At 56.0% G+C, this 792,756-nt stretch carries 655 protein-coding genes, 6 tRNA genes, 2 rRNA genes, 5 pseudogenes and 1 riboswitch (2 of these 669 cut by a window edge); of the genes and pseudogenes, 229 read left to right on the forward strand and 439 right to left on the reverse strand.

Translation table 11 applies throughout. The annotated features are described in order from the left end of the window. From ACYX4K_RS06400 to pta, 3 genes are all read left to right on the forward strand, one after another. Nucleotides 1–900 carry the 3' portion of an isocitrate lyase gene (locus ACYX4K_RS06400; RefSeq protein WP_475092953.1) on the forward strand. 699 nt of this gene lie to the left of the window's left edge, so 900 of the gene's 1,599 nt are visible here — the last part of the coding sequence; its start codon lies beyond the left edge, outside the window; the stop codon is at nt 898–900. Nucleotides 901–1,108: 208 nt separating this feature from the next. Next, nucleotides 1,109–2,347 (forward strand): acetate kinase, encoded by a 1,239-nt coding sequence (locus ACYX4K_RS06405; RefSeq protein ID WP_475092952.1) that lies wholly within the window; start codon nt 1,109–1,111, stop codon nt 2,345–2,347. A gap of 2 nt (nt 2,348–2,349) precedes the next feature. Further along, the gene (gene pta / locus ACYX4K_RS06410; protein WP_475092951.1) at nt 2,350–4,491 is read left to right on the forward strand and encodes a phosphate acetyltransferase; all 2,142 of its coding nucleotides are present in this window, start codon (nt 2,350–2,352) and stop codon (nt 4,489–4,491) included. 2 nt (nt 4,492–4,493) lie between these two features. Here the strand turns inward: pta and ACYX4K_RS06415 are convergent, their stop codons facing one another. The 6 genes from ACYX4K_RS06415 to ppsA form a co-directional block, all read right to left on the reverse strand. Further along, nucleotides 4,494–6,743, reverse strand: coding sequence for an acetyl-CoA hydrolase/transferase C-terminal domain-containing protein (locus tag ACYX4K_RS06415; RefSeq protein WP_475092950.1), 2,250 nt, complete (start codon nt 6,741–6,743; stop codon nt 4,494–4,496). Between the two features lie 19 nt (nt 6,744–6,762). After that, complete coding sequence (locus ACYX4K_RS06420; RefSeq protein ID WP_475092949.1) at nt 6,763–8,994, reverse strand: acyl-CoA dehydrogenase; 2,232 nt, start codon at nt 8,992–8,994, stop codon at nt 6,763–6,765. A gap of 189 nt (nt 8,995–9,183) precedes the next feature. Then, entirely contained in the window at nt 9,184–10,026 is an 843-nt protein-coding gene (locus ACYX4K_RS06425) for an EamA family transporter (RefSeq protein WP_475092948.1), read from the reverse strand. Nucleotide 10,027: 1 nt separating this feature from the next. After that, nucleotides 10,028–10,516, reverse strand: coding sequence for a ribonuclease E activity regulator RraA (gene rraA, locus ACYX4K_RS06430; protein WP_475092947.1), 489 nt, complete (start codon nt 10,514–10,516; stop codon nt 10,028–10,030). Nucleotides 10,517–10,774: 258 nt separating this feature from the next. Next, entirely contained in the window at nt 10,775–11,476 is a 702-nt protein-coding gene (locus ACYX4K_RS06435) for a L,D-transpeptidase (RefSeq protein WP_476178792.1), read from the reverse strand. A gap of 476 nt (nt 11,477–11,952) precedes the next feature. Then, nucleotides 11,953–14,328, reverse strand: coding sequence for a phosphoenolpyruvate synthase (ppsA, locus tag ACYX4K_RS06440; protein WP_475092945.1), 2,376 nt, complete (start codon nt 14,326–14,328; stop codon nt 11,953–11,955). A gap of 289 nt (nt 14,329–14,617) precedes the next feature. On the opposite strand from ppsA, the gene ppsR reads away from it, so the two are divergent. The 3 genes from ppsR to ACYX4K_RS06455 all read left to right on the forward strand — a co-directional run bounded on the left by ppsR (nt 14,618) and on the right by ACYX4K_RS06455 (nt 17,446). Next, complete coding sequence (ppsR, locus tag ACYX4K_RS06445; RefSeq protein ID WP_475092944.1) at nt 14,618–15,487, forward strand: posphoenolpyruvate synthetase regulatory kinase/phosphorylase PpsR; 870 nt, start codon at nt 14,618–14,620, stop codon at nt 15,485–15,487. A gap of 172 nt (nt 15,488–15,659) precedes the next feature. Further along, the gene (gene pabB, locus ACYX4K_RS06450) at nt 15,660–16,994 is read left to right on the forward strand and encodes an aminodeoxychorismate synthase component I (RefSeq protein ID WP_475092943.1); all 1,335 of its coding nucleotides are present in this window, start codon (nt 15,660–15,662) and stop codon (nt 16,992–16,994) included. Nucleotides 16,995–17,170: 176 nt separating this feature from the next. Further along, the gene (locus ACYX4K_RS06455; protein ID WP_475092942.1) at nt 17,171–17,446 is read left to right on the forward strand and encodes a hypothetical protein; all 276 of its coding nucleotides are present in this window, start codon (nt 17,171–17,173) and stop codon (nt 17,444–17,446) included. A gap of 154 nt (nt 17,447–17,600) precedes the next feature. Here the strand turns inward: ACYX4K_RS06455 and cysB are convergent, their stop codons facing one another. The 4 genes from cysB to ACYX4K_RS06475 form a co-directional block, all read right to left on the reverse strand. Beyond that, nucleotides 17,601–18,575 (reverse strand): HTH-type transcriptional regulator CysB, encoded by a 975-nt coding sequence (cysB, locus tag ACYX4K_RS06460; protein ID WP_475092941.1) that lies wholly within the window; start codon nt 18,573–18,575, stop codon nt 17,601–17,603. A gap of 249 nt (nt 18,576–18,824) precedes the next feature. Next, on the reverse strand, nt 18,825–19,730 hold the full coding sequence (locus ACYX4K_RS06465) for a 5'-nucleotidase (protein ID WP_475092940.1): 906 nt from the start codon (nt 19,728–19,730) through the stop codon (nt 18,825–18,827). Between the two features lie 10 nt (nt 19,731–19,740). After that, nucleotides 19,741–20,421: a TetR/AcrR family transcriptional regulator gene (locus tag ACYX4K_RS06470; protein ID WP_475092939.1), complete on the reverse strand. Its 681-nt coding sequence runs from the start codon at nt 20,419–20,421 to the stop codon at nt 19,741–19,743. A gap of 152 nt (nt 20,422–20,573) precedes the next feature. After that, the gene (locus ACYX4K_RS06475) at nt 20,574–21,881 is read right to left on the reverse strand and encodes an NAD(P)/FAD-dependent oxidoreductase (RefSeq protein WP_475092938.1); all 1,308 of its coding nucleotides are present in this window, start codon (nt 21,879–21,881) and stop codon (nt 20,574–20,576) included. A 208-nt stretch (nt 21,882–22,089) separates the two neighbouring features. Here ACYX4K_RS06475 and ACYX4K_RS06480 point away from each other — a divergent pair, with 208 nt between their 5' ends. Beyond that, the gene (locus ACYX4K_RS06480; RefSeq protein ID WP_475092937.1) at nt 22,090–23,424 is read left to right on the forward strand and encodes a glutamine synthetase family protein; all 1,335 of its coding nucleotides are present in this window, start codon (nt 22,090–22,092) and stop codon (nt 23,422–23,424) included. 74 nt (nt 23,425–23,498) lie between these two features. Here ACYX4K_RS06480 and ACYX4K_RS06485 read toward each other — a convergent pair whose 3' ends face one another. From ACYX4K_RS06485 to ACYX4K_RS06510, 6 genes are all read right to left on the reverse strand, one after another. Then, complete coding sequence (locus ACYX4K_RS06485) at nt 23,499–25,157, reverse strand: alanine/glycine:cation symporter family protein (protein WP_475092936.1); 1,659 nt, start codon at nt 25,155–25,157, stop codon at nt 23,499–23,501. A gap of 318 nt (nt 25,158–25,475) precedes the next feature. After that, a complete protein-coding gene (locus tag ACYX4K_RS06490; RefSeq protein WP_475093946.1) occupies nt 25,476–26,543 on the reverse strand; it encodes a D-cysteine desulfhydrase family protein in 1,068 nt (355 codons plus the stop codon). A 121-nt stretch (nt 26,544–26,664) separates the two neighbouring features. Then, nucleotides 26,665–26,997 (reverse strand): preprotein translocase subunit YajC, encoded by a 333-nt coding sequence (yajC, locus tag ACYX4K_RS06495; protein WP_475092935.1) that lies wholly within the window; start codon nt 26,995–26,997, stop codon nt 26,665–26,667. A gap of 132 nt (nt 26,998–27,129) precedes the next feature. Further along, on the reverse strand, nt 27,130–27,576 hold the full coding sequence (locus ACYX4K_RS06500) for a helix-turn-helix domain-containing protein (RefSeq protein WP_475092934.1): 447 nt from the start codon (nt 27,574–27,576) through the stop codon (nt 27,130–27,132). Nucleotides 27,577–28,047: 471 nt separating this feature from the next. After that, on the reverse strand, nt 28,048–28,524 hold the full coding sequence (gene bcp, locus ACYX4K_RS06505; protein WP_475092933.1) for a thioredoxin-dependent thiol peroxidase: 477 nt from the start codon (nt 28,522–28,524) through the stop codon (nt 28,048–28,050). A 116-nt stretch (nt 28,525–28,640) separates the two neighbouring features. Beyond that, nucleotides 28,641–29,183 carry a DUF2244 domain-containing protein gene (locus ACYX4K_RS06510; protein ID WP_476178793.1) on the reverse strand — a complete coding sequence of 181 codons (543 nt, stop codon included), beginning with the start codon at nt 29,181–29,183 and terminating at the stop codon, nt 28,641–28,643. A gap of 297 nt (nt 29,184–29,480) precedes the next feature. Here ACYX4K_RS06510 and asnS point away from each other — a divergent pair, with 297 nt between their 5' ends. After that, nucleotides 29,481–30,881: an asparagine--tRNA ligase gene (gene asnS / locus ACYX4K_RS06515; RefSeq protein ID WP_475092931.1), complete on the forward strand. Its 1,401-nt coding sequence runs from the start codon at nt 29,481–29,483 to the stop codon at nt 30,879–30,881. A 109-nt stretch (nt 30,882–30,990) separates the two neighbouring features. Here the strand turns inward: asnS and ACYX4K_RS06520 are convergent, their stop codons facing one another. The 15 genes from ACYX4K_RS06520 to ACYX4K_RS06590 all read right to left on the reverse strand — a co-directional run bounded on the left by ACYX4K_RS06520 (nt 30,991) and on the right by ACYX4K_RS06590 (nt 43,691). Beyond that, on the reverse strand, nt 30,991–31,971 hold the full coding sequence (locus ACYX4K_RS06520) for a malate dehydrogenase (RefSeq protein WP_475092930.1): 981 nt from the start codon (nt 31,969–31,971) through the stop codon (nt 30,991–30,993). Nucleotides 31,972–32,071: 100 nt separating this feature from the next. Continuing rightward, nucleotides 32,072–32,704, reverse strand: a complete 633-nt coding sequence (locus tag ACYX4K_RS06525) for a dUTP diphosphatase (RefSeq protein ID WP_475092929.1) — start codon at nt 32,702–32,704, stop codon at nt 32,072–32,074. A 33-nt stretch (nt 32,705–32,737) separates the two neighbouring features. After that, nucleotides 32,738–33,514, reverse strand: a complete 777-nt coding sequence (locus tag ACYX4K_RS06530; RefSeq protein ID WP_475092928.1) for a TatD family hydrolase — start codon at nt 33,512–33,514, stop codon at nt 32,738–32,740. A 124-nt stretch (nt 33,515–33,638) separates the two neighbouring features. After that, nucleotides 33,639–33,992, reverse strand: a complete 354-nt coding sequence (locus ACYX4K_RS06535) for a PilZ domain-containing protein (protein ID WP_231757434.1) — start codon at nt 33,990–33,992, stop codon at nt 33,639–33,641. Between the two features lie 212 nt (nt 33,993–34,204). After that, nucleotides 34,205–35,242: a DNA polymerase III subunit delta' gene (locus ACYX4K_RS06540; protein WP_475092927.1), complete on the reverse strand. Its 1,038-nt coding sequence runs from the start codon at nt 35,240–35,242 to the stop codon at nt 34,205–34,207. Then, a complete protein-coding gene (gene tmk / locus ACYX4K_RS06545) occupies nt 35,239–35,877 on the reverse strand; it encodes a dTMP kinase (RefSeq protein ID WP_475092926.1) in 639 nt (212 codons plus the stop codon). The genes ACYX4K_RS06540 and tmk overlap by 4 nt, the downstream gene beginning before the upstream one ends. 30 nt (nt 35,878–35,907) lie before the next feature. Continuing rightward, nucleotides 35,908–37,023: an endolytic transglycosylase MltG gene (gene mltG / locus ACYX4K_RS06550; RefSeq protein ID WP_475092925.1), complete on the reverse strand. Its 1,116-nt coding sequence runs from the start codon at nt 37,021–37,023 to the stop codon at nt 35,908–35,910. After that, nucleotides 37,017–37,922, reverse strand: a complete 906-nt coding sequence (locus ACYX4K_RS06555; protein WP_475118880.1) for an aminotransferase class IV — start codon at nt 37,920–37,922, stop codon at nt 37,017–37,019. The genes mltG and ACYX4K_RS06555 overlap by 7 nt, the downstream gene beginning before the upstream one ends. 71 nt (nt 37,923–37,993) lie before the next feature. Further along, nucleotides 37,994–39,235, reverse strand: a complete 1,242-nt coding sequence (gene fabF / locus ACYX4K_RS06560; RefSeq protein WP_475092923.1) for a beta-ketoacyl-ACP synthase II — start codon at nt 39,233–39,235, stop codon at nt 37,994–37,996. A 223-nt stretch (nt 39,236–39,458) separates the two neighbouring features. After that, on the reverse strand, nt 39,459–39,695 hold the full coding sequence (gene acpP / locus ACYX4K_RS06565) for an acyl carrier protein (protein ID WP_010130751.1): 237 nt from the start codon (nt 39,693–39,695) through the stop codon (nt 39,459–39,461). Between the two features lie 224 nt (nt 39,696–39,919). Beyond that, a complete protein-coding gene (gene fabG / locus ACYX4K_RS06570) occupies nt 39,920–40,675 on the reverse strand; it encodes a 3-oxoacyl-ACP reductase FabG (RefSeq protein ID WP_475092922.1) in 756 nt (251 codons plus the stop codon). A gap of 86 nt (nt 40,676–40,761) precedes the next feature. Then, nucleotides 40,762–41,706, reverse strand: coding sequence for an ACP S-malonyltransferase (gene fabD, locus ACYX4K_RS06575; protein ID WP_475092921.1), 945 nt, complete (start codon nt 41,704–41,706; stop codon nt 40,762–40,764). A gap of 86 nt (nt 41,707–41,792) precedes the next feature. Continuing rightward, entirely contained in the window at nt 41,793–42,827 is a 1,035-nt protein-coding gene (gene plsX / locus ACYX4K_RS06580) for a phosphate acyltransferase PlsX (RefSeq protein ID WP_475092920.1), read from the reverse strand. 3 nt (nt 42,828–42,830) lie between these two features. After that, nucleotides 42,831–43,022 (reverse strand): 50S ribosomal protein L32, encoded by a 192-nt coding sequence (gene rpmF, locus ACYX4K_RS06585; RefSeq protein ID WP_043316110.1) that lies wholly within the window; start codon nt 43,020–43,022, stop codon nt 42,831–42,833. A gap of 90 nt (nt 43,023–43,112) precedes the next feature. Beyond that, entirely contained in the window at nt 43,113–43,691 is a 579-nt protein-coding gene (locus tag ACYX4K_RS06590) for a YceD family protein (protein ID WP_475092919.1), read from the reverse strand. A gap of 138 nt (nt 43,692–43,829) precedes the next feature. On the opposite strand from ACYX4K_RS06590, the gene ACYX4K_RS06595 reads away from it, so the two are divergent. Continuing rightward, entirely contained in the window at nt 43,830–44,411 is a 582-nt protein-coding gene (locus tag ACYX4K_RS06595) for a Maf family protein (RefSeq protein ID WP_475092918.1), read from the forward strand. An 11-nt stretch (nt 44,412–44,422) separates the two neighbouring features. Here the strand turns inward: ACYX4K_RS06595 and ACYX4K_RS06600 are convergent, their stop codons facing one another. Together ACYX4K_RS06600 and rluC are read right to left on the reverse strand one after the other, a co-directional pair. Further along, nucleotides 44,423–45,067, reverse strand: coding sequence for an HAD-IA family hydrolase (locus ACYX4K_RS06600; RefSeq protein WP_475092917.1), 645 nt, complete (start codon nt 45,065–45,067; stop codon nt 44,423–44,425). Between the two features lie 42 nt (nt 45,068–45,109). Continuing rightward, on the reverse strand, nt 45,110–46,165 hold the full coding sequence (rluC, locus tag ACYX4K_RS06605; protein WP_475093945.1) for a 23S rRNA pseudouridine(955/2504/2580) synthase RluC: 1,056 nt from the start codon (nt 46,163–46,165) through the stop codon (nt 45,110–45,112). 798 nt (nt 46,166–46,963) lie between these two features. On the opposite strand from rluC, the gene rne reads away from it, so the two are divergent. From rne to ACYX4K_RS06655, 10 genes are all read left to right on the forward strand, one after another. Continuing rightward, nucleotides 46,964–50,050: a ribonuclease E gene (gene rne, locus ACYX4K_RS06610; RefSeq protein WP_475092916.1), complete on the forward strand. Its 3,087-nt coding sequence runs from the start codon at nt 46,964–46,966 to the stop codon at nt 50,048–50,050. A 133-nt stretch (nt 50,051–50,183) separates the two neighbouring features. After that, nucleotides 50,184–50,271: transfer RNA gene (locus ACYX4K_RS06615), tRNA-Ser, on the forward strand. A gap of 489 nt (nt 50,272–50,760) precedes the next feature. Next, a complete protein-coding gene (locus tag ACYX4K_RS06620) occupies nt 50,761–51,567 on the forward strand; it encodes a DNA adenine methylase (protein WP_475092915.1) in 807 nt (268 codons plus the stop codon). An 18-nt stretch (nt 51,568–51,585) separates the two neighbouring features. Then, nucleotides 51,586–53,577: an ATP-binding protein gene (locus ACYX4K_RS06625; RefSeq protein ID WP_475092914.1), complete on the forward strand. Its 1,992-nt coding sequence runs from the start codon at nt 51,586–51,588 to the stop codon at nt 53,575–53,577. 11 nt (nt 53,578–53,588) lie between these two features. Then, nucleotides 53,589–54,932: a hypothetical protein gene (locus tag ACYX4K_RS06630; protein ID WP_475092913.1), complete on the forward strand. Its 1,344-nt coding sequence runs from the start codon at nt 53,589–53,591 to the stop codon at nt 54,930–54,932. A gap of 457 nt (nt 54,933–55,389) precedes the next feature. Continuing rightward, entirely contained in the window at nt 55,390–55,944 is a 555-nt protein-coding gene (locus ACYX4K_RS06635; protein ID WP_475092912.1) for a hypothetical protein, read from the forward strand. Between the two features lie 110 nt (nt 55,945–56,054). Next, nucleotides 56,055–56,270: a helix-turn-helix transcriptional regulator gene (locus ACYX4K_RS06640; RefSeq protein WP_475092911.1), complete on the forward strand. Its 216-nt coding sequence runs from the start codon at nt 56,055–56,057 to the stop codon at nt 56,268–56,270. Beyond that, entirely contained in the window at nt 56,260–56,661 is a 402-nt protein-coding gene (locus ACYX4K_RS06645; RefSeq protein ID WP_475092910.1) for a CHC2 zinc finger domain-containing protein, read from the forward strand. The genes ACYX4K_RS06640 and ACYX4K_RS06645 overlap by 11 nt, the downstream gene beginning before the upstream one ends. Further along, nucleotides 56,658–57,896, forward strand: a complete 1,239-nt coding sequence (locus tag ACYX4K_RS06650; protein WP_475092909.1) for a helicase RepA family protein — start codon at nt 56,658–56,660, stop codon at nt 57,894–57,896. Before ACYX4K_RS06645 ends, ACYX4K_RS06650 begins: the two co-directional genes overlap by 4 nt. A gap of 91 nt (nt 57,897–57,987) precedes the next feature. Beyond that, nucleotides 57,988–58,263: a hypothetical protein gene (locus ACYX4K_RS06655; RefSeq protein ID WP_475092908.1), complete on the forward strand. Its 276-nt coding sequence runs from the start codon at nt 57,988–57,990 to the stop codon at nt 58,261–58,263. Nucleotides 58,264–58,325: 62 nt separating this feature from the next. Here the strand turns inward: ACYX4K_RS06655 and ACYX4K_RS06660 are convergent, their stop codons facing one another. After that, nucleotides 58,326–59,600, reverse strand: coding sequence for a tyrosine-type recombinase/integrase (locus tag ACYX4K_RS06660; RefSeq protein WP_475092907.1), 1,275 nt, complete (start codon nt 59,598–59,600; stop codon nt 58,326–58,328). A gap of 380 nt (nt 59,601–59,980) precedes the next feature. Between ACYX4K_RS06660 and ACYX4K_RS06665 the strand changes: the two genes are divergently transcribed. The 9 genes from ACYX4K_RS06665 to ACYX4K_RS06705 all read left to right on the forward strand — a co-directional run bounded on the left by ACYX4K_RS06665 (nt 59,981) and on the right by ACYX4K_RS06705 (nt 69,182). Next, the gene (locus tag ACYX4K_RS06665) at nt 59,981–60,697 is read left to right on the forward strand and encodes a TVP38/TMEM64 family protein (RefSeq protein WP_475092906.1); all 717 of its coding nucleotides are present in this window, start codon (nt 59,981–59,983) and stop codon (nt 60,695–60,697) included. After that, nucleotides 60,697–62,940 carry a hypothetical protein gene (locus ACYX4K_RS06670; protein ID WP_475092905.1) on the forward strand — a complete coding sequence of 748 codons (2,244 nt, stop codon included), beginning with the start codon at nt 60,697–60,699 and terminating at the stop codon, nt 62,938–62,940. Before ACYX4K_RS06665 ends, ACYX4K_RS06670 begins: the two co-directional genes overlap by 1 nt. A gap of 45 nt (nt 62,941–62,985) precedes the next feature. Then, nucleotides 62,986–64,218, forward strand: a complete 1,233-nt coding sequence (locus ACYX4K_RS06675) for a glycosyltransferase (RefSeq protein ID WP_475092904.1) — start codon at nt 62,986–62,988, stop codon at nt 64,216–64,218. A 26-nt stretch (nt 64,219–64,244) separates the two neighbouring features. Beyond that, entirely contained in the window at nt 64,245–66,776 is a 2,532-nt protein-coding gene (locus tag ACYX4K_RS06680) for an endonuclease/exonuclease/phosphatase family protein (RefSeq protein WP_475092903.1), read from the forward strand. A 227-nt stretch (nt 66,777–67,003) separates the two neighbouring features. Next, entirely contained in the window at nt 67,004–67,681 is a 678-nt protein-coding gene (locus ACYX4K_RS06685; RefSeq protein ID WP_475092902.1) for a Bax inhibitor-1/YccA family protein, read from the forward strand. A 101-nt stretch (nt 67,682–67,782) separates the two neighbouring features. Continuing rightward, the gene (gene tusD / locus ACYX4K_RS06690) at nt 67,783–68,175 is read left to right on the forward strand and encodes a sulfurtransferase complex subunit TusD (RefSeq protein WP_475092901.1); all 393 of its coding nucleotides are present in this window, start codon (nt 67,783–67,785) and stop codon (nt 68,173–68,175) included. A 4-nt stretch (nt 68,176–68,179) separates the two neighbouring features. Further along, the gene (tusC, locus tag ACYX4K_RS06695) at nt 68,180–68,539 is read left to right on the forward strand and encodes a sulfurtransferase complex subunit TusC (RefSeq protein WP_475092900.1); all 360 of its coding nucleotides are present in this window, start codon (nt 68,180–68,182) and stop codon (nt 68,537–68,539) included. Nucleotide 68,540: 1 nt separating this feature from the next. Continuing rightward, nucleotides 68,541–68,822, forward strand: coding sequence for a sulfurtransferase complex subunit TusB (gene tusB / locus ACYX4K_RS06700; protein ID WP_475092899.1), 282 nt, complete (start codon nt 68,541–68,543; stop codon nt 68,820–68,822). A 15-nt stretch (nt 68,823–68,837) separates the two neighbouring features. Then, entirely contained in the window at nt 68,838–69,182 is a 345-nt protein-coding gene (locus tag ACYX4K_RS06705) for a TusE/DsrC/DsvC family sulfur relay protein (protein WP_475092898.1), read from the forward strand. On the opposite strand, the gene ACYX4K_RS06710 is transcribed toward ACYX4K_RS06705, so the two are convergent. Beyond that, nucleotides 69,179–70,615 carry an aminotransferase-like domain-containing protein gene (locus tag ACYX4K_RS06710; RefSeq protein WP_475092897.1) on the reverse strand — a complete coding sequence of 479 codons (1,437 nt, stop codon included), beginning with the start codon at nt 70,613–70,615 and terminating at the stop codon, nt 69,179–69,181. The genes ACYX4K_RS06705 and ACYX4K_RS06710 overlap by 4 nt on opposite strands. 143 nt (nt 70,616–70,758) lie before the next feature. Between ACYX4K_RS06710 and ccoG (ACYX4K_RS06715) the strand changes: the two genes are divergently transcribed. Continuing rightward, a complete protein-coding gene (gene ccoG, locus ACYX4K_RS06715) occupies nt 70,759–72,111 on the forward strand; it encodes a cytochrome c oxidase accessory protein CcoG (RefSeq protein WP_475092896.1) in 1,353 nt (450 codons plus the stop codon). A 19-nt stretch (nt 72,112–72,130) separates the two neighbouring features. Here the strand turns inward: ccoG (ACYX4K_RS06715) and ACYX4K_RS06720 are convergent, their stop codons facing one another. Next, complete coding sequence (locus ACYX4K_RS06720) at nt 72,131–72,538, reverse strand: secondary thiamine-phosphate synthase enzyme YjbQ (RefSeq protein ID WP_475092895.1); 408 nt, start codon at nt 72,536–72,538, stop codon at nt 72,131–72,133. A 147-nt stretch (nt 72,539–72,685) separates the two neighbouring features. On the opposite strand from ACYX4K_RS06720, the gene trmA reads away from it, so the two are divergent. Next, nucleotides 72,686–73,774, forward strand: coding sequence for a tRNA (uridine(54)-C5)-methyltransferase TrmA (trmA, locus tag ACYX4K_RS06725; protein WP_475092894.1), 1,089 nt, complete (start codon nt 72,686–72,688; stop codon nt 73,772–73,774). 58 nt (nt 73,775–73,832) lie between these two features. On the opposite strand, the gene ACYX4K_RS06730 is transcribed toward trmA, so the two are convergent. The 3 genes from ACYX4K_RS06730 to ACYX4K_RS06740 are packed head-to-tail and all read right to left on the reverse strand — an operon-like array spanning nt 73,833 to nt 76,642. Continuing rightward, complete coding sequence (locus ACYX4K_RS06730; RefSeq protein WP_475092893.1) at nt 73,833–74,297, reverse strand: DUF2489 domain-containing protein; 465 nt, start codon at nt 74,295–74,297, stop codon at nt 73,833–73,835. Next, the gene (locus ACYX4K_RS06735) at nt 74,294–75,238 is read right to left on the reverse strand and encodes an AEC family transporter (RefSeq protein WP_475092892.1); all 945 of its coding nucleotides are present in this window, start codon (nt 75,236–75,238) and stop codon (nt 74,294–74,296) included. The genes ACYX4K_RS06730 and ACYX4K_RS06735 overlap by 4 nt, the downstream gene beginning before the upstream one ends. Nucleotides 75,239–75,241: 3 nt before the next feature. Then, the gene (locus ACYX4K_RS06740; RefSeq protein WP_475092891.1) at nt 75,242–76,642 is read right to left on the reverse strand and encodes a DNA recombination protein RmuC; all 1,401 of its coding nucleotides are present in this window, start codon (nt 76,640–76,642) and stop codon (nt 75,242–75,244) included. Between the two features lie 160 nt (nt 76,643–76,802). Here ACYX4K_RS06740 and murI point away from each other — a divergent pair, with 160 nt between their 5' ends. The 5 genes from murI (at nt 76,803) to ACYX4K_RS06765 (ending at nt 86,114) form a co-directional block, all read left to right on the forward strand. After that, on the forward strand, nt 76,803–77,627 hold the full coding sequence (gene murI, locus ACYX4K_RS06745) for a glutamate racemase (RefSeq protein WP_475092890.1): 825 nt from the start codon (nt 76,803–76,805) through the stop codon (nt 77,625–77,627). Nucleotides 77,628–77,734: 107 nt separating this feature from the next. Beyond that, nucleotides 77,735–80,452: a PD-(D/E)XK nuclease family protein gene (locus tag ACYX4K_RS06750; protein ID WP_475092889.1), complete on the forward strand. Its 2,718-nt coding sequence runs from the start codon at nt 77,735–77,737 to the stop codon at nt 80,450–80,452. Then, complete coding sequence (locus ACYX4K_RS06755; protein WP_475092888.1) at nt 80,449–83,940, forward strand: UvrD-helicase domain-containing protein; 3,492 nt, start codon at nt 80,449–80,451, stop codon at nt 83,938–83,940. Before ACYX4K_RS06750 ends, ACYX4K_RS06755 begins: the two co-directional genes overlap by 4 nt. Nucleotides 83,941–84,178: 238 nt before the next feature. Then, a complete protein-coding gene (locus tag ACYX4K_RS06760; RefSeq protein ID WP_475092887.1) occupies nt 84,179–85,252 on the forward strand; it encodes a 3-deoxy-7-phosphoheptulonate synthase in 1,074 nt (357 codons plus the stop codon). A 310-nt stretch (nt 85,253–85,562) separates the two neighbouring features. Next, nucleotides 85,563–86,114, forward strand: coding sequence for a YdeI/OmpD-associated family protein (locus ACYX4K_RS06765; RefSeq protein WP_475092886.1), 552 nt, complete (start codon nt 85,563–85,565; stop codon nt 86,112–86,114). A 26-nt stretch (nt 86,115–86,140) separates the two neighbouring features. Here ACYX4K_RS06765 and ACYX4K_RS06770 read toward each other — a convergent pair whose 3' ends face one another. The 6 genes from ACYX4K_RS06770 to ACYX4K_RS06795 all read right to left on the reverse strand — a co-directional run bounded on the left by ACYX4K_RS06770 (nt 86,141) and on the right by ACYX4K_RS06795 (nt 91,652). Next, complete coding sequence (locus ACYX4K_RS06770) at nt 86,141–86,290, reverse strand: sodium:solute symporter family transporter (protein ID WP_475093944.1); 150 nt, start codon at nt 86,288–86,290, stop codon at nt 86,141–86,143. A gap of 85 nt (nt 86,291–86,375) precedes the next feature. Beyond that, the gene (locus ACYX4K_RS06775; RefSeq protein ID WP_475092885.1) at nt 86,376–88,352 is read right to left on the reverse strand and encodes a membrane dipeptidase; all 1,977 of its coding nucleotides are present in this window, start codon (nt 88,350–88,352) and stop codon (nt 86,376–86,378) included. 138 nt (nt 88,353–88,490) lie between these two features. Further along, complete coding sequence (locus ACYX4K_RS06780; protein WP_475092884.1) at nt 88,491–89,609, reverse strand: helix-turn-helix transcriptional regulator; 1,119 nt, start codon at nt 89,607–89,609, stop codon at nt 88,491–88,493. A gap of 194 nt (nt 89,610–89,803) precedes the next feature. Continuing rightward, nucleotides 89,804–90,439, reverse strand: coding sequence for a thiopurine S-methyltransferase (gene tmpT, locus ACYX4K_RS06785; protein WP_475092883.1), 636 nt, complete (start codon nt 90,437–90,439; stop codon nt 89,804–89,806). Nucleotides 90,440–90,457: 18 nt separating this feature from the next. After that, entirely contained in the window at nt 90,458–91,207 is a 750-nt protein-coding gene (locus ACYX4K_RS06790) for a siderophore-interacting protein (protein WP_475092882.1), read from the reverse strand. 1 nt (nt 91,208) lies between these two features. Next, the gene (locus ACYX4K_RS06795; protein ID WP_475092881.1) at nt 91,209–91,652 is read right to left on the reverse strand and encodes a MarR family winged helix-turn-helix transcriptional regulator; all 444 of its coding nucleotides are present in this window, start codon (nt 91,650–91,652) and stop codon (nt 91,209–91,211) included. Between the two features lie 167 nt (nt 91,653–91,819). Here ACYX4K_RS06795 and hrpB point away from each other — a divergent pair, with 167 nt between their 5' ends. Further along, nucleotides 91,820–94,363, forward strand: a complete 2,544-nt coding sequence (hrpB, locus tag ACYX4K_RS06800; protein WP_475092880.1) for an ATP-dependent helicase HrpB — start codon at nt 91,820–91,822, stop codon at nt 94,361–94,363. Between the two features lie 88 nt (nt 94,364–94,451). Here hrpB and nfuA read toward each other — a convergent pair whose 3' ends face one another. Together nfuA and ACYX4K_RS06810 are read right to left on the reverse strand one after the other, a co-directional pair. Then, on the reverse strand, nt 94,452–95,054 hold the full coding sequence (gene nfuA, locus ACYX4K_RS06805) for a Fe-S biogenesis protein NfuA (protein WP_475092879.1): 603 nt from the start codon (nt 95,052–95,054) through the stop codon (nt 94,452–94,454). Between the two features lie 278 nt (nt 95,055–95,332). Continuing rightward, the gene (locus ACYX4K_RS06810; RefSeq protein WP_475092878.1) at nt 95,333–96,013 is read right to left on the reverse strand and encodes a type 1 glutamine amidotransferase domain-containing protein; all 681 of its coding nucleotides are present in this window, start codon (nt 96,011–96,013) and stop codon (nt 95,333–95,335) included. A 176-nt stretch (nt 96,014–96,189) separates the two neighbouring features. Between ACYX4K_RS06810 and metH the strand changes: the two genes are divergently transcribed. Continuing rightward, nucleotides 96,190–99,885 carry a methionine synthase gene (metH, locus tag ACYX4K_RS06815; protein WP_475092877.1) on the forward strand — a complete coding sequence of 1,232 codons (3,696 nt, stop codon included), beginning with the start codon at nt 96,190–96,192 and terminating at the stop codon, nt 99,883–99,885. Nucleotides 99,886–99,958: 73 nt separating this feature from the next. After that, nucleotides 99,959–100,168 carry a DUF2970 domain-containing protein gene (locus ACYX4K_RS06820; protein ID WP_475092876.1) on the forward strand — a complete coding sequence of 70 codons (210 nt, stop codon included), beginning with the start codon at nt 99,959–99,961 and terminating at the stop codon, nt 100,166–100,168. Nucleotides 100,169–100,380: 212 nt separating this feature from the next. On the opposite strand, the gene ACYX4K_RS06825 is transcribed toward ACYX4K_RS06820, so the two are convergent. After that, complete coding sequence (locus tag ACYX4K_RS06825; RefSeq protein ID WP_475092875.1) at nt 100,381–100,515, reverse strand: hypothetical protein; 135 nt, start codon at nt 100,513–100,515, stop codon at nt 100,381–100,383. A gap of 294 nt (nt 100,516–100,809) precedes the next feature. On the opposite strand from ACYX4K_RS06825, the gene ACYX4K_RS06830 reads away from it, so the two are divergent. Then, nucleotides 100,810–102,474 (forward strand): nitrite/sulfite reductase, encoded by a 1,665-nt coding sequence (locus tag ACYX4K_RS06830; RefSeq protein ID WP_475092874.1) that lies wholly within the window; start codon nt 100,810–100,812, stop codon nt 102,472–102,474. After that, entirely contained in the window at nt 102,458–103,027 is a 570-nt protein-coding gene (locus ACYX4K_RS06835; RefSeq protein WP_475092873.1) for a DUF934 domain-containing protein, read from the forward strand. The genes ACYX4K_RS06830 and ACYX4K_RS06835 overlap by 17 nt, the downstream gene beginning before the upstream one ends. Nucleotides 103,028–103,056: 29 nt before the next feature. On the opposite strand, the gene ACYX4K_RS06840 is transcribed toward ACYX4K_RS06835, so the two are convergent. From ACYX4K_RS06840 to ACYX4K_RS06855, 4 genes are all read right to left on the reverse strand, one after another. Beyond that, complete coding sequence (locus ACYX4K_RS06840) at nt 103,057–104,094, reverse strand: ArsA family ATPase (RefSeq protein WP_475092872.1); 1,038 nt, start codon at nt 104,092–104,094, stop codon at nt 103,057–103,059. A gap of 19 nt (nt 104,095–104,113) precedes the next feature. Further along, on the reverse strand, nt 104,114–104,407 hold the full coding sequence (locus ACYX4K_RS06845) for a cory-CC-star protein (protein WP_475092871.1): 294 nt from the start codon (nt 104,405–104,407) through the stop codon (nt 104,114–104,116). 52 nt (nt 104,408–104,459) lie between these two features. After that, entirely contained in the window at nt 104,460–106,136 is a 1,677-nt protein-coding gene (locus ACYX4K_RS06850) for a carbon starvation CstA family protein (protein WP_475092870.1), read from the reverse strand. Nucleotides 106,137–106,308: 172 nt separating this feature from the next. Beyond that, nucleotides 106,309–107,532 (reverse strand): CaiB/BaiF CoA transferase family protein, encoded by a 1,224-nt coding sequence (locus ACYX4K_RS06855; RefSeq protein ID WP_475092869.1) that lies wholly within the window; start codon nt 107,530–107,532, stop codon nt 106,309–106,311. Nucleotides 107,533–107,798: 266 nt separating this feature from the next. Between ACYX4K_RS06855 and ACYX4K_RS06860 the strand changes: the two genes are divergently transcribed. After that, on the forward strand, nt 107,799–108,143 hold the full coding sequence (locus ACYX4K_RS06860; protein ID WP_475092868.1) for an Mpo1-like protein: 345 nt from the start codon (nt 107,799–107,801) through the stop codon (nt 108,141–108,143). Here ACYX4K_RS06860 and ACYX4K_RS06865 read toward each other — a convergent pair. Then, on the reverse strand, nt 108,140–109,591 hold the full coding sequence (locus ACYX4K_RS06865; RefSeq protein WP_475092867.1) for a TyrR/PhhR family helix-turn-helix DNA-binding protein: 1,452 nt from the start codon (nt 109,589–109,591) through the stop codon (nt 108,140–108,142). The two genes, ACYX4K_RS06860 and ACYX4K_RS06865, sit on opposite strands and share 4 nt — an antisense overlap. A 197-nt stretch (nt 109,592–109,788) precedes the next feature. Between ACYX4K_RS06865 and phhA the strand changes: the two genes are divergently transcribed. From phhA to ACYX4K_RS06885, 4 genes are all read left to right on the forward strand, one after another. Then, complete coding sequence (phhA, locus tag ACYX4K_RS06870; RefSeq protein ID WP_475092866.1) at nt 109,789–110,589, forward strand: phenylalanine 4-monooxygenase; 801 nt, start codon at nt 109,789–109,791, stop codon at nt 110,587–110,589. A gap of 293 nt (nt 110,590–110,882) precedes the next feature. Next, nucleotides 110,883–111,353, forward strand: coding sequence for an Lrp/AsnC family transcriptional regulator (locus ACYX4K_RS06875; protein ID WP_406827804.1), 471 nt, complete (start codon nt 110,883–110,885; stop codon nt 111,351–111,353). A 71-nt stretch (nt 111,354–111,424) separates the two neighbouring features. Beyond that, complete coding sequence (locus ACYX4K_RS06880; protein ID WP_475092865.1) at nt 111,425–113,104, forward strand: aminotransferase class V-fold PLP-dependent enzyme; 1,680 nt, start codon at nt 111,425–111,427, stop codon at nt 113,102–113,104. Nucleotides 113,105–113,267: 163 nt separating this feature from the next. Further along, a complete protein-coding gene (locus ACYX4K_RS06885) occupies nt 113,268–114,437 on the forward strand; it encodes a cation:proton antiporter (RefSeq protein ID WP_475092864.1) in 1,170 nt (389 codons plus the stop codon). A 1,020-nt stretch (nt 114,438–115,457) separates the two neighbouring features. Here ACYX4K_RS06885 and ACYX4K_RS06890 read toward each other — a convergent pair. The 4 genes from ACYX4K_RS06890 to ACYX4K_RS06905 all read right to left on the reverse strand — a co-directional run bounded on the left by ACYX4K_RS06890 (nt 115,458) and on the right by ACYX4K_RS06905 (nt 122,049). Next, nucleotides 115,458–115,772: a hypothetical protein gene (locus ACYX4K_RS06890; RefSeq protein ID WP_475092863.1), complete on the reverse strand. Its 315-nt coding sequence runs from the start codon at nt 115,770–115,772 to the stop codon at nt 115,458–115,460. 319 nt (nt 115,773–116,091) lie between these two features. After that, nucleotides 116,092–119,235 carry an efflux RND transporter permease subunit gene (locus tag ACYX4K_RS06895; protein WP_476178794.1) on the reverse strand — a complete coding sequence of 1,048 codons (3,144 nt, stop codon included), beginning with the start codon at nt 119,233–119,235 and terminating at the stop codon, nt 116,092–116,094. Nucleotides 119,236–119,252: 17 nt separating this feature from the next. Then, the gene (locus ACYX4K_RS06900) at nt 119,253–120,515 is read right to left on the reverse strand and encodes an efflux RND transporter periplasmic adaptor subunit (RefSeq protein ID WP_475092861.1); all 1,263 of its coding nucleotides are present in this window, start codon (nt 120,513–120,515) and stop codon (nt 119,253–119,255) included. A gap of 46 nt (nt 120,516–120,561) precedes the next feature. Next, nucleotides 120,562–122,049 (reverse strand): efflux transporter outer membrane subunit, encoded by a 1,488-nt coding sequence (locus tag ACYX4K_RS06905; protein WP_475092860.1) that lies wholly within the window; start codon nt 122,047–122,049, stop codon nt 120,562–120,564. A gap of 301 nt (nt 122,050–122,350) precedes the next feature. Between ACYX4K_RS06905 and ACYX4K_RS06910 the strand changes: the two genes are divergently transcribed. The 4 genes from ACYX4K_RS06910 (at nt 122,351) to ACYX4K_RS06925 (ending at nt 127,247) form a co-directional block, all read left to right on the forward strand. Further along, the gene (locus ACYX4K_RS06910; protein ID WP_475092859.1) at nt 122,351–123,538 is read left to right on the forward strand and encodes an acyl-CoA dehydrogenase; all 1,188 of its coding nucleotides are present in this window, start codon (nt 122,351–122,353) and stop codon (nt 123,536–123,538) included. Nucleotides 123,539–123,719: 181 nt separating this feature from the next. Continuing rightward, complete coding sequence (locus tag ACYX4K_RS06915) at nt 123,720–124,337, forward strand: trimeric intracellular cation channel family protein (RefSeq protein ID WP_475092858.1); 618 nt, start codon at nt 123,720–123,722, stop codon at nt 124,335–124,337. 40 nt (nt 124,338–124,377) lie between these two features. Continuing rightward, the gene (locus tag ACYX4K_RS06920) at nt 124,378–126,255 is read left to right on the forward strand and encodes an alpha/beta fold hydrolase (RefSeq protein WP_475092857.1); all 1,878 of its coding nucleotides are present in this window, start codon (nt 124,378–124,380) and stop codon (nt 126,253–126,255) included. A gap of 122 nt (nt 126,256–126,377) precedes the next feature. Next, entirely contained in the window at nt 126,378–127,247 is an 870-nt protein-coding gene (locus tag ACYX4K_RS06925) for a sulfurtransferase (RefSeq protein ID WP_475092856.1), read from the forward strand. Nucleotides 127,248–127,277: 30 nt separating this feature from the next. Here the strand turns inward: ACYX4K_RS06925 and msrA are convergent, their stop codons facing one another. Next, on the reverse strand, nt 127,278–127,907 hold the full coding sequence (msrA, locus tag ACYX4K_RS06930; protein WP_476178795.1) for a peptide-methionine (S)-S-oxide reductase MsrA: 630 nt from the start codon (nt 127,905–127,907) through the stop codon (nt 127,278–127,280). A gap of 32 nt (nt 127,908–127,939) precedes the next feature. Beyond that, nucleotides 127,940–128,416, reverse strand: coding sequence for a class I SAM-dependent methyltransferase (locus ACYX4K_RS06935; RefSeq protein WP_476178796.1), 477 nt, complete (start codon nt 128,414–128,416; stop codon nt 127,940–127,942). Nucleotides 128,417–128,797: 381 nt separating this feature from the next. On the opposite strand from ACYX4K_RS06935, the gene ACYX4K_RS06940 reads away from it, so the two are divergent. Both ACYX4K_RS06940 and ACYX4K_RS06945 read left to right on the forward strand, forming a co-directional pair. Beyond that, complete coding sequence (locus tag ACYX4K_RS06940; RefSeq protein WP_475118913.1) at nt 128,798–130,054, forward strand: porin; 1,257 nt, start codon at nt 128,798–128,800, stop codon at nt 130,052–130,054. 55 nt (nt 130,055–130,109) lie between these two features. After that, complete coding sequence (locus ACYX4K_RS06945) at nt 130,110–130,649, forward strand: J domain-containing protein (protein ID WP_475093943.1); 540 nt, start codon at nt 130,110–130,112, stop codon at nt 130,647–130,649. A gap of 9 nt (nt 130,650–130,658) precedes the next feature. Here the strand turns inward: ACYX4K_RS06945 and ACYX4K_RS06950 are convergent, their stop codons facing one another. Together ACYX4K_RS06950 and ACYX4K_RS06955 are read right to left on the reverse strand one after the other, a co-directional pair. Further along, a complete protein-coding gene (locus tag ACYX4K_RS06950) occupies nt 130,659–131,447 on the reverse strand; it encodes a methyltransferase (protein ID WP_475092852.1) in 789 nt (262 codons plus the stop codon). 6 nt (nt 131,448–131,453) lie between these two features. Next, entirely contained in the window at nt 131,454–132,170 is a 717-nt protein-coding gene (locus ACYX4K_RS06955; protein ID WP_475092851.1) for a DUF599 domain-containing protein, read from the reverse strand. Between the two features lie 215 nt (nt 132,171–132,385). Between ACYX4K_RS06955 and ACYX4K_RS06960 the strand changes: the two genes are divergently transcribed. The 4 genes from ACYX4K_RS06960 (at nt 132,386) to ACYX4K_RS06975 (ending at nt 138,946) form a co-directional block, all read left to right on the forward strand. Beyond that, nucleotides 132,386–135,298 (forward strand): insulinase family protein, encoded by a 2,913-nt coding sequence (locus ACYX4K_RS06960; RefSeq protein ID WP_475092850.1) that lies wholly within the window; start codon nt 132,386–132,388, stop codon nt 135,296–135,298. 8 nt (nt 135,299–135,306) lie between these two features. Continuing rightward, entirely contained in the window at nt 135,307–136,059 is a 753-nt protein-coding gene (gene cmoA / locus ACYX4K_RS06965; protein ID WP_475092849.1) for a carboxy-S-adenosyl-L-methionine synthase CmoA, read from the forward strand. Nucleotides 136,060–136,288: 229 nt separating this feature from the next. Beyond that, the gene (cmoB, locus tag ACYX4K_RS06970; protein WP_475092848.1) at nt 136,289–137,266 is read left to right on the forward strand and encodes a tRNA 5-methoxyuridine(34)/uridine 5-oxyacetic acid(34) synthase CmoB; all 978 of its coding nucleotides are present in this window, start codon (nt 136,289–136,291) and stop codon (nt 137,264–137,266) included. A 294-nt stretch (nt 137,267–137,560) separates the two neighbouring features. Beyond that, nucleotides 137,561–138,946, forward strand: a complete 1,386-nt coding sequence (locus tag ACYX4K_RS06975; RefSeq protein WP_475092847.1) for an L-serine ammonia-lyase — start codon at nt 137,561–137,563, stop codon at nt 138,944–138,946. Here the strand turns inward: ACYX4K_RS06975 and ACYX4K_RS06980 are convergent. From ACYX4K_RS06980 to ACYX4K_RS07020, 9 genes are all read right to left on the reverse strand, one after another. Further along, entirely contained in the window at nt 138,943–139,185 is a 243-nt protein-coding gene (locus ACYX4K_RS06980; RefSeq protein ID WP_476178797.1) for a class I SAM-dependent methyltransferase, read from the reverse strand. The genes ACYX4K_RS06975 and ACYX4K_RS06980 overlap by 4 nt on opposite strands. Before the next feature lie 10 nt (nt 139,186–139,195). Beyond that, on the reverse strand, nt 139,196–139,741 hold the full coding sequence (locus ACYX4K_RS06985; protein WP_476178798.1) for a class I SAM-dependent methyltransferase: 546 nt from the start codon (nt 139,739–139,741) through the stop codon (nt 139,196–139,198). A 45-nt stretch (nt 139,742–139,786) separates the two neighbouring features. After that, nucleotides 139,787–140,155 (reverse strand): SpoIIAA family protein, encoded by a 369-nt coding sequence (locus ACYX4K_RS06990; RefSeq protein WP_475092845.1) that lies wholly within the window; start codon nt 140,153–140,155, stop codon nt 139,787–139,789. Between the two features lie 98 nt (nt 140,156–140,253). Beyond that, on the reverse strand, nt 140,254–140,724 hold the full coding sequence (locus tag ACYX4K_RS06995) for a hypothetical protein (RefSeq protein ID WP_475092844.1): 471 nt from the start codon (nt 140,722–140,724) through the stop codon (nt 140,254–140,256). A 343-nt stretch (nt 140,725–141,067) separates the two neighbouring features. Further along, nucleotides 141,068–141,565: a hypothetical protein gene (locus ACYX4K_RS07000; protein ID WP_475092843.1), complete on the reverse strand. Its 498-nt coding sequence runs from the start codon at nt 141,563–141,565 to the stop codon at nt 141,068–141,070. Nucleotides 141,566–141,647: 82 nt separating this feature from the next. Continuing rightward, nucleotides 141,648–142,298, reverse strand: a complete 651-nt coding sequence (locus ACYX4K_RS07005) for a YiaD family glycine zipper/OmpA-like lipoprotein (RefSeq protein WP_475092842.1) — start codon at nt 142,296–142,298, stop codon at nt 141,648–141,650. A 680-nt stretch (nt 142,299–142,978) separates the two neighbouring features. Beyond that, entirely contained in the window at nt 142,979–143,206 is a 228-nt protein-coding gene (locus tag ACYX4K_RS07010; RefSeq protein ID WP_475092841.1) for a SlyX family protein, read from the reverse strand. 75 nt (nt 143,207–143,281) lie between these two features. Continuing rightward, nucleotides 143,282–144,427 carry a serine hydrolase domain-containing protein gene (locus ACYX4K_RS07015; protein WP_475092840.1) on the reverse strand — a complete coding sequence of 382 codons (1,146 nt, stop codon included), beginning with the start codon at nt 144,425–144,427 and terminating at the stop codon, nt 143,282–143,284. 160 nt (nt 144,428–144,587) lie between these two features. After that, nucleotides 144,588–145,427 carry an ion transporter gene (locus ACYX4K_RS07020; protein ID WP_475092839.1) on the reverse strand — a complete coding sequence of 280 codons (840 nt, stop codon included), beginning with the start codon at nt 145,425–145,427 and terminating at the stop codon, nt 144,588–144,590. A gap of 163 nt (nt 145,428–145,590) precedes the next feature. Between ACYX4K_RS07020 and yciH the strand changes: the two genes are divergently transcribed. Further along, on the forward strand, nt 145,591–145,914 hold the full coding sequence (gene yciH / locus ACYX4K_RS07025) for a stress response translation initiation inhibitor YciH (protein ID WP_475092838.1): 324 nt from the start codon (nt 145,591–145,593) through the stop codon (nt 145,912–145,914). Nucleotides 145,915–145,980: 66 nt separating this feature from the next. Here the strand turns inward: yciH and ACYX4K_RS07030 are convergent, their stop codons facing one another. Beyond that, nucleotides 145,981–148,581, reverse strand: coding sequence for a hypothetical protein (locus ACYX4K_RS07030; RefSeq protein WP_475092837.1), 2,601 nt, complete (start codon nt 148,579–148,581; stop codon nt 145,981–145,983). A 305-nt stretch (nt 148,582–148,886) separates the two neighbouring features. Further along, nucleotides 148,887–149,513, reverse strand: coding sequence for a TetR/AcrR family transcriptional regulator (locus ACYX4K_RS07035; RefSeq protein ID WP_475092836.1), 627 nt, complete (start codon nt 149,511–149,513; stop codon nt 148,887–148,889). 232 nt (nt 149,514–149,745) lie between these two features. On the opposite strand from ACYX4K_RS07035, the gene ACYX4K_RS07040 reads away from it, so the two are divergent. The 3 genes from ACYX4K_RS07040 to ACYX4K_RS07050 all read left to right on the forward strand — a co-directional run bounded on the left by ACYX4K_RS07040 (nt 149,746) and on the right by ACYX4K_RS07050 (nt 154,636). Beyond that, nucleotides 149,746–151,353 (forward strand): acyl-CoA carboxylase subunit beta, encoded by a 1,608-nt coding sequence (locus ACYX4K_RS07040; RefSeq protein ID WP_476178799.1) that lies wholly within the window; start codon nt 149,746–149,748, stop codon nt 151,351–151,353. Nucleotides 151,354–151,371: 18 nt separating this feature from the next. Next, the gene (locus ACYX4K_RS07045) at nt 151,372–152,538 is read left to right on the forward strand and encodes an acyl-CoA dehydrogenase family protein (RefSeq protein ID WP_475092834.1); all 1,167 of its coding nucleotides are present in this window, start codon (nt 151,372–151,374) and stop codon (nt 152,536–152,538) included. A gap of 73 nt (nt 152,539–152,611) precedes the next feature. Next, nucleotides 152,612–154,636 (forward strand): acetyl/propionyl/methylcrotonyl-CoA carboxylase subunit alpha, encoded by a 2,025-nt coding sequence (locus tag ACYX4K_RS07050; protein ID WP_475092833.1) that lies wholly within the window; start codon nt 152,612–152,614, stop codon nt 154,634–154,636. 42 nt (nt 154,637–154,678) lie between these two features. Here the strand turns inward: ACYX4K_RS07050 and ACYX4K_RS07055 are convergent, their stop codons facing one another. Then, the gene (locus ACYX4K_RS07055) at nt 154,679–156,175 is read right to left on the reverse strand and encodes an alanine/glycine:cation symporter family protein (protein ID WP_475092832.1); all 1,497 of its coding nucleotides are present in this window, start codon (nt 156,173–156,175) and stop codon (nt 154,679–154,681) included. A 207-nt stretch (nt 156,176–156,382) separates the two neighbouring features. Further along, nucleotides 156,383–157,270: a beta-keto acid cleavage family enzyme gene (locus ACYX4K_RS07060; RefSeq protein ID WP_475092831.1), complete on the reverse strand. Its 888-nt coding sequence runs from the start codon at nt 157,268–157,270 to the stop codon at nt 156,383–156,385. Nucleotides 157,271–157,516: 246 nt separating this feature from the next. Between ACYX4K_RS07060 and ACYX4K_RS07065 the strand changes: the two genes are divergently transcribed. Beyond that, entirely contained in the window at nt 157,517–159,544 is a 2,028-nt protein-coding gene (locus tag ACYX4K_RS07065) for a S9 family peptidase (RefSeq protein ID WP_475092830.1), read from the forward strand. Continuing rightward, on the forward strand, nt 159,544–160,056 hold the full coding sequence (greB, locus tag ACYX4K_RS07070) for a transcription elongation factor GreB (protein ID WP_475092829.1): 513 nt from the start codon (nt 159,544–159,546) through the stop codon (nt 160,054–160,056). The genes ACYX4K_RS07065 and greB overlap by 1 nt, the downstream gene beginning before the upstream one ends. 115 nt (nt 160,057–160,171) lie before the next feature. Here the strand turns inward: greB and ACYX4K_RS07075 are convergent, their stop codons facing one another. The 9 genes from ACYX4K_RS07075 to ACYX4K_RS07115 form a co-directional block, all read right to left on the reverse strand. Further along, nucleotides 160,172–161,008, reverse strand: coding sequence for a helix-turn-helix domain-containing protein (locus ACYX4K_RS07075; RefSeq protein ID WP_475092828.1), 837 nt, complete (start codon nt 161,006–161,008; stop codon nt 160,172–160,174). A 170-nt stretch (nt 161,009–161,178) separates the two neighbouring features. Next, nucleotides 161,179–161,625 carry a YbhB/YbcL family Raf kinase inhibitor-like protein gene (locus tag ACYX4K_RS07080; RefSeq protein WP_475092827.1) on the reverse strand — a complete coding sequence of 149 codons (447 nt, stop codon included), beginning with the start codon at nt 161,623–161,625 and terminating at the stop codon, nt 161,179–161,181. Between the two features lie 572 nt (nt 161,626–162,197). Further along, complete coding sequence (locus ACYX4K_RS07085; RefSeq protein ID WP_475092826.1) at nt 162,198–162,785, reverse strand: nucleotidyltransferase family protein; 588 nt, start codon at nt 162,783–162,785, stop codon at nt 162,198–162,200. Then, on the reverse strand, nt 162,778–163,803 hold the full coding sequence (locus ACYX4K_RS07090; RefSeq protein ID WP_475092825.1) for an XdhC family protein: 1,026 nt from the start codon (nt 163,801–163,803) through the stop codon (nt 162,778–162,780). Before ACYX4K_RS07090 ends, ACYX4K_RS07085 begins: the two co-directional genes overlap by 8 nt. Before the next feature lie 132 nt (nt 163,804–163,935). Continuing rightward, complete coding sequence (locus ACYX4K_RS07095) at nt 163,936–164,283, reverse strand: AzlD domain-containing protein (RefSeq protein ID WP_475092824.1); 348 nt, start codon at nt 164,281–164,283, stop codon at nt 163,936–163,938. Beyond that, nucleotides 164,276–165,022 (reverse strand): AzlC family ABC transporter permease, encoded by a 747-nt coding sequence (locus ACYX4K_RS07100; RefSeq protein ID WP_476178800.1) that lies wholly within the window; start codon nt 165,020–165,022, stop codon nt 164,276–164,278. The genes ACYX4K_RS07095 and ACYX4K_RS07100 overlap by 8 nt, the downstream gene beginning before the upstream one ends. Before the next feature lie 123 nt (nt 165,023–165,145). Then, the gene (locus ACYX4K_RS07105) at nt 165,146–166,303 is read right to left on the reverse strand and encodes an acyl-CoA dehydrogenase family protein (RefSeq protein WP_475092823.1); all 1,158 of its coding nucleotides are present in this window, start codon (nt 166,301–166,303) and stop codon (nt 165,146–165,148) included. Between the two features lie 66 nt (nt 166,304–166,369). Next, the gene (locus ACYX4K_RS07110; protein WP_475092822.1) at nt 166,370–167,308 is read right to left on the reverse strand and encodes a DMT family transporter; all 939 of its coding nucleotides are present in this window, start codon (nt 167,306–167,308) and stop codon (nt 166,370–166,372) included. Nucleotides 167,309–167,332: 24 nt separating this feature from the next. Then, nucleotides 167,333–167,836 (reverse strand): Lrp/AsnC ligand binding domain-containing protein, encoded by a 504-nt coding sequence (locus tag ACYX4K_RS07115; protein ID WP_475092821.1) that lies wholly within the window; start codon nt 167,834–167,836, stop codon nt 167,333–167,335. A gap of 149 nt (nt 167,837–167,985) precedes the next feature. On the opposite strand from ACYX4K_RS07115, the gene putA reads away from it, so the two are divergent. Further along, a complete protein-coding gene (putA, locus tag ACYX4K_RS07120) occupies nt 167,986–171,132 on the forward strand; it encodes a bifunctional proline dehydrogenase/L-glutamate gamma-semialdehyde dehydrogenase PutA (protein ID WP_475092820.1) in 3,147 nt (1,048 codons plus the stop codon). 93 nt (nt 171,133–171,225) lie between these two features. Here the strand turns inward: putA and ACYX4K_RS07125 are convergent, their stop codons facing one another. The 8 genes from ACYX4K_RS07125 to ACYX4K_RS07160 form a co-directional block, all read right to left on the reverse strand. After that, nucleotides 171,226–173,076 carry a purple acid phosphatase family protein gene (locus ACYX4K_RS07125; RefSeq protein WP_475092819.1) on the reverse strand — a complete coding sequence of 617 codons (1,851 nt, stop codon included), beginning with the start codon at nt 173,074–173,076 and terminating at the stop codon, nt 171,226–171,228. A 186-nt stretch (nt 173,077–173,262) separates the two neighbouring features. Further along, complete coding sequence (locus tag ACYX4K_RS07130; protein ID WP_475092818.1) at nt 173,263–173,658, reverse strand: glycine zipper family protein; 396 nt, start codon at nt 173,656–173,658, stop codon at nt 173,263–173,265. 199 nt (nt 173,659–173,857) lie between these two features. Then, nucleotides 173,858–174,622: a hypothetical protein gene (locus tag ACYX4K_RS07135; RefSeq protein WP_475092817.1), complete on the reverse strand. Its 765-nt coding sequence runs from the start codon at nt 174,620–174,622 to the stop codon at nt 173,858–173,860. A gap of 60 nt (nt 174,623–174,682) precedes the next feature. Beyond that, nucleotides 174,683–175,990 (reverse strand): class I SAM-dependent methyltransferase, encoded by a 1,308-nt coding sequence (locus ACYX4K_RS07140; protein ID WP_476178801.1) that lies wholly within the window; start codon nt 175,988–175,990, stop codon nt 174,683–174,685. Between the two features lie 56 nt (nt 175,991–176,046). Continuing rightward, on the reverse strand, nt 176,047–176,784 hold the full coding sequence (locus ACYX4K_RS07145; RefSeq protein WP_475092815.1) for a DUF1365 domain-containing protein: 738 nt from the start codon (nt 176,782–176,784) through the stop codon (nt 176,047–176,049). Next, complete coding sequence (locus tag ACYX4K_RS07150) at nt 176,784–178,064, reverse strand: NAD(P)/FAD-dependent oxidoreductase (protein ID WP_475092814.1); 1,281 nt, start codon at nt 178,062–178,064, stop codon at nt 176,784–176,786. Before ACYX4K_RS07150 ends, ACYX4K_RS07145 begins: the two co-directional genes overlap by 1 nt. Further along, nucleotides 178,064–178,852, reverse strand: a complete 789-nt coding sequence (locus tag ACYX4K_RS07155) for an SDR family NAD(P)-dependent oxidoreductase (RefSeq protein WP_475092813.1) — start codon at nt 178,850–178,852, stop codon at nt 178,064–178,066. Before ACYX4K_RS07155 ends, ACYX4K_RS07150 begins: the two co-directional genes overlap by 1 nt. 14 nt (nt 178,853–178,866) lie before the next feature. Then, the gene (locus ACYX4K_RS07160; RefSeq protein ID WP_475092812.1) at nt 178,867–179,304 is read right to left on the reverse strand and encodes a nuclear transport factor 2 family protein; all 438 of its coding nucleotides are present in this window, start codon (nt 179,302–179,304) and stop codon (nt 178,867–178,869) included. Nucleotides 179,305–179,541: 237 nt separating this feature from the next. On the opposite strand from ACYX4K_RS07160, the gene ACYX4K_RS07165 reads away from it, so the two are divergent. Together ACYX4K_RS07165 and ACYX4K_RS07170 are read left to right on the forward strand one after the other, a co-directional pair. Then, nucleotides 179,542–180,123 (forward strand): sigma-70 family RNA polymerase sigma factor, encoded by a 582-nt coding sequence (locus ACYX4K_RS07165; protein WP_475092811.1) that lies wholly within the window; start codon nt 179,542–179,544, stop codon nt 180,121–180,123. Between the two features lie 19 nt (nt 180,124–180,142). After that, nucleotides 180,143–180,838 carry a ChrR family anti-sigma-E factor gene (locus ACYX4K_RS07170; RefSeq protein ID WP_475092810.1) on the forward strand — a complete coding sequence of 232 codons (696 nt, stop codon included), beginning with the start codon at nt 180,143–180,145 and terminating at the stop codon, nt 180,836–180,838. A 66-nt stretch (nt 180,839–180,904) separates the two neighbouring features. Here the strand turns inward: ACYX4K_RS07170 and ACYX4K_RS07175 are convergent, their stop codons facing one another. Continuing rightward, a complete protein-coding gene (locus tag ACYX4K_RS07175) occupies nt 180,905–184,429 on the reverse strand; it encodes an indolepyruvate ferredoxin oxidoreductase family protein (protein WP_475092809.1) in 3,525 nt (1,174 codons plus the stop codon). Between the two features lie 227 nt (nt 184,430–184,656). Between ACYX4K_RS07175 and ACYX4K_RS07180 the strand changes: the two genes are divergently transcribed. Further along, nucleotides 184,657–185,139, forward strand: a complete 483-nt coding sequence (locus ACYX4K_RS07180; RefSeq protein ID WP_010130896.1) for an Lrp/AsnC family transcriptional regulator — start codon at nt 184,657–184,659, stop codon at nt 185,137–185,139. 136 nt (nt 185,140–185,275) lie between these two features. On the opposite strand, the gene ACYX4K_RS07185 is transcribed toward ACYX4K_RS07180, so the two are convergent. From ACYX4K_RS07185 to ACYX4K_RS07205, 5 genes are all read right to left on the reverse strand, one after another. Beyond that, nucleotides 185,276–187,498 carry a M3 family metallopeptidase gene (locus ACYX4K_RS07185; RefSeq protein WP_475092808.1) on the reverse strand — a complete coding sequence of 741 codons (2,223 nt, stop codon included), beginning with the start codon at nt 187,496–187,498 and terminating at the stop codon, nt 185,276–185,278. A gap of 304 nt (nt 187,499–187,802) precedes the next feature. After that, nucleotides 187,803–188,480: a glutathione S-transferase family protein gene (locus tag ACYX4K_RS07190; protein ID WP_475092807.1), complete on the reverse strand. Its 678-nt coding sequence runs from the start codon at nt 188,478–188,480 to the stop codon at nt 187,803–187,805. Nucleotides 188,481–188,514: 34 nt separating this feature from the next. Continuing rightward, the gene (locus ACYX4K_RS07195; protein WP_475092806.1) at nt 188,515–189,927 is read right to left on the reverse strand and encodes a class II 3-deoxy-7-phosphoheptulonate synthase; all 1,413 of its coding nucleotides are present in this window, start codon (nt 189,925–189,927) and stop codon (nt 188,515–188,517) included. Between the two features lie 39 nt (nt 189,928–189,966). Then, nucleotides 189,967–191,163 (reverse strand): amino acid aminotransferase, encoded by a 1,197-nt coding sequence (locus tag ACYX4K_RS07200; protein WP_475092805.1) that lies wholly within the window; start codon nt 191,161–191,163, stop codon nt 189,967–189,969. Nucleotides 191,164–191,258: 95 nt separating this feature from the next. Continuing rightward, a complete protein-coding gene (locus tag ACYX4K_RS07205) occupies nt 191,259–191,792 on the reverse strand; it encodes a MarR family winged helix-turn-helix transcriptional regulator (RefSeq protein WP_475092804.1) in 534 nt (177 codons plus the stop codon). Nucleotides 191,793–192,125: 333 nt separating this feature from the next. Between ACYX4K_RS07205 and maiA the strand changes: the two genes are divergently transcribed. Then, on the forward strand, nt 192,126–192,776 hold the full coding sequence (gene maiA, locus ACYX4K_RS07210; RefSeq protein WP_475092803.1) for a maleylacetoacetate isomerase: 651 nt from the start codon (nt 192,126–192,128) through the stop codon (nt 192,774–192,776). Here the strand turns inward: maiA and ACYX4K_RS07215 are convergent, their stop codons facing one another. Continuing rightward, a complete protein-coding gene (locus ACYX4K_RS07215) occupies nt 192,777–193,697 on the reverse strand; it encodes a mechanosensitive ion channel family protein (RefSeq protein WP_475092802.1) in 921 nt (306 codons plus the stop codon). A gap of 81 nt (nt 193,698–193,778) precedes the next feature. After that, a complete protein-coding gene (locus tag ACYX4K_RS07220) occupies nt 193,779–194,705 on the reverse strand; it encodes a 2OG-Fe(II) oxygenase (RefSeq protein ID WP_475092801.1) in 927 nt (308 codons plus the stop codon). Nucleotides 194,706–194,785: 80 nt separating this feature from the next. Here ACYX4K_RS07220 and ACYX4K_RS07225 point away from each other — a divergent pair, with 80 nt between their 5' ends. Then, the gene (locus tag ACYX4K_RS07225) at nt 194,786–195,364 is read left to right on the forward strand and encodes an LEA/WHy family protein (protein WP_475092800.1); all 579 of its coding nucleotides are present in this window, start codon (nt 194,786–194,788) and stop codon (nt 195,362–195,364) included. Between the two features lie 49 nt (nt 195,365–195,413). Here the strand turns inward: ACYX4K_RS07225 and ACYX4K_RS07230 are convergent, their stop codons facing one another. Genes ACYX4K_RS07230 through ACYX4K_RS07240 form a run of 3 tightly spaced genes read right to left on the reverse strand, consistent with a single transcriptional unit; the run spans nt 195,414 to nt 197,308 of the window. Next, nucleotides 195,414–195,851: a hypothetical protein gene (locus ACYX4K_RS07230; RefSeq protein ID WP_475092799.1), complete on the reverse strand. Its 438-nt coding sequence runs from the start codon at nt 195,849–195,851 to the stop codon at nt 195,414–195,416. Next, nucleotides 195,844–196,398 (reverse strand): sigma-70 family RNA polymerase sigma factor, encoded by a 555-nt coding sequence (locus tag ACYX4K_RS07235; RefSeq protein ID WP_475092798.1) that lies wholly within the window; start codon nt 196,396–196,398, stop codon nt 195,844–195,846. Before ACYX4K_RS07235 ends, ACYX4K_RS07230 begins: the two co-directional genes overlap by 8 nt. A 13-nt stretch (nt 196,399–196,411) precedes the next feature. Next, a complete protein-coding gene (locus ACYX4K_RS07240; protein WP_475092797.1) occupies nt 196,412–197,308 on the reverse strand; it encodes a DUF6249 domain-containing protein in 897 nt (298 codons plus the stop codon). Between the two features lie 245 nt (nt 197,309–197,553). Here ACYX4K_RS07240 and ACYX4K_RS07245 point away from each other — a divergent pair, with 245 nt between their 5' ends. Together ACYX4K_RS07245 and ACYX4K_RS07250 are read left to right on the forward strand one after the other, a co-directional pair. Then, nucleotides 197,554–198,183, forward strand: coding sequence for a DUF924 family protein (locus ACYX4K_RS07245; RefSeq protein WP_475092796.1), 630 nt, complete (start codon nt 197,554–197,556; stop codon nt 198,181–198,183). A gap of 157 nt (nt 198,184–198,340) precedes the next feature. Further along, nucleotides 198,341–198,637: a YebG family protein gene (locus ACYX4K_RS07250; protein ID WP_475092795.1), complete on the forward strand. Its 297-nt coding sequence runs from the start codon at nt 198,341–198,343 to the stop codon at nt 198,635–198,637. A gap of 98 nt (nt 198,638–198,735) precedes the next feature. Here ACYX4K_RS07250 and ACYX4K_RS07255 read toward each other — a convergent pair whose 3' ends face one another. The 3 genes from ACYX4K_RS07255 to ACYX4K_RS07265 are packed head-to-tail and all read right to left on the reverse strand — an operon-like array spanning nt 198,736 to nt 201,844. After that, nucleotides 198,736–199,128, reverse strand: a complete 393-nt coding sequence (locus tag ACYX4K_RS07255; protein ID WP_475092794.1) for an MAPEG family protein — start codon at nt 199,126–199,128, stop codon at nt 198,736–198,738. Further along, on the reverse strand, nt 199,128–200,423 hold the full coding sequence (locus ACYX4K_RS07260) for an amidohydrolase family protein (protein ID WP_475092793.1): 1,296 nt from the start codon (nt 200,421–200,423) through the stop codon (nt 199,128–199,130). The genes ACYX4K_RS07255 and ACYX4K_RS07260 overlap by 1 nt, the downstream gene beginning before the upstream one ends. Further along, the gene (locus ACYX4K_RS07265; protein ID WP_475092792.1) at nt 200,423–201,844 is read right to left on the reverse strand and encodes an amidohydrolase; all 1,422 of its coding nucleotides are present in this window, start codon (nt 201,842–201,844) and stop codon (nt 200,423–200,425) included. Before ACYX4K_RS07265 ends, ACYX4K_RS07260 begins: the two co-directional genes overlap by 1 nt. Before the next feature lie 223 nt (nt 201,845–202,067). Between ACYX4K_RS07265 and ACYX4K_RS07270 the strand changes: the two genes are divergently transcribed. Both ACYX4K_RS07270 and ACYX4K_RS07275 read left to right on the forward strand, forming a co-directional pair. Next, nucleotides 202,068–203,696 (forward strand): hybrid sensor histidine kinase/response regulator, encoded by a 1,629-nt coding sequence (locus ACYX4K_RS07270; protein ID WP_475092791.1) that lies wholly within the window; start codon nt 202,068–202,070, stop codon nt 203,694–203,696. Nucleotides 203,697–204,227: 531 nt separating this feature from the next. Next, nucleotides 204,228–204,605, forward strand: a complete 378-nt coding sequence (locus ACYX4K_RS07275) for a YchJ family protein (RefSeq protein WP_475092790.1) — start codon at nt 204,228–204,230, stop codon at nt 204,603–204,605. Between the two features lie 37 nt (nt 204,606–204,642). Here ACYX4K_RS07275 and ACYX4K_RS07280 read toward each other — a convergent pair whose 3' ends face one another. The 7 genes from ACYX4K_RS07280 to ACYX4K_RS07310 form a co-directional block, all read right to left on the reverse strand. Next, on the reverse strand, nt 204,643–205,824 hold the full coding sequence (locus tag ACYX4K_RS07280) for a glutathionylspermidine synthase family protein (protein WP_475093941.1): 1,182 nt from the start codon (nt 205,822–205,824) through the stop codon (nt 204,643–204,645). A gap of 12 nt (nt 205,825–205,836) precedes the next feature. After that, entirely contained in the window at nt 205,837–206,439 is a 603-nt protein-coding gene (locus ACYX4K_RS07285; protein ID WP_475092789.1) for a DUF1190 domain-containing protein, read from the reverse strand. A gap of 14 nt (nt 206,440–206,453) precedes the next feature. Continuing rightward, nucleotides 206,454–206,870 (reverse strand): DUF350 domain-containing protein, encoded by a 417-nt coding sequence (locus ACYX4K_RS07290; protein WP_475092788.1) that lies wholly within the window; start codon nt 206,868–206,870, stop codon nt 206,454–206,456. A 15-nt stretch (nt 206,871–206,885) separates the two neighbouring features. Further along, nucleotides 206,886–207,536 (reverse strand): YjfK family protein, encoded by a 651-nt coding sequence (locus ACYX4K_RS07295; protein ID WP_475092787.1) that lies wholly within the window; start codon nt 207,534–207,536, stop codon nt 206,886–206,888. Beyond that, entirely contained in the window at nt 207,521–208,525 is a 1,005-nt protein-coding gene (locus ACYX4K_RS07300) for a potassium channel family protein (protein WP_476178802.1), read from the reverse strand. The genes ACYX4K_RS07295 and ACYX4K_RS07300 overlap by 16 nt, the downstream gene beginning before the upstream one ends. Nucleotides 208,526–208,597: 72 nt before the next feature. Then, nucleotides 208,598–209,293, reverse strand: coding sequence for a PspA/IM30 family protein (locus tag ACYX4K_RS07305; RefSeq protein ID WP_475092785.1), 696 nt, complete (start codon nt 209,291–209,293; stop codon nt 208,598–208,600). After that, a complete protein-coding gene (locus ACYX4K_RS07310; protein WP_475092784.1) occupies nt 209,290–209,694 on the reverse strand; it encodes a DUF2170 family protein in 405 nt (134 codons plus the stop codon). The genes ACYX4K_RS07305 and ACYX4K_RS07310 overlap by 4 nt, the downstream gene beginning before the upstream one ends. A gap of 133 nt (nt 209,695–209,827) precedes the next feature. On the opposite strand from ACYX4K_RS07310, the gene ACYX4K_RS07315 reads away from it, so the two are divergent. Further along, nucleotides 209,828–210,130 carry a DUF6471 domain-containing protein gene (locus tag ACYX4K_RS07315; RefSeq protein WP_475092783.1) on the forward strand — a complete coding sequence of 101 codons (303 nt, stop codon included), beginning with the start codon at nt 209,828–209,830 and terminating at the stop codon, nt 210,128–210,130. A gap of 44 nt (nt 210,131–210,174) precedes the next feature. Here ACYX4K_RS07315 and ACYX4K_RS07320 read toward each other — a convergent pair whose 3' ends face one another. From ACYX4K_RS07320 to ACYX4K_RS07330, 3 genes are all read right to left on the reverse strand, one after another. Beyond that, nucleotides 210,175–213,165, reverse strand: a complete 2,991-nt coding sequence (locus tag ACYX4K_RS07320) for a DEAD/DEAH box helicase (RefSeq protein WP_476178803.1) — start codon at nt 213,163–213,165, stop codon at nt 210,175–210,177. Nucleotides 213,166–213,360: 195 nt separating this feature from the next. After that, on the reverse strand, nt 213,361–214,824 hold the full coding sequence (locus ACYX4K_RS07325; RefSeq protein WP_475092781.1) for a hypothetical protein: 1,464 nt from the start codon (nt 214,822–214,824) through the stop codon (nt 213,361–213,363). Next, nucleotides 214,814–215,158, reverse strand: coding sequence for a hypothetical protein (locus ACYX4K_RS07330; RefSeq protein WP_476178804.1), 345 nt, complete (start codon nt 215,156–215,158; stop codon nt 214,814–214,816). Before ACYX4K_RS07330 ends, ACYX4K_RS07325 begins: the two co-directional genes overlap by 11 nt. A gap of 144 nt (nt 215,159–215,302) precedes the next feature. Between ACYX4K_RS07330 and ACYX4K_RS07335 the strand changes: the two genes are divergently transcribed. Together ACYX4K_RS07335 and ACYX4K_RS07340 are read left to right on the forward strand one after the other, a co-directional pair. After that, on the forward strand, nt 215,303–216,028 hold the full coding sequence (locus tag ACYX4K_RS07335; RefSeq protein WP_475092780.1) for a pseudouridine synthase: 726 nt from the start codon (nt 215,303–215,305) through the stop codon (nt 216,026–216,028). A gap of 50 nt (nt 216,029–216,078) precedes the next feature. Further along, nucleotides 216,079–217,929 carry a M14 family metallopeptidase gene (locus ACYX4K_RS07340; protein ID WP_475092779.1) on the forward strand — a complete coding sequence of 617 codons (1,851 nt, stop codon included), beginning with the start codon at nt 216,079–216,081 and terminating at the stop codon, nt 217,927–217,929. A gap of 52 nt (nt 217,930–217,981) precedes the next feature. On the opposite strand, the gene ACYX4K_RS07345 is transcribed toward ACYX4K_RS07340, so the two are convergent. The 4 genes from ACYX4K_RS07345 to ACYX4K_RS07360 all read right to left on the reverse strand — a co-directional run bounded on the left by ACYX4K_RS07345 (nt 217,982) and on the right by ACYX4K_RS07360 (nt 223,320). Beyond that, nucleotides 217,982–218,752, reverse strand: a complete 771-nt coding sequence (locus ACYX4K_RS07345) for a PP2C family protein-serine/threonine phosphatase (protein ID WP_475092778.1) — start codon at nt 218,750–218,752, stop codon at nt 217,982–217,984. A 3-nt stretch (nt 218,753–218,755) separates the two neighbouring features. Beyond that, nucleotides 218,756–220,267, reverse strand: coding sequence for an Hsp70 family protein (locus tag ACYX4K_RS07350; protein ID WP_475092777.1), 1,512 nt, complete (start codon nt 220,265–220,267; stop codon nt 218,756–218,758). 83 nt (nt 220,268–220,350) lie between these two features. Continuing rightward, the gene (locus ACYX4K_RS07355) at nt 220,351–222,585 is read right to left on the reverse strand and encodes a TonB family protein (protein WP_475092776.1); all 2,235 of its coding nucleotides are present in this window, start codon (nt 222,583–222,585) and stop codon (nt 220,351–220,353) included. A 24-nt stretch (nt 222,586–222,609) separates the two neighbouring features. Continuing rightward, nucleotides 222,610–223,320, reverse strand: coding sequence for a hypothetical protein (locus ACYX4K_RS07360; RefSeq protein WP_475092775.1), 711 nt, complete (start codon nt 223,318–223,320; stop codon nt 222,610–222,612). 269 nt (nt 223,321–223,589) lie between these two features. Between ACYX4K_RS07360 and ACYX4K_RS07365 the strand changes: the two genes are divergently transcribed. The 4 genes from ACYX4K_RS07365 (at nt 223,590) to ACYX4K_RS07380 (ending at nt 227,953) form a co-directional block, all read left to right on the forward strand. Further along, nucleotides 223,590–223,793: a hypothetical protein gene (locus ACYX4K_RS07365; protein ID WP_475092774.1), complete on the forward strand. Its 204-nt coding sequence runs from the start codon at nt 223,590–223,592 to the stop codon at nt 223,791–223,793. Nucleotides 223,794–223,943: 150 nt separating this feature from the next. Then, on the forward strand, nt 223,944–225,677 hold the full coding sequence (locus ACYX4K_RS07370; protein WP_475092773.1) for a coiled-coil domain-containing protein: 1,734 nt from the start codon (nt 223,944–223,946) through the stop codon (nt 225,675–225,677). A 26-nt stretch (nt 225,678–225,703) separates the two neighbouring features. Beyond that, nucleotides 225,704–227,515, forward strand: coding sequence for a hypothetical protein (locus ACYX4K_RS07375; RefSeq protein WP_475092772.1), 1,812 nt, complete (start codon nt 225,704–225,706; stop codon nt 227,513–227,515). A 216-nt stretch (nt 227,516–227,731) separates the two neighbouring features. Then, a complete protein-coding gene (locus ACYX4K_RS07380) occupies nt 227,732–227,953 on the forward strand; it encodes a hypothetical protein (protein WP_476178805.1) in 222 nt (73 codons plus the stop codon). Here ACYX4K_RS07380 and ACYX4K_RS07385 read toward each other — a convergent pair. Further along, entirely contained in the window at nt 227,885–229,780 is a 1,896-nt protein-coding gene (locus tag ACYX4K_RS07385) for a hypothetical protein (RefSeq protein ID WP_475092770.1), read from the reverse strand. The genes ACYX4K_RS07380 and ACYX4K_RS07385 overlap by 69 nt on opposite strands. Nucleotides 229,781–230,126: 346 nt before the next feature. Here ACYX4K_RS07385 and ACYX4K_RS07390 point away from each other — a divergent pair, with 346 nt between their 5' ends. Next, the gene (locus ACYX4K_RS07390; RefSeq protein WP_475092769.1) at nt 230,127–231,200 is read left to right on the forward strand and encodes an alpha/beta fold hydrolase; all 1,074 of its coding nucleotides are present in this window, start codon (nt 230,127–230,129) and stop codon (nt 231,198–231,200) included. A 73-nt stretch (nt 231,201–231,273) separates the two neighbouring features. Here the strand turns inward: ACYX4K_RS07390 and ACYX4K_RS07395 are convergent, their stop codons facing one another. Together ACYX4K_RS07395 and ACYX4K_RS07400 are read right to left on the reverse strand one after the other, a co-directional pair. Further along, nucleotides 231,274–233,016, reverse strand: a complete 1,743-nt coding sequence (locus tag ACYX4K_RS07395; RefSeq protein WP_475092768.1) for a hypothetical protein — start codon at nt 233,014–233,016, stop codon at nt 231,274–231,276. Between the two features lie 96 nt (nt 233,017–233,112). Beyond that, nucleotides 233,113–233,913, reverse strand: a complete 801-nt coding sequence (locus ACYX4K_RS07400) for an ATP-grasp domain-containing protein (RefSeq protein WP_475092766.1) — start codon at nt 233,911–233,913, stop codon at nt 233,113–233,115. A 318-nt stretch (nt 233,914–234,231) separates the two neighbouring features. Here ACYX4K_RS07400 and ACYX4K_RS07405 point away from each other — a divergent pair, with 318 nt between their 5' ends. Further along, nucleotides 234,232–234,711: a hotdog fold domain-containing protein gene (locus tag ACYX4K_RS07405; protein ID WP_475092765.1), complete on the forward strand. Its 480-nt coding sequence runs from the start codon at nt 234,232–234,234 to the stop codon at nt 234,709–234,711. A gap of 32 nt (nt 234,712–234,743) precedes the next feature. On the opposite strand, the gene ACYX4K_RS07410 is transcribed toward ACYX4K_RS07405, so the two are convergent. The 17 genes from ACYX4K_RS07410 to pnuC all read right to left on the reverse strand — a co-directional run bounded on the left by ACYX4K_RS07410 (nt 234,744) and on the right by pnuC (nt 274,461). Beyond that, nucleotides 234,744–235,037 carry a hypothetical protein gene (locus ACYX4K_RS07410; protein ID WP_043315914.1) on the reverse strand — a complete coding sequence of 98 codons (294 nt, stop codon included), beginning with the start codon at nt 235,035–235,037 and terminating at the stop codon, nt 234,744–234,746. Nucleotides 235,038–235,499: 462 nt separating this feature from the next. Next, the gene (locus ACYX4K_RS07415) at nt 235,500–235,841 is read right to left on the reverse strand and encodes a hypothetical protein (protein ID WP_476178806.1); all 342 of its coding nucleotides are present in this window, start codon (nt 235,839–235,841) and stop codon (nt 235,500–235,502) included. Continuing rightward, nucleotides 235,838–236,482 (reverse strand): hypothetical protein, encoded by a 645-nt coding sequence (locus tag ACYX4K_RS07420; protein WP_475092761.1) that lies wholly within the window; start codon nt 236,480–236,482, stop codon nt 235,838–235,840. Before ACYX4K_RS07420 ends, ACYX4K_RS07415 begins: the two co-directional genes overlap by 4 nt. 9 nt (nt 236,483–236,491) lie before the next feature. After that, complete coding sequence (locus ACYX4K_RS07425) at nt 236,492–237,739, reverse strand: IS256 family transposase (protein WP_475092759.1); 1,248 nt, start codon at nt 237,737–237,739, stop codon at nt 236,492–236,494. Nucleotides 237,740–237,839: 100 nt separating this feature from the next. Then, entirely contained in the window at nt 237,840–238,802 is a 963-nt protein-coding gene (locus ACYX4K_RS07430; RefSeq protein WP_475092756.1) for a hypothetical protein, read from the reverse strand. 143 nt (nt 238,803–238,945) lie between these two features. Then, nucleotides 238,946–240,514, reverse strand: a complete 1,569-nt coding sequence (locus tag ACYX4K_RS07435) for an AAA family ATPase (RefSeq protein WP_475092754.1) — start codon at nt 240,512–240,514, stop codon at nt 238,946–238,948. Between the two features lie 1,674 nt (nt 240,515–242,188). Then, entirely contained in the window at nt 242,189–249,826 is a 7,638-nt protein-coding gene (locus tag ACYX4K_RS07440) for a beta strand repeat-containing protein (RefSeq protein ID WP_475092753.1), read from the reverse strand. Between the two features lie 72 nt (nt 249,827–249,898). Continuing rightward, nucleotides 249,899–250,594 carry a transposase gene (locus ACYX4K_RS07445; RefSeq protein ID WP_476178807.1) on the reverse strand — a complete coding sequence of 232 codons (696 nt, stop codon included), beginning with the start codon at nt 250,592–250,594 and terminating at the stop codon, nt 249,899–249,901. A gap of 103 nt (nt 250,595–250,697) precedes the next feature. Further along, nucleotides 250,698–251,192, reverse strand: a complete 495-nt coding sequence (locus ACYX4K_RS07450; protein ID WP_475092749.1) for a hypothetical protein — start codon at nt 251,190–251,192, stop codon at nt 250,698–250,700. 3 nt (nt 251,193–251,195) lie between these two features. Next, complete coding sequence (locus ACYX4K_RS07455; protein ID WP_475092748.1) at nt 251,196–255,746, reverse strand: RHS repeat-associated core domain-containing protein; 4,551 nt, start codon at nt 255,744–255,746, stop codon at nt 251,196–251,198. Between the two features lie 76 nt (nt 255,747–255,822). Then, nucleotides 255,823–262,830: a fibronectin type III domain-containing protein gene (locus ACYX4K_RS07460; RefSeq protein WP_475092747.1), complete on the reverse strand. Its 7,008-nt coding sequence runs from the start codon at nt 262,828–262,830 to the stop codon at nt 255,823–255,825. A gap of 386 nt (nt 262,831–263,216) precedes the next feature. After that, nucleotides 263,217–263,354 carry a hypothetical protein gene (locus ACYX4K_RS07465; RefSeq protein WP_475092746.1) on the reverse strand — a complete coding sequence of 46 codons (138 nt, stop codon included), beginning with the start codon at nt 263,352–263,354 and terminating at the stop codon, nt 263,217–263,219. A 6,687-nt stretch (nt 263,355–270,041) separates the two neighbouring features. Continuing rightward, the gene (locus ACYX4K_RS07470; RefSeq protein WP_475092745.1) at nt 270,042–270,212 is read right to left on the reverse strand and encodes a hypothetical protein; all 171 of its coding nucleotides are present in this window, start codon (nt 270,210–270,212) and stop codon (nt 270,042–270,044) included. Nucleotides 270,213–270,888: 676 nt separating this feature from the next. After that, complete coding sequence (locus ACYX4K_RS07475) at nt 270,889–271,758, reverse strand: transglutaminase-like domain-containing protein (RefSeq protein ID WP_475092744.1); 870 nt, start codon at nt 271,756–271,758, stop codon at nt 270,889–270,891. Continuing rightward, nucleotides 271,748–272,578 carry a hypothetical protein gene (locus ACYX4K_RS07480; protein ID WP_475092743.1) on the reverse strand — a complete coding sequence of 277 codons (831 nt, stop codon included), beginning with the start codon at nt 272,576–272,578 and terminating at the stop codon, nt 271,748–271,750. Before ACYX4K_RS07480 ends, ACYX4K_RS07475 begins: the two co-directional genes overlap by 11 nt. Before the next feature lie 309 nt (nt 272,579–272,887). After that, nucleotides 272,888–273,886, reverse strand: coding sequence for an AAA family ATPase (locus ACYX4K_RS07485; protein ID WP_475092742.1), 999 nt, complete (start codon nt 273,884–273,886; stop codon nt 272,888–272,890). After that, entirely contained in the window at nt 273,883–274,461 is a 579-nt protein-coding gene (gene pnuC, locus ACYX4K_RS07490; protein ID WP_475092740.1) for a nicotinamide riboside transporter PnuC, read from the reverse strand. The genes ACYX4K_RS07485 and pnuC overlap by 4 nt, the downstream gene beginning before the upstream one ends. 194 nt (nt 274,462–274,655) lie before the next feature. Here pnuC and ACYX4K_RS07495 point away from each other — a divergent pair, with 194 nt between their 5' ends. Next, nucleotides 274,656–275,714 (forward strand): bifunctional nicotinamide-nucleotide adenylyltransferase/Nudix hydroxylase, encoded by a 1,059-nt coding sequence (locus ACYX4K_RS07495; protein WP_475092738.1) that lies wholly within the window; start codon nt 274,656–274,658, stop codon nt 275,712–275,714. 398 nt (nt 275,715–276,112) lie between these two features. Beyond that, entirely contained in the window at nt 276,113–277,528 is a 1,416-nt protein-coding gene (locus ACYX4K_RS07500; RefSeq protein WP_475092737.1) for a nicotinate phosphoribosyltransferase, read from the forward strand. Between the two features lie 211 nt (nt 277,529–277,739). On the opposite strand, the gene ACYX4K_RS07505 is transcribed toward ACYX4K_RS07500, so the two are convergent. The 30 genes from ACYX4K_RS07505 to ACYX4K_RS07650 form a co-directional block, all read right to left on the reverse strand. Beyond that, complete coding sequence (locus ACYX4K_RS07505; RefSeq protein WP_475092736.1) at nt 277,740–277,919, reverse strand: hypothetical protein; 180 nt, start codon at nt 277,917–277,919, stop codon at nt 277,740–277,742. A gap of 24 nt (nt 277,920–277,943) precedes the next feature. Beyond that, entirely contained in the window at nt 277,944–278,207 is a 264-nt protein-coding gene (locus ACYX4K_RS07510) for a hypothetical protein (RefSeq protein ID WP_475092735.1), read from the reverse strand. A 27-nt stretch (nt 278,208–278,234) separates the two neighbouring features. Further along, nucleotides 278,235–278,948 (reverse strand): NUDIX hydrolase, encoded by a 714-nt coding sequence (locus tag ACYX4K_RS07515; RefSeq protein WP_475092734.1) that lies wholly within the window; start codon nt 278,946–278,948, stop codon nt 278,235–278,237. Nucleotides 278,949–279,899: 951 nt separating this feature from the next. Further along, on the reverse strand, nt 279,900–280,673 hold the full coding sequence (locus ACYX4K_RS07520; RefSeq protein WP_475092732.1) for a calcium-binding protein: 774 nt from the start codon (nt 280,671–280,673) through the stop codon (nt 279,900–279,902). Between the two features lie 4 nt (nt 280,674–280,677). Continuing rightward, nucleotides 280,678–281,253 (reverse strand): tetratricopeptide repeat protein, encoded by a 576-nt coding sequence (locus ACYX4K_RS07525; protein WP_475092730.1) that lies wholly within the window; start codon nt 281,251–281,253, stop codon nt 280,678–280,680. 11 nt (nt 281,254–281,264) lie between these two features. After that, nucleotides 281,265–281,891, reverse strand: coding sequence for a flagellar type III secretion system pore protein FliP (locus ACYX4K_RS07530; RefSeq protein WP_475092729.1), 627 nt, complete (start codon nt 281,889–281,891; stop codon nt 281,265–281,267). An 18-nt stretch (nt 281,892–281,909) separates the two neighbouring features. Continuing rightward, entirely contained in the window at nt 281,910–282,206 is a 297-nt protein-coding gene (locus ACYX4K_RS07535; RefSeq protein WP_475092728.1) for a FliM/FliN family flagellar motor C-terminal domain-containing protein, read from the reverse strand. A 1-nt stretch (nt 282,207) separates the two neighbouring features. Beyond that, a complete protein-coding gene (locus ACYX4K_RS07540; RefSeq protein ID WP_475092727.1) occupies nt 282,208–282,900 on the reverse strand; it encodes a hypothetical protein in 693 nt (230 codons plus the stop codon). 6 nt (nt 282,901–282,906) lie between these two features. After that, nucleotides 282,907–284,082: a flagellar hook-basal body complex protein gene (locus ACYX4K_RS07545; RefSeq protein WP_475092726.1), complete on the reverse strand. Its 1,176-nt coding sequence runs from the start codon at nt 284,080–284,082 to the stop codon at nt 282,907–282,909. A gap of 8 nt (nt 284,083–284,090) precedes the next feature. Continuing rightward, on the reverse strand, nt 284,091–284,501 hold the full coding sequence (locus tag ACYX4K_RS07550) for a flagellar hook assembly protein FlgD (RefSeq protein WP_475092725.1): 411 nt from the start codon (nt 284,499–284,501) through the stop codon (nt 284,091–284,093). Then, on the reverse strand, nt 284,491–285,237 hold the full coding sequence (locus tag ACYX4K_RS07555) for a hypothetical protein (protein WP_475092724.1): 747 nt from the start codon (nt 285,235–285,237) through the stop codon (nt 284,491–284,493). Before ACYX4K_RS07555 ends, ACYX4K_RS07550 begins: the two co-directional genes overlap by 11 nt. Further along, nucleotides 285,227–285,664 carry a hypothetical protein gene (locus ACYX4K_RS07560; RefSeq protein WP_475092723.1) on the reverse strand — a complete coding sequence of 146 codons (438 nt, stop codon included), beginning with the start codon at nt 285,662–285,664 and terminating at the stop codon, nt 285,227–285,229. The genes ACYX4K_RS07555 and ACYX4K_RS07560 overlap by 11 nt, the downstream gene beginning before the upstream one ends. After that, nucleotides 285,657–286,811 carry a hypothetical protein gene (locus ACYX4K_RS07565; RefSeq protein WP_475092722.1) on the reverse strand — a complete coding sequence of 385 codons (1,155 nt, stop codon included), beginning with the start codon at nt 286,809–286,811 and terminating at the stop codon, nt 285,657–285,659. Before ACYX4K_RS07565 ends, ACYX4K_RS07560 begins: the two co-directional genes overlap by 8 nt. Before the next feature lie 134 nt (nt 286,812–286,945). Further along, on the reverse strand, nt 286,946–287,608 hold the full coding sequence (locus ACYX4K_RS07570) for a hypothetical protein (RefSeq protein ID WP_475092720.1): 663 nt from the start codon (nt 287,606–287,608) through the stop codon (nt 286,946–286,948). An 8-nt stretch (nt 287,609–287,616) separates the two neighbouring features. Then, a complete protein-coding gene (locus tag ACYX4K_RS07575) occupies nt 287,617–287,913 on the reverse strand; it encodes a hypothetical protein (protein WP_475092719.1) in 297 nt (98 codons plus the stop codon). Further along, the gene (locus ACYX4K_RS07580; protein WP_475092718.1) at nt 287,910–289,157 is read right to left on the reverse strand and encodes a flagellar M-ring protein FliF C-terminal domain-containing protein; all 1,248 of its coding nucleotides are present in this window, start codon (nt 289,155–289,157) and stop codon (nt 287,910–287,912) included. Before ACYX4K_RS07580 ends, ACYX4K_RS07575 begins: the two co-directional genes overlap by 4 nt. A 5-nt stretch (nt 289,158–289,162) precedes the next feature. Then, nucleotides 289,163–289,456 (reverse strand): flagellar hook-basal body complex protein FliE, encoded by a 294-nt coding sequence (gene fliE, locus ACYX4K_RS07585; RefSeq protein ID WP_475092717.1) that lies wholly within the window; start codon nt 289,454–289,456, stop codon nt 289,163–289,165. Continuing rightward, nucleotides 289,453–289,845 (reverse strand): flagellar basal body rod C-terminal domain-containing protein, encoded by a 393-nt coding sequence (locus tag ACYX4K_RS07590; protein ID WP_475092716.1) that lies wholly within the window; start codon nt 289,843–289,845, stop codon nt 289,453–289,455. The genes fliE and ACYX4K_RS07590 overlap by 4 nt, the downstream gene beginning before the upstream one ends. Continuing rightward, nucleotides 289,842–290,195, reverse strand: a complete 354-nt coding sequence (locus ACYX4K_RS07595; protein ID WP_475092715.1) for a hypothetical protein — start codon at nt 290,193–290,195, stop codon at nt 289,842–289,844. The genes ACYX4K_RS07590 and ACYX4K_RS07595 overlap by 4 nt, the downstream gene beginning before the upstream one ends. Next, nucleotides 290,195–291,352 (reverse strand): flagellar basal body P-ring protein FlgI, encoded by a 1,158-nt coding sequence (flgI, locus tag ACYX4K_RS07600; RefSeq protein WP_476178808.1) that lies wholly within the window; start codon nt 291,350–291,352, stop codon nt 290,195–290,197. Before flgI ends, ACYX4K_RS07595 begins: the two co-directional genes overlap by 1 nt. Then, nucleotides 291,322–291,894 carry a flagellar basal body L-ring protein FlgH gene (locus tag ACYX4K_RS07605; RefSeq protein ID WP_475092712.1) on the reverse strand — a complete coding sequence of 191 codons (573 nt, stop codon included), beginning with the start codon at nt 291,892–291,894 and terminating at the stop codon, nt 291,322–291,324. Before ACYX4K_RS07605 ends, flgI begins: the two co-directional genes overlap by 31 nt. Next, entirely contained in the window at nt 291,833–292,261 is a 429-nt protein-coding gene (locus ACYX4K_RS07610; RefSeq protein ID WP_475092711.1) for a flagella basal body P-ring formation protein FlgA, read from the reverse strand. Before ACYX4K_RS07610 ends, ACYX4K_RS07605 begins: the two co-directional genes overlap by 62 nt. Before the next feature lie 344 nt (nt 292,262–292,605). Next, nucleotides 292,606–293,343: a flagellar hook-basal body protein gene (locus ACYX4K_RS07615; protein WP_475092710.1), complete on the reverse strand. Its 738-nt coding sequence runs from the start codon at nt 293,341–293,343 to the stop codon at nt 292,606–292,608. A gap of 2 nt (nt 293,344–293,345) precedes the next feature. Next, a complete protein-coding gene (locus ACYX4K_RS07620) occupies nt 293,346–294,038 on the reverse strand; it encodes a hypothetical protein (protein ID WP_475092709.1) in 693 nt (230 codons plus the stop codon). 1 nt (nt 294,039) lies between these two features. Next, nucleotides 294,040–296,118 (reverse strand): flagellar biosynthesis protein FlhA, encoded by a 2,079-nt coding sequence (locus ACYX4K_RS07625; protein ID WP_475092708.1) that lies wholly within the window; start codon nt 296,116–296,118, stop codon nt 294,040–294,042. Beyond that, nucleotides 296,100–297,152 (reverse strand): EscU/YscU/HrcU family type III secretion system export apparatus switch protein, encoded by a 1,053-nt coding sequence (locus tag ACYX4K_RS07630; protein WP_475092707.1) that lies wholly within the window; start codon nt 297,150–297,152, stop codon nt 296,100–296,102. Before ACYX4K_RS07630 ends, ACYX4K_RS07625 begins: the two co-directional genes overlap by 19 nt. After that, entirely contained in the window at nt 297,153–297,920 is a 768-nt protein-coding gene (locus tag ACYX4K_RS07635; RefSeq protein WP_475092706.1) for a flagellar biosynthetic protein FliR, read from the reverse strand. It abuts the gene before it with no gap. 2 nt (nt 297,921–297,922) lie between these two features. Beyond that, a complete protein-coding gene (locus ACYX4K_RS07640; protein WP_476178809.1) occupies nt 297,923–298,183 on the reverse strand; it encodes a flagellar biosynthetic protein FliQ in 261 nt (86 codons plus the stop codon). Beyond that, the gene (locus ACYX4K_RS07645; protein ID WP_476178810.1) at nt 298,183–299,253 is read right to left on the reverse strand and encodes a tetratricopeptide repeat protein; all 1,071 of its coding nucleotides are present in this window, start codon (nt 299,251–299,253) and stop codon (nt 298,183–298,185) included. The genes ACYX4K_RS07640 and ACYX4K_RS07645 overlap by 1 nt, the downstream gene beginning before the upstream one ends. Nucleotides 299,254–299,355: 102 nt before the next feature. Beyond that, nucleotides 299,356–300,168: a sigma-70 family RNA polymerase sigma factor gene (locus ACYX4K_RS07650; protein ID WP_476178811.1), complete on the reverse strand. Its 813-nt coding sequence runs from the start codon at nt 300,166–300,168 to the stop codon at nt 299,356–299,358. 208 nt (nt 300,169–300,376) lie between these two features. On the opposite strand from ACYX4K_RS07650, the gene ACYX4K_RS07655 reads away from it, so the two are divergent. From ACYX4K_RS07655 to ACYX4K_RS07665, 3 genes and pseudogenes are all read left to right on the forward strand, one after another. Then, nucleotides 300,377–301,372 (forward strand): transposase, encoded by a 996-nt coding sequence (locus ACYX4K_RS07655; RefSeq protein ID WP_475092702.1) that lies wholly within the window; start codon nt 300,377–300,379, stop codon nt 301,370–301,372. Between the two features lie 193 nt (nt 301,373–301,565). Further along, a pseudogene (locus ACYX4K_RS07660) lies at nt 301,566–301,658 on the forward strand (helix-turn-helix domain-containing protein); the annotation flags it as partial. A 76-nt stretch (nt 301,659–301,734) separates the two neighbouring features. Then, on the forward strand, nt 301,735–301,971 hold the full coding sequence (locus ACYX4K_RS07665; RefSeq protein ID WP_475092701.1) for a SymE family type I addiction module toxin: 237 nt from the start codon (nt 301,735–301,737) through the stop codon (nt 301,969–301,971). Nucleotides 301,972–302,020: 49 nt separating this feature from the next. Here the strand turns inward: ACYX4K_RS07665 and ACYX4K_RS07670 are convergent, their stop codons facing one another. Both ACYX4K_RS07670 and ACYX4K_RS07675 read right to left on the reverse strand, forming a co-directional pair. Continuing rightward, complete coding sequence (locus tag ACYX4K_RS07670; protein ID WP_475092700.1) at nt 302,021–302,473, reverse strand: hypothetical protein; 453 nt, start codon at nt 302,471–302,473, stop codon at nt 302,021–302,023. A 14-nt stretch (nt 302,474–302,487) separates the two neighbouring features. After that, nucleotides 302,488–320,070 carry a putative Ig domain-containing protein gene (locus tag ACYX4K_RS07675; RefSeq protein WP_475092698.1) on the reverse strand — a complete coding sequence of 5,861 codons (17,583 nt, stop codon included), beginning with the start codon at nt 320,068–320,070 and terminating at the stop codon, nt 302,488–302,490. A 297-nt stretch (nt 320,071–320,367) separates the two neighbouring features. On the opposite strand from ACYX4K_RS07675, the gene ACYX4K_RS07680 reads away from it, so the two are divergent. Then, nucleotides 320,368–320,727, forward strand: a complete 360-nt coding sequence (locus ACYX4K_RS07680) for a hypothetical protein (RefSeq protein ID WP_475092697.1) — start codon at nt 320,368–320,370, stop codon at nt 320,725–320,727. Nucleotides 320,728–320,791: 64 nt separating this feature from the next. Here ACYX4K_RS07680 and ACYX4K_RS07685 read toward each other — a convergent pair whose 3' ends face one another. After that, a complete protein-coding gene (locus ACYX4K_RS07685; protein WP_475092696.1) occupies nt 320,792–321,583 on the reverse strand; it encodes a sigma 54-interacting transcriptional regulator in 792 nt (263 codons plus the stop codon). A 336-nt stretch (nt 321,584–321,919) separates the two neighbouring features. Between ACYX4K_RS07685 and ACYX4K_RS07690 the strand changes: the two genes are divergently transcribed. Beyond that, on the forward strand, nt 321,920–323,203 hold the full coding sequence (locus ACYX4K_RS07690; protein WP_475092695.1) for a tyrosine-type recombinase/integrase: 1,284 nt from the start codon (nt 321,920–321,922) through the stop codon (nt 323,201–323,203). Here ACYX4K_RS07690 and ACYX4K_RS07695 read toward each other — a convergent pair. From ACYX4K_RS07695 to ACYX4K_RS07760, 14 genes are all read right to left on the reverse strand, one after another. Then, on the reverse strand, nt 323,150–323,611 hold the full coding sequence (locus tag ACYX4K_RS07695; protein WP_476178812.1) for an HAD domain-containing protein: 462 nt from the start codon (nt 323,609–323,611) through the stop codon (nt 323,150–323,152). The genes ACYX4K_RS07690 and ACYX4K_RS07695 overlap by 54 nt on opposite strands. A gap of 50 nt (nt 323,612–323,661) precedes the next feature. After that, nucleotides 323,662–323,928 carry a helix-turn-helix transcriptional regulator gene (locus tag ACYX4K_RS07700; RefSeq protein WP_475092693.1) on the reverse strand — a complete coding sequence of 89 codons (267 nt, stop codon included), beginning with the start codon at nt 323,926–323,928 and terminating at the stop codon, nt 323,662–323,664. A gap of 106 nt (nt 323,929–324,034) precedes the next feature. Continuing rightward, nucleotides 324,035–324,562 carry a hypothetical protein gene (locus ACYX4K_RS07705; protein WP_475092692.1) on the reverse strand — a complete coding sequence of 176 codons (528 nt, stop codon included), beginning with the start codon at nt 324,560–324,562 and terminating at the stop codon, nt 324,035–324,037. Between the two features lie 52 nt (nt 324,563–324,614). Continuing rightward, nucleotides 324,615–325,820 (reverse strand): tyrosine-type recombinase/integrase, encoded by a 1,206-nt coding sequence (locus tag ACYX4K_RS07710; RefSeq protein WP_475092691.1) that lies wholly within the window; start codon nt 325,818–325,820, stop codon nt 324,615–324,617. 187 nt (nt 325,821–326,007) lie between these two features. After that, nucleotides 326,008–326,084, reverse strand: a tRNA-Pro gene (locus ACYX4K_RS07715). Nucleotides 326,085–326,221: 137 nt separating this feature from the next. Next, nucleotides 326,222–326,587, reverse strand: a complete 366-nt coding sequence (locus tag ACYX4K_RS07720) for a MerR family transcriptional regulator (protein ID WP_406827862.1) — start codon at nt 326,585–326,587, stop codon at nt 326,222–326,224. Further along, on the reverse strand, nt 326,568–326,873 hold the full coding sequence (gene ihfA, locus ACYX4K_RS07725; RefSeq protein WP_043315900.1) for an integration host factor subunit alpha: 306 nt from the start codon (nt 326,871–326,873) through the stop codon (nt 326,568–326,570). Before ihfA ends, ACYX4K_RS07720 begins: the two co-directional genes overlap by 20 nt. A gap of 132 nt (nt 326,874–327,005) precedes the next feature. Next, nucleotides 327,006–329,390, reverse strand: a complete 2,385-nt coding sequence (gene pheT / locus ACYX4K_RS07730; protein ID WP_475092690.1) for a phenylalanine--tRNA ligase subunit beta — start codon at nt 329,388–329,390, stop codon at nt 327,006–327,008. An 80-nt stretch (nt 329,391–329,470) separates the two neighbouring features. Continuing rightward, the gene (gene pheS, locus ACYX4K_RS07735; RefSeq protein WP_043315896.1) at nt 329,471–330,484 is read right to left on the reverse strand and encodes a phenylalanine--tRNA ligase subunit alpha; all 1,014 of its coding nucleotides are present in this window, start codon (nt 330,482–330,484) and stop codon (nt 329,471–329,473) included. A 226-nt stretch (nt 330,485–330,710) separates the two neighbouring features. Continuing rightward, nucleotides 330,711–331,070 (reverse strand): 50S ribosomal protein L20, encoded by a 360-nt coding sequence (rplT, locus tag ACYX4K_RS07740; RefSeq protein WP_010131381.1) that lies wholly within the window; start codon nt 331,068–331,070, stop codon nt 330,711–330,713. Between the two features lie 36 nt (nt 331,071–331,106). Then, nucleotides 331,107–331,301 (reverse strand): 50S ribosomal protein L35, encoded by a 195-nt coding sequence (rpmI, locus tag ACYX4K_RS07745; protein WP_010131383.1) that lies wholly within the window; start codon nt 331,299–331,301, stop codon nt 331,107–331,109. Nucleotides 331,302–331,442: 141 nt separating this feature from the next. Continuing rightward, nucleotides 331,443–331,970: a translation initiation factor IF-3 gene (infC, locus tag ACYX4K_RS07750; RefSeq protein WP_043315894.1), complete on the reverse strand. Its 528-nt coding sequence runs from the start codon at nt 331,968–331,970 to the stop codon at nt 331,443–331,445. Nucleotides 331,971–332,023: 53 nt separating this feature from the next. Beyond that, complete coding sequence (gene thrS / locus ACYX4K_RS07755) at nt 332,024–333,958, reverse strand: threonine--tRNA ligase (protein ID WP_475092689.1); 1,935 nt, start codon at nt 333,956–333,958, stop codon at nt 332,024–332,026. 121 nt (nt 333,959–334,079) lie between these two features. Continuing rightward, nucleotides 334,080–334,156 (reverse strand) — tRNA-Val (locus tag ACYX4K_RS07760). Between the two features lie 211 nt (nt 334,157–334,367). Here ACYX4K_RS07760 and ACYX4K_RS07765 point away from each other — a divergent pair. Further along, nucleotides 334,368–335,351, forward strand: a complete 984-nt coding sequence (locus ACYX4K_RS07765) for a DMT family transporter (RefSeq protein WP_475092688.1) — start codon at nt 334,368–334,370, stop codon at nt 335,349–335,351. An 11-nt stretch (nt 335,352–335,362) separates the two neighbouring features. Here ACYX4K_RS07765 and uvrB read toward each other — a convergent pair whose 3' ends face one another. Further along, a complete protein-coding gene (gene uvrB, locus ACYX4K_RS07770) occupies nt 335,363–337,372 on the reverse strand; it encodes an excinuclease ABC subunit UvrB (RefSeq protein WP_475092687.1) in 2,010 nt (669 codons plus the stop codon). 232 nt (nt 337,373–337,604) lie between these two features. Between uvrB and ACYX4K_RS07775 the strand changes: the two genes are divergently transcribed. Continuing rightward, nucleotides 337,605–337,680, forward strand: a tRNA-Asn gene (locus tag ACYX4K_RS07775). Nucleotides 337,681–337,785: 105 nt separating this feature from the next. Next, nucleotides 337,786–337,861, forward strand: a tRNA-Asn gene (locus ACYX4K_RS07780). A gap of 145 nt (nt 337,862–338,006) precedes the next feature. Here ACYX4K_RS07780 and ACYX4K_RS07785 read toward each other — a convergent pair. The 14 genes from ACYX4K_RS07785 to gyrA form a co-directional block, all read right to left on the reverse strand. After that, nucleotides 338,007–340,025, reverse strand: coding sequence for a polysaccharide biosynthesis protein (locus ACYX4K_RS07785; protein WP_475092686.1), 2,019 nt, complete (start codon nt 340,023–340,025; stop codon nt 338,007–338,009). Between the two features lie 107 nt (nt 340,026–340,132). Continuing rightward, entirely contained in the window at nt 340,133–341,047 is a 915-nt protein-coding gene (locus ACYX4K_RS07790) for an MraY family glycosyltransferase (RefSeq protein WP_475092685.1), read from the reverse strand. Beyond that, nucleotides 341,047–342,003, reverse strand: a complete 957-nt coding sequence (locus ACYX4K_RS07795; protein WP_475092684.1) for an NAD-dependent epimerase/dehydratase family protein — start codon at nt 342,001–342,003, stop codon at nt 341,047–341,049. The genes ACYX4K_RS07790 and ACYX4K_RS07795 overlap by 1 nt, the downstream gene beginning before the upstream one ends. Before the next feature lie 63 nt (nt 342,004–342,066). Continuing rightward, nucleotides 342,067–342,363 carry a ComEA family DNA-binding protein gene (locus ACYX4K_RS07800; protein WP_475092683.1) on the reverse strand — a complete coding sequence of 99 codons (297 nt, stop codon included), beginning with the start codon at nt 342,361–342,363 and terminating at the stop codon, nt 342,067–342,069. Between the two features lie 158 nt (nt 342,364–342,521). Then, a complete protein-coding gene (pyrF, locus tag ACYX4K_RS07805) occupies nt 342,522–343,232 on the reverse strand; it encodes an orotidine-5'-phosphate decarboxylase (protein WP_475092682.1) in 711 nt (236 codons plus the stop codon). A 53-nt stretch (nt 343,233–343,285) separates the two neighbouring features. Then, nucleotides 343,286–344,476 carry a lipopolysaccharide assembly protein LapB gene (gene lapB, locus ACYX4K_RS07810; RefSeq protein WP_475092680.1) on the reverse strand — a complete coding sequence of 397 codons (1,191 nt, stop codon included), beginning with the start codon at nt 344,474–344,476 and terminating at the stop codon, nt 343,286–343,288. A gap of 1 nt (nt 344,477) precedes the next feature. Further along, the gene (locus ACYX4K_RS07815) at nt 344,478–344,786 is read right to left on the reverse strand and encodes a lipopolysaccharide assembly protein LapA domain-containing protein (protein WP_231491409.1); all 309 of its coding nucleotides are present in this window, start codon (nt 344,784–344,786) and stop codon (nt 344,478–344,480) included. A gap of 97 nt (nt 344,787–344,883) precedes the next feature. Then, entirely contained in the window at nt 344,884–345,192 is a 309-nt protein-coding gene (ihfB, locus tag ACYX4K_RS07820; protein ID WP_475092679.1) for an integration host factor subunit beta, read from the reverse strand. A 140-nt stretch (nt 345,193–345,332) separates the two neighbouring features. Continuing rightward, entirely contained in the window at nt 345,333–347,012 is a 1,680-nt protein-coding gene (rpsA, locus tag ACYX4K_RS07825; protein ID WP_043315884.1) for a 30S ribosomal protein S1, read from the reverse strand. A gap of 206 nt (nt 347,013–347,218) precedes the next feature. Beyond that, nucleotides 347,219–347,905 (reverse strand): (d)CMP kinase, encoded by a 687-nt coding sequence (gene cmk / locus ACYX4K_RS07830; RefSeq protein ID WP_475092678.1) that lies wholly within the window; start codon nt 347,903–347,905, stop codon nt 347,219–347,221. 50 nt (nt 347,906–347,955) lie between these two features. Then, on the reverse strand, nt 347,956–350,220 hold the full coding sequence (locus ACYX4K_RS07835; protein ID WP_475092677.1) for a bifunctional prephenate dehydrogenase/3-phosphoshikimate 1-carboxyvinyltransferase: 2,265 nt from the start codon (nt 350,218–350,220) through the stop codon (nt 347,956–347,958). Next, nucleotides 350,221–351,324: a prephenate dehydratase gene (gene pheA, locus ACYX4K_RS07840; protein ID WP_475092676.1), complete on the reverse strand. Its 1,104-nt coding sequence runs from the start codon at nt 351,322–351,324 to the stop codon at nt 350,221–350,223. Nucleotides 351,325–351,371: 47 nt separating this feature from the next. Then, on the reverse strand, nt 351,372–352,451 hold the full coding sequence (gene serC / locus ACYX4K_RS07845; RefSeq protein WP_475092675.1) for a 3-phosphoserine/phosphohydroxythreonine transaminase: 1,080 nt from the start codon (nt 352,449–352,451) through the stop codon (nt 351,372–351,374). 190 nt (nt 352,452–352,641) lie between these two features. Further along, nucleotides 352,642–355,224, reverse strand: a complete 2,583-nt coding sequence (gene gyrA / locus ACYX4K_RS07850; protein WP_475092674.1) for a DNA gyrase subunit A — start codon at nt 355,222–355,224, stop codon at nt 352,642–352,644. 253 nt (nt 355,225–355,477) lie between these two features. On the opposite strand from gyrA, the gene ACYX4K_RS07855 reads away from it, so the two are divergent. The 5 genes from ACYX4K_RS07855 (at nt 355,478) to murQ (ending at nt 360,371) form a co-directional block, all read left to right on the forward strand. Further along, a complete protein-coding gene (locus ACYX4K_RS07855) occupies nt 355,478–356,839 on the forward strand; it encodes a TRZ/ATZ family hydrolase (protein WP_475092673.1) in 1,362 nt (453 codons plus the stop codon). A gap of 204 nt (nt 356,840–357,043) precedes the next feature. Beyond that, a complete protein-coding gene (ubiG, locus tag ACYX4K_RS07860) occupies nt 357,044–357,748 on the forward strand; it encodes a bifunctional 2-polyprenyl-6-hydroxyphenol methylase/3-demethylubiquinol 3-O-methyltransferase UbiG (RefSeq protein WP_475092671.1) in 705 nt (234 codons plus the stop codon). 18 nt (nt 357,749–357,766) lie between these two features. Continuing rightward, complete coding sequence (locus tag ACYX4K_RS07865) at nt 357,767–358,432, forward strand: HAD family hydrolase (RefSeq protein ID WP_475092670.1); 666 nt, start codon at nt 357,767–357,769, stop codon at nt 358,430–358,432. Nucleotides 358,433–358,485: 53 nt separating this feature from the next. After that, nucleotides 358,486–359,241: a YciK family oxidoreductase gene (locus ACYX4K_RS07870; RefSeq protein WP_475092669.1), complete on the forward strand. Its 756-nt coding sequence runs from the start codon at nt 358,486–358,488 to the stop codon at nt 359,239–359,241. Nucleotides 359,242–359,387: 146 nt separating this feature from the next. Next, nucleotides 359,388–360,371: an N-acetylmuramic acid 6-phosphate etherase gene (murQ, locus tag ACYX4K_RS07875; RefSeq protein WP_475092668.1), complete on the forward strand. Its 984-nt coding sequence runs from the start codon at nt 359,388–359,390 to the stop codon at nt 360,369–360,371. A gap of 118 nt (nt 360,372–360,489) precedes the next feature. Here the strand turns inward: murQ and ACYX4K_RS07880 are convergent, their stop codons facing one another. Then, nucleotides 360,490–360,825 carry a hypothetical protein gene (locus tag ACYX4K_RS07880; RefSeq protein ID WP_475092667.1) on the reverse strand — a complete coding sequence of 112 codons (336 nt, stop codon included), beginning with the start codon at nt 360,823–360,825 and terminating at the stop codon, nt 360,490–360,492. Between the two features lie 174 nt (nt 360,826–360,999). On the opposite strand from ACYX4K_RS07880, the gene ACYX4K_RS07885 reads away from it, so the two are divergent. The 4 genes from ACYX4K_RS07885 (at nt 361,000) to ACYX4K_RS07900 (ending at nt 364,989) form a co-directional block, all read left to right on the forward strand. Then, the gene (locus ACYX4K_RS07885; RefSeq protein ID WP_476178813.1) at nt 361,000–361,470 is read left to right on the forward strand and encodes a hypothetical protein; all 471 of its coding nucleotides are present in this window, start codon (nt 361,000–361,002) and stop codon (nt 361,468–361,470) included. 367 nt (nt 361,471–361,837) lie between these two features. Next, nucleotides 361,838–362,989 carry a sigma-70 family RNA polymerase sigma factor gene (locus ACYX4K_RS07890; protein ID WP_475092665.1) on the forward strand — a complete coding sequence of 384 codons (1,152 nt, stop codon included), beginning with the start codon at nt 361,838–361,840 and terminating at the stop codon, nt 362,987–362,989. A 117-nt stretch (nt 362,990–363,106) separates the two neighbouring features. Continuing rightward, a complete protein-coding gene (locus ACYX4K_RS07895; protein WP_475092664.1) occupies nt 363,107–363,730 on the forward strand; it encodes an acyloxyacyl hydrolase in 624 nt (207 codons plus the stop codon). Nucleotides 363,731–363,939: 209 nt separating this feature from the next. Then, nucleotides 363,940–364,989: a glycosyltransferase family 4 protein gene (locus ACYX4K_RS07900; RefSeq protein WP_475092663.1), complete on the forward strand. Its 1,050-nt coding sequence runs from the start codon at nt 363,940–363,942 to the stop codon at nt 364,987–364,989. A gap of 5 nt (nt 364,990–364,994) precedes the next feature. Here the strand turns inward: ACYX4K_RS07900 and ACYX4K_RS07905 are convergent, their stop codons facing one another. Continuing rightward, entirely contained in the window at nt 364,995–366,146 is a 1,152-nt protein-coding gene (locus tag ACYX4K_RS07905; protein ID WP_475092662.1) for a glycosyltransferase, read from the reverse strand. A gap of 237 nt (nt 366,147–366,383) precedes the next feature. Between ACYX4K_RS07905 and ACYX4K_RS07910 the strand changes: the two genes are divergently transcribed. Beyond that, nucleotides 366,384–367,331 carry a TraB/GumN family protein gene (locus ACYX4K_RS07910; protein ID WP_475092661.1) on the forward strand — a complete coding sequence of 316 codons (948 nt, stop codon included), beginning with the start codon at nt 366,384–366,386 and terminating at the stop codon, nt 367,329–367,331. A 320-nt stretch (nt 367,332–367,651) separates the two neighbouring features. Then, complete coding sequence (locus tag ACYX4K_RS07915; protein ID WP_475092660.1) at nt 367,652–368,905, forward strand: OprO/OprP family phosphate-selective porin; 1,254 nt, start codon at nt 367,652–367,654, stop codon at nt 368,903–368,905. An 87-nt stretch (nt 368,906–368,992) separates the two neighbouring features. Here ACYX4K_RS07915 and ACYX4K_RS07920 read toward each other — a convergent pair whose 3' ends face one another. Continuing rightward, a complete protein-coding gene (locus tag ACYX4K_RS07920; RefSeq protein ID WP_475092659.1) occupies nt 368,993–372,583 on the reverse strand; it encodes an indolepyruvate ferredoxin oxidoreductase family protein in 3,591 nt (1,196 codons plus the stop codon). Between the two features lie 267 nt (nt 372,584–372,850). Here ACYX4K_RS07920 and ACYX4K_RS07925 point away from each other — a divergent pair, with 267 nt between their 5' ends. Then, nucleotides 372,851–373,321 carry an Lrp/AsnC family transcriptional regulator gene (locus tag ACYX4K_RS07925; protein ID WP_010131435.1) on the forward strand — a complete coding sequence of 157 codons (471 nt, stop codon included), beginning with the start codon at nt 372,851–372,853 and terminating at the stop codon, nt 373,319–373,321. 138 nt (nt 373,322–373,459) lie between these two features. Here the strand turns inward: ACYX4K_RS07925 and ACYX4K_RS07930 are convergent, their stop codons facing one another. Then, nucleotides 373,460–373,969 (reverse strand): shikimate kinase, encoded by a 510-nt coding sequence (locus ACYX4K_RS07930; protein ID WP_475092658.1) that lies wholly within the window; start codon nt 373,967–373,969, stop codon nt 373,460–373,462. Nucleotides 373,970–373,992: 23 nt separating this feature from the next. After that, nucleotides 373,993–374,715, reverse strand: coding sequence for an acyltransferase (locus ACYX4K_RS07935; RefSeq protein WP_475092657.1), 723 nt, complete (start codon nt 374,713–374,715; stop codon nt 373,993–373,995). Nucleotides 374,716–374,931: 216 nt separating this feature from the next. Here ACYX4K_RS07935 and ACYX4K_RS07940 point away from each other — a divergent pair, with 216 nt between their 5' ends. Further along, a complete protein-coding gene (locus ACYX4K_RS07940) occupies nt 374,932–375,561 on the forward strand; it encodes a class I SAM-dependent methyltransferase (protein WP_475092656.1) in 630 nt (209 codons plus the stop codon). Here ACYX4K_RS07940 and ACYX4K_RS07945 read toward each other — a convergent pair. From ACYX4K_RS07945 to ACYX4K_RS08020, 16 genes are all read right to left on the reverse strand, one after another. Further along, entirely contained in the window at nt 375,490–376,665 is a 1,176-nt protein-coding gene (locus ACYX4K_RS07945; protein ID WP_476178814.1) for a prenyltransferase/squalene oxidase repeat-containing protein, read from the reverse strand. The two genes, ACYX4K_RS07940 and ACYX4K_RS07945, sit on opposite strands and share 72 nt — an antisense overlap. Beyond that, nucleotides 376,662–377,438, reverse strand: a complete 777-nt coding sequence (locus tag ACYX4K_RS07950; RefSeq protein ID WP_475092654.1) for a class I SAM-dependent methyltransferase — start codon at nt 377,436–377,438, stop codon at nt 376,662–376,664. The genes ACYX4K_RS07945 and ACYX4K_RS07950 overlap by 4 nt, the downstream gene beginning before the upstream one ends. Beyond that, nucleotides 377,438–378,844, reverse strand: a complete 1,407-nt coding sequence (locus ACYX4K_RS07955; RefSeq protein WP_475092653.1) for a glycosyltransferase family 4 protein — start codon at nt 378,842–378,844, stop codon at nt 377,438–377,440. Before ACYX4K_RS07955 ends, ACYX4K_RS07950 begins: the two co-directional genes overlap by 1 nt. A gap of 250 nt (nt 378,845–379,094) precedes the next feature. Beyond that, on the reverse strand, nt 379,095–379,907 hold the full coding sequence (locus tag ACYX4K_RS07960; protein WP_475092652.1) for an OmpW/AlkL family protein: 813 nt from the start codon (nt 379,905–379,907) through the stop codon (nt 379,095–379,097). Nucleotides 379,908–380,317: 410 nt separating this feature from the next. After that, nucleotides 380,318–381,703, reverse strand: coding sequence for a glutamine synthetase family protein (locus ACYX4K_RS07965; RefSeq protein ID WP_475092651.1), 1,386 nt, complete (start codon nt 381,701–381,703; stop codon nt 380,318–380,320). An 81-nt stretch (nt 381,704–381,784) separates the two neighbouring features. Further along, a complete protein-coding gene (locus ACYX4K_RS07970; protein ID WP_475092650.1) occupies nt 381,785–383,134 on the reverse strand; it encodes an aspartate aminotransferase family protein in 1,350 nt (449 codons plus the stop codon). Between the two features lie 550 nt (nt 383,135–383,684). Further along, nucleotides 383,685–384,941, reverse strand: a complete 1,257-nt coding sequence (locus tag ACYX4K_RS07975) for a cyanophycinase (RefSeq protein ID WP_475092649.1) — start codon at nt 384,939–384,941, stop codon at nt 383,685–383,687. An 80-nt stretch (nt 384,942–385,021) separates the two neighbouring features. Next, the gene (locus ACYX4K_RS07980; protein ID WP_475092648.1) at nt 385,022–385,429 is read right to left on the reverse strand and encodes a helix-turn-helix domain-containing protein; all 408 of its coding nucleotides are present in this window, start codon (nt 385,427–385,429) and stop codon (nt 385,022–385,024) included. A gap of 12 nt (nt 385,430–385,441) precedes the next feature. Then, a complete protein-coding gene (gene iadA, locus ACYX4K_RS07985) occupies nt 385,442–386,614 on the reverse strand; it encodes a beta-aspartyl-peptidase (RefSeq protein ID WP_475092647.1) in 1,173 nt (390 codons plus the stop codon). 17 nt (nt 386,615–386,631) lie between these two features. Beyond that, on the reverse strand, nt 386,632–388,158 hold the full coding sequence (gene yfcC / locus ACYX4K_RS07990) for a putative basic amino acid antiporter YfcC (RefSeq protein ID WP_475092646.1): 1,527 nt from the start codon (nt 388,156–388,158) through the stop codon (nt 386,632–386,634). Nucleotides 388,159–388,239: 81 nt separating this feature from the next. Next, on the reverse strand, nt 388,240–390,948 hold the full coding sequence (locus ACYX4K_RS07995) for a TonB-dependent receptor domain-containing protein (protein WP_476178824.1): 2,709 nt from the start codon (nt 390,946–390,948) through the stop codon (nt 388,240–388,242). Nucleotides 390,949–391,834: 886 nt separating this feature from the next. Then, nucleotides 391,835–393,244 (reverse strand): Type 1 glutamine amidotransferase-like domain-containing protein, encoded by a 1,410-nt coding sequence (locus ACYX4K_RS08000; RefSeq protein ID WP_475092645.1) that lies wholly within the window; start codon nt 393,242–393,244, stop codon nt 391,835–391,837. Between the two features lie 140 nt (nt 393,245–393,384). Continuing rightward, nucleotides 393,385–393,693 (reverse strand): DUF6122 family protein, encoded by a 309-nt coding sequence (locus ACYX4K_RS08005; RefSeq protein WP_051686841.1) that lies wholly within the window; start codon nt 393,691–393,693, stop codon nt 393,385–393,387. Continuing rightward, the gene (locus ACYX4K_RS08010; protein WP_475092644.1) at nt 393,693–394,367 is read right to left on the reverse strand and encodes a GntR family transcriptional regulator; all 675 of its coding nucleotides are present in this window, start codon (nt 394,365–394,367) and stop codon (nt 393,693–393,695) included. Before ACYX4K_RS08010 ends, ACYX4K_RS08005 begins: the two co-directional genes overlap by 1 nt. Before the next feature lie 76 nt (nt 394,368–394,443). Next, entirely contained in the window at nt 394,444–395,556 is a 1,113-nt protein-coding gene (locus tag ACYX4K_RS08015) for a hypothetical protein (RefSeq protein ID WP_475092643.1), read from the reverse strand. 56 nt (nt 395,557–395,612) lie between these two features. After that, the gene (locus ACYX4K_RS08020) at nt 395,613–396,053 is read right to left on the reverse strand and encodes a VOC family protein (protein ID WP_475092642.1); all 441 of its coding nucleotides are present in this window, start codon (nt 396,051–396,053) and stop codon (nt 395,613–395,615) included. 144 nt (nt 396,054–396,197) lie between these two features. Between ACYX4K_RS08020 and ACYX4K_RS08025 the strand changes: the two genes are divergently transcribed. Together ACYX4K_RS08025 and ACYX4K_RS08030 are read left to right on the forward strand one after the other, a co-directional pair. Continuing rightward, complete coding sequence (locus tag ACYX4K_RS08025; protein ID WP_475092641.1) at nt 396,198–397,376, forward strand: hypothetical protein; 1,179 nt, start codon at nt 396,198–396,200, stop codon at nt 397,374–397,376. A 68-nt stretch (nt 397,377–397,444) separates the two neighbouring features. Beyond that, nucleotides 397,445–398,170 carry an SIMPL domain-containing protein gene (locus ACYX4K_RS08030; protein WP_475092640.1) on the forward strand — a complete coding sequence of 242 codons (726 nt, stop codon included), beginning with the start codon at nt 397,445–397,447 and terminating at the stop codon, nt 398,168–398,170. A 179-nt stretch (nt 398,171–398,349) separates the two neighbouring features. On the opposite strand, the gene ACYX4K_RS08035 is transcribed toward ACYX4K_RS08030, so the two are convergent. The 3 genes from ACYX4K_RS08035 to ACYX4K_RS08045 all read right to left on the reverse strand — a co-directional run bounded on the left by ACYX4K_RS08035 (nt 398,350) and on the right by ACYX4K_RS08045 (nt 403,974). After that, the gene (locus ACYX4K_RS08035; protein WP_475092638.1) at nt 398,350–399,690 is read right to left on the reverse strand and encodes a metal-dependent hydrolase family protein; all 1,341 of its coding nucleotides are present in this window, start codon (nt 399,688–399,690) and stop codon (nt 398,350–398,352) included. Nucleotides 399,691–399,834: 144 nt separating this feature from the next. After that, entirely contained in the window at nt 399,835–402,678 is a 2,844-nt protein-coding gene (locus ACYX4K_RS08040) for a M16 family metallopeptidase (RefSeq protein ID WP_476178815.1), read from the reverse strand. Nucleotides 402,679–402,885: 207 nt separating this feature from the next. Then, nucleotides 402,886–403,974: a Glu/Leu/Phe/Val dehydrogenase dimerization domain-containing protein gene (locus tag ACYX4K_RS08045; RefSeq protein WP_475092636.1), complete on the reverse strand. Its 1,089-nt coding sequence runs from the start codon at nt 403,972–403,974 to the stop codon at nt 402,886–402,888. Between the two features lie 371 nt (nt 403,975–404,345). On the opposite strand from ACYX4K_RS08045, the gene ACYX4K_RS08050 reads away from it, so the two are divergent. The 7 genes from ACYX4K_RS08050 (at nt 404,346) to ACYX4K_RS08080 (ending at nt 411,426) form a co-directional block, all read left to right on the forward strand. Further along, a complete protein-coding gene (locus ACYX4K_RS08050; protein ID WP_475092635.1) occupies nt 404,346–406,295 on the forward strand; it encodes a VacB/RNase II family 3'-5' exoribonuclease in 1,950 nt (649 codons plus the stop codon). Between the two features lie 125 nt (nt 406,296–406,420). Next, on the forward strand, nt 406,421–407,893 hold the full coding sequence (locus tag ACYX4K_RS08055) for an aminoacyl-histidine dipeptidase (protein WP_475092634.1): 1,473 nt from the start codon (nt 406,421–406,423) through the stop codon (nt 407,891–407,893). Between the two features lie 103 nt (nt 407,894–407,996). Beyond that, nucleotides 407,997–408,464, forward strand: coding sequence for a Cys-tRNA(Pro) deacylase (ybaK, locus tag ACYX4K_RS08060; protein ID WP_475092633.1), 468 nt, complete (start codon nt 407,997–407,999; stop codon nt 408,462–408,464). Between the two features lie 44 nt (nt 408,465–408,508). Further along, nucleotides 408,509–409,147: an HAD family hydrolase gene (locus ACYX4K_RS08065; protein WP_475092632.1), complete on the forward strand. Its 639-nt coding sequence runs from the start codon at nt 408,509–408,511 to the stop codon at nt 409,145–409,147. Between the two features lie 43 nt (nt 409,148–409,190). Next, a complete protein-coding gene (locus tag ACYX4K_RS08070; RefSeq protein ID WP_475092631.1) occupies nt 409,191–409,502 on the forward strand; it encodes a YceK/YidQ family lipoprotein in 312 nt (103 codons plus the stop codon). Nucleotides 409,503–409,633: 131 nt separating this feature from the next. Beyond that, complete coding sequence (gene rdgC / locus ACYX4K_RS08075) at nt 409,634–410,626, forward strand: recombination-associated protein RdgC (protein WP_475092630.1); 993 nt, start codon at nt 409,634–409,636, stop codon at nt 410,624–410,626. A gap of 278 nt (nt 410,627–410,904) precedes the next feature. After that, the gene (locus ACYX4K_RS08080; RefSeq protein ID WP_475092629.1) at nt 410,905–411,426 is read left to right on the forward strand and encodes a DUF4136 domain-containing protein; all 522 of its coding nucleotides are present in this window, start codon (nt 410,905–410,907) and stop codon (nt 411,424–411,426) included. Between the two features lie 80 nt (nt 411,427–411,506). Here ACYX4K_RS08080 and gndA read toward each other — a convergent pair whose 3' ends face one another. Continuing rightward, on the reverse strand, nt 411,507–413,027 hold the full coding sequence (gndA, locus tag ACYX4K_RS08085; RefSeq protein ID WP_475092628.1) for an NADP-dependent phosphogluconate dehydrogenase: 1,521 nt from the start codon (nt 413,025–413,027) through the stop codon (nt 411,507–411,509). Nucleotides 413,028–413,319: 292 nt separating this feature from the next. On the opposite strand from gndA, the gene ACYX4K_RS08090 reads away from it, so the two are divergent. The 5 genes from ACYX4K_RS08090 (at nt 413,320) to ACYX4K_RS08110 (ending at nt 416,866) form a co-directional block, all read left to right on the forward strand. After that, entirely contained in the window at nt 413,320–413,853 is a 534-nt protein-coding gene (locus ACYX4K_RS08090) for a PH domain-containing protein (RefSeq protein ID WP_475092627.1), read from the forward strand. Between the two features lie 127 nt (nt 413,854–413,980). Beyond that, a complete protein-coding gene (locus ACYX4K_RS08095; RefSeq protein WP_475092626.1) occupies nt 413,981–414,436 on the forward strand; it encodes a hypothetical protein in 456 nt (151 codons plus the stop codon). A gap of 65 nt (nt 414,437–414,501) precedes the next feature. Then, on the forward strand, nt 414,502–415,275 hold the full coding sequence (locus ACYX4K_RS08100) for an esterase/lipase family protein (RefSeq protein ID WP_475092625.1): 774 nt from the start codon (nt 414,502–414,504) through the stop codon (nt 415,273–415,275). A 115-nt stretch (nt 415,276–415,390) separates the two neighbouring features. Continuing rightward, the gene (locus ACYX4K_RS08105; RefSeq protein WP_475092624.1) at nt 415,391–415,894 is read left to right on the forward strand and encodes a hypothetical protein; all 504 of its coding nucleotides are present in this window, start codon (nt 415,391–415,393) and stop codon (nt 415,892–415,894) included. 15 nt (nt 415,895–415,909) lie between these two features. Continuing rightward, nucleotides 415,910–416,866, forward strand: a complete 957-nt coding sequence (locus ACYX4K_RS08110; protein WP_475092623.1) for a mechanosensitive ion channel family protein — start codon at nt 415,910–415,912, stop codon at nt 416,864–416,866. 5 nt (nt 416,867–416,871) lie between these two features. Here the strand turns inward: ACYX4K_RS08110 and ACYX4K_RS08115 are convergent, their stop codons facing one another. The 11 genes from ACYX4K_RS08115 to cysM all read right to left on the reverse strand — a co-directional run bounded on the left by ACYX4K_RS08115 (nt 416,872) and on the right by cysM (nt 429,192). Next, nucleotides 416,872–417,879 (reverse strand): tryptophan--tRNA ligase, encoded by a 1,008-nt coding sequence (locus ACYX4K_RS08115; protein ID WP_475092622.1) that lies wholly within the window; start codon nt 417,877–417,879, stop codon nt 416,872–416,874. A gap of 98 nt (nt 417,880–417,977) precedes the next feature. Further along, nucleotides 417,978–419,087 (reverse strand): tRNA-queuosine alpha-mannosyltransferase domain-containing protein, encoded by a 1,110-nt coding sequence (locus ACYX4K_RS08120; RefSeq protein ID WP_475092621.1) that lies wholly within the window; start codon nt 419,085–419,087, stop codon nt 417,978–417,980. Between the two features lie 56 nt (nt 419,088–419,143). Next, on the reverse strand, nt 419,144–420,028 hold the full coding sequence (locus tag ACYX4K_RS08125) for an NAD(P)-dependent oxidoreductase (protein WP_475092620.1): 885 nt from the start codon (nt 420,026–420,028) through the stop codon (nt 419,144–419,146). Between the two features lie 60 nt (nt 420,029–420,088). Continuing rightward, complete coding sequence (locus ACYX4K_RS08130; protein WP_475092619.1) at nt 420,089–420,889, reverse strand: undecaprenyl-diphosphate phosphatase; 801 nt, start codon at nt 420,887–420,889, stop codon at nt 420,089–420,091. 22 nt (nt 420,890–420,911) lie between these two features. Then, a complete protein-coding gene (gene tsaB, locus ACYX4K_RS08135; RefSeq protein WP_475092618.1) occupies nt 420,912–421,640 on the reverse strand; it encodes a tRNA (adenosine(37)-N6)-threonylcarbamoyltransferase complex dimerization subunit type 1 TsaB in 729 nt (242 codons plus the stop codon). Between the two features lie 254 nt (nt 421,641–421,894). Next, the gene (locus ACYX4K_RS08140) at nt 421,895–422,686 is read right to left on the reverse strand and encodes a hypothetical protein (RefSeq protein WP_475092617.1); all 792 of its coding nucleotides are present in this window, start codon (nt 422,684–422,686) and stop codon (nt 421,895–421,897) included. Between the two features lie 303 nt (nt 422,687–422,989). Further along, nucleotides 422,990–423,997, reverse strand: coding sequence for a ferrochelatase (gene hemH / locus ACYX4K_RS08145; RefSeq protein WP_475092616.1), 1,008 nt, complete (start codon nt 423,995–423,997; stop codon nt 422,990–422,992). Nucleotides 423,998–424,221: 224 nt separating this feature from the next. Next, the gene (gene adk, locus ACYX4K_RS08150) at nt 424,222–424,875 is read right to left on the reverse strand and encodes an adenylate kinase (protein WP_475092615.1); all 654 of its coding nucleotides are present in this window, start codon (nt 424,873–424,875) and stop codon (nt 424,222–424,224) included. A 253-nt stretch (nt 424,876–425,128) separates the two neighbouring features. Then, nucleotides 425,129–425,959, reverse strand: coding sequence for a nucleoside triphosphate pyrophosphohydrolase (mazG, locus tag ACYX4K_RS08155; protein ID WP_475092614.1), 831 nt, complete (start codon nt 425,957–425,959; stop codon nt 425,129–425,131). A gap of 25 nt (nt 425,960–425,984) precedes the next feature. Then, nucleotides 425,985–428,237, reverse strand: a complete 2,253-nt coding sequence (gene relA, locus ACYX4K_RS08160) for a GTP diphosphokinase (RefSeq protein WP_475092613.1) — start codon at nt 428,235–428,237, stop codon at nt 425,985–425,987. 52 nt (nt 428,238–428,289) lie between these two features. Next, nucleotides 428,290–429,192 (reverse strand): cysteine synthase CysM, encoded by a 903-nt coding sequence (gene cysM, locus ACYX4K_RS08165; RefSeq protein WP_475092612.1) that lies wholly within the window; start codon nt 429,190–429,192, stop codon nt 428,290–428,292. Between the two features lie 212 nt (nt 429,193–429,404). Here cysM and ACYX4K_RS08170 point away from each other — a divergent pair, with 212 nt between their 5' ends. Next, on the forward strand, nt 429,405–432,302 hold the full coding sequence (locus ACYX4K_RS08170; RefSeq protein WP_475092611.1) for a response regulator: 2,898 nt from the start codon (nt 429,405–429,407) through the stop codon (nt 432,300–432,302). Between the two features lie 21 nt (nt 432,303–432,323). Here the strand turns inward: ACYX4K_RS08170 and recO are convergent, their stop codons facing one another. From recO to ACYX4K_RS08205, 7 genes are all read right to left on the reverse strand, one after another. Next, complete coding sequence (recO, locus tag ACYX4K_RS08175) at nt 432,324–433,094, reverse strand: DNA repair protein RecO (RefSeq protein ID WP_475092610.1); 771 nt, start codon at nt 433,092–433,094, stop codon at nt 432,324–432,326. Between the two features lie 17 nt (nt 433,095–433,111). Beyond that, complete coding sequence (gene era, locus ACYX4K_RS08180; protein WP_475092609.1) at nt 433,112–434,032, reverse strand: GTPase Era; 921 nt, start codon at nt 434,030–434,032, stop codon at nt 433,112–433,114. Between the two features lie 82 nt (nt 434,033–434,114). Next, nucleotides 434,115–434,795, reverse strand: a complete 681-nt coding sequence (gene rnc / locus ACYX4K_RS08185; protein ID WP_475092608.1) for a ribonuclease III — start codon at nt 434,793–434,795, stop codon at nt 434,115–434,117. A gap of 3 nt (nt 434,796–434,798) precedes the next feature. Then, the gene (locus ACYX4K_RS08190; protein ID WP_475092607.1) at nt 434,799–435,251 is read right to left on the reverse strand and encodes a DUF4845 domain-containing protein; all 453 of its coding nucleotides are present in this window, start codon (nt 435,249–435,251) and stop codon (nt 434,799–434,801) included. 24 nt (nt 435,252–435,275) lie between these two features. After that, nucleotides 435,276–436,049, reverse strand: a complete 774-nt coding sequence (gene lepB / locus ACYX4K_RS08195; protein ID WP_475092606.1) for a signal peptidase I — start codon at nt 436,047–436,049, stop codon at nt 435,276–435,278. A gap of 99 nt (nt 436,050–436,148) precedes the next feature. Continuing rightward, nucleotides 436,149–437,954, reverse strand: coding sequence for a translation elongation factor 4 (lepA, locus tag ACYX4K_RS08200; protein WP_475092605.1), 1,806 nt, complete (start codon nt 437,952–437,954; stop codon nt 436,149–436,151). A 201-nt stretch (nt 437,955–438,155) separates the two neighbouring features. Next, nucleotides 438,156–439,556, reverse strand: coding sequence for a DegQ family serine endoprotease (locus ACYX4K_RS08205; protein ID WP_475092604.1), 1,401 nt, complete (start codon nt 439,554–439,556; stop codon nt 438,156–438,158). A 202-nt stretch (nt 439,557–439,758) separates the two neighbouring features. Here ACYX4K_RS08205 and mpaA point away from each other — a divergent pair, with 202 nt between their 5' ends. Beyond that, entirely contained in the window at nt 439,759–440,508 is a 750-nt protein-coding gene (mpaA, locus tag ACYX4K_RS08210) for a murein tripeptide amidase MpaA (protein ID WP_475092603.1), read from the forward strand. Nucleotides 440,509–440,564: 56 nt separating this feature from the next. Here mpaA and ycjG read toward each other — a convergent pair whose 3' ends face one another. The 5 genes from ycjG to rpoE form a co-directional block, all read right to left on the reverse strand. Continuing rightward, nucleotides 440,565–441,545 carry an L-Ala-D/L-Glu epimerase gene (gene ycjG / locus ACYX4K_RS08215; protein ID WP_475092602.1) on the reverse strand — a complete coding sequence of 327 codons (981 nt, stop codon included), beginning with the start codon at nt 441,543–441,545 and terminating at the stop codon, nt 440,565–440,567. Between the two features lie 233 nt (nt 441,546–441,778). Continuing rightward, nucleotides 441,779–442,252: a SoxR reducing system RseC family protein gene (locus ACYX4K_RS08220; protein ID WP_475092601.1), complete on the reverse strand. Its 474-nt coding sequence runs from the start codon at nt 442,250–442,252 to the stop codon at nt 441,779–441,781. A 17-nt stretch (nt 442,253–442,269) separates the two neighbouring features. Beyond that, on the reverse strand, nt 442,270–443,316 hold the full coding sequence (locus ACYX4K_RS08225) for a MucB/RseB C-terminal domain-containing protein (protein WP_475092600.1): 1,047 nt from the start codon (nt 443,314–443,316) through the stop codon (nt 442,270–442,272). A gap of 59 nt (nt 443,317–443,375) precedes the next feature. Then, a complete protein-coding gene (locus ACYX4K_RS08230) occupies nt 443,376–444,074 on the reverse strand; it encodes a sigma-E factor negative regulatory protein (protein ID WP_475092599.1) in 699 nt (232 codons plus the stop codon). Between the two features lie 247 nt (nt 444,075–444,321). Further along, complete coding sequence (gene rpoE / locus ACYX4K_RS08235) at nt 444,322–444,936, reverse strand: RNA polymerase sigma factor RpoE (protein WP_043315769.1); 615 nt, start codon at nt 444,934–444,936, stop codon at nt 444,322–444,324. A 156-nt stretch (nt 444,937–445,092) separates the two neighbouring features. Here rpoE and nadB point away from each other — a divergent pair, with 156 nt between their 5' ends. Then, nucleotides 445,093–446,736 (forward strand): L-aspartate oxidase, encoded by a 1,644-nt coding sequence (gene nadB / locus ACYX4K_RS08240; RefSeq protein ID WP_476178816.1) that lies wholly within the window; start codon nt 445,093–445,095, stop codon nt 446,734–446,736. Between the two features lie 32 nt (nt 446,737–446,768). On the opposite strand, the gene ACYX4K_RS08245 is transcribed toward nadB, so the two are convergent. Next, nucleotides 446,769–447,293, reverse strand: a complete 525-nt coding sequence (locus ACYX4K_RS08245) for a protein YgfX (RefSeq protein ID WP_475092597.1) — start codon at nt 447,291–447,293, stop codon at nt 446,769–446,771. Then, nucleotides 447,253–447,498 carry an FAD assembly factor SdhE gene (locus ACYX4K_RS08250; protein ID WP_475092596.1) on the reverse strand — a complete coding sequence of 82 codons (246 nt, stop codon included), beginning with the start codon at nt 447,496–447,498 and terminating at the stop codon, nt 447,253–447,255. Before ACYX4K_RS08250 ends, ACYX4K_RS08245 begins: the two co-directional genes overlap by 41 nt. Nucleotides 447,499–447,770: 272 nt before the next feature. Here ACYX4K_RS08250 and ygfZ point away from each other — a divergent pair, with 272 nt between their 5' ends. Further along, nucleotides 447,771–448,832 (forward strand): CAF17-like 4Fe-4S cluster assembly/insertion protein YgfZ, encoded by a 1,062-nt coding sequence (gene ygfZ, locus ACYX4K_RS08255; protein ID WP_475092595.1) that lies wholly within the window; start codon nt 447,771–447,773, stop codon nt 448,830–448,832. Here the strand turns inward: ygfZ and ung are convergent, their stop codons facing one another. The 5 genes from ung to ACYX4K_RS08280 all read right to left on the reverse strand — a co-directional run bounded on the left by ung (nt 448,833) and on the right by ACYX4K_RS08280 (nt 452,297). Next, entirely contained in the window at nt 448,833–449,555 is a 723-nt protein-coding gene (gene ung, locus ACYX4K_RS08260) for a uracil-DNA glycosylase (protein WP_475092594.1), read from the reverse strand. A gap of 2 nt (nt 449,556–449,557) precedes the next feature. Continuing rightward, nucleotides 449,558–450,148: a uracil-DNA glycosylase family protein gene (locus tag ACYX4K_RS08265; protein WP_475092593.1), complete on the reverse strand. Its 591-nt coding sequence runs from the start codon at nt 450,146–450,148 to the stop codon at nt 449,558–449,560. Nucleotides 450,149–450,160: 12 nt separating this feature from the next. After that, the gene (locus tag ACYX4K_RS08270) at nt 450,161–451,168 is read right to left on the reverse strand and encodes an esterase-like activity of phytase family protein (RefSeq protein ID WP_475092592.1); all 1,008 of its coding nucleotides are present in this window, start codon (nt 451,166–451,168) and stop codon (nt 450,161–450,163) included. 64 nt (nt 451,169–451,232) lie between these two features. Then, a complete protein-coding gene (locus ACYX4K_RS08275; protein WP_475092591.1) occupies nt 451,233–451,715 on the reverse strand; it encodes a YajQ family cyclic di-GMP-binding protein in 483 nt (160 codons plus the stop codon). A 45-nt stretch (nt 451,716–451,760) separates the two neighbouring features. After that, nucleotides 451,761–452,297: a YaeQ family protein gene (locus ACYX4K_RS08280; protein WP_475092590.1), complete on the reverse strand. Its 537-nt coding sequence runs from the start codon at nt 452,295–452,297 to the stop codon at nt 451,761–451,763. A gap of 96 nt (nt 452,298–452,393) precedes the next feature. Here ACYX4K_RS08280 and ACYX4K_RS08285 point away from each other — a divergent pair, with 96 nt between their 5' ends. The 4 genes from ACYX4K_RS08285 to ACYX4K_RS08300 all read left to right on the forward strand — a co-directional run bounded on the left by ACYX4K_RS08285 (nt 452,394) and on the right by ACYX4K_RS08300 (nt 455,374). Beyond that, nucleotides 452,394–453,035: a LemA family protein gene (locus tag ACYX4K_RS08285; protein ID WP_475092589.1), complete on the forward strand. Its 642-nt coding sequence runs from the start codon at nt 452,394–452,396 to the stop codon at nt 453,033–453,035. A 126-nt stretch (nt 453,036–453,161) separates the two neighbouring features. Then, nucleotides 453,162–453,803, forward strand: coding sequence for a TPM domain-containing protein (locus ACYX4K_RS08290; protein ID WP_475092588.1), 642 nt, complete (start codon nt 453,162–453,164; stop codon nt 453,801–453,803). Between the two features lie 40 nt (nt 453,804–453,843). Then, nucleotides 453,844–454,452 (forward strand): TPM domain-containing protein, encoded by a 609-nt coding sequence (locus ACYX4K_RS08295; RefSeq protein ID WP_475092587.1) that lies wholly within the window; start codon nt 453,844–453,846, stop codon nt 454,450–454,452. A gap of 40 nt (nt 454,453–454,492) precedes the next feature. Continuing rightward, nucleotides 454,493–455,374 (forward strand): PDZ domain-containing protein, encoded by an 882-nt coding sequence (locus ACYX4K_RS08300; protein ID WP_475092586.1) that lies wholly within the window; start codon nt 454,493–454,495, stop codon nt 455,372–455,374. A 94-nt stretch (nt 455,375–455,468) separates the two neighbouring features. On the opposite strand, the gene lysS is transcribed toward ACYX4K_RS08300, so the two are convergent. Both lysS and prfB read right to left on the reverse strand, forming a co-directional pair. Then, nucleotides 455,469–456,962, reverse strand: coding sequence for a lysine--tRNA ligase (gene lysS, locus ACYX4K_RS08305; protein WP_475092585.1), 1,494 nt, complete (start codon nt 456,960–456,962; stop codon nt 455,469–455,471). Between the two features lie 234 nt (nt 456,963–457,196). After that, a protein-coding gene (prfB, locus tag ACYX4K_RS08310) for a peptide chain release factor 2 (RefSeq protein WP_475092584.1) occupies nt 457,197–458,292 on the reverse strand; the annotation gives its coding sequence in 2 pieces (ribosomal slippage) (nt 457,197–458,219 and nt 458,221–458,292; 1,095 coding nt in all). Between the two features lie 217 nt (nt 458,293–458,509). On the opposite strand from prfB, the gene ACYX4K_RS08315 reads away from it, so the two are divergent. Then, nucleotides 458,510–459,670, forward strand: coding sequence for a pectinesterase family protein (locus tag ACYX4K_RS08315; protein ID WP_476178817.1), 1,161 nt, complete (start codon nt 458,510–458,512; stop codon nt 459,668–459,670). 24 nt (nt 459,671–459,694) lie between these two features. On the opposite strand, the gene ACYX4K_RS08320 is transcribed toward ACYX4K_RS08315, so the two are convergent. The 13 genes from ACYX4K_RS08320 to ffh form a co-directional block, all read right to left on the reverse strand. Then, the gene (locus ACYX4K_RS08320; protein ID WP_475092582.1) at nt 459,695–460,084 is read right to left on the reverse strand and encodes a MerR family DNA-binding protein; all 390 of its coding nucleotides are present in this window, start codon (nt 460,082–460,084) and stop codon (nt 459,695–459,697) included. Between the two features lie 100 nt (nt 460,085–460,184). Beyond that, a complete protein-coding gene (locus tag ACYX4K_RS08325) occupies nt 460,185–460,703 on the reverse strand; it encodes a hypothetical protein (protein ID WP_475092581.1) in 519 nt (172 codons plus the stop codon). A gap of 46 nt (nt 460,704–460,749) precedes the next feature. Next, on the reverse strand, nt 460,750–461,382 hold the full coding sequence (locus ACYX4K_RS08330) for a LysE family translocator (protein ID WP_475092580.1): 633 nt from the start codon (nt 461,380–461,382) through the stop codon (nt 460,750–460,752). Nucleotides 461,383–461,393: 11 nt separating this feature from the next. Then, nucleotides 461,394–462,314 (reverse strand): DMT family transporter, encoded by a 921-nt coding sequence (locus ACYX4K_RS08335; RefSeq protein ID WP_475092579.1) that lies wholly within the window; start codon nt 462,312–462,314, stop codon nt 461,394–461,396. A gap of 55 nt (nt 462,315–462,369) precedes the next feature. Then, nucleotides 462,370–464,100, reverse strand: a complete 1,731-nt coding sequence (gene recJ, locus ACYX4K_RS08340) for a single-stranded-DNA-specific exonuclease RecJ (protein WP_475092578.1) — start codon at nt 464,098–464,100, stop codon at nt 462,370–462,372. A gap of 67 nt (nt 464,101–464,167) precedes the next feature. After that, nucleotides 464,168–465,559 carry a threonine synthase gene (thrC, locus tag ACYX4K_RS08345; RefSeq protein ID WP_475092577.1) on the reverse strand — a complete coding sequence of 464 codons (1,392 nt, stop codon included), beginning with the start codon at nt 465,557–465,559 and terminating at the stop codon, nt 464,168–464,170. A gap of 86 nt (nt 465,560–465,645) precedes the next feature. Next, complete coding sequence (locus ACYX4K_RS08350; protein WP_475093939.1) at nt 465,646–466,890, reverse strand: homoserine dehydrogenase; 1,245 nt, start codon at nt 466,888–466,890, stop codon at nt 465,646–465,648. Between the two features lie 369 nt (nt 466,891–467,259). Continuing rightward, on the reverse strand, nt 467,260–468,015 hold the full coding sequence (locus ACYX4K_RS08355; RefSeq protein ID WP_475092576.1) for a DsbC family protein: 756 nt from the start codon (nt 468,013–468,015) through the stop codon (nt 467,260–467,262). A 290-nt stretch (nt 468,016–468,305) separates the two neighbouring features. Then, nucleotides 468,306–468,659 (reverse strand): 50S ribosomal protein L19, encoded by a 354-nt coding sequence (gene rplS, locus ACYX4K_RS08360; protein WP_475092575.1) that lies wholly within the window; start codon nt 468,657–468,659, stop codon nt 468,306–468,308. 78 nt (nt 468,660–468,737) lie between these two features. Then, complete coding sequence (trmD, locus tag ACYX4K_RS08365; protein WP_475092574.1) at nt 468,738–469,505, reverse strand: tRNA (guanosine(37)-N1)-methyltransferase TrmD; 768 nt, start codon at nt 469,503–469,505, stop codon at nt 468,738–468,740. After that, nucleotides 469,505–470,059, reverse strand: a complete 555-nt coding sequence (gene rimM, locus ACYX4K_RS08370) for a ribosome maturation factor RimM (RefSeq protein WP_475092573.1) — start codon at nt 470,057–470,059, stop codon at nt 469,505–469,507. The genes trmD and rimM overlap by 1 nt, the downstream gene beginning before the upstream one ends. A 39-nt stretch (nt 470,060–470,098) precedes the next feature. Continuing rightward, nucleotides 470,099–470,338: a 30S ribosomal protein S16 gene (rpsP, locus tag ACYX4K_RS08375; RefSeq protein ID WP_043315722.1), complete on the reverse strand. Its 240-nt coding sequence runs from the start codon at nt 470,336–470,338 to the stop codon at nt 470,099–470,101. A gap of 232 nt (nt 470,339–470,570) precedes the next feature. Continuing rightward, nucleotides 470,571–471,998 (reverse strand): signal recognition particle protein, encoded by a 1,428-nt coding sequence (gene ffh, locus ACYX4K_RS08380; protein ID WP_475092572.1) that lies wholly within the window; start codon nt 471,996–471,998, stop codon nt 470,571–470,573. A gap of 174 nt (nt 471,999–472,172) precedes the next feature. Here ffh and ACYX4K_RS08385 point away from each other — a divergent pair, with 174 nt between their 5' ends. Beyond that, complete coding sequence (locus ACYX4K_RS08385; protein WP_476178818.1) at nt 472,173–472,976, forward strand: cytochrome C assembly family protein; 804 nt, start codon at nt 472,173–472,175, stop codon at nt 472,974–472,976. Nucleotides 472,977–473,080: 104 nt separating this feature from the next. After that, nucleotides 473,081–474,349: an HlyC/CorC family transporter gene (locus ACYX4K_RS08390; RefSeq protein ID WP_475092570.1), complete on the forward strand. Its 1,269-nt coding sequence runs from the start codon at nt 473,081–473,083 to the stop codon at nt 474,347–474,349. A 16-nt stretch (nt 474,350–474,365) separates the two neighbouring features. Here the strand turns inward: ACYX4K_RS08390 and rnhB are convergent, their stop codons facing one another. From rnhB to rpsB, 15 genes are all read right to left on the reverse strand, one after another. Beyond that, a complete protein-coding gene (gene rnhB, locus ACYX4K_RS08395; RefSeq protein ID WP_475092569.1) occupies nt 474,366–474,977 on the reverse strand; it encodes a ribonuclease HII in 612 nt (203 codons plus the stop codon). Between the two features lie 59 nt (nt 474,978–475,036). Next, nucleotides 475,037–476,209, reverse strand: a complete 1,173-nt coding sequence (gene lpxB / locus ACYX4K_RS08400) for a lipid-A-disaccharide synthase (RefSeq protein WP_475092568.1) — start codon at nt 476,207–476,209, stop codon at nt 475,037–475,039. Beyond that, a complete protein-coding gene (gene lpxA / locus ACYX4K_RS08405) occupies nt 476,206–476,985 on the reverse strand; it encodes an acyl-ACP--UDP-N-acetylglucosamine O-acyltransferase (RefSeq protein WP_475092567.1) in 780 nt (259 codons plus the stop codon). Before lpxA ends, lpxB begins: the two co-directional genes overlap by 4 nt. A gap of 171 nt (nt 476,986–477,156) precedes the next feature. Continuing rightward, the gene (fabZ, locus tag ACYX4K_RS08410; RefSeq protein WP_475092566.1) at nt 477,157–477,594 is read right to left on the reverse strand and encodes a 3-hydroxyacyl-ACP dehydratase FabZ; all 438 of its coding nucleotides are present in this window, start codon (nt 477,592–477,594) and stop codon (nt 477,157–477,159) included. A 103-nt stretch (nt 477,595–477,697) separates the two neighbouring features. Continuing rightward, on the reverse strand, nt 477,698–478,741 hold the full coding sequence (lpxD, locus tag ACYX4K_RS08415; protein ID WP_476178819.1) for a UDP-3-O-(3-hydroxymyristoyl)glucosamine N-acyltransferase: 1,044 nt from the start codon (nt 478,739–478,741) through the stop codon (nt 477,698–477,700). A gap of 19 nt (nt 478,742–478,760) precedes the next feature. Next, nucleotides 478,761–479,276: an OmpH/Skp family outer membrane protein gene (locus tag ACYX4K_RS08420; protein ID WP_043315699.1), complete on the reverse strand. Its 516-nt coding sequence runs from the start codon at nt 479,274–479,276 to the stop codon at nt 478,761–478,763. A gap of 133 nt (nt 479,277–479,409) precedes the next feature. Next, nucleotides 479,410–481,983: an outer membrane protein assembly factor BamA gene (bamA, locus tag ACYX4K_RS08425; protein ID WP_475092564.1), complete on the reverse strand. Its 2,574-nt coding sequence runs from the start codon at nt 481,981–481,983 to the stop codon at nt 479,410–479,412. 187 nt (nt 481,984–482,170) lie between these two features. After that, nucleotides 482,171–483,529: an RIP metalloprotease RseP gene (gene rseP, locus ACYX4K_RS08430; RefSeq protein ID WP_475092563.1), complete on the reverse strand. Its 1,359-nt coding sequence runs from the start codon at nt 483,527–483,529 to the stop codon at nt 482,171–482,173. A 9-nt stretch (nt 483,530–483,538) separates the two neighbouring features. Beyond that, the gene (ispC, locus tag ACYX4K_RS08435; protein ID WP_475092562.1) at nt 483,539–484,789 is read right to left on the reverse strand and encodes a 1-deoxy-D-xylulose-5-phosphate reductoisomerase; all 1,251 of its coding nucleotides are present in this window, start codon (nt 484,787–484,789) and stop codon (nt 483,539–483,541) included. Nucleotides 484,790–484,829: 40 nt separating this feature from the next. Beyond that, on the reverse strand, nt 484,830–485,675 hold the full coding sequence (locus tag ACYX4K_RS08440) for a phosphatidate cytidylyltransferase (protein WP_475092561.1): 846 nt from the start codon (nt 485,673–485,675) through the stop codon (nt 484,830–484,832). Nucleotides 485,676–485,749: 74 nt separating this feature from the next. Further along, nucleotides 485,750–486,511, reverse strand: a complete 762-nt coding sequence (gene uppS, locus ACYX4K_RS08445) for a polyprenyl diphosphate synthase (protein ID WP_475092560.1) — start codon at nt 486,509–486,511, stop codon at nt 485,750–485,752. Further along, nucleotides 486,511–487,068 carry a ribosome recycling factor gene (gene frr, locus ACYX4K_RS08450; protein WP_475092559.1) on the reverse strand — a complete coding sequence of 186 codons (558 nt, stop codon included), beginning with the start codon at nt 487,066–487,068 and terminating at the stop codon, nt 486,511–486,513. The genes uppS and frr overlap by 1 nt, the downstream gene beginning before the upstream one ends. Next, on the reverse strand, nt 487,061–487,801 hold the full coding sequence (pyrH, locus tag ACYX4K_RS08455; protein ID WP_043315683.1) for a UMP kinase: 741 nt from the start codon (nt 487,799–487,801) through the stop codon (nt 487,061–487,063). Before pyrH ends, frr begins: the two co-directional genes overlap by 8 nt. A gap of 291 nt (nt 487,802–488,092) precedes the next feature. Beyond that, nucleotides 488,093–488,956 (reverse strand): translation elongation factor Ts, encoded by an 864-nt coding sequence (tsf, locus tag ACYX4K_RS08460; RefSeq protein WP_475092558.1) that lies wholly within the window; start codon nt 488,954–488,956, stop codon nt 488,093–488,095. Nucleotides 488,957–489,088: 132 nt separating this feature from the next. Continuing rightward, nucleotides 489,089–489,838, reverse strand: a complete 750-nt coding sequence (gene rpsB / locus ACYX4K_RS08465; RefSeq protein ID WP_475092557.1) for a 30S ribosomal protein S2 — start codon at nt 489,836–489,838, stop codon at nt 489,089–489,091. 484 nt (nt 489,839–490,322) lie between these two features. On the opposite strand from rpsB, the gene map reads away from it, so the two are divergent. From map to ACYX4K_RS08505, 8 genes are all read left to right on the forward strand, one after another. After that, on the forward strand, nt 490,323–491,093 hold the full coding sequence (gene map / locus ACYX4K_RS08470) for a type I methionyl aminopeptidase (protein ID WP_475092556.1): 771 nt from the start codon (nt 490,323–490,325) through the stop codon (nt 491,091–491,093). 68 nt (nt 491,094–491,161) lie between these two features. Beyond that, complete coding sequence (locus ACYX4K_RS08475; RefSeq protein ID WP_475092555.1) at nt 491,162–493,897, forward strand: [protein-PII] uridylyltransferase; 2,736 nt, start codon at nt 491,162–491,164, stop codon at nt 493,895–493,897. A 56-nt stretch (nt 493,898–493,953) separates the two neighbouring features. Further along, nucleotides 493,954–495,141, forward strand: a complete 1,188-nt coding sequence (gene dapC / locus ACYX4K_RS08480; protein ID WP_475092554.1) for a succinyldiaminopimelate transaminase — start codon at nt 493,954–493,956, stop codon at nt 495,139–495,141. A 23-nt stretch (nt 495,142–495,164) separates the two neighbouring features. After that, a complete protein-coding gene (gene nth / locus ACYX4K_RS08485) occupies nt 495,165–495,848 on the forward strand; it encodes an endonuclease III (RefSeq protein WP_475092552.1) in 684 nt (227 codons plus the stop codon). 45 nt (nt 495,849–495,893) lie between these two features. Further along, complete coding sequence (locus ACYX4K_RS08490; protein WP_475092551.1) at nt 495,894–496,238, forward strand: ArsC family reductase; 345 nt, start codon at nt 495,894–495,896, stop codon at nt 496,236–496,238. 64 nt (nt 496,239–496,302) lie between these two features. Next, nucleotides 496,303–497,334 (forward strand): 2,3,4,5-tetrahydropyridine-2,6-dicarboxylate N-succinyltransferase, encoded by a 1,032-nt coding sequence (gene dapD / locus ACYX4K_RS08495; protein WP_475092550.1) that lies wholly within the window; start codon nt 496,303–496,305, stop codon nt 497,332–497,334. 399 nt (nt 497,335–497,733) lie between these two features. Continuing rightward, nucleotides 497,734–498,861, forward strand: a complete 1,128-nt coding sequence (gene dapE, locus ACYX4K_RS08500; RefSeq protein ID WP_475092549.1) for a succinyl-diaminopimelate desuccinylase — start codon at nt 497,734–497,736, stop codon at nt 498,859–498,861. A 197-nt stretch (nt 498,862–499,058) separates the two neighbouring features. After that, on the forward strand, nt 499,059–501,020 hold the full coding sequence (locus ACYX4K_RS08505) for an alpha/beta hydrolase family protein (protein WP_475092548.1): 1,962 nt from the start codon (nt 499,059–499,061) through the stop codon (nt 501,018–501,020). Nucleotides 501,021–501,045: 25 nt separating this feature from the next. On the opposite strand, the gene ACYX4K_RS08510 is transcribed toward ACYX4K_RS08505, so the two are convergent. From ACYX4K_RS08510 to ACYX4K_RS08520, 3 genes are all read right to left on the reverse strand, one after another. Continuing rightward, the gene (locus ACYX4K_RS08510; protein ID WP_475092547.1) at nt 501,046–501,435 is read right to left on the reverse strand and encodes a hypothetical protein; all 390 of its coding nucleotides are present in this window, start codon (nt 501,433–501,435) and stop codon (nt 501,046–501,048) included. Between the two features lie 7 nt (nt 501,436–501,442). Next, nucleotides 501,443–501,994 (reverse strand): flavodoxin, encoded by a 552-nt coding sequence (locus ACYX4K_RS08515; RefSeq protein WP_475092546.1) that lies wholly within the window; start codon nt 501,992–501,994, stop codon nt 501,443–501,445. Nucleotides 501,995–502,283: 289 nt separating this feature from the next. Beyond that, nucleotides 502,284–502,802: a Spy/CpxP family protein refolding chaperone gene (locus ACYX4K_RS08520; protein WP_475092545.1), complete on the reverse strand. Its 519-nt coding sequence runs from the start codon at nt 502,800–502,802 to the stop codon at nt 502,284–502,286. A gap of 270 nt (nt 502,803–503,072) precedes the next feature. Here ACYX4K_RS08520 and ACYX4K_RS08525 point away from each other — a divergent pair, with 270 nt between their 5' ends. The 3 genes from ACYX4K_RS08525 to ACYX4K_RS08535 all read left to right on the forward strand — a co-directional run bounded on the left by ACYX4K_RS08525 (nt 503,073) and on the right by ACYX4K_RS08535 (nt 506,050). Further along, nucleotides 503,073–503,777: a response regulator gene (locus tag ACYX4K_RS08525; RefSeq protein WP_475092544.1), complete on the forward strand. Its 705-nt coding sequence runs from the start codon at nt 503,073–503,075 to the stop codon at nt 503,775–503,777. A 4-nt stretch (nt 503,778–503,781) separates the two neighbouring features. After that, the gene (locus ACYX4K_RS08530; RefSeq protein ID WP_475092543.1) at nt 503,782–505,188 is read left to right on the forward strand and encodes an ATP-binding protein; all 1,407 of its coding nucleotides are present in this window, start codon (nt 503,782–503,784) and stop codon (nt 505,186–505,188) included. A gap of 163 nt (nt 505,189–505,351) precedes the next feature. Further along, on the forward strand, nt 505,352–506,050 hold the full coding sequence (locus ACYX4K_RS08535) for an SRPBCC family protein (RefSeq protein ID WP_475092542.1): 699 nt from the start codon (nt 505,352–505,354) through the stop codon (nt 506,048–506,050). Between the two features lie 82 nt (nt 506,051–506,132). On the opposite strand, the gene rluB is transcribed toward ACYX4K_RS08535, so the two are convergent. The 5 genes and pseudogenes from rluB to ACYX4K_RS08560 form a co-directional block, all read right to left on the reverse strand. Beyond that, nucleotides 506,133–507,002, reverse strand: a complete 870-nt coding sequence (gene rluB / locus ACYX4K_RS08540) for a 23S rRNA pseudouridine(2605) synthase RluB (RefSeq protein WP_475092541.1) — start codon at nt 507,000–507,002, stop codon at nt 506,133–506,135. Continuing rightward, nucleotides 506,999–507,979, reverse strand: a complete 981-nt coding sequence (gene scpB, locus ACYX4K_RS08545) for an SMC-Scp complex subunit ScpB (protein ID WP_475092540.1) — start codon at nt 507,977–507,979, stop codon at nt 506,999–507,001. The genes rluB and scpB overlap by 4 nt, the downstream gene beginning before the upstream one ends. 224 nt (nt 507,980–508,203) lie before the next feature. After that, a pseudogene (locus ACYX4K_RS08550) lies at nt 508,204–509,199 on the reverse strand (segregation and condensation protein A); the annotation flags it as partial. A gap of 54 nt (nt 509,200–509,253) precedes the next feature. After that, nucleotides 509,254–509,877 (reverse strand): L-threonylcarbamoyladenylate synthase, encoded by a 624-nt coding sequence (locus ACYX4K_RS08555; RefSeq protein WP_475092539.1) that lies wholly within the window; start codon nt 509,875–509,877, stop codon nt 509,254–509,256. A 139-nt stretch (nt 509,878–510,016) separates the two neighbouring features. Next, nucleotides 510,017–510,913: a PHP domain-containing protein gene (locus ACYX4K_RS08560; RefSeq protein ID WP_475092538.1), complete on the reverse strand. Its 897-nt coding sequence runs from the start codon at nt 510,911–510,913 to the stop codon at nt 510,017–510,019. Between the two features lie 297 nt (nt 510,914–511,210). On the opposite strand from ACYX4K_RS08560, the gene ACYX4K_RS08565 reads away from it, so the two are divergent. The 8 genes from ACYX4K_RS08565 to ACYX4K_RS08600 all read left to right on the forward strand — a co-directional run bounded on the left by ACYX4K_RS08565 (nt 511,211) and on the right by ACYX4K_RS08600 (nt 517,698). Beyond that, complete coding sequence (locus ACYX4K_RS08565; protein WP_475092537.1) at nt 511,211–511,963, forward strand: VC0807 family protein; 753 nt, start codon at nt 511,211–511,213, stop codon at nt 511,961–511,963. Between the two features lie 92 nt (nt 511,964–512,055). Continuing rightward, entirely contained in the window at nt 512,056–512,355 is a 300-nt protein-coding gene (locus tag ACYX4K_RS08570; RefSeq protein WP_475092536.1) for a YciI family protein, read from the forward strand. A 47-nt stretch (nt 512,356–512,402) separates the two neighbouring features. Continuing rightward, nucleotides 512,403–513,086 carry a TIGR04211 family SH3 domain-containing protein gene (locus ACYX4K_RS08575; RefSeq protein WP_475092535.1) on the forward strand — a complete coding sequence of 228 codons (684 nt, stop codon included), beginning with the start codon at nt 512,403–512,405 and terminating at the stop codon, nt 513,084–513,086. A 103-nt stretch (nt 513,087–513,189) separates the two neighbouring features. Beyond that, on the forward strand, nt 513,190–513,825 hold the full coding sequence (locus ACYX4K_RS08580; RefSeq protein WP_475092534.1) for a peptidylprolyl isomerase: 636 nt from the start codon (nt 513,190–513,192) through the stop codon (nt 513,823–513,825). Beyond that, a complete protein-coding gene (locus ACYX4K_RS08585; RefSeq protein WP_475092533.1) occupies nt 513,822–514,577 on the forward strand; it encodes a pyridoxine 5'-phosphate synthase in 756 nt (251 codons plus the stop codon). The genes ACYX4K_RS08580 and ACYX4K_RS08585 overlap by 4 nt, the downstream gene beginning before the upstream one ends. After that, nucleotides 514,578–515,450 (forward strand): Rossmann-like and DUF2520 domain-containing protein, encoded by an 873-nt coding sequence (locus ACYX4K_RS08590; protein WP_475092532.1) that lies wholly within the window; start codon nt 514,578–514,580, stop codon nt 515,448–515,450. Beyond that, the gene (locus ACYX4K_RS08595; RefSeq protein ID WP_475092531.1) at nt 515,447–516,217 is read left to right on the forward strand and encodes a TrmH family RNA methyltransferase; all 771 of its coding nucleotides are present in this window, start codon (nt 515,447–515,449) and stop codon (nt 516,215–516,217) included. Before ACYX4K_RS08590 ends, ACYX4K_RS08595 begins: the two co-directional genes overlap by 4 nt. A 365-nt stretch (nt 516,218–516,582) precedes the next feature. Continuing rightward, nucleotides 516,583–517,698 carry an OmpA family protein gene (locus ACYX4K_RS08600; protein ID WP_475092530.1) on the forward strand — a complete coding sequence of 372 codons (1,116 nt, stop codon included), beginning with the start codon at nt 516,583–516,585 and terminating at the stop codon, nt 517,696–517,698. A gap of 501 nt (nt 517,699–518,199) precedes the next feature. On the opposite strand, the gene ACYX4K_RS08605 is transcribed toward ACYX4K_RS08600, so the two are convergent. From ACYX4K_RS08605 to nhaC, 5 genes are all read right to left on the reverse strand, one after another. Next, nucleotides 518,200–519,207: an ABC transporter ATP-binding protein gene (locus ACYX4K_RS08605; RefSeq protein ID WP_475092529.1), complete on the reverse strand. Its 1,008-nt coding sequence runs from the start codon at nt 519,205–519,207 to the stop codon at nt 518,200–518,202. Nucleotides 519,208–519,215: 8 nt separating this feature from the next. Next, nucleotides 519,216–520,727, reverse strand: coding sequence for an ABC transporter permease (locus ACYX4K_RS08610; RefSeq protein ID WP_475092528.1), 1,512 nt, complete (start codon nt 520,725–520,727; stop codon nt 519,216–519,218). Next, nucleotides 520,724–521,773 (reverse strand): type 2 periplasmic-binding domain-containing protein, encoded by a 1,050-nt coding sequence (locus ACYX4K_RS08615; RefSeq protein ID WP_476178820.1) that lies wholly within the window; start codon nt 521,771–521,773, stop codon nt 520,724–520,726. Before ACYX4K_RS08615 ends, ACYX4K_RS08610 begins: the two co-directional genes overlap by 4 nt. Before the next feature lie 93 nt (nt 521,774–521,866). Beyond that, nucleotides 521,867–522,685, reverse strand: coding sequence for a hypothetical protein (locus ACYX4K_RS08620; protein ID WP_475092526.1), 819 nt, complete (start codon nt 522,683–522,685; stop codon nt 521,867–521,869). A gap of 228 nt (nt 522,686–522,913) precedes the next feature. Continuing rightward, on the reverse strand, nt 522,914–524,365 hold the full coding sequence (gene nhaC, locus ACYX4K_RS08625) for a Na+/H+ antiporter NhaC (RefSeq protein ID WP_475092525.1): 1,452 nt from the start codon (nt 524,363–524,365) through the stop codon (nt 522,914–522,916). Nucleotides 524,366–524,564: 199 nt separating this feature from the next. Here nhaC and ACYX4K_RS08630 point away from each other — a divergent pair, with 199 nt between their 5' ends. The 6 genes from ACYX4K_RS08630 (at nt 524,565) to ACYX4K_RS08655 (ending at nt 532,291) form a co-directional block, all read left to right on the forward strand. Next, the gene (locus ACYX4K_RS08630) at nt 524,565–526,025 is read left to right on the forward strand and encodes a YfcC family protein (protein ID WP_231757734.1); all 1,461 of its coding nucleotides are present in this window, start codon (nt 524,565–524,567) and stop codon (nt 526,023–526,025) included. Nucleotides 526,026–526,134: 109 nt separating this feature from the next. After that, a complete protein-coding gene (gene arcA / locus ACYX4K_RS08635) occupies nt 526,135–527,364 on the forward strand; it encodes an arginine deiminase (protein WP_475092524.1) in 1,230 nt (409 codons plus the stop codon). 68 nt (nt 527,365–527,432) lie between these two features. Beyond that, complete coding sequence (locus tag ACYX4K_RS08640; protein WP_475092523.1) at nt 527,433–528,437, forward strand: ornithine carbamoyltransferase; 1,005 nt, start codon at nt 527,433–527,435, stop codon at nt 528,435–528,437. Nucleotides 528,438–528,441: 4 nt separating this feature from the next. Further along, nucleotides 528,442–529,383 carry a carbamate kinase gene (gene arcC / locus ACYX4K_RS08645; protein ID WP_475092522.1) on the forward strand — a complete coding sequence of 314 codons (942 nt, stop codon included), beginning with the start codon at nt 528,442–528,444 and terminating at the stop codon, nt 529,381–529,383. Nucleotides 529,384–529,689: 306 nt separating this feature from the next. Beyond that, a complete protein-coding gene (locus tag ACYX4K_RS08650) occupies nt 529,690–531,189 on the forward strand; it encodes an adenylate/guanylate cyclase domain-containing protein (RefSeq protein WP_475092521.1) in 1,500 nt (499 codons plus the stop codon). After that, nucleotides 531,182–532,291 carry a tetratricopeptide repeat protein gene (locus tag ACYX4K_RS08655; RefSeq protein ID WP_475092520.1) on the forward strand — a complete coding sequence of 370 codons (1,110 nt, stop codon included), beginning with the start codon at nt 531,182–531,184 and terminating at the stop codon, nt 532,289–532,291. The genes ACYX4K_RS08650 and ACYX4K_RS08655 overlap by 8 nt, the downstream gene beginning before the upstream one ends. Nucleotides 532,292–532,372: 81 nt before the next feature. Here the strand turns inward: ACYX4K_RS08655 and ACYX4K_RS08660 are convergent, their stop codons facing one another. From ACYX4K_RS08660 to ACYX4K_RS08675, 4 genes are all read right to left on the reverse strand, one after another. Further along, entirely contained in the window at nt 532,373–532,882 is a 510-nt protein-coding gene (locus ACYX4K_RS08660) for a flavin reductase family protein (RefSeq protein WP_475092519.1), read from the reverse strand. 102 nt (nt 532,883–532,984) lie between these two features. Further along, nucleotides 532,985–534,013 carry a methionine synthase gene (locus tag ACYX4K_RS08665; RefSeq protein WP_475092518.1) on the reverse strand — a complete coding sequence of 343 codons (1,029 nt, stop codon included), beginning with the start codon at nt 534,011–534,013 and terminating at the stop codon, nt 532,985–532,987. 25 nt (nt 534,014–534,038) lie between these two features. Then, a complete protein-coding gene (locus ACYX4K_RS08670; protein WP_475092517.1) occupies nt 534,039–535,016 on the reverse strand; it encodes a DUF1852 domain-containing protein in 978 nt (325 codons plus the stop codon). A gap of 353 nt (nt 535,017–535,369) precedes the next feature. Further along, nucleotides 535,370–535,801: a potassium channel family protein gene (locus ACYX4K_RS08675; RefSeq protein ID WP_475092516.1), complete on the reverse strand. Its 432-nt coding sequence runs from the start codon at nt 535,799–535,801 to the stop codon at nt 535,370–535,372. A gap of 186 nt (nt 535,802–535,987) precedes the next feature. Between ACYX4K_RS08675 and ACYX4K_RS08680 the strand changes: the two genes are divergently transcribed. The 9 genes from ACYX4K_RS08680 (at nt 535,988) to ACYX4K_RS08720 (ending at nt 547,247) form a co-directional block, all read left to right on the forward strand. Beyond that, the gene (locus tag ACYX4K_RS08680; protein ID WP_475092515.1) at nt 535,988–538,174 is read left to right on the forward strand and encodes an FUSC family protein; all 2,187 of its coding nucleotides are present in this window, start codon (nt 535,988–535,990) and stop codon (nt 538,172–538,174) included. 25 nt (nt 538,175–538,199) lie between these two features. Beyond that, nucleotides 538,200–538,403: a DUF1656 domain-containing protein gene (locus ACYX4K_RS08685; RefSeq protein WP_475092514.1), complete on the forward strand. Its 204-nt coding sequence runs from the start codon at nt 538,200–538,202 to the stop codon at nt 538,401–538,403. A gap of 3 nt (nt 538,404–538,406) precedes the next feature. After that, on the forward strand, nt 538,407–539,528 hold the full coding sequence (locus tag ACYX4K_RS08690; protein WP_475092513.1) for an HlyD family secretion protein: 1,122 nt from the start codon (nt 538,407–538,409) through the stop codon (nt 539,526–539,528). Continuing rightward, the gene (locus tag ACYX4K_RS08695) at nt 539,482–541,023 is read left to right on the forward strand and encodes an efflux transporter outer membrane subunit (protein WP_475092512.1); all 1,542 of its coding nucleotides are present in this window, start codon (nt 539,482–539,484) and stop codon (nt 541,021–541,023) included. The genes ACYX4K_RS08690 and ACYX4K_RS08695 overlap by 47 nt, the downstream gene beginning before the upstream one ends. 417 nt (nt 541,024–541,440) lie before the next feature. Then, the gene (locus ACYX4K_RS08700) at nt 541,441–543,102 is read left to right on the forward strand and encodes a c-type cytochrome (RefSeq protein ID WP_476178821.1); all 1,662 of its coding nucleotides are present in this window, start codon (nt 541,441–541,443) and stop codon (nt 543,100–543,102) included. Then, complete coding sequence (gene coxB / locus ACYX4K_RS08705; RefSeq protein WP_475092510.1) at nt 543,096–544,199, forward strand: cytochrome c oxidase subunit II; 1,104 nt, start codon at nt 543,096–543,098, stop codon at nt 544,197–544,199. Before ACYX4K_RS08700 ends, coxB begins: the two co-directional genes overlap by 7 nt. Next, nucleotides 544,196–545,788 (forward strand): cytochrome c oxidase subunit I, encoded by a 1,593-nt coding sequence (ctaD, locus tag ACYX4K_RS08710; protein ID WP_475092509.1) that lies wholly within the window; start codon nt 544,196–544,198, stop codon nt 545,786–545,788. Before coxB ends, ctaD begins: the two co-directional genes overlap by 4 nt. 2 nt (nt 545,789–545,790) lie before the next feature. Next, complete coding sequence (locus ACYX4K_RS08715) at nt 545,791–546,366, forward strand: cytochrome c oxidase assembly protein (RefSeq protein WP_475092508.1); 576 nt, start codon at nt 545,791–545,793, stop codon at nt 546,364–546,366. Continuing rightward, a complete protein-coding gene (locus ACYX4K_RS08720) occupies nt 546,363–547,247 on the forward strand; it encodes a cytochrome c oxidase subunit 3 (RefSeq protein ID WP_475092507.1) in 885 nt (294 codons plus the stop codon). Before ACYX4K_RS08715 ends, ACYX4K_RS08720 begins: the two co-directional genes overlap by 4 nt. Before the next feature lie 242 nt (nt 547,248–547,489). On the opposite strand, the gene ACYX4K_RS08725 is transcribed toward ACYX4K_RS08720, so the two are convergent. The 8 genes from ACYX4K_RS08725 to ACYX4K_RS08760 all read right to left on the reverse strand — a co-directional run bounded on the left by ACYX4K_RS08725 (nt 547,490) and on the right by ACYX4K_RS08760 (nt 555,679). Beyond that, nucleotides 547,490–549,100, reverse strand: a complete 1,611-nt coding sequence (locus ACYX4K_RS08725; RefSeq protein ID WP_475092506.1) for a GMC family oxidoreductase — start codon at nt 549,098–549,100, stop codon at nt 547,490–547,492. Nucleotides 549,101–549,360: 260 nt separating this feature from the next. Continuing rightward, a complete protein-coding gene (locus tag ACYX4K_RS08730) occupies nt 549,361–550,377 on the reverse strand; it encodes an ATP-binding protein (protein ID WP_475092505.1) in 1,017 nt (338 codons plus the stop codon). 23 nt (nt 550,378–550,400) lie between these two features. Continuing rightward, nucleotides 550,401–551,396, reverse strand: a complete 996-nt coding sequence (locus tag ACYX4K_RS08735; protein WP_475092504.1) for a hypothetical protein — start codon at nt 551,394–551,396, stop codon at nt 550,401–550,403. Between the two features lie 539 nt (nt 551,397–551,935). Next, nucleotides 551,936–552,202, reverse strand: coding sequence for a hypothetical protein (locus tag ACYX4K_RS08740; RefSeq protein ID WP_475092503.1), 267 nt, complete (start codon nt 552,200–552,202; stop codon nt 551,936–551,938). Nucleotides 552,203–552,221: 19 nt separating this feature from the next. Beyond that, nucleotides 552,222–553,895: an arylsulfatase gene (locus tag ACYX4K_RS08745; RefSeq protein WP_475092502.1), complete on the reverse strand. Its 1,674-nt coding sequence runs from the start codon at nt 553,893–553,895 to the stop codon at nt 552,222–552,224. 33 nt (nt 553,896–553,928) lie between these two features. Beyond that, nucleotides 553,929–554,078, reverse strand: a complete 150-nt coding sequence (locus tag ACYX4K_RS08750; RefSeq protein ID WP_475092501.1) for a hypothetical protein — start codon at nt 554,076–554,078, stop codon at nt 553,929–553,931. Between the two features lie 46 nt (nt 554,079–554,124). Further along, complete coding sequence (locus tag ACYX4K_RS08755; RefSeq protein ID WP_476178825.1) at nt 554,125–554,331, reverse strand: DUF4437 domain-containing protein; 207 nt, start codon at nt 554,329–554,331, stop codon at nt 554,125–554,127. A gap of 313 nt (nt 554,332–554,644) precedes the next feature. Further along, a complete protein-coding gene (locus ACYX4K_RS08760) occupies nt 554,645–555,679 on the reverse strand; it encodes a LysR family transcriptional regulator (RefSeq protein WP_476178675.1) in 1,035 nt (344 codons plus the stop codon). Between the two features lie 26 nt (nt 555,680–555,705). Between ACYX4K_RS08760 and ACYX4K_RS08765 the strand changes: the two genes are divergently transcribed. Then, a complete protein-coding gene (locus ACYX4K_RS08765; protein ID WP_475092499.1) occupies nt 555,706–556,869 on the forward strand; it encodes an efflux RND transporter periplasmic adaptor subunit in 1,164 nt (387 codons plus the stop codon). A 7-nt stretch (nt 556,870–556,876) separates the two neighbouring features. Further along, nucleotides 556,877–560,005, forward strand: a complete 3,129-nt coding sequence (locus tag ACYX4K_RS08770) for an efflux RND transporter permease subunit (RefSeq protein WP_475092498.1) — start codon at nt 556,877–556,879, stop codon at nt 560,003–560,005. 248 nt (nt 560,006–560,253) lie between these two features. On the opposite strand, the gene guaA is transcribed toward ACYX4K_RS08770, so the two are convergent. Beyond that, nucleotides 560,254–561,831 carry a glutamine-hydrolyzing GMP synthase gene (gene guaA, locus ACYX4K_RS08775; RefSeq protein WP_475092497.1) on the reverse strand — a complete coding sequence of 526 codons (1,578 nt, stop codon included), beginning with the start codon at nt 561,829–561,831 and terminating at the stop codon, nt 560,254–560,256. Nucleotides 561,832–561,970: 139 nt separating this feature from the next. Beyond that, on the reverse strand, nt 561,971–563,455 hold the full coding sequence (gene guaB, locus ACYX4K_RS08780) for an IMP dehydrogenase (RefSeq protein ID WP_475092496.1): 1,485 nt from the start codon (nt 563,453–563,455) through the stop codon (nt 561,971–561,973). 160 nt (nt 563,456–563,615) lie between these two features. On the opposite strand from guaB, the gene xseA reads away from it, so the two are divergent. Together xseA and ACYX4K_RS08790 are read left to right on the forward strand one after the other, a co-directional pair. Continuing rightward, nucleotides 563,616–564,971 (forward strand): exodeoxyribonuclease VII large subunit, encoded by a 1,356-nt coding sequence (xseA, locus tag ACYX4K_RS08785; protein ID WP_475092495.1) that lies wholly within the window; start codon nt 563,616–563,618, stop codon nt 564,969–564,971. A gap of 398 nt (nt 564,972–565,369) precedes the next feature. Next, a pseudogene (locus tag ACYX4K_RS08790) lies at nt 565,370–567,061 on the forward strand (transporter substrate-binding domain-containing protein); the annotation flags it as partial. A gap of 280 nt (nt 567,062–567,341) precedes the next feature. Here ACYX4K_RS08790 and ACYX4K_RS08795 read toward each other — a convergent pair. The 5 genes from ACYX4K_RS08795 to ACYX4K_RS08815 all read right to left on the reverse strand — a co-directional run bounded on the left by ACYX4K_RS08795 (nt 567,342) and on the right by ACYX4K_RS08815 (nt 574,724). After that, nucleotides 567,342–568,319 (reverse strand): NAD(P)H-quinone oxidoreductase, encoded by a 978-nt coding sequence (locus ACYX4K_RS08795; RefSeq protein WP_475092494.1) that lies wholly within the window; start codon nt 568,317–568,319, stop codon nt 567,342–567,344. 77 nt (nt 568,320–568,396) lie between these two features. After that, nucleotides 568,397–570,697: a TonB-dependent receptor gene (locus ACYX4K_RS08800; RefSeq protein ID WP_475092493.1), complete on the reverse strand. Its 2,301-nt coding sequence runs from the start codon at nt 570,695–570,697 to the stop codon at nt 568,397–568,399. A 253-nt stretch (nt 570,698–570,950) separates the two neighbouring features. Further along, nucleotides 570,951–571,589: a pyridoxamine 5'-phosphate oxidase gene (pdxH, locus tag ACYX4K_RS08805; protein WP_475092492.1), complete on the reverse strand. Its 639-nt coding sequence runs from the start codon at nt 571,587–571,589 to the stop codon at nt 570,951–570,953. Between the two features lie 151 nt (nt 571,590–571,740). Then, on the reverse strand, nt 571,741–573,033 hold the full coding sequence (locus tag ACYX4K_RS08810) for an RDD family protein (protein WP_475092491.1): 1,293 nt from the start codon (nt 573,031–573,033) through the stop codon (nt 571,741–571,743). Next, nucleotides 573,033–574,724, reverse strand: coding sequence for an Hsp70 family protein (locus tag ACYX4K_RS08815; RefSeq protein ID WP_475092490.1), 1,692 nt, complete (start codon nt 574,722–574,724; stop codon nt 573,033–573,035). The genes ACYX4K_RS08810 and ACYX4K_RS08815 overlap by 1 nt, the downstream gene beginning before the upstream one ends. Before the next feature lie 309 nt (nt 574,725–575,033). Between ACYX4K_RS08815 and ACYX4K_RS08820 the strand changes: the two genes are divergently transcribed. From ACYX4K_RS08820 to tdh, 5 genes are all read left to right on the forward strand, one after another. Continuing rightward, nucleotides 575,034–576,671: a 5-guanidino-2-oxopentanoate decarboxylase gene (locus ACYX4K_RS08820; protein WP_475092489.1), complete on the forward strand. Its 1,638-nt coding sequence runs from the start codon at nt 575,034–575,036 to the stop codon at nt 576,669–576,671. Nucleotides 576,672–576,781: 110 nt separating this feature from the next. Beyond that, complete coding sequence (locus tag ACYX4K_RS08825; protein ID WP_475092488.1) at nt 576,782–578,215, forward strand: aldehyde dehydrogenase family protein; 1,434 nt, start codon at nt 576,782–576,784, stop codon at nt 578,213–578,215. Between the two features lie 65 nt (nt 578,216–578,280). Beyond that, nucleotides 578,281–578,396, forward strand: a riboswitch (SAM-I-IV-variant riboswitch). 85 nt (nt 578,397–578,481) lie between these two features. Next, the gene (locus ACYX4K_RS08830; protein WP_043315589.1) at nt 578,482–578,697 is read left to right on the forward strand and encodes a hypothetical protein; all 216 of its coding nucleotides are present in this window, start codon (nt 578,482–578,484) and stop codon (nt 578,695–578,697) included. Between the two features lie 293 nt (nt 578,698–578,990). Further along, nucleotides 578,991–580,190 carry a glycine C-acetyltransferase gene (locus ACYX4K_RS08835; RefSeq protein WP_475093937.1) on the forward strand — a complete coding sequence of 400 codons (1,200 nt, stop codon included), beginning with the start codon at nt 578,991–578,993 and terminating at the stop codon, nt 580,188–580,190. Nucleotides 580,191–580,199: 9 nt separating this feature from the next. Further along, nucleotides 580,200–581,228, forward strand: a complete 1,029-nt coding sequence (gene tdh, locus ACYX4K_RS08840) for an L-threonine 3-dehydrogenase (RefSeq protein WP_475092487.1) — start codon at nt 580,200–580,202, stop codon at nt 581,226–581,228. Nucleotides 581,229–581,281: 53 nt separating this feature from the next. Here tdh and ACYX4K_RS08845 read toward each other — a convergent pair whose 3' ends face one another. After that, nucleotides 581,282–582,523 carry a cation:proton antiporter gene (locus ACYX4K_RS08845; protein WP_475092486.1) on the reverse strand — a complete coding sequence of 414 codons (1,242 nt, stop codon included), beginning with the start codon at nt 582,521–582,523 and terminating at the stop codon, nt 581,282–581,284. Between the two features lie 58 nt (nt 582,524–582,581). Continuing rightward, nucleotides 582,582–584,126, reverse strand: a complete 1,545-nt coding sequence (locus tag ACYX4K_RS08850; RefSeq protein WP_475092485.1) for an FMN-binding glutamate synthase family protein — start codon at nt 584,124–584,126, stop codon at nt 582,582–582,584. A 130-nt stretch (nt 584,127–584,256) separates the two neighbouring features. On the opposite strand from ACYX4K_RS08850, the gene ACYX4K_RS08855 reads away from it, so the two are divergent. From ACYX4K_RS08855 to ACYX4K_RS08865, 3 genes are read left to right on the forward strand one after another with little or no spacing between them, the layout of a single operon-like run. Beyond that, nucleotides 584,257–585,345: a PA0069 family radical SAM protein gene (locus tag ACYX4K_RS08855; protein ID WP_475092484.1), complete on the forward strand. Its 1,089-nt coding sequence runs from the start codon at nt 584,257–584,259 to the stop codon at nt 585,343–585,345. 24 nt (nt 585,346–585,369) lie between these two features. Continuing rightward, entirely contained in the window at nt 585,370–585,669 is a 300-nt protein-coding gene (locus ACYX4K_RS08860; RefSeq protein ID WP_475092483.1) for a GIY-YIG nuclease family protein, read from the forward strand. 24 nt (nt 585,670–585,693) lie between these two features. Next, complete coding sequence (locus tag ACYX4K_RS08865; protein ID WP_475092482.1) at nt 585,694–586,467, forward strand: TSUP family transporter; 774 nt, start codon at nt 585,694–585,696, stop codon at nt 586,465–586,467. A 14-nt stretch (nt 586,468–586,481) separates the two neighbouring features. Here ACYX4K_RS08865 and ACYX4K_RS08870 read toward each other — a convergent pair whose 3' ends face one another. Continuing rightward, entirely contained in the window at nt 586,482–587,177 is a 696-nt protein-coding gene (locus ACYX4K_RS08870) for an SDR family oxidoreductase (protein WP_475092481.1), read from the reverse strand. Between the two features lie 55 nt (nt 587,178–587,232). On the opposite strand from ACYX4K_RS08870, the gene ACYX4K_RS08875 reads away from it, so the two are divergent. The 5 genes from ACYX4K_RS08875 (at nt 587,233) to ACYX4K_RS08895 (ending at nt 590,784) form a co-directional block, all read left to right on the forward strand. Further along, a complete protein-coding gene (locus tag ACYX4K_RS08875) occupies nt 587,233–587,553 on the forward strand; it encodes a DUF3301 domain-containing protein (RefSeq protein ID WP_475092480.1) in 321 nt (106 codons plus the stop codon). A 14-nt stretch (nt 587,554–587,567) separates the two neighbouring features. Then, the gene (locus tag ACYX4K_RS08880; RefSeq protein ID WP_475092479.1) at nt 587,568–587,789 is read left to right on the forward strand and encodes a DUF1653 domain-containing protein; all 222 of its coding nucleotides are present in this window, start codon (nt 587,568–587,570) and stop codon (nt 587,787–587,789) included. A 38-nt stretch (nt 587,790–587,827) separates the two neighbouring features. Beyond that, nucleotides 587,828–588,907, forward strand: a complete 1,080-nt coding sequence (locus ACYX4K_RS08885) for a saccharopine dehydrogenase family protein (protein ID WP_475092478.1) — start codon at nt 587,828–587,830, stop codon at nt 588,905–588,907. 169 nt (nt 588,908–589,076) lie between these two features. Beyond that, complete coding sequence (locus tag ACYX4K_RS08890; protein ID WP_475092477.1) at nt 589,077–589,604, forward strand: phosphatase PAP2 family protein; 528 nt, start codon at nt 589,077–589,079, stop codon at nt 589,602–589,604. A gap of 64 nt (nt 589,605–589,668) precedes the next feature. Further along, the gene (locus ACYX4K_RS08895) at nt 589,669–590,784 is read left to right on the forward strand and encodes an MJ1255/VC2487 family glycosyltransferase (protein ID WP_475092476.1); all 1,116 of its coding nucleotides are present in this window, start codon (nt 589,669–589,671) and stop codon (nt 590,782–590,784) included. 56 nt (nt 590,785–590,840) lie between these two features. Here the strand turns inward: ACYX4K_RS08895 and ACYX4K_RS08900 are convergent, their stop codons facing one another. From ACYX4K_RS08900 to ACYX4K_RS08960, 13 genes are all read right to left on the reverse strand, one after another. Next, the gene (locus ACYX4K_RS08900; RefSeq protein ID WP_475092475.1) at nt 590,841–591,683 is read right to left on the reverse strand and encodes a polysaccharide deacetylase family protein; all 843 of its coding nucleotides are present in this window, start codon (nt 591,681–591,683) and stop codon (nt 590,841–590,843) included. Nucleotides 591,684–591,715: 32 nt separating this feature from the next. After that, on the reverse strand, nt 591,716–593,158 hold the full coding sequence (locus ACYX4K_RS08905) for an ATP-binding protein (protein ID WP_475092474.1): 1,443 nt from the start codon (nt 593,156–593,158) through the stop codon (nt 591,716–591,718). Continuing rightward, nucleotides 593,158–593,832 (reverse strand): response regulator transcription factor, encoded by a 675-nt coding sequence (locus tag ACYX4K_RS08910; protein ID WP_231757771.1) that lies wholly within the window; start codon nt 593,830–593,832, stop codon nt 593,158–593,160. Before ACYX4K_RS08910 ends, ACYX4K_RS08905 begins: the two co-directional genes overlap by 1 nt. Nucleotides 593,833–593,907: 75 nt before the next feature. Beyond that, entirely contained in the window at nt 593,908–594,240 is a 333-nt protein-coding gene (locus ACYX4K_RS08915; protein ID WP_475092473.1) for a PepSY domain-containing protein, read from the reverse strand. 49 nt (nt 594,241–594,289) lie between these two features. After that, a complete protein-coding gene (locus tag ACYX4K_RS08920; protein WP_475092472.1) occupies nt 594,290–594,913 on the reverse strand; it encodes a glycine zipper 2TM domain-containing protein in 624 nt (207 codons plus the stop codon). Between the two features lie 162 nt (nt 594,914–595,075). Further along, nucleotides 595,076–595,621, reverse strand: a complete 546-nt coding sequence (locus tag ACYX4K_RS08925; RefSeq protein ID WP_475092471.1) for a DUF3106 domain-containing protein — start codon at nt 595,619–595,621, stop codon at nt 595,076–595,078. Further along, a complete protein-coding gene (locus ACYX4K_RS08930) occupies nt 595,614–595,907 on the reverse strand; it encodes a hypothetical protein (RefSeq protein ID WP_475092470.1) in 294 nt (97 codons plus the stop codon). The genes ACYX4K_RS08925 and ACYX4K_RS08930 overlap by 8 nt, the downstream gene beginning before the upstream one ends. Next, the gene (locus tag ACYX4K_RS08935) at nt 595,900–596,289 is read right to left on the reverse strand and encodes a hypothetical protein (RefSeq protein WP_475092469.1); all 390 of its coding nucleotides are present in this window, start codon (nt 596,287–596,289) and stop codon (nt 595,900–595,902) included. The genes ACYX4K_RS08930 and ACYX4K_RS08935 overlap by 8 nt, the downstream gene beginning before the upstream one ends. Continuing rightward, nucleotides 596,286–596,813, reverse strand: a complete 528-nt coding sequence (locus ACYX4K_RS08940; protein ID WP_475092468.1) for an RNA polymerase sigma factor — start codon at nt 596,811–596,813, stop codon at nt 596,286–596,288. The genes ACYX4K_RS08935 and ACYX4K_RS08940 overlap by 4 nt, the downstream gene beginning before the upstream one ends. 15 nt (nt 596,814–596,828) lie before the next feature. Next, a complete protein-coding gene (locus ACYX4K_RS08945) occupies nt 596,829–597,245 on the reverse strand; it encodes a hypothetical protein (protein WP_475092467.1) in 417 nt (138 codons plus the stop codon). Nucleotides 597,246–597,366: 121 nt separating this feature from the next. Continuing rightward, the gene (locus ACYX4K_RS08950) at nt 597,367–598,761 is read right to left on the reverse strand and encodes an L-cystine transporter (RefSeq protein ID WP_475092466.1); all 1,395 of its coding nucleotides are present in this window, start codon (nt 598,759–598,761) and stop codon (nt 597,367–597,369) included. Between the two features lie 131 nt (nt 598,762–598,892). Next, nucleotides 598,893–599,384, reverse strand: a complete 492-nt coding sequence (locus ACYX4K_RS08955; protein ID WP_475092465.1) for a TlpA family protein disulfide reductase — start codon at nt 599,382–599,384, stop codon at nt 598,893–598,895. Next, nucleotides 599,341–600,732, reverse strand: coding sequence for a YihY family inner membrane protein (locus ACYX4K_RS08960; protein WP_475092464.1), 1,392 nt, complete (start codon nt 600,730–600,732; stop codon nt 599,341–599,343). The genes ACYX4K_RS08955 and ACYX4K_RS08960 overlap by 44 nt, the downstream gene beginning before the upstream one ends. 183 nt (nt 600,733–600,915) lie before the next feature. Between ACYX4K_RS08960 and arsC the strand changes: the two genes are divergently transcribed. From arsC to ACYX4K_RS08995, 7 genes are all read left to right on the forward strand, one after another. Continuing rightward, nucleotides 600,916–601,260 (forward strand): arsenate reductase (glutaredoxin), encoded by a 345-nt coding sequence (gene arsC, locus ACYX4K_RS08965; protein WP_475092463.1) that lies wholly within the window; start codon nt 600,916–600,918, stop codon nt 601,258–601,260. Beyond that, nucleotides 601,260–601,874 carry an NAD(P)H:quinone oxidoreductase gene (wrbA, locus tag ACYX4K_RS08970; protein WP_475092462.1) on the forward strand — a complete coding sequence of 205 codons (615 nt, stop codon included), beginning with the start codon at nt 601,260–601,262 and terminating at the stop codon, nt 601,872–601,874. The genes arsC and wrbA overlap by 1 nt, the downstream gene beginning before the upstream one ends. Beyond that, nucleotides 601,867–602,277, forward strand: coding sequence for a DUF2069 domain-containing protein (locus ACYX4K_RS08975; protein WP_475092461.1), 411 nt, complete (start codon nt 601,867–601,869; stop codon nt 602,275–602,277). The genes wrbA and ACYX4K_RS08975 overlap by 8 nt, the downstream gene beginning before the upstream one ends. 235 nt (nt 602,278–602,512) lie before the next feature. Beyond that, nucleotides 602,513–604,381: a signal peptide peptidase SppA gene (gene sppA / locus ACYX4K_RS08980; protein WP_475092460.1), complete on the forward strand. Its 1,869-nt coding sequence runs from the start codon at nt 602,513–602,515 to the stop codon at nt 604,379–604,381. A 309-nt stretch (nt 604,382–604,690) separates the two neighbouring features. Continuing rightward, nucleotides 604,691–605,539: an HAD-IIB family hydrolase gene (locus tag ACYX4K_RS08985; protein ID WP_475092459.1), complete on the forward strand. Its 849-nt coding sequence runs from the start codon at nt 604,691–604,693 to the stop codon at nt 605,537–605,539. 33 nt (nt 605,540–605,572) lie between these two features. Beyond that, nucleotides 605,573–606,796, forward strand: coding sequence for a glycosyltransferase family protein (locus tag ACYX4K_RS08990; RefSeq protein WP_475092458.1), 1,224 nt, complete (start codon nt 605,573–605,575; stop codon nt 606,794–606,796). A gap of 46 nt (nt 606,797–606,842) precedes the next feature. Beyond that, on the forward strand, nt 606,843–608,597 hold the full coding sequence (locus ACYX4K_RS08995) for an alpha-amylase family glycosyl hydrolase (protein WP_475092457.1): 1,755 nt from the start codon (nt 606,843–606,845) through the stop codon (nt 608,595–608,597). A 38-nt stretch (nt 608,598–608,635) separates the two neighbouring features. Here the strand turns inward: ACYX4K_RS08995 and ACYX4K_RS09000 are convergent, their stop codons facing one another. The 21 genes from ACYX4K_RS09000 to leuC all read right to left on the reverse strand — a co-directional run bounded on the left by ACYX4K_RS09000 (nt 608,636) and on the right by leuC (nt 635,671). Then, complete coding sequence (locus ACYX4K_RS09000) at nt 608,636–609,622, reverse strand: HPP family protein (protein ID WP_475092456.1); 987 nt, start codon at nt 609,620–609,622, stop codon at nt 608,636–608,638. A 45-nt stretch (nt 609,623–609,667) separates the two neighbouring features. Beyond that, nucleotides 609,668–610,918 (reverse strand): MFS transporter, encoded by a 1,251-nt coding sequence (locus tag ACYX4K_RS09005; RefSeq protein WP_475092455.1) that lies wholly within the window; start codon nt 610,916–610,918, stop codon nt 609,668–609,670. 142 nt (nt 610,919–611,060) lie between these two features. Beyond that, complete coding sequence (locus ACYX4K_RS09010) at nt 611,061–613,115, reverse strand: transglutaminase TgpA family protein (RefSeq protein WP_475092454.1); 2,055 nt, start codon at nt 613,113–613,115, stop codon at nt 611,061–611,063. Then, nucleotides 613,112–614,134, reverse strand: a complete 1,023-nt coding sequence (locus ACYX4K_RS09015; RefSeq protein ID WP_475092453.1) for a DUF58 domain-containing protein — start codon at nt 614,132–614,134, stop codon at nt 613,112–613,114. Before ACYX4K_RS09015 ends, ACYX4K_RS09010 begins: the two co-directional genes overlap by 4 nt. A 40-nt stretch (nt 614,135–614,174) precedes the next feature. After that, on the reverse strand, nt 614,175–615,086 hold the full coding sequence (locus ACYX4K_RS09020) for an AAA family ATPase (RefSeq protein ID WP_475092452.1): 912 nt from the start codon (nt 615,084–615,086) through the stop codon (nt 614,175–614,177). A gap of 98 nt (nt 615,087–615,184) precedes the next feature. Next, nucleotides 615,185–616,369 (reverse strand): O-succinylhomoserine sulfhydrylase, encoded by a 1,185-nt coding sequence (locus tag ACYX4K_RS09025; RefSeq protein ID WP_475092450.1) that lies wholly within the window; start codon nt 616,367–616,369, stop codon nt 615,185–615,187. Nucleotides 616,370–616,922: 553 nt separating this feature from the next. Further along, the gene (gene purF, locus ACYX4K_RS09030; RefSeq protein WP_475092449.1) at nt 616,923–618,407 is read right to left on the reverse strand and encodes an amidophosphoribosyltransferase; all 1,485 of its coding nucleotides are present in this window, start codon (nt 618,405–618,407) and stop codon (nt 616,923–616,925) included. Between the two features lie 68 nt (nt 618,408–618,475). After that, entirely contained in the window at nt 618,476–618,973 is a 498-nt protein-coding gene (locus tag ACYX4K_RS09035; protein ID WP_475092448.1) for a CvpA family protein, read from the reverse strand. A gap of 144 nt (nt 618,974–619,117) precedes the next feature. After that, nucleotides 619,118–619,840 carry an SPOR domain-containing protein gene (locus tag ACYX4K_RS09040; RefSeq protein WP_475092446.1) on the reverse strand — a complete coding sequence of 241 codons (723 nt, stop codon included), beginning with the start codon at nt 619,838–619,840 and terminating at the stop codon, nt 619,118–619,120. Between the two features lie 39 nt (nt 619,841–619,879). Further along, complete coding sequence (gene folC, locus ACYX4K_RS09045; protein ID WP_475092445.1) at nt 619,880–621,142, reverse strand: bifunctional tetrahydrofolate synthase/dihydrofolate synthase; 1,263 nt, start codon at nt 621,140–621,142, stop codon at nt 619,880–619,882. 240 nt (nt 621,143–621,382) lie between these two features. Beyond that, nucleotides 621,383–622,237, reverse strand: coding sequence for an acetyl-CoA carboxylase, carboxyltransferase subunit beta (accD, locus tag ACYX4K_RS09050; protein ID WP_475092444.1), 855 nt, complete (start codon nt 622,235–622,237; stop codon nt 621,383–621,385). A gap of 264 nt (nt 622,238–622,501) precedes the next feature. Next, the gene (gene trpA / locus ACYX4K_RS09055) at nt 622,502–623,314 is read right to left on the reverse strand and encodes a tryptophan synthase subunit alpha (RefSeq protein ID WP_475119733.1); all 813 of its coding nucleotides are present in this window, start codon (nt 623,312–623,314) and stop codon (nt 622,502–622,504) included. Nucleotides 623,315–623,325: 11 nt separating this feature from the next. Then, complete coding sequence (gene trpB / locus ACYX4K_RS09060) at nt 623,326–624,546, reverse strand: tryptophan synthase subunit beta (protein ID WP_475092442.1); 1,221 nt, start codon at nt 624,544–624,546, stop codon at nt 623,326–623,328. Nucleotides 624,547–624,549: 3 nt separating this feature from the next. After that, on the reverse strand, nt 624,550–625,203 hold the full coding sequence (locus tag ACYX4K_RS09065) for a phosphoribosylanthranilate isomerase (protein WP_475092441.1): 654 nt from the start codon (nt 625,201–625,203) through the stop codon (nt 624,550–624,552). Nucleotides 625,204–625,371: 168 nt separating this feature from the next. Continuing rightward, nucleotides 625,372–626,259, reverse strand: a complete 888-nt coding sequence (gene truA, locus ACYX4K_RS09070) for a tRNA pseudouridine(38-40) synthase TruA (protein ID WP_475092440.1) — start codon at nt 626,257–626,259, stop codon at nt 625,372–625,374. Nucleotides 626,260–626,408: 149 nt separating this feature from the next. Beyond that, nucleotides 626,409–629,558: a FimV/HubP family polar landmark protein gene (locus ACYX4K_RS09075; protein ID WP_475092439.1), complete on the reverse strand. Its 3,150-nt coding sequence runs from the start codon at nt 629,556–629,558 to the stop codon at nt 626,409–626,411. A gap of 341 nt (nt 629,559–629,899) precedes the next feature. Beyond that, complete coding sequence (locus tag ACYX4K_RS09080; RefSeq protein WP_475092438.1) at nt 629,900–630,904, reverse strand: Asd/ArgC dimerization domain-containing protein; 1,005 nt, start codon at nt 630,902–630,904, stop codon at nt 629,900–629,902. Between the two features lie 353 nt (nt 630,905–631,257). Next, on the reverse strand, nt 631,258–632,373 hold the full coding sequence (gene asd / locus ACYX4K_RS09085) for an aspartate-semialdehyde dehydrogenase (RefSeq protein WP_475092437.1): 1,116 nt from the start codon (nt 632,371–632,373) through the stop codon (nt 631,258–631,260). A gap of 72 nt (nt 632,374–632,445) precedes the next feature. Next, nucleotides 632,446–633,519 (reverse strand): 3-isopropylmalate dehydrogenase, encoded by a 1,074-nt coding sequence (gene leuB / locus ACYX4K_RS09090; protein WP_475092436.1) that lies wholly within the window; start codon nt 633,517–633,519, stop codon nt 632,446–632,448. A gap of 24 nt (nt 633,520–633,543) precedes the next feature. Beyond that, entirely contained in the window at nt 633,544–634,191 is a 648-nt protein-coding gene (leuD, locus tag ACYX4K_RS09095) for a 3-isopropylmalate dehydratase small subunit (protein WP_475092435.1), read from the reverse strand. 1 nt (nt 634,192) lies between these two features. Further along, on the reverse strand, nt 634,193–635,671 hold the full coding sequence (gene leuC, locus ACYX4K_RS09100) for a 3-isopropylmalate dehydratase large subunit (RefSeq protein WP_475092434.1): 1,479 nt from the start codon (nt 635,669–635,671) through the stop codon (nt 634,193–634,195). A gap of 125 nt (nt 635,672–635,796) precedes the next feature. Here leuC and ACYX4K_RS09105 point away from each other — a divergent pair, with 125 nt between their 5' ends. Next, on the forward strand, nt 635,797–636,675 hold the full coding sequence (locus ACYX4K_RS09105; RefSeq protein ID WP_475092433.1) for a LysR family transcriptional regulator: 879 nt from the start codon (nt 635,797–635,799) through the stop codon (nt 636,673–636,675). Between the two features lie 108 nt (nt 636,676–636,783). After that, nucleotides 636,784–637,455, forward strand: coding sequence for a TIGR04219 family outer membrane beta-barrel protein (locus ACYX4K_RS09110; RefSeq protein WP_475092432.1), 672 nt, complete (start codon nt 636,784–636,786; stop codon nt 637,453–637,455). A gap of 86 nt (nt 637,456–637,541) precedes the next feature. Here ACYX4K_RS09110 and aroC read toward each other — a convergent pair whose 3' ends face one another. Both aroC and prmB read right to left on the reverse strand, forming a co-directional pair. Beyond that, entirely contained in the window at nt 637,542–638,642 is a 1,101-nt protein-coding gene (aroC, locus tag ACYX4K_RS09115) for a chorismate synthase (RefSeq protein WP_475092431.1), read from the reverse strand. A gap of 79 nt (nt 638,643–638,721) precedes the next feature. After that, nucleotides 638,722–639,648 (reverse strand): 50S ribosomal protein L3 N(5)-glutamine methyltransferase, encoded by a 927-nt coding sequence (gene prmB / locus ACYX4K_RS09120; protein ID WP_475092430.1) that lies wholly within the window; start codon nt 639,646–639,648, stop codon nt 638,722–638,724. A gap of 172 nt (nt 639,649–639,820) precedes the next feature. On the opposite strand from prmB, the gene folE reads away from it, so the two are divergent. Continuing rightward, on the forward strand, nt 639,821–640,360 hold the full coding sequence (gene folE, locus ACYX4K_RS09125) for a GTP cyclohydrolase I FolE (protein ID WP_475092429.1): 540 nt from the start codon (nt 639,821–639,823) through the stop codon (nt 640,358–640,360). Nucleotides 640,361–640,399: 39 nt separating this feature from the next. After that, the gene (locus tag ACYX4K_RS09130) at nt 640,400–640,756 is read left to right on the forward strand and encodes a 5-carboxymethyl-2-hydroxymuconate Delta-isomerase (protein ID WP_475092428.1); all 357 of its coding nucleotides are present in this window, start codon (nt 640,400–640,402) and stop codon (nt 640,754–640,756) included. 14 nt (nt 640,757–640,770) lie between these two features. Here ACYX4K_RS09130 and ACYX4K_RS09135 read toward each other — a convergent pair whose 3' ends face one another. The 8 genes from ACYX4K_RS09135 to ACYX4K_RS09170 form a co-directional block, all read right to left on the reverse strand. Next, on the reverse strand, nt 640,771–641,661 hold the full coding sequence (locus tag ACYX4K_RS09135; protein ID WP_475092427.1) for an alpha/beta fold hydrolase: 891 nt from the start codon (nt 641,659–641,661) through the stop codon (nt 640,771–640,773). A 127-nt stretch (nt 641,662–641,788) separates the two neighbouring features. Further along, on the reverse strand, nt 641,789–642,247 hold the full coding sequence (gene sixA / locus ACYX4K_RS09140; RefSeq protein WP_475092426.1) for a phosphohistidine phosphatase SixA: 459 nt from the start codon (nt 642,245–642,247) through the stop codon (nt 641,789–641,791). Nucleotides 642,248–642,290: 43 nt separating this feature from the next. Then, nucleotides 642,291–642,893: a DUF4389 domain-containing protein gene (locus ACYX4K_RS09145; RefSeq protein WP_475092425.1), complete on the reverse strand. Its 603-nt coding sequence runs from the start codon at nt 642,891–642,893 to the stop codon at nt 642,291–642,293. A gap of 165 nt (nt 642,894–643,058) precedes the next feature. Beyond that, a complete protein-coding gene (locus ACYX4K_RS09150) occupies nt 643,059–643,337 on the reverse strand; it encodes a DUF4389 domain-containing protein (RefSeq protein WP_475092424.1) in 279 nt (92 codons plus the stop codon). A gap of 27 nt (nt 643,338–643,364) precedes the next feature. Next, nucleotides 643,365–644,414 carry an NAD(P)H-dependent glycerol-3-phosphate dehydrogenase gene (locus ACYX4K_RS09155; RefSeq protein WP_475092423.1) on the reverse strand — a complete coding sequence of 350 codons (1,050 nt, stop codon included), beginning with the start codon at nt 644,412–644,414 and terminating at the stop codon, nt 643,365–643,367. A 274-nt stretch (nt 644,415–644,688) separates the two neighbouring features. Beyond that, nucleotides 644,689–646,602: a molecular chaperone HtpG gene (gene htpG, locus ACYX4K_RS09160; protein ID WP_475092422.1), complete on the reverse strand. Its 1,914-nt coding sequence runs from the start codon at nt 646,600–646,602 to the stop codon at nt 644,689–644,691. A gap of 155 nt (nt 646,603–646,757) precedes the next feature. Then, on the reverse strand, nt 646,758–648,017 hold the full coding sequence (locus ACYX4K_RS09165; RefSeq protein ID WP_475092421.1) for a serine hydrolase domain-containing protein: 1,260 nt from the start codon (nt 648,015–648,017) through the stop codon (nt 646,758–646,760). Nucleotides 648,018–648,157: 140 nt separating this feature from the next. Continuing rightward, complete coding sequence (locus ACYX4K_RS09170; protein ID WP_475092420.1) at nt 648,158–648,457, reverse strand: hypothetical protein; 300 nt, start codon at nt 648,455–648,457, stop codon at nt 648,158–648,160. Here ACYX4K_RS09170 and ACYX4K_RS09175 point away from each other — a divergent pair. Genes ACYX4K_RS09175 through gmtX form a run of 5 tightly spaced genes read left to right on the forward strand, consistent with a single transcriptional unit; the run spans nt 648,456 to nt 656,544 of the window. Next, complete coding sequence (locus tag ACYX4K_RS09175; RefSeq protein ID WP_475092419.1) at nt 648,456–648,905, forward strand: VPA1267 family protein; 450 nt, start codon at nt 648,456–648,458, stop codon at nt 648,903–648,905. The two genes, ACYX4K_RS09170 and ACYX4K_RS09175, sit on opposite strands and share 2 nt — an antisense overlap. Next, the gene (locus ACYX4K_RS09180) at nt 648,902–651,088 is read left to right on the forward strand and encodes an ATP-dependent DNA helicase (protein WP_475092418.1); all 2,187 of its coding nucleotides are present in this window, start codon (nt 648,902–648,904) and stop codon (nt 651,086–651,088) included. The genes ACYX4K_RS09175 and ACYX4K_RS09180 overlap by 4 nt, the downstream gene beginning before the upstream one ends. After that, on the forward strand, nt 651,088–652,560 hold the full coding sequence (gene gmtY, locus ACYX4K_RS09185; RefSeq protein ID WP_475092417.1) for a gamma-mobile-trio recombinase GmtY: 1,473 nt from the start codon (nt 651,088–651,090) through the stop codon (nt 652,558–652,560). The genes ACYX4K_RS09180 and gmtY overlap by 1 nt, the downstream gene beginning before the upstream one ends. Then, nucleotides 652,560–655,904 carry a gamma-mobile-trio integrase GmtZ gene (gene gmtZ / locus ACYX4K_RS09190; protein ID WP_475092416.1) on the forward strand — a complete coding sequence of 1,115 codons (3,345 nt, stop codon included), beginning with the start codon at nt 652,560–652,562 and terminating at the stop codon, nt 655,902–655,904. The genes gmtY and gmtZ overlap by 1 nt, the downstream gene beginning before the upstream one ends. After that, complete coding sequence (gene gmtX, locus ACYX4K_RS09195; protein ID WP_475092415.1) at nt 655,894–656,544, forward strand: gamma-mobile-trio protein GmtX; 651 nt, start codon at nt 655,894–655,896, stop codon at nt 656,542–656,544. The genes gmtZ and gmtX overlap by 11 nt, the downstream gene beginning before the upstream one ends. A 104-nt stretch (nt 656,545–656,648) precedes the next feature. On the opposite strand, the gene ACYX4K_RS09200 is transcribed toward gmtX, so the two are convergent. The 3 genes from ACYX4K_RS09200 to ACYX4K_RS09210 all read right to left on the reverse strand — a co-directional run bounded on the left by ACYX4K_RS09200 (nt 656,649) and on the right by ACYX4K_RS09210 (nt 660,182). Then, nucleotides 656,649–656,972 carry a hypothetical protein gene (locus tag ACYX4K_RS09200; protein ID WP_475092414.1) on the reverse strand — a complete coding sequence of 108 codons (324 nt, stop codon included), beginning with the start codon at nt 656,970–656,972 and terminating at the stop codon, nt 656,649–656,651. A gap of 346 nt (nt 656,973–657,318) precedes the next feature. Continuing rightward, complete coding sequence (locus ACYX4K_RS09205) at nt 657,319–658,875, reverse strand: hypothetical protein (protein ID WP_476178676.1); 1,557 nt, start codon at nt 658,873–658,875, stop codon at nt 657,319–657,321. A 704-nt stretch (nt 658,876–659,579) separates the two neighbouring features. Beyond that, nucleotides 659,580–660,182 (reverse strand): peroxiredoxin, encoded by a 603-nt coding sequence (locus tag ACYX4K_RS09210; protein WP_475092412.1) that lies wholly within the window; start codon nt 660,180–660,182, stop codon nt 659,580–659,582. Between the two features lie 340 nt (nt 660,183–660,522). Here ACYX4K_RS09210 and ACYX4K_RS09215 point away from each other — a divergent pair, with 340 nt between their 5' ends. From ACYX4K_RS09215 to bfr, 3 genes are all read left to right on the forward strand, one after another. Beyond that, complete coding sequence (locus ACYX4K_RS09215) at nt 660,523–660,735, forward strand: bacterioferritin-associated ferredoxin (RefSeq protein ID WP_475092411.1); 213 nt, start codon at nt 660,523–660,525, stop codon at nt 660,733–660,735. Nucleotides 660,736–660,877: 142 nt separating this feature from the next. After that, entirely contained in the window at nt 660,878–662,194 is a 1,317-nt protein-coding gene (locus ACYX4K_RS09220; protein WP_475092410.1) for a DUF2254 domain-containing protein, read from the forward strand. A gap of 293 nt (nt 662,195–662,487) precedes the next feature. Then, nucleotides 662,488–662,970, forward strand: coding sequence for a bacterioferritin (bfr, locus tag ACYX4K_RS09225; RefSeq protein WP_043315457.1), 483 nt, complete (start codon nt 662,488–662,490; stop codon nt 662,968–662,970). A gap of 113 nt (nt 662,971–663,083) precedes the next feature. On the opposite strand, the gene grxD is transcribed toward bfr, so the two are convergent. Continuing rightward, entirely contained in the window at nt 663,084–663,416 is a 333-nt protein-coding gene (grxD, locus tag ACYX4K_RS09230) for a Grx4 family monothiol glutaredoxin (RefSeq protein WP_475092409.1), read from the reverse strand. A 343-nt stretch (nt 663,417–663,759) separates the two neighbouring features. Here grxD and ACYX4K_RS09235 point away from each other — a divergent pair, with 343 nt between their 5' ends. From ACYX4K_RS09235 to ACYX4K_RS09255, 5 genes are all read left to right on the forward strand, one after another. Continuing rightward, the gene (locus ACYX4K_RS09235; RefSeq protein ID WP_475092408.1) at nt 663,760–664,947 is read left to right on the forward strand and encodes an acetylornithine/succinylornithine family transaminase; all 1,188 of its coding nucleotides are present in this window, start codon (nt 663,760–663,762) and stop codon (nt 664,945–664,947) included. A gap of 28 nt (nt 664,948–664,975) precedes the next feature. Next, entirely contained in the window at nt 664,976–665,890 is a 915-nt protein-coding gene (gene argF / locus ACYX4K_RS09240) for an ornithine carbamoyltransferase (protein ID WP_475092407.1), read from the forward strand. A gap of 921 nt (nt 665,891–666,811) precedes the next feature. After that, nucleotides 666,812–669,766, forward strand: a complete 2,955-nt coding sequence (locus ACYX4K_RS09245) for a ribonucleoside-diphosphate reductase subunit alpha (protein WP_475092406.1) — start codon at nt 666,812–666,814, stop codon at nt 669,764–669,766. 231 nt (nt 669,767–669,997) lie between these two features. Continuing rightward, on the forward strand, nt 669,998–671,287 hold the full coding sequence (locus ACYX4K_RS09250; protein WP_475092405.1) for a ribonucleotide-diphosphate reductase subunit beta: 1,290 nt from the start codon (nt 669,998–670,000) through the stop codon (nt 671,285–671,287). 60 nt (nt 671,288–671,347) lie between these two features. Continuing rightward, the gene (locus tag ACYX4K_RS09255; RefSeq protein WP_475092404.1) at nt 671,348–671,662 is read left to right on the forward strand and encodes an OST-HTH/LOTUS domain-containing protein; all 315 of its coding nucleotides are present in this window, start codon (nt 671,348–671,350) and stop codon (nt 671,660–671,662) included. A gap of 32 nt (nt 671,663–671,694) precedes the next feature. On the opposite strand, the gene ACYX4K_RS09260 is transcribed toward ACYX4K_RS09255, so the two are convergent. From ACYX4K_RS09260 to ACYX4K_RS09290, 7 genes and pseudogenes are all read right to left on the reverse strand, one after another. After that, on the reverse strand, nt 671,695–671,994 hold the full coding sequence (locus ACYX4K_RS09260; protein ID WP_475092403.1) for an EF-hand domain-containing protein: 300 nt from the start codon (nt 671,992–671,994) through the stop codon (nt 671,695–671,697). Nucleotides 671,995–672,067: 73 nt separating this feature from the next. Then, nucleotides 672,068–672,397, reverse strand: a complete 330-nt coding sequence (locus ACYX4K_RS09265; protein ID WP_475092402.1) for a DUF6515 family protein — start codon at nt 672,395–672,397, stop codon at nt 672,068–672,070. Nucleotides 672,398–672,610: 213 nt separating this feature from the next. Next, nucleotides 672,611–675,952: a X2-like carbohydrate binding domain-containing protein gene (locus tag ACYX4K_RS09270; protein ID WP_475092401.1), complete on the reverse strand. Its 3,342-nt coding sequence runs from the start codon at nt 675,950–675,952 to the stop codon at nt 672,611–672,613. 255 nt (nt 675,953–676,207) lie between these two features. Further along, nucleotides 676,208–679,288, reverse strand: a complete 3,081-nt coding sequence (locus tag ACYX4K_RS09275; RefSeq protein ID WP_476178677.1) for a cellulase family glycosylhydrolase — start codon at nt 679,286–679,288, stop codon at nt 676,208–676,210. Nucleotides 679,289–679,688: 400 nt separating this feature from the next. Continuing rightward, a pseudogene (locus tag ACYX4K_RS09280) lies at nt 679,689–680,018 on the reverse strand (carbohydrate-binding protein); the annotation flags it as partial. Nucleotides 680,019–680,139: 121 nt separating this feature from the next. Next, nucleotides 680,140–681,201, reverse strand: coding sequence for a cellulase family glycosylhydrolase (locus ACYX4K_RS09285; RefSeq protein ID WP_476178678.1), 1,062 nt, complete (start codon nt 681,199–681,201; stop codon nt 680,140–680,142). Nucleotides 681,202–681,541: 340 nt separating this feature from the next. Then, nucleotides 681,542–684,442: a TonB-dependent receptor gene (locus ACYX4K_RS09290; RefSeq protein ID WP_475092398.1), complete on the reverse strand. Its 2,901-nt coding sequence runs from the start codon at nt 684,440–684,442 to the stop codon at nt 681,542–681,544. Nucleotides 684,443–684,829: 387 nt separating this feature from the next. Between ACYX4K_RS09290 and pgi (ACYX4K_RS09295) the strand changes: the two genes are divergently transcribed. Both pgi (ACYX4K_RS09295) and ACYX4K_RS09300 read left to right on the forward strand, forming a co-directional pair. After that, on the forward strand, nt 684,830–686,503 hold the full coding sequence (gene pgi, locus ACYX4K_RS09295) for a glucose-6-phosphate isomerase (RefSeq protein WP_476178679.1): 1,674 nt from the start codon (nt 684,830–684,832) through the stop codon (nt 686,501–686,503). Nucleotides 686,504–686,538: 35 nt separating this feature from the next. Beyond that, nucleotides 686,539–687,864, forward strand: a complete 1,326-nt coding sequence (locus tag ACYX4K_RS09300) for a glycoside hydrolase 5 family protein (RefSeq protein WP_475092396.1) — start codon at nt 686,539–686,541, stop codon at nt 687,862–687,864. A 144-nt stretch (nt 687,865–688,008) separates the two neighbouring features. Here ACYX4K_RS09300 and ACYX4K_RS09305 read toward each other — a convergent pair whose 3' ends face one another. From ACYX4K_RS09305 to ACYX4K_RS09325, 5 genes are all read right to left on the reverse strand, one after another. Then, nucleotides 688,009–689,886 (reverse strand): sulfatase-like hydrolase/transferase, encoded by a 1,878-nt coding sequence (locus ACYX4K_RS09305; RefSeq protein ID WP_475092395.1) that lies wholly within the window; start codon nt 689,884–689,886, stop codon nt 688,009–688,011. Between the two features lie 22 nt (nt 689,887–689,908). Next, a complete protein-coding gene (locus ACYX4K_RS09310; protein WP_476178680.1) occupies nt 689,909–691,531 on the reverse strand; it encodes a cellulase family glycosylhydrolase in 1,623 nt (540 codons plus the stop codon). After that, nucleotides 691,515–692,819 (reverse strand): AGE family epimerase/isomerase, encoded by a 1,305-nt coding sequence (locus tag ACYX4K_RS09315; RefSeq protein ID WP_475092393.1) that lies wholly within the window; start codon nt 692,817–692,819, stop codon nt 691,515–691,517. Before ACYX4K_RS09315 ends, ACYX4K_RS09310 begins: the two co-directional genes overlap by 17 nt. A 38-nt stretch (nt 692,820–692,857) precedes the next feature. After that, the gene (locus tag ACYX4K_RS09320; protein ID WP_475092392.1) at nt 692,858–694,033 is read right to left on the reverse strand and encodes a glycoside hydrolase family 130 protein; all 1,176 of its coding nucleotides are present in this window, start codon (nt 694,031–694,033) and stop codon (nt 692,858–692,860) included. A gap of 89 nt (nt 694,034–694,122) precedes the next feature. After that, entirely contained in the window at nt 694,123–696,003 is a 1,881-nt protein-coding gene (locus tag ACYX4K_RS09325; protein WP_475092391.1) for a sodium:solute symporter family protein, read from the reverse strand. A gap of 287 nt (nt 696,004–696,290) precedes the next feature. Between ACYX4K_RS09325 and ACYX4K_RS09330 the strand changes: the two genes are divergently transcribed. The 3 genes from ACYX4K_RS09330 to ACYX4K_RS09340 all read left to right on the forward strand — a co-directional run bounded on the left by ACYX4K_RS09330 (nt 696,291) and on the right by ACYX4K_RS09340 (nt 700,090). Next, nucleotides 696,291–697,286, forward strand: a complete 996-nt coding sequence (locus ACYX4K_RS09330) for a LacI family DNA-binding transcriptional regulator (RefSeq protein ID WP_475092390.1) — start codon at nt 696,291–696,293, stop codon at nt 697,284–697,286. A gap of 238 nt (nt 697,287–697,524) precedes the next feature. Then, complete coding sequence (locus tag ACYX4K_RS09335) at nt 697,525–698,712, forward strand: AGE family epimerase/isomerase (RefSeq protein ID WP_475092389.1); 1,188 nt, start codon at nt 697,525–697,527, stop codon at nt 698,710–698,712. After that, nucleotides 698,693–700,090, forward strand: a complete 1,398-nt coding sequence (locus tag ACYX4K_RS09340) for a phosphohexomutase domain-containing protein (RefSeq protein ID WP_475092388.1) — start codon at nt 698,693–698,695, stop codon at nt 700,088–700,090. Before ACYX4K_RS09335 ends, ACYX4K_RS09340 begins: the two co-directional genes overlap by 20 nt. Nucleotides 700,091–700,311: 221 nt before the next feature. On the opposite strand, the gene ACYX4K_RS09345 is transcribed toward ACYX4K_RS09340, so the two are convergent. From ACYX4K_RS09345 to ACYX4K_RS09380, 8 genes are all read right to left on the reverse strand, one after another. Next, a complete protein-coding gene (locus tag ACYX4K_RS09345) occupies nt 700,312–703,470 on the reverse strand; it encodes a TonB-dependent receptor (protein WP_475092387.1) in 3,159 nt (1,052 codons plus the stop codon). A 249-nt stretch (nt 703,471–703,719) separates the two neighbouring features. Beyond that, nucleotides 703,720–704,304 carry an NUDIX domain-containing protein gene (locus ACYX4K_RS09350; protein ID WP_475092386.1) on the reverse strand — a complete coding sequence of 195 codons (585 nt, stop codon included), beginning with the start codon at nt 704,302–704,304 and terminating at the stop codon, nt 703,720–703,722. A 127-nt stretch (nt 704,305–704,431) separates the two neighbouring features. Then, nucleotides 704,432–707,200 carry a TonB-dependent receptor domain-containing protein gene (locus tag ACYX4K_RS09355; RefSeq protein ID WP_475092385.1) on the reverse strand — a complete coding sequence of 923 codons (2,769 nt, stop codon included), beginning with the start codon at nt 707,198–707,200 and terminating at the stop codon, nt 704,432–704,434. A 171-nt stretch (nt 707,201–707,371) separates the two neighbouring features. Then, nucleotides 707,372–709,495 carry a cadherin repeat domain-containing protein gene (locus ACYX4K_RS09360; protein ID WP_475092384.1) on the reverse strand — a complete coding sequence of 708 codons (2,124 nt, stop codon included), beginning with the start codon at nt 709,493–709,495 and terminating at the stop codon, nt 707,372–707,374. Between the two features lie 79 nt (nt 709,496–709,574). After that, nucleotides 709,575–712,373, reverse strand: a complete 2,799-nt coding sequence (locus tag ACYX4K_RS09365) for a TonB-dependent receptor (RefSeq protein WP_475092383.1) — start codon at nt 712,371–712,373, stop codon at nt 709,575–709,577. A gap of 223 nt (nt 712,374–712,596) precedes the next feature. Next, complete coding sequence (locus ACYX4K_RS09370; RefSeq protein ID WP_475092382.1) at nt 712,597–714,846, reverse strand: glycoside hydrolase family 32 protein; 2,250 nt, start codon at nt 714,844–714,846, stop codon at nt 712,597–712,599. 10 nt (nt 714,847–714,856) lie between these two features. After that, nucleotides 714,857–715,813 carry a carbohydrate kinase family protein gene (locus ACYX4K_RS09375; protein WP_475092381.1) on the reverse strand — a complete coding sequence of 319 codons (957 nt, stop codon included), beginning with the start codon at nt 715,811–715,813 and terminating at the stop codon, nt 714,857–714,859. 14 nt (nt 715,814–715,827) lie between these two features. Continuing rightward, entirely contained in the window at nt 715,828–717,309 is a 1,482-nt protein-coding gene (locus ACYX4K_RS09380; protein WP_475092380.1) for a glycoside hydrolase family 32 protein, read from the reverse strand. Between the two features lie 250 nt (nt 717,310–717,559). Here ACYX4K_RS09380 and ACYX4K_RS09385 point away from each other — a divergent pair, with 250 nt between their 5' ends. Both ACYX4K_RS09385 and ACYX4K_RS09390 read left to right on the forward strand, forming a co-directional pair. Beyond that, complete coding sequence (locus tag ACYX4K_RS09385; RefSeq protein ID WP_475092379.1) at nt 717,560–718,585, forward strand: LacI family DNA-binding transcriptional regulator; 1,026 nt, start codon at nt 717,560–717,562, stop codon at nt 718,583–718,585. 26 nt (nt 718,586–718,611) lie between these two features. After that, nucleotides 718,612–719,850, forward strand: coding sequence for an oligosaccharide MFS transporter (locus ACYX4K_RS09390; protein ID WP_475092378.1), 1,239 nt, complete (start codon nt 718,612–718,614; stop codon nt 719,848–719,850). A 125-nt stretch (nt 719,851–719,975) separates the two neighbouring features. Here ACYX4K_RS09390 and ACYX4K_RS09395 read toward each other — a convergent pair whose 3' ends face one another. Together ACYX4K_RS09395 and pgi (ACYX4K_RS09400) are read right to left on the reverse strand one after the other, a co-directional pair. After that, nucleotides 719,976–724,640: a GH32 C-terminal domain-containing protein gene (locus ACYX4K_RS09395; RefSeq protein ID WP_475092377.1), complete on the reverse strand. Its 4,665-nt coding sequence runs from the start codon at nt 724,638–724,640 to the stop codon at nt 719,976–719,978. A 192-nt stretch (nt 724,641–724,832) separates the two neighbouring features. Next, the gene (pgi, locus tag ACYX4K_RS09400; protein ID WP_475092376.1) at nt 724,833–726,440 is read right to left on the reverse strand and encodes a glucose-6-phosphate isomerase; all 1,608 of its coding nucleotides are present in this window, start codon (nt 726,438–726,440) and stop codon (nt 724,833–724,835) included. Nucleotides 726,441–726,907: 467 nt separating this feature from the next. On the opposite strand from pgi (ACYX4K_RS09400), the gene ACYX4K_RS09405 reads away from it, so the two are divergent. The 7 genes and pseudogenes from ACYX4K_RS09405 (at nt 726,908) to ACYX4K_RS09435 (ending at nt 732,320) form a co-directional block, all read left to right on the forward strand. Continuing rightward, nucleotides 726,908–727,372 (forward strand): antitoxin Xre/MbcA/ParS toxin-binding domain-containing protein, encoded by a 465-nt coding sequence (locus ACYX4K_RS09405; protein ID WP_475092375.1) that lies wholly within the window; start codon nt 726,908–726,910, stop codon nt 727,370–727,372. 71 nt (nt 727,373–727,443) lie between these two features. Further along, complete coding sequence (gene tnpA, locus ACYX4K_RS09410) at nt 727,444–727,722, forward strand: IS66 family insertion sequence element accessory protein TnpA (RefSeq protein WP_475093936.1); 279 nt, start codon at nt 727,444–727,446, stop codon at nt 727,720–727,722. Then, nucleotides 727,716–728,072 carry an IS66 family insertion sequence element accessory protein TnpB gene (gene tnpB, locus ACYX4K_RS09415; protein WP_475092374.1) on the forward strand — a complete coding sequence of 119 codons (357 nt, stop codon included), beginning with the start codon at nt 727,716–727,718 and terminating at the stop codon, nt 728,070–728,072. The genes tnpA and tnpB overlap by 7 nt, the downstream gene beginning before the upstream one ends. Before the next feature lie 26 nt (nt 728,073–728,098). Then, nucleotides 728,099–729,680 (forward strand): annotated as a pseudogene (gene tnpC / locus ACYX4K_RS09420) (IS66 family transposase). 211 nt (nt 729,681–729,891) lie between these two features. Beyond that, nucleotides 729,892–730,368 (forward strand): YcxB family protein, encoded by a 477-nt coding sequence (locus ACYX4K_RS09425; protein WP_475092373.1) that lies wholly within the window; start codon nt 729,892–729,894, stop codon nt 730,366–730,368. Between the two features lie 94 nt (nt 730,369–730,462). Beyond that, nucleotides 730,463–731,143, forward strand: coding sequence for a zinc metallopeptidase (locus ACYX4K_RS09430; RefSeq protein WP_475092372.1), 681 nt, complete (start codon nt 730,463–730,465; stop codon nt 731,141–731,143). A gap of 61 nt (nt 731,144–731,204) precedes the next feature. After that, entirely contained in the window at nt 731,205–732,320 is a 1,116-nt protein-coding gene (locus ACYX4K_RS09435; protein WP_475092371.1) for a linear amide C-N hydrolase, read from the forward strand. A 14-nt stretch (nt 732,321–732,334) separates the two neighbouring features. Here ACYX4K_RS09435 and ACYX4K_RS09440 read toward each other — a convergent pair whose 3' ends face one another. Continuing rightward, the gene (locus tag ACYX4K_RS09440) at nt 732,335–733,090 is read right to left on the reverse strand and encodes an SDR family NAD(P)-dependent oxidoreductase (protein WP_475092370.1); all 756 of its coding nucleotides are present in this window, start codon (nt 733,088–733,090) and stop codon (nt 732,335–732,337) included. A 123-nt stretch (nt 733,091–733,213) separates the two neighbouring features. Here ACYX4K_RS09440 and ACYX4K_RS09445 point away from each other — a divergent pair, with 123 nt between their 5' ends. The 4 genes from ACYX4K_RS09445 to ACYX4K_RS09460 all read left to right on the forward strand — a co-directional run bounded on the left by ACYX4K_RS09445 (nt 733,214) and on the right by ACYX4K_RS09460 (nt 736,277). Then, nucleotides 733,214–734,122: a LysR family transcriptional regulator gene (locus tag ACYX4K_RS09445; protein WP_475092369.1), complete on the forward strand. Its 909-nt coding sequence runs from the start codon at nt 733,214–733,216 to the stop codon at nt 734,120–734,122. Between the two features lie 28 nt (nt 734,123–734,150). Beyond that, nucleotides 734,151–735,539, forward strand: coding sequence for a hypothetical protein (locus tag ACYX4K_RS09450; protein WP_475092368.1), 1,389 nt, complete (start codon nt 734,151–734,153; stop codon nt 735,537–735,539). Nucleotides 735,540–735,735: 196 nt separating this feature from the next. Beyond that, a complete protein-coding gene (locus tag ACYX4K_RS09455) occupies nt 735,736–735,978 on the forward strand; it encodes a type II toxin-antitoxin system ParD family antitoxin (protein WP_475092367.1) in 243 nt (80 codons plus the stop codon). Further along, the gene (locus ACYX4K_RS09460; protein ID WP_475092366.1) at nt 735,975–736,277 is read left to right on the forward strand and encodes a type II toxin-antitoxin system RelE/ParE family toxin; all 303 of its coding nucleotides are present in this window, start codon (nt 735,975–735,977) and stop codon (nt 736,275–736,277) included. Before ACYX4K_RS09455 ends, ACYX4K_RS09460 begins: the two co-directional genes overlap by 4 nt. Before the next feature lie 108 nt (nt 736,278–736,385). Here the strand turns inward: ACYX4K_RS09460 and ACYX4K_RS09465 are convergent, their stop codons facing one another. The 16 genes from ACYX4K_RS09465 to ACYX4K_RS09540 all read right to left on the reverse strand — a co-directional run bounded on the left by ACYX4K_RS09465 (nt 736,386) and on the right by ACYX4K_RS09540 (nt 748,033). After that, entirely contained in the window at nt 736,386–736,862 is a 477-nt protein-coding gene (locus ACYX4K_RS09465) for a hypothetical protein (protein ID WP_475092365.1), read from the reverse strand. 152 nt (nt 736,863–737,014) lie between these two features. After that, nucleotides 737,015–737,272 carry a hypothetical protein gene (locus ACYX4K_RS09470; RefSeq protein ID WP_475092364.1) on the reverse strand — a complete coding sequence of 86 codons (258 nt, stop codon included), beginning with the start codon at nt 737,270–737,272 and terminating at the stop codon, nt 737,015–737,017. A 190-nt stretch (nt 737,273–737,462) separates the two neighbouring features. Next, nucleotides 737,463–737,867 carry an ABZJ_00895 family protein gene (locus ACYX4K_RS09475; RefSeq protein WP_475092363.1) on the reverse strand — a complete coding sequence of 135 codons (405 nt, stop codon included), beginning with the start codon at nt 737,865–737,867 and terminating at the stop codon, nt 737,463–737,465. A 628-nt stretch (nt 737,868–738,495) separates the two neighbouring features. Continuing rightward, a complete protein-coding gene (locus ACYX4K_RS09480) occupies nt 738,496–738,795 on the reverse strand; it encodes a hypothetical protein (protein ID WP_475092362.1) in 300 nt (99 codons plus the stop codon). Between the two features lie 702 nt (nt 738,796–739,497). Further along, nucleotides 739,498–739,839 carry a hypothetical protein gene (locus tag ACYX4K_RS09485; RefSeq protein WP_475092361.1) on the reverse strand — a complete coding sequence of 114 codons (342 nt, stop codon included), beginning with the start codon at nt 739,837–739,839 and terminating at the stop codon, nt 739,498–739,500. A gap of 119 nt (nt 739,840–739,958) precedes the next feature. Then, nucleotides 739,959–740,558, reverse strand: coding sequence for a hypothetical protein (locus ACYX4K_RS09490; protein WP_475092360.1), 600 nt, complete (start codon nt 740,556–740,558; stop codon nt 739,959–739,961). Nucleotides 740,559–740,704: 146 nt separating this feature from the next. Continuing rightward, the gene (locus ACYX4K_RS09495) at nt 740,705–741,061 is read right to left on the reverse strand and encodes a hypothetical protein (RefSeq protein WP_475092359.1); all 357 of its coding nucleotides are present in this window, start codon (nt 741,059–741,061) and stop codon (nt 740,705–740,707) included. Nucleotides 741,062–741,197: 136 nt separating this feature from the next. Further along, the gene (locus tag ACYX4K_RS09500; protein WP_475092358.1) at nt 741,198–741,965 is read right to left on the reverse strand and encodes a hypothetical protein; all 768 of its coding nucleotides are present in this window, start codon (nt 741,963–741,965) and stop codon (nt 741,198–741,200) included. Between the two features lie 133 nt (nt 741,966–742,098). Beyond that, a complete protein-coding gene (locus ACYX4K_RS09505) occupies nt 742,099–742,569 on the reverse strand; it encodes a hypothetical protein (RefSeq protein WP_475092357.1) in 471 nt (156 codons plus the stop codon). 164 nt (nt 742,570–742,733) lie between these two features. After that, nucleotides 742,734–743,216: a hypothetical protein gene (locus ACYX4K_RS09510; RefSeq protein WP_475092356.1), complete on the reverse strand. Its 483-nt coding sequence runs from the start codon at nt 743,214–743,216 to the stop codon at nt 742,734–742,736. Between the two features lie 561 nt (nt 743,217–743,777). Continuing rightward, on the reverse strand, nt 743,778–744,023 hold the full coding sequence (locus ACYX4K_RS09515) for a hypothetical protein (RefSeq protein ID WP_475092355.1): 246 nt from the start codon (nt 744,021–744,023) through the stop codon (nt 743,778–743,780). 1,067 nt (nt 744,024–745,090) lie between these two features. Next, nucleotides 745,091–745,435, reverse strand: coding sequence for a hypothetical protein (locus tag ACYX4K_RS09520; RefSeq protein WP_475092354.1), 345 nt, complete (start codon nt 745,433–745,435; stop codon nt 745,091–745,093). 120 nt (nt 745,436–745,555) lie between these two features. Next, the gene (locus ACYX4K_RS09525) at nt 745,556–745,918 is read right to left on the reverse strand and encodes a hypothetical protein (RefSeq protein ID WP_475092353.1); all 363 of its coding nucleotides are present in this window, start codon (nt 745,916–745,918) and stop codon (nt 745,556–745,558) included. A 569-nt stretch (nt 745,919–746,487) separates the two neighbouring features. After that, nucleotides 746,488–746,952, reverse strand: a complete 465-nt coding sequence (locus ACYX4K_RS09530; protein WP_475092352.1) for a DoxX-like family protein — start codon at nt 746,950–746,952, stop codon at nt 746,488–746,490. 137 nt (nt 746,953–747,089) lie between these two features. Further along, the gene (locus ACYX4K_RS09535) at nt 747,090–747,443 is read right to left on the reverse strand and encodes a DUF7674 family protein (RefSeq protein WP_475092351.1); all 354 of its coding nucleotides are present in this window, start codon (nt 747,441–747,443) and stop codon (nt 747,090–747,092) included. 119 nt (nt 747,444–747,562) lie between these two features. Then, nucleotides 747,563–748,033: a hypothetical protein gene (locus ACYX4K_RS09540; protein ID WP_475092350.1), complete on the reverse strand. Its 471-nt coding sequence runs from the start codon at nt 748,031–748,033 to the stop codon at nt 747,563–747,565. Between the two features lie 150 nt (nt 748,034–748,183). Here ACYX4K_RS09540 and ACYX4K_RS09545 point away from each other — a divergent pair, with 150 nt between their 5' ends. Further along, nucleotides 748,184–749,479, forward strand: coding sequence for an integron integrase (locus ACYX4K_RS09545; RefSeq protein WP_475092349.1), 1,296 nt, complete (start codon nt 748,184–748,186; stop codon nt 749,477–749,479). 95 nt (nt 749,480–749,574) lie between these two features. On the opposite strand, the gene groL is transcribed toward ACYX4K_RS09545, so the two are convergent. The 5 genes from groL to ACYX4K_RS09570 all read right to left on the reverse strand — a co-directional run bounded on the left by groL (nt 749,575) and on the right by ACYX4K_RS09570 (nt 754,240). After that, nucleotides 749,575–751,215, reverse strand: coding sequence for a chaperonin GroEL (gene groL / locus ACYX4K_RS09550; RefSeq protein ID WP_475092348.1), 1,641 nt, complete (start codon nt 751,213–751,215; stop codon nt 749,575–749,577). A gap of 59 nt (nt 751,216–751,274) precedes the next feature. Beyond that, the gene (locus ACYX4K_RS09555) at nt 751,275–751,568 is read right to left on the reverse strand and encodes a co-chaperone GroES (RefSeq protein WP_043321025.1); all 294 of its coding nucleotides are present in this window, start codon (nt 751,566–751,568) and stop codon (nt 751,275–751,277) included. Between the two features lie 309 nt (nt 751,569–751,877). Next, complete coding sequence (locus ACYX4K_RS09560; protein ID WP_475092347.1) at nt 751,878–752,390, reverse strand: FxsA family protein; 513 nt, start codon at nt 752,388–752,390, stop codon at nt 751,878–751,880. 76 nt (nt 752,391–752,466) lie between these two features. After that, complete coding sequence (locus ACYX4K_RS09565; protein WP_475092346.1) at nt 752,467–753,228, reverse strand: SDR family oxidoreductase; 762 nt, start codon at nt 753,226–753,228, stop codon at nt 752,467–752,469. Between the two features lie 58 nt (nt 753,229–753,286). Further along, nucleotides 753,287–754,240 (reverse strand): DUF481 domain-containing protein, encoded by a 954-nt coding sequence (locus tag ACYX4K_RS09570; protein WP_475092345.1) that lies wholly within the window; start codon nt 754,238–754,240, stop codon nt 753,287–753,289. A gap of 218 nt (nt 754,241–754,458) precedes the next feature. On the opposite strand from ACYX4K_RS09570, the gene ACYX4K_RS09575 reads away from it, so the two are divergent. Continuing rightward, nucleotides 754,459–754,794 carry an MGMT family protein gene (locus tag ACYX4K_RS09575; protein WP_475092344.1) on the forward strand — a complete coding sequence of 112 codons (336 nt, stop codon included), beginning with the start codon at nt 754,459–754,461 and terminating at the stop codon, nt 754,792–754,794. A gap of 70 nt (nt 754,795–754,864) precedes the next feature. Here the strand turns inward: ACYX4K_RS09575 and ACYX4K_RS09580 are convergent, their stop codons facing one another. The 7 genes from ACYX4K_RS09580 to ACYX4K_RS09610 form a co-directional block, all read right to left on the reverse strand. Next, the gene (locus ACYX4K_RS09580) at nt 754,865–756,223 is read right to left on the reverse strand and encodes an AmpG family muropeptide MFS transporter (protein ID WP_475092343.1); all 1,359 of its coding nucleotides are present in this window, start codon (nt 756,221–756,223) and stop codon (nt 754,865–754,867) included. 68 nt (nt 756,224–756,291) lie between these two features. Beyond that, nucleotides 756,292–756,816 carry a YbhB/YbcL family Raf kinase inhibitor-like protein gene (locus tag ACYX4K_RS09585; RefSeq protein ID WP_475092342.1) on the reverse strand — a complete coding sequence of 175 codons (525 nt, stop codon included), beginning with the start codon at nt 756,814–756,816 and terminating at the stop codon, nt 756,292–756,294. Between the two features lie 118 nt (nt 756,817–756,934). Then, nucleotides 756,935–757,939 (reverse strand): threonine ammonia-lyase, encoded by a 1,005-nt coding sequence (locus tag ACYX4K_RS09590; RefSeq protein ID WP_475092341.1) that lies wholly within the window; start codon nt 757,937–757,939, stop codon nt 756,935–756,937. A 27-nt stretch (nt 757,940–757,966) separates the two neighbouring features. Beyond that, nucleotides 757,967–758,887, reverse strand: coding sequence for a regulatory signaling modulator protein AmpE (gene ampE / locus ACYX4K_RS09595; RefSeq protein WP_475092340.1), 921 nt, complete (start codon nt 758,885–758,887; stop codon nt 757,967–757,969). Between the two features lie 43 nt (nt 758,888–758,930). Continuing rightward, nucleotides 758,931–759,503 (reverse strand): 1,6-anhydro-N-acetylmuramyl-L-alanine amidase AmpD, encoded by a 573-nt coding sequence (ampD, locus tag ACYX4K_RS09600; RefSeq protein ID WP_475092339.1) that lies wholly within the window; start codon nt 759,501–759,503, stop codon nt 758,931–758,933. A gap of 126 nt (nt 759,504–759,629) precedes the next feature. Continuing rightward, nucleotides 759,630–762,173, reverse strand: coding sequence for a DUF1631 domain-containing protein (locus ACYX4K_RS09605; RefSeq protein WP_476178681.1), 2,544 nt, complete (start codon nt 762,171–762,173; stop codon nt 759,630–759,632). Nucleotides 762,174–762,677: 504 nt separating this feature from the next. Beyond that, complete coding sequence (locus ACYX4K_RS09610; protein WP_476178682.1) at nt 762,678–764,975, reverse strand: DUF1631 domain-containing protein; 2,298 nt, start codon at nt 764,973–764,975, stop codon at nt 762,678–762,680. 419 nt (nt 764,976–765,394) lie between these two features. Between ACYX4K_RS09610 and nadC the strand changes: the two genes are divergently transcribed. Then, a complete protein-coding gene (gene nadC, locus ACYX4K_RS09615) occupies nt 765,395–766,273 on the forward strand; it encodes a carboxylating nicotinate-nucleotide diphosphorylase (RefSeq protein WP_475092336.1) in 879 nt (292 codons plus the stop codon). A gap of 9 nt (nt 766,274–766,282) precedes the next feature. On the opposite strand, the gene ACYX4K_RS09620 is transcribed toward nadC, so the two are convergent. From ACYX4K_RS09620 to ACYX4K_RS09680, 13 genes are all read right to left on the reverse strand, one after another. Next, nucleotides 766,283–766,624 carry a GtrA family protein gene (locus ACYX4K_RS09620; protein WP_475092335.1) on the reverse strand — a complete coding sequence of 114 codons (342 nt, stop codon included), beginning with the start codon at nt 766,622–766,624 and terminating at the stop codon, nt 766,283–766,285. Nucleotides 766,625–766,715: 91 nt separating this feature from the next. Beyond that, a complete protein-coding gene (locus tag ACYX4K_RS09625; RefSeq protein ID WP_475092334.1) occupies nt 766,716–768,164 on the reverse strand; it encodes a hypothetical protein in 1,449 nt (482 codons plus the stop codon). 19 nt (nt 768,165–768,183) lie between these two features. Further along, nucleotides 768,184–769,617, reverse strand: coding sequence for an isoprenylcysteine carboxylmethyltransferase family protein (locus ACYX4K_RS09630; protein WP_475092333.1), 1,434 nt, complete (start codon nt 769,615–769,617; stop codon nt 768,184–768,186). Between the two features lie 159 nt (nt 769,618–769,776). Then, the gene (locus tag ACYX4K_RS09635; protein WP_475092332.1) at nt 769,777–770,625 is read right to left on the reverse strand and encodes a sulfite exporter TauE/SafE family protein; all 849 of its coding nucleotides are present in this window, start codon (nt 770,623–770,625) and stop codon (nt 769,777–769,779) included. Continuing rightward, a complete protein-coding gene (ccoS, locus tag ACYX4K_RS09640; RefSeq protein ID WP_475092331.1) occupies nt 770,625–770,834 on the reverse strand; it encodes a cbb3-type cytochrome oxidase assembly protein CcoS in 210 nt (69 codons plus the stop codon). The genes ACYX4K_RS09635 and ccoS overlap by 1 nt, the downstream gene beginning before the upstream one ends. A gap of 50 nt (nt 770,835–770,884) precedes the next feature. Further along, nucleotides 770,885–773,416 (reverse strand): heavy metal translocating P-type ATPase, encoded by a 2,532-nt coding sequence (locus ACYX4K_RS09645; protein WP_475092330.1) that lies wholly within the window; start codon nt 773,414–773,416, stop codon nt 770,885–770,887. Between the two features lie 4 nt (nt 773,417–773,420). Further along, nucleotides 773,421–773,960 carry a FixH family protein gene (locus ACYX4K_RS09650; protein ID WP_475092329.1) on the reverse strand — a complete coding sequence of 180 codons (540 nt, stop codon included), beginning with the start codon at nt 773,958–773,960 and terminating at the stop codon, nt 773,421–773,423. Nucleotides 773,961–774,049: 89 nt separating this feature from the next. Further along, on the reverse strand, nt 774,050–775,465 hold the full coding sequence (gene ccoG, locus ACYX4K_RS09655; RefSeq protein WP_475092328.1) for a cytochrome c oxidase accessory protein CcoG: 1,416 nt from the start codon (nt 775,463–775,465) through the stop codon (nt 774,050–774,052). A gap of 155 nt (nt 775,466–775,620) precedes the next feature. Then, nucleotides 775,621–776,529 carry a cytochrome-c oxidase, cbb3-type subunit III gene (gene ccoP, locus ACYX4K_RS09660; RefSeq protein WP_475120320.1) on the reverse strand — a complete coding sequence of 303 codons (909 nt, stop codon included), beginning with the start codon at nt 776,527–776,529 and terminating at the stop codon, nt 775,621–775,623. Further along, nucleotides 776,526–776,750, reverse strand: a complete 225-nt coding sequence (locus ACYX4K_RS09665) for a cbb3-type cytochrome oxidase subunit 3 (protein WP_475092326.1) — start codon at nt 776,748–776,750, stop codon at nt 776,526–776,528. Before ACYX4K_RS09665 ends, ccoP begins: the two co-directional genes overlap by 4 nt. A 12-nt stretch (nt 776,751–776,762) precedes the next feature. Next, nucleotides 776,763–777,380, reverse strand: a complete 618-nt coding sequence (gene ccoO, locus ACYX4K_RS09670) for a cytochrome-c oxidase, cbb3-type subunit II (RefSeq protein WP_475092325.1) — start codon at nt 777,378–777,380, stop codon at nt 776,763–776,765. Between the two features lie 12 nt (nt 777,381–777,392). Next, entirely contained in the window at nt 777,393–778,853 is a 1,461-nt protein-coding gene (gene ccoN / locus ACYX4K_RS09675; RefSeq protein WP_475092323.1) for a cytochrome-c oxidase, cbb3-type subunit I, read from the reverse strand. Nucleotides 778,854–779,003: 150 nt separating this feature from the next. Then, entirely contained in the window at nt 779,004–780,224 is a 1,221-nt protein-coding gene (locus ACYX4K_RS09680; protein WP_475092322.1) for an argininosuccinate synthase, read from the reverse strand. A gap of 354 nt (nt 780,225–780,578) precedes the next feature. Here ACYX4K_RS09680 and pyrC point away from each other — a divergent pair, with 354 nt between their 5' ends. The 4 genes from pyrC (at nt 780,579) to ACYX4K_RS09700 (ending at nt 784,802) form a co-directional block, all read left to right on the forward strand. After that, the gene (gene pyrC, locus ACYX4K_RS09685) at nt 780,579–781,616 is read left to right on the forward strand and encodes a dihydroorotase (RefSeq protein WP_475092321.1); all 1,038 of its coding nucleotides are present in this window, start codon (nt 780,579–780,581) and stop codon (nt 781,614–781,616) included. A gap of 50 nt (nt 781,617–781,666) precedes the next feature. After that, the gene (gene rnt / locus ACYX4K_RS09690) at nt 781,667–782,353 is read left to right on the forward strand and encodes a ribonuclease T (RefSeq protein WP_475092320.1); all 687 of its coding nucleotides are present in this window, start codon (nt 781,667–781,669) and stop codon (nt 782,351–782,353) included. Between the two features lie 93 nt (nt 782,354–782,446). Beyond that, a complete protein-coding gene (locus ACYX4K_RS09695) occupies nt 782,447–784,411 on the forward strand; it encodes an extracellular catalytic domain type 1 short-chain-length polyhydroxyalkanoate depolymerase (RefSeq protein ID WP_475092319.1) in 1,965 nt (654 codons plus the stop codon). Between the two features lie 193 nt (nt 784,412–784,604). Beyond that, nucleotides 784,605–784,802: a hypothetical protein gene (locus tag ACYX4K_RS09700; RefSeq protein ID WP_043321079.1), complete on the forward strand. Its 198-nt coding sequence runs from the start codon at nt 784,605–784,607 to the stop codon at nt 784,800–784,802. Nucleotides 784,803–784,993: 191 nt separating this feature from the next. Here the strand turns inward: ACYX4K_RS09700 and secF are convergent, their stop codons facing one another. The 4 genes from secF to queA all read right to left on the reverse strand — a co-directional run bounded on the left by secF (nt 784,994) and on the right by queA (nt 790,297). Continuing rightward, nucleotides 784,994–785,998: a protein translocase subunit SecF gene (gene secF / locus ACYX4K_RS09705; RefSeq protein WP_475092318.1), complete on the reverse strand. Its 1,005-nt coding sequence runs from the start codon at nt 785,996–785,998 to the stop codon at nt 784,994–784,996. 10 nt (nt 785,999–786,008) lie between these two features. Then, on the reverse strand, nt 786,009–787,877 hold the full coding sequence (gene secD, locus ACYX4K_RS09710; protein WP_475092317.1) for a protein translocase subunit SecD: 1,869 nt from the start codon (nt 787,875–787,877) through the stop codon (nt 786,009–786,011). A 174-nt stretch (nt 787,878–788,051) separates the two neighbouring features. Further along, a complete protein-coding gene (gene tgt, locus ACYX4K_RS09715; protein ID WP_475093935.1) occupies nt 788,052–789,167 on the reverse strand; it encodes a tRNA guanosine(34) transglycosylase Tgt in 1,116 nt (371 codons plus the stop codon). Between the two features lie 74 nt (nt 789,168–789,241). Then, nucleotides 789,242–790,297: a tRNA preQ1(34) S-adenosylmethionine ribosyltransferase-isomerase QueA gene (queA, locus tag ACYX4K_RS09720; protein ID WP_475092316.1), complete on the reverse strand. Its 1,056-nt coding sequence runs from the start codon at nt 790,295–790,297 to the stop codon at nt 789,242–789,244. A gap of 185 nt (nt 790,298–790,482) precedes the next feature. Here queA and ACYX4K_RS09725 point away from each other — a divergent pair. Then, nucleotides 790,483–790,569, forward strand: a tRNA-Leu gene (locus tag ACYX4K_RS09725). Between the two features lie 508 nt (nt 790,570–791,077). Here ACYX4K_RS09725 and rrf read toward each other — a convergent pair. Beyond that, nucleotides 791,078–791,193, reverse strand: a 5S ribosomal RNA gene (rrf, locus tag ACYX4K_RS09730). Between the two features lie 225 nt (nt 791,194–791,418). After that, nucleotides 791,419–792,756, reverse strand: a 23S ribosomal RNA gene (locus ACYX4K_RS09735) (it continues 1,544 nt past the right edge of the window).

Consider the following 792,756-nt stretch of genomic DNA (forward strand, 5'->3'; position numbering starts at 1 on the left):
CACGAGGACTTCCTGGCCAAGATTCGCGCCGTGCGTTACGCCTTCCTTGAGCTCGGCGTCGATAACGGTGTGATCGTTGCCCGTACCGACTCCCTGGGTGCCGGCCTCACCAAGCAGATCGCGGTGACCAATGAACCCGGTGACCTGGGCGACCAGTACAACAGCTTCCTGGACTGCGAAGAAGTGGCCGCAAGCGACCTGAAAAACGGCGATGTGATCATCAACCGCGAAGGCAAGCTGCTGCGACCGAAGCGCCTGGCTTCCAACCTGTTCCAGTTCAAGAAGGGCACCGGCGAAGCCCGCTGCATTCTGGATAGCGTGACCTCCCTGCAGAACGGTGCCGACCTGATCTGGATCGAAACCGAGAAGCCCCATGTGCGTCAGATCGGCGCCATGATGGATGAGATTCGCAAACAGGTGCCGAATGCCAAGCTGGTGTACAACAACAGCCCGTCCTTCAACTGGACCCTGAATTTCCGCCAGCAGGTATTCGATGCGTGGAAAGAAGAAGGCAAGGACGTGACCGCATACGATCGCGACAAACTGATGAGCGCCGAGTACGACGACACCGAACTGTCTCAGGCGGCGGACGAGAAAATCCGTACCTTCCAGGCAGACGCTGCCCGTGAAGCCGGCATCTTCCACCACCTCATCACCCTGCCCACCTACCACACTGCGGCCCTGTCTACCGACAACCTGGCCAAAGAATACTTCGGTGAGAAAGGCATGCTGGGCTACGTGGAAGGCGTGCAGCGCAAAGAAATCCGCCAGGGTATCGCCTGCGTTAAGCACCAGAACATGGCCGGCTCCGACATGGGCGACGACCACAAAGAATACTTTGCTGGTGACGCTGCCCTGAAAGCAGCGGGTAAAGACAACACCATGAACCAGTTTGGTTGATTTGTTGAAGTTGATTCGTTTGAGCCGATTCATACCCTGAGAATCGTTTCACTCACTTATTGGGCCGCTTTGCGGCCCTTTTTTGTTTACCGGTCTCACTGTACTTTCGCCTGCTCGACCGTGTGTAGCTGTCGAACGCCACCGGCGAAGTGGCTGTCGTAAATATGAACTAGGCTTTAGGCAATTCCGCAAAGATTTCACATTGCCTATGTCTACCGAATTGCCAGTCAGTGGCCATGTTCTTGTGTTGAACTGTGGAAGTTCGTCGCTGAAGTTTGCTGTTATTGATCCTCGCAGCGGCGAAGTTTCCCTAAGCGGTATAGGCGATCAGCTGGGGCAGCCTGAACCGATAGTCAACTGGAAACAAGATGGCAAACGGTATTCGCAACCTCTGCCCGAAGGGGCCAGAAATACCGAAGTGATCGCGTTTCTTGTGGAGCAGATTCTGCAGCCACAGGAACAACTGCTCAGGCAAATTGTCGCCATCGGCCATCGCGTGGTTCACGGTGGAGAGAAGTTTTCACAATCGGTACTGATCGATGATGCGGTGATCCGGGCCATCCAACAGTGCGTTGCACTGGCCCCACTACACAACCCTGCGCACTTGTTGGGTATAAAGGCGGCGACTGCGGCCTTTCCGGATTTGCCACAGATAGCCGTGTTCGATACCGCCTTTCACCAGTCAATGCCGCGCCACGCATACATCTACGCCCTGCCCTACGCTCTCTACCGCGAACACGGAATTCGTCGCTATGGCATGCATGGCACCAGCCACCGATTTGTCACGGAGCGCGCCTCCGCTCTGCTCGCGATCCCCGCTGACAAGATCAATATCATTTCAGCGCACCTGGGCAACGGTGCATCCATTACCGCCATCGCTGGTGGCAAGAGTGTCGATACCAGCATGGGCCTTACGCCACTGGAAGGTCTGGTGATGGGAACGCGCAGCGGCGATGTTGATCCGGGGCTGCTCATGCACCTTGGGGCGCGAATGGATTACTGTCTGAAAGAGATCAACGACCTGCTGAACAAAAAAAGTGGGCTCCTGGGAATTTCGGAGCTCAGCAATGATTGCCGTGCCCTGGAACAGGCTGCTGCAAATGGGCACGAGGGCGCTCAACTCGCTCTTGATATTTTCTGCTACCGGCTCACGAAGTATATCGCCGCCTATCACGGTGTATTACCCAGCGTCGATGCGGTGGTATTTACCGGGGGCATCGGCGAAAACTCATCACTGATCCGGGAAAAAGTGTTGTTGCAACTGCACGGTCTTGGCTATCGGCTCGACAGCGAAGCAAACAGGAAAACGCGTTTTGGGGCTGAAGGGGCAATTCACGGTCGTATCGACGGGAACCACGAAAAGCCAGTACTCGTGATCCCTACCAACGAGGAGTGGGTGATAGCCCGGGATGCCGCGCGACTGATACCTCGCGGCAGGGGCCACTAATAATGCCACGTACGATTATGCTGGTGCCCATCAGTGCCGGTGTCGGCATCACCTCTGTCAGCCTTGGTGCGTTACGGGCGCTTGAAAGAGATGGCGTGAGTGTTAGTTTTTACAAGCCCATTGCTGAGACGGTAAAAAATACGCGCAATCGGGACCGCAGTAACGAAATCCTGCGCAAGGCGTCCAATCTTAAGGTGGCAGAATCTTTCAGCATGCAGCACGCGGAATCCATGATTGGCCATGACGACTTGGCGGATCTGCTGGAAGAAGTGCTCGCTCGCTTCAACGAGGATGCACGGAAAGCGGACGTTGCCATTGTCGAAGGATTGGTACCCAATGCCGAAAACCAGTTTGCCAACCTGCTCAATCTGCAGATCGCCAAAACACTGGATGCGGAAATCGTTCTGGTGGTGTGTCCGAACCTGGATTCCACGCAACAATTGAAAGATCGCCTGGAAGTCGCCATGACCACGTTTGGCGGCACCAGTTCCGGTCGTGTGGTGGGGTGCATCGTCAATAAGGTCGGCGCGCCCTCTCAGGTTCCAGATGCGCCGGGTGCTGATATTACCGGTGTCTTTGAAGGGCCACGAATGCGCCGTGGCAGTCTGGAAATCCTGTCGCTGTTTGGTAAAAGCCCGCTACCGATCATTGGCTGCATTCCATGGAATGCCGATCTGGTAGCGCCGCGTGCAAAAGATCTTGCGGATCACTTTCAGGCCGAAATCATCAATTACGGTGAACTGGAGAGCCGAAGGCTACACAGCGTTACTTTTTGTTCCCGCTCCCTCGGCAACATGATTTACCGTTTTGAGCCGGGTTCCATGCTGGTAACCTCTGGCGACAGACCGGATGTAATTGTCGCAGCCTGTCTCGCCGCAATGAACGGGATCAAGATTGGCTGCCTGCTATTGACCGGTGGTTATCATATTGAATCGCAGGTGCGAAAACTGTGCGGTCCGGCGATGGAAACCGGTCTCCCGGTGATTCTTGTGGAGAGCAACACCTGGCAAACTGCCCTGCAATTACAGTCATTTAATACCGAAACACCGACCGATGATATCGACCGCATTGAGAAAGTTCAGGATTTCATTGCCGGTCACCTCGACAATCACTGGCTAGAGTCCCTCGGCAAAGACTCCAACCGACCCAAGCGCCTGTCCCCGCCCGCATTCCGCTATCACCTGACAGAGCTTGCGCGCCGAGCCAACAAGCGAATCGTGTTACCGGAAGGCGATGAGCCACGAACCGTCAAAGCCGCCGTGGTATGCGCCGAGCGAGGTATTGCGCGGCCTGTTTTGCTCGGCGATCCAAAGGAGATCCACCGAGTCGCGGAACAACAGGGAATTACGCTCGCCGACAAGGTCGAAATCATCGACCCCAAGAACGCACGCAACAAGTTTGTGGATGCGATGGTGGAACTGCGCAAGAGCAAAGGTCTGACCGAGATTGTCGCCAAGGAACAACTGCAGGACAACGTGGTTCTGGGCACAATGATGCTGGCGGAGGGCGAAGTGGATGGACTGGTCTCAGGTGCTGTCCATACCACCGCGAATACAATCCGCCCTGCCCTGCAGCTGATTAAAACAGCCCCCGGCGCCAGCCTGGTATCTTCAGTGTTTTTTATGCTGCTGCCAGATCAGGTACTGGTATACGGAGACTGCGCAATTAATCCGGATCCCAACGCGGAAGAACTTGCGGATATCGCCATACAGTCGGCAGACTCGGCGGAGGCATTTGGTATTGAACCCCGGGTGGCGATGATCAGCTATTCGACGGGGACTTCCGGCACCGGGAGTGATGTCGACAAGGTTCGAGAGGCAACAAAACTGGCACAGGAAAAGCGACCGGATCTGGTTATTGATGGGCCTCTTCAGTATGACGCGGCGATCATGGAAAATGTCGCGAAGAAGAAAGCCCCGGATAGCCCGGTGGCCGGGCGCGCAACGGTATTTATTTTTCCCGACCTGAATACAGGCAATACCACTTATAAGGCCGTACAGAGGAGCGCCGACCTCATCAGTATTGGCCCCATGCTGCAGGGGATGCGAAAGCCAGTGAACGACCTGTCGCGCGGTGCGCTCGTGGAGGATATTATTTATACGATTGCATTGACCGCAATACAGGCAAGCCAGCTGGAAAACTGAGCTTAGTGGGTACCCGCTGCGCGGATATTATTTGCCCCAGTACTCACCACGGTATCCCCGAGAGGCCGCCGCTCATCCAGGAATCGCACCAGCGCACCGGCGACTACATACGCCTCCAGCCGATGTTCAAAGCTGTCACTGCGATTGAACCCCATACGATCGAGACAGGCGTGGATAGATTCGAATTCCGGCGCGTCGCTTTTACAGGCCACCAATCCTTTGCGCAGCGTTGGCCATAGCTCCCAAATCTTTCTTCCCTCCTCTTTCACTGCCTTTAAGGCGACAGCCAACTGAGCTTCCTCTCTGGTGAGATCGGTACCGAGCGGGTAGTACGGCAGCGATGCCAGCCTGTGCCCCTGTTCAAATGCTGCCTGAATGCGCTCCGGGGTGTTGTTGGCAAACGCCTCTGGAATCTCGCAGTTGGCTTCCACTTTGCCCGCATGACGAGCCTTCTCCAGCAACTCCTGCTGGAAGCGCGAGTCGGCAATGCACAACATGGCGACGATCACATCCCGATCGGTTTTCCCGCGCAGATCCGCGACGCCGTATTCCGTGACCACGATATCGCGCAAATGACGGGGAATTGTACAGTGCGGATACTCCCAGAGGATGTTACTGCGCACTCTACCCTCAGAGTGGCGAGTGCTCGGTAGAGCGATAATGGAGCGGCCTCCGGGAAGCTCGTGGGCCTGCGCGACGAAGTTGTACTGTCCGCCCACACCGCTGACTACCCTGCTGTCTTCGAGACCGTCGGATATGACGGCACCAGTAAGCGTTACCATCATTGCCGAATTGACGAAGCGCGCATACTGCCGCTGCGCAATTTTCAGATCCGGGTCCTTGAGCATATCGTTGATAAAGTCGATAGCGGTCATATTGAAACCGTCCATCTCCTCTTCCGGCATATTGCGCAGTGTTTCATACAGCCGGCTGGAACCTAGATAGAAGCCGCCGTGAAGCCAGGTTCCCTGCTTGATGGCCCTCCCTTTGCAGGTCCCCATGAGTTTTTCACGCCCCTGCTCGGAGTGCAGATCACACTCTTCCATTTCACCGCCCTGATCGAGGAAACGGTGCCCGCGCCAGCTATAGGACGGATCGACAATACCCATTGCCTGTAAAAACTGTGTGTCTTGCTCGGTCAATGGACTTTGAATTCTCCCTGAGTCGCGCAGCGCAAGTAGCAGACTATCGTCCACGGTATCCGTTGCCTGGCCACTATTAAGAATCTGCTGTAACGCGGTATCCGGGTAAACCTTCCGGACCATCACACCGGCATCACGCAAGTGGAAGAACCCCTCGGGTACCATCTCGCTTGCGCCATAGATCCCCCGCTCGAAAACACCAGTTTCCGGTGGCATCCGGCAAATTGTTGACGTGGCTTCTGTCTGCAAGGCGTGCAGAATATCAGTGAAATCACGATTCTCGGCCTGGCGTAAACGCAACACATGACAGATTGCGTCGCCGAGCGCCCCAATACCCACCTGCAATGTACCGCCGTCTTTCACCAGGCCGGCGATATGAAATGCGAGAGCGTATTCGGTAAGTCCGACAGGTGCGTTGGGTGCCGGAAAAATTTCCTGATCGAAACTCTCCCCACTCATTACGAAATCGAACATGGACGCCGGAACACGCGCATCACTGCCGACAAATGGCAGGTGCGAATTGACCTCGCCCACCATGGTGATTTGTCCATATTGACGCTGTTTGGCGAGGGCGAGCAATGGCAGCGTCAAATCCGGGTTGGCGCTGAGGCTCAGGTCACCAGAGTCATCGGGCGCAGGTGCGACCATTTGTGCAACCACGTTTACACCGCGATCAAGGAGATCTCTCGGCACATGAGTGTAGTTTGAGCTGACATAGCTCTGCTGAGCACTCGGGCTGTTCAGAAAGCTACCGGGCTGCATGAAAAACTCACAAACCTCGACGTTCTCCGGTAGCAGCCCTTTGCGGCGAGCCTGGTTGTAGGCGAGATCCTGATACTCGTAATACAGCCGGTCCAGTAATGGTTGAACAAAACGACGCTGTAGCTCGCTTCCACCAGATGGTCGCTCTAGCGTCAGTGCGGTGAATATCGTCAGAGAAATGTCCGGATCCGCTTCAGCCCGCGCATAGAGCGCATTGGCAAAATGATTCGCCTTGCCAATTCCAAGCGGTAGCCCAAGCACAATACGCTTGCCAACTTTTTCCAATACCGCATCGACACAGGCCTCAGCGGTATTGAAACTGATCGGGTCATCAACAGATGAAGCCATGAAAGCCTCTCTCACTCCATCAGCCGGTTGTGGTTTGTCCACCTAAGGACTCAAAGTGATCAACCTGGATGGCCTTGTCGACGGCTTCGGCGGTCAATCGAATCTGTGACGCTTCGTCGTCGCTGATCAGGCCCCTGGAGCGCGCCTCTTCAACTGCATCCGCACTAAGGGCACGAATACCGCCCTTTTTCATCTTTTCGCGTATTGCCGCCGTTTCATGACTCTTCAAAAACGCCTGTTCCACCACGTCGATGCCGTCACCGGGGTTTCCGAGAAACACACCGCTGGTAAGGCGATCACGGGTATCCGAGGGTTCCATAATCAGATTGGCGCAGGCACGCGCCTGACGATCCGACGCCGAGCGAATACTGTGCCCCCAGGGCATAGTAAGAAAATGCATCAGCTGCCCCACAAACCGTATGGGGAAATTGTGAAACACCTCGATCAGACTGACTTCGATGTTGTGGAAACCCGACCGCATGGCGAACTCCAGGAGCGGACGATCGTCCTCGGGACTGCCATCGTCATTAAACCGCTTGAGTGCGCAGCTCATAAGATAAAGTTCACTGAGGACATCACCCAGCCGTGCAGAAATCATTTCCTTGCGTTTCAATTCTCCACCCAGTGACATCAACGAAATTTCAGTGACCAGCGTCAGGACTGCCGAATAGCGGTTCATCTGGCGATAATACTTTGCCGCATCACCCACACCCTTGGGGCTACTGGCAAATAGCCCACCGGTCCAGCCGTGGAAAACGGCGCGACAAAAGGTCTTCAGCTGAAACAGGAAGTGTTTGGGTAACAGAGCATCCAGCTCCTGTACACCGGCTGCGTCATCCGGGTTGGTCGCCGCTTCCATTTCCTGCAACAGGTATGGATGGCAGCGAATGGCGCCCTGGCCGAAAATCATTAGGCTCCGTGTAAGGATGTTTGCACCTTCCACGGTAATGGCAACGGGAACCGCTCGATACACGTTGCCAAGATAATTTGACGGGCCATCGATAATCGCCTTTCCCGCGTGGATATCCATCGCATCGTTGATGGCCTGGCGCAGACCATTGGTCGCGTGCGCCTTCATGATGGCAGACACCACTGCAGGCTTGCGCCCCTGATCCAGTGCGCGAGTGGTGGTCTTGTGGGCAGAATCGAGTACATAGGCAATCCCGGCAATTTCCGCCAGGCGACGCTGTACTCCTTCGAATTTTCCGATGGAAATACCGAACTGCTCGCGGATATGGGCATAGGCTCCGGTGGTCCGCGCTGCGAGTTTGGCACCACCGGTGGACAGGGACGGCAGAGAAATACCCCGGCCAGCGGCCAGTGCGCTCATCAGCATGTGCCAGCCATGCCCGATATTTTCCTGGCCACCGATAATCCACTCCATCGGGATAAAAACGTCTTTCCCCCAATTGGGTCCATTCATAAACGCTTGCATGGCCGGGAGATGTCGCTGGCCGATGGTCACGCCGTCGGTATCAGTGGGCACCAGAGCAACGGTAATGCCCAGTTCTTCCTCTTCGCCGAGAATATGCTCCGGGTCGTACAGCTTGAATGCCAGCCCGAGAACGGTCGCGACGGGGCCGAGCGTAATATAACGCTTGTGCCAGTTCACCCGCATTCCAAGGGTCTTTTCGCCCTTGTACTCGCCGTAACAGACGACGCCGCTATCGACCATCGATGCGGCGTCGGAGCCGGCCTCGGGGCTTGTGAGGCCAAAACAGGGAATATCCCGCCCGTCCGCCAGGCGTGGCAGATAATGCTGTTTCTGCTCATCCGTTCCGTGCGCCATCAACAGTTCACCCGGCCCCAGCGAATTGGGCACCATTACTGTGACCCCCACACTCGTGCTGCGGGTAGAGATTTTGGTGACGATTTGTGCGTGTGCGCTCGGAGAAAAACCAAGGCCGCCAAATTCTTCCGGTATGATGATGCCGAAAAACCGGTTCTTTTTAAGGAACTCCCAGATCTCCGGTGAGATGTCGTGATCCTCGTAGGACACTTTCCAGTCATCTACCATCTTGCAGAGTTCTTCCACCGGGCCGTCGATAAATGCCTGTTCCGTATCGGTAAGTTCTGGCGGCCCCATTTTCAATAGCTGATCCCAATCCGGTTTCCCGGAAAGAAGCTGCGCATCCCACCACACTTCTCCGGCTTCCATGGCCTCACGTTCAGTATCGGAAATGGGCGGGAGAACCTTCTTGATCCACTTCAATAAAGGGGCGGTAATCCACTTCTGGCGCAGGGTGCTCATTACTTATCCTTGTCGAAATTTCGATTGTCGTACCCGGCCTCGCGGCACAGTGAACGGCAAAAATGATATGTGATGGTATGAGTTGCCTACTGCTGTTAATCATGCAACGGTTGCTTGCAACTATAGGCAATCAAACATTGGTATGTCGAAATAGGTACGGAGAAATAGCGATGGAGAAATCGGTGAATATCAGGCCAGAGCCAGAGTGCCAATACCGCAGAAAATAATCAATGCTGCGAAGACACGTTGGGGTGAAAATCGTTCATTCAGAAGAAACACTGAAATCAGCGAGGCAAACAGGATACTGACTTCCCTTGTGGCAGCAACCGCGGCCACCGGCATCATCGACGTTGCCCAAAGGGCGATACCAAAGCCACTCGTAGCGAGTACACCGGACAGCGAACTGCGCAGAAAGTTTGCCCGCGCAAACGCCAGCCCTTTCAAGGGGCGCGTCAACAGAACAGCAAGAATGATACCGCCGCCAGAAAGGACTTCCAGCCAGGCAACGTAGCTCAGAGGGTTGGCGACGCTGCGCACTCCCGCTGCGCCGAGCGTGGTGTAGCCGGTGATGGCGATACCGGTACCCACAGAGTAGAGAATCCCCATGCGGCTCACGCGCAACTCTTTCATGATAAGCGCGAAAATACCGCAGGTGACCAGCAGGATGCCCGTCAACTGCAGGGGCTGCAGGGATTCGTCCAGAAACAGGAGCGCGGCCGTTGCCACCATCAGTGGCGTGACCCCACGAGCAATGGGATAAGCCGTGCCATAGTCGAGCGCCCGGTAAGAACGGGACAACAGGAAAAAATACAGGTATTGGAAGAAGGCCCCGCCGACAAGGAAACCCAGGGCTTTTTGCCCGGGCAGCGGCAAATGTGTAGCCAGTACAGCGCCTACCAGCAGGCCAACGCTGCGGATCATCGCCAGCTGTAGGAAACCTTCTTCACTGTGTTTGACCACCGCATTCCATATGGCGTGAGCAAGCGCAGACAGCAGGACCAGCGCAAAAATAGCAGATTCTGATATTTCCAAATCACATAAGCAGTTGGGGAGAAACTATCACACCGTTATTATCGGCGTACAAATACTCTCCAGGTTTAAAGATGACGCCGCCAAAAGTCACCGCAATATTGCGTTCCCCGATGCCCTTTTTATCGGTTTTCATTGGGTGGCTTCCCAGCGCCTGTACTCCTAACTCTAGTCCAGAAATGGCATCCACATCGCGAATGCAGCCGTACATGAGTATGCCAGCCCAACCATTTTTACAGGCTTTCTCCGCCAGCAGGTCGCCGAGGCACGCCCTGCGCATGGAACCGCCGGCATCCACCACCAGTACTTTTCCGGCGCCGTCTTCCGCCACCAGTTCACGTACCAGTGAGTTATCTTCAAAGCACTTGACTGTCACTATTTGGCCGCCGAATGCCTCCCTACCGCCGTAATTTATAAACATCGGCTCGACGACCCGCACCAGGTCAGGGTAGTCATCACATAGATCGGGAGTGGATATGCGGCTTGTGCTCATGGCGGGCTCCTTGGCTGTACCGAGAAATCGCGCGCTCGGATTGCGCGATCATTTTCAAATGATGTAGGTGGATTTAATTCATTTCCGACTGGTCATCGATGATAGCGCTTCGCCTTTCCACCTGCATCGCACATACAAAAATGCCGGGTATCATCACAATGGATAACACCCGGCAAACCGGGCCCGCTCTATCTCCGAGGATTACCATTCAGTTAACGGGTAATCGCTCGGGGCGGGACTGCCAATTGGATTGCTAAATCAGTAACTAACGGTGACTGGCATACCAACACGGGAATATTGGAAAAACTTGCGAGCCATATGTGGAGGCATACGCACACAACCATGGGACGCCGGGTATCGGGGGACATGGCCTGATGCATGCAAGCCAACACCACCGTTAAATCGAATGTAGTGATTCATTTTTGCACCGCGGTAATAGGTGCCCGCTGGACGGCGATGCTTGCGGGTATCCACGTCTGCTTTCACGACTCGGCCCGTATTTCGGTCAACGTAGCTTCCGTAGATACTGGAACGGTGGTTTGGACGCTTGGCCAGTACTCGGAATTTCCCCGGGCTGGTGCGAAAACCCTGCTTACCAGATGACACCAGTGATACACCAACCAGTTTTCCACCCTTGTAGAAATAGGCTTTCTGTTCACTCAGGTTGATACGAATGGAGGGGGCTCCGGACGAACTCATGGCGGCCTGATCGTCGAACCAGTTTCCGCCGCTTCTCGCAGCCGCAAGATTGGGCCACAGAACACCCAGCAGCGTGCCGACAAACAGCACCAGTGCGGCAGCAAGATGGCGGGGCATTCCGGCCACACTTGTTTCGGCGGCGGCTTGGGCGACACCTGCATGGACGGCCACATTCCCCCCGGAATGGTCTAGCGCGTATTGCCGGGCTTGCGAGCGGGTCAAGGGCTCTTCATTGGGAGAGAACAGGAAACGTCTAAGCATGGTGGCACCTCGGTCAGTACTTCAATCGAAGGTTTTCTGTCTGAATAACAGCAATCGAAACTCCCGCAACGCCACGAAATTGTATCGGGACTTTCTCAGCGGAAGCCTGTTCGATTTTATTGACCGGATGTCACGTGCTTAGATTGATTTCATCGGAGTTTCGGGAGTTTTATGGGAACTGGCAATGTACTTAGATTACCGGCTCCACGACCACAAGGCCGCGTAACGTGATTCGGCGCGGTTCATTTCGCCAGATGTCCACGCCACGATGGAACAATTTCCTAGCTGTAGGTAAAAAAAATGCGACCACTTGGGTCGCATTTTCCGTGTAACCTGGGAATATCTCTACAGTGCGCCCAGTCGGGGTCTTGATTGGCATCTTGCTTAGGGTTTCCCCAGAGCAAAGTGCCAATGGATATCGCTTTGCTGCAAAGGTACGACATTGCCGAGTGCAACGCTCGCACCGTATCCCGTATCTATGCCTCGTCCGCACTGCGCTGATTGGCGAGATACAACCAGGTGTCCACCGCCGTATCCGGATTCAGGGACACGCTGTCGATCCCTTCATCCATCAGCCACTGGGCGAAGTCCTTGTGATCAGACGGACCCTGACCACAAATACCGACGTACTTGCCGGCTTTCTTGCACGCCCGAATCGCCTGGGACAGAAGCATTTTCACCGCCGGGTCCCGCTCATCGAAAAGCTCGGCGACCAGGCCAGAATCTCGGTCGAGTCCAAGCGTTAGCTGCGTCAGGTCGTTGGAGCCAATGGAGAAACCATCAAAATATTGCAGGAAGTCGTCCGCCAGCAGAGCGTTAGAGGGTAATTCGCACATCATAATGACCTTGAGGCCATTCTCGCCGCGCTTCAGCCCGTTCTGTTCAAGCAGTTCGACGACCTGACGTGCTTCATCCGGCGTGCGTACGAAGGGCACCATGATTTCAACATTGGTGAGCCCCATTTCATCGCGAACTTTTTTCAGTGCTTTGCATTCCAGTGCGAAACACTGGCGGAAATCCTTAGAGCGGTAACGCGCCGCGCCGCGGAATCCCAGCATCGGGTTTTCTTCACTGGGCTCGTACATCTGCCCGCCCACCAGGTGGGCGTACTCATTGGACTTGAAGTCCGACAGGCGCACAATGGTGCGATTTGGGGCAAACGCGGCAGCCAGCGTGGAGATGCCTTCCACCAGTTTCTCCACAATAAAATCTTCCGGAGATGCGTAGCCACCGATCCGGTTGCGGATATTCTGTTGAAGGTCCTGCGGCAGACGATCCAGTTCGAGCAAGGCTTTCGGGTGAATCCCGATCATCCGGTTCAGGATGAACTCCAGACGCGCCAGCCCTACCCCCTGATTCGGCAGATTGCTAAAGGCGAATGCGCGGTCCGGGTTGCCGACATTGAGCATGATTTTGAACGGCAGATCCGGCATATCTGCGACTTCGGTCAGTGATCGTTCGAAGTCGAGCTGCCCGGACATGACAAAGCCGGTGTCCCCTTCAGCGCAGGACACGGTGACCGGGGTGCCGGTGGAGAGTTTTTCAGTGGCATCGCCACATCCTACAACCGCCGGAATACCCAGCTCCCGGGCAATGATTGCCGCGTGACAGGTACGACCACCACGGTTGGTCACAATCGCACTGGCCTTTTTCAGCACCGGCTCCCAATCCGGGTCGGTCATGTCAGTGACCAGAACGTCGCCGTCCTGCATCTTGGCCATATCTTCCACGGAGTCCAATACACGGACAGGACCTGCGCCGATACGCTGACCAATTGCGCGTCCCTCGCAGAGAATGTCGCCGCGTTCCTGCAGTTTGTAGCGTTCGATGCTGGTACCCGTATCGCGAGAGCGGACGGTCTCCGGGCGCGCCTGTACGATAAACAGTTTGCCGGAATCGCCGTCTTTGGCCCACTCAATGTCCATTGGACGCTGATAGTGCGCCTCAATCTTGCGCGCCTGGTTGGCGAGCTCGGTAAGCTCCGCATCATTGAGGGCAAAACGCAAGCGATCCGCTTCGGGGACCTGGACGGTCTTGACCGAGCGGCCGCATTCACCGCTGGCATCGTAGATCATTTTGATGGCTTTACTGCCACGATTGCGGCGTAAAATCGCCGGGCGCTTGGCCTCCAGCGCAGGTTTGTACAGATAGAACTCATCGGGGTTCACGGCGCCCTGCACGACCGTCTCACCAAGGCCGTAGGCCGCAGTGACAAAGATAACGTCGCGGAAACCGCTCTCTGTATCCAGAGTAAACATCACACCTGAGGCACCGGTTTCACTACGCACCATGTGTTGGATACCCGCAGACAGGTAAACACCGACGTCCGCGTATCCGGTGTGTACCCGGTAGGCGATGGCACGGTCGTTGTAGAGAGAGGCAAATACTTCACGTACCGCCTGCAGAACGGCATCGATGCCGCGAATATTCAGGAAGGTTTCCTGCTGGCCGGCAAACGAGGCATCCGGCAGGTCTTCCGCTGTGGCAGAGGAGCGCACTGCAACCGCAGTGTCACCACCACCCAGAGACTCATAGCCCTCGCGGATTTCTTTTTCCAGCTGTGCCGGGAACGGGGTATCCAGTAGCCACTGGCGAATCTCTTCGCCGGCTGCAGCCAGGGCAGTGACATCGTCTACATCCAGCCCCTGGAGCCTTTCTGCGATACGCTTGTCCAGCTCGGCTGCAGACAGGAACTCCCGGAAAGCTTCCGCAGTCGTGGCAAAACCACCGGGTACGCTAACCCCTGCACCGGAAAGGGAGGAAATCATCTCCCCTAGGGATGCGTTTTTACCGCCGACCTTGTCGACATCCGACATGCCGAGCTTCGCGAACTCGAGAGTATAGGTGGTCAATGGATTGCCCTCTGCAACTTCTGTACTGGCGGCAGATTATAAGGAAGGGTTTTGTAAATAATACCCCGCAAACGTCGCCGAAAATGCCCGTTTTCTGTTGTAATTTTTCTACAAAAAACGTCGCCCGACTACATCCAGCCTACCTGTCGACCTTTCCCGGACATACAGTGCGCTGACCCTGTCGCAATCATTCCATTCAATCGCAAAGCTTTGCGGAAATTTTGATATCTTTGTTTTATTCAAACAGACTGATCGAAATCGGCCACGACAAATCCATAAGCGACCCCCTATGAACCAACCGATAAATTCTGGTGCCAATACCACTCCCGGCGACAAGACCATGAAACGCACAGCGTTTTTCATATCTGATGGCACCGGCCTTACCGTAGAAGGTATAGGGCATAGCCTTTTGGCTCAGTTTCGCGATCAGCAGGTGGAACAGGTTACGGTGCCCTATGTCGACTCGGAAGCACGGGTGAATCTGGTTTTGCAGCGCATTGAGCGCGCGGCCGAGGAGTCCGGACTGCAGCCCATCATCATTACCAGCATTGTGTCCGATCATATTCGCGGGCAACTACACCAGAGTTCTGCGTTGATGCTGGATGTGTTTGAGAGCTACCTGGCGCCCCTGGCAAACCTGTTTGGTACCAACCCGAACCGCTCGGTTGGCGTGTCCCACGGCATTGCCAACAACAGCCGATACACCGCCCGCATCGATGCCGTGCACTATGCCATGGATAATGACGACGGCCGCCGTACCCGCGAGTTCGAGAGTGCGGACATCATCCTGGTGGGGGTATCCCGTTCCGGCAAAACCCCAACCTGCCTGTACCTCGCCTTGCAGTTTGGCTTGCGCGCGGCAAACTACCCGATCACCGAAGAGGACATGGATTCCACTTCCCTGCCCAAAATACTGCGCCCCTTTCAGCACAAGCTGTTTGGATTGACCATTGATCCTCGGCGCCTGATGAGCATCCGTCAGGAACGTCGCGCAAACAGTCGCTATGCGTCACCGGAACAGTGTGAGTTTGAAGTGCGCCAGGTAGAACAGATGCTGCGTCGCGCGCAGATTCCCTTCCTCGACGCCACAGAGCTGTCGGTAGAGGAACTCGCCACCCGCCTGATGTCCCAGGCGGGTATCGAACGCAGAATCAGCTAGATTTTCTGAATAGCGGTACAGAATACTCCGAGCTATCCGCGCTCGCTCATCCGGTGACCACACCTATTGGGCTAGAGTCACAATTTGGAGTAAAGTAGCGCCGCCTCAAAGGGTGCACTGATAGCAATGTCGGATTTGATGTGATCAATCCGCGCGAAGTTTGGTTGACGTTTTGCAGATTATTTCCCTGCCCTATTCCCGAAATACCAGTGTGGCCTTCGCCGCCCTGGCTGATCTGCCCTGTCCGGTCTGGCTGGACTCCGGGGTGGCGGGCGCCCGCGGCGGTCGCTTCGACATACTCAGTGCGGACCCCCTCTCAACCCTGACATTGGCCTCCAGCGACAAAACGCCTTTTGCCGACCTCGACGACCTGATGTGCGAACTCGCGCCGCAGGAAGTCGACCAGCAGATCCCTTTCTGTGGCGGCGCCATCGGCTATGCCGGCTATGAACTGGGAACTGCAGGAAACTTTTTACCGGCGGATCACCGCCCCACCCCATTACCGGCGGGCTTTTTCGGCCTGTACAGCTGGGCGCTCATTACCGATCATCAGCTCTGTGCCACACACCTGGTATTCCATCCTGCGTGCACAGAAAGCCAGAAGCGCGACCTGCGCCAGCGCTTTGCAAGCGTTCGCTGGGATACCCCCCTGGCGAATCTCGATGCATTTCGCCTGAAAGGACCGTTTCAGCACGAGTTCAGTGCGAGTGAATACACCCGCTGTATAGAGCGAATTCTTGAATATATCCGCGCGGGCGACGTCTATCAGGCGAACTTTACCCAACGCTTTTTCTCGACGTACGACGGAGACCCGCTGACCGCTTACTTGGCGTTACGAGAGGTCGCCGCAGGTCCATTTTCCGCCTTCCTGTCGCTGCCGGGGGGACAGATACTCAGCCTGTCGCCCGAGCGCTTTATTTTGGAGGACGGCCGCTTTTTACAGACCGAGCCAATTAAAGGCACCGCACCCCGGGACAACAACAAGGAACGGGATGCGGCACTTGCCCGGCAGCTGCGTGCAAGCCCCAAGGACCGCGCCGAAAACCTGATGATCGTGGACCTGCTGCGCAACGATTTCGGGAAAGTCTGTCAGCGCGGCACCGTGCGTGTCCCCAACCTGTTTGAATTGCAGAGTTTTGCCAATGTACACCACCTGGTGAGCACGATTACCGGCCAGTTACCGGAGGACCTGGAATATGCGGAAGTGCTGCAGGCCTGCTTCCCCGGCGGTTCGATTACCGGCGCTCCCAAGCGTCGCGCCATGGAAATCATTCGCGAGCTGGAACCAAGCCCCCGGGGAGTGTACTGCGGAAGTATTGGCTATCTGAGCAGCTGCGGCCGCGCAGATACCAACATTGCCATTCGCACATTGACCGCAAGCAATGGTGAAATCAGTTGTGCTGCCGGTGGCGGAATTGTTGCGGACTCCAATCCTTCGGCAGAGCATGCCGAGTGCCTTGAAAAGGTACGTATTCTGCTGGATACGCTGGAAACCCGGCTGTCCTGAGCGCCCGCTCCGCTGGCGAAGTCACCAGTTATATCCCTATCGCCCTTCGGTATTTCCCTGCCACCAACATCCTTGCTAGATTCCGCGCCAATCACTGGTATCACAATAACAGGCCCCCAATATCAACCGCTCTCAATGCAAGCTCGGCGGTGGCCTGAATCATAAGGCTGTATTCAATGCGAATTACTCTGGTAAAGAAAATCCTTGCTGATGGTTCCCCGTGTGGAAAATGTCGGGATGTCGAGGAAAAACTGAAGGAAAACGATCAGGAAAAATATCTGGATGAGACGTTGATTGCCGACGAACGCGATCCGGAGAGCCCGGGTATGCAGCTGGCACAGCGCCTGAACGTCCAGCGCGCGCCGTTTTTTGTCGTAGAGGAAGAAGGCAAAGAACCGGAGGTTTACACCGTGTACTTCAAGTTTGCCAAGGAAGTACTCAAGAACCTGTAGTTCTTGTGTAATCCGGTGGCGGTGGCGCTACCGGGTGCTCCCTTTTGAGACACGCCGTAAACCCATCCCTGGGGGCTCTTCTAAAACATCCCTGTTTTAGAAGGTCTCACAAGGGAGCACCCGGCACCGCCACCTTCGCATCAATTATTGCGAATCAATACACCGGCAGATCTATATGAGAAAAGAGCTCATCCACTTCCGCGCGGGATGATGCCTGAGCAGCCTGATCGATCAACTCGCGGGTAAGATGCGGAGCAAACTGCTGGATAAACTCGTACATAAAGCCGCGCAGGAAAATTCCCTTCCGGAAACCAATTTTGGTTACGCTGGATTCAAATAGCTCACTCGCATCCAATGCCACCAGATCACTGTCTTCATCTTCCACCGCGGCCATATCCGCAACGATTCCAATACCCAAGCCAAGACGCACATAAGTCTTGATCACGTCCGCATCTGCCGCGGTGAATACCACTTTCGGAGACAGCCCTTTTTCAAGGAAAGCCTCGTCCAGTTTTGAACGCCCGGTAAAACCGAACACGTAAGTAACGATCGGGTACTTCGCGACATCTTCCAGAGTGAGTTTGGAGAGCTGTGCAAGCTCGTGGCCCTTTGGCACGAGGATGCAGCGATTCCAGCGGTATACCGGCATCATGACCAGATCACTGAACAGCTCCAGCGCTTCAGTGGCAATAGCGAAATCTGCGGTGCCGTCGGCGGCCATCTCCGAGATCTGCATCGGGGTGCCCTGATGCATATGCAGCGAGACTTCTGGATAGCGGGCAATAAAGCCCTTGATTACCGCCGGCAGAGCATACCGGGCCTGGGTGTGCGTGGTAGCAATAGCGAGGCTTCCGCGCTTGTCGTTGCTGAACTCCTGTGCCACCTGCTTGATGTTCTCCACCTTGCGCATGATTTCGCCGGCGGTTTTGAGGATGGCTTCCCCTGCCGGTGTCACGCGGGTCAGGTGTTTGCCGCTTCGGGCAAAAATTTCTACGCCCAGTTCATCTTCCAGCAGGCGGATCTGCTTGCTGATCCCCGGCTGCGAGGTAAACAGGCTTTGTGCGGTGGCCGACACATTGAGGTCGTGGTGGGCAACTTCCCAGATATATCGCAACTGCTGCAGCTTCATAGCCTCTCCCTGTCGATAGCTGGCTGTTTCTTGAAAAATAACCAGTGTGATTATTTTTGCGCCAGCGATTGGTTATAAAAACTCTGCGACTTTATGCGGGAAAAGCATAGCAGCGAAAGTTACAGCGAGCCAACAGATCGTGATAAGAGCACGGAAAATGCGAGCAAATGGTTACGAAAAGTGACTCATACTGGTGAGATATGTGCCACATTTCGCAAAATGGCGGGAATATCTTCCGTCCGTAGCACCCTACTTGCTCTGGTTAGCGATGCCGTGTGGGACATGACCGGTAGCGACGTGGGCGGCGGCAGAGGCGCAGTGGGTGGGCTGGTCATCGAAAAATACATCGGCGCCGAACGCGCGCAGGAATTCGCCTTTGGGCAATCCACCCAGGAACATCGACTCATCGATACGGATATTCCAGGCCCGTAGAGTACGAATCACCCGCTCGTGGGCGGGTGCAGATCGGGCGGTAACCAGGGCCGTGCGGATTGGGCAGTTTTCCGGGGAGAACTCTCCCTGCAAATGTTGCAGGGCCTCAAGGAACCCTTTGAACGGCCCGCCCTGCAGCGGCTGTTTGGCCGAGGCACGCTCGGCACTGGCAAACGCTGCCAGACCATCCCGCTTGAAGATTTGCTCTGCCTCATCTGAAAACAACACTGCATCTCCATCAAAAGCAAAGCGCAGCACTTCATCCCCGCGCTGGCGTGCGCCACCCGGGATCAGGGTCGCGGCAGCAATACCCTGCTCCAGTGCACGGCGCACGTCCTCACCATCGGTGGACAGAAAAAGATGGCACCCGAAGGGTGCGATATACCGGTACGGGCTTCCGCCATTACAAAACGCCGCGCGGCTGATGCTCAGGCCGTAGTGCTCAATCGAGTTGAATACCCGCAGGCCGGTATCTGCGCTGTTGCGCGAAAGAAGGATCACCTCTACCCGTGGATCGCCGGGCAGGCGCTCGTTGATCTGCAGAAATTTCTCCACCAGGGAAAAGGCTTCGCCCCTGGGCAGGATGTCGTTTTCCCGCTCAATCTGATAGGAGGAAAATGCGTCGACGCCCTGCTCTTCAAAAATCTGGTGGCTCTCTCGCAAGTCAAACAGGGCACGCGAGGAAATGGCGATGATGAGCTTATTGGGTTTCGTGATAGCCATGCAAGCAACCTCAGGGTGCCTCTATGTCGTCCAGTCCAGAGGGGGATTCATCATTTCGGTGGGGCTCCAGGAGCACCATCAACATATTGAGCAGGTCTTCCCGGGTACGCTCGGAACGAACCCCCACCTGATTGACAACCACCAGCAACATCGCGTGGCAGGTCTCAAGCGTGGCACGAGCGAGACGATTGGTCTCATTGGGCGGGCAGGTAAATCCGAGGCGGCGGAACATGTCCATCAAGTGAGTAATGACAAGTTCATCGTGACGCTCATCCAGCTCATGAAGTTCCGGTACACCCCACATCGCCTGAACAAGCGGCAACAAGCCCCGCTGTTCGCGATAGACGGAGACCCATCGGGTGAGCAGATCATCGAGAAATGCCCGCAGGCTGAGCTGCTCCAGCTCACTGGCAGCGAGCTCATCCAGGCGCTCCGTCAGGCTTGCCAGCCACTGTTCGCCCATCGCATAGAGGATGGCGTGCTTGTTCGGGAAATAGTGATACACCGACCCGACAGATACATCGAGCTCTTTGGCGATCAAAATGGTAGTGAGGTCATTCAGCCCCACGCGTTCGAGGAGTTGTCCGGTGGTTTCCAGGATCTGACGGGTACGCTCCCGGGCCCGTGCCTGCACCGGCTCTCGTCGCGGCGACAACTGGTTTCTGCGGCGATTCTGTTCTGCGCTCGACACTTCCGTCTTCCCTACTGATGAAATTCCTTTGTAACACAATTGGCGCAACGGCTCATTAAAAATGGCCGTCAGCGCAGGGAGCCCATGGGCGTGGACAGGTCAGTGCGCTGGCACCAGGAAGTTCAGGCGCAAACTGCAGATTTCCAGGATCCCTATCGGCCCAGCTTGTCCAATACGCTGTAATAGAGCATTCCCGCTACCAGGCCAGGCCAACGTAACAAGGTTCCGCCAGGAAAGCGCGGCGTCGGGATGCGTGACAATATATCGAACCTTTCCTCGGTTCCGGCAATAACTTCCGCAACGACTTTTCCTGCAAATGTAGCCGTCGGAATACCGTGCCCGGAATATCCGTGGCTGTAATACACATTGGGTTCCAGTCTCCCGATACTGGGCATTCGATTCATTGTGATTGCGAGGGTCCCCCCCCAACCATATTCCACCCGCGTATCCGCCAGTTGCGGATACACCTCGAGCATGTACTTGCGGACAAAACCTCGAATATCCCGCGGAAAGCGCGAAGAGTAATTTTCTCCACCACCAAATACGAGGCGGTTATCGCCGGACAGCTTCCAGTAGTTGATCACAAACAGCGTGTCCTGAAGCGCGTAGTCGTTCGCGATCAATTCCCGTGCCAGTTTGTCGTCCAGAGGCTCGGTTGCCAGCACAAAATTATTAATGGGCATAATACGCCCCGCCATTCTCGGCTCCAGGTTGCCAAGATAACCGTTGCAGGCAAGCACGACATTCTTCGCCTTCACTCGCCCACCATCGGTATTTACGACACATGGATTGCCACCGGTATATCCGGTTACCCGGCTGTGCTCGTAAAACTGGACACCTGCAGACCGGGCAGCATCGGCAAGGCCGAGTGCATAATTGAGTGGATGCAGGTGCAACGAACCCGAGTCGATCTGCCCACCGTAAAAGCGATCCGAGCCAACGAGCCCACTCACCTCTTCACGGCTTGCGTAGCGGATGTCCGTATAGCCATACCTCTGATTGAGCAGCTCAACCTCGTCCTTGAGGCCGGCGTTGTGGCTCGGCTTGGCCGCCAGGTGCATGATTCCACGCTTGAGATCACACCGGATAGTGTGTTTTTCGATCAGCTGTTCTACAAGCTGCACGGCTTCGAGCCCCAGATCCCACAACACTTTAGCGGTATCGAGGCCGAGCATTTTCTCAAGATCTTCCTGACCTTTGCGCTGACCAACACCCACATGGCCCCCATTGCGCCCTGAAGCGCCCCAACCTACGCGCTCCGCTTCCAGTACGACGACCTCGAAACTACGCTCAGCCAGATGCAGTGCCGTAGACAAACCGGTATAGCCTGCACCAATAATGCACACATCAGCTTCTATGGTCCCTTCAAGCGGGGAATACTCTGGCGCGGAATTCGCACTGGCGGCATAGTAAGAATCGGTGTGACCGAGCAGTTGTGATTCGTTTGCGCCAACAGACATCAAAAACTCCAAATTCATACCCGCTAAAAGCCGAATCATTATTCGGTATTTATTGAATGATAATTCGGTTTCTTGCCATAATCAAAGCTAGGACGAAATGTATGCGGTTCGCTGAAAATCGCTCTTCGACGCCCGTGAAGTTTTAAACTACTGTTTGGCGACGTTGGCAAGATATTCAAATACAAGCCTTCCAATCACAAGGTGCAACATGGACAAGATAACCCAGTGGCTCGCGGAACATTCGATTTCCGAAGTCGAGTGCCTGGTACCGGACATGTCCGGCAATGCGCGGGGCAAATTCACCCCGACGGACAAATTCCTCACCGAAGACAGCCGCCTGCCAGAAAGCATCCTGGTACAGACGGTAACCGGTGATTATGTCGATGAACACAACGAACTGGTGGACCCGGCAGATACCGACATGTTGCTGGTGCCCGACCCGGATTCCATTCGGCTGAACCCCTGGGCCAACGAGCCTACCGCGCAGATCATTCACGACTGCTACACCCGAGATGGCAAGCCCCACCCCATCAGCACTCGCAATATTCTCAAGTTTGTACTGGACAAGTACGCGGAACAGGGCTGGCAGCCCGTCGTAGCTCCGGAAGTAGAGTTCTATCTGGTAAAACGCAACCTGGACCCGGATGAAAAGCTGTCTGCTCCCGTAGGGCGCTCAGGCCGGACCGAAAAAACACGTCAATCCTACAGCATTGACGCGGCAAACGAATACGAGCCCATCATCGAGGACATGTACGACTTCTGTGAAGCCCAGGGGCTCGACGTGGATACACTGATTCACGAATCAGGCACCGCGCAAATGGAAATCAATTTTTTGCACGGTGATCCACTCAAGCTCGCAGACCAGGTGTTTACGTTCAAGCGCACCGTACGAGAAACCGCACTGCGCCACGGAATCTATGCCACCTTTATGGCAAAGCCCATGGAGGATGAACCTGGAAGTGCCCTGCATTTGCACCAGAGCATCATCGACGCAAAAACCGGTAAAAACATTTTTGTAAATGAAGACGGCTCAGAGAACGAGCGATTTATGCACTTTATCGGCGGTATGCAGAAATACACCCCCGGGTTTATTACCTTCTTCGCTCCGAACGTTAACTCCTATCGTCGCTTCACTCCAGAGATGGCCGCACCCACGAGTCTGCACTGGGGCTATGACAACCGCACCACCGGATTGCGGGTGCCAGACAGCTCGGCACAGGCAAAGCGCCTGGAAAACCGCTTCCCGGGTGCAGATTGCAATCCCTACCTGGCGATAGCGACTTCACTGGCCTGCGGCTATCTGGGCATGATGAACAAGGTTGAGCCGAGCAAGCCATACAAGGGAGATTGTTCGTCGGAGCCTATCGCTCTGCCCCGCACCCAGGAGCATGCCCTCAGCCTACTGGCGGAATGTTCGGAAGCCATTGAAATGTTTGGCGACACTTTTGTGCGCGCCTGGGCCGCGATCAAGCGGGATGAGTACGAGGAGTTCAACCGAGTAATCAGCTCGTGGGAGCGCGAATACCTGCTATTGAACGTGTGATTAAGCTACGCGTTGCCCGCAATAAAAAACCCGGCAGATGCCGGGTTTTTTATTTTGCTGGAGTGTCCCTCACACTATTTGTGGTTCGGATCCTTCCAGTAATCCTTCACGGTATCTTTCATTTCTCGCGCAAGAATGGATATGCCAAATAAATTGGGCAATGTCATCAGCACGATTGCTACCGCGGAGAGGTTCCAGATTACGGTGGTGTCCTCAATAGCGGCCCAGAAAAAAGCCACAACATAAACCAGCCTGTACGGCATCACTGCCTTGGGGCCGAACAGGTAAATCATCGAACGGTCGCCGTAGTACGACCAGGCAATCGCTGTCGAAAAAGCAAACAGCAAAATGCCAAGCGTAACGATGTAGCTGCCGTACTCACCAAAGAAGCCTTTCTGGAAGGCCCGGTTTGTCAGTGCCACCGAATGCAACAGGGAGTTACCCCACACATCAACATTCGGATTTACCAGACGGCCACTGTTGACATTTAAAACACCCGAGAAGTTGTCTCCCGCCACCCGGAATTCCACATCTTCCGCAACAGAGCGGGAATTCAGAACCGTGAATTCGTCTTTATTGAGCGGCAGGCCGTCTGCCACCACAATAGTGCCGGTATAGGGTTTCACTTCGCTGCTCTGGTTACTGAGGAAACCGAACAGCTGTTTCACATCCGCCTCATCCTTGTCGGTGTAGGTTCCTGCCACCACCATCATATCGGCACGCTCAAAGCGGTTCATGTGCTTCTCGGTCCAAACACCAGAAGACAGAATAACCAGACCAGTAAGCGTACAAATAATAAGGGTGTCGATGAATGGTTCCAGCAGTGAAACCATGCCCTCGGACACCGGCTCGTCCGCCCGTGCCGCGGCGTGTGCAATGGGCGCGGAGCCCTGACCCGCTTCGTTTGAGAAGAGACCGCGGTTCACGCCACGGTTAAACGCATATGCGAAACTCGCTCCCAGGAAGCCGCCCATGGCCGCACTACCATTGAAGGCACCGGCGAAGACCGCACTAAACGAAGGAATGATGTTCTGGTAATTGTAGAGAATGACCGCCAGTGCACCCACGATGTAAAGAACGGCCATTACCGGTACGATCGTGGACGTGACTTTCGCGATACGAGTGATACCGCCGATGATCACCAGGCCCAGCAAAATTGCCAGTACCCCACCGGTAAGCATCTTGCTCAGCCCGAAAGTGTCGTACATGGCCTGGGCAATATTATTGACCTGCGGCAGGCTACCCGTGCCGAAAGAGCTGATTACGGTAGCGATCGCAAAAATCACCGCTAGCCATTTCATGTTCAGGCGGCGCTCCATGTAAAACATGGGGCCACCCGCATAAAAACCATCCGCGGCTTTAATACGGTATTTGTGGGAGAGGGTTACCTCGACAAACTTTGTGGTCATACCGAGGAAAGCTGTAACCCACATCCAAAACAGGGCTGCAGGACCACCGAGGAAAATAGCAAGGCCAACACCACCGATATTACCAGTACCTACCGTGCCGGAAAGCGCAGTGGATAGTGCCTGGAAATGAGAGGTATCACCGGGGTCGCCAGGCTTATCGTATTTGCCCCGCACGATCTTGATCGCGTGGCCAAAATAGCGAATCTGCGGAAAGCCCAGATACAGCGTGAAGAAAAAACCGACCCCTAAAAGTACCCAGGGAAACCAGGCTGCTGAGCCCAGCAAACCATCCAGGGTTAACAACAATTGATTGAATGATTCCAACTCAACCCCCACAGCTCTTATTTTGATTGAAAAATCGTCAGGCTTGCGCGCAGCGCGCAAAACGATTTCGGACAGTCTTTCGATGGCGTTCTCGCGGGTGATCCGCCGCTTTTTATCGCCCGACAGCCCCTGACGTTGCCGGCCAGAGTAGCAGCTTCAGCAAATTGAGAACAGTAATCCGCCAATCATCAGCAGCATAGTCCTGTTTTCTGCCAAAAAATCGATTTATCACCAAATATTTCGCTAAATCAGAGAATTCTGTCGCGGAACAGAACATGTAGTGGCACCGCCCAAGACATTGTTCCTTGCGTTATTGGTTCAAAGATCCGGTTCACCTGTTTGTTTTTCAGCCCAACTGCTTTTAAAACCGTCGCGTTGCGGAAAAATACCGAATTGCCCGCCGGTATGAACGAAGACCAGCTCTTTACTTTGGCGATAGCGACCGATCTCAATGTCTTTCAGCAAACCATGGAAAGCCTTGCCGGTATATACCGGATCCAACAGCAACCCTTCCTGTTGCGCGAGCAAGGCAATGGTTTCGAAAACCTCATCGGTGGCAACGCCGTAGCCCGGACCGATGTAATCATCCACGACGTGGACGCTCTCCATATTCAGCTCGAATCCGTTTGCCGCTGCCGGATAGCGACCGGCCCAGTCCGCAATATCCTTCCTCACCTTGTCGATAAAATACGCAGCATCATCACAAACCGCATAGCCCGTCACCTTTGATGGTACACCGAGTAATTGGCACCCCAGTATCAAACCGGACTGCGTGCCCCCACTGCCAGTCGCACATACGATATGATCCGGCGTAAAGCCGTGCTGGCGGCAATCGTCGATCACCTCTTCTGCGCCGGCGATATACCCCCAGATTCCAAGCCCATCACTTCCGCCGGTTGGAATACAAAGCGCTTTTCGTCCCTGATCTGCGTACCAATCCGACCATTCGTCGAACAATTCGGATAACCGTGAAAGGTATTCTTTAAGCGGGTAGCGGGATACTCGCGCACCCGCAAGGTAATCCACCAACAGATTCCCATCTGGAACAGCGCCGGACGTATCCACTTGTCGGCTTTGACGTAACAGTAAATGCGCCTTTAGCCCGCACTTTGCAGCAGCAAGCGCCGTTGCCCGACAGTGGTTGGACTGCTCGCCTCCGCAGGTAATGAGAGTATCGCAGCCGCTGGCCCTGGCCTCGGCAATGATGAACTCCAGTTTGCGCAGCTTATTACCGGACATCGCACTTTCCGTCAGGTCATCTCGCTTCACCCAAATCCTTGGGCCACCAAACGGGGCTGAAAATTTCGCAGTTATCTTGTCGAGAGGCTGTAGCGGTGTGGGCAGGTTCGCCAATGGGAGTTTTGGCGGGTATTGGATACTCACAATCGGGCTCCAGGGTGGTGAAATGGATATTCAGGCCAAAAAAAACCCGGCTTTTGCCGGGTTTTCGAAGCCTGATTGAGCATTCCGCAGTGGTGCACATAGCATCACAGCCGGACAATCAACTTCAGATATTCTTGATGGTGCCCTTTGGCAGAACCGCGTGTACGGCAACTTTCTGAAACTTGAGCTGCATGTTGTCAGCCACTTCCAGAATCAGGTAATCGTCGTCCACCTTTTCAACCCGGCCCAGCATGCCGCTGGTCATTACTACCTCGTCGCCCTTCTTAAGAGCGCCCACCAGTTCCTGGTGCTCTTTCTGGCGCTTGCGCTGAGGGCGGATGATAAACAGCCACATGAACACAAACAGACCACCAAACATTAGCAGGGTGATCAGTGGGTTGCCCTGAGGAGCCGGAGCAGCCTCTTGTGCCATTGCGGCAGGAATAAAGAAATCCATGGTCTAAACCTCGATAGAGTCAGTCAAAATTCTGGGGCCAACTCTAACGGCTTTGACAAAATGAGGCAATCCAGAGCACCGGCGCTAACCGGTACACTGGACTACGTGATGCGAGGGGTCTTGAGCGACTTCTTAAAAACGTTGGCGAACCTGACGGCGATACCCGGTTGGGGACATGCCGGTCCAGCGCTTAAAAGCACTGGTGAAACTGGTTCTGTCAGAGAAGTCGAGAATACGGGAAATGCCATCGACGCTCAGCGCTGTGTCTTTCAGGAAGTGTACAGCGTGGCGGAAACGAACGTGATCGCGCAGAGAGGCAAAACTCAGATTATGCTCCTGCAAACGGCGCTGCAGGGTCCGGGTAGACATACTGAGGTCAGATGCTACCGGGCGAATTGCCAGAGATGCCTTTCCAATCCGTTGTTCCAGCACGTCGATGACTCGAGCGGCAATACCGAAGCTGGTGGCTTCCGGTGGTGCCAGCAACTGGTCAAGAATGTTCGGATCTCCGGACAGTCTGGCCTGTTGCAGAGGTTTGTCTTCTGAGAGCGAAGCCGGGTCTGGCTGAATATGATTCATGGAGCTGCTCCTTGATGGGTTCCTTGAGCCGCGGTTATTGTTCTACGCCCGCTTCCTGCGAGTCCCTAATTACCACCGCCAGTGACATTGCCGACTTGAATTGCGATTACAAATTCAACAATGACTGACTACTACCTGGGTGCGGGGCGCACCTGAAAACAGGCGATCGAAGCCTACCCAGAGTGAACGTTTTTTGTACTACTTCCTCGCACCACACCCAATCGCTCTGGGCCAGACGGTTGAGCGGCGCTCCTTTACACAAGCCAGTATAGACCATATGAGGATAATGCAAGGGACGACAAGTAATTTTTTTTAAGCCCCGCACAAAAAGAGAGGGCCGCCACCGGGATTGTTGAGCCGCAAGTGACCATTTAGGGCTAACCGACGGCTCCCGGGGGCTAGATAGAGGTTAGATATGGTGTGGAGCAAAATATACCGGGCGGTCGAGCTGCGGCCCTCCCCCCTTGCCCATCAAGCCAGATTCTCGTCAATCCAGTTCAAAACGTCATCGTGGTGAGACTTCGTTTTCACCTTGTCCATGATGTGCTGTAAGCGGCCTGACTTGTCGATAATAAATGTCGTACGGATCAGGCCCATATACTCCTTACCCATAAATTTCTTCAGGCCCCAGCAACCGTATTTGTCGGCGACCTTGTGTTCCTCATCCGCAAGAAGGTCGAAGTTCAATTCGTGCTTATCGATAAACTTTTGCAGTTTCGACTCCGGATCTGGACTCAAGCCGAACACCACGGTGTCACGCTTGGCAAATTCCTTGGCACTGTCACGAATCCCACAGGCCTGCGTCGTGCAACCCGGCGTCAGTGCTTTGGGGTAGAAGTAGAGCACCACATTCTTGTGATCCCGAAAATCCTTCAGCGCTATTTTCTCACCACTCTGATTCTTCAGCGTAAATACAGGTGCAAGATTGCCGATCTTTGGATGTGCCACGGTGCCTCCCCTCAATAAAAATCCAATAAATGTTACATCACAGGATGTAAAAAACCCGAGGCGCTAAGCTCGGGCTGACATTATATAGGACAGACATACCGCCGGGTCGAGCCGGGTCAAAAATCCTGCAGGCGGAAACTCTGCTCTTTTCGCGCTCGCAAGCCACAGTCCCCCAGCTTTTCGACCAGTGCGGCTTTTTCCGCGTCTGTCAAAAAGTCGCCAACTTCCAGACAACCTTCTGGCCCGGTAAATGTTACGCAGGAAGGCTCGGCCGGTGTGGCGCCGATACGCACCAATACAGCCAGGCTATTACGATCAAACTCGGTGTGGTACACCGGGCGCTCTAGGCTGCCGCGACTGGTATCAAGCACTACGCGATCATCGCTGATGCGGATTACTTCCCTACGCGTACCTTCCATATATACGTAGCCGAACAATGCCCCAAGCAAGAGGATTTCCAAGCCTGCGAATGGAATCACCATCCATGCGCCAGCGAGGGCAAATGCAATACTAATCCCAAGGGATACCGCAACCAGGGAGATGAACACCCAGAGGTTTCCGGCAAATGACAGAGACTGATTGGGCGCGAGAAGGATGCAGGCCCGGCGCCCGCGCGCGCCACCGACTTCTTTGACCATGGGTACAACTTCCAAGACCATCACTGTGACCTTTTCAGTGTAGGACAGGGGTAAATTGAACCAAGAGTCACGAGGCCGAGTGCGAGCTTCTATAATAGTGCGGAATTGCCGGACAGTGGGACTGCCCAGCCATATCTCCACTCGCGCGGGTCAGGGAGTGGCCGCCGCCCGTCACGGGGGTGGATTTTCCGGCACACAGGGGGCAAGATGCCGCCGGAATGCGCGACCAAAAGACGCGTGGAACAACCGCGTAGACTGTGGCCTGCTACACCCACGGCAATGCCCAATCGGCACGCGAACGACAACAAGAGCACCATCATGCAAGTTGAATCCATTGAACAGCTTTTAAAATCCAGCCAGCGGGAAGGTGAAACCGCTCGCATCCAGGGCTGGATCCGCACCCGCCGGGATTCCAAAGCGGGCCTGTCTTTCCTCGCCGTTCACGACGGCAGCTGCTTCGACCCGATCCAGGTGATCGTAGAAGCGGACATCAACAACTACCAATCTGAGGTACTGCGCCTCACTACCGGTTGCGCGGTCGATATCGAAGGCACCATCAAGGCTTCCGAAGGCAAAGGCCAGGCTATCGAGTTACTGGCCACCAGCGTGACCGTAGTTGGCTGGGTGGAAGACCCCGACACTTACCCTATGTCACCCAAGCGCCACTCCATGGAGCACCTGCGCGAGCACGCCCATTTGCGCCCGCGCACCAACGTCAGTGGTGCCGTGGCACGTGTGCGCAACTGTATCGCTCAGGCGGTGCACCGCTTCTTCCACGAGCGCGGCTTCAACTATGTACATACGCCCATTATCACAGCCTCCGACTGTGAAGGCGCCGGTGAGATGTTCCGGGTCAGCACCCTGGACCAGACCAACCTGCCCCTGACCGACAAAGGCGATATAGATTACAGCGAAGACTTTTTCGGCGAGGAAACCTTCCTTACCGTATCAGGCCAATTGAACGTAGAGAGCTACTGCCTGGCACTGTCCAAGGTATACACCTTCGGGCCGACCTTCCGCGCGGAGAACTCCAACACCACCCGCCACCTGGCGGAGTTCTGGATGGTGGAACCGGAAATTGCCTTTGCGGACCTGGCGGACTGCGCCAATTTAGCGGAAGAAATGTTGAAGTACGTGTTCAAGGCGGTACTGACAGAGCGCGGTGATGACATGGCCTTCTTTGCCCAGCGCATCGACAAGGAAGCCATCTCCCGTCTGGAAAACATCATCGATAACGATTTCGCCCGTATCAATTACTGCGAAGCCATCGAGATCCTGGAGAACTGCAAAGAGAAGTTCGAATTCCCGGTTTCCTGGGGTATCGACCTGGCCTCCGAGCACGAGCGCTATCTGGCCGAAAAACACTTCAAGAAGCCGGTGATCGTGCTGAACTATCCGAAGGACATCAAAGCCTTCTATATGCGCATGAACGACGACGGCAAGACCGTGGCGGCGATGGACGTGCTGGCGCCGGGCATCGGTGAAATCATCGGCGGCTCCCAGCGTGAAGAGCGCCTGGACAAGCTCGACGCGCGCATGGACGAGATGGATATTCCCAAGGAGCACCTGGACTGGTACCGGGACCTGCGTCGCTACGGCACCGTGCCCCACGGCGGCTTTGGACTGGGCTTCGATCGCATCGTCTCCTATGTCACCGGCATGGGCAACATTCGCGATGTGATCCCCTTCCCGCGTACACCTCGCAACGTTAAGTTCTAAGGTGCTCTAAAGGGTGAAGTTCTGAGTTAACCGTCAGAAACTTCAAGCCAAAAAAAACCCGCACAATGTGCGGGTTTTTTTTGCTTTGAACTTCTAAGAAGCAGAAAGCTTACGGCAGCAGGTGCGCAACGGCGTCGCGCTCTTCAGCCAGCTCGGTCTCGGTCGCAGTCATCTTCTCGCGGGAGAAGTCATTGATGTCCACGCCCTGAACGATTTCCCAGTCGCCGTTCTTGCATACAACCGGGAAGGAATAGATCAGACCTTCCTGAATGCCGTAAGAACCGTCGCTGTATACGCCCATGCTGGTCCAGTCGCCTTCGGCGGAACCCAGCGCCCAATCGCGCATGTGGTCGATGGCAGCGTTGGCCGCAGAAGCTGCGGAGGAAGCGCCACGGGCCTTGATGATGGCGGCGCCGCGCTGCTGTACAGTCGGGATGAAGTCGGTCTCGTACCACTCCTGCTCAACTTTGCCCATGGCGTCTTCGCCGTTGACCTTGGCCTGGTGCAGGTCCGGGTACTGGGTGGCAGAGTGGTTGCCCCAGATGGTCATGTGGGTGATGTCGTTCACGGTGGAATCGGTCTTGTTCGCCAGCTGAGTCAGGGCACGGTTGTGGTCCAGACGGGTCATGGCGGTGAAGTTGCGCGGATCCAGGTCCGGCGCATTGCGCTGGGCGATCAGGGCATTGGTGTTGGCCGGGTTGCCAACAACCAGTACTTTTACGTTGCGGGAAGCAACGTCGTTCAGGGCCTTACCCTGAGCGGAGAAGATCGCTGCGTTGGCTTCCAGCAGGTCTTTGCGCTCCATACCAGGGCCGCGCGGACGTGCGCCAACCAGCAGTGCGTAGTCTACGTCTTTGAAGGCAACGGTCGCGTCGTCGGACTGTACGATGCCAGCCAGCAGCGGGAAGGCACAGTCTTCAAGCTCCATGGCCACGCCTTTCAGCGCTTCCAGTGCGGGAGTGATTTCCAGCAGCTGAAGAATAACTGGTTGATCCTTACCCAGCATTTCGCCGGAAGCGATGCGAAACAGCAGCGAGTAGCTGATCTGACCGGCGGCGCCGGTAACTGCAACACGAACAGGTGCTTTCACGATGTATCTCCGTTGTTTTCAGGCGCCCGCATTATAGGGCTTTGCAAATTAAATGCATTATCCTTTGGTCTGATCCAGAAGAAGAATCAGACGAAAACTGTCAGGCCAAATTCTTCTGAGCGCCCGGATACCGGTTTTTTAGCGCCTCATAGAGCAGGTTGCTGAAATTTTCAGCTGCAGCGTCCAATGATTGAACAATCTCTGCCAGATGCTCATTGTCTTCCCGGCCTTCCCAGGTTTTTACATAGCTGCCGTCTTTGTAACCGTGATCCTGGCGGAAACGGTTCAGCACATTTTTGCCGACGTAGCGGCGGTAAAGCTCGTCAAAACCCATGTCACAATCGGCCAATAATTGTGCAAATCCCGGCAGATCGAACTGCTTGGTGGAAAGCGTGTTCAGGGTGAAGGCTTCCAGGTTTATGCGGAAATCCCCTGCTTCCAGCGCCGCCGATTCCAGTTGCTGCTGCATTTTGCTGGCAACTTCCTCCGGGGAACCCTGCTGCAGCTCCAGGCTCAGGCCAAAATGCCAGATATCGACCAGCTCGAGCTTTACCTGCTCCATTTCCGGCTGCTGCTTTTTCCACCACTTCCAACCGTAGTGATCCAGCAGCTCGGCACTCTCCACCCAGATGGCTCGGTACCAGGCGAAGTTCTGTGCACGCCAGTTTTCGTTGACGACGGTGTTGATGGCATCTTGCAGGGCAAGCATGGTCTGCAACTGTTGTTGTGACATGGTGATTCCTAAATGAAATACAGCGCGCTACCTTCAGGCGGCACGAGGGAAAAGACGGTGGAAGTTCGCAGTGGTCGCTTCGGCCAGTTCTTCATAGCTGAGTCCGCGCAGGTCAGCGATAAATTCCGCCACTTCGCGCACATAAGCCGGGATGTTTGGCTTGCCCCGGTAAGGTACCGGCGCCAGGTAAGGTGAATCGGTTTCTACCAGCAGGCGATCCAGGGGCACCTGCTTCGCGACTTCGCGCAGCTCTTCTGCGTTCTTGAAGGTTACGATCCCGGAAAGGGAAATGTAGTAATTGAGATCCAGGGCCTGCCTGGCCATCTCCCAGGATTCGGTGAAACAATGCAGCACGCCGGCATGCTCGCGGCTACCGTGCGCTTTGATCAATTCGATCGTATCCTGACGGGCATCGCGGGTGTGCACGATCACAGGCAACCCGACTTCTCCGGCGGCCTCCAGGTGTGCGACGAAACTCTGCTGCTGCACTTCTTTGGTCTCGGTGCTGTAATAATAATCGAGACCGGTCTCGCCCAGCGCCACCACGTTGGGTTTTGCCGACAGAGACTTCAGCTTTTCTGTATCCGCCAGCCCGGACTCAACATCCAACGGGTGCACCCCTACGGAACAGACCACATCGGGATATCTAGCTGCGATGGATACCACCTGGTCTACGTTTTCCAGGCTGATACCGACGCAAAGAAATTTGCCTACGCCACGGCTGCGGGCGAGTTCCAGAACATCGTCCAGATCACCATCAAATTTGTCGAGTTTTAGCCTGTCGAGGTGACAGTGAGAATCTACCAGCATGAATCCCGGCCTATCGGAGTGTGTGCAAAATTGAGGGGGAATTATACAGATTGGACCCGCATTGCGCGCGTCCGCACTTCAGAACCGGGCGGCAGATGGGGCTCCACCGCCAGGCGGCGGGCCTTTACAGGGTATGGGTGGGGCGACTCGACTCAAGAGAGCCTGCCAGCAGTGTTTCAATTTTGCCCTGCGCGATGTTTTCCTTATCACTAAACTGGATGCCAATACCTGGGGTACGGTTGCCCTGGGCACCACCTGGAGTAATCCAGACTACCTTCCCGGCCACCGGCAACTTTTCTGGTTCATCCATCAGGCTGAGTAGCAGGAAAACTTCATCACCCAGGTTGTAGGATTTGTCGGTATTGATAAACAGGCCGCCGTTTTTCACAAACGGCATATAAGCCGCATACAACACGGACTTGTCCTGAATTTTCAGCGACAGGATGCCGTTGCGGGCACCGCCCCCCATTCCTTTCATAATCAACCCCGTTTCCGTGGTCCGCCAGAATCGGCGAATACGCCGGAATTCAGACCCGGCTTATATCTTGTTTGTTATTTAAACAACGGCCGACGGACAAAAGTGTTTCACCCGGCCGACGTTTCATTGATTGTTGCGCTAACTTACCCCGAGGACCAGGACCTGTCCACCTTGTCGAGCAAGTCATGAGAACAAGTTTCCGCTGGCGAAAATCAGCGAAAAAGTGCCGCCCATCGGATCATCAACTCTTCCACCAGCAGGCGCTTGTTCGGGTTGCTGTTCCCTGACAGTACCCCCCGCGCCTTGAGCAAGTGGTCGTAGAATGCGAATACCGACCGCATGCTTTCTGGCCCGGATCCGGGCAGTCGCTGCAGCAGCGCCATGATATTCGACTCCGCTGCCTCATCTGTACTGCGGGATTTGAGCATCAGCGCCAGCCAGCTCTGCCAGAACTGCAATAGCAGGTTCAGGTCGGCCCCCTCTCCCGGACTCTCCCACTTCCCCGCCAGTGTCACGGGGTTCTCATCCCCGCGTGTGAGCGCAGTCAGGTCTGCGAGAAACTGCTGCCGTGTCTCCTGCGATTCTGGCTCCATCAGCCGGATGGCCAGCAGAGGCGCGCCGCCAGCGAGGTTCAGCGCACTGTCCGCATCTTCATTTTCAATCCCGCTCTCACGCAACCAGCGCAGGGCGGATTGCTGCGGAGGCACCGGAAAGGCAACAGTCTGACAACGGCTGCGGATCGTCGGCAGCAACCCGGCAGGGTGATCGGTAATCAACAGAAAAATAACCGACCCAGAGGGTTCTTCGAGGTTCTTCAGTAGCGCATTGGCCGCATTGATATTCATTGCTTCCGCGGGAGCCAGCAACACCACCCGCGCGCCTTCGCGGCCGCTGGTGCGGCCAACAAAATCTCCGAGCTCGCGAATCTGCTCGACTTTTAATGGCCCCTGCTCCTTTTCCGGCACCACCCTGGCGAAGTCCGGATGCGAGCCGGCCATCCGCAACTGGCAGCCACGGCACTCGCCGCACGCCAGGCCGTGGCGCGGCTGATCACAGAGAAGCAGGGCGGTGAAGGCTTCTGCAAAACGCCGCTTGCCCAGACCAGTCTGACCGCTGATAAGCAATGCGTGGGGGCAGCGCCCTGCTATCCACTGGGCACCAAGTCGCTGCCACTGTGCGGCCTGCCAGGGCAATGGCGACGGGATGAGCGGTTGCTCGACCGCACCCTTCTGTTCAGAGTTCGCGCTCATGGGGAGCCTGCGATCTGGTGTAACGCGACGGCCAGGCTCTGCTGCACAGCTTCCAGTGGCACCGAGGCATCGATGATCCGATACCGGTCGGGGTCGCTTTCCGCACGACTGCGGTAAGCGGCGCGCACCTTTTTGAAAAACTCGATCTGCTCACTTTCAAAACGGTCCGCCTCTCCGGTGCTAGCTGCGCGCTGCAATCCGATCTCAGGATCTACATCCAGCAGCAGTACACATTCCGGCCGCAGGTCCCCCTGCACCGTTTGCTCCAGCTGGGCAATCAAATTCTGGTCGAGCCCACGCCCTCCGCCCTGATAGGCATAGGTCGCATCCGTAAACCGATCACATACCACCCACTTTCCTTCGGCGAGGGCGGGCTTAATCACTTGATTCAGGTGCTGCGCGCGCGCAGCAAACACCATCAGTAATTCCGCAGTGGGGTCTACCGCCTCGTCACGTTTTTCGAGCAGCAAGTGTCGCAGCTGTTCCGCCAGCGGTGTACCGCCGGGCTCGCGGGTTTGGATGTAGGAAATGCCCTGTTCATCCAGCCAGCGGGTGATAAATCGAAGATTGGTGGACTTCCCCACCCCCTCGCCGCCTTCCAGCGTAATGAACTTTCCTTCGGGAAAATCTTGCATGTATGAATCGATCTTCAATTTCGACAAGTTTTAATTTTGTTTTACGTCCGCCGGGCTGGAACGGTAGTCCGAACGGCGCTTCAGCTGATACTCGCGCACCGCGCGGTTGTGCTCAGCGAGCGTCTCCGAGAACTGATGCGAGCCATCGCCCTTCGCGACAAAATACAGTGTTTTTCCCGCTTTCGGGTGCAATGCCGCATGAATGGCTTCACGTCCCGGCAACGCAATCGGTGTTGGCGGCATCCCTTTGATCACATAGGTATTGTACGGCGTGGCCTCACGCAGATCCGCACGGCGTAAATTACCCGCGTAATTATCCCCCATACCGTAAATCACCGTCGGGTCTGTTTGCAGGCGCATGCCTTTGTTCAGGCGCCGCACAAAAACCCCGGCGATTTCGTCTCGCTCCCAGGGCACGCCGGTTTCCTTCTCCACAATGGAAGCCATAATCAGAGCCTGGTAGGCACTATCGTAGGGTAGATCACTAGCGCGCCCCTCCCACTCTTCCGCCAGAATCGTTTTCATACGCTGCTGGGCTCGACGCAATAGATCCAGGTCTGTGGTTCCCGACCGGTAGATATAGGTATCTGGGAAAATCTGACCTTCCGGATTCCCTTCTATTCCCAACGCCTTAGCGGCCGCTTCTACGGTTGCCGCGCTCTCGGTTGGCTTGATTTTATTCGCCCCCCGCACTTGGTCTAATGCCTGTGCGAAGGTCCACCCCTCTACAATTGTGATACGGTAGCGGGTGACATCCCCACGGTTCAAACGTGCCACCAGGTCCATGGCATTGCTGCCCGCGGGGATCATGTATTCACCGGGATGAATGTGCCCGAGCTTTTTAATGCGCGCGTATGCAAGCACCAGGCGCGGATATTGCACAATATCTTCACTTGCCAGCCTGTGAACGACCCGGGACAAATTGCTGCCTGCCTCGACATCCATACGCATGCCGTCCACTGGAACCGCGAGCGGCTCCACCAGGGCATTCTGCGCAAACCAAAATGTGGCACCACTCCCAATCACACCGAGCACGATCAGTACCAGCAGGCCACGCAGAAACTTTGCGACCAAACCGATACCAGATTGCTTGCCCTTAGTAGTTCTTGTGGAAGCTTTCTTACTGCTCTTTTTCTTCGCTACCATAATTCTTCCGAAATTCTTTGCTGCAAGACAGATACGGCCTGCCCTGGCGATACCGGGTCTTTAAAAAGCGGTGAGGTTTGGGAATCCCGTTGCGATTGCCCTACCGGCAGCAATCTTGCCGGCACCACCCCACGGACACTGTTACAGACAGCAATTTCCTCTGCTGACAGCAAGTCCGACGGCGTAAAGTCATCTTCGCCGATTTCAACCTGACCAGCCAGCCAGCGTAGCATTACCCCCCGAACCCCATACCGGTTTAGCTTCGGGGTGAACCAGTGCCCGTCACGCATGATCAGCAAATTGCTGCGGGAACCCTCAATGACGATGCCATTTTCATTACACAGCAACGGCTCCAGCAGCGGCATGGACTCATTATTGTGACTTGAAGCGCGCCATTCCGCCGCGGCCTGCTCGTAGGTATCGCGACGCAGCAACTTACAGCCCAGATATTCCGGTCGGACTGCGCCACCGACGGAATCTGCCACCGATCGCGTAAAAGGCGACCGGGTATCAGCTGCGGCCAGACGAGTGCTGCAAAGCCCGAGCACTACCCCATTATCCCAGCGCGAAGATTCTTCCAGTGGAACAACCGCGATATCCCATTGTGGAGACTGTGTGGAATCTTCGCCAATCACGCCGTAACGCAGGCGCACCCTGGCACCGAAAGACCAACTTCGTGTGCGCAGGGCAGCCGCCGCCGCGATGGCCGCTATCGACTGCTTGGCATCATCATCCAGAGTCACGCTGCGAGCGAGTCGTTCTAGGTGTAACTGCAACAGTGGAATAGACCCGGTATGGGCACGCATAGTTTCCAATAGCCCGTACTGAAACGCGCGATCGGGCACAACGGAGGGCTGCTCACCGAGGGCAGAATAATAGAGAGGAAGAATATCCGTCACGGAGAGAGAATAGAGGTGACAGCCCGGGGAATCGTATCTCCAATTAACCGGGCCATCACCTGCTCTGTCAGTTAGACGCGCTGAAAGATCAGCGAGCCATTGGTGCCACCGAACCCGAACGAGTTCGACAGTACCGCGTCAATTTTCATTTCTTGGGCTTTGTGGGGAACCAGATTTACCCCGACACAATGTTCATCGACGTTATCAATGTTGATGGTCGGCGGAGCAACCTGATCTTGCAGGGACTTCACCGAAAAGATCGCTTCAATGGCCCCGGCAGCCCCAAGGAGGTGCCCCGTCATCGATTTGGTAGAGCTGACCGCAAGCGTGTCCAGGCAATCGCTGAACACCGAACGTACCGCAGCAATCTCCGCTTTATCACCGAGCGGTGTGGAAGTGCCGTGGGCGTTGATGTACTGAATTGCGGAGGCGTTCATCGCCGCATCTTTCAACGCGTTCGCCATGGACAGTGCAGCACCGGCGCCGTCTTCGGGGGGAGAGGTCATGTGGTGCGCGTCACCGCTCATACCAAAACCACTGAGCTCTGCGTAGATTTTCGCACCGCGGGCTTTCGCGTGTTCATACTCTTCGAGCACCAGCACACCAGCGCCCTCACCCAGTACGAAACCATCGCGGTCTTTATCCCAGGGGCGGCTGGCCGCTTGCGGGTCATCATTGCGGGTAGAAAGCGCGCGAGCCGCGCAGAAACCACCCAGACCGACCGGAGTAGTAACCATTTCCGCGCCGCCGCAAACCATCACGTCGGCGTCTCCATACTGGATGGTGCGCAGACCAAGGCCAATCGCATGGGTGCCGGTGGTACAGGCAGTGGTGGTAGAAAGGTTCGGGCCTTTCATGCCGTATTTAATCGACAGGTTGCCGGATACCATATTGATGATGGCACCAGGCACGAAGAACGGAGAAACCCGACGCGGGCCCTTCTCCGCAATCAGCATGGCATTGTTTTCGATGGCCGCAATGCCGCCCATTCCGGAACCGATACAGGCGCCAACACGCGGTGCGATTTCATCAGTGACTTCCAGGCCGCTGTCTTCCATGGCCTGGATACTGGCACTCATACCATACTGCAGAAATACGTCCATCTTGCGCGCTTCTTTTTGCGCAACATGGGGTTCGGGATCAAAATTTTTGACGGTTGCCGCAAAGCGGGTGGTGAATGCAGAAACATCAAAAGTCTCAATCGGCACGACACCGCTGGTGCCAGCCAACAAAGCGGACCAGGTATCCTCAAGTGTGTTGCCGAGCGGGCTGACTACGCCCATACCGGTGATAACGACTCTTCTTTTAGACACTTGTGCCTCCCCGAAATAAATCTACTGCGCCACAACGAGAATGCTGTTGTCGGTCGCTTGTTTATCAATATGCATTTTTTATCATTATGCAAATAAACGGAGAGCCGCGCTATGCAACATAGAACGGCTCTCGCGATGCTTTCAGTACTGGCTAATCACTTTTGGTGCTGACAGTACGAGCAAAAGGCAATGCGTACCCTTTACTTAAGCTATCCAGCAGGAATCAACCCAGGTTCTGGTTGATGTAATCGATGGCCAGCTGAACAGTGGTGATTTTCTCTGCTTCTTCGTCAGGAATTTCGGTTTCGAATTCCTCTTCCAAAGCCATTACCAGCTCAACTGTGTCGAGGGAGTCAGCGCCCAGATCTTCAACAAAGGATGCTTCAGGTTTTACATCTTCTTCCTTCACGCCCAGTTGTTCAGCAACGATCTTTTTTACGCGCTCTTCAATGCTGCTCATGATTCAATTTAACTCCTAGTGGATAAAAATCTGTTTTGGTCACTGTTTGAAATTTGCTCGCCGCTATTGGCGAATCAGTAACCGGCTAACACAGCTTATGGTTAATGCGAGGCGGCATTGTACCCTGATTTTTTCGGGATGTAATGCACCGCCTCCCAGCAACCGTTGAATGATAAATTTTTCTTTACCAATCAATCAGTTATGGCGACTTTCTCGAGAGAAAATCAGCCCATATACATGCCGCCATTCACTTGAATGGTCTCTCCGGTCACATAACCGCCAGCGTCGCTGGCCAAAAATGCGACAACGGATGCAATCTCTTCCGGGGCACCCAGGCGACCCAGCGGAATTTTGCCCAACAGCGCTTCACGCTGCGCTTCCGGCAAAACCTTGGTCATATCGGTATCAATAAAACCGGGGGCGACGGTGTTGACAGTAATTCCGCGGGAGCCAACTTCGGCCGCGAGCGCCCGAGCAAAGCCACCCACGCCTGCCTTGGTTGCAGCGTAGTTGCTCTGCCCGGCATTGCCCATACTACCGACCACGGAACTGATATTAATGATCCGGCCCCAACGCGCTTTGGTCATATCACGCAGGCATGCCTTGCTCACACGATAAACGGCGGTCAGATTGGTATTCAGAACATCCTCCCACTCATCGTCTTTCATACGCATCAGGAGGTTATCTTTGGTGATACCGGCGTTATTGACCAGAATGGTCGGCGCGCCAAACTCACCTTTCACCGATTCCAGCACCTCGGCAATGCTCTCCGGGCTGGTTACGTTCAATTCCTTGCCGGCACCCGTAATACCCTTTTCGGCAAAACGCGCCGAAATTTTCTCCGCACCGGAGGCGCTGGTCGCCGTTCCAATAACGGTAGCGCCCTGCGCACCCAGCAGGTCCGCAATGGCAGCGCCAATACCGCGGCTCGCACCAGTCACCAGAGCGACCTTACCTTCCAGCGAAGTTGAAATTGTCATAGTTTCTCCCGATCACTCACCACGATAGCGGTATGCCACTGCAGTGAGGTCTTTGTTCCGTTTCTTTTTGATTTTGTGGGCAACGTTTACGACGCAGTTGCATTTACCGCTTCGGACAACTGCTCCGGTGTTTCGATATTGTGCGCACCCAAGCCGCGATCAATACGTTTGGCCAGGCCAGCAAGCACCTTGCCGGGGCCGCATTCAACCAACTGCTGGGTACCCGCAGCCGCCATTGCCTGCACGCAGGAGGTCCAGCGAACCGGGCTGAAAATCTGTTCAATCATCAGCGCCTTGATAGCCGCGGGGTCACTTTCGACTTTCGCGTGTACATTGTGAATCACCGGGATTTCCGGCGCGTTAAATGTGGTCGCCTCGATTTGCGGCGCCAATTTTTCCGCAGCAGGACGCATCAGCTCCGTATGAAAAGGCGCGCTGACGGGCAGCGGCAAAGCGCGCTTGGCGCCCGCGGCTTTACAAGCCTCAATGGCGCGCTCAACGGCGGCAGCACCGCCGGCAATGACCACTTGCCCGGGGGAGTTATAGTTCACTGCCGATACCACTGATCCCTGCGCGGATGCTGCGCAGGCGGCTTCCACTGCCTGGTCGTCCAGACCGATCACTGCGGCCATGGCACCCTCGCCAGCCGGTACCGCCTCCTGCATCAAGCGTCCGCGCTCGCGCACCAGGCGCACGCCATCTTCAAATGCGAGCACGCCGGAACAAACCAGTGCAGACCACTCGCCGAGGCTGTGCCCCGCCATGGATGCCGGCACCGCCCCGCCCTGGGACTGCCACGCACGGTAAAGGGCAACGCTGGAGGTAAGCAGCAGCGGCTGGGTTCTCTCGGTCAGATTGATGTCTTCCTGAGCACCGTTCTGACACAGATCCCACAGATCGTAGCCGAGTACGGAGGAAGCTTCAGAAAAGGTCGCGGCGACCTCGGGGAAAGCCTGGGCAGCATCGGCCAGCATGCCAATTTGCTGGGAGCCCTGGCCAGGGAAAACGAACGCCAAAACTGGATTGGTCATGGAACATCCTTTAACCAAATGATTGAATTCCAGGGAGGCTGTGCAGCGGACACCAACGCTTAGGGCGAAAGACCGGCGCGCTTCTGTTAATCGCTGCCGGTCTGACGCTGGGCCTGGTATGCCATAGCCCTTCCAACCAAATGTGCCAGATCCGACTCAGCACACTCTTTTGCGGTCAGCATAGCGCGGTAAAACGCCTCACTGCTGGCACCGCCATGACTCTTGATGACGTTGCCTTCCAGCCCTAAAAAGCTGGCGCCATTATAGCGACCAGGCTCCAACTGTGACCGCCATTTTCGCAACAAATTTATGGCTAATTGGCCAAAAAAACGCTTTATCGGCGCCTTCTTGTCAATTGTGAACGACTTCTGACCTATTAGTCGAATGACGCCTTCTGCTGATTTCATGGCCACATTGCCCATCAGGCCATTGCAGACCACCACATCTACCACACCGGTAAAAATATCGTGGCCTTCGACGAATCCCACATAGTTAATAGCGGGATCTGCCTGCATCAGCTGGCCGGCGCGACGAATCTCTTCGGTACCTTTGTGCTCTTCCGCACCAATATTCAGCAGTGCAACCGTAAGATCGTCTTTCCCGGCAAATACCCGCTGGGCCTCAATCCCCATGCGCGCAAACTGCAACAGGTCTTCGGCGCTGCAATCGATATTGGCACCCAGGTCAAGCAGGAAACAGGAGCCATCAGCTGTAGGCAGGGACTTACCGAGTGCGGGGCGCTTCACACCTTCAACGGTACCCAGAATGCTTCGGCCCAACGCCAGCAATGCCCCGGTATTACCGGACGTCACCATAGCACCGCATTCGCCAGATGAAACCGACTGCAACGCTTTGGCCATAGAGGACTCACGCTTGTGACGCAGGGCCTGCACCGGATTGCAGCCCTGAGTAATCACCTGGACGCAGTCCACCAACTCCAGGCGCTCGCGCACGGATGGCGGTTCTTTAATCAGTAGGGATTGGAGTTCAGAGCGGGGGCCGAACAGCTTGAGCTCTGCCCGGGGATAGCGGATAAGAAATCTTGAGCAGGCCGGAACGACAGAGCGGGGACCTAAGTCCCCGCCCATCGCATCCACGGCCAATCGAAATTGGCTGGACAAAACTTACTCTTCTTCGGAAGAACCGCCAACGTCGATCACTTTGCGACCACGGTAGAAACCGTCTTTGGTCACGTGATGACGGTGGTGTTTTTCACCAGTAGTCGGATCTACGGACAGAGTCGGTCCGCTCAGAGCGTCGTGAGAGCGACGCATACCGCGACGGGAACGGGTTTTTTTGTTCTGCTGAACAGCCATTTGGTGCTCCTAAACATACCTAACAGTTAACACCGGAACCGGGGCGCCTACCGGCGAGCCCAAACCCTTCAAACATCTCTCGAGACCAACTCAAGACTTGTTTGACGAACCCTTCAACTGTTCCAGTACTTTAAAGGGGTTTTCTCGTTGCTCTTCCGCTTCCGGCTCCTCGCCACGACTCTGAAATGTCTCCTGAGCGACACAATCCCAGTCGTGATAAGCAACCATGGGCAGATTGAGCAAAATCTCATCTTCCAATACCTGATACAGATCCAGCTCATCACCGTCCTGTATCACCGGGTCCAGAGACTTGGGCAACGAGTTACCCTGCTCTTCAGACCACACAAACCCCAAGGCGATATCTGCTTCAATGGATTCGCTCACCGGTTGCAAGCAACGCTGGCACAGCAAACCAACCGTCAACGCGAGATGGCCAGTAGCCACCTGGTTGCGCTGCAGATCTCTGGCAAAAGCCAGGGAAACCGCTATATCGCCCTCAACCGACTCCGTGGCCGCTGCCAGTCTCGGCAGTGCTTCCGGAGGTACGGTACCGTCCAGCTGTTGCCCGCGCTGCACCAACTTGCGTGCGTCTATGCGGCGTGGCAGCGCGGATCTCTGGTCCGATTTCTGCGCTGAATTCTGGGCAGTCTTTTGGGGGGGTATCGACATAAGCGCGCAATTCTATGGACTCACCTGAGCCTTGTCAAAACAAATCATCCAACGCATGATCAGCGGCCCCAATGCCCGGCACACCGCTGTTTCGGCGGATCGAAGCAGTCTTGGAACCCACCATTAAAGGAAGCTCTCATGCGCCGCCTAATTCTAGCGTCCAGCTCCACTTACCGCCGCCAACTGCTGGAAAAGCTGCAACTCCCCTTCGAGTGCCACGCACCCCATATAAATGAAGAAGCATTGCCTGGCGAATCTGCCAGCGCACTGGCTAGCCGCCTGGCCACAGAAAAGGCTCTGGCCTTAGCGACCGACTACCCGGACGCTCTTATTATTGGCTCAGATCAGGTTGCGGAATGCAATGGCACCCTACTCGGCAAGCCCGGCAGTGACGACAAGGCGACTGAACAACTGCGCCAAAGCTCCGGCCGCGCAGTCAACTTCCATACCGGTCTCTGCCTGGCAGATTCCAGCGACGGCACGCACCGCACTGTATGCGAATTGTATTCGGTGCACTTCCGCGAGCTGAGTGAAAGCGAGATTCGGCGCTATGTGGAGCTGGAAAAACCACTGGATTGCGCAGGTTCGTTTAAATCAGAAGGCCTCGGGATCTCTCTCTTCGAAAAAATGGAAGGGTCAGACCCAAACTCGCTGGTCGGCCTACCATTAATTCGACTTATCAATCTACTTAAACAGCACAACATCAGCCCGCTGGCCTGAAGAGTCGCACCTCAGGCCACCAGCGGCGGCCACGCCAACAGCTCGGAGAAATGATCAATTACCCGCTGCGGACCGCATTCACGTAATCGCTCCCGACTGTGCACGCCATAGCTAACGCCGATGGACGGCATGTTGATCGCAGAGGCCATTTTTAGGTCGTACTCGGTATCCCCGACCATTACCGCCTGGTCCGGTGAGGTACGGGTTTCCGCAAGGATTTCGCGCAGCATGGTCGGGTCCGGCTTGGAGGCGGTCTCATCGGCACAGCGACTCGCAACAAACAAGTGCCCCACCCCGTGATCCTCAAACTCGCGACTCAGGCCGCGGCGGCTTTTGCCGGTGGCTACTGCCAGGTCGTGCCCGGCGCCCAGCAATTTATCCAGAGTAGCCGCAACGCCATCAAATAACGGCAGCGGCTCACTGCGAGCGGCCAACCACTCGTCGGCGTAGTAATCGCGGAGATCCGTACGCTGCTCCGAGTGAGCCTCGGGAAACAGGGAGGCAATCGCCTCCGGCAACCCGAGACCAATAATATTGCCGATGGCCGCAGGCTCGAGCACCGGCAGCCCCACACGACTCGCCGCCCGCTGCATGCAGCTCACAATACGCGCCTCGGAATTACATACAGTCCCATCCCAGTCGAGAATTACCAACACGGAAACTTACCTCACAACCTGATACCGATCTAAAGCTGCACCTCAGCGCAACCTGGTCAAAACCGCCTTGAGCTCACCTGGAAGTGGCGCCTCAACACTGACCCGGGATCCATCCGGTAGCGTGCACCCCACTCCAGCAGAGTGCAAAAAAAGGCGCTTCAGTCCAAGATCGCGAAAACTTGCGTTCACCTCGTCCGGGGTGTACTTCACATCTCCCGCCAGCGGGCAGCCAACAAACTGGGCATGCACACGAATCTGGTGGGTGCGCCCGGTCACCGGCTCGGCGCGCATCAGGGTCGCGCCATTAAAGCGCTCCTCTACCTGGAAGCGGGTCGTCGAGGGCTTGCCCTCTCCGTCCACTACCACCATGCGCTCACCGCTTTTCAGAGTGTTTTTACGCAGCGGCGCTTCAACAAGCTTTTGCGCCCGCGGCCATTTGCCGGCAGCCAACGCCAGGTATGACTTCGCCATCTTGCCGGCACGCAACTCGCTCTGCACATGCAGCAGTACGGCCCGCTTGCGCGCAACCAGGATTGCGCCACTGGTATCCCGGTCCAATCGATGCACCAACTCCATAAACGGGCTCTCGGGGTACATCTGTCGCAGCGCCTCAATCAACCCAAGCCGCACACCGCTGCCGCCGTGGACCGCGAGGCCCGCCGGCTTATTCACCACCAGCAACCCGCCCTTGTCATACAGTATGGCCGCTTCGAGCGTACGCCGGAGCTGTTCACCCGCGACCGCCGGTGGTGCCTCTTCGGAAACACGAATTGGCGGTACGCGCACCAGGTCACCACCCTTCAGGCGATACTCGGCCTTCACCCTTCCTTTATTTACACGCACCTCGCCCTTGCGGAGAATGCGATAAACGCGAGACCGCGGCACGCCCTTGAGGCGCGCTTGCAGGAAATTATCGATTCGCTGACCAGCCAGTTCTTCGGGCACAGTGATAAATTGGACGCCCACGCCCACGCCGCCGCCCGCACTCGCTTCAGCCCCACTCGAAGAAGCGCTGGAGGTATCTGTGCGGGAATCTTTGGCCCGGGAGGGTTTGTTTGGAGAAGTTTTTGAGGGGGTATTTCGCATGGGGCGCATGATAGCCGCACACCTCCCCCATTTGAAGCGCGACAATCAATACCTCGATTGATGCCCCCTATCGACCGTGGTATATTCGGCCGGCCTGAATTGGGGCTGGTTTTCGGCGGTGCACGGTTTTTCTGCTATAAAAAAACCCAGGTGCCGCTCTTGAGAAAATACCGCCAATCCGGCCGGTGCGCGGAAAACCGCGTTATCAACAAAACTTTGTCGGTGAGACCCTTCGAGAGCGCGTCGCAAGACGGTGCCCAGGGCGCACAGAAGCGCCACTCCTGAAGCTCTCGCCGACCCCAACCCGACAATATACGGGATTTTTGCGAAGGTAAGACGGGCCGATGCCCGCAGCGCTTGGAACAAACTCGACTCGTTACATCTCGCTCTGAGATTGCGCGCCAGCGACCGAACTGGCCCCCGGCCCGCGCCTGTGATGCACAATGCCATCCCTGCGCCGCCGGCAACTACTAGACCAAAACAGGGCCCAGCCACGAGCCGGCCCCAGAGCGAAGAGATGTGACCCATGCTTGCCCTACCCGGCAAGTAGCCAGGACCCGCCCAAAGAATCACGCTGGGCCGGACTGGCAGGACCCGAATACACCCGAACAAGAGGGGTATTCAGAGTTAATTCGATATGTACCCGGCAGATGTGCCCAGTTTGGAGGCACCCCTGCGCGGGCGGCATACGAGGCAGCCGTGTACACCTGGCCGAACACTGGCCCAAGGTCCCTCCACGGCGGTACCACCAACGTCTGCGAGCTTCAGCGGTGTTTTACCTTTGCGCAACCGCAAGGAAAAAACCAACGCATGAAGAGAATGCTGATTAACGCAACCCAGCCGGAAGAGCTGCGTGTCGCACTGGTCGACGGCCAATGGCTGTATGACCTGGATATCGAAAATCGCACCCGCGAACAGAAAAAAGCCAATATCTACAAGGGTAAAATCACCCGCGTAGAACCCTCCCTAGAAGCCGCCTTTGTCGACTACGGTGCCGAGCGCCACGGCTTCCTGCCCCTGAAAGAAATCTCCCGCGAATACTTTAACAAGTCCCCGAAAGACATCGATGGCCGCATCAAGATCAAGGATGTAGTCAAAGAGGGCATGGAAGTCATCGTTCAGGTAGACAAGGAAGAGCGCGGCAACAAGGGCGCCGCCCTCACCACCTTTATCAGCCTGGCCGGCCGTTACCTGGTACTGATGCCGAACAACCCGCGCGCGGGCGGTATCTCCCGCCGCATCGAAGGCGACGAGCGCAGTGACCTGCGCGACGCCCTGTCCAACGTGGAAGTACCTTCCGGCATGGGCATCATCGTGCGTACCGCCGGCGTTGGCCGCAGCGGTGAAGAGCTGCAGTGGGACCTCAACTACCTGCTGCAACTGTGGACCGCCATCAAGAAAGAAGCGGACGAGTCCAAAGCACCCCACTTCCTGTTCCAGGAAAGTAACGTCATCATCCGTGCCATCCGCGACTACATGCGCGATGACATCGGCGAAGTCATCGTCGACGATAACGGTGCCTATCAACTGGCCGCAGAATTCGCCCGCCAGGTGATGCCGAACTACGCCAACAAGGTGAAGTTTTACGACGACAATATCCCGCTGTTCAATCGCTACCAGATTGAAAGCCAGATCGAAACCGCCTTCGAGCGCGAAGTGAAACTGCCCTCCGGCGGTTCTATCGTGATCGACGTGACCGAAGCGCTGATCTCCATCGACATCAACTCCTCCCGCGCCACCAAAGGCGGCGACATCGAGGAAACTGCGCGCAACATCAACCTGGAAGCGGCAGACGAGATCGCCCGCCAGCTGCGCCTGCGCGACATGGGTGGCCTGGTGGTCATCGACTTTATCGACATGCAGAACAAGTCCAACCAGCGCGAAGTGGAAAAGCGCATGGAAAAGGCGCTCGGCATGGACCGCGCCCGCGTTCAGGTTGGTCGTATTTCCCGCTTCGGCCTGCTGGAAATGTCCCGTCAGCGCCTGCGCCCATCTCTGAGTGAAACCACACACCGCGTCTGCCCACGCTGTAGCGGCCAGGGCACCATTCGCGGCACCAAATCCCTGGCGCTGTCCATCCTGCGCCTGGTCGAGGAAGAAGCGAAGAAAGAGCGCAGCGCAGAAATTCGCGCGATCACTCCGGTGAACGTCGCCACTTACCTGCTGAACGAAAAGCGCAAGGCCATTTCCAACATCGAGTCCCGCAATAACACCCGTGTTGTCGTAGTACCCAATGCCGATCTGGAAACCCCGCACTTCGAAGTTCAGCGACTGCGCGATGACGATTCCACCACTCTGGAGACCTCGTACAAAATCGCCGGTACCATCGAAGAATCCGCAGACAAAAGCGACGACGAGCCTCTGCGCCCGGTTGCCCAGCCTGCGGTTCAGCAGATCGCCCACACCGCCCCTGCCCCGACGCCGGTTGCCAAACCCAAGCCGAAGGCCAAGAGCGACAAGAGCGAAGAGAAGCCCGGACTGTTCAGCCGTCTGATCAGCGCGATCTCCGCCCTGTTTGGCGGTGAAGACGAAGACGACCGCAAGAAGCACAAGAAGTCCAAGGGACGCGGCAAGAACTACCAGCAGCGCGATCGCAATCGCAACCAGCGCGGTGGCCGTGGACGTGGACGCGGTGGTCGTGGCAACCGTCGCGACGACCAGCGCAGCGATGACCGCAAGGATGACAACCGCGGCAAGCGCGGTGACAAGCGTCGCGATGACGATTCCGAGCGTCGCAATGAAACTGCCCGCGATGGCGGTCGAGACCAGAATCGCGATCAAAACCGTGACAGCAACCGCGAGCAAAACCGCGAAGGTCGCGAGGGCGGCCAGCGCCGCAGCCGTCGCCGCCGCGGTGGCGATCGTCGCAACGATCAACAGGTCGCTTCTGCCGACGTAGAAAACACCAACCTGGAGAGTGCGGAAGCCGCAGAATCCGGTGATGACCAACAGCGCCCAGCGCGTCGCCCGAGCAACGTGCGCGGCCGTCCGCAACCGCGTCGTCGTGGCCGTCGCGGCGGTGACAACCGCAACGATGAGCAGGCCCAGCAGGACAATCGCGAAAGCAAATCCGACGCAGCGGAATCCAGTGCACGCGAGAGCGAACAGCGCGAAGTAACCGCCAAAGCGGAACGCCCTGCCCGCGAAGAGCGCGCCGAAGCCAAGACTGGCAACACGGAAAGCAAACGCGATCAGGCCCCGCAGGAACGCAAGCCGAAGCAGGAACGCAGCGAGCCAAAAGTTCAGCAGGACCAAGCACAAGAGAAGCCGAAAGCTTCTCCCTGGGCAGAGGGTGCTGAGCGCATTGCCGAGCAGTCGGAGCCAAAAGCCACTGAAGCAGAGCGTGAACCCAAGCCAGAAGTAGCAAGCAAGCCTGCTGCAGAAGAAGTGGTAACCGAAGCTGAGCCCAAAGCCGAAACGCCGAAGACCCATGCAGAAGGTGACTTCCTTGCAGAAACTCCGGTAGAAACCGCGGCTGCACGCAGTGACGAAGCTGAAGCAGAGGCACCAAAAGCAGAAACGGTTGCAAAAGACGCACCGGAAAGCGCCACCGAAGCTGAGCCCAAAGTGGAGACAGCAGAAGTGGTAGCAGAGAAAGCGGAAGAAAAAGCCGAACCCGAGGAAGTGGTAGAAGCGCCAGCAGCGCAGGAAGTGCAGGTAACGGAATCTCCCGAACCCGTACAAGCGGCCAGCACCGGCAAGCCTACGCGCGCCAGTAACGACCCGCGCATCAACCCGAAACCTCTGGTTGATCTGCAGATCGAAACCAAGCGCCCGGAACGTGGCGAGCTGCGTCCGTTGGATACCGCGCAACCAGCCAACATCCAACACAGCCCCCGCGCCCTCTCCCGCCCCGCCAATGACCCTCGGGTTAAGCGCGATGTGGAAGTGAGCTAAGAGCCGGAGGCGATTGCCGTAACGAACAGAGGGTTAGCTGTTCAAAATTGCAGCTAACCCTTTGAAGTTACTAAAAAAATCGGCCGCGTACTTGTACCCGCATAACAGCTCGGTATAATGCGCAGCACAATTTGGTGGGGTGGCTGAGTGGTCGAAAGCGGCGGTCTTGAAAACCGTTGACTGTAACAGGTCCCAGGGTTCAAATCCCTGCCCCACCGCCATATCATGAGTAGTATCAAGGGCTTACAAAGGCTTATCTGATCTACCCAACAAAAAGCCCAACATCCCTTAAGGTTGTTGGGCTTTTTTGTGCCCCCAAGACCACACGGATAGCACAGGAGCCTTGAATCCCTGGCTACAGCCCACTTTTTCGAGCGCTTTTACCTCCCAGGTCAACGCCACGAAAAACCGATCACAATGCACACAGCATCGCCTCACCGGCCAAATGCCACGTCAAACCTCGACCGCTTTAAGCCGTTTCCGATAGAAGATCCGAGAATTTTCTCCCAGTGCTACTGTGAACCGAAGCAGATTATTGACATCCCCTGCCCTAGCTTTAGTATCTCTACTCTATACAAACTCATAAACGTCTGAGCCCAACAGGCCAAAAAAACAACAACGTTTTTAGTTTGACAAGGCTGACCCTGACACCACGTAACGGCCGGTCAATTATTAAGCTCTCCAGCACGCGAAGTTCATGAAGTAAAAGTATGGAAAAGAAAAGTGTTGCTCCATTTTTAAAGTGGGCTGGGGGAAAGCGGTGGTTCATCCATAAGTACAGCCAACTCCTACCCCAAAAGTTCAACCGGTACATTGAGCCTTTCCTCGGCGGAGGCTCGGTCTATTTCCACCTGCAGCCGAAGCGTGCAATTCTTGGTGACATCAACGCTGACCTAATCTACACCTACCAGGCCATTAAGACAGACTGGCAAGCGCTGGAAAGTTTGTTAAACCAACACCAGGCTGCTCACAGTGACGAATATTACTATGACGTCAGGTCTACAGAGCCCTCTTGCAAAGTAGAAAGAGCTGCGCGATTTATTTACCTCAACCGAACCTGTTTTAACGGCATCTACCGTGTTAACCGACAGGGTACTTTCAATGTTCCCCGAGGAACAAAGAACACGGTAATCCAAGACACTGACGATTTCGCAGGCATGTCTAAATTGTTTAAGGGCACAAAGTTTGAGATCGCAGACTTTGAGGTGTTGATCAAAAAAGCCAAGGAAAACGACCTTGTTTTCGCCGACCCGCCCTACACAGTCCGCCACAACATGAATGGGTTTATAAAGTACAACGAGAAATTATTTTCTTGGGACGATCAAGAGCGGTTAGCGCGGGCACTGTCCGGAGCCAGGGAACGCGGGGTCCAAATCATCGCAACTAATGCCAACCACGCATCAGTTCGAGAATTATATTCGGATTATGGATTCCAACTTCAGTCCGTAAGCCGGTACAGCTCGATTTCCGCGAGCGCCAATAGCAGGAATCAGTACGAAGAATTAGTAGTGCAGTAACTTAACTAAGGAAGCAGCATGGCACCGACGCTAGATAATCTAATAACAACCTCAGCGACACAAGGCAACCCAATCTCCGCATTGCGCCTATTCCTCGAACGGGAAGCGAGACACGAGGAGGCCAGAAATACCGCAGCTATGCGCTTTGTCGGCTTCGTATTGGAGCTGGGATACGAAACTGCAAAAATCATCACCAGCGACCCTTACAAAATTGCTGTGGGCGGAATTCCCCGAGGCTCCTTTCTCATTATGGCCCCGGAAAATTCAACGGACCTCCCTCCTCACTTCACACTACTCCGAGTAAATGGGGTATCGCCTACTCCCTTAAGCAATCAAGTACAGCAAACGTATTTTGAACTGCACAAAAAATCGATGCCCGAACTCGATGTCTGGACTCAAGGGGAGCTGCAGTGGGGGGCACTTGACTGTGACGTTCTCGGAATGTTCTATGCTGAGCCCTCCGAGATCTCCAAGCTGGCATTTTCAGGTGATGTCAACAATGTTGTTAGCGCGCATCGATATCGCGTGTACTCACCTGATGACGAACTACTAAATGTAATCGTGAATGGACTGGTAAGGCCGCAACTACAGTTTGAACTGGGAGAGCTTCGCACGACGGAGTGCAAATTGCGTGCTAGCGGTAATAATCCCCAAATTCCTGCGCAAATCTCCCTCTTGGACTTCAAGGGCTGCAGGACTGCCATGTTTGGCAAGACTCGTCTTGGTAAGTCGAATACGGTAAAACGGCTCGCGCAAGGTATGCTCGAAGCAACAGCGCAGAATCCGACTGTAGGCCAGTTAATTTTCGATATTAATGGCGAATATGCGAATGATAACCCCCAAGATGGTGACAAATCGATTCGGTCCGCCTATGAAGACAGGTGTGTCGTATATGCATTGACCAGGAGATCCGGAACACCTTCAAGGCCTTTACGGTTTAATTTTTATGAAACTCCCGATTCCTGTATGCAAGTCATTGCGTCCATGCTTGAGCAAGACAATCAGACTTCCATCTATATCCGGGCATTTGCATCTGTCCAGCTCCCCTCTATAGCTGAAATTTCGTCGCTTCAACCAAACGAAAAAGCTCGCGCAATCCGAAAGGTCCAAATGTATTGGGCTATTTTGAGAAAAGCAGGCTTTCTTGCAGAGGAAAGTCGCCTACGGGATTTAGGACTCACATCAAGGCATACATCGCACTTTAACCCTGGATTTTCCGCAGGTGCTCGAAACTCAGTATATGGCGCGGAACTGCCACCAGCGCCACAAAACCTCGATCAGCTCGTCTCCGAATTAGAGGCCTTCACAAATCATATCCATGAGCACGGTGACAGCGCCCTCCAATCCAGTAGCGGTAACTCACTCTTCGACTCCGACGATTTGGCATTACTGAAGTTTTTAAAACCAAGCACCGGAGCAGGACCGACGATTTTACGGTCTTATCGTGTTTTCCATGACCCCCAAGCCGGATCATTCAGCAATGAAATCCTTGATTTTCTAGATGCAGGCAAGACTGTAATTCTAGATTTAGGAAATGCCACCGATACTGTACGTCGGTACTTTTCCGACATAATGTCGAAAGAGGTGTTTTCACATCAAGAAAAGAAGTTTGTCGGCAACGGTCTTGGAGACCATTTTATCCAGCTATATTTCGAAGAGGCTCACAACCTTTTCCCGCCTGAATCTAAAGATTTAACCGGTGTATACGCTCGATTTGCCAAAGAAGGGGCGAAATTCCACATCGGAATGGTTTACTCAACTCAGTCCCCATCTACGATAAATAAAGACTTACTGGCGCAGACCGAAAACTTTTTCGTCGGGCACCTATCTAGTCAGGATGAGGCGAGATCCCTTTCGAGAGTTCAGGTCGCCTTTGCGGGGCAGGAGCAGGACATTCTTCGGGCTAAAACTCCCGGCTATATGCGAATGCTTACACTGTCCCACAGATTTGTACTGCCAGTCCAAGTACACAAATTTGAAGTAATCGACCAGCAGCAAGATAACGGCTAATTGGGGGGAGCATGCCTTACCAACCATCAACCCGGCTACCTGGTGAAAGCGCGTCAAAGCTTGGACACCTCACAGTAGTAGAAAGCGAGTGGGTAAGAGAACTGCTTACCGACTTTGAAAGTATTTCACCGAAAGACTCAGACGAGAGCGAAACCACCTGGAATGAATTCGACGTCGAAGGCGTGCTTCCGCTCAAAAGCGTTTGGGCGACTGACGGATCATTTGTATCAGTTCCAGCAGGTGGTACTCCTCCGAAAGAAGTCGCTTTCGTAAAAACAGCACTTCTCACGATTGACAAGGCAAAGCTTGAAGTTGTGGATAAGGACTACCCGCACCCGCTTCATCTTCAAGACATAATGAAGGATAGCGCGATCTTTCATGCGACAGTGTTCCCAATGAAAAACGTCCGCACCCGGCTAGGTAGTAATTACGACGCAATCAGGCACATAGTTAATGATTCGTTGAAGATCGACCAGGGGGGGCAGTTTTACGAGACGCTAAAATGGCTCGCATTTAAGAAATGGAGAGGTGAAGCTAGTAGCTCACCGGCATTTAACTGCCCTCATTGTGATCACAGGATTGAAGATGGGATTCCAGCTGATCAAGATGAAATCAATTGCCCCGACAGCGATTGTAACGGCCTGATCTTCCTTTCAGACATGATCGGTTTTCACTTGGACATGGATGAAGATAGCGCTCCAGATTCAGTCGTGTCTTCATACATGCTGGTCATGGAACATCTTATGCTGTTTACCGCGATTCGTTTACTCTGGGGGCACACCGACAAATCGATTCTAAGCGAAACACTTTTCATAAAAGATGGCCCTCTGACACTTCGCAGCCAATACTCCAAGCTTGTTCCCAACATTCGAGAATTTTTGGAGCATGCCAAATCAGTAAATCGCCCTGTGCACGTGATTGGTCAAGAGAAAACTGGGGCATTTGTTGACCACCTTTCTGCCATAGCGCGATTCCCAAAACCGCACTCAGCGGATGAACCTATGTCCTATTCTGCATTGGATCACGATTACGTACGCCGGGAAGTGTATAGGTCTCCAGACTTATCGAACCCCTACGGCAGCAGAACGAATTGGGGTGAAAAACTCTTTGTTAAAGTGGATCCATCAACACATTTCGTGTTGAGCGTCCCTACGGGTAACTACAATCCAGCAGGAAGCTTTCCGGCGGCAGCCGACCTTATTGGACTTGACAGAATCCTCGCGACTTTACCAAGTTTGATAAGTCGAAAACACGAAAGTGCCCTGTTCCCAATCGAATTAGCGAATGGAATTGCGTCTATGTCGAGTTACCCTTCAGCACGAATTTTGTCGCAGTTCGCTGAAAGTCAGAGTTAATTTAAACCTAGCCCGCCCCCTTTGTTACTGGTTTTTACAGAGCAATCGGGGTGGATCTAGGTAGGCTTGGCCGCTTCCAAAAAACCTCCTCGTAACTACTTCCAGTTGAAGAAGGGCAACTCGCTTACAGCGCAATAAGCACAACCTATTACCTCGACACCTGTAATAGGTTAGTCACTAATGCAAACCCGACTCACAATGTGAAATCTGCGCAGCTGCGTACCCACGTAGGGTACGGGTACCAGGAAGTACCTTTTCCCGCTTTGTCCCCCAAAAGTGTCTCATTGCACCTCGACTGGTACTGCCCGGTCTACTTTCTCACTTGCTGCAACCGTATCGACTTCTCAATAATGCCCCCGCAAGTTACCGTCCTAGGCGTGGTAGCTACATAGCTATTTTTTCCTATCAAAGATGGATTGCTTGCATTTTTAGAACTGCTATTTTTCGGATTATTAAGATGACTATCTCGAAGTGCCCACATAATGAAAACTGGGTATCTGGCAATGAGGCCCTGTTAAGTATCGCAAAGTCGTACGAACTAGCCCTCGAACACGTTTCTGCGCTCGAGAACAAGCTGCAAATCGCCTGTGAAAATGGTGATGTGAAGGCGAAGCGTAAAGACGGCATGCCGATCAATTTGAGAGCGCTCCTGCACGAGTTACTGATCGAGTTTGACTCGCTAAGAATGTGGGCAGAGCGACTGGAAGGCATCGAAAACGGATCCAGAGCGTGGGTGAAACGGCGGAACCAGGCTGGGTTACGGAGTCAAAGGGCCGTTAAAGATGGACCTGCGCCTCCAGACGCCGAGCTACCGCAATACAAACGGAAAATAAACAACCTCATAAAGACCGTATTTGTATTGGTCGATATTATTCTAAAAAAATTGACCGGGATGCCGTTCAAAGACGCAGAAGCAATTTTTCAAGAAGTAGACCTACAGGGGAAAAACCTACCTATTGGAAAGCAGACTTTAGGTAACTATCTGAAAGAAGGCTATGCTCTAGCCAATTAGCTAGCCGGACTAGTAACGGCTAATTAAAACGCCGATCATTTTAATTAAAACCAAACCCCTACCCTTTTCGATTCAATGCAAGCCATGTTCAACGTGCCTAAGGAGGTACCATGGCTTGCAGCCACACCTTGCCGGATTCCGGCTTTCTTCGCGATAAGCAAATCGTCAACCACCTGAGTATCGGGCGTTCAACATGGTGGCGCTGGGTAAATGAAGGCGCCGCGCCAGCTCCGATTCGGCTCGGGAAAAACACCACCGTATGGCGGGTAGAGGACATTCGAGCGTTCGTCGATGCTCGCATACAGGAGGCCGCCAGTGATTGTTGAAACACTCCTGTCCCGGCTCTACAAGGTCAAATCCACCGGTCAGGACCGTTGGCAGGCTTGTTGCCCGTCCCATGACGATCGCTCACCGAGCCTTTCTATAAAGCTGGCGGAAGATGGCAAGGTACTTATCCATTGCTTTGCTGGCTGCACTGCCAGAGAAATTGTCGAATCCGTCGGCTTACGTCTTTCTGATCTATTTCCGGAAAACGACTTTGACCGAGAGGCTTTTGCCCGACGGAAGCGAGTCGACGTTGCGATTGAGCGTGCTCACCTCGATACGCTGATTGTGAAAATTGCTAAAGGCGATATTGCCAGGGGTAAGGCCCTAACATGCCCGCAGCAACAGGAAGTCAAAGCGGCTATAGCGCGCCTGCAAGGAGTGAACCCATGAATGACGATTCATTGTCGACGAGTGAGCAATCTACCTCTGAAAGGCAGCAGGGCGAGGCCTTGAGCCAACTTCTGCGGAGTTTTGACGAGGGGACTTTGGCCGACGCGGCTAATCAGGCCATTTATCTAGAAACCGGTTCCGCTCCCAATAAACAGGGCGGCTTGTTTGAGTTTATTCCTTGCTTTCACGGCTATGACCAGCAGTTCGACTACCTGATAAAGGGATATATGCCGGCTCGCGCACTGGGCGTGCTCTACGGCGCATCGGGAAGCTACAAGAGCTTTCATGCCTTGAGCTGGGCAACCCACGTTGCCCTAGGGCGTAATTGGAACAAAGCGAAGGTCAGCCAGGCTCAGGTGCTCTATATCGCTGGTGAAGGCGGTATTGGGGTTCCACGACGAATCAAAGCGCTGGCCGACCACTACAACGACGGAAATCCCATCCCGAATCTGTTTCGGCTGGATCACCCAGTTCATTTCGGGGATACCGCTCAAGTAGTGCAGTTGATTCACTCGGTAAAGCAAAAGGCAAGCCAAATCGGTCGCCCATTTGGACTAATCGTACTGGATACATTAGCGCGTTGTTTCAATGGTGATGAGAACAAGGCCGAAGAAATGGGTAAGTTCATTAGTGCGTGTGATCGCCTAAAGGCCGAGACCGGTGCCACCGTTCTCATCGTCCATCATTCCGGGGTTATGGATCCAAATCGCGCTCGTGGTTCTTCTGCGCTACGGGCTGCTGCAGATTTCGAATACCGCGCCGAGCGTGTCAAAGGGGAGTCGCCAGGTGTGGTTGTAATCGGCACTAAGTCCAAGGACGAAAAAGAAGCGCCATCACAAGTCTTCTGGCTTTTGGAGCAGGCACTTTTCAAGGACTCCGACGGAGATCAGATCGTGAGTCTTGTCTGTACTGACAAAGGTGAATCGCCTCCAGATAGCGACACCGAGAAATCAGGCACCAAGGCTCTAACCACATACGAGCAGAGCTTATACCAAGCGGTACGGTGTCGGATGGAAGCTGGTGCCCCAACAGGAATCGCCCTACTCCGCGACGATATGCGTGGACAGTATGGCGAAAAAGCGCGCAAGAGCTTCAAGCGCTGGCTAGACGGTTGTATCGCCAAAGAGGTATTGCAAATTGATGGCGAAATATTGGCCACCACCAGCCCAGCACAAAAAATTGGGCAAAAAATAGTTGAAGAGTTTGAGGCGACAGCAAAGGTAAAGGGCGAATAAAACTAGTCCGAAACATTGCCGCGCCGTACTTTGAACACTAAGGGTATTCGTTGCGGCGCGGCACCCGCGAATTGAACTAAGAGGAAAATTGATGAAAAAGGCAGTATGCGAGCGAACTGGTAAAGAGATTCCAATCGAACAAGGCTATTTCGTTGGAAACATGCGCAACGGGACATGGGAATTTGTATCTTACGAGGCATATGAGCTTTTGGGGGACTACCCTATTCTCGGGGCCGACCTGGTTTCCAGCCCCGCAGAACTGGTTGATTGGATTGCACACCTTTACGAGAAGGCCTGGTTCAGGCCTTGGAAGTTTTGCAAATTTATGCATAAATTCCGGGCTTCAAACCGGATCTATGGGGGCTAATCCCTAGTCAAGTCGCGCCGCACACCCTCGGGACTAGGTCTGGTTGGGTGGTGCGGCCTTTTTCACAAGTTATCTCGGAGGGAAAATTTCGCCCACTCCTCCATCATTTTTCTCCTTTCCTCAACTAGTTCACCACGTGCATAGGCTGCGCGGGTTTTGTCATCGTTAACGTGGGCCAGTGCTAGCTCCGACCAATGGTCGGGGAACCGGTCAGACTCCAGAGACCAATCCTTAAACGTGCTTCTAAAACCATGCGGAGTGGCTATTCGGTTTTGACGGGGATCCAGGAAGCCGGGACCACCATTTGCGATATCTGAGTCGTGTGCGCGACGGATTACAGCCCCCATTGAAGCGTTACTCATAGTCCCACCACGAGCCCCTGGAAAAATCGTCGCCCCTGACTTGGGTTGTTTGTGAAGCACACTAAAAGCAGCAGTTGATAAGGGTACCCGGTGGTCTAAGCCGGCCTTCATACGTGATCCGGGAATCGACCAAACTAAACTTTCCTCGCTCACTTCAGACCACATTGCTCCCCCTTTCTGGTCGACTTTCGACCCCACAACCTCTGAAGGTCTCGAAGCGGTAAGAATTGCAAATTCGAGGGCACGTGCTGCATTCCCTGTTTGCGCCGCTATCGCAGTCATGAATCGGGGTAGGTCCGCTACTGGTAGAGCGGGATGGTGAGACCGTCCATTTTTCTTTTTCACCTTTTCGGCCTTTGGAAGTAGTGGCTTCAGCAGCTTGACACGGGCGGGATTTTCACTAGTACGTAATTTTGCGGCTATCGCATAATCAAAGACATTTTCAATTCGCTGACGGACTCGACTAGCTGTTTCAGTCTTTGTTATCCAGATTGGCGCCAAAATATCTACTAGTTCATCATGGCCGATATCGGCTACAGGCCTATCGGCAAGCATCGGGAAAGCATGATTTTCCAGTGTACGAAGCCATTGTTTGCCATGTTTGGCGTTTCTAAACTCGTGGACCTTGATCGAATGACAAGCTAGTGCCGCCTTTTTAAACGTGGTCGAAGCCAATTGCTCTGCAACTAACTGTTGCCGCGCCTGTTTGCGCTCCTGAACGGGATCCCTTCCGTCACGTATTGAATCGCGCATTTCACGAGCTTTCGCTCTGGCCGTGGCTAAAGTGACTTGCGGATACGGACCAAGGCCGATGTCCCGACGTTTAGCTCCTACGGTCGCTCGTAGGATCCAGCTTTTTGATCCACCGGGCTGAACCTGAAGGTGTAATCCGGCGACCCCGCCAATTGCATGAAAACCGGACTTATTAAGCCGGCGCACTTCCAATGCGGACAGCTCTCGCGCTCTTTTGGGCATGGGTTTTTCTCAAAAATTGAATCTTTTACTATCATAACCCAACAAACAACCCAACATAAAATCAGAGAATGGCTGATCAAGCACGAGGTTCCTTGAGACTAGATGTTACCCTAACTATTTGATTATTATAGTTTTTGACACTCTGTGAGACGGGACTGGATTGGAAGAAAGCGGTCTGCCCCACCGCCATACAAAAAAGCCCGGCTTATCAGCCGGGCTTTTTTTGTATGTGTCCATCGGTAAACCCATCAGGCCTGCCACCCCCTCCCGTCAAAACATCCCCCACTCCCCTCTCCTCAATTGTCTAACCTAAAGAAAGACGCCTGAACCCATTCAGCGCCCCCGTTCACCTCATTAGCAGCCATAAGCACAGGAGTGGCGTGAAATTTAACCCTCTCTGGTTGATCGTCATTTGCAGTGTCACCGTGGTCACTGTACTTGGGATCCTCCACTACTTTGACCTGGACGACCGCCTCATCGAGCTGATGCAGTGGATGGATACGCTCGGCTGGCAGGCCGGAATCTGGTTCATCTTGGTCATTGCCCTGGCTATCGTGTGTCTGTTTCCCGGGGTGGTGTTCACCATGGGCGCGGGGTTTGTCTTCGGGGTGATCAAGGGAACGATTTACGTAGTGCTGGGAACAGTGCTCGGCGCCGCAATTGCCTTTCTGATATCGCGCTATTTACTGGGCGAGCGCGCGTCCAACTGGCTGCTCTCGAAAGTGAAACCTCCGAATCTCGGGGAGATTCTGCGGGATGAAGGTTGGCGAATGATCATGCTGACGCGGATGGTGCCCCTGTTCCCTTTCAAGCTGTCCAATTACTTCTTTGGTCTGACACCGGTCAGATTCCGGGATTTCTGCATCGGGAACTTCATCGGTGTCATCCCCATCACAGTGAATAACGTCTACGTGGGATCAATCGCGGCAGACCTAGCCAGTATTGGCAGCGAGCGCAGCACCCGAAGCCCCACGGAATGGACGCTGTACGGCCTTGGGTTTCTACTCGCCGTTATTGCGATCATTGGATTGACCCGCATGGCCCGGCGCGCGCTCAATCAAAAAATCGACCAGAAAATCGATAAAGGAGAACTCTAATGCCCTGGATGAAATGGCTTCCCTGGCGGTTCTTCGTACGTAAATTCGCGACCGCGCATGGATTTCTCGATCCACTGGCGGTGATGGCACGCCTGCAGCGATTTGCGGAACCGTCCGAAGTCAGCGAGCCAATCGAGCTGCTGCGCGCGGGAGTAATTTTCCATGCGCGTGCACTGATGAACAGCAAAGTCATTCAACACAATCTGGACTGGGTGTGGCCCTACTGGATTGAGCGTCAGTTTGATCCTGCAGATATTTCGTTTATCCCTCGGGCATTTTCCATCACCCACTGCAACCTCAGCCATCGAAACTGGACCGCGGTCGGTGTTCCAGGCAGCGAGGAAATGCCCATTGTGGACCCACGCGGACTCCTGACACCCCACTATGACGGATGGTCTATCGATACCTGGATCATCGGCGACGACGGCGAGAACCTGTACCCTTCTCAGCGGGATGACGTTTCTCAGCAGCTCGATCTGGAAGGCGGTGTGGCGGTAGTGACGGAATCGGGATCCGACCAATGCAATCTCAGCGCCCGGGTGTGGGCCGAACTGGATGAACGCGCCAACAATTGCCACATGCAGCTAAAAGCCACACACAACACGGGCGGCTGGCTGGTGGTTGCCCTGCGCCCGTGCAATCCGGAAGGCGTTGCATTTATTCATAAAGTCACCCTTGAAAGCAGCAGGGACCGGTGGCTGGTGGACGGCAAGGACCGCATTCTGTTTGATCGCTCGGTAGATCGCCACCATGCGTCCGACTACAAGAAAGGCGACATCGCACTCTATTTGCGCGAAGAAGGAAACGAAAACCATGCAGAGTGCGAAGTCGGTATGGCAACCGCCGCCGCCCTCTTCCGAATTGAGCCGGGGGAAACACTGGATACCCTGGTTACCATTCCGCAGCACTGCAAACTGAACCTCGGTAATGCACCGGCCGGCTGGAAGCACAACCTGGAACAGCACTGCGCGATGACGGTGCCCGATTCACAGATGCAATTTATGTACGACGCCGCGGTGCGCACACTGATTTTGCACTCCCCGCATGATGTCTACCCCGGGCCTTACACGTACAAGCGGTTCTGGTTCCGCGATGCCGCCTTCATGATTCAGTCGCTACTGCATGCCGGTTTACTGGAGCGTGCTGAGCGCGCCCTCGAGCGATTCCCCTCCAGACAGAAGCGCAACGGCTATTTCCACTCTCAGGATGGCGAGTGGGACTCCAACGGCGAAGCACTGTGGATCATTGATCAATATTGCCGCATTACAAACTCAAAGCTCAAGTCCGACTGGCTCGACCCGGTGCTGCGCGGCGCCCACTGGATTCACAACAAGCGCCAGGCAAAAGATGGGAGTCTGGCCGGTGGCCTACTGCCAGCGGGCTTTAGCGCCGAACATCTCGGCCCAAATGACTGTTATTTCTGGGATGATTTCTGGGGTATCGCCGGCCAACACGCGGCAGTTGCCATCTGCGAGCGCGAAGGCCAACCGCAGGACGCGGAAATATTTCAAAACCACGCCGACGACTTCATGTTGACGGTGGATGAGATATTAACTGGGTGTGCCAAGCGTCTCGGGCGCCCGGCAATGCCGGCATCCCCCAAGCGCCGCCTCGACGCAGGCGCCATCGGTTCCATCGCTGCGGGCTACCCGCTCAAGTTGTATGATGCAGACGACCCCCGACTGCTGGACCTCGCCGAATTTCTACTGGAAAACTGCTTTGTGTCAGGCGGGTTTTTCCAGGATATGATCCACTCCGGTATCAATGCCTATCTGACCATCCATGTCGCACAGATTCTTCTGCGCGCGGGAGACCCCCGCTGTATTGATCTGATGCGCAATGTCGCCAAACTCGCGACACCTACCGGGCAGTGGCCCGAAGCCATACACCCGCACTCATTTGGCGGCTGCATGGGAGATGGTCAGCACGCCTGGGCAGCGGCAGAATGGGTTACCATGCAGCGCAACTGTTTTGTGCGCGAGGAAGGTGAAACGCTAATCCTCGCTTCCGGACTGCCAACGCAGTGGTTAAATGACAGCACAGCCCAACGCCCAATTCGGTTTGGACCGGCACCCACGCATTTCGGTACTATTTCACTGGAAATCATCCCTGGGGAAAGACCGCGAATTTCCTGGAAGGGAAAATGGCACCGCCAGGCGCCACCGATCGAAGTCCGTGCATTTGGCTATCAGGCAGAAACCGCCAGCACCGATACCGAAATGATGGAGCTCAAGCCTCTGTGAATATCGTCATGCTCACCAACACCTACCTGCCACATGTAGGCGGTGTTGCGCGATCGGTCAGATGCCTTTTGCCGGGAGTACCGCAAGCAGGGACACAATGTACTGGTGGTAGCACCCGAGTTTTCAGAGAAGATCGAAAACGAAAAAGATGTGGTGCGTATACCTGCCATCCAGAATTTCAACGGCAGTGATTTTTCGGTGGCGCTGCCACTTTCTGGCGAGCTGACCGAACGCCTGGACTTTTTTGAGCCAGATCTGGTGCACTCACACCACCCCTTTTTACTGGGTATGAGCGCACTACGTATTGCCCGCAGCCGCGAGCTGCCCTTGATTTTCACGCACCACACACTGTACGAACGCTACACCCACTATGTGCCTGCAGACTCAGAGGCGCTCAAGCGCTTTGTTATAGAGCTGGCAACCCGCTACAGCAATCTCGCGAGCATGGTGTTTGCACCCAGCGAAAGCGTTGCAGAGCTATTGCGCGAGCGCGGAGTGAAATCGCCAATCCAGGTCGTGCCGACCGGCGTAAAACTGGATGACTACGGTGATGGAGACGGCCGAGCCGCCCGGGCGCGGTACGGCATTCCTGCAGATGCTTTTGTGATCGGGCACCTCGGGCGTCTTGCGGAGGAAAAGAATCTCGAATTTTTATCTCGCGCCGTTCTCGAATTTACCCGGCGCAATGCCCATGTCCACTTTTTGGTGGTCGGCAGTGGACCGCTCCAGGAGCGCATAACGCGAATCTTTGGTGATGAGAGGTTGGCGGACCGACTGCACTTTACGGGTATTTTGCAGGGAGAAGCCCAGCGAGATGCGTACAGTGCGATGAACGTGTTTGGATTCTCCTCCACCAGCGAAACCCAGGGCATGGTTCTGACTGAGGCCATGGCAGCCGGTGTCCCGGTGGTCGCTCTGGATGCCAGTGGCTGCCGCGAAGTCGTTGATGACCGTTTTAACGGGCGCCTGATACTCAATCACTGCCCGCGTGAATTTATCGCTGGATTGCAGTGGGTATTCGATCAGTCACCCGAAGAGTACCGAGCACTTTGTGAGGGCGCACTGCGAACTGCAGAGCGCTATTCCATGGAGAATTGCGCAACCGCCGCCCTGTCACATTACCAAACATTGGTGCACCAACACTGGCCAGTGGACGACTCACTGTATGCCCAGTGGATGCGCCTGCGAAACACCATCGGTGCGCAGTGGGAAATTTTGGAAGGTGTCACCAGTGCCGCCAGTGCCGCGTTGGAAAACGCCGGCAAAAGCAAAACCTGAAAATGATGTGAGCTGAAAGGCCCCGAATGCTAACCCGAATTGCCACCCGCCTCCGAATCTGGCGTCGCCGCGTCAGCCGCAGTGAATGGCTGGCGCGCATGATGAAATTGCAGATCAATGAACGAGACCCTGACGCCCCAGCGCTGGTTCTGATTCAGATCGACGGTCTGGCCAGGCCGCAATTTGATCGCGCATTGGCCGAGGGTAAGCTGCCATTCCTCAAAAAGCTGATTGAACGCGAGCATTACCACATAGACGACTGGTACTCCGGCGTACCCGCAACCACACCAGCGGTGCAGGCAGAAGTTTTTTACGGCGTGAGAGCGGCAGTTCCCGCCTTCGGGTTTATGTCCGCAGACACACACGAAATGCTGCGCATGTATGAGTCCCACGGGGCAAACAAGGTCGAACAGCGTCTGCTAGATGAAGGGCACCAGCCGCTGTTAAGGGGCGGAAGCTGCTACGTCAGCTCATTCCGCGGTGGCGCAGAGAATGACGAAGCGCATTTCTGCCCCGCTTCCAAAGGATGGGGATCGTCCCTTAGAGATGCTGGCCCACTGGCGCTGATCACCATGCTGCTCGCCAACCTGTGGAGCCTGATTCGCACCGTCGGCCTTCTCCTGCTCGAGCTGGTACTGTCCATTGTCGATTTCTTTCGCGGCCTTATAAAAGGCCAGGACTTTATGCGGGAACTGATGTTTATCCCTACCCGCATCGCCATCACGATTCTGATGCGCGAACTCTCCACGGTCGGGGTAAAAATTGATATTGCCCGCGGGTTGCCGATTATTTACGTGAACCTTCTCGGGTACGACGAACAGTCCCATCGACGCGGCCCCAGTTCTAAGTTCGCTCACTGGACCCTCAAGGGGATCGACGATGCGGTCGCGCGAATCTGGCGTGCTGCACACCGCTCATCCCGCCGTCATTACGATGTGTGGATCTACTCGGACCATGGACAAGATGACGCCACGCCGTACGAAGACCTGTACGGGCGGAGTTTTGCCGACGCCGTCAGTGAAGCGCTGTCGGAATTGCAGAAGAGCCCCGGCAGTGCCAAGTCCGATTCCGATCGCGGCGTGCAGTTACAACGGGTCCGCCTTTTCGGTGGTCAGTGGGTGCAGAAACTGTTCCCCGTCAAAACTTCCGGTGAACAGCGGGACCAGGATGCCCCCATGGCGCTTTCGGCCATGGGACCACTGGCACTGCTCTACAACATCCACTGCAAAGACATCCCCCAGCAGACCATCGCCCGCCTTCTTGTGGAAGAAGCAAAAGCACCCATGGTGCTCTATGCAGATCACCAGGAATATGTAACCGGCGAAAACGGCGAGCGGCTGAGCAAGATCAAGGGATGGTGGCGTGAGGGCGCCTTTTCACTGCCGGAAGACGGACACAGGGTGCTCGGAAATGATCACCCGTTTCTAGAGGAAACCACCGAAGACCTGGCACACCTGTGCCGACACCCTGAAGCCGGAGACTTTATCGCGAGCGGCTGGTGCGCAGGTGGTGAAAGCATCACCTTCGCCATCGAGTGTGGCAGTCATGGCGGTGCAAGCCGCAAGGAAACCCATGGCTTTGCGCTGATGCCGGGAGATATCCACTTCCCCGATGACGGACGCGGCCACTGGCGGCCGAGAGACATGCACAAGGCTGCACTCGCATTTCTACGCGCGCAACCGGCGCAGAAGCTCAAATCAGCAGCGCCAAATGCTCCCGCCAAGGCAGCACCCATAATCACCTCAGGCCGGCGCCAGAAGGAATCGGAAAGGCAGGACTACCGGAAGCTCCGCGTGATGACCTACAACGTACATATCTGCAAGGGTATGGACGGGAAACTCTCTCCCGAGCGGATCGCCCGCGTCATCGCGCGTTACTCACCGGATATCGTTGCGTTACAGGAAGTAGATGTACGCAGGCAGCGTACCGGCGGCGTGGACCAGGCCCACCAGATCTCCCGGCTGCTGTCCATGGATTGTCACTTCCAACCCGCCATGCACCTGGAAGATGAGCGCTATGGCGATGCCATCATGACGCGTCTGCCGGTGCGTCTGGTCAAAAAAGACATCCTGCCCGGACCATCGGAACACTCCCGGATGCACAAACTTGCCGAGCCTCGCGGTGCACTCTGGATGGAGATTGATTTTCACGGCACCCTGATTCAGGTATTCAACACCCACCTGGGGCTGTCGAAGGGTGAGCGGCAGCGTCAAGTCGACGCCTTACTTGGGCCCGAGTGGATGGGAAACCCCGAGTGCCCGAAGCCCAGGATACTGGTAGGCGATTTCAACGCACTTCCCAGTGCGTCGGAAATCAAGCAGATCGCTGGGGTTCTGGAAGATGCGCAACTGCAATTACCCGGGCACAAACCCAAAGGGACTTTTTTTAGCCGGCTACCCAAAGCCAGGATCGACTATGTATTCGCGGATCCGGAACTCAGGGTTACCGATGTGCACGTTCCACGCAGCGAACTGACACGCCTGGCGTCTGATCATTTACCGCTGATCGTCGACCTCAAGGTCCCCATCGGTGATCGCGAAACAGACAGTGAACACTAAACGGGCTGGTCATATTGCAATCCGCACACTCAGCCCCCAATTATTACTATCAGAGCTAGACAAGACTATGAGCGCGGTTGCGCGAATACCGTGTTTCCATAATGTCACTGTCGCACGCTATATTTCACCAACTACCGGACATTCACAGAACCCGGCGCCTACTTGAAGGTCTAAAGCGCTGGTTATATGATCGCGAAAGATTTCATATTCACTTGCAGGAGACGCTAATGCGCCAAGAAGTCTATACACAGTCCGGAGCACTGGACCGCTCGGAATCCGCCAAGGTACTGCGTAACACCTACGCACTGCTGGCAATGACTGTATTGTTCAGTGCAGTCACTGCGGGTATTGCCATGGCCACCGGCATGAGCCGCGGCATGGGTATCATTTGCTCCATCGCAGCCATTGTTCTGGTCTGGTTCGTCCTGCCACGCACCGCGAATTCAAGTAAAGGTATTGGTGTCGTCTTCGCGTTCACCGGCCTACTGGGCGCCTCCCTCGGCCCGATGCTGAATTACTACGTCGCTGCCGGCAGCGGCCAGATCATCATGCAAGCCCTGGGCACCACCGCTCTGATCTTCTTCGCGCTGTCTGCCTACGTGCTGACCACCCGCAAGGACTTCAGCTTTATGGGCGGCTTCCTGTTTGTCGGCCTGATCGCAGTACTGGTGTGCGCGCTGGGCCTGATGATCGCCAGCTTCTTCGGCGTGTACATGCCGCTGGCCAGCGTTGCCCTGAGCGGCGTGATTGCCCTGCTGTTCTCCGGTTTCATCCTGTACGACACCAGCCGTATCGTGAATGGTGGAGAAACCAACTACATCATGGCCACCACCTCTCTGTACCTGAACATTCTGAACCTGTTCACCAGCCTGCTGCACATCTTCGGTTTCGCATCCGACGACTGATGAGCCCGCTGACCCGGTTCTAACGGTGCCCCGCTCTGCGGGGCATTTTTTTATCGGTACACTTTACTGACCCAATCCTGCTTTATCAGGTGGATACACCCATGCAATTTACCCTCGTAGTGTACGGTGCTCCTCACAGCGCTCAGGGCGCCGGCACCGCCCTGCGTTTTGCCAAAGCCGTGCTGGCATCCGGACATTCAATTTTCCGGGTGTTCTTCTACGGGGACGGTGTTCACAACGGCAGCGCCCTGGCGACTCCGCCGCAAGACGAACAGGATCTCCTCAGCCAGTGGCAGGCACTGCAGCAATCCCACCAGCTCGATCTCACGGTCTGCATCGCCGCCGCCCAGCGCCGCGGCGTGCTGAGTGAAAGCGAGGCGAGTCGCCTGGAACAGCCCGCTGCAAACCTGGCCGATGGGTTTACCCTGGCGGGGCTCGGACAATTGGCGGAAGCGACCGCACTCAGCGACCGCCTTGTGAGCTTTGGAGGCTGACCCTGTGACGAATTCCATACTCGCTTTGTGTCGCCATGCGCCCTATGGGACGACACTCGCCCGAGAGGGTCTCGAAGCCGTACTCGCGTGCGCCGCCATGGATCAGATCCCGGAAGTCCTGTTTATCAATGACGGGGTATACCAGCTGCTTTCGCAAAACCCGCAAGCCATCGCCGAAAAGAGCCTGTATCGCAACCTTCAGGCGCTGCCGATGTTCGGGGTGGAGCGGATTTATATTTGCCAGAGAAGCGCCACTGAACGGGGCCTTGCACTGTCGCAGCTACAGCTCACCGGCGCCGATGTACAACTGCTGGAAGACCCTGGGTCATTAATCCGTCGCTTCGATCAGGTTTTGAGTTTTTGACATGACTTTACATATCGTCAACCAGTCTCCCCATGCGGGCAGTGCTCTGCGCGACTGCCTCAATGTATTTGCGGAAGGCGATGCATTACTCCTGATAGAGGACGGCGTTTACGCTGCGCAGGAAAAAGCTCCGCTCGAACTCCCCGGGAATGACGTGTTCGTGCTGAGCGCCGACGCCGAAGCCCGCGGCATTGCCATTGCAACTGATCTCACGGCCATCGATGACCTGCGCTGGGTCGCCCTTTGTGTCGAGCACAAGCCGATCGTCAGCTGGTTTAGATAGCCGGGAGCCAGAAAGATGGAACAGACAGCAACACTGATCATCGAAGGCCGCGAAATCCCACTGGATAAAGAGGGATTTCTGCGCAATCTCGATGATTGGAGCCCGGAAGTTGCCAGCGCAATTGCCGCTCAGGAAAAGATTGAACTGACGCACGACCACTGGGAAGTTATTCGCCTGCTACAGGCGTTTTACCGTGAGTTTGAACTGTCGCCCGCAATGCGACCGCTCGTTAAGTATATCGGCCTGCACCTTGGGCCAGAGAAGGGGCGCAGTATATTTTTGATGCAGCTGTTCCCGCCGAGCCCCGCAAAAATCGGCAGTAAGATCGCAGGGCTTCCCAAGCCGACCAACTGCCTTTAACGGTTTCCAACATATCCCCGTTGGGCGTCCGTCAGCCCGAATATCCGCGGCAATAACGCAAGCGCTTCTCGGCGCGCCGGGTGCCACGGGTGTGCAAAACTGATTCTCAGGCAATTGCCAAATTGTCCCGAGGCAGAAAACAGTGGGCCCGGGGTTATCACCACTCCCTGTTCCAGTGCGAGCGGATAAGCGGCAAGCGTGTCAACTTGCTCCGGCAGTTCAACCCACGCCGCGAGACCTCCCTGCGGCACGCTCACACGGACTTCGCCCGGCCATTTTCCCAGTATTGCACGCAACTGATCGCGCCTTTCCCGCAAGTCTCCACGCAAGCGACGCAGGTGCGCAGCGTAGCTTCCATCGGCGAGAAATGCGGCAACCCCCTGTTGCAGGTAACGGCTGCCGGCCAACTGGGTGACCAGTTTTGTCTGCAGGATCTTGCGGTGCCATCGCGCACCGGAAACCCACCCCAGGCGCAGATCCCGGGAGAGGCTTTTGGAGAATGAGCTGCACAGAATGACCCGATCGTTGCGATCCAGTGCCTTGAGAGGATCCGGCACTGAAGTGAACCCGGTATCGCCGTAAATGTCGTCCTCGATCACCGCAAGGTCAAACTCCTCGGCAAGCGCCAGCAAACGCTGCTTGGCCGCCTCCGGGATCAGCGCACCGCCAGGTGTGGCAAACGACGGAGAAACGATACAGGCGCGCACCGGCCAGCGACGTAACACCTCATCCAGTGCATCCAGGTCCATACCGGTATCAACCGCTGCGGGAATTTCGATTACCTGCAGCTCAAGGTATTCGAGCAGCTGCATCACCCCATAGAAGCCCGGCGATTCAACGGCGACTACATCACCGCGCTTACAGCTGGCCATTAGCGCGAGAAACAGTGCGTTTTGGCAACCGGACGTTATACAAAGCTCGTCCGCTCCAACCCGGCAGCCACGCCGCGCCATCAAAATCGAAAGCTGCTCCCGTAAGCCTGCGTCACCGGCTGGCTCGTCGTAGTACTGATAACTGCCCTGTGACGGCCGCCGCAATGCCCGCGCAATCGACCGATTGAGCGCGACAATACCAGACGGAGGCTCAGCCCCGGTGAACGTCGGCAACAGATCAAATGCCGCGTTACGTCCCATGATATCGAGCAACAGCTCGCTTACCGTGACCGGGTGCGGCGCCTCGATACGTGCGCGGCTGACCGGCTGCTGGACGCTCGGCGGGCGAATGGCGACGAAGTGACCGGCCTTTGGGCGCGCTTCAATCAATCCACGGGACTCAAGCCGCTGCAACGCGTGTTGCACCGTCGCTTTAGACAGCCGTCGATCCCGGCACAATGCGCGAATCGAAGGCAGTCGCTCTCCCCCGCGCCAGCGCTGCTCCCGGATACCCTGCTCGAGCCAGGTCTCCAACGCCTCGTATCGAAATTGTTCGCTCACTCCGGCACACCTCCATTCAGCCTTTCAGGACCAGAGCGGATCCCGGCACCAATCTGTACCCATTATAATTATTTTTATTATCCCTGACCCCATCAAGGAACTCCCTATAGGCTCCGCGCTAAAGTTCTAGCGGATAAGTCACCATGGAAAAGATCCCCGTAGTACAGGACTACACCCCGGATCCGGACGGTAAGCTGCACGTCAGACTGACCGAAGGTCGTTTTCAGAACCTGCGCAGACTGACCAGCTGGCCACTGATGGCACTGTTCTTTGTGCTCGTCTGGGGCCAGGTCGACGGTGAGCCAGTGCTCCTATTTTCTTTTGAGCAGCATCGTATCCTGTTTTTCGGCAGCGCCATTTCGTGGCGGGACCTTTCTCTTCTCGCTGGCCTGCTGATTGCCGCCGCCAGCCTTCTGTTTTTTCTCGCGGTCGCCTGGGGGCGTGTCTGGTGTGGCTTTGCCTGCCCGCAAAGCATATGGACCTGGATGTTTATCCGTATTGAAGACCTCACCGAAGGCAAGGCCCACGCCCGCGCTCGCGAAGCGCAACAGCGCATTTCCGGTTCGCTGATCGTCCGGCGCCTGCTAAAGCACCTGCTCTGGGGTGCTCTTGCGCTCGCCACTGCGGTTACATTCGTCGGCTACTTTGTTCCCGTTCGGGAACTCTTCGCCGACGCCACGCAGCTCCAGCTGTCCGCAGACATCTGGACATGGGTCCTTATCATTGCGCTATTAACCTATCTCAATGCCGGGCTGGTAAGAGAAAAGATCTGCCTGCACGCGTGCCCCTATGCCCGCTTCCAGAGCGTAATGTTTGATTCAGATACGCACACAGTCTGTTATGACAAAGACCGCGGAGAGCCCCGGGCAAGCCGCCGAAAAGGAGATGGGACTGAGGGAGATTGCGTGGACTGTGGTATTTGCCAGCAGGTATGCCCAACCGGAATCGACATTCGCAATGGCCTGCAGGCCGCCTGCATCGACTGCGGCGCCTGCATTGATGCCTGCGATCAGGTAATGACGAAGCTGGAGCGCCCGACGGGATTGATTCGCTTCACCTCCGAAGCGCAATTGACTGGTGAACCAAGCCACATATTACGCCCTCGACTCGCCGGCTATGGCCTCGTGATGCTGTGCGCGTTCACCGGAGTAATATATGGTTTTACCGATACCACCAAACTACTGGTGGAGATTCGGCGGGATCGTACGGCCCTGTTTACCCGAATTGATCGGCATACGGTGTGCAACAACTACCAAATCAAAGTTGAGGGTTACGAAAAGCAGCAGGACTCGGTTGCCGTATCACTCGCAGAACCGAGCCGTCTCAAAATTTTCGGCGCACCGAGTATCGACCTCGGGGAAAACAGTTCGACCTGGCTCCCCTACCGCGTCTGTGCAACTGCGCCGAAACACGCAAAAATGACGTTTGCCTTCAAGTTCAGCAGCGGTGATTCGGTAACTACCAAGGAAACAACCTTCCTTACTCGCCGATTTTAGCGGGCATTGGATTGAGCACTCAGACCTGCACAATCACATTCCGCGTACCGCGGTGGTGCCGATGTTCCCAAAGGTAAATACCCTGCCAAGTGCCTAATAGTAGCTGGCCTTCGTCCATCGGGATGCCGAGGCTACACGCAGTAAGGGAGGCCTTGATATGGGCCGGCATATCGTCCGGCCCCTCAAGTGTGTGGGTATAGAGGGGGTCATTTTCCGGCACCAGCCGGTTCAACCAGTTTTCCAGATCCACCCGGGCACTTGGATCCGCATTTTCCTGGATCAGCAGACTCGCGGAGGTATGCTGGATAAAGAGGGTGCACAGTCCGCAGCCGAATAAATTCTGACCGGCCAGCCAGCGATTCACCTCTGCGGTAAACTCGTATAGCCCCTGCCCGCTCACTACAATTTCCAATCTACCCAGCGCCATTTCCTGTCTCCTGTTTCTGTCACCTGTAACAGCTGTCCGCAACCGTTTATCTGGAGGCCGCATCCGCTATAATCCGCGCCCCGACGATCCTTCATCCGGTTTCGGCAATCATTCCCATAACGCATCTCAACGACAACGGCTTCACACATGGCTCTTCACCGCGTAAACACCGACGACTACCAGCAACAACTGGACCAGAAAGTGGCCCGCTTGCGGGAAGCCTATACCTCCTACACCGACCTGCAACCGGAGGTATTTCCCTCACCGCCGAGCCACTACCGCCTGCGCGCCGAGTTCAAGATGTGGCAGGACGGCGGCCGTGTGGATTACGCCATGTACAAACAGGGGGAATACAAAAAGCCGTTTGTGATTGAAGAGTTTACCGTGGGCTCCGAGCGGATCAATGCCCTGATGCCGCCCTTACTGGATGCCATCAACGGCAGCGAAATCCTGCGCAAACGCCTGTTCTGCACCGAGTTCCTTACCACCCTGAGCGGCGATGCATTGATCACGCTGATCTACCACAAACCTCTGGGTGAAGAGTGGGAAGCGGAAGCACGTGCGCTGCAGGAAAGTCTGGGCGTTCCGATTCTCGGCCGTTCGCGCAAACAGAAGCTGGTACTGGAGCGGGATTACGTCATTGAGAAGCTCGACATCAATGGGCGGACGTATCAGTACAAGCAGGTAGAAGGCAGCTTTACCCAGCCAAACGGGGAAATCTGCCGCTCAATGATCGGCTGGGCAAAGAGCTGCTGTGAAGACAAAACGGGCGATCTGCTGGAGCTGTACTGCGGCAATGGCAACTTCACCATTCCCCTCGCGGAGAATTTCCGCCAAGTGCTGGCGACAGAGATTTCCAAGGTATCGGTGAATGCGGCTCAGGAAAATATCGCGGCGAACGGCGTCGACAATCTGGCCATCCTGCGTTTATCCAGCGAGGAATTTACCCAGGCCATTGACAAGGTGCGGCCGTTTCGGCGGCTGAAAGATTTTGATCTGGACAGTTACGATTTTTCTACCGTACTCGTAGACCCTCCCCGCGCCGGACTGGATGCGGACACCTGTGCGATGATCGCGCGCTTTCCGCGTATTCTGTATATCTCCTGTAATCCGGAGACACAGTTGGAGAATCTGGCGGAACTGACCAAAACCCACCGCATTGAGCGTTTTGCGATTTTTGACCAGTTTCCGTATACGGATCATACGGAGTCTGGGGTTTTGCTGGTGAAGAAATGATTTGGGGTCCTTGGGACCCCGGAGCAGCTGGATCCCGGATCAAGTCCGGGATGACGACTTAAAAACTCCGCCCCAAAATCCGCTTGGCCGCATCCAGGGCAAAATCCCGGTACTCGCCTTCAATACGTACCATTTCCTTCTCAAACGCGAACTTCTCCTTGCGAGAAAGCTTCTTCCAATCTTCCAGAATCGGAATATGGCTGGTCTTGTCCGCTACCTGATAAAACGCCACAAACTCCTCTTTCACCGCCGGCTCAACCTGCAGCGAATCCAATAGAACACGGATACGCAGGGATGCTTCGGTCAGCCCCACGCCCTCTTCCAGCAGCGTTTTCGCAATAATCTGAATACTGTTGTTTACCCGGTCCCGCTGCGCGTCGGCCGCCGCTTCCAGCTCTACCAGCTGCTGAGCCTGCCGTTTGCGCGCGGCGCGCAGCTCCAGGCAGTAATAAGTGGCGATGGCAGAGAGCACGAGAATAATCAGCCCGGCAACTACCAGGATCCACACGGGTACTTCGGTCATGGGAGGTTTACCTTCAACAGTGCCAGCCCTAGGCTGGCGGTCACAATAGAAAAGAGTGTACTGATCGCGATGATGTTGGCGGCAAGCTGGCTGTTGCCACCGAGCGCGCGCGCCATGATAAACGACGCAGAAGCAGTCGGGGTCGCGGCGAGCAGGAACAGAATCGCCATGGATTGGGTATCCAGTCGGAACAACAGGCCGATACCCAACAGCACCAGCGGCACAATCAGCAACTTGAATGCACTTGCGGCAAAAGCGCCAAAAGAACTGCGGCGCAGCATACTGAGATCCAGCGTTGCGCCGATACACAACAGAGCCAGTGGCAAGGTAACCGAAGCGAGGTACTCACCCGTTTGCACCACCATGTGCGGCAGCTTGAGCCCAACCGCCTTTGCCAGTAACGCCGCAACAATCGCGACGATCAGTGGGTTTCTGGCAATGTCTTTTAGCAGCTTGCTCCAGCTAAACTTGGCCTTCTGGGAATACACTGCAAACAGCGCAACCGCAGCGATATTGTAAAAGATCGTGATAACCGCCATCAGCAGCGCCGCCTGCGCTAGGCCCGCCGGACCATAGGCGTTGGCCGCCCAGGCAAGGCCGATAATACCCAGATTGCCGCGGAAAGCGCCCTGAATAAACGCACTGCGATCGCCAAAGGCCAATGGTCGCGCCACCATCCAGGCCAGAGGAACCGTCAACATGGTGCCGATCAAGCCCGCCAGTAGCAGAGGCCATTCATCCCCCAGATGGGCGTCGGAACCGAAGATATTGAAGAACAACAATGCCGGCAGCGTTACCAGAAACACCAGCTTGGACGCATCATCGACAAAGGATTCGCTCAGCAGTTTGACCCGCGCGAGTCCGTAGCCCACCAGCAGGGTAAGAAAAATCGGCGCGGTGACCGCGAGCGCGAAGGAGAAGGTTTCGAAGATCGCGTTCAAAACTTATTCCGCTTCGCTCTCTGCTTCGGATTCGATTAGCGCTTCGTTTTTCGGTTCCAATGATGGCAGCTTGTGGCTGTCTTCCGCCTTCTCGCGCAGGTCGGCGGCAATCTGTTTGCGAGTCTTTGCGCCGAGCTTGCGCAGGCTGTCGATGCGCTTCACCGCATTGCCGCGGCCGGTGGCGAGGCGCTTGTAGGTTTCCTGATAGGCCTCATCCGCCTGACGGATACGACTGCCGAGGTTATCCAGTGATTCGAGCACCAGCGCAAACTGGTCGTGCAGCTTGCCGGCCTCGTCGGCGATCTTTTCCGCGTTCTTATTCTGCTTTTCGTAACGCCAGATATTCTCTACCGTGCGCAGGGTCGCCATCAGGGTGGTGGGGCTGACCAGAACAATCTGGCGCTCATAGGCAAAGCGGAACATCTCCGGGTCCGCCTGCATGGCGAGCATGTAGGCGGCCTCGATGGGGACAAAAATAAATACGAAGTCGAGGGTGCGCACCCCTTCCAGCTGCTCGTAGGCTTTTTTGTTAAGACCGGTGATATGGGCCCGCAGGGAGTTCACATGCTGCTTCAATGCCGCGGTGCGCCCCTCGTCAGTCTCCGCGGACGCATAGCGCTCGTAGTCCACCAGCGAGACCTTGGAATCGATAATCAGGTCTTTGTTCTCCGGCAAGCGCACAATCACGTCCGGCTGGCGACGGCGGCCATCGCTGGTAAAGCTCACCTGGGTTTCGTATTCGCGGCCCTTCTGCAGGCCGGATTCCTCCAGCAGGCGCTCCAACACCACCTCGCCCCAGTTACCCTGGATTTTGCGGTCACCTTTGAGCGCAGAGGTCAGGTTGAGCGCTTCGTCGCTGATGCGCTGGGTCTGTTCCCGCAGCGCCTTGATCTGCCCCATCAGGCTGTTGCGCTCGGCATTCTCGCGGTCGTAGACATGCTCTACCCGTTTACGGAAATCGCCTAACTGGCGCTCCAGTGGATCCAGGCTCTTGCGCAGACTGTCTTCACTGCGGCGCTGGAAGGCCTGCTGCTTCTCTTCAAAGATGCGGTTTGCCAGGTTTTCAAACTGCTGGGTCATGCTAGCGCGGGTCTGCTCCAGCTGCTGCTTTTGCTCTGCGAGCGCGGCCTCACCCTTCTCTACCAGTACCTGATAACGGGCCAGCTGTGTGGATTTTGTGTCCAGCTCCGTGCGCAACTGCTGGATATCCAGCTCATGACGGGACGCCTGCTCGCGACTGCTGCTGAGCTGCGCCTGCACCACCTGGTGCTCTCCCTGCAGCGCCTGCAAGCGCCGGCTGACCGCGGAGCGACCGACCCACGCAGCGATGGTCACAAACAGCACAGCCAATACACCCGCCAGCACCGCATGCTCTAGAGTGACCTGGAGAGGAAACGAAATCATAGAAAACTCTTAAACTTATTGAGGTGGCCCGGATTACCCAGGCGACGCGCTGCGGGCAAATGACCTGCCAGTCCCGGCGCTGAATGCGGTATTCTTGGCCCGATTAGCACTCCCTGCCACCGTGAGCGGGTTGCCGAATTGAGGGAAACAGGTTTTCGTTATGCCCAATGGAAGCGGCCATTCTAACAAGGCCCCCAGCGCATTGATATTCGATTCCGGCGTCGGCGCGATCAGCATTGCCCGCGAGATCCGCCGGCAGATACCCGCGCTCACCCTGCATTTCGGGGTCGATAACGGCTTTTACCCCTACGGCACCAAAAGCGAGGAGGAGCTGCGCCCGCGTATCGTCGAGCAGGCCTCCGCCATGATGGCAGCCACCGGGGCCGATATTCTTGTTGTCGGCTGCAATACCGCCAGCACCCTCGCCCTGCCGCAATTGCGTGAAACACTGAGCCAGCCGGTTGTCGGTGTCGTTCCCGCCATCAAACCCGCGGCCCAGGAGACTGAGAGCGGTGTTATCGCACTGATTGCCACCGAGGGCACCGTCAACCGCCGCTATACCCGCGAGCTGATTGAGCAGTTCGCCAATGGATACCGGGTAATCAATGTGCCAGCACCGGAACTGGTTCGGCTGGCTGAAGCAAAATTACGCGGGGACACTATCGCCGCCGCCGATCTGGAGCCGGTATTGCGCCGCATATTCCACACCGCCGGTGGCGATAAAGTGGATATCGCGGTGCTTGCCTGTACCCATTTCCCCCTGCTGCGAGAAGAGTTGGACGCGTTTGCACCACGGCGTATCCGCTGGCTCGATTCAGGCCCTGCCATCGCCCGTCGTGTGCAATGGTGGCTGGAAGAGCTGAAGCTCGTACTACCGGAGACTGCAGGCGCAAGCCAGCTACTGAGTAGTGCCCCGGACACAGAACAACGGATCGCCCTCGCGTTTGCCGAGTTCTCCCCCGCCCAGCATCAGCCAGTGAGCTAATTGGTGATTATTTAGCCCGGCCGCGACCGTTGACAGCTCCCCCGCAAAACGCGACTGTTACCCGCCATACACGCTCATAAAATTTCAAGAATCAGGTTCGCCTTTCCATGCTGCAACCGGCATTCCCTGTCCTGCAAATTCTCGCGCAACTCCCACCCGGAGGCCTGCTGCTGACACCCAACAACCGCCTGCGCAATCGCTGCCAGCAGGTATATGCCAGCGAACAGCCTGCCGGCGCCAGCTGGGCACCGCCCGCGGTGGAGTCTATGCAGGGCTGGCTGGACAAATTGTGGTTTACCCTGCAACAACAGGGTTGGCAACCGGCAATACAGCAGGTACTGAATCGCGAGCAACGCCAACTGCTTTGGCAGCGGGCGTTCGATGAAGCGCTGGAAAGAGAGTTACTGAACAGTGTGCAGTTGTGCCGCGATGCGGACGGAGCGCTGGCGCAGTTACTACAGTGGCAACTGGTGGACGACCTGGACCAGCTCGACAGCGCCATCGAACCACTGCTGGAACAATTCGCCCTGTCGCTCAGCGCCGACGAATTCCCGCTGTTTCGCATGATTCGCGCCTTCGCTCATCAGTTACGTCTACACAATGCCATTACTCCGGACCAACGCGATCTGCGTATTCTACAGGCGTTCAACGAGGGTGCACTGCCAAAACTACCGCAGATCGATACCGCCGGATTCGCGCAGATATCCCCGCTGTACAAATCCATCATCGAAAGCGCAGCCGAGAATGTCATCGACCACCCGGCAAGCAAACGCCAGGCAACAATCACGCGGGCAGCCTGTACCAATCTCGAAGAAGAGTTGTACCAGGCTGCGCGCTGGGCGGCACAGAAGCTCGAAGAAAGCGTCGCAACAAACAGCCGCGTCAGTGTCGGCATCGTGGTCAATAACCTCGGCCAGTGCCGCGCCCAGGTGGAATCCATATTCGCCCGCGTGCTGGAGCCACAGTTTCTCGACCCGGCGCAACCGCGCTATACCTTGCCATTCAACTTCTCTGCCGGTACCCCGCTTGCGCAGACTCCAGTCGGCGCTGCTGCGCTGCAGTTGCTCGAACTTATGGCGGATGAATGGGACTACTCCCAACTGCGAAACATCCTGTTCAGCCCCTTCTGGGGAAATGACGATGAACTCTGGCTGCGCAGCGCCCTGTTCCGCCGCTTGCGCAAACTGGAACTGCGCAAAGTCACCGGTGATACCCTGCGCTACTGGGCGGAACGTATTACCGATGAGCTGAAACTGGATTCTGCCCAGCTACCGCGACAACTGGAGCAGATCGGCGATCGCCAGCGGCGCTGGCAGCGGGCACCGGCAGAAATCTGGGCCGCGCGTTTTTCAGAGATTTTTACTCTTCTCGGCTGGCCCGGCGCGCGCAATCCCGACAGTCAGGAATACCAGCAGCTGATGCATTGGGAGAGCGCGCTCGAGAACTTCGCCACGCTTTCCGCCTTCGCAGGCTCACTGTCCGTCACACAGGCGCAGCAGCAACTCCGCCAGATTGCGAGCCGCACGCCCTTCCAGGCAGAAACCCGCGATGGGCCCCTGCAGATTCTCGGCGTTCTGGAAGCCGGCGGCCTCGCCTTCGATCATCTGCGCCTGGTGGGCTTTGGCCAGCAACAGTGGCCCGCCACCCCGGCACCCAACCCGCTGCTTCCGATCCAGTGGCAAAAACACTGGAAGATGCCCCGCGCCAGCGCCGAGCGCGAGCTGGAACTCGCCCGCGAACTCACCGGCGACCTGCTGAATGCCAGTGGCGATATCGTGGTCAGTTATGCCTGTGAAGAAGATGGCGTCCACCAGGGGCTGAGCAATCTGTTTGGCGAGCGCGTAGAAGCAGAGACCTTCGACAGCGACGGGCTTACGGAATACAACCAGCTACTTGTCGATGCGACTGCACTGGAAAAAATCACCGACACAACATTGCCACCACTCTTACCAGCAGACTGCGAGCGCGTGCGCGGCGGCGCCTCGGTCCTGAAGGCGCAAGCGCTGTGCCCGCTCAACGCACAGTTGCGCTACCGCCTCGGCGCCAGCGATTTCATGGCCCCCAGTATCGGCCTCAGCCCCGCAGAGCGCGGCAATCTGGTGCATCAGGTGTTAGCGGAATTCTGGCAAGCCTGTAGCGACTCAACGCAACTCAAGGCGCTGGGCGAAGATGCGCGCAATCAACAGATCGAAAACGCCATCGAGAATGCCCTGCGCGATATGCGCAAAAAACACGGGCACCTGCCCACCGGCTTCTGGGCCATGGAACAACAGCGGCTGTTACGACTGATGGACCAGTGGCTAGAGCTCGAATCCCAGCGCCCCGCATTTCGCGTGGAGAAAATCGAATGGGATCAACAGGTCTCCATCGGCGGGCTGCAGTTCAATCTGCGCCTCGACCGACTCGATCAACTCGACGGCGGCGAGCAGTTGGTGATCGACTACAAAACCGGTACACCGAGTATCAATGAGTGGCTACAGGAGCGCATTCGCGAACCCCAGCTACCCCTTTACGCCCTCTTTCAACCGCAAGCCCAGGCCATCGCCTTCGGTCAGGTGCGCACCAGTGATTGCAAGTGGAGCGGCTGCGGTGAACTGGAGCAGCCCATTAACGGCATCAAGCCCGTGGCAGACACCCAGAAAGACGCCCCCTACACCACCTGGCAGGATCTCAGTGACTACTGGCGGCACGGCCTGGAACTGCTTGCCGGCGAATACCGCAACGGCGTCGCCACCCTCCAGTTCGACCGCCCTCAGGACAACACCAATCAGAGCGAACTCTGGCCGTTAAATCGGTGGCCGGAACGGGAGCAAGCAGCACAATGACCGAAGTAGTACCCAATCCTGCCGTCTCCCAGCCCATCGACGCCGAGGCCCGCACCCGTGCACTGGATATTACCCGGAGCTTCGCCGTTTCCGCACCTGCGGGTTCCGGTAAAACCGGCCTGCTCACCCAGCGTGTGCTAAAACTACTGGCCAGTTGCCAGCAACCGGAAGAAGTGCTCGCCATCACCTTTACCCGCAAAGCCGCGGGCGAGATGCGCGAGCGTTTGATCGAGGCACTGCAGACCGCGCGGGATACAGAAAGACCCGAGAACCCGCACGATGCCATCACCTGGGACCTGGCCAGCGCACTACTGGGGCGGGATCGGGAACTGAACTGGCAACTGCTGCAGATGCCCCAGCGCCTGCGTATCCAGACCATTGATGGTCTGTGCCGCAGCCTTGCCAGCCAGTTGCCAATCGAAAGTGGCCTGGGTGCTCCGGGAGAACCGCTGGAGCAAACCCAGATCGCCTTTGAAATGGCGGTGGTGAACCTGCTCAAGTCCCTGGATGGCGACGAGGCGGATACCGCCCTGCAGCAACTGCTGCTGCACCTGGATAATGACCTGGGTCAGCTCAACAAACTGTTGCAGATACTGCTGGAAAAACGCGATCAGTGGCTGGGCCCTCTCTTGGGCGTAGGACAAAAAGGCGCGCAGGATTATTTTCACTTTGCCATTGATGAGCTGGTAACCGATCGTCTCACGGAGTTGGCTGAATGCCTGTCTGTTTATCAGGGTGAATTGCTGGAGCTGGCAGACTTCGCAGGAAGCTACCTGCGCGACAATTCCGTGGCCCATCCACTGACAGTATGTGCCGGCATTGTCGAGCTACCCGGTACCGATGCCAGCGCCCTGCCCCAGTGGCTGGCGCTGATCAATATGCTGGTCACGGACAAAAATGGCCCGCGCAAGCGCGTGGACAAGCGCCACGGTTTCCCCACGGAAAAAGAAGTACCCGGGGCCGATGCCTACAAGAGCCGGCTTTACGCACTGTCTGCGGAACTGAGTGAAAACACCTCCGTATCGGAAGCGTTCAACGAAACCCGCAATCTGCCCACCGGATTACAGGAAAGCCAGTGGGAACTGCTGCAGGCGCTGGCGCTGGTGCTGCCGAAGTTGGTCGCGCAACTAAAGCTGGTGTTCCAGCAGCTAGGTGCCACCGATTACACCGAGGTCGCCCAGGCTGCACTAATCGCCCTCGGTAACAGCGACGAGCCCACCGACCTGGCACTAAAGCTCGACCTGCAAACCCAACATATTCTGGTGGACGAGTTCCAGGATACCTCGCAGATGCAGTTGCAACTGCTGGAGAAACTCACCGCCGGCTGGGAGCCCGGTGACGGGCGCACCCTGTTTATCGTTGGCGACGGCATGCAGTCCTGTTACGGATTCCGCAACGCCAACGTGGGCATTTTCCTCGACGCCCGCGCCCGCGGCATTGGCCACGACGACAACCGGGTGCCCCTGGAGCCACTGGACTTGCAGGTGAACTTCCGCTCCGAAGGTGCCGTGGTGGAATGGGTAAACGATACTTTCCAACTCGCATTTCCAGCGCAGGACAATATCAGCCGCGGTGCCGTGCGCTATCTGCAATCTCATGCGTTCAAGAGCACCAAGTGGCAGGCGCCGGCAGTGAATTTCTACGGTTGCGTGAATGACGAAACCCGGGATTTGGAAGCGGAAAAGGCAGTAAAACTTGTACAGCAGTTACGCGAGCAGGACCCGGAAGGTCGCATCGCCATCCTGGTGCGCAAGAAAAAGCACCTCGGCCGCGTACTACCTGCATTGAGCGCAGCCGGTATTGCCTTTCAGGCCCCCGACCTGGCACCACTGGCCAGTAAAATGGTCGTGCTGGACCTGCTCAGCCTTACCCGCGCCCTGCTCGATCCCAGTGACCGCATTGCCTGGCTTTCCGTATTCCGCGCGCCCTGGTGCGGACTGCAATTGCCGGACCTGTACACCCTCGCCAATTGGGGCAATCAAGCCGGTGACGGAACAGAAACCCGCGCACCGACAGATAGCAGTGCTCGCCCATTGATTATGGCTCTGCAGGAAATCGACGAGATTGCCCTGCTGAGTGACGACGCTCGTCAGCGACTGCACCGCTGCGCAGAGTCGATACACCAAACTTGGCAACAGCGGGGCCGCAAACCCCTGCGCACCTGGATCGAAGGCCTGTGGCTCGCCCTCGGTGGCCCAGCCACCGTAGCCCACAAAAGTGAACTGGATAATGTACAGGACTTCTTCCAGCTACTGGAAAAGTTCGACACTGGCAGCGCCATTGCCGACTGGACCCAATTCTACAACGCACTGGAAAAGCTCTTCGCCCGGCCCGGCCAGGACGCCAGTGTGCAGGTGATGACCATTCACAAATCCAAGGGTTTGGAGTTCGAGCACGTTCTGATTCCTGGGCTCGACCAGGGCGGCAAGCCCGGCGGCGACCAGTTGCTGCGCTGGGCCGAGTGGCTCAACAGTGAAGGCGAAAGCCGCTTTATGCTCGCCCCGAAAAGCGCCCGCGGCGACAAAGACCCGCTGTTTGACTACCTGCGTCACGACAACAGTGAACGGGAGCGCTTGGAAGGCACCCGTTTGCTATATGTTGGATGCACCCGCGCCATTCGCTCCCTGCACCTGCTCGCCTGCGTAAAACGGGACGAAAAGAAAGGAACCCTCAAGCCACCTGGCGCCGCCGCACTATTGGCCTGCATCTGGCCATCCATTCCGAGAGAAGAACCGAGCAACTGGTGCAAATGGCCGGAAGCACCCGAGCACGAAGACAGCGAATCGCGTGTGCGCAAGGATTACGACTATCTTTTGCGTCTGCCGCAACCCTGGGACAGTCCGGCGGCACCCACGCGGGATTGGTTGAGCCAGTACCGCACACCGGATTACAAACCGGCGGAGCTGACAGAAGCTAGCGAGCCCAACCTGCCAGACATGGGCCAGGTTGCGCTGCGCTGGTTCCGCCACGCGGGCACCGTGGCCCACGAAACCCTGGCCACCCTCACCGAATCACCCGCGATGCTAAACAAGTCGCCAGCAGAGCTGAGCGAACAGCTACGTCCCCTTTGGGATATACGTCTCGCACAGACTGGGCTCAGCGGCAGCAACCTGGAAAAAGCCCGGGGTAAAGTTGAGCAGGCGGTGGTGAATACGCTGAATTGTGAGACCGGGCGCTGGCTGCTTGATGCCAGCCATAGGGACTCTGCGGCGGAACTGGAACTGCACAGCGGCGGCCGACAGATGAGACGCAATATCATCGACAGAACCTTTATCGATGACACCAATACTCGCTGGATTGTCGACTACAAAACCGCAGAGCCAATCGCCGGTGAAATCGAGGAAGCCTTCCTAGACCAACAGCTGGAGAAGTACCGGGGCCAGCTGGAAAACTACCGCCGCCTGTTTTATCAACGCGGAGAAAGGTCTATCCGCTGCGCGCTCTACTTCCCATTGCTGCAGCGGCTAGTTGAGCTTCCCCCGAAATAACGCGATGGAAAATCATCCTACCCATGGAGTCAGGAATACGACCACCTGCAGTTTCATCCCAATTAGTAGCGGGATTAAATGACAGGTATTGCGCTCCGACTCGAAAGCCGTGACACCTAAAACTGTTTCAAATGAAACCCTAGCCCTGCTCCCTACCACTAGGTAGCATAACTGCCCCGCAGCGCACGCCCTGCGGGCACGGACGCGTAAAAAATTATCGAAAAGTAGTGAATTAACCATGACCACGCAGCAGTTCGACGACCTGAACGTCGTCTCCCAGGACATCCTGATTACCCCGGAAGCGCTGAAATCGGAACTGCCCGTCAGCGAAGCTGCCGAAGCCTCAGTAGCCGCCGGACGCGCCGCAGTGCGCGACATTCTGGACCACAAAGACCACCGCCTGATGGTTGTGATCGGCCCTTGTTCCGTTCACGACGTAGATGCGGCCATCGATTATGCCAAGCGCCTCAAGGCGCTGGCGGACAAGGTCTCTGACACCCTGCTGATCGTAATGCGTGTGTATTTTGAAAAGCCCCGTACCACCGTGGGCTGGAAGGGCCTGATCAACGACCCGCACCTGGACGACTCCTTCAAGATCGAAGACGGCCTGCATATCGGCCGTAAATTGCTGCTGGATATCGCCGAGCTGGGTCTGCCCACCTCCACCGAGGCTCTGGACCCCATCTCCCCGCAGTACCTGCAGGATCTGATTTCCTGGTCCGCCATCGGCGCTCGTACCACTGAATCCCAGACTCACCGGGAAATGGCCAGTGGTCTCTCCTCCGCTGTGGGCTTCAAGAACGGCACCGACGGCAGCCTGGAAGTGGCCATCAACGCTCTCCAGTCCACCGCCAATCCGCACCGCTTCCTGGGTATCAACAAAGAAGGCCAGGTCGCCATCATCCACACCGCCGGCAACAAATACGGCCATGTGGTATTGCGCGGCGGTAATGACAAGCCAAACTACGACTCCGTCAGCGTTGCCATGTGTGAAAAGGAACTGGAAGCCGCCGGTCTGGTGCCAAATATCATGGTCGACTGCAGCCACGCCAACTCCAACAAAAACCACGAGCTGCAACCGCTGGTGGTCGACAATGTGACCCACCAGATTCTGGACGGAAACAAGTCCATTATCGGCATCATGGTGGAAAGCAACCTCAAGGCCGGCAACCAGAAGATCAATAAAGACCGCAGTAAAATGGAGTACGGTGTGTCTGTCACAGACAAGTGCATTGACTGGGAAACTACTGAATCCCTGCTACTGAATATGGCAGAACAGCTGCGCAATCCGTTGAAGGAGCGCATGGGGTAAAATCCAGCATAAATCGCGTTTCCCTTTCAAAAAACGGTCGGCATTGCCGGCCTTTTTTGTTTATAAACATACGGGATCACGCGCATATACAATCTAGACCCAAAAACATCTAGCGCACGCCAATTTATCAGGTAGTCCATCCGCGCGGTTCTTCCAGATTCACAGTGAACACAACCAATAAAATGCGCAGAAGGAACTGAATGCCAATGCCGGGCCCTAGATCCGCTTGCCACCAATACAAAATCATTTGTATTGCCGAAACTGAACGTATAATTTAAGCGGGAATCGAGCCACCGGAAGGAAATTCCAAGTGTCCAAGCAATCAGTATTGACTGAGTTCTCCGAAAAACTACTGCGCCCGAAAAGCTCGGAAGGTGCTGAAAACTGGGCCTTCGTAATTCTTCCGGGTGAAGTCAGCGCGACCCTTCCGAGGCGCGGACGCACCAGTGTCGACGGCTCCATCAACGGCCACGAATTTCGAGCGGTCCTCGAGCCCGACGGGAAAAAGAGCCATTGGCTGAAGATCGATAAAGACTTAATGGAATCCGCTGGCGCAGTTCACGGTGATATTGCAGAATTTGAGATTGAAGCAGTAGAACAGGAACCCGAGCCAGAGGTACCTGCAGATCTGAAACAAGCACTAACCGCCTCACCACAGTCCCAGGCGACCTGGGATGCTACAACGACCATCGCCCGTATCGACTGGATTCACTGGGTCGAATCCGCCAAACAGGCGAAAACCCGTACGAAACGTATTCAGGATGCTTGCAGTATGCTCGCAGAAGGAAAAAAGCGGGTTTGCTGTTTTGACACTTCCGGTTTTTACAGTAAGGCGCTGAGTGCGCCGAAAACTGCGGACTAGTAGGTTGGCAAGCTAGCTCGCAATAATCACCAGTAGAGCCAGTGTAGGTGTACCACATCGGAATAGATAACCCCGCGAATACCACCCATCACGTCGTAGAGCACGGTGAACGGTCCCAGAATAATCACGGACGTAGAAAATCCGACACCGGTAATCAAATCAATCACGAGGGCAATACTATACCCGGTGACTCGCGGGAGCCCATAAGGGCCGCCTTATTGGCGGCCCTCACCCTCGGGCGTGCACAATCCGGCTCGCTGGCTACTGCACCATTTGTCGCGCGGGATCGTAGATTCGCTCCCACATTGCCACCATGGACTCCGACGATGTCGCGAGGTCGGTTACGTCCGCCCCCACCTCATTCAAATCCCAAAGCAGTGCGGGTAACAAACCGATGTGCGCTGTGCCTTTCTCGTTGTATTCCTGTACATAATCCGGCCAGTACGGATCCGCCGCTCCCTGGGCTTCAGCCTGTGCTAACCGGGTGGACTCATCCGGCGCGGTTGCGCAGGCATCGGCACCAAATCTCGGAGGGTTCATTTCGATAAATCCGTTGAAGTCGGAAGCAAACGCGGTTTTCACCCCGCGATCAGCAGCGTATCGATAGAACTGGGCAATTGATCGCGAAGATCCGTCGCAGTTATTCGCCACGCCCGACGCCGGGTAATCCTTCATTCGCTGGAGACCGGTGCGCAAACCAATGACACCGCCGGTCGCCCGGTAAAACTCCAAAGTCTCATCGGTAGTGACGTGTTCATTCAGAATATCTCGATCTTCCTGATACAGCAGTTCGTCGATGCGCGTATGGGAGTTAAACAATGGGTAGTAGTTGTGATTCTGGGATACGACCTGATAAATCTCGCGCTGGGATTTGAGCGGTAGATGCGCCATGTCGATGATCATGTTTAGTCGGATCATTTCGTCCAAGAGCTCGTATCCGCGCGCACTCATGCCGATGTCGTTATGGACTCCATCACTGGCCTCTGCGTACTCCACATCCCCGGTATACCAGGCCTTCAACTGGGTAACGATCTCGAAAATATCCTGGTGGTACGCGGCTCCGGAAAAATCGTTGTTGGTTTGGTGCGCGATCTGCAGCGCCCTCACACCCATATCGTATACATCGTACAGCTGCTCACGCCAGGGGCCGTCGGATTCGGGAAACAGGTTGCTCGCTTCAATGGCAAGCACTACCGCCAGTTTCCCTTCAGCGATCGCACGACGGGCATGCCAAGGATCGAGTACGATTTCAAACCAGTCTTCCGAATCGTCCATTTTTTTCAGCTCGGTGATCTGGTGCCGGACGGACTCCATATCGAAGGGAGCGATACGGTTATCATGGTTTCCGGACGCGATCATACCCGCGGCAAGCGTCTGGTTGGCAACAACGGACGCAACCATCAACGTCAGCCCCCGCTCGTGGGCATCTTTTAACCATTCAGATGTGACCTGCTGGTGCTTGATGTCGTTCCAGCGCGGCCAGTTGATAAAATCAGGATATCCACTGGTTTCGCCGAGATGCGCCTTGCCAAGCTCATGAATTTCGATTCCCAGCGGCTCCAGGGTGCCATGGTTGTCCCCGCTACACATAGTGACCTGCGTCATAAGATCACCGGGCTGGTGGCTCCCCCAATACCACCCCTTGCTGTACGCGAGATCCGCGGTCTGATGCACGTGAACATCGGCAAAACCGGGCACAGGCCCTGCCGGCGCGCTCGTATCAGGTACCCACGGCTGACCTTCTGCCGGATTGCGCAGCAAGTCGAATCGAATACGCGCACTGCCGACCGCACCGATGCCCACCGCGTGAATCGATAGTCGCTTGCCCTTCAGGCCGCTGTAAGACTTGATCACCTCGTCGCCAATGTTGCGGCGCCCGCCGCTGAATTTGACCTCATCCAGCTTCTGTACGTTTCCGTTCTCGTCTGTGGCACACACCACTTCAACGACTCCGCCACCAAGCCAGGTGCCGTGTTCCTTGGTAAATTTAATGGTAATTTGATCGACATCGAGGGCGTGTGGCTGAATAAACCGCTTGTCGGTAAAGGCCACAATTTCAGAAGTCTGATTGGTAACCAGCCTTCGCGGTCCGATGGTTCCGGGGCCATTTTCACTCTGAATTTCTGACATCATGTCATACAGGTTGTAAATGACGTCTGTATCCCCGCAGCTATATGCCACAGCTTTACCGCAGCCCAGTGCCACGGCACATACCACGCCCGCAAATAACATTTTCATTATCGTTCTCCTCATCACCTCGCTATGGGTGAGAAAACGATATGAGACAGGTTTTGGTATTTCCTTCGTGTGGCAAACTTTTGACGGAAGAATATTTTCTTCAATGAAATCAATTGTTTGTAAAACACCAAGAAACGATCAAATACAGGCGAGTACGGTTTCGGGGACTTTCAAATGCCCTCTTTTCCGGAACTGGGCAGGCGTCATACCCGTGTCGGCCTTGAAGTTCGCATAGAACACGGAATTACTGCTGAAGCCGCTGGCCAGCATGATGTCTGTAACAGAGCGGGCGCGCATTTCGGGATCGGCAAGCATCTGCTTGGCGGCCTTTACCCGGTACCCGTTGATGTAGTCGTAAAACCCGATATCGAGGTGGCGGCTGAACATTTTCGTCAGCTTTGCTGGCTGGGTGTTCAGGTCCTTCGCTAAAGTCTCAAGCGACAGATCGGAATCCAGATAACAACGAGTAATCCGCATATATTGATGCAATCTGTCCGCCAGGGCAGCGAGGCTGTCTTTGGCAACGGAATACCGCCACGATTGCCGAACACGCTCGACGTCCGTCTCACCAGAAATGGAACTTGGTTCACGTATAAGAATTGCGACAAAGCTGATCACAAACGCGATCAAACCCAGTAGCAGCACGTGCCGCAATGACACCTCAAACTGCATGAGTGCGAGTGTCCCGATCAACAACCACAGGCAGTAGTAGGAACCAACAAAGTAGTGCAACCAGGGTCGGTGCAAAGGCACCTGCCCGTCGTACTGGCGCACTCTTCGGTGATATTCGACAAGCACAAAAGGTGAATAGACAAGGAGCTGAATGAGAATCACCCAGACCGTACCCTCATCGGACGGCCACTGCCAGTTACTGAATTCCAGGCTGGTTCGGTAGTAACTGAGTTTGTTTACTGCATCACTGAGCCAGAATGGCACCGTTGCGAGAATGGCAATCAGGGAAGGAATGAAATGTGCAGCGACCAGTAATGGGTGCATCGACCGGCCATTCAGGTTGCGCAGATACAGGTAGGCCAAGGGTGCAAAAGCTATATCCAGCGGGTCCATCAGAAAAATCAGCCCGGTGAATCTTTCCGCCATGCCATAGCGAACCAGTGACATCTGCAGAGCCGCCGACCCCAAAATGAACAGGAACAGGCGCAAGGTCCAGGGAAGGTTTTTTGACGGCGACACTATCGCTACCAGAGAAGCCATCAAAAAACAGGAAAATCCAATAGGCAGAATCCAATCATCCAGCATATTTTTATTCTTTTGCCAGAAAAGTGTTTCCCTCACATTAAGGGTTAGGGAACCTCTGATCAAGTCCGTAATGCCGCAGCGTGACCTGAAGGCAGTAGCTGGTAGGCGCAGCTCGCAGTGAATGGCTAGCCCTTTACAAGAGCTGTAACGCAGCAGATGCTGTCTTCAGGTCGCGCCCTGCGGGGCTTTCTCCATCAGAACTCCAGCATCCAGACCACCTCATCTGCTGCAACCTTGCCCTTCAGCCCCCCTTCCACCGGCACAGAGTCAACTTTCTCGACACGGTAACCAGCTTCATACAAGGCACGAATGGCCGAGTCATTCACACAGAACGGTGGTCCCGGCAACTGATTCTGATCGTAATCAAAACTGATCAATAGTTGCGGCGCCGCCCGGGTAATCTTGATCAGGTGATCGGCGTATTCACTGCGCATGGAATCCGGCAGAGCCACGAGCGCCGCCCGATCGTAGATACCGTCGACCGCCCCAAGGGATGATTCCGCAAGTTCGAAAATATCACCAACAAATACTTCGACACCGTCACCGTAGTATTTCTTCAGTTCTCCGAGCTCCTCGATTTGAGGAGTCATTGCCAATTGCTCAAAGAGCTGAATCACTGCAGATTCACTCAGCTCTGCCCCGACTATGCGGTACCCCTCACCGAGCAGCCAGCCTATATCCAGCGTCTTTCCGCAAAGTGGCAGGAAAAGGCGGTCGCCTTTTTCAAGTTTCAGCCGGTGAAGGTGTTTCACCAGCAGTGGATGCGCTTCACTGTTATGAAAAGCAATTTCATTTTTGCGCCACTTCTCCAGCCAGAATGATTTTTCCATGGATCTTCGCGCTCCCCGTTAAAGTACTGCCACTGTCGATTCATCTTCACGTTTTACGATCTTGTGCTGATCTTCACTCAGGCCATATTTCCAGTAGCTGGAAATATACCGAAGCTTCGGATCTGTCGCGCGCCCCTCTCGAAAATACGCACGAAACCGCCGCATGCTGGAGAATTCACAAGCACACCAGACAGACGGCACACCTCCACCCCACGGCAATTCGGCTACCGCATCGAACAACGCCTCGCCCGGCGAGGACGGGTTACAAGACACCACCCAGACGATGTCGACGCCGGGCGGACATGAAAGAGACTGGCGATCCGCCTCACTCGCTATTTCAATCACCGCAATACCTTGTGCCGTATTCGGTAGTAGCGCCAGGTTCACACTGATTGCGGGCAGCGCGGTCATATCGCCGACAAGTAAAAACCAGTCGCCGGTGGGGTTGATCAGCTTCCTAGGCCCGGGACCTCCAACCAGTATGCGGTCGCCCGGTTTTGCGCCCAGCGCCCAGCTGCCTGCCGGCCCCGGGTGATCGTGCACGACGAAGTCCACATCGATTTCATTTTCGCGCTGATTGCGGATGGTGTACGTGCGCATCAGCGGTTTCTGGCCTTCGCCCTGCTCGAACAGCAGTTTGATATACGCGCTCTCCTGGTCCGCCGGAAACCCCAAGATACCTTCACCGCCCAATGTGACTCTCAACATGTTTGGTGTGATAAAACGGGTCTGTATAACCTCCAATAGGCGTGGTGCGGGTCTGGACATACTATCGACCTCCTTCAGATTCTTTCGAGAGATTTGCCACCATTCGCGCGGTGAGATCGGCAAACTGGGAGAGCTCGCGTGTACTCAGGCTGCGCGTCATCGCCTTCGCTGTTTCCTGTTCCGCCGTCATCAGTTCGGCCAGAACCGCCTCGCCCTGCTCGGTTGGGAACAGGAGATGGCTCCGCCCATCATTCGGATTTGGACGCTTCTCAATCAGCTTCTCTGCAATCAGCTCCTTCAACACGCGCGTTATCTGGGCCTTGTCGCGCTGCATGCGCTGGGCAATGGATTGCGCGGTGGATTCCGGGTTGCGGCAGATCCCCTTGAGTGCACGGATATGGGTGATCGGCAACCCGAGATCCCGCCGCGACACCTCTTCGCGCAGGCGACTGCGATAGCCGTGCATCAAGCGATGCAGATTGTCGCTCAGTGTTGATTCACTCATAGATTGCGCTCACGAAAATTCTTCACCAAACCGCTTCGACCTCTGCCCAGAGTCGGGCGGATGAAATTTGATTGACACTATCAACAATAAAAAATAAAGGTGACACTGTCAACCATCTGATTGCGCCTGCCCTCCTCCACCCATCTCCGGACCGGTATAATCGCGCCATGAAAGAATTACCCATCCAGGACGTACTGCCAGCCCTGCTGGAGAGCCTGACCGAACATCCAAATATCGTATTACAGGCCCCTCCCGGGGCCGGTAAAACCACCGCGGTCCCATTGGCACTGCTCAAATCCTCGTGGCTGAAAGACCGCAGGATCATCATGCTGGAACCGCGGCGACTGGCAGCGCGCTCCGCCGCCGCCCGCATGGCCGATATTCTGGGGGAACCCCTCGGCAAAACCATCGGCTACCAGATTCGCGGAGAGCGTAAAGCCAGCGATAACACCCGAATCCTGGTGGTTACCGAAGGTATTCTCACTCGGCTCCTGCAGTCCGACCCGGAACTCGCGGGCACCGCACTGGTAATTTTCGACGAATTTCACGAGCGCAACTTGCAGGCGGACCTGGCACTGGCACTCTGTCTACAGGCTCAGGAAGTGCTCAGGGAGGACCTCAAGTTGCTGGTGATGTCGGCAACACTGGACGCAGATGCCGTGGCCAGCCTGCTCGGCGATGCCCCCGTTATTACCAGCGAGGGGCGCGCCTTTCCCGTGGAAATCGAGTACCTGCCTCATCGCGAAGTGCCGCAGGATGCACGCCAGCTCCCAGCACTGGTCAGCCGCAAGATTCAGGAGCTGATGGCGCAACAAGATGGCAGTCTGTTGGCGTTCTTACCTGGCGTACGGGAGATTCGTGCGGTTGAGGAAGCACTAAACAACGCATTTGCCGGAAACGCGCACATCACGGTTGCGCCGCTTTACGGCGATCTGAACAAGCAACAGCAGGACGCGGCCATCGCCCCCTGCCCCGACGGCAAGCGCAAAATTGTACTGGCCACCAACGTCGCAGAAACATCCATTACGATCGAGGGTATCCGTCTGGTGGTGGATTCTGGCTTGATGCGGGAATCCCGGTTTGACCCAAACACCGGCATGAACCGCCTGGTGACAACCCAGATTTCCCAGGCGTCTGCCACACAGCGCACAGGTCGTGCCGGTCGCCTCAGCCCGGGTCACAGCCTGCGCCTGTGGAGTGAATCGACCCAGCGGAGCATGGCGAAAAAAAGTGCTCCGGAAATACTCCTCAGTGACCTGGCGCCAGTGATGCTGGATCTGGCTCAATGGGGCGTCACGGATACCGCGGAACTGCGCTGGCTTGATCTGCCACCACCAGGTCCTACCGCTCAAGCCAGGGCGCTGCTGCAGGAGCTTGGGGCACTGGATGACAACCTGCGCATCACCGAGCACGGCGAGGCAATGCTCAGACTCGGGGCGCATCCGCGACTGGCCCACATGATGCTTTGCGGCAACACGCTGGGGCTCGGCCGAGAAGCCAGTCTGATCGCGGCACTACTTTCCGAGCGTGATATTTTCCGCGGCGAGCAACGCTGGGACAGGGACATACGCAAGCGCCTGGACGTGGTGACCGGAGATCGGAACAACGCTCGCGCAGACCAGGGTTCCGTGCACCGCATACGGCAACAGGCGAAAGCCTGGCACGCGCAATTTCCGAAAAGCGACACTGGCACGCGCGTAACTCCGGACTATCTGGATACCACCGGGGTACTGCTCGCCCACGCCTACCCGGATCGAATTGCACAAAACCGGCACGATCGCGAACGACGTTTTCTGCTATCCAATGGTCGAGGGGCACACTTTTCCCACGACGACGAACTGGCGCATGCGGATTATCTGGTTGTCGCTGATCTCGATGGCCAGGGGCGTGACGCGCGTATTCAATTGGCCGCGCAAATTTCCGCCGATGCGCTTTTCACCTATTGCCGAGATCAGATCGTCCGGGAAACCGCGGTGCGCTGGGATGAACAGGCCGGACGCGCTATTGCCAGCGAACAAACCCGGCTTGGAAAGCTGGTACTTGAGGACAAGCCGGCCCGAAAGTTTTCACCGGAAATGCTCAGCCGCGCATTACTTGATGCGATCCGGCAGCAAGGATTGCGCACTCTGCCGTGGAACGATGAAAGTGAAAATCTTATTGCGCGAGTGCGATTTCTAAAATCACTACAGTCAGAACATCCCGACCTGATAGATGCAGATGAGCTGCCGGATTGGGATGAAATCGCCCTGCTCCAATCCATGGAACGCTGGTTGCTCCCCCATATGCAAGGACTGAATAAACTCGACCAACTCAAACAACTGGACTTGCAGGCCATTTTGCTTGCACAACTGGAATGGCCCACCCAGCAAAAACTGGATCAGCTGGCCCCCTCCCATTTGACGGTACCAAGTGGCTCCCGCATTGCCATTCAATATGCCGAGTCACCCCCTGTACTGCCAGTTCGCCTGCAGGAAATGTTTGGTCTCGCCCAAACACCGACAATCCTCAACGGCCGCTATCCACTGATGATTCACCTGCTCTCGCCGGCACAGCGCCCGGTGCAAGTCACTCGCGACCTGGCAAGCTTCTGGGCAAACACCTATCACGAAGTAAAAAAGGAATTGCGCATCAAATACCAGAAACACTTCTGGCCCGATGACCCGGCAACGGCACAGGCGACCAATAAAACCAAAAAGCGCATGAATGGATAGATAGCCTTTCAGAATAAAAGGCAGAAGGAAATGCAGAAACAAAAAACGCGGCCAAAGCCGCGTTTTTTATCTGACCTGAAAAGTCTAATCAATAGTAGGCCTGAGATTTGTCGGTGTGGTCGGTAATATCCTTCACACCTGCCAGTTCCGGCACTTTCTCCTTCAGGGTTTTCTCAACGCCCTCTTTCAGCGTCATATCCACCATGCCACAACCCTGGCAGCCGCCGCCGAATTTCAAAACCGCATACATATCTTCGGTCACTTCCACGAGGCTCACCTGGCCGCCGTGCGAAGCCAGGCCCGGGTTTACATCGCTGTACAGCACGTAGTTGATACGGTCTTCGATGGGGCTGTCATCGGTGACTTTGGGCATGCGGGAGTTGGGGGCGCGGATGGTGAGCTGACCGCCCATTTTGTCGGAGGAGTAATCGACTCGCGCTTCATCCAGATACGGGATGCTTCGCCCTTCAAAGTAGGCCTTGAACCCATCCAGCTGCATTTCCAGATCGCCCTCTTTCTCCTCGCCGGGGCGACTGTAGGCGATGCAGGTTTCCGCGTTCGGAGTACCCGGATTGGATACGAACATACGGATGGCGATACCCTCGCAGTCCTGCTTGGCCAGCAGGTCGCGCAGGTATTCCTGGGCAGATTCCGTGATGGTGACGTTCAATTCTGACGACTGTTCTGACATAGACCTTCTCAAATCTCAGGGCTTCCACAAACAGGCCCGAAATAACCGAGCTCTGCGGTCGGGTATTCTACGCGCTAAACCCTGCAAGTAAAGCCAACCACATAGCCGACAATACCGGCTAGTGGTCCATGCGGAAAGTTCGGTAACTAAGGAGCACAGCCAAAGTGTTCAGATCAAGGCGAGAAAGCGCAGGAATAGTGGTTCTATTTCAAGCTTTCTCAACGCAGAGCTGGGCACTTTGGCGAAGCGAACAGTTACACAACTTTCCGCATGGACCACTAGGCAGACAATGCGCCCAATAACGACCGCGCCGTGGCCTCGGATGAGGCCGGGTTCTGGCCGGTAATCAGTAACCCATCGGTCACCACATGACTCTGCCAGTCCTCGCCCTTGGAGTAATGCGCGCCGTGCTGGTTCAGCATATCTTCCAGCAGAAACGGCACCACCTCCGTCAAACCCACCCCCGCCTCTTCGCTGTTGCTAAAGCCGGTAACCTTGCGACCGCGCACCAGCGGCTCACCGTTTTCCGACACAGTGTGCCGAAACACCGCAGGGGCATGACAGACAGCAGCAACCGGCCTCCCCGCGCGCTGGAACCCGTGAATGAGTGCGATAGACCGCTGATCTTCGGCGAGATCCCAGAGAGGGCCGTGACCACCGGGAAAGAACAGCGCATCAAAACCTTCCGCATCGACTTCGTCCAGTGAGCGGGTATCCGCCAACGCAGCCTTGGCAATGGGGTCGCCCCTGAAGCGCTTGGTGGCGAGCGTCTGGGCATCCTCTGCGTCACTCTTGGGGTCCAGCGGCGGCTGCCCGCCCCTTGGCGACGCGAGGGTCACATCGGCCCCCGCATCCACAAAGACATAATAGGGAGCGGCAAACTCTTCCAGCCAGAACCCCGTTTTCTGTCCCGTATCACCGAGCTGGTCATGGGATGTGAGCACCATCAGTATCTTCACGGTGTACTCCTTGCTGAGCGATGAATTTGCAGAACCTGAGTGTAGTGTGAGCAACGCTATAACCTTTGGTTCCGTTGCCATAAATACATGATCTTAAGACGTGACTGAGAAGCCTGAGACTTGGGGCAATTGTGCTAAGATTGCCGCCCTTTTGGTCCCCGGTTTAAGGAAAACCCATGTCTGAGCAGTCCCGCGATCAACGTCTTAAACAGCTGTACGCCGCCCTGGGCGAGCGCATCCTGATCCTGGACGGCGGTATGGGCACCATGATCCAGCAGGAGAAGTTGGAGGAAGCGGATTACCGGGGCAAGCGCTTTGCCGACTACCCCTCCGATATCAAGGGTAACAACGACCTGCTGGTACTGACGCAGCCGGATCTGATCGAGCGCCTGCACCGGGAATACCTGGAAGCCGGTGCCGACATTATCGAAACCAATACCTTCAACGCCACCCGTCTGTCCCAATCCGACTACGACATGGAAGACCTGGTGCCGGAACTGAATCGGGTAGCCGCCCAGGTCGCCCGCCGCGCCGCTGACGCCCTCTCCTCACCGGAGAAGCCGCGCTTTGTTGCCGGTGTCCTGGGCCCGACATCCCGCACCGCCAGTATCTCGCCGGATGTAAACGATCCGGGCGCGCGCAATGTGACCTTCAACGAGCTGGTCGAGAACTATATCGAGTCCACAAACGCGCTGATCGACGGCGGCTCGGACCTGATCCTGATCGAAACCATCTTCGACACCCTGAATGCCAAGGCGGCTATCTACGCGGTACAGGAAGTATTTGACCAGCGCGGTTTCGAGCTGCCGATCATGATCTCCGGCACCATTACCGATGCCTCTGGCCGCACCTTGTCCGGCCAGACCACCGAAGCCTTCTACTACTCGATCGCCCACTCCAAACCGCTCTCCGTCGGTCTGAACTGTGCCCTCGGTGCCACCGAATTGCGCCCCTATGTGGAAGCACTGTCCGGCGTCTGCGCAGGATACGTATCCGCCCACCCCAATGCGGGCCTGCCGAACGAATTCGGCGAGTACGACGAGACTCCGGAAGAAACTGCGGCGATCGTAAAAGAGTTCGCAGAGGCCGGCTTCCTGAATATTCTCGGCGGTTGCTGCGGCACCACGCCCGACCACATCCGTGCGATTGCCAATGCCGTGGCCGATCTGCCACCGCGCAAGTTGCCCGAGATCAAACCGGCCTTGCGCCTCTCCGGCCTTGAGCCCTATGTGGCCGATGAAAACGCCCTGTTCGTGAACGTGGGCGAGCGCTGTAACGTCACCGGCTCTGCGCGCTTCAAGCGCCTGATCATGGAAGAGGATTACGATACCGCCCTGCAGATCGCCGCCACCCAGGTGGAAGACGGGGCTCAGGTCATCGACTTCAACATGGACGAGGCGATGCTGGATTCCGTCGCCGCCATGCGCCGCTTCCTCAATCTGTGCGCCACCGAACCGGAAATCGCCAAGGTGCCGTTTATGGTGGATTCCTCCAAATGGGAGGTCATCGAGGCTGGCCTGCAGTGCATCCAGGGCAAACCCATCGTCAACTCCATCAGCCTGAAGGAAGGTGAAGAGGAGTTTATCGAGAAAGCACGCCTGTGCCTGCGCTACGGCGCCGCCGTGGTGGTGATGGCCTTTGACGAAAACGGCCAGGCGGACACTTTCGAACGCAAGATTGAAATCTGTAAGCGCAGCTACGACGTGCTGGTGGACAAGGTCGGCTTCAACCCGACGGATATTATTTTCGACCCGAACATCTTCGCCGTCGCCACCGGTATCGAAGAGCACAACAACTACGCGGTGGACTTTATCGAAGCCACCCGCTGGATTCGCCAGAACCTGCCAGGTGCCAATGTCTCCGGTGGTGTCTCCAACGTATCCTTCTCCTTCCGCGGCAACAACCCGGTGCGCGAAGCTATCCACTCCGTATTCCTGTATTACGCGGTAAAAGCCGGCATGAATATGGGCATCGTCAATGCGGGTATGCTGGAGGTCTACAGCGACCTGCCGGACGAACTGCGGGACAAGGTGGAGGATGTAATTCTCAATCGCAACGATGAAGCCACCGAAGCCCTGCTGGATATCGCAGAAAAATACCGCGGCGATGGCAGTACTGCCGAGCGCAAGGAAGATCTGGCCTGGCGCCAGTGGCCGGTAAAGAAACGCCTGGAGCACGCGCTGGTAAAAGGCATCAACAATTTCATCGAAGAAGATACCGAAGAAGCCCGCGCTGCCTCCACACGTCCACTGGATGTGATCGAAGGTCCGCTGATGGACGGCATGAACGTGGTTGGCGACCTGTTTGGCGAGGGCAAGATGTTCCTGCCACAGGTGGTGAAGTCCGCCCGTGTTATGAAACAGGCGGTGGCCTACCTGCAGCCGTATATCGAAGCCGAGAAAACTGCAGACAGCAAACCCAACGGCCGCATTCTGATGGCCACGGTAAAAGGCGATGTGCATGATATCGGCAAAAATATTGTGGGCGTGGTGCTGGCCTGTAATAACTTCGAGGTGATCGATCTCGGCGTAATGGTGGCTGCGGAAACCATTCTGCAAACCGCGAAAGAAAAGAACTGCGATATCATCGGCCTGTCCGGCCTGATTACGCCTTCTCTGGATGAGATGGTACACGTGGCCGCGGAAATGGAACGGCAGGGTTTTGATATTCCCCTGCTGATCGGCGGCGCCACCACCTCCAAGGCACACACGGCAGTGAAGATCGAACCGCAATTCAAACGCAACCAGGTGGTCTATGTAGCAGACGCCTCCCGTGCGGTGGGTGTTGCCAGCAACCTGCTGTCCGACGAGCTGCGTCCCGGCTTTATCAAAAGCGTGCAGGAAGAGTACGTAAAAGTGCGCGAGCGTACCGCCAACCGCAAACGCAATGACCCGCGCCTGACTTACCCCGACGCCTTGAAGGCAGGCCCGCAGTTCGACTGGGCAAACTTCAAGCCAGTCGTTCCGAACAAGCCGGGCCTTACCGTACTGGACGATTTCCCGCTGGAAAAACTGGTCGACACCATCGACTGGACGCCCTTCTTCATCTCCTGGGATCTCGCGGGTAAATACCCGGCGATCCTGAACGATAAAGTGGTCGGCGAGGCCGCAACGGATCTGTTCAAAAATGCGCAGACCATGCTCGCCGATATCATCGACAACAAGCGCCTGAAAGCCCGTGCGGTGTTTGGCCTGTGGCCGGCCAATGCGGACGGCGACGACATCGTGGTCTACACCGATGAAAGCCGCACCACCGAGCGCGCCCGCCTGCACCAGATGCGCCAGCAGGTGCAAAAGCGCGGTGGCGATGGCCTGTGTCGCTCGCTGGCCGACTTTATCGCGCCCGTCGGTAGTGGTGTCGAAGATTATGTCGGCGGCTTTGCGGTAACCACCGGCATTGGCGCCGACGAACTGGCCGCGGAGTACGAGGCCAAGCACGACGACTACAGCGCAATCATGGTCAAGGCACTGGCGGATCGACTGGCGGAATCCCTTGCCGAATACCTGCACCGGGAAGTCCGCAAAAACTACTGGGGCTACCAGCCGGAAGAAACCCTTAGCAACGAAGAGCTGATCAAGGAGCGCTATAGCGGTATCCGCCCCGCTCCCGGCTACCCCGCCTGCCCCGACCACACGGAAAAGGCCACCCTGTTCAAACTGTTGAATGCGGAAGAAAACGCAGGGATGGAGCTGACTTCCAGTTTCGCCATGATGCCCGCCGCCGCAGTGAGTGGCTGGTACTTTGCACACCCGGAGTCAAAGTATTTTAATGTGGGCAAGATTTCCCGGGATCAGCTGGAAAGCCTGGCCGAGCGCAAGGAAATGAGCGTTGAGGAACTGGAACGCTGGCTGCGCCCGAATCTCGAGGACTGACTTACGTTCGCTAACCACTTACTCTGCAGGAGTCTGTAAGCAGGCTCCTAAACCAAGATGTGTGGAGAGGATTATGGAAAATAACGACAAGAAACCCTCATTCGGCCAGGTAGTGCTCAGCACCCTCGCCGCGGCGATTGGCGTGCAGTCGAGTAAAAACCGCGAGCGGGATTTCAAAGGCGGAAGCTTCAAGGCCTATATTGCTGCCGGAATTATTTTCACCGCACTGTTTGTACTAACGCTGGTGCTGGTGGTGAAAACCGTGTTGAGCAATATGGGCTGAGCAATAAGCAAAAATTGCCGGGCAAGATCGGATAATAATTCTCAATTGTATTTACAGCTTTAGCGCTAGTCCTGCGACTCAAACCGTAAAACCAATAGAACATCGCCGGCGACCCGAACGCCGCCAGTAAAAAGAATCATTCGCAAATACCTATCCTGCTCTTATAAAAAGAGACACTCAGGTAAAGGGTTATTTTCTGGGGAGCCCGGGCCTTAGCCCTGTGAGGCAACCCAGTAAATACAGGTAGCGACAAAGATGGCCACCAGTGCCACCGCCGCAATGGCGTCTACAACGTTATCGCTATCGTCGGATACAACTACTACATCTCTTACTGCTTGATCGTTCATCGGAATACTCCGTCTCTCAAGAAATCATTATTGTTTTAAAGGTAGCAGCACCGCTAAAAAGCGCGGTTTCTCAAGTAGATCAAATCCCCACGCGGGGTGCAACCGTGCAGTATTTCGCCAGTTATACACGGGCGAGCTACTTATAACCGGCGGTTACTAAGGTAGCGAAAAAAATTGTTATTTTTTGTATAAGGCGGCTGGTATGTTATGCGCCACTCAGGGTCATAGATAGGCTCCAGAAGACCCTCTGGGCGCTGTGAGACCAGCGCAAAAAAGTAATGGAATCAAGCTCTTATGTATCGATACGACGAACAGGACCACAAGCTGATCCGGGAACGGGTGGCCCAGTTTCGCGGCCAGACCGAACGCTATCTCGCCGGTGAACTGAGCGAAGAAGAATTTTTGCCTTTGCGCCTGCAAAATGGCCTCTATGTTCAGCGACTGGCACCCATGCTGCGCATCGCGGTGCCCTACGGGCTAATGAACAGCAGCCAGGTTCGTCGACTGGCGCACATCACCCGCAAGTACGACAAGGGCTATGCGCACTTCACTACCCGCCAGAACGTCCAGCTCAACTGGCCAAACCTGGAAGATGTGCCCGATATTCTCGCGGAGCTCGCGGAAGTAGAAATGCACGCGGTGCAGACCAGTGGTAACTGTATCCGCAACACCACCACGGACCAGTTCGCCGGTATCGCCCGCGATGAATTGATCGACCCTCGCCCCTACTGCGAATTGATTCGCCAGTGGTCCACATTCCACCCGGAATTCGCCTTCCTGCCACGCAAATTCAAAATTGCGGTATGTGGCGCTGAAGAAGACCGTGCGGCCATTCGCGCCCACGATATCGGTGTACAGATCGTCAGGAACGACAAAGGCGAAACCGGCTTCCAGGTATTCGTCGGCGGCGGCCTCGGCCGCACCCCGATCATTGGCGTTGCGATCCGCGACTTCCTGCCGGAGACCCACTTGCTCTCCTACCTTGAAGCGATCGTTCGCGTGTATAACCAGCTGGGCCGCCGCGACAACAAGTTCAAGGCGCGCATCAAGATTCTGGTAAAGGCCATGGGCGCGGAAGAGTTCGGTCGCCGTGTGGAAGCGGAGTGGGAACAGATCAAGGACGGCGTCGAAGAATTGACACCGGAAGTGATCGAGTGGTCCAAGCGGTTTTTCCCGGAGCCCGCGTACAAGTCCTTCAGTGAAGGCCATGGTGAAGCGGTATTGCGCGATCAGTCCGGTGGTGACAAGGCGTTCGCCCGCTGGCTCGAACGCAATACTTTCCCCCATCGCGTAAACGGCTACCAGGCCGTCACACTGAGCACCAAGCCTACCGGTATTCCACCGGGCGACGTTACCGATCGCCAACTGGAAGCCATCGCCGATCTCGCCGACAAATACAGCTTCGGCGAAGTGCGCGTAACCCACGAACAAAATGTGGTTCTGGCAGACGTGGAGCAGGAAAAGCTGTTCGACCTGTGGCAGGAGGCCCGCAAACACGGCTTTGCCACCCCGAACATCGGCACCCTGACCGATATGATCTGCTGCCCGGGTGGCGATTACTGCTCCCTGGCCAATGCCAAATCCATTCCCGTTGCGGAAGCCATCCAGCGCAAGTTTGACGACCTGGATTACCTCTACGACCTGGGTGACCTGGACCTGAATATCTCCGGTTGTATGAACGCCTGCGGCCACCACCATATTGGCCATATCGGCATTCTCGGCGTCGACAAGAAAGGCGAAGAGTTCTACCAAGTTCAGCTGGGCGGCAGCTCCAATGAGAAAGCCAGCCTGGGTAAAGTACTCGGCCCCAGCTTCTCCCGCGATGAAATGCCGGAGACCATCGGCAAGATTCTCGATGTGTTCGTAGAGAACCGTCAGCCGGAAGAGTTCTTTATCGACACCTACAACCGCATCGGGCTGCAGCCATTCAAGGAGCGTGTATATGCCAAAGCCAGCTAACCTCTCCGCGAAAAAGCCGGTAGGCGCGCAACCTGAAAACCCGGCGCAACTGATTGTTGACGGCGCGGTTGTCGAAAACGAATGGAATCTGTTGCCGCTGGGCGGCGATGAAGAGATCAGCGCGAGCAGCCTCGCACCGGGCAAGGTGATTCTGCCCTTGAGCGTGTGGCTGGAACTGCGTGAAGATCTAGCGGGCCGCAAGGACGAAATCGGTGTGTGGCTGGACAGCGACGAAACCGCAGACCTGATTGGCGACTACGCCAGCGAATTGCCGCTGATCGCCGCTCACTTCCCCGCGTTCACCGATGGCCGTGCATTCACCGCCGGCCGCCTGTTGCGCCAGCGCTATGGTTTTACCGGCGAACTGCGTGCGGTGGGTAATTTTATCCGCGACCAGCTGACCTACCTGACCCGCTGTGGCTTCAACAGCTTTGCTTTCCAGGGCGAACAGCCTCTGGCAGGACTGTTGGAGTCCATGCAGGATTTCACGGACAGCTATCAGTCTGCGGTAGATCAGCCCCTGCCGATTCATCGCCGTCGCGCACTCGCATAACTTACCTTGCGTAAGTAAGCGGCGAGCCTCTATAACAGCCCGACAGTTTCACTGCCGGGCTGTTTTTGCATCCGGCCGCCAGATTCTGACGCTTTCACCAGTTGTGAAGCCAACCACTGCAGCCCTTCCCTGCCCTGCAGAACGTTTCCTGTCATCGGTAATGCCAGGCTGGGCAACCCGCCTAACTGTTCCGTTATTTGACCGAGTACTCGCTGCTGGCACTCCCAGGCACCCCGCAAAAACGGAATCTCTGCGGCCTCTTCCGGTAGTAACCGGTTCAGCAAAAGACCGGCAACCGGAATCCCGCTGTTCTTGAGCGCTAACGCCGCTCGCCGGGTTTCGTTCAACGGAAGCATTTCCGCTGTCATGACAAACACAAACGCGCTGAGTTGCGGGTCTTTGAGCGCATTCGCGGACTCCCGAAAACGCGCCTGACGCTCCACGAGCGGCGCCAGTTGCGCGCTCACGGCCTGATTCGGCGTCTCTACAGTGCCGGCAAACTTCCCGAGCACATCCCGAAAACGCCCAGCGCGCTCTTTCTGCGCAACAAGCCCCTCTGTCCATGCCGACATAACCACGGGCAGGGAAAGCAGCCGCAGGGTATGGCCGGTTGGTGCCGTATCGAAGATCATCAAATCAAATTCATCGCGATTCTGAATCAACCGCGTGATTTCATCCAGAAGCGCCGCTTCTTCCGCTCCGGGAGAGTGGCGGGTAAGGTGCAACTGTTTCTCCAGCTGTCCACGCAATGCCACGGCCACATGCGGGAGCATCTGCTGCCGCACAGACTCGAGATACCTTTCCAGCGCGAACTCCGGATTAATCTCCAGCGCATGCAGGTTTCCGGCGCTCCAGGGAATCTCGCATCCGGCAGAGCCGATTTCACACCCAAACAGGTCACCGAGATTGTGCGCGGGATCGGTGGATACCAGTAACGTCTTCAGCCCGCGACCGGCGGCGATCGTCGCCAGAGTGGCCGCCATCGTACTTTTGCCAACCCCACCTTTGCCGCCCACCATGATCAGTTTGCGGCGTAGTAAGTGTTCCAGGTCGATCGATATTGTCATCGGGTCATGGGCTCTTTGGTTAACAGCAACGCATTTCATCCAATGGCGAACGCTCCATCCCCATACGCCGGTGCCACTGATGAAATCGCTCCAGCATTTGCGGCTGCAATTCCAGGGTGTAAAAACTGACGGGATTGGGAATACCCAGGGACTCGGCGTAGATCAGCAGCATAAACAGATCTTCCTCATCCCGCGCCGCCCGCGCCAGCGCACTGCGATAAGGCGCGCTGTAATAGACATCCAGCTGAGCGCTGATACGACGGAACACCAGCTTCAGGTTTCTCGGTAGCCCAGACTTGTTTTCGCCATCCATGGTTACACCCTCCTCAGAGGTTTCCGTTTATCGCCAGATCAGTGCACGTGTATCACAGCTCTTCGCCACCGATTTCTGCGGCCGGCTTTTTAAATGCCGAAACACATTCCAGTGTCACGAGCATTGCAGCGACGAGTACCACAAGGTCCAGGCTCAGCAGGAACCAGTCTTTTTTCTGGTAAAACTCATTTAGCTGAATCAGCAGTGCGGCCAGCGTCATCAGCAACAGAAAGACCAGTGGAACCAGAGTGAGCCAGACCGGACGATTCAAACGCACCAGCATCACCGAAATCACTAGCAGCGTGAGCCCCGCCAACAACTGATTGGTGGTGCCGAACAACGGCCAGATCAGAAGTCCACCGGAGCCGTCCGCGCCCCCTGCACCGAATGCCAGCAACACACAGCAGGCCACCGCCATCATCGTGGCCGGCAAAGGCTTCCCGAGCCAGCGGATGCCGTAAATCTCCCCAAACTCCTGGAAGATATAGCGCTGCAGGCGCAAGCCGGTATCCATGGTGGTGCCGGCAAACAGCGCCGCCATCACCGTCAGCATGGTGCCGGAAACCGCCGCATCAATACCCACCCCCTGATTGAGAATGGCCGCGCCGCCGTCCACAAAGGCCTGCACGCCACCCTGGCCAAAGGCACTGTATACGGCCTGCCAATCACCCAGAGACGCAAACCCCGCACAGGCTGCAATAATCGCTGCCAGCGCCAACGCGCCCTCGCCGATCGCCCCGAAGTACCCCACAAAGCGCGCATCGGTTTCTTTATTCAATTGCTTGGACGTGGTGCCGGAAGCCACCAGTCCGTGAAATCCGGAGATGGCACCGCAGGCAATCGTAACGAACAACAGGGGTATCAAGGGTGGCGCGCCCTCCGGCACCTGGTGATTGATCATCGGTGCCACAAGCTCCGGGCTCGCAATAAGCACCGCGGAATACAACAAGATCAACCCGACGAACAGCTGCAGGCCATTGATGTAATCCCGCGGTTGCAGCAGCACCCATACCGGCAACAGAGAGGCGACCGCGGCGTAGGCAAACAGAATCAGAATCCACGCGGCTTTGCTGGAAAGACCCACCACCGTTTCCGGCAAAGAAACCGGCACCGAAGGGCCGACATAAATCAGCGCATACAGGGCTATCACCCCGAACAGGGACACCAGCGCGAGATTGAATTTGAACCGGTAAATCAGCTGGCCAATGACCAGCGCTACCGCGATTGCCCCCCAGATTGGCACTACCGAGCCCGGGTTGTCGATCAACAGCCCGGCGATCACCACCCCGAACACGGCGTTGACCATCAGCAGCACCAGGAAAATCACGATCATAAAGATGCTGCGAGCACGCTTGCCGACCACGTGCCCGGTCAGGGAACCTACCGACAACGCCCGATTGCGCACGCTGGCCCAGATAGCACCGCTGTCGTGCACCCCGGCAAAGAAGATGGTGCCGAAGACGACCCACAGAAACGCGGGCAGCCAACCCCAGATAACGGCAATTGCCGGACCCACAATCGGCGCGGCACCGGCAACTGAGGTGAAGTGGTGGCCCCAGAGTACAAATTTGTTGGTGGGCACATAGTCCACACCGTCTTCAAATTCGTGCGCCGGGGTAATGAAGTCAGGGTCGAACCGGTAAATGCGCTCGGCAATAAAGCGCGAATAGAAATAATAGCCCGCAGCCATGCCACCCAGGCCGAGTACCATCAGCAATATCGCGCTCATGCACAGTTTCCTTATTTTGTGCTGTTAGCTTTATTGCTGTGATACTAGCGCAGTCGTCTAAACCTACACGGCCTGTGGCGCAACGCTCTTTATATTGGCGCAAATAGGCACACGTCGACCGGCGTACTTCGATAGAAAGGCGCCCCTCGAAGCAGCGATCAAACGAGCCGCGTCAGATAACCCCCTGTGCGCGCAGATCTTCAATCTCACCCGGCGACAGGCCCAGCTCGGCTTCCAGTACAACCTGGGTATGCTCGCCAAGGGTCGGCGGCGCCTGTTGGTATTGCAGCGGTGATGCAGAGAACTCCAGGGGGTTGCGCACCGTGCGCACCTTGCCGGCCTGGGGATGCGGCTGCTCAACCACCATACCCCGCGCCATTACCTGCGGATCCGCAAATACCTGCTGCAGGTTATTGATAGGCCCGCAGGGCACGTGGGCGGCACTCAACTGCTCCAGCCACCAGGCTGCGGGTTTGCTGGCGGTTGCCGATTCGATCAGGGGTACCAGCGTATCGCGGGCTTTCACCCTGTCGCGATTGGTGGCATAAGCCGGGTTTGCGGCGAGCTCATCCAGCCCCGCAATCTGGCAGAACTTCTGGAACTGGCTGTCGTTACCGACCGCCAGCATAAAATAGCCGTCGCTCGCGGGTACCGCCTGGTAGGGAACGATGTTCGGGTGCGCGGTGCCCTGGCGCTCCGGGCTGACGCCGGATGTCAGATAATTTTGTGCCTGATTGGCAAGCCACGCCACCTGTGTATCGAGCAGCGCCAGATCGATGTGCTGTCCCTCGCCGGTCTGATCCCGGTGAATCACCGCGGCCAAAACCCCCGAGACCGCATACATCCCGGTCATCAGATCCGCCACCGCGACCCCCACTTTCTGAGGGCCGGCACCGGGTTGCCCCTCGGGCACGCCAGTCATACTCATCAGACCACCCATACCCTGGATCATGGCATCGTAACCGGCACGCCTGGCGTAGGGACCGGTCTGTCCAAAGCCGGTGATCGAGCAGTAGATAATGCGCGGATTGATCTGGCGGATGGCGTCGTAATCGAGACCGTATTTCGCCAACCCGCCTACCTTGTAATTCTCCAGCAGGATGTCGCACCGCTGCGCCAGTTCCGTGATCAGCTTCTGGCCGGCGGCCTGGGTGATATCCACGGTAATGGACTTTTTGCCGCGGTTTGCGCTGAGATAGTAGGCGGCATCGTCGGTGTCCTGTCCTTTGGAGTCCTTGAGGTAGGGAGGACCCCAGTGCCGGGTATCATCACCCTTGTGCGGGCGTTCAACCTTGATGACCTCAGCACCGAAATCCGCCAATACCTGACTGGCCCAGGGACCGGCGAGAATACGGCTGAGATCGAGAACTTTCAGGTGGGAAAGAGGACCAGGCATGGCGATTCCTTGTAGTCATGGACAGCCCTGAAGCGGCAACCGCCCGAAAACGTGATCACAAATTTGGAGCGAAGATTAGCAGAACCCTCAGGTGCCGTCGAAACTGATCGGTCTGTAGTGCACCAGAAGCTGCAATGTCCCTTTCAGACCAACGTTGAGTACCGGGTTCTGGTTAGAATCCGGAGTATCAACTTTCATCCAAAACAATACTTACTCCAGCAGACAACTTACGCCTACATACAATAAGCAATAAACAGGATAGCGAGATGGCCGAAAATACCATGCAGCAATCGAATGACCGGGAGGAAACTCCGCGCTTCAATTCATTCCGCGAGTTCTACCCGTTTTACCTCAATGAACACAGCAACCTGACCTGTCGCAGACTGCACTTTGTCGGCACTACGCTGGTGATTGGACTGGTGATTACCGCTGTTGCCACGAAAAACTGGCCACTGCTGTACGCAGTGCCACTGGCCGGATACGGATTCGCCTGGGTTGGCCACTTCTTTTTCGAACACAACCGCCCTGCCACGTTTAAAAATCCGTTTTACTCCCTGTGGGGCGACTTTGTGATGTTCAAGGACATGCTGATCGGAAAGATCGAGCGCTAGTCGGCCAGTCCGTATTTGCGCAGCTTGTTGGCGACAGCGGTATGGGAGATGCCCAGCCGCCGAGCCAGCGCGCGGCTGGAGCGCAGCCTTTTGGGCTGGCTTTGCAGTAACTCCTCCAGAATCCCCCGCTCGACTTTTTCCATCTGCTCCGCCAGTGTCAATCCGCGCCCCCAGGCGCTCCAGGACTCCTGCACTGGCGCCGAACCCCGTTCCGCTACCGCCGAAAAGTCGTCAATGGATAAATTCGCCCCACCGCGGGCACGCAAATGTGCAATTGCCGCCCTGAGCTGCTCCTCCAGCCCACTGAAATTTGTCGGCCAGTCCATTAATTTCAACTGATCTGAAATCGTGTCGGGCTCGCCGCCTTGCCACACCGCGCCAAGGGTTTCGGAAGCGCTGCGAGAGATTTGATCGACCATCAGGGAACAAAAGCGCGCGATTGCCGGGCGCATAGCGCGCAGTGGCGGTAACTGAATGCAGCAGCCTGAAAACAATTGCTGCACTGCCGGCGCGAGCCCGCCGAGCTGCGTGGCGGTCAGAATCAGTCGCGGCCTGAAATGGCGCTGCAGAACCATTTCCGCCAGACGCCTCTGAACCTCAACCGGCACGGCATTCAGGTCATCCAACAACACCACGGTTTCAGCAGGGAGGTCGGCAAGGTATTCAATACGTTGCCGGTCCAGTTCTTCACCACAACAGCGATATACCCTGCCGCGCTCCGCCAGCGGGCTCAGGTAATAGGCCGCGTTCAGGAAAGTGGTTTTGCCACTTCCCCGTTCACCCAAAATCAGCAGCGGCGCACTCAGTGGCGCAAGCTGCTGCAATTGCAGACAGCAATGGCGACGCAAATCGAGGTCCCAAAGCACCTGGGGCTCCGGTGGCACCTGCGCGGTGGTTTCCCCGGTGCTGGCAGCCCGAGGCTGTAAGGTCAGCACAGCCCCCGCCAGTGAAGCAACCGCACCCGGGGCATCGTCCAGCGTGATTGGGGACCAGTCCAGGGTATAGGGGCGACCGCGCACGGCAACGGGGAAACCGTAACGGGGCGCAGTAAGACCGCGCAGCAGCTCCTCCAGTTGTAAACGCGGCAGGAAGCGCTGCAACTGCATGCCCGGTGCCTGCTCCAGGCTCACACCGAACGCCCTGGCTGCGGCAAGGTTGGCCGCAATGATGCGCCCTTCCGGATCGACAGATAGCACCGGATCTGCCACATGCCGCAGCAGAGTATCCAGTTCGAAGTGGCGCCGTTCCGAGGGAATCAGATCGATCCGGCGCACCTTCCGAACACCGGGAACCCGCTGCAGTGCCTTCTCGATGGACTGAAACTGGGTGATGAGCAGACCAGGCGCCCACAGGTAGACCTTGTCCCCGCTGTCTCCACCAATTTCACCAGTGCGTACATTTATCCGGAAATCAGCAAATACACCCATGATTTCCTGCAAAATACCCACTCGATCGCTGCAAGTAATTTCAACTCTCATAGCCAGACTGTAAACCTAAATTTACAGAAAGTGTAGACAGCGGCCGCTCGAGCATACTGGTTTTACCCCACCTCCCCTGCCGCACCCCGGCGCAGATGTCTAAGAATAGAGAGACGATAAAAACAGATGTGGCGGCATATCCGTGACCGCCCACCGCGGAGATAGTCATGAGCAGCAGCAAAAAGCCCAGTAAGTACGTGGCCCGTGAACCCAATGCCGAAGGCTTTATTGCCTATACGGATCTGGAGCACCAGACCTGGCAACGCCTGATTGAACGGCAACTGAAGGTGGTACCCGGCCGCGCCTGCGATGAATACCTGCACGGCCTGGAGCTACTCAACCTCCCCCTGGACCGCATTCCACAGCTGGAAGAAGTGAGCCGGGTTCTGCGTCGTGAAACCGGCTGGGAAACTGCCCGGGTACCCGCACTGATTGGCTTCGAGACCTTTTTCCGACTCCTGTCGGAGCGCAAGTTCCCGGTTGCCACCTTTATCCGCTCCCCAGAAGAATTCGACTACCTGCAAGAGCCGGATATCTTTCATGAGATTTTTGGCCACTGCGCCATGCTCACCAATCCGGCCTTTGCCAACTTTACCCAGAAGTACGGCGAGCTTGGCCTCAATGCATCACCGAAAGAGCGCGCCTATCTGGCCCGCCTTTACTGGTTCACCGTCGAGTTCGGGCTACTGAACACCAAAGACGGCCTGCGCATCTACGGTGGCGGGATACTGTCGTCGCCCAAGGAAACCCTGTACGCCCTCAGCGAAGAACCGGTGCGCGCCCCGTTCGAGGTGGTGGATACCCTGCGCACGCCTTACCGCATCGATATAGTGCAGCCGATTTACTACGTATTGAGTGATCTGGAAGAGCTCCAGCAGCTCACAGAAATCGATCTGATGGCGCGAGTGCGCGAGGCCATGGCCGCGGGGCTCTTCGAGCCTATGTTCCCGCCCAAAGAAGCGGCGTAAGGGAAACAGCCCGCACAAAACAAAATTCCTACATCTCCCCTGTAGCTTGGCCGGGCATTGCCCGGCTTTTTTGATGGTCATAAGTGGAGGGAAAAATTCCACTACTGATGTGGAAATACTGAGATTATCGTTACGGGCAAGACACGGGGCACAGCAAACGATTCTTCAAAGGCCCGCCAATGTCGGATCTCGCTGTGCCTTTCAAAATTACCGGGGTATTTTGTTGCAAGGGACTGCACGCAGACAGTGAATAATGGAACCGATCCCCGCGTTTTTGGGAGCGCTGTAGCACTATGTCCTCACTCGACGCGATTGATCGACAACTTCTTGCCATTCTTCAATCTGATGTTAGCCTCTCCATCGAAGAGCTGGCCGAGCGCGTGGGCCTTACCAAGACCCCGTGCTGGCGCCGGATACAGAAACTGGAGAAAAGCGGCATCATACGCCGCAAGGTGGCTCTGCTGGATGCCGAAGTCCTCGGCCTGCCGGTCTCGGTTTTCGCCCAGGTGAAAACCAACCAGCACACCGCAGAGTGGGCAGAATCTTTCGCCCGCGCCATGGCTGAATTGCCAGAGGTGGTCGACTGCTACCGTATGGCGGGCGACTACGACTACGTCCTGCGTATTGTTGTCAGCGATGTAGCCGCCTACGACCGCTTCTACAAAAAGCTGATCGGCCACTCCGGGATTTCCGACGTGTCCTCCACGTTTGCCATGGAGCAAATCAAGAGCACCACGGAGCTGCCCATACCAACCGGTGAATAGCACCAGCTCAATGACTGATTCTGAATAACGCCCGCGGGTGATCCTCGCGGGCGCAGTACATTGAGGTTGCCATGAACAATTCGACCAATAATACCGCCCGCCAGGCGCCCACTGCCCCATCCTGCGCTCCGGAAACCGCCGAACTGCTGCAACGGATCCGCGACAATGTCATCGGCGAGCGCATGCCCATGCAAACGCCCTTCGGCGAGCGACCGCTGGTCTATGCGGATTACACCGCCTCCGGCCGTGCACTGCAGTTTATTGAGGACGCCATCCGCAACCAGGTATTACCCTGGTACGCCAATACCCATACCGAAACCTCCGCCACCGGCCGCCAGACCACTGCGTTTCGCGAGCAGGCCCGAGCGGCCGTACGCAAGTCCGTGAACGCTGGCGAGGACCACGCGATTATCTTCTGCGGCTCCGGCGCCACCGCCGCGGTAAACCGCCTGGTGGACTGTCTCGGGTTGCGCAAGGACAGCTACAAACGCTTCGGCGGCAACGCCGGCAGCATTGCCGATGACAAACGCCCGGTGGTATTTATCGGCCCCTACGAACACCACTCCAACGACCTTCCCTGGCGGGAGTCCATCGCCGAAGTGGTCACCATTCCCCAGGACAATCTGGGCGGCGTCAACCTCGAGGCACTGCAAAAGGCCCTGGATCAATATGCGGACCGGCCACTGAAGATTGGCAGCTTCTCCGCCGCCTCCAACGTCACCGGCATCCGTACCGACGTTGACGCGGTAACCCGCCTGCTGCACCAGAACAACGCCCTGTCGTTCTGGGACTATGCTGCAGCAGCGCCCTATGTCGGAATCGACGCGCAGGGTGACGGTGAGCTGACCAGCAAAGACGCTCTATTTATTTCACCGCACAAGTTTGTCGGCGGTCCGGGCACACCGGGTATTCTGATTCTGCGCCGCGACCTGCTGCCGGAAAGCCAGCCCGCAGTGACCGGCGGCGGCACCGTATCCTGGGTCAGTCCCGCGCGTCACACCTACCTGCCCGCGGGCGAACGGCGCGAAGAAGCCGGTACACCGGCCATTGTGGAATCCGTGCGCGCGGGCATGGCGTTCGCACTCAAAGATCAGGTCGGTGCCGACACCATCGAGGCCCGGGAGGATTACTGGCTCGCCCGTGCATTTGAGCGCTGGTGCCACAACCCCAACATTCAGATTCTCGGTGGCACCGAAGCCCGGCGGGTCAGTATCGTCTCACTGCATCTGCTCCACGCCGGCAAGCCGCTCCACCACGGCTTTGTGGTCGCCCTGCTGAATGATCTGTTCGGCATTCAGGTCCGCGGCGGCTGCTCCTGTGCGGGCCCCTACGGACACCACCTGCTGCACCTGACCGACGAGCAGAGCACCGCCATCGAAAAACTCGTCAGCGAGGGTGAAAGTATTCTGAAACCGGGCTGGGTGCGACTGAACTTCAACTATTTCCTGGATGAGGAAACCGTCGACTACCTGATCGACGCCATCGATCTGATCGCTGAACACGGCCACCGCATGCTGCCCTTCTATCAATACGATGCAAGCCACGGGGTCTGGCGCTACCAGGGCATTGAAGCGGACGCGCCAATCGCTGTCGGTTTTGATATGGCCGGCAGTGCACCGGCAAAAGTGGCAACGCCCTTACCTGAGTTTATTCAACAGGCGAGATCCATTCTGGCAAATCCACCGGGGGAAGTGTGTCAGCAGCCGGTACTGTCTAAAGAAGGGGAAGTACTCCGCTGGTTTCAGCTCTAACTAGAATCGTCATACCGGCGAATGCCGGTATCCAGCCCCACAAAACCTGGATGCCGGATCAAGTCCGGCATGACGCTCGGTCAGGTCCACGCTTGAAACGGCACTCACTCCCCGCCGATAATGGCCGCATAACCAAGAACCCAGTCTGCTTCAAGGATGCGCAGTGCCTGAGACCTCCCTGTTCCAGTCGTTCTTCCTGATCTTCAGTGGCGCTGCCGTTTTGGCCTCCCTTGCGCTCTGGGGGCGTCAGCCGTTGCTGGTAGCCTACATCGCCCTTGGCTGCCTCCTCGGTCCCTCGGTCTTCGGTGTTATCGACAATGTTGCGCTGATGGCAGAGATGTCCAGCATCGGCATTATTTTCCTGCTGTTCCTGCTCGGCCTCGACATGCAGCCGAAAGCGCTGATTTCAGTACTGCGCAAAGCCACCTTTGTTGGCCTGATCAGCTGCGCGCTGTTTCTCGGGCTCGGCTACGCCATTGGACACCTGTTCGGGTTTACCGACACCGAGTCGTGGGTGATCGGTATGGCCATGATGTTTTCCAGTACCATCATTGGTATCAAGCTGCTGCCGACCACTGTGCTGCATCACAAGCACCTGGGTGAAATGATGGTCGGCCTGCTGCTGTTTCAGGACTTTGTCGCCATTACCTGCCTGATGATTCTGCTGAGCGGCAGCACCGGCTCCGTCGACTTCGCTCGTCTGGGTACTTCTTTTGCGGCACTACCGTTACTGATCGCTTTTGCCTGGGGCGCAGTGCGCTATGTGCTGCAACCGCTACTGGCAAAATTCGACCGTTTCCACGAATACGTATTCCTGCTCGCGCTGGGCTGGTGTATGGGAGTTGCGGAGCTGGCAGAAGTGGTGGGACTTTCACGGGAAATCGGCGCGTTCATTGCCGGTATTACCCTCGCGACCAGTCCCATCTCCCAATACATTGCCCTCAGCCTCAAGCCACTGCGGGACTTCTTCCTGATTCTGTTCTTCTTCAGTCTCGGGGCCCAGTTCCATCTGGATATGGTGCCGGAAATCGCCATCCCCGCACTGGTGGCCGCGACAGCGGTACTGATCATCAAACCGGTGGTATTTCGCTACCTGCTCGGACAGCAGAGCGAACGCAAAATACTTGCGTGGGACATCGGCTTCCGCCTCGGCCAGATCAGCGAATTTTCCCTGCTGATTGCCTTCCTCGCCGTCAGCCAACAGCTGATAGGCAGCAAGGCCTCACACCTGATTCAGGCCACAGCGATCCTGACCTTCCTAGTGTCGTCGTATATCGTGGTATTGAATTTCCCCAATCCTATTGCGATTAAGGATGAGTTACGGCGGGATTGATCCGCGACACTTAACACATCGCTATTAGGCGACAGCAACGCACAGTTGACTGGACGTGATCAGGCAAAAAAGAGTCGGGACCACATCTGACTGTTATTTTCCGGGCTCATCGTCTGTTCCACCTGCACGAAAGATGGTTCCAACCGTTATCGTTTTCCCTTCAGCTTTCGCTCTCAAAAACCTCTTCTGGAGTTTTGTGGGCTTATCTGCATCGATGGTCGAAAACGCTGGGATATTCGCAGTAGGCTCCCAAATCATTTTTGGGTCAGCTGTGTCCACAAGTTCCGAGCGCAACCGTTCGATTCGCCAATCAGTCTCCGGCAATGGGCAAAGTTCGCGATACAATTTGGGGGAAACTTCGTAACTTCCGCAATTTTGGCATACAACCGTCATTCGACCACCGCTCCACTCCGGAGGCCGAGTAACGGCATTACCTTTGCAAACTGGGCAGCATTCCATATTTACTGGCCTCTGAGAAATAGCGTCCGCACTTGCAGCTGGTTTGGAGCGCAACCGAAAACCACAGTGCTGGCTAATGCTCAGCCGCTATTTTTAGCTACCGGTGGTGGCTGCCAACCAAATGTACCCGAGATAGAGGGCGATACACAGGTAACACAACGATAATACACTATTGATGACCCACAAGGTTTTCCCAAAAGGGCCGATGAAATAACTACGCTTACGAACTTCTGGCCATAGCAATGCTATTGAAGATGGCACAACTAAAAGAGCGGAAAGTACTACAGCGGGACCAACAAGGAACATTAGCCCAAACCCTGCTCCGCCAGCGGCAGAAATCGAGCTACCTATTTCTATTGGGGATAACAGGAGATATCCAAGAACAACTGCAGTAATCGCAATCAACACCCCAATTACTTGTATTGTTCTCATGCTATACCTCGGAGCAAATAACGCCCAGCGCAGGCGCAGCCAACGCGGAGCACCTTTTGTGTTAATTTACGAGCGACAGCGAGTAACACAAAAGGTGCGTAGCGTTGGCTGTCGCTCTGCCGCTGATTGTTATGTTTTGCGGCCTATTTTCTTTAGTACGTAGCTGATACCCAATGCAGCCAAAAGGAATACGATAAGTAGCTCATGGTTTCCCGTATTATCTGCCCATTTCATTGCTTCTTTCTTACTTCCCAAAATGCTAACGAACAAGAATGGAAATCCGATTATGCTTAAAATCATACCAATTGCCACGGCTACCTGGCTTTCAGCACCCTCTCTATAAAATATGGCGGCGATAATGACCAAGAAAAATGCGCCGATAATAAACAACAGAACTCTTGAGGATAATTCATCAAACTCTTCTCTTTTTCTTCTACTGCTCACGTTTACTCCTGAAACTTAACAGATTAATCGCGGGCATCGCGGTCAATATTTCGCCACCACTATTTAGCGCCCTATTTCCCCCAGCCTGTCAGAAACCCCAAAAAAGTCAACGACTTAGCCTTACACGCATCCGACATCACATTCTGGAAACTAATCCCCCTACCCACTATCCGCCAAAACGGAAATAGCCGTAAGCCATTAATTTAAATAGATCTTCCCGGCCAAACTGCGCGCACACAGAAATAGTGATAAGCATGACCGATATGCAGCCTCACTATGGGTCACGCCTACGTCTCAGCGCCAGCTCGCATATCGGCAATCAGGCTTCCGCGCTTTTGCTAACACGGCGTTTCAGCATCCCAAAGAATTCAGGAAGATCCCTCGAAAACATCAAAAACAAACACGGCACCAGCAGCAGAGAAATCGTGGTCGCGGCAAGAATTCCGTAGCCGAGGGAAATCGCCATCGGAATCATAAATTTCGCCTGTACCGAGGTTTCAAAGATCATCGGCATCAAACCACAAAAGGTGGTTACCGTGGTGAGGATGATGGGGCGGAAACGGCGGGCGGCGGCGGCCTTGATGGCGTCGGTGATTGGCATGCCCTCTGCGCGCAGGCGGTTGCCGTATTCGATCATCACCAGAGTGTCATTGATCACCACGCCGGCGAGGGCCACCATGCCCAACAGGCTGACCATGCTGAGGCCGTACCCCATAACCAGATGCCCGAGAATTGCGCCGATGACACCGAACGGGATGGCAACCATCACCGTAAGCGGCTGGATATAACTCTTTAGCGGAATCGCCAACAAGAAGTACAACACAGCCAGCGTCAGCGAGAAGGTCATGCCCAGGGATGAGAGCCCCTCCCGCTCTTCCGCCTGCCGCCCTTCATAAGAAATGCTCAGGCCGGGAAACTGAGCGCGCAATTGCGGCATGGTCGTCTCGTTCAGCTCGTTTATGACCAGCGCCGCCTGATCCGCCGGTTCCACGTTGGCCGTGACGGTCATTACCCGCCGGCCTTCCCTGCGATTGATACTGGCGTAGGCACGCCCCTGATCAATGACCACCAGATCGGGCAAAGGTAACCACAGACCGTTGCCGGCCTGGATCATGATGTTGTTGACATCGTCCAGGGTTACCCGCTCTTCTTCCGGCAGGCGCACCATGACTTTTACCTGGTCCCTGCCCCGCTGCTGACGCATTGCCTCAGCGCCGTACAGCGATGCGCGCAATTGCCGGCCGATATCCTCTGCCGTAAGCCCAAGACTTTTTGCGGTATCGGTAAGGGTCAGGTCCAGTTGTCGTTTACCCTGGGAAACACCGGCATCGATATCACCCACCGAAGGGAATGCCTGCAGCGCCTGTGACAGCTGGGTAGCGGCCTGCTCCAGCATATCCGTGTCCGCATGGCGCAACTCCACCGTGAGTGCAGGCCCGGCCCCCGGCCCACCCCGGTCACTGGCAAAACTGGAACTAAGTGCTCCCGGCACCGGCCCCACCTCGCGCCGCCAGCGCCGCACAAAATCACCGGTGGTCACTTCCCGCTGATCGCCCGGTGTGAGGTAAACGTCAACCTGTACGGAATCGTTACGAATCAGGCCGCGCATTCCGATAAATATCCCTTCACGACCGGTCTCTTCGAGAATGCGATCGGCGGCCCCCATAATCTGGGTACGCGCGCGCTCAAGCTGCGCTTCGGAGGTGCCCGGCGGAAAGGTAACCTGTACGCGCCCGGAGTCCCGCTCTACTCGCGGCATCAGGGTAAAACCCATACGCCCGCTGGCCGCGTAGCCGGTCATCACAATCAGAATGGCAAGGGAAATGGAAATGATGATGTAACGGTGGCGCACGCAGGCATCGAGTACCGGCTTGAAGCGGTGCTCCACAAACCGGTCCAGTCCCCGCGCGATCAGTTTCTGGCGCGCGGCGAGACGACGTGCCGAGCGACTTTTATAACCCCGCTTGGAATGGGCAAGGTGTGCGGGCAGGATAAACAGTGCTTCCACCCAGGAAATAACAAATACCGCACCCACCACGAACGGAATGACGCCGAAGATTTTACCCATAAATCCGGGCAACTCGGTCAGCGGAATAAACGCAACGATATTGGTGAGGATGGCAAAGGTGAGCGGCACCGCTACCTGGCGGGCACCTGCTATCGCCGCGTCAAAATTACTGTAGCCCCGCTGGCGCCATTCATAGATATTTTCCCCCGCGATGATCGCATCATCCACCACAATCCCAAGGGCAATGATGAACGCAAACATGCTGACCATATTGATGGATATATCCATCGCCGGCAGGAACAACAGCGCACCCAGAAAACTGATGGGAATACCGAGGGTCACCCAGAATGCAAGGCGCAATTCCAGGAATGCACCGAGCACCACAAACACCAGTAACAGACCAATAAACCCGTTTTTCAGCAGTAGCGAAAGGCGCTCCTTGAAAATTTCCGAGTCGTCATCGCGCACCGTCACCTGCATACCCGGTGGCAGGGTTTCCTGCAACTCCTGCAACACTTCGTGGGTAGCATCGCTGACACTCATTGGTGTCTGATCACCGATACGGAACACGTCGATACCGGCCGCCGGCTCACCGTTGAAAACCATATTGCGCGGCTCATCCACCAGCGCATCCCGAATCGTCGCCACGTCTTTCAGGCGCACGGTACCGCCACCCGCACTCTGAGCGATGGCAATATCGCCAAACTGTCGCGCCCAGTCTTTGCGCTCGGTCACCCGGACAAGAATTTCTCCGGCTTCCGATTTCACACCTCCGGCGGGAACGTCGACCGCGGCATTGCGCACCAGCTGCGCGATGGCCGCAAGCGTGAGGTTATAGCGGCGCAGGTCATCCCGCCGCACCTCGATCGCCACTTCGAAATCCTTGACGCCATAGGCTTCCAGCTGGGTGATGTCCGGATGCGCCTCCAGCTTGTCGTACACCTGCATCACAACCGCCCGCAGGGTGCGGTCGTCCACCTGCCCGTGTACTACCAGATCCAGTACGTCCCGCTTGCGCTCCGCCAGGCTCACCTGGGGGCGTTCAATATCCGAAGGAAATGTGGAAACCCGGTCGATGGCCGCCTGCACATCCTGGAACACCTTGTTGGCATTGGCGTCTTCGTCCAGCTCCAGGGTCAGGCTGGCATTGCCCTCGCCGGCACTTCCGCGCAGCTCCTTGATCCCCTCAAGGCCGGTCACCGCCTGCTCTGCGGGCACCAACACTCCGCGCTCGACCTCTTCCGGACTGGCTCCGGGGTAAGCGATATTGACGCTCACCATATCCAGGCTGAATTCCGGGAATACCTCCTTCTTGATGGTGAGGGAAAAAATCAGGCCGCCGATAAGGAACACCAGCATCAACAGGTTGGCGGTGACATGGTTGTGGGTCATCCACGCGATGGCGCCGCGGCTGGTATCGATAGCCGGGCGAGGTCCGCGATGGGCTCTGTCCATTGGGTCGTTCGGGTTGCTCATCCACGTTCACCATCGGTGCCCTGCTGGCGCGCTTTGCGGGAGTTCTCCGGGAGTTCTGGCGGCCCCTCCGCACGGCTTCGCCGCGGATTGCCATCGGTAGATTCATTACCGGTTTCTTTACCTGTACCGGCTGTACGCACAGGCATACCCTCGGTGACACTGGCCAGGCGTGTGGTGACGAGCAGCTCCCCACCGCGCAACCCGCTTTCGAGAATGGCGAACTCATCGTCGTAGTGGGACAACTGCACCGATTGAATATGAATCTTGCCATCGCGCACCACCCATACCCGATTGCCGTCCTGCAGTGCGGTCAGCGGAATGCGTACTTGTTGGCCGGCGGCCTGACCGGTGATTTGCACCCGCGCCAGATCATTGAGTAACAGTTGCGGTGAGCCGGGCTTTTTCAGGCCGAGGGGATCGTCCAGCTCTACCAGCACTCGCGCGAGGCGGCCCTGCTCTTCCAGCACCGGTATGACGCGCACAAACCGGCCGCCCCGGTATGTACCTTCGGGCCACTGGCTACCGCGAATCTGCACGGTGGCTTTGGGGGTATTCAACTGTGGAAGCTGCCGAGCCGGCACCTCAACCTCAATTTGAAAGCGGTCCGCCCCGGCCAGCGAATAGAGCACGGTTCCCGGCGCCACCCGATCCCCCACGTCCACAGTGCGCGAGACCAGCAGTGCGTTGAACGGGGCACGGATTTCGGTGAGGCGGAGATCCCGCTGCGCCAGTTTTACCTGTGCCTGTGCCGCATCCATACGCGCCTGGGCGGCTGCCAGCTGCGGCTCGCGCAACACCAGGGACTGGTCCGCATCCGGCAGCGAGCGCCCCAACAATTCAAATTCTTCCTGGGCAACCAGGCGCTGGCCCTGCTCCTGCTGCAATTCCGCGCGGCGCTCGGCCAGCGTGCTGCGTGCGGCCTGCAGGGCGAGTTCGTAGGGTTCGCGCTCAATGCGCATCAGTGGCTGCCCTTTCGCCAGGGTTGATCCCGGACCCAGGTCGTAATCCAGCCAGTCAACGCGACCATCCACCTGCGGCTGAAGCTCCACCCGTTCGCGGGCGACCACTTTGCCGAGTGCTTTGATGGTTACCGGAAACTGACCGTACTCGGCGGTGGCCACTTCCACGGTCAATGGTGGCGCTTTGCGTTCGCCGCGCTGCATGGTGGGTTTTTCTCGCAGCAGCCAACTGGAGACGACGGACGCCAGCACGATCAGCAGGATCGGAATGGCGATATTCCAGTTGAGTTTATTCAGCATGACAGCTCCTGAAATACAGTTTCTAATTGTCCGTCTGCTCTCGGACTTATTGTGATTCCTGACGGTATACGTCCAGCTCGACCGGTACGGGTTGCGGCAGATCCTGCGCGGGCAGGCCACCGGACAGTGCGCGATACAGGGCCACCCGGTTTTCCAATAGCTCCCGCCGCGCGGTCAATAGCTGGCGTTCGAGAGATTGCTGGTTGTTGGTGGCGGAAAGTACATTCAGGAAATCCAGCGTGCCCTGTCCATAGGCGCGGCGTTGGCGCAGGGTAATCTGATCGGCGAGCTCGGAACGGGTCTGCAGAAACTGCAAACGCTGGCGAATGGCCTGCTCGTTGATCAGTGCCTGCTCCACTTCGCTCAGGGCCTGTAACACGGTATCCCGTAACAGCGCCCACCGCTCCTGCTCCACGGCCTCCTGCTGGCGCTGCTGCGCCCTGAGGTTGCCGCCATCAAATATCACACCGTCCAGAGATGCGCTCAGATTCAGCAGCCAGTCTTCGGTAATGTCCACCAGGGCCAGACCGCCGCCATTCAACAGCATGCTCAGGGAAAGCGTCGGTAGCCGTTCGGCCCACGCTTGATCCGCAAGATAGTGCCCCTGTAAAACCGTACGCTGAGCGCTCTGTACATCGGGGCGTCGCAGCAGCAGGTTTGATGGAATCCCGATATCCGGCAGGGCCGGTAATTGCGGTAGCTGGGAATCGGCAAAGGCCGATGGCGGCAGAGATTCGACGCTGGTTCCGAGCAGAGCGGCCAGCTGGGTGAGCAATATGCGGGTATTCGCGCGGCTCTGCTCGAGCTCCTGCAACGACTGCTGCACCAGCTGGCGCTGCTGCAGGACGTCGGCGGCGGCGGTCACCCCGCTGCCAAAGCGCAGCTCCAGGGCGCGCAGTGACTGCCGGTTGGTGTCCAGCTGCGCCTGAAGAAGACGTGCCTGCCCGCGCTGCTCCTGTAACTGCAGCCAGACACCCGCCACTTCCGCAACCAGCGTCAGTGCGGCGATATTGAAATTCTGCTCCTGAGCCAGGTACCCGGCCTCAGCGGCGCGGGCACCACTGCGCACCCTGCCCCACAAATCTATTTCATAGCTGGCGGCAAGGTTTCCACTCCAGCTGTTGCCCTCGTTTTCGGCGCCGGAAAAATCGAATTCATTGCTGGAGGCGCGGCGTTGCTCGGTGTTCTCCAGAGACCCGGTCAATCGGGGCCAGAACCCACTGCGTGCCTGCGCGGCGGCGGCATCGGCCTGCTGCAGCCGCCAGTAGGTCGCCTGCAGGTCCGGGTTGGCCGCCAGCGCTTCCTGGACCAGAGCATTCAGTGCCGCGTCATCGAAGGCCTGCCACCAACGCGCACTGGTCGCCACCTGTCCGGAGGCACTGAAGCGCTCTGGCAGCTCAAACACCTGTCCGGGCAGCTCCGCCGGCAACGGCTGGGGGCTACTGCACCCGGCGGCAGCCACAGCACCGACAAGACCGCACAACGTGAAGAATTTCCGCGAAAACCCCATAAAACTGATTCGATCTAAAAGCATTTCTTTTCATTATCAAAACTTATGAGCTGCGGGCCAAGGCGTTTTACGTTTGTTTACGGTAACGGCAGGTCATCCGGTTGAAAGATGGCGAACCGCAAAATGTGATCACAAACGTGACTCCAACATGGCTGTTCGCTATGATGCCCATACAGTCAATCCACCGGCTCTGTGCCATTGCACCCTGAGACCGGTTTTTCGTGGATGCGCTTATGAATCGCCAGGCATTTGCCTACTATGACGAGAGCGCAAGAACACTATTTCTAAAAACCCTGTTTCTAGAGACTCTGTACGGATCCATACCATGAGCAAAAATCAGCCGCTGGCCCACTGGGACGACATACTGCTACTGGACCGCCAATTAAGTGATGAAGAGCGCATGATTCGCGACACGGCACGTGAATACTGTCAGTCAAAATTGATGCCGCGGGTGCTGGAAGCCAACCGCCACGAGATCTTCCACCGTGAAATCATGGAGGAGATGGGAGAGCTGGGCCTGCTGGGCTCCACCATTGAAGGCTACGGTTGCGCCGGCCTGAATTACGTTTCTTACGGCCTGGTCGCCCGGGAAGTGGAGCGTGTGGACTCCGGCTACCGCTCGGCCATGAGTGTGCAATCCAGCCTGGTTATGCACCCGATCTACGCCTACGGCAGCGAGGCGCAGAAAGAAAAGTATCTGCCGAAGCTCGCCACCGGTGAATGGGTGGGCTGTTTCGGCCTGACCGAGCCGGATGCCGGCTCCGACCCGGGCGGTATGAAGACCCGCGCGAAGAAGGTTGACGGCGGCTACCGCCTCTCCGGCGCCAAAATGTGGATTACCAACAGCCCCATCGCAGATGTGTTTGTGGTCTGGGCGAAAGACGATGAGGGCGATATCCGCGGCTTTGTGCTGGAAAAAGGCATGGAAGGCCTGAGCGCACCCAAGATTGAAGGCAAATTCTCACTGCGCGCATCCATTACCGGTGAGATTGTGATGGACAATGTTTTCGTGCCGGAAGACAACCGGTTCCCGGATATCAAAGGCCTCAGCGGCCCCTTCGGCTGCCTCAACCGCGCCCGCTACGGCATCTCCTGGGGCGCCATGGGAGCCGCAGAATTTTGCTGGCACGCGGCGCGCCAGTACGGCCTGGACCGCAAACAGTTCAACAAACCGCTGGCGCAAACCCAACTGTTCCAGAAGAAGCTCGCAGACATGCAGACCGAAATCACCCTCGGCCTGCAGGGCTCTCTGCGGGTTGGCCGCTTGATGGACGAGCAGAAGAAGCACTTCGACCCGGCGATGATTTCTCTGGTGAAACGGAATAACTGCGGCAAAGCACTGGAGATTGCGCGTATTGCCCGCGACATGCATGGCGGTAACGGCATTGCCGACGAGTTCCACGTAATTCGCCACGCCATGAACCTGGAAGCGGTCAACACCTATGAAGGTACCCACGATGTCCACGCACTGATTCTCGGGCGTGCACAGACCGGGTTACAGGCGTTTTTCTGACAGCACTGTACCGAATCCTCTTAGCCCTCCATAATCCCACGCCAGAGGGCGCGGGCTCACCTTAGAACCCGGTAGCACTCCCGCTACCGGGCTCCGCCTCCTTCTCCTCCAGATTCACTGCCGGCAACACTCTGCCTGGATCACCGAACTGGAACTCTGGAACTGTTGCGAGCCGGACTCAATGGAACAACTTCTCTACTGGTGCGACCTGATCGGTATCGTGGTCTTCGCGTTTACCGGTGTACTGGCGGCGGGCCACAAGCAGATGGATCTGTTTGGTGCCGTGGTGCTGGCCTGCGTCACTGCGACCGGCGGCGGTACCACTCGGGATATGATTCTGAATGTCCCGGTATTCTGGCTGACCGATAGCTACTATCTATGGATCGCGGTCGTTACCGGCGTAATCAGTTTTTACGTCATCCGCTATCTTCGTGTGCCCATGCGCCTGCTGATGATCGCCGATGCGGCGGGGTTGGCGGTATTCGTGGTGATTGGCACCCAGAAGGTACTGGACCTCGGGTACTCTCCGGCTATCGCGATTGTGATGGGAGTGATGACAGGCACCTTCGGGGGGCTGATCCGCGATCTGTTGTGCGGGGATATTCCCCTGCTTCTGCGTCGTGAAATTTATGCCACCGCCGCCTTGAGTGGCGCTGCGGCTCTGGTAATACTGGACGACATCCCATTGTTACCCGGCGAAGCGGTGGTGGCCATCGCGGTTCTGGTTACCCTGTCGATTCGCCTGGCGGCGCTGCGCTGGAACCTTTCCGCTCCCATCGCTCGCTTCCGGCCGGAATAATCGACCATTGGCTGGCTCTTTTTACATTCAGAACTTCCCTATGCCATTACGCTCTTTGTATTTGTTCCTCCCCCCTTCCCCGCAAAAAATCCGGATGGTCGGCGCGCTGTGTATCGCGCTGCTTTTGGCCGCCTGCGCGCCCGAGGAACAAAGCGCTGCGCCGTCCCCCAGCCGCCTGATTCCCAAGCCCTGCTGGTTTGATGCGGAGGCCAGCTGGCCCACGACCCAGTGCTACATGATGGAAGTTCCGGAGGATCACGGGAAGCCTGCAGGCCGCAAGATACAGTTTCCAGTGGTGCGCTTCTTCGCCGAGATCAGCGACCCCGATAAGGAGCCTCTCCTCCACCTGGGCGCCGGCGGGCCCGGCGCAAGCATGGGGCTGGAACCGGAAAATGCCAGCGACTGGCTGTGGGTGAATTACTCGGCCATGAGTGTGGAAGATGGCCGCGACCTGATTGTGATGGACCCGCGCGGCACCGGAATGGCGACCCCCAAGCTCGCGTGCACGGAATTTATCAAGGATGCGGATCTGGCGTTCACCCGCAATCTGAGTACCGACGAAGAAGGCCGGGTTTTCACCTACAGTATGGAGCGCTGCTACAGCCGCCTCAGCCAAACAGCGGACCTGGCGCAATACAACAGTGCGGTCGTCGCCAGGGATGTCGAGGAACTGCGCAAGGCCCTCGGTGTACCCAAACTCAACCTTTACGGGGTTTCCTATTCAACGCGCTATGCCCTGACCGTTGCCCGTGATTTTCCCGAGTCGGTGCGCGCGATGGTGCTGAACAGCGCGGTATTCCCAAACATCATTTATACCCAGAAACTGCCCGAGGATGTGGTGGCGGCCTACCGCCGGGGTGTGGAGCGCTGCCGCAATGACAGCGAGTGCAACAAACGCTACCCCGACCTCGAACAGCGGCTGGAAGCCCGTGTTCAGGCTCTGGATGAATCGCCCATTACCGTGAGCACCGGGAACATTCACCCCGGAGGGCAATACGACTTTGTCCTGACAGGCCAGCGATTGTTGCGGGTGCTGTTTCAGGCTCTGTACAACGAAAATTTCTACAGGGATTTCCCGGCCATCATTGAAGAACTGGAGTCGGACCAGGCCGAATTACTAAAACCGGCAATCGCAAGTTTTATGGGCCTGGTACTGGATCCGAACTTTGGTGACGCCGCCGGTATTAGCCACTTCTGTTTTGAAGAAGCGCCTTTCGTCGACTTTCAGAAAGCCCGGGACCTGGCCTCCACCAGCGGCATTCTTGGTGGTTCGGTGCGCGCCGACATCGACATGATGCAGATGCAATGTCGCATCTGGGCCATTCCGTCGGCCCCCATGGTCGAGTCCAGGGCGGTGCAGACCCCCATCCCCGCGCTGGTAATGCACGGGGCTCTGGACCCGGTGTTATCGGCGGACGACGCCAACAAGGCGCGCAAAAAGCTCCCGAATCACCAGTGGGTGCTCTTCCCTAACCTCGCCCACGATGTCATTTCCGCGAGTGACTGCGCCGAACAGGCCGCGGCAGAATTTCTCGATAACCCCGAGCAATCGGTTGCAGAAAGTGTCGATCAATGCCGCAAGGCGGAGCTTGCGCGGCAGGCGGAACTGGAGCAAAAAATCGCCGAACTGAAAATTCAGCAGGCACAGGAAGACGCCGCCTCCGCACGCCCCACCTCGGAAGAGAGTTCGGAAGAGAGTCCGGAGGAGCAACAGGGCTCAAGTCTGACGGAAGAAACTGGCCAGACCAGCGCAGAAAAGCCTTCCGAAAGCTCAGGCGAAATTACCGTGCCGCCCTCCTCCACCTCCGCCACTGAACTGAAGTCAGAAGCGTCAACCGGCGGAGAAGACAGCACCCGCGACGAGGCACAGCGGCACCGCCAGACACCCGGCGGCAACCGCTACTCCGAGCTGTATTGAGCTTGGCAAGCGTTATCGCAAGCAGTGCGGTCAGGCCACTTCGAGAAGGGTATCAAGAGGCTGGACAAATTCGTTGTAGAGGCTTAATTTGGTGTCCATAACGACGATAAAAAGCAGTAGCTATGAACTATCAGGGTGTGATTGAAGTCTCCGAGCTGGCAGCACTGCTGGCGCATAAAGAGGGACACCACAACACGGATGGCCAGGTGGTCATTCTTGATTGCCGATACGACCTGGCAAATTCCGAGGCCGGTGCCAACGCCTTCCTCACCGAACATATACCCGGTGCCCAATACGCCAGTTTACACCGGGACCTATCCGCTCCCTGCGATCGCTACGGCGGTCGGCACCCCTTCCCTTCGCAACAACAATTTACCGATTTCGCGCGCGCCAAAGGCATTACCGCCGATACCCAGGTCATTGTGTATGACGCGCAGCGCTTCGCGTTTGCCGCCCGCGCCTGGTGGCTGCTACGGCATTTTGGGCACGATAAGGTCGCCATTCTGAACGGCGGCTTTGATGCCTGGAAACGTGAAGACCTGGACATCGAAAGCGGAGAAGCGCACACGCCGCTCGCCGGTGATTTCACCGCGAAAGCCACTGCGAACGAACTGCTCTTTTACGAAGACATTTACCCCCACCTGGGTAACCCGCCCTGGCGACTGGTAGATGCACGCGAAAACAAGCGCTTCCTGGGAAATGAAGAGCCCATTGATCCTATCGCCGGACATATCCCCGGCGCGATCAACAAACCCTGGCAGGCCATTACCGATGAAGATGGAATGGTGCTTTCAGCGGCGTCACTGCGGGAACACTGGCAGAGCATCCCGGCAGACGACAATATCGTGTGTTACTGCGGCTCCGGCGTTACCGCCTGCGTAAACCTGTTTTCACTGTACCTGATTGGTCGACCCGCACAGCTGTACCCGGGAAGCTGGAGCGACTGGTGTGCGCACATCCTCTATCCGCGCAACACCGCCGCCTCCGCCTGATCGCCAGACTGGTGGGAGCCTGCTGCCTACTCAACGCAGCAGGCAGGCACCGGTTCCGGCTAACCCGCAGTAACCACCGGGGTTTTTCGCCAGGTATTGCTGGTGATCCTCTTCCGCATAATAGAAGGTGGGCGCGGGCAGAATCTCGGTTGTGATTTCTCCGTACCCTTTTTCCTGCAGAGCCTGCTGAAAGGCAGCTTCCGAAGAGCTGGCCTGTTTCGCCTGCTCCGGTCCGTAGGTGTAAATCACCGAGCGGTACTGGGTGCCGAGGTCATTGCCCTGGCGCATACCCTGGGTCGGGTCGTGCTCCTCCCAGAAGCGGCGCAGCAACGCACCGTAACTAACCACCTCCGGATCAAAAACCACCAGCACCACTTCTGTGTGGCCGGTACCACCGCTACAGACTTCCTGGTAATTGGGGTTGGGGGTACTCCCACCGGCATATCCCACGGCGGTCACCCAGACGCCGTTTATCTCCCAGAACAGGCGCTCGGCACCCCAGAAACAGCCCATGCCAAACACGGCTTGCTCCAGGCCTTCAGGAAAAGGCGCGACCATTGAGCGACCCGATATAAAATGCTTGCCACCGATCGGCATCGGTTCGGCGCGCCCGGGTAGTGCTTCGCCTGGCGTCGGGATACGAGACTTGTCAAACTGCATGGAATACCTCGAATTGCCGTAAATGACGGTGTCTATTCATTGCCCGCGAGCATTATGCAGCCCGAGGCCTTCATGGGGCGGAGAGTCTGCCACTCGATATACTGGGCGTCGAGTTTTTCTGCGGCCCGTTCCGCCAACTGCCGAAACGGTGACCGGCCCGGATCCACCAGCATCACCCGCCCTACCCCTGCACGCAGCGCACGCCGGGTCAAATTGTAAAGTGGTGCTTCCAGCTGATCCCAGAAACAGATATCAGTGCCAATAACCGCGTCAAACTCTCGCAGCGCCGCTTCGGTGACCTTTTCGTACCGGCAACGCCAGGTTTCAATCTCCACCCCGTTCAACGCCGCATGGTACTCCGCGAAGGGAAACACACTCGGGTCCGCGTCCAGGGAAGTCACTCGGGCGTCAAACTCTTTGGCACAGAAAATCCCGCCGAGCCCCCAGCCACACCCCAGATCCAGCACTCTCGCGCCCTTCTTCAGCGGATGCTTCCTGAGGTGATCCATGGTGAGGCAGGAACTTCTCCAGAATTTGTTTCCGTGCAGACTGGCGTCGCCCGCTTCCCGCCGTAACTTTCGCATATCCGGATGCGCATTTTTTCGCACCACCAGTCCAAACATCTGACGACTTAGCGATTGGCTTTCACTCAATTTTTCTTCCCCCACCTACTGCGATCGAATAAATCCATTCTGCGATTGAATGACTTGATTGCGGCGAATCCCACAAAAATAAAGTAGACACTGCCATTTCTGCGAAGTCGGATCATTATGCCAAATTGATGTGGCGATCTGGTCTATTTTTGCTTTGGGAAAAATACCGAATTGTGTCGATTGCCCGACTCCATAAATTCGATTGCACAGAACGACACGACAAAAGAGTACATTATCATGCCAAGCATCCGCCGCACATTACTGGCCGCCTCGGCGATTACTGCCGCATCTAACGTGACCGCGGTACCGATTTACCAGTCAAACCAGGTAACCCTCTATATGGAGGGCTACCTCACCGCGCATATGGTGAACAGCTTTGGCGACACCTCCATGCAGAATGGCGCTTCGCGAATTCGCATCGGTCTGAACGTTCCCGCATACGACCGCTGGGATACCGGCTTCAACGTTGAATGGGGCGTGAATGCAATTAATTCCGTGCAGGATGTTGTGATTCAGGGTGACCAACAGGCAGCCCTGGGGGAAACCGATCTCTCTCTGTACCTCAGGCAGGGGCACGGCTTTGCCAAGCATCCCAAGTGGGGTGACTTTTCCGCCGGTAAACAATGGGGGGTTTACTACGAAGTCACTTATATCACCGACTGGTACAACGTGTCCGGTGGTCTCGCCAGCGGCACCTACGCGCTGGGTACCGACGGCGGTGTAACGGGATCGGGCCGCGCTGACAGCGCCCTCGCCTGGCGCAAGTCCTGGGAAACGGAAGCGGGCGAATTCAAGATCGGGGTTCAGTACGCGGCACATGTGGCGGACCTGGAGATCAACGTGGATCTGGGACCGGACATTGAACTGGAGTGCCCCGTCGGAGATTGCGAGTACGGCATCAGCCACGGCATTGCCGCGGTTTACCGCGCAGATATCGGTGACGGATTCTTTATCGGGGCCGCCTACAATCGGGTGAAGCTGGATATCCAGACGGACAACGGCCTCGTGTTCGATACCTCAAGTGGCGAGCGGGTGCTGATCGACAGCAACTACCCGATCAGCTCGAGCAGTAACGACTGGACGACCGCTCTCGGCATGTACTACGGAAAAGAGGCGTTTGCCAAAGGGTTTTACGGCGCCGTGGTATTCCAGCGTTCACAGAACAACGAACTTGCCCCAGCGGGCTCCGTAATGGGCATCACCAACTTCTTTGATGCCAAGGGGTCTGAGTCCTTCCTCAGCTACACTTGGGGGGCGGATAACTGCTATTCCGTTTACGGTGGCCACAACTATCTGGTCTCCGATGACCCGGAATTTGACGCCGCACTGATAGACGCCGATCGCTACAAACTGGCTCAGTACTATCTCGGATTCCAGTACCGCTGGAATGAGCGGGTGCGCCTGTACTGGGAAAATGCCTACGACGACAGCAACGCCGTCGCCCGCCAGCAGTACGACAGCTTTATGGCCGTCGGCTTTCGCATCGACATCTGATACGCTTGCGGCCTAACGTCTCGTTCCTTGCCTGGAGTAGTAAACCTTGGGCCGCATGATCCTGCTTCTTGCCGTCGGCATTTTTGCCTGGCTGGCAATCCAGAAATTCAAATACAGCCCACCCGAGCAGCGACGCAAGCTCATCATTCAATATGTGCTGGTTGCTCTGGCGCTGGCAGCCGTCTTGCTTGCGGTCACCGGTCGCCTGCACTGGGTAGGCGCGGCGGTGGCCGTGGTGCTCCCCATCATCAATCGACTGTGGCGCACCTTTGGCCGCCACCTGCCCTGGGTTGCACCGCTCATTGCCAAGCATGCCCAGGCTCGCGCCCAGAAGCAGCAGGAAAAAGCGCGCAAAGAGCAAACTCAGGAAAATGCAGAAGGTGGCAAGCACACCAAACCGGACCCGGAACCCCAGCTGACCGTAGCGGAAGCCCGGCGCATCCTGAGTGTTTCAGCCAATGCCAGCCGGGACGAGATCATCGGCGCACACCGCAAATTGATTCAAAAATTCCACCCCGATCGCGGCGGCAACGACTATCTCGCGTCCCGCATCAACGCCGCCAAGGCGCTATTGCTAAAACAGTTGGGCGATTAAGAAACCTTACTAGATTTTTCGGCACAGCAGATGGACATAGCGCGCCAACTGGCGGTATGGATCGATACGGGAATAGCGCAATTCCTTCTCCACAATGGCCTCCGCGGGCAATTTGTCGCGCATCTCCGGCGTCATGAAATCGTGAAAGCAGCGAATACCGCTGTGCGCCACCACAGACAGGCCCGCCAGCTCCACCCAGCCCATAACCTCCTCCGGAAGCAATGGATTCTGCGGCGTCAGGCTACCGGGGTGCCCACCCCAGTTATCGCTTTCGATATGCCGATCCAATTGCCGCAGGCTACCCCGCTGTAACAGACGAAACTCCAGGGCCCGGCGGTTATAAAAGGTCAGCGACAGGTAGCCGCCGGCATTGAGGCTGTCCGCAAGATGCACCACGGCCTGCTGTGGCTCAACCAGCCACTCGAGCACCGCATGGCAAAGCAGAAGATCTGCTGACGGGATTTCCTGCGCTGCCCGGAGTGCCTGCAGAGGAATCTCGGCGAGGGTAACCCGGCTCTGGAGACCGCGCGCCGCAACCTGTTCGGTTGCCAAATCCAGCATGGCTCGAGAAATATCGGTGATCCAGACCTGGTGCCCCGCCTGCGCGAGGTCCAACGCAAATTGCCCCTGACCACCGCCCGCATCAAGCACCACCAGTGCCGCATCCTGCTCGACGCTCAAGCTCACATAAGGCGCAAGGTCCCGCTGTAACACCGCAAGACGGATTTCGCCCTTTAGCCCACCGTAAATACGCTTGCGAAAGCGCTCCGCCAGGTCGTCAAAATTTCGATCGTTCACGGCAGCTTACTTGTCCCGCGCCTGATCCAGCGAGCGCCCCTCTGCGGCGAGGATCACCTGCAGGGTGCGCGAGCGGAACTCGCGCATATACAGCACCCACACGACAGCGAGGAACCCCAGCACAAACAGCAGCGGATGCACGAACCAGCCCATCACGGCCATGGAAAAGTAAAAACAGCGCAGGCCGTAGTTGTAGCTGTGCCCGGCCTGATCGATCACCTTGGCCGCGCTGATCGCATAGCGGCGGCGCTCCTCACGGGTCACATCCTGCTCCTCTACCGCTGGCGCGGCACCGAGGAGTACATTGGCGAAGGAATACTGACGCAGAGACCAGGTAAAATTGAAAAACGCGAAAATATAGATAAGGATCAGCACCAACACCTTCAGCTCAAATTGCTCGACGGTGGTGGTCTGGGCGAATGGCAGGCTGCTCAATACCTCAACGGCCGCGCTATTGGCGGACAGCGCGGTTACCAGACCCGCCAGAATCAGAATACTGGTAGACGCAAAAAAGCCGATAACCCGCTCAAGATTACTGAGGATGGCGGCGTCGGGCATGCGCATATCCCGCTCCAGCATGCGCAGCATCCACTCCACTCGATACCACTGCATGGACGACGCCAGGCACCAGGCCGTCTTGGCCTTGCGACGTGCGAACACCGTATAGCCAGCCCAGGTAATACAAAACCCTGCAAGGCTCGCAATATCCATCCAATTCAACACAAGATCTCCCATCGACTACATTTATTGCGTCAATTACATATAAATAACGTGCGGCCCGAAGTGTCGCACCGGTGGCACTGGTGTCAACACTAGATCGTTACACACTCTGGCCTGTCAACCCTGTCATTTCGCCGCCGCTCGGCGCTAAAATGACCGCCGATTTGGCCCTGTTGTAGATCCTGGGGCCACCGCCCATTACCCATTGGAGCTGTCTTTTGAGCAACGTACACCCCGCATTCGAACCAATTACCAGTGCCGAGATCGAGTCTCTTGGCGTTCGCGTGGAAGAGTACCGCCACCGCCGCACCGGCGCCCAGCACCTGCATATTGCCGCGGACAACCCGGAGAACGTTTTCCTGGTGGCCCTGCGCACCGTACCCCACGACTCCACTGGCGTAGCCCATATTCTGGAGCATACCGCTCTGTGTGGCAGCGACAAATATCCGGTGCGCGACCCCTTTTTCATGATGATACGGCGCTCACTGAACACCTTTATGAACGCCTTCACCAGTTCCGACTGGACCGCCTACCCGTTCGCCAGCCAGAACCGCAAGGATTTTGACAATCTGCTGGATGTGTACCTGGATGCGGTCTTTTTCGCCAAGCTGGACCCGCTGGACTTTGCCCAGGAAGGGCACCGCCTGGAGTTCGCCGAAACGGATAATGCAGACAGCGACCTGGTATTCAAGGGCGTGGTGTTCAATGAAATGAAGGGCGCCATGAGCTCTGTCACCTCGCAATTGTGGCAGAAACTCAGCAAGTACCTGTTCCCCACCACCACCTACCACTACAACTCCGGTGGCGAGCCCGCGGATATTCCGGACCTCAGCTACGAGCAACTGGTGGACTTCTACCGCACCCACTACCACCCGAGTAACGCCATCTTCATGACGTTCGGTGACATTGAAGCGGCGGAACACCAGGCAATCTTTGAAGAGAAAGCCCTGCACAAATTCGATCAACTCGACGAAGTCATCAGTGTCGGGCGGGAAAAACTGTATGTGGCGCCAGTGCGCGTGGAGGAGAAATACCCCCTGCCCGCCGACGAAGGCCAGGAAGAGAAAACCCACCACGTCCTCGGCTGGCTGCTGGGCGATGTAACCGACCTGGAACAGGCTCTGACAGCCCACCTGCTGTCCGGTGTGTTACTGGACAACAGCGCCTCCCCCTTGATGAAACTTCTGGAAACGACCGAGCTGGGTCAGTCCCCCTCTCCGCTGTGCGGCCTCGATGACAGCCAGCGCGAGCTGGTGTTTGTGTGTGGCATTGAAGGCAGTGAGCGCGAGCGCGCGGACGAGTTTGAGCAGCAGGTACTGAAGGTACTGGAGCATGTTGCGGAAAATGGGGTGCCCTATGAACAGGTTTCCGCCGCGCTGCACCAGCTTGAACTGCAACAGCGGGAAATCGGCGGCGATGGCTATCCCTATGGCCTGCAGCTGATCCTGACCGCACTTTCCGGTGCCACACACCGGGGCGATGCGGTTGGCCTGCTGAATATCGACGCCACTCTGGAAAAACTGCGCGAGCAGATCAAAGATCCAAAGTTTATCGCCGATGCCGCGCGCGAATTGCTGCTGGAAAACCAGCACCGGGTGCGCCTGGTCCTGGCTCCGGATCCGGATATGGCAGCGCGCGCCGACCAGGCGGAAAAGAACCGCCTGGCCGACATCAAGGCCAAACTCAGCGATGGCGAGAAACAACAGATCATCCAGACTGCCCAGGCCCTGGCGGAGCGCCAGCAACGCAAGGACGATGAATCCATTCTGCCCAAGGTGGGTGTAGAAGACATTCCCGCAGAGTTACCGCGGGTGGACGGCGAAACGGTCGAGGTGAATGGCAACAAGGTCAGCCGCTATAGTGCCGGCACCAACGGGCTGGTTTACCAACAGCTGGTGGCCTCATTACCGGACTTTACCGACCAGGAGCGCCTCCTGCTGCCCTATTACTGCCAGACCCTGAGCGAAGTCGGCCTGGGGGAGAAAGATTATTTGCAGGTCCAGCAATGGCAGGCGGCAGTCGCCGGGTCCCTGCACGGCTTCACCAGCCAACGCACCGGACTCGAAGATCTGCACAGCCAGACAGGCCATTTCATCCTGTCCGGCAAAGCACTTGCCGCCAATCAACAGGGCCTGACCGAATTGATGCAGGCAACCATGGAGCAGGTGCGCTTTGACGAACTGCCGCGCATTAAAGAACTGCTTTTGCAAACCCTGGCCCGCCGCGAACAGTCTGTAGTCGGCAACGGCCACGCCCTTGCCATGGCCGCCGCCAGTGCCGGGTTTAACCGCGCCGCCGCCGATAGCCACGAGTTTGGCGGTCTCCAGGGACTGCGCCAGCTGAAAGCGCTGATCAAAAGTCTCGACAGTAACGCTGGCCTCGAAAACGTCGCCGGGACCTTTAACGCGATTCACCAGAAAATTCTCGGTGCGGAACGTCAGTTCCTGCTGATCGGTGAGGAAGAGAAGCTAGCGGATTTCACTGGCGCGCTCACCCCGCTGGCGAACGGCAACGGTACCCACTACGGCGCCGAGAAAGACGATTTCACACCGCGCCCGGTACAGGAAATGTGGGTGGCCAACAGCCAGGTAAACTTCTGTGCCAAAGCCTACCCTACCGTGCCCATGTCACACCCGGACGCCGCGGCACTTGCCGTGCTCGGGGGCTTCCTGCGCAACGGCTACCTGCACCGCACCATTCGCGAACAGGGCGGCGCATACGGCGGTGGGGCGAGTCACGACGCGACGATTGGCGCATTCCGTTTCTATTCCTATCGCGACCCGCGCATGGCAGAGACGCTGAAAGATTTCGATGCGTCCGTGGAGTGGCTGCTGAACGAAACGCACGACGACCTGCAAGTGGAAGAGTCCATCCTGGGCGTGGTGGGTGGCATGGACAAACCCGGCTCTCCAGCTGGCGAAGCCAAAAAGGCCTTCCACTCGAACCTGTATGGTCGCACCCACGCAGTACGCCAGGCGTTCCGCCGCCGAATTACTGAAGTGACCCTGGACGATCTGCAGCGGGTTGGTCGAACTTACCTGCAGGCAGACAAAGCCAGCACCGCGGTGGTAACCGGCAACCAGGGCCGCGACGCGGGCCTGGCACTGGACCTGCACGAAGAAAAGCTGTGAGTCGCCCAGTGAGCAAGCCTGACAGTAAAAAGGACAATATCTTTGCCAGCCCGCTGGGCCAGGTGGCAGGGTTTACGTTTGACCGGTCGGTGGTGGATGTATTCCCGGATATGATCCAGCGCTCGGTACCGGGCTATACCACCATCGTGGCCATGATCGGTACCCTCGCGGAGCGCTACGCCCAGGCCGGCAGCCGCTGCTACGATCTGGGCAGCTCGCTGTGTGCGGCTACCCTGGCCATGCGTCACCGAATCCCGGCGGCAGACTGTGAGATCGTCGCGGTGGACAACTCCGCCGCAATGGTCGAACGGGCGCGCACGGTACTGGCGGCTGACAGCGGCCAGCTTCCCGTGCAACTGGTGTGCGACGACCTGCAGAACGTAACTATCGAAAATGCCTCCGTGGTGGTTCTCAACTTTACCCTGCAATTTATCGCCACCGATGAACGTGAAACCATCCTGCAAAAGATCTACGACGGACTGCGCCCCGGCGGAGTCCTGATTCTGTCAGAGAAGGTGGCGTTTTCCGATACCGATCACCACGAGTTGATGATCGATCTGCACCACTCTTTCAAGGCGGCCAACGGCTACAGTGCGCTGGAAATTGCCCAGAAGCGCAGTGCACTGGAAAACGTTCTGATCCCCGAAACCCTGTACGACCATCGCACCCGCCTGAAAAATGTAGGTTTCGATAGCGTCGACGTGTGGTTCCAGTGCTTTAATTTCGCTTCCATGATTGCCATCAAACGGCGCGATACCTGATGCGTTCCGGTATTGCCGTGTTTATAACTGCCCTCTCCTAGTGGTCCATGCGGAAAGTTCGGTAACTAAGGAGCACAGCCAAAATGTTCAGATCAAGGCGAGAAAGCGCAGGAATAGTGGTTCTATTTCAAGCTTTCTCAACGCAGAGCTGGACACTTTGGCGAAGCGAACAGTTACACAACTTTCCGCATGGACCACTAGTGATGGCCCGTTCCACTCAAAGCTGACCATGATTGACTACACCCAGTTATACGCCGGCATTCAGCACACGCCGGAATTACGCCCCTGGCTCACCAGCCTGCCCCAACAGATAGCCGACGGACTCAGCCCATCACGCTGGGGCGACCTGCCAGATTGGCAGCAGGTGCTAGAGTCGCTGCCTGATATCTCCGCCTCCTCACAGGAAACCGCCTCCGAAGTCCGGATCGGCTGCGCCGCAGACGCCACCCCGCAACAACTTTCCGAGCTGGAAACACAACTGCGGAAACTGCACCCCTGGCGCAAGGGCCCCTGGACGCTGTTCGATATTTTTATCGACACCGAATGGCGATCGGACTGGAAATGGGATCGGGTTGCACCGCACCTGCACGACCTCACCAACCACCTGGTGCTCGATGTAGGCTGCGGCAGTGGCTACCACTGCTGGCGGCAGTATGGCGCAGGCGCGCGCCGAGTTATCGGGATCGATCCTTCTGCCAAATTTGTCGCTCAATTTTACGCCCTAAAAAAATACCTGGGCCTCGATAAACCGGTGGATGTGCTGCCCCTGGGAATCGAGGCACTACCGCCGGGCCTGCAGGCCTTCGATACCACCCTTTCCATGGGCGTGCTCTATCACCGCCGCTCGCCACTGGATCACCTGCGCGAGCTGAGAGAAACCTTGCGCCCGGGCGGCCAGTTGCTACTGGAGACCCTGACAATCGACGGTAGCCTGGGCGAATGCCTGGTACCCGAGGGTCGCTACGCCAAGATGCGCAATGTGTGGTTCTTCCCGAGCACCGCGACCCTGGAAAGCTGGCTGCGCAAGACCGGGTTTGTGGACGTGAAAACCGTCGACCTGGACCGCACGACCCTGGAAGAACAGCGTCGTACTGACTGGATGCAGTTTGAATCCCTGGAGGATTTCCTGGATCCAGACGATCCCAGCAAGACCGTTGAGGGGCATCCGGCGCCACTGCGCGCCACGCTCACGGCCACAGCCCCCTGAGCAACAAATCTGCGCCTCCTCCGACATGACCGCACATCCCCAAAACGTCTCACTTCTCACAGCATTCTGTACCGCCGGCCGCGACAAACCAGCCATTTGTCGCACTGGCGCCCGCCCGCGCCAAATAAAATATTGATTTCTTCCGCCAGTATTGCGACGCCGTTTCGCTTCAGCGAACGTGTGCGCCTGTAAAGATCAGGGCACCTTTGCGCGGTCGCAAAAGCCCAATAACTACACTAATAATCAACGCTTGCGGAGTTCACCGCGAGATATGGCGAGAGATACACCGAACACATGAGCATCAGTGTTTTCGAACTATTCAAAATCGGCATTGGCCCGTCCAGTTCTCACACCGTCGGCCCCATGGTGGCGGCACGTCAATTTGTATGTGACCTCGACGCTCGCGGCGACCTGGTCAAGACGGAGCGCGTCGAAGTCCACCTGTATGGCTCGCTGGCATTGACCGGTGTCGGACACGGCACCGATATGGCAGTGCTGATGGGCCTCGAGGGCGAAGCGCCGGATACCATCGACGTGGATGCTATCGACGGCCGCCTTGCGGGTATCGACACCCACCAGCAATTGATCCTGAACGGCCAGCGCGCCATTCACTTCGAGCGAAAGCGCGACCTTGTGTTTCACAAGGAGGAGTTCCTGCCACAACACTCCAACGGCATGACCTGCAAGGCGTTTGCCGGCGACGAATGCCTGTTCGAGCGCAGCTACTTTTCCATCGGCGGCGGCTTTGTTCTCTCCGAAGAAGATTTCAGCAACAAGGAACAGATTGCCACCCTGCTCCCGTACGATTTCAGTTCCGCCGAGGAGCTGATGTCCCTGTGCGACCGGCACGGCTGGACCATTGCTGAACTCGCGATGGAGAACGAAAAGGCATTCCGCTCCGAACAGGAGATCAAAGATGCGCTCTGGAATATCTGGGAGGTCATGGATGCCTCCATTCAGCGTGGCTGTCGTCAGAGTGGCACCCTGCCTGGCGGGCTGGGCGTACGCCGCCGCGCGGAAGAGCATTTCCGCGAGCTATCCAAACAATCCAGGGAGGAACGCTGCCAGGGCCTTTCGATTCTCGACTGGGTAAGCCTGTTCGCACTGGCGGTCAACGAGGAAAATGCCGCGCGCGGGCGAATTGTCACGGCGCCGACAAATGGCGCGGCCGGCGTGATTCCCGCCACCATTGCGTATTACGTGGAGTTTGTGCACGACGATGCGCAGCACGGGGACCTGAAAGATCAGGTGGTGGAATTTATGCTCACCGCCGGCGCTATCGGGATGCTGTTTAAAAAGAATGCGTCGATCTCCGCAGCCGAAGTTGGCTGCCAGGGAGAGATCGGGGTGGCCTGCTCAATGGCTTCCGCCGGGCTGGCCGCGGTTCAGGGCGGTTCCAACCATCAGATTGAGAATGCCGCAGAGATCGGGATGGAGCACAACCTTGGGCTGACCTGTGATCCGATCGGCGGCCTGGTCCAGGTACCCTGTATTGAGCGCAACACCATGGGTGCCGTGAAAGCAATCAATGCTGCGCGTCTTGCGCTGCGCGGTACAGGGGCGCATATCGTACCCCTGGATAGCGTGATCGAAACCATGCGCCAGACCGGGATCGATATGCAGAGCAAGTACAAAGAGACATCACTCGGCGGCCTGGCGGTCAACGCGGTTAACTGCTAGCCCGGTACGCCATGCTTGGTATACACGTCAAAGCGTCCCGACTTGCCTTCAAAGCGGAGGTTCGGCTTCCTGTCGTTTAGATCAGGGGCGAGCCGCGGTCGCTTTACCACCGTGCGGTAATAGCAGGTCTCCAGCGCGGGTGACATCAGGGCATCCGCATCTTCGTCGCTACCGACGATCTCGTGGAACGCGACCATCTCTTTTTTGACCTTGGCACTCTTGTCGCGACTGGGGAACATTGGGTCCAGATCAGATGACCGGGATTGTTTCGCTCCCCTGGTCTGCCAGCCAGGCCGCGGCACTGGAGACTCTCGGCTCCAGGATCAGGCGGCTGGCAATGGGAGCGAGTTCCAGATCATGCTGGGCAGCCTCGCGCAGGCGCGAAATACCGTCCTCCAGCAGAGCGTAAACCACCGGATTACGTTCCAGCATACGCACTTCACTGCCAAGGGAAGCGAGGACAAATGCGTCGCGGCCCAGGCCGGCGGTGGCATCGAGAATCTGGGGATAGAAACCGCTGCGGATTCCGACGGCTTTGGCGATCTGCTGCCCCTTACCCCCGCCGTACTTGCGGCGATGTGCCGCGGCGCCCGTGACGAAATCAACGGTGACAGGACCCGGAGCTTTGCGGCCAGTGGCACAGAGCTGCAGTGACTCGCCCCGACGCAGTACGAAGGGAAACTCTTCGATGAATTTTTCCTGCTCGACACCGAGATACGGAAGTTCAAGCGATTCGGCGAGGGTTTGCGCGTACGCTGCGGTGGTTTCATCTGCGGCGGTAACTGCCAGCTGCATGGTTTGGGCACATCCGAATAATTCGAGGGGTATTGCGTGAGCAATTTACCCGGGATGCGCGAGCCATGCCAGTGCGGGTTCCTCCCCGGTGCCAGGGAATGGCCGCACTTCTGCCGCAACGAAATGATTTAAAAGCTGCGGCATAAAGGCCAGCAGCACATTGTCTGAGAGTACCGCGATACGGTGCAGGTGGCGGTGCTGATTGCGGGTGAATACGCAGTGGGACACCAGGGTGGCAAAATTTTGCCAGCCATGGAAATGACGCGCGTCGATCAGCAGGCCCCGCAAGCTGCCGTGCTCGCAGATCACCGGGTCCACCTGTGCGGCCAGCGCACGAAATTCCGCGGGTTTAAGCTCCGCTACCGGCCGGATTTCCAGAATATCGTGGTCGTGATGCCAACAGTGCTCGATCATCGTCTGTCATAACTTCGTAACTACTTTTAAAGCGTAGAAAAGAAAAAGGCCGCGAACCAGTCGCGACCTTTTCTTTAGACTGACAGCGAGAAAGTATTTTACTGCTGAGGCTCGTCTTCGCTCTTGGCCTTGTCTTTCAGATCGTCCCAGGCCTCTTTGGCTTTGTCCTTGGCATCTTCAGCGGCATCTTTGGTCGCCTCGCCAGCGTCTTTCAGCGCGGCCCCGGCATCGTCCGCAGCATCTTTCATGACATCGCCCGCGTCATCGGCCGCATCCTTCACCGCATCACCAGCATCACGCGCCGCGTCTTCGGTGTCATCCATCAGGCTACTGCCGGAAGACTGCGGGTCGGTGGTGGTTGGCGCCACATCATCACTTTCCTGCGGCATGGTGGGATCACTGGAAGAATCGGGCATGGTGGAATCACTACCCGGCGCAGGCTGGGTGTCTTCTATGGCCGGCTTTTCCATTTTGTCGTAGGCGTCGCCCACGGAGTCGTCCGATTTTTTGGACATGAAGTAGCCGATAATCAGCAAAAGAATAATCAGTGGCAATAGTAGTTTTTTCATAGTCCCGTTGACCCCTGGTCGGTTGGAATGAGAGCAAAACGATCGGGCAGATCCTGGGACCTGGCGGCGAGCACAGGTGATGTACCTGCCCCGTCGTTCTCGGTTGGCGTTAATTCGGCACCACTGAGGAAGCCGACGCCAATACAGATAAGAATAATCCCCTATTGCTGCACTTCAAGGAACATTGTTCCAGCATTTAAGTATTTATACTTATAAAGGCCCAATCGGATATTCGGGCAGATTCTATGGGCGTGTCGTGGAACACTCGCCGGCATCTTACTCACCCCCCGGAATCCGTACCCGGCAAGCCCCTCTCCCGGCGGATGCCTGCACCCGCGAGCGCCTACCCCTGGTAGTAGCGGTCAAGCTGCGCCAGAAGGTTTCCGGCGTCGGCGTTGGCAACGGCGGCCTCGCAACTGAGTAGCTCCAGGTACCCGAGGGAACTGGTTTGGGCAAAAATCAGATACTCTTGCCCTACCTGCAATTTTTCCTGACAGTCCGCCAGGTGAATTCGAAAGGCGATGCTGCCAACCGATGCTCCCTTCCACACCCGCTGTGCCGACCCGGAGTAAACGTAGCCCAGCACGGCAATCATCCCCGGCTCGGACAAAGCGTGATCAACCAGCCGGTGGATTCCGGTAATTTCCACCCGCGCAACAAGCTCTGCTTTGTCGAGCTGGCGCTTCAATGGTGCGGTGAGCGAATCGCCAGTTACTTCGGCCCGCGCAACTTCGTCGGCGGCGGCATATGTGCCAATCAATGCGACGATTAGCATTACGGTTTTCCGGGCCACCGCGCGCAAGTGGTCCTTCGCGCTTGCCAGTGAATTGTCCCAGGCCATCATCCTCTCCCTGGATAACACCAATCATTAATTATCATCAGGCACAAAAAAGGGCGCCGAAGCGCCCTTGGTTTGCCCTGCCCTATTGCAACGGCAACAGTTCCAGCTCTACGCGACGGTTGGCCTGGCGACCAGCGTCGGAATCGTTACTGGCGATGGGGTAACGCTCACCGTAGCCTACCGCCTGCACACGACCAGCGGCAACACCGCGAGTGGTAAAGAAGTCGGCCACAGACTGAGCACGGCGCTCACTCAAGGTCTGGTTGGTAACGTCAGAACCGGTGCTATCGGTATGGCCGCTAACCCGGATAGCGGTCTTGTCGAACTCGTTCAGAACCAGAACGACGGAATCCAGGGTGCCGTAGAAGTCATTGCGAATTTCGAAGCGATTGGTAGCAAAGGTAATGTTGCCCGGCATGATCAGGCGAATGTTGTCGCCTTCACGCTGAACACGCACACCAGTGCCTTCCAGACGCTGACGCAGCGCCATCTCCTGGCGGTCCATGTAGTAGCCGATACCGCCACCAATGGCTGCACCACCGAGAGCACCGGTGATCGCGCCTTTTTTACGATCGCTCTTACTGGCTGTCGCTGCGCCGATGATAGCGCCTGCGACGGCACCGGCACCTGCGCCTTTGGCGGCGTTACTGGTTTTACTTTCCTGGGTGTAAGGATCCAGGGTGGTACAACCAACCAGTGAGCCCAGAGCAAGAATCGCGACCCATTTTTTCATTAAGCTTTCTCCTAACGCTTTTACTGATGACGGGTGGAATATGAAGCAGTTTCGCTGTTGCAAGCTGACTGCAGGCTGAACCGTGTTCGCCATTGGCACGAAGACTATGCGGAAAGTCCGCTTCGGTCTACTGCTCACTTCCCAAATTTGGCGGGAATCTTTATTTACCAAGTTGTCGGTGAAACACACTCACCGACGCCACGATCATTTTCACCTGTGCCGACGGTTACACCTCGCGGAATTCCCATGCCTTCTCCCTGTGGGCGCGCGACACGCACTTCCCGTGTAACCGGGTGTAATAGATCCTTCCACAAGATCTGTGGATAACTATGTGCATGAATATCGTAAACCGCGCGATATGCGGCGCAATTCCTAGCCCCCAGCGATTTGCGCACTTTTTATCCCTTTATATTTTTTCCTTTAAAATCAACAATTTATGAATGCAAGGGAGCGCCGCGTACCAATTTCCAGCGAATCCGCGAACAGTTCAAAAGGTCAGATTTTTATGTGGAAAAAATTTGTCAAGGGCTGACAGGGGGGAAGGAGCGGAAAAACGGTAAATTTCCAGAAACTCGCGTAGAAAAAGGCGCAGCGCTGAAAGTGTACTGCCCACGGATGACATTCCGGTGATGGGGTTCACTTGAGACATAGGAAATTCGAGTTGGTGATTGCCGGCCCTCTCAATAATGTGGCGGCCTTTCATCACCGGGCTTGTCGCCCTTGTTCATTTCGAACATCAGATCCTGATACTTGTCGGATACCTCCTTGAGGCGACCGAGCAGTGCGCGCAACTGGGCATCCTGCCGGGCGATGGTGTCATTGAGCTGGGTGAGCGTGTCTTCCTGAAATGCCAGGCGGGTTTCCAGCTCGTCGACGCGGGCTTCCAGCTGTTGAACGGTATCGCTCATGGGTTTACTTCCGTTGGATTGTTCTTTGGTCGCCGTCTGACGGCTGACAATTGGTTGTGCCTGCACGCAACCGGCTCACAGTAACTGGTACAGGCAATCTTTCAGGCCTACGGCACGCTGATCCATAAACAGGCTTTGCCCCATACGAGAGGTGACGTAACCAAAACCGACTTCCGTTTCCGGGTCCGCAAAGCCCACACTCCCCCCGGCTCCCGGGTGGCCGAACCCTTTCTCTCCGCCGAATGCCAGGTCTTCAGCGGTACCCGCTTTCAGGAAACCGCAGCCGAAGGCAACGTCCGTCTGCAGAATCGCGTCGCGGCCACGACTCTGCTCGACAGTTGCTTCACGAAGCACATCGCCTGATAACAAGCGCGGATCCTCACTGGCCAAATCGCCGTACACCGCAGCCAGGTCACGCGCACTGAAATGGCCGTTGGCTGCCGGAATCAGTGCGCCGCGCCACTGCTCGCCATTGGTTCCCATCATCAGGGTGACGGGGTTGGTAAACGCCGTGGCCACCGGGCCCTTCCGGTCCTCCTTGATTGAGCGTCCGATGGCGTTAGGGCGCAACTCGGGAAGCGGCTTTTTCAGCGGACCCACATCGGCAATCTGCGTAGAGCGGTGCCCCACCGCACCGAAACCGCCGTCGAGTTCCAGCGGGGTACCGATGCCTTTACGGTACAGGTCACACAGGTCGATGCCGCTGGCTTTTTCAATCAGCCCGCCTAGTGTCCAACCATAGAGAAACGGCGAGTAACCCTGCAGTGTTCCTGGCTCCCACCAGGGGGCAGTCTTCGCCACTTGTTCGAGTGCCGCATTCCAGTCATAGATGAGGTCATCCGCGACTTTATCGCGAAACGCAATAACGCCACTGCGGTGGCACAACAGCTGCCGCCCGGTAACACTGGACTTGCCAGCCTCGGCAAACTCGGGCCAGTAATGGGCTACGGGAAGGTCGAGATCCAGCTTGCCCGCGGCAACCTGCTGCAATGCGATCAGCGCAAGTATGCCCTTTGACGACGAGAATACATTCGCCAGGGTGTCTTCCTGATAGGCAACCGCTCCCGCCCGGTCAGCGCTGCCTGCCCACAGGGATGCGATAACCTCTCCGTGCTGTACTGCGCAAAACGCAGCGCCTACGTCGCCGTGGTCACGAAAATTTGCCGCAAAAGCATCGTACAGGGCCTCAAACCCCGGGGCGCAATATCCCTGAATATCCATGGAAATACTTACCAATCGAGAGAGCTGATCTGAGAAGGACTCTGGCCGCCACCACATGTGGGGCGCGGCCGTCGAAACGGGGCGCAAGGATATCCGATCGCCGCGGGGCTGTTAAGGCGCACTACCCCGGTGACTCGGACTAAAACCGGGTAGCCAGGATTTAATGCTCCTCGCCCACCGGCTCCTCAAAGTCTTCCAGGCGGTAACCACACTGCTTGCAGTACTCTGCATCTGCATCGTGGCCGGCCTTGCCGCAGTTGTGGCAACGGGCAAGCTGCTTCTCACGCCCGATTTCGTTGGCCAGCTCTGCGGTAACAATGCCCGTGGGCACGGCGATGATCGAATAACCAATCAACATGGTCATTGAGGCAATTGCCTGCCCCAGCGGGGTATGCGGAGTTATGTCGCCGAAGCCCACCGTGGTAATGGTAACAATGGTCCAGTAGATGCTTTTCGGAATACTGGTAAAGCCGTGCTTGGGCCCTTCCACCACAAACATGATGCTGCCGAAGATGATGCACAGCACCAGGACACTGGTATAGAAGACAAAAATCCGTCGCCTTGCCTGCCACAGGGAGCGCATCAGGATATTGGCGTCACTGAGGTAGCGGACCAGCTTTAGCACCCGGAAAATTCGCAATACCCGCAACAGGCGGACAACCATCAGGTAGGTGGCGCCGGTGAAAATCAGGGCGAGGTAACTTGGAAGAATGGCGAGTAGATCTACGACACCATAGAAGCTGGTGACATACTCCCGGCGGTTGCGTGCGCAGTACACCCGCGCCATATACTCGAGGGTAAACAGAGCCGTGAAAAACCACTCGAGCACATAGAAGGTTTCGCCGAAGCGAACCCACAGGCTTTGCACCGATGCAAGAACCACCAGTGTCACGCTCAGGAGAATCGCCCAAATCAGGACGACGTCAAAATACTTCCCCGCTGGCGTATCGGTACCAAAAATCACTTCGTTCAGCCACTTGCGGGTTCCCGTGAGAGGCATGCAATCAGGTCCTTCTCGTTATCCATAATGCAATTGCAGACATTCTAGCTGACACCGAAGGCGCAGAATATGCCGGTTTTTGATTAGGCTCCGGGATCCGCTATGCTTCGCCACCTGAATTTCTCCGACATTCCGCGATCCGCCGACCAGCAGGAAACCCCAAATGCGCGAAAAGAACCGACTCGTCTACTCCACAGACCGCGGCCGTATCAAAGAGCCCGCCAAGGAGGAGAAGCACCACAAGGGCGACGGTATTGTAAGGATTCAACGGGAAACCAAAGGCCGTAAGGGCAAAGGCGTGACCTGCGTGCGCGGTGTAGACGGTACTGACGCGGAGCTCAAGCTACTGCTTGCCGAGCTGAAGAAGCGCTGCGGCTGTGGCGGTGCGCTCAAGGAAGGGATCATCGAGATTCAAGGCGATAAGCGCGAAGAAATCAAAGCGGTGTTGGAAGCGAAGAAATATACCGTCAAGCTCGCCGGGGGTTGAGCCCCCGGCGGTCTAGAGTCCAGTACGTCGCGGGTCGAGCTCCACCCGACATCCCTGCGAAAAGGGTCAGATGTGCGCGAGACGTAGTGGCTTTACCTTGAGGCGCGCCTCTTCTGCGAGGCAGAGAGTCAACAGCTGTGCCAGCTCCTCCTGGTACGCATCCATAACCACGCCGCTAGCCGTCTTGCCGCGTAACTCCAGCGCCTGCAGGGCACTGACCATATCACTGGTACGGACAGCCGTTGGTATCATCAACTCCCCTTCCCCACAGGATTTCAGTTTCTCGAATTGTACCGGGCTTAGCGGCACTTGCTGGGTCTGCGCCCCCTGCTCAATTTGGCGAATTTGCTGGCTAACCAGCTGCGGGTACTTCTGCAGCACCGCAGTGGGCAGTTCCTGGGCGGGAGCACGCTCGATCAACTCACATACGACATCGTTGTAGCGATTGAGTGCGGCCAGTGGCTCCCGCAATACCTCAAATGTACGCAGACGCAAAACGATCTCCTCTGCGCGGCTGCGGTCCGACACGACCATCGTCGCAATCACCCGGGTAATCCGCTGATAGAACATACTGTGCAACTGCTGCCGCTGTTGAAGACACTCTTTTATACGCACCCGGTTATCCTGGCGTGATTCGTCCGTCGCCGCCGGCGTTGTTCCACTCAGGTCGTAGCTACGGGGGTCAATCCGCACATTTGCCCGCACCAGCGCCGCACCAATCTGTATGCGTGCGCCTTTCAGCTGCAGTTGAGCGATCCGCTGCTCAAGCTCCTGCAAGTCAACCAAACGGCCGCGAAGCCAGTCAATCGAGGCCTGCAAATCCAGGTCTGCCAGTTCGCTGTTACCCGGTGGCTGCAGGAACATAAAGTCCCGAGGAATCGCTCGGTTGAAGTATTGGGCAAGAACCTGCTGTGCGGCCTCGCTACTCTTGTCGATTTCCAGTAGCAACCGGTTCTCCACCGGCCGGCAACTGTCGTCGCCCCCGACCCGACTAACCCTGGTGGCAAGCTCAGTGAAATCCACAAATAGCTTCTGTAGCGAAAAGTCCAGCCGCTGCAATTGCGCATGCGCCTGGCGCTCTTCCACTGCGCCAATACGCTGGTGGCCAGCGGGCTCCTCCCGTGTCCAGCAGTCAGTCTCCTCCGCCATGGCTGCATCGATACCCTTGAGGGTTTGCGCATCCATATTTGCATACATCCAGCGTACCGCCAGCGGTACATTGGCCAAACGCTTGCCCAGTAGTTGTGCTTCGCGATTGATCTCACCACACACCAAATCCGCATGTAGCAGGCGATTCCAGCGTTCCGCAAATCCGTGGAACGCTTCTGCCCCGATCATTTCTCCGGCAGCCTTGTCAGCCTGGGCCTCCAGCCTGCGCGCCAAAGGCCCGCTTAAACGCTGGTGTACACCCTGAAGGCGTTCAACCACCGGTGCCAGCGGTCGACCACAAATCGCCAAAACCTTGTGCAGGGGCTTTAGCAGAAGCGGGACTTCACCGTCTGCACCGAAGAGCGTCGTGCCCTCCTCCAAAGCGTCCTGCATCCCCTGCAGCCGATCGAAGGTGCCGAACGCGATCGCCTGCGCGGTCCGGAGCCATCGATTGCTGTAGTTACACAGAGCCCTGGCGATAAGCGCGACCAGGTCCCCTCCGTCAAGCGTGGCCACAGCACCGAGCCCCAGTGACAGTTTTGGCTGAGAGAACCTTTCCCGGACCACCCGAATGTCAGTCCCCGCCGTAACCAGCACCTCGGTTGTCAGTACACCGCTGGCAGAGGTGAGGTTCCTTGGTCCTCTCTGCTTGCTCGCGATGCTCAAGCCGCAGGTATCACGCAATACGTCCAGCAGCAGGAAGAACCCCGGCGCGTCCCGCTTTGCCAGGCGTGCAGCCTCGAGACCACCCATGGAGCCCGCTCCGGAATGTATGTTCGACTGACGAGTAAAAAAGAAAGGATGCAGCACCAGTGCGCCGACAAAGAGTACTAACGTGAGCGCAATTGCACTGCCCACCAGAGTACCCGCCCCGAATTCTCCGGCAAGCACCGCCAGCGGTAACGACAGAAGCGCACTTCCCAACTGGTAAAGACACAGTATGGCGAAGGCGACAAAACCTGCAGGTACTGCAGCACCAAGTAGCATCTGTGGAATCAAGGTCATCCGCGCCGACACCGGGGTAGCCTCGGGGGAAGCACCGGGATAGAACAACGCCTGCAGCTGGGCCCGGGCAGCGCCGTCCTTTTGTTCAGATTTGTTTGTGTCCCGCCCCGCTTTTTCTGGCGCGGGTTTCACCGCACTGGCCTTTACCGGAGGGGCTGTTTTCAGGGTGCGTGTAGGCTCACCCGATTTGGCACCGGTTGCCGGGGTAGATAAAGGGACTGTCGTTGCTTTTTCCGCAATCCCCTCCGGCAGGCTACCGGGCACTTTCTTTAGCGCGGCTACTGCGCCCGGCTGCGTCTTGCGCTCCTGTCGCTGCTTGGCAAATTTCAGTCGCGCCAGAATCGCTCTGTTATCAAATTTGCCCGCGGGGTGAACTTCTATTTTCAACCCCATTTGATGTAATTGCGTGCGATATTGCACAACCTGCCCGGGAGAGAGTTCATCCTTGATGACCCAGCCTTTCAAAAATAGCTTGCGCGCCTGCGGCGCACTGATCGAAAAGGCATTGGACATTTGCGCCAGGACCTCATCGGGGTTTCTGGATCGCAAGACTTTGCCCGCAGATACAATCTGAAACTTTTCCTGTCCCGGCATGATTTGCCCCCGAAGATCCCTTTTTAACCCCTTACCCCCCAGGGCGCGCCATCGCACCCCGGGAATCTACGACAGCCACCGGCTGCCATTCGGCGAGAGAGTAAAAGATTCCGGTGCACCTGATTGCGCACTGGTTCTCAGGGAACTTGCATGTATTCAACGGGGTACAGGTTTACCAACTGCCATCACAGAGCTGCACGGAACGGGGTCTCACCGAAAGTGTGTCAGCCGTTATGCCAGACCATCAACAACGCCTGCTCCGACAGAGCATCGAGCGACAACCCGCGACCGCGAGGCTTGAACCAGGTATGACTGTGAGCCAGGGCCCCCAACAACAGCTTGCGGGCCAGCGAAGCATCAGCGATGCCAGCCCCCTCCGGCCGGTCATTCAGTGCAGAGATCCAGATGGCCTCGTAACTCTGGCGCTCCGCGAGCACTGCTCGCTGATTGTCCGCCGACAAACTGCGCCATTCGCTCACAAGAATCGAGAAGCCCGGCACGGCCAATCCATGGATTGCCTCCAATTCGCAACGGATGCACGCAAGAAGCCTGCCCCGCGCATCTTGCTCCTCCGAAACCGCGGCCGCCATACGCGCCCGGGCTACCCGTGTAACCTCGAGCATCACCTGACAGAGGATCTCATCTTTGTTTCTGAAGTGGTGAAAAATACTTCCAGAGAGGATCCCAACTTCTGCAGCAATATCTCGTACGGTAGTGCGGGCAAAGCCTTTGTCCTGAAAATACTGGGCTGCCGCAGTAAGCAGCCGGCCCCTCGGACTGGCAGGGTCACTCACGTCTCCGGCCGCTACCAGCCTGGAAAGTGCCTTGCTTGTGTCAGTTCGCTTCTTCACGGGCTTTCTTGCCGACCCTCTGGCGGAACCACGTACCGGCTTTCTCCCAGTTTTTCGTCCGGTGTCGCCTAGCGAGTTCCCAGCAGAACCGCTGTCGCCCACTCCATCTCCGTATACCAATTGGGGATCTCCTCTTTCTGCTGGCACACAATCTGTCTGCAACGATATTGGCTATTGATAACCAAGCGCTTGCTTGGTAGCGTTGAGGCATTATTTCCGGACGGTGTCATCTATGCAACCCGTTACACCAAAGATCTCCAGCGCAAGTGAAGAATTCCAGCGCAACTCCGATGCGATGCTCGCTGCGCTCGGGCGATACCACAGCGCAGCGCAACGGGTAATCGACGCAGAGAACGCCAAGGCCGATCGGTACCACGAGCGCGGGCTGCTACTGCCAAGAGAGCGGCTGAGCCACCTACTCGACCCGGGTGCGCCGTTTATTGAACTGTGCGCAATGGCGGGTTACCGCATGTTCGACGACCACGATGGCACCGGAGCCGGCGGCGGGGCTATTTGTGGCATTGGGGTAGTCAGCGGACGGCGCTGTCTGGTGCGGGTCGACAACTACGCGGTAAAGGGCGGGACTATCTCTCCGGCAGGCATGGAGAAGGCGCTACGAGTCCAGCAAATTGCCCGTGAAAACCAACTGCCGCTGATCACTCTCGCGCAAAGCGGCGGCGCTAACCTGATGTACGCGAATGAGACCTTCGCCCCCGGCGGGCGCGGATTCGCCAACCAGGCGCGATTGTCCGCGGCGGGCATACCGCAGATCACCGTGGTACACGGCAATGCCACCGCCGGTGGCGCCTATCAGCCCGGACTGTCCGACTACGTGATCCTGGTCCGCAATCAGTCAGGTATGTTCCTGGCCGGGCCGCCGCTACTGAAGGCCGCCACCGGGGAAATTGCCAGCGAAGAAGAATTAGGCGGTGCAGAAATGCACGCGTCAATCGCCGGAACTGGCGACTATCTGGCGGAAGATGATCGCGACGGAATCCGTATCGCACGGGAAGTGGTCGCCGCCCTGCCCACTCAACAGCAAAGTCTTGCTCCGCAAACCTGGAATGAGCCGCTATACGCCCCCGAAGAGCTACTGGGAATTGTCCCTGCCGACAGTCGCGTTCCCTACCTGGTAGACGAAATCATCGCGCGCATCGCAGATGCTTCTGCCGCACTGCCGTTCAAGCCGGAATACGACCAGCAAACCTATTGTGGACATATCCGTATCCAGGGGCATGTGGTCGGCGTGATTGGCAACAATGGCCCGATAACGCCCAAAGGCGCAAACAAGGCCGCGCAGTTTATCCAGCTGTGCGAACAGAGCGCCATCCCCCTGCTGTTCCTCCACAACACCACAGGTTTTATGGTCGGCACCGATGTCGAACGGGATGGCATCATCAAGCATGGCTCTAAACTGATTCAGGCGGTCGCCAACGCAGGCGTTCCCAAGCTCAGCATTGTTGTCGGCGGCTCCTATGGCGCAGGCAACTATGCCATGTGCGGGCGCGGTTTCGACCCGCGCTTCATCTTCGCCTGGCCCAATGCTCGCACCGCGGTGATGGGGGCAGCGCAGGCAGGTAAAGTCATGCGCATCGTGAGCGAACAAAAAATGCAACGTAACGGGACAGTGGACAAAGCTGCGTTGGACAAACTGGAAAATGATACCGCGGCGTTTATGGATGCGGGGTCAGATGCTCTCTCATGCACAGCACGCCTGTGGGACGATGGCATTATCGATCCCCGCGATACCCGCACACTTCTCGGTCTGCTACTGGATATCTGCCAAGAAGCAGAAAGTAAAACGCCGAGAGACAACAGCTTCGGCGTGGCCAGGTTCTAATACACAGGAAAGCGCACAATGATCATCACCGACCAGCACCGGGAACTGCAGCGGACGGTCCAGCAGTTCGTACATCAGGAACTGAATCCCCACGTTGAAGAATGGGAATTGGCTGGCCACTTTCCAATCCGCGATATTTTTAAGCGTCTCGGCGAGCTCGGCCTGCTGGGTATTAGCAAACCAGACTATTGCGGTGGACTGGGACTCGATTTCAGTTATGAAGCCGTTTTCCTCGAAGCCCTGGGCGCGGCCCACTGTGGCGGAGTGCCACTGTCAATTTCCGTTCAAACATCCATGGCCACCCCGGCGCTGGCGAAATTTGCCAGCAGGGAGTTACAGGACGAATTTCTGACACCGGCAATACGGGGCGAAGCGATCGCCTCTATCGCGGTATCAGAACCTGGTGCCGGGTCAGATGTCTCGGCAATTTCCACAACGGCAACCGCGGATGGGGATGACTACCTGATCAATGGCAGCAAGATGTGGATCACCAATGCACCCCAGGCCGATTTTTTCTGCACGCTGGTCAATTCTGGCGGCGACAAGGCCCACAGTAACAAGTCACTGATCGTCGTTCCGTCGAATTCCCCGGGGGTCACTGTCGGTGAGCGACTACACAAACTGGGTATGCGCGCTTCGGAAACCGCGCCCGTATACTTCGACAATGTACGGGTACCCAAGCGCTTCCGCATTGGCGATGAAGGCAGTGGCTTCTTGCTTCAAATGCTGCAATTTCAGGAGGAGCGGCTCGCCGGCGCCGCCTTGACCCTGATGGGCCTGGAAAACTGCGTCACGTCAACGATCGACTATGTTCGGGAGCGTGAAGCCTTCGGCGCACCGCTGCTAAACAATCAGACCATACACTTCGCATTGGCGGAAATGCAGACTGAAGTCGAATGCCTCAGGGCACTGACTTACCGCGCCATTTCTGCCTATGTAAACGGAGAAGATGTAACCACGCTAGCCTCCATGGCGAAGCTCAAGTCCGGTCGCCTTACTCGCAGTATCCCGGATCAGTGCCTGCAATTTTGGGGCGGCATGGGGTACATGGAAGAAACTTCAATCAATCGCGCCTTCCGCGACTTGCGGCTCACCTCCATCGGCGGAGGTGCCGACGAAGTCATGCTGGGGATTATCTGCAAGTTGATGGGCATTCTGCCGTCACGCAAGAAAAGCAACAACTAAGTCCTGCTGGCCGGACTCTTCTGATAAGCCACGACTGACGCACAACCGGATTTCCGTGAGAGGGAGCCACTTCATGCCCAAATTGCTGATCGCCAATCGCGGGGAAATCGCCTTGCGCATCATGCGCACGGCAAAGCAACACGCCTATTCCACATTGGCCATTTTTAGCGATGCCGACAGGAAAGCGCCTCATGTTAAGGCTGCTGATATCGCGATACCCATTGGCGGTAACACCCCACAAGAATCCTATCTGGATATTGAAAAAATTATCGATGCCGCACTGCGTGGTGGCGCCAACTGTGTTCACCCCGGCTATGGATTCCTGTCAGAAAATGCCGAATTTGCCCGCGCCTGTGAAAAGGCCGGGCTGACGTTTATTGGGCCATCTGCCGAAGTCATCGAACTGATGGGGAATAAGAGTCGTGCGAAAGAATTTGCGATTTCTGCCGGGGTGCCGTGTATTCCGGGTTATCAGGGCAGTGACGATACGGCGGAATTGCGCCGCCAGGCCAACAAAATCGGATACCCTCTGATGCTCAAGGCCGCAGCGGGTGGCGGAGGGCGCGGAATGCGTATCGCCGAGGACTCCCAGGCATTCGATGCACAGCTCAAGTCGGCGAGATCAGAATCCCTTGCCGCATTCGGCAGCGACGAAGTCATTCTGGAAAAAGCCCTGAGCCAGGTCCGACATATCGAGATTCAGATTTTTGCGGACCAACAGGGAAACTGCATCCACCTCGGCGAGCGGGACTGCTCAGTGCAACGTCGCCATCAGAAGATGGTGGAAGAGGCTCCATCACCCGCAGTCAGCCCGGCGCTGCGAGCAAGAATGGGCCAGTCGGCGGTCGCCCTCGCACAAGCGTGCCAGTACACCGGAGCCGGCACCGTCGAGTTTTTACTGGACGCTGATGAAAACTTCTATTTCCTGGAGATGAATACCCGGCTTCAGGTAGAGCACGGCGTGACAGAACTGATCACAGGTACCGATCTGGTCGCGTGGCAGTTGGCCATTGCTCGCGGAGAACCCCTCCCCCTCGCACAATCAGACGTGATGTTGCGCGGCCACGCGATCGAAGTACGCCTTTATGCAGAAGACCCAGAGCACGAATTTCTTCCCCAGAGTGGCATTATTCAGGCATGGGAGCCTTCGGGTGCGTTAGCCGAGGGCAGCATATCCGCTACCGCCGGAGTCCGATTTGATCACGGACTAAAGACAGGCCTGAACATCTCCCCCTACTACGATCCCATGCTGGGGAAGTTGATGGCCTGGGGAGAAAGCCGTTTGCAGGCACGTAACCACCTGGTCGAGGCGCTGGACAACCTCCCGCTCATTGGCCCGCGCAACAATCGCTTTTTTCTAAAACAGATCCTTGAGGACTCCACGTTCGCTAGTGGCGGTGCTCATACAGGCTTTATTACCACACAATTTACTGCAAGGTCCGCATCTGAATCGTCTGGGCAAACCGCCAGGGCACTCGCTGTCACATTACTCCACCACCTCACACTATCACCGGTCGACCTGCACAAAGGTCGCGCCAATTGGCACAGTGGAGGCTACCCCGCTCCCCGGCAATACCTGATTTCCGACGGGGAAGCCGTCACCCCGTTTCGCCTAAGATCAGCAGGGAATGGCGAATATCAACTGGACGGCGAATCCGGTGAAACCATTCACATCGCCGTCCCCCAGCCACTGCACGCCGCCTCCGCGAAAAAACAGCCTGTATTGATCAATGGGCAGCAGGTGTCGGCTCAGTGGTATCGGGCAAACGCGCTGCTTACGCTGATCTTTGCGGGGCAACAATGGGAATTCACCGATGAGACCTACACCCCGGCCCGGGGTACTGAATTGGAGGGTAGCGGCGAAATTCGGGCGCCGATGCAGGGTAGCCTGATCGAGGTTTGCGTAGAGGTGGGCACCCGGGTCCGACGTGGAGACCTCGTGGCAACCATGGAAGCGATGAAAATGGAGCATGCATTGAGATCGGACTGCGACGGGATCGTGCGCTCCATTTCAGGCAATGTCGGTGACCAAATTAAAACCGGCCAGGCGCTGGTCATGATCGAGAGCGACCAGGAGTTGACACCTTTGAATGGGTGACACTGTCGGCGCTAAAAAATAGGCGCGCCAGCTAGTAGTGGGTCAGTCGTGCTCACCGGGAACATGCGGACCGCCACCCCAGACATCACTTTCGATTCCGCGAATATCGTGTTCGCGCGCATCGAATACAGGCTCATCGATACCGCGGTCCCGCTGTGCCTCATAGTCCGCAAACACTTTGATAGCAACGCCGGACAACAGCAGTATCGCAAGCAAGTTAGCGCTGGCCATAAAACCCATGGACATATCGGCCATGTTCCACAGCAACTGAAAGTTGCCCGAGCTCCCGCTCCAGGCCACCCAGGCACCGAATAGAATAAAGCCAATATACAGAAACCGATAACACGCAATAGATACCCGTGAGTGCCACAGATAAAAGATATTGGTTTCCGCGTAGTAGTAGTTGGCGATAATAGAGGTAAAAGCAAAGAAAATTAGTGCGAGCGCAATAAAACTGCTGCCCCACTCACCCACTTCACTGGCTAGTGCCGCCTGAGTGAGGGTTACACCTTCTACCATCCCGCCCAGCTCGACATCACTCAGCAGAATGATGGCCGCGGTGGCACTGCAGATCATCATGGTATCCAGGAACACGGATGCCATCTGCACATAACCTTGAACCACCGGGTGTTTCACATCGGCAACCGCGCCCACATTCGGGGACGACCCCATACCCGCTTCATTGGAAAACAGGCCTCGCTTTATACCATTTGCCACTACAGCCCCAAAGGCACCGGCCCCCGCCTCCTGCATCCCAAATGCATTGCTGAAGATCAGGCCGAACACTTCCGGTACACGGGAAAAATTCATCAGGATGATAACAACGGCAATCGCGATGTAGATCAATGCCATAACCGGCACCACAACCCCGGCAAATTTGCCGATGGACTTGATCCCGCCAAAAACGATCAATGAGGCCAGTACGGCGATCAGCGCACCCACCAGCATAGGATTGACACCCCAGGCTGCGTGTATCGCCTCCGACATGGCGTTGGCCTGTACCGCATTAAAAAAGAAACCAAAGCAGATAATCAGAAAAACGGAAAAAACAACGGAAAGCCACTTCCAACGGTGCCCCAGCCCTTTGTCAATGTAGTAGGCCGGGCCGCCACGAAAAGTCCCTGCCGTCTCCCCCTGTTCTTTGAATACCTGTGCCAGGGTATTTTCGATGAAACTCGTCGCCATACCGACCATGGCAACGACCCACATCCAGAAAATGGCACCGGGTCCGCCAGCGGTAATCGCTACCGCGACGCCAGCGATATTGCCCGTGCCGACACGAGCTGCCGCACTGGTGGCAAATGCCTGAAAGGATGAAACCGAGCCATCGTGCTCTTTGCGAAAGCTGCGCGCCATTACTCGCAGCATATGGCCAAAGGCACGAAACTGAATAAAGCGGGTACGAATGGTGAAATAGAGGCCAGCTGGCAGCAGCGCGGCAATCAGGATGCCCAGCCACCAGATCCCCCAAAGACCGCCCCAGGTCAGACTGTTCCCCCAGTTCACCAGTGCAGCCAAGCTATCCCAAATACCCTGCATACTCCACTCCACCGCTATGAACCGGTTCCGGAATATTCCGAAAGTGTCTTAACCAACTGGCGCCGAATAGCGCAATCAATCTAAGACTAGCAGTTGCAGAGAACGGCGTTGCATATCTTGCAAAGGGCCAGCCATTCACTGTATGTCGCACCGATTAACGACCAACCCCGCGCACCGAGAGGCATTTCCAGCGTATTCAGTTTCGCCCTAGAGAAAAATCTGCCGTGCCCGTTCAGGAGACACAACGGTGCGACCGGCCTGCTCCGCCACCTGAACCAGAGCCTCGATCAAGTCGCCATTTCCACGGGTGCGTTCACCGCAGGGTAAATAGAATGTGTCTTCCATTCCACTGCGCAAGTGCCCTCCGAGCTCTGCGGTTCTACGATGTACGGGCCAGATTTCTTCACGACCAATCAGTGTGCTCTGCCACAGCGCACCGCGCTTCATATAACGAGGCAGAATAGACAGCAGATCACTGTCTGCGGGCATGCCGGAAGCTACCCCCATCACCAGGTTGTAATTCGGTTGCGCGACCATGCCTACGTCGGAAAACATCCCAACAGACCGAACTATACCGACATCGAAGCACTCGAACTCCGGACGTATCCCCACTGTTCGGCACACGTCAAGCAGCTCCTCCACCTTCTCCACGCTGTTTTCAAACAGCATGGGCGGCCACGCCCATTCGCCACTGGCGCGGGCCTTAAGGTAGTTGAGACTCCCCGCATTACACGCAGCAATCTCGGGCTTCCCGGCGCGCAGGCAATCCAGCGCACCCCGCTGATCACGACCAATGGTTCCGGTGGTGAAATTCAAGATAACGCCAGGGCAGGATTCGCGAATAGCCTCGGCAATGGTCCGCGCAACCGAAGGGTCCCAGCTCGGCAAATGCCCCTTGCCCGGCTCCTGTACACGAAAATGGATATGCATGACGGAAGCGCCGGCATCGAAAGCCTCCTTTGCAGAAGCAGCCATTTCCTGTGGCGTCACCGGTACCGGGTACTGAGCGGGATTGGTAAGGACGCCGGTTAAAGCACAGGTAATTACCACCTCATCGGACGAAGCCAATGTGGCGGCGGGCGATGACTCAGACATTGCGGATCTCCCGGCAGACGCAGGTTTGGCCAGCTATGTTGAGCATGCAACATTACAAGAAACACAAGATACAAAGACCCGCGCAACCCGTCATTTGACGCACAAAGCCGACCAAGCACTTGCTTGGTTTTCTAGGGTATGGCCGAGCGTAGCACAATCGCAATTGGCGAAACAGCGCCTCTTGCCGGCCGGTTCGACCGGCGTACAATGACGCAAAGAAATATTCCGGGCGATAGGAGAACCAGCTTGTCCAGAAGTGATCATAAAACCGACAAAGCACCCGATTCGACACAGAAAGAGGCCCCCTATGGAAGTTGGCAGTCGGCAATCAACGCCGACCTCCTCACAGCTGGCAACGTACGTCTGAGTGAAGTACGACTGTTTGATGGAAAAGCCTACTGGCTGGAATCCCGCCCCGCAGAAAAAGGCCGCTCGGTACTGGTGCAATGTGAGATCGACGAACCGGATAACATACGCAAACGGGATTTGATTCCAGCGCCGCTGAGCGTTCGCTCCAAAGCACACGAATATGGCGGCGGCGCCTATACCGTAGGAAACGGCGCGGTATATTTTGTACTCGCCGCCGACCAGCGTATATACAGGATGGCACTGGATAGCCAGACACCAGAAGCGGTGACCCCTGAGGGCCCCTTTCATTACGCTGATCTGCAACTGGACCATCACCACAATCGATTGATCTGTGTCCTGGAAGATGAATCAAACCCGGATCAAGAGCCAGTGGCGCAATTGATCGCCATTGATCTGGATGACGCCGAGCGGCAAGGCGAACAAAATCACGAGAGAGACAGCACACGGCTCCACTACACAGTGCTCGCCGAAGGTGCTGACTTTTACGCCTCACCCAGCCTCAGCCCCGATGGAAAGCAACTGAGCTTTCTGCAGTGGCACCACCCGGATATGCCCTGGGACGCCACGGAGCTAATGCTTGCGGAACTTAATCGGGATGGCGCCGTTAGCAAAATCGAAAAAGTAGCCGGCAGCACAGGCGAGTCCATCTTCCAGCCACAATGGTCGCCAGCCGGTGACCTGTATTACGTCTCCGACAAAAACAACTGGTGGAATATTTACTGGACCGGCAGCGACACCCCTCTTTGGGAAAAGGCCGCAGAGTTCGCCACACCCCAATGGGTTTTCAGCATGTCCACCTACGGCTTTCTGGACCGGGATACCCTGTTCTGCACATTTACTGAAAGCGGACGCTGGCAGCTCGCACGTATTGACCTGAAACGCGGCACACACACCCTAGTGGAGCACCCCGGATGTGACTTCGAAAGCGTCCGCTGCGAGCAAAACCAGGCGCTCTTTATTGGCAGCAGTGCAATCGAGTTCCCCACTGTGTACCTGTATTCCGGAGAGTCTGGCGACATACAAACCGTATTCAGCAGTAGCTCATCCCCCATAGATGCAGCCAATTTTTCGCCAGCACAGTCAGTGACCTTTGAAAAAGACGGACGCGAGGTACATGGTTTTTATTATCCGCCGCACAATCCGAATTTCCGCGGATGCCCGGACGAGAAGCCACCCCTAATCGTATTCGGCCACGGCGGCCCTACCGGATCAACCTCCGCCGGCCTCAACCTGAAGGTCCAATACTGGACAAGCCGCGGTTTCGGCATACTGGATGTCAATTATTCGGGCAGTACCGGCTACGGTCGCGCCTACCGCGATCGACTGAAAAACAACTGGGGCCTGCTCGATGTCGAGGACGTCTGTGCCGGAGCGGAATATCTCGTAGAACAGGGACTCGCCGATCCTGAGCGGCTGCTCATCAAAGGTGGCAGCGCCGGGGGATACACCGTACTGGCCGCCCTCACCTTCCATAACACATTTTCCGCAGGTGCAAGCCACTACGGTATCGGCGATCTGAGTACCCTCGCGCAGGATACACATAAATTTGAGTCTCGCTATCTCGACAATCTGGTCGGCCCCTGGCCAGAGGCCACAGACATTTATCGGCAACGCTCCCCCATCAACCATATTGAACAGCTGCAGTGTCCGGTGATTTTCTTCCAGGGCATGGAAGATAAAGTCGTGCCACCGAACCAAGCGGAAACCATGGTAAACGCATTGCGCGAACGCGGTACTCCAGTGGCCTACATTACATTCCAAGACGAAGGACATGGTTTCCGCTCGGCGAGCAGTATCAAAATGGCACTGGAAGGTGAGCTGGAATTTTACAGCCGCATCTTTGATTTCCCGCTGCCGAAAGCTGGCCCGGGGATCGCAATCGACAATTTAGAGGCAAAGCCCTGATGGGCCGCTGGCGCCCACCGCGGCCACGCGGCTCTCGCTATATAACAGCAGAAGGGGCAGCGCGTATGCGTGCAGAGGTAAAACATCTCTGGGAAGTTGAACGCCCGCGAGTTACCCAGGCCGTGAGCGATGCAGCAAAACTCGGAGACCGCAGTGAAAACGCGGACTATATCTACGGCAAGAAGCGGCTGCGAGAAATCGACAGTCGTGTCCGCTTCCTCACAAAACGACTCGAAGAAATAACCGTGGTCGACCGTATTCCCGAAGACCGGGAAAAAGTATTCTTCGGCGCCTGGGTGACGCTGGAAGACGAAGATGGCAATACCGTGAAGTACCGTATTGTCGGCCCGGATGAGTTCAACGTAAAGGAAGGATTGATATCAATGGATTCCCCCGTTGCGCGCGCAATACTGGGAAAGCGGTTAGATGACGAGGTAGAGATTCAGCAGTTTGAAAATTGGGTGACTTACTATATTTCGGTCATCGAATACCCGGAAAGCAGCGCTGATTAAGCAGCGCTGCTGTTCGCGAGCGTATCTCATTGGCGGGTAGATATGCACGAATCACGCTAAAAGAGTTGGCGCACCCCAAAACCCATAAAACCGGCAAATTTTCACCCTAATCCTTCTATCGCGTTTTTCTCAGCTCGCTCGGCGTCATACCAAACAACATCTTGAACTGATCGGTAAATCGGGATTGTGATTGATAGCCACATCGTTCAGCGATGATTCCGATGGGCTCGATAGTACTTTGCACCAAATGCAAGCCGAAGCCGAGCTTGGTTCGATTCTTAATATCCTGGACACTGGTGTTTTCGGCCTTCAACTTCCGGCGCAATGTCGATTCGCTCATACACAAAATCGTGCATAGTCGATCGACGCCCCAATCTTCCGAGATATCACGGTTGATTATTTCATAAACCTGGTGACTCAAACTCGGAGGCTCGGCTATAGCGCAAACCTCTTCGTGACCAGACAAGTAGATTAAGTTCAATAGCTCTTGCTTGCGAAACTTCAGGGCCTCATGTGGCACCTGAGTCGAAAACTCTATCAGCTGACCGAGAGCCAAACCTAATGATCTATCAATCTCCCCCTGGAAATACTTCTTAGAACTCTTCGGCTTGTGCCCAAACTGACTGAAGTCAGAATAATCAAACTCCAGCAATACAGCAAAATACTCATTATCGCTATTGGGGATATTTCTCATATCCACATCGGGGCTATTGGAGAGGAATACAAAACTTCCTGAGGGGCACTTCTCCTTTTCCTTTCCCAGGAGCTTAGTGCCACCAAGAATAAAGATAAGTAGCGGCTTAATAACGGGAACATTGGCCAAGCGCTGTTCCTTGACCGAAGAATAAACGGAAAATGGCAGGACAGCGCTACCGCCAACAGCGGTTCTTGCCATATCCTTAAGCTTTTCGTGCGAGAGAGACCCCTGCCCCATTAAATTACCTGAAACCACAACGCTTCCTGTCCATCCATTGGAATAACACCACCGAGTGGCCGAGATAAACCATCATCTCAAGCGAAGACGCAGGAAAGGCTTCCTACGAGCAGTGATACGGCAAAATTCTACAGCACCCTGTCACCTAAGCAAGAAATAGTCTTCCAAGCACTGGAGAGTTTGGCTGTTTATTTACGCTCGTACAGGGCTTCTATGTTCGTGGAAGCCAGAGAGTGCGCCTTCACCATATAGCCAGCCAGGGCTCCAGATGCGCCCTCAGGAAGGGTGAGTTTTTTCGACAGAGCGTGCAAAGTGAACTGATATCGATGTACACCATGGCCTTGCGGAGGGCAGGCGCCACCAAATCCCTTTACGCCGTAGTCATTGGCGATACTGACACTTCCGTCTGGCGCCAGTTTCTTACCTGGATCGCCTGCTCCAGCCGGAAGGCTGTTTACCGAAGCAGGAATATTGATCAGCTGCCAGTGCCACCAGCCACTGCCCGTCGGCGCATCCGGGTCGTAGACCATCAACGCGAACGCTTCGGTGCCTTCCGGAGCGCCCTTCCAGGACAGTTGCGGTGAGGCATTATCGCCACTGCAACCAAACCCCTGGAATTCATGCTGCTTATTCATGAATTCGCCGTGAGAGATATCACTACTATTCAGGGTAAACGTCTCCGCATTTGCGGAACACGCCATAAGCGTGAATAGCGGTAAAGCCAGTTTAAGTGCAGAACGTCGCATTGCTAATCATCCAAGTTTGTTTCGAAGATCAAATTTTATTCTTTCTCGGAGAAAGGGTTAGCGTCAAAACCGTTAACTTTTCGCCCTTATCCGTCAATACCACGGTTCCACCCAGGGAGAGTCCCGGTATTGCATAAAGTAGTACTTCGGCACCATTTCCCGGATTACCTTAGGTCGTCGATGCGATAAGCGTGAGGAATTAATCAGGTTTGATAAATTTCCCACAGCGAAATAGTGGGAGGAGATTTGTGCCAGGAGGCCGCAGGTGAGTATGCTCGGAAACGTCCGATTCGATGGCTCCCTAGTGGTCCATGCGGAAAGTTCGGTAACTAAGGAGCACAGCCAAAGTGTTCAGATCAAGGCGAGAAAGCGCAGGAATAGTGGTTCTATTTCAAGCTTTCTCAACGCAGAGCTGGGCACTTTGGCGAAGCGAACAGTTACACAACTTTTCGTATGGACCACTAGTTTTCGTGCCAACGAACAAGGTCCTGGTGCGTGTCTATATCAATGGCAGCGCGCAGCATTTCACACTCGGCAATTGGGAATTCCGCAGTATTCAGTATTGACCGCGCCCCCTGATCACCACAGAGGCGCTCAAGAAGAGCAAAATATTGAGCACCAAATATAGCCGGCACTCCCCGGCTTCCCGCGTAAACTCCACAGGCCATATTATCCCCTTCAAATTGCGAGAGGAGTGCCCGGATATCTTTTCGGGTAACGGCCACCTGATCCGCAAGGGTAATCAGTACCCCGTCATACTCGGCCTCAAGTGCACCTACCCCTGTGGCGATTGCCGTACCCAGCCCCCTTTGCCACTCGGCGTTACGTACGAGTGTCACACCGGCGCGGCGCTCGTGGCACAAGGCCTTGCTGATTTCACGGTGCCACGCTCCGGTAACCACGTAGGTATCCGTGACCAATTCCCGAACACAGTGAATAGCCCGTAGCAGCATGGGCTGGCCATCGACATCAGCCAGATGCTTGCAGCCACCGAATCGCGTCGACGCACCGCCAGCCATAATAAGTGCCGCAATTCGGAGCTCAGACATGGGTAAGCGTACCGCTGATAGATCGCCCGCTTCCCTGATTCAACACAGCCTGGCACTCAGCGAGAATGGATAGCGCGATGGTTTCCGGGAGGTCCGCACCGATTTCAAGGCCCGCTGGACCGGATATCTTTTGCTGTGTTTGGTTCGATTCGAGGCCGGCCTCACGAACGACGCGGTCCCGGCGGTTGTGCGGGCCAAGCAGTGCGAGATACAACAGCGACTCCTCGTGTAGAACCGACAAAGCCGCAGCATCCAGTGCAATATTGTGACTCATTAACACCACTGCGTTGACCTGCTGATTACGGGCGAAGTCTTGTAACTCTTCTACCGGACAGCTTAGAAGTTCATCGGCATGAGGAAAATACTCTCGCCGCCCATTGGCTGGACGAGAATCCCAGACACTGATACGCCAGCCCAATTGGTGTCCCATCGCTGCCAGTGGGCGAGCATCAATTCCACCACCAACAATCAGTAGGTGGGGTGGCGGTGAAACCGCGGTGCACAACCAGAGAGTTGTGCCCTCTTCCACGAGCTGCGCACTGCCCCGAAAAGAACGCCGCTCCACGGGATCGTTGCCCATAAAGCGGGTGCACACCGAACCATCACTACCCGGTATCAATTGATAAAAATAACCGGAGCGGAATGATTGCAGTGCCTGATGCAGCTGGTCCAGATGAAGGTAGAGATTCTCCTGATACACCGGCTGCAAAAGGATATGTACGGTACCACCACACCCGATCCCAAGCTGGAACGACAGGTCGTCTTCATCACTGCCGTCATAGGTCAGGGTAACCGCCCGCCGGCTGTGCATGACCCGGCGGGCCTGCTGGTGAATATCTGATTCGAGGCAACCACCACTCAGCATACCGAGCTGGTGCCCATCGGAACTGAACAGCATCATAGCGCCCGCTTTTCGGTAGCAGGGGCCTTCGGTTTTATAGACGCTGCCCAATACCCAGTCGCAACGATCCCGCAACGGATACCAGGTTTTTAGCAGCGCGATTAGGTGACTCGACATCGAAAATTCAGTCTTCTCACAATCAGGTCTTAATACGCAGAGTGTAGTAGCGCTTGCCGGTTGCTGCGGCCAACGCCACCGTCTATCTGTGCACGAATTACATCCAGGGTGATCTGTACGCCGCAATCCCGATCAAAAGCCAGCGCCGACCATCAGTACGATGCCCCCGTATGCGGCGACACCGGCAAACACCGGCCAGCCTAGCGAGTGGGTATAGCGCCACACAACATAGGTAACCAGCACACCGAAACCTGTTGCCCACCAGCTGACGGGGTTGATTGTCGATGGCACCAGCGACACGCCAAACATCGCGGAAATCATCAGCGGTCCGAGCACCGTAAGCCATGCAGGCATTGCATCCAGCGAATTGGCGACCTGTTTTCGCATGAGGTGTCGACGCATCCACATCAGCGGCAGTGCCCGCATCAAGAAGGTGCCCAGCGCAGTGGCAATTAGCGCAAACCAGAGTTCGCTACCCATTCTCTCCCCCACCAGCGCGGTAAATTTTGTCGCGCACCAAGATATTAAGACCGTAATACACCAGCCCCCCACACAAGGCAGCAATTGGAATTGCGGCGTTTTTCATACCGAACACGGCAAAGGAAAGTGCGATCGTGACCGTTGCAGCAAGAGTAATAGCCCAGTGTCTGGACGCGAATTTCGGAGCCAGTAAAACCAGGAACAACGCGGGCAGAGCAAACGGCATGACTTCGCCGAGAAGCGGCCAGCGCTGTGTTAACTCTTTGCCAGCAACAGCCCCCAGTGCCGTCCCGCCAATCCAGCTGAACCATGCAACTACAGAAACACCGATATACCATCCCATCCGTTCATCGGCTCGGAGCTGGGGCAGGCGCACATGGGACAGCGCGAAAATCTGATCGGTCAATCCGTGCATCAGCCAGGGCCACCATCGGCTTCCTGAAAGCCAGGGCGCAATATTCGGCCCGTAGACCACGTGCCGCGCATTGATCAACAAAGTCATTACCACCACAAACCACAGCGGCGCACCGGCAGCGACCATAGCGACAAACAGGAATTGGGATGCACCGGCGTAAACGAGCGTGGATATCAGTACCGACTCCCACGCAGTAAACCCGGACTGCACCGCGATCAGACCAAAGGAAATCGCCACGGGGATATATCCACCAAGCAACGGGATGGCCTCCCGCGCCCCGATCAGCCACGCGTGTCTTTGGGGTGTGTCAGTCTGAGGATTCAAAATCCGACCCTCCTTAAAATCTTTGAAACGGGAACCGTGGCCTACCCTACAAACCACAAAGCCCCAGCAGCCGGGAGCGGCTACTGGGGCTTTGTTATTGCGAGTGTGGCCGATACTCGCGAGTTAGCGCACGCCTTCCAGTAGATGACGGGCAATAATCAAGCGCTGAATTTCACTGGTACCCTCGTAAATAGTGGTGATACGCACATCGCGCGCCATCCGCTCAAGTGGAAACTCACGAGTGTAACCAACACCACCATGCATTTGCAGGGCAACGTAACAGGCTTCATTGGCCTTTTCAGAAGCATACAGTTTTGCCATGGACGCTGCAGGCCCGAATGGCTTGCCGGCATCCTTTTGCCATGCAGCCTGTAACAGCAACAGACGGGCGGCCTCCATCTCGGTAAATTTATCCGCTAACTGCCACTGCAAACCCTGGAACTGGGCCAACGGTTTGCCGAACTGCTCGCGCTCTTGTAAATAAGCCCGAGCGCAATCCAATGCTTCGAGCCCGATACCGAGCGCCAGAGAGCCAATGCCGATCCGACCACCCGCCAGCTCACCTGCAGCTATGCGAAAACCACGGTTTTCGTCACCCAGCATATTGGCCGCAGGCACACGGCAATCTTCAAAGGCGACTTCATTCGTGACCGAGGCCTTCTGCCCCATCTTTTCTTCTGCCTTGCCGATCACCAGTCCCGGCGTACCGGCCTCCACCAGAAAACAGGAAATGCCCTTTCCTTTCGGCGCTGCGAAATCGGTCACCGCCCAAACCACGAACACCCCGGCAAACTCGGCACTACTGATAAACAGTTTGCTGCCATTCAACACATAGTGATCACCATCTTTCACCGCACGGGTGCGCATGGCCGCAGCATCGGAACCGGAGCTTGGCTCTGTCAGACAGAATGATCCCGCCGGGTATTCACCACTGCAGATCTTGGGCAGAAAATACCCTTTTTGATCTTCGGTTCCCTTTGCCTGAATCACTTCAGCCACCATGTTGGTAACCGAAGTCGTGGTGGCAGTGGAGGCACAGCCCCGCGCAATTTCAGTAATGGCGAGACTGAAGGCGACGGTTCCCGCCCCTGTACCGCCGAATTCCGGGTCGATATTGATTCCCATAAATCCAAGCTCTGCCAGTTCCTTGAGCTTTTGCAAAAACAGCGGGCGGTTGCCGGTTTTATCCAGATCGGCGGCTATCGGCTTCAGTTCGCTGTCAGCGAACTGCCGCGCAGCTTCCTGAATCATCTGTTGTTCATCGGACAGTTCAAAATTCATGACAGTTTCTCGCTCATCTTCGAATGCATCTGGCCGTTACGTATATCCCAGAATGCATCGTTATTGTTATAAGTGTTTAATCGACTTTAGACCCAGCAGCAACCGCCGTACTGCACCCTGCTGGATTGCCACACCCAGAAGTATCAGTGCCAGCCCACCAATGGTGGCCAGGTGAATACTCTCTCCAACCAGCAGGGCAATCAGCAACAGCGACAACGGCGGAGAGAGATAAATAAAGTTACTGATACGCGCAGTATTGTCGCAATTCATCAGCGCAGCCTGCCAGAGCAGGAAGGCGATTCCCATTTCGAACAGGCCAACGTAGGTAGCACCAATCCAACCGGCGAGCGGCGGCCAATGCCATCCCCCCTGCCACCACACTGCAGCCGCCAACCAGGGCAGCCCGCAACAGAATGTCAGAAACAGATTTACCGCCGCATTGCCGCCGATACGGGTGTTCAACAACCAGTAGCAGGACCAGATCAGCGTACTGAGCAGTGCCAGCGCAACGCCCCAAGGCTGTTCAAAGTGAAGCTCGGCCAGATTCCCCCGCGTGGCAATCACCAGTACCCCGCCATAGCACACCAGACCAGCGAGCAGGTCCTGCCGGCGCAACGTCTGCTTCAGCACCGGCACGGATAACAGCGCAAGCACTACTCCCCAGGTGTAATTGAGAGGCTGTGCCTGTTGTGCCGGCAGCAAATCATAGGCATGAAACAGAACGAGGTAATAGAGGAAGGGATTGCAAAATCCCAGAGCAAGAAACCAGCCCCGGGAATGCCGCCAGGCACAGCCTATTTCCCGCACACGCCCTTGCCACACTACTACCGCCCCCATAAACACGGTGGATACAACAGACGCAATGGTCACCAACTGCAGCGGCGACAGATACTGCAGGGATAGCTTGAATGCGCTGGCCACTGTAGACCAGCACAGCACTGCCGCCAGCGCAAACCAGGTCGCGCGGCGGTTATTGCTCACGGTCTGGGGAACGGACGTTTCCATACAGAGACGGGTACCACGGAACACTCAGCGCTTGCCGCTTTTGAGGTCCTGCTCCGGGATAGCCACCGAGGTATCGGTTTTTACTTCCTCAATCACCACATAGGTATGGGTTTCCCGCACACCGGGTACCGAAGCGAGCTTTTCGCCAAGGAATTGGCGGTACCCGAGCATATCCTTGATACGAATTTTTACCAGGTAGTCAAAGCCGCCGGCCACCATGTGGCACTCCTGAACCTCTTCGAGACTGGACAAATGCTTATTGAATGCTTCCAGCGCTTCGGTCGCGGTATCCGTCAGGGATACCTGGATATAGACAACGAGGCCCGCATGGACCTTCAGCGGGTCCAGCAGCGCAACATATTCTTTAATAAAGCCTTCACGCTCCAAACGCTTGACCCGTTCGAGGCACGGCGTAGGACTCAGATTGACGCGTCGCGCCAGTTCCACATTGGGAAGGCGGCCTGCGCGCTGAAGAATCCGCAGAATCTGGCGATCAATACGGTCCAGATCTTCCAATTTCCGAGACATAGCAAAATACCCTACTGGTGATTAACCGGATAACCCCGATATTTAACCACACTTTCTTCCAAAATGGAGATTAATTCTGGGATTAATCCCACATAATCCGGGTTTTTATCCTGCATCCATTTCCCCCAGGGAGTTCTAAGGAAATACCTATGCCTACACACTTCGCCGGAGAACTGAAGAGCGCGCGCCAGAACGCCCGCAAGTATCTGCATGCGGACGAGAACCAGTGCGTCAGTGAGCTGTTGGCGGCCCCGCGCCCGGGCGAAGCATTGCGGGAGAAAATCCTGTCGACCGCGAGCCAGCTGGTGGTCAAATCCCGCGAGCAGCGCAGCAAGCGCGGCACACTGGATGCCTTTCTTCAGCAGTTCGGCCTTTCCAATAAGGAGGGCGTGGCGCTCATGTGCCTGGCGGAGTCCCTGCTGCGGGTACCGGACGCGGACACAGCCGACAAACTGATCGCCGAAAAGGTGCACTCTGGCAACTGGTCCAGCCATCGCGGCCAATCTGACTCCCTGTTCGTAAATGCCTCCACCTGGGGTTTGATGCTCACCGGCAACATTGTGGAGCTGGACCCGGACATCACGGAAAAGCCATCTACCATGATGAAACGCCTGGTCAGCCGCATGGGCGAGCCCATGGTCCGCACCTCCATGATGCAGGCGATGAAAATCATGGGCGGCCAGTATGTGCTCGGTCGCACCATCAAAGAAGCACTCAAACGTGGCCCCGCGGAAAACGTGCCGGGCACCCGCTTTTCCTTCGATATGCTGGGCGAAGGCGCGCGCACCATGTCCGATGCGCAGCGCTACTACGACGCCTACATGATGGCCATTGAAGCCATTGGCGCTGACAACACCAAACGCGATGTGGTGGAGGCCAACGGCATATCCATCAAGCTTTCGGCCCTGCATCCGCGCTATAGCGAACTGCAGCGCGAGCGCGTAATGACCGAACTGCTGCCCAGCGTAAAGTCCCTGTGTGCAGCCGCGGCCAAGTACGATATGGGACTAAACATCGATGCGGAAGAAGCCGAGCGCCTGGATATCTCCCTGGACATCTTTGAGTCTCTCGCCCGCGATCCGGAGCTGGCCAATTGGCAGGGGCTGGGCTTTGTTCTGCAGGCTTACCAAAAGCGCGCCCCCCACGTCGCCGACTGGCTGATCGCCCTCGGCCGCGACACCGGGCGCAAACTGATGGTGCGCCTGGTAAAAGGTGCCTACTGGGACACCGAGATCAAGCACGCGCAACAGATGGGCCTGGCGGATTACCCGGTGTATACCCGCAAGTGCCACACCGACCTCTCCTACCAGGTGTGCGCGAAGAAACTTCTGGATGGTCGCGATGCCATCTATCCGCAATTCGCCACCCACAACGCCTACACCGTAGGCCTGATCCTTGAGCTGGCAGGCGACGGGAATGACTACGAATTCCAGCGCCTGCACGGCATGGGCCACCTGCTTTACGACCAGATCGAAGCGGTACACGGCAAGCGCGTACCGGTACGGGTCTATGCGCCGGTCGGCGCACATAAAGACCTGCTTCCCTACCTGGTTCGCCGCCTGCTGGAAAATGGTGCCAACAGCTCTTTCGTCAACCGCTTTATGGACGAAAAAACACCGGTCGCAGAACTGGTGCAGGATACCCTCAAGCAAAGTGAAGCCTGCAACCCGTACCGCCATCCGGAAATCCCGGTACCAGCGGACATCTATCTGGGCCACGAGGCATTGCCACGCAAAAATTCATCCGGTATCGAGCTTACTGACCCACATGCCGTCGAGCCGTTGCTGCAGGCAGTGGAAGCCACCCAGGATCAATCCTGGACCGGTGGCCCCATCGTTAACGGTGTTGCCGCTGCGGCAGATTTGCCCGTGGTGAACCCAGCGACCGGCGAACTGGTCGGCCATACTGCCAACGCCAGTGCGGCACAAATTCAGCAAGCGTTCGAGCTCGCATCCGAGCACCAGCGTGCCTGGAACCGCCTCGGCGGCAATGCACGTGCGAAGATCCTCGACAAGGTCGCCGACCTGTACGAGCAACACCTGGACGAGCTGGTGGCAATGATCTGTCGCGAAGCCGGCCGAACCCTGAACGACGGTATTTCCGAGGTGCGTGAAGCGGTCGACTTCTGTCGCTACTACGCCAACGGTGCACGCCAGCATTTCAGCACACCGACCGTGCTGCCGGGACCAACCGGTGAAAGCAATGAACTGAGCCTGTGTGGCCGCGGTGTCTTTGTCTGCATCAGCCCGTGGAATTTCCCACTGGCCATTTTCACCGGCCAGGTAGTCGCCGCTCTTGCTGCCGGCAACGGCGTGTTGGCGAAGCCCGCAGAGCAGACCCCACTGATCGCCGCCCGCGCCATCCAGCTGATGCACGAAGCGGGAGTTCCGGCAAAGGTACTGCACCTGATTACCGGTACAGGCGCCGCCGTCGGCAAGCCACTACTGGATGACCCGCGCGTTGCCGGTGTTGCCTTCACCGGCTCAACAGAAACCGCCAAGCACATCAATATGCAGCTGGCTGCCAAAGAAGGTCCGATTGTTCCATTGATTGCGGAAACCGGTGGCCAGAACGTAATGATCGTGGACTCCACTGCCCTGCCCGAACAGGTGGTGGACGATGTCATTCAATCCGCCTTCCTCAGTGCCGGTCAGCGCTGTTCCGCACTGCGCATCCTCTGCGTACAGGACGTGATCGCGGACAACCTGCTGAACATGCTGAAAGGCGCGTGCGAAGAACTGAGCCTGGGCGATCCGTCCAGACTGGAGACCGATATCGGCCCCGTCATTGACGAAAAAGCCCTGGGTCTGCTTGAGAAACATCGCGAGCGTATGGCTCAGGAAGCCAAGCCGCTATTCTCCTTCGACGCGGCAAAACAGCCGAACACCGGTACGTTCTTTGGCCCGCAGGTAGTCGAGATTGAAAACTTTGATCTGCTCAAGCGCGAAGTATTTGGCCCCTTCCTGCATGTGGTGCGCTTTAAGGCCGACGAACTGGAAGACGTAATCCGTCGGATCAACGCTACAGGCTACGGCCTGACCTTCGGGCTGCACTCCCGTATCGAAGGGCGTGCCGGTGCGATTTTCAAACGCATCGACGCAGGCAATTGCTATGTAAACCGCGACATGGTCGGCGCAGTGGTCGGCGTAAACCCGTTTGGTGGTATGGGACTTTCCGGCACCGGCCCCAAAGCCGGTGGTCCGCACTACCTGTTCCGCTTCGCCAACGAAAAAACGAAGACCATCAATACCGTTGCCACAGGTGGCAACACACAGTTGTTCACCCTGGGGCAGTAACTGCGCCAACGGACCCAGACACAAAAAAGCCCGGAATTTCCGGGCTTTTTTGTGTCTGGGTCTATCACTGGATGATATTTTTCAGGACCGCTACTACCTCTTTGCCTGCGCGCTTCCCGCCGGTTTCATCAGTGAAAACTCATCAATCACCGTTCCCTGATCGTCAATTGCACGGTACTTGAGTGAGCCGATCAATGGGTTCACATCAATTACCTGATAGGTTCGGGTATTCACTGCACCAAACGCCGCAAACTCTGGTAACTCCTGCTCATACATTTTGGTGCCGGAGACCGCCACCAGATAGATAGTTCCCTGCTCACCCTTGGCAACCGGCTCGTTGCCACGCATGGGGACGGTGCGCATATAGGCGTGATCGTGCCCCTGGAATGCGATATCGACATTGTGTTTGTCGAAGATTGGGCCCCAGGTATCGCGGATGGATTTGTTATCCCGGCCCTCACGGGAGGCATAGAACGGGTGGTGATAAATCACCACTTTCCAGCGTGCATCGCTCTCGCCCAACACTCGATCCAGCCAGTCCACCTGCAGCTCGGGTTCCACCAGGTGATAGTTGGAGTCCATGACCACCACCAGCAAGTCCTGATAGGTCACATGATACGTGCGCCCGGGATCCAGCTTGCTGCTGCCGTTCTCAGGCAACGCAAATTGCTTCAGGTACAGGGTCGGGTGGCCACCGTGGCTATCGTGGTTGCCCAGTGCCGGCACCACCATGGAGCGATCGAATACGGAACTGCCCTCGTGGAAAAACTGGTCCCAGTTATCCTGTTCCTGGCCGTGATCGATCAGGTCTCCCGCAATCATGTAGAAGCGCGCGTGCGGGAATTCAAAGTCGGCCTGACGGATCAACTGCCCCCAGCGATCCAGCCCATTCTGGGGATCACCGAGATAGACAAACGAGAATGGCTCATTCGGCACGGACGCCGCGGTGCGGAACTCTCGCGGCTCGCCCCAGCTCTTGCCGCCGTCGGCACTCACCGCATAGAGGTAATCGGTCGCGGGCTTGAGTCCCTGCAGGGCAACCCGGTGCAATCGCACCACCGGATCATTGACCACCTGACGGGTGCGCAATTCGATAGATTTGGCGGTCTTGCGCTCTACTCCTTTCATCCCGCGCGCAAAGAAGTCACTTTTGGGTGCCACCCACAGCAGCCCCTGACGCGCACTGTCATCGGTCCGCCACTGCACCGTGGCACTGGTCGCCGGGTCCCCCTGCCAGGTCAGCTGTAAATGGTCTGGGCGCGGAGATGACGGGTAGCGCGTCTCACGGAAATACCCAACAAAGCGGGAAACAAGCTCCCAACTCTCGAAACTACGCAGCACCGGAAGACCCACCAATGCTTTCGGCAGGGTATTGAAGTAATCGTTGTCGTCAATAAACGGCTTGCCGCCGACCTTTGCAATTTCAACATCAGCGCCTGCCGTCAGCGGAGTGATTCTGACCATCTCGCGCCCATTGGCCGGAGCAGCAAAGACCAGATAGGGTTTCAGCTCGCCGGAGAGGCTCGGCACCCCAAGGTGCACCGCACCAGGCGCCACCTCTTTAGACCACACGTGGTATGGGTCTTCCTCATCCACGATAAAATCCAGCTCCGCACGACGAGTGAATTTCTGGTCAACAAGCCAGAACGGCGTCTCTCCGTAGGACGCGTCAAATGCGACAAAAATGACCGCACTGCGATCTACCTGGAAGCGGGAAAAAGCCGTGCCGAGGTAATCGCGCTCCTCCGGCGAGAGAAACGCCACCACTGACTCCGGCGTCAGCGCAATTCGCTCGGCCGGTGAAAGCTCTTCAGACATACGGTCAATGATCGCAGAAACACGCTGTTCGAGTTTCGCGTGCACGTTGTCCTGTGGCTCGGCGACGACCAAGCCGCCAGCGAGAGCCAGGAATACCGTCAGAATCAGATTAGAAAATAAGCGCATGGAACCCCCTGCTATTTTTGCGGAGATTCTAACGACATATTCGAAAGCGTGGGGTCAGGGATATGAATTTTTCATGGCATTTTGATGACAGGCAATCGGAGACGGGCACACCGACCAGCCAACAGATGCAAAAAAGCCGGGCGTACAAGCCCGGCGCAACATCCTGTGGTTTGCCGAATAACTTACCTAGTTCAACACTCGATACCCGCGTCCGCGCAGGCAATTGCGCGCAATGTAATTCTGTTCAGCATGGGCACTACCCACACCACTCACCCCGCCGATCAGCGCACCGGCCGCTGCAGCACCCGCCGCGGCGCTGCTGGTATCACCAATAATTGCGCCCAGCGCACCGCCCAGCAACGCGCCTCCCGCGGCACGGGTGACACCGCGTCGTCCGGCGTCATTGCGCGCCGCCATCGACATGGATTTGCAGTCTGCCAGGTCCAGCTGATATTGCCGCATATTGACCCCCTGCGTATCGATCACGATATCGCCGGCTCCGTACACCTGCTCCTGCTGATAGGCACAGCCAAACAGGGTTACTGCGCTCAGGCCCACAGCGGCCATAAAACTGAACTTCATTGGCGCCCCTCATCACATTTTGTCGCCTGTGTCCTCTTAGGTTTAGACCAATGTGGAAGATCGCGCCATGGTGGTTTGCAATATACAAGGTGTCGCTTAGAGAAAAGCTGGATGGAAGTAACAGTGACACAGGAGTGAAAGTGGAGAGAGACTGAAAGGTAGGCAGCGCTAAGTGACCAGAATGGTGGGCTTGTCCACCCTACCGATAGTGATACTGGATTTCGAGAACCTGGGATTCGCCCGCGCCATCCAGCACATTCACGGTACCGCGGAATTTGCTGAGACGGAGCCCGACGCGATCGGCAGCGCGCAGATCCTGATCTGGCAATCCAGCGCCGCCAGACGCGACCGCGTACTCGAGGTAGATAAGCGAGCCAGATATCCAGCGCAACAGTCCGCTGGCCAAACCGACGTCGACACAAAGGAATGCCTCACTCGAGCGACAGGATGCGGAACGGGCCTGCAAGCGAACAGCGCGACCGTGTGGCGGCGACGCAAAGCCAAACTCTATCGCTTCCCCTGCCGCGAGAACTTGATAATGCTCGCGCACATAAGCATCGAACCCCGCGTCCACCACATCCAGCTGCGAGACGGGCACAGTTCGCTCCTTCATTCTCGCGCCTGCATGCGGACGATAGCGCAGCAACCAGTCTCCACCGGCCCGTACAACCTCCCGGACTTCCCCAAGCCGAAAGTCCTCCTGTGCGACCTCGGGCCGGGGCTCCGTGACCAAAGGCTCGCTAACCAGATCACCATGCAACCGCTTTTCTGCGATTTTCACTCCCGCGGGATCAAAGTACAGAACACGCCACTGGCCCTGATCAGGAAGGAAGTACTCGCAATATTGCGCAGCGCCATCGGCGGGTGATACCGCTAGACCGACTATTTCAGCGCGCTCGTTGACGTCTTCCGGAGCGGCACAACCAAACACCGAAAGTGACATAACCAGTAGCGACGTGATCATTGAGGAACTCGTATAACTCCGTTAACTGCTCAAAGTTCGCATCAGGGTAAGAGAACTGTATCAGTGCAAATCCGGAAGCTTGCGACAACGGGGCTTGGCGAAGGTGAACTGTGCAGTACTGATAGCCCGCTCCAGAAAACCGCCCTCGCAATAGCAGAGGTAAAAGTCCCACATATTGATAAAGCGCTGGTCAAAACCCTGAGCACGGATATCATCGATATGTTCGAAAAATTTATCACGCCAGGACGCGAGCGTTTTTGCATAATCAAAAGTAATATCGTCGAGCCCAACGATCTGCATATCGGTGTGCTCGGCGACATTATTTGCGACGACCTGATTGGATGGCAGGCAACCGCCAGGGAAGATGTAGCGCTGAATGAAATCAACACTGTTCTTGTAGCTATCGAAACGTTGATCCTGGATAGTAATCGCCTGCATCACCATGATTCCATCCTCTTTCAGAAGCGCGCTGCAGCGACTGAAAAACGTGGCATAGTACTGATGACCGACTGCTTCGATCATCTCGATTGATACGATCTTGTCAAACTGCCCTTCCAGCTCTCGATAATCCTTGAGCAAAAGCGTTACCCTGTCACCCAGCCCTTCCCGTTCAACCCAAGACCTTGCATATTCGTACTGTTCGCGGGAAATGGTGGTCGTAGTCACTTTGCACCCAAAGTGCTTCGCCGCGTAAACCGCCATGCCGCCCCAGCCGGTACCAATTTCGAGCAGATGGTCGGAAGGCTTCAACTGCAACTTGCGGCAAATCCTGGCCATTTTGAATTCAGATGCCTCAGTCAGGCTCGCACCATCGGACGGAAACACCGCGCTCGAGTACAACATCGTGGGATCAAGAAAAAGCCCGAAGAAATCGTTTCCAAGATCATAGTGCGCAGCGATATTCTTTCGAGAACCCCGCAGAGAGTTCATATTCAATCGATGCAACACTTTCAGCACTGCCTTGTGCAGGAAACTCCAGCGCGAGTCGAGGTCCTGTAGCAAGTCGACATTGGCGACCATCAGCCGGATCACCTGAACCAAGTCCGGTGAGCGCCACGCCGATTCCATATAGGCCTCTCCAGAACCAATTGTTCCGTTAAGAAGTACCTGGGTGTACGTCGACGGATCGTCGACATGAATGTGCGCCTCGATATCCGAGAAGCCTGCAACCTGTCCAAACTGAGCCACCGACTTTTCGCCGAAATTCTCATGAACGTAAAGAGTCCCCACACTGATCGAGCGCAGTTTTGCCAACACCAACTTTCTGGCGAGTCGATCGAACCACTGGAGCTCAGCGGAATTTAGTTCCTCCTGCCCGGTATCCGAAGAAACAGGGGGTACAGCCGTTTCCGCAATGTCTTTCTGCATAGGGTTCATGACGGACAAATCTCTCCAACACAAAAATTTAGTCGAAAATTCGTAATTCACGTTTTGGGGTGCGTATGAATGGGTACGCGCTTGAGCCATAACCTGAGCGCTTCCCAGTAAATGGCCCCAATGACTTTTACGGTAAACAGTGGGTATCGGATCAATTTGCGGGCCAATACGGCAGGGGTAATCTCCTCCCGCTGCAGCGACATACAGGCATCGAAAACACACTCCCCTCCTTGCTCTGAGCGGATACTCACGGTCAGGCGCTTTCCCGGTGTCGTGCTTCGCCAATGATAGGATTGTTCGAGGGGCATAAACGGCGAAACGTGCAGCGACTTGTTGAAAATGGCTCTCTGAACCCTTCCGCCATTTACGGGTAGCACATAGCCATGGCGCTCATTCCAGGGCGTGTTGTGAACGTCTACCAGCAATGTTTGGATCTGCTCCCCGGAAGCATCAAAACAGTAATAGATACTAATGGGGTTCATGTTGTATCCAAAGTATCGCCAATTGGCCAGGAACGCGATGGGCCCCACAGGGCGCTCTCCGAGCGCGCGCTCCACCCTGTCGCGGACGGCCTGATCCAGTGGGACAGAAGGATCGCCGTAGAAATCTTCACGACAGAAACGGGCGGGGGAAAATGCCGATGCGGACCACAACCACGACTGCTCCAGAATCTTGGGAATCTCATCGAGAAACGTAAAAACCATGAATCCCTGGTAGCGAAACCAGTGCGTTCTCGGCGAAAATCGTCGATGCTGAATCCATCCGGAGTAGATGCCACTACGCATCAGAAATCCACTCCCAATGCCTTGGCCACCCGCACCGCACTCACAACACCGTCCTCATGAAAGCCATTGGCCCAGTAGGCGCCACAAAACCAGGTGCGATTGACACCATTAATCTCCGCCCAGCGCGTTTGTGCCGAGTTCCCCTGCACAGAGAATTGCGGATGCGCGTACTCGAATCGCCCGATCACTTTTTCTGGATCAATCAGCTGATCCGCATTCAGGGTTACGCAGTACGTTTTTTCGGAGTCTAAACGCTGCAGAATATTCATATTGTATGTGAGCGCAGGCAATACGGACTCATCGCCCTGCAGGCGATAGTTCCAACTTGCCCACGCCGACTTCCGTTTTGGCAGCAGGCGCTCGTCGGTGTGCAGTACGACCGAGTTTTTCTCATACGGAATATGGCCGAGAATGTCACTTTCGGCGGAATCGGCATCACCGAGGATCTCCAGTGCCTGATCCGAGTGGCACGCGAAGATCACCTGGTCAAAGTGCTGCGAACACACTTCACCCGATGGCGGCCGATACTCCACCTCTACATGCGACCCCATACGCATTACACGCTGTACAGGAGTGCTGAGATGAATGCGATCGGAAAACGATTGGGCCAGGGGAGCAATATAACTTCTCGAACCTCCCTTTATTACACGCCACTGAGGGCGGTTGAAGAGATTAAACAGTCCGTGGTTATAAAAAAACCGCACAAAGAAATCGACCGAAAAATCCAGCATGCGAGACATGCTCGCAGACCAGATAGCGGACCCCATGGGCACAAGATAGCGCGAGGCAAACTCAGCGGAATATCCATTGCCATCCAGGTAGGCACCAAGTGTTGTGGACTCGTGCAGCGCGCCGCGCTTCCAGTCCTCCACTGCAGCGCGATTGAAGCGAACGATATCCCGCAACATACGCCAATGACCGCCGTCGAGGAGGTTTCGACGCTGGGCGAAAAGCGCATTCAAATTATTTCCGGCATACTCAATTTCCCGTTGCCGTCCGCACTCTGATGCCGGAGCGGATACACTGAACCCCATATCGGTAGCCAGATTTTCAACACCCAACTGATCCATCAATTTGATAAAATTCGGGTAGGTCCAGTCGTTAAACACGATAAACCCGGTATCGACCGCAAAGCTCCGCTCACCTTCCACGACGTCTACCGTGGCGGTATGGCCGCCGAGGCGGTCATCTGCCTCGAACAGTGTTATCTCATGGTCTTTATTCAGCAGATAAGCCGCGGTCAGCCCGGAAATCCCGCTACCAATAATCGCAATCCGCATTACGATCTCCTCAATTTACGTATTCTGGTCAGACGAGGTGCAATCAGGCGAAACCAGACCGCCGGGCACCATCGGAGCATACGCAGCGGCCAGCTCAGGCGCCGGGGAAAATCGATAACGTGCTGATTGCGTTTTAAGCCGGACAGAATACGCTCGGCCGCTTCATCTGGGCTCATCAGAAATGGCATGTTGAAATCATTCGTTCTCGTTAACGGGGTGTCGATAAATCCGGGGCGAACCAGAACGGTACGCAGGGGAACATGCACAGTGTCCGCGCGCAGCGACTGGAGGAAATACTCCACTGCCGCTTTGGAAGCGCCATAGGCCTCCGCACGGGGAAAGCCAACCACCGAAGACAAACTGCCAACAGCAACGAAGACCGGTTCACGACTGTTCGACAGTAGAGGCAGCGACTCCCTGAGCGTATTGACCACACCGAAAAAATTCCCATTGAAGACTCGGCGATAACGGCCGATGTCCATCGTCAGGTCATTCTCATATTCACAGATACCCGCACAGGCAATCACCAGGTCCAGCTGGTCTGTCACGTCGCGCAGTGCTGCCCCGGCTTCAGACATGGACTGGTCGTTTCCTACATCACAGTCCAACACTTTCACGCGTTTGGGTGCCGATTGCTGGATCGCGAGCAACGGTTCGCGAGTTCGCCCACTGACAATCACAAAGTGCTCATCGGCAATAAGACGTCGCGCCAAAGCCTCGCCGATGCCGGAACCGGCGCCGGTGATCCATATGTTTAACTTGTTCGACCATCGCGCTGAATCAGTCACTCTGCCCTCCACTATTACCCAGGATCACCCAGGCGCCGCTTTATCTGCCGGATAACGACACCGAGCAGTGGCACCTGCTCATAGATCATTGCGCCGAGGTCATATACATCCTCATGTAATACCACACGGTCTCCGCGTTCATCCAAACCCACTAGCGAGGCACCACGCAGCGTCAGCAACGCTCCACCCTTGAGTTTTGGATGACGGTAGTGCATCGACCACCAGAGGCTGTGCCAGCGCCCGTCCCGGACTGTCCGTTCAAATTCAAACCGACATTCCAGCAAGTTGACCGACACACCGGCGAAATACGCTTGCATCGCCTCTATACCCGCAATCTGGTGTACCGGATCACGAAAAACCACATTGGCCGCATAAACATCGGCTATGGATTCGGCATCCGCTTTCAGAAAATCGGCGTACAGGGCTTCTAATCGCTCCAGGACATCAGACATTGCGAGTCTCTTTCCTTTGCCAAACAGGGAACATGGAGTCATTTACGCCCAGGCGCCGAATTCGGATTACCCGCCACCGGACCATTGTGGCCGTGTTGAGTATTATTCCGGCTCGCTGAGTGATCCAAGCCGCATCGGATTCCGTACACAAGTCGAGCAAGTGCAGACAGGCAGAAAACGGAGACCGGTTTAGCTATCATGGTCGCAATACATCCCACACAGGGCGGAAAGAGCAGCGTGCAGGCACCTGATCAGACAAGAGACGACGAGTGGAGCAGTCTGCTGGTTCGCGTTGGCCGCGACCGGGACAGGCAGGCTTTCGAGCGCCTGTTTAGCCACTTTGCCCCCTTGATCCGCGGCTTCCAGTTCAGCCGCGGGGGACAAAGCTCAGCTCCCGAGGCAGCCGATGAACTCGTTCAGGAGGTGATGTTCCGAGTATGGACCAAGGCACCCACCTTTCGTCCGGAGAAGGCGGCGGCGAGCACCTGGGTGTTCACTATCATGCGCAACTGCCGCATTGATGCGCTGAGAAGAAGCAGTCGGCAACCAGCCGCCGACGACAGCCTCAATGTCGAAGATATCTGGGATGACAGCCAGGACGAGCAGCCACTGGTGTACCTGCAGCAAACCCGCAATCAGCACGCCATTGCCGCGGGACTGGAAACTCTTCCACCAGAGCAGAGCCACGTTATCGAGAAAGCCTATGTGGAAGGCAAATCCCACAGTGAAATATCCGAGGAGTTAGGACTGCCGCTGGGCACGGTTAAATCCCGCGTGCGTCTGGCCCTCAAGAAACTTCAAAGCACCATTGCCAGGTAAAGAGGTCAGGTAGGGAGCTATGATTCACCACCACCCCGACAACAATTTATTGCTGGAATATGCCAGTGGTAGCCTCAACTGGGCCCACAGCCTGGTAGTTTCGGCCCATATCCAGCTATGCCCCAAGTGCGCTGCGCAGATGAAGCTGCTCAACAGTGTTGGAGGCAACCTGCTTGCCACCGCTACCCCCGCCGGGACTGCAGGAAATGACGATGCCGGCGCTTTCAGCAAGCTGATGCAGCGGATTGATGCGGAACCAGCGGTATCCGCGAGCCACCGGTCAGTTTCAGACAACCAACCCCGACCACCCTGGGACCCGATATTTGCGGCGGTACCGCCAGTGGTCAGGAAGTTACTCGCAGACAACCCGATACTTCACTGGCGCCGCCTGTCGAAGGGATTAAAAGAGGCACGCCTGAAAACGGGCCAGAATGAGCGAGAAGTGTCTTTTCATCGCATTGCACCGGGTAGCAAGGTCGCCGAGCACGATCACCGCGGCAGGGAGATTACCATGGTGCTTTACGGTAGCTTTTCCGATGGCGACGGCGTGTATACAACGGGAGATTTCCTAGTGCGAGAGCCGGGGCAAGTACACCGCCCTACCGCCACCCAGGATCAAGAGTGCCTCTGCCTGTCAGTGGTGGAGGCCCCGGTAGCCTTGACAGGTATCTTCGGAAAAATCGTCAATCCGTTTTTATCCATCAAGCCACAGTAAATTTCCTGCCAAAAAAAACGCAAAAAGCCCGGGCATTCCGGGCTTTTTGCGTTGTGTAGAAGTCTCTTAGCGCCGTTCGGTCAGCATATTACCAAGCCCCGCTCCAGTGTCCCGGTTTCTGAACCGGGCCCGCAGGTTGCGCCAGCGCTCGACAATCTCGTCCATTTTTTGTGCACGGATATGTCCGTAGCCACGCACTTTTTGCGGCAACGAAAGCAACTCCTCCGCCTGCGCGAGGTTTGCAACGGAGAGGCAACCAGCAACCTGCAATACAACTTCCCGTACTTCTCGCGCCCAGCGCCGCTCACCGCGGCGCTCTGCGGTATAGCCAAAAATATCGAGCGGCGTTCCACGCAATACCTTGCCTTTTGCGAGCAGTGGCAGCACTCGACCCATCCAGGAGCCCAGCGCAATCTTGCGGATTTTACCGCTGGCATTGGGGCGGGCAATCAGCGGTGGCGCCATCAGGAATTTGAGTTTGTAATCACCACTGAATGTATCCCGCAGCTGTTTCAGGAAGCTTTCGCTACTGTAAAGGCGTGCCACCTCGTATTCGTCTTTATAGGCCATTGCCTTGAAAAGACTAAGCGCAGCTGCACGCGTTACGGCTTCGCCGGCGCCAACAATACTCGATTCTGCCCGCTGTACCTTTTGCAGTGCGGTCTCGAAGTGGCGCGCATAAGACGCATTCTGGTATTCCCGCAACTCCCCGGCCAAGCGGGCAATCAGTTGCTCGGCCGTTTCCAGAGGCTCTACCATTTTCACAACCTGTGCGGGCGCCAGAATCTGATCGATGGCCCGGGGCGTTTCCGCGAGCAACCGACCCGCGCGGAAAGCACGAAGATTGTTCTCTACCGCGACACCGTTAAGGGTCACCGCGCGCTCCAGCGCTCCACGACTTACCGGCAACAAACCTTTCTGGCAGGCATAACCCAACATCATGAGATTCGCAGCAACGGTATCGCCAAACAGGGATTCCGCGTATCGATTGGCATCAAACGCGAAGTACTCGCCCGCCACAGACTGGATGCTGCCGGCAGTCGCGTCCGCAGGAAACGCCAAGTCGTTATCGCGCACGAAGGCTGCCACGGGTACTTCAGCGGTGTTCACAACTGCCTTCATCTGCCCGCTGGAAAACTTACTGCGCTGCCCCGCCGCGGTGACCATATCGCAACCCAGCAGCAGATCTGCAGCACCGTCACGAATACGTGCAGTGGTAATATCTTCCGGCGAGCGCCCCACTTTTACATGGGCCACTACCGCGCCATTTTTTTGAGAAAGACCGGTGAAGTAGAGGGTAGTACTGCCCTTATCCTCCAGGTGTGCCGCCATTCCCAATAACGCCGCAACGGTCAGCACGCCACTGCCACCAATGCCGGCCACCAGAATATTCAGCGGCTGATCCAGCTTCGGCTCCGGTGCAGGCCGCAGGTCCTGACTGGCAGTATCAATGGCTTCGGCCAGAGTGTTCAGTTCCGGCTTTTTGAGCTCACCACCTTCCACACTGACGAAGCTCGGACAGAATCCGTCAGCGCAGCGCATATCTTTGTTACAGCTGGACTGATTAACCTGGCGCTTGCGTCCAAACGACGTTTCCAGAGGCTCGACGGCGATACAGCTGGACTGCACGCTGCAATCTCCACACCCTTCACATACGCGGTGGTTGATCAACAGGCGGCGGGATGGGTCTTCCATCTGACCTTTTTTACGACGACGGCGTTTCTCCGCCGCACATACCTGCTCGTAAATAATCGCTGTAACACCCGATGTATCGCGCAGCTGCCGCTGTACATCATCCAGGGCATCGCGATGAAATATTTCCAGATCCCCGGGTAATTGTTCCCGGCGACGACGCCAGTGATCGGGATTTTCACTGACCAGGCAAACCCGCCCCACCCCTTCCGCACTCAACTGCCGTGACAGTGTCGGTACTGTAACCTCGGCATCGGTGGGTTGCCCGCCGGTCATGGCGACCGCATCGTTCAACAGGATCTTGTAAGTGATGTTGATCTTGCTCGCCACAGCCTGGCGAATGGCAAGCAAACCGGAATGGTTGTAGGTGCCATCCCCCATATTCTGGAAAATATGTTTGTCGCTGGAAAAGCGGTGCAGCCCCACCCAATGCGCGCCCTCGCCTCCCATGTGGGAATACGTATCCGTGCGCAGCCCTTTTCCCAGCGCCATGATATGGCAGCCAATGCCGGCACTCCCGGTGCTACCCTCGGGGAGCTTCGTCGATGAGTTATGCGGACAACCCGCACAGAAAATCGGCTCCCGTGCCAGCAGCCCACTGGCTTTTGCCGGCACCGCAGAGCCGAGTTTTTCAGCGAGCGGAATCAGTTTTTCTGCCAGTGCCGTATCCGCCAGCCAGCGAGCGATGGCTTTCGCCACATGGTCCGGACCAAAACCCCAGATCGCCGGCAGCAGGTCATTGCCAGATATATCTTTTTTACCGACTACTTTTGGGCGGCGCGCGTCATCCCACCCGTAAAAGAGGTTTTTGATCTGGTCTTCCACCAGTGGACGCTTTTCCTCCACCACCAGAATACGCTCCATTCCCTCCGCGAATTCACTCATACCGCGGGGTTCAAGTGGCCAACTCATCGCGATCTTGCGTACGGAAATACCGGCATCGAGCAAGTCCTGCTCGGAAAGGTTGAGCAGTTTCAACGCTTCCAGAAGATCACCGTGGGCCTTGCCCACGGTCACAATGCCAAACCGCTTGTTCGACGCGCTTACAACGTTCTTGTCGAGGCCATTGGCATAGGCGAAGGCCCGCGCTGCCGGCAGCCGCTCCTCCAGCATGCGCCGCTCGTACTCCATCCGCTCTGCCGGCCAGTTGAGATGCGGGTCGTAGTTGAGCCCGTGGGCAGGAACCGGGAAGCCTTGCGGCAAAACGAACTGCGGTAACCCGGGAACCTGAATGGACGCACCCGCTTCCACGGTTTCGGTAATAGTCTTGAACCCGACCCAGAGACCGGAAAAGCGGGACAGCGCGATACCAGCCAACCCCAGAGTGAGATACTCATCGATGGTGGCGGGAAACAGTAACGGCATCATCACCGACTCAAAGATCTGGTCGGTATTGTGGGAAAACATGGAGGATTCAGCCGTGTGGTCGTCGCCACACAACGCCAGCACACCTCCGTGCCGGGAGGTGCCCTGGATATTGGCCTGGCGGAATACATCCGCACTGCGGTCTACACCGTGGCCCTTGCCGTACCAGATGGAGAAAACGCCATCGCGCGTGGCCTGCTGGCGATAGTGGTCGAGTAGCTGGGTGCCCCAGATATTGGTCGCGCCCAGGTCCTCATTGATCCCGGGTTCGAAGTGGATATCCCGGTCCGCCAGCAGCTGCTTGTGGCGCCACAGGGACTGGTCGTACCCACCGAGCGGCGAGCCCCGGTAGCCCGAGATGAAACCTGCGGTATTCAGACCCGCCTGCTCGTCGAGGCGCTTCTGCATCAGGGGAAGACGCACAAGGGCGTCTATGCCAGTGAGAAATACGCGTCCGCTATCGCGGGTAAAGGCCGCTTTGAGCGAGTATTCGCTATCAAAGCCCAGTTCCTGATCGCTTTCAACCATCGCCATCGTGGGGTACCTTCGCTTGTGCTGTCGGCTACATAGACCGCCGCGCCGGTCACACACCGGGTGGGACCGCGCCGTTTATTGTTTGCCGTAAACTATCACCGGCAATACGGGCAGGTCATACCAAAATCACTACGATTCCACCGACAGACGGCTATAAATCACCACTTCAGATGAAATTTCTGCAATAATTGGGTCCTCGAGACCAACAGAGACTATCAGGTACCACCATGGCCTATTTACTGGATGCCATTGATAAGCACATTCTGGAAATCCTTCAGGAAGATGCCACGATTCCCAACATCGAACTGGCTGAGAAAGTGTGCCTCTCTCCCTCTCCCTGCTCGCGCCGGGTGAAAAACCTCCACGAACAGGGGTTTATCAAACGGGCAGTAACCCTGTTGGAACCGGATAAAGTCGGTCTCCCAGTCAGCGTGTTTATTCAGGTGACCCTGAACCACCAGGTGAAGAAAGAGCTACAGCATTTTGAGTCGACCATCGGGCAGTGGCCGGAAGTGATGGAGTGTTACCTGATGACAGGAGACTTCGATTACCTGCTGCGGGTAGTGGTACCGAACCTCCACGCATACCAGGAGTTTCTGGACAAGAAACTGACGGAGCTTCCGGGAATTGACCACATCAAAAGTAGCTTTTCGCTGAAACAGGTACGCTACCGGACCGAACTACCACTGGATCAGCTACTGGAAAAATAGTGCCGGCTTATTACCCGCCATTCACCGGTCGGCACCTTACGACGGAAGTGAATTGAAATCGGAATGAAAGTGAAATAAAAAAGGCCGCGATGTGGGAACATCGCGGCCTTTTTCGCTTGTGATCAACTCGGCCGGATCACTCGCCGGCAGATGCCGTTGAGTCATCCTCACTACCGGGCAGCGGGAAGCCACGATCACGCATCAGCGGCTCAATCCCCGCATCGCGCCCACGGAACAGACGGTAGGCATCCGCCGGGTCAATCGCATTGCGCGGTGCAAACAAATATTTCACCAGTTTGCCGGCCACTTCTTTATCGTAAAAACCACCCTCCGCCTCCGCGAACGCTTCAGACGCGTCAGAAGTCAGCACATCAGCCCACATGTATCCGTAATAGCCTGCGGAGTATCCCTCGCCAGAGAAGATATGCCCGAAGTGCGGTGTGCGGTGACGCATAACCAGCTCAGACGGCATACCCAGCTCGCTCAGAGTCTCGCGCTCGAACTTGTCCGGATCGATCCCCTTCGGATCAGACGTGTGCAGCTTCATATCCACCAGTGCAGATGCCAGGTACTCGGTAGTCGCGAAGCCCTGATTGAAGTTGGCAGCCTTCTTGATCTTGGCAACCAGCTCCGCCGGGATCGGCTCACCGGTCTTATAGTGCACCAGGTAATTGTCGATGATCGGATCGGTGCTCAGCCAGCGTTCCAGCAGCTGCGACTGAAACTCGGTGTAGTCGCGTACACCACCGTTCAAGGTCGGGTAACTGACGTTGGACGCCAGGAAATGCAGCGCGTGGCCGAACTCGTGGAAGAAGGTTTCCGCATCGTCCCAGCCGACCAGAACCGGCTCCCCTGGAGCGCCCTTAATAAAGTTGGAATTGTTGGAAGCCAGTACGGTTTCCTTGCCATCGAAGGTGGTGTGGTCGCGGTACATACTGGCCCAGGCACCGGAGCGTTTACCGGTACGCGCGAAGGGATCCAGGTACCAGAGGCCGATATGCTCACCGGAGGTCTTGTCAGTAACTTCCCAGACTTTTACGTCTTCATGGAAGACTGGCACGCTACCTTCTTTCACTGGCGAGAATTCAAAGTTGAACAGCTCGCCCGCTACGTAAAACATACCTTCACGCAGTTTATCCAACTGCAGGTACTGTTTCACTTCGTCGGAATTAAGATCGTACTTCTCCGCGCGCACTTTCTCCGCATAGAAACGGTAGTCCCAGGGCGCAATCTTGATATCGGCTTTCTCCGCGTCCGCAACGGCCTGCATATCCGCCACTTCTTCGTGCACACGGGCAACAGCCGCCGGCCATACCGCTTCCATCAGCTCAATGGCATTTTGCGGATTTTTCGCCATACGGTTTTGCAGGCGCCACTCGGCATAGTTATCGAAACCGAGAAGCGCAACACGCTCGTCTCGCAACTGCAGGATTTCAGCGATGATCGCATTGTTATCGTGCTCGCCACCGTTGTCACCGCGGCTATAGTAGTTGGTCCATACCTTTTCACGCAGGGCACGGTCTTCCGAGTATGTCAGGAACGGATCCATGGAGGAACGGGTATTCTTGATCGCGTACTTGCCCTTCTGGCCTTTTTCTTCCGCCATGGAAGCAGCCGCTTTGACAAATGATTCCGGCAGGCCAGCGAGCTGATCTTCGGTCAAGAAAATATCGTAGCCTTCTTCGTCCGCCAATACGTTATTTGCAAATTTGGTATGCAGTTCAGCGAGGCGCGTATTGATTTCCGCGTAACGTTTTTTGTCAGCGCCGGACAGCGTTGCACCATTTGTCGCAAACTCATCGTAAACCAGCTCAACTACTCGCTTCTGCTCCGCGGTCAGATCAGCGGTATTGCGCGCGTCGTAAACCGCCTTCACACGCTGGAACAGTTTATCGTTCTGGATAATCTTCGAGCTGAAAGCAGAAAGCTTTGGAGCCATCTCCGCCTGCACCGCTCGGAATTCCGGAGATGACATATTGCCGCTCCAGATTCCCCAATACGTGAATACGCGGCTCAACTCTTTGCCGCTCCGCTCCATTTCTTCAATGGTGTTGGCAAAAGTCGGCGCTTCCGGGTTGTTGGCGATCTTATCGATTTCATCCAGGTTTTGCGCCATGCCGTATTCCAGCGCTGGCTTCAGGTCTTCTACCTTCATTTTGTCAAAGGCGGGCACACCACCATAAGGACCGCCCCACTCTGCCAGCAGCGCATTATTGCTTGCGACTTCTGACACAATTTCCGCAGAAGCAGAGACCTGCTCAGAAGGTTTCGCAGAAACCGCTTGTTCGGATTCTTTGCTGCAGCCGGCCAACGTGGCCAGCGCAGCGGCGATGGATATGGCGATCAATGTTTGACGCATCGACTCGATCCTCGTGTAAGTTGGATGGTATTCATATCGTTATTAGATTTCAGAATGGTCGAGTGTACCCCGCAGCTATATATCTATCTACGACGGCGGGATAAGCTACCAGTTTGAAGCGGCAAACCGGATACGGGACAGAACATTCCCCCACTACTGATCAACAAGGCAGGAGATTCGTTCAATAGATATCATTTTGACAATTTGATAACGACTTATTAAGTGTATTCTTTTGATCTGGCAATAGAGAAGGCCGGACCGGCCACTCTGAGACCTGGGGCCAGCGGCGTGGCCCCGGGGATGCTTACAGCCTGCGGTCCTCGACAATATCACCGACCGCCAGTAACTCATTGTCGTGGCCGATTTCCCGCCAGGGCTCGCGGATGGCATCACGCACCCAGGCCTGCATTGACGGCAGCTCCCGCATTCGCTCGGCATAAGCCATGGCATCCTCTCCCAGGGAAAGCTGGTAGCCGTACAGGCGGAATACCACTGGAGCGAAGAAAGCATCAACCGCGGTAAATTGCTTACCGGCCAGGAATGGGCCTCCAAAACGCTCCAACCCCTGTCGCCACAGTTCTTCGAGTCGAGCGAGGTCCTTTTTGAGGGCCTCGTCAATCTGATGCATAGACACTGTCACGCCACAATTCATGCTGCACTGATTGCGCAACGCAAAAAATCCCGCATGCATTTCCGATGCCGCGCAACGCGCCCACGCGCGCGCAGCCACATCAGCTGGCCAGACAGAAGGATTCGACTCGAACAGATACTCAGTGATCGCCAGGGAATCCCAAACGGTAATATCGCCATCGACGAGACAAGGTACCAGGCCGGTGGGGGAAAAGGCGCGAAACTTGTCCCAGCTACCGCCCTCATCAAAGGGCACCAGAACTTCTTCAAAAGGAATGTCCAGCTGCGTGGCCAGCAACCAGGGTCGCAGCGACCAGGACGAATAGTTTTTATTGCCGATATAGAGCTGCATCAATCCCTCTCCCCTTTTCGTAAAGATCACCCGCTCAGACGTTTCCGTTTCGACCATCCCGCAACATTTCAGAAATACAGAACGCCAGCTCAAGGACCTGATCCGCATTCAAGCGCGGGTCACACTGGGTCCGGTAGCAGCTGGCAAGATCAGCATCCGAAATTTTCCAGGCGCCCCCGGTACATTCGGTGACATGCTGCCCAGTCATTTCCAAATGGATTCCGCCAGGGTGCGTACCCTCGGCACGGTGTACGGCAAAGAAATCGCGAATTTCCCGCAAGATATTATCGAAATTACGCGTCTTGAATCCGCTGGACGCTTTTTCGGTATTTCCGTGCATGGGATCTGTGCTCCATACAACAGAGCGCCCCTCCTTCTCCACGGCCCGCACCAGAGCGGGCAACTTCTCCCCGAGCGTATCCGCACCCATACGGGTAATCAGGGTCAGCCTGCCGGGCTCATTGTTGGGGTTCAGTCGGTCAATCAGGCGTATCAACTCGTCGGTGGCCATATTCGGCCCCACCTTCACGCCAATCGGGTTCCATACCCCGGCAAGAAACTCGACATGCGCCGCATCCAGCTGGCGAGTGCGTTCTCCAATCCACAACATGTGCGCAGAGCAGTCATACCACTTGCCGGTGAGGCTGTCTGTGCGGGTCAGTGCCTGCTCGTAATTGAGCAGCAACGCCTCGTGCGAGGTATACAGGGTAGTTTCACGGATCGCCGGGGTATTACTGGAATTCACCCCGCACACCGCCATAAACTCCAGGGCATCCTGCAGGCGCTCAGCCAGTTGCAGGTAGCGATCGCGTTGCGGATTGTTTTCCAGATAGCTCAGGTTCCAGGCGTGTACCTGATGCAGGTCCGCCAATCCACCCTGGGCAAAGGCGCGCAACAAATTGAGGGTGGCAGCGGACTGGTTGTAGGCCGTCAGCATCCGCTGTGGGTCCGGTACCCGCGCCTGCTCGGTGAAGTCGATACCATTGATGATATCGCCGCGATAACTGGGCAGCTCGATCCCGCCTACGGTTTCCGTATCCGCAGAGCGGGGCTTCGCATACTGCCCTGCCATTCGTGCGACTTTGACCACCGGAAGGTTACCAGCAAAAGTCAGCACAACCGCCATCTGCAGTAACACTTTAAAGGTATCGCGGATGCGATTGGCATTGAAGTCCGCAAAGGATTCAGCACAGTCGCCGCCCTGCAGCAAAAACGCCTTGCCTTCCGCCACATCCGCCAGCTGCCGGCGAAGCTCCCGAGCTTCTTCCGCAAACACCAACGGCGGATACCCCGCCAGTTGAGCCTCCACCGACTGCACATCACGGTCCGATCGATACGTTGGCTGCTGGTGCGCAGTACGCTTGCGCCAGCTGGCTGGATCCCAGGGCTTTACCAATGATTCAGGTTCGCGCTGCTCGGTCACGGTGGTTTCTACCTCAACTTCCATTTACGGCTAACTCTTCAAACAATGTATTCAGACAATGACTCAGGACTCTAGAACTTCAGCAACAGATTCACAGAAGTACGCCATATTACTCTGGCTCAAGCCCGCGATACTGATGCGACTGGAATCTACCATATAGATGGAATAGTCCTGTTGCAGTTTCTGCACCTGCTCCGGTGTAATCCCCAAAAATGAGAACATGCCCTTCTGCTGCTGGATAAAATGGAAGTCACCCACCGCACCGGCTTTTTCCAGGCTATCGACCAGACCGGAGCGCAGGCTGTTGATGCGCTCACGCATTTCGGTGAGTTCCGCCTCCCAATTCGCCCGCAGACCGGCGTCGGTGAGAATCGCTTCCACTATGGCACCACCGTGATTCGGCGGCATGGAATAATTGCCGCGCACCACATTCAATAACTGGCTCTGTCCGCGGTCTGCCGCATCAGCATCGCGATAGATCGCCATCGCCATACCCACACGCTCTCGATACAGGCCAAAGTTTTTCGAGCAGGAAGCGGCCACCAGCATTTCCGGTACGGATTCGGCCATCAGCCTCAATCCGTACGCATCAGCATCCAGGCTGTCACCGAAGCCCTGATAGGCCATATCGATAAACGGTGTGAAACCCTGTTTCTGGGCCATTTCAGCCAGCACTTTCCACTGTTCTCGGCTCAGATCTGCACCGCAGGGGTTGTGACAGCAAGCGTGCAACAGGACCAGCTCGCCCTCTCCTACCTGCTTCAGAGTTTCCACCATCTCATCGAACTTGAGACTGCTGGTAGCGCGGTCGTAATAGGGGTAGCTCTTGATCTGCAGCCCAGCATTACCCAGTAGTGGAACGTGGTTGGCCCAGGTTGGATCACTCACCCAGATAGTGGCGTGTTCCTTGGCACGATTCGCAAATTCCGCCAGGACACGCAATGCGCCACAGCCGCCGGGAGTTTGCGCGGAGCGTACGCGATTTCCCACCAAAGCCGGATGGCCGGCGCCCAATACCAGCTCCTGCATAGCCGTGTTAAAACCCGCGGTGCCAGCAGGGCCGACATAGGCCTTGGTTTCCTCGCTGCGCAGCAGGCGGGTTTCCGCCTCTTTCACCGCCTGCAGCACGGGGGTATGCCCCGCTTCGTCTTTATAAACACCCACCCCCAAGTCGATCTTGCGGGGGTTGTCATCGGCGCGGTAAGTGGCCAGCAGGCCGAGAATGGGGTCCGCAGGCAGGCTGCTCAGGTGGTCAAACATGGTCACTCCTGAAAATTCTGGGCGGCGTGCGCGCAAAAGCACACCGACAAGTCGATTCGATTAAATGAATGTAAGAATGGCAGAAGAAAAGCAGATCAGTCGATCAGGCCGCGGTTCGCCCAGTCCTGCGCACGCGCCATCAGCTTTTCAATGATACTGTCGAGCTGGTTGCGCTCATCCGCAGAGAGCGAACCCATCAGGTCGTTTTCATACTGCTGTGCCAGAGGTACGATGCGCTCGTATACGTCGCGCCCCAGTTCGGACAGGTTGAGCACCTGGCGACGACGATCCGCGAGATCTTCACTGCGAGTGATGTAGTCATTCTTGATCAGAATGGACACCGCTCGACTGATCGCCACCTTATCCATCGCTGTCTGCTCCACGAGATCGGCAGCAGATAGATTCGGAAAACGACCGAGAATCGCCATCACCCGCCAGGCTGGAATAGTGAGGTCAAAGCGCGCACTGTACGCGTCCGCGATGGCATTGCTCACCCGGTTGGACAGAACCGACAAACGATATGGCAGGAATTTTTCCAACCGTAGATCGTCTGGACGCACGGCGTCGATGGGATCACTAAATGCCCCAGGTTCGCTGTGAGTTTCGCTGTTGGTGGTGTCGTTTGTCATCGCGGTTTTTGTACCTGCTAGGAATCCGGTTGTACCAAATATCAAATGTAACTAAGATTGGTTTCAATTGTAACCACTGCCGCAGGATTTTTTTGGCAGGGTGCTGCCGCTGACGGGAAGAACGGCGCGACAGGCAACTCTCCAGCCAATCGGGCATGTTTGTACAGCATTGAAAGAAATTGGCCGCGTATTATACGGCGTTTCACGCCATTTTTGTCAGCCTTTCACTAAGTTTACGCAAACTGTTTGCGTGGATACCGGTACTCCCCATCCCGCGGCAGTTAACCCATTGCCCCAAACCCACTCCCCGCCATTTGTAGAGGAACCCCTGATATGGAGCTTCACGGATACTTCCGCTCTTCCGCCAGTTACCGGGTACGTATCGCCCTGAACCTGAAAGGCCTCGATTTTCAGTACCATCCGGTTAATCTGCTCAAGGGCGAACAAATAGAAGCGCCACACCGGAAGCTGAATCCCCAGGGCCTGGTACCGGCACTGATGACAGACGACAGCGAGGTACTGACCCAGTCCCTCGCGATTCTGGAGTGGCTGGACGAGCAGCATCCAGAACCTGCCCTGCTACCTACCGGCGCAACCGCGCGCGCCCGCGTCCGTGCCCTCGCCTACAACGTGGCCTGCGACATACAGCCCATTCAGAATCTGCGAGTACTCAAATACCTGCAATCTGAACTAGGTGCATCGGATGAGCAGAAGGTCGAATGGGTTCGTCACTGGATAGGACTGGGGTTTGAAGCGCTTGAGGTTCAGCTCGCCGAGCAGCTGAATGCCTGCGGTACCGACTTTGCCGGCGGTGAGGCCCCGGGGCTATTTGAGTGCTGCCTGGTGCCGCAAATCTATAATGCCGAGCGCTTCGGTGTTCCGGTAAGCGACTACCCGACAATTGCTGGTATCAATAAAGCCTGCGCCGCACTCCCCGCCTTCGAGAGCGCCCGCCCGGAGAATCAGCCGGACAGCACGCTCTGATCAGCTGCCCCCCGGCACCGACGGAGCCTCATCAATGGACAGAGGCTCCTTGAACGTCAGCGTGCGGTAGGGGAACGGAATCTCCATACCCGCCGCATCCAGCGCCTTTTTGACAGCCGCCACCACCTGACCGCGGGATTTGCGCTCCTCTAGGGGTGTGGAGCCCGCCCACCAGGTAACCTCGATATTGATGCTGCTATCACCAAACTCGTGCGGGAACACCTGAACCGGGTCGTCGTCCCGGACCAGATCACAGGCGAGCACAGCCTCTTCAATCACGTCCACCGCAGCATCCACATCCACGCCATACGCCACCCCCACCGTGATGGTAAAACGTCGCTTGCTGCGGTCGGTCAGAATTTCACAGGGGTTTTTGAACAGAAACAGGTTCGGCACAATCACCAGCTCTCCGGTAGTACGACGGATTGTGGTATTGCGCACCTCTACCGCTTCTACACGACCGGATACGTTTTCACATTTGATGACATCGCCCGCCTCGAATGGAAAACGCCACAAGATGAGGATGCCGGCGAAGAAATTCTCAAAAATATCCTTGAACGCCAACCCGACCGCCACTGACAGCAACCCCAACCCACCCAGGGCCTTGGCCGGCGTAAGCCCCGGGAACAGCACCATGGCGGTAAACAGGAGCCCGATCACCCAGATGAAGATTCGTAGCAGACGGACCAACAGATCCTGCAGGGAGGGGCGTCGGGTAGTCTTTTTGGCAAAGCGCCGGGCAAACTTTCCTGCAACTGTGGCAATCAGCCAGGTCAACAGCAACATCAATACGCTGGCGGCGAAAAACGGGATGTGCCCAAGAAACCCGTGCCAGATATTCAGCAAAGATTCGGAAACCGTGTCGATGACATCGGTAAAAGAGGAAGGTGCCACCCTGGCAAGCTCCAGAGATTCAGCCAACTCCTTGGCTTTCTCCGGATCCACCGGCGGACTTTGGACTGACGACGTGCTCGAGAACCGGGGGAACATCACCCTGCCCTGTCAGGAGGCGCCGGGCGTATATTCCCGCATACGCAGCCACTTGGTGGCAATCCACTTTTCGCCGGCGAGGACCGGACTGCCTCCGTGGAGCGTCTGATAATCGAGATCACCCGAATCACTGGTGTAAGAAAAGAATAGTGCCGCGCCCTTTTGTGGCAGTACATCCAGACCCAGCCGGGGAAATACCGTCGAGCCACCGGATGCCACATCATTCAAGTACATGATCAGGGTGCCGACCCGCTGGCCGCCTGAGCAAAGAACCCCATGATTCCCCGGTTTTTCCGGATTGAAGAAGTCGTAATGGGGCCGATATTCCGCACCCACCTGGTAATTCAGTATCTGCAGCGGTTCTCCGCGGTCTTCCGAGACACAGAGAAGTCGCGCAATCCGCGCTTCAATCGCCGTAATCAACGGTGTTTCGCCGCGACTGAAATAGGTGCCCGAGCTGGTTCGGGTATTCCTGAGGTCAAAGGAGCCGCGGTCAGAGTTCACCACTCGGGAGGGTTGCAGGTTGGGCCTGGACATATCGACCAACGCATCGCATTCATCATCGGACAGGAGGTTCGTGAACAGGACTATATTGGGCTTTTTCATGGCAAAGCGAACTTCCACCTGGCGGTCTTCCAGGTCAATCTGGTTACCGTCGGCGGTAAATGCATGGAAGCGTGCATCGCGTTCACTGGTTTGCGCTGCTATCCAGGGCGCGGAAGTGTCCCTGGTATGGGATTTTCCGACCTGGGTGAGCGTTGCGCTGGCATGGCGGAGGCCAACCCCGTGGTCGAGAATACACTGCTCTACCGCCTGGGATATGCCTGGCTGATAGCCGGCTTTCAGCAGGGCGTCCACCATCACAGAAAGGTGCTGCCCACTTTTCACCGCATCGCGAATCCACTGCTGTAGTTCTGGTTGAAGCTCTGCAAACTCCATTGGCTATCCTTGCCCGTCCAAACGACCACAAGAGTATAGCCCTGAGCCTACCAGATGGTTAGGCTAGCGGTAGTGGAATTATGGGATTTCTCAAGGAGTACGCATTGAATACGGTCACCGGCACAAGAAGTTTTCAGGCACTGGCGCGTCCGCTCGGATGGGTCACAAGCAAGCTCGCCAGACGGAAGACAGCCCTGCGGTTGTTGCCACTTCTGTTGCTGCTGGGGTTCGTACAGGGGTGCGCATCCCTTTCACCGAATTTCGAAAAGCCGGATGTTCAGGTCACCGCGGTAGAGCCGCTACCGAACAACCACAGCGGCGACCTGCGCTTTCGCATTCACCTGCGGGTCTTCAACCCGAATGACAGCGCCCTGGCCCTTTCCGGACTGTACTACACGCTTAAGCTCGCGGGACACAAAGTGATAACGGGCACCTCGAATAATCTGCCGGTGATTCCGGCCTACGGCCAGGATGCCATTGTGGTAGACGCCTCAGCCAACCTGATGGGCTCGATCATGGCCATGACAGAGCTGGTTCGGCTGCAGGGGGATACCGTACCCTATGAACTGGAGGCAAAGTTAGGATTGCAGAAGTCGATCCTGCCAGCGATACGGGTCTCCAAGCGCGGAGAATTGCGCCTGGGCCAGTATCAGAACTGAATACGTTCAGAAGTGAAGATGTAGAATTGCTAAATTGATTGCCCGCCAATCAGCGGCGGGCTGCCATGATGCCGCCGGTCATCGCCACCAGCGATCCCAGCATACCCAGTCCAACCAGGCTGTACAGACTGATACTCTGCTCCGCCGCAGCCACCAGCACTTCCCGCAGCGGGAATTGCCAGCAGACAATCGCCGAAGCCATTACGACCGCCGCATACTGGTAACGGGTGGCGCGGCGCTCAGCGCGCTTGGCCGGCACCGGCGGCAAATCCGCCATTACCCGCTCGCAGAAGCCGTCGTCGTCCAGGTGCGGCTCGCTGAACTGCAGCTGCTGAGAAAGCCAGGTGTCGAAATCTGGCTCGCCGTCGCCCATGGGCCCGGCGGCGTGCACAACACCGTTTTTGATGACCATACCTTCCGATCCACCCCACTCTTGCTGGGGATTACCGTTTTGCGAATCTGCGGACTGTTTGTCGAAATCAGCCACTGACTACCTCCTCCCGCCAGGCCTGAAGCAGAGACTGCAACTTGGCCCGCGCGCGGTTAACGTGGGATTTTACCGTGCCCAGCGGCAGTTTCATAATGCTTGCCGCCTCTTCGTGTGAAAAGCCGCGCTGCATGCACAGATGCACCGCCTGCCTTTGGGCATCACTCAATTCCCCCATAGCCGAATTCAAGTCCCTGGCCATACCCAGTTGTTGCGCTTCTTCGACGCTTTCCTGGGACTGGGCATTGTCCACCGCCTCCTGGTCTACCACCGGGGCGTTTTTGCGCTTGTGACTCATGACCAGATTGTAGGCAATACGGTACAGCCAGGTGCTGAAGCGCGCATCCCCACGAAACGCGGGCAGCGCCTTATAGGCCTTGATAAAGGCCTCCTGCGCCATATCGTCCGCAAGACCCTGGTCGCCATCGCACAGCTGACGGAGCGAGAATCGCAGCTGTGACTGATAGCGACGAACCAGCTGGGCATACGCCCGCTGGTCCCCGTCTTCGACGACGCGCCTGATCAGATCCCCATCATCGAGGTTCATTTATTGGTTGCCCTTAACCCGCTTGTTTTTGGTCGTGCTTCCAGTTGACGTAGCGGGCGATCCCGATAAACAGGGGTATCAGGCCAAGGCTACCCACATCCACACCGGTGGAAATGGAAAGCCAGATAAACACAGCAGCACCAATGGCGATCAGGGTGACTCCTCGATCCTTGGAGGTATTGGTACCCTCCCGGTCCATCGCATCCAGCAGCTCAGGTGGGATATCCCGGCCTTCAGACACCATGCGATTGATGTTCTCCATCAACAACTGCTTCTTGCGATAGTTGTTACGAGTCACCATCCAGACAATCAGGATCGGCGTGCCGAATACCGCGAGAATTGCCACAATGCCGATCAACCAGTCCATGTCCGGACCTCCCCGGCGCTGCTCTTTAATCTTTTCTTCGTGAACTGCATAGGCGTGCTCGTGCATACGCTCCGCATGCTCCCGAGCCCGTTCCGCCCGCTCACGGATGCGCTCGGCACGCTCCACGTCAGCTTTGATACCGATGCTGATATTGCGCGGTACAGAATCCAGCGCCTGCTCAACCACCAGGCCTTTCTCGTCCAGAATGCCTTTTTCTTCCAGCTTCTCGTAGATACGCTGGGTCACCTTGCCACCGAAGGCTTCGCCAAGGTCAATCTCAACATCCGCGTTTTCGCCATTCTCGTCGCGGGTATGGATACGCAGGGTGCCATCTTCCTGGCGCAGGATACGCACCTGTTTAGTGGCTTCCTTTTCAACCGGCTTTGGCGCGACTACCGGGGCTGGCGGTACCGGCGGCTTGGGTGCCACGGTATCTTCCTCCTGGGCCAGCAGGCTGCCCGATGCGACCATACCCAGTGCGGCCACCAGGGCCAGCGCCCAGGTATTCAGTGGGCCGCGTTGCTTGATTTCATTCGCTCTCATTGGTGTTATCTCGCTCTTACTGATCTGAGGCAAAGCAGGGAAATGCCCCGGCCAACCCCGCCCGGCGATGGTGATAGATAGACGAACGACCTACCCCAACCATCTATGGCGCCAGATTGTACCTTTTTTAGGCAGTTGATATCAGGCTTTGGGAATCCCGATGCCTGCTTTTACCCTTCCCCTGATGGACGTCGACAGCAAGCACTTTGGATGCAATCCACACAAAATATTTGAAGGAGCAAGCTATGAGCCCCGAAACGGTCACGCCTGCAGAGGTACTCGAATTCTGGTTTGGCACCACAAACCTGAACGCAAACCCGGCGGAGGACCTGCGCGCACGCTGGTTTCAGCGCAGTGACCAGTTTGACGAGGAGATTCGCAGCCGCTTCGCCACCAGTGTCGACCGGGCGATTTCCGGGCATCTGGACACCTGGCGGAACGCACAGGGCGGACAGTTGGGTTTGATCCTGCTGTGCGACCAGTTCAGCCGGAATATCTATCGCGGGTCAGCCAAGGCGTTTGCCGGTGATGCGCTGGCGCTGGACATCGCTCAAAGCATGGTCCGCGACAACACCCACAAGCACCTGGGTCTCCACCAGCGCGCGTTTGCGGGCATGCCACTCGAGCACTCTGAGCTCGCAGAGGTTCAGGACCAGTCGGTGGCCTATTTCGACCAGCTGCAACGGGATTTTGCACCGGATATCGCCGGCGTCACGACCGAGGAAGCCGAGGCGGCGGCGGGCTACCACCGGTTTGCCGTCGCCCACCAGAAGGTCATTCGGGAATTCGGGCGGTATCCACACCGCAACCAGGCACTTGGCAGAGAGTCCACCCCGGCGGAACAGGAGTGGCTCGACAATGGTGGCGGCTTCTAGCCTCCCCCTCCTCAGCTAGCCCTAACCGGCCCTCAGCGCGTACACTGGCGCGGAATGTGGTGTTTTTGCAGTTGACACTGAATATCCATACAGATACTGTACATCCATCCACATCAACAACACATAACCACAATACCAAGACCTCAGGAGGCCCAATATGGCGGTAGTAGCCGTTTGGAAATGCGATAGAGACGGAGCCATGTTCGATAACAAGAAAGATGCCGAAGAACACGACAAGATGCTGGAACTCGCTGCCAACATCACCGCTCTGATCGAGCGCAATATTGAGGGCGTTTCAGAAGAAGCCAGCGAAGAAATTGGCCTGATGCTGGCCAAGCGCCGCGAAGTCCTGGCCAAGGCCTGTAAAGGCAAGCCGGAAGAACTGCTCGCCGCCGAAGAGCAGGACGAGCAGTCCAGCGATGAAAACGTCACACCGCTGGCGGCAAATCAGTAATCCCCCCTGGATACCAATATTCTGGTTTCCATCCCTGTACTATGCCCGGCTTGCCGGGCTTTTTTTTGCCTGCAAGCCGGCCTTAAGCTCAAGCGGGATCAGAAGACTGACGCGATATCGATCACCGCCAGAATGATGATCACCAACCAGGTCAGCGAAGTGCCGATAAAACGCCCCGGGTGATAGCCACCTTTTCCACCAATCAGGCCGATCGCGTGCAGAATCCGCGCAAAAACCAGTGCGCCACCAAGACAGTGCAACCACACAGCGGAAACCCCGTTGATCTCCGCTACCAGCAACAGGATAAGCGCCAGGGGAATGTACTCAATCGCGTTGGCGTGAGCCCGGACTAACACCGCCCCCTCTTTATCGCCACCGGTGCCGATACCGACCTTTTTGCCACGGCGGAACTTCACCACGTTAAACGCCAGCGCAATCACCAGTAATGCACACAGTCCGCCATAGAGCGCGGTAATTTCTACACTAATCATCAGTTTTTATATCCATGTCCGGTACCCGCTTTGGGGTGTAAGTAACGATCCCGCAACCGCGTGGAACGATTGACGAGAGACTGGGGTTTGCCATCGATCAGCACCAGTTCGGCAAAGCTTGTGACTTCCAGGGGATCACCACTCCACAGCACCAGTTCCGCAACACCACCCGGGGCTAACACACCCCCATCGAGGCCAAAAATCGTGGCAACATTGGCAGTTACCGCGCGTACCCCCTCTTCAAACGGCAAGCCGTAGGCAACCGCGTTACCTGCCGCTTGCCGCGACAGGTAGCTGTTGTGAGAACCCGCGTATCCAGGGCCACTAATCGCAACGGTGACGCCAGCCTTGTGCAGAAGCGCGGCATTATCCATCCGCGCGCCCAGCTTCTCAAAGGCATCCGGCGTATTGCCCAACACATCCACCACCACCGGAACGCGGGCCCCGGCCAGCTGACCAGCGACCATCCACCCTTCTGCGCCACCGATAATAATTGGCCGAATCTGGAATTTATTCGCCAGCGCCAGAACCTGCAGTATGTCACTGGCGCGGTCCGCGCTGATCAGCAGGGGCTGCTCGCCACGCAGCACCGGCTGCAGTGCCTCCAGGTCGTCCATTGCGAAGTCGAGCTCGCGCCATTGCCCACGGCGCACCTGATCGCGATTATCTGAATACTCTTTTGCCTGCTCCAGTGCGCTCTCCAGCTGAGCGTAGGCCATTGCCCGGCTGCCGCCGGACAACTGTGCCCCGTACTCGCCAAAGTACACCTTTTGCACCAGGTTCTGATCTGTCACGCTATCGAAATCGCCGGTGAGCTTGATGGCAAAACCCTGTCCGGCAAAGATTCTGTCCTCACTCGATGGCAGCACTACGGCGCGCGTCAGGCCACCGGCGCGGTTGAACGGGATCAATGTGGAATGAGGATTGAACGCGACCAGCGGATTAAAGGCAGCCCCAATGGACTGTTCGGTAGCAGCACCATCGTTGGTCGAAGCGGCCGCGCCGATTTCGGTCAGTCCCAGCTCACTGCTGGGCGCGATCAACCCCGGCGTGACCACCTTTCCCCGGCCATCGATAATCAGGTCAGCGGTGATATCGCCGAGGTCGTCAGCAACCTGCACAATCTTGCCGTCACGAACCAGCAGATCACCATTCTCGAGGGTTCCCTGATCACCGAGGGTCACAATTCGGGCATCCTTGATCAGGATACTTTCACTGTGCACAGCAACCGCAAACCCGAGCAGGGAAAACAGGGTGATTTTTACCCCGGCTTTGAGCGTATTCGAAATTCCCATTAGCGCTCTCCTCCGTCCGGCAGGCGTTCGCCGTCTGCGTTCAGAATACCCAATTCAAAATCGCTGTGCGGTTGCCGCTCGGGGTTACTGCGGTCAAACATCAGCACGCCATCGATAAACACCTGCTCCGCCTTGGCGTAGACACTGAAAGGGTCTGCAGACCACACTACCACATCCGCCATCTTGCCCTTTTCCAGGGTTCCCGTGACCTCCTCAATGCCCAGCGCGCGCGCCGGGTTGCGGGTCATCCAGGTAACGGCGTGGCGAGGTTGAATTTCAAAGCCCGCCCTTTGACCTGCCACCATCGCTTTTGCGGTTTCTTCATTAAGATGCTGAATACCCACCGCAGAATCCGAGTGAATCATGGCACAGGCCTTGGCCTGGTCGACGATGGCGATATTCGCCTCCGTCATGTCAAACGCTTCGTGTTTGAACCCCCACCAGTCTGCCCACATGGCTGCACACACATTGTTTTCGGCCAGAAGGTCGGCCACTTTGTAGGCCTCCACCGCATGGTGGAAAGTGGAGATCTTGAAGTCAAACTCGCGCGCGATGTCCATCATGATGGCCATTTCTTCACCCCGGTAGCAGTGGTTATGCACCAGGATCTCACCGTTTAGCACACCGGCAAGGGTTTCCATTTTCAGATCCCGGTCCGGTGCATCACCACCATTACTGTGGTAGTTCTCCCACTTCTTTTTGTAGGCGCTAGCGTCGATCCATGCCTGCCGATAACCGGCGACATTACCCATTCTCGTGGATGGCAAGCTGCCCTTGCCGCCGTACACACGCTTGGGGTTTTCCCCACAGGCCATTTTCAGGCCGTAGGGAGCGCCGGGAAATTTCATGTCCTGCACACTGCGCCCGGGTACGTTTTTAAGTGTCACACCACGGCCGCCAAACAGATTGGCAGAGCCCGGGAGGATTTGCAGTGTGGTCACCCCGCCCGCCAGGGCCAGCGCGAACTGTGGGTCCTGGGTCCAAACGGAATGTTCTGCCCATACTTGCGCTGTATTGGGTGCGGTCATTTCATTGCCGTCCTGAGAGGACTCAATCGAGGGCGCCGGGTAATCTCCCAGGTGGGAATGCACATCGATGATACCGGGCGTCACCCACTTGCCTGCGCCCTCCACGACCAGGCCCTTCTTCGGGGCCTTCAGCTTTTCGCCAACCGCCGCAATCTTGCCGTCCTTGAGAAGCACATCCGCACTGAGCAACTTTTCGCCGGTGCCGGTCAAAACCGTCGCCCCGCGAATCAGTACGGGCGCCGCCTTATCTGCCGAATAGGTGCTGGGAAAGTCCCCCTGACGGGCGAAATCCGGGCTGTCAGAGCTTTTTTCCTTGTCTCCGCCACAGCCGGTTAGCGCGGCAACCACTACTGCGCCACCGATCGCCACTGTCAGGCGATGCCATCGCTGCACCGATCTTGTTACCGATCCCCATAATAAGCGCATGCCCTTTCCTACCCCCTGATCTGTTGTTAGGAAACTATTATCAAATTTCTCACAGCCCCATCGGATTCAACAACAATGTGATGCTGGCAGCAACCGGAGATTCCACCGCGATCGGAATTGTCCGTTTACTAGACAATTCTGTTGAGCCGTGTTGCAATCGAAAAACGTTCCCAGGTTCCAGGAAGGACAAATGGAAACCACAGTAAAAACAGGAGTCGCGCTGCGCGCACCTGCCGAATCAGAACCTCGAACCGACCACCGGGATTCCCATGAGGTATATGAAGCGCTGCGCAAAAGCGAAGAGCGCTATCGAGAGCTGGTAGAGCACGCGAACTCGATCATTCTCCGCTGGGACCGCAACGGAATCGTCACCTTCTTCAATGAGTACGCGCAGCGCTTTTTCGATTACTCGGAAGAAGAAATCATCGGCAAGCATGTGGTCGGCACCATCGTTCCCGAGAACGAAACCACTGGCCGTGATCTTCGCCCGCTGATGGACCACATCTGCAACCATCCCGAAGAACACCGCTACAACGTCAACGAGAATGTCACCAAAGACGGCACCCGTGTCTGGATTGCATGGACCAACAAAATTCTGACCGATGACAGCGGCGAAGCCATCGGCGTGCTCAGTATCGGAACTGACATTACCAAGCAACGCCTGCTCGAAGAGGAGTTGCGCCAGGCACAGAAGATGCAGGCCATTGGTGAACTCGCGGGAGGTATCGCCCACGACTTCAACAATATGGTGCACGGCATCGCCGGATTCGCCGAGGTCATCAAGCAGACGACCTACGATGCAAAAATATCCGAATATGCGACCCAGATTCTGACCACCGCCCACCATGCAGCCGAACTCACCAAGCAACTCCTCACCTTTGCCCGCAAGGGTTCCTATCAGCTACACGACTGCAACACACACGATATCGTGCGCGATGTTTGTTCCATGCTGGAGCGCACCATCGACCGCCGCATTGTGGTACGGCAGCAGTTGCGCGCGGCACTGCCACATGTAAAAGGCGATTCGGCCCAATTGAAGAGTGCGCTGCTGAACCTGGGTATCAACGCCAAGGATGCAATGCCCGCAGGCGGCCAGCTGGTGTTCAGCACCAGCAATATTACAGTCACCGAGCCCATCGCAATTTCGGATTTCCAGCTGGAACCCGGCCAATACCTGCAAATCACTGTCAGAGATAGTGGTTTGGGGATGACAGAGGAGATCCGCCAGCGCATTTTCGAGCCCTTTTTTACCACCAAGGCATGTGGACGCGGCGCGGGCCTTGGGCTTGCAGCGGTATACGGCACCACGCACCTGCATAAAGGCGCCATTCAATGCCGCTCAGAAGTAGGCAAAGGCAGTTGTTTTGATCTCTATCTACCGATTATCAATGATTGCAGTAAACAGCAAAGTGGCCGTAGCGTCGGGCCCTGTGCGCGCTCTATTCGTATGATGGTGGTCGACGACGAAATCATCGTGCGCAGCTATTCCAAAACTCTTTTCGAGATGCACGGCCACCAGGTAGACACATTCGCCACCGCCGCCGAAGCCATTGGATTTTACCAAAAGCACTACGAGGACATAGAGCTGGTGCTACTGGATATGATCATGCCGCAGATGGACGGACAACAGTTGTTCGCAGAATTGAAACGCATCAACCCGGACATAAAAGCCATACTATCCACCGGTTACAGCGTGGAAAGCAAGGTGCAGGAAATTCTCGCCGACGGCATTCTCGACTGCATCAAGAAGCCGTTTACCTACGATCAACTGGAGCAAAAGATCTCGACACTGCTCGCTGATGCGCCCGGCTCGGCTTAAGCGGTCAGTAATGTAGAATTTTGATAATCGGCTCTCCGTTATCGCATTCACCGACCACTTCGGGCTTGGAAATCAGCGACCCCGCCTGTCGCGGAATTCTGGACGGATAAGGCGCAAGGCACGCGTAGTGGAAATTTACCGACCAGTTGCAGTAAATAATTCCGTCATCCTCGTCATAGAAGCGCTCCTGGCAAAAGCTCAGGTAAGGGCTCTGCCCTCCCCCGGGCTGCCCCACACTTTCGCCCCCCTCTGAATCACTCTGTGCGACAACAGAATTGGGCGATAGACACGCAAGTATCAAACAGCCAAATACCCATGGGTAGCTGCGATTCATAGGGGAACCCTCGGTCAATTCATTCCGGCGGCACCAAACCACGGCCACACCGGGGAGCAGACCCGAACGCGGGCCTCTCCATTCAGCCTAGCAGGTCTGGCGCAGATATCCTCCACCTTAACTTGCCGGCGAAGACCTGCCAGTCTCGGTCCCAGCTGCTATGATGCGCGACCATTTGCGTAGACTGCGAGGCCCTGATGTCCACCACCTGCCCCTGTGGTACCGGCAAACCCATCGATCAGTGCTGCGGGCTGTACCTGTCCGGCCAGACCTACCCCAACAACGCAGAAGCCCTGATGCGCAGCCGCTACAGCGCCTATGTCACCGGCAATATCCCTTACCTGAAAAAGAGCTGGCACCCGGACACCTGCCCGGAGCTCAACAACGGTGACCTGAACACGCAGTGGGCAAGGCTTGAGGTTATCAAATACAAAAAGGGTTTAAAGTCGTCGATCGTGGAATTTCGGGCGTGGTTTCACGACGGGGGGGAAGAGCGGGCGCTCCATGAAATCTCACAGTTCAAGCTGTACAAAAAGCGCTGGGTGTATTTAGGGCCACTGGAACAGTGGCCCTAAGCGAGAAGTCTTAGTAGAAGACGGAAGCGGGCCGTTTCTAAAGAATAACGTGCGGTAAATAGCGGCTGGAATCCAGGGTGATCAGACCGCTGTCTTCCCGCAGGGAAATACCGGCAGCCTCGTCATCAATCAGCCAGCTACCGATCAGGGTGTAGTTGTCGCCGAACTTCGGTAGCGGATACATGGCCTGATAGATATACCCCTCTTCCCCATAGGGCCCGTCCGAAAGCGCCTCTGCCGATGGGTCGCCGCCGCCCTTGAGCGACGCCCCCTCTACCAGGGAAATATTCGCACCTTCGCGGGAGAAGATCGGTTTCTTTACCAGCGAATCGTGCTCGGCCGCCTTTTCCAGCTCGTCTTCAAAAAACGCCGGCAACAGGTTCGGGTGCCCGGGGAACAGTCGCCACAGCATGGGTAACAGCGCCTTGTTGGAGAGGATCGATTTCCACGGCGGTTCCAGCCAGCGGATATTGTTGCCCCCCAGATACTCGCCAAACTCCTCCCGGAACATAAATTCCCAGGGGTAGAGTTTGAACATCCAGGTGATCACCCGATCCTGAAGATCGGTAAACTGCCCCGCCGCATCGCGCCCGATGTCTTCGACAAATACAAAGTGCTCATCGATGCCCGCCTCGCGCGCGCAGTCCTGCAGGTACTGCAAGGTTCCGCGGTCTTCTTCGGTGCCCTTGCAACAGGCAAGGTGCAGCGCGCGGCCAGGGGTCAGAAACTGCAAATCCTTGAAGCGATTGACCAGCTTTTCCTGCAAGCTGTTGAACTGATCCGACTGTCGCGGCAGCGCGCCGCTATCCACGTTGTCCTGCAGCCACAACCACTGCCAGAAACCGGTCTCAAACAGGCTGGTGGGTGTGTCGGCGTTGTTTTCGTAGAGTTTGGCCGGGCCTTTGCCGGTATAGGCGAAATCCAGGCGGGAATACAGGCTGGGATCACCGTTCTCCCAGGAGCTGCGCACGAAGTCCCAGTGGCGCTCCGGAATGCAGAAACGGCGCATCAGCGCGTCGTCGGCCAGCACCCGCGCCACCACTTCCAGGCACATTTGATGAATTTCTTCGGTGGGATCTTCCAGATCCCGCTCTATCTGCTCGAGGGAAAACTGGTAGTAGGCGCTCTCATCCCAGTAGGGTTCCCCATACATGGTGTGAAAGCCAAATCCGAACTCCCGTGCCCGCTCTTTCCAGTGCGGGCGCGGTTTGATGGGCATACGCAGCAAGAATCAGCCTCCCCAGCCCCCGGAACGCCCGCCGCCCCAGCTGGACTTGGCAGACGCAACAGAACCGAAGCCACCGCGGGAAACCGTTTTGGTTACCGTGGGTTTGGGCTTGGTAGCGGAGTTCGGCACGGTGTAATTCACCTTGCCGGATCGGCCAATCACACTGCCATCTGACGTCATCAGTCGGTCGTAATGATTGGAGTACGGGTTGGTATAGCGGTAAACCGGGTTGTAGTAATAGTTGCGGTCGCGGCTATCCAGCATCTGACCGACCATAAAGCCGGTCATCAGCGGCAACCAGAAGCTGCCAGACTGGCGGCAATTGCCGAACTCGGTCTCGCACATATGGCGAGAGTCGTATTTCGGCCCGGTGCGCTCCGCTTCGCGCAGTGCCTGCTGATAGGCCGCCTCGCACTGCTCCTGGTCCAGCTCGGTCTTGTCGACGCAATCCTGCACCGACGCCACCACTTTGACCTCTTCTTTGGAGCTACAGCCCATGAGCGCCGCAACAATACCCAGCGCCAATGGCCGCAGGACAAAGTTGCGCCCCGGGTTTTTACGCAGGTTTTCCAGATTGATTGTCTTGGAACGTTTGATCGATTTCATAACCAGCTCCCCACTCAGTAGGACATGCAGGCGGCGTTCAGAACACCAACGGAAATCGTGGTCGCAGCGAGCATGACGCCCGCACTGATTTCACCGTCTTCAATGCGGGAAACAATGCGCGGCATAAACAGGAAACGGATAATCGCAAAAGCCAGCAGCTGTGCAATCAGCGCAATGAACGCCCAGGTAGCAAAATCCACCAGGGATACGGAGTTACTTGCCGCACCGCCGAGGGCAATGGCAAAACCGAGAATCGCACCGCCAAAGCCGATGGCTGCCGCGGTGTTCTTGTCTTCGCGAATCAGTTTCCATTCATCTTGCGGGGTCACCAGCGCATACAGGAACTTGAAGGCAATCAGCAGTACCAGCGAGATGCCAAAATAGGCAGCAAAGTGCAGGATGCCTGTCAGTAAATCGTAGTTTTGTTCCATCGGTGAGGTTCCTTGTTATCCGTGAATGGTAATTTGCGATGGTGTAAGGGAAATGCCGGTACTCAGTACCAGGCAACGGCTGAGGTAACCCCCGGCCTCCAGTTTTTCTTCTGCGGAAAGAAACAGAGATTCTGTGCGTTCGTCGGTCAGTGGACGCTCGAACAGCATGGTGAATTGATCGGTGCTGGAATGTGCACCATCTTCGTCGTAGGTGGTCTCCGCCATGTGCACCGGGTTGTGGTAGTCGCCGGTGGAGGTCCATACGCGCTGGTAGTCTCGGCCATCCAGTGCATAGGTGCCCGCGCCGATCTCTTTATCCAGCAGGTTTTTCCACGTAGCGTCTGTCGCGATGTCGCGGGTGTCGTAGAAGTGAAACAGTTTCACATCCACCACATGCTCATCGCGCTGGCCGCCTTCCGCGACCACCTGCAGCCAGGCATCGTCGTCGGTATAGAAGCGGTACACCCAGGTTCCATCCAGGTCCACCACGCCGGCGGCCTTGATGATCTGGGTAGGCTCGAAGGATTCGATGGTCAGCTCGTCGAGAATCAGGCGAATCGCCAGTGGATCGATCTCGAAACTGGCACCGAGGCGCAACCCCATGATTTCCGGGGTTTGCGGCTTCACTTCGGGCTTTTTGAATTTATCAATCAGTTTGCCAAACATGCGTCCTGGCCTTCCTTGTCCGCTACTTTCACATCAAAACACCGGTTCGCCGGCAGGCGCTGATCGGCGATGTAGTAGACGGTATCCCCCGCCTCGACATGCGCACTCAATGCCGGGTTGATTTCAATTTTTTGCTCGCCGGCTCGACGTACACCAAGCAACGTCGCAGAGAGCGCGTGCTTGAAATGATCGAACAAAGCGCCGAAGGGAATCGCCTGCTCGCCCTGATACTCCACGCTGTACTGGGTCATTCCATAGGTACTGTCCAGCAGCTGCCGATGCAGGCGCGCGGAACCGGGATCGAGGGAGGACTTTGCCAGCAGTTCAACCGCCACAGAAGGAATACATTCGATATTCGGACAGTGTGCACGCAACAAATCACCCACGTTTTCATCTTGGAAATACGCGGTTTTATGGCTGTGGGGGCTGACTTTGTCGCAGAACAATGCGGTCGTCAGGGTGACGTCATCCAGCGGGTTATCGATGATGATACGGGCCGCCTTGTCCAGGCTCGCGCGCAGCATACTCTCCCGGTGCGAGAACGAATCGACTTTGACAAAGTCGATACGGCCAGGCAGCGGGTTTTCGATTTCCGCCTCAACACACAACACCACTTCCGCAGCATCGCCATTGGTTTTTGACAGCAGTAATTCGATCAGGCGCAGAGTACGGGTACCGTTCCAACCGATAATTACCGTATGGTTTTCATGGTTCATATTGCGCAGCCCCTTTTTGCCCCGCTGGATAAATTCAGTCACACCAAAGCCCACCCGGGTTACGATCATCGCAAACAGGCTGAGTCCGAGGGGAATCACCCACAGGCTTACGGCCACTTTGCCCCACACAGTTGTGGGAGAAAAATCCCCGTAACCCACGGTGGACGCGGTAACCACCAGCCAATAGAAGAAGTTTTCCGGTGCGACAATGTCCGCCTCGCCTGCCAGTGACAACAGCAGATAACTGCCGATCACATAGGTTGCGGTGGTCACGAGAACGGTGGTGATACTGGCCCTAATAAAAAGCGACGCCAAAAGGCGTCGCACTTTATAGATCAACATGGTTTAGGCCTGGGTGCGTTTAGCCAGCAGCTGTGCCAGTTTATCGCTACCGCTAACCTGTCCGCCCGGGGTGATGCCCGCGGACTTCAGCTTGGCGTCCAGGCTGGAGCCACTTTCTTCGGTAGCCAGCTCTTCCGCCGCTTCCAGCTCTGCAGCGCGTTGCTGCTGCTTGGCCTTGATGCGCTCCATGCTGTCCAGCGCAGTTTTCACTTTGCTGTTGGCACCCATATGGCGGCTGGAAACCGCAACCTGGGCCTTCTGCACAGATTCCGTCGCTTTGATCTGATCGATCTGCTGCTCCATGCGACGCACATTGGCCTTCGCCTTGGAGATATTGCTCTTCAGCGTGATTTCGGAACTTTTGAAGCCCTGCAGAATGCTCTGTTCGGTTTCCAGCTGGGTTTCCAGCTCGGCAACACGCTCGGCACACTCAATGGCCAGCGCCTCGTCGCCCTTCTCGCTCGCGGCAATGGCGTGGTTGGTGTAGTTGTCTACATCCGCCTGCAGCGCCTTGGCCTTGTTCTCCGCCAGCTTGCGCTTGGCCATGATCTTGGTCAGGTTTTCGTCACAGGCTTTCAGCTCACTTTTCGCTTCGCGCAGTTCCTGATCGAGGATACGCAGAGACTGGCTGTCAGCAATCGCTTCAGTACCTTCGTTTACAGCGCCGCGCAGTGCGGTCCAGATTTTACTCAGGCTCATGCTACACCCTCCAATTCAAATTGCGCGGAATACAGGTCCAGGAAATCGCCCACATTGCCAAACAGGGTTTCCACCTCTTCGATCACCACTTCGTCTTTGCTGGACACAGAAAGTGCACCAAAGGCTACGTAATAGTCATTGCCACCAATGCTCTTTATCGCCACGGTGGTCAGCGGTACCAGCTGGTGTGTCTGCAGGATCAGCCGGTTCAGGGCCGCTTCGTCTTCTACCTGGCTGACGGGGAACAGGATGCTCTCCACCACAATCTGCCGCTCGCCTACATAAATAAAGGCATCTACACCCTCATCGTTAGAGACGCTCAGACAGTCGCCCTCCGCCTCGACCACCCAGTCGGGGTGATTTTCGGCCAATTGGCGCAGGTTTTCGTTGTTCCAGGTCATTTCAACTCCCTTGCACATGTGGAATATGAGTCACAAATATAACAGTAAATTTTTGATGGTCAACGGGTATCGGGCACTTTTGTTGCAAATAAACCACATACGGCTATCATGCGTAACAAATAGAGAGAGTACCATGGACCAGAAGCAAAGCCTCGAAAACCACCGCGCCCTGAGCCCCTACAAGCAGGCCATCGCCCGCTACGTCCGCGCCGCCATGGCCCTGAAAGGCGTGCGCTACAACGATCTTGCCAGCGCCCTTTCCAACAAAGGCATCGCCGTCACCCCGGAAAACCTGCGCAGCAAAGTCAGCAAGTGCATGTTCTCCGCCGACTTATTGGTGGCCATCCTCGACGTCCTCGACGCCGACGAAAAAGCGTTGCCGGATATTCTCAGGCAAACACGGGAATTGCAAAGCCAAGATGCTGACCAAGGGTGACTGCGCAGACAAGCAGCACCATGGTACAGATCGCAACACTCCGCTCACCGGCGGATAGCGGACTCCGCTTCGAGCGACGGCTGTTCGGTGACACAGGGGTTATTCCTGTTCAGAAAACCGTGTATTAACTCCAGACATCGCTCACGATCCGACTGCCATTGACTATGTGGCAACGGGAAAAGTGGCACTCCAGCCCGATGCAAGGCGTGGTATATGGACAGGTCCAGGTAATCACAGAAAGTACCGGGGTACCCTGTCAGGTCGATACCAAAATATTGACCATCGCGCTCACACAGCACGTCGACGACCTGTCCGGCCACGGTATAACCAACCCAGCATTGAACCCCCTGCTCCTCCAGAACCTCGCGCACTTCCGCGGCGAACCCACAAGCACCCTGACTCGCTCCCGCGTGATCATTCCGATGATCATGGGCAAGATAGTGCGCGAATAAATTACCATCGCTCAGAGCGCCTTTCTCGATAGAGCGAATAATCAGCTGCCGTTTCCGCGCGCGGGTAACAGCCACATTAAACATATCCGGCCGATTCAAATAGGCTCCCGCACGCGCGCTCACCGGGTCTATGGCAATCGACAACAGCATGAAATCTCGCTCCTCCCCCTGAAAGCCGTATGGGGTGGCAACCCGCAGGGACATTCGAGATATTTCCTGCGCACTAAATGCCTTGCGAATTTCCGTATCCAAATACTCTGCCTGGTCCCGAAACGGAGACAACACCCCCACCGATGGCATTGTGGGTAAATGCGCGTATTGATTCAGGTGTGCGCGCAATTCTGTCACAACCTCATCACGCTCCCGAGAGTTTCTACCACTGGCACTGCGCACACCGTCGACCAGACGAAAAGACAGGCCTGCATCATCTAACGCGCCAGGGCGCGACTGCATGATTTTTAGGCGGCCACCATAGAAGCGCGCATTACTGAAGCTGATCAGATCGGGCTTGCTGCGATAATGTTCATCGAGCATAGAAATCGCTGACTGCTTCCCGATCACATCGGAAGCGAGATCCAGCAGTGAGTGCTCCCGATAACTGAATTTGGAAGGTGGACCGCCGCTTTCTTCCATAACATCGTTCCAGATGCCCGCCTGCATTTTTCGCGATAAAAATGAAACATGTCGCAACTGCTTTCCATCACCGACGATCACCGCGCGCTGGCCCCGCTGCAGAGCTGGCAACGCACTGGCAATGTCGCACTGGGTGGCTTCGTCAAAGATCACCAGATCAAACATATCCGGGATGTTCGGCAAGGTATCGCTTACCTCATCCAAACACACCAGCCAGATCGGGTATGCCTCCAGAACCGCGCTGAAATCCAGCGCTGCAAACCGCTCCGCCTGCCGTTTGGAGGTCCGCGAACGGAGCGCCTGGTTGAACAACGACAAAGTAGACCGCTTTGTTTCGAGCAAATGTGCCAGGCATTCATTACGTGCGGTGTTCAAGTATGCTTTGGCAGCAGTTTCAAACTGTCTCCGGCTTTCACCTATTGTTTTCTGAAGATCCCATAGCGGCGCAATTTCAGATTTTGCCCCGGTACACGCACGCGCTATTTTTCCGGAAAATCTTCGCCACAAACCCAGCAAGCCCTTTGGGCGCGGCACCGCAGACATCTGCAGTGAACGCACAAACTGGCGCTCGACCCGGTCCAGCTGTCTGCGACGGTTCGCCAGATTTTGTTGCACCTCTGCCAGAGAACTCTCATCTGCCGGCAACCCCTCTTTCAGCAAGCTATCCAAGTGCGATTTCAACCCACGAGAAAGACCTTCGCTACCCGCACTCACAACACCCGCCTGCAAGCCAAAGGTATCGGCTAACTTCTGTCCGACAACGTCCACAGCATGCCGGGTTTTCGAAACAATCAGTACAGACTCGCCCTGTAGCACCCGGTCGATAGCCATAGCCGCGATGGTGTAGCTCTTTCCCGTTCCTGGCGGCCCGGATACGAGGCTCAACGTACTTTTTGCTGCACTCTCGAGTGCATGCGCTTGTGTTTCAGACAGCAGGACCGGCAATGACATTGGCGTGCTGACCGATCGCGTCTTGGATCGAGATTTCACAGTGGATGGTGTTTGACCCAGAAGCTCAACAACCGGATTGGAGTGTCGGTCAGCCTCAGCCAGAGCGGCAAGCTCGTGCAATACTCCCCGCACACCGCGAGAGCGATCGGCAAGTACCAGACAAGTTGCCGAACTGATCTTCAGCGCACTCCCGGAAAGTCTGCGCTTCAGCACATCCTCTCCCTGTAATTTGGGCCAGCGCCCCAGTTCCTCAAGGTCACCGAGCACGCTATAGCGTTTCAGCCACTGGCCGATTGCCGTGATCAGGCTGCTCGTCATGGGCCACTGCACCTGCGGAAATTGATCTATCGCAGATGCATCCACATCCGGCTTCAACAGATTGCGCAGCAGGGGCAGATTGATCCTCGCATCACTCGCATCCGCTTCAATAAAGAGGTCTTCATCCGTAATGAAAGCAACCGGCACATAGATCAGCGGCGCGCAAATTTTGCGCTGTCGGCTGAGCCCGGTCGCATTCGCCACACTGCCAGAAATCAAAAAGGTCCCGTACACCAGGCGGCGCTCCCGGCGATAGCTGTCCGCCAGTGCAGCGAGCTGCTCCGCCGCCTGCCCGACCACAGGAATACGATGCAGATCGCCACACCCGAGCGCATCCTCACCGTCGAGATACATCCTGCGGTTTGCGGGCAACTTGGTGATATTGGACAGGGCGAGGTCATAGCTGTCCGCCCGATAACAGCGGCGGAAGTATTCGGTGAGAGGGCGGAGGGGATAGGACATCGAGCTAGCCAGCGAATAAACGTACCAATATTGTATTCGTGAATTACCGGCGAGAATAGCGTACGAGCAGTGACTCTGTGTGCCCGAACTTCCATCAACAGCTGCGGGAGCTGTCCCACTCCCGCGCTGCTTTTCTGGTTTGTTGCTTGCTGTCAAAGCGGTCGGCGGACTTGGCCCGGGTATGGGCGCCGCCTTTGCGTAACAGCGGGTTTTGCGCAACCGGATTGCCCGGGCTGCGCGCTTCCGAAGCTAGTGGTCCATGCGGAAAGTTCGGTAACTAAGGAGCACAGCCAAAGTGTTCAGATCAAGGCGAGAAAGCGCAGGAATAGTGGTTCTATTTCAAGCTTTCTTAACGCAGAGCTGGACACTTTGGCGAAGCGAACAGTTACACAACTTTCCGCATGGACCACTAAGCTACAGCGTGCACCCTGAAACAACGCCAGTAACATTATCCTCATCTTCCATGCGCATCATGCGCGCCACCTTTTCCCCAGCATCCAACCCATGGTGAGTCACCACCAGGTCGGAACGTTCCTCATCCCATGAGCGCACCAAATCGCAGTCTGCTGCCCGCTCATCCACAAACACTTTCTCTACAGCCACCTTGGAAAGTTGTGACCAATCTTCAACTTTTGCGCCCCATAGAAGCAGGCGACCATGAATATTGGTAAATTTCGGCAGCCCATCCAAGGTCCCACCGGTAAACTTCAGTTCGGAAACACTCTTTGGTAATGGTGCCTTAGCCATATCCACCATATTGAAATTGTTTATCTCAATATCCGTCAGATTCGTAAGCTGGAATAGCTCCGTTAACGCAAGAGGAGATTCTTCATGGGCTGTGCATGAAATCTTCTCGATCTCCTCCACAAAACGGAAACCCTTGTCCGAGGCAATGCTATCAATACATTTGGCGAGACCCGCATTATCAAAATTTAATGACGTCACCGGTGTGTAACCGACGCGGGTTACATCCACCGCCAACTGGTACTCGCTGTACTTATCGGCCACCGTACCGGTAATACGAAAGGTAAAGGGCTTGGTGAGATCACTGCGATACGGCTCAGGCAATACCACCTCGAGCCCCTCATTAATCGTCACCCCATCACTCAATTGGACGCCCTCCAGATCCGAGATACCTTCAACATCGGTTGGCAAAAGTCGATTGATCCAAATGGGTTTCAATGGAAGTACACTCTTCGATTTTGTGTACTTTTCTACTGTCAGATCGCCCGCAGACCGATGATCAAAATCGCCGCTTTCTGAATCACTACTCTCCGCGGATTTCGAATGCTCGTTGAGCTCGGACTTTGTCATCCCCATCGCCGCTGGCACTTTACAGACCTTGAACATCTCCACCATATTGCTCATGCCGGCCGCAAAGGATTTTGGGGTAGCATTGAGTGCAACAATAATCGCGCCGCCCTCTTCCAAGTCTGCACCCTTCAGCTGGCGCAATGCACTCGCAATCTGGCGCTTTTCGGCGATCGCCGTCTTCAGGTTATCGGCAATTTCCGGGTGGTAGCACGGCGAATCCTGATCCAGCTGCGCAAACAGCGACTCAAGTTCCTGCTGATATTGAGTGGCCAGTGCCAGTGCACTATCCATGTTTCCCGCCAACTTGTCGTACACGCCCGACTCTACTGCGGCTTTGGCACTACCGGTTTCACTCACAGTGCGGGAAAGCTCTTCGACCAGCGCTCCATACTCATCCGTCAGTGCTCGATCCTTCTCCAGCAGTGTCTCTGTGCGCTCGGAGAATGCCTCAATTTCATCCAGTGTATCGCTATCCGGTACACAGGCAGTCACCAGAAAAGTAAAAACAGCAACAAAAAACACCGGAAACCACTTTAGGAGGCTCGATAGCCTATCAATCAACATCATCACTTCCTTGTAAAAATATGGTCAGAAAACCAACAACAATTGCTACTTGGTACGCCGTATTAAAAACGTGTACCGCAAGTCGCCAACATGCTACACAAGTTATGCTGCAGAAATATAGAATCGCCGTCAAAAATGTGTTCAGAAAGATCATTTTGCCAACTGAATCGCCAGCGAATATTGTTGTGTCCAGCTTCTCCCGCCCCCCGGTAAAACAAAGGCCGACGCAACTTCTGTCAGACTTTTGATCACTAATGGCTAGGCTTGCTCCGCAACTGCATTTCATGTCTCCTGTTGATGTATTCATCAACAGTAAAAATTTGGTGGTAACCATATTGGCTTTATTGGCTTTATTGGCTTTAGCCCCGTATCAATACTCTTCCGGAAATTTTCGCAATCCTGCTCAGCTCTCTGCGTGTTTCTCGCTAAGACACACTTTATAATTCCATTCCGTTTTCAGCCGAGCAGCGCCTCGCAAATGACACCAGAGTTACTTTTTGAAGACGACCATCTTATCGCCGCCTACAAACCGGAGGGCTGGCTGGTGCACCGCTCGGATATCGACAAGCATGAAGACCGCATCCTGCTACAGTACCTGCGGGATCTGGTCGGTGTGCACCTGTACCCGGTGCACCGGCTGGACAAACCAACGTCCGGTGTGATCGTGTTTGGCAAAAGCAGAGAGGCAGCCGCCAAACTGCAGGGGCAACTGGACAGTGACTCCTCGATCAAACAGTACCTCGCCATCTGTCGCGGCTATTGCCCGGAAAGCGGTGTCATCGACCACCCACTGCCGCCGGTGGCGGACTTCAAGCACCAGCGCAAACGGCCAAAAAGCGATCTACCCCGCCAGGATGCGATTACCCATTTCCGGCGTCTCGGCACTGTGGAGCTCCCCTACTCCGTCGACCGCTACCCCAGCAGCCGTTATTCCCTGGTGGAAGTGGAACTGAAGACGGGCCGCCGCCACCAGATTCGTCGTCACTTCAAGCACTTGTCGCACCCGCTAATCGGCTGCCCGAAATACGGCAAATCCACCCACAACCGCTTCTTCGCAGAAGAGCTGCAATGTGCAAGACTCTTGCTGCATGCCTATCGGTTGTCCATACAGCACCCTGAGTCCAGTGAGCGCCTCGAGATTGTGGCACCACCCAGAGGCTGTCTTATGACATTGATTGAGCGATTTGGCTGGCAGCTACCCTGAGTGCGGCCCGTTAATAAAGATAGATCCTACCTACACCGTGGAGCCCCCGAATGTCCCTGACGTCCATTCATCGCACGCCCGCCTTCCGCCACCGCGTATGCTCACACCTGTGCCGGTTTATTGTGGGGTTGGCCCTGGCCAGCAGCACTGCTGTGGCGTCCAATGAACTGACCGCCCCACTCCCGGAACTGCTTCCCTGGAAGGGTGCATCGGAAAAGCTCGTCCAGCAGAAAGGCGACTGGGTGACCCCAGCGGAAGCCAGCGACTTCAAAACCACCCCCGATTACAAAGTAACCCGAGCCTTTGCCAATCGACTGGCGGCGGCCAGTGACGATATTCAGGTAAGCGATATCGGTGCCGCCAACAGCGGCCGCAAAATCCAGCTGATTACCGTGACGGAAGGTGGCAGCGACGCGAAAACCAACGGCAAGCCTACCCTGCTGGCCCAGGCGGGTATCCACTCCGGTGAGATTGACGGCAAAGACGCCAGCTTTATGCTGCTGCGAGACTATATCGGCGGTGACAAATCGCTGAAAGCGCTTATCAGCAAGGTCAACCTGCTGATCATCCCGATCTTGAATGTCGACGGACACGAGCGCGCCGGCCCCTACACCCGAATGAACCAGCGCGGGCCACACAACGCGGGCTGGCGCACCAACCGCAACAACCTCAACCTGAACCGCGACTACGCCAAACTGGACACACCAGAACTGCGCGCGGTGATGGACGTGATCAACCAGTACAAGCCAGAACTCTACCTGGACATCCACGTCACAGATGGTGAGGACTACCAGTACGACATCACCTATGGCTACAACGGCTCCTTTGCCAGCGATTCGCCGAAGATTGCCCGCTGGCTCGAACAGACTTTTCAGCACAACGTGGACAGTGCACTCACTAAAGCCGGGCACATTCCCGGCCCGCTGGTTTTCGGCGTAAACAGCGATGAATTCGCCGAGGGCATCAGCCACTGGACCGCCAGCCCCCGCTACTCCAACGGACTCGGCGACCTCCGTCACACACCCACCGTGCTGGTGGAAAACCACTCACTGAAGCCGTATCGTCAGCGTGTGCTGGGCACCTATGAACTGATCAAGGCGAGCCTCGCCTCACTCGCGGAGCACGGCAATGCACTGCGCGCGGCCATCGCGGAAGATCAGCAGCAGCGCCCACAGACCCAGGTTCTTGCCTGGAGTGCCAACAAGACACCAGACCTCAGCGTCTATGCTGAAAAGCCCTTCAAAGGCATGGCCTACGAGAAAAAACAGAATCCCATCAGCGGCAAAGAAAGTGTGGTCTGGCTCGGCAAAGCCAGAGATTATCTGGGATTACCGGTATTCAGAGACGACGTTAAAGCCGTAGAAGTGCGCGTACCGGAAGCCTTTTACATCCCCCGCCATGAAAAGCTCGTCATCGAGCGCCTGAAAGCGCACGGCATCGAAGTTTCCGATGCCAAGGGTGGACCACTCCCGCTTACACAGTTCACTGCTGAAGCTCACGAATTTGGCAAGGCCCCGTTTGAAGGCCACTTCCGTGTCGATGCCAAGTTCTCGCAAGAACGCATTCAACGGCCGGTTGATGATTACCTTGAGGTATCCACCAACCAGCCACTGGGAAAGCTTGCCACTGCGCTCCTGGACCCTCGTGGCCCTGACTCCTTTTTCCAATGGGGATTCTTCAACCAGATTTTCCAGCGTACCGAGTACGCGGAACCCTACGCACTCATTCCCTTAGCAGAAAAAATGCTGGCGCAGGATGCCGATCTGAGAAGCACCTTTGAGAAGCGCTTACAGGACAAAACCTTCGCCGAGAACCCCTCCGCCAGGCTTGCTTTTTTCTATCAGCGCAGCCCTTACTACGACCAGGAATATCTGAAGTACCCGGTTTTACTGAAATACTGAAAGGGTCTGCACCATGAAAAAAGTATCTAAATTAATAATTCGCAGGCTGGAGCTAGCGCCCGAGCCATTGCTGAAGCAGACCTTTCAGGCCTGGTGCGGGGTGTGCCAACAGAACAAAACTGAAATTATCTGTTGCACTGGTGCCTTCGATCGCACGCGTGAGCGCTGCTGCGGTTTCCTGTAGATTGCCACCCGACGTCAATATATCACTCAGCTCACCGGGGCTGAGCATATCGCTGACACCATCCGAACAAAGCATTAGCCCACCCCTGGAGCTCGGTCGATAGTAGGATTCACCCGGATTCAGATGCGGTAGCTCCACCAAGCCCAGGGCCTGATTGATCAGATTTTTTTTCGGGTGACTCTGGGCCTCCTCTTCACTCAGAACCCCACGCTCAATCAGATCCTCCACAAAGGAATGATCCCGGGTCAGTTGTCGCAGTCGCCTCTTCCCGTGCCAGGCATAAACACGGCTATCGCCGCTCCAAATCAGCCGGAATCCACGCCGGCATCGCTGTACCGCAACAAGCGTGGTACCCATACCCGACTGAGCGGGGTTATCGCGAGCGGCGGCTTTAATTACCACGTGGGCACGCTGCACCGCCAGGCGCAGGTCATCCCCCGCCATCATGTCCTGCGCCACCGTATCCACCGCCAATTGGCTCGCCACTTCACCCGCAGCGTGTCCGCCCATACCATCCGCGACGAGCCACAAGCCGAGCTCATCATCGTTGAACACCGCATCTTCATTGTGCTCACGTACGTGCCCCACCCGGGATACGGCAATGCTCTCAATTCGCCCCTGTATCAATCTGGCTTCCACGCTTTAACTATTGACATCCAGCTTTTGCAGCCAACCCTCCTGTTCGAGCAGCGCGCGATCCAACGCTTCGGATTCTTCATCCATGACCTGGCGAATTTCCCGTCCGGTTTCCGGATCCCTCGCGGTGATGGTCACTATCCCTTCCAGGTCATAGCACATTTCAATTTCAACCGGATATTTCTTGCGCGGATTTTCGATAGGGCCGAACGCAAAATACCCCAGACTCTTTTCTTCCGCGGACTCACCCTCACCGCGTTTTTGCACCGCCTCGATGATCATGCGGGTCTGGTCGTCACGGCTGGTATAAAAGGTGGTGACTGCACTGGCGGGAACCGCGGAGTTCTGTTCGATCAATACTTTTACCATCGGCTCGCCATCACGCCCGAGGGTCCGGATTCCCAGATCATAGGAACAGATGGACTGTAGTGCTTTTCCAGTTGAATGGCCGAAGGTCTGCTGGGCCAGAATGGCCGTGCCGTAGGCAACCGCCTGATGGGGTTGCTTGCACACCAGCTGGTCACGTGCCTTGCCACTCGCTCGCGCGACCTTATCCAACACCAGAGGTAGCAGTGATGATCCACCGGTAAGAAGCACGGTATCGATAAAGCCCCAATCCATACCCGAAGCCTGTAATGCCCTGTTACACACCGCCAGAGTGTCATCGACAAAATCGTCGATGAGCTGGTTGAAGCGATCTTTTGTCAGAATAAATTCCAGCGTGCGACCTCCGAGAACCAGTGTTTTGTTGACACGGCCTTTACCCGGTTTAGCCAGGGTGTGTTTTGCCTCATTGGCGAAACGGCGTAGGGTTTGCAGCGACACGGGATCGTCCGGTTTGAACCCGTGCTGACGCTCAAACTCTTCGACAATAAACCGTACGATGCGCTCATCGATGTGCTTACCACCAAGGCGATTACTGCCCTGGGTCGACAGCGCGTAAAGCCCACCCTCGGAAGACTGCAGTACCGTGGCATCAAAAGTGCCACCGCCCAGATCATATACGAACAGGGTCTGCTCTCCGCCGACCTGATGCACTCCATAAAAAGTAGCCGCCGCCACAGGCTCTTCAATCAACTTTACTTGCGAGATGCCTGCCATCTGCGCGGCGAGCTTGGTTGCCCGACGCTGTGCATCGTTGAAATTGGCAGGCACAGCAATCAGTACACCACCGATATCTTCGTGGGCAAACGCATCGACATCCTTGAGGACTTTCTTTAACACAAGCGCCGAGAGTGCCTGTGGATACCACTCCCGTTTATCGCTATCAGTAAAAACTGGCCGATTCGCCTCCATATCCAGTTTGAAAAAACGCGCGTGAGGTAACCCCGGTTCATCTTCCAGAATTTCTTCCACCGGCGTGCCCACCAGACACCCCTCCTCCCCAAGATGCACCACACTGGGTGTGCGGAATTCATTGGCATCGTGGAAATCCGGAAACAGGGTCGGCTGGCCACGGTCGTTGACGAAGGCCGCTACCGTGAATGTGGTTCCGAGGTCTATCCCCAAATGCAACAATGTATTTCTCCAAAAAGTCTTTCCGCTTTGCGGCTATTTCCATACACTCACAGCGCATGTTATTCGTATAAAAATTCACCCAATTACTGCAGAGTGAAGTCCAATTGTGTCATCACTCCGCGCGTGCGCACTGGAACACCATCCTCGATCAGAGGCTTATATTTCCATTTGGATACCGCTTTTTTTGCTTCACGGTCAAACACACGTAAGGGGCGCGAATCCACCACCTGGACGTTTTCAACCGCACCCACCTCATTGATATCAAACGCGACGATCACAAACCCTTCAATGCCATCCCGCGCCGCCTGTATCGGATAGCGAGGCGCGATTCGAACAAGGGGTTGCAGCTTATCCATTTTTGCCTGCTCTTCTTTACGTGCCAGCTCTTCGAGGCGCTTTTGCTCCGCCATTTTTTCTGCCTCGCGGCGCCGCTGTTCTGCCGCGGCAAGCTCTGCCCGGCGCTTTTTCTCCGCCGCTTCCGCATCCCGTTTGCGCTTGGCGGCCGCTACGGCTGCCTTTCTTTCCGCATCAATACGAGCGATCTCGTCGCCCATGGCCCCTGGAGCCTCGCGCCACTGTTTCTCGCCCAATTTCCAGCCCGCCAGGGCGGCGGCAAAGTCGCCCCGTTGCTCGGCCAGTACTGCCTGATTCTTCGCCTCCAGTGCTGCGGATACCTGAGCAGGTGCACTCAAACTGTACTCATCCTGTACACGCTCCCAGTCGTTTCGGGCTTCATCGAAGGCCGCTTGTGCCGTAAGGAGCCCGGCTGCCGCATCGAAATCCTCCAATAAGGCAGAAAAACCGGAACGCACTTTCTCGAAGACCGGTTGCGCCTGATCAAAGGCCTCATCGCGCAACAACGTCTCAGCCATCGACAAATCTCCTTCCAGCTCCGTCAGACGGTGGCCTGAGAAAATGCCCTGCTCTGTAACCTGCTGCCAATTTTCCAATGCTCTCAACTCCGGGCTCTCGTTGCGTTTTGCATCCCGCAGATCACTGTCGAGACCCCGTCTGGAAGAATCCAGACGTTGTTTCAGCACCTTGATTTCCCCCTGAATACGGGCGAGGCCGGCCTTGCGTATGGCAATCTCTTCCTTGCTCATGGGCAGCAGGCTTTTCAGGCTGTCTAACCCGATATATCCACTGGAAGCCAGACCACCGACGCCGAACAGCGCCACCAGTAGGCCGGCAGCGATACCGATTCCTTTCCAGGGCAGGTTCAACCTGGTCCGGCCTTTGTTTTTTTCCAACGCCTGCGCAAACGCGGCCATATCATCAAAGCGCCCTTCGGGCAATGTATCCAGTGCCTTTTCAATATCGTCGGTAAAACGCTTGCTCAAATCTTTACGAAGATCGCGTAGCGGCCGGAATCGGCCCGCAGGGACTTCACCGGCGAGCAGTTCATACAACAACACCCCCAGCGCATATTGATCGGCGCGCCCGTCAATGGCGTTACTGCCCTTCAACTGCTCCGGTGCCATGTAATAGGCAGTCCCCATGGCCGCACCGGTCTGGGTGCGCTGGCTCGCGGATTGAATGCGGGCAATACCGAAGTCCATAATCTTGTAGTCACCGTCTTCGGTGACCCAGATATTCTCAGGCTTGATATCCCGGTGAACAGTAAACTGGTGCGCGTGAACGAGTGCCTGCGCGAGTGTGACCGCCAACCCGCGGGCTTCTTCCTCGGTGAACGGCTGACGAGTGAGACTCCGCACCTCCATCAGCTGTCGCAGGTCCTGCCCCTCCAGCAGCTCCATAGTCAGGAAAAAGAGATCCCCATCCTGCTGGACGTCGAATACATTGACGATATTCGGATGGCTCAGCTTGGACGAGATGCGCGCTTCATCCAGAAAGCGCTCGCGGGCCCGCTCATTGCGAACCAATCCGGGTAATAACACTTTGAGCGCGATCTCATCCTGCCGGGTCGTATCGTACGCACGATACACCGCGCCCATGCCACCCGAGCCTATCTGCTCACGAATTTCGTAGCGGTTGGCAAGAAGCTGACCGGATTGAAGCCGAATTTGCACATTGTTCGCCCCGTCAAACTGCGTGCCCGACTGCGGCAGGTCCGCCATTTTGGTCTGCGAAAGAGCGGCATTCACATGCCCGCTCTCGTTGCCCTGTGCAGTTAATTGCCCACGAGCAAGCTGCAATTGATCCAGTTGCCGCTGATACTTGTTGCGCAAAACATCCGTCGGCGCCTTGGCTTGAGCCTGCTGCAATTGCACGATTTTCTGTGCGATCGCCTCCCGTATCTGATCTGCGCTGGCACTTTCATCAAGCCCCACAAGTCCAGCAACTGCGCTTTGATTCATTGTGTCGTTTTCCAATATTTTAAATTACGTTTCTGCAACCACTGCCCTGCAGGGTGCGCGTCGAGCGGCGGGCAACCTGTGAAGCATCGTCAATTCACCGCCAGCATAGTGGGCGTTACCCCTTCGAACTACAGATCGGTCTTGACAGTCGATCGCGTTGTAGTAAATAGATTCTGAGGGCAACAGATAGCGCTCACCGCCGAATCGCTCATCGTTGGTCTGATATTTGAATCCGTTTTGCACAAAGTGCATCAGGCGCACGTTTCGCAGGTTGGGCGCCTGAGGAAATCGCAGCGCGCCACCATTGAGACCAACGCGAATTAAATCTTCCTGTTGCGGCGATTTCTGCTCGGAAACAGTACCGGGTTGAGTGACAGGATTTTTTTTCGGTGCGGCGGGTATTGGCTGGGGAGCCAGTAATGGCTCTAAAGAGTCAGACCCGAAAGGGCTATTCGCCGGAGCTGGTTCCATCGCTCCCCGCGATGCTTCTAATTGCGGAACACGAGGCCGGCGTTTCGGCTTTGGCGTTTGCTCGCGAACCAGCGCCTTATGCGCCTGGAATTCACGCCAGCTGGTGCGCAAATACTCCGCAAGTTCACGGTCACGGGCGGTAACAAATCCCTCAAAGGCGCCGCGCTGCTTCTGTTTCCAGCGATTGAATTCGCTGTCGCCCCAGACCAAATTGCCCGAAATGCACGAAGTCAGTGCCAAAAGACACGATACGACCTGTTTCATGTGATGGGATGCGTGCTGTTTTCGTTGTTGTTACAGATGGCCAAATCGGTGCATTACACACAATCACCCAGCTCTTTATTGAAAGTGCTCAATAATGCGACAAGGGTACCATTTAATGCGTGAATTGCGCAGCATAAAATGCGACGATCAAACACGAGTCCGGGAAAATCACATCCAGTCGATGCAGATGCTGTCATCCAGTGTGGATTTCCCGACACCAATATCCGCGACTGAACTTGCAGTAAATAAAAAACGACAAAAACAATCTCATGCGCAGTACGAATTCCTGGCCAGCGTTAATCCTCTCTGAAGCATGGATCGGCAAGCTCGACCGCCTCGCCGACTCGTGCCACAGCCAGCCTGGCCTTGCGGAAGAAGCCTGCACCCATATCATCGATCGCCTGAGTGAGAATGACTGGTCGCGCTGCAAAACCTACTCGGGACAGTCCAGGCCAGAAACCTTCGCCCAGTGACTCGCCACAAACCTGCTGGAAGAATTCCGCGTAGCCAAAGCCCAGCAGGAGCTTGAGAAAAAACTTTCTCGCTGAAAGGCGCCACCGTAAAATGTGAAAAAAATCACACAACTACAACAACATTGATCGTATCTGCCAGGAATCTCACATATGCCCAGCAAGGAATTCAGCTCCATTCGCAGCGAACTTGAACAGCAGCTTGCCCAGGCACGCGCCGAAGCGGAAAAAGCCCGTCAGGCTGCGCAGGACGCCGAACTGGAAAAACAGAAGGCGGAAGGCGAAGCCTCCATCGCCAAAGATCAGGCGGCACAGAGCCAGGAAGCGTTGAATGTGGCCCAGCAGCAGGCCCAGGCAGTGACCGACTCCATGAGCCAGGCCGCCAGCGGTGCGCAGCAATCGAGCTCCTCCGCCAGCGATGCACAACAGCAGGCCAACCAGGCCGCGCAGGCCGCCGCCGAAGCGCAGCGCGAAGCCGCCGAGGCCCGCCAGGCATCGGACAGTGCCGACTCGGAAGCACAGGCCGCCCGCTCTGCCAGTTCCGATGCTGCCGCAAATCAAAGTGAAGCGGCACAGATGGCCAGTACCGCCGGCTCCGCAGCGAGCAGCGCAGAACAACAGGCCAACGCCGCCGGGGCTTCCGCCAGCGATGCACAGACCCAGGCGTCCCAGGCAAACGCCGCGGCGACCGACGCCCAGAACCAGGCCTCTCAGGCGGGGCAATCCGCGGCAGACGCGCAAAACCAGGCTGGCGCGGCGAATAGCTCCGCCCAGGACGCACAGGCGCAGGCCACAGACGCCGGCACCGCGGCCGGCGAGGCACACACCCAGGCCGGAGATGCTGGCCAGTCCGCCGACACCGCGAGAACCGGTGCCGATCAGGCCACAACGGCCGCAACCGATGCCCAGACTCAGGCCGACAGCGCCACGGACGCCGCCAACCGCTCTTCTCAGGAAGCCGAGCGCGCGGCGGAAGCATCGGAAACCGCCAGTACCCTGCGCGACCAGGCACAGAGCGCCGCTGACGTGGCCCAGGAGAGCGAAACCCGCGCGGCGGATGCCGCAGTGAGCAGTGAAGAACAGCAGCTGACCGCGCAAAAAGCGGCGGAACTGGCCCAGCAGCAGGCCCAGGCGATTGCCGAAGAGGCGGAGAGTGCAAAAGAAGCCCGCACAACCGCCGATAGCGAAGCGGAAGAAGCCGACGAGGCCCAGCAGACGGCCAGTGCGGCCGCCGAACAGGCGGAGTCTGCGGCACAACAAGCCGACAGCGACGCCAGCCAGGCCGCCGGTGCCGCAAGCCAGGCGCAGTCTTCCGCGTCACAGGCCCAGTCGGAAGCCTCACAGGCATCTGCTGCCGCATCCGAAGCCCAGTCCGAGGCGAGCCAGGCGGAGTCCGCTTCGTCCGCCGCCGCCAGTGCCGCCTATCAGGCGCACAGCAGTGCGGAACAGACCGACGAGGCACTGCGCCGTGCACAGGACTACCTGGCCCGCGCAGAACAACAACTGCAACAGGCAGAGGCGGCGCGACAGGAAGCCGAGTCCCTGCGCGACGACGCCCGCTCGACCTCTGAACAACTGGCAAAGCTGCTGTCGGATATGGAGCAACAGGCCATCGCCGCGGTGGACAAAACCGAAAGTGAAGCACTGGATGCAAAGAATGCGGCCACCGACGCGTGGAAACACAACGAAAAAGCCATGGACGCAATGATCGACGCGCAAAAGCATATGGACACCGCCGAGCGCTATGCCGGCGAGGCGCAAAACGGCGCGCAACAGATCGTAGGGTTCGTGGACACCGCGCGGGACACCCTGAGCACTGCCAACGACGCCGCCGGCGATGCCCGCGAAGCGGCATCCGATGCGCGCTCTGCAGCCAACAGCATTTAATGCGGTCAACGAACTAGGACACTGTCATGGATTCCACAACCAAAGACCGCAGCGAACTGGAAGCCGCACTGGCGCGGGCTCGCGCGGAAGCCGAACAGGCCCGCCAGGCTGCCCAGCAGGCACAGGCCGACAAACAGGCCGCGGAAATCGAAGCAGGTGTTGCCCAGCAGCAGGCCGCGGCCAGCCGCGAAGCCCTGCAACAGGCACGCAGCACGGCCCAGTCGGCTACCGAATCCGCCAACCGATCAGGCCAGCAGGCGCAACAGGCACAGAGCAGCGCCAATACCGCCCAGCAACAGTCACTGCAATCCCAGCAGGCAACCAGCGAAGCACAGCGACACGCGGCCAGAGCCGGAAGCGCCTCGGATTCCGCAGAGCGCGAAGCACAAGATGCCGGCCGTGCCTCCCGCCAGGCAGAAAACGCATCGCACGAGGCAAGCCGCGCTGCCACGACCGCCAATGCCGCCGCCAACCAAGCGCAACAATCCAGTAGTGCCGCGCAAAGCGCGGCCAGCAACGCACAGGCCCAGGCCGGCAACTCCGCCAGTGCCGCCAGCAGCGCTCAGGGCAGCGCCCAGACCGCCGGTGGTGCGGCGAGCAATGCGCAGTCCCAAAGCAGCAGTGCCAATGCCTCCGCGCAGGAAGCGCAGTCCGCCGCATCCGCGGCCGGCAGCGCCAGTGAGCAGGCGCGCGACCACGCCGGCAACGCTGGCCAGGCTGCCGATGCTGCACGCTCGCAGGCCAACGACGCGTCCCAGGCCGCCGGTACCGCCGCGTCCCAGGCCGGCGATGCCGGGACCGCTGCCACCAGCGCACAAACCGGTGCAGATACCGCGACCGATTCCGCCGGGCGCGCACAGCAGCAGGCCGAGAACGCAGGTGATGCCACAAGTGCCGCGGAAGATAACGCAAACACCGCAAATTCCTCGGCGGAATCCGCTGACACGCAAAAGTCTGCCGCGGAGCGTGCTGCCGACGCTGCCCGCAATCAACAGCAAAGTACAGAAGATCTCGCCACCGAGGCCGCTCGTCTGCGTGCAGAAACCGAACAACAGGCAAACCTTGCACAACAGGCCAGGGAACAGGCACAGCAACAGGCGGAAACCGCCGAGAGAAACCGCCAGTCCGCGGAAGACGACAGCGCCAAGGCCAACGCGGCTTCCTCGCAGGCGGGCAGCGCGGCGAACGAATCTGCGTCTGCAACCGCCCAGGCCACCGCTGCGGTGGGGCGCGCCCAGAGCGAAGTCTCTTCCGCACAGACCGCGTCCGCCAATGCGCAAACCTCTATGCAGTCTGCCGAGCGTTTCGACGATGCCGCGCAGCGGGCGCACGCCACAGCAGACGTCAACGCCAGTGAAGTCGACAAATTACTCGCACAGATCCAGCGGCTGTCCCAGGATACCCAACAGACACGGGACGACACCGACGGCCTCAAGTCCGACATCCAGGATCTGCTGAGTTACGCCGAGGACGCCGCGCAGGAAAGTCGCAGCCGCTTCAACGAGCTGCTCAAAGAAGCCATGGATGCAAAGAATCGCGCACTGGATGCAAAACTGGATGCGTTCAACGCCCAGGTCACCGCCGAAGCCAACCGCGACAAAGCTCAGGAGCACGCCGACGCGGCGAAGGTTTTCGCGGAACAGACCGCGCAGCATCACGGCGATGCCAGCAATGGACTGGGCCAGTGCCTGCGGATGACATCCAGCTGCACAGCAGAAAAAAGTGATGCCCAATCCAGCCGCGACGAGGCTGAAGACTGGGCGCGGGTAGCGGAACAGCGCAAGCGCGAGAAACTGGATAAAGCGAACAGCACACCCAATGGTTGGGCGAATATCTGATATGCCAAGAACAGCAACTGCAAAACCATTCCTGGTAAGCCTGACCGTCGCCAACTCACCCTCTACCCGGAGCGTGTCAACGGCCAGCGACTGCCCCTCCAGGTCCCTGCGGCCACCGAATACCGCTGGCAGATAAAAGCCGGGAACCCCGGCTACCTGCACCTGCTGGGCGTGTATCAAAATGGTGAGGTGGATATATTGCGACAGGATCTGACCATGCGCCAGGCAAACGCCATCACCATCCCGGAAAGCGGCGGTGTGTGGGAGGCGGGGCTGATTGCACCGGACACCCCCACAACGGATTCCTACATTGCACTGGTTACCGATGTGCCACTGACCGAGACGGCGCTGGGGCAGCTGTTAAATGGATCAAGCGTCCACCAGCATTTCGAGTTGGGCCCGACAATCACTGACGATCTTGCTTACGCTGCCCTGTAGTTTCTGCGCGGGTAGCTGTTGCCGTTGCCACTGATTGATCAGCGTATCGATATTCGCCAGGCGCTGGCGGGACTGATGGGATTGCTTTTCGCTGGTCTGGCGCTCGCGCTGTTGCCAGTCTTGCAAGGTGCGGTCCAGCACCAGTTGCCATTGTTTTTTGGTGCGCTCGAGAAAATCGCCGATGCGCGACTGCTTCTCACGGGTCAGTTCCCCCAATAGCCGGCGGCTGCTGCCGAGAACTTCCTCGCGCACGCGGCTGACCTCTTTCTCAAGGCGCTCCTCGTCCTCCCGCTTCCAGCCGTAATAGGTGAACACAAAAGCACCAACAAACACAAAGAAAATAATGACGCCGATCAGCGGGTTATCCCGCAGATTGATACCCATCATCGCCAGCAGTGAAACACTCATCAGAATGACGAAGGCCGCGCGGCGCGCTTCCCCCAAACGCTGAAAAAAGCCGCGCTTGGGCATCTCGCCTTGGTAGCGCATCTCCAGATTCACCGAGCTGGCGAGATCATCAATCAGGCCATCGCGATTGAGCGGATCGAACTCCAGTACCGGTTCCACGCCGGTCTTGCTTTTGAATTCATTGGACAGGGAGCGCTTGAGGGAATCCAGTTCGCTATTGAGCATTTCCGCATCGCGTTTAACCCCGTTTTTCAAGGCGTCGCGCAGAAAACGGGTAAGGGATTCCTGATACTTGTTGCTGAGAGATAGCTTGATCGATTTGTACCCCGTCTCCATCGCCAAATCGTCGATGTGCATGGAGTCGATAAACTGCTTCAACTGCTGACCGGCGTTGCCGGTGCCAGTGTCGTTGCGACGGGCCTTTTCCTGCAGGGATTTATTGATGTCACTCACCCCATCCCCGAGGTGGTTGCGCAGCTGACTGGCGAAACCCATGTCATTGCCCAACGCAGCGCTGGTCTGGGTTTTGCGCGCTTCGCGCTTTTTGCGGCTCTCCAGCTGACGCAGCTCCTGAGACAGCCGCTCGTTGACCGCCTCGACCGCAGTCTCCGCCTTGCGACCGAGCAGCAGCAGTTGCAAGGTCTGGCGCAGCGCATTTTCCGGGCTAGTAAGGAACCCGGGCAGTTCGGCCTCAACATGGGTGGTAATCAGCTTGGGTGGCAGGTTGATCTTGGGGCGTGCCACTTGCTGCCACCAGCCGTTCTCCGGAATACTTACCTCTTCCGCAAGCTCATCCACGGGCAGCAACGGCCAGAAGCCTTCCATCTCCGCCATCAGATCATTGATCACACCGCGCTCGATTTCCGACAAAGCGTAGTGCGGATGCCCTGCCACCATCAGAATATTGGTCTCGCGCAGAATACGTGTCAGTAATGCGGGCGACTCCTGCACAAATTTTGTGCTATCCGGCAACAGCAGGTTGAGGTTTTTCAGGTCGTTTACCCGCTCCGTCACCAGTGTGAGTTCCCGGCCACCGCTGTCCGTCATGCCGGACGAATCGCCCACCACCTGTACCAGCTCCTCCCAAGTATCGAACTCCTGACGCGAGCCACTGCTGTTTTCAACCGCGTAGCCCTTGTCCTTCAGCTGCACTTCCAAAAGGCCGATCTGCCCGGAAATCTGCAGTGAGAAAACCGCAAACTGGTGGCCGTACAGCCACTTCAGCACCCGCTCCCGACTGGGCTTGTCCAGGCACAGCAGCGTGACGGAAAACGGTCGGCGATCCAGAGATTGAATCAGGCTACCGAAGTGCTCGGCCAGCGGCATTTCCGCCTGGCCCTGTTCCAGGGTGGCGGCAAGATTGCGGGCATCGGATACGGTCTGGCGGAAGTGGTTTTCGATTTGCTGGGTGCGGGCCATTGCTACGTCTCGAACTCATTGTGGCCGCCGATGAAGCGGCACGATTTATTCACGGCGAATCATCTACGGAGAGGGACCAGCAGCCATTTTAAACAGAACTCGATGAAATTTGTGATTCCTCGCACACAAATAGCCCCTTGGAGCCATGCCCTGTGGTAGACCCGACAGCCACCGGGAATCCATCGCGGTAAATTCGGTCAGTCATCTATCAGTGCTATGATCATCAGCGCTGCTGTCCAGGTCGTTTTATAAACAGAACAAATTAACAGCGGCGCGATCGTGCAGAGAGCAGAACCACGACTCACCCAGCCGAACATTCGCAATACCTCAAGGAGTACGAAGACTTATGCTGAATGCCACCCGCCAACCGTGGATCCGACTGCCCCTGTTGCCCCGATTTCTTATACCCCTGGTCATGGCCACGCTCGGCCTGATCTGGCCGCCGGCTCCCCTGGCCGCAGCAAGCGCCCCTGCGGTAAAACCCCAGGATGCCCGCCTGAGCGATATGGACTACCCCTACCCGGTCGAGACCTTTGCGTTCCGCGACCAGCAGCAGCCACTGGAAATGGTCTATATGGACGTACCGCCGGCAGCGGACGCCAATGGCAAAACCGTTGTGTTACTGCACGGCAAGAACTTCTCCGGCGCCTACTGGCAGAGCACCATCGATGCCCTCAGCAGACAGGGCTATCGGGTTATCGCGCCGGATCAGATTGGTTTTGGCAAATCCAGTAAGCCGGAGGGCTTCCAGTTCACCTTTCAGGCGCTGGCAGACAGCACAATGGCACTGCTGGACAGGCTCGACGTTTCCCGCGCCACCGTTGCCGGCCATTCCATGGGCGGGATGCTCGCCACCCGCTTTGCCCTGATGTATCCGGAAACCGTCGAAAAGCTGGTGCTGATCAACCCCATCGGCCTGGAAGACTGGAAACGCGCAACCCCCTATCAGCCCATCGAGCAGGCCATCGCCCAGGAAAAGCAGCAGACCCCGGAGAAGGTGAAAAGCTATATGACCGCCGCCTACTTCGACGGCAAATGGAAAGCGGCCTACGACCCGCTCCTGGCCATTCAGGCCGGCTGGACCATTGGCCCGGACGCAGACAAGATTGCGGAAATTGACGCACGCACTTCCGATATGGTGTTTACCCAGCCGGTGCTGTACGAATTCGGCGACCTGAAGGCTCCCACCCTGCTGATTATCGGCACCCGCGATCGCACCGCCATTGGCCGCAACCGCGCGCCGGAGTCCATCCGCGCCGATCTCGGCCGCTATGACAGACTGGGCAAAACAACCGCGCAGGCGATTCCGAATGCGCAATTGGTGGAGCTGGACGGCATCGGTCATGTACCGCAGTTTGAAGACTTTGACCGCTATATGGCCGCACTCACCAAATTTCTGAAAGCTCCCGGCAAGCAGTAAGCGCGGATTAAAAGTCCGGGGGGTAAAATCCGGTGTGCCCGGACTTTAAACATTAAAAGGAAGCGATCGAATACTAGGGCGATCGCGTTCCGCAGAATTCCCGCTCGCAGCGGTTTTCGTAACAGTTCACCAGGGCGTCCCGTGTACAGAGAAAACTCTCGGCCGCGGCGCTCTGCTTACACTCCGCATTCGGGCTCCAACGAATCTCCGCCTTATAGCTACTCCCGCAAAACTCGGCCGCCTGATTCCGCAAATTGGTTTCCGCCAGGTCGATGGCCACGGATCGCTGATAATAGCTGCTGGAACTTCCGCTGAACGGGTAATCGCGCCCCGCTCCCACATAGGCATTTCCGCTCTCTTCTTCGGCACCCGTGGGCTCAGCTTCCTTGGCAGCGGCGACCGCTGCAGGGCTCGCCGTGCCGGGCCTATGCTGTACTTTCTTTCCCGCTTCCGAATCCGATTCCGTAGATTTTCGCTCCGTGTTCGGCATATCGGGCACCGGACGGGGCGCGGTTTGTGCACGGTCGACCATGGCACTGATCTGGCGAGACTGCTGTAACACCTGCGCATTGCGGTTGCTGATGGCGCTGAATGTCGACTGCCAGGTAGCCTGACTAAAGGCTTCCGCGCGCTGCTTTGACGCCGCCGCCCGTGCTTCTGCCTTTTCTATATTCGCCAGGTCGCGGTAGGCGCTTTCGATTCCCTCTGCAGCCTCGTCGATCCATTTCACCGCCTGCGGCACCACCTCCTGCGGCGGTATCATCTTGCGGCGAAGGGAACCGCTGGACTGGGCCCACAACGCACTCTCACGCTGCTGCAGCTGCGCAAATTGAGACTGGTAAGTATTCAGGTCGTACCGCGCCAGCGCATCGCTCCGGCATTCCACATATTCCCGGTTCAGGCGGATACGCTGTTCCACATATATCGGTGCCAATCGCTTATAGCGTTGACGGGACGACTGGAAATCTTTCGGACAACCCTGGGACACGGCAAAAGCATCGAACAGGAGCGGTTCGACCTCTTCGCGCCAGAAGCGGCGATAGCGCGCATCTCCCTCACGGGCATCCGCCAGGGCGGCCCTGTTTTTCAGGTAATAATCGGTAAATGCCTGCTGTTGCTCCCGGGCACGCTCCCCTACTTCCACGGTCAACGTCGCCGTACCGGCAGAGCGCGTGCGTGCCGCAGCTGCCGTGTTCAGAAAGTACAAGCCACCCAACGAGCGGTCTTCCATCCGGCGTTTTACATTGGATGTGAGAAAGTTCAAGTCTCGCATTTCCAGTTCTTCGATCTCGCGCTGGGCAAAGCAGGCATAGCAGTATTGCCAGTCGGTAACCAAGGCACCCTTATACGAACCTGCAGGCGTTTGTGCGGGCAGCCCAAGGTCTTTCTGCTCACTGATATAGGCGCCCTGCTGGAGAAGCGTCTCTGCGCTTACATATTTCAGAGGGATTACCACATACCTGTACAACGGAATCGCCTGCGGTCCCTTTTTCATTTCCAGCCATGCCACAATCATCGGTGTTTTTGCGGACACCAGTTCGTCGGTGCTGCGCAAGCGCTTCACACTGGTAAACTCGGTTGTCGCATAGGTGGCCACCAGCACCGACCTGTCCGTGCGGAACTCGGCGTCAGAATCCTTGTGCCAGTCTGCCGCCCATTGATCGATGCGCGGCTTCTCACTGTGGTATGTTTCAGAAACCACCTGACGTGCCGGCGTGCTACACCCGGCCAAAAGGGCAGCCACAATATTGAGAATCAAAACGCCGAGGCAGGCATAGCGGCGAGAAAGGCGAGCAGAAGAGCGGTATGAAGGCATTTATTATGTCTTTGAGTTCGGCGAGGTTCGAAAAGTCAGGGTCAAAGACTACATCAGGGTTAATAGACGACACAATTTCCAGCGCCGAGTCACGCTTCAAATCGATACAGAACGGCCGGCAAACACCGCGGCAGCGGCCCGCTGACCACTCGCTTCCACGCGCGCTGCTCCCACCAGCTCATTCCAGCGCGCCTTCAATACCCGGTAGTAACTGGCCGCATGGATATCACCAAACGCTTTGAGCGACCAGGCGTCTTTTACCTGAACCAGCGCGGTATGCCCTCTCGCCATCACCCCCCAATCCATGGCAAAGGCCCGCGGCGCGGCAGGGTCGGCCTGAAATGCTTTCAGCGCCCTGTGCACCACGCGCATATCGATGGAGGGCCCCGCTGGACCGGCGTACTGGCCGCCACCCACGATCGTCCCGTCCACCACATACAGGCGGAATTCACACAACCACTCCACCACCTCAGAGGCGTACACATCCAGCGCAGGCGGTGCGTAGTGCAGTGCATTGTTGTCGCACTCCGGGGAATAGACATTGCCCGGCACCAGCCCCCAGGCCACCGATTTGGCAAACGCCATTTCCCCACGCTGAACGCGGTTGAGCAGGTTCCCTGCGGTAGTTGGCCATACGGCCCGGCGGAGATAGGGTCTTAGGGAGGCGGGATAGGGATCAAGAGATGGCGGCGCCGCACCAAGGGTTTTCAACGCATCCTTGACCGCACCAACACAGCCTACAACCAGCTGAGCGTACTTAAGGGAGAGCTTGCCACTGCAAATGTCGAACGGCTCGAACACCTGGGTAGGTATCCGGTTGGCAGTGCAGTATTCCATGATGAGCTTGGACTCTACATCGAAACAACCGTCCAGGCCCTTTTCTACGAAAACGGCCATCTGCAATCCTGTGATTCTTTTTATCGAAGAACAAGTGTAGGCAGAGATTTGGTGTTGTGGGGAATGCGAAGGGACGGCAGGTGAATTCCCGCGCCAGCCACCTATCATCCAAAGACAAGGTGCGGTTCTGGTGAGATCCGAGGTGCCCTTCAAACCTATAAAGTAGGTTATAAAACCCACTTTGCAGGTTTGGGTCACACCGGCAGCGCACCTGTAATCGAAATGGGCAAGCTCGCTGGAGAGATTGATACTTAAGTTGCGACAGGTAACAGTGCAACAATGCTACACGTTATAAGTCAGCAAGATCCGAAACAGCCCATGACCTACGTACCCTCCAAAAGCCCGATTCTGAAACTCTGGAGCACCCTGGGCGGCAACAGCATTGGCCGCTGGCTGGTGAGCAAAATTGTCTGCTTCAATGCCCCCTACTTCAGCTCGATCAAACCGCGCTTTGCTCAGATACAGCCGGGCCTGGTTGAGGTCAAACTGAAGAAGCGCCGCGCAGTACAAAACCACATTAAAACCGTGCACGCCATCGCCATGTGTAACGCTGCGGAACTGGCCGGAGGCGTATGCCTGGACGTATCCCTGAATGGTAATTTCCGCTGGATTCCGGTAGGCATGACCGTCCAATATCTGAAGATGGCCAAAACCGATCTGCGCGCCGTGTGTAGGGTCGACGACTTTCATTGGGATTCAGCACAGGATGTGGTGATGCCAGTGAGCGTATTTGATACCAACGGTGAGGAGGTCTTCCATGCGGATATCACAATGCGGATTTCTCCCAAGAAGCAATAAGTTAGGCCAGCACGAAGGATCGTTGCGATAACTTACGCATTATCGATTTCGTCATTCCACTGTTGCTCGTAGCCTGCACGCTCCAGATACCCACCTAGCGTGCTATAAAGTTTCTCCGTCCAGTACTCCGATGTGCCCTCGCAAGGCAAGTTCACTCCCTGAGCAGATTTATTAACCATGGCCCAGAAAAACTTACTCAGATGTGTTGCTTCCTCCGCGGAACTTACGAAACCCCGGTCAATAATAGCTAGCGTTTCTCCATCGTTGAGCAGATTTGCGAAAAACTTGGCGACAACTTTCTCTTCCTGATATTTGTACTCGATCATAGCGCTACTCCGGCATCTTCAATCACAGATATTCGATCTGCAATGCACTGCAAATCGGTCGAAAGATACCACGCTTAAACACGCAACCCATTGACTAGATCTTAGCCAAGTGGCAAATCTGCAGCATCATATAGTGTCTAATGGCTATTACCGACTGTTGGCCTGCCAACAAACCCCTGATATTTCTTAATTATATTTCGAAGGTCATCCATCGTTCTAAATTGATGAATGTATTGTTAATCCATTTATCCACCTATTCCCTTTATATGCACTGGCTCCTCTCGCCGGCAAAATGCTAACGTAGGTTCCAAAACTAAAGTTTGGACCGTATTTACATGCAGATAAAGAAGTTGAAGGGAAACTGCTTTGCGTATAGCGGGTTAACAGAGCGACCTCTACCGGATATATTGCCCGCAGAAATAAATATGGACCCAATTAACCAGTACAGCTCAAGGGGAGAAATTATCGGACCAATAGCCAACCTACAATCAACAGGAAAAACACCATCCACATTCCCAAAAGATGAAAAATCAGCTGCCGACGTGCCGAGGTCTGCAAGTTGGAAAAAATCTCTTGAACCCCCGCTCGTTCAGCTCTTCTTTTACTCAGACAGTAAATTGCCCAATTGGCGAAAAGAATCACGACTGAAAAAAGAAACCCGAAGTTTTCAGGCTTTCCAAAAAGTTTCTCATTGATACTACTGCTGTGCGCAAAATAAAACCACACTGCATTCACCACGAGCAAACAGAACAAAATTAGAACCGCCGCTCCAATACCAATAATATAAAAGGAGCTTACGCTCATTTTGAATAAACCTCATAAATCTCAGAACTCACACCTTCGCCGAATTCAGAGCCAAATTTTGCGCCGCCGTATCCGCCAACACCCCCGGCAACGATTCCACACCATAAAAGGCTGGTACCAAGCGTTTCAACACCAAAAACCAGGTTGCACACGGAATAACCGACAACTCCCCCAGCCCATCCGCCTAGGATTCCACCGGCGACTTTTCCTGGCTCTACAAATCGTGCCTTCATACAACGAGTAGATTCGGGCTCAAAAGCACAGGCTTTCTGAACATTCGCGATGCCGCCAACCACGTCAATACCAATAGCAACATAACCTAAACGGCTGAATAATGAAGCCGTACGCTTCAAATTTTGGTAGTTACTTGCGAACCCTTTAATACCGTCCGCGTAACCCTGCATTTTCCATTGATGAATCGTAGCTTTACTGCTTATACCAAGCTGACTCTTGAGCCGAACACTCGCGTCAGGCACACCGAAAAGCTCACGCTTTAGCATCCCATTCATCGCTTGGTCCAGTTGAAAATACAGGATTTTTCGCTGACTAAAGAAATGATCAGTTCGTAAGTGGCCATGGTCCCGATAGGTGGTCACAAACAAGCTGTCAATCTGCGAGTTATTGTCAATTCTGGTGTTCAACAGGCTTGATCAAGCAGCGTCCTGATCGGCCGTTGGCGCTTCCTCCCCATCTTTGAATTTCACCCCGGTGATCACCTTCGCGAGGTAATCAAAACCCCGGAGTTTTCTCCATTTCCCTTCTGCGCACATCGCGAGTTTGAACAGCATGTGCAGCATACCTTCTCGCGACAGGCAGCCCTTCGAGCGCTTGGTGCGGTGCCGGATCGTCCCGAACGTCGACTCTATCGGGTTCGTTGTCCGGATGCTTTGCCAGTGTTTTGCCGGGAAGTCGTAGAAGCTCATCAGCTCTTCGTGATCCTTCAGCAAGCACTCGGCAATTTTTGGGTATTTCGCTTCGTACGTCTCGATAAACGTATCGAACGCTTTCTCCGCATCGCCCCTTGTCTCTGCCTGCCAGATGTCGTGCAGGAAGCGCTTGGCTTTCGGTTGGCTCGCTTTTGGCAGCTTGTTCAGAACGTTGGCCGTTTTGTGTACCCAGCAGCGCTGCTGGCGTGTCTCGGGGTAGGTTTCCTCCAGTGCCGCCCAGAACCCCATTGCGCCGTCGCCAACCGCCAGCTCCGGGGCGTTCATGCCGCGCTCCTTCAGCTTACCCAACACACCTTTCCAACTCAGCGTCGACTCTCGCTCTCCGTCGTCAATCACCAGAAAGTGCTTTTCTCCGCGCTCGTTTACACCTATGACGACCAGTGCGCAGAGCTTGCTTTCTTCCGACCGCAGGCCGCTGTAGATGCCGTCGGCCCAGATATATACCCAGCGGTCCCTATCCAGAGCCGTGGTTCGCCAGGTCTCGTATTCGTTTTTCCACTGCGCTTTCAGTCGAGCCACGGTGCTGGCTGAAAGTCCCTTGGCCTCCGGGCCGACCAGCACCGACAGGGCCTCTTCCATCTCGCCAGTAGAAACGCCCTTGAGGTATAACCATGGCAGCGCGGCTTCCAGTGATCGGGCTTTGCGTACATACGGCGGTACCAGAGCCGAGCGGAAGGTTACCGGCTCTCCATCCTTGCTCCTGACCTTCGGTACCTTGACCTTCACCGGGCCAATCCCGGTCTGTATATCGCGCTCCGGCAGGTAGCCATTGCGGACCACCGCCGCGCGGCCATCGTCCAAGCAGCGGTCTTGAAAGCCCTCCATGAAGGTGGACAGCTCTGCCTCTACTGCCTTCTGCAGCAGCTCCCGTGCGCCTCGACGCAACAGCACGGTCAGAGGACCAGTGGCCTCCTGTCGACCTGTAAACTCAACAACGGTATTCTTGTCCATAGCGGCGTACTCTCGGTAGGTTTCTTTGTTTGGCGACAACAAATCAACCAGATACGCTGCTTTCTTTCAAATCCTCAAACACCAGATTCGGTTATAACTCTTAGCAACGTGCAGGCCTACCAGCTGGCGCACAACCCCAACTAAATAATAAATGGCCCAACTGTAGCCAGTGGTGCGTCAATCTTTCACAAAGCGTTTCATTTATTTTATGGACTGATTTCGTCTCCGACATATCCACTGTTTGTCTAAGGAAATAGTCGCCAAACCCGTTAATCACTACGCACTGATCACATTCAAAACATGTCATTTGAGATACGCAGTCAAGTGAAGACAAGTCTGAAAATTTCGAAAAAATTTCAACCCAATAAGATCCATACAAGTTATCGAGCCCAATGGCGTCACGAAGGGTCATCCCCTCCTTATGATCGAAGAAATCCCTGAACATTGTACTCGTCTTGTCGAGCCTGTTAGTTACGTCAATGGCATCTATTATAGAAGCATGTGCTATCGACACTTTTTCTTGATACAAAGACATTGGCAACAATGACTCAGCCTCTCTGACATTTATTACTTCAGCCAAAGCCATCCCATCAATCTCAAAATCATCGGGAACGAACGCCTTTACGGTATCTCCTTTAGCACCCGACGGATGCTTCATATCACTATCAACAAGGCAAAGTACAAATTTTTTCTTCTGAGACTCTAAAGCAAAAGTATTTTTTATTTGACTACCACCACCTGGAACGCAGTCCAGACTTACTGGGGTATAGCCTTTGACTACTATTTTAGAGTAATGATCTGCAATTATTTTATAAAGTCGATAGTCGTCGGAATTCTCAACAACTAATGCTGTTGGAGCAACGTGATCAACTCCAATAAACTGTTCATAACCAACTCTAACGGCATAACGATCGCCTTCCTTTTCTACTTGGATTCCAGAAAATTCGAAATCTACAATACAATAGATTTTAGCACTACCCAACACACCACCGTACTCCCTAGCAGACTCAGATATTTCACCGGCAATAACGCGATCTGGAACCCCGAATTCGTGAGAAGACATAATCTCTTCCAATAACTCTCGCTGCCCCAAAACTATATTATTCCTAGCCCCATGAGACCGAATTAACGAGGATAGAACAAAGTGCTTTTGGTAATCACCACAGAAACTACTAGGATTACAATTAACTATTTTAAAAATCACAATTAACGACCCGCAAAAAAGCCTACGGGCCATTTGGTCAAATAACCACTCTCATCAAATTTAGAAAAATTTATCTCTGAGTCACCGCCATCCTCTCCTTTTTGAAAGAGACAAATATTTATATCTTTGGACTGAATAATCCCAGACTCAACGCAGTCTCCCAATGTGTTGACCATTGTTTTGCTATGCGTCTCAAAAAGTATTCTTAAATCAACCCCTTTTTCTTTAGCCGCCTTAACCGTAGCCGCAAACATTCTTGAAAGACGAGACTGGTACTCAGGGTGCAAGTGCAATTCAGGTTGTTCAATAGCAAAAATCAGCGGAACGTCTTCACGCCTCCCCCCATAAACAACCGACTGCTTTCGCACACCAGTTGCCTCCATCCAGATTGCAGCCAAAATTGGAAGGATTTGAGAAAAGCCAAACCCCATATCGCTAATATTGTATTCTTTAGTTTCTTCTTCTAACTTAATTTTCAGCTCATAATGAAGGCCTTTCTCTTCGACTCGAACTGAAAATCCGAAATTTTCACGCGTCCAATCCATAAAACTTCGACTTTGACTGGCACCAAATGATCGCAGAAGAACTGCGAGGTTTGACCCCGTATGATCAATCTCACGAACCTGTAAATCTTGGTGACGATAGTATCGTTCTGCAGTAGCTCTAAGTGGCGCAATGTATCTTACACCTTTAAATGCATGTGCAACCTCCCGGTTAATCCTTCCGATTAATACCTGAGCATTCGCCAGCAAAAGATTTTTATAGACAATATCACAGATTCTTTTTTGACTTTTTTCTAAGTTTTTAAGAAAAAAAGCATTATCCTTAAACACTTTCTTTAAAGAATAATATATTGACGACCTAGATTGCAGCCCCAGCTCGCATGCCCCAGCGAAAATAGCATCTTTTGATTTTTTTCCGTGGAAATACATTCCCAAAAAAGTCGCGATTTTTTTATAGTAATCACGAGGTAAAAATTCTCGATCCCAATCCATAATTCTATTATCCTCATCGAATGAAGGATAAGTAATATCGGGCAAGAATGCTCTTCCCGGTATAGCATATAAGGGCCGCTGGAGTTTTATTGACTCCCCATCCAAAGCGATGTCACATCTGTACCCCTCGCCAAAACTAAAATTCAGGACAGAGTCAAAAATTTTAACTTTTAGATTCTTTGAAATTGTTTTTTTATTATGTTCGCCAACCCCCAGCTCTACCCCCACACGTATAGAATCCTCCTCTAAGTACCTGACACGATAACGACTAAGTTGGAAATCAAAACGTCTAAATTTTAGGTCAAAATTAAAATCGAAGTAGATATTACCGTCTTTAACTTTGTCATTTATCGCCTCTGAGAAGGCTCCGAAATCCACATATGGCCCGAACCAGAGTATTGGACCAGTTGTATTCTCTTCTACCGATTGTCTAAGTAGTGGAAGAGATCTTAAAAATGAGCTTTTACCGCTACTATTCTTTCCCACGAATACGGTTATCGGCTTCAAATCTAAAAATGGTCCATCCGGCCTTCCACTAAAGCCCCTTAGATTTCTGAGCCTCATTGAAACCAGCATAACTATCCCTTACTAATTAAATTTATTATCTGTTAAGCAATATTAAAGGTAAAAACTAGACGACTAACTCACCGATAAAATTATCACCATTAGCCATCCAAATATCGTCAGTGCTCTCGCTGAAACTGATCAAGCTAAAAAGTCTGAAGCACAGATTTATAGCCAACATTTATTTTTCGTATTTTTTCTTCCGCATTTCGAGTGTAATCAAAGCGAAAAATTAAAGAGCAATGATAGATTACGTATGGCCAAAAACCGAATTCTAAGTAGCATGCTCTATTTGAGTCAGCTCAAAGTTTCATTTCTACAGAATGCAGACATCGCAGACTAGGCGACATATTCTTTACCAGCCCCCTCCTCCTAAGCCACTCAATATATGAAGGAAGCAGCTAAAGCCATATTTTGACGTCAAAGCTGTTTCAAGTCACGCTTCATTGATGGATAAAGTCACTGCATATGCATTCGCAAAAAGAATGCTAAATTCCCCCCGCTCTCTTGAGCCAATTTTGCTCTATATCATTCCACCTCTAACAGGCCACTAATTCGATAGGCAATAGACGCTAACCAATATCTATTCGCACTGATATGAACACTTATTTAAGTACAGAAGGGGCTGGAAACTACAGAATGCCCATTCAGTAGTGTGACAGTCTATCGCTCGCAAATTAACCGCCAATATCAGAATTGCCTATTTTGACGCTCATTGGTAGCCATACCTCATCCAATCGAGCATTCAACTAGATCCAAAGCGCTTAAATTACCTTGGTTAGTAGCGACACGGCTCTAGCTCGCTGTTGCAGGAAGAAGTCGTGTACGGACTACAGCAAGAAGAGCTAAGCCACCCTGAAGCCGCTAAGAGAAAAGTTACTTGGAAAAATTAAGATAGGTGGTGACTAACTACTATTTGATGCCCACCACATGCCCAATCTGAGCCGATGAGAATATGTGAAGAGGAAGCGAGTGCAGCCGTAAACATCTTGTTTTTAGCACTGATCAAAAGCCACACAAAAGACCAACGCACGCCGTATAAAGAGTGCACCCGCATCCAATGCAAATGTGAAACGGAAGGGGCGGGACCAAGTTAGACTACATTTTGTACAGCTAATGCGGTCATCAATGGTTTAAATTTGGTTCAAATTGGGCACCACACTACAGCACAGTGTATGCAGCTAACCCTTTGATTTATATAGAAGATAATGGTCGGAGTGGCCACGTGATGCCTGTGCGATAAAACCATTGAAAGTACTCTCTTCAGAGAAATCGATATCGTGAGATGCCGTCATATGTACCGAGATTGTTGCTGGCAAGCTCGCCAAACACAGTCTCACGTGTAAAAAGTAGACCACTATTTAGACGTTTTCACGTGCGAAAATCTGCATCAGCCCGTCTCACGCACAAAAATTAGATAACCCATTATAAATGATCAAAAAGCAAGCGTAGCAAGAGGTTCTTCTAGGTAGCATAAACTAGTATTTACGCCACACAGAAACTGTTCATTATTTATGCAAAAACAGCGCTTATCAAATTGTAGTCAATCCGCTTAAGAGGAAGCTGCTTACTCATTATTCACTTCCAAGTCTAATCAATTCTCAAAGCTGACCCCAGTGTAGCCCTGGTAATACTAGTAAATTTTCGATTCTTTAGTAGTCCAGGGCATCTCTGGCTGAAAGACTGTTACTGCCAAGCCATTTGGATTGCTTCCGCCACATCAGCCTGCTGCTCTGCATCAAGTGAGATAGCACCATCAACAGGCACACCTATTGTAGTCATGGTATTTGCAAGGCCTCCGATCATATCGAAAGCCAAGCTCGCTCCCGACTCTGTGGCGATACTCTCGATACGATTATCGAGAGACTCCCAGCTTACGATCTGAATCTTCTCGGACCCAGCAAGTAGATAGATATCTAAATGTGCTCCATTTTTCACGATCCAAATCTCTTCGGGCGCTATCGCACCTTCAAAATAAAGGGTATCTCCATTGCTGGAGCCTGAATCACGGATGGAGTCCGAACCATCGCCGCGGGCGAAGATATAGATATCGGCACCAGCATTACCATAGAGCGTATCTGTGCCTTCTCCGCCACGGATAGTGTCGTCCGATGCAGAGCCGTGAACGGTATCGTTTCCTTTCGACGCGTCAATCTCAGCAATACTGGAGAGCTCTGTTTGTGAGAAGTCGAGGGTGTTGTTACCGGTGGTGCCCTGAATGACATCCTGGCCACCGTTGCCGTTGATTCGTTCAACGGTGGTAGCGCCGGAGTATGCTGCCAGTCGGATCAGGTCGTTTCCGGTCGTACCTCGAAGCTCATCCGCACCATCACCTCCCGCATAGCGATCGTACCCAGTGTCTCCCGCAGTTAGCAGGAATACATCATCACCGCCCTCTCCGTAAAGGTTATCGCTGCCGAGGCCGCCTTCGATGGTGTCCGCAGCATCCGTACCGTAGACGGTATCGTTACCGGATTGGGTGGCGATCAGCGCGATATTAACCAGAGAAGTATTGCGGAAGTCGAAAGTATTATTCGCAGAACTGCCGGAAATTTGATCGTTTCCGCCTTTTCCGTCAATTGCCTCGACAGTGGCATTTCCACTAAAGGCACTGAGTCGGAACACATCATCTCCGCTGGTCCCGTGCACGCTGTCCATACCGTCGCCACCTTCGTAGCGGTCGAAGCCGGTATCACCTGTGGTCAGTAGGAAAACGTCATCTCCGGCGTTTCCATACAGGTTGTCACTGCCAAGACCTCCGACAATCAAGTCAGCGGATTCTGTACCAATTACCGTGTCATTTCCGTCACCGGCATTGATTTCACTGACATTGACCAACTCGGTATTAGAGAAATCCAATGTGTTATTGGCACTATTGGAGAGGATGCGGTTAACGCCCAGTTTTCCATCAATGCGCTCCAGGGTTGCCGCACCACTGAACACGCTCAGAATAATGTCATCGTCAGCATCAGTACCCAGAAGCTGGTCAAATCCGTTACCACCACTGTAACGATCGCTGCCGGTGTCTCCTGCGGTAAACATAAACGTATCGTCGCCATCTCCGCCATCCAGGTAGTCGCTACCCGGACCGCCAATAATGGTGTCCGCACCAGAGGTGCCGTATACGGTGTCATTCCCGTCACCGGCATCAATGGAAACAATACCGATCAGCTGCGTATTTGAGAAATCAAGCGTGTTGTTCGCAGTGGTGGCTTCAATAGTATCCGCACCACCATTGCCGTCGATAATTTCTACCGAAGCTTCGCCGGCAAAAGCACTGAAGCGGAATATATCATCGCCAGTAGTACCTTGAAGAGTATCCGTACCCGCACCGCCGCGATATTGATCGAAGCCAGTATCGCCCGCAGTCAACTTGAACAGGTCGTCACCGCCTTCACCATACAAGGTGTCGCTACCGATACCGCCTTCAATTACATCAGCGAGATCTGAACCATACACCGTGTCATTTCCGGCACCGGCGTCGATCAATCCGATGTTGATCAGCTCAACCCCACGGAAATCCAGTGTGTTATAGGCAGTATTTGAGCGAATCACGTTTGTACCAGCGCCGCCATCGATTCTCTCTACCCGGGCTTCACCACTAAATACTGACAAGATCAGCTCATCATCTTCAGCACTACCCAACAGGGTATCGAAACCTTCACCGCCGTCGTAGCGGTCTGCACCGGTATCGCTTACGGTTGCAACGAACACATCGTCGCCGCCATTACCATACAGCCTGTCAGAGCCGGGGCCGCCAAGAATTCTGTCCGCGCTATCGGTTCCGTATACAGTATCGTTACCCGCGCCCATATCAATCTCATTGATATTCAGTAATTGAGTCTCACTGAAATCAAAGGTGTTGTTCGCACTGGACGCTACCAGTCGGTTTACACCCGCGCCGCCGTCAATGATTTCAACTCGGCCATTACCACTAAACACAGTGAGACGAATATCGTCATCAAGCTCTGTACCAAGCAAACGGTCGACGCCATCGCCCCCCTGATAATGGTCGAAGCCTGTGTCCCCATGGGTGATTTGGAAAGTATCAGCTCCACCATTGCCGTAGATCAGATCTGAGCCTAGCCCGCCGATAATGACGTCTGCCGCAGTGGAGCCCTTGACCGTATCATTGCCTTTACCCGCATCAATCAGGTCGATGGAGATCAACTGCGTCTCGGAGAAATCCAAGGTATTGTTGGCGGTACTGCCCAGGATCTGGTTTACCCCGCCATCACCATCGATCACTTCTACACGGGCGTTACCACTAAAGGCACTCAAGCGAATGCTATCGTCCGTCGAGGTACCGACGATCCAATCGTCCCCTTCACCGCCTTCATAACGCTCAAAACCAGTATCGCCGACGGTTAATAGGAAGCGGTCATCACCGCCTTCACCGTAAAGCTTATCGCTACCCAAACCACCTATAATGGTGTCTGCGATAGAGGAACCATAGATGGTGTCATTACCCGCAGCACCCTCTATGCGAGCGATATTGATCAGACTGACATCCCGGAAGTCCAAAGTATTGTTCGCGCTGCTGGCGACGATCTGATTCAGTCCGGCACCGCCGTCGATGGCCTCTACCCGGGCATCGCCACTGAATGCAGAGAACCGGAACCAGTCATCGCCGTCACTGCCAACCACCTGGTCAAAGCCGGTACCACCTTCTACCCGGTCATAACCGCTGTCATTGCCTTCGATTACAAAGATGTCATCGCCAGCATTGCCATAGAGCTTGTCACTGCCGCTATTGCCAATAATTTTATCGTTCGCCGAGCTCCCGTAGATGGTGTCGTTACCTGCGAGACCGTCGATAAACTGAATATTGACGAGTTCGGTATTGGAAAAATCTAGGGTATTGTGTGCACTGGTGCCGTAAATCGCATTGAAGCCGCTGGACCCATCAATACGCTCAACGGTTGCAGCGCCAGAGAACACACTCAGGCGGATGGCATCGTCTCCGGCACCACCGATCACCTGGTCGAACCCATCGCCACCTTCTACACGATCTGCATGACCATCATTGCCTTCAATGATGAAGGTATCGTTGCCGCCTTCGCCATAAAGCTTGTCCGCACCGGTTCCACCGATGATCACATCATCGCCATCACCGCCGTAGATAGTGTCGTTACCCGATTTGCCATCAATGGTGTCGGCACCGTCGCTACCCTGCAGGGTATTGTGACCACTGTCCCCTTCTACGTTGGTGAGGGATTCGCCGGGCTGAATGTTCCAGGCAAACTTGGCAAAGTCTACGGGCTGACTTGCCGGGTGGCGAATCACCAGTACTTCGCTACCTGCAACACTTCCGTTACTGGCAATATCAGAGAACAATTGGGATCCATCACTAATCACCGTGGCGGAATAATTCAGGTCTGGCGATGGGAGAAGTGAAAGTTCGGCGGTGGCGCTAACCAATCCCACCCCTTTGTTGCTCAAGGTCACGCGGTAGTGAGAATCCACCTCACTGCCACCGGCCACCGCGACCTCTTGCTCCAGTGCGTATTGGCAGATAAACAATGTCTGCCCCGGGACTTCGCTGTCCGCATTGATCAGCTCGATGCTGTCGAGCAAATAGCCACTGTACGCTGGGTCATCACTCTGCGCGGGTTGAAAAACTAGATTGAACGGGCGATTGCCGTCTACTTCACAGTCATCCACCCCTTGCAGCTGGATCGCTTGCGGGATGTCCCAGCTATCCGCGGTAAACTGCAGATAACTTTCTCCTAACAAACGGGCTTCACTGCTATCGGAAACTGCCAGGTTCAAAGTTAGGCTGGTGCCCGACTGTAAAGGCTGGTCGAGCACTACACTGACACCGGCAATTACGGTTCCGGCTTCGTCAACGAGCAGATCGGTTTGTGGGGTCGCGGTGATGCGCTTGGTCTGCGAAGGCACCTCGATATTGCAACAGCCATCCGCCAACACCGTAGTTTCGCCATCGGTGATTTCAAGTTGCAGACTGTAGTTCCCAGGCAGCAGGCCGGAAACGTCCCACAGATATTGGTCACCCGCGCCGTCAACATCTTCGTCAATACCATCAACAATCAGTGTGCGGCCGCTGCCTTCATAGAGGTAGTAAATAGAGACACTCGCGCTACTGTCGGGATCAGTATCCAACCACTGAATCAAAATTTCAGGTTCTGACACAGTGACCGCGCTATCCGGCAATACCACGGAAATGGTCGGAGCATCATTGAGGCCATTTTCATTTACCGCAAAGGCATTTGCTTGACTCCACTCACTCGTAGCCCCTTTGGCGTCTTCGGCCTGAGCCCGCCAGTAGTAATGACTGTTGTCATTGAAATCGAAACCAGGTGTCCACTGGGTGCTGGGTTGCAACTGACTGGCTACCAACATGGAAAGCGCAGCATCGGAATACACCTCGAAGCGATACTGGACAGTATCGCCATCTACATCCACTACCGGGTTGACCTCGAACAGTGGGCGCAGGGTTTCCACCACTGCGCTATCACCGGGGTTATGCAGTGTCGGAACCGGCGGTGCAGTATTATCGGAATCGACGCTAAAGCTCGCGTTTACCCAATCACTGTCTACTTCACCATCGCTCACTTTCGCCCGCCAGTAGTAGGTCGTATCTTCTTGCAAACCCTCTGCGATCCAGCTGGTTTCTTGATTCGCTTCAGCGATGGCGCCTGAAACAAGTTTGCCAGTGCCATCAAAGCTCGAAACGGTGTCCAGCTCGAAGTAATAAGTCAGCGGTTGCTGTTCGGGGTCAGATCCGTTGCGCACCCGCAAAGCCACACCGCTATTCGGCAACCAGGTCTGCAACGCGCCGCTCGGTGCCAGCACAGTTGGTGCTACTGGCTTGTTGTTCAGTGAGCTCACCAGGAAGGTGCCAATAGCACTTTCCGTACGAGCACCGTGTTCGTCCTTGACCCAGGCATTCCACACGTAGGCGTTGTCTTCCGCCAAGGGGTTGGGCACTTGCCACTGAGTCTGGTGGTTACCACCGGGCAGGAGTCCGACAACTTGCGCTATTGGGTTTTCCAGGTCGGATTCGTGGAACAGGTCAAAGCCGTATGAAAGCGTGTCCCGGTCGATGTCGAGTGCGTGGGCAACAACGAGGGTCGGACGCAAGTCTGAAACGATGGCGTTCGCAGCCGGTGCAACAATCGCCGGTGCACCGGGGGCATCATTTTCGGTATTGATAAAGAAGCGGCTCGACTGCCACTCGGAGGCGATAGGTACCTCGCCGCTCCCCTCTTCTACCTGAGTGATCGCGCGGGCGCGCCAGAAATACAGCGTGTTATCCGCAAACGATTTACCGGGAAGCACATCATCATTGGTCACAGACCAGCTAGTGCTCTCGCTGCCTTCTGCTACTGCGGACTCGGCAACTTTATCGAGCATTGCCTCATCGGCATAGACTTCAAACTGATAGGCAACCAACATTTCCGCCGCATGATCACCGTTGGTGATCACAAGCGTTGGCAACAGGTTGGAAGCACCATTCAGAACCTCGCCGTCATACATGGGGCTGGTCACTTGTGGGGCACCTGGGGCCAGCTCTGGCACGGTTGGGTCACTACCCACCTCTTCTTCCTGTCCATCGGTGCGGCCATCTTCGTCGTAATCGCCGGATCCATCGCGGTCCAAGTTACCGAAGTGTTCCATTTCCCAGGCGTCATCCAGGCCGTCGCCATCGGTATCATCTGCCGGGTGTACCGCGATGTTTACTGCACGCTGGCTGGCGAGCTCACCGTCTGTTGCGGTAAACGTAACCACGTAATCGCCTGCCTGGCCGATCGCCGGTTGCCAGCGGAAGATACCGGTACCATCGCCGCCATCGGTAAATATCGCACCGGCAGGAAGGCTGGCGGCACTTAATACCGGTACTGTGCCATTGGGATCGGAGGACTGCACCAGAAAGCCCACCTGGCTCCCCTCGTGACTGCTACGATCCAGAATTGCCTGAATCACCGGCGCCTGCGGTACTTCGCTGGAGTCAACGAAAGAGAGGGAGTAGCTGCCGGTGCTACCGAAATCAAACACGTTGATGAAGTAATTAAAATCTACGTTGTTCTCGGCACGCTCTTTGGAAATCCAATAGTTCGCGGCATTGAGCTGCTTACCGTCATCCCGCGCTACCCGATGCAGTACCTTGGCGCCCGCATAGGGGTCTGCCACTTTTATATAGCTAAAGCCAGTTTCGGCGGTGCCCGTAAGTGCGCGGGAGCCGGCACTTTCCGCTCCCAAGCTGTAACTCAGCGCTGCAACCTGGGCGCAGCTCTTGCACAGCGCCAGGTCGGCGCCGGTTGCCTGGCTTTCGTAAACGTAATAACTATCGTCGGCACCATAGGCAAGAAAATCCGGTACCGCATCGCGGCCGGCAAGATCCACTTTGACATCTCGAACTAGCAGGTGCGCATTAGTGGCTTCAATCAGGGAAGTGAGTTCGCCGCCGAGTTCATCCGCATGGGTAAAGCTGGCATTGAAGGAGGTGAACTTGCCGGACAGGGTGGATTCCATGATCCAGCGGCCGGCCTTCATTCCTTTGGGATCAATTTCGCCGAAGTCGATCAGCAGGCTCGGCTGGGCAGCCTGATTTTCGACGAAGCTTTTGGTGATCGTGAAATCAATGGCCAGGCCCTGTTCGTTATCGACGATTCTCGGCTGGGCAGATTCGATTTTGACCTTGTTGGCGGAGCCAAAACCGCTGTTGTCGATACGCACACCCAGGGTATAGGGCTCGGGCGGCTCGACTTCTGTTGTGAAGGCATCATCACCAATGACTTCGTGTGTAAGGAAGTAATCCAAGGTCAGCAGCGGCTGGGGTTTGACCACGATGGAGTCCGGCGCGACCTCGACCACCTCTTCTTTGCCGCCGTAGGAATAGGAGAGCGTGGCGCCGACAAAGAACAGCTCACCGTTATCGGTTTCGCCAGCGGCATTGGCCGTCGGCACGATCAGCCAGCGGAACTCGCCCACGTTACCGGCATTGATCACCGCATCGGTCACCGTCCCATTATCCGCAGTCACCAGTGAATTCACATTCTGGGTGTCATCAATGCGGATAAAGAAGTCGGCATCACTGGCGGATGTGTCTGAGGTGGCGGTCACTGAGTTGCCATCGGCATCGGCGAAATTCACCGTGATAGCGATATTCTCGATGGAATAGGTATCCAGGCTATTGGTAATGCGCATAATCGCCTCAAAGCCCTGACGCTCCAGCGTCAGTTCCTGAAGAATTTCGATACGCACCTCCGCGCAGAGCGCCTCTTCCTGAGCTGTGGCGACAGCCGGCACACCCAGTGTGCAGATCCAAAACGCCGCCAGAATCCCCCAACGCTGCAACATGATTCCTATTCCTAATGGTCGTAATGCTTTTGTTTAATTATTTATTCGTCAGGCTGTCGTAGCGGGCCGACGTCAATCTATTTCTATTCGCGGCCTTCCGGGCCGGCGATGCTCAACTCGGAGCCCTACTCTGTGTTCTATCTCATCCACAAACCGGCTGTTGCCAGTCAGTTGGTTGCGAGACCAGGCCTCGTTCAAGAAAGCCAGTTCGTCAGACGACACGCCGGCTTTAACAAATTCTTTATACGCTGCCACCCGCTCGGCACCAGTGCGCCCGAGTCGCTGCAGCTCTACGTGTCTATCCAGAACGCAGCTTTCATCGGCCCCAACCCGCTCGCGATAGCTGGACCACTTGTATTGTCGTGGCCCGCGCACCATCCCGGCGCGCACCGGATTTAGCTCGATATACCGGCAACAAGCCAGAAAATACGACTCCGCCTGAACCACGCTCGCCTTGAAGCGCCCTTCCCACAGGGAACCTCGACGCCCTTCCAGCTTGTTCACATAAGCCGCCTGCCGACCGGCAACCCGCTTCATCAACAATGAAATCGATTCCGCCCGATCCCCTGGCTCCACCAGCAGGTGGACATGGTTGGTCATCAAACACCAGGCATACAACTTGATCCCCAACTTGTCCTTCCACTCGAACAAGTTGTCCCGGTAATACTGATAATCCTCATCCGCAAGAAACACCGCCTCGCGATTGTGCCCACGCTGCACAACATGATGTGGCATATTCGCCACCAATATCCGCGCCTTCCTTGGCATAGCTCTTCTCAATCCTTCCAGGCGTCACTCCCTGCCTTGTTTATTTGGGCGTCTTAAATAGATCTGTCCCCTTTAGCCCTTAAATAGATCTGTCCCCCTTATCTTACCGATTCGGATATGTTTCTAAATTGAATTGATAGTCGGCGAGCAAATGATCGTACTTTTCATTCCATGGATACCCTTCAACATCTTGGGATGACAAGAATGCTTTATGAACTCTGATTGGGGCAACCACCTTTTTTCGTGTCAAAGTGCACAAATCTTGTTTAGTGGCAGGCCTCAAAATATCACCAGCATTATTCTCAACAACATCCACGCCGCCATTGGTACCAATAAAATTCTGATTAGGTATAAGATCAAAATTTATTTTTTCATTGCCAATCACGCTCCATCGACCATGATAAAGCAAGGCGTCAAGTGTATATGCCGCCAGCAACACATCCTCACGCTCAATTTTAGAGTAATCAAAATCACCGCCCCAAACGCCATCAAACACTATAACTTTGAGGATATCGCCAGTCTCAACTATCTGGCCAACGCCAAAAGTCACAGCATCTATAGGTAATTTAATTAAATCGCCTGATTTCAATCTCTTCATTCACTAAAGCCCATATTTAGTTCTACGTTTAGGACCAAAATTATTCCGCTTGTTCCTAGTCCCACCGTTTGGATTTGACTTATTTGTAGGCCCACCATGGGCATCAATTTGTTTTTGCTCTGCAATGTCCAGCTCAATGCCATCATTAGCTCGATCCAAAATTTCAAATTCAAAATCTTCATCGGGATAATCTCTAGCATGCTCTTTTTGACGCTCTGCATAACGCTGGTCACTCTTAGATTTCCCAATATATGGTTTAGGATCAGAGTCACTGGTTCTCTTATACACGACCCCGGGCTTTTTCTTGCCCCACTTTGGAGCAAACCAATTTAGCGGATTCAAGCAACCAAACCCACATCCAGCTGCTGCGGCTCCTAGTGTCCCCCAATCTGGTTCACAACCAGAAATTACGAGTTCCGCAAGTGCTCCCAGCCCGGCTCCAACCAAACACCCAACTACACATCGGGCATAAAGAGCAACAGGGACAAATTCCCCCGTGGGGTCGTAAAACTGGACAGGGTTGTTAAAGGCATATTGATAGACATTTATTCCACCCAATAGGCCTATCGGATCTTCCTGAATATATCGACCAGTTTCTGGATCAAAGTCCCGTTTGTAATTCTGATGCAGCCCACTCTCCCCATCAAAATACTGTCCAGGAAACCTCAACGCATTCCCAACAACCTCAACCAAAACCTCAGCCTGACCAAAAGCCTCATACCGAGCCTCCCAAACCACAGCCCCAGACTTATCCACCATCCTTTGCGGCGTACCCAAATGATCATTCTGGTAATAATAAACCTCCCCAGAAGCCACCCGCTGGAATAACGGCTCGGTCATCCATGGCATACCCGGCTTGAAGTGGTACTCCTTAATCAGATTCCCACCCGCGTCGTATTCCGCAGCCATCCCCTCTTCGTTATAAAGAAAGTAAGTCGCGCTATCGGTCTGCTTGCGAATCCGCTGGCCGTAAGGGTTGTACTGATACTCCCCCACCATCTGCGCATTCTTATCGACAGCAATCAGACGCTCTTCGTGGTTGTAGCGGTAATCCCAGGTAACGCCGCCCTGCGCCTTTTGCGTGGTGTGGCCGTTGTCGTTGTACTGGAAGCTGGCCGGATCATCACCGGTGATTTCCGTCAGCTGGTTGTGGTCGTTGTAGTCCAACACCTCCGATGAGGACGGAATAAATTCCGTCCCCACGGCTTCGCCGCCCGTCCCCGTAGGTTCCCCGCTCGCTTCCGCAACCTCACCCACCGCATAATCGGTGCGGTTACCCATCCCGTCATACCCAAACTGCTCATCGTTCGCCGCATTCTCTAGCGGGTAATCAGCCGTGGTGAGGCGATATAAATCGTCATAGTCAAACGCATAAGCCCCATGCTCGGTATCAATCCCCTTGATATTGCTCTCAAGGTCATACTCGTACACAGCAGTGGCTTTATCGTTACCCGCAGAGTCTTCCAGAATCCGCTCTTTCACCCGCAGGAAGTCATCGTAGGTGAGCGTGATCTTGTTACCACCGGGCAACAACAACGTCTGCGGAGCCAGCCAGTTGAAATCCGTCCACGCTAACTGCCCTTCCCCGGGCACATGCACCGCCGCGAGCTGGTTGTTCTTGTTGTAGTAATAGGTGTAGGTAATCCCTTCCGGGTTGGTATAGGTTTTCTTCAGGCCATTACCGTAATAGGTGTAGCTGTAGCTTTTGGAGAAAGCGATCTCCGCAGCCTGTGCGCCCTCCCCGTAATAATCCACCCGCACGGATTCGAGGCGATTGAGCGCATCGTAGGTGTAGGTTTCCCCGTGATGGACGATATCCGCAGTGGCATTGGCGGTGTCTGCACCAGGCTGCTGGGTATAACCGGTGTACTGGGCCTTGTCGTTGTAGTGGTAATCCACCACCTTGACCGGTTGCGCATTGTCTTTGTGCGCAAATACTTCCAGTTTGCTCAGACGATTGGCGTCGTCATAGGTGTAGCCACGCTTTTCCTGCTGCGGATTGATCACCTCAACCAGATTGCCATTGGCATCGTAGTTGTAGACGCGCTGCTTGTTGGTACCGATAAAGTCGTGCTTGGTCTCGGTTTTGAGGCGGTCGGCCTTGTCGTAGGTGTAGACCGTGAGGCGCCCTTCCGGGTCTTGCACCTGCAGCAGGTTGTCGCGTGCGTCGTAGGTAAACTTGGTCTTCTTGGTTTCGCCATTCTCCGGATCGATGATGGCGACCAGGCGACTGAGGTTGTCGTACTCGTACTTTTCGGTGTTCTCCAACGCATCAGTATCGCTATCGAGATTGCTGCCCAGGTCATAGCCGTACTTGCGCAGGTACTCCAGGTTGTTGGCCTTTTGCTTGCTCTGCTCTATTCGGTCGCGCTTGTCATAGCCAAGTTCTTCCGCGTAGGTGGGGTATTCGATTTTTGACAGCAGGTTTTGCTGATACGTGTACTTGGTACGGTTCTGCTCACCGTCGACGATGGCGCTGAGGCGGTTCTGACTATCGTACTCCAGACCGATGGTGGAACCTTCCGCATCGGTGATGGTGGCAAGGCGGTCGCCCTTGTCGTAGTCCAGCTTGAGCAGGTTGCCCGCATCGTCGGTCACTGTTAGCGGCAGGCCGGAGTCGTTGTTGGTGATATGCAGGCTGCTGCCGCTGGCGTCGGTGACTTTTACCAGATCGCCGGCGGCGTCGTAGTCGTATTTGAAGCCCTCGCCATAGGGATTCAGATCCTCAAGAAGATTGCCTACGGCATCAAAGTCCCGCGTCCAGGTTTTGAGGCGCGCATCTACGACGGTATGGGCATAGCCATTCACGTCGTAGTCTTTGTATTCGGTGACCTCAAGCTCGGGGCTCGTGACTTTGGTGACATTACCGTAATCGTCGTACTCCCAGCGGGTGGAGGCCAGTGCGGTATTGGCTGCAGTGGATTCACCAGTGGTCTGGGTCTCCAGCTGGCCATACTGGTCGTAGGTGTAGCGGGTGATACGCTGGTCGGCGGTACCGGCGGCTTCTGTCAAGACAACAAGGTTGCCCTTCGCATCATATTCGTATTGCGTAATTACACCGCGCTCGTCGCGCTGCTTCGTTGGCAATGTGAAATTTGTATCCCAGTCAGTGGTCGTGTATGTCCCATCTGGATACTCTGTACGTGTGATATTCCGAAAGACATCGTAATACCTGACGGTCTCCAGTCCTCTCGCATCAGTCGTGGTACTAGACAATATTCTTAAAGGTGCATACTCGACAGAGGATGTGATCGCAATACCAGGCTGATACAACCGTGCTATATCTTCAGCCGTTCTATTTCCCGCAAACTCATATTCGGTTTTATATTGCAGTTCGCCCCCAACCTGGCGCTTTATCTCCATACTTAGAGCGTTGTACCAGGTCTCTGTGATTACCCCAGAGCTATTCGCCTGCGTGACCTTGTATATTTTATCGTCATTTACAGAATGGGAATACTTAGTAGCAACACCTTCTTCATTTTCGTAGCCGTTAATAAACCCATCTGCATTCAGAGAATATGCTGTTGACCTGCCACCCGGGTCCACCATGGATCTTAATGAATATTGATTTTTATTGCCTACTTTTTCGTATGTGTAGCTCCACGTTTCTCCACGCACGTCCTTTACAGTTACTAGCTTTCGAAACGTGGTTAATTCTTCAATATCATTCCCGTAAGAATATACAACCTGCCGGCCAGTATAATCCTCCAACATCTTCAGCCTATGAGATGGTGCGTCGTCATATTCACCGATTCTTTCAACAGCCTCCCAGTGATATGTAATTACGACATTACCAAAGTGATCTTTAATCTCCTTTATGCGACCATTCTCATATTCAAAGCTAACTCTTACACCGTTCTTATCTTCGTAATAAGAAATATCACCATCTTTATAGAAAATGACATTTCCCTTTCTATCCCTCCATGTATAGTCGCCGTCATCAGCCTCTAGAGTGCTATTCAATAATGAGTGATACCTGCTGCTAGTTGAGCTAACACAACCTTTTTCACCGGAACTCGAAAATGATTCCGGACGGTAAGCCATTCCATTCCTGTACAAATAGAAAGTGTACAGTTGATTACAGAAAACGCCTGTATTTACTCCTTGCGCTGACGCAAAGCGGCCAAACCTACCCACTCCAGCCGTCGACTTTGGCCTCGCAAAATTTTTACCAAACAATTCAATTGCTGCACGTCTTTCTTCATTTTCGTACAAATCAAAAATTTCATTCTGTGAAAGAGTTGGCCTTGAACCCGGCTCGAATCCATCAATACCTGTACTTTCTTCATAATATGTCTTGATTGAATTCCAGCGGGTATTCCACTTCCACCCTTCTTTCGTCCACCGTCTGGTCATTCGCACGTAGCCACCCAGGACCTTTACGCGCATATCTTCATAATCTTCACGATTTTCTGAAGTTGCAGTTTTCGGTGCTGCACCATCATTTGAAATACCAGGTTTAGCCAATGCCGATACTGCAAAGAAGGGTAATAGCAGCACTACTAAAATATTTAGCGGTTGACGAGACACAAGCCCCCCAAATTCCAATTTCATTGTGATTTTTCTCACTTTCGAGAGGCTAGCTTTCCTATCAGAGCGCCAACCACATATTGAATCTTTTCCCGGTGCTTTATTGAGCGCCACTATTGTCTTTATTGCACCCTTCATCACAGCTGGGATCGGGCTCACATCGCAAGGTTTCTACATCACCTCCGATCGGTGAGTATCCACCACCGTATCCCGAGCCACTGCCAGTACCTCCACCGTAGTAGTAGCCTGCGCCACCGCCGCCGCCGCTGGAGCACGATCCGGTAGAGGCCGTGGCCCAGTGCGTGGAGGTGCCTCCAGGCACCACTTGCCCATTCGCGCACTGGCTCGCGTAACTCACCTGGTACTGGAAGCTGTGGCGGCCACAGCCGGCACCGGTGGCATCACCCTCTTCGCTCGGGTTGAAGTCGCGCAGTGCCGTGATCCGATACGGGATGTACACCACATCGCCCGCTTCCAGGGTGTCCGGTACTTCGGCGAGGAACTCGAAGTCGACAACATCATTGCCCGAGGGCAGTTTGTTGTTGACGTCATCCGCGCGGATCAAGCCGTAGTTGGTGAGGCTCAGTTCGCCGGTGAAGACGTCGCCCTTGCGCATATCCGGGAGGGTGATGCTTAAGGGGTCGAGCATGACGACGGCGACCGGGACGTGGGTTTCGAAGGTGGCTTCGAGTTTGATCTCGTAGCGGTCTTCGAGGTTGATCTCGTTCACCTGCCATTCGACGCTGATGATCTGGTTCATCAGGAACACGTCTTCGGCGACGGTGGTGCCGGGTTTGACCCACAGGCGGCCGGCGACACTTTCGTGGTCGAAGGCGGTGACCCGGTAGCTGTAGCGGCCGGCGGGCAGGTCTTTGAGCAGGGCTTCGCCGTTGGCATCACTGCTGATGGTGCGGGTTTCCGAGAGGACCTGTTCGTTCTGCAGTTCGATCTTGGCACCTTGCAGGCCGGGGATGAGCTGGTTGTTCTCTCCCAGGGTGGCGGTGTAGATGTCACTGATATGGAAGAAGGCGTCGCCCAGTTCGGAGGTGACGACGGCGATGTAGACGGGCACGGTAAAGTTGTGGCCGCCGTCGCCGGTGATCTGCAGCTGGAAGCGATAGTTGCCCTGGGTGACGCTGTTACCTGGGGCGACGTTGAGGCTGAGATCGCGGCTGTCACCGATGCCCATGTCACCGAGGTTGCTGGTGCCGTTGAGGCTGAGCCAGTTCGGTGCGGGGTTGCCTTCTTCATCCACCAGTTCGACGCCGGCGTTGCGCAGGACGTCGAGGCCGGTGTTGTTGAGGGTGAAGGGTTCGCTGGTGCTGCCATCCAGCAGTACGCCGGTGTCGATAAACGACGGCTGGGTGGTGATCACCGGGCGGCTTTCCGAGAGGGTGTACTCGACGGCGATGTGTTCCAGTACCTGTTCGGTACCGTTGACGTCGGCGAGGACCTGGAAGTACAGGAAGCCGCTGTCCGGGGCGAGGTTGTCACCACTCACGGTGAGGTTAATGACGCCTTTGGCCTGGGGAGCCAGGTTGATGACGGCACCGAGATCCAGGTGGATACCACCGGGGATCTGTACCTGCTCGTCACCGGGGGCGGCGACGGAGACCAGGCGCACGTTGGCCAGCTCGCTGCCGTGGCCGGCTTTGACGGTGACGGGGACGACCTGGTTGTAGTTGCGCGGTACGCGGATGTTGACCTGGCTGGGGGTCACCGCGGAGGTGAGCACGCTGAACGCGCCCTGGTTGGGTCGCGCGAGGCTGTCCGGATGGATGACGGAGATGCGCCAGTTACCGCTCTGCCCTTGCGGGTCGAAGGTGTAGCTGAAGTGGCCGTCGCTGTCGGCGATCACCGAGGCCTGACGTTCGAAGCCGCGCAGTTCCATGACCAGGGTCAGCGGGACATTGCCGGTGGCGGTGTCGCTGCTGCGGTCGATGGCCTGGCCGGTGATGGTAACAGTGTCTTCGGCGCTGTAGATCTCCGCGGGGGCGACCGTTTCCAGGGTGCCGTAGTAGGCGGTTTCCTGCAGGGAGGCCTGGGTGCGGGTGCCGTTGCCGTCGATGACCACTTCGGTGGCTTTGCCGGTGTGGTAGCGGAAGTGATCCACTTCCAGGGCGACGGTGATCAGATCCGGAGCGGCGGCCGGTACCGGGACGTCGATCCAGTCGGAGGTGAAGCTTTCTCCCGGTTGCAGGCGGGCGACGGTTTCTCCACTGGCGACGGTGATGACATCGCCGGTGTACTGCTGCACGTCTTGCAGGGTGAGCAGGTTGCCGTCGGCGTCTTCGAGGCGGATGCGGATCTCATCGGAGGCGGCCTTGCCGTTGTTGCGGGCCATCAGTAGTTCGGTCTCCACGGCGGAGGTGTTCTCCAGAGTGAAGCGGAACTTGCCGAGGCCACCGCGGTAGACGGTGTCGGACTCCAGCGACAGGCGCAGGGCGGCGTCGCCGACCATGACCTGATCCTGAGCGTGGATGAAGATGGTCTCACCGGGCAGCGGCGACTGCTCGAGGCGCAGCTGGAGCTCACTGAGGGTATCCAGTTTGGCGTAGCCGCCGATGACGATGGGCACTTCGACGATACCGCCGGCGGCAACACTGAAGCTGGCGGACTGGTGTTCGCGGTCGGCGCCGTTGTCACGGACGCTGGCGAACAGCTTGAGGCCAGTCACATCGGCACTGCCGCGGTTCTGTACGCGGAAGCGCACTTCGTTCATGACGCCGCGCTCCAGGGTCGACTGGCCGTCTTGCGGTTCGATCACCTCGACGGCGAGTGCGGGCAGCAACAGGCTGTGGCCGATGCTGGTCGCGCCCTGATCGTCTTCGGCGATGACGGTGTAACGGCGTTCGGCGGTGACGCCCTGGGCGCCGGCGCTGAAGTTTTCATCCACGAAGGTGGTGGGATTACTGCTGTGGGGGATCAGTGCGGTGGTGATCTCCTGCAGGTTTTCTTCACCCTCACCGGCTTCACCATCCACATACACTCGGTAACCGGCAATGGCGGCGCCGCTGTGGTGCCATTGCAATTGCGGGTTGCCGTCGGCGCTGATCGTGATGCTGAGATCGCTCACCGGTAGCAGGCCGAAGTTGAGGTAGGCGGTGTCGCTGGGGGCAGATTCGTTGCCGGCTTCATCCAGTGCGGTAATCGCATAGGCGTGCTGGCTCTCGCTGGGGTTGGCATCCAGGGCGATGGGCTCGGGGATGCCGGTCTGCAGCGGGATGATGTTCTGCAGCTCTTCCGCGGTGACGTTCACACCCTCGCCCACACCGAGACGGTAGAGGTTGTAGGTCAGTGCGGCCCCCTCTTCCGGTTTGCCTTCGGCGTCTACGGTAGGTGCACTCCAGGTGGCGACGATGCCGGCACCGTTCAGTTCCAGTGCCAGATCGGCCGGCGCGGCCGGGGCGATGCTGTCGGCGCTGACCGCAACTGCTTCGCTCAGGGCACTGACGGCGATCTGGTCGTTGCTGCGACGCTCACTGGCGACGGCGTAGTAGTACTGGCCATCGCTGGGGAGTGTGTCGGTGGTTTGCGTTTCAGAGAGACGCTGGATCTCGGTGAACTCGGTGTCGCTCTCCGCTTTGCGGTACAGGACGTAACGCGCCTCTTCCACCGGATCCCATGTCAGCGCGACACCGGCGTTGGGCTGGGCCACGGCTTTAAGGTTCTGCGGGATATCCAGCGGTGGCAGGTCGCCCTGGTACACCTGGAAGGCATTGCGCACACGCACTCGGCTGCCGAGGTTATCCAGGTCGTCGGCGGCCTGGTAGTCGAAGCTGAGGCTGGCCACGCTGGGGTTGCCCGCTTCGTCCTGGCCGGCACTGGTGGGTAGCGTGAAGCTGCCCACCCACAGGGGTTCACCTTCGATGGACTGGGCATCGCGGGTCAGGCTGATGCCACTGCTGTATTCGGCGAGAGCGACGCTATTGAGCTGCGGAATCAGCGTGGGCTGTGCGCCGGGCTTCACTTCGTCGTTCAGCCTGGCCACCACTTCCACCAGTAGACCTTCCTGCTCGTCGACCTTGAGCGGCGCACCTGGGTTGAGAGTCAGCGCAATCACTTCCGGGCCCTGGGCATCGATCAGCAGGGTACCACCCTGTTCGATCAAGGTGCCGCGATTGCCGACGTCGTCGTGGGCGGACATGACGGCGTAAGCGGTACCCGAACGCATGCCGGGTTCGATGGTGAAGCTGCCGGTATACAGGGTGTCGTCGCTGTAGTCTTTGCTCAGCTCAACGGTCAGCGGTACGCCGCCTTCCGGTACCAGTGCGAAGTAGGGTTTGTTGCGCAGGGGTTCATCGAACTGTACTTCCACTTCGACGGTGCCCGGAGCGTGGCGACCACTGGCGGCGTCCACGACGCCGTTGGACTGGTAGGTGATATCCAGGGCGTGCGGACCTTCGCTGTCAGCAATGGCCTCGACCACGCTGGACAGGGCACTTTCCGTGGCGGCTTCGTTAACGGCGGTGACGGCGTAGAAGTAATGCCCGTCTTCTGCCGGCAGGTCGCTGAACTTGGGTTCGGTCAGCAGCTGGTTGTTGAGCTTCTGTGCCTGCTGTGGGTTACCGAAGGTGGCCATTGCGCGGTACACGTTGTAACCGGCAATGGTGTTGTTGGCATCACTGCTCTCCACCGGATCCCAAGACAGGGAGATCTGCCCCAACTCCCGCTCGATGGCGGTGAGGTTGGTGGGCGCATCCGGGATGGCGGTGTTGAGCTCGAGGGTGCGCGCGGCACTCTGCGGGCCGAAGCCACCACTGCGGTTGGGATACTCGGCGGCGGCGGTGATGCTGTTCGCGCCCTCTTCCAGGGTGACTTCGATCTGGAACTTGCCGTAGCTGTTCACCAGCTGCAGATCGGAAGCCGGGGTACCATCGCGATACAACTGTACCTGGGTGCCCTTCTCCGCATTACCCTGGATCAGGACCAGCGGCTGGTTGCTGATGGTGCCGTCCACCGGGGCGGTGATTTGCGGTGCAGCCGGCGGTGCCAGCAGTACCTCGAAGGTGTACTGGCCGATGGTGCTGTTCTCCCACACATCGAAGACCTTCACCGTGAGGGCGTGATCGCCATCGGTCAGAGACTGCAAGGTGAGGTTGCGGCCGAAGGCGCCATTGCTGGCAGCGTACTCGGTGCCGAGCAAGGTACCATCGACGAAGAACTCGACGCGGGCAATGTCCGAGTCATCGCTGGCGGTGATCTTGAAGCGACCGTCCTGGGACAGTTGTGGTGCTGCGGCCAGATCGAACAGCGCACTGCCCTGACCCTGTTGCTGGTACTCGGCAGACTCGATTACCGGGCCTTCGGTATCCGCTACCGGGGTCACGGCCACCGGGGTCACCTGCGGATCGCTGCCGCCGGAGATGTTGATGGCGGTTACCGCCACGTAATAGGTGGTGCCGTTCTTCAGACCGGCCAGAGACCAGGTGTGTTCGCTGTCGCCACTGCCGCCTTTACTCAAGGTCTTCTTCGGCTGCAGACCGTCGACAGAAGTGAAGCTGCTTTCCTGTACATACACCGCGTAGTTCTTCAGCAGGTTGTACGGGGCAACGCTGGACCAGGTGATGGCGATCTGGCTGCTCTTCGGCTCCGCGGTAACGGTGGCCGGGTTCGGCAGCAAGGTGGTGCCGGCATCGGTCACACCGTTAGAGGCATTACCGGTGGCGTCGTAGGCGTAGACGCGGATCGGATAGGAGTTGGCGGGGTTGAGGCCGGTCACCTGGTACTGCACAACGGCAGCCGGGTCCGGCAGTGATGCCAATGGAAGATCGTCTACACGGCCTTCGGCATCGTCCACAAACGCCACTTTATACCCGGCCAGGTCGCCGTCGCTGTTAGCGGATGGGTTCCAGCGCAGGGACAGACTATCCGCGCCCGGCTCGACAACCAGGTTGGCGATCTCATCCGGAGCCTGCACATCTACCGGTACTGCAGAGACGGAAGTCACCGCGGGGTTAAACAGCTCCTGGGTATCGAAGGCAACCACCGCGAAGTGCGCTTCGGTCCCACGCGGCAAGCCTTCTACACGGAACTGCTTGGTGCCCTGCCCGACCACGGCAAACTCTGTTTTACCGGCGATATCGGTAAACGGTCCCGCGCTCTGATAAATGCGGTACTCGTCGATATCGTTGCCGTTGGTGAACTCGTTATAACTGCTCCAGTCCAGCAACAGATCGGTACCGCGGCCGTTGGGGTCGATCGACAAGGCGACCTGCCCTGGCGGGTTGTTGTCGTAGTGGATCGAGGCAGTAGTGGGTTCACTCAGGTTACCCGCCGCATCGCGCACTATAAATTCGATGGTGTTATCGCCCTGCAGCAGGGCTACCTGGGTACTCCAGGTGGTTGATGCGGACTCGATCACCTCGAGACTGCCGTTCACCAGTACCGCACTGCCCGCCTCTTTAGAACCGCTAAAGGTCTGGGCGTTGACGGTGGTAATGGATGGATACTCGCCCAGCACGGTCGGTGCCGGTGGGGTGTAGTCCAGCACGAAGTTGTAGGTCTTTTGGGTGGACAGGTTGCCGAGCTTATCCGCAATGCGTGCACGGATGGTGTACTCGCCGTCGAGGAACGGGGCATCCGGGGTGAACTGGACTTGGCCTTCGTACTGGGCAATGGAGCCGGACAGGGCTACGCCGTTGCGTTCTACCACCAGGGAGCTGGTATCCAGGTCTACGCCGCTGCCCTCTTCGGTAACGACAACAGTAATAAAGGGCGGCGCTACGTTCTGAGAGCCCGACGGGTTCGCGCCGGTGATCGACGGCGCTTTGCTATCGACATTGAAGATCAGGGTGACCGGGTCAGATTGGTTACCACTGAGGTCTTGCGCAACAACAGAAACGGTCGACTCGCCTTCCGGGAGGTAATAGGTTCCGGACCAGTTGCCGGAGCCGTTGGCTACGATCTCATTGCCATCGACCAGGATTGCGGTGTTGTCTTCGCGGCTGCCGGAGAGGGTTATCCAGCGGTTACTGGAGGCGATTACTGCCGGGGCTACCGGCTGGTCTAAAGATAGGGCCTTAGGTTGCGTGAGGTCGATGACGATCTGTGTCGAGTACTTATCATCGATGGGTTCAAGCTCGATGCCGTCTTGGTCTTGATCCATACCGAGACCATTGGTACCAAAGATGTCGGGACCAACACTTAGCGTATAGGCTCCCTCTATGAGAGTCTCGGAGAAATCAATTTGGTAGCGGATATCGTCAATCGAAACGACTGAATCTATCGCAATTGCCCCACCAGTGTTATCGACAAGCTCAAAATCACTAGTATCAAGAGTCGCGTTATCAATTCCAAAGCTGAACTGAACAATGGTGCTATCGATTGATGCGCTGTGGTATCCGCTGGGGGAAACTTCCCGTACTCGAGGAGGTGCGGTTATTTCAGCAATATGGACTGACCCATGCTCAGCGGAAGCACCTGCATAGCTACCGCCTCCATTAGCCTGGACCCGCCCTAAATTCAGCCCCTCAGTAGATTCATAGTAGATTGCTACACGACCACCGCCACCGGCTCCCGCATACCAACCATAACCACCATTGGCATAAATATATCCCGCACTGCCAGAGACCAGTTCGCCAATTTCGAGCCAAACGGACCCACCTGCGCCGGCACCTTTGTAGCTGCCATGACCAAAACCATTTGCATATATATATCCGTAATGCTCTAAACGATCCGCAACCAGTTTTATCGCGCCACCGCCTCTGTGGCCAATTTGGCTGTCGTCCTGGTAACGACCACCCATCCCGAAATCTGTTGGCTCAACCGCACTACCAAATACAGCATTGGTGGCACCACCGGATATTACACCACCCAAGCCACCAAAACTTCCTCCGGACTTGTAGCCCACGTCAACCGATGGGAGGTACCCCTTTCCGCTTACATCCACATAAGAATTAGAACTTATATAAAAGTCTTTAGTACTTAATGTAATGCCCGAAGTAAATAATTCTGAGGCAGCTGGCGTCGTGATCTTCCCGCTATTCTGGACTGTAATAGATTCAAAAGCGTAGTCCTGTCCCAACTCCAAGGTTACGCCATCGACCACGAGTTCATTATTTGAGACAGTAAAATCGCCCTCAGCTACTAGGTATGCACTATTGTATCCTGCGCCGGAAATCGGAGCATTGAAATGCACACCATCCTCAATCTGTACCCGTGCGTTTGAAAGGTACAGAGGACTATCAATATTTCCTGCCAGTCGATACGGCTCGTATGTGGAGCTAGAGTTGTAGTTTGCGATTTGAAGCAAACCATTATTTGCAGGCAGAGATCGGTCATACAAATAAACCGAGCCCGGCCCTCCATAGGCTGTTACTGCCCCCCAACTAGAACCTGAGCGAGCCAATACTTTAGATACGGGATCGAATCCGGAGAGAGAATCAAAATAGACGGCAACTCGCCCACCGCCTCCAGTAGCTGACGAGTGTCCATCACCCCCCTCAGCTGAAATTAAAGTACTGTTACTGCCGACCAGCTCTCGAGCTTCGATCCAAATAGAGCCGCCGCTGCCACCCCCTTTCAGATACTCCTGAGAGCCATTACTCAAGATATCGCCATAGATTTCGAATCTATTACTTGCGATCAGTTTGATGGCGCCACCGCCTCGGGTTCCCGAAGCGGATTCATCGGCGCCATAACCACCTACCCCGAAGTCAGTTGGGTTTTCTACCGAACCGAAAACTGTGTTTGTACCGTCAGTTAATGGATCTCTACCACCCAAACCACCATAACTCCCGCCAGATTTCCAATACTGCCCATCAACGAAAGAAAGCCCCTTTCCGCTTACATCTACGTAAGAGTTGGAACTTATATAAAAATCTTTAGTACTTAATGTAATGCCCGAAGTAAATAATTCTGAAGCAGCTGGCGTCGTGATCTTCCCGCTATTCTGGACTGTAATAGATTCAAAAGCGTAGTCCTGTCCCAACTCCAAGGTTACGCCATCGACCACGAGTTCATTATTTGAGACAGTAAAATCGCCCTCAGCTACTAGGTATGCACTATTGTATCCTGCGCCGGAAATCGGAGCATTGAAATGCACACCATCCTCAATCTGTACCCGTGCGTTTGAAAGGTACAGAGGACTATCAATATTTCCTACCAGTCGATACGGCTCGTATGTGGAGCTAGAGTTGTAGTTTGCGATTTGAAGCAAACCATTATTTGCAGGCAGAGATCGGTCATACAAATAAACCGAACCCGGACCACCATAGGCTGTTACTGCCCCCCAACTAGAACCTGAACGAGCCAATACTTTAGATACGGGATCGAATCCGGAGAGAGAATCAAAATAGACGGCAACTCGCCCACCGCCTCCAGTAGCTGACGAGTGTCCATCACCCCCCTCAGCTGAAATTAAAGTGCTGTTATTGCCGACCAGCTCTCGAGCTTCGATCCAAATAGAGCCGCCGCTGCCACCCCCTTTCAGATACTCCTGAGAGCCATTACTCAAGATATCGCCATAGATTTCGAATCTATTACTTGCGATCAGTTTGATGGCGCCACCGCCTCGGGTTCCCGAAGCGGATTCATCGGCGCCATAACCACCTACCCCGAAGTCAGTTGGGTTTTCTACCGAGCCGAAAACTGTGTTTGTACCGTCAGTTAATGGATCTCTACCACCCAAACCACCATAACTCCCGCCAGATTTCCAATACTGCCCATCAACGAAAGAAAGCCCCTTTCCGCTTACATCTACGTAAGAGTTGGAACTTATATAAAAATCTTTAGTACTTAATGTAATGCCCGAAGTAAATAATTCTGAGGCAACTGGCGTCGTGATCTTCCCGCTATTCTGGACTGTAATAGATTCAAAAGCGTAGTCCTGTCCCAACTCCAAGGTTACGCCATCGACCACGAGTTCATTATTTGAGACAGTAAAATCGCCCTCAGCTACTAGGTATGCACTATTGTATCCTGCGCCGGAAATCGGAGCATTGAAATGCACACCATCCTCAATCTGTACCCGTGCGTTTGAAAGGTACAGAGGACTATCAATATTTCCTACCAGTCGATACGGCTCGTATGTGGAGCTAGAGTTGTAGTTTGCGATTTGAAGCAAACCATTATTTGCAGGCAGAGATCGGTCATACAAATAAACCGAACCCGGACCACCATAGGCTGTTACTGCCCCCCAACTAGAACCTGAACGAGCCAATACTTTAGATACGGGATCGAATCCGGAGAGAGAATCAAAATAGACGGCAACTCGCCCACCGCCTCCAGTAGCTGACGAGTGTCCATCACCCCCCTCAGCTGAAATTAAAGTGCTGTTACTGCCGACCAGCTCTCGAGCTTCGATCCAAATAGAGCCGCCGCTGCCACCCCCTTTCAGATACTCCTGAGAGCCATTACTCAAGATATCACCATAGATTTCGAATCTATTACTTGCGATCAGTTTGATGGCACCACCGCCTCGGGTTCCCGAAGCGGATTCATCGGCGCCATAACCGCCTACCCCGAAGTCCTCAGGCGACGAAATCGAACCGAATATTGGGCTTGCTGTGCCAGAAGAGGGATCTCGACCGCCAAGACCACCGTAACTACCACCTGACTTCCAGTGCTCCCCGTCCGAGGGGCCACGTCCTTTCGCGCTTACATCAACGTAAGAGTTAGAGCTAATATAAAAATCAGTCGCGCTTAAGGCAATTCCAGAAGCAAAAGTATCAGAAGCGATAGGTGTAGTTATTTTTCCGCTATTTTTTATGGTAATTGATTCAAACTCGTAGTCTTGAGAAAGCTCTAGGGTAAAGCCATCAACCACCAAGTCGTTATTAGCGACCGTAAAATCGCCATCAGCGGTCACATATACTGAGCTATAACTGGTGCCGGAGATTGCGGCTCCCAAATGCACTCCCTCGCCCAGAACAACTTCCGAGTCTTTAAAAGTAATTGGCGCAGTCAAGTTGACATCTTGATCAATAATTACACGCAGATGCTCGAAAAATGTGGGAATGTCTACTTCACCACTCAATGTATATGAAGGGTAAGCTTCACTCGTGCCCCGGTTAATAATCTGCAACAGTGCATTATTTGACGATAAAGAACGATCATATAGATAAACCGTTCCCGGGCCACCATAAGCCGTAGCACTCGAGTAGTTTGTGCCAGTTCGCGCGAATATATCATTCGTTGGACTGACACCAGACATTACATCGTAGTAAATCGCGATGCGACCACCGCCACCCGTTCCTGCTCGATATCCTCGACCACCCGACGCCTCTACTAATGTTCCACTACCCCCAATAACTTCTGGAGCTTCGATCCATATAGAACCACCACTACCGGCACCGACATCAAGCGGACCATCTTGTCCGTTAGCTAAAATGTCACCGTAGACTTCAATTTTATTACTCGCCACCAATTTGATAGCGCCACCACCACGGCTACCCTCGACGGAACCATCAACCCCTTGACCCCCGACACCAAAATCCAGAGGTCTTTCGAGCGAGCCATACAGTGACGATACTGTACCAGACGATGGATCTATCCCACCTAGGCCACCATAGCTACCGCCGGACTTCCAGTGAACCCCGGATTGAGGGAGACGTCCTTTAGCACTTACGTCGATAAGCGAGTTCGAGCTTATATAAACATCAGTACCGCTTAAGGTGATTCCAGAAGTAAAAGTCTCAGAAGCCGGAGGTGTAGTTATTCTCCCGCTATTTTGCACTGTAATAGATTCAAAGTCGTAGTCCTGAGGAAGCTCCAGGGTAAAACCATCCACAACCAGATCATTATTAGCTACTGTGAAATCACCCTCGGCAGTTACATAAACTGAGCCATAACTAGGACCGGATATTGCAGCGCCTAAATGTACGCCATCGCGCAACACAACTTTCGAATCTTTAAAAGTAATTGGCGCAGCCAAGTTAACATCTTGATCAATGATTACACGCAGATGCTCAAAAAATGCAGGGATGTCTACTTCACCACTCAATGTATATGAAGGAAAAGCTTCACTCGTGCCGCGGTTAATAATCTGTAACCGCGCATTATTTGACGGTAAAGAGCGATCATATAGATAAACTGTTCCCGGGCCACCATAAGCCGTAGCACTAGAGTAATTAGTGCCAGTTCGCGCAAATATATCATTCGTCGGACTGACGCCAGACATTAGATCGTAGTAAATCGCGATGCGACCACCGCCGCCCGCTCCCGCTCGATATCCTCGACCACCCGACGCCTCTATTAATGTGCCACTACCCCCAATAACTTCTGGGGCTTCAATCCAGATAGAGCCACCACTACCGGCACCGACATCAAGTGGACCATCCTGTCCGTTAGCTAGAATGTCACCGTAGACTTCAAATTTATTACTCGCGATTAGCTTGATAGCCCCACCGCCACGACTACCCTGAACTGAGCCATCAATACCTTGGCCACCGACACCAAAGTCCGATGGCGTCTCGAGCGAACCATAAAGTGGCGCTACCGTACCCGATGATGGATCTACTCCACCTAAGCCACCATAGCTACCACCGGATTTCCAATGATCTTCTGATACAGGAAAGCGGCCTTTAGCACTTACGTCGATATATGAGTTGGAACTAATATAAAAATCAGTGGCGCTTAAGGTGATTCCAGATGTGAAAATTTCAGATGCTGCTGACGTGGTTATTTTTCCGCCATTCTGAACTGTAATAGTCTCAAAACTAAAGTCTCGAGATAACTCCAATGTAAATCCATCAACGTTTAATGAACCAGTATCGGTAGTGAAGTTACCTTCTGCTGATATATACACTTCACCATAGTGACTTCCGCTAATTGGCGCAGACAGGTAGGCACCATTTTTTATGGTGACACTGACATCGTCAAAGTAGTGCGGAATATCTACATTTCCAGACAGAATATATGGCTCATAAGCACCATTGATTCCCTGATTAATAATTTGCAACCGTCCATTGTCAGCTTCTTGTGAACGATCAAATAAATATATAGTGCCCGGGCCGCCATACGCAGTAGCATTACCACCAGAACCTGCACGCGCAAATATTTCGGTTTTCGGGTTGAAACCAGAAAGCGAATCATAGTAGATCGCTATTCGTCCACCGCCCCCAGTGCCGGCCCCATTACCAGCACCACCACTCGCCTCAATGTGTGCGGAACTGCTACCTAATACTTTATTCGCTTCAATCCAAATGGAGCCACCACTGCCCCCACCAATATTGCTTACATATTCTCCATTTGCTTTAACTTGGCCATAAATTTCCATCTCTTGATGAGCAACGAGCTTAACTGCACCGCCCCCTCGAGTGCCCACAGTATCAGTATCCCCCCCGTAGCCACCGACCCCGAACTCAATCGGCGCCTCAAAGCTTCCAAATATTGCATTTGTTAGGCCGGAATCAGGGTGACGACCACCTAATCCGCCGTGACTACCCCCAGACTTAAAATAATTACCAGAAACCGCAAACAAACCCTTCGCACTAACATCGATTGATGAATTACTTGATATAAAAATATTTTCAGCAGTAATTCCAAGAGGGAATGAATTCTCGTCTGAAACAACACTAGTAACAAAGCCCCGATTAACAATAGAAAAATTACCAGAGAATCCCTGTTGACCTTTGGCAACAAGTTTATAACCATCCACTACGAAGTCGCTTCCTGAAGAAACAATATCACCTAAGAAACGGACCACTGAATTGTTGTTGCCTTGTAATTCAATTCCCCCAAGATCAGTACCATTTAAAACTTCTACAGAAGCGTCTCGCAATTTAACCTTGGCTACACTAGTTTGCTCAAGCTTATAAGGCTCACTAATTGAATTAGAAGAGCGATTATCCAAGACCAACACACCAGAGTAACTCTCGTCCGTTAATGGATCATACCCTTCCAGGTGCACCTTTAATTCAATATTGTCGAAGTATGCATGCGAACCACTGCCATCTTGACGTGAAGATCGCACAACCATATCGAACGAATCAGTCCCCTCCGGCACTACTGCTGAATAATTCCGAGATTCCCACACCCTGTTCGCAGTCGTCGATAGCCCGCCAGCAACCTCAGAAATCACTTCTCCACTATCATTCAAAAATCGGAAAGCAAGCTCACCCTGGTCCTCGGTATAATACGACGACTGCAACCAGCTCGCAGAAATTGAGACTCGGCCTTGAGTCACATCATCCTCAGAAAATTCATTACGTAATAATTTAACGTTTTGCGAAATGACCGAGCGACCTGAACTAGAATAACCATTAAAGTAATTTGAGCCACCGAAATCCACTGGGTATGGAGATGAAGACCTTATAGCTGGAATCCCTTCCTCCAATCGCCAATACTTCAGATTACCGAACTCCGCACCCGCATTTTTCAACGATAGATGCGCAAGTGATCCATCATGAAGAAATACACTTCCTGGGCCGCCATAACCTTTGCCCGTTCCACCCTTGGCAGAAACTCCCCCCAGGAAATCAAAGTCACTCCACGAATCATAATAGATAGCGATTCGTCCGCCAGAACCACCATAGGAGTACGATCCATTACCTGATCCACCGTGGGCAGTTATTTCACCACTGCCCTCTACCTCACCGACCTGAAGAAAAATAGAACCACCTGCACCGGCTCCAGAATAACCTCCCTCAACGTACCCGGTCCTAGATTCGCCGTTGGCCAAGATACTGCCATTCAGGATCAGCTTTATGGCACTAATGCTTATCCGCCCGCCTCCTCGAGTTCCCTCCACATCTTCTAATGCGTGCTTGCCGCCACTTCCTGTAGCCAGAGGACGCCTGTAGTCCCCATATGGCTCTTGGCCGCGACCACCACCGAAGCTTGCATGGGCCCCACCACAACCAGCGCAACTTTCCTGCGGAGCTTTACCACCCAATCCCGACAGGTCAATTTTTGAAGAGCTATCAATTTCAATGTTGCCAGCCACCAATAATTCAAGCTGATCTACTACATCGAGGGAATGATTCACTACAGCACCATTTTGCAGAACCAAACTAGCAAAATGATGCTTTCCGTCGATCGTTACCGAAGCGCCATCGATTACAACATCTTTATGTTCGTACGATGCATCTTCGGCCCCAATAATGATGTCATTTAAAATGATGGCTTGTCTTTCCTGTGCCATCAAATCCAATGAAGCAATTAAAACAAAGAATGAAGCCGTAACGACGGAAAAATATCCCTTCATCAACCCGTTTCCCTAGCCCTAAAGCATTTGCACACTCAATCGCGGGTCATAGCTCAAGAACCTATGGCTATTTTTCATGCGAGAGTGCATATTAAAATTGTAGAAAGCGATATATGACTCATATCCAGAGTCGAAAATATTGTTCTGCGGGTCCGCGATTTGCCAAGCATCATCACGCTCAAACTCGGACCAATTATGATAATTTTCTGCTTGCAGCCTTCCGGACTGCGTCAAAACAAATCCACCAACTGCTCGAGATGGAATCTCGCTCGCACGAGCCAACGCCACAAAAGCTGTCGAAAACTCCGTGCAATCACCTTTCCTATTAGTAATCGCATAAAGGGCTCCGCGATCTTCCGCGACGTAGCCCACATCTACAATATTCTTTCCGAGCCAATCCGAAATGGCCGCGGCACCCTCGCCTTTTGATTTGATGCTCTGAGCGAGCAACTTGACTTCGGGCGAATCCGCTTCAATGTTTTGTTCAGGCAATAGATAGCCTTCAGTGTCGCCAGAGGCTATCGGCTGAGGCGACGCCGCCCCCTTCAGCAGCGCTGTAATACTTATAACCCTACTCGATAGCGGGGCAATATTATCTAACTTAAATATGAGAGACTGATTACCGAAATCATCTGTTTCAAGCTCAAAAGGAAGATTTGCGGATATATCTACTGTCAATTGATATGAGTTTTGCTTAACCGGCGCAAAGACTCGAAATGAGGCGCTATCAATATACTCAGGAGTACTATTCTCGACTAAAAATCCATAGCGAATAGTTTTCTCAATCTCGTAGTTAGCGCTATGCCCCCGGGACGCAACAAGTAAACTTACGGTAGCGATTAGAGCGACTAATAGCGCAGAAACTATGATCAGGTTTTTAGCGGGCACAGCTAGACACCACGCTATCGCGATTTCTATTTATCGTATTTAGCGCACTAACATTGACCGCCTTCTGAACCCCGGCAATACCGCCTGCTACGGAAAACACCTTCACTAAATGCTTTTCACGGGCTATACCTATATAGGCTTCAGCATTCAAAGAAGAGTCGCCAACTAAAAATATCGGAAGATATCCATTTATCGAGTAGCTTTTCGCAGCAGCAAGCTGGGCCCCTAGATCAACACCACCCTCCACTACTAGTGCCGACAACCCCAACGCACCTAATTGGTCTGCAACATTTTTTCCCAAAGCAATCACTACCGCCCCGAAGTTACTCACCTCGACAATAAACTCTTCAGGAGAGACCTCTTCAAGATTTCGGATATATGGAGAACCTGGAACATCCCCTATTAAGATTTTGGGATTGTGGAAGTCGCCTTGAATTAGCTCCCAACAAAGACGAGCTAATGAATAGCGCTTATGTGGTTCATCTATGATAAGTAGAGGCTGTTGCTTCAGAGCATTCCGCAGCTTTAGCTGCCGGTCGCTCATGCGAACACTTGGAGAAGCGGGAGGCAGGGAAATCGAGTGATTGGATAGGTTAACGACAAGGTAACGACCCAAATTTTCAGAAACATCGCTTGCGCGCACAAAGCAACTTTCTGAAATATTTGAAGCTTTTGCACTTACAAGCGATGCGTATTGGGAGTCGGGCACTGCAGCGCAATGCTCGATACCATCATCGCTTGAACTATTACCGAATACACATCCGGAAAATAGGCAAAGAACCCCAGCCACGGACAATGTGGATGTGAAACGTCCTGTCACACCGAACCACTCGAACTTTCTTGTACTTTTTAATGCAACCTAAACTACTGCTGCTCCCCCCGAAAGGGCTAATCCTAATGAAAATTGCGTCACACAGTCAACAATAAATGGAATTAAATACTGATCTGGAAATAAACACGGTACACGCGTACCAACTGCACCATCTGGAGCTCAGTATGCTTGGAAGAAATAGTTGGCAATCGTACGTAAGCTGCACTGGGAATTGTCTGTGTACGGCCAAGCCCGCACGCAATCCTGTCAGACAATTCAGCACAATGACTAAAATAGCTAACCCCCTACACCTGTAATTCACCCAGTCGAAGACCTCAGCAAGTCAACTGAGGGCAGCGCTTTGCTAACTTTGATCACTCTTTGATCGATCCCGCCTCGCACGATAAGGTACGGAACTCGAAATTCCTCCAACCAAGCAATTTGAGCAGATTGAAATTCGGCTCTGTTGGCCTCGCCGGACCTATCCCATGTATCGTCATATGGGATATCGTCTGCACACAGCACGAACAGCCCGTAGCGCTCTACCGCTTGGCGGGCAAGCGCCTCCAATTCTTCATGAGCATCGCCATAGTAATACTTGGAAAAAAGCAACGTAGTAATAGCGCAGGTATCAGTGAATAGGTAGCGGTCGGCACGAAGTAACGCCTGCTCTTCTAGAATCAAGTGTTGCTGTGCTAGTTCAAGCAGCTGCTCTTTCGAGAGCCTCCTGTTTACCTGGTTTTTCTCCCAATAGTCTCTGCCATGCTCATGCATTATGGCTGTACGATATTTTTTTCCCAAAGCAGCCGTCAGCGTGGACTTTCCGGTAGATGGCGCTCCCAATAAACAGATATTGGCAACCAGATCCCGGTAAACCAATGGATGAACGTATTTCTTATACTGCAGTGGGTTCTGTCTAATTTTCGTAGCCGAAATTGGAAACTTTTTTCTGCATGAATCGATCCGGCGATCGACAGCTCCAAGAGCGCGACTCATATGCTCGCCGTAGAATTCACTCGAATAGAAAGCATTGACCGCTTGCCCCTTCAACGCTCGAATGACCACATCTTCGTGTTTGCGAGTAAGTTCCGGACTTGATCCGACCTCACTGGGCGCTCCGACTACTTCAATGACCTCGACCTTAGGATATAGCCGCTCGATCCATGCCGTTCTGGTTCTCAATGGGACTGCAATTACCTCTGGGCTATCGTAAATAAGGACGACAGTTTTCTCATTTTCTGACAGCGAAGTCTCTATCAGATACTGGTGCCCTTTATGTAGGGGTGCAAATTTCCCCAAGACCAGGCCAGTATTCATGCGACCTGCATTTCCCGGGTTGTGGCGCGCTCATTTCGCCAGGCAATGAGTCCAGCGATTGCCATACAAAGAAATAGCGCGTAGAGAGCACTAGTCATGTAGAGCTCTTTGGAGGCGTATACGAAAATCGCAACCACGTCTACGGCAATCCAAAAATACCAATTTTGCAGATATTTTCGAGTGAGTAGCCACTGTGCTGTAAGGCTGGCGACAGTAGTAAATGCATCAGCGAATGGAAGAGATGCGTCAGTATAGCGTGTCATAATAATTCCCAGTGAGGTGCTACCCACTAGGCTTATCGCCACCAATACGATTAGGCCTCTCGTCGATAACTTTTTGACCGGTAGCTGATTCTTCCCTGGCCCACCGTACAGCCAGTGCCACCAACCATATAACTGCAACCCGATATAGATAATATGCAGGCCCACGTCCGAATAGAGTTTGGCGTGGTAGAAGATCCAAATATAAACTGAAACTTGAATAAGCCCTACTGGCCAACACCAGATTGATCGGATAATAATCAAATAAACACAAAGAAGTCCGGCAACTACTGCAACCAATTCCAGCCAGTTCATAACTTGTCGTTCATGTAAGTTCAAAGGCGTGATTTATAGCCGGATTCAGCCGTTATTTAAAGGAATTGGGAGAATTGACCTTCTCTTAAGGAGCTGGCTTGTATTTAGTGTCCTATAGACACATAATGCTTGCGAGATCACCCTAAAAGCCCCGGAAAGACCGAGGCCTTCTCTACAGCAAGGAGCTTGCTGCCATGACTCGAGACTACGACTTCGCAGTGTTTATTGGCCGTTTTCAGCCGTTCCACTCTGGACATTTAAGGGTTGTTGAAGAGGGGCTTGCCCGCGCGGACCGCCTCGTCATTCTGATTGGCTCGGCCTACCAACCACGCAACCCACGCAATCCTTGGACTCACCTGGAACGGGAATCACATATCAGAGCATGCCTCGCTGACGACGAGAATAGTCGCCTAACTTGCCTGCCGCTTATGGACGTCCCATACAACGATGAACTCTGGGTCCGTAACGTCCAAGACTCAGTCTCCGGAATCGTTACTGCTCATCACACAGTCCCTCACCGCCCCCCAAAGGTTGCGCTAATCGGGCATCATAAAGACCAGTCAGGCTTCTACCTGAATCTCTTTCCCCAGTGGGACTCCATCGCGGTAGACAATCACCAAGAACTCAGTGCCACTCCGATTCGCGAGGGCCTATTTACCGACGATGCGGAGGCATTTTTGCAAGCCGCCACTGAAAGGCATGCGCTGCCCGCAGCCGTGGCGAATCAGCTTGGCAAATTCGTCGCGTCAAATTCAGCATATGGCGCTATGCGAGAGGAAATGGCCTTCATCAAGCGTTACAAGTCATCGTGGGAAGCTGCGCCATATCAACCAACCCATGTAACAGTGGACGCAGTCGTAGTTCAGTCTGGGCATATCCTTCTGGTGGAGCGCAGAGCCTTTCCAGGCCGGGGCCTATGGGCTCTACCCGGCGGCTTCGTAGACCCAAGCGAAAAGTTAGTAGACGCCTGTTTACGTGAGTTGCGCGAGGAAACTCGCCTTAAAGTACCAACACCGGTGCTCCGGGGCTCAATAAAACGACAGGACGTGTTTGATGAACCACACCGCTCTGCGCGCGGAAGAACCATCACCCACGCTTATTACCTCGAGCTAGAGCCGAGCAAGCAGCTCCCCAAGGTAAAGGGTGGTGATGATGCAAGGCGCGCACAATGGGTTCCATTGGCCAGCCTAGATCCCCAAGAAATGTTCGAGGATCACTACTACATCATCCAGTCCTTGATTGGAGGCGCCTGAACCCAACTCAAGCCGGAGGCAACCTCAAAAAGGTTGCCTCCGGTACGCAAGCGGCGGCAGTGTCGCTTACAGAACCATGCGCTCTACGCGCCCAAGAACCTGCCCAGCAAGTCTCAGAACTCGCCCCCTATTTCCCGAGCGCCGCGGGAAGCCGATCACATCAAGTCCCCCCTAATAGATCGCAAGTACAGCCCCCTAGCACCGACTTTCTGGTCGATTTTCACCCTGAAGCCCCCTCTCCACAACAGCTCAAAAGAATACCTAAATTTCGACTTGACCTTTAAGTGTCCTTTGGCCACTATATACTTGTTAGTGTCGTAAAGACTCTATCAAAGAAAAGAATCGCCAAACGCGCTGGATAGACCGGCGCCAAATACCACTCACGGAGGATTTCCGCGATGCATAACTACAATCCGATCTTGAACGTTGATAGCTACAAAACTAGCCACTACCTCCAGTACCCTGAAGGGACTCAGTACGTTAGCAGTTATATCGAAAGCCGTGGCGGCCAGTACAAGGAGGCGGTGTTCTTTGGCCTGCAAGCCTTTATCAAGCAGTACCTCACTACTCCGATTACTGCCAATGACATTGACGAGGCTGAGGAGCTCTGCCTCGCACACGGTGTGCCCTTCCATCGCACCGGTTGGGAGCACATCCTGACTCAACACGGGGGGTTCCTCCCTATTGAAATCGAGGCTGTGCCCGAGGGAACCATCGTCCCAGTCAAGAATGTTCTGGCCCAGGTAATCAACACCGATCCAGCCTGCTACTGGCTAACCAGCTATGTGGAGACTGCCCTGTTACGTGCAGTTTGGTACCCCACTACCGTGGCCACCCAAAGCCGTGAAGCAAAGAAGATCATTCACCGTTACCTTGAAGAAACTGCCGACAACCTCGATGGCCTTCCTTTCAAACTACATGACTTCGGCGCACGAGGTGCAAGCAGTGAGGAAACCGCGGCCATTGGCGGATTGGCACATCTAGTGAACTTCCAGGGCACAGATACGATTGCCGCGCTGCTTGCCGGGCGACGTTACTACAACACACCAATGGCTGGGTTTTCTATCCCCGCCGCGGAACACAGCACCATGACCAGCTGGGGTCGAGAGCACGAAACCGAGGCCTATGCCAACATGCTGACTCAATTCAGCGGCGACGGGCGACTGGTGGCCGTAGTCAGCGACAGCTACGATCTGTGGAGCGCTATCGAGAACATATGGGGTGGCGAACTTAAGGAGCAGGTGGAGAACAACGGCGGCACCCTGGTGATACGCCCAGACAGTGGCGACCCTGTCGATGTGGTGACACAAACCATCGAGCGGTTAATGCGTATCTTCGGTGCGCGGATCAATGACAAAGGCTACCGCGTACTACCGGATTTCGTGCGGGTGATTCAGGGGGATGGTGTCTCTCTCCATACGATAGAGGGGATCCTTGCCGCGATGAAGGCGCGCAAGCAGAGTGCCGACAATATTGCGTTCGGGATGGGCGCCGAGTTACTGCAAAAGGTGAATCGCGACACCATGAAGTTTGCGATGAAAGCCAGCGCAGTCCGCGTCAACGGTCTCTGGCGAGATGTATACAAGGATCCGATTACAGATACCGGTAAACGCTCTAAGAAAGGTCGCCTCGCGCTCGTTCACCGTGGTAACGGCACTATCAATACCATCAGGGAGCAGGAGCTCGGTGCTAGGACAAACCTTTTGCGGCCGATATTCCGAAATGGCAAAGTGCTGGTGGAACAGGATCTTGACGAGATTCGCACTCTGGCAGCGGTACCGGCAACGGAGAACACATTGGCCGCTACGGGATAATCACGCCACACCACTGATGAGGAAAGTCGGTAACGCCGACTTTCCTTTTGTTCAGCTTACGTAGCGAACACGTAAACGATGTTCACAAGTAATTCGTCCAGGGGCTAGAGAAAAGTGCCAATCATCGCCAGTCTCTGGGCGAGCTACTACAGCTGAGCAGTAAGCCAACATACACTCTTAGTGGATCTGAGTCCGGACGCCTTAATATCTCTTACGACAATAGCTGCTCGAAGTACTTTTTAACCTCTAACCAGCTTGGGAACTCCGCGCCGTCATATTGGATCAGTGTCCCTTCAAAGCGCTCCTGACCTTTCCCCTCCGTCAGGTTGTCGATCAAGTAATGCCCCCGGTTTAGATCCTTGTGCGGGCTGATGATCAGGCGATCGACCACGTCATACCCCAAGTGCTCCTCGACCTATAGCCGCTTTTCCATGTAACTGTGCGGGTTCTTGAGGGAAGGTGCGGTCAAAACAAACGTGGCTAATTGAGCCTGCTCATGCAGCCAGCGATAGACCTCTACGGCATCAGGCAGCGGGGCCATGCCGGAATAGAATCCGGGGATACTTTGCGGAAATCTGACCTCAGGGTACTCCCGCTGGTACTCTGCGTAGGTGCTGTCGTAATCACACAACGTATGGTCCATGTCGACATAGACGATCAGTTTGTTCTGCCAAACCATTAAACCTCCCCGCGTAGTGCACTAGCCTTACAGTTCCAAGTTGCGCACAAAAGTGAAACTACCCGATTTTGCTCGCATCTTATAGAGGCTTGCCGGACGCCCTCCCTCCGATCGCTTTTCACCCGTATCGACAAGAAGGTCCGCCTGCTCTATTCGCCTGCGAAACGACTTTTTCTGCAACGGCTTACCGATTATTACTTCATGGACCTGCTGCAGTTCAGGCAAAGTAAACTTTTCTGGCAAAGCATAAGCCGGGACGATGCTGTAGAGTGCCTTCTGAACTAACCGTTCATGGGCACGCTGTAGAATCTCCTTGTGATCAAAGGCGAGCGCCATCTTCTCGGCCTTACCAATGGGCACCCAGGCAACATCCGACACGGTTTCGATGTGGCTTTCACAAGTTTGGTGGGCGATAAGCGCGGTATAGCAAATAGTCACGGACCAGCCACGCTTATCTCGGCCCGCACCGCCAAAAGTGTAGAGCTGCTCAATATATGGGGGAACAACTCCGGTCTTTTCTTTGAGCTTTCGCACCACGGTATCTTCCAGTGTCTTGTCTTCCGACTCCGATACAAAGCCACCCGGCAATGCCCATTTTCCCTGCTCAGGGTGATTGGAACGCTCTACAAGTAATACCTTCAGTATGCCCTCGTGATAAGTAAATAGGACCGCATCGACGGTCAGCAACGGGGAGTCGAAGGCGCGCTTGTCGTATTTAGCTAAGTATTCACGTTCGTTCATTCCCGCCCCATTAGTGTCAATTAGCCACTTATAGTAGTGCCGACCCTTTCACGATGCAACTTTCGGAGATATTTCGTCATTTTCTCTTGATTGAATAGTGTCTTTTAGATGCTATCAAGGAGGGCCTAACGCTCGGCATCCGGTATTACAAAGCGGACTCATCTACCTACGTGGTGATGTAGTGGTCAACGGCAGGACAAGGCGTATAGGCAAGGGGCTGAGCTTTTACTACAAGGGGTAACGACTTCGATCGCCGCGATCCCTATCAATGTTCAAGATGCACCCTTCACCTTCAACCTACAGACTGACGGTATCTGGCTCTAGTGCTTAATAAGTACCGTCTGATATATCGCTCTCTTCGAGCGATTAAATGAGACTATTTGCCACAGCATGGGACACATTGTCGCCATGGACGGATGATGAACCAGGTTAATAGATACGCAAGGGGTTGGATCCGGAAATGAAAATAGTCGGGCTGGGCTCGTGAAGCTTACTCAAAAAATTCTATTAATAGTACACACTTCAAACATAAGGGTACATCCATATACCGTAAAAAATACCGGATTACTTTTTTAAAAAAATACCAGCAACACAATTATAGCTGAAAAATTGACCATTATATCCAGAAATTTCCGTGCAATGATGAGACCCACCACGTCCCAATCAGGAAAGATCTAAGACCATTATAAATGATCAAAAAGCAAGCGTAGCAAGCAGTTTAAAAACACGTCTAGGTAGCATAAAGTCATATTTACGCCACATAGAAACTGTTCATTATTTATGCAAAAACAGCGCTTACCAAATTGTAGTCAACCCGCTTACGAGGAAGCTGCTTACTCCTTATTCACTTCCAAGTCTGATCAATTATCAAAGCTGACCCCAGTGTAGCCCCGGTAAAACTAGTAAATTTTCGATTTTAAGTAGTCCAGGGCATCTCTGGCTGAAAGACTGTTACTGCCAGGCCATTTGAATTGCTTCCGCCACCTCAGCCTGCTGCTCTGCATCAAGTGAGATAGCACCATCAACAGGCACACCGATTGTAGTCATGGTATTTGCAAGGCCTCCGATCATATCGAAAGCCAAGCTCGCTCCCGACTCTGTGGCGATACTCTCGATACGGTTATCGAGAGACTCCCAGCTTACGATCTGAACTTTCTCGGACCCGGCAAACAGATAGATATCGAGATGTGCTCCATTTTTCACGATCCAAATGTCTTCGGGCGCTATCGCACCTTCGAAATAGAGGGTATCTCCGTTGCTGGAGCCTGAATCACGGATGGAGTCCGAACCATCGCCGCGGGCGAAGATATAGATATCGGCACCAACATTGCCATAGAGCGTATCTGTGCCTTCTCCACCACGGATAGTGTCATCCGAAGCTGAGCCGTGAACGGTATCGTTTCCTTTCGACGCGTCAATCTCAGCAATACTGGTGAGCTCTGTTTGTGAGAAGTCGAGGGTGTTGTTACCGGTGGTGCCCTGAATGACATCCTGGCCACCGTTGCCGTTGATTCGTTCAACGGTGGTAGCTCCGGAGTATGCTGCCAGTCGGATCAGGTCGTTTCCGGTCGTACCTCGAAGCTCGTCCGCACCGTCACCTCCCGCATAGCGATCGTACCCGGTGTCTCCCGCAGTTAGCAAGAAGACATCATCACCACCCTCACCGTAGAGGTTGTCGCTGCTCAGACCACCTTCGATAATATCCGCGGCATCAGTACCGTACATGCGACTACGACTCTTTTTCTCCATAAGCTGAAAGGAAAAAGGATTTCCCACTCGCGGGACTCGAAGATGCCTGAGCACCCACACCATCTCGTTTGGCAAGATGCTGGTCGATGCCATCAACTATCTTCTTCAGATCGCTATTTAGTACAGCGTTATCTGAGTTACTCTCGATAGCTCTTAGAAGCGCTCTCTTCGCCTCGGCCATTCTCTCTTGATGTAACGCAATCAGTCCATCATGGACAAACCTCTCATATGACTCCTCTTCCAGCCCCGCAAAATATTCCAGAACTTGTGCAGCCTCATCGAGGTTATCTAGAGCAGTCAGTAGCAAAGCAAATTGAATGCGAGCCACTGACATTTCTGGACGCAACTTAAGAACTTCTCGATAATGGGAAAGAGACTTATCAAAAAGCTTTATCTCAGCATAGTCAGCGGCCAGAAGAAAGTGAGCATTGGGATTAGCGGGGTCAACCTCAAGCAGCTCCTTCAACTTAACAATGGCATCGTCGATACGGCCATTTACTGATGCATGAATGGCGAGATGCAGGAGTTCTTCCAAATCAAATTTTTGGTTATTCATTATAGAAAATCCTAGATAATCGTGCTCTGAGCCAGATTTAAAGTAATTAGAGACCAGCCATCAAGCAGCACAAACAGCATTAGCTTGATTGGCATCGAAACTGTAATTGGTGGGAGCATGATCATACCAAGTGACATGAGAACACCTGAAACAACCAGATCAACCAGTAAAAACGGTACCATTACGAAAAAAGCTGCCTTAAAACCATAGGCTAATTCGCTCAGCATATACGCAGGCATCAGTTTAGTGATAGAGACCTCTTCTGCAGTCGCCGGCACTGCCGATTGCGACATAGCATAAACCGCTTCCAAATCATCGCCCGACACACGAGGTATCATCCATCCCTTTGCTGCTTGAACAAGCTCGTCAGCGGCAACTTTGAGCGTGATCTCCTGCTCAGACAATGGAAGAAGAACGCCAGAATATATCTGACTCGGAACATCCCCCATTACGGAAATAGTTGTGAATATCGCTAACGCAATCAAAACAATATTTGGCGGACTTTGCTGAAGCCCGAGCGCATAACGGATTGCTGAGTACACAATAATGAACCGCAGAAATGGCGTTACTGCCACAAGAAAAAATGGCAAAAAGGTCAGCGATGTTAAAATCGTAAACCAATTGAACTGCTCAGCCACTAGTACAACATCCCGGAATCAATCATTCTCAATAATCTTGACAGCCAAATGGGGGCCATCTGCGACTAAAAGACCGCGCCCAACCTCTTGACCGTCGCACTTCAAAACAACGGGGTCACCGATTGCCTGATCAAGAGCAAACACACTACCAACCTCGCCATTTACCAGCTGACCTAACACAACTTTTGCTGAGCCAACGATTACCTCCAACTCCACCTCAACAGAATTTAGAATCTTGTCGAAATTTCCAGAGATTGGCTTTGCTCTCAAACTTTCCTCCAAATTGGAAACGTCTTCTAACACAACTTCACTCATATCAACTCTCAATCACAACTGCACGCTTTTCGCCATCCCTTCCTAGATATGCCGTCAATCCGACATCCTTGGATTCAATGGCTAAGCGCCAACTAAAATCATCTAAATCCCCAAGACGAATTGTCTGTCCAGGCTGCATTGACCGAACCGTAGATAAATCAACCTTGATCTTCTTATTGACGACCAGATCCACATCGTTATTCAAGGCAGAACTTGTAATGGAGCCGCGCTTCAATACGCCGGCTTCAAACGAATCAACAACACACTCAGCAGAAAGCGCAACAAAACCAGGCCGCCCACTGGGTAACTTGAAACATAACTTCAAAACATCAAACGGACCTATCCCATTGGGAAGGAAATCCACGCGATTTGGGGGATCCATATCCAACTGACCGAGCAACATATCAACTGCCGAAGGAAATGCTGAAATTGAATTATATTCTGAGCATAAATGAGACAGCTTCCTCAATTCCCAATCTACAAATTCACTGACGGATTCAGAGATTAGAACTATCTTTCCGCCAGCAGACCAAGCAGACAATCCACTGGAATCTTCAGGGGTAATTAGTCGAAATTCCGCCGCAATCAGCGCTTCAAATCCCAACCAGTCCTGTAGCCAACGAGAAACATGATCGATTCTTGGGAAAATTGTTGAAGCATTGGAGCAATCGCCAGTCAAATTAAAGACTCTCATCAGGCATTACCCCTTGGACTGGTACAAAGTTTCGATCATGGTATTAGCTACATCCATCACGTGCGACGCGGCTTGATACCCTCGCTGTGCGATAATCATTTCAGCGAATTCTCGGACCAAGTCGACATTTGAAGATTCAATACTATTCCCTTGGATCGACCCGAAGATACCAGTATCCGGCTGACCGTAACTGACACCTTGTAAGGTATTTGCCACGTAGAACCCATCTCCCATATGGCGCAAATCCTGAGGATTGTCGAAATAGGCTAAACCGATGGTATAAGGCTCTTCGGTATCACCGTTGGAATACAGTAGATTTAGCGCGCCTTTGTCATTAAAACTGGCCGCTACAAGCCCCTCAGAACCACGACCATCCACGATCTCAGACCCCAGTGTTGACACAGTTCCGCCGGCAAACGAAGTACTGCCCGAAAAATCGCCAGGAGTACCAAATGTCAGAGTCAAATCAAGTGCAACACCAGCCGTACCATTTTCGGCTGACGGAATTGTAATCGATAACGATTCGCTACCTGTACTTACTGAGCCATCAAGTTCAAAATTCAGCTGCCCGGTCCACAGAGGAACCCCGGAATCACTTTCAACAACTACGGACCACTCACCAGGATTCGTGGCAGTGTTATTGACAAAACGAATACCAAATGTTACCTCCTCCCCCAAGGTATTAAAGACAGAAACCGAGGGAATTTCGTGTTCGTCGTCACCTGTAGAAAGGTTTCCAGAGAAACCGAGCTCGGTAGTCGCTTCGGGGGGCAGCGTCTTCATTGTGGAAATATCCATTCGATACAGATTCCCCCCGGGACCGGACCCCATCACATACCCATCCGAAACTGTATCCTTCAAAAATCCATCGTCATCGAACACAAACTGCCCGTTACGCGTGTACTGATAAACACCATCTTTCTCGATAATGAAATAGCCTTCACCAATAATCGCCAAATCCGTCGCCCTTCCGGTGTCGCGGATGGTACCGGCAGATTCATCCATATACTCACCGGACAGTTTCGCACCAATTCCGTGACCATCCTCCCCCAGTGAGCGGTAAAAATTGTTTACGGCCTTGAAACCCGGAGTATTCATATTCGCAACATTGTTACTGATCGTATTGAGACCCTGCGAAAACACGACCATCCCGGACAAACCATTAAAAAATGATTGGAGCATAATGAACCTTATTGCCGTATAACACGTATTTGAGAAAGACGCAGCCCAGACACAACGTTGCCATCTGTGGCATTCACAGTAAACGTAGTGCCTGTACCGTCAAATGAAACCGCTGAGATAGATCCGAATAGGCTCCCGCTCTCGGAAGAAACCTCAACGGAACGGCCAAGTAATTCAGAAGCCTGATAGCTAGAATTAAGCCTAGCGATATTCTCCAATTGCAAGCCATTCTGCCGATTCTGTTCAATACTGGAAAACTGCGCCAACTGCGCCAAGAACTCACTATTGTCCAGCGGCTCCATCGGATCTTGAAATTGAAGTTGTGCTAGGAACAACCGAAGAAACTCTTCCTGAGAAATGGAATTTGATGATTCTGTCTCAGTATTCCCAAGGACGCTCCCGATTGCATCAACGGACATAGTCTAAAGCCTCTCCATTAAAATATACCCTTGCATTTTCTAGTAATTCCGAAGGAACCATCTCAAACAACCAGCCGCTGTTTTCAAGCGACTCACCATAATTTCGCACAAAAATAGAACAATGCTTACCTTCATTCTCCGCCTCATTCTTCACCAAAAAAAGAACAGATCTATTTGGCAGCGAAGTACTAGACCAAGTGACTGGCGTATAGCCCATCTGATACGGAGAAAGAGGAATCCGAGAATCAAAGCGATCAACTTGGTAAGCTGTACGACCAGCAACATCAACAGACATCGATCGACGCTGCCCCCAAAAATGAGTCAGAAAATCACGGACATCCTTCACATCATGGCTGCTCACTATTCCATCGGAAATTGAGACTGAAACGTCTATTGACATAACATCAATCTCCTTTGAGCCGCCAAACCGCAGAGAAACACCATCGACACCTGTAGCATACGATAATAACTGCGGCCAATTCTGAATAGTGGGATAATCACCACTAGCCATTCCACCCGAAAGCGAGAGCACGTACTGCTCTACTTCGAAGTTTGCACCCGCCTCAATCTCAAAAATTGAAGTGTCTTTCTCAGACGGAACATGGTTCTGAGAATCAGATTCGAGCAACTGCTTAAATGGCTGCGTTTCCTGTTTATTGCTAGCCGTTTTATTGTCTCGGGGGGCAACGTCGCCAACGGCTGGAAAAAGAAAATCGGACAGCAAGCTAACGCTCATTTTGATTGATCCCCGCCCTAAACTCATCCTGCGTTACTTCATCCTGGTATTGATCCAGGGCAAACTTTTCAAAAAACGTCCGCTGACGTCCCAGCTCATCCAACATTTCAATTTGTGAAGAAACAGCAGACAACTTGGACTCTACCCGCTTAATCTCTGAGAACAATCGATCTGACTCACACTTCAACCTGACTGCGTTTTCTTCGTATACTGCCACCTTGGTTAAATATTCATCCAGCAAATATAGCGGCATACTTGAACAAACCGCACTATCCAATACACGATTTAGGTTTTCCAGCTCTCCTTGAACCTGCATCTTGCGTGCATCTACCTTCTTTGTACTTCCCCGAAGAGATTGCCCTTCCGCGTCGATTTTTCGAACTGCTTTATATCTTTGATATTTGGCTAATTTGTAGAAACTAGTCACTTGAAATACTCTCCAAGAGGTTGGAAAACGTTTGCTCTCCAAGTAGCCAAGAATCTAGGCATTTTCTGTTCTTAACCGCTTTATCAACCGACTTCTGCTCTCCAGTGCGATAACCCGAAAACCGGATGTAATCTTCCAACTCCTCAAACTCGGCAACCGCACTTCTGACGGTCCGAGCAGCCTTCTTCTCCGCCTCAGAAAACACGACTTCAGTAAGTCTTGACTGGCTAGCCAGTAAGTCAACTGCCGGAAACACGCCTCTATTCGCGAGCTTACTTGATAGAAACACGTGCCCATCAGTAACAGACTTTACGAAATCAGCGATCAGGTCCTCAAAATCTGACTCCAGAAGAACACTGCCAACGATCGTCAAACTCGAACCGTTGACATAGACTGAGGCGCTTTCCAAAAGGGCAGAAACACCATTGAAGGCAGACAAGGGGTTGCCCTGCCGACCAGGAGTCTCTCCAGATGAAATACCAATGTCTCTTAAAGCGCCTGCGTATCTTGTAATCGAGTCAACTACAAGCAGTACATTCTTGCCCTCGGCAACTAATTCTCCAGCCGCCTCTAAGGCCGTTTCTACAACTCTCACCTTCCGAATACTTGGCTCTGAAGCCGCTGCACCAACCACCGTAGTCTTGGTAGATTGATCCAGTTTTACGTCACGAACAAAAGTCAGCAACTCTCTTGAACGCTCTCCTACTAATGCAAATACGACATGATCAAACGCTCTCGAATTTATGAGCGTCTTAAGTAATGAGCTTTTACCAAGTCCCGCTTTCGAAAAAATTGCTGTTTTTTGTCCATACGCCAATGGAAGAAAATCATCGAACACTGATATTCCAGTAGAAATTTTTTCACATGCGGGCAAAGGCGCAGCATAGCGTTGACCCTTGCCCCCATCCTCAGAATCATCCCAAAGCGGCTCTTCACGCTTGTATTCCTCCACAGGTTCGCCCATTGCTGTAAGAAAATATGACTCATTCATTGACTCGCGCACTGATTGAGTCTTTTTCTGTTCGGGCTTGATTACGGCACAGCCTGGCTGTACTTCCGTAGCTTTTCCGAAGGGCATGAGGACAGTAGTATCCGCCGTACTCCTTATGATCTCAGCACCAATATAGGCGCCGACGCGATCGCGCACGTAGCATACTTGGCCGATATACCCAACTATTCCAGTGGTGGTTATCGAACTCCTATCTACGCCTGTCACACGTCCTTCACGATACAGAATTGGCGGAGCACATAATCCATAATCGAAAAGTCTACGCTGCGACATCACAGGAACTTTACATCGCGAACAGGAGACGCCACCAGTGCGTCGCGAATCATCCCAGGGTCCCAGTAGAGCTCGCCATTACCATCTATAAGAACCAACTTGCATGCACCCTGCTCGACTTCTATTTTTGGCAAGTGATGAGCCAACAACTCATCCATTTCAAAAGACTTTTTCAAGGCAGAGTCTGCTATGATCCGGTAGTCGACCAACGTCAATTTATTGAGAAAGCTCTCCAACTTGCGGGCTATTTGCTGCGCAAGGAGATCCTCATCGAACAGAAAGCAACGCACCAACTCCTTCTGAAACTGGCTGGAAACCACTTCGATACCACTATTGATGGCCTGGGCACCCTTGTTGAACTCATCGACAAGGCCGGCGATTGCCCTGGTGGACTCTTCCAGCATTGAGATTTTCTTCTTCAACGCAGTAGTCAGTACTTCAACTTCCTCACGTTCTGCTGCAACCGTACGCATAACTGCATTCTGGCCATCTTCAAGACCTCGTTGGTAAGCCATTTCTTCTGCAGCTTTTACGTCATCGCTAGAAATTAGAACTGACGGAATAGCTACTTGTTCTGACTTCAACTGCGATTGCGACTGTTCGACACTTCGGACTTCAATCGCTGCTTGCATTTGCTTTACTGGTAGCTTGAGAGTAGGCATATCCTTGTCTAGCCTAAATTAAGTTGTTTGAGAAGGTGACGCTTCATTTGCTCACCAAGATTGAGTCCCCGAATAGCACGGCTTCGCGTTTCTTCATCAATTGGCAGTTCAGAGAACCTAGAAATCAACCCTTCCAGGTCACGACTCTTCAAGTACTTGAAATCCCTGAAAGAAAAGTTCTCGTTGAGATTTTTGAGTGCTCGCTTAACCGCAAGCACCTGATCATCGGGAAGCTCCGACATCGCCTTTTCTTGTGCGGCTTTCGGTAAATTGGCCAAGGCAATTGCTGTTAACTTTGCATTCACTGTAGAACTTCCCCAGATAGCCAGGACTCGACCTTCTTGACCACACGCCTCCTTTGACGCCGTCTGTGCAACCGATTCGTAATGAGCATAAGTGCCACACTCGCTGAAACTGCCACTTCCCAGAACAGCAAGGTCCGCGAACCAATGCCTCCTATCCCATTCTCAGGTACAGTGATCTCGGAAGGTAGCGTTGGCGCATCTAAATCAGTCGCGCTTTCTAGGACATTTAGCCTGGTTACAGTTAGGCTATCGCCGCGTTGTTCATCGAGCCCAATGGCACTGGAAATCAGCTCTCTGATTGCAGTAAGGTGAGAGTCACTGATATCCGCATTGATTGCTACACCCATGCCAATTTTGACGATCTGGCCTGCAGGCACCTCAATATTTTCAGACTTGGTTCCATACTCATAGCTAATATCTTCTACCGCCTCTCCATCATCGCCCGATGTCACTTTCTTTGTGCGAACAACGGAAGAAGATGCAACCGGAGCGGTTGATGCGATCGTCTTACGATCCTTGGTCATTGTGACCGACACGCTGACACTGAAATCTGCAGGCTTGAACCACGTTAGCAGCATCTTCGATACTGACTCGACGATATCCGCTTCACGCAACCTCTCCTGCGCCGAAATGGAGTCGCCCACGGTCGTACCTGAACGGCTCCCACTATCCTGGATTACGGAAACACTCTCGGCCGCGATGTCAGGAACTGCGCCTATGACGATACTGCGAACTGCCGGCTCGATACTGCCCAAACTCGCCTCATCGGAAAGTGACACAACAACCGACGCAGCCACTTCCTCGGTTTTTCGAAATATTCTGGTTTTTGTGGGTATTGCCAAATGCACCCTTGCGTCAAGCACTCCGTTTAAGGAAACAATTGTTTTCTCGAGTTCTCCCTGCAATGCACGCTGGTAGGATATTTTTTGTGCAAACTCTGTCGCACCGTAACTATCTTCCTGGAAAATTTCGAAGCCGACTCTTTCGTGGCTGAGTACACCAGTAGCACCTACAGATCGCCGAACTTCCTCAATCTGATCTGGGGATACCATGATCTGACCCGAATCATTTACGCTATATTGTATCCCACGTGTGGCAAGGTAGTTCTTAAGCGCTTCTTGCTTCTGCTCATTTGCCAAGCTATCGACTACAACGTGGTCACCTTTCCACAGCACATACGTCGTCAAAGCGGCAATAATTGTCAGTACAACAATCGCTACGGACATTAAGAATTTTGAATTCATCGGGGTTACACCTGCATTCTCATTACTTCTTGGTAGGCTTCAACCACCTTGTTTCTTAGCTCCGTAACGGCCTGTAATTTGAGTTTCATATTCTGCATTTCGATCATGACTGTATGTAACTCGACATCCCCACCACGAACAAATTCTTCAACCAGTCCTTCGACTCGACTCGCTTCCTGAGAAACATTCTCAAGAAACTGTGTGAAATCTGGCCCATTGGGCAACTCGGTTACTGACGTTTCATTGCCAATGATTTCGCTCATTGCGGTATATACTGGTCGAATGCTATCAATACTCATCGTCCTATCTCCCGCGCAGTGGCTTTCATACTCGAAATTGAGTTATACACTTTGATCGCGGCCTCATAGCGGCGCTTGGTCAGACTCATGTCAACAAATTCTTTTGCGACATCGACATCCACCATGCGGACGTATCCTGCAGAGTCTGCCGAGTCAGAATCAGGTAGGTATACTTTCTTTGTCGGTACCTCAACCGCGCCCATCAGTGTCTCTAGTTGATCACTAAAAGAAAGGCGGTCTGAACCATGTGCATAGCCGACGTAGAGCGATCCTGTACCTGTAGGAAGCATCCGCTCTGCATTCGCCACAAGAAATGTAGAAAGCTCTACCGACGCCAGATCTCGCTGCATTGAGCGAGCAAGTTCTTCAACAGCCGCAGTTGTACTCACTTACCTTTCCCCAGCGCCACTTGATATAACTCAACCATCTGGTTGTAGACAGTACCAATATTCTTGTAACTACCAGACAGCCTCTGACTTGAGAGCACTACATCAGGCAGGGCTACTTCTCGCGCATTTACCGTGACATTTTCGTCGACCAACTGAGATGCCTCAGCCCAAAATGACTGATAGCTTCCTCCGGCTTCAAGGTGTTCATTCAAGATTTCATTGAAATCCGCCGCAACCTTAAAGCCCCTACCCGTTCCCGTCGCACTAAAATTTCTGCTATTGACTTCCTGTGCTGCGGCATAGTAGTCAAGAGCCGACCCCACAAGTGCCGACATAGAATCTACATTCATTATTCCACCACTATCTCTGCTTGAATCGCACCCGCACTCTTCAGCGCTTGTAGGATGCTGATAATGTCTCGCGTTTGAACACCAATACTGGAGAGGTGCTTCAGAAGCTCGTCGACCTTGGTACCTTTACGCATTGTCACGGGTGCGCGATCTTCTTCCGCAACGATAATATCCGTGCTTGGCACAACCTCAGTGCGAATATCCCCTGTCCTCGATCTACGCCCGGCAAACAGACCTACCGCATAGGGCTGACTTACGTCATACACAGTAGTGATGGCCACGTGAATATTTTCGTGCGAAATCGTCGCTTCCCCAATTTCGATATGCCCACCAGCTACGATCGTGCCCGTTTTCTCATTAATGACAATACGATTTCTTTCAACGAGATCGATATTCACCGCTAGCGCACGGGTAATTACATCAAAAGGGGAAGCACCCTTCCCATCGGAAGGTGAAACGAGTACTTTCCCGGGATTAAGCGGTTCCGCAAAGGCACCAGGAACTCGATCGGTAATGGCACTAGCGATATCACTAGCCATCTGGAAGTTCGGCTCGTTCAAAATCAGCACAACGCCACCATCTTCGCCGATAAATTCAGAGCTGAAATTTCGCTCTACAATGGCTCCTTTCGTGACCTTGCCGACCGTTGGGTGGTTCTTCTGTAAGCTAGTATCGAACTTGGAGTAGTTGTAGCCACCAGTAACAACAGGACCCTGCGCCAACGCATGTATTCGGTTATCCGGGCCTTCTAGGGGTGTCATAAAGAGCGTTCCACCGGCAAGCGAGCGAGCATCGCCCAGTGACGAGACCTGAACGTCTATCCGATCTCCACGGGAAGCAAACGGTGGCAAGGTTGCAGTGACGATTACTGCAGCAACGTTCCGGGATGCGGAATTAAACCGCTCCGTATTGACACCAAATTCTCGCAGAGTATTCGAGACACTCTGTATCGTTGCCCGATTTCTTGCAGAATCCCCTGTCCCCGCAAGGCCGACAACCAGACCATAACCCACCAGCTGGTTATCCCGTATACCTTCTATGCGTGTTACCTCTTCAATGGTGATAGCAGAGACCGAGACGGAGATGCATGCGGCAATCACACACAGCAGTCGCAAGAACATATACATCAGTTGAGCCCCAGCCATCTCATTACCCACGTAATCGCACCCGCCCGTTGCGCACCACCTACCACGCCGTCACCCACAAATTCAATATGGGCATCCATTAGACGGGTTGAGTAAATCGTGTTATCTCGAGAAATATCCTCGGGACGAAGGGTGCCGAAAATGAACAAGGATTGCGCCTCTCCATTGATCACGATCACCTGCTCCCCTTTTACAACCAAATGGCCAACCTCGCTATAACCAATCACTCGTGCAGTGAGTTGACCTTGAAGCGCACCGCGGCGGGAGGTGACTGCCTCACCGCGGGATTCGGAATCAAGCCCAAAACCCACTCGATGGTCGGAGGTGGAGTCATAAGCCGACGCATTGAAATCCAACTCTCTCTCGCGATCTGTGAACGCCGAACTCTCGGCCGCTGTGCGCTCGGCTATATATACGGTTACCGTATCCCCAATCTGGTAAGCGCGTTTATCAGCAGCAATACCTTGATACAAGTCAGGGTCTACCAGATCTTCAGCAACGGCAGGAGTCAGCTTGACTGTCGCGCAGAGCAGTACAGCGAATAGCAACCTCATGATTATTCAGTATCCCGCAATTTAATTGGTTGTTATGGAGTGTGACAACTTTCAACGTATCGCCAATGTCAGCGTCAGAGATCGCCACAGATTTCAAGTTGATGATGATGCCACGGGCCTGAGATTGAAGGATCAGCTCATCGCCAGCCGCAACTATTTTTCTCTGAAGTGCATTCACACTGGTTAACATCTCGCCTCGCTTTATACGCTTCTTGGCGAGATAGTTTTTCACTGGGTTACCAAATACGCCTTCAAAGTCAACCCAGCGCTCCTCAATCTTAGCCTTGTAACCCAAAATCGACCTACCTTTACGGTAGCTTTTATCTGCAATTAGCACTTGTGCAAAAAGCTCGACATTCAACCACACGGCCTTTCGCACCCGGATCCCATGCGCGTCCTTACCTAATAGCTCAACCTTGCGGATACCCGGACGACAGGGGTACTCAAACTGCGATACAAGCTCCGGCCCGACGAGTATCCCTTGCGCCTTCTCGTACCCCTTGAAAGCAGTAGCCCGGACGGTGCAACCCTGTGATCGCGCCTGCTGTATAAGTAACTCCCTTGCGAAGGCCGTAATACTGCATCTTTCATTTTCACACGATGGAGTCACATCTACATTTCGGCTGTCACCTGAAACCAGCGCTGAGCGTTCCTGTGCGGTTATCGAAGACGCTGCTAGACACACGAGAAAGCAAATGATCGATTTAGCAGTCATCGCCGCAGGTTATTGACCGTTTCCATGATCTGATCGCCGATCTGCACAATCTTTGCATTAAGCTGGTAGCCGCGCTGTGCCATGATTAGCTGGACCATTTCCTGAGTAAGCTCTACGTTGCTGCCTTCCACATAGCCCTGGCGTACCAGCCCCATACCTGAGTCACCCGGAGTAGCCGCAGTCACTTCAATACCGTCCTCGACGTAGAATAGTCCGCCCTGACCCTGCGACATTTTCGATACATCCGTCACATTGTGGAGCTGTATTTCCCCAAGAAGCACCGTTTCGGCCCCGTCCAACTTTCCAATTACTTCACCTGTTGGAGAAATAGACACACTTTCCACACCGTAGGGTACATTCACATAGTCTGAGAGCTTTTCGCCTGAGGATGTTTTCAGATAGCCGTCTTCGTCCACCGACAATCTTGTACTGCGCACATAAGCGTAATCGCCATTATCCAAAGCAACCTGAAAAAAGCCGTTGCCCTGAATCGCTATATCCCACTGATTGTTGGTGACTTGCATTGATCCCTGACTAAGGTCATTGCGGACACCTTCTACAGCAACACCACTCAATGCCTGGCTGGATTCACCAGCTGCCTGCAGCACCGCTGTGAACTCGACATCCGCTTTCTTATAGCCCCGAGTATTCATATTTGAGATGTTGTTAGAGATAACATCCAATTGTTCAGCCTGGGCATTCAGCCCTGTTTGAGCGATATAAAGTGCGTCCACAACTACTTCCCAATTTGGTTAATGCCAGCGTCGTAAATACTGTCGATTGTCATTAGCGCACGCTGTACGGATTCAACATGCTTGGTTTTTTGCATCATGCTGATCATCTCTGATGCACTATTCAGATTCGGGACTACTACATGCCCTTTCAGAATCGAGGCACCGTCGGTAATTCCGCCAAGATCCCCGGCTTGAATCCGATAAGCACCGTCAATCATTTCACCGGACAAATGTCCCACAATTGAGATAAGTGCAATCGGCCATTCATGGGAACCGTCAAGCGCGCGCACTCCGTCCTGCGTTATTTCAAAGTCCGAATGTATAACGATCTTCGAGCCATTATCATCAAGTACTGGTAAGCCAAAAGAATTCGTCAACACGCCCTCGGGATTCACCGTTAATGTCGCGCTCTTGGCGATCGAGGTACTACCATCGCGTGACTCCAGCCATAAATAGCCGTCACCGATTACCGCGAGGTCTTTTTCTGAACCAGTGGGTTTTATGGACACATCGTGCTTGCGTACACGGATGACCGGCTCAGAGGACGAATCGAGCTGAAACTCAATCGGTGCAATCTCGGCACCAATCGGCATATAGCCAGGCGTACCAATATTGGCCACATTTTGGCTAAGCAGCTCTACCTGTTGGATGTTTCCCTGAATAGCCTTGAGGCTATATTCGTAACCCGCACTCACGCTACACCCTAATCATTTGGTTAGAATTTATTTTTATGTCGCTAATGATTTCCGCAGTGGAGAGCACCTTAAGTGACGGCAGCATACGTCGACAAAAGTCAAACAAAGGCCTACGCAGTCGAACGCTGCACACAAGCACAGGCTCCTGACCGCGTGAAATCACAGTATCACTGGCTTCCACAATACTGGACATCAAGCGATCAAGAATTGATGGATCTGGCACCAACACACCACCACGGTCATCCTTGCGGATAGAAGCCACAAGCGTATTTTCGAGATCCGGAGCAATGGAGATGACTTCAAGCACCTCGCGGCCGGAAGCAATTTTCTCAACTATCTGCGATCCCAAGCGGGCTCGCACTACTTCCACAATGTCGTAACGGTTGTTACTGGTGGTGACCGCCTCGGCAATCGCCTCCAAAATTCTAGGAAAGTTTCGAATAGAGACACCCTCTCTCAGCAACTCTTTGAGAATGGACTGTAATTCTGATATTTGGAGCTTGTTGGGAATCAATTCATCCAGAAGGCCAGACAAGTCGCCACGAACCTGGTCAACCATCATCTCAACAGTCTGGCGCGTAAGGAGCTCTTCCCCTTTTAAGTTGATTGCCTGCTGCAAATGCGTAATCAAAAGCGTGTCGGGATTAACAAGCGTGCACCCTTCCCGCTTTGCCAGATCGTATTGTTTTGCATCAATCCATTTGGCAGGCAACTTGTAGGCGGGTTCACGGGCATCCACGCCATCGAGCGCGTCCAGCCTTCCTCCTGGGGATATGGCCATTTTTTGTCCATCGTACAATGTGCCATTACCCACCATAGAGCCATGGAAAGCGATGCTATAGGTATTGCCGGCCATTTTTTTTGATGGGACATAGCTCACCAAAGGTACGAGCAAACCCAGGTCCTGTGCTATTTGCCTGCGCAGATTCTCATACAGGGCGCCAAGGTGATCGCGCTGTGCTTCCACATACTTCGCGATCTCGGCTCCATACTGGAATTCGATTGGCTTCATCCGAAGTAAATCAGCGAAACTTTCAGGTTCAGCGTCTTCCGTGGAATCATCCTGTGTTTCTGGGGTAGGTTGCTTCTCTTTGGTGGAGAGTGAATACCAGGTGGCGGCACCAAAAATAAAAGCCAGCAGTAGTGGTGGCAGCACTGGGAGGCCAGGCAAAAGCGTCACCAGTAACAGAACAATAGTAATCAACGATAGGATCTTGGGGTTAGCAGTGATTTGCGTCACTACTTCTTCACCAAGGCGCGCGTCCGTTGCCGCGCGCGTGATCAAAATACCAGTGGCGACAGCGATAACCAGAGAGGGAATCTGAGTAACAATGCCGTCCCCTACTGTGAGGAGCGTAAACGTCTGAAGTGCATCTCCCCAGGTCATGCCATGCTGCGCCAAACCAATGGACAGACCACCGACAATATCGATCAAAATGATGATGATTCCCGCAATCGCATCGCCCTTTACAAACTTGGTCGAGCCGTCCATTGCCCCGTAAAAGTTCGCTTCACGCTCAATGTCACTCCGGCGTTGACGCGCAGTCTTTTCGTCGATGAGTCCCATATTCAGGTCTGCATCAATACTCATCTGCTTGCCGGGCATACTATCCAAAGTGAAACGCGCAGCCACTTCCGCTACGCGCTGTGCACCATTAGTTACAACGACGTACTGCACTACCACCAAAATCAGGAAAACCACCAGGCCGATAACATAGTTACCACCCACGACGTACTCGCCAATCGCACCAATAACTTTGCCCGCCTCGGCATCGGCAAGAATCAGGCGCGTTGCTGCAATATTGAGCGCAAGCCGGAACAAAGTTGCCATTAGCAGTAGTGACGGGAACGTCGAGAACTTAATTGGCTTATCACTGTAAAAGGTGATAAGCAGCATCAGTAGCGCAAAGCTGAAGTTCAGGATAATGAGAAAATCCAACAAAAAGCCGGGCACGGGCACAAACAGCGCCATCAAAATACCAATCATTGCAAGGACCAGACCAAGATCCTGATAGCTTGCCTGATAATGTTGTTTCAGCGCCTTTAGCTGATGGGGTAATTTTAGCGTTGGTAAAACCACTGATAAACTTCCGCTACTTCTTGATAGGAATCTGGTGAAATTGACTGCTCTAACCGACTTGACTTATACAACTGGCGTGCCAGCGTTGGCCGAGCAACAATTGGCTTCCCGTAGATTCTGGCTCTACGCTTAATCTCCAGTGCAAGTGCACCGGCACCCAAACTAACAACCTTTGGCGCGATCATTACGTTGCGCTCAAAGCGCAACGCAACCGCATAATGGGTAGGATTTACCACCACGAAATCGGCAGACTTTACGTTGGCCAGCGCTTTGCTTTTTTCCAGCAGTTCTTTCTGTGACTGCCTGCGCTTCTTCTTTTGCTCTGGATTCCCATCCAGCCGTTTGTGCTCGTCCTTTACCTCTTTACGACTCATGCGCATTTGCCGCAGGAAGTCCCTCCTGGTGTAGAGCTTATCCACGATTACAATGGGCAATAGCATCAGGATAAACACCAGTACCACCTGCACCACGACATCCGTGGTCCAGCCACCAACGCTGGATAGCTGTAGCGTTACCCCACCAACCAGCCACTTGACCAGTGGTATACCCATCAGCAGGATAAACGCAATCAAAAAACCGATCTTTAATACTGCCTTGAGCAATTCATACAAGACTCTACGGGAAAACAGCTTCTTGAAGCCCGCCGCAGGGTTCAGGCGCTGAAAGTCCGGCTTTAGCGGAAAGGAGGAGACCACGAACTTTACCTGGGCCAAATTGACCAACACCGCGGCCAATACGATTGTCACCAGCACTGGTCCGAGAACGTTCAACACGCTCCCCAAGAAGTATGACATCCAACTTACCGGCGCACCGGGTACCATTGGCTCCGAAAACCCGCGCGAGATGACGGTGCGCAACATCGCCTCTGCACCACTTGCAAGCCGCTCCTTAAACAACAAAACTGAAAGCAGGCACACTGAAACCACTGCGAAGGCATTTAGCTCGAGGCTTTTCGAGACTTGGCCTTTTTTACGCGCCTCCCGCAATTTAAAGGGCGAGGCCTCTTCGCTTTTATCCTGATCCTGCTCTGCCATCTACCGGCCCACCGCCATCAACATAAATTCGCGGATGTTGGCCAGCATCTGCTCAAGCCCTGCCCCTGTCAGTCGCACACTGACAACCAGTGTCACAAGACCAATAAAGATCTTGAGTGGCAAGCCAACAAAATACACATTCATTTGCGGCATGGATTTGGCCAGGTAACCAATACAGAAATCGAAAATCAACAACACTATAGAAACCGGCAGAAAAATCGTCAGCGCCAGGGTAAATTGCTGAGTCAGATAGGCAGTAAATGCACCAAGATCCAGCTCTACCCCACTCCCAAACATGGGCAGCATCTTGAATGACAGCAGCAGTATCCCAAGAATGTCGTAATGGAAGCCGAGCTCAAAGGTCAATACAAAAAGCACCCACAGATACAATGTGCCAATGATCGATTCCGAGCTATTGGTTGCCGGGTCCAGCACCGCGGCCGCACCAAAGCCCATTTGCATATCCACCATGCGCGCAAGTGTCAGTACTGCTGCAGAGCCGACAAAAAATCCAGCGGCCAGGGCGGTACCGATAAATAGCTCAATGGAGGCCGCACGCAGGAACTCCGCGAAATCCAAGGTTACCGGCACCTGGATCTGCGGCGACAACTGCACGCAACCGATGGCCGCGGTAGCCGTTAACATCAGGCGTACACTTGCGGGCACGCGAGACAAGGGGTTTGATAGCGCAACAAAAAGTAGTGGCGCCAGGCGCACCATGGCCAGTACCACAAGCGCAGATTGCCGGGAAAGCGATTCCAGCAGCATCGTCAACCTGCCACCATGCCAATCGACTTTTCAGCAAACTCCATCCATGTAGCGAGTATCCAGTTACCCATCAGAATCAGTACGACCACCGCACCAATAATTTTGGGAACGAAGGTAAGTGACATTTCCTGAATTTGCGTCACTACCTGAAAAATTGACACCAAAAGCCCGATAAACAGGGCCGCAGCCAGCACCGGCGCACTCATCCATGCGGCAACTTCCAACATCGACGCCATCAGCCGCATAGCCGTATCCGGTTCCACTACTGCTGCTCACTACGGTTGGCGAGATATTTCTGCACCATTTCTGGCAGCTTGCTTTCTACCTTTTGCCCAGTGGGTGTTGCAAACAGTTTTTGGCGCAACTGTTCTGCAGCTCCCGCCTCGCCCCGATGCTCGAAATAGAGAGCCTCCGCATAACGACCAGATAGGTTGCTGCGATCGAGCCCCAGTGCGCGCTTGCTGGCCTGTTGTGCAGCATCCCAATTACCTAGTAGCGCATCGACAACTGCCAAGCCACCATGGCTTTCTGCAAAGTTTCTGTTTAACTCTAAAGCCTGTTCAAATGCGTGCCGCGCCGCATCCAAGTCGTCCCGCAAAACCTCACACCAGCCAAGCAAGTGCCATGTACCAATATGCTCTGGCATGAACTCAACGCCTTTTGTGAAACTTACTCTGGCCTCAGTAAAATCGAACTCAGCGAGTTGCAACTGCCCTTTTATCGCCCAGAAACGCCCAACACATGGGTATTCTCTTAAACCCAGATCGCACCAATGCCCCGCATCCGTGTACGCCTGCAATGCGGTATAAGCATCGGCCATTGCCAGTAGTGCTTCAAATTGGTGAGGCTCCTGCTGGATAACCATTTCCGCGAGCTCTAAAGCCTTTTTACGGTCACCTGCATCGTTGTAAATAAGAGCCAGGAGTCCGCTTATTTGGGAATCGGCGCTCTCTGCAATGGAGGCTTCGAGCGCACCAATCGCTTGGTCGAGTTCTCCCAAGTGGTGATGTGCGCGGGCCTTAAGCACGAGCACTTCCGCTGTCGGCTTGGTTATGCCGAGCAGAAGCGCTACTACCTCTACATACTGGCGCCGTTGAAACAATGCGTAAGCCAAGTTGTATTGAATCGCTAGTTGACCGGGCGCTTTCGCATCCGCCCAGCGGAAGCAAAACTCCGCTTGGTCATAGTCATTTACAGCGAGGCATAACAAGCCCGCGGAATGGGAAACCTGAGGAAACCCCAAAACCTCTTCAGGGAGAGCATCAACAAACGCCCGTCCCTGATCCAGGGCACCGACCTCAAGATATTTCGAGAGCAAATCCTGCGTAAGCATCGGGTTCGCCCTATCCTGCTCCCAAAACCTCCGCAGTCTTTGCAAACCTTCTTGTATCTCTATATTGCTCACTAGCTTTTCTCGTCACCGGCAAAATACCGGTTATATTTCTGTTATTAGTTGGTACTTCAGTTTGTCCAGCGCCATTTTTTTTATTTGACTGACTCGCCCCTCTGACAAACTCAACGCACGAGCTACTTCCCGATTGCTGTGGTCGTGAAAGTACGCGAGCTCAATCACCTTCTGCTCGCGTCCGCTCAATCGGGAAATCACATCGTTTAACACCGTGTGCATTTCACTTTTGCAAGTAAAGTCCGGGTAAATGGGCGCAGCGTCCGGGCCCATACTACTCAGCAATATTTCCATGACCATCACATCGAGCTGATCCACCAGTGCAGTAAATGGACGTCCACCTAGCTCTGGATTCGGAGTATTCAAAGCCTGCCGATTTGCTGCAGTTACCTCGTCTAACAAGGCACCGCGTACACGCTTTCGCGCAAAAGCTTCGAACGGTGCACCCTTATCCGGGCAAAAACGCTCGATGGATTCTAGCAAGGCGACCGCAGTGATCTGGCGAATATCGTCATGGGGAACTAAGTTTGGTGGGAACGCCTTCATCAAAGAAAACGCTACCGATACCCCCCAAGGCAGGTAGTGTAAAACCAGCGCATCTCGAAAAGCACCGCCTTTCCCCTGCTCCCACTGCCTCCAAAGTTTGATTGCGTTTTCTTGTTCTCCCACCGGTAATGGCGCCCAATTTATCTTGGCGGGGAGAATACAATGAATACAAAATGTGACAAATAAGTCAGTATTAATTTGTATGAAAATGTGATCAAAACCGTGATTACCCGGACATTCGAGAAAACAATTTAAGCAAATCGAACGATTTACAACCAACAGCTGTGAATTTGGCAAACTGGTCAAGAGAATGGAAAAGCACAATTGTCACAATGGTCACAAAAAACTTTCATGTAATACCAGCATCTTGAAGTGACGAAAGAAAGGAAAGACAAGGGAAGAAAGAGGGCACCCACCAAAGAAAAAGTAGTTTGCGCCAAACTATTGCTTCTAACTCGGGCTGAGGCAGGATGCTGTTTATATATACAGCTAACTGACCACAACCATGACACAACCGCGTATAAACCTGATCGATCCGAAGGTTACACCGTACTATCACTGTGTTTCCCGCTGCGTACGTCGAGCCTTTCTATGTGGCCGGGACGAGCGTACCGGACAATGTTTTGAGCACCGGCGCCAGTGGGTCGAAATGCGATTACTCGAACTTGCTGAAGTGTTCGCGCTGGATATCTGTGCCTATGCAGTGATGAGTAACCACTACCATGTAGTACTGCATATCAATCTGCAACAAGCTGGTGACTGGGATTTGCTTGAGGTTGTTTCACGGTGGCACCAGTTGTGCAAAGGCTCGGCCCTGTCGCAACGTTTTGTTAGCGGCGATAATTTGGATTCCGCCGAGCTGGCACGGCTTAGGGAGGTTGCCGAGCTTTGGCGATCACGGCTTGCTGACATCAGTTGGTTTATGCGCTATGTGAATGAATCGATTGCCCGAGAGGCCAACCGCGAAGACCATTGCACGGGTCGTTTTTGGGAGGGACGGTTTAAGTCCCAAGCACTGCTCGATGAGAGAGCGCTTGCAGCCTGCATGGCCTATGTGGACCTCAATCCGATCCGGGCAACAATGGCGGAGACACCGGAGGAGTCTGATCACACCTCCATAAAGCAGCGTATTATCACCGCGAGAAGCGCGCAACAGCCTTCCGCCCTGTTTCCTTTTGTTGGCAATCCCAGAGAGCCCATGCCCGTAGGACTGCCATTTCATATGCAGGATTATATTGAGCTGGTGGATTGGAGTGGACGATGCCTTCGCGATGACAAACGCGGGGCAATCAGTAAACAACTACCACCTATTCTTGAGCGCTTGCAGATTGATCCCCGGCATTGGACCTACTTGAACAAAAACTTTGAAAGCCGCTTTAAATCCCTGGTTGGTACGGGCCACACGGTTCGTGCTGCCTGTGAGCAGCTTGGCAAACGTTGGGCACATGGCATTCGCGAGTGTGAGCAATACTTTTCACCTCGAGTCCATCTTAAAATATAAACCCCTCCGGACAAGCAAACCTTCATCGCACTTTCCATGCGAAGTTTACGCTCGCCTCCAAAACCAAAACTGACCGAACACCGGCGAAATTCCTCGCGATAACCTCACCATGTGAAAATACTAAAAAACCAAAGGCCAAAGCAGGCAGCGGAAAACCAATCTTCCATTTTATGGCTGTCCTTTTATTTCCGGCCAGATGTCAGAAGATGATCAACGCGCCATTCAATCGATTATTGATGGCATGATCTTGAAGCATACGGCCAACCAATTAGGTAAAGCCGGATAATATTTTGAAGGCGCTGACCTGACGGGCTGCAACCCAACAGGCCAGCTAATCACAACAACCTGTATGAGAGGTTATTATGACTAGAGACAATCATAAGCCAGCTTCACGCTCGGCTAAAGCAACCCGGCAAATTAAAGTCACCAAGACATACTATGACTACCGGCTCAAGGAGCAATCGCCCAATTCAGGCGCTCGACCTATTCCCTGGCTGCAACTCAAGGGGCACTGGCTAGATCAAGCAGGATTTTCCATTGATACGCCGGTGACGGTCAGAGTCATGGAAGGCTGTTTGGTGCTGACCACCGAACAATAAACCGTATAACGTAAAAGCCCAGCTCGATAGCTGGGCTTTGTTATTTTCATTAAAAAGTCTTTGCTACAGCATCCAGCTGCTCAACTAAATTTCTAGGGGGCGGAGTATCAACATACACTTGCGCCAATAGAAATGGGTCGATTACTTTCTCGGGCTCAGAATAACCAAACTCTCCTATTACATATCTTGAGAAAGAGTCTGACTCAATCATCTCATCGACCATCCAGCACCCATCAAATTTACTGACAAGTAACTCCCCAATAAAATAACCGATCCTTGTCAACAACCAAGTTCGATTATCACCTTCCACATTTTGCTCCTCCATATACTTGCTGATATAGGGCAGAAACTTATCAGGCATAATTAATATTTCATGCGGATTTGGGCACCCTAATATTTCAGCAAATTTATGTAGTACAGGCATGCGTTCCTCTCGGAACGCATCAAACCCAGCTTTTCTTTTTTCTAACTCGGCTTTTTCTTCAGCCGTTAGGTCTCTCATAAGCCTCTCTCATATCATTCGTAAGTAACATGAATAATTCTATTCAATTCAAGTATTCTGGAAAGGTCTTGTGAAGGCGGCGCCTCAAGGAAATTCCACCGTGGGTCATAGCCCGGTACGGTATCCCTCAGATAGAGGTCTTTTTCTATTTGCTGGTAAATCTTGTTATTCAGAGGTACTTCATTAAGCCCACCTGAGCTTACTGTCCGCTGATAAGTTTTAACTTCGTTTGCTAATACTCCACCATTTGGCAAATCAGCTGGCGCATCAACAAAGCGACCACCTGTTCCAGGCACAGGGTAATGTCGCTGGCCAGTAGAACCATACAATTCCTGAACGTAAGTTTCTCCGGCCTCCCATTTTTGACGACCTTCTAAACTACGTAATTCATCAAGAGTAAAAGTACGTTGCCCTGGTGCAGGTAGCGCTAGGATTTCGTCAGATCCACCCGTTACAGTGGTTGTTATCCTTGGAGTGCTACTGTTTGGAACAAGACTCCCCGGCGCCGGCAAATCCCCAAGCTCAATCATTCCCCGAGGTGGCGAAAATTCATAGTTACTGCCAGCAAATGCTCGCTCGTCAAACTTCCTCAGTGCCGCCGCAAACCCGTCACTGGTGGCATTATAGATCTCGTCCCTATTCCGGGCAACGAGAAGGCCCGCACCGGACACCAGAGATGCACCTCCTAGCGCCTCACCCGCCAGCAAATCTACCCCTAGCTCAGTGACCACCGCACCGCGATAGCCAGCATATGCTCTAACACCAACAGCCCCAAGGGTCGATACTTCTTGCCCGATGAACCGGTAAGCCGCGCCCACTCCACGCCCCAGCCCCCCCAATGCTGCACCGCCACCAACAGCCAACAGTGGCGAAGTCACGGCTAGCGCCACTGCAGTTTCCAAGTCCTGTTGCTGCTGCACAGCTACCGACCACTGAGACTCCATCTCGGCCTGCCGCCGCTCTAGGGTGTACTTGTTGGCGACATCGGTAAGAATTTGAACTCCCTGTTGCCTTACGTCCTGACGCCACTGGTCAATATCGTTCTGGATAAACGCGACCTGGTTGGTCAGGCGTATCTGGTAGTCTTCCATTTTGGCGAACTGGATAGCACTTTGTTGTTCGATCCGTTCCTGATTTCCGGTCGCCTGCTCTAACCGCCGCACCATTGCCGCATCGTTCTGCGCAGTCCAGTTCTTATACAGGTTCTGCTCCATGCTGTAATTGGCGGTCACCGTCATGTGCTCCATGCGTGCAGCCATATCGGCTTCCACCCTAGAGCTGGTATGCCCAGAGATGGCTCCAGCCATCTCCTCGTTCATGGCCTCGGTATCGCGCGCCAGCTTGTCCGGGTCAAACCGGACAGCACCGGCAGATGCGGCACGGTTAATTGAGTTGCCAATGCTATTGGCGAATGCATCGACAGCGATGGACTGCAGTTCCACTTTGCCGCCAACGCCCAAGGCGCGAGCCGCTGCAGCCGATGCAACGCCTGAGGCAGTTGCACCGATAAAGTCACCTGCAAACTGACCAAAGCTATCGCCGCCGAGACTTTCTGTAACAATGCCACCAACGTTATCACCTACGTAACCGCCGGCCTCGGCGCCCACGGCCGAAGCCGCCACCGCAGCCCAGCTAAAGCTGGTGTCTTGGCCAGTGACCACCTGAGCGGCCTGAGAAGACATGTAAGCGGCAGCTCCCCTTGCCCAACGTGCTTCTTTCAATAGGTTGCCGGCTTTGGCCCCCTGGGCATAGGCTCCAATACCCGCGGTCGCGGCGCTGGTAATACCACTGGCTACTGCATCTCTCAGGGAGAAGTGCTCAACAACCCCCATGGCTTTCCCGACCAGCTGACTGGCCACTGAGCCGACAAAACCACCAACAGCTGCACCAGCTACAGCCGCAGCACCCAGCCCCGAAGTACCACTCAAGACTGCAAGGCCAGTTGAAAATGCACTGGCACCGGCGGCAGCACCACCTGCTGCCGCAGCACCACCTGCTGCCGCAGCTCCAGCAGCAGCACCGCCCGCGGCAGCGCCACCACCAGCAGCAGCGCTCCCTGCGCCTGCAAAGGCTGTCGATGCGGCCCCCGCCGTATACACCGTCACCACCACCGCGACCACGATCATGATGATCATGCCGATGGCGCCACAGCCCGCATCTGCAGACGGGGGCGGCGGTATATAGGGTACCGCCGGTGTGCGGTCACCGATAATTTCTTCTGCGTTATAGGTTTTGAAGGTGTTGGCGTCATTGACGCTGGTGGTGTGCGCAGGAATCCGCAGCTGCTGACCATCTGTCAGCACGACCGCATCGTCTGCCAGACCGTTGGCGTCAGCGATCAAATACCACAGAGAACTACTGCCGTAGATAGTTTGCGCAATAGTACGCAGGTTATCGCCGGGGCGTACGGTGTACACCATGGACTGGGCGGGACCCGACTGACCGGCAAGTTTGTAACCCGCTTGATCTTCAAAATGGATGCGGCCACTGCCATCAACCGAGCCAATTTGTTGACCCTGGGCGTAGTAGTAGTGGCGTTCTTCGGACCCATCCGATTCTGTAGTAAAGGTGCCGTTTTCCCACTCGCCGGCGATCTTGTTGATGATCTGGCCGTCGCCGTTGTAGCGGAAGTAGCGGCGCTGGTATTCCGTGATTTGGTCGGTTTTATAGGTTTCAGTGGTATACCGCAGACGGCCACTGTCGTCATAGACGCTGACGTTGACACCATCTTTGTGATTGGTATTGCTACCCACACCGGTGACGGTATTGGTCAAGTAGCTATCGCGACTATGATAGTTGTATGTGTATGTCAACGTGTAGTTTGACAAGGTATCAGTATCACCCTCGCCCTTCTTTAACTTCACGTAACTGTAGTTAGCCAGGCGGCCTGCGGCATCGTATGCGCCAGATCCATAAGTTACATTAGACAGCATCTGTAACGCCGGAACATTGGTAAAAGTTTGCCCCGGTGTTTCAACGCCAGTCCAAAGCCCAGCCGTGTGGCCCATGTTTTCGACTTTAGTTACACGCCCATCTTTATCAAAGTATGTAAAAGATTCAGACTCCTTGCCTCCTGCGACAGAAACATCTCGATATTCAAAAGAATCCCCGCCTAGCAGCTCAATTCGAAAGCGGCGAGTCTCATTCTCGCCAAAATAATTTGTTGTTCTTGTATTACGTCCAGCTACGTCATAGCCATAGCTGGTTCCGGTGTGCCAAATCGCGTCGTCTGCGTATTTGCTGTCGCGATTTGACTTAACCGACCAATCAATCGTCCCAGAATAGATACCTTTAACCGTTTGAATGGATTGGAGTTGACCAGTCTGACTGTAATTAAATCGCGAAGCATCGTAACTATTTTCGGATCCAGTCTTCTCTACCCGAAGAACCTGATTCCCGACCGCGTCGTACTCAATGTAGCTACCCTTCCCATTGGATATCGTAATCTCACCACCAACCAAATCGCCTTCAGAGACAAGCATTCGACTTTCGGAATCGTACTTATACCAATACTGCTCATATCTTGTAATGGTTGGATCGGTTATCCACCAATCACTGTCTGGATTGATATAACCATCCTCTAGAACAGGGAAGGACATCTGTACCATAAGCGGAATTTGACCGCCGCCAGACCCTTTGCTCACAGATAACGAGAATGTATCCGAAACACTGCCGCCTCGGCCGTCTGAGGCAGTTACAGTGACGCTATGCGTTCCCCAAACCGCGGAAATTCCGAATATCCTGATGATGCCGGCACTGGTAATGGACATACCCGTTGCAAGGCCCGTAGCAGAGAAAGTTAGTGAGTCACCATCGGGATCGCTGAAATGACTACTTATACTAAACGACTTCTCGCCCCCTTGCGAAATGGTATAGGATTTATTCGGTATTGCGCTGTTCAATACCGGAGCTCTATTCGCTGTAACTGTAATACGGAATATATCAGAGACTGTGCCGCCGTTACCGTCATTTGCGGTTACGCGTACATCCCAGGTTCCTCCTGATGTCGGGGTACCGCTAAACTTCCTTGTACCAGCATTGAACGAAAGCCAGCTAGGAAGATTATTTCCGTTACTTAACTTTGCACTGTAGGTAAGCGTATCTCCATTCGGGTCAGAGAACGTGTTTGTCGGGAATGTATAGCTGAAACTTGAGCCAGCGGTGCCCGAGCGATTCGGAATTGGGTTAGCGACGACAGGAGGTTCGTTGCCTGGCTGCACAGTCAAATTAAAGTGTTCATAGACACTTCGTCCGCTCGGATCCCGTGCTTTTACCGCTAGCTGCCAGGTTTCATTACTCGAAATCCCCGTCCGTGTTCCAGAAAACTTCCGTGTTGAAGTATTGAATGATAACCAGCTGGGCAACGCCTCGTAATCCCAATGCGCGGGAATAGTAAACCACTCACCAATTTCCGGCTCATACCACTGGCTTTCAGGAACCCATACCCGCTTATATGCGGAATACGTAAGAACATCACCATCTGGGTCACTAAAGGTTGATGTAGGTACTGTATAGCTCCATGCACTATGCTCCACGGCAGTTTTATTGGAGATACCGTTCGAGACGATAGGCGCGCGATTCGCACCCTGATCCACGGTAAGGCGGAAGGTATCTACACGTGTCCCCCCACGACCATCGGAGGCCGTCACCTTGATATCGTAGGTACCTTTGTGACCGTAATCGGGATCAAAATATAAAGTTGAAGCGTTACTCCAGGTTATCCAGCTTGGCAATGGATTTCCATTACTCAATGTCGCTGAATAGCTTAGAGTGTCGCCGTTTACGTCCGAAATATCATTATTCAGGTTGTAACTTAAAGTCCGGTTTTCCATCACCGACTTATCCACCAACGTACCCGTTGGTGCGTCGTTCGCGGCCACAACCGTTACGGTAAATTCATCGGTCACTGAAAGTGCTGGGGAGCCGCTATCTGTGACTTTAAGACGAATGGTAAAGTTTTCGTTTTTCGTGATACCCGTACGGGTGCCAGAGAATGTCCGGTTGCCACTTGAAAATGACAACCAACTCGGCAAAGAAACCTCCTGCTCTTCTACGTATCGAGGCTCCCAAACCTGATCGATAGGGTTCCACCAACCCTGCGGATCCCAGTATCCGGGAATCACCTTCTTTGCAACAAAATTTAGCGAATGCCCATCCGGATCAGTGAAGTAGCTAGCAGGAATTTGGTAAGTCCACGCCTGCCCTTCGTTAATAGACTTATTGGGAACTGAAGTATTTTTAACCGGAGCGCGGTTGGGACCTTCCGTAACGGTGAGACGGAAGACATCAGATACCGTCCCGCCATTACCGTCATTGGCGGTCACTTTTATGTCGTATGCGCCTTTGGTCCCATAGCCCGGACTCCAGCTAAACTTCCGAGTACCGGCATTGAAGGTAATCCAGCTGGGTAGAGGGTTCCCATTGTTCAGCTTGGCGGAATACGTCAGGTTATCGCCATTTGAGTCCACAAAGTAGCTACTGCCGAATGTATAGGAACCGGAGTTAGTTTCTTGAACTGATTTGTTTGCCAATGGCGTCGCAACCGTTGGCGCCTCATTTATATCAACAACGGTTATTGAAAAATAATCATACCCGGTACGCCCCTCTGGATCTTTGGCCGCGACTGCCAGTTGATAAACTTCGTTACTACCATTTAAACCATTGCGCGTTCCTGTAAAGGTTCGCGTTGACGTGTTAAATGATATCCACCCGGATTCAGAAAGGTCACGATTTTCCCAATGAGCGGGGATTGTTATTTCCGGATCACCACCTTGAGGCGGAATAACTTGCTCTTCCACCCATACTCTGAGATACCCTTGATAAGTTAAGCTGTCGCCATCTGGGTCGGTAAATGTATTTGAGGGAACCTGGAAGCTCCAAGGAGTTCGCTCGTTAACACTTTTATTTGGAATTGCGTTAATTACCGTTGGTGCCCGATTTGGTCCCTCGGTTACCGTAATGGTGAAATTATCGACTTTAGTGCCACCTCGCCCGTCACTTGCCGTCACCTTAATGGTGTAACTACCTTTGTGACCGTAATCTGGCGTGAACTTGAGCGTGGAGCTATTTGTCCAGCTAACCCAACCTGGAAGCGCTGAGCCATCAGATAGTGTGGCGCTGTAATCCAGCTCATCCTGGTTAACATCAATAATATGGTTATCAAGATTAATCGTTAACGATTTACTTTCTTGTACTGATTGATTCGGAACATCCCCCGTCGGTGCATCGTTGGCGGCAAGAACCGTCAAGTTAAAATCATCCGTTACCGATTTTGCAGGGCTCCCGCCGTCAGTGACGGTAACCCGAATCGTATAGGTCTCATTTGTTACGATACCCGTCCTAGTACCAGTAAAGGTACGCGATGCCATATTGAACGTCAGCCAACCTGGAAGGTCGACCTCTTGCTCCTCAACCCATACAATATCGGGTTCTCCGGGAGTATGCTCAATCTCCTGCCAGTAACCAGGGACCACTTTTTTAGCTACAAAGCTCAGAGAATGGCTGTCTGGATCAGTAAAATATCCCGCTGGAATTTGGTAGCTCCACACATCACCTTCATCAACAGAGGCGTTGGGAATTGCAGTATTTTGAATCGGAGCTCGGTTAGGACCTTCAGAAACTGTCAATCGGAATATGTCAGATGCGGTACCGCCATTACCATCGTTGGCAGTAACCCTAATATCATACGCTCCCTTATTGCCGTACTCCGGAGTCCAGCTGAACGTCCGTGTAGCTTCGTCGAAGCTAATCCAGCTGGGAAGCGAATTCCCATTACTGAGTTTTGCTGAATAACTGAGCGAGTCCCCATTGGCATCAACGAAGTGTGCGGTACCGAATGTGAATGAGCCTGACTTGGTTTCCTGAACAGTTTGATTCTGTAGCGGCGTAATTAATATTGGGGCTTCGTTTTGATCAATAACCGTCAGCTCAAACGTCGCTGTCCCTATTTTTCCGCTGGTATCTTCTGCAACCACAGCAAGACGGTATGTTTCCGATGCGGAAGACATACCCAAGCGTGTACCACTAAACGTTCTGGTATCCACATTAAATGAGATCCAGGGGGGCAGCGTTTGATTTTCCCAGCGCGCAGGTATCGTGAAATACTGCTGAGCCTCGCCATCCCAAACGGTCTGCTCTTCAACCCATACTTGTAGTACACCCGTGTAGGTTAGAGTGTCTCCTTCAGGGTCGGAGAATGTATTTGAGGGTACCGTGAAACTCCATGGTTGTTGCTCATTGACCGTTTGATCTGCTATTGCATTGACAACAACTGGAGCGCGATTAGGACCCTGTGTGACACTAACGTTGAAAACTCGAGTTTCAGTTCCGCCATTTCCATCATCGGCAATTACTTTAAACGTGTAATTGCCTTTGTGCCCATAGTCCGGGTCAACTTTTAGCGTATGCTCGGAATGCCACGTAACCCAGGAAGGCACAGGGCTACCATCACTCAAAGTAACGGTATAACTCAGGTCGTCCTCATTTAAATCCCAGAAATAGCTATCGAAATTGACATATAAGACCTTGCTTTCCTGCACTGACTTGTCTTCGATCGCTACCGAGCCAGGCGCGTCATTCTTTGCAACTATGTTCAACACAAAATCATCAGTCACTGACATCGCAGGTTCGCCACTGTCGGTCGCTTTGACGCGAATTATCAATGACTCATCTACGTTTATCCCAGTTCGAGTTCCCGAGAAAACGCCAGTTTCCGAGTTTAAGGAAAGCCACGAAGGTAAAGCTGTCTCCTGCTCTTCGATGAATTTTGGTATCCAAATTTGCTCTTCTGCATCCCACTCTCCTTGCGGGTCTGTGTGTGCAGGAATTACCAGGGTTGCCGTATAGGTCAAGGGAAACCCATCTGGATCATCAAACGTCTCAACGGGAATCTGATAATTCCACGCCACACCCTCACTCGCCGCTTGGTTCGCAATTGGAACCTCCAGTGTGGGGGCCTGATTCAAGTATGGATTTATGTTTAGATCAAATTGATGGGTAGTTGTGTACCCGCTTCTATCTTTGGCCACCAAGTAAATCGCAAACTCACCTTCACTGTTTCGGGAGCTCGCATAGTCTACGGAATCCGATGCGCCAATAGGGACTTCAGATATATCCAAATAGAATTGGTTGTTTTGGTTGACTTCCAATCCCAACCAACTTGGAGGCGATGAGTAGAAGCTATCGCGTACATAACCCGGCATATGGTAACCGGGGTCACCTCCCTGAGGCGGCACCCATATGCCTTCAGGATCCCAAGTCCATCCAATCACTCTGATTTCGTAAGTAAGCTCATCGCCGGAATCCGGGTCCGTAAACAAGTTCTGACCCAGATAGATCGTCTGACTCTCCAACTCCCTGGCGGTTTTGTTCGTTACCGTCCCATTCACCGTCGGCGCATGGTTCACCGGCGGCGTATAGGTGTAGTCGTATTTCGATGCCACCTTTACTGAACGACGGTTACCTACCTCGTCATATTTATAGGTCGCGTCCAGGGTAACCAGGTCTTGACGCAGATCGACAGTCTTAACGCGACTTAAACGCCCATGTTCGTCGTAGCGGGTGTGTGTCACCTGTTCGTACAGAATGCCGCGCGCGTCGGTACCACGGATATAGTCGTAGCTCCGCTGCCCGTTCTCGTCGTATTCGTATTCGGCGTAGAGACTGCTGTCCTTGTCGTTGATGCTCTTTAGGGCACCGTTGGCGTAGTAGCTATATTCGATACCGTACTTGTTGACGGTCTCGCCGTTCTCAAGCACCGTGTCGTTCTTCTCGGCAGTGCGCACTTTGCGCTTTAGCTGCCCGTTATCGTAGTACTCGTAGGTAAAGGCGGTACCACCCAGGTCGTTGTAGCTTTGGATTCGGCCGAAGTAGTCGTAGTCCCAGCTAAGCTGATGACTATTGCCACTGGTGTGCAGTCCGTTGCGGTCGATGATCTTGTTGCCGCGGGCGTCGAACTGGTATTCCTTGATCACCCCTTCCGCAGATTCCGTCCTGACCACATTGCCGCGCACGTCGTGGTCGGTGTAGCTGGTGGCGAAGGTGGTGCTGGCGCCGCTGCCGGAGTAGGCGACCTGCGTCCGGATCTGGTGATTCAGTTCGTTGTAGCTGTGTTTGATCAGTGCCTGGTTGTAGGCATCCCCATCGGTTTCGAAGCGGATGTCACCGAGGGCGGTGATGCTGTTCAGCCGATCATAGGTAGTGGTGGTGATGTAACCAATGGCGTTTTGTTTGGCGACTTCGCGATTAAAAATGTCGTACGCATAATGGGTTTCGGCACCCAGGGCGTCGATTTTTCTCAGCAAGCGACCAAAGCTGTCGTATTCCTGGTAGCGGCTGTTGCCGCGGGCATCGGTTTCGGCGATGCGGTTGCCACCGAGATCGTAATAGTAGGAGGTCTCGGGGTTCTTACCCTCTTCTACACCCTGTTCATCCACCACCAGCGTTTCGTGTTTCTGTTCCCAGGTGACCTGGTCCAGCTGGTTGTATTTGTAGAGGGTGCGGTAGCCGATGGCATCGGTTTGCTGCAGTACATTGCCCCAGCGGTCGTAGCTCTGATAGTAGTTGGGCGTTAATGTGATGTTGTCGCCGCTAAAGGCCTGGGCAATGGTGCCCAGCTCCGTGCGCCCTACCCGGCCCAGCCCGTCACGGTAGTAGAGCTTGGTGTAGAGGCCACCGTCGGCGGTGGGCGACTGTTCGCGTACCAGCTGGCCGCGCAGGTCGTAGGTGTAGCTGATCTGGGCGCCCTTGGCATCGGTACCGGTGGTCATGCGCCCGGCGTTGTCGTAACTAAAGATCTCTTGGAAGTTGCTGCGGTTGTCACCACGGGCAATGACTTCCCCAAAGGCGTTGTACTGTACTTCGATAAACTGGTTACCCAGCGAGACGTTGTCCAGGTTCCACTGGGCGCTGTTGCCGAGGTCGATCTCCGTGGTGATCTGCTGGCCCAGCTTGTCGTACACGTAATTGGTTTTGGCGGTGTAGGTGGCGGTGCCTTTGGCATTCTGGTAGACCTGACTGGTCTCGGTGACGTGCCCGGCCAGGTCGTACTTGTAGCTGGTGTCATCGCCGTTGGCATTGCGCACCTTGACCTGACGGCCGTGGCTGTCGTACTGGCTGTAGGTAATCTGGTCGGCGCTACTGGCATCGTTGCCGTTGTTGCCGTCGTCGGTGTAGTTGGCGTAGCGGTGTTCTTTCAGGACGTTGCCGAAGAGATCGTAGCTGTAGCTGACGTAGGGGGTGCGACTGACGGTGTTGTTGAGCAGTACCTGATCCTGCTGTTCCAGGGTGCTGGCGGTACCGCTCAGGGCTGCACCGGTGCCGCTGGTGTTGGTATTGAGCAGGATGCCACGGGCATCCTCTTTCACCCAGGCGGTGTGGCCCAGTTTGTTGTAGCCGGTGAGCACCCGGTTGCCGTTGATGTCCATGGCTTCAGTCACCCGGCCCAGGGCATCGTAGTGATTCTCCTGCACCTTGGCGGCATACACCTGGTTCTGGATGACGCTGTAGCCGCTGCTGCTATCTAGCAGGTCGTACTCGTAGTTGAGCAGCCATTCTTCTTTAACCTGGCCCAGTTTGTCGTATACAAACTGGCGTTTGCGGTCACGACCGATATCCGAGTCGTTGCTGTTGGAGGCGGCGGGGGCCGCCGGCTTGCCGCTGTCCAGGTCGACGCCGGCACCCAGTGCGCGCGCGTATTCGGTGACGAACTCGGCCTGGCCGAACTCGTTGTACTGCCACTCAGTGACATAGCGCTCGGCATCGACGGTCATGACCTTCTGGCCGAGGTCGTTGTAGTAGTGGTAGGTCTCCGCCCAGCTGCCGCCGCTCTGACCGCTGACCTTGACGCTGGTTTTTTGCAGCTCGCCGAAGGCGTTGTACTGGTACTGGGTTTCCGGGCGGCTGGTGGCGCTGCTGCCGGTCTCCACATCGAAGTAGCTGACGCTCTCTTCCAGCACCTGGCTCAGGCGGTTGAGTGCATCGTACTCCCGGTTCAGGGTGCGGTTGGCGGCGTTGTTGCCGTAGCCGCTCTCCGCGAGCTTGCTCTGTATCTCGGCACCACTGACCGCGGCCAGCCCTCTGCTCGCGGCGCCGGTCCAGGCCTTGGCATAGCGGGTCAGCCCGGTCTGGTTGCCGTAGGCATCGTATTCGTATGCGGTGATATAGCCTTCGGCATCTATCTCGTACTGCAGCTGGTTTTCCGCATCGTAAACCTTGTAGGCGTAGTTACCCCGCACGTCCTTGTTGGACACCGCATTGCCGAAGGCGTCGTAGAGGGTATCGACCTGCGGGGTCTGCCCGTCTACCTGCGGGTAGGTGATACCGATCTGGTTGCCCCGATTGTCATATTGATAGCTAGTGGTTCTCGCAAAATTTGAAATTTCATTCCCGAAATTTGGATTTGGTATCCACTCGGTAGGTTCACCTGGAAACTCAAACCACTCCCCTTCTTTGGTATCAATATAAATGCCTTCAGTGCGGCTGGTCAGCTGCCCACGGAAGTCGTAAGTCATTTCCGTAATGAGCCTGCTGTCTTGCATCAACTGCAAGTTAGCAACGCCGCTGGAGAGATAGAAATTTTCTTCCGGTGTGATCTCTTTTACTCGGTTGCCGCGCTTGTCGTACTCGTAGACCCAGGTATATTCCGGATCATTGGCGGCGTTGCCCAGTTTGTTGGTAAAGCTCGTCAGATTGCCGAAGGCGTCATAGCCGTAGTATTCGGTGTGCCCCTCGGCATCGGTCAGGGCAACAGCGCGGTTGAGTGCGTCATAATCAGTGTGGGTAATACGCGCGGTATCTTCCCAGTTGCCACTTTGAATGGCGGACTCAATATCCGCTTCCTTCAAACTGCTCGCGTATACATAGTCGTATTGCAGCATGCGGGTGACGTTGCCGAAGCTGTCGTATTCGTATTCGCTGATATAACCGGCAGGGTTAATTTCGAAGCGTGCGCGGCCAGTGGCGTCGTACACACTGTGGCTGGTGCGCACGGTGCCTGCGCTTACCTGGCTCTGGATCTGTGCGGCGGTCAGGCTGGCGATGTCACCGCTGAGCTTTGTTTCGTAGCGTTTCAGGACGGTCGCATTGCCGGCGGCATCATATTGGTACTCGGTGACATAACCGCCGCTGTTGATGTTGTACTGCAGCTGCCCGGCGCTGTCGTAGACGCTGGTGGTGCTCTGCTTGTTCGCGCTGGTAACAGCGGCAGTCAGGTCCTCGAAGTCTGCGAGGGTGACATCCGAGGCATCAGGGGTTACACCGCTGTAAGCGATTTTTTGACGGACTTGCCCTGTATCCGTGTATATAAATTGGGTGACGTCACCGGCTGCAGTGACCTCGAAGGCGATGCGACCCACGGCGTCGTACACGGAGCGCAGACTGTGGCTGCTGTATGCGCCCTGGCCGTCGATAAAGCTCTGCACCGCGGCGGTATCCGACGGAGCGCCGGTAAACTTAAGGCCGTAATGGATCCGCTCTAGTACCTTCCCGGAGTCGTCGTAAACAGTCTCGCTGATATAACCATCGCCATCGATATAGAAGCGCTCACGTCCGGCTTCGTCGTAAGTGGTGTAGGTGACGATATTTTGCTGACCGTCAACGGCTGTGGCCAATGCTTCAGCATCTGCGATCGCGGCGCCATCGACCATGTAGTCATAGCGGGCTACTTGGATGAGGCGCCCGTTATTGTCGTAACCGTACTGGTTGACATAGCCTTCTGCGTCCACAAAGAACGTGCGTTCGTTGCGGTCGTTGTAGAAGGTGTATTCAGAGCGAGCGGGGGTCTGCGCGTCAATGGCACTGGTGAGACCCGCATCGTCTAGCTGCGAATCCACTGCAGCTGGGTAACGGTGGGTTTCGGTAACACGACCCAGATCATCGTAAACCGTTTCTGTCGCATAGCCTGCGCCGTCGATTGTATAACGTTGACGACCGGCAACATCGTAGATATAGCGCGTCGATTGAGCTGTATTCTCAGCACTTATACCGCCCAAATAAGTCGCGATGCCACTTTCAGACAGATCGCTCAATGCGTCAGGCAGCGCATCCTGATGGCGCTTGCTTTGGACCACATTGCCCGCTGCGTCGTAGACGGTTTCAGTTACATGGCGATTGCCGTCAACCACAAAACGCAGGCGATTCAGGGCATCGTAGGCATAGTAAGCGGTATCACCATTTCCATCGGTGACACTGGTTACGTTGTTGTTTGCGTCATAGGTGTAAGTTGTCGTTAATGCAAGGCCTTCCGGGTCAACGATCACCTGAGCTTTATTGCCCTGGGCGTCGTAAATGGTGGTTACTTTGCGATTTTCAGCATCAACAACACTAACCGCTTGGCCCAGGCCGTCATATCTGTATTGGGTACCGAGATTCAGGCCATCGGGATCGATCACCTGCGTCAGCACACGGTTATTGGCATCGTAGCTGTAGCGTACCTTCCGCCCTTCCGCATCAACCGTCGCCACCAGCTGATTGGCCGCGTTATATTCATTGGTCGCTGCCGTTACGTCCTGCCCCTCAATGGTTTGCTCTGAGGTTTTGAGGTTTCCGTTCAGGTCGTAGGTAAAACGTATTTCATGCCCTTCTGCATCGGTAACACGAATCGTCTGACCGAAGCTATCCGTTACCGTGCTTGTCGTGAAATTACCCGGCATGGTTACGACGGTGGTCTGCTCGCCGGATTCCGGGTCAAAGCTGTAAGCGTAGGTGGTTACCTGATCCAGTGCATTGGTTGTGGTCAGTACTCGCCCGAAAGCGTCATAAGTACTTGTGGTCTCGTTGGTCAACGGGTCTGTGACCACAACGGTACGACCCTGATCCTGATAGTCGTAATAGCTGGTGTTGCCACGCGCATCGGTGGCTTGCGTGACACGGCCAAAGGCATCGTATTCCTGGCTGCTGGAGATATTCAGGTTCGCAGGTAACGCACCGAAATCCTGCACGCTAGTGAGCTGGAGGCCGCGATTGTCATAGGTAAATTTGCTGACCCGAGTTTCACTTCCCGCCTGATCGATCGCACCGATATCGGTGGTAACGGTTTTCAGTTCGCCCCAGGTTGTGTAGTCATTGGTGGTGGTCAGCGACGCGGGCTGACTCTGACTGTCAATAACCTGACGCAATACGGTCGCCAACTGGCCACGGGTGTTGTAGTGGTAGCTGGTAACACGGTCGCGGCCATCGTTCGCCAAACCGCCTACAAGCGACTCCAGCTCGCCAGTTACTGCGCCCTGCGCGTTTGCGAGTGCGTTGTTGAGTGCGCTATTGGTAGGCCCATCACTCAGGTCAAATTGCTGGGCATAGCTGCGGCTGCTGCGGGCATCACCAAAGACGTTATAACGGGTCTCGGTAACACTGGCCTTTTGAGTTTGTGCATCCTCGACAATCAGGTAGACAAGCTGACCGCGCTCGTCGTAGATGTAGTGCGTGCTGTTACCCTGGGTATCCTGACTTTCGATTAAGCGGCCAGCGCTGTTATAGATATGGCGCACCCCTTGATTGTGGGTGTCAATTGCCGCATCCAGCTGTGTATTCGTTAGCTCGGTCGCACCATTACTGTTCAGGGTGATACCGAGCGTTCCGGCAATATCAGCCAACTGTTGCGCATTTAGCTCGCCCGTTAGTTGGCCCGCGGCATCGTAGCGTAGATACCGGTTGCGGATATTATCGCTGGTTTGGCCATCCCCATCAGTGTCGACAGCATCACCGTTGCTATCGACCTGGTAGCTGGTGACCTGAACGAGGTTACCGGTATTGTCGTATTGGTTGAGTACTAATAGCCCACGGTGATTGCGGCTGGTGTGCAGGCGCCCAGCATGATCGTAGCTATAGCTGATCCACTGGTCTTTATCGTCATCCGATGTCGCGGTGACACCACTCGTGTCAGTCAGTGCGGCCAACTGACCAGCACTGAGCGCGGTGGCAAACTGGGTGACCTGGGCTTGCTGGCCGCTCAGATGATAGTCGTACTGGGTGACGTAACCCTGGTGGGAGACTTCGTGGCTGAGCTGTCCTTTGCTGTTGTAGTAGTATCGGACAGATTGGTCCTGCGCGTCGCTCCCGACGAGAGTGAGCAGTGCGCTGAAGTCATTGCTCTCGCTAAAGGCGTCGGCGCTGTCGAGCTGAGTGGCGTAGCGGATCTGCTGCACCAATTGCCCGGCACCGTTGTAGCGGTTTTGAATCAGGTAGCCTTCTGCATCAACTGTGCCCAGCTGACGCCCGGCACTGTCGTAAAAGAAGCGGATTTCCCGGTTACCTTCTGTACCAACGCCATCGGCACTGGTTTCCGTTCTGAGTAACTGACCTGCACCGTCGTAGTGATATGTGGTAACGACTGGATTATCACCTATGCCCGCCGTTTCAGACTGCAGCAACCCATTATCCAGATAGGTAAAGCTGACACTGCGATCCAAGGCATCTGCAGTAGGTTTAAAGCTCCCTTCAAAATCCGCAGTAGTAATAAAGTATTGCTGGGCACCTTCATCGAACCAAGTACCCGTATCAACGGTATTGGTAAATACAATGCGCTCTTCAAGCTGGTTTTGATCGTTATATTTGAACTCGGTAACACCGCCGCTCGCGTCGACACTGTAAACAACTTGACCCAACGCGTTGTAAAACTGATAGCTACGGGCACCTGCGGCATCCACACTGGTGCGCAAGCGGCCATTGTCATCGTAATAATAACGGCTGGACCCATAGTCCTCAGTGCCACCATCGGCACTGCGGGTAACGCTCGTGAGTTGACCCCGCGTGTCATAAACAGAGCTGGTGGTGAGACCAAGCCCATTTTGCACTTCTATGGTGCTCTGGCCGTCTTTATAGGTCGTGGTAACCTGGTTGCCTTCTGCATTGGTGACACTGGTTACACGGCCCATACCGTCGTAGCTGTAAACGGTGGTGTAATCAGTTTCTACGGCAGCAGCGGTGGCGCTAGCAGATTCCGCTTCGGCTGAAACCTGCTTAATCAGTTGCCCGGTTTGGTCATAGAAGAAGTAGCTGGTTGCCGCCGTTCCGACGCCTTCGCCTGTGGCATCCAGGGTATTCCACTGTGTACTGCTTTGTAGCTGACCGCGAAAGTCGTAGGTAAGCGTGGTGCGCTGAGCCCAGCTCAGATCCAGACCGGAGCGCCACGCATCCATTGCAGCAAGACTGGGCGCCTCATCATCGGCAAGGCCCGATACATCATAGAGTTCGTCAGTAATCACCCAGGTATCTGAAAGCTGACCAAAACCGTCGTAATCAAAGGCCGACACTGAGCCGTCTGCGCCAACGGTATAAGCCAACAAACCCTGTGTGTTATAGACATAGCGACTGGTTTGCGCACCGCTCGGGGCACCCGCCTGATCGATGCCATCTGGATCAGCCACCAGGTAGCGGGTTTCAGTGAGCAGTTGATTTTCTGAGCTATAGGTACGGGTAACCGTGTTGCCGATACTATCGCGCACAGCCGTCTGGTTACCGTTGGCGTCATATCGATAGTCTATGCGGTTGTTCGCGTTATCAATGACATGATCAAGGTTGCCGTCAGCATCATAGGCATAGCGCACAACCTGGCGCTGCCCGTCAACAGCCGGGCTCTCCAAACGCTCCAAATAGCCCGTTGCACTGTTAAAGTACATTTTGGTGCTTTCCCCCAAGGGGGAAACCACTTCGGTATACGAGCCGTTGGCATCGCTTAGGCCATAGTTGTAGGTGGTTACCTTATTCTGACCATCGGTAACCGTTTTTACGGCATACTTTCCCTCGATCAATTCGTAGCCAAAGCTAACGGTAGTGCCGTCACTCTGGGTGATGGAGGCTATACGGTTGCTACTACCATCGTAGCTATAGGTAGTGGTGTAGGCTTTGCCATCGGTAATACTATTGTCAGCCCCCAGTTCCAAATCAATGGAAACCGTTTCCAGGCGACCATTTGCATCGTAGCTGTAGTAAACCTGTACCAGATTTTCGCCAGCGGACTGCGTCTCCAGCGATTCCAGCTGGTTACTGGCGTTGTAATGCAACACCATTTTCTGGCCGTCTTGCAGAAGGATCTCTTCCAGCTGGCCGTTGCCGTTGTATTGATAACTGATTTCATTGCCGGCACGGTCCGACATCTTGGTGAGCTGACCGGACGCGTTATAGGTTTCCGTTACGGCACCGTCATCGGCGGTGAACACCCATGCATTGTTTGTCCCGTCGTAGCGGATCACATCGTGCGCACCGCTCCCTTCCTTGGCGACGAATTCGCCAGACGTCGCATCATAGGTAAAGGTGATATCAGAACCGTCACCCGCAACACGACGAATAGTGACGTTCTCCAAATCATTGACCGGGTCACCTGAGATCACCAATGAACGATTGGCGCTCAACCGCCACTGATCGCCCATCCCACCGGTAAAACTGCCCTGACTGTTGTAGGTACGCACTAAGCCCGCATCCAGGCCCAGCCCCATTAGCAGCTCGTCCGCCTGACGAACAAAGAGGTTTCCGCTGGCGGCGTTCACGTAACTGTTTAAGCCTGCCTGCCCTAAACTGGCTTGGCCATTCTGTCCCAATGCCCCGAGGATATCGGCGGAGGAGTTCAGGAAGCCCAGTCCATTAGAGGTGATAACAGCGGTCATAGTGCGGTCCCATGGTCAAGCGAGATGGCCAGTTGCGCTAACTCCAGCAGTGGGTATCTGCATGGTAGGTAGGTGGCCTCTGATTCTGATATTTGGTTATTGCTTCAAACCTATTCGGGAGGCGGGCGGAAAGTTTTAGCCGAGAAACTCAAAAACAGCCACAATTGTGACGAGAATCACAAAACTCGGGCGGTGCGAAGAAAATTCATACGAAAATCAATGCGCGCGGGAGGGCTGTCGAGAAAAAAGGTTATTTGCTAGCATTCGTCTAAGCGCAAATGAAACGATCAGGTCAATATGAGCAGGATTGCACCGCCACAAGCACTCACCTCTTTGAGTGCCGCACTTGGAATAGCAAACAAAAGTCGGAAAGGTAACGCCGACCACCCTGGTGCACTCAACTCTGCCCCCCAACTTTCAGTTGATGAGCTTTTCTCGGAGATAAAGACAGGCTTTGTAAGCAATTCAAAATCACTGGACAGCCGCTCAAAGAAAAGAGCTTTCATCATCCAGCGTTTAACCCTGTTGCGCTACCAAAACCTCCCTCTAAACGCCGCCCAGTTTTCTTTTCTTGCATCTGAATTGGCATCTAAAGTCTCGGAAGATCCACAACTTTTATCACTAGTTGACCAAGTAATATCCGACCTCGAAAGCTAGTCGCCCAACCTTCTCGAACCGACGCTCCGCCCTACCCACTCAAAAACAATCTGACACAGCCCACTTACCAATTCTTACCCCCCGTGAAGGCCCCCTTTTTGTGACCGAAGAGAATGGAGTCAATTAGCTCGGGAGGGAAAGCACCACAGTTCACCACTATAAAAGGACGGGCTGCACGGGGACTGGCATTGTGGATCGCGCGGGCAAACAGCTCCTTGCCGGTGCCGGATTCGCCATATACAAGCCCTGGCACTTCCCGCACAGCGAGAATTCCCGCCTGAACTTTGAGACGTTCCATCTGCGGGTTCTGGGTGATGATGTCGGCGAAGGCTGCGTTGGCGGGCGCGTGCGCTGTGGACAGCTCGCGGATGGCCCGCGAACCGATGCTGTCCGCTGCGGGAATATACTCCGCGGCGATTTCGAACGGGATCTCGACCTTGCTGACGCCCTCCTCCAATGAGGATTGCCAGAAGGTCACAGGAAAGCGTGTTTTACCCAGAAGGATCCAGACCGCTTGCATCGCCGGGGTTCCCGGGCTCAGCAAGATGTTCAGCTGGGTGCCTGTCTCATGGGCCAACCTCAAGAGCACAGATTCCGCTGATTGGTAGATTTCACCGAAGTTTACCGGGGAGGATAGGTTGCAATCGCTAGAAGTTACTCGTGCAGCAATCTGCGACCGAAGCCATGCCAGGTAAGCGTCCACACTCGACTGCGGATAGTTGTAGAGGAGTTCAACACGGTCGAACCGCTGCCCCAGTAGAGTCTGCGCCACCGGTCCCAACTGCTGCACATCCTGTTGCGCTGCGGCCAGATCTTTTCCTCCGATCCAGCTGACTAAAACTTGCTCGACTGCCAACTCGCAGCCCCACCCCAGGCTGCCGATCGATGCTCAGGCCGTGGCGCCTTTTTTTGTTTTTGTATCGGCCAAATAATCCTGTGATCTTAATCACATTTTGCTTCGGATTGAACTGGTGTGTGCTCGCTGTAATTGCAGTGAAGTTAATCGATCGATTCTCATACATTGCGTGCGATTTTCAGCCACATGACATTCAACCCCAACCTCTCCGCTTACGCGATAAACCCTCCAGCACCCCCTGAGCCCGCTGTGCCCATGTCCATCAGCATTGATCGGGTCAGGCAAACTGTCCGATGTGACTACAGAAATTATCTTACTCGCATCGGAGGAAAGGCAGTGCTCAACGACATGAAAATCCGCAAGGCGAAACCGAAAGAGAAGGCTTTCAAGCTGAGTGATTCAGACGGGCTGTATTTGATCGTGCTGCCCACAGGCGGAAAGAGTTTTCGCCTGGATTATCGCTACGGCAATAAACGAAAAACCGTGACGTTCGGGCTCTACCCTCACGTCAGCTTGGCGGATGCTCGCACACAAGCACTTGAAGCCCGCCGCCAACTCGCCGCAGGTTTGGACCCGGCGGTAGAACGCAAATTGACCAAGGCGAGTACATATCTGGACAGCGAAGAAACATTTGAAGCGGTCTCTCGTGAGTGGGCGAAAGCGCACCTATCCGATAAATCTAAGTCACACCGGGAGCGCTCCATGGCATTACTCGAAAACGATTTGCTGCCAGTATTGCGCGCAATTCCAATTCGTCAGCTGAACGCTCCACTCTTACTCAGCGCGCTACGCATAATTGAAAATCGCAGCCCCGACATGGCCGAACGTGCCAGAGCGCTAGCTGGGCAAATATTACGCTATGCAGTGGCAACCAGCCGTGCAGACAGAGATTTCACTACGGACCTCCGCGGGGCGCTGCGCAAACACCAAGGCTCTCATTACGATGCGATCGTTGACACAATTACCTTTGCTGAGCTAATGCTGGCGATTGATGAATACCAAGGCACTGTGACCGTACGGAACGCTCTGAGGATTGCACCATTGCTGATGTTGCGACCAGGGGAACTTCGACGTATGACTTGGGATCACGTCAACTGGGAGGCGGAACAACTGGAATTCAAAATCGGGGACATGAAAGACAAAAAACGCCCCCATATCGTCCCGCTGTGCCAGCAAGCCATGAATATTCTGCAGGAACAGCACCGCTATTGCGGGGGGTTCGGACCCGTCTTTCCATCCGCCCATGGGCGCAGAAAACAAATGGGCCCTACTGCCATGCAGAAAGCGCTGAAAAGCCTGGGGCCCCTAGGGCTCCAGCAGAGCGCGCATGGGTTTCGTGCGTCGGCACGCACGATTATGGAGGAAGTACTGAACGTGCCGCCCCACTTGCTCGAACATCAACTGCATCACATGGTGCGGGATCCAAATAGACGGGCCTACAACCGCACCGTTCACCTCGATGCCCGCCGAGAAATGCTGCAGAATTGGGCGGACTGGCTGGATACCCAAAAGGCAGAAATCGCTAATCGCATGCAGCGAGAAAAACAGCAACATGGAGCAAGCTCGTCAGCCACGAAGGATGGCCAGAGCCAACTCGAGATCTTTTTCGAGGAAACCTGAGGTTGGATCGGTAATAACTAACTGGGAGAGTTTCGGAGGGAACAAACCGGCCTGATCATCAATGATGACATACTTCCCCGTATTTTCTCGATCTCGTAGATACGTCTCAACCTCCAGCCAGCGCATTGGTATTCCCGCCGGAATGCGTCGCACCAGCGGCGTCGCATCGATGATCCGGTTACCAAAGATTGGCTGAAAAGCTCGCAGACTGAACTCTAGCCGCCAAGTGGAGGTCACTACAATTTTTGCACCGGATTGTTCACACAAGCGGTTTATTCGAGCCACCTGTTCTGGCAGGAAAAAATTGCGTCCAATTAGCGACCGCACCTGAGCCCAATGAATTGGCACGTGCTGGCCTGCGGGGTGTACGACTCCATCAAAGTCCAGGAAAACAATACGTTGTGCCATCATCTAGCTGCTAAACCTTCTACCACAAGGGATATCTCCCGTCACCAACTTTACTTTGAAAGCGTCTCCTCGTCGTCCTCTGTGTAGAAATATTCCTGTGGGGACTGAAGAAACTGCATGATTTCACCATACCGCCAAGATGAGCCGCCGGTAAAAAACTTTTTCGGTGGAGGGGCCCGCCGAAGTTCAATCCAGCGGTACCAGGTGGATGAGGATACACCCACCAGCCGTAAAACCTCCGGGAGTCGCAGAAGGCGATCCGGGTGTTCGTCCAGAAGCCGCTGGATGTCATTCGGGTCTGTTTTATCTCGTTCCATTACACACCTAGGGAGTTTTGGGTTCAGCTCGTAGCCTACCCCAAAAGGCCATCCGCGGCGGCCGTGGGCACCCGTGTTTGAAGGGGCGGTCGTGGCTGATCTCGACCTATCGGTGCCGATCCGCCACTTGGGAAAGCGCCGAAATCACCTGAAACAGGATCTCACGCTCCTGTTCCAATAAAGAGAATTGCTCACGAAGATCCTGGAGTTGGCGGTCGCAAAAGAAAAATGCCGGTGACACCAAGCGGAGTAGCTCGGGATCGATCTCCTTGAGTTCGTGCCGTCGAATTTCCTCATAGCCCTGGCTTATTCGGTAGCTATCCCAACGCTGCCAAACCCTGCGATTGAGCTCGCGCAACAGCCTGCGGTTGTAGATACGGTGGGGCCCGATATGGGGACTCCCGAGGGGAAATTGTCTGACCACAAAAAACGAGAGTTTTTCGACTGGATCGCCCTCTTGGGGCCCAGAGAGTATCGTCAACTCTACATCGATGGGCGTTAAGTAGAGGCGCCATAACGCGGTGGAAATCCATAGGTCATAGGGACCTGTCTGAGGATCTACGCTGCGCAGTAAAAAATCGAGCTCGTCCACACCGGGAAAGTCCCGCATTTCGATGTATGGTTGCATTTCCATGTCTTGCTCCGAGATAGTCCAATTATCAAGTCAAACACTTGATGCTATGAGGTCAGTCATCCGCATCGAGTTTGCGTTTCTGAACATCGATCCAGTCCGCCCAGCGCTGCAACATTTCTCGGCGCGCATCCAGATGACTAGTGCGGTTATAGGCGCGCCCAGTACTGTCGCGAACCATATGATGCAGCTGCGCCTCAAGTAGATCGGGGCGCTCTTCTAGTACTTCATCCATGATTGTGCGTGCGGATGCGCGAAACCCATGCACCGTGTGAATGGAATTCGCGTATCCCATATTGCGCAACGCAGCGCGCATGCCATTCTCACTCATACAGCGGCGGCGCCCATGGCCAGACGGAAACACCGGTGAAAAGCGCCCATTGAAACGCTGCTGTTCGCGTAAAATCGCCAACGCCTGCGTAGAAAGCGGCACGATTTGCGGGCGATCCTTACGCTTCATATAGCCGATCGGGAATTCCAGCTGCTCAAGCTCCCAGTTCACATGTTCCCAAGTCATATGGCGCAGCTCGCCTGGGCGCAACATCAATAGCGGGGCGATTTTCAGCGCATTGCGAACTGTCATAGTGCCGTCGTAGTAATCGATGGCGAGCATCAACTTTGCGAATGCTTTTGGGTCGGTAATGGCTGGGTAGTGGGATTTGTGATGGGTGCGCAATGCACCGCGCAGGTCTGGGGAGAAATCTCGCTCCGCCCTACCCGTCGCTACCGCGTAGCGCAGGATCTGGCCCGCCAACGCTCTTGCACGGTGGGCCATGTCCACACTGCGGGATTCGACCTTGCGCAGGGCCCCGAGCAACAGCACCGCATTGAGGTCCCGCATCGGGATACCACCCAGCACCGGTATGAGGTCATTTTCCAACAGGGCCGTGGAGCGCGTTTTGTGCGAATTGGACTTGTCCGCCAGATTCATCTCGGCCCACTCCCGTGCAACGGCCTCAAAAGTCTCGTTGCTATTGAGATAGGCAGTGGCCTTTTGGACCTTACGCTCGATCGCTGGATCAATACCTTTGGCAAGCTTGGAGTGAGCCTCATCGGCCAGGCTCCGCGCCTCGACCAGACTGACCCGAGGAAACAGTCCCAGGCTCAGTGTTTTCCGTTTGTCTCCATACCGATAATCCAGACGCCAACTGCGACCGCCAGAGGGTAGTACATAAAGGTAGAGACCAGCGCCATCGGTCAGTTTGTAGCCTCGCTCCCGGGGCTTGGCCTTTTGCACGGCGGTTGCCGTCAATTTGCCCATGCGCGCCCTCCCGAATGCCGCGGAGTGACGGTATGCGAACTCGAAACGGCGTGAATACCGCTAGAAATACCGTAATAGTGCCGGGTTTCCGTGGTTTTGAATGCTACAAGATGGGAAAGGTACCGCGCGCTGATTTGAGGAAAATCAGGGGGTTGGAGACGGAATGAACCGAAACGGGATAGAAAGTTGGTCGGAGTGGCCGGATTTGAACCGACGACCACCACACCCCCAGTGTGGTGCGCTACCAGGCTGCGCTACACTCCGATAAGAGTAAATCAAGCGGGGTAAAAGTTACGTAAGTGCTTGATTTATAAGGGGCATCGCTTGGCGATGAGGCGCAAATCATACCGAAGTACGGTGGGAATGCAAGCCCGTTTTGCGCCTTTTTGACTCAGGTTAGATCAGGCTTCCGCTTCCAGCAGTTCCAGCACACCTTCCAGTTCAGCGATCATCTGTGGGATCACCTGGTTCAGCTGTACGGTCTGCACTTTTTCGGAGCTGCCGCTTTCCATCTGCAGGCGTGCGCCGCCAATGGTGTAGCCCTCTTCGTACAGGAGCGCGCGGATCTGACGGATGAGGATGACATCCTGGTGTTGGTAGTAGCGGCGGTTGCCGCGACGTTTGACCGGGCTGAGCTGCGGGAATTCCTGCTCCCAGTAGCGCAGTACGTGAGGTTTGACAGCACACAGCTCGCTGACCTCACCGATGGTGAAATAGCGTTTCCCCGGGATTACAGGGAGTTCGCTGTTATGACTCGCTTCCAGCATCTTCTTCTACTCGTGCCTTGAGTTTTTGCCCCGGCTTGAAGGTGACTACCCTTCTCGCGGAAATGGGGATTTCTTCGCCAGTCTTGGGGTTCCGTCCCGGGCGCTGGCTTTTGTCACGCAGATCGAAATTGCCAAACCCCGACAGTTTGACCTGCTCGTTATTTTCAAGGGCGTTGCGGATTTCCTCGAAGAAATATTCGACGATTTCTTTGGCTTCGCGCTTGTTGAAACCCAGCTCTTCGTACAACTTCTCGGCGAGCCCGGCTTTGGTCAGTGCCTCTGTCATTGGTTCCTGCCCAACAGATTCAGAGGCGTCGACTCCCGGTTGTTAAGCCTGGTACCGCGTTGGCTTGGAACCCGGAGGCAGACGCTCTCGGGATACGCGCGTCAGTCTGCGTACCCCGGAGCGTTTTCCGAATCAGCGCAGGCTGGCGTTGTATTTTTGTTCTAGTTCAGAAACAACCGCTTGCACGGCGGCATTGATTTCTTCGTCGTTAAGGGTGCGCGAGGGATGCTGAAAGGTCAAGCCCATGGCGACACTTTTTCTATTAAAATCAATGCCTTTGCCCTGATAGACGTCAAAAATGTTGAAGTCTGTCAAAAATTCACCAGCGGCGCTGACCGCCGATTCAGCAAGCTGACCAACCGGGGTCTCCACGTCTGCCAGTATGGCGAGATCGCGGCGAACCTCGGGGAATTTGGACAGTGGAGTAAAGGCAGGAATGACCGCCTGCCCCAGCCCATCCAGGCTCAGCTCAAACAGGAAGGCACCTTTTGGCAGGTCGTAGGCTTTTTGCAGTTCCGGGTGCAGTGCGCCCAGTACGCCAACGGGCTTGCCATTGCGCTGCAGCTCGGCGCACTGGCCGGGGTGCAGAGCGGAGTGCCTGGCGGGAACGAAGGTGAATTCGCCCTCTGCCTCGAAGTGGCTCAGCAGCGCTTCCACATCCGCTTTGATGTCATAGAAGTCCACCAGGTCTTTGGAGCCGGTCCAACCTTCCGGCTGACGGGTACCGTAGATCAGACCGGCGAGCATACGCTCCTGTTGCAGTGCCTCGCCCTCATTGCCGGGCACGAAACGCAGGCCGGTTTCGAACAGGCGCAGGCGGTCCTGCTGGCGGTTGAGGTTATACTGCAGGGCTTTGACCAGGCCCGGCATCAGCGTGGTGCGCATTACGGAGAGATCTGCGCTGATGGGGTTCTGCAGGGCTACAGGCTCTACTTCCGGGTCGAATTTGGCGGAGGCATCGCGGTCGATAAAGCTGAAGGTGATGGCCTCTTGATAGCCGCGGGACAGCAGGGTCTGCTCCAGGCGGGACTGGGCCACACTGGCTTCGGCGCGCGGCACAATATCCAGAGACGCTTTCAAGGCGACACTGGGAATACGGTTGTAGCCGTATACGCGTGCCAGTTCTTCCAGCAGATCGGATTCGATGGCGATATCGAAACGGAAGCTGGGCACCAGGAAGGTCCAGCCTTCGCTGTCTTCAGCGATCTTTTCCAGGCCCAGGCGGGTGATGATCTCGACGATCTCGGCATCGCTCATTTCGATACCGAGACCACCGCTTACACGCTGGCGGCGCAGGGTGATATTGCGCTCCGCCGGCATGGCTTCGGTCACTTCACGTAGGTGTACCGGGCCCGGCTCACCGCCGACGATTTCCAGCAGGAGCTGGGTGGCGCGCTCAATGGCTTTTTCCTGCAGGCGGTAATCCACGCCGCGCTCGAAGCGGTGGGAGGAATCTGTGTGCAGGCCGTAGGAACGGGCTTTACCGGCAATGGCCAGCGGGCTGAAAAAGGCGCTTTCCAGGAAGATGTCGTTGGTGGCCTTGGTGACGGAGGAATCCAGTCCACCCATGATGCCAGCGATGGCCAGTGGGCCTTTCTCGTCGGCAATCAGCAGGGTGTCGGCTTTCAGTTCCACTTCCTGCTCGTCGAGCAGGGTGAGTTTTTCGCCCTGCTCTGCTATGCGCACCTTAATGCCGCCGCTCAGTTTGGCGAGGTCAAAGGCGTGCATGGGCTGACCCAGTTCCAGCAATACGTAGTTGGTAACATCCACTACCGGATCGATACTGCGCACACCACTGCGACGCAGGCGCTCCTGCATCCACAGCGGGGTTTCTGCGTCGATATTGATGTTGCGGATCACACGGCCGACGTAGCGCGGACAGGCGTCTTCGGCGAGCAGGGAAACTTGCAGGCTGTCGTCGATTATCGGGGCAACCGCCTCGATAACCGGCGGGGTGACTTCGCAGCGGTTCAGCACTCCCACTTCACGGGCGATACCGGCGACGCCGAGGCAGTCGGAACGGTTTGGGGTCAGGTCGACCTCGATGGTGCTGTCGTCCAGCTGCAGATATTCGCGCAGGTCGGTGCCGATAACGGCGTCTTCTGGCAGCTCCCAGATACCGTCGCTGTCGTCACCCAGTTCCAGTTCGGTCTGGGCACACAGCATGCCGAAGCTCTCGACGCCGCGCAGTTTGGCTTTTTTGATTTTGAAATCGCCGGGCAGCTTGGCGCCCACTAACGCGAAAGGAATCTTGATGCCGGTGCGCGCATTGGGTGCGCCGCAGACCACTTGCATCTCCCCTTCCGGGTGGCCTTTTACTTTACAGACGCGCAGTTTGTCGGCGTCCGGATGCTGTTCACAGGCGACGATTTCACCGACGACCACACCCGAAAACGCGCCGGCTACTGGCTCTACGGCGTCCACTTCCAGGCCCGCCATGGTGATCTGGTCGGCCAGCTGCTGTGCTGTCAGGTCCGGGTTTACCCACTCCCGTAACCAGGCGTTGCTGAATTTCATATCTGATCTCTAGCTATTTGTTTCTTGCGCGCTTTGCGCGGTTCACCCACACAGTGGGCTCCCAATAAATTGGATTCGATTTAGAACTGCTTGAGGAAACGCAGGTCGTTGTCGAAGAACAGGCGCAGGTCGTTTACGCCGTAACGCAGCATGGCCATGCGCTCGACGCCGAGGCCGAAGGCAAAGCCGGAGTATTTTTCGCTGTCGATATCGCAGGAGGCGAAGACGTTGGGGTGCACCATGCCGCAGCCGAGAATTTCCAGCCAACCGGTGCCGGAGCACACGCGGCAGCCTTCACCGCCACAGTTAGTGCACTGGATATCCGCTTCCGCAGACGGCTCGGTGAACGGGAAATAGGAAGGGCGGAAACGCACCGGAACATCCGCCTCAAAGAAGGCTTTCAGGAACTGGTCGATACAGCCTTTCAGGTGCGCGAAACTCACGCCTTCGTCGATCACCAGGCCTTCTACCTGGTGGAACATGGGCGAGTGAGTGACGTCGGAATCGCAACGGTACACGCGGCCCGGGCAGATAATGCGCAGGGGCGGATTGGTTTTTTCCATGGTGCGGATCTGCACGGAGGACGTGTGCGTGCGCAGTACCGTGGAGGGATCGATATAGAAGGTGTCGTGCATGGCCCGCGCCGGGTGGTGGGCGGGAATATTCAAGGCTTCAAAATTGTAGTAGTCGCCCTCCACTTCCGGGCCCTGTTCGACGGAGAAGCCGAGGCGCTGGAAGATCTCTTCAATGCGACGCAGGGTACGAGTGATGGGGTGCATGCTGCCGTGATCTTCACCGCGGCCCGGCAGCGTGACGTCGATGGTCTCTTTGGCCAGCTTTTCTTCAATGGCGGCCTTTTCCATCGCGGTACGGCGCGCATTAATCGCGTCCTGCACCTGCTGCTTGGCTTCGTTGATTTTGGCTCCCGCCGCCGGACGCTCTTCCGCAGAGAGCTTGCCCAGACCTTTCAGCAGTGCGGTGATCTGGCCTTTCTTACCCAGGTAATCTACCCGCACCTGGTCCAGTGCGGCGAGGTCGCCGGCCTTTTCTACCAGCGCCAGCGCCTGCTCGGTGAGGGACTGCAATTCTTGCATTGATACTATCTCGCTTAAGGCTCGCTATTCGCTCGCTCTGACTCGTTCTGATCGATGAGTGACAATGAGTACTTATTTTCCGCAGCGGATAATAGCAGTCCACCGCGTCAGAAATTTGTTCTGTATAGACATTACAGATAAAAAAATAGGGAAGAGCCAAACAGCCCTTCCCTATTTTTAAAGCACAAATCCGCCCTTGCGGGCCGATTTATTCTGCAGGCGCTAATTAAGCTGCCAGGGCTGCCTTGGCTTTTTCAACTACGGCAGCAAAAGCGGCTTTGTCGTATACCGCCAGATCAGCCAGAACACGGCGATCCAGAGCGATATCCGCCTTCTTCAGGCCAGCAATCAGTCGGCTGTAGCTCAGGCCTTCAGCGCGGGACTGGGCGTTGATACGCGTGATCCACAGAGCGCGGAAGTTACGCTTCTTAACGCGACGGTCGCGGTAAGCGTACTGACCAGCTTTGATGACTGCCTGCTTGGCTACGCGGAATACGCGAGAACGCGCACCGTAGTAACCTTTAGCCTGCTTCAGAATTTTCTTGTGACTGCGACGCGCCACTACACCACGTTTTACACGGGCCATATCAATATCCTCTTAAAAACTTACGTGTGCAGCCAATTACTTGGCGCGCAGCATGCGATCGACCAGGGTGGCATCAGACTTGTTCAAAGTGTTGGTGCCGCGCAGCTGACGCTTACGCTTGGTGGTCATCTTGGTGAGGATGTGGCTCTTGTTGGCGTGCTTGTGCTTGTAGCCCGAAGCCGTCTTCTTGAAGCGCTTGGCAGCGCCACTGTGTACTTTTGCTTTCGGCATTTTGTACTCCAAAGTAAATAATGACCCACGAATGGGCTTGTTTAATTGGCTACAGACCGAGGCCTGTAACTGTGCGGGAGTGAGAAGGCAGCCGTCGCCCGATCACTTCCCGAAAAGAAGGTGCAGAGTGAACCCTGCGCCTTACTTTTTCTTTTTACTGGGCGCAATGACCATGATCATCTGACGGCCTTCCATCTTCGGCCGCTGCTCCACAGTACCCAGCTCCTCGAGATCTTTCTCGATGCGCTGCATCATTTCCATCCCCAGCTCCTGGTGAGCCATTTCACGGCCGCGGAAGCGCAGGGAGACTTTCGCCTTGTCCCCGGCTTCCAGGAAGCGGGTCAGGTTGCGCAGCTTGATCTGGTAGTCGCCGATATCGGTACCGGGACGGAACTTCATTTCCTTGATCTGCTGCTGCTTTTGTTTCTTCTTAGCCGCATTTTTAGCCTTCTTGGCCTCAAATACGTGCTTCCCGTAGTCCATGATCTTACAGACGATGGGATCGGAGTCCGAGGCAATTTCAACGAGATCCAGGCTGGCTTTCTGCGCGTGTTCCAGCGCCTCTTCCAGAGAAACAATACCTACCTGTTCACCATCCGCACCAATCAGTCGCAGTTGCGAAGCTTCAATCTGATCGTTGATACGGGCCTTTTTGGACTTTCCTTTCATATCTCGTTTAATAACACTCGTCTCCGGTAATTTATAAAAGCCTATTGGGGCGCTTATTCAGCTGCACCCTCAATAGACGAACGGCCGCGGCGATCCACGTCCTGGCGGAGGAGCTCAAGGAAAGACTCGTAAGTCATGGTTCCGAGGTCCTCACCGCTACGTGTCCGCACGGCGACCGTCTGGTTTTCCACTTCCTTATCGCCGATCACCAGCAGATAAGGAACACGCTGAAGCGTGTGCTCGCGGATTTTAAAGCCGATCTTCTCGTTTCTCAAGTCAGCAGCGGCGCGGAATCCTTCTGCACCCAGCTTGGACTCAAGGTTCTGGCAGTATTCAGACTGGCGATCGGTGATATTCAGCACCGCCACCTGCTGCGGGGCCAGCCAGGTCGGGAAGGCGCCCTCGTAGTTCTCGATCAGAATGCCGATAAAGCGCTCGAATGACCCAAGGGTCGCGCGGTGCAGCATTACCGGGGTCTGACGGGAGCCATCTTCCGCCACATACTGGGCGTCCAGGCGGCCCGGCATGGAGAAGTCCACCTGAATGGTGCCGCACTGCCATACACGGCCGAGGCAGTCTTTCAGGGAGAATTCGATCTTGGGCCCGTAGAAGGCGCCCTCACCCGGCAGCTCTTCCCAGGGCAGATCCGCCGCATTCAGGGCGTCGGCCAGGGCTTTCTCCGCCTTGTCCCAGCTTTCGTCGGAACCGACGCGCTGTTCCGGACGGGTAGATAAACGATAGATCACTTCTTCGAAGCCGAAGTCTTTATAGACCGCATGCAGCAGGTCCATGAACTCGGATACTTCCGACTGGATCTGGTCTTCGGTACAGAAGATGTGGCCGTCATCCTGCACAAAACCGCGCACACGCATCAGGCCGTGCAGGGAACCGGACGGCTCGCTGCGGTGACAGGAGCCGAACTCCGCCAGTCGCAGGGGCAGATCGCGGTAGCTGCGCAGGCCCTGATTGAACACCTGCACGTGACAGGGGCAGTTCATGGGCTTGATGGCAAACTGGCGCTCTTCGCTTTCCAGGGTGAACATGTCGTCGGCGAACTTGTCCGCATGACCGGACTTCTGCCACAGAGAGAAGTCCACCAACTGCGGAGTCTTGATCTCTTTGTAGCCGCGCTCGCGCTGGCGTTCGCGCATGTACTGCTCGACGGTGCTGTACACGGTCCAGCCGTTGGGGTGCCAGAACACCATGCCCGGCGCCTCTTCCTGAATATGGAACAGGTCAAACTTCTTCGCCAGTTTGCGGTGATCGCGCTTTTCCGCTTCCGCGATACGGTGCAGGTACGCCTTGAGCTCTTTCTTGTTGGCCCAGGCGGTGCCGTATACACGGGTCAGCATCTCGTTGTTGGCATCGCCGCGCCAGTAGGCGCCGGCCACTTTGGTCAGCTTGAACGCCTTCAGCTTGCCGGTGGACGGCACGTGCGGGCCGCGGCACAGGTCTTCAAAGTCGCCCTGGCGGTACAGGGAGATATCTTCGTTGGTGGGGATACTGGCGATGATTTCCGCCTTGTACTCTTCCCCCATCTCGCGGAAGTATTTGACCGCGTCGTCCCGGGGCAGCAAGCGACGGCTGACCGGAATATCTTCCTTGGCCAGCTCTTCCATGCGCTTCTCGATCTTCTCGAGATCTTCCGGGGTAAATTGCCGCTCGTAGGCGAAGTCGTAATAGAAGCCATCTTCGATCACCGGTCCGATGGTGACCTGGGCACCGGGGTACAGTTGCTTGACCGCCTGGGCCAGCAAGTGTGCGGTGGAGTGACGGATGACTTCCAGGCCTTCTGGCTGGCGATCGGTCACGATGGCCAGGTTGGCGTCGTGATCGATTACAAAACTGGTATCCACTTCCTTGCCGTCGACAACACCCGCCAGCGCAGCTTTGGCCAGACCGGGACCAATATCATTGGCAACGTCGAATACGGAAACAGGATTGGAGAATTCGCGACGGGAACCGTCAGGGAGGGTAACAACAGGCATTGTTCTTCCTTTTGTTTCAGTGGCGATCCCTACGAAAGACCGCGTGATTCACAGAGCGTGAAGATTGGGCATGTGCCCGAAACGAGTCAGATCAGGATAGAAGAAAAAACTCGCGAGAAATTGGTAGACCCAAGCAGACTCGAACTGCTGACCTCTGCCATGTCAAGGCAGCGCTCTAACCAACTGAGCTATGGGTCTATAGAGTTGCAGACTGAGGATACTCCATAAGACATGGCCCCGCTGCGAAGGAGGCGAACTTTAGCACCGGCTTTTTTGCTTTTCAACCGCCCAAAACAGAAAAAATTTCCGCCAATCAAGCACTTGGGGTATCGTGATCCGGCTGCAGGATGCAGCGCCGAGGCCACCACCGTGTCCGGCCGGTCTCGCACCGCAGTATTTGAAGGATTTTATGAGCACCTCACCTACCGACAGCGCCATCAGCCGCAGTGGATTCCTGCTGGCACTGGGCGCCGCTGCCCTCTTTTCCATCAAGGCGATCTTTATCAAGCTCGCGTATCGCTACGGCGTGGATGTGGAGACTTTCATTCTCCTTCGCATGGCTCTCGCCCTGCCGTTTTACATCGCCATCCTGCTCCTGCTGCGTCGAGGCGGACAGTGGCAGCCGGTGAGCGGGCAGAACGCGTTGATTACGGTCGCACTCGGACTCTGCAGCTATTACCTGGCGAGCTTTCTCGATCTGCAGGGGCTGCGCTATATCAGCGCCAACTTCGAACGACTCATTATCTACCTGTACCCCACCATCGTTGTGGCGCTTGGCTGGCTGTTTCTCGGAAAGACGGCATCGACGCGACAGATGCTGTGCCTGGCCGGAGCTTATGGCGGCATTCTGCTGATTTACTGGCAGGACCAGGATTTCAGTACCGGAGTACCAACCCCGACCTGGGTAAACCTTGGCGGTGTCAGCTGGGGAGCGCTACTGACCTTCGGCAGTGCGTTTAGCTTTGCCCTGTATGTGGCATTCAGCGAGAAGGTGATCAAGGTGCTGGGGAGCCGGCAATTCACAGCTCTCGCCATGATGGTGGCGAGCGCGGCCATTGCCGTCCATTTTACCATTCAGGGCGACTGGTCGCGCTTGCAACAGCCCTGGCCGGTTTACGGTTATGCGCTGGCTGTGGCCTTTCTCTGCACGGTAATTCCATCGCTGATGATGAGCGCCGCCATTTTGCAGATTGGCTCCAGCGCCACCGGCGCCATTGGCACATCTGGCCCGGTCGTGACACTGATTGCTGCGGCACTGGTTCTTGGGGAACCCTTCACACCTACCCATCTGCTCGGCATGGCGGTGATTATTGGCAGCCTGCTCTTATTGAAACAACCAATGAAGCAGCCAACACAGCCCAAGGTAGCGCCGACAACCAATCAGACGAACTAGCACCCAACACCTTACGGCGCCGCCTCTTTAAGCTTGGTGATTTCATCGCGTAGCTTGGCGGCCGCCTCGAACTCCAGATTCTTGGCGTGGTTGTACATCTGCTCCTCGAGCTCTTCGATGCGCGCCCAGCGCTGCTGCTCGGTAAGCGGTTTCTGATCGGCCTTGTAAGCGGCGCCCTTCTCCGCCACTTTGCGACGGGATTTAGGCACCCCGGGAGCAATGGCGCCCTCCATGATATCGGCAACACTCTTGCGGATGCCTTTGGGGGTAATGCCGTGTTCCGCGTTGTGCGCCAACTGCTTTTCGCGGCGGCGCTCAGTCTCCTCCAGCGCGCGCTTCATGGAATCCGTGACTTTATCGGCGTAAAGAATTGCCCTACCCTCCAGGTTGCGCGCGGCACGACCGATGGTCTGGATCAGCGAGCGATCTGAGCGCAAAAAGCCTTCCTTGTCCGCATCAAAGATGGCAACAAGGGAAACCTCGGGCATATCAAGCCCCTCTCGCAGCAGGTTGATCCCCACCAGCACATCGAACTCACCGATACGCAGGTCGCGAATGATCTCTACCCGCTCCACCGTGTCGATATCCGAGTGCAGGTAACGTACACGCACACCACTCTCCTGCAGGTATTCGGTCAGATCTTCCGCCATGCGCTTGGTCAACACAGTAATCAGCACGCGCTGATCCTTGTCGACGCAGCGGTGAATCTCCGACAGGGTATCGTCCACCTGGGTCGCGGCCGGACGAATCTCCACCTCCGGATCCACCAGGCCCGTGGGCCGCACCACCTGCTCCACCACCGCGCCGGCGTGCTCCTGCTCGTACTTACCCGGGGTAGCCGACACAAAAATTGTCTGCGGCGAAAGGTGCTCCCACTCTTCAAATTTCAGCGGCCGATTATCCAGCGCCGACGGCAAGCGAAACCCGTATTCCACCAGCGTTTCTTTGCGCGAACGGTCTCCGCGGTACATGCCGCCAATTTGCGGCACAGTCACATGGCTTTCGTCGATAAACAGCAAGGAATCGTGTGGCAGGTAATCGAACAAGGTGGGGGGCGGCTGACCGGGGTCGCGCCCAGAGAGATAGCGGGAATAGTTTTCCACGCCGTTGCAGTAACCCAGCTCCTGCATCATCTCCAGATCGTAGCGGGTGCGCTGCTCCAGCCGCTGAGCCTCCAGCAACTTGTTGTTTTCCCGCATCTGCTCGAGGCGCCCCTTGAGCTCCTCTTTGATCAGGTCGATGGCATCGACGATCGTCTCCCGCGGGGTTACGTAGTGGGACTTCGGAAAAATAGTAATGCGCGGGACTTTTTGCAGCACTTCCCCGGTTAGCGGGTCGAACAAGGTGATCTCTTCGATCTCTTCATCAAAAAGGGAGAGGCGCACCGCCTCCAGATCCGAGTCCGCGGGATAGATATCGATGATGTCCCCGCGCACCCGGTAGGTGGCACGGCGAAAGTCCGCATCGTTGCGAGTGTACTGCAGCTCGGCGAGGCGGCGCAGAATCGTGCGCTGATCGACGATATCCCCGCGGTCCAGGTGCAGCACCATTTTGAGGTACTTGTCCGGATCACCCAGACCATAGATGGCGGATACTGTCGCCACCACAATCACGTCTTTGCGCTCGATCAGTGCCTTGGTGGCAGAGAGGCGCATCTGTTCGATGTGCTCGTTGACCGAGGCATCCTTCTCAATAAAGGTATCCGACGACGGCACGTAGGCTTCCGGCTGGTAGTAGTCGTAATAGGAAACGAAATACTCCACCGCGTTGCGCGGAAAAAACTCCTTCAACTCACCATACAACTGAGCGGCCAGGGTCTTGTTGTGGGCCATCACGATTGCGGGCCGCTGGAGGCGCGCGATTACGTTGGCCATGGTGAAGGTTTTACCGGAGCCGGTTACCCCCAGCAGGGTCTGATGCGCGAGGCCATCCCCCACCCCTTCAACCAGTGCCTCAATAGCGGCGGGCTGATCCCCTGCGGGCTCGTATTTACTGGCGACTTCAAAAGGACGGGTTTCCATTGGCCAACTACCACTCCGGTTTCGCTTCACACCCGGCACTCCGGGGTGGGAAATTGTAGGCGCACACCCCGGTGCGGGACAAATCAGGTGTTAGTTTGAACGGGGCGGCGAGAAAATAAACACTGCAAAATCAAAGGCTTATTTTTAGGTAAAAGGGTTGACCTGGTTTGGGGTGCTCTATAAGATACGCGCCACCTGACCGGGACGGCATTTGCAAGACCGATCAGACAGTTCCGCCTTAGCTCAGTTGGTAGAGCAAATGACTGTTAATCATTGGGTCGCTGGTTCGAGCCCAGCAGGCGGAGCCAAATTCAAAATGTTCGTTGCGACACTTAATTGCCACGAAGATTTTATTTAGAGCTATGCTCTTTCAGGGCCACCTTCACCAAGAGGCAGGCGCCCTAACCAAAAATTCCGCCTTAGCTCAGTTGGTAGAGCAAATGACTGTTAATCATTGGGTCGCTGGTTCGAGCCCAGCAGGCGGAGCCAAACAAAAAACCCCGCATCCTTACCGGTTACGGGGTTTTTTATTGCCCGGTACAAATTGCCCGGCACCTCTATCTTCTATCCAACCTCTACCTTCCATCCAAGAGTGCCGAGGGGCCGACCGCAATCCGCCCCAACAATCTGTCAATTACACTTCCGGCACCTCACCGGTAATCCGCCGAGCCCGGCGACTGTTTGATGCCACCGGCAAGCGGCGCACCTCCGCACCGTCTTGCGTACCGCCCTGCACACCTCGGAGCGCAGCATCTCCGGATGCATTCACTTCCGACAACTGTGTCCAAACCGTATCCACCAACTGCTGCTTCGGCGTGTAATCCTTCACCGCCTCAATCAGCAGCCGGTGCACCGTGGCACAATCCTGGCGCGCGCAGGCGTCTTTCAGCTCAACCATAAACGACTGCAGCTGCTCGCTGGGCAGGCGTTCCTCTTCCGCGCGCATGATCATAGGATGATCGGTTCCCGCAACCGCATCCCCCAACAGCAACTCTTCGTAAAGTTTCTCACCCGGGCGCAACCCGGAGATCTGAATTTCGATATCGCCATCGGGATTGGCCTCATCGCGCACGGTGTGGCCCATGATTTGAATCAGGCGGCGGGCAATATCCAGGATACGGACCGGCTCCCCCATATCCAGTACAAAGACTTCGCCTTTGCGCCCCATACTTCCCGCCTGCAACACCAGCTGTGCCGCTTCAGGAATGGTCATAAAGAAACGGGTCACCTTGGGGTGAGTCACCGTCACCGGGCCGCCGGCATTGATCTGATCGGTAAACAGCGGAATAACGGAACCAGAGGAACCAAGCACATTACCGAAGCGCACCATACACACCCGGGTACGCCCGAAACGGCGCCCGAAGTCCTGACAGATCAGCTCTGCGAGACGCTTGGTTGCCCCCATAACGTTGGTCGGGCGCACCGCCTTATCCGTGGAAACCAGCACGAACTGCTCCACACCGTAAGCCTCGGCGGCCTCCAATACGGCGAGCGTACCCAGCACGTTATTCTCCGCACCCACCACCACATTTTGCTCCACCAGAGGCACATGCTTGTAGGCCGCCGCGTGGTAGATGGTGTGCACCTCGAATGACTGAATGATTTCCGCTACACGCGCGCGATTACGGACATCCCCCAACAGCGCTGTCACTTCCACTTGCAGGCCTTCATCCTGCTGCTGTTGCTGCAACTCGCGCTCAATCTGATACAGGGAGAACTCCGAAGACTCAAGCATGATCAGCTTGGCCGGCCCCCACTGGATAATCTGACGGCAGAGCTCGGAACCAATCGAGCCACCCGCTCCCGTAACCATCACTACCTTGCCGAAAATGGATGCGGAGACCAACTCTTTTTGCGGCTCTACGGGAGCGCGCCCAAGGATGTTTTCATAAATCTGGGAAACATCGGATACGCGGCCGGCACTGTCTACCAGCTCTTCCATGCCCGGAATCACTTTTACCACAATGCCGCGCTCACGCAGGCTGCGAGTGATCTCACGTCGACGGCGCTTGGGGACCCCCGGCATCGCCAGCAGAATTTCAGAGATATCGCGCTCGGCGATTACTTCGAGGATACTGGCGGGGCTGTATACCAGCACCCCATCGATCAATGTATTTTGCTTGGACGCATTATCGTCAAAAAAGGCGACGGTCTTGTACATCTCGCCGTGAATCAGCCCTTTGTACAGCTGCAGACCAGCGGTACCCGCACCGTAAATTGCAACGCGCGTTTTGTGAATTTCCAGCGCCATCTGGTAGTAGACACGCACCAGCCAGCGGGAACCTCCCACGGTAATCAGCGCAAAACACCAGTAAATGACCGGGACAGAGCGCGGCACACCGGCATAGGTGAGGTAGGATGCAACTGCCAGCACAACCGCAGACGCCGTCACGCCCTGCAGGACAGCGACAATGGCCTGTTGCCCCATATAGCGGATCACCGTGCGGTACAGACCCAGGCGAAGGAAAATGAAACTACTCGAAATGAGCGTCATGGCCAGACATAGCGCCATGGTGGGCTCGGTAACTGTACCCGCACCGTTAAAGCGAATAGTCATGGCCAGTAAAAACGCAGCCGTGAGCATCAGCAAGTCATAGCAGAGCATCAAAAACGGCTTGTAGTTTTTCTGTGCAGCTTTATAAAAGCTATTCACCAATCCCCCAAAAAATTCCTTTACCGGGCACCACAGGCCCCTCCATAAACACAAACAACCAAAACGTCCTTTAAGCCACTGTCCGCCCACAAATACCTGACGGGGGCTCAAGCCAATTCGAATGCTACCAGCAGCAGGGCAAGCAAAGACGTGCTCACCATCACGGCCAATTCGATAAACAACGACGTTTTCACACCGCGCTTCAGTGCCACACGCTGGTAGAAATGCTGACGGTGCGCCTCCCACCAGCGCTCTCTGCGGAGCATTCTGATGATTAAAGTAACCGTGGCATCCAGCCAGAAAGGGAGAAATACCAGCAGCGGAATCACCACCCCAAAGGCTCCCTGCTGCCAGCCAGCTACACTCACTGCAAATACGGCCAGGCCGATCACGGTTGAGCCGGCATCGCCCAGGAAAATTTGCGCACGCGGCCAATTGTAGTACAAAAAAACGACACTACTTGTTGCGACCAAAAGGCAAATACTTCCAATTTGCGGCACATCTCGCAAAAAGCAGATCGCACCCAGGGTCGCAAAACCAATCGCCGTCATACTGCCGGCAAACCCATCCATGCCATCCATAAAGTTGTACAGGTTGACGACCCAAACGCCCACCAGCACCAACAGCGGCCAAACAACCCAAGACCATGACCCGCCTAACGGCAGGGCCAGCGCATATAACAGGGTCGAAACGGATAAAATCTGTACAGAAAAACGCAATCGCGCGCTCAACGAGCGCAAGTCATCAACCAGAGATACCAACAACAACGCCATAAAGGCAAAAACGATGCCAGGTTGGATTTCAGGCTGGCTTAACAGCACACCGACAGTGGCACCAGCCAACAATCCCCACCCACCAGTTCTCGGCACCGGCGTCTCATGTAGGGAACGATGATTGGGCGCGTCCAGGGCGAATTCGCGCAATCGGGTAAGAAGTAACCGCAATACCATTGCGGCCACGACACCGGATACTGCACAAAAAAACAGCAGCGACCACCAACTGTGGTCAAAGTACGCCCCCATCAACGATCCCCGTCAAAACCCCGCAAATACTGACCATAGCGTCGACTTGGACGCCAGTTCAGTGCATTTTTTATTCGCGCTGAACTATAAAGCTCGCCCCTTCCAACATCAAGAAAACCTGTCTTAACTCCCAAAACAGAGAGCAATCGAGCAGGAGTCAAAAGCAATGCCGCGGCTAAACGGCTACTTTTTATACGGCGCCCACTGGCCACAGTGGCAATCCCGGCAAGATCATAAAATTGCGGTTCCGCCGCGATAAAGGTCTCACGATCACAATCCGATTCCACGACCAGGCGGATAGCCGACAGCAAATCTTCCAGCGCCACAAAACTCCGCCAACCGGTTGCGGGCACCCACGGAAATAACCGCCCCCAGGCTCGAAACCTCTGCCGCCAGGCATGCGCCCTCTTCTGTTTCACCGCGTCGCCCCCCCGCCCCGGGGTGACAGCAGAAGACCCATAATCCCCATAAACGGCCGCCGGCCGCAGAATGTTGACACGAATCTTGCACACTGACGCCAGAAGCTTCTGCTCTGCGCGCCATTTACTACCGCCATACACATCGAGCGCTGGCTCTCCAGCAAACTCCCCGGCGATCTCCCCATCGGGAGGGACAACCGCCTTTACGCTGGAGAGATACAGGAATGACTCAGCTTTTGCGCTCTCAGCTCCCTGTAACATTGCCACTGGCAGGCGAAAATTTACTTCGTTGGCCAGCTCAGGGTGCCGCCGGCAATCTTTTACCGAAGACAGGCCCGCTGCAAACACAACCCTATCACCAGTAGAAAACAGCTCCGCGCAAGTATCGGCGCAATAGCTCTCGACCTGCTGGTGGCTCGTCCCGTCGGGACCGACGGCCTGACGTGATACCGAGCGCACATGGAAACCGGCGGCCACCAGATACCGACAGAGCGCCTCGCCGATGTAACCCGAACTTCCAACTACCACCCATCGCATTCGCGCGACCCACTCCCCGATCAAAAAAGAAACAGCGCCCTGAGGCGCTGTTCCGGTACTTATTTACAACTGGATCCGATCCCTGTTCTTCTCCAGCGTGGCTACGCCGATCCCCTTGATTTCGAGAAGCTCCTCAACGTTGGAAAAGCTACCGTTTTCTTCTCGATACTGGACAATCAACTCCGCGCGCGCCGACCCCACACCATCCAGTGCCGCAGACAACTCTTCCGCCGTGGCGGTATTCAGGTTCACGACCTGTACTTCTTGCGCCGGCATATCTTCGGCGAATACGGCCGGCACATTGACCAGCAACATGGAAAGGGCAAACAGTGCGGCAAGAGGGAAACGAAACAGTTTCATGGCAAATTCCTTTTTGTAATGGCTCAAAGCGTTATGGTCTTCAATCCGTGGGACCACAAACCTCCCCAGGCGGAAGCACTCTACCAAACTATCCGCAGCCTTTTGAGCCCTGAGCCATTACACACCATTACAGCGTGTTACACGGGTTTACATAACGATCAATGGCCTGCCAAATCACTCACGATCGCCTGCAGTGCCGCAGCGGGGTCTTCCGCTGCGGTGATCGGGCGACCGATTACCAGGTAATCGGAGCCATTCTGCACCGCATCTGCCGGCGTTACGATACGACGTTGGTCGTCTGCTGCCGCACCCGCGGGACGAATACCGGGGGTCACCAGCGCAAAATTCTTGCCGCATGCAGCTTTGAGCGCACCCGCTTCACGCGCAGAACAAACAACACCATCAAGGCCACTTTCCTGAGCAAGCCTGGCCAGCGCGGTAACCTGCTCACCCAGAGCGCGCGCCACCCCTACCGGCGCCAGCTCTTCCTCGGCGGTACTGGTCAGCACGGTTACCCCGATCAGCAACGGGCGCTTGTCGCCCAAGGGCTCCAGGGCTTCGCGAGCGGCGCGCATCATTCTCTCGCCACCAGACGCGTGTACATTCACCATCCAGACGCCGAGATTGGCCGCCGCACGCACAGCAGCCGCCACTGTATTCGGAATATCGTGAAATTTCAGATCGAGAAACACATCAAAGTTCAGCGCCACCAGCTTTCGCACCAGCTCTGGGCCGGCAATGGTAAACAGTTCTTTTCCGACTTTGACACGGCAGACTGCCGGATCCAGTTGCGCGGCCATCGCCAGAGCGTCGTCGGCATTATCGTAATCCAGAGCCACGATAACCGGAGAAGAAACAGATTCAGTCAATGAGCACCTCAGTGTTAGAAATGGGAGAAAGAAATAAGTCGTCCGGGCCAGAGCTATTCGCCCTCAATCCCTTTGACCGAGCGCACGGTATCCCAGCGCTTACAGCTGGGGCACAGCCAGTGCAGTTGATTGCCGGAAAAACCGCAGTGATTACAGCGGTAGTGAGGACGGCTTGCAATCAGCTGATCGATCAGGTTTTTCAGCAGGTACAGGTTCTCTCGAGAGCGCCCTTCAGTACTGTCGATATGCAGGTTCAGAAAATGACCCAGGCCACGCAGTGAAGGGCGTAGCGCGAGCTGCTTACCCATAAAGGCCGCTGCTTCCGCTTCACTCTGCTGCTGGTGAATTCGCTCGGCCAGCGCGATCAACACACTATTTGTGGGATGCTCCTTCTGTAGCGCCTCAAGATAGCGCTCAAGCCCCCGCTCGTCACCTAGCGCGTCGTAGCAGGTAATCAGTAACTCGAGGATTTCCGGGATGTAATCCGGGTTCTGCTTGGGCACCCGCTCAAGCACGCGAATCGCTTCCTGTGGGCGCCCCAGAATATGCTCCAGCCGACCCAGCAGCAGATTGGCACGCACCGAGTGCTTGTCGTATCCCAGCGCCGCGTCAATATGCTTGCGCGCGCTCAGATAGTCCTTGCCATTGATCGCCTCTTCCGCCAGCTCACAACAGAAGTGCGCCTGAATCGGCGCCCATTCGCTGGACAGGCGCTTGAAGCGACGGCCGTGCAGCAGGTTAACCGCGTGAATGCCCTTGGCCCATTCCCGTTCATCCCTGTACACCTCAACCAGATATTCAAGACTGGTATTACGCAGCTCAGAAGACGTCTCCACCAGCTCCTGTAACAGGCGCTCTGCCCTGTCGAGCCAACCGGCGGCAATGTAGTCCCGCGCCAGTTCCAGTTGCGCCTTTTGCTGACTGATACGGTTGAGACTGGGACGCGCAAGAAGGTTCTGATGCACCCGAATAGCCTGGTCGTGCTCCCCGCGTTTGCGCAGCAGGTTGCCGAGGGCAAGGTGAGTTTCAAAGGTGGCGCTACTGACTTCGAGCGAGTCGATAAACTTTTCGATCGCGTCACCGTGGCGCTCACTCAAGAGGTAATTCAACCCCTGCGCGTAAGACTGCGCCAGGGCTTGGTGCTCGTTATTTCTGGCACCCTTTTTCTTGCCACTCTTGCGACCGAGATACCACCCAATGGCAATAGCCGCAAAAATGAAAATGAAAAATATCAGGTCGCTCAAACTACTCTCCGGCAACCTGTCGACGCACCGTATGCAACTCGCGCTCGGTGCGCAGTAATTGGCGCTCCAGGCCTTTCACCCGGCGCCGCTCAGTCCAATAAGGTAGAAGACTGGCGAGAAACCCGAGCAAGGCACCGATCAGCAGGAAACCGATCAGCCAGAAGCCGACACTGCCCGCAAATAGGGGATATCCCGCAAATCGGGGGGTAATGCTTTCGGGGTTATCGACTGCAAAATATACACCCAGCGCAATACACGCCAGTGCCAATATCCCGAACAGCAAACGCGATATCCAGCGCAGAAATGACAAGCGAACCTCCGGTTCCGGAAGGAATGTGAAAATCTAAAAGTCCGTTACAGTGTTAGCCCACTGTGACCAGCTCGGCAATGGAATCCTCGTCCGCGACTTACGCGTCCTCGTAGACATCCCGCTTCATCTGCTGGTTTACCCTATCCCTGAGTTCTTTTCCCGGTTTGAAGTGCGGTACATATTTGCCCGCCAGCTCGACGGAGTCACCGGTTTTCGGGTTGCGCCCAGTGCGTGGTGCGCGATAGTGCAGGGAAAAACTGCCAAAACCGCGAATTTCTATACGCTCCCCTTCTGCCAGAACACACGACATGGTGTCCAGCATGACTTTGACCGCCAGCTCTACATCCTTTACCGGCAGCTGATCCAACCTCAGAGCGATCTTCTCGATCAGTTCAGACTTGGTCATGCAGTCCGCAATCCTTTCTAAGTCATTGATTATTCTGGAATAGCGGCAATCATCTAATAGAAAGCCGGACTGGGCAACCCCAGTCCGGCTCTCGCATAGCCTCAACTCATTGAGTTGAGTCCATTAATAACAAGACCTTATCAGTCTTTGTTATTCATCTGCGCCTTGATCAGGTCACCGATAGTCGCTGGCTGAACCTGTTCAGCCTGCTTCTTGCTGTGATCCTTGATGGCTTGCTTCTCATCGTCCTGATCTTTGGCTTTGATGGAGAGGCTGATCACGCGGTTCTTGCGATCCACGCTGGTGATCTTGGTCTCTACTTCTTCGCCTTCTTTCAGAGCGTTGCGCGCATCTTCAACCTTGTCGCGGCTGATTTCGGAAGCGCGCAGTACGCCTTCCACTTCGTCGGCCAAGGTGATGATGGCTTGCTTGGCATCAACTTCTTTGATGGTACCCATTACGATGCTGCCGCGATCGTTGGTGGCCACGTAATCAGAGAACGGATCGGATTCCAGCTGCTTGATACCCAGGGAGATACGCTCGCGGTCGGAGTCGATACCCAGGATAACGGTTTCCAGCTCGTCACCTTTCTTGAACTTGCGTACGGCTTCTTCGCCAGCTTCGTTCCAGGAGATGTCGGACAGGTGAACCAGACCGTCGATGCTGCCGTCCAGACCGATGAAGATACCGAAGTCGGTGATGGACTTGATCTTACCGGAGATCTTGTCGCCTTTAGCGAATTTACGCGCGAAGGCATCCCACGGGTTTTCTTGACACTGCTTGATACCCAGGGAGATACGACGACGCTCTTCGTCGATGTCCAGAATCATTACCTCGACTTCGTCGCCAACATTGACAACTTTGGACGGGTGAATGTTCTTGTTGGTCCAATCCATTTCGGATACGTGTACCAGACCTTCCACACCTTCTTCCAGCTCGGCAAAGCAGCCGTAGTCGGTCAGGTTGGTTACAACCGCTTTCACGCGGCTGTTTTCCGGGTAACGCTGCTTGATGGATACCCAAGGATCTTCGCCCAGTTGCTTCAGGCCCAGGGATACACGGCTGCGCTCGCGGTCGAACTTCAGTACTTTTACTTCGATCTCGTCGCCAACATTCACGATCTCGCTCGGGTGCTTGATGCGCTTCCAAGCCATATCGGTGATGTGCAGCAGGCCGTCGATACCACCCAGATCTACGAAAGCACCGTAGTCGGTCAGGTTCTTCACGATACCTTTGATCGCCATGCCTTCTTGCAGGCTGGCCAGCAGGGCTTCACGCTCTTCGCTGTTGGCTGCTTCCATCACGGCGCGACGGGAAACAACAACGTTGTTGCGCTTGGCGTCCAGCTTGATCACTTTAAAGTCGAGCTCTTTGCCTTCCAGGTGCGCGGTGTCGCGAACCGGACGTACGTCTACCAGAGAACCCGGCAGGAACGCGCGGATGTTGGCAACGTCAACAGTAAAGCCGCCTTTAACCTTACCGCTGATAACACCTTTAACCACTTCGTCTGCAGCGTGTGCAGCGTCGAGGATTTTCCAGGCTTCAGCGCGCTTGGCTTTTTCGCGGGACAGACGGGTTTCACCGAAGCCATCTTCTACGGCTTCCAGGGCAACCTGTACTTCGTCGCCGATCTGCAGATCGACTTCGCCTTTTTCGTTTTTGAATTGCTCTGCAGGAATCACACCTTCAGACTTCAGGCCCGCGTGAACGGTTACCCAGTCTTTATCGATGTCGATAACCATACCGGTCACGATAGCGCCAGGCGCCATCTCAACACTCTTCAAGCTTTCTTCAAATAACTCAGCAAAGTTCTCGGTCATTACTCATACCTATTTGGGTAGGCCCGGCCGTGGATGACTGTAAAACGTAGTCAATCTTCAGCTCAGACCCCGCCGCGCTGCCAGTACGCGGGTTAGATTACGACAGCGGCCGGGCAATTCTGGCTGATCCCGGCCGCTGACGTTAGAAACAGATTGTCTGGACTGCCCAGCACCGATGCGCTTTAGCACGGTGTTGTCAGTCTGGCTCAGTCGATACGTTTTTGTACCAGTTCGAGCACTTTTTGCAGAACACCCTCTATATCGATGTCCGTGCTATCCAGCACCACGGCGTCTTCCGCCGGGGCTAGAGGGGAGGCTGCGCGGTTCATATCCCGGTCATCCCGGGCGCGGATGTCCTCCAGCAGGTCGCGGAGGCTAACAGAAACCCCCCTACCCTGCAACTGATCGAAGCGGCGGCGGGCGCGCTCTTCCGCGCTGGCCGTCAGGAACACTTTGACCGGCGCGTCGGGGAACACGGTAGTACCCATATCTCGCCCGTCCGCCACCAGCCCGGGAAGTGCGCGAAAGTCCCGCTGACGCTGTAGCAGCGCCTCGCGCACGGCGGGAACCGCGGCCACCTTCGAAGCGGCCATACTGACCCGCTCCATGCGGATATCCCGGCTGACATCCTTGCCCGCCAGTACCGCAGCCACTTCACCGCCGGCAATGGCAAAACGGATATCCAGATTGCCGGCAATATCTGCCAGGCGATCTTCATCCCCCAGGTCCACTTCCGCATCGAGCGCCGCCAGCGCAGTCAAACGGTAAAGCGCCCCGGAGTCCAGCAAAGCGTAGCCGAGCTTGTCCGCGAGAAGCTTGGCGATGGTGCCCTTGCCGGAACCGCTGGGGCCGTCAATGGTGACCACGGGGGCCTGGGAGGAAGTGTCAGTCATAACGATTCGATACTGCTTACGTTAGTGATACAGATAATAGGGCGATGCGCTCAGCGCACCACCAGTTTCATTCCGGCGCCGGTCGCCAGCGCGGCAAAGTTGGGGAACGAGGTGGCCACGTTGGCGCAGTGCCGAATTTCGATATCCGCACCGGCACGCAGAGCGGCTACCGCGAAGGACATGGCAATACGGTGATCCCCGAGGCTATCCACCTCACCGCCACCAAATACCGCGCCTTCACCTCCTGTACCCTGAATCACGATGCCGTCTGGGGTTGGCTTGGCGTCCACACCCAGGATCTCGAGGCCATCGGCCATAGCCTGAATGCGATCACTCTCTTTGACCCGAAGCTCTTCGGCGCCGGTCAGCACGGTTTCCCCTTCGGCGCAGGAAGCAGCGACAAAGATCGCCGGGAATTCGTCGATGGCCAGGGGCACCTGGTCTTGCGGAATATTGATGCCTTTCAAGGGTGCGTAACGCACGCGGATATCCGCCACCGGCTCACCGCCCACTTCGCGCTGATTCTCCAGGGTAATGTCGGCACCCATGGCGCGCAGGATATTGATGGCGCCGTCGCGAGTCGGGTTGATACCCACGTGCTGCAGCAGCACGTCGGAACCCGGCGCAATGGAAGCCGCCACCATAAAGAAGGTGGCGGAAGAAATATCCGCGGGCACATCGATGTGGCCGGCAGTCAGCTTGCCACCGCCTTTCAGGCTGGCGCGGGGACCGTCGCGCTGCACTTCGTAGCCGAAGCCCGACAGCATGCGCTCGGTGTGATCGCGGGTCGGTGCTGGCTCGGTAGTGCTGGTTTCGCCATCGGCGTAGAGGCCCGCCAGCAACACACAGGATTTCACCTGGGCACTTGCCATGGGCAGGGTGTAATCAATCGCCTTCAACTGGCTTCCACCCTTGATCTTGAGTGGCGGGCGCCCTTCTTCACCGGTCTCCACAACCGCACCCATTTCACGCAGCGGATTGGCCACGCGATTCATCGGGCGCTTGGACAGGGATTCGTCACCGGTCAGTACGGTATCGAATTTCTGACCGGCAAGCAGACCCGCCAGCAGACGCATGGAAGTGCCGGAGTTACCGACGTACAGAGGCCCGGGAGGCGCCTGCAGACCGTGCATGCCCACACCGTGAATGGTAACGCGGCCGTTGACCGGCCCCTCAATCACCACACCCATATCGCGGAACGACTGCAGAGTGGCGAGCGCGTCCTCCCCTTCCAGGAATCCCTCTACCTCAGTGACACCTTCTGCCAGGGAGCCCAGCATGATCGAGCGGTGGGACATGGACTTGTCACCAGGCACTCGCAGATCGCCATTTACCGCACCGCCCGGTTGGGCAATAAAAGTTACTTCCTTCGCTTCCATAGTTTCCGTATACGCTTTTTTGGCCAGCATTTTGGTGAAGTGATCCCGCGCCGCCTTGGCCCGGGTAAACACCCCCATCAGCTGTTCGCTGTCGCCGCTGGCAATGGCACTGCGCAGAGAACCCAGATTGGAGGTGTAGAGATCGATGGATTTCAGAATGGCATCGCGATTGGCGAGCATGATGTCCCGCCACATAACCGGATCACTGGAGGCGATACGGGTGAAATCGCGAAAGCCACCGGCGGCATAACGGAAAATATTTTCGTTTTCCGCATCGTGAGCCAGAGTATCGACAAGACCAAAGGCAATCACATGAGGCAAGTGGCTGGTAGCGGCGAGCACTTCATCGTGCTCATCCACCGGCATACTCAACACTTCTGCACCCACGGCTTCCCACATTTTCCGGATGCGATTAACGTGCTCGCCCGCGGTATTTTCCAGCGGTGTGAGAATGATGCGGTGCGCGATATAGAGGTCGTCGCGAGCAGCGGTCACACCACTCTGCTCGGAGCCGGCGATGGGGTGACCCGGCACCAGAAATTCTGGCACTTCGCCCCAGACATTTTTTGCCGCGGCAATCACGCTGCCCTTTACGCTGGCACCATCGGTAATGGTGACACCCGCAGGCACCCGGTCTTTTAGCTGGGCGAATACCGCCTCGACCGTCAGCGTAGGTACCGCTACGAAAATTACATCCCCGGCTTCCAGCTCCGACAGAATTTCCGCGATATCAGTAACCGCGCGATCCACCACACCCAGCGCCACCGCCTGCTCACAGGTCTGCGGACGACGGGCAACGCCGATAACCTGACGGCAACCACTGGCCGCCTTCAATCCCAGCGCGAGACTGCCACCAATCAAACCAATACCGACCACGACCAAACGGCCAATCCCAGCGACTGCATCCTGCCCCACCAACATCCCTGCTCTCGACATTTACAGGACTCCGCGGGGGTAAGAGCCCAGCACTTTCATATCCGAAGCGCAGGCGCCCACATCTTTCAGCGCAGTGGCGACATTCTCGATATCGCGGTGGCCGACGAAGTCGATAAAGAATACGTAGGTCCAGTTACCGCTCTGGGACGGGCGGGTCTCCACCCGGGTCAGATCGATCTTGTGGGTCTGGAACGGCACCAGCAGATCGTGCAACGCACCCGGCTCGTTACGCATGGAGACCATCAGGGAGGTCTTGTCGTCGCCACTGGCGGGCACCGCCTGGGTACCAATAATCAGGAAGCGAGTGGAGTTGTCCGGACGGTCCTCGATTTTTTCATTGAGGATTTTCAGGCCGTACATGTCCGCCGCCATATCACCGGCAATGGCCGCCGCATTCCACTCTCCCTTCACGCGCTTGGCGGCTTCCGCATTGCTGGCCACCGCCACCCGCTCCACATTCGGGTAGTAGGAATCCAGCCATTTACGGCACTGTGCCAAGCTTTGCGCATGAGAATAGATGCGAGTAATGGATTCCTTGCGGGTGATATCGGAAATCATCAGGTGCTGGTGAATACGCAACTCCACCTCTCCACAGATTTTCAGGTTGGACGTCATAAAGTTGTCCAGGGTGTGGTTCACCACACCCTCGGTGGAATTCTCCACCGGCACCACACCGTAATTTACCGCACCGGCTTCCACTTCGCGGAACACTTCATCGATAGCCGCCAGCGGCTTGGAAACCGCAGAATGCCCGAAATGCTTCAGCGCCGCCTGCTGGGTAAAGGTACCTTCCGGGCCCAGGTAGGCCACTTTGACGGGCTCTTCCAGCGCGAGGCAGGCAGACATAATTTCACGGAACAGCCGCGCCATCTCTTCATTGGTCAGCGGCCCCTTATTGCGCTCCATGGCACGGCGTAATACCTGCGCCTCCCGTTCGGGACGGTAGTACAACGCATTCTCACCGTTCTTTTTTTTGACTTCCGCCACTTCCAACGCACAGTTCGCGCGCTCGGAAATCAGCCGTGCAATTTCGCTGTCGAGACCGTCAATACGGTCGCGCAGTTCGAGCAGGCGCTCATCCTGCTTGGGCTTCTCTTCAGACATAATTTTCGCCCTCTTACCTAATCCTTTCAATCAATATGCAGCTGTAATCAGCCGTTGCGCTGTTCGAAATCCGCCATAAAGGCGACAAGTGCCTCTACTGCAGCCAAAGGCACAGCGTTATACAACGACGCACGCATGCCGCCCACGGAACGGTGGCCTTTCAGATTCAACAGGCCGGCCGCTTCGGACTCCTCGAGGAACAACTTGTCCAGCTTTTCATCTGCCAGAACGAACGGCACATTCATGCGCGAACGACTTTCCTTAGAAACCGGACTGGAAAAGAAATCGCTGCGGTCGAGGAAGTCGTACAGCAAGGCAGACTTCTTCTCGCTCAGCTCCGCCATGGCAGCAACGCCGCCCTGCGCCTTCAGCCATTTGAACACCAGGCCGGACAGGTACCAGGCAAAGGTCGGCGGCGTGTTATCCATGGAACCGCCGTCTGCGGCGATCTTCCAGTTCAGGCTGCGCGGGATATCCGGCAGCGCGCGATCCAGCAGATCGTCGCGCACGATACCCACGGCAATACCGGACGGGCCGATATTTTTCTGCGCACCGGCGTAAATAAAACCGAACTTATCGACCGGGATTTGCTGAGACAGAATGCAGGAAGACATATCCGCAACCAGCGGACTTTTTACGTCCGGAATATACGGAAACTCCACACCGCCGATGGTTTCATTCGGCGTGTAATGGAAATAAGCGGCATCACTACTTTCCTGCCAGCTATCCGCCGCCGGCGCATAGCTGAAATTGCGGTCTTCCGAGGAGGCGACGATGTTCACCTGGCCGTAGCGCTGGGCCTCTTTGATGGCCTTGTCCGCCCACTGTCCCGTATGGATATAGTCAGCGGACTTGCTGCCACCACCCAGCAGGTTCCAGGGGATAGCGCTGAACTGACCGGTAGCACCGCCCTGCAAAAACAGGACTTTATAGTTGTCCGGAATGGCCAGCAGATCGCGCAGATCCTGCTCAGCGGTTTCTGCCACCTCGGTAAACTCCGGCGAACGGTGGCTGACCTCCATTACGGAGCAACCCAACCCCTGCCAGTCCAGCAATTCTTCCTGTGCCTGCCGCAATACCGGCTCCGGCAACGCCGCAGGTCCCGCACAGAAATTAAACTTTCTCATCGATTCACTTCCACAGAGAAAAACAAACTTGGATAAATTCTTTGGCCTCAGTCGCAATGTCGAGATGGGCAAACCCCACTTTTAGCACTTGCGATTACAGACCTTTCGCCACTAACACATTCCCGGCCGCTAAAGTCAAAAAAGGCCGCGAGTATTCGCAGCCTTTTTCGAGATAAATCCGGTTCAGAGGTTACTCCTCGGCAGCGCCGCCTTCGGCTGCCTCACCCTCGTCGCCCTCGTCACCTTCACTCTCCTGAATCCGCGCCAGGCCCACCAGGTTCTCATTTTCCTTCAGCCGGATCACGCGAACACCTTGAGTATTACGACCCAGCTCAGAAACTTCATCGACCCGGGTACGCACCAGGGTGCCCTGATCGGAAATCAGCATAATTTCCTCACCGGAATGCACCTGACAGGCACCCACCAGCGCACCATTGCGCTCGCTGGAAGCAATCGCAATCACACCCTGGTTGCCGCGACCTTTCGTCGGGAAATCCGCCGTGGCGGTGCGCTTGCCGTAGCCATTTTCGGTTGCCATCATCACCGAGCCACCCTCTTCCGGGATCACCATAGCGATCACGTGTACGCCTTCGGCCATGCGGATACCGCGCACACCGCGGGAAACACGACCCATGGAGCGCACGTTTTCTTCGGCGAAACGGGCCGCTTTACCGGCACTGGTCAGCAGCAACACATCCTGCTTTCCATCGGTAATCGCAGTGGCCACCAGGCGATCGGTTTCTTCCAGCTCGATGGCGCGCAGGCCAACGCTACGCGGACGGGAGAATGCCGTCAGCGGGGTTTTCTTCACGGTGCCGTTGGCGGTGGCGAAGAAAATAAAGTGGTCTTCATCGTACTCGGACACCGGCATCAGGCTGCTGATACGCTCGTCGTCTTCCAGTGGCAGCATATTTACCATTGGGCGACCACGGGAAGCGCGACCGGCGGTGGGCACTTCATACACCTTCAACCAGTACACCTTGCCCTTGTTGGAGAAGCACAGAATGGTGTCATGGGAGTTGGCAATCAGCAGGTGCTCGACGAAGTCTTCGTCTTTTACCTGGGTGGCGGATTTACCCATACCGCCACGGCGCTGGGCCTGGTAGTCCGCCAGCGGCTGGCTCTTGGCGTAGCCACCGTGGGAAATGGTTACTACCTTGTCTTCCGGAGTAATCAGGTCTTCTACAGACAGATCCTGACGGGAAGCCACGATATCGGTACGACGCTCATCGCCGTACTCTTTTTCCAGCACTTCCAGCTCTTCACGGATTACCTGCATCAGACGTTCTGGACTACCCAGAATTTCCAGGTATTCGGCGATCTGTTCCAGGCGCTCGCTGTATTCCGCCAGCAGTTTGTCGTGCTCCATACCGGTCAGGCGGTGCAGGCGCAGCTCGAGAATGGCCTGGGCCTGAGCCGGCGACAGATAGTAGGCGCCGTCACGCATACCAAATTCTTTCGGCAGGTCGTCCGGGCGGCAGGCATCGGCGCCAGCGCGCTCCAGGAACTGCTCCACTTCACCCACCGGCCAGCCTTTGGCCAGCAGCGCTTCGCGGGCCTCTGCCGGAGTGGCGGAGGCCTTGATCAGCTCGATCACCGGGTCGATATTGGAGATGGCAATCGCCAGACCTTCCAGAATATGACCGCGCTCACGGGCCTTGCGCAGCAGGTATACGGTACGGCGGGTCACCACTTCCTGGCGGTGACGGATAAAGTATTCCAGCAGCTGTTTCAGGTTCAGCAACTTGGGCTGGCCGTCCACCAACGCCACCATATTGATGCCGAACACGCTTTCCAGCTGGGTCTGGGCGTAGAGGTTATTCAGAACCACATCACCCAGTTCACCGCGCTTGAGCTCGATCACCACGCGCAGGCCGTCCTTGTCAGACTCGTCGCGCAGCTCGGAAATACCTTCGATTTTCTTTTCTTTTACCAGTTCGGCAATACGCTCGATCAGGCGCGCCTTGTTCAGCTGGTAGGGAATCTCGTGAATAATGATGGTTTCGCGATTGGTCTTGTCATCGCGGATCACTTCCGCCTTCGCGCGGATATAAATACGTCCACGACCGGTGCGGTAGGCCATCAGGATTCCCGCACGACCATTGATGATCGCACCAGTAGGGAAATCCGGGCCCGGGATGTACTCCATCAACTCATCGATGGACAGCTCACTGTTATCGATCAGTGCCAGACACCCTTTTACCACCTCACTCATATTGTGGGGCGGGATATTGGTGGCCATGCCCACTGCAATACCGGAGGAACCGTTGACCAGCAGATTCGGCACGCGCGACGGCAGTACTTCCGGCATCTGCTCGGAGCCGTCGTAGTTGTCGATAAAGTTAACGGTTTCTTTATCCAGATCCGACAGAAGCTCGTGGGCGAGCTTGTCCATACGGATCTCGGTGTAACGCATGGCGGCCGCGCTGTCACCGTCGATGGAACCAAAGTTACCCTGGCCATCTACCAGCATGTAACGCAGGGAGAACGGCTGTGCCATACGCACGATGGTGTCGTACACCGCACTGTCGCCGTGCGGGTGGTATTTACCGATAACGTCACCCACCACACGGGCAGATTTTTTGTAGGGTTTGTTCCAGTCGTTTTTGAGTTCGTTCATCGCGTAGAGCACGCGCCGGTGCACCGGCTTCAGGCCATCGCGCACATCTGGCAACGCACGGCCCACAATCACGCTCATCGCATAGTCGAGGTAGGATTGCTTCAGCTCTTCTTCGATATTGATCGGAGAAATTTCTTTGGCTAATTCGCCCATATTTTCAGGCATTCCTTATCGTTAACGCCGCCCGCGGGGCAGGCCCCGGCTACGCCCGCTGCCACCACCCTTCTCTGGGGGAGACGCAACAACAGGCTGGGAACTGGTGGGGCCAGCGAGTCACGGACCCCGATCAAGCGGGCGATTCTAGCACAATTGGCGCGCGGTAGGACGACTTGTAGAGACTTGTTCACGCACCTTCCCGCGGTTAAAGTCTCCGCCTTTCCAACGGAACAAAAAACGCACAGCAGCCATGGCAAACAGCAACGCAACCGCTGAAAAAACGCACAAAAAACAACCGATCGATACCTTGATTCACGCCCGCTGGATTATTCCGGTGGTGCCGGAAAAGCGGGTGTACGAAAACTGCTCACTGGCCATCACCAATGGCATCATTACCGCCATCCTGCCAAGCAGCGAGGCCCGCAATCGCTTCGCGCCGAAAGAAGAGTTGCAACTGGGTGATCAGCTGCTGATTCCAGGGCTGATCAACACCCATAATCACGCCGCCATGAGCCTGCTGCGGGGTTACGCCGACGACTACCCGCTGATGACCTGGCTGGAACAACATATCTGGCCCGCGGAGCAGCAGTGGGTTGGCCCGGAGTTTGTCAGCGACGGCTCCAGACTCGCCATGGCGGAAATGATCAGAAGCGGCACCACCGCCTTCTCTGACCAGTACTTCTTCCCGGAAGCCACCGCCGCCGCCGTCCGCGAAGCCGGCATGCGCGCCCAGATCGCCTTCCCAATCATCGACTTCCCCAACAACTGGTCCAGAAATGGCGACGATGCCATCGAAAAAGGCTTGGCACTGCGCGACGACTACCGCTCCCACCACCGCATCGGCCTCGCTTTCGCCCCACACGCCCCCTACACCGTGGGTGACGAGACCCTGAAGAAAATCGCCATTTACGCCAACGAGCTGGGCATGTCGGTGCAGATGCACCTGCACGAAACCGCCGGCGAAGTGGAGCGAGCCGTAGCCGAAACCGGCCAGCGCCCCACCGAACGGCTGCACAAACTCGGCCTGCTGTCCCCTCAATTCCTGGCCGTACATATGACCGCGCTGAATGACGATGACATTGCCCTGATCCAGAAAACCGGCGCCCACATCAGCCACTGCCCGCGCTCCAACCTCAAGCTCGCCTCCGGATTCAGCCCGGTGGCGAAAATGCTGGAAGCCGGCATCAACGTCTCCATCGGCACCGACGGCGCCGCCAGCAACAACGGCCTCGACATGCTCGCGGAAACCAACACCGCTGCACTACTGGCCAAAGCCGTCTCCGGACAGGCCGACGCCCTCCCCGCCCACCAGGCCCTCGCCATGGCCACCATCAATGGCGCCCGCGCCCTGGGCATCGACGATGCCACTGGCAGCATTGAGGTAGGCAAAGCCGCAGACCTGTGTGCCATCGACCTAAGCGCCCTGGAACAGCAGCCCCTGCACGACCCACTGTCACAGCTGATCTACACCGCCAATGGTCACCATGTGCGCAATGTGTGGGTTGCCGGCAAGCAGCTGCTGAAGGACCGCAAACTCACCACACTAAATGAAGAAGAACTGAAGCAACGGGCGGCGAACTGGCGTGATAGAATCGCCGGTCTTAGCAGTTAAGCCCGATCAACTGGATCCGCTTACGGAGCACAATTCTCAGGATTGAAGGCTGTGCTGGCGGGGGCTTCTCGCGGGACCGTCTGCGGCCTGGACGGCCGCAGCCGAGCCCCCAGGGATGGGTTTACGGCGTGTCCCGCGAGAAGCCACCGCCAGCACGGCCGCCACAGGGCCATCTAAAAGCATCAACATGGCAACCCATATCTGATGATCAACGTAGATCCGGCGGAAATCGCCAAATTTGAACAACTGGCCAGCCGCTGGTGGGACCAGCAGGGTGAATTCAAACCCCTGCACGAGATCAATCCCCTGCGCGCCAATTACATCGACCAGCGCGCCCCCGTCGCCAGCAAGAAGCTACTCGACGTAGGCTGTGGCGGCGGCATTCTCACCGAAGCCATGGCACAGCGCGGCGCCGATGTCACCGGCATCGACCTCGGCGAAGCACCGCTCAATGTAGCCAAACTGCACGCCCTGGAATCCGGCGTAAAAATCGATTATCAACGCATCCCCGTGGAAGAGCTCGCCGAAAAGCAGCCCGGTAACTTCGACATCGTCACCTGCCTGGAAATGCTCGAGCATGTACCGGATCCGTCTTCCGTGATCCGTGCCTGCGCCAAGCTCGTCAAACCCGGCGGCCATGTATTCTTCTCCACCATCAACCGCACCCCCAAGGGCTGGCTGTTTGCCGTAGTGGGAGCCGAATACGTCTTGCGCATGCTTCCCAAAGGCACCCACGAATACGGCAAATTTATCCGCCCGTCGGAGCTGGGGCGCTGGGTACGGGAAGCAGACCTGCAAACCCGCGACATCACCGGTATGACCTACAATCCCCTCACCAAACAGTACAAACTGAATCCGAGGGACGTCGACGTCAACTACCTGATGCACGCCATTCGCCCCGCCGAATAAATCCAGAATTACCCGACTATGAAAGCTGTACTCTTTGATCTCGACGGCACCCTGTTCGACACCGCTCCAGATTTTGTGGTGGTGCTCAACCAATTGCGCGAACAGGAAAAACTGCCGCCTCTGGCAGACGCCACCATTCGCGAAGTGGTCTCCAATGGCGCCCGCGCCATGGTGCATCTGGGTTTTGGCGTCGACGAAGGGCAACCCGGGTTCGACATGCTGCGCCAACGCCTGCTGGACCTGTACCTGATGCACCTGGCCAAACATACCGTACCCTTTCCGGGCATTGAAAAACTGCTCAATCAACTGGCGGAAAACGGTATCGCCTGGGGCGTGGTGACCAATAAACCCTCGGCCTACACCATTCCCCTGATGCAAGCCTTCGCGCACCTCCCTACCCCCGGAGCCATCATCTGCCCCGACGACGTTACCCATCGCAAGCCCGATCCCGAGCCCATTCTGCTCGCCTGCAGCCGCATCGGCTGTGATCCCTCGGAAGCGATTTACGTCGGTGATCACGAGCGCGACATCATGGCTGGCCGCGCCGCCGGAATGCCCACCATCGCCTGCAGCTATGGCTACATCGATAACGGTGACGACCCGGAAAATTGGCAGGCGGACCACCTGATCCACCACGCGGAAGAGATCTGGCCGCTGCTGCAAAAACACTACCTGAACCCATAGTTGCACTGCGCAATATCCACAAAAATACGCGATCAACGAGTCTGCATACTGCAATGTCCGAAATCATTTCCAACTACCAGGCACCAGCCAACCTGCTCAAAGAAAAAATTATTCTGGTCACCGGCGCTGGCGACGGCATCGGTCGTGTTGCCGCCAAAACATTCGCTGCCCACGGTGCCACGGTTATTCTGCTTGGCCGCACCGTACCTAAGCTGGAAGCGGTCTATGACGAAATCGAAGCCGCGGGCGGCGCCAAGCCGGCAATTTTGCCGGTGGATCTTTCCGAAGTACGCTGGGAAGAGCTGGAATACCTGGCCCAGGGCGTAGACCAGGAATTCGGTCGTTTAGATGGCCTGCTGCACAACGCCGGCGTACTCGGCCAGCGCACCCCCATGGCCAACTACCACTATGCGACCTGGCAACAGGTGATGCAGATCAACGTGAATGCCGCGTTCGGATTGACCAAGGCAATGCTGCCGCTACTGGAAGAATCCAAGGCGGGATCGGTAATCTTTACCGGTTCCGGTGTAGGCCTGAAAGGTCGCGCCTACTGGGGCGCTTACGCGGTTTCCAAATTCGCGACCGAAGGCATGATGCAGACCCTGGCGGATGAAGTGGACGGTGTTTCCAATATCCGGGTCAACAGTATCAACCCGGGCGCCACCCGCACCAATATGCGTGCCGCAGCCTACCCGGCGGAAGACCCGGCCTCGGTGACCACACCGGAAGACATCATGCCTACCTATCTGTACCTGATGGGTGACGACAGCGTTGGCGTAAACGGCAAGCAGTTCAACGCTCAGGGTTGATCCCCTCCTTCCCCAGTCAATTCGAAAGATCCGGGCTGCAGTGGTGCACTGCAGCCCGGGTGATTACACTTTCCCCAATCTCGACCAACACGCATTTCAGGTCGACCGCCAGGTTCCGGGCATAAATCAATCGCCGGCGAGGGGATATGACCGACCACAGCTCCAAATCGATCGCCAGTTCAGGCGCCAGCGCTGCACCCAATCGCACTAGCGACACTCAAAAAGAGGATCTGGGCGTACTTACCAGTGAGTCCCGCAATCCGGACACTCAGGACATCGATCTGCTCCCCACCTACGGGATTCTCGAGAAGATCAACGACGCTGACAGCGGTGTCCCCGGCGTGGTGCGGCAAGTACTGCCGGAGATCGCGGAGGCGGTGGATAAAGCGGTAGAGGCCTTCAAGGCCGGCGGCCGCCTGATCTATATGGGTGCCGGCACCAGCGGGCGTATCGGCCTGCTGGACGCAGTGGAATGTCCTCCAACCTATGGCGTTCCAGAAGGGATGGTGGTGCCACTGATCGCCGGCGGTGAACAGGCGGTACACCGCGCTCAGGAAGGTGCGGAAGACAACCCCGCCCTGGGTGAACAAGACCTCCGCAGCATCAAGCTGACCAGCAAGGACATGGTGGTAGGGATTGCGGCCAGCGGGCGCACGCCCTATGTCACCGGCGGGTTGCGCTACGCGCGCAGCCTCGGTTGCACAACGGTAGCCCTTGCCTGCAACAAATCCGCAGCCATTGCCAAAGAAGCGGACATCGCCATTCTGCCAGAGGTGGGACCGGAAGTATTAACCGGCTCCACGCGCATGAAAGCCGGCACCGCACAGAAACTGGTGCTGAATATGCTTACCACCGCCAGCATGATTCGCATCGGCAAGAGCTTTTACAACCTGATGGTGGATGTGAAAGCCACCAACCAGAAACTGGTGGACCGCACCCGGCGAATTGTTGTCGAGGCCACCGGTGTGAGCTACGCGGAAGCCGATGAGGTGCTGATACGCTGCGATCACAACGCCAAGCTGGCCATCATGATGATACTGAGTGGACTCGAGCGCGCGGAAGCGGAACACGCACTGAAAAGAGCCGATGGCTTCCTGCGGCTGGCACTGCAGAACCTGCAGCAGCACTAATCATTACGATGAATTGCCAAAAAAATACCCGGGTAGCGAAAAGGATAACTCCTCCCGCAACTCGGGTATTGTTCAATGACTGCAGTAAACGATAGCGAGAAGTAAACTGTAGCGAGCGTTACTCTTCGCTGTGATCAATTTCCTCAACCAGCTCTTCCGCTTCCTCGGCCATCTCGTGCATTGCCTCTGACGTTTCATCCAGAGCGTGGCCCATGGCTTCTGGTACGTCGGCAAATACATCCCCTTCTGCAGAGGCCATCATATCGCCTGCGGCCTCAAGAGAGTCGTCTGCTGCCGCCTCTGCTTCTGCTACGGCGGATTCGACTTCGTCAACGATTAGCTCTTCCTCGACAACAACCTCTTCCGCCTGCGGCGCAGTCGTTTCGAGGTTGGTGTAATAGAAATAACCACCGACGGCGGCAATGGCAATTGCGGGAATCAACAGCTTTTTCATATTCGGCTACACCCCTGAGTGTTGTTTATGATGTTTTATGATTTTTGTATGCTTACGCCTCGAATATTCTTCCACGGCGTGCCAATCGGAAATGTGACAGGCAACTCAAATTGCATTGTGTGGCGTGCACGAGTGGTGCAATATTCAACAGACCCAACGAACGGACCTGACATTATGCGAAAAATAGGCGCTACCTCTTTGCCCTATCCCAAACCTTTTCTGGCACCTCTGTTTCTTCTGCTCGCTATCGCTTCCTTTTTCCCGCCCACCACCAGCGCCGAAACCCTGGAAGACGCCCTGCGCCGCTGCACTGAATTCAGCGATGACCAAAAACGACTCGCGTGCTTTGACAAGGCTGCCGGCAATCTCAAGGCACGTGCCGAGCTGCGCTTTGGCCACGAAGGAAAAGATGCCGTTGAAGACGCGCCGGAATCCATCTCGGCCACGATTACCAGCGCAGTGGAAGGCGCCCACGGGAAATACACTTTCACGCTGGATAACGGCCAGGTGTGGCGGCAAACCGGTAGTGGCCGCGCCATCTGGCGCGACGGCGAGCAGATCACGCTGGAGCGTGGAGCCCTGGGCTCCTTCTTTATGCGCAAGGCAACGGGCGGCCGCTCGCTGCGGGTCAAGCGCATCAGATAGTCGTCTACGTCGGTAAAACCGCACCGTCAGGTGCGGTTATAACCGGACCAAATAAGCCAGCACCGGTTAACTGAGAACACCTCTAAAGGTTATTCTCCGGCAAAAAGCGGTGAAATCCCGGAAATCTGCGGGGTTCTACCGCTAAATACCAATCCCACTCCTCCTCCTCAAGTCATCAGTACCCGCGGGTCCCGATTTTTGCGGCGCCAGTTTCCACAGGCCCTACGCAGTCATCTATAGTCAATTGGTCCGCATGGCAATTTCTGCGCCATGCCGCGATCCTGCGAAAGGATGACGCCGGTAGTTTTACGGCAGCAGCGTGGTCCACAAGGTAAAACTGCGCTGCCTCAGCATAAGGTTCAGACTTTTGTCCCGAGTAAATATTGAAACAAGGGATGACCAGTGGCTGAAGGAAAATAGCAACAACGCAACCGGGAGCAGCTTCCAACAGGAAGACCCGGATCCATCCATGCAACCCCGCGCGGAGGCAATCGAAGAAGACTCAGGCTCAGAAGACTCCCTTGGCGATAACGTCGGCACGCCGATGCAGAATTACCTCAAGCATCTCTATCGGCTTGACCTGTTGACCCCGGAAGACGAACACACCACCACCTGCCTACTGCGGGAGCTGGAGGAAAAAATTATCGCGCTACTGCAAAAACGCGGCGTGACACTGGTGGACTTGCGCAGTGAAGGAGTTGAGCAACGTGGGAGTACCGGGGCCTACGATCACGGATTGATTATTGCCAAAGCTGACGACCTGTTAGCGAGCGGTAATATCTCCCAGCGCGACCGCAGTGCCCTGCAAAACCTGATGAAAAAATTCAAGGCGCAGCGCAAAAAGCTCATTCAGTGCAATCTGCGACTGGTCATTGCCATCGCCAAGCGTTTTCGCAATCCTTCGGTGCCGTTTATCGACCTGATTCAGGAAGGCAACGTTGGCCTGATGAAGGCGATTGAGCGCTTTAAACCCCAGATGGGTTACCGCTTTTCCACCTACGCCTATTGGTGGATTCAGCAGGAAATCCAGCTGACCCTGCGACGCAACGATGACATGGTACGCCAGCCCGCCAATGTGCAGGACGATTTGCGCAATATTTACCGGGCAATAAACCAGGTGCGCTCAGAAGGGCTACCGGCCTCCGATGAAAATGTGGCGAAACAGACGGGGCTCGACCTGGAGCGCGTGCAGAGCCTGCTTAAGTTACCCGGCCCAACCGGCTCTCTGGATGATCCGATTTCCGACGACCAGAACAGCACGCGGCTGGACTATGCCCCCGCGGGAGATATGTTCAATACCGACGAGCTGGTTTCCAATCAGGAACTGGCCCAGCGTCTGCGGGACGCGGTTGCCAAGCTGCCACCACGCCAGCGCACCGTTCTCAGCTTGCGCTACGGACTCATCTCGGACCGGGACTGCTCATTCCGGGTCATTGGTGAGCAACTAGGCCTTAGTCAGGAGCGAGCACGGCAGTTACATTCCGATGCACTGCGACAACTGAAGCGTCAGTGGCGCTAAGGTTGCGGCCATTTCTGTAACAACAGGGCCCCGGAAACGGGGCGCCTGCTTGCCTTCATTTCGTTTCCGGCTAACCTTGTAATACTGCCTCTAACAGCGATAACCGGCGACTACATCATGCCCTACTCTTTCGTGTCGGCCCCTGTGCCCACACCATCACTCTCCTATTGGAAAAAAGCTGTTGCACTGGTGGCAACCGGTGTTTACCTGGCCCTGACTTCAGCGACAACCCACGCCGGTGCAGTGTGGCGCGAAGGCGCTCAGGAGCTGATACTGAGCGGCGGTAAGGGCCTCGGCAGTGCGCTGATCCAGCAGAAGTCGATCGCGGGCTCCGACATGGTCGGCGTGAACTGGTCTTATCAGTTTTATGACTACCCGAGTAACCATCACTTTCAGTGGTGGGCTCAGGTCAGCTATAGCCATATGTGGATTGACTACCGGGGCGAAGACCAGAAGCAGCAGATCTGGGAATTAAAGCCGGTGCTCCGCTGGTACCCACAGCAAGAAGCAAAAGGGATTTTCGGTGAAGTGGGTGTCGGGGCTGCCTACCTTACCGAGCGGAGCTTCGGCGCCATCGACCTGTCAACTAACTTGAATTTCTCCCTACATTTTGCAGGTGGCTACACCCTGGAAAACGGGCACACGGTGTCACTGCGTTACAGCCATTTTTCCAATGGCTATACCAACTCCCCAAACCCGGGATTCGACTTTGCTTCACTGAACTGGCACACCAAGTTCTAAAGAATTTTGGTCACTTTTCAACCAACACAAAACAAACCGTAACATTTACATCAAAATTCTGTCACACCCCTGGGGGACAATAACGCCATTCCTGAACCGTGCACGATGCACGGTCAGTCTGGCGCCGTACCGATACCGCATTAACATGCCTATCCTGCCTGAGAACCAATAAACCAAATACGGCGCAGCGACATCGGACGTGTAGCCGTATGATTCAAACCATCTGCCACCTGATCGCCAGCCGTGAACACGGCGGTATGGAAAAGCATGTCGCCGACCTGTCCCGCTGGCAGGCGCGCAATACCGATGCGCAGGTTGCGGTAATTGCCCACCCCAGATATCTCCAGACCCTGGATGAGCGTATTCAGTTTATTCCGCTGAATACCGACCGCAGCCGCCATCACCCGAACCTGGTTTGGCGCCTGGCCAACCTGATTCGCAAAGGTGAATACCAGATTGTCCACGGCCACGGCTCGAAATCTGCACAGTTGCTCGCCGCGGTTCAACCCTATACGGAAACCCACCAGGTCATCACCCGGCACAATGTGCGGCACCCGCGAGACAAGCTCGCCAGCGCATTCGACGCGCGCATAGCGATTAGCGAAAATACGGTCGCCAATTCGAAACTGGATTGGCACATCATCCCCAACGGTGTGGATCTCCCAGTGGCCAGTAACGCGCCCTCTGCCGCGCTGTCACTCGGCGCCGAGCAACCCACAATCCTGGTCGCCAGCCGACTGATCAAGGCCCGTGCGGTCGACAAACTGATCGACGCGGTTTCGTCGCTGCCTGGTGTGCGTCTGATGGTATTGGGAGAAGGTCCGGAGAAAGAAAACCTGCAGCAGCAGGTAAAAAGTCTGAGCGCGATAAGGCCGGACTCAGCAGACCTGGAAAGCCGCGTAGAGTTTTTCTCCGGCAACGGGGTGGTATCCCATTTTATGGAAGCAGCCGATCTGGTGGTAATCCCTGCCGAAGCGGAAGGTACACCCTACACGCTGATTGAGGCATTGCTGCATCGAAAGCCGGTACTCGCCAATCGCGCGGGCAATGCGATCGACTATCTGCCCGAGGAATACCTTCTGAACTCAACAGAACCTGAACATCTCGCCGAAAAAATCCACAGCGCCCTGCACAGGGCCCAACTTGGCAGTGACTTTGAGCCTCTGTATGGGCGCGCAGCAGACAGCTTCACACTAGACTCCATGGCCAAGGCAACCTGGCAGGTTTACACCCGCCTGCTGCCGGAAGCCACTATCTGAAAGCGCTAGTCCACTACCAACGGCTGTGCAGACTCCGCAGTAAACTCACCAAACCACTGAACCGCTTGCGCGGTGGTTTCCGCAAGGCTGAAACCGGCAAAGTTGACCGGCTGCGCCGTATCCAGAATGGCTTCACAGGTTTGAGCCAGCTTTCCGAGCTCCGAGCCGGTGTCTGCCGACTCGGATGCACCCCTCACGACGCCTTGCGGAAAACAATGCTCCAGTAATTCCAACCCAGGGCCGCCGGTCGCAACGGCGGGGCAACCCATTGCCAGAGCCTCGGAAATCACTCGCCCATCGGTAAGCGCCGGGGCAGCCAGATCAAACGTGATCCGCGCACTGGCGTATAGTTCTCGCATATCCCTGCGCGCCCCGAGAAACAAAACATGTTCAGCCAGCCCCATGGATTCGGCGCGCTGCTCTAACCCCCGGGCAAATTTTTCCTGCCCGGGAACCACTTCTCCGACAACCAGGCCAAACAGGTCCTCGCGCGATTTCTTCAGTTGCGCCAGCAGTTCCAGAAAACGCTCCTGCCCGCGCCCCGGGCCAATACTCCCAGGCAGCAGCAACCAGCTTCGCCCTTCGATCTGCGGGAAACTGTTCAGCAGGCGTTGCTGCCAATGCCCGGATACCGGTGCGCGCCGGTCCAGTTCTCGTGTGTTGACGCCCCGGTACAAAACCTGAATACCGGTCTTGGCGGTGCCATCCTCCAACACCGGCAGGGAAAAACGCTGGGACAATCGCTGGGCGAGATCCTTCGAAGACACCAATACCAGCTCACCGCGTGACACAGCACTGTTCATCCAGGCTCCGCTAAACAGGCCTCCAGCGGGCCAGCGCTGTAACGTCGTGACCAATCGCGGGCGCGCCACATCCGGCAACCTAGACCACACCTTCCACCCATGCCAGCTACACAGGGAATCGCGGCACAGAAGAATATCCGCAGACAGGGATTCAAGCTGATGTCGCAGCCGGCGATGGAGTCGACCGTTAATCAGCCCCCGGCGATCTATCGGCAACTCCAGATGCTGACAATTGTGCAGTGTCAGGCGAGAAACCAGATCACCACCTGCTGAGATCACTACAGACTCATGCCCCTGACGAGCCAGCTCCTGAGCAAACTCCAGTGTTTCCTGGGCAAGTTTGTCTCCGTCCATGGACGGCACCAATTGAACAATCCGCATGCTAATTCAGTCCTAAACGACTCCTGTCCTGTACTAAACATTGTACCGACAATTTCTGCGCCACAAGGCACATTTTTATATTCCCCGCATCGGTTCACAAATCCTGCGGAATCCGGTCACCTCCGATGCCTGAAAGAGGGTTATCATGACCTTCGGCAACCCTGTGGGTACCGCCAGATAATACGGACAGTCGTGAAAGGAAATACAAGAATGACCATTCTGAACGCAGCATTTTTCTCCACCGCGAACGCCATTGGTGCACGCCTATTTACGCACCGACTTGCCCGCTCCGTGGTTCTATTTACGGCTCTGTGTTTTGGCCTGAGCACCGCGCATGCAGCCAATGACCGCGGGCTGTTGCTAGAGGCAAAAAAGGGTGAGCAGCGCGTCTTTTTACTCGGTTCCATCCATCTCGCCGACAAGAGCTTTTACCCCCTGCGCGAACAGATTGAGCGCGCCTATTCCAGTAGTGATGCACTGGTGGTGGAGGCCGATATTCTGGCCATGGAATCTGACCCGGCACTGCAAATGAAAATCATGCAGGAATCCGTATACCCCGCCGGCCAACAACTGAAAGATCACATTTCACCTGCGGTATACCGTCAGCTGCAGGACTGGCTGAGCAAAAGACAGATTCCCGAGCAAAACTTCAGTCGACTGCGTCCGGCAATTGCCATGATCACACTCAGCATGGTCGAAATGCAGGCGCGGGGTCTCGACCCCAAAGCGGGTATCGACCGCCATTTTCTCACCCAGGCACACCGCAGTAATGGAACCATCCTCGAGCTGGAAAGCGTGCTCGGACAAATCGAGATGCTGAATAACCTCGACAACCCGGAGTTATATCTGCAGCAGACACTGGAGCAGGTTTCAGAGATGGACAGCTTTGTCCCGCGTATCACCAAGGCGTGGAAAAATGGCGACCAAAATGACATCTACGACCTGGTGATCCGTGAAAGCCTGGAGGAAAACCCGTCATATGCCCCACTTTTTGACAAGCTTTTCTATCAACGCAATCGCGATATGGCGGAAAAGATCCGCGACTTCAGCGCGAATCACAACACCCTGTTTGTGGTAGTTGGTGCCGGACATCTTGTGGGTGAAGGATCCGTTACAGAGCTACTGGAAAAGGCCGGCTATTCGATCGATCAGATCTAGTGCACCATAAGCTGCGAAACACCACCCACTCCCCGTGACCCCCTCAGAGCCCGGCGCCACACATCAATCGCCGGGCACTCCCGCCGCCAAAGCAATTAACCCGTAGCATTCTGCGCTTTCCGCTACCTTTCGGGCGTCACGCGCAAAGTACCCACACACTGGTGAACTATTATCCTTCTGCGAACCGGCGCTTTGGGATAAGCCTTTCATGGCTTTTCCTGACGACATTACAGAAACATTTCATTTCTACCCCCAATTATGTTTCCATGCGCCGCTATTTTTTCACCATCGCTTTTTCACTGTTGTGCTCAGGAGTCTCAATGAAAGCCTCAGTTACAGGGACGGTCAGCAAGGCTCTCGCCGTGGCCACTTACAGCCTGCTCTCCATCACCGCCGTCGCCGACGAGGCGGAAACCAAAGGCGGACTGAAAATTACTTCGGACGACGGCAATTTTTCTGCCTCGCTGGGGGGGCGCATCCACTTTGACACCTACCTTTTCGACACCGATATCGAAGATCCCGTAAGTACCACCGAATTTCGTCGCGCACGAATCACCCTGAAAGGCAGTATCTACGACTGGAAATATGTGCTGGAGCAGGACTTTGCCGCAGGCGACACGCACGCGGGCTTTCGCGACGTATTCATTGCCCATAAATTCCTGGATGGCGAGGTTCGCATCGGGCAGTTCAAGCCCTTCCGCTCCATGGCGGAAATGACCAGCTCCAATGAGATCACCATGCTGGAGCGCCCTTTCTCCAGCGCCACCGGCCTGTATGACGGTTACCAGTTCCAGCAGGGAATCGGTTGGACTGGCGTACTGGACTGCTTCACCCTCGGAATGATGGCCTTCAACCTTCGCGACGCTGCCGAATCTCGCAATGAAGGAGTCGGCGCCGCGGGACGACTGGCCTGGGCCCCAATCAATACCGACAATGCAGTATTCCACCTGGGCACCTCTATCAGTTTTGAAAATGCCAACCGTGACTCTGGTGATCTATACGCCGAAGCCGACTATGCGGGACGTCGTGGCCCATCGCAGCTTGTGGCGCTGACACCCGGTGATCTGGGCGAGGACGCCTCCTATGCTGGCTTTGAAATCGCTGGCAGTTACGGACCGTTTTACCTCCAGGCGGAATACGCACTTGGGGAATTTGAGGCGGATTACTACCTGACAGAAATAGAATTTGAAGACGAGTTTGGCGCGCCACCACCCTTCTACTGCGACGCGATGTTTGGCTGTTATATCGACGATCAGTCCGTGCACACCTGGTATGTGCAGGGCAGCTGGATGATTACCGGTGAACACAAGCCTTACAGCAAAAAACGCGGCGCGTTCAATTCGGCCAAACCCTCCGGAGATGGCCTGTGGGGCGGAGCTTGGGAGCTGACCGCTCGCTATGACACCATGGAAAACCGCGACATTCACAGTCTCGAAGCCAGCAGTGCACAGATCGGCCTAAACTACTACGCCAATCGCAATGTGCGCGTGATGATGAATATGATCTTTGGTGACGATGATTTTACCGGCGATGGCACCAACCAGTTTGGCATACGTGTACAGATGGGATGGTAACCAGCTTTTCGAAGAGCCTGCAATCCTGCCGGGAGAAACAAAAAAGCGAGCTGTTTAGCTCGCTTTTTAGTTTGAACAACCTGAAACTTAACCGACCTGCTGTGCCTTGGCCGGATCAAATACTTCCACTTGTGATGTGCCCGGGGCTTCCGCCTTCGGATTATAGAAACGCTGCAATGCCTGATTGCGCGCCTGCTGCGCAAGCTGTACGTTCTCTTCCTTGATTACACCGTAACCACGAATCTGATCTGGATAGCTCAGCAGCTCTATCGCCGCCGCATGATTCTCAGCATTCAGTCGGCCAAGTACTTCGTCGACAATTTTTTCGTATTCGGTAATCAGGCCACGCTCCATCTTGCGTTCTGCGGTGTAACCGAAAATATCCAGCGCGCTGCCGCGTAGGAATCGAAACTTTGCCAGCACACCAAACGCCTTGTGCATCCAGCCACCGAATTTGAGTTTGCGCGGGCGCCCGATATTTTTATCGAACGGGCTCAAAAGTGGTGGTGCCAGATTGAATTCCAGTTCGAAGTCTCCGGCAAAGTTCTCTTTCAGAGATTCGACAAAACGGCCATCAGAATACAGGCGAGCCACCTCGTACTCATCTTTGTAAGCAAGAAGCTTGGCGTAATTCCGAGCGACCACCTCGGCCAGAGCCTCACTGCCCGGCACCTTGAGAATCTCTGCGCCCTTTACCTTGTCGACGAGATTGCGGTAACGGCGAGCCAGCGCCGCACCCTGATAACCGGTCAGATGCCCCACCCGGTGGGCGACGATCGCTTCAAGTCCTTGCGGCAGAACAACCTCTTCCTCTTTCGACAGCAATTGATCCAGCGCCTTGCGATCTGCAGCCGCCAACCGGCCCGCCGCCAGCCCCTGCAGATTACTTTCTACCGCCACACCATTGAGGCGGATCGCTTCCCGAATGGCATCGAGCCCCAGCGGGATCAGACCTTTCTGCCAGGCAAAACCGAGCATGAAAATATTCGCCGCAAGAGTGTCTCCCAGTGCCGCCTTGGTGAGGGTGTGCCCCTCGACCACATCCAGTTCCAGCACGGCATCCTTGATGGTGTCCAGCACCGCCTGCGGTGAATGAATATCTTCACGCCCCAGAACCGATGCCGCCGTTGGGCTCAGGTGGGTATTCACCACCGCACGGCTGTGGGTCTCATCCAGTTTGGCGAGACTCGCGGAAAGGTTGCCCGCGGCAATCAGGTCACAGGCCATCAATGCATCTGCGCGGCCATCGGAAATACGCACGGCTTTCAGAGATTCCGGGCGATCTGCAAAGCGCACATGGGAATACACCGCCCCACCCTTTTGCGCGAGGCCGGTCTGATCCAGGGTACTGCAGGCTTTCTGTTCAATGTGCGCCGCCATGGCCAGAAGTGCACCGATGGTGACCACCCCGGTACCACCGACGCCGGTTACCAACAGGTTGAACGGCTCACTCAGATCCGGCATCTGCGGGGCCGGCAATTTGTCCGCCGCCTGGCACAGAGCGTCACCGACGCCTGCACGCTTGTTCAGTTTTCCGCCCTTCACGGTCACGAACGACGGGCAGAAGCCGTTTACGCAGGACATGTCCTGATTACACGCGGTCTGATTGATCCGGCGTTTGTCGCCGAGCGCCGTGGTGACCTTCTCAACGGCAATACAGCTGGATTGCGTGACGCAGTCGCCGCAGCCTTCGCACACCAGCTCATTGATAAACGGGCGCCCTTCGGCCTTCGGCAAAAGTCCGCGCTTGCGCTTGCGGCGCAGCTCAGTGGCGCAGGTCTGATCGTAAATAATGACGGTACAGCCAGGCTCCTCGCGCAACTCTTTCATCACCGCAGGCATATGGTCCCGGTGGCGAACTTCCACTTCCGACGGGAAGCTCAGGGCACCCTTGTACTTGTCGGTATCGTCCATCACCAACACCACTCGCTTGACCCCTTCCGCCAGTACCTGGCGACAGATCATATCCGGGTGCAGCTCACCATCGTGGGGCTGACCACCGGTCATCGCCACCGCATCGTTGAACAGAATCTTGTAGGTGATATTGACCTTGGCCGCGACGGACGCGCGAATGGCAAGAATTCCCGAGTGGAAATAGGTTCCATCCCCGAGATTTACGAATACATGTGGCTCACTGGTAAACGCCGCCTGGCCGATCCAGTTGACCCCTTCCGCACCCATCTGGGTAAAGGTGTAAGTCTCCCGGTCCAGCCACTGGGCCATATAGTGGCAACCAATGCCCGCCAGGGCGCGACTGCCTTCGGGGACACGGGTGGAGCGGTTGTGAGGACAACCGGCACAGAACATGGGCAGACGCGCCACGCTGGAACCGGCCTGGGCTGAAATCCGCTCGGCCAGCGCATCCAGCCGCATCAGACGGTGCCTGGCGCGATCGTGCAGCCTGTCTTCCCCCAGCAGGTAACCGAGCACCTGCGCCACGACCGCAGGCGACAGTTCGCCGTACATGGGCAGCAGCGGCTTATCGTGCTCGTCCACCTTGCCGAGGATACGCGGGAAATGGGGGTCCCGCAGATGCACGTTGTACAGCTCCTCTTTCAGCTGTACTTCCATCAGGCTGCGCTTCTCTTCCAGCACCAGCAGAGAATCGAGGCCCCGGGCGAATTCCTGAATCCCCGGTACATCCAGGGGATAGGTCATACCCACTTTGAGAATTCGGATACCGAGATCGCGGGCGCGCGCCTCATCAATCCCCATATCCTCAAACGCCTGCATCAGATCCAGGTGCGCCTTACCCGCAGTGACGATGCCAAGGGTGGCATTGGGGTTGTCCAACACCAGCTTGTTGAGCTGGTTGGCGCGGGCAAAGGCCAGGGCCGCCGGGCGCTTGTAACGCCACAGGCGCTCCTCCTGCTCGAGAGGGTTATCCTGCTTGCGGATATTCAGCCCGCCCTCCGGGCGCTCGATCTCCGGGTATTCAAACGAGACTCCAGCCGGGTCCACATCCACGGTGGAGGCGCTGTCCATATTTTCCGCCAGCGTAATCATCGCCACCCAGCAACCGCTGAAGCGGGACAACTCCAGACCGTACAGCCCGTAGTCCAGTACCTCCTGTACCGTGGACGGGTTCAGTACCGGGATATGCATATCCACAAAAGCGAATTCGGACTGACCGGGGTACGAGGAGGACTTACAGCCATGGTCGTCACCGGCGATGATCAGTGCCCCGCCTTTCGGCGACGAGCCCGCCGCATTGGCGTGGCGGAAGGCATCGCAGGAGCGGTCGACGCCCGGGGTCTTGCCATACCAGATACCGCAGACACCATCGACTTCAGCCCCTTCAAACAGGCCCACCTGCTGCGAGCCCCACACAGAGGTCGCCGCAAGCTCTTCGTTGACACCGGGGGTAAAACGGATATTGAACTGATCGAGGAGTTTACTGGCACGAGCCAGTTGCTGGTCGTACCCACCCAGAGGGGAGCCGCGGTAGCCGGAAATAAACGTGGCGGTATTGAGACCCCGCGCCGCATCGATACGCATCTGGTCAATGGGCAGGCGCACCAGCGCCTGAATGCCCGATAACAGCACTCGCCCCTTGAGGGTGGTGTATCGGTCGTCGAGAGAGACGGCTTTCGCTGCCGTCGATTTGCCGCTGATCGCCTGATCCAGACCTTGCTGTTCCTCGGCCTGAGATCCGGCATTCACCTTCTGCTCGTTCATACGCCTACTTCTTCCCGCTGATCGTTGAAGCACCGTCTTGGACACGGGCTTCCGCTAATTATTGTGATTCGGGACGCGCATCGCCGAAATTGGCGCCAGATTGATCGGGCCGGGTCTGTGCCGGCCAGGGCTGCCAAAGATAGCGACGGCGTGGTCAGGTCATACTAGTGCTTAAAGCGCATTGAAACATTGCTTTATTTACACGTTTGCACGTAAAATTATGACAGCCATCTCGGCCAATAGTGAAACTGTAGGACAGGAGTTTATATGAAGCGCTCAACCGACCTGGATGATTTCGACCGCAAGATTCTGAGGGCGCTGCAGGAGAACGCCGATTATTCCATGGCTGAGCTGGGAGACAAAGTGGGTTTGTCCCACACACCTTGCTGGCGCCGCATCAAGCGCCTGGAGGCCGAAGGTATCATCCGTGGCCGCGTCACCCTCCTGGATCCGCGCAAACTTGACCTTGGGGTCACAGTATACTGCTACGTCACCATACACAACCACGATGAAGATTCTTTGAATAATTTTGAATCGGCGGTACAGGACGTACAGGAAGTTGTGGAGTGCTACTCCACCAGTGGCGATAAGGACTATGTGCTGCGTGTGGTGGTGGACAGCGTTGAGCACTACGAACAGCTGCTGAAGCGCTCGCTGGTGCATTTGCCGAATGTGGCATCGGTGAACTCTACCTTTGCGTTGAAGCAGGTCAAGTACACCACGCAGTTGCCGCTCTAAGCGGGCGCCACAGAAACATCAACACCCGTCGCGCCGGGCTCGCCCCGGCATCCCCTGCGCAGCGATGGACCCGGGGCGAGCCAGGAATGGCGAGAGAGGCGCCTGTCCGCCCTGGTAGGTTTCCAGGCACGTAAGCGCTTAGCGGGCCTCAAGCCTGGCAATCACCTGCCCCAGCACCTGCTCCAGGTCCTGGCCATCGCAATCCACCACAATATCGGCGTAACGGCGATACAGCGCCTGACGCTCCTCGAAAAGCGCTTCAAAACTCTGCCCTGGAGCCTTCGCGATTCCGCGGCTCTCGTAATTGTGGATCCGGCGACGGAGCTCATCAGCCGAACAGTTAAGAAACACCGCCGGCCCGAAAGACAGCAGATTGCGCATGCCTTCCTCGCTGTACACCGCGCTGCCGCCGGTGGCAATGACATGATTGGGCAGCTCCGCCTCCGCAATCACCTCCCCTTCAATGCGGCGCAGATTCAGGTAATCAGACTCGTTCATGATTTCCTGCAGCGTCTTGTCTTCCCGCAGCTGAATCAATACATCCGTATCCACAAAATCTTTCGCCAGCTCTTTCGCCAGCAACACACCCACCGTACTCTTGCCCGCCCCAGGCATCCCGATCAGTACCACACTGCCCTGTTTATGCATTGTTATTCGATATCCAAACTGCGTTAATCCCCGCGCCTCGGCCACAGCTGCGACCTCAGCCAACCCAACAGGCCATTGCCTGTGAGCAGCATTTTATCCAATTCGTCCAGATTGTGCGCCTGCCGGAAGCTATCCGCAAACAGCGCCTCCCGGGTAATCATCCGCCGGCGCGGATTGATCTGCTTGATCTCACGGGCCGGATTCCCAGCCACCACGGTATTCGCCGGTACATCTCTGGTGACAACGCTGCCCGCCCCGACAACCGAATTATCACCGATGGACACCCCTTTACAGATGATCGCGCTGTCGCCTATCCAGACATTGTTGCCAATGGCAACCGGTGCAGTGCAGCGAAACGGCCGGGTACGGTTATAGATCCCATGCCAGTCGGAATCGGAAATATACACATTGGCGGCCAGCATGCAGGCATCACCGAGGGTGATGGATTCTCCCGCGGATATACGCACCCCCGGGGAAATCAGCACGTAGTCACCAATCGTGATATACGCATCACCACCGCGATGCCCCATGGCGGTAAAGCGAATGCAATTATCCGGTGTCGATATCAGGTGCGGAAAATCCCCCAGGCAAATGTTACTGCCAAACACTTTGACTGAAGCCGGGTGCATGATTTCAGGCTCGCAGCCGATGGCGTCAAACTGCGGCAAAAGGAAATGCCGACTGCGCCAATTGCGGAAATTGATCAGCGCGCGTTTGAGCCAGTATGGTCTATGATCTTTTCGCATTGTGCGCCTTGTTGTTTCGGTATCAGGCTCGTGTCTACCCGCTCGCGATAAACAATCGCTGCCCAGCTACCGCCGGTACTGGGATCTGCTTTTATTCTGAAATCCAGGCTTGCAATTTCTGCCAGTAAAGCTGTCTCTCCCGCACATTGCCAAAGTGCGCTAATGCACGTAACGTCTCGCAAAACTTACGAACTACCGCACAGAGATTACCCTGCTATGGATACTGCCCTGCCGATGGAACTCCCCCTGGATATCACGACCGTGAAAGGCTTTCTCGCTGATGCCGAAGGCAAAGCGCTCTACCGGCTGGCAGCCGATGCCAGTGACCGCGGCCCCTGCCTGGAAGTGGGCAGCTATTGCGGAAAATCCACGATTTACCTGGGCAGTGCCTGCAAACTGATGGGCAATACCCTGTTTGCGGTGGACCACCACCGGGGGTCAGAAGAACATCAACCCGGTGAGGAGTACCACGACCGCGAACTGTTCGATGATCGCAGCCAGTTGATGGACAGTTTCCACACGTTTCGCACGAATATGCGCGCCGCACAACTGGAGGATCACGTGGTGCCGGTGGTCGCGCCAACGGCGGTCGCCGCGCGCCACTGGAATACTCCTCTGGGTCTCGTGTTTATCGACGGTGGCCACTCGCTGGAGGCAGCACTTACCGACTACCGCAGCTGGTCCCGACATATCGTCGCCGGCGGCTACCTGGCCATTCACGATATTTTTCCCAACCCGGAAGACGGTGGCCAGGCACCTTACGACATCTACAAATTAGCGCTCGCTTCCGGTCAGTTCGAATTGGTCGAGATGGTCGAGACACTCGGCATCCTGCGCCGCCTCTGAGACAGCCCCAACCAAGTTTACACTGGTAAACAGCCCGCTGGCCGGCGTCAAACCGGCCAGTGCATCCGCGGCCAGCAGCATGGCGCCCACTGTCCAGGTGGTTTTTTCTTCCGGCCATACAGCGCTGTCGCGGTATACATAGCCAGTCCAGTAGCCGCCATCGCTGTCCTGCCAGCGGTGCAAACCCCGATAAAGGGTGCGCGCCTTGACCGGCTCTCCGGCCGCCAGCAATGCCATGGTCAACTCACAGGACTCAGCCACAGTAACCCAGGGTTCGTCATTGACACAGCGACACCCCAGCCCCGCAACCACAAACTCTCCCCATTTTTTTTGCAGGCGTAATTTGGCCGCGTCTCTACTGACGGCACCCGTCAGCACCGGGTAAAACCAGTCCATCGAGAACCGGTCCTTGCTTTCCCAGGTGCGATCAAATCGATGGGGTTTCTCACGCAGTGCTGAACCCAACCGCACACGGGCATCCACCCACTCGGGTCTGGGTCGCCCCATAACTGCCGCGATATTTATTCCGCACTCAAGGCTTTTGAAGATAGACGCGCAGCCGGTAATCAGCGCGTCCTCCATTGGGGCTCCGTTTTTATCGACGGCCCACTGAATCTCACCATGGGGAGACTGGAGTTTCAGTACAAATTCCAGAGCAGCCTCGACCATCGGCCAGTGATGCTCAAGGAACGCCCGCTGCCCGCAGATCAGATAGTGCTGCCAAACACCGGTAGCCACGTAAGCAACAAAGTTAGACTCGCGTCGCTCGCCACTCTGACTGCTGGTATCGACCTCGCCATCGCGGTAAGCCGCCCACCAACTGCCATCCGGCAACTGCTTGCTCGCAAGCCAGTTGTAGGCCCGCTCCGCTGCGGCAAACTCGCCCGCAATACTGAGCCCCATGGCCGCTTCCACATGATCCCAAGGGTCGGCGTAATGCCCTTCAAACCAGGGGATACAGCCATCGGGCTGCTGCTGGGAAAGGATGTAGTCAGCGCTACTGCGCAGAAAGCCTTCTGGTATAAGTGGAAGCTCTTGACTCGCCAACGCCTTAGAGGCGTGCGTATCCCCGTCACGCTGCAGGGTTTCCATATACCGGCTCATGCAGCCTGCTCCTCTCGAGAGTCATCGGTGTTGGCTGTTGACAGTGCTGCATCTGCGCTTTCCGCCACGGAAGGCTTTACGAAATACAACGCAATACTCTTGCCCAGAAGAGGATTTAACAGGGTTTCCAGCCAGCGGGTTGTACGCGGACGCTCCATCATGTCCCATACCAGCATGCGGTGATACTGACGCACAACAGGGTTGTCGTCCTGCCCCCAGAAAAGGCATTTGAGCCACCAGTACGGAGCATGCAGCGCATGGGCTTTATGACGGGCAAAATACTTCAGGCCGAAGGCTTCAATGTCATGTCGTAACTTCTTCTCGCGGAAAATCCGGATATGCCCTCCTTCGACCTCGTGGTAGGCATCAGACAATTTCCAACACACCCACTCCGGAAAAAACGTCGGCACCGTCGCGGCAAAAATGCCACAGGGTTTGAGCACGCGAAAAATCTCGCCGAGCACTCCCCGGTAATCCTCGATATGCTCCAAAACCTCCGAGCAAATCACCGCATCAAAGAAACCTGAGGGAAAAGGCAGCTGCAGGGCATTCCCCACGCACAGCTGCAAACGACCGGACTGCTGGCCGCCCTCGACAAACGGTTGCGCTCGCTCGGCGGCAGTGGCCAGATCATTCTCACTCAGATCTACACCAAAAATGTCCACGTTATCCGTGATCGCAAAATGGATCGCGTGGCGACCCTCACCACAGCCAAGATCCAGCACTCGCTGGCCGGATTTCAGGCTCAATAATTTAGGATCCACGGTAATCATCAGGCCGCCTCTCCGCGACGCGCTGCGCCTTCTGCGGCTTCCGCATCGGCGCAAGCGAGGTCGGTATTGCCAGCCTTTGCGCTGGTGGATACCACCGCAGCCGCCCTTCCCTCGCGCCCGGCACGAATACCCGTGCCGGCGAGAATCTCCCGGTAATAGGAAACCAGATGCCTGGCAGCTACCTGCCAGGAGAATTGCTCCTCAATCCGCCGGCGCCCGGCTTCACCCAGAGTCGCACGCAAATCCGGGCTTTGCAGCAATTGCTCGATAGCGCGCGCTAAGGCACCGCTGTCACCGGCCGGTACCACAATACCCGCGTCGCCAACTACTTCGGGCAGTGCGCCACCATCACTGGATATGACAGGGACACCACAGGCCATCGCCTCGCCGGCGGGTAAACCAAAGCCCTCGTACAGCGATGGGCAAACCACCATACCCGCAGATGCGTAGTGGTAAACCATTTCATCATTGGAAATGCCAGAGACAAATTGCACGCAGTCCTGCAACTTCAAGTCTTGCAGCAATTGCTCGGTGGCTCCACCCTCTTTCAATTTCCCGACCACCAGCAACGACAATTCGGGGTGGCGCGCACGCAGCAGTGCCATGGCCTGCAGCAGGAAGCGCAATCCTTTCAGCGGTTGGTCAGCAGAGGCGGTCGTCATAATACGCATCGGGTTTTGCGCTACACCTGGTTGCGGCGCGAATACGCTGGTATCGATACCGTTATAAATCAGTGTTAACTGCCCACGGCTGACCCCAAACTGAGACACAATATCATTCAGGGACTGTGTCGATACGGTGACAATGTGCCGCAGTTTGCGCGAGACCTTGATCTGCATACCGAGGAAACTGTGCCAGCGGCGCACCAGCAACCGGTAGAACCAGTCTGGTGCCGCATCCAACGCAAGCTGGCGGTCTCGGGTGATTGGATGGTGAATGGTGGCAACCACCGGCAAGCCGGCCTTTTCAATCTCAAGTAACCCGTAACAAAGGGACTGATTGTCGTGCACCACGTCGTAGCGCTCGCGGTGCCGACGCAGATACCGCGCCACACGACGACCGAAGGTGTAGGGCTCAACGAAACCACCGGTCAGTTTGCCGAACCATTCATAGAAATCGGCCCAACTCAGCAGGTGTTTGAGTTTCAGTGCGCGAGTGGGGTTGTCATGCTCGTAGAGATTGAGACCAGGCATTTTTATCAGGCGCACGCGCGAATCCAGTTCCGGATACGGCTGCCCCGAAATGACATCAACCTTGTGCCCCGCTTCAACAAGGGCCTTGCTCAGATAGTGGAGATAAACACCCTGACCACCACAGTGCGGATGGCTTCGGTACCCCAGTAAGCAGATATTCAGTGGCCGGGACTCGGCCGGTGGACCGTCTGTATGATTCTCCAAGGCGGTCATAATTTCCCCGTATTTATTGTTCTGGCTGGCGTCTGATCCGGTGCCAAGAAACGCGAAGAATACACTGGCAGGGATATGACCGCTAGACAGAATCCGTCCACCACCAGTGCAAGACTACTCAGGCTATCGGTAGTGAGAGCGATCCGCGAGAAGTGTCCGCTTTACTCTTTTTTGCCAGCGCAGGTACGACAAAGCCCCGACCCGCCAGAAAAAGCGCGCCGGGGCAATGGTGTCTGGAGCATTCGGCCGATCAGAAACTGAACTTGTAACCCACGCTCATATTGAATATCCACGCATCCATATCCAGATCATCCCGGTAGCGGATACTATCGATCGCTATACCATTGCTCAGAATCACGTCATCGACGCCGATCTCAACTTCCGGCGAAGCATCCACATACATTGCGGAGGCATTGAACAACCAGTTGGCGTCTCGGCCGAACTCGATATCAATACCCACCTGAGCTGTCCAGCCCCAGGAGCTGCCGAAGTTTATCAGGCCACGATTTACCTGGTCGACGATCTGATCATTGGCATTACGCACATCTTCAACAAATACCGGACGCAAGTAATCCTGATCAATATCGGTGTAATTCACACCAACGCCTACATAGGGCTGAACCCAGCTCTCTACACAAACTGGATACCAGTTTACAAACAAGCTGCTGACATTAGTTTCGAAATCACCAAGGTCATCGTAGCTGCGAAAATCTATACCATCACCGACCACATAAGTGGTGTAGTCTGCATCCAGATCCGCACCATCCATGTAGTACAACTCTACAGCCCAATGGTCCGCAACAAAGTAAGTGCCATTGATATACCAGGTAGTATCTTCATCCAGATCCAGCGCATCGCCAATTTGCACTTCAAACATGTTGTCTGGATCCAGCGGATCCACAACCTCGAGAAGAGTCGACTTGGAGAAGACAGAGTCTTCTGTATCCATATACGCGGCACCGACCCGCACAATAAGATCGCCGGCGTTAAAGTCGGCAAATGCCGGGGAAGTTGCGCTGGCGGCAGCAATCGCCAGCGGCAGAAGAAGGGACTTGGTTCGCATGGGTAACTCCTTTTAACACGAAATGCTCCAGGGCCGCCGGGGCCACAGAATAAAAAGTGACCCGTGCGTGCGGTTAGTTTCAGTATAGGTGGAGTTTTCAGGAAAACAGCAAGTACTGACTAAGGTTTAACCCGCATATGGGAAGAAATTTCTGAAAAAAGTTTTCAGGCAAAAAAAATGCCCGCCAAGTGGCGGGCCAGATTTCTCGAACACACTTTCAGGAGGAGAGTTTGCGACCCGCTGTGAACACAAGTACACAGCTGTCTGTGTTTAGGTATAGCAGAGCATTTCCCTCTGCCAGTCCGCGTGTCACCAAACCCATTGGGTTGTGGACGCAAACTACGCCGGAAGTTCAGCCGGCGGAAAAATTGCTGTTTATGGAGCTGGATACCAGAGCGGAGACAGGAAATTCAGACTCGCTGCAAATAACTCTGGTATTCCACATCGGTTACCCGGGCGGCAATTTCCGCCTGCTCCTGGCGCTTCAATAGCACGAACAGATCAACAAACTCCGGATCCATATATTCCCGCCACAGCGGGCTGCTCTCGAATTTTTTCACCGCGCCATCCCAGGTGTTGATCAGCTGTTCGCTTTCTACCTGATAGGCATCGCCCTCAACCGGCGCTGGCGGCTGCAAAGTATTCTCCAGGCCATGACACACTCCGGCGAGAATGGCCGCCAACACCAGGTAGGCATTTACATCGGCGCCCGCGATGCGGTGTTCAATGCGGCGTGCCTTGGCCTCACTGGCGGGAATACGGAAAGTGACCGTGCGATTGTCGTAACCCCAGCAGAGATTCAGCGGTGCATGACTGCTCTCCTGGAAGCGGCGATAGGAATTCGCGTGAGGGGCAAAGATCGCCATAGCATCGTTGGCGGTAACCATCATTCCCGCGACGGCGTGACGAAGCAGCTCGGAACCCTCGTCACTGCCATCGTCAAAGACATTGTTGCCGTCATTGTCCACCAGGCTCATATGCACGTGCATACCGTTACCTGCCAATTCACCAAACGGCTTGGCCATAGCGCTCACCCGTAAACCGTGACTGCGGGCGACACCTTTCAGCAAGCGCTTAAACAGCAGGGTCTGGTCGGCAACTTTTACCGGGTCATCGCAGTGCAGTAGGTTGATCTCGAATTGACCAGGCGCGCATTCCGACAGAATGGAATCCGCTGGTATTCCCTGCTCCTCACAGGCTGCACGCACATCGGCAAAGAAATGTCGCTGGGCATCCAGTTCTGCCAGATCGTACACGTCGGTGGAAGGTACCAGATCGGAGTCATTGTCGCTTACCGGGCGCGGGCGCCCCAACTCATCGGCCTCTTCCCGCAAAAGGTAAAACTCGAGCTCGGTGGCACAAACCGCCTTGTAGCCCAGCTTGCCCAGACGCTCGACAACTTTTTGTAATTGCGCCCTGGGGTCTGCGTATAGCACATTGCCATCCGCCTCAAACAACTGCATATGCAGCTGTGCAGTCTGCTCCCGGTGCCAGGGCGCCAGGCAAATGGGTGAAACCGGATGGCACACGCCGTCACTATCACCACTGGCAAACACCAGCGGGCTGTTTTCAATATCGCGACCCCAGATATCCAGACTGACGGCACTGCGCGGCATTTGCAGGCCGCCCGCCAAAAGCTTCTTGGCTGAGTCCGCCGGCAGCCATTTTCCTCTGGGCACCCCGTTGATATCGAAAGCAAAACCCTCGATCCACTTCAGGTCCGGATGCGATTGGAGGAAGGCTTCCGACGGTTGAAGGATATCCGTGGGCGGCTGATATTTTTGTTCTGCTGCCATAAATGAATTCACGCGATTGATGAGAATTGGCTTGAACGGAAATCGGCGCCCCCCTTAGAGAGCGGACGCCAGCACCGGAGTTTACGCCATGGCCTTGGCGGTATCATCCAGAGCGCGACGGGCTTTTTCCATCAGCTCGTCGATCTGTATGGTATCCAGAATCAGCGGTGGAGCGATGATCATGGTATCGCCAGTGGCACGCATAACCAGGCCATGCTTGATACTCATATCCCGACATACCGCACCAGCGGTGCACTTATCGTCAAAACGCGCCCGGCTTCCCTTGTCCTGCACCAGTTCGAGAGCGCCAACCAGGCCAAGACTACGCGCTTCCCCAACAATCGGGTGATCTTGCAGTTCGGCCCAGCGCTTGGCTAGGTACGGGCCGGTGGTATCCCGCACCGTCTCGATAATCTTTTCTTCGCGCAGAATGCTCAAGGTAGCAATTCCTGCAACACAGGCCGCGGGGTGAGCCGAGTAGGTGTAGCCGTGGGTGAACTCGCCGCCCTTGGCTTTGATCACTTCCGCTACGCGGTCGCTCACCATGGTGCCGCCGAGAGGGAAATAGCCGTTGGTAACGGCCTTGGCAAAGGTCATCAGGTCCGGCTTCATACCGTAGTAGTCCGCGCCGAACCACTCACCGGTGCGTCCGAAGCCAAAGATCACCTCGTCCATCACCAGCAGAATGTCGTACTGATCGAGCACCTTTTTTACTTCCGGCCAGTAGGTCTCCGGCGGAATAATCACGCCACCGGCACCCTGAATCGGCTCGGCGATAAAGGCCGCGACCTTTTCTGGGCCCAACTCCTGAATTTTCTCATCCAGGCAACGGGCAGCGTGCACGCCAAACTCTTCTGGTGACATGTCGCCGCCCTCACCGAACCAGTAGGGCTGCTGGATATGCTCAATGTAATCCAGCTTCTGGAACTGCTTGTGCATGCCGCTCATGCCGCCCAGGCTGGCACCACCGATGGTGGAGCCGTGGTAGCCGTTGGTACGGGAAATAACGATGCGCTTCTCTGGCTGTTCCAGCAGATCCCAGTAGCGGCGGATGATACGCAGGTTGGTATCGTTGGCTTCACTGCCGGAACCGGTGAAGAACACGTTGTTCATGTGTGCCGGCGTCACCTCCGACAGCAGGTCGGCAAGCTCGATGGAGGGCACGGTGGTGCACTGGAAGAAGCTGTTATAAAACGGCAGCTTGTTCAACTGCTCGTATATGGCCTCGCTGATTTCCCGGCGGCTGTAGCCCAGGTTGCAGCACCATAGGCCGGACATGCCATCGAGCATTTTGTGGCCGTCGATATCGGTGATATAGGCGCCTTCTGCGCTGGTAATTACACGGGTGCCCTGTTTACCCAGGTCGCTGAAATCCGTAAACGGGTGCAGCAGGTGCTCGCGGTCATGCTGTTGCAACTGGTTCTTGTTCATGAACTCACTCCTGATTCGAATGACGCCAACGGCTACCACGGCACTCCGAAGCGGCCGCCAAAAATGTGATCACATTTTAGGGGTAAGAACGGAAGCTGTGCAACTGCTATTCACCGGCCAGTCACAAACGGTCGAATACCACTACACGATTAGCACAAGCGTAGTGCCAATTGGCGGTTAGTGGTTGCACGACATTTGAGGGGAACTCTGAGGGTGGAAAGGCGAACAAGGGAATATAAAAGAAGAAGTATCGATGGGAAGGAAATCCGCGATCAGCGCCCCATACCGGCAGCCACCGGCATAACTGCCAGAGGCCACCAGTACCAGTCAGTCGCGGAGGTCTTGCACCACCGCGACGGTTTTAACGGCGGAGCGCCCTACACTGGGAACCTAGTGGTCCATGAGGAAAGTTGTGTAACTGTTCGCTTCACCAAAGCGTCCAGCTCTGCGTTGAGAAAGCTTGAAATAGCACCACTATTCCTGCGCCTTCTCGCCTTGATCTGAACGCTTTGGCTGTGCTCCTTAGTCACCCAACTTCCCGCATGGACCACTAGCGGCTGTCCGTTAGCGACTTTCCATTCGGCCTCTCGGTTATCGCAACAGACACCGGTTCGATATCCATGACCACGCCGACTACCGAGTACTGATCTTTGGTACCGGAGCCATAGAGCCAGTAACCACGAGACTCGTCGGTCTGCCGGAAGCGGAACATCACGCCCTGCCCGCTCTCGGCATCAAAAGAATAGCGACGCAGCTCACGCATTTCGCTGTTGTCCAGCAGGGAAAAGCCGAGCAAGTGATCCAGGCGCGGATTTGCCAGGGCAATACCACTGCCCTGGGTAGCGCGATAGCCGAACGCTTCTCTCCCCTGGGTCTCGCTTCCGTTGGCGATTACCTCGCCGTCCTCCCAGCTCCATCGATCTCCGGCGCTCAGTACATTGAGTTCGACACCCTGCGCGGCAAATGCCTGGCCGGCACCGCCATTGCCGGTAAAGCGCGCGCGGCGACCATCTGCCACCACTAAATTACCCGCGCCCAGGACTTCCATGGTTTTGCCGCCCAGATCCACCAGCAGTGCGGTATCTTCATCGACACCAAAACCAATCTGTTCGGCCACTTCAGAACGGTTCCCCAGCGCTCGCACCAGGCGCCCCAAACGCGCTTTGCGATCAAAATGCTGATCCACAATACCGACCGGTAAAAAACCCAAGCCACGTGTCAGCAACAACTGGCCGGACTCCTGACTTTCCATCCCCGCGTAGTCATTCACGATAGGCAGCGTCAGCGCGCTCAGGGAATCTCCGGCAGCGATCATTGTGTTGCTCATAATCGCCGCACCGGCACTGGTCCCACCGATCACTGCACCCCGAGAAAGCTGCTGGCGGATAGCCTTGAGTACCGGTGTATCCGCCCCGTCCGCCGCCAGCAGAGTATCCGTGGTTCTTGTCTGATCGCCACCGACAAACCAGATCCCCCCCACATCCTGCAGGCTGTCGGCCAATGCCTGGTCGTGCGCGCCATCGCGCCACCGGCTTTCGTCTACCGATTCCGTCGACGCATCATCTTTGACCGCAATGGGCAATACACGCACATCACCAGTGAACCCGAAGGTTCGCAAATCATCGGCGAACTGCTTTGCATAATGGGCCGGCCGACCCGATGCGGCGGGGACAATCGCTACATGAGGATAGGCGGCAGGAACAGAATTGATAAAAGCACGGTAAATAGACTGGTTGTCACTGCGCAGGGCGCCACCGACAATCAGCAGTCGCCCAGAGTCAGCGTGAGCATGACGTTCGGCTTTCAACGGTTGTTTGTTCTCAGTTTTGCATCCCAGCGAAAACAGACAGACCGCGATCAAGAACAACCGAGACACTACAGAAAAACTCATACACATAATTCTACTCGCAAGTAGTCAGACTTTGCCGGGCGGAAGCAGTAGCGATATGCGGCTTCTGCCCGCTCCCCGTACATGCGCTCCGTACGAGGGCTACGCCCGTAGATTTCACGAAAAGAGCGGCTGAAATGCGATGCAGAGCGAAACCCGCACTGTAACCCCACCTCTTCAATGGTCAGTGCACTCTCAAATAAAAGCGCTCGTGCCCGACGCAATCGCAACTCCCGATAATAGCGGGCTGGCAAGACGCCCTTGAAGCGACAGAAAACACGCTCCAACTTCTTCACGGTAATATTGAGGTACGCCGCCAGCTCGCCGGTGCGCAACGGCTCGCAGAGGTTGTTGCGCATCAGTACCAGCGCCTCATCCAACAGCTGTTGATCCTTAAAAGCGGTCACTGAGTCCTCCTCTCAATCAAAACATCGCGCCGTGCGCAGCTGGCGATCGAACAACTGCCAGCGGCCTCGCGCCATGACGTGTGTGATCTGGAATCGCTGTGGATCCACCAACATCAGATCCGCGTCGCGCCCGGCGGCCACCTGTCCTTTACGCTTGAGACCAAGCGCCCGCGCCGGATTACTGGAAACCACCTGCAGCGCACGGGAAAGCGCCACGCCCTCGTCCTGCACACTGCGGCGGAATTCTTCGAACAGGCTGGCGATGGAGCCCACCTCGATATCCTGCAACTCCCCAAGATCACAAAAATTGGTCAGCGAACCCTGGGCATCGGAAGAAAAGGTCATCTGATCAATAGACGCGCCCTGCTCCAGGGCCAGTGCCAGTGCCTTGCTCGCGCGCATTTCACCACTGGCCAGGATTTCATCGGTTGTCGAGGTGGTAAAATCGATAAAGCCACCGGCACGGGCAAACGCGACACCATGCTCCAGTAGCGCCTGATTGCGGTTCATATGGGTGGGATAAAACTGGCTAATCGGAATTTCAGAGTTTTCCACCACATCAAACAATGGCTGTAATCGGGCAGCACCGTCGCCCACATGTACGCTGATGACACCGCCCTTTCCGCTCAACAGTCCCGCGACACGCGCATCGGCGGCGATGCGTGTCAATTCATCCCGGGAAGGATGAGACGAGCGATGGTCCGAAATGGCCAACTCACCAACACCAATAATGTTGTCAATCAGCATGATGTCGCTGCGCACGCCACCGGTCAGTGTGTTTACCGGCACCTGATAAGAGCCGGTTTGCATGAAGCAGGTGATACCCTGCGCTTCCAGTGCCTTGGTTTTTCCAAACAGTTCATTCAGGGTTCGAGTGGTCGCATCGGTACCGAGCGCACCGACCACCGTCGTCACACCCGCCGCGAAAGCTTCGCGCACATCCAGCTCAGGAGTGCGCGAGCCAAAGCCGCCCTCACCGCCACCGCCGCTGATATGCACCAGCGTGTCGACCAGGCCTGGCATTAACCAGGCGCCATCCGCATCCACCACCTGGCCAATATTATCTGGCAGTTCCAGGTGCTGATCGATCTTGACCACGCGATCCCCGGCCACCAGAACATCGCAGCGGCCGAGACCACGAGGCGCGAACACCTCTGCATTTTTGATCAGAGTTATTTGAGACATAAAAAACTGCTTAAACGTTAAAATCCGGAAATCGCGGCAACGAGCACCGCCAGTGACGCGAACAGAAAGAGCGCCCCTTGCAATGGCAGTACAAAGCGGATCCACACTCCCCAATCCAGGCGCGCCGCGCCCAGGCAACCCATCAGAGCCGCTGACGTGGGGACAACAATGTTGGTCAAGCCATCGCCCAACTGGAACGCCAGCACTGCGGTCTGTCGCGTGACACCCACCACATCGGCGAGCGGCGCCATGATCGGCATGGTCAACGCGGCCTGGCCGGAACCGGAAGTGATAAAGAAATTGAACACCGTCTGAAACACCAACATAAACCAGGCAGAGACAGCGCCGGACACATCCGCGAGACCATTGCCGGCGGAATGCAAAATCGTATTGAGGATACTGGCGCCCTGAGGATCATCTCCGCCGAGCAGCAGAACAATCCCCTTGGCAAAGGCCACAACCATCGCTGCGGGTAACAACTGCTGGGCTCCCTCTTTGAAAGCCGCAGCCGCCTTGTTCGCGGTAAGCCCATTCAGCCCGAAGGCGATAGCCACCGCGGCAATCACGATGCCCATGGTGAAAAACTGGCTGGCGATTTCCGGGAGGAAGTAACTGCGCTCTACAACGCCCCAGATCATCCAGGCGATGCCCACACCAAACAGCAGGAGCACCCAGCCATCACCGCGCATCATGGTCTGCAGTGATTTGACGGATACTGACTTTTCGCGAAACACCCGGTCAGACTCGTAGGCCAATGACCGCGCCGGATCCCGCTGAACCCGTCGCGCATAGAAAATGGTGTAAGCCGCGAGACCACAGGTAGCGAACAGCCACAGTGCCATACGCAGGCCACTGCCGGACATCAACGGCACACCGGCGATACCCTGAGCGATACTCACTCCAAAGGGATTCATCCACGAAGTGGCAAATCCAACCTGAGTGGCGACGTAAGTCACCAGCAGGGCCGTAATACTGTCGTACCCCATGGTGACCAGTAGCGGCACCACAATCAGGGTAAACGGAATCACCTCCTCGCCCATGCCAAATACGGCACCGCCAAGGGAAAACAGGACACACAGGATTGCCAGATAGAAGTGTCCCGCTTCGCGATTGCGCGCGATCACCTGAAACAGACCACGCTCCACCGAGCCGCTGGCAAAAATCAGGCCGAAGGCACCACCGGTCAGCAGAATAAAAGCGAAGACTCCGATAGAAGCGCCCCACTTGGTGCCAGAGACCATTCCCTCAAAAGCAAAATTAAGGAAACCGATACCGCCACCTTCGGCAAACAGCGACATCCCCGCCGGCTCTTCGGAGGCTCGCTGGTAGCTCGCGGGGTCAATCACCGTGCGCTCAGTGCCATTGACCACACTGGTAACGGTGTCAAAGGTGCCCGCAGGAACCAGAAAGTTCAGCGCGAATGCCACCAGCGCCACCGCCAGCAATATCAGATAGGTATCCGGCATTGCCCAGGTTTTGTTCACTAGTTGCTCCACATCACCGGTCATATCGGCACCGATGGATTGGGAATCGCTGGTCTGCATAGAAATACACCGCAGTAATTAAAAAGGTTCGGCGGGCGTAAACCTCACACCCGCCGAGATCAGGGCCCTGTGAGACGCCGATCAGAACGCGTAGCCGTAGCTCAGGGTGTAGAAACGCCCCATAGAGTTGTGGTTGAAGTGATCCACGTTGGCGCCAGTGCCCAGTACCAGCGGCGGCTCTTCGTCCAGCAGGTTGTTCACCCGCAGGCTCAGCCAACTGCCGTTGTCGAAGTCGCGGGAGACGCTGAGATCGAAGGTCAACCAGCTGTCGACTTCCACGTTGCCTTCGTCATCGAAATTGACGCGCGACAAGAAGTACTCAGCACCCGGTTCGAGGAGAGCGTCCAGAGTACGAGGAGCGGGATCATCCATGTAGCTGTGGGTATACCTGGCGGACAGAGTGGAGGACCAGTCCTCGTAGCGCCAGCGCAGGGAGCTATTTGCCAGCCAGCGTGGGTAGGTATAGTTACCAGCCTCACTGACTACGCCGAGTGCATCAGACGGCAGTTTGTCGAACTCCGCCAGGTAAGTGCCATCCAGCGTAAACCGGAAGCTCCCCCAATTTTCGGTTTCGATGTACTGGGTCAGAGCCATGTCCACCCCGCTGGTTTTCTGCCAGCCAAGGTTAGATAACTGGAAGTGTGCGTCCACCACGAAACCACCGGCCACTTCAAGGCCAGGTTGACCGGTGGGCAGCTCTCCCTCGCCTACCACTGCGAAATCACCGTTAAAGGCACGCAGGATAAAATCATCCTCTTCCACACCGATCAGGTTTTCGTGCTCAATGTTCCAATAGTCGATTGTGACTTCGGTGTCGGCGGTCGGTTTCAGCAGGAAACCAGCCCCCCAGGTGGTCGCGGTTTCCGGTTTCAAATCATCGTTACTCACATCTTCCGATAGCAGAGATTCACCCGACTCATCTGCCAGGCCGTCACAGGCGACTGGCGTAATACTGCAATCAACGGAATAACTGGACAGCAAGGTGCCCGCTCCCACTTGCGCCAGGGATGGAGCCCGGAATGAGGTGGACCAGTTACTGCGGAAGATAATCGCATCGTTAAACGCGTGGCGCAGGGCAATCTTTGGGTTAGTGTCACCGCCGAAGTTATCGTAGTGATCGTACCGAAGCGCGAACTGCAACTCGGTATTGGCTGCCAGCGGAATCATCTGCTCCATATATACCGCCCACTGATTGCGTGCAGCGTCGGCAGAAGTAGAGCTAAAGCCAATGATAGGTTCGGGATTCACGGTAGTGGAAACAGCGTCGCCCGAAGGAGTATCCACCACACTTTCACGGCGGAATTCACCACCAAAGGCCACTTGAACGGCCCCTGCCGGCAACTCAATCCAGCTACCGGAGATATTACCGTCAATCGCGTAAAGGTTTGATTCACCGCTACGTTTTGCATCAGTGCGAATCAGGCCATCCATTTCGGCGATCTGATCAACCTGTCCACCGAAAGGATTGTACCAGGCAGTGGTTTTTCCCAGATCCTCACAGGTTTCACCCGCCCCAAAACTCGCACCGGGACGTGCCAGGTCCACTTCCCAGCGATCGACAACAGAGCCGTCGGTACATAGGTTGCCCAGGCTTGCGTTGTAGAAGGCATCCGCCTTGTACAATCCAGAAATTCCGCGCTGTTCGGATTCGCTGCGACCCATGTTGGCGGCAACTTCCCAGTTCCAGTCATTCACCTCACCGCGGAGGCCGGAAACCAGCCGCACGGCTTCGTTTTCCACTTCTACCGCACGCGCATCCGGGAATTTGCCCCAGGCGTAAATCGGGTAACCGTAAAAATCGCTGAAGTCGCTGGTGGGATAATCCGGGTGGAGGGAGCCTTCTTCGACCATATCCGCTTTCAAAGCTTCAGGCCAGTAGGGGTTTTCCGGGTCGAACGGCGCGCGGGAGAAATTCGCCGGTGAAGAGGTACCGCGGGACTCACTGGTCTGCAGCATCAGGGTGTTAAACCACTCCAGGTTGTCGGAGAGGTCGTAATTGAATGTAGCTACAACACTGGCGCTCTCGTACTCATCCTGAGTAGCGGAAACCGCATTAGCATTGAATTCGCAGTAGTCCCCTAGGCTTCCCATCCCAAACTGATCCGCCGGGCAGCCGCCAGAGGCAGGGCCCTCTGTTTGGTCGAGCCACATCAATTCGAGATCATTAAAGCTCGGATACACACCCTGCTGGCTCGGACGCACAGAATCCGCAGTCAATTTTCGATCGCGATCATACATTGCATTGCGGGAAAACAGGTCCACTACAACCATGGTGTGGCTGTTCTCACCTTCGCGGCCCCACACCCAATTCAGGTTGTATTTACCTTCATCGGTACCCGCGGTGGAGTTGCCATGGGTCAGTGAAATCTCACTGCCGGTAAAGTCATCACGCAGCACAAAATTCACTACGCCGGCGACAGCGTCGGCACCATAGGTTGCTGCAGCGCCACTGGGCAACACTTCAACACGTTCAATCGCAGACAGCGGAATGGAATTCACGTCGACAAAGGATTCCTGCCCTTTGGCAAAGGAGCTGACGGAAACACGACGACCATTTACCAGAACAAGCGTTGAGCTCGCACCAAGGCCGCGCAGGGAAACACCCGCTGCACCCACCGGGGTACTGCTGGACAAAGCGCCGGAAGTCGCGGTTGAAAAAGTACCACTACCACCACCGGTCTGCGTCAGTTGCTGCAGAATTTCGATCGGAGAAGTCGCGCCGGAGGCTTCGATATCATCGCGATCGATCTGCACAACCTGTACAGCGCCTTCCGCATCCAGCCCCTTGATATGCGTACCGGTAACAACAACCTCTTCTACCGCATCAGCCACTTCCGGGGCTTCTTGTGCAAAAGCAATGGCGCCACCGCCCAACAGTGAGCACCCCACTGCCAGCCGCACTGCCTTGCTTAAAGGATTTTTATTTAGCTGAGTTCTGTTCAACTGGGTTTTGTTATCCATTTTTATGCCCTTCAGGAATGAATTCCTGTCTCCGATTGTTCTTGTTGATTTTCTTAATCTTTTTTCCGGACAGGCAGGCGGATGCCAACCTCAACCGGACATATGATGACGTTCAGAAAGAAAACCGGCGGCATTGCAGTACAAACCAAAATCCAATAAATACAGAGCGCAGCCAGGCTACGAGCAGTACCGATGAATCAGGCTGGAGATAAGAACGGAAAATCCGACTTATAGCTTCCTTGCACTCACGCAACCTGCAGTGACCTTTGAAGGCTTTCTAGAAGAGTCTCTAGACTAGAAAAATCTCTAAAGCCTTGATCAAAGACGTCGCGGAGCCCCCGGTTATACCGAGGTGGGGAAGCTACTCGTCAAACCACTCGCTGAGGTAGTAGTTGGAGGAGCAGCGCTCGATGGCAGCAATACTATTCATTTTGCTCTTTTCGCGCTGTTTTTCTTGAGGCCGGTCAGCCTTTTAAAACCAATAGCCAAACCGAGCCTATTTTTTATCACGGTGAAAAAATGCTGTAAAGCTTTTCTGCTACGGAATTTAGTTTTTAAGTCGGACCGCCGCGCGGCCGAATAATCTGCACAATCGCAAATCGGGATTCGATGAAAATTTTGCACACATCTGTGAAACCATATATCCGGAAACGGGTTGAGAGAAGAACACTTTCCCAACCCACTCTGGATCAATACCAATCCGGTCTAAGTACTTTTACTGGTAGGGCTGGTTGATATAGTAGTTGCCCGAGCGCCCATCAATGCCGATGCGCTTCGGTGTCACATTACTGGCGCCATTGGAAATATTGAACTGGTCAAACTCGTCCAGCTTGTAGCGCAACACATCTTCGTACACTACCGGCTGTCCGCACTGGGCCTGCGTCCTCGACGTCTGGCCGTCTTCCTGCAGGATATAGACACTGCCAGCACCATCGACTACACCGCTTCCATCGGGAGTGAAGAAAATGGAGGTGGCTTCATCAACCCCTATCCCCTGGATCCCTGCGGGCAATCCAGCCATGAAGGCCATTAGCCGGCCCATTCGGTCGCGCTCGGCAAAGTGTGTATCGACAATCAGGCCCTGCATGATGGGCGTACTGAGGAAGTTGGATGAAATATTAATGTATTCGTGGCAGAGGTCAGAAACCGCTTCCGACGAGTAGGCACCCGGCACACCATCGGGATCATAGATGTGCTCGGACTGCACAGCGGCGCCCGCCGAAGTACCGCCCAATACACCTCCGCGAGCCATGACCTCATCAAGCGCCTGCTGCAGTTCCGTTCCCTGCCACTGGTTCAGATAATCCGACTGGTCGCCTCCGGCAATCCAGACAAACTCTGCAGAGCGCACAACCCAGGCCACATAATCATCGTTCGCATATTGCGGGCGATCCACAATCAGCGTTTCTACAGAATCTGCATTCAATAGATCTTGCAGGTAATCGTTATAGCCATCACTACCACTGGTACGCAGCACGACAACGTCGCCACCATCAATCAGCGGTTCCACTCTCCGGGTGAAGGCAGCATCCACATCACTACCGCCCCCCATTACCAACAGCCCCCCCGCGGATTGATTCACACAGATATCCGTCTCGCTTCCGGTGATGTAGCGAGTCAGCCCACCGGGCTTATCTGGGCGCGCACCCAGATCGCAATTGCCGCCACCGCTGCTCCCGCCACTGCTACTGCCACCACTACTACTTCCACCACCACTGCTCGAAGGGATGCCATCGACGCTCAAGGTGTAATCCCCGCGTCCACTGTAGCGCGTCACCTTCAGTGTATAGAGCCCGTTGCCAGCCACACTGACACTGGCGGCTTCCGGACGATCACCGGTTTCCGCACTGTAAAGCCGCTGGGACACGTCGTACAGATGCCAGTCAAAGTCGTCGCCACTGGCGTGATTCAGAGAGATATCGAGATTTGCGGGAGAATTGATATTGAAGTAATACCAGTCCTGGTCCCGACGATTGGCAATGTTGCCATCGATCGTCTGACTGGAACACACAGGTCCATCCGCATCGGACTCCGCGTCGTTGGATTCACTTTCGGCGGAAATACAAGCCAGCGCTCCGTGACTAAACGCAGATAACAGCAGAATTGAAATAAATTTACTTCCCATATTGGTCTCCTTGAGGCGTCGTTATAGTTATTGCCTCGCAAGAGTAACCAAACCGCTGGCTGCGCATTTGCGATTCACAGCCAACGGGAGAAAACAGACAAGTTCGGGAAAAAAAAGAACAGTTTTTGCGGGAAAACGGACTAAATACCGCAGTCGATGGCATCCAACAGCATATGGGTAACCAGTCCAATACCCAGCCAACGCACCGGCTTCCACGGCAGAAACATCATCGCGCCGTAGAAAGAAATCGGGAACATAGTGTGCAGAGGATGGAAGTTGATACTGCAGCGATCCGGATCGTACATCGGCGACGCAAGCAGGTGGTCGAGATCCACCAGGTTTGCCGCCAGCATAAACAGCGCGGCCTTCTTCCATTCGTCACGAAAGAAATACCAGGCGATGGCGAGGGGAATCAGGAAATGTAAAACGATATGTAAATAACTGAACATCAGTGCGGCATTAACTCTTCAGCAGAAATAGAACCCAGACCCTCTTCGATATCCTGACGGATGGCCGTTCGCACGGCTTGCTCGTCTTTTAGCGCAATGGCCTCAACCAGGTCCTGGTGCCTGTCCGGCAACTCCTGGACACCGAAGCGCTGAAAAACCAGGTGCTGCAATGGTGCCGTTTGCAGCCACAGGCTTTCGATCAGGGACAAAATGATATGCGGGCGCCCGAGACGGTAGAGGGTGAAGTGAAAATCCAGGTTACCTGTCACATATTCCTGAATATCGTTTTTATCCAGCGCCGCTGTGACCCGATCATCCAGCGCACGTAAAGCCTCCAGCTCTGACTCGCCCACGTGGGGTAAAGCCTGGGCTGCGGCCTGACACTCCAGCGCCACTCGCGCCGCACAGATTTCATCCAGTTTTTCCCGGGTCATGGTGGGCACCGTGACCCGCCGCGTATCCGACAGTTCCAGCGCCCGCTCTGAGGTCAATCGGCGCAGCGCTTCGCGCACGGGCATCGGGCTACAGCCCAGCTCCGCGGCAAGGCCGCGAATCGTAATTGGGTTTCCAGGCAGGAACTGACCGCGGAGTATGGCATCCCGCACCTGATAGTAAACCCGCTCCTGGGTGGTGCGGAATTCTTCCTGAGGCTCGGTAAACTCGGCGTCTTTCACTGGTGGCCTTTTGCTATTGGTCCCGCGATCACGGATTCAGTCCTTCAGGCACCGTCACACACGGCCTGCGCGCCGCCTAAGCGGAAAGGGCCAGCTTGTGGGGTGCCTGGTCGCTGCCAACTTCGATCAACTCGCTGGCAATGGCGCCAGTTTGCCACAATTCGAAGAAATCCTCCGCTACCTGTTTGCCCGCCTCGGTCACCGCATTCCAGTACTTGAGGCGCTCCTCGGTAGAGAGCTTCACGAAATCGTCCCGATCCGGGATTTTGCTGAAGGGCAACTTGGCCACCCAGGACGGCGACGGTGCAACGAGAATCACATTTTCCATGGCGCCCCCACGTACCCAGCGCCAGCGCAGACTCTTGTCGAACCAGCCCGGCACCATATAGGGAAAGAAGTGGGGATACAGAACCAGCCCCTGCGGGTGCTCAAAGCCGAGGTCGAAATGGTAGTCGGTGATACCGCCATCGCGGTAGTTTCCTGTGGGGGCCCCGGCGGGCGTGGGCACTCCGGCCATCACCAGGGGAATAGACCCGCTGGCGAGCACCGCCGGGCACACATTATCTGCGCTGAGCGGTGTGTTGACGGTGCTGAGGTTGCGAAAAGCCACACTCGGCGCCTCGCCAGAGTGGAATACCACCCGATCCCAAAACGCACGCAGACTGCGGCGACTGACCGCGTTCGCCAGGGCCGACGCCAGCAACGCCGGCGCGAGCAGGGCTTTTTTCTCGCTGGCCAGCGGCCCGCGTCCACGCACGGTTACAAAGTGGCTGCGCCAGATAACATTGGTCGCCACCTGCTGCGCGCCCTCTTTACCCAGCACATCCAGCAGGATCTTCTCACCAGCACCGGTAATCTCCGCCGGTAACGGTCGGTCGCTGGCGTACGTCTGATTGACGTAGCCGTACTCAAGCTTTTCCAGCGCAGCCATCGGGTTGGCGGTGGCATAACACATGTTGCGGAAGCTACCGATAGATGAGCCGAGGGTAGCGATGGGCGTTTTGCGGTCGCGGAAAAACTCGCCAATCAGTACCCGATCCAACTGGCTGATCGACAACCACTTGGGGCCGCCGGACGCTCCGACCAGGGTGGACACCATGCCCTGATTGAGACCTTCCTCCCGCACTCGCCGGGCCGCGCTGGCACCGGCAAGAATCACACAGCTTCGGGGTTTATTTGGCTTCACCATCTTTACTCTCAACTCAACTACAGCGTACTTCGTTAACTGCGATTACCTGTGGCGGGTTACCACTCCCCGGTGTTCTCCATAGACGCCCAGGGCTCCTGCGACGGCAGAGAGTCACCCTTCTGCAACAGTTCGATGGAAATATTGTCCGGGGACCGTACAAACGCCATATGACCATCCCGTGGCGGACGGTTGATGGTGACCCCCATGTCCATCAGGCGCTGACAGGTTTCGTAGATATTGTCTACGCGATAGGCCAGGTGGCCAAAGTTCCGGCCACCGGAGTAAGATTCCGGGTCCCAGTTGTAGGTCAGTTCAAGACAGGGCCGCGCGTCGGCATCCGCCGTGCTCTTGTCTCCCGGCGCCGCCAGAAATATCAGAGTGAAGCGACCTTTCTCGTAATCATTGCGCTTGACCTCGTACAGGCCCAGTTTGTCGCAATAAAACTCCAAAGATTTTTCCAGGTCGGTGACACGCACCATTGTGTGCAAATATTCCACTGCAACGCCTCCTATGCGGGATTAAAATCTCAGGGATTCTCTGTTCAAGCCATACGACAACATTGCCGGCTTGTTCAGATGCTCCCTAGTACATCGAATAACGGATGGCAATTTAGCCACCCCAGATAAAGTTACCAGAGCGAAATGTATCAAAAATACTATCGACATTTTTTACAGGCCGCCCAAAAAGCGGCCTCCCCTGGCTGCGACCTGCCGGTTCTGCATATGGCATGCCACTCCCACCACTACTGGGCCGACATCACCCTGGACGCGGTGAATGCCTACTGGCAGGACGCTGCGGCTATGGCCGACCTCAAGTGGGAGAAGATTTTCGGCGAGATGATACCGGCCTTTCAGCGAAGTATTGCAAGCACACTCAATCTGCCCGCGCCGGAACAGATCGCGCTGGCGCCAAATACCCATGAACTGGTATTCCGCCTGCTGAGTGCATTTGATCTGAACGAGCCTCTGCGCATCCTTACCACCGACGGCGAATTCTACAGCTTTGCCCGCCAGTTGCTGCGCCTGGAAGAATTGCCCAATGTGCAGGTAACCCGCATTCCCACCCTGCCCTACGCCACGCTGGCGGAGCGCTTTGATGAGGAGCTGCAGTCCGGGCAGTACCAGCTGGCCTACGCCAGCCAGGTCTTCTTTGACTCCGGCGTTGCCTTTCCGGACTTGCTGGCGCTGGCCGAACGCAAACCCGCAACCACTGAGATGGTGATCGACGGCTACCACGGATTTTTTGCCCGCCCCACTGATCTCGGCGCCGTGGCGGACAAGGTATTCTACACCGCAGGGTCTTACAAATATCTCGGCGCCGGTGAGGGCATGTGCTTCATGAGCATCCCCCGCGGTTGCCAATTGCGACCACTCAATACCGGCTGGTTCGCAGAGATGGCGGAGCTGGAGAACCGCGCTGAAGGTGTCGGCTTCGGCAATGACTGGCTGCGCTTCGCCGGCGCCACTATGGATTTTTCGCCGCTGTACAAGGCGCTTGCTGTACTGGATTTGTATCAGCGGGAAGATCTGACCGTGGGTGCGATCCACCGCTATGTGCAAAACAATCAGCAACGCTTCCTGCAGGCCATGGATAGTGCCTCGCACCCGATCCTGAACCGGCAAAACCTCATCGCCCACGACCTGCAAAACGGCCACGGGCACTTCTTCACCTTTCGCTGTGGCAGTGCCGATGCAGCAGAAAAACTCCAGGTGGAGCTGCGTGAAAAAAATGTATTGTGCGATCGGCGCCAGCACCTGCTGCGTCTCGGTTTCGCCCTGTACCACCCGGAAAACGAAACTTTCGCACGCCTGTTCACCTGATATTCATCTTTTTGGCGCCACAATGGCCGCCGTAACGAGAAGTACTTTTGGCAACTTAAGGATTCGCCATGCACAAGACCATGAAGCTTTTCTCCGCTGGCCTGATTGCCGGCCTCGCCATTTTTGTAGCCGGATGCGGTAGCGACGCCAGCAACCGCCCCGCAGGCACATTAATCAGTATCTCTGCACAGGGAGAGGCCAGCCAGGTACCGGATATCGCAAACATTTCCGCGGGTGTAGTTACCGAAGCCGATGAAAGTCAGGCGGCGATGGAGGCCAATGCAGAGCAGATGGAAAAAGTCATGCAGGCGATAAAGAATGCCGGCATTGACGAAAAGGATGTCCAGACCAGCGGCATCAGCCTCAACCCGCGCTACGACTACCAGCCAAACCGCGAGCGCAAAATCATCGCCTACCAGGCCCGCAACAGTGTGAGCATTACTGTGCGCAAACTGGATGACCTGAGCAAAGTGATCGACGCACTGACCGCAGAAGGCGCCAACCAGATCCACGGCCCCAGTTTCTCCATCGACGACCCGGAGCCCCTGCTGGCAGAAGCCCGTGAAAAAGCCTTGAAAATGGCTCAGGCCCGCGCAGATTCTTATGCGGAAGCTCTGGGCACCAAGGTACGTAGAATTGTGAGCATTTCTGAGGGAAGCCACGGCGGCATGCCGCGCCCGATGGTAATGCGCGCAGAAGGCGCCATGGCCAAAGACAGTGCCAGCACGCCGGTGGCACCGGGGGAGACTTCGGTATCGGTTAATGTGGAACTGGTATTCGAGCTAGCCAAGTAATCTTGCTATCGAATGGACCGAATAATTTAAAGTCGACGATAAGGTGACGGTATCAGGTGCACCCTTGTGAGACCTTCACCGCCATGGATGGCGGTGCAGAGCCCCCAGGGATGGGTACACGGCGTGTCTCACAAGGGTGCACCTGGTAGCGTCACCGCCACCAGGCTTCATAGAAACTGTTACTCGGGCTGCTTGTAAACCTCCCCCCCCTTCATCACAAAGCGAACTCGCTCAAGGGTAGTGATATCTTCCAAAGGGTTGCCAATCACCCCCACCATATCCGCCCATTTCCCCGGCGCAATACTTCCCAACTGATCCTGCACCTCAAGCAGCTGCGCCGCATTCCAGGTAGCAGAGCGGATCGCATCGGCCGGGCTCATACCACCCTGTACCATCAACGCAAACTCTTTCGCGTTATCCCCGTGCCGGCTTACCCCGGTGTCAGTACCAAACGCGATTTTCACACCCTTTTTGTGCGCGCGATTGAACGTATCCTGGATCAGGGGGCCAATTTTGGCTGCCTTGGTACGCACCATTTCCGGGAAGAAGCCATCCACCGCCGCCTTTTGAGTGACCCAGTCACCGGCGAGCAGGGTTGGCACATACCAGGTGCCGTGGTCCACCATCATCCGCATGGTCTCATCATCCATATAGGTTCCGTGCTCTATGGAGTCCACGCCTGCGCGAATTGCCCGCTGCATACCCTCTTTTCCGTGGGCGTGCACCGCTACGGTGAACCCGTAGTCTTTTGCCGTCTCTACCACCGCCTCAACTTCGTCCTGCATAAACTGCGGATTCTGGCCACTTTTGGCCACACTCAGCACACCGCCGGTGGCGGTGATTTTGATCAGGTCTGCGCCCTCTTTGTAACGCTGGCGCACAGCCTCGCGGGCACTGGCAACACCATTGATTACACCCTCCGCCGGGCCGGGGCTGCCCATTAGATCGTGCCTGTGGCCGTTGGTCGGGTCCGCATGGCCGCCGGTAGTGGCAATGGATTTCCCCGCGGTGTATATCCGCGGACCGACAATGTCACCGCGATTGATCGCGTTACGCAAACTGACCGTAACATTGCCGCTGTCACCGAGATCTCGCACGGTGGTAAACCCGGCTTTCAGGGTGCGCTCTGCGGTATTGACCGAACGAAGGGTGTAATCCGCAGGGTTCCAGGTAAAGGCCTCGGTATAGGTACGGGGGCCAAATTCATAGGAGAGATGCGTGTGCATATCCATTAAACCAGGCAGTACGGAAAAGGCACTGAGATCAATCACCCGTTCGCCCTCACGCTGATTGAAGCCGCGTTCTACGGATTCCACCTTGCCATCCACAATATGCACCGTGCGTTTTTCAAGCAGGCGACCTTTTTCGCTGTCGAATAGCCAGCCCGCGTGCACAGCGATATTTTCCGCCTGGGCTGCCGTGCTGAAGGTGAAAGCGGCACTGAAAACAAGGGCGAACAGACCGAACAAGCCGCCGATCCGGCGCCTGATACGAACGAGTAGAGAAGTCATTGTGATCATGGGTATTCCGGCAGATACGGGGTCGAACGGTTGCCGCCCCGGTATTATTCGTGTTGGAGACCCGTGCAATTTAACGTATTCCGACGCCATAAAAAAAGCCCGGTGCAGTCAGCACCGGGCTTTTCAAAGGTATAACACACCCCGTTAGTTGGTCGGCAATACCTCAACCGGCCCCAGATTCAGCGCCTCGATCGACTTCTGGATCTTCTTCAGGTCACCTACCACCAGCCATGTGAACTGGTCCGGTGCGAGGTACTCCTTCGCCGCACTCTCCACCTGCTCCTTGGTCAGTGCAGTGACACGCTGGGGGTAGTCGGCGATGTATTCCGCTGGCAACCCTTTTTCCACCTGCCAGGCAATACTGGACAGCAATTGTCCTTTGGTCTGGAAGCGTGCGCTCTGTTTCAGCACTTCGTCGTCCTTGTAATCGTTCAGCTCACTTTCCTTGATCGGGCGGCTGCCGAGATAGTCCTGATATTCCTTGATCAATTCTTTCATCGCCGCTGCCGTCTTGTCCGTTTGCACGGGAGCGACAACGATATACGGGCGCTGGGCTTCAGTGTCCATCGAAACAGCCCTCGCACCGTAGGACCAGTGCTTGTCCTCGCGCAGATTCATATTGATGCGCGAAGTAAATTTACCGGCAATTGCAGATGCCATCGCATCAAATGCTTCCGCCCCGTCGGGCTTCCACGGCGGCATAACCAGCCCGGCCATGATATAGCTCTGCTGGGCACCAGGGCGATCCAGCAGGTACACCCGCGCATTGGGTGGACGCTCTACCGCAGGAATCTCCAGCGAAGGCAACGCCTCACCCGGCGCCGTCCAGTTGCCGAGGGTTTCATTGAGTAACTCTTTGAGTTCCTGCTTGGTCACATCGCCGACCACAGTGAGCTGAGCGTTATCCGGGCGCAACCAGGTTTGGTGAAATTTCACCAGATCTTCTCGTGTGATGGATTCAATGGCTTCCGGAGTCCCGGACCCCGTCAGGGGGGCACCGTAAGGATGATTTTCCCCATACAGCAACGGAGGCAATTTTCGCATCGCCAACCCCTGAGGCTGCGCTTCTTCCTGACGGATGGAATCCAGCCAGTTGGACTTGACCCGCTTCAAATCGTCCTCTGGGAATAGCGGGCTTGAGATCACATCACGAAACAGCTCCAGTGATGGCTTCAGCTGAGATTTCAGCGCACTGAAACTGAGTGTGTTGTAGTCGAGCCCACTGTCAGCGCCAATACTCACGCCAAGCTCTTCCTGACGCGCGCTGAAGGTGAGGCTGTCAAACTCCCCCGCACCTTCACTCAACATTCGCGCCACCAAGGAAGCGAGCCCCGGGGTCTCGCCATCGGCGGATGCGCCACTGCGATACTGTAACGACATAAACACAGCCGGCGTATCGTGTCGCTCCGCCAGTACGACCTTTAACCCATTATCCAGCGTGAACGACTGTTGCTCCGGCAATTCCAATTCGACAGTCTTGTCAATCGCCGGCACTTTGCTGCGGTCCACGTCCTGCCCAGAGGTCGCGTACTCGTCCTTGGGGGAAATAATCAGCGTGAACTGCTCAGAGGTCAGCCACTTTTGAGCCGCATCCTGCACCTCGTCGACAGATACCTTGGCGTAGTCATCCAGGCCGCTGATCAAAGCTCCCGGGTCGCCGTAATAGAATTCCGAGCGTGCGAGAATATCCGTCTTGCCGCCAAAGCCACCGATTTTCTCCAGGCCTTTCACCAGGCTGGCAAATTCACTTTGCTTGATACGACGCAACTCTTCAGCACTGATTCCGGTGCGCACGAATTCTTCAATTTCATGGTCGAGCAGCTTTTCTACCTTTTCGACAGGCTGCCCGGGTTTTACGTCCACCATGATGATCAGCTGCCCTGCGAGCTGACGACCGTAGTAAAACGCACTGACGCTGGTAGCCACCTGCTCATCCCTGACCAGCCGGCGGTACAGCAACGAGTTCTTGCGATTCGCGAGCAGCGAAGTCATCAGGTCCAGGGCATTTTCTTCTTCACTTCCGATAGCCGGTACGTTCCACACTTTGTATATACGCGTCTGGGGAACCTGATCCGTCATCACCTGGCGTTTTTTAACCTGGGTCGGAAGCTCCCAATTTTTGAGCTCCGGTGGCACAGAAGTACTGGGGATACTGCCGAAATATTTGCGCGCCTTTTCCATTGCTTCGGCCACGGTAATATCCCCGGCAATTACGAGAATCGCGTTGGCCGGCTGATAGTAATCCGAGAACCACTGTTTGACGTCTTCGAGGCTGGCATTATCGAGATCCTCCATGGAGCCGATGGTGGTCCAGGAATACGGGTGGTCCGAGGGAAAAGTACTGGTCGCAATCACATCAAACGCCTGCCCATAGGGGGCGTTTTCGCCCTGGCGCTTCTCGTTCTTGACGACACCGCGCTGTTCGTCCAGCTTCTCCTGGCTGATCGCCCCCTTGAAGTGGCCCATCCGGTCCGACTCCATCCACAACGCCATATCCAGCGCACCCACCGGCACTGTTTCAAAATAATTGGTGCGGTCGTTATTGGTGGTGCCGTTCATATCCGTGGCGCCGGAGCGCTGAAAGGGCTCAAAATACTCGCCCGGATAGTTTTCGGAGCCATTGAACATCAGGTGTTCAAAAAGGTGGGCAAAGCCGGTTTTACCGCGGGTTTCATCTTTCGAGCCGACCTTGTACCAGATGTTGATGGCAACAACCGGTGCCTTGTCGTCCTCGTGCACGATCACCGTCAGGCCATTTTTCAGAACTTCTCTATGGTAAGGCAGTTCAATTTTCGGCGCTTTAACGAATGCAGCATTGCCACTGGCAGCAGCTTTGCTACTCGCTGCCGCCTGCTTATCCACGGTGAGTGCCTTGTGCACGTTTTCTTCTCCCCCCGCACCATCCCGGTGGCGGTCGCACCCGGCCAGAGCGGCAAGCAGAAGTGAAGTAAGCAAGGGCAAAAGCACCCGGAAAAATCGCATATCCATTGTCAATTAGCCTGATTCTTTTGGCGCGCCATCCAGATTGCAGATGGGCACAGGGCGACGGGAGTTTGGCGCGAGGTACGCGAGTAACAGTGTAGGCAAAAAAGCGGGCGCCGTAGCGCCCGAAGAATACCTCACAGAGAGACGACAGATCGTCAGAGGAAAGCTGTAGGCCCCGGGTTATGCCGGGGCCAGAATAGGAAAGAAAAATCAGGCAGCGGCGGAATCCGTGCCATCCAGCGCGTCTTTGTGGCCGAAACGCTCTTCGGCAACGCGGTCGGCAACATGCGCGGTGGTATCGCCCGTTTCATCGGCACGCTGGAAAACTTCTTCCATGGTGGTGGCAATACTTTCGATATGGGTCTTTACCTGAGCGGCGTCGTACTCGCCCTGCTCCTGACCCAGCTGCTGGTAATACACATCGATGATGCCACCGGCATTGATCACATAGTCCGGCGCGTAGAGGATTCCGCGCTCCTTGAGGATCTGCGCGTGGCGCTCTTCCGCCAGCTGGTTATTTGCTGCACCAGCAATGGCACCTACTTTCAGGCGGTCAATAGTGTTGTCATTCAAAATGGCGCCAAGTGCGCAGGGCGCGAACAGGTCCACATCGAGATCGAAGATTTCGTCGGCGCCTACCGCAGTGGCGCCCAGTTCGCTGACCGCACGATCGATGTTGTCCTGGAAAATATCCGTAACGAACAGCTCGGCGCCGGCCTCTTTCAGGAGCTTGCCAAGGCGGAAGCCCACATTACCCACCCCCTGAATGGACACTTTCATACCGCTAAGGTCGGTGCGGCCCCAGCGGTGAGCAGCCGCGGCCTTCAGACCAACGAAAACCCCATACGCGGTCGAGGGCGATGGATCACCACCGTGTTCCTGGCCGGAAATCACGCCGGATACATATTTGCTGCGCTCGCCAATAATCTTCATATCGGCCACGCTGGTACCGCTGTCTTCCGCGGTGATATAGCGCCCACCCAGGGTATTCAGGAAATCGCCCATGGCGCGCAGCAGCTCAGGTGTTTTCTGCTTGCGCGGGTCGCCAATAATGACCGACTTGCCACCACCCAGCTTCAGACCGGCCATGGCCGATTTGTAGGTCATACCGCGAGACAGGCGCAGCACGTCATTCAGTGCTTCTGCGTCGTCCGCATATGGCCACATACGACACCCGCCCAGTGCGGGACCCAGATTGGTATTGTGTACCGCGATAATCGCTTTCAGGCCGCTCTTGGCGTCATGGTAAAAAGCAACTTCTTCGTGGTTGTCGTAGGCAGGATGGGAAAAAATACTCATGTGCATTCCTCTCCAGAGGGCGGAATTTCTACGGCGCCAGGCACGGCCGATTTTGTCGGCACAACCCGCAACCGCGCTTTATTGTAAGCCACTAAGAATATAGCCAGCAGCGGCAGATTATCATTGCGATCTTTGCACAAATAACCGATAACGCAACTTACTCATCCTAAATTTCAAATTATTTTGGGACATAACATTCAATAGAAATCACGCAACCTGTGTGGTCATTTTTCACCCGTATCAATCCGGTATTTTCGCTCCCACGCGCCCCCGGCAACTGGTCTGGAAACCCTCGTCTGGTAGAATCCGCGCCCTGATACGGCCTTCCGCCGACTTCCCCCATTTAGAGACAGAGTTACAGAGACCTGGTTATGCTCAACGCCGACGCCCTCAAGCAGCTTTCCCAGCTGAAGACCGATATCCGCTCCACCAAGGAATTCGCCGAAGGCCGCGTGCGTGGCGCCAATGGAAAGTTTGGCTTTGTGGTACTGGACGATGGGCGCGAGGCTTTTCTGCCACCGTCGGAGATGGACCGTGTTTTTCCCGGAGATCGGGTTAAGGTCAGCCTGACCGAAGAAGACAAAGGCAAGCTGTCGGCGGAGCTGGACAGCCTGGTCTCGTCAGAGCTCAAGTATCTTGTGGGGCAATATATTCAACGGGGTCAGGGCCACTTTATTCAGCCCAACGAACACGGACTCTCCCGCTGGATTTTCCTGCCTCCCAGGGCACGGGGCAAAGCACAGCCCGGAGAATTCATCGCCTGCAGCATCACTCGCCACCCGTTCAAATATGGCAAATCTCAGGCGAAAGTCGAGAAAGTCATCGGCAAACCGGATATGGCAGGTATTGAGCACGCTTTTGTCGTCGCGCAGCATCGCCTCCCCAACGAATTTTCCCAGGCCGCCCTGGAACAGGCCGAGGCCATTCCCGCACAACTGGAAAAAGTATGCGCCGAGCGAAATGATCTCTCTGATCTGGCTTTTGTCACCATTGATGCAGAAAGCACCCGCGATATGGACGATGCCATTGCTGTGACCAAGGTCGAGGCTGGCTGGAAACTGCATATCGCCGTCGCCGATCCATCCAGCCTAATAGACCCGGGCAGCCCACTGGATATAGAGGCGCGCACCCGGGCCAACAGCGTATACCTCGCAGGCGAGACTCTTCCTATGCTCCCGGCCAGCCTTTGTGAAAACAGCTTCTCACTGCTCGAGGGCGAACAGCGCCCTGCACTGGTGATGCATATCACCGTGGGAGAGGACGGCGCCCTGAATGGCTTTGACTTCGAATTCGCCGCTATTCGCTCCCAGCACAAGTTGAGTTACGCACAGGTGGCTCAGTTTATCGACGGCGATACCAGCGCTGTGCCGGCAGAACAGCATTCAGCACTCAAAGAACTGGACGCTCTGAGCAAAGCCCGCGCCCAATATCGCGCCGGCCACTCTCTGGTTATGGAAGATCGCCCGGACTATGACCTGGTCCTGAACGAGCAGCGCAAAATCGAGCGTATCGAGAAACAGGAGCGCTCGTCAGCGCAGCGTATGGTTGAAGAAGCCATGCTCGCGGCCAACATCTGCGCCGGCGAAAAACTCGCCGCGCTGGGTGGTGGCTGCTTCTCGGTACATCTGGGCTTCCGTGACGAACGCATGGCGGAAATCCGCGCACTATTGAAAGACACCATGCCCGAGTTTGCCGAACAGGATTTGCACCAGCTCGATATCTACCTGAATCTGGTCAAGACCCTTGAATCCCAGGGCGATGAAGAGTCGAAAAACGTGCTGGCGGTGCTGAAGCGTATGCTGCGACCGGGCGAACTTTCCGGGAATGCAGCCGCACACCTCGGACTGGGCCTCGCCCACTACGCCACGATCACTTCGCCGATTCGCAAATTCAACGACTTGCACAATCACCGGGTGCTGCGTGCCGCTGCGGATGAGAAGTCCCTTCCAGCATTCAATAGTGAAGACGGCGAAGCCCTGCAACAAAGTGTCGCCACTGGCAGACAGGCCGATCGCGCACTTCAGCAATGGCTTTACTGCCAGTTCCTGGAAAAGAAAACCGGTGAAGCCTTCAGCGGAAAAATCACTCTGGTCAACGGTGCCGGTATCGGTGTGCGCCTCGATGACAACGGCATCAACGGCTTTGTGCGTTTTAACAATAAAAAGAACCCTTTTGAGTTCGACGGCAAACGGCTGCGCATCACCCGCGGCGAAGAGCGGTTCCAGCTCGATCAGGAGGTACAGGTAAAAATATCAGCGGTAGACACTGACAAACGCCGCATTGCGTTTGAATTGATCTCCGAAGCCCCCATTGCCGAATAAGCGGAGTCACATCCCGGGCGCTACCGGCCTGTCGCCAGCGCCAAATGACTAAACTTCCAGCCGCGGGCCAAAAGTCCGCGGCCGTCACCGGCCCCACAACCGGGGCCAAGCAACCAGGAAAAATCATGTCGACCATTGCAGAGCTGAACCCTACGCCACTGTGGAATCACTTCGCCAAACTGTGTGAAATTCCGCGTCCTTCCAAGCACGAAGACAAGGTGGTGGCCTATATCGTCGACTTTGCGAAAAATCGCGGTCTTGACGTCAAACTGGATCAGATCGGCAATATCATCATAAAGAAGCCTGCCACCCCCGGCATGGAAGATCGCAAAATCCTGGCCATGCAGAGCCATGTCGACATGGTGCCGCAGAAAAATGCCGATACCGAGCATGATTTTCTGACCGACTCGATCAAACCCTACATCGACGGCGAATGGGTCACGGCCGAAGGTACTACCCTGGGAGCCGATAACGGCATCGGCGTCGCGGCCATTCTCGCACTGATGGAATCCACCGATATTCCGCACCCGGCCCTGGAAGCACTTCTGACCATTGACGAGGAAGCGGGCATGACCGGCGCCAAGCATCTGCAACCGGGCCACTTCGAAGCAGATCTGCTGTTGAACCTGGATACCGAAGATGAAGGCGAGCTCTATGTAGGTTGTGCCGGCGGTGTGGACGTCAACGCTACCCTGCCCTTTACCGCGGAGCCGATTAAAGCGGGCCACCTGGCCTTCAAATTGAGTGTGCGCGGCCTGCGCGGCGGGCACTCCGGCCTGGATATCGACAAAGGTCGTGGCAACGCCAACAAGATTGCCAATCGCATTATCGATACGGCGCAGCAGCAGATCCCGGACCTGCGCATCGGCAGCCTCGACGGTGGCAGCCTGCGCAACGCCATCCCGCGGGAGTCTTTCAGCGTTGTTACCGTGCCGGAAGGTAACGCTGCGCTCTTCAGGGAAATCGTGCAGCAGTCAAGCGCAACCATCAAAGCCGAGTTCGATAATGAACCAAAGCTGGACATTGCACTGGAAGCCACCGAAACACCCGCAGTGGTGATGGATCTGTCAACACAGCAAAAACTGATTCACTGCATCCGCTGCTGTCCCAACGGTGTGGAGCGAATGAGCACCGCGCTGGAAGGTATCGCCGACACCTCAAACAACCTTGCTCGCGTAGTGACCGAGACCGGCGAGAGCGGCAATTACCAGGTAAGGATCCAGTGCCTGGTCCGCAGCCTGTCCGACAGCGCCCGGGACGAACACGGCCTGAACGTCGCTGCCGCATTCCAGCTTGCCGGTGCCGAGGCCAGCCTCGACAACGCCTACCCCGGCTGGACACCCAATATGCAATCGCCGCTGCTGGCGCTGATGAAAGGTGTCTACAAAGAAATGGAAGGCAAAGAGCCAGAAGTGAAAGTGATCCATGCCGGCCTGGAGTGCGGCTTGCTTGCCAAGCCCTACCCCAACTGGGACATGGTCTCCTTCGGCCCCACCATCCGCCGCGCCCACTCACCAGAAGAGCGGGTACATATTCAGAGCGTGGCAAACTTCTGGGATTACTTTGTGAAAGTGGTTTCCGCCATTCCGCAGAAATAAATCGTCACCGCTTCGAAAAGGCCCGGCCAGCACGCCGGGCCTTTTTGTATTCCGCAAGTAATCGGGAGAGAATGTGGGAAACCGGATAGGTAGGTAGCCCAGCATGACCCCCGCAATCAAAGCCGCCGAAATAGCGAAAGTGAAATTTCAGATTCACGAGTATTCCCATGATCCAGCGGCTGAATCCTACGGACTGGAAGCGGCGGAAAAGCTGGGGCTGGCACCGCAACGGGTGTTTAAGACCCTGGTGGTATCCCTGGATGGAAAATCGCTGGCGGTAGCGGTGCTACCGGTGGAGGATCAACTCAATATGAAGTTGATCGCCAAGGCAGCGGGCGCAAAAAGAGCGGCGATGGCCGACAAAAACGCGGTGACTCGCTCTTCAGGCTATGTACTTGGTGGGGTAAGCCCGCTTGGCCAGAAAAAACCGCTACCTACGTTCCTGCACACTACAGCGAAGTCCTACGACACTATTTATGTCAGTGCCGGCCGCCGCGGATTGGAGATTGAGCTGGCCCCCAATGACTTATTGGAGCTGACCCGAGGAAAACTTGCTTCGCTGGCCACATAATCTCCGCACCTGCTAGAAATTGAAATAAGACTCAGGAGCAATACATGAGTAAATATGAATGGCTGTTATTTGACCTGGATGGGACCCTGAGTGACCCCGCAGATGGTTTTGTGAATTCCATGAATTACGCCCTGCAAGCCTTCGATTACGCACCGCGGCCCGCAACTCAACTTACCCCGCATATTGGCCCACCTCTGGAGGTGACCCTCGCGCACCTTACAGGCTCCGAAGACAGCACCCATATCCGTGCCCTGGTAGATAAATACCGCGAGCGCTATGGCGAAACCGGCTATGCGGAGAACAGGCTGTACCCAGGAATCACTGACATGCTGCAGCAACTCAGTATGCAAGACGGCATTCGCCTGGGTGTATGTACCTCAAAACGGGCCGATTTCGCCACGCGAATTCTCGAACAGTTTGAGTTATGCGACTATTTCGAGTTTGTTAGTGGCGGCGATGTCGGTATCGCCAAGGGGCAGCAGCTGAATAGACTCCTTAAAGAAAACAGGATTGGGCACAATTCACTGATGATCGGCGACCGTCACTTTGACCTGTCCGCAGCAGCACAAAACGGCCTCCCCGGTGCCGGCGTTCTCTGGGGCTACGGCTCCAGAGAAGAGCTCGATAAACACTCACCCAGCCACCTGTTCCGCCACCCATCCGAAATCCTGAACATCTTCTGATTTCTGTGGTCCGACTGCCGGTAGCAAAATAAAAGGAATTCTCGTGAAACGCATTTTATGTACCCTGTCCCTCGCGCTTATTTCTGGTTGTGGCACCGTGACTACTCTGACCAGCTCTGACTCAGAGATAGCCCGCAACCTGAAACAGAAGAACTCGGGGTGTGTCAGTGTGCCCCGGGTATACAGCGGTGTTGCCTACAATATGTGCAAGTTGAATTCCAATGGAAGCTCCATTTACTTTGCCCCACTGGTAGGTATTTACCTGGTCGACAGTGTATTTTCAGCGGCCACCGACACCGTCGCACTGCCCTACACCATCTATGCGCAAAGTCAGCAAGGCAGTGTAGACCTGTAGAAATTCTGACCAATACTTTCCGGCTGCGCCAAGCCCGCCTGGAACCACCGGTCTCGACTTTGGCTGGTTCCCAACCCGCTTACATCGCATAATGCGCGGCCAAATTTTCCAATCGATCCCTGGCCTGTTGTATGTGGTTTAAAAACCTGCGCGTATACCGTCTCACCCGCGAATTCTCCCTGTCCGCCGAGCAACTGAATGAAATGCTCGAGCCAGACACCTTCACCCCCTGTGGCAGCCAGGATATGGCCCGCTACGGCTGGGTTCCCCCTCTGGGCCGGCACGGTACCGAGCTGGTGCATGCGGCCAACGGCTATCTGATGGTATGTGCGAAAAAGCAGGAAAAGGTCATCCCTGCCGCGGTGGTAAACGAGAAGGTCGAAGAGATGGCCCTGGCCATTTCGGAAAAGGAAGCCCGCAGTGTTGGCCGCAAAGAGCGGCAAAACCTCAAGGACGAAGTGCTCTTGGAAATGCGACCCAAAGCCTTCGCACGCTCCAGGCTGCAGTTTGCCTATATCGACCCGAAAGATGGCTGGATTGTGGTCAATGCCTCCTCCGCCAAGGCTGCCGAAGAGCTGCTGGAAAACCTGCGCGAAGCCATCAGCAGCCTGTCTGTTATTCCGCTGACCGCGAAAAATATCCCCCAGCAGTCCATGACCCACTGGCTGACCGCCCCGGAGGCACCCGCCAACTTCGAGTTCGGCCATGAGTGCGAACTGCGCGACCCGCAGGAATCCGGCAGTGTCATCCGCTGTAAGAACCAGGACCTGTGCGCGGAAGAGATTCACAACCATCTGGTGGCCGGTATGCAGGTGCACAAGCTTGGCCTGATCTGGCGCGATGGTGTTGAGCTGATGGTGGACGATCAGTTAGCGATCAAGCGGCTGAAATTCAGTGATGAGGTCACCGAGAAAGCAGATAACGTGGATGCGGACAACGCGGCCCAGCGATTCGATATTGAATTCTCGGTAATGACCCTGGAAATCTCCGCCCTACTGAAGGACCTGCTCAGCGCCTTCGGCGGGCTCAATACGGACACCGCCAGTGTCGATGAGATCGTCGCCCGCGCAAGCCGCGAGGAACGCGAGCAGCAGCTTGTTAGTGAAGTGGAAGAAGTTGTGTAGAGGCGGGAGCGAAATCGCCCCCAAATGACCGGCCGGTTCCAGCGATGTTTTCACGCCAGCCCGAATCAAGGGAACCTCTGACCAAGTCCGTGAAAGCCCCGCAGGGCACGACCTGAAGACAGCATCTGCTGCGTTGCAGCTCTTGTAAAGGGCCAGCTATTCACTGCGAGCTGCGCCTTACAGCTACTGCCTTCAGGTCACGCTAAGGCATTACGGACTTGGTCAGAGTTTCCCTATGCTGGTGTCGGTAATCACTACCGACGTTTCGGGGTTGGCTTATGAAATACAGGAATTCCTTCCAAAAACCCTTCACCACCGCAGCGCTACGGGCGCTCTTCCTGACCGGGTCGCTAGCAGTGGCATTCACCACCCTGCAAGGCTGTGCCACTCCGCCCACCGACAAGGCAGCGGCAGCCGCTTTTAGCCAGTACCAGACTTTCGGCTTTGCACCGGTTACCGGCAGCAACGGCCGTGCGATGTCATTGGCACAAAACGAAGTCTCCCAACAACTGATGGCCCGCGGCATGATGCCGAGCGCCAATCCCGACCTGCTGGTGAACGTGCAGGTACGCGCATATCCCACTCGTCAAATGCCAGCATACGCCCCGCACGCCCGTGTCAGTCAATCCGCTACTGAGGGACAACTGACCATAGACCTCGTTGATGCACGCCAAAAACACCTGGTATGGCAAGGCCGTACAGTCGCTCCGATCACCCGTGAGGTGCTGAATAATCCGCAACGATCGATGGATCGGGCTGTTGATGAAGCATTTCGAAACTTTCCGCGGCGCGTGCACTAGTCCGCGACAATCTCACAAAAAACTCAAAAAAAGTGGCCGCAGCTTTTCAAAGTTAGTGCGGCCATTTTTCTGGTGAGTCTTTAGACCTTCTTCATCGGTCGACCCGATTCGCCCCAGAGTACGTGGTACTTCTCCTGCTCCGGCTTATCCACCCGCGAAAAGGTGTGCGCGCCGAAGAAGTCCCGCTGAGCCTGCAGCAAGTTGGCCGGGAGGGATTCGCGACGGAAGGCGTCGTAGTAACTGAGGGCAGAAGACAATGCCGGGACCGGAATACCACCGATGGTGGCGTCAGCGACGGCGCGGCGCCAGTTGCCCTGGTGATTGGCAATCTGCTCAATAAAGAAATCATCCAGTAACAGATTGGAAAGCTTCACGTCGCGCTCATAGGCATCGCTAATGGACTGCAGGAACACGGCGCGAATGATGCAGCCGGCGCGCCAGATGCGCGCGATCTCGGCAAAGTTCAGTTCCCAGCCCTGTTCGCGGGCGGCCAGCTTCATCAGGTCGAAGCCCTGCGCGTACACACAGATTTTTGCGCAGTAGAGTGCGTCGTGCAGCTGGTCGATCACCTCCTGACGCTTATCCGCCGGGACCGGGGCGACCTCTGGCCCAACCAGTTTCTTGGCCGCACGACCACGCAATACCTTGCGCGTGGACAGTGAGCGCGAGAAAACCGCCTCGGCGATACTGGGCGCCGGGCAACCCACCTGCAATGCGCCCACCGCGGTCCAGAGGCCAGTACCTTTCTGGCCCGCACGATCGAGAATCACATCGACAAGGGGCTCGCCGGTTTCCGAGTCGCGGGTGTCCAGTACTTCCGCACTGATATCGATCAGATAGCTGTTCAGCACTCCCTTGTTCCACTCACGGAATACACCGGCAATTTCACTGGGGGTCATTTCAAGCGCGCTGCGCATAACGTCATAGACTTCGCAGATCATCTGCATGTCGGCGTATTCGATGCCGTTGTGCACCATCTTCACGAAGTGGCCGGAGCCAATCGGGCCGATATAGGCGGCACAGGGATCCCCTACTTTCACCGGGTTGCCGGGCTCAAATCGCTCAATGGGCTGGCCGGATTTTGGGTCTACCTTGGCCGCGATGGCGTGCCATACCGGCTCGATACGCGCCCAGGCATAACGGTCACCACTAGGCATCAAAGACGGTCCGAATCGCGCCCCAACTTCACCGCCGGACACCGCAGTGGTGAAGAAAATCAGCTTGCCCTCATAGCGTTTGCAGCGCTGAACCGAATCGGTCCAGAGACTGTTACCGGTATCGATCACGATATCATCTGCCTGCAGACCGGCATCCAGGAGCTTGTTGCACACGTCGTCCACGGGGGCGCCAGCGGGCACAGACAGGATAACCAGGTGTGGCGCTTTTACTCGGGAAAGCAGCTCCGTATAGGAATTGCACACTTCCACGCGAGGGGCACTATCCCCCCGCTCTCTTGCATCCTGCTCCAAGAGCGCGTCCAGACGGCTGTGATCGAGATCGAAGGCACACACACGGTATCCGTTATCTACCAGGTTGAGGATGAGGTTCTTCCCCATCACGCCGGCGCCGATAAAGCCGATATCGCATTGTGTTTCGTTCATGTAGATCTCCAGTGCACACTTGGTTGCGTAAGGGGTGCGTTGGGGCGGGCTGGATTGGTGCCCCGTCTCAAAGGGCGCGGAGTATAGCAATCGAGCAGGCGCATCGGGAGCGCAAATTGCACCTGAGGCCATTGTAGTAATCACTGGCCCCATTCACCGGTTTCCATCACCGCCCTCCCCGCCGAGCAATATGGTTGCAGCAGACGCCCGCAGGGGTAAACTGCAATTGAACCAGTCACTCAGAAGGCCTGGTTACCATTTCATTCGCGAATGACTACCGAGACAACCTCCAATGCCGGACCAGAAAAATAAAGTCACAGAGCGATTCGGTGCTCCCTGGAGCCGTCAGCTGAAACTGCTTACGTTGATCTGTAGCGTGATTTTGCTGGGAATCAGTTTCGCACTGCAACAGAACACACCAGCTCAGGCTCCCCCCATTTACCAGCTCGGCATCTGGATTCCGCTGGCAACACTTGTACTGAGCGCGATGTTTGCCGTGCGTGGATACCAACTTGAAGGCAACCAGCTCTATGTGCTCCGCCCGGGTTGGCGCAGCCGGCTGTCACTAGCAGAACTGCAGTCTGTGACTGTGGATTCAGCCGCAATGGATGGCTCCATTCGCCTGTTCGGAAATGGCGGTCTGTTTGGGTACCTTGGACTGTTCCGCAACAGCAAACTGGGTCGTTACCGGGCATTTGCTACGGATACGAGCCGCAGCGTCATACTGTGCCTACCAGCCAGAACAGTTGTGATTACACCAGACAACCCTGAGTCATTCGCCGAAAGTGCCGCATTACTGGTCGGCGATACCAACGAGATCGCCTAGCCGGTTCCCCGCTACGCATCACCAGACGGCACCAGACTCTGGCGCTGAACTACACTGATATACAAATTGTTTCAGAGGCCCATCGGCTATGCGGATGAGAGTTATACGATTGGTGAGCGCAGTTTGTATGCTGCTTATTTGCGGCGCCGGCCTCGCCGACGAATCCCGCACTGAGACATTGAAATTTGCCAAGGGTGCGACAGGAACTTCTGTCACCAGCCGCATCGAGGGCTACGATACCGTCAACTACAAAGTCACAGCCAAGGCCGGACAACATATGGTGGTCAAACTTTCCACCAGACATACTGCTACCTACTTCAACGTGTTTCGCCCGGGCACAGCGCCCGGCGATGCCGCGATGTATATTGGGTCAATCAGTGGAGGCCGGTTTGCAGCAGACCTGCCAGAGAGTGGCACCTACACCATTCAGGTTTACATGATGCGAAGTGCCGCCCGCCGCAACGAGGTAGCCGACTTCAAATTGCGTGTCGATATCGACAACCGCCGCCCTAGCAATCGGAAGACCAGCAAAGTACACAGCAGTATTGCCGCAGGACACACCAGTGTCACGAATACTTTGTAATTCCACCCACGGCTTGCCATAGTGACAGGAGCTCAAGGAAACCGTATACCCTGCGATTAAAAACAATGAATACCTTTTTAGCCTCCGCGCTCACCGCGGTACTCTTTCTGACTGCCCCTCTATTGGCTCAGGCCCGTGATTGCGTGATCCTGCTGCATGGTCTGGCGCAGTCCAAAAACGCCATGAAGAAGCTGGATACGGCCATTTCATCTGCAGGGTTTACCACGGTAAATGTGAACTACCCGTCGACGGACCATCCGATCGAATCGCTGGCTGGCCCGGCAATCGCACCGGCCATTGATCGCTGCGCTGCGCTGACACACACCGCGCAAGGCATCAGAGCAACGGCACACGCAGATCCAGAAACCTCCCCACCACAGGTACATTTTGTCACCCATTCCATGGGCGGCATTCTGGTGCGCCAGTACCTGAGCAAGGTGAAATTGGACAATCTGGGCCGAGTTGTCATGCTCGGCCCACCCAATCAGGGCAGTGAGGTAGTGGACAACCTAGGGCAGGTACCGGGATTTCACTTTATTTTTGGCGACGCCGGTCTGCAGCTTGGCACCGGAAAGATGAGCGTACCGAACAAACTCGGCGCGGCAAATTTCGAGCTGGGTATCATTGCCGGTACCCGAAGCATCAACCCGATCCTATCCACCATGCTGCCAGATCAGGATGATGGGAAAGTCAGCGTTGCCCGCACCCGTGTAGACGGTATGGACGATCACCTGGAAATGCCCGTGACCCACGTATTTATGATGAAAAACCCCAAGGTGATTGAACAGGTAATCCACTATCTCGAGCATGGAAAATTTATCCGGTCTCCCCAACAGTAATTTACCGATTTCCCGACTGCCGCGGCCGGCTCAACTGAAATTTAACGCCAACGACTAATCCCACGCCCCGCAAACTACACTGAGTGGCTCAGAAGTTAATCGAGCGGGGCGTTTCGTGCAGCCAATTTCCTGGGTTTTCGACAACCTGCTCTACCCCTTCGCAGTACCCGCGGCCGCCTGCCTGCTGTTTTTGTCCACGCCGACAGTGCTGCAGGCGCAAGAAGTCCACTCCGCCGCACCGGCCGAAACGCCCCGCGAAACATCCAGACCCACCGTTGAAAAAATTCAGCTACACAAACACGGCGACAGCCCCTTCGAAACTGCGGGTATCAAAGGCACCCTGAACGGGAGCCACACCATCGAGTATCTGATTGAGGCGAAAACCGGACAGTCACTTGAGCTTGACCTGCGCAGCGATCACGCCCAGGCCGGCTACCGTATTACCGCACCCGCCGCACCTCGAGCGCTTCACAAAGGCCAGGGGCAGCACTCCAGGTATTCGGGGACGCTCCCCCGGGATGGCACATATCGCGTACTTATTTTCCTGATGGAGGCCGCCGCGAGAAATGGCGAGCGAGCAGAATTCGTCTTGAATATCCGAATCCGCAACCCCGGATAAATCGGCCTTAACACTATGCGCCCGGTAGATGAGGAAACCACTACGCAAGTTGACGCAGATCTGAGTGAAGCCATCAGTCAGGTCGACAGCTGGGTAGATGGCGCCGTCAAACTCCTGCCAAACTTTGCCGTAGCCCTGGTCGTTCTTGTGGTTTTTTACTGTATTGGCGCTCTGGTCAAGTACCTGATTCGCCGTCACCTCAACCGTCGCGACCGCTCGAACCTGGGGGATGTGCTGGGGGGACTGGTGAAATGGGGCATTACTCTGGTGGGCTTATTACTGGCTGCGACAATCGTCATGCCTAGCCTGAAACCCGGCGACCTGATCGCCGGTCTCGGTGTTGGCTCTGTAGCCATCGGATTCGCTTTTAAGGATATTTTACAGAATTGGCTGGCGGGATTGCTGATACTGATTCGACAGCCATTTGAGGTCGGCGACCAGATCCAGGTTGCCGATTTTGAAGGAACAGTGAAGCGTATCGAAACCCGCGCTACGGTAATCAATACCTACGACGGCCAGCGGGTGGTGATCCCCAATAGCGATATTTATACCAATGCGATTCTGGTAAAAACTGCGCGGGCCTTACGCCGCAGTGATTACGAAATTGGTATCGGGTACAGCGACAGTATTGGCGAAGCCTGTGAGATTATCGAAAAAGCACTCGGGCGAGTCGAGGGTGTCGAGGAAAAACCCGCTCCCGAGGCGCTTCCCTGGGATCTGGCCGCGAGCTGGGTCACCATACGTGCGCGCTGGTGGACCAATAGCCGTCAGACAAATGTCACCCATGTGCGAGCGCGGGTCATTGAGGCGATAAAGGAAGCGCTGGACGAAGCCGGCATCGATATGCCATTCGAAACTCAGGTACACCTGTTCCACGATCAAACAGATGAGTCCGACGGACGCCGGGGTGTACAGAGAGAAGGATGGCCCGCAGCAAAAAATACCGCGGACCATTCAAAAAAGGATAAATAACCGTATTAGCGGATTTTGCGGATACCTACCGCTGCACGTAGTTTCTCCAGGAATGGTGCCGAGTAAGCGCGCGCTTTCTCCGCCCCCTTTTCCAGTTCCTCTTCAATCTGTGCGGGGTTCGCCAGCAGCTCGTTGTAGCGCTCCCGCGCTTCGCCAATCTGACCATTGATCAGCTCAAACAACTGCTTCTTGGACTCACCCCAGGCAATACCGTCAGCGAATGCCTCGCGCATTTCAGCCGTTTGCTCTGGAGTAGCAAATGCCTGCCAGACCTGGAATACCGTCGAGGTATCGGGATCTTTGGGTTCACCAGGTTCCAGCAAATTGGTTTTTATCTTGTTGATGTGCTTCTTCAGCTGCTTTTCCGCCAGGAACAGCGGAATGGTATTACCGTAGCTCTTGCTCATCTTGCGGCCGTCGAGGCCCTGCAAAACGGAAACGTGCTCATCCACCACCGCCTCTGGCAGCGCGAAGTGTTCGCCGTAGTGATGATTGAAACGGGCGGCGATATCGCGAGCCATTTCAATATGCTGGATCTGATCCTTGCCCACCGGAACCTTGTTGGCATTGAACATGAGGATGTCCGCCGCCATCAGCACCGGGTAGCTGTACAGCCCCATGGTGATACCGAAGTCGGAATCCTGGCCGTCATCGCGGTTGGCATCCACCGCCGCCTTGTAGGCGTGGGCGCGGTTCATCAGGCCCTTGGCGGTCTGGCAGGTCAGCAGCCAGGTCAGCTCCGGAATCTCGACAATGTCGGACTGGCGATAGAACACCACGTTATCGGTGTTCAGGCCCAAAGCCAGCCAGGTGGCGGCAATTTCGCGAGTGGACTGGTGGACCTGCTCCGGGTCATGGCATTTGATCAGCGCGTGATAGTCCGCCAGGAAATAGAAAGACTGATTATTTTCGTCCTGACTGGCGGCGATGGCCGGGCGAATCGCACCCACGTAGTTACCCAGGTGGGGAGTACCGGTGGTAGTAATACCGGTCAATACACGCTGCTTGCTCATATGTCCTTGAAATTCCGTACTTTAAATTGTCTGTCGGCTGGTATTGCTTCGCGAACCAGGGGCCGAATGATACCTGTTTCCGGCGGTGGGTTGTACGCTCAAGGGGCCTCGCCCTGTGCGCAGCTTTGCAACCGCGCCTGATACATCTCAGCGAGTTGTGCCCAGCTCAGGCGCTGCACATCGGGCACGCGCAGAGGCTCGTTATTCTGTACACGCTGGGCACAGCGCAACATGGCCGTACTCAGGTTCGCCGCACAGGACTCCACATCCTCTGAATAGCGCCAACCGCCTCGCCCGAACCATTCAGGATAGGCGAGATTGTCTGGCACCAGGGGTTGGCAGCCCGCCGCAACCGCTTCCAGTACCGCGAGGCCCTGGAAATCGTGGCGCGCGGTGGAGATCACTCCATGGCTCTCACCCAGCAAGCGACGATATTCAGACAGCTGCTCCTGATAGCCCCAGGCACCGAGTGCACCCAGTTTCTGCAGCAGTTTGCGGATATGGGCAAAATCCGCCGGCTGACGACGGAATTGCTGGCCCACCACATGGCAGGTAAACGGTATTCGCGCGCGTCCGAAGCGCCTCAAGGCGGCAAATAGAATGTCCGGGCCCTTGTCGTACTCCCAGCGGTGGTTCCAAATAAACGTAGGACGTGTTGCCTTGGTCTGCTCCACTTCAAATGCCGCGCTTTCCAGGGGCACAGGTAATACACAGGACTTCTGCGCAATCTCATCGCAGATACCCGGTGGCACCTGATCGGGCAACTTGTTCAGCAGTTCCCCTGCCCCGTCCAGCATGGTGCTGCGGTTGTATTCCGAATTGAACAACACAAGGTCCGCACACAGCGCGGTATAGATATTGAGGATCTGCGGCTCAACGGAAGCCACCGCATCTTCGCTGCGCGGGTAATCGAACTGGTTCTCGTGGAAATAGACCGCCGTGGGCACCTGGGCCAGTGAGGGCACCAGGCCCCGCAGGGATGCCAGATCGACCATCGACGTCGCGACCACCAGATCCCAGGGTTGGGACAGCAACCCTCTTGCGTCTCCCCGCCCCCAGCTCAGACTGTTGCCGCGCACGCGCCAGCTGAAGAATCTGGGCGGTAGCGTGAGCTGGGTCCACTGCAATTGGGGAATGGCAGACACGAGGCCGCGCCGCCAGCGCTTATGGCTGTCGGCGTCGTAGGCGGAAAGCAGGAGGACATTCACAACAATGGCTCACTGGAATATTTGGGAAGTGAAGATCAGAAGGGATGCGAAATGACTCAGTCGAAATCCCGCAGGTTGGTCAAACGGGCAAACAGGCTGGAAGTATCCCAGCGTCCACCACCCAGTGCCTGAACCTCGCTGTAGAACTGGTCCACAAGGGCGGTAACTGGCAACAAGGCGCCATTTTTCTGCGCTTCGTCGAGCACGATCCCCAGGTCCTTGCGCATCCAGTCCACGGCAAAGCCGTGTTCGTATTCCCCGGCCAGCATGGTCTTGTAGCGGTTTTCCATCTGCCAACTTTGCGCTGCGCCCTTGGAAATCACCTCGACGACCTGCTCGGGGTCGAGACCTGCTGCGCGGGCGAAGTGCAGTCCTTCTGACAGGCCCTGTACAAGACCGGCAATGCAAACTTGATTGACCATCTTGCACAGCTGGCCACTGCCCACAGGACCCAATAGATTTACCGCACGGGCGTAGCAATCCAGCAGAGGTTTCACCCGCTGATATTCGGCATCGGCACCACCCACCATAATGGTGAGCGCACCGTTTTCGGCACCAGCCTGGCCGCCGGACACTGGCGCGTCCAGAAATCCGATCTGCCGCTCATTCGCCGCCACAGACAACTCGCGGGCGACATTGGCCGACGCAGTGGTGTGATCCACAAACAGACTGCCCGCAGACATGCCATGGAATGCCCCGTCTGCTCCAACGGTGACCTGCCGCAGGTCTTCGTCATTGCCCACACAGCAAAACACAAACTCTGCACCTTCCGCCGCTTTGGCTGGCGTGGCAAAGGCTTCGCCCTCATACGATTCGAGCCAGAGGCTGGCGCGACTGACGGTACGGTTGTAGATCCGCACCTTGTGACCCGCGCGGGAGAGATAGCCGGCCATGGGAAAACCCATCACCCCGAGCCCGATAAATGCCACTGTCGTTGTCATGGTTTCACCTGAAAATTGCGCAGTAATGACCTCACAACCGATCGCCCGGCTGGCACTGGATCAACTGGAAAAAATGAGCCAAATCAGCGCACCGCCCAATATCAACCGGTATATCGCGAAGGGCGCCATACCGATACGGCTGATGAACTGAAGGAAAAAATGGATACACAGATAGGCGCTGATACCTGACAAGACAACACCCAGAAATATGCTTCCCCAAGGTACCGAGCTTGAATCGAGCAGTTCAAGGGTCAGCAACAGCGCACTCAGCGCAATGACCGGGATCGACATCAGAAAAGAAAAGCGTGCAGCGGCCTCCCGCTTCATTCCCAGCATCAGCCCCGCAGTCATAGTAATGCCAGAGCGGGACGTGCCAGGGATCAGGGCTAAGGCCTGCGCGGCGCCGATCATCAATGCCTTTTTCCAGTCGAGCTTTCCAATATCATCGCGGCGCTCACCGCGGGCATCCGCCCACCAGAGCAACAGACCGAACACAATAGTTGTGGTCGCGATAACTGCCGACGAGCGCAGGTGCTCCTCGATAAAGTCCTTGAACGTCAGGCCTACGAGGCCGGCAGGAATTGTGGCCAGCACAATGAGCCAGGCAAGGCGACCTTCACTGGAAAATTGACCGGTCTTGAACCCACCCAGACCGTCACAGATCAGCTGCCAAACGTCCTTGCGAAAATACACCAGAACTGCCATGAGGGATCCGAAATGCACCGCCACATCAAACGCCAGCCCCTGATCGGGCCAACCCAGTACCTGGTGAGGCAATATCAGATGTGCGGAGCTGGAAATCGGCAAAAATTCGGTGATTCCCTGGATGAGGGCCAGAATGACGATCTGAAAGGTTTCCATACTTTTCTACTGCTTTTGAATATTATTTGGCCGGACGAATGCGTTCGCGTTTTTTCCAGGTGATTTCGTTACGAAGGTAAGTGGGCTCCAGGGCTTCAGCGGATACTTGCTCGCCTCTTCCCCACAAGTCTGCGGCCAGCACCGCGATATCCTGGGCGTGAATAGCGGTACCCAGTGCGAGAGCCCGTGGATTCAGCTCCGACAACTGCGGATAAACCCAGCCGGGGCCCGCAGCCAACAACTGCGCCGGGGTAACGCCTCCCGCGATATATTCGCCCGATGTCAATACCGACACGACCTGCTCCGGCGCGGAGACCCGGTCCTCAATCAACGCCTTACCCGGCACTGCCGCATCATAGAGCCCCCAATAGACCTCCTGCATACGTGCATCCAGTGCCGCCAGAACCGGCGCTTTCTGCTCTGCCCACTCCGGATTTTCCCGAACCGCACCGCGCGCAAGGGCGGCCAAACTGGACACAGGCACCACAGGTTTGTCTGCCGAGAACGCTAAACCCTGAACGCAACTGATCGCGATACGCAGGCCGGTAAAGGACCCTGGCCCTTTGCTGACCGCAAGGGAATCGACCTGACGAAGACTGCATTGCCCTTCCGCCAATACCTGCTCCACCATAGGCAGTAGCCGGCGTGTATGATCGCGCTCCGCCCGAACAAAGGCTTCCTGCACCCTACCCTGGTCGTACAGGGCCACTGAGCAGGCGCCGGAGGTGGTATCGATGGCGAGAATTTTCAATTGAGGGGTCCCATTTCCGGTGTTTTCAAAGAGGCCGCCACGTTATTGGGGCGCACTGCCAATCTGGAGAAGGGCATGACCCGGCCCGGATTCAGCCACGATAGACCGCGCTTCGGCTTTGGGGGCGAATTGTGGCACGGCCAGCCATAAACGCAACCAGCGGGGAAGCCGGGGCCGAGCAAAAACAAAAAGCCCCGGAACAGAGTTCCAGGGCTTTCGGTAGGTATTGACCCCTATGAGTCAACAGGCGTTATTCACGCCTTCTTCGGCGGACGACCGCGACGGGAAGTCGACTTTTTCGCCGTCGCTTTTGGCGGGCGTCCCCGGCGAGCAGACTTCTTAGGCGCCGACTTTGCAGTTTTGGTTGCGGCCTTTTTCGCGGCAGCCTTTTTGACAGTCGTTTTTTTCGCTGCGGCCTTTTTAGGGCGCCCGGCAGCAGACTTCTTCACCGCCTTCTTCTTGGTGGCTTTCTTGGCTGCCTTTTTGGCTTCCGCTTTGGCCTTGGCTGCGGCTTTCTTTTCCATTGCCTTGGCTTTGGCGGCCGCTTTCTTCGCCGCCGCTTTCACCTTGGCGGTGGCTTTCTTTTCCGCCGCTTTTACTTTCTTGGCATCGGCCTTGGCACGCGTCTTTTTCCAACGGGCTTCAAAGGCTTTCAGCGCCTTGCTGAGCTCCTTGTCCGCTTTGCTGGAGAGTTTATCGGCCAGTTCGGAAACCGTTTTCTTGGCTGACTCCTCTGCCTGACGCACCGCATCCATGGCATTGGCCTTAGCCAGACCAAGTTTGGCTTCGGCCAGTTTCGCGCGCTGCTCGCGCAGTTTTGCGTTGGCTGCCGTCAGTGACTTTTTCGCCGCCGCGGTATTGGACTTCTGCACCCGGGCGCGGGCTTTGCCAACGCGATCCAGCTGGGCATCCATAGATTTTGCAGCTGCATCTACTGCTTTCTGCGCTTTGGTTACCACCGGTGAGGTGGCGACTGAGGCTTTGGCGGCCGGTTTTGCTACGCGCTTTGCCTTCGCCTTTGCCTTTTTCTTTGCGACTCGTGCCATCCCTTGTCTCCTCTTTCTCTTTAAAGAAGTCACTGTAAACACTGAATTGTGTATCGAACAACGTGAAGAATTGAGAGCAGCCCAGCCATTGAAAATGACACGGCTGTATCAAAGTTAATAAAAAAAAGAGGGTTTGCAAGAAAAAAAGATTAAAAACAACCAAAAACCACAAAAAAATTGAGATTTTTTTGGGATTTTACAGAATTCCGATGGAATTTCCGGAAAACCCCAGATACGCGCGGGTGAAAACAAAAGGAAGTGGGCGGAGAATAATTAATTAAATCACCTCAGAACAACCCCGATTTAGCCGGCGATGGCCGCCGGTAATCGATCGCGAAGAATAGCCTCCAGAGCCTGAATATGATCGTCACGGGCATTCAGCGCTGGAACATAACGGTATTCAATCCCTCCCTCATCAATAAAGTTAGCGCGATTCTCTACCGCGATTTCCTCCAGGGTTTCGAGACAATCTGCGGAAAACGCCGGGCAGATCACATCCACACTCGCCACCCCGTTTTGCCCCCACTCAATCAGGGTTTTGTCCGTATAGGGCTGCAGCCACTCCGCCTTACCAAACCGCGACTGGAAGGTAATCTCCCATTTATCTCTCGGCAGCTTCAGTGCTTGAGCCAACCGCTCGGCTGTACCGCAGCACTGATCATAGTAAGGGTCGCCTTTGCGGACGTTCGCCTTGGGGATGCCATGAAAGGACATCATCAACTTTTCTGCTGAACCATGCTCGGCCCAGTGCTCACGCACGGAGTTGGCCAGGGATTCAATATAAAGCGGGTGCTGCCAATAATCGTGCACCACAGAAATGTCCGGGACATTGCGGCTGCTGCGGACGATATCTGACACCTGGTCATAAATAGCACCGGTAGTAGTGGCGGAGTACTGCGGGTACAGCGGCAGAACGGTAAACCCGTCCGCCCCGTCTTCAGTGAGCCTGGACACGGTATCTGCAAGTGAAGGGCCGCCATAAGTCATGGCATAGGCCACGGTAAATTGGCCTGTACACGCTGAATCCAGCCGCTGCTGTAACTTTGCCACCTGTCGCTGGGTGTAATACACGATGGGAGAACCACTGACAGCCTCACCATCCAGCCCCTGATTCCAGATTTCCCTGTAAGCCGGGGCAATTTTTGCGGGTCGAAACGGCAGCACAAACAGGTTGAGGATCATCGCCCAAAGCGGGCGGGGAATCTCGACCACACGAGGATCGGAAAGAAAGTCTTTCAGGAATCGCCGTACAGCGCCGGGGGTAGGCTCTGCAGGAGTACCCAGGTTCATCAGGATGATTGCGTGCGCCATATCGCGATACGCTCCTTTATAGAAGTTCAGTGCGTTGCCGGAAGGCCAGGATGGTGCTGAGTATTCCAGAATCCCGCGGAAAAGTATTTACCAGGCTTCTGGGTGCCCTGATAAATCCCGACAATCACCACGCTTTCGGCATGGGGCGTATAAACAAAAAAAGCTCCCGAAGGAGCTTTTTTGATGTCATTCCGCCAGCGGGAACAACCTCGAATATTGGTGGGTCAGCTCAGGGCTTCGATCACCTTTTCACGAATATCATCCATGGAACCAACGCCTTCCACTTTACTGTACTTGGGCGCAGTTTCAGGGGCACGCTGTGCCAGCTCGCGGTAGAAACCTACCAGCGGCTCGGTTTGCTCGTGATACACAGACAAACGATTGCGTACAGTTTCTTCGGTGTCATCGGCACGCTGAACCAGTGCTTCGCCTGTTACATCATCCACACCTTCAGTTTTGGGTGGGTTGTAGACCAGGTGATACACGCGACCGGAACCTTCGTGTACCCGGCGGCCAGACAGTCGCTTGACGATTTCTTCGTCGTCGACGGCAATTTCCAGCACATTATCGATAGCCACATCCGCGTCCAGCAGCGCCTGAGCCTGAGGGATGGTACGTGGGAAGCCGTCGAACAGGAATCCATTCGCGCAATCCGCCTGTGCGATGCGCTCTTTCACCAGGGCGATGATCAGGTCATCGGAAACCAGTTTACCAGCGGCCATTACATCCTTGGCCTGTAAGCCCAAGGGGGTGCCCGCCTTTACTGCGGCACGGAGCATGTCTCCAGTAGAAATCTGAGGAATTCCAAACTTCTCGGTGATGAACTGGGCCTGGGTGCCTTTACCGGCGCCAGGTGCGCCCAGAAGTATGATTCGCATAAACAGATAGTCTCCAGATCATGCCGAGGCAATTATTGAATATTCCAGTCCGGCCGTGCCGGCGGCGCCCCGAGAAAAGAGCGCTACCTTACACTTTGCCCCCACACAGAACAAGCCCGCATGTGGTCAGGCCGAATTAGGTAAATTTTTTACAAGTTTCCCGCCAATTAATGCAGATCGCTTCTCTTCCCGGGGATAATTTCACCAGCCAGCCAAGTCTTACTTGACTCAAGCAAACAGCACCGAACACGGTTCAACCCGCCTCCGGGGACGGATTTCCGGCGACCTTCGCCGCATCCCAAAGCCGGTCCAGTTCTTCGAGGGAAACGTCCGCAGGTTGCTGGTCGCGCATAGCGAGCGCCGCTTCAACCGCAGCAAAGCGCTGCTCGAATTTACGGTTGCTCTGACGCAGAGCCGCTTCCGGGTCCTGCTTCAGATGACGCGCAACGTTGACGCAGGAGAACAGCAGGTCACCCAGTTCTTCACGGGCGTGCTCAGGGTCGCCACTGGCAATGGCCTCGCGCAATTCACGCAGCTCTTCTTCCACTTTATCCAGTACGCCGCCAATTTCAGGCCAGTCGAAACCGACCTGGGAGGCGCGCTTTTGCAGCTTGGCTGCCCGGGTCATTGCGGGCAGCCCGGTGGCCACACCGGCGAGGGTGCCCGCTTCGCCTTTGGACTCCCGTTCGGCCGCTTTTATGGCTTCCCAATTGGCCTTTACCTGCTGCTCATCGATATCCGCGGCCTGGTTCTCCCCGTATAGATCCCCGGACGGGAAAACGTGCGGGTGACGGCGAACCAGCTTGCGCACCAGGGTATCGACAATACGGGAGAAGTCGAAATGCCCCTCCTCCCGTCCCAGCTGGGCGTAGAAGATGACCTGAAACAACAGGTCTCCCAGCTCCTCGTGCAGGTGCTCGAAATCTTCCTGCTCGATGGCCTCGGCAACCTCGTACGCCTCTTCAATGGTCGACGGCACGATGGTGGCGAAACTCTGCTTAAGATCCCAGGGGCAGCCGCCATCCGGATTGCGCAACTGCGCCATCAGGAATTGTAGATCTTCGACGTTGTAGCTTTGCTTCATGGTGGCTTTCTGTATTTCCCGGTCATCAATTCAGAATACGACGCTTGGCCGAGGCGACGTTGGGCAGCTGGTTGATACGGTGCAGCACCTGGCTGAGCTCTTCAAAATTGTGAATTTCCGCCGTAATGACCATATCCACCGTGTGCTTGTGCTTGTTGGAATAGGTCTGCATGGCGGTGATGTTGATGCGCTGACTGTCCAGCATGGTGGTCACGTCTCGCAGCAGACCGTGGCGATCGTAGGCCTCCACCATGATTTCCACGGCATAGAGTTCGGTGGGCTTTTCTGCCCACTCCACCTGCAGGATGCGCTCCGGTTCTTCGGATTGCATGCGCAGCATATTGGCGCAATCTTTCCGGTGAATGGAGACCCCGCGCCCCAGGGTGATATACCCCATGATTTCATCCCCCGGCAGCGGGTTACAGCAGCGGGCAATATGGGTCAGCAGGTTACCGACACCGTCGATATACACATCCGTCTGACCTTCCCGCGCCACCGATGCGGTGAGTGAAAGTACCGGCTCGCCCTTCTCCACCTTCACCATGCGCTGGGCGGCATTCAGCACCTGCCCGACACCGATATCACCGGCACCAACCGCCGCGTAGAGGTCGTCGAGAGAGTGCATATTGAGCTTTTTCGCCAGCTTCTCGAAATCGAAATCCGCCAGCGCCAGCTGTTTGAACTCACCATCAAGAATGGTGCGACCTTCCGCCACATTCTGGTCCCGCGCCTGCTGTTTGAACCAGTGAATCACCTTGGCGCGCGCGCGTGAGGTGGTGATGTACCCCATACTGCGCGAGATCCAGTCGCGACTCGGCGCTTCGCGCTTGCCGGTGAGAATTTCGATCTGATTCGCGGTCTGCAATTCGTGGTTGAGCGGCACGATGCGGCCATCCACCTTGGCGCCGCGACAGCGGTGGCCGATCTCCGTATGGATCTTGTAGGCAAAATCCAGCGGCGTGGCGCCCCGGGGCAGATCGACCACATGACCATCGGGGGTGAATACGTAAATTCGGGTATCCACGTCGCTGGCCTGCAGGTCGTCCTGCAGTGGATTGCCGCCGACCTCTTCGTGCCAGTCGAGTACCTGGCGCAACCAGGAAATTTTCTGTTCGTAGCCGTCCTGCCCTTCCAGCTGGCCGGATTTTTTATCGGTACCTTTATAGCGCCAGTGCGCACACACCCCGTATTCCGCTTCCTCGTGCATGGCGAAGGTGCGGATCTGCACTTCCAGTACTTTGCGATCCGGGCCAATTACCGCGGTATGCAGGGAGCGGTAGCCGTTTTCTTTCGGCGAGGCGATGTAATCATCGAATTCGTTGGGGATGTTGCGCCACAGATTGTGCACGATGCCAAGCACCGCATAACAGTCGCGCACGGTGGGCACCAGGATGCGCACCGCGCGAATATCATAGACTTGGGAAAAGCCGATATTTTTGCGGCGCATCTTCCGCCAGATGCTGTAAATATGCTTCGCGCGCCCGAAAACTTCACCTTCGATATCCGCTTTGTGCAGCTCGTTGCGCAACAGGCTTAAAACATCGTCGATGTAATCCTGGCGTGCCAGACGCTTCTCGTCCAAAAGCCGGGCGATCTGCATATAGTCGTCGGGCTCGAGGTAGCGGAACGCCAGATCCTCCAGTTCCCACTTGATATGGCCGATACCCAAACGGTGCGCGAGAGGTGCGTAGACGTCCGCCACTTCCCGGGCGACGCGGCGGCGCTTGGCCTCGTCGGCTTTTTTCGAGGCGCGGATAGCGCAGGTGCGCTCCGCCAGTTTGATCAGCGCAACCCGTACATCATCCACCAGCGCAACCAGCATACGACGGATATTTTCCGAATGCTCTTCAACGGCCCCGCTCTGATTTTCCTCTCCGGTATCCGCGCTGCGATTGCGGATCACTGCCATCTGCAGGACGCCGCGAATCAGCTTGGCGATGGTCTCACCCATCTCGCTTTCGACGGTCTTTAGCGGCAGACGTTTCTCCCGCACCGCGCGGTACAGCATGGCCGCACAAAGGGCTTCGCCGTCGATCTGCAGGTCTGCGAGGATTTCCACCATCTCCAGACCGGTGAGGAAGCTGCTGGCCCCCTCTGCCCAGATATTCTCCGCGTCAATGGCCTTTTGCTCGGCCTCTTCGCTCATTTCCACCGCTTTGCGGAGGTTGACGAGGGTACCGCCATCCAGTTTGGCCATTGCCTGTATATGACGTAGCCAGGCCTCCCTGTCCAGGGTGCCGTCTTCGAGTCGCGGATAATTTTTTCTGACTTGTACCAATGGTCTAACTCGCGGTTACAAGGGTTTTTCTATTTTCGATGTAGTGTCGAATTCATGCGTCCCGGTCGGCATCAAACAGTCCGGAAGATAAATAGCGGTCGCCGCGATCACAAACGATCGCCACGATGGTGGCATTCTCCACTTCTGCGGAAATCTTCAGTGCGCCGGCCACGGCGCCACCAGAGGATACTCCGCAGAAAATCCCCTCTTCCCGCGCCAGGCGCCGGGTCATGGTTTCGGCTTCCGCCTGACTAATGTCCATTACCCGGTCGACTTGTTCCGGAACAAAGATCTTGGGCAAATAAGCCTGGGGCCAGCGACGAATACCGGGAATGGAGGAACCCTCGGTGGGTTGGAGGCCGATAACCTGGACCGCCGGGTTCTGCTGTTTGAGATAGCGCCCGCACCCCATGATGGTGCCCGTTGTTCCCATAGAGGAGACAAAATGGGTAATTTGCCCGTCCGTTTGCCGCCAGATCTCGGGTCCGGTGCTTTCGATATGTGCCGAGGGATTATCCCGGTTGGAAAACTGGTCGAGCACAAGCCCCTGGCCCTCTGCCTGCATTTGCAGTGCCAGATCCCGCGCCCCCTCCATACCCTGCGCGGCGGTAACCAGAATCAGCTCAGCGCCGTAGGCGGTCATCGCGGCCTTGCGTTCATCGGTGGCACTCTCGGGCATGATCAGAATCAGGCGATACCCTTTAATCGCGGCAGCCATGGCGAGCGCGATACCGGTATTACCGCTGGTCGCCTCAATCAGGGTGTCCCCAGGTGAAATCTGTCCGCGGGCCTCTGCATGGCTGATCATCGATAACGCAGGGCGATCCTTTACGGATCCCGCCGGATTATTGCCTTCCAGCTTGAGCAGCAGCGTGTTGCTGGTCAGCCCTTGCAGTCGCTGCAAGCGCACCAACGGGGTATTGCCGACACAATCGGCAATCGTCGGATATTCCATAGTCAACTTCGGGTCCATCGCTTGGTCATAAGAGCGCTTCATGGGGTAGCCCATGGGATAGGCGGGCGCACATTCTACCTGTCCGCCGGGCAGGCTGCGAACCCGAACCGAGATATCTGCCGTTGACAAGGTTAAATGGGGCTGGTTTCTGCTGCCAGCAAAGGTAGAATCGGACAAAAATAACACAATCGATACAGGCGCGATCAGTCAATATGGTTCACTCATCCTCAGACCCGACATCCACGCCGCAAGTGCCGCCCACCGAGGGCCCGCGGCGCCGCAAAAGCAATCGCCGGCTGTCGCTGAGAGCGCTCCTGTTCCGCTACGCCATGACCCCCGCACTGATTTTAGCGGTGCTCCTGTGCCTGTTATTTACCCTGCAGCAAATGAGCGATCGGCGTGACCTGTTACTAAGCCACGGTCGCGCCAGTGCCGAGCAGCTGGTAGAACTGATTCACCTGAGCGATGGCTACGCTTTTGAAGAGCGAATCCAGTGGCTCGACAAAAGCCTGATGGCCGTGATGCTGGAGCGGGACATGATCCGCTCGGTGCAGCTGTATCGGGCGGACCTGAACAGCGAGGGCGTTGAGGAGTTCAAGCTGATATCCAGCGTGGGCCCGCGCCCGCGCACCACCTTTACCGCGGACGAGCTGCGCGGTAGATCTGCTCACGTCCACGAAGACCTGAACAGCCTGCAGGTCCTGCAACCCCTGATCGGAGACGACGCCAATTGCTGGCTGACTATTGAACTACATCGCCCTTACTTTCTGGTCGGCACCTATCAGGTAGCACTTGTAGGGTTGGTGGGCCTGATTATCTGTAGTCTCGTGGCACTGGTGTGGGCGGTGGCCATGTCGGAGCGCGCCGCACGAAGCATGGAGCGGATCAAAGAGTCACTGCGAGTGATTGGCACGGGCAAGTTCGCAACCCGCGTACCCAACTCACGGAACCTGGAGCTGTTTCAGCTGGGCGAAGAGATCAACCAGATGGCCAGAAATCTGGCCGAATATCACCGGGACTACCAGGAAGGCCTGCACCAGACCATGGAGGATCTGCGCCAGTCGCTGGATGCCATGGAAGAACAGAACATCGAGCTGGAAATCGCCCGCAAAAAAGCCGAGGAAAACAGCCGGGTAAAATCCACCTTCCTCGCCAATACCAGCCATGAAATTCGCACACCGCTGAACGGTATTATCGGGTTTACCAACCTGCTACTGAAAACTGAAGTGGACCAGCTGCAACACGATTACCTGCAGACCATTTTGCGGTCTTCGGAAAATCTGCTCACCTCCATCAACGACATTCTGGATTTCTCCCGTATCGAATCCGGCAACCTGGTGCTTGACCACAGCCCTATGAATCTGGGGCAGGTACTGGAGGAGACACTGCAGATCCTCGCCCCCTACGGCTACGAGCACAGCCTGGAGCTGGTTCCTTTTGTTGACCCGCAATTACCACCTTCGCAGATCGGCGACCCGTTGCGGATCAAGCAGATCCTGACCAATCTCGTGAGCTCCGCGATCCGCTGCTCTGAAAATGGCAGCATCCCGGTCCGCATTGCGGTTTTGAGCGGAAAAGAATCCGAGCTGAAGGTGCGTATCAGCATCACCGACAACGGCGAGCGCTGTGATGAACAATGTCGCCGTGAGCTACGCCTTCTGCTCACCAGCACCGCGTCTCAACAGCAACTTTCCAACAGCGGCATGGGCCTCGGGATTGCGCGAAACCTGGTGTATTCCATGCAGGGTGAAATTGGCCTCGATGACAACGAGCAGGGCGGCTGCACATACTGGATTCAATTGCCTCTGACCATTGACCGCAATCGCATCGCAGTTACCCGAGAACAGTTCCCCGGCTGTCGCCTGCTGCTGGTGGACCCGAACCCCATGACTCGCCAGCAGATCTACCAGCAGCTCACCCACTGGCGAGCCGCGCCGCTGGAGCACAATGACGGCGAAAGTCTGGTGCCGGCTGTCGAGCAAATGTGGCGCCACGATGCCCTGCCCGACGGCCTGATCATCGACACAGCCCTGGCCAACGATGACTTCGACAGCTTTATCAGTACCGTGCAGCAACTCATTGACACCTACCAGTGCCGGGTCATCGTGCAGGGATCCCCGGTGGATCTGCGCCGCTGCTATGACGCGCTGCGCACGCGCGTGCTGGCATTCCTGGCCAAGCCCGTCAGTCGCGAAGGATTACTGCGCGCCCTGAAGCGCGCAGTTCCGCAGCAGGCACAGTCACGTCCGCAGACCGGCACTTTCCCCGCACTGCCCTGGCCGACCCAGCCGCGGGTACTGGTGGTAGACGACTACGAGGCAAACCGGCGGTTAATGAGCGAGCTTTTGCGCACACAGAGTATCGATGCCACTCTCGCCGACAGTGGCGAAGAAGCGCTGCGACTATGGCGAGAGCAGCATTTCGATATGATTTTTATGGATATTCAAATGCCAGGGCTCGACGGCATTGCCACCACGCAGACCATCCGCAGTGAAGAAACCGGGCGGCGCACACCGGTTATCGCCCTTACCGCCCATGCCGGTACCGAAGAGAAGTCGCGCCTGCTCAGTGCCGGCCTCGACGACTACCTCAGTAAACCAGTCAGCGAAAGCCAGTTGACCCACACCGTCAAACGCTGGATGGAAGTCAATACATTTAGCGAAACACCACAATTGACCACATTGATGGAACCGCGACTGGTGGATATCGGTGAGAGTCTGAATCTGGCAAATCAGGACGCCAGGCTCTCGCGGGACCTACTGCGCATGCTGCTGAAAGGACTGCACGAAGACGAGCAGGAACTCGCGCGCATGGCGCAAGCCAAAGATTATCTGGCAATGTTCGAACGGGTACACCGCCTGCACGGAGGGTGCTGTTATTGCGGGGTACCGCGCCTGCGCACCGCCACCGAACAATTACAGGAATTACTGCGGCCTCTGCAGGAAACAGGAAACGGTGTCGACGAGCCGGACCAGGCCACCTTTGAAAGAGCCTATAAGCTGGTCAGAAAAGAAATTCGGAGTCTGCGAGACTGGGCAGCGGACCAGGACCTGGATGCGTTATTCGGACTGGAATGCGAAGCGACAAAGCCGGAATCTCAGGAACACTGAACAAGGGCATCGCCGGCGAGGTCAGTCTGCGCAATACACCTGACGGAACAGCTCGCGGCTTTTCAGTGGACGATGCCCCAGCAGTGGCCCCAGCAAAAGGCGGGCAAGCCGTTTGGCATCAGACAGACCGTGATTTTCTGGCGCCAATTGGCGCTCAGCTGCAACATCTATCGCGAGCAACTGCGCCATCGCCAGCAGTTGTGCGCCGGCAAAATCTGCCGAGCGCAGTGCTTGCCCCGAGGGTATCACGACAGGCACAAACCCCTCCTCCTGCGTCAACCGGTACACACCGTCAGGCCGTATCGGCGCGCCTTCAATAGAGCAAAAATCCAGTTCCGGGCAGCTGCCCAGTGCCTGTAGCAGCTGCAGCTCAAAAATCCGCAACGGCGGTTCCAGTTCTCCGCTGTGCTCACCGGACAACCGCGCCAGATGCTGCAGTAAATCCTGGTAAGCAACAAATACCGACACCAGGCTCTCCCCTTCCGGCATCAACCGCACCAGGAGCTCATTGGCATAGAGGCCCGCATAAACGGCGCGCCCCTTCAGCCAGAGGGGCTGACCGGCATTTTCCAGCGGCCCCAGCGTTTTCAGATCGTGACGCCCCAGAAGAGTCACCAACAGGGGGGTAAAGGGTTGCAGTGCGCGCTGGCGGCGCTGTTTGTCGCGGCGCGCACCTTTGGCAATACAGGCGATACGCCCGTAGTCCGGGGTAAGCAGTTCCAGAATCAGACTGGAATCCCGAAACGGGCGGGAGTGAAGAATATAGGCGGGTTGCGGCGGAAGCTGCTGCACAGCACGTTGCCGACTGGTTACTGCTTGTCGACGTAGCCGAGGCTGCGCAGGGCGCGCTCGTCGTCAGACCAGCCGGATTTGACTTTCACCCAAAGGTTCAGCATCACCTTGCTGTCGAACAGTGTCTCCATATCCAGGCGCGCCTGCTGGCCGATTTGCTTGATACGCTCGCCTTTAGTGCCAATCAGGATACGTTTCTGACCGTTGCGCTCCACCAGTATCGCCGCACTGATGTGCAGCACCTTGCCTTCCTGAGCGAACTCTTCCACTTCTACGGTGACCGAATAGGGAATCTCTGCGCCCAATTGACGCATCACCTTTTCTCGCACGATTTCGGCGGCGAGGAAGCGGGAGCTGCGATCGGTGATCTGGTTTTCCTCAAAGAAGTGCATACCTTCCGGCAGGCGCTCTACTATCACATCTTCCAGAGACTGAAGATTGGAGGTGCGCAGCGCAGATATCGGCACAATTTCCGCTTCCGGGAATCGCTCTTGCAATGCCTGAAGTTGCGGCAGCAGTGCATTTTTATCCTGCAACTGATCGACCTTGTTGACCGCAATAATCAAAGGGCACTTGAGGCCGCGCAGTTTCTGCGCCACAAGCTCGTCCCCTTCTGTCCAGCGAGCCGGCTCTACCACGAACACCACCACATCCACGTCCCGGGTGGAGCTGATGGCTGCGCGGTTCATGTAGCGGTTGATTGCTTTCTCTTCGCCCGCATGCAGTCCTGGGGTGTCGACAAAGATGATCTGGTTATGCCCGTCGGTCTTGATACCCAGCATATTGTGGCGGGTCGTCTGCGGCTTGCGGGACGTAATACAGATCTTCTGCCCCAACATGTGGTTCAGCAGCGTGGATTTCCCCACATTGGGTCGGCCGACAATCGCGACATAGCCGCAGCGGGTTGCAGGGGAATCAGAAGTATTGGATTCGCTCAAGGGGATCTCCGAGCTGGTCGAATGGGCCCTTCGTATGGCGGGCCAGTCAGTATTTGAGGGCGAATTGCAGCCGATTATAGGCTCAAGCCTGCCCGGTCAGTCGCGCATAGGCTTCAGTGGCTGCGGCTTTTTCCGCGGCTCGACGGTTTCCAGCCACACCCTTGGCGGGCTCGCTGAGGCCGGATACACGGCATTCCACCACAAACTGCTGGGAGTGCTCCTCACCGGCCACCTCCACCACCGTATAGTCGGGCAGCGGCTTTTGCCGCGCCTGCAGCCATTCCTGCAGGCGGGTTTTCGGATCCTTCGCGGTTTCCAGGGAGAGGCTTTGCAGGCGCGGGGCAAACCAGGCCAGTACCCGTTCGCGCGCCACCTCGAGCCCCGAGTCCAGATAAATTGCGCCGATAATCGCCTCCACCGCATCCGCCAGGATCGAGGATCGACGATGACCGCCACTCTTCATTTCCCCTTCGCCGAGGCGCAGGCACTCGCCCAGCTCCAGCTCCCGGGCGACTTTGGCCAGGGTTTCACCGCTGACCAGCTGCGCACGCAGCCGGCTCATCTGGCCTTCGCGACCTTCAGGAAACTTTTCAAACAGGGCTGCACTGATGGTAAACCCGAGAATGGAGTCGCCGAGGAATTCCAGCCGCTCGTTGTTGCGGCTGCCGTGGGAGCGGTGGGTCAGTGCCAGGTCGAGCAATTCCGCCCGGGTGAATTGATACCCCAGGCGATTGCCCAGTCGTTGCAGATGGAGGTCTGTCACCGGTTAGTAGTCATCTCGCTTTCGAAACTGCTCAAGATCCACCAGCGGCTCACAACAGAGCTCGGGCTTGGCAGTGTTCAATTGTTTATCAAACTTCATTACCACATCCACATTGTGGAACAACGGCTGGCGAAGCTCGTAGTTGATGCTGACCAGAGTACTGTCAGCACCGCGAATAATTTTGACCGAGTTGACCGGCTCACCACGCACGTTGTTGATGGTGAAGAATCGATCCAGCTCACGTTTGATCTGGGTATTGCTCATTTCGCGGATGCCGTCGTTTTTTGACAGGGAGTGCAGTCCCTCTTCGACAAAGTGCGCATCCACATAGGCCGGTCCCATTTTCGAGACCACAGTCAGGCCAAAGCCGAATACCGCAATAATCGCCAGCCAGCCCCAGTAACTCATACCCCGCTGGCCAGCCAAGCTGCGGGAAATCTGTGTATCTAATGCCATGTCGATCTACCGATTGTTATGGTTTTAATCAATGCCCCCAACCCGGTCAAAACTGGGCAGGCTCAGTAGTTTCTCCCAATGCATCCAGATTGCAAAGGCTTTGCCGACAATGTCTTCCTCAGGCACGAAGCCCCACTTGCGGCTGTCGAGACTGTTGTCGCGGTTGTCACCCACCATGAAATAGTGGCCTTCCGGCACTTTCAGAGTTCGAATATTGCCAAACGGGCCCGGGCGGCTCTGCTTCGCGGTCAAATGGCGATGCCCGCCGAGAGTTTCCCACAGCAGTTCGCGCCCCGGGTTCTCCGTATCAAAGCGGATAAACTCCTGTGGCATGGCCTCGCCATTGATGTATAGCTGGTTGTTTTCTATACGAATCTCATCACCCGGCAGACCAATGACCCGTTTGATGTAGTAGGTCTCGTTCATATGCGGAGGGAAAAACACCATAACATCGCCGCGCTTGGGTTCACCGATATTCAGCACTTTGGTTCGACTTACCGGGAGACGAAGGCCGTAGGCGTATTTGTTCACCAGGATAAAATCACCCACTTCCAGGGTCGGATCCATGGAAGCAGACGGAATCTGAAACGGCTCTACCACGAATGATCGCAGCACGAACACGATGGCCAGTACCGGGAAAAAAGACTTGGCGTATTCCACCGCGACCGGCTCCTGCACCGGCTGCCCCTTTTCCGCCTGCGCCTTGCGCCCGCGAGCCAAAAACAACGCATCAAACAGCCAGATCACCCCTGTCACCACAACCAGCAACAGCAATATTAGGGGGAAGTTGATATCCATTCAGTTGTCTCTTTCCGACTGTTTCTTATTTGATGTGACCGAGCACAGATTGCGGCCTACCCGATTACTAAATGCCATTTTTGCCAATAGGTGACCGCATTAATTGTCCACTTTCAGCACCGCAAGGAATGCATCCTGTGGCACTTCGACCTTGCCCAGCTGCTTCATACGGCGCTTACCGGCCTTCTGCTTCTCCAGCAGCTTCTTCTTACGAGTTACGTCACCACCATAACACTTGGCAGTTACGTTTTTACGCAGGGCTTTCACCGTGGTCCGCGCTACCACCTGACCGCCGATAGCCGCCTGAATTGCCACGTCAAACATCTGCCGTGGAATCAGCTCTTTCATTTTTTCCGCCAGGGCGCGACCGCGCTGTTGCGCGTTGTCCCGGTGCAGAATCACCGCCAGGGCGTCTACTCGCTCACCGTTGATCAGGATATCAAGACGCACCAGTTTTGCCGGGTCAAAGCGCACAAAGTTGTAATCCAGGGAGGCAAAGCCGCGGCTGACGGACTTGAGGCGGTCAAAGAAGTCCATCACCACTTCACTCATGGGCAGCTCGTAGCGCAGGGACACCTGCCCACCCACATACTGCATGTCCTGCTGGACACCGCGCTTCTCCACACACAGGGTGATCACGTTACCGAGGTATTCCTGTGGTACCAGAATATTCGCTTCCACAATGGGCTCACGCATTTCCTCGATCTGACCAAGGTCGGGCATGCGCGAAGGATTGTCCATATTGACGATTTCGCCATTGGTCAATTCCACCTCGTACACCACGGTTGGCGCGGTGGTGATCAAATCCAGGTTGTATTCCCGCTCCAGGCGCTCCTGAATAATTTCCATGTGCAGCATGCCGAGGAAGCCACAGCGGAAACCGAAGCCCAGGGCATCGGAAGTTTCCGGCTCATAGAACAGAGACGCGTCGTTCAGGGAGAGCTTGTCCAGGGCATCGCGGAAGGCTTCGTAGTCGTCAGAACTCACCGGGAACAGGCCCGCGTAAACCTGAGGCTTGACGCGCTGGAAACCCGGCAGCATTTTGACCAGATCCGCATCTTTTGCGTGGGTCAGGGTGTCACCCACGGGAGCACCGTGAATGTCCTTGATGCCGGCCACCACAAAGCCTACTTCGCCGGCTTTCAGTTCACCGGTTTCCTTGCGCTTGGGGGTAAACACACCGACGCTGTCCACGACGTGGGCGCGACCGATGGATTTGGTAACGATCTTGTCTTTGTTTTTTAGGGTACCCTGCATCACGCGCACCAGGGACACGACTCCCAGGTAGCTATCGAACCAGGAGTCGATAATCAGCGCCTGCAGGGGAGCAATTACATCACCTTCGGGCGGCGGTACCAGGCGCACCAGGTCTTCCAGTACATCTTCGATGCCCAGTCCCGACTTGGCGCTGCAGCGGGTGGCCTCGGTGGCATCGATGCCAATAATATCTTCAATCTCTTCCGCGACTTTCTCCGGCTCCGCCTGGGGCAGATCCATTTTGTTCAGAACCGGAATCACCTCCAGGCCCTGTTCGATCGCGGTGTAACAGTTGGCGACGGACTGTGCCTCAACGCCCTGGGCCGCATCCACCACCAGCAGCGCGCCTTCACAGGCGGCCAGTGAGCGGGAAACTTCGTAGGAGAAGTCCACGTGCCCGGGCGTATCAATAAAGTTCAACTGGTAAGTTTTACCGTCACGGGCTTTGTAGTCCAGAGTCACACTCTGGGCCTTGATGGTGATACCCCGCTCCCGCTCGATATCCATGCTATCGAGTACCTGCGCCGCCATCTCACGGTCACTCAGGCCACCGCACACCTGGATAAAACGGTCTGCGAGGGTGGATTTGCCGTGGTCGATGTGGGCAATAATGGAAAAGTTGCGGATATGGGAGAGATCAGTGGCCACTGCGAGGATAAAACCTTTTAAAAATCAGTGAGTTAATGGGCGGACCGGGCCGCGCTGTGGGCGCAAGTCTAACAGGTTGCGCAAAAAGTGCATCCAATCTGTCTGCAACCCTCGGGGCTGTTGGCCTTGAGCCGGTTGAGGGCCGCATTGCTGTGCGCAACCGGCCCTCAATCCAACTAACTCACGTGATCTTTGCCAGTATCAGTCCTCTTCGATCTGGATAGTGCGAAAGGTCGGCTGGCCGCCGCGGAAGAAGCGGATCGGCAGCAGCTCACCTTTCGGGAGCTTCTTCACCACCTTCTCGTAGTCTGACAGGGACTCCACCTGCTCGAAGCCCAGCTGGGCGATGATGTCGCCGCTGCGCAGTCCGGCATTGGCACCGGCCTTGCCCGGCACCACCTGCTTGACCAATACACCGCTTTCCACCCCCAGGCGCTGCTTGAGGCTGTCGGGAATTTCGTCGACGACAAGACCCAGGCGGCCACCCACGTCAGTCGCCGTCGTTACGCTGGCTTGCTGCTGGCCGTCGTCGTCGCCAGGCAGGGCGCCCACACGCACGCTCAGTTTGCGCTCCTTGCCTTCACGCATCAGCAGCACCGGCACCTCGGCACCCGGGCGAGTGCGGCCCACTACATGGGGAAGATCACCGGACATCACGATCTTCTGGCCGTCAAAGCGGGTGATGATGTCGCCCACCTGGATCCCGGCCTTGTCCGCCGGAGAGTCAGCCTCCAGCTGACCGACCAGTGCTCCAGCCGGCTTGCCGAGCCCCATGGCGGTGGCGAGTTTGCGGTCCACATCCTGGATACCCACCCCCAGCCAGCCGCGGTCAACACGCCCCTTTTCCTTGAGCTGGGCAACCACGTCCTGGGCGAGACTCGCGGGAATCGCAAATGACAGGCCGATGGAGCCCCCGCTGCGGGTGTAGATCTGGGAATTGATACCCACCACTTCGCCGTTCAGGTTGAACAGCGGTCCACCGGAGTTCCCCGGGTTGATGGCCACATCGGTCTGGATAAACGGAACATAGTTCTCGCGGCTTTCGTTGGGGATGCTGCGCCCCATGGCACTGACGATACCGGCGCTGGCGGAGTAATCCAGGCCAAACGGGGAGCCAATGGCCACCACCCATTCACCTACCTTGATGGTTTCCGAGTCGCCCCAGCGCACCGTGGGCAGGTTTTCCCCTTCCACTTTCAACAGCGCCAAATCGGAGCGGGGGTCGGTACCCACCACCTTGGCCTCGTACTCACGGCGATCGGTCAGAGTGACACGGACTTCATCCGCGCCGTCAACTACATGGTTGTTAGTGACCACATAGCCATCATCGGAAATGATGAATCCGGACCCCATACTGGCTACCGGGCGCTGCTGACGCTGCCGGGGTTCCAGCAAGTGCCGGAAGATATCCGGGATCTCCTGCTGGTACTGCGGCGGCATGGAGTTGCGCGAAACGCGGTTGCGTTCCACCGTATTGATCTTTACTACCGCCGGCGAATTCTGCTCGATTAGGTCGGTCAGTTCCGGCAATCCGCGCGCAAACGCCGCGGTCGAGACAAGGAAACAAAGCGCAAGTAAGAATTGCGAACAGCGTGCAACCATATTTGTCACCCCTGATAAGCCCTTTTACTAATATGCAAAAAATACATTTTGAATTGGCAGCCTTTTGGTTATCACTCAGTGTTATCCGCGAAGGCTGCTATCGGCCGGGAACATCGCTGAACCCCAGCCCGTGACACCCTATTAGTTGGGCATTACGTTAAAAAGTTCGCATTCCCTAGTGTAAAACAGTGTTAAGGATTGCATGACAGCCCCAAAACAACCTCCCCGCCAACATCGCGCCCCCCCTGTTCGCCTTCGCCCGCGGACACAGCGTGGCCTGTTTCACACCCAGAGGCTTCAGTATGGTCAGTCTGCTCTGGGCGCGCCGCTGTACTATTTTCCGGCAGAAATCTGCGACGAGAATACCGGACTGGTGATGGCCGGCACCCACGGCGACGAAGTCGCCGCGGTGGTCACTCTATCGTGCGCCCTGCGCTCTCTGGAGGCGGGCCTACTGCGGCACCATGTGATTCTGGCGGTCAACCCGGACGGCTGCCAGCTGGGAGTGCGCTCCAATGCCCGCGGCGTGGACCTCAACCGCAACTTTGCCACCATCAACTGGAAGTCCGGCGGCACCGTCTACCGCTGGAACAGCGCCGCCGACGAGCGGGACGTCTATCTCTCCAGCGGTGACCATGCCGGGTCCGAGCCGGAAACCCAGTCCCTATGCCGCCTGGTACGCGAGCTTGCCCCAGCCTGGATGGTCTCGATTCACGAGCCCCTCGCGTGCGTGGAGGACCCCCTTCAAAGCCCGCTGGGGCACTGGCTGGCCGAACGGATCGAATTACCACTGGTGACCGAACTGGGCTACCAGACACCAGGCTCATTTGGCACCTGGTGTGCGGAAAACGAGCACCCCTGTATTACTCTGGAGTTTCCGCCAATTTCTGCGGATGTCGCCAGTGAAGAATACCTGCAGGTAATGACCGACCTGCTCTGCTACCGCCCCTGACGCCGAGCGCACTGGCAACACTTCACCACGAGCCCGTCACCAAGGGCCCGCTACCATCAGGTCCAAAAAACCCGGCCGTGAAAAAACTGCAAGGGCTTCACATCTTTTGCCAGCCAGGTGGGCCCGTCCAGATCGACAAAGCGCGCCCTTTCCCCGAGGGGCCAAACCGCGCGAATCGCCCGCGATGTGCACAACATGCAGCCAAGCATCAGCTCAAAGCCCTGTTCACTGGCGGCATCTGCGAGCAGAAGCGCCTCTTGTAACCCGCCTGTTTTGTCCAGTTTGATATTCACCATATCGTAAAGGCCCTTGAGTCTGGGCAGGTCCGCACGAGTATGGCAACTTTCATCGGCACAGATTGGCAATGGGTGTGCAAAGGTTGCCAGCACGCGATCCTCACCCACCGGCAAGGGCTGTTCGAGCATTGAGACCCCCAGCTCGGCAAGGGTTTCACAAAGTGCCGGCAACCCCTCGGGCGCCCATGCTTCATTGGCATCAATCACCAGCTCGCAGCCGGGAGCCGCACCGCGCACGGCACTCACACGCTCCAGAACCTGATGGCGGTCGAGCTTGAGCTTCAGCACCGACACACCGGACTGTTCGGCAGCTTGCGCAGCATCAGCCATCGCATCAGGCTCCGCGATCACCAATGTCTGAACCGTGGGTAGGGAGTCGGGACCAGCAAAGCCTGCGCCACTCTGCTTGCGTGTCCAGTCGGACAGCGCACAATCCACCGCATTGCGCGCGGCGCCGGCAGGCATCAAATTCTGCAATTGACGGCGGGTGATCCCCCGCTGGAGGGCGGGCATAACCGAATGAATCTCCGCCAGCACCGATTCCAGGCTTTCACCGTAGCGCGGATAAGGGGTGCACTCACCCGTTCCCGTCACACCTTCCGCGCAAACCTCAACGACCACAACCCGTGCCTCGGTGCGCGCACCGCGGGATATTACAAAGGCCGTTTTCAGCGGCCAGCTCTCTGCATAGCAGCGCCCCTCGAAACTCTGAGGCCCGTTCAACTCTCCCTGCCCTGCCATCCCTGATCTCCGATGAGTATGTTTATTGCTTTGCTCGGCACGATACGGGTCGTACCGCCCGGTCAGCATTCAGTGTAGAAACAGATGGGAAATCAGCAGCCAAATCCACGCATAAATCTGCGCAGGCCCGAAACGACCAACAAGAAGAACGCAGGTATGGGACACAGGCGTACGAGCCGGGAAGGGATCGCAGCAACAGCAGCCAGGGAAGAAGAACGGCGCCCGGGTGCTATTCAGGCAATGGGAGACACGGGTATCGCACAGGGATTGCCCCGTTCACGACGAAGGAATTGCGGTTCAAGTGCGCTATTACCGCGATTGAAATTACTGTAGAGACGGATAACCAGCGCACCTGCTGCAAGGCCCAACGCAGCCCCGGCAATCGCCAGGGGTTCGGACCCCGCAGATTGTCCCACCAGCGCGCCCGCCACCAGCGTAACCAGAGGCGCCAGATACACGATCAGCGAACTTGTTGCCAACACGCGCTCGCCAATGCCAATCACCACGGTATCGTGCAGCTGTATTGTTTCTGCCTCTGCAGGTGGTACCGGCACGCGGACACGAGACGCACTGGACCAGAAGTCGCCAAGCAGGCCTGTGCCACAGCCGGACTTTGCCGCACAACTGTGGCAGCCACTGCGCTGCACCGTCTCTATCCACACCGCAGAATGCTCGATAGCGACGACTTTGCCACGCTCTTCAATCATGTTTTCGATACTTCCGGTTACCGTTTTTCTGTGACCGCCTTGGCCACCAGTTGCGCGGTATTGTCGGGGATTTCACCCACAACTGTCACGGTGTAGCGTGCACCACCCACATCGATATGATCCATATAGGCGACGGTGGCACCTCGCACGGCTCGGCCTTTGTAATTCATTTCCGGCAGCTGCTGTACAAAGACAGTGAACGCACTGAGGCCATCGCTGAATACCAACATCTGGCCATCGGCCAGCGCTTGCACGGCCACCGGTTTGAAGCCGTTTGGCGCCCAGCCAAGTCGCCAGCGGCTTTCAGCATCCGTGCAGGTAATGGGGCTAGTTTCTTCGCGCACCGCGGGTGAACGCGGCTGCAGCTCACTGTCGGTCACCGGCGCCAGATCAAGCTCCACAAACTGAAAGCGCTCAAGTACACGGCCAGCAGGCGCCACCAACATGGACTTGAGCGGCAAACCCGTCTCTTTGTCGACACTGATCACCATGCCGAACCGGTGCAGGTCCCGTGGGCGTGCTTCCAGCACAATCGCTTCGCGATCAGCGATGCGCTCCTCGCCGCGAACCAGGAAGAGATAGTTGGACTGGACATTCTCCAGCCCCGCGGCGCTGTGCAAACCGGGACGGGATAGCGGGCTGCTCTCGCGGTGGCACTGGCTGTCACTGCTGCGAGTCACCATTTCCCGCGGGCTGCCGGTGAGATAACGGATTCGCTCGACCTGCTCACCGTCACGGATACCATGCACCACTTCCAGGGTCTCCATGGACCCAACATGCTCGAATGTCGCAAGGCCGCGGTACTCCAAACTAGCAACCGCCTGTGCGAGCTTGGCCAGCAATGCCCGGGTCGCTTCAGTCGACTCCGGCGCGGGCAGTGGCACAGAGGGCTTCTGACCAGCAGAAGGCGGCGCCGAAGCGGCGCCATCCAGGGCACCTGAGTTTTCAGCGGGTTCAGCGCTCTGCGCGCTCACGCCGGGTACAGCAATGGGTGCAGCCAATAGTAAAAAAGCCAACAGCGAGCTGTTGGCTTTGCGGGCATTACGGGAAATCAGGTTTGCCATATTCACGCTTTATCTGGTTGTGCATCGGGAAAGCCGCTGCCTGGCACCGGCTATCGCAATTACTCCGGTGGGCGCTCCCCATAGGTTGCGCGCGCATGGGGGACCATGCCCTGACTGCCAACGCGGGCCGCCTGTTCGGAGTGCTCGATCATCACCCGGTTCAGATGTCGCATCAACTCTGGTGTAGGCACCATCTGCACTTGAGGCGCAGGACCAACACGCTGTTCGGGTACCAACTGTGGCGCTGTACTCACCGCGCGAGTATTCAGTGTCGGAGCAAGAAAACCGCTCGGCTGAGGCATGGAAGCCACCGGTGCCTGCTGCGGGCGCTCGGTTTCCGCTACCAGGTCACCCTGAGTTTGCGGAGCCTGAATTTGCTGGACACCAAGCACCGCAGCGAAGGCTACCGTTGCCGCCACGGCACCGCGGGAAAGCGGGCGCCACCAGCGGCTGCGAGTAACGTCGTGATGGGTATCATTGGCCGGCACCGGTTCTCCAGACTGCAGCGGCGGCTCATCGGCAATGGCGGCGGAAATACTGGCGGCAAGGCCGAGATCAACCGGAGCCACCTTCTCACCACGCATCACGCCGGCAGCCAGCTGATAGCGGGACCAGCGCTCGTTCAAGTCACCGCCAGAAGCGCTGCCCGCGGCATCACTTTCTTTAAGCAGACGCTGAATTTCCAGCTCATTGGCCTCACCGTCCATCAAAGCGGACAGTGACTCATTCAGACGCTGCTGATGATTCCCGTGGGACATACGGGTCAACCCTCTTTCAGTGCAATTCTTTGGGCGCTGTATCACACCCTGTTTGTTAATAGGTGAGACCGGGGTCTGTCGAAAAAGTTTTACCGGGCAGACAAAATTTGTGTGAATTCATCGAAAATTTTATCTGCCGTCCCGGTCACCGGGAAGATTTAGACCAGAAACCCCTCAACGGGTTCTGGCTTGAAACAGAACTGACTAAAGAATAGCCAGCGCCATCCCCCCGAACATCGCCCACTTTCTAACCGCGCCCATCTACAGGTTCCGGCTCGCCAGCCATGGTTGCCTGAACCGCGCGGTCAATGGATTCCCGGGCGCGAAAAATCCGCGAGCGAACGGTACCCACCGGGCACCCCATCACTTCGGCAATTTCCTCATAGCTCAGCCCTTCCATTTCGCGCAGGGTCACCGCGGAGCGCAGGTCTTCCGGCAATTCGCGGATCGCGCGGTGCACGGCGGCCTCAAGCTGGTCGCGAAACAGTTGGTTTTCCGGGGTCTCGTTGTCCCGCAGCAGATCCGCGCCGGAATAGAATTCGGCGTCGTCCAGATCCACATCGGATGACGGCGGGCGGCGGCTGCGGGATACCAGGTGGTTCTTGGCGGTATTGATCGCAATCCGGTACATCCAGGTATAAAAGGCACTCTCTCCACGGAAATTGCCCAGCGCGCGGTAAGCCTTGATAAAGGCCTCCTGCACCACATCGTGTACCTCGGCGTGGTCGTTGATATAGCGGCTCACCACCGCCATGATCTTGTGTTGGTACTTCAGCACCAGCAGGTCGAAGGCGCGCTTGTCCCCTTTCTGAACCCGCTCTACCAGCTGGCGATCACTTGGTGACGCCTGTTGCCCTGTCATCCCCTACTCCAAACCGCTGCTCTGGCGCCGGAATGCGCCATCGCCAAGCTTATTCTGTTGTGTCCAAGACACTGGATTTTGGTCATAAGTTCCTGACAAATCGGTAATTTTTGAAGATGGCGTATACTACGCGCCCCCTAATATGAATAAAACTCCATGAGAGAGAAGGCAAACGGACCTGTGACCCCGAACGAGAACCACTACGACGTCCTGGTAATTGGCAGCGGCGCTGCGGGCCTGACCCTGGCGCTGCACCTGGCTGCACGCCACCGCGTGGCCCTGCTGTCCAAGCAGCGCCTGCAGGACGGCTCCACCTGGTTTGCCCAGGGCGGCATTGCTGGCGTACTGGACGAAACCGACTCGGTAAACGCGCACATAGCCGATACATTAGATGCAGGAGCCGGACTCTGCCACCCGGACGCGGTGCGCTTTACCGTGGAGAACAGCCGCGACGCCATTCACTGGCTGATCAATCAGGGCGTGGATTTCACCCGCGAAGACGACGGTGACTACCACCTCACCAAAGAAGGCGGCCACAGCCACCGGCGCATCATTCACAGCGCCGACGCCACCGGCCGGGCAGTGCACAGCACCCTGATCGAGCAGGTGCGCAACACCCCCAATATCGACTGTTTCGAGCACCACATCGCGCTGGACCTGATCCGCCAGCCAGACGCCACTACCGGCCGCTTCCGCTGCGCCGGTTCCTATGTGTACAACAAGGAAACCGAAGAGGTAGAAGTCTTCCAGGGCAAGGCCGTGGTACTAGCCACCGGCGGCGCCGCCAAGGCCTACCTGTACACCAGCAACCCGGACGGCGCCAGTGGCGACGGTATCGCCATGGCGTGGCGCGCGGGCTGCCGGGTGGCGAATATGGAATTCAACCAGTTCCACCCCACCTGCCTGTACCACCCCAAAGCCAAGTCCATGCTGATCACCGAGGCACTGCGCGGCGAGGGCGCCCTGCTGAAACTGCCGAACGGCGAGCGCTTTATGCACCGCTTCGACAAGCGCGGCGAGCTGGCCCCACGGGACATCGTCGCCCGCGCCATCGACCATGAGATGAAGCGACTGGGTGCGGACTGCGTCTATCTGGATATTTCGCACAAAGACCCGGAGTTTGTCCGCGAGCACTTCCCCACGGTGTACAAGAACTGCCTGAAATACGGCATCGATATCACCCGCGAGGCCATCCCCGTGGTACCCGCCGCCCACTACACCTGCGGCGGCGTGATGGTGGACCAGCACGGCCGCAGCGACCTGGACCAGCTGTACGCCATCGGCGAAACCACCTTTACCGGCCTGCACGGCGCCAATCGCCTGGCCAGCAACTCCCTGCTGGAATGTGTGGTCTACGCGCGCTCTGCGGCCATGCATATCGACAGCACCATCGAAAAGGTCGCCCCGCCGAAGTCCGCCCTGGCCTGGGACGCATCACGGGTAACCGATTCCGATGAAGATGTAGTGATCTCGCACAACTGGGACGAGTTGCGGCGTTTTATGTGGGACTTCGTGGGCATTGTGCGCACCCGCAAGCGCCTGCTGCGGGCGGAGCACAGGGTGAAACTGCTGCAGCAGGAGATTCTGGAGTTTTACGCCAATTACCGTATCACCAGCGACCTGATTGAACTGCGCAACCTGGCGGTGGTATCCGAACTCATAATCCGTTCCGCCCTGGACCGCCGCGAGAGTCGCGGCCTGCACTACTCACTGGACTACCCGGGACTGCGGGAACTGGCGATGGATACCATTCTGGTACCGGAGAACTTTGCCGATCAGCGGCACTTTATTGGCCCCTGAATTGCCCCCTCCTGCCCCCCCGGAGAATAGATCTAGCGGGAATACCGCAACGCCACCAGCAGGCGTCGCCAGTCATCTGCACTGGCGGCGTCCCGCGCCAATACCAACCGCAGGCGCCGCCCCTCGAGATCCCGGCCGTTGATCACGATCAGCCAGCGCCACAGCGTCAACTCCCCCACCAGCTGAAACTCCCGCTTTGCACCGCCTTTCACCTGCCAGTACCAGCGCTGCTCCGCCGTTGAAAGGCGCCCAACGGACGCCGCCAGCCGGCGCCACTCAATTACCCCGTAAAACGCGATTGCGGGAATCAATGCGCACACGGCAAGCCAGGGAAGACGGGAAACAAACAGCAGTAGAATCGACTGTAGAAGAACAACAGGCAGGAAAATGCGCAGTAGCCGCGACGGTGCCAGATCACACACCAGCCGCGCACTGCGTTCTGCACACTTCAGCCCCGCGGGACGGGACTGAGCGGCATTGGAAGGCGGGGAATCGGGAGCGACTTTCGCTCCGGTGTTATTCCTGCAGGCCGGTGTTGTCGCGGATAATCTGGACAATATGCATCAACTCCGGATCCTGTGGATCGTCCCGGCGCATGAACCAGGCGAACAGATCCTGATCCTGCTCGTCCAGCAATTTGATATAGCGCTGCTTGTCTTCCTCGGACAGTGTCTCGTACACGTTATCGAGAAACGGCAGCAGCACCAGGTCCAACTCCAACATGCCGCGACGGCTGGCCCAAAACAGGCGGTTGCGATCCATACTTCGTACTCAAGCCACAATTCAAAGTGCGCGCAGTATACCGGTAGTTGAAATCCCGCGGCAAAACCCCAAATTAGACAGTCACCTAGACGCACCATTCGGCGTCGTATAAACGCATATTAAGCGGGTGGAAGGGAGGAACCGCCCTCTTCCGAGACCGTATGAGGCATGGGTGCCGATTACGAGCGTACAGGGACGTATTTACAGCGTGTCTCGGGAGAGGGGGGGCTCCTCGCTTCCGCCCCATCAATGTTTCAGGCAGCGAGTTCAGCATGGATCAACAGCAGTGGCAGGATTTTCTAAGCACCCAGGGCGCAAGCTGGCAGGACGGCGGTGCGCTCTTCCCGGCAACTGACACTGAGAACGGCGCAAAGCTTCAGTTGATCGACCTGAGCCCTATGGGCGCCATCTCCGTGAAAGGCCCGGACAGCCAGAAGTTTCTCCAGGGCCAGCTTACCTGTGACCTGGTCAACCTGCCCGACGAGCATCTCACCCTTGGTAGCCACTGCAATCCCAAGGGCCGCATGATCAGTGCCTTCTACGCACTGAAAATCGAGCAAACAGAATTCGTCCTGTTGATGCCCCGGGACCTGGTCGCCACCGCCCTTGCCGCACTGAAAAAATACGCGGTGTTCTTCAAAACCGAATTGAGTGATGTCAGCGACAGCAATCGCTGGCTCGCCCTGTGCGGCCGCGACGCCTGCCGCACCGCCAACCAGTTGCTGAGCCTGTCCAACAGCGAAGACACCGACCTGCTCCCCCACCAGCTGCGCCCCTTCGACCACAACGGTGAACGCGCGCTGGCAGCGGGCCTGAGTGAGCGCAATGTGGTGCTGCAAATTCCGGCAGACCAGTCCGCTGATCTCTGGCAGAGACTCGCCAGCAATGGCGCCGAACCCGCCAGCTACAGCCAGTGGCTGTTGCAGCTGGCGGAAACTGGCACTCCGCTGGTGTATCAGAGCACCAGCGAAGAATTTATTCCGCAGATGGTCAACCTGCACCAGCTCGGCGGCGTCAGCTTCAAGAAAGGGTGTTATACCGGACAGGAAGTGGTGGCGCGCATGCAGTACCTGGGCGCCGCCAAACGTCGTATGTACCGGGCGCAGATCGACAGCGGCGAACTGCCGGCACCGGGCGCGGAGATTTTCTCTGGTGAAGGTAAATCCAGTGTGGGCAATATCGTGCTGGCAAGCCCGCTGAACGGTGAAACAGCCCTACTGGCAGTGCTCACCAAAAGCAAAGTCGCTGACGGGGAAAGCCTGCAGCTCAAGGATGGCCGCGTGCTGGAAGTGCTTGAATTGCCCTACGACGCCGACGCTGATCCCCTCGCCTGATCAGATCTCTACCGCAACCCTACTCAGCGCTCCTGCTGCAGGCAGCGCCCATTCAATGGGCGCGACTCCGCTGCTTTGCAGATAGGCATTCGCCTGAGAGAACGGCCGCGTGCCGAAAAATCCACGGTGCGCGGAAAGCGGTGACGGATGCGGGCCGCGCAATACCAGATGCTTGCGCTGATCGATAAAGCCGCCCTTTTTCTGCGCGTAGCTTCCCCACAATACGAACACCAATCCTTCCCGCTGCTCTGCCAGTGCGTGTACCGCGGCGTCGGTAAACTGCTCCCAGCCGCGTCCCTGGTGCGCACCGGCCTTACTCTCTTCCACGGTAAGTGTCGCATTCAGCAATAACACCCCCTGCTCCGCCCAGGGCTGCAGGCATCCGTGATCGGGCGCGACAATGCCGAGGTCCGACTCCATTTCCTTATAGATATTTCTCAGTGATGGCGGCACGCGCACACCGGGCATGACCGAAAAACACAGGCCGTGGGCCTGGCCTACGCCGTGGTAGGGATCCTGCCCGAGAATCACCACCTTCACCTCATCAAACGGGGTGGAGTTAAAGGCGTTGAAGATCTGACCACCCGGGGGAAAGATAGTCTTGCCGGCCTGCTTTTCCTGCTGCAGGAATTCCCGTAGTTCTCCCATATAGGGCTTGTGAAATTCCGGCTCGAGCACCGAATACCAGGATGGGTGGATTCTAATATTTTCGGGAACCTGCATCGTCAACCTTTCAATACGTTCTGAACTTGCGCGCGCAATGTTGGCACCACCTCTTCCTCAAACCAGGGGCGGCGCTTTAGCCACAGGGTATTTCTCGGGCTCGGATGGGGGAGAGGAAAATAACCGTGAGGCAACGCATCGGCAAAATGGCGCACGTTTTCGGTAATGCTGCCATACCGGTGGGGTAGATAGTAGCGCTGGGCGTACTGGCCGATCAGCAGGGTCAATTGAATATTCGGCAACTGATCCAGTATGCGCTGGTGCCAGGTGGGCGCGCACTCGGGGCGCGGCGGCAGGTCACCGCCTTTTCCGCGCCCGGGGTAGCAGAATCCCATGGGCATAATGGCAATCTGGGTTTCATCGTAGAAGGCATCGCGATCCAGCTGCAGCCAGTCGCGGAGGCGTTCACCGGAAGGGTCGTTCCAGGGAATACCGGTTTCGTGCACCCGCGTACCGGGCGCCTGCCCAATAATCAACAGACGCGCAGATCTGGCCGCACTGACGACCGGCCGCGGCCCGAGGGGCAGGTTCGCCTCACATAACCGGCAGGCGCGCACCTCTTTTAACAACAGTGCCAGTGAAGAATCCGACAAGCTCAAGTTTCGCTAATTTGCTACCGCATCCAGGGATGCAGGAATATCGGGAAACGCCAGGCGCATCAGCAGGCCACGGGCATCTTCCGGGTCTGCCGCACGAGCCACACCATTGTTATCCAGTACCACAAATATCCCTTGTTCGTTGATCGCCAACCCTTCGCCTTTACCAAAGCGGGTTTCCTGATACACGTACTCAGGCCCCTCTTCCACATCCCGGTATTGAATACACCAGTCTGCGCGCAGGCTCTGCAAATTGCGCCGACATACTGCAAAGGCATTGCGCTCCAGAGTAAACAGCGCACCGTCGTAAAAGGCCAGCGCCGCCAGATCCTCCGAACGACCCCGGAAATCCAGACCGGGCACCTCGGGTATCGGATAAAACGCCTCTCCTTCCACGTCACCGGGCTTTAGCCTCAACAATCCCCGCGGTTGCCGCTCCAGCGCCACCCAGAAGTCTTCTCCGGCCTTGGCCAGCCCTTCACTCTCCGCGTTGAACAACTGCAGATAACCCTGCTTTTTTGCAGATTCCGACCAGCGCTGCGGCAACCACTGCGCTTTATTGCCGGGAATATCCAGCTGAGCGATACGGTTGTGCCGCTCGCTCAACAGGTAGGTGCCATCGGCATCGCAGGTGATCCCTTCAAAATCCATACTGAGTGGTGCACTGGCATAGTGGAGCGCCCTGACTTTAACCGAAACCGGCTGGTCGTCAGGCAGCGCCGGGCGGGAAAATTCCGCTCGCGTATCCAACCCAACACTCGTCTGCCCTGATTCCGGGGTAAGGCGATAGATTCGCTCCGATGACTTGTCCGCGACCGCAAGCAGCTCACCGTGGCAGAAACTGAGGCCGGATATATCCAACCCGTCACTGCCGTCGATCCACCAGGCGTCGAGCAACTTTGCCGAGATGACCGGAGCCGACTGACCCACTACAGGGTCACCAAACGAGGCCGGCACCACAAAGCCCAGACAAACAAAAGCACCAACACTGCGCAGAAAGGACGGTATCGAGTTCATCAATGGCTTCCCCCAATTGGAGATCGCCACTTTCGATACTGCCCGGTGACCATCTCTCAAAGAATCAGTCGCGGAAGTTATTAAACTGCAACGGCTGTTCCAGCTCCTTACCCCGCAACATGGCGATTACTTGCTGCAGGTCATCGCGCTTCTTGCCGGTGACCCGTACCGAGTCCCCCTGAATCGCCGCCTGCACCTTCAGCTTCTCTTCCTTGATGATCTTAACGATCTTTTTTGACAGATCTTTGTCGAGACCATTTTTCAGGGTCACGCCAACTTTTACCTGTTTGCCGGACTGCTCCTCTTCTCCCACATCCATCGCCAGCGGGTCGATATCACACTTGATCAGCGCCGCCCGCAACATATCTACCATCTGGTTGACCTGCATATCGGACTCCGCGCGCAGGGTCAGGGCGAACTCACTCATTTCCACTTCCGCGTCCACCCCCTTGAAGTCAAAGCGGTTGGTGATGGTGCGGTTTACCTGGTCCACAGCATTGGTCAGCTGGTGCTTATCCACTTCAGAAACAATATCAAAAGAAGGCATATTGAACTCCAATCATAAAATCCCGCGGCCTGCGGGATAGCTAAATTACTTCCAGCGCTGAGGCTGAATTTCTACGGTTTGTTTATCACTGGCAAGCCACAGCTGCCCGTCCTGAATGGTGGCGGTCAGCTCCATATTGCGCTCGGCCATCGACGCCAGGTCTGTGCACTGCTCCGCCGGTAAAAAGAACACCTGCAGATTGTCGAATCGTGCACTGGCCGACTCCATCTTCTGCCACCACACCGGTGCTGTGCGCTGGCCATAGGCATAAATCGTCGCCCGCTGAGCCCGGCCACAGGCCTTGCGCACCCTTTCCTCCGCCGGCACTCCCACCTCGATCCAGTGCTCGATCTCGCCACTCAGGCTGTGTTGCCAGAGATCGGCTTCGTCGTCACTGGATAGCCCGCGGGTAAACTCGATCTGATCGCTCGCATTCAAGGCAAACGCCAGCAACCGGATCATCATGCGCTCATCGGTTTCCGACGGGTGACGCGCCAGAGTCAGGTTGTGCTCCGCATAGTAGTCCCGATCCATATCGGAGATCTGTACGCGGGCTTTGAAGATAGTCGCTTTAAGTGCCATTACTGCTCTCTATCGCTTCAACCGGGAAGAACTTGCGCGAAAATGCCGGATTGAAGACTATTATTGTGTGGTTCGTAACCCACAGGGATGGAAGGAATGAACGCACCTACAAAATTTCTACGCCAGGAAAATACATCCATCGCCGGCTCTCGCCAATGGCAGCTGCTGATCACGCTCCTGATTGCCTTTGGGCTCAGCGGATGTGGCATAAACAACATTCCCACTTACGACGAAAATGTTAAAGCCAACTGGGCCCAGGTACAGAACCAGTACCAGCGCCGCGCGGATCTGATCCCAAACCTGGTAAAGACCGTAAAGGCCTACGCCGCTCATGAAAAGGAAACCCTGGAAGCGGTGACCGAAGCGCGCGCCAAGGTGAATTCCATGCAGGTGGACTCCGATATCATCAATGACCCTGCCAAACTGCAACAGTTTGAGGCGGCCCAGTCCCAACTGAGCAGCGCCCTGTCGCGCCTGATGGTGGTTGTCGAGCGCTACCCAGATCTGAAAGCCAACCAGAACTTCCTTGCACTGCAATCACAACTGGAAGGCACCGAAAACCGCATCAGCGTAGCCCGCCGGGATTATATCGCCGCCGTAGAACGCTACAACCGCGAGATTCGCACCTTTCCCGGACGCATCTGGCATACCGTTCTTTACAGCGATATGCCACTGCGCGACACCTTTGAAGCCACCTCGGAAGGTGCAGAAAAAGCACCGGAAGTCGACTTCCAGTAATTTCGACCACGGGGCCTGTCTATGACGATCCGGCGGATCGCGCTTTTACTGCTCTTGTGCCCGACACTATTGTGGGCAGCGGCAACCTTGGCAGATATCCAGTTTCCGCCGCTCTCTGGACGGGTCGTGGACAATGCCAACCTGCTGAGCCAAAGCACTCGCTACCAGCTCACGGAGCAACTGCAGCAGCAGGAAAAGGCCACCAGCAACCAGATCGTAGTGGTTACTCTTCCAGACCTGCAGGGGCTGACCATTGAGGAGTACGGCTACCAGTTGGCACGCCACTGGAAAATCGGACAGAAAGACAAAGACAATGGCGTGCTACTGATTGTGGCGCCCGCCGAACGCAAGGTACGTATTGAGGTCGGCTATGGACTTGAAGGCGCACTGACAGACGCCATATCCTCCAACATCATCCACACCAAGATCCTGCCTCAGTTTCACAACGGTAACTTTGATGGTGGTGTCGTCGCCGGTATCGACTCAATTATTGCAGCAATCAAAAACGAGTACGTAGCTGAAAGTACCGACACCAACGACAACCGCCAGCTGGCTCTGCTTGTCGGCATCTTCCTTCTTTTTGTAATGCTGCAGATATTTGGCTCCTCGGTATTGGGCGCTCCCAACGGAAGTAGTGGATATCGGCGCGGCCGGTACGGCGGCTACTATGGTGGTGGCGGCTTCGGCGGAGGTTCTGGCGGTTTTGGAGGCGGCTTCGGTGGTGGAGGCGGCGGTTTCGGTGGCGGAGGGGCCTCCGGTGGTTGGTAAACACCATCAATAAGCGAAACAATTCATCAGCGGCACAAATATGCTAAATGCACACGAAAGACGCCAGCTTGCCGATACCATCAAGGCCGTGGAATCCACTACGGATGCAGAAGTAGTGACGGTACTGGCGCGTCAGTCCGACAACTACCTTTACATATCCACCCTGTGGGCGGCGTTTATCGCTTTGCTGATTGCGCCGCTGATGCAATTTCTCCCCTGGTGGATCGAGTACCAGCAGGCGTTTACGTTGCAATGGATACTGTTTATTGCCCTCGCCGTCCTGTTCCGCTGGCGTCCACTCACCATGTGGCTGGTTCCGAAGAAAATCAAATTCTGGCGCGCTGCAAATCTCGCCCGCCGCCAGTTTCTCGAACATGAGTTACACAGCACCAAAGACCGGCTCGGCCTGCTGATTTTCGTGTCCCAGGCGGAACACTATGTGGAGATTCTCGCCGACAGGGGCCTAGCGGAGCAGATCACCAACGAAACGTGGCAAGAAATCGTGGAAAATTTTATTCGCGAAGTAAAAAAGGGTAAAACGGGCGAGGCCTTTGTCCACTGCGTAGAAAAATGCGGGGAACTGCTGGAAGAAGCCGCACCCGCCACAGTCATCAAGAACGAGCTGCCCAACCACCTGGTACTTCTATAATCAGCTACAAACGGCAATAGTGAAGTTCACGGGTGACCTTATGCAGCCCAGCGTCCACACCTTTCGCAAATACAGAATTCTGCTCGCGGTAGCAGCCCTGCTGCTGGTTGGCGGCGCGGTTGCTCACTGGACCTCCTCGAGCACTATGACACCCGCCACCTTCTCTGACTCCAAAAACCCGACTCGCGAACACCCCACCTCCGATAGCCTGGAAGCCCGGCTCGCGACTCTGGAGAGCACACTGGAGCAAACCCTGAAAATTCAGGGGCAGCTGTTAGAGTTGGTCAATGAGTTGAGTTCCAAACTCGATCCGGAAACCGCAACACCACAAACCCGCCACGCCAGCGCGATGAATATCGAAAATATCTCCAACCAGCCGCCAACCCAGAGTCGTCAACAGCGCCGCAGGAACCGATTTGAACGACAGCGGGAAAACCAGGTACAACAGTTGGTGGAGGCAGGGTTCAGCCACAGCCGGGCTACGGCGATTGTCGAGAAACAGGCACGCCTGCAGTACGAGCAAATGCAGTTCAGTTACGAGTACCACCACCTGCAAGACAAACGTTCGGAGCGTGCTCAAGAGCTGCAGCAAAAACTACAGACGTACAGTAATCCCCGGCGTGTGTTTGAGCAGGAGCTGAACTCCGCGGAGTTTGAGCAATACCTGAACGCTTACGGCGGCCGTACGGAAATGGAAATCGGCGATCTGGTGGAATCCGCTCCGGCATACGAGGCGGGGTTGCGGCCGGGAGACAAAATCATCCGCTACAACAATCAGCGCGTGTTCCATATGGGCGACCTGCGCACCCAGGTGTACCAAGCCAAGCCGGGAGAATCCGTGGCGGTAGAAATTCAGCGCCAGGGAAGCTCGTCTACCGAGACGATCTATCTGCCTGCAGGTCCGCTGGGTATTCGCGGATAGACGGCTCAGGCTTTTACAAACAAGCTTCCACAAAAAAGGGGCGATGGCCGCAAAGCCATCGCCCCTTTTTTATACTTTATGTTTCCGCCAAATATTACTCGGCGGAAGCTTCCGGACGCATATGCGGAAACAGCAGTACGTCGCGGATGGACGGTGAGTTGGTCAGCAGCATTACCAGACGGTCGATGCCGATACCTTCACCGGCAGTGGGCGGGAGGCCGTATTCCAGTGCGCGGATATAGTCGGCATCGTAGTGCATGGCTTCATCGTCACCGGCGTCTTTCTCGGCCACCTGGGCCTTGAAGCGCTCGGCCTGGTCTTCGGCGTCATTCAACTCGGAGAAGCCGTTGGCGATCTCGCGGCCGCCGACAAAGAATTCGAAGCGGTCGGTGACGAACGGGTTGTCGTCGTTGCGGCGCGCCAGCGGTGATACTTCGGTCGGGTATTCGGTGATGAAGGTCGGCTGATCCAGGCGATGCTCGACGGTTTTCTCGAAGATTTCGATCTGAATTTTGCCAAGCCCCCAGATATCCTTCAGCGGAATTTCGAGGCCTTCGGCTACTTTCTTCGCGCTTTCGATATTGTCGATATCGGACGCTTTCAGTTCCGGGTTGTACTTCAGGATGGAGTCGAAAACGCTGATACGGTCGAACGGCTTGGCGAAGTCGTAGCTGCTGTCCTGGTACTGAACGGTGGTACTGCCCAGCACGTCCGTGCAAATACCGCGGATCATGTTTTCGGTCAGGTCCATCAGGTCGTTGTAGTCCGCGTACGCCTGGTAGAACTCGAGCATGGTGAACTCGGGGTTGTGGCGGGTGGACAGACCTTCGTTACGGAAGTTGCGGTTGATTTCGTAGACGCGTTCGAAGCCACCGACGACCAGACGCTTGAGGTACAGTTCCGGCGCGATGCGCAGGTACATGTCGATGTCGAGGGCGTTGTGGTGGGTGACGAACGGGCGTGCGGTGGCACCACCGGGAATGACCTGCAGCATGGGGGTTTCCACTTCCATGAAGTGGTTACCGTTGAGGTAGCTGCGGATGTAGCTGATGACTTCGGAGCGGACGCGGAATACGTCGCGGGACTCCGGGGTGGCGATCAGGTCTACGTAGCGCTGGCGGTAGCGCATTTCCTGGTCGGCGATACCGTGGAATTTTTCTGGCAGCGGGCGCAGGGCTTTGGTGAGCAGGCTGTACTCTTCGCAGTTAACGTAGAGGTCGCCTTTGCCAGACTTGTGCAGTGTGCCTTTGACGCCGACGATGTCGCCGATGTCCCAGGTGCCCCAGCGCTCTTTGATATCTTTCTGTGCGGTTTTGTCGGCGTACAGTTGGATGCGGTCGGAGACGTCCTGGATGACCATGAAGGGGCCGCGTTTGGCGAGGATTCGGCCGGCGACGCAGGCGGTGTTGCCTTCGCTTTCCAGTTCTTCCTTGGTCTTTTCACCAAACTCTTTTTGCAGGTCGGCGGCGAGGTTTTCGCGGCGAAAGCTGTTCGGGAAGGCGTTGCCCTTCTCGCGCATGGCACTGAGTTTGGCGCGGCGCTCGGCGATCAGTTTGTTTTCGTCTTGCTGAGTTGGTGTGTTGCTCATGATCTATCACATGTCTTTTGGGTGTGGTGCGGGCTTCGTAGCTTGTTTTGAGCTCTGTTTGGGCACCGTGGCGGCTGAGCACCGGGTATCCCTTTTCGAAACCGCTGTGAATACATCCCTGTACGCTGCGTCGGCGACATCCCTGTCGCCGACGCTTTCGAAAAGGGATACCCGGCACTCCGCCTTCGCCTTGAAGTTTTTTACTTCGTAAGCCGGTGGAGTCCGATGCTTGGGTTACAAACCTGCCTTTAGGCTCGCCTCAATAAACTGATCCAGGTCCCCATCCAACACTGCCTGGCAGTTGCTGGTCTGGACGCTGGTGCGCAGGTCTTTGATGCGCTGGTCGTCCAGTACGTAAGAGCGGATCTGGCTGCCCCAGCCGATGTCGGATTTGCTTTCTTCCATCGCCTGTTTTTCGGCGTTGCGCTTTTGCATTTCCTGTTCGTAGAGTTTGGCCCGCAGCATTTTCCACGCTTTATCGCGGTTCTGGTGCTGGGAGCGCTCGCTCTGACAGGCGACGACGATGCCGGATTCGATGTGAGTCAAACGTACGGCAGAGTCGGTTTTGTTGACGTGCTGACCACCGGCGCCGGAGGCGCGGTAGGTGTCTTCGCGCACCTGGGATTTGTCCACTTCGATTTCGATGTTGTCGTCGATCTCCGGGGAGACGAAGACGGAGGTGAACGAGGTGTGGCGACGGTTGCCGGAGTCGAACGGGCTTTTACGCACGAGGCGGTGCACGCCGGTTTCGGTGCGCAGCCAGCCGAAGGCGTATTCGCCCTGGAAGTGGATGGTGGCACTTTTGATACCGGCGACTTCACCCGCAGAGGCTTCTTCCAGGGTGGTTTTGAAGCCGTGGGCTTCGCCCCAGCGCAAATACATGCGCAGCAGCATTTCGGCCCAGTCCTGGGCTTCGGTGCCGCCGGAGCCGGCCTGGATGTCCAGGTAGGCGTTATTGGGGTCGGTCTGGCCGGAGAACATGCGGCGGAATTCGAGGGTTTCCAGCTGTTGCTGGAGGTTTTCGAGTTCGCTGGCGACTTCGGCGACGGAGTCTTCGTCGTCCTCTTCCACGGCCATGTCGAGCAGCTCGCGGCTGTCGTTGATACCGGTGTCGAGGTCTTCGATGGTTTTTACAACGGCTTCCAGGGAGGAGCGTTCACGCCCCAGGTCCTGGGCGCGGTCGGGGTCGTCCCAGACGCTGGGCTCGGCCAGTTCCAGTTCGACTTCGGTCAGGCGTTCTTTCTTGCCAGCATAGTCAAAGATACCCCCTGAGAACGTCGGTGCGCTCTGCGAGGTCTTTCATCTGGTTAAGAAGCGGATTGATTTCCATAGATGCGTCGGCTTCTGTCGGTTAAATCGGGCGCGCATTCTACCTCAGGACGGACCTGGAAATAAGGGGCCTGGCGGCGGAAGGTGGCTTGAGTGGGGGAAGTTGACGGGGATAGAATGGCCTGACCAATAACAATGCACTATCAGGCCAATTTTTGTACGGAGTGAGAGAGATGCTGCACCGCCTGTTTCAAGGGACCCCAACTTCCAGTCTATCTGTGACTTCCCGGCTCCCGGCACTTGCCTCGAGGGCTTCGGGATGGTTGGCCGCCCTGCTGGGCATCATCTCCCTCACCACGCTCTCTACTCTTACCGCCTGCGCCGATCAGTCGCGCTATGACGCGGTGGTCGGAACTGCTCCCACCGAAATCAAAGCCGTCGCCCGTTTTGACTCCCTGCAGGCCGCCATCGACGCGGCACCCCGCAATGGCGATACCCCCTATTCGATTTACCTTCCCGCCGGAATCTACGGGGAAAAAGTACTGGTAGAGAAACCCAACGTCCACCTGATCGGTGCCGGCCGCGATGAGACCATTATTCAGTATGGAGATTACGCGGGCATGCCCGCTCCCGGTGCGGGGCCGGAGTCCGGCGAGCAGATGGGTACCTTTGCTACCGCAACGGTAACTATCGAGGCTACGGACTTTCGCGCGGAAAACCTGACCATCGAAAACAGCTTCGATTTCCTCGCCACCGATGCCCTGCCCAAGGATCACACCAATAAGATCAACGGTACCCAGGCCGTGGCCCTGGAAACCGGATTGAACAGTGACCGCTCCGCCTTCCGCAACGTGCGGCTGCTGGGCTACCAGGACACCCTGTTTGTGCAGGGAGGCCGCAGCTATTTTGTGGATAGCGTGATCGAGGGCAATGTGGACTTTATCTTTGGGGCGGGCCAGGCGCTGTTTGAGAACAGCGATATTGTCACTCGCCCCCGCGGAACCCAGCGGGAAATAGTGGGCTACGTGACCGCACCGAGTACCGATATCAGTAATGAATTTGGTCTGGTGTTTTTGAATTGCCGGTTGCTGAAAGCCGACGGCGTTCCCGCCAATTCTTCGCCGTTGGGCCGCCCCTGGCACCCCACCACAACCTTTGCCGACGGCCGCTATGCAGACCCGGATGCGATCGGTGCGACGGTATTTATCAATTCCTATATGGACGACCACATCACCGGTGACGGATGGGCGTCCATGCGTGGCACCAGTCGCGATGGCAGCAAGTCCACAGTATTCACACCGGACAGTGCGCGCTTTTTTGAATACATGAGTCACGGGCCGGGAGCGCAAGAAAATGAGAAGCGGCGGCAGCTGACGGACGAGGAAGCGGCGCGCTTCTCCAAAGAGCAGATTCTGGATGGATGGAAGGCTCCGTTTTAGGCCAGGCTGCCACCCCAGTTTCCATTACTTCCCGCTGGCCAACTGATCGAGAATGCCACAATTGGGGGAGTTGTCGCCGGCGCAGGAGTCAGCCAGCTCGGTCAGCGTGGAATGCATAGCCCGCAGGCTCTGTAACTGCTGCTCCACCTGATTGAGCTTTTCTTCCACGAGCACTTTTGCATCGTGACTGCGCCGAGACGGATTCCGGTACAAAGAGAGGAGCTCACGCACTTCCTCAATGGCGAACCCGCAGGCCCGTGAGCGCTGGATAAATTGCAGGGTACTCACATCTGCAGGCGAATACTCTCGATAACCATTCGCCCCTCGCCCCGGTACAAGCAGCCCAACGGCCTCGTAGTAACGCAGCGCCTTGGATGATAAGCCCGCCTGAGCGGCAGCCTGAGATATATTCATAGGTTTAGCCTCACAATAATCCCCTCTCCGACGACAACAGAGAGGCAATTAGTGTGCGCTTTCCCCCTGAAGGAAGGTCAATAACTCCTCTACAGGGAGATCAATAGGCTGAAGACCCGCCAGGCTTCACATTCGGGCAGTCACCAAATTGATACTGCCCCGGCTTGGCGGGATCAAAGCCCAACTCCAGGGCCGCGTCGAGAAAGCTCGCCGGGATCCGATGCACCAGCAGATCGCCGGTGGCGCCACCGCAGACACTTGGATACATGCGATCGGTGCGGGTAGCACAGCGACTTTCCTGAACCTTGATACCATTTTCCGCCAACTGTGCTGCGCTCGCTTCAAGTGAACGGCCTCCACCCTCACACTGGCGATTGCCTCGAGGCTGCATTACCCAAAGGCTGCTACTGCTGTCCGCGGTGTCCCCTGACGTTGCTGCGCCCGCAGTTTCGTCCTGAGCACCATTCGTCTGGGAATCCGGGCTCGTTGCAGGCACTTGCTTCTCCTCCGTCTGCCCCGGGTCAGCCCCCTTGTCAGACTTGTTGTGAGAGGCATCACAGCCCACCATCACCACCACCAAAATGGCCATATACAGCGAGTGAATCCAAGGCTGACGCATAGTTGCTCTCCATTTCCTGTTGCAGATCAAATCCATTCCAACCAATTCAGCTTAGCGCGAGCCAAACACCCACGCCCAACATCAAAGTGCCCGCGATGCGATTCATCAGCCTGACATTTTCTCCACGATGTAGCAAGCGACTCAGTGTGCGCCCACCACTGGCATAAATCAGCATGCAGATAAACTCGAGCAACAGGATCACGCTGAGCAATACCGTCATTTGCGGCAGGAGCGGCTTGGCCTGATTGATAAACGGCGGCAGCAGGGCAATAAAAAATGCCCAGCCCTTCGGATTGGCTACCGCGGTAATAAACCCCTGAGACGCCAGGGAGAATGCTGAGACGGGCGCGGGCGCCTCGCCGGAAGATTCCACCAACACCATCCGCCCCCGCGCGCGCCACATCTGTATGCCCAGATACGCCAGGTAGATGGCACCGCAGTATTTAAAGATCTGAAAGGCCTGCGGGTATTTCAGCATAAACGCCGCAATACCCAGTACGGCGGCAATCGCGACCACTGCCACGCCGCACAACTCACCCAGCATCATCCACAGAGTGCGCTTTACCCCAAACGCCATCCCCATGGTCAGCGCCAGGGTCATACACATACCCGGAGTAATGGATACGAAAAAGAAGGTCGGCACAAACAGCGCCAGCACAGAAAAGTCGATTACACCCATATCCAGCAGACTCAGTGATGAGTGCCCGCGTGAGCGCCGTAGCGGCTCAGCAGCATACCCGCCAACATCAAACCACAGCCCAGCAGTTCATGGCCGGTAAACACCTCGCTCAAAATCAACCAGCCAGCAATCAGTGCAAACACCGATTCCAGACTCATAATCACCGTAGCGTGAGATGTGGCCGCGTGGCGAAGCCCCAGCAGCTGGAACGTAAACGCGATGGCGGTGGAGAAAATCATCATATAGGCAATGGGCCAGGCGGCATCAATGGCGCCCTGCAAGGTGGCCTGCTCGATCATCAGCGATGCCGCGGTCGAAAACAGCCCGCAGAAAATAAACTGGATGGCCGCCAGTCGCAGGGCGTGATAGCGCTTTACCAGACGGTCGGCGGTCAAAACCTGTAAGGCAAACGCGAAGGCGCCGGAAAAAACCAGCAGGTCCCCAATCATCTGGGACTCTTGCGAGAAGTCGCCGAGGATATAGAGACCGATCAGGGCCACACCGATCCCCGCCCAGGTCCAGCGGTTGGTCGCCACACCCAGGGACAGACCGATCACCGAAACCAGCAGCATTTCCATACCGGAAATAAACCCGGCGCGCCCGGCGCCGGTATACACCAACCCCCATTGCTGCAGCGCAGAACCCAGAAACAGCCAGAAGCCCAGAATGGCACCGCCGGGCAGGCACTGACGCCAGCCCATTTTCACCGAAGCGCCCTCTTCCGGCGTGGCCACTTCTGTAGCGACCTCCTTGCGGGAGGACAGCCAGTACACCAATGGAATCAGGATCAATCCGCCCAGCAGAAAACGCCAGGCGTTAAAGGCCAGTGGCGGCAGGTGCTCCATGGCCATTTTCTGTGGGACGAACGCTATCCCCCAGAGTAAGGCGGCGATCAGGAGCAGCAATTCGGCGCGGGTCTGTTTTTGATGCATATAAGTTCGAAACTCTCGAGCTGTAGGAGACTGCTTGTAGGCCTGTTTTGGGGATTTATAGCGGGCTGATATGGCTGACCATCAGCTGCAGTGACTGCCGCCCGCGGAATTCGTTGATATCGAGTTTGTACGCCAGCTGGACTTTGTCCACCTGCGCGGGCCAACAATCCGTATCGACATTGAAAGCGATGGCGTCAATCGCCTGTTGCGGCGCGGCAACCGGTGCCACCGTCATTTTCAGGTGGCGCTCGCCCACAATCCGCTGCTGCAACATCAAAAACTCACCGTCAAATTCCGGCTCGGGAAACGCCTGTCCCCAGGGCGCACAGGCGCGCAGCAGCGCGGCGGTTTCCATGGAGAATTCGTGCGGCTGCAATTCACCATCGGTCTCAATAATTGCCTGCAGCTGGGATTCGTTCAGGCGGCTGCGTACAGCGACTTCGAACGCATCGGTGAATGCCGCAAGATTTTCAGCCGGCAGGCTGAGACCCGCGGCCATGGCGTGACCACCAAACTTGCTGATCAGATCCGGATGCGCCGCCGCCACATCACTCAGAGCATCGCGAATATGCAAGCCGGGGATGGAACGCGCTGAACCCTTTACCAGGTTGTTATCGCCATCGGCAAAGGCAATGACTGGGCGGTGGAATTTTTCCTTGATGCGGCTGGCGAGAATGCCCACCACACCCTGGTGCCAGTCGCCATCGTACAGGCACAGGCTCCAGGGCAATCCCTCTTCCGCGAGCTGCAGTTTTTCGAGGGCCGCCATGGCTTCCCGCTGCATACCCGCTTCAATGGCCTTGCGGTCGCGATTCAGGCCGTCGAGTTCCGCTGCCAGCTCCCGCGCTTCCAGCGGGTCCTGCGTCAGCAGGCAGCGAATGCCGGTACCAATATCGTCGAGGCGCCCGGCGGCATTGATACGCGGGCCGAGAATAAAACCGATATCGGTGGTGGAAAGGCGGCTGCGATCGCGACCGGCCACTTCCATCAGCGCCTGAATACCCACACGGCAACGACCCGCGCGAATACGCGCGATGCCCTGATGTACCAGAACGCGGTTGTTCTGATCCAGCGGCACCAGGTCGGCGACGGTACCAAGGGCAACCAGATCCAGATACTCCGCCATATTGGGCGGTGTAACACCGGTCTCCTCAAACCAGCCCTCTGCCTGCAGCGCACTTTTGACGCGACTGAGGAGATAGAAAATTACCCCGACACCCGCCAGGTTCTTGCTGGGGAATTCGCAATCGGGCTGGTTGGGATTGACGATGGCATCCGCCTCGGGCAGTACTTCGCCCGGTAGATGGTGGTCGGTCACAATGACTTTGAGACCCGCTTCACGCGCAGCGTTAACACCATCGATACTGCTGATGCCGTTGTCCACGGTAATCAGTAGGTCCGGGTTGTACTCCTTCGCCACCTCGACGATTTCCGGGGTGAGGCCGTAGCCAAATTCAAACCGGTTGGGCACAAGAAAATCCACGGGGCCCGCGCCCAGCGCGCCGAGGGCGAGTACCGCAAGGGTACTGCTCGTGGCTCCGTCCGCATCAAAGTCGCCAATAACGAGGATTTTGTGTTGTGCGCGTATGGCGTCGGTGAGCAGCGCAACTGCCGCCTCCAGGCCGCGCATCGACATTGGGCTGTGCAGGCGCGCCAGCTGGTGGTCCAGTGCGTCGTCGCTGTGGACACCGCGGCCCAGCAATACGCGCTGCAGAATTTCGGGGGTGGAGGACGTAAAACGGCCAGAGGACAAATCCACTGGCCGTCGTCGAATAATCGCGTTCATCGCATCCGTTCGCTTGAGGCTAAAGTCTTGGAGTTAGCCTCATTCTACCCGGACAGCGACGCCGAGGTTAACCCAGGGCGTGAGCGATAAAATCGTGTACCGCAGAAAGCTCGTTTGGCAGAACTTGTAACCGCTCCTCCCGCTCCAGCAGATCCTCCATATGGTGCGGTAGCGGCACCTTGGTGCCCGGCAGCGCCTTGTCGACGGCCTCACTGAATTTGGCCGGATGCGCAGTGGCCAGACAGACCATGGGCTCGGCACTGGACTTGCGCGCGCGACGCGCGGCTTCCACCCCAATGGCGGTGTGGGGATCCAGCAGGTACTCCGTGGACTCGTACACGTCTCGGATCACTTCCACGGTGCGTTCGTCACCGACACGCTCGGAAGCAAACAGGGTGCGCGCTTTTTCCAGCACCTTTTCGTCCAGCTTCAGCGGCGCACTGCGGTCCGCCAGCAGATCGGCAACCGCTGCGCCGTCGCGATCGTACAGATCAAACAACAAGCGCTCGAAGTTGCTGGACACCATGATGTCCATACTCGGCGACAGGCTGTGCACCAGTGGCTTGGGAGAGTGGTCATTGGCACTGATGCAGCGGTGCAGAATATCGTTGGCGTTGGTGGCGATCACCAGCTGGTTGATCGGCAGACCCATACTCTTCGCCAGGTAACCGGCAAAAATATCGCCGAAATTCCCCGTAGGCACGGAGAAGTTCACCGCGCGATGCGGGCCGCCCAGACTCAGAGATGCATGGAAGTAGTAGACGATCTGGGCCATGATCCGCGCCCAGTTGATGGAGTTCACCGCAACCAGGCGGCGACCATCGGGCAGGAACGACTGATCGGCGAAACTCGCCTTCACCATGTTCTGGCAATCGTCGAAATTACCCTCGAGGGCGATATTGAATACGTTGTCGGACAGTACCGAGGTCATCTGCTTGCGCTGCACTTCCGATACGCGATTGTGCGGGTGCATGATGAAAATATCGATATTGTCGCAGTGACGGCAGCCTTCAATGGCAGCGGAGCCGGTATCGCCGGACGTCGCACCCAGTACCACCACTTTTTCGCCGCGCTTTTTCAGCAGCAGGTCGAACAACTGGCCGAGGAACTGCAGGGCAAAATCCTTGAATGCCAGGGTCGGCCCCTGAAACAACTCCATTACCCACTCGTTGTGACCAGTTTGCACCAGCGGCGCGATGGCGCTGTGGCGGAAACTGCTGTAGGCGCGATCGATAGCTCCGCGCATTTCCTCTTCGGTCAGATCCTCGGATACAAACGGCCACATAATCCGAAAGGCCAATTCCTGATAGCTCAGGCCAGCCATATCCGCGATTTCTTCGCGGGTAAAGGTGGGTAATTTTTCCGGTACGTACAGGCCACCGTCACTGGCAAGTCCGGTGAGAACGGTGTCGGCAAAACTCAAAGACGGCGCGCGGCCGCGGGTGCTGATAAATTTCACGGTAATTCGATAGTGCGCAATTAATTAGTTGAAACCTGGCGAGCGGGAACCGCTCGCCAGCTTAAAGGTTGGCCTGCAGAGTGCAATCAGCCGAGGGATTCCACACGAATGCGTACTACCGGCCCCTGAATGCTGTCCAGGGCTTCGATCTGATTTACCGCTTCCTGCAACTGCGCCTCGCGAGCGCGGCTGGTCAGCAGTACGACCGGCACCAGCTCTTCGTCTTCCGCCGGCTCGTGCTGAATCAGCGCTTCGATACTAATGCCCTGCTCACTGCAGATGGTCGCCACCTTGGACATAACACCGGGCTTGTCGAAGGCAGAAATACGCATGTAGTAGCTGGTTTCCGCGTCGCTCATGGGCAGGACATCGTCCAGGTTACCCTGGCTGTCCTGAGTGACGCCCGCCAGCGGTACACGCTGGTCCGGACGCACATTCAGAGTACGCGCCACATCCACGATATCCGCAATCACCGCAGAAGCGGTAGCCTCAGCACCGGCACCGGCACCGTAATACAGGGTCGGGCCCACGGCATCGCCATTAACCAGTACCGCGTTCATCACACCGTTCACATTGGCGATCAGGCGACGCTGGGGAATCAGGGTCGGGTGTACACGCAACTCCACACCATCGCTGGTGCGGCGGGCAATACCCAGATGTTTGATGCGGTAGCCCAGTTCATCCGCATACTGGATGTCTTCCTTAGCCACACCGCTGATGCCTTCGGTGTACACCTTGTCAAAGGCCAGCGGCATACCGAATGCCAGGGACGCCATGATGACCAGCTTGTGGGCCGCATCGATGCCTTCCACGTCAAAAGTGGGATCGGCTTCTGCGTAACCCAGCGCCTGGGCCTGGGCCAGGGCCTCGTCAAAACTTCGGCCCTTTTCACGCATTTCGGTGAGGATGTAGTTACCGGTACCGTTGATGATGCCAGCAAGCCACTGAATGCGGTTGCCTACCAGGCCTTCGCGCAGGGACTTGATAATGGGAATACCACCGGCAACGGCGGCTTCATAGGCGATGGTCACGCCCTGCTCCGCGGCGGCTGCGAACAGCTCGTTGCCGTGCTCGGCGATCAGCGCCTTGTTGGCGGTCACTACGTGCTTGCCGTTGGCAATCGCGGTCAACACCAGCTCACGGGCTACGGTGGTGCCACCGATCAGCTCAACCAGCACATCGACGTCGGGATTATTGGCAACGTCAAAAATATCGCGGGTGATATTCATCTGGCTGGTGTCGCAGTCCGGATTGTCCCGGCGGGCACCAATCTGAACGATTTCAACCGGACGGCCACAGCGCGCCGCGATTTCCTCGCAGTTGCGCGCCATAACATTGACTGTACCGCCACCTACGGTTCCAAGACCGCAAATACCGATACGGACTACAGGCACACTGCCTGTAGCGGGTGATTTTTTTGAGACCTGGGTGGCTTCGTCGGCGAATGCGCTCACAACTTCCCTCCGCGCATGACTTGATGGTACACAGCGCAATAACTGGCGTATAAATCGAAAAAAGGTCGACAACCTTACTGAGACAGGGGGGAAATTGTCAATTAAATTGCGCAAGCTGGTCATAAGATCACCAAACCGGCCAGGCATTGATCCAATCCACCCCAAATACATTCTCCCACATTGCCAGAAACGACAAAGGCCGGCAAAAGCCGACCTTTGAGCGCGCAACCGAATGAAGTATCCGGCTTAGATTCCCAGCGCTTTGGCCAGGGTCTCCGGGGGCACATAGCCCGGCACCACGGTACCGTCTTCCATCACGATAGTGGGCGTACCGCGCACATCGATCGCCTCGTTACCCAGCTTGTACTGAGCCGCCACCGGGTTGTCGTTACACACCTTCAGAGGCACATTCTTGCGGTTTTTGAGATCGGTCAGTGTCTTGTTGGGGTCATCCGCACACCAGGCAGTCGCCACCTTGCGGTAACCCACCGAGTTCAGGCCGGCGCGAGGGAATGCCAGATAGCGCACTTCGATACCGCGGCGATTCAGTTCGGGCACGTCGTCGTGCAACTTGCGACAGTAGCCACAGTCAACATCTGTGAATACATAGACGTGGGCTTTGGTCTCTCCTTTTGGCGAGAAGACGATCATGTCGTCCAGCTTCTGCTCGTCCATCACTTTTGCGCGGTTCTTGCCGCGGCGCTGCTCGGAGAGATTGACCACTCGCTGTGGGGTCACCTCAAACAGGTCCCCCGCAATAAAGTGACCACCATCTTTGGATACAAACAGCACATTACCGCCACTGATGTCCACTTCATACATGCCCGGCATGGCACTTTCACGCACCTCACCAAAGCTCGCATTGGGGTTACTCGCCGTCAGCTTGGCCTTGATCTGTTTCGCCACAGCCTCATCGACGGCAACGGCAGGCTGCCCCATCAGCAGCGCAGCGGTAGCTGCCAGCGCAGTGAGCGGCTTGAGAGACTTGGCTAGAAAATTCATCTTGGGAGTTACTCCGGTGTTATTCGTCACTGTTGACCCATGAAAGACCTTACTCAGACCATACCCGCGGGTGCCGGTTCCAGCCCAGTATGGCATCCGACAGGATGCTCGGGATGGCATTGGCGCACGTTTGACGCGTTTTACTACACAATCAGCGCAAACGCTAATCCCAGACACCAAACGTCGCGCGAATATCCCATCACCCTTGTGACGTATCACGCACCGCAAGGCCAAACCGCAGACATAAAAAAACCGGAGCCAGGCTCCGGTTTTTTTTGAACAAGTAAAGCTTACTTGGCCAGCTTCTCTTTGATTCGAGCCGCTTTACCAGTCAGGCTGCGCAGGTAGTACAGCTTGGCCTGGCGAACGTCACCACGACGCTTCACAGCGATGCTGTCAACCAGCGGGCTGTGGGTCTGGAAGGTACGCTCAACGCCAACACCGTGGGAAATTTTACGCACGGTAAAGGAGGAGTTCAGGCCGCGGTTACGCTTGCCAATTACAACACCTTCAAACGCCTGCAGACGCTCGCGGTTACCTTCTTTTACTTTTACCTGAACAACGATGGTGTCGCCCGGGGCAAAAGCCGGCAATTCCGCTTTCAACTGTTCAGTTTCCAGCTGCTGAATGATTTTGTTGGTCATTTGGAGTTCTCCAAAAGGGTTTTATGTAGCCTCTCGGCTAGATGGCCGAATTACTCTCGCCTCACGGCGAATTCGACGTTATTTCTGCTCTCCGGATTCAGTCTCCTGCAGGAACTCGTCCAACAGCTTCGCCTGCTCCGGGGACAGCGCCAGCGATTCCAGCAGATCCGGGCGGCGCTGCTGCGTCCGGCCCAGGGCCTGCCTGAGGCGCCAGCGGCGAATCTTCTCGTGGTTACCGGAAAGCAATACCTCCGGCACCGTCATGCCCGCAAATTCTTCCGGGCGAGTGTAGTGCGGGCAATCCAACAGTCCCTGGGCGAAGGAGTCCTCCACCGCAGACAAGTTGTGTCCGAGCGCACCGGGGATCAGACGGGTTACCGCATCCACCAGTACCATGGCAGCAAGTTCGCCACCACTCAGCACGTAATCGCCTATCGACCACTCTTCATCGATCAGGGTATCGACGATACGCTCGTCAATTCCCTCGTAACGGCCCGCCAGCAATACCAGATTGCCACTGCCGGAGAGCTGCTCAACGCCCTGCTGATCCAACTGCCGCCCCTGAGGGGACAGGTAGATAGATTTTGCGGGGCCAGTTTCCTCCGCCCAGTTACGCGCCTCCTTCAAGGCTTGGGAAAGAGGCTCTGCCAGCATCACCATGCCGGGGCCACCGCCGTAAGGGCGGTCGTCCACGGTGCGGTGGCGGTCACTGGTGAAATCCCGGGGATTCCAGCAGCGCACTTCCAGCAAACCGTCTTTCACTGCCCGGCCACTGATACCGTAGTCGGTCAGTGCCGCGAACATCTCTGGAAAGATGCTCACCAGCGCAATGCGCTTGGCAGCCATCAGAACTCCGGATCCCAATCGACCGTGATCACACCAGTAGTGAGATCCACATTGGTGATGAATTCACCGGGAAGGTACGGAATCAGGCGCTCACGCCCGTCGCTCCCCCCACGCACCACCATCACATCGTTGGCACCGGTTTCCATCAGTCGCACCACTTCCCCGAAGGGAGTCTCACGACCTTCAAACACACTCACCACCTGCAGGCCCTGCAGCTGATGCCAGTAGTACTCACCCTCTTCCAGCTGGGGCATTTCACCACCGATAACGGCGATGTCCCGCTGGCAAAGCTGCGCGGCGATATCCCGATCGTCCACATCCTTGATATGGATGATCAAGCCCTTGCCGTGATGCTTACCAGCATCAATCTCCAGGGGCTGCCACTGGGGATCACCCTTAGCGGCGGGATTGTGCAGCCACCACTGGGAGTACTGCAGTATGTTTTCCATCGGTTCGGTATAGGAATGCACCTTTACCCAACCGCGTACGCCATACACCGAGGTAATGCGCCCCACCGTGACCAACGCTTCGCTAGTTACCGAACTTTCAGTCACAGGGACACCCCGGAATACAGCCAATCAGGGATCGAAGAATCAGGCAGATTCTTTCATCAGCTTGCTGACGCGATCAGACAGTTGCGCGCCCTGGCCTACCCAGAACTCAACGCGATCACGGTCGATGCGCAGACGCTCTTCCTGACCACGTGCAACCGGGTTGAAGAAGCCAACACGCTCAATGAAACGACCGTCGCGGGATTTGCGGCTGTCGGTCACAGTCAGGTGATAAAACGGGCGCTTCTTCGCACCGCCACGAGCCAAACGAATGGTTACCATGTAGCTATCCTGTAGTTTCAACACTAACCGGTCAGGGATTATGACCGGAACATCCCGCCTCTCGGCGGTATTTCAGAAACCGCCGAGGCGGAAATCTGCTTTTAAATCAATGTTCAACAAGCCGGAGCTCGCTGAAAGGCGGCGTATTCTAATGTACGCAACCGGGTTTGTATAGCAGCGAATCCGCCGCCAGCGGTAACAGGCACCACAGGCCCTGCCGCACCCTCCCGAATCACTTTTTCTTGAAGCCCGGGGGCAGGCCGCCGGGCATTCCGCCCATGCCACCCATACCGGCGCCACCCATGCCGCCACCGCCCATTCCAGGCATGCCGCCGAGACCGCGCATCATCTTGCTCATGCCGCCGCCCTTCAGTTTCTTCATCATCTTACCCATCTGCTTGTGCTGCTTGAGCAGGCGGTTCAGATCCTGAATCTGGGTGCCGGAACCGGCGGTGATCCGGCGCTTGCGGGAGCCGCTGAGAATATCGGGGTTGCGGCGCTCATCCGGCGTCATGGAGCCGATGATGGCGTCCATACGACGGAACTCTTTCCCCATATCCGCCTGTTGCGCCGCCTGGGCGAGACCGCCCATACCGGGCATCTTGTCCATCAGAGCACCCAGACCGCCCATGTTCTGCATCTGCTGCAGCTGGTCGCGCAGGTCTTCCAGATCGAAGCCCTTGCCCTTCTGGACTTTCTTGACGAGCTTTTCGGCCTTCGACTTGTCGATGGTCTGCTCGGCCTGCTCGATCAGGGACAGGATGTCACCCATACCGAGGATACGAGAGGCGATACGGTCCGGATGGAAGGTTTCCAGGGCGTCGGTCTTCTCACCCACACCAATGAATTTGATCGGCTTGCCGGTCACATGGCGCACGGACAGTGCGGCACCGCCGCGGGCGTCACCGTCGGCCTTGGTCAGCACGACACCGGTCAGCGGCAGGGCGTCATTAAAGGCGCTGGCGGTATTCACCGCGTCCTGACCGATCATGGCATCGATGACGAACAGGGTCTCTGCGGGGCCGAGGAACTCGTGCAGCTCACGAATCTCACCCATCAACTCCTCATCCACGTGCAGGCGACCGGCGGTATCCACGATCAGCACGTCAGCAAACTGCTTACGCGCCGCATCCATCGCCTGACGGGCAATATCTACAGGTTTCTGATCAGCCTCGGAAGGCTGGAACAGCGCACCCACTTCACCCGCGAGGGTTTCCAGCTGCTTGATGGCCGCTGGGCGGTACACGTCCGCACTGACCACCATCACCTTCTTTTTCTCACGCTCCTGCAGGTACTTGGCGAGTTTGGCCACACTGGTGGTCTTACCCGCACCCTGCAGACCCGCCATAAGGATTACCGCCGGCGGCTGCACCGCCAGGTTCAGCGGCGTGGCCGCCTCACCCATTACCTTGACCAGCTCATCCTGTACGATTTTGACGAACTGCTGACCGGGGTTGAGCGCCTTGCTGACTTTCTGCCCAACGGCCGCGGTACGGACCTGCTGTACAAACGCCTTGACCACAGGCAGCGCCACGTCTGCCTCAAGCAGCGCCTTGCGCACCTCACGCAGGGTGTCGCGGATGTTGTCATCCGTCAGGCGGGCCTTACCTGTGACTTTTTTCAGTGCCGACGATAATCGGTCGCTCAGGTTATCGAACATATCACCTTCTCAAATCGTAAAAGCCGGGCTGGGGACTTTGCTTTCATCCGCGCCGAAAACGGCAGCCACCCCAAAAACGCGGCAGTATAGCCCAGCCGGGCTTTCCAGCACAGGCGCGCTGTGACACACTGCCCGCCCAGACAAATAATGAAACTGCAAGACGGACACACCCCAATGGCGGCATTCGCCCACTGGATGGCAATCGCGCTTTATATCGCCACTACAGGTGTAGCGGTGGCCACCCTGTCTCGCCAATCACAGGCTAAAAGACAGCCCCTGCTGCTGGGCCTGTTTGCGTGCGCGCTGCTGGCGCACGCAATTTCCCTGAAATTTACGCTCGTGACCGTGAGCGGCTTTCGCTTCGACCTGCTTGCCGTCATATCCATGATCACCTGGTCTGTAGGGCTACTACTTCTCTGCCTATCCCTGCGGCACAAGCTGACACTACTCATTCTCGCCATTGCACCACTGGCTGCCCTGGCAGAATTGTTCGCGGCACACGGATGGGGAGGCACCCCACCGCCCACCCAGATTTCTCCCGGTATTGCCGCACACGCGTTTTTCTCCATTGCCGCTTACTCACTGCTGACCTTGGCCACACTGCAGGCCATCTACCTGTACTGGCTCAACCAGCAGCTGCACAATCACCGCCCGGGCGGTATCAGCCGCCTGCTACCTCCACTACAGACAATGGAAAGCCTGCTGTTTGGCCTGGTAGCATTCGGCCAGTTACTGCTCACTGCGGCGCTGATTACCGGCACCCTGTTTGTGGACGACCTGTTTGCACAGCACCTGGTGCATAAAACCGCCCTGTCGATTCTCGCCTGGATTCTCTACAGCATTCTGCTGTGGGGCCACTGGAAAAAAGGCTGGCGTGGCAACACCGCTGTGCGCTGGACCCTGTCCGCTTTTGCGATCCTGATGCTGGCATTTTTCGGTAGTAAACTGGCGCTGGAAGTCATCCTTCCCCAGCAGTAAATCACTACCGCAATCACCGGGCTGAGCCGCAACAGAATAACGAAAGTTGCGAGCTCAGCCGTTCTGATCCAATATCGCCCTATCCCAATAGAAAGAGCTCTCCCTTGAACGATCTGCCGCCCGGCCTACTCTTTGCACTGATAGGCCTGCTGATAGTTATTTCCGCGTTTTTCTCCAGCTCCGAAACCAGCATGATGGCGCTGAATCGCTACCGCCTGCGCCACCAGGCCAAAACCGGCCACCGTGGCGCCAAGCGGGCCATGGAGTTGCTCGCGCGCCCGGACAAGCTGATCGGTGTCATTCTGATTGGCAACAACATCGTCAATATTCTGGCCTCGGTCATCGCCGGCGCCGTATTTACCAGGCTCTACGGCGAAGCCGGAGTCTGGTACGCAACTGCAGCCCTCACCCTGGTTGTACTGATTTTTGCAGAAATCACCCCGAAAACCATTGCCGCACTGCACCCGGAAAAAATCGCCTTTCCCGCCAGTGTCGTGCTGCGCCCACTCCTGTGGCTGCTGACCCCTTTTGTAAAACTCATCGGGGGCGTCTCCAATGGACTCGCCCGCCTGGTGGGCGTGGAAGCCGACAAGGAAGCCGAGGCGGAACACCTGGCACCTGAGGAGCTGCGCTCGGTGGTATTTGAGTCCGGCGCCCTGCTCCCCACCAAGCACAAAGGGATGCTGCTGAACGTACTGGATCTGGATCAGGCCACCGTGGAAGACATCATGATTCCCCGCAATGAGGTGATTGGTGTCGACCTGGACAATGATGCCGAGGCCATCCTCCAGCAACTGGCAGAAAGCAGTTACACCCGACTGCCGGTCTATCGCGGCGACATCAACCATGTAGTGGGCATATTGCACCTGCGCCGCGCGGCGCAGATCCTGCGCGATGGACCGGACACGCTGACTGCGGAATCCCTGAAATCGCACCTGAACGAACCCTACTTCGTCCCGGAAGCCACCCCGCTACCCACCCTACTGATGAACTTCCAGCAGAAGAAGCGACGCATGGGACTGGTGGTGGACGAGTACGGTGAGGTCATGGGCATTGTGACCCTGGAAGACCTGCTGGAAGAAATTGTCGGCGACTTTACCGCAAGCCAGGTACCCAGTGACGACGAAGAAATCATCGAACAGGGCAACGGCTGGTATCTGGTGGACGGCGGCACGTCGATTCGCGAGATTAACCGCACCCTGCACTGGGACCTGCCCACCGACGGTCCGAAAACCTTCAACGGCCTGATCATGGAACACCTGGAAAGCATCCCGGAGGGTAACATCAGCTTGTATATTCAGGATTACCTGATCGAGATTGTGGAAGTCTCCGACAAGATGATCACCAGTGCACGGGTGAAAAAAGCGGGCTAACCCAGCCCGCCCCGCGTCAAATCAGATCCAACTGACGCTTTACCGGCGCAAAACTCTTGCGGTGTACCGGCGTTGCACCCAGACGCGCCAGCGCCTCCATATGAACCTTGGTGGGGTAGCCCTTGTGCCCCGCCAGGCCATATCCCGGGTAGACAGCATCCAGCGCTACCATCTCTCGATCTCGAGTAACTTTCGCCAGAATAGAAGCCGCCGCGATAGCCGCAACCCGATCATCCCCTTTCACTACCGTATCGCAATCGTACTGCCACTGCGGTTTGCGATTGCCATCCACAAGCACAAATTCGGGCTGCACCGACAACTGCTCGACCGCACGCTTCATGGCCAGCAGGCTCGCGTGGAGAATATTCAGGTGGTCAATTTCCTCCACCGTGGCGCGCGCAATGGCAAAGCTCTTCGCCTTCTCCTGAATCTCATCAAACAGGAGCTCGCGCTTTTTTTCACTGAGTTTTTTTGAATCTGCCAAACCCACGATCGGATTCTCCGGGTCGAGAATAACCGCAGCCGCCACGACATCACCGGCCAATGGGCCGCGACCAACTTCATCGACACCCGCAAGCAAAGAACCGGTGTAGGAGCAGATATAGGGAGGCAAAGATGACTTGGGCATAGAAAAGACAAATAGAATTCACAAAGGAAATAGGCAAGAGGAGATGTAAGGAAACGAACTTATTTGCCCAGCAGCGCACAGACCGCATCTGCGGCTTTCTCCGATGCGTTGCGGCGCAGCTCCTGGTGCATCTCACTAAACTCTCGACGCAACTGGTCACCCAGCAGCGGGTCGTGAAAATAGTTCAGTAGCGCGGCACCCAGTGCCTCGGGAGTAGCATCGTCCTGCAGGATTTCCGGCACCAGCTCTTTTTGGGCGAGCAGGTTCGGCAGCGACACCCAAGGCGTGTGCAGCATGCGCGAGAAAATCGCATAGGACAGTGCCGCCATTTTGTACGCCACGACCATGGGCTTGTTCATCAACATGGTTTCCAGGGTCGCAGTACCGGACGCGATCAATACCGCATCTGCTGCCGCAAGTGCCTGCTGGGAATTGCCATCCAGAACCGTCAGCGACAGCTCCTGCAGAGCGGGGAACTGCGCGAGCTGCTGCTCCAGTTGCTCGCGACGTTGAGGGCTGGCGGCGGGCAATACAAACTTGAGTCCCGGCCGGCGCTGCTGACACCAGAGAGCGGCCTGCATGAACAACGGCCCGAGCAAACGCACCTCACCGCCGCGACTGCCTGGCAGAAGCGCCACCACCTCATCCTGCTCAGAGAACCCCAACGCGCGGCGAGCCTCCGCCACATTCACATCCAGTGGGATTTCATCTGCCAACGGATGGCCGACAAAGGTCACAGGCACCTGGTGCTCACGATAAAAATCCGCCTCGAACGGCAACAGCGTCAGCATATGATCTACGGCCCGGGCAATCTTCTTGATTCGACCGCGGCGCCAAGCCCAGACCGACGGACTCACATAGTGCACCGTCGGGATTCCCGAAGAACGCAGAGCTTCTTCCAGCCCGAGATTAAAATCCGGGGAGTCGATACCGATAAAAATATCCGGAGGATTGGCAATAAAATGTTCGCGCAGGGTGCGGCGAATTTTTAACAGCTCAGGCAGTCGCTTGAGCGGCTCCACCAACCCCATGACTGAGAGGCGCTCCATCGGAAACAGGGATTCAGCGCCCAACGCGAGCATGCGTGGTCCGGCAATGCCGACCACTTCCACGGACGAAAATCGCTTTTGCAGCGCCTGAATCAGGCCGGCCCCAAGAATGTCTCCAGAAGCCTCGCCGGCGAGCATACCGACCCGCAGGGGATTGCTGTTAACGGGGGAGGCAGCACTCAACGGACAATCCCGCGGGAAGAGTTTTTCAGGGAGTCAATCCAGGGTTGAATGACTGCAGACTCCTGGCGCATCTGCGCCAGGGATTCCAGCGCCTCTTCGGTCGTCAGCCCGCGCCGATAAACCACCTTGTAGGCTTTATTGATCAGTGCGATTTCATCGCGGGAAAACCCCCGACGGCGCAATCCTTCCGCATTGATCGTCTTGGCTTCCGCCGGATTACCGGTGACCATCACGTACGCGGGTACATCCTTTCCAATACCAGAGCCCATACCGGTAAACGCATGCTCACCGATTGTGCAGTGCTGATGCACCAGGGTATAGCCACTGAGAATGGCCCAGTCGCGCACATACACGTGCCCTGCCAGCGCGACATTGTTCACCAGAATGGTGTGATTACCGATCACGCTGTCATGGCCGATATGGGCATAGGCCATCAGCAGGTTGTCATTACCAATCGTGGTCTCACCACGGTCCTGCACCGTACCGCGATGGATGGTGACGCCTTCGCGAATGACATTATTGTCACCAATCACCAGCGTGGTGGGCTCACCCTGATACTTCTTATCCGGGGTATCCTGACCAACCGTGGCGAACTGGTAAATATGGTTGTTGTTGCCGAGCTTGGTGGGCCCGCTCACAACCACGTGGGAAGCGATCTGGCAGCCGTCACCAATTTCCACATCGGGCCCCACAATACTGTACGGGCCAATTTGCACCCCTTCGCCGATGGTTGCCGACGGGTCGACAATAGCGGTCGGATGAATACTGGTCTGCATTTTGTGGCTTTCTCCTCACCGGCTCGATAATGCATCGGCTGGCGGCAGCGAGGACTCCCTCGCCATGGCGCCAGAAACGACGACGATACTTTACCCGTGAATGGCGAATATAAAAATCAATTTGGTCACAATGAATTGCACAAGCCGCCCTTACAGGCGCACCCTGTGCAATCAGATTTTTTTCACCGCACAAAGGATATCGGCGGAGGCAGCGAGATTGCCGTCTACCGTTGCCTTGCCAGCGAATTTCCAGATGCCGCGGCGCTCGGAAACCACTTCCGCTTCCAGCTGCAGACAATCACCGGGCACCACCTGGCGCTTGAAGCGCACATTGTCGATACCCGCAAACAGGTACAGGTAGCCATCTTCCGGTTTTTGCCCAAGGGTTTTGAAGCCGAGAATTCCCGAAACCTGCGCCAGCGCTTCCACGATCATTACACCCGGAAAGATCGGCACTTCCGGAAAGTGGCCGTTGAACACCTCCTCATTGATCGAGATATTCTTATAGCCCTTGATCGACTTCCCCTCTTCCAGCTCAACAACCCGGTCCACCAAGAGGAAAGGATAGCGGTGTGGAAGGTATTGACGAATTTCCTGTACGTCCATCATGACGATTTGTCCCCAGAAACCACTTCGGGGCGCCGTACGCCCCGAAACTACGATTAAATCTTGTAACTACAACTGGTGAAGCAGGTATAGCTTAATTCGGCGCTTACTCCTGCTGCTTGAGTGCCACTTCCAGCGCTTTCAGGCGACGCGCCATCAGATCCAGCTGCCCGTAGCGCACGGCATTACGACGCCAGCTACGACTATCCATAAAAGGAACGCCGCTGGAGTAAGAGCCGGCCTCTTCAATGGATTTTGTAACCAGGGTACGCGCAGTGACGTGGCTGCGATCTGCAATGGTGACATGGCCAACGATCCCGGCCCCACCTGCAATGGTGCAATGCTTGCCGATAACCGCACTACCGGCCACCGCAGAGCAGGCAGCCATGGCTGAGTAGTCACCAATCTGCACATTGTGCGCGATTTGCACCATGTTGTCGATCTTCACCCCGCGGCCGATTACTGTGTTACCCAGGGCACCGCGGTCAATACAGGTACAGGAACCTATCTCGACTTCATCGGCAATTTCCACACCGCCTAATTGATGGATTTTGGTCCACTGCCCCTGAGCCGGCGCAAAACCGAAACCGTCCGCACCAATAACCGTATTACTGTGCACGGTGCAATCAGCGCCGATAGAGCAGCCGTGATAAACCACCACATTGGGAAACAATCGCGTGCGAGCGCCAATTTCACTACCCTCACCGACCACGCTCCCAGGGCCAATAACGGCACCCTGACCGATTCTCGCATGCGCTTCCACCACGACGCCCGGGCCAATACTGGCATCCGCAGCTACCTCTGCGCTGTCATGAATTATGGCTGAGGGATCAATTCCTGCCGCCGGGGTAGGCGTACGATCATAAATCGCAGTGGCCCGGGCAAACGCCAGGTAGGGGTTGGGCACAATCAATGTAGTGCCCGGACAGGACTCCACATCGTCGGCAGAAACCAGTACTGCACAGGCATTGGTGGTGGCGAGAAAACGGCGGTAGTTGGCACTGGCGAGAAAGCTGACTTCACTTTTCGCCGCATCCTGTAATGTATTGAGGCCAGTCGGCACCTGATCGCCGCTGGCCCCAGCCGCCAGGCGCAATTCCGCGCCCAGTTCGTCAGCCAACTGCGCCAGCGTTGGCTGAGCGTTTTTCATCATTGCTTTACTGTCGAAGTTACTTGGCAGCGTTGAGGCGCTTAACCAGCTCTTCGGTCAGATTGGCAGTTTTGCCAGCGTAAACCGCAGCACTGGCATCCAGTACCAGATCCAACTTCTGCTCCTTGATCACTTCCTCCAGAGCCGCTTTGGCTTTCGGCAGCAGGTCTTTCTGCAGATCCTGCACTGCCTGACCTTCCATCGCACGCAGCTTTTTCACCGTGGTTTCGAAGTCAGAACGCTTGAAGTTGATCTTGCGCTGCTGCTCGGCTTTCTTCTCTTCAGACCAGGTTACGCCATTCTTTTGCGCGTCTTCAGCCATTTTCTGAACTTCTGCACGAATACTTTCGGCGCTGTTTTGCAGCTGGGAGTACTCGGAGCTGGTCTTCAGGGCATTGATCTTGGAGGTCGCCTTCTCAGTGCTCATGATCGCAGCCTGGATATTCACCACGGCTACCTTTGACTGTGCGCTCGCGGTTCCCGCAAAAAGCAGGCCAGCCAGCAGAATCGCACTCACTTTTACAAATTTGAACACTTTTTATTCTCCGTATTTCTGTAAATTTGCGGCCACTTCCACAGTGGCCCTTTTCAATGAGAAGTCATCTGGAAGGCCACCGCTTACCGCTCAGGAGTGAACCCTAAACAGTTGCGGCGGCAATTTCCAGTGGTCAGAAGCTATTACCCAATGAGAACTGGAATACTTCGATCTCGTCGTCTTCGTTTTCTTGCAGAGCTTTGGACAAGCTGAAGGTGAGCGGACCAAAGCCGGTAATCCAGGTCAGACCGATACCTGCAGACACATTGATATGGTCAACGTCGATATCGTAACAGTTGAGCTGAGAAACACCGCAGTTGGTACTGAATACATTACCCGCGTCGATAAAGAACGCGGACTGCATGGAGCGCTGATCCTTCACGAACGGAATCGGGAAAATGATTTCGGCACTGCCCTCCACAAGAATGTTGCCGCCGAAAGGGTCTGGACGGCGATTGCTCACCGGAGTCGTTTCCAGCTCACCGGTTGCGTCGTCCAGCACATAACAGAATTCGGTTACATCACCCTCTGCATCAACCGCACAAGGTGCTGTTCGGTAATTCACGGCAGGTGTTGAACGCGGCCCGAGTGTGTTGCGCTCAAAGCCGCGCACAGAACCAAAACCACCACCGTAGAAATTTTCAAAGAACGGCAGCTCATCGGTTTCGCCGTAGCCTTCGGCGTAGCCCAATCGCGTACGCAGACGCAGCGTCAGGTCTTTGGTAAGCGGGCGGAAATACTGTCCGGTATAAATAAACTTGTAATACTCGAGGTCTCCGCCAGGAAGCGCTATTTCTATGGAAGCGCGCTGGGACGCACCGCGGGTTGCGAGAATACCCCGATTCAGTGTTGAGCGTGCGTAGGACGTCGTCAGGGACCAGGAATCAAACTCATCGCCATACAGATCAACGAAGCCATCCGGGTTAGTGTTCAGAAGACCGGTATCCACCGGCATACTCAGATCCAGCGCAATGCCGTCTTCGACGGCCATCTCGAGCTCTTCGAGAATATCCGCCTCATCATCGGAATTGATCTCACCGTTTACCCCATTGATCGGCACAGGGCTGTCTTTGATTTCCTGCACGGAACTGCTGTGGGTGCTCAACTCCAGGTGATTGAAGCCGATATTCAGGCCGATACGAGAAATCTCAGAAATCGGGTAACCGAAGCTCAAACCCGCACCATAAGTGGTGGTGTTATAGCTGGACAGGTTGATCTCAGAGTAATCGCGTTCCTGATAGAACACGTTGAAACCACGACTGACACCGTCTGGCGTGAAATACGGGTCGGTATAGGAGAAGTTAAGTACCGTCTGATAGGTCGAGGTGTTTACCGCAAAACCAACAGATTTACCGGTACCCAGCCAGTTGTTTTCCTGCACATTAGCGCCGAGCACCAGGCCGCTGCCCTGCGCGTAACCCACAGTACCGCCGATGGTACCGGAAGGCTGCTCTTCTACTGTGTATTCGACATCGATCTGGTCGGACGTGCCCGGTACCTCGGTGGTTTCCACCTGCACTTCCTTAAAATACCCCAGGCGCTCAAGACGAACCTTGGACTGCTCGATACGGGCAGAAGAGGCGGAAGCGGATTCCATCTGGCGCATCTCACGGCGCAACACGTCGTCAGACGTACGAGTATTGCCACGGAAGTTGATACGACGTACATAGGCGCGCTTACCCGGATCAATAAAGAAGGTGACCTTTACGGTTTTATCATCTTCATTGGCTTCCGGAATTCCATTCACCTCGGCAAAGGTATAACCCTCATTACCCAGGCGTTTGGTAATGTAGTCGGAAGTAGTGGTCATCAGTACCTGAGAGAAGGTCTGCCCTTTACGCACCAGCAGCAGGCGGCGAATTTCTTCCTCGGACACCACCGGATCGCCGGCAAGCTCAACTTCGGAAACAGAATAGACATCACCTTCAGTGATATTCACCGTGATGAATACACTTTGTTTATCCGGGCTCAAAGATACCTGAGTGGAATCAATTTTGAATTCCAGGTAACCGCGGTCAAGATAGTAGGACTCTAGGCGCTCCAGGTCGCCGGTGAGCTTTTCACGGTTGTATTTGTCGTCGCTATTGAGCCAGGACAACCAGCCAGTGGTCTGCAGCTCAAAGATCTCACCTAGCTCGTCATCGGAAAACGCCTGGTTGCCGACGATATTGATATGTTTGATGGCAGCAACAGAGCCTTCATCCACCACCACCTTCAGCTCCACCTGGTTGCGTGGCAGCTCTTTCACTTCGGTGGTAACACTGGCGCCATAGCGGCCCTGCGCCACATACTGACGCTGCAGCTCCTGCGCCAGACCTTCGAGGGTCGCGCGCTTGAAGATTTGACCTTCGGCCAGACCGTTGTCGTTCATGCCCTTGAGCAGGTCTTCGGTCTTGATGGCTTTGTTGCCGGTGATCTCAATTTTGGAAATGGCCGGGCGCTCGCGCACGGTGATGACGAGCACACCGCTCTCGCGTCCAATCTGAATATCCTGAAAGTAACCGGTACGAAACAGCGCACGAGTAGCGCTCTGGATTTCGACACTCTCAATCTGGTCACCGACCCGAACAGGCAAAGCGGCAAAAACAGTACCGGCGGAAACACGTTGCAACCCCTCAACGCGAATATCGTTGACTACAAACGACTGGGCGTAAGCAGCAATGGGCAGTGCAAGGCCGAGACTCGCCGCCTTCAGGAAATCTTTCATCTACTAATTCCGAGTGTTTATTCGCAATTCCATAAGGGCAAAATTGCCCGATACATCAGAGGCCGCGCCTCTCGCATGATCCGATTGCATCATCAGATCAACTGGCGCCCGTCCCTCCTACTTTCGCCCTAAATGGGAAGCCCCACCAAGAACACAGAATAGGACAGAGGTCACCGGCAAAAATTCATTAGAGACGCAGAATATCGTTATACAACGCCAGCGCCATGATCCCCAAAACCATCGCCATCCCCACCTGCAAGCCGATCATCTGCACCTTTTCCGACACCGGGGAGCCTTTGATCGCTTCAATACCGTAGTAGAGGAGATGGCCGCCGTCGAGCACGGGAATCGGCAAGAGATTCAACACTCCCAGACTAATACTCAGGAGTGCCAGCAAAGACAGGAATGACTGCCAACCTGCGTCTGCCGAAGTGCCGGCAACTTTAGCAATGGTGATAGGGCCACTCAAGTTACGGGTTGAGATCTCGCCAAACAGCAGTTTTTTCAAACTGTTCAGGGTAAATACCGTCTTGCTCCAGGTCTCTTCCAACCCCTTATTGAACGCGCCCAGCACGCCATAGTGATAGCGCCGCACCTTGTCCTCTGGCCAGGATGCAGCCACCGGCAACACGCCGATACGGCCAATTTTTTCACCGCTATCGAGGCTCACCAGCTCCGGCGTTATGGTAACCACCTGCTCACTATCGTCGCGCAGCACGGTAACCTGCACACTCTGCTCCGGATGGGCCTTGATATAACTGGTCCACTGATCCCAATCACTGTAATCGCGCCCATCGGTAGCGATGATTTCATCGCCCTCTTGCAGGCCACCTTTCTCTGCGGGGCTTCCGCCCACTACCTGCGCCAGGCGCATACTGATGCTGGGAATCCACAGTTTGACGCCGATCTCGTCCAGCGGGTCCGGCACTTCCTGCCCTGCCAGCCATCGATCGATGTCCGCATACATGTGATATTCGAGGGTGGAATCGGGGTAGCGCACGGAAAACTTAATATGCCCCGTGTCGCCGAGACGATTCGCCAGGCGCCAGTTGAGCGCCTGCCAGGTGGGTGTGGGGTGGTCATCGATGGCAATGATTTCCTGGCCGGATTCCAGGCCTGCGTACGCTGCGATACTGCGGGGCTCGACCTGATCCACTATGGGTACAGGGCCGGAAGTCCCCCCCATAAAAACGCCCCAGAAAAGCGCTATGGCCAGCAAGAAGTTGAACACGGGACCTGCGGCGGCAATCGCCATCCGCTGCCAGACATTTTTGCGGTTGAAAGTCCGATCGAGATCCTCCGGCGCTACGGTACCTTCACGCTCGTCGAGGAACTTGACGTAACCGCCCAGTGGAATCGCCGACACGGTAAATTCAGTGCCATGGCGATCGTAACGGGAAAACAGGCGTTTGCCGAAGCCTACGGAGAAACGCAGCACTTTGACACCACACCAGCGCGCCACAATGAAGTGGCCAAACTCGTGGAAGCTTACCAGTACGCCAAGGGCAACGAGCGCCCAGGCAGCAGTCTGTAGAAAATCTAACATGGGGTCAGTTTACATTGATCTCGTTTGCGGCCGCTGCCCGTTGGTATTATCACCGTCGACGCTGTGGACGCCGCACAGCTCGCTCAGCACCTCATGAGCTCGCGCACGCGCTTCCCGATCAGCCAGTTCGACTGTACCCAGATCCGTCAGTTCAACCATTTTGGTAGAATTCATGACCTTTTCGATCAAGTCAGCGATTCCGGTGAACGGGAGCGTCCCTTCGAGAAACGCCTCCACCGCCACCTCATTCGCCGCGTTGAGCACGGTTGGCGCGCTGCCACCCTGCTCCATTGCTTCCCGCGCCAGACGGAGGCAGGGGAATCGCGCCTCATCCGGCGCCTCAAAGTCCAGGCGTCCGGCAGAAATCAGATCCAGCGCACCTACACCACTGTCAATACGCTGGGGAAACGCCAGGGCATGTGCAATGGGTGTACGCATATCGGGTTCCCCCATCTGCGCCAACAGGGAACCATCCCGATATTGCACCATGGAGTGCACGATGCTTTGCGGGTGTACCACCACCTGAATATCGGCAGGTTCCGCGTGAAAAAGGTAGCAGGCCTCAATGAATTCCAGCCCCTTGTTCATCATGGTGGCGGAATCCACCGAAATTTTGCGTCCCATGGACCAGTTGGGGTGGTTACAGGCCTCATCTGGCGTAACCTGGTGCAAACTCTCAGGGTCTGCGGTGCGGAAAGGCCCGCCCGAGCCTGTCAGCAAAATACGCTCCACACCGGCATCTGCCAGGCTATCGCACGGATACGGCAGACACTGAAAAATCGCGTTGTGCTCGCTATCGATCGGCAACAGTGAGGCGTCACTTTCCGCCAGAGCCGACATAAACAGCGGCCCGGCCATCACCAGCGACTCTTTATTCGCCAGCAGCACCTTTTTCCCTGCCTGCACGGCCGCCAGTGTCGGCTGCAATCCGGCCCCGCCTACAATCGCAGCCATAACTATGGCCACCTGTGGGTCAGATGCCACCTGGCATAAACCTTCCACACCACTCAGCACTTGCGTGGAGAGCCCTTCTTCAGCGAACTCGCCACGAAGTCGCAGCGCTTTCCCCTCGTCCAATACTACGGCATAGCGTGGATTAAACCGGCGGCACTGCTGTGCCAGCTCGGCCACGCGGTCGCGCGCAGTCAGGGCAAAAACAGAATAATCCTGAGGGTGACGGGCAAGCACATCCAGCGTACTCACCCCGATGGAACCGGTGGACCCGAGCACACAGACAGGTTGTGGGGTCGTGGTTTGCATGAATTCGAAATACCTCTGCGCCCAAATCAACTATCGAAGATTACAGATATTTGGGCAGTTCGCTGGCAAGCGCCGCCATGGTAAACACGGGCAGCGCTGCAGTAAGACTATCCAGGCGATCCAGAATACCGCCGTGTCCCGGCAGGATTCGGCTGCTGTCCTTGATCCCCCGATGGCGCTTGAACATACTTTCCACAAGATCACCAATCACGGATGCCAGTGCGGTCACCAGCACGCCGATAGTGAAAAGCACCGTATTTTTGGTGGGCAGATCAAACGCCACGGACACGCCCAGCGCCAGAACCAGACAGGCTGCGAGACCGCCGAAAAAGCCCTCCCAGGATTTTCCGGGGCTCACTTCCCGCGCCAGCTTGTGTTTGCCGAACTTGCGCCCCACAAAGTAGGCACCCACGTCGGCAGCCACGACCACCGCAACCACAAACAGCACCAGCCAGGCACCGTGATCCTGCCCCTGCAGAATAACGACGGACAACCACGCTGGAACCAGAACCACCAGACCGATCAACCCGCGCGCCCACCGATTCCCCCACAACATGGCACTGGCGGGGTACCCCTGCACCCATAGAAAGGCCAGCGCCCACCAACCGCAGGCAACCGCCAGTATCTGACGTGCGCGATCGGTATCGGGGGTTGAGAAATCAAAACTGAAAACATAGTGGGCCGTGGCGATCAATGCACAACCCAGTGCGGCGAGAAAAACAAAGCGCAGGGCACGGTTCAGATTGGAGAGGTTGGCCCATTCCCAGCCACCCAGCAGAATGACCCCGGCGATCACAATGGAGAACCATTGCAGGGGCACAAAAAACAGCAACCCCAGGAAAAGAGCAACCAACACCAGCGCGGTAATTATTCTTTGTTTTAGCACCGTTAAACCCTTAAAAACCTTTAACTATTATCAATCGGTAATCCGTGCTCGTCAGCCTGGCAGATCCGGTTCTGTCAGGCTTGAGCCCCCAGGCCATCCTCGCCGCGCCCACCGTAACGACGGTCCCGCAGTCGAAATGCCTCCAGCGCAAGATCCAGCGCTGGCACGTCGAAATCCGGCCACAGCGTATCGGTGAAATAGAACTCGCTGTACGCCGCCTGCCAAAGCACGAAATTACTGATTCGCTGCTCCCCACTGGAGCGAATCAGCAGATCCACCGGCGGCAGGTCCGCCAGCTGGATGTGCGCGCCCAAAGATTCCTCGTCGATGGAATCGGCAGAGCGTTGACCGCTAGCGACCTCTTCAGCCAGCGTACGCGCGGCCTGGGCGATATCCCACTGGCCACCGTAATCGGCAGCGATCACCAGAGTGCCATTTTGGCCATCGCAGGTGATGGATTCCGCTTCCACAATCGCCCGCTGCACCCGCGGTGAAAAGCGGTCGCGCCGCCCAATCACACGCAATTGCACACCCTGCTCCTGCATACGCCGGGCCTCCCGGCGCAGATAGGAGTGGAACAGGGTCATCAGCAGCTCTACCTCCTTGGGCGGACGCTGCCAGTTCTCACTGGAAAATGCGAACAGGGTAAGCACCTCGATCTGGCGCTCTTTACACGCTTCGATCAGATCGCGGATCCGCTCAACGCCCGCCTTGTGCCCGGCGGACGGTGACAGCCCGCGACGCGCAGCCCAGCGGCCATTCCCATCCATGATGATGGCAACATGTCGCGGTCCCGCCTGCTTGAGTGCTGTCACACCAGTACCGCCAGAAGACATCAGATTTCCATCAGGTCTTTTTCTTTTGCCGCCAGTGCCTTTTCCACCTCGGCAATATATTTATCGGTCAGTTTCTGGATCTCGTCCGCTGCACGACGCTCGTCGTCCTCGGAGATTTCCTTATCCTTAACCAGCGCCTTCACTTCGGCCAGGGCATCGCGACGATTGTTGCGGATGGAGACCCGCGCGCTTTCCGCTTCGCCTTTGGCCTGCTTGATAAAGTTCTTACGGGTTTCCTCGGTCAGCATCGGCATCGGGATACGGATTACCGCACCGGCGGTGCTGGGGTTGAGGCCCAGATCGGACTTCATAATGGCCTTTTCGATTTCCGGCACCAGGTTCTTTTCCCAGGGAGTAACAGACAAGGTACGCGCATCTTCTACGGTCACGTTGGCCACCTGAGACAGCGGCGTGTCGGAGCCGTAATAGGACACCTGGATACCGTCCAGAATGCTCGGGTGGGCGCGGCCGGTACGAATTTTATTGAAGTTGGTACCCAGCGCATCGATGGCTTTACCCATGCGCGTTTCGGCCTGTTTCTTGATATCGTTAATCACGATTCACTTCCTCTTCGATCAGTGTGCCCTCTTCACCACCCACAACAATATTGAGCAGTGCGCCGGTCTTATCCATGCGGAACACCCGCACAGGCATATTGTGTTCGCGGCAGAGGCAGATTGCGGTTAGATCCATTACCCCGAGTTTCTTGTCCAGAACCTCGTCGTAAGTAAGTTGGTCGTAGCGGGTGGCGTCGGGCACCAGTTTCGGGTCCGCAGAGTAGACGCCGTCCACCTTGGTGGCTTTGAGCACCATTTCCGCCTCAATCTCGATACCGCGCAGACAGGCAGCGGAATCGGTGGTAAAGAAGGGGTTACCTGTGCCGGCGGCAAAAATCAGCACTTCGCCACGCTCCAGGTACCGGATGGCGGCGCGGCGGTCGTAGTGGTCCACGATACCGCTCATCTGAATGGCCGACATAACGCGGGAAGATATATTGGAGCGCTCCAGGGCATCGCGCAGAGCCAGGGCGTTCATCACGGTGGCCAGCATGCCCATGTGGTCGCCGGTTACCCGGTCGAGGCCTGCAGCGTTCAACGCGGCACCGCGGAACAAATTGCCGCCACCGACCACCAGACCAACCTGGACACCAATACCCACCAGCTGGCCGATCTCAAGGGCCATTTTGTCGAGCACTTTGGGGCTGATACCAAACCCCTGTTCGCCCATCAGCTCTTCTCCGCTGAGCTTTAACAGGATTCGCTTGTACTTGCGGTCTTTAATACCTGGCATCCCTTGTTCCTCAACTGTTACGGGCTAAATTCTCTGTTGAGACGCAACCGCAGTTCCGGGTCGCGCCCGCCGAACATTACAACAAATTCGGCGCTTTACCTATGGCTATACCGATCTGGCCTGGTTCAAAGTGCGGGATAGCCTCACCCGCCACCAATTTCGCTCAAATATCGAGCAGAAACCCTTAGTGGTCCAGATACAACAGCGGGGCGCCCCGGACGTATTCAAATGAACACACCGGGTGCACCCCGCTGGCGCCAGCGACCGCTTGGTCGCCGGCTGATTCAGACATCAAGAGCTGGCTTTAACCTGAGCGGCCACTTCCGCTGCAAAGTCAACGTCTTCTTTCTCGATACCTTCACCCACCTCAAAACGCACGAAGCTAGCAACGTCGCCACCGGCATCTTTCACCAGTTTGCCGATGCTCACGTCCGGGTTCTTAACGAAAGGCTGTTCCACCAGGCTGTTTTCCTTCAGGAACTTCTTGATGCGGCCGCCCATCATCTTCTCGACGATTTCGGCAGGCTTGCCTTCCATATCCGGCTGCGCCTTGATGATGTCTTTTTCCTTCTCCAGCACGTCAGCCGGCATATCTTCCGGCTTAACCACCTGCGGGTTGACCGCAGTTACGTGCATGGCCACGTCGCGCGCGGTTTCAACATCACCGCCACTCAGGGCAACGATGGCAGCGATACGGCTGTTGGAGTGCACATAGGCACCCACTACCGGCGCTTCAACCAGCTGAATGCGACGAACACCGATGTTCTCACCGATTTTCTGTACCAGCGCTTCGCGCGCTTCTTCCAGCTCACCTTCCATCAGTGCAGCAACATCTTCCTGACGATCGGCAAATGCCTTGTCGACAACCTTGCCAACGAAAGCTTTGAAGCCTTCATCGCGGGCAACGAAGTCGGTTTCGGAGTTCACCTCAACCAGAACACCGTAGCTGCCGTCTTCGGCAACTTTGGCAGCAACAACGCCGTCAGCAGCGGTACGGCCAGCTTTCTTGGCCGCTTTCAGGCCGGAAGCCTTGCGCAGGTCTTCAATCGCTTTCTCGATGTCGCCATCTGCCTCGTTCAGTGCTTTTTTACACTCCATCATCGGCAGACCGGTGCGCTCGCGCAGTTCTTTTACCATTGACGCGGTAATCGCCATGATTCAATCCTCGGGTTCAGATTCAAATTCTTTGTTGGATTTGAAAAAAAGGGGCCGGATAAGTGGCCCCTTTTCCCTGCAGCGTAACCCAAAAATGTTACACCGCCAGTAGCCTGCGGCTAGTACTCCGAATTAGGAGTCCGCAGCTTGCTGATCGTCCTGCGCTTCAACGTACTCATTCTGAGCAGCAGCGCCACCAGCTTCGGCAGTGCCAGCCAGTACAGCGTCGGCTACCGCAGTGGTGTACAGCTTGATGGCACGAATCGCGTCATCGTTACCAGGGATGATGTAGTCAACGCCTTCCGGGCTGCTGTTGGTATCAACGATACCGATCACAGGGATACCCAGCTTGTTGGCTTCCTGGATAGCGATACGCTCGTGCTCCACGTCGATCACGAACAGTACGTCCGGCAGACCACCCATGTCTTTGATACCACCGATGGAGCGCTCAAGCTTCTCCATGGTGCGGGTACGCATCAGGGCTTCTTTTTTGGTCAGCTTTTCGAAGGTACCGTCTTGAGACTGGGCTTCGAGATCGCGGTAACGCTTGATGGAAGCACGAATGGTTTTGTAGTTGGTGAGCATACCACCCAGCCAGCGGTTACTGACGTAGGGCTGACCCGCACGTTCGGCCTGCTCTTTGATGGACTTCTGCGCAGCGCGCTTGGTACCAACAAACAGGATCTTCTTCTTCTGCGCTGCCATGCCTTTGATGACTTGCAGAGCTTCGTTGAAGGCCGGAACAGTGTGCTCCAGGTTGATGATGTGAATCTTGTTGCGAGCACCAAAGATGTATTCACCCATCTTCGGGTTCCAGTAGCGAGTCTGGTGACCAAAGTGGACACCAGCCTGCAGCATATCGCGCATGCTGACTTGCGGCATAATAAACCTCAATAACAATAACGGAGGCAGCCGACCGTAACTTAAAGGCCGAATGCTTCCCGGGTTTGATCCTCCATATACCCCATTCACCAATCCTCGGGTTTCACCATCAGATGGGGAACCACAAAGACACCCAGGAGAATGTGCCGGTATATGTGCGGCGTTTGTTAAGTGCGGTGAAATTCACCACCCTTTGTTTAGCTTCACCTCGGGCACTGCCCAAAGCGGCGCGCTTTATACCATATTCCTCAGGGCGCTGGAAGTGTGAACAGCGCCACGAAAGCGGATTCTGCAGAATCGCTCTGGGTCGGACACGAATGCTGACATTCCGGTCACCTAATGCCCTGCCCCTGTAATTCCGCTACAATATCGCGCCGTTTCCGGGCCCAGCCTGACCTCGGGGCCCTGACTGCACCAAAATTGCGTTAAAAGTGTGCAAAACACGCGCACTTCTGCCAAAAGCCACGAATACCCGGGAAGATTCATGACCAACGCTGTAAAAAGTCCAGAACAGATCGCCAAAATGCGCACCGCCGGCCGCTTGGCCGCCGAAGTGCTGGAGATGATTGGCGAACATGTGGCTCCCGGTGTCACCACGGAAGAACTGGACCGCCGCTGTCATGACTATATCGTCAATGTTCAGGAGGCCATCCCCGCCTGCCTGGGCTATCGCGGCTTTCCCAAATCCATCTGCACCTCCGTTAACGAAGTGATCTGCCACGGCATCCCTTCCGAGTCCAAGGTGCTGAAGAAAGGCGACATCATCAATATCGACGTCACCGTCATCAAGGACGGCTGGTACGGCGATACGTCCAAAATGTACTTCGTCGGCAAACCCGCCGCCCATGCGGAACGCCTGGTCAAGATCACCCAGGAATGCCTGTACAAGGCTATCGAGATCGTGCGCCCCGGCACCACCCTTGGCGATATCGGCCACGTGATCCAGCAGCACGCAGAAAAAAATTACTACTCCGTGGTCAAAGACTTCTGCGGCCACGGCATCGGTGACGTCTTCCACGAAGACCCGCAGATCCTCCACTATGGCAAGCCGGGCACCGGCCAGGTACTGGAGGAAGGCATGACCTTCACCATCGAACCGATGATCAACGCCGGTAAGCCCGGCAGCCGAGTGCTGCGTGACGGCTGGACTGCGGTCACTGTCGATCGCCGCCTGTCCGCGCAGTGGGAGCACACTATGGCGGTCACCAGCGACGGGGTTGAGATTCTCACCGCGCGCAAGGAAGAGTCGTTCTGACCCCGACCAAAAACAAGACACATTTCAGCGCTCGCGCTGGCCGACAGGGTAAACCGGGTTCCGCATCTATGAATTCCACGCAGCTTGCGCAGTTACCGCATTTCGAAAAGCCCCTGTTTTTCTTCGACCAGTCCCGGTTCCGGAGAGATCTGGCGGAGGGTGCCCGCCCCACTCTGGAAATTTTCAAGGATGCGGTAGGCGCGGCAGATACCCATATGGCACGCCGTTTCCGCGAGGGCGAAGATGTTCGCACGCTGGTCTACGAGCGCGCCCTGTTTGTGGACTGCCTGCTGCACTACGCCTGGCACCAGTTCCAGTGGCCGAGCACCATCAGCCTGCTGGCCGTTGGGGGCTACGGCCGCGGCGAACTGCATCCCAATTCCGATATAGACCTGCTCATTCTCTCCACCGAAAAGCCGGACGAGACCGTCGTCGACAATATCGAGCGCCTGGTCGCCTTCCTGTGGGATCTGAAACTGGATATTGGCCACGCCGTGCGCACCGTGGACCAGTGTGTGGAAATGGCGGCGGAAGACATCACGGTTGCTACCAACCTGATGGAATGCCGCACCGTGGTCGGCAACCCGGCCCTCTGTGAAACCCTCACCGAGCGCATGACACCCGACAATCTATGGCCCGCAGACCAGTTCTTCAGCGCAAAGTACGAAGAGCAGGAAGCCCGCCACAGCAAGCAGCAGGGTGCCGAGTACAATCTTGAACCCAATATTAAAAACGCCCCCGGCGGCCTGCGGGATATCCAGACCATCAACTGGGTGGCCAAGCGCTATTTTCATGTGCGCACACTGAAACAATTGCAGGGCAAGGGTTTCTTCACCGAGGAAGAGTTCGCCATCCTGCAGTCAGGCGAGGACTTCCTGTGGCGGGTGCGTTACGGCCTGCACCTGCTGGCTGGCCGCCCGGAAGAACGGCTGCTGTTCGACTACCAGCGGGAACTGGCGCGAGACTTCGGCTACAAGGACAACGACACCCACCTGGCGGTGGAGCAGTTCATGCACACCTATTACCGCATCGTGATGGCGCTGCGGGAATTAAACGATGTGATGCTGCAGTTCCTGGATGAAGTGATCCTGCAGCGCGGCAAGCATCTGCCGGTCACCCCCATCAACGAGCGCTTCCAACTGCGCGGCAATACCATCGAGGCAGCGGTAACACGCACCTTTATCGAGTACCCGCCGGCCCTGCTGGAAATCTTTGTGCTGATGGCAAACAACCCGGAAATCCACGGGGTGCGCGCCTCCACCATTCGCCTGATGCGCGAACACCGACATCTCATCGACGATCAGTTCCGCGCGGACCCTGCCAATGCGCGCCTGTTTATGCAGCTGCTGCGCAGCCCGCGTGGCCTGTCCACGCAGCTGACCCGAATGACCCGCTACGGCATCCTCGGCCGCTACCTGCCGGAGTTTGGTCGCGTCACCGGGCAGATGCAGCACGACCTATTCCATATTTACACCGTGGATGCCCACACCCTGCAGGTAGTGCGCAATATGCGAGGCTTCCGCAGTGACGAGGCCTGGGAGAAGTTCCCGCTGGCCGCAGAAATCCTGTCGCGCATGCGCAAGCCCGAGCTGCTGTATATCGCCGGCCTCTATCACGATATTGCCAAGGGCCGCGGCGGTGACCACTCCAAACTTGGCGTGATCGATGCAGATGCGTTCTGTCGTCGCCACGGGCTCTCAGCTCGCGACCGCCGCCTGGTGTGCTGGCTGGTAGAAAAGCACCTGCTGATGAGCGCCGTCTCCCAGAAACAGGACATTACCGATCCGGAAGTGGTCCACGCCTTTGCCGCCGAAGTGGGCGACCGTGAACACCTGGACTACCTCTACGCACTGACGGTGGCAGACATTAACGCCACCAACCCGGACCTGTGGAACAGCTGGCGTGCCAGCCTGATGCGCCAGCTGTATCAGTACACCCAGCGCGCCCTGCGGCGCGGCCTTGAAAACCCCATCGACCGCGACGAAATCTACGTGGAAACCCAGGCACAGGCGCGCAATATGCTGCGCGCCATGGGAGTCCCCAGCAATGCGGTGGAAGATATCTGGTCGGAAATGGGTGAAGACTATTTCGTACGCGAAAGTACCGACAGCATCACCTGGCACACCGCCGCCATCTATCAGCTGCAGAAAGACCCGGCGCGGGACGAAGACAGCGACTCTGTGGTATTAACCCGCAACTCGGGCCCCGGAGAACACGACGGCGCTACGGAAGTATTTGTATACACCCCGGACAGACCCAACGTGTTTGCCGCGGTGGTTACCGGCCTCGACATGCTCAACCTGAACATTCACGACGCGCGGCTGTACAGCTCCGCCGGTGGCTACACACTGGATACTTTTTACGTACTGGACGAGAGTGGCCAGCCACTGCTGGACGAACCCCACCGCCTGGAGCAGATCCGCAATACCCTCCACAAAGAACTGAAACTGGTGGAGGATTATTCAAAAGTGATCAAGCGCCGCACCCCGCGCCGCCTGAAAATGTTCCATCTGCCGAGCCAGGCCCATATCTCCACTGAGCCCGGCGACACCTACAGCACCCTGGAAATCACCAGCGCGGACCGCCCTGGCCTGCTTGCGCGCATCGCACGGATTTTTATTACCCACGATCTGCGACTGCACAACGCAAAGATTTCCACGCTTGGGGAGCGGGTCGAGGATATTTTCCATATTACCGACGGCGACGATCAGCCGCTGACCGACGACAGCCTGATCGAACTGTTGGAACAGGCGATCTGCCAGGAACTGGACGCGCACCAGGCCACCTTGCCGCCGCAGCCGTGAAGCGTCGTGAGCGCCCCTGAATAGAGTCGTAAAACGCGTTACAAGCAGACAATAATATGAACCCGAATTTGCAACAGCTGCAGCCCTACCCTTTCGCCAAACTGGCAAAACTGAAAGAGGGTATTGAAACGCCCGCAGCACTGCCGCACATCGCGCTGTCCATCGGTGAACCCAAACACACGCCGCCGGCGTTTGTCCGCGACGAACTGATCGACAACCTGGAAAAACTCGCCGCCTACCCGCTCACCAAAGGGCTGGACGCGCTGCGTGAGACCATCGCCAACTGGCTGTGCAATCGGTTCAAACTTTCGGCACTGAATGCAGAATCGGAAGTGATTCCGGTCAATGGTACCCGCGAAGCGCTGTTCGCCTTCGCGCAGGCGGTAGTGACGCCAGGCTCGAAGGTGGTGATGCCAAACCCCTTCTACCAGATCTATGAAGGCGCTGCGTTTCTCGCCGGTGCCTCGCCCCACTTTGTAAACTGCAGTGCGGAAAACGGCTTCAAACCCGACTTTGCTGCGGTGCCAGAGAGTGTCTGGCAGGAATGCAGCCTGCTGTACCTCTGCACCCCAGGTAACCCCACCGGCGCGCTACTGAGTACCGACGATCTGAAACAACTGATCGCGCTGGCGGACAGGTACGACTTCATCATCGCCTCCGACGAATGCTACTCGGAACTCTATTTCGACGAGGCCAATCCCCCAGCGGGCCTGCTGCAAGCCTGCGCGGAACTCGGGCGCGATGACTACCGCCGCTGCGTGGTATTTCACAGCCTGTCCAAGCGCTCCAACCTGCCCGGCCTGCGCTCCGGCTTTGTGACCGGCGACGGTGAAGTTCTGGAAAAATTCCTGCTGTATCGCACCTATCACGGCTGCGCCATGCCGGTACCTACCCAGTATGCGTCCATTGCCGCGTGGCAGGACGAACAGCACGTGAAAGAGAACCGCGAACTGTATCGCCAGAAGTTCGATGCAGTACTGGAAATACTCGACGGCTGTATCGAGGTACAAAAACCGGAAGCGAGCTTCTACCTGTGGCCGAGGGTCGGCGACGGTGAATCCTTCGCCCGCGAGTTGTTCCGCCAGCAGCACATCACTGTACTGCCCGGCGCCTACCTGGCCCGCGAGGCCAACGGAGTAAATCCCGGCGCGGAATATGTGCGCATGGCCCTGGTCGCCACCCTGGAAGAATGTATCGAAGCAGCAAGGCGCATTCGCAGCTTCTGCGAAAAGAATCCGTTGTAGGAGCCTGCTTGCTGGCGAATAAAATGACCGAAGAATTTGCAGTGAAAAAAAACCTGCTCAAGCAGGAACGGGTAGATTACATCCTTCATAGACTGGAAGAGCTCTACCCGGAAACCCCGGTGCCCCTGGACCACTTCGATGCTTACTCTCTGCTGGTCGCGGTTTTACTTTCCGCGCAATGCACCGATGAGCGGGTAAACCAGATCACCCCGGCACTATGGGAGCTCGCGGACAATCCCTACGACATGGCCAAGGTGCCGGTAGAGAAAATCCGCGAAGTAATCCGCCCCTGTGGACTGTCACCGCAAAAGTCCAAGGCAATTCAGAAACTCTCCGAGATTCTGGTCAACGAATACCACGGCCAGGTGCCGGAAAACATGGCCGCTCTGGAAACCCTGCCGGGAGTGGGCCACAAAACCGCAAGCGTAGTGATGGCCCAGTCCTTCGGCCACCCGGCCTTTCCGGTGGATACGCACATCCACCGCCTGGCCCAGCGCTGGGGTCTTACCTCAGGTAAAAATGTGGCGCAGACGGAGAAGGATCTGAAGCGGGTTTTCCCGCGGGAGAAATGGAACAAACTACATCTGCAGATTATTTTCTACGGCCGCGAATACTGCTCCGCCCGCGGCTGCGACGGCACCGTATGCGAAATCTGCACCACCTGTTACCCGGCGCGCAAACATCCGAAGAAAACAAAAAAAGCCTGAATCCAGAACTTCAGGCCTGACAGAACGACAGAAACTGGAAAACCAATGATTACCCTGTACGGCATCAAGAACTGCGACACCGTAAAAAAGGCCCGCAAGTGGCTAGAACAAAATGGTGTGGAATACACCTTCCACGATTTCCGCGAAGACGGTATGGGCAGCGTGCCGCTAACCCAGTGGCTGGAAGAATTTGGCTGGGAGCAGGTACTGAACCGCCGCTCCACCAGCTGGCGTGCCTTGGATGAGGCGCAAAAAAACGGCATGGACAATGGCAGCGCAAAAGCCCTGGCCCTTGAGACCCCAACACTTATTAAGCGCCCGGTGATGACCAAGGGCGGCGACACCCTGTTCGGCTTCAAGGCCGACAGCTACGCCAGCTTCGTCAAGTAATCCCCGGCAGCTAACCCCGACAGCAACACATTAACAAATTCAGACTCACGAAAAGGAAACCATCATGAGCAACCTGTACAGCATTGGCTTCGGCGTCGGCACCTGCAACAGCAAGGGCGAGTGGCTGGAAGTGTACTTCCCGCAACCGCTACTGAACCCGAGCGAAGAAATCGCCAAGGCCGTGACCGGCACTCTCGATATCAATGGCGGCAACGTAGCCGTTGCTCTGGAAGAAGCACAACTGCAACCGCTGGCAGATCAACTGGCCAGCGCCGGTGCCGAAGAACAGGCAGCCATCCTGCGCCAGTTCGCCAACAGCCAGCGTCCGCTGGTGGCGGTAGTGCTGCACAGCGATGACGCGCCGCAGTCTGTGCCGGAGGCCTACCTGAAGCTGCACCTGCTGTCCCACCGTCTGGTAAAACCTCACGGCACCAAGCTGGACGGTATCTTCGGCCAGCTGGCCAACGTAGCCTGGACCAACCAGGGCGCCATCGATCTGGCAGAACTGCCCCAGCGTCAGCTGGAAGCACGCCTCAAGGGCGAGCTGCTGGAAGTTTCCTGCGTGGACAAGTTCCCGAAAATGACCAACTACGTTGTGCCGACAGGTGTGCGTATCGCCCACACTGCCCGCGTGCGTCTGGGTGCTTACCTGGGTGAAGGCACCACCATCATGCACGAAGGTTTCGTAAACTTTAATGCCGGCACCGAAGGCCCGGGCATGATCGAAGGCCGCATTTCTGCCGGTGTATTCGTGGGCGCTGGTTCCGATCTGGGCGGCGGCAGCTCCACCATGGGTACTCTGTCTGGCGGTGGTAATATCGTCATTTCCCTGGGCGAAGGCTGCCTGCTGGGTGCCAACGCGGGCACCGGTATTCCCCTGGGCGACCGCTGCACTGTTGAGTCTGGCCTGTACATTACCTCCGGCACCAAAGTCGCCCTGCTGGACGACAAAGGCGAAGTTGCCGAATCTGTTAAAGCTCGCGACCTCGCTGGCAAATCCGACCTGCTATTCCGTCGCAACTCTACCACTGGTGCAGTTGAGTGTTTGACCAACAAAAGTGCCGTCGAGTTGAACGCTGAACTCCACAGCAACTGATTTTTTCGTCGCTACCGGGTCCATTTGGTTTCCGCACTGTGGCGGCAAAACACCTGGTGGAACATTTCGGAATCGCTGTAGATACATCCCTGTACGCTCCGGCGGTGCCATCCCTGGCACCGACGGTTCCGAAATGTTCCACCAGGCGCATTGCCTTCAGTCGAAGTTCAGCACTTCGCACTGAAAAACCGGGCAACCAGTTGAACCTGTTCAATTATATGCGTTTCAACGCGAAGGCCTGCCTGCCGGGGGCTGTTCGCGAGACCTTCTGCGAGAGGGACCTCGCAGAAGAGCCCCCATGGATGGGTTCACGGCGTGTCTCGCGAACAGCCACCGGCAGGCAGGCCGCCACAAAATAGGAACAGCGCTCCCAATACCACGGAGCCAGTAGAAACTCCCATGACCCCGACAGTAAAACTAACCTGCGACCTGATTAGCAAAAGATCCGTAACCCCTGAAGACGCGGGTTGTATGGACCTGATGCTCGAGCGCCTGGAAAAAATCGGCTTTAAAACCGAGCACCTGCGTTTTGGCGATACCGATAACTTCTGGTCCGTACGCGGCGAAGAAGGCCCACTGTTTGCCTTCGCCGGCCACACCGACGTAGTGCCAACCGGCCCGGAAGCAAACTGGAAATACCCTCCGTTCGAACCACAAGTGGTCGACGGCATGCTGTATGGCCGCGGTGCAGCCGATATGAAAGGTTCACTGGCCGCCATGGTGGTCGCCTGTGAAGAATTTGTCGCGGCACACCCGGACCACAAAGGCCGCATCGCCTTTCTGATTACCAGCGACGAGGAAGGCCCGGCAAAGCACGGTACCGTGAAAGTCGTCGAGTGGCTGGAAGAGCGCAATGAAAAAATCGACTGGTGTCTGGTTGGCGAGCCCTCCAGCACCACCCTCGCCGGTGACGTGATCAAGAATGGCCGCCGCGGCTCTCTCGGCCTGGAGCTTACCGTATTCGGAATCCAGGGCCACGTCGCCTACCCGCACCTTGCAGAAAACCCCGTGCACAAACTGGCACCGGCCCTGGCCGAGCTGGCTGCAGAAGAGTGGGACCAGGGTAACGATTTCTTTCCGGCTACCAGCTTCCAGGTCTCCAACATCAACGGCGGCACCGGTGCCACCAACGTGATTCCCGGAGACGTGAAAGTCGTGTGCAACTGGCGCTTCTCAACGGAAACCACCGCAGAGGAACTGGAAAGCCGCGCCCGAGCCATTTTTGACAAGCATGGCCTCAATTATGAAGCCAACTTTAACCTGAGCGGCCAACCCTTCCTGACCGCCGAAGGCCCGCTGGTAGAGTCCGCCCAGGCCGCCATTCGTAAAGCGACTGGGCGAGAGACCGAGCTGTCCACCGCCGGTGGCACCTCCGATGGCCGTTTTATCGCCCCGACCGGTGCACAGGTGGTAGAACTCGGCCCGGTGAACGCCACCATTCACAAAGTGGATGAGTGCGTGAAGGCCGATGACCTCGACCTGGTAAAGGATATGTACCGGGAGATATTGAAAGGCCTACTAGCCTAGTCTCACACCACAGCAACGAAGCGTGATACATATCACATAGATGTCGCCCAATCTGTTTTCCAATAGACTGGTGTCTCGAGGATCGATCATTTTCGATCCTCGAGTAACAGATACGGGCGGCCGTTTACGCAAGGTGATCTACTGACCGATGCTCAGGCCCCCCGCCCGGAAGAATCGAAGAAGTACACGGAGTCACCATGCGTTTTGTTTCTGCTTTGACCATAGCCCTGCTCGCAATGGTCAGCCCTTTTTTCGTCTCAGCCGCCGCGGTTCCCCTCGAAGACCTGATCCGCCACCCGGAAGTTCACCAGGTAAAAATCTCCCCAACGGGATCGCATATGGCTGTCGCCCGCAGCTATGAGGGAGAGCGGGTGCTGGTCTTTATGAGCCTTTCCCCACTGAAAATTACCGGTTCCCTGCGGTTTCGTGGCAAGGAAGAAGTCGGAGAGTTTTACTGGGCGAACAACGAACGGGTTGTTGCCGAGGTAATGAGCCGGCGCGCAGCCCTTGAGACTCCGGTCAACTATGGCTCGCTGTTCGCCATCAATGCAGACGGTAGCCGCGGTAAAAATATTTTTGGCTACGCCGCCGGTGAGCAGCAACTGGGCAGTCGCATCAAAAAAGCCGAGGCAACGTACGCCCACGCCACCATTATTGACCCACTGGTAGACGACAAGAACGAAATCCTTATATCCACCTCCCCCTGGGCCCGGGACTTTGAAAGCCACGGCGATGTATACCGGCTCAACATTTACACCGGGGTGCGTAAAGAGATCGTCGGTCTGCCGCAAGTGGGTGGGCGGGCGTATACGGATGGCAGGGGTAACCTGCTGTTCGCCAACGGAACCAATCGCGAGAACAAATACGAACTCTACGCCAAGGCCGACAATGGCTGGTCACAGATCACCCACCCGTTGCTGCGCAACGCCTACCCGGTTGGGTTCGATCACTCTCGCCAGTTGAGTTATCTGGTGGTGGATACCCCCAACGCTACGGAAACACTGGTCACCTGGGACGCAGAAAACAAAACTCTCGGAAAGGTGCTGCAACACGAAATCGCGGATATCAGTGACATCATCCTGCACCCTCACACCCAGACTCCTCTGGGTGCCTACCTGAACCCGGACTATCCCACCGCGCAGTTTTTCGATGAGGGCGATGGCTTCGCACCCTTCTATCGCGGACTGAAACAGGCCTTCGAGGGCTACCATATCAACTTCACCAGTTTTACCCGCGATGGCAAGAAAGGGGTTTTACAGGTATCCGGCGACCGCCTGCCAGGGGACTACTTCCTCGTCGACCTGGAGTCCAAAAAAGTCGACTTCCTGCTTTCTTCCGCAGAATGGCTGGATCCGATGAACCTGAACCCGATGCGTGCGGAATCCTTCGAGGCTTCCGATGGGCTGCGAATCAGTACCTACCTGACCTTCCCGGCAGGCCGTGAAGAAACCGGCAAACTGCCGATGGTCGTGATGCCCCACGGCGGACCGCACGCTAGAGATTTTTGGGGGTACACCCGCGACGCACAAATTCTTTCCCAAAACGGCTATCTGGTACTTCAGGTGAATTTCCGCGGTTCTACCGGGTTTGGCGATCACTTCCAGGATGCCGGAAAAAATGAGTGGGGCGGCGCAATTCAGCGGGATATTGCCGAAGCCGTACAGTGGGCAGTGAAGCAAGGCCACGCCGATGCAGATCGCGTATGTATCTACGGAGCCAGTTTCGGCGGTTATTCTGCGCTCATGAACCCTATCCGCTATCCGGCACTTTACCAGTGCGCTGCGGGCTATGTGGGTGTTTACGACCTGGAGTTGTTGTACAAGAAGGGAGATATTCGCCGAAGGGATCGCGGTGTCGCGTATCTTGGTGGAACCATTGGACAGAACCCGGAGGTTATGCGCGCAAACTCTCCGCTGTATCACACCGATAAGCTGGACCTGCCGCTATTTATCATTCACGGTGAAGAAGACGAGCGCGCGCCGGTAGCCCACGCGGAAGCGATGCTTGAAGAGCTGGAGAAAAGCGGCAAGCCGGCCCAGTCCCTGATCGTCAAGCACGAGGGGCACGGATTTTATAACGAGGAGAACCGGCGCTTGATGTACACCCAGTTACTGGATTTTCTGGACGCCCATATCGGTGTGGGCGCCGCGGAGAAATAGGAAAAATTGAAACGTGGCCGGTGGGTTAATGCAACCTTCCGTGCCGCGCTACCGGCTCCGTCTGATCGTGGCCATCGTAGCCGTGAGCCATCACAAAATAGTAAAGCACCTGTTCTTCGCCATCCGCTTCGGCCATCAGATCGAAGATCACCTCGTCCTTATCGCCGGGCGTCATACGCACGGATGTCACCAGATCCGGCTCGATAAATACTTCTCCGATCAAGCGTTTACCCCGCACCAGCTGAACCAGCAGTGTGCGCGGGTTCTCCTGGGTGAAACGCCAGTGAAAATCATCGTCGTCGTAGAGTATGGAGTCCGGGGTACCGGCGCGCAGGATACAGTTACAGTGATCCGCAAGCCAAGGCCAGAAATCCTGCAGTGCCATGGAAGCCGTGTGCATGTCCGTTTGCGTCATGACGCTATCAATCCTCGATCACAGCGATACTTTCTGCACCACCTTCCAGGCCAAATTCTTCCGCGATCTGCTGGCACCATTCGTTCAGGCGCGCGCAGGTCATTTCTTCCTGCTGATCCTCATCGATCGCCAGGCCCACAAACAGGTTCTGCCCGGCTATTTCCGCTTTCGAGGCTTCAAACTCATAGCCGGCGGTAGACCAGTGACCCACGATGATCGCTCCATTGGCGACGATCACATCGTGCAGCATTCCCATGGCATCGAGGAAATAGTCCCCATATCCAAACTGGTCGCCCAGGCCAAACAGAGCAACAGTTTTACCGGTAAAGTCGATTTCCTGCACATCTTCCCAGAAATCTTCCCAATCTGACTGGATCTGCCCAAAGTCCCAGGTAGGGATACCAAAAATCAGTTGTTCATAATCCGCTATTTCCAGCTGGGTAACATCGGCAATATCGTGGACTACCACCCGGTCTTCCCCCAGACGCGCGGCAATACGCTGGGCGACGCCCTCGGTGTTGCCCTCGTCGCTACCGTAAAACAGGCCGATCTTGCTCACTGTATATCCTCTACTGCCAATTGCTGCCCCGAACGGCGCGACTCGGAAAGCGAATTCCGGGCGATATTCGTGGGGCGGGCATTTTCCCAACAATGGGCGGGTTCAGCAAGGCGCGTCGCCTTTCTCGGGACATTGCCCGGCAAAACGAAAAAAACCCCTGCAGAACAGGGGCATCAGGGGGATGGACCCCACCGGCTGTTGGGGTGGGCGCCGGCGAGTCCGATGCTGCATTCACAGCATAAGGGTATGACTGACTGCTAAAACAAGAACCTGAGAGCGTCGCTAGCGCTTAATCCGCCTGCTTTTCCGCGCGACGCGCCTTTCGCTCCTCGAAGCGCGCCTTGCGCTCCGCTTTCATTTCTTCCAGTTTGGCCTTCTGCTCATTGGTCAGGATGGCCTCGAACTGCTGGCGCTTCTGGTGCATCCGCTGCATTTTCGCCACTTCCAGCTTGCCCAGCTGCGCACCCAGACTGTCGAGGGTCGCCTGGTCAGCACCGGAGTCAATGGCCTCGCGCAGTTGCTTGTGCAGCTCGCGCATCGCCTGGCGATCCGCCTTGCGCGCCTCTTTGCCAGCTTCGCGATCCGCTTTCAGTTGCGCTTTCTGGCCTTCGGTGAGATCGAGCTCTTCCGCCAGGCGCTCAAACATGCGCCCCTTGTGGTCACCACCGCGGTGGTGCTCTCCCTTGTGATGGCGCGGGCCGTGATCCCCGTCGGGGAAGGCCATCACCAGGCCGGAAGTGGTCAGTGCGCTACCCAGGATCAGGGTGCCAGCGAGTGCCTTCCATTTGTTCATAGTCAGTTGTTTCATATTGAAATCCTCAAATAACGCTGTGCTGTAAGGCAAACCACTTTGTCGTTCACGTAGTCTCTCAAGGACCCGCTTGGCGGTTTGCGTGTTTCCCGAGTCGGTATGTGCATACTAGGCTCGCGCACTGTAAATAGGGGCTAATGGCGGTAAACATTTGTTAAGAACGGTAAAACACACAATCCTATTTCCCGATTCTCCGCGACACTGCGCATATAATTCCCCAACACTGAGCAGCAACCCTGCACCACCCGGAAATGTGAGCACTTATTCATGAGTCATATTCTGCTGGTAGACGACGACACCGAACTGACTGAATTACTGGAAGAGTTTCTGGTAGGGGAAGGATTTGAGGTAACCGTGGCGAACGACGGCGGCCGCGGCCTGGAACTGGCCCGCAGCATGCCGTTTGACGCACTGGTACTGGACGTCATGCTGCCGGTACACACCGGTTTTGATGTTTTGCGCAAGCTGCGCGAAGACGCCGCCAACCCCGGGCACTCGCTACCCGTGGTCATGCTGACGGCGAAAGGCGATACCGTTGACCGGATCGTCGGACTGGAAATGGGTGCGGACGACTACCTGCCCAAACCGTGTAATCCGCGCGAACTGGCGGCCCGTCTGCGCGCCATTCTGCGCCGCGGGCGCAATGAGTCAGAATCGAGTAGCGATGACCTGGTCAACGGCTCCCTGCGCCTGTTACCGCGGGAACACCTGTGCCAGTGGAATGATCAGCCGGTCAACCTCACCGGCGCAGAGTTTTCCGTACTCAAGGTTCTGGCAGAGAGCGCGGGCCAGGTGGTCAGCAAGGAAGTACTGACGCAACAGGCCCTGGGGCGCAAACTGATGCCTTACGACCGCTCCATCGATGTGCACGTGAGCAACATTCGCAAGAAGCTCACCGAGCAGGGCGCGCACCGGGAATTGATCATCAATATCCGGGGTGCTGGCTATATGCTGACCCGCACTCAGAGCTAACCTGATGAGCAGCTTGTTTGGACGCATTTTCTTCGGTGCCTGGCTCACCGCGATCATCATGGTACTGGCGGCGGTCTACATCACGCATATCCGCGAGTTCGGCGATCCAGCACAGAGAGATCGCTGGGAGGGGCCCGAGCTGTTCCGCGAGATCACGCACAACTTGCGTATGACCCGCCGCCACGGCATCGATCATTTCCAACACTGGCTGGAACAACAGCCGAAGGATGTACAGAAGCGCGTCTACGCCATCGACAGCGACGGCCAGGAAATTCTTCACCGCCCCATCCCCAGAGACATGGCGCCATTTTTCACCGGCCTCAACTTCCGCAATCGCGAGGCGCGTGGGCTGGTGGACAGAAAACCCAGTGTGGGCTTTTTCGTCCACCAGCGCGGTGGCGAGACACTGCGCGTGGTGTTTATTGCCGGGAAGAGTAAGGAAGAGCTACTGCTGCGATTTATCCTGCGCAGCTTTTGGCCGATTCTGGTACTGGTCACCCTGGCCTCTGGCCTGGCGTGCTATCTGCTGGCCCGCTACCTGAGCAAGCCCCTGGACAATTTGCGCATTGCCACCCGCCGGGTGGCGGCCGGGGACCTCAGTTACCGGGTAACCCCCACCCTGCGCGGCCACGGGCGCGAGCTGGGGGAACTGGCCGGAGACTTCGACTCTATGACCGCACAGCTTCAGGAGTCGATGTCGGAGCAGCGCCGACTGATCAAGGATGTGTCCCACGAGTTGCGCTCCCCCCTCGCGCGCCTGCAGGTGGCACTGGGTATCGCCCGCCAGAAGCAGATCGAGGCGTTGGACCCCGAGCTCGACAAGATCGGCAAGGCGGCGGATTACCTGGAAGACATCATTGCCGATATTCTGTCCCTCCCGGTCAGCGGAGACGCTGAGCGGCCACTGGACGACGTGGTGGAAATCAACGGCCTGCTTCAGGCGCTGAGCGATGAACTGAAAGACGAAGCCCGTGGCAAGCAGGTCTCAATATGCCTGCGCGGCGAAGGCAGCGAGTTACTGGTGGCCACCCGCGGCAGCTCCCTCACGGCGGCACTGGAGAATATTTTGCGCAACGCGATCAAATACAGCCCCGAGGGCGGCCGCGTTACGGTGACCGTGGATTCAGTTCCCCCACCTGCAGAGCAGGCTGGCTCGCCCAATGAGGAGGGCTGCCAGATTCAGGTGATCGATTCCGGGCGCGGTGTGCCGGAGTCCGAGCTGCAGGCCATTTTCCGCGCCTTCTACCGCACCGACGAAGCACGCAGCCGCGAAAGCGGTGGTTTCGGGCTTGGCCTGGCCATTGCCCAGCGCACCGTTGCCCAGCACCGGGGGCAGATCGAGGCCTTCAATGCCCCCGGTGCCGGCCTTGCCGTGCGTATCACCCTGCCGGTCCTGGACAACAACTTTTAGTCGTCAGACAGCGGATGGATAAGGATCTCATTCCCGTATCCATCCGCTGGCGAAGCTGAAATTCTCCCAGTACACTTTCCTGCAGGCTTTGCAGGCCGGTGATCGTGCAGTTCCCTCCCCCTGCCAGAGTCCCTTTCTCACACTTTCCTCTAGGGGGTCCGCGATGCGCTGGATACTGTACATACTGCTTTTTCTCGCCCTGCTGGTACTGGCCGGCTTTCTGTTTCCGCGTGTCGCCACCACTGAGCGCAGTGTCTACATCGCCGAACCACCGGAGGTGGTCTTCCCCTATCTGAACAATTTCCGCAACTTCAACAAGTGGTCCCCCTGGTACCAGATCGACCCGAATACCGAATACACCTACGAGGGTTTTACCGAGGGCAACGGCGCCATCATGAAATGGACAAGCGACAACCCCAGTGTGGGCAGCGGCTCTCAGACCATTACCGCCAGCGAGCCCTACTCACGTGTTGCCACTGACCTGGACTTCGGCACCCAGGGGCAGGCCAAGGCTGAATTTACCCTGCAGCCACAGAGTAGCGGCACCAACGTAACCTGGTCATTTGAGTCGGAAATGGGCGGCAGCCCCATCGCACGTTGGATGGGCCTGATGGTGTCGCGCATGGTTGGCAAGTCCTACGAAGATGGACTGCAGAAGCTGAAAACCCTGGTGGAGTCCGAAGCCGGCGCCGGTACTCCCCCGGTCTCAGCGGATGAAGCGGTCCCTTCCGAGGGCGGCAATATCGAACCGGAAGTGACAGACCCGGGTATGGAAAACGAGATCATCGAAGGCGATGATATTGAAGTGCCGGATTCCGACGGTGATGCGATTGAAGATTTCGAGCAGGATGAACAGCCCTGAACCACATCGGCGACACCGTCGCCGGGGCACAAAAAAGGCAGCGATCACACTGCCTTTTTTTGTGCTCAACCCGTGCGCAAACTCAGTGGCTATTGCGCTTTGGTGCGCGGCCACCCGAGGGCACCGGTGACTTACGAAGCTTGCGGCGCTGGCGCTGCAGGATTTCTTTCTCCGACTGAGTAAGCGCGCGCTGCCCCAGCTTGGGCAGTCCCGCGGTAATACACAGGTCGTCGATCTCTTTGGGTTCCATTTCAATCCACTGCCCGACGCGCACGTGGGACGGGATAAATACACTGCCGTAGCGCACCCGCTTCAGACGGCTGACACGCACGCCTTGGGATTCCCACAACCGTCGTACTTCCCGGTTGCGTCCCTCCATGACCACACAGTAAAACCAGCGATTGGTACCCTCACCGCCGCTTTCCACAATATCGGTAAAACGGGCATCGCCGTCATCCAGCGAAACACCTTTGGTCAGGCGCTTCTTCATGTCGTCGTCCACCTGCCCCTGAATCCGCACCAGGTATTCCCGATCGATCACCGACGACGGGTGCATCAGTTTGTTTGCCAGCTCGCCACTGTTGGTAAACAACAGCAGCCCGCTGGTATTGAAATCCAGTCGCCCGACAGAAATCCAGCGCCCGGTCTTAAGGCGCGGCAAGCGGTCGTAAACCGTGGGACGGCCTTCCGGGTCGTGGCGGGAGCAGATCTCGCCGGTGGGCTTGTTGTAAAGAATCACGCGTACGCGGTTTTCGTCACCACCGGCAATACGTTTGCCGTCAAACTCAATCTGGTCGTCTTCGCTGACCCGCTCACCCAGCCCGGCCACTTCGCCATTGACGGTGACTCGGCCAGCTTCGATGGCGCGCTCCATTTCCCGGCGCGATCCAAGGCCGGCTCGGGCCAATACTTTTTGCAGTTTTTCGCCCAGTGGCGCTGCTTCATCACTCATGAGTGGAGATTTTCCGGGGATTGCTGTTCATCTTCATCCTGTTCGTCGCTAGGATCATCGTACTTGGCGACGTCTTCCTCTTCAGCTTCCGCTGTCGGGTCGCCATCTTGTGCTAGAGACGCCTCTTCAGGGTAGTCCTCGTCGCTGTCGCTGTCTGCGGTTTCTATTTGTGGTTGTGCCGGCGCGTCTGAAACTTCATCGTCCACTGGCGACATGTCGTCTTCCTCCGTCACTTCGGGGGCTGAAGCTTCGCCACTGTCGACCGAGAGACCTTCGGGCGCTGGTTCCGCTACCTCACCATCGGCAGCCTGCTCTTCCGCTGTACTGGCAGCAGGCTCGCCCTCCTCCCCTTCACTGTCTACGGTCCCATCGCCCTCCGCTGGTGCCGGCGCACCATCGCCAAGGTCCAGGACGGCATTGAGGCTTTCGATATCGCGGATTTCCGCCAGCGTCGGCAGGTCGTCGAGGCTCTTCAGATTGAAGTAATCGAGGAATTCACGGGTAGTGGCGTAAAGTGACGGCTTGCCCGGCACGTCACGCTGCCCGACAACCTTGATCCAGCCGCGCTCAGACAGGCTTTTGACAATATGCGAACTCACCGCCACACCGCGGATCTCTTCAATATCACCACGGGTGATGGGCTGCCGATAAGCAATGATCGCGAGAGTTTCCAGGGTCGCACGGGAATATTTCTGCGGTTTTTCTTCCCACAGTTTGTTTACCCAGGGGGCCAGATCTTTCGGCACCTGAAAACGCCAACCACTGGCGACCTGTGTCAATTCAAAGCCGCGCTCGGCACAATTTTCCGCAATCTCTTCCAGAGCCTGTTTCAGCTCGGCTTTCTCCGGGCGCTCCCCTTCGTCGATCAGGGACAGAAGCTTGTCTTCCGACAGCGGCTGCGCTGCGGCCAGCAGGGCGCCCTCGACGATCCGGCGCAGTAATTCCGGGGCGATACTCATGTTGTTGGATTCACTCACTCTTCACTAAACCCCGGCGCTGTGCGCACTGGTGATTCAATACTGGTTTCTTGTTCGGTCTCGGTATCAAACGCGAGTTCACCATTGGGCTGAGGCGCTTCCGCTTGCGGTGCGCCCTCAGCATCGTCAACGATCGCGTTTTCTTCGCTCTCCTCGCTGTGGAAAGCATCGGCCTCACCGGTATCCTCATCGCCGGGCACCTCTTTATCCGAGGCTTCCGACACTTCGCCGCGAGCGCGTACGTGAATGGGCCCAAAGGCGTCATTCTGTACCAGCTCCAGCAGAGACTCCTTCACCAGCTCCATTACCGCCAGAAAGGTCACCACGACCCCGAGGCGGCCTTCTTCCGCCCGAAACAGGCTGACAAATGGCACAAACTGGCGGTGCTTGATCTTGTCCAACACCTGCGTCATGCGCTCACGGGTAGAGAGCTTTTCTTTCTCTACCTGGTGACTTTCAAACATGTCCGCGCGACGCAGAACGTCCGCCAGGGCGACCAGCACTTCTTTCAGGTCCACCTCTGGCTCCGGCCGGGTCAACTTGCGATCCGGGCCGCTGGCACTGGCCTGATGGATATCACGGCCCACCCGGGGCAGCTCATCCATATCTTCCGCTGCCGTCTTGAAGCGCTCGTATTCCTGCAGGCGCCGAATCAGTGCAGCGCGAGGATCCTCACCCTCTTCCTCCTCCGCTTCCGGCGGGCGCGGCAGCAGCATGCGGGATTTGATTTCAGCCAGCATGGCGGCCATCACCAGATACTCGGCGGCCAGCTCAAAGCGTATGGAGGTCATCATATCCACGTAGGCCATGTACTGGCGCGTGATGTCCGCCACATTGATCTCGAGGATGTCCAGGTTTTGCCGGCGGATCAGGTACAAAAGCAGGTCGAGCGGACCTTCAAAGGCCTCGAGGATCACTTCCAGAGCATCTGGCGGGATATACAGGTCACTGGGCAGGTCGGTGAATGCCTTGCCCTCTACCATGGCGAACGGCATTTCGCCCTGTCGTGGGCTCGCGGAGGTGTCCTGCTCACCGGAAGACCCGGGCTCGTCCTCTGCCTCGGAAGTGCTTGCCGCACCCGTTGTCTCTGCGGTCGCGGACGTATTGCTGAGCTCGCTGGCCGCAGGCGCCTGCTCGGCCACAGGCACTGTCTCAGCCTCGACGGAATCGGCCGCTACGACTTCATCTAATTCTTCACTGGACACACAATCACCGGACATCTAAGGGGCAGCGCGCGCCGGAGCCCACGCCAAACGCGCGATTATACATCAGCGTCAGCCGAGAATTTCATCAATTGCACCACATCCCTGACGCACCAGTACCGGCTCGTCACCGGTGAGGTCCACCACGGTGGTCGCTTCGAGGCCACAGAATCCGCCGTCGATGACCAGCTCAACCTGATGCTCCAGGGTATCGCGGATGTCGTAAGGGTCGGTGAGCGGCTGTTCCTCCCCAGGCATGATCAGACTGCAGCTCATCAGGGGCTCACCAAGTGTGCTGATCAATCCCTGCACGATGGGGTTGTCCGGCACCCGCAGGCCAATGGTCTTGCGCTTGGCCTGGACCAGGCGGCGCGGCACTTCGGAAGTGGCCGGCATGATAAAGGTGTAGGGCCCCGGAGTGTGGTTCTTGAGCAGGCGGAACATCTGGTTGTCCACCTTGGCGTAACTGGCCAGTTCAGACAGGTCCCGGCACATCAGGGTAAAGTTATGATTCTTGTCCAGCTGGCGCAGGGCGCGAATGCGCTCCACCGCCATTTTTTCACCCAGACGGCAGCCGATCGCGTAAGCAGAATCCGTGGGAAATACGATTACTCCGCCAGACGCGACAATATCGGCCGCCTGACTGATCAGACGCGCTTGCGGGTTTTCCGGATGAATCTGGAAGAATTGCGCCACTACCTACCCCCTGGTTCTCAAAGCGCAGAGCAACAGCTGCGCAACAATTGTTTATTGGCGCCAGTTTGCCACAAACACCTCGGACGAGCAGCCTCCCCCGCGGCAAGCACCGGCCGAGCGACACCGCGCGTGACACTCGTTAACTGCGCCACAGCGTCCATACGGGCTCGACACTGCCTGGCAAATGCACACTGCCCAGTGCCCGCCAGGGCTGATCGGGCTGATGGAAATCGCTACCCAGTGAGGCAAGCAAAGACCGGCCACCCTGAGCAGCCCGGTCATCAACCTCGGCCATCAATGCCTGGATCTCCCGGGTCTGAACCGGGTTTTGCTGGCCGCACACCACCTCCGCGGCATCACCCCCGGCAGCATGAAAATCTTTAAGAAGCGCCAGCAGGCGGGTGCGGGTCAAACCGTATTTCAGGGGGTGGGCAAGTACCGCGGCGCCGCTCGCCCCGTGAATCGCCGCCACCGTTTCCCTCAGATCTGGCCAGGGAACCAGCACGTCACCGATCTTGCCGGTGCCCATATACCGCTTGAATGCTTTGGCGGTGTCCGCCACATGCCCCTCGGCCACCATCCAGCGAGCAAAGTGCGGGCGACCGATCTCTTCCCCGCCGGCGAGCGCGCGGGCGCCTGCAAATGCGCCCTTGAAGCCGCGTTTTTCCAGGCGCCCCGCGATTTCCAGAGCCCTCTGCCGCCGCAGCTTGGCGCGTGCCGAAATCGCTTCCTGCAGGACCCCGGACGTACAGTCGATATTTAGCCCGACAATATGAACCACCCGTCGCCCCCAGCGCGCGGTAAACTCGATACCGGGCATCAGCGCGACACCTTCCGCGGCGCCAGCGGCTGACGCCTCATCGATCCCGGCCACGGTGTCGTGATCGGTCAGCGCTAACAGCGTCACGCCAGCGGATTTCGCCCTCGACACCAGCGCTGCAGGACTTAAAATACCGTCCGACGCAGTGCTGTGGCAGTGCAGATCGATTTGACCAGATAGCGCCTCGCTGGTCACGACGGATCGGGCAGTGTACATATCAGAGTCCATAACTCGTGTTAACTTGTGTGGCAATGGTGTGTGGCGTTGGGCCGGCCTGAGAGGCGCTGCGAAATTGACGCCAAACGGAACTGTTTAGCCCCGTTACTGTCACAGTAACTCGCAGGTTAAACCGCCGATGCAGCCGTCACCGTGGCGCGCCACAGACGCCCTACTGACAGGCCTGCCACTTCAACCGGTTTACCGGTTTCAGGGATAAGGCCCCACACGGGGGAAAGTTACTTCGCCACTGACAGCTGTACCGTCAGCCAGCGGGCATTATCACCGGAACAGAAGATGACTGATAGCAACCAGACCCACTCAGATACGGCGCAGCCCGCCGCATCCCCAGAAAACACTGCCGACAAGCCCCACAAAGAAAGCTTGCTGGGCAACCTGCTGCTCAACATCGTCATCCCTACCCTGATTCTTACCAAACTGTCAGGCGATGACTGGCTGGGCACCAAGTGGGCCATCGTCGTGGCCCTGGCATTTCCTCTTGGATACGGCCTGCGCGACCTGCAACGCTCAGGCAAGGTTAACTTTTTTTCCGCGTTGGGCGTGATCAGCATTCTGCTGACCGGCGGCATAAGCCTGCTGGAGCTGGATGCAAAATATATCGCGATCAAAGAGGCCGCCATTCCCGGGCTGCTCGGTGTACTCACCATTGCCAGCCTGTACACCCGCTGGCCGCTGGTACGCACCCTGATTTACAACGACCGGATTCTCGATACTCGCAAAATTGCCAACCGCCTCGCAGCCAAAGGCAACGAGACCGCGTTTAATCGCACCCTGCAACAGGCTTCGTGGATGATCGCCGGGTCCTTCTTTCTGTCGTCGACCCTGAATTACATTCTTGCGGAAGTGTTGCTGCAAAGCCCCCCGGGCACCGCAGCGTTTAACGAAGAGCTCGGAAAGATGACCGCGCTCAGTTTCCCGGTAATCGCCCTGCCCGCCACCATCATTCTGATGCTGGTGCTGGTGTTTCTGTTTCGCCGAATCGGCAAACTGACCGGGCTGACGCTGGAAGAAATTATGGTGCAGCAGTAACGCACTCTCGCGAGCAAAGAGTTAAAGCGAACTGCCACCCGAAACACGACTATCGCCGAAAACGATAACGAACCAGGATTCCGATACAGATTATGTGGTACGCCATTATCAGCCAGGATGTCGAAAACAGCCTGCCCCTGCGCAAGGCCGCGCGCCCCGAGCACATCGCGCGCTTGAACGCCCTGAAGGATCAGGGACGCCTGTTGATCGCCGGCCCGCACCCGGCCATCGACAGTGAGGACCCCGGTGAAGCGGGCTTTACCGGCAGCCTCGTGGTCGCAGAATTTGCGTCACTGGCAGACGCGCAAAGCTGGGCCGATGCCGATCCGTATATGAGTGCCGGCGTTTACGCCTCTGTCACCGTCAAACCGTACAAGCTGGTTCTGCCCTGAGCCGACCTGCGACACCATAACTATTTGAGCTTCCGATTTCCCCGACCATGAAGAAACTGATCTCCACACTCACCGCCTCCCTGATCGCTCTTGCGGCAAGCCACAGCCAGGCCATCAGCTCCGAGCGCTATATTACCGATGAGCTGCATGTGCCCATGCGCTCTGGTCAAGGCAATGAGTTCCGCATCCTGCACCGCGGCCTCCCCAGCGGCACCAAATTGACCCTGCTGCAAGACTCCCCGGATACGGGTTGGGCACAGGTGCGCACCCCCGGCGGTGAAGAGGGCTGGATACGCCGTCAATACCTCGAGTCCGAGCCCGTCGCCAAGATCAAACTGGCCCAGGCAGAACAGCGCCTCGAACATATTGAAAGCATGCAGGGCGATCTAGGTGGTGAAGTGCGCCGTCTGGAAGAGGACAACACCAAACTCACCACGGCACTGAAAATCGAGCAGGAGCGCGCCGAGGCGTTGGCGAAAGAACTGAAGGAACTGAAGTCACTGTCGGCAGACGCGGTTGCACTGAACCAGCGCCACCAGAACCTGCTGAACCAGCACGAGCTGCTCAAGCAAAAGCAAACCATGAACCAGGCTGAAATTCAGCGCCTGTCTTCCAGTGACTCCCAGAAGTGGTATATGTACGGCGCCATCTCGGTACTGCTCGGTGCGATTCTGGCCATGGTTGCGCCGCACTTCAAACCGCGCAAACGCAATTCCGAATGGGCCAATTAAACGGAATTTTCCCTTCACCGAACGCTGCGGTTAGAATCTCAAGGCCCGGTTACCCACCGGGCCTTTTTGTGTTTGTCATTTGTATTCGCCATTGGAAGAGAATATGAAATACCTCCCCACCTTTCGCCCTCTGCTAAAAACTGTCTTTACAGGATTCTTGCTGGGCCTTTCCAGCCTGGCACTGGCGGTTACCAATAACCCGCGAGTCGAGCTGGAGACGGATCTCGGCACCGTCGAGCTGGTGCTGTATGCGGACAAGGCACCGGCCACGGTGGAGAACTTCTTGAATTACGTAGACAGCGGCTTTTACAACGGCACAATTTTTCACCGGGTAATTCCCGGCTTTATGGCCCAGGGTGGCGGCTTCACATTCGACTTCCAGGAGAAGCCCACCAACGACCCGATCAAAAATGAATCGGACAACGGCCTGTCCAACGAGCGCGGCACCATCGCCATGGCGCGCACCAATGATCCGAACAGTGCCACCTCACAGTTTTTTATCAACCTGGTGGACAACAGCCGACTTGACGGCAGTGCCGACAAACCTGGCTACACCGTATTCGGCAAAGTGCTGCTTGGCATGAGCGTGGTACAGCAAATTGCCGCCGAGCCCCGCGGTCAACACAAGGCCTTCCGCGATGCACCGAACATGTCAGTGCGTATACTGAAAGCCAAACGTAAAAACCCGGACGCCGCGCCTTCCGGGGAACAGCAGACCAGTGGAGAAAACGCACAGTGATTGATCTCAGCGTCAACCTGAACAAAATCGCCCTGATTCGCAATTCTCGCGAAGGCAACTACCCGGATGTGGTCGCCCACGGGCGCACCTGCCTGGACTCCGGCGCCAACGGTATAACCGTGCACCCGCGCCCGGACCAGCGACACATTCGCCCGGGTGACGTGCGCGATCTCGCCGCCCTTTGCGCATCGAGGGGCGTAGAGTTCAATGTCGAGGGCAACCCGTTTGCGGGCCCGGCGGGTACATATCCTGGCTTACTGCCGCTGGTATTGGAGACTCACCCCCAGCAGTGCACCCTAGTACCGGACAGTGACGATCAGCTCACCTCCGACCACGGGTTTGATCTGACCCGCGACGGCGCACGCCTGGAACCCATCATTCAACAGCTGAAGGAAGCGGGTATTCGTGTCAGCCTCTTTATGGATCCCGACAAAGCTCAAATCAGCCTCGCAAAAGACGTCGGTGCCGATCGCATTGAGCTGTATACCGGCCCTTTCGCGGAAGCGGTGACAACCCAGAGCCCCGATGTCGATCGCATTTTTGCGGAACACTGCGCCGCCGCGGAGCACGCCCTGCAATTGGGCCTCGGCGTCAACGCGGGCCACGATCTGAACCTGATCAACCTGCGTCGCTACCGCACCCTGCCCGGCTTACAGGAAGTGTCTATCGGCCACGCATTGACAGTAGATGCCATCAGCATGGGACTGGCCGACGCAGTGGCCGCTTACGCGACCTGCCTGGCAGGAAAATAATTGCAAACACTGAATATCATTGGTGCCGGCAGGCTGGGGCAAACACTTGCCGCCCTGTGGCACCAGCGCGGCTTCCTCGAGATCGGCGGCATCCTCAATCGCCAGACAGGCAGTGCCGCGCGTGCGCGGGCGTTTATCGGCGCAGGCAGGGTCATCGATGACTTGCAGCAGATGCCCGCCGCCGATATCTGGATGCTGGCAGTGCCAGACGATCAGATTGCAGCCACAGCGAAGGCACTGGCGCCGACTCTCCGCAAGCAGAATACACAGCCTCTGGTATTTCACTGCAGTGGCGCACTCCCCGCATCGACACTTGCCGCATGTGGCGCACAGAGGCTGGCCAGTGCACATCCGGTGCACAGTTTTGCAGATCCGAAGCGCTCACTGGCGGACCTGCCCGGCGCCACGGTAGCACTGGAAGGCGCTGCACAAGCAGTAGAGATACTGGAAGGCGCTTTTCTCGCACTGGATTGCCAATGTATTCACCTCAGCCCCGCACAGAAAGTGCTCTACCACACCGGATCGGTGATGGCGTGCAACTACCTGACAGTCTTGTTGGATCAGAGCCTGCAGGTTCTTGATGCCGCGGGTATTGACCGTGAAACCGCCATGCACATGCTGGAACCCATCGTGCTGCAGACCGCGCGCAACAATTTCTCTCTCGGCCCGCAGCAGGCACTGACCGGGCCACTGGTCCGGGGAGACCTGGAGACGGTTGCGCGGCAGGTAAAGACCCTGCAGCAAACCAGCCCAGATACGGCGCGGGTTTACCAGACACTGGGGCTGGTGGCATTGCCACTGGCGAAAAAAGCCGGGCTGAGCGAAGATGCGCTCCGCCAATTGCAAACCATTCTTGACGAAAATCTATCGTGACCGACTCACCCGAATACCTGAAAAAGCGCGCCTTCTTTGACAGCCTGCTCACCATTTACGGTCGCAAACCGGTACTGGAAGCACTGGAAGACAATGCGCTGCCGGTCCACAAGCTGCATCTGGCTGACAGCAACCGCAAAGACCAGCTGATTTCCCGTATCGAGCAGCTAGCGGCGGACCGGGGCATCGAAATTGCCCACTGGGACCGAAAAGGCCTGTCGCGAATCTCCAAAAATGTCCGTCAGGATCAGGGCGTGGCGCTGGATCTGGCACTGCCCAAATACGGCAGCGCCGAGCGTTTTCTGCGGGAAAATGACGGCAAGCACTTTGAACTGCTGGCACTAGATGGCATTACCAATCCGCAAAATCTGGGCATGATTATCCGCTCGGCCTGTGCCGGGGGTATCGACGGCATCCTGCTGCCGAAAAAAGGTTGCGCGCAAATCGATCCACTGGTGATCAAGGCGAGCGTCGGCACCCTGTTCAAGACGCGCATCCTGCGCTGCGACCAGCTGGGAACCACCCTGGAAAAGTTCAGTGCGCAAGGTGCCCGCGTATGCGCCCTCTCCTCCCACGCCCCGGATACCCTGGGCACACTGGACTCAACGGCGGCGACCATTTTCGTCCTGGGCAACGAAACCCACGGGGTGAGCCCTGCAGTGGAAAAATCCTGCACCCACCGCATTCGTATTCCGATGCAAAACGATGTGGAAAGCCTCAATGTAGCCATCACCGCGGCCCTGATCAGTTTTCGCCATCAATTCTGAATCTTCGGGCAACTTCACAACGTCATTTTATTCCGAACATCCTACCCCGGCTGTCGCTGCCGGGGCATGCGCCCGCCTCTCAATTTGCCGCAGTTTCACGCCGAACCCACAATCCAATATCAACACGTAAATTTTCGCGCCATTTATCACCCTCCCACCTCTATAGCACTGGCAAAGTCGCGGAGATCAACTAAAAGTAACGGGAAGAAGTAAAAGTGCTCGAATCAGCAACGAGCTTCTAATTTTTTTCTGACTTGGAGTGCGTTCGATCTCAAGAGCTCTCAACATGCACCCCATAACCCGACGCCTCTGACACCAGCGTAAAAAAACGATCTCTGCAAATGAAAATGCCAAGGAAGACTTCTATGCCTTTCAAAATCTTTACCCCCAAAACCTCCGCGGGGATCACGCTCGCCGCCGCAATGATCGCCAGCACACAGCTTGCCGCCCAGGAAACCAGTTATATCGATATCATGGCTGTGGGCACGCGCGTAGACCAGGACCGCCACACCGAGCGCCAGGGTGCCGGTGCGCGGGCCGCCTACGGTTGGCAGACCAGTGGCAACTGGTTCACCGAGGTGCAGCTGTTTGGCGTAAAACTGGATGAAGACGACAATCAATTCCAGCCTGAGCTTCAACCCACCGATAACCCTTACATTTTCACCGGTAGCCTGACACCGTCCGGGGATGTAGAACTGGCGGGCCTGGGGATGGATGTGGTGTATCACTTCAACGGCCGCCAGGGGTACTCTCCCTTCCTGCTGGGCGGTGTCGGTGTATCCCACAACAACACCAAGTTCGATTATGGAATCCAGGAAACCAACGCCTTCTTCAACCTTGGTGCCGGTATTGTCAGCGGCCCGATCAGCGATAACGGTGTGAAAGTACGCGCGGAAGTGCGCTACCTGCGCGACTTCTTTGCCGGTGATATGAACGACTACCAATTCGGTATTGGCATCAGTATTCCGCTGAATTGCCCGCCTCCGCCCGCCCCTACCGTGGCCTATGCCCCCCCTCCCAAAGAGGAACCCGTAGAGCAGATCAATCTGGATGACGATGGCGATGGCGTACTCAACCAGAACGACCGCTGCCCAAATACCTTGCCCGGTGCGGAAGTGGACGAATTTGGTTGTGTGGTTGCCGACCAGACCATCACTCTGGAGAACATCCAGTTTGAATTTAACTCTGCCAAGCTGACCCCACGAGCGGAAACCGCGCTGGATATGGTGGTGCAATCGCTGCGTAGCCAACCAAATACCCTGGTGGAAGTAGCCGGCCACACCGACAGCAAAGGCAACGACGGTTACAACCTGCGCCTTTCCGGGCAGCGGGCGGAGTCTGTGCGCAAGTACCTGGTCTCCCGCGGGGTGAATACCTCACGCATTACCGCCAAAGGGTACGGTGAAACCAAACCCGTCGCGTCCAATGCAACGGAAGCCGGCCGCGCACAAAACCGCCGGGTGGAATTGAACTTCCGCTGATCTGACCAATTGATTCTGTTGCGTTTGCCCCCGGGCAGCGCCCGACAGACTTACAGAGCAGTAGCACAAAAGCCGGCAGTTGCCGGCTTTTTTTATTCACAATCCACAGAAACTGTGGATATGTCTGTGAGCAACGTACGGGAAAACGCCGCCAGCCCGCATGACTCCGTTGTAACCACTTTGTGAAGAAAATTTAACCAAATTAAATTTTCATTACAAATCAGTCACTTACAAATGCTTTCAAAACAGGGTTGACAAATTTCCGCTGTAACTAAACCCCCTGATCGGTTCACACGTCACTGTGGAAAGCTTTTTCGACTAGCCCGAAAGAGCTATCAAAATTCAAGGTTTTTTTGATACAGAAGGCGCCAGACTGGTCGTCGCCCCCAATGCGGGCACAGATTGCGTAGTGGTCAGTCAGGTAGCACCAACAAATTGCGTAGGAAGGGGAGATTCGCGCCGCCGAATGCGACGCGAAGCGATAACAGCCGCCTCAAGGATCTAACGGGCGAAGGCTGCCAGCGGGTGAGTAGTGGTAATAGCCATCTGTACACGGGCCCCGGGTTCCGCATGTATCTCGTGGCTGGTGCGGACCTTGAGCTGCACGCCATCGGCAATCTGCACTGCGAACAGGCGCGAGCAGCCCTCGTAGCGCACCCAGTCCACTACACCATTCCCCATCTCTGACGGGATCAGAGACAGGTCATCCGGGCGCAATAGCAAGTCCACGCTGCCACTCGCACCATCGATCGGAATACCGGGGGCAGGCCCCAGAGCAGTGGTTACCTGGTGCCCTTCCAGCGCGCCGGGAAGAAAACTGGCCTCACCGAGAAAGCGCGCAACGAAACGGCTCGCTGGCTCGGCAAAACACGCTTCCGGAGTATCGAGCTGCTCAAGCTTACCGCCGTTCAATATTCCCACACGATCCCCCACGGAAAGTGCTTCTTCCTGGTCGTGAGTAACCCAGATGGCGGGAATGCCCGCGGCCTTGAGGGCCTCGCGGATTTCCCAGCGCAGGCTGTCTTTCAAAGCGGCATCGAGATTGGAAAGCGGTTCGTCCAGCAGGATAAACGCGGGCTGATGCGCAATGGTCCGCGCCAGGGCAACCCGCTGCTTTTGTCCACCAGACAGGCTTGCAGGCTTCGCCTGCCGGAAATCTTCCAGCCCCAGTAACTTAAGCCAGTGATCGGCCAGCGCGGTATCCTTGAGGCGGAAGCAGACGTTTTCCTGCACCGTCAGGTGGGGAAAAAGCGCAAAATCCTGAAATACCATTCCCACATTGCGCTTTTCCGGTGGTACCGGTTGCCCGGCAGTAGAGCGCCAGCTACCCAGCGCGATCTCCCCTTCAGACACAGGGATCAATCCGGCCAGCGCCTGTAGAATGGTGGTTTTGCCACAGCCGGTGGGGCCAACAAGCATCAACACCTCATCCTCTCCGAGGGCAAGGTTGAGATCATCCACCACGCGAGTGGAACCGTAGTCGACAGACAAGTGGCTTACGTTCAGCATTACCGCAGTTATTTTCCTGAAACTTCAAGTTCGGCCCGGCGCTCCCCGGACAACATCAATGCCAGCCCCAGGGCCGACATCAATACCAGCAACAACCCGGGAATGGCCGCGCGGCCAAAATACCCCGCTTCGTACACTCGCCACAAGTAGGTTGCCAGCGTTTCAAATCCGGTGGGGCCCAGCATCAGCGTGGCGGGCAGCTCGCGCATGGCCTCGAGAAAAACGAGTGCCGCACCGGCAATCATGCCGCGCATGGTCAGCGGCAGCGTCACCCGCTGAAACGCCTCCCGCGGGCTCGCCCCCAATACGCGGGCGGCTTTTACCAGGCTGGAATCCAGCCCTTCCGCGGTAGAACGCACGGAACCTACCGCCAGCGGCAAAAAGCGCAGCACATAACACAACACCAGCAATCCCAGAGTCTGATACAGGAACGGCAGCTTGAGGCCGACGTAAACCAGTGCGGTCCCCATGACGATGCCCGGTACACCAAAGCCGAAGTAGGTCACCCGCTCCATAACACGACCAGCCCGGCCAGCAATCGCCGCGTGGGCCACGGGAACAGCCAGTACCACAGCCAGAAGCGCCGCTAGAAAAGAAGCGTGCGCGGAATTCCAGGCGTAACGCAGATCGAACCCGCTACTGCCCTCACGGGCCAACCAGACGGCAAAAATGGCTAGAGGCAGCACCACCGCCAGCAGGATCACCGGCGAGACCACCAGCCCAATAAGCAGCCGCTGAGCACGGTTGGGCCACAGTGTCAGGTGCCGCCCCGGTTTCTCGCGGCTGCCGCGTACCCGCGATTCGAGGAATAGCACCAATCCAACAATCACCAGTAACTGCAGGGAAAGCATCGCCGCCTGACTCAGGCCAAACGCGTTGTACTCGACGAAAATCACCCGGGTGAAGGTATCCAGGCGCATGATCGCCGGAGTACCGAAATCTGAAAGCGTATACAGAGCCACCAGCAGCCCACCGGCGGCTATCCCCGTGGCAACACGCGGCAATACCACCTTCCACAGGCTCATTCCGAGCGACATACCAAGAGTACGCGCCGCATTCACCAGGCTCGCATCCAGGCTCAAAAGTGATGCGCGCGTCGTCAACATCACAAACGGGTAGGAATACAGGATCATGACCAGTGAAGCACCGAGCAATCCGTCCATCGCGGGCAGCGGTATCCCCAGCAGGCTGTGGATTTCACCCCCGCGGCCAAACGCAGCGTAAATGGTAAAAGCACCGATATAACTGGGAATTGCCAGCGGCGCAGCCAGTATCACCAGCCACAACCGCCGCCAGGGAAACTGCGCATAGGCGGTGACCAGTGCCAGTGGTACGCCAATCAGCACCGAACCGAGCACAGTAAATGCCATCAACAAAAGTGTGTTGGAAAGCACACGGAGGTTATGCGCATCGAACAGTGCCGCCTCGTCGGCGGCCAGATCGACCAATACACCAATAGGCAGAATGGCCAGCAGCGCGATCAGCGCTGCCAGCGGATAGGAACTGGGCCAGCGGGTCATAACACCCCGATTCGGCGCATCAGGTTGAGTGTGGGACGCAAATCCGCCAACTGGGTGAGATCTAACTTGGGCGGAGAAATGGTATTTAGGGCAGGCAATCCCTGCGGCGGCTGTACACCATTTACCAGGGGGATTTCATAGGCCTCGCGAGCCAGATAAGACTGCACTTCCTGAGTCAGCAGGTAGCGAATAAAGTTGATCGGCAGATCCCCCTCACTCAACGCCAGAATACCCGATGCATTCACCAGGCAACCCGCATCATTGTTGGTAAATGCCAGATCCACGTTTGCATCCGGCTTGCCACTTTTCAGGCGCAAGGTGTAATAGTGGTTGGCGAAGCCGATATCCACTTCACCGCGCTCCACGCCCATCACAACACCCAGCTCACCCGCGTAGCTTTTGGCCCGCTGGCTGATGCCCTTGAGCCAATCGGCAGTTACCTTCTCACCTTCCAGCAAGCGCATTGCGGTCACAAAGGATTGAAAAGACGCATAGGCCGGCGCCCATCCAATGGACAGGTCACTGTCCGGCAATGCCATGACACTGTCGGGAATACGATCGGGCGCCACACGTTCGGTGTTATAGGGCAATGTGCGGATACGGCCTGTGACCGGCGCCCATTGCGGATATTGGAAACCCGGCTTCAATTGACCGGTGAGGTCTGCCGGCAGAGCCCGCGCAAGCCCCGCATCGGCGACCAGGCCGATCGCGCCGGAATCCACCGCCCAGAATACATCCGCCCGTCGCACCCCGGCCTTGGACTCGGCAACAATCGTATTGGCCAGAGCAGCGGTAACACCGCGGCGGATTTGCAAATTAAATTTAGGATTGCGCTTGCGGATCGCGTCGAGAACATTTTCATAAAGCCCGCCCTCGCCGCGCCCCAGGTAGAGGGTAAGATCCCCCTCCAGCGGAGGCAACTGGTCGACTGACAGGGCCGTTTTTTTCGCATCCGCAGCCAGCGCGGAAAATGGCAGGCATCCCATGGCTCCAGCCACGGCAAAACTATTTAAACAGGCACTACGTAAAAAAGCTCTGCGCTGCACGGATGGTCCTTATTCGATTCGATGGGACGGGGCCAGAAGCCGCTCGACTGCGGCTTCCTCGTGTATGCCCTTGGGTTAACGCACATGGGGCAGTTAGAAAACGTCCTTGCGCTTTTTCTCGGCGGCAACCAGCAGCGCCTTGGCGCGGTCGATTTTAACCTGCATGGACTCCACGACCTTGCGTACGTCATCGACGCTGGATTTACCGTTCAGCGCCTGCGGCAGAGTCACATTGAAGTCTTTCTCCAGATCTTCCACCAGAGCAGCATCCTGCTCGATCAACGCACCTTCTACCCCTTCGAAACGGTGCAGGTAAGTATCGTGAACGATGGTGGTCGCGGCTTCTGGCAGCTTCTCGGCGTATTTGGCCACGACGCGATCCAGGCGATGCTTAATATCGTCCAGCGTCTCCGGCATGGTGGTAGGCTCGGATTCCGTTGTCTGGATTTTGGCCAGCAAGCCCTTCTCCTGGAACTGGGACGCAAGCTTCACCGCTCCCAACGCCTGCCAGAAAGCACTGTTCAGCTTGTCCTGCTCGGCGCGCACTTCAGCTACCGGCTTACCCGCTTCAATGGCCTGCTTGATACCATAAATGCCCTGCCAGATATTCGCGTAAACAGGTACATAGTTGGTTTCGATCGCGGAGTGGAAATCCACCTCTTCCCAGAAGTCGATCAGCTGCTGGGTCTCTACTGCCTTCTGCCCCTTCGCTTCGTATGTATCGACTACGCCGTCATATTTTCCGACCAGCCAGCTTACCTCTTCCGAGTACTGCCCCAGATGTCCTTTCAGGTCATTTACGTGGTCGCCGATTTCACCGTTGGCTGAAGCATATACGGCAGCCAGCATGGAGAGCAGGCCAAGTACCAGCCCTTTTCCGCGGCCAGCCCGCACTTGTTGTTGAGATTGCATGGTCACTCCTGAAGTTCAATTTTCGCAAATGATACTTATTATCAAAAACAAGATAAAGCATCAAAGCTTGGCCTTGCATCGCGCACGGACGGTTGCAGCCAGAAACGTGGAGACTTTCTTGAGACTGATGGTGGAATCGAGAATCTGTTCGCACTCCAGTGCCGCGGAATGCTACCAGCCCGGGCGGGGTATTTCACCTACTTCATCGGGCCGGCGGCAGGCACCGGACTACCCCCGGCTTGCACGAAGCACGCGGAAACCGATAAATGAAAAGAGTACGGTCAACAGCGGGTTTAACAGGTTGAAGAAACAGAAAGGCGCAAATGCAATGGTCGAGCTGCCGAGGGCAGCGGCCATATAGGCACCACAGCTGTTCCAGGGTATCAGTGGCGAAGTAACCGTGGCGGAATCCCCCACCACCCGCGATAGCATGACCGGCGCATAACCGCGCTTCTCAAACGTCGGACGGAAAAGCCGTGCCGGCAGAACGATGGCAATGTATTGATCCGACGCGAGCACATTGGTTCCGAAACTCGTGGCCACCACGGAGGACACCAGTGCGCCGGCCGAGCGCGCCCTGGCGATGAGCGGGCCCACAAGACGCTGCAACAGCCCCGCGTGCTCAACCACCGCCCCGAACGCGAGTGCGGTGATGATCAACCACACCGTGTTCAGCATACTTGCCATGCCGCCCCGGGACAGCAGTTCATCGACGCGCGCATTGCCACTGTCCGCAGTAAACCCGGTGGCAATGGCGGCCCAGACACCTTTTACGTAGGCCAGTGCGGTGGGGATATCACTGTCGCCCGCCAGCGCCAGCACACTGTCCGGCGCGGTGATCACCGCCTGGCCACCCCCTACCAGCGCACCGATAAAGATCGTTACAAAGGGCGGGAAACGCAACAGCGCCAACACCACCACAACCGCCAGGGGTAACAGCGTCCACAGGGATACTGTGGCATGGGCACGCATGGTTGCGAGTACCGGACTGGCATCGAAATTCCCGGGTTCACCCAGCAGGGCGAACAGCCCCACCGCAAGGATCAGCGAGGGAACCGAGGTCCACAGGGACTCGCGGATATGATCGAACAGATTTGCTCCCGCCGCGGCACTGGCCAGGTTGGCCGTATCCGACAGGGGGGATGCCTTATCACCAAAGTAGGCGCCGGAAATCACCGCCCCGGCAGTAATGGCCGGCGACAGCTGCATACTGTGAGCGATGCCCATCATGCCGATGCCAATAGTGCCCGCCACTGTCCAGGAGCTGCCTACGGTAAAGCCCACAATCCCACAGATGATAGCGGCCGTGGCATAAAAATAACTGGGACTGAGTACTTTCAACCCGTAGTACACCATGGTGGAAATGGTTCCAGACATGGCCCAGGCGCCAATCAGGGCACCCACCGCCAGCAATATCAGAATGGCCGCCAATCCGGTCGAAATACCACCGACTACCGCCTGGCGGATACCATCTATAGACATCCCATTCTTGAACGCTACCGCCATGGCAATCAACGCGCAGAACAGCAGGGCAATCTGGTTGGGGCCGTAGGACGCATCGTCGCGAAACAGGTAATAGGAAAGACTCAACAGGCACAGCAGGGCCACTACGGGCACAAGCGCATCCAGCAGCGACGGTGTTTTTACCGGCGGATTCGACACACCTGATTCATCGCTCATCTTTACTCACCCATCCATCAGAGAATTGTTCCCACCCCCACACGCCGCGCGCAACTACCGGGTACTACCAAAGCTTAGATTGCAGGCGCCAGATAGTGACCCATACTGAAAACATCCGGGTCGTGGCCACCCTAGAGCGTGTGGATAGGAGATCCGTGCTTCAGCAACACAGCAACTATCGCCGCGCGAGGAGTCATACGTGAACACCGGCAATGAATCCGACCAACCCCCATCACCAAGCCCCGAGACACAGGAAAAGCGCTTCAGCTTCCCCACTGCGTTCACCATCCTCTTTGGTTTGATCATTTTTGTGGCCGCGTTGACCTGGATTATTCCGGCGGGTGAATACACTCGGGAAATGAATCCAGAACTGGGGGAAGAAGTTCCGGTGCCCGGCACCTATCACGAGGTAGAGTCCGATCCGCAGCGACTGCTGATTTCCATGCTGATGGCGCCGGTCGACGGCATGTACGACACAGACACCAACGAGGCCCGCGCCATTGACGTGGCACTCTTCGTTCTGATGATCGGCGGCTTTCTCGGTGTGGTCACCCGCACCGGCGCCATTGATGCGGGCATGAGCCGCACCATGCAGGCGCTCAAGGGGCGAGAGATCTGGATGATCCCGTTTATGATGGCGCTGTTCGCACTGGGCGGCTCCACCTACGGGATGGCGGAAGAGTCCCTGGCATTTTACGGCTTGATTATTCCGGTAATGATCGCCGCCGGTTACGATGCGGTCACTGCCGTGGCGATGATTATGCTGGGCGCCGGTATCGGTACTCTCGGTTCCACCGTCAATCCATTTGCCACGGTCATCGCCTCCAACGCCGCGCAAATTCCCTTTACCCAGGGAATCTGGCTGCGGGTGGTCATTCTGGTGCTCGGCTGGCTCGCCTGCGTCTTCTATGTGATGCGTTACGCCAAACGGGTAAAGGCCAACCCGGAAACCTCTCTGGTCGCCGATATGCGGGAAGAAAACCGCCAGCATTTTCTCGGCGGAAAATCGAGCCTCGAAGCCATCGAGTTTACAACCACCCGCAAAATCATTCTGGTCATTTTCGCGCTGACCTTCGCGGTCATGATCTGGGGCGTGTCCTCCGCAGGCTGGTGGATGGGGCAGATGTCCGCCCTGTTTCTCGGCGCCGCCATACTGATCGGCATCATCGCCCGCCTGGGTGAGAAAAATCTGGTGAACACCTTTCTCGATGGCGCCCGCGACCTGCTGGGCGTGGCACTGATTATCGGTGTGGCGCGGGGCGTAGTGGTCATCATGGATAAGGGCAAAATCACCGATACGCTGCTCTACTGGGCCGAGCAGGCTGTGGGCGACCTGCCCTCAGTAGCGTTTATCAACGTAATGTTCTGGATCGAGGTACTGCTGTCGTTCTTCGTGCCCTCCTCTTCGGGGCTCGCGGTGCTGTCGATGCCCATCATGGCACCACTGGCAGAATTTGCTGAGGTGAGCCGACATCTGGTGGTCACCGCCTTTCAGTCCGCCAACGGGTTGGTAAACCTGATCAACCCGACGTTCGCCGTGGTTATGGGAGGCCTTGCCATCGGCCGTGTGGGCTACGACCGCTGGCTGAAATTTATGGGGCCCCTGCTGCTGATTCTGGTGATCATGATCTGCGCCGTGCTCAGCCTGGGCGCGCTGTGAATATTTCGTGTCTCGTGTCGGGATATTCTACCGTTCGGGAAAACTGAACTAAGGTTTTATATATCCCTGTTGACTGGCAGTCGCTGTTCCGCAATCCGGAGACTCCACTATGACAAAATTCGGTGTTCATTCAGAAGTCGGCAAATTACATACCGTAATGGTTTGCCGCCCCGGCCTGGCCCACCAGCGGCTGACCCCGGGCAACTGTCACGACCTGCTGTTTGACGATGTAATCTGGGTGCACGAGGCGCAGAAAGACCACTACGATTTTGTGCTGAAAATGCAGGAACGGGGCACCGAGGTACTGGAGCTGCACGATATGCTCGCCCAGACCATGGACGTGCCCGACGGGCGCAAATTTGTACTTGATCGGCGGGTCACCGCAAACAGTGTCGGTCCCTATACCGCCGAACTGATCCGCCCCTGGCTCAACGAAATGTCCAGCAAGCAACTGGCGGAGCACCTGATCGGCGGAATCGCCATTTCGGAACTGCCGGAAAATCAGGACAAGAAGCGGATGATCGACGCCTTCGGGGCGGAAGAGTTTATCCTGCCTCCGGTGCCCAACTCCCTGTTCCAGCGCGACCCCTCCTGCTGGATTTATAACGGGGTCACGGTCAACCCCATGTACTGGCCCGCGCGCAAGCCGGAAACCCTGTTGCAGCGGGCGGTCTATAAATTTCATCCGCGCTTTGCCGGCGGTGACTTCAATATCTGGTGGGGAGATTCCGACACCGACTTTACCGGTGCCTCCATGGAGGGCGGCGATGTCATGCCCATTGGCCAGGGCATTGTGCTGATTGGCATGGGTGAGCGCACCACCCGGCAGGCCGTACTGCAGACCGCGCAGGCGCTGTTTGCCGCTGGTGCCGCGGACCGGGTGATCGCCTGCCAGATGCCCAAAAGCCGCGCCGCCATGCACCTGGATACCGTGTTCAGTTTTCTCGACCGCGACGCGGTAACCGTGTTCCGGGAAGTTGTCGATCAGATCCGCTGTTACAGCATTCACCGCGGCGACAAAAAGGGGCACTACGAAGTGCGCACCGAAGAAGCGTCGCTGCTCGATGTGGTGAGCAAGGCCCTCGGTATCAAAAAACTGCGAGTGGTGGAGACCGGGGGCAATGTCTACGCCGCCGAGCGGGAACAGTGGGACGACGGCAACAACGTGGTGGCCCTGGAACCCGGTGTTGTGATCGCCTACGACCGCAATGTCTATACCAATACCCTGCTGCGCAAGGCCGGTATTGAAGTGATCACCATTCGCGGATCGGAGCTCGGCCGCGGTCGCGGCGGCGGCCACTGCATGACCTGCCCGATTGCGCGGGACCCTGCTGACTGATATGGCAGCGTTCTCCTCCCGCAACCCCTCGCCCCTCAAGCCCCAGCGTTCCACAGGAGAGACCCGGCATGAGTTTCAATTTACGCAATCGCTCCCTGCTCACCGTTCAGGATTTCACCCAGCGGGAATTCAAATTTCTGCTGGATCTGGCACGTGACCTCAAGCGCGCCAAATACGCCCGCACCGAACAGAAGCACCTGGAGGGCAAGGCGGTCTGCCTGATTTTCGAGAAAACCTCCACCCGCACCCGCTGCGCCTTCGAAGTGGCCTGCAGTGATCAGGGCGCGACGGTCACCTACCTCGATCCTGCGGGCTCGCAGATCGGCCACAAAGAATCCTTCAAGGACACCGCCCGGGTTCTCGGCCGGATGTTCGACGCCATCGAGTATCGCGGCTCCGCGCAAACCGGTGTGGAAACCCTGGCCAAATACGCCGGTGTCCCGGTGTACAACGGCCTCACCAATGAATATCACCCCACCCAGATGCTCGCCGATGTGATGACCATGCGAGAGCACTGTGACAAACCGGTGCACCAGATCAAGTACGCTTATGTGGGCGACACCCGCTCCAACATGGGCCATTCGCTGATGCTGGTGGGTTGCCTGATGGGAATGGATGTACGCATCTGTGGCCCGAAATCCCTGTGGCCAGATCAGAGCTACCGCAACATTGCCGAAGAGCTGGCAGAAAAGTACGGAGCCAAACTCACGATTACCGAAGACGCGAAAGCCGCGGTGCAAGACGTGGACTTCATCCACACCGATGTCTGGGTCTCCATGGGCGAGGCGAAAGAAGTCTGGAAGGAACGCATCAAATTACTGATGCCCTACCAGGTCAACCGAGAACTGATGTCGGCGAGCGGCAACCCGCATGTCCGCTTCATGCACTGCCTGCCCGCCTTCCACGATACTGAAACCACCGTGGGAAAACAGATTGCCGAAGAGCACGGTATCGACAACGGCCTTGAAGTCACCAACGATGTATTCGAGTCCGAAGCCAACGTGGCCTTTGAACAGGCTGAAAACCGCATGCACACCATCAAGGCGTTGATGGTGGCGACTCTGGGAGACTGATGCCATGCGTGTTGTAGTGGCTCTGGGCGGCAACGCCCTGCTCAAACGTGGCGAACCCATGACCGCCGAAGTGCAGCGTGCCAATGTGCACCTTGCCGCCCAGGCACTGGCCCCCATCGCCCGCGAACACCAACTGGTGATCAGCCACGGCAATGGTCCGCAGGTGGGCCTGCTGGCATTACAGGGCGCCGCCTACAAGCCGGACGAGGCCTACCCACTCGACGTGCTGGGTGCGGAAACCGAGGGCGGCATCGGCTATATGATTGAGCAGGAGCTGGGCAACCTGCTGCCGCAGCAAGTCCCCTTCGCCACCCTGCTCACCATGGTGGAAGTGGATCCGCAAGACCCCGGCTTCGAGAACCCCACCAAATTTGTCGGGCCCGTCTACGACAGACAGGAAGCCGATCAGCTGCAGGCGGACAAAGGCTGGGTGTTCAAACAGGACGGGGACAAATGGCGCCGCGTGGTGCCGTCGCCCCTGCCCAAGCGCATTTTCGAAATACGACCGGTCAAATGGCTGCTGGAGCGGGATACCATCGTAATCTGCGCCGGGGGCGGCGGCATTCCCACCCTGTATGAAACCCGGGGAACAGAACGCAAGCTGGTGGGGGTGGAAGCGGTCATCGACAAGGATTTCTGCTCCGAACTGCTGGCCCGGGAGCTGGACGCAGACCTGTTCGTCATGCTGACCGACGCCCCCGCGGTTTACCTGGATTGGGGCGAGGCCACCCAGCGGGAAATCCGCCGCGCCACACCGGCATCCCTTGCCGATATTCCCTTCGCAGCGGGCTCCATGGGACCGAAGGTCAAGGCCGCGTGTCAGTTTGCCGAGAACACCGGCAAGCGCGCCGCCATCGGCGCGCTGGGGGACCTGCAACACATCATCGCCGGAAAAGCGGGCACCACCATCTCCGTCGACGGCGATGGCATGGATTGCGAGAATTGAATCGATTCACGACACATAAATCCTCAAACCGGCCAATCCGGAGGTGAATCCGCTGCCCGGATTTACCCCTTGCGGCCCCCTGAAATTCCCCGGTGTCTTCGTGCGACACTGGTCATAAATCGGCCAGAAATTTGCTATAATTTCCCGGTTCGGGGCAGCGACCACCGCGTTCTGCCTGCTGCCTTCCGGTCACGCCAGACAACACGGACAGGTTCAGAGGCTCCCCGGTACACATAACGAATAATCCTGAGCGCATCTCATGCGTCCCCTGACCGGCTATCTATGACCACCGAAAACAGATCGACAATGAAGCGCGTGATTGCCGGTCTACGAGTGCGCCTGGCGCGTCTGCGGCCCCGTCACGTCCCCATCGCATTCAAGCTGGCACTGGCCATGACATTATTGCTGGTGCTGGGCATGACGACCCTCGGCCTGCTGATCAGTGACAAACAGAATCACCTGATTCGCACCCAGTTGCATGATTTTGGCAACGCCATGGCGGCCCAGCTGGCGAGTCAGGCCAGCGAACCCATTCTTTCGGAGAACAGTCTCAGCCTGAGCCTGCTCACTGCCAATCTGGGTGAGGAAGCGAAAGTGCTCGGCGCCAGTATTTACGCCCACAGCGGCGAACTGCTGTCCACCTCCGGTATTCAACCCGCGCTTGCGTCCTCCGCACTGGCCTCCCCCAAAGGCGGTGCGCACCCGTGGTTTCACCGCGACCCGGCCGCAGCTCCCGAGCGGGTCATCAGCTTTGTAGCACCGGCGATGTATCAGGATGTACGGGTTGGCTCAGTGGTGGTCACGCTGTCGGCCTCGCTGATGGATCGTGCCGCCAGCGAGGCCCGCACCGCGGTGATCTACGCCACCCTGGCCATGATCCTGCTGGCCTCCCTTCTGGCCTACTGGCTCAGCCGCCGCCTGTCACTGCCGATTCATCGCCTGATGGAGGCCACCGAGGCCATCGGCCGCGGCGATCTGGCAACCCGAATTCACCAACAGCGCAACGACGAAATTGGCTACCTGTTCGAAGGCTTCAACAATATGGCCGCCGGGCTGCTGAAAAAGTCTCAGGTTGAGCAGGTATTTTCCCGCTACGTATCGAAAAGTGTTGCAGACAAGGTGCTCGCCAACCTGGATGAAGTGCGGCTGGTGGATCGCCCCATCGAAGCCACGGTCCTGTTTGCGGATATCACCGGCTTTACCGCCATGTCGGAAGAGCTGGAGCCCTGCCAGGTATCTGAACTGCTCAACGAGTACTTCTCATATATTTCCCGCGCCTGCGCACTCTATGGCGGCGTCGTCGACAAATTTATTGGCGACTGCGCAATGCTGGTATTCGGGGTGCTGGAAGATGATACGGACCACGCCTTCAACGCGGTGAGCTGTGGCGTTCTGATTCAGCAGATGGCGGCGCGGCTGAACCAGCAGCGACGTGCCGAAGGGCGCCCGGAAGTACAGTTCCGTATCGGTATCAACTGTGGAGCCATGCTGGCGGGGAACCTTGGCTCGGATGAGCGCATGGAATATACCGTGGTCGGCGACGCCGTCAATCTTGCCTCCCGCCTGTGTTGTGAGGCAGCGCCGGACCAGATCATTATTCGGGAGCAACTCTTCAATATTTTGCAACCACGCATCGTTGCCCGCAGAGAGCAGGCTCTCTCAATACGCGGCAAATCTCTTCCGGTACAGGCCTATTCTGTACACGATATCCGCACTGACGCCCGCAAGACGCTGGAAAGCAACCTGCAACAGATACTGCAACATCACACGCAATCACCAGTGCGGAGAGCTGTCGATCATGCCTGATCGCCGGCACGCGCCCGCGTGGTACCTGACCGGCCTGTTGCTGCTACCGCTCCTGCCGGGCTGCAGCCTGCTGCCCGTTACCTCACCGTCACTACCGGGTTTTTCGCATCAACAAGTCGCACAGGTTCGCCAGCAGTCTGCAGCTTTGAAACAGCTGCAGAAGCAACCTCACCCCTCCCCCGCACAACAGCAGCAGACCACCCGGCTCGACGAAGCTTTGAAGGCGTTTGCACGGGACGCCGTGCATACGGCGACAGAATTGGAGGCGCAGAATGACTGGCACAGTGCCAGCGAGCTACTCAAAGGCGCACTCGACCTGCTGCCAGACAGCCATAGGCTCAACAGTGCCCTGCAGCAACTGCAGACCCGTCGTCACCTGCATGAAGACCGGGTGCGTATGGAGCTGGCAATTCACCGCGGAGAGCAACTGTTAAAAGACGCGCAAGCTTACCAGCGCCTGGAGCAGCTGCAGGGGCCGGGCGTCATGAACTGGCTGGAGCTAAAAAACTTTCACCGCAAACGCAACGCATCCGCGAAATCGCTGCTGGAAAACGCTCAGCGGGCATTACAGCGAGAACAACGCACCGACGACCAGCTGGCACGGCGCGCGCTGACCGTGGCCCTGGGCCTTCTGGGGAGCGACCTGCAGCTGGCTGAGAACACGGCATTACGAGATGCGATCCAGCGGGATCTGAACAGCGTGGAAAAGCGGCTGCGACCGGCGCAGCCGCGCCGCGCAAAACCACCGCGCAAAAAAATGGACCCGCTACCCATTGCGGAATTGCAGCAGGCGCTGGCCAGTGGCGACCTGATCCGCGCACAGCAGCATTTAAACCAGTTCCAGAAAAAAGCACCGCGACACCCACAACTGACACCGCTGCAGGCGCAGTTCAACGCCCAGAAAAGTGCCCGCGTAGCGTCTGCGCTGAAAACCGGCAACGAACTGTACAGCCAGGGCGAAATTGAGCAGGCACTGGCGGTATGGCGCAAGGCACAAGCCCTCGTCCCGGAAAATGTCGAGCTGCAAGCCAATATCGCCCGGGCCGAGAAGCTACTGGAGAACCTGCGGGCGCTGTCCGCGCCGTTCGGGCACAGGCGCTAAGCCGCACCAACCTCCATCGCGCACACCCATCACGACGTTTACGACCATCACCCGGCACGACCACCGTACCTTAGACCCCGCTTACGCCGGCACATTGGCCGCGAGATTGCGGTACTGTCCTCTGAAATACAGCAGCGGTTGCTCGGGGATATCGGCGGGTGACTGCAGGGCCTTCACTTCACCAATAACAATGACATGGTCCCCGGCGGCGTGTTCGGCGTGTATTTCGCAATCGAGCCAATGCAGGCAACCCGCAATCACTGGGTTACCCAGGGGCGATCGCTGCCAGTCGATCCCATGCCATTTATCTTCCCCCTGTTGGGCAAATTGATTGGACACGGACACCTGCGCGCCAGAAAGTATATTCACCGCAAAACGCCCTGCCCTGCGGATCTTGGGATAACTGAATGAGCTCGCCATCACACTGAAGGAAACCAGTGGTGGGTGCATTGATACGCTATAGAATGACTGACAGGTGAACCCCACAGGCTCCTCACCAACCTGCGACGTAATCACGGTGATTCCGGAGGCGTAGTGACCGAGGGCCTGACGAAAGTGCAGCGGCTCGATGGCCGTCTTGGGTAGTGACATAATCCGTCCTGAATCTGGATACAACAGTGAGCGTTGGGGACAGGCTCTAGATCGAGGGCTCAGAATCGAGACCTCCAGATCGAGAGCACTGCCGGAACAGCGCTAGCGCGAAAGCTCTCCCCGGACAATCTCGGCACCGGCACTCAATGCGTTTAACTTGTCCTTGGCAACCCTACGGGACAACGGCGCCATGCCACAGTTGGTACACGGATAAAGTTTGTCCGCATCTACAAATTGCAGGGCTTCACGCAGGGTATTGGCCACCTCTTCCGGAGTCTCGATGTCATTGGTCGCCACATCAATAGCGCCCACCATCACCTTTTTACCTCGCACCAGCTGCAACAGTTCGATAGGCACCCGGGCGTTATGGCACTCCAGAGAGATCAGGTCGATACTGGACGTTTGCAGCTTGGGGAAGGTCTCTTCGTACTGTCGCCATTCTGAGCCCAGCGTCTTTTTCCAGTCCGTATTCGCTTTGATCCCGTAGCCGTAGCAGATATGCACCGCGGTCTCACAGCGAAGCCCTTCGATGGCCTTTTCCAGGGTGGCGATTCCCCAGTCGTTCACCTCGTCAAAAAACACATTGAACGCAGGCTCATCAAACTGAATGATATCGACACCCGCCGCCTCAAGCTCCCGGGCCTCCTGATTGAGAATCTTGGCAAACTCCCAGGCGAGCTTTTCACGGCTCTTATAGTGGTTGTCGAACAACGTATCGATCATCGTCATCGGACCAGGAAGGGCCCACTTGATTGGCTTGCTTGTTTTCTGTCGCAAAAATCTGGCGTCCTCCACAAAAACCGGCTTTGGTCGGGACACTGCTCCGACAACCGTCGGTACACTGGCATCGTACCGATCGCGAATTCGCACAGTCTCACGCTTGTCAAAATCGACACCGGTGAGATGCTCAACAAAGGTGGTTACAAAATGTTGCCGGGTCTGCTCGCCGTCGCTGACAATATCAATACCCGCCTGTTGCTGTTCCTGCAGCGCGAGGCAGAGTGCATCCCGCTTGCCCTCCGTCAACTGAGCAGTCTCCAGCTTCCAGGGGGACCAGAGTTTTTCCGGCTCGGCCAGCCATGACGGCTTGGGCAGGCTGCCCGCGGTAGAGGTCGGCAATAATTTTTGCATAGTAAAAATCTTATTTTCTGGTTGATCAAACAGCGTAATGAGCTGCCCACTGATCGAGGATACGTTTATACGGTTTTATAAACCGCTCTTCGGTGAACTTCCCCTGCTTTAACGCCAATTGATTACGCTCTTCCCGGTCGTACTGAACCTGGGTCAAAGAATAATCGGTATGCTTCAGGCTGGGCCGAAAGATTTTCCCAGCGGCTGAATTCGCGTTATATATTTCCGGCCGATAAATTTTCTGAAACGTTTCCATGGTGCTGATGGTGCTCGCAAGCTCAAGGTTTGAATAATCCTCCAGCAAATCACCAGCGAAATAAAACGCCAGGGGAGCAACACTACCCGGAGGCATAAAATAACGAACCCGCAACCCCATCTTCGCGAAGTATTCATCCGTTAATGAATACTCGTCGTTCCTGTACTCGACACCCAGCACCGGGTGCTTATTTTCTGTGCGATAGTATGTCTTACTACTTGAGACACTCAGACAGATTACCGGTGGCTTTTTAAAACTTTCTTTATAGGAATTGGAGCCCAGGAAAGACTTGAATATTTTTCCGTGAAGATCACCATAGTTTTCCGGGAGGCTGAATTGCTGCTTTCCCTTATTATGCTCCGACAGTAATACGCTGAAATCATAGTCCCGCACGTAAGACGAAAAATTATTGCCCACGATACCTTCAATGCGCCTACCAGCTTTGCGATCGATAATATTCGTTTTCAGAACCTCTATCGTCGGAAAAGTCTCTCCATTACCTTGTACATCGATGTCCACGGAAATGATTTCGAGTACCACGGAATAGCGATCCGCATTCGGGTTATCCCAGTGCGCCAGGGCATTGAAGCGGTTGTCAATCATTCGCAAAGCATTGCGCAGATTCTCCTGTCGACGCTCCCCACGGGCCAGATTGGCGAAGTTGGTAGTGATCCGAGAATTTTCCAAAGGGTGATAGTTCTCGTTGAAATCAATGCGCTTGATGACAAATGTGAACTTGTTGCTCATAGTAGTCCTTTATCCCTACATCTGACCCCGACCTCTGAACTCATACTGCACTGAGTATCACGGTATTCGGGCTTTTTCTGACAGCGGAGCTTCAAACCGCTGACGCTGAATACCCGTATTCTAAGGCAACAACAACATTAATTATATTGAATACATTTAACCTAAACTTTAAAACTTTTCATGATGAGAGTGTAGGGATACACTGAATAACAGGGCAGGTATAGCGCTAGCCAATTGCGAGCCTGAGCTCGACATGGAGCGATTATCCAGGGTTCTTGAAATTGACTTGCGAGGATGAAGAGTTGAAATTTAAGCGTCTTAATACGCCAGCACTACTAAATGATCCGACGTAATCAGCTCATATTACTTTTTCCATAAGCCCGTTGGACAACGGAAATTACAATTGCTGTAGTCCAACCAAACATGATGATACCGCTGGCGGCCTGAAATGAACCGAGTAAACGCCAACGGGCATCCAGAACAATATCGCCGTAACCAAGTGTCGTAAACGTCACCATTGAGAAATAGGTTGCGGAATCAAAATTCTCGATAGCCCCCAACAACGTATAAGCGTACGCCCAGGCCATCACCTCGAGCACTGACACGACAAACAACAAAACAACAACAGAAGAAATTACCAGTGGCTTGATAAGCGCCAAACTAGGATGCCCCATCTTAAACCGCAAAATATCGCGACTACAGCGCAAAGAAATTTCCATTCCCGCAGCATGAATCACTGTAGTTATCACAAGTAAAAGTGAAGCAATAAGTAGATTATTCAGCATGAAGACACCTCCAACGCAATAAAAAGCTGTAGTGGCACACTGACACCAATACGTATTCGCACCACTTCATCATGAGAAATCAGCGCTTCTATACCGTTTTAGATGACATGCAGTGTAGACAACGAGCATGTCCCGGGATCTACACTATATTTTCACTATGTTATCGCTGCACGAATGGTAGCGCGGATGACCTTTCCGCTGACAAGTACCACAAAAGAATCCCTGAAAACGGCTCTCGCCCTGGTAGTGACTTACGGCATTGCGTTGAGCTTGGGTTGGCACAATCCAGCCTGGGCTGGTTTCGCCGTAGTATTCGTCAGTCTTGACTCTTTGGGCTCATCACTCAACAAAGCTGCCATGCGAATGGGCGGCACTCTACTTGCCGCCGTCATCGCCATCACGATCATCGCTCTGTTTTCACAACAGCGCTGGCTATTCATAATTGCCCTGTCATCCTGGATCGCGATCTGCACCTATATGCAATTGTACAGTCAGCGTGCCTATTTTTGGGTGGTGGCCGGCTTTGTCTCAGTCATTATTTGTGTGGATGCGGCGACCGCATCCGTGGACCCCTTCAAGGTAGCTATTCTACGTACACAGCAGACCGGACTCGGGATACTGATTTATTCACTAGTGGCCTCTCTATTATGGCCCCGTACCTCTGGAAGTAAACTGACTACACAGTGCGAGATATTACGCAATATACAAGTTTCGTTGCTTCACGAATTGTCGTCGAAGAAAAAGCGGCTTCAAGCCGAACCCCAACACCTGCTTCGACAACTGTATGCGGAGCAATCCAAACTGGGAGCACTTGTTACTGCTGCCATATCAGATACTCAATCTGTACGCACGTTACGTCGCCAATGGCAATACCTTGCAGATAACTCAGAACGCCTCACCGATACATTGCTGCAAATCAATAGTGAATGGAAAGAAACAAGCAGCTTGCCCGTTCGTGAATACTTTCCAAATCTGGAAATATTCCAGCAGTGCCTTATTGATTGCATGGAAAAGGCTGACCCCACTTCGTCAGCGGAATGCAATACCACCCCCCCCAAAGTCCCCCCCCTGCAGACCAACACTGGAATATTAAACCAGCTAGGGGAGATAGAGGTGGCCCGGCTGCAGCTAATCAGAGATGCATTAAACGAACTACAAGCATGTATTCTCTCTATGTGGCAAAGCGCATATGCGATACGAACAGGCAGTAGCAGCAGTAAGATTACATCGTCCTCTCCCGCCGCCGACGCGACAGCTCACTTCATGCTACCTGATCCACAGCAACTTGCGGCGGTATTACGAGCCTACTTCACGATGTGGATGGCCTACCTGCTGTTCATTTATGTCCCGAGTCTCCCTGGAGGACCAAATCTTGTAATCACCGCGGCCTCACTGGGCCTGGCATTGGCGCCAGTACCGTTCATGTCACCGTGGCTTCTCGTTGGTCCCATTTTGATCAGTATCGGTTCGGCCGCAACTCTATATCTACTGGTACTGCCCCACCTTTCGAGCTACTGGGGCTTGGGCACAGTACTATTTCTGGCGATATTCGCAATCTGTCAGTCTTTCTCTTCACCCGCCAAAGCTGCAGGAAAAGGCGTTGCACTCGCTCTATTTCTAAACGTTTTCAACATACAAAGCCAGCAGGTTTATAGCTTCCTCGCTGTTGCAGATCTGGCTCTATCCATGGTGATTGTCGTCATAATTTTGGTAGTCGCGGCCTACATTCCCACCCCCCCAAAACCGGAAAGAATATTTGCAAGGCTACTAGAAAAATACCTCGACAGCGTTGAAATTTTAGTCAAACAGATATACGCCACTAAGCCGCCCTCAAGCAGCCGGAAAATATTTCAGTGTAAATGGTTTTTCAAGTGGCGCACCCACTATCATCGCAATGTACTGAAGAAAATACCCCCGAAGCTTGTATCGCTAGCGGGGCTGGTAAGCCCTAATCTGCTACCTGACAATGGAATTTCCGTGCTTCAGAACATTGCAGAAAACGCCAAGATTTTGAGTATCCGTATCGACAAGTTGCTAGAAGCAGTCATTGCGCTGGAAGCTTCTCATGAATACGTGCCGACACCCGCGTTTGTGGCATGGCGCAATGCAATTATCAGCGACATCCAGACTCTATCCCATCATTGCTTTACCCATGACACATGCCCACACGACTCCAACGTGTGGCGCAGAATACAAAAAGAGTCGTCCACGGTCCCAGAATCGGGACTAAAGTGGAATGGTGTCCCGAACCAGCGCGATTCTCAGCTGTTGCTACTCGGACTCGCACACTGTACCGGCGGGACGCTTTCTGAGCTGTCAACGGCCGCAACTCATATCGACTGGAAGAAGTGGACGGAGACACGCTTTTACTAAATGTACTGCGGACAAGGATATTCCAATGGCACACGAAATTTCCTTGGGCGGCGTGTATTTTCCGCCGCTATTGATCGCCAGTATCGTTGGTCTGATCGCTACCCTATACTCTGCTCGCCTGATGGATCGTTATCGAATTTCGCGACATTTTGTCCACCCGCCACTGGTACTGCTAAGCATATGTGTCATTTACACATTGGTGATCGGCAATCTGTTTATTGGGATCTGACCCTTGAAGTTGTTCAGCAAGTACCTCCTGACCGGCTCTGTCCTGCTGATAGCGTTGCTCATTGCGCTGCTTAAATTCTGGAGTTCTCTAAACAACCCTTGGACACGCGACGGACAGGTCCAGTCGAATATCATTCAAATGACACCGAATGTTTCCGGTCAGGTGATTGAAGTGCCAATCAAAGATAATCAGTTTGTACACCAGGGAGATCTACTTTTTCAAATTGACCCACGTCCCTATCAGGCTGCACTGGCCGGCGCCAGAGCACAATACGACAAGACTGATGACAGCTATTTGGCACAGGAACAAAAAGTAGAAGCTGCAATAGCGCAGGTTGAGGAGTCTGACGCAGCCGTGTGGCAGGCGGAAAGTAGAATCAAAGAGCTCGACGCCGAAATCAAAAAATACCAAGCGGAGCTCTTGCGCCAACAACACTTACTACCACAAAGAGCCACCTCTCAAAGATCACTGGAATCGGCGCAGGCACAGTATGATGTTGCCCTGGAAAAGCGTAGGGCCGCGCAAGCGGCCTTAGCTCAGGCTAGGGCGTCACTTTCCGGTACGCGCTCACAACTAAAGGAGGCTCGAGCAGAGCTTGGCCAACTGGGTGAAGCCAATGCCAGTATTCGCGCCGCCCGGGCTGCCGTGCGCCAGGCAGAGCTGAATCTTGAATTTACACGACTGGTTGCGCCAGTTGATGGCTATGTCACCGACTTGAATCTGCATGTTGGTAGTCATGCGATGGCGAACCAGCCAGCCTTGGCGATCGTCAGTGCCGAGGATTATTGGATCGAAGGCTATTTCAAAGAAACTACAATTGCGAGAATACGGCCAGGTGATGATGCCGTAGTTACTCTGATGTCGTACCCTGACCACCCACTTCAAGGACGCGTGGAAAGCCTCGGCTGGGGTATCTCACAACAGGATGGTAGCCCAGGCTACGATTTACTGCCCAATGTCAGCCCAACCTTTGAGTGGATTCGGCTTGCACAGCGGATACCGGTTCGAATTCGCCTAAAAATGATCCCGGAAAATATCGCCCTCAGGGTAGGCACTACCTGTTCGATCACAGTCAGGAGTGGAACAGCCACTGTCCATGATGGCGCTGAATCAAGTGAAAAATAGGTGGCGTAATTTTTACCTCCGCAGCCGATCGACCGTTGCCGCCGGCTCCTGTGTCCTCCTTGTTAACGGCTGTATGCTCGGCCCAGACTACCGAGAACCACCTGTTCCCGTACAGGAGAGCTGGATTTATGAAACTGATTCCCGTTTAACCACTGAAATTCCGGTTAACGTGGCATGGTGGGAAACGGCTTTTTCCGACCCTGTTTTGAATGATCTAGTGGGTTTTGCGCTACAAGAAAACTTGTCCCTGAGTTCTGCATCGCTACGCGTCCTTCAGGCACAACAGCAATTAGCCATCGCCATCGGCAATCAGTTCCCCCAATCGCAACAGCTAACCGGTTCTGCTTCAAGAAGTAAAGAGAATGACATCATCATCGATGACTATAACGTAGGATTCAATCTCAGCTGGGAGCTTGATATGTGGGGGCGACTTCGCCACGGGGTTGAGAGCGCAGCCGCTGAGCTCAGTGCCAGTGCCGCAGACTACGATGGTGTTCTAGTATCATTAGTGGCACAAATCGCCCAGACCTATATCCTGATACGCACAACTCAATCACAGATTTTTGTTGCGGAACGCAATATTGACCTGCAGAAACAAAGCTTAAAAATTGCGCAGTCAAAATTTGACGCCGGTGCCGTTAGTGGCCTGGACGTCGCGCAGGCAGACACGCTATTAAATAATACAAAGGCATCTGTCCCTGTACTGGAGACGACGCTTCAGCAATTGAAAAATTCATTGGCTACTCTCCTCGGGCTTCCCCCCGATGGCGTCAGTCAACTCGAGGGAAAACCCGGCAGGATTCCTTCGCCGCCTCTGAAAATCGCCATTGGCATGCCACAAGATATGCTGCGCCAGCGACCGGATATACGCGCAGCTGAAAGACGTCTGGCCGCGCAAGGTGCGCAAATCGGGATTGCGCGTGCAGAGCTTTATCCTGCATTTTCTATCGCCGGATCTATCGGTTCGCAAGCTACTACACCTGGCGATCTATTTACAAGCAAGAGCGAAACCTGGGGTCTTCTCGGGGGCTTTCAATGGAATCTGTTTAACTACGGTCGACTGCGCAGCAATGTACGTCTGCAGGACGCCCGTTTCCAGGAGCTGGTGGAGGAATATCGTCAGTACGTAATAGATGCACAAGCGGATGTTGAAAATGCAATCGTCGCCTATTTAAAATCATTTGATCGACTCACACTTCTACAGCGTGCCGCACGGGCATCGAGTGAGTCCGTCACCATCTCCACTACTCAGTACACAAACGGGCAGATTGGGTTCAACACCGTTATCAGCACACTCACTGCGGACGCACAGCAACAAGACTTGCTCGTGCAAGCACAAGGCGCGGTTGCGGTAAATCTGATCCAAGTCTATCTCGCGCTTGGTGGTGGATGGGAAGTACGGACTGATAGTAATCCCATCAATTTATTGCCAGAACCGGTGAAGGAAGAAATGCGCGACCGCACCGGGTATTGGGACAAAATATTTGAGCAATAAATACACTATACCGGATAGACCACGTTCCTTACGCGCGCCTTAATAGGTAATCGAATGCCTAAATCGACAGTACTTGTAATCCAGGTTATACACTTCCCAGAAGAGCACCGATACGGAATGCACTTGCCATGGGCAGAGCGCCAAATCAACAAATCCGTTTGAGTCGACGCTGGAATTCCTACACGCCGGAAAAATCGATCCATTGGCTACCTATCGCGATAGGTGTTACCTGTTCAATCAGGAGTGATAAATGCCAGAATTGACACTATTTCTTTATTTGCGGAATGTAACTACGCGAACTATACAGTATTTGCGGGGAGCGCCATTATTGGTGTAGTCAACGACATAGGCTGCAATTTCCAGCCTTGCATTAAAATTCGGTTACAGAATTGAATGACATTTAGTCTACGCCCACCGATGGCTGGCGCAGATATTTACTCCTGTTCGAAAAAATGCAATTGGCGATACAACATTCAACGTCAGGATGATGGAAGGAACACCTTGGGAACAGAAAACTCGAGAGCGGAATTCCTCACGAGGAACCGCCGATCAATTGTCGCCGCATTCTTCTCCTGTTTGTTATGTGCGGTTCCGTTGAGCTACGCCTTCCACCCCATTTCAAAAAAACTGGAATTCATCACTACTTACCCCACCTACCCGCCGGTAGACTACGGCACCGGTGCCCAGGCTCAGACAATCCGGCGTGGAGAGTACTTGGCAAAAATCGGTGACTGCCTGGCCTGTCATACGACTACCGAGGGCGGCAAACCTTTCGCCGGTGGACTGCCCATCCCAACTCCATTTGGCACTTTCTACACTCCCAACATCACACCTGACCAGGCTACTGGCCTGGGCAATTGGAGCGAAGCAGACTTTATAAAGGTAATGAAGGAGGGAATTCGACCCGACGGCTCAAATTCTTTTCCAGCGTTTCCTTACATCTACTTCAATCGGGTAACTGAGTCAGATCTAAAAGACCTCTGGGCCTATCTCCAGGCCATTCCCGCAGTAAAACGTGAGAACCAGGAAAACACCCTTCCCTTTCCAGCGAACGTGAGGCTTGCACAGTACGGCTGGAAGTTGCTGTTTTTTTACCCTGATCGAGGCAAATTCACGCCGAACCAAAATCGTTCCGAGACATGGAATCGCGGTGCATATATCGTCGAGGGCCTTGGCCACTGCAGCATGTGCCATACACCCATGAATCTGTTGGGCGCCACCAAGGACCGCTATTATCTTACCGGCTCAATGATCGATGGATATTGGGCGCCAGACATCACCAGCCGCGGGCTGGAAACGGCACCCCGCTTTCAGATCGCCGACGTTTTCCACGAAGGCAAGTTGATTAACAGCGCAGGAAATGTGCGCGGTCCCATGGCAGATGCCAACCATAATAGTCTGCGACACCTTACCGAAACCGATGCACTCGCGGTGGCAGAATACCTGAAATCGGTGCGCAGTAAGCAACCGCGACCGCTGGATGAGCGCAGAGCCGGTCAGCCACATTTGAAACGCGGCGAACAAGTGTTCTGGAATGCCTGCAACTTGTGTCACGTCGATGGTGAGGCGGGTGCACCTCGCATCAAGGACAGTGATAACTGGTGGCGCCGCCTCCAGGCCCGACCTATCGCCACGCTTTACCAGCATGCCATTGCAGGCTACAACAATATGCCCGCGCGCGGCGCGTGTGTGAGCTGCGATAATAAGGATATTGAATCAGCGGTAGACTACATCATCAAAAAATCCCTCACAGACTCGCAATGGCGGCAATATACCGGCATTGTTCAGTCGCCGAGGCCGGTTGCTATCAGTCACAATACAGGCAGGGCTATATACCTGGCTTCTTGCGCATCCTGCCATGATAAAGGTGCTCTGGGAGCACCCGTACTGGGTGACCGACAACAATGGGCTGCGCGACTGAATAAGAATTTTGACGTACTGCTTCACAACACCCTTAAGGGAATGAATGGAATGCCTCCTATGGGGGGGTGTACCACATGCAGTGGCGAAGAAGTGGTCGAGGCGGTGAAATACATGGCCGAGCAGGCCCAACCGGATAAGGATTTCTCGTTATGGTAGTCCTACTCTGCGCGCTGGCCTTGAGCCTGGTTTCCAACGCCGCGGCGGCTGCAGCGCAAGTCAATATGCCGCGCGGCGTAACCCCCGTCAGCCAGGGAATCTACGACCTGCATATGCAGGTAATCTGGATTGTCGTCGGTATCATGGCTGTGGTTTACGGAGTCATGATTTACTCCGTCATCCGTTATCGAAAATCCAAGGGTGCTGTCGCCTCCACCTTCTCCGAGAACAACCTCCTGGAAATCACCTGGACGGTGATTCCTATCGCCATCATCACCGCAATCCTCATACCGTCCATCAGATTACTTGTGGATATGGACGACTACGACGCTGCCGACCTAACGGTCAAGGTGACCGGATACCAGTGGAAATGGCAATACCAATACATGGATCACGGTATCGGCTTTTACAGTAACCTGGCCACGCCTATGGCGGAGGTGGTCGGGGCCAAAGCGAAAAACGATTGGTACCTGCTGGAAGTAGACGAACCACTGGTTCTTCCGACAGATCGCAAGGTGCGCTTCATTGTCACATCAAATGATGTCATCCATTCCTGGTGGGTACCAGAGCTGGGTATAAAGCGCGACGCAGTCCCCGGCTACATGTACGAAGCTTGGGCGCGCATTGATCGACCGGGTATTTATCGAGGTCAGTGCGCCGAACTTTGCGGAGTCAACCATGGCTTCATGCCCATTGTGGTCAAGGCAGTCGAACCACAGAAATTCGATCAATGGATCGCCGGACGCAAAAATGTTCCGATAAGAAAATCCTTGAGCCAGAATTGGACCTTACCCGCGGTAATGGAACGCGGCGCCGCGTTGTACGACCAGCACTGCAGTGCCTGCCACAAGCCAGACGGTAGCGGTATGCCGCCCACCTTCCCCTCGTTGCGTGATAGCTCTATCGCCACAAGTACCGATGTCAATCGTCACATCGACCTGGTGATGTTCGGCGTGCCCAATACCGCCATGCAGGCCTACGCCCCCCAGCTCGACGACGAGGAATTGGCTGCAATCATCACTTACGAACGGAACGCCTGGGAGCACGATACCGGCGACCTAGTGCTCCCTTCCCAGATCCAGGCGCGCAGGAGATGAATACCGTGCAAAGCGAAACTTTGACAAGCCAAGAGAGCAAAGGTAAGCGCGTACTGGATTTCCTCCATCGCTGGGCCACCACCACCAACCACAAGGACATCGGCACATTATACCTGTGTACCGCACTGGTGAACTTATTTATCGGCGGCGCTTTAGCCCTGTGTATTCGCGCAGAGTTGTTCATACCCGGGCTGCAATTTGTCGAGCCAAATTTTTTCAACTCGCTAACCACTCTTCACGGCCTGGTAATGCTATTCGGTTTTATCATGCCTGTGGCGGTCGGCTTCGCCAACTGGCTAATACCGTTGATGATTGGTGCACCCGACATGGCCCTGCCGCGACTAAACAATTTGAGTTTCTGGCTGCTGCCATTCGCCACCGTGCTGCTTTCCAGCACCCTGTTCATGGATGGCGGTGCCCCAAATTTCGGCTGGACCATGTACACCCCTCTGTCTACCACGTACGGCCCGCCCAGCACTGACTACATGATTTTCGCAGTCCACATGCTCGGCATCTCCTCAATCCTCGGTGCCATCAATATCATCACTACCATTTTTACCATGCGCGCGCCGGGTATGACCTTCATGAAATTACCAATCTTTGTCTGGACATGGCTGGTCACAGCCTTTCTCCTGATCGGGATCATGCCAGTACTGGCCGGTGCAGTGACCATGATGTTGTTCGATCGCAACTTCGGCACCGCCTTTTTCGACGCTGCCGGCGGTGGCGACCCACTACTATTCCAACATATATTCTGGTTCTTCGGGCACCCCGAAGTGTACGTGCTTGCGCTTCCGGCATTCGGCGTAATCTCCCAGATCATTCCTACGTTCAGCCGTAAACCGCTGTTCGGCTATCGCACCATGGTCGCAGCCACCGTTCTCATAGGCTTCCTGTCCTATATCGTTTGGGCACACCATATGTTCACCAGCGGTATGCCCTATGGGGCACAAATGTATTTCATGCTGGCCACCATGCTGATTGCGGTTCCAACCGGTATGAAAGTATTCAACTGGATCACCACTATATTTCGTGGGTCGATAAGCTTCGAAACACCCATGCTGTTTGCAATCGCTTTCGTTTTTATGTTCACCTTCGCCGGCGCTACCGGAATCATGCTGGCAGTAGCTCCAGCCGACTTCCAGTATCACGACACTTACTTTGTTGTGGCCCACTTTCACTATGTACTGGTTAACGGGCTGCTTTTCGCTTTTCTTGGAGGAGCCTACTATTGGTATCCCAAATTCTGGGGGCGCATGTACGATGAGCGACTTGGGAAATGGCACTTCTGGTTGTCGACAGTTTCAGTGAACATGCTTTTCTTCCCGATGCATTTTCTTGGGCTAGCCGGAATGCCCAGGCGCATTCCGGACTACGCCCTGCAGTTCTCCGATTTCAATTTAATCTCGTCCGTGAGCGCGTTCGTCTTCGGTTTCAGTCAGCTGATATTCGTGTACAACCTGATCGTCTCTCAGCGCCGAGGCCAACTTGCAAGCAACCGGGTATGGGAAGGTGCCGAAGGCCTGGAGTGGAATCTGAGCTCGCCACCACCACACCACAGTTTCCAGAGCCCGCCGAAGGTGGGTTGAGTATGGCGAAGAATGAATCTGCCCCAGCGCGGCGCCCGCTACTGATTAAGCTGGCGCTCACTACACTGATAATGTTTGGGTTTTCTTTCGCGCTGGTACCACTGTATGACCTCATGTGTGATGCGTTGGGCATTGGCAAGATACGCATATCCGAGAAGCCTTCTGCTGGCAGTGTTCTTCCCCCACACTCGCTAAAGGTCGAGTTTGTCGCCACCAATGCTGAACAGCTCAATTGGCATTTCTATCCCCTAGTTAAATCTCTACAGGTAACTACCGGAAGGACTTATCTGGTGAATTTTGTGGCGAGAAACAACAGCGCATCCACCATGACAGTACAGGCAATACCCAGTATCACTCCGGTCCAGGGTACAGACTATTTATTCAAAACCCAGTGTTTCTGCTTTGAGCAGCAAACATTGGAACCCGGCGAGTCGATCAAGATGCCAGTGGTGTTTTTGATCGACTCCGCCCTCCCAGAAAAATATGCCACTCTTACCCTATCCTACGCACTGTTTGCACTCCAGCGTGAGGCGCCCCCGAAGCACAGCGGTGCAATCAAACCAGGGAATCAATCATGAGCGAGCCCGGCCCTCCGAAAGGAAAATATTATGTCCCCGCTCCATCCTACTGGCCCATACTCTGTGGCCTCTCTCTACTGATTTTTTTCACCGGTATCGGCCGCTGGCTACACGAACTCCCCAGCGGCCCCTGGATTTGGATGTGCGGGGCCACCCTGTTATTGGTGGCGCTGTGCGGCTGGTTCGGCAAGGTAATCGACGAGAATTTATCGGGGGTCTACAACGAGCAGGTGGGGCGATCATTTCGCTCCGGAATGAAGTTGTTTATTTTATCTGAAGTTATTTTTTTTAGTGGTTTTTTCGCGGGCTACTTCTTCATCCGACTGTGGGTGATTCCCATGTTATCAGGAGAAGTACACCCAATAACGAACGTAACTCTGTGGCCGGATTTTCAAGCCCAATGGCCCTTGCGTGAAAACCCGGACAATCAGCGTTTTCTTGGAGCCACGGAGCTGAGCAGCCCCTGGCACGTGCCACTAGCCAATACTTTGTTACTACTCACAAGCAGTCTGACCCTGACCTTTGCCCACCGAGCAATGACCAAGGGGCACGGTGTCATACTAAAAGTGGGCCTACTACTCACTATTCTGCTGGGTATTACCTTTCTCGGACTGCAGGCTCACGAATACATTGACGACTACCAACGCAATAACCTCACTCTCAATGCCGGCATCTACGGCAGTACTTTTTACCTATTGACCGGTTTTCACGGCTTCCACGTCCTAGTGGGAGTCATCATGATCACGACTATGCTCGGTCGTGCCATCAGGGGCCACTTCGCCCACAAGGGAGATCATTTTGCGTTAGAGGGGGTAGCTTGGTACTGGCATTTCGTCGACGTGGTATGGTTGCTACTTTTTCTATTCGTATACTGGCTATAGTACTACAGTGATTAGCTGCTGTAGCGAAAAGCGCAATCTTTCTGTGATTCCGGAAGTCCCGGTGACTACCAATCGGAGCGATTACACATTCGTGTAATATAGGCAGCCGGCAAAGTGGCAGCAGCCCCCTCAAGAGCCTTTCCAATTGACCGGCGGCCTTTTAATCACAATGTACTCCACAGTATGGTTACTAATTCCGCCACGAATACTGACGAAACTCGTAACCATACCGGTAGCCACATTCAAGATGCGGTATCACCGCCTCCAGTGCGAATCATTTCTGCCGCCTTTTCGGCGATCATGATGGTGGGAGCGTTGGTATTACTGCCAACAATTGTTGGCATGATCGACGCGTCAATCACACGCAGCCCATCCAAGCCGTGCACACGTAATTGGCTGTCTACTACCGCCATATCATCCGACCCCATCTTGCAGGTGCCAACAGGGTGAAAGACTACACCCAGTCGGTCGCGTATCGCCTGCTCCAGTTCCTCATCGCTCTGTTTATCCGGGCCCGGATGGATTTCTTCTTTACGATATTTATCAAAAGCCGGCGCAGCAAGTAGCCGGCGTACAAGTCGTACCCCAGCAACCAGCGTCTTCATATCATCTGGGTGGCTAAAGAACTGGAAATCGATCAAGGGCGGATCGGAGGGGTTGGCACTATTCAGGCCAACAAAACCGCGGCTTTTCGGTCTCAGACAGCAGACATGACAAGAATAGCCATCTTCATGCAACAACTTAAGATCACGACCGGCGTCATCGAACAGAAGTGGGATAGTGTGCAACTGCACATCCGGGACATCGAGTGCGGGATCGGTTTTCAAAAAACCGCCGCCTTCAATAACCGAGGCTCGCAGTTTTCCTAAATGTGCGCCATAGTATTCGATTCCTTCGCCCACCATCTGTAGCATCCCTATCGCAGATAACTGCACGCCACCGTGAAAATGACTTTTTGTGAGAACTACGGCATCCGCGTGCTCTTGCAGATTCTTACCAACTCCCGGTAGCTCATGCATCACGCCAATACCATGTGCTGCGAGCTCTTCTGGATCGCCAATTCCGGAGAGCATGAGTATCTTTGGACTATTGAATGCACCCGCCGATAAAATAACTTCACGCTTAGCACGGATGCACTTTTCCTCCCCCTTATGTTTTACAACCACGCCAACTGCGCGCTTACCTTCCAGCTCAACGCGAAGTACATCTGTGTTGGTGAGTACTGTAAGGTTATGTCGGCTCATAGCGGGATGCAGATAGGCAACCGAAGCACTGCAGCGTCGGCCGTGGGTGATCGTAAACTGGTAGGGACCAAATCCCTCGTACTCTGCACCGTTGAAATCATCATTTATCGGAAAGCCGGTTTGACGGGCGGCTTCCACGAACACCTTGGTAATCTTGAATTTCATCTCACCGTCGGAGACTGCGAGCGGGCCGCCGACCCCGTGGTATTCGTCCGCGCCGCGAACATTGTTCTCCGCCTTACGGAAGAAAGGCAGGCATTCCTCATAGCTCCAGCCCTCGTTGCCAAGATCAGCCCAGCGGTCATAGTCCGATCGGTGCCCCCTCGTGTACACCATGCCATTGATCGAGGACGAGCCACCCAGCGTTTTACCACGAGGACAGAACACAGGCTGCCCATTGCGAATATTCGGTTCAGACTTGGCGTCGTAGCACCAGTCATACTTTTTTGTGAACATAAAGTATCCGAAAGCGCCCGGTGTGTGAATGAACTCAAAGCCGTCCTTCGGACCTGACTCGATGACACAAACGCTGACTTCGGGGTCTGCAGATAGACGATTGGCGAGCACACAGCCGGCGGATCCGGCTCCAACTATTACGTAATCATACATAACTGACTTTTCCTGAAATCCAGTTCGGCTGCACTGGCAGTAGGTTAAAAAACAGGCAGGAGAACAAAGTGTAGAAACGATCGCGAAATACGACAAACGGATGCCGGCAAATAGCTGCTCAACCCGGTGGCGAAATCAGGTGTCCTACCTGACCACGGGTTCACATCCGGTACTCACCTTCTTTGCAAGACCTTAGTTTTTCAAACGGACAGATCGCAGAGCCCCTGGTAGAGGGAAATCGCTCAGCTGACTGGTCTAAATCAGAAAATGGGCTGATCTGCACGCAAGCGACGCATCACTGACTCCACAATCAGCCCGCACACATCGACCGGCTTACCGAAATCCGGGTACTGATGACCCCGGATACCAGGGCGTGTATTGGCTTCGACGACGATGTAGTTCTCCCGGGTTGGCGCCTGAGAGTGATCCCGCGCGATGATATCGACGCCACATGCATCGAGACCTGGAATAGCGCTTACAATCGACTCGACCGCCTGAATCATTCCCGGGTGAACTTCACTGGTGATATCCTTCGTGTCACCGCCCGTCGATATCCCGGCTTTCCAGTCGATCACCACTTTTTCACCGTCTTCCGGAATACTGTCGAGCATATACCCTCGCTCTGCCAGTAAGTTCTTGCGGTGCCCATCGATTTTTGCTTCGGCATTGCGCCTGCTCGGATTGAGTTTCAACCGCAACGCGTTACGCCTTGCATTGAGTTCCTGTATTGAACTGACACCGTCGCCGATCACATAGGGCGGAATCCTGGAGTGTACCGCCACACACCTGCCTTCAATTACGCAGTATCGAGCCTCGACGCCATTTTCAAAACATCGCTCAACCAGAACCTGTGACTGAGTGGATGCCACCGCGGACATCCAGGCGTCATTAAAATTTCCTGGTGTAACCCCGACTGATACCCCCTGCCCCTTGCGCCCATCAGCCGGTTTAAGCACGGCAAGGCCAAGCTCCCTTACCATCTCCAGCGCAGCGAGCCGCTCATCAGGACCGAATGCAGCGCCGCCAGCGGTATTCACGCCTATTCGTTCAAAAATAGACTTGGCAACACGTTTATCCTTGAGGACCCGGTACGCAAGAAGGGAGGTATATGGAGTTTCCGTCTGAAGCAGATGGCAAACCCGCCCCTCGAACTCCACTTGCAAGATGCGCCCAATGCGTTTTACGGTGCATCCATTACGTCTGAAATGCGCACGAAACAACTGGGAAATTGGAATGTAGTGCTCCCCGGAAAAGTCATTTCGCAAAAGCTCCACCATAGGTTCACACCGGCCCTGTATGTTTATTCTGTCAACCGCGCATAATGCAGGAAAGAAGATATGTTGTGCTGTATGTAGTCGATTCTGACCTCCCTGTCCCTGCGGTCCCCACCACCTCGCACAAAACTACCGTCCGGCAGATAGAACTTCATTTGCTCAAGCAAATTTCCCTGCACCCGCTCTTTGGCCGCGCGGATCAATGCATAGTCGGGGGCATTTCCATGGTCCATGCGTAAAAAGGCAAGCAAACCCTCGGATCGGCAGGCGGTGGGTGTACTGCGTTGCCACGTTATATATCGAGGGTTGGAGATTATCTCTCGAGCGATTTTCGCAGCATGATTATAAATATGCAGAGAATTATGATGACGCTGTAGCTTCTCCAGGGAATACAGCATCCAGTGAGAATGCTCTTTGACACCATAGTCCTGATTCGCTAACTCAACCTCGACCGACTTCACTTCTTGCAGGATTTCAGAGTTTCCCGTCACTTCATAGCAAGAAATTAACGCCAGCAACGCCTCCCCGACGTAATAGTCTGAAGTGAACGCCGATATTTTCCCAGACCGAAAATATCGCTTGTGTACGAAGTCTCCATGCTCACGCCTTTGCTCCAGCATGAAATCACAAAGCCGTTCTGCAACCGTGAGTAGGAAGCTGTCCTCGGTCAGCCTGTACACCTGCAACAGTGCCAGCGCCGACAACGCATTCCCCCCGAGCTTTATCTTATTGTCTTCACAGATACATGCCCCTCGTACACGCCTGTAAAACCGGAGATATCCATCCAATAAAAATGCGGTAGCGCGTTCCGCGCTTGCGAGCAGTGCCGGGTCCCGGGTTGTACTGTAAACATCCAGCATCGCCCAGATAGTGCCAGCATGGCGGAGTACGTTATACCCAGACAGGTCTTCACCAGACTCGGAGTCGTAACGATAGCGGAACTTGCCGTTCAATCCTGTAAGCTGCGCCAGACGTAAAGCGCCCGACTGCGCAACAGTATGGGCATCAATACTTACAGGCATAAAATGCGCCTTCCAAAGCCATGGATCACTCCTTGAGAGTCAGTAGCGCCAGTTTACAAATTAAATTAGCAAAGAAGCGCCGCGGCGCAACCGTGGGACTGAACTTATGGCTTTGAATTAAACTCAAGTGTAGCATTTAACACTTATTGGCCATCGGTCATGGGAGGGGCACCACCACGATCGATCCGTGCTTTACCGTGCAGGATACCGATGGAAAATACGGTTTATAAACCAAAAAACCCAATGAAAATATGGGATTTTCTTGCAATTAATCAATGGCTAAGCGCAGCAATTATCGACTGAGCAATTACTCTTACTCTATTGTAAATAACCACATTTTTTAACTTATTGAAAAATAGTTAAAATAACGACTCGCCACTAACACTATGAAAATACCATGCATGAGAGTTTTGTAAAAAAAATTCTTCAACTCATCTAGACACACGCTCTCGATACGAGGTATTCGAAACTTCACAGGGTGAATTTGACGCCTCAGGAAGCCAGAGTAAAGTCTGCTAGAAATTCTACTCTTTAACTGACTACTTGACGGGGAAACTTACGGCGTGGATCACGCGCGCTTCCAATATCTGGCGTGCGGTCAGGGCCGCAAGCCTTGTGGCGGCGGCGCCTCCAAAGCTTACGATTGTCTGATTTTTTACCAGGTAGTCGGCGAACGAGGCGACGTATCCCGCATTGGCTTTTACATGCCCTGGAGAATTGACCATGCCGAAGTTATCCACGCCGCCTGCTTTGTGCAGCAGGTATACTTTCCTGCTCTTTTCTTCTCGGGGTTTTGCTTGATTCAATCGCTCCGCCCGGCCGCTCCTATTTTTTCGGCGTCGGGTTCACCGGCTTTACCAGTTTGAAAGGAGAGGTCGGTTCGATCACGTTGTTTTCCTGGGCGTAGGTGGTATAGGCCTGCTGTAGCTGCTGATGGAGGTCGGGATGCTGTGCGGACCGATTGATGTTTTCTCCCGGGTCTTCCTTGAGGTTGTAGAGTTTCCAGGAGCCGTCGCCACTGGGTGCGGGTTGCTGCACCAGCTTCCATTCATCCATGACGACGGCCTTGGCATTCCACAGTTCCGCGCCGATGGGCTGTCCTGCGTGTACGGACAATTCTGCATTCTTTAACGCTACGCGCAGGGAAATTCCGCTGACGGAATGTACGGTCCGACCGTGCAGCGTTCCGAGATGATCCGGGATGCCTGCCAGTTCCATCAGGGTCGGCAGGATATCGCGGACGGTAGCGGGGTGGGTATAGCGTGCCGCCTGCTCCCCGCCTGCGGGATTGACAATGATCAGCGGCGAACGCATGCCGCCTTCCGTAACCTGACCTTTGAACCCCTGGTGTGCGGCTTCCCCGGTGTGGGCCCATCCGCGGCCATACGACACAAAGGAGTTTGGATGTCCGATGTTTTCGAGTCGGTTGTCGAACGAACTGGTCCACTTTTCAAAGGCCGGAGCAACGGCTTTAAATTCCAGCCCGTCGGCCCCGTTGTCCGAGAGAAACACAACAACCGTATTTTCGAGTTGCCCGCTATTTTTCAATGCATTCAGGATCCGCCCGATATTGGCATCCATATTGTGCACCATGGCGGCGTAGACCTCCATAATGCGCTGACTGCGCGCACGCTCCCCCACTGAAAGGCTATCCCATGCCGGTGCGGAGCCCGCCGGCTGCACTGCGTTTTCGGGGACGATGCCAGTGTTTTTCAATGCTTGGAATCGCTGTGCCCGGATGACGTCATAGCCGGCCTCATAGTTTCCGCGCTGCGCCCGGATATCGTCGGCCGGGGCCTGCAGTGGCCAGTGGGGGGCGGTGAAGGCGAGGTAGCCGAGGAACGGCCGGTCGGAATCACCTTCTTCGATGAAATTAATCATGCTGTTGGTGAAATAATCGGACGAATAGAAATCGTCCGGCAGCTCCTTCACCAGTTCTCCGTTTTGGCGATAGTACGCAACCGTGCGGTAGACATCCTGGCCGACACGGTCCGCAAAATGACTGGCACCGCCGGCGAGCAGGGAAAAGGTTTTCTGAAATCCGCGCGCATAGGGGCTCTGATCGTACTCCATGCCGAGATGCCATTTCCCGGCCATATACGTCTGATAGCCGGCCGCACTGAAGATTTCCGCGATGCTTGCCACATCCCGATTAAGGTAGCCTTCATAGCCGGGCCTGCCCGCCTGCTGCGGGTCCATCGTCTCCTCCATATTGCCGAGACCGGCAAGATGGTGGTCCACGCCGGTCAGCAGCATCGAGCGTGTCGGCGAGCAGGTGGGCGCTGTATAGAAGCGCGTGAAAAGAGTACCCTGTTCCGCCAGCCGGTCAATGTTCGGCGTTTGGATTTCGCTGCCCAGCACGCCGATGTCGGAGTAGCCCATATCGTCCGCCACGATCAGGAGAACGTTCAGGGCCGCGCCCTTGACCGGTGTTTTGCCGCCGGCCAAGACTGTAAAGACTACAATGCAGACACTAAGTGTGAGTAGAGTCGTTTTCATTAAAGTGGTCCTCAACATCATAGCGGTTCCGCCTCACGGGTTGACCTCATGTTTGCCGTCGGTGCGGACATAAAGTACGATTTCGGCTGCAGTTTCAATTTCCAGAGAAGCGGGGCCGAAGGCTTCGATACCGATACCGGGCAGCAGCCCCTTGTCTTCGTATTCTAGCTGACCTCTTATCATTACCGCGCGGTAGGTGGAGCAGCTTCTTTCGATGGCGTCTTAAAAGTCATCGGGAGAGTTTGATGAAAGTGCCGTTCAGTCCATCGGTGTCACCCAAGAGGAAGGCCAACTGCGCGCCGTCTTCATCCACCCAGGCAATATCCGAAAGCATTGAGCCAGACGATGTTCTGTTCATCGACGTGACCGGCCTCTCGCCACTGTCGAAATGATCTTCTTCCGGCAGCACGAGGTAGGGCCCTTTTTCAATTTCAATGTAGACCTACGAGGCTTGCCTCTCTGCGGCTGTAATATGCACTTCGCCTTTCGTCTGGTTCCAGAACCGAACCGCCCCCGGTTTCGGGGCCAGATCGCCGCGCTGTGGATTGAGGTGGGTCCAGTCGACTTCGGCACACGATTTATGGAATTGAAATTCGATCTCTACCTAAAGTCAGGTAATACGATGAGAATCGCCATTAATAATGCAGAATATCCTATTAACAAGATTTGTAAGTAACCCCTGAAACGTGGGAACTCTAAAGCTCACGATCCGGTCTGGCACGAACCTCCAAAATTCAAGTCAATTCAACTTAGTACATTCTCTCAAAGTTCGGGATATACGTTTCCCAGATTGGTATCCCGTCACCGATATATTCGCATACAGCGTCAAGAAACAGTCTTGTCCTCGCAGGCATATCACGGTGAGGGTAAGCGGCATACATTGCGCCATATTCCATCAGCTTGATATCAGTCAATATCGGGATCAGCGCTCCGTCAGCAATTTCGTGCTCCAGTATAAAGCTCGGCGCTGCAAAGTACGCAGTTCCCGACAATGCCTTCTTTACAAGAGCTTCCCCATCATTGGCGCGAAAAACGCTTTTTACCTTTTGCTCACAACGCTCTCCCATCTCATTAAAGTAGAAAAGGCTCTGAATTCGTGTATTGCTGCTAATAAACATGGTCGCAGGCAAATCTGAAAGCTCCTGCATGCTTTTCGGCTCGCCATACGTCTGCAAAAAACTGGGGGCTGCAGCTATTACAACTCTGTTTCTAGCAATTTTTCGAGCGATAATTGATGAGTCCTTGGGCTTCCCCACACGAAACGCGATATCGTAGCCTTCGGAAATAATGTCTGTGACCCTGGAATCCATGCGTAATTCCACATCGACTTGAGGAAAGCGCTTCTGGAACTCATTGATTACCGGTTGCAGGTATCGACGCCCAATAAGTGGAGCTGCGGCTATGCGCAAAACACCGCGAGGCTCAGAGTGGAAATTTTCTGCAGTTTTAACTGTATCCTGCATCAAGAATCGTAACTCTTTCGCTTTCTTTTCCATCTCTGCGCCTGCCGCGGTCAGAGAAAACGAGCGAGTTGTCCTGTTAAGCAGACGCACACCCAAGTCTTCCTCCAGCTTGCTAAGTTGCTTTGAAATGACCGAGCGGTCTATATTTCGGAGCTCCGCCGCCCGTATAAAAGACCCCTGTTCGATCACTTCCAGAAACATCAGAAGCCGGCTCGCAGTATCCATATTGATCTCGACCTGACAAGATTTTGGTGCCGTATCGGCACCATAGAGTTTTGAAATATACCGTTTTTCGGCACCGCACACACCTATACCATGCACCGATCTTTACCCATCAGAGAACTGCGGTGAAAAACTTTAGCCTGGCAATTATCCTTCAGACCCTGCTGGCAACCCTCGCCGGGTGCCAGAAGGTCCCTGAACCACTCTCAGCTACAACCTCACTGCCAGTGGAGGTTGCCGAAGTTCTGGTCAAACCTTTGCAAGAGTGGCACACCTATACAACACGACTCGAAGCATCAGAGCATGTGATGCTTACACCTAGAGTATCCGGTGTCATTGAGAATGTTGAGTTTATCGAAGGAGAACATGTCAACGCCGGAGATGTATTGTTTACCATCGACCCACGACCCTTCAGCGCACAACTATCCAATGTTCAAGCGCAAACCGAGAGAGTCAAATTTGCGCTTAGCCAAGCCAGGAGTGAAAGTAATAGAGCAGCCGAGTTGTTCAAGCAAAAAGCTATATCTACCGAAGAAGTCGAGGCACGCAAATCCATTCTTCTTCAGAAAGAAGCCGAACTGAAGGCGCTTCAAGCTCAACTCCAGGCCGTTAAACTAGACCTCGAGTTTACATCCGTAACTGCTCCGATCAATGGCGTAGTATCCAGAGCAAATATTACGAAGGGCAATTATGTTACTGCCGGAGTGACAGTGCTGACGACGATTGTCTCGAATGAAAAAACTTTTGCCTACATTGATGTTAACGAACGAACCTGGAACCAAAATTTTAGTGGCAAGCTTGTTCGCGGACGTCACGAAGTCTTGTTGCAAAGATTGTCCGATGACTCCTTCTCTCACTCCGGACATATCGATTTTATTGACAACAAGATCAACCCGGAAACTGGCACCATACGAGTTCGCGCCGCCTTCGAGCAGAGCAAAGGTCAGTTGAAATCTGGAGCGTTTGCTCGGGTAAAAGTCGCGACGGGCGATCCAGAAAACAGAATAATCGTTCCAGAGCGTGCGATCGGTACGGACCTTAATACAAGATACGTCCTCACTCTGACCGATTCAAACCGGCTTGAACGACAGCCCGTGATGCTTGGTCAGCGCTACGGCAATTTACGCGAGGTAGTATCAGGGCTTTCGCCAGAGGATATTATCGCAGTCAATGGGCCGGGACGCAGTCAACTGGCAAGCGAAATAGCCCCCAAGTTCGTGCATATCAATGTGAACCCCACGCTGTTTGCAATGCCCGATAGCCCACCCGCTGTAGTGGCAAAAAGGTAGAATAGAGATGCAGTGGACTCAATTCTTTATCTACCGCCCCATTCTTTCTGGGATGCTGTCGTTAGCACTTCTCATTATGGGGCTAATTGCTGTTTTTCAACTTCCCATCAGCGAATATCCCGAAGTGGTGCCTCCAACCGTTGTCGTTACTACCTCATATCCCGGTGCAAACCCCACAGTCATTGCTGAAACCGTGGCAACACCATTAGAGCAGGAAATGAATGGCATTGAGAATATGCTCTACTATTCCTCACTTGCAACAAGTGACGGCCAGTTAACGCTCGTCGTAACCTTTGCTCTTGGAACAGACCTCGATCAGGCGCAGGTCCAAGTTCAAAACCGTGTAAATAACGCACTACCGCGCTTACCCGCTACAGTACAGCAACGGGGAGTTACTGCCGAGAAGTCATCTCCAAACCTTGCCATGGGTATCCAACTTTACTCTCCCGAAAGTAAACAAGATGTTAGCTACCTTGCGAATTATGCGGATCAGTATGTTATTGATGAACTGAAGCGGCTACCCGGGGTCGGCGATACCATGCTTAATGGTGGCTCCAGGTTTGCCATGCGTGTGTGGCTAAACCCTGACGAAATGGCTTCGCGAGATTTATCTGCGAACGATGTAATTTCTGCACTCGAAGCGCAGAACCGCCAGGTCGCTGCCGGCTCGTTGGGCGGGCAGCCATCCTCGAGCGACAATCCATTTCAGGTACTTCTCAATGTTAAAGGTCGCCTGCAAAGCATTGAAGAGTTTGAGCGTGTAGTACTCAAAGTTGGCGAGGAGGGTGAGCTGGTACGGCTAGGCGACGTTGCCAGAATAGAGCTTGGCCAGGAAAACTATGCTTTGAGAGCCATGCTGGATGGCGAGCCAGCCATCGGCTTACCGGTTTTCCAACGTCCAGGGTCGAATGCGATCCAGTTATCCAAAGACGTACGTTCGACCATGGCCCGCTTAGCCGAGAGTTTTCCCGATGGAATGGAGTACAACATTGCATACGATCCAACGCTGTTCGTACGGGAGTCAATTGATGCAGTTAAACATACATTATTCGAAGCAATCGTCCTTGTAGTCATCGTTGTCGTATTGTTTCTGCAGACTTGGCGTGCGTCCGTAATTCCTCTAATTGCGGTGCCAGTTTCTCTTGTGGGCACTTTTGCAGTTATGCACCTAATGGGCTTGTCGCTAAATACGCTAACCCTGTTCGGGCTAATACTGGCAATCGGGATTGTTGTCGATGATGCAATTGTGGTTGTTGAGAACGTTGAAAGAAATATTTCTGAGGGGCTGAGCCCATTGGAAGCGACAAAAACTGCGATGCGCGAGGTAACGGGCCCAATCATTGCCATTGCCCTGGTTCTTTGCGCGGTCTTCATCCCTACAGCCTTCATCAGTGGCCTATCAGGACAATTTTACAAGCAGTTTGCGTTGACAATTACAATATCTACACTGATATCGGCCTTCAACTCACTAACACTGTCGCCGGCGCTCTCTGCAATTCTACTTAAACCCCATGGGGCCCCGCCAGACAGATTAACGCGATTTATCGATTCAATCTTCGGTAAATGGGTATTCTCGCCATTCCAAAGATTTTTCGAATTTTTGTCTTTGCTCTATGAACGGTACATACAGACAATAGTGCGTAGAAAGGCGATTCTTTTCGGCGCCTACCTTCTACTTCTAATTCTGACGTTAGCGGTTTCTGTACACATTCCCGGTGGTTTTATACCGAAACAGGACAAACAGTATTTGATTGCGATTGCGCAACTCCCAGATGCTGCAAGCCTGGACAGAACCGAAGCCGTAGCTAAGAAAATGCAGGATATCGCATTAGGAATACCTGGGGTCCGCAATACAATTGCCTTCCCAGGCCGGTCAATCAATGGTCCCAGTAATAGTCCAAACAACGCCATCGTGTTTGTACCCTTGGAGGATTTTGACCAACGTACAGGTCCTGAAATGACTGCGACCAACATTGCCAGCATCTTGAATAAAGAGTACAGAAAAATTGATGAAGCCTACGTAACAGTGCTGAATCCTCCACCAATAGCCGGCCTCGGGTCCGCTGGAGGATTCAAATTACAACTGCAGGATCGAGGAGGCTTGGGGTTTGTTGAGCTATTTAACGCACTGCAACATACCATTGATGAAGCGAAAGATGATCCGGCGCTGGCAGGACTATATTCGAGCTTTCGTATTCAGGTTCCGCAAATGAGTATCGATATCGATCGTGAGCAGGCTTTGATCCAAGGTATTACCTTGGATGAGGTATTCACTACCCTACAGGTGTACCTGGGATCCACCTATGTGAATGATATTAATCTGTTTGGGCGCACCTATCAGGTGAATGTACAGGCCGATGCGCCTTTTCGCTCTCGGAAAGAGCAAATTCTCAGCTTGGAAGTCCGCAATGCCGCTGGGGACATGTTTCCCCTAGGCTCGGTGCTCAGTGTATCACCAGCGATCGGACCAGATCGAATACAACATTACAACGGTTACATAACAGCAGAGCTTACCGGCGGACCTGCCCCTGGGTACAGCTCTGACCAGGCACAATCAGCCATAGAGAACGTATTACAATCCACGCTTCCAAAAGGCATAGACTACGAGTGGACTGATGTTGTTTTTCAGCAAAAGCTTGCTGGGAATACGATGGTGTACATTTTTCCTCTAATCGTTTTGTTGGTCTTTATGGTATTGGCCGCGCAGTATGAAAGCTTTCGGCTGCCTTTCTCCATTATTCTGATTGTGCCCATGACAATACTTTCTGCCCTAACAGGTGTAATGTTGTTTGGTGGCGACAATAATATGTTTACTCAGATTGCTTTGGTTGTTCTCGTAGCATTAGCGTCAAAGAATGCCATTTTGCTCGTGGAATTTGCTCGAGACAAAAATGCGCTGGGTGCGTCCCAGCTAGAAGCAATCAAAGCTGCATGTCGCTTGCGGTTACGCCCCATTCTAATGACTTCGATTGCATTTACTGCGGGTGTCCTGCCATTGGTCGTCGCGAGTGGCGCTGGGTCTGAGTTGAGACAGGCACTGGGGATTGCCGTATTTTCGGGCATGGTAGGTGTAACGGCCTTTGGCCTGGTTCTCACGCCTTTGTTTTACCTTCTATTTGCGAAGAAGCGGGGATAAGTATCACAGTCGTTCAACGAAGTGCCTAATTGGGGCAAATTTTTCTGGTGCGATGAAAGTCCGCTATGTGGCGATTTGCGACCTTGGCCACCACCGCCAGTTAATGCCCGCTTTTGAAAAAGCGGGCATTTGAGTTACACGTGACCGTACACTGACATTCAGACCAGATCTGGGATATTACAAATCAGGCATTCAGATGAAATGACTGCTGTTGCTGGCCAGTGCCAGTCAATACCTGCGGATACCTGTCACTCCCACTCAATCGTCGCCGGCGGCTTGCTGGAGACGTCGTAAGCCACCCGCGAGATGTGCTCGATTTCATTGATGATGCGGTTGGAAACCTTCTCGATCAGATCGTAGGGCAGGTGCGCCCAGCGCGCGGTCATAAAGTCCACGGTTTCCACGGCACGCAGTGCCACCACGTATTCGTAGCGGCGGCCGTCGCCGACAACACCCACGGATTTCACCGGCAGGAACACCACGAACGCCTGACTGGTTTTGTGGTACCAATCCGCGTTGTGCAGTTCTTCGATAAAGATGGCATCCGCTTCGCGCAGAATATCCGCGTATTCCTTTTTTACTTCGCCGAGAATACGCACACCCAGGCCCGGACCCGGGAAGGGGTGACGGTAGACCATGTCGTAGGGCAGGCCCAGCTCCAGGCCGATCTTGCGCACTTCGTCCTTGAACAGTTCGCGCAGGGGCTCTACCAGCTCAAAGGCCATATCTTCCGGCAGGCCGCCCACGTTGTGGTGAGACTTGATCACATGTGCTTTGCCGGTCTTTGCGGCGGCAGATTCGATCACGTCCGGGTAGATAGTACCCTGGGCCAGGAACTTCACATCTTTCAGCTTGGTCGCCTCCTGGTCGAAGATTTCGATAAAGGTGTTACCGATAATCTTGCGCTTGGCTTCCGGCTCATCTTCACCGGCGAGGCGAGACAGAAACTCATCTTCCGCATCGGCGCGGATCACACGCACGCCCATATTGTCGGCGAACATCTGCATGACCTGATCGCCCTCATTCTTGCGCAACAGGCCGTTGTCCACGAATACACAGGTCAGCTGATCGCCAATGGCCTTGTGCAGCAGCGCTGCAACCACGGAGCTGTCGACGCCACCGGACAGGCCCAGCAGAACCTTGTTGCCGCCAACCTGCTCGCGCACCTTGGCGATGGAGTCTTCGATAATGTTTGCCGGAGTCCACAGCTTTTCACAGCCACACAGCTGCATCACAAAGTGTTCGTAGATGCGGTTGCCCTGCAGAGTGTGGGTTACTTCCGGGTGGAACTGCACACCGAAGAAATTCTTTTCCGCGTTGTACATACCGGCAATCGGGCAGGACGATGTGGAAGCCATCAGCTCGAAGCCTTCCGGCATCTTCACCACTTTATCGCCGTGGCTCATCCACACGTCCAGCAGCGCGCTGCCGGCATCGTCCAGATGGTCCTTGATGTCGTGCAACAGTGCAGATTCGCCTTCCACCTTTACCTGCGCGTATCCAAACTCGCGCACGTTACTACCTTCAACCGCACCGCCCAATTGATGCGCCATGGTCTGCATGCCGTAGCAGATACCCAGTACCGGCACACCCAGTTCAAACACCGCCTGCGGTGCACGTGGAGAACCTTCTTCCGGTACGGACTCGGGACCACCGGCGAGGATAATACCCTTGGGGTTGTACTCGCGGATTTCCTCGTCGCTCATATCGAACGCGCGAATCTCGGAGAACACACCCAGTTCACGTACGCGACGGGCAATCAGCTGGGTGTACTGGGAGCCGAAGTCGAGGATCAGGATTCGGCTGGAATGGATGTCTTGGCTCATGGCTTACTCGTAGGGGTTAATAAACGGCAAACGGACCCTGAGAGGTCCGTTTGCGGTTCACTTGAATAGTGCACTTCTATTTTTCAGAAAACATTCCGCGCGGCTTTGGTTCGCGAATGGAACATTACGCAAATGAAAATTAACGACCACCCACCGGGTAGTTCGGCGCTTCCTTGGTGATCTGCACGTCGTGAACGTGAGACTCGCCCATGCCAGCGGCGGTAACACGCACAAACTGTGGTTTGGTACGCATGGTTTCCATATCGACGCTGCCGGTATAGCCCATGGCTGAACGCAGGCCGCCCATCATCTGGTGCACGATGGCAGAAATCGGGCCCTTGTAAGGAACGCGACCTTCGATACCTTCCGGCACCAGTTTCTCGGCGCCCTTGCTGGCATCCTGGAAATAGCGGTCGGAAGAACCCTGGGTGCGGGACATGGCGCCGAGAGAGCCCATACCGCGGTAGGATTTGTAAGTACGCCCTTGGTAAAGCTCGACTTCACCGGGCGCCTCTTCGGTACCCGCCAGCATGGAGCCCATCATTACCGAGTAGGCACCGGCCACGATGGCTTTGGAAATATCACCGGAGAAGCGGATACCGCCATCGGCAATCAGCGGTACACCGGTACCTTCCAGCGCCTTCGCCACTTCCGCGATCGCGGAAATCTGTGGTACACCGATACCGGTCACGATACGGGTAGTACAGATGGAACCGGGGCCAATACCAACTTTTACGGCGTCGGCACCGGCTTCCATCAGCGCGGTGGCCGCCTCACCGGTGGCAATGTTGCCGCCGATCACGTCGACCTGCGGATGCATTTCTTTAATGCGGCGCACACGATCGATTACGTTCTTACTGTGGCCGTGGGCAGTATCCACTACCAGCACATCGACACCGGCTTCCACCAGCGCCGCGACACGGTCGTCGGTATCCGGACTGGTACCTACGGAAGCACCAACGCGCAGGCGGCCATCGGCGTCTTTGCAGGAGTTGGGGTACTGCTCCGCCTTGTTGTAATCCTTGACGGTAATCAGGCCGCGCAGCTCGAACTTGTCGTTGACCACCAGCACTTTTTCAATGCGGTGTTTGTGCAGCAACTCACGCACCTCTTCCGGAGCGGCACCCTCGTCGCAGGTGACCAGACGCTCTTTAGACGTCATGATCTTGGCGACAGGGATATCCAGATTGGTCTGGAAGCGCACGTCGCGGCTCGTTACGATGCCGACCAGGTCACCCTTTTCCATCACCGGTACACCGGAGATATTGTGGTGGCTGGTCAGTGCGATCAGCTCGCGTACAGTGGCGTCGGATTCGATGGTAATCGGGTCTTTTACAACACCCGCTTCGAATTTCTTGACCGCGCGTACCGCAAGCGCCTGTTCCTCAATGGACATGCTCTTGTGGATGATGCCGATACCGCCTTCCTGAGCCAGGGCAATGGCCAGGCGCGACTCGGTCACGGTATCCATAGCAGCGGACACCAGCGGAATATTCAGGGTGATATTGCGAGACAGTTTTGTCTTCAGGGAAACGTCTTTGGCCGTGACCTCGGAATAACCGGGCACAAGGAGGACGTCGTCAAAAGTGAGGGCTTCGCGTGCAATACGCAGAGATTCAGACATGGACACTCAAACCTCTAGGGAGCGGGATTGGGTATCGGCGCGATTATAGCCGCAACCCGCCCCGAAACAAAAGCCTATTTCTACAGGAATGGCAAAACTCTTTACGTGAACCCTCATCCTTGCAATATTGCCCGCCCAACCCAGCCCAGTTGAGACGTAAATGCTAAATACTCCCCCCGGCACACCCAATCCACTCCCCACCGACGGCCGTCCAGTCATGTCCGTCAGCGAACTGAATCGGGAAGTGAAGCAGCTGTTAGAGGGTAATGTGCCGCTGTTATGGGTCGGTGGCGAGATTTCCAACTTTGCCGCGCCCAGCTCCGGACACTGGTATTTCACGCTCAAGGACGCCCGCGCCCAGGTGCGCTGCGCCATGTTCCGTGGGCGCAACCGCAGCGTACGCTTCCAGCCCGGTAACGGTCGCGAGGTCCTGGCGCGGGCACGGGTGAGCCTTTACGAAGGACGCGGCGAGTTCCAGCTGATCATCGAGCATCTGGAAGAAGCGGGCTTCGGGGCACTGATGCGCCAGCTGGAGATGCTGAAAGCGAAATTGCAGGCCGAAGGCCTGTTCGATCTCGCGCGCAAGAAACCCCTGCCCTACCTGCCAACTACCATCGGCATTATTACCTCTCCCACCGGCGCGGCGGTGCGGGACATGATCCAAGTACTGGGACGCCGTTACCCGGCCGCGAACATAGAGCTGATTCCGGTGTCGGTCCAGGGACAGGGGGCGGCCCAACAGATCGCTGACGCCATTACCATGGCGGGGCGGCTGCAGCGCCACGACCTGTTGATCGTGGGTCGCGGCGGAGGGTCACTGGAGGACCTGTGGTCCTTTAACGAAGAAATTGTGGCACGCGCGTTGGCAGCCTGCCCGATTCCGACAATTTCCGCGGTGGGACACGAAACGGATACCACCATTGCCGACCTGGTGGCAGATGTACGCGCACCGACGCCGTCCGCCGCCGCCGAGATCGCCAGTGCCAATGCAGCCGCACTGCGTGAGGAAATCGAGGGGTATCGCTGGCGAATGGCCCGCGCAATAGAAATTCAGCTGCGCCACCAGCGGCAGCAAATCCAGCTGGTAAGTAATCGTATCCGCCACCCCAGGGAGCAACTGCAAAACCACGCGCAGCGATTGGACCACCTGGAAATGCGCCTGAAGGCAGCCGTGCGCACTCGCTCCCAGTCTCAGGCCCAGCGACTGACACAGCTGGAACGCGCCCTGCATCAGGTGCACCCCCGCCAGAGAATTGCGGTTGCGCAAACCCAGCTGACGCAGCAGGCCCAGCGCCTGTACAAGTCAGTAGAGGCGCTGTTGCAACACAAGAAAGAGCAGGCCGCCTATTCCGGCCAGCTGCTAAACAGCGTCAGCCCCCTGGCCGTGCTCGATCGCGGCTACGCCATTCTGCTTGATGAGAACCAGCGGGTCATTCGACAGCCGGAGGATGTGAAACCCGGCGAGCCGATCACCGCGAAACTGAGCCGTGGGCAGATTTCTGCCCGGGTCGAATAACCGGGCGCAACTTCTCCCTTTCCCTTTTCCCGCCCGGCAGATTGAAAACACCAATTCAGCTGCCGGCACATTAGCATTACGGGCCATGCGATTTTGAAATTGCGGAGCTGCCCATGCCATTGCAAGCCGACACCCCTCGCCTGCACTCTTGCCTGCTGCACCTACTCTTGCTTTGTACACTCGCCATTGTTGGCTGCGACAAGGATCCCACAGCCCCTCAAGTGGACACTAAAGCAGAAGCCCAGCAAGAAAAATCCCCATCTGCCGAGCGGAGGTATAGCAGCGGTCCGTTCGAAAACTATATTGAGAAAGGTGATCTGGACGCCTTGAAAAAACGAGGCTCTATTCGCTTTGTAAATTTGGTGACGGGAATTGACCATATGCTCCCCAGGTCCACCATGGTGACCCAACACTACTTTGAACTTTCCGCGGACCTGGCGAAACGCTTAGATTTAGAGCCTTACTGGATCAGTGCAACAACACCTGAAGAAGCACTGCAAATGCTGAACGATGGCCGTGCCGATGTGGTAGCAGCTAACCTCACCCGCACTGACCAGCGCGAAGAACGCTACGATCTCAGCGAAAACATTTATCGTGTGCATGAGCAGTTGATCACGGGAAAAGATGGCCCGGATATCGCATCTGTAGACGCCCTGAAAGGCATCACTATTATTGCCCTCGCCGATAGCACCTATATGGATACCGCCAAAAAACTTGTGGAGAAAATTCCCAGTGCAAAGCTTGAAACACTGGTCTTAAAGCGTGACCAACCCTTGGATCAAGTTTTCGATAAGATGACTAAACAAAAAGACACAGTGATGATACTGGATAGCAATCTGGTGCGCGGGCTCCTTTCTTATCGCGACGATCTAAAAGCCGGAGCTATGGTCAGCGGGGAAGAAGATATCGTTTGGGCCATGCGCAAAGACTCGCCGGAGCTGCGCCTACGAATCAACAACTTCCTTACCAAAAAACTGATCAAGGCCCCTGTTGAACGCACCGCGGATTGGGACGCCATCAAGAAATCCGACGTTATCCGCTTTCTGACCTACAACGGGCCCACCAGTTATTTTATGTGGAAAGGTGAACTGATGGGCTTTGACTACGACCTCGCCAAGGCCTTTGCCAAAAAACACGACCTTGAGCTACAACTGATCGCTGTCCCACCGGAAGAATCGCTGATCGAATGGTTGAACAAAGGCCGCGGAGACTTCGCCGGCGCGTCAATGACCATCACGGCGGAGCGAAAAGCTCAGGGAGTGGAATTCACAACCCCGTATTTCGAAACCTCACAGCAGATTCTGAGTAACAATTCCAAGCCGGAAATCAAAACCCTTGACGACCTCAATGGACGCACTCTCACCCTGCGCCCGACAACCGCGTTCGTTGCGACAGCGAAAGCACTGCAAAAAAGCGGCATTAAACTGAAGATTGAGTTTACCGCACCAGAAATCAGCTATGAAGCCATCATGAACATGGTGGCCAACGGCGAGGCAGACGCAACGATTGTCGATGCACATGCCGCAAAAGTGCAATCAATGCTACGCGATACTCTTTCAGCCGGCCCCCTGGTCAGCGACCCGCTGCCTCAGGGCTGGATGGTAGAGAAAAACAGCCAAGCGCTGCTGAAAAAGCTGGATGCGTTTCTGTCCGAGTATGTGCAAAGCAAAAGTTACGCAAAAAAAGTCAAGACCTACTTCGAACCTGACCGTACGGCAACCGCCAAGCTACTGGAAAGCATAACCCCGGACGGGAACCTATCCCCCTTCGACAAACTGGTGAAACGCTCTGCTCGCAAACACGAATTCGATTGGCGGCTTATCGTTGCGCAGATGTGGCAGGAAAGCAGTTTCAATCCAAAAGCAGAATCGCCGGTGGGGGCCCAGGGGCTGTTACAGGTGATGCCACGCACCGCCGACGAAGTGGGCTATCCGCATCCACTGTTTGACCCCAAACGCGGCATCGAGGCAGGTGTCAAATATCTCGATTGGGTACGCGACCGATTTGATGAAGACCTGACACTGGAAAACAAGCTCTGGTTCTCACTGGCCTCCTACAACGCGGGTATCGGACACCTGTACGACGCCCAGCGACTGGCAGAAGAACTGGGACTGGACCCAAATGTCTGGTTTGACAATGTGGAAAAGGCAATGCTCAAGCTTTCAGAGCCGAAGTATTTCAAAAAAGCCCGCTATGGCTATGTACGTGGCGCAGAACCCGTGCACTATGTGCAGAATATCAGCAACATTTACAAAGCCTACACCGACCTGAAACCCGGTGACGTGGGCCATATCCAAATGCGGGAACTGCCCTCGGTCGCCAGTCTTTCCGCCCGACTTGAGCACTTGCTGGAAGGATTGTACGTATCCCTCAAGTCACCAGAACAATCTTGCCAATATTCTCTCCGGATTCCATTTTCCGGTGCGCATCCGCAACCGATTGCAGCGGAAATGTGGCCGTCACATGTGGACGAATCCTGCCAGCAGCAATCATCGGCCACACCTGCTGTTCCAGGTCCCGGGCGATCTTCGCCTTCACCTCGGGAGGCTGCGGGCGCAGGGTCGAGCCGGTCAGGGTCAGGCGTTTCAGCATCACCGGTAGCATATTGACTGCCACTTTCGCACCGGAGAGAAATGCAATGTTGACGATACGGCCATCGCGAGCGGCACACTGGATATTGCGATCGACATAGTCGCCGCCCACCATGTCCAGAATGACATTGGCGCCGCTGCCATCTGTCGCCGAGAGCACGGCTTCCACAAAGTCCTGCTCGCGATAATTGATCGCCCGCTCCGCGCCAAGCTGTTCGCAAACGGCACATTTACCATCACTGCCTGCGGTGGCGAACACACGGACACCCAGGCTGGTCGCCATCTGAATCGCGGTGGTGCCGATTCCGGAGGAGCCGCCGTGCACCAGCAGCACCTCACCGGGCTGCAACTGTGCGCGGTGCATCAGATTACTCCATACCGTAAAGAAGGTTTCGGGCAACGCTGCACCTTCCACGTCATCCAGACCCTCGGGAACCGGCAAGCACTGCCCCTGGGGCGCAACCGCAAACTCAGCATAACCACCGCCGTTGGTCAGCGCGCACACCCTGTCGCCTATCTTCCAGCGCTCCACGCCAGAGCCGAGTGCGGCAACCTCTCCGGCCACCTCTAACCCGAGCACCGGAGACGCGCCAGGTGGAGGCGGATAAAAGCCGGCACGCTGCACAATATCCGGGCGGTTGACACCAGCCGCGGCTACGCGAATCAACACCTCGCCAGCGCCAACCTTTGGCACTTCGCCTTCGGCGACGACCATTTTTTCCGGGCCACCGTACTCTGGCAGATCAATATACCGCATGACAAAACTCCGTTTCCTGATACCTGAGCCCTGATACAAAAAAGCCCGGCGGTGCCGGGCTCAAATAGGTCGAACAGTTATAGCTCGTACGTTAACTCGACACCCCACACCCGCCCTTTGTTCAGCGGGGTAAAGCTCGCACCGGGCCCACCCAATGTAGAGGGTAACTGCGTATTGTTGCCCTCGGTGACCTCGTTGAGCATATTTTTACCGAACAGTGCGAGGCGGTAGTTGCCGGCATCGGGTACAAATCCGAGACTTACATCGAGCATATCCGCTTCCGACAGCATCCCCGCATTGTTGTCCGTATAAGGCGCAGCATCCCGGTGATTGAAGTTCACCCGCGAGGTCAGGATGCCGAGACTGCCCATCTGCAAATCATGTACCACGCCCACGCCGTAAGTCCAGGGCGCCAGGCGTGGTATATCGAGTGCAAGATCTTGCCCATCGATCACCCCATCGCCACTGATATCGCCGCGGACGCTATCGTATGCGCCGTCAACGTAACCGACATTTGCAGTAAACAGCAGGTTCTCGCTGGCTACCGCCATCAATTCAAATTCCGCACCCTGAATCGTGGCATCCGCGGTATTGCGAATATACTGAACAACCGAAAATACAGGATCCGCCAGGTTTTCCTCACGCTGCATATCGTCAATGGTGTTGTGGAACACGGCTACGTTGGTACGCAACCGGCCATCCAGCCACTCAGCTTTACCGCCAATCTCGAACGATGTCTGCTCCTCTTGATCTGTAGGGCCGGGCTCATGCAACAACCCGGTATTGCGCATATTGTATCCGCCACTGCGGAACCCCTTGGTCCAGTAACTGTAAAGCTGCGCGCTGTCCGATAGATTCCATTGCAGGCCCACCTTGGGAGTAAACGCATTCCAGCTCTCACTGTCTTCGAAATCGTAAAAGGCACAGCCTCCCAGATCGCACATGGTCGACGCCGTCACCACGGGATTAATGGTGGCAACTTTTGCCGACTTTTCTTCCGTCGAATAGCGCCCACCAAGAGTCAGCACCCAGGCTTCGCTCAGGTCAATATCCGCCTGGGCGAAAACACCCAGCGCCTCATGCTCCTGCAAGCCGCCACCGGTAATATCGAGGCCATTGAGGGGCAACTGGCGATTTTCAAAGTAGGCCAGATCCTGACTGAACCAGTACAGCCCCGCTGTCACAGCGGTTGCGCCGAATCGACCGGCGTAGCGCAATTCATTGCTCAACTGGCTCTGGTCGATACTGGTATGGGCGTGAAACGCGGTAATGGGCAAAGAGTCGATATCACCCAGACCAACCGCCGCATATTCGCGCCAGGCCAGAATATTGGTGATGGTGCCGTCACCAAAAGCGACATCCTGATTGAACTCGGTAATCACCTGCGACCATTCGTCGTTTTGATAGCCCGGTTCATTCTGGGCGATTTCAAACGAGCCTTCGCCGTTATCCCAATCAGAGACATCGACTCCAAACAGCGGGTAGGCCGGGAAATTAGCGGCCAGTGCACCGCGGTTCTGCGCCACTACCCCGGCGGAGTCCATGCGTCCGTGCTCCATCCGCACCAGCAGTTCAGCCGATTCACTCAGGGCAATACTCAGGCTCGGCCGTACGAACCAGGTATCCGAGGCGCCGGCCTGGTCGTCACCGGTATATACATTCTCGAACCAGCCCTGATCATCGTTGTAGTAGGCGGTAATTCGGCCGTTGACCCGCTCGGAAATAGCGCCATTTACCGTCGCCGCAGCCACGGTATCCAGGTTATCCGTCGTTGAGAGCTTGAACTTGCTGGAGAATTCCTCGGTGGGGCGCGCGGTGTTGATCACCACAGCGCCACCGGTGACGTTGCGGCCAAACAACAGCCCCTGCGGCCCGCGCAGCACCTCAATACCTTCAAGGTCGAACATGTCGGTAACAACCCCGGCATTGACCCCCATGTACATTCCGTCGACAAACACCCCTACGGTAGGATCGATAGAGGGAATCGAGCTGTTTACCCCCAGGCCACGCACGGTAAAGTTGGCGGTATTCTTTACGGTACCAATATCCTCAAGCTGAACATTCGGCATCTTGAAAGAAAGGCTCTGCAGATCTCGTGTCTGCAGGGCTTCTAACTGGTCTCCGGAGTAGGCCGTCGCCGCTACGGGCACTTCCTGCAGCTTTTCGGCCTCCGCGCGCTTACGCGCGGTAACCTGAACCTCTTCCATCAAAGTATTGACCGAGCTCTCCGCTGCGCGGGCATCGCCAGTACCGCACAAAACCGACAGCACAAATACAGAACAGGCCGAAGCCAGGGTCAGGCTCGCGCTTCTATTGCGTTCGCAAGTGGGATTGAAGGGGGTAATAGGCGTATTGAAAGCATTGGAATCGCTTCCCATATTTTCTCTCCATTGCACTGAGTTATTTTTATGTAATTTTCAGCAACAGATTCAACATGACCGGCACCGCTTGTCGCCAATACCTCTGACAACCCGATCTGAAACCGCGCTGTTTTATGCCGGCACACTCCAATGCCGGCAAGCAAAGACTACAAGAGCTGTTTGAGTTTCAAAAGTTTATTTTTATATATTCACACAGGCTATTGCACACGCGTCCAACCATAGTCTCGAGAGATAATCGCGGCGAACCGGATCAAGGGCTCAGGCGCTCCAGCTGCCACTCGCCCGCTTGCATGGCGCGATAGATGAAGCGGTCGTGCAGGCGGGATGCCCGGCCCTGCCAGAACTCGATTGCGTGAGGGGCCACTCGGTAGCCTCCCCAGAATTCGGGTCGCGGAACTTCAGTGCCGGAAAACTTTTTTTCGCAGGCCGCAAACTGATCTTCCAGTACCTGACGCGACACAATGGCATCACTCTGGTGGGAGGCCCAGGCTGCGATCTGACTCTCCCGGGGGCGGGTACTAAAATACGCATCCGCCTCGCTATCAGCCACCTGCTCGGCGACGCCGCGCACGATGACCTGGCGCTCGAGAAAATGCCAGGGAAATAGCAGGGATACCTGTGGATTTGCAGTGATATCCCAGGCCTTCTGGCTTTTCAGATTGGTGTAGAAAACAAAGCCCGCCTCATCAAATCCTTTCAATAACACGATACGTTGAGAGGGCTGACCACTGGCGTCGGCAGTACTGAGGCACATGGCGCTGGGATCAGAGATATTCGTTTTAACCACCTCTTCCAGCCAGCTGCGAAACTGACTGATCGGGTCTTCCGCCAGATCTTCCCGCTGCAGGCCACCCTGCAGGTAATCTCTACGCCACTGATCAATTTCCATCGCTGTCATATCCTTTACAACTGTTTACATGCGGCACTTTAATCATCTAACCAATAAAAACAACGTATCACCGGTCTCACTGTCGTCATCAACCTTGGCAACGCCAATAAGTGTACGCAGTTTGGCCTCCGATCCCCAATCTGCGCCGGCGCTACTTCTGCCGGCGCAGATATTCCTCGCGGCTTTTTCGGTAGTTGATCACGTGGGTGCCACTGAGGCGATCGTGCATCAAATTGCCACCGAGGAAGCAGTTGATAAACCAGCCGATCTTGTAGGTGACCAACGTAAGCGTGAAACTGCAAGTGCGCCACAGGCCACGCCCATACCCCAATCGCTGGAAACTCTTGTCTGTAACCTTGTAACCCATCACCCATTTTCCCGGAGTCGTTTGCCAGCGGGAGCACTCCGCCAGCCAGGAACCCAGCAGGTAGAGCCCGCCGGAAACCGCGATAGCGAGAAGGGTGGCATCGGACTCCGGCCGGCCGGAGACTTTCATGATGATTGCCGTCGCCATAACACCGACCATCAGATGCACCAGCATAATATCCAGCAATACTGCCACAGAACGTCCAAGCAGCGAGCCGAAGAAGTAGTGATCCAGTTGCTCATCCACCACCTTGGGCTTCTGGCGCACCAGTTTGCTTCCACCCCGGATGGCGGTCGTCGGGTCACGCTCTATGCCAACCGGCTGCATGGCATCAAACAGGGTATCCGCGAGCGCTTCGTCAAACTGCTGGTAATAGGCCGGCGCATTGCCAGACCAGCCAAATAACTGATCACAGTAAACCAGTACATTCCCGGTGATATGGGTATTGTGTTTACCCCCGTGCTTTGCGGCATCCTGATTGAAGCGCGCAAAACGCTCAAACACCGCCAGCCCGAGATTCCAGTTGTACTCTTCTTCCAGCATGTAGCGGGATTCAGCGAGGAAGTGCCAGCGCTCCTCACGGTGAATACGCAGAGGGTCTTCAAGCACCTGCTCCACCAGAACAAGCACTCGGCGGTATTCTTCGATGCGCAATTGCCGGGCCGCGTCCTCTTCCGCTTCAGACCCGATCTCTTCGCTGGCCTCTTCCGGTTCCAATGGAACGGACTGCTCTACGGGAGATACCTGCGGAGACGACTCGATCAGCGGTGGTACCGGTTCCCGAACTGGCGCGACAACAGATTCTGGCGCTGCCCCGGCAGGCTCCTCCACAAGGACCTCTGTAGGCTCCTCTGTAAGCTCCTGTGTAACTTCCTCCGCAAGCTCCTCGGCCACCGGCACGCTGCGCCGCGCCCGGGCCTGAGCCAGCTTCAGTGCCATTTTGTACGCACTGTGCAGCTGTTGAAATTCTTCCGGTTTTTCGTCGGGACGGTTGAGCTTCAGCTTGGCCGCATAGGCCCGCTTGACCGCACGGGGATCATCACAGGGCTCGATGCCAAGGTGCGCCCAGGGGTTCATCAGATCCAGTCCTCGCCGTCGAAGCGGTCGAGAAACGCCTGCAGCCCCGCCTGCGCTTTTTTGATTTCCGCCGGGTTTTGTCCGTTCAGCACCCGGTCGAATTCCCCCAGTGCATGGGAAATGGCATCCCGCTGCGGACCGAGACTGGCTTCGTACAGACGTTCTCCGCGGGCAATCAGTGCGCGGTTGACTTCGTCCTCCCGCGGGTGGAATTTCAGCGCAGCCAGTTTTTCCAGTGCCGCCGCTTTCGCTTTGTCATCCAGTGCACCGGGAGTAAATTCAATCAGCTTGTTGTAGGTGTTTCCGGTGGAGACCACAGTGACATCCACTTCCAGCAAGCCGTTCATATCGTAGCTGTAGCGAATATCCACCGCCTCTTTGCCCCGCGGCCCCTTGGGCACCGGCACACTCATCTCGCCAAGAAATACGTTTTTCTTTACCAGGCGGTTTTCTCCCTGGTAGACATCGATACGCAGTTCGGTCTGGTTGTCACTGGCCGTGCACACCTGCCGCACCACGCTGACCGGCACTACCGTATTGCGTTCGATGATTGGCAGGAAGTAACTGCCCTGATCCGGGCTGTCTTCATTCACAATGCCGGTGCCCAGGGTGTAGGGGCAGACGTCGGTAAGCACGATATCGTCCAGCGCGGCATTGCGGGATTTCAGTCCACCCTGAATCGCCGCGCCGATGGCAACCACGGTGTCCGGATCCAGATGGCAGGACGGCAGGCGCCCGAACATACGCCCCACCATGGAGCGGAACAGGGCCATGCGGGTGGAGCCGCCCACGAGAATCACTTCATCGATGGATTGCGGCGGCATGTCCGCGTCGCGCATGGCGCGCTCGATCGGACGTTTGGCGCGCAGTAGTAGCGGAGTCGCCACTTTTTCAAACCATTCACTGGTAGCGGCCCACTGGAATTTTTGTTTGCCCAGTTCCAGCGCCAGGGGTTGGGAGGCCTGCTGGCCAATCCGGCGCTTGACGCTCTCCATCTGCATATACAGATTCTGCTGCTGCCGGGCAGTCAGTGCAGACTTCTCCAGGTCGAGCTCTTTCAGCACGCTGTCGGTCATCGCCTCGACAAAATCCTCACCGCCGAGAAAATTGTCACCGGCGCTGGCATGCACTTCCATGATGCCGTCAAAAAACTCGAGGATAGACACATCAAAGGTGCCGCCCCCCATATCGAGAATCAGGAAGTTTCCTTCGCGTTTGTCATGCAGTCCGTAGGCCACGGCTGCAGCAGTGGGTTCGTTGATAAGGCGCTCAACCTTGAGCCCGGCCAGTTCCCCCGCCAGCTTGGTGGCGTGACGCTGGTTGTCGTTGAAATAGGCAGGCACGCTGATTACCGCTTCGCTAACCGGCTCGCCCAGATGCGCTTCGGCGTCTTCTTTCAGAGAGCGTATTACCAGCGCAGAAAGCTCGGTGGCACTGTACAACTGACGGCCAAGCTTGACCTTGTGATCGGTGCCCATCAGGCGCTTGAATGCGGCGACGGTACGATCACTGTGATTGATCAGGCGCTCCTTTGCCGTGCGCCCGACTACCAGCTCGCCAGCGTCATCCAGCCCCACTACCGAGGGCGTAAGTAATTCCCCCAACCGGTTCGGGATCAGGGTGACACCCTCATCCGTCAAAATTCCGCATGCACTGTTGGTCGTACCCAGATCAATCCCGACAATGGCCATTGTTCCCCCTGAACATAGAACCGGCTGAAATGTTTTTATCGTTGTGCGCCATTGAACCATATTTCAGGCGCCAGGCACTATTTGACGAGCCGCCCTGCGAGGACACTATCTCACCCCCAATCTGCAACCCCGGCAGAATTCACAAATATCCTGCCGCCAAGGCAGCCCTATCTCAATTTTCCTGCGTTTAATCCCGCAGGGATGCAGACTCTGCGGACGCTTGCAGCCCCCGCGGCGCAAGACTAGGCTCCGTTGCATACCCGCTTGCGCAGGCAAGCCAACACAAGAAAGAACAGGCAGGAACAAGGCATGTCTTCCGCAACTTCTCAAACCCCACAGAATACCGGAGCACCAAGCTGCGCACAGGTACTGATGCACCTGTTAAAAGGTTACTGTGTGGATACCGTATTTGGCATTCCCGGGGTACACACTATCGAACTGTACCGCGGTCTACCGGGCAGCGGTCTGACCCACATCACACCGCGCCATGAACAGGGTGCCGCGTTTATGGCGGATGGCTACGCCCGTGCCAGCGGCAAACCCGGCGTGTGTTTTCTGATCACCGGACCCGGTGTGACCAATGCCGCTACGGCCATGGCCCAGGCCTATTCCGACTCTATTCCGATGCTGGTGATCAGTGCGGTCAACCGCCGTGAAGATCTCGGCAGTGGTCGCGGTCGCCTGCACGAACTGCCGCGGCAACAGGATGTCACCCGCGGTTTCTGCGTCTGGCAACACGCCCTGACCAGTGCCGAGCAACTGCCGGAAACCCTGGCCCGCGCCTTCCAGGTAATGCACGCGCCGCGGCCGGGTCCCGTGCATATCGAAATTCCCATCGATCTTTTTCCCGCGTCTATGTCCCACGGGATAGCGGACTATCGGGCAGTGGCGCCCACCGCCCTGCCTGCCGCACCGGCAGACACCATTGACCGCGCGGCGAAACTGTTAGCGAACGCGGAGCAGCCAGTGATTCTGCTGGGGGGCGGCGCGCAGCAGGCTGGCGCAGAGGCCACCGCGCTGGCGGAAAAAATTGCCGCACCGGTATTTGAATCCCTCGCCGCAAAAGGCATCGTCGACGAGCGCCACCCACTGTGCGGCGGCGCCAACCTGAGCTTTTCCAATGTGCGCGAGCGGATTGAAAACGCGGACGTGGTACTGGCAGTGGCGACGGAACTGGCGGAAACCGACCGCAACCTGGTGCGTGACAATTATCATTTCAAAGGCAAGCTGATTCGCGTAGATCTGGACCCGGCGCAACTGGTCTGTAACGCCAATCCGGACCTGGCAATCTGTGCCGATGCCAAAGCCGTCCTGCAACAGCTGGTCGATGCAATGGCTGCGGTCGACAGAACTGCGCAAGCGCAACATGCCGCCGACGAAGTCGCGCAATTGCTACGCGAATGCCGCAGCGAATGGTGGCCGGGTTCCGAAGATCGCTACCCCTGGGTGCAGGCGCTGCGCGAAGCGCTGCCAGATGACGGCATCTTCGTGACCGACTCCACCCAGCTGGCCTACAACACCAATCATGCGTTACGTCTGTTTCAGGCGCGCAGCCACATTACCTGCACCACCGGCTACGGCACCCTGGGCTTCGCCCTGCCCGCCGCCATCGGCGCCGCACTGGCGAGCCCGCGCCCGGTAATCGGCCTGATTGGCGATGGCGGCATCATGTTTACCCTGGGTGAACTGGCCGCCGCTGTGGAGCAGAAGCTCGCGCTGCCAATACTGGTTTGGAACAACAGCGGCTACGGCGAGATTCGCGATTTCATGGACGAGGCGGCGGTGGAGCAGGAAGGTGTCAATCTGCACGCGCCGGACTTTGTCGCACTCGCCCGCGCCTTCGGTGCCGAGGGCTGTCGCATCGAGCAACCGGAACAACTGGGCGAAGCGGTGGCACAAGCCTTCGGCCGCCAGGGCCCGACCCTGATTGAAATTACTGCGCCCTGAATGGACGCGTTGTAGGAGCCTGCCGGCAGGCGAAATAGTCAGAGCTCTGTAGCGGTTCCCAATGCGGCAAGCTCCTACAGAAGAAACACAGAGAAATTTGGAATAAATTCATGACAACAATCAGTCAACTGCCCACAAAAAAACTGTACATCAACGGTGAATGGCGCGATTCAAACGGCGGCAGCCTGCACCCGGTGATCAACCCTGCCACCGAAGAAACCCTGTGCGAAGTCATTCAGGGCTCCATGGAAGATGTGGACGACGCCGTAGCGGCTGCCAAGGTAGCGTTCAAAGAGTGGCGCCACACCCGCGCCGCCAAACGCCAGGCTCTGATGCACGCCATTGCCGACGGTATGGAAGCGCGCAAGCAGGACCTGATCGACGCCGTATCCCAGGCGCTCGGTTGCCCCGCGCATATCACTGAATGGTTGCATATCGATGGCCCCATCTACGCCATGCGCTACTACGCCGACCGCGCCGCGCTGATGGAAGAAACCGAAAAGGCCGGGCACTCTGTCGTGCTCAGGGAACCGGTGGGCGTGTGTGGATTTATCACCCCGTGGAATTACCCGCTGCACCAGTTTGTCGGCAAGGTCGCCCCCGCCCTCGCTGCCGGCTGCACCATGATCCAGAAACCCTCGGAGATGACCCCGCTGCAGGATTACGTGATGGCGGAAATCATCGACGCCGCCGGCCTCCCCGCCGGTGTATTCAACCTGGTACCGGGCGCCGGCCCCATTGTCGGTGCGGCGCTTTCCAGCCACGTGGACATCGACATGGTGTCCTTCACCGGCTCTACCCGCGCCGGTATCGAGGTGGCCAAATCCGCGGCGCCCACGGTCAAACGTGTGTGCCAGGAGCTGGGTGGTAAATCCCCGTTTATCATCACCCCCGACGCCGACCTCGAAGCCGCCGTACGCTGGGGCTGTGAAGATGTGTTCATCAACAGCGGACAAACCTGCACCGCACTGACCCGCATGCTGGTACCGGCCGAACGCTACGAAGAAGCGGTGAACATTGCCAAACGCGTGGCCGAAGAAGTGGCCATGGGCACCGGAGCCGACGACTTTATGGGCCCCCTTTCCTCCGCCCGCCAGCGCGACATCGTGCGCGGCTATATCGATAAAGGCATCGCCGAAGGCGCACGCCTGGTTGCCGGCGGCAGCGAAATTCCCGAAGGCTTCGCCAAAGGCTTCTACGTCAAGCCCACCGTCTTTGCCGACGTCACCAACGAAATGGCCATCGCCCGCGAAGAGATCTTCGGTCCGGTCACCTGCATGATTCCGTACAGGGACATGGACGAAGCCATCGCCATCGCCAACGACACCGAATACGGCCTCTCCAGCGGTGTCTGGGCCAAAGACGCAGAGTCCGCAATGCCCGTCGTGCGCCGTATCGAAGCCGGCCTGTGCTTCGTCAACGGCGGTGAGTTCAATTACGACGCCCCATTCGGCGGTGTTAAGCGTTCCGGCAATGGGCGCGAATTTGGCGCCGCCGGCCTGGACGAGTTTATTGAACTGAAATCCGTGCAACTTCCCGCATAATACTCTGACGCGCCGTCGCCCGCGGCGGCGCTGTTGACTGGTTGTTCCGCCATCGTTATCTTTGCCCCCGACATCAAGAGAGTGGCTGACGCCAACGCCAACCTGCCTACCGGGGCAAGGTGGTTTCTCAACACAAAACTTGTGCTGAGGATGGGGCTCTCGCTGAACCGCATTGGTTACAGCGTTGCAATCCTACCGGGATGCGATTTTTTTAACTGACGAATCGCCTCTTCCGCCGTCAGCCCTCCAGAATTTTTGGAGGGAACATGTCCGAATTACAGCTATCCAGCACCGACGTTATCGAAATCCAGATCGCGCCCCAGCGCGCCCGAACCGCCGTCCGGGCAGTCAAACGCAGCGATCGGCAACTGCTGTGGCAACTACTGTTCGACACAACGGAAGACGCGCTGGCCTTCGCTACTCACTGCCGCGCCAGCGACGCACCGGTCACGGCTCACAAGGCCTGTGAACTGGTGGGATAACCAAATTTGACGGGTCGGCTGGGCTATCTCGTTATAAAAGACTGCCCAACCTACACTTACGGCTGAAATTTCGACGTTGTAAATCAGCGTTGCGAGCTTTGAGCGCAGGTGTCGATACCGGGTGCTCCCTTGTGAGACCTTCACCGCCATGGATGGCGGTGCAGAGCCCCCATGGATGGGTTTACGGCGTGTCTCACAAGGGAGCACCCGGTAGCGGCGCCGCCACCAAAGCTATTCATGCCTGCTCTACTACCCTACTGCCAAAAGCACTGATAGGAGCCAATAACAACGCCATGTCCAAGCCCGAGCAATTTTTCCAGCACCTGCGCGACGAACTGAAACAGATCGAGGCCGATGGCCTCTACAAGCGCGAGCGCATCATTACCTCGCAGCAGAGTGCCGAGATCCAGGTCAATAATGAAGACCAGGTCCTCAACTTCTGCGCCAACAACTACCTCGGGCTCGCCAACCACCCGGACTTGATCGAAGCGGCCAAAGAAGGCCTCGACCAGTACGGCTTCGGCATGGCCTCCGTACGCTTTATCTGCGGCACCCAGGACATCCACAAAGCCCTGGAATTCCAGCTGTCTGAATTTTTGCAGACCGAAGACACCATCCTATACACCTCCTGTTTCGACGCCAACGGCGGCCTCTTCGAAACATTACTGGGCCCAGACGATGCCATCATCTCCGATGCCCTCAACCACGCCTCCATCATCGACGGCGTGCGCCTGTGTAAAGCCAAACGCTTCCGCTACGCCAACAACGACCTGGCTGATCTCGAAGCGCAACTGCAGGCCGCCGACGCCGCCGGCGCGAAAACCAAACTGATCGCCACCGACGGCGTCTTCTCCATGGACGGCGTCATCGCCAACCTCAAAGGCATCTGCGATCTGGCAGACAAATACAACGCCCTGGTGATGGTCGACGACTCCCACGCCGTCGGCTTCCTTGGCCAACACGGCCGCGGCACCCACGAATACTGCGATGTGGTCGAGCGCGTCGACATCATCACCGGCACCCTCGGCAAAGCCCTGGGTGGCGCCTCCGGCGGATTCACCTCCGGCCGCCAGGAAATCATCGACCTGCTGCGCCAGCGCTCGCGCCCCTACCTGTTCTCCAACTCCGTCGCGCCCGCCATCGTCACCGCGTCACTGAAGGTGCTGGACATGCTGGTGGAAGGTGGCGAACTGCGCGACCAGCTGCAGGAAAACTCCCAGTACTTCCGCAAGCGCATGACCGACGCCGGTTTCACCCTCGCCGGTGCGGACCACGCGATTATTCCGGTAATGATCGGTGACGCCGCCCTGGCACAGAAAATGGCCGACAAGATGCTGGAGAAAGGCATCTACGTGGTGGGCTTCTTCTATCCGGTGGTCCCCAAAGGCCAGGCCCGTATCCGCACCCAGATGTCCGCCGCGCACACGCGCGAACAGCTGGACCGCTGCATCGACGCATTTATTGAAGTCGGGAAAGAACTCGAGATTATCTAAGCAGTATTTATGAAAGCATTATCCAAATTAAAGTCCGAACCCGGCATCTGGATGACCGACGTTGAGGTACCGGAACCGGGCCACAACGACCTGCTGATCAAGATCCGCAAAACCGCGATCTGCGGCACCGACATGCACATTTTCCACTGGGACGAGTGGTCGCAGAAAACCATTCCCGTACCCATGGTGGTGGGCCACGAGTATGTGGGTGAAGTGGTTGGCATGGGCCAGGAAGTCGCCGGTTTCAAGATCGGTGACAGAGTGAGTGGCGAGGGCCATATCACCTGTGGCCACTGCCGCAACTGCCGCGCCGGCCGCCGCCACCTGTGCCGCAATACCTACGGTGTGGGCGTAGACCGCCAGGGCGCGTTTGCGGAATACCTGGTAATCCCGGCGCTCAACGCCTTCAAAATTCCGGACAATATTTCCGACGAGCTCGCTTCCATCTTCGATCCGTTTGGCAATGCGGTGCACACGGCACTGTCGTTTGATCTCGTCGGTGAAGACGTGCTGATTACCGGTGCCGGCCCCATCGGAATCATGGCCGCGGCCGTCGCCCGCCACGTGGGTGCACGCCATGTGGTGATTACCGATATCAACGACTACCGCCTGGAACTTGCTAAGAAAATGGGCGCGACGCGCACCGTCAATGTCAGCAGGGAAAAACTGTCGGATGTAATGAAAGACATCGGCATGACCGAAGGCTTTGACGTGGGCCTGGAAATGTCCGGCGTCGCCGTCGCCTTCCGCGATATGCTCTCCGCCATGAACCACGGCGGCAAGATTGCCATGCTGGGGATTCCCCCGGGCGAAATGGCCATCGACTGGAGTCAGGTGATCTTTAAAGGCCTGATTCTCAAGGGTATTTACGGGCGGGAAATGTTCGAGACCTGGTACAAAATGGCCAGCCTGATCCAGTCCGGCCTCGACCTCTCCCCGATCATCACCCACCAATTTTCCGTGGACGAATTCCAGAAGGGATTTGACACCATGGGTTCCGGGGAATCGGGCAAAGTTATTCTGAACTGGGCGTCCTAGAAGCCCTGGCTATCTACCTGACCACCTGCGGGCAGCAATATCGCTGCCCGTATTCAAAGCCCCAGCTTTTTGATCAATCGCGTACTGGTTGTCCCCTGTACCAGTAACGAAAACAACACCACGCCAAATACCATCGACTGCACCGTCCACCAGTACGGCAGCTCCGTGGGCAGTGACAGCACCAGCGCCACCGCAATGACACCCCGCAAACCGCCCCAGCTCAAAATCAATCGCCAGCTGTTTGGAATCGGGGGCCCCACAAAGCGCGCGAAGGGCGCCACCAGAAACACCGCCAGCGCCCGCGCACCAATGGCCGCAACGATGGCTATGATCATCGCCAGCCACTGGTGCGTAAACATCTCGAAGGTGATCACCAGCCCCATGATCACGAAGATCAGCGCATTGAAAAATAACCCCAGCCACTCCCAGGTCGGTGCCGCATGAGCCAGGTAGGTTTCCTGCTGCTCGCGCAGACAGGCGCGAGCCACAATAGCGCAGATCATGACCGACAGGATTCCAGAGACCCCGACCACGTGCTCCGCCAGATAAAAGCTGCCGAAGGCCGCCAGTACCAGAACCATCAGCGCAGCGCCCGCCGAGCCGAGAAACAGAATCACGATAGCAGTAACCAGCCCACAGATGGTGCCCACCGCAAGACCACCAAAAAATACCGCGGCAAAATACAGTGCAAAACCACCCACACCACTGATCGCCTCGCCGGTGGCCACACTGCCTTCCATGGCACTGTGGCTGGCAATACCCAGTGCAAACGCAAACAGCACAATTGCGACCGCATCGTTAAACAGGCTTTCCCCTTCCACCAGGGTTAACAACTCTTCATTTGCGCGGCTTTGGCGCAAACGCGCCACCACCGCCACCGGATCGGTGGCGGCCAGTATGGCGCCAGTGAGAAACGCAGCCAGCCATGGAAAGCCGGTAGGATGGTGAATACCGTAGAAGACAAGCAGCGCCGTAATCAGACAACAGATCAACACGCCGAGGGTCGCCAGCAACAGTACCGGCCCCAGCCAGCGAAACAGGATATCCGGGTCGATCTTCCACGCGGACTGAAAAATCAGTACCGGCAGGATGACGAAAAATACCAGCTGATGCAGGTTTTCCGCGCGCAGCCCGGTGTCGTAATCAAATACCGGTAACAACATTCCGGCAAGTACGCCGGCGATCAGACAACCAAGGGTGTTATCGCGCTTCAGAACACGGGCGATACCGAGACCGACCACTGCGGCCACCGCCATATACAGCCCCTGCCCAACCAGTGTGGTGACGCCTTCCATGCTCACGCTCTCTCTGTTGTGCGTATGTTTGTTGTGCCTGTGTAGAGCGTAACGCCGCTCAGATCTGATCGCGATCGCTGGCGATCACCGCCTTGGGCTTTCCTTCCGGCGCCAGGGTGGTCAGCGGGACCGGCACACCGCGCTCGTTGATGACCTCAACGTGAGCGCGGTGCAACAGGCGCGGTTCCGGTACGCCACAGGAGTGGGCGATGGTTCCCACCTCGTATTCCATATTGTGCGCGTAGTGATAGACACGCTCCGCTTTGTCCATGGGGTCCAGCCCCTGCTGTAAATCCGGGTTGTGTGTAGTGACGCCGGTGGGGCAGGTGTTTTTGTTGCACTGCATGGCCTGAATACAGCCGAGAGCGAACATAAATCCCCGCGCGCAGTTGACGAAGTCGGCCCCCATGGCGAGCGCCCAGGCCACCATCGACGGAGTGAGCAGTTTGCCCGCACAAATGATTTTAATGCGGTCGCGCAGACCGTATTCGGCGATCAGATCCACCACCAGGGGCAGGCTGCGATTCAGTGGCAGGCCCATGTAGTCCAACAGGCTCTGCGGCGCGGCACCGCTGCCGCCATCGGCACTGTCGATGGTGATAAAGTCCGGCGCGCTCTCGGCGCCGCGGCGCAAAATGGCCTCACACAGTTCGTGCAGCCAGTCGCTGTTGCCGATCACACATTTGAACCCGGTGGGCTTGCCGGTGACTTCGCGAATATGATTGAGCATATCCAGCAGCCCCTCGACGTCCTTGATTTCCGGGTGGCCATTGGGGCTGATTGAATCTTCTCCCACCGGTATGCCGCGCACATGGGCAATCTCCGGTGTCACCTTCACCCCCGGCAGGATACCGCCCTTACCGGGTTTTGCCCCTTGCGAGAGTTTCAGCTCGAACATTTTCACCTGCTCGTGCCCGGCAACCTCGCGCAGCTTTGCATCGGACAGATTGCCCTCGGCATCGCGCACGCCGTATTTGGCTGTGCCAATCTGAAACACGATGTCACAACCACCGGCCAGATGATGGGAAGACAGGCCTCCTTCCCCGGTGTTCAGCCAGATACCGGCTTTCGCCGCGCCTTTGGAAAGCGCAGTCACCGCCGGTACCGACAGGGCGCCGAAGCTCATGCCGGAAATATTAAATATCGAGCGGGTGGTATAGGGTCTGCGCGCAACACCCTCCCCCAGAGTGACCTCCCGCGCTGGTACTGCATCCTTGGCCAGAGTGGGAAACGGATGATTGAGAAAGACAATATCGCCGGGCTGATTCAGGGGGCGGGTGGAACCAAAGGCCAGGGTGGAATCCACATTCTTCGCTGCCCGATACACCCAGCTGCGCTGGGCGCGATTGAACGGCATCTCCTCCCGGTCGAGGGCAAAGAAATATTGGCGGAAGAACTCGCCCAAGTGCTCGAACTGATAGCGGAAACGCCCCAGTACCGGAAAATTGCGGCGGATCGCCTGCTTGGTCTGGCTGATATCCGACAGATACAGATACACCACATACAGCACCAGCACCACCAGCCCGAAGGCAAACAGCATGGCGAATATCTGGAGCACCTTGACCGCAAATGCATAGATAGCGGCGACAGATTGAAGATCCATTCCCTAGTTCCTGATGGCTGGTTTTTAGCGCGTACTGATCGGTCATTGTAAGTGCTGGGGAACGCGCTTGCACCGTCTGCGGCCTGGCAATAAACTGTACAAACATACAGCCAAGCACCGAATACCCAACGTGGCCAATGACGCTCCCGACAACCCCACCCAACCCCTCAAGGGCCGCGGAGCCATCAGTAACCTGGCGGGACGCTTTGTAGATCAGGTTAGCAGCCGCGAGAGTGACGGCTGGGAGACCCTGCTGGAACCTCAGGAGCGGATCGAGACAGTAGCGATTGAGGAGAAGGCGAAATCGATCATCGCCACCAATAACTCACCGGATATTCCCTTCACCCAGTCGATCAACGCCTACCGGGGCTGTGAGCATGGCTGTGTTTATTGCTACGCCCGCCCGGCCCACGCTTATATGGACCTGTCGCCCGGGCTCGATTTTGAAACGCGGCTGTTCTACAAGCCCAATGCGGTGGAACTGCTGGAATCGGCACTGCGCAAAAAGAGCTACCAGTGCAGCCCCATCGCCATGGGTACCAATACCGACCCCTACCAGCCGCTCGAGAAAGACAAACAGATCACTCGCCGGATACTGGAAACCCTGCAACGCTATCGCCACCCGGTCACCCTCGTCACCAAGAGCCAGCTGATCCTGCGTGACCTGCCCATTCTGGCGGAAATGTCCCGGGACAATCTGGTGCACGTGGGCATCAGCGTAACCACACTGGACAACGAACTGAAACGCAGGCTGGAGCCGCGCACCGCAGGACCGGCGGCGCGCCTGCGCACCATTGAAGCGCTGGCCAATGCCGGCATTCCCACCGCAGTGATGGCCGCGCCGATGATTCCCGCCCTCAACGATTCGGAACTGGAACAGATACTCACGCGCGCCCACGCGGCAGGTGCCATCCACGCCGCCTATATTCTGCTGCGGCTGCCTTTTGAGGTAGCGCCCCTGTTTCGCCAGTGGCTGGCGGAGCACTACCCCGAGCGGGCGCAACACGTCATGAGCCTGGTGCAACAGAGTCGCGGAGGTAAGGACAACCAGGCGGAATTTGGACAGCGCCAGCGCGGTACCGGCGTATTTGCCCAGTTACTGCGGCAGCGATTTCGGATAACCTGTCGCAAGCTGGGGCTGAATGCACGCAAGCTGGACCTGGACTGCAGCCAGTTCACCCTGCCACCCCAGTCCGGGGATCAGCAGAGTCTGTTTTAATCGCTTTTTATCGACGGTAGTGTTTTGTCCGACTGGTTTATTTACCTGATTCGCACCAACAAAGGGTCGCTCTATACCGGCATTACCCGAGACGTTGAACGGCGCTTTGAAGAGCACAACAGTAGTGGCCCAAAAGCGGCAAAGGCACTGCGTGGGCGCGGCCCCCTGACCCTGGAATTCCAGCAGGGGGTCGACAGTCACTCCGAAGCATTGAAACTGGAGCTGCAGATCAAGAAATGGAGCAAGGCGCGCAAAGAAGCACTGATCGCCGGCGCGCTCAGCCTGCCGATAGAATCACTGAACTCCCCTACCGAAAAACCCTAAACCGTTTTATCCAAGAAGTACCCGATGGAAATCACCCTGACCCTGCTGTTGATTCTGTTTGCCGTAGCTATGCTGGCGGGCTGGGTGGATACCCTGGCCGGTGGCGGCGGCCTGCTGACGGTACCCGCCTTGTTGCTCGCCGGTGTACCACCGGTGGCCGCACTGGCCACAAACAAGAGTCAGGCGATTCTGGGTACCTTTACCGCAACGGCCACCCTGTATTCCAAGGGGCATTTGCGCGAGCGTTCACTTATTTTCCCAGTAATTACTGCCGGGATTGGTGCGGGCGTGGGTGCCTGGCTGATTCAGCGGGTGGATACCAGCTGGCTCGACTGGGTAATACCCCTGTTGCTGTTGAGCGTCGCGCTGTACGTGTGGTTTACCCCCAATATGGGCAACAGCGAACGTGAGGGGAAAATGAGTGAAAAGCAGTGGGCGCTGACCTGCGTGCCCGCCGTGGGTGTGTACGACGGGGCCTTTGGTCCTGGAACCGGCACCTTCTTCGCGGCCTCCGGGGTCGCGTTTCGCGGGCAGACCCTGCTCACCGCTACTATCCGCGCAAAGCTATTCAACCTCACCACCAACGTGGTTTCCCTCGCGCTGTTTGCCGCAGGCGGCAAGGTGATATGGACCATTGGCGGCGCCATGATGGTCGGGCAGATGCTGGGCGCCTTTATCGGCAGTCACACCATGCTCGCCGGCGGCACCCGCCTGATCCGGCCTCTGGTGATCACCATGTGCATACTGATGTCTCTTGGGCAGATCGCCCAGCATTTGGACCTGATCCCGCTCCCCTAGGAAAGCACAGTGATTTACCAGGGAATTTCCGAGCCGTCGTAATTGAAGAAACAACCGCTGTCTTCCGGTGTCGCGTTCAGCAGTAGATGCTTGAGTCCTTGCACGCTTTGCTGAGTGGAAATCAATGCGTTGGGACCCCCCATCTCCGTTTGCACCCAACCAGGGTGCAACGCGAGCACCCGGATGCCCTGTTCCGCCAGGTCGATGGACAGGCTCTTAACAACCTGATTGACCGCCGTTTTGGATGAGCGGTACAGGTAACCACCGCCGGAACCATTGTCATCGATACTGCCGACCTTGCTGCTCAGTACACCGATCACTTTGCGCTTTCCGGCGGTCAGGTGGGGAGCAAATGCTTCCACCAGTTTGTAGGGTGCGATGGTGTTGACCTCCAGCACCTTGCGCCACTCTTCCACATCCACACTGCCAAAGGTCACCCCTTTCGGGCCGTAATAGCCCGCGTTGCTGACCAGTACATCCAGCGGAAGCTCATCTAAACTGTGCGCGAGTTCCTCGAGCTGCTGGTAATCGGTGACATCCAGCCCGTGTACCTGCAGATTTTCATGGGACTCCGCCAGCTCGCTCAATTCCCAGGCGGCGGAGGGATTGCGGCAGGTGGCGATCACTTTCCAACCATCCGCGGCAAATTGGCGGGCCATTTCCAGTCCGATGCCGCGGTTGCAGCCAGTGATGAGAATCGTGCCAGACATGTTTCCTCCTGTGGTGGTATTCTTGCGCGGTTTGATGATAGCAACTGCAACGCTTATGTATTACTCGCTCGGCGACCTCTTCTGGATTTCTCTCCTGGCACTGCCCGCCTGGTATTTCTGGGCCGGTATGGCGGCCAAGGATCGGGTGCGGCGCATCGTAAAAGATCACTGTGCAAAAACCGGTGTGCAGTTGCTGGACGATACGGTGATGCTGAACCGCACCCGCCTGAAGCGCGACCGGCGCGGTCATGTGCGGCTGCAGCGGCAATACGAATTTGAATTCACCTCTACCGGTGAACGCCGCTACAGTGGCATTGCCGTGCTGCACGGGCAGCGTATTACCCAGATTCAGCTCTCTGCTTTTCATTTGGACTAAACCACGTGAGTTCTATGCAAGCCCCACAAAAAGGTATCTACCGGCACTACAAAGGCAACCTGTATCACCTGATGGAAATTGCCACCCACAGCGAGACCGGGGAACAACTGGCGATCTACCGCGCTCTGTATGATGAGTTCGGTGTGTGGGCACGCCCCCTCACCATGTTTGCGGAAACCATTGAGAAAGACGGCGAGACGATCGCGCGCTTTGCCCTGGAACGCCCCCTCGACTGATACCGGGCTTCGCCCAAAAAAGACAATAAGGACACTCGGTGAACAACTCGGTTAACAAAAAGCACATCCTGATATACGGCGCCTATGGGTATACCGGCGAGCTGATTGCCCGCAAAGCCGTGGCCAAGGGCCTGAAGCCCATTCTGTCCGGTCGCAGTGCGGCCAAATTGCAGCCGCTGGCCACAGAGCTTGGCCTGCCCGCCATTGCCGTTTCTCTGGACGATGAAGACGCGCTCGCACATACCCTGAAGGATGTGGCGGCGGTAATTCACTGTGCGGGGCCATTCTCGGCCACCGCCGAACCGATGATCCGCGCCTGTATTGCCAGCGGCACTCACTACCAGGACATCACCGGTGAAATGTCGGTCTATCAACTGGCCCATGGCCTGGATGCGGAAGCCCGCGCCGCCGGCGTGGTACTGTGCCCGGGCACCGGGTTTGATGTGATTCCGACAGACTGCCTGGCGACCGCTCTGCACAGGGAAATGTACAGCGCTACGCACCTGACCCTGGGATTCGATTCGGATTCCGGCCTCAGCCCCGGTACCGCCAAGACCTCGATCGAAAGCCTCGGCGTGGGTGGCGCGGTGCGTCGCAACGGCAAGATCGAGATGACGCCCCACGCCGAGCTGACCCGCAAGATCAATTTCGGCCGCGGTGAAAAGTTCGCCGTCGCCATTCCCTGGGGTGACGTCGCCACCGCCTACTACTCCACCGAGATTCCCAATATCGAGGTGTACATCCCCATGAGCCCGCGCCGGGCTAAAAAAATGCAGAAACTGAACGCCTTCCGCTGGCTGTTGCGCATGAAATGGGTGCAGAACTGGCTCAAGGGCAAGGTCGACGACAAGGTCCGCGGCCCCAGCGAAAACCAGCGCGCAGAGCAGCAAACCTGGGTGTGGGGCGAAGTGCGCAATGACCGCCGCGGCGAGCGCCGGGTGGGACGTGTGGTTACCGCCAACGGCTACGATGTGACCGTGCACGGCTCCCTGGCGGTGGTGGAGTTCCTGCTCGACTATCAGGGAGAAGGGGGTTATTTCACCCCTTCAAAACTGTGCGGTCACGAGCTAGTGGAAAAGCTGCCGGGGTCTGGTGCCATCAAGATTGGTATTGATTGAAGCCAACCCCGTCATTCCGGGCTCGACCCGGAATCCAGCGCCGCGAGACTGGATGCCGGAACAAGTCCGGCATGACGGGACCCACTAATTTCCTGCAAAAGGGGCAGATTTCACAGACCTGACATATTTTGTTCAAGTCTGCGCAACATAGGCTTCGTACTTTTACCGTATGCGAAGCTTACCTATCACACTGAAAACCGTCGATGTGTCACTGGTGCTGCGAATGGCAGAACGGGCGACACGGCCGGCATCCCGCAGAAACTATCTGCTGCTGTCCCGCTCGGCCGACGGCTGGCTCTACTTGCTGTCACCGCTGGTGGTCGCGGCCATGAGCCTGAGCGCCGCACTGCAGTTTTTCACTGTGTGCGGTGCCGCATTCGCCATCGAGCGCTCCCTTTACTGGACCATCAAAAATACCACCCGCCGCAACCGGCCGCCGGAATCCATTCCGGGACTGCGCTCCATCGTGGTGGCCAACGACCGCTTCAGCCTGCCCTCGGGCCACACCTCCGGCGCCTTCCTGTTTGTGACCATGCTCGCTCAGTGCCTTAACCCTCTGTGGGCGCTTGGATACCTCTGGGCCGCGGGCGTCGGCACTTCCCGTGTAGGCCTCGGCGTGCACTTCCCCACGGATGTGTTTGCCGGTGCGCTACTTGGCATCGGTGTTGGCTTCGCGGTGAGCGGCGTACTGCTATAACTATTGCGCAGCACCACCCTGCTCCAGAAATTGACAACCCTCGCATTTCTCCCGGAGAAGCAACTTGAAAATTTTGTACGGCGTTCAAGGTACTGGTAACGGCCACATTTCCCGCGCCAGGGCCATGGCGGAAGCCTTTCAGCAATTTCCCAATCTGGAAGTACAGTGGCTTTTCTCCGGTCGCCCGCCGGAAAAGCTCTTTGCCATGGAAGCCTTTGGTGACTACTGGTGGCGCGAAGGCCTGACCTTTGTGCACAAGGAAGGCAAGATCGATAAGCTGGCGACCGCCAGGCAACTGGATGTGCGCAAACTGCTGAAAGATATTCGCGATCTGCCGGTGAACGATTTTGACCTGGTCATCAGCGACTTCGAGCCGGTCACGGCCTGGGCGGCGAAAAAGCGCAAATGTCCGAGCCTGGGCCTCGGTCACCAGTACGCATTCAACTTCGCCATTCCGACCCCGGCCTTCGGCTGGGTTGCGCGCAGCATCATGAAAGCCTTCGCGCCGGTCCCGGTAAGCCTGGGCATGCACTGGTATCACTTTGGCCACCCGATCCTGCCGCCTATCGCCCACGCGCACGAAGAACCGGCCCCGGTGGAACAGGACCATATTCTGGTCTACCTGCCGTTTGAGCATGCGGCGCCACTGCTGCAACACCTGGCACAACTGCCACAGCAATTTATTGTGTACGGCCTGCCCACAGACTTGCCCAAGGCAGATAACATCACCCTCAAGGCTCCATCGGTGGAAGGCTTCCGTCACGACGTCGCCAGCGCACGTGCGGTCATCTGTAATAGCGGCTTTGAGCTGATCGCGGAGACCCTGACTCTCGGCAAACCGATCCTCACCCGCCCGCTCAAGGGACAGTTCGAACAGGAGGCCAATGGCATGGCCCTAAAAGAGCTGCAGCTGGCCAAGGTGGTGGAGCATATCGATGCACTGACCATTGGCCGCTGGTTGGAAGAGCACCCCAGGGGCGTGCGCATCGCCTGGCCGGATGTGGCGCACGCCATCGTGCAGTGGGTCGCCGACGGGCGCAGCGAGTCGCCACAGGCTCTGGCAGACAAATTGTGGCAAGGCGTGGTCCCGGGTCAGCGCCGCGGGGAGCGGGCCAGTACCAATACTCCACTGGAAACAGCGGAAGAAATCGAAGGCGCCAAGGGCAGCGAAAGCTCCTGAGCGCCTTCGCACTGATCGCCAATCGGTTTACGCCCGCGCGGCGTAGACCGGGCTGATCAGAGTTTTTGCCGCGCCTGTTCTTTTTTCAGGTGCTCCACCGCCTCGCGCATGGTAGCTACCCAATAGCGATCCGGGTGTGCCGCCAGATGCTCCAGCAGTGCCTGGTGGTCTTTTTCGGATACGGTGATGTAATCCCCACCGACACCGTGAAACATAAAGCCCACCAGGCTGTTGTTTTCCCGCGCGGCTTCCACCACGGCAATCAGCTCTTCCCCACTTTTCTCGGCGCCATCAAACGACGCGACCCGGTAAAAATCCTTGTCCGCAGGTTGATGCTGTCCATCCGCAGAAAACAGGCGTGCAGCGGGGACCAGTTTTTTCAGCTCCGGCACTACATCCTGCCCACCGGCGACCATATCGCCGCAGGGATAGGCGAAGGTGCGCTGCTGCTCTCCGTCGATGGCTTCGAGCATGCTGTTGGTAGCCTGCACCTCGTCGACAAACTGCTCCAGGGTGTACTTATCCAGATCCTGCCAGGGCTTTACCCAGCTGCGGTTGGCGACTGATTTGCGGCACGGGTGGTACAGCATATGGTTGCCGAGCTCGTGGCCGGTTTCCGCGGCGCGGCGCCATTCGTGCAGACGCATGCGGATTGAGGGGCGCGCGCCACTCAAATAAAACGTGCCCGGAAATCTGTGCTCGTTGAGCTGGGGGATGGCCACATCCAGATGGGAATCCAGTGCGTCGTCATACGTCAGCACCACCGCTACTTCCGCACCGCCGGGCCAGAGCGAGGGCACCTTGGCGGCGAGCGCGGGCGCCGCAAATGCGCAGGTGATAAGGCCCAATAGCGCAAACCTCGGGCCGCGAGACAACGTCTTGGAAGGTCGAGAAAACATACCAACTCCTTTTGTTTATTGTTTATTTGGTTTTACAGGTCGACGCGCAGGGTAAGCCCCCCGAGGTCTGCGTCTGCGCGCTGGTCATCATCGCGCGGTTCACCATCGCGCCGGACCGATGGCACCAGACCGATTGAACCGTGGTAACTCTCCACAATATCCACCACTACCGCAAGCCCGATCCCCTGCCCCTGCTGTTGCTGGTCCGCGCGCACACCGCGCTGGATCACCTGTTGCCACTGGGACTCGGACAGGCCGGGGCCATTGTCGCTGACAGTAATCTCAAGCCGCCGCCGATCCTCGGTATTGCGGATACTCACCAGCAGTTTACCGCCACCGTACTTGTAGCCGTTATCGAGCAGGTTGCCGAGCATTTCCATCAGGTCCCCTTCATCGCCGTAAAACAGAACGGACTCATCGCACAGCAATTCGGCATCGATGGTTTTGTGGCGATAGGCCTTGTCCAGCGCGGACAGAATTTTTTCCGCAAGCGGTTGTACCGGAACGCCGCGCAGAATCGATTTTGGCGAAGACGTCACCGCCCGCTTCAGCTGGTAACTGATGATGCTATCCATCCGCTCTACCTGCTCCGCCAGCGCCTGCTGCGCACTGCGGGGATCGGCAGCCACATCCATCCCCTTCAGCACCGCCAGGGGTGTTTTCAGGCTGTGGGCCAGGTCACCGAGGGTATGCCGGGTCTTCTCTCGCTGGCGTCGTTCGTTCTCGATCAGCAGGTTCAGATTGTCAGTGAGCGGGACCAACTCCTGGGGAAAACGACCCTGCAGGCGATCGGCGCCGCCGTGCTGCATGTTTTTCAGCGCGCGGGTCAGCCCGCGCAACGGCGCCAGCCCCCATTGCAGCACCAGTAATTGCACGGCGATCAGCGCCAGTGAACCGATACCCAGCCAGCGCCACAGCGTGGTATTGAACTGCTTGAGCTGGGCATACAGCGGCGCCGCGTCTTCCAGCACAACAAAGGTAAATTGCAGTTCGTTGTCCAGCCCCCAGGCAATACCCTGGCGAAAGCTGGTGTAAGGCTGATTCAGATCCGGCATCTGCACTTCGGCAAATACCTGCTGCCCCTGGCGCAGCGGCAGCGGAAGAGGAAGGGCTGAAAAATTCGGCAGGCTCAATGCCGAGGGAGAGCGCCAGATCACCCGTCCCCGCGCATCCATCACCGCGCCGATGAGGCCGGAGTCCGGCTGATTGAACCGGGGTTCCGGCAGGCTCAGGGGTAGTTGCAGGGTATCGCCGTCGGGTTCCGCCACGGCCAGCAGCGTGTACACGTGCAACTGCAGTTCCCGCGCTTTGGCTTCATCCAGCGAGGTGCGGAAAGCCCGCTCCAGCACCCCGGAAAAAACCGCGAGGAATACCAGTAACACCAGTGTGGCCATCAGAGAAAGGCGGCCAGAAAGGGAGTGTACCCAGCGGAACAGCACCTGCCTCAGGCGGTGCAGCCGCGTCCACCATGCCATCAGTCCGCCGGGCTAAAGCGGTAGCCGCGCCCGCGCAGGGTTTCGATCGGTTTGACCCCACCGGCGGCATCCAGTTTTTTACGCAGGCGACCGATAAACACTTCGATCACGTTACTGTCGCGATCGCAATCCTGCTCGTAAATGTGCTCGGTGAGCGTGGTTTTCGACACCACTTCGTCCGGGTGCAACATCAGATATTCCAGCACCTTGTATTCGAACGAAGTCAGCTCCAACTCACTGCCGGACACCTTTACCCGCTGGGCACTGGTATCCAGTTCGATGGGGCCCGCATTGATGGTGGGTGAAGAAAATCCCGCAGAACGGCGCACCAGCGCATTGAGCCGGGCCAGCAGCTCTTCGGTATGGAAGGGCTTGGTGAGATAGTCGTCACCACCGGCTTCGAGCCCGCGCACCCGCTCCTGCCAATGGCCGCGGGCGGTGAGGATCAGAATGGGAAAATGCCGGGATTCCTTGCGCAGGGTCTCGATCACCTGAATGCCATCCACCTTGGGTAGGCCCAGATCCATCACCGCTACGTCGTAGGGAAACTCTCGCCCGAGATACAGGGCTTCTTCGCCGTCCGGGGCTTCGTCCACGGTGTATCCCCCCTTGCGCAGGGAGGCCGCCAACTGTTCACGCAGGGCGTGCTCATCTTCCACCAGCAGTGCGCGCATGGTCTTTCCTCAATAAATTCTTTTCGGCAGTCGTTGTGCGGGCGAGCGTTCGCTTGTCGACCTCTTCGCGGTTGACTAGCGAGAGATACGCCCGCTCTGTTTATCAACGAACACTACATAGACCTGACTCTGGTCAGAAAGTCCCTTAACCCGGTAGGCGGCTTTGCCTTTGCGCTGGACTTCACTGATCGCCAGAATCTTGCCACCGAACTGGCGCTTTACGATTGCGGCGGCTTCATTTTTAGAGATGCCCTTGTTTTGCACCCGAAAACTGGCTAGGGGCTGCATAGGCAGTTTGTGAACGCTGGCGATCCTCGGGGCTGGCACATCCCCCTGATACCGCGAGGATGCGGAAACCGGCGCGGCGACCAGAACGGCCACCCACAGACAAACCAATGCGACTTTCACAGCTCTGCTCCTGTCAATTCCACAACGCCGCTGAAAGAACAATATATGTTCACAATACCGGCGTGACGTCTACGCGAACCCGAATTCTATCGCCAGGATGGTGGTCAGTGCGAATTAGATATTCCTGGCCGTTGTAACGGTAGTTCACGTCATAACCAATCAGCTCCCGGCGGGTGCTCACTTCTTCCACTACCTGGCAGCGTTGCTCGGTGCCGTATTGCACCGGCGCCTGGTTGCGGCTGATCGCGCTGCCAATGATCGCGCCCACCGCAGCGCCCGCTACCATACCCGCGCCCTTATTGGCGCGGTGGTGGTGGCGATAGTGGTGACGGCCGTAATGACGATAGCCGCGGTGCTTGTGCCCCTTCACCACGTTGCGCCCAACAGCCGCGCCCACAAGGCCGCCAATAATGGCGCCGGCAGGGGAAGGTTGCTGATAGGTGACGGTCTGGTCCCAGCACTGGGTTCTGGGTTCGACAACCCGGACATCATTGTAGACAGGCGTTACGCCGGTGACAGTGGCGTAGTGGTAGCCTTGCTGGCCAACATACTGGCCTTCGTACGGCTCTGGGTAGCCGCTGTCACCGGCAGTGGCAGAGACGCTTACGCCGACCAGGGCCGCGGTCAGACCGGCGAACGCCAACTGCTGGAACCATTTGTTTGCTGTAGCCATGTTCAGTACTCCCTGAGACCCGGACTCTGGCGCCCTGGCGTGACCACACTCTGCGTTTGGTCACTACCGTGTGCCTTGTTGCGGCCTTAAAGCGGCCGATGGGAGCACTTTACGGGGAACTGGCTGAATCGAAACTGAACTTTGGCAAGAATATAGCCGAGACTATTCCGACGATTCCAGGCGCTGCCGGCGGCGCTCGCGGAAACGCTGGCGCTGCTCCGGAGACAAGCTCTGCCAGCGTTCACGCAAACGCCTCTGGCGCTCCGGCGACAGTTGACGGAAGCGCTGACGGGCTTCGCGGATCTTTTGCCGCTGCTCCGGGGGCAGTGCCTTGAAGCGCTGATAGGCGTCGCGCAGTTTCTCCCGCTGCTCAGGGGTAAGCCGCTTCCATTTGCCAAATTCCTGACGCGCCCGCTGGCGCTGCTCCGGGGTCATGGAAGACCAGCGCTCCGCCCCCTGGCGCAGGCGTGCCTGTTGCTCCGGAGTGAATTCATTCCAGCGGTTCTCGAATCGTTGCAGCAGCTGACGTTCACTCTCGTTCAATTGCTGCCAGGTGACGGGATCTGCCCAGGCCTGACTACTCATCGCCGTCAAACCCGTCGTCATCAAAAACAGCGCGAGCAACAGCGGCAACCGGAATCCGCGGCGCAATCCCTTCGGTACCATCAGTTCCCTCAATACCCTATTTCGCATTGTGGCGTTACTCATCTGGCTCACCTTGCTTGCTCTGTACTTGCTGTTCGATATCGGCGGCTGGTTGCAATTTTGACTCTGACGGCGCAGGTTCTTCTGTCCAGCCTTCTTGCAGGTCGCTGGGCGGAACAAATTCGCCAGTGTCATCGGTCCAGTCGGACAGGAACAGTAAAAAATCTTCATCCAACGGTTCATTGGCAAAGGCCGCGGGAAACGCCAACAGCGTCCACGCCAAAATCAGGCGCGATAGCCGCGGCTTGCCCAGGCGCTTTTGCAAGAAGCGGCCAGCACGATTAGCCATCCAGCGCCTCCTCCGCCAACCACTGGTAAAACTCCACGTCTTCGATCATTTCCAGCTCGGTTTCTTCATCCAGAATCCACACGTCCGCCAGCAGATCTATTTCATCCTTTTGTGGCGTGTCGCCCCGCCCGATCAACAGTGCCACCACGACCATCGCCGCAACACCAGCTGCACCCGCGGGCAACCATAGATTTGCCAGTGAGTACTTTGTTGCAGCCTCATCCAGCGCTGCCGAGCGCGCGCGACGCAGGCGCGACAGGGTTTCCCCGTCGAGTTTTTCGTCGCGCCGAACCATGGCCTCGCGGGCGCCGGCAATCAACTGCTGCTGATTGCGCACATGCTTGCGGCTCTGGCCACTCGCTTGATCTTCCGGCGAATTCATCGCACTTCCTCCAGTTGCGCACGCAGGGCGACAAGCGCCCGGGAAAGGTGGGTTTTGACACTGCCGGCGCTGCAGGACATTGCGGTGGCCGTCTCGGCGATATCGAAGCCCTCAACGCAGCGCAGTAAAAACGCCTGTTGCTGACGAGGTGGCAAACGGCCGACCGCCGCTTCAATCGCGTCGAGGGTGTATTGGGAAAAAACACCCTGCTCCGGTCTCGGTCCAGCGGTGTCTTCGAGAATACCCGGATCAAAGCCGTCTTCGTCACCGTCATCACCGGCAAACTTTTCTCGCAACAGTTGCCAGCGGGAAATCGTTTTGTGGCGGCGGTGCCAGTCGGTAATGCGGTTACTGAGAATGGTAAAAAACAGCGGGCGCCATTGCTCCCGCTGTTTGTGGCTGTACCGGCGGACCAGAGAAAACATCGCGTCCTGCACGATATCCAGCGCGTCGTCCCGGTTCCCTACGGCCATCGCAGCCATGGAATAGGCTCGTTTTTCTACCGAAGCGAGAAACTGTTCCATGCAGCGAGAAGGCTCTTATTTTTTAACCCGCTCACTGCGGCGGTCCATGCGGCGGTCGACACCCTGCCCCTTGCGGTCGAGGCGGCGATCAATACGGTCACCTTTGCGATCCAGTCGATTGTCGATCTTGTCGCCCTTGCGATCCAGCCGGTGGTCTATGCGATTGCCCTTGTTATCCAGGTGGGTGGCCCGCTTGTCGTTACCGTTGGCTTCGGCACGCTGTGACGCCCGGTCCAGTCGGTTATCGATCCGGTCGCCCTTGTTGTCGAGCCGGTTGTCGATGCGATCACCGCGACGGTCCAGGCGATTTTCGATACGGTCGCCCTTGTTATCCAGGTGCTTCGACAGCGCCTCGCCATCTTCGGCCAGTGCGACACCGGAAAACAGCATCGTTGCGGTGAAAAAGAGAGTCGATTTATTGATCAGTTTCATCGGTGGTTTCCTTGTTGTAATCCCCGCTGTACGGGTGAGAACTGCTCTGTTCTCTTATCAAAACGCACAGGCGCGCCATTGGTTGACACTACGATCAAAAAAACGATGAAAAAATTTTGAGTTAACTGACCTCGGTCGCTTCTCCTCTGCTGTGGTCATCGCCACCGCTGCTTTCACCCGTACTATCGCCCAGCCAGCGCTGGGTCAGGGTCCCGGCAGTCATGGCACCGTTCACATTGAGCGCGGTGCGCGCCATATCAATCAGCGGCTCCACAGAAATCAGCAGCGCGGCTATCTGTACCGGCAGGCCCATGGCAGGTAGCACGACAAGAGCCGCGAAGGTGGCGCCGCCGCCGACACCGGCAATACCGAAGGAGCTGATCACCGTTACCGCGATCAGTGTCGCCAGCCACACCGGATCAAACACATTGATGCCCATGGGCACCGCCACCATTACCGCCAGCATGGCCGGGTAAATACCCGCGCAGCCGTTCTGGCCAATGGTTGCGCCAAAGGATGCGGAGAAGTTGGCAATGGCCGGGGAGTTTTTCAGTTCATCGATCTGGGTTTCCACGTTCAACGGAATCGTCGCCGCACTGGAGCGTGAGCTGAAGGCAAACACCAGTACCGGCCATACCTTGGCGAAATAGTGCAAAGGGCTAATGCCATTCACCAGTAGCAGCACCGCGTGCACCACAAACATCAGCGCAATGGCGACAAATGAGGCCAGCACGAAATTAAACAGGTTGAAGATATCCGCCCAGCTGGACTTGGCCACCAGCGCCGTGACCAGCGCCATTACACCGTATGGGGTGAACGCCATAATCAGGCGCACCAGCTTCATCACCCAGGCCTGGGCCACGGAAACGAAGTGTTCGATGGCCGCGCCCTGCTGCGGGTTTTCCCTGCGCACCGCCAGTGCCGCCAGCCCCAGTAATACTGCAAAGACCACCACGGCAATTACCGAGGTGTCCCGCTGGCCGGCGAGGTCGGCAAAAATATTGCGCGGAATAAATGAGGTCAGAATTTCCGGGATACTGAGGTCGCTGACACGACCAATGCGCTCGTTGAGCACTTCTACCCGTGCCGCTTCCCGCGCGCCCTCCACCAGGCCCTCTGCAGAAAGGCCAAACAGGTGGGCGATCATTACACCGATCAATGCAGCAATTGCGGTGGTCCCCAGCAATACCGCCAGTACCGATACACTGATTTTGCCCAGCGAGCGGGTATTACTGACCTTTACTACCGCCGCCAGAATGGAAATCAACACCAGCGGCATTACCAGCAAATGCAAAAGGTTTACGTAGCCATCACCAATCAGCCCCACCCAGTCCAGCACCCAGGGCACGTCCACACCCCAGCCTTCCGCAAGTTGCATAAAGCCACCCAGCAATACGCCCAGCAACAAGCCGGCAAATACCGCCGGTGCCAGCGAGTCGCGACTGCGGTGCCAGCGCGCCAGAGGCCAGAGAAGGAACAGGTAAAACGCCAGCAGTAGAAGTGCACCCAATTGCATTGAATTTGAGTCCCAGTTTGCGTGTTCGAGGTTAAAAAATCGAAGACATCCTAACAGCTGGCGCAGTTTCCCCTAAAAGACGCTTTGGTTATACCGGTAGAAGCATGCGCGGCGGCTGATTGTGCGGCGACCTACTGCTCCAGATAAGGACGGATTGCTTCCTGCAGCGAGGTGGCCGTCTGCGGCCCTACCAGGGTACGCCGCCACTGGCCATTGCGATCAATAATGAAGGTCGATGGCAGAACCTGAGGAACCGCCTGCCCCCAGCGACCTTCCGGTGCCGCGGCGAGCAGCGGGAAGGCGATGCCAAACTTTTCGGCCTGGCGTTGTACTTCCTCCGCGGGCGGCTGATCAAAATTGATCCCCAGCACCAGTACCTGCTCACCATGCTCGCGATAAAAATCATTGAGCTCGGGTATTTCCTCTCGACAGGGCGCACACCACTCGGCCCAGTAATTCACCAGCAACACTTTGCCGCCGGTCTCCAGCCGGTCGCCATTCAGTGCGGTAAGCCCGCCACTACGGGATTCGCAACCGCCAATTGCCAGCGCCATCAGCAACAGTAGCGCGGCAACCGGGTTAAGATTTGGCCGTTTTGCTGGATGGCTTATTACTGCGCGCATTGCGGCTACTTCCCTTGTTGGCAGATTTACTGGCGCTGGATTTGTTGTCGACGGAATCGTCCACCGTTTCCACCGAGGCAGGCAGCTTGGCCGGTTCCAGATTGCCGGTATCCACGGTTTTCTCCAGCATTTCCTTGGACATGGACTCCCGGAACAGGTCCCCAAGGCTCTGCGACAGATGCTCGCGGGAGAACTCCCGCGCCTCGCGGAAACGGGTTTCCACGTCTCGGTACCACGGGCGCACCTGCAACTCGCGGTGACCGCTCTCCGGTACCGGTGCCGGGTGCAGCCAGTCCAGCATCTGCTGCAGAGTGACTGAATCCAGATCCCGCACCAGAACGTAATCGTTGCGGTCTGTCTGCCCAATTACCTTGTTGGCCTGCAGGATTTCCCGAATACGGCGCCACTGGGCCGGGCGAATCCCCGCGCGGGAAATATCCTGATCGCTAATGGTCTGGCCCTGCTGATACTTGCTGAAAAACTTCCACAGGATGGAAAGCGTCGCCACCAGATCGGAGTAATTTCGCCCCTGGGCCGCCGCGTGATAGGCCGACAGGGTCCGCACCAGCACACAACCCGCCAGCACGATCATCCACATCAGGTAGATCCAGATCAGGAACATGGGCACAAAGGCGAAGGCACCGTAAATCGCCTGTACCGAGCTGCGCGCGACAATGGCACCAAACAGATACTTGGCCGCCTCAAAGGCAAACGCGGTAATCACCCCCCCGGCGAGACCGTGGCGCAACGGCACCCGGCAGTTGGGAACCGCAACAAACAACAGCGTGAACGCGATGGCGGTAAATACCCAGGGCAATACCCGTAACACTATCGGCAGCAGTCCGAGGCTGTCGTTCTGGGCGAGTACTTTTTGAGAGAAGAGATAAGTGGTGGCGGCCATACCGGCACCGAGCAGAATCGGCCCCAGGCTCAGGATCGCCCAGTACAGCAGGAAGCTGGAGACACCCCGGCGCCCCTTGGGAATATCCCAGATGGCATTAAAGGTGTTCTCGATGTTTTTCAGCATAAAACCTGCGGTCAACAGCAGCAGGCCAATACCCACCCCGGTAAGGCGCTGGGCCTGGGTAGAAAAGCTGTTGATGTAATCCTGCACCTCACGCCCGCTTTCCGGCACAAAGTGGGAAAAGATCTGTTGCTGGATCTTGCTCTCAAGCCCGGCAAAATCCGGAAACAGCGACAACATGGCATAGCTCACCGTTACCAGCGGCACTATGGCAAACAGCGTCATATAGGTAAGCGCAGCGGCATTCTGCCGGCAGTTCTTTTCGTTGAATACGGTCCACAGGGAAGTAAAAAAGCGACGCCAGCGGTGCACCATTTCAGTCATGGGTCTTCTCAGTTTGTTATTCGGCTTGCCAAACCATTTTTTAAAAGAGGAGCTGTCCGCCATTTTCCGGTGAATCTGGCGGAAAAATCCGTGCATTTTGTCTAAAAAGTACGCCATACCTCAGCGTAGACGACCAACAGAGTGCTGTTAGAATACGCCAAACCTTAACAGGATACGCTTTCGATGTGGACGATCTACCATAACCCCCGCTGTTCAAAATCTCGCCAGACCCTGCAACTGCTGCAGGAAAACAATATCGAGCCGGAAATCGTGCTCTATCTGGAAACGCCGCCAGACGCTGCAGCGCTGAAAGACATCCTCGGCAAACTGGGCATCGCCCCGCGGGACCTGCTGCGCAAAGGGGAAGACGCCTACAAGGAACTCAATCTCAAAGACGCGGCCCACAGCGACGCGGCACTGATCGACGCCATGGTGAACCACCCCAAACTCATCGAGCGCCCCATCGTCATCAAGGGCGACAAAGCCGTGCTCGGCCGCCCGCCGGAAAATGTACTGGAGCTGATCTAGTGGCTTCCGCATCAACTGCGCCGTACATCCTCGTCCTTTATTACAGCCGCAACGGTGCCACCGCCAAAATGGCCGCGGAACTCGCCCGCGGTATTGAAGAAACCGGACTGGAAGCCCGCCTGCGCACCGTGCCCGCGGTTTCCCCCAATACCGAAGCCAGCGAACCGCCGGTACCCGACAGCGGCGCTCCTTTCTGCACCGCCGACGACCTGCGCAACTGCGCGGGCCTGCTGATGGGCAGCCCCACCCGCTTCGGCAATATGGCCTCGCCCCTGCGCTACTTTCTGGATCAGACCAGCGACATGTGGCTCGACGGCAGCCTGAGCGGCAAGCCCGCCGCCGTATTCACCTCCACCGGCAGCCTCCACGGCGGCCAGGAGACCACCCTGCTCTCCATGATACTGCCACTCATGCACCACGGCATGGTCATCGCCGGCATCCCCTACTCCGAAGGCGCCCTCATGCACACCACCACCGGCGGCACCCCCTACGGCGCCTCCCACTGGGCCGGTGGCAACGACGGCGAACTCAGCCAGGACGAAACCACCCTGTGCCGCGCCCTCGGCAAACGCATTGCCACCCTCGCCGAAAAACTGGGAGACCACCGTGGCTAAACAGAAAAAACAGCGCAAACCCATCGACCCCGCCAGCCTCACCCGCAAACTGGACGTCGCGCGCAAGCTCAACTGGTTCTGCTACGGCGGCCTTCTGCTACTGTTCGCGGTATGGAACCTGTTCCTCGACGGCTCACTCAAGTGGTGGATACTGCAAACCGTTCCACTACTGCTGGTGTTGCCAGGCTTGCTCAAACAGCACCAACGCGCCTATCTATGGCTATGTTTTATCCTGCTGCTCTATATCACCGCGGGTATCGTCGACGTAATGATGCCTACACGCGGCTGGCAGCATGGCGTGCTAACCGCTTTGAGCCTTATTCTGTTTGTATCTGCAATGATGACCAGCCGCTGGCAAGTGCAATTGCAGAATGCACAAGCAAACGAAAATACCAGCGTTTAACTACTTATAAATCGCACTGAAAGTCAGTGCGAAGGCGCTGATACCGGGTACAGCCTTGTGAGACCTTCCGCGAGAGGGACCTCGCGGAAGAGCCCCCATGGAAGGGTTGAGGGGGGGCGCCTAGCCCGTGTCTCACAAGGCTGTACCCGGTAGCAGTGCCGCCACTTAACTTTCCAAGCACCACGCGGGTCGCCACAGAACCGTATTAGACAGACCGGCACAAGGAGTTTCAGGTTTGACCGAATCAACAAGACGTCGCGGCCCTATTCGTCGCTTTTTTGGCGCCATTGGTGGAGCCATCACTTGGCTGCGCCGGGTGTTCACCAACATCCTCTTCCTGCTTCTGCTCCTGTTTATCGGCATGGCCATCTTCGGCGGTGAAGAGCGCATCACCGTACCCCAGGGCGGCGCCCTCAAAGTTGCCCCCGGCGGCTTCCTCGTCGACGAAGTCAGCCAACCCAGTGGCGTTCCCAGCTTCCTGGGCGGCCCTGCTTCACCACCGGAAACCCGTGTAAAAGACCTCGTCGACGCCATCGACGCCGCCGCCAACGACAACCGTATCAGCGCACTCGTGCTCGAACTCGATCACCTCGCCGGTGCCAGCCTCAGCAAGCTCGAAGAAGTCGGCGAAGCCGTGCAGCGCTTCAAAGCCAGCGAAAAACCCGTCTACGCCATCGGCGACAACTTCACCCAGGGCCAGTACTTCCTCGCGAGCCACGCCGACAAGGTCTATATGAACCCCATGGGCTCCCTGTTGCTCACCGGCTTCGGCAGCTACCGCAACTACTACAAAAGCGCCCTGGATAAACTGAAAATCAACTTCCATGTATTCCGCGTGGGCGACTACAAAGACTTTATAGAGCCCTACACCCGCGACGACATGTCTCCCGCCTCCCGGGAAAACAACGCCCGCTGGCTGCACCAGTTGTGGAGTGAATACACCGAACAGGTCACCGGCCTGCGCAACCTGCCGCCCAATGCCGTCGATAGCTATATTGCCGACCTGCCGCAAAACCTGCGCGCCGAAGGCGGCAGCTGGGCCAAGGCCGCACTGGCCAACAAGTTTGTCGACAAGCTGCTCACCCGCCGCGCCGCCATCGCAGAGCTGCAGGAAGTGGTTGGCGTCGCCAACGACGACAAATCCCAGTACAGCGGCATCCACGCCCACGACTACCTGCGCCAGGTGAAACTGACCAACCTGCCGGATCCGCGCCTGCAAAAAGACAAGATTGGCCTGATCAGCGCCGCTGGCGCCATCATCGATGGCGAAGCGCCTGCGGGACAGATCGGTAGCGCCACGCTCGGCAAACTGATTGCCGAAGCCCGCGAGAAAAACGTCAAGGCACTGGTCCTGCGTATCGACAGCCCCGGCGGCTCCGCCTTTGCTTCAGAGGCCATTCGCCAGGAATTGCTCGCCACCCGCGAAGCCGGTATTCCCGTGGTAATTTCCATGGGTAGTGTCGCCGCCTCCGGTGGTTACTGGATTTCTGCCGGCGGCGATCGTATCTGGGCATCTCCCTCCACCATTACCGGCTCCATCGGTGTGTTTGGCGCCTTCCCGACATTCGAAGACTCCCTGGAGCACTTGGGGATCTACAACGATGGCGTGGGCACCACCGAACTGGCCGGCACCATGCGCCTGGACCGCGCCTTGCCAGAGACCGCCGCGGACATCCTGCAACAGGGCGTGGAGCACACCTACGCCCAGTTCCTGCAGTTGGTAGCGGAAGCGCGCAACAGCACGCCAGAGGAGATCCACAAAATCGCCCAGGGTCAGGTGTGGACCGGCCGCGCCGCCCACGAACTGGGTCTGGTGGACGAGCTGGGCAACCTCAACGATGCCATCGCCGATGCCGCACAGCTGGCCGAGCTGGAAAAGTATGAAGTGATGGAAATTCAGCGCGAGCTGACCCCGAGCGAGAAAGTCATGCGTGCCCTGGCAGAAAATGTGGACGCACAGATTTCCGCAAGCGTCGAGCGCAATCTGCCTCTGGGCGCCTGGCTGAACAGTATTCAGCCTGCGGTTCAGCCACTGACCGAGTTGAAATCCTTTAAAGATCCCCGCGCACTCTATGCGCGCTGTCTGGGGTGTACCGCGCCCTGACCCTTTCCCGATGCCTCACCGGCCCAACCGGTGAGGCTTCCCCCTCCCATTCACTGCCCAGGCCGTATCGCACCCAAGTGGTGCATACCAGCTTTTCACGCCCGCCACCCTCACCATTTCGAGGCAGTCTCCGCACTCTTGTGGCCCGAGGATTTCGAACTAAAGGATTACTGCGCCAATCCATTGCTCTGAAGCGGTGCAATGGCTCAAATTTCTGTGACTGGCACTATTTTTGGATTACCTGAATAGAGCGCGCGTTTTAACGTGCCGACGCCAGGCCAAAAAAAGAAGCCAAAAAAACGGAATCGAATGACCACAATAGCGAGCCCGAAAACCCAGTGGCTGATCGCCAGCGATCTGGACGGCACCCTGCTGGACCACTTCAGCTACTCCCACCAACCCGCCGACGCCACGCTGCATCAACTGGAAACCGCCGGTATCCCGGTCATCCTGAATAGCAGCAAAACCCGCGACGAAATACTGACACTGCGCGATACGCTACAAAATCGTCATCCGTTTATTGTGGAAAACGGATCGGCCATTTTTATTCCTCGAAATTATTTCCCCCACAAACCCGAGCATGCCCGTGAAGAAGATGGATATTGGGTGCTGGAGCCCGGGGCCCAGCGCCAGAGTATTGTCGACTTCCTCCACACCGACGGCATGCGTCACGGAGTGCCCTATTTAAGTTTTTCCGCCGCGAACAATGCAGAAATTGTTGCTGCCACGGGCCTGAGTGCCGGCGAAGCAGAGCAGGCAAACCGTCGCGGATACTCCGAGCCGCTATTGTGGCGCGGTACCGAACAGGAAAAAGCCGCCTTTACCGCCCGCGCAAATGCGGCGGGTTTCGCCACTCTGCAGGGCGGACGTTTTCTGCACGTGCTGGGCCAGACCGACAAGGGTCAGGCGACGCGCCTGCTCAAGAAAACCTATCAGCACTTTACCGAACGCCCATGCAAACTGATCGCGAGCGGCGACGGGCCCAACGACCTGGATATGCTCCGGATCGCCGACGTCGCCATTATTGTGCGCTCGCCGGCACATCCTCCCCCGGAGCTAGCACATCATCCCGAGCTGATCATCACCCAGGAAACAGGCCCCCAGGGCTGGGCACTGGCAGTTCAGGACATTCTCGCCACCGAATTTCTACCCTTGTAAAAATTTCTACCGTCGTAAAACAGGAAGCAAACCGTGACCGATTTTTTTCAGAATGGTGATATCACGACCCTGCACAACCTTTCCAACCGCAGCCTCGAAGATATGGAGGCTGACCTGATTCGTTTCTCCAAGCATCGCCCCATGTCGCTGCTGCTACCTTCCCTGTATTCAGAGCTGGAAGGAGAGGCTCTACCGAAGATTCTCGAAATCCTGGCAGAAGTTCCCTACCTTTCAGAGATCGTCATCGGACTGGACCGCGCCAATGAAGAGCAGTACCGGGATGCACTAAAGCAATTCAAAATCCTGCCGCAGCACGTGCGGGTATTGTGGAATGATGGCCCGCGCCTGCGCGAGCTGGATGCCCAGTTACAGCGAGATGGTCTCGCGCCACAGGAAGCGGGAAAAGGCCGAAATGTCTGGTATTGCCTGGGCTACATTCTGGCTTCTCGCCGCGGTGAAGCCATTGCATTGCACGACTGTGACATCGTCACTTATGACCGCATGATGCTGGCGCGCCTGTTCTATCCGGTGGCCAACCCTCAGTTTAACTACGAGTTCTGCAAGGGCTATTACTCCCGCGTGGCCAATGGAAAAATCAACGGCCGCGTGTGCCGCCTTCTGGTCACGCCACTGATCCGCACCCTGAAAAAAATCTACGGCCACACCAAATACCTCGAGTATATGGACAGCTTCCGCTACTCCCTCGCCGGCGAGTTCTCTTTCCGTCGCGACGTGGTCAACGACCTGCGTATTCCCAGCGATTGGGGGCTGGAAATCGGCGTGCTTTCAGAAATGTATCGCAACTATTCCACCAACCGGCTGTGTCAGGTGGATATCGCACACTCCTACGATCATAAACACCAGGATGTCTCCTTCGACGACGAGCACTGTGGACTGTCAAAAATGTCCATCGATATTGCCAAGTCTTTCTTCCGCAAACTGGCGACCCAGGGCACGGTGTTTTCCTCTGAGACCTTCCGCAGTATCAAGGCAACCTACTTCCGTATCGCGCTGGATTTTGTGGAAACCTACCGCAACGATGCGCTGATCAACGGCCTGAAGTTCGACATTCACAAAGAAGAGCAGACCGTTGAGTTGTTTGCCAGCAACCTGGTGAAAGCTGGGCAGGCCTTCCTGGACAACCCGATGGAAACGCCGTTTATTCCCAGCTGGAACCGAATTACCAGTGCGGAGCCCGGATTTCTGAAACAACTCAAGCAAGCCGTCGAAGCGGACTACGAAGAATACAACGCATAAAAATAAAACTTTGAACGACCAGATCAGCCATACAACGGGGGATACAGTGAACCAACCGACCGCGCAGTTGCCCATCAAGGAGGTTTTACACCAGAAGGTGGTGGATCACCTGGCATTTATCTATCCGGATCTCGAAGTCGAGCCCATCGCCCAGGAGCTCATACGCACCATGCGACTGGACGATGACTGCCAGAGCCCCCTCGCCCATAAAAACCTCTGGGACCAGACCGATATAGCCGTTATTACTTACGGCAACAGTATCCTGAACGATAACCAGCCACCGCTGAAAACCCTGCATCATTTTCTGCAGGCGCATTTCCCGATGCTGATCAATACGGTGCACATTTTACCGTTCTTCCCCTATTCCAGTGACGACGGCTTTGCCGTATCCGCCTACAAGCAAGTGGATCCAACCCTTGGAGACTGGAGCGATATTCTGCGGATCAGTACCGATTTTCACCTGATGGCCGACCTGGTCATCAACCACTGTTCGGCCCAGCACGACTGGTTCCTGAATTATCAGGAGGGGGACGATCCTGGCCGCGACTTTTTCGTCGAGGCAGATCCCAAGGAAGATCTCAGTAAAGTGGTGCGCCCCAGGGTCACACCGCTGCTGCGCGCCACCGACACACCGCGGGGCACAAAACATGTGTGGTGCACCTTCGGTCACGATCAGGTCGATCTGAACTTCGCCAACCCGAAGGTACTGGCCAAGATAGTGGATATCATTCGCCTGTATCTGGATATGGGCGTGCGAGTGTTCCGTCTGGATGCGGTAGCGTTTATCTGGAAAGTACTTGGCACCAATTGCCTGAATCTGGCGGAGACCCATGAAATTGTGCGACTGCTACGTACTCTGATTGAGCACGCCAACCCCAATGCGGTGATTATTACCGAAACCAACATTCCCAATCAGGAAAACCTGTCCTATTTCGGGAACGCCAACGAAGCCCACTGCATCTATAACTTTTCACTGCCCCCGCTACTGGTCAACACCCTGGTGACCGGCAACTGCCGCTATCTGAAAAACTGGCTGATGAGCATGCCGCCGGCCCAAAACGGTACGACCTATTTCAATTTTATCGCCTCTCACGACGGTATCGGATTGAGACCGGTAGAAGGTCTGCTGGATGACAGCGAGCAGGAAGCCCTGATTCAGACTATGGAGAATTTTGGCGGACAGATTTCCTGGCGCGCACTGGACGACGGCAGCAACAAACCGTACGAAATCAATATATCCCTGTTTGACGCGTTAAAAGGAACCACCGAGGGCGAGGACAGCTGGCAACTGGCGCGATTTGTTTGTGCCCATGCCATCATGCTGGCGCTGGAGGGAATACCCGCGTTTTATCTGCACAGCCTGGTGGGCACCACCAACGACTACGAGCGCATGAAGGAACACGGCCACAACCGCGCCATCAATCGCCGTCAGTGGCAGGAGCAGGAGTTGAATGAGCGCCTGGCCAACCCGGAAACCCATCACCACAAGGTGTTTCACAAACTGCGCCGGCTGATCCAGTTGCGCCGTGAACAGCCGGCCTTCCACCCCAACGCCACCCAGTTCACCCTGCATCTCGGAGATCAGGTGTTCGCGTTCTGGCGCCAGAGTCTGGATCGCCGGCAGAGTATTTTCTGCCTGAACAATATTTCCGATCAGCCCTACACCATTCATCTGAACGCCATCAATCTCATCGGCACAGACCAATGGAAAGATTTAGTCAGCGATGCGACCTTCGACGATATGCTGGCAACAGTGACGCTTGACCCTTATCAGACCATGTGGATCAGCAATCGCTGGTAATCAAATCGGTTATGCGCAGGCAGTGCGACGGACCTCCGTCATTCGGGGTGTTCGTCGTCCACACTCTCGCGGGATTTCACCCAGTGCCCGCCTTTCATCTGGACTTCAAAGCGCGCCCACTGGCGGAACTCCTCCCGCAGGCAGATACCGGTATCGAAGGCGCCGTGCCCCGCGAGGACTTTATAAATGATGCGATCCTTGGTGGGCGGCGGTTCCCGCGATTCATCCACCACCTGGCGCACGCTCCACAGTTTGCCGAGCTTGCCATTGCTGTAACAGCGTCCCGCCACAATTTCCTGCGGGTGTACCACATTGCGCTCCGCGTGCTGTTTGGCCAATTCCAGTAGTTCGGTGAGCCCTTCAGCAGTGATGTCCACGTAAGAATCCTGCTCCTGGATCGCCGCGGCAAAATCTTCCTGAGTAATTTCGGTTTCGCGCGATTCGGGCTCTGCGGTCGCAGTGGTTTTTCGCCGCCGCCCCAGATGTACCGGGTAGCGACGCCAGTAAAACAGGCTGTTAAATGCAACCGCCACCGCGAGGATCAACAGCACATTGGTCAAAATCGGCACCAGCAGGAAATCAAACCCCAACTGGTACACCGCTTCGCCGCCGGTAACGGCCGTCAGGGCTGTGGCACCGCCGGGCGGGTGAATACAGCGGAGGTAGTACATGGCCGCAACCGCAATGCCCACCGCCGTGGCCGCTGCCAGCAACTCGGGACCGATCCAGCGGTGGCAGAGAACGCCCACTAGCGCCGAAACCAGATGCCCCCCCACCAGAGACCACGGCTGGGAAAGTGCACCGTGTGGAACCGCAAACAGCAACACGGCACTGGCGCCCATGGATGCAATGATGAAATAGCTGGTGGAGATATCGATGACACCCGCAGACAGCGCCCGCTGCGTCACCCAGAATACCCCGAGAATCGCCAGGGCCGCGCCCAGGGCCGAAATCAGTTTTTCACGATGGCTGGTATTGTTTTTTTCAATGCCCAGGTAGGCGCGCAGCTCGCTGATCAGACGCAAAGTAACCCCCGTTGGTCAAATTGGCGCTATGTAAATAATCGATTGTTAAGGGTTTGAATTTTCGCGGGTACGGACATTCAGGTGGCGCAAGGCACCACTTATCCATACCAGAACAAAGGCAAACAGGCTGAAGATCCCCGCCCACCACAGTGTGGTTAGCGGCGCAGTAAATTCACTGATGATTCCGGCGGCGAGAGCACCGATGGCCGCGGAGCCGAACAGGGAAAATTGATAGATGGATATAATGCGGCTGCGCACCTGCTCCGGCGCCAGCAGTTGAACGATGGATTTTCCAAGCGCCGCGGAAGCTGCCGCCACCGCACCCCAGCAGGCGCACAACAGCATCAGCCCGAACGCGGTGGGGCCAAAACTGATGGCAATCAGTAATGCCGCACTGTACAGCAGGCACATCAGAACACCGCGCCCCGGTTGATCCCCCTGCCCCCGCCGCAACATCACAATCGTGGCCAGTACAGTACCCGCGACAAACGCAATTTGTAGCGTTGCGTAGTAGCTGGCACCGCGTCCGTAGCTCTCCGCCATTAACGGTAATACCACCAGAAACACGCCGATATGCACCAGGCCGTTAAAGCCCACCAACAACACCAGTTCAAAAATGGCGCGACTCTTACGTACTTCCGCAAACCCCTCCAACAATGCCGAAGGCAATCTTTTCGCCACCGCGACTTTCGACGGGCCGCTGCGGCGCAGGCAAAAGAAAAACACCGCGGCAATGGTCAATACACCCACCTGAATCAGTAACAGCGGTTCTGCTCCCCAGTGATCAAAGCGGCTGGCCAGCAGCATCCCCATCGCCTGGCCGCCGTACTGAGCCAGCATCATCCAGGTTACGAGGTGCTGTACCTGGCTCTCCTGCAGGGGGCTACCATTGGCTGGCTTGCGGGCACCGCGCTGAACCAGATTCTCCCGCGCGGGCTGTAAAAAAGCGGTAAAAAATCCGAGGCTGACACCGTACGCCAGTAACAGCGCCAAACTCGGGATGGCATGCATAAGGAAAAATGCCAGAGTGGCGTGACACAGGGCCAGCCCCAAGCAAGACAGCGCAGCCACGCGCGCGGCATCAAAGCGATCCGCCAGGGCGCCGCCGAACAGAAGAAAAATCAGATTGGGAAGCAATACGGATGCCTGTACCCAGCTCAACTGCAGGGCAGGCAACTCCACCAATGACACCGCAATCCATGGCAGCAATACCACCTGCAGGCCGGTAGCCAGGGAGGTGCCGCTGAAGCCGAGCAGGAAAGTACGCAGTCGAACCGCCAGTGCGGGAAAAGCCATTACAGAATCCGAAAAATCAGTCTCTTACCGCGGCAATATTGACTGGCCATCGCCAGCAGGCGCGGAAAACGGGGCGCTATTGTCCCACACTTTTACCTGACGTTTTCACCTGGCGCCAGTACCGCGATCGTTCGCCCACTCATCAACGCGCCGATATGTGCGCGGGATCTTCGGAAGTGACAGATCGTGCGGAAAGTCGCAGTGGCCAGAACACGCGCACCAGGCGTCGCAACTGTTTGAGCGCCTTAGCATCATCAGCGAAAGCGGCCTTTTCATAGGCAAGAGTGATGCGCAGAACCATAGGCCCTAGCGCCGGCCATTCACGCTCGATTCGCCGCGCGTAATCTCCAGCTGCCTCACCGGGGTTACGCGGTAATCCCGCCCGTGCCATGCGCCGGCAAAAGCGCAGATAAAGACGATCCACCGGCGCTAACGCAGGACCGCGCCCTGACAAGTTCAGCCAGATCAACAATACAACCAGGGCGATTGCCATCGATGTCCCCAGAAAGATAGCCACGCGCAGCGGAGATATTTCCCCCAGCATGCGGCGCAACAGGCCTTCCTGACGCTCGGCATCAAAACTCACCACGGTGCGGTACCAGCGGTAATTGATCGTGTCCCACTGCAGTCGCAAACGCGTGACAAAGGCAATTTTATGCAGGGGCAAAAATGCATCCTGCATAAATTCGTCCGCCGCGGCACTCTGCAGGCCGTCGCGAATACGCTGGGGCGCCACAGAAGCGGTGGGGTCCACACGCACCCAGCCCCGTTCCGGCAGCCAGATTTCCGCCCAGGCGTGCGCGTCATACTGGCGCACCAGCAAATACTCCTGCTGCTCTACCCACTCACCGCCCTGATAGCCCGCCACCACTCGTGCGGGAACCCCCGCGGCGCGCATGGTGAATACATAGCTGTTGGCAAAGTGTTCGCAGAATCCCTGCCGGGTGCCAAACAGAAATTCGTCCACCGTGTTTTTGCCCAGCGCGGGCGGCTGCAGGGTGTAGGTAAAACTGCGGTTGTACATGGTCAGCAGCGCCTGGGATATGGCATCCGCACCCATCCCCTCTTGCCGCCGCGCCAACGCCCAGGCGCGGGCCTCGGGGTTGCCAGATTGGGGGAGCTGCAAGTGGCGGCGCCGTTCCGCCGCACTCAACCGGGACTGCGCGGGAATACTGTCCCGGGGCCAGGAGCGCACATCGTAGGCCAGTCGGCTGCCCACCGGATTCCGGTAAATCAGGGTATCTTCCTCGGTGGTACGCACCCCCCGGGTATCGGAATGGGGGGTTGCCATGGCAAACAACCAGGGATTGTGACTGACTTCCTGAATAACCTGATAACGATAGCGCGGCCCTACCGCGGGCAGACTTTGCTCGTCATCACCTCCGGTACGGGCGCGGCGACCGGCCCAGCGATTACCGGTAACCCCCGGTTCACTCCAGCGGCGACCATCAAAGTGGGTATACACCAACCCGCGCCAATAGCGCTGCTCCGGTGGCGGCACCGGGCCGTCGAAAGAGATCCGCAGTGCGGGCTTGTCGGATTTGGACAGGCGACTGAAGTCCCCCGGGCTCATGGAATCACTGATTCCGGTGGAAGCCGCGGAAGTATTTTGCGGTACCGCCCACAGAGGCCCGAGGCGCGGCATGACCACAAACAGCACCAGCATTACTGGCACCGCCTGCGCAAGTAGCTTTGCTGACAGCCCAAAAGCCCGGCCGGCACGGGCGCTGCCACTGCCCTGTTGCGCGACCAGAGCGGCGGTTACCACCAGCAGGCTAAAGACGCCATAGAGCGCGTAGGGAATCGTCTGGTCAAACACGAACAGGGTCGCGGCAAGAAAATAGGCCAGCATCAGGCTGAGCATGGCGTCCCGCCGACTCAGCAGTTCGATATTTTTCAGGGTAAAGGAGACGGCCAGCAACGCCACCATGGGCTCCAGGGCAAACCAGCGCCGATACGTCAGCGCCAGTCCCGCAACCGCGAGGCTGACCGCAACCAGTTTGACCACACGCCCGGGGATTTCCCGCCGCCCGCGAAACACTTCAAGGCGCCAGTAAACGGCGATACACCAGGCAAATACCAACCAGATGGGAAGGTGAGCGAAGTGCGGCAACAGCACCACCAGTTGCGCGGCGAAGACCCAAAGGAGGCTCTCTCGCGGCAACAGTGTCTGTAGTTGCCCTCTATGCACGCTCACCCGACGACTCCTTTTACCGGAAACAGCGCCAGCGCACTCAGCACTTTGTGCCGATGGGCGCTACCCAGCGCCGGCTCCACCGTCAGGCCGGGAAGCCGCAATCCGTAGGCTACCTGAGCGCGCTCCGCCTCCAGCACCCAGGCACATAGATTGCTCAGGCGGGCCTCGGGCTCGCGCCCGGCCAGGAGGTCCCAGTCCAGCCACAGGCGGGCGTCACTGCCGGAGGCGTATTCCTTGCTATACAGGTCACGTCCGCCGGCAAACTGTTTCCACGCGACGTGCCGCAGTGAGTCTCCCGGCTGATAATTTTTCAGGCCGGCGAAATCATCACCGCCGACAGAAAAGCTTTTCTCCTGCTCCCCCTCGCCCACACTGGCGCCCCAGGGCAATGGGCCCGGGGCTTTCGGTTGTGGATATACGAGGAACTCCACATCCAGATCCACCCAGCTCCAGCATTTGAACAGCCCCAGGGGAAAGCGGCTCTCCACGCGAATGCGCGGGGCGCGCACCTTGCCACGCTGGACCAGAGGCAGATCCAGGCGAGCCTCGACGGACGCACTGTCAGTAATATCCGCCAGCACCCCCTCTTCCGGTGGCCAGCTCAGGCGCACTCTTTCGTGGGCGCGCTTGCCGGTTTTTTCCAGTGCGACCTTTGCGGTGCCGAAATCCCCGGCAAAGGCGGGGTCGACGTCCTGCAGACGCAACTTCAGACCGGACAGGTTGGCAAAGGTGTGTACCGGCAAGATCACCAACAGTCCCACCAGCAGGAATACCAGCGCGAGCACCAGATTGTTTTCGTAATTGGTGCCGAGCAGCCACAACAGGAAAATCAGCAACAGGAATCCCATGCCAGCGGCAGTGGGCAGGACAAACAATTTGCGATGATTGAGCGTGACACTGGGCGCTGCGGGCAGGCGCCGGTCCAGCCAGCGGAGCCAGCGCCGGTTTAACACACCGGCAGTCTGAGGGGCCGCGTTCAGTGCGCCACGGGGATGGTTTTTACTCGTGGAGGATTCCATTGAGACATTTTTAAGCACGTGTGCGGGAACTCCGTTTGCCTCAGGCGGCGATAATGTCCACCTGGTGCATCATACGCTCCACCAGCTGGGTACCGTCGGTGCCGTCGCTCTGCAAACGATGGCCGGCAACGGAAGGCAGTACGGCCTGCAGATCTTCAGGCAAGAGGTGGCCACGGTTGTGAATCAGTGCCCAGGCACGGGCGGCGTGCAGCAGTGCCAGGGCGCCGCGAGGAGAAAGACCGACGCCACATTCCGCGCTCTGGCGAGTGTGTTGCACCAGGCGCTCCAGGTAATCCAGCAGGGAGTCGGAGGCCTTGACCTGGCTGACCAGGCTTTGCAGTTTGCGCAGGCCTTCACCATTGATACGCGGCTTGATCTGCGCCAGTTGCGCGCGCGGGTCGACACCTTTAAACAGGGCACGCTCCGCTTCACGGGTGGGATAGCCAAGGCTGATGCGCATCAGGAACCGGTCCAGCTGGGATTCCGGCAACACAAAAGTACCGGACTGTTGCAGCGGGTTCTGGGTGGCAATCACAAAGAAGGGTTCGGGCAGTGGGCGGGTTTCACCGTCGACACTGACCTGGCGCTCTTCCATTGCTTCCAGCAGTGCACTCTGGGTTTTGGGGGAGCTGCGGTTGATCTCGTCGGCGAGCAACAGCTGGCTGAACACCGGGCCCTCGTGGAAACGGAACTGACCGGATTCCCGCTCGAAAATACTGACGCCGATAATATCCGCGGGGAGCATATCGCTGGTGAACTGGACACGCTTGTAACTGAGCCCCAGCACCTGAGCGAGTGCGTGCGCCAGGGTGGTTTTACCCATACCGGGCAGGTCTTCGATCAACAGGTGACCGCGGGCCAGCAGACAGGCCAGCGCCAGTTTTACCTGATGCTCTTTTCCTAACAGGACCTTGCCGATGTCATCGACAATCGCGGAGATGATTTTTTGCACGGCAAATCCATTACTGCTCGGTTTTTCTTCACTAAATGATAGGCCCCGAGGCAAACGGGGCCATTCATCATGTCACATTCCGCGCCATTGTGACCCTTTTACGCGAGTACCGACAAGCCTCGCGCCAGATCGGCCTTCAGATCATCGACATTTTCCAGCCCCACCGAGATACGGATCAGGTTTTCGGTAATACCGGCCTTCTCTTTGTCCTCATCGCTCAGGCGGCCGTGCGTGGTGGTGGCCGGGTGCACGATGGTGCTTTTGGCGTCACCGAGATTGGCGGTCACCGAGAAGATCTTGCAGGCATCGATCACCTTCCAGGCCGCCTCGCGACCACCGGCGACGGTGAAACTGAATACTGCGCCAAAACCGCCTTGCTGCGCCGCCGCAAGCTGGTGGTTCGGATGGCTGGGCAGGCCGACGTAATTGACCTTCTCCACCTGCGCGTGTTCTTTCAACCACCAGGCGATATCCAGTGCACTGGTGCAGTGCGCGCGCATGCGCAGGTTGAGGGTTTCGAGCCCCTTGAGGAAGACCCAGGCGTTGAACGGGCTCAGGCTGGGGCCGCAGGTGCGCAGGAAGATGACAACTTCGTCCATGACTTCTTTCTTGCCCACAACCACACCCCCCAGGCAGCGGCCCTGGCCGTCGAGAAATTTGGTGGCGGAGTGCACAACGATGTCGGCGCCCAACTCCAGCGGGCGCTGCAGTGCGGGCGTACAAAAGCAGTTATCCACCACCAACTGCGCGCCGGCGCTGTGGGCGAGATCCGCCATGGCGCGAATATCGGCGACTTCGCACAGTGGGTTGGACGGCGTTTCCATGAACAGCAGTTTGGTATCGCCATCCACCGCGTCTTTCCAGGCCTGAAAATCGGTCAGTTCTACGAAGCTGACTTTCACCCCAAACTTGATCATGTAGCGGGTAAACAGCGCGGTGGTGGTGCCGAATACGCTGCGGGAACAGATCACCTTGTCGCCACTTTTCAGGGTAGCCATGCACAGGCTCAATATCGCGGCCATACCGCTCGAAGTCGCCACTGCCGCCTCCCCACCTTCCATCGCGGCGATACGCTCTTCGAACATACGCACGGTGGGATTGGTGTAGCGCGAGTAAACATTGCCAGGAGAATCCCCGGAGAAGCGCGCGGCGGCTTCTGCCGCAGAGGGAAAGACGTAACTGGAGGTGGTGTAGATAGGCTCGGCGTGCTCGCCTTCCGCCGACCGGCTCTGGCCTGCTCGTACCGCCAGTGTTTCCAGTGCGTAGCCGTCGTCTTCAAACATGGTTTAACCGTCCCGGGTTAGAAATTGCTGAGCCGGTAATCTTAACCCATGAAGGCGGCTTGGGCGGAACGAAAACAAAAAGCTTCGTAGACAGCCCGGTGGCGGCGCCGCTACCGATAGCAGTTTGCGGGACACGAGCTAGGCGCCCCCCCTCAACCCATCCCTGGGGGCTCGGACGCGGCCATCCAGGCCGCGTACGGTCCCGCAAACTGCTATCGGTATCGGCGCCTTCGCATCAAGCAATAATACTTCGCCCCACTGATTGGCATAGCGAAAAGAGAAAGAAACTGATTACTTAAAAGTTACGAAGCACGAGTTATAAATCGAAGGGAAAGTGACGGGGATCCGTTTTCAAAAGCGTCGGCGACAGGGACGTCGCCGACGCAGCCTACATGGGTGAGGCAAGTGTTTGCGAAGCACTGCTTCGCACGCAGCCGAACGACGCCAATCTGCGATTGGCGGCCGGGCCCGCTTGCGGGTATTCATGGCGGTTTTGAAAACGGATACCCGTTGCTTTACCGCTACTAAAAGGACCTACGGAGTGGACAAGGGACTAGAGTGAACTCTCGTTGCCCTTCCCTTTCGCATTGTCATTACGCGCCGCATGCAGGCTGTCCAGATACTCTTCGGTAACATCGCCGGTGATGTACTTGCCATCGAATACCGCGCAATCGAACTCCTTGATCTCGGTATTGCCGTCAGCAGAGGAAACGATCAGCTCATCGAGGTCCTGGTAAATCAGCCAGTCTGCTCCGATCTCTTCACACACTTCTTCGGTGGTGCGGTTATGGGCAACCAGCTCGGTGGCAGAAGGCATATCGATGCCGTACACGTTCGGGTATTTCACGGCCGGAGCGGCAGAGGCGAAATACACCTTGTTGGCACCCGCATCGCGCGCCATCTGGATGATCTGCTTACAGGTAGTCCCGCGCACGATGGAATCGTCCACCAGCAATACATTCTTGCCGCGGAACTCCAGTTCGATCGGGTTCAGCTTCTGGCGAACAGATTTTTTACGCTGCTTCTGACCCGGCATGATGAAGGTACGGCCGATATAGCGGTTTTTCACCATGCCTTCCCGGAATTTTACACCCAGACGGTGCGCCACCATCTGGCCGGCGGAGCGGGAGGAATCCGGGATCGGGATCACTACATCAATATCGTGGTCCGGGCGCTCGCGCAGGATTTTTTCAGCCAGGTGCTCCCCCTGACGCAGGCGCGCCTTGTGCACGGAAACGCCGTCCATGATGGAGTCCGGGCGGGCGAAGTACACATGTTCGAAAATACAGGGCGTGAGCTTGGGGTTTTCCGCGCACTGCTCGGAGTGCACTGTGCCATCCAGTTCAATGTAGATACATTCACCCGGCGCCACGTCGCGCACCAGGGTGTAACCGAGCACGTCCAGCGCTACGGATTCAGAGGCCACCATATATTCGGTGCCCTTATCGGTTTCGCGCTTGCCGTATACCAGCGGGCGGATTCCGTTGGGGTCGCGGAAGGCCACAATGCCGTAGCCGACAATCATCGCCACACAGGCGTAGCCACCGCGTACACGTTTGTGCACGGCGCGCATGGCGGTGAAGATGTCTTCGGCTTTGGGCTGGAGCTTGTGCTCCTTGTGCAGCTCGTGGGCAAATACGTTGAGCAGGACTTCGGAGTCGGAGTCGGTGTTGATGTGGCGCAGGTCCTGCTGGAAGATCTGGTCCTTCACCTCGTTGACGTTGGTGAGGTTGCCATTGTGGGCCATGGCGATGCCGTAGGGGGAGTTCACGTAGAACGGCTGGGCCAGTGCCGGGCCGGAGCTGCCAGCGGTTGGGTAGCGCACATGGCCGATACCGAAGTTACCGGTCAGGCGCTGCATATGGCGCGCCCGGAACACGTCGCGCACCAGGCCGTTGGCCTTTTGCTGATTCAGGCGGTCGCCATCACAGGTGACGATACCGGCGGCATCCTGGCCACGGTGCTGCAACAGGGTGAGCGCGTCGTACAACTGCAGATTGACGTCACTCTTACCGACGATTCCAACGATGCCACACATACTTCAGATAACCCCAGTCATTTCGAAATGGTCATGGTGATCCCGCGCCGCCTCCCGCAGCCCATCGATCAGTCAATTTGCCCTGCGAAGAAATCCTTGATCGCGCCAGCCGCTTCGCGCGCGCGGTCCTCAAATTCGAGAAAATGCGGTATTAACGTCGATTGCTGCCACCAGCCGTCCTCATTCACCGGCGCCAGCGCCGGAGCGAAGATCAGCAATGCCATCACGATGATGCAGCCGCGAAACAGACCGAACACCATACCCAATACCCGGTCGGTTCCAGACAGGCCGGTGGCCTCCACGAACGCAGACAGGGTCATATTCAGGCCGGCTCCCGCCAGCAGGGTAAAGATGAACAGTATGGAAAAGGCGGCTATGGCCTGTAGTGAAGGCGTATCGACGAGGTTGGAGAGCAGTGGTGCCAGCTGGTCGCGGAACATCATCGCCACTACGAATGCCGCCACCCAGGTGAGTAGCGACAGCACTTCGCGCACGAAGCCTCGGCTCAAGCCGATCAGCGTGGAGATGGCGACGATTGCCAGAATGGTCCAGTCAGCCCAGTTCATTCAACCCTACCTGCTACGCGGCGGCTGCCGCGAAGAGCGCGCATTCTAACTTACCGACCGGGGCCAGTGAAGCAGTTCACCAAAACCATTGAAAAAGGTAACCGAAAAGGAGTGCATGGTAAGGTCGCGCGGCACCGAGTGGTATCAGGCCCGATAGCGCAGAATCAGGGTCTCTGTCTTCAGTAGCTTGTCCAGCTTCTGCTTCTCTGACTGCGCATCCACCCGGCTCAGCTTGGGCCCCACAAACACGCGCACAAAGCGGCCCTTGGGGGTATCCACGGCACGGGTATAGGCGCGGAAACCGGCGTCCATCAGCTTGCTGCGCATACGATCGGCGCTGGCGGCTTCCTTATAGGCGGCCACCTGAACCACCCACCCTTCGGGCAACCCCTGCTCATCCAGTTGCGTTTCCTCCGCCGGCAACTGCAGCTTTGGATCTGGCTGGGGCTCTGACCGGGACTCTGACTGGGCAACCTGCTCAGGCTCGGGTTTTGCCGGTGCAGGCTGAGGTTCTGCGGGCGCTTGCGGCTCCAGAGAAACGGCTTCCGGGTCCGGCGCCGGGCCCGACTGCTCTACGAAATCGGGCTGGAATACCTCATTCACCGGTGGCGCCGGCTCGATATTCTCGATGGGTTGCGGTTCGGCAATGGAGATGGGTTTGATATCCGGCGGTGCCGGAATCTGGCTGGTCACATCGATATAGCGCGCCCCTTCCCGGTCGAACAGGGTGGGAAGGAAGATGACCGCAAGTGCCGCAAGCACCAGCGCGCCCACGATGCGCTGCTTCACGCCATCGTTCAGCCGACGGGATGCGCTCTTGTGACGCTGTTGAGAGTAGGAATCGGAGTCGCTGTCCCGGCCGGCCATTGGTTTGTTCTCTTGCGCTATTGGAGGGCTATAGAAGGACTATCGGGCTCCACCGAGCCGCTCTATTTCGGACAATACTTCCGCAACGGTAAAGAAAGAGCCGAAAACAAGCAACCTGTCTTCCCTGCCCAGCGCCCCCATCGCCACTTGCAGCTGCTCCGCCACCGGCGCACAGCGATCCGAAACCTGCGTCTCAGCCACACCCGCGGCCGCGAGCCCCTGCAAAACCTGCTCCGCACTCGCCGCGCGCGGATTGCCCGGCAAAAGCGCCGGAAACCAGTAATCCACGGTGTCTTTCAACGGTTCAACCAGCCCATCCAAATCCTTGTCCGCCATCACCGCTACCAGCGCCACCGTGCGCCCGGACACCGGATGACGCGCCAGCCAATCCGCCAGATACGTCGCCGCCGCCGGGTTGTGCCCCACATCCAGCAACAGATTGCGATCCTGCCAGTGCACCGCCTGACAACGCCCGGGCATCCGCAGGGTTTCCAGCACCTCGCAAACCCGCTCCGCCTCCGGCAACTCACCGGCAATCGCCAACGCAGTCACCGCCGCCGCCACACTGGCCGGCGGCAACTGCAATTCCGGCACACCAAAGCGTAACGCCGGCTCCGCCTGCAGCGCATACTCTCCATCGATCAGGGAAAACTCATGCCCGATAAAAAAGCTCTCACAGCCAAGCTTGCCGGAAATATCAATGACCGAAGCCGGCGGCTGCGGGTCCGCACACACAAACGTCTTCCCCGCGCGCAAAATCCCCGCCTTCTCCCGGCCAATCACCTCCCGGTCATTCCCCAACCAGGCCTCGTGATCCACCGCCACACTGGTAATGATCGCAATATCCGCATCCACCAGATTCACCGCATCCAGCCGACCACCCAGGCCCACCTCCAGCAAAGCAAACTCCACCTCAGCCTGCTTAAACAGCCAGAACGCCGCCAGGGTCGTGAACTCAAAGTAAGTCAGGCTCACCTCCCCGCGCGCCTGCTCAACCGCCTCAAACGCCGCGATCAACTGCTCGTCCGCAACCTCTTGACCATCGATGCGAATGCGCTCGTTAAAGCGCAACAGGTGCGGCGAACTGTAGGCGCCCACGGAGTGATCCCCGGCACGCAACAGCGCCTCCATCGTCCGCACACAACTGCCCTTGCCGTTGGTACCTCCCACGGTAATCACCCTACGCGCCGGTGTTTCCACATCCAGCACACGCGCGACGGAGGATACTCGCGCTAGGCCTAGTTCGATTTCTGTTGGGTGGAGCTTTTCCAGGCGAGAGAGCCAGGATTGGAGATCGCGCATTAGGTCACCGGTGATTTAGTCAGGTGAAAAGATTTTAGCTAGGAAGAACAACTAGAGGGAGTTGATTCGAAGTGAAGAAGTCGAAGCGAAGGGGGCGCTGCCGGGTGGGCCTTTGTGAGACCTTCGAAAACATGGATGTTTTCGCAGAGCCCCCAGGGATGGGTTCACGGCGTGTCTCACAAAGGCCCACCCGGCAGCGGTCCCGCCACTGAGTTTGATCAGCGCGGGACCGAGGAAAAATCAGTTGTTGGAAAGCTTACCCAGAATCCGGCCAACAGTATTCCGCATATCTTTACGCGGAATAATCATATCGATCGCACCGTGCTCCAACAGGAACTCCGCGCGCTGGAAACCCTTCGGCAGTTTCTGACGAATGGTCTGCTCAATGATATTCGGCCCGGCAAAACCCGCACGTGCCCCCGGCTCCGCCGCATTGATATCCCCCAGCAACGCCAGAGAAGCAGAAACACCACCGTACACCGGATCCGTCATGATCGAAATGTAAGGCACACCCGCCATCCGCAGCTTTTCCAGCACCGCCGAAGTCTTCGCCATCTGCATCAGCGAGATCAACGCCTCCTGCATCCGCGCACCGCCGGTGGCCGAAAAACAAACCAACGGAATATTTTCATCAAGAGCGCGCTGGGCCGCACGAGTGAACTTCTCACCCACCACATAGCCCATGGATCCACCGTGGAACGCAAACTCAAACGCCACCGCAACCACCGGCTTGCCCTCCAGCAAACCCTGCATCGCCACCAGCGCATCTTTCTCACCGGTCGCCTTCTGCGCCTGAGTCAGACGATCCTTGTACTTCTTCACGTCCTTGAACTTCAGACGATCCACCGGCTCCACATCGGTCGCCAGCTCCTCGCGGTGCTCCACATCCAGGAACATATCCAGACGGCGACGGGCACCGATGCGGAAGTGGTGCTCACACTTTGGGCACACGTCCAGATTGCGCTCCAGCTCCGGCAGGTAGAGAGTGGAATCACACTTGACGCACTTCTTCCACACACCTTCCGGCACCTTACTGGCGCCAGCGCGGCGCTCGGTGCGAATCACAGACGGAACAATTTTTTCTAACCAGCTCATTCTGTTACCAAATCCAATGCTTGCCATTGAGCACCACGGCCAACCCGAGGCACCCTGAATTCGTTTACTGCCGGCAAAGCCCCTGCTCTGACAGCGAACCCCGCTATTTCGAAGGTTCAGCCTATATGACCGGCAATTCTAAAACCGCGAATTAAACCACTTTCAAAAAAATTGCACTTGGCCAGATAAGCCGCAAAATCGGGCTTTCTGGCCAAACGGGATTACGCGCAAGTTGGCGCTTAATTTATCGCCAGGCGCGCGCGATCAGGCGTCGAGCGCCGAACGCATCTCCGCGACGATACCGCCAATACGATCTTTCGCCGTCGCACCATCGGCCGATTCACCCACTGCGGACACCAGCACACTGCCAACTACCGCACCGTCGCCATCGGCACTTACCGCTTTGGCGGATGCACCGTCCTTGATACCAAAGCCCACGCACAGGGGGAGATCCGTATGACGGCGAATGCGCGCCAAATTGTCGCGCACGGAATCCAGGTCCAGGTGGCCAGCGCCAGTGACGCCCTTCAGGGATACATAGTAGACAAAGCCACTGGCCAGCCCGGCGATCTGCGCAATGCGCTCGTCGCTGGTGGTGGGGGTCAGCAGGAAGATATTGCGCAGCTCGCGGGCCCTCAGCAGGTTGTTCAGCGGGCCCGCCTCCTCCGCCGGCAAGTCCACGGTCAGGGCGCCATCGCCACCGGCTTCCTTCAGTGCATCGGCAAAGGCTTCCGCACCCATTTTCTCGATGGGGTTGGCGTACCCCATCAGAATGACCGGGGTTTCCTCGTCTTTGCTGCGGAATGCCTTCAGCAATTCCATACACTTGCGCAGGGAGGCCTTCTGCTCCAGGGCGCGCTCGTGCCCTTTCTGGATTACCGGCCCTTCCGCCATCGGGTCGGAAAACGGCACGCCCAGTTCAATCAGGTCGGAACCACTGGCCACCAGCTGATGCATCAGGTCCACGGTATTGTCCAGGCCACCGTCGCCGGCAACGATGTACGTCACCAGCGCCTTGCGCCCTTCACTGCGCAGCTTGGCGAAGCGGCGATCAATCCGGTTATTCAATTCACTCACCATCCCGCTCCTTACACTTCAATGCCGTCGATGGCGGCAACGGTGAAAATATCCTTGTCACCACGACCGGACAGGTTCACCACAATATTCTGATCCGGGCGCATGGTGGCCGCGAGCTTGAGACCGTATGCCACCGCGTGGCTGGACTCCAGAGCAGGAATAATGCCTTCCTTACGGGTCAGGGTTCGGAACGCAGTCAGCGCTTCGTCGTCATTGGCGGTGACGTAATCCACACGGCCGATGTCTTTCAACCAGGAGTGCTCAGGACCGACGCCCGGGTAATCGAGGCCCGCGGATACCGAGTGCGTTTCAATAATCTGGCCGTCTTCATCTTCCATCAGATAGGTGCGGTTGCCGTGCAGCACACCGGGTACGCCGTCGTTCAGGGGCGCCGCGTGGCGGCCGGTTTCCAGGCCGTCGCCGCCCGCTTCCACACCGTACATTTTTACCGACTCATCGCCGAGGAACGGGTGGAACAGGCCGATGGCGTTGGAGCCGCCGCCGACACAGGCAACCAGTGCGTCGGGCAACTGACCGAACTGCTCCAGGCTCTGACGGCGCGCTTCGCGGCCGATAATGGAGTTGAAATCGCGCACCAGCTGCGGATACGGGTGCGGGCCGGCCACGGTGCCGATGATGTAGAAGGTATCGTCTACGTTTGTGACCCAGTCGCGCATGGCTTCGTTCATGGCGTCTTTCAGGGTCTTGGAGCCGGACTCGACCGGGATCACTTCCGCTCCCAGCAGTTTCATGCGGTACACGTTCGGGGACTGACGCTTGACGTCTTCCGCACCCATGTACACCGCGCATTTCAAGCCCAGGCGCGCGGCAACGGTCGCCGTCGCCACACCGTGCTGACCCGCGCCGGTTTCCGCGATTACGCGTTTTTTGCCGCTGTGCTTGGCCAGCAGCGCCTGCCCGACAGTATTGTTCACCTTGTGTGCGCCGGTGTGGTTCAGGTCTTCTCGCTTGAGCCAGATTTTTGCCCCGCCCGCGGATTCCGTCAGTCGCTCTGCCAGATACAACGGCGAGGGACGCCCCACATAGTGGGCCAGGTCATAGTCGAAGGCTGCCTGGAAATCCGCGTCGTTTTTCAGGCGCTGGTACATTTCCTGCAGTTCATCGAGGGCGCTGATCAGGGTCTCGGAGACGAAGCGTCCACCGAACTCGCCGAAGTGCCCGCGGGCATCCGGATAGGCCCCGAAATCAATGGGCGAACTGGGTTTAGTCACTGCTCAAACTCCTTGGGTCAATGCGTTACTGCGCACGCCGCTGCCTGCGGCGGTACGGGCGGCACGAATAAATGCGCGCACTTTATGAGGATCTTTGCGGCCGGGAGCGGCTTCCACACCGCCGCTGACATCTACTCCGTGAGGGTTCGCTGCGGCAATCGCTTCCGCAACATTCTCAGGGTTGAGGCCACCGGCCAGAATGATGTGGCGGTCACTGCCCTGCGGCACCCGCTGCCAGTCGAAGGTATCGCCGGTGCCACCGGGGACGCCCTTGCGATAGGCATCCAACAGGATGCCCCGGGCATCGGGATACGCAGCCATGGCTTCCACCGGGTCAAGATCCGGCTTCATGCGCAGGGCTTTCATATACGGGCGATGGAACTGGCGGCAATAGGGCGAGTTTTCGCTGCCGTGAAATTGCAACAGGTTCAGCGGCACCAGCTTTAAGGTGTCTTCCACTTCCTGCGGGTGCGCATCCACGAACAGGCCGGTCAGTACCGCAAACGGCGATACCGCACTGGCAATTTCCGCGGCCAGTTCGGGCGTCACATGGCGGGAACTTGGGGGATAGAACACCAGCCCCAACGCATCCGCGCCGGCATCAACCGCCAGGCGAGCGTCTTCGACACTGGTAATTCCGCAGATCTTTACGCGCATAATCCATTAAATCGTTTGTGTGGTTTGACACACGAGTACTGCCAGACTGGCGCGATGCGCCGTAAATCCAGGGCGCTGACAGCAAAATTCGGAGAGCAGGCGATACTATCAGATCACCGGGCGCGGCGAAACGCGCAGGCCAGCGCTCGCCCCGCCCTTTGCACGGCCTTACTGATCCTTGCCAATGGTACCCAGCGGTTGCGAGACCAATAGCGGACCGGGCGCTACTTCCGGCAAAGCGAACTCCGGCGGGTACTGAACATCTACCAGGTACAGACCGTGGGGTGCCGCGGTAACGCCGGCGGCTGTGCGATCCCGCGCCGCAAGCACCTCCCCCACCCACTCCGGCGCGCGATCGCCACGGCCAACCGCCATCAATACACCGGTGATATTGCGCACCATATGGTGCAGAAACGCCGTGGCACTCACCTCCAGCACGATCAGCTGCCCCACCCGGCCGATATCCAGCCGGGTAAGCCGCCGAACCGGGGACTTCGCCTGGCACTGAGCCGCGCGGAAACTGCTGAAATCGTGTTCGCCAATCAGGTACTGGGCGCCGTCGCGCATGGCCTGCATATCCAGGGTGCGTTCGGTCCAGGTCACTTCGCTCGCAGCCTGCGCCGCACGCGTCGGCGCGCTGTGAATCAGATAGCGATAAGTGCGGTGGCGCGCGGAAAAGCGCGCATGGAATTGCGCCGGCATTTCCTTGGCCCAGTGCACCCGCACATCGAATGGCATCTGGGTATTTACCCCCTGGATCCAGGCCTTGGTGGGACGTACGGCGGTGGTATCGAAGTGGATCACCTGGCCTGTGGCATGCACCCCCGCGTCGGTACGCCCGGCGCACACCAGGGTGATCGGTTCCGCGGCCACCTTGGACAGGGCCTTTTCGAGGGTTTCCTGCACCGTACGCGGGTCGTGTTTCTGCTTCTGGAATCCGCGCAGACGGGTACCGCAGTACTCCACGCCCAGCGCAATGCGGCGCAGCCCTTCCGGCAGGGACTCCCCCTCCGGCACCTCACCGTTAGGCTTGTAGTGGTAAATCTTGTTCATCATGGGGCGAATTTTACACTTCCCCGAACTTCTGACCCGAACTTCTGACCCAAAATATCGGCCCGAAAAAAGAAGACCCCGCATAAGCGGGGTCAAAGTGTTGTTGCTGTAGACAGCGTGAATAACTGGTCGGGAACTTCTGTTCAGAGCAATTAGCTCATGCGTTCCAACATATCTTTGGCGCGCTGCTGGTGTTCGCCAGCGGCTTCTTCGACGACTTCACCGAGAATTTCACGGGCGCCGTCTTTATCGCCCATATCCAGATAGGCCTGGGCCAGCTCCAGTTTGGTGCTGACTTCGTCGCTGCCTTCCAGCAGGTTCAGCTCCGAGTCCAGGTCGCCTTCGAGATCAAAGCTCAGATCATCGAGATCCGCGGAAGTCTCAACAGTGGGCTGACTGCCGGTGGAAGCACTTGGCGCCGCCGGCTCTTCCATCACCGCAACGTCAAGCTCTTGCTCTGCGGCCGGTGCAGCCTGCTCTGAGGTGGGAGTCTCGGAATCACCTTCAAGATCAAAGTCACCCAGGTCAATACTATCCAGATCCAGGCTACCCAGGTCATCGCCGAAGCTTTCGTCCAGATTCTCTTCCAGCTCGCCGTCGAAGCCACCCAGTTCCAGGTCATCCTGTGCGGATTCTGCTTCCGGAGCCGCGACGTTACTCTCATCGACGGAGAGTTCATCCCCATCATCCATCGGCGTCAGGTCAAGGTCGAACTCCAGACCACCATCTTCAACTTCGGGGTCCGCAGAAGCGGAAGCCGGCGCTACCGCCGAAGTGTCCTCTCCGGCAATATCAAAATCGCCATCCAGGTCCAGGCTTTCAAGGCTCTCGAGATCCAGCTCGCCATCTGCCATCAGATCGTCGAGGTTAAAATCATCGGCTTCCTGAGTGGATTCCGCGCTGACGTCTTGCGCGGGCTTTTTCGCGTCCAGCTCGAGATCAGAGCCCAGATCCAGGGAGAACTCTTCATCGGCTGGCTGCGTTCCGGCAATGGATTCCTGTTCCGAACTATCGATCCCCAGGTCATCGCCCAGATCGAGGTCGAGCGAAAACTCATCTTCTTCCGCTGCCACCTCGGCATCCGCACTGCCCAGATCCAGAGAGAGGTCGTCCAGCGAGCCAAAATCGTCTTCACTACTCTCGGTACCGGCGCTCGCGCTGGCGGTAGAGAATTCATCCAGGTCATCAAAGCTCGCTTCGATTTCATCGAAGTCTGCACCCATATCATCCAGCTGCGCCGCTTCCAGGGACTCGCTGGAGAAATCATTTTCCGGCGCGACAAAGGCACCGATGCCTGCAATGGTCTCTCGCAGGCGCGCAGCACGGTCCGCTGCGGGGCCATCGCTGTAGCCCAGCAACTGGCGGTAGTGATCATCAAACTGATTCGCATCCTGCTGGTGCGCGTACACTTCCAGCAGCATCAGGCGCGCATCCACATTTTCCGGCGCAGATCTGAGCCCCGCCAGCAGCTTGGCTTCCGCCTCCTGATACTGGTCCAGGGAAAGATGGATTTCCGCTTCCGCTACCGGGTCGTCGGTTTCCACCTCGCTCAGTTCATCCAGATCGAAGTTGTCGTTGGCTTCAAATTCTTCAACGGCGACCAGAGTGTCGTCTTCAAACGCCTCCTCCGGAGCCTCCTCCTGAGCCCGCTCAGCAGCCATTTCCGCCTCTACCTGACGGATGGCCTCCTCTTCTTCCTTGCGGCGGCGCCAGGAGATAAAGCCGAACAGGCCAACGAGCAACGCGCCCGCACCGATACCGATGGGCACGATGTTGTCCATGACGCGTTCAACCAGCGTCGGCTCCGGACGGGTCTGCACTACTACGCGATTGCGGGTAGTTTCCTCTTCCGGTTCTGCAGCCGCTTCCACGATTTCCGTAGAGTCTGCTTCAGTGGTAGCGTCGCTTGCTTCAACGTCGGCGCCATCCAGTGCGGCACCATTATCGATAGCGGTCTCGCCCACGGCTTCGGTTTCAAGCTCGGACTCGAACTCTGATTCGTAGGCGTCGACTTCGCCTTCAGATTCCAGCGCGTTGTTGGTCTGTTCCGCGGCGGCCTGCACGGCCTGCAGCTCGTCGTTGGAGACCTCAACCAGCTGCTCCATGGTGTCGATCTGCTCGTTCAGCTCGCCGATGCGATCCTGCAGCTCGGCACCTTCGAGGCGGGACTTATCCAGCTCTTCTTCGGTAACGGCCAGCTCGCCTTCAAGCGCGTCGCTCTCGCTGCTGCCACTGCCGGAGCCGGACAATACGGATTCGTTATCACCCGGTGCCGCCAGGGATACACGGCCTTCGAGTGTATCGCTCTCGGCGGTTTCTTCCACTGTGGCGCGGGCATCCAGCGGCGCGCCGGTGGCATCGCTATTCGCAACGCGGTCGCGCCACGCGTCGTTCTGGGTAGCCACCTGAGAGACCGCCTCGGTCAGGGTCAGGTTGCGCACTTCATCTGCGGTGGGCAGGCGCAGTACCGCGCCCTTCTTCAGCAGATTGATATTGTTGTTGATAAAGGCTTCGGGGTTGAGGCGCTGGATCGCCAGCATGGTCTGCTGGACGGACAGATCGCGGGTCTCGCGGCTGTCGCGGGCGATCTCCCACAGGGTCTTGTTGGCCTCCACCGGACCGTAGACACGGCTGCCTGTGTCGGTCGCCGTCTGCGGCTCGCTAAACTCTTCCGCGGGCTCTTCAAAGATCGGCTGTTGCGGCTCTTCCGCCACAGTCTCCTGAGGCGCGCTGTACTCTTCAGGCGCAGGCACGGGCTGCTCTGCCGGTGCTTCTACCGGTTCCGGAGTACGCTGCACGGTAGGCTGAATCGGCTTCTGGACCGGGCGCTGCACAGGCGCATTGCGCTGCACCTGCTGACGCTCACGCTCCGCGGCGCGTACAGGCTGGGACGCGGTATTGGTGGAGAAGGCCGGCAGGTCCATCAGCAGGGTGTATTCCCGCAACAGACGGCCGCTGGGCCAGCGGGTTTCCACCAGGAAATTCAGGAAAGGCTCGCGAATCGGAGTGCGACTGGTGATACGTACCACGGGCTGACCACTGGAGTAGTCCACATCGAAGCGGATACCGTCGAGGGCATAGCCCCGCTCAACATTAGCGCGCTCGAAATCCTCGATGCTCGCCAGGCGGACCTTGATTTCGTTTTCCCCCAGACCGCGGGTTTGCAGCAGTTTAATCTCTGCATCGAGCGGCTGGTTGAGCGTGGAATTCAACTTGATTTCGCCCAGTCCGAGCGCCAGAGCCCCATTGCCACCCAGTGCGCTGACCAGACCCACCGCAAGTGCCAGCTTTTGCACACGCATATCCGATTCCCTTTATTGTTAGAATCACGCCGAAAACGTGTTCAATATTTGCTCAGAAAAGTATTCCAAGCGAAAACTACGTTCGGCTTGTGCCATCAAATGCACAAAATTACTCAAAAAGAACCAGTGCTCAGACACCAGGCTCTACTCTTCGGTGACACTTTCGTGTGTGTACCAGCCACTAGCCGGCGAAAGAGTCACCCCCCGAAAAAGATGTGGCCTATCTGGATTCTCGCTTTACTCACCCGGCAACACCCCCAAGCATCGCCATGCCCCCTAAGGGCCACTCACAGGGCCAAAGTTAAGAAGAAACCTTCAGAAAGGCCGCTAAGTATTAAATATCAATGGGTTTTTAGCAACAAGTGGACAATCTGTACACAGTTAATTGCGACGTCTTTACGCAAATTGTCGGATGCCGCACAAAAAACAACCTGGCGCGGATTGATCAATCCGGTGCGCAGGCGCCCCACTAACGTATTCTCACTGCCGACCGCATCCTGTGCCGATGGGCGCTCGCGCATTTCCAGGCGCGCACCATTGGTCAGCAAACCACGCACGGTTTCCAGCGCCTGCTGGTCTTTCAACTGCACACTGACATTCGCCAGCTGACCGTGAAACACGGAAGCGGTATTAATACTCGCATCCAGCGCCACCTCGTCACCGAGCAGGCGACGCAGCTCCAGTACCAGCGCCAATTCGCTGAAATTGTGGCCACTTTCGAGCAGGGCCTCGGCGGAGCTCAGATGATTGAACGCGAGGCGCTGACCGGTTGTCTCGTCCACATCCGGCTCCTGACCGTTAAACAACCGCGCGGTCTGTGCAGCGGCGGCATCCACGCTGCTTTTGCCCAGTGCCGACACCGGCTGATTCAGTACAACTTCCACGGCTTGCAGCTGCGATTTCAGCGGAAACAGCGCCTCCGCCAGCATCGCGGCACCGGCACCCGGCACGGCGATCACTTTGCGATCACTCTCGTCCCGCTGATTGAGTTCCGCGCTGTTCAGCAGCGGATGGATCAGAGCCACTCTCTCGTCGCCACGGGTAATACCCGCCGCATCCACCACCCAGGCGCCGGCCTGCTCGGCCTGTGCGAGCGCGGCAGTCGCGGTATCACCTGCGGTCAGCAGCAGCACGACCTGCTCCGGGGTAAAGGCAAACTCTTTCAGCGGAGAAACCGGCACACTGCGATTGGCGAACACCTGCGGATCGATCTCGGCTTCATCATCGATCACCAGCTTGAGCTGGCCCGGGGTCACGGTCTTGCGCTCTTCCAGGATCTCCAGCAGCGCATCAAAGGGCGCACTGCCAACACCAACGATCACCAGTTCCCGGGTGGATTCGGTCATATTTGTACTCACGTGTATTTTCGAATGCTTTTCAGCCAGGTCGACCACTAAAGCAGCAGCCTAAAATTGCGGGGGATTATACTCGTGGAGAGTCAGGGGGGAAGCCGCACCCGTGAAACAGGCGGCCTTTTAAGTAAAAGATTCGGTTGATGCGAAGGTGCTGATGCCGGGTGCAGCCTTGGGAGACGTTGATTCGGGCCGAGCCCTTCACCCTTTGGGCGCCTAGGGGCGTCCAAAGCTAACGCTTTGTCCGCGAGAGGGACCTCGCGGAAGAGCCCCCATGGATGGGTTTACGGCGTGTCTCCCAAGGCTGCACCCGGCAGCAGTACCGCCACAATGGCGGAAAATACTACTTACAATTTGCCGAGCAAAATCAGCAGTACGCGACGCAGCGGCTCGGCGGCGCCCCACAGCAGCTGGTCACCGACGGTGAAGGCGTTCAGGTATTCACCACCCATGCTCAACTTGCGCAGACGGCCAACCGGGATATCCAGTTTGCCGGTGACCGCGGTCGGGGTGAGTTCTTTCAAGGTCACTTCGCGATCGTTGGGCACCACTTTGACCCAGTCGTTGGCGGAGCCGATGATTTTCTCGATCTCTTCCAGCGGCAAGTCTTTCTTCAGCTTCACGGTAAACGCCTGGCTATGACAGCGCATGGCGCCGATACGTACACAGGTGCCGTCCACGGGTACGGCGCTGTTGGTAGCCAGGATCTTGTTGGCTTCCACCTGCGCCTTCCACTCTTCACGGCTCTGGCCAGACTCCAGCTGAGTGTCGATCCACGGCAGCAGGCTGCCGGCGAGAGGCGCGCCGAATTCGCTGGTGGGGAAGTCGCCACTGCGCATGTTCTCGGCCACCTTGCGGTCGATCTCCAGAATCGCGCTGGACGGATCGGCAAGCTCTTCGACTACGCCGTCGCGGATGCTGCCCATCTGGGAGATCAGCTCACGCATGTTCTTGGCACCGGCGCCACTGGCGGCCTGATAGGTCTGAGCGGTAACCCACTCCACCAGGCCTTCCTTGAACAGGCCACCCAGGCCCATCAGCATCAGGCTCACGGTGCAGTTGCCGCCGATGTAGTTTTTCACACCGGACTCAATACCTTTGTCGATCACGTCGCGATTGACCGGGTCCAGTACGATGATGGCGTCGTCGTCCATACGCAGGCTGGAGGCCGCGTCGATCCAGTAGCCGTTCCAGCCTTGCTCGCGCAGTTTGCCGAAGACTTCTTTGGTGTAGTCGCCGCCCTGACAGCTGACGATGGCGTCCAGCTCGGCCAGTGCGTCCAGGTCGTAGGCGTCTTTGAGAGGCGCGACTTCCTTGCCAACTTCCGGGGCTTTACCGCCGGCGTTGGAAGTGGAGAAAAATACCGGCTCGGCGATATGCGCGAAGTCGTTTTCTTCCAGCATGCGGCCCATCAAAACGGAGCCGACCATACCGCGCCAGCCTACGAATCCTACCTTGTTCATTTCAGTATCCTGTTAAGTTTGTTTACTGGATTCCGGCCTGCGCCGGAAAGACGATGTGTTCAGGCAGACTTATCAGAAAGCGGCCACCACTGCTGCGCCCATTTCCGCGGTGGAGACTTTTTTACAGCCGTCCGTGTAAATGTCCGCGGTGCGCAGTCCCTGATCCAGAACCTTGCTGACTGCCGCCTCGATGGCATCGGCCGCGTCGCCCATATCCAGGGAGTAGCGCAGCATCATCGCGGCGGAAAGAATGGTGGCCAGCGGGTTGGCAATGCCCTGCCCGGCGATATCCGGGGCGCTGCCGTGACACGGTTCGTACAGACCGAAGCCGGTTTCGTTCATGGATGCAGACGGCAACATGCCAATGGAACCGGTGAGCATGGCGGCGGCGTCGGACAGGATGTCGCCAAACATATTGCCGGTTACCATCACGTCGAACTGCTTGGGTGCACGCACCAGCTGCATGGCCGCATTGTCCACGTACATGTGGGACAGCTCCACGTCCGGGTATTCCGGGGCCAGGCGGTCCAGCACTTCGCGCCACAGCACGGTCACTTCAAGAACGTTGGCCTTGTCCACGGAGCACAACTTGCCGCCGCGTTTCTGCGCCGCTTCAAACGCGGTGCGTCCGATGCGCTCGATTTCGGATTCGGTGTACACATAGGTGTTGAAGCCCTGCTTCTCACCGTTTTCCAGGGTCTTGATACCGCGGGGCTCACCGAAATAAATACCACCGGTCAGCTCGCGCACGATCAGAATATCCAGGCCGGAAACCACTTCCGGCTTCAGGGAAGAGGCGTCGGCCAGTTGCGGATACAGGATCGCCGGGCGCAGATTGGCGTAGAGGCCAAGGCCGCTGCGAATTTTCAGCAGGCCTTTTTCCGGGCGGATGGCGCGATCCAGGGTGTCCCACTTCGGGCCGCCTACGGCACCCAGCAGTACTGCATCGCAGTCGCCGGCGTTTTTCAGTTCCGCATCGGTCAGGGGTTCGCCGTGTGCGTCGATGGAGGCACCGCCGATCAGGCCTTCGGTGAATTCCAGGTTCAGGCCGAACTTTTCATCGGCGGTTTTCAGTACCGCAACGGCCTGTTCGACAATTTCCGGGCCGATTCCGTCGCCCGGCAGGATCATGATTTTTTTGCTCATCGTTCTTCCAGTTATTCTGTCTTTTTACTTCACCGCATCAAACAGCCACGGCGCCTGCTCGCGGCGCTTGGCTTCGTAAGCGCGGATATCGTCCGCATCTTCCAGGGTCAGGCCGATATCGTCGAGACCGTTCAGCAGACAGTGTTTGCGAAACTCGTCTACTTCAAACCCGTGGGTTTCGCCATTGGGCTTGATCACCACCTGAGCTTCCAAGTCGATTTCCAGCTCATAGCCCTCTTCCGCGTACATTTCCTGGAACAACTGCTCGACAATTTCTTCTTCCAGAACGATCGGCAAGAGACCGTTCTTGAAACAGTTGTTAAAGAAAATATCCGCAAAGCTCGGCGCAATAATCGCGCGGAAGCCATGGTCATCCAGCGCCCAGGGCGCGTGCTCACGACTGGAACCGCAACCGAAATTCTTGCGCGCCAGCAATACGGACGCCCCCTGGTAACGCGGGTGGTTCAGCGGAAAATCCGGATTCAGCGGGCGCTTGCTGCAATCCTGACCAGGTTGCCCCTCGTCCAGATAGCGCAGCTCGTCAAACAGGTTCGGGCCAAAGCCGGAGCGTTTGATGGATTTGAGGAACTGCTTGGGAATAATCAGATCCGTGTCCACATTGGCGCGGTCCATGGGTGCGGCCACGCCTTTATGCTTGGTAAATGCCTTCATGCTATTTATTCCCTCCGCTCACGGCTGTCGTCTTCTGCATTTCACGCACGTCAATGAAGTGACCGGCAATTGCCGCCGCTGCCGCCATACTCGGGCTGACCAGATGAGTGCGACCACCGTAGCCCTGGCGCCCTTCAAAGTTGCGGTTGGACGTGGATGCGCAGTGTTCACCGGCACCCAGCTTGTCCGCGTTCATCGCCAGACACATGGAGCAGGAGGGCTCGCGCCACTCGAAGCCCGCTTCGATAAACACCTTGTCCAGACCTTCTTTTTCCGCCTGTACTTTCACCGACTGAGAACCCGGCACCACCAGCACCTGCTTCACGCTATCGGCTTTCTTGTGGCCCTTGGCCACTTCAGCCGCCGCGCGCAAGTCTTCGATGCGGGAGTTGGTGCAGGAGCCGATAAATACCCGGTCGAGGTTGATGTCGGTAATCTTCTGACCGGCGCTCAGTCCCATATATTCCAGCGCGCGCTCGATACCGGATTTTTTGGTCGCGTCACTTTCATCCGCGGGATTGGGTACCAGTGCACTGACCGGCACTACCATTTCCGGGGACGTCCCCCAGCTTACCTGCGGCTCGATTTCTTCCGCCTTCAGCTCGACGATTTCATCGAAGTGGGCACCGTCGTCGGAGTGCAGGCGGCGCCAGTTTTCTACCGCTCGATCCCACTGTTCACCTTTGGGTGCGTAGGGTTTGCCCTTTACGTACTCCAGGGTGATGTCGTCCACTGCCACCATGCCCGCGCGAGCACCGCCTTCGATGGCCATGTTGCAGATGGTCATGCGACCTTCCATGGACATGGAACGGATGGCGGAGCCACCGAACTCGATGGCGTAACCGGTACCGCCGGCGGTGCCGATCTTGCCGATGATGGCCAGCACCACGTCTTTTGCGGTAACACCCGGGCCAAGCTCGCCGTCCACACGCACCAGCATGTTCTTCATCTTTTTCTGAATCAGACACTGGGTGGCCATCACGTGCTCCACCTCGGAGGTGCCGATGCCGTGGGCCAGCGCGCCCAGTGCACCGTGGGTGGACGTGTGGGAGTCACCGCACACCACGGTCATGCCCGGCAGGGTCACACCGGTTTCAGGCCCGATTACGTGCACAATGCCCTGCCCCGGATCGTTGATACCGAACTCGACAATGCCGAAGTCCTTGCAGTTCTCATCCAGGGTCTGCACCTGGATACGGGACACTTCGTCCTGAATCCCGGCAATACCACCGGCGCGCTCGGCGGCGTCAGACGGTACATTGTGGTCCGGCGTGGCTACCACAGAGTCCGTGCGCCACGGCTTGCGACCGGCCAGACGTAGCCCTTCAAAGGCCTGAGGAGAGGTCACTTCGTGAATCAGGTGACGGTCGATATAGATCAGTGCGGTGCCGTCATCACGGCTTTTGACAAGGTGGTCTTGCCAGAGCTTGTCGTAGAGCGTCTGTTTTTTGTTCGCTTCTTGCTTCTCAGGATGGCCCATAGCCCCATCTCCTCTATGGATAACATGCGGGAGTCTAGGGGGAGCCTTGAATAACATCAATTTATATTTATTATATGGCGCATTCGTTTTTGGAATACCCGAAAACAGCCATTCAGAGAAGCATCATGGAAATCCAGTGGCTCAGGGCCTTTCTTGCCATTTCAGAACAGGGCTCCGTTTCGGAGGCCGCGGAGCAACTACACCTGACCCAGCCCGCGGTGAGCAAACGCCTGGCGTCCCTGGAGGCACAGCTGGGCACTCCGCTATTTGACCGTATTGGTCGCAAGCTGCAGCTCACCAACGCCGGCCGCGCCCTGCTGCCCCGCGCACGCCATATATTGAACGAAGTTAGCGACGCCGAGCACGAGCTGCGCAGCCTGGGCGAGACGATCGGCGGCAGCCTGCGTATTGCCACCAGTCACCACGTGGGCCTGCACCACCTGCCACCGGTTTTGCGTGAGTTCAGCAACCTGTATCCCGACGTCTCCCTGGATATCGACTTTCTCGACTCCGAGCAGGCCTACGAAGCGCTGATGGCCGGTGAATACGAGCTTGCCGTGGTCACCCTGGCACTGAAGGACTACCCCAACCTGAATGCACAGATCATCTGGCCGGACCCCTGTGTGGTGGTGGCAGCGCCGGACCACCCGCTGGCGCAGATGCCGGAACTGGATCTGCCGGCGCTGGCCCGATACCCGGCGATCTTGCCGGATATGAACACCTACACGGGGCGACTGATCAAGCGCGAATTCGATGCCCACGGGCTCAAGCTGACCGCCAAACTGGCGACCAATTTTCTGGAAACCATCAAGATGATGGCAGGGGTCGGTCTCGGTTGGAGTGTGCTGCCCAAGACCCTGATCGACGACAGCCTCGCGGAGCTGCCCATGCCGCAGCTGAGTATCGTGCGCAATCTGGGGATCATCTATCATCGCAACCGCACCCTCAGTAATGCGGCCAATGCGTTGCAGCAGCTGCTATTCAAAGAGGCGCGGGGACTGTAATCCGTCGCCGCAACCGGTGAACAGGTCTCAAAACCCGGAATCTGTTCAGGGAAAATTCATAAAAAGGCGGTAGAATCCGCCGCAGAATTCAACGGAAGCGACTCCAAAATGAAAAAAATCACTCTGGCCATCTGCGCTGCCCTGGCTTCTGCCACCGCCAGCGCCGACACCATTCTCGGCTTCGACGCCACCGCAGGTGTGTGGAAACCATCCTACAGCGGCGAACTGAACGACCTTCTCGATACCGAGAATTTCAACAAAGACAACAACACCTTCCTGCAGGCCGCACTGGAACACCCGATTCCGCTGCTCCCCAACATTCTGGTGGCGCACACCCAGGTGCAGACCGAGATGGATGAGTTCAACTCCACCCTGGATCTGACCCACACCGATGCCACCCTGTATTACGAAATTCTGGACAACTGGGTGAACCTGGACCTTGGCGTCACCGCCAGACAGTTTTCCGGTGAGTTTGAGCTCAACGACCTGGAAGGTGCCTCACTGGATTTCTCCGGCGTAGTACCGATGGTGTACGGCATGGCCCGTTTCGACCTGCCCTTTACCGGTTGGTCCATCATTGCCCAGGGCAACGGCACCCAGTACGACGGCAACTCTGTGACCGACCTGTCCGCCAAGATCCGCTGGGATTTTGTGCCAGCGCTGGATTTCGCGGTGGAAGCCGGTTACCGCGCCCTCACCATTGACGCCCCGGACCTCGACGATCTCGAGCCCGATGTGGAAGTAAAAGGCCCCTACCTCGGCCTGAACCTGCACCTGTAATCACCTCGATACAGCACGAGCGGGCACAAAAAAGGCGGAGCGTTTTTGGCGCTCCGCCTTTTTTATTTTTCGACCTCGACCAACTCCTAGGCCGGCTCACCCGCCGGGATCTTCAGGCCAAATTCCACATCCCCGTTCTGCGCGCGCTGACGCATGACATGGTCGATCAACACCAGCGCCATCATCGCTTCGGCAATGGGTGTTGCGCGAATGCCGACGCAGGGATCGTGGCGCCCTTTGGTCACTACTTCAATCGGGTTGCCGTTGGTATCCAGGCTTTTGCCCGGGATGCGCAGGCTGGAAGTGGGCTTCAGCGCGATATGCGCAATCAGCTCCTGGCCACTGGAAATACCACCGAGCACACCACCGGCATGATTGGATTGGAAGCCCTGCTCGGTAATTTCGTCACGGTGCTCGGTACCCTTCTGCTCAACAGAGGCAAACCCGGCTCCAATCTCCACACCTTTAACCGCATTGATGCTCATCAGCGCATGGGCCAGGTCCGCGTCCAGACGATCGAAGATCGGCTCGCCAAGACCTGCGGGAACTCCGCTTGCATGCACGGAAATACGCGCACCGATGGAGTTCCCTTCCTTGATCAATGCCTGCATGTACGCTTCCATTTCCGGCACCTTGTCGGCATCGGGGCAAAAGAAGGGGTTCTCGCTGACCTGGGACCAGTCCAGCTTTTCGACTTTGATCGGGCCCAACTGAGACAGGTAGCCGCGCACCTCGATACCGAACTGCTGCTTGAGCCACTTTTTGGCAATGGCGCCGGCAGCGACGCGCATGGCGGTTTCTCGCGCGGAAGAGCGGCCACCGCCGCGGTAATCCCGCAGACCGTATTTGGCCCAGTAGGTGTAATCGGCATGGGCCGGGCGAATCTGCTCGGCGATATTGGCGTAGTCTTTAGAGCGCTGATCGGTGTTTTCGATCAGCAGGCCGATGGGGGTTCCGGTGGTTTTACCTTCGAATACCCCCGAAAGAATCTTCACTTCGTCCGCTTCGCGGCGCTGGGTCGTGTAGCGAGAGGTACCGGGCTTGCGGCGATCCAGCTCCAGCTGGATTTCTTCGGCGGTAATCTCAATTCCCGGGGGGCAGCCATCCACAATGCAGCCCAATGCAGGACCGTGGCTTTCGCCAAAGGTGGTGACACAAAACAGCTTGCCAAATGTATTGCCCGACATACCCGGTATTCCCTACCCCAGTGAATTATTCGTTAAAGGCCGCGCATTATAGAGGATTCTCTAGCCGCGCGCTGCGGATTCAAGCTCCAGCCTCAAACATGGCGCGGCACGCCAGCAGCTCTTCCCGCGTCAGTACAAAAACCCCGTGCCCACCATCTTCCAGCTCGGGCCAGAAAAACGGCACTCGCGGATAGGCTTCTTCCAGCGCGACCCAGCTGTTGCCCACTTCGCATATCAGAATACCTTCCGGCTGCAGGTAGTCCGGCGCTTGCAATAACAGGCGCCGGGTAAAATCCAGGCCGTCATCACCAGAACCCAGCGCCAGCCCCGGCTCGGCATGGTATTCCCGTGGCATTTCCGCCAGATCGCGGGCATCCACATAGGGCGGGTTACTGACGATCAGATCGTAACTGCAACCCTTGAGGCCGGCGAACAGGTCCGACTGCACCGCGCGCACCTCGTCGTTCAAGTGGTGTCGATTGATGTTGATCTGGGCCACCTCGATCGCATCCGCCGAAATATCACTGACATCCACCCGCGCGCCCGGAAACGTATCCGCGCAAGCGATGCCGATACAGCCACTGCCACAGCAAAGATCGAGAATAGCGAGAGGCTCCTGCTGCAGCCAGGGCTCAAAATGATTTCGAATCAGCTCACCGATCGGAGATCTGGGTACCAGTACCCGCTCGTCCACATAGAACGGCAGGTCGCAGAACCAGGCTTCGTTGGTAAGGTAGGGGGCGGGTAAGCGTTCATTAACCCGCCTTTCCAGGACCGCCATTACCTCGGCACGCTCCGTCATGGTAAGGCGCGCGGAAAGAATCTCCGGCTTGCTATCCACCGGCAGGTGTAGTGCGTGAGTGACCAGCAGGACAGCCTCATCCCAGGCATTATCGGTGCCGTGGCCGAACCACAACTGCGCTTCGGTAAAGCGACTGGCGCCCCAGCGGATATAGTCCAGCACGGTACACAATTCGTGCAAATCGGACTCCCGTTTCTCTATCATTGGCGATATTCCTCTATTTTTGGCGCTTTACTACCGTGTGACAAAGGCTTAGGGTAGCGCACCCTCTGATACCCGCCGATACACCGGTGATCGAACGCCCGTTCATTTGCGTACTGCGCATTACGTACCAGTGGCAGAACAACCCCGCGGGCGAGACGTTGGAAGCATACTGATGAAAGAACACTACGCACACATTATCGAAGCCATTGGTGAAGACCTGGAGCGCCCGGGGCTGAAAGATACCCCTCAGCGCGCCGCCAAGGCCATGCAATACCTGACCCGCGGCTACAATCAGACCGTGGAAGAAATCGTCAACGATGCCCTCTTCCCGTCCGACTGCAGCGAAATGGTGCTGGTAAAAGATATTGAGCTGTACTCAATGTGCGAACATCACATGCTGCCGTTTATCGGCAAGGCGCACGTGGCTTATATTCCCGATGGCAAGGTACTGGGCCTGTCCAAAGTGGCGCGCATTGTAGACATGTTTGCGCGCCGTTTGCAGATTCAGGAGCAATTGACCGTGCAGGTGGCGAAGACGATCGAGCAGGTGACCGGTGCAGCCGGCGTGGGTGTGATTATCGAGGCCAAGCATATGTGCATGATGATGCGCGGCGTGGAAAAGCAGAACTCGGTTATGAAAACCTCTGCAATGCTCGGCTCTTTCCGCAGCCAGCAGGCAACGCGCAACGAATTTCTGTCGCTGATTCGTTAACGCGTTCTGCCCCTTACTGATCAGGAGGAGAGTCCGGCAATGCCCCATCTGGTGATCGAATATTCGCAAAAACTGGAAGACAGCATTTCCATTCCTGCACTGGTCAGTAATGGTCAGCAGGCGATGAGTGAAACCGGGCTGTTCAATGCCACCGCCATCAAGACGCGCGCCCTGCCCTATCGGGATTTTGTACTCGGCAAGAGCCACGAAGGCTCCAGCAATCTGTTTATTCACGCGGAAGTGCGCATTCTCGAAGGGCGCACTACAGAACAGAAAGAAGCACTGAGTGCGGCCATTTTCAACTACCTGTGCGAGGCCGCGCCGGAGGTGCCAGAAATCTCTGTGGAAGTGCGGGATATGCAAAAGGCCAGCTACTCCAAGCGAATCCCCTTTTAGCGGATCTGTCCCTTTCAGTTCTGGCCTTCCCTCCCAGTGAGGAATGGTAAAAACCATTGCGCAATTTCCTCGGCGCTGCCTTCCATATGTAAATGGTGACCACCGGAAAATTCCTTCAACACGATATTCGGCACCTGCTCTGCCAGGGGGCGAATGCGTTCGATCATCCCCTGGATCCCGCCTTTCCCCAGCGCTAACCGGATGGGCATACCGGCCCGCGCCAGAAACGCGCGCACCTGTGGCTCGTTCATTTTTGCCAGGGAACTGGCCATCAGTTGCGGGTCATTGCTCCAGGTATAACCACCCTCACAGGGGCGCACGCCCCGCTGTACCAGCGCAAGGGCCGCGTCGTCCGTCAATTTGAACAGGCCGTTTTTGCGCGCGGTAACAGCAACCTCAAGAGATTCGAACACCCGGCTCTTGCGGTCGCGGTAACGCGCGCGCTGTTCGATTCCCTTGCGCAGGGTTTCCGGCGCTTCCTCGTCGGTAGTCGGTGGCGGCACCAGACCGTCGATCAACGCCAGGCGCTGCACCCGCTCGGGAAAAGTAGCCGCGGCAATGGTGCCGATAACCGCCCCGCGCGAGTGCGCCAGTATAGAAAACTGGGCCCAGCCAAGCGCATCGGCAATGGCCAGCACGTCTTCGATTTCTGTCCAGATGGTGTAATTCGCGTCCCGGTGTCGGTGATAACTCTGGCCGTGCCCGGCGAGGTCCACCGCAACCAGATTTAGCTCAGCGAGGAAAGGCGCCATTTTGTTGAAGCTGGCGCAGTTGTCCAGCCAGCCATGTAGCGCAAGCACCGGTATACCGGCGGGGTTCCCCCACTGCCGGGCAGCGATCACATTGCCCTGCACATCCAGGGTAATTTCGCGGGGGGCACCGGGGGCAGAAGTGGATTGAGGCATAGGGGGAAACCGTACCGCTGTCGAAACGACCATGCTGACAGCCCCACTGCTGTGGGGCAATGGCAACAGAACTCAGCGACTTTGACCGATTGCGTAGGAGGGGCGACGAGCACCCGCGCAGGGCCGCTCAGGGTTTGTGCTGCAACCACGCAAGCTCTGCGCAATCCCGCGCCCATACATCCGCGGAAAGGCACGCCAGGCTCGAGGTCGCCATTGGATGCTCATCACCGCTGCCGCAGAGCCCGTTCACCAGGATACCCACCAGCGGTTGATGGCTAACCAGCAACAGCGGGAAAACCTTTTCGTCGGCTGCCGCCAGCGCGTCCAGCACTTGCTCCACCGGAGTGTCACTGGTGAGGAAGTCCTGCATCTCCACCGGCAGGTCGAATGCCTCGGCAACAATTTTGGCGGTTTGGCGAGTCCGCACAAAGGGGCTGGCCCAGATGGTTTTCACCTGTGCCAGCTCCGAGGCACGCTGCTTGCAGACCGACGCCACTTCCGCGCGCCCCTCCTCGGTCAGGGCGCGGGTCTCATCGCTTTTACGGAACGGTTCGGCATGGCCGTGACGCATTACAAACAACAGCACAGGGCTCTCCCGTTACATGTGGTCGCCGGTCGGGGTACAGAGACTACTTCTTGTCTTCGGAGGCTTTGTCGCCACTTTCTGCCGCCGCGGTCTCCGCAGAGTCCGCGCCCAACTCGATGACGGTTTCTTCCTCGTCGCCGGCCTTGCTGGCTTTTGCAGACTTTTTACGTTTGGCGGGCTTCTCTGACTTTTCTGCGGCAGCCGCTTTGGTGGTGGCTTCAGGTTTCACCACATCACCGGAGCTCTCGTCGAGCACCTCATCAACTTCCGCTTCTACATCGTCGAGGTCGGTCTCGAGCGCGTCGACATCGTCAATCACCTCACCGTCCATTTCTTCCGCACTCTCGTAGCTGGAAAGGTCTTCCTCTTCGGACTCAGGCCACTCGGAAAACGGAAACGGCTTCTCTTCGGTGTTGTAAATCAGGAACTGCAGCGTCTGATAGATATAGGAGGAAATCTGGTCCCCCAAACGGCGCAGGTTGTCGTTGGCTCCGCCGGTAAAAATGGCGAACAGGAATTGGGCGATAACGACCGCCAGCATGACAAAGCCGGCGATTTCCAGCAGCACCGCAAACAGCACCATATACACAAGGCGCAGCCATTGGTTCGTGGAGGTCAGATTTTGTTTCAGTTCTTCGTTGCTCATTGGGCGATCACCAGTCCGTTGTTGGGCACCACAAATAGGGAAAGGCCGACCATTGGGCCAGCCACGATTCTGTCATTCAGAAATTCAGGAACACTCAATATAGTCCGATTTCGTTTCAGGTTTGGTTTCGAGGCTGCGATTCCAACCTCGCCACCGGCGTGGCGTTCAGGACTCCGGCCACTCGGAAAACGGAAACGGCTTTTCTTCCGTGTTGTAGATCAGGAATTGCAGGGTCTGATAGATGTAGGACGCAATCTGGTTCCCCATCTGGCGCAGATTCTCATTCGGACCACCGGATACGATGGCGAACAGGAACTGCAGTACGATGGTAGCAAGCATCACCACACCAGCAATTTCCAGCAGAATGACAAACAGCACCATAAACAACAGGCGCATCCAGTGGTCCGCCGAGGTCAGGTTCTGCTTCAGTTGTGCATTATTCATATCAAATCCGCAGCTGTTAAACGTTGATCAGGGTTTGGCCGAATAGGCCACATCAAAGGTTTGCGCCCCGGACATCAGCTCGCGAATGACCGTGGGAATCGGGGTACCTTCAAATAATATGGCGTGAATCGCGGAAACCAAGGGCATGTAGACGCCCAATTCATCAGCTTTCGCCTTAATCAGACGAACCGTATTCACCCCTTCCGCCACCTGGCCGATTTCGGATACCGCGTCTTCGAGCTTCTTGCCCTTGCCCACCAGATAGCCCACCCGGTAGTTGCGGCTGAGATCGGAAGAACAGGTCAGGATCAGGTCACCCACGCCGGCAAGGCCGATAAACGTCATTGGGTCTGCGCCGATCGCTTCGGCAAAGCGCATCATTTCCGCCAGCGCCCGGGTAATCAGCAGGCTGGTGGTGTTCTGCCCGCGCCCCAGGGCAACGGCCATGCCGGTGACGATGGCGTAGATATTTTTCAGCGCTCCGGCCAACTCCACACCGAATACATCGTTACTGGAATAAACGCGGAACGTCTCCGAGTGCAGCACCTTCTGGATGGTCGTGCACAGGGATTCGTCTTCACTGGCGATTACCGTGGCAGTGTAGTGCCCGGCAACGACTTCTTTGGCGAAATTGGGGCCACTCAGCACCCCCACCCGCATGCCTTCAGTCTCTTCTCGCAGGATATCGCTCATCAGGTGGAAACTGTCATGCTCCACCCCCTTGGTCAGGGAGATCAGCATGGTGCCCGGGCCCAGCACCGGTGCCGCGCGGTGCACCACCTCGCGGAAAGATTTACTGGGAATCGCGACAAACACCACCTGGCAACCGCTTACCGCCTGCTCGAGGTCGGCGGTAATGTTCAGGCCCGGATGCAGAGACACGCCGGGCAGGTAGTGGCGGTTTTCCCGCTCGTCCATACAGGCGGCGGCCCGCTGGGGGTCCCGCATCCACTGGCGGGTGTCATGGCCGTTGCCAGCCACAATGTTGGCAATCGCAGTGCCGAAACTACCACCGCCGAGCACGGCAATGGACATTGTGGATTCCGGGGTATTTGGAGATACGTCTTGCTGGGTCATAACGCTCTGTAGTGATTACTGTGCAGCGGGGGATTATACGGAGCCGGCTGCCGGCACCCAATGGGCCCCGCAGAAATTGATCAATTTTGCCAAGTTCGCCAATAAATGCTGCCTAATCGCAGCCAATTCGTGCAAAAAAACGGCAAAAACAATATAGCTCAGACTCTCCCGGGCGGGAGAGAGATTGGTGATTGATCAGGGCAAAACAGGGCAACAAACAAAAAGGCCGGCGGGGAAACCTCGCCGGCCTTTTCGAAAGAAACCCCGCCGCAAATTAGCGATTGAGCTCCAGCAGCAAGGTGTTCAGGCGGCGCACGTAATCCGCCGGATCTGCCAATTGATTCCCTGCCGCCAGGTTCGCCTGATCCATCAGGATATTGGTGAGATCCGCAAAGCGGTCTTCATCCTGCTCCTGGTCCAGACGCTGCACCAGCGGGTGGCTCGGGTTCACCTCGAATACCGGTTTGGCATCCGGTAGCGCCTGGCCCGCCTGCTCCAGGATACGGCGCATTTGCAGGCCCATATCGTTGTCGCTGGCCACCAGACACGCGGGGGAATCCACCAGACGCGTGGTTGCGCGCACGTCTTCCACACGCTCTTTCAGCACTTCCTTGACGCGCTCCACCAGGGCACCGGCTTCTTTCTCTGCCTTTTCGCGCTCGGCCTTGTCGTCTTCGTTCTCCGCTTCACCCAGGTCCAGCGCGCCTTTGGCCACGTCCTGGAACGGCTTGCCGTCGAATTCCTGCATATGGCCAACGAACCACTCGTCCACCTGATCGGTGAGCAGCAGCACTTCGATGCCCTTCTTGCGGAAGACCTCCAGGTAAGGGGAAGACTTGGCGGTGGCGAAGTTGTCTGCGCACACGTAGTAAATGTTCTTCTGACCGTCTTTCATACGGCCAACGTAGTCTTCCAGGGACTGATCCTGCTTGGCGTCGTCGGTGTGGGTGGTGGAGAAACGCAGCAGCTTGGCGATTTTCTCTTTGTTGGAGAAATCTTCCGCCGGGCCCTCTTTCATCACGGAACCGAACAGATCCCAGAACTTCTGGTACTGATCAGCGTCTTTCTTCGCCAGCTTGTCGAGCATGTCCAGCACGCGCTTGGTCAGGGCACTCTTGATGGCGTCGGTATTCTGGTCTTTCTGCAGGATCTCGCGGGAGACATTCAGCGGCAGGTCGTTGGAGTCCAGCACACCTTTTACAAAGCGCAGGTACAGCGGCAGGAACTGCTCGGCGTCGTCCATGATGAAGGTGCGCTGTACGTACAGCTTGAGGCCGCGGGCGGCATCGCGCTGGTACAGGTCAAACGGTGCGCGCGCCGGAATGTACAACAGGCTGGTGTAATCCAGCTTGCCTTCCACACGGTTGTGGCTCCAGGTGAGCGGATCGTCGAAGTCGTGGGAGATGTGCTTGTAGAACTCTTTGTACTCCTCTGACTTCACGTCGGAGCGCGGGCGGGTCCACAGAGCCTGGGCGGCGTTGACCGCTTCAAACTCCGGCGCCTTGTCTTCCTGCTCTTCTCCCTCGGCCGCTGGTGCGTCCTGCTTCAGCATTTCCACCGGGATAGCGATGTGGTCGGAGTACTTTTTGATGATGGAACGCAGGCGCCAGTCATCGGCAAATTCTTTGGCTTCGTCTTTCAGGTGCAGCACCACGCGGGTACCGCGGTGCGGCCACTCGACGTTTTCCACCGAGTACTCGGCTTCACCGCTGCACTCCCAGTGCACACCCTGGCTGGCATCGGCGCCGGCGCGACGGGTAAATACATCCACCTTGTCGGCGACGATAAAGGCGGAGTAGAAGCCCACACCGAACTGACCGATCAGGTGCGCGTCCTTCTTCTGGTCGCCGGTGAGGTTCTGCATAAAGTTGGCGGTGCCGGAGCGGGCGATGGTACCGAGGTTCTCGATCACCTCATCGCGGCTCATGCCGATACCGTTATCGGTAATAGTCAGGGTGCCGGCGTCCTTGTCGAACTCGATGCGAATGCGCAGATCCGGGTCTTCCGCCAGCAGTTCCGAGTTGGAGAGCGCCTCGAAACGCAGCTTGTCGGCGGCGTCGGATGCATTGGATACCAGCTCGCGCAGGAAAATCTCCTTGTTGGAGTACAGCGAGTGGATCATCAGGTGCAGTAACTGCTTGGCCTCTGTCTGGAAACCGTGGCTCTCTTTTTGCGCCGCAACAGTCATGAATGGTATCTCCCCTATCTAAAACAACGTCGGTCCGCGCATCGGCAGACAATTCAAACTCAGGGGAAGCAATATTGGGACGGTCACGCGCAATTCAAGCGCGCGACAGCTTAAGCATGCGGTATTGACGAGAAGCGGACGACGGGAGACAGCGGCTATTTTTTAGACGCCGCAGCAATAGCCTGTACCAGCTTGCCATTACCGGTGATATCCGCAATGAAGTTGCCGGTCAGGTCAGAGATAACACGGGACTCCGCGTTCATCAAAATGACAATGCCCACCTTGCGCTTCTCGGAATACGCAATGGCGGCACGGAAACCGGCCACCCATCCGCCGTGGAAGACAATGCGATCATCCCCCACGGTGTACAGCCGCCAGCCGAGGCCGTAACCGGCGTGGTCGATATAGTCACGCCAGATGCGGTGGCGCAGGTGGCGCCGGGTCTCTACCCGCTCGGTGGTAAGGTCGTTGATGACCTCGTGAGACAGCACGTCCGGATAGTAGCCCATCTGCGCCTTCAGCCACTGGGCCATGTCGCTGATACTGGCATTCACACCCGCCGCCGGTGCAGCCAGATAGTACTCTTTTTCCACCTTCACCGGGCGCCAGCCCTTACCGGTCTGCACATGGGGAGCCGCGCGATTGCTCGCCGCCATAAAGCTCTCCCACCCCAGCGAGGCGTCTTCCATCTTCAGCGGGGTGAAGAAACGCTCTTTCAACTGGCGGCCGTATGGCACACCGGTCGCTTTCTGGATGACGTCTTCAATCAGGCTGAACAGGACGTTCTGGTAGCCGTAACACTTGCCCGGGGCACAGTGAGGGTCGATGGAGGCGAACTTCGGCAGGATTTTGGACAGGGGCCGATTGTCTTCCAGATAGTTGTCGTAGGCGTTGGGAGTAAGCCCGGAGGAGTGACTGAGCAGGTGCTGCACCTGCAGCTGCATGGACAGCGCCGGGGTTTTGAAACTGAGCTGGGGCACGTAGCGCACGACCTTGTCGCCCCAGTTGAACTTGTGTTCGTGCTCCAGCACCGCCGCCATGCTGGAGGCAAATGTTTTGGACACCGAGGCCAGGCGGAACACCGTGTGCGAGGTGACCTTCTGGTGCTTGCCCTTGATTCGCACGCCGTAGGTGTTCATGGCCACCACCTGGTCGCGGTCCACAATCACGTAAGCCGCCCCGGGAATACCCTGCTGCTTCAGCAGCTGGCGAAAATAGCGGTCAAATTCCTGGGCACTGGCTTCCACACTCTTCGCCACGGCCTTGTTGCCCGTACGCGCCGTGGCGGATTTGTCACCGCGACCGGCATCGGCAACCGCCTGCCCTGTCGCGCCGACCAGCGCGAAAGCGACAATAAACGGCACCCACGCGCCACGCAGATCACTGTAGATTCTGTGGAAAATGCCCTGGAACACCTTGAGTTACACCATGTGCGTTACTGCAATCCGCCAAACTGCCCGTCCGTTGAGCGGCCCATCGCGCCCCTCGGCCGACAGGCGAGGCGCCTCCCCAGATCAGACTGTGCCGGATTTTGTGTGGAAGTCTGAATATAAGACTAGCAGCCCGGCAAATAATTCTTCGCCCGGAAACCCTCGGTCACCGCATTCCGGGCAGGGGCGCATTGTAATAAAACTGGAACAAGCGCGCATGTTAGCGCACTTTTTACGCTCTCTGTCGCAAGAACCTTTTCTTCAGGCACAAAAAAACCGCCTTGCGTTATCACCAGTAGGTAGATTGTAATATTTGACCTATATGAAAGCCGCTTCTGACGCCAGAAGCGGCTTTTTTGTGCTTGACGATATTGGAAATAACCAGCAATAATAGACATATTATTAAGGGAGTTAATAATCGCCATGCAGGACCCTGCGAACCTTTCGGGCCAGGAGAGGGCCGACCTCAACCACACTACTTTTATTTCGTGGATGGCGGCAAAAACCGATGCTGACTACCGCGAGATGGTTTTTCGTGGGCAGCTCAGCCGGCAGGAAATTGCCAAAGAGTGCGGCTTTTCGAAAAGCGTCTTACACCAAAACCCTCGGGTTAAAGAAGCGTTGAAGTCCCTGGAGGACGAACTTAGGGAAAGGGGAATTCTCCCGCCTCTTGCCTCTGCACCAGACCCCTCCTCACCGCCCCCATCACCGAATCCCGCCAATCCCCGAGCCGCCGCTGACAAAGCGCGCCTAAAGCGCCTTGAAGCCGAGAATGCCGCGCTGCGCGCGGAGATGATTGAGTTGCGCGCCCAACTGGAGCGCTACCGACGAATGGATACCGTACTGACCTCTACCGGAAGGTTGCCCCTGTGACCCTGCCCAGTTTTAACGTGCGGGTGAGCACGGTGCGGAGTCAGAACCCGCAAGGTCGCGGCGGAGCCATCTTCACCGGTATCGAGGTCGATGAGGATGGTGCGCGGCGTGACGCCAAGAGCCACCTGGTCGTAAAGGCCCCCCGTTGGTTACTGGGCACGTCGGTTGAGGTGGGACAACTCTGGCGAGTCACGGGCCACGCCACTCCCAACACCATCATCGTCAACGGCTATCGCATGACGGAGCAAACTTTGGTTGCCGAGGCTCTGGATTTGCTGCGGCCCTCGGGCGAGCACATCGTTACCATGCTGGCGGAATCAGATGCTTTTGCGGGGATAGGACGGGTAAAGGCACGGCGCCTTTGGGACCACTTCGGTGAGGCGCTGTACGACATTTTGGATGCTGGGGATGTGGGCCGGCTCAAAGAGGCAATGACCGATGAGGCCGCGCAGAACCTGGCTGCGGCATGGCGTACTTGGGGCGATACGTTCACGCTGCAATGGCTGCAAGCGAAAGGCTTTCCGGTCGCGCTCGGTCGCCAAATCACTGAGCATTTCAGTCCCGATGCCGCGAGCAAGATTGAAGCGAACCCCTACCGGCTGATCAGCTTTGCGGCAAACTGGGCCACAACGGACAAGCTGGCCCGAGAAGCGTTTCACATCGCCGAGGACGACCCAAGGCGACTGGCTGGCGCCGTTGAAGAAGCTCTATACGGGGCGTTCGATGCCGGGCATACCCGAATGACCAGCGCTGCCCTGGCCGACCGTATCGGTCGCCTACTGAAGTGCCAAGATCGGGCGCTGATCGAGCGGGCCATCGCCGAGGCCGAGAAAATGGAACGCTTCCTGCGTCGTGGCGATTACCTGCACGCGGCCGGCCCTTACGTGCTGGAATCGAGCGTCGCCGAGTACATTGCGCAGCGCGCATCTTCAAAGGCGCCACTGCTGGATGCCGCAGTCCTGTCCGAGATGTTGTCCCAGTATCAGGCCGAATCTGGGATCACGCTGGAACCTCACCAGGCTGCTGCCATACGGCTTGCAAACGATAGCGCCTTCGGCGTAATTACCGGCGGTGCCGGCACCGGCAAAACCACCGTGCTGCGCGCCATATTCGAACTTTGTCGACGGGCTGGCCTGGAGTTGTTTGCTATGGCCCTGTCGGGCAAGGCCGCCCGGCGCATCGGCGAGGCCACCGGTCACCCGTCAGTGACGATTGCGGGATTCCTGACGCGGTTCGACGCAGGTACCGCGCCCGATCGCGCACTGGTGGTGATCGATGAGTCCTCCATGGTTGACCTCTTGAGTGCCTATCGCCTAATTCGCCACCTGCCCGACAGTTTCCGGATTCTGTTGGTGGGCGACCCCAACCAACTCCCCCCTGTAGGTCCCGGACTGGTCCTGCATGAAATTGCCCCTCTGCCTGGTTTGCCCCATGTTGAACTGCAGAAGGTAAAGCGTTACGGGGGGATTATTGCCGAATCCGCCAACGCGATCCGTCACGGGCAGTGGCCGGACATACCCGACAGCCCGAGCAGCGACATTGCGTTTATCCCCTGCGAGCTTGCACAGATAAACGACACCGTGCTGGAACTTCTCACCCGCGACCCGGATGGAACACAAATCCTCTGCCCAACCCGCACGGCTGTGGCGGGAGGAGTCACAGCACTGAACGCGCTCTGCCTGCAAGCATTGCATGGGAACAATGCCGAGGCGACATTCTGGAATCACGAATATGAGTCGATCCAGGGTACTGGGCTCAGGGTTGGGTCACCGGTCATTTGCCTGAAAAATGATTGGGAGAAAAACCTGCAAAATGGATCACTGGGGGTAATCCTGTCCGTGGAGCCGCCCAGTCGCGAGGCGGCACCTGGGCAGCGCATTGCGGTGATTCGATGGGATGATGGCAAGGAGCGAGACCTGACCCCGGAACTGCTCCCCCACCTCGAACTTGCCTATGCCATCACCGTGCACAAGGCCCAGGGCAGCCAGTGGCCGCGCGTCATCATCCCGGTGCGCCACTCCCGCATACTGGATCGGACGCTGCTGTATACGGGGATCACACGCACCCAACAACAGGTGATTCTGGTTGGCGACGTGGCTGCTGCCAAGGCCGCAGCAGAGGCCCCCGCAAGCGCCTCCCGGCGTCAGGTAGGCCTTGGGTCAATGTTACAGGAGTTACTGTAATGACCCATGTGGTGGTGCGCTACAAGGTCGCCCGAGACAACACCGGTATCTACGAGGAAATCCCGGTCGTCCTCACAGAGTTCGGCCCACTGATGCCTCTTGTCCACTACATCCTCAAGCATCGACACGTCATGTCAGAAAGCATGATCAATAAGTTGGTGCAGGCTGTGGGACTGCTGGTCGACTATATGGAGGCAAATCATGCGGCGTTCGCCGAGCCCAAAGACCTGTTCAACACCTTTGTACAGCGACTCTACAGCGGCACCATAGGCCCTGACGGCAGCGATCCGAGCGACCTTTACTGGGATGCCCGCAAGCCAAAATTGGTGCGCACGCTGGTGAATCAGCTTTCACGCTTCAGCGACTGGATGACCGAGGAACTGGGTACGAAAGCGTTGAACCCTTGGCGCAAAGCCACCCGTGCCGAAGAGCAATTGGCGTGGGCTGCATGGCATCACAAGCGCAACCGCGCCTTTCTGGGGCATACCATGAGCGTTGACGCAGCCAGGCTCGAAATGAGCCGCGCCAGGTCTGTAATGCTCCAGAAAACCCCTGTCATTGATCACGAGCCGGTCAAATACTTTCCGGAAAATCGCATTCAAGAGCTATTGCTCAGTGGCTTTATCGTTCCTGGCAAACAAAAGAGTCCACGTATCCAGGAGCGGCTCAACCTGCGCGATATCCTGATCACGATGCTGATGAATTTCGGGGGCCTGCGAATCAGTGAGCCATTCCATCTCTACATTCACGATGTAACCCACGACGAAACCAACCCCGGCAGCGCCCTGGTCCGTGTATTTCATCCGAGCCTGGGGCAGGCGCCGACCAATCCTCGGGATGCCAGAGTCAAACGGGTCACTCAATCTCGCCGAGACTACCTGCGCAGCGAGTACGGGCTGTTACCACGCACCGAGTATAAAAGTTCAGACGCCATGCATGCGGGCTGGAAGGGCAATGCGCTAGACGGCTCGCATCACTTTATGGACGTGTACTGGGGCCCAACCTGGGCGGGGGAGCTCTTTTGGAAGCTCTGGGTGTTCTATATGGCGCAACGAGCACAGCTCAATCCCAACCATCCGTTTGCGTTCGTGACGCGCACAGGTAAACCCTTTGGCATCAAGGCATTTAGGGCCGCCCACAAAAAGGCGGTCGAGCGAATCGGTCTGGTGGAATCTAAGCCACTCGGAACCTCACCGCACGGTCATCGCCATGCCTATGGCCAACGGTTGTCCGACTTGGGCCTAGGTCCGATCTTCCTGAAGAAGGCGTTGCACCACAATTCATTGGAATCGCAGGCCGTTTATACGGAACCGGATCGTGTGAAGCTCAAGCGAGCTATTGATGCTGCGGAGGCCCGAAAGGAACACAATTCCAACGACGCACCGCCGGACCTACTTGAGTACGGCTTCACCGACGTTGATCCACTGGGCCTGTTGTCCGGCCCCAACCCCAGATTGCTGAGGAAACGTTAATGGCCAAAAAAAGGATAAAAAAATTCGACCCCGATTTCCGTTTCCTACTCGATCTTGACCCGGCACTTGAGGAATGGCGGGCGCTGACAGCTGAGTACTGGCAGGTGTGTCCCAGTACTGACATAAAAAATAGGAAGGCAGCCCTCACCGCTTTCCTCGTTGACTACCTGCACGCCCAGCAGCTGCATCTCTTTCCTGTCGCTGCGTTGTTTGAAAAGAGCCGGATACTGCCAAAGGCTGATGAGGCACTGGGGCTGGCATCGATGAAAAGCAACGCCGACAGAAAGCACGACTATGTCAGCGATTTCCTCGACTGGATACTGCGGTACAAACTCGCTGAGCCGGACGCGAACGGCGTTCTCATGGTGCCTGAGCAGCTCGCCAGCCCTTTCCTGAGGCAACGATCAAAGACTGTTAAATTTGACTCTGATTTCCGTTTCCTGCTTGATCTTGACCCGGCGCTCGAGGAATGGCGGGCGCTGACAGCTGAGTACTGGCAGGTGTGTCCCAGTACTGACATAAAAAATAGGAAGGCAGCCCTCACCGCTTTCCTCGTTGACTACCTGCACGCCCAGCAGCTGCATCTCTTTCCTGTCGCTGCGTTGTTTGAAAAGAGCCGGATACTGCCAAAGGCTGATGAGGCACTGGGGCTGGCATCGATGAAAAACAAGCGCGACGCCGACAGAAAGCACGACTATGTCAGCGATTTCCTCGACTGGATACTGCGGGAGAAGCTCGCCGTGCCAGATACAGACGGCCACCTTATTGTCCCGGCACAGCTTGCCAATCCCTTTCCGAGGAGGGCGGGCAAGATGATTGGCAAGACATCCGACCTGACCTTTGCCCATGTGCGAGCATCCGACCCCAGGATGGAGGACTGGTGCGACCTGGCCGAAGAGTGGCTAAAGAACCAGAAAACAGGTGTTGCGGACCGCCGCGATGCTCTCGACAGGTTTCTCACGCGCTACATTATCGACCAAAAGCTGGGTCGTAACTTCGGGCAGTTCTTACTGCGCTCGACGGTTAAACCCGATTTTGCCGATGTGCTGGCAGGTGGCAAGAAGCGCGGTGAGGAGGTGTTATCGAGGGAGAAGATAAAATTTGTGAATTATATTTCTTCCTTCCTCGAGTGGGTTCTGGAAAACAGGCTGGGTGATCCCGAGACAGGCATGTGGGACAGGGCTCGCTTCCACAACCCTGTGCAAAGCTTGAGTGCCAAGGGTATTCCCATCAATTCTCAATCGGATAAGGCGGCACTCTCGATTCTCTACATTCGCGAGCTGCGCGGTATGCTAGCGGAGGGGCGACACTTCCGGGACTGGCGATGGGCGCAAACAGCGATAGGTGAATCCGTAGGCCGCGGTGACTGGTTCTTGGCTGATCCAAAACGAATCGATCCCAAGGACCCCGACTGTGTTTTCCGTAGACGTACTGCTACCGAGTATGAAATTAAGAAAAAGGGCTACCCAGCCGAGATTTGTGAGTTGTGGTCGCCGGTGCGTGCAGTCGCCCTACACCTGAAGCTGCTGCTGCCGCTGCGCACCTATCAGGTCCGTATGCTCGACTCGGGCGAAGCGGATACCTGGCGCTACGAGCATGGGCCGGCCGGTGGCGGATTCGTGCGTAATCAAGGCCACCTTTCCTTCGGCAGCGAAAAGCGCCCTTATCAGCGCGGTGTGTTCCACCGCAGCGTGAATGAGCAGGAGGCGGGCCTGTACATTAACAGCAACAAGACCGCCGACGCCAATAAAACGGAGAACGAGAAAGGTTATGTGATCCCGTGGTCCGAACCAGAGGTACTGTACTGGCTGGATAAACTGCGTAACTGGCAGGAACGGTACAATCCAATCGTCGCACCGACGCAATGGGCGGATCTGGAAAGAAAGCACTTCGGTAGAATACCGCCACACCCCGATGTTTTGGCCGAGCGTGTCTCGGCCTGCTTCCTATTTCGCGATCCCACTGAAGGGAAAGGCGACAGGCCTATTGTTGATTCATCAATAAGGCTCCTCTGGTACAGACTGCTGGAGCGGCTGGAGCAGCGTTGCGCGGATCGAGGAGAGACGCTGAATGATGGCGCGCCACTGCGGTTTGTTGAGGAGGGCTCTAAAACAAACACGCTCTTCCCATTGCACGCCTTGCGCGTGTCGCTGATATCCTATTTTGTCCTCGACCTTAAGCTGCCGATTGCCATTGTTTCCAAGATGATCGCCGGTCACGCCACGATCATCATGACGCTCTATTACACCAAGTTCGGCAAGGCGTATATGCGCGAGGTGATGAGCGAACTGGAAAAAAATGAGCTGGAAGCGGACCAGGCCAATCATCGCCGTTTCCTGAGCGAGTCTACGTTTGAACAGATCGGGCAGCGATTCGCCTTTACGTCTGAGGATGCTCCCAAGGCGGCGGCGGCGGTCAGATCCGCAGCGTCATTTGTCTTCGACGACAAGGGAATTTGTCCCAATGGCGCAACAATGTGCGATGTAGGTGGTGAGGCGCTAAGGCCCGATAGCAATAATTCCGACTACGCCCCTGTTCCGGGCTTTCCGCAGGACCGCAACTGTGTACTCTGCCGTTTCTTTATCACTGGGCCGGCCTATCTGCCGGGCCTGGTGGCGCATTTTAACACCGTCAGCGAAAAGCTCCGTCGTCAAAGTGAGCGACACGCGGCACTTGACGAAGAGCTGCGTCGATTGGAGCGATGCAAGCATGAGGCGGAAGCGGAGGACCGCCCCTTCTTGCTCGCGAAGGATCTGGCTCAGATCTCCAAGCAAGCCGAATCCGAGGCGATTGCGTTGCAAAACCTGGTAAACGTTTTGCAGGCAACGAACCACCTGATCCATCGGTCCATCGAGATCGCCGAAACCGAGAAAGACGGGCTACCCCTGGTTGCCAAGGGCAGCATCAGCGACCTCAAGACCGGTTTTATTGAAACGCAATCGGTGCTGCACCAGTTAGAAGTCGTTTGCGAGAACGCGGTCGTCTATCCCGGCATCGATGCCGGCCACGCGACCCTGCGGCGCTCGCAAATGCTCGATGCCATGCTCGACTACAACGGTATGAAGCCTGTGATGATGCACCTCACCGAGAAGCAGCAATTGCTGGTAGGCAATGCGGTCATGCAGCTCATCCAGGTACGCACCGGTTCCATCAAGGATTCACTTCCTTACGCTGAATGTCGTCGCAAACTGCAGGAAATCGGCCTGGACAGGGATCAAGTGCTCAAAGAGATTAATGACGTGGCTGAGGGGCATTTGGTCGGCCACCCTGGAAAAACATTAATCGACCACACCAAGAACAAGCCGGCCCTGATCCCAACGATGGAGGTTTCCGATGCCGATTGATCCTGAAGACCTACTGAAACAGCTCAAGAAAACCGCAACGCCCCGCAAGCAGAAATCACTGGAGGTGATACACGACGTGTGCCGTGAGCAATATGAACGCGGCAGCCGGGACTTCTCCGTGGCCACCATTGCGCGCATTGCCGCTGATCGGAATGGGCCAGGCAGGGGCGCGATTCACAACAAGACGGGCGACGATTACAAGGGGCTCATCAAAGCATGGGCTGAGCATACCGGGGGCGTTACCCGCAAGGTGCGCCGGGCCGCCGAAAACCCTTACGATGCCCTGATTGAGAAAATAGAAAACCCGGCGTTACGCTCCATGATGTCTGGCGTCTTGGCCGAGAACCGAAAAATGCACCATCAGATATCACTGCTTAAAGCAGAAAATGGGCGGGTGATCGACATGCGACCTGCACAGTCGGCGGACCATACCCCAGTTGAAGTTCTGCCCGCCGCATCCGGACTTCTACCAACCGAGATTGATGCCCTGCGTCACGCGATCAGTGATCGGCTGTTGGAGGATATGGGCTGGAAGATTGACGCTCATGGTGGGGTGCTCAACGAGCGGGGCCGCCAGATTTTCAAGATCGGGTTTGCGCAAGCGATCCGCAAAATCATCGGTGATGATGAGGAAATTTAATAAATAAGGCAGTTTGGCGACTCGCTGAAGAGCGACTACGAAGTGGTGGCAAATCAATTAGTGAGCCGCTGACTCATTAAAAACTACCATGGGCGTCGATAAAATTATCTGGCGACAATTTTCAAATTAAGTCCTGGCGGGCTAAAGTCGTAAGCGATTTTGTACTGCGGGAATATTTCTACAATGAAGCTCATAGCTCGGTCTATGGCTTCTGCGGGCTGGTGTAATAAAACGGTTTTTTTACGGAAACCGATTTCATCTATATGTTCTTTCGCTGAAATCACTGCGCGTGCAACCATCTTTATTACTTCTATTTCTTCATGGCTATTAATCGCCCTGTCAATTACGTCCGATGGTGACTCGAAGCCAGTGACGTTGGTCTCTAACTTTTGAAAAACACCGGCAGATATCCTAAGTACTTTGCTCATGCTCACGCCCAATCGTAACATTGCTATATTTGTAACAATGTTACGAGAGTAAAGCCAACCGTGCAAGAGCTAGCTTGTGAATCTACCCACTCTCTCAATGAAGCGTGTTTAGTCAGGCTAGACAGCACGCTCTGGGGCTGATTTAGAAGACTCGTGGCGGCTTAATTCTTATTTTGGACGAAATACGATAACGGCTTATGGCGCGTTGATCGTCTACGGTTGACACCAGCTGACGGACGCAAGTGGTAAGGCATTGGACGCGGCAATGCGCGAGTGAAGGGAGCCCGCTTCGGGTGCCACCAGCATCGAGCTATGGCGGCACGTACACTCCGAAGCGGTGTCGTGGTTACTGGAATCGATTAGCCGCAATGCTCCAGCGCGTGCCGTCGTGCTGCTGCCAAATCGCAGTGGCAGTGCCAGTGCGATCCACCACTAGCCGGTAGGCACCCGCATGGCCCGCATCGTTCCCCTCAATAAGCTGGGGTGTGCCCCAGTCGCCGGTCTTTGCGTAGGTGGTCGCGCGGATATTTGACCGCAGACTACTGTCTGTCCAGGACCAGATCAGCAGGGCGTTGTCGTCGGGGGTGAAGGCGAGAGTGGGTGAGGAGACGCCCTGCGTGACAACAGTTGCCGCCTCACTCCATCCGCTAGCGGGGGTGTAGCGGTTGACCGCGATCGACCGCTCTGCGCCGGAGTAATACCAAGTGGCTATTGCATTGCCCTTGGAATCAAAAGCGACCTTTGGTGCATAGGCGTGGTAGGTGTCATTGGTCTCGAGGAGCTGGGCTGTGCCCCAGCCGCCACCCTTGCGGTAGACATTGCCCCAGATGTTGCTGCGCTGGTTGTCAGATTGACGCCATACTGCGATCGCATTACCTTCGCCGTCCACGGCGATATCCGGGTATTCATAGGCACTGCCGGCATTCGCTTCAATCGGTACCGCCTGTCCCCACTGCCCGCCGGAATAGATGTTGGCCCACATACTGTAGGGGGTACGGTCGTATTGCAGCCAGACAGCTGCTACAGTGCCATTGCCGCCCGCGGCAAAGGTCAGGTAAGCGGCGTTCTCTGCATTGTTTTCGAACAATACCGGCGAACCCCAGCCAGTGATTTCGGAATAGGTGGCCGACCACAGGCTGCTTCCTAATTTCCACAGCGCCAAAGCGCTGTCCTGCGCGACAAACGCGAAGGATGGGCGCACCTCGCCGGGCGATTCCAGCGGGGTCAACTCAGGGGTGCCCCAGCCGGTGTCGGGGTGGTAGGTGTTCAGCCAATACTTTTTGTCTTTAATCGCATTCCCTTCATAGGTGAGGTGCTGCCAAACGGCAATCGCGCTTCCATCAGCATCAACGGAAATCGAAGGAGAGGTTCCACCGCCTTCTACCGCATCGTCAATGCGTATAGGAGTATCCCAGCCATTGCCTGGGGTATAAGTTGTTGCCCAGATTTTGCTACGGGTTCCATCAGACTGTTCCCACACAGCTACGACGCGGCCTTCGGCGTCGACACCAATCGCTGGGCTTTCGGCGCTGCCGGCATCATCCGTTTCAACCAGCTCTTCGCCATGCCAGTAGCGGCATACGACTTGAATATCATTAACTGCGCCGCCACTAACCGTACCGCTGCCATTCTGTATGGCGCACAGTTGTTTATCGGGATGGCTGGATACCGTCACCTCATATGTGCTGCCATCATTCATGGCGCTGGAGAACTCAAAGCTGTTGCCGTCGACAGTCAGGGTATCTACGCCGTTGTTCTGCAGCGCCAAACCAGTATTCACTAGACCTGAAACCGTTCCGCTGATGGTGTAGGTCGGCTGCGGATTAGTGCTTGTATCGGGATCGGAGGGATTATCGCCACCGCCACCGCCACCGCCACCGCCACCGCCGCAGGCTGCTGTCAATAAAGTAAATAAAAGGAAGGCCGTGTGTGATATGGCGCGATAATTGAGCATCATATGAATCAACTTTTAAGTTGGTGGTGAGATTTTTTATTGTTAACTGACTGATATTTAGCCCTAAAACAAAAAAGGGCGTATTGAGATCGTCCACCTGTTGGCGGTGTGTGATTTTTATTCGAATCAGTCGTAGTTCACATTTTATCAAAACGATGCTTGTGGATTCGGTCGCTAAAGTCAACCGTCTAGCGCATTCTTCGTGCTCCGTAGTAAAGGTTGTGTAAATAACACTAGGTGGCACAAAGAAGTGGATAGCTGTCGCTAAAGACTGCACTGACGGAAGGAGGTCGAATAAGCGGAGGCGGTCTCAAGGGTCGTGGAATAAATGGGAGGGGCCCGCGGAGCGGGAGGGCAACCGTTTATGCCGCGAAAGCCCTTGATACCGACGTAGCGGTAAACACTTCGGGGTGCCGGTCCGGGTTGTTTTTTCAACCCGGACCGGCTGCCCCACGGCGAGTGCGGGGTTTGGGGCGGAGCCCCATAAGCGGAAAAGCCCAGGTCAAGGCCTGGGCTTTTTATTACAGTTCATAAACCTAGAGCTGCCGGAATCACTCACTCACACGCAAATATGACTGAAATTACTGGTTATAGAGGTCGGCGGTTTTTCTGGCACGGGAAGGCGCTTGTGACCTTCCCTGCACTCCTGCAGCTTACAGCTTGCCGGAGTTCTCGCTCAGGTACGCAGCAACGCCTTCCGGGGAAGCGTTCATGCCTTTGTCACCTTCCTGCCAGCCAGCCGGGCAAACTTCGCCGTGCTCCTGGTGGAACGCCAGCGCGTCAACCATGCGCAGCATTTCGTCTACGTTACGGCCCAGCGGCAGATCGTTTACTACCTGGTGACGTACAGTGCCTTCCTCGTCGATCAGGAAGGAACCACGGAAGGCAACGCCGCCTTCGGACTCAACGTCGTAGGCCTGGCAGATTTCGTGCTTCACGTCGGCAACCAGGGTGTACTTCACCTGGCCGATACCACCATCGTTGATGGCAGTGTTACGCCAGGCGTTGTGAGAGAACTGGGAGTCGATGGAAACACCGATCACCTCAACGCCGCGCTTTTTGAACTCTTCAAAGCGGTGGTCGAAGGCGATCAGCTCGGACGGGCACACAAAGGTGAAGTCCAGCGGGTAGAAGAAGATTACCGCCTTCTTGCCCTTGATGGTTTCTGCCAGGTTGAACGCGTCAACGATTTCGCCGTTACCCAGTACTGCTGCTGCGGTGAAATCCGGAGCGGGCTTACCTACTAATACAGCCATGAGAACCTCCTCAATGAGATAGATAATGGATTGTAGAAATGGTCAATTTATAACCAGCGGCTATAAACAGACAAAAGATCGATAGGGGGCCGCTATGATACACAGGGGCCTATGGCAGTCCCATTAAATTTTTATATAACGCCAATAGCAGCTGCCCCGCCCCTCTACACCCGCCTGCGGCCACTTTGACCCAAGAGTCAAACGCACCCCTACTGCCTGCGAGACGACCAACTAGAATACTTACTGAGCGGTCGAAAAATCTTATTGACACTTATTCTCATTAACAATAAGATCCACCCTCGATTGAATAGAAGATTGTATTTGCGCCAGGTTTTTCGCGATGTATGTATGTATCTGCAAAGGCATCACCGACAGCCAGATCAAAGAAGCTGTTTACGATGGTTCCACCTCGGTAAAGGCCCTTCGTCGCCACCTCGGGGTTTCCTCTCAATGTGGTCGCTGTGCCGAGCTGACCCAGGAGATCATCGACGAGACCATGACTGCCGGTATGCTCCCGAATACCAACAGCGCGCTGTTTTACTCCGCCGGCTGATCCCCGGCGCCGGGCAGGCATCTGGTCGCACAGCGCCTGCCCCACCCTCCGCATTGATTCCAACACACTCTCCCACGCCCCTGTCCTAGGCTTAAAAGCACTGTCTCTACGCTTTCCCTGCGCCTGGAGTCCCTGCGGGTCGATGAAACACCAGCTACTACACCTTTCCGAGCGGTTGCGCGCCAGCTTCTGGGTAATTCCCGCAATCATGATGGCCTCTGCGATCTTGCTTGCGCAGGGATTCCTATCCATCGACCAGCACTGGAATGTCGAGCAACTGCCGGGCCTGGGCTGGCTCCGGTTGCGTGACCCCGACAGCGCCCGCGCGCTGCTGTCCGCGGTCGCCGGTTCCACGATCACTGTGGCAGGCACGGTCTTTTCAATAACCACGGTTGCACTGACACTCGCCTCCAACCAGTTCGGCCCGAGGCTGGTGCGCAATTTCATTCGCGACCGGGGCACTCAGGTATCGCTCGGTATTTTTCTATCCACCTTTGTGTATGCGCTGCTGGTCATGCGCGGCATAGATGCCAGCGGGCCGCGGCACCATCACACCCTGGCGGTAAGTTTTGCCCTGCTGATGGCTCTGGCCTGCATCGCCTACCTGATTTACTTCATTCACAACGTGGCCCAGTCGATCCAGATCGACAACATCACCTTCCAGATCAATCGGGAATTCCGCAATGCGCTGGAGACCATCTACCCCACCGAGGATTGCCGGGACCCTCGCACCTGCCGGCGGGATTTACGGGACCTCACGCTCGGCGACGATGCCATGCGTGTACGCGCAAACACCGAGGGCTACATCCAGCGCATTGATCACCAGAAGCTGATTGCCTGGGCATGCCAACACCAGTGCACCGTGCGCCTGGATATCCACCCTGGCGCCTTCCTCTACCACTGGGGCTGTGTCGCTACGGTGTACGATCCGCCGCGCGATACCGACAGCCAGGCGATTGCCGAGGCCATTCACAGCGCGATCACCCTTGGCGCCCAGCCTACCGCCGAGCAGGACGTCATTTTTTCCATTCGGCAATTGGCGCAAATCGCGGTGCGCGCACTGTCCCCTGGAATCAACGACCCATTTACCGCCTACACCTGCATTGACCGCCTTATTGACGGGATCGGCATCATCTTGCAGCGCCCGGCGCTACCCAACTGTTTTCATGACGACAATCGCAAATTACGACTGGTTACCATCGAACTGAGCTTTGCCGATGTGCTGGCAGCTGCGCTGGATGAGATCCGCGAATACGGCCGGGAAAGCGGGGTGGTAATGCGGCACCTCTGCAACGCGCTTATCGAACTCGCGGAAATCTGCACGCGCAGTGAGGATCGGCAGGCATTAAACAACCTGATTCAGCGTCTGCAGGAAGACTGCGCCATCAGCCTGCAAGATAAGTTCGATGTCGCCGACATTCAAAAACAACTATCGAGAATGCGCAGCGAGCTGGAGTAAATTGGAGGCGCACGCAAACAATCTAAACAGCAATCGTTCTCACTGTAGTTTTCGGCCTTTTTCCCGTTAATTTTCTGGCTTTTTTCCTGCACGTTCGCCGACATTCCGCGCTTGACTTGTCCATTTCTGCAACGCAAACTCCACACAATCTCGCGCTGCGGACTCTACAATTTTGATGGTGCAGGACGGAATTTTTCCGCCCCCTTTCATCATCGTTTCAGAAAGTCAGCGCCCGCATTTTTGATAAATAATTGCCGCCACAGGACATTGCGACCCGGCTCAAGGAGAACACCATGAAAGGCGATCCCAAAGTCATCGAACATTTGAACAAGGCACTGGGCAATGAGCTGATTGCCATTAACCAGTATTTTCTGCACTCCCGCATGTTCAAGGACTGGGGGCTGAAAGAGCTGGCCGACAAGGAATACCACGAATCCATCGACGAGATGAAACACGCCGACTGGCTGATCGAGCGGATTCTGTTTCTGGAGGGCATCCCCAATCTGCAGCACCTGGGCAAATTGCTGATTGGTGAAAACACCGAAGAAATGCTGAAGTGCGACCTGAAGCTGGAGCAAAAGGCCATCCCCGATCTTCGCGACGGTATCGCCTATTGCGAGTCTGTTCGCGATTACGGCAGCCGCGAACTGCTGCAACGCATTCTCGACTCCGAGGAAGAGCATGTGGACTGGCTGGAAACCCAACTGAGCCTGATCGACAAGGTTGGCCTGCAGAACTACCTGCAAACCCAGATGGTTTCCGCTTCCGAGGAATAACCTTTTCTGCAGGGCAGGCTCCTACCTAAAGGGCAAACCCCACGCATAAAAAAACCGCGAGTTTCTCGCGGTTTTTTTATGTCTGAGATTTTAACTCAGGGATGCAGTAACGATTACTCGCCCTGCTCGGCCCCTTTGGCCGTTTCCTCGATCAGGGTCTTCAGCTCGCCGCTCTCATGCATCTCCATGATGATGTCGCAGCCGCCCACCAGCTCCTGCTTTACCCACAGTTGCGGAAAGGTTGGCCAGTTAGCGAATTTTGGCAATTCCTGACGGATATCCGGATTGGACAGCACATCCACATAGGCAAAGCGCTGACCGCAGGCCATCACCGCCTGGGAGGCGCGCATGGAGAAGCCGCACTGCGGAGCGTTGGGGCTGCCTTTCATATAAAGCAGGATGTCATTATCGGCGATCTGCTTTTTGATATTTTCCAGAGTATCCATAGTGGAAGCTAACCTCGGCTTGAAAGTCGGTTGGTAATACGGTGGATAGTAGGGTGACCCGGCACCGCGGGCGTCTAACCGTAACAGAAAGCGCGCATTGTACCCGATTCCAATCTGATTCCCACGGGGGGCCAGCAATCGCCCGAGAATGCCCCGGATCAGGGCAACAGCTGCTGGTTCCGGGCCATGGCTGTGCTAGTATTGCCGGTTCCCCGGGGAAATTGCGGTCAAAGTGCGCCCAATGCGTATTTTCTGCGGTTTCCCTTTTACTTTGGGCCTTCCTCTATATAGATAGCTACATGGACAATGCCCAACAGAGACCCACCCACAGAGGAGATTTACGGTGGCTACTCCCGCACTGATGCAGAACTACGGTAACAGAACCCTGACCCTGGTCAGAGGTGAAGGCAACTACGTGTGGGACGACAATGGCCGACGATATCTCGACGCCCTCTCCGGGATAGCCGTGTGCGGCCTCGGCCACTGCCACCCGGCAGTTACCCTGGCGATCCAGGAGCAGGCCAATACCCTGCTACACGTCTCGAACCTGTACAACATTCCGCCCCAGGAGCAACTGGCCGACAAGCTGGTAAAGCTGTCTGGATTGGACAATGTATTTTTCTCCAACTCCGGTGCCGAGGCCAACGAGGCGGCGATCAAGCTGGCGCGCAAGCTCGGCAACGAGCGCGGCCTCGCCTGCCCGAAAATCGTGGTGACCGAAGGTGCATTCCACGGGCGTACCCTCGCCACCCTGACCGCCACCGGCAACCCCAAGGTGCAACAGGGCTTTGCGCCGCTGCCGGAAGGTTTTTTGCGGGTGCCGTATAACGATGTGGCAGCCATTGAAGCACTGGCCAATGCGCACGACGATATCGTGGCCATTCTGGTGGAGCCGGTACAGGGCGAAGGTGGCATCCGCATTCCGGACGCCGATTACCTGCCGCGCCTGCGCGCACTGTGCGACAACCAGGACTGGCTGCTGATGCTGGACGAAATCCAGACAGCCAATGGCCGCAGTGGCAAACTGTTCGCCTACCAGCACAGCGACGGTCTGCTGCCGGACGTGGTCACCACCGCCAAGGGCCTGGGCAACGGCGTACCGATTGGCGCCTGCCTGGCTCGTGGCGAGGCGGCCGCACTGTTTACCGCCGGTGCCCACGGCTCCACCTTTGGTGGCAACCCTCTGGCCTGCCGCGCTGGGCTGGCGGTACTGGACACTCTGGAAAGCGAGTGGCTGATAGAAAAGGCGGCGAGCCTCGGCACACAACTGCTGGACCAGCTCAAATCAGAGCTGGCCGGCTGCGCCCACGTCCGGGACATCCGCGGCCTCGGCCTGCTGATCGGCATCGAGCTGGACCGCCCCTGCGCCGAGCTGGTGGACCTGGCGCGCGCGCAGGGATTACTGATTAACGTCACTGCGGGTAATGTGGTGCGCCTGCTGCCGCCACTGACCCTGAGCGATACGGAATGCCAACAGGTCGCCAGCACCGTCGCCGCACTGGTGCGGGACTTTGCCCAACAGGCCGCCTGACGACAAAGGAATTAAAGAGGATACCAATATGGCAGTCAGACACTTTCTCACTCTGCTCGACCTGAATCGGGACGAACTGCGTGCAGTCGTCGAGCGCGCGATCGAGCTCAAGGCCCTGCGCAACCAGGGCATCGCCAGCGAGCCATTTCGCAACAAAGTGCTGGGGATGATTTTTGAAAAATCGTCCACGCGCACCCGGGTTTCTTTTGAGGCCGGTATGGCGCAGATGGGCGGCAGCGCCCTGTTCCTGTCCCCCCGCGACACCCAACTGGGCCGCGGCGAGCCCATCGAAGACAGTGCACGGGTCATCTCGCGCATGGTGGACATGGTGATGATCCGCACCTTCGGCCACAACGTGCTGGAGCGCTTTGCGGAATACAGCAAGGTGCCGGTCATCAACGCCCTGTCCGACAGCTACCACCCGTGCCAGCTACTGGCGGACCTGCAAACCTATGTAGAACACCGCGGCAGCCCGGAGGGCAAGGCGGTGGCCTGGGTGGGCGATGGCAATAACATGTGCCACTCCTACATCAACGCCGCACTGATGTACGACTTTGAACTGCGCATCGCCTGCCCGGAAGGTTACGACCCGGACGAGACCATCCTCGCCCGCGCCAAAGACCGGGTAAAAATTGTGCGCACCCCGAAAGAAGCCGTCACCGGTGCCGACTGGGTTGCCACCGATGTGTGGGCCTCCATGGGCCAGGAGACCGAGCAGCAGATCCGCCTCACTGCCTTCGACGGCTACCTGGTGGACCACGAGCTGATGAGCCATGCCAACCGGGACGCCATATTTATGCACTGTCTCCCGGCGCACCGCGGCGAAGAAGTCAGTGGTGAACTACTGGAAGATGAAAAAATCTCCGTAGTGTGGGACGAAGCGGAAAACCGCTTGCACGCACAGAAGGCACTGATGGAATTCCTGCAGGACAACAGCAACTAGGCCCTCATATCTTTCGAGCTCATTTCGGGCGCCGGTCATTGCCTCCGGCAAACTGGCGCCCGAATCCTCTAACCAGGGTAAAATTACTGCACCTTGTCCACAGGTTAGGCATTTCCCGGTCGAAAAATCGCCGCACGACGTCAGCAGTCAGCGGTTACCTCTCTCGCAATAATTTCACCACTCTACCTAGCGGACTGGCGGCTAAATTGACCCTGCAGTGCCGATTTGATCAGGGAATGCTCAACCGGGAATCGTTATTGCTGGGCTTAATTTGAGACCCGCTTACTATTAAAAAATATTCTTAAAGTGTGGATAGCGCGCCATCCACTGTTCACTTTTTATACCCAGCCAGTAATGGCGGGCGCTGCCGGGGAATAGAATTCAACCTCGCACCGCCTACCCACAAATTATCCACAAGTAACTCCATAGTTATCCGCCTTGAATTACCCCCCCAACCGCATTATCTTGTTGCTCATTCGAGATCGGACCCCAACATATTGGGTTTGAGCACAGAGCAGCCCCCAGATATAGCCCAGGCATCTCCGGGGAAAACGACGCTAAGTGCCTTTCTGCGCCAGCAGGTCCACCACAACATGTTGTGTCCGAACTCAAGCGCACCAACTAGCTGGCTTCGCAGGTTGTCCACATTTCCCCTTTTCTTTGGGCCTGTGGCACCAAGGTCAAACACCCGAGCCAATCGCAGTATCAAAGCAGTACCCCACAAGAGTTACCCGAGCGAAGCCACGGCTTCGCCGCCACTACTTGTGCCCGCGGAATCGCCAAGGTTCGCGCAAGGACTGCACTGAACGACGAAAAAGTGGTCGCGTAAACAGTTTCAGGCCACAAGCCGACACACTGAAAAATCAGAGCAAAAACCAAGGCAGTCGACCCCGACGCGCACGAAAACTTACGGAGAAATTCATGCACACAGAGACAGGGCGTTCCCAGTCTGTGCCTAATGGCACTACCAAGGATTCGGTAACAGACCAGGCCAGCAGCAACACCTCACTGGCTGCCACCGCCCCCGGTCAGATTCGCGTCATCAAGCGCAACGGCACCGTGGTGCCCTACGCCGACAGCAAGATCTCCGTTGCCGTTACCAAAGCCTTCCTCGCCGTTGAAGGTGGCACTGCCGCAGCTTCCAGCCGTATTCACGAGCGCGTGGCCGATCTGGTTTCCCACATCAGCGCCACCTTCAAGCGCCGCATGCCTTCCGGCGGCACCATCCATATCGAAGAAATTCAGGACCAGGTCGAGCTGGAACTGATGCGTGCCGGCGAACACAAAATCGCCCGCGACTACGTGCTCTACCGCGAAGAGCACGCCCGCCTGCGCGCAGAGAAAGAAAAAGAAAAGGCCACTGCTGCCGTCCAGTCCACCGACACCCATCCGAGCATCCGCGTAAAGATGGAAGACGGCTCACTGGTACCACTGGACATGGAACGCCTGCGCACCATCGTCAGCGAAGCCTGTGAGGGCCTCACCGATGTGGACGGCAACGTGATCCTGAATGAAGCGCTGAAAAACCTGTACGACGGCGTTTCCGAAACCGACATCAATACCGCGCTGGTAATCACCGCGCGCACCCTGGTGGAACAGGAACCCAACTACACCTACGCCACCGCTTTCCTGCTGTTGGACAAGCTGCGCGCTGAAGCCCTGCGCTTCCTGGACGTGGCCGAGTCCGCCACCCAGAAAGAAATGGAAGGCCTGTACAAGCCGGCCCTGGCCGCCTACGTGGCCAAAGGTATCGAACTGGAACTGCTGGACCCGGCACTGGCCAGCTTCGACCTGGAAAAGCTGGGCGATGCGATCAAGCCCGAGTGCGATCACCAGTTCACCTACCTCGGCCTGCAGACCCTGTACGACCGCTACTTCCTGCATTCCGATGAAGTCCGTTTCGAACTGCCACAGCTGTTCTTCATGCGCGTTGCCATGGGCCTCGCCATCAATGAAGACAAGCCGAACGAACGCGCCATTGAGTTCTACGAACTGCTGAGCTCTTTCGACTACATGAGCTCCACCCCGACCCTGTTCAACGCCGGTACCCTGCGTCCGCAGCTGTCCTCCTGTTACCTGACCACCGTGCCGGACGACCTGCACGGCATCTACGGTGCCATCCAGGACAACGCCATGCTTTCCAAGTGGGCGGGCGGCCTGGGTAACGACTGGACGCCAGTGCGTAGCCTGGGCTCCTACATCAAAGGCACCAACGGCAAATCCCAGGGTGTTGTGCCCTTCCTGAAAGTGGCCAACGACACCGCGGTCGCGGTAAACCAGGGCGGCAAGCGCAAGGGCGCCGTGTGTGCGTACCTGGAAACCTGGCACCTGGATATCGAAGAATTCCTCGAGCTGCGCAAAAACACCGGTGACGACCGCCGCCGTACCCACGACATGAACACCGCCAACTGGGTGCCGGACCTGTTCATGAAGCGCGTATTCGAAGACAAGGAGTGGACCCTCTTCTCCCCGGCGGACACCCCGGACCTGCACGACCTGTTCGGCGAAGCATTCGAAGCGCGTTTCACGCACTACGAACAGCTGGTTGCCGAAGGCAAGCTGAAGCTGCACAAAAAAGTGCGTGCACTGGACCTGTGGCGCAAGATGCTGGGCATGCTGTTTGAAACCGGCCACCCCTGGATCACCTTCAAGGACGCCTGCAACCTGCGTAGCCCGCAGCAGCACGCCGGTGTGGTTCACAGCTCCAACCTGTGCACCGAGATCACCCTGAACACCAAGGCAAATGACGAAATCGCGGTGTGTAACCTGGGCTCGGTCAACCTGTCTCAGCACATCGGCGAAGACGGCAAGCTGGATACCGGCAAGCTGGAAAACACCGTCAAAACCGCCGTGCGCATGCTCGATAACGTGATCGACATCAACTACTACTCCGTGGAAACCGCGCGTCAGTCCAACATGCGACACCGTCCGGTGGGACTGGGCCTGATGGGCTTCCAGGATGCGCTGTACAAGGCCGGCATCTCCTACTCCAGCGATGAAGCTGTCGCCTTCGCCGACACCACCATGGAAGCGATCAGCTACTACGCCATCTCCACCTCCAGTGACCTGGCGGCAGAGCGCGGCAGCTATGGCAGCTACGAAGGCTCCCTGTGGAGCCGAGGCATCCTGCCGATCGACTCCATCGAAATTCTGGCCAAGAACCGCGGCGAGCAGTTTATCGACCAGGACACCAGCAGCACCCTGGACTGGGATCTGGTGCGCGACAAGGTGGCAAACCAGGGCATGCGCAACTCCAACGTCATGGCCATCGCCCCGACCGCGACCATCGCCAACATTACCGGCGTATCCCAGTCCATCGAGCCCACGTACCAGAACCTGTACGTGAAATCGAATCTGTCTGGCGAATTCACCGTAGTGAACCCCTACCTGGTACACGACCTGAAAGCCCGTGGCCTGTGGGACAAGGTGATGGTCAACGATCTCAAGTACTACGAAGGTTCTGTACAGAAGATCGACCGCGTACCGGCCGACCTGAAAGCCAAATACGCCACCGCGTTTGAAGTGGAGCCGCGCTGGATCGTGGACGCCGCCAGCCGCCGTCAGAAGTGGATTGATCAGGCCCAGTCCCTGAACCTCTACATCGCCGGCGCCAACGGCAAGAAGCTGGACCTGACCTACCGCATGGCCTGGTACCGCGGTCTGAAGACCACCTACTACCTGCGTGCACTGGCTGCCACCACCACGGAAAAATCCACCGTGAACAGTGGCACCCTGAACGCAGTGAGCGCCGGCGGCGCCCCCGCCGCCAGCGCCGCGCCGGTAGCGCCACAGGCCTCGGCTCCACAAGAGCCCGCACCAGCAGCCGTACCCGCAGCCTGCTCCCTGGACGATCCAGACTGCGAAGCCTGCCAGTAAGCGTTCGTTACAAGCTGACGTTACAAGCTAAAAAGACTCTCGGGGGAGAGCACCGCGTGGAGCCGCTGGCAGCAGCGGCTCCACGCAACCAAGACCATAAGCGCCGCCCCGGCATCGGGCCAGAACGCCGCAAAAGCGTCAAACCCGGGCCGGGTGCAGGTCGCACACGAAACATACTTTGGATGCCCCATTACCAATGGGACATCGCACGGAAAAAGATAAGGGGAAGTCATGCTGAGCTGGGACGATATCGACACACAAGCCAAGCCAGAGCCCAAGAAAGCCGAACCGCAACCGGTGCCGGGTGCACTGCAATCCGAGCAGCAGGCAGTCACCGAACCCAGCGCTAACTACCAGGTAGAGAGCGCCAGCAGTGCCCCGGCATCGACCGCGGCCCAAGCCGAAACCAAGTCCACCGCTGCGCCCTCTTCCGCCGTGGAAGCCGCGCGCGCCGCCGTAAACGATCTGGATCCGGCCCCGGGCCTGGAAGAACTGGAAATGGGCGCTGCCCGTATCGAAGTCGACGAAAAGCGCATCATCAACTGCCGCGCCGACCTGAACCAGCTGGTACCGTTCAAGTACGACTGGGCCTGGCAGAAATACCTCGACGGCTGTGCCAACCACTGGATGCCGCAGGAAGTGAACATGAACAAAGACGTGTCCATGTGGAAAGACCCCAATGGTCTGACCGAAGACGAGCGTCGCATCGTGGAATACTCCCTGGGTTACTTCTCCACCGCCGACTCCCTGGTAGCCAACAACCTGGTGCTGGCCATCTACCGCCACATCACCAACCCGGAATGCCGCCAGTACATCCTGCGTCAGTCCTTTGAAGAAGCCATCCACACCCACGCCTACCAGTACTGTGTAGAGTCTCTGGGCATGGACGAAGGCGAAGTCTTCAACATGTACCGCGAAGTACCCAGCGTCGCCAAGAAAGCTGCCTGGAGCCTCGCGCACACCGGCTCCATCAGCGATCCCAACTTCAAGACCGGCACCCCGGAAACCGACCAGGAACTGCTGCGCAACCTGATCGCCTTCTACGCGGTTACCGAAGGTATCTTCTTCTACTGCGGCTTCACCCAGATCCTGTCCATGGGCCGCCGCAACAAGATGACCGGCGTTGCCGAGCAGTTCCAGTACATCCTGCGCGACGAGTCCATGCACCTCAACTTCGGCATCGACGTCATCAACCAGATCAAACTGGAAAACCCACACCTGTGGACCGAACAGTTCCAGCAGGAAGTGACCCAGATGATCCTGGAAGGTATGGAACTGGAAGTGGCCTACGCCCGCGACACCATGCCCCGCGGCGTACTCGGTATGAACGCGGCCATGATGGAGGAATACCTCCACTTCATCGCCAACCGTCGCCTGAGCCAGCTGGGCCTGAAGGAACAATTCCCCGGCGCCCAGAACCCCTTCCCGTGGATGTCCGAGATCATGGACCTGCGCAAGGAGAAAAACTTCTTCGAAACACGGGTAATCGAATACCAGACCGGTGGTGCGCTGCAGTGGTAACGCACTGAGAACACATCGACTGTAGAAAAGGAATTACTACAAGAAAGAGTCGCTCACAGGATGAGAGGTATTGAAGCGGGCGAAAGCCCGCTTTTTTTATATCTGGAGAAAAAGAGTGGAGAAAAGCACAAAAACATCAAGTCTGATACAAAGTTGATCACGTTACTGCGTCAAGCTATCGAAGCCACCGAGGACGACGATGGTTGGGCTGATCTCGGTGCTGTCGGCTCCAATATCTCCAATAGGACTTCCTTCGACTGCCGAAACTATGGCTTCAAAAACCTGAGCAGCCTGCTAAGGGCCATCGATCTTTTCGAGCTAAAACGCGGTCAGGGTAAGTCATTTTTGGTCAGGGACACTAAAAGGACTAAATAGAGTTAATTACCACTGCGCGTTGCTTACCTAGACTACTCCTGTCCTTTTCGCTTCCCCCGCATTCCCTTGCGGGCCTGCTTCATTTCCTCTTCCGTTACAAAGCCGTCGCCGTCTTGATCCATGCGGGAAAACATTTCTTCGGGGTCGCCTCTTCTCGGCGAGAAAGCTGAGAACTCATCCACGGAAAGGCGGCCATCGCTATCCGTGTCGAGCTTTGTCATCATATCGCCAAGGCGACCGCCCTTGCCCCCGGTAGAAGTTTCTTCCTGGGCAAAGCTGGTGGAGGTAACCAGCAGTATGCTGGTGATAAGCAGAGCGTGGACACTTTTCATTGGTAGATTCCTTAATCAGAAGATTTCGTTAATCACATTGATCAAAAATCCCGGCGCAAGCGCCGGATGCACCTTATCCGAAGGCAGCCCCCGGATTCTTTACTACCACATACGTTGCCGTCTTCGGCAGCCAGCGATAGTAGTTACCTTTTGCATAAAAATAGGGTTTACCGCTGACAATCACCTTGCGGTAACCCACTGGTAACGCTTTTGCACGATACCCCACCGGATACATTTTTTTCACGACCACAACCGTTTTCTGTTGCGGTTTAGCGTGATGGCGGTGTGCACTGTGACGCTCGCTATAGCGTGGGCTCGCATCCGCATAAGGGGCGGCAAAACTTCCTGAAAACAGGACCAGTGTCATGGCAATGGCCATCACGGGCTTCTGCAGATTTGGCATAGGTTTCCTCCTCAGTTTGCAGATCCGGTTCAGTCGTGTACTGCGTTCGAGTACCGATGGAAGAATTCTATTCGCTGGCCAGTTAAGTGGGGTTTCTTCAGGCTAAAGAAATGTAAATAACCGTTTACCGCACTTTACCCACAAAAAAGGCCGCAGCAGGTAACCCCACTGCGGCCTTGTTTTCCCCGGGGCATACCCGGGCTTGAGTTGGATCTACTGATTCAGGGACTCATAGTAAGAAGAACGATCGATCAACAAATCACAAACTGGTTTGTGCAGGTCGATATGGATCATGTTGCCTTCGGTGTTGGAGCCGGGCGCGCCGGTTTCCGTGAGGGTTTCTTCTTCTGCAGTCATGGCACAGTACATCTGGAAGCCATCGTTGTTGGCTACCCAGCCGCCAGTGGGCTCACCGTAGGGGCCGGCGCACCATTGGCAACCATCCAGTGGCGTGTTGCCGTTGCCCCACTCCTTACCGGAGAGCTGCCAGGCGTGCATACCGCCAATGGCGTCCTTGTTCTGTTCCGCCTGCGCGTACCAGTCGACAAACTTCTGGTAACGCACGTTCAGGTCTTCGGCCACTGTCGCTTCCGAGGCCACCGGCCAGCTGAATTCACCGATATAGGTTGGCTTATTCAGTACCCGCCCTACTTCGGCGAGCTGGTCGATATTGGCCAGGGTTTCCGCGTCGGACATGTTCCACCAGGTGGGGTACAGGTGCGCACTGATGGCGTCGATGGTGGGTAAGTCGTTGACGGTTCTGACGAAGTTAAAATCATCCCCGGTACCATTGTGGCCAAACGACGACTCTGCACCAATGGACACCAGATGACTGGGGGCGAGTGACTTGATCAGACTGGAAATATCGTCCACCCACGCTTTGAAGATTTGCGCGTTACAGCTGCTTTCACAGCGGGGCTCGTTGGCCAGCTCCCACATCATGATGGCCGGATCTTCCGCGTAGGTGTAACCGGTCAAAGGGTTCTGGTGCTGCAACAGTTCGGTGATAAAGCCTTTGAACTTGTCTACGGACGACGGCGTGGAGAAATGCGGTGAGCCGTAAGAATCCAGGTTGCCGAAGTAGTTCCAGTGATCCGCCAGTGACAGCACCAGCTTGATGTCGTACTGATGAGCCAGTGCCACATAGTTGTCGAACAGCTCGAAACTGCGATCCACAATGGCCTGCTCGGCAGCGGTGCGATTGGCTTTGGTCAAAAGGAAGTCGTCACCGGACTTCATGTTGATGCAGACACCATCATGGGTTTTGCTGTCGTTGCAGAACATCCAGGTGCGCACCGAGGTCATGCCGAGATGGTGCGCGCGCTGGAAGAAGTCTTCCGCCATGGCTTCCGGCTTGTACATTAGGTAGTACTGGTTGGAACCGTTAAAGTAGAACGGCTGGTTGCCCAGTACAAACTGTGTGCCCAGGGTATCCACATAGAAGGGACCGGGAGCATTACCCACCTGCACCCGCAGTGCTTTTTTCAGGCTGGTGCCGGCGACTCCAAATTCCAGGTCGTAGAGACCATCACCGCTGGTAGGAATCACCAGTGGGCTGTTACCTCCGTATACCTGGGTGGCGCCACCGTTAACGGAATACGTCAGGTCACCGGTGGCATCCTTATCGAAGTCCACGGTAATGTCCGCACCACTGCTCAAGTGGTCGAACGCCTGTGGGCTGTTGATTTCCAGGTTGCCGAGGAAGTTCACGCACAGGTTGTGTACGCTGGCCCAGCCCCAATCGCCTTCGCGATTGATCATGCCGATGCGATGTACACCCGCACTCAGGTTGTGCACAAACTCCATGTCCTGGGGTGCTGAAACGGGCGTATTCGGCCACACCATATTCGACAGGCCACCGTCGTCCAGCAGGTAGGACACATACTTGTCGCCGCCCTCGGTGCTATAGGTGAGCAGCACCTGATACTGACCGGCCTTTTCCAGGCTAAAGGTCCAGTAGGCAGCGCTGCCATTGGTGCCGGTGACCTTCGCGCGGTCACCTTCAATTACAGCACCTTCGGAAGTCACCGTGCTGATATCGAAGCAGTCACCGGTAAGCGCTTCCGTCGCGGTCACCAGGAAATCTGCCGAGGCACTGCCGTGATCACTGCTGCTGAATTGGGCGCTATAGCTGACGGTCTGCCCACTGCTCAGGCTAGCCACGTGCGCTTCATTCAAGGTGAGTTCACCGCTGCTGTAGCTGTAGTCACTGGCCTGCAGTGCGACACCATCGGCCTCGACACCGGTAAAGGAGAAGGAACCGGAATCCAGGTTGAAGGTCAGCGCAGTGGGCGCATCTACATTGACGGTCTGGCTGTCCGGAGAAACCGTTGGCATCACCACAGGCTCGCTGTCTACACGCAGCTCTACGGATACGGACTGGTTGCCCAGGTCGGCATTCTCGAAAGTAGCGGCCAGGTTATAACTGCCCACCGCGAGGGTGCTGATGTAGCCCGCTTCCAGGGTCAGGCTCGCCGCACTCACGCTGTAGTCGGTGCCCTGCTGGAGCGTGGTGCCGCCATTACTGAGACCGGTAAAGGTATAAGAGCCGCTGTTCAGGCTATAGCTGACGCTTTCGCCGGAACCCGCCTGTACGCTCTTGCTGGCCGGGCTCAGTGTGGGATCTTCCGGCACTACTTCCGCCGGGATAACCCGAACGTCGCCCAACAGGATATAGCCCCAGTTACCGCTTGTCCCTTCTACACCAATCACCTGCTCTCCAGCGCTTAGGTTGGCGGTCATGGTGTAGGTTTCAGTACCGGTGGTGGCCGGTGTCGCCACCTGCTGGGTGCTTCCACCCACGTAAAAAGTATTAGTTTTTTCACCGTGGGGGGACTGGTAATCAAATTCCACCACATATTCCCCGGACATGGGGGCGTAGTAGAGCCACTGCGCCTGGCCATGTTTGAGTGACACCAGACCACCGGACAGCTCGGCACCATCACTCAGCACCGCATCCTGCGGTGTCAGTGTCTGGGCTTCCTCGCTCACCTCCACCACATTGATATCGACCGCAAGTGGCGTGGCGCTGGCAAAATTTAGCAGGAAACTATAGTTACCTGCGTCAAGACTGCTCAGGTAGGCAGCACTGAAGGTAAGCTCGTAACCGTTCAGGTTGTAGGCACTTTCACCCACGGACGTCGCCAGCGTGGTGTTGTCCACGGACACCAGGGTGTCGCCATCAGTATTCAAGGTGAAGACCACATCACTGCCGCCATCGCTGTTGAAGGAGCGGGATTGTGGAGATACGACTGGCACCGGATCGGGATCGGGATCGGGATCGGGATCGGGATCGGGATCGGGATCGGGATCGCCACCAGTCTCGCAGTCCTCAATAAATTCCCAAGGACCCCACTGCTCATTGCGATCGGGCGCGGAGCCTTTCACCCACCATTTGGCTTTGAAGTGGGCGCTATCGTAGGTGACCAGTTCGTTACCTTTGTACTGGAAGGCGGTATCCCATTCCGGCGCGGTACAGGCGGCCGCCTGTGCACCAAGGGGAACGGCCATCATCGCGGCTATTGCCAGCGACAGGCCTGTTTTTGCTTTTATCATTTCACTCACCATGCATTTTTTTATTGGTGTTTCATTGGAGTGAGTTCGCCGTTAACTGCGACCAGTGTCGATACAGCGGACAACCGCGGCACAAGCAGAATCTGACTGCCCGGCAACTCTGCGGCCCGCGATACACGCACCGCAATTCACGGCAGGGGAACTGCCGTGCAATGACCAGCGCACCACGGTGCACCAGCCACTGTTCTTTGCCTATTGCCGGCAGCACCGGCAAATATCGGCGGTAATTACACCGTCTCAGGGCACCCTGCTGACACAGGCGGATACATCACCCGGCCACTGATTCCACTGCCAGGCCCAGCCTCCCGCATAACCGAGGTCGTGCAGGCGCTCGCACAGATCGCGGCCATCTACCGGGTCATTGAGAACATTCAGGTCTTCTACATAAAACTCGCCAACCACAATGGGCTTGTCGACGCCCCAGTAGTCTGCGGAGTGATGGAAGGGAGACCAGGCCCCGTTCTTGCCTTCATTGTTGTAGTAATGGGGCTGATAGAAATCGAGCACGGCCAGAGCGTCCCCGTCTGCGGCGGCGATCAGGCGATCGTCCCGGTACAGATTGGTTCCGCCGGCCACATCGGAGTTGTATTTACCCATGGATTTTGAGCCGGTGGTCACCAGTGCCTGCTGGCCGAGGTTCTGTGCTACCCGGTGAATAGTCGCCGCCATTTTTGCCTGTACCCGCTGTAACTGGGCCAGGGTCGGCCGACGACCACCATCCGCGGCGAGCCAGGATTCCGTCATGTTTTCCGGTTCGTTGAACAGCTCCCAGGCCACAAGTTGTGGGTGGCTGTTGAGCTGCTCCACCATCGGCGTGAGAGCGTTGTCCAGATAGGATTGCAACACCGCGTCCTGAGTCAGTAACCGGTAGTTATCGAAGGTCGGTGGATTGCGCACGTCGTTGGCCCGCAACATATCGAAAGACCATAGGGAGGGAACAATGTACACGTCGTACTCCGCGGCAATATCCAGTGCCCGCTGCAGGTCCTGAATGAAGCTGCCACCAGGCCCGGTGACCACCTGCTTGCCATTTACATTGCCCCAGGCCGGGGTATAGGAACCGTCGGTGTGAATCCACCAGCGTAAGGTATTGCCGCCGGCATCCACCAGATCCTGCAAGGCACTGCGCAGGGAATTTTCATCCAGACCATTGCCAATATCGTTGGCGAAATTGAACCAGGCGATATTAAAACCGTTCAGGTACAGAGGCTTGCCGTTGTACAGAATACGACTGTTGGCCGCAGCGGCTTCCACCGTGACGGTTTTACTGTGTTGGTGGGATTTTCCGCTGTCATCAAGCACCGTCAGGGTCACGGTGTACTCCCCGGCACTGTAGCTGTGGTTTACCTGTGCACCGGTCGCACTACTGCCATCGCCGAAGGTCCACTGATAGCTGACGATTTCCCCATCCCCATCGTAGGAGTTGGTCCCATCAAAGCTGATCTGTTCATCGGGTTGCGGTGCACCCGGTGCGAACGTGAAGCGTGCTAGCGGTGTACCGTCATTAGCGACCGGCACGTTTTTCTGAGCGACGATCTGCGAGTAAGCACCAAACACATCACAGGCATCGTCGTACTGATACTCTGGATTACAGTAGATGGTAAAACGATCCCAGTCGTTATACAGACCGTCACAGGCCATGGCCGGTCCCGGTGTGGTATCGCAGTAAGGGCCGCCCATATTTTCTTCGCTGGGGATTTCCCAGAAATCCGTGTCGGACAGAATCCACATCAGTGCGCCATCGAGATCCTCGGCGTCGGCAATTGCCAGCCATTCCTCGAAAACACGTTTGCGCTCTGCCGGGGTAATACCGTCGCGGCCGTCCCAGTGCATCCATGGCTTCATGGTATTGGGGTCAAACTGCAGCATGCGGCCGTATTCACCCATGTACACGGGCTTGCCCATGGCGCGCGCCTTGGCGATACGGCTGCGGGCAAACTCCTTGGCCTGCTCCTCATCCAATCCCCACCAATCCGGGTACATATGGAAAGAGGCCGCATCGATATTCGGGAAACTGTGATCGGTGACGAAGTCGTTGCCGTCTTTGCCCTTCTGCTCTTCGGGTTCCCAGGGATTGTCCGCATCGAACCCTTCGGTGCCGGTTGACACCAGATGGCGCGGTGCAATGGATTTGATATGGGACGAGATATCGTCAATCCAGTCGTGGAAGTCGGCTTTCTGTTCCGACGTACAGGTGATACAGCGCGGCTCATTCGCCAGCTCCCACATCATGATGGTGGGGTCATCCTTGTAAGCAACGCCACTGATGGTATTGACCCGATTCAGCAGGTAGGAAATGTATTCCTTGAAACGTGTGCGCGACCAGTCATCGCCGTAGTACTGGGCATTGGCTTCAGCGAGGAAAATATGATCTTCCTTCGCGACCATTTCCCCATCCACTTCCACCATCACCACCGGCGGTGTCACGCCCCGCTGGCGCTGTTCGGAGCGATAGCAGGCTTCATAGTCCTGTGGTCCTTCCACTCCGTCACCGTCGTTATCCACAATGATATTCGGCGACCAGTAGGCGTAATGGCACATACCGCCGAAACCACCCCAGTAGTTGGTGAGTGGCAGAATCAGTTTCAGGCCCGCTTTGCGTGCCTCTTCCACAACCCAGTCAAGGCGAGCGAAGGCGGCTTCATTAAAGCGCTCGGTAGCGCTGACCGAATCCGGGTTCTCTGGCTGGAAGCACATGATGTCGCCATCCAAGCCGGTATTGGCCAGGGTGCCGTAATACTCACCGTCGCAGAACGCCCAGGTACGGAAGCTGGTCATACCCAGGTTTTCCGCACTGGCAAACAGGTCGGTCACCATCTGCTCGTGCTTGTAGAACGGGATATAGCTGTTGGCGCCGTTGGTATAGAAATACTCGCCGTTAAGGCCAAAGTGGCCGTCATCGGTGACGTAAACAAAGCCGTCTTCATAACCGCCTGCAGCCACAATGGAAATAGTGGAAGTGGCAGCATCCGATTGCGCGAATGTCACTTCCAAAACCAGCTGCTCACCAGCGGTGCGCCCCTGGAAAAGCTGCGAGGAAAGTGACAGCTGCGAGCCACCGAGTGTGTAATCACTGCTGTTTAGCGGTTGCCCGGCGAGTGTCACAGTGCTGAGGGTGTCGCCATCCAGATTCAGTGTCAGCACCAGATCCGTGCTATCTCCTTCGGTGAAAGAAACCGTTGCCGGGGAAAGCGATGGCTCCGGGGTATCGGCCGTAACCAGCGCAATATTTGCACCCAGCACCTCGATATAGCCCCAGTTTGCCTGCGGGCGGCCATCTGACCGAAAACTGGTGATTGCCACCTGACAGTGTGACATTGTCAAAAACCACACTCTGAATGCCGGTATCCGCGGTGTTGGTCACCGCGCGACTTTCGCCAGCGGCGGTAAAGGTATTGGTTTTCGTACCATGGGGGGCGGCGATATCAAACGATACCCGGTATTGTCCCGGCTGACTGATGGCATGTGTCCAGGTTACGAAGCCATGGGCCAGCGTAATACGCTCACCTTCAAGCATCGCGCCATCGCTGAGGTAGGCGGCCGCGGCGCTCAGGGTGTAATCCCCGCAGGGATCGGGATCGGGATCGGGATCGGGATCGGGATCGGGATCGGGATCGGGATCGGGATCAGGGTCGGGATCTGGGTCGGGATCAGGATCGGGATCTGGATCAGGGTCCACAGAACCCCCACATTGCGTCAGGTATTCCCAGGGCCCCCATTGTTCACTGGGGTCAGGCGCCTGGCCTTTCACCCACCATTTCGCGCGGAACGCATCGCCCTGGTAGACGACTTCCTCGCCACCGGTGTATTGGGTATTCGTGGAATACGCAGGAGAATCACACCCGGCCGCAAGCACGGGCTGGCTGGCGGCGAATGATATCGCTGCCGCTAATTGCACTATTTTTTTCATCGCTATGGCTCTTACGTTTTTATTGTTCAGAGCACTGGATACAGCTGGATTCCAGTTTTCCTGGTTGTGAAAACCGATTGATTGAATGAATGAAAGAACTACTAATTTATTGTTGTAATCACCGGCGGCCGACCACATTGAAGTGCTCACTACCGGCGCAGAATACCCAGGCGGATACCCTCCTGGGGTACTTCGCGCAACGCGAGGTTTGCGTTGCGCAAAATTTGAGATGCGTATGCTGAATTAACTCTTTATCCCGTTAGGGAACATTCCGAACACAGGCAGCAACCTTGTCCGGCCACTGGTTCCACTGCCAACCCCAACCGCCCGCATAGCCGAGATCGTAAAGTCGCTTGCACAATTCACTGGCTAAAACCGGGTCTCCCATGAGGACAAGGTCTTCGATATAGAACTCACCGGTTACGATGGGCTTATCCAGGCCCCAGTGATCCGCCGAATGATGAAACGGGGACCAGGCTCCCTGCTTTCCTTCATTGTTGTAATAATGAGCCTGATAAAAATCGAGTACTGCCAGAGCGTCGTTATCCGCTGCAGCAATAAGCCGATCGTCGCGATACAGGTTTTCACCACCGGCAGCATCGGAGTTGTATTTGCCCAGTGATTTGGATCCCGTTGTAACCAGTGCAACTTGATCCTGCGACTGCGCTACCCGGTGAATTGTGGCCGCCATTTTTCCCTGGACCCGCTGAAGATCGGCAAGTGTGGGGCGTCGGCCACCATCCGCTTTAAACCAGGCTTCGGTCATATTTTCGGGTTCGTTAAACAGCTCCCAGGCAACCAGTTGTGGATGCCCATTCAATGCTTGCACCATCGGTGACAGGGCCTGGTCCAGGTAGGACTGCAATACCGCGTCTTCGGTCAGTAGTCGATAGTTATCGGCCGTTGGAGGGTTTCGATAGCTGTTCGCCCTCAGCATGTCGAACGACCAAAGGGACGGGACGATATACACCCCGTACTCCGCCGCTATATCCAGCGCCCGCGCCAGATCTTCAATAAAGGTACCGCCGGGACCACTAACCAGGCGCACTCCATCGACGTTTTCCCACGCCGGGGTGTAAGCGCCATCGGTATGCATCCACCAACGCAGTGTATTGCCGCCCGCATCAACAACGTCCTGTAGTGCCTTGCGCAGTTCGGGCTCAGCCAGCCCGCTGCCCACATCGTTGGCAAAATCAAACCAGGCAATATTGAAACCGTTTAAATACAGCCTTTCGCCCTGATAGGTAATAAAGCCCTGGGCAACCCTCTGTGGTTCATCATCTTCAGAGCCGGGCGTAGTCGGTGGTGGATTGCTTCCCACATCACTATCCGAGATCGCTGAGTGAGAGTCGTCACCGGATGATCCACATCCAAACAGGATCAGGAAAAGACTTGTGGCGATTAGTTTCGTTGCGAATTTCATCAAGGATCTAGTCACTACCTGAGGGTGGAACACTCTCCACGAAAGACATGAGAAACATCACCCGTGAAAGATAAAATTTTTACAAAAGGTATTATTGTTTTTTTTAAAAATGCCTCCGGCGAACCGGAGGCCAATGTCGAGAGTCCGACAACTGCGGAAAGGAGAGTCAGGCCACGCCTCGCGTGGCCCCGAAAAAAACCATCCACGCCGCTCAAACGCGGACGGTTTTGCACAACGATCAGAACTTGGCGCGAACACCCAGCGTGTAACGCGGTTCATAGGCATTCTGCCAAGCCTTCTGATCTTCCCACTGGAGGTAGTACTCCTCCGTTTCTCCTGTGAGATTGGAGCCGTTCAGATAAACGGTGACGTCATCGTTGATGTCGTAGCTGACGGAAGCGTCGATATAGGCGGTCGGTGCCTGCATCAAAGTCAGACCTTCGGTGCCCCACACCTGGTTAAAGGCAACCACGCGCTCACTGCGGTAGTTGTAGGCCAGACGTGCCTGCAAACGCTCACCTTCATACCAACCGACAAAGTTCGCCAGCTGCTCGGAGTTGTCTGCAAACGGCAGGTCATTCCCGTCAATGTCCACTTTGCCCGAATCACTGGGCGAGTAGGTGTAGTTCGCATCCACACCAAAGTTCGCCCAGACACCCGGTAGGAAGTCGAACGCCTGTTTGGCGGAAAGCTCAATGCCGGAGAGCTCACCACCATCGCCCTGAACATTGGTCTGAACATCGGTGGTGCGGCGCACTACGCCATCTTGGTCCGGCAGATCCATGGGTACAGAGCCACGCTCGATAAAGCTCTCGATTTCCACCAGGAACAGACCCGCACTGACCATACCGGAGCCAATGTAGTATTCGAGGGAGAGGTCGAAGTTGTCTGCGCGCCACGGGTCAAGATCCGGGTTACCGTTGGAATTGGCCGAAATCACTTCAAACACACCGGTGCTGGAATTGATCGCATAGGTGGGAGACAGACCGCCGCCCCACTGCTCTAGATTCAGCGGCGACATGGTTTTGGCATAGGCCGCGCGCAGTTTCAGGTCATCGCGGAGATCGAACGCCAGGTTCAGAGAGGGAAGCACGTCGGTGTAAGAGCGGCCGGTAACAAATTCGCCACCGTCTACTTCCGGCGCGCCGTAATCACGGGCACCGCCAACTACGCGCTGACCAACTTCCAGGTCGGTTTGTACTACGCGCACGCCGAAGTTACCGCTGACCGGAACGCCCATTTCGGCAGCAAAGTTGGCCTGCAGGTACGCGGAAGTCTCCTGCAGGTTTACCGCATAAGACTGGCCGGGAATAATTCCGCGCTCATTGTTCGGGTACAGGGAGTTGTGGAAGGCCACCACATTGTCCATGGCTTCCGGATTCAGCGCGTACACTCCGGGAATACCGGTAGCGCCGCCAAAGTCGGTCACCCACTGCACATCACTACCGAAAGAAGACAGTGGAATCGGTTTGCCAGCGGTGTAGTAGGTTCCGTTGCCATCGCCAAAGGAACAGGCATTGCCCATCACAACATCGGTCGCTTTCCAGCGCACCAGACAGCCGTTGTTCCCGATCGGTGCCAGTAAGTGGTACTGCTCATTTTCCGCGTCGCGATCGGAGTAGCGCACACCGCCGTCCACAGACTGAAAGAAACCACTATTGTCAAAGTTAAATGAGCCATCGAACCGTGCAATGGTCATCTCGCCTTCGCGGTCGTAGTTATTTTCGGATGAGAGCGCACCCACAGAATAACCATCGAGGTTATTCACCAAATCCGGCACCCCACTCCAGTGGGGGTCGTCACCGCGGTAATCTACAACAATGGACTGGTAGGGATCCGAATAGCCATTGGGGTTACTGGCTTTGGCACCGCCGGGATATTCAGGATATTGCACGCCCCACTGGCTGCCGTCCGCCATATCCAGATCGATGTAGCTGTTCAGTTTGCTCTGTTCCGCACGACCGTGAACCAAGCGGGCACCACCGGTGAAGGCGCCACCATTGTCATAGTTCAGTTCGATATTGATGTTGCTGGACTCAGATACTGTTCCTTTGACTTCCGAGTAGGACTTCAGGCGGCGGCCGTCTGCCTGATACACCTGCACGGTGTGAATACCGTCAGCACCTTCGCTGGATTCCAGCGGAGCAGCCCAACCCCACTGTTGCCACTTATCGGAAATGGAAATACCCGCGCGGCGATCTTTTTCATCCATGTCGGTGTAAAAAAAGTCGGCGGCCAGATCAAAACCATTGCCGAGGTCGGCCTGGAATGAGCCGTTCAAACCAAAGCGTTCGCGTTCGGCAAACTGGTTATAGGCGGTGTGACCCTGATAGGCGATGTAGCGATCGTCGAGGTCGCCGTCGCCGTTCATGTCGTTGCCGTGATAATTCCAGTTATCCGCATCACTGCCGGCTTCGGAAGGCATACCGGACCAGCCCGCATCCGAGCCACCCCCGGCCATGCCATTGTAATAGTTCGCAAGATTGACATTGGCGAGCGAAGCAGAAAGCAGTACACCGACTTGCTCATTATTCCAGGCAAATAAGCCCGAAACAGCACTGTCGGTTTCACCGGAGTCGCGACCGGTCTGCCCTTCTGCGGCAAATGAGGTGGTCGTGCCACTATCGAAATCCATCGGGCGATGGGTACGCAGGTTCACCATGCCGGTAATACCACCAGACAACTTGGATGCGGTCGGAGATTTGTACACATCGGCACCGGCAAACAGCGGCGCGGGAATATCGTTGAAGTTGGGCTGCACCGTGGTCACGGAACCGGCTCCGAGGTAGGACTCACCATTGAGAGTGGTCATCACCTGTGGCATGCCGCGCACGTTGATGGTACTACCCTCGCCTGCGGTCCGGCGGATCTGCACACCGGTAATACGCTGCAGCGAGTCAGAGATGGTGACGTCCGGCAGCTTGCCGATGTCTTCCGCCACAATCGAATCCACGATAGAGGTAGCGTTGCGCTTGGTGTTGATCGCAGTCTCCTGAGACATGCGAATCCCCTGCACCACTACCTCTTCAATTTCACCGGCCCCCTCCTGTGCGAACGCAACCGGTGCGCCTAACAGGCCATAGGCGGCAACACTTGTAGCCAGAATCGCTTGAGCAAACGGCAGTTGTTTTGCCAGCATTTTGTTTTCCCTCAATTATTATCGTGTAGAGACCGCGCGGATCTGGGCACGGCCGGGACGAAGACTTCGCCTCGCTTTCACTGCGGCTGGGACAAGCCCGCATGTAACCGGTTACAATTGATGGGCAAAAAAATACCGAATCAGTAACTCAGGCACTTTCTGCGCAACCGCATGTAACCGGTTCCATTTCGAGATTATTACAAGCACTACCCGAGTGCAAACTTTTTTACTACCGCACCACAAAAAGGCAAAAAATCACGCCACATGATGTAACCGGTTACACATTCTGGTTGAATAGCGGGATATCCCGCAGGAGATAGCGCGTCATTCCGCTCCCCCACAGGGTTTTCCATAGATTCAGCAACAAGAGATAGCAGCGAGGTGATCGTGAGCCCGACAGACATACCATCCCAGGAAAAACGCCTGTTAGTAGAACAAAAACGTCTTTCCAGGATACCGATGACAACCCTGTTCGAAGAGAACCCGGATCGTATGGAGAAGATGCACATCCAGGCCGCAGGGCTCGACCTCGACTATGCAAAAAGCAGAATCGACCCACCGGCCATGACGGCACTGTTACAGACCGCACGCGCCAGTGGACTTGAGGCGCGGCGGGATGCCCTGTTCCGCGGTGAACCCATCAATACCACGGAGAAGCGCCAGGTACTACACCCCCTGCTGCGCGGTGCTCTACCCGAGCAGCACGCGCACCGCGCACAAGTGAATGAAACCCTCGCGCGCATACAGGAGTTTGTGGGCGATGTGCGCGGTGGCCAGCTCATCGGTGTGACCGGCAAGCCCTTCCGCACCGTTATCAATATTGGTATCGGCGGCTCCCACCTGGGTCCGGCCATGGCCTGCCGCGCCCTGACACCTTTCGCAAAACGCAATCTTGATGTCCGGTTTGTCTCCAACGTAGACGCCAGTGACCTCAGTGAAAAACTGCGCGACGCCGACCCGGAAACCACGCTGTTTATCGTTGCCTCGAAAACATTTACCACGCAGGAAACTCTTGCCAACGCCCGCACTGCGCGCAACTGGATGATCGAGAGAACCGGCCGCCTGGATGCCGTCGAGCGCCACTTCACAGCCATAAGTACCGCTACTGACCGAATTGCAGAATTTGGGATTCAACCCGCATTTACATTTCCGATGTGGGATTGGGTGGGCGGGCGCTATTCCGTGTGGTCGGCCATTGGCCTGCCACTGGCGCTATCGATCGGCTACGACCAGTTTGTGGAATTTCATCGTGGCGCCGCGGAAATGGATCAGCATTTTCAACAATCGCCTTTAGAAGAAAATATGCCGGTAGTAATGGCGTTGCTGAGCTTCTGGTATCAGCAATTCTGGGGCGCCAACACCCACGCGCTTCTCCCGTACGATCACTACCTGGGAGACTTTCCCAGTTACGTACAGCAACTCGACATGGAGAGCAACGGCAAGTCCGTCTCCTTACAAGGGGAACGTCTGTCGCACCCTACCTCCCCGATTATCTGGGGCGCCGAAGGCACCAACGGACAGCATTCATTTCACCAGTTGCTACACCAGGGCAATCTGCTGGTGCCGGCGGATTTCATACTACCGCTGCACTCCCACAACCCCATCGGCGATCATCAAGACCTTCTGGTGGCCAACTGTCTGGGACAGAGCCGAGCACTGATGGTAGGCAAATCGCTGGAGCAGGCGCTCACGGAACTCACTGAAGCGGGAATGGATGCTGACGCTGCCGCCGCACTCGCTCCACACAAAACCATGCCCGGCAACCGTCCCAGCAACACCCTCACCATGGATGCGCTGACTCCCGCAACGCTCGGTGCGCTGATCGCCCTGTACGAGCACAAGGTATTTGCGGCAAGCGTACTCCAGAACATCAATGCCTTCGACCAGTGGGGCGTCGAGCTGGGCAAGCAAATATGTAATTCCCTACTTCCGCATCTCACTGGCGACGCCGACTGCCAGGCATTTGATGGCAGCACCAATCGCCTGCTGAACCGCTATCGCAAGATAAAAGTAGAACGCGCCAGCCAACATACATTCGCCAGTCACCAGAAAAATAACTGAATGCACCCAGTGCAAAAATATGAGGATCCTCACCTATGAAAACAATAAATACCCTCGCGCTCACGGTGGCGGTAGCCATCGCAGGCTGTGACCACAAACAGGCAACAGAGGCTGGTACCGCTACCGCGCCAGCGCCGGCAACGGCATTTGTACGCGTCCAGGACGGGCAGTTCGAATTGAATGGCCGCCCCTATCACTTCACCGGTGCCAACTACTGGTACGGCGCTTACCTGGCGGCAACCGATCCGGAACGCCTCACCCGCGAGCTGGACCTGATGGCGGCCCAGGGCATCGACAACCTGCGAGTGCTGGCACTTTCGGAGCAGAGCAGTCTATCGCGCAGTGTCAAACCTGCAGTGGTAAACGCCCCCGAACAACTGAATGAAACACTGCTACAAGGTCTCGACCGGCTACTTGCTGAGATGCACGCACGGGATATGAAAGCGGTTTTGTACCTCACCAATTTTTGGCAGTGGTCCGGCGGAATGTCTCAGTATCTGGTATGGCATCAGAATGCCGCGCTGGACGATCCGGATGTGAGCGGCAAGTGGGATGAATACATCGAAAGCACCACGAACTTTTACCGCTGTGCGCCCTGCCAGAAACAGTACCTGGACACGGCGGCCGCTCTTACACTGCGGCAAAACACCATTACCGGTACCGCATACCGCGACGACCCCACCATCATGGCCTGGCAGCTGGCCAACGAGCCACGCTCAGGTGGTGCAACCTACAATGCAACACGGGCCACAGACTATATCCGCTGGGTGCAGGACAGCGCCGAGACACTCGATCGACTGGCTCCCAACCAACTGGTCAGCACCGGCAGTGAAGGACTTGCCGGTACTCAACAACAGGCGGACGTGTATCTGCAAGCCCACGACACCGATGCCATTGACTACCTTACGGTGCACCTGTGGATCAAAAACTGGGGCTGGTTTGACAGCAGCAATCCGGAGAGCACCTACCCCGTCGCCGTCGACAAGGCGACCGACTACCTGAGCCGGCATATTGCATTCGCGAAGCAACAGGAAAAGCCTTTGGTGCTGGAAGAATTTGGTGTAGAGCGCGACGGCGGCAGCTTCTCACCGGAAGCGGGTACCGAATACCGGGACCGATTCCTGGCGCTGATCTACAAGAAAATTGAACAGAGCAGCCGCACCGGTGGCCCACTGGTAGGATCCAACATCTGGACATTTGGTGGCTATGGCCGTTCAAACAACCCAGAGTATCAGTGGCAACCCGGTAGCGATTTTCTGGGTGACCCACCTCAGGAACCTCAAGGCCTGAATTCCGTGTTCGACACAGATACCAGCACCCTGGCCATCATTCGCGAACACTCCGACAGTCTGAAAAATTAACCAGCAAGGTGCCCGATGTTGGCGGCCAGGCCGCCAGCATCGTCCACACAACTATTCCGTAAACAAAAAAGCCGCTGTGGGTTTCCCCAGCAGCGGCAACCGACGAGGTCGACGAGAAAGACCTCTGCCACTCATCACAGATTGTCAGTCCGGGGTTATCGCCTCAAACTGCATAATCTGTGACTCGGGAGCTTTTACCTCTGCGGACACCAGATAGAGCCTGCGGAAAGATTCGAACCGCGCCCAGGGCGTCATACTTTCATTACCCTGAAGTTCAAAACGCAGGGATGCCTCACCGGCGGGGAGCTCAAATTCCCCAATCTGCTGAATGGCTTTTTCCTCCAACAAGAGAGGGACTTGCTGTCCCGCAAGAGACAAGGAAAACCTGAGCCCTGCGCCCTGAAACCCGGATTTATCCAGAAACAGGCGATAGCGCCCCGCCTTCTCGACCTGCAACCGGTATTCGGAAAAATCACCGGGTTCGGAAAATCCTTTCAGGTTGTGCGGGCCACTGACCACCTCGCCACCGATACTGGCCGGGCCAAAAGCGTTGATAACGTCCACTGGGCCGTGAACCGGGTAGACTGGCGTGCGCAAACTATCGGCATCAATCATGATTTCCTGATACAGCTCGCGCATGGTTCTTTTCAGCTCTGAAGCCAATTGTGGCCGCTCGCGTAAGATATTCTCGCGCTCACCGGGATCTTTCTGCAGATCGAACAGCAGATAGCCGTCCACTGGCTCGGGGTAATCGGGCTCATCCAGAATCGGATTCAAGATCAGCTTATAAGGCCCCTGGCGCAACGCCAGCATCTGAGACTCAAACGGCATCTGTGCACGTGCCGCCGCGTCTACCGGGGTCCATTCATTGAAATGTTTCTTGTGAGATACCAGATCGTGGCTCCCGATCAGAAATGGTTTTTGCCGCTGGTACTTGGCATTGCCTTCCAGCGCGGCGAGAAAGCTTTCCCCATCGAGTGGTTTCTCAAGCTCCGCCGCGCCGCCGGTAACCTCCATTAGCAGGGGAAAAATATCGGTTACATGCACAAAGGCATTGGATGTTGCCGGCGCGAAGCGGGCCGGCCAATGCACGAATAGCGGCGACTTGACACCGTTTTGCCAGTTGCGCCCTTTTTGCCCCAGCAAATTGTTGGGATTACGCTGCCGCCATTCGTTGCGCAGCATCGGCCCCGCGTTACTCGATCCGTACCAGGGACCGTTGTCGCTCATGAAAATGACCAGTGTATTTTCCGCGAGTCCCGAGTCCTCCAGATACTGTAAGAGTCGACCGATATGAAAGTCCATTTCGGACACCATACCGTACAGATTGGCGATGGCATCACGCTGCCCCTTTTCCCGGTAGGGCTGAACAAATTGCTCCGGCGCCTGCCAGGGTTCATGGGGAGCCAGATAACTCAGGTAGGCAAAAAAGGGCTGCTCCCGATTGCGTTCGATAAAATCGATTGCGTAGTCGGTGACTACCTCTGATACCCAGGTATCGTGCTCGACGCGTTCGCCCTGGCGATATCCAAAACTGTTGTCGTGCACATACAGCTCCGCGTAGTAGGTATCGTCAAAACCACGCTCCCAGGGCAGGTAACCGCGGGTTTTTCCCAGATGCCACTTACCCCAAAGGCCAGTGGCATAACCACGCTCTTTCAGTACTTCGGATATCAGCATTTCGTCCCGGCTCATATAGTCGCGGCCACCGTGTACTCCGGACACACCCGCTTTATAGTGATGCCTTCCGGTCAATAGCGACGCACGGGTTGTGGAGCAGACCGGGGTCACGGTGAAATCACTGAATTGGACAGACTCTGCTGCCAGCTGATCCAGACTTGGAGTCTCGATCACCGGATTGCCGTGCAGCGAAAGGTCGTCAAACCCAAGGTCATCTGCGGTAATCAACACGATATTTGGCCGCGCCGTCCCAGCGCGACTTTCAGGTACGAGCAGCGCCATCAGTACGACGGCAACAAAGCAAAGAATTGCGGTCGCCCAAAGCCGATGTTGATTCGCCATAGTGCTTTCTCAATGCTGATTTTTATTGTGCGCAGTAGGTTTCTATATTCGAGGGTTCGGATTCCCCGGCCCCGTTAACCGCAGTCAGGCGGTACTGCAAACAGGCGTGTTCTGTAATGGTATCGTCACTGGTGATAGCGCTGCTGTTCAAGGTGTACAGGTCCATCGTTTGCGGATCCCATCCATTCGCGCCATCGCTCAAGTCGTCCGCCACAAGCGTCCAGTCTTTGCCATCGTTTGCCGATGCGTAAAGCCGGTAAATACGGGCAGTAGGCGCCCCCATCCAATTAATCCCGCCATTATCCGAAATCGGGTGCAGTAGCGGTGCCTGTGGTACCGGCCAGGAAGTGGCAAATGTCTGTGCGCGCTCGTTGTTTGCGATTGCCGCCTGCGCAGAGCGGACCATGTGAATGACCGCACGCTCGTTGTTGCCGTCATTTGCCGCAAAACCCGGCAAGTGGTAGCTCATATGCTCGCCGGACTCCTTGTGCCAGTAAAAACCACCTGCCTCACGGTGTCCGCGGTATCCCCATACCAGGCCACCGGCAACCGCAGGTTCATCCACCCAGGCGTCGGTGACCGCTTGCAGGGTGTCCATGGGCTGTAAACCGTATTCACCGATAAACAGCGGTTTATTAAATTTCTCCGCCAGAGCCGCCTGCAACCGCACTTCTTCCACCGACATATAAGGGCCGTAAAAGTGGTTTGATTGCAGATCAACGTTGGGGTCGGTCAGCCCCAGGAATTCCCCCTGCTCGATACTCGCAGTACCCGCTGCATTGGTATAGTCCGCCTGCTGGTCACCGTTTATCACCAGTTGATTCGGAGCGAGCTTTTTAAACAGGGCTGCCGTCTCTGCAAGAAACGTCTTGTTGGTGCCACGTAGCTCGTTGCCGGTTTCCCAGGCCATAATGGCTTTCTCATTCCGGTATTCACGCCCGGTACAGGTATTCTTGCGGGTAACCAGCTGCTCAATAATATCCCGATAGGCTGCGTAGGTTTTACTCTGGGTATCGTAAAGCGGCCCGCTTTCCTTGGTATCCTTATCCGCCTCGCCCACCATCAACGCCAGCTCACGCTTACCTCCCCACCAGCTCCAGTGATCGATCACCGGAATAATGAGACGCAACCCAAGGGTATCGGCCAGGTAGACCATGCGGTCCATTACCTGCATGGCTTCTTCATTGAGAACAATCGCTCCGGTCTCGGTATTCTGCACAATATGCGCGGGCATATTCGCGCGTACCGACGCAGGCAAAGATATATCATCCACCGACAGGGTATAAATGCGGGAGACCGTATGACCGCTGTAAACCAGGGCCTGAATCCAGTTACTCTGCTCTCTCGCAGTGGGCCAGCGGAAATGGTCGGACTTTCCGATACTACTATTGGACGAAGCAACATCGTCTTCAATCCGATGCAGCTCTGTGGCGTGCAAGCCAATAAAACGTAGCGGGCGCTCCCCTTCCAGCAAACGAATACCATCGCGGGTCACGAATTCCTCGAACCCGGAAAACGGCGCCACATTGGGGTTGAGCTCAGGAACAACACAGTGCGCCGGCAGTGCGGTGGAATCCGCAACCTCGCAGCCCGCCAGCGCCAGAGCACCGGCAGTGGCCATCAATATCTTATGCAGTCGCCGCACTTTCTTCTCGCTCCTGTATTTCGCTCATGGTCGCCTCAGCGATACTCTCGAGGCGACGAATGACTTCCATCATCGCGCGCCCATTGTGGTAAGGCCCTTTCCAGAAACCGAGCTTGTATCCCTGGTCCGCCTTCATTCGATCAATAGAAGCGTGGTACAGCCACTCACCGTGCTCCCAATCAATCTGGTGATTTTTGATAAAGGTCCACACATTTTCGAAGGCGGTCTTGAACCGCGGATCGCCAGTGCTCTGCCACATATTCAGAAACCCGACCAGCGCCTCCGCCTGGACCCACCACTCCGAATCCAGGTGACGCGACCGGTTGGTGAAATCATAGGTGTCCAGGACCTGACCGAGACCACCAATGCCCTCTTCCACGCAGGATCTTCCCAGGGCCTCCACCGTCGGCTGATATTTTTCGGAGTACGCCGGCTCATCCAGCACCTCCAGCGCTTCCGCCAGCAGCCAGCTACCTTCGACATCGTGTCCGTAAGAGTAGCTTGCGGAAACATCCGTCCAGTCATGCTCCAGAAACAACCGCAAGTGACCGTTTTCCGCGTTGCAGATTTTTTCACAGAACCAGTCGATGCTGTTCTTCAGGGCTAGCGCAACCTCGTCGGTGGGCGCTACACGATACAACCCGGTGTACGCTTCAAGTACATGCAGGTGGTTGTTCATGGTCTTCGGTGCATTCAGGTCTTTATCGCTGAGCCGGTAATCCGTAACCGGGTGCCACTCTCGTGTCACCGCTTCCAGATAGCCACCCAGTTTTCGATCCACGCAATGCTGCTCAATCGAGCGGAAGTACGCCAGCGCCAAGTCCAATGCGCGGGATTCGCCGCTCAAGCGATAATAACTGGCATAGGCATAGATGCAGAACGCCTGCGCATAGGTCTGTTTTTTGCCCTCTTTCATTTTCCCGATGTAGTCCACACACCAGAATGCGCCACCAAACTCTTCGTCATGAAAATTTGACGTCACATAATCGAAAGCACGGGCGGCCAACAACCGGTATTCCTCGATCGAATCACTGTCTGCATCAGGGTCCTGTTGCAGGTGCAGACACAACTCACTGAAAAACCAGAGGATACGCGCGTTGAGTACAATACCTTTGTCGGCTTCCGGTGCCGGGTTGCACGCCACACTCACTTCACCAAAAAAACCACCGCTATGGGTATCAACGGCATGGTTTTTCCACCACTGGCCAATATCCAGTAGTTGCCGGCGGAACTCAGGCAAATAGTTGATCAGGCCCAGTTTTGGCTGGGATTTTCTCGTCGCTTGCATTGTATAGATGCCTTCCATGTTGTTTACCGCCAGCGCCATCACAGATCTCGCAGAACTGCAGCGTTGTTTTCAATCAACTGGATACGTGTGGCCACAGATAGAGCCGAGCGCAACCCGTCTTCCGGTGTGTTTACACAGTAATCCACCAGCTGTTCCACGGTAGAGGTGGCCACGTGCATTCGGGTATCGGAAGAGGCGTAGTAAATAAAAACGTTACCTTGATCTTCAATCCAGCCATTGGCAAAAGCCACATTCGATACATCACCCACGCGCTCGCTGCCTTCCGGCGCAATAAAGTGGCCACCCGGCAAGTGGGTAATTTCCCACGGGCGCTCAAGGTGCGTCATGAACATGTAAAGTACGTAGCGCAGGCCGGCCGCGGTATTGCGCACACCGTGTGCCAGGTGCAGCCAGCCGCGATCGGTTTTGATGGGGGCCGGCCCTTGACCATTCTTGACTTCCTTAATGGTGTGATACTCCTTGGTATCCACCAGCACCTCTTTCACTACCTCGGGATTTTCCATGGATTCGGTCAGCCCCCAACCGATGCCGCCGCCACTGCCGACACTGATAAAGCCATCTTGTGGTCGGGTGTAGAGCGCATACTTTCCGTCAACAAATTCCGGGTGCAGCACCACGTTACGCTGCTGGCCACTGTGTGTGATCAGGTCCGGCAAGCGCTCCCAGGTTTCCAGATCGCGGGTGCGGGCAATGCCACACTGGGCCACTGCCGCTGTTGTGTCGTTGGGACGGGTATGATCCTTACGCTCGGTACAAAAAAGGCCGTAGATCCAGCCGTCTTCGTGCTGAGTCAGGCGCATGTCATATACGTTGGTATCCGGATCTTCGGTTTCCGGCATGACTACCGGCTTGCCCCAGAAGCGGAAGTTATCCACACCGCTTTCGCTTTCGGCCACCGCAAAGAAAGACTTGCGGTCCACACCCTCCATGCGCACCACCAGCAGGAATTTTCCGTTCAGTTTGATTGCGCCGGAATTCAGCGTCGCATTCACGCCCAGGCGCTCCATTAAGAATGGATTGGTGCTCTCATTCAGATCATAACGCCATGCGACTGGCGCATGGTGGCGGGTGATGATCGGGTTCTGCCAACGCTGATAGATTCCATTACCACCGTCTGCCGGACTATTCTTTTTCGCCAGCAGAGACTCTTGATTTGCGATCAGTGCGCGTACTTTTTCCAGGTGACTAGACATAATTCACTCGGCTAATGTTATTTTCGAAAGTGTTCTTTTGCGCGGCACCTCAGTGCCGCCATTTTCTGTTCAGTGCCCGTACAACCAGATCAACCTGCGGCTGCAACCGGGCTCTGCCCTGAGCCCTGTTCAGGCTTTTTTATCTGTTCGCCCATTTCTGCATCCGGGTCATCCCGCATCAGGCGATACCAATTCTTCCAGAGCAGATAGCTGGTCAATGCAATCACACCCATGGCAATGGAGAATTCGGTCCAACGCTGAATCACCATAAAGATGGGTGCTGCGGTAAGCGCGGTGTGCCAGACGAGACCAATCGCACAGTTGAAGAGGTCACGTTTACAATCGGTATTGCGCTTCAGTTCTGGATGCTCCACCAACAGGGCCTGGTGAACGGGTTTCCAGAATCCCCAGGGGCGCGTTTTGAAATAGAAGGTTTTGAGGGTTTCCATGTCATCCGCCTCGGTGAGCAGTGAGCCGGCGACACTCGCGGTGAGGCACAGCGCAAACATACCCGGGAATGCATACAACGGAGAGATATCGGTAAACATCATCGGTATCGCTGCCAACAGCCCCGCAAGCATGCCGTAGAAATAACCAAAGCCATTCATACGCCACCAGTACCACTTGAGGATATTGGCTGCGGTGTAGCCACCGTACAGTGCGCTCACGATCCAGAGAATGATGGAATTGAGTGATGGTGCGAAAAGGCCGATACCAGTACCGAGAATCACAAAGGTGATTGAGACCAGGTAGCTCATACGCACATAGGTTTTCTCATCTGCATCCTTGTTGAAGTAGCGCTTGTAGATATCGTTGACCACATACGCCGGCGCCGAGTTGGTGGTAGCAGCAAAGGTCGACATAAAGGTCGCCAGCAATCCGGCGACTACCAGCCCGAGCAACCCGGCGGGGACATAGTTGGCGAGGGCAAACGGCAGAATCTGCTCAAAGTCCACACCCTCGCCCATCGCACGCAGGTCGTCGACAAAAAACACCAGGGCAAGAATTGTCAGACCGGTGATCATCATATAGCGGGGGAACAACAGCACAAGGTTGACCAGCCAGCTCATCTTTGCCGCCTCTACCGGAGTACGTGCGGACAGAATACGCTGCATGTCGTAGTTGGGTGCCGGGCCCGCCATGCTCTGAAGAATACCTTTCAGCAACACCAGCATGAAAAACACGGAGAACAGGGACCAGCCGTCGTCGACAATACGCTGATTGGCGCTATCGAGAATACCGCTCCAGTCGAGATCGAGGGTGTGCCCGAAGCCCATACTGAACCAGCCCTCAGGAACAGCCGCGCGCAACATGTCTGGCGAGACCTGGTACATGGCAATCACACCAATCGCGATACAGGCCACTGTCATAATGACAAACTGCATGACCTCGGTGAGTACCACACCGAACATCCCACCTTTCACCACATACACGGCAGTGATTGCGGTGAGAATCAGGCCGTAAAAAATTTCATTGTTGTGGGGATCCGCCGAGAGCTGCCAGGGCATAAATGCGGCAGCGAACTTACCGATACCCACAAAGCCGTAGGCGAGATAGCCAAGCACCACCAATAACGCAAAACCGACAATGACCAGATGGGAAAGCTCCGCACCGCGCCCCTCCCCAAAACGGAAACGAATCCACGCGGCACCGGTCATCACGCCCGAGCGACGCAACCAGATCGACAGGAAAACCATTAGGAAAATCTGATTGAAGGCCGGCCAGAGCCAGGGAATATAGATACTTTTCAGACCATAGATAAACAGCAGGTACACCATCCACATGGTGCCGGAAATATCGAATTGCCCGGATGCATTCGACAAGCCCAGGTAGTACCAGGGCAGCTTGTTGCCACCGAGAAAGTAACTCTGAATATTCTTCGATGCCTTGCGGGATACCCAGAACCCGATAAACAGCGACGCAAATAAATACAGTCCGATGACCATTAGGTCTATTGGTGCAAGGCTCATAGGCAACTCACCTCTCTATGATCGCTTGGCGCGGCGAAGGACCGGCGCTCTTTATTGTATTGAGGGCGACCCGAGGTAAACCCCCTTGTGAGGGGCCGCCAGAAACACCAATGTAACCGGTTACACACAAATTTGCTAGAGCTTTATGACAATTTCCGGTAACTTTTCAGCGCCTTCCAAGGTCACCAGCGCCTAGGAAGACCGCCGCCAATAATCCCCGGCGGTCATACCGCAGCCCTTGCCATCAACGGCAGTTGCGGCGAACCAGATACCGATGGCCAGTAATTATGTCGAGCATTAGGGAAGTGTCGCGCGTAGCGGGCGTATCCATCGCCACCGTCTCCCGGGCACTCAGCACACCGGAAAAAGTCTCCAAGGAAGCACTGCGTAAAGTGCACGAAGCCGTGGAAAAGGTGGGGTACCGCCCGAACATGATGGCGCGCAATTTTCGCGCCGTACGCGCCTACTCCATCGTGGTCCTGGTGCCGAACCTCTCGAACCTGTTCTTCGCCACTGTTATTCGCGGTATTGAAGATGCCGCCCAGCAGAAAGGCTACAGCGTTCTACTGGGCGACACCCGCGATTCCAGCGCGCGCGAGGAGGAGTACACCCGTCTGGTGGAAACCCGCCAGGCCGATGGCATCCTGCAACTGCGACCGCATATTCCCGGCAAGTCTTTGCAGCCCAAGGCGGACATTCCAATTGTTTCCGCCGCCGGCTGTGAAAATACCCCCTACCCCTCGGTGCGCATCGACAATGCCGGCGCCGCTGAAGAAGTGGTCACTTACCTGATTGCGCAGGGCCACCAGCGCATCGGCGTGCTGGCCGGCCTGGCGGACAACCCCCACTCCCGCGATCGCCTGCGCGGCTACCGGGCCAGCCTTGAGCGCGCCGGCATCCCATATGACGAAGACCTGCTGGTCAATGGTGACTTCACCATGGGCTCCGGGCTGATGGCCGCCAACCATTTCGCACGCATGAAGAACCGCCCCACTGCGATCTTTTCAATGAACGACGAAATGGCCATTGGTTGTATGCAGGGGCTTAAAAGTGCGGGCATCAAGGTTCCCGAGGAAATGTCCATTACCGGCTTCGACGATATCGAGTTTGCCCGCTACAGTGACCCACCCCTGACCACGGTTTCCCAGCCCGCGGAAGCGCTTGGACGGGCGAGCTTCAACACCCTGCTGGAGCTGATCGAAGGTAAAGAACTGCAGCAGACCGAAACCGTACTGCCCTACGATTTTGTGGTGCGCAAAAGCACACCTCCCCTTCCCCGCTAATCCACAGCACAAGCGAGGCACTTCGCCGGCCTCGCTGGCCCCACTAACGCACTGGCCCCACTAAATTGTACCTACCGATACCGATCGCCATTCGCCAAGCCGAACTGGCAACGCAAAAAGCACATTTGTAACCGGTTACACTACACTGCATAATAACGGCCATAAAAAGTGGTGGCTGTACATTCAGGCAAATGTAACCGGTTACCAACACGACAAATCGCCAGAAAAGGCCAATTCGATGTCTTTGAGTATCAATCACTGGGCACAGCAGCTGGAGCACTGGATGACCAGCGCCGCCCTCCCCCTGTGGATGGAGCAGGGGTTTGACCGAGCCAGTGGCAGTGCCCACGAACGCCTCACCCCCGAAGGGCTCCCCGATACCGGCTGCCCAAAGCGGGTTCGGGTGCAGGCCCGGCAGATGTTTGTACTGGCCTGCGCAAGCCGACGGGGTTGGGTCGCAGGCGCCGAGGGAATCGTTGCCGATCTCGATCGTTTCGTCACCCGCTATGCCCAGCACCCCAGTGCACCGCAGGTGTACGTACACGTGCTCAACAGCGAAAATGCAATACACGACCCGCGCCAGGATCTGTACGACCTGGCATTCTTTCTACTGGCCAGTGCCTGGCGGTTTCGCGCGTTTAACGACAGTGCCGCGCTGCGCAAGGCCGAAGCGCTGATTCAACACCTCGATGTGTACATCAAAGGCCCCAGAGGAGGCTGGCTGGAAGGCGACTACAGCTCCGACATTCGCCGTCAGAACCCCCACATGCATCTGCTGGAGGCCTTTATCGCCCTCTACGATGCCACCAATGACGGGCGCTGGCTGGCGCGGGCCGGAGAAGTCTTCGCCCTGTTCGAAAACTGTTTCTACGACAGCAAAAACGGTGTACTGCTGGAATATTTCCACCACGACTGGCGTCCACTCAGCGACGATGAGGGACAGGAAGTCGAACCCGGACATATGCTCGAGTGGGTCTGGTTACTACACCAGTACAGCCAGCGCAGTGGCGCACCTGTAGGGCGCTACACCAACACCCTGTATCGACGCGCACTGGAGCTGGGCACAGAGCCGGGCACCGGCCTGCTGTATGACGCCGTCTCGATCCAGGGCAACGTCCTCAAAGCCAGCAAACGCTGCTGGCCACTGACCGAACTGATCAAAGCGAGCCTGTGTCAGGCAAACAGTGGCGACCTGGAAGCGGAAGCGCATGCTGCCCGCGGGATTCAGCTGCTATTCAAATATTACTTTGACGACAAGATTCCCGGACTCTACATCGACCAGCTCGATGCCGAAAACCGGATCGTCAATAACCTGGCTCCCGCCAGCACGCTCTACCACCTGATGGTGGCCACCACCGAAGCGGCAGATTACGCCGCTGCCACCAAACTGAAAATGCGAGCAGAATATGAAGCCGTTTCCGGTTGATGCCTTCAAGGCCTATGACATTCGCGGCCGAGTGCCGGAACAACTGAATGAATCCATCGCCTGGCGTGTGGGCTACGGCTTCGCCAAGCTGTTGAATGCGCGCAATCTGGTTGTCGGCCACGATATCCGTCTCAGTAGTCCGGCGCTTACGGACGCGGTAGTACGCGGCATTACCGCCGCCGGCTGTAACGCCTTCAATATCGGCCAGTGCGGCACCGAAGAAATCTACTACGCGACTTATGCCGGGGATAACAACGATGCCGTGTTCGATGGCGGCCTGTGTATTACCGCCAGTCACAACCCCAAAGATTACAACGGCATCAAACTGGTACAACAAAATGCCGCCCCGCTTTCTGGCTCGAGCAGCCTGGAAAATCTCAAGGCACTCGTCGCAACCGCCGACATGCCGCCAGTAACTCAGCCGGGCAAAGCCCAGCGCGGCAATTTCAAACCCCGGTACACAGACTATCTTCTCGGCTGGGTGGACAGGGAAGCGCTGAAGCCGCTGCGCATTGTTGTGAACCCGGGTAATGGCGGCGCGGGCGATATCGTCGAACGGCTGGAATCACATCTGCCATTTGAATTTATTCGCCTCAACTGTGAACCCGACGGCAACTTCCCCAAAGGGGTACCCAACCCGTTGCTCCTTGAAAACCGCGAGGAGACTGCAAACGCCGTCAAACAACACAATGCTGACCTCGGCATCGCCTGGGACGGCGACTTCGACCGCTGCTTTTTCTTTGATGAACACGGCAACTTTGTCGACGGCTACTATCTGGTCGGCCTGCTCGCACAAATTCTCCTTAAGAAGCAACCCGGCGCGACCATCGTGCACGATCCACGCCTCTACTGGAACACCCATGCGGTTGTTGAGGCTGCCGGCGGACACTGCCAGGTCTCACGCACTGGCCACGCTTTCATCAAGCAGGTGATGCGTGAGCAAGACGCCGTCTACGGTGGTGAAATGAGCGCGCACCACTACTTCCGCGACTTCGCCTATTGCGATAACGGCACCATTCCGTGGTTGCTGATCTGTGAGTACCTGAGCACCTCCGGCCTGTCCCTGCGCCAGCTTGTAGACGAGATGACTCGAAACTACCCCTGTTCTGATGAACTGAATATCAGCGTGCATGACGCCGATGCAGTGATTGAACAAGTAACACTGGAGTTCACCAAAGGTGCCGCGAGCACTGAAACCATCGATGGCCTCGGGATCAGCTTCGAGGACTGGCGATTCAACATCCGCCAATCCAACACGGAGCCACTGCTCAGGGTTAATCTCGAAGCGCGCGGCGATCGCAGCCTGATTGAGCGGAAAACCGAGCGCATGCTGGGCGTTATCCGGAATCAGGGAAAGACATATGAGAAAGTAGATTAACCGAAGTGACGCCAGAAGGCAGAACCAACAAGGGGCAGAACGCCCCTTTTTTTGTATTTGAACAGCCTGGCGCTTCTTCCAGAAAAAGTAATAAAACAACACGCATAAAAAAGCCCGGTAAAACCGGGCGAACTATCAACGAAAGGACGAGAGAATCCTGTGAGAGATTTTTTAAGAAACTGGGGCGGAATTCACCGCCCCTTGATCGCGATTGCTGCCGATCAGTAACGTCCGATGATACCGAGCTGGAACACGCGGTCCAGCTGCTGGAAGCTCAAACGACGCTCTTCGATTTCAACATAAGACTCCAGGTTTTCTTCTGTCAGGTTGAGGCCTTCCAGAGTCACCTTGAAGTTGTCGTTGATATCGTAGGCGAGGGAGAAATCCAGCTGACCGTAGTCCTTGCTGTATTCCGAACGCCCACCGGAGCCACGTGCGGCCAGCAGCGCATCATCACGCCAGTTGTAGGCCAGACGCGCCCCAAAATCCCCTTTCTCAAAGAACACAATGGCATTTGCGCTGTGCTCAGACAGCTGCGGAACCGGCATACCATCCGGTGTCTCACTGTCGACAAAGGTGTAGTTCAGTACGGTGCCAAAGCCATCCAGCACCCCGGTGTACATCTGCTGGTAAGACAGCTCGGCGCCCTGCACCAGGCCCTCGTCGTTCACTGCCATACGGCCGTTGTACTGAACGTCTTCGATTTCTCCGGTGTCCGGGTTCGGTGCGCGGCCCGGGCCCATAAAGGTCTGGCTGTAGTCGTGAGTGATAAAGCTGTCGATATCTTTGTAGAAGAGTGCACCAGAAAGCAGTGAACCCTCATTGAAGTACCACTCCAGCGACGTATCGAACTGGTTTGCACGGTACGGATCCAGATCCGGATTGCCGATAATACCTGTGCGGGACGTAATACTGGTGATGTAGATACCAGACGTCAGGTCCGTCAGGTCTGGGCGCGCCATGACTTTAGATGCGGCGGTGCGCAGCTTCAGGTCATCGGTGATATCCCAGTTGAGGGTAGCGCTCGGGAGCACATCGGTGTACTCACGGCTGAGCGTATTCGCCTGATAGTCTTCGGGGTTGTATATGGAAACAAAAAGGAACTGGGAGCTGGCACCCTCGCGCACGGTGTAGTTGGTGGAGGCCGTTTCGGTCTGCACCAGACGCACACCCAGGTTACCGCTCACAGTGCCACTGCCATTTTCAAAGTTCACCTTGGCGTAGGCCGCCTGGGTGTCCTCTTCCACCAGGTAATCGTTCACCTTGTCGGATACCGGATAGATACCCCAGGTGTCGTTAAGATCCCGCAGCGGGTCGCCGTAAATGGACGGATTGCCGGAAATCCATTGACGCGGCAGGTTGCCACCGACTTTTTCCAGGAAACTACCATCGTTCACGGTAACCGCATTCTGAATCTGGTGCGGCTGAACATAGATGGAGTTGGCATCCTCGACGCCCAGACGCTGATCGGTAACCACGGTACAGCTGTCATCGGTACACTCTGGCTGCCAGTGGTCGCCGATACCGCGCTCTACACTGCGTTCATTGCTGCGGTTTGCCAGTCGCAGACCGAATTCAACCTGTGAGAAGTTCAACGCACCCAGGGTTTCATCCAGGTTGTAATCGAAATCCAAAGCAACGGCGTCTTGCTCGGATACAAACTCGTCCTTCCACAGGCTGACAAATGCAATCGCATAACTATAAGGGTCGGTCAGGTAGTTCGCATTGGGATCCATGGGGTTAGCCGCGGAGAGGTTCGGATCCAGCACAATGCTGCCCACATCCCCCTGAGTCAGGTCATACCCCCAACGCACCGCATCGGCACATTCCACTTCCAGCCCGGTATTCGGGTCCACCGGGCGCGGGTCGCGCCAGGTACAGTTCACGTTGCCGTAACTGCCTTTCAAATCCTGGCGCAGCCAGATGCTGTCGAACTTAGAGCGGCCACTGGACAGGTTTGCGGACACGGTCCAGTCATCGCTCCACCAGCTGCCACCGAGGGAGATATTGTGGTTCTGCACATCCCGGGATGCGGCTTGGCCACCCATTCGGTGGGCGTTGCCGTTGTTGTTCCAGCTAATGGGCGTAAAACCACCGGAGAGCAGCGTTACTTCGCCGTCAACCATATTGGGGTTGCCCGGTTCAATACCGGCAACTACGGGCGCATCGCTGCCCTCGGTATATTGGCCGAGCACAAACGGCATAATGGATTCGTCGAGGATCACACCGGTGTTGGGGAAATCGATATCGCGAATACCGTAAGTGAGAATGGTGGCTTGTTGCTGCTCTTCGTATTTGCTGGCAATCACGTCCGCGTACAGACTCATATTCTCCGTGGGATTCGCCTGCAGAGACAGGTTCACCCCGGTGCGGTCGCGATAGATTTCCTTCTGCTGCAGCTCCACTTCCTGCGGGGCGATCACCTGGCTCAGATTTCCGGTTTCCGGGTCCAGATACATCATGGTCGGCAACCAGCCGCCATTTTCACCGGCTACGTTTGTGCCGGTACCGTCATCACCCCAGCCCATATTGCGCCAGCAAAAGGGGGCGCAAACAGTGGCTGGATCCTGCTCCGCATCCCACCAGACATTTTCATTCCAGGATTGCAGCGAGGACACGTTGGAATTCCAGTCTTCAAATACCAGACCATCCCAGTTGCGGTAGTCGATGGAATCGTTGCGGCTGACGCTTTCGCCCTGGGTGACATTCAGCAGCACGCCGAACTTGTCGTCCCAGTTGTTGCCGATCAGGAAGGAGTAGCGCTCGGTCGGTTCGTCGGCCAGCTCGGAATAAGACGCTTTGCTGGAGCCCGCCACCTGGAAGCCGTCCTGATCCAATGGCTTGCGGGTTTTCATATTGACCGTTGCACCAATGGCACCTTCAATACGATCCGCTGTGGGCGACTTGATCACCTCAATGCCGGAGAGTAGCTCCGCCGGAATATCTTCCAGGGTCGCATTGCGGCGCACACTGGAGCGGAAGCCGGGCTGTGAAGGCGTGCCCACGTAGGAGACACCGTTCATCTCCATATTGACCTGGGACATACCGCGCACCTGGATCTCAGAGCCTTCCCCATCACGAGTGGAGATCTGAACCCCAGTCACACGCTGCAGTGCGCGCGCTGCGTTTTCGTCTGGCAGTTTGCCGATATCTTCCGAAGAAATGACATCGACAATCGCATTCGCATCGCGCTTCTGGTTTACCGCATCCCGCAGGGATTTGCGGATGCCGTAAACGGTAATTTCTTCGAGGGCGGCATCAAACTGCTGACCTGTCTCTTCTCCAGCGTCGCTTTGCGCCTGTGCCAGGGGCACCACCGCGCTCAGCGCCAGCGTGCTCACCAGCCCCAAAGGTAGAAATTTCGAGATTTCCCTCTTCATCATGAATACCTTGTTATCGTTATTTGACGAATTGTGCGCCATATACCGCTGCAGCGCACCCACTTCCGATCAACATTTGAGCATCATTCGCACACATGTAACCGGTTTCATTTTCGATTCATAAAACGCCCCTCTTTGGGGGCTGAAGACTATACTGCCAGCGGCCAATTCCCTGCGCAAGCGTTAATTACCACCGTGTAACCGGAAACATTTCACTATTTTCGGCAAAAAGTATGAATTTTCACGCCTTCAGGCTTCCATTAGCCGAGAAATTTTAAGATGTTGCAGCAACATGATGGTTTTTGCATCGCAAATCCCCCCGCCTCCGATCATGGAAAACGCCTGCTCAAATGGCGTCTCCAGCACCTCAATGTATTCCTGTTCTGCATCCAACCCGCCCCCACTGGTGAGCCTGTCTTCCTCGGAATAGCGTGCCAGGTAAAAGTGCAGCTTTTCCGTGACCGAGCCTGGCGACATGTACACCTCAAACACCTTCTCTAGTTGAGAAATACTGTAACCGGTTTCTTCTTTAGCCTCGCGAATAACGCACAGCGCGGGATCCTCCCCATCCAGTGCACCGGCACAGGCTTCTACCATCAGGCCCGACTTATTGCCATTGAGGAAAGTGGGCAGCCTGAACTGGCGGGTCAGCACTACCGTGCGGCGCTCCGGGTTATATAGCAGCACCACCGCACCGTCTCCGCGGTCGTAGACTTCCCGCTGTAGAACCTCCCACTGACCTTCCGGGTTTTTGAACTCGAACGTGTACTTTTCAAACCGGGACCAGTCACTGGACAGGACCTGACTTTTCAGATTTCTGACCGTATCACTCATGGCAACCTCCACAAATTCATGACCGGCTATCGTCCGCAATACTCTGCCCCGGTGCAAGCCAAAGGCAAAAAAAAGGGGCGGCACAAGGCCACCCCAAATCGACGAGAGACGATGCTCCGAAGAGTTTTTAGAAGCGGTAACTCATACTGGCTTTAACCGAACGCCCCATAAGCGGACGCGCCACACCGGTATAGGTACCATCGCTGAATGCGAGCCCACTGGTGATGTTGGAACCTTCGGTGAAGGAGTCCGCATCATTCAGGTTGGTCACATGCAGTTGCAGGTCCATATTTTCCGTTGCGGCATACAGCACACCCAGGTTCAACTGGGTATACGCCGGGTATACAGTGACATTGGCACTGTCGTCGCTGGCAAATCGCTCGCTGAAGTACTGCGCCTGGCCGTACACGGTCAGCGGGATAGCGCTGAATGCATAGGACGGACGGAAGTTCAGCATGACTTCAGACTGACGACGCGGGCGACGCCCCTCGGACGTGGACACTTCATACTCGCGCATGTCATTGATGCCATCGTTATCCGTATCCACATCGACAATACCGGAGCGAATAGCGTTGTCCTGAGACTGCTCTGGATCCTGCCACACCAGACTGCCCTGCAGGCTCAAGCCAGGGATCGCCGAGGGCTGGTAATCCGCTTCGATTTCCACACCGAAATTGGTAACGCTCTGGCGGAAGCTGTCACGGATTTTGGGGCAGTCCGCCGGTGCCGGTACGCTGCTACATGCAACACCACCAAAACCTGACGCACTCAGGTCATCCAGGGTGGCACCCAGGTTTTCTTTCGCTTTGAAGTCGATATAGAACAGCGAAACACCGAGGTCCAATTCATCCTGGCCGACACGGAAGCCGCCTTCGATCTGCTGGATATCTTCCACCATATCCCCGCGCACGATTTCGCCAGTGCTCGGGTTGGTTGCCGGACCACCGAAGATATAGTCTTCAAAGCCTGGCAGACGGAAAGAATCAGATACGGTACCGAATACGGACACATCGCCGAGGCTGCCATTTTCGACCAGCAAATAATTGGCACCGACCGACCAGCCGTACGCATCGTAAGTTTCCTTGGCCGATTGAGGCGCGCCATCGGGCACGTTGACGAAGTTGTCAGCCAGGGTATCGTCGGTGGAACCGACCACGATATTGTCGGGAGTAAAGTCGTTTGCGGTGTTACCCGGATCAAAGGAATTGGTAGTAACCCGGTCTACACCCAGCTCCTGCCAGCGCACGCCGACATCGAGTTTCAGGCGCTCATCCATAAGGGCAATATGGTCGTGCAGGTAGAACGCACGGGTTTCCATCGTCGCATCCGCCCCCAAACCAAAAATAGCCGGTTGATCCATGCCGCCGCTGGTGATCGACGGGCCTACCTGCTGTTCATTGGCATCCACTGCGTACAGGTCGACTGCGCGCGCACGGTCACTGATATCGCTCCAGGCACTGGCGAATACAGAGAAGACATCATAGGTAAAATTACTGCCGTAGGCGCCAATCGTCAGATCATGGCTCGTGCTGCCAATGTCAAAGGCCTTACTGAGCCGGAAGTCGCCGGTAAAGTTGGTGGCATCGACATTGCCATAAACGGGAATGTTGTGAGCGAGTACAGATGGAGCTTCAGTAGCGCCGGAGAGATCCGTTCCTGTTACCGTATCGGCGTAATAGGCTTTGACCGCCGTCGCATCGGCGTATGCAGCACCCAGATCGCCACCGAAGCTTTGAATGCGGTTGAACTGGTCTGCAGTCAGGCGTGCGGTTTCTGTGGGGGGATCGTTAAACAACGCATTGAACCCATTGCGCCCGTCGGTATACCGGAAACGGGACTCCAGGCGAAGTCCGTTCTCCAGCTCGTGGGCCAGATCCAGGCTGAAGATATTGAATTCCGGGTTGATACCGTCGCGGATATCCAGGTTCAGGGCGTTTCCTTCAGCATCGAACAGCGCATACTCTGCGATGCCATCGGACAATTGGGTTCCGGTACCAAAATCCACACCCAGGCTCTCGACACTGCCCGGGTCAATTTCGAACGGATCACTGTCGGTACCCGGGGCGCGGTTGTTAGGTACAGAGAACGGAATGTTCTGGTAGTAGATAGTCTGGTCGTTCAGCACATGAGCCTGTGCTTTAACGGTTGTACGCTGGTCGTCACTGGTATACAGAATGTTACCGCGGATCTGACCACCATCGTTTCCGGTAAAGCCAGGGTCACGACGCCCATCCGCTTTGCGGTAGAAGCCACCCACCGCATAGGTAAAGTTCTCGTTGATTGGGCCTGCAACATAAAAATCGTTGCGTACGTGTCCCCAGTCGCCAACTTCTGCTTTGTATTCACCTTCAAAGCTCTGGGTGCCGGTACGGGTCACATAGTTGACCGCTGCGCCCAGGGCATTGGAATACAGCACTGCGCCGGGGCCGCCTTTCACCGCTTCGACGCTGGTGGTCATCAGGTCGGTTTTGATGAACACATCATTGTTCATAAACGGCGCTTCCGGCTCCTCATAGACCGGCAGCCCGTCGATCAGGTTGGGCACATATCGGAAACCACCCGCCTGAGGTAAACCGCGCACCAGCACATTGTTGTGGGTTTCGCCAGCGGTGCCACCCTCGGCGAAGAAGCCGGGAATATTCCCCAACAGATCTGCCGTGCCGTGTGGAGCCAATTGCTGCATATCCGCGCCATTCAGCGTATTGATATTAAACGTCGCATCGAACTTGCGTGTTTCTTTAGCAACACCGGTAACGATGATTTCCTCGACCGCTTCATCATTCGTTGTCGCGCCAACTTTAGCCTCCTCAGCCTGGGCAGATACCGCACCCATCGCCACCAGAGTAATTGCCGCTGCCAGGGGGCTGCGCGGAAATTTGCTGTCTCTTCTCTCCATCAGTTTTCTCCATGGTATGTGATGCCCGTTTTTATCTGGAATCCGTTGCGTAAACAGCAGGCACAACCACCCCTGCCAGAGAAGCATTTACAAATTCGTTATTGGGCAAATTGTGCGGAAACCGGAATTGGCTCCGCAAAAAAGGCCCCGGAGTCCGGGGCCGAAACCGACTTAATTGCGGGATTCAGAACTCATATGTACGTGATCAAAGCTGACAAAGCCGCAGCCACCGGGCTCGTTGTCGAAGATGCGAATCTTCACATCGCTTCCCGCCTGGGCGCTGAGGTCAATGGAGACCCAGTCGTCGTCGCCATCAATGGCTGCAGGACCACAAGAGTTGGGCACGAAGCTCGCGATAACACTGTCATCGGCGGCACTGAGCACCTCCAGCCCCACCGGAGCACTACCATTCCCGCCCGCCATCAGGAAGTTCAGGAAGGGGCGCGTTTCGTCAACCGTGACGGTTGGCGACGTCAGGGTACCAGTTGGGGCGTCACAGCCGTTCGCGTTGTTGTTCAGCTCACAGGTGCTGACGGCGGCGTTGCCGACACGGGCATCACCGCTCACACCCCGCCAGGCGTCGGCGCCAGATGCGCCGGCAAAATCTCCGGTGGCTGTCCAGGATGAAGCCGTTGCATCATCAAAATCACCAATCACTTGCTCGAAAGCGTCGTCGGTAAGGGTGACATTGAAGCCGAGCTGCTTTTCGGATTCGGGGGTTAGTGCCACTGTGCCGCCATCAATGGTGCTATCTGCAGGGTTCCAGGACTCCGCTGCCTGATAGAAGTGGTCCGCACTGACAAAACCGCAGCCGCCGGGCTCTTCGTCAAAGACCTGCAGTTTTACAAAGGCATTCTTGAGTGCAGAGATATCCACTGTCGTCCAGTCATCATCACCGGTGATGTATGAAGGGCCGCAGCTATTGGGAATGTAGGTGTGTAGTACATTACCTGCCGTGTCCAGCACCCGCATCCCCACAGGGGCAGCACCGTTGCCGCCGGCCATCAGGAAGTTGAGCGTGTTCTCAGTCACTTTGAATGCCGGGGAGGTGATGCTGCCAACGGGGGCGTCACAGCCCGCACTGTTGTCATTCATCTCGCAGGTACTGATCGCACGATCGCCCACCTTGGCCGCATCATCGGCCACGGTAGTGCCGACCCAGCTATCAATTTCTGGCTCCGCGAACGCGCCGGTACCAACCCAGCCCCGCTTCTCCACCATATCCTTCGGGTTTTCGAAGCTGGCATTGGGGATCAACCCCGCCATACCCTGGGTCTGATCGAAAGTGACATTTTTTGGGTTTAGCGGTTTGGTGGCGATACCTGCAAGCGGACCACGACTGATGTCGGTCTGGTAGAAATGGTCCATAGCGATAAAGCCACAGCCACCGGATTCATTGTCATATACACGCAGCTTGATTTTCTCGCCGATCAGTCCGCTGGTATCAAAGTGTACATAGTGCTGGTCACCCTTCAGCCAGGCGTCACCGCAGCTGTTCGGTGTGTACTGAGCGAGGACGGTATCGTCGGCAGCAAGAATAATCTCCACACCCACATCATTGGTGCCATTGCCACCGGACATCAGGAAGCTGATGAAATCGTGCGTGACCTCAACGTCCAGCACGGTAATACTGCCCACATGTTCGTCACAGCCAGTTAGACCGCCAATTTCGCAGGTCGAAACCGACACTTCACCAATACGTGCAGCGGTATCCACAATATCTTCACGGTATTCAAGGCTATTCCAGCCGGCAGTGGCAATGCCCGGATCGGCGAACACACCGGTCATCAGATACTTGTCCGGCTCTGCCTGCATGGAAACAGGGAATTCAAAGCTGGTGATGACGTTTTCGGGTACGAAAGTGGAATCATCTACGGTGACATTTGCATAGACATTCGGTTCGATTTCTTCTTCGTTATCCGTCACCACAACCGTCAAAGGCAACTCGCTATCGGCGGCAAAGCCGTCGGAGGCCACAATGGTGACTTGATAGTTGTTGTCGCTATCGGCGTCCGCCGGTTGCTCGAAATCGGTGGGGATCGCGAATGTCAGGACGCCATCGCGATTGACCGAGAAGGCCCCCGCATCGGCGCCACTCAGGGAAAGGGTTACCGGGTTGCCCTCGGCATCGGAAACACTGATGGTAGTGACGCTCTTAACGCCCTCCTGAACCTCGACCATACCGGGGCCGGAAAGCACGGGAGAAGTATTTTCCGGCAGCGGGCCAGCATCATCGCTGCTGCAGGCACCCAGTGCCAGGGCGAGCGGAACGAGTGGAAACTTTTTAAGCCACATGATCAATTACCTTTTATTGTTTTAGCTCTATGTGCGGGTAATACGGGGCGCGCTCGCCCCGTCATCATCGATTTCTTGTTTAGAAGCGGTAGTGCAGGCTGGCGCGCCAGGTACGACCGAACAGCGGACGTGCCACACCCCGGTTGGTGGCGCCATTGGGGCCCTTGAGGTCAACAAACAGTGGATCACCTTCGGTGAAGGAGAGTTCGTCGGTGAGGTTCGCCACGTGCACCTGCGCCGCCAGCTTGTCGCTGAAGTCCCAGATAAAGCCCGCATCCACATGGAAGTACTCTGGATAGAGCGTCACATCGTAGTCGCGGGACTCGGAGAAGCGATCACCGAAGTAGGTGTACTTCATATAGGGCTTGAACGGCAGGCCGGTCAGCGGCTTGGTGTCGTAAACCATTTGCAGGTTGAACATCACTTCGGCGAGGCGGCGCGGCGTGCGCCCGTCTTCGCCGATTTCCCGGAATTCATAACCGGTAACCACGCCATTCTCAGCCAGCTCCTGAACCACGGTGTAGTTGGCCCCGATAATTTCAGGCTTCTGGTACACCAGGTTACCGGTCAGCTCCAGTCCCTCGACAAATGTCGGGTTCCAGGTGGCCTCTACCTCGATGCCGAGGTTTTCTACCCCTTTGCGGTAGAACTCGCGCACTTCCGGACAAGTATTGATATCGGGGATGTCTTCGTTGACGACACACTCACTGGAGGTGAAGTCGCGGTAGATGCTGATATTTTCCCGCGGGCTGAAGTCGTTGTAATACAGTGCGACCTGGGTATCCCAGGTATCCGCGTAATAGCGCACACCGGTTTCGTATTGCCAGATCTGCTCAACCTGTTCTTCATCGCGGCTGGAATCGACCTTAAACTCGTTCAAGTCTTCAAGGCTCGGCAGGCGGAACGAATTGGAAACCAGGCCGTATACTGCCAGCCGGTCGGAGAACGAGTAGTTGGCGCCCGCGGACCAGCCACTGCCTTCGAAGCTGTCTTCGTGAGAACGCAACTCGCCGGGCAGGAAAACTTCGTTGTCTGCGGTGGTATCTTCGATCGAGCCCGGGGTGACGTCATCCGGCGTGATATCCGAGCCTTCCTGCAGTACACGATCGCGGCGCAGGACGATGGATTCCTGATCCTGCCAGCGCACACCCAGGTCCAGTTTCAGGCGATTGTCGAGCAGCTCCCAGTGGTCGTGCAGGTAGACCGCGCGCCCTTCGACTTCGATATCCGAGTTGTAGCCAAAAAAGCCAGGCAGGATAGCGCCGTTATAGGTGAGGCTCGGTCCAACGCGATTGCCGTTCTCGTCCAGACCATACAGGTCGACCAGGCGGGACTGATCCTCCATGCTGGAAACCAGCAGCGAGGCCTGATGCACCTGATCATTGTTGTAATTGCTGGCGTATACACCGAAGGTCAGGTCGTGCTCACCCAGCAATTCAAAACTCTTCTGCACCTGCAGATCGATGCTCGAACTTTCCGCTTCCACGTTTGTAATAAACGGCAACAGGAAGTTCAGCACCGTGTCGTCTGCCACCTGGCTGCCATCGTCCAGGTAGAAGGCGCCCACGGACTGGGCCAGTGCATAATTATTCACAAAATCAGACCGGCTGATGCCGGCAAATGCGGTGGCCGGGTCCTCCGGCATGGCAAAAAATCCGTTCAGTTTAGCCGCATCGAATTCACCACGCAGCGCTTGGCCGTGGGCGGCACCTACGATGTCATTCTGGTAGCGCGCATTGAGGAACTGCTCGGCCGAGGTGGAATCATTGCCGGTAAACATGGCATTGAAATCATTGGTGCCTTCGGTGTGGCGAACGCCACCGCTGAAGCGCCAGCCGGACTCCAGGTCATGACGAAATTTTGCGGTGAAAATATCGAAGTTGGCGTGGTTGCCGTCGGCGATATCAATTTGGCGCTCGCCGTATTCACCCAACATATTGAAATGCCGGTTGTAGGGCGATGCGGTAGTGCCATCGGCAAAATCAATGGCGATAGGCCAGACTTCATCGGGCTTGATTTCGATGGGGTTTTCCGGGGTGCCGGGCTCACTGAATGCGGGCACCTGGAAAGGTACGTTTTGGTAGAAAGCCGTCTGGTCGTCAATAGAGAGAGCGTGCAGCTGGAATTCCGTGCGCTCGTCATCACTGATAAATTTCAGGTTGCCGCGAATCTGGCCGCCCTGGTCGGCGGTGTAGCCGGTATCGCGAATACCGTCGGAGGTGCGGTAGAAGCCACCCACAGCATAGGTGAGATTGTCATTGATCGGGCCGGAAACAAAGACGTCGTTTCGCAGCAGACCATAATCACTGGCTTCGACCTTGTAGCCACCTTCGAAAACCTGACCACCGGTACGGGTCACATGGTTGACCGTGGCACCCAGGCCATTGGAATAGAGAATACCGCCGGTACCACCTTTGACAACTTCCACGCGCTCGGTCATCAGGTCGCCGCGGATGGCCACATCGTTGTTCATGAACTGCACTTCTGGCTCTTCGTACCAGGGCAGCCCGTCGATCAACTGGGGAGCATAGCGATAGCCGCCGGTTACTGGCAGGCCACGTACCGTGATGTTGTTACCCGCTTCACCTGCGGTCCCGCCCTCGGCAAAAATACCGGGGACGTTCTGCAGCATATCTGCGGTACTCAGTGGCGCGAGGCGCTGAACATCTTCGGCATCCAGAGTATTGATGGAAAAGGTCGCATCGGCTTTGGTGGTTTCCTTCACCACACCGGTGACAATCACCTCTTCTAGCGCTTCATTCTGGTTTTTTTTGCTCGCAGGTTCTGCCTGTTGCGCAACCTCGTTCGCAGCTGCGGTGTTTATCGCCAGTGCCAGGGGCGCAACGGCAAACATGAGCCGGCCAAACTCTCTCTTCATCACGGTACCTCCTTGAGGTGTCTTATTCTTTTTTGATTTTCGAGTCAATTTTCAAGTGACTTATTTACGCCACTCTCTATGCTCTACCGCTTATGTCTATCGTTAGACATTTTAGGGCGGAGCTTTATGTCCATCGCTAGACATTATTCTGTGATTTTTGCTGTGCTGTCAACGGCTTTTTATGCCCACGTCGCCGTTTTCGGTCGTTCAATCGCACAGCCACTCAGGGCAACTGTAGCGGCCAGGCCGTCATATCAATTGTCTGGCTAGCGCCATCTGGAGTACGTGCGGTTACCGGCCCGATTGCCGGGTTTTCCGGATAACTGCGGAAGGAGAACACCGCAGCGTCGTTGATAAACACCTCAACAACAGAGCCGTCTACAAAGACTCTCAGCGTCTCGATTGCACCAAAGGCCGCAGCATCGTATGGCGCCTCCAGCACATTGGGCCCCTCGTCTTCTCCCGCCGTAGAAGCACGACTTTTATCCAGCACTACCCTGTTGCGCTCACCATCAATACGCAGGCGTGTCACTTCCCCCTGTGGGTTCGCCAATATGTCCAGTTCGAGATCGATGGGGTGACCACTGCTGGATTTGACCAGTAGCTCATAGGCACTGTTTGGTGTGAACAACTCAGTGCCTTCACCGCTGACAGCCAGCTTCGTCTGCTCGGCAACGGGCGCTTTGCGCAACGCGCTTAACTCCGGCGCAGGCGCCTGCCCGAGGGAGCGACCATCTTCCATCAGGAACCAGCGGCGCGGAAAACTGAAGGTATGTGCCCAGCCAGCATCCTCCTGCGCCTGCGAGGTACGGCGCTCATCCACAATGCCGATCGCACGCAAACTGCCGTCTTCGGTACGCTCGACCGTGGGTGCAAGATGCCCAGGGAGAATATCGAGGTGTTTCGGTTTGGTGGTATAAGGGTGAAAAACCCCTTCTTTCCATTCACCAACCCAGTAAACGGCTCGCGTTGCCGGTTCGCCATACTTGGAGACCGCACCACCGATGGGATTGACCACCAGGACATGCGCGTCGTCGGAGATAGGCTCAAACACCGGCATTTCCCAGATCAGCGACCCGTTATCCAGATCCCGGTAGGACTCGCTGATAAATTTGCGCCGGTGCTGCCATTTTCCACCGCCTTCTCCAGGCTCGAGCACGTAGTAATCCAGCCCTCCACCACTTTTCAAGGCGGCACCGATCAGCATGTGCCAAGTGTTCCCATCCCGGAACAGATACGGATCCCGGAAGTCGGGTACATATTTCGTATTGACGATCGGGCCGAGCTTTTTCCAGTGCCGCAACATGGGATCTTCGCTCACCGCCATGGATACGCCCGGGTTACTGGCCTTGAGTCGGTCGAAATGATTGACGCTGGTATAGAAGGCAAACGCCTTGCCGCCATCGTAGATCACATCGCCCGACCAAATGCCCTTCATATCGAAACCGAAGTTGTCTGTTTGCAGCTCCGGCCAGAGCGCGTCTTCAAGATTTTCCCAGTTAACCAGGTCGCGGCTCACCATATGGCCCCAGTGCATCTGGGTCTTGTATGGGCCATTCGGCGTGCGCTGGTAAAACAGGTGCCAGACGTCCCCTACCCGCACAAACCCGTGGGGCTCGTTGGTCCAGTTTGCCGGTGGCATGGCGTGGAGTTGCGGGCGCAGGTGATCATCGGCAAAGCGACTTGCGGGCACAACCAGTGAAGCCCTTGCCGAGCGTTCCTCCGGTTGCACCTGAGCGTGCAATTCTGAAACCTGATCCCGTGTCAGGCCACGAGCAAATATCTGCAGCTCGTCAAAAGCACCATTCAAGCGGTTGATGGTGAAGTTGAGCATTTCAGCCTCATTCGGACTGCGCGCAATGGTTACCGGCGCGGACACAGGCTTCATCGGCGCGGCCAATGCCTGCTCGGCAATCGCGGTTCCATCCAGATACAGCGAAACACGATCTGGCAAAATGGAGACGGCCAGTTGATGCCAATGATACAACGGAAAACGCTCTGGGGCCGGTAAAGTGACCATACCGGCTTCCGTCTGTACGCGAACGCCCCAGCGCCCATAGGTGTCCAGATAAACGTCAAAACCGCCGCCTTCGCCCCACTGGTTAATCAACGAACCCGGAGAGAGATCCTGAACTCGCACCTCATGATCAGAAGGGTAGCTCTCCAGCGCCACCCAGAATACGGCGGAAATTTGCTGCGCACTTTTTCCCGCGTTCTCTTGCGGCACCGTCAACCAACTGGAGAAACCATCGCTTCTCCAGGCGTTACCAACGATACCCGGTACAGAGTCCGGTGTCGGGAACTGGGTGTGGATCGTTGCCGGCGCCAGAACTTCTGAAGTTAGGGTCTCAAATCCCTGATAATAGTCCGCTTGCGAAGGAACACCGGTATCCGCAGAGAGAACCACGATGGGAGTCAGGGCAGACAGTACAATGACCGAGCTTTTCAATACACGGTTAAAATTTGAAAACATCGGAAACTCCTCAACTCGCTTCCGCAAGCTGCAGTGCAGCTTGTACTTCCTGAAGCGACGGCGGATTACAGCCCTTCCTTCCAACATTGATTGACGCCGCCTGCTGCGAAAATTGCAGGGCATTCTGCAGATCCACGTCTGTCAGACTTTGCAACCTAGTTTCGAACGCATTACTACGAACCAGATAGCTCAACAATGCAGAGAAAAACGTATCCCCCGCACCCACTGTATCTCCCACCGGATCCGGCAGGTGTGCAGGTGCACTGACCTCGCCATTTTTCGCAACCAGCGTTGCCCCGGCAGCGCCCTCCGTGTAGGCCACCAGCGCAACCTTCTCCTCCGCCACCAGATTGCGGCAAAAGGGCAATGGATCCGTAATGCCGAGAAGCGCCAGATCCTCGTCACTGACTTTCAACACCGTCGCACGCTCAATCAGGCGATGAACACAAGAAAGATAGGCTTCAGTATCGGCCACCACCCCTTTGCGCAGGTTTGCATCAATACTGATGGGCACCCCGCGCTGGCGTAGCGCCCCGATAACGTCGGAGAGCACCGCCTCCATCTCCGGTACCAATGCCAAAGAACCGGTATGGAACAGTTGGCAGTCCGGTGTCACACCAACCATCAGCGTGGCAGCATCAATGTCCAGGTCGGCCACTCCTTGACGGTACAGGCGGTAACTGGGCTGACCTCCCTCATCAATCGTGACCAGCGCCAGTGACGTGGGTTTGTCCGAGCGTGGCACCCGAGCAATGCTGATCCCCTCCTCTGCCGCCGCATCGGCGATACGCTCACCCAGCCGGTCAAACGAGATGGGCGAAAGGTAATCGCACTGCAACCCAAGGCGGGCAAAACCCCGACAGACATTGAAAGGCGACCCACCGACATGGGGCACAAACTGTCCATCGGCTGTTTCGATCATATCGAACAGTGCTTCCCCAAAAACAGACACTCGTGGCGCAGTCATGATTTACCCCTGCATTAAATGCTGTATAGCGAATAGGAAACGGCGGCTGAGCCACTGCGTCGCAACGCCATGCGTGACATGGGCTCGCTGGAGAAAAACAGTGCGGTCACAGCCGTCTTACCGGCATCCAGGAAAATTTCGATCGAGCTTCCATCGATAATCACACGCATTTCACTGCGCTCTGTCAGCCCGTGCACAATCGGCGCAGTGATCTCACGCCCGAGCCCCTCTTCCACCCAACCGGATTCGCGACGGTCTAGCACCAGCTGGCCACGCTCGGCAGAAAGAGAGACCACCAGTCGCTCGCCCGCGGCGGCAAGAAACTCCAGCTCCATTTCCGGGGTCTCACCCACCGACAGGACCAGGTCCAGCGCGGCGTCGTCCGGAAGTGAAAGAGTCTCGCCCAGAGCAAGGGCTCCTTCCGCTTGGGCGCAACGGGACTCCGCCACTTCACTCACCGGGGCGTTACCAAGACGCAGGTCTTCGCCCTCTCTGAAGAGATAGAGCGAGCGCGGAATGGTCATGGCGCCCCGCCAGGTTTCAGTCGGCACCTTGTTGGCGTAGGCCCAGTTCGACATCCAGCCCACCAGAATACGCCGATCATCTGCAGACTGCAGACCGTCCCAGGTCACACCCGCGTAGTTGTCGGTTCCAAAGTCCAGCCAGCGGACATCGGTGTGCTCCGCGACAAACTGAGCCCCATCGAAGTTGCCAATGAAGTACTGGGTCGCGGAACCACCGTTGGGGCCACCGGGATTGATACTGACGAGAAGGCACCAGCGCTCTTCCCCCTGCTCATCATTCAGGGGGAACAGGTCCGGGCACTCCCAGACACCGCCGTGATCACCTTGGGTTGCACCGAACTCACACAAGAAATCCCAGTCGATCAGATTCTCGGAGCGGTAGAAATGGATTCTGTCCCCTGCGGCCAGCACCATTACCCAGCGCTTGCTCGGCCCGTGCCAGATCACTTTCGGATCACGGAAGTCCTTGATACCGGGGTTGGGAATGACCGGGTTCCCGGAATATTTTTCCCAGCTCACACCACCATCGGTACTGAAAGCCAGGCTTTGTGCCTGTACTTCATTCTTGTCGTGGTGGGTGAAGGTGGCCACCAGTGGTGGATGTTCACCCCGCTGCAAGCCGGAAGTGTTCTCTACATCCACCACAGCGCCGCCAGAGAAGATCATGCCGAGACCTTCTGGCTCGGACGCAAGTGCCACCGGCTGCTCCTGCCAGTTCAGGAGGTCCGTCGAGGTCGCGTGCCCCCAGTGAATATCCCCCCATACCGAGCCTGCCGGGTTGTACTGGAAAAACAGATGGTAAGTACCGTCCAGATAAACCATGCCATTGGGGTCATTCATCCAGTTGCGAGCGGGAGCAAAGTGCTTGCGCGGGCGCCAGTGGGTCGGAATGGCGTTATCTCGCCCCTGACCGCCCAGGACTTCCGACATTGTTGTAGCGCCGGTCTCGGCGGATGCGAATTCCTGTTCCATAGTTCTGCGTTCTTATATCTGTATTTTTCCAACTTTCTGCGCCTTGGCGCACCCCATCACCGCTGTTTCGGTGTCGGCGGATATTCCCAGCGCTCTCTGACAGTGTAGAGATACCCAACTGCATAATGTCCACCGTTGGACATTATACGGATAGGGGTTTAGTATCTGTCAACAGCTGACGCGGATTTCGCGCATCAGGAGTGCAATCGGGTATAGTGCCAGTCTGTTCAACCGATAGACAAATGAGCCCATGAGTTCGATTAAAGACGTGGCAGAGCTGGCTGGCGTATCCGTTAAAACCGTTTCCAGAATCCTTGGTGGATTCGAAGGTGTCAGCCCGCGCACAAAGGAAAAGGTCCAGGCGGCGATGGACCAGCTGGAGTACTACCCCTCCGCAGCCGCGCAGTCTCTGCGCGGCAAAGAGACCGGCCTGGTCAGCCTGATCACCGACCACCTGACAACAACGCCCGACGCGTTTGAAATTGTTGCCGGCATTCAAAGCGTGTGCGAGCAGCAGGGAAAGTTGCTGCTGATCGGTGAAACCGGCGGCAGCCAGGAGAGCTTTCAAAACCTAGTGGAAGATTTTCGCCGGCAGCGGGCCCAGGCAATTATCTTCGCCACCATGTACCACCGAGAAGTGGAAATTCGGCAGTCCTTTGAGCGCTGCCCGTTGATCCTGCTGAACTGTTTCGACAGCGAAAAACGCTACCCGAGCATTGTCCCGGATGATGAACAGGGTGCGTTCGATGCGACAGAACACCTGCTGGCTCAGGGCCACCAGCGCATCGCGTTTCTGACGCTGTTTGAAGATATGCCAGCGACGCCGTTGCGGGTACAGGGCTACCGACACGCGCTGGAACAGCGCGGTATCGCGGTCGACCCGGACCTGATTATTCAGGGTGTAGCCGATGATAAAGAAGACGAGTTTGCCGGGCTGGGCGAACTTCTCGAGCAACTTCTAAAAGGAAAAGGCGCACCCACCGCGATTTTATGTGGTAACGACAAAATGGCGATGCGGGTTTACATGCACGCCATCCAACTGGGCTTCCGCGTTCCCGGCGATCTGTCCATCGTGGGGTACGACAACTACCGCATGATTGCGGAAAACCTGGTGCCCAAACTGACCACGGTGTCACTCCCCTACTTCCGTATGGGCGAACTGGCGGCGGAACTCGCCATCGACAGCCCGGTAGAAGGCAAAGGAAAAAGTAAAAAACAGAAGAGTTTCAAGATCGGTGGTGACCTCATCGTAAGGGGGTCAACCGACCTTCGATAAAAGCGATAACAACTGAGAGTCAAGCGATGATGAAAACCTCCACCCGAAACTACTGGCTGCTGAGCTGCGCACTATTTGCGTTCTTCCTCACCTGGTCATTCGCCTTTTCCCTGTTTCCCATCTGGCTGAACCGCATCGTCGGTTTAGGTGGTGAACAGACCGGTGTCATTTTCAGCATCAACGCCATCGCCGCTCTACTGGTTATGCCGCTTTATGGGTACCTGCAGGATAAACTGCAGCTGCGGAAAAACCTGCTGTATACCGTGGGCCTGCTGCTTCTGGGTACCGGCCCCTTCTTTATCTTCGTCTATGCGCCACTGCTACAGGCCAGCTTTTATACCGGCGTTGCGGTGGGGGCCGTCTACTTTGCCCTCGCGTTCGCATCGGGCGTAGGCGCACTGGAAACCTATATCGACCGCTGTGGGCGACTTACCGGTTTCGAGTTTGGCAAGGCGCGCATGTGGGGTTCTCTGGGCTGGGCTTTTGCCACGTTTTTCGCCGGCACCCTGATCAATATCAACCCGGATATCAATTTCTGGCTGGCAAGCAGCTCCGCGCTGATTTTCTGTGTTGCAGTACTTCTGGTACGCGCACCAGAAAACGTCGAGGAAAAGCTGGAATCCCAACAAAAGGTGCAAATGCAGGATGCCTTTGCCCTGCTGAAACTCCCCACTTTCTGGGCGTTCGCCACCTATGTCATGGGCGTCACCTGCGTCTACTCGGTCTACGACCAGCAGTTTCCGGTTTACTTCGCCTCTCTGTTCAACAGTGTCGACCAGGGAACCTCCATGTTTGGTTACCTGAACTCCCTGCAGGTTTTCCTTGAAGCCGGCGGTATGTTTGTAGCCCCATTCATCGTCAATCGCATTGGCGCCAAGAACGGTCTGCTGCTGGCCGGTGTCATCATGGCCGTGCGCATCCTGGGATCCGGGGTAGCCAGTGATCCGATTTCAATCTCGGTCATCAAGCTACTGCACGCGGCAGAGCTGCCAATTATGCTGGTGGCCATTTTCAAATACATCGCCAAGAACTTTGATCCGCGCCTGTCTTCCACCCTATACCTGGTGGGCTTCCAGTTCAGTACCCAGGTAGCGGCCAGCGGGCTTTCCGTGGTGGCGGGCATGATGTACGACCGCATCGGATTCACCAACGCCTATTTCGTGCTGGGAACCGTGGTAGTGATCTTTCTGGCAATATCCGCAGTCGCGCTGCGGGACGATGCCAAGGCGGAATTCAACTCCGTACCGGAGGCGCGCTGTGCCTGATGCACATGGCGCCTACATATAAACGGCGCTGATAACAAAAGTAGATAGAAAAAGCAGAAACCAAAAAAAGGCCCCGAGGTTATTCCTCGGGGCCTTTTCTTTTTTCCCATCCTGTGAAACGAGAATTACTGCGCTTGCAGCGGAATGCGTATCGCATCCAGGTTGAGGTGCCCCCAACCACCCGTGGCATCATCAACCGCTTTCAGCTTCAAGGTGCGGCCGACATACGCGGATGCATCAATCACCTCCGGCCGATACTGCTCACTGTCATGTCCTGTAAGGCGGGCAAGCTCTTCACCGCTTTGTGCATCCAGAAGTACCAGATACAGCTGGCTTGGGTTATTGCCACCACCAATCAGCAGGCTGATCTGTCCGTTACCGCCCAGCACAAAGGTGTCCGACTCCAAACTGCCGACCAGCGCGTCCCCACCAGCAGCAAAACCCCACAAATGGTGGCTGCCCTGATGGTCAAAGCTGAAGCACTCGCTCCAGTAGCAGGAGGCGGAGCTGACCGCCTGTGCCGAGAAAGCTTCACCGGTGGCCTGCCAGCCGGACAAGTCGCCGGACTCGAAGTTGAACTCCTTATAACTGGTTTCGACACCCAGAGGAATTCGCACATTGTCCAGATTGATATGTCCAAACCCACCGGTACTGTTGTCCACCAGCTGTAACCGCAGGCGCTCACCGGTATAAGCCGCAGCGTCGAAGCAGTGCTCGCGATAGGCTTCGCTGTCGTGACCGGTAGTGCGCATGATTTCTGAGCCATCGCTACGTTGTAGGGCGAGATACAACGTATCGGGCTGGTTGCCACCGGATATCAGGAAGCACACCTGACCGTCGCCACCCAGTACGAATTCACTGGATGTCAGGCTGCCGGTACCTCCGTCACCGCCATCCTGGAATCCCCACAGGTGGTACTGCCCCTGTTGATTGAAAGAAGCTCCATCCCAGAAGGTGGTTGCCGTAGAGATATCGTCAGCGCTGAAGGCAGTGCCCTGAACCTGCCAACCGGACAGGTCTGCGTTTTCAAAATCCAGCACCAGCGTATCGCCTGTGGCAGGCCCTTCGCCAACTTCAACAGGAATAACCGCCTGCACACTGCCGTCGGCAGTCGCTACCGAAATCTCGGTGTTGCCACTGGCAATTGCAGTGACCACGCCATCAGTTACCGTAGCGATTGCCATATTGGCGCTTTGCCAGAATAGCGGCTGTCGACAGGCATAGGATGGCTGGGTGTCCAGCGAGATGGTTGCGTTCGCGCCTGGGGACAACGCCAGGGTAGCGGGTGCTGGGTTGAGACTTTGCAACGGATAGACATTGGCAGAAGGAATAAGCCCGTCGTTTTCATCCGCGACAGGAATTCGCAGGTAATCCAGGTTGATATGCCCCCAGCCACCGATGGCGCTGTCCTGAAGTTCCACATACACAGACTCTCCGATATATGCAGAGGCATCCCATACAACTTCGCGATAGGTTTCGGAGTTATGACCGGTACTGCGCAGCAGCAAACTGTCGTCAGTGGACTTGCGCAGTGCTGCGTACAGATTGGCACTGTCGTCGCCACCAGCGATCAACAGCTGAATACGACCATCACCTTCCAGTACGAAGTCACCAGTACGCATCAGTCCGGTGGCTTCATCTTCTGCTGCCGCAAAGCCCCACAGATGAAACTGGCCCTGATGATCAAAACTACCGCCGTGCCACTGCACGTCACTTACAACTGACTCGGTAGAAAAGGTAGTTCCGGACAACACACACCAGTTGTCGAGATTGCCGTTCTCAAAGTCATACTGCAGAGTTCCACTTTGAGCCTGGAATACCACATCGCCGGAGCCAGCCGGTGCACTGCCATGCAGCTCCGGGTCGACATTGACGAAGGCTGCGGGATCTACTGTGAGCGCCACATTATTGAGGTTTGTATCGTAGTCTTCCGCACTTCCTGCCAATACGAGCTTTACCGTTTGCGAGTCTACCCACACCAGCTCGTAAGTGATGCCAGCTGGAATTCCAGTGAGATCCCAATGCTCGGAAAGCAAAGGCTGCTGGAAGCTATTGTTGGTGACCGAAACGGTAATTTCTGCCCCACTTTCGTCGCCCTCGACAATCGCAGCTTCGGCAGTGAGGGTTAACGTAGTCACTGGCTCAACGGAGGCGAAAAATACAAGACCGCTGGCACGCAGCGGCTGCTCGTAGTCCTGCAGTGCCGTTGCCGGAATTTCCAGCACAGCGCCTGCGATGTTCAGGTCGTAGTCTTCACTGCTGTTTCCAGAGAGCACCAGTTCTGCCCGTGTGTCACTCACCCGAGAGACAGTTCCAATTGAGACACCGGCGGGAAGATTGCTGAATTGCCACTGGCTCGCGTTCAGCGCCTGCGCAAATGTACCGTTGTGAAGGTCGACATAAACCGTCGCTCCACTTTCCTGTCCCTCATTAATTTCCGCACTACTGCTGAGCGCGGCAGACATGCCGGAACCCGTGGACATTGGGCGCAGCGGATACCAGGTTGCGGACGCCAGGGACACAGGCTGATCACTAAACAATGACACCCCGGTGGCATCAGCGCGCGTCGGATAGATACGATTGGAGAATACGGCACGTTCATTGACAAACACCGTCACCACCGAATAGTCCACGAATACCCGCAAAGACTGCGGAGCACCAAACACCGCTACATCATAATCCGCGGTGTACAGTTGCAGCTCTTCCTGATCGGTATTGTTACTCGACTGGCGTTTGTCGATCGTAATGCTGCCATTCTGCAAATAGATACGCGTGGTTTCATCCCCGTCCGGAGAGGTCGCCAGGGCCACACCGAACTGTTGTGCAGCCAGAGGTTGCGCCAGCTCGATATTCAGCTCATACAAATGGCCGGCATCCCGCAGGGGTAAGTCCCCATTTACTTGCTGTGCACCCCAGGTCTGCATTTCGCCGCTCTTGCGCAGGGATTGCAGTTGCGCATGGGGACGCTGCCACAAGCTTTGCCCGTCGCCTCCCAGAGACCAGACTCTCGGCAGACTGAAAGTGTGCGCCCAACCCTGGTCATTCTGCATCTGCGAGCTGGTTCGTTCATCCACGATGCCAATGGCCACCAGCTCGCCATTCTGCCTGGCTACGGTCGGTGACAGGTGTCCATGGATCAGATCCAGGTACTTGGGCTCGGTGTAATCAGGAACAAACTGGCCTTCGCCATTCGCATCCACCTCCCAGCGACCAGTCCAATAGACACTGCGCACAAACGGTGCCTGATTCTTGCGCATGGAGCCGCCAATGGGGCTGACCACCAGCGCATATTTGTCGACACCGTTGTGCTCACCGATATATTCAAATACCGGCATCTCCCAGATAGCGGAACCCGGATCCATCTCGGAGAAAGGCACGCTTGAAAATGGCCGAGCCGCGCGCTGCCAGTTATCCGCGGCGAGATTGTCGGTGGTGTAATACTCCACACCACCTGCGGAACCCATGGCGGCACCAATAATCATGTGCCAACGATCGCCGGACTTCCACAAATACGGATCGCGGAAATCGGCAATACCGCCGGGATTGGGCTGATTCTTGTCAATGATGCCACCGAAATGCTGCCAGTCTTCCAGGTTGGCATCGCTACTGGTGGCACGGGCGATACCCGGATCAAACTGGCCATCAAAGTTGACCGTGGTGTAGAAGGCGTGCGCCACGCCGTTATCCATTATCACATCGCCAGACCAGATACCCTTGCTGCCAAGGCCGGATAGTCCGCCCCCATTTTGCTGTGGGTAAAGCGCGTCTTTTGTATTGGTCCAATTCACCAGGTCATCGGACCACATATGTCCCCAGTGCATCATCCATTTAAATGGGCCGTTCGGCGTGCGCTGGTAAAACATGTGATAGCGGCCATCTTTTTCCACAAGCCCATGGGGCTCATTGGTCCAGTTCGCGGGCGGCATCCCATGAATACGCGGGCGGTGCAGATCATCGGCGAAACGGGTTTCCGGCACGGCCAGTGAGACCTCCCAGGGAGCACCGGCACCTTCGGCATATTCCTGCTGGATTTCTTCACTTGTGCGCACGGCGACGGAAACCCGGGTATTGTCATAGGCACCGTTGATCGCATTGACCTCAAACACGCCGTGGGACATCTGCGGCCTGTCACTGCGGGCGATCACCATTTCAGCGGTGGTGGCTCCCGCCAGTGCACCGGCACCGGCCTGTCGTTCCGCAACCAGGTCGCCATTGAGATACAACTTCAGGTTCCCGTTATCCACCACGGCGGCCACATGGCTCCATGTATACAGGGGAAAATGGGCAGGAGCCTGAACACGCTCAACCGTACCCGCCAGATTGATATCCAGCCACCAGTTGCCATAAGTGTCTATGCCCAGGCGAAAGCCTCGGTTGTCACTCCAACTGTGCAGGATTGCAGAGTCCTGCTGAGCACCCTCTTCCGTCGATGGATAGCTCTCCAGCGCCACCCAGGTAGACACGGAAAACTGCGTGGCGCCGTCCAGATCCAGCGGCCCGGTCACCCAGGTTGAGTAGCCGTCGGAGCGGAAACCGTTGCCAAATACCGCCGGGGTACGCTCAGGAGGGTTGTTTTGAAATCGCACGGTGTAATCACCCCCTGCCGCGTTCGCGACCGGTGCAACACCGTTTTCCTGCTCGTAATCCAGAAATACCAGGTCCGATGCTGTCGGTGCACTGGATGTAGAAGTTTGTGGTTCTGGAGCGCCGGGTTCCTGGGCACTACAGGCGGGTATAGCAAAAGCGCCGGCAACCACCAATAGTGGGCCAGCTATCCAATTACTGATCATCGCTGTTTACCTTTAAGGTTCGTTATTGTTTTGGGCGTGCAACTGGGAGGGAAAACGTATCCTTACCTCCCCCTGAGACATGCACGCGATCGGACACGATTGATGACTACGCAATCGTTTTCGCCGCTTCGCATCCGTGCGAAACCGACTAAATTAATTCTTCTTACTTGTACTCGGCCTTTCTACGACCTGTTATTTCTGTAACTCAAGCTCCCTGAATCGCTGAATCGCGTTAATGGTGGAGGCATCCAGTGACACATTCTCTCGACCCGACATCGCATCCAGGACATCGCCACAGAGCTGTTTGCCCAGCTCCACGCCCCACTGGTCGAATGCATTGATTTCCCAGATCACGCTCTGTACATAAACCTTGTGTTCATATAGTGCGATCAGCCCGCCCAATGTTTCAGGCGTCAGCTGATCCATCATTATCAGCGTGCTTGGACGATTACCCGGCATCGCCCGCGCCGGTGCCAATGCTGCGGATTCCTCCTCAGAGCAGCCAGAATTTAAAAATTCCTCCCGCGCCTGAGACAGGCTTTTACCAGTCATCAGAGCGCGGCTCTGGGCGAGGCAATTCGCTACTAGCAGTGGCTGATGTCCTTCCGGGGCTGAGGGGTTCTGTAGCGGCAAAATAAAGTCGACGGGAATCAGGTGAGTACCCTGATGGAGCAGCTGATGGAATGAGTGTTGGCCGTTGGTACCAGCTTCACCCCATATGACGGGTGCCGTCATATGTGAGACGGACTCACCGTCTCGGGTTACACGTTTACCATTGCTCTCCATTTCCAATTGCTGCAGATACGCAGGGAGCAAGCGGAGATTATGAGCGTAAGGAATGATTGCCTGGGTCTGCGCACCAAAGGAGTTCGTGTACCAGCAGCCGAGCAGCCCCATAAGAACCGGGAGGTTTTCCTTTAACGGTGCCTCTGCAAAATGCCGATCCATCTCAGCGGCCCCGTCACGTAGTCGCGCAAATACTTCAGCTCCAAACGTCAGGGCAATGGAAATACCAATAGCCGACCAGAGCGAGTACCGGCCACCCACCCAGTCCCACATGGGGAATACCTGGTCTTCCGCCACCCCGAAGGCAGCTGCGCGCTCCGGTGCCGCGGTAACCGCTACAAAATGCGTTTCGATAGCGGCTTCACCGGCAGCCTCTTGCAACCAGCCTCTCGCCGTCTTGGCATTCCGCAGCGTTTCCTGTGTAGTGAACGTTTTCGAGGCGAATATAAACAGCGTCGTTTCCGGGTCGCACTCCTTCAGAGCAGCAGCAATATCACTTCCGTCAACATTGGAGACGAAGGCACAGTCCAACTTTTGCTCTATATCAGCCAGTGCACTGCAAACCATCTTCGGACCAAGGTCGGATCCACCAATCCCAATATTGATGACCTTAGTAAATGGCTTACCTGAATAACCCCGCACCTCGCCCGCATGTACTCGAGCAACATAGTTGCCCAACTGCTCCTGAACAGCGTGCGCCGTCGCCGCATAATTAATGGGTCGCCCTAACCTAAGAGCCGTATGAGAAGCCGCCCGACCTTCCGTATTGTTGACCTTTTCACCAGCCAGCAATGCAGTAATTTTCGACTCCAATTGGCGGTTCTCCGCCAGCCGGAACAATTTACCAAGCGCTTCGTGATCAATCAGGTTTTTGGAGAAGTCGACACTAATCCCGGCCGCATGATATGTGTAGCCGGATGCCCTATCGGGCTCGCTTGTGAATAGCGAGGCAAGCGAAGAACTACGCAATCGCCCAGCTTCAGCCTCCAATCCAAACTCACTTAACTTCAGCACTTCCATCTCCTTGGCCCTGACAGGGCGCACTTACCGGATTCACACAGCCGACCCAGGGCGAACAAAAAACACTCAGCCGTAATGTCTATCGTTAGACATATTACATGAAAATTTTTTGCCCTCAACCCTAAGATTTTGGCCTCGGGACCCAGTTGGAGTCAGTTGGCAAACGATAGCAGGTCAATATTTCAGCAGTTTCGCCGGTTTGAGCCACACAACACTACCTAAATTGACACTAGCCTTGAAGACGCAGGCGGAGCCCCGGATTTCACTATTGGAAGTTCAAACTACCACGCTCTTATCGGATCGTCGCAGTCACTATTATATATACGGGTTCTGGTGTGGATGGTTTTATAGCTGTCCCCAGTGACTCGCTACTCCGCAGTAATGACACGAAGTCATCGCAAATACCCGAAACTGTTGTATGGATGAATTTGACCAGGTTGCCCAAATGAGAAAATGATGCAATGAATACACCGATTGAAAGCAGTTCCCAGGTCACCGACATGCTACTTCGAATGTTTGAGCATTGGCGGCTATCTCAGGCCGAAAAACTAGCGCTTCTCGGGTTAAGCGATAGCAATAACGTCGATCTCAACGGGTATTTATATGGAGAATTTTTTGCCACAGATCGAGACAAACTTGAGCGCGTCAACATCCTTCTTGGAATACATCAATCACTTCGCTTATTGTTTCCACAGAATCGAGACTTAGCATACCGCTGGATTTCACAGCCCAATGACGCCTTCGACGGCATTTCACCCCTGAATCTTATTGAACGCAACGGAATACTGGGATTGCATATGGTACGTAATTATCTCGATCAGCATGGTGCCACAGAGGGGCTGACTACTGAAATCCTAATCGAAGGAAGCCCAGAAATCAGTCTGGATCACAGTGATTGGGGTAAGCGCTCAATAAACCCCATCTAAAACCCAGAATTCCCTCCCGGTACGCTCCTGATTTTTAACGATCAGGAGATCCACATGACCAGCCAAAGCAAATCCGATTCTGGCAGCAGCATATCGCGGACTGGCAAACCAGCGGGCTATCGCAGATAGCCTACTGTGAGCAGCACAATCTCAAGCTCAGCACCTTCACCTACTGGCGCAGCAAGCAGAGTAAATCTCGGCCAAAGCTGATGCCGGTAACGATGCCAGCAGTCACCGAGCTGGCTGAGCTCTCACTGCCGGGCGGCATCCAACTTCAGCTTCCGGTCTCCGCCCTGGAGCAAACACTACCAGTACTGTGGCGCCTGCTGCGGGAGCAGGCCTCATGCTGAGGCCGGCGCAGTCCGCTCAAGTCTACCTGTACATGGAGCCTGTGGACATGCGGAAGTCCATCGATGGCCTCGCAGCACTGGTGGAGCGGGAGATGGATCTGTCGCCGGCACTGGAGGCTATCTTTGTGTTCTGTAACCGCGGCCGCGACAAGATCAAGCTTCTGTACTGGGAGCGCAATGGCTTCGTGGTCTGGTACAAGCGCCTCGAGAAGCAGCGATTCCAGTGGCTGCGGGATGCGGAGTTTATCTACCAGCTACGCACTGGCCGCGAACTGAACCAACTCCTCGACGGGCTCAATATCTGGAGCCAAAAACCCCACCGATCTATCCAGTTCGACTCGGTTACCTGAACCCACTCTGCGATACAATGGCGGTCATGAAAAAGCTGACCGCCGAGCAATTACCCAATGATGTTGATGCGCTGAAAGCGCTTCTGTTACAAAAGCAGCAGCGCATTGACCTGCTCGAAGAACAGATCCTGCTGATGCGGGACAAGCACTTTGCCCGCAGCAGTGAGCAGTCCCCGGATCAGTACGGCTTCTTCGACGAAGCTGAAACCGAGTCAGAAACCCCTACGCCAGAGACCGCCGCAGAGCTCCTTTCCAACAGCGCGGCAAAGACCCAGCCCCCAAAGACCTCCGGTCGCCGCGCCTTACCGGCAGAGCTACCGCGCGTGCGTCGCGAATACGATCTCTCCGAAGACCAGAAGAGCTGCGGTTGTGGCTGTCAGCTCCAGGCCATTGGCGAAGAGATTAGCGAGCAGCTCGACATCATCCCAGCCAAGATCCAGGTCATCCAGCATGTGCGCAAAAAAGTACGCCTGCAAGACCTGCGAAGCCAACGTAAAAACCGCGCCACTGCCAGCCCAGCCAATCCCAAAAAGTAACGCCAGTCCGGGTCTCTTGGCCCAGGTTACCGTCGCCAAATACCAGGATGCATTGCCGCTGGCACGGCAGGAGAAGATCTTCCAGCGCTACGGCGTGGATCTGCCGCGCAACACCCTGGCCAACTGGATCATCCGCTGCGGTGAGCTGGTACAACCCTTGCTAAACCTGATGGAGGATCGATTGCGATCGGGCCCCATCGTCCAGTGCGATGAAACCCCGGTGCAGGTGCTCAAAGAGCCCGACAAACCACCAGAAAGCAAATCCTATATGTGGGTACGCCTCGGCGGCCTCCCAGATGAGCAGGTTGTGCTCTATGACTACCATGCCAGTCACAGCGGCTACGTGGCCGGTACCCTATTGTCGGGCTACAACGGCTATCTGCAAACTGACGACTACGCCGGCTACCACGCCGTGGGCAACGAAAATACCATTACCCATCTCGGGTGCTGGGCACACGCGCGACGAAAGTTTATCGAAGCGCAAAAAGTTACTGGCGGCAAAGATAAAAAGGCGAAAGGCAAACAGAAGGCGCCTAGCAAAGCCGATATTGCATTGAACTACATCGGCCATCTCTACGGTATAGAGCGGCAAGCCAAAGAATGCACTGCAGAAGAGCGCCATCAACTGCGACAAACAAAAAGCATCCCTGTACTGGAAAAGCTGCGCGGGTGGCTCGATAAAACCCTGCCCAAAACATTACCCAAAAGTACCCTGGGCAAGGCGCTGGCGTATCTCAATAAAAACTGGGCGAAGCTCTACCGGTACACCGAAGATGGCCGCCTGCGCATCGACAACAATGCAGCGGAAAATGCCATACGCCCGTTCGTGATCGGCCGCAAAAACTGGTTGTTCAGTGATACTCCGAAAGGGGCAAAGGCCAGTGCCGCGCTATACAGCCTGATTGAAACGGCCAAACTGAACGGCCTTGAGCCGCATGAATATCTGGCTGCGATTTACAGCCGTCTGCCACAAGCCGAAACGGTCGAAGCCATCGAGGCATTGCTGCCGTGGAATGTCAGGGCTGCGGTATCACTGGAAGCTCGAACTGCTGTCCAGGGTGGGGAAAACTGATCGCTTACAGAAAAAGCTGTAACTTGTTGATTTAAAAGGACGAAAATCTCATCATTTATGTCGCCCAATGACACATCGACTGTAGAAAAGGAATTACTACAAGAAAGAGTCGCTCACAGGATGAGAGGTATTGAAGCGGGCGAAAGCCCGCTTTTTTTATTTATGAAACCCAGTACATTCAATGAACCAAATTCAGCAATAAGTGGTTTTGATGCAGCCTTTCAAAAAACAATTCACCCTATCCAGGGATTACCTGGCCGAATGTTTTGATCAGTCCCTACCCCATGGAAAAGGTGCCAAACCCAATTACCTGTTCCCGGCCGTGATGCTCGCTGCAGGTGCAGGGTCACTGATTTTTACCGATCAGCCCAGAGTGCTGGGCTACATGCTCATCGCTTTTGCGATTCTGGAGCTTCTACATATCCGCTTCCGACGCGCCTGGTGGCTGGCTCGGCAGATGTGGGGTAAAAGCGCAGGTAGTGAGGTGACCGTCATTGTCGATGAACGTGGGATTACGACTCAGAGCGAGCACACACAGACCGCACTGTTATGGTCAGATATCGAGGATGTTATTGAGACAGAGTTGGGGTTGATCATTGTGGCGAAATCCGGTGGCAGGCACTACTTGTCCAAATCCTTGTTTACTGAAGATCTGGTCAGTGAGATTGTCGCCAGATCCAGGGGTTAGTGCGCATTCGCTCCTGTGTTAAAAGCATTGCAAACACAGTCGTGTAGGAGCTACCTTCAGACGACCAGGCTCACCATCTACTGAATCGCCTCAAATGCCATACATACTCGCCACTCTGGCCATCATCGCCCTGATCGTAGGCCCGCAACTGTGGGTACGCTATGTGCTGTGGCGACACTCCACCGAGGTCGGCGATATGCCGGGGTCCGGCGCGGAACTGGCCGAACACCTGATCGAGCGATTTCAACTCGAGGGAGTAAAGGTCATTAAGGCCGGCAAGGATCAGAACTACTACTCGCCGTCGGAGAAGGTTGTGGCGCTCAGCCCGGATGTGTACCACGGCAAATCGGTAACGGCTGTGGCGGTGGCCGCTCATGAAGTCGGCCATGCGATGCAGTTCTGCCGCGAAGAGCCCATCTCCAGGCTGCGGGACAAATATCTGGGTCGGGCCGGGCAGATCCAGAAGATCGGCGGCACCATTCTGATCGCCGCCCCTATTCTCACACTGCTGATCAAATCACCGGTCGTCTTTCTATGGATAGGTGTGATCGCGGTGATCACCATGCTGGCTTCCGTACTGATGTACGTGGCGATTTTGCCGGAAGAGTACGATGCGAGCTTCAACAAGGCCCTGCCCATATTGCGGGAAGGCTACCTGCCAGCGCACCTGATGGACAAAGCCCACAGTGTACTGAAAGCCTGCGCCCTCACCTATGTGGCGGGAGCTCTGCTGGACGTTTTGCGCCTTTGGCGCTGGGTACGATTTATTCGCTAGCCAGGCTGGGGATTCGTTGCTGGCGACCGACTTTCGCATTTGTTCCTGCTCAATTAACCGCATGAACGCAGATAACAGTATCGACGTTTACTACACTTCTCCGAAAGAGGTACCGTCGATGCTGAATCTGAAACTCCTACCTGTATGTTACAGCCTGCTGTTCTCGACCCTGGTCTTCGCGGCCCTGGCACAGCCCACCGAAGCCTGTACCCGGGTGCTTTGGAATGACAATGGCCTGGCCGTGGTTGTTGGCCGCACAATGGACTGGCCAGAGTCCACCGAGCCGGTTTTGACGGTGTTCCCTCGGGGAATGGCGCGAGATGGTGGCCGCACCGGAGAAACCGTAACGGTAAGAGACAACCCGGCCCAGTGGACCTCCAAATACGGCAGTTTGGTGACGACGATCTATGGCATTGGCACCGCGGACGGCCTGAATGAAAAAGGCCTGAGCGGTCACATGCTGTACCTCAATGCGGCCAATTTCGGGCCGCGGGACTCCAAACGCCCGGGCGTACAGGCCGGACTCTGGCTGCAGTACTTGCTCGATAACGCGGCCAACGTCAAAGAAGCGCTGGCGCTGATGAAGCAGATCCAGATCGTGATGACGGAAGCACAGGGGCACACAGCCACGGTGCATCTGGCGATTGAAGATGCCAGTGGCGACTCCGCGGTGCTGGAATATATCGACGGCAAACTGGTGGTGCATCACGGCAAGCAGTATCGGGTGATGACCAATGACCCGACCTATGACGAACAACTGGCACTGCTGAAAAAACAGGACTACTCCAACCCCACCAGTGATACGCCGCTGCCGGGAAATGTGAATCCCGTCGATCGTTTCCAACGCGCCAGCTACTATTCCGCAATATTGCCAAAGCCAGCCAGCGAACGAGAGGCTATTGCCGCAATCCTCGCCATCGCACGCAATGTGTCGGTTCCCTTCGGGGCCCCCTACAAGGGGTTCGGTATTTATAACACCGAGTACCGCACGGCAATCAATCTGACCGACCGGCGGTACTTTTTCGAACTCACCACCAGTCCGAATGTTATCTGGGCGGATCTCGACAGCTTCAAGCTTGCCCCCGGCTCCCCGGTAATGCTGCTAGACCCGGACAACATAGCCCTGTCAGGTGATGTCTGCGACAAATTTCACGCGGCCAGCAAAGCACCGTTTTGAGAATACCGAGCGGGCTACAGGAACATCCCCCCCGACACTTCGACGCGCTGCCCGGTTACCCAGCCGGCATCGTCACTGACCAGCATGGCCACGGCATTGCCGATATCCTCGGGTAAACCGGCGCGCTCCAATGCGGTCTGGCTGGCAATAAACTGGTTCAGCTGTGCATTGTCGCGCACCGCACCACCACCAAAGTCCGTCTCTATCGCTCCCGGCGCCAGGGTATTTACGCGGATCCGCCGCGCTCCCAACTCGCTGGCCAAATAACGGGTCATGACCTCGATGCCGCCCTTCATCATTGCATAGGCGCAGTGCCCCGGCAGACTGAAGCGCGTCAGGCCCGTAGAGACATTGATAATACATCCACCGTCAGCCATTAGCGGCAGCAGTGACTGGGTGAGAAAGAAGGAGCCCTTGAGATGAACGTTCATTAGCGCATCGAACTGCCCCATGGTCGTTTCCGCGAATGATGCATGAACGCCCATACCGGCGTTATTAATCAGATAATCGATACGGCGACCTCCAAATGCATCTGCGAGAGTGCGACGTAGCGCTTGTCCGAATTCCGCAAAGCTCCCGCTCTCCCCCACGTCCAGTTGCAACGCCTCCGCTTTCTGGCCACAACGCGCCACCTCCTCAAGTACGGCTTCTGCCGCGGTGCGGTTGTTCTGGTAGGTAATGATGCTATCGATGCCGCGCCCTGCGAGCGCCAGTGCGCTGGCGCGCCCGAGACCACGGCTTCCGCCGGTAATCAGTGCCAGTTTACGCATGCCTTCCTCCTCATTGCGTTAACACGAAAACCAGCTTAACCAGCAGACTGTCGCCCAAAAACCCACCAATTCCGATATCATTGTTCGCAGTTAGCGAACAATAGCTAGACGAAGATGAGAGCGATGGACAAGTTTGAGATGATGCAGCGGTTCGTGAAGGTCGCGCAGACCGGCAATTTCACTCGCGCAGCCGAGATTCTCGGGCTGCCGAAGTCCAGCATCTCCAGCGCCGTACAAACTCTGGAACAACAACTGGGAACACGGCTGCTCCACCGCAGTACCCGCCGTATCACACTCACTCGCGATGGCGAAAGCTACCTCCCCCAATGCCAGGCAATTCTCGCCGAGCTCGAGGCCCTGGAGAGCCAGTTTCAATATCAGGGAGCCGATGTTCATGGAATCGTGCGTGTGGATATGCCGAGCCGCTTCGCCTCCACGGTGGTGCTCCCGCGCTTACAGGAGTGGCTGGATACCTACCCCAATGTCAAAGTTCAGATCAGCTGTACCGATCACAACATCGACCCCGTTTCCGAAGGCGTAGATTGTCTGGTTCGAGTAGGTACTCTAAAGGACAGCGCACTGATTTGCCGCCCGTTAACCAGCTACCCGTTACTGAATTGCGTAAGCAAGGGCTATATTCGCCGCCATGGTATTCCACGAACCCTCAATGACCTCCAGCAGCATCAACTCGTTGATTATTCGCAAAAAATTGGTAACCGACCGGCAACATTCGAATACCTGAAATGTGGAGAGGTCCACCAGCAACCCATGCCCAGTGCGCTTGCAGTCAATAGCACAGACGGGTATCTCGCCGCCTGCCTTGCTGGCCTGGGTATTGCACAGCTACCAAAGATCGGTATTGGAGAACATCTAAACAGCGGAGCGCTGATACCTGTCCTCACCGAATTTACTGCTGAACCGATGCCAGTATCACTGCTCTACCCGTCCCGTCGTCAGCTACCGAAACGACTCTCGCTGTTTATGGAATGGCTGGAGTCAACAGTTAAAAAAGTTGAACAGCAGAGTGTCTGACCACCAGCGCCGAAGGAAATGGAAAACTATGCCCACCCTTAAAAAAATCGCAATCGGCTATGTATTCTTCAACCTCTTACTCGCCGGAGTGATCTTTTCCGCTGGCGGACTTCAAATGCTCGAAAAGCCAGAAATTCCGCAAATTGACTCCCCTGGGTCACTGGCCTCAGACCTCGAGTACTTCAAGCAAGTCGTCCTCGCCAACGAAAAAGACATCACCCCAGAGCAGGCTGCGGAGTTCAATCAAATCGTAGAGTCCACTCCCGCACCGCAGTCCGAAGATGACCTCACCCTACTCGTATTACAGGCACTCTCGGTCTTCGAAAACGCCCACACCACCGCACTGACCACGAAAATGCACCGATTCCCGGTCCGCTTTCACTGGACCGCCGACGGTCTCATCATCGTAAAAGCACGCACGGACCACAGCACGTTACTCGGGCAACGCGTGCTTTCCCTAGGCGGAAAAACCCCGGAAGAGCTATTACCCAGCACCGCGGTTCTCACCGGTGGTGGCACCGAGAGCTGGCACAAGTATCGCAGTGAATTTCTCTATTCCGCACCCAGCGCACTGTCATTCCTCGGCGCCACAGTAGCCAAAGGGTCCGTAGAAATACGCACATTGAGCCTCGAGAACGTCGAATCGAGTGTACTACTCACAGCTGAGAACGAAACCAAGCCCGGCGACCCCTTCTGGGAATTCCGTAACGCATTTCCCGAAGACGAAAGCTTCGCCACCAAGGGCTGGACATCAGTGCTACGCAAAGGCGATCACCTCCCCTTATATCTCCAGGAAACCGACAAACTGCATCTGCTACGCGAGCTGCCTGAACACGATGCAATCTATATTCGAATGAATGCGAGCTTCGCCGACAAAACAGAAACACTCGATCAATTTGAACAGCGGATTTTAGAACTTGGTACAAGATCACAAGCTCAAAACTACATCGTCGATTTCCGCTTTAACCGTGGAGGTGACTACACGAAAGCCCTCCCGATTGTCCAAACAATAGCCGATGCCACACCGGATAATGGCCGCATATACCTGATCGTAGGGCCCAACACCTTTTCTGCAGGAATTATCGCGGCAAGTCAATTCAAACACCTCACCCCACAAAACCTTGTAGTTGTAGGGAGCGAAATCGGCGACAAGCTACGATTCCGCGCGGAAGGTTTCTACCCCAAATTGCCCGCTTCGGGAATTCAACTGTATCTAACCAAAGGCTGGACTGATTTGGCAGACGGATGTGGTTGGTTCGATGATTGCTGGCCACCAAACAAAATATTACTTAGCGGAATAGGTGAACTCGAAATTGACATTCACGCTGAGAACACCTGGGCCTCATATTTATCAGGGAAAGACCTCGTCATTGACGCTGTATTTAAGGATATCAAATACGTCAACGATGGGTGGTAACACTGTCACCTGAACGCCACGGCAGGGGCGGCTTACTTTGGGTGTTTTTTGCGCGAAACTGGGAGCACAGCGACCGCTCAAAAATTGCGCAAAGTAAGACGTCGGCTGAAGCACCTTGTTGAGTGCACGTACGGAGTACTTGACAACCCGCCCACTCAATACCATATTTAGGTACTTATTGGTACAAGGAGGCACTATGGCCAAGAACACCAGCATGACCCTCGGGTCACACTTTGATGAATTTATAGCCAAAGAAGTCGCCAGCGGCCGCTATGGCTCCGCAAGTGAGGTGGTTCGCGCAGGTTTGCGGTTACTCGAAGACACCGAAACCAAGCTTGAAACACTTCGCTCACTGTTGCAGGAAGGCGAGGAAAGCGGTTTCACCGATTATACCTATGAATCATTTATTGCTGAGCTTGATGAAAAGAAAACTTCATGAGTTCATTTAAGATAAGCCGTAAAGCAAAAAATGACCTGAAAGATATTGCCAATTTTACTGAGCGGCGCTGGGGAGTAGCCCAGCGAAACGTTTACATCAAAAAGTTTGACGACGCATTTCATGACCTCGCCGCTGCTCCACTATCTGGTGTGAGCAGTGAAAATATAAAATCCGGCTATCGAAAAATTCCGCACGGCGCTCATATTATTTTCTACAAAATTGGTGAGAATGATTGCGTTGAGATCATAAGAATTCTGCACCAAAGTATGGATGTAAAATCGAAGCTCCTGAGCACTTAACGCCCAGCGCAGGCGAAGCCAACGCGGAGCACCTTTTGTGTTAATGTTTGAGCGACAGCGAGTAACACAAAAGGTGCGTAGTGTTGGCTGTCGCTCTGCCGCTGTTTGTTATGTGAGGGCGATCTCTAAAGCATCGTAGGCCCAAAAATATAGGTAAGCTATCAATACAACAAACATCATCACGAATGATGTAAAGAACAGGAACCACATATAACTTTGAGACTCACAAACATCAACGACTTTTTGTAGTTCTTTAATATCTTTAGATTGCTTATAGAACCTACTGAGAGTTTCCTCATTGAGAATGGACCAAGAAGCCACCATCAAAGACACATGCCAAGCTATCACAACATAGGAAAAGTTTACGGGTGACACTAGTTCCGGAACATTAAATATACATAAAACGATGATTGGCAATGCGGCCAAAACCAGTTCGATCTGAAATGAAATATCGACTAGTTCGACACTTCGTCCCCGCCCTAGGTGGGTATATCTGATAACTGGGCCATAAACTACCCAAGCAAATATGTAGCCCGCCCTAGCTCGCTCAGTCAATGGTTCTTCTATTTTTGCTTTACTGCTCAATGCATTCTCTCTGTTTTAGTATTCACATAACGCCCAGCGCAGGCGCAGCCAGCGCGGAGCATCTTTTGTGTTAATGTTTGAGCGCCAGCGAGTAACACAAAAGGTGCGTAGCGTTGGCTGTCGCTCTGCCGCTGATTGTTATGTGCCTCGCATTACATGCCACCACTACCGGGATCAATCGGACCAGAATGCCCCTGCAGCCCATTGCCTTTTGCCCAACCAATTTTTAGAACTCTATGCACAACTGCAAAACCGACTAACGGAATTAAAACAACAAATGCAAAGCATGCAAATTTTTCCCACCTGCTTTTCATGGGATAGTGAGCCAACTCAATTGCGATAAAAAATATCAGAGCAATATGAATTACAACAGCTAATCCGGAAAAAGCTAAAACAGCGTCATTAGACATAACTCAAACCAAATCATTGCCACTTAAATCCGTAGTATTCAATCAGATTTACTTAACCCTACGAACCTTGTTCAGCACATAACGTCCAGCGCAGGCGCAGCCGGCGTGGAGCGCTTTTTGTGTTAATTTCCGAGCGACAGCGAGTAACACAAAAAGTGCGTAGCGTTGGCTGTCGCTTTGCCGCTGCTTGTTAACTTTGCTCTAGTTCAGGGTACTTTTTAAGTATTGGCTTTTTAACGATGTAACTTACCACGACAAACAATAGTGCATGCAATGGAATAACAATTGCCATTCCGAGAAAAATGTAGTGAATTGGGGTGTCGCTTACTATCAATGCGGGAACACCCAATAAAAGGCTAGCTATCACATCTCCCAACAAAGCGGCAAATACTAACTTCCATCTTTCGCCACCTTCGACGATTCTTGAATTGGCGACAGAATACGAGTAGAAGCACCAAAAAGAGATACCCATTAATACCGGTGTATTCAGACTGCTAGCTTTCTCGACACCCAACAGACCCATAGTGACTCCTACTGCTGCCATGACTAGCGTATAGGTGATAGTGAAACGTGAAAAAAAACTAAAAATGCTCATTATTATTCCTCAAAAGTTAACGCCCAGCGCAGGCGCAGCCAACGCGGAGCGCCTTTTGTGTTAATGTTTGAGCGACAGCGAGTAACACAAAAGGCGCGTAGTGTTGGCTGTCGCTCTGCCGCTGCTTGTTAGTGTTTCGGGCCACTGCTTGACTATATTTTGTACGCCTTGACTCGACGCAACCACTGATAAGAACGAACAGTTTAGCCCCTACAATACCTGAAAATACCCCGGTGCGGTGCCGCCAACTTGGCACGCACTTTCCGGCTCTACCCAAATCGTGGGCGAAGCCGACGTTTAGCTTTTGCGGCACGGCACAAATAGAGTTGCCGGAAAATACTCAGAAGTCGGCTTGCCGATGCCAAATAGTGGGGCCACGATTTCACGTTGCCGATTCTGGCCACACTACCCTCCGAAACCACCTTTTAATGCGCCGGACTTGCCGAAAACCAACACCACAAAAAGCCACCGCTGTAAAAAACACCAACGCCGCGAGCAGCGGCAGCTTACTTTGTGCGCTTTATTGCGCGAAAATGGGAGCGAAGCGACCGCGCAATAAAGTGGACAAAGTAAGCTGTCCGGTGGAGGCCCGCAGGGCCGGAACGAATTGCCTCGCCTTGTTAGAAATTTATCCATTGACATATGTATTTAACTGCTGAATTAAATATGGGCCATAGGTAACTAGAGAGTAGCCAGCCAGAGCAGCTATCAGTAAGAACGAGAGCAACATCCCCAGAACAAATGATACCGCTCTTTCTATCCCCAGCAGCACTCCCAATAATGCAACTGGGATCATAATTGGGGAAAAGAGTAAAACCAGAAACCTTTCTTTAGTTGTCGCCGACTTATCACCCAGTGAATCTACAAAATCTCCAAATACTAGACCAAGCTCGATAAATATCGTCGTATTTTCTGGTGAAGTTCTCATTATCTATCCGAATTTCTAACGCCCAGCGCAGGCGCAGCTAGCGCGGAGCGCCTTTTGTGTTAATGTTTGAGCGACAGCGAGTAACACAAAAGGTGCGTAGCGTTGGCTGTCGCTCTGCCGCTGATTGTTAAGCATTGCCTAGCTCTGGACGAAAGGCTGACTGGGAAGCTGTGCCCCACACCACGGGCAATAGTTCAGTATCGTTTGACCATTTAAGAACCAACGCATTCCAGAATCAGGGGTATATGAAATTTGGATTCTAGTTTTTTTTGGCTCTTCAGAAGCACCAAACATTTGTGGACAGCAATACAGTGATAGCTTCCGTTGCCTCTCCATTAGTTCAGAACCAGAGTACATACTTACCCAGTTCTTGCAAGATTCACATGACCGCAAGTGATCTACTACTTCATTATCAATTTTAGAATCGAATGAATCATTGGCCATCCTTGGTACTTCTTTATCGTAGAAGTACCGTAGTGCAACAATAGCCTCATCTTTATAGTGCAACACCATCCAGTCTCGAGCTATTGAGCATTTCATCCATGAACTCTCTTTGCTTAACGCCCGCAGCAGGGGCGACCAATGCTATACACGTTTTGTGCGAAACTGGGAGCGCAGCGACCCGCACAAAATGTGCATAGCGTTGGGCGTCCCGCGGAGGACCGAAGGGCCGGAGCAAACTGCCTGCGATTGTTAGCATAGTTACTCGTGATCCCAATGCACCCTAGATACTTTCCCCGATGTAGGGTTTACCAAAATATAGCCTGCACTACTATGGGACTCTTGACATGTTGAGAATCGAACTAACCAAGTACTTTCATCTTTCTTTGCTGCAGCCCAGACCGGTAAGTGGACACCATCATACCGGGGCATAAGCTTGTTAAAAGCGATTTCAGTTGCATGCATTGCAACCTTACTCTCCTTTTTTTCCGGCACTAGCGAGTAATAATTTCTGATTTCATCTTTTACGCATACGTGAGTAGGAATCTCATATCCATATGAAAAGCTACTCATCAAAATTCCAGAAAGTGCGATTTTGTTCATGTTGATGCTAACGCCCAGCGCAGGCGCAGCCAGCGCGGAGCATCTTTTGTGTTAATGTTTGAGCGCCAGCGAGTAACGCAAAAGGTGCGTAGCGTTGGCTGTCGCTCTGCCGCTGATTGTTATGTTTTTTCCTGCAGCGCTGAAGTTGTGGTTTCGTGAAGGACCTGTAACACGAATATTGTTTGCGGAATATTCACATGCTCCATGCTTCTTTCATAAATATAGCGCCAGTCTACAAATGCACTGTTAATATTTTTAAGATGTTCTTTGAAAAGAATTCCTTTCTCAACCTCGTAACTACCTTCCAGGCGTTTACAGTTTTTGTTTATAGAATCTTTAACCTTGTTTGGTAAGGATTTAAACAATGCCGTCAATACATGTGACTCAGTAACTTCCGAATATATTTCTTGTAAGCATTTTAGATACATTTCCGCGCTGAACGCCGCATTAACCACAAAAGGTGATATTCCGTCTGGGTTTCTGGGGCGCCCAACAAGATCTTTCTCATATATATGCGCAGCAGCATTGGCGAACGATCTAGCCTGCCTGAATATTGATTGCGCTTTCGAAGTCTCTTTCCACAACCCTTTTGACTGCAGCTGCTCTTTAGCTAACCTCGCCGCCTCTTTCAGACAACTGACATCTTCAACGTAGCCGACAGGAACACCATCGCAAATGATTGTTTTCATCCCTTTAGGCGGCTTAGCGTCGAATTCCATCTAGACTCTACTCTACTTGTGAAACATAACGCCCACGGCAGGGGCGGATTACCTTATGCGCGTTTTGCGCGAAAATGGGAGCGAAGCGACCCGCGTAAAACGTGCATAAGGTAAGCCGTCCCGCGGAGGCCCGAAGGGCCGGAGCTTCACTGCCCGTGATTGTTAGGAGTTTTCCCACCAGCTTCTAGAATGGCGAGGACTAAGCCGGCTATAGTAACCAAAAGCAGAATCCCTGCACCTACTGAAATAAACATGCTTTTTCCTTTTTCAAGAACTAAGAAAAAGGCAACGTAAAACATGCCGCAAGTGAAACCCCAACCGCCAATCAGAACGTTCCGATTATAGAGCGCACCATACAGCAACAGTGCGACACAAATATAATCTACAAGTATAAATGGCCACCATGAAGGATTGGACCAGTTGTAGATCACCTCAAAAAACGCAAGAAAAACAGCAAAGAAAATGGCCATTTTTTCACTAAAGCTTCTGTCATGACCACTCATCTTTACTCTGGACTCCTAACGCCCAGCGCAGGCGCAGCCAGCGCGGAGCACCTTTTGTGTTAATGTTTGAGCGCAGCGAGTAACACAAAAGGTGCGTAGCGTTGGCTGTCGCTCTGCCGCTGATTGTTACATGCTTCTAGCACGGGACCACCGAGAATGCGGAACCGACAGCGTTGGCGATACCATTAATAATCTCAGTTGTGACCCTACCCTTATTCAATACTACATCCATCAAAAGTGAAAAAATAACAGCTACATAAATTAAGTAGCCAAAACCCATATAGTCGTTGTACAAGATTGTATAGAACCAATCCTGGCCAAGAATGTAGATTAAAGAAGATACTGTGGTTGCCAGCACAAGCAATATTCCAGGCAAGAATAAATGCTGCATCGAACTTGGCTTTGCAAATGATACAGCCAGCAAAATTAAAAACATTAGAAAATTTGAACCAAGGAATATTCTAAGATCAAGTTTCAGGTTGCCTATAATCTCAAGATACTTCCCTTTAACTACAGAAGCCAAAGTATTCTCGGCAACTTTTATACTTTTAATTCGATCTACATAGCTAGAAGCTATTGATTTGACTACCGCCCTCTTCTTTTCGCAATCATAACCACACATGGAAGCGATTACGCTTGCAATTTTTTCGGGAAGTTCATCCTCTAAACTAGATTGAAGCTGCTCTCTTTCCAGCCCCAGTTTTTCAGCAGCTTTCAGTGCAGCCTCTGTCACTGATGATTCATTAAGTTTTTTCTGATTTTCACGAATTTCCTTTTCAATTTGGTACTTAACAAAACCTTTAGCTGAACTTTCAATTTTCTCCGGCGACAAAAACGTCCCAGAAAATAGGAAACCGAATAGAAGTATTCCTACGATTCCAATTGTTCTCAATGTAGAGCTCATATGCTTCTTCGCATGTAACGCCCAGCGCAGGCGCAGCCAGCGCGGAGCACCTTTTGTGTTAATGTTTGAGCGCCAGCGAGTAACACAAAAGGTGCGTAGCGTTGGCTGTCGCTCTGCCGCTGATTGTTATGTTTTAGTAGCACTGGGCATAGTCACCCTCTATACCACCTAGTATCGCAAGCTGGTCTAATATTATTTTTCCGGTATTTAGAAGATCCTTTGTTCTATCTGGATCCGCCCAACCGTCAGCACCATGTTTTCCGCCATGAAACAAGTTATTTCTTACCGTTTTAACAAGCCGGACAACCTTACCAAGCTCTGATGGATGGTCATTCATACCAACATTTTCCCACTTTACAGCTGAATACTTGGATACCTTTTGACGCTTTGGACTTAAATGGACTAATCTTTTGGTATTTTCAGTATGAGAAAACTTGGCACTAAACTCAGAAACAAATTTCTCCCAACCGGGCTCGGCATTCGATCCCTCCTCTGAGTTCTTCAAGATTCCATTTTCCTTGAGTGAAAACTCAAATCTAGAAAACCAATAGAAGAACTCAAAAGCAAGCTCTTTCAACTCTTGATCTAGTACTTCTTTCCGCATTTAGACTCCGGAAACATAACGCCCGCAGCAGGGGCGACCAATGCTGTGCACGTTTTGTGCGAAAATGGGAGCGCAGCAACCCGCACAAAACGTGCACAGTGTTGGGCGTCCCGCGGAGGCCCGAAGGGCCGTAGCATACTGCCTGCGATTGTTATGAGTTGCCACTACCAGAGGGCCCCGAGGTACGGATATGCGCACCACGACAATAGAGTGAATAGAAGAAAATTGGCTAAAAAAGACAACTTTTTTTCGTTTCTTATTTGAGCAGTAATTGCCATAACTAAGGCTATACCGAAACCTATCAGATTTTGTATAGCAACTATACTTGTGTGTGCAACCCCCTGATGCTCAACTCCAATCTCCCATAGACTCAGAAAATAAAGCACGTTCAGCGAGCCAAAAATTATAACTAATGCCAAGACGACTTTCTGAAAGTACTGTGACGAAGAAAAAAACAGAAGAACTACGATGTAAAGAAACGGCGTAACAAAAAGAAATAATTTCAGGGGAAGTAAAAATGCCGCATACACGATCGGAGATGGCATCGGAAGCCAAATTGAAGGCAGACCACCAAACACACTGATTCCAGATACAAGTGCCAGCAGAATCGCTCCACCATACATCCATTTACTTTGCGGTAGTTCCATGAATCCTCTAAGACTCATAACGCCGCGCTCAGCCGCAGCTTACTTTGGGCGCTTTGTTGCGCGAAAATAGGAGCGTAGCGACTGCGCAACAAAGTGCTCAAAGTAAGATGTCGGCTGCAGCGCCTGGTTATGGCTGACGCGCTCCGAAGTACCTACAGGCACTGAATGCGCCGAAGCTCCTTAAAAACGAGGGAAGAACTTCCTGCTTCCCTCAACCAATTATTCTCTTATTGGCACTCCACATTAGTGCACCGGAGTGGCCGCGATCCCATGGACTTAAACGAAACCACTAGGAACGAAACTGCTTGATATTATCATGGCAAATAGCCAAATGCTGCGGGCCAAAACAGTGCTCAAAATTACACGCTGGCACAAGCAACAAATTTTACGGCCCGGCACCATAACGCCCACAGCAGGGGCGACTTGCCTTGTGCGCATTTTGCGCGAAAATGGGAGCGCAGCGACCCGCGCAAAATGCGCACAAGGTAAGGCGTCCCGCGGAGGCCCGCAGGGCCGTAGCATCCTGCCTGTGATTGTTATACGGCATTGCTACAGAGATCCCTAACCTGGATCAACGGGAGTGTCATGACCACTTGACCCATCACCTTTAGCCCAACCAATTTTCAACTTACGGTGAGTCCAGATTGCGCCAATTAACGGAACTAGCCAGACAACCAAATAGAATAAGAATTTCTTTACCCAGGATTTCATCGGGTAGTTATTCAGCTCGATCGTTAGCGCTATGTTCGCAAGCAAACAAATGAACCCCAAAACACCAAAAACCGCTTTTATTCCTTCTTCACTCATAATTTACTGACGTATAACGCCCAGCGCAGGCGCAGCCAACGCGGAGCGCCTTTTGTGTTAATGTTTGAGCGACAGCGAGTAACACAAAAGGCGCGTAGTGTTGGCTGTCGCTCTGCCGCTGCTTGTTAGTGTTTCGGGCCACTGCTTGACTATATTTTGTACGCCTTGACTCGACGCAACCACTGATAAGAACGAACAGTTTAGCCCCTACAATACCTGAAAATACCCCGGTGCGGTGCCGCCAACTTGGCACGCACTTTCCGGCTCTACCCAAATCGTGGGCGAAGCCGACGTTTAGCTTTTGCGGCACGGCACAAATAGAGTTGCCGGAAAATACTCAGAAGTCGGCTTGCCGATGCCAAATAGTGGGGCCACGATTTCACGTTGCCGATTCTGGCCACACTACCCTCCGAAACCACCTTTTAATGCGCCGGACTTGCCGAAAACCAACACCACAAAAAGCCACCGCTGTAAAAAACACTAACGCCCAGCGCAGGCGCAGCCAGCGCGGAGCGCTTTTTGTGTTAATGTTTGAGCGCAGCGAGTAACACAAAAAGTGCGTAGCGTTGGCTGTCGCTCTGCCGCTGCTTGTTAGTGTTTCGGGCCACTGATTGACTGTATTTTGTACACCTGAACTCGGCTCAACCACTGACAAGAACGAACGGTTTAACCCCTACAATACCTGAAAAAACCCCGGTGCGGTGCCGCCAACTTGGCACACACTTTCCGGCTCTACCCAAATCGTGGGCGAAGCCGACGTTTACTTTTTGCGGCACGGCACAAATAGAGTTGCCGGAAAATACTCTGGAGTCGACTTGCTAATGCCAAATAGTGGGGCCACGATTTCACGTTGCCGATTCTGGCCACACTACTCTCCGAAACCACCTTTTAATGTGCCGGACTTGCCGAAAACCAACACCACAAAAAGCTACCGCTGTAAAAAACACTAACGCTCCGCTAAGGGGCCGGAGCTGTGTTGATGGTTTTGCGTTAGCGTAGCGAATAAACGCAAAACGAGCAACGCAGCGGAGGTCCAGGCCGTTTACGGCCGAGCCTTGAGCGGCTTGTTATGTTTTTACTTGAAAAAGAGTTTCATTATCGGGCCACTCCGCTTCATAAGCAAAACACTCTAGGGTGTCTATTTTACCGTTAGATAGCCAAAGAATAACTCCTGCTCCGGCTTCGAGTTCTGGGTGCGCCAAATAGCAAGCAGGAAAATCTTCCATTTTTGTTCGATTCAGGTCTAAATTTGGTACCGCGCTTGGGACACTAAATTTAGTAAATAATCCAACACCGGAATAATCACGCTCTACTACTGACGCGACTTCGATTTGAGACAACAAAGAATGCTTTTCTTTATCAACTTGAGCTAATGCGCGAAGTACTTTAATCTCGAAATCTTTCATTTCCATACGAAAACATAACGCCCAGCGCAGGCGCAGCCAGCGCGGAGCACCTTTTGTGTTAATGTTTGAGCGCCAGCGAGTAACACAAAAGATGCGTAGCGTTGGCTGTCGCTCTGCCGCTGCTTGTTAGGGCGATTCTCGAAGCACCCTACTAACCGCAGCAACTTTTCCTGAGGCCATTTCAAGATCAACTGCGACGATTGGATGAAGAAGCAAACCCCCGCTTTCATTATTCTTACGACACCTCAAATAAACTCGACAATACTGGTTTAGCTTAAAAAAACCAAAAATGTTTAACGTACTTGCAGGGTTAACACAGGCCTTTATTTCCGAAAGTTCAGTCGTATGAGGTAATTCATTTAGAGCTACCCATACATTCTCACTCTCAGCCCAATCAGGCTTACACGGCACTTTGGTAAACTCAAAATTTACCGGTTCCTCTGCGTTTACAAATGAGGACATAGCTAGCGCCAAAATAGTCGATTTCATGGCCATTGCCCTAACGCCCAGCGCAGGCGCAGCCAGCGCGGAGCGCTTTTTGTGTTAATGTTTGAGCGCCAGCGAGTAACACAAAAAGTGCGTAGCGTTGGCTGTCGCTCTGCCGCTGTTTGTTAGGTGGATAGGCACTATGCTTGGGCATACTTTTGCAGCCCCCTTTTCCAAGTAGCTTCACTAAAAAATAGAATACAGTAGAAAATAAATGGCACACCCGGAAGTACCATAAGAGTACTTACTACTGTATTTGCTCTATACATACCTTCTGCGATTTCTGATGTAAACCCGACATAAAGCCCACATGCTACGGGGAAAACCAAAAACACGGATATTAGAATCGATGCCGCTTTCCGGGATGGTAGGTTTTCACCTTTTTTCAGCATTGACACTCGAGCTCTATCGACTGGCACCGTAAAACTTAAGATAAACGCAACGGCCGCTATGAATTTGACCGGAATAAACGAAGCGGCCAGTAGCGATAACCCTATCATTGGAAAAAGCCAAATTATGTAAATTCTTAGTGGCTTATTCATCACTCACCTAACGCCGCGCTCAGCCGCAGCTTACTTTGTGCGCCTTTTGCGCAAAAATGGGAGCGACAGCGACCGCGCAAAAGGTGCACAAAGTAAGCTGTCGGCCTGCAGCGCATTGTTATGCGGCTGGGCTCTACGAAGCTCCACAATTAGAATTGCACCCAACGCAACAAGTGGAACATTTGTTGTAACTGGATTAAATGCCTCCATTAATAGCTCCGGAGAGCTAAGGGCGACGAAAGCCAATAGAGCTGACAACGCAGCGATGCTGGCTAAGTTAATGACTATAGAGCGGTAGAAAAATAAAAATACGATACCAAAAATAATTTCGCTCACTCCCGCTGCTTTAGTAATTAGATACGATATTTCCTCACTAAAGCCGAATTTTTTGGTCATTGCGTGCTCTAGAGGAGCGACCATAATGATCTTTGGCATAAGACCATGATAAATCCAGCTGCCACCAATGATCCATCGACAAATTTCAGTTGTACTCATGATCTACCTTCATGACGCATAACGCCGTGCTCAGCGGCGGCTTACTTTGCGCATTTTTTGCGCGAAAATGGGAGCGCAGTGACCGCGCAAAAAGTGCGCAAAGTAAGACGTCGGCTGCAGCACCTTGTTAGTGCAATTTATACCCAGCATAGGTAGTACCTCAAGCAAGACTTCCCTAGAAAGGGCCGAAGAAACTCCCCTTCATTATCGCCGGCAATATTCTCTAAAAAACAGGTACATATGGCATTAGCTAGCAGATCCGAATCATCGGAATCAGGCGCAACAATTTCTTCCATGAGTTGGGAAAAGGCTATGCTCTGAGACTTGGTGTAAAGCCTAAAATGATTTCTATAAAAATCCGTAAAGCAGGCCATCAAGCTGTGCTCAGTAAACGAACCATCATCTTCTCTATAGATATCTTCATTTTTCCATGATCCTTCAAACTCTGGAAAAATTGCCATCAATTTACTGAGATAGTCTTCTGTATTCATGTATGCACTAACGCCCAGCGCAGGCGCAGCCAACGCGGAGCGCCTTTTGTGTTAATATTTGAGCGACAGCGAGCAACACAAAAGGTGCGTAGTGTTGGCTGTCGCTCTGCCGCTGCTTGTTATGTGAGTGCAGTGTCCAAGGCGTCGAATGCCCAAAAGTAGAGATAAGCCATGATTACAACCAACATCAGCACGAATGATACAAAGGCCATGAACCAAAGATAGCTTTGAGATTCGCAAACTTCTACAAGTCTTCGTATCTCTTTAATATTCTTAGAACGTTTATAAAATCTACTAAGAGCTTTTTCATTTAGAATGGAGAAGGTAGCGACGAAAACGGCTATGTGCCAAGCAAATACAAAGTATGCAAAATTTTTCGGTGACACATACTCTGGAACATTGAAAACACACAGGACAATAATTGGCAATGCCGCCAATACGAGTTTGATCTGTGATGATATATCCACCATGTCGGCCTCGCGCCCTAAATGCGAATATCGGATAATTGGCCCGTAAAGAACCCATGCCAGCGTGTAGCCAAACCTGGCTCGCTCAGTCAAAGGCTCTATTCTCCTAGTTGCACTACTCAACGCTTTCTCTCTACTCGGGTAATCACATAACAGTTTTATTCATACGCCATAGGCTTTTGTTGCAGAAGCAATTGTTCCTCGGCGCAAAAATCAACACCTCAACAAGAATAACCAAGAATCAACAACCTATAGAAGCAGGCCGTCACATTCATGCGAGCAGAAGAAGCCCATGGCTTTTGTTCTTGTTTTCCAAATGGCTTGTTTGAGATATCCAAACCCTTTGTATATCAACGGTTTAGCCTATCTCATTCGCTGCACACAAGCCATAGGCTTCTGAATCTGGCGTTGACGCGGTTTATTTACAGCTATACTGTATATAAAAACAGTAGCGATGGTTATTATATGGACAACATTCGAAAACGCGTATCGGTGCGCCCCGTTCGATTTTTAGACACCCTTCGGTTGCACATGCGTGAAGCCGGTCTTGCCTATACGACTGAACGTACATACATCCATTGGATTAAGCGATTCATACTGTTTCACAACAAACGGCACCCCCAGGATATGAGCGTTCCAGAAGTGGAGCTGTTTCTTACCCATTTGTCGGAGGAGCGGGACTGCTCCGTAGGTACTCAGCGAATTGTTTTGAACGCGCTGGTATATCTGTACACCCGATTTCTGGAGATCGAACTTAAGGATCTTTCGTTCACTCAGGCGAAACGCCCTCGCCGCCTTCCAGTGGTTTACAGCCGCGCAGAAGTAGCCTCGATTTTATCGCATCTTTCTGGGTCTGGGCGATTGCGGGTGCAGTTGCTATATGGATCAGGCTTGCGCTCGGCTGAGATGCTCTCACTTCGGGTGAAAGATATCGACTTTGGCAGCAATAATATTTATGTGCGCAGCGGTAAAGGAAATAAGGACCGTACGACGATATTGCCACAGGGGCTTGTCGCGGATCTGCGTCGCCAAATTGAGCGTGTACGTATTCTGCATGAACAGGACATGGCCGATGGTGTCGGCAATGTTTATCTTCCCGATGCGCTTGCGCGGAAGTACCCCAAGGCGGCCAGCGAGCTTGGTTGGCAATATCTGTTTCCGGCATCTCAGACCGGGCCCTGCCCGCGCACTGGCGAGGTACGCCGGCATCACCTGCACCCAACCGCATTGGCCAAGCAGATCCGCCGAGCGGTAAAGGCCGCCGGGATCCACAAGCCGGCACGAGCACACGCGTTCCGGCACAGTTTTGCCACGCACTTGCTTGAATCGGGGTATGACCTGCGGACGATCCAAGAACTATTGGGGCATTCCGATATCAGCATCACTGAGATCTACACCCACGTGGTCAATCGCGGCAGCAAGGGTGTTCTAAGCCCTATGGACTGCCTTGGTCACGGCTCTGGTAATGGGATTGGGAACGGGTATGGAAGCGGGAATGAGAGTGGTAACGGTTGCGGTCCAGGCAACAAGGTGAAAGAGCCCGCGCCGCTGTATCAGATTGCTTGCTGACAAGTGGGCGGGATACCCGAGTGCGAAAGCAAATTGTTCAGCCATAAAAAAACCCCGCAAAGCGGGGTTTTTTTATGGCTTGGCTGGAGGCCGGCTTACATCATGCCGCCCATGCCACCCATTCCGCCCATGCCACCCATATCAGGTGCAGCCGGCTTATCTTCCGGGATTTCTGCAACCATGGCTTCGGTGGTAATCATCAGGCCAGCAATAGAAGCTGCAGCCTGCAGCGCAGAGCGGGTTACCTTGGCTGGGTCGAGAATACCCATTTCCAACATGTCGCCGTACTCACCGGTACCGGCGTTGTAGCCGAAGTTGCCCTCGCCCTGCTTCACTTTGTCGACAACCACAGAGGCTTCGTCACCGGCGTTGGCTACGATCTGGCGCAGCGGCATTTCCATGGCACGCAGTGCGGCAGCAATACCGTGGTTCTGATCTTCGTTGTCACCGGTCACGTTGATCGCCTGGGTAGCGCGAACCAGAGCGGTACCACCGCCAGGAACCACACCCTCTTCTACCGCAGCGCGGGTCGCGTGCAGGGCGTCTTCTACGCGGGCTTTCTTCTCTTTCATTTCGACTTCGGTGGCAGCGCCAACCTTGATCACCGCAACACCGCCAGCCAGCTTGGCAACACGCTCTTGCAGCTTTTCTTTGTCGTAGTCGGAAGAAGATTCTTCGATCTGGGCGCGGATCTGCTTAACACGCGCTTCGATGTCGGCAACGTCGCCAGCACCGTCAACGATCACGGTGTTCTCTTTGGACAGAGTGACGCGCTTGGCGGTACCCAGGTGCTCCAGAGTGGTAGATTCCAGCTCCAGACCAACTTCTTCAGAGATGACGGTGCCGCCGGTCAGGATAGCGATGTCCTGCAGCATAGCCTTACGACGGTCGCCGAAGCCCGGCGCTTTCACCGCAGCTACTTTCACGATACCGCGCATGCTGTTCACTACCAGAGTGGCCAGCGCTTCGCCTTCTACGTCTTCGGCAATGATCAGTAGCGGCTTGGAAGCCTTGGCTACTTGCTCCAGCAGAGGCAGCAGGTCGCGGATGTTGGAGATTTTCTTGTCAACCAGCAGGATGAACGGGCTGTCCAGCTCGGCAGTCATGTTCTCCTGGTTGGTGATAAAGTAAGGAGACAGGTAGCCGCGATCGAACTGCATGCCTTCTACGACGTCCAGCTCGTTTTCCAGGCCGGAACCTTCTTCCACGGTGATAACGCCTTCTTTACCAACTTTTTCCATCGCTTCGGCGATGATGGTGCCAACGTGCTCGTCGCTGTTCGCGGAGATGGTACCTACCTGGGCGATAGACTTGCTGTCTTCACAAGGAGTGGACAGGCTGGCGATGTGCTCAACGGCAGCGGCTACGGCTTTGTCGATACCGCGCTTCAGATCCATCGGGTTGAAGCCTGCAGCCACGGATTTGAGGCCTTCGGTGACGATGGCTTGAGCCAATACGGTAGCGGTGGTGGTGCCGTCACCGGCGGTGTCGGAGGCCTTGGAAGCCACTTCCTTCACCATCTGCGCACCCATGTTTTCGAACTTGTCTTTCAGTTCGATTTCTTTGGCTACGGATACGCCGTCTTTGGTTACGGTCGGCGCGCCGAAGGCTTTGTCCAGAACCACGTTACGGCCTTTCGGTCCCAGGGTGGTTTTTACGGCGTCTGCCAGGATGTTTACGCCGTTCAGCATTTTTTGGCGAGCGTCATCACCAAATTTAACGTCTTTTGCTGCCATGGTCTTAATTCCTCAATTCTGTTCGTCGTTATCAGATACCGGAGCTAATGGCCCGAGCCTTAGCCTTCCAGTACGCCGTAGATGTCGCCTTCGCTCATGATGATCAGCTCTTCGCCGTCCACCTTGAGGGTGTTGCTGTCGGCATAGCGGCCGAATACTACGGTGTCACCGACTTTTACGGACAGTGCGCGAACGTCGCCGTTCTCCAGTTGCTTGCCTTCGCCCACGGCAACCACTTCGCCCTGGTTCGGCTTTTCTTTCGCTGCGCCAGGCAGAACGATGCCGCCCGCGGTTTTCTGTTCTTCTTCCTTACGGCGTACGACTACACGGTCGTGTAAAGGACGAATTTTCATGGATTGGCTCTCCAATGCGTCGTTTTAGGGTTGCAATAACAAGGGGCCGCCCCTCACCTCGAGGGTCCGACCTGCCCCAGTTCCGGTACCCGGCGCTGGGAAAAATCTTGAGTGGAGCCTATATGCGGGGGCCATACTGCAATTTCAACAGCGGCGAAGAAAAAAACTGGGGAATTTTTGTCAGCCGAGCACCTGTTGGCGCTCGACTTGGGAAAGACAGGAGGGAGGCAAGAAGGAAGCAGGAATTGGTGCCGAGAAAATTCGCACGATTTACGTTGAAGAGCGGGCTAAGCGCTCAAAAAACGACCATCAATCAGACTTGCGGCTGGAATCCGAGTCATCTCGCTCGTAATCGCCCTCGATCACGTTGCGCGGACCTCGGTCTTCGCGTGCAGGGCCACCGGATTGCGCACCAGGTCCCTGCCCATGGGTTCCGTGGGGGTTCTGGTATCCGGGGCCCGGGCCGCGCACTACCACGATGTGGCTCAGTAACCGCCCAAGCACCAGCTGGCGGATACCGGGAATCAGGCAGGCAAAGCCGATAGTGTCGGTAATAAAGCCCGGGGTAAGCAGTAGAGCACCGCCCACTGCGAGGAAGATACCTTCGGCCATTTCTTTGGCGGGCAACTCACCCATCTGCATCTTCTGCTGTGCCCGCATAACGGTGGAGATACCCTGCCGCTTGAGCAGCGCCAGGCCAACCACCGCCGTCAGCAGCACCAGGCCAATCGTGGGAAGCGCGCCGATTTCCTCTCCAACGCTAATCAATACCCACATTTCCAGGATGGGCAGAATAATGAACAACAGCAGTAATGGACGCATGGGCCCGGGCTCCAGAAGGAATGGTAGAGGGCCGGGCAACACTATCAATCAGGAATAAGCGTGCCCGCCAGATCAGTTACATGCGGGCGCCGCCGTCAATTTCCACCACTCGCCCGGTGAGATAGTCGTTTTCGATAATAAAAGAGACGGTACTGGCAATCTCATCCGGCTCGCCAATACGGCGTAGCGGGACCTGTTTCACCAGCCCTTCAAGAATCTCGGGGCGCATCTGCGCCACCATCTCGGTGCCGATAAAGCCCGGTGCAATGGCTGCTACGCGAACGCCGTAGCGGGCCAGTTCCCGCGCCCAGGTGACGGTCATGGTGGCGACACCGGCCTTGGAAGCGGAGTAGTTGGTCTGCCCCATGTTCCCCGCACGGGACACACTGGAGATATTGACGATCACGCCACCGTTACCCTTCTCCGCCATAACGCCCGCAGCCGCGCGGGTACACAGGAATACGCCGGTCAGGTTTACATCAATCACCGATTGCCATTGAGCCAGCGACATCCGCTCGGTGACCTTGCCGTCCTTCACCTTCAGCAACATGCCGTCGCGCATGATACCGGCGTTGTTCACAAGTACATCCAGCGCACCGAAATCCGCTGTGACCGCCTCAAAACAGCGGTCCACGGCTTCTTCGCTGGAAACATCCACCACATAGCTTTTCGCTTCAGCGCCGGCCGCCTCGCAGGCCGCGACACTTTCATCCAGGCGCTCTTGGTTGACATCGAGCAACGCCAGTCGAGCACCGCGCTGGGCAAGATACACGGCCATGGATCGCCCCAGACCCTGCCCGGCTCCGGTGATGGCAATAACACTGTTTTTTACGTTCATAAATAATCTCTACTGCGCGGGGCTACAGGACGCGGCATTACCAGGACTAGGACTTGGGTTACCAGGAATAGCCCACACCTACCGTCATTTTGGTGTCTTGTTTTTCACTGTCGATGGACGGTGTGTTGTCATACTGCCAGGCGTACTTCACTTCCATCAGGATACCTTTGACCAGAGGCGTGCGCACACCGATTTCGGCGGTACTCTGGTAGTCATCGCTGGACTCAAAAGACTGCAGTAATTCCTGGTTGTAATAGACCTCAGGGCCCATATCGAACTTGTAGCGGTAGTTCCAGGCGGAACGGCCTGCGGCGTAGCGCTTGTCGCCGGTTGCATTGAGGCTAGGGTCAATATATTCATCTTTCAGACTACTGACACCGCCCTGGATGGAGAGCGCGGACTTGTCCGTATCGAAAAACAGGTAACCGAGACCGAGACCGAGGGTTGTGGTCAGGTCAATATTGCGCGCCTCTTCATGTACCAGGGAGCTGTTACCCGCGGCGAACCACTTCTCCGCAAAGATCCAGCGCAGATCGTAGCTCAGGCGGTACTTTTCCAGGTCATCAATTTCCGGGTTGTTCTGGTTCTGGTACTGGGTGCCGATGATGTGGTGGAAATCGCCATTGCGCACGTCGAAGTTGGCATTGATGTCCCAGTCTTCCCGCTCGCGGTTACCTTCTTCAAATACCCCGGAGGCGGCCACGTTACCGTGAAATATAATCGGATTACCGACGAAGTTGACGTAGGGTTCAGCGCGGTCAATGGCCGGAAAGTCCATCACCCAGCCGGAGCCTTCGTCACAATAGAGTTCCCACTGCTCCTGGCGATGACCGGCCAGAGCACACGGTTCATCACGCCCGGCAATCTTGAGATCCTTGTCGGTTTCCAGCGACAGGATCTTCCCTTTTTCGACGGTGATTTCACCAAAAGTCTCTGAGTTCCAGACCACATTGTCTTTTTCCACCAGCACCAGCTCGCCGTAGATCCGGTCGCCATTGGCAAGACTGAGCACGCCGGCATGCGCCTGCAGGGCAGTCGCAAGACAGAGGAGCAGGGTAATGACTCTTTTGCAGGAGAAAAGTGCAGAAATAAACGAAGGATTCGGGGAAAATCGGGGAACAACAGAGAGCACGAAACAACCTTTCGATAGCTTTATATTATTAGCTTCTTAAAACTAATAACCTAATAGTTCGACATAGCGCAGAAGTTCATAAAACTTCAGGATCGGAAATGGTGCAGAAACCTACATCACCTACCAATGATGCCACAACTCGCATCTTCCTTGCACTCGCGCGGGTACCTGCGGGACGAGTGGTCACTTATGGCGGGCTGGCGGAGCTGGCCGGCCTTCCTCGGGCCGCAAGGCTCGTCGGCCACACCCTTAAAAAACTCCCGAAAGACACCACCCTGCCCTGGCACCGCGTGCTCAATGCGCAGGGGAAGATCTCTCTCCCGGAGCCCGGTTTTCAGCGACAGAAGAAGCGCCTGGAGGCAGAGGGAATTACCTTGGTAAGGGGGAAGGTGGACCTGACACATTATCGGTGGCCGAAGAAGGGAGACCTGTAGATGCTTTGACGAAAGAAGTTCGCGCTAGCCGTATCCCACCACCGACTCGCCGACACAGAGCTCTATGCGATTAGCGTGGCGCGGCATCTTCTGCCAGAGCTTCTTCCCGCCGCTTGCGCCACCATAGATAAATGGACAACAGAATGGCCGGCAATCCAATGATCGCGGCATAGGTGAAGAAAAGATTGTACCCCTGTGCATCTACCACGATACCCGAGAAGCCACTGATAAATTTTCCCGGCAAAGTCATCAATGAGCTGAACAGCGCATATTGGGTCGCCGTGTAGGCCTGGTTCGCAAGGCTGGACAAATACGCAATAAAAACCGCATTGGATAATCCGGCACTAACGTTGTCAGCACTGATTACCAGTGCCAGCCATGTTTTGTCCGGACCGATATTGGCCAGATGCGCGAACAAAAGGTTGGTTGCCGCAACCATCACCGCGCCGAGAATCAGCGGGCGCATGATACCAAAACGCACCACCAGCAAGCCGCCGAGAAAAGATCCGAAAATGGTGAAAAAGAAGCCGAATACTTTGGTGATCTGGGCAATGTCACTTTTGCTGAAACCCAGGTCCAGATAGAAAGGGTTTGCCATTACGCCCATGGCAATATCACTTAGCCGATAAACGCCAATAAACAACAGAAGCACCAGGGCGAAGCGGCCATTGCGCTGGAAAAATTCAATAAACGGGCAGGCAACTGCGCGTACAAACCACTCCCAGATCCTGCTGTGCTGACCGCTGCCGAGCATCCGGTCCACCCACGCATGCTGAAAGTCTTCTGCCATGGCTTTGACTTTTTCATGGTCTGGCTCAGAGATCAGCAATGTGGTGATGACACCCACCCCCATCAGAGCGGCCATGGTGGCATAGGCGACAGACCAGTTTGCCAGCTCCGCTACATACAGAGCACCGGCACCCGCCACCAGCAAGGCGATGCGATAACCAAAAACGTAGTTCGCGGCCATCGCCCCCTGCAAATCTCGATCCACAGACTCAATGCGATACGCGTCGATAACCACATCCTGGGATGCGGAGCAAAACGCCACGATAACCGCCAGCACCGCCACTTGAGTCAGGGCGAGCTGAGGATTGACACTTGCCATCCCCAGCAGTCCCAGGGCCACGCCAATCTGCGCGGCAATCATCCAGCTACGACGTTTGCCCATCACACGTGTCAAAACGGGGATCTTCAGATGATCGATGACCGGCGCCCAAAGCACCTTGATGGAAAAAGTAATACCGACCCAGGCAAAGAAGCCGATTGCCGTACGGCTAACGCCATAATCTCGCAGCCAGGCAGTCAGAGTAGAAAACACAAGCAATAGCGGCAGGCCAGCAGAAAAGCCGAGAAAAAACATCGCCAGCACTTTGGGCTTGAGGTAGATCCTAAGTGCTTCACCCCAGGTCATGTTTTGCTTTTGCATGGGCAGGCTCTGTTTCCTTTTATCGGCTTGCCTGATGTTCGGTACTGCAGCCTGTTCTCAAACGGCCGCTAGCGTCCAAATTTTAGTTCGAGTTGCGCCTCTGCCAGTTTATTGGCATTGATCTGGGACGCCACCATCGCCGCGGGGCTGTTTTCATCCAGCGGCAACTGCTCCACTTTGAGCGCGTACACTCGAAACTGGTAACGGTGCTCCCCTTGCCCTTGCGGCGGGCAGGCACCGCCGTAACCGGGGCTACCAAAATCCGTGCGACTTTGAATCGCTTCCGGGATCAGTCCATTTTTGAGATCACCCGAGCCTTCCGGCAGGCTTGTCACCTGCGCAGGAATATTGAATACCACCCAGTGCCACCAGCCACTGCCGGTGGGCGCATCCGGGTCATGCATCACCAGGGCAAAACTGCGGGTTCCTTCCGGGGCCCCGGACCACTTCAGGGGCGGTGAAACATTCTCGCCATTACAGCCGAAGCCGTAATACAGGTGCGCGGCGCGCATCGTGTCGCCCTCGGCGTAATCCGGTGACGTCAGAGCAAATGATTCGGCCTGGCTAGCCACCGGGAGTGCGAGTACAAGCATCGCTACCACCGGGAACATTATTCCCCCCAGTGTAGCAGTACTCACGCAGTGGCCTCGCAAGAGCCCGAACACCAGAAATTTCATACCAACCCTCCTGCACGGCGCTTTCAACGGGCGCTTAATCCCCTTTCGAAAGCAGCGCCGACATTGCGGCCAGATCCATATTGCCTCCGGTCAGGACCACCACCGCGCGTTTACCGCGGAAGCGTGCCGGGTGCTCAAGCACAGCAGCCAGCCCCGTTGCCGCTGAAGGCTCCACCAGCTGTTTGGTGCGCACCCACAACAGGGACAGGGCCTCCAGGATACCGGCCTCGGAAACGGTCACTATGTCATTGACGGTTTCTCGGATAATCGTAAAGTTGCGCTCACCCAACGTGGTACGCAGGCCGTCGGCGATGGTAGTCGGGGTTTGCTCGGTCACACGTACACCGCCGCGGAAGGAGCGGTGGGCATCATCCGCTCCGGCGGGCTCGGCGCCCAACACCTTGACCTGCGGCGCCAGCGCAGAAACGGCCAGTCCCACACCAGCCAACAGACCGCCGCCCCCCACCGGGGCCACCAGCAGATCTGGCTCAAATCCCATTTCCCGACACTGCCCGAGCACCTCCTGCGCGACAGTGCCCTGCCCGGCAATAATGCGCGAGTCATCAAACGGGGGCACGACATGCGCACCCGTATCCTCAACCACCTGTGCCAGGGTCGACTCGCGAGCCGCCAGCGTGGGTACACACTGAACGATATCCGCACCATACGCGGCGACAGCCGATTTTTTCGCTTGCGGCGCGTTTTCCGGCATTACCACCATACAACGGAGCCCCCGCTGTGCCGCAGCCCAGGCCAAAGCGGCCCCGTGATTTCCTGAAGAATGCGTCGCAACAATGGCAGTGCCTGGGGGCAAGGCAAACAATGCATTCGCCGCGCCGCGCGCCTTAAACGCCCCGACCTTCTGCAGGTGCTCACATTTGAAATAGATATCCGCACCCAGCCGTTCACTAAGCGTGGAGGAATATATGAGCGGAGTGCGATGGACAAGCCCGGATAAACGCTCGGCGGCGCTGAAAACATCCGCCGCCACAGGGAAATCCAGAGGAAGAACAGGTGAGCTGGAGTACAATTCAGACACAAATTTTCGCTTTCAGTGGGCCACTAGCTACCAAAACAGCACGTACAGTGCCATCAGTGTAATCCACATCAACAGCGCTCGCGAAAGCAGCGCCTGCATGGCTTCAACTTCAGCGCCACATAAACGCTGCCCCTCGTTGACCGCGACGCCGGCACTGCATTCACTGCTATCGATGCCACCTAGCGCCCCCTCCAAATAGTGCTCGAGGACGTCAGCGGTGGTAGTTTCCTTGCAGGTCAACCGCTCGCGCCAGACGCGGTAGCAGCCAGCAAAATTGCCCACTATCGCCAGCGTGAATCCCAATGCGCGCACCGGCAGCCATTCGACCAGCCACAGCCAACGCGCCGCCAGCGATTTATTTTGCGCCAGGACATCACGATCAGCAGCATCTTGAGGGTCGCCGGAGAATGCCTCCACTGCCATCTGACTCACCCGGTACAGCAGTGCGCCGGGTACGCCTAGCAAAAGGAACCAGAACAGCACCGCAAACAGGCGCTCAAACGCGCGATACACTGCGGCACGAAACACAACCCGATGCAGTGTTTGCGCGTCCGGCGCTCTCTCCGCGGCATCTGTATCGTCGGGCGTCATCAAAGGTGCCGCAGCAGACTTTGCAGCCTCCAGATCCCCCTGGTACCAGGCGCGAAGATAAGTCGCCAGCGTATCGTTAAAATTGCCACGCCCGAAACTGTACAAAAGCGCCGGCACACTGATCAGAATGACTCCGAGCCACCCGAGTATCGACTCCGCCAGCGCCAGCGCAATGGCCACCACCACTACCGGTAGCAGCACCAGAATACCAAAGCCGATACCCGACCTGGCACGCAATGCCGGCTGGCGGAACACATACGCCTGCCAATGCCCAAACCACGCATCGCGATGCAAGGGTCCGCCGGACCCCCAAACCTGAACAAGCCCCAATGCCAACAGCACAATCAGAAGTGCCATAGCTCCCCCGCTATCAAATTTGGTTCGCTGTCTACCGATAGAGCTAGCTGTCAACCGCTCCGGTGAGTCGATCCAATTTATTAAAATAAAGGTCCCAGTCAAATCCCGGACCTGGGTCCAGCTTGCGCCCCGGCGCAATGTCCGAGTGCCCGGTAATCCGTGACCGGTCAATGGCCGGATAGGCCTCCAGAATTGCTACCGAAACTTCCGCCAGCGCCTCGTATTGCGCCGGGGTGTAGGTATCGGTTTCCAGACCTTCCAGCTCGATCCCTATTGAGAAATCATTGCAGTTCTCACGCCCACAAAAAGTCGATTGCCCTGCGTGCCAGGCGCGGGCATCAAAAGGCACATACTGGGTGACCCGGCCGTTGCGGTCGATCACCAGGTGCGCGGAAACCCGCAGCGTGGCTATTTCGGAAAAATAGGGGTGGGCGTCGATATCCAGATGGCCGAGGAAGAACTCGTCGATGTAGGCGCCACCGTACTGGCCCGGTGGCAGGCTAATACTGTGGATAACCAACAGATCCACTTCAGTATCGTCCGGGCGGGCATTGCAATGCGGACTTGCCACGCGACGAACGCCGGACAGCCACCCTGACTGGACCTGATATTTCAAAACGTAACTCCACTGGAACTGAGCAGGGAGCTATTTTATGGAAGCGAAGAAGTATCTGCCAATAGCGGCCCACATTTATGGCCAATCATATACCAATCCTGTGGGTCGCAGGCAGTAGAGGGGCGGTTACACACGAATGGCGATCTTGCTCTCGCCACAGTTGCCCACCACATACTGCAGCGCCCGCTCAAACAGGGGCCCCTGCTCAAGCGGCAGCAACTCTTCATCGCGCAACGCATGGGCCAGCTCCAGGCGAGAGTAAACACCCACTTTGGCGCCCTGGCGATTGACGAACATAAACTGATCAAGCTCGCGAATTATGGCCGCCAGTCGGCAGCGCACAGGCAGTTTTTCCGGGTGGCGCAGCAAAAACCAGCTGTCCTTGAGGTGATAGGTCTGCTGCCAGTGACTATCGTCGCTGGGCAACGGTGTGAGGTTGGCAGATTCTGTGACCCCGGCCTCGGTCACAACTTGCTGAATTTCTTCCACATCCGGCAGTGCTTTCTGGTCTGCAGGTAATTCCCGCGCCTCGTCCAGCACCTCGGGCTGTGACCCGGCACCACCCATATCAAGTAGCCCACTGTCACATTCGCCGGCAGCTTCCTCTGCGACGGGAATAGCCAGCACACTGTCCGCCTCCCGGCGCAGCTCCTGCACCAGACGCTCGCGAGTACGACGCTCGCGCTCAGACTCCACCCGCTCGCCCAATGTCTGGCGCTCACGATACAACACGTCAAGCCCGCCCATTAGCCGCTGGCGGTCACCAGTGCTCATGGAAAGAGACTGCGCACCGTCCTCAAGGCGCTTTTTCAGACCAGGAAGAAGACGCTGCATTTTTACGCTGCTCTCCGGCATCGGAGCAACCACACTCCAGATCAGGTCGCGCGCGGTAAGTACATGCTGACGCCAGACACCACTGTCTGTCCCCTCTTTCAGGCACGCGCGAAACAGCACACTACTCCACACACGGTTCAACCATTCGTGAACGATTTTCGGCAGTTTGCGTTCGGCGGTTAGCGTATCGTAGACAGCGGCAACCCGCGCTTTGGCAGCCTCGACCCGCGCAGTGCCCTGCGCTTCATCAATGGTGCGGCGCTCCATCACCTGAGCGCGCTTGCGCTCTCGTTGCGAAAATTCGCGAAACGACTCCAGCAGGCGCAGGAAAACCCGGTCGTCCTGGTCGTACTCCGCCAGGACCTCCTCAACAATCGTGCAGACCTCGCGATACAGCGGGTCGTTCAGATAATTCTCACCGGGTTGCCAGCCGATTGCCGCATCGGCAAGCTCGTTTAACAGGCGGCGAGCCGGGTGCCCCCCCTTGCTGAAAAACGCTTTGTCATTCACCGCCAGCTTCAACATTGGCAGCTGCAGGCGAATCAGCTGAACCTTAATGGGCTCAGCCAGATTGCGATCCTCCAGCATGAACGAGAACAGCATATCCACCAATCGGATGACTTCGCTGTCCAACTCGTGGAGAGAAGCACTCTGCTTGGACTCAACCAGGCGCTGCTGCAACAGGTCCGTAACATTTACCAGCTGGCCCGTGGCACCGGCTTGCGCAGGCAATGCCATCTGGAATTGACCTAGGTGCTGCAACAATGTCGGCGTTGCCATGGCCGGCGCGCCGGCACCTGCGGGAACGAGTCCCGGCGCACCGGAGTATGTGCCTCCGGAAATCGTACCGCCGTCAACGCCGGCCGGTGTTCCCGCCGCAGAATAAGAAGCACCGGTAGCGCCGCCGGCCACCATCCCGGAGCCCGGCTGGCCAACCTCGGGATACCCGGGGGGCATACCTGGCTGTGCGCCAGGCAATCCACTGTGCGCGCCCGGTGAAGACGGAGTCGCAGCAGCGGGGTCTGAGGAGACTACGGCTTCCTGCCGCGGCACGTTCTCGGTCGGCGCGCCCGCGCGATTGCGGTGGCGCAGGGGATCTTCAATTGCCGGCAATACGCCCTGCTCGATCAGCAACTGATTGCAGGCTTCGTATAGCTCGCCCAGCCGATTTACCAGTTGCAGCTCAAATTTCTTCAGCACGGTCATACGCGCGCGCAACGATACTTCAACTTCGTCCAGCGAATCCGCAAACGCGGTACAGATCGCGGCCGGACCGAGTGGCAGGTTTTCATCGTAAATTTTGCTGGGCAGCAAGGTATCGAGGCGCAGGGAAAGTGCGGCGATGGCCTCGGCGTGATCGCGACGAATATTCGACACCATGGAACGAATAGCCACCTGCTGCTCCAGATCATCGTTATTGACCAGAGAAAGACTTTTCAGCGAGGTGCTCAGATCCGCGCCGGCGTCTTCGCCCGGCGAATCATTGCGAGGATTGTGAAAGCGATCCTCAACTCCATCGCAAAACCCATCAATCAGATTGCTGTGTTCGACGCGAATCGCCCGAATCGCCTGAAAGAGCTGATCCTGCTCGTCCTGCTGATGGGCTTTTTCCGCCATCATGAACAGGGAATCGTCGACCTGCGCAAATACCTCTTCCGCGCGAGACTGGATCCACTGGATTGTTTTCTGATTTACGAGACTCACGTTTTTGGACAACTGTCTGGCATGGGTGGCCGCCGATGCGCTAGACTGGGTAACATTGGTAGCCCCGTCTTTTGCACCACCGGTGATTACAAATAGCTCGTTTTTATTTCTTTCCATTTCGTCCTTGCTCACCCCAGCACGCCCTCCTGGCATCGGTTGCGCCCGCTTCCATCATGAAAAGCTGTTGCGGGAAACCCCGCTATAAAACAACCTCGTAATTGTCACGCAACAGAAATTGCAACTGGCTACCACCGCGGGATTTTGACACCGAATTACCATTCAATGCTGAACCGCGGCAGGCTAATACGTATAGATTTAGAATTTTTGACTTCAACGGGAGCTATTTCCCGAAGAATTGAAACTGAGATCACAATATCCAGCAATCCTAATCGACACGCAAGTGCCAAAAAGGGCCATTTTTCGTGAATTTCTTTGAAAATTGTGCCGAAATCGCGACACGACAGGATAGGCAGGAGAAATCTGGGAGCGACAAATAAGCCGGGACAGATTGTTACACTTTGATGACGCCTAATAATCCACGGCTCCGACTACCGACCATCAGCAACACCGACCTGCCCCGCAGAGGGTTTCCGTCAGTACCGAATGCTCCCTGCGGTACAGTAAACACGACTGAAATCAGCGCATTTCACCCCGGGACTGGCGCACGGTGCCTATCACTGATTGCAGGGCTCGCTCGAACAGCATGCCGTCGTCCATCGACATCAACTCACCTTTGCGCAGAGCAATAGCCAGCTCGGCCCGGGTAAACTCCGCCACTTTGGCACCGTTGCGGTTAACAAAGATAAACTGGTCGATATCCTTGATCACCGCAGCCAGACGGCATCGGAACTGTTCTTCTTCACCGCGCTTCAGTTCAAACCAGCTGCCCTGCGCGAGACGGAAGGTCTGCTGCCAGTGGGAATCAGACTCACTGATTTCATCGCTGGCCTGAGCTTCTGTCTGCAATACCACTTCGGCCACGGCCTGTTCAAGCTCTTCCATTTGCGGCAGCTCGACTACGGGCTCAGACTTGATATTGCTCTCTGCTACCGCCTCCACAACTTCGGCGGTTGCCGGTACCTGCTGCGCCTCCCCAGCAGCTTCCGCCGCCATGGCGCGAGCCTCCTGCTCCACTTGGCGGCTGCGCTCTTCCAGAAGGCGCTGCGCCAATGCAAAGCGCTCGCGATAAATATCTTTTAGGCCCGCAAACATCCTGCGAGCATCAAACGTGTTCAGGGAAACGGCTTCGACACCGGCTTTCAGGCGCCCCTGCAGCGCGGGCAAGAGACCCAGCAATTGTTTACGGCTTTCCGGCATGGGGGCGTGCACACTCCACACCAGATCACGCGCGGTGCGCACGTCGCGGCTCCAGCTTTCGCTTTCGGTACCCTCTTTGATGCAGGTCAGGAACAACATGTTGGCCCAGACTTTTTCCAACCATTCGGAAACCACCGGAGGCAGGTCACGCTCCGCCATAAGCGCGTCCATCACTGCAGCCACCCGCGCGCGGGCTGCCTGGGTCTTGGCCTTGCCGTCAGCCTCGTCAACAATGCGCTGCTCCAGGCGCTCGGCACGCTTGCGCTCGCGCTGGATAAAATCACGGAATGACTCCAGCAGCGTGGAGAAAATATTGATGTCCTGGTCAAACTCCGCCAGCACGCGGGCAACCACTTCGCTGATTTTCTTAAACAGCGGATCTTTTTCGTAATTGTCCTTTGCCTGCCAGCCGGTGCAGGCGTCTGCCAGCTCGTTCAGCAGTTTGCGCGCCGGGTGACCGCCTTTACTGAAGAAGGACTTGTCGGCAATGGCGACTTTCAGCAATGGCAGTTGCAGACGCCCCAACTGAGACTTTATCGGCTCTGCCAGGTTGCGGTCTTCCAGAATGAAGGAGAACAGCATTTCCACCAGTTTAATGATGTCGCTGTCCATCTTCGCAAGCGCTGCGGATTGACGCACTTCTACCAGGCGCTCCTGCAGCATGCTGTTCACGTTCAGCAGCTGGACCTCGCCCTCACCATAGCTCTGGGGCAGATGCGTTTGCAGCGCCCCGAGGTGGGAAAGCAGGTCTTGCGGAGGCATAGGTGCTGCACCGCTGCCAAGCGGCATCAGGCCGTGTCCGGCATAGCCCGGCTGCCCACCGTTGTACGCTCCCTGAAGCGCACCGGCGCCTGCAGGTTGCTGAGGGCGCGGGGACGGACGCTGTTGACGCGCGGCCCGGCGCTGCTGTTTCAGGGACGGCAGAACACCCTGCTCAATAAACAGCTCATTGCACTGATCGTAGATCTTGCCCAGATTGAGCATGACCAGCTGCTCGAACTTCTTCAGCAGAGTCAGACGGGCGCGAATATGCAGGTCGAGGGCACGGGAGGCCTCGACAAATGCATCGCAAATAGCATCGGGGCCCAGGGGATTGTTCTTGTCGTAAATCTTGACGGAAAGCAGCGTGTTGAGGCGCAGGGAAATTTCGGTAAGCGGCTCGGCAAAATCCCGCTTGGCGTTGGCGACCATGGTATCCACAGCAACAAGCTGCTCGAGATCGTCGTTGTGCACCAGGGACAGGTTGTCGGCCGAATAGGGATCCTCTTCGTCGGCGCTGATTTCACGGACCTGAAAGCCCTGCACCAGCTTGTCGCCGAACAGCTCGACCACCCGGCGGCGCTCTACGCGCAGCAACCGTAGCGCCTGAAAAAGCCCATCCTGCTCTTCCTGCCCGTGGGCTTTCTCCGCCATGGCAAACAGGGAGTCGTCCACCTTGGCGAACACCTGCTTGGCATGATCAATCAGCAGTGTCTGGGCCTTGTCGCGGACGGCCGCAACCGGAGGCGGGAGGGAAACTGTACCACTGCGACGGCTCTGCCCCTGTTCTCCCTGGGCACCTCGCATGGAAACCACATTGGTCGCGACGTTAGTAGCTGCACTATCGGTTTCTTTCATTGCCATCTAGCCTCGGCCGGCCAGTGCCTTCATCTATGAAGCGGCCGGGTGGTGATGCGACACAGCTGCCCTGGGAAGCACACTGTGCATGGTTTATTGAGTTTCCGGTCCCTTGCCTGCTTACCTCTACGCTCAAATTCCCCACGCCGGTACTGGCCAGATGAAATTGAACACAAAAGAACGGAGCGACCTATCTTGGTCGACCGTTGATTCTAAGTACAGGCACCCCCAAAGCACAACCTTCGGGTAACTGGCACTATCGTTTTTGCGACCCTATTCACAGGCATCGGCGGCACCAGGTGACCGATTCGCAACCGCAGACTGCTCCCAGGCCTGACAGATTTGTTAATATTGCGCCCACCAAGCACCCACCGCCTTCGCAACTCGCCTGGTGGGCACCGCACTATCGAGGTCCAAATATGACACCTGCCACCACCAAGATTCCCAATCTCGTGCCGGACATCCAGCGCGCGGTGAGAGACGCACTGGCAGAAGATGTGGGCGATGGCGATATAACCGCGCAATTGATTCCGGCGGATCGCGCCGCCCGCGCCCGGGTAATAACCCGGGAAGACTGTGTTTTCTGTGGCCGCGCGTGGGTGGATGAGGTGTTTCACCAACTGGATCCCGACCTCCAGATTATCTGGCACGTCGAGGATGGCGAGAAGGTAATAGCCGACAGTGTCCTGTTTGAACTCGACGGCAATGCGCGCAGCATACTCACTGGTGAACGCTGTGCCCTCAATTTCGTACAGACGCTTTCCGGCACAGCCACCACCGCCGCCAGCTATGCAGCACTGGCAACCGGTACCGAAATCAAGATCCTCGATACCCGCAAAACAATCCCCGGCCTGCGCACAGCCCAGAAATACGCCGTGTTGTGCGGCGGCTGCGAGAACCACCGCATTGGCCTGTACGATGCATTCCTGATCAAGGAAAACCATATCGCTGCCGCGGGTGGCATTCACAATGCTGTGGCGCAGGCGCACCAGATCAAACCCGGCGCACTGGTCGAGGTGGAGGTAGAGAGTATCGACGAATTACAGCAGGCACTGGACGCCGGTGCGGATGTGATCATGCTGGACGAATTCACCGATGCCATGACCGCGGAAGCGCTGAACCTTGCCAGGGGCCGCGCCAAAATCGAAATTTCCGGCAGCGTGAACGAAGCGCGTCTGCAACAGCTCGCCGGTCTCGAAGTGGATTACATCTCGTCCGGCAGTCTCACCAAGCACCTGCGCGCTATCGACCTCTCCCTGCGCCTGATCGATCACCCGGCAACCGGAGACCGTGCCTGAAAATGCGGCTCAGGCAGGGGCGCGGTAAATCCAGTGTTGGTGCAGTAAGTAATTGCTGACCAGTGTCACCAGTGTCGCACCTACTTGAGCCAACAAATAAGGAAGAAAAGCCAGAATCAATGCAAAGCTCAGGGTATTCACACCCATGCCAATGGCGACAACCACGACAAACCGGGGCAATGCCTGCCGGTGCCCTGCCCGACCTTCAAAGGTCAAATAGAAATTCAGCAGGTAACTGACCGCCGCCGCAATCCCATAGGCTACCGCCGAGGCGGTTACAGCAAAGACGCCGATAAGCTCAACCAGCGCCATCAGTAGCAGGTACTGGACCCCGGTTGCGACGCCTCCCACCAGAACAAAGCTCCCGAGCCGGCGGCACAGGCCCAGGATAGGCCGCAACCAGTACCCCCCCCCGGCAGGTGGCCGACCACTCGCGACAGACTCAGGCCGTGACATGTTCTTTCGGGTTTGGTACGGGTGCAGCGGGAGGCCGGGAAGCCGGCAGCGCCCCCACTTCCCCAGGCACACCTGTCGATGATATTTGCGCAACTTCATCGCCGTCTTCGCTCGCAAGCGTATCTCCAGAAGCGCGCCGGCGACGCATCGCACCGATCAGCACCAATGCCTGCACAATTAACAGCCCCTCTGCGGGCTTGCGGTACCGCCCCTCATTCACCGAAATGGGAAGCAGCCCCTGCACCAGTACCCAGGTAAACAGGAGCACCGCCAATAGCCGCGTGTTGCCGAGGCGACGCCAGAGAATCACCGTTCCCAACAGCACAAGAAGCGTGACCGGAGCCCAGCCCCAACGCCCGTGGTGGTTGAGCGCCTCCAGCCAGCGCGCGCGATTGTTGTCGGGCCAGGATGAACCGAAAAACAGATACACCATATTTTCACCGGCCAGGGTCAGGTATCGCTCGGCGGTCATCGGATAACGTGCCATCGCCGCACGCCAGTCCTCGCCACCCCTGGTGATATCAATGTGCGCATAGACCTTCCCTTCCCGGCTCGAGGTCCAGTCACTCAGCGGCGCCAATGGCTTTGCCCCCATGGCCGGCGAGGCAAACCAGTAGGTCCAGCGCGCGCCATCGCGGTCGTAACTGATGTGGATGTCCCGCTTGCCAGACTGGGTATACAGCGCATTCAGGTTACCGACACCATGGGGCGCAATTAAATGCATGGCGGTGTAACTGCGGTACGCCAGAGGCCCCATCACCAGGCCCAGAAGCAGCAGACTGTACGCCGCCTTGGCAACTTTTTGCGGCTGAACCAGCCATAGCCAGGTAGTAGCGACCGCGGCAAATGGAATAGCGATACCGCGGGTCAGACCGGCCGCGGTCCACAACCCAACCATTAAAAGAAAACTCGCCAGAGTCTGCTTGCGTCGACAGCGCCAGCTGGCGTACAACGCGGCACCCAACAACGGCAACAGCAGTGTTTCCTGCATGAAATAGCCGTAAATGCCGATCCAGGAAGGCAGCAATGAAATGGCAGCCCAGACTGCAGTGGCCTGCACACGCGTTGGCAACAGCTCGCGGGCAAAGCGATACCAGATCCAGGGGGTCAAGCAAGCGAGCAACGCCGTATAAAACGCGATCAACAGCGGCTCTTTCAGTGTGAGCTTGGCCAGGACACCAATGTACAGCTGGTACATCACTGGATCGGTGAGGGTCATCGGATCGGTGCGCAGGGTTTCGGTGCCCTGCTCCCAGTGTCGCTGCGGGTCGCTCCAGATGTGATCGACAGGGTTATAAGTAAATACGTGTTCGATACGCAGCCAGATACCCAGCGCGATCAACAGATACAGACCCGCATAAATCCACCAGCGCCGGTCAACACGCAGCAGGCGTGGGGGCAACTGTGTGATCACACCACTCAGGTTCCAGTTCATCGGTGTCCTCAGGTGTCGGTCAGGCGGGTTTCGCCGGTGCAGACTGGCCGGCGGAACCGCTCACCAGAGGCTCAACCGACGGGGCGTCTTTGCCGCGATAGAACAGGCGGCCATGGCCAAAACGCAGCACCGGGAAGCGGCGTCCGAGGAACGCAAAGATACCTCTCTCGCCAATGTACTCAGCGTAGGCCACATAGGTCGGATCCCAGGACAGGTGTCGCTCCTCGGTGCGCGCGCGCATGAAATAAATGAAGTTGACCATCAGCAGCAGCAGGGACTGCCGAAGAGCCTCAGGGCCAGTGGCACTGACCATAAAGGGCATGGAGATCATCCACCAGGACAGATTCTTGCTGATGTACGCGGGGTGTTTGGTAAACCGGTAGGGTCCGTTGGTCAAAATACCGCGATGAGTCAGGTTGGAAAAGCGGATGCCGAACGGAATACTGGCCCACACATAAATCGCGATCAGCAGCAGGATGATCGATCCCCACAGGGTGTAAGCCCAGGGGGTATCCCAGAACCAGTAGCCCCACGCAGGCGCGTCGTCGTATTTGAGATAGGTACCGGAGAACAGACTCCAGAATGGCTGGTAGCCAATCAGTGCCACCCCCCAACCGAGGAAGCTGGGCTCCGCGGTACGGATATGGGAGTCAAACAGTCGCAGGGTGCACACATAACCCACTGTGACGAACAGCAGGTCGATGTAGAACAGGAAGTTGAAAGTGAAATCAAAAACCGACTTGAAACTGACCAGCAGGCGTGAGAAATCAAAGTTCAACAGATTGGTCAGATTATTGCCGAGATAGACGAACATCAACGGCAGGAAAAACAATTTCACCAACCATCCCAGATACAGCTGGCCAATCGCTTTGCCTGACACGCCTTTACGGTTGCCCATTACAAAGCTGCCCAGCTGCCAGTAGCTGTCTTTCGGGGACTGCATGGCCCCGTCTACCAGATAAAAATACGGAATCGCCAGCAACATCCACCAGGGAAGCGCAGCCTTCACCACGGTGAAATAATTGTCGTAAAAGGAACCGTGGTACTCGGGAAACAGCCAGTACACAAACGCCACGGAACCGACACTGAGATAGAAGCCGAGCAGCTTCAGCGCGGTGCGTCCAAGACTGTAATTGGCACGACGAAAATCGAGCCCCGCAGACGGGTTGCGCCAGGGTTTGAGAATCAGCCACTCCAGTAAAATGATCGGCAACGCCAGCGCTGCCGCCACGACCACCAGGGATTGCGTCTTGATATGGAGGTCCTGGCCGTAGGCCCTCAGCCAGATCACCGCAGCCAGGGACATCCCCAAGGCTAACAGATTGATCCAGATACTGGTCGGCGCTTCGGGACAGGAAGGGACGGTATCGGGCAAAGTGGACTGGCGTTGTTGACGCCCGGAATCGGTACTGGCCGATTTACCTGCGGCCTTTTTGTTTTTTATTTTTTTCATATTCGGTCCAACGGGAACTACCAGCAACATGCTGACGGCATCAATTCTGGTCACAACGGCCAACCAGGGCGGCCAGACCACAGGTCATAATTGCGCCAGTTTACCCCTAACCCCGAGCCATCGCCAGAATCCCGCTGCGGCCGAACCTGATGGGGAGAATCAGTCAGCAGTTCGGTCGCCTGACTCCTCGTCCATAGGGTGATGGTGATGATGCTCGTGCACCGGGGGCGCCAAAGGTTCGCCCTGTTCCGGCGTGGTGTGATGCGGGTGCTCGTGAGACTTGCGGGGGGACTGCTGGAGTGCACCCTGATGGCCCCCATGGCCGCCGTGACCACCGTGGTCGCCATGACCCAGACCACCCCACAGGGTCCAGAGACCAAACAAAAATACCAGGGAGGCCATGGAAAGACGCACTCCCGGTCTCTGCACGAGGCGGCGCAATCCTGTCGCGGCGACGCCCGTCGCCAGCACGGCCGGTGCAGTACCCAGACCAAAGGCAAGCATGGTCAGCGCTGCCTGCATTGCACTTCCCTGAGCCAGCGCGTAGGTAAGTGCGCTGTACACCAGCCCACAGGGCAACCACCCCCACAGTGCACCCAGCGCTACCGCCTGGGGAGTGGTGTGGACAGGCAACAGGCGACGCGAAAGCGGCTGTACACCGCGCCACAGCACGGCACCGCCCCGCTCAAGCCACACCAGGCCCCGCCACCAGTTCGCCAGGTACAGCGCCATCGCAATCAACATCAGCCCGGCAATAATCCGCAATGGGGCCAGACCAGCGGCAAGATCCACTGTCAGATAGGCGCCCACGGCACCAACGATCAACCCCATTGCCGCATAGCTGGCAATTCGCCCGGCGGAATAGCCGAGTAATTTCGGCCACTGTGGCTTCTCGCCCGGGACCGCAAGCCCCAGCGCAGCGGAGATACCGCCGCACATGCCAATACAGTGGCTACCACCCAAAAAACCGATTGCGAGCGCCGCGGCCAAAACACTCCACTCAGGCATCAGTCTGCTTTCCGGTCTTCATTGTCCGCGCGCGCGCGATCGGATTCAGGCGACCCCTGGCGCTGCGCCACGTCATCGTCAAACAGAATACGGCGCCCTTCGGTTTCCAGGTCGTCATACTGGCCGCTATTTACCGCCCAGAAGAACAGCTTCACCGCACCGGCGACAAACAGGATCACAATGGGGACCAATAAGAAGATACTGTCCACTTACACCTCAGGCTGGACGAAAAATAGAGAAAGCAGGAGCGCCGGCGGCTCTAGCGCACCGGCTGCCAACGGGATAAACGCAAAGCGTTAACCACAACAATCAGGGAGCTCAGGGACATGCCAATGGCCGCGGCCCAGGGCGGAACCAGCCCCAGAAATGCCAGAGGCAAAGCCAGCGCGTTGTACAGGATTGCCCAGCCCAGATTCTGGCGAATAATTGTGCGGCAATTGCCCGCCAATGCAAAGGCCCGCGGCAGCGCGCGCAGGTCTCCCTTCAGCAGGATCGCGTCTGCACGGGACTGGGCGAGATCCGCCGCGGACATCATCGCCACCGAAACGTCGGCTCCGGACAATACCGGTACGTCGTTGATGCCATCGCCAATCATTAGCACCCGCTCGCCCTCGGCCTGCAGCGCCTTCAACCGACTGAGTTTGTCCTCCGGCGAAGCCCCGGCCCGGTAGTCGTCAATTCCTGTCCGCCCCGCGATCCGCGGAACTTCGGCAGACTGGTCGCCGCTGAGCAATTCGGCGGTCACGCCCGTGGCGGCCAGCAGTGACACCGCATCCGGCGCGCTGGGGCGCAATTCATCTCCCAGTCCCAGCCAGGCAACAGGACCTTGCCGGTCTCCCAGCATCAGCCACTGCCCCTGTGCGGAAGGCACTTGTGAACCTGTGGCGAGCGCAGATACTTCCGACCCTGCAAGCTCCAGTACAAACTCGGGTAAACCGAGGCGATACGTCACCGCATCGCATACACCTTCTACACCGCAACCGGTGACAGAGCGCAGCTTGCTGGCAGCACGGTTTCCAAACCAGGGCCTAAATGCCCGCGCCAGCGGGTGGTTGTTCTGGGATTCCAATGCCGCGGCAATATCTCGAGCCGCGTCTTCACTCATACCGTCGCGCAACGGCTTTACGGCTCGGAGCTGAGGTGCCCCCTCCGTCAATGTACCAGTCTTGTCGAAAATCACCCGGGTGACGCGTGGAAGCGATTCGAGCACGTGCCCGCGCGCCACCAGTAACCCGAGCTGCTGCAGACGCAACGTCGCGGCAGCCAGCGCCGCGGGCGTAGCCAGGGACAGCGCACAGGGACAGGTGACCACAAGTACCGACAGCGCAACCCAGAAGGCCCGGTCGGGTTCCTGATACCACCAGAATACAAAAGCTGCCGCAGAAATAATCAGGACTGCGGCAATAAACCGCCCGGCAATCCGGTCCGCCAGCGCGGCCTGGGCCGGTTTATCCAGCTGTGCCTGCTCCACCAGCTTTTCGATCGCGGACAAACGCGTGCCGCTTCCGGCGGCGGTAATCCGCACGGTCAGAGAGGAGTCGCCATTGACGCTGCCGGCGAATACCGCGCTCCCCACCCGCTTCTGTTGAAGGGCAGACTCCCCGGTTAACACGGATTCGTCCACGCCACTGGCGCCATCGGTGACCTCCCCGTCTACCGGTATCGTATCCCCGGGCCGCAACAGGATCCGCTCGCCCTCCGCCAGGGCGGCAACAGGCACCGATTCCACCTGGCCGTCACTTCCCAGGCGCAGCGCCGCCAGTGGCAGCAATTGGGCGAGGCCGCCACTGGCCAGGCCCGCCTTGTGCCGCGCCCGCATTTCCACAAAGCGCCCCAGCAACAGGAAAAAGGTGAACATGGAGACCGATTCAAAATACACCTCACCGGTATCGAACACCGTGGCGTACACACTGGCACCATAGGCCAGGCCAATAGCCAGTGACACCGGCACATCCATCACCAGGTGCCCGCTGCGCAATGCACGCCAGGCGGCGCCAAAAAACGGCTGAGCGGCATAACAGACCACCGGGGTAGCGACGATCAGCGACACCCAACGGAAGAACTGTTCAAACTGAACATCGATACCCTTGCTGCCACCAAAGTACAGCGCGATAGCGAACATCATTACCTGCATGGTGCCGAGTCCGGCAACGCCGAGCCGACGAATCGCTGCACGGCGCTCCTGCTGCAACATCTGTTCACTATTGGCAGCGGTGGCGGGAGACGGGCGATAACCGATGGACGCAAGTGCCGAGAAGAGCACACTGACTACAACCCTGCTCGGGTCAAAAACGATTTGCGCGCGGTGCGTACTGGCGTTGACCGACACTCTGGCCACGCCGGGCAAAGACATCAGCTGCTTCTCAATCAGCCATACACAGGCGGCACAGGTAATACCACCCACCAGCAAACTGGCCACCTGTAGAGATTCGGTGTCACTGATGCCGGGCAGCGCGCCGGTGAAATCGCGCACAAACTCACCCTGCACCTGCGGCAAATCATAGGCCTGCCAACGCTGCTGCTCCGGGGCGCTATCCGGGCGCTCACTGCTTTGCTCTCGATAACGATAAAAATTATCCAGACCTCCAGCGACAATGGCGCCCGCCACCGCCTCGCAACCGGGGCAGCACATGGGGCGAGCGATGCCATCGATGGTTACTGCATACTGGCTACCTTCAGCCACAGGCAGGCCACAGTGAAAGCAATCGCTCTCACTGGCCGGTGTTTGCGGGGAAGAGGTCGAAGCGGTCGTCGAAGACGGATCGGCGTGGGTTACGAGCGATTCATTCATTGAGTCACTGCTCGGCGGGCTTCAGGGGCACTCCGTTGCCGATGTTGAAATTGATTTCGCCCTTCAGGCGCCACTCTGGCGCTTGCTCGCCTTCCGGGTTCGCCACTGGCGTCACCTGCAAATACCAGCGGTGCTGCATTGGAGCTGCCACCTTGCCCCGATAACGGCCAGTGGAAATCTCATCCAGCACAATGCGCTCATCCAGATCCGCCTCCACTGGGTGGCTCAGCACCAGATTCAGTGACTCGGGGTAAGAAGTCAGATTACCGCGCAGGTCCAGTGACACCGTGCTGTCTTGCGGGGAGAAGAGAATCATTCCCGCCAGGTTCATCGCCTTTGCCTGCTGGTCCTGTTCCGCACTGTAGTGGTACAGCCGACTGTCTTTGTAATAGGTATCACTGACCACATCGTCGCCGTGGCGCACGGCAATCGATACCATAATGAAAGAAACAATCACCACCAGAATCAATGGCGACATCACCAGCCAGAACCAGGGCTCCCGGAACCAGGGCGCAGACTTACTGGAATTCGTTTTTTGAGACACTGAATCAATTCACCAAAATCAGATAAAACTACATAGAGCGAGGCTGCACTTGGCCGCCCAGCCCAGCCCAGCCCTGCCCTGCCGTCGGTCTATTTGGGACCAATAAACACCGTTTTATGGCGATCTTTAAGCTCCGGTGCATCCTTCGCCTCGATCTCAATATAAATATCGTGTTTGGTATCCTGCAGTTGCTTCTTCGGCACGCTCACCCGAATGGGCACAGAGTATAACTCCCCGGGGTTGACCAGTGGATTCCGCTGCATTCGCAAGGAGTAATCGTACCCGGGTTTACCGGTTACCCGTATCGTGAACTCGTGCGGACGCTGATCCATATTATTGATCTTGACCGTATAGACATTCTGTACCATGCCCTGGGACACGCGATACATCCGCGCGCCGCGATCGCGCAGCACCTCCGCCTGTACCGGCGACCGGGTAACAACCTGATAGGAAAAGGCCCCGACAAGCAGTAATAAAATCAATCCATACCCGAGAAGCCGCGGGCGAGCGTACTGGGTTTTGCCGGTTTCCAGCTCGTCTTCCGAGGTAAAACGGATCAACCCCCGGGGATATTGCATTTTGTCCATCACACTGTTGCAGGCGTCGACGCAGAGGCCGCAGTTGATGCACTCGTACTGCATGCCATCGCGGATATCGATATCCACCGGGCACACCTGCACACACCAGTAGCAATCAATACAGTCGCCCAGGCCCTGGGCCTTGTAGTCCACACCCTTCTTGCGTGGCCCACGGGCTTCCCCCCGACGGGCATCGTAATACACCGCCAGTGTGTCCTTGTCGTACATGACCGATTGGAAGCGCGCGTAGGGACACATGTATTTGCACACCTGCTCGCGCATAAAGCCGGCATTGAAGTAGGTGGCAAACATAAAGAAAGCAACCCAGAAGGCTCCCTGTGGGTGTGCGGTAAAGGTCGCAAGATCGACCACCAGATCGCGGATACCATAAAAGTATCCGACGAACGCCAGCGCCGTGGCGAGGGATATCAGCAGCCAGATCGCGTGCGTGCCCCCCTTGCGCAGCACCTTTTCGGCGCTCCAGGGAGCGGCATCCAGTTTCATACGTTTCGCACGGTCACCCTCACACACCCGTTCGGCCCAGATGAACATCAGGGTCCAGACCGTTTGCGGGCAGGTAAACCCGCACCACACCCGCCCCAGCCAGGTAGTCACGGCAAACAGGGCAAACGCCGAAATAATCAGCAGAGCAGCGAGCAGGATGCCGTCCTGTGGGCCAAAGGTCGCCCAGAGAATATGAAACTGCCGCGCAGGCAAATCGAAATGTACCGCCTGGCGCCCATCGATATTGAGCCAGGGGATAAAGAAAAACGCGAGTAACAGTGGAAGACCGGTGTATTTTCGGATGCGGGTATAAACGCCGCGGATATGCCGGATATAGACCTTGTCGTCTGACTCGTAGAGCATGCGATAGCGGACTTCGCCACCACCTTCCTGCTCTTCCCGGGTAGGAATTCTATCGCTCACAATACCTCGCTTGCCCGAAGGGACTCGGGATGGAAACTGCAATCATTGCAATGAGGCTTGTTGTTCTTCCCTGCAGTGCCCGTCCCTGTGGATAAAGGGGGCCGGAAGCCCCCTTATCTGGCGCGGCGCAAACGGAGTTGCGCCGGAGCGTTCAGTTACTGCTGCACGTCTTCCTGACGAGACAGGCTGTAAACATAAGCGGCGACCAGACGAATCTTGTCTTCACGCAGCTTGTCTTTCTGAGACGGCATATTGTTGCTTCGGCCACCGCGTACGGTGTGCTGAATCTCTTCGCGGGTGCCGCCGTAAAGCCAGATATCATCGGTCAGGTTCGGCGCACCGAGCGCCTGGTTGCCCTTGCCATCTGCACCGTGACACGCCAAACACACGGTTCCAAACACCTGCTTGCCCTGCTCGGCCAGTGCGGCGTCATGTTCCAGTCCATTCATGGCCAGAACATATTCGGTCACATTTTCAACACCATCTTCGCCGATGATCGGCCCCTGTGGTGGCATCAGCCCCTGACGACCATTGTGCAGAGTTTCCAATATCTTCTCCGGGGTGCCGCCATAAAGCCAGTCGCTGTCGGTGAGGTTCGGGAAACCGTAGTTGCCGCCACCGTCAGCACCGTGACAAACCGCGCAGTTGTTGGCAAAAATCCGTGCACCCATTTTCAGTGCTTCGCGATTTTCGGCAATTTTCTCGATGGGCATATCCACGTACTGACCAAAGTTCTCCTTGAACTCCGCCTGCGCTTTGGCCTGATCGGCTTTCAGGGCACCCACGGACGTCCAGCCGCCGAGCCCTTTGAAATTACCCATTCCCGGATAGATAACCAGGTAGGCCGCAGAAAATATCAGAGTGAAAATGAACAACAGGAACCACCATTTCGGCAGCGGGTTGTCGTATTCCTCAATACCATCGTACACATGGCCGGTGGTGCGGTTTTCCGGGTCGTCCTGATCGTCTACCGCCACTTTGCGGTTTGCAAAAAGAACCCAAGTTACCAATGCAAGATTGGCGAGGGTGAGCACAATTACCCAAACACTCCAAAATGTACTCATTTGTCCTGCCCCTGTTCCTGTTTCATACCGGCCTCGTCGCCAGTGGTGCTTTCGCTCTCGCGAGCGGACTTGTCTAGAGTTTCCTGCTCATCGGCGAACGGCAGCTTTGCATCTTCCTCAAAACGCTCTTTACGTTTGGGGGAGAAAGCCCACCAGCACACCGCGAGGAATGCCAGTGCGCCGAGAACAACGGCGATCTGCCGCAGAATATCGATAGTCACCGATTACCTCGCTTAGCGCTTCTGCTGTACCAGGGTGCCCAGCTGCTGCAGGTAGGCAACCAGCGCATCAATCTCGGTAACGCGCCCGCCCACAAAGGGCTTGCTGGCGTTGGCGATATCTTCATCGGTGTAGGGCACTCCGACAGAGCGCAGTGCTCTCATCTTTCTCGCCGTGTGTTCCCCGGTGACGATATTGTCAAACAACCAGGGGTAAGACGGCATGATGGATTCCGGTACCACATTGCGCGGATCGTACAGGTGCGCGCGGTGCCATTCGTCAGAGTAGCGGCCACCTACGCGAGCGAGATCCGGGCCGGTTCGTTTGGAGCCCCACAGGAAGGGGTGCTCGTACACGAACTCTTGCGCCATGGAGTAGTGACCGTAACGCTCCACTTCCGCGCGCAGCGGACGCACCATCTGGGTGTGACACACGTGGCAGCCTTCGCGGATATAGATATCGCGCCCTTCCAGCTCAACCGCGCCCAGCGGTTTCAGACCGGCAATAGGCTCATTGTTATTGGTGGTGAAGAACTGGGGAACGATTTCCACCAGGGCACCGAAGCTGATCGCTACAACGATCAGCACCATCATCAGGCCGATGTTCTTTTCTACGATGTCATGATTTTTCACGATCGTTTCCCCTTAAGCATTCTTCGCGATCGGCAGGTTTTCATCGTGACGCACTTCGCCTTCCTTCGGCTCGTCGGTGACGGTGCGGAATACGTTGTACGCCATCAGGAACATACCGGTGAGGAAGAAGGCACCGCCCAACCAGCGAACGATGTAGCCCGGGTGGCTGGCGATCACGCTCTCCACAAAGCTGTAGGTCAGAGTGCCGTCGGCGTTGAAGGCGCGCCACATCAAACCCTGGGTAATACCGTTCACCCACATCGCCGCGATGTACAGAACGGTGCCCACGGTAGCGAGCCAGAAATGCGCATTGATCAGCTTGACGCTGTACATTTCCTTGCGACCCCAGAGGACCGGCACCAGGTGATACAGGGCGCCGATGGAGATCATGGCAACCCAACCGAGCGCGCCAGAGTGCACGTGACCAATGGTCCAGTCGGTATTGTGCGACAGCGCATTCACGGTCTTGATGGACATCATCGGGCCTTCGAACGTGGACATGCCGTAGAACGACAGGGAAACCACCAGGAAGCGCAGGGTCGGATCGGTACGCAGTTTGTGCCAGGCACCGGACAAGGTCATGATGCCGTTGATCATGCCACCCCAGGAAGGCGCCAGCAGGATTACGGACATGATCATCGCCAGGCTCTGGGTCCAGTCCGGCAGTGCGGAGTAGTGCAGGTGGTGGCCACCGGCCCACACGTAAATGGAGATCAACGCCCAGAAATGCACGATGGACAGCTGGTAAGAATATACCGGGCGACCCGCCTGCTTGGGCACGAAGTAGTACATGATGCCGAGGAAGGCCGCGGTCAGGAAGAAACCAACTGCGTTGTGGCCATACCACCACTGAATCATCGCATCCTTGGTTCCAGAATAGATGGAGTAGGACTTGAACGGCGCAACCGGAACTTCCAGGTTGTTGACGATGTGCAACGCGGCAATGGTGATGATGTAGGCACCAAAGAACCAGTTGGCAACGTAAATGTGGGAGGTACGGCGCTTGACGATGGTGCCAAAGAACACGATGGCATAGGCAATCCACACCAGCGCGATCAGAATATCAATCGGCCACTCCAGCTCCGCGTACTCCTTACTGGAGGTGTAACCCAGCGGCAGGGTAATCGCGGCGGCAATGATGACCACCTGCCAGCCCCAGAAGGTAAATGGAATCAGCCAGCCACCCCACAGGCGGGTCTGACAGGTGCGCTGAACCACATAGTAGGAAGTCGCAAACAGCACACTGCCGCCAAACGCGAAAATCACCGCATTGGTGTGCAGCGGACGCAGACGACCAAAGTGGGTGAAGGGCTGCCACAGGTCATTCAGCGCGGGCCAGGCCAGCTGAGCGGCGATCAGGACGCCCACGCCCATACCAAAAATACCCCAGACCACCGACATGATGGTGAACTGGCGCACAATGTTGTAGTCATAGTCCGGCAGCTTGCCGGCCTCTGCCACTGTAGTCGTCATTGTGTTACTTCCGTTGCTTTTAGAGATTCGTTTCCGTCAAACGCGGGGCATACGCCAACTTCGCCAACAAGGGGCGGTACACCCTTCACGGTAGACCGGGTGGGCACAGGAACGACGATTTAAACGCTGTAATCGCCGCTCCCGGCTGATTTAGATCAAGTCTCTGCCTTTACCTGCCGCAATTCGCAGTCGCAGGGCGTTCAATTTGATGAAGCCCTCGGCATCTTTCTGATCGTAGGCGCCAGCATCGTCTTCGAAGGTGGCAATTTTCTCGTCGAACAGGCTGTCTTCGGAGCGGCGGCCCACCGCCGACACACTGCCTTTGTACAGTTTCAGGCGTACTTCACCGTTCACCACTGACTGGGACTGGTCGATTGCCGCCTGCAGCATTTCGCGCTCGGGGGACCACCAGTAACCGTTGTAAATCAGCTTTGCGTAGCGCGGCATCAGCTCGTCTTTCAGGTGCGCGACTTCGCGATCCAGAGTAATGGATTCGATGGCGCGGTGTGCCTTCATCATGATGGTGCCGCCGGGCGTTTCGTAGCAGCCGCGGGACTTCATGCCCACATAGCGGTTTTCCACGATATCCAGACGGCCGATACCGTTGGCGCCACCGAGCTTGTTGAGTTTCTCCAGCAGGGTTGCCGGGCTCATGCGCTCGCCGTCGATGGCAACCGGGTCGCCATTCTCGTATTGCAGGGTGATATAAGTGGGCTTGTCCGGTGCGGACTCCGGGCTGACACTCCAGCGCCACATATCTTCTTCCGCTTCCGCCCAGGGCTCCTCGAGCACACCGCCTTCATAGGAGATATGCAGCAGGTTGGCATCCATGGAGTACGGTGACTTTTTCTTCTTGTTGGAAAAGTCCACAGGAATCTTGTGCTGTTCGCAGTATTCCATCAGTTTTTCGCGGGAGTTCAGGTCCCACTCTCGCCAGGGGGCGATGACCTGGATACCCGGTTTCAGCGCGTAGGCGCCCAGCTCGAAACGCACCTGGTCATTACCCTTGCCGGTGGCACCGTGCGAGATGGCATCCGCCCCGGTTTCATTGGCGATTTCGATCAGGCGTTTGGCAATCAGAGGACGCGCGATAGAAGTACCCAGCAGGTACTCACCTTCGTATATGGTGTTGGCGCGGAACATGGGGAAGACAAAATCGCGCACGAACTCTTCGCGCAGATCGTCGATGTAGATCTCTTTTACGCCCAGGGCCTCCGCTTTGGCGCGTGCAGGCTCCACTTCCTCACCCTGACCGATATCGGCGGTAAAGGTCACAACCTCACACCCATAGGTATCCTGCAACCAGCGTACGATCACTGAAGTATCGAGCCCGCCGGAATATGCCAATACCACCTTATCGATCTTGCTCATTACTATCCTCTGTATAGTGGGCCCGTGCTTTCGGGCTGTGCCTTCACTACAGGTACACCGCCGCCTTACCGGGGCGTTGCACCTGTGAATTGTTTCAAACTGGGGGGGATTATTTTTGGATGTGTGCCCAGGAACTGCGGGTAGGCCGCCTTTTTTCGGGGCGCGATTGTAGCGCCTAGAACGGCATACGACTAGCACCAGACGGCCAGCCGAATGATTGCGCAAAAAGCAGCCCGCCAACCTGTCTACTTTACATTCAATCTGGTGAGAAATGAGACATTCGCGGCAGTTTTCGCAATTTTTTGGCGCTTCGGGTAGCATCGGCGCCGCGATCAATCCGGGAGGAGATATTCGGTGGAGCCCAAACCACAAATTACGCTGCGTAAACCAGACGACTGGCACATCCATTTGCGCGATGGCGCAGCACTGACACGCACGGTGGGCGATGCCGCAGACCAGTTTCAACGGGCAATCATCATGCCCAACCTGGTACCGCCAGTCATCACCGCCGATGATGCCCTCGCGTATAAAGGGCGCATCGAAGCTGCCATCCCGGAAGGCAATCCGTTTACCCCGCTGATGGTGATCTACCTGACGGACAACACGACCCCGGAAGTGGTGCAGCAGGCCCATGCAGCAGGCGTAGTTGCCGCCAAGCTCTACCCGGCCGGCGCCACTACCAACTCCGATTCCGGCGTCACCGATATCGCCAATATCTACCCGGCACTGGAAGCCATGCAGTCCTGCGGCATGAAATTGCTGCTGCACGGAGAAGTCACCACCAGTGACATCGATATTTTCGACCGCGAGCGAGTGTTTATCGAGAATATTCTGGGCCCGGTTGTCGACGACTTCCCTACCCTGAAAATCGTACTCGAACATATCACCACATCCCACGCCGTCGAGTTTGTCAGCCAGGCCCGCGAAGGGATCGCCGCGACGATTACCGCGCACCACCTGCTGTACAATCGCAACCATATGCTGGTGGGTGGCATTCGCCCTCATTACTACTGCCTGCCCATTCTCAAGCGCAACTCACATCAGACAGCGCTGATTGAGGCGGCCACCAGCGGCGACCCCAAGTTTTTCCTCGGCACAGATTCCGCCCCACATATCCAGGGGAAGAAGGAGACGTCCTGTGGCTGCGCCGGTTGCTATACCGCCTTCAGCGCCATCGAGCTCTACGCGGAAGCCTTCGAGCGCGCGGGTAAACTGGACAAGCTCGAGGGCTTCGCCAGTGACTTCGGCCCGGACTTCTACGGCCTGCCGCGCAATACCGATACCATTACCCTGGTGCGCGAGCCCTGGACCCTGCCGACCGGATTGCAGATGGGCGACGACGCCCTGATCCCGCTGGCCGCCGGCGAAACTTTGAACTGGCGTCGGGTATAATCCCCGCATCGGCCAGCCGCCTTTGAATTGATTGAGATTTCAGGATTCCCGTGACCCCAGCAGAAACGCCGAACGGCCCCAAAAGTCTTCTGGCCCAGCGCTTCCGCGGCTTTCTGCCGGTGGTGCTGGATCTGGAAACCGCGGGCTTCAACGCCCGCACCGACGCCCTGCTGGAAGTGTCGGCGGTGATCCTGAATATGGATGAGGAGGGCACCCTCTACCCCGAGGAAACCCACAGCTTTCATATCGAACCGTTTGAAGGGGCCAATATTGAGCAGTCCGCCCTGGATTTTATCGGCGTGGACCTGGACTCCCCCGATCGCGATGCCTGGCCAGAGGAGATAGCCCTGCCGGAGCTGTTTCGCCAGATCCGCCGCGCCATCAAAAATCACAGCTGTACCCGCGCCATTATGGTGGCGCACAATGCGCATTTTGACCTGGGCTTCATCAATGCCGCCGTGGCCCGCTGCGGCCTGAAGCGAAACCCATTTCACCCCTTCTCCTGTATGGACACCGCCACCCTGGCGGGGCTGGCCTACGGTCAGACCGTCCTGGCCAAAGCCTGCCAGACCGCCGGCATGGCCTTTGATAACAGCGCGGCCCACTCCGCCGAATACGATGCGGAGAAAACCGCCGAGCTGTTCTGCGGCATCGTCAATCGCTGGCGTGACCTGGGCGGCTGGCCGCTGGCATCCGCTGCGGACGACTCGCAGGCAGAAGACGAAGACGCGGAATAACCTACCTCCCTGCATACGACTTAGGTCGCATATTCACCGTTTCGGCCCCTCGCTAGGCTGGGGTTGCTTCCAATAAAAATAACGGTGAAAGCGATGAAACTTTTCGAGCAGCGCAAGCTCCTGGGCGCAGGCCTGGGTCTATCTATATTGCTGGGTGCGGCAGCGGCAGACGCCGGCAGCTGGCAACAGAACGTCGCCATCGGCGGCTTCAACAAGGTCCATATTTACACCCCGGATTCCACCTCCCCCATTGGCGATGGCAAGTCGTTACTGGTGGTACTGCACGGGTGTACCCAATCCATCGATGCCTACCTGAGTGCAAATCTGGAACAGGCCGCAGAAGAATACGGCATGGTAGTGGCGGTACCCGATGCCATGAACAAGGCCGGTTTCAGCTGCTGGTCCTACTGGCAGGGCACCCGCTCACGTACCGCCGGTGACTACAAAAACCTGGTCAACCTGGCAAATACCATGAGTGGCGACGCCAACCGCAATATCGACCCCAATCAGGTGTATATCGCCGGCCTCTCCTCCGGCGCAGCGTTTGCCAACACCACCGCGTGTATCGCACCGGACGTGTTTGCAGGCATGGGGATCAGTGCCGGGCCAAGCATAGGCACCAGCTCCAGCGGCGCCATTGGCAGCTGTGAAACCGCCAACGTGACCAGCCGTTGTAATTCCTACGCCGGTAGCTATGCCAGCCATTTCGGCACACAGATCGCGTCTATCGCTCACGGTACCAACGACACGACCGTGGACGACTGCTACAACACACAAAACGCCGAGGGCATGGCTGGCGTCTACGAGGTGGGTCAGCTCCCGGGTACCAATACCTACAGTGAAGGCAATCGAAGCGCGACCGAGACTCTTTGGCAGGATGGACGCGTGTCCATGCTGTGGCTGAACGGCGTGGACCACTCCTGGTCCGGCGGCCAGGGCGCGAGCGGCAGCTACATCAGCGGTGCGGGCATTAACTACGCCAGCTACCTGGGTCAGTACTTCGCAGACCATAACAAGCGCGTAGACCGCAACAGCGGCCCGGTAATCAGTGACATCAATGTCAGCACCAGTGGCGGCCAGGTACTGGTCAGTGGCACCGCGACCGATGCGGAAGGCAGCGTGCAAAGCGTTGACGCCACTTTTGTTGGCGGCACCAGCAGTTCAGTGAGTGGAGGCACCGACGCCAGCGGTTTTTTTTCGCTGACCAGCCCGGCACTGGCGGACGGTCTCTACGAAATAACCGTAACCGCTACAGACAATGAAGGTGCCATCGGGGAGCCCTATGTATCGACCGTGCGCGTGGGACCGGAACCGCCAGCGACCGCACCGGAGCTCAGCAACCTCAGCGCCGAGGTGGCCGGCCAATGCGTTTCCGTAAGCGGTACCGTGGTAGACCAGAACCAGGACCTGGAGAGTGTCACCATTGCATTCAGCAATGGCAGTGTTACCGCCACTGTTGTCGGGACCGAGTTCAGCGGAGAGAAATGTAATTTACCGGGCGGCTCCGGCTCCGCGTCTGTCACTGCGACGGATATGACAGGTTTGAGCAGTAGCGCCAGCGTGAGTTTCGTTGCTGATGCCGGGGTCACAGCAACTCTGGACCAGCACATTGCCGCAGGTCGCCTCGACTACACCAACTACGCCAATTGCTACCTGGAGTACAGCACTGCCAGTTTCCGTCTGGACGAATTTTCAGTCGGGGGCGGCCAGTGCCAGTGGCGTGATACCGATGCGTCATGTACCGGTCCACAGGTCGCCTGTTCCGGTGGCGGAAGCTCCAGCGGAGGTAGTTCCGGTGGCAGTAGCTCCAGCAGCTCGAGCAGTAGCTCGGGTGGCAGCAGCTCGGGCGGAAGCAGCGGTGGCGGCGAGACCTGTACCGAACACGCCACTTACAACTACTACCAGAAGACCGCCGGCCGCGCCTACAGTACCGGCAACCCCATGGCCCCGAACTACTTTGCCCAGGGGACCGATGAGCCAATGACAGGCTCTACCTGGGGCCTGAATACCCTTCACAGCAATGACGGCAGCAATTGGTCTGTTGGCGCCTGCCCCTGACACGCCCTGCATTTCCTACCTTTAAAAACGGAAAAGGCCTGAAAAATCAGGCCTTTTCCGTTTCAGCCAGTAAAAGTTGCCCTGTCGAAATACTGCCCCCCGGCACCAGGCAAGTGCGCGCATAGCGTGGCGGGTGATTTTTTGCACAAAATGCGGTATTATCTGCCGTTCATGCATAAAAGTGGACAGAATTGTGGCTAAAAAAGCATCCAGCGCCAGCAAACGCGGTAAGGAAACTGTTTCTACAGAATCGCGCGAAGCCATCGAAGCTCAGATTCAGGCGTTCCTCGCCAGTGGCGGAGAGATCGAGCAAGTACCCAAGGGTGTCAGCGGCCAAACCAATACATCTGGCCCCAAACACATCACCCTGGGCAAAAAGCCCCGCGCCTGATTCCTCAAGCGCGGCTGTAGTACTGCTGTACTACAGATAGTGACTGACAAGCCGGCCAGGTAGCCTCATCGAGATAGCCTGAAACCCCTTCAGTCACAGCAAGACCAGATATAAAAAAGGCGGGAAATTCCCGCCTTTTTTGTGCCTGCCGTTTGGCTACGGCTACTTACCAAATAGATTTGCCCAATAGATCAGGGCATTTCGTCCAGCTCTGCCCCTTCCTTCACCGGCGGCATCAGGTCTTCCTTGGTGGTATTCATCGCCATCAGGATATTGGCGGCCACGTATACGGAAGAGAAGGTACCGATCACCACACCCACAATCAGCGCCAGGGAGAAGTTGTGAATCAGCTCGCCACCGAAGAATTGCAGTGCCCATAGCACCAGCAAGGTGGTGAAAGAGGTCATAAAGGTACGGCTCAGGGTCTGGCTCATGGAGATATTAATCACCTCCGCCGGATCCGCCTGGCGCACCTTGCGGAAATTCTCCCGCACCCGGTCGTACACCACGATGGTGTCGTTAATGGAATAACCGATCACCGCGAGCACCGCGGCGAGCACCGTCAGATCGAAATCCAGGCGCAGGATGGCAAAGAAACCCAGCACGATGATCACGTCGTGAATCAAGGCCACTACCGCACCCACGGCAAACTTGTACTGAAAACGCAGGGCTACATAGCCCATCACTACGGCCAGGGCGAACAGCATGCCCAGACCACCGTCGTCACGCAGCTCCTCACCGATCTGCGGGCCGACCATTTCCACCCGGCGCAGGTCAATACGGCCATCACTGTGCTGGCGCAATGCACCGACAACCTTATCGCCAATGGAGTTGGTCGCTTCTGCGTCGCGAGCGTTCTGCTGAGCCTGCTGCTCCGCAACTTCCGGCGGCAGCTTGATCAGCAGTTCACTGTCGGAACCGAAGTTCACAACCGCGGCGCCCTCAAAACCAGCCTGCTCCAGCTGGCTGCGCACATCTTCAATTTTCGGAGCTTTTTCATAGCCCACTTCGATCTGGGTACCACCGGTAAAATCCAGGCCCAGTTTCAGGCCGTTCATTGCCAGCGCGATAATCGAGGCGGCAACCAGGGCGAGCGAGAATGCAGCGGCAACTTTACGCCAGCGCATAAAGTCGTACACACGCTTGCCCATATATTCGGTGATCTTGCCGTTTTCTTCTTTGGTATTACTACTCATCACCCTTCCCTCAAATCCAGAGTTTCTGAACACGGCGGCCGCCGTAGAACAGGTTGATCAATGCACGGGTGCCCATGATGGCGCTGAACATGGACGTCAGGATGCCGATAGACAGGGTGACCGCGAAGCCCTGTACCGGGCCGGAGCCAATGGCGTACAGGATTACCGCCACAATCAGGGTGGTGATGTTGGCGTCGACAATGGCACTATAGGCGTTGTCGAAGCCCGCATTGATTGCAGATTGCGGCGGCAAGCCATTGCGCAACTCCTCCCGTATTCGCGAGAAGATCAGAACGTTCGCATCCACCGCCATACCGATGGTCAATACCATACCCGCAATACCCGGCAGGGTAAGTGTCGCGCCGAGAATGGACATGACGGCAACCAGCAGAACCAGGTTGGCCGCCAGCGCAATGTTCGCCGCCAGGCCAAACACCCGGTAGAAAAGCAGCATACAGATAACAACCGCCAACAGGCCGATCTGTACCGAGGTCAGACCCACCTTGATGTTATCCGCACCCAAAGACGGGCCGATCACGCGCTCTTCCACGAAATACATGGGAGCCGCCAATGCACCGGAGCGCAGCAGCAGCGCGAGTTCCTGGGCTTCTGCCGGGCTGCCCAGACCAGTGGTACGGAACTGGCGACCGAGAGGGCTCTGAACCGTGGCCAGGCTAATGATCTTTTTGTCATCGGTGCGCTTTTGCACAACGATTTCGTTGCCGTCTGCGTCAATCTGGGTCTCCGGCGTGAACCGGCTCTCCACAAATAGGGTACCCATACGACGACCAACATTTTTCCAGGTCGCACGGTGCATCAGTTCACCACCGCGGGAATCCAGGGTGATGTTTACCTGCGGGAAACCGCTCTCGTCGTAGCCGACACGCGCATCGGTCACGCGCTCACCGGAAATGATGATTTTACGTTCCAGCCAGGCTCCGCCGTAGGCGGCACGCTCCTGCTCGTTGCGGTACTCGAAATACTCTTTAGTGGTCACCAGAGCATCCTGCTTGGCTTCCATACGGTATTCCAGGTTTGCGGTTTTACCGATGATCCGCTTGGCTTCCGCGGTGTCCTGAACACCCGGCAGCTCCACCACAATGCGATTGCGCCCCTGGCGCTGCACGATGGGCTCGGCAACACCCAGCTCATTCACCCGGTTGCGCAGCGTGGTCAGGTTCTGGGTAACCGCATAGTCTTCCAGCTGTTTGATTTCCTGGTCAGCGAGGGTTGCACGAATTTCCAGATTGCTGCCGCCACCGCTCTCGGTCAGCTGCAATGTCGGAAATTCACTGCGCAGGGTACGCATGCCCAGGGTGCGCAGGTCTTCACTGCGGAATTTGGCCACGATTTCACGATCGTCTTCCAGCTCAACACTGCGGTAGCGCGCCTTGGCCGCGCGCAGTTTGGACTTCACGTCGGAGACGTAGCCTTCCATATTGGTTTTGACGATGGAGTTGGTGTCCACTTCCATCAGAAAGTGCACACCGCCCGCCAGGTCGAGACCGAGCTTCATCGGGCTTGCGCCCATATTCATCAGCCACTCCGGTGTGGTGGGCGCCAGGTTCAGGGCTACCACGTATTCGCTGTGGCCGAGGGCTTCCTGAATCGCGCGCTTGGCGGGCAGCTGTTCTTCATTCGATTTGAGGCGCAACAGAATCGATTTGTCCTGTACTTCGCCCCCGAAGTATTCGATACCCGCTTCATCCAGAGCCTTTTGCGCTTCATTGAGCACATTTTGATCAATTTTCAGAGCGCTGGATTGGCCGGATACCTGTACGGCAGGATCAGGTGGATACAAATTCGGCGCTGCATACAACAGCCCCAATCCGACGACGATCAGAATCAGGAGATATTTCCAGATAGGGAAGCGATTCATGCTGTTCTCATTGTTGGGCTGGCCCGTTTGTACAGGCGCAGTACGGGCACATTTTTTTGGTAACTGACGATATGCGGACGCCACGGCCCGATTACAAGCCGCGAGGCGTACCGATCAGAATTGGGAGCTGATTATACGGGGATAGACAGGTGGCACAAATCACCACCCGACGGCTCAGCTCAGTGGGGGAACCTCACGTCCCAAACCCTCGTAAAAAGTCGCCACATAGTCTTCCAGAGCCCCTTCGGCAATGGCGTCCCGCAGTCGTTGCATCAAGCGCTGATAGTGACGCAGGTTGTGGATGGTGTTCAGCTGTGAGCCGAGGATTTCCCCACATTTGTCCAGATGGTGCAGGTAACTGCGGGAGAAGTTCTCACAGGTGTAACAATCGCACCCCTCTTCCAGAGGTCCGGTGTCATGGCGGTGTTTGGCATTGCGAATTTTCACCACACCGGCAAACGTAAACAGGTGGCCATTGCGGGCATTGCGGGTAGGCATGACACAGTCAAACATATCCACACCACGGCGCACGCCTTCCACCAGATCTTCCGGCTTACCCACACCCATCAGGTAGCGAGGCTTGTCCGCTGGCATCTGGTGCGCGAGATGATCCAGCACCTTGATCATCTCCTCCTTCGGCTCACCAACAGAAAGACCACCAATTGCATAGCCGTCAAAGCCAATGTCGGTAAGCCCGGCCAGGGATACATCACGCAACTCGGGATACATCCCGCCCTGCACAATGCCAAACAACGCAGAGGGGTTGTCCCCGTGCGCATCTTTCGAGCGCTTGGCCCAGCGAAGGGAGAGCTCCATGGACTTCCGCGCTTCGTCGGGCGTCGCCGGATAAGGCGTGCACTCGTCAAAAATCATCACCACGTCGGAACCCAGGTCCCGCTGTACCTGCATCGACTCCTCAGGGCCGACAAAAACGGGGCTACCATCGACCGGGGATTTGAAAGAAACCCCCTCCTCGCTGATTTTTCGCATCTGCCCCAGGCTGAACACCTGAAAGCCGCCGGAATCCGTGAGAATCGGCCCCTGCCACTGCATGAAGTCGTGCAGCGTGCCGTGGGCCTTGATCACTTCAGTACCCGGGCGCAACATCAGATGGAAGGTGTTACCGAGAATAATATGGGCACCGATCCCCTCCACATCGCGCGGCAGCATTCCTTTGACCGTCCCGTATGTACCTACGGGCATAAACGCCGGTGTTTCCACCACGCCGCGAGGGAAATGCAGCCGTCCACGACGGGCTTTGCCATCGGTGGTATCCAGCTCAAACTTCATAAAACATTCGCGGCTCAAGGTCTTCTCCTCGCTCAAAACGGATTCGCTTTTCTATCTCTAATTGGGGTGGCTATTTATCGATTGCCAACTTCTGCGGGATCTACCGAAGGGTTGCGCTCAATCAACATCGCATCACCGTAGCTGAAAAAGCGGTATTTCTGTTGCACAGCCTCTGCATAGGCGTTCATGGCATTGCGATACCCTGCAAATGCGCTTACCAGCATCAGTAGAGTGGATTCCGGCAAGTGGAAATTGGTAATCAGGCGATCCACTACCCGGTACTCATAGCCCGGATAAATGAAAATTTCCGTCTCACCCTGGGTTGGCTTCAGGGTTCCTGTTGCCGCGGCACTTTCCAGCGCACGAACACTGGTCGTTCCCACCGCAACGACCCTGCCCCCGCGGGCGCGACAGGCTGCTACCGCATCGCAAACTTCCCCAGAGACATCGAGAATTTCGCTGTGCATTTTGTGTGTGTTGATGTCGTCCACACGCACTGGCTGGAAAGTGCCGGCGCCCACATGCAACGTAACAAACGCAGTTTCCACACCCTTGTCCCGCAGGGACTGAATCATCTCATCGTCAAAATGCAGGCCCGCGGTGGGCGCGGCTACGGCGCCTGCATTGCGGTTATATACGGTCTGATAGCGCTCTTTATCTGCATCCGTATCGGCACGATCAATATAGGGTGGCAACGGCATATGACCCTGCCGCTCCAGTACCGGTAGCACTCCCTCGGCCGGGAATTCAAGCTCAAACAGCGCATCGTGACGCTCAACCATCAACAGGGCCGTATCGTCTTCCAGCAGGATTTCACTGCCAGGCTTGGGTGATTTACTGGAACGAATATGCGCCAGAGCGCGACGCTCATCCAGCACCCGCTCGATCAGTATCTCCAGCTTCCCACCACTCGCTTTACGCCCAAACAGGCGTGCAGGGATAACCCGGGTGTCATTGAACACCAGTAGATCACCGGGCTCGATCAGGTCCAGGATATCGACAAATTGACGGTGCTCCACGTTGCCGGTCACCCCGTCCAGGCACAACAAACGGCTGCCACGGCGCTCTGCGGTGGGCGCCTTGGCAATCAGCGATTCCGGCAAATCAAAGTAAAAGTCCTGGCGTTGCATCACATCAGTCTAGGCATTAATGAATCGGTCGCGAAGAGTAACGGAAAGCACATCTGAAAGCACTTCTGAAACCACTTCTGAAAGTGCCCTGCCGCCAATTCTGCAGCCAAATCTGGTTGACCCAACAACGCCCATCGCTATAATCATCCTCCTTTCCAGCCGACACACCTGTCGGTGACGGATCTGCCAGAGTGGTGAAATTGGTAGACACAGGGGATTCAAAATCCCCCGCCCTTAAAAGCGTGCCGGTTCGAGTCCGGCCTCTGGTACCAAACAAAAAAGCCCTGATTGCTCGCGCAATCAGGGCTTTTTTGTTTGGTACTGGGGGCTGGTTGAGAAACGGCACTCGGTTCGACCAACTGCACCAGCAGTTGGGACGCCGCCAGGCGCCCGCAGGGGCACATCGGCGCAGCCGATGTGATCAGTCCGGCCTCGGGCAGGTGGCAGCGGAGCTAGTTAGACCCGCCATTCCAATCCCCGTACATTTTCGAAATGCTTGCACGACATCAAACAGGCTCCGACATAAGAGAGCAGGTCATCGGTAGGCAGTAGCGTTCGGTCAGGTGGAGCAGTGAACCTGAGCAACGATGACCTACACTGGGTGTCGAGCTGCGCTCGCCATCGCTGCGCGACGCCCGTAGGGCGCCCCTGCCTTCGCACCTTCGGTGCATGGGCGGTCACATGGCAGCGCTTTGCGCTGCGAGGTAGTGGCAGTAATTCATCGTATCCTAAATACAAAAAAGGCCACCCCAAATGGGGTAGCCTTTTTTGTATTTATAAGCCTGACGATGACCTACTCTCACATGGGGAATCCCCACACTACCATCGGCGATGTTGCGTTTCACTTCTGAGTTCGGCAAGGGATCAGGTGGTTCCACAACTCTATTGTCGTCAGGCAAACTGGCTTGGGTTGGCATTGGTCTTATAAGCACTTGGCTCGGCCTGGCCTGTTATCGCTGTTTGCCTCGATCAGCTTCCCAATCGGCGATAACCCCAAATAAGTCGGTAAAACATTCTGTAGTAATACACCGCAAGTCGATACTCTCTACGCTTTAAACGTTTCGAGCTTTGCGCGTCTCTCGATCGAACACAATCCGTTCGTTAGTAACCATCTCTGTTGTATGGTCAAGCCGCACGGGCAATTAGTACTGGTTAGCTCAACGCCTCACAACGCTTCCACACCCAGCCTATCAACGTGGTAGTCTTCCACGGCCCTTCAGGACTCTCAAGGAGTCAGGGAGATCTCATCTTGAAGGAGGCTTCCCGCTTAGATGCTTTCAGCGGTTATCCCGTCCGAACATAGCTACCGGGCAATGCCACTGGCGTGACAACCCGAACACCAGAGGTTCGTTCACTCCGGTCCTCTCGTACTAGGAGCAACTCTTCTCAAATCTCCAACGCCCACGGCAGATAGGGACCGAACTGTCTCACGACGTTCTAAACCCAGCTCGCGTACCACTTTAAATGGCGAACAGCCATACCCTTGGGACCGGCTTCAGCCCCAGGATGTGATGAGCCGACATCGAGGTGCCAAACACCGCCGTCGATGTGAACTCTTGGGCGGTATCAGCCTGTTATCCCCGGAGTACCTTTTATCCGTTGAGCGATGGCCCTTCCATACAGAACCACCGGATCACTATGACCTACTTTCGTACCTGCTCGTCATGTCTGACTCGCAGTCAAGCGCACTTATACCATTATGCTCATTGCATGATTTCCGACCATGCTGAGTGCACCTTCGTACTCCTCCGTTACTCTTTGGGAGGAGACCGCCCCAGTCAAACTACCCACCATACACTGTCCTCGATCCAGATAATGGACCAGAGTTAGAACCTCAAACATACCAGGGTGGTATTTCAAGGATGGCTCCACTGCAACTGGCGTCACAGTTTCAAAGCCTCCCACCTATCCTACACAAATAGGCTCAAAGTTCAGTGCAAAGCTGTAGTAAAGGTTCACGGGGTCTTTCCGTCTAGCCGCGGGTACACTGCATCTTAACAGCGATTTCAATTTCACTGAGTCTCTGGTGGAGACAGCGTGGCCATCGTTACGCCATTCGTGCAGGTCGGAACTTACCCGACAAGGAATTTCGCTACCTTAGGACCGTTATAGTTACGGCCGCCGTTTACCGGGGCTTCGATCAAGAGCTTCGCATAAGCTAACCCCATCAATTAACCTTCCGGCACCGGGCAGGCGTCACACCCTATACGTCCACTTACGTGTTTGCAGAGTGCTATGTTTTTAATAAACAGTCGCAGCCACCTGGTCACTTCGACCGGCCTCAGCTTAGGGAGCAAGTCCCATCACCAAAACCGGCGTACCTTCTCCCGAAGTTACGGTACCATTTTGCCTAGTTCCTTCACCAGAGTTCTCTCAAGCGCCTTGGTATTCTCTACCTGACCACCTGTGTCGGTTTAGAGTACGGTTCGCAATTGCCTGAAGCTTAGAAGTTTTTCCTG

This window comes from Microbulbifer sp. ABF4_107 (genome assembly GCF_056312215.1).

What these genes read in the sequence shown, in the direction of transcription:
- ACYX4K_RS09585 (WP_475092342.1), bottom strand. Translation starts at nt 756,816, where the DNA reads ATGCTTGTACTCGCACTCCCGGTGGCTAGCCAGGCCGAATCATTTGCT.
- ACYX4K_RS09610 (WP_476178682.1), bottom strand. Translation starts at nt 764,975, where the DNA reads ATGAAAGAAACCGATAGTGCAGCTACTAACGTCGCGACCAATGTGGTT.
- ACYX4K_RS08190 (WP_475092607.1), bottom strand. Translation starts at nt 435,251, where the DNA reads ATGGCATTAGATACACAGATTTCCCGCAGCTTGGCTGGCCAGCGGGGT.
- ACYX4K_RS07595 (WP_475092715.1), bottom strand. Translation starts at nt 290,195, where the DNA reads ATGAATGTAGATTCTATGTCGGCACTTGTGGGGTCGGCTCTTGACTAC.
- ACYX4K_RS07375 (WP_475092772.1), top strand. Translation starts at nt 225,704, where the DNA reads ATGGATTCCACAACCAAAGACCGCAGCGAACTGGAAGCCGCACTGGCG.
- mpaA (WP_475092603.1), top strand. Translation starts at nt 439,759, where the DNA reads ATGACAGCCCCAAAACAACCTCCCCGCCAACATCGCGCCCCCCCTGTT.
- ACYX4K_RS09265 (WP_475092402.1), bottom strand. Translation starts at nt 672,397, where the DNA reads ATGCCAAATCTGCAGAAGCCCGTGATGGCCATTGCCATGACACTGGTC.
- ACYX4K_RS09575 (WP_475092344.1), top strand. Translation starts at nt 754,459, where the DNA reads ATGGTGCAGAAACCTACATCACCTACCAATGATGCCACAACTCGCATC.
- ACYX4K_RS08830 (WP_043315589.1), top strand. Translation starts at nt 578,482, where the DNA reads ATGTCCGAATTACAGCTATCCAGCACCGACGTTATCGAAATCCAGATC.
- ACYX4K_RS06920 (WP_475092857.1), top strand. Translation starts at nt 124,378, where the DNA reads ATGCCATTACGCTCTTTGTATTTGTTCCTCCCCCCTTCCCCGCAAAAA.
- ACYX4K_RS07935 (WP_475092657.1), bottom strand. Translation starts at nt 374,715, where the DNA reads ATGCGAAAAGATCATAGACCATACTGGCTCAAACGCGCGCTGATCAAT.
- pyrH (WP_043315683.1), bottom strand. Translation starts at nt 487,801, where the DNA reads ATGCCAGGTATTAAAGACCGCAAGTACAAGCGAATCCTGTTAAAGCTC.
- ACYX4K_RS09245 (WP_475092406.1), top strand. Translation starts at nt 666,812, where the DNA reads ATGCACACAGAGACAGGGCGTTCCCAGTCTGTGCCTAATGGCACTACC.
- ACYX4K_RS09395 (WP_475092377.1), bottom strand. Translation starts at nt 724,640, where the DNA reads ATGATCAGTAATTGGATAGCTGGCCCACTATTGGTGGTTGCCGGCGCT.
- ACYX4K_RS08005 (WP_051686841.1), bottom strand. Translation starts at nt 393,693, where the DNA reads ATGTTCAGTTATTTACATATCGTTTTACATTTCCTGATTCCCCTCGCC.
- ACYX4K_RS07445 (WP_476178807.1), bottom strand. Translation starts at nt 250,594, where the DNA reads ATGCCAAGGAAGGCGCGGATATTGGTGGCGAATATGCCACATCATGTT.
- ACYX4K_RS08330 (WP_475092580.1), bottom strand. Translation starts at nt 461,382, where the DNA reads ATGGGTGTAATCGACTTTTCTGTGCTGGCGCTGTTTGTGCCGACCTTC.
- ACYX4K_RS07970 (WP_475092650.1), bottom strand. Translation starts at nt 383,134, where the DNA reads ATGAACAAGAACCAGTTGCAACAGCATGACCGCGAGCACCTGCTGCAC.
- ACYX4K_RS07135 (WP_475092817.1), bottom strand. Translation starts at nt 174,622, where the DNA reads ATGATCACGTCGCTACTGGTTATGTCACTTTCGGTGTTTGGTTGTGCC.
- ACYX4K_RS08030 (WP_475092640.1), top strand. Translation starts at nt 397,445, where the DNA reads ATGCACAAGACCATGAAGCTTTTCTCCGCTGGCCTGATTGCCGGCCTC.
- nadB (WP_476178816.1), top strand. Translation starts at nt 445,093, where the DNA reads ATGAGAGAGAAGGCAAACGGACCTGTGACCCCGAACGAGAACCACTAC.
- ACYX4K_RS09440 (WP_475092370.1), bottom strand. Translation starts at nt 733,090, where the DNA reads ATGCGTAAACTGGCACTGATTACCGGCGGAAGCCGTGGTCTCGGGCGC.
- ACYX4K_RS08610 (WP_475092528.1), bottom strand. Translation starts at nt 520,727, where the DNA reads ATGACCCGCTGGCCCAGTTCCTATCCGCTGGCAGCGCTGATCGCGCTG.
- tusB (WP_475092899.1), top strand. Translation starts at nt 68,541, where the DNA reads ATGACTTTACATATCGTCAACCAGTCTCCCCATGCGGGCAGTGCTCTG.
- ACYX4K_RS06420 (WP_475092949.1), bottom strand. Translation starts at nt 8,994, where the DNA reads ATGAGCACCCTGCGCCAGAAGTGGATTACCGCCCCTTTATTGAAGTGG.
- ACYX4K_RS07405 (WP_475092765.1), top strand. Translation starts at nt 234,232, where the DNA reads ATGACCTACGTACCCTCCAAAAGCCCGATTCTGAAACTCTGGAGCACC.
- ihfB (WP_475092679.1), bottom strand. Translation starts at nt 345,192, where the DNA reads ATGACCAAGTCTGAACTGATCGAGAAGATCGCTCTGAGGTTGGATCAG.
- rpsP (WP_043315722.1), bottom strand. Translation starts at nt 470,338, where the DNA reads ATGGTAACCATTCGTTTGGCTCGTGGCGGTGCGAAGAAGCGCCCGTTT.
- ACYX4K_RS07310 (WP_475092784.1), bottom strand. Translation starts at nt 209,694, where the DNA reads ATGACCTGGAACAACGAAAACCTGCGCCAATTGGCCGAAAATCACCCC.
- ACYX4K_RS07395 (WP_475092768.1), bottom strand. Translation starts at nt 233,016, where the DNA reads ATGCCTTCATACCGCTCTTCTGCTCGCCTTTCTCGCCGCTATGCCTGC.
- ACYX4K_RS07295 (WP_475092787.1), bottom strand. Translation starts at nt 207,536, where the DNA reads ATGTTTGGCAAACTGATTGATAAATTCAAAAAGCCCGAAGTGAAGCCG.
- ACYX4K_RS06750 (WP_475092889.1), top strand. Translation starts at nt 77,735, where the DNA reads ATGCTGCAACCGGCATTCCCTGTCCTGCAAATTCTCGCGCAACTCCCA.
- ACYX4K_RS08090 (WP_475092627.1), top strand. Translation starts at nt 413,320, where the DNA reads ATGCCGGACCAGAAAAATAAAGTCACAGAGCGATTCGGTGCTCCCTGG.
- ACYX4K_RS07200 (WP_475092805.1), bottom strand. Translation starts at nt 191,163, where the DNA reads ATGTTTGACCACCTGAGCAGCCTGCCTGCGGACCCCATTCTCGGCCTG.
- ACYX4K_RS07555 (WP_475092724.1), bottom strand. Translation starts at nt 285,237, where the DNA reads ATGAGCGTTAGCTTGCTGTCCGATTTTCTTTTTCCAGCCGTTGGCGAC.
- ACYX4K_RS06475 (WP_475092938.1), bottom strand. Translation starts at nt 21,881, where the DNA reads ATGTCTGTTGGCGCAAACGAATCACAACTGCTCGGTCACACCGATTCT.
- ACYX4K_RS06540 (WP_475092927.1), bottom strand. Translation starts at nt 35,242, where the DNA reads ATGAGCGCGAACTCTGAACAGAAGGGTGCGGTCGAGCAACCGCTCATC.
- ACYX4K_RS06990 (WP_475092845.1), bottom strand. Translation starts at nt 140,155, where the DNA reads ATGATCGAGCACTGTTGGCATCACGACCACGATATTCTGGAAATCCGG.
- rpoE (WP_043315769.1), bottom strand. Translation starts at nt 444,936, where the DNA reads ATGACAGGGCAACAGGCGTCACCAAGTGATCGCCAGCTGGTAGAGCGG.
- murQ (WP_475092668.1), top strand. Translation starts at nt 359,388, where the DNA reads ATGACCGACCACAGCTCCAAATCGATCGCCAGTTCAGGCGCCAGCGCT.
- ACYX4K_RS07275 (WP_475092790.1), top strand. Translation starts at nt 204,228, where the DNA reads ATGTCCACCACCTGCCCCTGTGGTACCGGCAAACCCATCGATCAGTGC.
- pheA (WP_475092676.1), bottom strand. Translation starts at nt 351,324, where the DNA reads ATGTCTGAAGAGAAGCCCAAGCAGGATGAGCGCCTGCTCGAACTGCGC.
- ACYX4K_RS08955 (WP_475092465.1), bottom strand. Translation starts at nt 599,384, where the DNA reads ATGCGCGCAGTAATAAGCCATCCAGCAAAACGGCCAAATCTTAACCCG.
- adk (WP_475092615.1), bottom strand. Translation starts at nt 424,875, where the DNA reads ATGCGAATCATACTTCTGGGCGCACCTGGCGCCGGTAAAGGCACCCAG.
- guaB (WP_475092496.1), bottom strand. Translation starts at nt 563,455, where the DNA reads ATGTCTGAATCTCTGCGTATTGCACGCGAAGCCCTCACTTTTGACGAC.
- ACYX4K_RS08475 (WP_475092555.1), top strand. Translation starts at nt 491,162, where the DNA reads ATGAATTCCACGCAGCTTGCGCAGTTACCGCATTTCGAAAAGCCCCTG.
- ACYX4K_RS06945 (WP_475093943.1), top strand. Translation starts at nt 130,110, where the DNA reads ATGATCCTGCTTCTTGCCGTCGGCATTTTTGCCTGGCTGGCAATCCAG.
- ACYX4K_RS07520 (WP_475092732.1), bottom strand. Translation starts at nt 280,673, where the DNA reads ATGTACGGTACTGATGCCGCGGATATTATCGAAGGTGGTCTGAGCAGC.
- ACYX4K_RS08735 (WP_475092504.1), bottom strand. Translation starts at nt 551,396, where the DNA reads ATGCCTGTAAGTATTGATGCCCATACTGTTGCGCAGTCGGGCGCTTTA.
- ACYX4K_RS07655 (WP_475092702.1), top strand. Translation starts at nt 300,377, where the DNA reads ATGACACAACCGCGTATAAACCTGATCGATCCGAAGGTTACACCGTAC.
- ACYX4K_RS09355 (WP_475092385.1), bottom strand. Translation starts at nt 707,200, where the DNA reads ATGGAGAGAAGAGACAGCAAATTTCCGCGCAGCCCCCTGGCAGCGGCA.
- ACYX4K_RS07255 (WP_475092794.1), bottom strand. Translation starts at nt 199,128, where the DNA reads ATGATTAGTGTAGAAATTACCGCGCTCTATGGCGGACTGTGTGCATTA.
- ACYX4K_RS07030 (WP_475092837.1), bottom strand. Translation starts at nt 148,581, where the DNA reads ATGTCCAATGCCTTTTCGATCAGTGCGCCGCAGGCGCGCAAGCTATTT.
- acpP (WP_010130751.1), bottom strand. Translation starts at nt 39,695, where the DNA reads ATGAGCAGCATTGAAGAGCGCGTAAAAAAGATCGTTGCTGAACAACTG.
- ACYX4K_RS08890 (WP_475092477.1), top strand. Translation starts at nt 589,077, where the DNA reads ATGCGAAGCTTACCTATCACACTGAAAACCGTCGATGTGTCACTGGTG.
- ACYX4K_RS07950 (WP_475092654.1), bottom strand. Translation starts at nt 377,438, where the DNA reads ATGATTACCGTGGATCCTAAATTATTGAGCCTGAAATCCGGCCAGCGA.
- ACYX4K_RS08880 (WP_475092479.1), top strand. Translation starts at nt 587,568, where the DNA reads ATGCAAGCCCCACAAAAAGGTATCTACCGGCACTACAAAGGCAACCTG.
- ispC (WP_475092562.1), bottom strand. Translation starts at nt 484,789, where the DNA reads ATGCAAACCACGACCCCACAACCTGTCTGTGTGCTCGGGTCCACCGGT.
- truA (WP_475092440.1), bottom strand. Translation starts at nt 626,259, where the DNA reads ATGATGAACAAGATTTACCACTACAAGCCTAACGGTGAGGTGCCGGAG.
- ACYX4K_RS07705 (WP_475092692.1), bottom strand. Translation starts at nt 324,562, where the DNA reads ATGGAAATGCAACCATACATCGAAATGCGGGACTTTCCCGGTGTGGAC.
- ACYX4K_RS09630 (WP_475092333.1), bottom strand. Translation starts at nt 769,617, where the DNA reads ATGAAAAAAATAAAAAACAAAAAGGCCGCAGGTAAATCGGCCAGTACC.
- fabG (WP_475092922.1), bottom strand. Translation starts at nt 40,675, where the DNA reads ATGACAATTTCAACTTCGCTGGAAGGTAAGGTCGCTCTGGTGACTGGT.
- ACYX4K_RS09305 (WP_475092395.1), bottom strand. Translation starts at nt 689,886, where the DNA reads ATGGCGAATCAACATCGGCTTTGGGCGACCGCAATTCTTTGCTTTGTT.
- ACYX4K_RS07440 (WP_475092753.1), bottom strand. Translation starts at nt 249,826, where the DNA reads ATGTTGCAGCGTTGGGGGATTCTGGCGGCGTTTTGGATCTGCACACTG.
- ACYX4K_RS08530 (WP_475092543.1), top strand. Translation starts at nt 503,782, where the DNA reads ATGAGCAGCTTGTTTGGACGCATTTTCTTCGGTGCCTGGCTCACCGCG.
- ACYX4K_RS07340 (WP_475092779.1), top strand. Translation starts at nt 216,079, where the DNA reads ATGTCCCTGACGTCCATTCATCGCACGCCCGCCTTCCGCCACCGCGTA.
- ACYX4K_RS07855 (WP_475092673.1), top strand. Translation starts at nt 355,478, where the DNA reads ATGGCAAACAGCAACGCAACCGCTGAAAAAACGCACAAAAAACAACCG.
- ACYX4K_RS07865 (WP_475092670.1), top strand. Translation starts at nt 357,767, where the DNA reads ATGAAAGCTGTACTCTTTGATCTCGACGGCACCCTGTTCGACACCGCT.
- ACYX4K_RS07710 (WP_475092691.1), bottom strand. Translation starts at nt 325,820, where the DNA reads ATGGGCAAATTGACGGCAACCGCCGTGCAAAAGGCCAAGCCCCGGGAG.
- ACYX4K_RS08865 (WP_475092482.1), top strand. Translation starts at nt 585,694, where the DNA reads ATGGAAATCACCCTGACCCTGCTGTTGATTCTGTTTGCCGTAGCTATG.
- ACYX4K_RS07105 (WP_475092823.1), bottom strand. Translation starts at nt 166,303, where the DNA reads ATGAATTTTGAACTGTCCGATGAACAACAGATGATTCAGGAAGCTGCG.
- ACYX4K_RS09430 (WP_475092372.1), top strand. Translation starts at nt 730,463, where the DNA reads ATGCCATACATACTCGCCACTCTGGCCATCATCGCCCTGATCGTAGGC.
- rpmI (WP_010131383.1), bottom strand. Translation starts at nt 331,301, where the DNA reads ATGCCGAAAGCAAAAGTACACAGTGGCGCTGCCAAGCGCTTCAAGAAG.
- cmk (WP_475092678.1), bottom strand. Translation starts at nt 347,905, where the DNA reads ATGACTGACACTTCCTCCCAGGCCCCCGTGGTCACCATTGACGGCCCC.
- gmtZ (WP_475092416.1), top strand. Translation starts at nt 652,560, where the DNA reads ATGGCCAAAAAAAGGATAAAAAAATTCGACCCCGATTTCCGTTTCCTA.
- trmA (WP_475092894.1), top strand. Translation starts at nt 72,686, where the DNA reads ATGGCTCTTCACCGCGTAAACACCGACGACTACCAGCAACAACTGGAC.
- ACYX4K_RS08680 (WP_475092515.1), top strand. Translation starts at nt 535,988, where the DNA reads ATGACCTTTCCGCTGACAAGTACCACAAAAGAATCCCTGAAAACGGCT.
- ACYX4K_RS06760 (WP_475092887.1), top strand. Translation starts at nt 84,179, where the DNA reads ATGACCACGCAGCAGTTCGACGACCTGAACGTCGTCTCCCAGGACATC.
- ubiG (WP_475092671.1), top strand. Translation starts at nt 357,044, where the DNA reads ATGATCAACGTAGATCCGGCGGAAATCGCCAAATTTGAACAACTGGCC.
- ACYX4K_RS08770 (WP_475092498.1), top strand. Translation starts at nt 556,877, where the DNA reads ATGCAGTGGACTCAATTCTTTATCTACCGCCCCATTCTTTCTGGGATG.
- ACYX4K_RS08270 (WP_475092592.1), bottom strand. Translation starts at nt 451,168, where the DNA reads ATGAACTCGATACCGTCCTTTCTGCGCAGTGTTGGTGCTTTTGTTTGT.
- ACYX4K_RS07665 (WP_475092701.1), top strand. Translation starts at nt 301,735, where the DNA reads ATGACTAGAGACAATCATAAGCCAGCTTCACGCTCGGCTAAAGCAACC.
- ACYX4K_RS08940 (WP_475092468.1), bottom strand. Translation starts at nt 596,813, where the DNA reads ATGGAACAGTTTCTCGCTTCGGTAGAAAAACGAGCCTATTCCATGGCT.
- ACYX4K_RS07550 (WP_475092725.1), bottom strand. Translation starts at nt 284,501, where the DNA reads ATGTCCGTTGATGCAATCGGGAGCGTCCTTGGGAATACTGAGACAGAA.
- ACYX4K_RS08275 (WP_475092591.1), bottom strand. Translation starts at nt 451,715, where the DNA reads ATGCCTTCTTTTGATATTGTTTCTGAAGTGGATAAGCACCAGCTGACC.
- ACYX4K_RS06755 (WP_475092888.1), top strand. Translation starts at nt 80,449, where the DNA reads ATGACCGAAGTAGTACCCAATCCTGCCGTCTCCCAGCCCATCGACGCC.
- ACYX4K_RS06975 (WP_475092847.1), top strand. Translation starts at nt 137,561, where the DNA reads ATGAGCATCAGTGTTTTCGAACTATTCAAAATCGGCATTGGCCCGTCC.
- ACYX4K_RS08280 (WP_475092590.1), bottom strand. Translation starts at nt 452,297, where the DNA reads ATGGCACTTAAAGCGACTATCTTCAAAGCCCGCGTACAGATCTCCGAT.
- rluB (WP_475092541.1), bottom strand. Translation starts at nt 507,002, where the DNA reads ATGAGTGATGAAGCAGCGCCACTGGGCGAAAAACTGCAAAAAGTATTG.
- ACYX4K_RS07050 (WP_475092833.1), top strand. Translation starts at nt 152,612, where the DNA reads ATGCCCAAATTGCTGATCGCCAATCGCGGGGAAATCGCCTTGCGCATC.
- ACYX4K_RS08490 (WP_475092551.1), top strand. Translation starts at nt 495,894, where the DNA reads ATGATTACCCTGTACGGCATCAAGAACTGCGACACCGTAAAAAAGGCC.
- ACYX4K_RS09335 (WP_475092389.1), top strand. Translation starts at nt 697,525, where the DNA reads ATGTCTTTGAGTATCAATCACTGGGCACAGCAGCTGGAGCACTGGATG.
- bfr (WP_043315457.1), top strand. Translation starts at nt 662,488, where the DNA reads ATGAAAGGCGATCCCAAAGTCATCGAACATTTGAACAAGGCACTGGGC.
- ACYX4K_RS07955 (WP_475092653.1), bottom strand. Translation starts at nt 378,844, where the DNA reads ATGACCGCCTTGGAGAATCATACAGACGGTCCACCGGCCGAGTCCCGG.
- ACYX4K_RS08930 (WP_475092470.1), bottom strand. Translation starts at nt 595,907, where the DNA reads ATGGCTAATCGTGCTGGCCGCTTCTTGCAAAAGCGCCTGGGCAAGCCG.
- ACYX4K_RS06830 (WP_475092874.1), top strand. Translation starts at nt 100,810, where the DNA reads ATGTATCGATACGACGAACAGGACCACAAGCTGATCCGGGAACGGGTG.
- ACYX4K_RS08600 (WP_475092530.1), top strand. Translation starts at nt 516,583, where the DNA reads ATGCCTTTCAAAATCTTTACCCCCAAAACCTCCGCGGGGATCACGCTC.
- ACYX4K_RS08795 (WP_475092494.1), bottom strand. Translation starts at nt 568,319, where the DNA reads ATGCGGTATATTGATCTGCCAGAGTACGGTGGCCCGGAAAAAATGGTC.
- secF (WP_475092318.1), bottom strand. Translation starts at nt 785,998, where the DNA reads ATGAGTAGTAATACCAAAGAAGAAAACGGCAAGATCACCGAATATATG.
- ycjG (WP_475092602.1), bottom strand. Translation starts at nt 441,545, where the DNA reads ATGGCAGGGCAGGGAGAGTTGAACGGGCCTCAGAGTTTCGAGGGGCGC.
- ACYX4K_RS09560 (WP_475092347.1), bottom strand. Translation starts at nt 752,390, where the DNA reads ATGCGTCCATTACTGCTGTTGTTCATTATTCTGCCCATCCTGGAAATG.
- ACYX4K_RS08205 (WP_475092604.1), bottom strand. Translation starts at nt 439,556, where the DNA reads ATGGTTGCACGCTGTTCGCAATTCTTACTTGCGCTTTGTTTCCTTGTC.
- maiA (WP_475092803.1), top strand. Translation starts at nt 192,126, where the DNA reads ATGGAGCTTCACGGATACTTCCGCTCTTCCGCCAGTTACCGGGTACGT.
- ACYX4K_RS07020 (WP_475092839.1), bottom strand. Translation starts at nt 145,427, where the DNA reads ATGCCTCTCACGGGAACCCGCAAGTGGCTGAACGAAGTGATTTTTGGT.
- ACYX4K_RS06510 (WP_476178793.1), bottom strand. Translation starts at nt 29,183, where the DNA reads ATGGTCTTGGAAGTTGTACCCATGGTCAAAGAAGTCGGTGGCGCGCGC.
- ACYX4K_RS06845 (WP_475092871.1), bottom strand. Translation starts at nt 104,407, where the DNA reads ATGGATGGCGAAAACAAGTCTGGGCTACCGAGAAACCTGAAGCTGGTG.
- ACYX4K_RS07635 (WP_475092706.1), bottom strand. Translation starts at nt 297,920, where the DNA reads ATGCTGCTGGAATCGCTTTCCCGGCAATCTGCGCTTGTGGTACTGGCC.
- ACYX4K_RS07185 (WP_475092808.1), bottom strand. Translation starts at nt 187,498, where the DNA reads ATGCGTCAAACATTGATCGCCATATCCATCGCCGCTGCGCTGGCCACG.
- ACYX4K_RS07790 (WP_475092685.1), bottom strand. Translation starts at nt 341,047, where the DNA reads ATGGGGGCGTACTTTGACCACAGTTGGTGGTCGCTGCTGTTTTTTTGT.
- ACYX4K_RS07425 (WP_475092759.1), bottom strand. Translation starts at nt 237,739, where the DNA reads ATGGACAAGAATACCGTTGTTGAGTTTACAGGTCGACAGGAGGCCACT.
- queA (WP_475092316.1), bottom strand. Translation starts at nt 790,297, where the DNA reads ATGCAACGCCAGGACTTTTACTTTGATTTGCCGGAATCGCTGATTGCC.
- ACYX4K_RS09135 (WP_475092427.1), bottom strand. Translation starts at nt 641,661, where the DNA reads ATGCCTCAATCCACTTCTGCCCCCGGTGCCCCCCGCGAAATTACCCTG.
- ACYX4K_RS08665 (WP_475092518.1), bottom strand. Translation starts at nt 534,013, where the DNA reads ATGCAAAAATTATTGCCGACCTCTACCGCGGGCAGCCTGCCCAAGCCG.
- ACYX4K_RS09040 (WP_475092446.1), bottom strand. Translation starts at nt 619,840, where the DNA reads ATGGCCGGCCGGGACAGCGACTCCGATTCCTACTCTCAACAGCGTCAC.
- ACYX4K_RS09520 (WP_475092354.1), bottom strand. Translation starts at nt 745,435, where the DNA reads ATGGAAATGAAAGATTTCGAGATTAAAGTACTTCGCGCATTAGCTCAA.
- ACYX4K_RS07895 (WP_475092664.1), top strand. Translation starts at nt 363,107, where the DNA reads ATGCCCTACTCTTTCGTGTCGGCCCCTGTGCCCACACCATCACTCTCC.
- ACYX4K_RS06455 (WP_475092942.1), top strand. Translation starts at nt 17,171, where the DNA reads ATGCGAATTACTCTGGTAAAGAAAATCCTTGCTGATGGTTCCCCGTGT.
- ACYX4K_RS08520 (WP_475092545.1), bottom strand. Translation starts at nt 502,802, where the DNA reads ATGAAACAACTGACTATGAACAAATGGAAGGCACTCGCTGGCACCCTG.
- map (WP_475092556.1), top strand. Translation starts at nt 490,323, where the DNA reads ATGACCAACGCTGTAAAAAGTCCAGAACAGATCGCCAAAATGCGCACC.
- ACYX4K_RS09075 (WP_475092439.1), bottom strand. Translation starts at nt 629,558, where the DNA reads ATGCGTGTGCAAAAGCTGGCACTTGCGGTGGGTCTGGTCAGCGCACTG.
- ACYX4K_RS07110 (WP_475092822.1), bottom strand. Translation starts at nt 167,308, where the DNA reads ATGGAAACGTCCGTTCCCCAGACCGTGAGCAATAACCGCCGCGCGACC.
- ACYX4K_RS06940 (WP_475118913.1), top strand. Translation starts at nt 128,798, where the DNA reads ATGCCAAGCATCCGCCGCACATTACTGGCCGCCTCGGCGATTACTGCC.
- ACYX4K_RS07450 (WP_475092749.1), bottom strand. Translation starts at nt 251,192, where the DNA reads ATGAAGAGATTGAAATCAGGCGATTTAATTAAATTACCTATAGATGCT.
- ACYX4K_RS06740 (WP_475092891.1), bottom strand. Translation starts at nt 76,642, where the DNA reads ATGATTTCGTTTCCTCTCCAGGTCACTCTAGAGCATGCGGTGCTGGCG.
- rnhB (WP_475092569.1), bottom strand. Translation starts at nt 474,977, where the DNA reads ATGCCCAAGTCATCTTTGCCTCCCTATATCTGCTCCTACACCGGTTCT.
- ACYX4K_RS08945 (WP_475092467.1), bottom strand. Translation starts at nt 597,245, where the DNA reads ATGAAACTGATCAATAAATCGACTCTCTTTTTCACCGCAACGATGCTG.
- yfcC (WP_475092646.1), bottom strand. Translation starts at nt 388,158, where the DNA reads ATGCAGACCAGCGATTCCCAATCCATCGGTGCCGATATGACCGGTGAT.
- ACYX4K_RS08230 (WP_475092599.1), bottom strand. Translation starts at nt 444,074, where the DNA reads ATGTCCCACGGGAATCATCAGCAGCGTCTGAATGAGTCACTGTCCGCT.
- ACYX4K_RS07920 (WP_475092659.1), bottom strand. Translation starts at nt 372,583, where the DNA reads ATGAACGAGCAGAAGGTGAATGCCGGATCTCAGGCCGAGGAACAGCAA.
- ACYX4K_RS07015 (WP_475092840.1), bottom strand. Translation starts at nt 144,427, where the DNA reads ATGGATATTCAGGGATATTGCGCCCCGGGGTTTGAGGCCCTGTACGAT.
- ACYX4K_RS08095 (WP_475092626.1), top strand. Translation starts at nt 413,981, where the DNA reads ATGCTGCTTATTTGCGGCGCCGGCCTCGCCGACGAATCCCGCACTGAG.
- ACYX4K_RS08130 (WP_475092619.1), bottom strand. Translation starts at nt 420,889, where the DNA reads ATGGAAACCTTTCAGATCGTCATTCTGGCCCTCATCCAGGGAATCACC.
- hemH (WP_475092616.1), bottom strand. Translation starts at nt 423,997, where the DNA reads ATGGCGCACGCAATCATCCTGATGAACCTGGGTACTCCTGCAGAGCCT.
- ACYX4K_RS06860 (WP_475092868.1), top strand. Translation starts at nt 107,799, where the DNA reads ATGGCCGAAAATACCATGCAGCAATCGAATGACCGGGAGGAAACTCCG.
- ACYX4K_RS06875 (WP_406827804.1), top strand. Translation starts at nt 110,883, where the DNA reads ATGTCCTCACTCGACGCGATTGATCGACAACTTCTTGCCATTCTTCAA.
- ACYX4K_RS08650 (WP_475092521.1), top strand. Translation starts at nt 529,690, where the DNA reads ATGAAGCGCGTGATTGCCGGTCTACGAGTGCGCCTGGCGCGTCTGCGG.
- ACYX4K_RS07285 (WP_475092789.1), bottom strand. Translation starts at nt 206,439, where the DNA reads ATGAAATCGATCAAACGTTCCAAGACAATCAATCTGGAAAACCTGCGT.
- lpxA (WP_475092567.1), bottom strand. Translation starts at nt 476,985, where the DNA reads ATGCAGACCAGTATTCATCCGACCGCTATTGTCGACCCGTCGGCAACC.
- ACYX4K_RS09635 (WP_475092332.1), bottom strand. Translation starts at nt 770,625, where the DNA reads ATGCCTGAGTGGAGTGTTTTGGCCGCGGCGCTCGCAATCGGTTTTTTG.
- ACYX4K_RS08815 (WP_475092490.1), bottom strand. Translation starts at nt 574,724, where the DNA reads ATGGCCATTGTCGGGATTGATCTGGGTACGACCAACAGTGCATGCGGA.
- ACYX4K_RS07455 (WP_475092748.1), bottom strand. Translation starts at nt 255,746, where the DNA reads ATGAAATTGGAATTTGGGGGGCTTGTGTCTCGTCAACCGCTAAATATT.
- infC (WP_043315894.1), bottom strand. Translation starts at nt 331,970, where the DNA reads ATGAAAGGAAAGTCCAAAAAGGCCCGTATCAACGATCAGATTGAAGCT.
- murI (WP_475092890.1), top strand. Translation starts at nt 76,803, where the DNA reads ATGCCCAATGGAAGCGGCCATTCTAACAAGGCCCCCAGCGCATTGATA.
- ACYX4K_RS08505 (WP_475092548.1), top strand. Translation starts at nt 499,059, where the DNA reads ATGCGTTTTGTTTCTGCTTTGACCATAGCCCTGCTCGCAATGGTCAGC.
- ACYX4K_RS07205 (WP_475092804.1), bottom strand. Translation starts at nt 191,792, where the DNA reads ATGACAAACGACACCACCAACAGCGAAACTCACAGCGAACCTGGGGCA.
- uppS (WP_475092560.1), bottom strand. Translation starts at nt 486,511, where the DNA reads ATGTCTTCTGGCGGTACTGGTGTGACAGCACTCAAGCAGGCGGGACCG.
- ACYX4K_RS08115 (WP_475092622.1), bottom strand. Translation starts at nt 417,879, where the DNA reads ATGAGCAAGCAGCGTGTATTGACCGGTATTACTACCACCGGTACTCCC.
- ACYX4K_RS08845 (WP_475092486.1), bottom strand. Translation starts at nt 582,523, where the DNA reads ATGGAAGGCGTCACCACACTGGTTGGGCAGGGGCTGTATATGGCGGTG.
- ACYX4K_RS08125 (WP_475092620.1), bottom strand. Translation starts at nt 420,028, where the DNA reads ATGACAACGACAGTGGCATTTATCGGGCTCGGGGTGATGGGTTTTCCC.
- ACYX4K_RS09565 (WP_475092346.1), bottom strand. Translation starts at nt 753,228, where the DNA reads ATGAACGTAAAAAACAGTGTTATTGCCATCACCGGAGCCGGGCAGGGT.
- ACYX4K_RS08035 (WP_475092638.1), bottom strand. Translation starts at nt 399,690, where the DNA reads ATGATCACAATGACTTCTCTACTCGTTCGTATCAGGCGCCGGATCGGC.
- ACYX4K_RS06680 (WP_475092903.1), top strand. Translation starts at nt 64,245, where the DNA reads ATGCTAACCCGAATTGCCACCCGCCTCCGAATCTGGCGTCGCCGCGTC.
- ACYX4K_RS07175 (WP_475092809.1), bottom strand. Translation starts at nt 184,429, where the DNA reads ATGGCGATGGTTGAAAGCGATCAGGAACTGGGCTTTGATAGCGAATAC.
- ACYX4K_RS08045 (WP_475092636.1), bottom strand. Translation starts at nt 403,974, where the DNA reads ATGAGTATTTTTTCCCATCCTGCCTACGACAACCACGAAGAAGTTGCT.
- ACYX4K_RS08015 (WP_475092643.1), bottom strand. Translation starts at nt 395,556, where the DNA reads ATGGTGAAGCCAAATAAACCCCGAAGCTGTGTGATTCTTGCCGGTGCC.
- ACYX4K_RS07545 (WP_475092726.1), bottom strand. Translation starts at nt 284,082, where the DNA reads ATGCTCCAATCATTTTTTAATGGTTTGTCCGGGATGGTCGTGTTTTCG.
- ACYX4K_RS08935 (WP_475092469.1), bottom strand. Translation starts at nt 596,289, where the DNA reads ATGAATTCGCCGGAAGATCAAGCGAGTGGCCAGAGCCGCAAGCATGTG.
- ACYX4K_RS08525 (WP_475092544.1), top strand. Translation starts at nt 503,073, where the DNA reads ATGAGTCATATTCTGCTGGTAGACGACGACACCGAACTGACTGAATTA.
- ACYX4K_RS07245 (WP_475092796.1), top strand. Translation starts at nt 197,554, where the DNA reads ATGAGCCCCGAAACGGTCACGCCTGCAGAGGTACTCGAATTCTGGTTT.
- ACYX4K_RS07905 (WP_475092662.1), bottom strand. Translation starts at nt 366,146, where the DNA reads ATGGACGGAGACAAACTTGCCCAGGAAACACTGGAGTTTGCTCAGGAG.
- nth (WP_475092552.1), top strand. Translation starts at nt 495,165, where the DNA reads ATGACCGAAGAATTTGCAGTGAAAAAAAACCTGCTCAAGCAGGAACGG.
- ACYX4K_RS08510 (WP_475092547.1), bottom strand. Translation starts at nt 501,435, where the DNA reads ATGACGCAAACGGACATGCACACGGCTTCCATGGCACTGCAGGATTTC.
- phhA (WP_475092866.1), top strand. Translation starts at nt 109,789, where the DNA reads ATGAGCAGCAGCAAAAAGCCCAGTAAGTACGTGGCCCGTGAACCCAAT.
- ACYX4K_RS06935 (WP_476178796.1), bottom strand. Translation starts at nt 128,416, where the DNA reads ATGGATCACCTCAGGAAGCATCCGCTGAAGAAGGGCGCGAGAGTGCTG.
- ACYX4K_RS06880 (WP_475092865.1), top strand. Translation starts at nt 111,425, where the DNA reads ATGAACAATTCGACCAATAATACCGCCCGCCAGGCGCCCACTGCCCCA.
- ACYX4K_RS09330 (WP_475092390.1), top strand. Translation starts at nt 696,291, where the DNA reads ATGTCGAGCATTAGGGAAGTGTCGCGCGTAGCGGGCGTATCCATCGCC.
- ACYX4K_RS07145 (WP_475092815.1), bottom strand. Translation starts at nt 176,784, where the DNA reads ATGCGTAGTGGCATCTACTCCGGATGGATTCAGCATCGACGATTTTCG.
- ACYX4K_RS07535 (WP_475092728.1), bottom strand. Translation starts at nt 282,206, where the DNA reads ATGAGTGAAGTTGTGTTAGAAGACGTTTCCAATTTGGAGGAAAGTTTG.
- ACYX4K_RS09345 (WP_475092387.1), bottom strand. Translation starts at nt 703,470, where the DNA reads ATGAAGAGGGAAATCTCGAAATTTCTACCTTTGGGGCTGGTGAGCACG.
- ACYX4K_RS08950 (WP_475092466.1), bottom strand. Translation starts at nt 598,761, where the DNA reads ATGCAATTGGGTGCACTTCTACTGCTGGCGTTTTACCTGTTCCTTCTC.
- ACYX4K_RS08670 (WP_475092517.1), bottom strand. Translation starts at nt 535,016, where the DNA reads ATGAGCAACAAGTTCACATTTGTCATCAAGCGCATTGATTTCAACGAG.
- rdgC (WP_475092630.1), top strand. Translation starts at nt 409,634, where the DNA reads ATGTGGTTTAAAAACCTGCGCGTATACCGTCTCACCCGCGAATTCTCC.
- ACYX4K_RS06775 (WP_475092885.1), bottom strand. Translation starts at nt 88,352, where the DNA reads ATGAAAATGTTATTTGCGGGCGTGGTATGTGCCGTGGCACTGGGCTGC.
- grxD (WP_475092409.1), bottom strand. Translation starts at nt 663,416, where the DNA reads ATGGATACTCTGGAAAATATCAAAAAGCAGATCGCCGATAATGACATC.
- yciH (WP_475092838.1), top strand. Translation starts at nt 145,591, where the DNA reads ATGCGCGAAAAGAACCGACTCGTCTACTCCACAGACCGCGGCCGTATC.
- ACYX4K_RS07880 (WP_475092667.1), bottom strand. Translation starts at nt 360,825, where the DNA reads ATGAAAAAGCTGTTGATTCCCGCAATTGCCATTGCCGCCGTCGGTGGT.
- ACYX4K_RS07335 (WP_475092780.1), top strand. Translation starts at nt 215,303, where the DNA reads ATGACACCAGAGTTACTTTTTGAAGACGACCATCTTATCGCCGCCTAC.
- ybaK (WP_475092633.1), top strand. Translation starts at nt 407,997, where the DNA reads ATGACCCCCGCAATCAAAGCCGCCGAAATAGCGAAAGTGAAATTTCAG.
- ACYX4K_RS08800 (WP_475092493.1), bottom strand. Translation starts at nt 570,697, where the DNA reads ATGGGAAGCGATTCCAATGCTTTCAATACGCCTATTACCCCCTTCAAT.
- ACYX4K_RS09445 (WP_475092369.1), top strand. Translation starts at nt 733,214, where the DNA reads ATGGACAAGTTTGAGATGATGCAGCGGTTCGTGAAGGTCGCGCAGACC.
- htpG (WP_475092422.1), bottom strand. Translation starts at nt 646,602, where the DNA reads ATGACTGTTGCGGCGCAAAAAGAGAGCCACGGTTTCCAGACAGAGGCC.
- ACYX4K_RS06500 (WP_475092934.1), bottom strand. Translation starts at nt 27,576, where the DNA reads ATGAATCATATTCAGCCAGACCCGGCTTCGCTCTCAGAAGACAAACCT.
- ACYX4K_RS07235 (WP_475092798.1), bottom strand. Translation starts at nt 196,398, where the DNA reads ATGAACCTCGATGATGGGGATCTGATCAGGCGCGTCGTCGAAGACGGG.
- ACYX4K_RS07930 (WP_475092658.1), bottom strand. Translation starts at nt 373,969, where the DNA reads ATGCATAAACAGGGCAGTGTGGTACTGATCGGGATGCCTGGGGCGGGC.
- ACYX4K_RS09525 (WP_475092353.1), bottom strand. Translation starts at nt 745,918, where the DNA reads ATGAAATCGACTATTTTGGCGCTAGCTATGTCCTCATTTGTAAACGCA.
- ACYX4K_RS07910 (WP_475092661.1), top strand. Translation starts at nt 366,384, where the DNA reads ATGACCATTCTGAACGCAGCATTTTTCTCCACCGCGAACGCCATTGGT.
- ACYX4K_RS06910 (WP_475092859.1), top strand. Translation starts at nt 122,351, where the DNA reads ATGAGCAAAAATCAGCCGCTGGCCCACTGGGACGACATACTGCTACTG.
- ACYX4K_RS07765 (WP_475092688.1), top strand. Translation starts at nt 334,368, where the DNA reads ATGAGCACCTCACCTACCGACAGCGCCATCAGCCGCAGTGGATTCCTG.
- ACYX4K_RS08535 (WP_475092542.1), top strand. Translation starts at nt 505,352, where the DNA reads ATGCGCTGGATACTGTACATACTGCTTTTTCTCGCCCTGCTGGTACTG.
- putA (WP_475092820.1), top strand. Translation starts at nt 167,986, where the DNA reads ATGCCTACACACTTCGCCGGAGAACTGAAGAGCGCGCGCCAGAACGCC.
- ACYX4K_RS08675 (WP_475092516.1), bottom strand. Translation starts at nt 535,801, where the DNA reads ATGCTGAATAATCTACTTATTGCTTCACTTTTACTTGTGATAACTACA.
- ACYX4K_RS07900 (WP_475092663.1), top strand. Translation starts at nt 363,940, where the DNA reads ATGATTCAAACCATCTGCCACCTGATCGCCAGCCGTGAACACGGCGGT.
- ACYX4K_RS06985 (WP_476178798.1), bottom strand. Translation starts at nt 139,741, where the DNA reads ATGCAGCTGGCAGTTACCGCCGCAGATGAAACCACCGCAGCGTACGCG.
- ACYX4K_RS07370 (WP_475092773.1), top strand. Translation starts at nt 223,944, where the DNA reads ATGCCCAGCAAGGAATTCAGCTCCATTCGCAGCGAACTTGAACAGCAG.
- cysM (WP_475092612.1), bottom strand. Translation starts at nt 429,192, where the DNA reads ATGGAATATCCGACGATTGCCGATTGTGTCGGCAATACCCCGTTGGTG.
- ACYX4K_RS06925 (WP_475092856.1), top strand. Translation starts at nt 126,378, where the DNA reads ATGAACTATCAGGGTGTGATTGAAGTCTCCGAGCTGGCAGCACTGCTG.
- ACYX4K_RS07040 (WP_476178799.1), top strand. Translation starts at nt 149,746, where the DNA reads ATGCAACCCGTTACACCAAAGATCTCCAGCGCAAGTGAAGAATTCCAG.
- trmD (WP_475092574.1), bottom strand. Translation starts at nt 469,505, where the DNA reads ATGGCTGCCAAGCGCATTGCGCTGGTGAGCATCTTTCCAGAGATGTTC.
- ACYX4K_RS09535 (WP_475092351.1), bottom strand. Translation starts at nt 747,443, where the DNA reads ATGAATACAGAAGACTATCTCAGTAAATTGATGGCAATTTTTCCAGAG.
- ACYX4K_RS09475 (WP_475092363.1), bottom strand. Translation starts at nt 737,867, where the DNA reads ATGAGCATTTTTAGTTTTTTTTCACGTTTCACTATCACCTATACGCTA.
- ACYX4K_RS08350 (WP_475093939.1), bottom strand. Translation starts at nt 466,890, where the DNA reads ATGGCGCGCAACTGCGAGGAAATCGCGGCGCGCTGTGGCCGTCCGGTT.
- nhaC (WP_475092525.1), bottom strand. Translation starts at nt 524,365, where the DNA reads ATGAGCGATGAATCAGGTGTGTCGAATCCGCCGGTAAAAACACCGTCG.
- metH (WP_475092877.1), top strand. Translation starts at nt 96,190, where the DNA reads ATGTCTGAGCAGTCCCGCGATCAACGTCTTAAACAGCTGTACGCCGCC.
- ACYX4K_RS08985 (WP_475092459.1), top strand. Translation starts at nt 604,691, where the DNA reads ATGACCACAATAGCGAGCCCGAAAACCCAGTGGCTGATCGCCAGCGAT.
- ACYX4K_RS06670 (WP_475092905.1), top strand. Translation starts at nt 60,697, where the DNA reads ATGCCCTGGATGAAATGGCTTCCCTGGCGGTTCTTCGTACGTAAATTC.
- ACYX4K_RS07290 (WP_475092788.1), bottom strand. Translation starts at nt 206,870, where the DNA reads ATGGAACAAAACTACGATTTACTGACAGGCATCCTGCACTTTGCTGCC.
- ACYX4K_RS08250 (WP_475092596.1), bottom strand. Translation starts at nt 447,498, where the DNA reads ATGGATCGCAACCGCCTGTTTTGGGCCAGCCGTCGCGGCATGTTGGAG.
- ACYX4K_RS07385 (WP_475092770.1), bottom strand. Translation starts at nt 229,780, where the DNA reads ATGGCCCGCACCCAGCAAATCGAAAACCACTTCCGCCAGACCGTATCC.
- ACYX4K_RS09380 (WP_475092380.1), bottom strand. Translation starts at nt 717,309, where the DNA reads ATGGAACAGGAATTCGCATCCGCCGAGACCGGCGCTACAACAATGTCG.
- ACYX4K_RS06405 (WP_475092952.1), top strand. Translation starts at nt 1,109, where the DNA reads ATGTCTACCGAATTGCCAGTCAGTGGCCATGTTCTTGTGTTGAACTGT.
- ACYX4K_RS09555 (WP_043321025.1), bottom strand. Translation starts at nt 751,568, where the DNA reads ATGAAAATTCGTCCTTTACACGACCGTGTAGTCGTACGCCGTAAGGAA.
- ACYX4K_RS08660 (WP_475092519.1), bottom strand. Translation starts at nt 532,882, where the DNA reads ATGTCACTACCCAAGACGGCCATCGAGCCGCTGCACTTTCGTCAGGCC.
- ACYX4K_RS09485 (WP_475092361.1), bottom strand. Translation starts at nt 739,839, where the DNA reads ATGAACAAAATCGCACTTTCTGGAATTTTGATGAGTAGCTTTTCATAT.
- ACYX4K_RS06635 (WP_475092912.1), top strand. Translation starts at nt 55,390, where the DNA reads ATGACTATCTCGAAGTGCCCACATAATGAAAACTGGGTATCTGGCAAT.
- ACYX4K_RS06530 (WP_475092928.1), bottom strand. Translation starts at nt 33,514, where the DNA reads ATGCTGGTAGATTCTCACTGTCACCTCGACAGGCTAAAACTCGACAAA.
- ACYX4K_RS07240 (WP_475092797.1), bottom strand. Translation starts at nt 197,308, where the DNA reads ATGAGAGCGAATGAAATCAAGCAACGCGGCCCACTGAATACCTGGGCG.
- ACYX4K_RS07800 (WP_475092683.1), bottom strand. Translation starts at nt 342,363, where the DNA reads ATGAAACTGTTTCGTTTCCCTCTTGCCGCACTGTTTGCCCTTTCCATG.
- ACYX4K_RS06820 (WP_475092876.1), top strand. Translation starts at nt 99,959, where the DNA reads ATGGAAAATAACGACAAGAAACCCTCATTCGGCCAGGTAGTGCTCAGC.
- lpxD (WP_476178819.1), bottom strand. Translation starts at nt 478,741, where the DNA reads ATGAAAAACGCTCAGCCAACGCTGGCGCAGTTGGCTGACGAACTGGGC.
- ACYX4K_RS09580 (WP_475092343.1), bottom strand. Translation starts at nt 756,223, where the DNA reads ATGCAAAAGCAAAACATGACCTGGGGTGAAGCACTTAGGATCTACCTC.
- asnS (WP_475092931.1), top strand. Translation starts at nt 29,481, where the DNA reads ATGCAAGTTGAATCCATTGAACAGCTTTTAAAATCCAGCCAGCGGGAA.
- tmpT (WP_475092883.1), bottom strand. Translation starts at nt 90,439, where the DNA reads ATGGAAAAATCATTCTGGCTGGAGAAGTGGCGCAAAAATGAAATTGCT.
- ACYX4K_RS07415 (WP_476178806.1), bottom strand. Translation starts at nt 235,841, where the DNA reads ATGAGCGTAAGCTCCTTTTATATTATTGGTATTGGAGCGGCGGTTCTA.
- ACYX4K_RS08065 (WP_475092632.1), top strand. Translation starts at nt 408,509, where the DNA reads ATGAGTAAATATGAATGGCTGTTATTTGACCTGGATGGGACCCTGAGT.
- ACYX4K_RS09325 (WP_475092391.1), bottom strand. Translation starts at nt 696,003, where the DNA reads ATGAGCCTTGCACCAATAGACCTAATGGTCATCGGACTGTATTTATTT.
- ACYX4K_RS08025 (WP_475092641.1), top strand. Translation starts at nt 396,198, where the DNA reads ATGTATCAAAAATACTATCGACATTTTTTACAGGCCGCCCAAAAAGCG.
- ACYX4K_RS06435 (WP_476178792.1), bottom strand. Translation starts at nt 11,476, where the DNA reads ATGCTTAGACGTTTCCTGTTCTCTCCCAATGAAGAGCCCTTGACCCGC.
- nadC (WP_475092336.1), top strand. Translation starts at nt 765,395, where the DNA reads ATGACACCTGCCACCACCAAGATTCCCAATCTCGTGCCGGACATCCAG.
- ACYX4K_RS07380 (WP_476178805.1), top strand. Translation starts at nt 227,732, where the DNA reads ATGCGCCAGGCAAACGCCATCACCATCCCGGAAAGCGGCGGTGTGTGG.
- pdxH (WP_475092492.1), bottom strand. Translation starts at nt 571,589, where the DNA reads ATGGAAATTGATCAGTGGCGTAGAGATTACCTGCAGGGTGGCCTGCAG.
- ACYX4K_RS09510 (WP_475092356.1), bottom strand. Translation starts at nt 743,216, where the DNA reads ATGGAACTACCGCAAAGTAAATGGATGTATGGTGGAGCGATTCTGCTG.
- serC (WP_475092675.1), bottom strand. Translation starts at nt 352,451, where the DNA reads ATGAGAAAGTTTAATTTCTGTGCGGGACCTGCGGCGTTGCCGGAGCCG.
- ACYX4K_RS09290 (WP_475092398.1), bottom strand. Translation starts at nt 684,442, where the DNA reads ATGCTGGCAAAACAACTGCCGTTTGCTCAAGCGATTCTGGCTACAAGT.
- ACYX4K_RS08960 (WP_475092464.1), bottom strand. Translation starts at nt 600,732, where the DNA reads ATGACTGAAATGGTGCACCGCTGGCGTCGCTTTTTTACTTCCCTGTGG.
- ACYX4K_RS06795 (WP_475092881.1), bottom strand. Translation starts at nt 91,652, where the DNA reads ATGAGTGAATCAACACTGAGCGACAATCTGCATCGCTTGATGCACGGC.
- ACYX4K_RS06640 (WP_475092911.1), top strand. Translation starts at nt 56,055, where the DNA reads ATGGCTTGCAGCCACACCTTGCCGGATTCCGGCTTTCTTCGCGATAAG.
- ACYX4K_RS07485 (WP_475092742.1), bottom strand. Translation starts at nt 273,886, where the DNA reads ATGAATACTGGCCTGGTCTTGGGGAAATTTGCACCCCTACATAAAGGG.
- tnpB (WP_475092374.1), top strand. Translation starts at nt 727,716, where the DNA reads ATGCTGAGGCCGGCGCAGTCCGCTCAAGTCTACCTGTACATGGAGCCT.
- ACYX4K_RS07430 (WP_475092756.1), bottom strand. Translation starts at nt 238,802, where the DNA reads ATGTCTTCTCACGAATTCGGGGTTCCAGATCGCGTTATTGCCGGTGAA.
- gmtY (WP_475092417.1), top strand. Translation starts at nt 651,088, where the DNA reads ATGACCCATGTGGTGGTGCGCTACAAGGTCGCCCGAGACAACACCGGT.
- ihfA (WP_043315900.1), bottom strand. Translation starts at nt 326,873, where the DNA reads ATGACAGAGGCACTGACCAAAGCCGGGCTCGCCGAGAAGTTGTACGAA.
- ACYX4K_RS07400 (WP_475092766.1), bottom strand. Translation starts at nt 233,913, where the DNA reads ATGGCCGTTTTCGTAGAAAAGGGCCTGGACGGTTGTTTCGATGTAGAG.
- aroC (WP_475092431.1), bottom strand. Translation starts at nt 638,642, where the DNA reads ATGTCGGGCAATACATTTGGCAAGCTGTTTTGTGTCACCACCTTTGGC.
- ACYX4K_RS07085 (WP_475092826.1), bottom strand. Translation starts at nt 162,785, where the DNA reads ATGTCTGAGCTCCGAATTGCGGCACTTATTATGGCTGGCGGTGCGTCG.
- ACYX4K_RS08040 (WP_476178815.1), bottom strand. Translation starts at nt 402,678, where the DNA reads ATGGATATGCGATTTTTCCGGGTGCTTTTGCCCTTGCTTACTTCACTT.
- ACYX4K_RS07500 (WP_475092737.1), top strand. Translation starts at nt 276,113, where the DNA reads ATGCATAACTACAATCCGATCTTGAACGTTGATAGCTACAAAACTAGC.
- lepB (WP_475092606.1), bottom strand. Translation starts at nt 436,049, where the DNA reads ATGGATATCAACTTCCCCCTAATATTGCTGTTGCTGGTTGTGGTGACA.
- ACYX4K_RS06590 (WP_475092919.1), bottom strand. Translation starts at nt 43,691, where the DNA reads ATGTCGATACCCCCCCAAAAGACTGCCCAGAATTCAGCGCAGAAATCG.
- msrA (WP_476178795.1), bottom strand. Translation starts at nt 127,907, where the DNA reads ATGCAGTTTGACAAGTCTCGTATCCCGACGCCAGGCGAAGCACTACCC.
- ACYX4K_RS09490 (WP_475092360.1), bottom strand. Translation starts at nt 740,558, where the DNA reads ATGGAATTCGACGCTAAGCCGCCTAAAGGGATGAAAACAATCATTTGC.
- ACYX4K_RS09625 (WP_475092334.1), bottom strand. Translation starts at nt 768,164, where the DNA reads ATGAACTGGAACCTGAGTGGTGTGATCACACAGTTGCCCCCACGCCTG.
- ACYX4K_RS07630 (WP_475092707.1), bottom strand. Translation starts at nt 297,152, where the DNA reads ATGGCAGAGCAGGATCAGGATAAAAGCGAAGAGGCCTCGCCCTTTAAA.
- ACYX4K_RS07960 (WP_475092652.1), bottom strand. Translation starts at nt 379,907, where the DNA reads ATGCGAACCAAGTCCCTTCTTCTGCCGCTGGCGATTGCTGCCGCCAGC.
- leuC (WP_475092434.1), bottom strand. Translation starts at nt 635,671, where the DNA reads ATGGGCCATCCTGAGAAGCAAGAAGCGAACAAAAAACAGACGCTCTAC.
- ACYX4K_RS07190 (WP_475092807.1), bottom strand. Translation starts at nt 188,480, where the DNA reads ATGCAGCTCTATATCGGCAATAAAAACTATTCGTCCTGGTCGCTGCGA.
- ACYX4K_RS08580 (WP_475092534.1), top strand. Translation starts at nt 513,190, where the DNA reads ATGAAATACCTCCCCACCTTTCGCCCTCTGCTAAAAACTGTCTTTACA.
- ACYX4K_RS07045 (WP_475092834.1), top strand. Translation starts at nt 151,372, where the DNA reads ATGATCATCACCGACCAGCACCGGGAACTGCAGCGGACGGTCCAGCAG.
- ACYX4K_RS09505 (WP_475092357.1), bottom strand. Translation starts at nt 742,569, where the DNA reads ATGCGGAAAGAAGTACTAGATCAAGAGTTGAAAGAGCTTGCTTTTGAG.
- ACYX4K_RS08655 (WP_475092520.1), top strand. Translation starts at nt 531,182, where the DNA reads ATGCCTGATCGCCGGCACGCGCCCGCGTGGTACCTGACCGGCCTGTTG.
- ACYX4K_RS07720 (WP_406827862.1), bottom strand. Translation starts at nt 326,587, where the DNA reads ATGCTGGAAGCGAGTCATAACAGCGAACTCCCTGTAATCCCGGGGAAA.
- ccoG (WP_475092896.1), top strand. Translation starts at nt 70,759, where the DNA reads ATGGAAAAGATCCCCGTAGTACAGGACTACACCCCGGATCCGGACGGT.
- ACYX4K_RS09405 (WP_475092375.1), top strand. Translation starts at nt 726,908, where the DNA reads ATGAATACACCGATTGAAAGCAGTTCCCAGGTCACCGACATGCTACTT.
- folC (WP_475092445.1), bottom strand. Translation starts at nt 621,142, where the DNA reads ATGCGCGATCTCCAATCCTGGCTCTCTCGCCTGGAAAAGCTCCACCCA.
- ACYX4K_RS06535 (WP_231757434.1), bottom strand. Translation starts at nt 33,992, where the DNA reads ATGAAAGGAATGGGGGGCGGTGCCCGCAACGGCATCCTGTCGCTGAAA.
- ACYX4K_RS09215 (WP_475092411.1), top strand. Translation starts at nt 660,523, where the DNA reads ATGTATGTATGTATCTGCAAAGGCATCACCGACAGCCAGATCAAAGAA.
- ACYX4K_RS08170 (WP_475092611.1), top strand. Translation starts at nt 429,405, where the DNA reads ATGGTTCACTCATCCTCAGACCCGACATCCACGCCGCAAGTGCCGCCC.
- ACYX4K_RS09210 (WP_475092412.1), bottom strand. Translation starts at nt 660,182, where the DNA reads ATGGCTGTATTAGTAGGTAAGCCCGCTCCGGATTTCACCGCAGCAGCA.
- cmoB (WP_475092848.1), top strand. Translation starts at nt 136,289, where the DNA reads ATGATTGACTACACCCAGTTATACGCCGGCATTCAGCACACGCCGGAA.
- ACYX4K_RS09530 (WP_475092352.1), bottom strand. Translation starts at nt 746,952, where the DNA reads ATGAGTACAACTGAAATTTGTCGATGGATCATTGGTGGCAGCTGGATT.
- ACYX4K_RS08385 (WP_476178818.1), top strand. Translation starts at nt 472,173, where the DNA reads ATGGCGGCATTCGCCCACTGGATGGCAATCGCGCTTTATATCGCCACT.
- ACYX4K_RS06465 (WP_475092940.1), bottom strand. Translation starts at nt 19,730, where the DNA reads ATGGCTATCACGAAACCCAATAAGCTCATCATCGCCATTTCCTCGCGT.
- ACYX4K_RS08050 (WP_475092635.1), top strand. Translation starts at nt 404,346, where the DNA reads ATGCTCAACGCCGACGCCCTCAAGCAGCTTTCCCAGCTGAAGACCGAT.
- rplS (WP_475092575.1), bottom strand. Translation starts at nt 468,659, where the DNA reads ATGACCAACAAAATCATTCAGCAGCTGGAAACTGAACAGTTGAAAGCG.
- ACYX4K_RS08905 (WP_475092474.1), bottom strand. Translation starts at nt 593,158, where the DNA reads ATGGCATGGTGGACGCGGCTGCACCGCCTGAGGCAGGTGCTGTTCCGC.
- ACYX4K_RS09110 (WP_475092432.1), top strand. Translation starts at nt 636,784, where the DNA reads ATGAAAAAAATCACTCTGGCCATCTGCGCTGCCCTGGCTTCTGCCACC.
- ACYX4K_RS08320 (WP_475092582.1), bottom strand. Translation starts at nt 460,084, where the DNA reads ATGAATATATCTCAGGCTGCCGCTCAGGCGGGCTTATCATCCAAGGCG.
- ACYX4K_RS07460 (WP_475092747.1), bottom strand. Translation starts at nt 262,830, where the DNA reads ATGGATCAAGACCAAGACGGCATCGAGCTTGAACCCATCGATGATAAG.
- pheT (WP_475092690.1), bottom strand. Translation starts at nt 329,390, where the DNA reads ATGAAATTCAGCAACGCCTGGTTACGGGAGTGGGTAAACCCGGACCTG.
- dapC (WP_475092554.1), top strand. Translation starts at nt 493,954, where the DNA reads ATGAACCCGAATTTGCAACAGCTGCAGCCCTACCCTTTCGCCAAACTG.
- argF (WP_475092407.1), top strand. Translation starts at nt 664,976, where the DNA reads ATGGCAGTCAGACACTTTCTCACTCTGCTCGACCTGAATCGGGACGAA.
- ACYX4K_RS09275 (WP_476178677.1), bottom strand. Translation starts at nt 679,288, where the DNA reads ATGTCACACTGTCAGGTGGCAATCACCAGTTTTCGGTCAGATGGCCGC.
- ACYX4K_RS07965 (WP_475092651.1), bottom strand. Translation starts at nt 381,703, where the DNA reads ATGGCAGCAGAACAAAAATATCAGCCGCCCACGGATATCCTTCAACCG.
- ACYX4K_RS08295 (WP_475092587.1), top strand. Translation starts at nt 453,844, where the DNA reads ATGCTAAATGCACACGAAAGACGCCAGCTTGCCGATACCATCAAGGCC.
- hrpB (WP_475092880.1), top strand. Translation starts at nt 91,820, where the DNA reads ATGAAAGAATTACCCATCCAGGACGTACTGCCAGCCCTGCTGGAGAGC.
- ACYX4K_RS07510 (WP_475092735.1), bottom strand. Translation starts at nt 278,207, where the DNA reads ATGGTTTGGCAGAACAAACTGATCGTCTATGTCGACATGGACCATACG.
- ACYX4K_RS07465 (WP_475092746.1), bottom strand. Translation starts at nt 263,354, where the DNA reads ATGGCAGCTACAAAGGTGCCGGCGCAGGTGGGTCCGTTTGGCTCGAAA.
- ACYX4K_RS07195 (WP_475092806.1), bottom strand. Translation starts at nt 189,927, where the DNA reads ATGGAAGTTGAGGTAGAAACCACCGTGACCGAGCAGCGCGAACCTGAA.
- ACYX4K_RS08730 (WP_475092505.1), bottom strand. Translation starts at nt 550,377, where the DNA reads ATGGTGGAGCTTTTGCGAAATGACTTTTCCGGGGAGCACTACATTCCA.
- ACYX4K_RS06655 (WP_475092908.1), top strand. Translation starts at nt 57,988, where the DNA reads ATGAAAAAGGCAGTATGCGAGCGAACTGGTAAAGAGATTCCAATCGAA.
- guaA (WP_475092497.1), bottom strand. Translation starts at nt 561,831, where the DNA reads ATGAGCCAAGACATCCATTCCAGCCGAATCCTGATCCTCGACTTCGGC.
- ACYX4K_RS06625 (WP_475092914.1), top strand. Translation starts at nt 51,586, where the DNA reads ATGGCACCGACGCTAGATAATCTAATAACAACCTCAGCGACACAAGGC.
- ACYX4K_RS08080 (WP_475092629.1), top strand. Translation starts at nt 410,905, where the DNA reads ATGAAATACAGGAATTCCTTCCAAAAACCCTTCACCACCGCAGCGCTA.
- ACYX4K_RS08820 (WP_475092489.1), top strand. Translation starts at nt 575,034, where the DNA reads ATGTCTTCCGCAACTTCTCAAACCCCACAGAATACCGGAGCACCAAGC.
- ACYX4K_RS07305 (WP_475092785.1), bottom strand. Translation starts at nt 209,293, where the DNA reads ATGAGCCTGAGTAAAATCTGGACCGCACTGCGCGGCGCTGTAAACGAA.
- ACYX4K_RS06730 (WP_475092893.1), bottom strand. Translation starts at nt 74,297, where the DNA reads ATGACCGAAGTACCCGTGTGGATCCTGGTAGTTGCCGGGCTGATTATT.
- ACYX4K_RS06980 (WP_476178797.1), bottom strand. Translation starts at nt 139,185, where the DNA reads ATGTTCCCCAGTCGCGACAAGAGTGCCAAGGTCAAAAAAGAGATGGTC.
- ACYX4K_RS09545 (WP_475092349.1), top strand. Translation starts at nt 748,184, where the DNA reads ATGCGAGCAGAAGAAGCCCATGGCTTTTGTTCTTGTTTTCCAAATGGC.
- ACYX4K_RS08300 (WP_475092586.1), top strand. Translation starts at nt 454,493, where the DNA reads ATGCAGCCCAGCGTCCACACCTTTCGCAAATACAGAATTCTGCTCGCG.
- ACYX4K_RS07180 (WP_010130896.1), top strand. Translation starts at nt 184,657, where the DNA reads ATGGCCTATTTACTGGATGCCATTGATAAGCACATTCTGGAAATCCTT.
- ACYX4K_RS06595 (WP_475092918.1), top strand. Translation starts at nt 43,830, where the DNA reads ATGCGCCGCCTAATTCTAGCGTCCAGCTCCACTTACCGCCGCCAACTG.
- ACYX4K_RS07540 (WP_475092727.1), bottom strand. Translation starts at nt 282,900, where the DNA reads ATGAGAGTCTTTAATTTGACTGGCGATTGCTCCAATGCTTCAACAATT.
- ACYX4K_RS07870 (WP_475092669.1), top strand. Translation starts at nt 358,486, where the DNA reads ATGTCCGAAATCATTTCCAACTACCAGGCACCAGCCAACCTGCTCAAA.
- ACYX4K_RS09365 (WP_475092383.1), bottom strand. Translation starts at nt 712,373, where the DNA reads ATGAAGAGAGAGTTTGGCCGGCTCATGTTTGCCGTTGCGCCCCTGGCA.
- ACYX4K_RS09150 (WP_475092424.1), bottom strand. Translation starts at nt 643,337, where the DNA reads ATGAATAATGCACAACTGAAGCAGAACCTGACCTCGGCGGACCACTGG.
- ACYX4K_RS09315 (WP_475092393.1), bottom strand. Translation starts at nt 692,819, where the DNA reads ATGCAAGCGACGAGAAAATCCCAGCCAAAACTGGGCCTGATCAACTAT.
- ACYX4K_RS09680 (WP_475092322.1), bottom strand. Translation starts at nt 780,224, where the DNA reads ATGAGCAAGATCGATAAGGTGGTATTGGCATATTCCGGCGGGCTCGAT.
- ACYX4K_RS09695 (WP_475092319.1), top strand. Translation starts at nt 782,447, where the DNA reads ATGAAACTTTTCGAGCAGCGCAAGCTCCTGGGCGCAGGCCTGGGTCTA.
- ACYX4K_RS08575 (WP_475092535.1), top strand. Translation starts at nt 512,403, where the DNA reads ATGAAGAAACTGATCTCCACACTCACCGCCTCCCTGATCGCTCTTGCG.
- ACYX4K_RS07095 (WP_475092824.1), bottom strand. Translation starts at nt 164,283, where the DNA reads ATGGGTAGCGAACTCTGGTTTGCGCTAATTGCCACTGCGCTGGGCACC.
- ACYX4K_RS09105 (WP_475092433.1), top strand. Translation starts at nt 635,797, where the DNA reads ATGGAAATCCAGTGGCTCAGGGCCTTTCTTGCCATTTCAGAACAGGGC.
- ACYX4K_RS06840 (WP_475092872.1), bottom strand. Translation starts at nt 104,094, where the DNA reads ATGACAATATCGATCGACCTGGAACACTTACTACGCCGCAAACTGATC.
- ACYX4K_RS07700 (WP_475092693.1), bottom strand. Translation starts at nt 323,928, where the DNA reads ATGGAACGAGATAAAACAGACCCGAATGACATCCAGCGGCTTCTGGAC.
- ACYX4K_RS07945 (WP_476178814.1), bottom strand. Translation starts at nt 376,665, where the DNA reads ATGAGCCGGTATATGGAAACCCTGCAGCGTGACGGGGATACGCACGCC.
- pnuC (WP_475092740.1), bottom strand. Translation starts at nt 274,461, where the DNA reads ATGAACTGGCTGGAATTGGTTGCAGTAGTTGCCGGACTTCTTTGTGTT.
- ACYX4K_RS08745 (WP_475092502.1), bottom strand. Translation starts at nt 553,895, where the DNA reads ATGAAAACGACTCTACTCACACTTAGTGTCTGCATTGTAGTCTTTACA.
- leuB (WP_475092436.1), bottom strand. Translation starts at nt 633,519, where the DNA reads ATGAGCAAAAAAATCATGATCCTGCCGGGCGACGGAATCGGCCCGGAA.
- ACYX4K_RS09080 (WP_475092438.1), bottom strand. Translation starts at nt 630,904, where the DNA reads ATGACCGAATCCACCCGGGAACTGGTGATCGTTGGTGTTGGCAGTGCG.
- ACYX4K_RS06825 (WP_475092875.1), bottom strand. Translation starts at nt 100,515, where the DNA reads ATGAACGATCAAGCAGTAAGAGATGTAGTAGTTGTATCCGACGATAGC.
- ACYX4K_RS06790 (WP_475092882.1), bottom strand. Translation starts at nt 91,207, where the DNA reads ATGTCCAGACCCGCACCACGCCTATTGGAGGTTATACAGACCCGTTTT.
- ACYX4K_RS06705 (WP_475092898.1), top strand. Translation starts at nt 68,838, where the DNA reads ATGGAACAGACAGCAACACTGATCATCGAAGGCCGCGAAATCCCACTG.
- ACYX4K_RS08605 (WP_475092529.1), bottom strand. Translation starts at nt 519,207, where the DNA reads ATGCTGAACGTAAGCCACTTGTCTGTCGACTACGGTTCCACTCGCGTG.
- ACYX4K_RS06620 (WP_475092915.1), top strand. Translation starts at nt 50,761, where the DNA reads ATGGAAAAGAAAAGTGTTGCTCCATTTTTAAAGTGGGCTGGGGGAAAG.
- mltG (WP_475092925.1), bottom strand. Translation starts at nt 37,023, where the DNA reads ATGGTAGCGAAGAAAAAGAGCAGTAAGAAAGCTTCCACAAGAACTACT.
- rseP (WP_475092563.1), bottom strand. Translation starts at nt 483,529, where the DNA reads ATGTTAGATTTTCTACAGACTGCTGCCTGGGCGCTCGTTGCCCTTGGC.
- ACYX4K_RS06660 (WP_475092907.1), bottom strand. Translation starts at nt 59,600, where the DNA reads ATGCCCAAAAGAGCGCGAGAGCTGTCCGCATTGGAAGTGCGCCGGCTT.
- ACYX4K_RS07280 (WP_475093941.1), bottom strand. Translation starts at nt 205,824, where the DNA reads ATGCCCATCAAACCGCGCCCGCACTGGAAAGAGCGGGCACGGGAGTTC.
- ACYX4K_RS08750 (WP_475092501.1), bottom strand. Translation starts at nt 554,078, where the DNA reads ATGATAAGAGGTCAGCTAGAATACGAAGACAAGGGGCTGCTGCCCGGT.
- ACYX4K_RS06900 (WP_475092861.1), bottom strand. Translation starts at nt 120,515, where the DNA reads ATGCTGAATAAACTCAACTGGAATATCGCCATTCCGATCCTGCTGATC.
- dapD (WP_475092550.1), top strand. Translation starts at nt 496,303, where the DNA reads ATGAGCAACCTGTACAGCATTGGCTTCGGCGTCGGCACCTGCAACAGC.
- ACYX4K_RS09320 (WP_475092392.1), bottom strand. Translation starts at nt 694,033, where the DNA reads ATGTCTAGTCACCTGGAAAAAGTACGCGCACTGATCGCAAATCAAGAG.
- ACYX4K_RS07170 (WP_475092810.1), top strand. Translation starts at nt 180,143, where the DNA reads ATGATTCACCACCACCCCGACAACAATTTATTGCTGGAATATGCCAGT.
- asd (WP_475092437.1), bottom strand. Translation starts at nt 632,373, where the DNA reads ATGAACAAGGTAGGATTCGTAGGCTGGCGCGGTATGGTCGGCTCCGTT.
- ACYX4K_RS07940 (WP_475092656.1), top strand. Translation starts at nt 374,932, where the DNA reads ATGGATACTGCCCTGCCGATGGAACTCCCCCTGGATATCACGACCGTG.
- ccoN (WP_475092323.1), bottom strand. Translation starts at nt 778,853, where the DNA reads ATGACGACTACAGTGGCAGAGGCCGGCAAGCTGCCGGACTATGACTAC.
- ACYX4K_RS09390 (WP_475092378.1), top strand. Translation starts at nt 718,612, where the DNA reads ATGATGAAAACCTCCACCCGAAACTACTGGCTGCTGAGCTGCGCACTA.
- ACYX4K_RS09495 (WP_475092359.1), bottom strand. Translation starts at nt 741,061, where the DNA reads ATGAGTGGTCATGACAGAAGCTTTAGTGAAAAAATGGCCATTTTCTTT.
- ACYX4K_RS08640 (WP_475092523.1), top strand. Translation starts at nt 527,433, where the DNA reads ATGAGTTTCAATTTACGCAATCGCTCCCTGCTCACCGTTCAGGATTTC.
- ACYX4K_RS07055 (WP_475092832.1), bottom strand. Translation starts at nt 156,175, where the DNA reads ATGCAGGGTATTTGGGATAGCTTGGCTGCACTGGTGAACTGGGGGAAC.
- ACYX4K_RS06525 (WP_475092929.1), bottom strand. Translation starts at nt 32,704, where the DNA reads ATGTCACAACAACAGTTGCAGACCATGCTTGCCCTGCAAGATGCCATC.
- ACYX4K_RS07325 (WP_475092781.1), bottom strand. Translation starts at nt 214,824, where the DNA reads ATGTTGATTGATAGGCTATCGAGCCTCCTAAAGTGGTTTCCGGTGTTT.
- ACYX4K_RS08565 (WP_475092537.1), top strand. Translation starts at nt 511,211, where the DNA reads ATGACTGATAGCAACCAGACCCACTCAGATACGGCGCAGCCCGCCGCA.
- ACYX4K_RS09435 (WP_475092371.1), top strand. Translation starts at nt 731,205, where the DNA reads ATGAACGCAGATAACAGTATCGACGTTTACTACACTTCTCCGAAAGAG.
- arcA (WP_475092524.1), top strand. Translation starts at nt 526,135, where the DNA reads ATGACAAAATTCGGTGTTCATTCAGAAGTCGGCAAATTACATACCGTA.
- ACYX4K_RS06685 (WP_475092902.1), top strand. Translation starts at nt 67,004, where the DNA reads ATGCGCCAAGAAGTCTATACACAGTCCGGAGCACTGGACCGCTCGGAA.
- ygfZ (WP_475092595.1), top strand. Translation starts at nt 447,771, where the DNA reads ATGGATCAACAGCAGTGGCAGGATTTTCTAAGCACCCAGGGCGCAAGC.
- ACYX4K_RS07000 (WP_475092843.1), bottom strand. Translation starts at nt 141,565, where the DNA reads ATGGCCTGGGACAATTCACTGGCAAGCGCGAAGGACCACTTGCGCGCG.
- ACYX4K_RS06855 (WP_475092869.1), bottom strand. Translation starts at nt 107,532, where the DNA reads ATGCCTGGTCCTCTTTCCCACCTGAAAGTTCTCGATCTCAGCCGTATT.
- ffh (WP_475092572.1), bottom strand. Translation starts at nt 471,998, where the DNA reads ATGTTCGATAACCTGAGCGACCGATTATCGTCGGCACTGAAAAAAGTC.
- ACYX4K_RS07570 (WP_475092720.1), bottom strand. Translation starts at nt 287,608, where the DNA reads ATGCCTACTCTCAAGCTACCAGTAAAGCAAATGCAAGCAGCGATTGAA.
- ACYX4K_RS07315 (WP_475092783.1), top strand. Translation starts at nt 209,828, where the DNA reads ATGGACCAGAAGCAAAGCCTCGAAAACCACCGCGCCCTGAGCCCCTAC.
- ACYX4K_RS09340 (WP_475092388.1), top strand. Translation starts at nt 698,693, where the DNA reads ATGAAGCCGTTTCCGGTTGATGCCTTCAAGGCCTATGACATTCGCGGC.
- ACYX4K_RS06850 (WP_475092870.1), bottom strand. Translation starts at nt 106,136, where the DNA reads ATGAGCGCGATATTGCTGATGGTACTCGGCCTGGGTGGCATGGCTGCG.
- ACYX4K_RS08910 (WP_231757771.1), bottom strand. Translation starts at nt 593,832, where the DNA reads ATGCGCGCACTGCTGGTGGAAGATGAGCACGCCCTGCGTGAACAGTTG.
- rplT (WP_010131381.1), bottom strand. Translation starts at nt 331,070, where the DNA reads ATGGCCCGTGTAAAACGTGGTGTAGTGGCGCGTCGCAGTCACAAGAAA.
- ACYX4K_RS09155 (WP_475092423.1), bottom strand. Translation starts at nt 644,414, where the DNA reads ATGACCCAGCAAGACGTATCTCCAAATACCCCGGAATCCACAATGTCC.
- ACYX4K_RS06630 (WP_475092913.1), top strand. Translation starts at nt 53,589, where the DNA reads ATGCCTTACCAACCATCAACCCGGCTACCTGGTGAAAGCGCGTCAAAG.
- ACYX4K_RS07115 (WP_475092821.1), bottom strand. Translation starts at nt 167,836, where the DNA reads ATGTCTCGGAAATTGGAAGATCTGGACCGTATTGATCGCCAGATTCTG.
- ACYX4K_RS06780 (WP_475092884.1), bottom strand. Translation starts at nt 89,609, where the DNA reads ATGCTGGATGATTGGATTCTGCCTATTGGATTTTCCTGTTTTTTGATG.
- prmB (WP_475092430.1), bottom strand. Translation starts at nt 639,648, where the DNA reads ATGATAGAGAAACGGGAGTCCGATTTGCACGAATTGTGTACCGTGCTG.
- rpsB (WP_475092557.1), bottom strand. Translation starts at nt 489,838, where the DNA reads ATGCCGCAAGTCAGCATGCGCGATATGCTGCAGGCTGGTGTCCACTTT.
- thrS (WP_475092689.1), bottom strand. Translation starts at nt 333,958, where the DNA reads ATGCCTGTTGTTACCCTCCCTGACGGTTCCCGTCGCGAATTCTCCAAT.
- ACYX4K_RS06720 (WP_475092895.1), bottom strand. Translation starts at nt 72,538, where the DNA reads ATGGCGCTGGGTAGATTGGAAATTGTAGTGAGCGGGCAGGGGCTATAC.
- ACYX4K_RS08810 (WP_475092491.1), bottom strand. Translation starts at nt 573,033, where the DNA reads ATGAACCCCTGGGCGCACCTTGGCATCGAGCCCTGTGATGATCCCCGT.
- tdh (WP_475092487.1), top strand. Translation starts at nt 580,200, where the DNA reads ATGAAAGCATTATCCAAATTAAAGTCCGAACCCGGCATCTGGATGACC.
- ACYX4K_RS07220 (WP_475092801.1), bottom strand. Translation starts at nt 194,705, where the DNA reads ATGGAGTTTGCAGAGCTTCAACCAGAACTACAGCAGTGGATTCGCGAT.
- ACYX4K_RS08570 (WP_475092536.1), top strand. Translation starts at nt 512,056, where the DNA reads ATGTGGTACGCCATTATCAGCCAGGATGTCGAAAACAGCCTGCCCCTG.
- ACYX4K_RS06415 (WP_475092950.1), bottom strand. Translation starts at nt 6,743, where the DNA reads ATGGCTTCATCTGTTGATGACCCGATCAGTTTCAATACCGCTGAGGCC.
- uvrB (WP_475092687.1), bottom strand. Translation starts at nt 337,372, where the DNA reads ATGGAAACCCGTCCTTTTGAAGTCGCCAGTAAATACGAGCCCGCAGGG.
- ACYX4K_RS06915 (WP_475092858.1), top strand. Translation starts at nt 123,720, where the DNA reads ATGGAACAACTTCTCTACTGGTGCGACCTGATCGGTATCGTGGTCTTC.
- pheS (WP_043315896.1), bottom strand. Translation starts at nt 330,484, where the DNA reads ATGCAAGAATTGCAGTCCCTCACCGAGCAGGCGCTGGCGCTGGTAGAA.
- ACYX4K_RS07150 (WP_475092814.1), bottom strand. Translation starts at nt 178,064, where the DNA reads ATGCGGATTGCGATTATTGGTAGCGGGATTTCCGGGCTGACCGCGGCT.
- ACYX4K_RS06995 (WP_475092844.1), bottom strand. Translation starts at nt 140,724, where the DNA reads ATGAAAAAACTACTATTGCCACTGATTATTCTTTTGCTGATTATCGGC.
- ACYX4K_RS08140 (WP_475092617.1), bottom strand. Translation starts at nt 422,686, where the DNA reads ATGGCACGAGTCGCAAAGAAAAAGGCAAAGGCGAAGGCAAAGCGCGTA.
- iadA (WP_475092647.1), bottom strand. Translation starts at nt 386,614, where the DNA reads ATGTCTCAAATAACTCTGATCAAAAATGCAGAGGTGTTCGCGCCTCGT.
- ACYX4K_RS08715 (WP_475092508.1), top strand. Translation starts at nt 545,791, where the DNA reads ATGGCGAAGAATGAATCTGCCCCAGCGCGGCGCCCGCTACTGATTAAG.
- ppsR (WP_475092944.1), top strand. Translation starts at nt 14,618, where the DNA reads ATGAACCAACCGATAAATTCTGGTGCCAATACCACTCCCGGCGACAAG.
- ACYX4K_RS07355 (WP_475092776.1), bottom strand. Translation starts at nt 222,585, where the DNA reads ATGAATCAAAGCGCAGTTGCTGGACTTGTGGGGCTTGATGAAAGTGCC.
- ampE (WP_475092340.1), bottom strand. Translation starts at nt 758,887, where the DNA reads ATGGCACTTCTGATTGTGCTGTTGGCATTGGGGCTTGTTCAGGTTTGG.
- ACYX4K_RS09425 (WP_475092373.1), top strand. Translation starts at nt 729,892, where the DNA reads ATGCAGCCTTTCAAAAAACAATTCACCCTATCCAGGGATTACCTGGCC.
- ACYX4K_RS08835 (WP_475093937.1), top strand. Translation starts at nt 578,991, where the DNA reads ATGTCCAAGCCCGAGCAATTTTTCCAGCACCTGCGCGACGAACTGAAA.
- ACYX4K_RS07915 (WP_475092660.1), top strand. Translation starts at nt 367,652, where the DNA reads ATGAAAGCCTCAGTTACAGGGACGGTCAGCAAGGCTCTCGCCGTGGCC.
- ACYX4K_RS08355 (WP_475092576.1), bottom strand. Translation starts at nt 468,015, where the DNA reads ATGAATTTTCTAGCCAAGTCTCTCAAGCCGCTCACTGCGCTGGCAGCT.
- ACYX4K_RS06905 (WP_475092860.1), bottom strand. Translation starts at nt 122,049, where the DNA reads ATGCTTTTAGATCGAATCAGTTTTATGGGGTTTTCGCGGAAATTCTTC.
- ACYX4K_RS09385 (WP_475092379.1), top strand. Translation starts at nt 717,560, where the DNA reads ATGAGTTCGATTAAAGACGTGGCAGAGCTGGCTGGCGTATCCGTTAAA.
- ACYX4K_RS07060 (WP_475092831.1), bottom strand. Translation starts at nt 157,270, where the DNA reads ATGTCTGAGTCATCGCCCGCCGCCACATTGGCTTCGTCCGATGAGGTG.
- ACYX4K_RS07795 (WP_475092684.1), bottom strand. Translation starts at nt 342,003, where the DNA reads ATGCGATGGGTGGTAGTTGGAAGTTCGGGTTACATCGGCGAGGCGCTC.
- ACYX4K_RS07360 (WP_475092775.1), bottom strand. Translation starts at nt 223,320, where the DNA reads ATGAAACAGGTCGTATCGTGTCTTTTGGCACTGACTTCGTGCATTTCG.
- ACYX4K_RS06650 (WP_475092909.1), top strand. Translation starts at nt 56,658, where the DNA reads ATGAATGACGATTCATTGTCGACGAGTGAGCAATCTACCTCTGAAAGG.
- ACYX4K_RS09450 (WP_475092368.1), top strand. Translation starts at nt 734,151, where the DNA reads ATGCCCACCCTTAAAAAAATCGCAATCGGCTATGTATTCTTCAACCTC.
- fabZ (WP_475092566.1), bottom strand. Translation starts at nt 477,594, where the DNA reads ATGATGGACGTACAGGAAATTCGTCAATACCTTCCACACCGCTATCCT.
- ACYX4K_RS09255 (WP_475092404.1), top strand. Translation starts at nt 671,348, where the DNA reads ATGAGAGGTATTGAAGCGGGCGAAAGCCCGCTTTTTTTATATCTGGAG.
- ACYX4K_RS09065 (WP_475092441.1), bottom strand. Translation starts at nt 625,203, where the DNA reads ATGCGCGTAAAGATCTGCGGAATTACCAGTGTCGAAGACGCTCGCCTG.
- ACYX4K_RS09645 (WP_475092330.1), bottom strand. Translation starts at nt 773,416, where the DNA reads ATGAATGAATCGCTCGTAACCCACGCCGATCCGTCTTCGACGACCGCT.
- ACYX4K_RS08875 (WP_475092480.1), top strand. Translation starts at nt 587,233, where the DNA reads ATGTATTACTCGCTCGGCGACCTCTTCTGGATTTCTCTCCTGGCACTG.
- ACYX4K_RS06835 (WP_475092873.1), top strand. Translation starts at nt 102,458, where the DNA reads ATGCCAAAGCCAGCTAACCTCTCCGCGAAAAAGCCGGTAGGCGCGCAA.
- ctaD (WP_475092509.1), top strand. Translation starts at nt 544,196, where the DNA reads ATGAATACCGTGCAAAGCGAAACTTTGACAAGCCAAGAGAGCAAAGGT.
- fabD (WP_475092921.1), bottom strand. Translation starts at nt 41,706, where the DNA reads ATGACCAATCCAGTTTTGGCGTTCGTTTTCCCTGGCCAGGGCTCCCAG.
- ACYX4K_RS07645 (WP_476178810.1), bottom strand. Translation starts at nt 299,253, where the DNA reads ATGCTTACGCAGGATTTGCTCTCGAAATATCTTGAGGTCGGTGCCCTG.
- ACYX4K_RS09170 (WP_475092420.1), bottom strand. Translation starts at nt 648,457, where the DNA reads ATGGCGATTATTAACTCCCTTAATAATATGTCTATTATTGCTGGTTAT.
- rpsA (WP_043315884.1), bottom strand. Translation starts at nt 347,012, where the DNA reads ATGACCGAGAACTTTGCTGAGTTATTTGAAGAAAGCTTGAAGAGTGTT.
- ACYX4K_RS09035 (WP_475092448.1), bottom strand. Translation starts at nt 618,973, where the DNA reads ATGAACTGGGCTGACTGGACCATTCTGGCAATCGTCGCCATCTCCACG.
- ACYX4K_RS07260 (WP_475092793.1), bottom strand. Translation starts at nt 200,423, where the DNA reads ATGGGAATTTCGAATACGCTCAAAGCCGGGGTAAAAATCACCCTGTTT.
- gndA (WP_475092628.1), bottom strand. Translation starts at nt 413,027, where the DNA reads ATGAACGAAACACAATGCGATATCGGCTTTATCGGCGCCGGCGTGATG.
- ACYX4K_RS07470 (WP_475092745.1), bottom strand. Translation starts at nt 270,212, where the DNA reads ATGGATCGTACTCCTATGGTGGTTCTGGCGGACGAATCGCTATCTATT.
- ACYX4K_RS09300 (WP_475092396.1), top strand. Translation starts at nt 686,539, where the DNA reads ATGAAAACAATAAATACCCTCGCGCTCACGGTGGCGGTAGCCATCGCA.
- dapE (WP_475092549.1), top strand. Translation starts at nt 497,734, where the DNA reads ATGACCCCGACAGTAAAACTAACCTGCGACCTGATTAGCAAAAGATCC.
- ccoP (WP_475120320.1), bottom strand. Translation starts at nt 776,529, where the DNA reads ATGAGTACATTTTGGAGTGTTTGGGTAATTGTGCTCACCCTCGCCAAT.
- ACYX4K_RS06480 (WP_475092937.1), top strand. Translation starts at nt 22,090, where the DNA reads ATGGACAAGATAACCCAGTGGCTCGCGGAACATTCGATTTCCGAAGTC.
- rne (WP_475092916.1), top strand. Translation starts at nt 46,964, where the DNA reads ATGAAGAGAATGCTGATTAACGCAACCCAGCCGGAAGAGCTGCGTGTC.
- ACYX4K_RS09130 (WP_475092428.1), top strand. Translation starts at nt 640,400, where the DNA reads ATGCCCCATCTGGTGATCGAATATTCGCAAAAACTGGAAGACAGCATT.
- ACYX4K_RS07675 (WP_475092698.1), bottom strand. Translation starts at nt 320,070, where the DNA reads ATGACCGCTGTTATCACCTCTAATGGACTGGGCTTCCTGAACTCCTCC.
- ACYX4K_RS07885 (WP_476178813.1), top strand. Translation starts at nt 361,000, where the DNA reads ATGCGAAAAATAGGCGCTACCTCTTTGCCCTATCCCAAACCTTTTCTG.
- ACYX4K_RS09455 (WP_475092367.1), top strand. Translation starts at nt 735,736, where the DNA reads ATGGCCAAGAACACCAGCATGACCCTCGGGTCACACTTTGATGAATTT.
- fliE (WP_475092717.1), bottom strand. Translation starts at nt 289,456, where the DNA reads ATGAGTATTGATAGCATTCGACCAGTATATACCGCAATGAGCGAAATC.
- ACYX4K_RS08925 (WP_475092471.1), bottom strand. Translation starts at nt 595,621, where the DNA reads ATGAGTAACGCCACAATGCGAAATAGGGTATTGAGGGAACTGATGGTA.
- folE (WP_475092429.1), top strand. Translation starts at nt 639,821, where the DNA reads ATGAAAGAACACTACGCACACATTATCGAAGCCATTGGTGAAGACCTG.
- ACYX4K_RS08000 (WP_475092645.1), bottom strand. Translation starts at nt 393,244, where the DNA reads ATGGGAAGTAAATTTATTTCAATTCTGCTGTTATCTGCGTTTAGTCAC.
- ACYX4K_RS07605 (WP_475092712.1), bottom strand. Translation starts at nt 291,894, where the DNA reads ATGAGGTTGCTATTCGCTGTACTGCTCTGCGCGACAGTCAAGCTGACT.
- ACYX4K_RS09350 (WP_475092386.1), bottom strand. Translation starts at nt 704,304, where the DNA reads ATGAGTGATACGGTCAGAAATCTGAAAAGTCAGGTCCTGTCCAGTGAC.
- ACYX4K_RS07515 (WP_475092734.1), bottom strand. Translation starts at nt 278,948, where the DNA reads ATGAACGAACGTGAATACTTAGCTAAATACGACAAGCGCGCCTTCGAC.
- yajC (WP_475092935.1), bottom strand. Translation starts at nt 26,997, where the DNA reads ATGGATTTCTTTATTCCTGCCGCAATGGCACAAGAGGCTGCTCCGGCT.
- ACYX4K_RS09220 (WP_475092410.1), top strand. Translation starts at nt 660,878, where the DNA reads ATGAAACACCAGCTACTACACCTTTCCGAGCGGTTGCGCGCCAGCTTC.
- ACYX4K_RS08225 (WP_475092600.1), bottom strand. Translation starts at nt 443,316, where the DNA reads ATGGCAAACCTGATTTCCCGTAATGCCCGCAAAGCCAACAGCTCGCTG.
- tsf (WP_475092558.1), bottom strand. Translation starts at nt 488,956, where the DNA reads ATGGCGATTACCGCGTCAATGGTAAAAGAACTGCGCGAGCGCACCGGT.
- ACYX4K_RS08325 (WP_475092581.1), bottom strand. Translation starts at nt 460,703, where the DNA reads ATGCGTCAGCCTTGGATTCACTCGCTGTATATGGCCATTTTGGTGGTG.
- gyrA (WP_475092674.1), bottom strand. Translation starts at nt 355,224, where the DNA reads ATGGGCGAATTAGCCAAAGAAATTTCTCCGATCAATATCGAAGAAGAG.
- ACYX4K_RS08825 (WP_475092488.1), top strand. Translation starts at nt 576,782, where the DNA reads ATGACAACAATCAGTCAACTGCCCACAAAAAAACTGTACATCAACGGT.
- ACYX4K_RS07010 (WP_475092841.1), bottom strand. Translation starts at nt 143,206, where the DNA reads ATGAGCGATACCGTTCAACAGCTGGAAGCCCGCGTCGACGAGCTGGAA.
- tusD (WP_475092901.1), top strand. Translation starts at nt 67,783, where the DNA reads ATGCAATTTACCCTCGTAGTGTACGGTGCTCCTCACAGCGCTCAGGGC.
- ACYX4K_RS07270 (WP_475092791.1), top strand. Translation starts at nt 202,068, where the DNA reads ATGGAAACCACAGTAAAAACAGGAGTCGCGCTGCGCGCACCTGCCGAA.
- ACYX4K_RS07225 (WP_475092800.1), top strand. Translation starts at nt 194,786, where the DNA reads ATGGGATTTCTCAAGGAGTACGCATTGAATACGGTCACCGGCACAAGA.
- ACYX4K_RS07435 (WP_475092754.1), bottom strand. Translation starts at nt 240,514, where the DNA reads ATGCTGGTTTCAATGAGGCTCAGAAATCTAAGGGGCTTTAGTGGAAGG.
- ACYX4K_RS07925 (WP_010131435.1), top strand. Translation starts at nt 372,851, where the DNA reads ATGAAGCGCTCAACCGACCTGGATGATTTCGACCGCAAGATTCTGAGG.
- ACYX4K_RS09005 (WP_475092455.1), bottom strand. Translation starts at nt 610,918, where the DNA reads ATGGCTTTTCCCGCACTGGCGGTTCGACTGCGTACTTTCCTGCTCGGC.
- ACYX4K_RS07525 (WP_475092730.1), bottom strand. Translation starts at nt 281,253, where the DNA reads ATGAATAACCAAAAATTTGATTTGGAAGAACTCCTGCATCTCGCCATT.
- ACYX4K_RS09175 (WP_475092419.1), top strand. Translation starts at nt 648,456, where the DNA reads ATGCAGGACCCTGCGAACCTTTCGGGCCAGGAGAGGGCCGACCTCAAC.
- ACYX4K_RS07390 (WP_475092769.1), top strand. Translation starts at nt 230,127, where the DNA reads ATGCTGAATGCCACCCGCCAACCGTGGATCCGACTGCCCCTGTTGCCC.
- ACYX4K_RS07090 (WP_475092825.1), bottom strand. Translation starts at nt 163,803, where the DNA reads ATGTCGAGTCACCTAATCGCGCTGCTAAAAACCTGGTATCCGTTGCGG.
- ACYX4K_RS08725 (WP_475092506.1), bottom strand. Translation starts at nt 549,100, where the DNA reads ATGTATGATTACGTAATAGTTGGAGCCGGATCCGCCGGCTGTGTGCTC.
- ACYX4K_RS09370 (WP_475092382.1), bottom strand. Translation starts at nt 714,846, where the DNA reads ATGTTTTCAAATTTTAACCGTGTATTGAAAAGCTCGGTCATTGTACTG.
- ACYX4K_RS07410 (WP_043315914.1), bottom strand. Translation starts at nt 235,037, where the DNA reads ATGATCGAGTACAAATATCAGGAAGAGAAAGTTGTCGCCAAGTTTTTC.
- ACYX4K_RS08055 (WP_475092634.1), top strand. Translation starts at nt 406,421, where the DNA reads ATGTCGACCATTGCAGAGCTGAACCCTACGCCACTGTGGAATCACTTC.
- ACYX4K_RS08920 (WP_475092472.1), bottom strand. Translation starts at nt 594,913, where the DNA reads ATGGCTACAGCAAACAAATGGTTCCAGCAGTTGGCGTTCGCCGGTCTG.
- secD (WP_475092317.1), bottom strand. Translation starts at nt 787,877, where the DNA reads ATGAATCGCTTCCCTATCTGGAAATATCTCCTGATTCTGATCGTCGTC.
- ACYX4K_RS08220 (WP_475092601.1), bottom strand. Translation starts at nt 442,252, where the DNA reads ATGATTGAAGAGCGTGGCAAAGTCGTCGCTATCGAGCATTCTGCGGTG.
- ACYX4K_RS07580 (WP_475092718.1), bottom strand. Translation starts at nt 289,157, where the DNA reads ATGAATTCAAAATTCTTAATGTCCGTAGCGATTGTTGTACTGACAATT.
- tgt (WP_475093935.1), bottom strand. Translation starts at nt 789,167, where the DNA reads ATGAAGTTTGAGCTGGATACCACCGATGGCAAAGCCCGTCGTGGACGG.
- ACYX4K_RS07250 (WP_475092795.1), top strand. Translation starts at nt 198,341, where the DNA reads ATGGCGGTAGTAGCCGTTTGGAAATGCGATAGAGACGGAGCCATGTTC.
- ACYX4K_RS09500 (WP_475092358.1), bottom strand. Translation starts at nt 741,965, where the DNA reads ATGAGCTCTACATTGAGAACAATTGGAATCGTAGGAATACTTCTATTC.
- ACYX4K_RS07080 (WP_475092827.1), bottom strand. Translation starts at nt 161,625, where the DNA reads ATGAATAAGCAGCATGAATTCCAGGGGTTTGGTTGCAGTGGCGATAAT.
- arcC (WP_475092522.1), top strand. Translation starts at nt 528,442, where the DNA reads ATGCGTGTTGTAGTGGCTCTGGGCGGCAACGCCCTGCTCAAACGTGGC.
- ACYX4K_RS08685 (WP_475092514.1), top strand. Translation starts at nt 538,200, where the DNA reads ATGGCACACGAAATTTCCTTGGGCGGCGTGTATTTTCCGCCGCTATTG.
- accD (WP_475092444.1), bottom strand. Translation starts at nt 622,237, where the DNA reads ATGAGCTGGTTAGAAAAAATTGTTCCGTCTGTGATTCGCACCGAGCGC.
- pta (WP_475092951.1), top strand. Translation starts at nt 2,350, where the DNA reads ATGCCACGTACGATTATGCTGGTGCCCATCAGTGCCGGTGTCGGCATC.
- ACYX4K_RS09470 (WP_475092364.1), bottom strand. Translation starts at nt 737,272, where the DNA reads ATGTCTAATGACGCTGTTTTAGCTTTTTCCGGATTAGCTGTTGTAATT.
- ACYX4K_RS07160 (WP_475092812.1), bottom strand. Translation starts at nt 179,304, where the DNA reads ATGTCTGATGTCCTGGAGCGATTAGAAGCCCTGTACGCCGATTTTCTG.
- ACYX4K_RS08620 (WP_475092526.1), bottom strand. Translation starts at nt 522,685, where the DNA reads ATGCAATCTCAACAACAAGTGCGGGCTGGCCGCGGAAAAGGGCTGGTA.
- ACYX4K_RS09360 (WP_475092384.1), bottom strand. Translation starts at nt 709,495, where the DNA reads ATGTGGCTTAAAAAGTTTCCACTCGTTCCGCTCGCCCTGGCACTGGGT.
- coxB (WP_475092510.1), top strand. Translation starts at nt 543,096, where the DNA reads ATGGTAGTCCTACTCTGCGCGCTGGCCTTGAGCCTGGTTTCCAACGCC.
- leuD (WP_475092435.1), bottom strand. Translation starts at nt 634,191, where the DNA reads ATGAAGGCATTTACCAAGCATAAAGGCGTGGCCGCACCCATGGACCGC.
- lysS (WP_475092585.1), bottom strand. Translation starts at nt 456,962, where the DNA reads ATGAGCAACACACCAACTCAGCAAGACGAAAACAAACTGATCGCCGAG.
- greB (WP_475092829.1), top strand. Translation starts at nt 159,544, where the DNA reads ATGGGCCGCTGGCGCCCACCGCGGCCACGCGGCTCTCGCTATATAACA.
- ACYX4K_RS09015 (WP_475092453.1), bottom strand. Translation starts at nt 614,134, where the DNA reads ATGGAATCCTCCACGAGTAAAAACCATCCCCGTGGCGCACTGAACGCG.
- ACYX4K_RS08870 (WP_475092481.1), bottom strand. Translation starts at nt 587,177, where the DNA reads ATGTCTGGCACGATTCTCATCACTGGCTGCAACCGCGGCATCGGACTG.
- groL (WP_475092348.1), bottom strand. Translation starts at nt 751,215, where the DNA reads ATGGCAGCAAAAGACGTTAAATTTGGTGATGACGCTCGCCAAAAAATG.
- ACYX4K_RS09515 (WP_475092355.1), bottom strand. Translation starts at nt 744,023, where the DNA reads ATGAGTGAAGAAGGAATAAAAGCGGTTTTTGGTGTTTTGGGGTTCATT.
- ACYX4K_RS07695 (WP_476178812.1), bottom strand. Translation starts at nt 323,611, where the DNA reads ATGGCACAACGTATTGTTTTCCTGGACTTTGATGGAGTCGTACACCCC.
- rraA (WP_475092947.1), bottom strand. Translation starts at nt 10,516, where the DNA reads ATGAGCACAAGCCGCATATCCACTCCCGATCTATGTGATGACTACCCT.
- purF (WP_475092449.1), bottom strand. Translation starts at nt 618,407, where the DNA reads ATGTGTGGCATCGTTGGAATCGTCGGTAAGAGTGACGTCAATCTGCAG.
- ACYX4K_RS07680 (WP_475092697.1), top strand. Translation starts at nt 320,368, where the DNA reads ATGAGCAGGATTGCACCGCCACAAGCACTCACCTCTTTGAGTGCCGCA.
- ACYX4K_RS08335 (WP_475092579.1), bottom strand. Translation starts at nt 462,314, where the DNA reads ATGCATCAAAAACAGACCCGCGCCGAATTGCTGCTCCTGATCGCCGCC.
- ung (WP_475092594.1), bottom strand. Translation starts at nt 449,555, where the DNA reads ATGCAGGTTCCCGAAAATATTAGAATCCACCCATCCTGGTATTCGGTG.
- ACYX4K_RS08560 (WP_475092538.1), bottom strand. Translation starts at nt 510,913, where the DNA reads ATGTACACTGCCCGATCCGTCGTGACCAGCGAGGCGCTATCTGGTCAA.
- ACYX4K_RS09375 (WP_475092381.1), bottom strand. Translation starts at nt 715,813, where the DNA reads ATGACTGCGCCACGAGTGTCTGTTTTTGGGGAAGCACTGTTCGATATG.
- ACYX4K_RS08110 (WP_475092623.1), top strand. Translation starts at nt 415,910, where the DNA reads ATGCGCCCGGTAGATGAGGAAACCACTACGCAAGTTGACGCAGATCTG.
- ACYX4K_RS07140 (WP_476178801.1), bottom strand. Translation starts at nt 175,990, where the DNA reads ATGCAGAAAGACATTGCGGAAACGGCTGTACCCCCTGTTTCTTCGGAT.
- ACYX4K_RS07835 (WP_475092677.1), bottom strand. Translation starts at nt 350,220, where the DNA reads ATGTCGAGAGCAGGGATGTTGGTGGGGCAGGATGCAGTCGCTGGGATT.
- xseA (WP_475092495.1), top strand. Translation starts at nt 563,616, where the DNA reads ATGCTAAATACTCCCCCCGGCACACCCAATCCACTCCCCACCGACGGC.
- ACYX4K_RS09460 (WP_475092366.1), top strand. Translation starts at nt 735,975, where the DNA reads ATGAGTTCATTTAAGATAAGCCGTAAAGCAAAAAATGACCTGAAAGAT.
- ACYX4K_RS08100 (WP_475092625.1), top strand. Translation starts at nt 414,502, where the DNA reads ATGAATACCTTTTTAGCCTCCGCGCTCACCGCGGTACTCTTTCTGACT.
- rpmF (WP_043316110.1), bottom strand. Translation starts at nt 43,022, where the DNA reads ATGGCTGTTCAGCAGAACAAAAAAACCCGTTCCCGTCGCGGTATGCGT.
- ACYX4K_RS09025 (WP_475092450.1), bottom strand. Translation starts at nt 616,369, where the DNA reads ATGTTTGAAGACGACGGCTACGCACTGGAAACACTGGCGGTACGAGCA.
- ACYX4K_RS07495 (WP_475092738.1), top strand. Translation starts at nt 274,656, where the DNA reads ATGACTCGAGACTACGACTTCGCAGTGTTTATTGGCCGTTTTCAGCCG.
- ACYX4K_RS09260 (WP_475092403.1), bottom strand. Translation starts at nt 671,994, where the DNA reads ATGAAAAGTGTCCACGCTCTGCTTATCACCAGCATACTGCTGGTTACC.
- cysB (WP_475092941.1), bottom strand. Translation starts at nt 18,575, where the DNA reads ATGAAGCTGCAGCAGTTGCGATATATCTGGGAAGTTGCCCACCACGAC.
- ACYX4K_RS07365 (WP_475092774.1), top strand. Translation starts at nt 223,590, where the DNA reads ATGCGCAGTACGAATTCCTGGCCAGCGTTAATCCTCTCTGAAGCATGG.
- ACYX4K_RS09200 (WP_475092414.1), bottom strand. Translation starts at nt 656,972, where the DNA reads ATGAGCAAAGTACTTAGGATATCTGCCGGTGTTTTTCAAAAGTTAGAG.
- ACYX4K_RS07330 (WP_476178804.1), bottom strand. Translation starts at nt 215,158, where the DNA reads ATGGTTACCACCAAATTTTTACTGTTGATGAATACATCAACAGGAGAC.
- ACYX4K_RS07005 (WP_475092842.1), bottom strand. Translation starts at nt 142,298, where the DNA reads ATGAAAAAATGGGTCGCGATTCTTGCTCTGGGCTCACTGGTTGGTTGT.
- nfuA (WP_475092879.1), bottom strand. Translation starts at nt 95,054, where the DNA reads ATGTCAGAACAGTCGTCAGAATTGAACGTCACCATCACGGAATCTGCC.
- bamA (WP_475092564.1), bottom strand. Translation starts at nt 481,983, where the DNA reads ATGAAAGATTTCCTGAAGGCGGCGAGTCTCGGCCTTGCACTGCCCATT.
- ACYX4K_RS08700 (WP_476178821.1), top strand. Translation starts at nt 541,441, where the DNA reads ATGGCTGGCGCAGATATTTACTCCTGTTCGAAAAAATGCAATTGGCGA.
- ACYX4K_RS06895 (WP_476178794.1), bottom strand. Translation starts at nt 119,235, where the DNA reads ATGGACAGAGCCCATCGCGGACCTCGCCCGGCTATCGATACCAGCCGC.
- ACYX4K_RS07130 (WP_475092818.1), bottom strand. Translation starts at nt 173,658, where the DNA reads ATGAAGTTCAGTTTTATGGCCGCTGTGGGCCTGAGCGCAGTAACCCTG.
- gmtX (WP_475092415.1), top strand. Translation starts at nt 655,894, where the DNA reads ATGCCGATTGATCCTGAAGACCTACTGAAACAGCTCAAGAAAACCGCA.
- recJ (WP_475092578.1), bottom strand. Translation starts at nt 464,100, where the DNA reads ATGAACGCGATTATTCGACGACGGCCAGTGGATTTGTCCTCTGGCCGT.
- ACYX4K_RS09145 (WP_475092425.1), bottom strand. Translation starts at nt 642,893, where the DNA reads ATGAGCAACGAAGAACTGAAACAAAATCTGACCTCCACGAACCAATGG.
- ACYX4K_RS09480 (WP_475092362.1), bottom strand. Translation starts at nt 738,795, where the DNA reads ATGAGAACTTCACCAGAAAATACGACGATATTTATCGAGCTTGGTCTA.
- ACYX4K_RS09250 (WP_475092405.1), top strand. Translation starts at nt 669,998, where the DNA reads ATGCTGAGCTGGGACGATATCGACACACAAGCCAAGCCAGAGCCCAAG.
- ACYX4K_RS08850 (WP_475092485.1), bottom strand. Translation starts at nt 584,126, where the DNA reads ATGGATCTTCAATCTGTCGCCGCTATCTATGCATTTGCGGTCAAGGTG.
- mazG (WP_475092614.1), bottom strand. Translation starts at nt 425,959, where the DNA reads ATGAAGCAAAGCTACAACGTCGAAGATCTACAATTCCTGATGGCGCAG.
- ACYX4K_RS08285 (WP_475092589.1), top strand. Translation starts at nt 452,394, where the DNA reads ATGAACGCACCTACAAAATTTCTACGCCAGGAAAATACATCCATCGCC.
- tmk (WP_475092926.1), bottom strand. Translation starts at nt 35,877, where the DNA reads ATGCAAGATTTTCCCGAAGGAAAGTTCATTACGCTGGAAGGCGGCGAG.
- ACYX4K_RS08900 (WP_475092475.1), bottom strand. Translation starts at nt 591,683, where the DNA reads ATGTTTTCTCGACCTTCCAAGACGTTGTCTCGCGGCCCGAGGTTTGCG.
- ACYX4K_RS07670 (WP_475092700.1), bottom strand. Translation starts at nt 302,473, where the DNA reads ATGAGAGACCTAACGGCTGAAGAAAAAGCCGAGTTAGAAAAAAGAAAA.
- ACYX4K_RS09270 (WP_475092401.1), bottom strand. Translation starts at nt 675,952, where the DNA reads ATGATAAAAGCAAAAACAGGCCTGTCGCTGGCAATAGCCGCGATGATG.
- arsC (WP_475092463.1), top strand. Translation starts at nt 600,916, where the DNA reads ATGTGGACGATCTACCATAACCCCCGCTGTTCAAAATCTCGCCAGACC.
- ACYX4K_RS08720 (WP_475092507.1), top strand. Translation starts at nt 546,363, where the DNA reads ATGAGCGAGCCCGGCCCTCCGAAAGGAAAATATTATGTCCCCGCTCCA.
- ACYX4K_RS07125 (WP_475092819.1), bottom strand. Translation starts at nt 173,076, where the DNA reads ATGCGCTTATTTTCTAATCTGATTCTGACGGTATTCCTGGCTCTCGCT.